The organism is Polynucleobacter difficilis (genome assembly GCF_003065365.1).
GTDB classification, from domain to species: domain Bacteria; phylum Pseudomonadota; class Gammaproteobacteria; order Burkholderiales; family Burkholderiaceae; genus Polynucleobacter; species Polynucleobacter difficilis.
Window position 1 is genome coordinate 453858 of record NZ_CP023276.1, and the last position, 922746, is coordinate 1376603.

At 49.9% G+C, this 922746-nt stretch carries 894 protein-coding genes, 24 tRNA genes, 2 other RNA genes, 3 pseudogenes and 3 riboswitches (2 of these 926 running past the window's edge); of the genes and pseudogenes, 466 read left to right on the top strand and 457 right to left on the bottom strand.

All coding sequences use genetic code 11. The features are described from left to right. From fliM to AOC34_RS02505, 25 genes are all read left to right on the top strand, one after another. Window positions 1-1024, top strand: the 3' portion of a protein-coding gene (gene fliM / locus AOC34_RS02385) for a flagellar motor switch protein FliM (RefSeq protein ID WP_108468606.1). It extends 74 nt beyond the left edge of the window; only the last 1024 of its 1098 coding nucleotides appear in the window; its start codon lies off the left edge, out of view; its stop codon occupies window positions 1022-1024. 32 nt (window positions 1025-1056) lie between these two features. Then, window positions 1057-1434: a flagellar motor switch protein FliN gene (gene fliN, locus AOC34_RS02390; RefSeq protein WP_108468607.1), complete on the top strand. Its 378-nt coding sequence runs from the start codon at window positions 1057-1059 to the stop codon at window positions 1432-1434. Window positions 1435-1439: 5 nt separating this feature from the next. After that, complete coding sequence (locus AOC34_RS02395; RefSeq protein ID WP_108468608.1) at window positions 1440-1778, top strand: FliO/MopB family protein; 339 nt, start codon at window positions 1440-1442, stop codon at window positions 1776-1778. Then, window positions 1775-2521 (top strand): flagellar type III secretion system pore protein FliP, encoded by a 747-nt coding sequence (gene fliP, locus AOC34_RS02400; protein ID WP_108468609.1) that lies wholly within the window; start codon window positions 1775-1777, stop codon window positions 2519-2521. Before AOC34_RS02395 ends, fliP begins: the two co-directional genes overlap by 4 nt. Before the next feature lie 5 nt (window positions 2522-2526). Next, window positions 2527-2796, top strand: coding sequence for a flagellar biosynthetic protein FliQ (locus AOC34_RS02405; RefSeq protein WP_108468610.1), 270 nt, complete (start codon window positions 2527-2529; stop codon window positions 2794-2796). A gap of 3 nt (window positions 2797-2799) precedes the next feature. After that, on the top strand, window positions 2800-3582 hold the full coding sequence (locus tag AOC34_RS02410) for a flagellar biosynthetic protein FliR (protein ID WP_108468611.1): 783 nt from the start codon (window positions 2800-2802) through the stop codon (window positions 3580-3582). Next, the gene (locus tag AOC34_RS02415; RefSeq protein WP_108468612.1) at window positions 3572-4342 is read left to right on the top strand and encodes a hypothetical protein; all 771 of its coding nucleotides are present in this window, start codon (window positions 3572-3574) and stop codon (window positions 4340-4342) included. Before AOC34_RS02410 ends, AOC34_RS02415 begins: the two co-directional genes overlap by 11 nt. A 78-nt stretch (window positions 4343-4420) precedes the next feature. Beyond that, a complete protein-coding gene (locus tag AOC34_RS02420; protein WP_108468613.1) occupies window positions 4421-5476 on the top strand; it encodes a carbonic anhydrase in 1056 nt (351 codons plus the stop codon). A 270-nt stretch (window positions 5477-5746) separates the two neighbouring features. Beyond that, window positions 5747-6163: a flagellar basal body rod protein FlgB gene (gene flgB / locus AOC34_RS02425; protein ID WP_108468614.1), complete on the top strand. Its 417-nt coding sequence runs from the start codon at window positions 5747-5749 to the stop codon at window positions 6161-6163. Then, a complete protein-coding gene (flgC, locus tag AOC34_RS02430; RefSeq protein ID WP_108468615.1) occupies window positions 6160-6564 on the top strand; it encodes a flagellar basal body rod protein FlgC in 405 nt (134 codons plus the stop codon). Before flgB ends, flgC begins: the two co-directional genes overlap by 4 nt. Before the next feature lie 36 nt (window positions 6565-6600). Beyond that, window positions 6601-7302, top strand: coding sequence for a flagellar hook assembly protein FlgD (locus tag AOC34_RS02435; protein WP_108468616.1), 702 nt, complete (start codon window positions 6601-6603; stop codon window positions 7300-7302). Between the two features lie 62 nt (window positions 7303-7364). After that, window positions 7365-9053, top strand: a complete 1689-nt coding sequence (locus tag AOC34_RS02440; protein WP_108468617.1) for a flagellar hook-basal body complex protein — start codon at window positions 7365-7367, stop codon at window positions 9051-9053. Between the two features lie 22 nt (window positions 9054-9075). Further along, the gene (locus tag AOC34_RS02445; RefSeq protein WP_108468618.1) at window positions 9076-9837 is read left to right on the top strand and encodes a flagellar basal body rod protein FlgF; all 762 of its coding nucleotides are present in this window, start codon (window positions 9076-9078) and stop codon (window positions 9835-9837) included. A 29-nt stretch (window positions 9838-9866) separates the two neighbouring features. Beyond that, complete coding sequence (gene flgG / locus AOC34_RS02450; RefSeq protein WP_108468619.1) at window positions 9867-10655, top strand: flagellar basal-body rod protein FlgG; 789 nt, start codon at window positions 9867-9869, stop codon at window positions 10653-10655. Beyond that, the gene (locus AOC34_RS02455) at window positions 10655-11377 is read left to right on the top strand and encodes a flagellar basal body L-ring protein FlgH (protein ID WP_234408135.1); all 723 of its coding nucleotides are present in this window, start codon (window positions 10655-10657) and stop codon (window positions 11375-11377) included. The genes flgG and AOC34_RS02455 overlap by 1 nt, the downstream gene beginning before the upstream one ends. 11 nt (window positions 11378-11388) lie before the next feature. Next, entirely contained in the window at window positions 11389-12510 is a 1122-nt protein-coding gene (locus tag AOC34_RS02460) for a flagellar basal body P-ring protein FlgI (protein ID WP_108470000.1), read from the top strand. After that, the gene (locus AOC34_RS02465) at window positions 12510-12953 is read left to right on the top strand and encodes a hypothetical protein (protein WP_108468620.1); all 444 of its coding nucleotides are present in this window, start codon (window positions 12510-12512) and stop codon (window positions 12951-12953) included. The genes AOC34_RS02460 and AOC34_RS02465 overlap by 1 nt, the downstream gene beginning before the upstream one ends. A 43-nt stretch (window positions 12954-12996) precedes the next feature. Continuing rightward, window positions 12997-14475: a flagellar hook-associated protein FlgK gene (flgK, locus tag AOC34_RS02470; protein ID WP_108468621.1), complete on the top strand. Its 1479-nt coding sequence runs from the start codon at window positions 12997-12999 to the stop codon at window positions 14473-14475. Window positions 14476-14485: 10 nt separating this feature from the next. After that, entirely contained in the window at window positions 14486-15352 is an 867-nt protein-coding gene (locus tag AOC34_RS02475) for a flagellin N-terminal helical domain-containing protein (protein WP_108468622.1), read from the top strand. A gap of 17 nt (window positions 15353-15369) precedes the next feature. Then, window positions 15370-16230 (top strand): flagellar motor stator protein MotA, encoded by an 861-nt coding sequence (motA, locus tag AOC34_RS02480; RefSeq protein ID WP_108468623.1) that lies wholly within the window; start codon window positions 15370-15372, stop codon window positions 16228-16230. 5 nt (window positions 16231-16235) lie between these two features. Continuing rightward, window positions 16236-17267 carry a flagellar motor protein MotB gene (gene motB, locus AOC34_RS02485; RefSeq protein ID WP_108468624.1) on the top strand — a complete coding sequence of 344 codons (1032 nt, stop codon included), beginning with the start codon at window positions 16236-16238 and terminating at the stop codon, window positions 17265-17267. Window positions 17268-17271: 4 nt separating this feature from the next. Continuing rightward, the gene (locus AOC34_RS02490; RefSeq protein WP_108468625.1) at window positions 17272-18081 is read left to right on the top strand and encodes a hypothetical protein; all 810 of its coding nucleotides are present in this window, start codon (window positions 17272-17274) and stop codon (window positions 18079-18081) included. A gap of 68 nt (window positions 18082-18149) precedes the next feature. Then, the gene (locus AOC34_RS02495) at window positions 18150-18509 is read left to right on the top strand and encodes a hypothetical protein (RefSeq protein ID WP_159074794.1); all 360 of its coding nucleotides are present in this window, start codon (window positions 18150-18152) and stop codon (window positions 18507-18509) included. A gap of 26 nt (window positions 18510-18535) precedes the next feature. Further along, window positions 18536-19129, top strand: a complete 594-nt coding sequence (locus AOC34_RS02500; RefSeq protein WP_108468627.1) for a tetratricopeptide repeat protein — start codon at window positions 18536-18538, stop codon at window positions 19127-19129. Window positions 19130-19197: 68 nt separating this feature from the next. Continuing rightward, entirely contained in the window at window positions 19198-20331 is a 1134-nt protein-coding gene (locus tag AOC34_RS02505; protein ID WP_108468628.1) for an EscU/YscU/HrcU family type III secretion system export apparatus switch protein, read from the top strand. Here AOC34_RS02505 and AOC34_RS02510 read toward each other — a convergent pair. After that, window positions 20328-20894, bottom strand: coding sequence for a hypothetical protein (locus AOC34_RS02510; RefSeq protein ID WP_108468629.1), 567 nt, complete (start codon window positions 20892-20894; stop codon window positions 20328-20330). The two genes, AOC34_RS02505 and AOC34_RS02510, sit on opposite strands and share 4 nt — an antisense overlap. A gap of 97 nt (window positions 20895-20991) precedes the next feature. Beyond that, window positions 20992-21927, bottom strand: coding sequence for a M23 family metallopeptidase (locus AOC34_RS02515; RefSeq protein ID WP_108468630.1), 936 nt, complete (start codon window positions 21925-21927; stop codon window positions 20992-20994). 141 nt (window positions 21928-22068) lie between these two features. On the opposite strand from AOC34_RS02515, the gene AOC34_RS02520 reads away from it, so the two are divergent. Then, complete coding sequence (locus AOC34_RS02520; protein WP_159074795.1) at window positions 22069-22401, top strand: hypothetical protein; 333 nt, start codon at window positions 22069-22071, stop codon at window positions 22399-22401. Window positions 22402-22414: 13 nt separating this feature from the next. Here AOC34_RS02520 and AOC34_RS02525 read toward each other — a convergent pair whose 3' ends face one another. Continuing rightward, on the bottom strand, window positions 22415-22855 hold the full coding sequence (locus tag AOC34_RS02525; protein WP_108468632.1) for a surface-adhesin E family protein: 441 nt from the start codon (window positions 22853-22855) through the stop codon (window positions 22415-22417). A gap of 128 nt (window positions 22856-22983) precedes the next feature. Here AOC34_RS02525 and AOC34_RS02530 point away from each other — a divergent pair, with 128 nt between their 5' ends. The 9 genes from AOC34_RS02530 to AOC34_RS10215 all read left to right on the top strand — a co-directional run bounded on the left by AOC34_RS02530 (window position 22984) and on the right by AOC34_RS10215 (window position 28262). Further along, the gene (locus AOC34_RS02530; protein WP_108468633.1) at window positions 22984-23322 is read left to right on the top strand and encodes a bactofilin family protein; all 339 of its coding nucleotides are present in this window, start codon (window positions 22984-22986) and stop codon (window positions 23320-23322) included. 20 nt (window positions 23323-23342) lie between these two features. Then, a complete protein-coding gene (locus tag AOC34_RS02535; protein ID WP_108468634.1) occupies window positions 23343-23810 on the top strand; it encodes a bactofilin family protein in 468 nt (155 codons plus the stop codon). A 15-nt stretch (window positions 23811-23825) separates the two neighbouring features. Continuing rightward, a complete protein-coding gene (locus tag AOC34_RS02540) occupies window positions 23826-24242 on the top strand; it encodes a bactofilin family protein (protein WP_108468635.1) in 417 nt (138 codons plus the stop codon). A 20-nt stretch (window positions 24243-24262) separates the two neighbouring features. Continuing rightward, entirely contained in the window at window positions 24263-25174 is a 912-nt protein-coding gene (locus AOC34_RS02545) for a ParA family protein (protein ID WP_108468636.1), read from the top strand. A 39-nt stretch (window positions 25175-25213) separates the two neighbouring features. Next, the gene (locus tag AOC34_RS02550) at window positions 25214-25570 is read left to right on the top strand and encodes a hypothetical protein (protein WP_108468637.1); all 357 of its coding nucleotides are present in this window, start codon (window positions 25214-25216) and stop codon (window positions 25568-25570) included. 83 nt (window positions 25571-25653) lie between these two features. Next, window positions 25654-26850 (top strand): hypothetical protein, encoded by a 1197-nt coding sequence (locus AOC34_RS02555; protein ID WP_108468638.1) that lies wholly within the window; start codon window positions 25654-25656, stop codon window positions 26848-26850. Further along, the gene (locus tag AOC34_RS02560) at window positions 26847-27395 is read left to right on the top strand and encodes a hypothetical protein (protein WP_108468639.1); all 549 of its coding nucleotides are present in this window, start codon (window positions 26847-26849) and stop codon (window positions 27393-27395) included. The genes AOC34_RS02555 and AOC34_RS02560 overlap by 4 nt, the downstream gene beginning before the upstream one ends. Before the next feature lie 3 nt (window positions 27396-27398). Continuing rightward, window positions 27399-27743: a hypothetical protein gene (locus AOC34_RS02565; RefSeq protein WP_108468640.1), complete on the top strand. Its 345-nt coding sequence runs from the start codon at window positions 27399-27401 to the stop codon at window positions 27741-27743. Window positions 27744-28076: 333 nt separating this feature from the next. Further along, the gene (locus tag AOC34_RS10215) at window positions 28077-28262 is read left to right on the top strand and encodes a hypothetical protein (protein WP_159074796.1); all 186 of its coding nucleotides are present in this window, start codon (window positions 28077-28079) and stop codon (window positions 28260-28262) included. 21 nt (window positions 28263-28283) lie between these two features. Here AOC34_RS10215 and AOC34_RS02570 read toward each other — a convergent pair whose 3' ends face one another. Next, entirely contained in the window at window positions 28284-28631 is a 348-nt protein-coding gene (locus AOC34_RS02570; protein WP_108468641.1) for a hypothetical protein, read from the bottom strand. 213 nt (window positions 28632-28844) lie between these two features. Here AOC34_RS02570 and AOC34_RS02575 point away from each other — a divergent pair, with 213 nt between their 5' ends. Continuing rightward, window positions 28845-29297 (top strand): hypothetical protein, encoded by a 453-nt coding sequence (locus AOC34_RS02575; RefSeq protein ID WP_159074797.1) that lies wholly within the window; start codon window positions 28845-28847, stop codon window positions 29295-29297. 72 nt (window positions 29298-29369) lie between these two features. Here AOC34_RS02575 and AOC34_RS02580 read toward each other — a convergent pair whose 3' ends face one another. Next, window positions 29370-30647: a hemolysin family protein gene (locus tag AOC34_RS02580; RefSeq protein ID WP_108468643.1), complete on the bottom strand. Its 1278-nt coding sequence runs from the start codon at window positions 30645-30647 to the stop codon at window positions 29370-29372. Window positions 30648-30979: 332 nt separating this feature from the next. Here AOC34_RS02580 and ribA point away from each other — a divergent pair, with 332 nt between their 5' ends. From ribA to AOC34_RS02595, 3 genes are all read left to right on the top strand, one after another. Then, entirely contained in the window at window positions 30980-32053 is a 1074-nt protein-coding gene (gene ribA / locus AOC34_RS02585; RefSeq protein WP_234408136.1) for a GTP cyclohydrolase II, read from the top strand. Between the two features lie 69 nt (window positions 32054-32122). After that, window positions 32123-34315 (top strand): OsmC domain/YcaO domain-containing protein, encoded by a 2193-nt coding sequence (locus AOC34_RS02590; protein ID WP_108468645.1) that lies wholly within the window; start codon window positions 32123-32125, stop codon window positions 34313-34315. A gap of 86 nt (window positions 34316-34401) precedes the next feature. Continuing rightward, the gene (locus tag AOC34_RS02595; RefSeq protein WP_108470002.1) at window positions 34402-35520 is read left to right on the top strand and encodes an MFS transporter; all 1119 of its coding nucleotides are present in this window, start codon (window positions 34402-34404) and stop codon (window positions 35518-35520) included. Between the two features lie 140 nt (window positions 35521-35660). Here the strand turns inward: AOC34_RS02595 and AOC34_RS02600 are convergent. The 3 genes from AOC34_RS02600 to tsaE all read right to left on the bottom strand — a co-directional run bounded on the left by AOC34_RS02600 (window position 35661) and on the right by tsaE (window position 37645). Then, window positions 35661-35736, bottom strand: a tRNA-Lys gene (locus AOC34_RS02600). A gap of 62 nt (window positions 35737-35798) precedes the next feature. Next, entirely contained in the window at window positions 35799-37115 is a 1317-nt protein-coding gene (locus tag AOC34_RS02605; protein WP_108468646.1) for an N-acetylmuramoyl-L-alanine amidase, read from the bottom strand. A gap of 11 nt (window positions 37116-37126) precedes the next feature. Beyond that, on the bottom strand, window positions 37127-37645 hold the full coding sequence (tsaE, locus tag AOC34_RS02610) for a tRNA (adenosine(37)-N6)-threonylcarbamoyltransferase complex ATPase subunit type 1 TsaE (RefSeq protein ID WP_234408137.1): 519 nt from the start codon (window positions 37643-37645) through the stop codon (window positions 37127-37129). Between the two features lie 48 nt (window positions 37646-37693). Here tsaE and queG point away from each other — a divergent pair, with 48 nt between their 5' ends. Genes queG through AOC34_RS02625 form a run of 3 tightly spaced genes read left to right on the top strand, consistent with a single transcriptional unit; the run spans window position 37694 to window position 39991 of the window. Beyond that, the gene (gene queG / locus AOC34_RS02615) at window positions 37694-38827 is read left to right on the top strand and encodes a tRNA epoxyqueuosine(34) reductase QueG (RefSeq protein WP_108468648.1); all 1134 of its coding nucleotides are present in this window, start codon (window positions 37694-37696) and stop codon (window positions 38825-38827) included. A gap of 37 nt (window positions 38828-38864) precedes the next feature. Then, window positions 38865-39650, top strand: a complete 786-nt coding sequence (locus AOC34_RS02620; RefSeq protein ID WP_108468649.1) for an AzlC family ABC transporter permease — start codon at window positions 38865-38867, stop codon at window positions 39648-39650. Continuing rightward, window positions 39650-39991 carry an AzlD domain-containing protein gene (locus AOC34_RS02625; protein ID WP_108470003.1) on the top strand — a complete coding sequence of 114 codons (342 nt, stop codon included), beginning with the start codon at window positions 39650-39652 and terminating at the stop codon, window positions 39989-39991. The genes AOC34_RS02620 and AOC34_RS02625 overlap by 1 nt, the downstream gene beginning before the upstream one ends. Before the next feature lie 32 nt (window positions 39992-40023). On the opposite strand, the gene AOC34_RS02630 is transcribed toward AOC34_RS02625, so the two are convergent. After that, window positions 40024-43086, bottom strand: coding sequence for an FAD-binding and (Fe-S)-binding domain-containing protein (locus AOC34_RS02630; RefSeq protein ID WP_108468650.1), 3063 nt, complete (start codon window positions 43084-43086; stop codon window positions 40024-40026). Window positions 43087-43316: 230 nt separating this feature from the next. On the opposite strand from AOC34_RS02630, the gene AOC34_RS02635 reads away from it, so the two are divergent. Both AOC34_RS02635 and AOC34_RS02640 read left to right on the top strand, forming a co-directional pair. Further along, window positions 43317-43721 carry a heme-binding protein gene (locus tag AOC34_RS02635; protein ID WP_199908337.1) on the top strand — a complete coding sequence of 135 codons (405 nt, stop codon included), beginning with the start codon at window positions 43317-43319 and terminating at the stop codon, window positions 43719-43721. A 6-nt stretch (window positions 43722-43727) separates the two neighbouring features. Then, a complete protein-coding gene (locus AOC34_RS02640) occupies window positions 43728-45143 on the top strand; it encodes a DEAD/DEAH box helicase (protein WP_108468652.1) in 1416 nt (471 codons plus the stop codon). Here the strand turns inward: AOC34_RS02640 and gluQRS are convergent. Continuing rightward, window positions 45140-46108 (bottom strand): tRNA glutamyl-Q(34) synthetase GluQRS, encoded by a 969-nt coding sequence (gluQRS, locus tag AOC34_RS02645; protein WP_108470004.1) that lies wholly within the window; start codon window positions 46106-46108, stop codon window positions 45140-45142. The genes AOC34_RS02640 and gluQRS overlap by 4 nt on opposite strands. A 3-nt stretch (window positions 46109-46111) precedes the next feature. On the opposite strand from gluQRS, the gene dnaE reads away from it, so the two are divergent. Continuing rightward, window positions 46112-49729, top strand: a complete 3618-nt coding sequence (dnaE, locus tag AOC34_RS02650) for a DNA polymerase III subunit alpha (protein WP_108468653.1) — start codon at window positions 46112-46114, stop codon at window positions 49727-49729. Between the two features lie 11 nt (window positions 49730-49740). Here dnaE and AOC34_RS02655 read toward each other — a convergent pair whose 3' ends face one another. Beyond that, window positions 49741-50541: a glycosyltransferase family 2 protein gene (locus AOC34_RS02655; protein ID WP_234408138.1), complete on the bottom strand. Its 801-nt coding sequence runs from the start codon at window positions 50539-50541 to the stop codon at window positions 49741-49743. Next, window positions 50538-51311, bottom strand: coding sequence for a glycosyltransferase family 2 protein (locus tag AOC34_RS02660; RefSeq protein ID WP_108468654.1), 774 nt, complete (start codon window positions 51309-51311; stop codon window positions 50538-50540). Before AOC34_RS02660 ends, AOC34_RS02655 begins: the two co-directional genes overlap by 4 nt. A 10-nt stretch (window positions 51312-51321) precedes the next feature. On the opposite strand from AOC34_RS02660, the gene msbA reads away from it, so the two are divergent. Then, entirely contained in the window at window positions 51322-53085 is a 1764-nt protein-coding gene (gene msbA / locus AOC34_RS02665; RefSeq protein ID WP_108468655.1) for a lipid A export permease/ATP-binding protein MsbA, read from the top strand. A 15-nt stretch (window positions 53086-53100) separates the two neighbouring features. Here the strand turns inward: msbA and rng are convergent, their stop codons facing one another. The 8 genes and pseudogenes from rng to AOC34_RS02705 all read right to left on the bottom strand — a co-directional run bounded on the left by rng (window position 53101) and on the right by AOC34_RS02705 (window position 59827). After that, a complete protein-coding gene (gene rng, locus AOC34_RS02670) occupies window positions 53101-54564 on the bottom strand; it encodes a ribonuclease G (RefSeq protein WP_108468656.1) in 1464 nt (487 codons plus the stop codon). 1 nt (window position 54565) lies between these two features. Then, on the bottom strand, window positions 54566-55216 hold the full coding sequence (locus AOC34_RS02675) for a Maf family protein (RefSeq protein WP_108468657.1): 651 nt from the start codon (window positions 55214-55216) through the stop codon (window positions 54566-54568). A 16-nt stretch (window positions 55217-55232) separates the two neighbouring features. After that, on the bottom strand, window positions 55233-55676 hold the full coding sequence (rlmH, locus tag AOC34_RS02680) for a 23S rRNA (pseudouridine(1915)-N(3))-methyltransferase RlmH (RefSeq protein WP_108468658.1): 444 nt from the start codon (window positions 55674-55676) through the stop codon (window positions 55233-55235). Window positions 55677-55718: 42 nt separating this feature from the next. Then, window positions 55719-56111 (bottom strand): annotated as a pseudogene (rsfS, locus tag AOC34_RS02685) (ribosome silencing factor); the annotation flags it as partial. 28 nt (window positions 56112-56139) lie between these two features. Beyond that, entirely contained in the window at window positions 56140-56844 is a 705-nt protein-coding gene (gene nadD / locus AOC34_RS02690) for a nicotinate (nicotinamide) nucleotide adenylyltransferase (protein WP_108468660.1), read from the bottom strand. Beyond that, entirely contained in the window at window positions 56845-57756 is a 912-nt protein-coding gene (gene hemF, locus AOC34_RS02695; RefSeq protein WP_108470006.1) for an oxygen-dependent coproporphyrinogen oxidase, read from the bottom strand. Window positions 57757-57796: 40 nt separating this feature from the next. After that, window positions 57797-59074 (bottom strand): phosphoribosylamine--glycine ligase, encoded by a 1278-nt coding sequence (gene purD, locus AOC34_RS02700; protein ID WP_108468661.1) that lies wholly within the window; start codon window positions 59072-59074, stop codon window positions 57797-57799. A 30-nt stretch (window positions 59075-59104) separates the two neighbouring features. After that, window positions 59105-59827 carry a YebC/PmpR family DNA-binding transcriptional regulator gene (locus AOC34_RS02705; RefSeq protein ID WP_108468662.1) on the bottom strand — a complete coding sequence of 241 codons (723 nt, stop codon included), beginning with the start codon at window positions 59825-59827 and terminating at the stop codon, window positions 59105-59107. A gap of 207 nt (window positions 59828-60034) precedes the next feature. Here AOC34_RS02705 and AOC34_RS02710 point away from each other — a divergent pair, with 207 nt between their 5' ends. Together AOC34_RS02710 and AOC34_RS02715 are read left to right on the top strand one after the other, a co-directional pair. Continuing rightward, window positions 60035-61009: a quinone oxidoreductase family protein gene (locus AOC34_RS02710; RefSeq protein WP_108470007.1), complete on the top strand. Its 975-nt coding sequence runs from the start codon at window positions 60035-60037 to the stop codon at window positions 61007-61009. 66 nt (window positions 61010-61075) lie between these two features. Next, window positions 61076-61160, top strand: a tRNA-Leu gene (locus AOC34_RS02715). 76 nt (window positions 61161-61236) lie between these two features. Here the strand turns inward: AOC34_RS02715 and AOC34_RS02720 are convergent. From AOC34_RS02720 to lptF, 4 genes are all read right to left on the bottom strand, one after another. Next, window positions 61237-62100, bottom strand: coding sequence for a hypothetical protein (locus AOC34_RS02720; protein ID WP_159074798.1), 864 nt, complete (start codon window positions 62098-62100; stop codon window positions 61237-61239). Between the two features lie 70 nt (window positions 62101-62170). Next, window positions 62171-63112: a CysB family HTH-type transcriptional regulator gene (locus tag AOC34_RS02725; RefSeq protein WP_108468664.1), complete on the bottom strand. Its 942-nt coding sequence runs from the start codon at window positions 63110-63112 to the stop codon at window positions 62171-62173. A gap of 63 nt (window positions 63113-63175) precedes the next feature. Beyond that, window positions 63176-64330 (bottom strand): LPS export ABC transporter permease LptG, encoded by a 1155-nt coding sequence (gene lptG / locus AOC34_RS02730; RefSeq protein WP_108470008.1) that lies wholly within the window; start codon window positions 64328-64330, stop codon window positions 63176-63178. Beyond that, entirely contained in the window at window positions 64327-65430 is a 1104-nt protein-coding gene (gene lptF / locus AOC34_RS02735) for an LPS export ABC transporter permease LptF (RefSeq protein ID WP_108468665.1), read from the bottom strand. Before lptF ends, lptG begins: the two co-directional genes overlap by 4 nt. A gap of 124 nt (window positions 65431-65554) precedes the next feature. On the opposite strand from lptF, the gene AOC34_RS02740 reads away from it, so the two are divergent. From AOC34_RS02740 to AOC34_RS02760, 5 genes are all read left to right on the top strand, one after another. Beyond that, a complete protein-coding gene (locus AOC34_RS02740; protein WP_407675572.1) occupies window positions 65555-67132 on the top strand; it encodes a leucyl aminopeptidase in 1578 nt (525 codons plus the stop codon). A 6-nt stretch (window positions 67133-67138) separates the two neighbouring features. Continuing rightward, the gene (locus AOC34_RS02745) at window positions 67139-67603 is read left to right on the top strand and encodes a DNA polymerase III subunit chi (RefSeq protein ID WP_108468666.1); all 465 of its coding nucleotides are present in this window, start codon (window positions 67139-67141) and stop codon (window positions 67601-67603) included. A 6-nt stretch (window positions 67604-67609) separates the two neighbouring features. Further along, window positions 67610-68383, top strand: a complete 774-nt coding sequence (gene lgt, locus AOC34_RS02750) for a prolipoprotein diacylglyceryl transferase (protein ID WP_108468667.1) — start codon at window positions 67610-67612, stop codon at window positions 68381-68383. Window positions 68384-68562: 179 nt separating this feature from the next. Next, complete coding sequence (locus tag AOC34_RS02755; protein WP_108468668.1) at window positions 68563-69867, top strand: malonyl-CoA decarboxylase domain-containing protein; 1305 nt, start codon at window positions 68563-68565, stop codon at window positions 69865-69867. Between the two features lie 98 nt (window positions 69868-69965). Then, window positions 69966-71489, top strand: coding sequence for a malonate--CoA ligase (locus tag AOC34_RS02760; RefSeq protein WP_108468669.1), 1524 nt, complete (start codon window positions 69966-69968; stop codon window positions 71487-71489). Between the two features lie 5 nt (window positions 71490-71494). Here AOC34_RS02760 and AOC34_RS02765 read toward each other — a convergent pair whose 3' ends face one another. The 9 genes and pseudogenes from AOC34_RS02765 to AOC34_RS02805 form a co-directional block, all read right to left on the bottom strand. Further along, entirely contained in the window at window positions 71495-72313 is an 819-nt protein-coding gene (locus AOC34_RS02765; protein WP_108468670.1) for a sulfite exporter TauE/SafE family protein, read from the bottom strand. A 3-nt stretch (window positions 72314-72316) separates the two neighbouring features. Continuing rightward, window positions 72317-72535, bottom strand: a non-coding RNA gene (gene ssrS / locus AOC34_RS02770) — 6S RNA. 102 nt (window positions 72536-72637) lie between these two features. Beyond that, window positions 72638-72871, bottom strand: a pseudogene (locus AOC34_RS10390) (cell division protein ZapA); the annotation flags it as partial. Then, window positions 72846-73124, bottom strand: coding sequence for a hypothetical protein (locus tag AOC34_RS02780; RefSeq protein ID WP_108468671.1), 279 nt, complete (start codon window positions 73122-73124; stop codon window positions 72846-72848). The gene AOC34_RS02780 and the pseudogene AOC34_RS10390, both read right to left, overlap by 26 nt. Before the next feature lie 55 nt (window positions 73125-73179). Next, window positions 73180-73950 carry an ABC transporter ATP-binding protein gene (locus AOC34_RS02785; protein WP_108468672.1) on the bottom strand — a complete coding sequence of 257 codons (771 nt, stop codon included), beginning with the start codon at window positions 73948-73950 and terminating at the stop codon, window positions 73180-73182. Further along, window positions 73947-74915 (bottom strand): FecCD family ABC transporter permease, encoded by a 969-nt coding sequence (locus AOC34_RS02790; protein ID WP_108470010.1) that lies wholly within the window; start codon window positions 74913-74915, stop codon window positions 73947-73949. Before AOC34_RS02790 ends, AOC34_RS02785 begins: the two co-directional genes overlap by 4 nt. 11 nt (window positions 74916-74926) lie before the next feature. Further along, complete coding sequence (locus AOC34_RS02795; protein WP_108468673.1) at window positions 74927-75835, bottom strand: ABC transporter substrate-binding protein; 909 nt, start codon at window positions 75833-75835, stop codon at window positions 74927-74929. Between the two features lie 46 nt (window positions 75836-75881). Beyond that, a complete protein-coding gene (locus tag AOC34_RS02800) occupies window positions 75882-76724 on the bottom strand; it encodes a Dph6-related ATP pyrophosphatase (protein WP_108468674.1) in 843 nt (280 codons plus the stop codon). Between the two features lie 64 nt (window positions 76725-76788). Further along, the gene (locus tag AOC34_RS02805; protein WP_108468675.1) at window positions 76789-78714 is read right to left on the bottom strand and encodes a TonB-dependent receptor domain-containing protein; all 1926 of its coding nucleotides are present in this window, start codon (window positions 78712-78714) and stop codon (window positions 76789-76791) included. 150 nt (window positions 78715-78864) lie between these two features. Then, window positions 78865-79077: riboswitch (cobalamin riboswitch) on the bottom strand. Between the two features lie 74 nt (window positions 79078-79151). Here AOC34_RS02805 and AOC34_RS02810 point away from each other — a divergent pair. The 5 genes from AOC34_RS02810 (at window position 79152) to AOC34_RS02830 (ending at window position 85442) form a co-directional block, all read left to right on the top strand. Beyond that, complete coding sequence (locus tag AOC34_RS02810) at window positions 79152-79769, top strand: Crp/Fnr family transcriptional regulator (RefSeq protein ID WP_108468676.1); 618 nt, start codon at window positions 79152-79154, stop codon at window positions 79767-79769. Window positions 79770-80001: 232 nt separating this feature from the next. Next, window positions 80002-81711 (top strand): oxalyl-CoA decarboxylase, encoded by a 1710-nt coding sequence (gene oxc, locus AOC34_RS02815; protein WP_108468677.1) that lies wholly within the window; start codon window positions 80002-80004, stop codon window positions 81709-81711. A 40-nt stretch (window positions 81712-81751) separates the two neighbouring features. Then, the gene (frc, locus tag AOC34_RS02820; RefSeq protein WP_108468678.1) at window positions 81752-83002 is read left to right on the top strand and encodes a formyl-CoA transferase; all 1251 of its coding nucleotides are present in this window, start codon (window positions 81752-81754) and stop codon (window positions 83000-83002) included. Window positions 83003-83261: 259 nt separating this feature from the next. Further along, window positions 83262-84509 (top strand): formyl-CoA transferase, encoded by a 1248-nt coding sequence (gene frc / locus AOC34_RS02825; RefSeq protein ID WP_108468679.1) that lies wholly within the window; start codon window positions 83262-83264, stop codon window positions 84507-84509. Further along, window positions 84510-85442, top strand: a complete 933-nt coding sequence (locus AOC34_RS02830; protein ID WP_108468680.1) for a methionyl-tRNA formyltransferase — start codon at window positions 84510-84512, stop codon at window positions 85440-85442. A gap of 37 nt (window positions 85443-85479) precedes the next feature. On the opposite strand, the gene panC is transcribed toward AOC34_RS02830, so the two are convergent. The 4 genes from panC to metG form a co-directional block, all read right to left on the bottom strand. Beyond that, window positions 85480-86331: a pantoate--beta-alanine ligase gene (gene panC, locus AOC34_RS02835; protein ID WP_108468681.1), complete on the bottom strand. Its 852-nt coding sequence runs from the start codon at window positions 86329-86331 to the stop codon at window positions 85480-85482. After that, the gene (locus AOC34_RS02840; protein ID WP_108468682.1) at window positions 86328-87191 is read right to left on the bottom strand and encodes a segregation and condensation protein A; all 864 of its coding nucleotides are present in this window, start codon (window positions 87189-87191) and stop codon (window positions 86328-86330) included. The genes panC and AOC34_RS02840 overlap by 4 nt, the downstream gene beginning before the upstream one ends. Then, entirely contained in the window at window positions 87184-87372 is a 189-nt protein-coding gene (locus AOC34_RS02845) for a DUF3460 family protein (RefSeq protein ID WP_108468683.1), read from the bottom strand. The genes AOC34_RS02840 and AOC34_RS02845 overlap by 8 nt, the downstream gene beginning before the upstream one ends. A 115-nt stretch (window positions 87373-87487) precedes the next feature. Beyond that, window positions 87488-89158 (bottom strand): methionine--tRNA ligase, encoded by a 1671-nt coding sequence (gene metG, locus AOC34_RS02850; RefSeq protein ID WP_108468684.1) that lies wholly within the window; start codon window positions 89156-89158, stop codon window positions 87488-87490. 139 nt (window positions 89159-89297) lie between these two features. Between metG and AOC34_RS02855 the strand changes: the two genes are divergently transcribed. From AOC34_RS02855 to AOC34_RS02865, 3 genes are read left to right on the top strand one after another with little or no spacing between them, the layout of a single operon-like run. Further along, window positions 89298-90140 (top strand): formate dehydrogenase accessory sulfurtransferase FdhD, encoded by an 843-nt coding sequence (locus AOC34_RS02855; RefSeq protein WP_108468685.1) that lies wholly within the window; start codon window positions 89298-89300, stop codon window positions 90138-90140. A 41-nt stretch (window positions 90141-90181) separates the two neighbouring features. Then, a complete protein-coding gene (gene dcd, locus AOC34_RS02860) occupies window positions 90182-90748 on the top strand; it encodes a dCTP deaminase (protein WP_108468686.1) in 567 nt (188 codons plus the stop codon). A 29-nt stretch (window positions 90749-90777) separates the two neighbouring features. Continuing rightward, the gene (locus AOC34_RS02865; RefSeq protein WP_108468687.1) at window positions 90778-93033 is read left to right on the top strand and encodes an arginine/lysine/ornithine decarboxylase; all 2256 of its coding nucleotides are present in this window, start codon (window positions 90778-90780) and stop codon (window positions 93031-93033) included. Between the two features lie 2 nt (window positions 93034-93035). Here the strand turns inward: AOC34_RS02865 and AOC34_RS02870 are convergent, their stop codons facing one another. From AOC34_RS02870 to argH, 3 genes are read right to left on the bottom strand one after another with little or no spacing between them, the layout of a single operon-like run. Beyond that, complete coding sequence (locus tag AOC34_RS02870; RefSeq protein ID WP_108468688.1) at window positions 93036-94568, bottom strand: TRAP transporter large permease; 1533 nt, start codon at window positions 94566-94568, stop codon at window positions 93036-93038. Then, on the bottom strand, window positions 94565-95116 hold the full coding sequence (locus AOC34_RS02875) for a TRAP transporter small permease subunit (protein ID WP_108468689.1): 552 nt from the start codon (window positions 95114-95116) through the stop codon (window positions 94565-94567). Before AOC34_RS02875 ends, AOC34_RS02870 begins: the two co-directional genes overlap by 4 nt. A gap of 26 nt (window positions 95117-95142) precedes the next feature. Next, window positions 95143-96567 (bottom strand): argininosuccinate lyase, encoded by a 1425-nt coding sequence (argH, locus tag AOC34_RS02880; protein ID WP_108468690.1) that lies wholly within the window; start codon window positions 96565-96567, stop codon window positions 95143-95145. A gap of 42 nt (window positions 96568-96609) precedes the next feature. Here argH and hemC point away from each other — a divergent pair, with 42 nt between their 5' ends. Both hemC and AOC34_RS02890 read left to right on the top strand, forming a co-directional pair. Then, window positions 96610-97566, top strand: coding sequence for a hydroxymethylbilane synthase (gene hemC / locus AOC34_RS02885; protein ID WP_108468691.1), 957 nt, complete (start codon window positions 96610-96612; stop codon window positions 97564-97566). A 5-nt stretch (window positions 97567-97571) separates the two neighbouring features. Next, window positions 97572-98432: a uroporphyrinogen-III synthase gene (locus AOC34_RS02890; RefSeq protein WP_108468692.1), complete on the top strand. Its 861-nt coding sequence runs from the start codon at window positions 97572-97574 to the stop codon at window positions 98430-98432. On the opposite strand, the gene AOC34_RS02895 is transcribed toward AOC34_RS02890, so the two are convergent. Both AOC34_RS02895 and AOC34_RS02900 read right to left on the bottom strand, forming a co-directional pair. Beyond that, window positions 98395-98961, bottom strand: coding sequence for a chorismate--pyruvate lyase family protein (locus tag AOC34_RS02895; protein WP_108468693.1), 567 nt, complete (start codon window positions 98959-98961; stop codon window positions 98395-98397). The genes AOC34_RS02890 and AOC34_RS02895 overlap by 38 nt on opposite strands. Before the next feature lie 2 nt (window positions 98962-98963). After that, entirely contained in the window at window positions 98964-100601 is a 1638-nt protein-coding gene (locus tag AOC34_RS02900) for a DEAD/DEAH box helicase (RefSeq protein ID WP_108468694.1), read from the bottom strand. 233 nt (window positions 100602-100834) lie between these two features. Between AOC34_RS02900 and leuE the strand changes: the two genes are divergently transcribed. Next, complete coding sequence (gene leuE, locus AOC34_RS02905; RefSeq protein ID WP_108468695.1) at window positions 100835-101515, top strand: leucine efflux protein LeuE; 681 nt, start codon at window positions 100835-100837, stop codon at window positions 101513-101515. Here leuE and AOC34_RS02910 read toward each other — a convergent pair. Next, window positions 101495-102913 (bottom strand): aldehyde dehydrogenase family protein, encoded by a 1419-nt coding sequence (locus AOC34_RS02910; RefSeq protein WP_108468696.1) that lies wholly within the window; start codon window positions 102911-102913, stop codon window positions 101495-101497. The genes leuE and AOC34_RS02910 overlap by 21 nt on opposite strands. A gap of 72 nt (window positions 102914-102985) precedes the next feature. On the opposite strand from AOC34_RS02910, the gene msrA reads away from it, so the two are divergent. Further along, window positions 102986-103546, top strand: a complete 561-nt coding sequence (gene msrA, locus AOC34_RS02915) for a peptide-methionine (S)-S-oxide reductase MsrA (RefSeq protein WP_199908312.1) — start codon at window positions 102986-102988, stop codon at window positions 103544-103546. Here msrA and pdxH read toward each other — a convergent pair. Continuing rightward, window positions 103543-104178, bottom strand: coding sequence for a pyridoxamine 5'-phosphate oxidase (gene pdxH / locus AOC34_RS02920; protein WP_108468697.1), 636 nt, complete (start codon window positions 104176-104178; stop codon window positions 103543-103545). The genes msrA and pdxH overlap by 4 nt on opposite strands. Window positions 104179-104200: 22 nt before the next feature. On the opposite strand from pdxH, the gene AOC34_RS02925 reads away from it, so the two are divergent. The 3 genes from AOC34_RS02925 to ald all read left to right on the top strand — a co-directional run bounded on the left by AOC34_RS02925 (window position 104201) and on the right by ald (window position 107742). Further along, window positions 104201-104986 (top strand): tRNA threonylcarbamoyladenosine dehydratase, encoded by a 786-nt coding sequence (locus tag AOC34_RS02925; RefSeq protein WP_234408140.1) that lies wholly within the window; start codon window positions 104201-104203, stop codon window positions 104984-104986. 313 nt (window positions 104987-105299) lie between these two features. Then, on the top strand, window positions 105300-106613 hold the full coding sequence (locus AOC34_RS02930) for an amino acid permease (protein WP_325051260.1): 1314 nt from the start codon (window positions 105300-105302) through the stop codon (window positions 106611-106613). A 10-nt stretch (window positions 106614-106623) separates the two neighbouring features. Further along, on the top strand, window positions 106624-107742 hold the full coding sequence (ald, locus tag AOC34_RS02935; protein WP_108468699.1) for an alanine dehydrogenase: 1119 nt from the start codon (window positions 106624-106626) through the stop codon (window positions 107740-107742). Window positions 107743-107774: 32 nt separating this feature from the next. On the opposite strand, the gene AOC34_RS02940 is transcribed toward ald, so the two are convergent. Together AOC34_RS02940 and AOC34_RS02945 are read right to left on the bottom strand one after the other, a co-directional pair. After that, window positions 107775-108359, bottom strand: a complete 585-nt coding sequence (locus AOC34_RS02940; RefSeq protein ID WP_108468700.1) for a DUF3501 family protein — start codon at window positions 108357-108359, stop codon at window positions 107775-107777. A 42-nt stretch (window positions 108360-108401) separates the two neighbouring features. Further along, window positions 108402-109739, bottom strand: a complete 1338-nt coding sequence (locus tag AOC34_RS02945; protein ID WP_108468701.1) for a heterodisulfide reductase-related iron-sulfur binding cluster — start codon at window positions 109737-109739, stop codon at window positions 108402-108404. A 153-nt stretch (window positions 109740-109892) separates the two neighbouring features. Between AOC34_RS02945 and AOC34_RS02950 the strand changes: the two genes are divergently transcribed. From AOC34_RS02950 to AOC34_RS02960, 3 genes are all read left to right on the top strand, one after another. Next, window positions 109893-110468: a TMEM165/GDT1 family protein gene (locus AOC34_RS02950; protein ID WP_108468702.1), complete on the top strand. Its 576-nt coding sequence runs from the start codon at window positions 109893-109895 to the stop codon at window positions 110466-110468. A 32-nt stretch (window positions 110469-110500) separates the two neighbouring features. Further along, window positions 110501-113140 (top strand): aminopeptidase N, encoded by a 2640-nt coding sequence (pepN, locus tag AOC34_RS02955; protein ID WP_108468703.1) that lies wholly within the window; start codon window positions 110501-110503, stop codon window positions 113138-113140. A gap of 103 nt (window positions 113141-113243) precedes the next feature. Beyond that, window positions 113244-114245 carry a class 1 fructose-bisphosphatase gene (locus tag AOC34_RS02960; RefSeq protein ID WP_108470013.1) on the top strand — a complete coding sequence of 334 codons (1002 nt, stop codon included), beginning with the start codon at window positions 113244-113246 and terminating at the stop codon, window positions 114243-114245. 6 nt (window positions 114246-114251) lie between these two features. On the opposite strand, the gene cphA is transcribed toward AOC34_RS02960, so the two are convergent. Continuing rightward, window positions 114252-116822 (bottom strand): cyanophycin synthetase, encoded by a 2571-nt coding sequence (gene cphA / locus AOC34_RS02965; RefSeq protein WP_108468704.1) that lies wholly within the window; start codon window positions 116820-116822, stop codon window positions 114252-114254. Beyond that, window positions 116823-119018, bottom strand: coding sequence for a cyanophycin synthetase (locus AOC34_RS02970; protein WP_108468705.1), 2196 nt, complete (start codon window positions 119016-119018; stop codon window positions 116823-116825). Window positions 119019-119193: 175 nt separating this feature from the next. Between AOC34_RS02970 and AOC34_RS02975 the strand changes: the two genes are divergently transcribed. The 12 genes from AOC34_RS02975 (at window position 119194) to AOC34_RS03030 (ending at window position 129803) form a co-directional block, all read left to right on the top strand. After that, window positions 119194-121413, top strand: a complete 2220-nt coding sequence (locus AOC34_RS02975; RefSeq protein ID WP_108468706.1) for a cyanophycin metabolism-associated ABC transporter — start codon at window positions 119194-119196, stop codon at window positions 121411-121413. Continuing rightward, window positions 121400-121864 (top strand): cyanophycin metabolism-associated DUF1854 family protein, encoded by a 465-nt coding sequence (locus AOC34_RS02980; RefSeq protein ID WP_108468707.1) that lies wholly within the window; start codon window positions 121400-121402, stop codon window positions 121862-121864. The genes AOC34_RS02975 and AOC34_RS02980 overlap by 14 nt, the downstream gene beginning before the upstream one ends. A gap of 56 nt (window positions 121865-121920) precedes the next feature. After that, window positions 121921-121996: transfer RNA gene (locus AOC34_RS02985), tRNA-Thr, on the top strand. A gap of 217 nt (window positions 121997-122213) precedes the next feature. Then, window positions 122214-123221 (top strand): Bug family tripartite tricarboxylate transporter substrate binding protein, encoded by a 1008-nt coding sequence (locus AOC34_RS02990; RefSeq protein ID WP_108468708.1) that lies wholly within the window; start codon window positions 122214-122216, stop codon window positions 123219-123221. 75 nt (window positions 123222-123296) lie between these two features. After that, a complete protein-coding gene (locus tag AOC34_RS02995; protein WP_199908314.1) occupies window positions 123297-123824 on the top strand; it encodes a tripartite tricarboxylate transporter TctB family protein in 528 nt (175 codons plus the stop codon). A gap of 39 nt (window positions 123825-123863) precedes the next feature. Then, entirely contained in the window at window positions 123864-125360 is a 1497-nt protein-coding gene (locus AOC34_RS03000) for a tripartite tricarboxylate transporter permease (protein WP_108468709.1), read from the top strand. A gap of 144 nt (window positions 125361-125504) precedes the next feature. Then, window positions 125505-125873: a DUF2946 domain-containing protein gene (locus tag AOC34_RS03005; RefSeq protein ID WP_108468710.1), complete on the top strand. Its 369-nt coding sequence runs from the start codon at window positions 125505-125507 to the stop codon at window positions 125871-125873. 71 nt (window positions 125874-125944) lie between these two features. Next, entirely contained in the window at window positions 125945-126427 is a 483-nt protein-coding gene (locus AOC34_RS03010) for a copper uptake system-associated protein (protein ID WP_108468711.1), read from the top strand. A gap of 12 nt (window positions 126428-126439) precedes the next feature. Continuing rightward, window positions 126440-128389 carry a TonB-dependent receptor gene (locus AOC34_RS03015; protein ID WP_234408141.1) on the top strand — a complete coding sequence of 650 codons (1950 nt, stop codon included), beginning with the start codon at window positions 126440-126442 and terminating at the stop codon, window positions 128387-128389. A gap of 82 nt (window positions 128390-128471) precedes the next feature. Then, a complete protein-coding gene (locus AOC34_RS03020; protein ID WP_267895155.1) occupies window positions 128472-128861 on the top strand; it encodes a DsrE family protein in 390 nt (129 codons plus the stop codon). Window positions 128862-128888: 27 nt separating this feature from the next. Beyond that, window positions 128889-129302, top strand: a complete 414-nt coding sequence (locus tag AOC34_RS03025) for a DUF2244 domain-containing protein (RefSeq protein WP_159074799.1) — start codon at window positions 128889-128891, stop codon at window positions 129300-129302. A gap of 24 nt (window positions 129303-129326) precedes the next feature. Beyond that, on the top strand, window positions 129327-129803 hold the full coding sequence (locus AOC34_RS03030; protein ID WP_108468714.1) for a copper chaperone PCu(A)C: 477 nt from the start codon (window positions 129327-129329) through the stop codon (window positions 129801-129803). An 88-nt stretch (window positions 129804-129891) separates the two neighbouring features. Here the strand turns inward: AOC34_RS03030 and AOC34_RS10330 are convergent, their stop codons facing one another. Both AOC34_RS10330 and ilvD read right to left on the bottom strand, forming a co-directional pair. Then, entirely contained in the window at window positions 129892-130830 is a 939-nt protein-coding gene (locus AOC34_RS10330) for a M23 family metallopeptidase (RefSeq protein WP_234408142.1), read from the bottom strand. Window positions 130831-130913: 83 nt separating this feature from the next. Continuing rightward, window positions 130914-132605 (bottom strand): dihydroxy-acid dehydratase, encoded by a 1692-nt coding sequence (ilvD, locus tag AOC34_RS03040; protein ID WP_108468715.1) that lies wholly within the window; start codon window positions 132603-132605, stop codon window positions 130914-130916. A 219-nt stretch (window positions 132606-132824) separates the two neighbouring features. Between ilvD and AOC34_RS03045 the strand changes: the two genes are divergently transcribed. Further along, window positions 132825-133442: a response regulator transcription factor gene (locus AOC34_RS03045; protein WP_108468716.1), complete on the top strand. Its 618-nt coding sequence runs from the start codon at window positions 132825-132827 to the stop codon at window positions 133440-133442. A 126-nt stretch (window positions 133443-133568) separates the two neighbouring features. Beyond that, window positions 133569-134648 (top strand): helix-turn-helix domain-containing protein, encoded by a 1080-nt coding sequence (locus AOC34_RS03050; protein WP_108468717.1) that lies wholly within the window; start codon window positions 133569-133571, stop codon window positions 134646-134648. A gap of 34 nt (window positions 134649-134682) precedes the next feature. On the opposite strand, the gene glnK is transcribed toward AOC34_RS03050, so the two are convergent. The 4 genes from glnK to trxB all read right to left on the bottom strand — a co-directional run bounded on the left by glnK (window position 134683) and on the right by trxB (window position 138319). After that, window positions 134683-135021 (bottom strand): P-II family nitrogen regulator, encoded by a 339-nt coding sequence (gene glnK / locus AOC34_RS03055; RefSeq protein WP_108468718.1) that lies wholly within the window; start codon window positions 135019-135021, stop codon window positions 134683-134685. 83 nt (window positions 135022-135104) lie between these two features. Beyond that, complete coding sequence (locus AOC34_RS03060) at window positions 135105-136724, bottom strand: NAD+ synthase (RefSeq protein ID WP_108468719.1); 1620 nt, start codon at window positions 136722-136724, stop codon at window positions 135105-135107. A 3-nt stretch (window positions 136725-136727) separates the two neighbouring features. Further along, on the bottom strand, window positions 136728-137264 hold the full coding sequence (gene ppa, locus AOC34_RS03065) for an inorganic diphosphatase (protein WP_108468720.1): 537 nt from the start codon (window positions 137262-137264) through the stop codon (window positions 136728-136730). 101 nt (window positions 137265-137365) lie between these two features. Continuing rightward, window positions 137366-138319 (bottom strand): thioredoxin-disulfide reductase, encoded by a 954-nt coding sequence (gene trxB / locus AOC34_RS03070; RefSeq protein WP_108468721.1) that lies wholly within the window; start codon window positions 138317-138319, stop codon window positions 137366-137368. Window positions 138320-138357: 38 nt separating this feature from the next. Here trxB and AOC34_RS03075 point away from each other — a divergent pair, with 38 nt between their 5' ends. From AOC34_RS03075 to AOC34_RS03100, 6 genes are all read left to right on the top strand, one after another. After that, a complete protein-coding gene (locus tag AOC34_RS03075; protein WP_108468722.1) occupies window positions 138358-140661 on the top strand; it encodes a DNA translocase FtsK in 2304 nt (767 codons plus the stop codon). Between the two features lie 8 nt (window positions 140662-140669). Further along, window positions 140670-141353, top strand: a complete 684-nt coding sequence (locus tag AOC34_RS03080) for an outer membrane lipoprotein carrier protein LolA (protein WP_108468723.1) — start codon at window positions 140670-140672, stop codon at window positions 141351-141353. A 24-nt stretch (window positions 141354-141377) separates the two neighbouring features. Then, window positions 141378-142709, top strand: coding sequence for a serine--tRNA ligase (gene serS / locus AOC34_RS03085; protein WP_108468724.1), 1332 nt, complete (start codon window positions 141378-141380; stop codon window positions 142707-142709). Window positions 142710-142740: 31 nt separating this feature from the next. Further along, window positions 142741-142830: transfer RNA gene (locus tag AOC34_RS03090), tRNA-Ser, on the top strand. A gap of 99 nt (window positions 142831-142929) precedes the next feature. Beyond that, complete coding sequence (locus tag AOC34_RS03095) at window positions 142930-144165, top strand: hypothetical protein (protein ID WP_159074800.1); 1236 nt, start codon at window positions 142930-142932, stop codon at window positions 144163-144165. Between the two features lie 89 nt (window positions 144166-144254). Further along, a complete protein-coding gene (locus AOC34_RS03100) occupies window positions 144255-144800 on the top strand; it encodes a lipid-binding SYLF domain-containing protein (protein WP_199908315.1) in 546 nt (181 codons plus the stop codon). A gap of 21 nt (window positions 144801-144821) precedes the next feature. Here AOC34_RS03100 and AOC34_RS03105 read toward each other — a convergent pair whose 3' ends face one another. Both AOC34_RS03105 and AOC34_RS03110 read right to left on the bottom strand, forming a co-directional pair. Then, complete coding sequence (locus tag AOC34_RS03105) at window positions 144822-145469, bottom strand: histidine phosphatase family protein (protein WP_108468726.1); 648 nt, start codon at window positions 145467-145469, stop codon at window positions 144822-144824. Window positions 145470-145472: 3 nt separating this feature from the next. Continuing rightward, the gene (locus tag AOC34_RS03110; RefSeq protein ID WP_108468727.1) at window positions 145473-146090 is read right to left on the bottom strand and encodes a lipocalin family protein; all 618 of its coding nucleotides are present in this window, start codon (window positions 146088-146090) and stop codon (window positions 145473-145475) included. Window positions 146091-146175: 85 nt separating this feature from the next. On the opposite strand from AOC34_RS03110, the gene AOC34_RS03115 reads away from it, so the two are divergent. Next, window positions 146176-148011, top strand: a complete 1836-nt coding sequence (locus AOC34_RS03115; protein WP_159074801.1) for an AsmA family protein — start codon at window positions 146176-146178, stop codon at window positions 148009-148011. Here AOC34_RS03115 and AOC34_RS03120 read toward each other — a convergent pair. After that, window positions 148008-148382, bottom strand: a complete 375-nt coding sequence (locus AOC34_RS03120; protein WP_108468729.1) for a phage holin family protein — start codon at window positions 148380-148382, stop codon at window positions 148008-148010. The two genes, AOC34_RS03115 and AOC34_RS03120, sit on opposite strands and share 4 nt — an antisense overlap. A 163-nt stretch (window positions 148383-148545) precedes the next feature. On the opposite strand from AOC34_RS03120, the gene AOC34_RS03125 reads away from it, so the two are divergent. From AOC34_RS03125 to AOC34_RS03140, 4 genes are all read left to right on the top strand, one after another. After that, on the top strand, window positions 148546-149067 hold the full coding sequence (locus AOC34_RS03125) for a LexA family protein (protein WP_108468730.1): 522 nt from the start codon (window positions 148546-148548) through the stop codon (window positions 149065-149067). A gap of 14 nt (window positions 149068-149081) precedes the next feature. Next, window positions 149082-150380: a Y-family DNA polymerase gene (locus AOC34_RS03130; RefSeq protein WP_108470018.1), complete on the top strand. Its 1299-nt coding sequence runs from the start codon at window positions 149082-149084 to the stop codon at window positions 150378-150380. 64 nt (window positions 150381-150444) lie between these two features. After that, on the top strand, window positions 150445-150675 hold the full coding sequence (locus AOC34_RS03135) for a hypothetical protein (RefSeq protein ID WP_108468731.1): 231 nt from the start codon (window positions 150445-150447) through the stop codon (window positions 150673-150675). Window positions 150676-150753: 78 nt separating this feature from the next. Continuing rightward, on the top strand, window positions 150754-151902 hold the full coding sequence (locus tag AOC34_RS03140; protein ID WP_108468732.1) for an aminotransferase class V-fold PLP-dependent enzyme: 1149 nt from the start codon (window positions 150754-150756) through the stop codon (window positions 151900-151902). 7 nt (window positions 151903-151909) lie between these two features. On the opposite strand, the gene AOC34_RS03145 is transcribed toward AOC34_RS03140, so the two are convergent. Together AOC34_RS03145 and AOC34_RS03150 are read right to left on the bottom strand one after the other, a co-directional pair. Further along, window positions 151910-152134: a SlyX family protein gene (locus AOC34_RS03145; RefSeq protein WP_108468733.1), complete on the bottom strand. Its 225-nt coding sequence runs from the start codon at window positions 152132-152134 to the stop codon at window positions 151910-151912. Window positions 152135-152145: 11 nt separating this feature from the next. Next, window positions 152146-152379 (bottom strand): hypothetical protein, encoded by a 234-nt coding sequence (locus AOC34_RS03150; RefSeq protein ID WP_108470019.1) that lies wholly within the window; start codon window positions 152377-152379, stop codon window positions 152146-152148. Window positions 152380-152458: 79 nt separating this feature from the next. On the opposite strand from AOC34_RS03150, the gene AOC34_RS03155 reads away from it, so the two are divergent. Further along, window positions 152459-153475: an LLM class flavin-dependent oxidoreductase gene (locus AOC34_RS03155; protein WP_108468734.1), complete on the top strand. Its 1017-nt coding sequence runs from the start codon at window positions 152459-152461 to the stop codon at window positions 153473-153475. Here the strand turns inward: AOC34_RS03155 and AOC34_RS03160 are convergent. The 4 genes from AOC34_RS03160 to AOC34_RS03175 form a co-directional block, all read right to left on the bottom strand. Continuing rightward, on the bottom strand, window positions 153472-153909 hold the full coding sequence (locus tag AOC34_RS03160; RefSeq protein WP_108468735.1) for a putative toxin-antitoxin system toxin component, PIN family: 438 nt from the start codon (window positions 153907-153909) through the stop codon (window positions 153472-153474). The genes AOC34_RS03155 and AOC34_RS03160 overlap by 4 nt on opposite strands. 29 nt (window positions 153910-153938) lie before the next feature. Further along, a complete protein-coding gene (locus AOC34_RS03165; RefSeq protein ID WP_108468736.1) occupies window positions 153939-154487 on the bottom strand; it encodes a YaeQ family protein in 549 nt (182 codons plus the stop codon). A gap of 76 nt (window positions 154488-154563) precedes the next feature. After that, window positions 154564-155013 (bottom strand): GNAT family N-acetyltransferase, encoded by a 450-nt coding sequence (locus AOC34_RS03170; RefSeq protein WP_108468737.1) that lies wholly within the window; start codon window positions 155011-155013, stop codon window positions 154564-154566. 11 nt (window positions 155014-155024) lie between these two features. After that, window positions 155025-155870: an aldo/keto reductase gene (locus AOC34_RS03175; protein WP_108468738.1), complete on the bottom strand. Its 846-nt coding sequence runs from the start codon at window positions 155868-155870 to the stop codon at window positions 155025-155027. 77 nt (window positions 155871-155947) lie between these two features. Here AOC34_RS03175 and AOC34_RS03180 point away from each other — a divergent pair, with 77 nt between their 5' ends. Then, window positions 155948-157558, top strand: a complete 1611-nt coding sequence (locus AOC34_RS03180; RefSeq protein ID WP_108468739.1) for an NAD(P)/FAD-dependent oxidoreductase — start codon at window positions 155948-155950, stop codon at window positions 157556-157558. Between the two features lie 59 nt (window positions 157559-157617). After that, a complete protein-coding gene (locus AOC34_RS03185; RefSeq protein WP_108468740.1) occupies window positions 157618-159549 on the top strand; it encodes an ATP-binding cassette domain-containing protein in 1932 nt (643 codons plus the stop codon). 10 nt (window positions 159550-159559) lie between these two features. Here AOC34_RS03185 and AOC34_RS03190 read toward each other — a convergent pair whose 3' ends face one another. The 4 genes from AOC34_RS03190 to AOC34_RS03205 form a co-directional block, all read right to left on the bottom strand. Beyond that, complete coding sequence (locus AOC34_RS03190; protein ID WP_108468741.1) at window positions 159560-159898, bottom strand: chaperone modulator CbpM; 339 nt, start codon at window positions 159896-159898, stop codon at window positions 159560-159562. Window positions 159899-159903: 5 nt separating this feature from the next. After that, window positions 159904-160839 carry a DnaJ C-terminal domain-containing protein gene (locus AOC34_RS03195; RefSeq protein WP_108468742.1) on the bottom strand — a complete coding sequence of 312 codons (936 nt, stop codon included), beginning with the start codon at window positions 160837-160839 and terminating at the stop codon, window positions 159904-159906. Window positions 160840-160950: 111 nt separating this feature from the next. Then, on the bottom strand, window positions 160951-162498 hold the full coding sequence (locus AOC34_RS03200) for a UxaA family hydrolase (protein WP_108468743.1): 1548 nt from the start codon (window positions 162496-162498) through the stop codon (window positions 160951-160953). 45 nt (window positions 162499-162543) lie between these two features. Then, window positions 162544-163506, bottom strand: coding sequence for a Bug family tripartite tricarboxylate transporter substrate binding protein (locus tag AOC34_RS03205; protein WP_108468744.1), 963 nt, complete (start codon window positions 163504-163506; stop codon window positions 162544-162546). Window positions 163507-163563: 57 nt separating this feature from the next. On the opposite strand from AOC34_RS03205, the gene AOC34_RS03210 reads away from it, so the two are divergent. After that, window positions 163564-164709: a mandelate racemase/muconate lactonizing enzyme family protein gene (locus AOC34_RS03210; protein WP_108468745.1), complete on the top strand. Its 1146-nt coding sequence runs from the start codon at window positions 163564-163566 to the stop codon at window positions 164707-164709. Here AOC34_RS03210 and AOC34_RS03215 read toward each other — a convergent pair. Beyond that, a complete protein-coding gene (locus AOC34_RS03215; protein ID WP_108468746.1) occupies window positions 164696-165631 on the bottom strand; it encodes a 3-hydroxyacyl-CoA dehydrogenase NAD-binding domain-containing protein in 936 nt (311 codons plus the stop codon). The two genes, AOC34_RS03210 and AOC34_RS03215, sit on opposite strands and share 14 nt — an antisense overlap. Before the next feature lie 192 nt (window positions 165632-165823). On the opposite strand from AOC34_RS03215, the gene AOC34_RS03220 reads away from it, so the two are divergent. The 5 genes from AOC34_RS03220 to AOC34_RS03240 all read left to right on the top strand — a co-directional run bounded on the left by AOC34_RS03220 (window position 165824) and on the right by AOC34_RS03240 (window position 171154). After that, entirely contained in the window at window positions 165824-166747 is a 924-nt protein-coding gene (locus tag AOC34_RS03220) for an SMP-30/gluconolactonase/LRE family protein (protein WP_108468747.1), read from the top strand. 1 nt (window position 166748) lies between these two features. Beyond that, window positions 166749-167486: a GntR family transcriptional regulator gene (locus AOC34_RS03225; RefSeq protein WP_159074802.1), complete on the top strand. Its 738-nt coding sequence runs from the start codon at window positions 166749-166751 to the stop codon at window positions 167484-167486. 6 nt (window positions 167487-167492) lie between these two features. Then, window positions 167493-168554 (top strand): Ldh family oxidoreductase, encoded by a 1062-nt coding sequence (locus tag AOC34_RS03230; protein WP_108468749.1) that lies wholly within the window; start codon window positions 167493-167495, stop codon window positions 168552-168554. Between the two features lie 36 nt (window positions 168555-168590). Beyond that, on the top strand, window positions 168591-169571 hold the full coding sequence (locus AOC34_RS03235; protein WP_108468750.1) for a Bug family tripartite tricarboxylate transporter substrate binding protein: 981 nt from the start codon (window positions 168591-168593) through the stop codon (window positions 169569-169571). A gap of 152 nt (window positions 169572-169723) precedes the next feature. Beyond that, window positions 169724-171154: a TAXI family TRAP transporter solute-binding subunit gene (locus AOC34_RS03240; protein ID WP_108468751.1), complete on the top strand. Its 1431-nt coding sequence runs from the start codon at window positions 169724-169726 to the stop codon at window positions 171152-171154. A 4-nt stretch (window positions 171155-171158) separates the two neighbouring features. Here AOC34_RS03240 and AOC34_RS03245 read toward each other — a convergent pair whose 3' ends face one another. Both AOC34_RS03245 and AOC34_RS03250 read right to left on the bottom strand, forming a co-directional pair. Further along, window positions 171159-171347, bottom strand: a complete 189-nt coding sequence (locus AOC34_RS03245; RefSeq protein WP_108468752.1) for a 4-oxalocrotonate tautomerase — start codon at window positions 171345-171347, stop codon at window positions 171159-171161. A gap of 32 nt (window positions 171348-171379) precedes the next feature. Then, a complete protein-coding gene (locus AOC34_RS03250; protein ID WP_234408143.1) occupies window positions 171380-172120 on the bottom strand; it encodes a class II aldolase/adducin family protein in 741 nt (246 codons plus the stop codon). A 140-nt stretch (window positions 172121-172260) separates the two neighbouring features. Between AOC34_RS03250 and AOC34_RS03255 the strand changes: the two genes are divergently transcribed. After that, the gene (locus tag AOC34_RS03255) at window positions 172261-173616 is read left to right on the top strand and encodes a DUF3422 domain-containing protein (RefSeq protein ID WP_108468754.1); all 1356 of its coding nucleotides are present in this window, start codon (window positions 172261-172263) and stop codon (window positions 173614-173616) included. Between the two features lie 80 nt (window positions 173617-173696). Here AOC34_RS03255 and AOC34_RS03260 read toward each other — a convergent pair whose 3' ends face one another. Further along, on the bottom strand, window positions 173697-174974 hold the full coding sequence (locus AOC34_RS03260; RefSeq protein WP_108470020.1) for an NAD(P)/FAD-dependent oxidoreductase: 1278 nt from the start codon (window positions 174972-174974) through the stop codon (window positions 173697-173699). A gap of 10 nt (window positions 174975-174984) precedes the next feature. After that, window positions 174985-175317 (bottom strand): c-type cytochrome, encoded by a 333-nt coding sequence (locus tag AOC34_RS03265; RefSeq protein WP_108470021.1) that lies wholly within the window; start codon window positions 175315-175317, stop codon window positions 174985-174987. Between the two features lie 192 nt (window positions 175318-175509). Between AOC34_RS03265 and AOC34_RS03270 the strand changes: the two genes are divergently transcribed. The 3 genes from AOC34_RS03270 to AOC34_RS03280 are packed head-to-tail and all read left to right on the top strand — an operon-like array spanning window position 175510 to window position 179086. Next, window positions 175510-177222 (top strand): ArnT family glycosyltransferase, encoded by a 1713-nt coding sequence (locus AOC34_RS03270; RefSeq protein WP_108468755.1) that lies wholly within the window; start codon window positions 175510-175512, stop codon window positions 177220-177222. Next, a complete protein-coding gene (locus tag AOC34_RS03275) occupies window positions 177219-178436 on the top strand; it encodes a sialidase family protein (RefSeq protein ID WP_108468756.1) in 1218 nt (405 codons plus the stop codon). The genes AOC34_RS03270 and AOC34_RS03275 overlap by 4 nt, the downstream gene beginning before the upstream one ends. Beyond that, entirely contained in the window at window positions 178436-179086 is a 651-nt protein-coding gene (locus AOC34_RS03280; RefSeq protein WP_108468757.1) for a hypothetical protein, read from the top strand. Before AOC34_RS03275 ends, AOC34_RS03280 begins: the two co-directional genes overlap by 1 nt. Before the next feature lie 106 nt (window positions 179087-179192). On the opposite strand, the gene AOC34_RS03285 is transcribed toward AOC34_RS03280, so the two are convergent. Genes AOC34_RS03285 through fabI form a run of 6 tightly spaced genes read right to left on the bottom strand, consistent with a single transcriptional unit; the run spans window position 179193 to window position 185485 of the window. Next, window positions 179193-180188: a tripartite tricarboxylate transporter substrate-binding protein gene (locus tag AOC34_RS03285; RefSeq protein WP_108470022.1), complete on the bottom strand. Its 996-nt coding sequence runs from the start codon at window positions 180186-180188 to the stop codon at window positions 179193-179195. Between the two features lie 59 nt (window positions 180189-180247). Continuing rightward, on the bottom strand, window positions 180248-181093 hold the full coding sequence (locus tag AOC34_RS03290) for an HpcH/HpaI aldolase/citrate lyase family protein (protein WP_108470023.1): 846 nt from the start codon (window positions 181091-181093) through the stop codon (window positions 180248-180250). 5 nt (window positions 181094-181098) lie between these two features. Further along, on the bottom strand, window positions 181099-182466 hold the full coding sequence (locus tag AOC34_RS03295; protein ID WP_108468758.1) for an MmgE/PrpD family protein: 1368 nt from the start codon (window positions 182464-182466) through the stop codon (window positions 181099-181101). A gap of 1 nt (window position 182467) precedes the next feature. Continuing rightward, window positions 182468-183343, bottom strand: coding sequence for an FAS1-like dehydratase domain-containing protein (locus AOC34_RS03300; protein WP_108468759.1), 876 nt, complete (start codon window positions 183341-183343; stop codon window positions 182468-182470). Between the two features lie 40 nt (window positions 183344-183383). Next, window positions 183384-184703, bottom strand: a complete 1320-nt coding sequence (chrA, locus tag AOC34_RS03305; RefSeq protein WP_108468760.1) for a chromate efflux transporter — start codon at window positions 184701-184703, stop codon at window positions 183384-183386. Continuing rightward, window positions 184700-185485: an enoyl-ACP reductase FabI gene (gene fabI, locus AOC34_RS03310; protein WP_108468761.1), complete on the bottom strand. Its 786-nt coding sequence runs from the start codon at window positions 185483-185485 to the stop codon at window positions 184700-184702. The genes chrA and fabI overlap by 4 nt, the downstream gene beginning before the upstream one ends. A 103-nt stretch (window positions 185486-185588) precedes the next feature. Here fabI and AOC34_RS03315 point away from each other — a divergent pair, with 103 nt between their 5' ends. From AOC34_RS03315 to AOC34_RS03335, 5 genes are all read left to right on the top strand, one after another. After that, window positions 185589-187430, top strand: coding sequence for an extracellular solute-binding protein (locus AOC34_RS03315; RefSeq protein ID WP_108468762.1), 1842 nt, complete (start codon window positions 185589-185591; stop codon window positions 187428-187430). 8 nt (window positions 187431-187438) lie between these two features. Continuing rightward, on the top strand, window positions 187439-188503 hold the full coding sequence (locus AOC34_RS03320) for a microcin C ABC transporter permease YejB (protein WP_199908339.1): 1065 nt from the start codon (window positions 187439-187441) through the stop codon (window positions 188501-188503). Next, complete coding sequence (locus tag AOC34_RS03325; RefSeq protein ID WP_108468764.1) at window positions 188500-189522, top strand: ABC transporter permease; 1023 nt, start codon at window positions 188500-188502, stop codon at window positions 189520-189522. Before AOC34_RS03320 ends, AOC34_RS03325 begins: the two co-directional genes overlap by 4 nt. Continuing rightward, window positions 189522-191231, top strand: a complete 1710-nt coding sequence (locus AOC34_RS03330; protein WP_108468765.1) for an ABC transporter ATP-binding protein — start codon at window positions 189522-189524, stop codon at window positions 191229-191231. The genes AOC34_RS03325 and AOC34_RS03330 overlap by 1 nt, the downstream gene beginning before the upstream one ends. 136 nt (window positions 191232-191367) lie before the next feature. Beyond that, window positions 191368-192015 carry a C40 family peptidase gene (locus tag AOC34_RS03335; RefSeq protein ID WP_234408144.1) on the top strand — a complete coding sequence of 216 codons (648 nt, stop codon included), beginning with the start codon at window positions 191368-191370 and terminating at the stop codon, window positions 192013-192015. Here the strand turns inward: AOC34_RS03335 and AOC34_RS03340 are convergent. Next, complete coding sequence (locus AOC34_RS03340; protein ID WP_108468767.1) at window positions 192012-192911, bottom strand: patatin-like phospholipase family protein; 900 nt, start codon at window positions 192909-192911, stop codon at window positions 192012-192014. The two genes, AOC34_RS03335 and AOC34_RS03340, sit on opposite strands and share 4 nt — an antisense overlap. A 231-nt stretch (window positions 192912-193142) precedes the next feature. On the opposite strand from AOC34_RS03340, the gene scpB reads away from it, so the two are divergent. The 12 genes from scpB to AOC34_RS03400 all read left to right on the top strand — a co-directional run bounded on the left by scpB (window position 193143) and on the right by AOC34_RS03400 (window position 206591). After that, window positions 193143-193814, top strand: a complete 672-nt coding sequence (gene scpB, locus AOC34_RS03345; protein ID WP_108468768.1) for an SMC-Scp complex subunit ScpB — start codon at window positions 193143-193145, stop codon at window positions 193812-193814. Next, window positions 193814-195553 (top strand): 23S rRNA pseudouridine(2605) synthase RluB, encoded by a 1740-nt coding sequence (gene rluB / locus AOC34_RS03350; protein ID WP_108468769.1) that lies wholly within the window; start codon window positions 193814-193816, stop codon window positions 195551-195553. Before scpB ends, rluB begins: the two co-directional genes overlap by 1 nt. Window positions 195554-195727: 174 nt before the next feature. Then, entirely contained in the window at window positions 195728-196219 is a 492-nt protein-coding gene (rimP, locus tag AOC34_RS03355; protein ID WP_108470024.1) for a ribosome maturation factor RimP, read from the top strand. Next, window positions 196216-197694, top strand: coding sequence for a transcription termination factor NusA (gene nusA / locus AOC34_RS03360; RefSeq protein ID WP_108468770.1), 1479 nt, complete (start codon window positions 196216-196218; stop codon window positions 197692-197694). The genes rimP and nusA overlap by 4 nt, the downstream gene beginning before the upstream one ends. 10 nt (window positions 197695-197704) lie before the next feature. Continuing rightward, window positions 197705-200470 (top strand): translation initiation factor IF-2, encoded by a 2766-nt coding sequence (gene infB, locus AOC34_RS03365; RefSeq protein ID WP_108468771.1) that lies wholly within the window; start codon window positions 197705-197707, stop codon window positions 200468-200470. Between the two features lie 17 nt (window positions 200471-200487). Then, window positions 200488-200847, top strand: a complete 360-nt coding sequence (gene rbfA, locus AOC34_RS03370; RefSeq protein WP_108468772.1) for a 30S ribosome-binding factor RbfA — start codon at window positions 200488-200490, stop codon at window positions 200845-200847. An 8-nt stretch (window positions 200848-200855) separates the two neighbouring features. Next, the gene (truB, locus tag AOC34_RS03375; RefSeq protein ID WP_108468773.1) at window positions 200856-201779 is read left to right on the top strand and encodes a tRNA pseudouridine(55) synthase TruB; all 924 of its coding nucleotides are present in this window, start codon (window positions 200856-200858) and stop codon (window positions 201777-201779) included. Between the two features lie 27 nt (window positions 201780-201806). After that, a complete protein-coding gene (gene typA / locus AOC34_RS03380) occupies window positions 201807-203624 on the top strand; it encodes a translational GTPase TypA (protein WP_108468774.1) in 1818 nt (605 codons plus the stop codon). A gap of 99 nt (window positions 203625-203723) precedes the next feature. After that, window positions 203724-204860 (top strand): tRNA dihydrouridine(20/20a) synthase DusA, encoded by a 1137-nt coding sequence (gene dusA, locus AOC34_RS03385; RefSeq protein WP_234408145.1) that lies wholly within the window; start codon window positions 203724-203726, stop codon window positions 204858-204860. Beyond that, entirely contained in the window at window positions 204857-206194 is a 1338-nt protein-coding gene (locus AOC34_RS10380; protein WP_108468775.1) for an ATP-dependent DNA helicase, read from the top strand. The genes dusA and AOC34_RS10380 overlap by 4 nt, the downstream gene beginning before the upstream one ends. 86 nt (window positions 206195-206280) lie before the next feature. Then, window positions 206281-206355, top strand: a tRNA-His gene (locus AOC34_RS03395). Between the two features lie 23 nt (window positions 206356-206378). Further along, window positions 206379-206591 (top strand): DUF3820 family protein, encoded by a 213-nt coding sequence (locus tag AOC34_RS03400; RefSeq protein WP_108468776.1) that lies wholly within the window; start codon window positions 206379-206381, stop codon window positions 206589-206591. A gap of 19 nt (window positions 206592-206610) precedes the next feature. Here the strand turns inward: AOC34_RS03400 and purU are convergent, their stop codons facing one another. The 7 genes from purU to AOC34_RS03435 all read right to left on the bottom strand — a co-directional run bounded on the left by purU (window position 206611) and on the right by AOC34_RS03435 (window position 214775). Further along, complete coding sequence (purU, locus tag AOC34_RS03405; RefSeq protein WP_108468777.1) at window positions 206611-207471, bottom strand: formyltetrahydrofolate deformylase; 861 nt, start codon at window positions 207469-207471, stop codon at window positions 206611-206613. 60 nt (window positions 207472-207531) lie between these two features. Beyond that, window positions 207532-208029 (bottom strand): hypothetical protein, encoded by a 498-nt coding sequence (locus AOC34_RS03410; RefSeq protein ID WP_159074803.1) that lies wholly within the window; start codon window positions 208027-208029, stop codon window positions 207532-207534. Next, a complete protein-coding gene (locus AOC34_RS03415; protein ID WP_234408146.1) occupies window positions 207941-208312 on the bottom strand; it encodes a surface-adhesin E family protein in 372 nt (123 codons plus the stop codon). Before AOC34_RS03415 ends, AOC34_RS03410 begins: the two co-directional genes overlap by 89 nt. 79 nt (window positions 208313-208391) lie before the next feature. Beyond that, window positions 208392-210878: a penicillin acylase family protein gene (locus tag AOC34_RS03420; RefSeq protein WP_108468780.1), complete on the bottom strand. Its 2487-nt coding sequence runs from the start codon at window positions 210876-210878 to the stop codon at window positions 208392-208394. A gap of 86 nt (window positions 210879-210964) precedes the next feature. Next, window positions 210965-212911, bottom strand: a complete 1947-nt coding sequence (locus tag AOC34_RS03425) for a TRAP transporter large permease (protein WP_108468781.1) — start codon at window positions 212909-212911, stop codon at window positions 210965-210967. Then, entirely contained in the window at window positions 212904-213491 is a 588-nt protein-coding gene (locus tag AOC34_RS03430) for a TRAP transporter small permease subunit (RefSeq protein ID WP_108468782.1), read from the bottom strand. Before AOC34_RS03430 ends, AOC34_RS03425 begins: the two co-directional genes overlap by 8 nt. Window positions 213492-213641: 150 nt before the next feature. Further along, the gene (locus tag AOC34_RS03435; RefSeq protein WP_108468783.1) at window positions 213642-214775 is read right to left on the bottom strand and encodes a TRAP transporter substrate-binding protein; all 1134 of its coding nucleotides are present in this window, start codon (window positions 214773-214775) and stop codon (window positions 213642-213644) included. Window positions 214776-214976: 201 nt separating this feature from the next. Here AOC34_RS03435 and AOC34_RS03440 point away from each other — a divergent pair. After that, window positions 214977-215065 (top strand) — tRNA-Leu (locus tag AOC34_RS03440). A gap of 94 nt (window positions 215066-215159) precedes the next feature. Here AOC34_RS03440 and AOC34_RS03445 read toward each other — a convergent pair. The 7 genes from AOC34_RS03445 to AOC34_RS03475 are packed head-to-tail and all read right to left on the bottom strand — an operon-like array spanning window position 215160 to window position 220364. Beyond that, entirely contained in the window at window positions 215160-215408 is a 249-nt protein-coding gene (locus AOC34_RS03445) for a hypothetical protein (protein WP_108468784.1), read from the bottom strand. A gap of 29 nt (window positions 215409-215437) precedes the next feature. Continuing rightward, window positions 215438-216193 (bottom strand): formylglycine-generating enzyme family protein, encoded by a 756-nt coding sequence (locus tag AOC34_RS03450; RefSeq protein ID WP_108468785.1) that lies wholly within the window; start codon window positions 216191-216193, stop codon window positions 215438-215440. After that, window positions 216190-216606, bottom strand: a complete 417-nt coding sequence (locus AOC34_RS03455; protein WP_108468786.1) for an ExbD/TolR family protein — start codon at window positions 216604-216606, stop codon at window positions 216190-216192. The genes AOC34_RS03450 and AOC34_RS03455 overlap by 4 nt, the downstream gene beginning before the upstream one ends. Window positions 216607-216608: 2 nt before the next feature. After that, the gene (locus tag AOC34_RS03460; RefSeq protein ID WP_108468787.1) at window positions 216609-217301 is read right to left on the bottom strand and encodes a MotA/TolQ/ExbB proton channel family protein; all 693 of its coding nucleotides are present in this window, start codon (window positions 217299-217301) and stop codon (window positions 216609-216611) included. A 4-nt stretch (window positions 217302-217305) separates the two neighbouring features. After that, window positions 217306-218010, bottom strand: coding sequence for an energy transducer TonB (locus AOC34_RS03465; protein WP_108468788.1), 705 nt, complete (start codon window positions 218008-218010; stop codon window positions 217306-217308). Further along, entirely contained in the window at window positions 218007-218825 is an 819-nt protein-coding gene (murI, locus tag AOC34_RS03470; protein WP_108468789.1) for a glutamate racemase, read from the bottom strand. Before murI ends, AOC34_RS03465 begins: the two co-directional genes overlap by 4 nt. Before the next feature lie 15 nt (window positions 218826-218840). Then, a complete protein-coding gene (locus AOC34_RS03475) occupies window positions 218841-220364 on the bottom strand; it encodes a fumarate hydratase (protein ID WP_108470026.1) in 1524 nt (507 codons plus the stop codon). 164 nt (window positions 220365-220528) lie between these two features. Between AOC34_RS03475 and acs the strand changes: the two genes are divergently transcribed. Then, entirely contained in the window at window positions 220529-222502 is a 1974-nt protein-coding gene (gene acs, locus AOC34_RS03480; RefSeq protein ID WP_407675565.1) for an acetate--CoA ligase, read from the top strand. A gap of 135 nt (window positions 222503-222637) precedes the next feature. Here the strand turns inward: acs and AOC34_RS03485 are convergent, their stop codons facing one another. Then, window positions 222638-223078 (bottom strand): type II toxin-antitoxin system PemK/MazF family toxin, encoded by a 441-nt coding sequence (locus tag AOC34_RS03485; RefSeq protein ID WP_108468791.1) that lies wholly within the window; start codon window positions 223076-223078, stop codon window positions 222638-222640. Window positions 223079-223271: 193 nt separating this feature from the next. Between AOC34_RS03485 and AOC34_RS03490 the strand changes: the two genes are divergently transcribed. The 6 genes from AOC34_RS03490 to nadB all read left to right on the top strand — a co-directional run bounded on the left by AOC34_RS03490 (window position 223272) and on the right by nadB (window position 232841). Continuing rightward, window positions 223272-223361: transfer RNA gene (locus tag AOC34_RS03490), tRNA-Ser, on the top strand. Window positions 223362-223468: 107 nt separating this feature from the next. Beyond that, on the top strand, window positions 223469-225934 hold the full coding sequence (locus tag AOC34_RS03495) for a DUF748 domain-containing protein (protein WP_159074804.1): 2466 nt from the start codon (window positions 223469-223471) through the stop codon (window positions 225932-225934). A gap of 34 nt (window positions 225935-225968) precedes the next feature. Then, window positions 225969-226190 (top strand): hypothetical protein, encoded by a 222-nt coding sequence (locus AOC34_RS03500; RefSeq protein WP_108468793.1) that lies wholly within the window; start codon window positions 225969-225971, stop codon window positions 226188-226190. A 174-nt stretch (window positions 226191-226364) separates the two neighbouring features. Then, complete coding sequence (locus tag AOC34_RS03505) at window positions 226365-228167, top strand: NAD(P)H-dependent oxidoreductase subunit E (protein ID WP_108468794.1); 1803 nt, start codon at window positions 226365-226367, stop codon at window positions 228165-228167. Next, a complete protein-coding gene (gene fdhF / locus AOC34_RS03510; RefSeq protein WP_108468795.1) occupies window positions 228168-231059 on the top strand; it encodes a formate dehydrogenase subunit alpha in 2892 nt (963 codons plus the stop codon). It abuts the gene before it with no gap. A 120-nt stretch (window positions 231060-231179) separates the two neighbouring features. Beyond that, entirely contained in the window at window positions 231180-232841 is a 1662-nt protein-coding gene (gene nadB / locus AOC34_RS03515) for an L-aspartate oxidase (protein ID WP_108468796.1), read from the top strand. 7 nt (window positions 232842-232848) lie between these two features. Here the strand turns inward: nadB and nadC are convergent, their stop codons facing one another. Further along, window positions 232849-233721, bottom strand: coding sequence for a carboxylating nicotinate-nucleotide diphosphorylase (gene nadC, locus AOC34_RS03520; protein ID WP_108468797.1), 873 nt, complete (start codon window positions 233719-233721; stop codon window positions 232849-232851). A gap of 13 nt (window positions 233722-233734) precedes the next feature. Further along, window positions 233735-234862 (bottom strand): quinolinate synthase NadA, encoded by a 1128-nt coding sequence (nadA, locus tag AOC34_RS03525; RefSeq protein WP_108468798.1) that lies wholly within the window; start codon window positions 234860-234862, stop codon window positions 233735-233737. Window positions 234863-235085: 223 nt separating this feature from the next. On the opposite strand from nadA, the gene panD reads away from it, so the two are divergent. Beyond that, window positions 235086-235454, top strand: coding sequence for an aspartate 1-decarboxylase (gene panD / locus AOC34_RS03530; protein ID WP_108468799.1), 369 nt, complete (start codon window positions 235086-235088; stop codon window positions 235452-235454). Window positions 235455-235499: 45 nt separating this feature from the next. Here panD and AOC34_RS03535 read toward each other — a convergent pair whose 3' ends face one another. Next, window positions 235500-236885: a phosphomannomutase/phosphoglucomutase gene (locus tag AOC34_RS03535; RefSeq protein ID WP_108468800.1), complete on the bottom strand. Its 1386-nt coding sequence runs from the start codon at window positions 236883-236885 to the stop codon at window positions 235500-235502. A gap of 34 nt (window positions 236886-236919) precedes the next feature. Further along, a complete protein-coding gene (pgi, locus tag AOC34_RS03540; protein ID WP_108468801.1) occupies window positions 236920-238410 on the bottom strand; it encodes a glucose-6-phosphate isomerase in 1491 nt (496 codons plus the stop codon). Window positions 238411-238516: 106 nt separating this feature from the next. Between pgi and AOC34_RS03545 the strand changes: the two genes are divergently transcribed. The 4 genes from AOC34_RS03545 to AOC34_RS03560 all read left to right on the top strand — a co-directional run bounded on the left by AOC34_RS03545 (window position 238517) and on the right by AOC34_RS03560 (window position 241979). Continuing rightward, window positions 238517-239641 (top strand): NAD(P)/FAD-dependent oxidoreductase, encoded by a 1125-nt coding sequence (locus AOC34_RS03545; RefSeq protein ID WP_108468802.1) that lies wholly within the window; start codon window positions 238517-238519, stop codon window positions 239639-239641. Window positions 239642-239704: 63 nt separating this feature from the next. Then, window positions 239705-239794, top strand: a tRNA-Ser gene (locus AOC34_RS03550). A gap of 34 nt (window positions 239795-239828) precedes the next feature. Then, window positions 239829-240449, top strand: a complete 621-nt coding sequence (locus AOC34_RS03555; protein ID WP_234408147.1) for a lipid-binding SYLF domain-containing protein — start codon at window positions 239829-239831, stop codon at window positions 240447-240449. Window positions 240450-240506: 57 nt separating this feature from the next. Next, a complete protein-coding gene (locus tag AOC34_RS03560) occupies window positions 240507-241979 on the top strand; it encodes a sensor histidine kinase (protein ID WP_108468804.1) in 1473 nt (490 codons plus the stop codon). A 6-nt stretch (window positions 241980-241985) separates the two neighbouring features. Here AOC34_RS03560 and AOC34_RS03565 read toward each other — a convergent pair whose 3' ends face one another. Genes AOC34_RS03565 through rph form a run of 4 tightly spaced genes read right to left on the bottom strand, consistent with a single transcriptional unit; the run spans window position 241986 to window position 244770 of the window. After that, window positions 241986-242252 carry a hypothetical protein gene (locus AOC34_RS03565; RefSeq protein ID WP_108468805.1) on the bottom strand — a complete coding sequence of 89 codons (267 nt, stop codon included), beginning with the start codon at window positions 242250-242252 and terminating at the stop codon, window positions 241986-241988. Window positions 242253-242265: 13 nt separating this feature from the next. Beyond that, entirely contained in the window at window positions 242266-243432 is a 1167-nt protein-coding gene (hemW, locus tag AOC34_RS03570; RefSeq protein ID WP_108468806.1) for a radical SAM family heme chaperone HemW, read from the bottom strand. Continuing rightward, window positions 243429-244013, bottom strand: coding sequence for an RdgB/HAM1 family non-canonical purine NTP pyrophosphatase (gene rdgB, locus AOC34_RS03575; RefSeq protein WP_108470027.1), 585 nt, complete (start codon window positions 244011-244013; stop codon window positions 243429-243431). The genes hemW and rdgB overlap by 4 nt, the downstream gene beginning before the upstream one ends. Window positions 244014-244032: 19 nt before the next feature. After that, window positions 244033-244770, bottom strand: a complete 738-nt coding sequence (rph, locus tag AOC34_RS03580; RefSeq protein WP_108468807.1) for a ribonuclease PH — start codon at window positions 244768-244770, stop codon at window positions 244033-244035. 47 nt (window positions 244771-244817) lie between these two features. Between rph and AOC34_RS03585 the strand changes: the two genes are divergently transcribed. Genes AOC34_RS03585 through AOC34_RS03600 form a run of 4 tightly spaced genes read left to right on the top strand, consistent with a single transcriptional unit; the run spans window position 244818 to window position 249050 of the window. Next, on the top strand, window positions 244818-245759 hold the full coding sequence (locus AOC34_RS03585; protein WP_108468808.1) for a YicC/YloC family endoribonuclease: 942 nt from the start codon (window positions 244818-244820) through the stop codon (window positions 245757-245759). Between the two features lie 4 nt (window positions 245760-245763). Further along, entirely contained in the window at window positions 245764-246396 is a 633-nt protein-coding gene (gene gmk / locus AOC34_RS03590) for a guanylate kinase (protein ID WP_108468809.1), read from the top strand. Window positions 246397-246441: 45 nt separating this feature from the next. After that, window positions 246442-246645, top strand: coding sequence for a DNA-directed RNA polymerase subunit omega (gene rpoZ, locus AOC34_RS03595; protein ID WP_108468810.1), 204 nt, complete (start codon window positions 246442-246444; stop codon window positions 246643-246645). 14 nt (window positions 246646-246659) lie between these two features. Next, window positions 246660-249050 carry a RelA/SpoT family protein gene (locus tag AOC34_RS03600; RefSeq protein ID WP_407675566.1) on the top strand — a complete coding sequence of 797 codons (2391 nt, stop codon included), beginning with the start codon at window positions 246660-246662 and terminating at the stop codon, window positions 249048-249050. On the opposite strand, the gene greB is transcribed toward AOC34_RS03600, so the two are convergent. After that, a complete protein-coding gene (greB, locus tag AOC34_RS03605) occupies window positions 249047-249547 on the bottom strand; it encodes a transcription elongation factor GreB (protein WP_108468811.1) in 501 nt (166 codons plus the stop codon). The two genes, AOC34_RS03600 and greB, sit on opposite strands and share 4 nt — an antisense overlap. Window positions 249548-249565: 18 nt before the next feature. Between greB and AOC34_RS03610 the strand changes: the two genes are divergently transcribed. After that, window positions 249566-249642 (top strand) — tRNA-Arg (locus AOC34_RS03610). 34 nt (window positions 249643-249676) lie between these two features. Here the strand turns inward: AOC34_RS03610 and AOC34_RS03615 are convergent. Both AOC34_RS03615 and AOC34_RS03620 read right to left on the bottom strand, forming a co-directional pair. After that, window positions 249677-250069, bottom strand: coding sequence for a type II toxin-antitoxin system HicB family antitoxin (locus AOC34_RS03615; protein ID WP_108468812.1), 393 nt, complete (start codon window positions 250067-250069; stop codon window positions 249677-249679). 10 nt (window positions 250070-250079) lie between these two features. Beyond that, window positions 250080-250262 (bottom strand): type II toxin-antitoxin system HicA family toxin, encoded by a 183-nt coding sequence (locus AOC34_RS03620; RefSeq protein ID WP_108468813.1) that lies wholly within the window; start codon window positions 250260-250262, stop codon window positions 250080-250082. Between the two features lie 164 nt (window positions 250263-250426). On the opposite strand from AOC34_RS03620, the gene AOC34_RS03625 reads away from it, so the two are divergent. The 6 genes from AOC34_RS03625 (at window position 250427) to AOC34_RS03650 (ending at window position 257329) form a co-directional block, all read left to right on the top strand. After that, window positions 250427-251581 (top strand): ABC transporter permease, encoded by a 1155-nt coding sequence (locus AOC34_RS03625; RefSeq protein ID WP_108468814.1) that lies wholly within the window; start codon window positions 250427-250429, stop codon window positions 251579-251581. Beyond that, the gene (locus tag AOC34_RS03630) at window positions 251581-252336 is read left to right on the top strand and encodes an ABC transporter ATP-binding protein (protein ID WP_199908316.1); all 756 of its coding nucleotides are present in this window, start codon (window positions 251581-251583) and stop codon (window positions 252334-252336) included. Before AOC34_RS03625 ends, AOC34_RS03630 begins: the two co-directional genes overlap by 1 nt. Further along, on the top strand, window positions 252333-253259 hold the full coding sequence (locus tag AOC34_RS03635) for an MlaD family protein (RefSeq protein ID WP_108468816.1): 927 nt from the start codon (window positions 252333-252335) through the stop codon (window positions 253257-253259). The genes AOC34_RS03630 and AOC34_RS03635 overlap by 4 nt, the downstream gene beginning before the upstream one ends. Beyond that, window positions 253256-253939: an ABC-type transport auxiliary lipoprotein family protein gene (locus AOC34_RS03640; RefSeq protein ID WP_108468817.1), complete on the top strand. Its 684-nt coding sequence runs from the start codon at window positions 253256-253258 to the stop codon at window positions 253937-253939. The genes AOC34_RS03635 and AOC34_RS03640 overlap by 4 nt, the downstream gene beginning before the upstream one ends. An 86-nt stretch (window positions 253940-254025) precedes the next feature. Next, window positions 254026-254811, top strand: coding sequence for an SDR family oxidoreductase (locus tag AOC34_RS03645; protein ID WP_108468818.1), 786 nt, complete (start codon window positions 254026-254028; stop codon window positions 254809-254811). Further along, the gene (locus tag AOC34_RS03650; RefSeq protein WP_108468819.1) at window positions 254786-257329 is read left to right on the top strand and encodes an ABC transporter permease; all 2544 of its coding nucleotides are present in this window, start codon (window positions 254786-254788) and stop codon (window positions 257327-257329) included. The genes AOC34_RS03645 and AOC34_RS03650 overlap by 26 nt, the downstream gene beginning before the upstream one ends. 19 nt (window positions 257330-257348) lie before the next feature. On the opposite strand, the gene AOC34_RS03655 is transcribed toward AOC34_RS03650, so the two are convergent. The 4 genes from AOC34_RS03655 to AOC34_RS03670 are packed head-to-tail and all read right to left on the bottom strand — an operon-like array spanning window position 257349 to window position 259576. Next, on the bottom strand, window positions 257349-257906 hold the full coding sequence (locus tag AOC34_RS03655) for an RDD family protein (protein ID WP_108468820.1): 558 nt from the start codon (window positions 257904-257906) through the stop codon (window positions 257349-257351). Beyond that, the gene (locus AOC34_RS03660; protein WP_108468821.1) at window positions 257903-258502 is read right to left on the bottom strand and encodes a DUF3106 domain-containing protein; all 600 of its coding nucleotides are present in this window, start codon (window positions 258500-258502) and stop codon (window positions 257903-257905) included. Before AOC34_RS03660 ends, AOC34_RS03655 begins: the two co-directional genes overlap by 4 nt. Before the next feature lie 22 nt (window positions 258503-258524). Further along, window positions 258525-259010: a DUF3619 family protein gene (locus AOC34_RS03665; protein WP_108468822.1), complete on the bottom strand. Its 486-nt coding sequence runs from the start codon at window positions 259008-259010 to the stop codon at window positions 258525-258527. Then, complete coding sequence (locus AOC34_RS03670) at window positions 259007-259576, bottom strand: RNA polymerase sigma factor (protein WP_108468823.1); 570 nt, start codon at window positions 259574-259576, stop codon at window positions 259007-259009. The genes AOC34_RS03665 and AOC34_RS03670 overlap by 4 nt, the downstream gene beginning before the upstream one ends. A 196-nt stretch (window positions 259577-259772) precedes the next feature. Here AOC34_RS03670 and AOC34_RS03675 point away from each other — a divergent pair, with 196 nt between their 5' ends. The 28 genes from AOC34_RS03675 to AOC34_RS03810 all read left to right on the top strand — a co-directional run bounded on the left by AOC34_RS03675 (window position 259773) and on the right by AOC34_RS03810 (window position 287665). Beyond that, window positions 259773-261551, top strand: coding sequence for an acetolactate synthase 3 catalytic subunit (locus tag AOC34_RS03675; protein WP_108468824.1), 1779 nt, complete (start codon window positions 259773-259775; stop codon window positions 261549-261551). Further along, on the top strand, window positions 261551-262042 hold the full coding sequence (gene ilvN / locus AOC34_RS03680) for an acetolactate synthase small subunit (protein ID WP_108468825.1): 492 nt from the start codon (window positions 261551-261553) through the stop codon (window positions 262040-262042). The genes AOC34_RS03675 and ilvN overlap by 1 nt, the downstream gene beginning before the upstream one ends. Before the next feature lie 75 nt (window positions 262043-262117). Continuing rightward, window positions 262118-263134, top strand: coding sequence for a ketol-acid reductoisomerase (ilvC, locus tag AOC34_RS03685; protein ID WP_108468826.1), 1017 nt, complete (start codon window positions 262118-262120; stop codon window positions 263132-263134). A 29-nt stretch (window positions 263135-263163) separates the two neighbouring features. Next, a complete protein-coding gene (locus AOC34_RS03690) occupies window positions 263164-263811 on the top strand; it encodes a phosphatidylserine decarboxylase (protein ID WP_108468827.1) in 648 nt (215 codons plus the stop codon). 36 nt (window positions 263812-263847) lie between these two features. Beyond that, the gene (gene pssA / locus AOC34_RS03695; protein WP_199908317.1) at window positions 263848-264702 is read left to right on the top strand and encodes a CDP-diacylglycerol--serine O-phosphatidyltransferase; all 855 of its coding nucleotides are present in this window, start codon (window positions 263848-263850) and stop codon (window positions 264700-264702) included. A 235-nt stretch (window positions 264703-264937) separates the two neighbouring features. Next, window positions 264938-266485 carry a 2-isopropylmalate synthase gene (locus AOC34_RS03700; RefSeq protein WP_108470030.1) on the top strand — a complete coding sequence of 516 codons (1548 nt, stop codon included), beginning with the start codon at window positions 264938-264940 and terminating at the stop codon, window positions 266483-266485. A gap of 221 nt (window positions 266486-266706) precedes the next feature. Continuing rightward, complete coding sequence (gene rpsO / locus AOC34_RS03705; RefSeq protein WP_108468828.1) at window positions 266707-266976, top strand: 30S ribosomal protein S15; 270 nt, start codon at window positions 266707-266709, stop codon at window positions 266974-266976. A gap of 283 nt (window positions 266977-267259) precedes the next feature. Then, window positions 267260-269410, top strand: a complete 2151-nt coding sequence (gene pnp / locus AOC34_RS03710; protein ID WP_108468829.1) for a polyribonucleotide nucleotidyltransferase — start codon at window positions 267260-267262, stop codon at window positions 269408-269410. A 35-nt stretch (window positions 269411-269445) separates the two neighbouring features. Then, window positions 269446-270444, top strand: a complete 999-nt coding sequence (locus AOC34_RS03715) for an NAD(P)H-quinone oxidoreductase (RefSeq protein ID WP_108468830.1) — start codon at window positions 269446-269448, stop codon at window positions 270442-270444. An 18-nt stretch (window positions 270445-270462) separates the two neighbouring features. Beyond that, window positions 270463-271221 carry a triose-phosphate isomerase gene (gene tpiA / locus AOC34_RS03720; RefSeq protein WP_108468831.1) on the top strand — a complete coding sequence of 253 codons (759 nt, stop codon included), beginning with the start codon at window positions 270463-270465 and terminating at the stop codon, window positions 271219-271221. Between the two features lie 21 nt (window positions 271222-271242). Continuing rightward, window positions 271243-271590 (top strand): preprotein translocase subunit SecG, encoded by a 348-nt coding sequence (gene secG / locus AOC34_RS03725; protein ID WP_108468832.1) that lies wholly within the window; start codon window positions 271243-271245, stop codon window positions 271588-271590. A 102-nt stretch (window positions 271591-271692) separates the two neighbouring features. Next, window positions 271693-271777 (top strand) — tRNA-Leu (locus AOC34_RS03730). 124 nt (window positions 271778-271901) lie between these two features. After that, window positions 271902-272261 (top strand): NADH-quinone oxidoreductase subunit A, encoded by a 360-nt coding sequence (locus AOC34_RS03735; RefSeq protein WP_108468833.1) that lies wholly within the window; start codon window positions 271902-271904, stop codon window positions 272259-272261. 5 nt (window positions 272262-272266) lie between these two features. Next, window positions 272267-272749, top strand: coding sequence for a NuoB/complex I 20 kDa subunit family protein (locus AOC34_RS03740; RefSeq protein WP_108468834.1), 483 nt, complete (start codon window positions 272267-272269; stop codon window positions 272747-272749). A gap of 3 nt (window positions 272750-272752) precedes the next feature. After that, the gene (locus tag AOC34_RS03745) at window positions 272753-273352 is read left to right on the top strand and encodes an NADH-quinone oxidoreductase subunit C (RefSeq protein ID WP_108468835.1); all 600 of its coding nucleotides are present in this window, start codon (window positions 272753-272755) and stop codon (window positions 273350-273352) included. 2 nt (window positions 273353-273354) lie between these two features. Then, window positions 273355-274608, top strand: coding sequence for an NADH-quinone oxidoreductase subunit D (locus tag AOC34_RS03750; RefSeq protein ID WP_108468836.1), 1254 nt, complete (start codon window positions 273355-273357; stop codon window positions 274606-274608). Between the two features lie 25 nt (window positions 274609-274633). Beyond that, a complete protein-coding gene (gene nuoE / locus AOC34_RS03755; RefSeq protein WP_108468837.1) occupies window positions 274634-275152 on the top strand; it encodes an NADH-quinone oxidoreductase subunit NuoE in 519 nt (172 codons plus the stop codon). Further along, on the top strand, window positions 275149-276444 hold the full coding sequence (nuoF, locus tag AOC34_RS03760) for an NADH-quinone oxidoreductase subunit NuoF (RefSeq protein WP_108468838.1): 1296 nt from the start codon (window positions 275149-275151) through the stop codon (window positions 276442-276444). Before nuoE ends, nuoF begins: the two co-directional genes overlap by 4 nt. Window positions 276445-276480: 36 nt before the next feature. After that, window positions 276481-278805 carry an NADH-quinone oxidoreductase subunit NuoG gene (gene nuoG / locus AOC34_RS03765; protein WP_108468839.1) on the top strand — a complete coding sequence of 775 codons (2325 nt, stop codon included), beginning with the start codon at window positions 276481-276483 and terminating at the stop codon, window positions 278803-278805. A gap of 8 nt (window positions 278806-278813) precedes the next feature. Further along, window positions 278814-279887 carry an NADH-quinone oxidoreductase subunit NuoH gene (nuoH, locus tag AOC34_RS03770; protein WP_108468840.1) on the top strand — a complete coding sequence of 358 codons (1074 nt, stop codon included), beginning with the start codon at window positions 278814-278816 and terminating at the stop codon, window positions 279885-279887. Window positions 279888-279896: 9 nt separating this feature from the next. Next, the gene (nuoI, locus tag AOC34_RS03775) at window positions 279897-280388 is read left to right on the top strand and encodes an NADH-quinone oxidoreductase subunit NuoI (RefSeq protein ID WP_108468841.1); all 492 of its coding nucleotides are present in this window, start codon (window positions 279897-279899) and stop codon (window positions 280386-280388) included. Window positions 280389-280398: 10 nt separating this feature from the next. Continuing rightward, the gene (locus AOC34_RS03780) at window positions 280399-281061 is read left to right on the top strand and encodes an NADH-quinone oxidoreductase subunit J (RefSeq protein WP_108468842.1); all 663 of its coding nucleotides are present in this window, start codon (window positions 280399-280401) and stop codon (window positions 281059-281061) included. Continuing rightward, on the top strand, window positions 281058-281366 hold the full coding sequence (gene nuoK, locus AOC34_RS03785) for an NADH-quinone oxidoreductase subunit NuoK (protein ID WP_108468843.1): 309 nt from the start codon (window positions 281058-281060) through the stop codon (window positions 281364-281366). Before AOC34_RS03780 ends, nuoK begins: the two co-directional genes overlap by 4 nt. Before the next feature lie 17 nt (window positions 281367-281383). Next, complete coding sequence (gene nuoL, locus AOC34_RS03790) at window positions 281384-283435, top strand: NADH-quinone oxidoreductase subunit L (protein WP_108468844.1); 2052 nt, start codon at window positions 281384-281386, stop codon at window positions 283433-283435. Between the two features lie 15 nt (window positions 283436-283450). Beyond that, window positions 283451-284917, top strand: coding sequence for an NADH-quinone oxidoreductase subunit M (locus AOC34_RS03795; protein ID WP_108468845.1), 1467 nt, complete (start codon window positions 283451-283453; stop codon window positions 284915-284917). A gap of 15 nt (window positions 284918-284932) precedes the next feature. After that, window positions 284933-286432 (top strand): NADH-quinone oxidoreductase subunit NuoN, encoded by a 1500-nt coding sequence (gene nuoN / locus AOC34_RS03800; RefSeq protein ID WP_108468846.1) that lies wholly within the window; start codon window positions 284933-284935, stop codon window positions 286430-286432. A gap of 47 nt (window positions 286433-286479) precedes the next feature. Then, window positions 286480-287085 (top strand): NUDIX domain-containing protein, encoded by a 606-nt coding sequence (locus AOC34_RS03805; RefSeq protein ID WP_108468847.1) that lies wholly within the window; start codon window positions 286480-286482, stop codon window positions 287083-287085. 58 nt (window positions 287086-287143) lie between these two features. Then, on the top strand, window positions 287144-287665 hold the full coding sequence (locus AOC34_RS03810) for a DUF1178 family protein (protein ID WP_108468848.1): 522 nt from the start codon (window positions 287144-287146) through the stop codon (window positions 287663-287665). 132 nt (window positions 287666-287797) lie between these two features. Here the strand turns inward: AOC34_RS03810 and AOC34_RS03815 are convergent, their stop codons facing one another. Then, the gene (locus AOC34_RS03815; protein ID WP_108468849.1) at window positions 287798-289324 is read right to left on the bottom strand and encodes a CoA-acylating methylmalonate-semialdehyde dehydrogenase; all 1527 of its coding nucleotides are present in this window, start codon (window positions 289322-289324) and stop codon (window positions 287798-287800) included. Between the two features lie 188 nt (window positions 289325-289512). Here AOC34_RS03815 and AOC34_RS03820 point away from each other — a divergent pair, with 188 nt between their 5' ends. After that, entirely contained in the window at window positions 289513-290634 is a 1122-nt protein-coding gene (locus AOC34_RS03820) for an NADH:flavin oxidoreductase/NADH oxidase (protein WP_108468850.1), read from the top strand. On the opposite strand, the gene AOC34_RS03825 is transcribed toward AOC34_RS03820, so the two are convergent. Continuing rightward, a complete protein-coding gene (locus AOC34_RS03825) occupies window positions 290631-291941 on the bottom strand; it encodes an amidase (protein ID WP_108468851.1) in 1311 nt (436 codons plus the stop codon). The genes AOC34_RS03820 and AOC34_RS03825 overlap by 4 nt on opposite strands. Window positions 291942-291966: 25 nt before the next feature. On the opposite strand from AOC34_RS03825, the gene AOC34_RS03830 reads away from it, so the two are divergent. Both AOC34_RS03830 and AOC34_RS03835 read left to right on the top strand, forming a co-directional pair. Next, window positions 291967-292686, top strand: a complete 720-nt coding sequence (locus AOC34_RS03830) for a SprT family zinc-dependent metalloprotease (protein WP_234408148.1) — start codon at window positions 291967-291969, stop codon at window positions 292684-292686. A 93-nt stretch (window positions 292687-292779) separates the two neighbouring features. Further along, the gene (locus tag AOC34_RS03835; protein WP_108468852.1) at window positions 292780-293877 is read left to right on the top strand and encodes a tartrate dehydrogenase; all 1098 of its coding nucleotides are present in this window, start codon (window positions 292780-292782) and stop codon (window positions 293875-293877) included. A gap of 131 nt (window positions 293878-294008) precedes the next feature. Here AOC34_RS03835 and dnaQ read toward each other — a convergent pair whose 3' ends face one another. The 5 genes from dnaQ to AOC34_RS03860 all read right to left on the bottom strand — a co-directional run bounded on the left by dnaQ (window position 294009) and on the right by AOC34_RS03860 (window position 300569). Beyond that, window positions 294009-294722, bottom strand: coding sequence for a DNA polymerase III subunit epsilon (gene dnaQ / locus AOC34_RS03840; protein WP_108468853.1), 714 nt, complete (start codon window positions 294720-294722; stop codon window positions 294009-294011). Continuing rightward, window positions 294722-297823 carry an efflux RND transporter permease subunit gene (locus AOC34_RS03845; protein WP_108468854.1) on the bottom strand — a complete coding sequence of 1034 codons (3102 nt, stop codon included), beginning with the start codon at window positions 297821-297823 and terminating at the stop codon, window positions 294722-294724. The genes dnaQ and AOC34_RS03845 overlap by 1 nt, the downstream gene beginning before the upstream one ends. After that, complete coding sequence (locus AOC34_RS03850) at window positions 297820-299133, bottom strand: efflux RND transporter periplasmic adaptor subunit (protein ID WP_108468855.1); 1314 nt, start codon at window positions 299131-299133, stop codon at window positions 297820-297822. The genes AOC34_RS03845 and AOC34_RS03850 overlap by 4 nt, the downstream gene beginning before the upstream one ends. Window positions 299134-299269: 136 nt before the next feature. Next, window positions 299270-299719 carry a ribonuclease HI gene (gene rnhA / locus AOC34_RS03855; protein WP_108470032.1) on the bottom strand — a complete coding sequence of 150 codons (450 nt, stop codon included), beginning with the start codon at window positions 299717-299719 and terminating at the stop codon, window positions 299270-299272. A gap of 7 nt (window positions 299720-299726) precedes the next feature. Next, window positions 299727-300569, bottom strand: coding sequence for a class I SAM-dependent methyltransferase (locus AOC34_RS03860; RefSeq protein WP_108468856.1), 843 nt, complete (start codon window positions 300567-300569; stop codon window positions 299727-299729). Window positions 300570-300575: 6 nt separating this feature from the next. Between AOC34_RS03860 and gloB the strand changes: the two genes are divergently transcribed. The 7 genes from gloB (at window position 300576) to AOC34_RS03895 (ending at window position 310506) form a co-directional block, all read left to right on the top strand. Continuing rightward, a complete protein-coding gene (gene gloB / locus AOC34_RS03865; RefSeq protein WP_108468857.1) occupies window positions 300576-301376 on the top strand; it encodes a hydroxyacylglutathione hydrolase in 801 nt (266 codons plus the stop codon). Then, a complete protein-coding gene (locus AOC34_RS03870; RefSeq protein WP_108468858.1) occupies window positions 301376-302809 on the top strand; it encodes a transglycosylase SLT domain-containing protein in 1434 nt (477 codons plus the stop codon). Before gloB ends, AOC34_RS03870 begins: the two co-directional genes overlap by 1 nt. A gap of 60 nt (window positions 302810-302869) precedes the next feature. Then, window positions 302870-304756, top strand: coding sequence for a propionate--CoA ligase (locus tag AOC34_RS03875; protein ID WP_108468859.1), 1887 nt, complete (start codon window positions 302870-302872; stop codon window positions 304754-304756). A 249-nt stretch (window positions 304757-305005) separates the two neighbouring features. After that, window positions 305006-306199 carry a glutamine-hydrolyzing carbamoyl-phosphate synthase small subunit gene (gene carA / locus AOC34_RS03880; RefSeq protein ID WP_108470033.1) on the top strand — a complete coding sequence of 398 codons (1194 nt, stop codon included), beginning with the start codon at window positions 305006-305008 and terminating at the stop codon, window positions 306197-306199. Continuing rightward, window positions 306199-309462, top strand: coding sequence for a carbamoyl-phosphate synthase large subunit (gene carB / locus AOC34_RS03885; protein ID WP_108468860.1), 3264 nt, complete (start codon window positions 306199-306201; stop codon window positions 309460-309462). Before carA ends, carB begins: the two co-directional genes overlap by 1 nt. A 66-nt stretch (window positions 309463-309528) precedes the next feature. Then, window positions 309529-310005, top strand: coding sequence for a transcription elongation factor GreA (gene greA, locus AOC34_RS03890; RefSeq protein WP_108468861.1), 477 nt, complete (start codon window positions 309529-309531; stop codon window positions 310003-310005). Window positions 310006-310008: 3 nt separating this feature from the next. Beyond that, window positions 310009-310506 carry a DUF4149 domain-containing protein gene (locus AOC34_RS03895; RefSeq protein ID WP_108468862.1) on the top strand — a complete coding sequence of 166 codons (498 nt, stop codon included), beginning with the start codon at window positions 310009-310011 and terminating at the stop codon, window positions 310504-310506. Between the two features lie 15 nt (window positions 310507-310521). Here AOC34_RS03895 and AOC34_RS03900 read toward each other — a convergent pair whose 3' ends face one another. Beyond that, the gene (locus tag AOC34_RS03900) at window positions 310522-311154 is read right to left on the bottom strand and encodes a YhbY family RNA-binding protein (protein WP_108470035.1); all 633 of its coding nucleotides are present in this window, start codon (window positions 311152-311154) and stop codon (window positions 310522-310524) included. 103 nt (window positions 311155-311257) lie between these two features. Here AOC34_RS03900 and AOC34_RS03905 point away from each other — a divergent pair, with 103 nt between their 5' ends. The 11 genes from AOC34_RS03905 (at window position 311258) to phoR (ending at window position 323065) form a co-directional block, all read left to right on the top strand. Beyond that, window positions 311258-311944 (top strand): RlmE family RNA methyltransferase, encoded by a 687-nt coding sequence (locus AOC34_RS03905; RefSeq protein WP_108470034.1) that lies wholly within the window; start codon window positions 311258-311260, stop codon window positions 311942-311944. A 153-nt stretch (window positions 311945-312097) separates the two neighbouring features. Beyond that, on the top strand, window positions 312098-313978 hold the full coding sequence (gene ftsH / locus AOC34_RS03910) for an ATP-dependent zinc metalloprotease FtsH (protein ID WP_108468863.1): 1881 nt from the start codon (window positions 312098-312100) through the stop codon (window positions 313976-313978). Between the two features lie 21 nt (window positions 313979-313999). Beyond that, window positions 314000-314878 (top strand): dihydropteroate synthase, encoded by an 879-nt coding sequence (gene folP / locus AOC34_RS03915; RefSeq protein ID WP_108468864.1) that lies wholly within the window; start codon window positions 314000-314002, stop codon window positions 314876-314878. A 49-nt stretch (window positions 314879-314927) separates the two neighbouring features. Continuing rightward, window positions 314928-316277 (top strand): phosphoglucosamine mutase, encoded by a 1350-nt coding sequence (gene glmM / locus AOC34_RS03920; protein ID WP_108468865.1) that lies wholly within the window; start codon window positions 314928-314930, stop codon window positions 316275-316277. Window positions 316278-316407: 130 nt separating this feature from the next. Then, a complete protein-coding gene (pstS, locus tag AOC34_RS03925) occupies window positions 316408-317445 on the top strand; it encodes a phosphate ABC transporter substrate-binding protein PstS (protein WP_108468866.1) in 1038 nt (345 codons plus the stop codon). A gap of 108 nt (window positions 317446-317553) precedes the next feature. Beyond that, entirely contained in the window at window positions 317554-318540 is a 987-nt protein-coding gene (pstC, locus tag AOC34_RS03930; protein WP_108468867.1) for a phosphate ABC transporter permease subunit PstC, read from the top strand. Between the two features lie 44 nt (window positions 318541-318584). Then, on the top strand, window positions 318585-319433 hold the full coding sequence (pstA, locus tag AOC34_RS03935; protein ID WP_108470036.1) for a phosphate ABC transporter permease PstA: 849 nt from the start codon (window positions 318585-318587) through the stop codon (window positions 319431-319433). Between the two features lie 17 nt (window positions 319434-319450). After that, window positions 319451-320266 (top strand): phosphate ABC transporter ATP-binding protein PstB, encoded by an 816-nt coding sequence (gene pstB / locus AOC34_RS03940; protein ID WP_108470037.1) that lies wholly within the window; start codon window positions 319451-319453, stop codon window positions 320264-320266. A 12-nt stretch (window positions 320267-320278) separates the two neighbouring features. Beyond that, on the top strand, window positions 320279-320983 hold the full coding sequence (phoU, locus tag AOC34_RS03945) for a phosphate signaling complex protein PhoU (RefSeq protein ID WP_108468868.1): 705 nt from the start codon (window positions 320279-320281) through the stop codon (window positions 320981-320983). Window positions 320984-320988: 5 nt separating this feature from the next. Then, window positions 320989-321705, top strand: coding sequence for a phosphate regulon transcriptional regulator PhoB (gene phoB / locus AOC34_RS03950; protein ID WP_108468869.1), 717 nt, complete (start codon window positions 320989-320991; stop codon window positions 321703-321705). A 61-nt stretch (window positions 321706-321766) separates the two neighbouring features. Next, complete coding sequence (gene phoR, locus AOC34_RS03955) at window positions 321767-323065, top strand: phosphate regulon sensor histidine kinase PhoR (protein ID WP_108468870.1); 1299 nt, start codon at window positions 321767-321769, stop codon at window positions 323063-323065. On the opposite strand, the gene ppk1 is transcribed toward phoR, so the two are convergent. Further along, a complete protein-coding gene (gene ppk1, locus AOC34_RS03960) occupies window positions 323031-325154 on the bottom strand; it encodes a polyphosphate kinase 1 (RefSeq protein WP_108468871.1) in 2124 nt (707 codons plus the stop codon). The two genes, phoR and ppk1, sit on opposite strands and share 35 nt — an antisense overlap. A 180-nt stretch (window positions 325155-325334) precedes the next feature. On the opposite strand from ppk1, the gene AOC34_RS03965 reads away from it, so the two are divergent. Further along, the gene (locus AOC34_RS03965) at window positions 325335-326783 is read left to right on the top strand and encodes a Ppx/GppA phosphatase family protein (protein WP_108470038.1); all 1449 of its coding nucleotides are present in this window, start codon (window positions 325335-325337) and stop codon (window positions 326781-326783) included. A gap of 26 nt (window positions 326784-326809) precedes the next feature. Here AOC34_RS03965 and AOC34_RS03970 read toward each other — a convergent pair whose 3' ends face one another. From AOC34_RS03970 to AOC34_RS03985, 4 genes are read right to left on the bottom strand one after another with little or no spacing between them, the layout of a single operon-like run. Further along, window positions 326810-327733, bottom strand: a complete 924-nt coding sequence (locus tag AOC34_RS03970) for a GNAT family N-acetyltransferase (RefSeq protein ID WP_108468872.1) — start codon at window positions 327731-327733, stop codon at window positions 326810-326812. Window positions 327734-327772: 39 nt separating this feature from the next. Continuing rightward, window positions 327773-328180 carry a diacylglycerol kinase gene (locus tag AOC34_RS03975; protein ID WP_108468873.1) on the bottom strand — a complete coding sequence of 136 codons (408 nt, stop codon included), beginning with the start codon at window positions 328178-328180 and terminating at the stop codon, window positions 327773-327775. 19 nt (window positions 328181-328199) lie between these two features. Next, window positions 328200-329228, bottom strand: a complete 1029-nt coding sequence (locus AOC34_RS03980) for a glycosyltransferase family 4 protein (protein WP_108468874.1) — start codon at window positions 329226-329228, stop codon at window positions 328200-328202. Continuing rightward, a complete protein-coding gene (locus AOC34_RS03985) occupies window positions 329225-330046 on the bottom strand; it encodes a UDP-2,3-diacylglucosamine diphosphatase (RefSeq protein WP_108468875.1) in 822 nt (273 codons plus the stop codon). Before AOC34_RS03985 ends, AOC34_RS03980 begins: the two co-directional genes overlap by 4 nt. 57 nt (window positions 330047-330103) lie before the next feature. On the opposite strand from AOC34_RS03985, the gene AOC34_RS03990 reads away from it, so the two are divergent. Further along, window positions 330104-330910 carry a lysophospholipid acyltransferase family protein gene (locus AOC34_RS03990; protein ID WP_199908320.1) on the top strand — a complete coding sequence of 269 codons (807 nt, stop codon included), beginning with the start codon at window positions 330104-330106 and terminating at the stop codon, window positions 330908-330910. Here the strand turns inward: AOC34_RS03990 and AOC34_RS03995 are convergent. Next, entirely contained in the window at window positions 330907-333063 is a 2157-nt protein-coding gene (locus AOC34_RS03995; RefSeq protein WP_234408150.1) for a TonB-dependent receptor, read from the bottom strand. The genes AOC34_RS03990 and AOC34_RS03995 overlap by 4 nt on opposite strands. A 74-nt stretch (window positions 333064-333137) precedes the next feature. Next, on the bottom strand, window positions 333138-333548 hold the full coding sequence (locus tag AOC34_RS04000) for a hypothetical protein (RefSeq protein ID WP_108468876.1): 411 nt from the start codon (window positions 333546-333548) through the stop codon (window positions 333138-333140). Window positions 333549-333609: 61 nt separating this feature from the next. Between AOC34_RS04000 and AOC34_RS04005 the strand changes: the two genes are divergently transcribed. Beyond that, window positions 333610-333686, top strand: a tRNA-Pro gene (locus tag AOC34_RS04005). A gap of 48 nt (window positions 333687-333734) precedes the next feature. Here the strand turns inward: AOC34_RS04005 and AOC34_RS04010 are convergent. Both AOC34_RS04010 and AOC34_RS04015 read right to left on the bottom strand, forming a co-directional pair. Beyond that, window positions 333735-335084, bottom strand: a complete 1350-nt coding sequence (locus tag AOC34_RS04010; RefSeq protein ID WP_108468877.1) for an APC family permease — start codon at window positions 335082-335084, stop codon at window positions 333735-333737. A 36-nt stretch (window positions 335085-335120) separates the two neighbouring features. Beyond that, window positions 335121-335963 (bottom strand): class I SAM-dependent methyltransferase, encoded by an 843-nt coding sequence (locus AOC34_RS04015; RefSeq protein WP_108468878.1) that lies wholly within the window; start codon window positions 335961-335963, stop codon window positions 335121-335123. 129 nt (window positions 335964-336092) lie between these two features. On the opposite strand from AOC34_RS04015, the gene AOC34_RS04020 reads away from it, so the two are divergent. The 4 genes from AOC34_RS04020 to AOC34_RS04035 all read left to right on the top strand — a co-directional run bounded on the left by AOC34_RS04020 (window position 336093) and on the right by AOC34_RS04035 (window position 338816). Further along, a tRNA-Arg gene (locus tag AOC34_RS04020) sits at window positions 336093-336169 on the top strand. A 34-nt stretch (window positions 336170-336203) separates the two neighbouring features. Further along, window positions 336204-336416, top strand: coding sequence for a hypothetical protein (locus AOC34_RS04025; RefSeq protein ID WP_108468879.1), 213 nt, complete (start codon window positions 336204-336206; stop codon window positions 336414-336416). A 201-nt stretch (window positions 336417-336617) separates the two neighbouring features. Continuing rightward, window positions 336618-338141, top strand: a complete 1524-nt coding sequence (locus tag AOC34_RS04030; RefSeq protein WP_159074805.1) for an ion transporter — start codon at window positions 336618-336620, stop codon at window positions 338139-338141. Window positions 338142-338207: 66 nt separating this feature from the next. Then, the gene (locus tag AOC34_RS04035) at window positions 338208-338816 is read left to right on the top strand and encodes a glutathione S-transferase (RefSeq protein ID WP_108468881.1); all 609 of its coding nucleotides are present in this window, start codon (window positions 338208-338210) and stop codon (window positions 338814-338816) included. 52 nt (window positions 338817-338868) lie between these two features. On the opposite strand, the gene AOC34_RS04040 is transcribed toward AOC34_RS04035, so the two are convergent. Together AOC34_RS04040 and AOC34_RS04045 are read right to left on the bottom strand one after the other, a co-directional pair. Next, window positions 338869-339333 carry a CIA30 family protein gene (locus AOC34_RS04040; protein WP_108468882.1) on the bottom strand — a complete coding sequence of 155 codons (465 nt, stop codon included), beginning with the start codon at window positions 339331-339333 and terminating at the stop codon, window positions 338869-338871. Window positions 339334-339454: 121 nt separating this feature from the next. Then, window positions 339455-340570 carry a DSD1 family PLP-dependent enzyme gene (locus AOC34_RS04045; RefSeq protein WP_108468883.1) on the bottom strand — a complete coding sequence of 372 codons (1116 nt, stop codon included), beginning with the start codon at window positions 340568-340570 and terminating at the stop codon, window positions 339455-339457. 207 nt (window positions 340571-340777) lie between these two features. On the opposite strand from AOC34_RS04045, the gene AOC34_RS04050 reads away from it, so the two are divergent. After that, the gene (locus AOC34_RS04050; RefSeq protein ID WP_108468884.1) at window positions 340778-342202 is read left to right on the top strand and encodes a 3'-5' exonuclease family protein; all 1425 of its coding nucleotides are present in this window, start codon (window positions 340778-340780) and stop codon (window positions 342200-342202) included. A 92-nt stretch (window positions 342203-342294) separates the two neighbouring features. Then, window positions 342295-343302 carry a Bug family tripartite tricarboxylate transporter substrate binding protein gene (locus AOC34_RS04055; RefSeq protein ID WP_108468885.1) on the top strand — a complete coding sequence of 336 codons (1008 nt, stop codon included), beginning with the start codon at window positions 342295-342297 and terminating at the stop codon, window positions 343300-343302. Between the two features lie 86 nt (window positions 343303-343388). Here AOC34_RS04055 and AOC34_RS04060 read toward each other — a convergent pair whose 3' ends face one another. Next, window positions 343389-344291, bottom strand: a complete 903-nt coding sequence (locus tag AOC34_RS04060) for a LysR family transcriptional regulator (RefSeq protein WP_108468886.1) — start codon at window positions 344289-344291, stop codon at window positions 343389-343391. Between the two features lie 151 nt (window positions 344292-344442). Between AOC34_RS04060 and AOC34_RS04065 the strand changes: the two genes are divergently transcribed. The 7 genes from AOC34_RS04065 (at window position 344443) to AOC34_RS04095 (ending at window position 349335) form a co-directional block, all read left to right on the top strand. After that, a complete protein-coding gene (locus AOC34_RS04065; RefSeq protein ID WP_159074806.1) occupies window positions 344443-345003 on the top strand; it encodes an RrF2 family transcriptional regulator in 561 nt (186 codons plus the stop codon). A gap of 96 nt (window positions 345004-345099) precedes the next feature. Further along, the gene (locus tag AOC34_RS04070) at window positions 345100-345429 is read left to right on the top strand and encodes an ArsR/SmtB family transcription factor (RefSeq protein ID WP_108468888.1); all 330 of its coding nucleotides are present in this window, start codon (window positions 345100-345102) and stop codon (window positions 345427-345429) included. Then, window positions 345426-345914 (top strand): arsenate reductase ArsC, encoded by a 489-nt coding sequence (locus tag AOC34_RS04075; RefSeq protein ID WP_108468889.1) that lies wholly within the window; start codon window positions 345426-345428, stop codon window positions 345912-345914. The genes AOC34_RS04070 and AOC34_RS04075 overlap by 4 nt, the downstream gene beginning before the upstream one ends. 2 nt (window positions 345915-345916) lie before the next feature. Further along, window positions 345917-346927 (top strand): ACR3 family arsenite efflux transporter, encoded by a 1011-nt coding sequence (arsB, locus tag AOC34_RS04080; protein ID WP_108468890.1) that lies wholly within the window; start codon window positions 345917-345919, stop codon window positions 346925-346927. A 27-nt stretch (window positions 346928-346954) separates the two neighbouring features. Continuing rightward, complete coding sequence (gene arsH / locus AOC34_RS04085; protein ID WP_108470041.1) at window positions 346955-347683, top strand: arsenical resistance protein ArsH; 729 nt, start codon at window positions 346955-346957, stop codon at window positions 347681-347683. Window positions 347684-347751: 68 nt separating this feature from the next. Continuing rightward, the gene (locus AOC34_RS04090) at window positions 347752-348918 is read left to right on the top strand and encodes a DUF3300 domain-containing protein (protein ID WP_159074807.1); all 1167 of its coding nucleotides are present in this window, start codon (window positions 347752-347754) and stop codon (window positions 348916-348918) included. 24 nt (window positions 348919-348942) lie between these two features. After that, on the top strand, window positions 348943-349335 hold the full coding sequence (locus AOC34_RS04095; protein ID WP_108468892.1) for a Rap1a/Tai family immunity protein: 393 nt from the start codon (window positions 348943-348945) through the stop codon (window positions 349333-349335). A 10-nt stretch (window positions 349336-349345) separates the two neighbouring features. Here the strand turns inward: AOC34_RS04095 and AOC34_RS04100 are convergent, their stop codons facing one another. Genes AOC34_RS04100 through wrbA form a run of 3 tightly spaced genes read right to left on the bottom strand, consistent with a single transcriptional unit; the run spans window position 349346 to window position 351824 of the window. Then, a complete protein-coding gene (locus AOC34_RS04100; protein WP_108468893.1) occupies window positions 349346-350767 on the bottom strand; it encodes an FAD-binding oxidoreductase in 1422 nt (473 codons plus the stop codon). An 11-nt stretch (window positions 350768-350778) separates the two neighbouring features. Beyond that, window positions 350779-351219 carry a DUF2069 domain-containing protein gene (locus AOC34_RS04105; protein WP_108468894.1) on the bottom strand — a complete coding sequence of 147 codons (441 nt, stop codon included), beginning with the start codon at window positions 351217-351219 and terminating at the stop codon, window positions 350779-350781. Then, entirely contained in the window at window positions 351219-351824 is a 606-nt protein-coding gene (wrbA, locus tag AOC34_RS04110; RefSeq protein WP_108468895.1) for an NAD(P)H:quinone oxidoreductase, read from the bottom strand. The genes AOC34_RS04105 and wrbA overlap by 1 nt, the downstream gene beginning before the upstream one ends. A gap of 76 nt (window positions 351825-351900) precedes the next feature. Here wrbA and AOC34_RS04115 point away from each other — a divergent pair, with 76 nt between their 5' ends. The 4 genes from AOC34_RS04115 to AOC34_RS04130 all read left to right on the top strand — a co-directional run bounded on the left by AOC34_RS04115 (window position 351901) and on the right by AOC34_RS04130 (window position 355611). Beyond that, window positions 351901-352752 (top strand): YhjD/YihY/BrkB family envelope integrity protein, encoded by an 852-nt coding sequence (locus AOC34_RS04115; protein WP_108468896.1) that lies wholly within the window; start codon window positions 351901-351903, stop codon window positions 352750-352752. A 90-nt stretch (window positions 352753-352842) separates the two neighbouring features. Continuing rightward, window positions 352843-353301: a CBS domain-containing protein gene (locus tag AOC34_RS04120; RefSeq protein ID WP_108470042.1), complete on the top strand. Its 459-nt coding sequence runs from the start codon at window positions 352843-352845 to the stop codon at window positions 353299-353301. 32 nt (window positions 353302-353333) lie between these two features. Beyond that, window positions 353334-354449, top strand: coding sequence for a chorismate synthase (gene aroC / locus AOC34_RS04125; RefSeq protein ID WP_108468897.1), 1116 nt, complete (start codon window positions 353334-353336; stop codon window positions 354447-354449). Between the two features lie 13 nt (window positions 354450-354462). Beyond that, window positions 354463-355611 (top strand): MFS transporter, encoded by a 1149-nt coding sequence (locus AOC34_RS04130; protein WP_108468898.1) that lies wholly within the window; start codon window positions 354463-354465, stop codon window positions 355609-355611. Between the two features lie 32 nt (window positions 355612-355643). On the opposite strand, the gene AOC34_RS04135 is transcribed toward AOC34_RS04130, so the two are convergent. Together AOC34_RS04135 and AOC34_RS10375 are read right to left on the bottom strand one after the other, a co-directional pair. Further along, window positions 355644-357311 carry an electron transfer flavoprotein-ubiquinone oxidoreductase gene (locus tag AOC34_RS04135; protein ID WP_199908321.1) on the bottom strand — a complete coding sequence of 556 codons (1668 nt, stop codon included), beginning with the start codon at window positions 357309-357311 and terminating at the stop codon, window positions 355644-355646. Further along, on the bottom strand, window positions 357308-357442 hold the full coding sequence (locus tag AOC34_RS10375; protein ID WP_267895153.1) for a hypothetical protein: 135 nt from the start codon (window positions 357440-357442) through the stop codon (window positions 357308-357310). The genes AOC34_RS04135 and AOC34_RS10375 overlap by 4 nt, the downstream gene beginning before the upstream one ends. Before the next feature lie 22 nt (window positions 357443-357464). Here AOC34_RS10375 and AOC34_RS04140 point away from each other — a divergent pair, with 22 nt between their 5' ends. The 17 genes from AOC34_RS04140 to AOC34_RS04220 all read left to right on the top strand — a co-directional run bounded on the left by AOC34_RS04140 (window position 357465) and on the right by AOC34_RS04220 (window position 371923). Further along, a complete protein-coding gene (locus AOC34_RS04140; RefSeq protein ID WP_108468899.1) occupies window positions 357465-358166 on the top strand; it encodes a CoA transferase subunit A in 702 nt (233 codons plus the stop codon). An 11-nt stretch (window positions 358167-358177) separates the two neighbouring features. After that, entirely contained in the window at window positions 358178-358828 is a 651-nt protein-coding gene (locus tag AOC34_RS04145; RefSeq protein ID WP_108468900.1) for a CoA transferase subunit B, read from the top strand. A gap of 24 nt (window positions 358829-358852) precedes the next feature. Next, window positions 358853-360721 (top strand): alpha/beta fold hydrolase, encoded by a 1869-nt coding sequence (locus AOC34_RS10385; RefSeq protein WP_108468901.1) that lies wholly within the window; start codon window positions 358853-358855, stop codon window positions 360719-360721. Next, window positions 360718-362751 carry a RelA/SpoT family protein gene (locus tag AOC34_RS04155; protein WP_108468902.1) on the top strand — a complete coding sequence of 678 codons (2034 nt, stop codon included), beginning with the start codon at window positions 360718-360720 and terminating at the stop codon, window positions 362749-362751. Before AOC34_RS10385 ends, AOC34_RS04155 begins: the two co-directional genes overlap by 4 nt. 18 nt (window positions 362752-362769) lie before the next feature. Then, window positions 362770-362846, top strand: a tRNA-Val gene (locus AOC34_RS04160). Window positions 362847-362941: 95 nt separating this feature from the next. Beyond that, a complete protein-coding gene (gene thrS, locus AOC34_RS04165) occupies window positions 362942-364864 on the top strand; it encodes a threonine--tRNA ligase (RefSeq protein WP_108468903.1) in 1923 nt (640 codons plus the stop codon). A 47-nt stretch (window positions 364865-364911) separates the two neighbouring features. Beyond that, the gene (infC, locus tag AOC34_RS04170) at window positions 364912-365439 is read left to right on the top strand and encodes a translation initiation factor IF-3 (RefSeq protein WP_199908344.1); all 528 of its coding nucleotides are present in this window, start codon (window positions 364912-364914) and stop codon (window positions 365437-365439) included. Window positions 365440-365559: 120 nt separating this feature from the next. Continuing rightward, window positions 365560-365757, top strand: coding sequence for a 50S ribosomal protein L35 (gene rpmI / locus AOC34_RS04175; RefSeq protein ID WP_011902674.1), 198 nt, complete (start codon window positions 365560-365562; stop codon window positions 365755-365757). Window positions 365758-365782: 25 nt separating this feature from the next. Next, window positions 365783-366148, top strand: a complete 366-nt coding sequence (gene rplT, locus AOC34_RS04180; RefSeq protein ID WP_108468905.1) for a 50S ribosomal protein L20 — start codon at window positions 365783-365785, stop codon at window positions 366146-366148. 12 nt (window positions 366149-366160) lie between these two features. Then, the gene (gene pheS, locus AOC34_RS04185) at window positions 366161-367207 is read left to right on the top strand and encodes a phenylalanine--tRNA ligase subunit alpha (RefSeq protein ID WP_108468906.1); all 1047 of its coding nucleotides are present in this window, start codon (window positions 366161-366163) and stop codon (window positions 367205-367207) included. Window positions 367208-367235: 28 nt separating this feature from the next. Then, entirely contained in the window at window positions 367236-369719 is a 2484-nt protein-coding gene (gene pheT, locus AOC34_RS04190) for a phenylalanine--tRNA ligase subunit beta (RefSeq protein WP_108468907.1), read from the top strand. Between the two features lie 70 nt (window positions 369720-369789). Beyond that, a complete protein-coding gene (locus tag AOC34_RS04195) occupies window positions 369790-370107 on the top strand; it encodes an integration host factor subunit alpha (protein ID WP_108468908.1) in 318 nt (105 codons plus the stop codon). Continuing rightward, window positions 370085-370438, top strand: coding sequence for a MerR family transcriptional regulator (locus tag AOC34_RS04200; protein WP_108468909.1), 354 nt, complete (start codon window positions 370085-370087; stop codon window positions 370436-370438). The genes AOC34_RS04195 and AOC34_RS04200 overlap by 23 nt, the downstream gene beginning before the upstream one ends. A gap of 19 nt (window positions 370439-370457) precedes the next feature. After that, a complete protein-coding gene (locus tag AOC34_RS04205) occupies window positions 370458-370871 on the top strand; it encodes a VOC family protein (RefSeq protein ID WP_108468910.1) in 414 nt (137 codons plus the stop codon). A gap of 26 nt (window positions 370872-370897) precedes the next feature. After that, window positions 370898-370974 (top strand) — tRNA-Pro (locus AOC34_RS04210). A gap of 36 nt (window positions 370975-371010) precedes the next feature. Further along, on the top strand, window positions 371011-371415 hold the full coding sequence (locus AOC34_RS04215; protein WP_108468911.1) for a PaaI family thioesterase: 405 nt from the start codon (window positions 371011-371013) through the stop codon (window positions 371413-371415). Window positions 371416-371635: 220 nt separating this feature from the next. Then, window positions 371636-371923, top strand: coding sequence for an H-NS histone family protein (locus AOC34_RS04220; RefSeq protein WP_108468912.1), 288 nt, complete (start codon window positions 371636-371638; stop codon window positions 371921-371923). Window positions 371924-371996: 73 nt separating this feature from the next. On the opposite strand, the gene AOC34_RS04225 is transcribed toward AOC34_RS04220, so the two are convergent. After that, the gene (locus AOC34_RS04225) at window positions 371997-372719 is read right to left on the bottom strand and encodes a helix-turn-helix domain-containing protein (RefSeq protein ID WP_108468913.1); all 723 of its coding nucleotides are present in this window, start codon (window positions 372717-372719) and stop codon (window positions 371997-371999) included. A 285-nt stretch (window positions 372720-373004) separates the two neighbouring features. On the opposite strand from AOC34_RS04225, the gene AOC34_RS04230 reads away from it, so the two are divergent. The 9 genes from AOC34_RS04230 to bamC are packed head-to-tail and all read left to right on the top strand — an operon-like array spanning window position 373005 to window position 384480. After that, complete coding sequence (locus AOC34_RS04230) at window positions 373005-375860, top strand: 2-oxoglutarate dehydrogenase E1 component (RefSeq protein WP_108468914.1); 2856 nt, start codon at window positions 373005-373007, stop codon at window positions 375858-375860. Between the two features lie 41 nt (window positions 375861-375901). Further along, window positions 375902-377131 carry a 2-oxoglutarate dehydrogenase complex dihydrolipoyllysine-residue succinyltransferase gene (gene odhB, locus AOC34_RS04235; protein ID WP_108468915.1) on the top strand — a complete coding sequence of 410 codons (1230 nt, stop codon included), beginning with the start codon at window positions 375902-375904 and terminating at the stop codon, window positions 377129-377131. Window positions 377132-377142: 11 nt separating this feature from the next. Then, window positions 377143-378579, top strand: coding sequence for a dihydrolipoyl dehydrogenase (lpdA, locus tag AOC34_RS04240; protein WP_108468916.1), 1437 nt, complete (start codon window positions 377143-377145; stop codon window positions 378577-378579). 1 nt (window position 378580) lies between these two features. Then, window positions 378581-379684 carry a cell division protein ZapE gene (gene zapE, locus AOC34_RS04245; RefSeq protein WP_108468917.1) on the top strand — a complete coding sequence of 368 codons (1104 nt, stop codon included), beginning with the start codon at window positions 378581-378583 and terminating at the stop codon, window positions 379682-379684. 9 nt (window positions 379685-379693) lie between these two features. Next, window positions 379694-380542 carry a 3',5'-nucleoside bisphosphate phosphatase gene (locus AOC34_RS04250; protein WP_108468918.1) on the top strand — a complete coding sequence of 283 codons (849 nt, stop codon included), beginning with the start codon at window positions 379694-379696 and terminating at the stop codon, window positions 380540-380542. A gap of 46 nt (window positions 380543-380588) precedes the next feature. Beyond that, window positions 380589-381791, top strand: coding sequence for a tryptophan--tRNA ligase (locus tag AOC34_RS04255; protein WP_108468919.1), 1203 nt, complete (start codon window positions 380589-380591; stop codon window positions 381789-381791). A 5-nt stretch (window positions 381792-381796) separates the two neighbouring features. After that, on the top strand, window positions 381797-382402 hold the full coding sequence (locus tag AOC34_RS04260) for a class I SAM-dependent methyltransferase (RefSeq protein WP_234408152.1): 606 nt from the start codon (window positions 381797-381799) through the stop codon (window positions 382400-382402). 39 nt (window positions 382403-382441) lie between these two features. Continuing rightward, window positions 382442-383344, top strand: a complete 903-nt coding sequence (gene dapA / locus AOC34_RS04265) for a 4-hydroxy-tetrahydrodipicolinate synthase (protein ID WP_234408153.1) — start codon at window positions 382442-382444, stop codon at window positions 383342-383344. Further along, a complete protein-coding gene (bamC, locus tag AOC34_RS04270) occupies window positions 383341-384480 on the top strand; it encodes an outer membrane protein assembly factor BamC (protein WP_108468920.1) in 1140 nt (379 codons plus the stop codon). Before dapA ends, bamC begins: the two co-directional genes overlap by 4 nt. Before the next feature lie 60 nt (window positions 384481-384540). On the opposite strand, the gene AOC34_RS04275 is transcribed toward bamC, so the two are convergent. Both AOC34_RS04275 and AOC34_RS04280 read right to left on the bottom strand, forming a co-directional pair. After that, window positions 384541-384750 carry a hypothetical protein gene (locus AOC34_RS04275; RefSeq protein ID WP_108468921.1) on the bottom strand — a complete coding sequence of 70 codons (210 nt, stop codon included), beginning with the start codon at window positions 384748-384750 and terminating at the stop codon, window positions 384541-384543. A gap of 93 nt (window positions 384751-384843) precedes the next feature. Next, window positions 384844-386118 carry a cupin domain-containing protein gene (locus tag AOC34_RS04280; RefSeq protein WP_108468922.1) on the bottom strand — a complete coding sequence of 425 codons (1275 nt, stop codon included), beginning with the start codon at window positions 386116-386118 and terminating at the stop codon, window positions 384844-384846. A 46-nt stretch (window positions 386119-386164) separates the two neighbouring features. Here AOC34_RS04280 and AOC34_RS04285 point away from each other — a divergent pair, with 46 nt between their 5' ends. Further along, the gene (locus AOC34_RS04285) at window positions 386165-386791 is read left to right on the top strand and encodes an FKBP-type peptidyl-prolyl cis-trans isomerase (protein WP_108468923.1); all 627 of its coding nucleotides are present in this window, start codon (window positions 386165-386167) and stop codon (window positions 386789-386791) included. 7 nt (window positions 386792-386798) lie between these two features. On the opposite strand, the gene cysE is transcribed toward AOC34_RS04285, so the two are convergent. Together cysE and AOC34_RS04295 are read right to left on the bottom strand one after the other, a co-directional pair. Then, complete coding sequence (gene cysE / locus AOC34_RS04290; RefSeq protein ID WP_108468924.1) at window positions 386799-387590, bottom strand: serine O-acetyltransferase; 792 nt, start codon at window positions 387588-387590, stop codon at window positions 386799-386801. Window positions 387591-387613: 23 nt separating this feature from the next. Beyond that, complete coding sequence (locus AOC34_RS04295; protein ID WP_108468925.1) at window positions 387614-388396, bottom strand: RNA methyltransferase; 783 nt, start codon at window positions 388394-388396, stop codon at window positions 387614-387616. Between the two features lie 105 nt (window positions 388397-388501). Here AOC34_RS04295 and AOC34_RS04300 point away from each other — a divergent pair, with 105 nt between their 5' ends. Then, the gene (locus tag AOC34_RS04300; protein WP_108468926.1) at window positions 388502-389290 is read left to right on the top strand and encodes an inositol monophosphatase family protein; all 789 of its coding nucleotides are present in this window, start codon (window positions 388502-388504) and stop codon (window positions 389288-389290) included. 31 nt (window positions 389291-389321) lie between these two features. Here AOC34_RS04300 and AOC34_RS04305 read toward each other — a convergent pair whose 3' ends face one another. From AOC34_RS04305 to AOC34_RS04315, 3 genes are read right to left on the bottom strand one after another with little or no spacing between them, the layout of a single operon-like run. After that, the gene (locus AOC34_RS04305; protein WP_108468927.1) at window positions 389322-390110 is read right to left on the bottom strand and encodes a UDP-2,3-diacylglucosamine diphosphatase; all 789 of its coding nucleotides are present in this window, start codon (window positions 390108-390110) and stop codon (window positions 389322-389324) included. Between the two features lie 44 nt (window positions 390111-390154). Continuing rightward, a complete protein-coding gene (locus AOC34_RS04310) occupies window positions 390155-390658 on the bottom strand; it encodes a peptidylprolyl isomerase (protein WP_108468928.1) in 504 nt (167 codons plus the stop codon). Next, window positions 390630-391475, bottom strand: coding sequence for a tetratricopeptide repeat protein (locus tag AOC34_RS04315; protein ID WP_108468929.1), 846 nt, complete (start codon window positions 391473-391475; stop codon window positions 390630-390632). Before AOC34_RS04315 ends, AOC34_RS04310 begins: the two co-directional genes overlap by 29 nt. 105 nt (window positions 391476-391580) lie before the next feature. Here AOC34_RS04315 and cysS point away from each other — a divergent pair, with 105 nt between their 5' ends. The 6 genes from cysS (at window position 391581) to AOC34_RS04345 (ending at window position 397568) form a co-directional block, all read left to right on the top strand. Beyond that, entirely contained in the window at window positions 391581-393017 is a 1437-nt protein-coding gene (cysS, locus tag AOC34_RS04320; protein WP_108468930.1) for a cysteine--tRNA ligase, read from the top strand. Beyond that, window positions 393002-393751, top strand: coding sequence for a DNA-3-methyladenine glycosylase family protein (locus AOC34_RS04325; RefSeq protein ID WP_108468931.1), 750 nt, complete (start codon window positions 393002-393004; stop codon window positions 393749-393751). The genes cysS and AOC34_RS04325 overlap by 16 nt, the downstream gene beginning before the upstream one ends. 9 nt (window positions 393752-393760) lie before the next feature. Beyond that, window positions 393761-394732 (top strand): acetyl-CoA carboxylase carboxyltransferase subunit alpha, encoded by a 972-nt coding sequence (locus AOC34_RS04330; RefSeq protein ID WP_108468932.1) that lies wholly within the window; start codon window positions 393761-393763, stop codon window positions 394730-394732. After that, on the top strand, window positions 394698-396095 hold the full coding sequence (gene tilS / locus AOC34_RS04335; protein ID WP_108468933.1) for a tRNA lysidine(34) synthetase TilS: 1398 nt from the start codon (window positions 394698-394700) through the stop codon (window positions 396093-396095). The genes AOC34_RS04330 and tilS overlap by 35 nt, the downstream gene beginning before the upstream one ends. A gap of 74 nt (window positions 396096-396169) precedes the next feature. Then, entirely contained in the window at window positions 396170-397420 is a 1251-nt protein-coding gene (locus AOC34_RS04340) for an aspartate kinase (protein WP_108468934.1), read from the top strand. 53 nt (window positions 397421-397473) lie between these two features. Further along, window positions 397474-397568, top strand: a tRNA-Ser gene (locus tag AOC34_RS04345). Window positions 397569-397677: 109 nt separating this feature from the next. Here AOC34_RS04345 and AOC34_RS04350 read toward each other — a convergent pair. Then, on the bottom strand, window positions 397678-397950 hold the full coding sequence (locus AOC34_RS04350; protein WP_108468935.1) for a hypothetical protein: 273 nt from the start codon (window positions 397948-397950) through the stop codon (window positions 397678-397680). Window positions 397951-398578: 628 nt separating this feature from the next. On the opposite strand from AOC34_RS04350, the gene AOC34_RS04355 reads away from it, so the two are divergent. The 8 genes from AOC34_RS04355 to AOC34_RS04390 all read left to right on the top strand — a co-directional run bounded on the left by AOC34_RS04355 (window position 398579) and on the right by AOC34_RS04390 (window position 406804). Further along, window positions 398579-399406 (top strand): cation transporter, encoded by an 828-nt coding sequence (locus AOC34_RS04355; protein ID WP_108468936.1) that lies wholly within the window; start codon window positions 398579-398581, stop codon window positions 399404-399406. A gap of 17 nt (window positions 399407-399423) precedes the next feature. Then, the gene (locus AOC34_RS04360) at window positions 399424-399759 is read left to right on the top strand and encodes a YnfA family protein (RefSeq protein ID WP_108468937.1); all 336 of its coding nucleotides are present in this window, start codon (window positions 399424-399426) and stop codon (window positions 399757-399759) included. Between the two features lie 215 nt (window positions 399760-399974). After that, window positions 399975-400310 carry a hypothetical protein gene (locus tag AOC34_RS04365; protein WP_159074808.1) on the top strand — a complete coding sequence of 112 codons (336 nt, stop codon included), beginning with the start codon at window positions 399975-399977 and terminating at the stop codon, window positions 400308-400310. A 136-nt stretch (window positions 400311-400446) separates the two neighbouring features. Beyond that, the gene (locus AOC34_RS04370; protein ID WP_159074809.1) at window positions 400447-401664 is read left to right on the top strand and encodes a TolC family protein; all 1218 of its coding nucleotides are present in this window, start codon (window positions 400447-400449) and stop codon (window positions 401662-401664) included. A 13-nt stretch (window positions 401665-401677) separates the two neighbouring features. Next, the gene (locus AOC34_RS04375; protein ID WP_108468940.1) at window positions 401678-402250 is read left to right on the top strand and encodes a hypothetical protein; all 573 of its coding nucleotides are present in this window, start codon (window positions 401678-401680) and stop codon (window positions 402248-402250) included. Beyond that, window positions 402247-403287: an efflux RND transporter periplasmic adaptor subunit gene (locus AOC34_RS04380; RefSeq protein ID WP_108468941.1), complete on the top strand. Its 1041-nt coding sequence runs from the start codon at window positions 402247-402249 to the stop codon at window positions 403285-403287. The genes AOC34_RS04375 and AOC34_RS04380 overlap by 4 nt, the downstream gene beginning before the upstream one ends. A 10-nt stretch (window positions 403288-403297) precedes the next feature. Then, window positions 403298-406420, top strand: coding sequence for an efflux RND transporter permease subunit (locus tag AOC34_RS04385; protein WP_108468942.1), 3123 nt, complete (start codon window positions 403298-403300; stop codon window positions 406418-406420). A gap of 15 nt (window positions 406421-406435) precedes the next feature. Further along, window positions 406436-406804: a hypothetical protein gene (locus AOC34_RS04390; protein WP_108468943.1), complete on the top strand. Its 369-nt coding sequence runs from the start codon at window positions 406436-406438 to the stop codon at window positions 406802-406804. A gap of 719 nt (window positions 406805-407523) precedes the next feature. Here AOC34_RS04390 and AOC34_RS04400 read toward each other — a convergent pair. From AOC34_RS04400 to AOC34_RS04420, 4 genes are all read right to left on the bottom strand, one after another. Then, window positions 407524-409905: a DUF3987 domain-containing protein gene (locus AOC34_RS04400; RefSeq protein WP_108468945.1), complete on the bottom strand. Its 2382-nt coding sequence runs from the start codon at window positions 409903-409905 to the stop codon at window positions 407524-407526. A 573-nt stretch (window positions 409906-410478) separates the two neighbouring features. Beyond that, window positions 410479-410667 (bottom strand): helix-turn-helix transcriptional regulator, encoded by a 189-nt coding sequence (locus tag AOC34_RS10395; RefSeq protein ID WP_108468947.1) that lies wholly within the window; start codon window positions 410665-410667, stop codon window positions 410479-410481. A gap of 95 nt (window positions 410668-410762) precedes the next feature. Further along, entirely contained in the window at window positions 410763-411260 is a 498-nt protein-coding gene (locus tag AOC34_RS04415) for a hypothetical protein (protein WP_108468948.1), read from the bottom strand. A gap of 2 nt (window positions 411261-411262) precedes the next feature. Next, window positions 411263-412507 (bottom strand): tyrosine-type recombinase/integrase, encoded by a 1245-nt coding sequence (locus AOC34_RS04420; protein WP_159074810.1) that lies wholly within the window; start codon window positions 412505-412507, stop codon window positions 411263-411265. A 263-nt stretch (window positions 412508-412770) separates the two neighbouring features. Here AOC34_RS04420 and AOC34_RS04425 point away from each other — a divergent pair, with 263 nt between their 5' ends. Beyond that, window positions 412771-413817, top strand: coding sequence for an AI-2E family transporter (locus AOC34_RS04425; protein WP_108470046.1), 1047 nt, complete (start codon window positions 412771-412773; stop codon window positions 413815-413817). A 14-nt stretch (window positions 413818-413831) separates the two neighbouring features. Here AOC34_RS04425 and AOC34_RS04430 read toward each other — a convergent pair whose 3' ends face one another. After that, on the bottom strand, window positions 413832-414506 hold the full coding sequence (locus tag AOC34_RS04430; protein WP_108468950.1) for an alpha/beta hydrolase: 675 nt from the start codon (window positions 414504-414506) through the stop codon (window positions 413832-413834). 83 nt (window positions 414507-414589) lie between these two features. Between AOC34_RS04430 and AOC34_RS04435 the strand changes: the two genes are divergently transcribed. Together AOC34_RS04435 and AOC34_RS04440 are read left to right on the top strand one after the other, a co-directional pair. Then, on the top strand, window positions 414590-415096 hold the full coding sequence (locus tag AOC34_RS04435; RefSeq protein ID WP_108470047.1) for a DUF1993 domain-containing protein: 507 nt from the start codon (window positions 414590-414592) through the stop codon (window positions 415094-415096). 18 nt (window positions 415097-415114) lie between these two features. Continuing rightward, on the top strand, window positions 415115-415615 hold the full coding sequence (locus AOC34_RS04440; RefSeq protein ID WP_234408154.1) for a hypothetical protein: 501 nt from the start codon (window positions 415115-415117) through the stop codon (window positions 415613-415615). Here the strand turns inward: AOC34_RS04440 and AOC34_RS04445 are convergent. Then, the gene (locus AOC34_RS04445; protein WP_108468951.1) at window positions 415603-416139 is read right to left on the bottom strand and encodes a thermonuclease family protein; all 537 of its coding nucleotides are present in this window, start codon (window positions 416137-416139) and stop codon (window positions 415603-415605) included. The genes AOC34_RS04440 and AOC34_RS04445 overlap by 13 nt on opposite strands. 147 nt (window positions 416140-416286) lie before the next feature. On the opposite strand from AOC34_RS04445, the gene AOC34_RS04450 reads away from it, so the two are divergent. From AOC34_RS04450 to yjgA, 7 genes are all read left to right on the top strand, one after another. Further along, complete coding sequence (locus AOC34_RS04450; RefSeq protein WP_108468952.1) at window positions 416287-417303, top strand: DUF6352 family protein; 1017 nt, start codon at window positions 416287-416289, stop codon at window positions 417301-417303. Between the two features lie 76 nt (window positions 417304-417379). Next, window positions 417380-417547: a hypothetical protein gene (locus tag AOC34_RS10220; RefSeq protein ID WP_159074811.1), complete on the top strand. Its 168-nt coding sequence runs from the start codon at window positions 417380-417382 to the stop codon at window positions 417545-417547. A gap of 115 nt (window positions 417548-417662) precedes the next feature. Further along, window positions 417663-418121, top strand: a complete 459-nt coding sequence (locus AOC34_RS04455; RefSeq protein ID WP_108468953.1) for a Smr/MutS family protein — start codon at window positions 417663-417665, stop codon at window positions 418119-418121. Window positions 418122-418138: 17 nt separating this feature from the next. Further along, on the top strand, window positions 418139-418480 hold the full coding sequence (locus AOC34_RS04460; protein ID WP_108468954.1) for a DUF883 family protein: 342 nt from the start codon (window positions 418139-418141) through the stop codon (window positions 418478-418480). An 11-nt stretch (window positions 418481-418491) separates the two neighbouring features. Continuing rightward, window positions 418492-418857 carry a phage holin family protein gene (locus AOC34_RS04465; RefSeq protein ID WP_108468955.1) on the top strand — a complete coding sequence of 122 codons (366 nt, stop codon included), beginning with the start codon at window positions 418492-418494 and terminating at the stop codon, window positions 418855-418857. Beyond that, window positions 418854-419165 carry a YqjK family protein gene (locus AOC34_RS04470; RefSeq protein ID WP_108468956.1) on the top strand — a complete coding sequence of 104 codons (312 nt, stop codon included), beginning with the start codon at window positions 418854-418856 and terminating at the stop codon, window positions 419163-419165. Before AOC34_RS04465 ends, AOC34_RS04470 begins: the two co-directional genes overlap by 4 nt. A 47-nt stretch (window positions 419166-419212) precedes the next feature. Further along, window positions 419213-419719: a ribosome biogenesis factor YjgA gene (yjgA, locus tag AOC34_RS04475; RefSeq protein ID WP_108468957.1), complete on the top strand. Its 507-nt coding sequence runs from the start codon at window positions 419213-419215 to the stop codon at window positions 419717-419719. On the opposite strand, the gene AOC34_RS04480 is transcribed toward yjgA, so the two are convergent. The 3 genes from AOC34_RS04480 to AOC34_RS04490 all read right to left on the bottom strand — a co-directional run bounded on the left by AOC34_RS04480 (window position 419716) and on the right by AOC34_RS04490 (window position 423424). Next, window positions 419716-421026 carry a DEAD/DEAH box helicase gene (locus AOC34_RS04480; protein WP_108468958.1) on the bottom strand — a complete coding sequence of 437 codons (1311 nt, stop codon included), beginning with the start codon at window positions 421024-421026 and terminating at the stop codon, window positions 419716-419718. The genes yjgA and AOC34_RS04480 overlap by 4 nt on opposite strands. 234 nt (window positions 421027-421260) lie before the next feature. After that, a complete protein-coding gene (locus AOC34_RS04485; protein ID WP_234408172.1) occupies window positions 421261-422196 on the bottom strand; it encodes a Bug family tripartite tricarboxylate transporter substrate binding protein in 936 nt (311 codons plus the stop codon). A 421-nt stretch (window positions 422197-422617) separates the two neighbouring features. Then, window positions 422618-423424, bottom strand: a complete 807-nt coding sequence (locus AOC34_RS04490) for an enoyl-CoA hydratase/isomerase family protein (protein WP_108468960.1) — start codon at window positions 423422-423424, stop codon at window positions 422618-422620. A 66-nt stretch (window positions 423425-423490) separates the two neighbouring features. Between AOC34_RS04490 and AOC34_RS04495 the strand changes: the two genes are divergently transcribed. From AOC34_RS04495 to AOC34_RS04505, 3 genes are read left to right on the top strand one after another with little or no spacing between them, the layout of a single operon-like run. Beyond that, window positions 423491-424735 carry a CaiB/BaiF CoA transferase family protein gene (locus AOC34_RS04495; protein WP_108468961.1) on the top strand — a complete coding sequence of 415 codons (1245 nt, stop codon included), beginning with the start codon at window positions 423491-423493 and terminating at the stop codon, window positions 424733-424735. Between the two features lie 25 nt (window positions 424736-424760). Beyond that, window positions 424761-425159, top strand: a complete 399-nt coding sequence (locus AOC34_RS04500) for a VOC family protein (protein WP_108468962.1) — start codon at window positions 424761-424763, stop codon at window positions 425157-425159. Between the two features lie 2 nt (window positions 425160-425161). Continuing rightward, a complete protein-coding gene (locus tag AOC34_RS04505; protein WP_108468963.1) occupies window positions 425162-425647 on the top strand; it encodes a methyltransferase family protein in 486 nt (161 codons plus the stop codon). 20 nt (window positions 425648-425667) lie between these two features. On the opposite strand, the gene AOC34_RS04510 is transcribed toward AOC34_RS04505, so the two are convergent. After that, window positions 425668-427266: a gamma-glutamyltransferase family protein gene (locus tag AOC34_RS04510; protein ID WP_108468964.1), complete on the bottom strand. Its 1599-nt coding sequence runs from the start codon at window positions 427264-427266 to the stop codon at window positions 425668-425670. A gap of 290 nt (window positions 427267-427556) precedes the next feature. On the opposite strand from AOC34_RS04510, the gene AOC34_RS04515 reads away from it, so the two are divergent. From AOC34_RS04515 to AOC34_RS04525, 3 genes are read left to right on the top strand one after another with little or no spacing between them, the layout of a single operon-like run. After that, window positions 427557-428657, top strand: a complete 1101-nt coding sequence (locus tag AOC34_RS04515; protein WP_108468965.1) for a TRAP transporter substrate-binding protein — start codon at window positions 427557-427559, stop codon at window positions 428655-428657. Between the two features lie 31 nt (window positions 428658-428688). Further along, a complete protein-coding gene (locus AOC34_RS04520) occupies window positions 428689-429213 on the top strand; it encodes a TRAP transporter small permease subunit (protein ID WP_108468966.1) in 525 nt (174 codons plus the stop codon). Next, the gene (locus tag AOC34_RS04525; protein WP_108468967.1) at window positions 429206-430531 is read left to right on the top strand and encodes a TRAP transporter large permease; all 1326 of its coding nucleotides are present in this window, start codon (window positions 429206-429208) and stop codon (window positions 430529-430531) included. Before AOC34_RS04520 ends, AOC34_RS04525 begins: the two co-directional genes overlap by 8 nt. 97 nt (window positions 430532-430628) lie before the next feature. Here the strand turns inward: AOC34_RS04525 and AOC34_RS04530 are convergent, their stop codons facing one another. Next, the gene (locus tag AOC34_RS04530) at window positions 430629-431162 is read right to left on the bottom strand and encodes a hypothetical protein (protein WP_108468968.1); all 534 of its coding nucleotides are present in this window, start codon (window positions 431160-431162) and stop codon (window positions 430629-430631) included. A 55-nt stretch (window positions 431163-431217) separates the two neighbouring features. Here AOC34_RS04530 and AOC34_RS04535 point away from each other — a divergent pair, with 55 nt between their 5' ends. From AOC34_RS04535 to AOC34_RS04580, 9 genes are all read left to right on the top strand, one after another. Continuing rightward, window positions 431218-431874 carry a cupin domain-containing protein gene (locus tag AOC34_RS04535; protein ID WP_108468969.1) on the top strand — a complete coding sequence of 219 codons (657 nt, stop codon included), beginning with the start codon at window positions 431218-431220 and terminating at the stop codon, window positions 431872-431874. 81 nt (window positions 431875-431955) lie between these two features. Further along, complete coding sequence (locus AOC34_RS04540) at window positions 431956-433077, top strand: glycosyltransferase family 4 protein (RefSeq protein WP_108468970.1); 1122 nt, start codon at window positions 431956-431958, stop codon at window positions 433075-433077. 4 nt (window positions 433078-433081) lie between these two features. Then, on the top strand, window positions 433082-435121 hold the full coding sequence (locus tag AOC34_RS04545; protein WP_108468971.1) for a spermidine synthase: 2040 nt from the start codon (window positions 433082-433084) through the stop codon (window positions 435119-435121). A 75-nt stretch (window positions 435122-435196) separates the two neighbouring features. Then, window positions 435197-436897: a GMC family oxidoreductase gene (locus tag AOC34_RS04550; protein ID WP_108468972.1), complete on the top strand. Its 1701-nt coding sequence runs from the start codon at window positions 435197-435199 to the stop codon at window positions 436895-436897. A 613-nt stretch (window positions 436898-437510) separates the two neighbouring features. After that, window positions 437511-437756, top strand: a complete 246-nt coding sequence (locus AOC34_RS04560; protein WP_108468974.1) for a DUF2188 domain-containing protein — start codon at window positions 437511-437513, stop codon at window positions 437754-437756. Between the two features lie 2 nt (window positions 437757-437758). Further along, window positions 437759-439666: an AAA family ATPase gene (locus tag AOC34_RS04565; RefSeq protein ID WP_108468975.1), complete on the top strand. Its 1908-nt coding sequence runs from the start codon at window positions 437759-437761 to the stop codon at window positions 439664-439666. Between the two features lie 15 nt (window positions 439667-439681). Next, the gene (locus AOC34_RS04570; RefSeq protein WP_108468976.1) at window positions 439682-440161 is read left to right on the top strand and encodes a hypothetical protein; all 480 of its coding nucleotides are present in this window, start codon (window positions 439682-439684) and stop codon (window positions 440159-440161) included. Window positions 440162-440302: 141 nt separating this feature from the next. Next, window positions 440303-440641: a helix-turn-helix domain-containing protein gene (locus AOC34_RS04575; protein ID WP_108468977.1), complete on the top strand. Its 339-nt coding sequence runs from the start codon at window positions 440303-440305 to the stop codon at window positions 440639-440641. Further along, window positions 440638-441918 carry a type II toxin-antitoxin system HipA family toxin gene (locus AOC34_RS04580; protein WP_108468978.1) on the top strand — a complete coding sequence of 427 codons (1281 nt, stop codon included), beginning with the start codon at window positions 440638-440640 and terminating at the stop codon, window positions 441916-441918. The genes AOC34_RS04575 and AOC34_RS04580 overlap by 4 nt, the downstream gene beginning before the upstream one ends. Before the next feature lie 520 nt (window positions 441919-442438). Here the strand turns inward: AOC34_RS04580 and AOC34_RS04585 are convergent. The 17 genes from AOC34_RS04585 to AOC34_RS04655 all read right to left on the bottom strand — a co-directional run bounded on the left by AOC34_RS04585 (window position 442439) and on the right by AOC34_RS04655 (window position 458240). Continuing rightward, window positions 442439-443749 carry a capsule biosynthesis protein gene (locus AOC34_RS04585; protein WP_108468979.1) on the bottom strand — a complete coding sequence of 437 codons (1311 nt, stop codon included), beginning with the start codon at window positions 443747-443749 and terminating at the stop codon, window positions 442439-442441. Window positions 443750-443763: 14 nt separating this feature from the next. Next, window positions 443764-444456: an outer membrane beta-barrel protein gene (locus tag AOC34_RS04590; RefSeq protein ID WP_159074812.1), complete on the bottom strand. Its 693-nt coding sequence runs from the start codon at window positions 444454-444456 to the stop codon at window positions 443764-443766. A gap of 136 nt (window positions 444457-444592) precedes the next feature. Next, complete coding sequence (locus AOC34_RS04595) at window positions 444593-446887, bottom strand: capsular polysaccharide biosynthesis protein (RefSeq protein WP_108468981.1); 2295 nt, start codon at window positions 446885-446887, stop codon at window positions 444593-444595. Window positions 446888-447045: 158 nt separating this feature from the next. Next, the gene (locus AOC34_RS04600; protein ID WP_108468982.1) at window positions 447046-448011 is read right to left on the bottom strand and encodes a glycosyltransferase; all 966 of its coding nucleotides are present in this window, start codon (window positions 448009-448011) and stop codon (window positions 447046-447048) included. Window positions 448012-448028: 17 nt separating this feature from the next. Next, a complete protein-coding gene (locus AOC34_RS04605) occupies window positions 448029-448610 on the bottom strand; it encodes a hypothetical protein (protein ID WP_108468983.1) in 582 nt (193 codons plus the stop codon). After that, complete coding sequence (locus AOC34_RS04610; RefSeq protein WP_159074814.1) at window positions 448607-449248, bottom strand: methyltransferase domain-containing protein; 642 nt, start codon at window positions 449246-449248, stop codon at window positions 448607-448609. The genes AOC34_RS04605 and AOC34_RS04610 overlap by 4 nt, the downstream gene beginning before the upstream one ends. After that, a complete protein-coding gene (locus tag AOC34_RS10285) occupies window positions 449241-450122 on the bottom strand; it encodes a glycosyltransferase family A protein (protein ID WP_199908322.1) in 882 nt (293 codons plus the stop codon). Before AOC34_RS10285 ends, AOC34_RS04610 begins: the two co-directional genes overlap by 8 nt. Beyond that, the gene (locus AOC34_RS04620) at window positions 450119-451318 is read right to left on the bottom strand and encodes a rhamnan synthesis F family protein (RefSeq protein WP_108468985.1); all 1200 of its coding nucleotides are present in this window, start codon (window positions 451316-451318) and stop codon (window positions 450119-450121) included. Before AOC34_RS04620 ends, AOC34_RS10285 begins: the two co-directional genes overlap by 4 nt. Further along, a complete protein-coding gene (locus tag AOC34_RS04625; RefSeq protein ID WP_234408155.1) occupies window positions 451315-452559 on the bottom strand; it encodes a polysaccharide biosynthesis/export family protein in 1245 nt (414 codons plus the stop codon). The genes AOC34_RS04620 and AOC34_RS04625 overlap by 4 nt, the downstream gene beginning before the upstream one ends. Then, entirely contained in the window at window positions 452559-453206 is a 648-nt protein-coding gene (locus tag AOC34_RS04630) for an ABC transporter ATP-binding protein (protein ID WP_108468986.1), read from the bottom strand. The genes AOC34_RS04625 and AOC34_RS04630 overlap by 1 nt, the downstream gene beginning before the upstream one ends. A gap of 55 nt (window positions 453207-453261) precedes the next feature. Further along, window positions 453262-454089 carry an ABC transporter permease gene (locus tag AOC34_RS04635; protein WP_108468987.1) on the bottom strand — a complete coding sequence of 276 codons (828 nt, stop codon included), beginning with the start codon at window positions 454087-454089 and terminating at the stop codon, window positions 453262-453264. Continuing rightward, window positions 454082-454900: a hypothetical protein gene (locus AOC34_RS04640; protein WP_159074815.1), complete on the bottom strand. Its 819-nt coding sequence runs from the start codon at window positions 454898-454900 to the stop codon at window positions 454082-454084. The genes AOC34_RS04635 and AOC34_RS04640 overlap by 8 nt, the downstream gene beginning before the upstream one ends. A 103-nt stretch (window positions 454901-455003) precedes the next feature. Beyond that, window positions 455004-455474 (bottom strand): hypothetical protein, encoded by a 471-nt coding sequence (locus AOC34_RS10225; protein ID WP_159074816.1) that lies wholly within the window; start codon window positions 455472-455474, stop codon window positions 455004-455006. A 216-nt stretch (window positions 455475-455690) separates the two neighbouring features. Further along, on the bottom strand, window positions 455691-455858 hold the full coding sequence (locus AOC34_RS10290; protein WP_199908323.1) for a hypothetical protein: 168 nt from the start codon (window positions 455856-455858) through the stop codon (window positions 455691-455693). 29 nt (window positions 455859-455887) lie between these two features. Further along, entirely contained in the window at window positions 455888-456253 is a 366-nt protein-coding gene (locus AOC34_RS04645) for a DUF6876 family protein (protein ID WP_108468989.1), read from the bottom strand. Window positions 456254-456271: 18 nt separating this feature from the next. Further along, the gene (locus AOC34_RS04650; protein ID WP_199908324.1) at window positions 456272-456790 is read right to left on the bottom strand and encodes a DUF6641 family protein; all 519 of its coding nucleotides are present in this window, start codon (window positions 456788-456790) and stop codon (window positions 456272-456274) included. A gap of 772 nt (window positions 456791-457562) precedes the next feature. Beyond that, window positions 457563-458240, bottom strand: a complete 678-nt coding sequence (locus AOC34_RS04655; protein ID WP_108468990.1) for a hypothetical protein — start codon at window positions 458238-458240, stop codon at window positions 457563-457565. 346 nt (window positions 458241-458586) lie between these two features. Between AOC34_RS04655 and AOC34_RS04660 the strand changes: the two genes are divergently transcribed. Next, the gene (locus AOC34_RS04660) at window positions 458587-459153 is read left to right on the top strand and encodes a tyrosine-type recombinase/integrase (protein WP_108470050.1); all 567 of its coding nucleotides are present in this window, start codon (window positions 458587-458589) and stop codon (window positions 459151-459153) included. On the opposite strand, the gene AOC34_RS04665 is transcribed toward AOC34_RS04660, so the two are convergent. After that, the gene (locus AOC34_RS04665) at window positions 459150-459980 is read right to left on the bottom strand and encodes a hypothetical protein (protein ID WP_159074817.1); all 831 of its coding nucleotides are present in this window, start codon (window positions 459978-459980) and stop codon (window positions 459150-459152) included. The two genes, AOC34_RS04660 and AOC34_RS04665, sit on opposite strands and share 4 nt — an antisense overlap. A 176-nt stretch (window positions 459981-460156) precedes the next feature. On the opposite strand from AOC34_RS04665, the gene AOC34_RS04670 reads away from it, so the two are divergent. Together AOC34_RS04670 and AOC34_RS04675 are read left to right on the top strand one after the other, a co-directional pair. Further along, complete coding sequence (locus AOC34_RS04670; protein ID WP_108468992.1) at window positions 460157-461008, top strand: ATP-binding protein; 852 nt, start codon at window positions 460157-460159, stop codon at window positions 461006-461008. Beyond that, window positions 461008-461760, top strand: a complete 753-nt coding sequence (locus AOC34_RS04675; RefSeq protein WP_108468993.1) for an NUMOD3 domain-containing DNA-binding protein — start codon at window positions 461008-461010, stop codon at window positions 461758-461760. Before AOC34_RS04670 ends, AOC34_RS04675 begins: the two co-directional genes overlap by 1 nt. 2 nt (window positions 461761-461762) lie before the next feature. Here AOC34_RS04675 and AOC34_RS04680 read toward each other — a convergent pair whose 3' ends face one another. The 3 genes from AOC34_RS04680 to AOC34_RS04690 form a co-directional block, all read right to left on the bottom strand. Further along, the gene (locus AOC34_RS04680) at window positions 461763-462236 is read right to left on the bottom strand and encodes a hypothetical protein (protein WP_108468994.1); all 474 of its coding nucleotides are present in this window, start codon (window positions 462234-462236) and stop codon (window positions 461763-461765) included. A gap of 49 nt (window positions 462237-462285) precedes the next feature. Then, window positions 462286-463623, bottom strand: coding sequence for a tyrosine-type recombinase/integrase (locus AOC34_RS04685; RefSeq protein ID WP_159074818.1), 1338 nt, complete (start codon window positions 463621-463623; stop codon window positions 462286-462288). A gap of 187 nt (window positions 463624-463810) precedes the next feature. After that, a tRNA-Asn gene (locus AOC34_RS04690) sits at window positions 463811-463886 on the bottom strand. Between the two features lie 47 nt (window positions 463887-463933). On the opposite strand from AOC34_RS04690, the gene AOC34_RS04695 reads away from it, so the two are divergent. Both AOC34_RS04695 and thiD read left to right on the top strand, forming a co-directional pair. Then, window positions 463934-464854 (top strand): DMT family transporter, encoded by a 921-nt coding sequence (locus AOC34_RS04695; protein ID WP_108468996.1) that lies wholly within the window; start codon window positions 463934-463936, stop codon window positions 464852-464854. Between the two features lie 9 nt (window positions 464855-464863). Continuing rightward, complete coding sequence (gene thiD / locus AOC34_RS04700) at window positions 464864-465757, top strand: bifunctional hydroxymethylpyrimidine kinase/phosphomethylpyrimidine kinase (protein ID WP_108468997.1); 894 nt, start codon at window positions 464864-464866, stop codon at window positions 465755-465757. 8 nt (window positions 465758-465765) lie between these two features. Here thiD and AOC34_RS04705 read toward each other — a convergent pair whose 3' ends face one another. The 10 genes from AOC34_RS04705 to AOC34_RS04745 form a co-directional block, all read right to left on the bottom strand. Continuing rightward, window positions 465766-466713 carry a thiamine phosphate synthase gene (locus AOC34_RS04705; RefSeq protein WP_108468998.1) on the bottom strand — a complete coding sequence of 316 codons (948 nt, stop codon included), beginning with the start codon at window positions 466711-466713 and terminating at the stop codon, window positions 465766-465768. After that, complete coding sequence (locus tag AOC34_RS04710; protein ID WP_108468999.1) at window positions 466710-467525, bottom strand: thiazole synthase; 816 nt, start codon at window positions 467523-467525, stop codon at window positions 466710-466712. Before AOC34_RS04710 ends, AOC34_RS04705 begins: the two co-directional genes overlap by 4 nt. A gap of 27 nt (window positions 467526-467552) precedes the next feature. Further along, window positions 467553-467750 (bottom strand): sulfur carrier protein ThiS, encoded by a 198-nt coding sequence (gene thiS / locus AOC34_RS04715; RefSeq protein WP_108469000.1) that lies wholly within the window; start codon window positions 467748-467750, stop codon window positions 467553-467555. Then, entirely contained in the window at window positions 467738-468916 is a 1179-nt protein-coding gene (locus tag AOC34_RS04720) for an FAD-dependent oxidoreductase (RefSeq protein ID WP_108469001.1), read from the bottom strand. Before AOC34_RS04720 ends, thiS begins: the two co-directional genes overlap by 13 nt. 19 nt (window positions 468917-468935) lie before the next feature. Then, on the bottom strand, window positions 468936-470852 hold the full coding sequence (thiC, locus tag AOC34_RS04725) for a phosphomethylpyrimidine synthase ThiC (protein WP_108470051.1): 1917 nt from the start codon (window positions 470850-470852) through the stop codon (window positions 468936-468938). A 40-nt stretch (window positions 470853-470892) separates the two neighbouring features. After that, window positions 470893-470991: riboswitch (TPP riboswitch) on the bottom strand. Window positions 470992-471036: 45 nt separating this feature from the next. Then, on the bottom strand, window positions 471037-471885 hold the full coding sequence (locus AOC34_RS04730; RefSeq protein WP_108469002.1) for an NUDIX hydrolase: 849 nt from the start codon (window positions 471883-471885) through the stop codon (window positions 471037-471039). A gap of 337 nt (window positions 471886-472222) precedes the next feature. Further along, window positions 472223-472297: transfer RNA gene (locus tag AOC34_RS04735), tRNA-Arg, on the bottom strand. 23 nt (window positions 472298-472320) lie between these two features. Further along, window positions 472321-472482, bottom strand: a complete 162-nt coding sequence (locus AOC34_RS10230) for a hypothetical protein (RefSeq protein WP_159074819.1) — start codon at window positions 472480-472482, stop codon at window positions 472321-472323. A 43-nt stretch (window positions 472483-472525) separates the two neighbouring features. Beyond that, complete coding sequence (locus AOC34_RS04740) at window positions 472526-473758, bottom strand: MFS transporter (RefSeq protein WP_108469003.1); 1233 nt, start codon at window positions 473756-473758, stop codon at window positions 472526-472528. 12 nt (window positions 473759-473770) lie between these two features. After that, window positions 473771-474991, bottom strand: coding sequence for a CaiB/BaiF CoA transferase family protein (locus AOC34_RS04745; RefSeq protein WP_108469004.1), 1221 nt, complete (start codon window positions 474989-474991; stop codon window positions 473771-473773). 129 nt (window positions 474992-475120) lie between these two features. Here AOC34_RS04745 and AOC34_RS04750 point away from each other — a divergent pair, with 129 nt between their 5' ends. Further along, entirely contained in the window at window positions 475121-477109 is a 1989-nt protein-coding gene (locus tag AOC34_RS04750) for a DNA topoisomerase IV subunit B (RefSeq protein WP_108469005.1), read from the top strand. 122 nt (window positions 477110-477231) lie between these two features. Continuing rightward, a complete protein-coding gene (gene parC, locus AOC34_RS04755; RefSeq protein WP_108470052.1) occupies window positions 477232-479535 on the top strand; it encodes a DNA topoisomerase IV subunit A in 2304 nt (767 codons plus the stop codon). Between the two features lie 22 nt (window positions 479536-479557). On the opposite strand, the gene AOC34_RS04760 is transcribed toward parC, so the two are convergent. Further along, window positions 479558-480022: a RidA family protein gene (locus AOC34_RS04760; RefSeq protein WP_108469006.1), complete on the bottom strand. Its 465-nt coding sequence runs from the start codon at window positions 480020-480022 to the stop codon at window positions 479558-479560. 125 nt (window positions 480023-480147) lie between these two features. Between AOC34_RS04760 and AOC34_RS04765 the strand changes: the two genes are divergently transcribed. Continuing rightward, on the top strand, window positions 480148-480537 hold the full coding sequence (locus tag AOC34_RS04765) for a c-type cytochrome (protein WP_456107129.1): 390 nt from the start codon (window positions 480148-480150) through the stop codon (window positions 480535-480537). Between the two features lie 21 nt (window positions 480538-480558). Continuing rightward, window positions 480559-480900, top strand: coding sequence for a c-type cytochrome (locus tag AOC34_RS04770; protein WP_108469007.1), 342 nt, complete (start codon window positions 480559-480561; stop codon window positions 480898-480900). Window positions 480901-480912: 12 nt separating this feature from the next. On the opposite strand, the gene AOC34_RS04775 is transcribed toward AOC34_RS04770, so the two are convergent. Next, a complete protein-coding gene (locus AOC34_RS04775; RefSeq protein ID WP_108469008.1) occupies window positions 480913-481545 on the bottom strand; it encodes a GntR family transcriptional regulator in 633 nt (210 codons plus the stop codon). Between the two features lie 121 nt (window positions 481546-481666). On the opposite strand from AOC34_RS04775, the gene scpA reads away from it, so the two are divergent. Genes scpA through AOC34_RS04815 form a run of 8 tightly spaced genes read left to right on the top strand, consistent with a single transcriptional unit; the run spans window position 481667 to window position 490828 of the window. Next, complete coding sequence (gene scpA / locus AOC34_RS04780; protein ID WP_108469009.1) at window positions 481667-483847, top strand: methylmalonyl-CoA mutase; 2181 nt, start codon at window positions 481667-481669, stop codon at window positions 483845-483847. A gap of 6 nt (window positions 483848-483853) precedes the next feature. Further along, window positions 483854-484879 carry a methylmalonyl Co-A mutase-associated GTPase MeaB gene (gene meaB / locus AOC34_RS04785; RefSeq protein WP_108469010.1) on the top strand — a complete coding sequence of 342 codons (1026 nt, stop codon included), beginning with the start codon at window positions 483854-483856 and terminating at the stop codon, window positions 484877-484879. 9 nt (window positions 484880-484888) lie between these two features. Then, on the top strand, window positions 484889-486421 hold the full coding sequence (locus AOC34_RS04790) for an acyl-CoA carboxylase subunit beta (protein WP_108469011.1): 1533 nt from the start codon (window positions 484889-484891) through the stop codon (window positions 486419-486421). Between the two features lie 17 nt (window positions 486422-486438). Further along, a complete protein-coding gene (gene accC / locus AOC34_RS04795; RefSeq protein ID WP_108470054.1) occupies window positions 486439-488475 on the top strand; it encodes an acetyl-CoA carboxylase biotin carboxylase subunit in 2037 nt (678 codons plus the stop codon). A 10-nt stretch (window positions 488476-488485) separates the two neighbouring features. Further along, a complete protein-coding gene (locus tag AOC34_RS04800) occupies window positions 488486-488956 on the top strand; it encodes a VOC family protein (RefSeq protein ID WP_108469012.1) in 471 nt (156 codons plus the stop codon). A 9-nt stretch (window positions 488957-488965) separates the two neighbouring features. Then, entirely contained in the window at window positions 488966-489706 is a 741-nt protein-coding gene (tsaB, locus tag AOC34_RS04805) for a tRNA (adenosine(37)-N6)-threonylcarbamoyltransferase complex dimerization subunit type 1 TsaB (protein ID WP_108469013.1), read from the top strand. A 46-nt stretch (window positions 489707-489752) separates the two neighbouring features. Further along, window positions 489753-490271 (top strand): ribosomal protein S18-alanine N-acetyltransferase, encoded by a 519-nt coding sequence (gene rimI / locus AOC34_RS04810; protein WP_108469014.1) that lies wholly within the window; start codon window positions 489753-489755, stop codon window positions 490269-490271. Then, window positions 490268-490828 (top strand): uracil-DNA glycosylase family protein, encoded by a 561-nt coding sequence (locus AOC34_RS04815; RefSeq protein WP_108469015.1) that lies wholly within the window; start codon window positions 490268-490270, stop codon window positions 490826-490828. Before rimI ends, AOC34_RS04815 begins: the two co-directional genes overlap by 4 nt. 23 nt (window positions 490829-490851) lie before the next feature. Here the strand turns inward: AOC34_RS04815 and lplT are convergent, their stop codons facing one another. After that, window positions 490852-492171, bottom strand: coding sequence for a lysophospholipid transporter LplT (lplT, locus tag AOC34_RS04820; protein ID WP_108469016.1), 1320 nt, complete (start codon window positions 492169-492171; stop codon window positions 490852-490854). A gap of 50 nt (window positions 492172-492221) precedes the next feature. Here lplT and alr point away from each other — a divergent pair, with 50 nt between their 5' ends. Beyond that, window positions 492222-493322, top strand: coding sequence for an alanine racemase (alr, locus tag AOC34_RS04825; RefSeq protein WP_108469017.1), 1101 nt, complete (start codon window positions 492222-492224; stop codon window positions 493320-493322). 15 nt (window positions 493323-493337) lie between these two features. Here alr and AOC34_RS04830 read toward each other — a convergent pair whose 3' ends face one another. Continuing rightward, window positions 493338-494231, bottom strand: a complete 894-nt coding sequence (locus tag AOC34_RS04830; protein WP_108470055.1) for an outer membrane protein assembly factor BamD — start codon at window positions 494229-494231, stop codon at window positions 493338-493340. On the opposite strand from AOC34_RS04830, the gene AOC34_RS04835 reads away from it, so the two are divergent. From AOC34_RS04835 to AOC34_RS04865, 7 genes are all read left to right on the top strand, one after another. Continuing rightward, complete coding sequence (locus AOC34_RS04835) at window positions 494225-495253, top strand: RluA family pseudouridine synthase (protein WP_234408157.1); 1029 nt, start codon at window positions 494225-494227, stop codon at window positions 495251-495253. The genes AOC34_RS04830 and AOC34_RS04835 overlap by 7 nt on opposite strands. Further along, window positions 495250-496053, top strand: coding sequence for a peptidoglycan editing factor PgeF (gene pgeF, locus AOC34_RS04840; protein WP_108469019.1), 804 nt, complete (start codon window positions 495250-495252; stop codon window positions 496051-496053). Before AOC34_RS04835 ends, pgeF begins: the two co-directional genes overlap by 4 nt. 118 nt (window positions 496054-496171) lie before the next feature. Further along, a complete protein-coding gene (phaC, locus tag AOC34_RS04845; protein ID WP_108469020.1) occupies window positions 496172-497803 on the top strand; it encodes a class I poly(R)-hydroxyalkanoic acid synthase in 1632 nt (543 codons plus the stop codon). Window positions 497804-497869: 66 nt separating this feature from the next. After that, a complete protein-coding gene (locus tag AOC34_RS04850; RefSeq protein ID WP_108469021.1) occupies window positions 497870-498610 on the top strand; it encodes a 3-ketoacyl-ACP reductase in 741 nt (246 codons plus the stop codon). A 54-nt stretch (window positions 498611-498664) separates the two neighbouring features. Further along, window positions 498665-499219: a polyhydroxyalkanoate synthesis repressor PhaR gene (phaR, locus tag AOC34_RS04855; protein ID WP_108469022.1), complete on the top strand. Its 555-nt coding sequence runs from the start codon at window positions 498665-498667 to the stop codon at window positions 499217-499219. A gap of 2 nt (window positions 499220-499221) precedes the next feature. Next, the gene (gene rimO / locus AOC34_RS04860) at window positions 499222-500580 is read left to right on the top strand and encodes a 30S ribosomal protein S12 methylthiotransferase RimO (RefSeq protein WP_108469023.1); all 1359 of its coding nucleotides are present in this window, start codon (window positions 499222-499224) and stop codon (window positions 500578-500580) included. A gap of 69 nt (window positions 500581-500649) precedes the next feature. Beyond that, a complete protein-coding gene (locus AOC34_RS04865; RefSeq protein ID WP_108469024.1) occupies window positions 500650-501834 on the top strand; it encodes an acetyl-CoA C-acyltransferase family protein in 1185 nt (394 codons plus the stop codon). Window positions 501835-501862: 28 nt separating this feature from the next. Here AOC34_RS04865 and serB read toward each other — a convergent pair whose 3' ends face one another. Both serB and mfd read right to left on the bottom strand, forming a co-directional pair. Next, the gene (gene serB, locus AOC34_RS04870; RefSeq protein WP_108469025.1) at window positions 501863-502759 is read right to left on the bottom strand and encodes a phosphoserine phosphatase SerB; all 897 of its coding nucleotides are present in this window, start codon (window positions 502757-502759) and stop codon (window positions 501863-501865) included. A gap of 67 nt (window positions 502760-502826) precedes the next feature. Beyond that, entirely contained in the window at window positions 502827-506387 is a 3561-nt protein-coding gene (gene mfd / locus AOC34_RS04875) for a transcription-repair coupling factor (protein WP_108469026.1), read from the bottom strand. A gap of 23 nt (window positions 506388-506410) precedes the next feature. Here mfd and ispD point away from each other — a divergent pair, with 23 nt between their 5' ends. The 9 genes from ispD to AOC34_RS04920 all read left to right on the top strand — a co-directional run bounded on the left by ispD (window position 506411) and on the right by AOC34_RS04920 (window position 515711). Next, the gene (gene ispD / locus AOC34_RS04880; RefSeq protein WP_108469027.1) at window positions 506411-507166 is read left to right on the top strand and encodes a 2-C-methyl-D-erythritol 4-phosphate cytidylyltransferase; all 756 of its coding nucleotides are present in this window, start codon (window positions 506411-506413) and stop codon (window positions 507164-507166) included. 24 nt (window positions 507167-507190) lie between these two features. After that, a complete protein-coding gene (gene ispF, locus AOC34_RS04885; protein WP_108470056.1) occupies window positions 507191-507703 on the top strand; it encodes a 2-C-methyl-D-erythritol 2,4-cyclodiphosphate synthase in 513 nt (170 codons plus the stop codon). Window positions 507704-507813: 110 nt separating this feature from the next. Further along, window positions 507814-507900, top strand: a tRNA-Leu gene (locus tag AOC34_RS04890). A gap of 56 nt (window positions 507901-507956) precedes the next feature. Beyond that, window positions 507957-509291: a trigger factor gene (gene tig, locus AOC34_RS04895; RefSeq protein ID WP_108469028.1), complete on the top strand. Its 1335-nt coding sequence runs from the start codon at window positions 507957-507959 to the stop codon at window positions 509289-509291. Between the two features lie 26 nt (window positions 509292-509317). After that, entirely contained in the window at window positions 509318-509971 is a 654-nt protein-coding gene (gene clpP, locus AOC34_RS04900) for an ATP-dependent Clp endopeptidase proteolytic subunit ClpP (protein WP_108469029.1), read from the top strand. Beyond that, entirely contained in the window at window positions 509972-511351 is a 1380-nt protein-coding gene (clpX, locus tag AOC34_RS04905; protein WP_108469030.1) for an ATP-dependent Clp protease ATP-binding subunit ClpX, read from the top strand. It abuts the gene before it with no gap. Window positions 511352-511532: 181 nt separating this feature from the next. Further along, the gene (gene lon, locus AOC34_RS04910; protein WP_108469031.1) at window positions 511533-513965 is read left to right on the top strand and encodes an endopeptidase La; all 2433 of its coding nucleotides are present in this window, start codon (window positions 511533-511535) and stop codon (window positions 513963-513965) included. A 101-nt stretch (window positions 513966-514066) separates the two neighbouring features. Then, window positions 514067-514142: transfer RNA gene (locus tag AOC34_RS04915), tRNA-Val, on the top strand. A gap of 102 nt (window positions 514143-514244) precedes the next feature. Continuing rightward, on the top strand, window positions 514245-515711 hold the full coding sequence (locus AOC34_RS04920; RefSeq protein WP_108469032.1) for a peptidylprolyl isomerase: 1467 nt from the start codon (window positions 514245-514247) through the stop codon (window positions 515709-515711). Here AOC34_RS04920 and AOC34_RS04925 read toward each other — a convergent pair. Further along, window positions 515708-516349, bottom strand: a complete 642-nt coding sequence (locus AOC34_RS04925; protein WP_407675567.1) for an arylesterase — start codon at window positions 516347-516349, stop codon at window positions 515708-515710. The two genes, AOC34_RS04920 and AOC34_RS04925, sit on opposite strands and share 4 nt — an antisense overlap. A 12-nt stretch (window positions 516350-516361) precedes the next feature. Here AOC34_RS04925 and AOC34_RS04930 point away from each other — a divergent pair, with 12 nt between their 5' ends. Genes AOC34_RS04930 through AOC34_RS04940 form a run of 3 tightly spaced genes read left to right on the top strand, consistent with a single transcriptional unit; the run spans window position 516362 to window position 521894 of the window. Then, window positions 516362-517048 (top strand): ABC transporter ATP-binding protein, encoded by a 687-nt coding sequence (locus tag AOC34_RS04930; protein ID WP_108470057.1) that lies wholly within the window; start codon window positions 516362-516364, stop codon window positions 517046-517048. Window positions 517049-517087: 39 nt separating this feature from the next. Further along, the gene (gene purL, locus AOC34_RS04935; RefSeq protein ID WP_108469034.1) at window positions 517088-521125 is read left to right on the top strand and encodes a phosphoribosylformylglycinamidine synthase; all 4038 of its coding nucleotides are present in this window, start codon (window positions 517088-517090) and stop codon (window positions 521123-521125) included. 13 nt (window positions 521126-521138) lie between these two features. Next, the gene (locus AOC34_RS04940) at window positions 521139-521894 is read left to right on the top strand and encodes a spermine/spermidine synthase domain-containing protein (protein WP_108470058.1); all 756 of its coding nucleotides are present in this window, start codon (window positions 521139-521141) and stop codon (window positions 521892-521894) included. A gap of 101 nt (window positions 521895-521995) precedes the next feature. Here AOC34_RS04940 and acnB read toward each other — a convergent pair whose 3' ends face one another. Beyond that, the gene (gene acnB / locus AOC34_RS04945; protein ID WP_108469035.1) at window positions 521996-524581 is read right to left on the bottom strand and encodes a bifunctional aconitate hydratase 2/2-methylisocitrate dehydratase; all 2586 of its coding nucleotides are present in this window, start codon (window positions 524579-524581) and stop codon (window positions 521996-521998) included. Window positions 524582-524750: 169 nt separating this feature from the next. Then, window positions 524751-524939 (bottom strand): superinfection immunity protein, encoded by a 189-nt coding sequence (locus AOC34_RS04950; RefSeq protein WP_108469036.1) that lies wholly within the window; start codon window positions 524937-524939, stop codon window positions 524751-524753. A 132-nt stretch (window positions 524940-525071) separates the two neighbouring features. Here AOC34_RS04950 and AOC34_RS04955 point away from each other — a divergent pair, with 132 nt between their 5' ends. Genes AOC34_RS04955 through ftsB form a run of 4 tightly spaced genes read left to right on the top strand, consistent with a single transcriptional unit; the run spans window position 525072 to window position 529230 of the window. Then, window positions 525072-526733 (top strand): CTP synthase, encoded by a 1662-nt coding sequence (locus AOC34_RS04955; protein WP_108469037.1) that lies wholly within the window; start codon window positions 525072-525074, stop codon window positions 526731-526733. Next, window positions 526730-527581, top strand: coding sequence for a 3-deoxy-8-phosphooctulonate synthase (gene kdsA, locus AOC34_RS04960; RefSeq protein ID WP_108469038.1), 852 nt, complete (start codon window positions 526730-526732; stop codon window positions 527579-527581). Before AOC34_RS04955 ends, kdsA begins: the two co-directional genes overlap by 4 nt. Window positions 527582-527591: 10 nt before the next feature. Then, on the top strand, window positions 527592-528878 hold the full coding sequence (eno, locus tag AOC34_RS04965) for a phosphopyruvate hydratase (protein ID WP_108469039.1): 1287 nt from the start codon (window positions 527592-527594) through the stop codon (window positions 528876-528878). A 19-nt stretch (window positions 528879-528897) separates the two neighbouring features. Further along, a complete protein-coding gene (gene ftsB, locus AOC34_RS04970) occupies window positions 528898-529230 on the top strand; it encodes a cell division protein FtsB (RefSeq protein ID WP_108469040.1) in 333 nt (110 codons plus the stop codon). Between the two features lie 11 nt (window positions 529231-529241). On the opposite strand, the gene hslO is transcribed toward ftsB, so the two are convergent. Further along, window positions 529242-530207, bottom strand: coding sequence for an Hsp33 family molecular chaperone HslO (gene hslO / locus AOC34_RS04975; RefSeq protein ID WP_108469041.1), 966 nt, complete (start codon window positions 530205-530207; stop codon window positions 529242-529244). Window positions 530208-530257: 50 nt separating this feature from the next. Between hslO and gltX the strand changes: the two genes are divergently transcribed. From gltX to AOC34_RS04995, 4 genes are all read left to right on the top strand, one after another. Beyond that, window positions 530258-531679, top strand: a complete 1422-nt coding sequence (gene gltX, locus AOC34_RS04980; protein WP_199908348.1) for a glutamate--tRNA ligase — start codon at window positions 530258-530260, stop codon at window positions 531677-531679. A gap of 81 nt (window positions 531680-531760) precedes the next feature. Then, a tRNA-Ala gene (locus tag AOC34_RS04985) sits at window positions 531761-531836 on the top strand. A gap of 41 nt (window positions 531837-531877) precedes the next feature. After that, window positions 531878-531953: transfer RNA gene (locus AOC34_RS04990), tRNA-Glu, on the top strand. Between the two features lie 24 nt (window positions 531954-531977). After that, window positions 531978-532054, top strand: a tRNA-Asp gene (locus AOC34_RS04995). A gap of 45 nt (window positions 532055-532099) precedes the next feature. Here the strand turns inward: AOC34_RS04995 and AOC34_RS05000 are convergent. The 3 genes from AOC34_RS05000 to AOC34_RS05010 are packed head-to-tail and all read right to left on the bottom strand — an operon-like array spanning window position 532100 to window position 534579. Continuing rightward, window positions 532100-532969 carry a M48 family metallopeptidase gene (locus AOC34_RS05000; RefSeq protein ID WP_108469043.1) on the bottom strand — a complete coding sequence of 290 codons (870 nt, stop codon included), beginning with the start codon at window positions 532967-532969 and terminating at the stop codon, window positions 532100-532102. 30 nt (window positions 532970-532999) lie between these two features. Continuing rightward, window positions 533000-533596, bottom strand: a complete 597-nt coding sequence (locus AOC34_RS05005; protein WP_108469044.1) for a hypothetical protein — start codon at window positions 533594-533596, stop codon at window positions 533000-533002. A gap of 38 nt (window positions 533597-533634) precedes the next feature. After that, window positions 533635-534579, bottom strand: coding sequence for a LysR family transcriptional regulator (locus AOC34_RS05010; RefSeq protein ID WP_108469045.1), 945 nt, complete (start codon window positions 534577-534579; stop codon window positions 533635-533637). 130 nt (window positions 534580-534709) lie between these two features. Here AOC34_RS05010 and gcl point away from each other — a divergent pair, with 130 nt between their 5' ends. From gcl to AOC34_RS05040, 6 genes are all read left to right on the top strand, one after another. Then, window positions 534710-536500: a glyoxylate carboligase gene (gcl, locus tag AOC34_RS05015; protein WP_108470059.1), complete on the top strand. Its 1791-nt coding sequence runs from the start codon at window positions 534710-534712 to the stop codon at window positions 536498-536500. A gap of 104 nt (window positions 536501-536604) precedes the next feature. Then, on the top strand, window positions 536605-537381 hold the full coding sequence (gene hyi / locus AOC34_RS05020) for a hydroxypyruvate isomerase (RefSeq protein WP_108469046.1): 777 nt from the start codon (window positions 536605-536607) through the stop codon (window positions 537379-537381). 126 nt (window positions 537382-537507) lie between these two features. Then, entirely contained in the window at window positions 537508-538422 is a 915-nt protein-coding gene (gene glxR, locus AOC34_RS05025) for a 2-hydroxy-3-oxopropionate reductase (RefSeq protein WP_267895157.1), read from the top strand. Window positions 538423-538479: 57 nt separating this feature from the next. Further along, window positions 538480-539067 carry a YqiA/YcfP family alpha/beta fold hydrolase gene (locus AOC34_RS05030; protein WP_108469048.1) on the top strand — a complete coding sequence of 196 codons (588 nt, stop codon included), beginning with the start codon at window positions 538480-538482 and terminating at the stop codon, window positions 539065-539067. A 321-nt stretch (window positions 539068-539388) separates the two neighbouring features. Then, complete coding sequence (locus AOC34_RS05035) at window positions 539389-539970, top strand: HNH endonuclease (protein WP_407675568.1); 582 nt, start codon at window positions 539389-539391, stop codon at window positions 539968-539970. A gap of 131 nt (window positions 539971-540101) precedes the next feature. Beyond that, window positions 540102-540935 (top strand): DUF3108 domain-containing protein, encoded by an 834-nt coding sequence (locus AOC34_RS05040; RefSeq protein WP_234408158.1) that lies wholly within the window; start codon window positions 540102-540104, stop codon window positions 540933-540935. On the opposite strand, the gene AOC34_RS05045 is transcribed toward AOC34_RS05040, so the two are convergent. Genes AOC34_RS05045 through mltG form a run of 6 tightly spaced genes read right to left on the bottom strand, consistent with a single transcriptional unit; the run spans window position 540898 to window position 545852 of the window. Next, window positions 540898-541416: a transporter gene (locus AOC34_RS05045; protein WP_199908325.1), complete on the bottom strand. Its 519-nt coding sequence runs from the start codon at window positions 541414-541416 to the stop codon at window positions 540898-540900. The two genes, AOC34_RS05040 and AOC34_RS05045, sit on opposite strands and share 38 nt — an antisense overlap. 55 nt (window positions 541417-541471) lie before the next feature. Next, window positions 541472-542185 (bottom strand): ankyrin repeat domain-containing protein, encoded by a 714-nt coding sequence (locus AOC34_RS05050; RefSeq protein ID WP_108469050.1) that lies wholly within the window; start codon window positions 542183-542185, stop codon window positions 541472-541474. Beyond that, complete coding sequence (locus AOC34_RS05055) at window positions 542182-542970, bottom strand: TatD family hydrolase (protein ID WP_108469051.1); 789 nt, start codon at window positions 542968-542970, stop codon at window positions 542182-542184. Before AOC34_RS05055 ends, AOC34_RS05050 begins: the two co-directional genes overlap by 4 nt. Window positions 542971-543025: 55 nt before the next feature. After that, complete coding sequence (locus tag AOC34_RS05060; protein ID WP_108469052.1) at window positions 543026-544171, bottom strand: DNA polymerase III subunit delta'; 1146 nt, start codon at window positions 544169-544171, stop codon at window positions 543026-543028. After that, window positions 544144-544797: a dTMP kinase gene (gene tmk, locus AOC34_RS05065; RefSeq protein WP_234408044.1), complete on the bottom strand. Its 654-nt coding sequence runs from the start codon at window positions 544795-544797 to the stop codon at window positions 544144-544146. The genes AOC34_RS05060 and tmk overlap by 28 nt, the downstream gene beginning before the upstream one ends. Beyond that, window positions 544797-545852 (bottom strand): endolytic transglycosylase MltG, encoded by a 1056-nt coding sequence (mltG, locus tag AOC34_RS05070; protein ID WP_108469053.1) that lies wholly within the window; start codon window positions 545850-545852, stop codon window positions 544797-544799. The genes tmk and mltG overlap by 1 nt, the downstream gene beginning before the upstream one ends. A gap of 73 nt (window positions 545853-545925) precedes the next feature. Here mltG and ygfZ point away from each other — a divergent pair, with 73 nt between their 5' ends. Beyond that, complete coding sequence (gene ygfZ, locus AOC34_RS05075; RefSeq protein WP_108469054.1) at window positions 545926-546888, top strand: CAF17-like 4Fe-4S cluster assembly/insertion protein YgfZ; 963 nt, start codon at window positions 545926-545928, stop codon at window positions 546886-546888. 17 nt (window positions 546889-546905) lie between these two features. Beyond that, window positions 546906-547763, top strand: coding sequence for an NRDE family protein (locus tag AOC34_RS05080; protein ID WP_108469055.1), 858 nt, complete (start codon window positions 546906-546908; stop codon window positions 547761-547763). 11 nt (window positions 547764-547774) lie between these two features. Here AOC34_RS05080 and AOC34_RS05085 read toward each other — a convergent pair whose 3' ends face one another. After that, a complete protein-coding gene (locus AOC34_RS05085) occupies window positions 547775-548257 on the bottom strand; it encodes a PaaI family thioesterase (RefSeq protein ID WP_108469056.1) in 483 nt (160 codons plus the stop codon). 70 nt (window positions 548258-548327) lie between these two features. Between AOC34_RS05085 and AOC34_RS05090 the strand changes: the two genes are divergently transcribed. The 8 genes from AOC34_RS05090 (at window position 548328) to AOC34_RS05125 (ending at window position 553777) form a co-directional block, all read left to right on the top strand. Further along, entirely contained in the window at window positions 548328-549788 is a 1461-nt protein-coding gene (locus tag AOC34_RS05090) for a protein adenylyltransferase SelO (RefSeq protein WP_108469057.1), read from the top strand. A gap of 36 nt (window positions 549789-549824) precedes the next feature. After that, window positions 549825-550229 carry a peptide-methionine (R)-S-oxide reductase MsrB gene (gene msrB / locus AOC34_RS05095; protein WP_108469058.1) on the top strand — a complete coding sequence of 135 codons (405 nt, stop codon included), beginning with the start codon at window positions 549825-549827 and terminating at the stop codon, window positions 550227-550229. Window positions 550230-550245: 16 nt separating this feature from the next. After that, entirely contained in the window at window positions 550246-550797 is a 552-nt protein-coding gene (locus AOC34_RS05100) for a septation protein A (RefSeq protein ID WP_108469059.1), read from the top strand. Continuing rightward, the gene (locus tag AOC34_RS05105; RefSeq protein WP_108469060.1) at window positions 550794-551084 is read left to right on the top strand and encodes a BolA family protein; all 291 of its coding nucleotides are present in this window, start codon (window positions 550794-550796) and stop codon (window positions 551082-551084) included. The genes AOC34_RS05100 and AOC34_RS05105 overlap by 4 nt, the downstream gene beginning before the upstream one ends. A 71-nt stretch (window positions 551085-551155) precedes the next feature. Then, a complete protein-coding gene (locus tag AOC34_RS05110) occupies window positions 551156-551953 on the top strand; it encodes a peptidylprolyl isomerase (protein ID WP_108469061.1) in 798 nt (265 codons plus the stop codon). 2 nt (window positions 551954-551955) lie between these two features. Then, window positions 551956-552342 carry a lactoylglutathione lyase gene (gene gloA / locus AOC34_RS05115; RefSeq protein ID WP_108469062.1) on the top strand — a complete coding sequence of 129 codons (387 nt, stop codon included), beginning with the start codon at window positions 551956-551958 and terminating at the stop codon, window positions 552340-552342. 5 nt (window positions 552343-552347) lie between these two features. Further along, entirely contained in the window at window positions 552348-553532 is a 1185-nt protein-coding gene (locus tag AOC34_RS05120) for a GNAT family N-acetyltransferase (protein ID WP_108469063.1), read from the top strand. Then, a complete protein-coding gene (locus AOC34_RS05125; protein WP_108469064.1) occupies window positions 553529-553777 on the top strand; it encodes a DUF1289 domain-containing protein in 249 nt (82 codons plus the stop codon). Before AOC34_RS05120 ends, AOC34_RS05125 begins: the two co-directional genes overlap by 4 nt. Here AOC34_RS05125 and AOC34_RS05130 read toward each other — a convergent pair. Together AOC34_RS05130 and AOC34_RS05135 are read right to left on the bottom strand one after the other, a co-directional pair. Continuing rightward, a complete protein-coding gene (locus tag AOC34_RS05130; RefSeq protein ID WP_108469065.1) occupies window positions 553774-554610 on the bottom strand; it encodes a GGDEF domain-containing protein in 837 nt (278 codons plus the stop codon). The genes AOC34_RS05125 and AOC34_RS05130 overlap by 4 nt on opposite strands. A 3-nt stretch (window positions 554611-554613) precedes the next feature. After that, window positions 554614-555825: an HD domain-containing phosphohydrolase gene (locus AOC34_RS05135; protein ID WP_108469066.1), complete on the bottom strand. Its 1212-nt coding sequence runs from the start codon at window positions 555823-555825 to the stop codon at window positions 554614-554616. A gap of 83 nt (window positions 555826-555908) precedes the next feature. Here AOC34_RS05135 and AOC34_RS05140 point away from each other — a divergent pair, with 83 nt between their 5' ends. After that, complete coding sequence (locus AOC34_RS05140; protein WP_108469067.1) at window positions 555909-556436, top strand: hypothetical protein; 528 nt, start codon at window positions 555909-555911, stop codon at window positions 556434-556436. A gap of 2 nt (window positions 556437-556438) precedes the next feature. Here the strand turns inward: AOC34_RS05140 and AOC34_RS05145 are convergent, their stop codons facing one another. The 8 genes from AOC34_RS05145 to AOC34_RS05180 form a co-directional block, all read right to left on the bottom strand. Then, window positions 556439-557380 carry a hypothetical protein gene (locus AOC34_RS05145; RefSeq protein WP_108469068.1) on the bottom strand — a complete coding sequence of 314 codons (942 nt, stop codon included), beginning with the start codon at window positions 557378-557380 and terminating at the stop codon, window positions 556439-556441. Continuing rightward, on the bottom strand, window positions 557377-558621 hold the full coding sequence (locus AOC34_RS05150) for a glycosyltransferase (protein WP_108469069.1): 1245 nt from the start codon (window positions 558619-558621) through the stop codon (window positions 557377-557379). Before AOC34_RS05150 ends, AOC34_RS05145 begins: the two co-directional genes overlap by 4 nt. Before the next feature lie 95 nt (window positions 558622-558716). After that, window positions 558717-558980, bottom strand: coding sequence for a DUF1488 family protein (locus AOC34_RS05155; protein ID WP_108469070.1), 264 nt, complete (start codon window positions 558978-558980; stop codon window positions 558717-558719). Between the two features lie 93 nt (window positions 558981-559073). Continuing rightward, window positions 559074-560681, bottom strand: a complete 1608-nt coding sequence (locus tag AOC34_RS05160; RefSeq protein WP_108469071.1) for an ABC-F family ATPase — start codon at window positions 560679-560681, stop codon at window positions 559074-559076. 110 nt (window positions 560682-560791) lie between these two features. Then, complete coding sequence (locus tag AOC34_RS05165) at window positions 560792-562441, bottom strand: gamma-glutamyltransferase family protein (protein ID WP_108470063.1); 1650 nt, start codon at window positions 562439-562441, stop codon at window positions 560792-560794. A gap of 17 nt (window positions 562442-562458) precedes the next feature. Next, window positions 562459-563049 (bottom strand): protein-methionine-sulfoxide reductase heme-binding subunit MsrQ, encoded by a 591-nt coding sequence (locus AOC34_RS05170; RefSeq protein WP_199908271.1) that lies wholly within the window; start codon window positions 563047-563049, stop codon window positions 562459-562461. Further along, window positions 563050-564021, bottom strand: coding sequence for a protein-methionine-sulfoxide reductase catalytic subunit MsrP (gene msrP, locus AOC34_RS05175; protein ID WP_108469072.1), 972 nt, complete (start codon window positions 564019-564021; stop codon window positions 563050-563052). A 2-nt stretch (window positions 564022-564023) separates the two neighbouring features. After that, a complete protein-coding gene (locus AOC34_RS05180; protein WP_108469073.1) occupies window positions 564024-564725 on the bottom strand; it encodes a queuosine precursor transporter in 702 nt (233 codons plus the stop codon). A gap of 95 nt (window positions 564726-564820) precedes the next feature. Here AOC34_RS05180 and AOC34_RS05185 point away from each other — a divergent pair, with 95 nt between their 5' ends. Next, window positions 564821-565999, top strand: coding sequence for an acyl-CoA dehydrogenase (locus tag AOC34_RS05185; protein WP_108469074.1), 1179 nt, complete (start codon window positions 564821-564823; stop codon window positions 565997-565999). A 63-nt stretch (window positions 566000-566062) separates the two neighbouring features. On the opposite strand, the gene mnmH is transcribed toward AOC34_RS05185, so the two are convergent. From mnmH to AOC34_RS05275, 18 genes are all read right to left on the bottom strand, one after another. Continuing rightward, window positions 566063-567142: a tRNA 2-selenouridine(34) synthase MnmH gene (gene mnmH, locus AOC34_RS05190; protein ID WP_108469075.1), complete on the bottom strand. Its 1080-nt coding sequence runs from the start codon at window positions 567140-567142 to the stop codon at window positions 566063-566065. A gap of 1 nt (window position 567143) precedes the next feature. Beyond that, window positions 567144-567575, bottom strand: coding sequence for an acyl-CoA thioesterase (locus tag AOC34_RS05195; protein WP_108469076.1), 432 nt, complete (start codon window positions 567573-567575; stop codon window positions 567144-567146). A gap of 29 nt (window positions 567576-567604) precedes the next feature. Further along, window positions 567605-567916, bottom strand: coding sequence for a 4a-hydroxytetrahydrobiopterin dehydratase (locus AOC34_RS05200; RefSeq protein WP_108469077.1), 312 nt, complete (start codon window positions 567914-567916; stop codon window positions 567605-567607). A gap of 3 nt (window positions 567917-567919) precedes the next feature. Then, window positions 567920-568264, bottom strand: a complete 345-nt coding sequence (locus tag AOC34_RS05205) for a TIGR01244 family sulfur transferase (RefSeq protein ID WP_108469078.1) — start codon at window positions 568262-568264, stop codon at window positions 567920-567922. A 29-nt stretch (window positions 568265-568293) separates the two neighbouring features. After that, entirely contained in the window at window positions 568294-568740 is a 447-nt protein-coding gene (locus AOC34_RS05210; RefSeq protein WP_108470065.1) for a YeeE/YedE family protein, read from the bottom strand. Next, window positions 568740-569174 (bottom strand): YeeE/YedE family protein, encoded by a 435-nt coding sequence (locus AOC34_RS05215; RefSeq protein ID WP_108470066.1) that lies wholly within the window; start codon window positions 569172-569174, stop codon window positions 568740-568742. Before AOC34_RS05215 ends, AOC34_RS05210 begins: the two co-directional genes overlap by 1 nt. 133 nt (window positions 569175-569307) lie before the next feature. Beyond that, on the bottom strand, window positions 569308-570429 hold the full coding sequence (locus AOC34_RS05220) for a YeeE/YedE family protein (protein ID WP_108469079.1): 1122 nt from the start codon (window positions 570427-570429) through the stop codon (window positions 569308-569310). Window positions 570430-570451: 22 nt separating this feature from the next. Beyond that, the gene (locus AOC34_RS05225; protein ID WP_234408045.1) at window positions 570452-570766 is read right to left on the bottom strand and encodes a hypothetical protein; all 315 of its coding nucleotides are present in this window, start codon (window positions 570764-570766) and stop codon (window positions 570452-570454) included. Between the two features lie 75 nt (window positions 570767-570841). Next, entirely contained in the window at window positions 570842-571828 is a 987-nt protein-coding gene (locus AOC34_RS05230; RefSeq protein WP_108469080.1) for an MBL fold metallo-hydrolase, read from the bottom strand. 33 nt (window positions 571829-571861) lie between these two features. Then, the gene (locus AOC34_RS05235; RefSeq protein WP_108469081.1) at window positions 571862-572302 is read right to left on the bottom strand and encodes a DsrE family protein; all 441 of its coding nucleotides are present in this window, start codon (window positions 572300-572302) and stop codon (window positions 571862-571864) included. A gap of 15 nt (window positions 572303-572317) precedes the next feature. Further along, entirely contained in the window at window positions 572318-574042 is a 1725-nt protein-coding gene (gene soxB / locus AOC34_RS05240; protein WP_199908349.1) for a thiosulfohydrolase SoxB, read from the bottom strand. A 55-nt stretch (window positions 574043-574097) separates the two neighbouring features. After that, window positions 574098-574703 (bottom strand): sulfur oxidation c-type cytochrome SoxX, encoded by a 606-nt coding sequence (gene soxX / locus AOC34_RS05245; RefSeq protein WP_108469083.1) that lies wholly within the window; start codon window positions 574701-574703, stop codon window positions 574098-574100. Window positions 574704-574723: 20 nt separating this feature from the next. Then, the gene (gene soxA, locus AOC34_RS05250; RefSeq protein ID WP_108469084.1) at window positions 574724-575569 is read right to left on the bottom strand and encodes a sulfur oxidation c-type cytochrome SoxA; all 846 of its coding nucleotides are present in this window, start codon (window positions 575567-575569) and stop codon (window positions 574724-574726) included. 46 nt (window positions 575570-575615) lie between these two features. Continuing rightward, window positions 575616-575924 (bottom strand): thiosulfate oxidation carrier complex protein SoxZ, encoded by a 309-nt coding sequence (gene soxZ / locus AOC34_RS05255; RefSeq protein ID WP_108469085.1) that lies wholly within the window; start codon window positions 575922-575924, stop codon window positions 575616-575618. Between the two features lie 58 nt (window positions 575925-575982). Continuing rightward, on the bottom strand, window positions 575983-576435 hold the full coding sequence (gene soxY, locus AOC34_RS05260) for a thiosulfate oxidation carrier protein SoxY (RefSeq protein ID WP_108469086.1): 453 nt from the start codon (window positions 576433-576435) through the stop codon (window positions 575983-575985). 82 nt (window positions 576436-576517) lie between these two features. Further along, window positions 576518-577603: a c-type cytochrome gene (locus AOC34_RS05265; protein ID WP_108469087.1), complete on the bottom strand. Its 1086-nt coding sequence runs from the start codon at window positions 577601-577603 to the stop codon at window positions 576518-576520. Beyond that, window positions 577587-578987: a sulfite dehydrogenase gene (gene soxC / locus AOC34_RS05270; RefSeq protein WP_108469088.1), complete on the bottom strand. Its 1401-nt coding sequence runs from the start codon at window positions 578985-578987 to the stop codon at window positions 577587-577589. Before soxC ends, AOC34_RS05265 begins: the two co-directional genes overlap by 17 nt. A gap of 36 nt (window positions 578988-579023) precedes the next feature. Continuing rightward, window positions 579024-579362 carry an ArsR/SmtB family transcription factor gene (locus AOC34_RS05275; protein ID WP_108469089.1) on the bottom strand — a complete coding sequence of 113 codons (339 nt, stop codon included), beginning with the start codon at window positions 579360-579362 and terminating at the stop codon, window positions 579024-579026. A 146-nt stretch (window positions 579363-579508) separates the two neighbouring features. Here AOC34_RS05275 and modB point away from each other — a divergent pair, with 146 nt between their 5' ends. Both modB and AOC34_RS05285 read left to right on the top strand, forming a co-directional pair. Further along, the gene (gene modB / locus AOC34_RS05280; RefSeq protein ID WP_325051254.1) at window positions 579509-580147 is read left to right on the top strand and encodes a molybdate ABC transporter permease subunit; all 639 of its coding nucleotides are present in this window, start codon (window positions 579509-579511) and stop codon (window positions 580145-580147) included. Next, window positions 580141-581262: an ABC transporter ATP-binding protein gene (locus AOC34_RS05285; protein ID WP_108469090.1), complete on the top strand. Its 1122-nt coding sequence runs from the start codon at window positions 580141-580143 to the stop codon at window positions 581260-581262. The genes modB and AOC34_RS05285 overlap by 7 nt, the downstream gene beginning before the upstream one ends. A 38-nt stretch (window positions 581263-581300) precedes the next feature. Here AOC34_RS05285 and AOC34_RS05290 read toward each other — a convergent pair whose 3' ends face one another. The 3 genes from AOC34_RS05290 to AOC34_RS05300 are packed head-to-tail and all read right to left on the bottom strand — an operon-like array spanning window position 581301 to window position 582721. Further along, the gene (locus AOC34_RS05290; protein ID WP_108469091.1) at window positions 581301-581489 is read right to left on the bottom strand and encodes a YgaP family membrane protein; all 189 of its coding nucleotides are present in this window, start codon (window positions 581487-581489) and stop codon (window positions 581301-581303) included. 29 nt (window positions 581490-581518) lie between these two features. Continuing rightward, on the bottom strand, window positions 581519-581827 hold the full coding sequence (locus AOC34_RS05295; RefSeq protein WP_108469092.1) for an ArsR/SmtB family transcription factor: 309 nt from the start codon (window positions 581825-581827) through the stop codon (window positions 581519-581521). 24 nt (window positions 581828-581851) lie between these two features. Continuing rightward, a complete protein-coding gene (locus AOC34_RS05300; RefSeq protein ID WP_108469093.1) occupies window positions 581852-582721 on the bottom strand; it encodes an MBL fold metallo-hydrolase in 870 nt (289 codons plus the stop codon). A gap of 76 nt (window positions 582722-582797) precedes the next feature. Here AOC34_RS05300 and AOC34_RS05305 point away from each other — a divergent pair, with 76 nt between their 5' ends. Both AOC34_RS05305 and trxC read left to right on the top strand, forming a co-directional pair. Next, window positions 582798-583607 (top strand): sulfite exporter TauE/SafE family protein, encoded by an 810-nt coding sequence (locus tag AOC34_RS05305; protein ID WP_108469094.1) that lies wholly within the window; start codon window positions 582798-582800, stop codon window positions 583605-583607. A 14-nt stretch (window positions 583608-583621) separates the two neighbouring features. After that, window positions 583622-584056 carry a thioredoxin TrxC gene (gene trxC, locus AOC34_RS05310; RefSeq protein ID WP_108469095.1) on the top strand — a complete coding sequence of 145 codons (435 nt, stop codon included), beginning with the start codon at window positions 583622-583624 and terminating at the stop codon, window positions 584054-584056. 5 nt (window positions 584057-584061) lie between these two features. Here the strand turns inward: trxC and AOC34_RS05315 are convergent, their stop codons facing one another. The 24 genes from AOC34_RS05315 to AOC34_RS05430 form a co-directional block, all read right to left on the bottom strand. Further along, window positions 584062-584691, bottom strand: a complete 630-nt coding sequence (locus tag AOC34_RS05315; protein ID WP_108469096.1) for an SAM-dependent methyltransferase — start codon at window positions 584689-584691, stop codon at window positions 584062-584064. An 82-nt stretch (window positions 584692-584773) separates the two neighbouring features. Then, window positions 584774-585988: an O-succinylhomoserine sulfhydrylase gene (locus AOC34_RS05320; protein WP_108469097.1), complete on the bottom strand. Its 1215-nt coding sequence runs from the start codon at window positions 585986-585988 to the stop codon at window positions 584774-584776. 13 nt (window positions 585989-586001) lie between these two features. Further along, window positions 586002-587540: an amidophosphoribosyltransferase gene (purF, locus tag AOC34_RS05325; protein WP_108469098.1), complete on the bottom strand. Its 1539-nt coding sequence runs from the start codon at window positions 587538-587540 to the stop codon at window positions 586002-586004. 5 nt (window positions 587541-587545) lie between these two features. Further along, window positions 587546-588100 (bottom strand): CvpA family protein, encoded by a 555-nt coding sequence (locus AOC34_RS05330; protein WP_108469099.1) that lies wholly within the window; start codon window positions 588098-588100, stop codon window positions 587546-587548. Window positions 588101-588126: 26 nt separating this feature from the next. Next, on the bottom strand, window positions 588127-588927 hold the full coding sequence (locus tag AOC34_RS05335; RefSeq protein WP_108469100.1) for an SPOR domain-containing protein: 801 nt from the start codon (window positions 588925-588927) through the stop codon (window positions 588127-588129). A 3-nt stretch (window positions 588928-588930) separates the two neighbouring features. Then, the gene (folC, locus tag AOC34_RS05340) at window positions 588931-590256 is read right to left on the bottom strand and encodes a bifunctional tetrahydrofolate synthase/dihydrofolate synthase (protein ID WP_234408046.1); all 1326 of its coding nucleotides are present in this window, start codon (window positions 590254-590256) and stop codon (window positions 588931-588933) included. Window positions 590257-590268: 12 nt separating this feature from the next. Further along, complete coding sequence (accD, locus tag AOC34_RS05345; RefSeq protein ID WP_108469101.1) at window positions 590269-591162, bottom strand: acetyl-CoA carboxylase, carboxyltransferase subunit beta; 894 nt, start codon at window positions 591160-591162, stop codon at window positions 590269-590271. A 5-nt stretch (window positions 591163-591167) separates the two neighbouring features. After that, on the bottom strand, window positions 591168-591965 hold the full coding sequence (gene trpA / locus AOC34_RS05350) for a tryptophan synthase subunit alpha (RefSeq protein WP_108469102.1): 798 nt from the start codon (window positions 591963-591965) through the stop codon (window positions 591168-591170). Between the two features lie 16 nt (window positions 591966-591981). Beyond that, window positions 591982-593175, bottom strand: coding sequence for a tryptophan synthase subunit beta (gene trpB / locus AOC34_RS05355; RefSeq protein WP_108469103.1), 1194 nt, complete (start codon window positions 593173-593175; stop codon window positions 591982-591984). 20 nt (window positions 593176-593195) lie between these two features. Then, complete coding sequence (locus AOC34_RS05360; RefSeq protein WP_108469104.1) at window positions 593196-593873, bottom strand: phosphoribosylanthranilate isomerase; 678 nt, start codon at window positions 593871-593873, stop codon at window positions 593196-593198. A 2-nt stretch (window positions 593874-593875) separates the two neighbouring features. Then, complete coding sequence (gene truA, locus AOC34_RS05365; RefSeq protein ID WP_108469105.1) at window positions 593876-594751, bottom strand: tRNA pseudouridine(38-40) synthase TruA; 876 nt, start codon at window positions 594749-594751, stop codon at window positions 593876-593878. Between the two features lie 35 nt (window positions 594752-594786). Then, window positions 594787-596199 (bottom strand): FimV/HubP family polar landmark protein, encoded by a 1413-nt coding sequence (locus AOC34_RS05370; RefSeq protein WP_234408047.1) that lies wholly within the window; start codon window positions 596197-596199, stop codon window positions 594787-594789. An 8-nt stretch (window positions 596200-596207) separates the two neighbouring features. Next, complete coding sequence (gene asd, locus AOC34_RS05375; protein ID WP_108469107.1) at window positions 596208-597383, bottom strand: aspartate-semialdehyde dehydrogenase; 1176 nt, start codon at window positions 597381-597383, stop codon at window positions 596208-596210. Window positions 597384-597419: 36 nt separating this feature from the next. Further along, window positions 597420-598490, bottom strand: coding sequence for a 3-isopropylmalate dehydrogenase (gene leuB, locus AOC34_RS05380; RefSeq protein ID WP_108469108.1), 1071 nt, complete (start codon window positions 598488-598490; stop codon window positions 597420-597422). A 44-nt stretch (window positions 598491-598534) separates the two neighbouring features. Further along, complete coding sequence (leuD, locus tag AOC34_RS05385; protein WP_108469109.1) at window positions 598535-599182, bottom strand: 3-isopropylmalate dehydratase small subunit; 648 nt, start codon at window positions 599180-599182, stop codon at window positions 598535-598537. 32 nt (window positions 599183-599214) lie between these two features. After that, window positions 599215-599430 (bottom strand): hypothetical protein, encoded by a 216-nt coding sequence (locus AOC34_RS05390; RefSeq protein ID WP_108469110.1) that lies wholly within the window; start codon window positions 599428-599430, stop codon window positions 599215-599217. Window positions 599431-599454: 24 nt separating this feature from the next. Beyond that, a complete protein-coding gene (leuC, locus tag AOC34_RS05395; protein ID WP_108469111.1) occupies window positions 599455-600864 on the bottom strand; it encodes a 3-isopropylmalate dehydratase large subunit in 1410 nt (469 codons plus the stop codon). A gap of 17 nt (window positions 600865-600881) precedes the next feature. Next, entirely contained in the window at window positions 600882-602195 is a 1314-nt protein-coding gene (gene gltA, locus AOC34_RS05400) for a citrate synthase (protein WP_108469112.1), read from the bottom strand. A 58-nt stretch (window positions 602196-602253) separates the two neighbouring features. After that, window positions 602254-602523: an FAD assembly factor SdhE gene (locus tag AOC34_RS05405; protein ID WP_108469113.1), complete on the bottom strand. Its 270-nt coding sequence runs from the start codon at window positions 602521-602523 to the stop codon at window positions 602254-602256. Continuing rightward, the gene (locus AOC34_RS05410) at window positions 602520-603224 is read right to left on the bottom strand and encodes a succinate dehydrogenase iron-sulfur subunit (RefSeq protein WP_108469114.1); all 705 of its coding nucleotides are present in this window, start codon (window positions 603222-603224) and stop codon (window positions 602520-602522) included. Before AOC34_RS05410 ends, AOC34_RS05405 begins: the two co-directional genes overlap by 4 nt. A gap of 19 nt (window positions 603225-603243) precedes the next feature. Further along, window positions 603244-605022 (bottom strand): succinate dehydrogenase flavoprotein subunit, encoded by a 1779-nt coding sequence (gene sdhA / locus AOC34_RS05415; RefSeq protein ID WP_108469115.1) that lies wholly within the window; start codon window positions 605020-605022, stop codon window positions 603244-603246. A gap of 4 nt (window positions 605023-605026) precedes the next feature. Next, complete coding sequence (gene sdhD / locus AOC34_RS05420; protein WP_108469116.1) at window positions 605027-605392, bottom strand: succinate dehydrogenase, hydrophobic membrane anchor protein; 366 nt, start codon at window positions 605390-605392, stop codon at window positions 605027-605029. A 24-nt stretch (window positions 605393-605416) separates the two neighbouring features. Next, entirely contained in the window at window positions 605417-605836 is a 420-nt protein-coding gene (gene sdhC / locus AOC34_RS05425; protein WP_108469117.1) for a succinate dehydrogenase, cytochrome b556 subunit, read from the bottom strand. A gap of 103 nt (window positions 605837-605939) precedes the next feature. Further along, window positions 605940-606677: a GntR family transcriptional regulator gene (locus AOC34_RS05430; protein ID WP_108469118.1), complete on the bottom strand. Its 738-nt coding sequence runs from the start codon at window positions 606675-606677 to the stop codon at window positions 605940-605942. Between the two features lie 153 nt (window positions 606678-606830). On the opposite strand from AOC34_RS05430, the gene AOC34_RS05435 reads away from it, so the two are divergent. Continuing rightward, window positions 606831-607820 carry a malate dehydrogenase gene (locus AOC34_RS05435; protein WP_108469119.1) on the top strand — a complete coding sequence of 330 codons (990 nt, stop codon included), beginning with the start codon at window positions 606831-606833 and terminating at the stop codon, window positions 607818-607820. 10 nt (window positions 607821-607830) lie between these two features. Further along, window positions 607831-608196, top strand: coding sequence for a hypothetical protein (locus AOC34_RS05440; RefSeq protein WP_108469120.1), 366 nt, complete (start codon window positions 607831-607833; stop codon window positions 608194-608196). Between the two features lie 88 nt (window positions 608197-608284). Here AOC34_RS05440 and AOC34_RS05445 read toward each other — a convergent pair whose 3' ends face one another. Both AOC34_RS05445 and yaaA read right to left on the bottom strand, forming a co-directional pair. Next, window positions 608285-609496, bottom strand: a complete 1212-nt coding sequence (locus AOC34_RS05445; RefSeq protein ID WP_108469121.1) for a DUF2863 family protein — start codon at window positions 609494-609496, stop codon at window positions 608285-608287. Window position 609497: 1 nt separating this feature from the next. Then, window positions 609498-610277, bottom strand: a complete 780-nt coding sequence (yaaA, locus tag AOC34_RS05450) for a peroxide stress protein YaaA (RefSeq protein WP_108469122.1) — start codon at window positions 610275-610277, stop codon at window positions 609498-609500. A gap of 68 nt (window positions 610278-610345) precedes the next feature. On the opposite strand from yaaA, the gene AOC34_RS05455 reads away from it, so the two are divergent. From AOC34_RS05455 to AOC34_RS05515, 13 genes are all read left to right on the top strand, one after another. Next, a complete protein-coding gene (locus tag AOC34_RS05455) occupies window positions 610346-611557 on the top strand; it encodes a methionine aminotransferase (protein ID WP_108469123.1) in 1212 nt (403 codons plus the stop codon). 77 nt (window positions 611558-611634) lie between these two features. Next, entirely contained in the window at window positions 611635-612339 is a 705-nt protein-coding gene (locus AOC34_RS05460; RefSeq protein WP_108470070.1) for a glutathione binding-like protein, read from the top strand. Window positions 612340-612385: 46 nt separating this feature from the next. Next, complete coding sequence (locus AOC34_RS05465; protein WP_108469124.1) at window positions 612386-613240, top strand: 3-hydroxybutyryl-CoA dehydrogenase; 855 nt, start codon at window positions 612386-612388, stop codon at window positions 613238-613240. A gap of 3 nt (window positions 613241-613243) precedes the next feature. Continuing rightward, window positions 613244-613765 (top strand): DUF3429 domain-containing protein, encoded by a 522-nt coding sequence (locus AOC34_RS05470; RefSeq protein ID WP_108469125.1) that lies wholly within the window; start codon window positions 613244-613246, stop codon window positions 613763-613765. 28 nt (window positions 613766-613793) lie between these two features. Then, on the top strand, window positions 613794-615104 hold the full coding sequence (locus AOC34_RS05475) for a replication-associated recombination protein A (protein WP_108469126.1): 1311 nt from the start codon (window positions 613794-613796) through the stop codon (window positions 615102-615104). Then, window positions 615101-615727: a 2-hydroxychromene-2-carboxylate isomerase gene (locus AOC34_RS05480; RefSeq protein ID WP_108469127.1), complete on the top strand. Its 627-nt coding sequence runs from the start codon at window positions 615101-615103 to the stop codon at window positions 615725-615727. Before AOC34_RS05475 ends, AOC34_RS05480 begins: the two co-directional genes overlap by 4 nt. A gap of 60 nt (window positions 615728-615787) precedes the next feature. Continuing rightward, window positions 615788-616384 carry a peptidylprolyl isomerase gene (locus tag AOC34_RS05485; protein ID WP_108469128.1) on the top strand — a complete coding sequence of 199 codons (597 nt, stop codon included), beginning with the start codon at window positions 615788-615790 and terminating at the stop codon, window positions 616382-616384. A 24-nt stretch (window positions 616385-616408) separates the two neighbouring features. Continuing rightward, window positions 616409-618238 carry a bifunctional chorismate-binding protein/class IV aminotransferase gene (locus tag AOC34_RS05490; protein ID WP_108469129.1) on the top strand — a complete coding sequence of 610 codons (1830 nt, stop codon included), beginning with the start codon at window positions 616409-616411 and terminating at the stop codon, window positions 618236-618238. Window positions 618239-618260: 22 nt separating this feature from the next. Further along, window positions 618261-618821: an NUDIX hydrolase gene (locus AOC34_RS05495; RefSeq protein ID WP_108470071.1), complete on the top strand. Its 561-nt coding sequence runs from the start codon at window positions 618261-618263 to the stop codon at window positions 618819-618821. A 3-nt stretch (window positions 618822-618824) separates the two neighbouring features. Further along, complete coding sequence (gene aat, locus AOC34_RS05500) at window positions 618825-619562, top strand: leucyl/phenylalanyl-tRNA--protein transferase (RefSeq protein WP_108469130.1); 738 nt, start codon at window positions 618825-618827, stop codon at window positions 619560-619562. Next, entirely contained in the window at window positions 619559-620305 is a 747-nt protein-coding gene (locus AOC34_RS05505; protein ID WP_108469131.1) for an arginyltransferase, read from the top strand. Before aat ends, AOC34_RS05505 begins: the two co-directional genes overlap by 4 nt. 8 nt (window positions 620306-620313) lie before the next feature. After that, window positions 620314-621339 carry a quinone-dependent dihydroorotate dehydrogenase gene (locus AOC34_RS05510; protein WP_108469132.1) on the top strand — a complete coding sequence of 342 codons (1026 nt, stop codon included), beginning with the start codon at window positions 620314-620316 and terminating at the stop codon, window positions 621337-621339. A 97-nt stretch (window positions 621340-621436) separates the two neighbouring features. Continuing rightward, the gene (locus AOC34_RS05515; protein ID WP_108470072.1) at window positions 621437-622213 is read left to right on the top strand and encodes an IclR family transcriptional regulator; all 777 of its coding nucleotides are present in this window, start codon (window positions 621437-621439) and stop codon (window positions 622211-622213) included. Between the two features lie 39 nt (window positions 622214-622252). On the opposite strand, the gene AOC34_RS05520 is transcribed toward AOC34_RS05515, so the two are convergent. Both AOC34_RS05520 and AOC34_RS05525 read right to left on the bottom strand, forming a co-directional pair. Continuing rightward, window positions 622253-623359, bottom strand: a complete 1107-nt coding sequence (locus AOC34_RS05520) for a serine hydrolase (RefSeq protein WP_234408048.1) — start codon at window positions 623357-623359, stop codon at window positions 622253-622255. Between the two features lie 65 nt (window positions 623360-623424). Next, on the bottom strand, window positions 623425-624294 hold the full coding sequence (locus tag AOC34_RS05525; RefSeq protein WP_108469134.1) for a DMT family transporter: 870 nt from the start codon (window positions 624292-624294) through the stop codon (window positions 623425-623427). Window positions 624295-624528: 234 nt separating this feature from the next. On the opposite strand from AOC34_RS05525, the gene AOC34_RS05530 reads away from it, so the two are divergent. After that, a complete protein-coding gene (locus AOC34_RS05530) occupies window positions 624529-625080 on the top strand; it encodes a phasin family protein (protein WP_108469135.1) in 552 nt (183 codons plus the stop codon). Between the two features lie 66 nt (window positions 625081-625146). Here the strand turns inward: AOC34_RS05530 and lpdA (AOC34_RS05535) are convergent, their stop codons facing one another. From lpdA (AOC34_RS05535) to aceE, 3 genes are read right to left on the bottom strand one after another with little or no spacing between them, the layout of a single operon-like run. Further along, a complete protein-coding gene (lpdA, locus tag AOC34_RS05535) occupies window positions 625147-626940 on the bottom strand; it encodes a dihydrolipoyl dehydrogenase (protein WP_108469136.1) in 1794 nt (597 codons plus the stop codon). Window positions 626941-626951: 11 nt separating this feature from the next. Further along, window positions 626952-628277 (bottom strand): dihydrolipoyllysine-residue acetyltransferase, encoded by a 1326-nt coding sequence (gene aceF / locus AOC34_RS05540; RefSeq protein ID WP_108469137.1) that lies wholly within the window; start codon window positions 628275-628277, stop codon window positions 626952-626954. 22 nt (window positions 628278-628299) lie between these two features. Beyond that, window positions 628300-631002, bottom strand: coding sequence for a pyruvate dehydrogenase (acetyl-transferring), homodimeric type (gene aceE / locus AOC34_RS05545; RefSeq protein WP_108469138.1), 2703 nt, complete (start codon window positions 631000-631002; stop codon window positions 628300-628302). A 206-nt stretch (window positions 631003-631208) separates the two neighbouring features. On the opposite strand from aceE, the gene AOC34_RS05550 reads away from it, so the two are divergent. The 4 genes from AOC34_RS05550 (at window position 631209) to AOC34_RS05565 (ending at window position 637556) form a co-directional block, all read left to right on the top strand. Next, window positions 631209-633746 (top strand): PAS domain S-box protein, encoded by a 2538-nt coding sequence (locus AOC34_RS05550; RefSeq protein ID WP_108469139.1) that lies wholly within the window; start codon window positions 631209-631211, stop codon window positions 633744-633746. Between the two features lie 42 nt (window positions 633747-633788). Then, entirely contained in the window at window positions 633789-634427 is a 639-nt protein-coding gene (locus AOC34_RS05555) for a response regulator transcription factor (RefSeq protein WP_108469140.1), read from the top strand. 73 nt (window positions 634428-634500) lie between these two features. Next, the gene (folD, locus tag AOC34_RS05560; RefSeq protein ID WP_108469141.1) at window positions 634501-635355 is read left to right on the top strand and encodes a bifunctional methylenetetrahydrofolate dehydrogenase/methenyltetrahydrofolate cyclohydrolase FolD; all 855 of its coding nucleotides are present in this window, start codon (window positions 634501-634503) and stop codon (window positions 635353-635355) included. Between the two features lie 50 nt (window positions 635356-635405). Continuing rightward, window positions 635406-637556, top strand: coding sequence for a M3 family metallopeptidase (locus AOC34_RS05565; protein ID WP_108469142.1), 2151 nt, complete (start codon window positions 635406-635408; stop codon window positions 637554-637556). Window positions 637557-637582: 26 nt separating this feature from the next. Here AOC34_RS05565 and xth read toward each other — a convergent pair whose 3' ends face one another. The 10 genes from xth to hrpA form a co-directional block, all read right to left on the bottom strand. Next, on the bottom strand, window positions 637583-638428 hold the full coding sequence (gene xth, locus AOC34_RS05570) for an exodeoxyribonuclease III (protein WP_108470073.1): 846 nt from the start codon (window positions 638426-638428) through the stop codon (window positions 637583-637585). Then, on the bottom strand, window positions 638421-639875 hold the full coding sequence (gene ntrC / locus AOC34_RS05575; RefSeq protein ID WP_108469143.1) for a nitrogen regulation protein NR(I): 1455 nt from the start codon (window positions 639873-639875) through the stop codon (window positions 638421-638423). The genes xth and ntrC overlap by 8 nt, the downstream gene beginning before the upstream one ends. Continuing rightward, window positions 639872-640990 (bottom strand): nitrogen regulation protein NR(II), encoded by a 1119-nt coding sequence (gene glnL, locus AOC34_RS05580; RefSeq protein ID WP_407675574.1) that lies wholly within the window; start codon window positions 640988-640990, stop codon window positions 639872-639874. The genes ntrC and glnL overlap by 4 nt, the downstream gene beginning before the upstream one ends. Before the next feature lie 30 nt (window positions 640991-641020). Continuing rightward, the gene (gene glnA / locus AOC34_RS05585; protein WP_108469145.1) at window positions 641021-642436 is read right to left on the bottom strand and encodes a type I glutamate--ammonia ligase; all 1416 of its coding nucleotides are present in this window, start codon (window positions 642434-642436) and stop codon (window positions 641021-641023) included. A 169-nt stretch (window positions 642437-642605) separates the two neighbouring features. Beyond that, on the bottom strand, window positions 642606-643442 hold the full coding sequence (locus AOC34_RS05590) for a competence/damage-inducible protein A (protein ID WP_234408049.1): 837 nt from the start codon (window positions 643440-643442) through the stop codon (window positions 642606-642608). Further along, window positions 643443-644303 (bottom strand): EI24 domain-containing protein, encoded by an 861-nt coding sequence (locus tag AOC34_RS05595; RefSeq protein WP_108469146.1) that lies wholly within the window; start codon window positions 644301-644303, stop codon window positions 643443-643445. It lies immediately after the preceding gene. A gap of 4 nt (window positions 644304-644307) precedes the next feature. Further along, the gene (locus AOC34_RS05600) at window positions 644308-645288 is read right to left on the bottom strand and encodes a sterol desaturase family protein (protein ID WP_108469147.1); all 981 of its coding nucleotides are present in this window, start codon (window positions 645286-645288) and stop codon (window positions 644308-644310) included. Next, window positions 645285-646082, bottom strand: a complete 798-nt coding sequence (locus AOC34_RS05605) for a polysaccharide deacetylase family protein (RefSeq protein WP_108470075.1) — start codon at window positions 646080-646082, stop codon at window positions 645285-645287. Before AOC34_RS05605 ends, AOC34_RS05600 begins: the two co-directional genes overlap by 4 nt. 8 nt (window positions 646083-646090) lie before the next feature. Then, window positions 646091-647074, bottom strand: coding sequence for a YVTN family beta-propeller repeat protein (locus tag AOC34_RS05610; protein WP_456107130.1), 984 nt, complete (start codon window positions 647072-647074; stop codon window positions 646091-646093). An 83-nt stretch (window positions 647075-647157) separates the two neighbouring features. After that, window positions 647158-651129, bottom strand: a complete 3972-nt coding sequence (hrpA, locus tag AOC34_RS05615) for an ATP-dependent RNA helicase HrpA (protein ID WP_108469148.1) — start codon at window positions 651127-651129, stop codon at window positions 647158-647160. Window positions 651130-651149: 20 nt separating this feature from the next. On the opposite strand from hrpA, the gene argA reads away from it, so the two are divergent. After that, entirely contained in the window at window positions 651150-652526 is a 1377-nt protein-coding gene (gene argA, locus AOC34_RS05620) for an amino-acid N-acetyltransferase (RefSeq protein ID WP_108469149.1), read from the top strand. Window positions 652527-652578: 52 nt separating this feature from the next. Next, window positions 652579-652851, top strand: a complete 273-nt coding sequence (locus tag AOC34_RS05625; RefSeq protein WP_108469150.1) for an oxidative damage protection protein — start codon at window positions 652579-652581, stop codon at window positions 652849-652851. Between the two features lie 84 nt (window positions 652852-652935). On the opposite strand, the gene rpiA is transcribed toward AOC34_RS05625, so the two are convergent. Further along, on the bottom strand, window positions 652936-653625 hold the full coding sequence (rpiA, locus tag AOC34_RS05630; protein WP_108469151.1) for a ribose-5-phosphate isomerase RpiA: 690 nt from the start codon (window positions 653623-653625) through the stop codon (window positions 652936-652938). An 85-nt stretch (window positions 653626-653710) separates the two neighbouring features. Here rpiA and tal point away from each other — a divergent pair, with 85 nt between their 5' ends. Then, window positions 653711-654667 carry a transaldolase gene (gene tal / locus AOC34_RS05635; RefSeq protein ID WP_108469152.1) on the top strand — a complete coding sequence of 319 codons (957 nt, stop codon included), beginning with the start codon at window positions 653711-653713 and terminating at the stop codon, window positions 654665-654667. Window positions 654668-654687: 20 nt separating this feature from the next. On the opposite strand, the gene rlmB is transcribed toward tal, so the two are convergent. Further along, a complete protein-coding gene (gene rlmB / locus AOC34_RS05640; protein ID WP_108469153.1) occupies window positions 654688-655425 on the bottom strand; it encodes a 23S rRNA (guanosine(2251)-2'-O)-methyltransferase RlmB in 738 nt (245 codons plus the stop codon). Continuing rightward, window positions 655425-657788, bottom strand: a complete 2364-nt coding sequence (gene rnr / locus AOC34_RS05645) for a ribonuclease R (protein WP_108470077.1) — start codon at window positions 657786-657788, stop codon at window positions 655425-655427. The genes rlmB and rnr overlap by 1 nt, the downstream gene beginning before the upstream one ends. A gap of 74 nt (window positions 657789-657862) precedes the next feature. On the opposite strand from rnr, the gene AOC34_RS05650 reads away from it, so the two are divergent. Next, window positions 657863-657949: transfer RNA gene (locus AOC34_RS05650), tRNA-Leu, on the top strand. A gap of 72 nt (window positions 657950-658021) precedes the next feature. On the opposite strand, the gene AOC34_RS05655 is transcribed toward AOC34_RS05650, so the two are convergent. The 13 genes from AOC34_RS05655 to ndk all read right to left on the bottom strand — a co-directional run bounded on the left by AOC34_RS05655 (window position 658022) and on the right by ndk (window position 671933). Then, window positions 658022-659362: an adenylosuccinate synthase gene (locus AOC34_RS05655; protein WP_108469154.1), complete on the bottom strand. Its 1341-nt coding sequence runs from the start codon at window positions 659360-659362 to the stop codon at window positions 658022-658024. A 47-nt stretch (window positions 659363-659409) separates the two neighbouring features. Next, window positions 659410-660591, bottom strand: a complete 1182-nt coding sequence (locus tag AOC34_RS05660; protein WP_108469155.1) for an ATP phosphoribosyltransferase regulatory subunit — start codon at window positions 660589-660591, stop codon at window positions 659410-659412. A gap of 12 nt (window positions 660592-660603) precedes the next feature. Then, window positions 660604-661473, bottom strand: coding sequence for a protease modulator HflC (gene hflC, locus AOC34_RS05665; RefSeq protein ID WP_108469156.1), 870 nt, complete (start codon window positions 661471-661473; stop codon window positions 660604-660606). Window positions 661474-661478: 5 nt separating this feature from the next. Further along, complete coding sequence (gene hflK / locus AOC34_RS05670) at window positions 661479-662945, bottom strand: FtsH protease activity modulator HflK (RefSeq protein WP_108469157.1); 1467 nt, start codon at window positions 662943-662945, stop codon at window positions 661479-661481. Next, complete coding sequence (gene hflX / locus AOC34_RS05675; protein ID WP_108470078.1) at window positions 662935-664191, bottom strand: GTPase HflX; 1257 nt, start codon at window positions 664189-664191, stop codon at window positions 662935-662937. The genes hflK and hflX overlap by 11 nt, the downstream gene beginning before the upstream one ends. Next, entirely contained in the window at window positions 664169-664414 is a 246-nt protein-coding gene (gene hfq, locus AOC34_RS05680; RefSeq protein ID WP_108469158.1) for an RNA chaperone Hfq, read from the bottom strand. Before hfq ends, hflX begins: the two co-directional genes overlap by 23 nt. Window positions 664415-664562: 148 nt before the next feature. Beyond that, window positions 664563-665921, bottom strand: a complete 1359-nt coding sequence (gene der / locus AOC34_RS05685) for a ribosome biogenesis GTPase Der (RefSeq protein ID WP_108469159.1) — start codon at window positions 665919-665921, stop codon at window positions 664563-664565. Further along, window positions 665918-667051 carry an outer membrane protein assembly factor BamB gene (gene bamB, locus AOC34_RS05690; protein ID WP_108469160.1) on the bottom strand — a complete coding sequence of 378 codons (1134 nt, stop codon included), beginning with the start codon at window positions 667049-667051 and terminating at the stop codon, window positions 665918-665920. Before bamB ends, der begins: the two co-directional genes overlap by 4 nt. Further along, a complete protein-coding gene (locus tag AOC34_RS05695; RefSeq protein ID WP_108469161.1) occupies window positions 667048-667704 on the bottom strand; it encodes a YfgM family protein in 657 nt (218 codons plus the stop codon). The genes bamB and AOC34_RS05695 overlap by 4 nt, the downstream gene beginning before the upstream one ends. A gap of 39 nt (window positions 667705-667743) precedes the next feature. Further along, window positions 667744-669051, bottom strand: coding sequence for a histidine--tRNA ligase (gene hisS, locus AOC34_RS05700; protein ID WP_108469162.1), 1308 nt, complete (start codon window positions 669049-669051; stop codon window positions 667744-667746). Continuing rightward, on the bottom strand, window positions 669048-670334 hold the full coding sequence (gene ispG / locus AOC34_RS05705; protein WP_199908272.1) for a flavodoxin-dependent (E)-4-hydroxy-3-methylbut-2-enyl-diphosphate synthase: 1287 nt from the start codon (window positions 670332-670334) through the stop codon (window positions 669048-669050). The genes hisS and ispG overlap by 4 nt, the downstream gene beginning before the upstream one ends. Window positions 670335-670348: 14 nt before the next feature. Next, window positions 670349-671503 (bottom strand): 23S rRNA (adenine(2503)-C(2))-methyltransferase RlmN, encoded by a 1155-nt coding sequence (rlmN, locus tag AOC34_RS05710; RefSeq protein ID WP_108469163.1) that lies wholly within the window; start codon window positions 671501-671503, stop codon window positions 670349-670351. Between the two features lie 4 nt (window positions 671504-671507). Beyond that, window positions 671508-671933 carry a nucleoside-diphosphate kinase gene (ndk, locus tag AOC34_RS05715; RefSeq protein ID WP_108469164.1) on the bottom strand — a complete coding sequence of 142 codons (426 nt, stop codon included), beginning with the start codon at window positions 671931-671933 and terminating at the stop codon, window positions 671508-671510. Window positions 671934-672226: 293 nt separating this feature from the next. Here ndk and AOC34_RS05720 point away from each other — a divergent pair, with 293 nt between their 5' ends. Beyond that, entirely contained in the window at window positions 672227-672928 is a 702-nt protein-coding gene (locus AOC34_RS05720; protein ID WP_108469165.1) for a Bax inhibitor-1/YccA family protein, read from the top strand. A gap of 204 nt (window positions 672929-673132) precedes the next feature. Here the strand turns inward: AOC34_RS05720 and AOC34_RS05725 are convergent, their stop codons facing one another. From AOC34_RS05725 to dnaX, 13 genes and pseudogenes are all read right to left on the bottom strand, one after another. Then, on the bottom strand, window positions 673133-674821 hold the full coding sequence (locus AOC34_RS05725; RefSeq protein WP_159074820.1) for an ABC transporter substrate-binding protein: 1689 nt from the start codon (window positions 674819-674821) through the stop codon (window positions 673133-673135). A gap of 288 nt (window positions 674822-675109) precedes the next feature. Next, the gene (gene rlmD, locus AOC34_RS05730) at window positions 675110-676561 is read right to left on the bottom strand and encodes a 23S rRNA (uracil(1939)-C(5))-methyltransferase RlmD (protein WP_108469167.1); all 1452 of its coding nucleotides are present in this window, start codon (window positions 676559-676561) and stop codon (window positions 675110-675112) included. Beyond that, window positions 676554-677375, bottom strand: a complete 822-nt coding sequence (locus AOC34_RS05735; protein ID WP_108469168.1) for a 3'-5' exonuclease — start codon at window positions 677373-677375, stop codon at window positions 676554-676556. The genes rlmD and AOC34_RS05735 overlap by 8 nt, the downstream gene beginning before the upstream one ends. Before the next feature lie 11 nt (window positions 677376-677386). Further along, a complete protein-coding gene (locus AOC34_RS05740) occupies window positions 677387-678217 on the bottom strand; it encodes a peptidoglycan DD-metalloendopeptidase family protein (RefSeq protein WP_108469169.1) in 831 nt (276 codons plus the stop codon). Next, a pseudogene (locus AOC34_RS05745) lies at window positions 678214-678837 on the bottom strand (protein-L-isoaspartate(D-aspartate) O-methyltransferase); the annotation flags it as partial. The gene AOC34_RS05740 and the pseudogene AOC34_RS05745, both read right to left, overlap by 4 nt. A 32-nt stretch (window positions 678838-678869) precedes the next feature. Continuing rightward, complete coding sequence (gene surE, locus AOC34_RS05750) at window positions 678870-679691, bottom strand: 5'/3'-nucleotidase SurE (RefSeq protein WP_108469170.1); 822 nt, start codon at window positions 679689-679691, stop codon at window positions 678870-678872. A 3-nt stretch (window positions 679692-679694) separates the two neighbouring features. Next, window positions 679695-682781, bottom strand: coding sequence for an efflux RND transporter permease subunit (locus AOC34_RS05755; RefSeq protein WP_108469171.1), 3087 nt, complete (start codon window positions 682779-682781; stop codon window positions 679695-679697). Between the two features lie 26 nt (window positions 682782-682807). Next, the gene (locus tag AOC34_RS05760; protein ID WP_199908273.1) at window positions 682808-684067 is read right to left on the bottom strand and encodes an efflux RND transporter periplasmic adaptor subunit; all 1260 of its coding nucleotides are present in this window, start codon (window positions 684065-684067) and stop codon (window positions 682808-682810) included. A gap of 9 nt (window positions 684068-684076) precedes the next feature. After that, window positions 684077-685522 (bottom strand): TolC family protein, encoded by a 1446-nt coding sequence (locus AOC34_RS05765; RefSeq protein ID WP_234408051.1) that lies wholly within the window; start codon window positions 685520-685522, stop codon window positions 684077-684079. Window positions 685523-685667: 145 nt separating this feature from the next. Next, the gene (locus AOC34_RS05770) at window positions 685668-687059 is read right to left on the bottom strand and encodes a carbohydrate porin (protein WP_159074821.1); all 1392 of its coding nucleotides are present in this window, start codon (window positions 687057-687059) and stop codon (window positions 685668-685670) included. A gap of 137 nt (window positions 687060-687196) precedes the next feature. Next, window positions 687197-687820: a recombination mediator RecR gene (gene recR / locus AOC34_RS05775; protein ID WP_108469173.1), complete on the bottom strand. Its 624-nt coding sequence runs from the start codon at window positions 687818-687820 to the stop codon at window positions 687197-687199. Beyond that, window positions 687820-688143, bottom strand: coding sequence for a YbaB/EbfC family nucleoid-associated protein (locus tag AOC34_RS05780; protein WP_108469174.1), 324 nt, complete (start codon window positions 688141-688143; stop codon window positions 687820-687822). The genes recR and AOC34_RS05780 overlap by 1 nt, the downstream gene beginning before the upstream one ends. A gap of 74 nt (window positions 688144-688217) precedes the next feature. Beyond that, a complete protein-coding gene (gene dnaX, locus AOC34_RS05785; protein WP_108469175.1) occupies window positions 688218-689939 on the bottom strand; it encodes a DNA polymerase III subunit gamma/tau in 1722 nt (573 codons plus the stop codon). A 33-nt stretch (window positions 689940-689972) separates the two neighbouring features. Between dnaX and ffs the strand changes: the two genes are divergently transcribed. Then, an RNA gene (ffs, locus tag AOC34_RS05790) (signal recognition particle sRNA small type) lies at window positions 689973-690070 on the top strand. A gap of 289 nt (window positions 690071-690359) precedes the next feature. Here ffs and AOC34_RS05795 read toward each other — a convergent pair. Continuing rightward, window positions 690360-690764, bottom strand: a complete 405-nt coding sequence (locus AOC34_RS05795) for a hypothetical protein (RefSeq protein ID WP_108469176.1) — start codon at window positions 690762-690764, stop codon at window positions 690360-690362. 484 nt (window positions 690765-691248) lie between these two features. On the opposite strand from AOC34_RS05795, the gene AOC34_RS05800 reads away from it, so the two are divergent. Genes AOC34_RS05800 through AOC34_RS05810 form a run of 3 tightly spaced genes read left to right on the top strand, consistent with a single transcriptional unit; the run spans window position 691249 to window position 694533 of the window. After that, window positions 691249-691629 carry an HIT family protein gene (locus AOC34_RS05800; protein WP_199908274.1) on the top strand — a complete coding sequence of 127 codons (381 nt, stop codon included), beginning with the start codon at window positions 691249-691251 and terminating at the stop codon, window positions 691627-691629. Next, window positions 691626-692651: an HNH endonuclease gene (locus tag AOC34_RS05805; protein WP_108469177.1), complete on the top strand. Its 1026-nt coding sequence runs from the start codon at window positions 691626-691628 to the stop codon at window positions 692649-692651. Before AOC34_RS05800 ends, AOC34_RS05805 begins: the two co-directional genes overlap by 4 nt. 4 nt (window positions 692652-692655) lie before the next feature. Continuing rightward, window positions 692656-694533: a DUF2075 domain-containing protein gene (locus AOC34_RS05810; RefSeq protein WP_108469178.1), complete on the top strand. Its 1878-nt coding sequence runs from the start codon at window positions 692656-692658 to the stop codon at window positions 694531-694533. Here the strand turns inward: AOC34_RS05810 and AOC34_RS05815 are convergent. The 7 genes from AOC34_RS05815 to AOC34_RS05845 form a co-directional block, all read right to left on the bottom strand. After that, window positions 694530-694859, bottom strand: coding sequence for a nucleotide pyrophosphohydrolase (locus AOC34_RS05815; RefSeq protein WP_108469179.1), 330 nt, complete (start codon window positions 694857-694859; stop codon window positions 694530-694532). The genes AOC34_RS05810 and AOC34_RS05815 overlap by 4 nt on opposite strands. A gap of 50 nt (window positions 694860-694909) precedes the next feature. Continuing rightward, window positions 694910-697840 carry a DUF3427 domain-containing protein gene (locus AOC34_RS05820; protein ID WP_108469180.1) on the bottom strand — a complete coding sequence of 977 codons (2931 nt, stop codon included), beginning with the start codon at window positions 697838-697840 and terminating at the stop codon, window positions 694910-694912. Next, the gene (locus AOC34_RS05825; RefSeq protein ID WP_108469181.1) at window positions 697827-698240 is read right to left on the bottom strand and encodes a (deoxy)nucleoside triphosphate pyrophosphohydrolase; all 414 of its coding nucleotides are present in this window, start codon (window positions 698238-698240) and stop codon (window positions 697827-697829) included. The genes AOC34_RS05820 and AOC34_RS05825 overlap by 14 nt, the downstream gene beginning before the upstream one ends. A 108-nt stretch (window positions 698241-698348) precedes the next feature. Beyond that, window positions 698349-698636: a hypothetical protein gene (locus tag AOC34_RS05830; protein WP_108469182.1), complete on the bottom strand. Its 288-nt coding sequence runs from the start codon at window positions 698634-698636 to the stop codon at window positions 698349-698351. 192 nt (window positions 698637-698828) lie between these two features. Then, complete coding sequence (locus AOC34_RS05835) at window positions 698829-699353, bottom strand: helix-turn-helix domain-containing protein (RefSeq protein WP_108469183.1); 525 nt, start codon at window positions 699351-699353, stop codon at window positions 698829-698831. A gap of 208 nt (window positions 699354-699561) precedes the next feature. Further along, entirely contained in the window at window positions 699562-700599 is a 1038-nt protein-coding gene (locus AOC34_RS05840) for a sulfurtransferase (RefSeq protein WP_108469184.1), read from the bottom strand. A gap of 43 nt (window positions 700600-700642) precedes the next feature. Continuing rightward, window positions 700643-701545 carry a LysR substrate-binding domain-containing protein gene (locus tag AOC34_RS05845; RefSeq protein WP_108469185.1) on the bottom strand — a complete coding sequence of 301 codons (903 nt, stop codon included), beginning with the start codon at window positions 701543-701545 and terminating at the stop codon, window positions 700643-700645. A 93-nt stretch (window positions 701546-701638) separates the two neighbouring features. Here AOC34_RS05845 and AOC34_RS05850 point away from each other — a divergent pair, with 93 nt between their 5' ends. The 3 genes from AOC34_RS05850 to AOC34_RS05860 are packed head-to-tail and all read left to right on the top strand — an operon-like array spanning window position 701639 to window position 704283. Next, the gene (locus tag AOC34_RS05850; protein ID WP_108469186.1) at window positions 701639-702622 is read left to right on the top strand and encodes a Bug family tripartite tricarboxylate transporter substrate binding protein; all 984 of its coding nucleotides are present in this window, start codon (window positions 701639-701641) and stop codon (window positions 702620-702622) included. 21 nt (window positions 702623-702643) lie between these two features. Next, window positions 702644-703876: an aconitase X gene (locus AOC34_RS05855; protein WP_108469187.1), complete on the top strand. Its 1233-nt coding sequence runs from the start codon at window positions 702644-702646 to the stop codon at window positions 703874-703876. Continuing rightward, a complete protein-coding gene (locus tag AOC34_RS05860) occupies window positions 703873-704283 on the top strand; it encodes an aconitase X swivel domain-containing protein (protein ID WP_108469188.1) in 411 nt (136 codons plus the stop codon). Before AOC34_RS05855 ends, AOC34_RS05860 begins: the two co-directional genes overlap by 4 nt. 50 nt (window positions 704284-704333) lie before the next feature. On the opposite strand, the gene AOC34_RS05865 is transcribed toward AOC34_RS05860, so the two are convergent. Both AOC34_RS05865 and AOC34_RS05870 read right to left on the bottom strand, forming a co-directional pair. Then, window positions 704334-705095 (bottom strand): alpha/beta hydrolase, encoded by a 762-nt coding sequence (locus AOC34_RS05865; RefSeq protein ID WP_108469189.1) that lies wholly within the window; start codon window positions 705093-705095, stop codon window positions 704334-704336. A 38-nt stretch (window positions 705096-705133) separates the two neighbouring features. Next, window positions 705134-705685, bottom strand: coding sequence for a hypothetical protein (locus AOC34_RS05870; protein ID WP_108469190.1), 552 nt, complete (start codon window positions 705683-705685; stop codon window positions 705134-705136). A gap of 234 nt (window positions 705686-705919) precedes the next feature. Between AOC34_RS05870 and AOC34_RS05875 the strand changes: the two genes are divergently transcribed. Next, a complete protein-coding gene (locus AOC34_RS05875) occupies window positions 705920-706231 on the top strand; it encodes a hypothetical protein (protein ID WP_108469191.1) in 312 nt (103 codons plus the stop codon). Between the two features lie 105 nt (window positions 706232-706336). Next, window positions 706337-707014 carry an HD domain-containing protein gene (locus tag AOC34_RS05880; protein ID WP_108469192.1) on the top strand — a complete coding sequence of 226 codons (678 nt, stop codon included), beginning with the start codon at window positions 706337-706339 and terminating at the stop codon, window positions 707012-707014. Window positions 707015-707042: 28 nt separating this feature from the next. Here AOC34_RS05880 and AOC34_RS05885 read toward each other — a convergent pair whose 3' ends face one another. From AOC34_RS05885 to AOC34_RS05940, 12 genes are all read right to left on the bottom strand, one after another. Then, the gene (locus tag AOC34_RS05885) at window positions 707043-707513 is read right to left on the bottom strand and encodes a hypothetical protein (RefSeq protein ID WP_108469193.1); all 471 of its coding nucleotides are present in this window, start codon (window positions 707511-707513) and stop codon (window positions 707043-707045) included. Continuing rightward, window positions 707513-708217, bottom strand: a complete 705-nt coding sequence (locus AOC34_RS05890; protein WP_108469194.1) for a DUF3293 domain-containing protein — start codon at window positions 708215-708217, stop codon at window positions 707513-707515. The genes AOC34_RS05885 and AOC34_RS05890 overlap by 1 nt, the downstream gene beginning before the upstream one ends. Then, window positions 708214-708573 (bottom strand): hypothetical protein, encoded by a 360-nt coding sequence (locus tag AOC34_RS05895; protein ID WP_159074822.1) that lies wholly within the window; start codon window positions 708571-708573, stop codon window positions 708214-708216. Before AOC34_RS05895 ends, AOC34_RS05890 begins: the two co-directional genes overlap by 4 nt. A 108-nt stretch (window positions 708574-708681) precedes the next feature. Beyond that, the gene (locus tag AOC34_RS05900) at window positions 708682-708957 is read right to left on the bottom strand and encodes a hypothetical protein (RefSeq protein WP_108469196.1); all 276 of its coding nucleotides are present in this window, start codon (window positions 708955-708957) and stop codon (window positions 708682-708684) included. Next, window positions 708950-709285, bottom strand: coding sequence for a hypothetical protein (locus AOC34_RS05905; RefSeq protein ID WP_108469197.1), 336 nt, complete (start codon window positions 709283-709285; stop codon window positions 708950-708952). Before AOC34_RS05905 ends, AOC34_RS05900 begins: the two co-directional genes overlap by 8 nt. 99 nt (window positions 709286-709384) lie before the next feature. Continuing rightward, window positions 709385-709747 carry a hypothetical protein gene (locus tag AOC34_RS05910; protein WP_108469198.1) on the bottom strand — a complete coding sequence of 121 codons (363 nt, stop codon included), beginning with the start codon at window positions 709745-709747 and terminating at the stop codon, window positions 709385-709387. A gap of 52 nt (window positions 709748-709799) precedes the next feature. Further along, entirely contained in the window at window positions 709800-710225 is a 426-nt protein-coding gene (locus tag AOC34_RS05915) for a hypothetical protein (protein ID WP_108469199.1), read from the bottom strand. A 92-nt stretch (window positions 710226-710317) separates the two neighbouring features. Beyond that, complete coding sequence (locus AOC34_RS05920; protein ID WP_108469200.1) at window positions 710318-710551, bottom strand: hypothetical protein; 234 nt, start codon at window positions 710549-710551, stop codon at window positions 710318-710320. 63 nt (window positions 710552-710614) lie between these two features. After that, window positions 710615-710731: riboswitch (SAM-I-IV-variant riboswitch) on the bottom strand. A gap of 69 nt (window positions 710732-710800) precedes the next feature. Further along, on the bottom strand, window positions 710801-711727 hold the full coding sequence (locus AOC34_RS05925; protein ID WP_108469201.1) for a hypothetical protein: 927 nt from the start codon (window positions 711725-711727) through the stop codon (window positions 710801-710803). Between the two features lie 22 nt (window positions 711728-711749). After that, window positions 711750-712592 carry a hypothetical protein gene (locus AOC34_RS05930; protein ID WP_108469202.1) on the bottom strand — a complete coding sequence of 281 codons (843 nt, stop codon included), beginning with the start codon at window positions 712590-712592 and terminating at the stop codon, window positions 711750-711752. Between the two features lie 17 nt (window positions 712593-712609). After that, window positions 712610-714076, bottom strand: a complete 1467-nt coding sequence (locus AOC34_RS05935) for a DUF4407 domain-containing protein (protein ID WP_108469203.1) — start codon at window positions 714074-714076, stop codon at window positions 712610-712612. A gap of 187 nt (window positions 714077-714263) precedes the next feature. Then, entirely contained in the window at window positions 714264-715586 is a 1323-nt protein-coding gene (locus AOC34_RS05940; protein WP_108469204.1) for an FAD/NAD(P)-binding protein, read from the bottom strand. A gap of 76 nt (window positions 715587-715662) precedes the next feature. Between AOC34_RS05940 and AOC34_RS05945 the strand changes: the two genes are divergently transcribed. The 4 genes from AOC34_RS05945 (at window position 715663) to senB (ending at window position 719566) form a co-directional block, all read left to right on the top strand. Then, the gene (locus AOC34_RS05945; RefSeq protein ID WP_108469205.1) at window positions 715663-716637 is read left to right on the top strand and encodes a D-2-hydroxyacid dehydrogenase family protein; all 975 of its coding nucleotides are present in this window, start codon (window positions 715663-715665) and stop codon (window positions 716635-716637) included. 14 nt (window positions 716638-716651) lie between these two features. Beyond that, complete coding sequence (locus tag AOC34_RS05950; RefSeq protein WP_234408052.1) at window positions 716652-717005, top strand: HNH endonuclease; 354 nt, start codon at window positions 716652-716654, stop codon at window positions 717003-717005. A gap of 137 nt (window positions 717006-717142) precedes the next feature. Beyond that, window positions 717143-718582, top strand: coding sequence for a glycine betaine ABC transporter substrate-binding protein (locus tag AOC34_RS05955; protein WP_108469206.1), 1440 nt, complete (start codon window positions 717143-717145; stop codon window positions 718580-718582). Window positions 718583-718615: 33 nt separating this feature from the next. Continuing rightward, window positions 718616-719566, top strand: coding sequence for a selenoneine biosynthesis selenosugar synthase SenB (gene senB / locus AOC34_RS05960; protein WP_159074823.1), 951 nt, complete (start codon window positions 718616-718618; stop codon window positions 719564-719566). Between the two features lie 26 nt (window positions 719567-719592). Here the strand turns inward: senB and egtD are convergent, their stop codons facing one another. The 10 genes from egtD to ltnD all read right to left on the bottom strand — a co-directional run bounded on the left by egtD (window position 719593) and on the right by ltnD (window position 729334). After that, a complete protein-coding gene (gene egtD / locus AOC34_RS05965; RefSeq protein ID WP_234408053.1) occupies window positions 719593-720528 on the bottom strand; it encodes an L-histidine N(alpha)-methyltransferase in 936 nt (311 codons plus the stop codon). A gap of 12 nt (window positions 720529-720540) precedes the next feature. Further along, entirely contained in the window at window positions 720541-721587 is a 1047-nt protein-coding gene (selD, locus tag AOC34_RS05970) for a selenide, water dikinase SelD (RefSeq protein WP_108469208.1), read from the bottom strand. Window positions 721588-721647: 60 nt separating this feature from the next. Next, complete coding sequence (locus AOC34_RS05975; protein WP_108469209.1) at window positions 721648-722799, bottom strand: SUMF1/EgtB/PvdO family nonheme iron enzyme; 1152 nt, start codon at window positions 722797-722799, stop codon at window positions 721648-721650. Between the two features lie 73 nt (window positions 722800-722872). Continuing rightward, a complete protein-coding gene (gene phnE / locus AOC34_RS05980; RefSeq protein ID WP_108469210.1) occupies window positions 722873-723676 on the bottom strand; it encodes a phosphonate ABC transporter, permease protein PhnE in 804 nt (267 codons plus the stop codon). Continuing rightward, window positions 723673-724491 carry a PhnE/PtxC family ABC transporter permease gene (locus tag AOC34_RS05985; protein WP_108469211.1) on the bottom strand — a complete coding sequence of 273 codons (819 nt, stop codon included), beginning with the start codon at window positions 724489-724491 and terminating at the stop codon, window positions 723673-723675. Before AOC34_RS05985 ends, phnE begins: the two co-directional genes overlap by 4 nt. Window positions 724492-724522: 31 nt before the next feature. After that, the gene (locus AOC34_RS05990) at window positions 724523-725386 is read right to left on the bottom strand and encodes a phosphonate ABC transporter ATP-binding protein (RefSeq protein WP_234408054.1); all 864 of its coding nucleotides are present in this window, start codon (window positions 725384-725386) and stop codon (window positions 724523-724525) included. An 8-nt stretch (window positions 725387-725394) separates the two neighbouring features. Then, on the bottom strand, window positions 725395-726249 hold the full coding sequence (locus AOC34_RS05995; RefSeq protein WP_108469212.1) for a putative selenate ABC transporter substrate-binding protein: 855 nt from the start codon (window positions 726247-726249) through the stop codon (window positions 725395-725397). A 127-nt stretch (window positions 726250-726376) separates the two neighbouring features. Beyond that, entirely contained in the window at window positions 726377-727039 is a 663-nt protein-coding gene (locus AOC34_RS06000) for a class II aldolase/adducin family protein (RefSeq protein ID WP_108469213.1), read from the bottom strand. Continuing rightward, window positions 727036-728307, bottom strand: a complete 1272-nt coding sequence (gene otnK, locus AOC34_RS06005) for a 3-oxo-tetronate kinase (protein WP_108469214.1) — start codon at window positions 728305-728307, stop codon at window positions 727036-727038. Before otnK ends, AOC34_RS06000 begins: the two co-directional genes overlap by 4 nt. A gap of 112 nt (window positions 728308-728419) precedes the next feature. After that, window positions 728420-729334, bottom strand: a complete 915-nt coding sequence (gene ltnD, locus AOC34_RS06010; protein ID WP_108469215.1) for an L-threonate dehydrogenase — start codon at window positions 729332-729334, stop codon at window positions 728420-728422. A 91-nt stretch (window positions 729335-729425) separates the two neighbouring features. Between ltnD and AOC34_RS06015 the strand changes: the two genes are divergently transcribed. Beyond that, complete coding sequence (locus AOC34_RS06015) at window positions 729426-730397, top strand: Bug family tripartite tricarboxylate transporter substrate binding protein (RefSeq protein WP_108469216.1); 972 nt, start codon at window positions 729426-729428, stop codon at window positions 730395-730397. Window positions 730398-730457: 60 nt separating this feature from the next. Here AOC34_RS06015 and AOC34_RS06020 read toward each other — a convergent pair whose 3' ends face one another. From AOC34_RS06020 to AOC34_RS06030, 3 genes are all read right to left on the bottom strand, one after another. Continuing rightward, window positions 730458-731054 carry a DUF2076 domain-containing protein gene (locus tag AOC34_RS06020; protein ID WP_108469217.1) on the bottom strand — a complete coding sequence of 199 codons (597 nt, stop codon included), beginning with the start codon at window positions 731052-731054 and terminating at the stop codon, window positions 730458-730460. A gap of 154 nt (window positions 731055-731208) precedes the next feature. Further along, a complete protein-coding gene (locus AOC34_RS06025) occupies window positions 731209-731430 on the bottom strand; it encodes a hypothetical protein (RefSeq protein ID WP_108469218.1) in 222 nt (73 codons plus the stop codon). Window positions 731431-731462: 32 nt separating this feature from the next. Continuing rightward, the gene (locus tag AOC34_RS06030; RefSeq protein ID WP_108469219.1) at window positions 731463-732008 is read right to left on the bottom strand and encodes a TIGR00645 family protein; all 546 of its coding nucleotides are present in this window, start codon (window positions 732006-732008) and stop codon (window positions 731463-731465) included. A gap of 140 nt (window positions 732009-732148) precedes the next feature. Between AOC34_RS06030 and AOC34_RS06035 the strand changes: the two genes are divergently transcribed. Continuing rightward, window positions 732149-733120 (top strand): helix-turn-helix transcriptional regulator, encoded by a 972-nt coding sequence (locus AOC34_RS06035; protein ID WP_108469220.1) that lies wholly within the window; start codon window positions 732149-732151, stop codon window positions 733118-733120. A 4-nt stretch (window positions 733121-733124) separates the two neighbouring features. Here the strand turns inward: AOC34_RS06035 and AOC34_RS06040 are convergent, their stop codons facing one another. From AOC34_RS06040 to AOC34_RS06085, 10 genes are all read right to left on the bottom strand, one after another. Continuing rightward, window positions 733125-733601, bottom strand: coding sequence for a helix-turn-helix domain-containing protein (locus AOC34_RS06040; RefSeq protein ID WP_108469221.1), 477 nt, complete (start codon window positions 733599-733601; stop codon window positions 733125-733127). Then, the gene (locus AOC34_RS06045; protein ID WP_159074824.1) at window positions 733598-733900 is read right to left on the bottom strand and encodes a DUF4258 domain-containing protein; all 303 of its coding nucleotides are present in this window, start codon (window positions 733898-733900) and stop codon (window positions 733598-733600) included. The genes AOC34_RS06040 and AOC34_RS06045 overlap by 4 nt, the downstream gene beginning before the upstream one ends. Before the next feature lie 223 nt (window positions 733901-734123). Next, window positions 734124-734534 carry a phosphate-starvation-inducible PsiE family protein gene (locus AOC34_RS06050; RefSeq protein ID WP_108469223.1) on the bottom strand — a complete coding sequence of 137 codons (411 nt, stop codon included), beginning with the start codon at window positions 734532-734534 and terminating at the stop codon, window positions 734124-734126. Between the two features lie 14 nt (window positions 734535-734548). Next, on the bottom strand, window positions 734549-735166 hold the full coding sequence (locus AOC34_RS06055) for an alternative oxidase (RefSeq protein WP_108469224.1): 618 nt from the start codon (window positions 735164-735166) through the stop codon (window positions 734549-734551). A gap of 111 nt (window positions 735167-735277) precedes the next feature. Then, a complete protein-coding gene (locus tag AOC34_RS06060) occupies window positions 735278-735670 on the bottom strand; it encodes a hypothetical protein (protein ID WP_108469225.1) in 393 nt (130 codons plus the stop codon). Continuing rightward, the gene (locus AOC34_RS06065; RefSeq protein WP_108470087.1) at window positions 735667-735993 is read right to left on the bottom strand and encodes a heavy-metal-associated domain-containing protein; all 327 of its coding nucleotides are present in this window, start codon (window positions 735991-735993) and stop codon (window positions 735667-735669) included. Before AOC34_RS06065 ends, AOC34_RS06060 begins: the two co-directional genes overlap by 4 nt. Before the next feature lie 10 nt (window positions 735994-736003). Further along, window positions 736004-736654, bottom strand: coding sequence for a hypothetical protein (locus AOC34_RS06070; protein WP_234408055.1), 651 nt, complete (start codon window positions 736652-736654; stop codon window positions 736004-736006). Further along, window positions 736651-736932 (bottom strand): copper-binding protein, encoded by a 282-nt coding sequence (locus AOC34_RS06075; RefSeq protein WP_108469227.1) that lies wholly within the window; start codon window positions 736930-736932, stop codon window positions 736651-736653. The genes AOC34_RS06070 and AOC34_RS06075 overlap by 4 nt, the downstream gene beginning before the upstream one ends. 54 nt (window positions 736933-736986) lie before the next feature. After that, complete coding sequence (locus AOC34_RS06080; RefSeq protein WP_108469228.1) at window positions 736987-737352, bottom strand: hypothetical protein; 366 nt, start codon at window positions 737350-737352, stop codon at window positions 736987-736989. A gap of 94 nt (window positions 737353-737446) precedes the next feature. Then, window positions 737447-738067, bottom strand: a complete 621-nt coding sequence (locus AOC34_RS06085) for a DsbA family oxidoreductase (protein WP_159074825.1) — start codon at window positions 738065-738067, stop codon at window positions 737447-737449. A gap of 282 nt (window positions 738068-738349) precedes the next feature. Between AOC34_RS06085 and AOC34_RS06090 the strand changes: the two genes are divergently transcribed. After that, window positions 738350-738877 carry a hypothetical protein gene (locus AOC34_RS06090; RefSeq protein WP_108469230.1) on the top strand — a complete coding sequence of 176 codons (528 nt, stop codon included), beginning with the start codon at window positions 738350-738352 and terminating at the stop codon, window positions 738875-738877. 48 nt (window positions 738878-738925) lie between these two features. Here AOC34_RS06090 and AOC34_RS06095 read toward each other — a convergent pair whose 3' ends face one another. Continuing rightward, window positions 738926-740689: an ABC transporter transmembrane domain-containing protein gene (locus AOC34_RS06095; protein ID WP_108469231.1), complete on the bottom strand. Its 1764-nt coding sequence runs from the start codon at window positions 740687-740689 to the stop codon at window positions 738926-738928. 60 nt (window positions 740690-740749) lie between these two features. Next, window positions 740750-741901: a hypothetical protein gene (locus AOC34_RS06100; protein WP_108469232.1), complete on the bottom strand. Its 1152-nt coding sequence runs from the start codon at window positions 741899-741901 to the stop codon at window positions 740750-740752. A 248-nt stretch (window positions 741902-742149) separates the two neighbouring features. Between AOC34_RS06100 and AOC34_RS06105 the strand changes: the two genes are divergently transcribed. Genes AOC34_RS06105 through AOC34_RS06115 form a run of 3 tightly spaced genes read left to right on the top strand, consistent with a single transcriptional unit; the run spans window position 742150 to window position 744086 of the window. Continuing rightward, window positions 742150-742980 carry a CYTH domain-containing protein gene (locus AOC34_RS06105; protein ID WP_159074826.1) on the top strand — a complete coding sequence of 277 codons (831 nt, stop codon included), beginning with the start codon at window positions 742150-742152 and terminating at the stop codon, window positions 742978-742980. 8 nt (window positions 742981-742988) lie between these two features. Further along, window positions 742989-743567, top strand: a complete 579-nt coding sequence (locus tag AOC34_RS06110) for a chromate transporter (protein ID WP_159074827.1) — start codon at window positions 742989-742991, stop codon at window positions 743565-743567. After that, complete coding sequence (locus AOC34_RS06115; protein WP_108469235.1) at window positions 743568-744086, top strand: chromate transporter; 519 nt, start codon at window positions 743568-743570, stop codon at window positions 744084-744086. Window positions 744087-744111: 25 nt separating this feature from the next. On the opposite strand, the gene AOC34_RS06120 is transcribed toward AOC34_RS06115, so the two are convergent. Further along, window positions 744112-744780: a glycosyltransferase family 2 protein gene (locus AOC34_RS06120; RefSeq protein ID WP_108469236.1), complete on the bottom strand. Its 669-nt coding sequence runs from the start codon at window positions 744778-744780 to the stop codon at window positions 744112-744114. A 181-nt stretch (window positions 744781-744961) separates the two neighbouring features. Between AOC34_RS06120 and AOC34_RS10400 the strand changes: the two genes are divergently transcribed. The 3 genes from AOC34_RS10400 to AOC34_RS06135 are packed head-to-tail and all read left to right on the top strand — an operon-like array spanning window position 744962 to window position 746234. After that, window positions 744962-745237 (top strand): type II toxin-antitoxin system RelE/ParE family toxin, encoded by a 276-nt coding sequence (locus AOC34_RS10400; protein ID WP_108469237.1) that lies wholly within the window; start codon window positions 744962-744964, stop codon window positions 745235-745237. After that, the gene (locus AOC34_RS06130) at window positions 745164-745544 is read left to right on the top strand and encodes a HigA family addiction module antitoxin (RefSeq protein WP_234408056.1); all 381 of its coding nucleotides are present in this window, start codon (window positions 745164-745166) and stop codon (window positions 745542-745544) included. The genes AOC34_RS10400 and AOC34_RS06130 overlap by 74 nt, the downstream gene beginning before the upstream one ends. Window positions 745545-745574: 30 nt before the next feature. After that, entirely contained in the window at window positions 745575-746234 is a 660-nt protein-coding gene (locus AOC34_RS06135) for a putative quorum-sensing-regulated virulence factor (RefSeq protein ID WP_108469239.1), read from the top strand. 10 nt (window positions 746235-746244) lie between these two features. Here AOC34_RS06135 and AOC34_RS06140 read toward each other — a convergent pair whose 3' ends face one another. Both AOC34_RS06140 and AOC34_RS06145 read right to left on the bottom strand, forming a co-directional pair. Beyond that, window positions 746245-749811 carry a UvrD-helicase domain-containing protein gene (locus AOC34_RS06140; RefSeq protein WP_234408057.1) on the bottom strand — a complete coding sequence of 1189 codons (3567 nt, stop codon included), beginning with the start codon at window positions 749809-749811 and terminating at the stop codon, window positions 746245-746247. Further along, a complete protein-coding gene (locus AOC34_RS06145) occupies window positions 749808-752828 on the bottom strand; it encodes a PD-(D/E)XK nuclease family protein (protein ID WP_108469240.1) in 3021 nt (1006 codons plus the stop codon). The genes AOC34_RS06140 and AOC34_RS06145 overlap by 4 nt, the downstream gene beginning before the upstream one ends. Window positions 752829-752925: 97 nt before the next feature. Between AOC34_RS06145 and trxA the strand changes: the two genes are divergently transcribed. From trxA to AOC34_RS06170, 5 genes are all read left to right on the top strand, one after another. Next, a complete protein-coding gene (gene trxA, locus AOC34_RS06150) occupies window positions 752926-753252 on the top strand; it encodes a thioredoxin TrxA (protein WP_108469241.1) in 327 nt (108 codons plus the stop codon). Window positions 753253-753581: 329 nt separating this feature from the next. Then, the gene (rho, locus tag AOC34_RS06155) at window positions 753582-754844 is read left to right on the top strand and encodes a transcription termination factor Rho (protein ID WP_108469242.1); all 1263 of its coding nucleotides are present in this window, start codon (window positions 753582-753584) and stop codon (window positions 754842-754844) included. A 179-nt stretch (window positions 754845-755023) separates the two neighbouring features. Continuing rightward, window positions 755024-755386 (top strand): type B 50S ribosomal protein L31, encoded by a 363-nt coding sequence (locus AOC34_RS06160; protein WP_108469243.1) that lies wholly within the window; start codon window positions 755024-755026, stop codon window positions 755384-755386. Window positions 755387-755502: 116 nt separating this feature from the next. Beyond that, window positions 755503-757221, top strand: a complete 1719-nt coding sequence (locus tag AOC34_RS06165; protein WP_108469244.1) for an ArnT family glycosyltransferase — start codon at window positions 755503-755505, stop codon at window positions 757219-757221. Window positions 757222-757367: 146 nt separating this feature from the next. Beyond that, window positions 757368-758756, top strand: coding sequence for an MATE family efflux transporter (locus tag AOC34_RS06170; RefSeq protein ID WP_108469245.1), 1389 nt, complete (start codon window positions 757368-757370; stop codon window positions 758754-758756). Window positions 758757-758790: 34 nt separating this feature from the next. On the opposite strand, the gene ppk2 is transcribed toward AOC34_RS06170, so the two are convergent. Together ppk2 and AOC34_RS06180 are read right to left on the bottom strand one after the other, a co-directional pair. Beyond that, complete coding sequence (ppk2, locus tag AOC34_RS06175; protein ID WP_108469246.1) at window positions 758791-759564, bottom strand: polyphosphate kinase 2; 774 nt, start codon at window positions 759562-759564, stop codon at window positions 758791-758793. Beyond that, window positions 759564-759932, bottom strand: a complete 369-nt coding sequence (locus tag AOC34_RS06180) for a hypothetical protein (RefSeq protein WP_199908275.1) — start codon at window positions 759930-759932, stop codon at window positions 759564-759566. The genes ppk2 and AOC34_RS06180 overlap by 1 nt, the downstream gene beginning before the upstream one ends. A gap of 134 nt (window positions 759933-760066) precedes the next feature. On the opposite strand from AOC34_RS06180, the gene modA reads away from it, so the two are divergent. Together modA and AOC34_RS06190 are read left to right on the top strand one after the other, a co-directional pair. Continuing rightward, window positions 760067-760822, top strand: coding sequence for a molybdate ABC transporter substrate-binding protein (modA, locus tag AOC34_RS06185; RefSeq protein ID WP_108470089.1), 756 nt, complete (start codon window positions 760067-760069; stop codon window positions 760820-760822). Between the two features lie 54 nt (window positions 760823-760876). Then, on the top strand, window positions 760877-762106 hold the full coding sequence (locus tag AOC34_RS06190) for a GTP-binding protein (protein ID WP_108469247.1): 1230 nt from the start codon (window positions 760877-760879) through the stop codon (window positions 762104-762106). 6 nt (window positions 762107-762112) lie between these two features. Here the strand turns inward: AOC34_RS06190 and AOC34_RS06195 are convergent, their stop codons facing one another. The 5 genes from AOC34_RS06195 to AOC34_RS10240 all read right to left on the bottom strand — a co-directional run bounded on the left by AOC34_RS06195 (window position 762113) and on the right by AOC34_RS10240 (window position 764980). Beyond that, the gene (locus tag AOC34_RS06195) at window positions 762113-762544 is read right to left on the bottom strand and encodes a glycine zipper family protein (RefSeq protein WP_108469248.1); all 432 of its coding nucleotides are present in this window, start codon (window positions 762542-762544) and stop codon (window positions 762113-762115) included. Window positions 762545-762580: 36 nt separating this feature from the next. Beyond that, entirely contained in the window at window positions 762581-763123 is a 543-nt protein-coding gene (locus AOC34_RS10235) for a hypothetical protein (RefSeq protein WP_159074828.1), read from the bottom strand. A 132-nt stretch (window positions 763124-763255) separates the two neighbouring features. Continuing rightward, window positions 763256-764251: a Bug family tripartite tricarboxylate transporter substrate binding protein gene (locus AOC34_RS06205; protein ID WP_108470090.1), complete on the bottom strand. Its 996-nt coding sequence runs from the start codon at window positions 764249-764251 to the stop codon at window positions 763256-763258. Between the two features lie 16 nt (window positions 764252-764267). Beyond that, window positions 764268-764828 carry a disulfide bond formation protein B gene (locus AOC34_RS06210; RefSeq protein ID WP_108469250.1) on the bottom strand — a complete coding sequence of 187 codons (561 nt, stop codon included), beginning with the start codon at window positions 764826-764828 and terminating at the stop codon, window positions 764268-764270. Beyond that, window positions 764828-764980: a DUF5993 family protein gene (locus AOC34_RS10240; RefSeq protein WP_159074829.1), complete on the bottom strand. Its 153-nt coding sequence runs from the start codon at window positions 764978-764980 to the stop codon at window positions 764828-764830. Before AOC34_RS10240 ends, AOC34_RS06210 begins: the two co-directional genes overlap by 1 nt. Window positions 764981-765087: 107 nt before the next feature. On the opposite strand from AOC34_RS10240, the gene AOC34_RS06215 reads away from it, so the two are divergent. Next, a complete protein-coding gene (locus tag AOC34_RS06215; protein WP_108469251.1) occupies window positions 765088-765498 on the top strand; it encodes a DUF2237 family protein in 411 nt (136 codons plus the stop codon). Here AOC34_RS06215 and AOC34_RS06220 read toward each other — a convergent pair. Next, complete coding sequence (locus AOC34_RS06220; protein ID WP_108469252.1) at window positions 765495-766187, bottom strand: fumarylacetoacetate hydrolase family protein; 693 nt, start codon at window positions 766185-766187, stop codon at window positions 765495-765497. The two genes, AOC34_RS06215 and AOC34_RS06220, sit on opposite strands and share 4 nt — an antisense overlap. A gap of 21 nt (window positions 766188-766208) precedes the next feature. Further along, window positions 766209-766487 carry a SemiSWEET transporter gene (locus AOC34_RS06225; protein ID WP_108469253.1) on the bottom strand — a complete coding sequence of 93 codons (279 nt, stop codon included), beginning with the start codon at window positions 766485-766487 and terminating at the stop codon, window positions 766209-766211. Between the two features lie 159 nt (window positions 766488-766646). Between AOC34_RS06225 and AOC34_RS06230 the strand changes: the two genes are divergently transcribed. Then, window positions 766647-767645, top strand: coding sequence for a Bug family tripartite tricarboxylate transporter substrate binding protein (locus AOC34_RS06230; protein ID WP_199908276.1), 999 nt, complete (start codon window positions 766647-766649; stop codon window positions 767643-767645). An 80-nt stretch (window positions 767646-767725) separates the two neighbouring features. Here the strand turns inward: AOC34_RS06230 and AOC34_RS06235 are convergent, their stop codons facing one another. After that, complete coding sequence (locus AOC34_RS06235; protein ID WP_234408058.1) at window positions 767726-768442, bottom strand: haloacid dehalogenase type II; 717 nt, start codon at window positions 768440-768442, stop codon at window positions 767726-767728. A gap of 46 nt (window positions 768443-768488) precedes the next feature. After that, window positions 768489-769499 (bottom strand): substrate-binding domain-containing protein, encoded by a 1011-nt coding sequence (locus AOC34_RS06240; RefSeq protein WP_108469255.1) that lies wholly within the window; start codon window positions 769497-769499, stop codon window positions 768489-768491. Between the two features lie 83 nt (window positions 769500-769582). On the opposite strand from AOC34_RS06240, the gene AOC34_RS06245 reads away from it, so the two are divergent. After that, the gene (locus tag AOC34_RS06245) at window positions 769583-770419 is read left to right on the top strand and encodes a substrate-binding domain-containing protein (RefSeq protein WP_108469256.1); all 837 of its coding nucleotides are present in this window, start codon (window positions 769583-769585) and stop codon (window positions 770417-770419) included. Between the two features lie 83 nt (window positions 770420-770502). Here the strand turns inward: AOC34_RS06245 and AOC34_RS06250 are convergent, their stop codons facing one another. After that, a complete protein-coding gene (locus AOC34_RS06250) occupies window positions 770503-771096 on the bottom strand; it encodes a hypothetical protein (RefSeq protein WP_108469257.1) in 594 nt (197 codons plus the stop codon). Window positions 771097-771339: 243 nt separating this feature from the next. Here AOC34_RS06250 and AOC34_RS06255 point away from each other — a divergent pair, with 243 nt between their 5' ends. Both AOC34_RS06255 and AOC34_RS06260 read left to right on the top strand, forming a co-directional pair. Then, window positions 771340-771525, top strand: coding sequence for a hypothetical protein (locus AOC34_RS06255; RefSeq protein WP_108469258.1), 186 nt, complete (start codon window positions 771340-771342; stop codon window positions 771523-771525). 87 nt (window positions 771526-771612) lie between these two features. Further along, a complete protein-coding gene (locus AOC34_RS06260; RefSeq protein ID WP_108469259.1) occupies window positions 771613-772461 on the top strand; it encodes a sulfurtransferase in 849 nt (282 codons plus the stop codon). Here AOC34_RS06260 and AOC34_RS06265 read toward each other — a convergent pair. The 3 genes from AOC34_RS06265 to AOC34_RS06275 are packed head-to-tail and all read right to left on the bottom strand — an operon-like array spanning window position 772415 to window position 775982. After that, on the bottom strand, window positions 772415-773650 hold the full coding sequence (locus AOC34_RS06265; RefSeq protein WP_108469260.1) for a BaiN/RdsA family NAD(P)/FAD-dependent oxidoreductase: 1236 nt from the start codon (window positions 773648-773650) through the stop codon (window positions 772415-772417). The two genes, AOC34_RS06260 and AOC34_RS06265, sit on opposite strands and share 47 nt — an antisense overlap. Window positions 773651-773652: 2 nt before the next feature. Then, window positions 773653-774519: an LOG family protein gene (locus AOC34_RS06270; RefSeq protein WP_108469261.1), complete on the bottom strand. Its 867-nt coding sequence runs from the start codon at window positions 774517-774519 to the stop codon at window positions 773653-773655. Window positions 774520-774560: 41 nt separating this feature from the next. After that, window positions 774561-775982, bottom strand: a complete 1422-nt coding sequence (locus AOC34_RS06275) for an MBL fold metallo-hydrolase RNA specificity domain-containing protein (RefSeq protein WP_108469262.1) — start codon at window positions 775980-775982, stop codon at window positions 774561-774563. A gap of 112 nt (window positions 775983-776094) precedes the next feature. Here AOC34_RS06275 and AOC34_RS06280 point away from each other — a divergent pair, with 112 nt between their 5' ends. The 3 genes from AOC34_RS06280 to AOC34_RS06290 are packed head-to-tail and all read left to right on the top strand — an operon-like array spanning window position 776095 to window position 779621. Beyond that, window positions 776095-777006, top strand: a complete 912-nt coding sequence (locus tag AOC34_RS06280; RefSeq protein WP_108469263.1) for an NAD(P)H-hydrate dehydratase — start codon at window positions 776095-776097, stop codon at window positions 777004-777006. Window positions 777007-777013: 7 nt separating this feature from the next. Further along, the gene (locus AOC34_RS06285) at window positions 777014-777973 is read left to right on the top strand and encodes a DMT family transporter (RefSeq protein WP_108469264.1); all 960 of its coding nucleotides are present in this window, start codon (window positions 777014-777016) and stop codon (window positions 777971-777973) included. A 49-nt stretch (window positions 777974-778022) separates the two neighbouring features. Further along, window positions 778023-779621 carry a rhodanese homology domain-containing protein gene (locus AOC34_RS06290; RefSeq protein WP_108469265.1) on the top strand — a complete coding sequence of 533 codons (1599 nt, stop codon included), beginning with the start codon at window positions 778023-778025 and terminating at the stop codon, window positions 779619-779621. A gap of 75 nt (window positions 779622-779696) precedes the next feature. Here the strand turns inward: AOC34_RS06290 and AOC34_RS06295 are convergent, their stop codons facing one another. The 3 genes from AOC34_RS06295 to AOC34_RS06305 all read right to left on the bottom strand — a co-directional run bounded on the left by AOC34_RS06295 (window position 779697) and on the right by AOC34_RS06305 (window position 781707). Continuing rightward, on the bottom strand, window positions 779697-780314 hold the full coding sequence (locus AOC34_RS06295) for a phasin family protein (protein WP_108470092.1): 618 nt from the start codon (window positions 780312-780314) through the stop codon (window positions 779697-779699). 85 nt (window positions 780315-780399) lie between these two features. Then, a complete protein-coding gene (locus tag AOC34_RS06300) occupies window positions 780400-780564 on the bottom strand; it encodes a DUF2256 domain-containing protein (RefSeq protein ID WP_108469266.1) in 165 nt (54 codons plus the stop codon). Window positions 780565-780606: 42 nt separating this feature from the next. Then, window positions 780607-781707 (bottom strand): alkene reductase, encoded by a 1101-nt coding sequence (locus tag AOC34_RS06305; RefSeq protein ID WP_108469267.1) that lies wholly within the window; start codon window positions 781705-781707, stop codon window positions 780607-780609. Between the two features lie 158 nt (window positions 781708-781865). Here AOC34_RS06305 and AOC34_RS06310 point away from each other — a divergent pair, with 158 nt between their 5' ends. From AOC34_RS06310 to AOC34_RS06320, 3 genes are read left to right on the top strand one after another with little or no spacing between them, the layout of a single operon-like run. Then, window positions 781866-782036, top strand: coding sequence for a rubredoxin (locus tag AOC34_RS06310; RefSeq protein ID WP_325051255.1), 171 nt, complete (start codon window positions 781866-781868; stop codon window positions 782034-782036). A gap of 53 nt (window positions 782037-782089) precedes the next feature. Beyond that, window positions 782090-783250: an NAD(P)/FAD-dependent oxidoreductase gene (locus tag AOC34_RS06315; protein ID WP_108469268.1), complete on the top strand. Its 1161-nt coding sequence runs from the start codon at window positions 782090-782092 to the stop codon at window positions 783248-783250. Then, the gene (locus AOC34_RS06320; protein WP_108469269.1) at window positions 783247-783654 is read left to right on the top strand and encodes a group II truncated hemoglobin; all 408 of its coding nucleotides are present in this window, start codon (window positions 783247-783249) and stop codon (window positions 783652-783654) included. The genes AOC34_RS06315 and AOC34_RS06320 overlap by 4 nt, the downstream gene beginning before the upstream one ends. Before the next feature lie 76 nt (window positions 783655-783730). On the opposite strand, the gene sodB is transcribed toward AOC34_RS06320, so the two are convergent. After that, a complete protein-coding gene (gene sodB, locus AOC34_RS06325; RefSeq protein ID WP_108469270.1) occupies window positions 783731-784309 on the bottom strand; it encodes a superoxide dismutase [Fe] in 579 nt (192 codons plus the stop codon). A gap of 121 nt (window positions 784310-784430) precedes the next feature. Next, entirely contained in the window at window positions 784431-785015 is a 585-nt protein-coding gene (locus tag AOC34_RS06330) for a urate hydroxylase PuuD (protein ID WP_108469271.1), read from the bottom strand. Window positions 785016-785243: 228 nt separating this feature from the next. Between AOC34_RS06330 and AOC34_RS06340 the strand changes: the two genes are divergently transcribed. Beyond that, entirely contained in the window at window positions 785244-787469 is a 2226-nt protein-coding gene (locus tag AOC34_RS06340) for a malate synthase G (RefSeq protein ID WP_108469273.1), read from the top strand. A 36-nt stretch (window positions 787470-787505) separates the two neighbouring features. On the opposite strand, the gene AOC34_RS06345 is transcribed toward AOC34_RS06340, so the two are convergent. Then, window positions 787506-788282 (bottom strand): 3-hydroxybutyrate dehydrogenase, encoded by a 777-nt coding sequence (locus AOC34_RS06345; protein WP_108469274.1) that lies wholly within the window; start codon window positions 788280-788282, stop codon window positions 787506-787508. A gap of 77 nt (window positions 788283-788359) precedes the next feature. Then, a complete protein-coding gene (locus AOC34_RS06350; RefSeq protein WP_407675559.1) occupies window positions 788360-788893 on the bottom strand; it encodes a YqaA family protein in 534 nt (177 codons plus the stop codon). 151 nt (window positions 788894-789044) lie between these two features. Here AOC34_RS06350 and AOC34_RS06355 point away from each other — a divergent pair, with 151 nt between their 5' ends. Further along, the gene (locus tag AOC34_RS06355) at window positions 789045-790214 is read left to right on the top strand and encodes an acyl-CoA dehydrogenase family protein (RefSeq protein ID WP_108469275.1); all 1170 of its coding nucleotides are present in this window, start codon (window positions 789045-789047) and stop codon (window positions 790212-790214) included. Between the two features lies 1 nt (window position 790215). Beyond that, on the top strand, window positions 790216-791412 hold the full coding sequence (locus tag AOC34_RS06360) for a CaiB/BaiF CoA transferase family protein (protein ID WP_108469276.1): 1197 nt from the start codon (window positions 790216-790218) through the stop codon (window positions 791410-791412). Here the strand turns inward: AOC34_RS06360 and cls are convergent. The 3 genes from cls to AOC34_RS06375 are packed head-to-tail and all read right to left on the bottom strand — an operon-like array spanning window position 791409 to window position 793826. After that, complete coding sequence (gene cls / locus AOC34_RS06365; RefSeq protein WP_108469277.1) at window positions 791409-792884, bottom strand: cardiolipin synthase; 1476 nt, start codon at window positions 792882-792884, stop codon at window positions 791409-791411. The two genes, AOC34_RS06360 and cls, sit on opposite strands and share 4 nt — an antisense overlap. After that, window positions 792881-793630, bottom strand: a complete 750-nt coding sequence (locus AOC34_RS06370; RefSeq protein WP_108469278.1) for an endonuclease/exonuclease/phosphatase family protein — start codon at window positions 793628-793630, stop codon at window positions 792881-792883. Before AOC34_RS06370 ends, cls begins: the two co-directional genes overlap by 4 nt. A 1-nt stretch (window position 793631) precedes the next feature. Further along, window positions 793632-793826, bottom strand: coding sequence for a hypothetical protein (locus tag AOC34_RS06375; protein WP_108469279.1), 195 nt, complete (start codon window positions 793824-793826; stop codon window positions 793632-793634). 97 nt (window positions 793827-793923) lie between these two features. On the opposite strand from AOC34_RS06375, the gene AOC34_RS06380 reads away from it, so the two are divergent. Together AOC34_RS06380 and AOC34_RS06385 are read left to right on the top strand one after the other, a co-directional pair. Further along, complete coding sequence (locus tag AOC34_RS06380; protein WP_108469280.1) at window positions 793924-794619, top strand: ABC transporter permease; 696 nt, start codon at window positions 793924-793926, stop codon at window positions 794617-794619. Beyond that, complete coding sequence (locus tag AOC34_RS06385; RefSeq protein ID WP_108469281.1) at window positions 794612-795316, top strand: ATP-binding cassette domain-containing protein; 705 nt, start codon at window positions 794612-794614, stop codon at window positions 795314-795316. The genes AOC34_RS06380 and AOC34_RS06385 overlap by 8 nt, the downstream gene beginning before the upstream one ends. 6 nt (window positions 795317-795322) lie before the next feature. Here AOC34_RS06385 and AOC34_RS06390 read toward each other — a convergent pair whose 3' ends face one another. From AOC34_RS06390 to AOC34_RS06445, 12 genes are all read right to left on the bottom strand, one after another. Continuing rightward, the gene (locus AOC34_RS06390; protein WP_108469282.1) at window positions 795323-795634 is read right to left on the bottom strand and encodes a hypothetical protein; all 312 of its coding nucleotides are present in this window, start codon (window positions 795632-795634) and stop codon (window positions 795323-795325) included. Between the two features lie 10 nt (window positions 795635-795644). Then, window positions 795645-796715 carry a formate dehydrogenase subunit gamma gene (locus tag AOC34_RS06395; protein ID WP_108469283.1) on the bottom strand — a complete coding sequence of 357 codons (1071 nt, stop codon included), beginning with the start codon at window positions 796713-796715 and terminating at the stop codon, window positions 795645-795647. Window positions 796716-796775: 60 nt separating this feature from the next. After that, window positions 796776-797009: a hypothetical protein gene (locus AOC34_RS06400; protein ID WP_108469284.1), complete on the bottom strand. Its 234-nt coding sequence runs from the start codon at window positions 797007-797009 to the stop codon at window positions 796776-796778. Beyond that, a complete protein-coding gene (gene fdh3B / locus AOC34_RS06405; protein WP_108469285.1) occupies window positions 797006-797653 on the bottom strand; it encodes a formate dehydrogenase FDH3 subunit beta in 648 nt (215 codons plus the stop codon). Before fdh3B ends, AOC34_RS06400 begins: the two co-directional genes overlap by 4 nt. 28 nt (window positions 797654-797681) lie before the next feature. Then, on the bottom strand, window positions 797682-800639 hold the full coding sequence (locus AOC34_RS06410) for a formate dehydrogenase subunit alpha (protein ID WP_234408178.1): 2958 nt from the start codon (window positions 800637-800639) through the stop codon (window positions 797682-797684). 82 nt (window positions 800640-800721) lie between these two features. Next, window positions 800722-800943, bottom strand: coding sequence for a formate dehydrogenase (locus AOC34_RS06415; protein ID WP_108469287.1), 222 nt, complete (start codon window positions 800941-800943; stop codon window positions 800722-800724). Window positions 800944-801071: 128 nt separating this feature from the next. After that, window positions 801072-801725 carry a TorD/DmsD family molecular chaperone gene (locus tag AOC34_RS06420; RefSeq protein ID WP_108469288.1) on the bottom strand — a complete coding sequence of 218 codons (654 nt, stop codon included), beginning with the start codon at window positions 801723-801725 and terminating at the stop codon, window positions 801072-801074. Further along, window positions 801722-803818, bottom strand: coding sequence for a 4Fe-4S binding protein (locus AOC34_RS06425; protein ID WP_108469289.1), 2097 nt, complete (start codon window positions 803816-803818; stop codon window positions 801722-801724). Before AOC34_RS06425 ends, AOC34_RS06420 begins: the two co-directional genes overlap by 4 nt. Next, window positions 803818-804468: a DUF3306 domain-containing protein gene (locus tag AOC34_RS06430; RefSeq protein WP_108469290.1), complete on the bottom strand. Its 651-nt coding sequence runs from the start codon at window positions 804466-804468 to the stop codon at window positions 803818-803820. The genes AOC34_RS06425 and AOC34_RS06430 overlap by 1 nt, the downstream gene beginning before the upstream one ends. Further along, a complete protein-coding gene (locus tag AOC34_RS06435) occupies window positions 804468-805013 on the bottom strand; it encodes a DUF3305 domain-containing protein (protein WP_108469291.1) in 546 nt (181 codons plus the stop codon). Before AOC34_RS06435 ends, AOC34_RS06430 begins: the two co-directional genes overlap by 1 nt. Window positions 805014-805073: 60 nt before the next feature. Further along, window positions 805074-806162, bottom strand: a complete 1089-nt coding sequence (gene apbC / locus AOC34_RS06440) for an iron-sulfur cluster carrier protein ApbC (RefSeq protein ID WP_199908277.1) — start codon at window positions 806160-806162, stop codon at window positions 805074-805076. A gap of 157 nt (window positions 806163-806319) precedes the next feature. Next, a complete protein-coding gene (locus AOC34_RS06445; RefSeq protein ID WP_108469293.1) occupies window positions 806320-806514 on the bottom strand; it encodes a heavy-metal-associated domain-containing protein in 195 nt (64 codons plus the stop codon). Window positions 806515-806561: 47 nt separating this feature from the next. Here AOC34_RS06445 and AOC34_RS06450 point away from each other — a divergent pair, with 47 nt between their 5' ends. Continuing rightward, window positions 806562-808838 (top strand): heavy metal translocating P-type ATPase, encoded by a 2277-nt coding sequence (locus AOC34_RS06450; protein ID WP_108469294.1) that lies wholly within the window; start codon window positions 806562-806564, stop codon window positions 808836-808838. Between the two features lie 26 nt (window positions 808839-808864). Here AOC34_RS06450 and AOC34_RS06455 read toward each other — a convergent pair whose 3' ends face one another. Then, window positions 808865-809698 carry a DUF3047 domain-containing protein gene (locus AOC34_RS06455; protein ID WP_234408059.1) on the bottom strand — a complete coding sequence of 278 codons (834 nt, stop codon included), beginning with the start codon at window positions 809696-809698 and terminating at the stop codon, window positions 808865-808867. 57 nt (window positions 809699-809755) lie between these two features. Here AOC34_RS06455 and AOC34_RS06460 point away from each other — a divergent pair, with 57 nt between their 5' ends. From AOC34_RS06460 to AOC34_RS06490, 7 genes are read left to right on the top strand one after another with little or no spacing between them, the layout of a single operon-like run. Next, window positions 809756-810940 carry an MFS transporter gene (locus AOC34_RS06460; RefSeq protein WP_108469295.1) on the top strand — a complete coding sequence of 395 codons (1185 nt, stop codon included), beginning with the start codon at window positions 809756-809758 and terminating at the stop codon, window positions 810938-810940. A 33-nt stretch (window positions 810941-810973) separates the two neighbouring features. Then, window positions 810974-811846: an NAD(P)-dependent oxidoreductase gene (locus tag AOC34_RS06465; RefSeq protein WP_108469296.1), complete on the top strand. Its 873-nt coding sequence runs from the start codon at window positions 810974-810976 to the stop codon at window positions 811844-811846. Beyond that, window positions 811788-813380, top strand: coding sequence for an ArnT family glycosyltransferase (locus tag AOC34_RS06470; protein ID WP_108469297.1), 1593 nt, complete (start codon window positions 811788-811790; stop codon window positions 813378-813380). The genes AOC34_RS06465 and AOC34_RS06470 overlap by 59 nt, the downstream gene beginning before the upstream one ends. A 27-nt stretch (window positions 813381-813407) precedes the next feature. Beyond that, window positions 813408-814460: a lysylphosphatidylglycerol synthase transmembrane domain-containing protein gene (locus AOC34_RS06475; protein WP_108469298.1), complete on the top strand. Its 1053-nt coding sequence runs from the start codon at window positions 813408-813410 to the stop codon at window positions 814458-814460. Between the two features lie 37 nt (window positions 814461-814497). Further along, window positions 814498-815751 (top strand): glycosyltransferase family 9 protein, encoded by a 1254-nt coding sequence (locus tag AOC34_RS06480; protein ID WP_108469299.1) that lies wholly within the window; start codon window positions 814498-814500, stop codon window positions 815749-815751. A 7-nt stretch (window positions 815752-815758) separates the two neighbouring features. After that, window positions 815759-816535: a phosphatase PAP2 family protein gene (locus AOC34_RS06485; protein WP_108469300.1), complete on the top strand. Its 777-nt coding sequence runs from the start codon at window positions 815759-815761 to the stop codon at window positions 816533-816535. 3 nt (window positions 816536-816538) lie between these two features. Further along, on the top strand, window positions 816539-817411 hold the full coding sequence (locus tag AOC34_RS06490; protein ID WP_108469301.1) for a 23S rRNA (adenine(2030)-N(6))-methyltransferase RlmJ: 873 nt from the start codon (window positions 816539-816541) through the stop codon (window positions 817409-817411). A gap of 42 nt (window positions 817412-817453) precedes the next feature. On the opposite strand, the gene AOC34_RS06495 is transcribed toward AOC34_RS06490, so the two are convergent. From AOC34_RS06495 to AOC34_RS06540, 10 genes are all read right to left on the bottom strand, one after another. After that, window positions 817454-818395 carry an LD-carboxypeptidase gene (locus tag AOC34_RS06495; RefSeq protein WP_108469302.1) on the bottom strand — a complete coding sequence of 314 codons (942 nt, stop codon included), beginning with the start codon at window positions 818393-818395 and terminating at the stop codon, window positions 817454-817456. Then, complete coding sequence (gene tadA / locus AOC34_RS06500) at window positions 818395-818850, bottom strand: tRNA adenosine(34) deaminase TadA (protein WP_108469303.1); 456 nt, start codon at window positions 818848-818850, stop codon at window positions 818395-818397. Before tadA ends, AOC34_RS06495 begins: the two co-directional genes overlap by 1 nt. 3 nt (window positions 818851-818853) lie before the next feature. Beyond that, window positions 818854-819318, bottom strand: coding sequence for a 6-carboxytetrahydropterin synthase QueD (gene queD, locus AOC34_RS06505; RefSeq protein ID WP_108469304.1), 465 nt, complete (start codon window positions 819316-819318; stop codon window positions 818854-818856). Then, on the bottom strand, window positions 819315-819968 hold the full coding sequence (gene queE / locus AOC34_RS06510; protein ID WP_108469305.1) for a 7-carboxy-7-deazaguanine synthase: 654 nt from the start codon (window positions 819966-819968) through the stop codon (window positions 819315-819317). The genes queD and queE overlap by 4 nt, the downstream gene beginning before the upstream one ends. Before the next feature lie 9 nt (window positions 819969-819977). Then, window positions 819978-820679: a hypothetical protein gene (locus AOC34_RS06515; protein ID WP_159074830.1), complete on the bottom strand. Its 702-nt coding sequence runs from the start codon at window positions 820677-820679 to the stop codon at window positions 819978-819980. A gap of 42 nt (window positions 820680-820721) precedes the next feature. Beyond that, window positions 820722-821423: a hypothetical protein gene (locus tag AOC34_RS06520; RefSeq protein WP_108469307.1), complete on the bottom strand. Its 702-nt coding sequence runs from the start codon at window positions 821421-821423 to the stop codon at window positions 820722-820724. Window positions 821424-821492: 69 nt separating this feature from the next. Continuing rightward, window positions 821493-823100, bottom strand: coding sequence for a glutamine-hydrolyzing GMP synthase (guaA, locus tag AOC34_RS06525; protein WP_108469308.1), 1608 nt, complete (start codon window positions 823098-823100; stop codon window positions 821493-821495). Window positions 823101-823114: 14 nt separating this feature from the next. Further along, window positions 823115-824581 carry an IMP dehydrogenase gene (gene guaB, locus AOC34_RS06530; RefSeq protein WP_108469309.1) on the bottom strand — a complete coding sequence of 489 codons (1467 nt, stop codon included), beginning with the start codon at window positions 824579-824581 and terminating at the stop codon, window positions 823115-823117. Between the two features lie 26 nt (window positions 824582-824607). Further along, the gene (locus AOC34_RS06535; RefSeq protein WP_108469310.1) at window positions 824608-824943 is read right to left on the bottom strand and encodes an RnfH family protein; all 336 of its coding nucleotides are present in this window, start codon (window positions 824941-824943) and stop codon (window positions 824608-824610) included. After that, window positions 824943-825371, bottom strand: a complete 429-nt coding sequence (locus tag AOC34_RS06540) for a type II toxin-antitoxin system RatA family toxin (RefSeq protein ID WP_108469311.1) — start codon at window positions 825369-825371, stop codon at window positions 824943-824945. The genes AOC34_RS06535 and AOC34_RS06540 overlap by 1 nt, the downstream gene beginning before the upstream one ends. Window positions 825372-825398: 27 nt before the next feature. Between AOC34_RS06540 and smpB the strand changes: the two genes are divergently transcribed. Continuing rightward, window positions 825399-825848 (top strand): SsrA-binding protein SmpB, encoded by a 450-nt coding sequence (smpB, locus tag AOC34_RS06545; RefSeq protein ID WP_108469312.1) that lies wholly within the window; start codon window positions 825399-825401, stop codon window positions 825846-825848. 39 nt (window positions 825849-825887) lie between these two features. On the opposite strand, the gene ppsA is transcribed toward smpB, so the two are convergent. Then, the gene (ppsA, locus tag AOC34_RS06550) at window positions 825888-828278 is read right to left on the bottom strand and encodes a phosphoenolpyruvate synthase (RefSeq protein ID WP_108469313.1); all 2391 of its coding nucleotides are present in this window, start codon (window positions 828276-828278) and stop codon (window positions 825888-825890) included. 106 nt (window positions 828279-828384) lie between these two features. Between ppsA and ppsR the strand changes: the two genes are divergently transcribed. Further along, window positions 828385-829212, top strand: a complete 828-nt coding sequence (gene ppsR, locus AOC34_RS06555; protein WP_108469314.1) for a posphoenolpyruvate synthetase regulatory kinase/phosphorylase PpsR — start codon at window positions 828385-828387, stop codon at window positions 829210-829212. Window positions 829213-829240: 28 nt separating this feature from the next. On the opposite strand, the gene AOC34_RS06560 is transcribed toward ppsR, so the two are convergent. From AOC34_RS06560 to rpsB, 16 genes are all read right to left on the bottom strand, one after another. After that, window positions 829241-830086, bottom strand: a complete 846-nt coding sequence (locus AOC34_RS06560; RefSeq protein WP_108469315.1) for a TrmH family RNA methyltransferase — start codon at window positions 830084-830086, stop codon at window positions 829241-829243. Beyond that, window positions 830083-830679 (bottom strand): ribonuclease HII, encoded by a 597-nt coding sequence (rnhB, locus tag AOC34_RS06565; protein ID WP_108469316.1) that lies wholly within the window; start codon window positions 830677-830679, stop codon window positions 830083-830085. Before rnhB ends, AOC34_RS06560 begins: the two co-directional genes overlap by 4 nt. Beyond that, entirely contained in the window at window positions 830676-831881 is a 1206-nt protein-coding gene (gene lpxB / locus AOC34_RS06570; protein WP_108469317.1) for a lipid-A-disaccharide synthase, read from the bottom strand. The genes rnhB and lpxB overlap by 4 nt, the downstream gene beginning before the upstream one ends. Before the next feature lie 7 nt (window positions 831882-831888). After that, window positions 831889-832686 (bottom strand): acyl-ACP--UDP-N-acetylglucosamine O-acyltransferase, encoded by a 798-nt coding sequence (gene lpxA / locus AOC34_RS06575; RefSeq protein WP_108469318.1) that lies wholly within the window; start codon window positions 832684-832686, stop codon window positions 831889-831891. Then, the gene (gene fabZ / locus AOC34_RS06580) at window positions 832686-833135 is read right to left on the bottom strand and encodes a 3-hydroxyacyl-ACP dehydratase FabZ (RefSeq protein WP_108469319.1); all 450 of its coding nucleotides are present in this window, start codon (window positions 833133-833135) and stop codon (window positions 832686-832688) included. The genes lpxA and fabZ overlap by 1 nt, the downstream gene beginning before the upstream one ends. A 60-nt stretch (window positions 833136-833195) precedes the next feature. Continuing rightward, on the bottom strand, window positions 833196-834263 hold the full coding sequence (lpxD, locus tag AOC34_RS06585; protein ID WP_108469320.1) for a UDP-3-O-(3-hydroxymyristoyl)glucosamine N-acyltransferase: 1068 nt from the start codon (window positions 834261-834263) through the stop codon (window positions 833196-833198). 3 nt (window positions 834264-834266) lie between these two features. Continuing rightward, a complete protein-coding gene (locus AOC34_RS06590; protein ID WP_108469321.1) occupies window positions 834267-834794 on the bottom strand; it encodes an OmpH family outer membrane protein in 528 nt (175 codons plus the stop codon). A gap of 16 nt (window positions 834795-834810) precedes the next feature. Continuing rightward, window positions 834811-837069 (bottom strand): outer membrane protein assembly factor BamA, encoded by a 2259-nt coding sequence (bamA, locus tag AOC34_RS06595; protein ID WP_108470096.1) that lies wholly within the window; start codon window positions 837067-837069, stop codon window positions 834811-834813. A 77-nt stretch (window positions 837070-837146) separates the two neighbouring features. Next, window positions 837147-838262, bottom strand: coding sequence for a M50 family metallopeptidase (locus AOC34_RS06600; RefSeq protein ID WP_108469322.1), 1116 nt, complete (start codon window positions 838260-838262; stop codon window positions 837147-837149). 9 nt (window positions 838263-838271) lie between these two features. Then, complete coding sequence (ispC, locus tag AOC34_RS06605) at window positions 838272-839498, bottom strand: 1-deoxy-D-xylulose-5-phosphate reductoisomerase (RefSeq protein ID WP_108469323.1); 1227 nt, start codon at window positions 839496-839498, stop codon at window positions 838272-838274. Further along, on the bottom strand, window positions 839495-840325 hold the full coding sequence (locus AOC34_RS06610; protein ID WP_108469324.1) for a phosphatidate cytidylyltransferase: 831 nt from the start codon (window positions 840323-840325) through the stop codon (window positions 839495-839497). The genes ispC and AOC34_RS06610 overlap by 4 nt, the downstream gene beginning before the upstream one ends. An 8-nt stretch (window positions 840326-840333) precedes the next feature. Continuing rightward, on the bottom strand, window positions 840334-841107 hold the full coding sequence (uppS, locus tag AOC34_RS06615; RefSeq protein WP_108469325.1) for a polyprenyl diphosphate synthase: 774 nt from the start codon (window positions 841105-841107) through the stop codon (window positions 840334-840336). Window positions 841108-841138: 31 nt separating this feature from the next. Next, on the bottom strand, window positions 841139-841699 hold the full coding sequence (frr, locus tag AOC34_RS06620) for a ribosome recycling factor (RefSeq protein WP_108469326.1): 561 nt from the start codon (window positions 841697-841699) through the stop codon (window positions 841139-841141). Window positions 841700-841711: 12 nt separating this feature from the next. Continuing rightward, window positions 841712-842422 (bottom strand): UMP kinase, encoded by a 711-nt coding sequence (pyrH, locus tag AOC34_RS06625; protein ID WP_108469327.1) that lies wholly within the window; start codon window positions 842420-842422, stop codon window positions 841712-841714. 167 nt (window positions 842423-842589) lie between these two features. After that, window positions 842590-843471 carry a translation elongation factor Ts gene (tsf, locus tag AOC34_RS06630; protein ID WP_108469328.1) on the bottom strand — a complete coding sequence of 294 codons (882 nt, stop codon included), beginning with the start codon at window positions 843469-843471 and terminating at the stop codon, window positions 842590-842592. Beyond that, window positions 843471-844220 carry a 30S ribosomal protein S2 gene (rpsB, locus tag AOC34_RS06635; RefSeq protein ID WP_108469329.1) on the bottom strand — a complete coding sequence of 250 codons (750 nt, stop codon included), beginning with the start codon at window positions 844218-844220 and terminating at the stop codon, window positions 843471-843473. The genes tsf and rpsB overlap by 1 nt, the downstream gene beginning before the upstream one ends. 251 nt (window positions 844221-844471) lie before the next feature. Here rpsB and map point away from each other — a divergent pair, with 251 nt between their 5' ends. Together map and AOC34_RS06645 are read left to right on the top strand one after the other, a co-directional pair. After that, window positions 844472-845299 (top strand): type I methionyl aminopeptidase, encoded by an 828-nt coding sequence (gene map / locus AOC34_RS06640; RefSeq protein ID WP_108469330.1) that lies wholly within the window; start codon window positions 844472-844474, stop codon window positions 845297-845299. Between the two features lie 29 nt (window positions 845300-845328). After that, complete coding sequence (locus tag AOC34_RS06645) at window positions 845329-847923, top strand: [protein-PII] uridylyltransferase (RefSeq protein ID WP_108469331.1); 2595 nt, start codon at window positions 845329-845331, stop codon at window positions 847921-847923. A gap of 35 nt (window positions 847924-847958) precedes the next feature. On the opposite strand, the gene ligA is transcribed toward AOC34_RS06645, so the two are convergent. The 3 genes from ligA to smc are packed head-to-tail and all read right to left on the bottom strand — an operon-like array spanning window position 847959 to window position 854546. Continuing rightward, entirely contained in the window at window positions 847959-849980 is a 2022-nt protein-coding gene (gene ligA / locus AOC34_RS06650) for an NAD-dependent DNA ligase LigA (protein WP_108469332.1), read from the bottom strand. A gap of 9 nt (window positions 849981-849989) precedes the next feature. Further along, entirely contained in the window at window positions 849990-851024 is a 1035-nt protein-coding gene (locus AOC34_RS06655; RefSeq protein WP_108469333.1) for a cell division protein ZipA C-terminal FtsZ-binding domain-containing protein, read from the bottom strand. Further along, window positions 851025-854546: a chromosome segregation protein SMC gene (gene smc / locus AOC34_RS06660; RefSeq protein WP_108469334.1), complete on the bottom strand. Its 3522-nt coding sequence runs from the start codon at window positions 854544-854546 to the stop codon at window positions 851025-851027. A 175-nt stretch (window positions 854547-854721) separates the two neighbouring features. Between smc and dapD the strand changes: the two genes are divergently transcribed. Genes dapD through prmB form a run of 3 tightly spaced genes read left to right on the top strand, consistent with a single transcriptional unit; the run spans window position 854722 to window position 857616 of the window. Beyond that, window positions 854722-855549 (top strand): 2,3,4,5-tetrahydropyridine-2,6-dicarboxylate N-succinyltransferase, encoded by an 828-nt coding sequence (gene dapD / locus AOC34_RS06665; protein ID WP_108469335.1) that lies wholly within the window; start codon window positions 854722-854724, stop codon window positions 855547-855549. Window positions 855550-855551: 2 nt separating this feature from the next. Further along, complete coding sequence (gene dapE / locus AOC34_RS06670; protein ID WP_108469336.1) at window positions 855552-856703, top strand: succinyl-diaminopimelate desuccinylase; 1152 nt, start codon at window positions 855552-855554, stop codon at window positions 856701-856703. A 4-nt stretch (window positions 856704-856707) separates the two neighbouring features. Further along, window positions 856708-857616: a 50S ribosomal protein L3 N(5)-glutamine methyltransferase gene (gene prmB / locus AOC34_RS06675; protein ID WP_108469337.1), complete on the top strand. Its 909-nt coding sequence runs from the start codon at window positions 856708-856710 to the stop codon at window positions 857614-857616. Between the two features lie 31 nt (window positions 857617-857647). On the opposite strand, the gene radA is transcribed toward prmB, so the two are convergent. Genes radA through AOC34_RS06690 form a run of 3 tightly spaced genes read right to left on the bottom strand, consistent with a single transcriptional unit; the run spans window position 857648 to window position 861374 of the window. Next, window positions 857648-859015 carry a DNA repair protein RadA gene (gene radA / locus AOC34_RS06680; RefSeq protein WP_108469338.1) on the bottom strand — a complete coding sequence of 456 codons (1368 nt, stop codon included), beginning with the start codon at window positions 859013-859015 and terminating at the stop codon, window positions 857648-857650. 11 nt (window positions 859016-859026) lie between these two features. Further along, on the bottom strand, window positions 859027-859536 hold the full coding sequence (locus tag AOC34_RS06685; protein ID WP_108469339.1) for a hypothetical protein: 510 nt from the start codon (window positions 859534-859536) through the stop codon (window positions 859027-859029). Continuing rightward, window positions 859533-861374: a potassium transporter Kup gene (locus AOC34_RS06690; RefSeq protein WP_234408179.1), complete on the bottom strand. Its 1842-nt coding sequence runs from the start codon at window positions 861372-861374 to the stop codon at window positions 859533-859535. Before AOC34_RS06690 ends, AOC34_RS06685 begins: the two co-directional genes overlap by 4 nt. Window positions 861375-861633: 259 nt before the next feature. Here AOC34_RS06690 and AOC34_RS06695 point away from each other — a divergent pair. The 3 genes from AOC34_RS06695 to AOC34_RS06705 all read left to right on the top strand — a co-directional run bounded on the left by AOC34_RS06695 (window position 861634) and on the right by AOC34_RS06705 (window position 862258). Further along, window positions 861634-861710: transfer RNA gene (locus AOC34_RS06695), tRNA-Met, on the top strand. 139 nt (window positions 861711-861849) lie between these two features. Continuing rightward, entirely contained in the window at window positions 861850-862020 is a 171-nt protein-coding gene (locus AOC34_RS06700; RefSeq protein WP_159074831.1) for a hypothetical protein, read from the top strand. Between the two features lie 55 nt (window positions 862021-862075). Beyond that, window positions 862076-862258 (top strand): hypothetical protein, encoded by a 183-nt coding sequence (locus AOC34_RS06705; protein WP_108469342.1) that lies wholly within the window; start codon window positions 862076-862078, stop codon window positions 862256-862258. A gap of 13 nt (window positions 862259-862271) precedes the next feature. On the opposite strand, the gene AOC34_RS06710 is transcribed toward AOC34_RS06705, so the two are convergent. From AOC34_RS06710 to AOC34_RS06725, 4 genes are read right to left on the bottom strand one after another with little or no spacing between them, the layout of a single operon-like run. Next, on the bottom strand, window positions 862272-864752 hold the full coding sequence (locus AOC34_RS06710) for a DNA internalization-related competence protein ComEC/Rec2 (protein WP_267895145.1): 2481 nt from the start codon (window positions 864750-864752) through the stop codon (window positions 862272-862274). 5 nt (window positions 864753-864757) lie between these two features. After that, a complete protein-coding gene (locus tag AOC34_RS06715) occupies window positions 864758-865582 on the bottom strand; it encodes a TatD family hydrolase (protein ID WP_108469343.1) in 825 nt (274 codons plus the stop codon). A gap of 3 nt (window positions 865583-865585) precedes the next feature. Further along, the gene (locus tag AOC34_RS06720; protein WP_108469344.1) at window positions 865586-866287 is read right to left on the bottom strand and encodes an ABC transporter ATP-binding protein; all 702 of its coding nucleotides are present in this window, start codon (window positions 866285-866287) and stop codon (window positions 865586-865588) included. Next, the gene (locus tag AOC34_RS06725; RefSeq protein ID WP_108469345.1) at window positions 866280-867542 is read right to left on the bottom strand and encodes a lipoprotein-releasing ABC transporter permease subunit; all 1263 of its coding nucleotides are present in this window, start codon (window positions 867540-867542) and stop codon (window positions 866280-866282) included. Before AOC34_RS06725 ends, AOC34_RS06720 begins: the two co-directional genes overlap by 8 nt. A 68-nt stretch (window positions 867543-867610) precedes the next feature. Between AOC34_RS06725 and AOC34_RS06730 the strand changes: the two genes are divergently transcribed. From AOC34_RS06730 to AOC34_RS06760, 7 genes are all read left to right on the top strand, one after another. After that, window positions 867611-868552, top strand: coding sequence for a hypothetical protein (locus AOC34_RS06730; RefSeq protein WP_234408060.1), 942 nt, complete (start codon window positions 867611-867613; stop codon window positions 868550-868552). Continuing rightward, window positions 868549-870315, top strand: a complete 1767-nt coding sequence (gene recJ, locus AOC34_RS06735) for a single-stranded-DNA-specific exonuclease RecJ (protein ID WP_108469347.1) — start codon at window positions 868549-868551, stop codon at window positions 870313-870315. Before AOC34_RS06730 ends, recJ begins: the two co-directional genes overlap by 4 nt. Before the next feature lie 27 nt (window positions 870316-870342). Then, a protein-coding gene (prfB, locus tag AOC34_RS06740; RefSeq protein ID WP_108469348.1) for a peptide chain release factor 2 occupies window positions 870343-871447 on the top strand; the annotation gives its coding sequence in 2 pieces (ribosomal slippage) (window positions 870343-870423 and window positions 870425-871447; 1104 coding nt in all). 23 nt (window positions 871448-871470) lie between these two features. Next, window positions 871471-873021 carry a lysine--tRNA ligase gene (lysS, locus tag AOC34_RS06745; RefSeq protein ID WP_108469349.1) on the top strand — a complete coding sequence of 517 codons (1551 nt, stop codon included), beginning with the start codon at window positions 871471-871473 and terminating at the stop codon, window positions 873019-873021. A gap of 15 nt (window positions 873022-873036) precedes the next feature. After that, window positions 873037-873597, top strand: coding sequence for a YggT family protein (locus AOC34_RS06750; RefSeq protein WP_108469350.1), 561 nt, complete (start codon window positions 873037-873039; stop codon window positions 873595-873597). 41 nt (window positions 873598-873638) lie between these two features. Continuing rightward, window positions 873639-874787, top strand: coding sequence for a mandelate racemase/muconate lactonizing enzyme family protein (locus tag AOC34_RS06755; protein ID WP_108469351.1), 1149 nt, complete (start codon window positions 873639-873641; stop codon window positions 874785-874787). Window positions 874788-874828: 41 nt separating this feature from the next. Then, a complete protein-coding gene (locus AOC34_RS06760; protein ID WP_159074832.1) occupies window positions 874829-875797 on the top strand; it encodes a Bug family tripartite tricarboxylate transporter substrate binding protein in 969 nt (322 codons plus the stop codon). 83 nt (window positions 875798-875880) lie between these two features. Here AOC34_RS06760 and AOC34_RS06765 read toward each other — a convergent pair whose 3' ends face one another. Beyond that, complete coding sequence (locus AOC34_RS06765) at window positions 875881-876657, bottom strand: ferredoxin--NADP reductase (RefSeq protein WP_108469353.1); 777 nt, start codon at window positions 876655-876657, stop codon at window positions 875881-875883. A 99-nt stretch (window positions 876658-876756) separates the two neighbouring features. Next, a complete protein-coding gene (locus tag AOC34_RS06770) occupies window positions 876757-877503 on the bottom strand; it encodes a sulfite exporter TauE/SafE family protein (RefSeq protein WP_108469354.1) in 747 nt (248 codons plus the stop codon). 326 nt (window positions 877504-877829) lie between these two features. Here AOC34_RS06770 and AOC34_RS06775 point away from each other — a divergent pair, with 326 nt between their 5' ends. From AOC34_RS06775 to AOC34_RS06795, 5 genes are all read left to right on the top strand, one after another. After that, window positions 877830-878945, top strand: coding sequence for a TRAP transporter substrate-binding protein (locus AOC34_RS06775; protein WP_108469355.1), 1116 nt, complete (start codon window positions 877830-877832; stop codon window positions 878943-878945). A gap of 65 nt (window positions 878946-879010) precedes the next feature. Then, the gene (locus tag AOC34_RS06780) at window positions 879011-879562 is read left to right on the top strand and encodes a TRAP transporter small permease subunit (RefSeq protein WP_159074833.1); all 552 of its coding nucleotides are present in this window, start codon (window positions 879011-879013) and stop codon (window positions 879560-879562) included. A gap of 1 nt (window position 879563) precedes the next feature. Next, window positions 879564-880874, top strand: coding sequence for a TRAP transporter large permease (locus AOC34_RS06785; protein ID WP_108469357.1), 1311 nt, complete (start codon window positions 879564-879566; stop codon window positions 880872-880874). 105 nt (window positions 880875-880979) lie between these two features. Next, entirely contained in the window at window positions 880980-882593 is a 1614-nt protein-coding gene (locus tag AOC34_RS06790; RefSeq protein WP_108469358.1) for a GMC family oxidoreductase, read from the top strand. Window positions 882594-882660: 67 nt separating this feature from the next. Beyond that, window positions 882661-883944, top strand: coding sequence for a SulP family inorganic anion transporter (locus AOC34_RS06795; protein ID WP_108469359.1), 1284 nt, complete (start codon window positions 882661-882663; stop codon window positions 883942-883944). 15 nt (window positions 883945-883959) lie between these two features. On the opposite strand, the gene AOC34_RS06800 is transcribed toward AOC34_RS06795, so the two are convergent. Genes AOC34_RS06800 through AOC34_RS06810 form a run of 3 tightly spaced genes read right to left on the bottom strand, consistent with a single transcriptional unit; the run spans window position 883960 to window position 887958 of the window. Next, the gene (locus AOC34_RS06800; protein WP_108469360.1) at window positions 883960-885495 is read right to left on the bottom strand and encodes an AMP-binding protein; all 1536 of its coding nucleotides are present in this window, start codon (window positions 885493-885495) and stop codon (window positions 883960-883962) included. A gap of 35 nt (window positions 885496-885530) precedes the next feature. Further along, entirely contained in the window at window positions 885531-886934 is a 1404-nt protein-coding gene (gene sauS, locus AOC34_RS06805) for an acylating sulfoacetaldehyde dehydrogenase (RefSeq protein ID WP_108469361.1), read from the bottom strand. A gap of 40 nt (window positions 886935-886974) precedes the next feature. Then, complete coding sequence (locus AOC34_RS06810; RefSeq protein WP_108469362.1) at window positions 886975-887958, bottom strand: tripartite tricarboxylate transporter substrate binding protein; 984 nt, start codon at window positions 887956-887958, stop codon at window positions 886975-886977. Window positions 887959-888127: 169 nt separating this feature from the next. Between AOC34_RS06810 and AOC34_RS06815 the strand changes: the two genes are divergently transcribed. Genes AOC34_RS06815 through AOC34_RS06840 form a run of 6 tightly spaced genes read left to right on the top strand, consistent with a single transcriptional unit; the run spans window position 888128 to window position 894981 of the window. Beyond that, the gene (locus AOC34_RS06815) at window positions 888128-888928 is read left to right on the top strand and encodes an IclR family transcriptional regulator (protein WP_234408062.1); all 801 of its coding nucleotides are present in this window, start codon (window positions 888128-888130) and stop codon (window positions 888926-888928) included. 15 nt (window positions 888929-888943) lie between these two features. Further along, window positions 888944-889846, top strand: a complete 903-nt coding sequence (locus AOC34_RS06820) for a bifunctional enoyl-CoA hydratase/phosphate acetyltransferase (protein WP_108469363.1) — start codon at window positions 888944-888946, stop codon at window positions 889844-889846. A gap of 31 nt (window positions 889847-889877) precedes the next feature. Continuing rightward, a complete protein-coding gene (locus AOC34_RS06825; protein ID WP_108469364.1) occupies window positions 889878-892748 on the top strand; it encodes a molybdopterin oxidoreductase family protein in 2871 nt (956 codons plus the stop codon). Window positions 892749-892767: 19 nt separating this feature from the next. Further along, window positions 892768-893466: a 4Fe-4S dicluster domain-containing protein gene (locus AOC34_RS06830; RefSeq protein WP_108469365.1), complete on the top strand. Its 699-nt coding sequence runs from the start codon at window positions 892768-892770 to the stop codon at window positions 893464-893466. Next, window positions 893456-894388, top strand: a complete 933-nt coding sequence (locus tag AOC34_RS06835; RefSeq protein WP_108469366.1) for a dimethyl sulfoxide reductase anchor subunit family protein — start codon at window positions 893456-893458, stop codon at window positions 894386-894388. Before AOC34_RS06830 ends, AOC34_RS06835 begins: the two co-directional genes overlap by 11 nt. 14 nt (window positions 894389-894402) lie before the next feature. Then, a complete protein-coding gene (locus tag AOC34_RS06840) occupies window positions 894403-894981 on the top strand; it encodes a nitroreductase family protein (protein WP_108469367.1) in 579 nt (192 codons plus the stop codon). Window positions 894982-895019: 38 nt separating this feature from the next. Here AOC34_RS06840 and xsc read toward each other — a convergent pair whose 3' ends face one another. Next, on the bottom strand, window positions 895020-896828 hold the full coding sequence (gene xsc, locus AOC34_RS06845; RefSeq protein ID WP_234408063.1) for a sulfoacetaldehyde acetyltransferase: 1809 nt from the start codon (window positions 896826-896828) through the stop codon (window positions 895020-895022). A 226-nt stretch (window positions 896829-897054) separates the two neighbouring features. On the opposite strand from xsc, the gene AOC34_RS06850 reads away from it, so the two are divergent. Both AOC34_RS06850 and AOC34_RS06855 read left to right on the top strand, forming a co-directional pair. After that, window positions 897055-898056 (top strand): AAA family ATPase, encoded by a 1002-nt coding sequence (locus AOC34_RS06850; RefSeq protein ID WP_108469368.1) that lies wholly within the window; start codon window positions 897055-897057, stop codon window positions 898054-898056. Between the two features lie 12 nt (window positions 898057-898068). Then, on the top strand, window positions 898069-899820 hold the full coding sequence (locus AOC34_RS06855; protein WP_159074834.1) for a cobaltochelatase CobT-related protein: 1752 nt from the start codon (window positions 898069-898071) through the stop codon (window positions 899818-899820). A gap of 12 nt (window positions 899821-899832) precedes the next feature. On the opposite strand, the gene AOC34_RS06860 is transcribed toward AOC34_RS06855, so the two are convergent. The 5 genes from AOC34_RS06860 to AOC34_RS06880 are packed head-to-tail and all read right to left on the bottom strand — an operon-like array spanning window position 899833 to window position 904031. Continuing rightward, window positions 899833-900552, bottom strand: coding sequence for a GntR family transcriptional regulator (locus AOC34_RS06860; RefSeq protein ID WP_108469370.1), 720 nt, complete (start codon window positions 900550-900552; stop codon window positions 899833-899835). An 11-nt stretch (window positions 900553-900563) separates the two neighbouring features. Further along, entirely contained in the window at window positions 900564-901736 is a 1173-nt protein-coding gene (locus AOC34_RS06865; RefSeq protein ID WP_108469371.1) for a UxaA family hydrolase, read from the bottom strand. 40 nt (window positions 901737-901776) lie between these two features. Beyond that, on the bottom strand, window positions 901777-902058 hold the full coding sequence (locus AOC34_RS06870; protein WP_108469372.1) for a flagellar biosynthesis protein FlgA: 282 nt from the start codon (window positions 902056-902058) through the stop codon (window positions 901777-901779). A gap of 30 nt (window positions 902059-902088) precedes the next feature. Next, window positions 902089-903099: an Ldh family oxidoreductase gene (locus tag AOC34_RS06875; RefSeq protein WP_108469373.1), complete on the bottom strand. Its 1011-nt coding sequence runs from the start codon at window positions 903097-903099 to the stop codon at window positions 902089-902091. Then, window positions 903096-904031: a hydroxyacid dehydrogenase gene (locus AOC34_RS06880; RefSeq protein WP_108469374.1), complete on the bottom strand. Its 936-nt coding sequence runs from the start codon at window positions 904029-904031 to the stop codon at window positions 903096-903098. The genes AOC34_RS06875 and AOC34_RS06880 overlap by 4 nt, the downstream gene beginning before the upstream one ends. A 157-nt stretch (window positions 904032-904188) precedes the next feature. Here AOC34_RS06880 and AOC34_RS06885 point away from each other — a divergent pair, with 157 nt between their 5' ends. After that, a complete protein-coding gene (locus tag AOC34_RS06885) occupies window positions 904189-905178 on the top strand; it encodes a Bug family tripartite tricarboxylate transporter substrate binding protein (RefSeq protein ID WP_199908278.1) in 990 nt (329 codons plus the stop codon). 61 nt (window positions 905179-905239) lie between these two features. On the opposite strand, the gene AOC34_RS06890 is transcribed toward AOC34_RS06885, so the two are convergent. The 7 genes from AOC34_RS06890 to AOC34_RS06920 form a co-directional block, all read right to left on the bottom strand. Then, a complete protein-coding gene (locus AOC34_RS06890; protein ID WP_159074835.1) occupies window positions 905240-905965 on the bottom strand; it encodes a sulfite exporter TauE/SafE family protein in 726 nt (241 codons plus the stop codon). Between the two features lie 67 nt (window positions 905966-906032). Beyond that, window positions 906033-907769, bottom strand: a complete 1737-nt coding sequence (locus tag AOC34_RS06895; RefSeq protein WP_108469377.1) for an L-aspartate oxidase — start codon at window positions 907767-907769, stop codon at window positions 906033-906035. Continuing rightward, window positions 907766-908377, bottom strand: coding sequence for a fumarate hydratase C-terminal domain-containing protein (locus AOC34_RS06900; RefSeq protein ID WP_108469378.1), 612 nt, complete (start codon window positions 908375-908377; stop codon window positions 907766-907768). The genes AOC34_RS06895 and AOC34_RS06900 overlap by 4 nt, the downstream gene beginning before the upstream one ends. Before the next feature lie 8 nt (window positions 908378-908385). Further along, window positions 908386-909261 (bottom strand): fumarate hydratase, encoded by an 876-nt coding sequence (locus AOC34_RS06905; protein WP_108469379.1) that lies wholly within the window; start codon window positions 909259-909261, stop codon window positions 908386-908388. 11 nt (window positions 909262-909272) lie between these two features. Continuing rightward, complete coding sequence (sdhC, locus tag AOC34_RS06910; protein WP_108469380.1) at window positions 909273-909632, bottom strand: succinate dehydrogenase, cytochrome b556 subunit; 360 nt, start codon at window positions 909630-909632, stop codon at window positions 909273-909275. After that, the gene (locus AOC34_RS06915; RefSeq protein WP_234408064.1) at window positions 909629-909997 is read right to left on the bottom strand and encodes a succinate dehydrogenase; all 369 of its coding nucleotides are present in this window, start codon (window positions 909995-909997) and stop codon (window positions 909629-909631) included. Before AOC34_RS06915 ends, sdhC (AOC34_RS06910) begins: the two co-directional genes overlap by 4 nt. Then, complete coding sequence (locus tag AOC34_RS06920; RefSeq protein WP_108469381.1) at window positions 909994-910725, bottom strand: succinate dehydrogenase/fumarate reductase iron-sulfur subunit; 732 nt, start codon at window positions 910723-910725, stop codon at window positions 909994-909996. Before AOC34_RS06920 ends, AOC34_RS06915 begins: the two co-directional genes overlap by 4 nt. Before the next feature lie 84 nt (window positions 910726-910809). Between AOC34_RS06920 and AOC34_RS06925 the strand changes: the two genes are divergently transcribed. Beyond that, entirely contained in the window at window positions 910810-911697 is an 888-nt protein-coding gene (locus tag AOC34_RS06925; protein WP_108470101.1) for a LysR family transcriptional regulator, read from the top strand. Between the two features lie 27 nt (window positions 911698-911724). Here AOC34_RS06925 and fdx read toward each other — a convergent pair whose 3' ends face one another. The 8 genes from fdx to uvrB all read right to left on the bottom strand — a co-directional run bounded on the left by fdx (window position 911725) and on the right by uvrB (window position 919366). Beyond that, complete coding sequence (gene fdx, locus AOC34_RS06930) at window positions 911725-912063, bottom strand: ISC system 2Fe-2S type ferredoxin (RefSeq protein ID WP_108469382.1); 339 nt, start codon at window positions 912061-912063, stop codon at window positions 911725-911727. Window positions 912064-912084: 21 nt separating this feature from the next. Further along, the gene (hscA, locus tag AOC34_RS06935) at window positions 912085-913950 is read right to left on the bottom strand and encodes a Fe-S protein assembly chaperone HscA (protein WP_108469383.1); all 1866 of its coding nucleotides are present in this window, start codon (window positions 913948-913950) and stop codon (window positions 912085-912087) included. A gap of 11 nt (window positions 913951-913961) precedes the next feature. Next, complete coding sequence (hscB, locus tag AOC34_RS06940) at window positions 913962-914489, bottom strand: Fe-S protein assembly co-chaperone HscB (protein WP_108470102.1); 528 nt, start codon at window positions 914487-914489, stop codon at window positions 913962-913964. Continuing rightward, entirely contained in the window at window positions 914467-914790 is a 324-nt protein-coding gene (gene iscA / locus AOC34_RS06945; protein WP_108469384.1) for an iron-sulfur cluster assembly protein IscA, read from the bottom strand. The genes hscB and iscA overlap by 23 nt, the downstream gene beginning before the upstream one ends. Before the next feature lie 25 nt (window positions 914791-914815). Further along, entirely contained in the window at window positions 914816-915202 is a 387-nt protein-coding gene (iscU, locus tag AOC34_RS06950) for a Fe-S cluster assembly scaffold IscU (protein ID WP_108469385.1), read from the bottom strand. Between the two features lie 28 nt (window positions 915203-915230). Beyond that, on the bottom strand, window positions 915231-916490 hold the full coding sequence (locus tag AOC34_RS06955) for an IscS subfamily cysteine desulfurase (RefSeq protein WP_108469386.1): 1260 nt from the start codon (window positions 916488-916490) through the stop codon (window positions 915231-915233). 38 nt (window positions 916491-916528) lie between these two features. Beyond that, complete coding sequence (locus AOC34_RS06960; protein ID WP_108469387.1) at window positions 916529-917104, bottom strand: Fe-S cluster assembly transcription factor; 576 nt, start codon at window positions 917102-917104, stop codon at window positions 916529-916531. Window positions 917105-917221: 117 nt separating this feature from the next. Beyond that, a complete protein-coding gene (gene uvrB / locus AOC34_RS06965; protein ID WP_108470103.1) occupies window positions 917222-919366 on the bottom strand; it encodes an excinuclease ABC subunit UvrB in 2145 nt (714 codons plus the stop codon). 146 nt (window positions 919367-919512) lie between these two features. On the opposite strand from uvrB, the gene AOC34_RS06970 reads away from it, so the two are divergent. The 3 genes in view from AOC34_RS06970 to rsxB are tightly spaced (at most 35 nt apart) and all read left to right on the top strand, a layout consistent with a single transcriptional unit that may run on beyond the window. Further along, window positions 919513-920712 (top strand): amino acid aminotransferase, encoded by a 1200-nt coding sequence (locus tag AOC34_RS06970; RefSeq protein WP_108469388.1) that lies wholly within the window; start codon window positions 919513-919515, stop codon window positions 920710-920712. A gap of 31 nt (window positions 920713-920743) precedes the next feature. Further along, window positions 920744-922039 (top strand): polyhydroxyalkanoate depolymerase, encoded by a 1296-nt coding sequence (locus tag AOC34_RS06975; protein WP_108469389.1) that lies wholly within the window; start codon window positions 920744-920746, stop codon window positions 922037-922039. 35 nt (window positions 922040-922074) lie between these two features. Next, window positions 922075-922746 carry the 5' portion of an electron transport complex subunit RsxB gene (gene rsxB, locus AOC34_RS06980; RefSeq protein ID WP_108469390.1) on the top strand. It continues 33 nt past the right edge of the window, so only the first 672 of its 705 coding nucleotides appear in the window; it begins with the start codon at window positions 922075-922077; its stop codon lies off the right edge, out of view.

The following is a 922746-nucleotide window of genomic DNA, read 5'->3' on the forward strand; positions in this document are numbered from 1 at the left end:
GATTATTGCTCGGCGCCGCATGCCGACTCTGGAGTTGATTCACGAGCGCTTTAGTCGTGCGGTTCGACTCACCCTCTTTAATATGATCCGCGCACCCATTGAGGTGCAGATGCACCTTCCGGTAGTGAAGAGCTATCAAAAATTCGTAGACGAGTTTCCTGAGCGTACCAACATTAATATTGTCGGTATTCGTCCCTTGCGGGGGGTGGGTTGCTGGATCGTGGACCCGGGCGTTGTTTACATCGCAATTGACAATATGTTTGGTGGCGAAGGGCGCTTGGCACCAAGACTCAATTTACGCGAATATACCGCCACCGAATTGCGCATTATTCGTCGTTTAGTGGATGCCTTTTTAAGCGAATACGAAAAGGCATGGAAATCGGTTTACGAAATTAAGTTTGATTTCATGCGGCAAGAAACCAACTTCGGTTTTGCCAAGATTACCTCGCCGGGCGAGATGGTCTTGCACTCTAAGTTCACGATTGAGATTAATGGCCGGCCGGGCGACATTGATCTGTGCATTCCGTTTTGGGTGCTGGAACCAGTCAAAAGCATTTTGTACAACAATATGCAGGGTTTTGCGACCGAGCCCGACCAGCACTGGACCGACTTATTAAATGACCAAGTTCACGAGGCGCCTGTAACGGCCGTTGCAGTCTTGGCGCGCAAACAGATGCTGCTCCGTGAAATTACGTCCCTTTCGGTTGGGGACATTATCCCCATCGAGATTAACGACCCGGTCACGGTGTACGTCGATGGTTTGCCTGTGATTAAGGGTCAATATGGCACCAAGGATGGCCGTTATTCGGTCAAGGTGGGTACGATTCAGCACCCGACCGAGTTTCTCAAGAGCCCCCTTGAAAGTGCACGCCTCGGCCCTAGCATGATGCGGAGCGCTGAAAAAGGCGAGCTGTATGAGCAACTTCCAGAAGCCGCCCAAAGTCAGGCTCAGGTACCCGCAACTGCCAGCCCAAGCGATACAATAAGTGCAGCGGCAGATGGCTTAATCCCTGATGGCCAATAAAGCACCGAGAAAGCACAGAATAAGGAATCACCATGGCTGAAAACGACAACGATTTAGCGAAATCAATGACCAGTGCCGATGTATCCGGCTCCTTGCGTAAAGCCACCTTTAACAATTTAGAGGAAGGTACACGAGTTAATCCCGATTTCAATGAAATCGACCTCGTAATGGACGTGCCTGTTCAGGTAACGGTGGAGCTGGGCCGTGCCAAAATGCAAATCCGCAATCTACTTAACCTAACGTATGGCTCGGTGATTGAATTGGATATCTTGGCGGGCGAGCCCCTTGAGGTTGTGGTGAATGGATGTTTAGTTGCGCAGGGCGAAGTTGTGATTGTGAATGACCGTTACGGTATTCGCTTGACTGACATCGTGACTCCAGCAGAGCGTCTGCGAAAAATTAATCGTTAATTGACATGGACTCCACGGTTGGAGGTATGTTGCTCTTCTCATTCATCTGGCTCGCACTTGCAGCAGCCCTGATTTGGGTTGTCGCTTTTCTAGTTAAACGCGACGCCGCCATCCGCACCAGTAATCCCCATGTGATGATCTTGGCACAGCAGGCATTGGGCCCCCGTGAGCGTGTCATTGTTCTCAATGTCTTAAATCGCATTTTAGTGGTGGGCCACACGCCTAGTCAGATTACCCTGATCACTGAACTTGATCCTGAAGACGTAGCCAATTTGAAGCCGCAAGCAACAAGCGTCGATTTTGCAAATAACTTGCGCCAGTTTGTGAAACGAAAATTGGGATGAAGCGAAAAATATTTTGGTACTCCGTTGGTCTAACAGCCCTCGTTGGGCTGTTTCCATTAGCGGTGTGGAGTCAGACTTTACCGCTCGTCACGGCTAAGTCAGGTGCTGCCGGCACGTCGTATGCCGTTCCAGTCGAAACCATCATTGCGCTGACCTCGCTGAGTTTTCTGCCGGCTGCCTTGGTCTTGATGACGAGCTTCACGCGAATTTTGATTGTCTTTTCGTTATTGCGTCAGGCCTTGGGTTTGACGACGATGCCTCCGAATATTGTCTTGATTGGACTGTCATTTTTCCTGACCCTGTTCATCATGAACCCAGTCTTTGACTCCATTTATAAGAATGCATACCAACCATACTCTGCCGGTAAGATGGGTTTCCCAGAAGCAGTAGAGGTTGGCGGCAAGCCTTTAAAAGAATTTATGCTCAAGCAGACGCGTCGGGATGACCTCAATCTGTTTGCCAAAATGTATGGACAAAACATTGATACGCGCGAGGATGTGCCATTCACGGTATTGATACCTGCCTTTGCCATTTCAGAGATTAAAACGGGCTTCTTGATAGGCTTTGTGATCTACCTTCCCTTTTTGGTCATTGACTTTGCGGTCGCCAGTATTTTGACTTCGCTTGGTATGGTGATGGTCTCGCCCATGATGTTCTCCTTACCCCTTAAGCTGATTGTGTTTGCGTTGGCGGATGGCTGGGCGCTGTTAGCCACCTCGCTTGTACAAAGTTATATTAATTAGCTGCCATGGAAAGCGGAGTCATCATCGATTTGATTTACCAAGCTTTGAGGATGGCTGCGGTATTGGCCGGCCCCATTTTGATGGCCTTATTGATTGTTGGTTTGGTGATTGGTATTTTGCAGGCCGCAACCTCTGTAAATGAGTCGACAGTGGCATTTGTACCCAAGTTGATTGTGTTTGGGCTCGTCATCGTTTTGATTGGCCCCGTCACCTTGGTTTTGTTCACTGACTACATTAAAGCGCTCTACAGCAGCATACCGGGTTTGGTAAATTAATCTATGTTGACCATCACCGGTCTTCAAATTGAGCAGTACATGGCGATTTTTATGTTTGCCTCGATGCGGGTGCTTGGCCTTTTCTTAACCATGCCACTTTTTGCCTTTCGAGCTCTTCCAATGCGATTTCGATTGATGGTAGCGCTTGCGTTTGCGGCATACATGATGCCTGTCATTGCGTCTGGGTTGATTCCGAATCCTGGCAGCATTACGTTTTTTGCTTCGGTGATTGAGTTATGCATTGGCGCATTCATGGGCTTTGTAATCCGCGTTGGTTTTATGGTGATTGACGTCGCGGCAGAGATTCTTTCTTTTCAGGCTGGCTTTAGCTTTGCTTCCACCGCCTTCCGAGATCCAGCCCTTGATTCGGGTTTGGTCGGTCAATTTTTAGGCCTCACTGTAATTGCTTTAGCCTTTTCTTTAAATGTTCACCTAGTCGTGCTTGAGATTCTGATGAATAGCTTTAAAACAATTCCGGTTGGGGTTTGGCCTGATGCGTGGTCATCCAAAGGAATTTTGGATTTAGTGACTGCTTCGTTTCGCTTGGGATTAATATTGGCTATGCCGGTACTCTTGGTCTATATGATGTTTAACTTAACGCAAGCTTTTTTGAGCAGAACCAGCCCCCAAATGAATTTGTTTTCTGTGGGTTTTGCGGTGAGTATTCCCTTGGCTTTCTTGGTTATATTTATGATTCTCCCTGATTTGAAAATTGTGTTGGAGCGCTCCCTCGAAAATCCACTGCAATTGTTGCGCCAAGGCGTAGAGGTTCCCAATGCAAAATAAATTGGTATTTAGTCTGTTACTCGGTTTGTGCTTATCGGTGGCAAGTTCTGTCAGTATTGCTCAGCAAACGCTCACTATCTCTATAGAGCCCGAGAGCGTCAGTACTCCAGCCCCGACCGCGGAAGAGGCTGCACGGATTACGCAGAACTCCCTTGGGCAGGCGCCAGTAGGCCCCGCAGATTGCGAGACCAAGTTCCCTTTCCCGCCCACTACAGAGCGCGATCCCTACGCTGAAAATGGACAGGATATTTGCACGAAGTTACAGATTCGCGGCCAACGTATGCAATGCGAAGTAGAGTCCCTGTTGGCAGAAAAACCGGAGGGTAAAAGCACCGTTGGTTCCAAGATCGAGATGGCGGCATGGGCCCGCTGCAATCTAAGGGTAGCTTCTTTATTGGTCGAAGGCTACTACCTACCCGCCAGTGAAATTGAGCGCCGTTTGCAAATCTGCAGCGCTAATTTTTATGCCGATCCTGGAAAGTTACCGAAGCTTGGCCCATACCAGCGGTTTTTACGGTGGGCAACGAGCAATGACTTGACTCCGCCCCCAACGGATGCTGCGCTGGAAGTGGCCTTGAGGCAGTCCACTCCGCTCGAGAGTCATCAGGATTCGGCTGGCTTAATGAAGTGCGATTGGATGTTTTCGCGCAGCAGAAAGCCGATGATTGATGTTCTGCCCAGCCTTGGAAACACCGGCGCGGCAGATTTACCTACTGGATCCCCAGCAAAAAAGGCCGCCCCAAAGCGTCCGGCGCCATAAGTAGCAGGGCAGTGCCCATAAAGCATTGATTTTTATAGCAATATAAACAGCATTTCTAAAATAGCCGTTACTAACAGCATGAATACATATAGCAAATTACCCCTCTCCTTAGTGGCCATGGTGCTGTCCTGCATGATGGTATCGAAAGCCATTGCGAACGATGCGCCTGCGGCGGCCAGTGCGAAGCCCAAAGCGGTTGCCGCGTCAGGTCCGAGCGATGATGACCTGAGCAAAGCATTGCTGAATAAGATCAACAAAGGCTCTGGTGACATTGTGATTCGCACGGGCGATCTTCCTACGGGCAATCCTCCGCCTCAAGCAAAGCCTGAAACTAAGCCTGAAGCTAAACCAAAAGTAGCGAAGGCACCGGCTAAGCCGGTTGAAAAAGATCCTATTGAGGTGGTGCAGTGGACTTATATGGATGGCCCTGGCGGACCAGAAAATTGGGCTAGCCTCGGTAAAGAAAACCTCGCCTGCATGAAAGGCAAAAGCCAATCCCCGATCAATATCAACGTAGATCGGGCTGTAAAGGCCGAGATGGCTCCATTGGAGTTTCTCTATCGCCCCTCACCACTGTCGATTGTGGATAACGGGTATACCGTCTTGGTGAACTACGGTGAGGGCAGTAATGTGATTGCCGAAGGGCGTCAGTACCGGCTGGTGCAATTTCACTTTCATAAGCCAAGCGAAGAGGCTATTAATGGTGATCGTACCGATATGGTCGCGCATTTAGTACACCAGCACCATGACGGCAGTTTTCTGGAGGTGAGCGTATTGATGAGCACAAAACCCCCTGCTTCAACTCGACGATATTTATGGGGTAATGATGAGGTGAAGGGAAATAGCCTGATCCAAACACTTTGGAATAATGTTCCGCTGGTGAAAGGGAAGGTAGAAACCCCACCAGTCGTGATTGATGTGAACCAACTATTGCCAGCCGATAGGGGTTATTTCACCTACATGGGGTCGCTTTCAACGCCCCCATGCACAGAGAATGTGTTGCGCTATGTCATGAAAACCCCGATCTACGTTAGCCCAGAGCAGGTTAAAAACTTCGATCGAATCTATCCCATGAACGCCCGTCCATTGCAGCCTAAGGGAGACCGTTTGGTTAAGGAATCGACCGGCAACTAAGTTAGCTGGGCTTGGAAAAAGATGCCAAGCCTACCCATATAGTCTGAATAAAGCGGCAATATTTGCCGCTTCTGCCAAAAACCCCGCTAAATGGGGGTTTTTGCTAAGAATGCCACTGTCTTTCGATGCTAGGCCAGCATTGGGGAAAGCAATTAATAAAGTTAGTGCTCACTAATTTAAATCCAAATCTAAAACTGGCACAGTCCTTGCATAGTCTTATGTGAGGATTTTCTCCTCAGGATATGTAGTCCCATAACGGGTGGAGAAGAAATGAACGCTGTGCCGCAATACGACTCACTGGCTTTTGCTGAAAGTACGCTCAAACTGCGTACCTATCGTCAGCAAGTGCTTGGGAACAATTTGGCGAATTCCGATACCCCTGGCTTCAAGGCAAGGGATATTCAATTTGCCGATGTACTCAAGGCCCAAATGGATGGCAAGGCCACTTCGAGTTCAGTAAGCATGGCGACAACCCACAAGGCACATATTCCTGGAAAAGTTACCCAAGACGACCCCCGTTTGCTGTACCGCATACCAAACCAGCCGTCGATGGACGGCAATACGGTGGACGCTGATGTCGAGCTCTCTGAATTTACTAAAAACTCGGTATTGACTGAATTTGCAATTAACCGGGTTGGAAGCACCATCAAATCACGCATGTCAGCTATCACAGGGCAACCCTCATGAGCCTGCTAGCCACATTTAATATCGGTTCCACTGGCATGACTGCACAAGCCATGCGCTTGAACGTCACCGCATCAAATATTGCCAACGCAGAGAGTATGTCGGGACCCGATGGCCGACCCTATCGCGCAAGGCAAGTGGAGTTTATGGCCGTAAGGCAACCTGGCTCAGCAGGATCGGGAGTGGAGGTTAGTAAGGTCTTGGAAAGCGACGCCCCATTGCGGATGGAATATCGACCAGGGCACCCTAAGGCAAACAATGCAGGCTATGTCGAGATGCCCAACGTCAATCCAGTGGAAGAAATGGTGAACATGATTTCGGCATCGCGTTCCTATCAAATGAACGTGGAAGCAATGAATGTATCGCGGGTGTTGTTGTTAAAAACCCTGGATATGGGTAAGTAAGTTATTAAGAGTGTGCATAAAGCATAAGAGGAAATCATGGCAATTAACAACCCATTAAACGGCATACGGACCTACGATCCAAATACAGCAAATAAACCAGTTGATGCTTCACCTACATCATCGGCTGGCGGGACTGCGACTGAGCAAACACAAAATTTTCTGAAGTTACTCATCGCACAGATCAAGAATCAAGATCCAATGGCGCCAATGGATGCATCCACCATGACTGCGCAAATGTCGCAGCTCAATATGGTGAGCAGCATGGCTAACATGAACACCTCGATGAATGCCATGCTATCGCAAATGCAAAGCGTGAATTTCATGAATCAGGCTGCCCTGATCGGCCATAGTCCAGCCGTTGCAGGTAATGGCATTGCATTTGATGGGGAAAACCAAGTTATGTTGGGCGCGAGTGCTGCAAACCCACTGAAATCAGTTGTGGCAACCATTAAGGATGCTAGTGGCAATACCGTCAATAGTGTTGATTTGGGTAGTGTAAATACCGGCATGACTAATTTCATTTGGAATGGACAAAATGCCGATGGCAGCACGGCGCCAGCTGGAATGTATTACCTCAGCTTAAGCGGCACAAATTCGGCAGATGCCAGTGAAAATCCAACGGCTTATGTTGCATCCGTAGTCGCGTCTGTAACGAAGGGCACTAATGGCGATGCAATCCTCAATCTATTAGATGGACGAACGATTAATGCGTCCGAAGTTCAGCAGTGGATTAGCTAATTTAAAAGCAGATAACAAACAAAAGTAAATAAGACAAACAAAGTAAGAATAAAGGAAACAAAATGGGATACGGAATCGGACTTTCAGGTTTAATGTCAGCCTCAGAGGCAATTGATGTAACCAGTAATAACATCTCAAACGCACAGACAATTGGTTATAAGTCGGGTGAGTATGTTTTCTCGGATCAATTCTTTAGAGCGCAAGATCCCCAATCTCAAGATCGTGCGGGTATGGGTGCATACCGCATGTCCATTCGTAGAACGGCTGCGTACGGTACGGTAGTAGGTTCGCAAAATCCATTGGATATGGCAATAACTGGTCCCGGGATGTTCCAGTTGGCCAAGACCGTGGACGGAACAGTTCCTACTGAAAACCCAACTAAATTTCAGTACACCCGCAATGGCCAGTTCGCTGTAGATAGTCAAAACCGGATCGTGAATCAAAACGGGATGTTCTTGGTTGGCTATCCAGCAGACTCGGCTGGTAAGGTGCTTTCGACTGCAAAGTCTACTTTGACCTTGGATCCAACTCCGATGGCTCAGCAGGCCACAAAAAATTCCAATATCAATTTGAACATTGATAACCGTGTTGATCCAAACCCAGGAAATATCTTTAACGCACAAGTTCCTGCAACGTATTCACAAGCAACATCGCAGACTGTATATGATGACAAGGGTGCGGCGCATACCTTAACGATGTTTTACAAAAAGGTAAATCCGGCAAATTTAACAATTACGGCGCGTACTCCAGGTACTATCGCAGACTCTATATTTGACTTTAGTCCTACCCAAAGTCTGGGCGCAACTCCAGCGGGGGAGCAGTTTAATAAGATTGCCACAACCTCAGTTGCTCAGGTGGGCGCGCCTAATGCGACAACCCAGACTGTTTCTGAGACTACATTAACGTTGATGAGCGGTACTAGAAATACAGTAGGCTCAACTTATAATTTAAAGTTAAAAGACGGTACAAATCTTTCCATTACGCAATCAACTGCTGGCGCTGGAGGTCCACCTGCGGTTGCTGCACAATATACAGTCAGCGTTGACCGTTATCAGGTTTATGCGACTCTAGATGGCAATGCAGTAGCAAGTGATGCTACTCAGACAGGGCTCACTAATGTGACTATTGGTGGTGTTACATCGCCTGAGCAGACCTCGTTGGGAACCATTGCCTTTATTGCCGGTAAGAATTTAGATTCGTTATCACGCGATTCCTTTGGAAAACCACAGTTTGCAACGCAATTCAAAATTGATGCCAGCGGCGGTAAAGGAAGTACATTTGGTAAAACGAATAATGGCGGTATCGTCCAGTTTACATTGGATAGTACTGACATGACGGGCTATACCTCGGCCGCTCAGACTTACGGGAATAACCAAGATGGTTCAGCAACATCACAACTGGTTTCTTACAATATTGACTCCAGTGGAAACCTAGTTGCTCAGTACGACAATGGTAAATCTAAAATTAAAGGGCAGGTATTGCTTGCATACTTTAATAACATTGAAGGCTTGATTCCGAACGGTAACAACACATTTGAAGCATCATCCGCCTCGGGCGATCCATTGTTGAGCTTTCCAGGCGATGGAACATTGGGGCAAATTCGCGCAAAGGCCCTTGAGCAATCAAACGTTGATTTAACAGGGGAGCTAGTGAAATTAATGGTGTTGCAACGCCAATACTCCGCAGTCTCACAAGCGACCAAAGTAATGGCATCAACCTTGATTGATGAAGCCATCAATATTGGTCGCTAACGATAAGTAAATGACTACGTAAATGATTAATCGTTACGCCTATACCTCGATGACGGGTGCCACCGCTGCGACGCAACAGTTGGCGGTCACCTCGAACAATCTAGCGAATGCATTGACGCCAGGTTTTCGAGAGGTCATCAGCGCCTTTCGCGCGGTGCCGCTGAAGGGCGATGGCGTCCCATTTACGGGGAATGGCGCAGATACGAGGGTGTTCTCAGTAGAGACGACGCCGGGGAGTAATTTCACCCAGGGCCAGTTACAAACTACCGGCAATGCATTGGATGTAGCGATTAAGGGTGACGGTATGTTTACGGTGCGTCGCCCAGACGGACAAGAGGCCTACACCCGGGCGGGTAAGTTCATGGTCAATGAGCAGGGTATGTTGATGATAGGCAAGGACATACCGGTAGTAGGATCTGGCGGCACCATAACAATTCCGATTGGGGCCATTGTTCAAATCGCTGAAGATGGCGCAGTATTCACCCAATTGCCAGGAACCCAATTTTTGAATCAGGCGGGCAAACTAAAGTTAGTTAACCCGAATAGCAACGAATTAGTTAGGGCTGCTGATGGCCTCTTTGATTTGCCGGGGCAACAGGCTGCAGCAGATCCTGCTGTGCGAGTTGTGCAGGGCGCCTTTGAGATGAGTAATAACAATCCAACTTTAGCGATGGTGCAAATGATTGATCAGAGTCGGATGTTTGATTTAAACAGCCGGTCTATTACATTTGCAGACCAAAACGCTAGAACAGCAACCAGCTTGCTATCCCTCACACGGTTCTAATTTACATTCATAACACGAGAAAATAAAAAATGTTACGTTCCTTATGGATAGCAAAAACAGGTATGGACGCCCAGCAGTTCAACCTGGATGTCATTACCAATAACTTAGCGAATTCATCGACCACTGCGTTTAAGCGTGTCCAGCCGATGTTTCAGGATTTGCTCTACACCACATTACGTTCTGCAGGCTCTGCAGCAAACGCGCAAAATCTATTGCCCACGGGCTTACAGATTGGTTCTGGTGCCGCTGTTACTTCGACCGAACGAAACAATATTCAGGGCGGATTGGTTCAGACTGGAAATCAACTCGACGTTGCCATTCAAGGCAATGGCTTCTTTCAGATCCAGTTGGCAGATGGAACATTAGCCTATACCCGTAATGGACAGTTCAGTAAAAGTGCAACGGGTCAGATCGTGACGGCGGCAGGCAACGTTGTTGCTGGCGCTGGTGTTATTCCGGCAACCGCTACATCGATCACCATCAATCAGGCCGGCTTGGTGCAGTACACATTGCAAGGCAATACCAATGCGATTCAGGCAGGTCAAATTACGATGGCAAATTTCATTAATCCAGCTGGTTTGCAAGCCTTGGGCGGCGGAAATTTTATTCCTACCCCCGCTTCCGGCACAGCGCAAAATAACATTGCTGGATCGAATGGTATGGGCACAACAAACCAGTATTACATTGAGCAGTCGAACGTCAACGTAGCGGAAGAACTCGTAAACCTGATTGCGTCGCAACGTGCCTACGAAATCAATACGCGCGCAGTGACTGCAACCGATCAAATCTTACAGCGCGTAAGCAATATGGGACAGTGATGATGACCTTGTTTAGAGCCTATCCAAAGCTATCCATTCTGGCAATGTGCGCCATCGTGCTGGGTGGTTGCGCTAGCGCTGATCGCCCATCCCTGTTGACTACACCGTCAACCGCACGTCCACGACCCATTCAGGAAACGTCAGCCAATATGGGTAGTCTCTACCCGGCAAACTCTGGCGGCCCGTATGTCAATGCGGTAAGCCATCGGCCTTTATTTGAGGATCGCCGCGCACGTAATGTTGGGGATACGCTGACCGTACTTCTCAATGAAACAACCAGTGCCGCAAAAAATTCTGGGATGTCTGCTGCACGGAAGGCAAACGCCAGTTCCCAATTTGGCAATACTGGCTCAACTCCATTTGGGCCATACACCAGTATTGCAAACGTCGCTAACTTCGGTGGATCTGGTGATACTAAAACTGAAGGAACTGGCGCTAGCGCAGCCAGTAATACCTTTGCAGGAACTATTACCGTGACGGTGGTTGAAATTCTATCGAATGGAAACTTAGTGGTTGCTGGTGAAAAGCAAGTTGCCGTGAGCAACGAAGAAGAAATTATTCGCTTTGGCGGTGTTGTTAATCCAAACACACTGGTGTTTAACCAAGTATCGTCCCAGCAGGTTGCCGATGCTCGGATTGAATACCGTGGTCGCGGTGCCACCGATGATACCCAGGGCGCTGGATGGTTGACGCGTTTATTTTTAAAGCTCGCACCGTTCTAATGGCGACCAAGATGAAGCTTCTTTCTAAACTAAAAAAGCAAGCATTAATCATGCTTTGCATTAGTGCAGTCTCGACCCAATGTTTCGCAGATCGGATTAAAGATTTTGCGGATATCGCCGGACAACGTTCCAACCAATTGGTTGGTTACGGATTGGTTGTTGGTTTGGATGGCACAGGAGATCAAACGACGCAAACCCCGTTTACCTTGCAAAGCGTATTGCAGATGATTGGTGTTTTGGGCGTAACGATTCCGCAAGGTGGCGGTCAAACCCAGTTACGGAATACAGCTGCAGTCATGGTTACAGCCGACTTTCCAGCCTTGGCGCGTCCAGGTCAGCAAATCGATGTAACGGTGTCATCTTTGGGTAATGCAACCAGCCTCAAAGGTGGTACCTTAGTCATGACGCCTTTAAAAGCAGCAGATGGACAGGTCTATGCCCAGGGGCAAGGAAACATTGTGATTGGCGGATCACGAGCAGCAACCGGAGGTGCGGCAACATCGATTAATCACCTAAATGCTGGCCGAATTCCAGCAGGGGGATTGATTGAAAAGGCAGTCCCCTCATTATTGGCAGATGAATTTATTCAAATTGATTTGCGCAGGGCTGATTTTGCGTTGATGCAAAAAACCGCAGAAGCCATTGGTAGGCGCTTTGGTTTAGGTACTGCGCTTCCAATTGATGCTAGATCACTCAATGTTCGCGTGCCGGTTGAGCCGCTACAAAGAACGGCATTCATGGCTGCCTTACAAGACTTGGATGTGCAAATGGTCCCGGGACCTGCAAAGGTTATTTTAAATTCGCGCTCCGGCTCGGTCGTGATGAATCAAGCTGTGCAGTTATCGCCTTCCGCCGTGGCGCATGGCAACCTGACGGTAAAGATACAGCAAAGCCCTACGGTGAGTCAGCCCTTACCGTTTAGTCGCGGACAAACGGCAATTGCATCGCAAGATACCGCTACGATCAGTGATAGCGGCAAAGAAAACAGTTTGATATCGGTGCCACCTGGCGCATCATTAGATCAGGTTGTGAAGGCACTCAATATGCTGGGCGCAACACCGCAAGATTTGATTTCGATATTGCAATCACTCAAATCGGCTGGGGCCCTTAGGGCGGAGCTCGAGGTCATTTAATGAGTGCATTGAACGCCATTACGCCATCGATTGATCAGACTAGCGCTCGGATTATTGCGAATAATAGCCCGGCGCCAGCGCAGACATCAAATGAAGATAAGTTAAAGAAGGCTGCTCAAGGATTTGAGCGTACTTTAATACGTCAAATGCTCAGTACCGTTCGGAATACCAATATACGTGGAACCGAAGAGCAGAGTGGCGCTTCTAAGTCATACCTCGAAATCATGGATGACCATATGGCCGATATGCTGTCTAGAGGCAAAGGGATGGGTTTTGGTACAAAAATGGCGGAGCAGCTGATTCAGCAGGCCAATGCAGGAAAACTAATCGGAAATGGTGAAATGGCCGTTAAAGAACTGAATGCACCAAAAGATACTGTGGTTTCGGCTGAAACACTCAAGTCCTTGCAGAGGCCAGATGGCTTCCTTGGCGCACCTAAATAAGTAAAGGCTCAAAGTGGGAATCTATTCCATAACCGAAGCAGCAATGGCTGGCTTGAATATTGCTCAAGCGGGGATATTGACAACCTCGCAAAACGTGGCTGGAACCAGTATTGAGGGTTACTCACGTCGAAGCGCCAATGTCACCATGGATTCATTGGCACCCAATTCCTTGATGCACAATGGATCCAGTTTTGCTGTCGAAGGTTTTACTAGGCAATACTCTTCCTTGTTAAATGGACAGCTTCTAAATCAACAGGCTAAATCCAGCTATTCCGAGACACTGGTTCAATACACAAGGACAATCGATTCTCTTGTTGCAGATAAGTCGACAGGGCTCAATACAGCAATAGGAAATTTTTTCAATGCAGTGGGGGCATATGCGGCAGACCCTACGAATAAGGCAATGGCTGGCGCCATAACTGGAACAGCGAATGCGGTAGCTCAGCGGATGTCAGGAATGAGTACGCTGACAACGCAGCTGCAAAGCGATGCCCGCAAAGGATTGGTTGATACCGTAGCACAGGCGAATACCCTCTTACCCGCTTTGGCAAGCATTAATCAAAAAATTGTGAATGCTACAAGTCCTGGTAATACTGCCCCATCCGCCGATTTATTAGATGAGCGTGATCGATTATTGTCTCAATTACAGAGACTGGTAGGCGGACAAAGCTTAATTAATTCCGATGGAACTGCAACTCAGCTTGTGGCTGGCATGCCTTTAGTGGAACGTGCGATTGCAAATAAAATCACGATTAATTCTGACTTTGAACATGTGGCTCTGACATTTAATTTACAAAATGGCCCCGATAGAGGAGTCTTAACAACAGTTCAGAATCTGGACTCAGGTCAGGCTGGAGCATTATTAAAAATCGCTAATGAATTTGTTCCCAGTATAAATAGGCAGCTAGACACAATCGCCTTGGGATTGGTAAAGGTTGCTAATAGTGCGGCTCGAACACCGGCTGCAATTGCCGCGGGCACGGGCACCAGTTTGGCAATCTTTGGCTTTAAAGTTGGCTCATCTACGTATTCAAGCCTAGCCGCAACGGACCCAACCGGTGGAATCCCAGAAATAACGTCAGATGCAAGCATGACAGCAATCTACGATTCTCTGGCTAGTCCGGCTAATCTATTGACAGCAAGCGGATTAAAAGCCTCGAATTTTATTTCTATAGCACCTAGTAACTTTTTGCAATACTTTACTGGGGCTGCAGATGGGGGCGATCCACTAATTACATCGGATAAAGCCAATACTCTTCAACAGCTCAGTACCGTGTTTGCCTCTTCAGCCTCCAATTTTGTGAATGACGTAGGCGTTCAAGTCGCGACGTGGAAGAGCAATCAAAAAGCCGATTCGGTAGTTTTGACAACACTAAAAAGCCAACGGGATTCGATTTCTGGCGTTAGTCTAGATGAAGAAGCTGCAAATTTATTAAAATACCAGCAGATGTACACAGCATCGACAAAAGTATTGCAGGCCGGTAATCAGATGTTCAACACGCTTTTATCCATCATGAACTAAGGAGTAGAAAATGAGCATACGAATTAGTTCGAATCAAATGCTGGATGCAGGAACCCAGGCGATGGATAACAGCCTAGCTGATGCAACCGCATGGCAGCAAAAAATCAGTTCAGGGAAAAATTACAGCAATGTTTCGGATAATGCGTATGCAGTTTCTCGGGGCGTGAGGCTGGATTTTGATTTGAGCCGATTAACGATGTTTAAGGCAAATCAGAACTTTTTAACATCTGCCCACGCAAATGCACAAACTCAAATAAGTAGCATTATTGATGGACTCAATTCCTTAAAGCAAACATTCACCCAGTCACAAAATGGCTCCCTCAATGCTTCTAATTTTGGCGCCTTAAAGATTCAAGCGGAACAAATTCGAGATACGATTAAAAGCCAGATGGTTGCAAAAGACGCCACTGGAAATCCAATTTTTGGAGCTACGGTCAATAAGGTGCAAATTGAGCCCAATGTCATGGTTGATTCAAGTATTAGATTTTCCGATGCTTTTGGGTCTGGAGGGGGGTTAACCACCCCGAATCAATCCCAGTTGTATATCAATGTTGATCAATTTGTGACCTATTTGACAGAAAAATCGCTGGGAAATGCCACGACATTGACAGCCAGTCAGGTTGAGGCGGGCCTAAATAGCTCATTTGACCAGCTAACTATGGCACAGCAGATAAGCGGAGGGATTTCAGCGCAAGTGGACGCCTCGAAGTCGGCCATGGGGGCTTTTGGGGTTGAAATGGCCGCATCCCAGTCTGCTTTATTGGATACTAATCTGGCAGAGGCGACGGCATCTTATACTAGAGCCCAAACCTTGCTAAACGCTGCCCAGGCAATGTTTGCTAGACTGCAGCAAAGTAACTTATTTTCAAAACTCTAAACTGAGCAGATAGAAGTATGAATATCCCAATTGGGTGGATTATTGCGATGGCCTGTGCCCTGGGGGGTTATGCCCTCCATGGCGGAAATATTATGGTTCTATGGCAACCAACGGAGGTTCTGACCATTGTTGGAGCCGCTGTCGGAACCATGATTGCTGCCAACACCCCAACGAACCTCAAGAAAATGTTTTCAGCCTTGGGGGGCGCTTTTAAGACAGCAAAAAATGTAAAGCAAAAATCATTAGATCTTTTGTGCCTGATGTTTGAGATTTTGCAAAAGATCAAACGGGATGGATTAATGTCCTTGGAAGGCGACATCGAGGAGCCTGAATCAAGCCCGCTCTTTGAGAAATACCCCGATATTTTAAAAGACCATCATCTGGTCGACTTTATTACTGATTATTTGCGCATGATGCTGGGTGGATCATTGGACGTTATCCAGATCGAGAGCTTGATGGAGCAAGAGCTTGATGTGCACCATCACGAAGCCCACATCCCAGTCAACGCCGTGACCAACGTCGGCGATGGCTTGCCGGCATTCGGTATTGTGGCTGCTGTTATGGGCGTGGTACACACCATGGGCTCGATTGGCTTGCCGCCCGCTGAATTAGGAAAGTTGATTGGCGCAGCGCTAGTAGGAACCTTCTTAGGTATTTTGTTGGCCTACGCATTCGTTTCGCCGGTGGCAAAGGTACTGGAGCAAAAAGCAGAAGCCGATAGCCGTGCCTACATGGCAGTCAAAGCCATTCTGATTGCAAGTTTGAATAATTTCCCTCCTGCGGCAGCTGTGGAGTTTGGTCGTAAAGTACTCTTTAGCTACCAGCGTCCTTCATTTGCTGAGCTTGATGAGGGTACTAAAGCAGTTAAAGGAAAGTAAGCGGCATGGCTAAGAGCGACGCGCCGATTATTGTCATTAAGCGCGTTAAGAAGGGCGGACACGGGCATCACGGTGGCGCTTGGAAAATTGCCTACGCCGACTTCGTAACGGCCATGATGGCCTTCTTCCTGTTGATGTGGGTGTTAGGCTCCACAACAGCAGGCGACTTGGCTGGCATTTCCTCTTACTTCCAAAATCCAATGCGCGTCTCATTGTCTGGCGGCCAAGGCTCGGGCGATGCAACCCGCATTATTAAGGGTGGTGGTGACAACATCACTAAAACGATGGGCGAGGAGTCACGAGCCGATGCGGATACAGAGCAGCGCCGAATCAGCGACTCTTCTGTGACCGACGTTGAAAATGCCCGTAAAGACAAAACTAAAAACGAGCTGGTCCAAGAGGATATTCAGAAGAAGATTGATGCGGACCCAGAATTAAAAAACTCCAAAGGCCAAGTGTTTATGGATATTAATTCCGAAGGCTTGCGCATTCAGGTGGTGGACGAAAAGGGCAAGCCCTTATTCAGTAGCGGGGGTTCGGTTCCCAGTGTTTCTGCCCGCAGGCTATTGCGAATTATTGGAAAATCCCTACAAGAGAGTCCCAGCCCAATTCGTATTGAAGGCCATACCGACGGCACAAAATACGCCAATGGCGAAGCTGGGTATACCAACTGGGAGTTATCAACCGAACGAGCGAACGTAGCACGTCGGGAGTTAATAGCAGGTGGTTTAGATCCATCCCGCGTCGTCCAGGTCATTGGTTTTGCAAATACGGTACCCCTTAATCCAGAGGATTTAAATGATCCCCTGAATCGCCGTATTTCCATCACGGTATTAAATAAAAAACCAAAGCAAGAAGGCAAGCCGCTCACAAGGCCACTAGAGAAGTTGCCAGAGGGTGTTCCAAAAGGGGCCCAAGAGATACCGGTTAATCTGCGTGCCCCGGCTCAATTCTTATCGAAAGATAATGCCCCAAACTCACCAGCCATGGAGATACCGCCTAAGGTAACCCCACCTCCAAGCAAGTCAGCGAGGTAGCGCCTTGTTCAGACTGTATGGCTTAGCCCTTCTCATCGGAGCGTCGATTTGCAGTTCGGCATACGCCTCAGAAAGTAAGTCGCAGGCCTCAAGTGCGCCTGCAAAAGCCCAGCAGTCAGCCACATCAAATGCCGGCTCAGAGCCCTTTGTGGGACCCGCCAGCGAATCAAAAAAACTGTATCGACGGTATAAGCGGGCTTATGACAAAACGGTGGTGGCAATTGCCTGCGTACGTGATCCAAAATGCATCGAGCCCGAAGATGAAGTGTTGCGCCATAGCAAAGAAGCCTTAAGAATATTGCAGAAGCTGGACGCGTTAGCGGCAGAGGGTGATGTTCAAGCAAACTACTATCGGGGTTTAATTGCGTATGAGCGTGGGCGTTACTACGATACTCAAGCGTCAGTAATCACCCATCCCGATTTCGTTTTGAGTGCAACCGTGTATCGGCGCTATTCCAGAGAGCAGTTATTGCTGGCAGAAAAGTACTTTAGTGTGCCCGCTAAATTGAATAATCCCTTTGCCTGCCGCTATATGGGCGATATTTACAGTTCGACCATTTTGGGGCAGCCGCGCAAAGATAAGGCAACAAACTATTACTACACTGCAGCCATCGGATTTATTGACCAAGGCAATAAAATTGAAGGTGCGAAGATGTATACCGCTATGAAAGAGAATGCCAATCCTGCGGATCCTCGGATTGTGAAAGTCTATGCTAAATTGCACAATGAAGAGCCCGTTGCGAGCTGGAGAAAATTGCCCAACGATATCGTGCAAAAAATTCCCCCCAAAAAATCACAAGAAACATTAAATTAGTATCTACCGGAGATCATGCGATCATGAATGCAAAAATTGAACTGCTGACAAGGTTCCTAAAAAAACTCTTGTTCTGGTTGATTTTCCCGTTGTTTGTACTTATTGCCTCTTTTGCCTTGGGTGAGCAATTTGAGGTGGGCCGCTTATCTGCCATTGCCAGCTGCGAAGGCAGTGTCAACAATCCAGCATGCATACGTAGCAAGGGATATTTGGCGAATGCACCGTATTACCCTGACTTGACGCGCCGCTATTTTGCTTCTTATGCACGAATGATTGGCGGGGATCTTGGTGCAAGTTATCGGGTAGAGCCACAGCTGCCTGCGCTAAATTTAAAAAAGGCAAATGAAGGTGCCGAAGAAGATCTGGATGATGCTGAAGAGCAAAAATCGAGCCCAACGAAAGACAAGTTACCTCCTGCTAAGAAGTAGAGCCTAGGTAGACCGTGTTAGCAGCTATGAGAATTAGCAGTTGGCATACTGTTTTTCGTTTGCAATTAGTATTTCTGGCATGCCTTGCTTTGCTGGCCTGCTCAGATTATCAGCGTGCCCGTTCCGCCTACGAGGCTGGTCAATACACCAAGGCATTGCAGATTTTTGAGCAGCTCTCGGAGGCAGGCAATAGCCAAGCGCAATACGACCTATCGCAGATGTATTTCCAAGGCATTGGAACCCCCAAGAGTATTGAGCAGGGTTGGATGTGGATGAACCGCGCTGCTGATAAAGGCAACATCCAGGCGATGCTGGAGTTGGGTGTTCGTTATCAAGCGAGCAGTAGCCTAGAAAATGGCGAAGAGATGGCTTTTATATGGTTTCAGAAAGCCGCCATGGCCGGCAGTTCCGTTGGGCAATATAACCTGGCCCGGCTTTATGAATCTGGAAAGCAGATCCCGGTCGACTTGGTACAAGCGTATGTTTGGATGACCCTGTCCAATAAAAGCGGTAATCCAACTGCAGCGCCTGAGGCGAGGGCGCTCAAGGCAAGGCTAAGTCCGGACGAGCTAGCCAGTGCCAGCCAGATGATTCAGGAGTTAAAAAAGACCCTGCCTTAAGCTTCTCGATGTCCGGTAGCCAAATCGTTTATCCTCGAGCTTGAACCACTACCGATACGGGGTGCGCATTGGCGGCATCGGATGACAATTCGCAAGAAAAAGAGCTAGAACCGAGTGAGCAGCGAATCTTACGCGCTCGTGAGCAGGGTCAGCTTCCGCAATCAAGGGATATCGCAACCTTTGCCTTGTTAACGGTTTTTATTATCTTTTTAATCGCTGCTGGACCCCTACTGCTCCAGCAGTTAGTACTAATAACCAAAGCTAGTTTTGTATTTGCTGAGCCAGCAAAGTTAATTGATCATATTCAAGAGTGGTTCGGTGGACCTTTGGTCGTAGTGCTGATTTTGCTGGCTTTAATTTTTGTGCCGGTGTGGTTGGTGGGCTTATTGGCACCCCTGTTCTTGGTCAACTTTCGGGCTTATTACGCGCCGATGTTTAAGTTGGAACGACTGGACTTTATTGCCGGATTTGGGCGAATGGTTTCCCTAAATGCGCTAGCAGAATTAGTTAAAAACATTGTTAAGACAGCGCTCATACTGGGTATCGGTATCGCTTATTTAGCAGGGCTGTTTGCTTATATTCGTACGATCGTAAGTCAGGATTTTGATTCAGCGCTAATCCACACCATCTATTTAATCTTGGGTGGTTTTTTGCTGTTGATGGCACCGCTATTGCTGATCGCCATTGGCGATGGGCTGTTTCAATGGTTTAATTTCCGCAAAGAAATTCGGATGAGTCCCGAAGAAATGAAGCAGGAAATGAAGGAGTCAGAAGGCTCTCCTGAGGTAAAGCAACGTTTGCGCCAGCGACAGCGGCAAATTGCCTCTTCGCGCATGATGTCGGCGATTGAGCGGGCAGATGTAGTTTTGGCTAACCCAGAACATTATTCGGTTGCGCTACGTTATGACATCCAAACCATGTCTGCTCCGATTGTGATTGCAAAAGGAGCGGATCAAATTGCCTTACGAATTCAGGAGGTAGCACGGGAGCATGATGTGCCGATTGCACAGATTCCACCGCTAGCACGTTACCTTTATAGCCAGCTGGAAATAGGCGAAGCGATACCCATGTCTTTATTTGAGGCTATTGCCAAGATATTGGCATGGGCATACGACGTTAAGGAGTCTGGAGGGGTCGCAGTTGAGATGCCCGAGATCAGTTTCATACCCGAGCAACTCAGGCCAGGAAAAGCCTTGCTTTAATTCATTACGCTTTTGGCAAATGTGCTTCCCACATCTTCAGGGAAGTAATAAATCAACATCAGTTCATTGCGGTTATTAAGACTACGACCAATTTGAAAGGCGACTTGACCGCCCGCAAAAATATAGGTTTTGGATTTGCGAATGCCTGCGGCAAAAGCACTTTCTTGTCCCTCAGAGGGGGTGTAATCAAGGCCATATTTGATGGTGAAACGCTCAATGATGGTATCAGCCACATCTTTGTTGAAGTAGCCCAATTCTTTCTTCATTAGCACTAGGCGACCAGCCTCGTTGTAGATTAGCCAGATTGCCTCTTCTTTACCATCCGTTTTGATTTTGCAACTAAAGGAGAGTTCGTACGCAGTACAGCCAAACTTATCTTTAGCATCTTCCCGTGTGGTGTTGAATGGAATCGTTGCGTAATCTTCCATTGGCAGCTTTACAACCTTGGTATCGGGTAACCAAATCTCTGTTTTTGCTTGCTCCTCATTCTTCCCACAGGCGGAAAGAATGGTTACGAGGGCACACAGCGTAAGTATTTTGACGGAAAGGAATCGCACGACCATAAGCTCTCTCGATAAAGCGAAGATTAAAGAACTGCTATGGAATTACTATACTCGATCTTGAATAATTCGCGCGAAGCGTTTTGAGGTAATGCCTGATTTACCAATACGCACTTGGCGGTGCATAGACTAAGATTTTGGCGGGATTCAGGTAGTTTTTATTTTGGTGAATTTCATAATGCAGGTGGGGGCCGGTGGAGCGGCCGGTTGAACCTGATTCTGCAATCACTTGGCCGCGGACAATCGCTTGGCCTGGCTTGACCAAAAGTTTGCTGTTGTGCGCGTATTTTGAAACAAAGCCTTCGCCATGGGCAATCTCAATGAACTTTCCATAGGCAGGATCAACCCCAGCTTTCACTACCTCACCATCCCCTGCGGCAATGATGGGTGTCCCAGTGGGGGTTATAAAGTCGATCCCAGAATGTTGGGCTAATTGCTTTGTGAACGGATCAATTCGTACGCCAAAATTGCTGGTCATACCCAATCGGGCATCAATTGGGGGACCAATTGGCAGCGTTCGAAGCCATTGATACTGCTTCAGCCATTCAGGCTCAAGCTTAGTAAATACCTCAATCATCTCCGAGGCTTTGCCAACCGACTCTTCGAGGTTTTCAGCAAGGGTCTTGGTATGTTCGTACTTAAAGCTGAGTGGCTTAAGCGGACCGCCTAAATTGGTGGACTCCGAGAACTTATTTTTGACAGTGTAGGGCGTTGAGATGGCGAGGTAGCGGTCTTTGATCGACCTTAACTCATTGAAGTGCAGCGATGCTTTAGCCAGTTGATCTTGGGCATTTTTGAGTTGCTTGGTATACCGTTGATCCAGTGCCATGCGCTCTTTAACCGTTACCACCCCACTCACTTCCCTAGCAAAGTCGGGGTTTACTTCTAAGGCAATGTGGATGCCGGTAGAAAAGATCAAAATTCCGAGCAACAAAAACGAGCCGCAAACCAAGATCCCCAAGCGAACAAGCCGTTCTTTGGTGATGTTGATTTGCTTAATGGCCCCGGTAGAGCCAGATACCCAAAATAGTTGCATGTAGCAAGTCTAAGTAATTGATTTTATTTGGACAAAATTAGTAATTCCATGAATTTTAAGGCATATAATTCAATTTTCAAACCCGATTCTAACCCTAAATATTGGTCTGTGATTTCCTTTAAGCGCCCATTCAAAACCCCCTTGGGAATCCAGTTTTTGGTGTGCTCGGCTCTGTTTTTAGCGGCATGCCCTGGGCACGCCGCAATTTTGGGTCAAATGCCCGTTCATGGGGATGTGATGTACATCACTAACGAGCCGTGTACCGCTGAAAATGGCCGAGTAGAGCCGAACTGGTTTTTCTCGTATTCAGTCAATTCCCTGGGATCCGTTACTCGCAGTTGTTATGTGCTCCACAACGACCAAGTCTGGATTAAAGGCCCTTATGGCGCCGAATCCACCTTTCCAATGAGTTTCTTTAAAAAGCCGGCAGCAGGAACCAGTCAGACCGAGCAGGGCTCAGCCGTTCAGCAGTAGACCCTTAGACCGCCTACTTTTGGGGGGTAGGTGGTTTACAAAAAAATTCGTAGAGTACGTAGCTCATGGTGTCGGGAATAACCCGCTCCCATGCCGAGCCGGAGGTATCGAACTGCTCAACGCTAACGCCGGAGCCTCCTGGCCCAGAGTAATAGCCAATGTAGAACTGCTTGTAGCTTTCATAGCCCACCCTGCAAAAATAGGAAATATCCTGAATAACCGACTGGGTAGGCGCCCCGTTGGGAGCCGATAATGCCTCTGCATAACTGATCATTTGCCAAGTGCTCACTTCGCTATTGGCGTTATCCCTTACGGTCTTGCTGTCTTCATAGTAGTAAGCATTTCCAACGTTATCGTTTGAAATGAAAACCCATCCTGCGAGCGCTGGATTAAATGGGCTGATCAAAAAAACCGTTAAACCTATAACAAGGGATTTTTTGAGAGTGGCTGACATGGTTAGGCTCGCATTAAAAATGTAGAAATTGTTATCAAAAAATGCATTTTAAAGCCCAAATCTGCAGATCAACTGGTAGAATTGTGCGCATATAAACGATTGACATTTCGCGCTAAGGAGTGCTAAGTATGGCTGAAGCAAATCAACTGGGTTGTTTATTTGTTGGTGAGGGTGTAGTCCTTAAGGGCAACTTTCAAGTACCGGACATTGCCTCCATTTCAGGGGTTATTGAAGGTGAACTAACGGCCAAACAAATTCTCATCGAGGCAACTGGAGTTGTGCATGGCAAACTTTCCGGCGAATCCATCGATATACGCGGCGAGGCAAACGAGTCCGTATCTTCAACGCGCAGTTTAATTATTCGCTCTACTGGAAAAGTCACCGGCTCAATTCATTACTCTGAAATCGAGATTGAAAAAGGCGGTCACTTGCATGGTGACTTGCACAACATTAACCCACATTCTTAATCTATTTTGGTTGAATAACGATGTCTATCTTTTCAAAAAATTCACCCCCAGATAATGGCGATGACAAAATCGCAAATGAACAGGTTGATGATTATTCTGAACCTGCATCCGTCTCCACCGAAGATCAGGCAGCCGCTTACGAGTCAATGGTTCGCAATGAGCTTGCAAGTCGCCCAGGAATTGCAAAGCCGTCGATTATTAGTGAAGGTTTTACGTTTGAAGGCACGATTACGTCTGATGGCGTCCTCAATATCGCTGGTACGGTGCGTGGGAAAGTGACTGCAAAGTCGGTACTGATCGATGCCAGCGGTCAGGTTGAAGGTGAGCTAAATTCGGAACAGCTGGTAATTAAAGGCCAGCTCAAGGGTGAAGTGAATTGCGATGACCTCAATATCGGCCCTCTTGCCCGTGTTGATGGAGCCATTAGTTACAAATACATCCATATACAGCGTGGCAGCAAGGTATCTGGAAAGTTTATTAAGAACTAGTGATACTAGTCTGACATGGCGTTCAAGCAAAGTCATGCAATCCGGTTGTTGGATCCTTCAAGAGAGACGTTTGGATCCATCATCGGGCCGGATTTAGAGATATACGGAAGAATCGTAGCTACTAAGAGCCTGCGAATTGATGGCACGATTATTGGTGATGTCGAGACGAAGTACGGCGCTGACGTTTGCATTGCGCTGGGTAGGACGGGCTTAGTGCAGGGTAACATTTCAGGTGTGCGTGTATTGGTTGCGGGACGCGTTGAGGGTAATGTGCGTGCATCCGAGCGCGTTGAATTGCATAGTGGTGCCGATGTCCATGGGGATATCGTCTATGCCCAGATTGGCATAGAGCACGGCGCGCGCCTAAGCGGCAAGCTGTCCAAGATCAGTGAAAAAGATTCCTCCACCAGCACCGATTCAGAATTGCCTTAACCACTGCATAGCGCCCAACCATGAATACGCAATTAAATGAGCCTATTAAGATACTGATCACTAATCAAAAGGGTGGGGTAGGTAAGAGCACGATTGCGGCGAACTTGGCTGCCTATTTTGCGCTTCAAGAGGGTGTACAAGTTTCTCTGATTGATTTTGATAAGCAGGGGTCTTCATCCCGCTGGACTAAGAAGGCCCCAGATATTGGCGTTCGAGTGCACTGCGCAGAAATCAATTACGAAAACCCGGGCATTGCCTTATTGAGCGCTCGGGCAGCGGTACGTAAATACTCCTTAGGGACGCAAATTAGCATTTCTGATCTGACGTGGCATCCAACATTGTCTGACGACTTTATGCTCGACTTTGATATCGTATTAGTGCCGAGCTCAGCCTCCAAGTTTGAGATGGCCAGCACAGAAATTTTTATTCTGGAGTACGCGCAACAGCGGATGGCTCGACTAGCAATCAATAAGCAATTTATTTTGGTTGTTCCTAGCAGGGTAGAGCCGGGCTATGCTGCCCATGGCGCATTTACCAATTTGGATTTTTTAATGAATTGCCACATTACACCACCGATTCATCGAGCAGCCGATCTGGATAGTTATGTGTATGAGGATTTTCTTTGTGTTGGCTCCAATCAAGCGCTGGCTGAAAACTTTTGTAATTTCGGAAAATTCCTAACTAAAAAAGTTGAAGAAAGAGTGGCGATTAGAAAGTCACTCTCCTTAACCGGAACATCACTGAATCGCGAGATTATAAAAAAGGTAAGCGTATTGGATGACTACCGAGAGCGTGCCAAGGAATTGGGGATCTATGGCGGATATGCTGCAAAGCCATTAACAGAAAGACGGCAGCCATCCTCTTTTGACGCCGACCCTGCTGCCCCACGAGAGCGCCGTTTTATTCCAGCATTCTTGCGCCGATCGAAGTAATGCAGGCCAATTAACTCACATTGATACGTAAGAAATGCTATGACCGACCCTACACGAAACGATATTTTTGAAGATGCCAATGGGGTGCAAATTGCTGTCAAGCAAGTGTATCCACCCAATGCCCTCGGTGTTGCTTTGGTTGAGTACAAGAATTTAAGTGACTCCAATCTTCGTTTTATGCCCAAAGAGCAATTCTTAGAATATTTTCATTGGGTCGGTAACTTCGGGACTACGGATACCTTTGTAAAGGTGGTGATGCAAAAAGCAGAGCAGTTGCAACAAGAAGGGGAGCCTGAGAGCGAGGGTACCCCCTCTGCGGAGCCAAAAGCCGATGAAGTGGTTAAGCCGGTTCAGGACGATGAGATCAGGAGCGCCGCACCCACCCGCTCCTCTTAAGAAATGTAGGTAAAATTTATCGGCTTCTTCTGGAATAAGCCGGAGGAGTAAAAAAGCATACCGCAGTGATCCAAGGAATTTATATGCACGATGTTTCTCAAAAAACGCAATCGCTGGGGCTCATTGCAAAGGTTGCTGCACTCCTCTGCGGAGTAGCCTTGGTGGTTGCATCCATTTACCCCGAGGACTCGCCCTTTAAAAATACCGATTTAACCGATTTTGCTCACGATCAATTCACCCTTTTGTTGCAATTAAAGTGGTTAATCGGTGTCTTATTAATTGCATTTGGCCTGTTATACCGCCCCCGAACATTGCCGTCAGTCACAACATATTCTGGTGCACGTGATTTGAATCAGGATGCATATAAGTTGTATTTGCTAACTAAATATCGCATTGAAAAAAATACAGTTCTCGATCAAATTGCTTGCCATGAGCGCTTGTTCCCCAATGCAGCAGAGGCGCTTATTTTTGCCCATGGGCTTGAGTGCCCAAGTAAAGGTGTTGAGCCGCTTACCCTCTTAGATGTTAGTCCGTTGTCGGCAGCGGTTAATGACAATCCCACTCCGATCAATCGGCTTGAAACTGCAACCAGTGAGGCCGCGCCAATCAAAGCAGCTGATGTGGGATTAGAGGCCCAGCCAGTTGAAAAAAGCAATCGCCTACCTTTGGTTTTTATCCTACTTCTATTTGCGCTGGTGATTGGTGGGATTTATTATGCAAAAACGCAAAGCAAAAAAGAAGAAACGGTTCCCGTTGCCGGCCCAATTACTCAGATCAATAGCGATCAAGTGGCTCCGAATAGTGCGCCAGTAGCGCCAGTTCCCCCGACTGAGGCACCCGTTGAGGCTGCCGTAAAGCCGGCTAGCGTGCCGATTAATGAGCGGTGGATTGGTACATGGGCGGCCCAGGACAATAAGCTTAAATTGGTCATTACTGCCTCACAATTTAAGTACGGAAACGATGACTTTGCTTGGGCGGGCGTAAGGCCGAAGGGCGTGATTCAATGTTGCCCTGCCTTTTATGAGGGATCGACTTCTAAAACGGATTTATTGCAACGCGTTCAGCAACAAGCTCCGACTGCAGGGACACAGGCCGATCAACAAAAGACATTCGAGATCATTAAGGGATTAAGCGAAGGTAACTTTAAGAGAATTGTTTTAGCAGATCCGCTCCTGCGTACATATTTTTTCATCTACGATCAAAATTTCATTTATCGTATCAATCGAGATCTTGGCGATAACGCGAGTGTTGTAGTTGAACAATTTAAAAGATCAGAATGAGTTCAGCGGCAGACTCTAGCACTGGACAGCCTGCTAAGTTGCAGCCTTATGAGCAGCTGCGCTTGTTGCGTGAGCAAACCCACGTTAAGACAATTACGAAAGAAATTGTAGGTCGCCAGTGCATTTTCTTTTACAGCAAAAACTGGATTTTTGACTACTCCCTGGATAGCACCGATAAGCCATGGGATATCACTAAGCAAGTTTATTTTCGTAATGCCAGAAAGCACAAAGCCTTAGCGTTTGCTTTGCCGTACATCGTTATTGAGCTTGCATTCCTCGACTCGCCACGTTTTTTAAGGGCAATTGTTACGTATGGAGAGGAGATTACTAAGATGATTGGCTCTATGGATCATTTTATTAAGAGAGAAGAGGGTATCCGCGCTTGGGTTGAGCAGCCCGACTTTAATTGGCAGCCATCGAGTATTGTTGATTTATCGAATCAAATCCTAGAAGAAAATAGCCGTTTTGGCGGCATTCAGTTTTATCAATACCATGAGCCTTTTCATGCTAAATTAAATGGCACATGGGAAGTGATTACGGTTTAAACCATGCAGAACGAAAACTTTTATCAAGCAGAGGAATTTTTAAAGCTAGGCCTTTATCCTCAGGCATTTGAGGCCTTTATGTCGCTTGAAGTAGGAGCGTTAGACCCTACCTTTTTAAAGCCCTGCATGATGGCCCTTGCAAATCAGCTTAACCAAGGTCAGTTAGCAACGCTATATGATGAGCTAGAGCGCGAGGTACGGCGCAAGAATGCGCAGGCAACGTACAATTTTGGCGTTGTTAAGAGCCATGTAGGGGACATTCCGAAAGCCACTTCCCTATTGCAAGCAGCCATGGATTTAGGTGTTCCAGAGGCCAGAGGCGCGTTAAGTCGCCTATTAATGCGTTAAGCATCCCCTTTCGATTTTTTCGTAATAAGCACCTAGGAATACAGAGTGCGCGGTCATATTGAGCTCGCCCTCAGGCAATCTTTGCAATTAATTTAATGCCTTCGATTGCGTATTTGAAGTCAGTCTTAACTTATTCTCCCATCCTATTGAAACCATTGACTAAATTTAGTCCATTCGCTCTATAGCCCCGCTATACCCGCATAGTTAATTCAGATTTTGTATATAAATCATGGGGTTGGGGTTAAATTTCATGAGGTAAGAAATGGCTGGATATGGCTTCTCAATCTCGCCAACTCGGCTTAGGATAGTTTCATCTACCTAAACCGCGGGGTGATGATGAATCAATCTAAAACAAGAGGGGAAGCTGCTTTCCGTTCTGAGAGCTTTGTGGAGTTGTGCATCAATGATTTAGTCAGGGAGTCGGTCACTTGGCCCGATCAAGCTAAATCAGGTTTAGGGTTTTCTGAGCCCCTGCCAAATGTCATACATCGCCCGCAAGCAGTTCCTGAACTGCATTAACAGCCAGGCGAAATACACCGACTAGTTGTAGCCACAGGGGTAGAGTTGAGCTAGCTTTTTCAACAAAATTCCATCAATGTCCATTGCCTCTCGATTTGGCCTACCGACTGGAATGTCTTTTATGCCTAGGACAATAATTTCTTTGTAGTCGACAACCGTTAATTTTAGGAACGGCGGCAAGCAAAACAGAGGTGGCGTTTTATTTTGGATAAGCGCGTTATTTGCAGCGCTCAGTCCGCTGGCAAGGCCGACGATGTAGGTATCCGTATTTTGGGACTTATTTTTTTCTTCGAATTCAGCGATCGATAGGCTGGCAAAGGCGTTTTGCGAGAGGAGGAGCAAGCAAGTAAAAAAATTGATGAATTTCATGATGAGATTAATTGATCCGTATAAGCTAATGTAACAGAATCTTCTATTAATGCGGCCTATTTCTTTGGCATACTAGCGTACAGAAAAGACAATTTAATTAGGGCATGTATCGTGGATATTGAGTGGGATTATTGGTCTTCAAAGCCGTATGTATACACATGGCAGGCAGCCGCTTTGGTGCAGGGCTTAAATCCAAAGAAAATTAAGTTTCCAGTGCGCGATGCCGCAGGCGAGTTGCATTTCGATCGAAGCAATTTCGGTGGAGAATATCCTGAGTTTAAGGTGAAGCTAGACCTCGTCATTGAGCATGCATGGATCCAAAATTTTTCAGCTCAAAACATGCGTGTAGACTTTAAGCGATTTTTGTATTGGGCGCATCACACCCAAAAATGGTCGATGCCCCCCGATCTATTAATTATTGCTCAAGGCCTCAATTTAGATGCACTTGCAGACGAAGCGGATGAGGTTGATGGTGGTTTAAAGGATGAGCGAAATTCCCTTCAATTAATTTGGGCGTTAAGGCAGCTGTTAAATGAGCATCAGTATGGAAAAACCGACCGGGAATTGATTTACTATCTTTCAAAAATCTACCCAGATCACCCTGCTTTTAAACGCCCAGTATTGGAAATGAAGTTTGCTGAAGCCAAGGTGGCAAGCGATAGTTAGATTCGGCTGATCACAATGAGGCTCTTTCGGTGCAACACCTCAATTAAGTATCGATTTGAGCCCGTTTCGGCCTTAATACTGCTTAGCTAGGACCTTGTCGATGGTCTTGCCGTCCATATCAACAATCTCGAGTTTCCAGCCAGCCCATTCGACTACATCGCCGGTATTTGGGATCTTTCCACTTAAGAGCATCATCAATCCGCTAAGGGTGTGGTAGCGCCCCAAATCTTCTTCTGGTACTGAGTCGAGCTCGAGCGAGTCTTTGAATTCGGGAATCGGAATGTGACCATCAAATAACCATGAACCATCCTCACGCTTAATCGCCCATGATTCTTCTGGGTCGTTAGTCGAGAACTCACCGGTTATCGATTCAATTAAGTCTTGTAGAGTGATGAGGCCCATAACCTCACCATATTCATCAATCACAAATGCCATTTGATTGTGCGAGGATTTAAAGTTCTCGAGTAGCTCTAGTCCAGTCAGTGTTTCAGGCACAAATAAAGGTGCTTGCAAGCCATTCTCAAGGGTTTTTTCCCCGCCTTTGGCCACCGATGCGAGCATCTTGCGTGCATTGAGTATGCCCAGGATGTTATCCAGACCGCCCTTGACGACCGGAAAGCGAGCATGCTCCGATGAATCAATTAAATCAATTGATTCTGCAAATGTGTTTTCAACATCCAAGTAAACAATATCCGCACGTGGCACCATCAGCGAGACAATTTGACGGTCATCGAGGCGAAAGACGTTGCGCAGCATATTGTGTTCATTCACCTCAATGAGGCCGGCGCTAGTACCTTCTTCGAGCACTGCATGGATTTCTTCTTCGGTCACCTCATTGTTGCTGTGATCTTTAATGCCCAGCACCTTCAGTATAAAATTAGTCGAAACCGTTAACAAAATCACAAATGGTTTAGAAATAAACGCCAGTGCAGAAATAGGTTTGGCAATATAGCGGGCAATCCGCTCAGGATTGTTTTGGGCAATGCGCTTAGGTACTAGCTCTCCGATCACAATCGAGAGGTAGGTGATAACCGCAACTACAACACCCAAAGAAAGCCAGTCGGCATATTTGGGGTCCATGCCTTCTGAAGCCAGCAGATGGGACATAGGTATTGCGATAGCAGATTCACCGACGACGCCGCTCAGCACGCCAATCGATGTAATACCGATCTGAATTGTTGAAAGAAATTTGGTGGGGTTCTCGCCGAGCTCGACAGCTACCTTGGCCTCATCGTCGCCGCGATCAATTAACTTTTGGAGTTTTGCTTTTCTGCTCGTAACCAGAGCAATTTCGGACATGGCAAACAAGCCATTGAGGAGGATTAGTCCAATTAGTATTACGACTTCCATATAGTGGTGCAAAAGCACCTGGGCTGTTGAGAAGCGATCATCATATCAAAAAAGCGTGACGCTGATGGGTATTCCTTGGTGCGGGCTTAAGCCCTGAATTTAAAGGAATAAAGCCACGTAAGCTCCAATGGTTCAGGCGATCGATTCACCGCTAGAGCGCTGAATCCATGTGGGAAGGGCTCATTCAGCTCTTTCAGTACAGTCTTCGGGCTGAAGAGTTGCCATTGGGTGGGATAATAGGCCTTTAGTCTTCTATTTAACGCAGCGGCCTGCTATTAAGTCTGCTGTTTTGAGTTGACCCAATATTAGATTGACAGTAAATAACCATGGCGATGCCTGACCCCCTTATTGAAGTTGATCGCGCGATTTCGGAAATACGCCGCGGTGCCGTAGTGCGTGTTTACGATGAGCGCAGTAGCCTGTTAATGCTGGCTGTAGATGCTTTATCTGCAGATTGTTTAAATCTATTAGTTCAGTCGGGAAGCGCAGCGCCCAAGTTAGTCATGACTGGTACGCGTATGAATGTGTTGGGTATCGATAAATCAGATCGTCCAGTGAGCGTGCTCTCGCACCCTGAAGGCATCTCACTCGACTTAATCGAGTATTTGGCTAACCCCCTTTCAGCATCGATGACGCCCCCCACTATGGCAAGCTTAGTGGTGAAGGATGCGGATGCTTTAGAGCAGTCGTGCGTCACTTTGGCAAAGCTAGCGCGACTCTTGCCTGCTGCGCTGATCGTTGAGGCTGGCGCAACTGTAGCTGCAGATATTCCTGCGGTACAGGCCAGCTCGATCCAATCGTATATGACGGTTGCAGCGCATTCATTAACGCAGGTGAGCGAAGCACGTGTGCCTTTAGAAAATGCTGAAAACGCTCGGGTACTTGCTTTCCGTCCGCGCGATGGCGGCATAGAGCATCTGGCCATCATCGTTGGCGACCTTAATCCGGCTGAGCCGGTATTGGTGCGGCTCCATTCCGAATGCTTTACCGGCGATTTAGTTGGCTCTTTGCGCTGCGATTGTGGCAATCAATTACGCGGTGCGATTGGCGAAATGGCTGTGGCCGGTAGCGGTATTTTGCTGTACATGGCGCAAGAAGGGCGGGGTATTGGCCTCGTCAATAAACTGCGTGCCTATCAATTACAAGATGCCGGCTTTGATACGGTTGATGCTAATTTACAGCTCGGCTTTGACTCGGACGAACGAAACTATCTACCAGCGGCGCAGATCTTGCGCTTGCTTGGCGTTAGCCGCGTGAAGTTGATGACCAACAATCCTGCGAAAGTCACCGCTCTAAGAAATTGTGGCATCGAAGTCGTTGAGCGGGTGCCGCACATTTACCCCTCAAATCAACATAATGACGCCTACTTGAAGGTGAAGGCTAAAAAAAGCGGCCATCTTTTTTGAGTTGCCCTTAGGGTAATCGGACCGTAATTTAATCTAGGTAAACAGCGCACTTTTAGTGGAATTACCCCCATGGAAATCAAAGTCAACTTTCTCGATAAGCTTCGGCTTGAAGCCAAATTTGACGATTTCACTGTCATTGCCGATCAGTCGATTCGGTATAAGGGTGATGGCTCTGCTCCTGGGCCATTCGATTACTTTTTAGCTTCCTCTGCCTTGTGCGCAGCGTATTTTGTGAAGTTGTATTGCGATGCGCGCGGTATCTCCACTGAGAATATCCGCCTTTCACAAAACAATATTGTGGATCCGGAGAATCGGTATCTGCAGATTTTCAAGATTCAGATTGAATTGCCGGCGGACATGTCCGCCAAAGACCGGCAAGGTATTTTGCGATCGATTGATCGGTGTACCGTTAAGAAAGTAGTGCAAGCTGGCCCTGAGTTTGTGATTGAGGAAGTCGAAAACTTGGATGCCGATGCGCAGGCCTTATTGGCCCCCAATACCGGAGTGGATGGAAAGACCTACATTGCAGGCAAGGACTTGCCGCTAGAGCAAACCATTGCCAATATGTCGACGGTACTGTCGAACCTCGGAATCAAGATCGAGATTGCCTCCTGGCGCAACCTCATCCCGAATGTCTGGTCTTTACATATTCGGGATGCGCATTCGCCCATGTGTTTTACCAATGGCAAGGGGGCCTCGAAAGAAAGTGCGCTGGCTTCCGCCTTGGGTGAGTACATTGAGCGACTGAGTAATAACCATTTCTATGCAGGTGCGTATTGGGGCGAGGACATTGCCAATGCGGCATTTGTGCATTACCCCCATGAGCGCTGGTTTAAGTCTGGCAAGAAAGACGCTTTACCCCCAGAGTTACTCGATGAGTACTGCCGGCAGATTTACAACCCCGATGGTGAGTTACGCGCATCCCATCTGATCGATACCAACTCCGGTAATAGGGAGCGGGGTATATGCGCTCTGCCATTTGTGCGCCAGTCCGATCAAGAAGTGGTGTACTTTCCGGTGAATTTGATTGAGAACCTGTTTGTCAGTAATGGCATGAGCGCTGGCAATACATTGGCAGAGGCCCAGGTACAGTGCCTATCTGAAATTTTCGAACGCGCAGTCAAACGCGACATCATTGAACGTGAAATTGCCTTGCCTGATGTGCCCCAAGCAGTCTTGGATCAATATCCGCATATCCTGGCGGGCATAAAAGCATTGGAAGAGCAGGGCTTTCCGGTTTTAGTCAAGGATGCCTCACTGGGCGGGGTCTATCCAGTGATGTGTGTGACCTTAATGAACCCGCGTACCGGCGGTGTATTTGCATCGTTTGGTGCCCATCCTAGCTTTGAAGTCGCGCTCGAGCGCAGCTTGACCGAGTTACTGCAAGGCCGTAGTTTTGAGGGCCTCAATGATTTGCCGCCGCCGACATTCGTGAGCGAAGCGGTGACCGAACCGAATAATTTTGTAGAGCATTTCATTGACTCCAGTGGTATCGTGTCTTGGCGTTTCTTTAGCGCTAAATCAGACTACGCCTTCGTGGAGTGGGACTTTACTAGCAAAGGCACTAAGACCAATGCAGAAGAAGCTGAAACCTTATTTGGCATTCTGAAGAACATCAATAAAGAGTCCTATGTAGCAGTGTATGACCAGCTTGGTGCAACCGCATGCAGAATCCTGGTGCCTGGCTACTCCGAGGTCTACCCCATCGAAGACCTGATTTGGGATAACACCAATAAGGCACTTTTATTTCGCGAGGACATATTAAATTTACTGAGCTTGGACGATGCCAGCCTAGCGGATTTACTCGATCGCTTAGAAAATAATGAGCTCGATGAGTATGGCGATATCGCAACACTGATTGGTATCGAGTTTGATGAAAACACCGTCTGGGGTCAATTGACGGTATTGGAGTTAAAGCTATTAATTCATCTGGCGTTGAAGCAATGGGATGAGGCGCAGGAATTGGTGGGAGCCTTCTTGCAATACAACGACAACACCGTAGAGCGTAAGCTGTTTTATCAAGCCCTCGATGCCGCACTGGCCATCCATCTGGATGACGAATTAACCATGAGCAACTACACCCATAATCTGCGCCGAATGTTTGGCGATGACAAAATGGATGCAGTACTGGGCTCGATCGATGGCAGTGTGCGTTTCTATGGCTTGACGCCCACCAGCCTGAAATTAGAAGGGCTTGATCGTCACCAGCGTTTGCTAGATAGCTTGAAGAAATTACATCGAGCCAGATCCGGAGTTACTTAGCATTTTATCCTCAATTGATTAATACGACACCCCCTCGATCCATTAGCCCTAATCTAGCTTCGCTATTGATTGTGATTGCGGAGCTGATGGGTACCTCGCTGTGGTTTTCCATCAATGGGGTCGCTGACAATTTAATTGATTCATGGAATATCAATCTTGCTGGTATCGGCATACTGACTAATGCGGTGCAACTCGGTTTTGTGGCGGGTACCCTCGTCTTTGCCTTAAGCGGGATTGCCGATCGATTTAAGCCCAGCCATCTTTTTGCAGCCTGTGCCTTGCTTGGGGCCTTGTTTAATGGCGCATTTGCTTTATTGGCGGATAGTCTTTGGATCGGGTCTTGCTTACGCTTCTTGGTTGGAATTTGTTTGGCCGGTATCTATCCCATTGGTATGAAACTCATCATGACCTGGCACCCCCAAAAAGCGAGCTCGCGGATTGCCCAGTTGGTCGGAATGCTCACAATCGGAACGGCGATTCCGCACGCTACCCGCTACTTCGGTGTGGATTGGCCTTGGCAAGAGGTTATTCTGCTGTCCTCTTTCCTTGCTCTTGTTGCCATGGGGCTGATTTTCTGGCTCGGCGATGGCCCCCACCTCAAATTAGGCAGTGCTGCACGGGTCAAACTCAGCGGCTTTCGTGAGCTCTTTGCTATTGCGGAATACCGTCGCTCTGCCTTGGGGTATTTCGGCCATATGTGGGAGCTCTATGCATTCTGGGCGCTGGTGCCATTTCTGATTGCGAGCAGCTACTCAGTTCAAAATCCCATCAACTTATCGGGACTCGCATTCGCTGTCATTGGGATTGGCGCCATTGGCTGCTTTCTGGGAGGTCAGCTTAGTAAATCCATTGGGGGAGTAAAGGTTGCCTCAAGCGCTTTAGCTCTATCTGGCATCTGCTGCTTACTTTATCCATGGATTTCTGGATTGCCACTGTGGGCACAAATTCTGTTTTGGATTATTTGGGGCATGAGCGTCATCGCTGATTCGCCACAATTCTCAGCGCTATCAGCACAAGCCTGCCCACCTGAAATCGTCGGTACTGCACTGACCATCCAAAATGCTATTGGCTTTACGATCACGATGATCTCGATTCAAATCAGTACCGTCCTCTTGCCCCTGATGGGTCACTACATTACCTGGTTATTACTACCAGGCCCTGTGTTGGGGCTCATTTTCCTGAATCGTATTTCAAGACGCACTTAATCAATATGCGTCGTATGAAATCCTTAAGTTGGTGATGCTTAGGACCAAGCTTGAGGGTTAAATCGGGGTGGAGACGTGCATTGGATTTGCTAAGCAAAAGAAAAAAGCCCCTGAACTTTCATTCAGGGGCTTCGTATTACTGGTGGGTCGGGCGAGATTCGAACTCGCGACCAACGGATTAAAAGTCCGCTGCTCTACCGACTGAGCTACCGACCCAGTAAAGACTGAAATTATAGCAATTATTTTGTTTTGGCCTTGAAAACGCCGGCCCCCTATTCTTAAGCCGCAGAGCGCCTTGCTACGGGGGGATTCTTGGCAAAGTAGTCCTTAATTCCCAGCAAAATCGCCTCTGCAATCTGCTCTTGGTAGGCCTCATCATTGAGCTTTGCCTCTTCTTTTGGATTGCTAATAAAGGCGGTTTCCACCAGGATGGATGGAATATCTGGAGCCCTGAGAACTGCAAAGCCAGCTTGCTCTACTTTAGGCTTATGCAGGGCTGCAAATCCGCCAATGCGCTGCAATACCGCGCTACCGACTTGTACCGAATCCTTGATTTGCGCGGTGGTCGACATATCGAGAAGCAGATGGGCCACTTGGTTGTCCGTTGTCTTGATATTGATCCCGCCGATTAGGTCGGATGCATTTTCTTTATTGGCCATCCAGCGCGCAGTGGTGCTGGTTGCGCCTTGTTGCGAGAGGGCAAAAACAGAAGCGCCCCTGGCATGTGGCTGGATGAAGGCATCCGCATGAATCGAGACAAAGAGATCGGCGCCCACTTGGCGAGCCTTACGCACTCGAGTATGGAGCGGCACAAAATAATCGCCATCGCGGGTCATAAATGACCGCATATTGGGCTCATTTTCGATCTTGTTGTTGAGGCGCTTGGCAATCGACAGCACAATGTTTTTCTCATAACTACCCCGAGCGCCAATAGCTCCAGGATCTTCGCCGCCATGTCCTGGATCTAAGGCGATGGTAATCAGTCGCTTAAAGCGTGGGCTGGCAGCAGTGTCTTTGGGTGCTGGAATCGCTTGCGCAGCCGGCGCGTCTTGGCGATGGGCAAACTGCGCAATCAGATCTTCTTCATTCTTTTTCTCGAGCGCCTGCTCTTTTTTTGCGCTACTGCGAACGAGTTGCATGAGTGGATCAGGCGGCGTTGTGGGGTAAAGATCAAATACAGAGCGGAATTTGTATTCGGCAACGGGCTCAAGGGTGAAGAGTTGCGGCTTAATGGGCTCTTTCAGATCAAACACCAAGCGCACCACATTGGGCTGAAATTGCCCCACTCGGATTTGCGACACGTAGGGATCGTTAGGCTTCACTTTAGCAACCAGATCCCGCAGGGTTGGATTGAGTTGCAAGCCAGTTACATCAACAACCAAGCGATCTGGCCCCGTCAGAATTTGGTGACTGACTTTGAGGGCGTTATCGGATTCGAGGGTGATGCGGGTGTAGTCTTCAGATGGCCAAACACGCACACCCAGAATCGTCGCTCCCCACGCGATGTCAGCCTTACCTAATAGCAGTATTAAGCCTAGCGTTGTAGCCGAGCCTTTAAGGTGTTTGCGCCGATTGGGGTTGATGTGATCTGCCATTGGCCCTGATTTTAGGGGAGATCGCCTTGCAGCTGAGCAAGAATTCTTAGGCCTAAATCGCTCAGGGCTTTGAGCTCAAATTGCCGTTCGGTCTCTAGTTCGCCTGCCGTAATCGCAATTTGCAGATCGAGCTCGGGAAGGGTGCCTTCTGCTTTTTCTGGCCACTCAATCAAGCACATACCGGGCGCATCAAAATGCTCTGCCAAGCCGGCTTCTTGCCACTCGAGGGGAGTGCGCATGCGGTACAAATCAAAATGAAAGGCCTCAGCCGTTTGTTTGCCGCACACAATCGGATACGACTCACAAAGCGAATAGGTTGGGCTTTTAACCTTGCCAGCATAGCCCATGCCCTGAATCAGGTAGCGCGTAAATGCCGTCTTGCCTGCGCCTAAATTGCCTTCTAGAGCGATATTGACATGCCGCTCTGGTGAATTAGCATCGGCAAAAAAATGCGCCAGTATGCTGCCAAGCCCCTTAGCGAGGTCAGCTGTTTCACTTTCTTGCCTACAATGTCTTTTAATCGATTTCAAATGGGAATCAGCTTGTGTGTCTAACGTGTAGCGTAGTTTATTCAGTAAATGCCGATCCCGCCTAAAACAATGCCTACTGCCGATCATTCGGCTGCGCCGGACGCCATCACAGGCCCTGACTTTCGGGCTTGGCTCGATCGCGAAGCCTTGGCATTGGGTTTTGATCGCCTGCGGATTGCCGATACCGATTTAGGGCTTGCGCCAGAGCGCTTGCGAGCCTGGTTGGCCGCCGGCTACCATGGTGAGATGGGGTATATGGAGCGCCATGCCGCTTTACGCTCCAGTCCAGAGCTGCTTCAGCCTGGCACCTTGCGCGTTGTCTGTGTCTCCATGAATTACGCCCCCGATCTAGATATTGACGCGGAGTGGAAGCGGATTGCTAGCCCCGGTGAGGCCGTGATATCGGTTTACGCCCGCGGCCGGGATTACCACAAAGTGTTGCGCCAGCGCCTACAGGATTTGGCTACGCGCATTGAAGCGCGCATCGGTCCGTTTGGCTACCGCGTCTTCACGGATTCAGCGCCGTTGATGGAAGTCGAGTTAGCGCAAAAAGCGGGATTGGGGTGGCGCGGCAAACATACGCTCTTGCTCAATCGCGAGTCGGGCTCGGTTTTCTTTTTGGGGGAGATCTTGCTCGATCTACCCTTGCCGGTGGATGCGCCAATAGAGCCCCACTGCGGTACTTGCAGTGCCTGCATTGATGTGTGTCCAACCGCAGCGATTACTGCTCCATATGTGGTTGATGCACGCCGTTGCATCTCCTACCTCACGATCGAAAACCCGGGCCTCATTCCACTGGAATTTCGAGCCGCCATGGGGAATCGTGTTTACGGCTGCGATGATTGCCAATTAGCTTGCCCGTGGAATAAGTTTGCGCAAGCAACGGCCTTGCCGGATTTTGCCGAGCGCAATGGTATGGGTGGAAGTTCTTTATTAGAGTTGTGGTCCTGGACTGCAAGCGATTTTGAGCGCCGCCATGAGGGGAGCGCCATTCGCCGCATTGGCTATATCCGCTGGCGCCGTAATCTCGCTGTAGCGATGGGCAATGCCTTGCGTTCAGAAAAGACTACTCCAGCACTGAAGGCAGTATTACGCGATGCCTTGCAAGAAGCGCAAGGAGCGGCTGATGCCTTGGTGCAGGAACACATCGATTGGGCCTTAGAGGCCCCATTCTTGGCATAAAAATCGGTCCACTCCTTCGGACTCATACAATCCCAATATGCCATCCGATCATGATCCCGCTTTAGAGCCCGCCCAAGGGTCTGAGTTGCATCGTTTTGCTAGTCGCAAGGATGCGTTTTGGAATGGCGTCAAAGATGCGAGCGGCGCTCCAGCTATGGTGCTCTTTGCCGGCATGGTTGGCTTTGGTGCGATGGGTAAAACCAGCGGCTTTGAGCTCAGTTTTACGACCCTCAGCAGTCTCTTAATGTTTGCACTACCCGGTCAAGTTGTATTGATGGAGATGATGGTTGCCGGTTCGTCACTGCTGGCCATTGCCCTGGCTGTCACATTGACATCAACGCGCTTTATCACCATGACCATCACTTTGTTTCCGCAGCTAGATCGGCGCGATCAAAATAAGGGCTTGTATGCTTCCGTCCATTTGCTAGCGATGACAGCATGGGCTGTGTCGATGCGGGAATTTCAGCGGATTGAGCCGCAGCACCGCTTAAGTTACTTTGCCGGCCTCGGTTTATTGTGCTGGATGATTTCAGTACCAGGGACGATCCTGGGTTATTTATTGGCAGGCGCAGTGCCCGTATTTATTACGCTCGGCTTGATTTTTATTAACCCCTTATTTTTCTTGCTGACTTTTGCTGAGGTGAAGCCATGGATTAATCGGATCGCGATTGCCTTGGGTTGTGTGATGGGTCCTTTCTTCTATTTACTGGATCGCGATACGAGTCTTTTGACTACCGGCATTGTGGCGGGGACTTTAGCGTATTGGATTGATCGTCAGTATTTGCGTAAGCGCAGATCAGCGTCGGATGGAGGCATGCTGTGATGGCCGAGCACTTACAGGGATGGGGGGTTTGGATTGCTCTCGCAAGCGCTTGCATTGGCACTTACTTATGCCGTGCGATCGGCGTGATGCTGGCAGGCAAAATCAACCAAGACAGCGAAATCTTTCGCTGGTTATCGGCAGTTACTTATGCCATGGTTGCGGCCTTAACCGTTCGCTTGATTGTGCTGCCAATTGGTTTGCTCGATACCGTACCGCTGTGGATACGGATTCTGATTTGTGTAATTAGCGTCAGCATCATGCTGTCAAAACCCCAGCAGCGTCTTGTCCCGGCCTTACTGATTGGTACGCTGCTGATGGTCTCGTACGGCGTGATTCGCTAAGGCCGTACGAGAGTCTTGGTTGTATTAAGGCTTTATTGCAAGTGGGCTGCCAAGATACGAGCAATGTGTACAGCATCGCGCTGCGTACCATCATGAATCTGATGACGGCAACTTGTGCCATCGGCAACCACCCAGCTATCGGGCGCTTGCCGTATTGCTGGCAATAAACTGAGTTCTGCCATTTGCTTTGATACCGTAATGTGCTCGACTTCATAGCCGAAGCTACCAGCCATACCGCAGCAAGAGGATTCAATCAGAGTGGGTTTTGCATTTGGAATGAGTTGCAGAAGTTCTAGCGCTGGCGTCACGGCAGCAAATGCTTTTTGATGGCAGTGGCCATGAAAGAGCACTGCGCGATCAGCCGGTTTGAGATTGAGTTTGAGTTTGCCGGATTTGGATTCATCGACTAAGAACTCTTCTAGCAGTTGCGCTTTTTGGCTGACACTCACCGCCTTTTGTCCAAAGCCCATTACTAAGGCCTCGTCTTTTAAGGTGAAGAGGCAAGAGGGTTCCAGGCCAACGATGGCAATGCCGCGCTCGGCATAGGGTGCCAGGTGCTCTACCAAGGCACCTAAGTGGGCCTTGGCTTCATCAACCATACCGGCAGCAAGGTAGGTGCGACCACAACAAAATTGCTTTGAGCATTTTTGTTCTGTAGCGGCAGTGCTATTCGCCGTATCCATTTGCGGAATGTGAATTTGATACCCAGCGGAGCGGAGCACCTGAATCGCTGCATGCACGTTCTCGTTCTCAAAGTAGGCATTAAAGGTGTCGACTAATAGTACGACCGCCTTACTCTCAGCTTGCAGTTGCTCTGGCGTGAAACGGTATTGTGCTGCGCTTGCTGCTGAATCGATCGGGGCATTCCAAAAAGTATCGCTACGCCAGACCGGCAGGGTACGCTCGGCCGAAATACCAGTGAACCACTCTTGTATCTTGGCAATGGCGGGGATGCGATTACGAATGTTGAGTAAGGCTGGTAGGCCTGGAATACGGCTGACCATCGGGACATAGTGCGGTAAGTGCGCAACTAGGCGATCACGCAGCGTGTGACCATGGCGTTTTTTGTAGTGGCTTAAATATTCCACTTTCATCTTCGCCATATCGACACCCGTTGGGCACTCACGGCGACAGGCTTTGCAGCTGACGCATAAATCCATGGCATCTTTGACCGCCGCAGTAGTGAGCGGATCTTCACCTGGCGCAGCATCCAGTTGACCGGATACGGCAAGGCGCAGGGTATTGGCACGACCACGGGTGAGGTGTTTTTCATCGCGGGTGACGCGGTAGCTCGGGCACATCGTGCCGGCATCGAATTTACGGCAATGGCCATTGTTATTGCACATCTCGACTGCTTTGGAGAAGCCATGCGCTGGATCGCCGCCACTACCGGGCGCGCTTGTTTCTTCAGTGACGGGATTGTTTTGCACATTCCATGCCGACCAATCTAGATTGGTCTTGAGGGGAATGATTTTGTATTCCGGCGGAAAGCGGAAATAACTCGAATCATCCATCTTTGGCGGATCAATGATTTTTCCGGGATTAAATAAATTATCGGGATCAAATGCGTGTTTGATCTCACGCAGGGCATCGGTAATCTTGGGGCCAAATTGCCATGTAATCCATTCGCCGCGGCACAGGCCATCGCCGTGCTCGCCACTGTACGCGCCTTTGTAACGACGTACCAGCTCAGAAGCCTCTTCGGCCATCGCCCGCATCTTCTGCGCACCATCGCGGCGCATATCCAAGATCGGCCGAACATGCAAGGTGCCTACGGATGCGTGCGCATACCAGGTACCGCGGGAGCCGTATTTTGAAAAGACCTCGGTGAGTGCGCTGGTGTATTCAGCAAGGTGTTCGAGTGGTACGGCGCAGTCCTCAATAAAGCTGACGGGTTTGCCGTCGCCTTTGAGACTCATCATGATGTTCAGACCTGCTTTACGAACCTCCCACAGATTTTTTTGCAGACCGGCATCTGGCATCGACACCACGCTATTGGGTAAGCCCAAGTCGCTCATCAATTCGTTGAGTGCGGCAACGCGTTCTAAAAGTGGGGCGTGCGCTTCACCGGAAAACTCCACGAGCAAGATTGCTTCGGGTGTTGGTCCTGCGGCATCAATCAGTGCGCTTTCAATGGTCTTTTTAAAGCTGGGATTGTGGCGCGCTAAATCAATCATGGTGCGGTCCACCAACTCAACGGCGGTAGGACCTAATTTGACAATGTGCTGCGCGCTATCCATGGCACGGTAGAAGCTTGCGAAATTCACGATGCCGAGCACCTTATGCTGTGGCAACGGGGCCAATTTCAGTTGCAGTGATTTGAAATACGCCAGCGTTCCTTCGCTACCGACCAACAAGTGCGCCAAGTTAACGCTACCGTCTTTGGTGTAGGGTAATTCGCTTTGCGGATGAAACACATCTAAGTTGTAGCCAGCCACACGGCGCATGACTTTCGGAAACATGGCTTCAATTTCCGGTTGCAAGCGATTGGCTAAGCCTTTAACAAAATCACCCAGCTGTTTTGCGCTTCCCGTGCTCTGATCATAGTTGCCAAATTGGGCGAGTTGGCCATCAGGTAGCCAAGCATCGATGCCCAAGACGTTGTGCACCATATTGCCGTATGCAAGCGAGCGACTGCCACAGGAATTATTTCCGGCCATGCCGCCAATCGTTGCTTGCGCTCCGGTAGAAACGTCAACGGGGTACCACAAGCCATGTTTTTTTAGATTGGCGTTGAGGTGATCTAGAACTAAACCGGGCTCCACTTCAGCCGTGGCGTTTTCGGGATCGACATGAAGGATTTTGCGAAAGGACTTGGTGTTATCAATGACCAGAGCAACCCCAGTGGTTTGACCGCATTGGCTCGTGCCGCCGCCGCGTGGCATTACCGGAATCGAGTGCTCCCGCGCTACCGCTAAAGCCGTTTCGATATCGGCCGCATCTTCGGGAATCACAACTCCAACCGGAAATTGCTGGTAAATCGATGCATCCGTGGCGTAGCGACCCCGGCTTGGGGTGTCGGTTAGCACCTGCCCACGGATGTGCTTTTGCAATTGGGAGCTGATTTCAGGGGGCAGGGCGGTTTTTGTTGGCATGGCTCAAGGTATGGGAAAATGGTAAATACATTCAGAATCGAGTGAAATTCTACAAAAGACCGACTATTTCAGCTTGATCCCCTGTTTTTTACAGAAGTTCGATTTTACGTGGCAATTGATTTTTAGAAGATTGACCCGCGTCGGATTAAGCAAGGGATTTTGAGCCTCAACAGCGACCGTTGCGGGATTCCACCGAATTCAGACCAAAACACCATTAGGAGACCACCATGTTGGCAAGCAAACCTTACCTGACCCAAGCAAACGTTCAAGCCATTCTGGACGCCGCCAATGCCCATGCTGCTGAAAACAACTGGGCAGTGACGATTGCAGTTTGCGACGATGGCGGCCATATGCTTGGCATGATTCGCCGCGATGGCTGTGCTCCTGTATCCGCTTACATTGCGCAAGAGAAAGCCCGTACGGCTGCAATGGGTAAGCGCGAGAGTCGTGTGTACGAAGAAATTATTAACAACGGCCGTACCTCCTTTTTATCCGCACCCCATATTCAAGGGATGCTCGAGGGTGGCGTCAATATCGATGTAAATGGATTTACCATCGGCGCAGTCGGCGTTTCCGGCGTGAAGTCTTCCGAAGATGCCAGCACTGCTAAGGCTGGGATCGCGGCCATTATTTAAGTTACCTTGACCAATACCACTGTAGATACAAACACTCCCGCAGAGTCTGCCGACTCTCCAGTTAGCATTACCTTCGCCGATTTTGGCCTTGACCCACGCGTTCAAAAGGCAATCGGCGAACAGGGCTACAACACCCCAACCCCCATTCAAGCGCAAGCGATTCCCCATGTGCTAGCGGGCAAGGATTTAATGGGTGCGGCGCAAACGGGCACTGGCAAGACTGCCGCCTTTGTGTTGCCCATCATTCAAAAGTTACTCCCTGGTTCGAGCAGCAGTGCATCGCCAGCGCGCCATCCCATTCGCGCACTGGTCTTAACACCAACCCGCGAACTGGCAGTACAGGTTGCCGATAATGCGGCCAACTACTCTCGGCATACGGATCTGCGCTCAACCGTCGTGTTTGGTGGTGTGGATATGCAGCCCCAAGTGGCTCAGCTGCGCAGTGGCATTGAGATACTGATTGCCACGCCTGGACGTTTACTCGATCACCTCGGCTCTAAAACCGCGAACCTGTCGCAAGTCGAGATCTTAGTCTTGGACGAAGCCGATCGCATGCTCGATATGGGCTTTTTGCCTGATCTGCAGCGCATCATTAATTTGATACCAGCGCAGCGCCAAACCTTATTGTTCTCAGCCACCTTTTCGCCTGAGATTAAAAAATTAGCACAGAGTTATTTACGCAATCCGGTTACGGTTGAAGTGGCGCGCCAAAATGCTGCTGCTGATACCGTCAGGCAAGTGGTGCACTTGGTCTCTGCGGCAGATAAACAGCGCGCTATCACCACCATCTTAGAGGCGCGTACGCGCCAGGGTTTATCGCGCCAATGCATCATCTTTACCAATAGCCGTTTAGGCTGCGCCAAACTCTCGCGGGCACTCGAGCGCGATGGCATTAAGGCCGGATCAATCCACGGCGACAAAAGTCAGGGTGAACGTACGTTGACTTTGGATGCATTTAAGTCGGGCGCCATTGAAGCTTTGGTTGCAACCGATGTTGCAGCGCGCGGACTGGATATTCCAGCGATGCCTTGCGTGATTAACCATGAGTTGCCTTACAACGCCGAGGACTTTATCCATCGTATTGGTCGTACAGGACGGGCAGGTAGTACTGGCGATGCGATTGCCTTGGTAGATGATGGTGAAAAGCGCTTGTTAGACGACATCGAAAAATTGATGAAGCGCAAATTGCAAGTGATGCCGCTGCCAGAGATCAAGGGCGGCAAAACAGCAGACCCATTTTTCTATAAGCCTTATCAAGCCGGCGCAGCGCCAGCCGGTGGCGCACAAGCAGCGCCCAAAGCGAGTCTTGACGATGGCAACCCCGATCAGCCGATCGCTAACCCCATTAGAAAAGCAGGCATTACGCCCGCTAAATCACCAGTTGGCGCTTTACTCGGTGGCATGAAAAAAAAGACCGGTTAGTTTTGAGTGCGGCTGATCTGCTTGGTCTTATCGGCCCAAGCATGCGTGGCCTGCAGTAACCACTCTGCAATCGTTTGGTCTTGCCCATCACTGAGATTTCTTAAACCCAGATGCAGTGCAGCGGTCTGCAATGCCTGTAAAACAGCAGCATCACTTGCAGTATCGATTTGAGTAGCATGGGTCTGCTTACTCAACTTTTCCCCGTGGGGATCTAAAACCAGTGGCAAGTGGCGGTATTGGGGAGTCGCGTAGCCCAAAACCCCTTGCAAGTAAATTTGCCGCGCGGTGTTGCTGAGTAAATCAGCGCCCCGCACAATGTGCGTGATGCCTTGTCTTGCATCATCAACCACCACGGCCAGTTGATACGCAAAAATCCCATCGGCTCTGCGTAATACAAAATCCCCTACATCTGCATTCAGGTTTTGTTCTTGCGGTCCCAACTCCGCATCGCTAAAGCGAATCCATTGATCGGGTTTGAGGGCAAGGCGCCAAGCAGAAGGTGAATCACTATTGGGAAGCTGCGCTTGCCAAACATGGCCATTGCGGCAGGTGCCCGGGTAGACCTGCTCTTGATTGCGAGCCCTGAGTAGGCCTTGGCTGCTCAGCACACTTGAAATCTGTTGGCGTGAGCAAGCGCAGGGATAAACCTGCCGATCGCTGTAAAGCGTTTCTATGGCGTTTTGGTAGGCCGTGAGCTGCTGGGATTGCCAGATCACTTCCTCGTCCCAGGTAAGCCCACAGGCCTGTAGCTGAGCCAAAATGTGCTGGTCCATGCCTGCAATGCAGCGCGGCGCATCCAAATCCTCGATGCGGACGAGCCAAGTACCTTGATTGGCGCGGGCATCCAACCAGCTTCCCAAGGCGCTGGCCAGTGAGCCGGCATGCAAAGGTCCGGTTGGCGAGGGCGCAAAGCGCCCGCGGTAGCAGGGATGGGGTGGTTTTAAGCTAGACACAGCTAAAATCATCTCATGGCCGTACCCCGTTTTGTTCATCTGCGCGTTCATTCCGAGTTTTCGATTACGGATGGAGTCGTGCGCATTGATGATGCGGTTGCTGCAGCCAGCAGCGATGGTATGGGAGCCTTAGCCATTACCGACCTGAGCAACCTATTTGGGCTGGTGAAGTTTTATATGGCCGCCCGAGAAGGCGGAGTGAAACCGATTGCCGGCGCCGATGTATGGCTCTCGAATGGACAAGACCCCGATCAGCCCTACCGCATGCTGTTGCTGGTGCAAAATCACTCCGGCTATTTGAACTTATGCCAGCTACTCAGCCGGGCATCGCTCGATAACCAATCGCGGGGGCGCGCGGAAGTGGACCCTCGGTGGTTTAGTGAGCCGGCTGCAAAAAAAGAAGATCAAGCCGTTGGCCGTACGCTGTCCTACGGATTGATTGCCTTATCGGGCGCGCATCTGGGTGATGTGGGTACCGCACTATTGGCTGGCCAAGAAGAGCAGGCAAAAGCGGCTGCCGAGCGCTGGAAAACTCTCTTTCCGGGCGCTTACTTTATTGAGGTGCAGCGTGCTGGGCATCCGCAAGATGAACAACACCTGCAGTTGGCCTGCCAACTTGCCAGCAAGCTGGCATTGCCAGTAGTGGCGACCCATGCAGTGCAGTTTATGCACCGGGATGATTTTAATGCCCATGAGGCGCGGGTGTGTATCGCGGAGGGCGAGTTACTCGGCAATCCACGCCGCCAGAAAAAATTTAATCCCGAGCAATATTTTTTAAGCCAAGCCGAGATGGAAAAGCGCTTTGCTGATTTACCAAGCGCACTCGCTAACTCGGTGGAGATTGCCAAACGCTGCAATCTCTCCTTGGTATTGGGTCAGCCTCGGTTGCCGGAGTTTCCGATTCCGGCCGGTATTTCACTCGGGGATTATTTATTTAAGCAGGCTGAAGTTGGATTGCTAAAGCACATGGAGCGCAACTTTCCGGATCCGCAGCAGCGGGCCGCAGAAGAGCCCCGTTACCGTGAGCGTTTAACGTTTGAAGTGAAGACCATTGAGCAAATGGGCTTTCCGGGTTATTTTTTAATCGTTGCCGACTTTATTAACTGGGCAAAGAACAATGGCGTGCCAGTCGGCCCTGGTCGCGGCTCTGGCGCCGGCTCCTTAGTGGCCTATTCCCTTGGTATTACGGATCTCGATCCCCTTAAATACAACCTGCTGTTTGAGCGCTTCTTAAATCCAGAGCGGGTATCGATGCCCGACTTTGATATCGATTTTTGCCAGCACGGGCGCGACCGCGTGATTCAGTACGTCAAAGACAAATACGGTAAAGATGCCGTGAGTCAAATTGCAACCTTTGGCACCATGGCAGCCAAAGCGGCTATTCGGGATGTGGGCCGTGTCTTGGAGCAGGGCTATGGTTTTGTCGATAGTATTGCAAAGCTCGTGCCGTTCAAGCCCGGTCAACTCGTCACCATCGAGATGGCCAAAAAAGAAGAAAAGCAATTGGCCGAGCGCGAGCGTAACGAAGATGAAGTTCGCCAGCTCTTAGCGCTTGCCCAGCAGCTCGAGGGCATGACCCGCAACGTGGGTATGCATGCCGGCGGCGTTCTTATTGCCCCAGGTAAATTAACGGATTTTTGTCCGCTGTATACGCAAGACTCCAAAGACCAAGACAGTAGCTCGGTCATTAGTCAGTACGATAAAGATGACGTTGAAGCCATTGGTCTCGTTAAGTTCGACTTCTTGGGCTTAACCACACTGACCATCTTGGCCGCAGCCGAGCGTTGGATTAAAGCACTGCATGCCGATCGTAAAGATTGGAATATTGGTGACATTACATTAGAAGATCCTGCTGCATTTGAGGTACTGAAATCCGCTAATACCGTTGCGGTTTTTCAGCTGGAAAGTCGCGGCATGCAGGGCATGTTACGTGACGCCAAGCCCGATCGCTTTGAAGACATCATCGCGCTTGTAGCGCTCTATCGTCCCGGCCCAATGGATCTGATCCCGGACTTTATTGCCCGTAAACACGGCCGCCAACAGGTGGAGTATCCCGATCCCCGCATTGAGCCTGTTCTGCGTGAAACCTACGGCATCATGGTCTATCAAGAGCAGGTGATGCAGATGGCCCAGATGATTGGGGGCTATTCGCTGGGTGGTGCTGATTTATTACGCCGAGCGATGGGTAAGAAAAAGCCAGAAGAAATGGCGCAGCACCGCAAGATCTTTAGTGAGGGCGCCAAAAAAGGCGGCATTACCGAAGTCAAGGCTAATGAGATTTACGACTTGATGGAGCGCTTTGCCGGCTACGGATTTAATAAATCCCATGCTGCCGCTTACGCTTTACTGGCTTATCAAACTGCGTGGCTCAAGGCCCATTACCCTGCTGAATTTATGGCGGGTAACTTATCGCTGGCGATGGATGATACCGATAAGGTCAAAATTCTGTACGACGATTGCCTGCAAAATCGCTTACGGGTATTGCCGCCGGATATCAATACCGGCACCTATGAATTTACTCCCCTGCGTACGCAAGGGACGCCAATCGATCAGCCCTTGACCGATATTCGCTATGGATTGGGCGCGGTGCGCGGCACCGGCGAAGCAGCGATTGAGGCAATTGTTAAAGCGCGCGAAACCGGCGGCCCCTTTACTGATCTGTTTGATTTCTGTGCGCGCGTTGATCGGCGCCAAGTCAATCGCCGTGCAATTGAAGCGTTGATGCGCGCTGGCGCCTTTGATAGTTTGTATGCCGCGGGATCTAATCAAAAAGGCAAGCCATACGACATTCGCTCTACCTTAATGGCATCATTGGCGCGGGCGATTGAGGCGGCTGAGCAGGCCGAGGCATCGATTCATCAGGTGAGCTTGTTTGAAACCGCCGGTGAAACCGACCGCCATTTGCCCGAGCTCGTGAGTGAGCCACCCTGGCCTGAAAAGAAACGACTACAGGAAGAAAAAACTGCCCTGGGCTTATGCCTTACAGGCCATTTGTTTGACGCATACCGCAATGAGGTAGCGCATTTTGTACGTCAACCCTTGGTCAAGGTAACCGAAGGAAAAGACCAATTGCTCGCCGGCATTATTACTTCGGCGCGGATGCTAACCGGGCAACGCGGCCGAATGATGGTTGCTACGATTGACGACGGTACTGCGGCAATGGAAGTCATGCTCTATAGCGAAGTGTATGAGCCCAATCGATCCTGGCTAAAAGAGGATGAGCTGGTTATCGCTAAAGTAAACGTTACGCCCGATAAGTTTTCGGGCGGCACGCGGATTGTGGCAGAGGCTGTGATGGACATCGCGGGCGCGCGTTTGCGCTTCGGTCGCAATGTGCATGTGCGGATGGACTCTGCGATTGACCTGAAAGTCTTCCGCAGTCAAATCAATCCGTACTTAATCAGTAATCGCCAGCAACAAGCGAAGCCTGGTATGCCGCCAAATCTGGCGCCTAGCCCATCGGATGGCATGAAGGGGTTACCGCTCACTGCGGTGGTCACTGCTAGCGGCAGTGCTTGCTTAGTGCAGTTTCCGGATGAATTGCGGCTTTATCCAGACGATGCGTGTTTGCATAGCCTGCATCAATTGCTTGCAACAACACAGGCGGATCCAGTGACGGTGCAGTACGCTTAACAATACTGGGTTTATTGCGACGCTTTTAAGGTCGCATACGCACGAATTTTTTCATTAAGCCGCTCTCTGCTGCTTTTATCATTCGATTGATCGCGCACTTTATGAAAGATATGAATGACTTCGGTCGCCCAGGCACCTGATTTACGTACAACGCCAATGGCCTGCAGTCTAAAGACAAAGTCAGCATCTTCGTGCCCCCAGCCAAGCAGCGTTTCATCAAACCCGCCAATCGCGATAGCGTCGCTGCGCCAACATGCCATATTGCAGCCCTTAATGCGCCGCCAAACAAACGTGCTGTACAGTCTGCGTGAGTGATCACCAAACTTAACGAACAGGGGCAGTAATTTATTGAGACTGCCGCGTAAGCGATAGTTAAGTGCATGCTGCTTGAAGCGCTCAAAACTCCAATGGGGCCATGACAGCATTTCTTGGGCGAGCGCCTTGTTTGACAGAATACGACTGCCCGTTACCATGTGGCCAGGTTCTGCTAGTTTTCGATGCTGGGCAATAAAATCGGGCTGCACAATGCAGTCACCGTCTATAAAAATAAGGTAATCGCCTTTTGATGCTGCAATCGCTAAGTTACCAACCACGGTCTTGCGGCAACCATCGTCTTCGATCCAAACGTGCTCCATGGGCGCGGGAAAATCAGCACGCATTCCATCAATCAATTCACGGGTATCGGGACGTGAGCCATCGTCAGAGATGATGACTTCAAAATTGCGATCGGTTTGCGTCTTTAAGGACTCAAGCGAGAGTCGCAAGGCTTGCGGCCAGTTGTAGGTTGCCACAATCACCGAAATCATGCTCATGGTTTCTGCTCCACTTGGGATGCTTTGGCGAGTTCGCAGATTTTCATATAACGGTAATACGATCCTTGGGCATTGGCGAGTGCCAGTGAAAAGCCCTGAGGACCATCCAAAAAACCCAAGCGAATAAAGTAGGTTCGAAAAAATGACCAAGCCCCATGGCCAATCGCCGCCAGAGGGCTGCTTCGTTTACCTTTGGCAAAGGCTTGTTCGGCTGAGGCGCTGGAATAGCGATCAATTTTTTGCAGTACCTGTGAGTAGTTCATAAAGCTGTAGTGCAGCATGTGGTTTTTTAGCTTCACAACGGCACCACTCGGAATCAGCCGCTCATGCACTAAGTCATTGGAAAACCGAGCGCTACCACGCTGAAATAAGCGGTCTACGTAATCGGGATTCCAGCCCGAATGGCGAATGAAGCGGCCGCAATACCAAGACAGCCTAGGGATCGCAAAACAGGTCGAATTGCCCGGCTTTTCTAGAACCCCTGCAATTTCCGCTTGAAGTGCTGGTGTTAGGCGCTCATCGGCGTCAAGGGAGAGGACCCAATCACCCGTGGCAAGGTCCAGTGCCCGGTTCTTTTGGGGGCCAAAACCGGGCCAATCCACTGGTTGGGCAATGGTGGCGCCAAATTCCTGGGCGATCGCAATGGTTCCGTCGGTACTGGCCGTATCGACCACCACCACCTGCTGGGCAAGCCCTCCCAAGGAGGCAAGGCAGTCCCGAAGATTGGTCTCTTCATTGCGAGTGATGAGTATGACGGATAAGGTGGGCATAATTCATTATATGAATGCCGACGACAGAATTGCCCTAAACCGCCTAATCCAGTATTTAAAACCCCATACCAAGACGATTATTGGGTCGATTTTGGCTATGGCGCTGGTAGCTGGGGCTGAAACATCGATACCGGCCTTAATGAAACCGCTATTGGACCGTGGATTTACGGGGGAGCTCGATGGCAAGTTATGGCTAGTCCCCATCTTTTTAGTCGGGCTCGCATTTATCCGGGGCGGCGCTCAATTTCTGTCGAATTATTTGTTATCCAGGGTTATTAACGCAGTACTGCTAAAACTGCGGGAGCAGATGTTCCAAACCTTGCTGCATGCCAAGACCGAGTTTTATCAAAAGAGTTCTGCATCGAGTCTAATCAACGCGGTTGTGTTTGAAGTCAATAATGTTCTGAGCATCATGGGCACAATGCTCATTAGTTTGGTGCGCGACTCGTTAACGGTACTCGGTTTATTGGGTTACTTGATATACCTTAACTGGAAACTAACCTTGGTGGTATTGATCATTTTTCCGATCATTGCCTACATCATGAGTCTGATTAATCGCCGTTTGCGCCGCTTGAATCGGGAGCAACAGGCCATGACCAGCGAGCTTGCCTACATTGTTGAAGAATCCGTCTCAGGGCATAAGATTGTTAAGGTTCATGGCGGTGAAGCCTATGAGATGAGCCGGTTTTTTGACAAGGCAGATCGCTTGCGACGCTTTGCGCTCAAGACGGCGGTAGTGGGCGGCTTAAATCAACCGATTACCCAACTGATTGCCTCCATGGCGCTTTCTGTGGTGCTGGTGATTGCATTGATGCAATCTTCTACCGAAGGCACTACCGTGGGTGGCTTCGCTGCATTTATCACGGCCATGATGTTAATTATTTCGCCGATTAAACATCTGGCTGACATCAATCAGCCATTGCAGCGTGGCCTCACTGCGGCCGAGATGATTTTTGGTTTGATGGATCAACCGATCGAGGAGGACGATTCGCGTAAAGCGGGCGTACAGCGAATAGAAAAAGCAAAAGGCGCCATTGCCTTTAAAGATGTTTCTTTTTCGTATCAGCAAGATGCTGAGCGACAAGATGCCCTGAAGCACGTCAGTCTGTCGATTCAGGCAGGTGAAGTGGTTGCATTTGTAGGGCCATCTGGTGGCGGTAAGTCGACGCTAGTGAGTTTGTTGCCGCGCTTTTTTAGGCCCACTTCGGGCGCAATTGAGCTCGATGGCGTGAACTTAGAACAGTTATCTTTATCTGATTTACGACGTCAGATTGCATTTGTCAGCCAAGACGTTATCTTGTTTAACGACTCGATCGCCGCAAACGTGGCCTATGGTACCGATGCAGTAAACGGAATCGATCGTGGCCGTGTGATTGAGGCTCTAGAGGCAGCTAATCTCACCAATCTGCTAAGTGAGTTACCGCAAGGTATCGACACTCTGATTGGCGATAACGGCAACCGACTCTCTGGCGGGCAGCGACAGCGTTTGGCGATTGCCAGAGCCATTTACAAGGATGCACCAATCTTGATCTTAGACGAGGCTACCTCAGCCCTCGATTCTGAATCCGAGCGTCAAGTGCAAGAAGCGCTAGATCGACTAATGACTGGTCGTACCACCTTGGTGATTGCGCACCGCTTATCTACGATTGAGCATGCGAGCCGCATTGTGGTCTTAGAGCATGGGCAAGTGGTGGAGAAAGGCTCTCACGCCGAGTTAATTGCCAAAGGCGGTTTGTATAGTAATCTGCATCGGCTGCAGTTTGCTAATGCCTAGTGACAAAATAGAGCGTTAACTCAAGACAATATCGTATTGCTCTTGTTTAAATGAACCTTCTGCTTGCAGGCGAATGGGCTTAGCAACAAAATCCCCCAGCATCGCTAAAAACTGATTTTCTTCTTCCAAGAAGAGATCAATGACGTCGGGCGATGCCACAATACGAAACTCCCTTGGATTGAATTGGCGATGCTCGCGGACGATCTCCCGTAGGATTTCATAGCAAATGGTTTGGGCGGTTTTAATTTCGCCTTTGCCGCTGCAGGTTGCGCATGGCTCACACAAAATATGCGCTAAGGACTCGCGCGTCCGTTTTCGGGTCATCTCCACAAGACCAAGGGCCGAGAACTGGCTGACCGTACTACGTGCATGATCCCGCTCTAAGTTACGCTTGAGCTCACTTAATACGGCCTCTTGGTGTTCGCGGGTCAGCATATCGATAAAGTCGATGATGATGATGCCGCCCAAATTACGCAAACGCAGCTGGCGTGCGATGGCCTGTGCGGCCTCCAGATTGGTTTTAAAAACCGTGTCGTCTAAATTGCGAGCGCCGACATAACTGCCGGTGTTGACGTCGATGGTCGTCATGGACTCGGTCTGATCGATCATCAGGTACCCGCCGGACTTGAGATCGACACGTCGACCCAAGGCTTTATTGATTTCTGCGTCGACATCAAATAAATCAAACAAGGCACGCTCGCCGCGATGCAGGGTTAACTTACCAACGAGGTTAGGCGTATAGGTCTCCGCAAAGCGATTTAAGCGCTCAAAGTTCTCCGCTGAATCAACCCGTATTTGCATGGTCTTATCGCTGGCTAGATCACGCAATACGCGCTCTGCCAAGCTCAAATCCTGAAAGAGCAGGGCGGGCGCGGTTTTCTGATTCACTGAGGCCAAAATGGTTTCCCAGGTTGTTTTAAGGTAGTGCAGATCGAGCGTCAGTTCCGCGTCCGTGGCGTCTTGTGCAATGGTGCGCACAATAATTCCGCCGGTTTGATTGCTGGGCAGCAGTCCAGCGATGCGGGCTTTGATTGCGTCACGCTCATCTTGATTTTCAATGCGCTGCGAGACGCCGATATAAGGTTCATTGCTAGATTCTTTTTGCGATTGCGGCAAATACACCAGGTTGCGACCTGCAATGCTGATCTGGGTTGTAAGGCGTGCACCTTTCGTGCCAAGCGGATCTTTTAACACTTGCACAATTAAGGTTTGGCCTTCGTAGAGGACTTTCTCGATTTGGGTCTGCTGGTTTTGTTGAGCAATGTCGGCCACGTGCATGAATGCCGTCCGCTCGAGACCCATCTCAATAAAAGCCGATTGCATTCCGGGCAGAACCCGAACCACTTTAGCCAAGTAAATATTGCCCACAATTCCCCGCTGGCGGGTGCGCTCAATTTGCAGCTCTTGTACCGCTGCTTGTTGAATCAATGCCACCCGTGTTTCTTGGGGGGTAATGTTGATCAGAATTTCTTCGTTCATATTAGGCTTGGTTTGCAATTTCTGGCGTGAGCGTAAAGGATACGCCAGCCTGTTGCAGTAGGGTAGCCATTTCAAATAGGGGTAGCCCCATGATGCCGCTGTAACTCCCCACGATTCTGCGGATAAAAGCACTCCCCAGGCCTTGAATGCCGTAGGCGCCAGCTTTGCCATAGGGTTCTTGGCTGGCAATGTAGGCTTTGATCAGGTTATCGCTGAGAGGCATAAATTCCACTTCCGATACCTGTACCAGGCTAATGGGTTTTGCTGATTGCTGGGGAAGCAGTGCAATCGCCGTTAGTACTTGATGGGTTTGGCCGCTGAGCAAGCGTAAGATGCGCTCCGCATCGGCCGCATCCGAAGCCTTGCCGAGGATTTGGGCGGCATCGCTGTTGGGAAGGCTCACGGTGGTGTCGGCGCATAAAATCGGCGCCCACGGTAAATTCCTCTTTGCCCAGCGCTGTAATGCGGCATCGCATTTCGCCAGCGTCACGCGCTCAACATAGGCTCTGGCATTTTCATTGGCGAGTGGTGCCTCGATTGCTTCCGCATTCTCATCGCTACTAGGTAAGAGCAATTCAAAACGCACACCCAGTTGCGTCAGTAATTCCTGACGGCGGGGGCTTTGGGATGCAAGGTAGAGAAAAGAATGCATTGCTAAAGGAGATTACTTATTCACGGTGGTAGGGGTGGCCTTGCAAAATCGTCCATGCCCGGTAGAGTTGTTCGGTTAACAAGACCCGCGCCATTGCATGTGGCAAGGTGAGGCTGGATAAACGCCAAATGGCATCGGCTTTCTGCTTGAGGCTGGCATCCAAGCCATCGGCACCACCAATCAGAAAAGCCACGTCACCGCCATCTTGGCGCCATTGGGCTAATTGCTCAGCAACGCCCTGCGTGTTCAGGTCCTTACCCCGTTCATCGAGTGCAATCAGGCGCACTCCTTTGGGTATGGCCGCAGTGATCTTGATGGCCTCTTTGGCGGGGGAGAGGTCGGGTTTGATTTCTTTGAGTTCGATGCTGCAATCGGGGGGCATGCGCTTGAGGTAGTCATTGCAAGCGCTTGATACCCAGTCTGGCATCTTATGGCCTACTGCAATGATGATGAGGCGCATACGTGACTAGAGGACGACGATGTAGCCAGGTAGGCTGACTTAGTCCTCATCCTCGTCGGAAAATTCACTGGCTTTCGCTAGGCCTTTAGCGCCCGCTAATTTAACGCGGACCGGCTTAGCGCCCCACATGCCTTCCAGCTGGTAGTACGAGCGCAGCATGGGTTGCAAAATATGCACTACGATGTCACCACAATCAACCAAGACCCATTCGCCTGTCTCTAGACCTTCAATGGAAATCACTTCACCGCCTTTGCTGTTCACTTCTTCTTTCACCGACATCGCCAGCGAGCGGGTTTGGCGATTGCTTGAGCCAGTTGCGATAATCACGCGATCGAATAACTCGCTGAGTTTGGTGGTGTCATAGACGCGAATGTCCTGCGCCTTGACATCTTCCAGGGCATCAATAATGGTGCGTTGTAATTTACGTAGGTCCATAGTGTCTTTTAATGAATAGGGAATGATCTTATCGTGATTGGGAGTAAAGGCCTAACTTCTCAACCAGATCCAATACTTCACTGGGTATTTGCTCAGCCAAAGGCGTGTTTGGATTAATGCCGCCAGTAGCCAGTTGTTTGCGAATGGCAATCGATGAGAGGTACATGTCGAGCATTTGGTCCAAGTAAATCGAGCCGCAGGGCGCCAGCTCAAGTACATGCGGATCGTTGGTTTGGTGCACTTGGATAAAGCGACCTAACTCCGATTGAGGATCAATCGTTAAAGCAAATTCAGGACGCCGCGCCACGGCCAAATGGACCTCTTTGAGCAAATGCTGCCAGTCTTGCCAAGTATCGATTTGCATCAAGCTATCGGCCCCCATTAACCAAATGAGATGGGTTGTGCTGCCATAACGCTGCCGCAGGGCAATCGCCGTATCGATGGTGTAGCTCGGCCCTTGGCGATCCAGTTCAATGCGATCCACTTCAATGGGGATCTGAATGCCTTCATCGCCCAATAATCGGTTGAGGGCAATGGCAGCCGCTTGGGTTAATTGATAGCGCGTTTCCGGTGGGGTAATAAAAGCCGATTTTTGCCAAGGGTTGCCACTCGGGATCAGCAGCAATCGATCTAGCTGAAATAACCTTGCAAAGTGCGCTGCAACCCGCAAATGGGCCCAATGGGGAGGATCAAAGGTGCCGCCTAAGATGCCAATTTTTTCTGGTGTAGTCAATTAGGCCAACCAGTCGCGGGGCTTTAGGTAGTAATCGTAGAGTTTTGCTTCTGGAGTATTCGGTTCCGGCGTCCAGTTGTAGCGCCAAGTAACCACGGGAGGCATTGACATCAGAATCGATTCTGATCGGCCGCCCGACTGTAGGCCAAAAATAGTGCCACGGTCAAAAATGAGGTTGTATTCGACATAACGGCCACGGCGGTATTCCTGAAAATCCCGTTCGGCTTGGGTGTATGGCTCTTGGTAGCGGCGCTCCAAGATTGGTAAATAGGCCTCAATGAATGAATTACCTACCGCTTGTGTCATAGCAAAGCTGCGTTCAAACCCAAGCTCATTAAAGTCATCAAAAAAGACGCCGCCAATACCCCGTGGTTCATTGCGGTGCTTTAAGTAAAAATATTCGTCACACCATTTTTTGAATCGGGGATGCAACTCGCTGCCAAAGGGATCAAGCGCATTCTTCGCCGTTTGGTGAAAGTGTTTGCAGTCCTCGTCAACACCATAGTAGGGGGTGAGATCAAAGCCGCCGCCAAACCACCATACCGGATCCTTATCTGGCGCTTGCGCAATAAAACAGCGCACATTCATATGGGCGGTAGGTGCTTTTGGATTGCGCGGGTGAAATACCAATGAAACACCCATCGCCTCAAAACTACGGCCTGCCATTTCAGGGCGATTTTGGGTAGCAGTGCTTGGCATTTTGTCGCCACGCACATGGGAAAAACCAACACCGCCTTTTTCAAGGATGTTGCCATTTTCTAAAATGCAGGTTCGCCCCGATCCGCGCAATGGACTGTCTTCTGGTTTTTGCCAGCTATCCGCAACAAAGGCCTTGCCATCAAGCAGGCTGGTAGCAGAAACGATGCGGTCCTGTAGGCCTAGGAAGTAGTCTTTCAGTACTTGTATGTCGATTTGCAAATTGAGCTCACTGGTGGGGAAATGGATGCCAACCTTATTTTAGAGCGCGATGGCCAATATCCTGCCGATATTGCATGCCATCAAAATGGATTTGCTCAATGACCTGGTAAGCCTCTTTTTGGGCTCCCCGCACGGTATCGGCCAGGCCAACAACGCAGAGTACTCGGCCGCCGTTGGTACGCAACACGCCGTCTGCCATGGTGGTGCCGGCATGAAAGGTCATGGCGCTAGCGGTATCTTCGGGAATGCCAGTAATGGCATCGCCTTTGCGTGGCGTATCGGGGTATTGGTGCGCTGCCAGCACAACCCCAAGGGCGGTGCGGCGATCCCACTCCAATTCCACTTCATTGAGCTTGCCATCGACTGCCTGATCTAAGGCGTGAACCAAATCACTGCGCAGGCGCGCCATGATTGGCTGGGTCTCTGGATCCCCCATGCGGCAGTTGAATTCTAAAGTTTTGATTTGACCCTCAGGACCAATCATGAGGCCAGCATATAAAAAGCCAGTGTAGGGAATGCCATCGGCTTTCATACCCTGAATGGTTGGCATGATGACTTCACGCATGGCTTTGGCATGGATTTCAGGGGTAACTACGGGTGCTGGGGAATAGGCGCCCATGCCGCCGGTGTTGGGACCTTGGTCGCCATCGAGTAAACGTTTGTGGTCTTGGCTCGTGGCGAGTGCCAAGGCATTTTTGCCATCGACCAACACAATAAAACTTGCTTCTTCGCCGGTTAAAAATTCTTCAATCACAACGCGTGCGCCGGCATTACCCAATTTATTATCGGCTAGCATCATATCGACGGCAGCGTGAGCCTCCGCTAAGTCCATTGCCACTACGACGCCTTTGCCAGCAGCCAGGCCATCGGCTTTGATCACAATCGGCGCGCCATTAAGATCAATATAGGCATGCGCCTCTTGGATATTGGAAAAGGTTTGGTAATCCGCAGTTGGAATGCCGTGGCGTTTCATGAAGGCTTTTGAAAAGTCCTTGGATGATTCGAGTTGCGCTGCTAATTGGGTGGGTCCAAAAATGCGTAAGCCAGCATTGCGAAAGACATCGACGATACCTGCTGCTAGAGGGGCTTCGGGACCCACTACCGTCAAATGAATTTGTTCGCGCTTCGCAAAATCAGCAAGCCCTTGTAAATCAGCAATTGGAAGATTTTCAATGCCAGCATGGGTTTGCTTTGCGCTAGCAGTACCGCCATTGCCGGGCGCGACATACACTTTTTGAACCTGCGGGGATTGGGCTAACTTCCATGCTAGGGCATGTTCGCGGCCACCGGAGCCAATAAGGAGAATCTTCATGGGATTATTTTCTAAAGGGAGTGCGTGTGTTTATTGGATGGAAGCATTTGTAAATACTTCTTGAACGTCGTCCAGATTTTCTAAGACGTCTAAGAGTTTTTGCATGCTTTCGGCCTGATCACCCTCGAGACTAATATCAGTTTCAGGCCGCATCGTGATCGTGGCCAGTTCCGCCTGGAAACCGGCAGTGCGCAAGGCGTCTTGCACCTTAGAAAAATCAGCTACCGACGTTAATACTTCAATCGCGCCATCGTCATGGGTGATCACATCATTCGCTCCCGCATCGAGAGCGCATCCCATCAATTGATCTTCATTGGTGCCGGGGGCAAATAGCAGCTGACCGCAGTGCTGAAACAAAAATGCCACCGATCCTTCGGTGCCCATATTGCCGCCGTATTTAGTAAAAGCGTGGCGCACTTCGGCAACGGTGCGCGTGCGGTTATCGGTCATGCAATCCACAATGACGGCGGCTCCATTGATGCCATAACCTTCGTAGCGGATCTCTTCGTAGTTCACGCCTTCAAGCGAGCCGGTGCCGCGCTGAATCGCGCGTTGCACGTTGTCATTGGGCATATTCGAGTCTTTGGCTTTATCAATCGCTAAGCGCAAGCGGGGATTGGTGGCCAAGTCTCCGCCACCCAATTTAGCGGCGACAGTAATTTCCTTGATGAGCTTGGTCCAAATCTTGCCGCGCTTTTCGTCCTGACGACCCTTGCGATGCTGAATATTGGCCCATTTTGAGTGACCGGCCATGCGGATTGATCCTTTTTGAGTAATTTTGCCTACAGACCCCAATTTTAGGCAAAATACGGGGTCTAAAGCCAAAAAGTGCAATTAATTTTATGGATTTGGCTTTGCAAGCCCAGTAACTCGCTTTAGAACGAAAAAAACGACCCCACACAATGGGGCATTGGACCACCAAGACAACACACAACATTAGGAATCAATATGAGCAAGGAAATCGTCAAAGCAATCCGCGTTACCGAAACAGGCGCCCCCGAGGTCATGAAATGGGTCGATGTGGAGCTCGGCGAACCCGGTCCAGGCGAGGTATTGATCCGTCACCACGCATGTGGCCTGAACTACATTGATGTGTACTTTCGCTCGGGCTACTATGCCCAGCCACTCCCCGGTGGGATTGGCATGGAAGGTGCCGGCGTGATTGAAAAAGTCGGACCTGATGTTACCCACGTCAAGGTGGGCGATCGGGTGGCGTATGCAGGTCGTCCTACCGGTGCTTATGCAGAAGCCCGCATCATGCCTGCCGATATCTTGGTCAAGTTGCCAGATTCGATCTCCTTTGAGCAGGGCGCGGCCATGATGTTGCAGGGTTTGACCGTGCAATACCTGTTGAACGATAGCTACAAAGTACAAAAGGGCGATACCGTGTTGTTTCATGCGATTGCTGGGGGCGTTGGCCTCATTGCATGCCAGTGGCTCAAAGCGATTGGCGCTACCGTGATTGGTACGGTTGGCAGCCCTGAAAAAGCCGAGATTGCCAAAGCCTATGGTTGCGACCACGTCATCCTGTACCGCGAGGAAGACTTTGTAAAGCGCGTTAAGGACATCACCAACGGCAAGGGCGTTCCTGTTGCCTATGACGCAGTGGGTAAAGACACCTTTATGCAGACCCTGGATTGCGTCTCGCCCCGTGGCATGGCAGTTTCCTTTGGCGGCGCTTCAGGCTCACCTCCCTTGCTCGATCTCGGCATTCTTGCCAGCAAAGGCTCGCTCAAGGTCACCAGACCCACTGTTAGCACCTATGTTCTTAATCGCAGCTTGCTCGAGCCGATGGCCGCGGATTTATTCGATAAAGTCAGTTCGGGCAAGGTCAAGATTGAGATTAAGCAGCGCTATGCCTTGAAAGATGCAGTACAGGCGCACCGGGATCTAGAAGGCCGCAAAACGACTGGATCGACGATTCTGTTACCTTAATCGGATAGCAGCGCAGTATTTGTTACACTCTCACCTCTCAGCGGTTCTCTGCCGCTGAGTTCACCTGCCTCGGTGATGGAATTGGTAGACGTGCCGGACTCAAAATCCGGTGCCGCAAGGCGTGTCGGTTCGAGTCCGACCCGAGGCACCATCGTTTGAAATCGATGTGTATGTTTAAGCGCATGCGTTATGAACGTATTGATTCAAGCTGGTCTGCGCGCTGTGATTTAATTGATAACAAGCTGGTCAGCTCTACCAGTCTTGATAATCACTCCAATATTGCGCATCACGTCTTTTTCCTTGCCGCGAAATCCATGCTCGGTAAATGCTTTGCATGCATCCCCCTTAAAGTCACCGCCCCCGGTAACTGTAATCAGCGGAACTTTGTATTTGTCGGTTATCGACTTAGCGCCAGCATAGGTAGTTAAAAAACAGGGATCCGCAGCGTGATGAACAAAGTACTGTGGGACCGTTGTTTTTTTATAGTCAAAGCCACCTAACTCACGGTACGAATTTCTGGCATAGGGCTCGGTGATAGAAGCCGTATGAATAGCGCCGGCATACCCGCTGGGATTATGGATCGGCATATATGAGGATGAAATCGTCCCCATGCTGGTACCTATGAGCCACACTTCAGAAATGGATGGCGTCCGTCTTTTGACTTCGGCAATCAATTTATCTACGTCTTCCTGCCTTTGCTTAGATGCTTGATAAGTGCTCGAACAAAGGTCGCCACTATCCGATTGGCAGTCCACAATAAGACTAGCAATCGTCTCATCCACTAAGAATTGCCGCGATCGGATTAAAAAATTACCTGACAATCTGGAGTTAGTCATCACGCCGTTCTCAACAACGGGCCGCACTACGGAGGGATACCCTGGAAGTAAAACCGCTAACCGCGTTGGGTTTTTGGAACTAGAGCTGGTTGTATAAACCCCGACTTGTTTTCTATCGCCATTTAAATCAACCGATACTATTTCCTCATTCAGGCCCACAGTCTGAGTTGCGCCATCCTGGGCGCTTACTGGATACGTCTGCAACACGATTGCAAGGAAAAGGAGTTTAATAAAGTAAGGAGTGAACTTCATCATCAAATGTTCTCCAAAGTAATGGTGTCAGTAAGTTGCCCAATAAGTGCTTACCGAATCCATAAATCCATACTTATATCTGATAATTCTCTGGCGTATTCGACATCGCCTGCTCAACGATCTTTTTCGTTAAGGTCGGCGAGAATAACTCAATGAAGGTAAAGACAAACGAACGCAAGTAGGCGCCTTGCTTGACCCCCAAGTGGGTGACGTTATTGCCAAACAAATGCCCCACCGGAATGGCGCGCAGATTGCGATCACGCTCTGCATCAAAAGCAACCCCCGCAACAATGCCAATGCCCATGCCAACTTCGACGTAGGTCTTAATCACGTCTGCATCGATGGCTTCCAGAATGATGTCTGCTTGCACATTACGCTGGGCAAATGCGGCATCAATTTTGTTGCGCCCAGCAAATGCTTTGTCATAGGTAATCAATGGGTACTTGCCGAGATCCTCGATCGTAATCGAGCGCGAACTCAGCAGGGGGTGATTGACTGGCACGATCAGGAGGTGTTGCCATTGGTAACCCGGTAGCGCGATAACGCCCTCGCAATTGGCAATGCCTTCCGTTGCAATCGCAATATCCGCTGCATCGTGCAAGAGCATATCGGCGATCTGCGAAGGGCTGCCTTGGGCAATGCTGACGCGGACCTTCGGAAATCGTTTGGTAAATTCCGTCAAGACTTTTGGTAATGCATAGCGGGCTTGGGTATGGGTGGTGGCAATAACAAAACTGCCTTGGTCCTGGGTCGCAAAGTCTTGACCAACCCGCTTTAGGGTTTCGACCTCATCCAAGATCCGCTCTATCGAGAGGAGGATGCGTTTGCCGGGCTCGGTGAGTGCTCGGATCCGTTTGCCGTGGCGACGAAAGATCTCAACTCCCAGCTCATCCTCAAGCTCAATAATCGCCTTGGAAACCCCAGGCTGGGATGTGAAGAGGGCTTTTGCGGCGGAGGTCAGGTTGAATTGCTGGCGAACGGCTTCGCGGACAAACCGAAATTGATGCAAATTCATGAAAAGGCTTCCTTATATATCTTGATCGATATAGGAACTTAATTCTAAATTATCTTTCGATATTTAAGACCGCGAAACCCATTTCAGGCCAATCAAGGCCAGCAGAAAATACGCCAAGGGTGGGGTCAGGGCGGTGAGGTAGGCTGGCCATGCCCCTAGTAGGCCAATATTGGAAAAGAGGGCATTAAATAGCTGGAAGCTCATGCCCAGCATGATGCCGCCAAAAATCTTGATACCAATACCGCCTGCCCGAGCTTTTAAATACGCAAACGGCAAAGCAAGGGCCAGCATGACAAAGACGATGAAGGGGTAGATGAGCTTTTTCCAAAACGCAATCGCGTGGCGCTGCACATCTTGCTTGTTCTCGTTCAGGTGTGAAATGAATTGCCCCAGACTAATGATCGACATGCGCTCGGGGTTGACGAGTAATACGCCGAGGATTTCTGGGGTAACTTTGGATGCCAAGGTCATCGATGACTTGATGGAAGTGTTAGCTGAGTACACGGGGTCTAAGGCATTTTTATTTTGGGCTTCCTTAAAGCGAGTCTCAATCACATTATTGAGCTCCCACGAACCAGTTTCATTAAAGCGACCCGACTCGGCATTACGAATCGAGAGTAGGCGGTAGGCATCATCAAACTCATACATGCGAACTTGCCGGACTTGCTTGTCGGGTTCAATTTTTCCAATATTGATATAGCGCACACCCGGGCGAACCGATCCAACACCCTCCTCATCGCGAAGCTGGTCTTTGACCCATACCCCAGTACGAAACTGCGAGGAAAAACTGGAGCCTAAGGCTTTCATTTTGACGCGATCAGAGAAGGACTCTGCCATCGGACCAAGCCACTCACTCATCAGTAGGGTAACTGCCACAATGGGCAAGGCAATTTTCCCCAGCATGACAAGGCCACGGCGAATATCCAGCCCTGCAATGCGAAGGATGGTGAATTCAGATTGACTGGCGAGCATTGCAAAGACATAAATACTGCTAATCAATCCTGCAATCGGAATAATTTCAACAATGCGAATCGGCGCCTTGAGCAGAACATGACCCAGTGCAAGCAAAAGGGTGTATTGCTGATTGACTGAGCCCAACTCCGCTAACACATCAAAAAATAAAAAGAGGGCAACCAGGGCAAAGAGAATAAAGCCAAATGCAGCATAAATCTGCTTGGCTAAGTAACGCTCATAAATGTATGGAAAGAGAAAATTCATGGGCGCGTCAGAAAGGCTGGCAACTGCCGCTTCCACCATTTAAGGGACGGATTAATTCGGTTGCGAATCAACACTGCGGCTATGAGTAAGGCAAGTAGATGAATTGGCCAGATGGCTACAAAAAAATCGAAGCGATTTTGCGAAACAAAATTTTGCGCCAAATTAAGCAGGTTGCTGTAAATCAAATAAATCAGCACGGCATAAAACATGGCGGTGTAATTGCCTAAGCGCGGATTAACGTAGGCCAATGGAATCGCAATAAAGACTAAACCTAAGGCCATGAGCGGTAAACCTATGCGCCATAGAAGCTCTCCGCGGTTAGAGGGGGAGGGGTCCTTCAGAAGTTCCTGAACGCTACGTTCGCGATCGCGTGGTGGTGGCTCCGTTAACTCTTTATTGCGCAATTTCGTTTCGTACTCATCAAACTCCAGAATACGAAAATCAGGCTGCGTGGGCAGGCCCTCATAGCGACGACCGTCTTTCAAGATGACATTCTTTTCACCATTCGAGGTATTTTCAATAAAGCCGGTTGCCGCTACGGCAATGCTCAGGCGTTGATTTCTGGAATCGGCAACGAAGATATTTTTGACTTCGCGACTATCGACATTCAGTTCCTCAATAAAGAAAACCCGTTCGGCTTTGGCTGACTCTCGAAACTGACCTGCTGTGACCATCGACACATCATCGCGTTGCTGAAAACGCTGACTGATCAGGGCGGATTCGCGATTGGCCCAGGGCCAAGCAAACAGGGCGAGCAGGGCAATGATGATGATGAGTGGAATGGCAAAGCGCAGAATTGGCCGAATTAAACTCATGATGCTCAGGCCACTGGCAAACCACACAATCATTTCCGAGTCTTTGTACCAGCGTACCAATACGATTAGAACGGCAATAAACAGGGAGACTGTGAGTAGGACTGCCAGGTAACCGATTGTCGCCAAGGCAATTAATACCAAGGCATCTTCTGGGTTCACTACGCCGTTGGCGGCAAAGCCCAAAATGCGGATCACTAAGGTGGTGATCATGATCGTTACCAGGACCAAAAACACCCCTCCAGTAGTGAGGCTCAGTTCGCGGCGAAGGGCTTGGTCAAAAATCATGCGTTCTATGCAAGGGCGTTGGCGGAAAAGTCTAGTTTAGTGGGGAAATGCGGCGCTAATCGGAGGGGAAACCACAGCTCGGAGGATAATGGAAAAAACCACTACGAATGACTTCCTTATGCAAATTCAATTTAGCACGAAAACATTGCCCCAAGCCGACTTTGATTCTGTAAAGCAGGTAAAGCCGGCAGTTGCTAGTCTTGTGGCCCTTGCCACGGATTGCCTTATTTTGGGCTACAGCAAAGCCGATTTAAATAAAAAAACGCTTGGCAGCCTTATGCTTGAATTGGATGCTGCCTTGGGTGGCTCGGTTGCTCGGGCAAAGCTGGCCGGCGATCTGAGCGGAAAAGAGGCCAGTCAGTGCCTGTTACGAGCAGAGGCAAACTGGTCAAAGGCCGGCGTAAAGGCCAAGCGGGTGTTGCTCGTTGGTCTGGGTGATCCGAGCCCTAAAGAGGGCTTGTCCTTGCAGTCCTACGCCAAGCTAGCCAAGGCGACCCTCAAGACCCTGAGTGGCGGTGCCATAGAGTCCGCAGCATGGTTTGTGCCGAGCTTTGGGGCAAATGCAGATGCCGTGGTGAAGCAAGTCCGCCTAACAGCGCAATTAGCGGGTGAACAAACGTATCGCTTTGGGGTGCGTCAGCCTGCTATGAAGTTCAAGGCAGTGGAGCACGTCGATCCTTTTCAAGAACTCCTCTTTGTTACTTGCAAAGATACCGCTAAGGCTGTGCAACTAGCGGTGCAACAAGGTGAAGCCTTGGTTGAGGGGATGAACCTTGCCAAAGACTTGGGTAATTTGCCGCCCAATGTCTGTACTCCAACCTATCTTGCAAAAACAGCGCAGGGTTTGATGAAGAAGACCAAGCTCAAGGTTGAGCTGCTGACCAAAAAGCAAATGGAAGCGCTGGGCATGGGTTCCTTTCTGTCGGTTGCGCAGGGCTCTGAAACCCCACCGCAATTCATCATCATGCGTCACAACGGCGGCAAAGCGAGTGAGGCTCCAACGGTATTGGTAGGTAAGGGCATCACCTTTGATACGGGCGGTATCTCCCTTAAGCCGGGCGAGGCAATGGATGAAATGAAGTACGACATGTGCGGTGCTGCATCCGTTGTTGGCACGATGCTCTCGGCGGCATTGCTGGGCCTTAAGCAGAACGTCATCGGAGTCATTCCGACCTGCGAAAACATGCCGTCGGGTAAAGCAACGCGACCGGGTGACATTGTAAAAAGCATGTCAGGCCAGACCATTGAGATCTTAAATACCGATGCTGAAGGCCGTTTGATTCTGTGCGATGCACTCACCTACGTAGAGCGTTTCAAGCCCAAGGCGGTGATTGATATTGCGACCTTAACGGGCGCTTGCGTGATTGCGCTGGGCGCGGTTCACAGTGGCATGTTCTCGGACGATAGCCACTTGCTGGCGGATTTAACCCAAGCTGGCCATGACTCCCTGGATACCGTCTGGCGCATGCCGCTCGATGCTGCCTATCAAGAGCAGCTCAAATCAAACTTTGCTGATATGGCCAATATCGGCGGACGCCCTGCTGGTAGCGTTACAGCTGCTTGCTTTTTAAAGCGCTTTACTGAAAAGTACCCTTGGGCGCATTTGGATATTGCGGGCACGGCATGGAAAGGTGGGGCAGCCAAAGGATCGACTGGAAGACCAGTGCCCCTCTTGGTGAACTACTTGCTTGCACAGTCCTAAATTGATATGGCACGCATCGACTTTCACAGTAATGTTAGTGACAAGCTGGAATATGCCTGCAGGCTGACGCGCAAGATTTGGAGTGCTACGGCCGAAGGCGAGCCTGTTCGCAACATTGTGATGGTGGCAGAAAAAGCGGACCTCAAGCGCCTCGATGAATTGCTGTGGACCTTTACTAAAACTGATTTTTTACCCCACTGCCATGGTGATCATGAGGCTGCGTTTGAAACGCCGATTGTTCTTCTGGACGATACTGCAGCACCAGCGCTAGCGAACTTGCCGCATGCTGATGTGCTGATTCATATGAGTATGCGGATGCCAAGCGATGTCGCGGCCTTGGTCGCTCGATTTCCACGGATTGTTGAGGTGGTTACGGTGAATGAGGCCGAGCGCCTTGCAGGACGGGAGCGTTACAAAGCCTACCGCGAGCTAGGTCATGAGCTTCATAATTTTGATCAAGCAAAAGCCTAAACCACCATGCTGATTCACCCACAAATCGATCCAGTAGCCATTCAGATTGGGTCCTTTGGAATTCACTGGTATGGACTAATGTACTTACTGGCCTTCGTGCAATTTATTGTGCTGGGTCGACTCTGCATCAAGCGGCCTTATTACCAAGCCTTGGGTTGGACCACCAAAGATTTAGAGGACTTACTCTTTGCAGGCGTACTCGGCGTGGTACTCGGTGGGCGGATTGGCTATTCGCTGTTTTATATGCCCGAATTCTATTTGGCGAATCCGCTCAGCATCCTTAAAGTATGGGAAGGTGGAATGTCCTTTCATGGCGGACTGCTGGGAGTCATTCTGGCGATGGTTTGGTTTGCGCGCCGCCAAAAAACTTCCTTTTGGACCGTCAGTGATTTGGTTGCGCCTTTGGTGCCCTTTGGTTTGGCGTTCGGGCGCCTAGGTAACTTTATCAATGGTGAATTGTGGGGTAGGCCAACCGACCTCCCATGGGCTATGGTTTTTCCACTGGTCGATGCGATTCCTCGCCACCCATCGCAAATCTATCAACTGCTCTTTGAGGGTATCTTGCTCGGTTTGATCTTGTGGGTTTATGCCCGAAAACCGCGTCGCCTTGGTCAGGTTTCGGGCCTATTTTTGCTGGGTTATGGCATTTGCCGCTTCTTGGTTGAGTTTGCGCGCGAGCCAGATGCCTTTTTAGGCTTACTCGGACTAGGCCTTTCTATGGGCCAATGGCTATCTATCCCCATGATTTTATTCGGTATTTACTTACTTAATCGTAAATAAGTCGATAATTTTCACTAACTGCATTTAAAAATATCTTTTTTTAGATCATTTGTTGCTAAGATCCTAGAAAGTCGCTTATTTCGCATAAATACCAGCTTCTGCGGTAAAAATCTCTGTTGTTTAGGCGAATTGATGCAAAAAATCCATTTTTTTGACCCTGTGTAACCTAAGGATGCTTCATGCTGGAGTTAATCACCAAAACCCGCCATTTATCCAAAGCACTGAGTGCGGTACAGCGTTTAACCTCCGAGCGCGGGGAATCCAATGCGGTGAGCATGGCCAACGACGTGATCGATAACTACCGCAAGCTCACCAAAGACCAGCACCTTAAATTCTTTACTGCCTGGATTGAAAAGCTCAGCCCCAATCCAGCGGAGGTCATGGCGGCATCACAAGCCTTTGCGGCAGAGGCCAATGCCCGCAATTACATTCGCTTACAAAAAGTTTCCGAGTCACCTCGGCAAGAATTTATGCGCCGCTTGAATCGGGGCCTAAATGGCACGGCCGCCGTTGTCGAAATGCGCCGCGATTTATTGCAACTCTTGGACAAAAAACCGGAACTGGCTGCAGTGGATTTTGATATGCGCCATCTGCTGTCCTCTTGGTTTAATCCTGGTTTTTTAAAAATGCACCGGGTCGACTGGAAGTCGCCTGCGGAAGTTTTAGAAAAGCTAATCCAGCACGAGGCAGTCCATGCGATTGATGGCTGGGATGACTTGCGCCGCCGTTTGCAGCCTGACCGGCGCTGCTTTGCATTCTTTCATCCTCAATTGCCCAATGAGCCATTGATCTTTGTGGAGGTAGCGCTGCTACCAGAGGTGCCTCTGGCGATTGCTCCGCTCGTGGATAAAAAGGCCGAGACAGTGACTCAGGTGCAGCAGTACAAGGTGGCCGTTTTTTATTCCATCAGTAACTGCGAGCCTGGTCTGCGCGGTGTGTCGATGGGTAACTTTTTGATCAAGCGAGTCGCCGAGCAGTTGCACCAGGAGTTCCCTGGTCTAAAAACCTTCATTACGCTCTCACCCGTTCCTGGATTAATCGAATGGATTGCTGCGGGCGCTAATTTAGGCGATGGCGTGCCGCCTGATCGCCTCAAGCCCGCCTTAAAGATGAAGCGAGATCAGGCTTTACAGGCTTTGGGCCTGGATGCGCAATCGTGGGCCGAGCGCTTAAGCAACGGCTGGCATCCGGACAATGCCTCATCAAAGGAGAAGGACGCGCTTCTTTGCCTTACGGCCATTTACTTGGGTCTCGCATCAACTGGGCGCCAAGGTAATCCCGTTGCCAAGTTCCATTTGGGCAATGGCGCCAAGCTGCACCTGATTAATTGGGCCGGGGATTTATCGCGCAAGGGCTTACGTCAATCTGCCGGCATTATGGTTAATTACCTGTATGACCTCTCCAGCGTGGAAGAGAATCATGAGCGCTTTGTGAACGGGGAAATCATGTATTCCAGGGCGGTAGCCAAGCTCATGAGTGTTTAGCGCGTCAACCGTCGCTAGACCGTAAAATGGAGTTTTAGCCGCTCAGAAAATCCTGGGTTAACACGTTGCACCAATCAATTGTTTGTTGTGGGGTAGTTATGAATTTGTATTCGGTATTAGAAAACGGGTTTCCAAAAGATCGCCAGTCTTGCGCCCTAGAAACGCACGATGGTTTGTATTACTCTTGGAGCGATCTGGAGCGCGCTACTGCGATGATGGCGAACTTGCTTCAGGGATTGGGTATACCGAAGGGTTCCCGCGTTGCGGTTCAGGTTGAAAAGTCACCTGAAGCTCTATTTTTGTATTTGGCCACCCTCAAAGCCGGCTATGTTTACCTGCCACTGAACACCGCCTACCAAGCTGCCGAGATCGAATACTTTATTCAAAATGCGGAACCCGCAGTGATGGTTTGCAGCAGCAAGAATTTTTCTTGGGTATCGAAGATTGCATTTAAGTCAGGCACCCGCCACGTCTTTACGCTTGATGACAACCGCACTGGTACCCTTTTAGAGCGTGCTGCCGCGCAGAGCGATCGTTTTAAAACCGTCGCTCGTAGCGATGATGATCTGGCTGCGATTTTGTATACCTCAGGCACTACCGGCCGCAGTAAAGGCGCCATGCTCACGCACAAAAACTTGAGCAGCAATGCCCTCGTCTTGCAGAAATTTTGGGGCTGGAAAAAAGGCGATGTGTTGTTGCATGCCTTGCCGATCTTTCATGTGCATGGACTGTTTGTTGCAGCCCATGGCGCTCTGATCAACGGTAGCAAAATGATTTGGTTACCCCGCCTGGATACCGCAGCATTGATTCAGAATATGCCGCGTTCAACGGTGATGATGGGCGTGCCAACCTTCTATGTTCGCCTCTTAGCCGATAAAAACTTCACCAAAGCCGTATGCCGGAATATGCGCCTCTTTGTATCTGGATCTGCGCCACTCCTCACGGAGACGTTCAATACCTTTAAAGAATTGACTGGCGAAACCATTCTTGAGCGTTACGGCATGAGCGAAACCGTGATGTTGGTATCGAACCCATATCAAGGTGCTCGGGTTGGTGGTTCGGTTGGCTTGCCACTTACCGGCGTGAAAGTGCGCGTAGTCGATGAAAACAATAAGCCATGTGCGGTTAATGAGATTGGCAGCATTCAGGTAAAGGGTCCTAACGTATTTAAGGGCTACTGGCGTATGCCAGAAAAGACGGCTGAAGAATTTACTGCCGATGGCTGGTTTAAAACCGGCGACGTTGGCCGCTTCGGTGGCATGGCCAACGGCGCTAAAGTGCCAGACAATTATTTGTGCATCGTCGGTCGCAGTAAGGACTTAATTATCTCGGGTGGCTATAACGTCTACCCAAAAGAAATTGAAAGCTTTATTGACGACATGGATGGCGTGGACGAAAGTGCGGTGATTGGTGTGCCGCATCCTGATTTTGGTGAGGCAGTCATGGCTATTGTGGTTGCAAAGCCGGGCGCTAAGCTGGATTCAAAAGCCATGATTGATGCGCTGAAGGGACAAATTGCGAACTTCAAAGTACCGAAGCGCATTGAGATCGTTGCTGACTTGCCACGCAATGCGATGGGTAAAGTACAAAAAAATATTCTGCGTCAGCAATACACCGCGTAATTCAATTACATACCAAATGCCTTGCGGCTTTCATTGAACATGAAGGCCGCAAGAAAAAACAGCATGACACCAAATACCCGCTTGAGGTTTACGGTATTCATGCTCCGAGCCATTTTGGCACCAAGCGGAGCGGTAAATATGCTCGCTGCAACAATGCAAGCAACGGCTGGTAAGTAGATATAGCCCAGAGAACCTGAGGGCAGGCCGGGGTGGTTCCAGCTGCCCACCACATAACCAATGGTGGCCGCGACTGCGATTGGAAAGCCCAGACCCGAGGCGGATGCCATCGCCACGTGCGGCGTGACATTACACCAAATCATGAACGGCACTGTAACGAATGCGCCCCCTGCACCAAGCAAGCTGGATAGTGCGCCAACAAAACTGCCAAAGGAAAACAAACCTAACTTGCCTGGCAATTGACGGCCGGGCTTGGGTTTTTTATTGATGAACATTTGTATTGAGCTGTAGACAATAAACAGCGCAAAGAACAGTGACAACCAGCCGGTAGGAAAGGCATCAAACAGCTCACTGCCGCCGATCAGGCCGCCCGCAATAATGCCAGGCGTTAAAGCAATAACCAGTTTCCAATCGATGGTGCCATGTTTGTGGTGTGCCCGAATCGCAGAAAGCGATGTAAAGAGAATGGTTGCCATACCAGTCGCAATCGCCATATGAACAATAATGCTCTGATCAAATTGCTGGTGATTAAAGACAATAATCATGAATGGGACGAGAATCATCCCCCCGCCGATGCCGAGCATGCCAGCCAATACACCAGACACAGCCCCACAGGTAACCAAAATCAAAATATCGATTAATTCCAAACTGAATTCCCCGCCTTAGCCGCTAGGCCCTTATCCTGAACCCTCGGGTTCAAGGTGGAGCGGCCGCCATGCTTCGGGTGCACTAAGCAGCGCAGGGAGTGAGCAGCTCGAGGCTGCCACTGTACGGTTGCGAAACGCTCACGCCCACATTGCAAAGATCGCTCCGTATGCTTGCGCATCGGTTCAAAGATCTATTGGCCTTGGCGAGCCAGGCAGGGAAAGGGTTTGTAGCAAAGTATCCACTTGTAACTCGAGGCCTTTGATTTCGGCTTCGAGCCGTGCTACCTCGTCCGGATGGACTGCTGCAGACTGTGTCGATAACTGCGCTGCGGTATCTGCAGCTAGACGTTTACTTGAAATCAGATCGCCAGCAAGTTTAAGGGCAGCCATCATGGTGGCGCGCTCGATGCTGCGGTTGCCACCTGTAATCGCTAGCTGAATTTGTTCGTCAACCAAAGTGCAAGCCTCGCGCAACAGGGGCTCATGCTCAGTAGTGGTGGCCAGCGTGATTTTTTGGCCTGCGAGCGTGACCTCAATGCGTTGTTGGCTCATGATCATCGCCTGAAATAGTGGGGTTGGGTTCGTCAGTAGCTAGTAAGTTCAGTTGCCGTGTATCGCTTTGCTCAGGCAGTCGACTCAAAATATGCTGGATGCGATTTTGCGCATCCGCTATCTTGGTTTCGAGTCGCAGGCGATCTTGGCGTGCCTCTTCGATGGCTTTAGTTGCCAGCGTGAGTTTGTCTTTGAGCCGAACTATTGCTCGGTTTAAATTACTTAAAGAAGACTCGGAGGAGGGGAATGAATCGCTCATTGATACATTGTAGCCTCTGAGTTAGGCCATGAGCAGCACCAAGATGACTGGTTTATTACCGAGTCAGGGCAACCCAGTGTTTGCCTAGCTTGGTTAGCTCAATGCGCCCATCAAATAGATCAATCAAAGCCTGGTGGGTTAGTGGATCATCACTTTTACCCTGATGATGGACCCCTTTTTTGCCCAAAAGAATTAGGTTCTCGGCCTGCAAGGCAAACTGAATTTCATGTAAAACGGTGATGCTGGTTTTACCCTGATCAGATAGCGTGGTTTGCCATTGCAGCCAATCGGCCTGATGCGGCGGGTCTAGATTAGCAATCGGCTCATCCATCAGTAGGGTGTCAGCTTGAACAGCAAAGAGCCTGGCGAGCAAAACGCGCTGACGCTCGCCTCCCGACAGTTGACTAAAAAAGCGCTCGCGCAAATCCCACACAGCCGTTTGACGCATCGCCTGCTCAACCACGAGGTGATCGTCGGCACTGGCAATGGAAAGCCAGTTTTGATGAGGCAATCGACCCAGCATGGCAATGTCGTATACCCGCAGACCAACATCAAGATTGTCCGACGTCGCCGTTGCCTGCTCGAGCCAAGCAATCTGTTGCGCACGCGCCTTGGTAGTAATCGAATGAAGCTCTACTCCCCCAATCTGAATCGAGCCCTCATATGGCAAGAGTCCAGCAAGGGCTTGAACGAGGGTGGATTTGCCCGCCCCATTGGAGCCGACAATGCTAGTCCACTCACCCCCAGGAATAGCAAGATCGATGTTGTGCAAAACAACGGTGTTATTGCGGGATAAAGAAACGTTACGAAGCTCTATTGGACTCATGCGCTTATCCCTAAGGTCTGACGCCGGAGCAAGAGCAGTAAATACGAGCCGCCGAGCACTGCAGTAACTATTCCGACGGGAAGTTCTAGGGGTGCTAAGACCGTACGCGCTAGTAAATCAGATGCTAGCAATAGGATGCCACCGGCCAAGCTAGACATCAGCAGATGCATGCGTTGCGAGCCATTGGCAAAGCGGCGAACCAGGTGGGGCGCTGCAAGGCCGATGAATGCAATCAGCCCAGTTTGCGCGACAGCAGCACCTGTAGCCAGTGCGAGAACAGCAATTAAACCCAGGCGCATGTGATCAATCGGAAGACCAAGCGTTTTAGCGGTACTTTCGCCAAGGCTCAGGGCATTTAATGCCGCACTCAAGAGTAATGTGATTGCGATACACGCAAGCCAAACCAAGAGCATGAGCCAGACGCCATGCCAATCCAGCAGACTGGTGTTGCCGAGCATGAATGCCTGAAAGCGCTGATAGAGGTCGGGGCGAACAAAAGTAAAGAGCGCGTTACCTGCGCCAAGGATGACGCTAATCACGACACCCGATAGTAAAAGTCGTAAGGAGCTGCGATAACCACCAGCCAGAATCAGCGCCGCAACAACACCTAGCAGCGCGCCAATAAAAGCACCGCTGTTAAGTCCAATTAACGCAAGCCCAGAATCAGCAATCGCGTGGGAAAAGCCTAAAACAAGTGCGACACCCATTAAGGCTCCAGATGCACTACCTAGTAAATACGGATCAGCCAAAGGATTGCGAAATACACCTTGCGCAATCGCACCGGCTAAGCCCAGTAGAGCGCCAGCCAGCCATGCCCCTGCAGAGCGCGGCAAGCGAATGTCAAAAACGATTGCAGAGTCAGTGCTCCAGATAACCCCACCACTACCGAGCAATGCACCCAAGCATAGCAATGCAATGCTGATCAGCAGCAAAGCAAGAACACGGGGAAATAAAGTAGGGCGCATACCGCAGACTATCACTTGGGCAGTAAGCGTATCGCGCAATCGCCGATAAGGGCTGCTGCTTCACCCATGCGCGGGCCGGGGCGAACGAGTACGTCTGCTTGTGCTGCCGAAAAGAAGCAGATCCGATTACCCTGAATCGCTGGAATGGATTTCCAGCCGGGGCGCTGTGCCAATTGTTTCGCCGAAGCTTCAGTCGTCATAATCAAATCAGGTCTAGACTGCACTACGAATTCTGGGTTGATCTTCGGAAAGGCGCCCATCTTTTCCGTAGCAATGTTTTGCATGCCCAGTCGATCGAGTAATTCACCAATGAAAGAGGTTTTGCCAGCTGCAAACGGCGCAGCGTTCACTTCAAAGTAAACCCGGGCTGCTTTTTGTGACGGTGATAGCGCACGATTGGCCCGAGCAATGTCAAGCTGGATACGCTCCCATACGGCGTCTGATTCATTAGAGCCTAAAACCATATCCAGTCTCCGTAAGGTGCGCTGCACATCGGCCATGGACTGCACATCAAATGCCATTACTGAAATGCCTAAGGACTGCAAGCGCGCAATAAGAGCAGATGATTTTTCAACTAAGACCAAGTCTGGCTTTAGACGGACAATGCCCTCAATGTTGGCATCGGCAATGCCGCCCAAGCGAGGCAAAGTATCAAGCGACTTCGGCCAATTGGAAAATCGATCGACTCCCACCAAAACAGAACACTTGCCCAGAGCACATACAGATTCAGTCAAAGAGGGAAGCATGCTGATTACGCGCTGGGCAGGAGTGCCTAAGCGAATCTCGACACCGCGACTGTCTTTAACTGCGATGCTCGCAAATGCAGTGGTGCTGAAAAATAGAAAATACGCGCTACTACAAAATAGCAAAGAAAATCTACGACAGATTCTTTGTTGTTGGAATAGGCTAATTAACTTCATTGCAAATTTTTTCTTGGGAGTTTTGCATCTACTAAAGACATATCACTCAAACAAGACTATCAACATAAGCAATCCAATTTGATGGGTAAACAAAAGTATGCCCCTCCCCATTTTCAAGCATGACATCAATGCCATGTTTTTTTAACTCCACAATTAATTCTGGGGTGTATGGAGTACCAGTCGGCAAAAATCCGTTGGGTGTTTTTACTTCAGTCGATAAAGTAATGGATAGATCCATCTCTTTTTTATATTCCCATAATTTAGCAAGAAGTTCCTCGTAATGGGTCCCAAAAAGAGGAGTGGATACTTCGTACTCAGACCAAGTGTCAACTCGCCATTTACGAATGTCTTCTAAGTGCAAGTCACCAAAAACTAATCGCTCAATAGAGTTGCTTGTTCGATCTTGAATCATATTTAGAGCCTCTTTAATAGCACTTTTATAGTCACTATTGGGATGAAGGGGAGCTAAGCATAAAGGGGTCTTTAAGAACTCGGATTGCTTTGCAATATTTTTAATATGAATATCTTGAATTGAGACATGATTTGTAAGCACACCAAAACTCGTGAGTAATACGACATTTCTATTTTGTTCAAATAGGTGCATTAATGTTAAAAAACTATCCTTCCCACCAGACCAAAAGAGAATATCCAGCCCACCTTTTCTTGGAATCCAATTCATTAGTATTGGATTAGTTATTTGCCGTTGAGAATTTTGAAGATCATCGACATTAATATGACCATAAGGACAGTGACGGCATGAGTTCCCGCAGCATTTGCCCTGCCTTAGGAGGCTATCGCCTGTTAATACTTGATATCCTGTGGCAGGGTCAATATAAGTACTGCGACCCTCCTTGCATGCTTCTAAATGCAATTCATCTACATTAACCATAATTACCACCCTCACTATACAAACAAAAGGCCACCTAATGGTGGCCATAGATCGATAAAGATCTCTATTTCATAGCGTATCTCATTCCTACAAAGACATTAGATCCTGAAGTAGCATATCCATAACTAAGCTGATAATCCTTGTTAAAGATGTTGTTCCAGCGCCCAAAGAGTGACCAGTCTTTAGTAATTTGATAGTTACCATACAGATTGTAAATTGCATAACCACCCATGTAACCGGTGTTATCAAAATTGGTGCGATTAGCTTGGAAAGTACCTTCTGCACCCGCAGTCAATCTAGTGTTTTTGTACTCTGTGCCAATATTTCCAAATTGACGTGCTCGTTTAGCCAAAACATATCCAGTGCTCTGGTCAATTGGATTTTGCTGATCAAAAGAACCTCGAATACTTATGTTACCGAATCGAGTTGCGCCCCCTACTGATAAGCCAGTAATCTTTGCACTTGCAACATTGGTCGCACAGCCGTAATTAGGGGCCGTATTTATTTGCGTAGTAGTACAAGGAGGGGATGTACTTGAGTATTGGATTAAGTTTGCAATTGAGTTGCTATAGGCAGCTAAACGAAGGTCATATTGCCTAGTTTCATAGTTAAGCCCAACCTCGCTGTTTTTACTTTTCTCTGGCTTAAGCGTTGGGTTTCCATAGACTGGATAAAACATATCATACAAGGAGGGCGCCTTAAATCCTGTGCCGTAATTAATATTAGCCCTTAGCTGCTTTGTAAAAAAATATCCGTATGCAAGATTGCCGGTGGTCTGTGGACCATAGCCCGAAATGCTGTCATTACGGATGCTGGCATTGCCCAGATGTGATCCACGCTTTAGTTGATAAGCACTAGCAAAAGAGTTTGTTGTTTGGCTGAGATTTAAAGCCCCAGTAGTTGCAGTTGCAGTAGCAACTTTTCGCTCTGCAACAAGCTGGATCAAATCAGACCCGACGTTAACATCATTTTGCCATGTATAAATATTTTGTCGTGAATTACTAATGGCATTACTGGTTGGGGTAAGGGACTGTGATAAGTCATATGATTGTGCGGCTTGAAAAAGGCTTTTCCAGTTCTGGGTAATTTGATTTTTCGAGAAGAGCGAATACGTACTCACATCGTTAACCTGGTTACCAATCGGCTTCGCAGCTGAAAATACCGGGTATTGATTATTATTTCTTGCAGCAAATACTTGTAAACCAAATTCTTGCCCTCGTGCCCATTCCTGACTTATTTTTCCAGCCCCACCGCTTCGGGTGTAGCCCATATTTGAAGTTGTGTTTAAGTAACTTGGATAGGCATTATTTTGCGCAACGCTATTAAATCCAGTAGAAATTTCTTGCGTCGCACTTAAGGAGTATCTTATTTTCTGATCACCCGATGTGCTGCCATAAAAACTTACATCCGAAATTGACGTGCCATAAGATCCATAGCCAGTAGAGGCGCCAACTTGCATTGGTCCATCACCAGTTTTCGTGAAGATTTGTACAACACCACCAATTGCATCAGATCCATATAAGCTACTCTGCGGACCAAAAATGATTTCAATGTGATCAATGATTGATAAGGGAAGAGCTTGCCATGCTGGGGAGCCCGTTAGGGTTGATTGAGACCGAACTCCGTCAATTAATACTAGGGTTTGATTAGAGTTTGATCCCCTTAAGAAAACACTGGCAATTCCTCCGTTACCACCGCTACTGGATATCTCAACACCACGCTGTCTTTGTAGGAGTTGCACCAAACTCGACTGCGCTGCATCTGCAATTTCTTCTGGCCCAATATAAACGTAGTCTGCTAGAACATCATCGGCCTTGGTTGGCGTTCTTGTTGCAGTAACAATGATTGGATTAAGCGGGTCTACTGAATTGGATACCGATACCGATACCGATGGTGTTTGCGCTACTGCACTTTGAAATGGAAAGACGCTAGATAAAAGCGTTACTAACAGTGCAAATCTGCACTGTGTATTGCTGAACTGCTGTTTCATGATGAACCTTCTGCCGTCGAATCACCAAGCCAACTTCCCCGTTAGCCGAGTCGAACAGAACTTCATGGGCGCGTTTCCAGAACGTCAATATGTGCGGCGCATGGAGTCCATGCGAACGCTTCTATCGGCGCGCGAAGGATCCCCGTCCGCAAAATTCCACCTGTTTTGGCCGGTATCCGGGCTGGCAAATTTAAGAACCTGACCTTCCCATGCGATTGACGCGCACAGTGGCTATATCCAAGTTCTCTGTACCGAGCTACAAGGCACATTTGCTTACCGTTGCGGGGGCAGCACACGTTTGAGTAGTGTTTCCCGTTTAACTTTATTGCAATGCAATAAAGCACCATAACTCTTCAATAGTACCGCATTTAAGACCCCCAAATATTGGGGTTTTTACTGACTGAGCCTACAATAGCACTGTAAGAACAATAATAAATATGACCGTACTAGACAAACACCCCGAAAAAAACCTGATTCGCTTGCAGCTGAGTCAAAACATCGTCTTGCAGCATTTGGATCCGGCAAGCATGGCCGAGCTAGAGCGCCATTTAGTGATTTCTGATCTAAAAAAATCAGAGATTTTGCTGCACCAGGGCGACCATCAAATGGAGCAGTACTTTATTCTGGATGGCATTTTGAAGCGCATCGTATCGAGCTCGGACGCAAAAGAAATGATCTTGCGCTTCACGATCGAAAAGGACATCGAAACCAGCTATGCCGCATGGCGCCTCAAGAAGTCGGCTCCTTACAGCATTGCCTGCGTGACCAAGGCTAGGGTTGCGCGCCTGCCCATGAAAAAGTGGACTGAGTTCTTGGAGAGCCATGCTCCCCTGAAAGAGAGTTTTGAGTTTGAGGTAATGCGCCTGATGAGTGAAATCATGGCCCATACCATTACCTTGCATATGCTCGATGCGCCAGGCCGCGTAGAGCGCTTTCTGCGTAAGTACGAGAGCCTTTTTGGACTTTTGCCCAAAAAAGAGCTTGCAGCCTATTTGAATCTATCGCCCGAGACCCTAAGCCGCTTAAAAACAAAGCACAAAGACCTATTTGTCTAGTTTTTATATGGATTTGCCTTTGCCTCCGACGGGCTCTAACCCTTGTTTTTATTGGAATTAAAGGGAAATTGACGCAAGTCAATGCTGATCTACACCCCCAAGCCTAAGATGCATCCACCTAAATGCAGTTTGTTAATTCCCTGGGTTTAGGTGCATTTTTTAATTGGAGACACAAGACAGAAGCTAAATTGCCTTGCCAACGGAGTGAAGCAATCTAACCAATACAACTTTTATGACAAACGACAATCAAAACCAAGAACTTACCGACGGATTCCATCTCGTTATCGACGCCCTGAAGGCCAATGACATTGACACCATTTATGGATTAGTGGGCATTCCAATTACTGACTTGTGCCGCTTAGCTCAAGCTGAAGGCTTGCGCTTTATTGGTTTCCGCCATGAGCAGCACGCAGGAAATGCCGCAGCCATTGCCGGTTACATGACACAAAAGCCTGGTATCTGCATGACGGTTTCCGCACCTGGTTTCTTGAACGGTTTAACTGCCTTAGCCAACGCAACGGTGAACTGCTTCCCAATGATTCTGATTAGCGGCTCAAGTGAGCGCGAGATCGTTGACTTGCAGCAGGGCGATTACGAAGAGATGGATCAGCTTAATGCAGCCAAGCCATACGCTAAAGCTGCTTATCGTATTAATCATGCGGAAGACATTGGCATTGGTATTGCACGCGCAATTCGTGCTGCGGTATCGGGTCGTCCAGGCGGCGTGTACTTGGACTTGCCAGCACAGCTCTTGTCACAGACTCTGTCGGTTGCTGAAGCCAAGAAATCCATTTTCAAAGTAATCGACCCAGTACCCCGTCAGATCCCAGCACCCGATGCAGTAGCGCGTGCATTGAATGTGCTGAAGGGCGCAAAGCGTCCATTGATTCTGTTAGGCAAAGGCGCTGCGTATGCTCAAGCTGATGCAGACATCAAGGCCTTGATCGAAAAATCCGGTATTCCGTATTTGCCAATGTCGATGGCCAAAGGCTTGCTGCCTGATAACCATCCCCAATCTGCATCTGCAGCCCGCTCATACGTTTTGGCTGAGGCCGATGCGGTGTTGTTAGTTGGCGCGCGTTTGAACTGGTTGCTGGCTCACGGTAAGGGCAAGACCTGGGGTAAAGAGCGTAAGCAATTTATCCAAATTGATATTCAAGCAAACGAAGTTGACAGCAACGTCCAGATCGATGCGCCATTGATTGGTGACATTGGCTCCTGCGTTGGCGAGCTCTTGAAGGGCATCGCTGCTGTACCGAAGCCAAGCGCAGAGTGGATTAGCGCGATCAATGAGAAGAAAGACAAGAACATGGCAAAGATGGCAGAAACACTTGCCAAAGATGCCGTGCCAATGAACTTCCATGGCGCATTGCGCGTGATTCGCGATGTTGTGAAGAAAAACCCCGATGTCAACCTCGTTAACGAAGGTGCAAATACCCTCGACTATTGCCGTTCGATTGTCGATATGTACAAGCCACGTAAGCGTTTTGACTCCGGTACATGGGGCATTATGGGTATTGGTATGGGCTATGCGATTGGTGCAGCTGTTACCAGTGGTTTGCCTGTCATCGCAGTGGAGGGTGATAGCGCCTTTGGTTTCAGCGGCATGGAGCTCGAGACCATTTGCCGTTACAACTTGCCAATCACCACCGTGATTTTCAATAACAATGGTGTTTACCGTGGTACCGATGTAAACCCAACCGGCGGCGCTGATGTTGCTCCAACCGTATTCGTTAAAAACGCACGCTATGACAAGATGATGGAAGCGTTTGGTGGAATCGGTTACAACGTCACCACCCCACAGGAATTAGAGAAGGCATTGACTGAGGCAATAGCCGCAGGCAAGCCAGCACTAATCAATGCTGTCATTGATGAAACAGCAGGCACCGAAAGTGGTCGCCTGACGAATCTCAACCCAGCAAGTACTGCCACAAAGAAGTAATTGACGAGTTAAGTCGTACGCAACCCTAAGGAGATTTAATATGAGCAAGCCATTAGACGGAATCCGCATCATCGATTTCACACACGTACAAGCAGGTCCTGCATGTACTCAGTTGTTGGCATGGTATGGCGCGGACGTAATCAAAGTAGAGCGTCCTGGATCTGGCGACGTAACCCGTAGCCAGTTGCGCGACATTCCAGATGCTGACGCCTTGTATTTCACCATGCTCAACGGTAACAAGCGTTCGTTGACTTTGGATACCAAGACTGCAGAAGGTAAGGAAGTATTGGAGAAGTTGATTAAGGTTTCTGACGTCATGGTCGAGAACTTTGGTCCAGGCGCTTTAGATCGCATGGGCTTCTCTTGGGAACGCATCATGGAACTGAACCCACGCATGATCATGGCGTCGGTAAAAGGCTTCAGCGATGGCCACTCCTATGAAGATTTAAAGGTGTATGAGAACGTAGCGCAGTGTGCTGGCGGCGCAGCCTCCACCACTGGTTTCTGGGATGGTCCTCCTACCGTATCTGCTGCTGCTTTGGGCGATAGCAATACAGGTATGCACTTGGCGATTGGTATTTTGACCGCGCTGATGCACCGTGAGAAGACTGGCCGTGGTCAGAAGGTTGCTTGCTCGATGCAAGACGCCGTATTGAACCTGTGCCGCGTGAAGTTGCGCGACCAGCAGCGTCTGGATCGCGTTGGTTACTTGGAAGAGTACCCACAGTATCCCCATGGCACATTCTCTGACGTTGTACCCCGCGGTGGTAATGCCGGCGGCGGCGGTCAGCCAGGTTGGGTTTTAAAGTGTAAGGGCTGGGAAACTGATCCAAACGCCTACATTTATTTCACCATCCAAGGCCATGCTTGGAAGCCAATTACCGAGGCTTTAGGTCGTCCAGAGTGGGCAACCGATCCTGCTTACATGACTGCAGAAGCACGTCAAGACAAGATTTTTGACATCTTCGCAACCATTGAAGACTGGCTCAAAGACAAGACCAAGTACGAAGCAGTGGATATCTTGCGTAAGTTCGATATTCCATGCGCCCCTGTACTGTCGATGAAAGAACTCGCCGCATCACCAGATTTGCGTGCAAGCGGTTCGATTGTTGAGGTTGATCACAAGGTGCGCGGTAAGTACCTGACGATTGGTAGCCCAATCAAGTTCTCTGATCTCAAGATTGACGTTAAGCCATCCCCAGTTTTAGGTGAGCACACCGATGAGGTTTTGGCTGACCTGGGCTACGGTAAAGACGATATTGCCAAGTTGCACGCGGCAAAAGCAGTTTAATAACAATAAATTAGTTTGATCCTTTAAGGCGCTCCGAGTGGGCGCCTTTTTTATTGCCTTAATTTGCCCAGAATCAGGCTAAATCGCACAATGCGAAATCCAGTTTCAGAGCTTGATAATCCCTAGATGGGTGCGGCAAAAAGGCGCCAATTATGGCCACTAAGCACTGCTTAGCCACTAGGCTAGCTGGAAATCAGGGTAGTCCCGACTGGTAGAATTTGATTAATTCAAAATTTCAATTCTTATTAGGACTACTGTCATGGCAAAAGCACTGGAAGGGGTGAAAATCCTCGATTTCACGCACGTTCAATCGGGACCAACCTGTACCCAATTATTGGCTTGGTTTGGAGCGGATGTAATTAAGGTAGAGCGCTCAGGTGAGGGCGATGCTACCCGCGGTCAATTGCGCGACATACCCGATGCGGATAGCTTGTATTTCACGATGCTGAATCACAATAAACGCTCGATTACAGTCAATACCAAGACCCCTGAGGGCAAGGATATTCTCGAGCGCTTGATTAAAGAGTGCGACGTCTTGGTTGAAAACTTTGCACCAGGCGCTTTGGATCGCATGGGCTTTACTTGGGAGCACATTCAGCATCTCAATCCCCGCATGATCATGGCATCGATCAAGGGCTTTGGTCCAGGGCCATATGAAGATTGCAAGGTATACGAAAACGTAGCGCAGTGCGCTGGCGGCTCCGCATCAACGACTGGTTTTGATGATGGCCCGCCAATGGTAACGGGCGCGCAGATTGGCGACAGTGGAACTGGTTTGCACTTAGCCTTAGGTATCGTCACTGCGTTGTATCAGCGTACCCATTCGGGTCGTGGTCAGCGAGTGCAAGCTGCTATGCAAGACGCCGTATTGAATTTGTGCCGCGTAAAGTTGCGCGACCAACAGCGCCTTGATCGTAACGGCACCATGCAAGAGTATCCGCAGTTCCCCAACGGTCATTTTGGTGAAGCAGTGCCCCGCGCTGGCAATGCCTCTGGCGGTGGACAGCCCGGCTGGATTCTGAAATGCAAAGGCTGGGAAACCGACCCCAACTCCTACATTTATGTCGTGGTTCAGGCAGCAGTATGGGAAGCCATTTGTAAGGTGATTGGTAAAGAAGAGTGGATTACTGACCATGACTTCTCCTCTCCCATGGCGCGCTTGCCAAGGCTCATGCAAATCTTTGGTGAGATCGAAAAATGGACCATGACCAAAACCAAGTTTGAGGTGATGGATACATTGAATAAATACGACGTGCCATGCGGCCCTATTCTGTCGATGAAAGAAATCGCTGAAGAGCCAGCCTTGCGCGCTACCGGCACAATTGTTGAAGTCGATCACCCGATTCGAGGCAAATACTTAACCGTGGGCAACCCCATCAAGTTATCCGATAGCGAAACTGAGGTCACGCGTTCACCATTGCTGGGCGAGCACACCGATGAAATTCTCCAGGAGCTGGGATTTAATATCGACGACCTGATCGATTTACGCCACCGGAAAGTCATCTAAATGAAAGTTGCTCTAATCGGCAGTCAAGATTTTGGTAAGGCTGCTTTAGAGGCCTTTTTAGAGCGTGGCGACGAGGTAGTTGCGGTGTTTTGTCCGCCCGACAATCCCAAAGCTACAAAGCCTGAGATATTGAAAGAGGCAACCCTTGCAAAAGGCCTCGTGCCCTTGCAATTTGCCTCGCTCAAGAGCCCCGAGGCGGCGGATGCGATGCGCAATAGTGGTGCAGACATTTGCGTGATGGCCTATGTTCTGCAATTTGTGCCGCAAGAGCTTGCCAAGATACCGCGCTTGGGCACGATTCAATACCATCCCTCATTGCTACCGAAGTACCGTGGCCCGAGCGCCATTAACTGGGCTATTGCCTTGGGCGAGAGCAAGACAGGCCTCACCATTTTCCGGCCATCCGATGGCCTGGATGAGGGTGAAGTGATTTTGCAAAAAGAAGTGGCGATTGGCGCAAACGATACCCTGGGATCGGTTTACTTTGATCACCTATTTCCGCTTGGGGTTCAGGCGCTATTAGAGGCTGCTGATCTGGTTGCTGCAAGCAAGCATCAAGAGATAGTGCAAGATGAAGCGCTCGCCAATTACGAAGGCTGGTTCGATCAAGCGGCTGCCCGCATCCATTGGTCAAACCACATTACGCAGATCCATAACTTGATTCGGGCCTGCAATCCAGCGCCTGGCGCTTGGACCATGGTCGGCGAACAAAAGGTACAGATTTATGACGTGAAGAAACACGTCACGGCGACCTATGGCGCTGTCAAAGGTAAGCCTGGCCAGATCACGGCGATTGGTTCGGAATCCTTTTTTGTGACCTGCCATGGCGGTCAGATTGAGGTACTCAAGGCCAAAGGGGCTGCTGGTAAAGTCAGCGGCGCAGAGCTGGCTAAAAGCCTTGGTTTAACGGTAGACCAATTTTTTACTGCTTAAGGAAAGAAGACCCAACTGGCGGCGCGGGTCTTAGGTCTTAGATCTCTAAGTTATCAATCAGGCGGGTTTTACCGAGCTTCGCGGCGGTCACAATCACGAGCGGCTGACCGCCATCCAAATCGGCTTGAGTAGGTCTGGCTAAATCCCGTTGCTGGCGAATCGCCATGTAGTCGGGCTTCCACCCCCGAGTTTGCATTTGCATCAAGGCGTTCGCCTCGATATCCAGCAAAGAACTTACCGTCTTTTCTTTTAAGCCAAGCACCTGCTCGCGCATCGCGCTTAACTGGCGTTGCAGTGCCGGCGCTTCCGCGCGCTCGCTTGCAGAAAGATAGATGTTGCGTGAGGACAGGGCTAACCCATCTTCAGCGCGAATGGTTTCGGCTGGAACAATATCAACCGGTAAGGCAAATTGACTCGCCATCTGACGAACGATCATCAGCTGCTGGTAATCTTTTTTTCCAAAGACTGCAACGCGTGGCTGCACACAGGAAAAGAGTTTTAAAACAACCGTGCAGACGCCCTTAAAAAAACCAGGCCTGAACTCCCCTTCAAGAATATCGCCGAGTTGTTGTGGTGGATCAACACGGTATTCTTGTGGCTGTGGGTAGAGGTCTTTTTCAGTTGGGGCAAATAAAATGTAGACCCCTTCTTTTTCAAGTTTATCGATGTCGGCCTGCATGGTCCGAGGGTAGCTATCAAAGTCTTCGTTCGGACCAAATTGCAAGCGGTTTACAAAAATACTGGCTACCACCGGATCGCCGTGTTGGCGCGCCAAGCGCATTAACGATAAATGGCCTTCGTGTAGATTGCCCATGGTGGGCACAAACGAGGCGCGATTTTGACCCCGCAAATGATCACGTAACTCATTGATATCACTAATTATTTTCATGCGCTGGGGGTGTAAGCCAAACGCACGTAAATGGGAGCATAGGGCTCTGCTTGGGTAATCTCTACCAAGGCTTCCCGTGACAGTTCGAGCATGGCAATGAAATTCACAATCACCACGGGCACACCATTGCCCAAGGCAATCGCATCTTCAAATAATTCGCTGAACTCAACAAAGCGCGTGCTTTGCAGGCGACGCAAAATGCGCGTCATAAAATCACGCACCGATAGAGTTTCACGGGTGATGGTGTGGTGCTGATTTAATTTTGCTCGGTGCAATACATCACGCCAAGCCATTTGCAAGTCTTCTAAATTCACTTCGGGCCAAGTGACGGCGACCGTTGTATCAACATAGCCATGCGCAATTTGGAAGTCACGCCCTTGCTGCGGAATCTGGTCTAACTCTTGTGCTGCCAACTTCATGCGCTCATATTCAAGCAGTCGACGCACCAACTCAGCGCGCGGATCTTCAACCTCTTCTTCGCTATCAGCCTTTTTCATTGGCAGAAGCATGCGGGATTTGATTTCAATCAGCATGGCTGCCATGAGCAGATACTCTGCAGCCAACTCTAAATTAGTGTGGCGAATTTGATCAATGTAGGTCAAGTATTGGGACGTGACCTGTGCCATCGGAATATCCAGAACATTGAAGTTCTGTTTGCGAATGAGGTAGAGCAGTAAATCGAGTGGGCCTTCAAACGCCTCGAGGAAAACCTCGAGCGCATCGGGCGGAATGTACAGGTCTGTAGGGAGCTTAAAAAGGGGCTCGCCATACAGTTTGGCAAACGCCTCTGACATGCCATCGGTAACCGAGGGCGTGCTGTCAAATAAGCCATCTACCGGCTGGACCAGGGGGTCATTCATTGGAATAAACGTATGCCCGTTGTTTGACTTTGGCGGCCTTTAGGCGGCGCTGCTCATCAATGCTAATTGGCTCTTTGTCCCAAAGGAGGGCGCGCCCAGCTTGCTGGTCTTGCTCTAAGGTGGGTTTAGCCGCTTTGAGTTTTTCTAGAAATACGGTGACGTCAGATTGGTATTTGCGCATATCGATACTTAATTCTCAATAAATTCAATAACTTATAAAATCCCACGGAACTGGGCAACTCTCATTATTAACGATTTTGTATGGCCTAAGTCAGATTTGTGTCGGCATCCCGTTTTTAGCTATTGGCCGCTAATAGGACGTCAATTTGGGCCGGTTCAACGCGGCTCATGAGATGGGTATAGGGTGAAATGGGTTGCTGACTGGAGAGGGGTGTATTGATGTCGCTCCAAGCCATCGGCGCTACACATAAAAAGCGTTCAACACCGGCAGCAACCTGCGGCAACACTGGTTTGAGATACAGGCTTAAACACCGAAATGCTTCCAGGGTCACGCTGCAAATTGCCTGAAGATCAGCTGTGCGCTCGGGATCTTTGGCGATGTCCCATGGTTTGTTTTCATCGACAAAGGCGTTGACTTGATCTGCCAATTCCATAATGGTGCGAACGGCTTTTGCAAACTCGCGTCCTTCATACAATTCAGCAATTTTGGTATTGGCTGCTCGAATCGAAATCAGCAAGGGATTTTGCATGGCGTCGTCCACAACCACACCACCAAAGCGTTTCACCAAAAAGCCGGCGCTGCGACTCGCAATATTGATGTACTTGCCAATCAAATCGCTGTTGACCCGCGCAACGAAGTCGCTCAGATTGAGGTCAAGGTCCTCCATGCTGTCGTTGAGCTTGGTTGCAAAATAGTAGCGGAACCATTCAGGATTAAAGCCCGACTCGATTACGCTATTGGCTGAGATGAGGGTGCCGCGTGACTTACTCATCTTTTCGCCATCAACCGTCAGAAAGCCGTGTGCGAATACGTTGGTAGGGGTACGGTAGCCAGCAAAATGCAAGGTAGCAGGCCAAAACAAAGTATGGAAATACAAAATGTCTTTGCCAATAAAGTGGTACTGCTCGGTGCTGCTATCGGGCTTCACCCACTCATTAAAATCCAGATCTTTGTCAGTACAGTATTTTAAGAAACTGGCGTAGTAGCCAATTGGGGCATCAAGCCAAACATAGAAATACTTACCGGGTGCATCGGGGATCTCAAAGCCAAAGTAGGGGGCATCGCGCGAAATATCCCAGTCGCCCAATTTGCTGTCACCAGCTTGCCCAACCCACTCTTTCATTTTGTTGCGGGCTTCGGGTTGCAGCGGCGTACGAACCTGGGTCCAGTCGCGCAAGAAGGTTTCACAGCGGGGGTCGGATAGCTTGAAGAAGTAGTGATCAGACACTTTGCGAATCGGTGTCGCGCCACTGACGACCGAGAAGGGATCAATTAAGTCGGTAGGCGCATAGGTGGCGCCGCATTTTTCACAGGAGTCGCCATATTGATCGGGCGCTTTGCATTTCGGGCACTTACCTTTAATAAAGCGATCCGGGAGGAACATTTCTTTAACGGGATCATATGCCTGCTCGATGGCGCGCTTTTCAATCAGACCCGCGTCGCGAAGCTTGAGGTAAATGTCTCCCGCCAGCTTTTCATTTTCAGGACTATCGGTGGTGTAGTAATGATCAAAGGAGATTAAAAATGCATCGAAGTCACGCTTATGCTCTTGCCACACTTTTGCAATCAGCTCTTTGGGGGTCAGCCCCTCTTTCTCTGCGCGCAGCATGATGGGTGTGCCATGGGTGTCATCTGCCCCCATGTAATGCACTTCATGACCCTGCATCCGTTGATAGCGAGCCCAAATATCCGTTTGAATGTATTCCACCAAATGGCCAATGTGAATCTGCCCATTGGCATAAGGCAGGGCAGAGGTAACTAAAAGGCGGCGTGGTGAACGACTCATGCTGTAGGCGGGGTACGGTTTGGGTAAAAGGGCAAAATTGGGCTTTTATGTGAATTATGCTGCTAGAGCATGGATTTTAGACTGCGGTTAAAGTAAGGCTCACATTTAAAATACCAAGAATGAATCAAGGAACGCGTGTATGGCAGTAAATCCCCGAATTGCGATGTCCAATGCTTCTGTCCCTCTCATCCATGAGGTCCAGATCATTGATGAGGCTGGGCGCCATAAAACCGTCCATGTACCGGGTGAGCGCTCGCTGACGATTTATTTGGACAAGCGTGAGCTTGTCACCCTCATGACCCTGGGTAGCGCCCCTGAGGCCCTGGTACTGGGCTATTTGCGCAACCAACGGCTGGTGGAATCGCCGGACGACATTGAAAGCATCCAGGTTGATTGGGAAACCGATTCGGCCGCAGTCAAAACTCGGCGCAGCACCGTCGATATCGATCAAATGACCAGTAAGCGGATTGTGACCACCGGTTGCGGACAGGGCACCATGTTTGGCGGCCTCATCGAAGAAATGGAACAAATCCGCCTGGCGGATGGCCCCACCTTGAATCAGGCGGCGATTGTGGACCTCATCGACCAAATTCGCCAACACGACACCATCTACAAGAAATCCGGCTCGGTGCATGCCTGCGCCGTATTTGAGCGCAAGGGCGAGGATCGGGTTGAATTGCTCCACTTTATTGAGGACGTAGGTCGCCATAATGCCGTGGACTCGATCTCTGGCCTGATGTGGCTTGCCGACAAGGCAGGTCGCGATTTGGTGTTTTTTACAACCGGGCGCTTAACCTCGGAGATGGTCATTAAGGGGGCTCAAATGGGTATCCCCTTTTTGCTAACGCGCTCAGGCGTAACCCAGATGGGCCTTGAGCTTGCCCAAAAGACCCACCTGACGCTTCTATCGCGTTGCTCGGGAACCCATTTTGAGATTTACAACGCCCCTGAGCGGGTTGTTTTTAGTCCGCCCAAGCCGTAAATAGATGGTCTTCGGGACCGTCTTGGTTTTACAATTCCGCCATGACTATTAAATCCGACCACTGGATACGCCGTATGGCCGAAGAGGGCATGATCAGCCCGTTTGAGCCTGGCCAAATCCGCCAAGACGCCGCTGGACAAAAAATCGTGAGCTACGGTACCTCGAGCTATGGTTATGACATTCGTTGTGCGAACGAATTCAAGATCTTCACGAACATCAACAGCACGATTGTGGATCCAAAACATTTCGATGAAAAATCCTTCGTGGATTTTCAGGGGGATGTGTGCATTATTCCGCCCAACTCCTTTGCATTAGCACGTACGGTCGAATACTTCAAAATCCCACGCAGCGTTCTGACGATTTGCGTTGGTAAGAGTACGTATGCGCGCTGCGGCATCATTGTGAACGTCACGCCATTTGAGCCTGAGTGGGAAGGCTATGTGACCCTCGAGTTTTCAAACACCACGCCATTGCCAGCAAAAATCTATGCAGGCGAGGGCTGTGCTCAAGTTCTCTTTTTTGAAAGCGATGAAGTTTGCGGTACCTCTTATAAGGACCGCGGCGGCAAGTACCAAGGGCAGCAGGGCGTTACGCTACCGAAGACCTAATTGCATTAGGCAATTTTCCAAAGGCACACATGAAATTTCGTTTCCCAATCATCATTATTGATGAGGACTTTCGCTCTGAAAATATTTCTGGCTCAGGCATCCGCGACCTCGCTTTAGCGATCGAAGGTGAGGGCATTGAAGTGATTGGCCTAACCAGCTATGGGGACTTAACGTCATTTGCACAGCAAGCCTCGCGCGCCTCCTGTTTTGTTTTATCGATTGATGACGAGGAATTCATCAGCGATACCGAAGACAATGACTTGCCCGCCTTAAATAATCTGCGCGCATTTGTTGCCGAAGTGCGTAAGCGCAATGAAGATATTCCGATTTTCTTGTATGGCGAGACCCGTACTTCGCGCCATATGCCCAATGACATCTTGCGTGAGTTGCATGGCTTCATTCATATGAATGAAGACACGCCGGAGTTTGTAGCACGCCACATCATTCGTGAGGCGAAGGTCTACCTCGACTCATTGGCCCCTCCCTTCTTCCGTGCCCTGACGCATTACGCCTCTGAAGGTTCATATTCCTGGCATTGTCCTGGTCACTCCGGCGGCGTTGCTTTCCTCAAAAGCCCAGTGGGCCGCATGTTCCATCAATTCTTTGGTGAAAACATGCTGCGCGCCGACGTATGCAATGCCGTTGAAGAATTAGGTCAGTTACTTGACCATACTGGCCCAGTTCTAGCTAGCGAACGCAATGCCGCGCGGATTTTCAATGCCGATCACTTGTTTTTCGTAACCAATGGCACGTCCACGTCTAACAAGATTGTTTGGCACTCGACGGTTGCCCCAGGTGACATTGTGTTAGTGGATCGCAATTGCCATAAATCGGTGATTCATTCGATCACCATGATGGGCGCGATTCCGATTTTCCTGATGCCAACGCGTAACCACCTCGGCATTATTGGCCCTATTCCAAAAGAAGAGTTTGAGTGGGCCAACATCAAAAAGAAAATCGATGCCAACCCCTTCATTAAAGATAAGAACGCCATACCCCGCGTGATGACACTCACGCAAAGTACCTACGACGGCATTATCTACAACGTCGAAATGATTAAAGAGATGCTCGATGGCAAGGTGGATTCTTTGCATTTCGATGAAGCATGGTTACCGCATGCAGCCTTCCATCCCTTCTATAAAGACATGCATGCGATTGGCGCTGACCGTAAGCGCACTAAGAAAAGCTTGATGTTCGCAACCCAATCAACCCACAAACTGTTGGCTGGCTTATCGCAAGCATCGCAAGTCTTGGTGCAAGATGCGGATGAGCATAAATTGGATCGCGATTGCTTTAATGAGGCTTACTTGATGCATACCTCTACCAGCCCGCAGTACGCCATCATTGCCTCGTGCGATGTGTCGGCTGCGATGATGGAGGCCCCAGGCGGAACTACCTTGGTGGAGGAGTCGATTGCGGAGGCGATGGATTTCCGCAGAGCCATGCGCGAAGTCGATGAGCAATTTGGTGCCGATTGGTGGTTTAAGGTGTGGGGCCCCGATCATTTGGCTGAAGACGGTATTGGTGAACGCAATGACTGGGTTCTAGAGCCCAACGCTAGCTGGCATGACTTTGGTAAGTTGGCTGACGACTTCAATATGCTGGACCCCATCAAGGCGACCATCGTTACCCCTGGTCTTGATATTGAAGGCAACTTTGGCACAACCGGTATACCCGCGAGCATCGTCACCAAGTATCTAGCTGAGCACGGCATTATTGTTGAAAAATGCGGACTGTATTCCTTCTTTATCATGTTCACCATTGGTATTACCAAGGGCCGCTGGAATACCTTGGTCACCGAGCTCCAGCAATTTAAAGATCACTTTGATAAAAACGCACCGCTCTGGAAAGTATTGCCCGAGTTTGTGGCCAAGCACCCGCGCTATGAACGCGTTGGCCTAAACGATATTTGCCAGCAAATTCATGCTTTTTATAAAGGCCGTGATGTTGCGCGCATGACAACGGAGATGTATACCTCCGACATGGTGCCCGCGATGATGCCATCGGATGCTTGGGCGCAAATGGCGCACAAAAAAGTCGATCGCGTGCCATTGGATCAACTCGAAGGGCGCGTTACTGCCATGTTGGTTACGCCCTATCCACCCGGCATTCCGTTGTTGATTCCGGGCGAGCGTTTCAATAAACGCATCGTTGACTATCTCTACTTCGCACGCGACTTTAATGCACAGTTTCCTGGCTTTGAGACCGACATCCATGGCCTGGTAAAGACTGAGGTGGATGGTCGCAGCGAATACTACGTTGATTGCGTGCGTTTAGAAAAATAAGTTTATCGGCTGGGTTTTTCAAGCTCAAAGCGGACTGGCGCATCCTGATCTGCTTTGGGTGAGGCCTTCTCTCCCTCACCACTTTGCTCGCTCGTAAAGTCAAACTCTGAATTGATTGCGACGGGCGGCGGCTTATCCAAGAACGTGGTGACCAGTGCCGGAAAGGCAATGACCAAACCAACCATGATGAGTTGCAAGCCAACCCAAGGCAGAGCGCCCCAGTAAATATCACTGCTCTTGACCTCTTTGGGCGCAACCCCACGAAGATAAAACAAGGCAAAGCCAAATGGCGGGTGCATAAAGGAGGTTTGCATATTGACGCAGAGCATGACGCCAAACCACACGAGGGCCGCATTGCCAGCAGCCTGCAGATTGCCACCCATGGCCTCAAGCAAAACCGGAGCGAGCATTTTTTCAGCGACCGGTGCTAGCAAGGGGACGATGATGAAGGCAATCTCAAAGAAGTCTAAAAAGAAGGCCAAGAAAAAGACCAAGATATTCACCACAATCAAAAATCCAATCCAGCCGCCGGGGATGTTGGCAAAGAGGTGCTCCACCCACACGCCGCCATCCACTCCCTGAAATACCACCGAGAAGCAGGTGGAGCCGATCAAGATAAAGATCACCATCGAGGTTAGGCGCATGGTGTTTTGATAGGACTCGGTAATTTGTTTTTTGAGCTTAGCAATTTTGGCGCGCCGCAGCCAAGCGAGTAACAGAGCCCCCATTGCCCCCATTGCGCCAGACTCGGTCGGGGTGGCAATGCCGAGCAAAATGGTACCCAAGACTAAAAAGATTAAAACAGCAGATGGAATAATGCCGAGCAGGCATTTTTTCCACAGCACCCAGCCATTAGCTTGCACATCACTAAGTGGCGCTGCTGGTAGCCAGTCTGGTTTGAGGCGAGTGAGTACAAAGGTATAGAGCGCAAAAAGCCCAATCTGAATCAAGGATGGGCCCCAGGCCCCCAAGTACATGCTGCCGACATCGGCGCTGCCGGTTTGCGTTTTGAGTTGATCGGCGAGCACAATTAATACAAGGGAGGGCGGTACCAATTGGGTGATCGTGCCAGAGGCTGCTAATACGCCAGTGGCGTAGCGCATGTTGTAGCCGTAGCGGATCATGATGGGTAAGGAAATCATGGTCATCGCAATCACTTGCGCTGCAACCGTTCCCGTAATGGCACCCAGTACAAAGCCGACGATGATGACCGAATACCCTAGCCCCCCGCGTATTCGTCCAAAGAGTTGACTCATGGATTCCAGCATTTCTTCTGCAAGGCCGCAGCGCTCCAGAATGGCGCCCATAAAGGTAAAGAAGGGAATGGCTAGCAATAAGTCGTTGGCTAGTACGCCACCAAAAATACGCTGCGGTATGGCTTGCAAAAAGACCAGATCAAAAAAGCCTTGGCTAATCGCAATGGCGCCAAAGAAAAGTCCAGCAGCCATCAATGAAAACGCCACTGGAAAGCCGATGAGCATAAACACAATCAGGCCAGCAAACATCAAGGGCGGCATCCACTCCAAGGGAATCATTGTTTGGGCTTCTCGTAGGCAGTAACGGCAGGGGCGCCAAGTGCATTACCTTGCAACAAAGCGACGCGCTTGATGATTTCAGAGAGGCCTTGTAGGCACAACATGAAAAACCCCATCGGCACGACAAACTTAATCGGGTAGCGCAAGAGTCCGCCCGAATTAATCGAATGTTCAAGAGACAAGAATGAGGGGTAGAACAGGGAGGTCCAGGACAGCCACGTAAACAAGATGCAGGCTGGCATTAAAAAGAAGCTCAGACCAAATAGATCCACCCAGATACGACCGCGCTCTGAGAGGCGAGCGTAGATCAGGTCCACCCGGACATGCTCATTGCGCTTTAAGGTGTAGGAGGCGCCGAGCATCACGGCCGCGGCAAATAAATACCATTGCAATTCCAAGGGCCAGTTATCGCTGAGATCAAAGCCGTAGCGCATGATTGCATTGCCTGCTGAGATCACACAGGAAAGCAAAATGAAGATGCTTGCGGCCTTCCCAAGCCAGGCATTGATGCTGTCAATGCTAGAGGAGATGCGCTGCCAGAAAGCCATCACCGTTCCTAAAGGAGAGGGGTCGGTTAGAGCTTGAGTTCGGCGCGGCCACGCTGGACGGCCGCCAAGACTTGTTGTGGCGCAGTGCCACCCGGATGCTGGCGAGACTGCACTGATCCAGTGACGGTCAAGAGGGGGAACACATCCTCGCTAATGAGATCGGCTCTGGTATCCAAGCCGCAAGCAAAGCGGAGCTCGGATAAGTTCAGGTCCGTTAGATTGCACTTGCGACCAACGCAAGCTTTAACGGCATGGGCTACTGCCTCATGCGCGTCCCGAAACGCCAAACCCTTTTTAACTAAGTAGTCGGCTAAGTCAGTCGCAGTAGCAAACCCTTCTTCAGCCGCTGCTTGCATGACTGCCTTCTGAACTTCGATGTGCGGAATCATGTCGGCAAAAATACGTAAGGTATCTTGCACGGTATCGACTGCATCGAACAGGGGTTCTTTATCCTCTTGATTGTCTTTGTTGTAAGCCAAGGGCTGGCTTTTCATGAGGGTCAGCAAGGCAATCAAATCGCCATACACGCGTCCTGTTTTACCGCGGGCCAGTTCGGGTACGTCGGGGTTTTTCTTTTGCGGCATGATTGAGCTGCCCGTACAGAAGCGATCTGGTAAATCAATGAAGCCAAAGCGCGGACTAAGCCACAAGATCAGTTCTTCCGATAGGCGCGAGACGTGCATCATCAGCGTCGCCGAAAAGGCACAAAACTCAATCGCAAAATCCCGATCCGATACGGCATCCAGGGAGTTGGTGCAAATGCCATCAAAGCCCAGCTTCTGAGCAACCCACTCGCGGTCAATTGGGTAGCTGGTTCCGGCCAGGGCGGCTGCGCCCAGCGGCAGGCGATTCATGCGCTTGCGGCAATCGGCTAGGCGGCTGGCATCGCGGCTAAACATTTCAAAATAAGCCATGAGGTGATGACCAAAGGTGATTGGCTGAGCAACCTGTAAATGGGTATGGCCTGGCATGATGGTGGCTGCATGCGTCTCTGCCAGATTCAGTAAAGCAGAGCGTAATGCCGTTAAGGAGCCTTGAATCTCATCGATGTTGCTGCGTAGCCACAAACGCAAATCGGTAGCCACCTGGTCATTGCGTGAGCGGCCGGTATGCAGGCGCTTACCCGCATCACCAATCAACGCAGTCAGGCGGGCCTCGATATTGAGGTGAACATCCTCTAAGGCCAGCTGCCACTCAAACTGCCCGGCTTCGATTTCCCCTTTGATTTGGGCCATTCCCTTTTGAATGTCCGCTAAATCGGCGGCGCTGATGATTTTTTGCTTTGCGAGCATTTCGGCGTGGGCCAAAGAGCCCTCGATATCGACCAGGGCAAAGCGGTGGTCAAACCCAATGGACGCGGTATAGCGCTGGACCAGTTCATCGACCGGTTCGGCAAAGCGCGCCGACCACGCTTGGGCCTTGTTGGCCAGGGAATTTTTAGAGGAGCTCATAAAGGCAGTATATTGGTGTCAGTCATCTCTATTTTAAATGTTATGTCCCAACACCCGAATTCTGCCCCTTTCCCCCTGACGCCAGCCCGTTTAGTCATTGCCTCCCGAGAAAGCCGCCTAGCCATGTGGCAGGCAGAGCACCTGCGAGATTGCTTAAAAGGCCTTTATCCCGACTGCCAGGTCGAGATTTTAGGAATGACCACCCGCGGCGACCAAATCCTTGATCGCACCCTATCGAAAGTGGGCGGCAAGGGATTGTTTGTGAAGGAATTGGAGGCTGCTTTGGCTGATGGGCGGGCCGATTTGGCAGTCCATTCCTTAAAGGACGTGCCGATGATCATGCCGGACGGCTTTGCCTTAACGTGCGTGATGAGCCGTGAAGACGCGCGTGATGCCTTTGTTTCCAACGATTACGCCTCACTGGATGAGTTACCACAGGGCGCCGTTGTCGGCACATCCAGCCTGCGCCGGGAGGCTATCCTGCGCAAGCACTTCCCCCATCTACAGATTCAACCCTTGCGCGGTAATTTAGACACCCGGATGGGCAAATTGGACCGCGGCGAATACCAGGCGATTATTTTGGCTGCTGCTGGCTTAAAGCGCCTGGGCCTAGCGAGTCGCATTAAAGCCTTCTTGCCGCTTGATCCCTACACGCCCGCAGCAGGCCAGGGCGCCCTCGGGATTGAAACCCTCAGCAATCGTGCAGATATGCATGCCTGGCTCGCGCCACTCAATGACCTGCCTACCTTGCTTGCCGTTTCGGCAGAGCGGATGGTATCCCGGCAACTGGGTGGTTCATGTGAGGTACCTCTGGCAGCACATGGTGAGTGGAATGACTCTGAGTTAGGCATTCGCTCCTTTGTGGCAAGCGTGGATGGCACCCAGATTTGTTTGGCTAGTGCTGCTGCCACGATTAAAACGGTTGCCGATGCAGAAGCCCTGGGGCTCTCTGTGGCGCAGGACCTGATGGCCCAAGGTGCGAGCGACTTACTGCCGTAATCATCATGAAATCCACTACGCTGGTTGTCACTCGGCCAAGTGGTCAAGCAAGCGCCTTAACTGAGGCGCTTCAAGCAGCAATCGCGGACAAAGCAGCCACGCGTACCGGGCAGGATTGGCAAGCGCCGCAGATTCTTGCCCTACCGCTCTTAACAATCGTTCCAAAATCCGATCCTAATGTTGCTGCTGCAATCCGTGCAGCAATGCAGACCGCTGACTTCGCCGTGTTTGTGAGCCCGAATGCCATCGAGTGCACCATGCGATTATTAGGCGACGATTGGCAGTCGATCGCACAGCGCCCGATTCCGATTGGAGTGGTGGGTCAAAGCAGTTACCATGCCCTGGAGCGCCACGGCATCGGCAGAGAAGCCAAAACACCAACCCCCATTTGGATGCCAGGCAATCCCGCACAGTGGGATTCCGAAGGACTGTGGGAGGCGATTCAACATCGCTTTTCGAGCTGGGCAGGCCGACGGGTCGTGGTATTTCGCGGTGACGGCGGTCGCGAGTGGCTAGCGGATCAATTGCAGGCGGTTGGAGCACAGGTTGAAGCGATTGCCGTGTACTCGCGGATACCTCTGAGTGAGTCGAGCCCACAGTGGGAGAAGGTCCTTAATGCGAATACGGATGAGGCATTGTTGATCCTCACTTCGTCTGAAGCAGTTCGGCATTTAGGTGCCGTTTTAAAACAACAGGGCCGCCAAGATTATTTGGCGAGTGCAAGCGCACTATGCCCGCATCACAACATCGCTCGTAGCGCACACGAGATTGGTTTTGGGACTGTACTGGAGTGCCACTCGGGTGATGCTGCTTTAGTTAGCGCTGCAATTAATTGGCTGGAGGCAGAGTCAAAAAAACCTCATTAACCAATAAGGGGTGGCCCTTTAAGTGATAGAGGGTTCTTCTGGCCCATGCGCCGGTTGGCATTTCAGGATAACGACGCTGACCGTCTTTCCACAAGGGGTGGCGACGATCCAATTGGGTAATCTCGCGATGGGTTCTGAGTCGATTGCGATTGCGGTTACGACCCTGAAACAAAACAGCACCCAGCGGCTTTTTACCTAACTTTAGGATGGTGTGATTACTACCGCTTGCGGTCAGTATGGGAATGATGCTACGGGCGATGACGACTGGCTCTTGGTTGATGAGTAAGAGCACTTCCCGCACACGACAGCGTTTGGTGCGGCCATGAAAAAAGCGACTTTCGTCGCTATGGATGGTTTGAAGTCGATCTGCTAAAACCTGTACCTCAATGCGACTTTCAAAAGCCACTTCGAGTTTACGCGTTAAAGAACCAGTGTCACTAAGCCACGTTTGCCACTGTCGCGGGGCAAGGTGAATTCCACCGGAACCGACTCGATTCCAAACAGAACGGAGGCGATTGCGGTGGAGCATGCTTAGTTACCGCCGAAGGATCTCCGTTGGCTTCCCGCTGCTTTTGGCTTACCAAAGCGAGGACCCGTTGGGCGTGAATCGCCCGAGCGAGCGCCTGCTGGCTTGGAATCAAAACGACCGGTAGGGCGTGAATCGCCTGAGCGTGCACCCGATGGTTTGGAATCAAAACGATTGGCTGGACGTGAGTCGCCCGAAAAACCGGCTGGCTTGGAATCAAAGCGTGGCGCTGGACGGGAATCGCCACCGCTGCGCGACTCAAAATGACTACCACCTGAACGGGATTCAAAACGACCACCGGAGCGATTACCAGGACGCGAGTCAGAGCGTGCGCCAGGACGGCCACCCGAGCGGCTACCAGGACGTCCACCGCCACCACCAAAGCTAGGCTTGGCTTGTGGCTCAAGACCTGGAATCACGGAAGCAACGATGTCTTGCTGGGTAAAGCGTTCGATGTTCCGAATCTTGGCACGATCGCGATGTTCAACTAAGGTAATAGCTATGCCGTTACGACCAGCACGACCCGTACGACCGATGCGGTGTGTGTAATCTTCCGGCTTCATTGGCAAGCCAAAGTTAATCACGTGGCTGATGCGGGGGACATCAATGCCGCGCGCAGCAACGTCAGTAGCAACCAAAATCTTGGTGTGGCCTTTACGCAGGGATTCGAGGCGACGCATACGAACCGCTTGTGGCATTGCGCCGTGCAGTGCAGTTGCTTCGTAACCATTGGCACGCAAGGTGTCGGCAATCTTCTCGCTTTCCACTTGAGTGCTTGCAAATACTACCGCTTGATCCACGGTGGGATCGGTTAAGAGGTGCTCTAACAAGCGGTGCTTGTGCGCCATGTTGTCAGCCCAATGCATTTTTTGCTCAATGTTGGAGTGCACGTCACCGGCTTGCGCGAGCTCAATGCGCTTTGCATCATTGGTCAATTGGGTAGCCAAGGACATCACTTTAGGTGCAAAGGTCGCTGAGAACATCAGGGTTTGAGTGCGCTGCTTGCAACGCTCATCAATGGCCTCGAGGTCATCCGCAAAACCCATGTCTAACATGCGGTCAGCTTCATCAATCACGAGTTGCTTGACGTCATCCAGGCGAATTGCACGGCTGTCGCTCAGGTCGAGTAAACGACCTGGAGTTGCAACGACGAGCAATGCACCTTTGAGTGCTTGGATCTGCTTGCCGTAAGGCATGCCGCCCATCACAGTTGCGATCCGAATGCCTTTAAAGCCGCGGGCTAAGTTAATGGCATCGGCAGCGACTTGTTGGGCTAGTTCACGGGTTGGGCACAGTACCAATACTTTTGGCTGTGCGCGGCCAGGAACAGGCGAATTGCTTGGGTTGCTCGCCAGCAATTGATTCAATAAAGGAAGTAAAAAGGCAGCGGTTTTGCCGCTACCGGTTTGGCTGCTGACCAAGAGGTCGCCGCCAGCCAAGGCCGCAGGAATAACCTGTGCTTGTACTGGAGTGGCTTGGGTAAAACCCAATTCAGCTACGTTTTGTAAGAGGGGGGCTGCTAAGCCAAACGATGCAAATGCATTGGCGCTAGAAGTAACGACAGATACCGTTACTTTTTCGCCTGCAGGAACATCGGTATGCGAGTCAGTTGACCCAGTGTGGTTTTCATTTAAAAAAGTCATGCAAATCACATCCCCGTCGGGGATGTCTCCGGTTGTGCGCCTCAGTATTTTAAAGGGCGCGATGGTCTAGGGCATCGACCATCAGACAAGCGGCAGCGGTGTGTTTATTGCTACTAAACTGATTCGCTGAATATGTAAATTGCTGGGGACGATGTTTCAAAAAGCCCTCCATTATGGCATGGTTCCACCCTAAGGGCAATCCCTAGGGTATTGAATCTGATTATCATCGTTTTATGGGCTTTTTACTGCATTGGACTGACTTCGGCATCATTCACTTCCCCAGTTACCTGCTGGGGGCGATCCTCATTATCTTGCTGCCAGGACCCAATTCGCTCTACGTTCTAGCTTTATCCGCAGAAAAAGGTTGGCGTAAAGGGATCTGGGCATCGGCTGGAATTGTGGTGGGTGATGCCATCATCATGCTCAGCGTTACCTTGGGCGCAGCAACCGTACTCGCATCCTCACCTCTCATCTATGGAATGCTTCGCCTCCTGGGTGCAGGCTACTTAGCGTGGTTGGGCATTGGAATTATCCGCGTTGGGTTGGCACGCTTGCAGGCTAAGGGGTCGACTGCAAACACGTCTCGTCTGCCACAAGCGGAGGCAATCCTGCGCCTCCATCCTTTTTTAGCGGCACTGCTACTGGCACTCACGAACCCCAAGGCCATTTTCTTTTTCATTTCTTTTTTTACGCAATTCGTTGATCCTGACTTTCATCAGCCGGCGCTCGGTTTTTTCTATCTCGCAGTCGTGACTCAATTGATTAGCATGGCGTATTTGGCCGCTCTGATTGCGGCGGGTCAGCATTGCTTGGGCTTGGTAAAGAGGCATCCCCGGATTGCAGCCAGCCTGTGGCTGGCAACCGGAGTGCTCTTTATTGCCTTTAGTCTGCGTTTACTTCTTGAGTTGCTTTAATAAGCGCGCTACTTTTTTTCCATAGGGTGGATGGACTGCGCTAGTGCCGCGCAACCAATTGAGTCCAAACAAACCGCGAACCTGAAGTACTGGCTTGTAGTGACTGAAGGCATCAAATCCGGCTTTGCCGTGGTATGCGCCCATGCCGCTAGACCCAATGCCACCAAAGGGGATGCCATCGCATGCGGCATGCAACAGCACATCATTGACGGTGATGCCGCCAGAGCGGGTATCGGCAATCACGCGATTGAGATTCACCTTATTCTTTCCAAACCAGTAGAGCGCCAGTGGCGTAGGTGAACTTCCTGCGTTGATGAAATCAATCATGGCTGTTGTACTGGCTACACCATCCGCAACCGAGATGATCGGCAGAATGGGGCCGAAGATTTCTTCTTTCATTACGGCGGATTTCGGAGAAACCTTGCTCAGTGCAACCGGTTCAAAAACTCGCCCTGACTCAGTATTGGGTTCGAGTAAAGGTGTCACTATTGCGCCATGGGCAATCGCATCGTCGACTAAAAAATGCCAGCGCGCCGTTTGCTCTGGATCAATTGGGCCCGTGAGCATTTCAGGTTTAGCAAATTGAGCTTGTGCCGCCTTCATGAGTTCAGTCAGGAGTGCATCGTGTTGTTGCTCGCCAACCAGAACGTAGTCCGGCGCAATGCAGGTCTGCCCGCTATTGAGTAATTTGCCATACACAATGCTGCTGGCTGCATCGCCTAAATTGGCGGAAGCATCCACGAGTGCGGGAGACTTGCCACCCAGCTCTAAAGTGATTGGTACCAGATTATCAGCAGCGGCGCGCATCACTTTTTTACCGATGGCAGTGCTGCCACTAAAGAACAGGTGATCAAAAGGTAGTGCGGCAAAATCGGCTGCGGTGTTGGCATCACCCGTCGTCACGCTGAATTCAGTGAAATGAAAATACTCCTGAATCAAGGTCGCCAAAAACCCCGAGGTACGGCTGCTGCGCTCCGATGGTTTAAGCCAAACGCGATTGCCGGCAGCCAATGCGGCAATGGCCGGCGCGAGCGTCAACAAGATGGGGTAGTTCCAGGGACTCATGATGCCCACAATGCCCTTGGGCTGGGCTTGCATCCAAGCAGTCGAGCTTGATAGGTAGGCTGGGGTGTCTAAATGAATGGGTTTGAGCCATTCTTTAAGGTGTTTTTTGGTATACCGGCAGGCCTGATAAATTTGACTGAGTTCTGCCAGCTGGGTTTCCATCGGATGACGGTGACCAAAGTCAGCAGCAACTGCCTTGCAGAGCTTTTCTTCATTGGAGCGCAGCATCGCCTCCACGCGGCCAATCCGTTCCAGGCGTTTCTCAAGCGTAGAGTGCGGCTCCGCTGCATACGCTGCGCGGATTTCATCAAGCTGGATGGTCAGGCGATTCATAGAGGGCAATATCAGTTTGACGGGTCTAAGTGGGTTTGTGCAAATATAGCAATAAGGCATTAGGATAAAGCCATGGATGAAAAACAAATGACTTTTGAGACAGCAACCCTTGGGGGCGGCTGCTTTTGGTGCCTAGAGGCGGTCTATCAGCAGGTGCGCGGCGTGCATTCGGTTGTGTCTGGCTATGCTGGCGGCCATGACACAAACCCTAACTACGAAGCCGTGTGCTCGGAAACCACCGGTCATGCTGAGGTCGTGCAAATCCAGTTTGATCCAGCGATTGTTTCCTATCGGGAAATCCTCACCATCTTTTTTGTGATTCACGATCCAACTACCCTCAATTACCAAGGTCATGATGTGGGCGCGCGTTACCGCTCGGTTATCTTCACGCACTCCGATGCGCAAATGGCAGCGGCACAAGCGATAGTTGCAGAAATGGGCGATGAAAAAATCTTTCCAAGGCCGATTGTCACCATCATTGCCCCGGCTCCGATCTTTTATCCAGCCGAGGATTACCACCAGAATTATTTTGTCCAGCACCCAGGACAAGGATATTGCATGGCAGTGGTTGCGCCAAAGCTCGCTAAGTTCCGCGCCACCTTAAAAAGCTTGATCAATCCTGCTTTTAATTAAGGCGCTAGTCGTGCAATCGACCAGCCGCTCTCGCTGCGGCTATAGCAAATGCGGTCGTGCAAACGCGAAGGCCTGCCTTGCCAAAATTCAATTTGATTTGGAGTCAGGCGGTAGCCGCCCCAATGGGGTGGGCGAGGTGGGTTATCACCATGCTCCGCCTTGAACTGCCGCTCCTGGTTTTCTAGAAACTCACGACTGGGGATGGCGGCGCTTTGCGGCGAGGCCCACGCACCAATCCGCGAAGCCGGCGGCCTAGAATGAAAGTAGGCATCGCTTTCAGCGGCGCTCACCCGTTCGACGGTACCGTTAATGCGCACCTGCCGCTCTAGCTCGTGCCAATGAAAGAGTAAGGATGCATGGGGCTGTGCAGCCAGCTCCTTGCCTTTTTGGCTTTCGTAATTGGTGAAGAAGGTAAAACTACCGTGGTCTGCTGCTTTTAATAGGACAATACGGACAGATGGAATGCCGGCTTGATTTGCGGTTGCCAATGCCATTGCATTGGGCTCAGGGCATTGCGCCTGGACTGCTTGCTCGAACCAAGTCTGAAAAAGGCTGAACGGTTCCTGCGGTACGTCTTGTTCGGACAGTTCGCCGCGGGTGTAGTTTTTACGTAATTCAGCAATGGATTCCATGTTTTAAGTATAAAGAGATGCGATGACGATGGAAAACTTTCAAATACCGCCGCCGGATGAGGAGTTAGGCTCACCAGATCGCCGTTTCGGTGGGGTGGCCCGTTTGTATGGCGATGCTGCTTTAGCCCAGTTTCAAAGGGCTACCGTAGTGGTTGCCGGTTTGGGAGGCGTCGGCTCTTGGGCTGCTGAAGCCCTTGCACGATCCGCAATTGGCCATTTAGTCTTAATTGATTTTGACCACATTGCTGAGAGCAATACTAATCGCCAACTGCATGCACTGGATGGTCAGTATGGCAAGGCCAAAGTCGATGCCATGGCCCAGCGCATTACCCAAATCAATCCCCATATTCAGCTGACCTGCCACGATGCTTTTTTAGAGCCGGATACGCTCGATGCACTGATTCCAAGTGACGCTATCGTTTTGGATGCAACCGATTCAGTGCAAGTCAAAATTGCCCTTGCGGCTTGGAGTGTGGCGAATCAACGTTTACTCGTCATGTGCGGCGCCTCCGGCGGTAAAGCGGATCCGACTCAGCTGCGTTGCGATGATTTATCCAGAACGGAGCAAGATGCACTTCTCGCTAAGGTGCGTGTTGGACTGCGAACCGATCATAGTTTCTCGCGCGATTTAAAAAAGAAGATGGGCATTCGGGCGGTGTATTCCAAAGAACCCCGCGCCGGTGCTGCTACCGGAGGTTTAGCGTGTTCTGGTTACGGCTCGGCAGTCACTGTCACAGCTGCAGCCGGTTTGGTTGCTGCTGCTGAAGTTCTCTCTTTGATTCGGATGCAACACAGCGTATCCGAGTAAAGTAATTCCATTTCATTCCCAAAGAGCGCAAATAAGCCTAGGGAATGCCCTGTAAGAAATTTCGTATTTTGTTGTAGGAAGCAATATTTATTTTGCTATCCATCGCCTGATTTAAAGGCTTCACCTTTTATTCCTTTGGCATTTTTTTAGCTTTGCTTATTTAATGAATTTTTAAGGGCTAGTACTGCGCCCAACTCCTGCCTAGACTTCGTTGCGTTGGTGCATGACCAACATCAAAACGAAAAGGAGGTTTCTCTTGCAGACAGAACAAACGGGCTTAAAACGCCATCTGAAAGTACGGCACATTCGCCTTATGGCATTGGGTTCGACCATTGGCGTTGGGCTTTTTCTGGGATCCGCTAGTGCGATTCAACTCGCAGGCCCTTCGATTCTCTTGGGGTATTTATTGGCCGGGATTGTGGCCTTCATTGTGCTGCGCACCCTGGGTGAGATGGCAGTGCATGAGCCCGTAGCCGGCTCCTTTGCTGCCTACGCCAACTCCTATGTAGGCCCACTTGCGGGGTATATGGTTGGTTGGGGCTATTGGACCTATTGGATTGTGGTGAGTATTGCGGAAGTCACTGCCGTTGGAATCTACATGGGCATTTGGTTTCCGAATATGCCGCAATGGGTCTGGGCACTTTCATCGATTATTTTGATGGGGCTCATCAACATGATTGCGGTTCGGCTGTTCGGGGAATTTGAGTTCTGGTTTTCCTTAATTAAAGTCGTCGCCATCATTGCCTTGATTGCGATGGGAGCAGCGGTTGTGTTCTTTGGTTTTACCAATGACTGGGTACCGCTGGGTTTTGATAACTTGTGGATCCATGGCGGCTTCTTTCCCAATGGGATTGGCGGTCTGTTGATGTCCTTGCAGATGGTCCTCTTTGCCTACGTTGGCATTGAAATGATTGGCCTCTCCGCTGGCGAAGCAGAGAATCCCAAGAAAACCATTCCGATGGCAATTGACTCCCTCGCATGGCGAATCTTGATCTTTTATATGGGCGCTATCTTGGTGATCTTGGCGATCTTTCCGTGGAACGAGGTGGGGCAGCAAGGTAGTCCATTTGTCGTGATGTTTGAGCGCTTGGGTTTGCGCGAAGCTGCTGGCATTGTGAATTTCGTGGTGATAACAGCAGCGCTGTCTTCATGCAACGCCGGTATTTTCAGTGGTGGACGTTTGCTGTATTCCCTGTCCATCAATGGCTATGCCCCTGAAAAGTTTGCCCACCTCTCCGAGAGCGGTGTGCCACACCGAGCTGTGATGGCGGCCGTGATGGTGCCGATGATTGGCGTTGTCCTGAACTACTTTGTTCCAGATAAGGCATTCCAGTATGTGATGGCAGCAGTCACCTTTATCGGGCTGATGGTTTGGATTGCCATTCTCTATACCCAAATGCGTTTCAGAAAATCACTGACTCCAGCGCAAGCAGAGAGTCTGAGTTATCGCACGCCATGGTGGCCTTACTCCTCCTGGTTTGCTCTTGCCTTCATTGTGCTTGTCATTGTGTTGATGGGTTTGCATGAGGATGCACGCGCCGCGTTGATTTTGGGTCCGTGCTTATTGGTGGTCTATGTCGCTATGTATTACGTCTTAGGCCTGCATCGTAAAAATAAACTGAAATAAGGAGCATCACATGATTATTGGCGTACCAACCGAAGTAAAAGACAACGAATTTCGGGTCGGCTTGACCCCAGGTAATGTCAGTGGATTAGTGGCACAGGGCCATGCCGTATTGATTCAGCGTGGCGCAGGTCAGCAGATTGGTCTCACGGATGAACTCTATCGCTCTGCTGGCGCCTCTTTAGTGGAAAGTGCAACCGAAGTGTATGCAAAGTCCCAATTGGTCGTGAAAGTAAAAGAGCCACAGCCGCAAGAATGCGCGATGTTGCGTGAAGATCAAATTCTGTTTACCTACCTGCACCTTGCTCCGGATCCATTGCAAACCAAGGCACTACTTAGTTCCGGTTCGAGCTGTATCGCTTATGAAACGGTCACCTCGCGCGCTGGCACTTTGCCTTTATTGGCACCCATGAGCGAAGTAGCGGGGCGTATGTCTATTCAAGCAGCTGCTTCCCAAATGGAAAAGACCCATGGTGGGCCTGGCATCTTGTTGGCAGGGATTCCGGGGGTTGCCGCCGCGAAGGTAGTTATTCTGGGTGCGGGGGTGGTGGGTCGAAACGCATTGCAGATGGCGGTGGGCATTGGAGCGGATGTCTGCATCATCGATAAGGATTTGGATCGCCTGCGTCAAATCGATGCCGCTTACGGCAATCGCGTTCGTACCTACTACTCCGATCCCCTGTCGATCGAGCGTGAGGTCTGTGCGGCCGATGTGGTGATTGGCGCTGTGCTCCTACCAGGCGGTGCGGCGCCGAAATTGGTCAGTGCCAGTATGGTGGCCAAGATGAAACCAGGAGCGGTTGTGGTGGATGTTGCAATTGATCAGGGCGGCTGCTTTGAAACATCACGACCAACGACGCATAGCGATCCGAGTTATTTGGTCGATGGCGTGATTCACTATTGCGTCGCTAACATGCCTGGGGCGGTGGCGCGTACGTCGACCTTTGGCTTGACGAATGCAACCTATCCGTTTGTGGAAGCCTTAGCAAACAGGGGGTTAGTAGCTGCACTGAACCACGATGTGCATTTGCGCAATGGCCTGAATGTGCATCGCGGCCAGTTGGCCTCAGAGCCGGTTGCTAGTGCTCAACAGCTGGATTTTATTCCAGCAGTTGAGTTATTAGCAGCGTAATACAGGGTAGTTAGTAATGCGAAGACAGCGGCTTAGCTCAGGTCAGTAATGAGCGAAGCCAATGTCTCGTGTGGCAAGGTTTTAACGTGCATGGGGTACTCTTTGTGATCGCAGCCCACCATCATTTGCGCGCCTGCTTTGAGGGCCTTAATCATGTCGGGTGTGAGCTCAAAGCGCATGAAATGCACTGCCGATGTTTTTTCTGCAGTCGAGCGCTCTAGATCTTCATCGGCTAAGCCGTAGACGCGGGGCTGTCCCTCTACTTCTAGAAAGATTTTGTCCTCAACGCCAACCAGCTTCGCTAAGGCAACCTTACGATCGCCTTCATTGGGGTACTCGAGCATCATGGTCGCTTTGAAGTTAGTGCCATCCGGTACGAGGGGGTTGTAGGCATCGAGCTCATCCTGAATGCCTTCTTCTTCAAAGGTTTTCTCAACACGCAGCATCTCTTGAATCTGATAACGCATTAAGAATTCGTTTTCAAAAATCATCGTGAGGTGCTCGCCCAAATGCACGGTGCGAATGCGGCGCTCTTGAATCGCCTTCTCCCGAATTTCTGGGCGATCCTTGTGGTACGCCTCCAAACTTAAGAGGCTATCGCGGGTAATTTTTGCCATGGTACTTATATTCCTGTATTCAGTTTGTATTAATCAGTCTGTTTAGAGACCGTAGGCTTTTGCCATCAAGGTGAGTGGATGCGCCATTGCCGATTTGGGCAGACCCAGCTCTTCCATACCTTGCGCAATGTGGTGACCGGCGAGCTGGCAATCGGAGCTGATGTAATCAGGCTCATTCTCGGCCATACCCTTAAACACCGGCTTACCGATCTTCATGGCCATCGCATGGAACTCTTTCTTCACGCCCCATGTACCCGAGTGACCGGAACAACGCTCTACAACATTCACTTCGGTGCCCGGAATCATCTTGAGTGCTTCAGCGGTCTTTTGCCCCACGTTTTGAACGCGTGAGTGGCAGGCAACGTGGTAGCTCACATGACCCAATTCGGTTTTGTAATCGGTCTTGAGTAAACCATCGGAGTTACGTGCAACCAAATACTCAAATGGATCCCACATGGCTTGTTTGACCAATTGAACGTCGGCATCGTCTGGGAACATCAATGGCAACTCTTGCTTAAACATCAAGGTACACGATGGAATTGGGGTCAAGATGGCATAGCCTTCTTTTGCCAATTTTGCCAATTTAGGAATGTTCTTATTCTTGTTTTCTTCAACCGACTCCAGGTCACCCAACTCTAACTTAGGCATACCGCAGCAGGCTTCTTTATCGATCAGCTCATACGGAATTTGATTGTGTTGCAGAATTTTGATCAGGTCTTGACCAATGCCTGGCTCGTTGTAGTTCACATAGCAGGTTGCATAAATCGCGACTTTGCCTGGCGTCTTACTGCCATCTTTGACTGGGAATGCAGTCGATTTCTCGGCCAGTTGCGGGAAGGTCTTTGGAGCGTACTCTGGAATCCATGCCTTTTTATCGACACCCAGCGCGCCTTCCATCACCAAACGGGCAACCCCGGTTTGGTTCACGGCATTGACCGCTTGCGTGACGATCGGAATGCCAGCAAAGTGACCCAGCTTGTCCGTGGATGACAACAACTTATCGCGGAAGGTGGTTTTATCTTCTTTGAAGGCGACGGCTTTGGCGCGCAACATCAGGTGTGGAAAATCCAGGTTCCAAGGATGTGGTGGAACGTAGGGGCACTTGGTCATGTAGCAGACGTCGCACAAATAACATTGGTCGACGACCGCCTGGTAATCCGCTTTTTGTACTTGCTCAACTTCGCCATCTTCGGTGGCGTCGATCAGATCAAAGAGGGTGGGGAAGGAGCCGCACAAGCTTAAGCAACGACGGCAGCCGTGGCATAAATCAAATACCCGCTCCATCTCTGCTTCGAGGTTGTCGCGGTCATAGAACTCTGGATTTTTCCAGTCCAAGGGGTGCCGGGTTGGGGCCTCTAAACTACCTTCGCGTGTGCTCATTTACTTCCTCATTTATATTGATTGGTCTTACTGGTAAGTTGCGATGCTTACCGCTGGTATTTGGGATTACCCTAAGTTTAGGGGCTTGTTGCTCAATAGCCAAATTGTATTAATTAAGGTTATCGATAGAAATTAACTAAATAATTGGACTGAATGGACTTTTCTGCGGTATTTCTCTCTACTGGAGTGGTTGCGCTTGCTGAAATGGGGGATAAAACCCAGCTTTTATCCCTGATGCTGGCGGCGCGCTACCCCCGCCAAGCCTTACCGATTATTGCAGGGATTCTGGTGGCCACATTGGCCAATCATGCCTGCGCGGCTTATTTCGGTCATTTAATTGCAGCTTTCTTAAGCCCTGATGCCATGCGCTGGATTTTGGGCCTGGGCTTCTTAGCCATTGGTTTCTGGCTGTTAATTCCGGATCGCCTTGATGAAGCTGGGGGCACACGGGTTAAAAATGCGGCCTGGCCTGTTTTTCTGCTCACCAGCAGTTTATTTTTTATGGCGGAGATGGGCGATAAGACCCAAATTGCCACGATCGCCCTTGGCGCGCGTTACGACGACGTCATTGCCGTCACCATTGGCACCACCCTAGGGATGATGCTCGCCAATGCGCCCGCTGTATGGATTGGGACCAAGTTTACGAACCGCGTACCCATTAAATGGGTGCATACCGTCGCAGCAGTCGTGTTTATTGCGATCGGTATTCTGACCCTGCTGTACGGTTAATGCACTAGGCTCCAAGGGCATAAAATCAGAACATGAAAACCGACCTCGCCCATTCCTTTCAGCGCCTTGCGTATTGCCCGCCCCCATTTTTGTTTGGGCAAGTTGATTTAGACATTGCTCTCGATCCCGCCAAGACGATTGTTAAGAGCCGTATAGAGGTATTACCCAATCCCGCCAATGCATTGGCGCAAGCATCTTCCTTAATCTTGCATGGGATTGATCTCGAGTTTATGAGTTTGCGCATCAACGGCACGCCACACCGCCATTTTGAATTGACGCCCGAGACGCTAACAATTCATTCGCTACCCGAGGATGGGGCCGAGCCATTTACGCTCGAAGTGATTTCAATTTGCGTACCCGAAAAAAATACCTCCCTGATGGGTCTGTATGTATCGAACGGTAATTTTTTTACCCAATGCGAGGCAGAGGGTTTTCGGAAGATCACCTATTTCTTAGATCGCCCGGACGTGATGGCCCGCTATCGCGTCACCTTACGCGCGATTAAGGCGGACTTCCCTGTGCTGCTCGCCAACGGTAACTTGGTTGCCACAGAAGAATTACCCAACGGTTGGCACAGCGCAGTATGGGAAGACCCGTTTCCCAAGCCATCGTATTTATTTGCCTTGGTCGCTGGCAAGTTAGCCTGCATTGAGGAGAGCATTACTACGGGCAGCGGAGCTACTAAGCTCCTGCAGATTTGGGTAGAACCACAGGATTTACCCAAAACCCGCCATGCCATGGATTCCTTGATTCATTCGATCCGCTGGGATGAGGCGCGCTATGGCTTGGAATTGGATTTAGATCGCTTCATGATTGTTGCGGTGGGTGATTTCAATATGGGGGCGATGGAGAACAAGGGCCTCAATATCTTTAATACCAAGTACGTGCTCGCTCAGCCCGAGACGGCAACCGATACCGATTTTGCCAATATCGAAAGCGTCGTCGCGCACGAGTATTTTCATAACTGGACAGGTAATCGGGTTACGTGCCGCGATTGGTTTCAGCTTTCACTCAAAGAGGGTTTGACGGTTTTTCGGGATCAAGAATTTTCAGCCGATCAGATGGGCAGTGAGTCGGGCAGGGCAGTGAAGCGGATTGAGGACGTGCGCCTATTGCGCCAACTCCAATTTCCGGAAGATGCGGGTCCGATGGCCCATCCGATTCGCCCCGATGCCTATCAAGAGATTAATAATTTTTACACCGTCACCGTCTATGAGAAAGGCGCTGAAGTCGTACGCATGTATCAAACCCTCTTGGGGATTGATGGCTTTCGCAAAGGAATGGATTTGTACTTTGCCCGCCACGATGGTCAGGCAGTAACCTGCGATGATTTTCGAATGGCGATGGCCGATGCCAATGGCAGAGACCTAAGTCAATTTCAGCATTGGTATAGTCAAGCAGGCACGCCACGGGTTCGGGTGCAAACCCATTTCGATGGCAAGGCGCAGCGGTATACGCTGAGCTTAAGTCAGTCCTGCCCAGATACCCCAGGCCAGAACAATAAAAAGCCGTTCCACATTCCACTGCGAACCCAGCTTGTCTTTGCGCATGGAGAGTCGGTCGATCAGTCGCTGCGCGCTGAGCGTTTATTGGAACTAACCGACACCACACAGACGTGGGTCTTTGACCACGTACCCAGTGAGCCTGTACTGTCGATCAATCGTGGCTTCTCGGCGCCGATTGTGCTGGAGTTTGACCAAAGCGAAGCTGACCTATTAACCCTCTTTACTAAAGACGACGATGCCTTTAATCGCTGGGAAGCCGGGCAGAAGTTAGCGATGCAATGGATATTGGCTGGGCGAACTCCCGATGCGGCTCTGCTCGAAACCTACCGTTTGATTTTGCAAGATCCTCAGTTAGATCCGGCATTTAAAGAATTGGCTCTGACACTGCCAGCCGAGACCTATTTATATGAGCAGTGCGCTAGCGTCGAACCACAAACGATCCACGCGAACCGCAAGGCATTTCGTGAGGCCATGGCGCAGCATTTACAGCCGGAATGGCAGCGCCTCTATGAGGCAATGCAAACGCCCGGTGCGTTTAAGCCAGATGCAGTGAGCGCAGGTAAGCGTGGCTTAAAGAATCTTGCGCTTGGAATGCTCTTAATTGCTAATCCGGCCGAGTGGGCAGAACGAGCTCAGCAGCAGTACACGCTAGCAAATAACATGACGGATCGCTACGCTGCATTAGCCCATTTGGTTCAAAACAATGCACCGGAAAGCATTGCCTGTTTAGCTGATTTTTATGAGCGCTTTGCAGATGACCCCTTGGTCGTTGATAAATGGTTCGGACTGCAAGCCACTTGCCCGCCCACACCTCACAATCCTGCCGCTAGTCTTGAGTGTGTCACCACTTTACTATCGCATCCGGCGTTTTCATACACAAACCCCAATCGGGTACGTAGCGTGATTCATTCGTATTGCATGGGTAACCCGGCGGGATTTCATATGCGGGATGGACGCGGTTACCAGTTTTGGGCGGAGATGGTGCAGAAGCTGGATGCCATTAATCCGCAAATTGCCGCACGCTTGGCACGGGCGCTGGACCGGTGGACTGTTTTTGCTGAGCCTTACCAGGGACAAATGCAAGCGGCTTTGCAAGCGGTGGCTGCGTCGAAAACGCTGTCAGCCGATGTGAATGAAGTGATTGTGAAAGCCCTAGGTAATCGCTAATGCTGGGCCATGCCTTACAAAAGTCCAGTACCTGAATTGAAACAGGCAAAATAAAGCCATTCGGATTGCAAGACCCTATTTGGAGAATGTATTGATCACCCCCATTCCATTAAAGACACCTTTTCGTCAGTACCTTGGCCAATTGCAATTGGCGGGCGCGTCTGTGCCGCCGGGACTGCAGGATCTTTTGGTGTCACTTACCAATACCTGCGTGACCTTAAGCGACGAAGTTGCGCAAGGTGCGCTCATTGGTATTTTGGGTTCTGCTGGAACAGGCAATGTTCAGGGTGAAGTACAACAAAAATTAGATGTGATCGCTAATGACTTATTGATCGCAGGTGTGCAGTCCTGCCAATCGTTGGCTGGCATTGCCTCAGAAGAGATTGAGGATCCGCTGCCGGTGGGCAAGGGAGTAGGCGACTACCTATTGCTATTTGATCCCTTGGATGGCTCCTCCAATATTGACGTTAATGTATCGATTGGTACTATTTTTTCTATTCTCAAAAAGCCCAATCCCAATGCGCCCCTCACAACCGCTGATTTTTTGCAGGCAGGACGTACGCAAGTGGCTGCCGGCTATGTGGTCTATGGACCGCAGACAACCCTAGCCATCAGCTTAGGCGAGGGCGTGGATTTATTCACGCTGGATGCCGTCTCGGGCGAATTTTTACTGATTAAGCAGGGTGTGCAGATTTCTGAATCAACCCGTGAATTTGCCATCAATATGTCGAATATGCGCCATTGGGCTGCACCAGTAAAACGCTACGTCGATGAATGTTTGGCTGGCAGCGGTGGTGTTCGGCAGAAAGACTTTAATATGCGCTGGATTGCGTCGATGGTCGCCGATGTGCATCGGGTGCTGTCACGCGGTGGGGTATTTATGTACCCCTGGGATCAGCGTGATCCGAAGAAGCCGGGAAAGTTGCGTTTGATGTACGAAGCCAATCCAATGGGCTTTTTAGTGGAGCAGGCTGGCGGCGCAGTGATTAATGGCGTGGATACCATCTTGGATTTACAGCCGCAGGGCTTGCACGAGCGCGTATCGGTGATGCTGGGCTCGAAAGAGGAAGTGAATTTACTGCGCCAGTACCACGCCGCAACGTAAAAAAGTCTAGGCTTTGACCTTGCTGGCGAGGTAGGCTAACGCCTCCTCAACTTGGTCAATCAGAATCAGGCACACATCGCCGGGCTCGAGTTGCTCCAGTGCGGTGTCAATGGCCAAGAACTCCCCCCGAATCTCTTGAACGTGTTTTGCTTTGGTAGTGCCAACCAGGCCTTCTTGCAAGAGCTTTAATACTTCACCATCTTCGCGACCACGCTGGCATTGGTCTTGATACAAAATAACGTGATCAAAGGCATTGCCCAGGATTTTGGTCAGGGCGCGAATGTCGTCGTCGCGGCGATCGCCTGCACCGCTAATCACCACATGGCTACGCTTTGGTTGCATGGCTTGAATGCCATCAACCAAGGCACGCATGGCATCCGGGTTGTGCCCATAATCGGCTACCACGGTTGCGCCGCGGTACTCAAAGAGATTGAATCGACCTGGCGCAGAATTTGCGCTGGCGTCAAACGTAGCCAGTCCAGAACTCACGGCGCTCCACGGCAATCCAAGAGCCCAGACTGCGCCTACTGAGGCCATCGCATTGTCAATCTGGAAGGGGAGTAGACCCTGGTTGGTCATTGGAATACGTTTGACTGGAATGCGGTGGATTTCTTCCGTCCCTTTGGCGGCAACAATGTCGGTCCCGTCAAAAAATACAACCCGTTTATTTTGAGCGCGGTGCGCCACGATTACGGGGTGGGTTGGATCATGGGAGAAGAAGGTAATGTCGCCCGGGCAGCTCTCCCGCATCTTCACTACTAGTGGATCCATTGCATTGAGAACCGCAACCCCAGTAGCGGAAACATTTTGTACGATCACCCGCTTCACGGTGACCAAGTCATCAACACTGTGAATAAAATTCATGCCCAAGTGATCGCCTTCACCAATATTGGTAACTACGGCAACGTCGCAGCGATCAAATCCCAATCCTTCGCGCAAAATGCCGCCACGCGCAGTTTCCAGAACAGCTGCGTCGACGTCGGGGTGCATTAAGACATTGCGGGCGCTCTTGGGGCCGCTGCAGTCGCCCGTATCAATCCGTCGACCTTCGATATAAACACCATCGGTTGTGGTCATGCCAATGCGCAGACCGGTTTCATGGATCAGGTGGGCAATCAAACGAACCGTGGTGGTTTTTCCATTGGTGCCGGTTACTGCCACTGTTGGAATGCGGCCATTGTCACCGTCTGGGAACATCATGTTGATGATGTGCTCGCCAACGGGGCGGCCTTTGCCGTAAGACGGTTGTAAATGCATCCGTAAGCCCGGCGCTGCATTTACCTCAACAATACCGCCACCTTGTGCCTCTAAGGGTTTATAAATTGCCTCGCAGAGAATATCCACGCCGGCAATATCAAGTCCAATCATCTGCGCTGCTGCGACGGCGCTCGCTGCCACATCGGGGTGGACGTCTTCGGTTACATCGGTTGCAGTGCCGCCCGTACTTAAATTCGCGTTATTGCGCAAGAGAATGCGCTCACCCATTTTAGGAATGTAGGCAATATCCAAATTCACTGCAGCCAGGGTCGAAATTGCAATCGCATCTAAACGAATCTTCGTTAATGCGGTGGCGTGACCATCTCCGCGCAAGGGGTTTTTATTCTCGAGCGCAACCAATTGCTCAATCGTATGCACACCATCACCAATCACTTGGGCCGGCTCACGTCTTGCCGCCGCAACCAGCTGATTGCCTACCACCAATAAACGGTAATCTTGACCTGGTAAGTAGCGTTCAACGATGGTTTGCCTGCCGTAGGCTTGGGTTACTTCAAAACCAGCGCGCACCTGTTCTTCGCTACGAATGTTAGCAACGACGCCTTTGCCTTGATTGCCGTCTTTTGGCTTTAATACAATCGGCCCGCCAATCGCTTGGGCTGCGCGCCAGGCCTCATCAGCGCTGGTAACCACTTCACCGTGGGGAACGGATACTCCGGCAGCATGCAGCAGATTTTTGGTGAGCTCCTTGTCTTGCGCAATCGATTCGGCAATCGCACTGGTGTCGCTGGTCTCAGCAGCTTGAATACGTTTTTGCTTACTACCCCAGCCAAACTGCACCATACTGCCTTCAGTCATGCGCCGATACGGAATGTGGTGCGCGATGGCAGCATCGACGATCGAGCCAGTGCTTGGTCCCAAGCGAACCTCTTCGTATAAGGAGGCCAGTTCACTTAATGCAGTTGCCAGATCAAATGGCGCTTCATCGCGAGCTGCTTGGATTAAAGCGAGCGCAAAGTCAAAGGCCATTCTCCCAACTGCTTCTTCAGTGTATTCAACTACTACTTGATACACGCCCACATCGGACGTTTGAATGGTTCGACTGAAAGTAACAGGGCAACCCGCTTGCGCTTGCAGATCAAGTGCGGCATGTTCAATGACGTGTGCCAACGAGACTATTTCGGTTTTGCCACTAAAGCGCATAAAACCGAGTTGGGGAAAGCGCTCTCGCAGCTTGACTTCAAAGGTAGGCAGCTGATCGATTGCGCGTTCCGAAGGGTCGCAATCAACAATTGCTTCCAGAGCAGTGTGCCTGCTCCACAAATTGGGCCCACGCAACATGCGAATCCGAGATACTTTCAATTACGCCTCTGTCTGGGATGCGCTGGCAGAATAAAACGTCTCTGTACCAGCAAGAATAATATTAAAAGGAATATCCAAAGCCCACGCTGTTGCTATTGCTGCAGCTAAATTAATGGATTTCCATTGCGCGCTTTCCGGGGTGCTCTTTGGATTTTTAGGTAAGTGCAGTACTTGCTCGCCACGCCGTGCCGTTTTTAAAACAATTTCTTGATCGCGTACCAGCACAGCACGCCCACCTTGTTTCAAGTGATCTTCAATTAGTGGAGCAGTCTCATTGCGGGAGAAGAAAATCACCTCGCCGTCACATAGCTCAGCCATCTTGGCTACTAGGGGATCGTCGGCGTTGAGAACGGCAGCGCCATTGGGCAACACCACATCCACTTGGGTGCGCACAATGCTGAACAGTTGATCTTCATCGTAGATCGCATATTCTGGGAAGCGGGTACTGGAATCGATATTGAGAACGACACCAACCTGACAGCGATCGTAGGCAAGGCCTTCTATTAGCATCGATAGGTGGTTGTTTTCAATTACCGCAGCTTCGACTGCTCGATTGAGAAGGGTGCGGCGGGCGTTTTCCCAATCTGATGGCTTCTCTTTTTTAATGATGCGGTTGCCAAAATAGAGTTGATTGCCACACGACACACCAACATATTGGTTTGTCAGTCTCAGGAAGTGACCAACCATTTCAGCGACCAGCGTTTTGCCTTTGGATCCGGTGATGCCAACGAGTGGAATTCTGAAATCGACATTGGCCGGGAACAGATGATCTGCAATCGCCTTGCCAACCGGCTGCGGCGTTCCGCTGGCTGGTTTTAGGTGCATCAATAAGCCAGGGCCGGCATTGACTTCCACAATCGCAGCCCCTTGTTCCTCAAACGGCTTGCTAATGTCTTGCGCTACTAAGTCGACACCCGCAATTTCAAGCCCAACTACCCGTGCTGCCAATGCAACTTGCCGCGCCACTTCGGGGTGTACCTGATCGGTTACGTCAAAAGCAACGTTGCCGTTGCTCTGAATAAATACCCGTTGCCCTTCCGCCGGAATAGCCTTTGCGCTGAGTTTTTGCCGCGTCAGCTCAAGTTCGACGGCGGAGTCAACGCGTACCGGATTTAAGGGGCACTCTTCTGCGGTGCCGCGCCGTGGATCTGAATTGATTTGCAGGTTGATTAGCTCAACTACAGTGTGCTTGCCGTCACCCACAATCCAAACGGTTTCCCCTTTGGCTGCAGCAACGACCTGATTACCCACTACGAGAAGCCGATGTTCATCACCCAAAATATGGCGCTCGACTAATACAGCACTGCCTTCCTCTACTGCAACGGCGTAGGCTGCTTCGACTTCCTCTTGGGTGTACAGATTAATGAAAACGCCGCGGCCGTGATTGCCATCAATCGGCTTGACTACCACCGGTAAGCCGATGTCTTCTGCTGCATCCCAGGCGTCTAGTGCGGTCGCGACAATGCGGCCTTCGGGAGTAGGTAATCCGGCGCTATTTAATAAGCTTTTGGTGAGGTCTTTATCGCGCGATACACTTTCGGCGATGGCACTAGTGCGGTCGGTTTCCGCCGTCCAAATGCGGCGCTGTTTTGCGCCATAGCCCAGCTGAACCAGGTTGCCACTGGATAGGCGAATCCATGGAACGCCTTTCTCTTCGGCAGCATAAACAATGCTCGCCGTGCTGGGGCCAAGTAAGAGGTCATCGCCGACGTCACGTAACTGTTCAACCAGTTGCTTTAACAGAATCGAGGCATCCTGCGTATCCTGCGCTAGCGCCAAGTAGAGGTCGCGCGCGTATTCCAAGGCGGTTAAGGTAACTTTCTCATTGATTGCGCTGACGATCACTTTGTAAACGCCCCGGCGATCGCCATCGCGTGCTTTGCCAAAGCCGCCAGGGATACCGGCCATGTTTTGTAACTCAAGGGTAAGGTGCTCGAGGATGTGGGCAGGCCAAGTGCCTTCCTGAATCCGCTTTAAAAACCCGCCGTGCTCGCCGTAGCTGCAGCGGTGCTCGACTAGGGCAGGCATACAGGCCACTAGGCGCTCATAAAACCCGGGGATGAGGTTGGATGGATAGTCTTCCAGATCGCCAATGTCGACCCAAACCTCGATCACCGGGTGATAGGTCCACATATTGGGGCCCCGGAGATGCTTGACGCTTAAGATCTCAATGGTTTTATCGAGTAATTGGGGCATAAAAACGGGATCTCTTAACTTCGGGCTAGGTAGCGCTTTGCAGCATCGAATGGGCGGGGAAAAGGGTCAGAAGTGAAAAGAATGACAGATTCATGCTTAAACGCTGGACCGGCTCCATAAGTTGACAGATTCAATAAATTGAAAAGATCTTCGCTCCACTATACTTTGACTACCCATGGAACCCGATTTTTCCGCACTTTCGCCGCCGCTTCCAGCGCATTGGCAAGATAGCTTGGCGGCCCAATCGCTCCCAGCGTTACAGCCCTTGTCGCCCAGAGCCTGGATCGAGCTCGATCTGGATGCGGGCCTGCATTTTAATAAATCGCTACTGCTTGTTAATGGCGATTTTCTGGTGTGGGTCAATGGCGCGCAGTGTCAAGCATGGCCCATTCAAGCTGGACTGGATTTAAGTCATTCGGACCATGCTGGCGTAGGTTGCTTGCGTTTACAGCAGGGCGATACCTTACTTGCGCTATGGCACTTCACCCTCGCCGTCAATCCCCAAGTGCTGCGCTTGCAGGCTGCCTTTTGGAATGAGCAACACGCATCGCAAGCGCCAGTGGGCTTGCTCAGCGATGACGATCTATTAGACGATAAGCCACCTTCCACCTGGACACTATTTAAGTTGTGGCGTTTTGCGAAGCCATATAAAAAAGAGTTATTTTTCGGATTAATTCTGACCTTAGCATCAACTGGCGCAACCCTCGTGCCGCCATACCTGACGATGCCGCTGATGGATAACATCTTGATTCCATATGAGCGGGGCCAGCCCATCGATTTTGATCTGGCGCGTTTGTACTTGGGTGCGCTGCTGGCAGCTGCTTTATTGGCCTGGGGTTTGGGCTGGTGGCGCACTTACTTGCTGGCCTTGGTGAGCGAGCGCATTGGCGCGGATCTGCGCAACACTACGTTTGAGCATCTATTAAAACTATCGCTGGAATACTTTGGCGGTAAACGTACTGGTGATTTGATTGCGCGCATCGGCACTGAGACCGATCGGCTTTGTGTTTTTCTGTCGCTCTACCTGCTTGATTTTATAACCGATCTGATCATGATCATCATGACCGCCGCTATTTTGGCGTCGATCGATCCGCTGCTTGCATTGGTGACATTGGCACCACTGCCATTCATTGCGTGGATGATTCACGTAGTGCGCGATCGATTGCGTTACGGCTTTGAAAAGATTGATCGCATTTGGGGAGAAGTCACCAATGTGCTGACCGATACCATTCCAGGTATTCGCGTAGTGAAGGCCTTCGCCCAAGAAAAGCGTGAATTGAAACGCTTTGTAGATTCCAATCACCATAATTTACAAATCAATGACCGCGTTAATCGCGTCTGGAGTTTGTTTACCCCCACAGTGACCTTGTTAACCGAGGTTGGTCTATTGGTGGTGTGGGCGTTTGGTATTTGGCAGGTTGCCAATAACAATGTCTCGGTCGGTGTATTGGTTGCCTTTTTGGCCTACATCGGTCGCTTTTACATTCGCCTTGACACCATGAGTCGCATTGTTTCCCATACGCAAAAGGCGGCTGCTGGTACGAAGCGAATTTTTGATATCTTGGATCACGTTTCCAGCGTGCCGGAGCCGGTCAATCCAGCGCCACTCGGCCCGATTCAAGGAAAGATTGATTTACGTGGCGTTGGCTTTCGTTATGGCAATCGCGCGGTCACCAAAGGCATTGACTTGCACATTGCGCCCGGCGAAATGATTGGTCTAGTAGGGCATAGTGGTTCCGGAAAAAGTACCTTGGTTAATTTAATCTGCCGATTCTATGATGTAAGTGAAGGCTCCATTACATTGGATGGGCGTGATGTTCGCAGCATTGGTATTGCTGATTACCGCAGGTGCATTGGTCTTGTATTACAAGAGCCCTTCTTATTTTTTGGAACCATCGCCGATAACATTGCCTATGGCAAGCCCGACGCATCGCGCGAGGAGATTATTGAGGCGGCTAGGGCGGCGCACGCCCATGAGTTTATTTTGCGTTTGCCCTTGGGTTATGACTCGCTCGTGGGTGAGCGCGGCCAATCGCTATCCGGCGGTGAGCGCCAACGCATTTCGATTGCACGCGCCTTATTGATTAATCCCAGCATTCTGATTTTGGATGAGGCGACCTCGTCGGTTGACACCACCACCGAAAAAGAAATCCAGCGGGCTTTGGATAATTTGGTGAAGGGTCGTACGACGATTGCCATCGCCCACCGCCTCTCCACACTACGCAAAGCCGATCGCTTGGTGGTATTAGATAAGGGCGAGATTGTGGAGATTGGTTCGCACGATGAATTGATGGCCGCGCAAGGCGCTTACTACCAGTTGTATCAAGCACAAATTCGCCACGCTACCGAATTGGTGGAAGGTGGCGCGATTGGAGAGACACTTGAAAAAGCCTAGCTTGATTCGTGATTCGCTCGGACGTCTTGTCTTCATCGATGAGGCCGGCATAGAGCATGTCGATGTCCATGCGGTTCGTGCTTTCCCGATTACTGCTCCGAGTGCTGGGATCTCGCTTATGGACTCTGCTAGTAAAGAGCTCTTCTGGTTTGCATCCTTGGCGGCAATACCCGAAGAGGATCGCGCGCTGTTGATGGAGGAGCTGGCTACCCGTGAGTTCATGCCCGTCATTGAGCAAATCAGCAGTGTATCGAGCTACGCTACTCCGAGTATTTGGGTAGTGCAGACTGACCGTGGCGAGACGCGACTGCGCCTCAATGGCGAGGAAAATATCCGCCGCGTTGCTGGGAACACCTTGCTGATATCAGACGCCAATGGCGTGCAGTATTTGGTGCGCGATTCAAGTCAATTGGATAAACAGAGCCGCAAGTTATTGGATCGTTTTTTATAAATGGTTTTGCCTTCAGCCCCTCGTCCAGGAGCGGCATGATTTAAAATAAGATTCTGGCCGGAATAGCTCAGTTGGTAGAGCAGCGCATTCGTAATGCGAAGGTCGGAGGTTCGATTCCTCTTTCCGGCACCACATTGCAGTGCAATATATATATAGCGTTCTAATGCGGGTTTCTACTAGTACTTCTAAAGGCTATCGAGTAGATAGCGTAAGTCCTTAGTGAGATTTTCTTGTTTATTGATGGCAATCAAGACTTACCCGCATGAATTGTTTAAAAATCCTGTCTGTAATGTTGTACATAAAAAAACCAGATTCACAATTGGTAAACCATTCTTCCGGAGGAGCATTCATGAAGCATTCGATTAAACGCACCGCGCTGTCTACTGCCATTGCCCTGGGCATTGCTGGCTTTGCAGCAACCCCCGCTTTGGCGTGGGAACCTACTAAACCCGTTGAGTTTGTGATTCCTGCTGGTCCTGGCGGCGGTGCTGACCAGATGGCCCGTATGATCCAAGGCATTATCAGTAAGAACAACCTGATGAAGCAATCGATGATTCCAGTTAATAAATCGGCTGGCGCAGGCGCGGAAGGCTTCTTATCTGTTAAAGAAGCCAAGGGCGACCCCCATAAGATCGTGATTAGCTTATCAAACCTCTTTACCACCCCCTTAGCCACTGGCGTTCCCTTCTCCTACAAGGACATGACCCCGGTCGCGATGCTGGCTTTAGACCAGTTCGTGCTCTGGACCAACGCCGATAAGCCCTATAAAACCGCTAAAGAGTACATTGACGCCGTTAAAGCGGCTGGCCCCAATAAGTTCAAGATGGCCGGTACTGGCTCTAAGCAAGAAGACCAGATCATTACCGTAGCCCTCGAAAAAGCCACTGGCACCAAGTTCATCTACGTTCCCTTTAAAGGAGGCGGTGATGTGGCAGTTCAGCTCGTGGGTAATCACGTTGACTCCAGCGTAAATAACCCAATCGAAGCGGTAGCCCAGTGGCGCGCCGGTAAACTCCGTGCCCAGTGCGTGTTTGACGATACCCGTATGCCTTACAAAGAGAAAATCACGCCTACCCAGTCCTGGAATGACGTACCTACCTGTAAAGAAGTGGGCGTTCCAACCGACTACGTGATGCTGCGCGGCATTTTCATGCCACCAGGCGTGACCCAAGATCAGGTCAATTACTACGTGGACCTCTTTAAAAAGGTCATTGCCACCCCAGAATGGAAGAAGTTCATGGCCGACGGCGCCTTTAACCAAACCTTCATGAGCGGCAAAGAGTTTGATAAGTGGTTAGACGCTAACGCTGCCTTGCACAGACAGCTCATGCAAGAAGCTGGATTTATTGCGAAGTAAGTTAGGATATACAGGGCCCGCATATAGCGCGCCCTGTTTTGTTACTGTATTAACCCTTTTTTAGTGAGTAGAGCAATGTCGGAACACACAAATAATTCAAAATCAGAGGCATCCATTGGCATGCGTGCCATGGAAATCATTACAGCCCTTTTATTTTTAGTGTTTGGTTTGGTGGTGATGGTTGGCAGTATTAAGTTGGGCGCATCGTGGGGCAGTGATGGTCCCGAGGCTGGTTATTTTCCGTTTTATATCAGCCTAATTATTTTGCTCTCTAGCTCAGTCACCCTCTATCAGGCCGCCATTGTTGACCGCAAGAAGGAAGACGAGCCTTTTGTAGAGAAAGAGCCATTTAGGCAAGTCCTGGCAGTTTTATTGCCTGCATTTGTATTCGTACTCTTTATGCAGCTGATCGGCATTTATGTTTCTGCCGCTGTTTACATCGTTGTTTTCATGGTCTGGTTGGGTAAGTACCCATTATGGAAAGCGGCCGCCGTTGGTGTTTGCGTTAGCATCGCCCTGTTCATGATGTTCGAGTTCTGGTTTCAGGTCCCATTGCCACACGGCTCTTGGTTTAATCCGCTCGAATTCATCGGCGTTAGATAAAAAAATTATTACAAAAGCTTAGAAAAAAAGGAGCTCCAGTTGGACGAAATTAACGCGCTATTTAACGGCTTTGCCGTAGCGATGACCCCCTTTAATTTGATGTTGATGTTGGTTGGCGTTGTTCTCGGCGTCATCATTGGTGTGTTGCCTGGATTGGGCGGCGCCAACGGCATTGCGATTTTGCTGCCATTAACGTTTACGATGGAACCTACCTCGGCCATCATCATGCTCTCCTGTATTTACTGGGGTGCTTTGTTTGGCGGAGCGATCACATCAATCCTATTTAATATTCCGGGTGAGCCTTGGTCCGTTGCAACGACTTTTGATGGTTACCCCATGGCGCGCAGCGGTAAAGCAGGTGAGGCCTTAACTGCCGCATTTACATCATCCTGTATTGGTGCTGTTTTTGCGATTGTAATGATCACCTTCTTGGCACCATTGGTAGCGAAGTTTGCGCTGCAGTTTGGCCCACCTGAGTTCTTTGCCGTCTACCTCTTAACCTTCTGTAGTTTTGTGGGTATGAACAAGGGCTCGCCATTTAAGGTACTGTCCGCAATGATGCTCGGCTTTGCCTTGGCTTGCGTCGGTATGGATACAGTTACTGGCCAATTGCGCTTGACCTTCGGTAGTACTGAATTAATGCGCGGCTTTGACTTCTTGATCGCGGTTATTGGTCTCTTCGGTATCGGTGAAATTCTGCTCTCGATGGAAGAGGGTCTGAAGTTTTCTGGTGCAGCAGCGAAGATCAAGAGCACCATCGTTTGGCAGACTTGGAAGCAATTGCCTAAGTATTGGGCCACTTCCTTGCGCAGCTGCTTGATTGGTTGCTGGATGGGTATTACGCCAGGCGGCGCTACCCCAGCTTCTTTCATGGCATACGGTGTTGCCAAGCGCGTTTCTAAAAATCAGAGCAACTTTGGTAAAGGCGACATGGAGGGTATTGTTGCTCCTGAGACAGCGGCTCACGCTGCTGGAACAGCGGCATTACTGCCAATGCTCTCACTCGGCATTCCAGGATCACCTACCGCGGCAGTATTGCTTGGTGGTTTGCTGATCTGGGGCTTACAGCCAGGTCCATTGCTCTTCGTTGAGAAGCCAGACTTCGTTTGGGGCTTGATCGCCAGTATGTACCTCGGTAACATTGCCGGCCTGTTCGTGGTCTTGACCTGCGTACCGCTGTTTGCATCGATTCTGCGGATTCCGTTCTCGATCATTGCACCAGTCATTATTGTGATTTGCGCGGTTGGTGCTTACACAGTACACAACGCCACCTTTGACGTTTGGCTGATGTTGGGCTTCGGTGTAGTCGGATATGTCTTTAAGAAACTCGATTACCCAATGGCTCCAATGGTCTTGGCTTTGGTTCTCGGTGACCGTGCAGAAGATTCCTTCCGCCAGTCGATGTTGATTTCACAAGGTAGCGTCGATGTATTCTTCTCGAACTACTTGGTGGCCGGCATCACCACCTTGGCTTTAGTCCTGCTGTTCTGGCCATTGATTGGCAAGTTCACCAGCAAGAAGGCAAAAGCAGCATAAGCCTAACTTGTAGGACACATGATCTAAATGGGGGCGCAAGCCCCCATTTTTATTTGGTACTTGGCCTAAGCCGCCAAGCTATTGGGTTAATCAAATCTTCTGTGCTGAAAGCCCTACCAGTAAAACTGCTACACTCTCGTCATTATGTTTAGGCCTTCTCAACTAGTCCACTGGATTGCTGCTGCATCGATTCTGATGAGCGCAATTGCGCCTGCAGTCTCGCAGGCCGTTTCAGTGGCACAAAATGGCCAAGGCTTTGCAATGGAAGTTTGTTCGGCTGATGGCACTAAAACACTAATTAATGTTCAAAGCGAAGAGCAGGCTGATCGAGCAGAAGCACAGTCATGCCCATATTGCCTGGTACAGGCCGTGATTCCTCCCGCATTTGAGACGCAGTTGCGGTTTCAAGATCCGCAGCAGTTTGCCTTCTTTCCGGCGCTGTTCTATCAATCACCCAAACCACTTGCGGTTTGGGTAATGCCACCCTCGGCAGCTCCTCCAGCATCAGCCTAATTTAGCAATTAGGGCATAGCACCTGCTATGCAGTTGGCAATTTCATTGCCGCTTTGATGTGTGGAGTAGTAATGGTTTCAACCCTTAAATCTAGACCTTCTTTTGGGCATTTTGCGCTGGTATTTGTGGCAGCTACATGCCTATTTTCGAATGCAATAGCCCATCCCCAAACGGAGGAAGAGTCTCGAGAGCGAATCCAGAAGCTCATTTCAAAGACCTTTGACCGACCTGATCTAAAAGTACAAACCGATCCAATCGTGATTGAGGGAAAGGTTGCAATTGCCGACTGGATTCAGGGGGAAAAGGGCGGTCGTGCACTTCTCACTAGAAAGCATGTTGATTGGGAAATTATTGCTTGTGGCGGCGCTGGATTTAAAGATCCGAGTGTTATAGCAGCAGCTGGTATTTCGAAAAGAATAGCCAACAACATCATAGACAAGCTAAAGACTGCAGAAGCAAAGCTACCCCCACAAAAAGTTAAACAGTTGGATTCATTCGATGGCGTTGTGACTATGGGTCGCAACTCGCGTCATGAACCCAAAGTTAAACACTAATTTGAGAAAAACATGAAATTAATTAAATCAAAAATAGCCGTTGTTGCATCTTTCTTGGTTGTTGGCCAAGTGCATGCGCAAAGTATGCCTAACCTGGTTGTAACGGCAAAGCCTGATATTGCAGAAGTTGAGATCGACCGCTTCTCAAGTACATCCGCGGTCATCACCGAAGAAACTATCAGAGACCTTCATGCCGCAGATTTATCTTCTGCTTTACGCAACACCCCGGGAACGCAAATTACCCGTTACAACCCAGTAGGATCGTTTGGTGGAGATCAGGGTGGATCGGTTTTTATTCGTGGCATGGGCTTAAGTCGCCCCGGTAGCGAGATTAAAACCTATATAGACAACGTACCCATGTATATGCCCGTTTGGGGACACGCCTTACTGGATCTACTTCCTGTGAATGGCATGAAGGACATCACCATTTACAAAAGCCCTCAGCCCCAAGTTAGCGGAAATAATTTTGCCTCTATAAATCTAAGTACTAAAACTGCGGGACCGAATAATGGTGTATCTGGTAATGCGCGAGTCTCCTACGGCTCTTACAACACAGTAATTGAGCAGGTTGATATGGCAGGCAGACATAACGATGTTGACTTTACTCTGGCGCAAGGATTTTCTAAATCCAATGGCGCAAGGGCAAACGGTAGTGGGCGGTTAGCCAACATTATGGGTTCCGCCGGATTTAAGATTGATCAAAACTGGAAGGTTGGCATTAGCGGAATAGCGCTTAACAATACCGCCAAAGATCCCGGCAACAATACTTTGCCTGCCCCAGCGATAGCCCCGACTTATGATAGTGCGGCGCAGATGGTAACTGCATTTGCAAGGCATAGTTACGATGCGGTTGAGGGTGAGATACGTATTTACTCAAATACAGGAAATGGCAATTTGAATAATGATTTAGTATCTGGCGGCTGGGGAAATAGTTTCAACAACTTTACTATGCAGGGCTTGCGCTGGAAGGAGTCTATAACTCCATGGCAGGGAGGCAATATCTTGCTTGGCCTTGACTATGATTCGTCAACAGGCAGCGTGACAAGTAACCCTGCTGATAGCGGAGCTCTGACTGGGAACATCACTAAGACAACTTTACCAACGTACAAATTAACCTCTCCATACATGGGCATAAGCCACAGCTTCATGCTGAGTAATAAGTGGTCTTTGGTGCCATCGGCTGGAGTGCGAAATTACCAGAATAATCAATACGCCTCTAAGACTGCTCCTTATGGTGGTATTTCTTTGGTTTCTGATGTGGCAACCATCTTCTTTAATGCTTCTCAGGGAGTCAACTATCCAGGCATGGAAGGACCGGCTTTGCAGGCCTCAATCCCTGTAAATTGGGCAAACCAGTCTTGGAAGAATCTGTCTGCTGAGGAAATGAGTCATATTGAGGTCGGTGGAAAATTCTTTCTAGATAAGAAAACAAGACTTGATGCTAGCCTTTTCCAAGATACGATTAAGAATCGGTCTATCTTTACAATTGCAAGCGGACCTCCATTCCCTCCAAGTGCAACATGGAGTACTTTCGGTCAATACACCATGCAGGGTGTGGAGTTATCCGCCCAAAGGGAGATCATTCCTGAGTTGACATTATTTGGGGGATGGACTTATCTAAATAACAATAGCGTCGCGAATTTACCCTACGTCCCTCAAAATGCATTTAATGCTGCATTGACTGGATATGTTGGAAAAATCAGGTTATCTGTTGATGCCCAATATCAAACATCCTTTTATTCTCAAACTTTAAGCCGCAACACCGGATCTACTAACACCACTTTGGTAAATGGTTTCACGGTTGCCAATGCGCGTGTGTCATATCCAATTCCAGCGCTGGGGAAGAAGGGTGAGGTTTTTGTGATAGTTGAGAACATCTTCAATCAACAGTACAGCTATCGTCAGGGGTACCCAATGCCAGGGACTTGGGGATCGATTGGCTTATCCACTAGCTTCAACTGATTGGATGTCCATATTTAATCAACCCATACCCATTACTTATTCACCAAAGGAAGACTATGATCTATCGTTCTATTAAAACAACATTGCTTGCCATTCTGGCAATGCTCTCGTTGTCTGTAACTCTGGGCCCAATGACCCACTTTTTGTTAGCCTAACGAGTGATGAGCCCCACCGCGCCACCATGGCGTTGAATTTAGGGGGCCATATGGCCGATGCTGGGCATCCGCTCAGCGTATTTTTGAGCGATAAGGGGGTATTTTTGGGGGTTAAATCGGGGGCTGAAAAGTACCCAGCTCAGCAGAAAATGCTATCCGACATCATTGCTAAAGGGGGTCTGGTCATTATGTGCCCACCTTGCTTGCGGCATTATGGTTTTGCTGAGGCGGATTTATTGCCGGGCATCAAATTAGGGGGCGCTAAGGTAACTGGCGAGGCCTTGTTTAAGCCAAATACAAAGACCTTGAGCTGGTAGTACAGTATTGCCATGCGCATTTGGCTTATGAAACGAAACTGTTCCTTTTCACCGAAGCAGGTGGGGTATTTCTATGCCTCGATTGTCTTTTTTTCGCTCTTAGTGGCCGGCTCGTTTCTGCTCATGGGCGTTTGGATGGTTTTGATTTTTACCTGCATTGAAATCACCGCTTTGACCATTGCCCTATACGTATATAGTCGCCATGCCCTCGATTATGAAAAGATCACGATCGATGGCAAAAACATGACGATTGAAAAAAGCTGGGGCGGTAAGCTGGAAAGAAAAGAACTTAATACCGTATGGGCTCGAATTAGCCGAACAGAAAAACATTTGTATCGTTTAGTTCTCAAACACGCCGATCAAGAAATGCCGATTGGTATTTTTGTAAACCGAGATAATCTTCCTCAGTTTGAGAAAGAACTCAAGATGTACCTAAATTAAATTTTTAAAAAGGAAATCACAACCATGACAAGTTATAAATTGAGTGGAATTATTGCCGCAGGACTTTTTACTTGCGGAATGCATTCGGCTGCTTATGCCCAGGATGCAAAAGTAGGCAGCATTGCCGTCAATGGCGCCTATACCCGTGCTACCGTCCCAGGCCAAGCAGCAGCGGGTGGCTTTATGAAAATTACGAGCAGTGGCGCTGCTGATCAATTGATCTCTGCAACTTCCACAGTCTCGGACGATGTGCAGTTGCACACCATGACTATGGATAACAATGTCATGCGCATGCGTGAAGTAAAGCAAATTGATGTACCTGCTAATGGCGCTGTCGAACTCAAGCCAGGTGGTTTGCATATCATGTTTATGAACATCAAGGCACCCCTGAAGGCGGGTGAGTCTGTGCCGGTGAAGCTGAAGTTTGCCAAAGCAGGTGAGGTGGAGGTAAAGATGCCAGTCAATGCCCCAGGCGGTCATGGGCACGGTCCTAAGCACTAAATAGTGCTTTATGTGGTTAAAAAGGGCGCTGCGGCGCTCTTTTACATTTGCCCCAAGGGGCGTCAACTGACTAGGCGACCCAATCGTTTTACTGTGCTGCTAATTTAACGCTTTGTATTCTAAGAATTTGCATCGGATTAATCATTTTGCCTTGGTGGCTGATCTCATAATGCAAATGTGGGCCAGTGGATCTTCCAGTATTTCCCACTTCCGCAATCACTTGACCGCGTTGAATGCGCTGACCGGCTTTGACATGCATCTTACTTGCGTGCGCGTATTTGGAAACAAATTGATCAGCATGCGCAATTTCAATAAAGTTGCCGTAGGCGCTATCGTATTCAGCGCGCAACACAAGGCCATCACCCGCCGCAAGAATCGGTGTGCCAGTCGGCGCAGAAAAATCTACCCCGGGGTGCTGGGCTAGTAAATTGGTAAACGGATCAATTCGGGTTCCATAATTACTCGAGAGTCCAACTTGATTAACGATGGGCGAGCCCGTCGGCAGCTGGCGAAGCCATTGGTGCTGGTCGCGCCATGTTTCCTCTAGTTTTTTAATGCCTTGATTGAGGAGTGCGCTGTTATTCAAAGCCAGGTTCAGATCTTCAACTAACGGACCCTCGGCAGCTGGATTAAATAAGATGGGTTGGTATGGGCCGCCCTTACTGCTATTGCCCGCCATTTTGTTCTTCAGTGGGAATGGTGTGACGAGTTCCGTAATGCCCTCTTTGTACTGTTTTATTTCTAAAATACGCTCACTCAATTGCGTCAGTTGAGTCTGAAGCTCATTAAATTGTTGCCGATAGCGTACTTCAGTCGCATGCTTTTCTTGCGCTGTAATGATCCCACCAACATTGCGCGCTAAATCGGGATTGAACTGAATTGCTACCTTAAATCCAAGAAAATGGATCAGGACCCCAAGTGTGATGGCGATGAGGGATGTCGCGACCGCAAGCTTTGCTATGCCGCGCCACGTTATATTGATTTTTTTAACCTGGGAGGTTGATCCTGAGATCCAAATCAGCTGCATTGCTTATTAACTAGAAGTAAGGGAACCTTCTATTTTAACGCATCCCCTCTGCACGGAGCGGAGGGGATGTTAAGTAAGCTCAACTAGATCTTTAAATCCAAGTCGGTTACTGCTCCCTTGCTTGCGCTACTTGCTGTACTGGCGTATTTGGCGAGCAGACCACGGGTGTAACGTGGTTTGGGTTGCTTCCAGGCTGCGCGCCGTTTAGCAATTTCATCATCTGCAACATTCAGTTGAATCAATAACTTATGGGCATCAATGGTGACCGAATCCCCTTCGTTGATCAGTGCGATCGTGCCGCCAACATAGGCTTCCGGTGCCACGTGGCCCACAACCATACCCCAGGTTCCGCCAGAGAAGCGGCCATCGGTAATCAGGCCCACGCTTTCGCCCAAGCCCTGGCCAACGAGTGCCGATGTGGGGGATAGCATTTCACGCATGCCAGGACCGCCCTTAGGACCTTCGTAGCGAATCACCACAATATCGCCCGCCTTAATTTTGTTTGCCATGATGGCTTCCATTGCCAGATCTTCAGAGTCAAATACCCGAGCTGGTCCAGTAATCGATGGGTTCTTCAGGCCAGTGATTTTGGCTACGCAACCTTCGGGCGAAATATTGCCTTTCAGAATGGCCAGATGGCCTTCGGCATACATCGGATTATCTAAAGTACGAATGACTTTTTGGTCTGCGCGGGGTACGGAAGGAACGTCTTTCAGAACTTCGGCAATTGTCTTGCCAGTAATTGTCATGCAATCACCGTGCAGCAAGCCGCCATCGAGCAAGATTTTCATGATCTGCGGAATGCCACCGGCTTGATGTAAGTCGGTTGCCAAATAAGTACCCGATGGTTTCATATCGGCAATCACCGGAACGCGTTTGCGAATCCGTTCAAAATCGTCGATGCTCCAATCAATATCAGCGGCGCTGGTAATGGCCAAGAAATGCAATACCGCATTGGTTGAGCCGCCAACGGCCATGATGACGCTCACCGCGTTTTCAATGGATTTTTTGGTGATGATGTCGCGTGGGCGCAAATTGTTTTTGACTGCCTCAACCACTACACGTGCTGACTCCGCAGCGCTAGCCACTTTCTCTGCGTCCACATTGGACATGGTTGATGAATAGGGGAGACTCATGCCGAGCGCCTCAAAAGCGGAGCTCATGGTGTTGGCGGTATACATGCCACCACAAGAGCCACTGCTTGGACAGGCATTCTGCTCAATGCCCTTGAAGTCTTCTTCACTTAAGCGTCCAGACGTAAACTCACCTACCGCTTCAAAAGCCGACACAATATTGAGCTGTTTGCCTTTGTAGTGTCCTGGCTGAATTGTGCCGCCATACACATAGATGCTTGGTACATTGGTACGGGCCATGGCCATCATGCCACCCGGCATATTTTTATCGCAGCCACCAATGACGACTACGCCGTCTTGCCATAGGCCGTTCACGCAGCACTCAATGCTGTCTGCGATGACTTCGCGCGAGACGAGGGAGTACTTCATGCCTTCGGTACCCATGCCGATGCCATCTGAAATGGTGGGGGTGCCAAATACTTGGGCTTTAGCCCCGGCCGCCTCTAGCGCTTCAATGGCGGCGTCAGCCAGTTTCTGCAAGCCGCTGTTGCAAGGCGTTACGGTTGAGTGGCCGTTGGCCACGCCCACCATGGGTTTAGTGAAATCCCCATCCTTGTATCCCATGGCGTAATACATGGAGCGGTTGGGTGCGCGTGCAACACCTTCGGTAACCATTCTCGAGCGTTCATTGAGGCGTTTCATGCGGCGGACTCCATCTGTAATTGGGGAAAAACCTCTATTGTGCAATGAGCAGGGATGGAGCAATGTACGGACAATTCTGGGGAGATATATTGCTGCACTGCAATATTTAAAAAGCACAATAAAACCAGTACCTTAGGCATAAAAAGTTAGCCATTAAGCTAATATCTAAAGTGCAGCACTTCTATTACATTTGCCGTATTGGCAATTTAGGATGGATAGATGAATAAATCGGGTCACGTGTATTTGGTTGACGATGACGAGTCAATGCGGACCTCCTTGAGCAGGATGCTGCGCGAGTTGGGCTACAACGTGCATGATTTTGCGAGCGCGAAAGCCTTTATCGAGCATTCGGTTCCCATCTCACCAGCAGTTATTTTGCTTGATATGCAGATGCCAGATATGACAGGCCTCGACTTGCAGGAAGAGTTGGCACGAATCGGGCGTAAAACGCCAATCGTCTTCATTAGCGGCCAAAGCCATCCGCAGCAGATTGTAAAGAGCCTTAAAAAAGGGGCCTTGGATTTTCTATTTAAGCCCTTTAATTTAGAGGATTTATTAAATTCCGTAGCCGATGCAATTGAGTTTGATCGCCGTCAGTTTAAGCGGGTCTCGAAAGACGTTGAGGTGAAGCGCTACTTCGCTACCCTGACTCCACGCGAAAAAGAGGTTTGCCGCTTGCTGGTCCAAGGCCTCTTGAATAAAGACATTGCAGTAAAGCTGGGTACCACCGATGCCACGATCAAAGTGCATAAGGCGCGCGTCATGGAAAAAATGCGGGCAGATTCATTGCAGGGTTTAGTGAAGTCGTATTTAGAAGCCTCCCTTGAGGAAGCGTGAACCGGCCTATGAATGCATTGAGTCCGATTAGCTCTTGGGTGAATTTATTAAATACGATATTCAATTGATAATTTTGTTAAATAAAGAGCATTCTTTTTATACGGCCGGTAGCTAAAAGCTAAATAGATGGTGCAAAAGCAATCCTCACCAGAAATACGCTGTGCAGCATTCATTGCAGCACGGGAAAAATGTGCCATGTCGGTCGAGCAGTTAGCGCTTCAGGCTTGCCTTTCAAGGAAGCAAATTCAGCAGATCGAGAACGGACAGAGTAGTAGTTTTTACTCGCCTACAATTAAATTGGTTGCCGCTAGAAAAGTAGCTAAATTAATCCAACTCGACGAAAAAGATGCATTTGATTTTGGGCCGCAAGCAGAGTTACCTTTTGTTGAGTCACAACCCTTAGCTGATGAAGCAAAAGCAGCAGAGCAGTTTGATGCACCTAAGACCACTTCGCCAGCGAATACAGTAGAAGTGGTTCAAGCAACAGAAGATGAGCCAAATGAAGTAAAGAAAACAGCTGGCAAAAAAAGAAAAAGTGACCTAGCGTCTCCGGCATTCAGTGAGCCAAATTCGAAACCTGTTTTGGTGGAGCCAGATCCAGAACCAAATAAGCAGGTACTTTTTGCTACGCGTGAACGCAAGTCGTCCGGTAAAAAATGGGTGTGGTTACTTCCGGCAGTAGCACTTGTATTTGCCCTAGTACAGTTTCAGCCCCTGTTGAGAGACAAACTGGATGCAGCGATGGGCAAAGCAAAACCGGTAGAAGAGGTTGCGCTACCCAGCGCACCAGCGGCGGATCCTGCGCCAAGCAATCCGCCCGCTACAGAGGCCAGCCCAACTCCTGCGCCTGCTGCTCCAGCATTACCACCGGCAGTCTCAAGTCCATCGCCAGTAACGGCGGTTGCTTCGGGGTGTCCGCCAGTGGATGGGGTAATTGAAAGTTATAAACCTTCGACAGCAGGCAAGCCAGGTAATTTTGTTTTTGTTAGGGTCAACTCAGCGCAATTGCTATGCGTGATTGATGCCGACGGCCTAGTACAGAGCAAGACAGTAGAGCCGGGCGCAGGCCACTCTTTTTACGGTAAGCCGCCATTTAAATTGCTGAGCTCTGCGGCGCTTGGTTCTGCGGAAATATTTTTTCAGGGATTACGTATTCGTCCCAATACTGCTGACATGAAAGGTATGTTGCTAGTACAGGCTGACTAGCAGTACCTCACCAGTAGATTAATCGCGTTGTAACTTAAACTGCATCCTCGTTGGCTTCACCGGTTCGGATCCGGATGGCTTGCTCGATTGGACTCACAAAAATCTTGCCATCGCCAATCTTGCCCGTACGTGCGGCTTTGGTAATTGCCTCGATTACGCTTTCAACGCGATCACTCGCAACCACAACCTCTACTTTGACCTTGGGCAAAAAGTCAACGACGTATTCAGCGCCGCGATAGAGTTCAGTGTGACCTTTTTGACGACCAAACCCTTTGACTTCAGTAACGGTGAGGCCAGTAACGCCGACTTCAGCCAGTGCTTCACGGACCTCATCGAGTTTGAACGGCTTAATGATGGATGTAATTAATTTCATAAAATTCCCCTATTGCAGTAATCATACCCAAAACCCGCCGGCGCGTCTTGGTAATCCAATACACCCAAACTTACTGTATTAAGTTAAGCCAAAAACCGAGATGTAATGGGGTAACGCCAATCCCGGCCAAATGCTCGGGTTGTAATGCGGACACCTGGCGGGGCCTGGCGTCGCTTGTATTCATTGAGTTTGATTAGGCGGGTTATCTTGCGCACACTGGCCTCATCAAAACCCCGCCCAATTAAGGATGCAATCGACTGGTTTTGCTCCATATACCCCTCCACAATGGCGTCGAGCAATGCATAGGGAGGCAGGCTATCTTGATCGGTTTGGTCTGGGCGTAACTCGGCAGAAGGGGCGCGCGTTAAGATTCGCTCTGGAATGACTGGGGCTAAGGTATTGCGATAGGCGCACAGCTTGTAGACCAGGGTCTTGGGAATATCTTTGATCACTGCAAAGCCGCCCGCCATATCACCATAGAGCGTGCAATAGCCGACAGCCATTTCACTTTTGTTACCGGTGGTTAAAACCAGACGGCCGGTTTTATTCGATAGGGCCATCAAGAGAGTGCCGCGCACGCGGGCCTGAATGTTTTCTTCGGTGGTATCTAGCGCGAGGCCAGCAAACTGACTTGCAAGTGCACCTTCCAATGCATCTACCGCCGAGCCAATCGGAATTTCATCGTATTGCACGCCGAGATTACCCGCTAATGCGCGCGCATCCACCCACGATATCTCGGCAGTGTAGGGCGATTGCATCATCACTGCGCGCACCTGCTCAGCGCCCAAGGCATCCACTGCGATGGCCAGAACCAAAGCGGAATCAACCCCGCCAGATAAACCAATGATGACGCCCGGAAATCCGTTCTTTTGTACATAATCGCGCACGCCCAGTACCAGGGCGGAATAGGCTTGCGATTCCATGCTGGCCGAGGGCGCAATTACCCCGAGCTCAGGCTGACCATCTTGGCCGATGGCCACTAGACCAATGCCGCTTTCAAACTGGGGCATTGCGGTGGCCACTAAGCCATTGGCATCGAGCGCAAAGGAGCCGCCATCAAAGACCAGCTCATCTTGGCCGCCAACGGCGTTCACATAAATCAACGGTAAACCGGTTGCGCCAATGACCTTACGCAGCACCTCTAAGCGTAAATTTTCTTTATGCAAATGGTAGGGCGATGCATTGAGTGAAATTAACACCTGGGCACCAGCAGCTTTTGCTTGCACAGCAGGGCCCGCATGCCAAGCGTCCTCACAAATGATCACGCCAATCGCGCAGCCATCGATATCAAACACACAGGGCGCATTGCCAGGGATGAAGTAACGTACTTCATCAAAGACTTCGTTATTGGGTAACTCGTGTTTGGCGTAGCTTGCAATGCACTTCCCATCTCGCAATACGGATGCAGCATTGTGCAATCCCTGTGGGGTCTTTAGGGGATGGCCCACCACAACCGCTAAGCCGGGGAATGCCGCCAAAGCAATGCGTAATTGATCTAAGGTATCTGCCGCCGCCTCAATAAAAGCAGGGCGTAGTAATAAGTCTTCAGGGGGGTAGCCCGTCAGGGCTAGCTCTGGGGTGACGAGTAACTTCGCACCAGCGCGGTGGGCGACTGCGGCCGCCTCACCAATTAACTTCGCATTGCCGCTCAAATCCCCCACCACGGGGTTGATTTGAGCAAGGGCAATGTGAAATGGCGTCAAGGCTTATGCCTTTTCCTTATTGTTCCGTTCAATTCCTTCGAGGATTTCTTTATGGGCATCGGCAACGCCGCCCCAACCACGAACCTTCACCCATTTACCTTTTTCGAGGTCTTTGTAGTGCTCAAAAAAGTGCTTAATTTGATTGAGGGTCAAGGCATTCAAGTCTTCTGGTTTTTGCCAGTGGGAATAAATCGGCAGAATGCGGTCTTCAGGCACAGCCAACAACTTAGCATCTTCGCCGCCTTCGTCTTCCATCTGTAATACACCAATCGCGCGGCAGCTAATGACAACACCGGGAACCAGGGGGAAGGGAGTAATGACGAGGACATCAACCGGGTCGCCATCGCCAGCAATGGTTTGCGGAATGTAACCGTAGTTGCAGGGGTAATGCATGGCAGTGCCCATAAAACGATCAACAAACAGGGCGCCTGATTCTTTATCGACTTCGTACTTGATCGGATCCGCGTTCATTGGGATCTCAATAATCACATTGAAATTCTCAGGAATTTTTTTACCGGGATTGACTAGATTAAGGCTCATATACGCTCCAAACAATAATAAAAGGGGTGATTGATTTCATTCATGCTATTGCTTTGCGCTAAACCCGCGCATCGACAAAATAAAGGCACTCTCGATAGAAGTTACTCCAGGGTTTCTAAATAGCGCTGCGCATCCAGAGCGGCCATACAGCCCGTACCCGCACTGGTAATGGCTTGGCGGTAAATGTGATCCTGCACATCGCCAGCCGCAAAGACGCCTTGAATGTTTGTTGCTGTTGCGTTTCCAACTAATCCGGATTGGGTCTTGATATAACCACCTTCCATATCCAGCTGGCCAACAAACAATTCGGTATTGGGCTTGTGGCCAATCGCAATGAATGCACCCATTACAGGAATATCTTCTTTACTGCCGTCCTGCTTGGCAATGCGCACGCCGGTAACGCCTTTTTCATCGCCTAGGACTTCGTCCAGGGTGGCATTGAGCTTGAGTTCAACTTTGCCTTCGGCTACTTTCGCCATTAGGCGATCATTCAAAATAGGCTCGGCACGGAATTTATCGCGGCGATGAATCACGGTGACCTTACGAGCAATGCCAGTGAGGTAGAGCGCTTCTTCAACGGCTGTGTTGCCGCCACCAACCACGCACACATCTTGGTTGCGATAAAAAAAGCCATCGCAGGTAGCGCAGCCAGAAACGCCGCGACCCATAAAGGCTTCTTCGCTCGGTAGGCCAAGGTATTGTGCCGAGGCCCCTGTAGCAATGATTAGGGCATCGCAAGTGTACGTACCAGAGTCACCCACCAGGCGAATGGGCTTTTCGGAGAGGGCTGCAGTATGAATGTGATCAAAAATGATTTCGGTGTTGAAGCGCTCCGCGTGCTTTAAAAAACGGTCCATCAGCTCGGGTCCTTGAACCCCGTCCGGATCAGCCGGCCAGTTTTCCACATCCGTGGTGGTCATCAATTGACCGCCTTGGGCCATTCCGGTGATGAGGGTAGGTTGTAAATTGGCGCGGGCAGCATAAACTGCGGCACTGTAGCCTGCGGGGCCAGAGCCCAGAATCAGGACTTTGCTGTGTTTTGGAGTGGTAGTCATAAGCTAATTATAGGATTGCTTGATTACAATCAGGGAACATGGCTAAATCGACCCAATCCCCCACTAAATCCAAGCTACCGCCTCAGGATAGCGGGCAGGGACGAATGCCCCGCCTTTTTCTCGAAATCCGTTGGTTTTTGACCCTGGGGCTATGCCTTGGCTTGCTCGCGGTTTTAATAACCTATTCCAAGTCCGATCCAGCCTGGTCACATGCTAGTTTTGATGCGCCAAGCAATGTCGGCGGTCGTTTTGGGGCCTGGACTGCCGATTTAATGCTCTACATATTTGGGGTGTCTGCTTTTTGGTGGATCGTACTCTTTGGGCGCCGTGTAATTACGGGTTGGCGTGAGTTATGGAGCGTTCCATTGCCGCTGGACCCTGATGCCAAGCCTGATTCGCTGCTCGTACGTTGGCTTGGTTTTGGATTGACCCTGTGCTCGAGCATGGGTCTTGAGTCGATTCGCTTGCATTCCTTAGCAATTCCCTTGCCGAGGCCTCCGGGCGGTATCTTAGGTGAGTTAATTGGCGATCCCTTGGTGATGGTCCTCGGTTTTACTGGATCCACCGTATTGCTACTGTTTGGTCTCTTTGCTGGCCTCTCTTTATTTTTACGCTTCTCTTGGCTGAACGTTGCCGAGCAGGTGGGGCGATCCTTGGAGCTTGCCTATCGACGTCTGCGGGAACGTCGTGAACGGGTTGAGGACTTTAAGATTGGTGAGCAAGCGGCGGAAGAGCGTGAAGAGTTCGTAGAAGAAGTGCGCGGCCGGGTTGAAATTGCTCCTGCAGTTCAAATTGTGCGCGCACCCTTGCAGATTGCCAAGAGTGTGCGGGTTGAGCGTGAGAAACAACAACCCTTGTTTGTGGATATTCCCGATTCAGAATTGCCACCACTATCTTTATTGGATGAGGTGCCTGAAGCCAAGGAGACCATCTCTGTCGATATTTTGGAATTTACCTCGCGTCTGATTGAGCGCAAGCTCGACGAATTCGGCGTTGAAGTCAAAGTGATTGCAGCTTACCCAGGCCCGGTAGTCACGCGTTACGAAATCGAGCCAGCGATTGGTGTCAAAGGCAGTCAGATTGTTAATTTGTCACGTGATCTATCGCGATCATTGGGGCTGGTGAGCTTGCGTGTGGTGGAGACTATTCCCGGCAAAACCTGCATGGCTTTGGAGTTGCCTAACCCCACCCGCCAATCGGTTTACCTCTCTGAAATTCTCAGCTCACAGGTGTACAACGACAATCATTCGCTGCTCACCTTGGCCTTAGGTAAAGACATTTCGGGCAGCCCAATGGTGGCGGATTTGGCGAAGATGCCGCATTGCTTGGTGGCTGGTACGACGGGCGCTGGTAAATCAGTTGGTATTAATGCCATGATTTTGTCGATCCTGTTTAAGGCCAAGCCTGACGAAGTACGCTTGATCTTGATCGATCCCAAGATGTTAGAAATGGCGATGTACGACAAGATCCCCCATTTGCTTTGCCCCGTTGTAACCGATATGAAGCAGGCCTATAACGCACTCAATTGGGCAGTGAATGAGATGGAGCGCCGCTACAAACTCATGAGTAAGTTTGGGGTACGTAATTTAGCGGGCTTTAATAAAAAGATTCTCGAGGCAGAAGAAAAAGGGGAGAAGCTCACCAACCCATTTAGTTTGACGCCGGATGATCCTGAGCCAATCTACAAAGCCCCCGTGATTGTGATTGTGATCGATGAGCTCGCTGATCTGATGATGGTCTCTGGCAAAAAGATCGAAGAATTGATCGCGCGGATTGCACAAAAAGCCCGCGCAGCCGGCATCCATTTGGTACTCGCTACACAGCGGCCCAGCGTAGACGTGATTACGGGCTTGATCAAAGCCAACGTACCGACGCGGATTTCATTTCAGGTGAGCAGCAAAATCGACAGCCGTACTATCCTCGATCAGCAGGGTGCCGAAGCCCTATTAGGTATGGGCGACATGCTCTACATGGCTCCAGGCACTGGCTTGCCAGTCCGCGTACACGGAGCTTTTGTCTCGGACGATGAAGTGCACCGCGTAGTGGAATGGCTCAAAGAGAAAAGCGAAGCCAACTACATCGAAGGTGTTCTTGAGGGCGCCGATGAGTCCAATATTGACGTACTCAGTGGTGGTGGCAGTGGTGAAGCTGATCCGCTCTACGATCAGGCAGTCGCAGTGGTTTTGGATCACAAGCGTGCATCCATATCACTGGTGCAGCGGCATTTGCGGATTGGCTATAACCGCGCAGCCCGTTTACTCGAGGATATGGAAAAAGCCGGTATGGTCTCCAAAATGAGCGGCAGCGGTAACCGCGAAATCCTTGTCCGCGGCCCCGAATAAGTTTGATTATGACAATCCGTTTTCTAAGTGGCGCCTTCTGCGCTGCACTCCTTGCTTTACCAAACGCCTCGTTTGCACAAGACGCGCAAAGTGGCGTTGAGCAATTGCGCCAGTTTGTGCGCATATCCAAAACCGCCGAAGGGGAGTTTGTGCAACAGCAATTGCGTGCCCCCAAGCCCAATGAGCCTCAAGATAAAGGCCTGAAAGTGATTCGCAAAACCGAAGGACGTTTTATATTTCAGCGCCCGGGCCGCTTTGTGTGGGACACCACAAAGCCCTTTGAGCAACGTTTGATTGCCGATGGCAAGCAGCTCATCATGTGGGATAAGGATTTAAATCAAGCGACCTTTCGGCCTGCTGGGCAAGTTTTAGCATCAACCCCAGCCGCCATCTTGTTTGGTGAGGGGGCGCTAGAGCAACACTTTGATCTGGAAGAGGGCGCTGAACGTTCTGGTCTGCGCTGGGCCAACCTCAGGCCGAAAGCAAAGCCATCGGCTGGTAGCAACGACCTACCCTATACCTCGATTGCCATTGGCATGAGCGGTGGCCTACCGCGGGCTTTAGAGCTGATGGATGGATTGGGGAGCGTGGTGCAGCTGAGCCTAATGCAGATTCAGCTCAATATTCCCTTGCCTGCGAGCACCTTTACCTTCACGCCACCGGCTGGCGCGGAAGTCTTGCGCTTAAAATAACGTTTCGCACAAAACTAAAGCACCATGATCGATCCTCAACTCCTTCGCAAAGACATCACCGCGGTAGCAGCGCGCCTAGCTACTCGTAAATTTATTCTGCCGGTAGAGCAATTTAATGCTCTAGAGGTAGAGCGCAAGCAATTGCAATCGCGCACAGAAGAGTTGCAGGCTAAACGCAACCAACTCTCCAAAGCCGTTGGCATGAAAAAAGCCAAAGGTGAAGATGCCGCTGCAGAAATGGCTGAGGCTGTCCAAGTGAATGCGGATATGGAGGCAGGAGCGACCCGGCTATCCGTTTTGCAAACGGAGATCGCTGATTTTGTGGCCGGTATTCCAAATCTGCCCGATGAGTCAGTGCCCGTTGGCAAAGACGAAAAAGACAATCTCGAAATCAAGCAGTGGGGCAGCATTCCAACTTTTTCATTTCCAGTAAGAGACCACGTTGATCTGGGCGGACCTCTGGGGCTTGATTTTGAATCGGCCGCCAAGATCAGTGGCTCACGCTTCGTGGTGCTAAAGGGACAACTTGCAAAGCTGCACCGCGCCTTGGCCCAATTTATGCTCGACGTGCACACAGGGCAGCATGCCTATGAAGAGTTGTATGTCCCTTTTATGGTGAATGCCGCTTCGATGCGCGGCACTGGCCAGCTGCCCAAGTTTGAAGAAGATCTCTTTAAGGTCCCGCGCAAAATAGGTGAGGGCGAAGAGGGCGAAGAGGGCGAAGAGGGCGCTGAAGAGCGCATAGAAAACTTCTATTTAATTCCGACAGCGGAAGTGCCAGTCACGAACTTAGTACGCGACACCATTACCGCAGCAGAAGCCTTGCCACTGATGTACGTTGCGCATACTCCGTGCTTTCGCTCAGAGGCAGGCAGTTACGGGCGCGATGTGCGCGGCATGATTCGTCAGCACCAATTTGAAAAAGTTGAGCTGGTGCAAATTACCAAACCCGAAGAGTCAATGCGGCGCCTGGAAGAGCTAACACGGCATGCTGAAACCATTTTGGAGATGCTGGAGTTGCCTTACCGCCGTGTATTGCTTTGCACTGGCGATATGGGTTTTGGAAGCACGAAAACCTATGACCTTGAGGTCTGGATTCCATCGCAAAATGCCTATCGTGAAATCAGCTCCTGCTCCAATATGGGTGACTTTCAGGCTAGGCGCATGCAGGCCCGCTACAAGGTGGGCAACAATAAGCCAGAGCTACTCCATACCCTGAACGGTTCGGGTTTGGCAGTCGGTAGAACGGGCGTTGCTCTGCTTGAGAACTTCCAGGAAGCAGATGGCAGCATTCGTATACCAAAAGCCTTGCAGCCTTATATGGGCGGCATCACCAGCCTAAAGCCCAAGGCATAAGCATCCCAACGCTATAATTGAAGTTCGGTTCGGAGAGGTGGCAGAGTGGTCGAATGTACCTGACTCGAAATCAGGCGTACTGTCAAAGGTACCGTGGGTTCGAATCCCACCCTCTCCGCCATTAAATATATATAAATCAAATACTTATATATTGAATTGCTAAATTTTGTAATAGGATGGCCGTACATTTTGGAGCGCGTAAGCAGGTAATGCATGTCGGTTGGCTATTGATACTGCTCTTGCCACAGTTTTAAGACAAAATACACTATCACTAAGCCAATTTAACTTGGCATACAGTTTTTTGGTTACGAATATGGTTAAGTTAAGAACTGCTGGACTAATTGTAATTAGCGCTTTATTTCTTTCTGCTTGCGCAGGGACTCCCGTGAAGCCAAGCTTTACAAATATGGCGTCCACTTTTGCCCAATCTCTTGCTGCTTATCAAACTGATGGCGTCCTTACAAATATCATCCGAGCATCAGAAGAGCGCCCGCTAAGCTTTTTAGATATTCCCAGCATAAATGGGTCAGGTAATGTAAGCCAATCACACTCAGCCGGCCTAACGCTTGGGGCGTTAAGTGTAAATAATTTGTATGGTTCCATTGCGAGTGTTTCTCCCAATTTTAGTGTTTCACTTGGGACATCATTTAACTTTACGCAATCCTCTCTTGATAACGCAACATTCTGGTCGGGAATTTTAAGTAAGGTCCAACCAAAAGGGCTTGCGTATTTTAGAAATCCTAATATCCCAAGAGAGTTGCTTTTTGCCCTTGCTATTGAGTCGATTGACATAACAGACGCACAAGGTAAAACCTCAAGATACGTCAACAGTCCGCTTGAGCCTAATTACCCGCAATTTGAGAAAGTACTTTATGAACTGCTTGAGTCGGGTTTAGATGTTGTGGCGACAGCAGTGCCAGCTCCCGCTTCCGGGCAGCAGCCACAAAGTAATAAGCAAGCGCCGAATCAACAACAAGCAACGGTGAGCTATAACCTATGCCTGATAGGTAATATGGCAAATACTGCAAAAGAAATGAAATATGACTCTGCAAATTATTGCGGAGGAAAACTGCCCGCATTATTTAATCCAAACGATAAAAATGCTGCGTTTACGGTTAATTTACGCTCGCCTAAACAAATCTTTAACTATCTTGGCGAAGTAGTTCAAGCGCAGAATCTGACTGATCCTAAGCTTGTAAGGCTTCCCCCAACTACCAACACTACGATCCGTAAATCCGGTGAGAGCAATCAATACGCCCTAATAGTCGTTGAGAAGAATGCCTCGTCTACCTCTAATTTGTATGCAAGTACCGTTGGTACCTACGGCGACTATTACTCAGTCCCAAAAGAGAACAATGGCTATTCACCATTAGTCATAGATATGTTGCTGCTAATGATTACGCTAAATAAAATCTCCGGGAGCATACCGCAACAGCCTGCTGTTTTAATTAGATGAGCACCATTGATAGCCCCCAAAGTAAATCTGCGCAATATGAATTCGTCTTATTCTGCTATCTAGCTGACACACTTTATCGGATGCCAATCATGCTCTTTGCCCAACGCTATATTGTATTTTTACTCTTATCTTTCTCCCTTTGTTTTGGTCTTGCCCATGCAGAGAGCAGGGCAGAACTAGACCGAAGTGCGCGTACGGCGCTCAATCAACTAATTGCTAGCAACGCCAATGCAAAAAAGCTGAGTGAGAAAGCCATTGCTACCTTGGTATTTCCAGTGGTAACCAAGGCTGGCTTGATTGTGGGCGGCCAATATGGTGATGGTGTTTTATTACGGGGCGGAAGACCGGCGGCCTATTACAACACTGCGGGTGGCTCATATGGCCTACAGGCAGGAGCGCAGCAGTTTGCGTATGTCTTATTCTTCATGAAAGAATCTGCACTAAATGCCTTAGATTCAACCCAGGGATTTGAGATTGGGGTGGGGCCAAGTGTTGTGTTGGTTGACCAAGGTGTAGCTAGTTCGACAACCTCAATCACTGCCCAAGACGATATTTATGCCTTCATTACCGCCCAAAAAGGCGCTATGGCAGGTATTGGTATTCAGGGCAACAAGATTACGAAGCTAGCGAAGTAAGAGCATCTGTTGCGGGCCGCATTAAAGGTCCACGTTATCCAGGGCTAGCGTGCTGAGGTGATCCGTATCGGCCCAGCGCTCAACCGACCAAGCCTTTCCATCGAAGGCAATCCAATTTAAGGACGTATTCGGGACCACCGCCACTCGTGCTTGATCCAATGCTTGTTTGGTAGCAATGCGGTACATCATATCGAGGGTTCCGCCATGGCTCACCACCAAAATGGTTTGGCCTTGGTGTGCGGCCACTAGCATCGCCAAGGCGCGCTGCGCCCGTTCATGAAACGCTTGAATACTTTCACCGCCGCCTAAGTCATGCTGAATATCGCGCGCCAGGTGTGCTTGCCATACTTCTGGCACCGCATGCGGGGCATCGTCTAGGCGCAGGCCTTGTAAAACCCCAACATGGCGTTCCCGAAAGATGGGATTAATCGTGATGCCAAGCCCTAATGCACTTGATACCTGTTTAGCCGTATCGGCAGCACGCTGCAAATCACTGGAGTAGAGATGATTGAATGTATGGCCGGCGCGCTGCAAGGATTGCGCTAAGAGTTGGGCCTGCGCTTGCCCATGGCTATTGAGTGGGATATCAATATGACCTTGCATGCGGCGTTCGGCGTTCCAGTCGGTTTCACCATGGCGGGCAAAACAAATGCGGGTGATCGTACTCATGGCTTATTGCGTGATGGGTTTTGCTGTCGTTTGTTTTGAGATTTCAATTGCATCGAGATTAAACCCTTTTTCCTTTAAACGCTGTAATAAGGCGTCATAGGCTTTGGGTTCAACGGTTTGCGTGCGCGACAAAACCCACAGGTATTTACGGCTCGGCTCACTGACAGCGGCAAGCTGGTATTGCGGGTCTAAATCAATGACCCAGTAATTACCCCAAACAAAGGGCAGAAAGGAGAGCCAGGCTGGCGCAAAGCGAACTTTTAATTTGGGCGAGTTTGCATCCCCGACTTGTTTAGCTTCACCGAGTGCATCGGTCATCGAGCCATCTTCTTTTTGGCAGCGATTGAGTACCTGCAGCATGCCATTGGGCTGGATGGCATACGTTGCACTGGTGTTCGCGATGCAGCGCTTCTGAAACCAGTTGGGATACTTAGCCACTTCGTACCATGTGCCCATGTACCGAGCTACATCCAGTGAAGCAATTGCTTCGAGCGGTGCGGGCGATGCCTCGCCTGATTGCGCTTGAGCCGATGAAAGTGGGACCCATGCGCTAAAACTGAGGCAAAGTGCAGCGATGAGCGATCGACCAAGGAGGCGCGTGATTGGATTGGTTGTGTTCATACCAATACTGTATACCTTTCAATGCCACCCTTGACAGGCCGATTGCGCTATATTGATATGTGGATAAAAAAATATGCAAAGCAGGATGAGTCGACCATTAAAAAGAGTGCTGATTGGGTTTGGCGCGCTTATGGTCGCCTTGCTGATTGGGTTTGCTTATTTGAGTACCCTCATTAGCCCCGCTAAGTTAACGCAGATGCTGGTACTAGAGGTGCGTGAAGCAACGGGGCGTGAGCTATCAATCACAGGGCCTGTGCGTTTGGGATTTTTTCCGAGAATCGCCGTATCGGCAGAGCAAGTGAGTTTAAGTAATGCGGCTTGGGCCAAGAAACCACAAATGGCAAGCCTAGAAAAAGTCGCTTTAGAAATCAGCCTTTTGCCATTGCTGAGCGGACGCATTGAAGTGAGCAGCATTCAATTGGCAGGATTGACCCTGAATTTAGAAACCAATGCAAAGGGCGAGGGTAATTGGCTGATGAGTGGCGTTGCTTCGCCCAATGGCGCAACAGTATCCCCTTCCACTGATACCGATACTGCAGATCGCAATACGGTGTTAATTGAGAATCTTAATTTAACCAATGGCCAGATTTATTACCAGCCCAGTGGCGCTGCCGTCAGTAGCTATGGGATATCGCGTTTATCGCTGCAAAAGAGTGGCAGCGATACTGTGATCAATGCCGACCTAAAGCAGAACGCGTTTACGCTGGCGCTCAAAGGCAAGATGACCTCGATTCGGGAGGTCTTGCGCAGCATAGGGACAGAGGCAATTGATGTCAATTTCGATTTTGAAGTGACGCTAGGCGGCAAAGCTTCGCAACTCAAGGGGAAAGCAGCGCTCAATCCAGCTAAGCCCACTCAGTTTGATGTTTCATTTAAAGCGGGCGAGCTCGATTTATCCGCCATACCGGCATTCAGCTCCCCTGCATCGCCTACAACATCTGTAGCATCCAACGCAAATACGACTGCCACGAAAGTATTTAATACTATCGCGCCACCCAGCCAGACTCGAACTGCTGCACGTGCTGCCGAGCGCTTCTTTAGCGATACTCCATTGCCGCTCGATTACCTGCCCAGTGGCAATGGCACCCTGAATGTTGATATCGCTCAGTTGGTACTCCCCAGCAAGGTAGTGCTCAAAAAAGTAGTTACCTTGGTTCGCCTCAGTCCGCAGCAGATGGACATTCCCAAGATGGCATTTCAGTTGGGTAACGGTCAGTTTGATGGCTCTGCGCGCATTGGCAATACACAGACTTCGCCGAATTGGGCATTCAAAGGCCAGGCTAGCGGCTTTACCTTAGAGCAATTGCTGGCCTCAACCAATTCCAAAGGAAAGGTGAGCGGCGGTGATATGCACGCTGCCTTTAATTTCACGAGTAGCGGCATGAGTCCAAATCAAATCGCTTCCGGTTTAAGTGGTCAAAGCCAAATTACGATTGGTAGTGCGCGCCTTGCGTCGAGCTTCATGAACCAGGGTGGTGATGTATTAATTAGCTTATTTGATGCGATTAATCCGATGCGCAAAAAGACCAATGAAACAACCCTCGAGTGCGCAGTTGCTTATTTGCCAGTCAAAAACGGAGTAGTTACTGTTCGGGATTCCATCGGCGTTGAAACGGATCGTTTAAATATTGTTTTAGCTGGATCCGTTAATCTGAACAGCGAGCAGATTAATTTGGCTTTTTACCCCAAAGAAAAATCAGGCCTCACTGCGGGCCTGGATTTGGCGAGCTTGGTACGCCTACAAGGTAGTTTGGTTAAGCCACAGGTTGGGATCAACAAAGAGGCGGCGGTGAGTCAAGCATTGACACTCGGCCTTGGATTTTTAACGGGCGGCGCATCGATCGTTGCGCAGAATGCGGAAGGGGTTATGAACAAACCCCATCCTTGCCGTACGGCCATGCACAGTTGGGATCGTATTTAATGACGCTCGTAACGCACTTCGGTTTTAAAAACGCTGGCGCCAATAAAAAGACTAAATACAGAAATAAAGATACCTGCAAAGAAGGCAGTCCAAAAGCTCGAGATCGTAAAGCCACTCACCACGGTTGAGACCAGCATCAAGACGAGTGCATTAATGACCAGCAAGAAGAGGCCCATCGTCAAGGCCGTGAGTGGCAGTGTGAGCAAAACGAGGATGGGTTTCACAATCGCGTTGGCAAAACCCAATACCAGGGCAGCAACAATGAGGGCGGCTGCGCCATCAAACTGAATACCATCAAAAATAAAACTCGTCACCCATAGGGAAAGGGCGGTTAGACCCCATTGCGCAAAAAAGGGAATGAGGTTTGGCATGGCAGGGTACTTTCTGGAAAGGGATGCAATTGATCTTACCAGCCGAGGGCGCCTGAATTCAGCCCCGGCAGCATTAAAAAACCAATTCCTTTAGTAAATTTGGCATTTTTAGGATGGGGTGTTTATACTGTGTTTTTATACAGTACTTTAAGCAAAATCCACCATGAATCCCCCCGTTTTAAGACCGATTCAGGCCATTTCTGAGCTGGGGCTTAGCCAAGCCCCCGAACGCCTTGCCTTCGATGCGCCACCCTCCGAGTTGCGTCTACTGGTCCACGGTTTGTCTGCCGGCTTTCCCTCGCCTGCAGGGGACTACGTCGAGGATGCCCTCGATCTAAATCAGTACTTGATTCAGAATAAGCCCGCCACCTTTTTGTTTACGGTGCGCGGCGATTCGATGATGGGCGCCAGCATTGAAGATGGCGATAAGGTGGTGGTGGACCGAGCACTCAAGCCTAAGCACCAGGACATCATCGTCGCCGTTGTGAATGGTGACTACACCATCAAACGTTTGTATAAATACCGCGGCACGATTGAGTTGCGCCCTGAAAACTCCAACTACCCAGCAATCACCTTTACGGATGGCGCTGAGCTACAAGTCTGGGGTGTGGTGGTTGGTGTGGTGCGTAAATACATTAATAAAGCGGCGCCGCATGCCCAGCAGCGCCACACTACCCATTCTTGATCATGGGGGCGGCGATGGGGGTAGCGTCGCGCGTAGCGCATTTTGCCTTGGTGGATGTCAATAATTTTTATGTTTCATGCGAGCGGGTATTTCAGCCGCGCCTAGAGCGCGTACCGCTGGTGGTGTTATCCAATAACGACGGCTGTGCGGTAGCGCGCAGCAGTGAAGTGAAGGCATTGGGCGTGAAGATGGCAACACCCTGGTTTTTGCTCAAGGACTTAGCGGCCCAGCATGGCATACAAGCGCTATCGTCAAACTACACCTTATACGGTGACATGAGTGAGCGTGTGGTCTCCATCCTGCGCGACTTTTCACCGGACATTGAGGTCTATAGCATCGATGAAAGTTTCTTGCGTATCGATGCCGTCACCCATCTTTACCCAAGCTCACTTGCAATGGGAGAGGTCATTCGCAGTCGCATTCGGCAATGGACTGGATTGCCGGTGTGCGTAGGCATGGGTGCTTCTAAAACCTTGGCTAAGTTAGCCAATCATCTGGCCAAAAAACATCCTGTATTCAATGGGGTGTGCGATCTGAATGTGCTATCCAGTCCAGAGCTAGAGCATTGGCTGTCGATCACCGAGGTTGGTGAGGTATGGGGGGTGGGCCGCCAGCTCACCTTACGCCTGCAGGCGATGGGTATTAAGACGGTATGGGATTTGCGCTGCGCCTCCCCAAAAATGCTGCGAGCGCATTTTGGTGTAGTGATGGAACGCACGGGCAGTGAGCTTAATGGCATTTCATGTTTGGAGCTGGAACAGATAGTGCCTGCTAAGCAGCAAATTATTGCGTCGCGTAGTTTTGGTAGGGCAGTGATCAGCCTCGAAGAGCTTGAGGAATCCGTCGCCACCCACATGGCCAGGGCCTGCGAAAAGTTGCGAACGCAATCGTCGGTAGCAGCGATGATCCAGGTATTTGTACGTACCAATCACTTTAAGCCGAGTGAGCCGCAATACAGTCCAAGCATTGCAATTGGATTGGTGGAGGCCTGTGATGACACCTTGGTCTTAACGGATGCCGCACTAAGCGGTTTAGGGCGGATTTTTAAAGCCGGTTACCGCTATAAAAAAGCCGGTGTTGTGCTGAGCGGCATTTCAGAAAAGGCGCAGCAGCAATCGAGCTTATTTGATGACCGTAGCTGGAATCACAAATCGGCCGAATTGATGAAGGTAATGGATGCGCTTAATACCCGTTTTGGAAAAAAGACCGTGCATTCGGCGGCAATGGGAAGCACCATGGGCTGGGCCATGCGCTCTGAAAATCGCTCACCCCACTACACCACCTGCTGGGATGAATTGCCGTTTGTTAGATAAGCCAGCTGGGTTTGCTAAGATTCAGGCTTATTTCGCATCCTAGTCAATCCTTGACCCTCAATTTATGTCCATTCTCGCCATTGCTTTAGCCGTTTTACTGGCTTTGTATTTCTTAATCAAGATCCTAGGTCGCCGCAGCGCCATTCGCCTGATGGTCGAAAATTACGGCCTAATCCCCGAAAAACTTGCCCCTTTGAGCGATCGGGAGATTAAGGAGTTATTGGCCAAACTCCACCATATGGCAGAAAAAGGCCAATCCGTTGCCCTAGAAACGGCTACGCGGCCTTATCGCTAGGCGACATTGCTAGAAACACGCAGTTTTCCGATGACCAGTATCATTGTGGGTTATTGCTTACATTATTAAGGAGATAGCATGCCTGGCTTGCTTCCAAACGTTGATCCCGATGGGTTGTTGGAGTTTTCAGTGGTCTATACCGACCGCTCGCTTAACCACATGTCTGAAGAGTTCAAAAAAGTCATGGTGGATATCTCTAGCGTACTCAAGGACGCCTATCAAGCTAGCTCGGCAATTGTGGTTCCGGGAAGCGGTACGTTTGGCATGGAAGCAGTGGCACGTCAATTTGCAAATCAAGAAAAGATCTTGGTATTGCGTAACGGTTGGTTTAGTTACCGCTGGACGCAAATTTTCGATATGGCCAACATCACTCAAGACGTTCATGTGATTAAGGGCAAGCAAGTCGAAAACGCGACTCAGGCGCCGTATGCGCCAGCTCCGATTGAAGAAGTCGTGGCCTACATTAAAAAAGAGAAGCCAGCCGTTGTCTTTGCACCCCACGTTGAAACTTCGGCCGGCATTATTTTGCCAGCGGATTACCTCCGTGCAGTGGGTGATGCAGTGGAATCGGTTGGCGGCTTATTTGTGCTCGATTGCATTGCGTCTGGCGCAATGTGGGTCGACATGAAGGCATGCAAGGTAGACGTTGTGATCAGCGCACCACAAAAAGGCTGGAGCAGTTCGCCATGCTGCGCCTTAATTGGCCTGAGCGCACGTGCACGCACCAAGATTGACAGCACCCAGAGCACCAGCTTTTCAACCGATCTGAAAAAGTGGTTGCAGATCATGGAAACCTATGAAAACGGTGGTCACGTGTATCACACCACGATGCCAACCGACGCTTTGAAGATTTTACGTAACGTGATGCAAGAGACTCAGGCCTTAGGCTTTGATCACTTACGCAATCAGCAAATCGAGCTGGGTAAAAAAGTACGTGCGATGTTGGTTAAGCGTGGCTACCCCTCAGTAGCTGCTCCTGGATTCGAAGCGGCTGGTGTGGTGGTGAGTTATACCGAAGATCCGGATATTCAGACGGGTAAGAAGTTCATTGCCTTGGGCTTGCAAACTGCTGCAGGTGTGCCGTTGCAGTGTGATGAGCGCCCAGACTTCAGAACCTTCCGCATCGGTTTATTTGGTTTAGAGAAGTTGACGCACGTAGATCGTACTGTGGCTCATCTGGAAAAAGCCATGGACCAGATTCAGTCGGTGGCCGCAGTAGCAGCCTAATTGCAGTTTAGTAGTGGGGCGGTATTTCGTCGCGTAAGTCTCTCGCGTCGTTACCGCCACCCAGTCCTTCCGAGCCACTCGCGCTCATCTGCTCCTTGAGCGATTTCATTTCTCGGTATAAAAATTCAATTTGCTGCTGTTGTTTGTAGATCGTTTGATTGAGGTTCTCAATTAAGTCCTCTGCAAAACTGAGTTTCACTTCCAAATTGGTAATGCGTTCTTCGCTGGACATGGCATTGCTTCCTAATTGGTTTCCGATGTCATCACTACAAAGCGACCATCTTCCATTTCGGCTTGGGGCCGAATCCAAAAATCATGGGTTTGTAGGGACTCATAGACATAGGCGGGCGCTAAGTCGGCCTCGATGTTGGCTAAGCAAACCACTCGATACAGGCCACCAGTCTTCACATGCTGCAGTTGGGTATTAGGCGCAAAGCGTCCATCGGATGCTTGTGCCATGCGGGGTTTTTGTGTCATCACGCACTTTCTTTTATGATCAAGTGACATTACAGCATGCATTGATCTACAGAATACCGTTTCCTTATAAAAACTAGCCATGTCGATTTCTTACTCGATTCTTGATTTATCGCCCATCCCAGAGGGTGGAACTGCGGCCATTGCGCTGCGTAACTCGCGTGATTTAGCGCAGCATGCGGAGGAGTGGGGGTATTCACGCTACTGGGTAGCTGAGCACCACAATATGACAGGCAATGCGAGCTCGGCTACGGCAGTATTGATTGGGTATATTGCTGAGGGCACAAAGACTATTCGCGTTGGCTCTGGCGGCATCATGCTGCCTAATCATGCCCCTTTGGTGATTGCCGAACAATTTGGTACTTTGGCATCCCTTTACCCGGGCCGGATTGAGCTCGGGCTTGGCAGGGCGCCAGGTACCGATCAGATGACGGCCCAAGCGCTACGCCGTGATTTGCAAGGCAGCGATCACGAGTTTGCGCAAGACGTGCGCGAGCTGCAGCAATACTTTGCACCGGATCAGGAAGGTCAGCGTGTGCGCGCTATCCCGGGAGTCGGTTTAGAGCTACCTATCTGGATATTGGGTTCCAGTTTATACGGCGCTCAATTGGCAGCCGATTACGGCTTGCCATATGCGTTTGCATCGCACTTTGCTCCCGATTATTTGCAAGAAGCCATCAAAACCTATCAAACTTACTTTCGTCCATCTGCACAACTCAAGAAGCCCTATGCCGTCTTTGGGGTGAATGTGATTGCGGCCGATACCGACGAAGAGGCGCAATACTTGTTTACTACTTTGCAGCAGCATTACACGCGTGCGCGGCGCAATACCCGTGGGCAGTTGCCGCCGCCGATTGCCGATATCGAGGCTTTTTGGGAGCCCCATGAAAAAGCGGGCGTGATGCGGTCCTTGGCCTGCTCGGTGGTTGGCTCACCCAAAACCATACGCCTTGGATTGCAACGCTTGCTGGAAATCAGTGGGGCCGATGAAATTTTAGTTGCGGGTCAAATTTACGATCATGCGGCGCGCTTGCGCTCGTTTGAGATTGCGGGAGAAGTGATTCGTAATTTAGAGCCCGATTTTCCAGGCGACGACTAAGGTGATGGCGCTTGAAGGTAATCGTACTGGTTAGTAATTTCTACGCCGTGACCTTTGGCGCTGACACGCAACTCCAATACGCGTAGATCTTTGCTGAATAAGACAGCTGGTCGAATACTGTAGGCCATATCAAGAAAGATTTGATCGTCTAGATCACGGCAAATGAATGGGGCAGACTCAATCGCAGTGTTCTCCAGCAGTCGAGTAAGGCTTTCCCATGCCTGCAGAATCATTTCTTGCTCTTGTTGGCTTAGCTTAAAGATCGGACGCTGAATTACATCGACGAGCTCTAGCATGGATGCTTCGCTTCGCACTGCATCCACTATTTTGGCATCGAGCATTAGTCGAAGGGGTTCAGCACTCGGATCTTTAAATACCAGCAAATCCAAAATGACATTGGTATCCAGCACCAAGCGAGGTTTTATGTCAGTCAAAGCAGTATTCGCATTTAAGGATAAATGCCTTAGCTAGCAGGCGCTTTCCAGATCTCCGGAACCACGGTGACCTGCCCTTGGTCTGCAGAGACCAGCATCTCACCATCTTGAATATTGATGTGAATAATCATGCTGCGCTCCACCAGCGCAATTAAGGCTTTCGACTGCTCCTCGGGTATAGCAACAACGCTCAAGTTACGCGCACGCTCCAACTTGTTCTTGATGCCATCCCACCATAATTTGCTGGTGTTGCCGGCATAGCAATAGACGACCACTTGATCGGAGCGACCGCAGGCTTTCAGAATGCGCCGCTCGTCGGGCTGGCCAATATCAATCCATAGATTGATTGCGCCGGTCAGGTCTTTTACCCAAATATCAGGCTCGTCGGTGTCGCTTAACCCTTTAGTAAAGACCAAATGCTCTTGTGCATTGAGTGCAAAGGCAATGAGGCGAATCATCATGCGCTCATCGGTCTCAGAAGGGTGCTTTGCGACTGTTAAGGGATGGCTGGCATAGTAGTAGCGATCCCCATCGGCGATGTGGAGCTCTGCTTTATGAATGGTTGCGCGTAATGCCATGAAAAGATCCCTAGATTAATCTGCCGTTTGCCCTGATTGGCTGCAGAAAACAGACCATCATAATCCCCTTGGGGTCTTAGCGCGCTGGAGCGCCTAGAACTAGCCGCATGCATTGATGGGGAATGCCTACCTCGTCAAAGATTGCACCATCCGGTTTAAATTGCAGTTTGGCGTAGAAAGGTACTGCACTTTGCTGTGCATGGAGCTCAAATATACTTGCGCCTTGCATCATGCCGGCGCGGATTGATTCGCCGAGCAAGGCCGTTCCAATGCCTTGGCCACGAAATTCCCTTAGTACTGCCATGCGCCCAATCTTGGCTTTACTGGGGCCCTGCTCATCCAGATAGATTCGTGCGGTAGCAACGCACTGATTATCGACGTAGGCTAGTGCATGCTCGGCAATGGGGTCGTAATCATCGATTTCCAATTCAGCGGGAATGCCTTGCTCTTCGACAAAAACAGCGTAGCGAATGGCATATGCGGCATCGTGTGCTTCTGACCAGGGCCGGGTTTCAATCGTAATCATGATTTACAGCGTTAAATGATGGCCAATCGGCTAGTGCGGGTCGGTGCTGGAAACAGGGCGTCCAATTGAGATAAGGTAGCAGCACTCAATTGAATTTGACTTGCCTGCCAGTTTTCCTCAACGCGGTCGAGGTGGGTTGATTTCGGGATAGCAACCGCATGGGGGTGGCGCAAAATCCACGCCAGTGCCAGTTGGGCGGCAGTCAGACCCTGTTCAGCGGCCAGCAGAGATAAGCCAGGGTGCCGTGCGAGATTGCCGGTACCCAGTGGCGAGTACGCCATGAGCGCGATAGCTTGCTTTTCCATGGCAGGCAGCAAATCAAACTCAATGCCGCGCTCATTGAGGGCGTAATACACCTGATTACTTTGGCAGCGGGAGGGAGAGCCGACATTCGCTTCGGCTTTGCGCCAGGACTGAAGCGCACCTTGATTAAAGTTACTCACACCAAAATGGCGAATCAGCCCACGCTCTTGGAGCGTTAAAAATCCCTCAATGGTGCTCTCAAAGGAATGGCTGCCTTGCCAGTGCAATAGGTAGTGATCCAAATAGTCGCATTGCATACGCCGCAAACTGGCTTCGCAGGCTTTAATCGTGCCCACTTTATTGGCATGGTGTGGCAGCACCTTGGAAACCAAAGTAACCTCCTCGCGGCGATTGGAGGCAAAGGAGCCAAGCGCCTTGCCGACGAGCGATTCAGCCACTCCGTCGGCGTACATTTCTGCGGTATCGATGAGGCGATACCCGACCTCAAGGGCGTGCACAATGGCGGCGCACTCAGCCTTGGCTTGACTGGGGTCTTCGCCCATTTGCCATGTGCCTAGGCCAATGCGAGACTGAAACAGGGGTGTGGATTGCATGGCGTCTAATATAACCAAAAAACAGTAGCCGTAGCAGATGATTACTTACTATCCAAGACTGTGTATCGTATAGCCCTATGATTCGAATTACCGAGCTGCGCCTGGCGATTGACCATGCCCCAGAAGCCCTGGAGGCGGCCATTGTGCGCTTTCTTAAAATTACCCCAAAAGACGTGATTTCTTTTGCGGTATTTAAGCGCAGCTATGACGCACGTAAAAATGTAGCCTTGGCATTTATCTATACGGTCGATGTTTCAGTTAAAGACGAGGACCGGGTATTAGCTCGCTTTGCTGGTGACGTTCATGTGCGACCATCGCCGGATACGCGTTATCACTTCGTCGCGAAAGCACCTCAAAAAATGGAGCGGCGGCCAGTCGTCATTGGTTTTGGCCCCTGCGGTATTTTTGCGGCCCTGCTGCTTGCGCAAATGGGCTTTAAGCCGATTGTCTTGGAGCGTGGAAAAGCAGTGCGGGAGCGCACCCAAGATACCTGGGGCTTATGGCGCAAGAGCACCCTCAATCCCGAGTCCAATGTGCAATTTGGCGAAGGGGGCGCTGGTACTTTTTCTGATGGCAAATTATGGAGCCAGGTTAAAGATCCGAAGTTTTACGGACGCAAGGTATTGCATGAGTTTGTTAAGGCGGGCGCCCCTGAAGAAATCTTGTACGTAGCTAAGCCACACATCGGCACCTTTCGCTTGGTGGGTGTGGTTGAAAAAATGCGCCAAGAAATTATTGCTTTGGGCGGAGAAATTCGCTTCTCCCAAAAAGTAACGGGCTTTGATATTGAGGACCAGCGGATTCGCGGCGTACGGCTGGAGAACGGTGAGCACATTGTTGCCGACCAGGTGATATTGGCCTTGGGTCATAGCGCACGCGACACCTTTCAGGCATTGCATGACGCTGGCGTATATTTAGAGGCAAAGCCATTTTCGATTGGGTTTCGGATTGAGCATCCGCAGTCGATGATCGATCGGGCGCGCCTGGGACCGCATGCGGGCAACCCCTTGATTGGGGCGGCCGATTACAAATTAGTACACCATGCCAAAAATGGGCGCTCAGTCTATAGCTTTTGCATGTGCCCGGGCGGCACGGTAGTGGCTGCCACTTCGGAGCCAAATCGCGTGGTTACCAATGGCATGAGTCAATACTCGCGTAATGAACGCAATGCGAATGCCGGCATTGTGGTGGGCATTAACCCAGAGGATTATCCGGGCGGCCCGATGGCTGGAATTGAGTTTCAACGTGCCATTGAATCCAAGGCATTTGAGCTCGGCGGTAAAAACTATGAAGCCCCCGGTCAATTGGTTGGCGATTTTTTAGCGCAAAGGCCCTCCACGGATTTTGGTGCTGTATTGCCATCGTATAAACCCGGTGTGCACTTAACAGATCTCGCCAGCAGCTTGCCGGACTATGCGATTGAGGCGATTCGAGAAGCGATTCCGGCATTTGAAAAACAGATACCGGGTTTTTCAATGAACGATGCCGTATTGACCGGGGTTGAGACGCGCACTTCATCGCCATTGCGGATTACGCGCGGTGCAAATTACCAAAGTTTGAATATCAAAGGCCTTTACCCCGCAGGTGAGGGCGCAGGTTACGCCGGTGGCATTATGTCCGCCGGAATCGATGGCATTAAAGTCGCCGAGGCCCTGGCATTGGAGTATTTGGCCGAGCACCCACAATAGGGCATGCCTGAGGCATAGCGTTTATCTACCTGGGTTTTCAGAACAGACGATAATGCGGCATGGCTTTAATCGTACTCACAGATGCAAAACTGGCCTTTGGCCACGTTGACTTACTCGCGAACACCGCTTTTTCACTAGAATTGGGTGAGCGCGTTGGTTTAATTGGCCGCAATGGCACCGGCAAATCATCCCTTCTCAAAATTCTGGCTGGCATGGAAAAGCTGGATGACGGCCTACTGCAATACCAACAGGGCTTGCGTATTGCATATGTGCCGCAAGAGCCGATCTTTGAAGCGACAGAAACCGTATTCGATGCAGTCTCGAAGGGCGTATCCCAAGCGAAGTCCCTGAGGGAGGAATATGAGGCTCTCAGCGTAGGGGATTGGGATGACGCTTCCCATCAGCGCCTCGATGGACTGCAATCTGCCTTAGAGGCAGTCAGCGGTTGGAATTGGGAGCAGCGCGTACATGAAACCTTGGATCGATTGCATCTGCAAGCCGAGATGAAAATCACGGCGCTATCTGGGGGCACTAAAAAGCGCGTTGCCTTAGCGCAAGCTTTGGTTGCGGTTCCAGATGTGCTCTTACTCGATGAGCCAACCAACCACTTAGACTTAGATTCCATTGCGTGGCTAGAAGAATTGTTAAAAGAATATCAAGGCTCCGTGGTACTAATTACCCATGACCGTGCATTCTTGGACGCGGTCTGTACTCAAATCGTGGAGCTGGATCGCGGTATTTTGCGGGGCTATCCCGGTAATTTTTCCACATACGAAGTTTTAAAAGACCAGGAACTCAATGCAGAATCCTTAGCCAATGCAAGAGCAGACAAACTGCTAGCGCAAGAAGAGGTTTGGATTCGCAAGGGAGTTGAAGCAAGGCGTACGCGTAGCGTTGGCCGGATCGCCCGTTTAGAAAAGCTGCGCGCTAGCCGTGCACAGCGCCGCGATGAAATGGGTCAAGTAAAGTTGGCCGTGTCCGCAGGGGATCGAAGCGGCAAGATCGTGGCAGACTTGCAAAACGTATCCAAATCCTATGATCGCCCGATCGTTCAAGACTTTACCGCCACCATCTTGCGTGGCGATAAGGTTGGTCTCCTTGGCCCCAATGGCGCCGGTAAGACAACCTTGTTAAAACTGATTCTCGGTACCATTACCCCAGACTCCGGAACAGCGGTGATGGGTACACGTATTGAAGTGGCGTACTTTGATCAAATGCGCGAGGGACTTGATCTCAATGCGTCGCTGGAAGATTACATTAGCCCTGGAAGTGAGTGGATTGAAATCAATGGCAATCGCAAGCACGTCAAGAGTTACTTAAGTGATTTCTTATTCGCGCCGGAGCGCACCAATTCACCGGTCAGTACCTTATCGGGCGGTGAGCGCAATCGCTTGTTGCTCGCCCGCCTATTTGCAAGGCCAGCGAACGTCTTGGTGCTCGACGAGCCTACCAATGACTTGGATATCGATACCCTGGATCTCTTGGAGCAACTGCTTCAGGACTACAAGGGCACAGTCTTTTTAGTTAGCCACGACCGTTACTTTTTGGACAATGTGGTGACTAGTATTATTGCCAATGAGGGCGATGGATTTTGGCGTGAGTACGAGGGTGGCTATGAGGACTGGAAAATTCAGAAGGCGCGTTCCGATAAAATTCGCTCAGAAAACGGCAGCCTGAAAATAGAGCCTGCTGCAAAAGCTAGCATCAAGCCAGTAGAAAAAGAAAGCAAGGACACAAAGCCAGTAGCCGCTAAAGCTGGCGTTCAAAAACTCAATGGCAAAGAGCGCCAAGAGTTAGAGGCATTGCCTTTGCAGATTGAAGTCCTTGAGGCAGAGCAGGCTGAGATTGGCCTCGCGATGAGCAATCCTGATTTATACAAAAATGAACCTGAACTGGCTGCGAGTATGCAGGCACGCTTAACTGAGCTTACGAACCAGATCGATGCCATGCTGCAGCGTTGGGAATCGCTCCTGAGCCGTTCCGAGTCCTAAGAACGGTCTTCTATTCTTTGCCTAGAGTGGCACTACTAGCATTGGCTAGATGGAGTTGGCTGCGCAACTGATCAAGCTCTTCGAGTAAATTCAGGGCCAATGCCACGCCGGGTAGATTAAGCTCCAAGTCGTGCATGAGGCGTGCAGCCGTTTTAGCTCGCTGCAGGGAGTTTCCACTAAAGCGCCAGTCTTGGGGTGATCCGCCAGCCGGACTCAAAACGCCTTCGGAGACCCAGGCCATGATCATGTCTTCTGGTGTGGATGTTGCTTCGGCTAGCTCCACGATGGTCATATGCACATCATGCTCAACAATGCTGCCTTCAATCCAAGTAATGTGGGTTTGTGTCATGCCATTTATCCCTTTAAGTGACTTCTGGGCTTGAAATCAAATGCACCTTGCAGTGTGCGATAGGCTTCTTTTTGCGCATCGGTTTCTGCTTTGGGTAAAACAATGCTTGGTACAACGTAGAGATCACCAGGTTCTTTGCTGGGGATGCCTTTACCTTTGAGTCGCATCTTGCGTCCAGCAGGAGTGCCGGGCGGAATGGTTAGTTCAAGTAGGGCGCCGGTTGGCATGGGCACATTGACGGTAGTACCTAAGGCTGCCTCCCATGGGCTCAGTGGTAAATCTAAAAATACATCCTTCCCATCGACCCGGTAGATTGGATCTGCCTGAATGCCGATCTCTAAATACAGGTCGCCTGCTGGCCCGCCACCAAAACCAGGGCCGGCCTGGCCCGCGAGGCGTAAATTCTGGCCTGCACGAATGCCTTGCGGAATGCTGACATCCAATTTGCGCTCTTGCATGAACAATTGACCCTGAGCATCGTAAGCTGGCATGCTTAATCCAATAGTGCGCTTAGCGCCCTGGTAGGCATCCATTAAATCAATCATGATCTTGGCATGCTGATCCTGGCCTTTAGCGGATCGCGCTTGCGATTGCCTGCCGGATTGGGCGCGGGCCCCTCGGCCAAACAAGGATTCAAAAAAATCACTTTGGTCGCCGCTGAATTCACCATCTGTAAAGGCGCCACCATTCCAATCGGGTGGAGGGCTAAAGTCTTGACCGCTTTTCCAATTGCTGCCCATTTGATCGTAGGCCGCACGCTTCTCGGGGTCTTTTAACACCGCAAATGCTTCGCCTACTTCTTTAAAGCGCTCCTCAGCACCAGCTTCTTTGCTGACGTCCGGGTGGTATTTACGGGCCAGCTTGCGATAGGCTTGTTTAATTTCATCTGGGTTTGCCGTGCGGGCAACGCCGAGTGTTTCGTAATAGTCTTTGAATTTCATCAGGCGAAAGCAGCTCCTGTGGTGGTATTGAATTTGGCTTCAATCCATTTTACAGATCTTTATAGCGCCTGAATAAAGAAAAAAGGCTGGTCACAATCCCAGCCTTTTAGGTCAACTCATGATGCCAATTTGCCATGGTACAAATTCGTAGTCACCCAATCCAAGCAGCTCACTTTTCGATGGCTTACCGGAGGCGGTATCCAAAAAGAGTTCAAAAATACGTTGCCCCATTTCTTGAACGGAGACGGTGCCATCTAATATTTCACCGCAATTGATATCCATGTCTTCCGTTAAGCGCGAGTACATCGGCGTATTGGTGGCTAACTTGATGCAGGGCGCTGGCTTGCTGCCAAACATCGAGCCGCGGCCCGTAGTAAAGGCAATTAAATTAGCGCCACCCGCAATCTGACCAGTTGCCGATACTGGATCAAAACCCGGTGTATCCATAAAGACGAAGCCCTTGGTGGTCACTGGCTCGGCATAGCGGTAAACCTCCATCAGTGGACCTGTGCCACCTTTCATGGAGGAGCCCAATGACTTCTCAAAAATATTGGCAAGGCCGCCGACTTGATTGCCTGGACTTACTTGACCGTTAATTTGGACATCACGGCCAACCGAATACTCGTCTTTCCACCAGCGAATGCGCTGGATTAGTTTTTCACCAATTTCTTTGGTTGCTGCGCGCCGGGTGAGGGTGTGCTCAACGCCATAAATCTCTGGAGTTTCCGAGAGAATGCCGGTGCCTCCATGCCTCGCGAGGATATCAATTGCCGCACCGAGGGCTGGATTGGCAGTAATCGATGAAAAGCCATCGGAACCACCGCACTGCAAGCCCACGCATAGGTGGCTTGCCGAGACCGTCTCACGCATTACTTTATTGGCATTGGGCAAGAGCGCTTTAACCGCCTCAATACCAGCCTCAATTGTCTTGCGGGTACCGCCACTTTCTTGCATGATGAAGGTATGCAAGGTTGAGCCTTCTTTCAGGTCTTCCTGTTCCATTAAACCCTTGAGCTGATTGCGCTCGCAACCTAGCCCAATCACCAAAGCAGCTGCGAGATTGGGATGCTTGGCATAACCCGCCATAGTGCGACGAAGCAATTGCATTGGCTCGCCAGTCATTTCCATGCCACAGCCAATCGAATGACTAAACGCCACAACGCCATCCACATTGGGATACTCGGCCAGGCGCTCAGGCGTAAACCATTCTGCAATCTTATTGACTACGGTTGCTGAGCAATTGACCGTCGACAAAATGCCAATGAAATTCCGCGTACCCACTTTGCCATTAGCACGCACATAGCCCTGAAATGTAGCGCGTTCCGATTCTGGCAATAGAGCAGTGGGCTTAAATTCACTGGCGTAGGCGTAGTCCCGATCAAATTCTTTAAAGTCAGTATTGTGGCCGTGCACCATGGTGCCAGGCTCAATATCCACATTCGCAAAGCCCACGGTGACGTTGTACTTCAGAATGGGCTCCCCCTTTTTTATTGGCTTAGCCGCAATTTTGTAGCCTGCCGGTACTTGGCTGCGGCTAGTGAAATGCTCACTTGGGACTGCAGTGCCAATGCCAACATCGACCCGGGCTACGACGACGTTGTCATTGGGGTGTAAGCGAATAACAGGGCCAATCAGGCGCTTTTCAGAAATTTCAATCATGGGGTGAATGGGTTCAATAAATGGAAGTTAAAAAAGTGCGGATAATTATTCAGCAGTAGCCCCTGATTTTTTCACAATCGGTGCCCATTTTGTTACTTCAGCCTTAATATAGGCGCCCAACTGCTCTGGCGTGCTCGTTTGCACATCAAACCCCCGGCTTGCGAGTTGGGTTTTTGTTTCTGGATTATTTAGTATTGTGCTCATCTGTGTATTTAGGCGTTTAATAATTGCATTGGGTGTACCTGCGGGAGCAACCAGTGCGTAAACGAGTTCCACCTCAAAATTAGGTAATGTTTCCGCAATTGCAGGAACTTCCGGCGCGTTAGGTGAGCGCTTCAGGCTAGTAACTCCAATCGGAGTGAGTTTGCCCGATTTAACGTAGGGAAGTGCTGCAGGCGTTCCAATCATCGCAGTCTGAATTTGACCACCCAAAACATCGGTTAAAGCTGGTGCTGCTCCTTTATAAGGTACGTGGGTAATGTCTGTACCTGCTTGCACGTTAAATAGCTCGCCACCCAGATGCAGTGGGGTGCCTGTGCCTGAAGAGCCAAAATTAACTTTACCTGGATTGGCCTTGGCGTAGGCAATTAACTCGCTAGTATTTTTAACTGGAACTGATGGATTGGCTACCAGCATAAGGGAAGAGGATGCTACGAGGGTAATCGGAGCAAAGTCCTTAACGGTGTTGTAACTCAATTTTTTATATAAGGTTTCGTTAATTGCCTGCGTTCCTACCATCATTAAAAAAATCGTATAACCATCCGGTTTTGAGCGCACAACAAATTCTGCGGCTAGGTTGGTGCCTGCGCCTGGTTTGTTATCAATAATGACCGGCTGTCCTAAATCTTCTCCTAATTTTTGACTAAAGGCCCTTGCTAGAACATCGGATGGGCCTCCGGCAGCAAATGGCACAATGAGGCGAATGGGTTGATTAGGGTAGGGCTGCGCTTGCACCTGAAACGATGATGCGGCTAAGGCAATTGCAATGGCTTGAATAATTTTTAGCATATGATCTCCTTACTGTTTTTATGAAATTGATAGCACGATAAAACCTGAATAGAAGCAATGAACATTAAATCCGCTACGCTTTTTCCGCTCTCGATACCGCTTCGTGCGCCGATGAAAATGTCGGGGGAAACAGTTACACATGCCAACACCTTACTGTTGCGCCTGATCGATGGTGAGGGCAGGGAGGGCTGGGGAGAAACGTCTGCGGCACCCCTAATGACGGGCGAGACGCTTGGTAGTGTCTTGGCTAACACCGCATACCTTCTGAATGCAGTGAAAGAAGTGTCATGGGAAGACCCTTGCGCGATTGGCGCTATCCAGTCCCGTTTTTTATACGCCAATAGTTCGGCGAAATCCTGTGTTGAATTGGCTCTATTGGATCTGTTTGCGCAAGCCAAAGGAGAGTCAGCATGGTCTTTGTTACGCAAAGCGTATCGCATCGAGTCCTTGGCCAAACCAGATTCGTTGCCAGTTCTGCGGATGCTGGGCGGCTCTTTGGAAACGGAGATTGCCGATGCGCGAGCCCTGCGAGACCAGGGATACCGGCATTGGAAAATCAAAGTAGGCGTATATGACCTGAATTCTGATCTGCAGCGAGTCGCCGCAATTTGCGCTGCTCTAGAGGGCGATACGATATCGGCCGATGCCAATGGTGCTTTCACTTTAGAACAGGCAATCGCATTTTGTCGATCTGATCTCGCCTCGCACCTTTCTTTTGTCGAGCAGCCGATAGCAGCCGACCATTCCATTGCTGACTTTGTAAGCTTAAAGACGGCATCCCCATTGCCGATTTGCTTGGATGAATCGATCCATGGCATCGATACCATCCAAGTATGCGCAGAAAAAGGGGTGATGGATGGGGCCAGCTTAAAGCTCATCAAGCTCGGCGGCATGCTCCCAGGTATGCGGGCCGCAATCGAATTAGAAAAGCGCGGCCTTAACTTAAATCTGGCGTGCAAAGTTGCCGAAACCTCGTTGTCAGCAGCGGCAACAGCCAGCATTGGTTTTGCAATGAATGGCGCGCCATGGGGCCTTAGTATGTCGAATGCGTATCTAGAGTACGACATTTGTGATGCGCCCCTAATTGCTGCTGAGGGAAGATTAAATGTCGAGCAACTCAATTCCGTTGGGATTGGTGTTGTTCCCAATCTTGCCTTGGTAAAGAAGACGGTTTCGAGCGAGTGGGGCATTATTGAATGTTGAGAACTTCAAACGCAGCCTTAAGACGGCGTGAGTAGAGGGCGTTCATCGCCTTGCTTTCTTCTGGACTCCATTTACGAAATCCTTCCCCCGCCTTGATGCCAGTTTTGCCTTCTGCCATCAGCTTCGCTAAGCTGGGAGGAATGGCATCGATATTCGAGAGCGAAGGATAAATTTCCTTAGCAGCATTGGCCATGCCGTCCCATCCAGAAATTTCCTTTTGGGTCATTGGGCCAACCGCTGCATAGCGAAAGCCAAAGCTGTAGCGCACCGCATCGTCGACATCATCTGGCGTTGCGATTCCCGCATCCACCAAAGCAAGCGCTTCCCGCATGAGTGCATGCTGAATGCGGTTCGCTAAAAATCCGGGGATATCGCGCTTCACGAGCACTGGTTTTTTATGAATCGATTTGTAGAGTGTGCATACCTGCTCTGCAAGTGCAGGATCCGTTTTTTCGCCCATCACAATCTCAACCAAAGGAACAATGTCCGCCGGCATAAAATAATGCGCTCCCATCATGCGAGCTGCTGTGGGGAGGCCCTCGGCAATCTTACTAATCGGAAAGCCGGAGCTATTGCTGCCGATGGGAACGGATTTCGGGACTTTTTTATCCAGCGCAGCAAAAATGGTTTTTTTCAGTTCTAAATTTTCTGAAACGGTCTCTATCACCCAAAGGCAGTTGGCCCATTCGTTCCATTCTTCAAAAACACCATATTGCTGTAATTGCTTCAATGCCTCTGGGCTTGATGCGCGGACAGCATCCTTACTGCTGATGGCAAGCGCCAGTCCTAGGGCCTTATCTAAACAAGCACTCGCTTTTTCAGTCGAGCGCCCAAGTACGGTAATGGGCAATCCTTCTGCAATAAACCCCGCAGCTATGCCTGCAGCCATAGTGCCCGTGCCAATAACAACAATCCGATCCATTGGTTTTCCGTTTATTTAAATTGTTCGTACAAGTAATTCATTAATTAAGTAAAATAGTACACCTTGAATTAGTCTGACACCATAAAATTATGATTTAATATGGCAAATATCGTGTTTTTAGTAAAGCAATGCCGGCAGAACCAGTTTCGAATTAACACTAACTTATCCGTATAACTTTAGGAGATATCCAGAATGTATAACCCATTTCAGCCGGTAGAGAAGATTAAGGCAGAGGTCTTTATGTCCATGCCTGCCAAGTTCAGAAAAAAATCGCGCACAGGCTGGTCTGATCCTAATCGTCAAAATGCGGAGGTCGAATGCTTTTTAGAAGGTCCTTCATTTGATCGTGAAGGAAATTTATGGTTTGTGGATATACCGTTCGGGCGCATTTTTAAGATTACGCCAAAAGGGGACTGGGAATTGGTTACCCAATATGACGGCTGGCCTAATGGCTTAAAGTTTCATAAAGATGGCCGCGCGTTCATTTGCGATTACAAGTGTGGCCTTTTAGAGCTCGATACAAAAACCGGCAAGATTCAAACGGTTTTAGGTTCGATGTACAGCGAAAACTTCAAAGGCCTGAACGATTTGCATTTTGCCTCCAATGGCGACTTGTACTTTACTGATCAGGGCCAAACCGGGATTGCCGATCCTACCGGTCGTGTGTTCAGATTGCGCGCCAATGGACAGCTCGACCGTTTGGTATTAAACATTCCGAGCCCCAATGGCATTACCCTCAATACCCAAGAAAAGCATGTGTTTGTTGCAGCAACCCGCTCTCAACAAATATGGCGATTGCCGCTGATGGCCGATGGCTCTGTTTCTAAAACGGGGGTTGCCATTCAATTGACTGGTGGTGTTGCTGGCCCAGACGGAATTGAAATGGATTCGGAGAATGGCCTGTTGGTTTGCCATCTTGGTATCGGCATTTGGCGTTTTGATAACAATATGCTGCCGACCCACTTGATTTATTCGGACAACCCACACCACCATCATTTAGCTAACTTATGCTTTGGCGGTGACGGCAAGGATCTGTACATTACTGAATCCTTGTCTGGCGACATCCTTAAAGCCCGCCTGCCAATAGCAGGTAAAAAAATGTTTGGATTATCTTAATTTGACTACTAGCGCACCTCTGTACCAGACACTTGCGAATACGCTTTCTGAGCGTATTCGTGAGGGTTATTGGGCGGTTGGGTCGAGCCTTCCGTCGGAAAGCCAGCTTTGCGCATTGTTTAAAGCCAGCAGACACACACTGCGACATGCGCTTAGTAATTTGGAGCGCGATGGCTTAATACTAAGGCAGCAGGGCGCTGCTACCCAGATCATTTCAAGGTTATCGCCACGGCGCTTTACGCAGTCGTTCAATTCGCCTGCCGATATTCTGCGGTATCCACGAGACACCTATCGGGTGAACGCCATAGAAGAATTTATCGAGTGCGACGAGGCGCTGGCAAAAGTCTTAGATGCCCCGATTGGATCGTCGTGGTATCACATCGGCGGCGTTCGAAAAAACCAAGATTCAAATCAAGCCATTGCATGGACTGATATTTATATCCTGCCCCAGTTTGCTGATGTCGCTACCGATCCTGAGCATTCGCAGTTAATGGTTTTTGAGCAAATTGAGCGGCGCTTTATGCTCAAGATTGACCGTGCTGAAGTTGATGTCTATGCGGCACGGGCAGATCAAAAGTACGCTGATGCATTGAATATTGATATTGGCTCAGCTTGTTTGGTTATTACAAGGCGCTATTTTGATGCCAGTGGAAAATTGTTTGAGGCCACCGTTACTTATCACCCTGAAGGTAGGTACATTTACAGCATGGAATTACGCAATACCCCTGCGAACCAATAAAGTACTATGACCAATCTCAGCCATTTACCAATTCATCACGCCACGCAATTTATTGCAGACGTTTTTATTTCGCTTGGTGTTCCGCCAGCAGATGCGAAGACAGTGGCCCATCTAATGGTGCAGTCTGACCTCGCTGGGGCCGATGGACATGGCATTTTTAGGCTGCCGGCGTATGTGAAGCGGATTAAGGCGGGCGGGATTAATCTACACCCGCATATTCGGGTGGAGCGCGAGCGTGGTGGTACTGCGCTAATCAATGGCGATAATGGACTTGGGCATCTGGTGATGAATCAGGCCGTTGAGTTAGCAACGAAAAAATCGCGTGAGCACGGGGTATGTTGGATAGGTAGCCACCACGGAAACCATTCTGGGGCTGCCTCGGTCTATGTTCGCATGTTAGCGGAGCGCGGACTGGTTGGCATTTACATGGCAGTTGGTAATGCAAACCACATGGCTCCTTGGGGCGGCACCGATTTATTGCTTTCCACGAATCCGATTGCAATTGCAGTCCCAACCCAAAAAGGCCAGCCGATTGTTTTGTTGGATATGGCTACTACGGTTGCCGCCTATGGCAAGGTCAAGCTCGCGGCACAGCGTGGCGAGTCGATTCCCGAGGGCTGGATGATTGATCGTTCTGGTAAGCCAATATTGGATCCAGCACGAGCGGGGGAGGGGTCCTTGCTTCCGATTGGTGACTACAAAGGCTACGGTTTGGCCTTGATGATTAGTCTCCTTGCCGGAACCTTAAATGGGGCCGCGGTTGGAAAAGAGACGATTGACTTTAATGCTTGCCATGATGGCGTTACAAATACGGGTCAGGCTTTGATTGCGGTGGATCCAGATGCATTTGGAGAGCGTACCCTTTTTGTTGAGCGGGTATCTGCCGTTGTGCGGGACATTCAAGAATCCAATACCTTGCCCGGAGTTGATCGCATTCGTATTCCTGGGGAGGGTGCTGATGCTTCCATCTCATCACGCCAGCGTGAGGGCATCCCCATTTCAAATGAGTTACTTAAAGCATTAAATGCATGTGCAGTTGAATGTGGAGTTCCTGTTTTAACCATCTAAATCAAACGTCTTAACATTGTATATAGGGAGATAAAAATGGCTTTAAGATCACGGTTTATTTCTAAGCTCATTGCCGCGACAATGGCGATGAGTGCCGTTGCATCCACCGCATTAGCATCAGCCTACCCAGATAAGCCAATCAAAATGATGATTGGCTATGCACCAGGTAGTTCAACGGATATTGTGGGTCGCATGATTGCAAACGATCTGAGTATTGCACTCAAGCAACCGATCGTCGTTGAGAATAGGGGCGGGGCAGCCGGTAATATTGCTGCGGATGCGGTTGCCAAGAGTGCTCCAGATGGCTACACCATTTTATTTGCACAAAACGGGCTAGCTATTAGTGTGGCTACAAATCCAAAACTACCCTTTAATGGCAGTAAAGACCTCATACCCGTTGTCGGCGTTGCTGCTACACCCCATATTCTGATTGTTAATCCGAATTCACCAGCAAAATCAGTGGCTGATTTAATAGCGATGCTGAAAGCGAAGCCTGGACAGCTCAGTTTTGCTTCATCGGGAATTGGTAATTCCGACCATATGGCCGGTGAGCTATTTTTATCGCTGACTGGATTGCAAGCAATCCATGTTCCATACAAAGGAGGTTCGCCAGCAGCAACGGATGTGGTTGGCGGGCAAATTGATTTTTACTTTGCGGGCATGCCGGTTGGCTTACCACTTTATAAAGGCGATCGGGTACGGGCTTTAGCGGTTACCAGCAAGCAGCGTTTTCCTGGGGCGCCTGAACTGCCAACCGTCGCCGAATCAGGCGTAGTTGGCTATGAGCATACCCTCTGGCAAGGCATTTTTGCTCCCGCCGGCACCCCTCGGGCGATTATTAATCAATTGAGCGCCTCCACTTTAAAAATAATGGAGTCGCCTGAGCTCAAAGAGCGTTTTGTGAAAGCGGGCGTACAAATTGCCCCACTGAATCAAGCTCAATTTAGCGATCTGTATTTTGCAGACATCGATCGCTGGAAAAAAGTGATTGAAAAGACGAAGATTAAATTGGATTAAATCACCAGATGTAGTGGGGATAAAAAAAGGGGTGCTGATGCACCCCTTTTTTATGGGGCAACCACCGATTCGCTTGGGTTGCTTAAAAAAATAAAGCAGGTTTTTTAAAAAGAATATGATTAGCTTGTTAATGACAATCACATTGGTTTCGAATGGGTAGCGTAAAAGAGGACGTAAAAGATACCTGGCTTGGATTCTGTGAGGCTGTGCAGGATAAGTGGGGTAATTTTGTTCAGTTTCTCCGTGAAACGTGGCCATTGCTATTGTTATTGTTTGTCGGATTAATGCTGGTGTGGTGGCTAGCTGATCCCCCTCCGCCCAAGCGGATTGTGATGGCGACTGGTACCGAGGGTGGCTCTTATCAGATGCTGGCAAAAAAATACGTCGACTATTTTGCAAAAAAAGGCGTCACCCTAGAGTTAGTCCCTTCTCGTGGTGCTCAAGAAAACATCGCGCGGCTAAGTGATCGCAAAGATCCTGTACAGGCTGCCTTCGTCCAGGCAGGGATTCATAACCCCACTGGTATAGCCGGAATTTTATCGCTGGGTAGCGTTGCCTATGAGCCGATTTGGTTCTTTTATCGCGGACCCGCATTGGATGCCTCTAATTTTCATTTTCAGGGTGATCGCTTAAAAAAGATCTTGAGTATGAAAACCTCGATTGGGGATGTGGGCAGCGGAACGCATAGTCAAGCGTTAAATATTCTGAAGGCAGCTGGTTTAGAACAGCATATTCCTCAATTCCTGACATTGTCATCGGCGGACGGAGTGGAGGCCTTGTTACTCGGTGAGATCGATGTGATTTTTTTAGCCGATCAACTCGAGTCGCCCAACATCCAAAAGTTACTTAGGGATCCCAAGCTGAATTTAATGGGATTTAATCGCGCCGAAGCCTACACTCGCATACTGCCCTACCTTGAAATTCTAACGGTGCCCACAGGAAGCTTTAGTTTGGTCCGTGACTTTCCGCCGCAGACCATTCAATTGCTGTCCACCACAACACAGCTATTGGTCGATGACCGAATGCATCCGGCACTACAGTACCTATTTCTAGAGGCTGCCGAGGTCATTAATGGCAAGCAATCCTTCTTTGCGAAACGCGGGGAATTTCCGATGTTTAATCATTCTGCATTTCCTGAGAGCATCGTCGCTACTCGCTATGAAAAGAGTGGTGTCCCACCGATCATGAACTATCTGCCTTTTTGGGTTGCTGAATTTATTCATCGAATGTTTATATTGATCGTTCCATTTTTGGCATTTGCCTATCCAATTGTGTCTGCGATGCCGAATTATCGGTATAAGCGTGTGCAAGCTCGGATTAATAGAATGTATGGCGCCCTATGGACGTTTGAGCAAGAGCTGGCGGCTGGGTTTGATGCTAGCCAATGCGATGCTTACATTAGTAAAATCAATCAAATGGAAGCAGAGGCGCTGAAAATCAAGGTCCCAAAAAAAATGGCCAGCGACTATTACAGCTTACGCAGCAGTATGGACTATGTCCGCAATTGCCTGATTCGCGGTGAACGCCCTTATCTTGCTGCAGCGACAACTCCATCAACTACCAAGACGGATGTGCAGCTGTAGATTGCTACTTTTTGTCGCTCCATAGCGTGCCACCAGTAGCCCAATTCTCTTTGGTGACATCTGTCAAGATGATGTCAACCGATTCGGCTGAACAGTTGAGTGTTTCGCAGGTGACGCGCGTTACCGCTTCAACGAACTGACGTTTTTGCTCGTGAGTACGACCCGCAAAGATCTGAACATTAATCGTGGGCATAGTATTTCCTTTCAGGTAAAAATTACTTTAACTTACTGCTTATAACTGGGATCGATTCGGTCCAGCTTGCGCAGCAAGGCAGGCCACTCAAGGGTGCCTTCTTCTGCGCCCAAGGCATGCAGGTCGGCTGCCGCTTTTTCAATAATTCTCGGTTCGGGCGTGATTAGATTCGGACTGCTTAATGCCGCTACTTGAATTTCGCAGGCTTTAATTAGAGTGGCCATCACGACATATGCTTCAGCAATGGTGCGACCTACCGTGAGCGTGCCATGGTTTCGCAATAGCATGGCAGGGTAACTGCTCAGGTTAGCAACTAAACGCACGCCTTCGGATTCGGTCAAGGCCAGGCCCTCATAGTCGTGGTATCCAAGGTGCCCCATAAAACGCATGGCGTGTTGGGATAAAGGCAGAAGTCCATCGCGCTGAGCGGAGACGGCGATGCCTGCGGTGTTATGTAAATGCATTACGCATTGGGCATCGGTGCGTGCACGGTGGATGGCGCCATGAATAGCAAAGCCGGTCGGGTTCACCATGCCAGATTGACCAGGAAGTAATTCCCCTTGCACATTGACTTTCAGTAGGCTGGAGGCAGTGATTTCGTCAAACTGCATACCAAATGGATTGATCAGGTAGTGATCAGGCTCTCCCGGAACTGCAGCCGAAATATGCGTATAAATCAGATCATCCCACTGATTGAGTGCGCATAAGCGATAGCATGCGGCTAAATGAATCCGGACTATCCGTTCGGAGCTGAGGGAGTGATCAAGCGACATACGGCTTTTCGGGTCCATAAGGGAAAATGAAGTTCTATTCTATAGGCGCACCTTATTTTGCCGTCTGGAACTGCTTTTTGGCCAAAATTTAGCGGTATCATTTGAGAATTCAATACGACCATGAACGGGATGTGAGCAACATGAAACCCTATGATCACCCCTTAAGGCAGGTGCTTCACGAAGAAGTGCATTCTAGGCCCCCCGTAGCGCAGTGGCCAAAAGAACGTATTTTGTCGCAGGCATTCTTATTGGATGCACAATCGCGTCAGTTGCAAACCGATTGGATCGAGCGCCTTTCTAAGGCCTTTCAAAGTAAGGGCAACGCGAGCCAAGATCACTTCTTCCGATCAATCGAGTTATCTGCTGCACCTGAGCGTGTCATCATTAAGTGGGAGCTGCATGGGGAGTTTGCAACCATTGCTGCGATTGTTCAGCAAAGCGCTCCAGTAGATAAACCGCTCATCCAAACGCGCCATGCCATCCTGGATCACCTTAATGCACTATTGCAAAAAATGGCTTGCCCATCGATTGAGGCGGCCGGTGGTCAGCGCATTGCAGCGATTGATATTGCCTTTGAAGACCGCAGCCTATTTAATGATGCAGAAGAGGTCTCTGCCATTTTTAATGGCAATACGCTCCTGGGTAGCTACATCATGTCAAACCGGCGGGCACAGCTTTGGACTGACCTCAATTTAAATGAGGATGGATTTATCTCGTATTACGTGCCGCACAATACCTTGGGCTCGCGTCAAGCCGGCCGGGTGGCGCGCCGTATTACAGAAGTAGAAACCTACCGCATGGCAGCGATGCTGGCCTTCCCAGTAGCCAAGGGTCTTTCCTTGCCGCTACGCAACGCTGAGTCCGATTTGGCACAGATGTCGAAAGAAATTGCCTTGCTGCAAACGGACACCGGCATCCAACTTAAAAAGAATGGTGAATTTTTAGCTGAGCTCTCTCAGCTTGCATCGAAGACAGAGCAATGGATCTCGGAGTTTGGTCTGCGCTTTACGGCTGCAGAAGCCTACAGTCAGCTGGTGAATAAAAATCTGGCCGAGCTACATGAAGAGGCAATTCCCGGCATCCAGACTTTGGTGGAGTTTATGGATCGGCGCTTTCAGCCAGCGATGGGCACTTGCTTGTGGACCCAGCGCCGCCTCAAAGAGCTATCCGATCGCGTATCGAGAACAACCCAAACTTTGCGCACGCGGATTGAGTTCGTCAATGAAGAGCAAACACAGGCTTTGTTAGCCAGTATGGATAAGCGAGCAAAGCTGCAATTGCGTATGCAAGAGACGGTGGATAGCTTATCTGTACTGGTCTTGACCTATTACTTGGTTGGCCTCTTGTTCTACGTGGCCAAAGGCGGTAAAGAGGCAGGCTTGCCGATTTATCCTGAGATTACTGCCGCCATTGCCGCGCCGATTGTGGCTGCAGCGTTTTTTGTTATTAGTAAACGCCGCCGGGCGCGCAATGCGCGTAATGCCATTTCATCTTAGGGTGCGTAAGGCGCAATAAAAAAAGGAGCTTACGAATAAGCTCCTTTTTTACGTCCGGCGTAACGCCGGATAAAACGCTACTACGCCAAGCTATCTGCCCAGATATTGCGAGCCCAGCCCCAGGCATAAACGCCTTCGAGCGAGGTTGGTTCACTGGAAAGTCCGCCAGAGCCTGGAACGGTTCTGAAGGTTTTCTCGGCAGCGTTGTACTGGTGTACGCTGGCGACGTGAACCACTTCCCTGGCATTCACAAAGCTATAGCAGGTATTGGTGAGAACTGGCGCTGGATTGACTTCCCAGCCGCTGAGCTCAGCAACAATTGCGGCAGCCGTTACTTTGGCATGCTGGTTTGCCATGTGGCCGGATTTTGGCATGAGGGGCGCAACCTGAATCGCATCACCAATCACGTGAACATTCTTCGCAGCGGTTGACTCAAAGTTAATGTAGTTCACATTAGCCCAGCGTCCATTGGAGTTGGCGATACCAGATTTAACCGCGACATCACCTGCGCGCATGGCAGGAAGAATGTTTAAGACGTCGGCTTTCACATCATCTTGCACATCAAACTTGATAGTTTTGGTTTTCGCATCGACCGCAACTGCATTGTGCTTAGGGCGGTATTCGATCATGCCGGCGTATTGCTCAGCCCATACTTTCTTGAAGAGGCCGCCTTTGGAGGTTACATCTTGGTTGGCGTCCAAAATCAATACCTTGCCTTTCGGGTTGTTGGCCTTCAAGTAGGAGGCTACCTGGCAAGCGCGCTCGTAGGGGCCAGGAGGGCAGCGATAGGGTGCCTCAGGGATGGTAATGGCATACACACCACCTTCGCGCATCGCAGCGATTTGATTATGTAGCGCCACAGTCTCGGGACCCGCCTTCCAGGCCTGCAAAGTAACGCCAGCTTGATTCGCTTGCGCTAAACCTTGAACGCTATCCATCATCAAGCCAATTCCGGGGGACAGGACCACTTTATCAAAGCGCATCGTCTTGCCGGAAGCCAGCTGTACGGTTTGCTTCGCGGCATCAATATTAATCACGCTGTCTTTGACGATCTTAATGCCATGGCGTTTGCTCAGGCCATCATAGGAAACCGTCAGTTCGGATAACTTGCGCGATCCGCCAATAACCAGGTTGGACATTGGGCAGGAGATAAATTCTGGATTGGGTTCGATGATGGTGACGCGTGCGGTGTTATTGGAGAATAAGCGCAGGTACTTCGCTGCTGTAGCACCGCCGTAACCACCACCAATCACGAGGATCTCGGCTTTTTGTAAATTGGCTGCACGGGCAGGGCCGGATAAGCCGGTCAATAAACCCAGGGCCGCAGCGCTTTGACCCATAAAATGTCGACGATTCATAGCCATCTCCTTATTTCTTACCAAGCTGGTTGGCAATGATTTGCAGTTGTTCATCGGTATAGCCCTTCGCCAACTGATGCATGATGGTGCCCTCGCGTGCACCGGATTTATACGCCTTCATCGTGGTCAGTATCTGCTCGCTGGTGAGGTTGTTAATCAGCGGCATGCCTGCCTCAGGAACGCCTTTGCCGTCAGTGCCGTGGCAGTTGGCGCAGGTGGCTGCAAGGCTGCGGTGGTATAGCTTGGTGGCGTCAGCATTTTGCGCGGCAGCGAAAAGGCTGACCTGCGATAAACCTAAAAAGACCGCCAGTCCTAAGCTTAGTTTGCGTAGGGTAATGTGCATTTGAATGCTCTCCATTATTAAATAATTAATGCAACTACTATTTTTATCAAGAGCACTATCTTAGTGCTAATTCAGTTAAATAAAACACCGGCTATAGACTCTCTTGTCATATTGTTGCAACTAATTAATCTAAGCGCCTGCAGGTTTACCCTAATTTATAGGGGATTTTCCTAAGCCTTATAAAATAGCCTGATGCGCAGCCAGACCCACTTCCGTTTCCTTCTCTTGACTCTGGCCTTGGCAATCCTGACCTATTGTTTTGCCCTCGATAGCCGCTTTGCCCCAAAAAATGGGGATGAATATGTCTACATGCACATTGCCCGCATTACGGCCGACTTGGGGCAGTGGCTGCCATTGCAATCCGAGATGGAAGTCATGCGCAATACCAAGCCGCCGCTGGTCTTTTGGCAGGGGATTGCCAGCACAGACTGGGCTACTAACTGGGGCTTGCTGGAGCTGCGTTGGCCCAGTGTTCTGTACACCGGCTTAACAGCACTGTTTCTGTTTTTGGCGGTGGGGCGCTTTTCTGGGAACGCCCAGACCGGCTTACTGGCTGCTGTCGTTTGGTTATCGTTCTTTGCAACCTACCGCTATGGGCGGCCTTACCTCACTGATCCGCCCGAAGTCTTTTTCTTGAGCCTGCCATTTTTTGCATTGCTATATTGGGGCCGCGCTGCATTTGACTCGCGCATCCTCTTTCCACTGCTGGCTGCAATCAGCATCGGCCTGGGACTCTTGTATAAATCTTTTGCCTACGTTCTGCCCGCCTGCTTTGCAATGCTGCTCTGGTACGGGTGCTGGCGCGAGTGGCGTCTCATCGATGTTCTAAAGCGCGATCTATATAAGCTCATCGTGATTGGTTTACTGTCGCTGGGTATTTTTGGCTTGTGGTTTGCGCTGGATCCCAACCCGGAAGCCATTTGGCGTGAGTTTGTTTTGGGTGAGAACGCAGGAAAGTTTGGCGCGCGTACTAGCAACTACTTTCTGGATTTCATTCGCGGCGGCGACAGTATTTGGCTGTTACTCCTGACAACTATTGCGAATGCTGGCCTCTTTACTTTTGTGTTGCTATCGCTGGGTTGGCAATCGTGGCGTGAACGCACTGTTACCGATATCGAAGAGCGCCTATTGTGGCTTTTGGTCCTTGCCTTTGTGATTGTCTTTAGCCTGCCGAGTCAGCGCTCAGGTCGTTATCTACTGCCAATCATGCCAGCCCTTGCTGCATTATTTGCCCTGCATTGGCAGCGCTTGCCCTTGTGGGGATTTCGGTTTGCTCTAGTACTAGAGCTTATTGTCTTATTGGCGCTTGCTTGGGTCAGCATTCATCTGGAGGGCGGAGATTGGGCAAGCCCAATGCTCTGGCAATACTCGGTTTGGCATTGGCTATTGCTTGGCTCGGGTATAGCGCTAGTGGTATGGGGATTTGTTCAGATCAATACAACAAAGCTCATGGCATTAACCACTTGCTTCATTTGCTACTTGGCCTTAAATACTGGCCTTGCCCCACTCGAAGGGAAAATTGGCCGTTACGATGCAGAGGCGATTGCTCGCGTGCAGGATAAGCTGGTTGCTGTGCCCTGTGATTTCCGGGCCAAGGATGAGGAGTACCGACTCTTACTGCCGGGTGCTCGTTTGCAGGGTTATCCAGCTAGCGAGGCCGCCAATGGGATTGAGTTAGCAAAACGGTACCCGTATTTCACGGCCTATGCAGCACCAGGCGTGGCACCAGTATTCTGCGATGACTGCCAAGTTTTAGGTAAGCGCATGGAGATGCGCGCACGCCATAGTCAGGAGGAGATTTTGGCCATCATTCGCGGCGAGATGGGACAATATCTTTTCGTGAACGAATACCTTATTTACTCCCCATCGGCTGTAGCAAGTGCCTCACCGGATGCTTGCCGATGATGCGCATTGCGAGTTTATGCATCCTGGCCTTGGCTGGTGTTGCTGGTTACATTCAGATAGACAGTCGGCCGCCCTGGACTTCATTTGCAATGCCAGCAGTCCTGGAATCCGAATTGCTAGTGCCCGAAGTTGCTGTACCAGTGGCAGGAAAAAAGCCGCAACTCGTTAAGCAAGTCAGCATTCCTGAGCCGCGCGCCCAATTTATTCCAGAGACTGCAGCGCCGTCGGTGCATGCGGGCTCTGCAATCCTCTTGAATGACGGTAATCTACGTGCATTTTGGTTTGCTGGTTCGAGGGAGGGTGCCACAGATGTTGTGATTCAAACAGCCGTGTTTGGTACCAAGGCCGGCAGCTGGAGCAGTCCTGAAGTTGTAATTGATCGGGTTACCGCGGAAAAGGGCTTATCGCGTTACATTAAAAAACTCGGCAACCCATTGCCGGTACGTTCAAGCCAAGGCAAATTGCAACTGTACTTTGTGACGGTTTCAGTCGGCGGCTGGGCTGGCAGCTCGATTAGCTGGATGGAATCCAGCGATGAGGGTGTGAGTTGGTCGCGTCCGCAGCGCCTCATCACTTCACCTGCACTGAATTTAAGTACCTTGATTAAGGCCCCTGGATTTGATTTTGTGGACGGCACGCTGGGTTTGCCGGTGTATCACGAGTGGATGGGTAAGTTTGGAGAGCTCATTCGGATCGATGGTGGTCGGGTGGTTGATAAGCGCCGCATGAGTTCGGGCCGCGCTTTATTGCAACCCATCGTCTTTATTGATGCGCCTGAAAAAGCCGTTGCTTATTTTAGGCAGGCAAGGTCGGTAGGTCCACCTCGCATTGCCAGTGCGCTAACCGAAAATGCGGGTCAATCTTGGGTGAGTGGCGCTGATTTGGATTTGGCCAATCCCAATGCCGCGATCGCCGGTCTGCAACTCACTAATGGCGATCGCCTCATTGCACTCAATGACTTGGAGTCGGCGCGCTATCGTCTTGTCTTGGCAATCGCACCTGCCGGCACCAGCAATTGGAGTGTGATTGCGGAACTGGAGAGCGACCAAACGCTGATCAACGGCCTCCATCGCGAATTTTCTTACCCCTCTTTATTGCTTGGCGCGAACGGGGAGATACATCTCATCTATACCTATGATCGTAAAAAGATGAAGCATATTCAGTTTGACCCCCGTTGGATTGAGATTAAAAAGCACCAGAAAGGGAGCTCTTAATGGTTCCGAACTCGGTGATGCAAATAGTTGCGCTACTGGAGATTGCAATCAGTTCTGCAATCGTATTGGCATGCCTTGCGCAGGGATTGTTTTTTAAAGAGGATGGCAGTGGGCGGATAGTAGCCCTGCGAGTGCTCGTTTGCTTTGTGCTGGCCAACCTCTTGTTCTGGCCGCTATTCACTCTATTTACACCACTGGAGTTGCCCTTGGCTGCTTATGTCCGCGGCTTTACGGGTGAGCTGAGCATTACCTCGATGCTGCTCTTGTGGACGGCTTATTTTTCGCCAAAAGAAACCCACGTGCCTGCAGCGATGAAGGTTTGGATTGCGCTGGTTGCGATTGCCTTTTATCCGCTTGCCTTGGGAGTAAGCATGCTTGATCCCTATGCTTGGGGATATGACTCCATTGCCTTATTGGCTGCCGTGATTATTACGGCCTTGATTGCATGGCTCGCCGGATCCAATCGCATTGCGATTATTTTGGCCACGGCTATTTTGGCTTGGGCGGCAGGGTGGCATGAATCTGCCAATCTATGGGACTACATCCTCGATCCATTCTTAGGCTTATGGGCGATTGGTTCACTGATTGGGTCTGCATGGCGGGCGCGCGCCGCAAGGGCGCAAACCGGATACCTCTTTCGTAAGGGGTAATTCGACGGACGTAAGAGCATGTATTGAGGGGCACAAAAAAACCAGCGACGCATCGCTGGTTTTTTGTTTTTACTCCGCGGAGAAAATCCGCTGACTAAAAAAATGCTTAGTCTGGAATATTCGCTTTACGAATCACGGGACCCCATTTGTTGATCTCGTTATCGAGGTGGGTCTTGAGTCCACTCGCACTAACTTTGTCCATAGAAACAATATCAATGTTGGAGTCAGCTAAACGCTTCTTCACATCTGGATCGTTCAAGGCTGCTTTGAGGGCAGTATTGAGTTTGGTTTGAATTGCCTGTGGAACATTCTTTGGTGTGTACAGACCATGCCATACCTTCACTTCGAAGTTCTTTAGGCCTTCTTGATCTAGAGTAGGAACGTTAGGCAATGCAGACAAACGCTTTGGTGTGGTGGTGCCATACACCTTAACGCGATTGTCTTTAACAACGCCAATCGTTTGGGTGGTTTGGTCGCACAATAAGTCAACTTGGCCGCCCATGAGGTCGGTCAATGCAGGGCCGGTGCCTTTGTAAGGAACGTTAGTCAAGCGAACACCTAAACGGCTCTGGAACAAGAGGCCGCACAACTGCGATACCGCGCCAGGTCCAGCATTGGCCATTGTTACTTTATTGCCGTTAGCTTTGATGTAAGCCTCAAGTTCTTTAAAGTTATTAGGTGGGAAATTCTTACGTGCGAGCATCAACATTGGTACGTCGACCACTTGACCGATGTATTCAAAATCAACGAGTGGATCGTATGGCAACTTGTCGTATAGGGCTTGTGCCGTAGCCATACCCATGTGGTGCAGATAAATGGTGTAACCGTCTGGTGTGGCGCGTGCTACTTTAGTAGAAGCAACAGTGCCGCCGGCGCCAGGTGCATTCTCAACCACCACGGTGGTGCCCAAGGACTTGCCCATTGGAATAGCGATCAAGCGGGCCACAGTATCAGTTGGGCCGCCCGCTGCAAAAGGAACAATCAGCGAAATTGGCTTATTGTTTGGCCAGTTTGTTTGTGCGGTAGCAGCATTGCTAGCAATTAAGGCACTGGCGCTGACGATGGCAGCAAATCCAGCTAATACGGTTCTCTTCAATTTCATTACGGTCTCCAGTTTTTTAAAGCCCTGTGATTTTGCCATTTTTGGCGTCTAGCGGGGCATTAGTGTTTACCAGCAAGCACCAATAGACGTTTGGCCAAAAGTACAACGGGACGGTCAATCATACGACCATTTAGCTTGGCAACCCCACCTTTTGCGGCTTTATCTGCCTCAATCACTTGATTGGACCAGCGCAACTCCTCCTCGGTGGGTGTAAATGCCTTAGAAACGATAGGGACTTGGGCCGGGTGAATGCAGAGCTTTGCGCCAAAGCCGAGCCGCTTTCCCCGCAAGGTATCTGCAGTGATGCGGTCGGTATCGTCGGTTGCGGTGGTGACGCCGTCGACTGGCGGGGCTATTTCAGCGAGGCGCGAGGCCAAGACCAGCTGAAAGCGTGCCACTTGCAATTCTGTTTCTTGTGCATCGCACACCATGCCCAGGTCGGCTTGCAAATCAATATTGCCGAGTGCCAAGCGAATGACTTGCTGGGCATTGGCGATCACATCAATTTGTTGTAACCCACGTGCGGTTTCAATCATGGGGATGATGGCAGTGCTCGGCAAGACCTCTGCCGCGCCATTAATTTGGTCATGCGATTCACTTTTTGGAATGAGCAGGCAAGCGATCGTCAGCTCTTCAGCCAACATTAAGTCTTCACCGTAAAAGCGCGTGCCGGGCGCATTTGAGCGGATGACGATGCGCTGGCGTTGCTCAGCTGAAAAATCAGGCCATGCCTGCCGAATCGCAGAGCGCGCCGCCGCTTTGTCCTCTTCCGCTACCGCATCTTCCAGATCGATGATGATGGCGTGGGCACCGCTGTTCAGGGCTTTTACAAACCGCTCAGGCCGATTGCCGGGAATAAACAAAAAAGTACTGGCGTAGCCAATGGGATTGTCAATCGGGTTCATGGCATTCATGTTTGTGGACCCAGTAAAAAACCGACCTTCGTTTGATTGCGGATGCTCCACAGTGCATCGATGGCGCTAGTCATCTCCAGTGGCGTAGCGCCACCACTGAAGGCCGCTAAGCGCAGTGCCTTATCGGTAATCTCAGTGCGCGTTAGCGTATTACCAGGGTCACCCTTGGGCTCATCTACACGACCCTGCAATTGGCGACCATCTTTCAAAATGACGGTTACCTTTCCAATCCAGCGCTTAGGGTAGGCCGCATCAATCTCAGGATCCAGTTCCATCGTGACCCGATCGCGCAAAGCGCAGATTTCAGGATCGCTAAAGTGATTGGCAAATTCTTGGAGGCCTGCAAACCGGTGGTATGCAATGACCGCCAGTACCGTACCCATCGAGAACTTCGATTGGTGCACAGTCGTGGGATGGGTAACGGGACCCAAGACATCAATCGCCCCTTGGTGGACATGCGTCACAACGCGAGCAATGTCTTGCGCTTGAATATGATTCGATTGCATTGTGTGCAACAGCGCATCGGCGGCAGGGTGGGTGTGACGGCAAGAGGCATGGTACTTAAAACTCGTTTCTGCACTAGCCCAGCGTGTCCCGAGGCGATCGACTAAATAGCTTGGATCAGCATCGCTCGACATTCCAGCGGCCAAGCCTTGTTTGCCTTCCAGAATGTGCTGCGCTCCAGTAAATCCTACTTGCGCCAAATAGGCCGACATCAATCCCGTACCGGCAGCATGCGCGGTATGCAATTGTTTTGAGTCAGCAGCATCGCGCAAGAATTCCCAAAGGCCCGCAGATTGGGTTCCGGCAGAACCAAATGCATGCAGCATTTGCTCTGGACTGAGTTTTAACAGGTGACCTACTGCAGTAGCAGATGCTAAGGAGCCCGCAGTACCCGTCGTATGAAATGTTTTGTAATGCGAGCGACCTAAAAACTCGCCCACACGAATGCCCACTTCATAACCTACGATCGCCGCCGTCAGAAACTCGGTTCCCGATCGACCCAGTGCTTGCGCACAAGCCAGTGCAGGGGAGAATACGACGGTCGCCGGATGAAATACCGAACTATTGTGCAAATCGTCTTGCTCAACCACATGGGATGCTGCAGCATTGGACATTGCCGCCAAATAAGGACTACTGCTACTGCGGTGAACGAGGATTTCGGAAGGTCCACTGGTTGGACCCATTTGCTCGGCAAACCGGGTCAGGATTTCAACTGGGGTAGCGCCTTTACCAGCGACGGCCGAGCCAAACCAATCGACCAGTAAGTCTTCGCCGCGGCGCATCACGTCCTCGGGAATATCCGCTGGCTTGAGTGTTGCGGCAAAGTCGGCTAAGACCTTCGAGTAATGAATCGTGCTCATCTTAATTAAGCACCGCAGTTGCTTGCATGGTTAACCACCCTTCGTGATCCTGCGCCCAAACGCGAATGGTCTTGCCGCTGGGATCAAGCGTTAGGTCTGGCGTCGCTGAAACCGAGAAGGGGTTGATATCAAAGGTCGGCCGAATAGCACGAAACTCAAAGCGTTTTAAGGTAGCCCCTAGAATCGATTGGCGAACTAAGTCAACTAAGAGCGTGGCAATCAACGGACCATGGACGATGAGGCCTGGATAGCCTTCCACTTCGGTGACGTAACGCCGATCGTAATGAATGCGATGGCCATTAAAGGTGAGGGCGGAGTAACGGAACAATAAGACATCATCGGGATTAATGGTCTTGGTCCAAGTGGCATCCGTTGGCGCCGGAGTTGGCGCAACCGGTTTGTCGTCAGGCGCAGGCGCATCGCGATACACAATGTCATGCTCTTCCGTGAGCGCAATGCCTGAGGCGTTGCTAATTTCATGGCGTACTAAGACGAAGATTAAGTCGCCCGTGCGCCCTGATTTATGGGTAACGGATTGGATGGTAGAAGTGCGCTCAATTGCATCGCCGACTGCCAGCGGCTTAATCCACTCGAGGCGACCACCAGCCCACATGCGGCGGGGGAGCGGTACTGGCGGTAAAAAACCGCCGCGCTTGGGGTGACCGTCGGGGCCGATTTCCGATTGACGAGCATGGGGTAAAAAATAAAGCCAGTGCCATAGTTCAGGCAAGAAAGTCCCCATCGTTGGCATTGGGTCTGGTCGATCCAATGTGGCTGAGAGGGCTCTGACTGGGGCAGCAGTGACTGCATCCGAGATGGATTCGGATTTACCAATCCACTCCTGCAGGTGTTTAATGGTTTGATCTTCGATTCGCATCACCCTATTATGCAATGGGCGATGCAGTGGTGATGCGCTTTTACCCCAGCCAGCCCAAGAAAAGCCCAGTTAATGCGGCGCCAGCTAGAACCGTCATGATGCCGAGCTGAAAGCGAATCAGGGCAATTACTGCTGCTGCGCAAATGAATACCGATGGTATGGATACCGACCCAGCAAATCCTGCAGGAAAGAACACGTGGTACGCAAAAAATAGACCCAAGTTCACAATCACACCGACCACAGCAGCGGTGATCGCGGTCAGGGGTGCTGTAAAGCCTAACTTGCCGTGCGTGGACTCAATTAATGGCCCACCAATCAGGATGAATAAAAAGGACGGTAAAAAAGTAAACCAGGTGGCAATGCACGCCGCTACCGCGCCACTCCAAAAAGCCAAATCGGGCCCAAGGGTTTCTTGTACGTGGCCGGCAATATAAGCAACAAAGGCAAGCACCATGATGAGCGGTCCTGGCGTCGCCTCTCCTAAAGCAAGGCCATCGATCATTTGACTGGCAGTGACCCACTGGTAATGTTCAACTGCACCCTGATAGACATAGGGAAGTACTGCGTATGCACCGCCGAAGGTCAGTAAGGCGGCTTTGGTGAAAAACCAGGCAAGCTGAGGGTAAAGAGTTGTCCAGCCAAAAAAGAGAATGAGTAGCGTGATCGGCAGTGTCCACAAGAGCGCACCCACTACACCTTTCTTCACCGTGCTTTGCACGCTAAAAATGGCATGCTCTGGCGTTGGTGTCGCATCGTCAATGATGGCGCTACTTTTTTCTTGTGCGTTAACGGTATCGACGGCGTGCGCCTTCGGGCTAAAAACGGCGGGGTATTTTTTCCCGCCCCAAACACCAATCAGGGCAGCGCAGATCACAATGATGGGGAAGGGCGCATTAAAAATAAAGATGGCGATAAAGGAGAGTGCAGTAATGAGCCACAGGGCGCGGTGTGTAATGGCGCGCCTACCGATTTTGAGGGCGGCGCACAATACGATCGCAGTCACTGCCGGCTTGATGCCAAAAAAGAGTGCCGCGATCCAAGGAGTTTGTCCAAAAGTCAGATAGACCCAACCCAGTCCAATGAGGATCAACAAGGAAGGCAGTACGAAGAGGACTCCAGCCAAAATGCCGCCAATACTGCGATGCATTAACCAGCCGATATAGGTTACTAATTGCTGTGCCTCTGGTCCAGGCAGCAACATGCAATAGTTCAGCGCATGTAAAAAGCGCCGCTCGGAAATCCAACGGCGCTTTTCAACTAACTCAGAATGTAAAACCGCAATTTGACCCGCGGGCCCACCAAAGCTAATGAAGCCTAGCTTTGCCCAAAACCACAGGGCCTCGGTGAGCGGAACCTTCAAGCCTCGTCCATACCGCCAACGACTTGGCTAAAGCCGTTGTCTACGTAAATGATTTCAGCGGTAATGCCATTGGCAAGATCCGACATCAAGAAGGACGCAGCATTGCCAACGTCATCAATCGAGACATTGCGGCGCAATGGCGCGGTGGCCTCGACGGCGCTCAAAATTTTGCCAAAGCCTTTAATGCCGGAGGCGGCCAAGGTTTTAATCGGCCCCGCTGAAATACCATTGACCCGAATACCTTTAGGACCGAGTGATCCAGCAAGGTAGCGTACCGATGCTTCGAGGGAGGCCTTCGCTAAGCCCATGGTGTTGTAGTTGGGGACATTGCGCATCGAGCCTAAATAGGTCAAGGTCAGCAGTGCACCATTCGCGTTGAGCATCGGCAAGGCCGCTTTGGCCATGGCTGGAAAACTATAGGCTGAGATATCGTGGGCAATCTTGAAACCTTCGCGACTGAGGCCGTCTAAAAAGTCACCCGCAATGGCTTCGCGCGGTGCAAAGCCAATGGCGTGTACAAAGCCATCAAACTGGGGCCAGGTTTTGGCTAAATCACTAAATAGAGCCGCAATCTGCTCGTCGCTGCCCACATCGCAGTCAAAAATCAGCTTGGAATTGAATTCATTGGCAAATTCGACGGTACGTTCCTTGAAGCGATCGCCTACATAAGTAAAGGCCAATTCAGCGCCTTCGCGGTGGCAGGCCTTGGCAATGCCATAGGCAATGGAGCGGTTAGAAAGGAGGCCGGTGATTAAAATCCGTTTGCCCGATAAAAAGCCCATGATGAGATCCTTTGCTTCAAATGTGATTTGCTATCTACAATTGTTGCATATGGTTCACTTACCCCCCTTACTCACGCCTTTTGCCCGGACTTATTCCGGTCGAATGGCGGTCCTACTGTTATTAGGGGTGATTGGCTTCGGGGGAAAGGCTGACGCAGCCCAAGGCATAGCGCAATATGGCAAGCCCAAGTACCCCGATGGCTTTGCCCATTTTGATTACGTTAATCCCAATGCGCCCCGGGGCGGCACTTTAACCCTGCCCAATCCCGATCGCCGCACCAGTTTTGATAAGTTCAACCCCTTTACCTTGCGTGGCGTGACTGCGCCGGGTGTATCCCAGTTGATGTTTGAGTCCTTGGCGGTTGGTAGTGCTGATGAAGTGTCCAGTGCATATGGCTTGATCGCAGAAGATATTGCAGTTGCGGCAGACAAAAGGTCAGTGACGTTTCGGATTCGGCCTGAGGCCCGTTTTTCGGACGATAGTCCGATCTTGGCTGCAGACGTTAAGCACAGCTTTGATACCTTAATGAGTAAATTAGCCAATCCGCAATTTCGGACTGTGTATGCCGATGTGAAGCAAGCGGTCGTGGTATCGGAGCGCGTGATTCGCTTTGACTTTAAAGAGCCCAATAGCGAGTTGCCGGTGATGGTTGGCGGCTTACCGATCTTTTCGCGCAGCTGGGGTAAGAAACCCGATGGCACGATAACCCCATTTGATAAGTTGGCCTTTGAACATCCCATCGGCAGTGGCCCCTACGTGATTGAGTCCTATCGCGCTGGCAAGACCATGGTGTTTAAACGCAATCCCAACTATTGGGCTGATCGCGATGGCAAAACCGTTAATGTACGGGTTGGCTTTTTTAACTTCGACCGCATTCATTACAAACTCTACGCCGACGATGCAGTGCGCTTAGAAGCATTTAAAGCCGGCGAGTTTGATGCCTTGGTGGAGTACCGCGCTAAAAATTGGGCCAAGAGTTATGTAGGGCCTAAATTCAATAATGGCAGCTTATTGAAGAAGGCCTTTATCAATCACAATGGTGCCGGCATGCAAGGTTTTGCTGTCAATATTCGCAGGCCCTTATTTCAGGATGAGCGCGTGCGTCAGGCGCTCGGTTATGCGCTGGATTTTCAGTGGCTCAATCGCCAACTGTTTTACGATCAATACGGCCGTATTAGCAGTTACTTCATGAATAGCGACCTCAGCGCTAATTTTGATGGACCTGCAAAACCCGAGGGCGATGAGTTAAAGCTTCTGCAAAGACTAAAAGCGCAGTTCCCACAAGCGGTTCCCGATGCTGTGTTTATGCCAATGCCACCGCCTCCTACAACTGTAGAGCCAAGCAGTTTGCGCCAAAATTTACTCAAGGCGCGCGACTTGTTGGCGCAAGCCGGGTGGACTTACCGCGATGGCGCTCTGCGCAATGCCAAAGGCGAACCATTTCGCTTTGAGATGGTTGAAGATGGCCCCTTCTTTTTGCGGGTGATCTCATCGTATGTGCGTAATTTAGAAAAATTAGGCATCAAGGTAGATGTGCGTACCAGTGACTTTGCTTTGCATCAAAAGCGCATGAATGAATACGATTTTGATATGACCACGATTCGTTTCCCGGATTCGCAAAGTCCAGGCAACGAGCTCTACGATCGCTTTGGCAGTAAAGCGGCTGAAGAAAAAGGATCAGACAATGTGATCGGCGTTCGCTCACCGGCAGTTGATGCTTTGATCGATGCGATTGTTCGCGCAGAGACGCGCACACAACTGCAAACGGCTACACGCGCGCTCGATCGGGTGTTATGGAATAGTTACTATGTGATTCCGCAGTGGTACAACCCAACGCATCGCGTGGCCTTTAAGAGCGAAATGCGTTACCCTGAGCCGCCGCTGTATTACACCGCTGAATCGTGGATTTTATTGAACTGGTGGAAGGCGGACAAATCCCAATGAACGGTCAACTGCTCTCCTATATTGTTAAACGCATTTTGCTGATGATTCCAACCTTGCTTGGCGTCCTCACATTGACGTTTGCCGTAGTGCAGTTTGTTCCGGGCGGTCCAGTAGAGCAGTTAATGCTCGAGCTCAAAGGCAAGGGCGATGCTGCTGTGAGCGGGGCTGAGTCTTCCGGTGGCGGCAGTAATTACCGTGGCCGCCAAGGGATCGATGCCGAACGCTTGGCTGAAGTAAAAGCCTTATACGGTTTTGATAAACCCCCATTGGAGCGCTACTTTGCAATGCTTAAACGCTTTGCCCAATTTGATTTGGGGCAGAGCTACTACCAGCATCAAAGCGTCTGGCAGCTCATCGTATCCAAGCTACCGGTCTCGATCAGTATTGGTCTGTGGACCTTTTTTATTAGCTACCTCATATCCATTCCCTTGGGTATTGCCAAAGCAGTGCGCGAGGGTAGTCGCTTTGATGCGGTCACCAGCACCATGATCTTGGTGGGCTATGCTATTCCGGGATTTGTGCTGGGTGTGTTGCTCTTGGTTATTTTTGGTGGCGGTAGCTTTTTGCAAATCTTTCCATTACGGGGTCTGACATCCGACAACTGGAACGATCTAACCATGATGGGTAAGGTCCTTGATTACCTTTGGCATTTGGTGCTACCGATTACGGCATCGGTACTCGGCAGTTTTGCTGTCATCACGATGCTGACTAAAAACTCCTTTTTAGAAGAGATACGTAAGCAGTATGTGCTGACGGCACGAGCCAAAGGCTTAAGTGAAAAACAGGTGCTCTGGAAGCACGTTTTCCGTAACGCCTTATTGCCCTTGGTGACGGGCTTTCCGGCTGCATTTGTAGGCGCTTTTTTTACCGGCTCACTGCTGATTGAAACCCTATTCACACTCGATGGTTTGGGCTTACTGGCGTATGAGTCGGTAATGCGCCGTGACTATCCAGTGGTCTTTGGCACCCTGTACCTCTTTACCTTAATTGGCCTTTTTACCAAACTGATTTCGGATATTTGTTATGTCTTGGTTGATCCGCGGATTCAGTTTGGCGCTGGGGGCGGCTCATGAATCGGTGGCAGCGCTTCAAAGCCAATCGCCTGGGCTACACCAGTCTATGGATCTTTCTGATTCTCTTTGGTCTGAGCGTATGCGCAGAGCTCATCGCCAATGACAAACCACTGGTCGTGCGCTATCAAGGTCAGTTTTATTTCCCTATTCTGCAGAGTCAGCCAGAAACCGTTTTTGGTGGTGACTTTGCGACGCCGACGGATTTCTTGGATCCGGATATTCGGCGCAGCATCACAAGTAAAGGGAACTGGGCAGTGTATCCACCGATTCCCTATAGTTTTGAAACCCTTAACTACTTTGCGAAGTCACCCAATCCGGCGGCGCCTTCCATGGATAACTGGCTCGGCACGGACGATCGTGGGCGCGATGTATTGGCGCGTTTAATTTATGGCTTTCGTTTATCCATCTTATTTGGCCTTGCTTTGACTATCGTGGGCGTGACCGTTGGCATTATAACGGGCGCGCTGATGGGGTTTTTTGGCGGTAAGTTCGATTTAGTTACCCAGCGCGCCATTGAGATTTGGTCGGCGATGCCTGAACTCTACTTGCTGATTATTTTTGCGTCGATTTTTACCCCGAGTATTTGGCTCTTGGTGGTTTTATTGGCCGCATTTAGTTGGATGGGTTTATCCGATTACGTCCGCGCTGAATTTTTCCGTAATCGCGCTTTGGAATATGTTCGAGCAGCGCGTGCCTTGGGCTTAACCAATATGCAAATCATGCGGCGCCATATCTTGCCTAATAGCTTAACGCCCGTGATCACCTTTTTGCCATTTCGCATGAGTGCGGCAATTCTATCCCTCACCAGCCTGGACTTTCTTGGCCTGGGCGTCCCTCCAGGTACGCCGAGTTTGGGCGAGTTATTGGCCCAAGGAAAAGGCAATCTGGATGCATGGTGGATCTCGCTTTCTACTTTTGTCGTGTTAGTTTCTACTTTGCTATTGCTCACCTTCATGGGCGAAGCCTTGCGCGATGCATTTGATTCCCGTAAGAGTGGCGCAGTATTGGGGGCGCGCTGATGAGCGAACAGTCAACATTAGTCACTCCTTTGCTGCGTTACGACAATCTCTCGATTTCCTTTGGAGCCGGGCGACGTGAAAAGTTTGCAGTCAAAAACCTGAATCTGGATATTGGCGTCGGCGAACGCGTTGCCTTGGTTGGCGAATCGGGTTCTGGAAAAACGCTCTCCGCTTTGGCTCCGCTGCGCCTCTTACCGGAGGGCGCAAAGATACAAGGGCAATTAATTTGGACTCCGGTGAGTGCAAAGCAAGCCCAATTAGAGCAGCAATCTTCGCCGCAATCGACTGACTTACTTACACTCTCAGAGCCCGCTATCCGAGAAATTCGGGGGCGCGATATTGCCATGATTTTTCAGGAGCCGATGACGGCTTTAAATCCGCTGTTTACGATTGGCAATCAAATTGTTGAAGCAGTCTTGGTGCATGCGCCCCTCACATCGAAAGCGGAGTGCATGGAAAAGGCGATTGCACTTTTGCGTAAGACCGGCATCCCTGAGCCCGAGCGCCGTTTTTATTCCTATCCACACCAACTGTCCGGCGGACAACGTCAGCGCGCCATGATTGCTATGGCCTTGGCCTGTAAGCCCCGTTTGTTGATTGCCGATGAGCCAACGACTGCTTTGGATGTTAGTTTGCGGATGCAAATCTTGGAGCTTCTGATTGAGCTGCAAGCCGAGGCAAAGGGTGATCAGGGTATGAGCATTTTGCTGATTACCCACGACCTGAATTTAGTGCGCCATTTTGCAGAGCGTGTGGCAGTTTTAAATCAAGGCAATTTGATGGAGTGCGGCTCCACTACGCAGGTCTTTGAGCACCCCGAAAATACCTATACCGAAGCCTTGGTGAACAGCAAGCCAGTACGTGCGCTCTTGCCCGTAATGCCACTAGCCCCGGTGTTACTCAGCGCCGACAATCTCCACGTTTCCTATCCCGGATCAAAATCAGGGAATCCGTTGCAGCTTTTATCCTTTTTTAAAAAACCACCGCGCCATACCGTGCTTAAAAAAGTGCAGTTTGAATTACGGCAAGGGCAGACTATTGGGGTCATTGGGGAATCTGGATCCGGCAAAACGACTTTAGGCATGGCGATTTTGGGTTTGCTGGGTGATTCTGCTGCCCAGGTTGGCGGTACGGTTAATGTGCTCGGCAATGATTGGCATTTACTGGACTCTGCAGCCAGACGCAATCTGCGCTCAAGCTTGCAGGTGATTTTTCAGGATCCATTTGGATCGCTATCGCCGCGCATGACTGTCCTGCAAATTGTGTCTGAAGGACTGGATGTCCATTTTCCGAATCTATCCGCGAGTGAACGCGAGGGTCGGGTGCTCGACATGCTCAAAGAGGTTGGTTTGGATCGATCGGCTTTGCAGCGTTACCCCCATGAATTTTCTGGAGGGCAGCGCCAACGGATTGCGATTGCGCGCGCGCTCGTATTGCGCCCCCAAATTTTGGTTTTGGATGAGCCCACCTCGGCTTTGGATGTGTCGATTCAGAAGCAGGTTCTGGCGCTGCTGACCGAGCTACAGAAAAAGTACAACCTGGCTTACATCATGATCAGCCATGATTTGGCTGTGATTCGGGCGATGTCGCACCAGATCATGGTCTTAAAAGAGGGCAAGGTAGTCGAGTTTGGTGAGACCGAGGCCTTAATCGCCCATCCCAAGCAGGCCTATACCAAGCAGCTATTTACTGCCGCAGAAATGGCTTAGCGCACCAGGGCAGTGCAATTCTGCTTAAAAAATAGGCAATTTACCCCCACTTTAAGCTTAAATATTTAATATAAACAATGACTTAAGCTAAGTAAGCCGGTTTGGAGGATTGTAAAAAGTTTGATACACTCCGGCTATGCCAATGTCTTTTAGCCACTCCACTTCAGTACGCCGACTTGCGCGATCATTCGCGCTGGTGTGTTCGCTCGCGGTTTGCACCGCTGCGGGAGCAAATGAGCAGGCCAAAGAAGCGCCGACCGAATCGTTTACACAGGCAGGTAAGGCGTATTTCATTCGTGCTGCAGATAAATTAGTGGATTCGGTATCGGGTCGTTCTGAGAGTCTGATTAATCAGGCAATGGAACTCATTGGTGTGCGCTATCGCTGGAACATGGATATTCCGCAATCGGGTCTCGATGGTAGTGGTTTCGTTGCCTACGTTTTTAAAGACAAGCTGAGCTTTTTGATTCCTCGCAAATCGTCCCAGATGAGCAAAGTAGGGAAGTCCATCACCCGCGATGATTTACAGCCTGGCGATTTAGTGTTCTTCAACACCATGCGCATGACCTTCTCGCATGTGGGAATTTATGTTGGTGAGAACAAGTTCATTCACTCGCCATCCAAAGGCGCCAGCATTCGGGTCGATGACATGACGAGTGTGTATTGGGATAAGCGTTTTGATGGCGCCCGTCGCCTCGATGGTAGCGATGAGTTTTCCGAGCAGGAACGGAAAAACCTCATGAACGAAATGAAGAAGTTTAAAAAACAAACCCAGATGTTTTAAGCGCTAATTAGCGCTTTTATCTGAGCCATTTTTTCTTGAGTGGCAATCTCTCCAGCCAGTATTGCAGCACTTCTCGCCTTAAAGTCAGCGCCGCCCATTTGATGGAGCTTTGGCTGAATTACGATATCGGCGCTTTGCAGTTCAAAGCTATTAATGCTTTGCTGCATGATGCTAATGGTTTGCTGGAGCACTCCTAGCGTACCGCTCGCATTTTGCTGGCCAGGCTCATTCGAAATCGAAACTGCAATAATTACCGTGGCACCCATTTGCTTCGCGTATTGCACCGGTACTGGTGCAACAAGACCCCCGTCGACATACTCGCGACCCTGAATGGTGGTTGGTTGAAATACGCCCGGAATACTGCAGGAGGCGCGCACTGCGATACCAGTATTGCCACTACGAAACAGCACCCCTTTGCCGGATTGCAAATCAGTTGCAACAACACCCAAGGGCATACGCATCTGTTCAATGGTTCGGTTTTTCACTTCCCGATTGATCATGGCCTGCAGTGCGTCTCCCTTAATGAGGCCACCAAACCGGCCGGCAAACGGCAGCCCCCAGTCGGCAATTGTGGCTTCATCCAGTGTGAGGGCTATGCGATTGAGGTCGTTTCCGCTTAGGCCCGAGGCATAGAGCGAGGCGATCACGCTGCCTGCACTGCTCCCCACCACCAGATTGGGTGAAATGCCTTGGGCCTCTAGGGCTTTAATCACGCCAATGTGAGCAAAGCCCCGTGCGGCGCCGGCACCCAGAACCAAGCCAACAACCGGTTTTTTAGGGCTAACGGTCGTGCAGGCGCTTAATCCAAGGGCGCTGGCCCCTGCGAATGCCGATGCAAGGCCTAAAAAATGACGCCGTTTTGGCTCGGGGGTAGGGGGTAGGGCAAATAATTCCATTTGGCTATTGTAGGCAGCCTCCCCTATAATGGCGCAACTAGTGAGCGAATTGTGAGAATTACCTTGTAGGTTGCTCCCATACCGTATCCGCTCAGACAATAGCGTCCAAACCTAACTCCTGACCCACGAAGTCGCCTTGGACGATTGCCTGAAGCAGCTAGAGAACACCCCAACCCATGACGGATAGCCCTTTTTATGCCACTCAGGCTTTGACCTGTTAGGCCGAATTTTATGGATGATCACAAAAAACGCGTTATTGAAACCGCCCTCTTGTGCGCGCAAGAGCCCATTACAGCAATGGATCTCACACGCCTATTTACCGACGATACCAGCCAAGCCGATATTGAAACGGTCTTGACGGCGATTCAAGAAGACTGGCAAGACAAAGGGATGGAGCTGGTGCACATTGCAACCGGTTGGCGTTTTCAGAGTCGTTTATCGATGCGCGAGTACTTGGATCGACTGACTCCAGAAAAGCCGCCGCGGTATTCACGTGCGGTGATGGAAACCCTGGCCATCATTGCTTATCGCCAGCCCGTCACCCGTGGTGAGATTGAAGAGATCCGCGGTGTTGCTGTGAGTAGCAATGTGATGAAGCAACTCGAAGACCGCGGTTGGGTTGAAGTCATTGGCCACAAAGAAACAATTGGTCGCCCTGGTCTCTATGCAACCACGAAACAATTTCTCGATGATTTAAGCCTGCCGAATTTACAAAGCCTGCCCTTACTCGAAGATGCCGCGCCAACGTTTGAGTCCTTGGGCCAAGGCGTGATTGAATTTGATCAATCCGCCACAGTCGAGACGGTCATCACGATGGAAGAGGGCAGTAGTTCTGATGATCAGCAAGAGGCCGAGCCTGCATCCGATGACGAGCCCAAGCTCGATAACACACCAAACCATTAATGACCTCTTCCAACGAATCCAATTCAGCAGCGCCCAATTTGAATACCGCACCTGTTGGCAGTGACAGCAGTTCAGGTACTACTTCTTCAGAAAATAAAAGCGAAGCGACCAGTGGTGCGCCCAGTGGCGAGCAGGGTGAACAGGGCGAACGCCGCCCCCGTCGCTTTGGCAAGCACCCGTTTAAGAATCGCAAACCCCGCGGGGATAGACCGCCGCGTCCAGAGGGTGGTGAGCGTAAGCCCCATACGCCAGGCGAACAAAAAGTAAAGCCTACATTTGATCCTGCTCAAAGCGATGCCTTATTTGCTTCGGTAGTGTCGGGTGAATTTGATGCGGCCCTGGATGCGCCTGAAGCCGAAATCGCCAACCCAGATTTAGCCAATTCCTCGGATGAAATTGCAGTCTCCCATCACGCTGGGGTTGAGCGCAATGCCAATCGCCAGCACGATCACGATGATCTAGATGGTCCCACCGACGATGAAATGAGTAGTTTGCAATTTACGAACGTGGATGAATTGCCACTCAGTTTGCGGGACGAAGTCTGGTCTGATTTAGATGGTCTCGATGATGACGCGGACGATGAGGATACCGTCAAGCTGCACAAGGTGTTAGCCGATGTGGGTATGGGCTCACGCCGCGAGATGGAAGATTTGATTGTGCAAGGCCGGGTATCGGTGAATGGCATGCCAGCGCATATTGGTCAGCGGGTTGGTCCCACCGATCAAGTACGTATAAATGGCAAGGCAGTGCACCGCAAAATTCAGACCAAGCCACCACGCGTTATTTTGTATCACAAGCCCTCGGGTGAAATCGTTAGCCAAGCCGACCCAGAAGGTCGTCCGACCGTCTTTGATCGATTGCCTAAGCCACGCCAAGGGCGCTGGATTGCAGTCGGTCGACTCGACTTTAATACCGAAGGGTTGTTGTTGTTTACAACCTCGGGCGAACTAGCCAATCGATTGATGCATCCCCGTTACGGCGTTGAGCGTGAATACGCTGTACGTATCTTGGGTGAGCTCAGTGATGAGCAGCAGTCTCAATTAAAAACAGGTATTCAGTTAGACGATGGGCAGGCCCGTTTTCTACGCCTTGCCTCTGGCGGCGGCGACGGCGCAAACCGCTGGTACCACGTGGCCTTAACTGAGGGTCGCAACCGCGAGGTGCGCCGGATGTTCGAGGCCAGTGGCCATACCGTTTCCAGACTAATTCGCACGCGCTATGGAATCTTTTTATTGCCCCCACGCTTACGCCGCGGCAAATGGGAAGAAATTCCAAACGAAGGCGTTGCCCAACTCATGAAAGCGGCCGGCCTCAAAGTGCCTCAAGCCAGTGATAAGGGCCGCTCCAATCCATCGGGTCGCGGTGATTCCAATCCAGCTAGAGGGGATGATTTCCAGCCAGATCCCATGCAAACCTCGGTCTCTTATTGGGGCTCGCGTGAAGCATTAACCATGGCCAATCAGCACCATGGACTGACGCACCAAGGTAAAAATGCAAAACCCGGCGGTGGTGGTCAAGGCCAGGCCGGTAGGGGCCGTGGCCAAGGACAAGGCGGTCGGGCCGGCGGGCAAGGCCAAGGACAAGGCGGAAGAGGTAAAAAAGTCCATCATGGGCATGCATTTAACCCCCAATCCCCGCAAGGGCCAGGGGCTGGTGGACCAAAGCGGGGCGCTCCCAAGGGGCGCAAACCCTTCAATAAAGGGCCCAGAAAACCGCGAAATCCAAGCGAAAGCTTCTGATTTCACTCAAGATTTGGCTTAATCAGCTATAATTCTCCCCGTAGTTACGCTGTTGTAGTTTGCAGCGCCGTTTTACCGGCTGATGTTGCGATCAACGTAAGCTGGCCTGTTCTGTAGTTCGGAATATGGGCTTTGAAGCCCATTTTTTTTGCCATTTTTGCAGCAAGGGGCGTTGTGCGAGAGCAGCAGATTATTTCTGCCGAGTTGGGAAATCTAGGTTACGCGTTGGTTGATATTGAGCGCGAAGCCGGAGGCTTGCTACGTGTAACGATTGAGAATCAAGACTACGAGCGTTTAATCACGGTCGAGGATTGCGAAAAAGTAAGTCACCAGTTGAGTTACTCCTTGCCGGTGGAAAACATTCCGTATGAACGACTGGAGATCTCGTCCCCAGGACTGGATCGCCCTGTGAAAAGTGCTGCTGATTTTGTGCGATTTGCGGGTTTTGAAGTTGATCTGAAACTGCGTGTTGCAGTGTCTGGTCGCAAGAATTTTCGTGGCGTATTGGAGGGGCTCATCGCTGGAAGCGTTGACTCACCCGATGCCAAGTTTGGTTTGTTGTTTGAGGCGAGCGATGGTGCAGAGTCTCAGTTGGAGTTTTCCCTTGCCGAGGTCGATAAGACTCGGTTGGTCCCTGTCATTGATTTCAAAGGAAGAAAATCATGAGTCGTGAAGTTCTCATGTTGGCTGACGCCCTGGCGCGTGAAAAAAACGTTGATCGTGAAATTGTTTTCGAGGCACTCGAGCTTGCGCTCGCCTCGGCTACAAAGAAACGCTATGAAGAGGATGTTGACGTTCGCGTCGGCATCGATCGCGAGTCTGGTGAGTACGAAAGCTTTCGCCGCTGGCTAGTTGTCCCCAATGAGGCTGGATTGCAAGAGCCCGACAAAGAAATCCTGTTGTTTGAAGCCCAAGAGCAATTTCCGGACATGGAAGTCGGCGAATTCATTGAAGAACAGATCGAGTCCCTCGCATTTGGCCGTATTGGCGCACAAGCTGCCAAGCAAGTGATTCTGCAGCGCATTCGGGATGCCGAGCGTGAGCAAATTCTGAACGATTACCTTGAGCGTGGCGAGCTAGTCATGACCGGTACGGTCAAGCGCGCTGATAAAAATGGCCTCATCATTGAATCGGGTCGTGTAGAAGCCTTATTGCGCCGCGACCAGATGATTCCAAAAGAGAATTTACGTTCCGGCGATCGCGTACGCGCCTATATTTTGAAAGTGGATCGTGAAGTACGCGGCCCCCAAATCGAACTGTCACGTACTTGCCCAGAATTTCTCATTAAGCTATTTGAGAATGAAGTGCCTGAGATTGAGCAAGGCTTGCTCGAGCTTAAAGGTGCTGCTCGTGACCCTGGCGTACGCGCTAAAATTGCGGTTGTCACCTATGACAAGCGCATCGATCCAATCGGTACCTGCGTTGGTGTTCGTGGAACCCGCGTTACAGCGGTTCGCAACGAGGTTGCTGGTGAAGCAGTCGATATTGTTCTGTGGTCTGAAGATCCTGCGCAATTTGTGATTGGCGCGCTCGCTCCAGCACAAGTGTCATCGATCGTGGTGGATGAAGAGCGCCATGCAATGGACGTAGTGGTGGACGAAGAGAATTTGGCCATCGCCATTGGTCGTAGCGGTCAAAACGTACGTTTGGCCAGTGAATTAACCGGCTGGCAAATCAACATCATGACACCAGAAGAGTCGGCCGATAAAACTGAAAAAGAAGTGGCTGTTGTGCGCCAAATCTTTATGGATAAACTCGACGTTGATCAAGAGGTAGCTGATATTTTGATTGAAGAAGGCTTCAATACGCTCGAGGAAGTAGCTTATGTTCCATTAAGCGAAATGCTCGAGATCGATGCCTTTGATGAAGATACCGTAAACGAACTGCGGACCCGTGCCCGTGATTCTTTGCTGACGATGGAGTTAGCAAAAGAAGAGCGCGTTGGCGAGGTATCCCAAGATTTACGTTCCCTTGAGGGAATGACGACGGAGTTGATTGCAAAGCTTGCTGACAATCAAGTTCATACCCGTGACGACCTTGCTGAACTGGCTGTTGATGAGCTAGTTGAGGCGACACAAATTGACGAAGAAACAGCGAAAACGCTCATCATGAAAGCGCGCGAACATTGGTTTACTTCATGAGAGGAAGTGCATGGCAACGACCACAATAAAAGAACTTGCTCAGGAGCTTAAACGCACCTCGGCTGACCTCTTAGATCAATTGAAAGCAGCCGGAATCAATAAAGATTCTGAGGATGCCAAGATTACCGAGAAGGATAAAACCGCACTGCTCGAGCATTTGCAAAAAGAGCATGGCAGTGCTGACACGGGCGCGCGCAAAAAGATTACTTTAACTAAGCGTGAGACTTCCGAGATCCGCCAGGCTGATTCCACTGGAAAAACCCGCACCGTACAAATTGAGGTCCGTAAAAAACGGGTGCTCGTCAAGCGTGGCGATGAGGCGGCCAAGGCGGAAGAGGCGCCAGTAGAAGAAAAACCAGCAAAAGCGGCTGTAAGCAAGCCCCTCTTGTCTGAGGAAGAGTTAGAAAAGCGGGCTGCAGAAGCAACCCGTCAAGCCGAGCTATTGGCGCGTCAAGAAGCCGAAATGAAAGCGGCTGAAGAAGCCCGTCAAAAAGCGGCAGCAACGCCAGCAGAAGGTAAGTCATCTGCAGAGGATGCGAAAGAAGCGAAGTCGGCTGAAGCGATCGAATCCAAAAAGAAGAAAGACCTTGCAGCAAAAGAATTGACTGATGCTAGCGAAAAGCAGTTGGCGGATATTCGTTCGCGCCGTGCAGCAGCAGAAGCAGAAGCTTTGGCGATTCGGGACATGATGAGTGCGCCTGCGCGCGTTCTCAAGGCTCCAAGCGAAGTGGCTGCCGAAGAAGCGAAAAAAGGTACTTTACATAAGCCTTTAAAAGCAGAAGGTGCCGACGACAAAAAGAAAACCCCTACTAAGGTTGGCGGGAAACTCATTAAGTCGTCCGAAACATCCTCCACCTGGCAAGAGGAAGGCGCTAAGCGCGCTGGCGGATTAAAAACCCGTGGTGATACTTCCGGTGGTGTTGGCGGCGGCTGGCGTGCAGGTGGTGGGCGCAATAAGCGTCAGCGCCAAAGCTCCGACAGCAATGTGGATACGAACTTCCAAGTGCCAACCGAGCCAGTGGTTCGCGATGTGCATGTGCCTGAAACCATTACCGTTGCCGATTTAGCTCACAGCATGTCGGTCAAGAGTGCTGAAGTGATTAAGCTGCTGATGGGCATGGGCCAGATGGTCACCATCAACCAAGTACTTGATCAAGATACCGCCATGATTTTGGTGGAAGAGATGGGCCATAAAGCATTTGCGGCCAAACTCGATGATCCTGATTTAGACCTCGGTATTACAGGACAGGATGCCGAGCTTCTGGGTCGCCCACCGGTAGTAACCGTGATGGGTCACGTTGACCATGGAAAAACATCGCTCCTGGATAAGATTCGCCTTGCAAAAGTGGCGTCTGGTGAAGCCGGCGGAATTACCCAGCACATTGGCGCCTACCACGTTGAAACACCGCGTGGTGTGATTACTTTCTTGGATACACCAGGTCACGAGGCATTTACTGCCATGCGTGCACGTGGTGCTAAGGCAACCGACATCGTTATTTTGGTGGTGGCTGCTGATGATGGCGTGATGCCGCAAACCAAAGAAGCGATTGCCCATGCTAGAGCTGCTGGAGTGCCGATTGTGGTGGCGATTAACAAAATCGACAAACCCGAAGCCAATCCCGAGCGTGTCAAACAAGAGTTGGTCGCTGAGCAGGTTGTGCCAGAAGAGTATGGCGGCGATATTCCATTCATTCCAGTCTCCGCAAAAAGTGGTGAGGGCATTGATTCCTTGTTGGAAAACGTCTTGCTGCAAGCTGAAGTCCTTGAATTAAAAGCACCGAAAGATGCGCCAGCCCATGGTCTAGTAATTGAAGCGCGTCTGGACAAAGGTAAAGGTCCGGTTGCAACCGTATTGGTTCAGTCTGGAACGCTCAAGCGTGGCGACATGATTTTGGCGGGCTCTTCCTTTGGCCGTGTCCGTGCGATGCTGGATGAAAACGGCAAGCCATGTAGCGAAGCAGGCCCTTCCATTCCGGTGGAGATTCAGGGTCTGTCGGAAGTGCCAGCTGCAGGTGAAGCGGTTCAAGTGGTGCCAGATGAGCGTAAAGCGCGTGAGATTGCGCTCTTCCGTCAAGGTAAGTTCCGCGATGTGAAGTTGGCAAAACAACAGGCTGTCAAACTCGAGACCATGATGGAAACCATGGGCGAGGGCGCAATTGAAGCCAAGCTTCTGCCAATTATTATTAAAGCGGATGTGCAGGGCTCACAAGAGGCCTTATCGCAATCGCTGCAAAAGCTATCTACCCCGGAAGTCAAGGTGCAGATTGTTCACGCTGGTGTGGGCGGCATTACCGAGACCGACGTCAACTTAGCGGTTGCCTCCAAAGCCGTCATCATTGGCTTCAATTCGCGCGCCGATGCGTTAGCGCGTAAGTTGGCTGAAAACAATGGCGTCGATATTCGTTACCACAACATTATTTATGATGCGGTTGATGAAGTGAAGTTGGCCCTGAGCGGCATGTTGACACCAGATAAGAAAGAAGAGATCACGGGTCTCGTAGAGATTCGCCAAGTCTTCTTGGTATCTAAAGTTGGCGCGATTGCAGGTTGCTTGGTCGTTGACGGATTAGTTAAGCGCACTTCAAGCGTACGTTTGCTGCGTGACAACGTCGTTATCTGGACGGGCGAGCTCGACTCACTCAAGCGCTTTAAAGATGACGCTAAAGAAGTGCGTGCCGGTGTTGAGTGTGGTCTGTCATTGAAGGGCTACAACGACATTCAAGAGGGCGATCAGCTTGAAGTGTTTGAAGTGACTGAAGTAGCGCGTTCGCTCTAATTCGGATTGCGGTCTTTATGCATAAAACGAGCCCCCATCGCAATCAACGCCTAGCGGATCAAATTCAGCGTGATTTAGCTGAGTTGATTCCGCGCGAATTGCGTAGCACCAGCTTGGGACTCATTACCCTGCAAGGGGTTGAGCTGTCACCGGATTTGGCGCACGCCAAAATCTTCTTCACGGTTCTCGGCGCTGATCCAGATCACGCTCTGACCGCCTTGCAAGAAAAGGCCGGCTATTTGCATTCCTTGCTGTTCAAGCGCTTGCATATTCATACTGTTCCTACCCTGCATTTTGTGCACGACGTATCAGTTGAGCGTGGCATGGAAATGTCCCGATTAATTGATCAAGCGGTCGACAGTGACCGCAAAGACTGAGAAATTTGATGCGCCAACGCCTTGATGGGGTCGTATTGCTGGACAAGCCCCTAGGCATGAGTTCACAGGGCGCTGTGACTGCGGTTAAGCGCGCGCTCAATGCCGATAAAGCAGGGCATACCGGAACTTTAGACCCAATGGCAACTGGCCTTCTGCCCATTTGCTTGGGCGAGGCTACCAAATACTCGCAAGATTTATTGGATGCAGACAAGCGCTACATTGCACGCGTTCGTTTTGGTGCGAATACCGATACAGGCGATGCGGAAGGACAGATTGTGACGTCCTTTCCTTTGCCGCAGTTTGCCGATGATGCCGCGATTCAGATCGCCTTAAACGCCTTATTACCTGCGTTTACCGGTCCGATTCTGCAAGTGCCACCCATGTACTCGGCACTCAAGCGCGACGGTAAGCCCTTATATGAATATGCCCGCGCTGGTGTCGAGCTCGAACGCGATGCGCGTTCGGTTGTCATCCATGCGATTGCTTGGACTGAGGTGCAATGGCCCGAAGCCACTTTGGAAGTGAGTTGCAGCAAGGGAACGTACATTCGGGTGTTGGCAGAAGATTTAGGCACAGCACTCGGCTGTGGCGCCCATTTGGTTGGACTACGTCGCAGCGAAGTTGGGCATCTGAGCTTGGCGCAGTCGATCTCCTTGGATGATCTCTTGCGAACAACCGCAGATCACGCCGATTTTATTTTGCCCGTAGATGCTTTATTGCAAACCTTGCCGCACCTCACCGTAGATGCGCAACAAGCCAAGCGCCTAGAAATGGGTCAACGCGTTCCGCTCACCGTAAATGCGAAATTTCCATTGGCAGAAGCCTTGGTACGGATTTATCGCGCTACCGCAGCGCCCCACAATTTTATTGGTACTGCCGATTGCCGCTCCGGCGTACTACACCCTAAACGCTTGATTTCACAGGCCCCTTAACCTTATTTTTAACTTTAGAAGCTTCACATGACTAAACGCGCACTTCGTAATATTGCAATCATCGCCCACGTTGACCACGGTAAAACTACCTTAGTGGATCAATTGCTGCGCCAATCTGGCACCTTCCGCTCCAATGAAAAAATGACCGAGCGGGTTATGGACTCGAACGATCTTGAAAAAGAGCGTGGCATTACGATTTTGTCCAAAAACTGCGCAGTCGAATACGACGGCACCCACATCAATATCGTTGATACACCAGGGCACGCTGACTTCGGTGGTGAGGTAGAACGCGTTCTCTCGATGGTCGATGGCGTTTTGTTATTGGTTGATGCAGTTGAAGGCCCAATGCCACAGACCCGCTTCGTGACGAAAAAAGCCCTGGCCTTGGGTCTCAAGCCCATCGTCGTTATCAATAAAGTCGATCGTCCAGGTGCGCGTTGCGATTACGTGATTAACGCCACGTTTGAGTTATTCGACAAACTGGGCGCCTCGGAAGAGCAGCTCGACTTCCCAATCATTTACGCTTCTGGCTTAAATGGTTATGCCGGTAATTCAGAAGACGTCCGCTCGGGCGATATGCGTCCCTTGTTTGATGCTGTTCTCAAGAATGTGCCGATGCGAGATGATGATCCAGATGGCCCATTGCAGTTCCAAATCTCCTCGATTGATTACAACAGCTATGTCGGTAAGATTGGCGTCGGCCGTATTAATCGTGGCCGCGTGAAAGCAGGCATGGAAGTCATTTGCATGAATGGCCCAGAAGGCACTCCGTTCAAGGGGCGCGTGAATCAAGTACTGAAATTCAAAGGCCTTGAGCGTGAAGTCGTGGAAGAAGCAGTGGCAGGTGACATTGCCTTGATAAACGGTATTGAAGATCTAGCCATTGGTACAACCATTTGTGCAGTGGATAAACCTGATCCATTGCCGATGCTCAAAATCGATGAACCTACCTTAACCATGAACTTCATGGTTAACACCAGCCCACTCGCTGGTCGTGAGGGCAAGTTTGTCACTAGCCGTCAGATTCGGGAGCGCTTGGATCGCGAGCTCAAATCCAATATGGCTTTGCGTGTGCGCCAAACCGATGACGACACGGTTTTCGAGGTTTCTGGTCGCGGCGAGTTGCATTTAACGATCTTGGTTGAGACCATGCGCCGTGAAGGCTATGAGATGGCAGTATCCCGTCCACGCGTGGTATTCCATGAAGAAAATGGCGTCAAGATGGAGCCATTTGAGAACCTCACGGTTGACATTGAAGACACCACCCAAGGTGCTGTCATGGAAGACTTGGGTAAGCGTAAGGGCGAGTTGCTTGATATGGTGAGCGACGGTAAAGGCCGCACACGACTGGAATACCGTATTCCTGCACGCGGATTGATCGGCTTTCAGGGTGACTTTATGACCATGACCCGCGGTAATGGTTTGATGAGCCACACCTTTGATTGCTATGCACCAGCAAAAGATGGTGTATTAGGCGAGCGCCATAACGGCGTATTGATTAGCCAAGATGATGGTGAAGCTGTTGCCTATGCTATTTGGAAGCTGCAAGACCGTGGTCGTATGTTTGTGAAGCACGGCGACCCTGTGTACGAAGGTATGGTCATTGGTATTCATAGTCGCGATAACGATCTGGTTGTTAACCCCATTAAGGGCAAGCAGCTGACCAACGTACGCTCTTCCGGTACCGATGAAGCCGTTCGTCTTGTAACACCAATAGATCTGACGTTAGAGTACGCAGTGGAATTCATTAGCGACGATGAGTTGGTGGAAGTTACTCCCAAGAGCGTTCGCGTTCGCAAGCGTTACTTAAAAGAACATGAGCGTAAAAAAGCATCACGCGATTAAGTTCCTGCGATTGCTAGAAAAACCACCTTCGGGTGGTTTTTTCTCTCTGCATGGGGCGGTGGTACTGGATAATGGTTTGAAGCCAATCATAGAAATCCAATGGGTTCAGTTGCAATGACGCAATCCGATAACAAACACCAAGCCAATCCTGGGGGCAAACGTTTAGCCGTTGCGCCCATGATGGAGTGGACCGATCGGCACTGCCGCTCCTTTCATCGGCAACTATCGAAGCAGGCTGTGCTCTATACCGAAATGGTGACCACTGGTGCATTGCTGCATGGCGATGTGCCGCGTCATCTCGATTACTCTGAGGAGCAGCACCCCGTAGTACTGCAACTGGGCGGTAGCGAGCCAGCAGATCTGGCCAAAGCTGCAGCTTTAGCGGCCCAATGGGGCTATGACGAAATTGATCTGAATTGCGGCTGCCCTTCGGAGCGGGTACAGCGCGGCGCCTTTGGTGCTTGCCTGATGGCAGAACCGCAATTAGTGGCCGATTGCGTTCGAGCGATGCGGGCAGCATGCGATTTGCCTATCTCGGTGAAGCATCGACTGGGCCTCGACCATATGGATGCGAGTACGCATCAGGCAGACTATCAGTTCGCGCTGAATTTTATGTTGGCGGTGGCCGATGCTGGCGCCCATCAGGTAACCATTCATGCGCGGAACGCCGTATTAAAAGGCCTTTCCCCCAAAGAAAATCGTAGTAAGCCACCCTTGCACTATGCCGTGGCAGCGCAATTGCGCTTGGATCTTAAAAAGCAGTTTCCAGGCGTGGCCGTTTTACTCAATGGCGGCCTGGAGAACAACGATCAGATTGCGGGCCATTGGCATGACTTTGATGGCTTTATGGTGGGGCGTGCTGCCTATCACTTTCCGGCGATGTTGCTTGGCTGGGATGACTTGCTCGAGACTAATGGCGAGGCTGCAGGTTATCTCTTTAGTGAGTCGGAGTGGCATCGCGTGCAAATTGGTTTAGTGCATCAGGTATGGCGCTGGTTTGATGAATGCCAGAGCAAGGGCAAGCCGTTTTATATCGGCGCTTTTACCCGGCACATACTAGGCTTGGCCCATGGCAGGGCGGGCTCACGCTATTGGCGTCAGCGCCTATCTGATCACCATGCTTTGGCTAAGGTGCAGAGCAAAGCGGCGATTGCCGACTTTTTCCTTGAAGCCAGTTTGGAACTAGGGGATTGGGCTGCGTTTGAAATGGATACCGCCTCGGCGGAACATTCATGAGTGCAGTACAAAACCCGGGCGCTGATCTCGAGCTGGAGATCACTCCAGATTACCAATCGGCTTTGGATGCAGTCGAGCGTGGCGATCCCTACATCTTCATTAGCGGTAAGGCAGGTACGGGCAAAACCACCTTAATTAGCCACCTGCGTAAAACCATTGCTGGAAACGTTGTAGTGCTAGCCCCTACGGGAGTGGCAGCACTGCAGGTGCGCGGTGTCACGATTCACTCCTTCTTTCGTTTGCCCCCACGGTTGATTTTTCCAGAAGAGGACATTAAGCCACTGCGGTCCTCCCGAGAGCGCCAACTGTACAAGGATATTCGCTTACTCATCATTGATGAGATCTCGATGGTGCGAGCTGATCTGGTCGATGCGATTGATCTTTTCTTGCGCGAAAACGGACCCCAAAAAGGCGAGCCATTTGGGGGCATACAAGTGATGTTTGTCGGTGATTTATTTCAATTGCCGCCAGTGGTATCGAGTAGCGATATGCACATCCTGCATGAGCGTGGCTATGAGGGCCCGTATTTCTTTTGCGCCATGGCGCTACACCGTAAAGACATTACGATGATCGAGCTGACGAAAATCTTCCGTCAAAAAGATGCCCATTTTGCACAGTTGCTTAATCAAATCCGCATTAATGAAGACATTGAAGTCGCGCTGGAAACCATTAATGCTGCCTGCTTTGATAAGGCAGCAGAGCCTGATCCGATGACAATCACCCTGACTACGACCAATGCCAGGGCAGACATGATCAACCACGGTGAACTCAAAAATCTAACGAGCGATGCCACCAGCTTTACAGGTAAGCTCGAGGGAAAGTTCAATGTGGATGAGCGTAATTTACCGTCGCCCATGAACTTAACCCTAAAAGTAGGTTCGAAAGTCATGTTTACGGCTAATGACAATGGCTTTCCTAAAAAATGGGTCAACGGCAGCATTGGTATTGTTCATGAAATCGGCAAAGACAAAATTAAGGTCAAGATTCCCAATGGAGCCTATACAAATACGGTTGAGGTAACGCCGTTTAAATGGGAATCCTATAAGTACGATCACGATATGGTATCTGGAAAAATTAAGCCCAATGTGATTGGTTCCTATGAGCAAATGCCACTCATGCTGGCATGGGCTGTGACGATCCACAAAAGCCAGGGGAAGACCCTCGATAAAGTGAAGGTCGATCTATCATCTGGGGCGTTTGCATCGGGCCAGGTATATGTTGCACTCAGCCGTTGTCGCTCGATTGAGGGGATCTCTTTAGAGCGGCCAATTGTGCTGAAGGAAGTGCGCTGCGACCCCGAAATTAAGCGCTTTTACATGGCGTGTTTGCCCTAAAAACCAGCTCAAATTGCCTGCGCATTGGCCGACCGGCAAATTTTGGCTAAAAGCCGACAAAAAGCTATAATCTCATTTCTTCTACGGTGGCTGTAGCTCAGCGGTAGAGTCCTGGATTGTGATTCCAGTTGTCGTGGGTTCGAACCCCATCAGCCACCCCAATTCCCCCTCCCTCTGCACCACAGTGACCCCAGAATCCCTTGAAAAGCTCGTTCGCATGAAAATGCCGTATGGCAAGTATGCTGGCCGCATCCTTTCCGAATTGCCGGGAGATTACCTATCTTGGTTTGCCCGCAAAGGCTTTCCGAAGGGTGAATTGGGTGAATTGCTGGAGCTAATGCACACCCTAGACCACAATGATTTGCGTGGACTGTTAAAGCCCCTCTCAGGGCATTAAGCAGTCCTCTTGCGAAGAATTAATCCGCAAATACAACGGATTTATTGCCGTTAATTAAGACCCGGTCATTCAGGTAGTAGCGCAGCGCGCGCGACAATACTTGACGTTCTAAATCACGGCCTTTGCGCACCAAATCTTCTGCGCTATCGCTATGGCTAATGCGGGTTACGTCTTGCTCGATGATGGGACCTTCGTCCAGATCGCTCGTGACAAAATGGGATGTTGCCCCAATCAGCTTAATGCCGCGGGCATGTGCCTGATGGTAGGGTTTTGCGCCCTTAAAGCTGGGCAAAAAGGAGTGGTGCACATTAATGCAGCGACCCGATAGCTTGGCCGATAAATCATCCGACAGAATTTGCATGTAACGCGCCAAAATCACCATGTCTACTTTGGCATCTTCAACGATGCTCAGTAGCTTTGCTTCTTGTACGCTTTTTGTTTCCGGGGTGACCGGTAGGTAATGAAATGGAATATCAGCAAAATCAATGCTGGCATAGACCGAGCGGGGGTGATTCGACACAATGCCAGCAATAATCATCGGCAATTCGCCAATACGCCAGCGGTACAGCAAGTCGACCAAACAATGATCTAGCTTAGAGGCCATGATTAAAACGCGTTTGAGTACGGCGGTAGAGCGCAACTCCCAAGAGAGCTGAAAGCGCTCGACGATGGGCTTAAAGCCAGAGCGTAGCCCCTCTAAATCGACGCTCGCATCGCAACTGAAGCTGACGCGCATAAAAAAGCGCCCTGAGTCTTTATCGTCGAACTGCTGCGCCTCTTGAATGTCGCCGCCTGCCTCAAAAATATAGCTGGCAACGGCAGCAACAATGCCGGGGCGATTTTGACATGTTAATGTGAGGTTGATGTTTTGCTCTGGCATAGTGAAAATATTTAAAAGTAATCAAAAGAAAAAGAAAATGAAAAAAATTAGGTAGGTATTTTATCTACCCGATGCCGGTGTTGGCAGTGAGCTTGGTCGATCTGCAATCCCCACCATTTCTTGGCTGTGATCCATGATGGGTGGCATTACAAACTCTTGGCAAACTGGCTTAGGACCGAGTAGATTTAAAAAATTACATTCTTTTTTAGTAGCTTGTGAAGCGGCATGCTCTAAAGGGGATTTACCGGTAGTCACGGTTGAGGCGACGCTCACTGCGGTGCTGGGATTGGCTACTGCTGCTGTAGCCACAGTGCCCCCGACGGCGCTGGCTGCGCCAGTTCCTGCGCTACCAATGGCCGCTAAGGGTAGGGCGCAGCCCGATAAAAAGAAAATACTGCAGCCAATAATGAGGGTGTAGGTCAGGCTATGCCATGCAATGCAGCGGCAATATTGCGGAAAGGGGCTCTGCTTATTTGGCTCGGCAGGCAATGCTGTAGACTCCCGCAGCCCAGGAGCCGCTGGTGATCGCTTCAAACGGACTGTCAGGGGATTTGACATCGGCTACTACCTTGCCTTCACCCTTGTTTCCAGAAAAGACTTTGTACTCAATAGGGCGGTATTGGGCTTTTTCGCAGAGATACTCATTTAGACCAATGATGGAGCGAATCGGCTCTTTTGTTTTAGGGTCGATGCCGGGCTTAATAAAGTCCAGCATGGACATCATTTGCGCTCTATCGCCATCTCTTTTGAGGGTGCTAATGTCAAGGGAGACTGTCGACTGTTCGTTTGAACCAATTTCTTGCCAAGCAGCGAAGGCGCTTGAAATTGGTAGGACGGTCATGCAGACTGCGATCGCTATCCATCTTTTCATCGTAAAACCCCTCAATAAGTGTACTTTTCCATTTTAAACCCCATTAGACCTACTTTGGTCTGAGCTCGAGTTGGCGCTGAATCGTAGTGGGTTTCATTTGCAGTGGCAGCGCTTGATTGTCTGCCCATAAGGGGTTGAGGTTGCGGTAGAGCTTGCTTTGGACCCAGCCCGATTGCCCGGTTTGATAGATGAAGGTGGATTGCTCTAAGTCGGCTAAATCAAATACAGTTCGCAGGCTTGCTGCTTGCTTGGTCTCAAACGGGTTTTTGTGTTTGCCGAGCTCGGGCCTTCCTACATTGATCGTAAAGCCATCGCCCGGAAACGGCGCCGTGATGTTAAATGCCCGATTTAAAAACGGAACCCGACTAAAGGGACGGTGTTCCGATATGGCGATGTGCGCATTTCCCCATTTCCAATTGCTTGGGTCGCTACCGTAATGTGCGTTAAGGTATTCCAGTGCTTTATCCAGTGCCTGTTGTGACGCTTGCGCGCAGTTCTCGACACCTTCTGTTTTGGGTGAGTCGCACCAGAGACTATTCGGGTTGGATAGCTGCTCGAGTAAGGCGTTTCTAAAATGGCGCTTGCCATACTCAAACGAAAAATAATCCCCTAGGCGTGAAAACAAATGGCGCGTAAGTTGATCTACCCACGCATTAAAGAGGAGGGCGCCACTGCTGTCCTTGCGCATATCGCCATCAAATCCCGCAATGATGGCTTGGGCTGCTGATGCGCTGGAATGGGTAGACTGCGTTGCATTAAAGAGGGGGAGTAGCGGCGTTGCTGCCAGTGAGAGCGTATCGCCCTGCATGGTACGCATTGAGGCAAGGTCATGCTGCGGCTTTGCTTGCAGTAAAGCGGTAATGCGCTCATACCGAAATGGCAGTTCCCAATCGCCTGTCAGTGGGTTGGGATTATTGGCAGCCAAAATTTGTTGATTGGCAGTCGCAATCCAGCCTTGCTCGGGATTATCGAGGGCAGGCAATTGATCAAATGGAATATAGTCTTGCCAGTCGTATTGCTTATCCCAGCCAGGGGCTGGCGCAAGCCCGTAGAGGCCTTGATGGAGGGTGCGTTTCGGGGCAACCCCAGCCGCCTGAAATGCAATATTGCCAGTGGTATCGGCCATCACCACGTTTTGCATGGGGGCATAGTTTTTGCGCAATGCTTTTTTGAACGCCTCTAAATTTGTAGCGCGATTCATCTCGAGTAAGCCGATCACCGATTGATTATCAAGGTCAAGTGCAGTCCAGCGTAAGGCCAAAGCAAAGCGATCGGTATTGATTAAATTTTTAGCCCGATCATAGGATTCAGAAATGATGGGCCCGTGGCGACTCTGTTTGACAATGAAACGATGCGCAGGTTTATTTTTAATCTCAATCACTTCTTCGCGGACTAAAAACGCAGCCATGCCATCGGGGGTGCGGTATTGCCCGGGATTGGCGGGATTGAGTTCCTCGATGAAGAGGTCTTGTACATCAGGTCCGGTGTTCGTAAAGCTCCAAGCAATGCTATCGGTTCTGCCAAGCACGACTGCCGGTATTCCGGGTAGGGTGGCGCCGATGACATTGATTCCTGGGGCTTCCAGGCGCGCAAAGTACCAGAGTGCCGGGGCCGATAAACCCAAGTGCGGATCGTTGGCCAATAGTGGCTTACCACTGACCGTGCGCTTGCCGCTAAGCGCCCAATTATTCGAGCCAATACCCTCGATGCCGCCCGGTAAGAGTGCACGCAATAATTGATCTTGTTTCGTATCTGGCTGCCGCACATCCTGAATGCCTAGAGGTTTGATGGTCTTACTGGCATCGGTGTTGGCAAAAATGCCCATGTTTTTATATAGGGCTGCAAAGTCCATCTTAGTAACCGGATTGCCTTGCGTATACGGTGGCAGTACTTCCCAAATTTGGTCCGTCGTTAAATCACGCGATAGCTCCAAACGCTGCAATTCTTTTTGCCAGTTCCCACCCAAATCCATAGCCATCATCAGCATCCAGGCAACGCTATCGGTTGGCGACCAATGGCCAGGCTTGGAGCCAGTCAAAAAGTATTCCACTGGAAGGGCCCAGCCCAATTTGGCATTGCCTGCATTCACACCATCGGCATAGGCTTGCAGAAGGCGTTTAGCCTCGACTGGGTAGCGCTCATACTGCCGCTCAGCACTATGCTTAACTCCAACGGTACGAATGAAGCGATCAATTTTTAGGGTGTCTTCACCAAGGATTTCAGATAAACGGCCCGCCGCCAATCTGCGGTTGATTTCCATTTGCCACGAGCGCTCGGTTGCATGCAAATACCCAAGTGCAAATAAGGCATCGCTCGCAGTAGCCGCTTTGATGTGGGGAATATCGCTGGGATCAAAACCAATGCTTACTGCATCATTCAGACCCTGCATCTTCTGGCTACCAGAAGGACTATTTTGGGTCGAGATGAGGTAGATTAAAACAAGGCACGCAATCACGATCATCACGCCAGCCAAACCCAATGCAATCCATTTGAGGATACGTAATACGAGAGGGCTGCGCCGTGCTGTTGTCACCATGGTTCTATTCTAAGTGCTCTTGATTGCATTTGACCTGACCAATAAAAAACCCCGCTTGCGCGGGGTTCTCATGAGGATGCTGGTAATTACTTGTAAAGCACTTCCGGAAGCCACAAACCAATGGCAGGAAAGGTATAGAGCAACACAATTGCCAGAATCTGAATGCCCATGAATGGCAGCATACCCGCAAAAATTTGATTCAAGGTCACGTGTGGAGGTGAGACCCCTTTGAGGTAGAAGGCTGACATCGCTACGGGTGGCGATAAGAATGCGGTTTGCAGATTCAGCGCAACTAGTAGGCCGAAGAACAATGGGTTGATACCAAAGTCGTCGAGCAAGGGAACGAAGATTGGCATGAAGATCACGATGATCTCGGTCCACTCGAGTGGCCAGCCCAGGAAGAAAATAATGACCTGAGCCAGAATCAAAAACTCCATTGGGCTCAGGCCCAGAGACAAGACCCACTTTTCAACCAAAGTTTGACCGCCGAGCAGGGCAAATGCAGCCGAGAAGATCGACGAGCCTACGAACAGCCAGCAGACCATCGCCCCGGTTTTGGCCGTTAAGAACACCGACTCCCGAATCACGCGCATATTGAGCTGCTTATAGGCAGCAGCCAATATGACTCCGCCAATTGCTCCAATCGCTGCTGCTTCAGTTGGTGTAGCAAGACCAAACACAATCGAACCAAGTACAAACAAAATCAATACAGCTAATGGGAAGAAGGAGCCCAAGAGCATCTTGAAGATTTCTAATCGAACCCAAGTAAGCAGCATGTAATAAATGGCTAGCATGGCCGCAAAGATCGCAGTCATGACCCAGAACCAGGTCGGTGCATCGCGCGGCTCGAGCGCTTTTGCTGCCGCAGCCGCAGCCGCTGCTTCCGCAGCTTTAGCTTCATCCGCACTCATTACCGGAGCTGCCGCTGCCTTGTCTTCTTCTGCGCCAGGGGGCAATGACAAACCACCGCTATCGGCCTTTTCAGCACCAGGAGGTAAGGATAGGCCGCTGCTTGACTCTTCTTCAGCAGCACCACTACCGCCATCACCCATCTGCATTAATTCCATGCCAGCAACAGCTTCCACAGGGGCGGTGACTACCTTGTAAATCGAACCGGTAAAGATCGCAAAAACCAAGAGTGGCAATAGCGCAATCATCAGAGACTGAAGTAATTCAGCAGGGCGTACATGTAAATTACGTTTGCCTTTTAGGCCAATCAAAATGGCTGGAATCACTTTCTGACTAATTTTTTCGCCCAGCTCGGTGTAGCTCATTGGCAATGGGACTTTGCGCTCTTCGATCGACAGTGGCGGCATGAGTTTTGGCTTGAATTTAGCCAAAATAATGACGTAGCCGATGTACAGGCCAGCCAACATAATTCCGGGGAAAAATGCACCGGCATAAAGTTGCACCACCGAAACACCGGCGGTTGCGCCATAGACAATTAACAATACTGAGGGCGGAATCAAAATACCCAAGCAACCACCAGCTGTAATACAGCCAGCCGATACGCGGGTGTCATAGCCTGCCTTGAGCATGGCTGGGAAGGCTAATAGACCCATCAGTGTTACCACGGCACCAACAATGCCGGTCGCGGTAGCAAAGATCGCGCAGGTGACGATGGTGGCAACAGCCAAGGAGCCAGGAACGCGCACCAAGGCCAAATGCAATGAGCGGAACAGCTTTTCAATTAAGTTGGCACGCTCCACCAGATAGCCCATGAATACAAACAGCGGAATGGAGATCAGTACGTCGTTGGTCATCACCGCATACGCCCGCTGCACCATCAGAGACAATGTGTTGTTGAGGGCCAAAGAGGGATCTGCAAAGCTATACGCGATGAAGGTAAAGATCATGCCCATGCCCATCAGGGTAAAGGCGGTAGGGAAGCCGAGCATGATCGCAACAACAACAAGGGAAAGCATGAGCAGGCCCATGTGACCACTCTCAATATTGCCCCAAGGAAGTAAGACAATCGTGGCCAGTACAACCAAGGCCATGATGCTAAAGCCAAATAAAAGTTCCTTACGCATTGGTTTTCTCCTTATCAAGGCCAACCATTGCCTTCAGTGCATCCACGTCGACCTCTTCTACGTCTTGTTCGCGGGAAGGCCATTCACCTTGTTGAATACAAACCACGCAACGGAAGATTTCAACGATCCCCTGGAAGAGCAAAATCACGCCCGCTAAAGGAATGATGGTTTTAAAAGGGTACAGAGGAGGACCATCTGCCGTAATAGACGAGTGCTCCAAGATACGCCAGGAATCTTCAGCAAATCCGTAGCCGGCATAGGCTAAGGCAATCACCCCCGGAATAAAGAAGATGACGTACAAAATGAGGTCAAAAATCGCCTGAGTGCGGGGCTTTAAAAAGCCGTAGAGAATGTCGCCGCGAACGTGGCCATTTTTGGACAGGGTATACGCGCCAGCCATCATGAACATGGTGCCGTACATCATGATCATGGCGTCAAACGCCCATGCATGAGGACTATTTAAGACATAGCGGCTAAACACTTCATAGCCAATTAAGGCGGTTAAGCCAACAACCAGCCAGGAAAAAAACTGGCCGATGAAGGTAGATAGGCGATCTACCGTTAGGAATAATTTTTGCACTTTGGAGACTCCAGGTGTTTAAACCATAAAAAAAATGGGGTGGTTACCTTCGCAACCACCCCATATTGCTACTGGGCGCTATTTTAAGCTAAGCCTAAAACTTATGCCATATTTCTGAAATAAAGCTAAAGCTTATGAAATATTCCTCAATTAGGCCTTTTTAGCGCCAGATGGGAAATAGTGATCAAAAGCCATACGACGTGGAGTATTGGTATCCAAGTCCCACTTCACAGCACGCTGGGCAAACGCTCTTTGTGAGTCAACAATCTTCTTAAAGAGTGGGTTTTCAGCGGATTTCTTGGCAACAACCTCATCGAATACTTTGAGCTGGTTACGCAAAATGCTGTCTGGGGTTTTGTAGAACTTGACGCCTTGGGTCTTTTGCATTTCATCGTAGGCCTTGGAGTAGCGATCAATCGCTTTCCAGGACATATCAGCAGAAGCTGCTTCGACGCAGTTATCCAAAATAGCGCGGAGTTTTGGTGCCAATGCGTTGTACTTGGTGCCGTTGAACAGAATCTCAAACTGCTCTGCATTCTGGTGATAGCTTTGCAACATACATACTTTCGATACGTCTGGGAAGCCCAATTGACGATCGGAAGAAGCGTTGTTGAATTCAGCTGCATCCAGCAGGCCGCGATCCATCGCAGGGATGATCTCGCCGCCTGGCAGTGCGTTCACAGAAACGCCCATGGCAGTAAACATATCAATCGAAATACCAACGGTACGGTACTTGAGGCCTTTCAAGTCCTCTACCTTAGCGATTGGCTTTTTGAACCAGCCGAGTGGCTGTGATGGCATTGGGCCGTATACATAAGACTTCACGTTGGCATTAACAGCCTTGTAGAGCTCATCTAACAGGGCAGCACCGCCGCCGTATTTGTGCCATGAGAGGAGCATATTGGCATCCATACCGAAGGATGGGCCTGATCCCCACAATGCCAAGGCAGCATTTTTACCGTAGTGATACACAACAACGCCATGGCCGCCGTCCAAAGTACCTTTGGAAACGGCATCGAGCAATCCGAATGCAGGAACAACCGCGCCTGCTGGCAATACTTCAATACTCATTTCGCCACCGGTCATGTCATTGACCTTCTTAGCAAAATCTAAAGCGTATTCGTGGAAGATGTCTTTCGCAGGCCAGGTCGACTGGAAGCGTAAATTCTGTACGCCTTGCGATTTAGAAATCATTGGGAAGCTGAGGGCAGCTGCACCAGCGGTACCGACAGCAGCACCTTTCAGAAACTTACGACGTGGTGCTTGGTTTTTCATTTCAGACATTCATATCTCCTAGTTTTAATCAATCAGGTACTACGGTCAAACGACTTTCTAAAGTATAAGGACCTAATTAAAATTTCCATCTCGGGTAAACCCTTTAAACCCCATTGATAGGGCTTTTTTCATGAAATAGGGTGCCGCGTGTTAGGATTCTTGTCTGTCTTGGTTTTGTTGCACTGCAAATCAATGCCTTCAAAAGCGCGCGCCCGAGTGGTGAAATCGGTAGACACAGCAGACTTAAAATCTGCCGACTCAAAAAAGTCGTGCCGGTTCGATTCCGGCCTCGGGCACCAAAAAACCCCAATTTCTGGGGTTTTCATTCCACCTCAGCACTACCGCACCCTCATTTTGTAAACCAAAAGCCGTACGCGAGGTGTTTATTGCCAATCAGGCGGTGATTTCTTCAAATAGCAATATCAGGATGTAGAGCACCCCAGCAGCCAATACGCTCAGGACGACGAGCGACACAAAGCTTTTGACGAGATCCGAGAATAAATTCCCGATCAATTGGAATAAATTGAAGTGCTGACTGCGATCGGCTTTCATGGCTTGATAGTTCTGCAGCGTTTTGTAAAGTGCGACGCAGATCCATACCGCAAGAAAAACATAAGGACCATACTGGTATAGGTAGGACATAAAACGCCTTTTAAGATCGGATGTGCAGTTTACGGTTTAACGCAACGAAAGCCAATATAGACCACGCTCACATCGAGTGGTTTGCTGGCGCGATTCGATTCCCGTTGCTGTTCGGCGCCGTACCACCAAGAGGCTCCGCGCGTGACGCGCTCACTGCCCGCCGCTGTAGAAGTCCACTCCCACACATTGGCGCCCATATCAAAGAGGCCATTGACACCAGATTCCGTGCTACCCGTAAGCACATGGCCCGTGCCACGCAAGAGACTACCCTTGGGCGCGAGACCTTGGTAGTTGCCGCACTCGCCATCCAGGCAATGGGAGCCCTTGGCACTGTCGCCATTGGGGAAGCGGTAGCGCTTGCCGCTCACGAACGGGGCAGGCGGATTGGCGCGCTGCTCTACAAAAGCAGCTGAGACCCACTCTTCATCCGTGGGCAGGCGCTTGCCAAAAAAACGGCAGATCTGTTCTGCTTCAAGGGCATTGAGATGAACTGCCGGTTCACGGTCTTGGGCCTTGACACCGTAGGGGGTTTTCCAGGTCCAGCCAGGCTTTTGCACAAAGCCCATTTCATACACGGTCCCGCCGCCATTTTTCTCTGCCTGACTCACAAACCCGGTTTGACTAGCGAAGCGTTTCACTTCACCAATGGTCATTTCGTGTTGATCCCACTGGAGGTTACCAACCCGCACCATTGGAATGCTGGACTCGGTTTTGGCCAAGAGCTGCTGTGGGCTAATCAATACTACCGAGGCAAATCCAAATCCGAGGAGGCGAAGAAGAGTCATTGTGGCTCGGTAATAAAGCCCAGCTTGGTTAAGCCGGCGCGTTTGGATGCAGCTAAGACCTGCGCTACAGAGTCATAACGCACTTCTTTGTCGGCGCGTAAATTGACTTCGGGCTGTGGCTCCTTTTGCGCTGCCTTTTCTGCATAGCCAACGAAGGTAGGGAGGTCAATTGGGCTACTGTTCCAAAAGATTTGGCCGCGCGCATCAATCGATACCTGAATCGACTCCGGCTTAGTTTCATTGCGCGCGCTATTGGCTTTAGGTAAATCCACTTTCACGGCTTGATGGATTACGGGCAAGGTAATAATGAAAATGATGAGCAGAACCAACATCACGTCCACGAGGGGCGTCATATTGATTTCAGTCATCAGGGGGTCGTCGCCCTGATCGCCTGTAGGATTGCTAAACGACATACTTACGCTCCTGCCTCAACGCGAGCGCCAGTAACAAAATAGGCGAGCAAATCGTTACCAAAGCGATTGAGGTCGGCAACGATGAGTTTATTGGCGCGGTTAATCGCATTAAAACCCAGCACCGCTGGAATGGCGACAGCTAGGCCAATGGCCGTCATGATGAGGGCCTCGCCAATCGGACCGGCAACCTGATCGATTTGTGCGCTACCCGAGCTACTAATCGCAACCAGGGCGTGATAAATGCCCCAAACCGTACCAAACAAGCCGACGAATGGCGCAGTAGAGCCAGTCGAGCCCAAAAAAGTCTGGCCTTTTTGTAAGAGGGCACTGCAGGTATCAATACTATTTTTAATGCTGCGCGACATCCACTCCGAATAGTTCAGCGCTTGCAGTAATTCGCGGCGACTGGACGTTTGACTTTGATGGTGCTCCGATGCGCTCATGGCTTCTTTAGCAATCTGAAAGTACGGGTTGTTGGCTTGATCAGAGAAGCCAGCGAGGCCCTGCGCAAATGTACTGGCACGCCAAAACTGCTCGGCTTCCGGCTTGAGGGCGCGCAGTGTTTTGATGTTCCATAAGCGGCTAATCAAAATGACCCAGGTAATGATCGATGAGACCAATAAAAGGATAGCCACAAAACGCGTGACCGCATCGCCTGCCATCCATAAATTCATTAAGCCAAATGGGTTATTCATTGCATTAGTTCTTTAAGTTAAATTTAATCAGGAGGTTAGTTGAAATGCGGGCGGGATTGCCATTCACGGTATACGGTTTAAAACGGTAACGCCTGCCAATTTGTTCGGCAGCGCGATCAAGTCGCGTAAAACCGCTTGAGCGCAGCAAGACTGCTTCTTCAACAACGCCGGTTTCATCAATAATCAATCGAACCACCACTTCGCCTTGCTCTCCAGCCCGCTTTGAAAATGAGGGGTAGTAGGGATCGGCATCGGGCTGGTAAACCACAACCAGTTTACCAATATCGGTTTGGATTGGCGTACCCGAAGTACCCTGACTGCTAGCCGGGGCAACGGCTGCATTGGGCATCTGACTCTCCGCTGCCTTGGCTGCTTCAGCCGCTTTAGCTTGGCTCGCATCGGTGGAGGGTGGGGTGCTCGCATCGGGTGTTTTTGCTTTTGGCTCTGGCTTGGCCTGGGTTTTAGGTTTGACTTCTGGTTTTGGCTGCGGTGCGGGAGGGGTCGATACAGGCGGGGCCGGAGGGGTTGCGGGTGCGACTAAATTGGCCATGACCCGCACTTCGTTTTCAGATGGATCGTTTCGAACATCGAGCCCGAGATCAAGGCTGACAAAAAACATGCCATGCAGCACTAGCACTATGGCAATCACAATCCACTCCTGCCGCGTAAATAGCAGGTGTGTTGGAGTGCCGGACTTCACTGGCGTCATAGTTCAGCTCGCTCGGGATCCACTGTTTTGAACTCGATGTGAAATTGGGCTAAATCACTGCGCAGTAATTGCATTGCCATGCTGTGCAAGCGCGCACCATCGGCGGTGCTCAGCAGTAATAGGCTGCGCTTACCCACCACTTCAATCGGAATGCGATGGGTCTCTAATTGCCGCGCTAACTGACGGACGACTGCTTGGCTGGTATCCACAATCAAGACCGATGATCCCATTAGATTCAGAATCAATGGCATTAAAAAAGGGTAGTGGGTGCAGCCTAAAACAAGCGTATCAATTCCGGCAGTGCGCATCGGCTGTAAATGCTGTGCAAGCAGGGCGGTTGTTTCTGGGGCGTGCAATTGGCCGGACTCAATCAACGGCACCAGACCCGCGCCAGCTTGTTTAACGAAGCGGCAATCCCCTGGTAGGGTCCCCAGCAGGGCATTGAACTTATCGCTCTTCAGAGTGGCTTCTGTCGCTAGTACACCCACCAGGCCTTTTTGGCTTTGCAGTGCCGCTGGCTTAATTCCAGGCTCGACCCCAATGATCGGAATGGTCTGAAGCGTTGCCCGAATATGCTGAATGGCTTCCGCAGTAGCGGTATTGCAGGCGACGACGATCGCTTGGCAGCCTGCATCGGCTAAAGACTGGCATATCGATAAGCTCCGCTGCGCAATCCACTCCGGCGACCTCTCGCCGTAAGGGGCATTGGCACTATCAGCGAAGTACAGGTAATCGTGATCGGGTAGCTGTCGCAGGGCCTCATCCAAAATGGATAGACCACCTACGCCAGAATCAAATACCCCGATGAGTGCCAATGCGGACCTAAAAAATTACGCGACGACAACGGGGATTTTTCCAATCCGCGCTTGCCACTCTTTTGGTCCTTCGTTGTGCATCGATGTTCCCTTCGAGTCGACTGCAACCGTCACAGGCATGTCTTGCACATCAAATTCATAAATCGCTTCCATGCCTAAATCGGCAAAGCCAACGACTTTCGATGTCTTAATTGCTTTGGAGACCAAATAGGCTGCGCCGCCAACTGCCATCAAATACGCCGACTGGTGTTTCTTAATGGCTTCAATGGCAACCGGACCGCGTTCGGCTTTGCCAATCATCGCAATCAAACCGGTTTTGGCCAGCATCATCTCCGTAAATTTATCCATGCGGGTGGAAGTGGTGGGGCCAGCAGGACCAACGGCTTCGTCACGTACCGGATCAACAGGGCCTACGTAATAGATCACGCGATTTTTAAAGCTCACCGGAAGTTCCTCGCCTTTGGCCAGCATGTCCTGAATGCGTTTGTGCGCAGCATCGCGCCCTGTGAGGATTTTTCCGTTGAGGAGCAAACGATCGCCCGGCTTCCAGCTAGCCACCTCGGCCGGAGTCAGGGCGTTCAAATCGATCCGTTTGGATTTTTGAACATCCGGTGTCCAGGTGACGTCCGGCCAATCCGCCAGGGATGGTGCCTCTAATTTGGCAGGACCATCACCATGCAAATGAAAGTGAATGTGCCGAGTCGCTGCGCAATTCGGAATCATGGCAACGGGCAGTGAGGCGGCGTGGGTGGGGTAATCCAAAATCTTGACGTCCAAGACAGTAGAGAGGCCGCCAAGGCCTTGCGCACCAATGCCGAGCTGGTTCACTTTTTCATAAATCTCTAGGCGTAATTCTTCTACGCGGTTTTGTGGTCCACGGGCAATCAACTCTTGAATATCAACCGAGCCCATCAAGGCTTCTTTAGCCAGTAAGGTTGCTTTTTCAGGGGTGCCACCAATACCAATCCCAAGAATGCCGGGAGGGCACCAGCCAGCGCCCATGGTGGGAATGGTTTTCATCACCCAGTCGACGATTGAATCGGAGGGGTTGAGCATGATCATCTTGGCTTTGTTCTCGGAACCACCACCCTTGGCTGCGCAAATGACTTCAATGCCATCACCTGGGACGATTTCATAATGAATTACCGCAGGGGTGTTATCACCCGTATTTTTGCGTTTGCCAGCCGGATCCGTTAAGACCGAGGCGCGCAGCATATTGTCGGGATTGAGGTAAGCGCGGCGCACACCCTCATTCACCATGTCCGTGACGCTCATGGTGGCATCGGGCCACTGCACATTCATGCCCACCTTTAAGAAGACCACGGCAATGCCCGTATCTTGGCAAAGCGGACGATGCCCTTCGGCGCACATCCGGCTATTGGTCAGAATCTGCGCAATCGCGTCTTTTGCGGCCTCGCCTTTTTCCAGCTCGTAGGCCTTGCCCATCGCCCGAATGAAATCGGTGGGGTGGTAGTAGGAGATGTACTGGAAGGCGTCGGCAACGCTTTGGATGAGGTCTTCTTGTTTAATATTTGTCATAAATTTCATCAAATTAAATGGATTTCTCTATTTTAAGGGTTTGCCATAGAGCAATTGACCCTAAAATTACCTTATCTTAGGGTGAAAGCGAGTGGATTTACACTATTCTGCATGGATTTTGCAGTGCGGTAATTATTGTCATTTAAATAAAAGGGTTGGACAGCATGGAACAGTTAATGCAAGAGAATCGGATTTTTAATCCCCCCAGTGATTTTGTTAAAAATGCTGCTGTGCCTGGAATGGACGCTTACAACGCACTGTGTGCGGAAGCGGCAAAAGATTACGAAGGTTTTTGGGCCCGTCTTGCGCGTGAAAACCTCTACTGGAAAAAACCCTTTACTAAAGTATTGGATGAGACCAATCCACCGTTTTATAAATGGTTCGAAGATGGCTTAACCAATGCCTCGTATAACTGCCTGGATCGTAATTTAGAAAACGGCAATGCTCAAAAAACCGCGATCATTTTTGAAGCCGACGACGGCAAGGTAACGAACGTTACTTACAGTGATTTGCACGCACGCGTTTGCCAGTTCGCTAACGCCTTACGCAAGATGGGCATCAAGTCAGGCGATCGCGTCATTATTTATATGTCGATGTCGATCGAGGGTGTGGTTGCGATGCAGGCATGTGCTCGCATCGGCGCAACCCATTCGGTGGTGTTTGGCGGCTTCTCCGCAAAATCATTGCAAGAGCGGATCGTTGACGTGGGCGCAATTGCGGTCATTACGGCGGATGAGCAAATGCGCGGCGGCAAAGCCTTGCCACTCAAAGTGATTGTCGATGAAGCGCTTGCCTTGGGCGACTGCGAAAAAGTTAAGAATGTCATTGTGTACAAACGCACGGGCGGCAATATTGCGATGACCGCTGGGCGCGATTCTTGGATGCATGAAGTGGTAGCGGGTGAGGCTAAGACCTGTGAGCCAGAGTGGGTGAGCGCTGAGCACCCCTTATTTGTCTTGTACACATCCGGCTCGACCGGAAAACCAAAGGGTGTGCAGCACTCAACCGGTGGTTACTTGCTCTGGGCCATTTTGACCATGAAATGGACCTTTGATATCAAGCCATCGGATGTCTTCTGGTGTACTGCCGACATTGGTTGGGTTACAGGACACTCCTACATTACCTACGGCCCACTCGCGGTTGGTTGTACTGAGATTGTGTTTGAAGGCGTGCCGACCTATCCGAATGCCGGTCGTTTTTGGGACACCATTCAAAAACACAAGGCAACGATTTTCTACACCGCACCAACTGCAATTCGTTCATTGATTAAAGCAGCGAGCGTTGACGAATCCGTTCATCCGAAGAAATACGATTTGTCCTCCTTGCGTCTCTTGGGATCTGTTGGTGAGCCGATTAATCCAGAAGCCTGGATGTGGTATTACGAGAACATTGGCAGCTCGCGCTGCCCGATCGCAGATACCTTCTGGCAAACCGAAACCGGCGGCCACATGATTTCCCCATTACCAGGCGCTACGCCAATGGTCCCAGGCTCCTGCACCTTGCCACTGCCAGGCATCATGGCAGCGATTGTGGATGAGGCAGGGCATGACGTACCCAACGGCAGTGGCGGCATCCTTGTGGTGAAGCGCCCATGGCCTTCGATGATTCGTACCATTTGGGGTGACAACGATCGCTTCGTTAAGGCCTATTTCCCAGAAGAGTTGGGTGGCACTTTGTACCTTGCGGGCGATGGTGCGATTCGCAATAAAGACACCGGCTACTTCACCATCACCGGCCGTATTGATGACGTGTTGAACGTATCCGGGCACCGCATGGGCACGATGGAAATTGAATCATGCTTGGTTGCCAATCCATTGGTTGCTGAGGCAGCAGTGGTCGGTCGTCCCGATGATATGACCGGCGAAGCCATCTGCGCCTTCGTGGTTCTCAAAGGCGGTCGTCCAACGGGTGATGATGCGAAGAAGCTGGCGATGGAGTTGCGTAATTGGGTTGGTAAAGAAATTGGCCCAATCGCCAAACCTAAAGATGTACGCTTTGGTGACAACTTACCGAAGACACGTTCAGGCAAGATCATGCGTCGTTTGTTGCGTGTGATTGCGAAGGGTGAGGAAGTGACGCAAGATACCTCGACCTTGGAGAATCCAGCGATCTTGGAGCAGCTGAAGCAGGCACTTTAAGTATGTAGTTCTGTTGCATCAACGCTCAAAAAGAAAAGCCCGCGCGAGCGGGCTTTTCAACAACGATTACTTCACAAACTACTTCTAAGACCTCTAGGGCGATACCGATATTGTAACGCGGTAAAGCAAACACAATCAAGGCAATAATGATTGCGCATTCACGGTTTTAATAATAGAACGATGAATTTCGCTAACCAGTTCTCGCTCAAGCCTTTTCTCCACCAAAGCCTGGTTGTTAAACATTCGAAACAGTCGTTTTTTGCTTACGTGAGTAATGCATTCACTGATTGCCCATCTGTTACGAAAGCCATCATCAAATCCTGTGCCATCAAAAATGGCTGGTTTGAGGTGAATGTGAAAACCTCTTTCAACAGCGCTTAAATTAAAATTAGAGGAAATTGGCACAACCAAACAGCAGCTATTCGGCAATTTGCCGTTTATCACAACAACCATTCTGCGTTTTCTAATCTCCGGACTAATTAGGCCGTTGTATATCGGGTGGAGCGGTGGTGAAACAAAGTTTCCAAAATCGCATTCTAAAATTTCTCCTACTTTGGGGTTGTAATTGATCGACATAAGCCATGATTTTAATGGCCTTACAGCGAGGCTAATTTGTTTAGACCCCATGAGAAAGAGGGGCTGATAAATCCCCTTATTGGTTGGAACATTTAAACATTTGATTCTCTTTTTTGTTTTTAAAACTCCAAATTTGAGAAATTTCTAGTTTTAACAGGTCGCTTAATCGTTGGGCCGTATAATCCAATGTTCCGGAGAGGTGGATGAGCGGTTTAAGTCACACGCCTGGAAAGCGTGCGTAGGGTTAAACCTACCGCGGGTTCGAATCCCGCCCTCTCCGCCAGTATTACCAAGCCCTCATCGAGGGCTTTTTTATTCGCCTTAGGGCAATGCATGGCCGTTGTTTTCTTGGAGGGGTTAGCCACTTCAATTTGTTTGATAATGAATTCAATGGGAACACGAATTCAATCTCTATACCGTTCAAATTGGTTGCGGTATCTCATCCTCACTCTATTTGGATTGATCGCAGCATTTTGGCTGTTGATCATGACTTGGGGTGTGCATTACTTAAAGCAATCGATTGAGGACTTCAGTGCTAGGATCGGCTACCGTATCGAATATCGCGATCTGCGCATTGCGCCATTGCAGTTGCGACTCGAATTGGCTGAAGTGAAGTTATCGAGTCGCGACGCAAATGCCATTCCTTTATTTACGCTGCGCCGCGGTGTACTGCAATTGGATTTGCCCGCTATTCTTGCAGGTCGGATTGGTATTCGGGAAATTCAGTTAACGGATCCGCAGTTTCATGTGGAGCGCAGAGTACAGTCGGGCAAGCCCAGCCTCTGGAATTGGCAATCCTTTGTGGCTGCCGTTCGTAAAGCATTGCCCCCAAAAGACCCAGCTGCCGCTCCTAAAAAAATAGAAGTAGCGCACTTGGGCATAGCGGGCTTGACCTTAACGCTAGACGATCGGCCCAATCGCTACCGCCATGATTTTGGTCCGATTGGTTTGGAATTACGTGACCTAGCGAACTTCAATAAGCAGGGCAAGCAGGGTACCCTTGAGGGTGACTATCAAATTGATCTGGGTAAGCTCGACATCCGCTTGCCTAATTCGACGCAGCGCATTCAGGTGGGGCGCGCGCAACTGGCGGGCGGCATTCGTGCGGGCGAAGGGGATCTGTTGGCAATTGATTTGGCGGCCACACTGGATGCCGGAAAAATCACATCGCGCTGGCTCTTTGGCGCAGCAAGCAATGCACTTTCTGGTGACATTCAGTTGGAGCAATTGCCACTCATCCCATTGATGACTTTTTTGCCTAGCAATAAGCCGCTGGAGATGCAAAGCGGAACGCTAAACGGAGTACTGCAATTTGCCTTGGACCCAGCAGCGTGGTCGATTAAGGGTGATTTGCTGGTGCCAGAATTATTTGTGCGCGAGCCAAAGGTGACAACACCGCTACTGGCCTGGAAAGAGGCCAAAGTAGAGCAATTGCAGTTTAAAAAATTCAATGATGGGCGCAGTCATTTGTCCGTTCATGAGCTGGCATTGCTGCAACCCGAGATTCAATACGAAGTTAATGAGAAGGGCTTTTCTAATTTTCGACGCTTGTTTATGAAGGGCGGTGATAGTGAGGCGCCCGCTACCGAAACTCCTACCAAAACGGAAGAGCAAGGCAAAGCGCCTGAAGAAAAAAATCCAAGCCCCAGTCCGGCAGCAAAAGAGCCTCGTCTCTTTACGCTGGATCTGCGCTCGGTGCAATTGCGCGATGCCAATTTGGTATTCACAGACCTGGCAATTAAGCCCAAGGTGCAAGTGGCAATTCGTAAGCTCAAAGGTTCACTCCTGGGTATCAGCAATGAGCCAGGTCACTTCGCATCGGTTGCCCTTGATGGGCTTGTGGCCGGGACGGGGAGTATGCGTGCCACCGGGCAAATGGCCTTTGACGATCCACGCCTCAATCACGACATGCAGTTGCAATTTAGGAACCTGCCTTTAAGCGATTCCAATCCCTACTTCATGGCATTTGCTGGTCGTCACATTTTGGGCGGCCGACTCGATCTCACGCTGAATTACAAATCGGTAGAGGGGCAGCTTCAAGGTCAAAATCGCTTTGTGATTAAAAAGATTGAACTTGGCGAGGAAGTGCCTGAGTTCACGGGCAAGCGCTTGCCTTTAGGTTTGGCCGTTGCCTTATTGGAAGACTCGGATGATGTGATTGATGTGAAGATCGATATTGCAGGTAATGTCAATTCCCCGGAGTTCAGTGCAGCTGGACTGGTTTGGCAGGCTGTCCGTACGGTGCTGACTAATGTGGTGACGGCGCCATTTCGGGCGCTTGCCTCTTTGCTGGGCATGAAGGGTGACCCCGCGATTTATGCGATTGCCGGCGAGGCCGCATTCTTGCCCGCGGACCAAGAGCGCTTTACGCAATTCAGTGATTTGCTTGCCAAGCGACCCCATGCGACGATGGAGTTGATTGGGACGTATGACCCAGACTTAGATCGTCAAGAGCTAGCGCGGGCGAGGGCGGACCGAGCCATTTTGGCGGCATCCGGATTTAAGTTAGAGGCCAATGCGCCGCTACCCATGCCGAGCCTTTCCGACAAACGCATCCAAGCCGGCATTAAATCCGCCTATGCTGCGGAGATCGGACGCATCAAGTTAACCCAGCGGATCTTGACCTTGCCGGATAACGTGGAGCGCTACCAGCAATTGCGCCAAGAGTTGATAAGCCATTTTGCGGTAAATGATGCGCAGTTACAGGCTTTGGGCGATGCGCGGGCGCGCGCAGCGCAAGAAGCGATGCTCAGATCCAATCCAGCACTCGGGGAGCGCATTCGTTTGGGCACACCCAAAGCGGTGACTGCCGATCGCGAGGGCATTCCCCTCGAAATTGCCTTGGGCTCAAAGTAGGCCTTGGGGTCTCTAGGGTGATAGACTTGGTCGTATGAATCCATCCATCTTTGCGCGCCTTTCCCTCCTTGCCTTAATTGCCCTAGGTTTGAGTGGCTGCGGTACGGTGGAATCTGCGGCGCGCGACGATTGCACCTCGATCGGCTGGAGCATCGGTAGCGCCGGCTATGAGGACTGCTTTCGGGCGCGCGTGCGTGAGCGCAATCAGGATTACAGTCGCCCATCGGATTTAACGCCAAAGCCCAGCCTGATCTAAGCGGTTTTCGGTATTCCCTAAATCTAGGGTAAACCCGTAGTATTGCCCCTACAAAAGGCTCTTGAGCGCCGTCAAGGACTTACCCCCGTAAATCCACCAAAATCATGCCAACGTTATGGCCTAGCGCCTGTATTTGCAGGGCTGTTTCCAACCGAGATTAGAGATCAAAAGACTATGAATCACCCCAAGCCATCCGATGCGGTCGAAGCTGTTGCACTAGCAACCGTCAATGATTTACGGGAAACCATTCGGCGCAAAAGCAAGTTAAAAGGCCGTCAAGCCGACGATGCATCGATTGCCGAGGTACGCCAGCTGATTGGTGAGGCGCCACACCGCCGTGATCTCTTGATCGAAAACTTACATAAATTAAATGACGCCTACCGTGCCTTGCACGATCGCCATTTGGTTGCCCTCGCAAAAGAAATGAATTTGCCGATGGCAGAGGTATACGAAGTGGCCACGTTCTATCACCACTTTGAAGTGGTGCGTGGCGACGATCCGGTTGCCGACATCACCGTTCGCGTTTGCGATGGCCTGTCATGCGAACTGGCTGGCGCAAAAACGCTCTTGAGCCGTTTGCCTACGATCCTAGGCAATCCAAAAGTCAAGGTAATTGCAGCGCCGTGCGTCGGTCGCTGTGAGCAAGCGCCTGTAGCCGTAGTGCATCAATACCCCGTTTTATTTGCGACCGCTGAGACGGTTGCGGCAGCAGTTGCCAACAAGCAGTTGTCGCATCCACTCGCCAGTGATAGCGGCAATTTCGAGCCCGCTGATTTGGCAGAAAAAGGCGTTTCGCCCCAAGGCATTGACCAAGCCGTATCGCCCGACTACGTCGGCTACGAAACCTACCGCGCTAAGGGCGGTTACGCCTTAGCGGCAGAGCTGATCAGCGGCAAGCGCGATGGTGAGTTGATTATTAAAGCCATGGAAGACTCCGGTCTGCGCGGTCTCGGTGGCGCCGGCTTTCCGGCGGGGCGCAAGTGGCGCATTGTTAAAGATCAGCCCGCGCCTAAACTCATGGCCGTCAATATTGACGAAGGTGAGCCCGGCACATTTAAGGATCGCACGTATTTAGAGCGCGACCCGCATCGTTTCTTAGAAGGTTTGCTGATTGCTGCAAGCGTAGTTGGTATTGATGCCTGTTACATCTATTTGCGCGATGAGTACCACGGTTGCCGTGAGCTGCTTGAGCGAGAAATCGCCAAGCTGCAAGCCAATCCCCCATTTAAGTTGCCCTTGATTGAACTGCGCCGTGGTGCAGGCGCTTACATTTGCGGCGAAGAGTCGGCGATGATCGAGAGCATTGAAGGTAAGCGCGGCGAGCCTCGCATGCGGCCACCGTACATTGCCCAAGTCGGTTTGTTTGGCCGTCCAACGCTCGAGCATAACTTTGAGACCCTCTATTGGGTGCGCGACATTGTGCAGCGTGGCCCGCAGTGGTTCAGTAGCTATGGTCGCCATGACCGCAAAGGCCTGCGCAGCTTTAGCGTAAGCGGCCGTGTGAAGTTGCCTGGCGTTAAATTGGCTCCAGCTGGCATCACCATTCAGGAATTGATTGATGAGTACTGTGGCGGTATGCAAGACGGCCACCGCTTCTATGGGTATTTGCCTGGCGGCGCCTCGGGCGGTATTTTGCCCGCCACCATGAACACTATTCCACTGGACTTTGATACCTTGCAGCCCTACGGTTGTTTCATCGGCTCTGCCGCAGTCATGGTCTTTAGCGATAAAGACAAAGCGCGTGATGCAGCCCTCAATGTGATGCACTTTTTTGAGCATGAGAGTTGTGGTCAGTGCACGCCATGCCGTGTGGGTACCAGCAAGGCAGCTGAGCTAATGCAAGCCAAGTCGTGGGATCAAGTCACGTTAGAAGATTTAGCCACCGTGATGGTTGATGCTTCCATTTGCGGCCTTGGTCAAGCAGCCCCTAATCCGATTCGCTGTATTGCGAAGTACTTCCCAGAAGAGGTCGCTTAAATGAACGCCCCTGTAAATCCAAACGAACTCCAGTTGCAAACCGTCGAGTTCAAGCTCGATGGCAAGACCATTATTTCGTATGAGGGTGAGACCATCCTTAAGGCTGCTAAACGCCATGGAGTGGATATTCCCCATCTGTGTTTTAAAGACGGCTATCGCCCCGATGGCAATTGCCGTGCATGCGTCGTTGAGATTAACGGCGAGCGCACCTTGGCGCCGAGCTGCTGCCGCAGCGCTACGCCAGGCATGGATGTCAAGGCCAATAGCGAGCGTGCGCTTAAGAGTCAAAAATTAGTACTGGAAATGTTGTTATCGGACATGCCAGATGAAGGGTATAAGTGGGTAGGAGACAGCGACGAAGAACAGCGCCAACAACAACACGGCGAACTGAGCACTTGGGCTACGCGCCTGGATGTTCAAGTTCGACCAGAACTAAAGGCACTGCGTCGCAAACAGCCGGCTGCGGATGTATCGCATCCGGCAATGGCGGTCAATTTAGACGCCTGTATTCAGTGTAATCGGTGCGTCCGCGCTTGCCGTGAAGAGCAAGTCAACGACGTGATTGGTTACGCGATGCGCGGTGCGCACAGTGAGATCGTATTTGATTTGAGCGATCCGATGGGCGAGAGCACCTGCGTGGCTTGCGGTGAGTGCGTGCAGGCTTGTCCGACGGGCGCCTTAATGCCCAAGGGCTTGATTGGTTCGCAAACCGTCGATCGCAAGGTCGATTCCGTTTGCCCATTCTGCGGCGTTGGTTGCCAAATTACCTATAACGTCAAAGACGAAAAGATTGTTAGCGTGGAAGGCCGTGATGGCCCAGCGAATCACAATCGCCTTTGCGTGAAGGGCCGCTTTGGTATGGATTACATCCACAATCCACAGCGCTTAACCAAGCCTCTGATTCGAAAGCCAGGCATTCCTAAAGACGAGAATGCGATTCAGAACCCACAAGATTGGTCGAATATTTTCCGCGAAGCCACTTGGGAGGAGGCGCTGGATTTAGCTGCTGGAAAGTTAAAGCAGTTACGCGATCAGCATGGCAACAAGACACTCGCTGGTTTTGGTTCAGCTAAAGGCAGCAACGAAGAAGCATATTTGTTCCAAAAACTGGTTCGTACTGGCTTTGGTAGCAATAACGTCGACCATTGCACCCGCTTATGCCATGCATCCAGCGTTGCTGCATTACTCGAGGGCGTCGGTTCGGGCGCGGTGAGTAATCAGGTTAATGACGTTGAGCATTCCAGCTTGATCTTCTTGATTGGATCAAACCCAACCGCAAATCATCCGGTGGCTGCAACTTGGTTTAAGAACGCCGCTAAGAATGGCGCCAAGATTGTGCTCTGCGATCCACGCATTACCGACATTGGTAAACACGCTTGGCGCACGATGCAGTTCAAGCCCGATACCGATGTGGCGATGCTTAATGCCATGATCTACACCATCATCGAAGAAGGTTTGTGCGATCAGAACTTCATTCGCGATCGTGCGAACAACTTTGAAGCCTTAAAAGAAAACATCAAAGGCTATAGCCCAGAAGCGATGGCGCCGATCTGCGGTATTCCGGCAGAAACTTTACGTGAAGTTGCGCGTGAGTTTGCGACCACCAAGTCCGCCATGATTTTATGGGGCATGGGCGTGAGCCAGCACATTCACGGCACGGACAATGCACGTTGCTTAATTGCCCTCGTGAGCATTACCGGTCAAATTGGTAAGCCTGGCTCTGGCTTGCATCCACTGCGCGGTCAAAACAACGTGCAGGGCGCCAGTGACGCCGGATTGATTCCAATGATGTTCCCGAACTACCAGCGCGTCGACAATGCCGAAGCGCATGCGTGGTTTGAGAAATTCTGGGATAGCCCACTGGATAAAAAGCCGGGCTATACCGTGGTTGAGATCATGCATAAGATCACAGCGCCGGATAGTGATCCCCATAAGATTCGTGGCATGTACGTCGAGGGTGAGAACCCTGCGATGAGCGACCCGGATTTGAACCATGCACGCCATGCTTTGGCATCTCTGGAGCATTTGGTGGTGCAGGATATTTTCATGACCGAAACCGCACTGTTGGCAGACGTCGTATTGCCTGCCAGTGCTTGGCCAGAAAAGACCGGTACCGTCAGCAATACCGACCGTATGGTGCAGATAGGCAAGCGCGCGGTTAATCCTCCAGGTGATGCGAAGCCCGATTTGTGGATCATTCAAGAAATCGCCAAGCGCATGGGCTTAAATTGGAACTACCAAGGCCCAGAAGCGGGTGTAGCAGCGGTCTACGATGAAATGCGCCAGGCAATGCACGCAGCGATTAACGGTATTACGTGGGAGCGCCTCGAAAAAGAATCCAGCGTGACCTATCCTTGCTTATCTGCCGATGATCCAGGTCGTCCGATTGTGTTTGACGATGCCTTCTCAACACCGGATGGCAAGGTGAAGTTGGTCCCCGCCGATATCATTCCTGCAAACGAGCGCCCCGATACCGAGTACCCATTTGTGCTCATTACCGGTCGTCAGTTAGAGCATTGGCACACCGGTAGCATGACGCGCCGCGCTACTGTTTTAGATGCTATTGAGCCTTTAGCAACCGTGTCGATGAATGGCGCTGATATGACCCAGCTCGGCGTAATGGCAGGTGATGTGATCACCGTTGCCTCACGCCGTGGCGAGGTCGGTATTCATGTACGCCGGGACGATGGCACACCGCGCGGTGTGATCTTTATTCCGTTTGCGTACTACGAAGCGGCTGCCAACCTCATTACCAACGCAGCGCTTGACCCGGTCGGTAAGATCCCGGAGTTCAAGTATTGTGCTGTGAAACTAACGAAGGGCGGTCAGGCAGCCAAGGCAATTGGCTATGGCGCCAATGACCCCAAAGGCAAAGCAGCGGTTCCAGCGTAATAAGCTAACCCGCATTTGTCGGTAAGGCAGCAAGTCAGATCAAAGGCCTCGTTAACAGCGAGGCCTTTTTCTTTTATCGAGAAGGCTGCATGAGCGCCGCTTGCGCCGTAAAATTAAGAAATGACTACTAAAGCCAAATTAGCCGAAAGCATTCTCCACAGCGACGTGGCAGGCTTGCCCGTCCTCATCATTGGCGCTGGGCTGGCCGGGCTGACGGTTGCTTTGGATTTGGCCAAGACCCAAAAAGTAATGTTGATGGCCAAGCGTGGCTTAAGCGAATCCGCTACGGCTTGGGCGCAGGGGGGCATTGTCGGGGTAGTCGATAAAGAGCATGACAGCATTGATGCACATGTGAGCGATACGCTGGATGCTGGGGCAGGCCTCGTCGTAGAATCCACTGCCCGTTACATTGCTGAAGAAAGTGCAGCAGCGATTGAGTGGCTGGTCGAGCAAGGCGTGCCGTTTACTACCGATAAAGATGGCCCAATGGGCTTGCACCTCACGCGGGAGGGCGGGCATAGTCAGCGCCGGATTGCCCATGCTGCCGATGCCACTGGTAAGGCGATTCATGAGGTATTACTGGATCATGCTCGCGCCAACCCCAACATCACGATATTGGAGCATTGGATTGCGCTGGACCTCATTACCAATCGCCACCTCGGTGCTAAAGAAAAACGCAACCGCCCCAACCGCTGCTACGGCGTCTATGCGCTGGACATTAATACCAATCAAGTACAAACCATTGCTGCTAAATCCGTTGTATTAGCTACGGGTGGTGTTGGTAAGGTGTACCGCTACACCAGCAACCCTGATACCGCTACGGGCGATGGCATTGCCATGGCCTGGCGTGCGGGGTGCCGCGTCGGCAATATGGAGTTCATTCAGTTTCATCCAACGTGTTTGTATCACCCCAGTGATCGCACCTTCCTAATTACGGAAGCCCTACGCGGCGAGGGTGGCTTATTGAAGCTGCCAGATGGAACGCGCTTTATGCCGGAGCACGATAAACGCAATGAGTTAGCGCCGCGCGATATCGTTGCCCGTGCCATCGATTTTGAAATGAAAAAACACGGCCTCGATTACGTCAACCTCGATGCGACACATTTAGGTGAGGCGTTTATCAAAGAGCATTTCCCAATGATCTATGCGCGCTGCTTAAGTCTGGGTTTAGATATTACAAAAGAGCCTATTCCAGTGGTGCCGGCAGCCCACTACACCTGTGGCGGCGTCGTAACCGATTTGCATGGCAAGACGGATTTACCTGGACTGTATGCGGTGGGTGAGGCCACCTATACCGGCTTGCATGGCGCTAATCGCTTGGCGAGCAATTCACTGCTGGAGTGTGTGGTGATTGGTAAGGCAGCAGCAAAAGACATTGCAACAGCGCAAACACCCCAACTACCCAACTTGCCCCTCTGGGATGAGAGTCAGGTCGAAGACGCCGATGAGCAAGTGGTGATTGCCCATAACTGGGATGAGCTGCGCTCCCTTATGTGGAACTACGTCGGTATTGTTCGTACCAATCGGCGCCTCGAGCGGGCATTGCATCGCATTGAGCTTTTGCGCAATGAAGTGCAAGAGTACTACAGCAACTTTAGGGTAACGCGCGACTTAATTGAGTTACGTAACTTATTGGAGTGCGCTGAATTGATTGTGCGATCAGCACTGCTTCGTAGAGAGAGTAGGGGATTGCATTACAGCCGCGATTACCCCGAGACCTGGGCTGTTTCCTATCCAACCATTCTGACGCCGCGCTCAGGCGCTAAGCCAGCTCAAAAATAAATAACTGCTAAGACTGCGCTATTCGCATCGAGTAATCCACCGCGCTGACATCTTTCGTAAGTTTGCCAATCGAGATCCGATCCACGCCAGTCGCTGCAATCGTGCGCAGTTGATCTAGGTTCACACCGCCCGATGCCTCGAGTAAAGCGCGGCCTTGGGTAAAAGCAACCGCCTCTTTCATTTGTGCAGTAGTAAAGTTGTCAATTAAGATATTTTTCGCTCCAGCAGCAAGGGCTTCTTCTAGCTCAGCTAGGTTTTCAACTTCAACCTGTATATCCACGCCTGCATTAAGCGCCTGTGCCGCCTTGAGCGCAGCCGTGACACTGCCTGCTGCTGCAATGTGATTTTCTTTAATCAGAATACCGTGCCATAGGGCAAGCCGTTGATTGTGGCCACCACCAATACGTACCGCATATTTTTGCGCTTGACGCAGGCCCGGAATGGTTTTGCGGGTATCTAAAATAACGCAACCTTTGGGATTAGGGCTGGCGCCCGCAATGGCATCAACGTGGGCTCGGGCGCTGGTCGCGGTCCAAGACAAGGTTTGTAAAAAGTTCATTGCGGGGCGCTCTGCCGATAGCAGTGCCCGCGCATCGGCATTAATGGTACAGACAGTGCTGTCTGCGCGCATGGTATCGCCCTCGGCGTACTGCCATGCAATAACGGCTGTTGGGTCTAGCGCTTTGATGACGCCCTCAAACCAATCGGTTCCGCACAGTACTGCGCTTTGGCGCACGATGAGTTTGGCATGGGCTATTTTGTTTGCTGGCACCAGTTGGGCGGTCCAATCACCGGTGCCAATGTCTTCTGCTAGGGCATCAGCAATGTTGCGTGCACGTGCTGCTTCTAGGGTTTCGTTTTGAGTGGTGATACTTTTCATTGTGTGTCGATACTTATGCCACGCCAATGTTCTTCACGAAACCATGCTGGGCTTTGGCTAATAGATCCGGATAGTCTTTGGTAAAGGTCAGCATCCGCTCAATGCAATCTAAGGCCTCTTGGCGTGTAGGCTCTTCGACAAAGACCTCGCCACTTTGGCGCTCAAGGCAATGCAAAATATCCGTCAGGCTGTTCATCGCCATCCAAGGGCAGTGCGCGCAGCTCTTGCAGGTAGCGCTATCGCCGGCGGTCGGCGCTTCGATTAAGACTTTGTTTGGCGCAAGCTGGCGCATGCGGTGCAAGATGCCCTTATCAGTAGCAACAATGTATTCCGGGGCGCTGCCCTCGACTACGGCTTTGATCATGGCTGAGGTTGAGCCAACCACATCGGCTTGATCCACCACGCTCTGGGGTGATTCGGGGTGAACTAAAACCTGGGCATGGGGATGTTTGGCACGCAGTGCTGCTAACTCCTCACCTTTGAATTCGTCATGAACGATGCAGGCACCGTTCCAAAGCAGCATATCGGCCCCAGTTTGCTCTTGAATGTATCTACCCAAATGGCGATCGGGTGCCCACAGAATTTTTTTACCTTGCTCTTTCAATTGATGCACGATCGCTAAGGCGCAGGAGCTCGTCACCATCCAGTCAGCTTGGGCTTTAACCGCGGCGCTGGTATTGGCATAAACCACCACCACGCGGTCGGGATGCAGTGCCCGAAACTGCGCAAAGTCGTTCGCATCACAGCCAAGATCCAGTGAGCAGGTGGCCTCTAAGTCTGGCATGAAGACCCGTTTTTCTGGACTTAAAATCTTGGCGGTCTCGCCCATGAAGCGCACACCCGAAACAATTAAATTGCGCGCCGGATGATTTTTACCAAAGCGCGCCATCTCCAGGGAGTCGGAAACAAAGCCGCCGGTCTCCATAGCAAGGTCTTGAATATCACCATCGACGTAGTAGTGCGCTACTAAAACGGCATCTTTCTCAATCAAGAGCTGCTTAATGCGGGCAATGACCTGCGCCTTTTCGGCGGCAGGAAGGTGGGCTGGTACTTTGGCCCAGGCTTGGGCTACGCAGGTGGCGCCCGCCGCATTTTGTTGCGGGTAATCAAAGGAAATGGGTGATTCTGTAGCTGAATTCATACGAAATATTACCTTGTTTACGGTACTTTTTCAGTTTTAGGCTTTACTTTTAACTACAGAGTCTTGTTTGGGCAAACCAGATGCTTGATTGGGGTCAAGAAAATTGATAATCACTATTTTGTTAACTGGTTTGAGATCAAGCGCATTTAATTTCTTTTGGGATTATTGAAAAGAAGGGGTAATCTTAATTCAGGCTAGAATTTAGCCCTAATCAAGGAGTTTTATGAAGCGCATCATGTTGTTGGCTAAATTGCATCGGGCTGTTGTCACGGAGGCCGATTTGCACTACGAAGGTTCATGCGGGATCGATGAAAACCTCATGGAAGCGGCCGATATGCGCGAGTTCGAGAAGATTGAGCTCTACAACATTAATAATGGCGAGCGTTTTTCGACCTACATCATTAAAGCCGCGCGTGGTTCTGGTGCGATTTCACTCAATGGTGCTGCAGCCCGTAAGGCGCACGTTGGGGACCATTTAATTATCTGCACCTATGGCCCCGTCGACGACCATGAAGTAGCTCAGCACATTCCTAAAGTGGTTCTGTTGGATGACCAGAATCGCATCAAAGAGATCAAAAAAATTAGCCGCTGATCCAGTAGCTAATCGATTGCAAGATTGCTCTCAGCTTATTAATACTTAGAAGGGTAGTTTTGCATCCGGCTTTGCAGCCAACAGAGCAGTCTTAAACTCCGCCTGAATGCGCGCAATTGCCGCATCACTATCGGCCTCAAAGCGCATCACTACCACTGGCGTGGTATTCGATGGCCGGGCTAAACCAAATCCATCGGCGTATTCGACCCGAACACCGTCAATCGTATTGATTGATTCTGAAGTAGGGAATTTGGCATTGGCTTTAATCGTTTCCAGCAACGCGAATGGCTCACCTTCAGCGCAAGGCAGTTGCAGTTCTGGAGTACAGATCGCATTCGGTAAATCATTGAGCGTATTGCTTGGATTGGCTTCTTTGCTGAGAATTTCCAATAAACGCGCACCGGTATATAGGCCATCATCAAAGCCAAACCAGCGGTCTTTAAAGAAAATATGCCCACTCATCTCACCTGCGAGTGGGGCGCCGGTTTCTTTGAGTTTGGCTTTCACTAGCGAATGGCCCGTTTTCCACATGAGGGGTTGGCCACCATGCTGGGTAATCCAAGTCGCTAAATTGCGGGTGCATTTGACGTCATAAATAATCTGACCGCCGGGGTTGCGCGATAAGACGTCTTTGGCAAACAACATCATTTGTCGATCGGGAAAAATAACCTGACCATCTTTGGTAACGACGCCCAGTCGATCGGCATCACCGTCAAACGCCAAACCGAGTTCGTTATCTGTTGTGCGAACGTTTTTAATTAAATCCTGTAAGTTCTCAATGTGGGCTGGATCGGGGTGGTGGTTCGGAAAATGCCCATCGACTTCGCAAAAGAGCTCTTCGACTTCACAGCCCAAGGCGCGAAAGAGGGTAGCCGCAAATGCGCCGCCTACGCCGTTGCCGCAATCGATGGCGATTTTCATGGGGCGGGCTAATTTGATATCACTGACAATGCGCTCCAAATACATCGGGAACACATCAAAGGTGCTGCGCTGACCCTGGCCCGTAACAAATTGCTTCGCTTCAATGCGTTTGTAAAGCCCTTGGATTTGCTCGCCGTAAATCGCGGCAGTGCCCAAAACCATCTTAAAGCCGTTGTAATTAGGCGGATTATGGCTACCGGTAATCATGATGCCGGACTTGGGGCTTCTGCCATTAATCACGTGGTTTGCCGCAAAGTAGACCATCGGCGTTGCCACCATTCCTAAATCAATCACATCCACGCCGGTGGACAGCAAACCCTCGGTTAGGGCATCAATTAATTCAGGGCCAGAGAGACGGCCATCCCGGCCAATCACGATCACGTCCTCACCGATCGCACGCATCTCGCTGCCAAATGCTTGACCAATCAAGCGGGCCACATCGGCATTGAGGGTTTGATCAATGATGCCGCGAATGTCGTAGGCTTTAAAGATGGAAGGGGAGAGTTGCACTGCGAGTCCTAGCGATTGGGTATTGTAAAAATGATTATGAATTCAAATAATTAATGCGCGCAGCGGTCACAGCGTCGATGAGTTCGCTAGCAGCAATGTTGTTTGCATGGCTGGCCAAGGCTTTTTCAATCGGTTTGGCTAAGACCTTGCCGTATTCCACGCCGGGCTGATCAAAGCTGTTGATATTCCAGAGTGCGCCCAGGCTAGCAGCGCGGTTCTCATAAAGAGCGAGCAAGGCGCCCAAATAAAAGGCATTGAGCTTGGGAAGTAACAGTAAATTGCTCGGGCGCTGACCGGGGTAAACGTCATTGGGATTGCTTGCCCCTTTGCCGTTGGCCAATGCCTGTGCTTGCGCTAAACAGTTCGAGAGCAAGATGCGGTGGTGGGCGACGGCTTCGGGCCGATCACTCATCGGCTCGCGTACCGCAATAAAGTCAATTGGAATGATTTCAGTGCCTTGGTGCAGCATCTGAAAGTAGGAGTGCTGCGCATTGCTGCCGGCACTACCAAATACTACGGGCGAAGAATATTGAACTGGCTTACCGTCGCGATCAACGCTCTTGCCATTGCTTTCCATATCGAGCTGTTGAAGCCATTTTGGAAACCAATCGAGGGCATCGGCGTAGGGAATCGCCGCATAAGATGTAATGCCATGGATCTTTTGCTGATGGAGCAATGCTAAGGCCATGATGACTGGCAAATTTTCTTCGAGCGGGGCATTCTTAAAATGCAAGTCCATCGCCTCGGCGCCAGCCAGGAATTCTTGAAAGGCCTTAAAGCCGTATTGCAAGGCAATCGGTAGGCCAACTGCCGACCAAACTGAATAGCGACCGCCAACCCAATCCCAAAAAGGGAAGATGTTCTCCTCAGCAATGCCAAATGCACTGGCAGCCGGCACATTGGCAGTGACTGCATATAACGCGCTAGTAATGTCGCTTTGGCTGCAGCCGCTGTCTTTTAGCCAGTTCACCACCGCTTTAGCATTCATGGTGGTCTCTAGCGTTGTGAATGACTTCGAAACAATAATCACGCGCGTGCTCTTGGCTTCTGCGCGGGCCAAAATACGGGCCAACTCGGCCGTATCAATATTGGCCAAGAAATGCATGCGCATACCGCGACTGCTAATGCCGGGCACATGCGCCAGCGCTTCAATGGCTAAGCGCGGACCAAAGTCAGAGCCACCGATGCCAATATGAATCACATCCGTCACGCCAGTCCACTGCGAGCAGAGGGCCTCAATGCGGGACCATACGGCAGCCACCGTAGGCATCACATCTTTGCCATCAATCAGTACTGGGGTTTGGTGGAGGTTGCGCAAGGCCGAATGCAGGGCAGGGCGATTCTCACTGACATTAATGTGTTTGCCTGCAAACAGGTCGGCAATATACTCCTCGAGCTTGGATTGGCGCGCTTCTACAAACAACTTGGCCCACGTTGGGGCATCAATCCCTTGGTAGGCGGTATCGAGCACGACATTGACCGCGGTATGGCTGTTTTGAGGGGTCGAGCTGGGCTGTAAAGGCATGGATGGATTTTATCAAGAAGGGTAGGGAAATTCGCTAAATCATTGAAAATGGTAGGATTTGGGACATAAAAAGAGTGATACACCTCAAATCGACTTAGGAAAAGCAATGGAGCGGTTGGATTGCGTCGTGATTGGCGCAGGCGTAGTGGGTTTGGCAATTGCCCGAGAAATGGCACTGCAAGGAAAAGAGACCATATTGCTCGAGCGCGAGCCTGCCTTTGGCACGATCAGCAGTGCCCGCAATAGCGAAGTTATTCATGCCGGCATTTATTACCCCAAAAGCTCACTGAAAGCCCGCTTGTGCGTCGCCGGCAATCGCATGCTCTACGAATATTGCCGTAGCCATCAGGTGGGCACCCAGCAATATGGCAAATTGATTGTGGCTGCAGACGATAGCCAGTTGGATGATCTGCGGGCGCTTCAGCACCGCGCACAAGAAAACGACGTGCCGGGTATTTCGATGATCAGCGGCAAAGAAGCAGTTGCCCTCGAGCCGCAGTTGCAATGCACTGCAGCCATACACTCCAAATCAACCGGAATTGTGGATAGCCATGGTTACATGCTCTCGCTCTTGGGCGGCTTTGAGGATGCGGGGGGCATGGTTGCCTATCAGTCGCCCTTATTGCGGGCTAGCGCCCTTACCGGCGGTGGATTTCGGCTAGACATTGGCGGACAAGAGGCCATGCAAATTGAGACCACACTCTTAATTAATTGTGCGGGCATGAGCGCGCCCCAGGTGGCTGCCGCAATTGAGGGTCTTGATCCGGTGCATATTCCACGCGCTTACTTCGCGAAAGGCAATTACTTTTCCTTAAGTGGTAAATCGCCATTTCGGCACTTGATTTACCCGATACCGGAGCCCGGCGGCTTAGGCGTTCACTTGACCCTCGATATGGCGGGGCAGGCTAAATTTGGCCCCGATGTGGAGTGGCTGGATATTGAAGCCGAGGCCGCAGTCGATTACTCGGTCGACCCTCGCCGTGGAGATGCCTTTTACGCTGCCGTACGGCGCTATTGGCCAGGCTTAAAAGACAGCACACTCATGCCAGACTATTCAGGTGTACGCGCCAAGATTGTGCCGCCAGGGGCTCCCGCAGGCGATTTTGTGTTTGATTGCCCCAGCACCCATGGCCTCGCAGGCTTATATAACCTCTACGGTTTTGAGTCGCCAGGCTTGACATCATCATTGGCGATTGCCAAGCACCTCGATGGCCTGATTCGAGCCGAATAAGACCGGCAGGCCTACTTTAGGCTGATGCCATGAACTTCCTTATAATTGGGAGCGAATCAAAAAGGAAGCTTGGCAGAGCGGTTGAATGCACCAGTCTTGAAAACTGGCGAGGATGAAAGTCCTCCGTGAGTTCGAATCTCACAGCTTCCGCCAAGCCTTTATATCGTTCTTCAAGGCAAATTCTATTTTGAAACTACCCCACTATTTTTTTCTGAGCATTGCGATGGCTCTTCTTGGTTGCCAATCGACTGGCCAGGATGGTAAGCCTTTGACTCCCGCAGAAATCATTGAAAAGCGGGCTGCAACGATCAAGATGGGCGAATCTGGCCTAACTGCTTTTTATAAGCAAAACCCAGCAGCAAGAAAAGAGATCGAAGCGGCCGCGGGCTATGCGGTCGTTAGTACGACCAATGTCAATGTGGTTTTATTGGTGGTGGCACGTGGCGAGGGCATCTTGCATGACAAACGACGCAAAGAGCCCATTTTTTTGCGCAGCTTTAAAACAGGAGAGGGGCTGGGCGCGGGCTACCAAGATCAATACCAAATTATTGTGTTCAAAACTACCTCCGCCATCGATCAGTTTTTATTGACCTCCATCGATGGTCAGCGCGGCGGCTTGGACGTGGATGCGAATTTTTCGGCCGGTTCAGGAGGTACGATTCGCTCGTTCAATCCCAATATCACTTTTTACACGGTCGGCCTATCGGGCTATGACTTGCAAGCCAATTACGGCGGCACGCTTTACTTGGTGGATGAGCAGTTAAATGATGCCGTAACTCTTAGTGGCTTACCTAAAAAAGCGAAATAATTACTCCAAAGTACCAAGTTGGTTGAGTGGCTCAAAAAACCCCGCATCTAATCGCTGATGAATAACCTAAACCAAATCTTTTATTTAATGTTTGCGGTATTTGCATTGGGTATTGCCCTCAATGCCTATGCTGATTTTCATAATCAAAAGATCCGATCCGATATCAAGGTGTATTGGATTGTGGCAATGACCTTAATCGTCATTTCGAGTGTTAGCTATGCGATTGGATCATTTGGTTTGCCGTTGTTCCTATTTTTGGGAAGTGCTTTTTTAGCCTACTCTTTGCTGACAGCGGGTTATCTGTTCCGTAGCATCAGCCGAACCCTGACGCGCCAGTACGTTGTGGCAAGCGCATCCTTGGTTTTGCTTGTTATTGCCCTCTTAGGCTATCTACTGGCGGTTCAAGCACCTTACTTGTATCGTTTACTGACGGTATCGTTTATGTTGTTAGCGCTGACTGTCTGGCAAATCTGGGAGACACGCCAAGCTAAAAAAGTGGACCCATCAATCCATTTGCGCTTCATTCAGTATCTGCTTTTTGGCTTGATCGTACTCATCGTATTTCGAATTTTGACCGCGACCGATCCCAAATACGATGGTGTTAATTACCTGTTTGAAGAGACGTCAGCAGCCTTATTTGTACGCCTCACTCTATCAGCATCCTATCTACTGCTGTTTTTCTTCATCAATAACTATTTTTATGAAAAGTTATTGATGGGCGAGCGTAATGCCCTTGCTCAGCTCAGCGAGAAGAAGGCCGAACTGCAAAATACCGTCAAGGAAAATGAACAGATCAAGAACTTACTGACCGAGCGGGAGTCTTTGATTAAGTCCTTGATGCGTTCGAATAAGACAGCGGCCACGGGCGCGCTATCGGCCTCGATTGCGCACGAATTAAATCAGCCCTTAGGCGCATCCAATCTGAATATTCAGTTTCTGAAGCGCAAGCTAGAGCAGGGTGAGTTAAGCGCCGATACGCAAAAGGAATTATTTGCCGCTTTGGAGATTGACAATAATCGCGCAAGCTCGATTGTGCGGTCATTGCGGTCCATTTTTACCGATGAAAAAGCAGCAGTAGAGTGCGCCAATTTAAGCGCGCTGATTGAGTCGATCTTGGTGATTGTTCGCCCCGAGATGCGCGCCAAGCAGATTCAGCTCGAATTGAAACTCCCAGCAGCATTGCATGCGCCTGTCCGCCAGACTGAAATCCAGCAAGTCATTTTGAACTTGGTGAATAACGCGATTCAGTCCTTAGAGGGTTCGGATCAACAAGAGAAGCGCATTACGATTGAAGGCAGCAGTGACGTTAACTGCATGCAGATTGCCATTACGGATAATGGTGCTGGTGTGAGCCCAGAAATTCAGGAAGATCTGTTTACGATCTTGAGCAGTGCCAAGAAAACCGGTATGGGTTTGGGATTATGGCTATGCCAACACATCATTGGTCGGCATGGCGGGCGCATTTGGTATGAAGATGCGCCACAAGGCGGGGCGCGGTTTTGCATTGAGTTGCCTCAATCCAACTTTTAGAATGCCTTAGTCTCTACACATATAAAGGTTGGTAATCGGAAAGCGGTCATTGACGGTTGTACGAGACTCAACAAAGACCGCGCGGCGTTTACCTTTTTTCTTGCACTCGGCTGCAGCAACCGCCTGCGTTTCGCTTTCCTTGGCCTTCTGAATCGTGTGTACGCCAACTAAGCCATCCGACTGGGTATATGCGCGCAGATCATAATCCGAGGTGCCGCAGCCGGCAAGGGTGACTGCGATGAGGGAAATAAAAACAGGGTGTGCAATGCGCATTGATTTCTTCGCCTTATAAAAAAGTTGCTTGCAAATCATTCAGGTAACGCAGGCCCAGTGCGGTGGGTCGCAACACGGCAGGATTTTCATCGAGCAAGCCTTTTTTGCTTGCTGCCTCCAGTGCGGATGCGATTACCTGAAGCGGTAAACCGGTCCGTTCACTAAAGCTGACTGTGCTAACGCCTTGACTTAAGCGCAGGGCATTGAGCATAAATTCAAAAGGAAGATCGCTGGGCGCAACGGTCTTGGATTCAATCACCGCATCGCCGCGCGCTTCCATCTGCTGCATATAGGTTTCGGGGTGGCGCTCGCGTACTTGGCGGGTAATGTGATCCGGTAAGGAGATCTTGCCGTGGGCGCCGGCACCAATGCCAATGTAGTCACCAAAACGCCAGTAGTTGAGGTTGTGTTTGCATTCCCGCTGGGGTTTGCAATACGCAGACACTTCATAGCGCTCATACCCAGCAGCATCCAGCATGGCTAAATTCTGTTCAAACATCGCATCGCTGATGTCTTCGCTTGGCAGGGTGGGTGGGTGCGCAGCAAATAATGTATTGGGTTCAAGCGTGAGGTGGTACATCGACAGGTGGGGCGTAGCAAATGACAGCGCAGTAGTGAGGTCTGCTGCTGCATCAGCCAAACTTTGTTCTGGTAAGGCATACATTAAATCGAGGTTGATGGACTCAATGTAGCGTGATGCAATCTCGATGGCACGTTTTGCTTCGTCACCACTGTGAATGCGCCCCAAGGCCTTGAGGTGCAGATCATTAAAGCTCTGAATGCCGAGTGAGACACGATTAATACCGCAGTCAGCAAAGCCGGCTAATTTGTCGGCCTCAACCGATCCCGGATTGGCTTCCATGGTGATTTCGGCATCGGCTTCGAGTGGCAGTAGGCCTCGCACCGAAGAGAGCAGGTGATTCATTCCTTTAACGGAGAGCAAACTCGGTGTTCCTCCGCCAATAAAAATGGTGTGGACTTTACGGCCCCACACGCGTGGCAACTCGGTTTGCAAGTCTGCCAGTAAGGCATTTATGTAACGCGTCTCATCAAAGCCAGTGGATTTGACTTGATGGGAATTGAAATCACAGTAAGGGCACTTCTTTTCGCACCACGGAAAATGAATGTACAAGGAGAGCGGCGGCAGGGCGCTTAACTGCACCCGATCTGGTGATTTCATGGACTAAGAATAGCCAGCAATTGACGCAGGGCCTGGCCGCGGTGGCTGATGTTATTTTTTTCAGCAGGATCCAATTCAGCAGCCGTTTTATCCAGCGCTGGAATAAAAAAATGCGGGTCATAGCCAAAGCCGGCATTACCTCTGGGCACATCCATGAACTCGCCATGCCATTGAGTTTGCACAATGACAGGCTCTGGATCCAGGGCATGCCGAATAAATACCAAAGCGCAGACGTAATGCGCGCGGCGATCTGTAATACCGCGCAGCTCAGCAATGACTTTTGCATTGTTGTTGGCATCGCTTGCTTCATCTCCCGCATAGCGCGCCGAGCGAACACCAGGCCTGCCACCCAAGGCAGTGATGCAGATGCCAGAGTCGTCGGCCAATGCCGGTAAATTACTTTCCTTACTGGCATGCCGTGCTTTCTTGAGCGCATTTTCAACAAAAGTGAAGTAGGGCTCTTCGGCAGCGGCGATTCCTAAATCGCCCTGCGGAATGACGGTAATGCCCAGGGGTGCAAATAGGGCGGTGAATTCCCGCACCTTGCCAGCACTGTTGGACGCTAAAACCAGTTTTTGCATCGAAGGCATTGCGACGGGATTATGCAAATGCTGCCCGCTGCAATTTACTGAGTTCATGAATGCCGTGTTCGGCTAGATCCAGTAACTCGGCCAATTCCGCGCGAGAAAAAGCGGGACCTTCGGCAGTGCCTTGCAATTCAATCATGCCGCCGCTGCCCGTCATCACGACGTTCATATCGGTATCGCATGTAGAGTCTTCGGCGTAATCCAAATCCAGTACGGGAGTGCCTTGGTAAATGCCGACAGAAATAGCAGCCACACTATCGGTAATCGGATCTTTTGCGATTACGCCTTTTTCAAGCAAGGTATTGACAGCGTCGCGGGCGGCAACATAGGCGCCGGTAATGGCCGCAGTGCGCGTTCCACCGTCGGCTTGCAAGACATCGCAATCCAAATGAATGGTGCGCTCGCCTAAAAGGCTGAGATTAAATACGCTGCGCATGGCTCGGCCAATCAAGCGCTGGATTTCTTGGGTACGCCCACTTTGCTTGCCCCGGGCCGCTTCCCGATCGCTACGGGTATGGGTGGAGCGGGGCAACATACCGTACTCGGCAGTAACCCAGCCTTCACCAGAGCCCTTTTTATGGGGCGGAACCCGCTCTAAGATACTGGCCGTGCAAAGCACCTTGGTATCGCCAAAGGCAATCAGCACCGATCCTTCAGCATGCTTGGTGAAGCTGCGCTCAATCGTGACGGGGCGGAGTTGCTTTGGGCTGCGCTGGCTAGGTCGCTGAATCGGGAAGGAGGATGTGCTCATGGTGAATTTGATCCTAATTAGGGAGAAAGGCAATTTACAATGTTCACATGATATCGAGCATGACGGGTTATGGCAGTGCATCCCGCCCCGTTTCCCTGGGCGCGGGGGTGCTTGCGGATTTGCAGGTCGAATGCCGGGCGGTCAATAGCCGCTTCTTAGATCTGGGTTTTCGCTTGCCGGACGAGTGCCGCGGTGCTGAACCCCTGCTGCGCGAGATGGCCACCCAGGCCTTGGCCCGCGGCAAAGTGGAGTTTCGGGCGGCATGGCGCATTAATACTAGTACCGCCGCTGCAAGCCCATCCCGGGCAACAAGCACCCTCAATCACGAACGCCTGTCAGCCCTAAAGGCGCTCCAAACCGAGGTGCTAAACGCATTTCCACAAGCGGGTGACCTGCGCGCAGCCGACATCTTGCGCTGGCCGGGGGTAGTCAATGAGCCGAGAGGTGAGGAGGAGGGCTGGATTGGTGCAACAGCTGAGGCTGCCAAGGCGGCTCTCGATGCCCTGATGGCGAGTCGCGCTGCAGAAGGTGCCGCTTTAGTGGAGGTATTGCATGCCATTACCCAGCAAATGCAGGCCATTATTGCTAGCCTGGAGCCGCGCATCCCGGAATACGTTCAGCAATACCAAGACAAACTCAGCGCCCGTTTGGCGGAGGCCCTGACTGGTCAAGGCAGCCAAGGCAATCTAAGCAATGGCACTGTTCCGGCCGAGGTACTGGATCGCATTCGGCAGGAAGTGGTGCTGTATGCCGTCAAAATTGATGTGGCCGAGGAATTTGCCCGCCTAAAGACGCATCTGCAGGCGGTTGCTACTGCGCTCAAAGGCAAAGGACCGGTCGGTAAGCGGTTGGACTTCTTGATGCAAGAACTCAACCGGGAGGCTAATACCCTGAGCTCGAAGTCGGTATCCGATGAATGCACTGCAGCCGCAGTAGAGCTTAAGCTCCTGATTGAACAAATGCGCGAGCAAGTTCAGAATTTAGAATAAGCCGATGACCTTATCACCCCAAACCTACCAAGGCAGCATGCTGATGATTGTGGCGCCTTCCGGTGCCGGCAAATCGTCTTTGGTGCAGGCCTTATTGCAAGCCGATGCCAGTCTCAAACTGTCCTTATCGACGACCACGCGCCAACCCCGCAGTGGGGAGGTCGACGGCAAAGACTACCGTTTTGTTAGCAATGATGCTTTCATAGCACAACGCGCCAGTGGTGATTTTTTAGAGTGGGCAGAAGTCCACGGCCATTTTTATGGCACCTCGCGCTCGTGGATTGAGCAGCAAATGCAAGCGGGCAGCGATGTCATTTTAGAAATCGACTGGCAGGGCGCGCAGCAAATTCGGCAGCTCATTCCCTCGGCGCAGTGGATCTTCATTTTTCCGCCATCGATTGATGCCTTAGAACAGCGCCTGCGTAAGCGCGGGCAGGATGATGAAGCCACCATCCAGCGCCGCCTGGCCGCTGCTCACGTCGAACTCCAGCATGCCGCAGAAGCCAATTTCATTGTGATCAATGATGTTTTTGAGCAGGCTTTGCTCGATTTGCAGCAAATCATTGCCACTAGCCGTCTGCGATCCGGGCCGATGATGGCCCGCAACCCCGCTCTTTTAAGGCGCCTTGGGGTTTAATCAGTTATCCTATGGGTATTGATTCCCATTTAAAGTGAGTAGCGCATGGCTCGTATTACCGTAGAAGATTGCCTCAAAACCATTCCAAACCGATTTGAGCTGGTGTTGGCTGCCACTTATCGTGCGCGTCAGCTGGTTCAAGGTCACGCCCCACGGGTTGATGCTAAAGACAAAGCGACAGTAGTGGCTCTGCGCGAAGTCGCTGCCGGCGTCACCGATCGGGATATGCTGACCAAAGTTCCTCTTTAATCGAGAGGCCCGTTGTGGCGCAGCCGCTGACCACATCGGGATCCATTGGGTCACGCTCGCCCAACGAAATTCGTAGTAGCGCAAGCATCCATTCTTCTGAGACCTCAGAGCCAAGCCTCTTTGGTGCATCCCCCAGTAGTTCCTTAAGCGGCTCAGCTGTTCTTGAATCCCTCTTGGCGCAATCCAGTCGGCATTTATTTGGTCCGACATCGCAGCCAATCGTGCCACCCAAGCAGCAAGTCGTATCCATTAGTGCATTGACTGCAAAACTCCATTACCTGAAGTCCGATGAGCTTGCCTTAGTCAAAAAAGCCTTTCACTTTGCAGACTCAGCCCACTTAGGGCAATACCGTCAAAGTGGTGAGCCGTACATTACCCACCCGGTTGCGGTGGCAGAGCTCTGCGCCAGTTGGCGCTTGGATGCGTCATCGATCATGGCGGCAATCCTGCACGATGTGATTGAAGATACCGGCTGTACTCAAGATGATTTAGTAGCGCAGTTTGGACCCAAGGTCGCTGAATTAGTAGAGGGATTAACCAAACTCGATAAGCTCGAGTTTCAGAGTCATGCTGAAGCGCAGGCGGAGAGCTTCCGCAAGATGTTTATGGCGATGGCGCGCGATGTACGGGTCATTCTGGTGAAGCTTGCCGACCGTACTCACAATATGCAAACCCTGGATGCGGTGCCGATTGAAAAGCGCCGCCGGGTTGCTTCGGAGACCCTCGAGATTTATGCGCCGATTGCGCATCGCCTGGGATTAAACGTTATTTACCGCGAGTTACAAGATTTGAGTTTCCGCTATTCGATGCCGATGCGCTTTCGGGTCATTGAAGACGCAGTCAAGCGTGCCCGTGGTAATCGCAAAGAGATGGTTGAGAAGATTTTGCAGGCCACGCGCGTGAGCTTTGCAAAAGTGGGTATTGCAGTGGATCTGCAGGGCCGAGAAAAAACCCTCTTTTCAATTTACATGAAGATGCGGCATAAGCACGTGAGTTTTTCTCAGGTGCTCGATGTCTATGCCTTCCGCGTTACGGTGCAATCGATTGATGAGTGTTACCGCGCATTAGGCGTCTTGCATGCCTTGTATAAACCGATGCCTGGTAAGTTTAAGGACTACATTTCGATTCCTAAACTTAACGGCTACCAGTCTTTGCATACGACTTTAGTGGGCCCATCGGGCGTCCCGGTGGAGTTCCAGATTCGTACGGGCGACATGCATGCGGTGGCGGAGTCGGGCGTAGCGGCGCACTGGGCTTATAAAGAAGGCTCACCCGAAATGAGTGAGGTGCAAAATCGGGCGCACCAGTGGTTGCAATCCCTGATTGATATTCAGGATAGCAGCGGTGATTCGCAAGAATTCTTAGAGCACGTCAAGATCGATTTGTTCCCAGATGCGGTCTATGTGTTTACGCCCAAAGGGCAAATTCGGGCCTTACCGCGGGGCGCGACGGCGCTGGATTTTGCGTACTCGGTCCACAGCGATATTGGTAATTCCTGCGTTGCAGTCAAGATTAACAATATGCAGTTGCCACTGCGCAGCGAATTAAAGAACGGCGACATTGTCGAGGTAGTTACTTCCACCAATAACCAGCCCAACCCTGGTTGGTTGGCGTTTGTGCGCACCGGCAAAGCCAGGGCATCGATTCGCCATTCGCTCAAGACCAAACATTACGGCGAGTCCTTGCAATTGGGCGAGCGCTTATTAGCGAATGCCTTACGTCAGCAAGGTGTTGATGCTGGGCTTTTGTCTGGAATCATTTGGGAAAAGTTATTGCACTGGACTGGCGATAAGACCCGCGAAGAGGCCTGCGTCAACATTGCCTTGGGTCGCCGCTCGCACCAAGAGCTAGCGATTCGCCTAAAAATTCTGCTGGATGAAGAGGGTGGTGATGAGCAGATGCGTTTGGGCTCGGGTGACTGGGCAATCCACCACGAGCCCCATTCACACCAAAAGCAGGCTATTTTGGTTGACGGTCGAGAAGGCATGTCGACTAGCTTTCAGAGTTGTTGCCATCCCATTCCGGGCGATGCCATTATTGGCTATTTAGGCAAAGGCGAGGGCCTGCAGATTCATGTGAATGACTGCCAGACAGCGCTGCGCATGCTCTCCAAAGACAGTGATAAGTGGGTTGAGGTCGAGTGGAGCAAAGACATTCACCGCGAGTTTGAGGTGAGCCTAGCAGTCGATACTCACCAAGGGAAGGGCGTCTTGGCTCGGGTCGCGAGTAGCATTACTTCGGCCGATTGCAACATCATGAATGTCTCAATGGAAGACCGGTACAAAGAAGACGCTGTTGTCATTCGCTTTACTTTGCAAGTGGCCGACCGTTTGCATCTGTCTAAAGTAATGCGGAGTTTGCGGAACAACCCCGACGTGATGCGCGTGGTGCGGACCCGCGCTTAGCGGTATTGCACGTCCAGAATCTCAATCTCCGTTGGGCCGGTTGGCGTTTGAATGCGCACACAATCCCCAATGCGCGCTTTAATTAGCGCCTTAGCAATCGGCGATACCCAGCTGACATGCCCCTGTTCTAAATCAACCTCATCAACCCCAACAATCGTGATGTTTTCTTCTTTTTCATGATTGGGTCCGCTGGTAGGGCAGTAGGTCACCGTTGCTCCAAAAAAGACCTGATCGGCATCCTGTTCGCCGGATATTCGGGCGGCATTATCGACAAGTACCGCAAACTCAAGCCGCTTGTTTAAAAACCGAATCCGCCGATCAATCTCCCGTAAACGCTTCTTGCCATAGATATAGTCCCCATTTTCAGAGCGGTCACCATTGGAAGCAGCCCAGTGGACAATCTCAACGATTTTCGGGCGCTCCACGTCCAAAAGCTCTAAAAGTTCGGCCCTCAAGCGCTCGTGACCAGCCGGCGTGATGTAGTTCTTTTCTTCCATGGCATAATTATGGCTGTTGCGGCTGTAGCTCAGCTGGATAGAGTACTTGGCTACGAACCAAGGGGTCGTGGGTTCAATTCCTGCCAGCCGCACCAACTATAAGGCCTCCCAAGCGGGAGGCCTTACCTTTTAAGCGCTGATTGCCATTTGGGCAATAAACCCAGAGCGATTTTCTCCCGCTGACTTTGCTTTTGCATCCAACCTTGCTAGCACTCGTTTTGGCAAGGAGATATTCACACGCTCGATTTCATTAGATAGAAGGGCAGGATCAATTTCGGCAATGGCCCAAATCATTCCCTTAAATTCTTTTTTCTTCTGCAGGGCATTAATCGAACTTGGTCTTGGCACATCTTGATTGTCATCTAAGGCAGCTTCGATCCACAATTCAATGGCTTGTTTTGCATTGTCGATTGCCTCATCAATACCGCTATCCGCAGCCGAAAAGCAACCTGGTAAGTCAGGCACGATAACGCCCCACGCATTGGTATCGTTCCCTGGCTCTATTGCGATTGGATATTTCATGGACTTTCCCTTATTTAATTCCTGCTTGTTTTAGTAGCTTTTGAACTAAACCAACGCCGAGATCCTTTTTGGGGTGTGGCACCGTAATGTGACCGGTTTTAACGGGATGCTTAAAAATATGATGGGAACCTTTTGAGTTACGCATAATCCAACCATCCCTCTCTAACAACTTGAGGAGTTCTTTGCTATTCATTTGTGTATTATACACATATTATACACACCATACACATATAATAGAAGAAAACTATATGAACTTGCTACTTAGGCCCATCTAGTATTCTTAGGCTACGTATACCGTTGAAAGCGCACATTTGCAGTAGTTAAGCATTCAATATTCGCCCCCTAGATAAGCGCACCATGAACAACTCTCTATCCACCTTGCCCCCATTTGACTGGAAGGTTATGGACGGCACGCATGCGCAATTAGTGCTGCGGGGCAGGATTGATGTTTATGCCTTGGGTGGCACTTGGACTGCCGTTCGCCAGAATCAGGATGCGTGGCTGGGGCAGACAGCTGGCCAAAAGACACTGAGTGTCGATGCATCGCAGGTGGAATACCTGGATGGCGCTGGCGTGGCTTTTTTGATTGATCTGCAGGCGACTCAACAAAATAGCGGCAGTACCTTCGCCTTGACTGGTTTAGACAAGCGCTATTTACCGTTGCTGCAGCAATTTGATCCCATCGGCAAGTTGTTCCCGGTAGCGACACCCAAACCGAAAGAAGGTTTTGTAGTTGCAGTGGGCCGTGCAAGTAGCCTCTTCTTAAAAGATGTGGCTTCGATCATTACCTTTGCTGGCCATGTGACGGCCGATTTAGTTTGGGCCTTATTGCATCCCCGCCAAGTGCGCTGGGGTGACTTTGTGAATGCGGCTTTTCAGGCGGGCGTAGCGGCTTTGCCGATTGTTGGTTTGGTTGCGTTTCTGATTGGCGTGATTCTGTCGTTTCAGTCCGCTATTGGTATGCAGAAGTTTGGTGCGATTACCTTTGTGGGTCCGATTGTTGCCTTGGGAATCTTTCGAGAGCTCGGACCTTTAATTACGGCCATCTTGTTGGCGGGACGCTCATCTGCAGCCTTTGCTGCGGAAATTGGCACCATGACCGTCAATAGCGAAGTCGATGCTTTGGTTACCGGCGGCCTCAGCCCGGTGCGCTTCTTAGTGGTACCGCGGGTGCTTGCTGGGATCTTAGTGGCGCCGATCTTGACCCTGTATGCCGATATCGTCAGCGTCTTTGCTTCTTCGCTGACGATGGTGGCTTATGGCGTACCCCTAGTGAATTTTTATGACGGAGTACTTAACACTGTCGATCTGGAAGATGTGTTCTCGGGTCTAACCAAGTCTGTGTTGTTTGGCATCGTGATTGCGGCGGTAGGCTGCATGCGCGGCATGCAAACCGGAACAGGTGCAGCCGCAGTGGGTATTTCAGCGACGCGGGCTGTGGTCAGCAGCATCGTCATGATTGTCTTGGTAGACGGTGTGTTTGCCTATATCTCGTATAAGACGGATTTCTGATGGCCGCCATTGACGTACGCAATCTCTCGGTTGGCTATGGGCAGAATGTTCTGCTGCAAAACCTCAATTTCTCGGTGAATGAAGGCGAGATCTTTGTGATTCTGGGCGGCTCGGGCTGCGGTAAGTCAAGTCTATTAAAGAACCTCTTTGGTCTATACGAGCCCCTGGCGGGCAGCGTGCTCATTGAAGGCCAGGACATTACTGATGCCCATGGTGAAGATCGCCAAAAAATCATGACGCACTTTGGGGTGATGTATCAGCAGGGCGCCTTGTTTGGTTCGATGAATTTACTCGAAAACGTCACTCTATTTATGGAGGAGTACACCACCTTAGAGCGCGAGCAAATGAATTTACTTGCCCGCTGTAAGCTAGATTTAGTCGGCCTTTTGCCTTACGAGCAGTACATGCCCAGCGAGATCAGTGGCGGCATGCAAAAGCGGGCCGCGATTGCAAGAGCGATGGCGCTGGATCCCAAGATTCTGTTTTTAGATGAGCCATCGGCGGGCCTAGACCCGATTACCTCGGCTGACCTCGATCGCACTATTTTGGATTTATCGCAAAACTTAGGGATTACTTTTGTTATCGTGTCACATGAGCTGGCCAGCATCTATTCCATCGCCAATCGGGTGATTATGTTGGACAAGGCAAGCAAAGGCATCATTGCAGAAGGCGAGCCAAAAGTGTTGCGGGATCAAAGTTCCGATCCGCGCGTCCATCAATTCTTTAATCGCATTATGAGTAAGGAAGCGGTATGAGCAACTCCAATCCCAATTATTTTCGCCTCGGCTTATTTGTGTTGGCCGCTATCGGCGCACTGATTGCCCTGATTCTGGTTTTTGGATCCGGGCAAATCTTTCAGAAAACGTTTGAAGTCGAAACCTACATCAAGCAATCTGTTACCGGATTAGATAATGGCGCGTCGGTTCGATTCCGGGGTGTCAAAGTGGGGCAGGTGATATCCGTCGGCTTGACTGGCGAAATCTACGAAAAAAATGTTCCACTGCCGCAGCGTAAGGCATACGTCATCGTACGTATGCTGATTAATGGCGACCCGAAAGAATATTTTGGCGGCTCAAATAATAATGTTGCTGCCAACCTCAGGGCTAGAGTCAAGACCATGGGCATTACTGGCGTCAATTACATTGAACTTGATTTTGAGGCGCCCAACTCAGAATACCCCACTCTCACTTACACGTGGAAGCCAGAATATCCAGTTATTCCATCGCTACCCAGTCCTGCAGATGAGATCTTTACGGGATTGCAAAAAGTGGTGACTAATTTAAGTGCATTGAATTTGGCAGAAACCCAGCAAAAATTTGATTCCCTGGTCACCAATCTCAATGCCGTATTAGCTGGAAGCGGCAAAGGCAATCAAGGGATGGCCCAGTCTGTGCAGGAACTCAACACCTTGCTTGCCAAGATGAATAGTGTGACCAGCAATGCTGAGTTAGAACTACTCATCCAAGAACTGGTTGCTAGCGCTGTGGTCTTGCGGCAAATGTTGAGTAGTGCGCAGGGCGATACCGCGATCACCATCGAAAATCTCAAGCAAGCCAGTGAGCAGCTCAATGATTTAATGCGGGTTGCCAGTCGCTCTCCGTCTTCTTTAATTTGGGGCGAGCCACCAGCCCGCATTCAACTGCCAGCCAATACTGGTACGACCGGAGTACAAAAATGAGCCCACTCACCATTCATCCATTGCATAGCAGCGCCACTGCGTTTCTTAAGCGCATCGCCAGTTTCACTTTGCTTGCGGTGGCCGCATTTAGCTTGCTGGCCTGTGCGCCTACCCGACCCTCAATTGACACGGCAAATTGGTTAGTGGCACCAGAGCGCACTGGCGCCCCGCGCACGATGCAATCGCCACTGTGGTTAAAGATGGGGTCATTCTCCGTAACCACACCGTTCGATACCAAGTCCTTGGTATACCGTCTAGGCGACCAGCAATATGAAAAAGACTTTTACAACGCTTATATTGCAACGCCAAGCAGCATGTTCTCGAATGCAACACGCCAGTGGCTTGATCAATCCGGCATCTTTCGTATTACGGTAGCGCAGGGTACTAGTTTTTTCCCGTTCTACACACTGCAGGCAACCATCGATGAGCTCTACGGCGATTACCGCGGAAAACCGGAGGCGGTAGTGTCTGTTCAGTTCTTTTTGACGGTGACCAATCCTAATCTGCCAACGCCATTGATTACAGCGAAGCGCTATACGCAGCGCGTTGCATTGGCGAATAACCAGCCACAAACCTTGGTATTGGGCCAGCAACGCGCGCTTGCCGAGATCTTGCAGCGGTTGGAGGCTGATCTCTTTGCGGCGTCGGCCAATTTACCCAAGCCAATCATTCGCAAATAAAGTGCTTTAGTCGTTATCGAGCGAGGCTAAGCGCTTTTAGGCTACAGTGCTATCTACACGTTGTTATTGCGTTTAAGGAAGAGAAAATGGACTTAGGTATTAAAGGAAAAACAGCGCTGGTCTTGGCATCGAGCCGTGGATTAGGTCAGGCCATGGCAGTGGCGCTCGCTCGTGAGGGTGTCAATGTTGCAGTGACAGGGCGTAATCCAGAAGGGCTTGCGCAAACGGTGGCAATGATCGAAGCAGCCGGCGGTAAGGCGATGGCCCTGAATTGGGATCTATCCGACTTATCGGTCATCGATGCGCATGTTTCCAAGGTGGAAGCTGCGTTAGGACCGATTGATATTTTGATTAATAACACCGGCGGTCCAGCGCCAACCCCCGCAGCAGGGCAAGACCCACTCTTATGGGCAAAGAGCTTTAATGACATGGTGCTTTCACTCATTGCCATCACGGATCGCGTATTACCCGGCATGCGCCAGCGCGGTTGGGGCCGGATTATGACGAGCACGACATCGGGTGCAATTGCCCCGATTAAAAACTTAGCAATCTCCAATACCCTGCGCGCATCCTTGCTGGCTTGGTCTAAGACCTTGGCTGCCGAAGTGGCGAGCGAGGGCATTACCGTCAATGTGATCATGCCAGGCCGGGTTGCAACCGACCGCTTGCGCCAATTGGATGAAGCGCGGGCCAAGCGTGAGAATATTCCATACGAGGCGGCGGTGGCTGCGAGCATTAAGTTAATACCAGCAGGACGCTATGGAGATCCAAAAGAGTATGGCGATACCGCTGCATTCTTAGCGAGTGCCAATGCCTCGTACATCACTGGTTCTGTCATTCGCGTGGATGGCGGACAGATTCAGGGGATTTGAGCGAGTCGTGATTCAGCAGGCATGGAGGTGGTTTAGGCGAGACCTGCAGTCGCCCGAATTGCTGTGGCTTGGGATTGCACTCAGCCTTTCGGTTGCCGCTCTTTCCAGTGTCGGCTTTTTAGCCGACCGGATGCAACGGGCGTTTGAGTTTGATGCGCGCCAACTGTTAGCAGCCGATTTATTGATTGCTGCCGATCAGCCCATTCCAGCCCGATTTATAGAGGCAGCTAAAGACCGCAAACTATCGATTGCGCAAACGGTGGTTTTCCCAAGCATGGCAACGGTAGGTGAGCGGGGGAAGTTATCGTCACTCAAATCCGTCAGTAGTGACTACCCCTTGCGTGGGGAGCTGCAAATTAGCCGCAGTACAAATCCCCAGAACAAAGATAAAGTGAATAGCAGCAATGGCCCGGCACCCGGTAATGCCTGGGTTGATCCGGCCTTACTGGAAGTCTTGCAAGCCAAGATTGGCGATACCGTTGCATTAGGGCAGGCACGCCTGCGTATTGATGCTGTCTTGTTGCGTGAACTCGATCGCGGCGCGGCGTTTATGAACTTTGCCCCGCGGGTGATGATCGCTTTAGAGGATTTACCCAAGACGGAGTTGCTTGGCTTGGGGAGTCGAGTGACCTATCGCTTGCTCGTTGCGGGATCCAATGCAGCCGTTGCCGATTATCAAAACTGGGTGGTGAATGCCATCGAGTCAGATCAGTTGCGCGGCATGCGTATTGAAACCCTGGAAACGGGTCAGCCGGTGATGCGCAAAACGCTCGATCGCGCTGAGCGTTTTTTATCCTTGATTGCATTGTTAACGGCCATGGTTTCTGCAGTCGCGATTGCGTTAGCAGCGCGCCGTTACGTGGTGCGCCAGGCCAACGTCTGCGCGGTGATGAAGTGCCTGGGCGCCACGCAGGGCACGATCCTGCGCCAGCAACTGAAAACACTAGCCTTGTTGGGTTTATTGGCCGCTGCATTTGGAATTGCAGTCGGTTGGCTGATTCAGTATGGGCTGATGTGGTTCTTGGGTAATTTATTATTGGCCGATTTACCTCCGCCATCGCTGTGGCCAGTTCTATGGAGCGCGCTGCTCTCCTGGTTTTTATTGCTAGGCTTTGCAGGACCTCCGTTGCTTACCTTGGTACAGATTTCACCGGTGCGTTTGGTTCGCCGTGAGTTGAGCGGAGTGCCGGTGGCGGCGCGCTGGGTTGCTTTATTGGGGCTCTTCAGTTTTGCTGTGTTGCTGCTGTGGGCGGCGCGTGACTGGAAGCTCGCTAGTTGGGTTGGTTTGAGTTTTGGTGGTGCGATTGCCGTATTCGCATTGCTATCCTTGATCGCTCTGAAATTGTTGGCGCGCTCTTCTGTGAGCGGGATACTCAGCCGACTTGGATTTGCAGGCCGTTTTGCATTGCGTGCGCAGGCGCGTAGCCCCGCCTTTGCGGTGATGCAAATTACTGCATTAGCGATTGCCTTGATGGCTCTCTTAATCATTTTGCTCTTGCGACAGGATTTACTAAAAACCTGGCAAGGCAATGTGCCGGTCGATGCGCCGAACCGCTTTGTGATTAATATTCAGAATGATCAACGCGATGCCTTAACGCAAGACCTTGTAGCAGCCGGTCTTAGCAAGCCCGATTTATATCCCATGGTGCGCGGCCGTTTAGTGGAAATCAATAACCGCGCAGTGATGCCGAGCGATTACAGCAAAGACAATGCGCGCCGTTTAGTGGATCGCGAGTTTAATTTGTCGTACACCATGGATTTGCCGGATGGCAATCAGGTGATTGCTGGTAACTGGTTTACACAAGATAAGCCGCAAATCTCCGTCGAGACTGGTATTGCCAAAACCTTGGGATTAAAACTGGGCGATCGATTGGCATTTGAGATTGCTGGCGAGACCGTCAGCGCTGAAATTACATCGTTACGTTCATTGGAGTGGGGCTCCATGCGCGTCAATTTCTTTGTGATCATGCCGCCAGTACTCTTGCAAGACTTGCCACAATCCTGGATTACCGCGTATTACCAGCCACCATCCATCGAAGTACAGGACTTCCGCTTAACTCAGCGCTATCCAAACATTACCGTAGTGGATGTGGCGAACTCCTTGCAACAAATCCAAGATGTCTTGAATCGCTTGGGCGCTGCCTTGGGCCTCTTGTTCACATTCACGATTGCGGCGGCTATCTTGGTATTGTTTGCGGCGATTTCAGCAACGCAAGATGAGCGCTTTCGGGATGCCGCGCTCCTTAAAGCAGTCGGCGCTTCGAGTCCTACGCTGGCTGCGATTGCCAGTATTGAATTGGCAATTGTCGGTGGCTTAGCCGGTCTCTTGGGTGGGTTTGCTGCTGCGATGGCCGCCTGGGCATTGGGGCATTTTGTACTTGAAATTGAATTCAATTCCTTTGCATCGTCAATCGCGATGGGAGTTGCGTTTGGACTAGTCGCTTGTGTGATTGCGGGCTACCAATTCCAGCGGAAGATCCAGCGGGCTACGGCAATTGATTGTTTGCGAGAAGCCTAAGTCACTTAGCGAAGTAGTTTTACTTTCGCTTTTCCATTTTGGGCAGCTGGATTAATTTTGTTTTGCCCAGTCGATCGGGAATGCTTTGGCGGTGACGCGGATCCAAGTAAATGGAGAGCGGCCACAGAAATAGCGATACCGCAAACAGTAAGCTGATGATTCCCCACTTTTGCAGTTCTGCACTGGCCTGAATCAAAATACAAGGTACAAGCCATAGCGAGCCGTAAACGTAGCGCCATAAGGCTTGCCTGCGGGTGAGGCGGGCGCCGGAGACGTTCACCAATTTCACACGCCAGGTTTGCATCGCTAATGTTTGGCCGGTATGTGTCCAGTACCAAACAAAATAAAGGGCCAGCACGGCGTATAAATAGAAAAACGTTAACCAACTGGGAAGCGATACACCAAAAATAATGCCCAGTACGAGGTTGGGTAATAAGAAGAGCAGGGCAATCACGCCCAATAAGATCAGTTGCTCATAGAGAATGCAGAAGACCCGCTTCCAAAATCCGGGTGAGGGTAATGCAGTGAGTGGGGTGTCAACGGAACTGCTAGCACTGTTCAAAGGGGCCTGGCTCATGCGCCTTCATCTTCGTTGGGCGCAGCAGCGGGCGTTATAACGGGCAAGACGTTGGGGCGGTTTTGCAGCGTGGGCGAGCTAGCCGCGGTCGGCTTTTTCTTATTGTCTTCCTTGGCCGCCAATTTTTTCTTATCTTCCGGACTGAGTTGCTGGTAGGCCTGCCATGCGGAGGCCTTTTCTTCCGCAGGGAAGCGCAAGCTGCTGAGGTAATTGTCGCGCGCGATGCGGCGATCTTTTTGCGAGAGTTTGGCCCACTCGTTCATACGCGATTGCAAGCGTTCCTGATCGGCCCGTTTCATCTTGGGGTAAAGATTGGCAACCTGAATCCATTTTTGCCGACGTTCTTTGGACAGGTAGCTCCAATCTTCTTCGAGTGGCGCCAAGATCTTTTGTTGTACTGCGCTTAAGTCATCCCAATTGCCGCTGTGCTTTGGGGCGCTGGCTGCGGCCGGCTGTTTGGTTTGAGCCGCTACTTGATTCACGGGACCAATAGCCAGAAGGCTAAACACCAGTAGAAGCGCCCCCAGACTCCAGCCGTATGCAACTCGCTTTGCAGCAAGCGCAGATGGACTGTTTGGGAAGAGCGTGGATGGCATGGCGCTGTGTTTCTTGCCTCAGTTAGGATGGATCGACTGGAGCATCAGTCTTCTCGGAGTTGCCGGTCTCCAGCTCGCGCTTGGCGTGGCTGCTGAGTTTTAAGAACGCCAGAAAGCCACTGTCCATATAAGCGTCTGGCGGGACGTCATCCGATAGAAGGGCAATGTCCACCGCAGCAATGTCGTTGATGCGCGCGTCTTGCTGCCACTCGGAAATCGCCAATAAGCCGAAGGCCAGGACAATGAAGGGCGCAAACCAGCTTAAACGACTCCATTGGGAGGAGGGCTGGCTGCTATTGCCACCCTGATTTAAGGCCAATTGGGGGCGCAATACCTGCTGCAATTGCGGCAGGTATTCTGGCTTGCGCGCTGCCATAGCGGCAAGGCGTGCGAGATACAGGCGATCGGTCACGCGGCTGGGTAATTGCGCTATTGAACCGTCGAGGCATTCACGCACGGCGCTGCCAATTCGATCTAGCTCAAATTGGGGGTCTTGGTCGCGGTTCATAATGAAATTCCTTTTATTTTCAATGCATTAGCTAAAGTTTGTGTTGCTCTGGAACAATGGGTTTTGACGCTTCCCTCACTGCAACCCATAATTTGGGCAGTTTCCGCAATGCTTAGCTCATCCCAATAACGCATCAAGAAGGCTTCTCGTTGACGCGCTGGTAATTTTGCTATTTCAGCCTCTAGACTACGCAAAAGCTGGCTTTGCTCCAACTTTTGGGCACCATCTTGGTGAATTTGGCTGTCATCGGCCGCTTGGAGCTGCTCTAAGGGGTCGTAATCATCGGATTCATCCGATTTTTTGCCCATATTGGAGAAAAGGGTAACCCAGGCATTCCGCACCTTTTGGCGCCTAAACCAGTCATGGATGCGGTTTTGAAGGATGCGGGTAAAGAGCAGGGGCAGTTCTGTGCTAGGTTTATCCCCGTATTTTTCGGCCAGCTTGATCATGGCGTCCTGAACGATGTCCAATGCCGCGTCCTCATCCCGCACAGCGTAAACAGCCTGTTTGAATGCGCGTTTTTCAACGCTACTGAGAAAATCAGCGAGTTCGGGGGCAGATGCCATGCAAAAACTGGAAGGCCTTGTGTAGGAAGAATGCCTCTATTTTAGGGTATTGCTTTATAATTGAAGGTTCACCGATTAGAGGGCCGTCCAAGAAGCGGTTTTTTATTCAGTTCAAGCGCCGTTCGAACTCGGGCCACAAGCACGGGACAGAGCAGCCTAAACAATTTTTTGCCGAAAATTGCAAAGGACCTTACCAATGAATACCAGCAGCGCCGAATCTTTAGCCTCCAAGGCTGATTCCACCCCAATTCCTACCAAAACCGGACCTGAAATGATTGGTGCCGAGATGCTCGTCCATGCCCTGCATGCCGAAGGCGTCGAGTTTGTCTGGGGATACCCCGGTGGAGCCGTTCTGTTCATCTACGATGAAATCTACAAGCAAGACAAGTTTGAGCACATATTGGTGCGCCACGAGCAAGCGGCCGTTCACGCTGCCGATGGTTATGCCCGTGCTACAGGCAAAGTAGGGGTTGCATTAGTGACCTCCGGTCCTGGTGTTACCAATGCCGTCACTGGAATTGCTACTGCCTATACCGACTCCATTCCGATGGTCATCATTACCGGTAACGTGCCTACCTATGCGATTGGTGAGGACGCGTTCCAAGAAGCCGATACGGTTGGCATTACGCGACCCATCGTCAAACACAATTTTTTGGTGAAAGACATTAATGATTTAGCGCTCACGCTAAAGAAAGCCTTTCACATTGCTCAGACCGGAAGACCTGGCCCCGTGCTGGTCGATATTCCGAAAGACATTTCAGCAACCAAGGGTCAGTTTATTTACCCTGAAGAGCTGACCATGCGTTCCTACAACCCCGTTTTGCGCGGCCACAGCGGCCAGATTCGCAAAGCGGTTTCCTTGTTGCAGGAAGCAGAGCGTCCCTTCATTTATACCGGTGGTGGCGTTATTCTGTCCGATGCAGCGCCTGAGCTCAAAGCATTTGCTGATGCTCTGGGTTACCCAGTAACCAATACCTTAATGGGTTTGGGCGGTTTCCCAGGAACCAGCCCCCAGTTTGTGGGCATGTTGGGTATGCACGGCACCTACGAAGCCAATATGGCCATGCAGCATTCAGACGTATTGATCGCCATTGGCGCGCGTTTTGATGACCGCGTGATTGGTAATACGCAGCACTTTGCGAGCCACCCACGCAAGATCATTCACATTGATATTGATCCATCCGTGATTGCTAAGCGCGTTAAGGTCGATGTGCCCATCGTTGGTAATTTGAAGGAAGTGTTGGTCGAGATGACCAGCCAAATTAAAGCAGCGGGCCCACTCAAGAATGGCGCTCACCTTGCGAAGTGGTGGGATCAGATTAACGAGTGGCGCAAGAAAGACTGCTTGAAATACGACCGTGATTCACAGATCGTGAAGCCCCAGTACGTAGTAGAAAAGTTATGGGAACTCACGGGCGGCGATGCTTTTATTTGCTCTGACGTCGGCCAGCATCAAATGTGGGCAGCGCAGTTTTACAAGTTCAATAAGCCCCGTCGCTGGATTAATTCAGGTGGTCTTGGCACTATGGGTGTTGGTTTGCCTTATGCCATGGGCATTAAAAAAGCCTTCCCAGACGAAGATGTATTCACGATCACGGGCGAAGGCTCGATTCAGATGTGCATTCAAGAACTGTCGACCTGCAAGCAATACAACACGCCTGTCAAAATTGTGTCGCTCAACAACCGTTACTTAGGTATGGTGCGTCAGTGGCAAGAGCTGACCTACAACCGCCGCTATTCCAGCTCGTATATGGATTCTTTGCCTGACTTTGTGAAGTTGGCAGAGGCCTTTGGTCACGTCGGTATGCGGATTGAAACCAAGGCGGACGTTGAGCCAGCCCTCAAGGAGGCGATTCGCTTGAAAGATCGCACGGTCTTCATGGATTTCCAAACCGATCCAGAAGAAAACGTGTGGCCCATGGTGCAAGCCGGTAAGGGTATTACTGAAATGCTCTTGGGTAGTGAGGATCTGTAATGCGCCACATTATTTCGGTATTACTTGAGAATGAGCCGGGCGCGTTGTCGCGTGTGGTTGGTCTATTCTCGGCGCGTGGTTACAACATTGAAACCTTGAGTGTTGCGCCGACAGAGGATCCATCCTTATCGCGCATGACGATCGTGACGATTGGTTCCGAGGATGTGATTGAGCAAATCACTAAGCACCTCAATCGTTTGGTTGAAGTCGTGAAAGTATTTGATTTAACCGAAGGTTCGCACATTGAGCGCGAACTGATGTTGATCAAAGTGCGCGCAGTAGGTAAAGAGCGTGAAGAGCTCAAGCGCACCACCGACATCTTCCGCGGCCGCATCATTGATGTTACGGACAAAAGCTACACCATTGAACTGACTGGTGATGGCTCCAAGCTCGATGCCTTCATTGATTCAATTGACCGCGCTTCCATTTTAGAAACCGTACGTTCTGGTGGCTCAGGCATTGGCCGCGGCGAACGGATTTTGAAAGTCTAATTTGCTTCACTCGGAATGTACGCATAAACCCATTTGTTTAACCTATTTATTACGATTCAAAGATAAGGAAATAGCATGAAAGTTTTTTACGATAAAGACGCGGATTTATCCCTGATTAAAGGCAAGAAAGTCACCATCATTGGCTATGGTTCACAGGGTCACGCGCATGCATTGAACTTAAACGATTCAGGCGTCAAAGTAACGGTTGGTTTGCGCAAAGATGGCGCCTCGTGGAAAAAAGCAGCCAATGCTGGCTTGACTGTGAAGGAAGTAGCCGAGGCGGTAAAAGATGCTGACATCGTCATGATGCTTTTGCCTGATGAGCAAATTGCTGAGGTTTATAAGAATGAAGTGCATGGCAATATCAAGCAGGGCGCGGCCCTGGCATTTGCCCATGGCTTTAACGTGCATTACGGCCAAGTTCAGCCCCGTGCTGATTTGGATGTAATCATGATTGCTCCTAAGGCGCCAGGCCACACTGTGCGTGGTACCTATAGCCAAGGTGGCGGCGTTCCCCACTTGATCGCGGTTTACCAAGACAAATCCGGTTCGGCTCGTGATCTCGCTTTGTCCTATGCAACAGCCAACGGCGGCGGTCGTGCCGGCATCATCGAAACCAATTTCCGCGAAGAAACCGAAACCGATTTATTCGGTGAGCAGGCTGTACTCTGCGGCGGTACTGTCGAACTCATTAAGGCCGGTTACGAGACCTTGGTTGAAGCCGGTTACGCGCCAGAGATGGCTTACTTCGAGTGCTTGCATGAGCTCAAGTTAATTGTGGATTTGATCTACGAGGGCGGTATTGCCAATATGAATTACTCGATTTCAAACAATGCAGAGTACGGTGAGTACGTTACTGGTCCGCGCATTGTGACGGAAGACACCAAGAACGCGATGCGTCAGTGCCTCAAAGACATTCAGACTGGCGAATACGCAAAGAGCTTCATTCTCGAGAACAAGGCTGGCGCGCCAACCTTAATCTCCCGTCGTCGCTTGAATTCAGAGCACCAAATTGAAATCGTCGGCGAGAAACTGCGCGCGATGATGCCTTGGATTGCAAAGAACAAGTTAGTCGATCAGTCGAAGAACTAAATAATCATTCAAAAAGGCGCAAAGCACCCATGATGTATCCCCACCCCATTATTGCGAAAGAAGGCTGGCCCTATTTGGCAGCCGTTGGGGTGGCAACCGTGCTAGTCCAGCAGTACGCTGGTTTTGCATGGGCTTCGCCCCTGTGGATTATTTTCTTTTTTGTATTGCAGTTTTTTCGCGACCCCCAGCGCATTGCGCCGCTGGGCCGCGACTTGGTTTTATCCCCAGCCGATGGTCGCATTGTTGTGGTTGAAAAGACCCAAGATCCCTATGCCAATCGCGAGGCAATCAAGATTAGTGTGTTCATGAATGTATTTAACGTGCACTCCAATCGCTGCTCGGTCAATGGCCTGGTTAAAGAGGTGCAATATTTCCCGGGGCAGTTTGTCAATGCCGCGCTGGATAAGGCTTCGGTTGAAAATGAACGCAACGCCGTGGTGATTGATGCCAATGGCCAAACCGTTACCCTGGTTCAGGTCGCCGGCTTAATTGCACGGCGCATTTTGTGCTACATCCATGTGGGTGAGCATGTTAAGCGGGGATCCCGTTACGGCTTCATTCGCTTTGGCTCGCGAGTCGATGTATATTTGCCTTTAACGGCTGAGCCTTTGGTCAGTGTGGGCGAAAAGGTTTCCGCTACCAGAACGGCGTTGGCTCGTTTGCCTGGCCTTGATTGATTCACCTGATTTACTTGAGTAAATATAGGAAGCGCATTGACTCCATTTCGTCGTCGTAATCGCCTTGATCGCACGCGCATTTCACGCGGGCGTAATCGCTCTGATTCAGAGGACCAGTCTGATGACTCCGTTGATTTTGAAGTCGAGGAAGTTGAATTAGTTAAACCCCGGGTCCGCAGCAAGGGTATTTATTTGCTGCCCAATGCATTCACAACGGCGGCCTTATTCTGCGGCTTCTTTGCGATCGTGCAGGCAATGAACCACCAGTTCGAAACCGCTGCCATCGCGATCTTTGCATCCTTGGTATTGGATGGCATGGATGGCCGTATCGCACGCATGACCAATACCCAAAGCGCTTTTGGCGAGCAATACGATTCCTTGGCTGATATGGTGTCCTTCGGTGTTGCCCCCGCATTGGTTGCGTATGAGTGGGTTCTCAAAGATTTTGGTAAGTGGGGCTGGTTGGCGGCATTTACATATTGCGCTGGCGCCGCCTTGCGCTTAGCGCGTTTCAACATCAATACGGGCGTTGTTGATAAGAAGTTTTTTCAAGGTTTGCCTAGCCCAGCGGCAGGCGCATTGATCGCTGGATTTATCTGGCTCGCTGACGACAATAAGATTCCGGTGCGGGATAGCGCCATCCCATGGGTTACTTTCTTGATCACCATCTACGCTGGCTTAACCATGGTATCGAATGCCCGTTTTTATAGTGGCAAGGCTCTGGATCTTCGATATCGCGTTCCCTTTGGCGTCATGGTCTTGATGATTTTGACCTTTGTTCTGATTTCGTCTAATCCGCCCTTAACCTTGTTCGGCATCTTCGTGATTTATGCCATTTCGGGTTATGTGATTTGGGGCTGGGAACGGTTTAGCGGTCGTAAGCTGACCTAAACAGGTAATTAAGGTATATTAGATTCATGGTAACGAACAAAACGCACGCAATTGAGCTACTTCTTCTAGCACTGAGCCTTCGGCTCGGGGCGGGTAACGCTTAGGTGATGCAAGTGCAGTAAATCATCAAGCAGACTTACCGGCCCCAGCAAATTTGCTGGGGTTTTTGTTTTGGATTTTGCAGTTTGTATTGGCGTATTCTTTTTAAATGATTGCAGTGGATTGGAGAGCAGTGATGACCGATAAATTAATTATTTTTGACACGACCTTGCGCGATGGCGAACAATCGCCTGGGGCATCCATGACCAAAGATGAGAAGGTTCGTATTGCTCGCCAACTCGAGCGCCTCAAGGTGGACGTGATTGAAGCAGGCTTTGCAGCTAGCTCCGAAGGCGACTTTGATGCCATTTCAGCGGTATCGGCTGCAGTCAAGGATTCGATTGTGTGTTCCTTGGCCCGCGCCAATGAAAACGACATTACCCGCGCATCCGATGCCCTCAAGGCAGCCAATGCAAAACGCATCCATGTCTTTTTGGCTACGAGCCCATTGCACATGGAAAAGAAGTTGCGCATGACGCCTGACCAAGTTTTTGAACAGGCCAAAAAATCGATTCGGTTTGCCCGCAATTTAGCAGCTGACATTGAGTTCTCGCCCGAAGACGGCTACCGCTCGGAAGTGGACTTTTTGTGCCGCGTACTCGAAGCAGTGATTGCTGAAGGCGCAACCACGATTAACGTACCGGACACCGTTGGCTATGCGGTTCCTGAGCTCTATGGCGAGTTCATCCACACCTTACGTACCCGCATCCCCAATTCCGATAAGGCCATTTGGTCGGTCCATTGCCACAACGATTTGGGCATGGGCGTTGCTAACTCCTTGGCGGGCGTCAAGATCGGTGGGGCCCGGCAAGTGGAGTGCACCATCAATGGCTTGGGTGAGCGTGCCGGCAATACGGCGCTCGAAGAGATTGTGATGGCGTTGCGTACCCGTAAGGATTATTTTGATTTAAGCGTGGGCATTGATGCGACGCAAATCGTGCCGGCATCGAAGTTGGTTTCGCAAATCACCGGTTTTGTGGTGCAGCCCAATAAGGCGGTGGTGGGTGCTAATGCCTTTGCCCATGCCTCTGGCATTCATCAAGACGGTGTATTAAAAGCCCGCGATACCTATGAAATCATGCGTGCTGAAGATGTGGGCTGGTCCGCAAACAAAATTGTGCTGGGCAAGTTATCGGGTCGCAATGCCTTTAAGCAGCGCTTGCAGGAACTCGGCATTACGGTCGAGACCGAAGAAGAGCTCAACGATGCGTTCTCACGCTTTAAAGCCTTGGCCGACCAAAAGTCCGAAATCTTTGATGAAGACATTATTTCCATTACCAGCGGTTCTGCCTCGGCTGAAGAAAGCGAGTTTTATCGCTTTGTTTCTTTGAGTCAGCACTCAGAGACGGGTAAGCGGCCCAGCTCGCAGGTGGTCTTTCACATGGGCGGCGAGAAGATGACATCCGAAGCCGAAGGCAATGGTCCGGTGGATGCCAGTCTGAATGCCATCGAGGCCATGGCCAAGAGCGGGGCAGAGCAGTTGCTGTATTCCGTTAATGCCATTACCTCGGGCACCCAGTCCCAGGGCGAGGTCACGGTTCGCTTAGCCAAAGGAGGGCGGATTGTGAACGGCGTTGGCACGGACCCCGACATCATCGCTGCTTCGGCTAAGGCCTATTTATCTGCCCTCAATAAGCTGCACGATCCACGGCAAGCGAAGTTAAATGCCCAAATGGCGCCCTGAGCCAGGACATCGGCTCTAAATATTATCTAAATCATTGTTTTTATTGGAATTATTTTCAATGGCTTGGTTTTGGGGTGATGAAAATTACCCCGTTTACCCTCGGATCTCTGCTACAATTCGAGGGCTTTGATTTATAAAGCTTTTTTGTATTTATTTGTTTAATTAATCGCACGACACAATTTGGGGTGAAAGCTCTTGTGTTCGCAAGTTAGGAGTAGAAAATGGCAGTTGCTGATATCAAAACGGCGGAAATCGTCAAAGACAACGCGCGTAGCGCAAACGACACGGGCAGTCCAGAGGTACAGGTTGCATTGCTGACCGCCCGCATCAATGAATTAACCCCCCATTTCAAGGCTAACGCCAAAGACCATCACAGCCGTCGTGGCTTGTTGAAGATGGTTTCACGCCGCCGCCGCCTTTTGGATTACCTCAAAGGCAAGGATTTGGCTCGCTATCGCACATTGATCGAGAAATTAGGTCTCCGTAAGTAAATCGTATCCGTATTGCCATGCCATCTTGCCTTGAGGGTGACTCATTCGTGATTCAGTCTTGGGTAGATGGCATATTTTTTGAGCGTTTTAGATTACCTGCTTAGGGGATCGTGTCATTCCAATGAGTTTCTGAACACCGTGTTCAGTGCCTCCCTGGAATGGCATCCCTTGTAATCTGTAATCGCTCCAGTGGTGTCGTAGCGCTGATTTATCTGCGACGCAAGTAGTAAACGCACCCGGCATTCATGTGAATGCGGTGTGAACTAAATTGGAAAAGATCAAAATGACCATGTTTAAAAAAGTAGTGAAAAGTTTTCAATGGGGCAACCACCAGGTAACGATGGAAACGGGCGAAATCGCTCGTCAGTCCGGCGGCGCTGTGATTGTCAACGTCGACGATACCGTCGTCATGGGTACTGTGGTGGCAGCACGTTCTGCTAAAGCAGGACAAAACTTCTTTCCACTGACAGTGGATTACATTGAGAAGACCTATGCTGCAGGCAAGATCCCAGGTGGATTCTTCCGCCGCGAAGGCCGTCCATCGGAAGGCGAGACTTTAACGTCCCGCTTGATTGACCGCCCACTGCGCCCTTTGTTTCCTGAAGGCTTTCTGAACGAAGTTCAGGTAGTAGTGCATGTACTGTCGATTAATCCCGATGTGCCTGCTGATATTCCAGCGTTGATTGCAGCATCGGCTGCGTTAGCGGTATCGGGCATTCCATTTAACGGCCCGGTTGGCGCTGCTCGCGTGGGCTACCGTGATGGCCAGTATTTGCTGAACCCAACCCGTACTGAGCAGTTAACCAGCCAGATGGATTTGATCGTTGCTGGTACCCAAGCCGCTGTATTAATGGTGGAATCCGAAGCGCAGCAATTGCCAGAAGACATCATGCTTGGCGCCGTTGTATACGGTCACGAGCAAATGCAGACTGCGATCAATGCGATTCAAGATTTGGTGCGCGACGCCGGTAAGCCCGAGTGGGATTGGTCTGCTGAGCCAAAAGATGAGCCTTTGATTGCGAAGGTAACCGCACTGGCTGATGCACCATTACGCGAAGCGTATCAATTGCGTCAAAAACAAGCTCGCTCGGATAAGTTAAAAGCCATTACCAAAGATGTCATGGCAAAAATGGCCGCCGATGGCGCAGTCGATGAAGTAGCGGTTGGTAATATTTTGTTTGATATCGAAGCGAAGATTGTGCGTAGCCAAATTTTGAATGGCGAGCCACGGATTGATGGTCGCGATACGCGCACCGTACGTCCGATTGAAATTCGCAATGGCGTATTGCCACGTACTCACGGCTCTGCCTTGTTTACTCGTGGTGAGACCCAGGCTTTGGTGATTGCGACTTTGGGTACTGCCCGTGATGAGCAAATCATTGATGCACTCGAAGGTGAGTACCGCGATCGCTTCATGTTCCACTACAACATGCCTCCGTTTGCTACTGGTGAAACCGGCCGCGTTGGTACACCCAAGCGCCGTGAAATCGGCCATGGTCGTTTAGCCAAGCGCGCCTTGATTCCAGTACTGCCAAGCCCAGAAGATTTTGCGTACAGCATTCGGGTTGTTTCTGAAATTACCGAGTCCAATGGCTCCTCATCGATGGCCTCCGTTTGTGGCGGCTGTTTGGCGCTGATGGATGCTGGTGTGCCTGTAAAAGCGCACGTTGCTGGCGTAGCAATGGGCCTGATTTTGGATGGCAATCGCTTTGCAGTCTTGACCGACATCTTAGGCGACGAAGATCACCTTGGCGATATGGACTTTAAAGTGGCCGGAACAGCCAATGGTATTACCGCGCTGCAGATGGACATCAAGGTACAAGGCATCACCAAAGAAATCATGCAAGTGGCATTGGCACAAGCCAAAGAAGGTCGCCTGCACATCTTGAGTGAAATGCAATCGGCCATGGGCACGATTCGCACTGAGTTGTCCGAGCATGCACCACGCATGGTGTCGTTCAAGATTCACCCCGACAAGATTCGTGAAGTGATTGGCAAGGGCGGTGCAACCATCCAGGCCTTGACCAAAGAAACCGGTTGCAGCATCGATATCAAAGATGACGGCACCGTCACGATCGCCTCTACAAGCGCAGAAGGCATGGCAGAAGCTAAAGCCCGCATCGAAGGCATTACTGCCGAAGCTGAAGTCGGCAAGATTTACGAAGGCCCCGTAGTTAAGTTGCTTGAGTTTGGCGCCTTGGTGAATATTCTTCCTGGCAAAGACGGTCTATTGCACATTTCTGAGATCTCCAATGAGCGCGTCAAAGAAGTAAAAGACTTCCTCCAAGAAGGCCAAGTGGTTCGCGTGAAGTTATTGGCTGCAGATGAGCGCGGCCGTTTACGCCTCTCACTCAAAGCAGCGATGGCAGAAGAGGGCGGCACGATTGCTCCTTTGGCTGGCGCAGCAGAGTCATCCACTGAAGAACAGGCCTAAGCTTTTATTGGTGCTTTTTAAATAGGAACTGTGCGATGCGTGTTGTTGAAATTCGTGAATTTGGTGCCCCTGAGGTATTGATTCCTACGACTCGACCAGATCCTGCTCTACCCAGCGCAGGATCAGGTGAAATTTTGATCAAAGTTCTGGCAGCCGGAATTAATCGTCCCGATGTGTTGCAACGCAAAGGGCATTACCCGGTTCCTGCTGGTGCATCGGATATTCCTGGGCTTGAAGTGGCCGGTGAAATCATTGGCGGCGATCTAGCTCATGCCGATAATCAGTTCGGACTCAAGGTGGGTGACAAAGTGTGCGCCCTTGTGCAGGGTGGTGGCTATGCTGAACTCTGCCTTGCCCCGGTTGCGCAATGCCTGCCTTATCCCACCGGCTTTACTGATCTGGAAGCAGCTTCCTTGCCCGAAACATTCTTTACCGTTTGGAGCAACGTCTTTATGCGCGGTGAGCTTGCTCCAGGTGAAACATTGTTGGTCCAGGGCGGGTCAAGCGGCATTGGCGTGACTGCCATTTTGATTGCGAAAGCCTTAGGTCACCGTGTTTTTGTAACTGCTGGAACCGATGAAAAATGCGCAGCCTGTATCGAGCTTGGCGCAGACCTGGCCATCAATTACAAAACCCAAGACTTTGTGGAAGAAATCAAGAAAGCCACCGACGGCAAGGGTGTGAACGTTATTCTGGACATGGTTACCGGCACCTATTTGCAGCGTGAGATTGACTGCTTAGCCGATGACGGTCGTATTGTCATCATCGCCATCATGGGTGGCTCTAAATCAGAGGTCAATACCGGACAAATCTTGCGTCGTCGTTTAACGATTACCGGCTCTACGCTGCGCCCAAGACCAGTCTCCTTTAAGCGTGAAATTGCGAAACAGCTATTTGACAGGGTCTGGCCGATCATGAATCAAGGGGCCTTGAAGCCAGTGATTTATAAGACGTATAGCCTTGATCAGGCGTCCGAAGCGCATCGCTTGATGGAATCGAGCGAGCACGTTGGCAAGATTGTTTTAACAGTTTGACATAGGCTTAGCTAAAGCATGCGTCCGATAACGGTGATTGGTAACTGGAAAATGAACGGCAGTAAAGCTGCCTGCCGCCAGTGGATTGACACAGTTTGTGCGGAGATGGAAAAAGGCATGCCAGCGGGTCGTCGTTTTGCGTTGTGCCCGCCTTATCCTTATCTATCGGATTGCAGCCAGCAGATTTCAGCATGCTCTTCTGCGTCGCTTGCGCTGGGTGCGCAAGATGTCTCCGCCGAAATGGGCGGCGCCTTTACGGGTGAGGTAAGTGCGGCCATGCTGCATGAATTTGACTGCAAATATGTCTTAGTGGGGCATTCGGAGCGCCGTGACCGCTTTAATGAATCCGATCGATTGATTGCGGAGAAGGCACTACAAGCATTGGACCAGGGCTTAACGCCGGTGATTTGCGTAGGCGAGACTGCGGATGAGCGGAACTCAGGCAGGGCGGTTGAAGTAGTGCGGGCGCAGGTTGCGCGGCAAATTGCCATTTTGCAAGATCGTTTAGTCGACTCCTTACTGGCCTACGAGCCAGTGTGGGCGATTGGGACCGGCAAGGTAGCAAGCGCTCAAATTGCACAAGACATGCACCGCGAGATTCGCTTGCAATTGGCAGAGTTCAATGCAGACGTTGCTTCGCATATTGGTATTTTGTATGGCGGCAGTGTGAAGTTTGACAATGCGGTAGAGCTATTTGGCATGCCCGACATTGATGGTGGATTAATTGGCGGCGCTTCCTTAGATCCGCAGGAATTCTTGGCTATTTGCCGAGCATAAATTTTTTATTGGAGATAAACCATGGAATGGTTAAAAACAGCGTTGATGGTGGTTCAAGTGTGTTCTGCCTTGGCAATCATCTTATTGGTTCTATTGCAGCAAGGTAAGGGTGCCGATATGGGCGCCGCCTTCGGCTCAGGCGCTTCTGGAAGCGTCTTTGGTGCCAGCGGCTCGGCCAACTTCTTATCCCACGCTACTGCCGTACTCGCTTTTGTTTTCTTCTCGGCGACGATTGCGATTACGTGGATTGGCAATAAAAAGCCTGCTGATGCCGGTGTTTTGTCGGGTACTACTGCGCCTGCGGCAGCCGGAGCGAATCCGCCTGCGGCCCCAGCCCAAGACCCATCGAAACCAGCAGTACCAAAATAAAAAAATACAGCTACAAAAAATAGTGAAATGACATCATTTTTTGTAGGAATTAAGCGAAGTACTGGTAGTCCTCTTGCAGTAGAATTGATGGGTTTTACGAATGCCGACGTGGTGAAATTGGTAGACACGCTATCTTGAGGGGGTAGTGGCTTAGGCTGTGCGAGTTCGAGTCTCGCCGTCGGCACCAATTTGTAAGTGATTTGCTCTAAGTCAATTTTTATATTTGGCTTTTAGTCCATAATCAAACGTGTTTATTGGGATATTTTTAGAGTTAATTTAGGACTTAAAACTGCCTTCAGATCAGGACTGCTTTGGACCTCGCTAATTACTTCCCCATCTTGCTTTTCATTCTCGTCGGCATCGCCGTCGGAATTGTGCCGATGTTTTTGGGTAAGGTCTTAGCGCCATCCCGTCCTGACGCAGAAAAACTCTCTTCCTACGAGTGCGGCTTTGAAGCTTTTGAAGATGCGCGCATGAAATTCGATGTGCGCTATTACCTGGTTGCCATCCTCTTTATTTTGTTTGACCTGGAAACTGCCTTTTTATTCCCTTGGGGTGTTGCGCTGCGCGACATCGGCTGGGAAGGCTATGTATCCATGGTGGTATTCCTCTTTGTATTCATCGTGGGATTCGTCTACATCTGGAAAAAGGGCGCTCTCGACTGGGAGTGATCGTTATGGCACTGGAAGGCGTTCTCAAAGAAGGATTTATTACCACCTCAGCGGATCAGTTGATTAACTGGACCCGTACGGGATCCTTGTGGCCAATGACTTTTGGCTTAGCATGCTGTGCAGTCGAGATGATGCACGCTGGTGCGGCCCGATATGACTTGGATCGCTTCGGTGTGGTCTTCCGTCCTTCGCCACGCCAATCCGATCTCATGATTGTGGCGGGTACCCTCTGCAATAAGATGGCTCCAGCCTTGCGTAAGGTTTACGATCAAATGCCGGAGCCTCGCTGGGTGATTTCCATGGGCTCCTGTGCTAACGGCGGCGGCTATTACCATTACTCCTATTCTGTTGTGCGCGGCTGTGATCGTATCGTGCCGGTGGATATTTATGTGCCAGGTTGCCCGCCGACTGCGGAAGCCCTCATCTACGGCATTATTCAATTGCAAGCCAAAATTGGCCGCACTAGCACCATCGCGCGGAAGGCATAAGGAATGTCTGAGCGCCTGATTCAACTGCAATCTCATGTCGAACGCGCTCTAGGTGGTCGGGTGCAGTCGATCACCTTGGCCTTGAATGAGTTAACGGTGGTGTTGCGTGCGGATACCTATTTAGAGTCTGCGCTGATTTTGCGTGACGACCCGGCACTAGGTTTTGAGCAGCTAATTGATTTATGCGGCATTGACTACCAAGACTACCTTGATGGTACATATAGCGGCCCCCGTTTTGCGGTGGTGACCCATTTGCTGTCAGTGAAGCACAATCTGCGTTTACGCCTACGGGTCTTTGCGCCAGACGATAGCTATCCCTTGGTTTCCTCATTGACTTCCGTCTGGGCCTCGGCAAACTGGTTTGAGCGCGAAGCATTTGACCTCTTTGGTATTTTGTTTGATGGCCACGCTGATCTGCGCCGCATCTTGACCGACTATGGCTTTATTGGCCATCCCTTCCGTAAGGATTTCCCGATTTCTGGGAACGTGGAAATGCGCTACGACCCCGAGCTGCAGCGGGTTGTGTACCAGCCGGTCACGATTGAGACTCGCGAGGTTACGCCGCGCGTAGTGCGGGAAGAGCAATACGGAGGCCCAGTTTAATCATGGCCGAGATTAAAAATTACACCCTGAACTTTGGTCCACAGCATCCAGCTGCGCACGGCGTATTGCGCTTAGTGCTAGAGCTCGACGGCGAAGTCATTCAGCGCGCTGATCCGCACATTGGTTTATTGCATCGTGCCACTGAAAAACTCGCCGAGACCCGTACCTGGATTCAGAGCGTGCCTTACATGGATCGCCTCGATTACGTCTCGATGATGGTGAACGAGCATGCGTATGTGATGGCCATTGAAAAATTACTCAACGTGGATGTGCCGCTGCGCGCGCAATACATCCGCGTGATGTATGACGAGTTAACCCGTTTACTCAATCACTTATTGTGGATTGGTTGCCATGGCTTGGACGTCGGCGCTATGGCGGTCTTCTTGTATGCCTTCCGCGATCGCGAAGATATTTTTGACATGTATGAAGCCGTCTCTGGCGCGCGCATGCATGCAGCCTACTACCGTCCAGGTGGCGTCTATCGTGATCTGCCCGAGCGCATGCCGCAGTTTGCTGAATCCAAGACCCGCAGTAGCAGTGCGCTCAAGCGTCTCAATGAAGATCGTAGCGGTTCCTTGCTGGATTTCATTGACGCATTTACCCAGCGTTTCCCCGGAAACGTCGATGAGTACTGCAATTTGTTAACGGATAACCGCATTTGGAAGCAGCGCCTCGTAGGTATTGGTGTTGTCTCGCCTGAGCGCGCCTTGCAACTGGGCTTTACTGGCCCCATGCTCCGTGGTTCTGGCGTGGAGTGGGATTTGCGTAAGAAGCAACCGTACGAAGTCTATGACCGCTTGCAGTTTGATATTCCAGTGGGTGTCAATGGCGACTCCTATGACCGCTACTTAATCCGTATGGAAGAGATGCGCCAATCCAATCGCATTGTTCAGCAATGCGTTGCTTGGTTGCGCGCCAATCCTGGTCCGGTGATGAGTGATAACCATAAAGTATCGCCACCCGCCCGCGTGGATATGAAAACCAATATGGAAGAGTTGATTCACCACTTCAAACTCTTTACCGAAGGCATTCATGTTCCAGCAGGCGAGGCCTATGCTGCGGTCGAGCACCCCAAAGGTGAGTTCGGTATCTACGCTGTATCGGATGGCGCTAATAAGCCATACCGCTTAAAAATCCGTGCCCCTGGTTTTGTGCATTTGGCATCCCTGGATGAAATGGCCCGCGGCCACATGATTGCGGATGCAGTAACCATTATTGGTACACAAGATATTGTGTTCGGCGAGATCGATCGCTAATCGCTTGGACACTCTGGACTAATTCATGACACACACTCCAACCATGCAACTATCTGCCAAGACCCGCGCCGATATGGAGCGCAATATTGCCAAGTACCCCGCCGATCAAAAGCAATCGGCTGTGATGGCATGTTTAATTGCAGCGCAAACCGAAGTAGGCTGGGTCTCGCCTGAGGTGATTGCTGAGGTTGCATCTGTATTGGGCATGACCACCATTGCAGTGGATGAAGTCGCCACTTTTTACAATATGTATGACACCAAACCCATTGGGCGTCACAAAATTGTGGTGTGCACCAATTTGCCATGCCAGCTCAGCAATGGCGAGCGCGCCGCCAATCATTTAAAGCAGCGGCTGGGGATTGGTTTTAATGAGACCACGCCTTGCGGCACATTTACCTTAAAAGAGGGTGAGTGTATGGGTGCCTGTGGTGATTCCCCAGTGATGCTGGTGAACAATAAAACCATGTGTAGTTTTATGAGCAATGAAAAAATTGATGCGCTCTTGGATGAGTTGCGCGCTTCGGCAAAAGGACAGCCAGCATGACCAGTCTGCACAGCCGTCACATCAAGCCATTAATTTTGGCTGGCCTCACTGGTGATAACTGGGGCCTCAAAGATTATGAGAGCCGCGGCGGTTATCAGCAGTTGCGCCGAATTCTGAAGGACAAAGTCACGCCAGACGCTTTGATTGCAGAATTAAAAGCATCGTCACTGCGCGGTCGTGGCGGCGCAGGATTTCCGACTGGACTGAAGTGGAGTTTTATGCCCCGTCAGTTCCCGGGTCAGAAGTATTTGGTTTGCAATAGCGATGAGGGTGAGCCCGGTACGTTTAAAGACCGTGACATCATGCGCTACAACCCACATGCATTGATCGAGGGCATGATCATCGGTGCCTACACCATGGGCATTAGCGTTGGCTATAACTACATTCACGGCGAAATCTGGGAAGTCTATACCCGCTTCGAAGAGGCATTAGAACAGGCCCGTGCCGCAGGTTATTTGGGTGATTCCATCCTAGGAACGGATTTTAATTTCCAGCTGCATGCATCGCCAGGCTGGGGTGCCTACATTTGCGGTGAAGAAACTGCGTTGCTGGAATCCCTCGAAGGCAAAAAGGGTCAACCCCGTTTCAAACCGCCATTTCCAGCGAGCTTTGGTTTGTATGGCAAGCCCACGACAATTAACAATACGGAAACCTTCGCGGCCGTGCCATTCATATTGGCAATTGGTGGTGAGGCGTATTTGCAACTCGGCAAGCCCAATAATGGCGGCACAAAGATTTTCTCGGTGTCGGGTGACGTAGTGCATCCCGGTAATTACGAGGTTCCTCTCGGAACGCCGTTCTCAGAGCTCTTGCAGCTCGCTGGCGGTATGCGCGAAGGAAAAGCATTAAAGGCAGTAATCCCAGGCGGATCATCGGCGCCGGTTATTCCGGGCGCCATGATGATGGATCTCACGATGGACTACGACAGCATTGCAAAAGCGGGTTCGATGTTGGGTTCAGGCGCGGTCATCGTCATGAATGACACCCGTTGCATGGTGAAGTCGCTCTTGCGCCTATCGTATTTCTATCACGAAGAGTCGTGCGGACAGTGCACCCCATGCCGTGAGGGCACCGGCTGGTTGTGGCGCATCGTTAATCGCATTGAGCATGGACAAGGGCGCCCAGAAGATTTGGATTTGCTGAATGACGTTGCGGCAAATATTCAGGGTAGAACCATTTGCGCTTTAGGCGATGCGGCTGCAATGCCAGTGCGCGGCATGCTCAAGCACTATATGGATGAATTTGCGTACCACGTTGAGCACAAGCGTTGCATCGTGCCTGAATACGTTTAGTACTACTAGAAAAGAGAAGGATTTATTGACGTGAGCATGGTTGAAATCGAATTGGACGGTAAGGCAGTCGAAGTTCCGCAAGGTTCGATGGTGATGCATGCCGCAAATAAATTGGGAACCTATATTCCCCATTTCTGCTATCACAAGAAATTATCGATCGCAGCCAATTGCCGCATGTGCTTAGTTGAGGTTGAAAAAGCACCCAAACCATTGCCTGCCTGCGCAACGCCAGTAACTCAGGGCATGAAGGTCTTTACGCATTCTGCAAAAGCAGTGGAAGCGCAACGCTCGGTTATGGAATTCTTGCTCATTAATCACCCACTGGATTGCCCGATTTGCGATCAAGGTGGTGAGTGTCAATTGCAGGATTTATCCGTTGGTTACGGCAAATCCACATCGCGCTACAGTGAAGAAAAGCGCGTGGTGTTTCATAAGAATGTAGGGCCGCTCATTTCCATGGAAGAGATGACGCGTTGCATTCATTGCACCCGCTGCGTTCGTTTTGGCCAAGAAGTTTCTGGAATCATGGAATTGGGCATGGTCAATCGCGGCGAGCATTCTGAGATCACCACCTTCTCTGGTCAAACGATTGATTCCGAATTATCGGGAAATATGATTGATATTTGCCCAGTCGGCGCCTTAACGAGCAAGCCATTCCGTTACGCTGCGCGTACCTGGGAGCTCGGCCGTAAGCGTTCATTGAGCCCGCACGATAGCTTGGGCACCAACACCACAGTACAAACCAAAGCCAATCGTGTGATGCGAGTTGTGGCTCTGGAAAATGAAGCCATTAATGAATGCTGGATTAGTGACCGCGACCGTTTTGCCTACGAAGGCGTAAATAGTGCAGAGCGCTTGACTGTGCCGATGGTCAAGCAAGAGGGCAAATGGCTTGAAACGGATTGGGAGTCTGCCTTAGAGTACGTTACCCGTTCTTTGAAAACCATTACAGCGGATCATGGCGCTGATGCGCTTGCGGCCATCGCTCACCCAATCTCGAGCGTAGAAGAATTGCATCTCCTGCAAAAAGTCGTTCGTGCAATGGGATCTGATCGCGTTGAGACGCGCCTACGTCAAACTGACATGCGCGGTAGTGCCACTGCACCATGGCTAGGTATGCCAATTGCCAATGTGAGCCAATTGGATCGAGCACTCGTGATTGGTAGTTTTTTACGTAAAGAGCAGCCACTGATTGCGGCGCGTTTACGTACTGCTACGAAGCGTGGCCTCCAGGTTTCTCGCATTGATGCGGGTGGTGATGATTGGTTGATGCCTTCGCTGGGCATTCCTGCGGCGCCGAGTCGCTGGACAGCAGTGCTGACTGAAGTAGCCAGCGCGATTGCAAAAGCAAACGCAAGTCAATTGCCCGCAGGCATTCAGGGTGGGGCGGTTTCGCCAGAAGCCCAAGCCATTGCAGATAGCCTTTTATCTGGAAGCAATAAGGCAGTGCTTTTGGGTTCTGCTGCCATTGCGCACACCCATGCTTCGAATTTGCATATGCTAGCCCAATTTATTGCCGAGCAAACCGGTGCTACCTTTGGATTTTTACCGGTTGGCGGCAATGCCGTTGCGGCACCGCTGCTGCAAGCTGTTCAGCAAAAACCCAATGCGGGTATTGATTCTGTTCTCGACGGTAGCGCTCGCGCAGTCCTTTTGCTCAATGTGGAGCCATTATCTGATTTGCCCAATCCACAGCAAAGCCGTGCAGCCCTCATAAAGGCCGATACCGTTATCGCGCTGAGTGCGTTTGCTAGCAGTGAGCTATTGGAATTGGCTGATGTGTTGTTACCCATTACGCCATTTACAGAATCCGTTGGTAGCTTTATCAATGCAGCAGGAACAGTGCAGACCATCCAGCCATCGGTTCGCCCCTTAGCTGACGCAAGACCAGCATGGAAAGTGTTGCGCGCCTTGGGCAGTTTATTGGGTCTGAATGGCTTCTTACTTAATACGCCGGAAGAGGTTTGTGGTGAGGCTTTAGCAAAACCAATAGCCGAGCGCCTTAATAACCGCTTTACTGCAGCCCTCGGCCTGACTCAAGATCAAGCCATTACCGGCCTGGAGCGGGTAACGGACTTACCGATTTATGGTGTCGATGCGATCGTGCGCCGTGCTCCTGCATTGCAATTGACTCGCGATGCAAAAAATGCACATTGCCTGGGCTTAAATGCCAAGACCTTCGCTGAACTGAATTTGAAAGACGGTGATCTTGTCGCTATTACGCAGGGCGGCAATACAGTGCAAATGCCTGCCATGCTGGAAAGTCAGTTGGCGGCCGGATGCGTGCGTCTATCTGCAACCACACCGACTAGCGCAGCGCTCGGTCCGATGTTTGGTGCCGTTACGGTGAGCCGAGTTTAGGAATCGCAATGACAGAGCTACTCAATACCGTGAATGCCTTTGGGTCTGAATTACTCGGATCTTTTTGGCCGCTGGTGTGGACATTACTGAAGATCGTCGCGATCGTCTTGCCGATGTTTGCTGCAGTTGCCTACATGACCCTGTGGGAGCGCAAACTGATTGGTTGGATGCACATTCGCCTTGGCCCGAATCGCACTGGCCCATTGGGTTTACTGCAGCCCATCGCTGATGCGATTAAGTTGCTGCTCAAAGAAATCGTTTCACCGACCCGCTCGAACAAAGTGCTGTTTATTGTTGCGCCAGTAATGGTCATCATGCCCGCATTTGCATCCTGGGCAGTGATTCCGTTTCAGGCTGATTTAGTCCTGGCCGACGTCAATGCCGGCCTCTTGTACATCATTGCGATTTCATCGATCGGTGTATATGGCGTGATCTTGGCTGGCTGGGCATCGAACTCCAAGTACCCGTTCTTGGCAGCGATGCGCGCTTCGGCGCAAATGATTTCCTATGAAATCGCCATGGGCTTTGCGTTGGTCACCGTTCTTATTATTTCAGGCTCACTCAATCTGAGCAAAATCGTGCTGCTGCAAGATACCGGCATCTTTGCTGACATGGGACTTAATTTCCTGTCGTGGAACTGGTTGCCTTTGTTGCCCATGTTCTTGATTTACTTTATCTCCGGTGTTGCCGAAACCAATCGCCATCCCTTTGACGTGGTGGAAGGGGAGTCCGAGATTGTGGCTGGTCACATGGTTGAGTATTCGGGTATGGCATACGCCATGTTCTTCTTGGCGGAATACGCCAACATGATCATGATTGCTGCGCTTACCTCGATTCTGTTCTTGGGTGGTTGGTTACCCATTGTTGATTTGCCCATCTTGCGCGATATCCCTGGATTCTTTTGGCTGTTTGCCAAAACCTTCTTTATTTTGTCCTGCTTTATTTGGCTGCGGGCGACCTTACCCCGTTATCGCTATGACCAAATCATGCGCCTAGGCTGGAAGATTTTTATTCCCTTGGCTGTTTTCTGGGTGGTGTTGGTGGGTGCTTGGGTTGTTTCCCCATGGAATATTTGGAACTAGGTCACGATTATGTTTAAACGGATTAATCAGTTCTTAAGTAGCTTAATGTTGAAAGACATTTTGACCGGGATGGCGATCACCGGAAAATACCTTTTCAAGCCGAAATTTACGGTGCAATATCCTGAAGAGAAGACGCCGCAGTCACCTCGTTTTCGTGGTCTGCATGCATTGCGCCGTTATCCGAATGGGGAAGAGCGTTGCATCGCTTGTAAATTATGCGAGGCTGTTTGCCCAGCCATGGCGATCTCGATTGAATCGGATCAGCGCGACGATGGAACGCGCCGGACTACGCGCTATGACATCGATTTAACCAAGTGTATTTTTTGCGGTTTCTGTGAAGAAGCCTGTCCGGTTGATGCGATTGTCGAAACCAATATTTTTGAGTACTTTGGAGATAAGCGGGGCGATTTGTATTTCACGAAAGATATGTTGCTCGCGGTCGGCGACCAGTATGAAAAAGACATTGCTGCTAACCGCGCCGCTGATGCTCCCTATCGCTAAGTAATTCACTATGACATTCGAACCCGCAACCCTCTTTGCTATTTTCTTTTATGCCTTCGCCGGCATTTTGGTGCTTGCTGCCTTACAGGTGATTACGTCGCGCAATCCGGTGAACTCTGCCTTGTTTCTGATGCTGTCCTTCTTTTGCGCATCCGGATTGTGGATGCTCCTGCGTGCAGAATTTTTAAGTCTCGTACTGATTTTGGTTTACGTTGGCGCAGTCATGGTCTTATTCTTGTTTGTGGTGATGATGCTGGATTTGGATTTGGCGCACCTGCGTCGGGATTTTAAGAAATACTTGCCCGTTGCCTTTTTAATCGGCGCCGTCATTGTGATGGAGCTATCGATCGTATTGATTCGGGGCTTTATTGGCACCACAGTACCTTTGCAGCCAATGATGGAAGAGATGGGCGGCGTATCCAATACCCAAGCCCTTGGGCGCCTGGTGTTTGTTGATTATGTTTACGCCTTTGAAATCGCCGGATTGATTCTCTTGGTTGCAATCATTGCAGCGGTTGCGCTGACCCTGCGCCGCCGTAAAGACTCTAAATCCCAAATCATTGCCGATCAGGTTGCGGTGAACCCAGCAGATCGTATGCGCATGGTGAAGATGGATTCAGAAATGGATGCGAAGCAGGATCAGCGTGGCAAAACGGGCGGAGATCAAAAATGACTGTAACGCTTGCCCATTTCTTAGTCTTAAGCGCCATCCTGTTTGCGATTAGCGTCGTTGGCATTTTCCTAAATCGCCGCAACATCATCATTTTGTTGATGGCAATCGAGCTCATGCTCCTGTCCGTCAATATGAACTTCATTGCCTTCTCCTATTACTTAGGTGACATGGCCGGTCAAGTGTTTGTGTTTTTCATTTTGACCGTAGCGGCTGCTGAGGCCGCAATTGGTCTGGCGATTTTGGTTGCCTTGTTCCGTAAATTCGATTCGATCAATGCTGAAGAGCTTGATCACCTCAAAGGCTAGTTTAAAAAGACCCTGCAATGGAACTGACCCTTACTATTCCCGTACTCTGCGCCATACCCCTTGCGCCATTAATCGGCAGCATGTTGGTGGGATTTTTTGGTACTGGCTTCTTAGGTAAGCAGCTTAGCCGCGGCGCCTGCCAAACCATTGCTATTTTGGGTGTGACGATTGCATTCGTTTTGTCTTGCAATGTGTTGATGCAAGTAATGGACGGTTTTTACTTCAATGGCTCGGTATATCGCTGGATGCAATTGGGCGAGTTTAGCTTTGATATTGGCTTCTTGATTGACCCCCTCAGTGCGGTGATGATGGTGGTGGTGACCTTTGTTTCGTTAATGGTGCACATTTACACTATTGGCTATATGGCAGAGGAGGAGGGCTACAACCGCTTCTTCTCCTATATCTCCTTGTTTACGTTTGCCATGCTCATGCTGGTTATGAGTAATAACTTGCTGCAGCTCTTCTTTGGCTGGGAGGCGGTAGGTGTTGTTTCTTATTTGCTGATTGGCTTTTACTACGAGCGCCAAACAGCCGTCTTTGCCAATATGAAGGCTTTCTTGGTCAACCGTGTGGGTGACTTTGGATTCATTTTGGGCATTGGCTTGCTCTTGGCCGGTACTGGCTCCATGAACTACGATGCGATTTTTGCCCAAAATACGGTCCTCGCTGCGCAGACTCTGCCAGGTACCGATTGGAATCTGGTCACGGTTGCTTGCATTTGCCTCTTTATTGGCGCCATGGGTAAATCAGCCCAGTTTCCCTTGCACGTCTGGCTGCCGGATTCGATGGAAGGCCCAACCCCAATCTCTGCTTTGATTCATGCCGCAACCATGGTGACTGCCGGTATTTTTATGGTGAGCCGGATGTCGCCTCTGTTTGAGTTGTCGGATGTGGCGCTCAGCTTTATCTTGGTGATTGGCTCTATTACCGCTTTATTCATGGGCTTTCTGGGCATCGTGCAAACCGACATCAAGCGGGTGGTTGCGTATTCCACCTTGTCGCAGTTGGGTTTCATGACAATCGCTTTGGGTGTTTCTGCTTATCCGATTGCGATCTTCCATTTAATGACCCATGCCTTCTTTAAGGCGCTCTTGTTCTTAGGGGCGGGTAGTGTGATTTTGGGCATGCACCACGAACAAGACATGCGCAAAATGGGTGGGCTATGGAAGTACATGCCGGTAACCTGCTTAATGATGCTCTTGGGTAGCTTGGCCTTGATCGGTACGCCGTTCTTCTCAGGCTTTTATTCCAAAGATTCGATTATTGAAGCGGTTGCTGCGAGCACGATTCCAGGATCCGGTTTTGCTTTGTTTGCGGTGATGGCCAGCGTCTTTGTTACGGCCCTGTATTCCTTCCGTCTATATTTCTATGTCTTCCATGGCAAAGAGCGCTTTGGCCATGACGACCATGGTCACCACGCACATGATGATCACGGCCATGACGATCATGCGCATCACGGTTTGGCACCAGGCCAAAAACCACACGAATCGCCTTTAGTTGTGACGATTCCACTCATCCTCTTGGCAATCCCTTCGGTCATCATTGGTTTTTACACCATTGACCCCTTGCTCTTCGGTAGCTTCTTTGGCGATTCGATCTTTATTGATATTGCCAAGCATCCCGTCATGAAAGACTTGGCGCAGGCATTCCATGGGCCGGTTGCCATGGCGATGCATGCATTCAGTACACCGGTATTGTTGCTCGTGGTCTTGGGCGTGCTCACTGCTGCGATTGGCTATTTGTGGGTGCCTAGCTTGCCCGCTAAGGTATCGGAAGCCTTGGCTCCGATCAAGAAATTGCTTGATCACAAGTATTACCTCGATGAATTGAATCAAACTGTCTTTGCAAAAGGCATGCTGTGGTTTGGCGGAATTTTTTGGCACCGCGGCGACGAAAAGATCATTGATGGCTTCTTTGTTAATGGTAGCGCCCACATGGTCGGCCGTTTTTCAGGGATTGTGCGACGCCTGCAGTCGGGCTATCTCTACCACTATGCATTTGCCATGATCCTTGGCGTCATTGCGTTGTTGACCTGGGTCTTGTACACCTATATTTATATTGCCTATTAAGTTGAAGCTTTCGTCATGATTCTTTCTTACGCCATCTGGATCCCGATCGTTTTTGGTCTGATCATCTTGATCTACGGATCGGAGCGCCCATCATCTGGAGTGCGCTACTTGGCTCTGTTTGGAGCAGTGCTGGGTTTCATTGCAACCCTGCCTTTGGTCTTGCGGTTTGATGAAACAACAGCAGGGATGCAGTTTGTCGAGAAGTTCAGCTGGATTGAGCGCTATGACATTAACTACCATCTGGGCGTCGACGGAATTTCAGTTTGGTTTGTTGTTTTGACGGCGTTTATTAATATCTTTGTGGTTGTTGCTGCATGGGAAGTCATCACTGAAAAAGTTTCGCAGTACTTAGCATCCTTCATGATTTTGTCGGGCTTGATGATTGGCGTGTTCTCTGCTCTGGATGGCATGCTGTTCTATGTATTCTTTGAGGCGACCTTAATACCGATGTACATCATCATCGGCGTATGGGGTGGTAAGAACCGCATTTATGCCGCGTTTAAGTTCTTCCTCTATACCTTGCTGGGCTCGCTGCTAACCTTGATCGCGATGCTCTACCTGTATAACGCAACCAATACCTTTGATATCCAGACCTGGCATCACGCGCCTCTGGATATTGTTGAGCAAATTCTCATTTTCTTTGCATTCTTTATGGCTTTTGCAGTCAAAGTGCCAATGTGGCCTTTGCATACCTGGTTGCCCGATGTGCACGTTGAAGCGCCGACCGGCGGATCAGTTGTGTTGGCGGCCATTATGCTCAAGCTCGGCGCGTACGGTTTCTTGCGTTTCTCCTTGCCGATTGCGCCGGACGCCAGCATGTACCTCGGCCCCTTTGTGATTTTCCTGTCACTGGTTGCCGTGATCTATGTTGGTCTGGTTGCCCTGGTTCAAAAGGACATGAAAAAACTGGTGGCGTATTCATCTGTGGCGCACATGGGCTTTGTGACCTTAGGCTTTTTCCTCTTTAGTCCGCTTGGCATTGAGGGCGGGATTATTCAGATGATTTCCCACGGCTTTATTTCGGGCGCGATGTTTTTGGCGATTGGGGTTCTCTACGATCGCATGCATACCCGCCAAATTGCGGATTTCGGTGGGGTGATCCACCGCATGCCGAAATTCTCTGTTTTCATGGTCTTTATGGCAATGGCCAACTGCGGTTTACCAGCAACCTCCGGCTTCGTTGGGGAGTTCATGGTGATTCTTGCGGCGGTCGATTATGACTTCTGGATTGGTTTGCTGGCAGCTACTGCGCTATTACTTGGCGCGGCCTATTCTTTGTGGATGGTAAAGCGCGTGTTGTTTGGAGCGATTGCTAATAAAGAAGTCGATGCCTTAACCGACATCAATGGCCGTGAGTTTTTGATGATGGCAGTGCTCTCCATTTGTGTGCTGTGGATGGGTATTTATCCAAAACCATTTACCGACATCATTCACCCAGCGGTCATGCATTTGCTGGAACACGTTGCGATTAGCAAACTGTAAAGCCGAGATAAGAATATGGAAATCCTTGACCTCATTGTTCTTTTGCCCGAGTTGGTAATCCTGCTTGCAGCCTGCTCATTGCTTGTCTTGAGTGCATTTGTAAAAGAAACGCCCCTAGCGGCCGATGGTATGGTGCGCGAGGTATTCGATACGCCGCGCGGCGCCAACTTTGTTTACAACGGAGCGCTGCTACTTTTGCTGGTGATCGGAACGGTATTCGCTTTGCGTATTCCGGATTTGCCAACCTATGCCATGACAGGCTTGTTCCAGGCAGATCCCTTAGCAAACCTATTGAAGTCCGCTTCGTGTTTTGCACTACTGATTAGTTTGATCTATTCCCGCCAATACCTAGTCGACCGCGGCATGTTTAGGCCCGACTTCATTGTCTTGGCCTTATTTGCATTGTTAGGGCAGTGCGTCCTTATCTCGGGCGCAAACTTGCTCACCCTTTATCTTGGCTTGGAGCTAATGGCTCTCTCAACCTATGGATTGGTGGCGATGCGGCAGGATCATGCCCAGAGCACAGAAGCCGCCATGAAGTACTTTATTCTGGGCGCCTTGGCATCTGGCTTTTTGCTCTACGGTATGTCGATGCTCTATGGCGTTACGGGATCACTGGATCTGATTGAGATTTTTAAGGCCGTAGCAGACCCTCGGATTAATCATTTGATCATGGCCTTTGGCCTGGTTTTCATTATGGCTGGCCTCGCCTTCAAATTGGGCGTCGTGCCGTTTCATATGTGGGTACCGGATGTCTATCAAGGCGCCCCCACTGCGGTTACCTTATTGATTGCAGCTGCGCCGAAGTTAGCTGCGTTTGCTTTGCTCTTTCGCTTACTGGTGAATACCTTATTGCCGCTATTTAGCGACTGGCAGCCGATGCTGATCATGCTGGCAGTATTGTCAATGGTGATTGGTAACGTGACCGCCATTGCGCAAACCAATATCAAGCGCATGCTGGCGTATTCGGCGATCGCTCAAATGGGATTTGTGTTGCTTGGTATGCTGTCGGTTTTCGATGACCATGCTTATAGTGCAGCACTGTTTTATGCAGTAACGTATACCTTGACTACCTTGGCTAGCTTTGGTTTTTTAATGCTTCTGTCGAAAAAGGGTTACGACTGCGAGACCCTTGATAGCTTAAAGGGCTTAAATAAAAAACACCCGTGGTTTGCATTTATGGGCCTGGTGATGATGTTCTCTTTAGCGGGTATTCCGCCGACGGTTGGCTTTGCCGCTAAATTATCGGTGCTTGAGGCTTTGGTGGATGCAGAGTACACCTTACTAGCCATCATTGCTGTGATGGCATCCTTGGTTGGCGCTTTTTATTACTTGCGGGTGGTGAAGGTGATGTATTTTGATGCGCCACTGCGCGAACATGAGATTACCGGATCTAGTATCTCGCGCGGCATATTGGGCATCAATAGTATTGCCATCTTGGTCTTGGGTATCTTTCCAGGGGCCTTAATGGCCTTGTGTTTGGATGTGATGCGAAACACCTTGCTCGGCGGCTAACACCACTAACCCAGCTCATGAGCTGGGTTTTTTTATGGATATCTTCAATGACTGAAAAATCCCTACATGATTTACCGCAAGGCGATACGCATCTTAAAGAAGAATGCCTTGATAGCTGTGATCTGTACGGCGGTATATTTTTAAATATGAAGCGGGATACCGTCCGAATGCCCGATGGCGGTGAAGCGGTTCGGGAGTACCTGACTCATCCCGGTGCGGTAGCGATCGTTGCGTTACTAGACGATGGACGTATTTTGCTCGAGCGCCAGTACCGCTATCCTGTGGCTCGGGTGTGCATGGAAATTCCGGCGGGCAAGCTGGATTTAGGCGAGGACCCCCTCATTTGCGCGCAGCGTGAACTGCAAGAAGAGACCGGGTATACCGCCGCAAAATGGAGTTACATTCGGCGCATTCATCCAGTGATTTCCTATTCGACCGAATTTATTGATATTTACTTAGCCGAGGGCCTAAGCAAAGGCCAGCGTCAGCTTGACGACGAAGAATTTCTGGATGTATTTGCCGCTTCTTTAGATGAATTGCTGACCTGGGTAGAAGAGGGCGCTATTACCGACGTCAAGACCACGATTTCAGCCTATTGGTTAGATCGCTACCGCCAGGGCTTAGTACAGCCACAAGCGATCGTCATCGATTAAAAAACACCATTAAAATAGGTTGTATTGAATTTAGCAGTTTTGCCCCCATCTATTGACCATGAAAGTCTATAACCTATCCTGTTCCTTTGATCACCGCTTTGAGGGGTGGTTTGCTTCGGAAGAAGATTGCCTTACCCAGCAGGCTAGCGGCATGCTTGCGTGCCCCTTATGCAATAGCACCGAGATTACGCGGATGCCATCGGCACCCCACATTGCCAAGTCGCACGCCAAAGAGAATCAAGTGCAAGGTAGTGAGGCTTCCAGCGCACTTGCCAAGGTAAGCCCTGCAGAAAATCAGCCAAACCAGAATGAGGTTGCCGCAGTGACGCGCGCCGACCATAGCCAGTTAGAGGCGCAGGTACAGGCTGCTTTTTTAAAGGGAATGCATGAGCTAATGAGTCGTTCTGAGGACGTGGGCTCTGAATTTGCAGAGGAGGCTCGCAAGATTCATTACAAAGAGTCGCCCGAGCGCAGTATTCGGGGGCACACTACTGCAGATGAGGCAGAGTCACTTCGTGAGGAAGGAATTGAAATCCTGGCTTTACCCGCGCTGCCGCTTCTAAAAAACACCCTGCAGTAAATACTGCACCCTGAGTGCCTCACCAAGTTCCTTACTAAGGCACTCACTAGAGCGTACTAAAGAAAATAGCAACCCGAAGGTTGCTATTTTTATTTCAAGGCTGCCTAAACTTTGGCAGTACTTTGCTTTGGATTACTTGGACGTGGGCATCACAAACTCTGCACCCTTGGCAATGCTTTCGGGCCAGCGCTGCATCACGCTCTTTTGCTTGGTATAGAAACGCACACCTTCTTTGCCATAGGCATTCATGTCGCCGAAGAGCGAGCGCTTCCAGCCGCCAAAGCCATGCCAAGCCATCGGCACCGGAATTGGTACGTTAATGCCCACCATGCCGACTTGAACGCGGCGCGCAAACTCACGGGCAATATTGCCATCGCTGGTAAAGCAGGCAACACCGTTACCAAACTCATGAGCATTGACTAAGTCCAGCGCCTCGGCAAAGTTGGCAACACGCACGCAGGAGAGTACGGGCCCAAAAATCTCTTCCAGGTAAATTTGCATGTCAGGGGTAACACCATCAAACAGCGTGCCACCCAGCCAAAATCCCTTCTCTGATCCGGGAACGGAAAAATTGCGTCCGTCGACTAAGAGCTTGGCGCCGGCTGCTACGCCTTTATCAATGTAGCCAGTAATGCGATCGAGCGCAGCACGGGTCACAATCGGACCCATTTCTGCATCGAGCTGCATACCATTTTTAATCTTCAAGGTACGGGCACGCTCAATCAGTTTAGGCATGATCTTTTCGGCAGCATCGCCTACTAAAACAGCCACTGAGATTGCCATGCAGCGCTCACCCGCAGAGCCATAGGCTGCGCCAACGAGGGCATCAACCGCTTTATCAATGTCGGCATCGGGCATGACTACCATGTGATTCTTAGCGCCGCCGAGGGCTTGAACGCGCTTACCAAAGTGGGCGCCGCGCTCGTAGATGTAGTTAGCAATCGGGGTTGACCCAACAAAACTAATCGCTTTGACGTCTGGATTTTCAATTAAGGCATCTACCGCTTCTTTATCACCCTGAACGACGTTAAAAACGCCTTTGGGTAAGCCTGCCTCAGTCAGTAATTTAGCCATCAAGAGCGAGGCCGATGGATCAGTTGGGCTGGGTTTCAAAATGAAGGTATTGCCGCACGCAATGGCGACTGGGAACATCCACATCGGCACCATCACTGGGAAGTTAAACGGCGTAATGCCAGCAACCACACCCAAGGGCTGTCGCATGATCCAGTTATCAATGTCGGTCGAGACCTGCTCGCTGTAGTCGCCCTTGAGTAGTTCCGGAATGCCAGTCGCAAATTCGACAATCTCAATGCCGCGGGTCACTTCACCTTGGGCGTCCGTAAATACTTTGCCGTGTTCAGCGGTAATGATGGCAGCCAATTCATCGCGGTGGCGGTTCAGCAGCTCTAAATACTTAAAGAGGATGCGCGCACGGCGTAGAGGCGGGGTGTCAGCCCAGGCCGGAAAGGCAGCTTTGGCAGAGGCAACCGCCTCATTGACATCGCTCGTGCTAGCGAGCGCAACACGACGAGCAACTTGGCCGCTGGCGGGGTTGTAAACGTCGCCAAAGCGCGTATTGCCGGGAAGGTGCAGGGCGCCGCCGATAAAGTGGGCAATATCGTCTTTGGAATCAAATGGAGGGGTTTTATTGCTGGTCATAGGGCTTTCTGCTGTTGGACTGGAATAAATGGGGTTGGGTGCTTTATTTCGGGGAAATGCCTTGGTTTACGCGGTAAATCGGGTGTTTAGTCCCGCGCTGCACTGAATTCATCCTGAATCCCATTATTCTATCGCTATAGTCCGTTTTTGGCTGTATTCCTCACTATTTGCTACTTAAAGGTTTTTCCATGAGTCTGCTCTTTTCCCCCTATACCATGCCATCCCCAAAGGGTGATTTGACCCTAGCAAACCGCATTGTGGTCGCGCCAATGTGCCAGTACTCTGCGGTGGACGGCTTGGCCATGGATTGGCACCTGATGCATTGGGGCAATCTATTCAATAGCGGTGCGGGATTATTCATCATTGAGGCGACTGCCGTAACCGCCCAAGGACGAATTACCCCAGCTTGCTTGGGTTTATGGGATGACGCGACGGAGGCGGCCTTAAAAGACAAGTTAAACCGAGCACGTGCTTTGGCGCCAGCCTTGCCCGTTTTTATTCAGCTCTCGCACGCCGGCCGCAAGGCATCGAGCTCAACCCCATGGCAGGGTGGCCAGTTGCTGGCAGAAGATCAGGGTGGCTGGGTCATCTGCGGCCCATCGGAGATTCCACAGTTACCGAATGAGCGGACCCCTCATTCCATGAATGCCGCTGAGCTCCAAGAGATGATCGATGCATTTGTGACCGCAGCCAAACGCGCTGATCGCATTGGGATCGATGGGGTGGAGTTGCACTGTGCACACGGGTATTTGCTGCACCAATTTTTATCGCCAATTGCAAACCAACGTAGCGATGCTTATGGCGGATCTTTTGAGAATCGCATTCGTTTTCCGTTGCAATTATTTGCGGCCGTCCGTAAGGCGTATTCGGGAGTGTTGGGACTGCGTCTTTCGGCTTCAGATTGGATTGATGGCGGCTGGACTATCGAAGAGTCAACGGAATTTACTGCTCGTTTAAAGGCGGCTGGCGCCAACTTTATTCATGTCTCATCGGGCGGGATTTCGCGGCAGCAACAAATTGCCATTGGACCGGACTACCAAGTGCCTTTTGCGAGAGCAATCAAAGCGCATGCAGGTTTGCCAACGATCGCTGTGGGACTCATTACCAGCCCACAGCAAGCAGAAGCCATTTTGGAGCGGGGCGATGCGGATCTGATTGCTTTAGCTAGGGCTTTTTTATATAAACCCCGCTGGGCCTGGGAAGCAGCAGCAGTCCTTAAAGGCGAAGTGCATGCCAGCGAGCAGTATTGGCGGTGTTTACCTGCTGAAGCGCAGGCCGTCTTTGGTGCCGTGCGGATTGGCCAGCGTTAGGCTTGGGCGCGCGAAGCAGGATCAGCCAGCGCTTGCACAAATGCTTTTGCCGTACTGAGTAACAAGCGGTCGCGACCGAGTCCAGCAACCAGTTGCACGCCCACTGGCATGTGATTGGGTCCCGTGCTGACATTGATGTTGATGCAGGGATATCCGAGCACCGACCATGAGCGGCAAAAGATCGGATCGCCGGTGTGGGACTTGGTAGCAGGAGCTTCGCCGATCGCGCTGGGGGTAATGATGACATCTGCGCTATCCGTAAAAAACTGATCCATCGCTTGCCGCGCTTGCGCAACGTAAATTAAATCAGCAGTGTAGGTTTCATACGGTATCGCAGCACCGTCTTTGAGTTGGGCCGCTATCTTGCTGCCGAGTAGCTTGGGGTAATGCACCCGCTCAAACAGCAAACTGCGGGACATCTCGGAAGTCATGATGCGGCTTTGTGCATCTGCTAAGCCATCAAAGAGAGCGGGCAAGTTTGCTTCGGCAATCCCATGGTGGCTGATGGTATTGGCTGCAAAGCGAGCCAAGGCAATTGCGGTCATGGTTTCTTTTTGTGCCAAAGGCCAGTGCACCGTATTCGCAATTGCAATGCGTGGTTTGTGGTGTAGCGCATCGATTGTGGCCAGGCCGCGATCGCCACTCATCGCTGCAACGCCTAAGGCAACATCGCTGACGGTTCTACCAAAACAGCCCAGGGTGTCCATCGAAATCGAGAGGCTTTTAACACCCGCAATGCTGACCTTGCCATAGCTAGGCTTATAGCCAACCACACCACAAAAGCTAGCAGGGCGAATGATCGATGCGGCGGTTTGGGTGCCCGTAGCCAAGGGAACCATAAAGTCAGCCACCGCAGCAGCAGAGCCGCTAGAGGATCCGCCGGGCGTATGTGCTGTGTTGTGGGGATTGGCAGTGGGGCCACTCTTAAAGGTCGCAAATTCCGTTGTCACGGTTTTGCCCAAAATAATGCCACCCGCTTTGCGCATCAGGGCAATCGAAACGGCGTCTGTCACCGGTTGGTGCTTGCGGTAGATGGGCGAGCCATACGCTGTGGGTAGGTCGTAGGTGTCAAACAGGTCTTTGACGCCAATGGGTAATCCATGCAACAGGCCGGTCGATGCACCGCGATCGAGTTGCCGTGCACGCACGATGGCGTTTTCTTTACCAAGACTTACCCACGCTTTAATGGTGCGTTCGCGCTGCCCAATGCGGTCCAAGCACGCCAAGACTAAATGCTCTGCCTTGATCTTTCCTTGGGCAAGGGCGAGGGCGGCATCGGATGCGCTGAGGCTTTCAAGATCATTCATAGGCCTATTCTAGTGGCGCTGGCGTATGATCGCAATTCAGCTCCGTTTACCCCAGTTTTTTTCACCCCCTTTTACTTTTATGGCCATTCCCCACACCATCAACCGCGAAGCGTGGTTACAAGAAGCGGTTCGACGCCTTGAGCCGATTTTTTCAAAGGCAGGCTATGCCATTCCGCCGGTACGCGTGTCCTGCGGCTTTCCGGCCTCGAGCAGTCCGCGCACGACCCTGGGTCAGTGTTGGCCACGCGAGCGCTCGGGCGATGGCGTGAATGAGATTTTTATTTCCCCCAAGTTGGACGAGCCGGTTCAGTTACTCGATACCTTAGTGCATGAGCTCTGCCATGCGGTAGATGACTGTTTCAGTGGTCATGGCGAGGATTTCAAGGGGATAGCGCAGGCATTGGGATTGGAGGGCCCTGCACGGATGGCCCACGCCAGTGAAGCGTTGGTTGTGCGTTTGATGATGATTGGTCAGGAGCTGGGCCCATACCCCCATCAGGCGATTGCCTTTCCACCTCCAAGGCCAAGCAATGCCAGTCGCAGCAAAGCCAAGTGCGGGCAGTGCGGTTACGAAGTGACCCTACTGAAGCGCTGGGCCAGCTATGGTGCGCCAATCTGCCCTAAGGACAATATCCGCATGCAGGAGGCTGTACCCGAAACGATTGAAAACACCCCCAATGCGGACTCAGACTCGATTGCTGGGGACAAGCCAGGCCGGGATACCATTCGGCGCGCCATTAGTTAGTGGTGCGAGTCAATCCTAGAGCAAGGCTTGTAAAATATCGCCATTGATTGTGCTCTTTAGCACGCCATTTAATTTACCCTCACGAAGCCCATCATGAATGCACAAAAAATAGTAAAAAATCCCAAAATTGCCGTTATCCCAGGAGACGGTATCGGCAAAGAAGTGATGCCCGAAGGCGTGCGCGCCTTAGAGGCAGTCAGCAGAAAACTTGGCATTCCGATGCAGTTTGATCACTTTGATTTTGCAAGCTGTGATTACTACCTCAAGCACGGCAAGATGATGCCGGATGATTGGTTCGATACCTTAATGCAATACGATGCCATTTTCTTTGGCGCCGTTGGTATGCCCGATATTCTTCCGGACCATGTGTCGCTGTGGGGAAGTTTGATTCAGTTCCGCCGCGGTTTTGATCAGTACGTTAATTTACGGCCCGTGCGCTTACTGCCGGGCGTGCCTTGCCCACTCGCCAATCGCAAACCTGGCGACATTGATTTCTTCGTAGTTCGCGAAAATACCGAAGGCGAATACTCCAGCGTGGGCGGCAAAATGTTCCCCGATACCGATCGGGAGTTTGTGATGCAAGAATCCGTTTTCACGCGCCACGGCGTCGATCGCATTCTGAAGTTTGCGTACGACTTAGCCCAGAGCCGCGATAAAAAACACCTGACGTCTGCAACCAAGTCCAACGGCATTGCAATCACCATGCCGTATTGGGATGAGCGGGTTGAGGTAATGGCCAAGAAGTATCCAGACATCAAAAGCGACAAGTACCACATTGATATTTTGACAGCGCAGTTTGTGATGAACCCGGACCGTTTCGATGTGGTGGTGGCTAGCAATTTATTTGGCGATATTCTGTCGGATTTGGGTCCTGCATGTACTGGCACCATTGCAGTAGCACCATCGGGCAGCATTAATCCCGAAGGATTATTTCCGTCGCTGTTTGAACCTGTGCATGGGTCTGCGCCCGATATTTTTGGCAAGATGATTGCCAACCCCATCGGCCAAATTTGGAGTGCCTCCATGATGATGGATCACTTGGGCTATCCTGAGGCCGGTAAGCGCATCTTTGCTGCGATTGAGGACGTGCTCTCCGCAGGTCCTGGTCATGCACCACTCACACCGGATGTTGGCGGCACTGCGAAGACGGATGACCTAGGTAAAGCGATTGCGGCGGCAATTGAGCGCTAGACGCATACAACAATAGAAGTAATTCGAATGTAATAAGGGGGGATTAATCCCCCCTTATTCATTTAGGTATTCATAAATGCAGGCACTTTTTGCTCTGCTGTATTTAATACACCATGTTTAGTGCGCTGTGATTATTGCGCTGTATTGAGGGTGCGCTCCCACACCGGATCTTTTTTACTCGCTTTTGCAATCTCGGCCAGGATTTGTTCATGCAGTTTGCAATCATCTTCGCTGGCAGCCATAACCATCAGATTGCTAGGCAGTGGCTTGGTTTGCCCTGATGCATCGAGGTTGGCTGAATAGTCAATTAAATCAATGGTGAGGTCTTCCTGACCTCGCGTCATTGCAACATAGACCTCTGCTAAGAGCTGCGCATCCAATAAAGCGCCGTGCAAAGTGCGGTGAGTATTGCTAATGGAAAATCGCTCACATAGAGCATCCAATGAATTGCGTTTTCCGGGGAACATCTGGCGTGCATTGACGAGTGTATCGATCACATTGCTGGCATGGGCGCGAAACGGGGTTCGTTTTAGAAGGGCAAATTCATTATCTAAAAATCCCAAATCAAACGGTGCGTTGTGAATAATTAATTCCGCATCGGCAACAAACTCAATCAAATCCTCTGCGATCTGCGCAAAGACCGGCTTATCCGACAAAAAGGCGCGCGAGAGGCCGTGAACCGCATAGGCGCCGGCATCGATGTCGCGCTCTGGATTAATGTAATGGTGAAACGTCCGCTCAGTCAGCCTGCGATTAACCAGCTCAACGCAGCCAATCTCAATTACGCGATCACCCGTCGCTGGATTCAGACCAGTTGTTTCGGTATCGAGTATGACTTGGCGCATTAGGCTGTTCCTTCTAGATCGGCGGGGCTAATCTTCAGTGGACCACTACCGGCATATTTATCGAGGTAGAGGTAGATAACTGGGGTAATAAAGAGCGTCACAAATTGCGACACAATCAAGCCGCCCGCAACGGAGATGCCGAGGGGTTGGCGAAGTTCAGCGCCCGCACCTAAACCCAAAGCGATAGGCAGGGCACCCATGAGTGCCGCAAAGGTGGTCATCATGATTGGCCTAAACCGCAAAATACAAGCGGTCCGAATGGCTTCTTCTGGGCTCATGCCTTGATTACGCTGCGCATCGAGGGCAAAGTCAATCATCAAGATGGCATTCTTCTTCACAATACCAATCAGCAGCAAAATGCCGATGATGGCGATGATGGAAAGCTCTAAGTTAAACATCCATAAGAAGAGGAGTGCGCCAATGGCTGCAGACGGCAGTCCAGCCAAAATGGTCAGCGGGTGGATATAGCTCTCATACAAAACGCCGAGCAAGACGTAGATCACGCCCAGCGCCGCCAAAATCAAGATAATCTGCCCCGATTGGTTTTCTTTAAATACCTTCGCGTCACCGCCATAACTCGTAATGATGGAACTTGGCAGCTGCAGCTCTTTCACAAAGCCATCGATTGCTTTGGTTGCATCGCCCAAAGGAACATCGGGCGCTAAGTTAAAGGAGATGGTGACTGCCGGAATCTGGCCTTGGTGATTAACTGAGGTCGGGCCGACCTCGCGTTTAAAGGTCGCCAATCCCGAGAGTGGGATAAGGCGATCGGTAGCGCGACCTCGAACAAAGACCTTGCTTAAATCGGTTTCAAATTGGCGCTGATCATCCGCCGCTTGCAAAATAACCGAGTAAGTATTGACGTTGGTGTAGATCGATGACACTTGGCGTTCGCCAAAGGAGTTGTACAGTGCTTGGCGAATATCCGCTACCGTAACACCCGCAGTGGCTGCTTTTTCTCGATCAATATCAATCTTGACATTGAGGCCACGTAATTGCGAATCGGTATTAACGTCCCGAAAGATCGGATCAGCACGCATCTTCTCTAAGATCTTAGTGGACCATTCATTAATGCCATCAAAGCCAACACTCTGCAGGGTAAATTGATAGCGGCTTTTGCTCGAGCGCCCACCCAGCTGCAGGTTTTGAATCGGGCGCATAAAAACAGAGATACCAGGCAGATCTCTAAAGTCTTTGCGCAGGGACTCTAGGACCATTTTCATATTTTCGCGCTCACTTTTGGGTTTGAGCACAATAAAAATCCGGCCAGTATTCGAACCTGCGCTAAGTCCGCCGCCCAGGATGGAAACCGAATTGGCCACATTGGGATTATTCATGACGATTTGCGCAGCCTTGTCTTGCATTTCCAGCATCGATGGAAAAGCCATATCTTCGGAAGCTTCCAACGTTGCAATGATCTGCCCGATATCTTCCTCTGGAAAAAATCCTTTTGGACTGTAAATAAACATCACGATCGTCAGAATGATCGTAGCAATCGAGCCTACTAAGACGGGCTTGCGGTAAATCAAAGCCTTGTCAAGGTAGTGAACATAGCGCTCGGTAGTCCAAGAAAAGAGCTGATCAAAGCGGCGATTGATCGCAAATTCTTTAGCGACATGGGCAGGCTTTGGCAAAAAACGGCTACACAGCATGGGAACCAGCGTAAGGGAGACTACTGCCGATACCAAGACCGCCAAGGACACTACCACTGCAAACTCTCTAAACAGCAATCCGGTCGGGCCTTGCATAAAAAAGAGGGGTATAAAAACCGCTACCAAGGACAATGAGATCGACACAATCGTAAAACCCACTTCCTTACTGCCTTTCAAGGCCGCTTTTAATGGCGACATTCCTTGTTCGGTATAGCGCACAATATTTTCAAGCACCACAATCGAATCATCGACCACGAGACCAACTGCCAGCGTGATACCTAGCAAGGAGATGTTATCCAGGCTGTAGCCCATGAAATAGAGCAGCGAGAAGGCGCCAATCAGGGATATCGGCAAACTCAGCGAAGGAATGATCGTGGCTGAGGCATGCTTTAAAAACAGGAAGATAACCAGCACCACCAAGGCAATGGTAAGCAGCAGAGTGATATTGACATCGTGAATCGCTTCACGAATGGAGATGGAGCGATCGTTGACCGGAATTAACTTGATGGAGGCGGGTAACTGTTTTTCAAACTCGGGCAGCAAGGCCCGAATGGAATCGACTACCTTCACCGTATTGGCATTAGGTTGCCGTAATACGGCAATCGCAATGGAGCGCTCACCATTGGTGGTGGAGAGCCAGCGGACGTTTTCATAGCTCTCGACCACATCAGCCACGTTGCCGAGGTAAATGGGTAGACCATTGCGCTGCGCAATGATTAAGTCGCTAAAGTCCTTGGCGGTGACCAGTTGCTCATTGGCATAAATTGTCATGGCTTGACGGGGGCCATCCAAAATCCCAACGGGGGTATTGCTGTTTGCCTTGTTTAGGGCTAGTGCAATGTCTTCCATTGTCAAGTTGTTAATGGCGAGGGCGTCTGGTCTTGCTTTAACGCGAATCGCATAGCGCTTTGCGCCATAAATCTGAATCTGTGCCACGCCATCAATCGTCGATAGAGTGGGTGAAATTAAATTCTCCGCGTAATTATTTAAATCGGAAAGATCGAGCGAGGGTGAGGTCATGCCGATAATCAAGACCGGCGCGTCGGCGGGATTGACCTTCCGATACGATGGCTGAATGGTCATCTCAATCGGCAGACGTCGCTGCGCTCGCAGCAATGCGGCCTGCACATCGACTGCAGCCTTATCAATATCCCGATCGTTATTAAATTCCAGAGATATGCTGGTGCTGCCGAGGGAATTTACCGAGCTAATGAGCTTGATGCCATCGATGGTAGAAAATTCTTTTTCAAGTGGTAGTGCAACCGCTGATGCCATGGTTTCTGGCGAAGCACCAGGCAAACTCGCGCTGACTGAAATGACCGGCGTATTAAAACTGGGTAGGGCAGCAACCGGAATTTTGGTGTAGGCGACGATCCCAGCAATTACTGTCGCCAGCGACAGTAAGGTGGTCATAATGGGCCGCCGAATACACAGCTCAGACAGTGTCATTTTTTCTCGGGAGCCGCTGGGGCGGTGGGCGCTGGCTTAGCCAGTGCTTTTGGTGTGTTCGCCGGCTTTGCTTCGCGTACTTTACTGCCAGGTCGGAGATTTTGTTTGCCTTCAACCACCACGCGCGAGCCGGCATCAATGCCATCAATCACCGCATTGCCTTGGTACTCGTACAGCACTTTGACAGGCTTCATTACCACCTTATCGTCATCCTTTTCAACCAGGTAGACGAAGCGACCCTTGGGATTGATGACGACTGCCTGCGAAGGAATGAGCATGACATTGCTTAAGGTGCTGGCTTCTAATTTAATCCGGGCAAATTGCCCAGGAATCAATGCACCATTTTTATTCTCTAAGCGGGCTTTCAGCCGTACCGCGCCAATCACGGGATCAACTTGATTATCAATCACATAGACCAAGCCAGGATACTGTGCGGTCTCGATATTGCCGATGCTCACGCTGACTGGAAGGGGCGCGTCGTTCTTGCGTGACTTTAGCAACAATGGAATATCGCGCTCAGGAACGGTGAACTGGACATTAATGGGATCGAGCTGGGTAATGGTGACCATCGCGCCACTAGTTGAGGTCGCAGTCGAGCTGGTTGAGGACACGACGATGTTACTGGCCTGCACTAAAGAGCCGGGAAAGACATTAATGATGCCGGCGCGTCCGTCAATCGGGGAGCGTAGGTAGTTATACGACAGCTGTACTTCGGCAGCGCGAGCTGCAGCTCGGGTTGATGCGGCATTAGCCTCTGCCGTATCCAGCCCCGCCTTGGATATGAAATTTTTAGCTACCAATTCTTTAGCGCGCGCCAGTTGACGCTGCGCATCATTGGCAAGTGCCTGGGCACGATCAAAATTGGCTTTGTCGGTTCGGTCGTCAAGGGTGAAAAGCAAATCCCCCTTTTTTACGATTTGACCTTCGGTGATGTTGACCTTGGTAACGATGCTGGTAATTTGGGGGCGCACGTCAACAATACTGGCAGCGACAATCGTACCCGTTGCCTCGATTACGAATGGAACATCTTTGCGTTCCACGATCACGCTACTGACGGTTTGTGGACCCCCTTTTTTACTGGCAGGAGGGTTAAAGTGATCATAGGCTTTATCGGCCGCAAATAGGATAACCGCAAGCGCAAGGAGCCACCATTTGCGGCGCAAGATGAAGGCCCAGATGCTGGCAAAGTCGATTTTTGACCACAGCTGCGCGATTTTCGAGAGTAGGCCGGCGCTGACCTTTTGAATAGCCTGCACTAGCGACGTAGCAACTTTGCTTAACCAGGGTGTTTTTGGAGCGTTTTCAGCCAATTGATCTCAGTTTTTCGTAGGTATCTAGTAATAAGGCTATAGGTGCTTTTGGATGCCCCATTCTCTCATAAGCTTTTAGGCTTGGTGCAAAGCAGGCGAGCCTAAAAAACAGGTTACAACTACCGACTAAAGCGCTCTAAGCACTTCGCTTTGCGAGCAATTCTTCTACCCCGCGGTTGGCTAAGGCATCGGCTAGCTCATTACCAGGGTGGCCATTGTGGCCACGCACCCAATGCCAGGATATTTGATGGCTTGGGAGGAGTGCATCGAGCTCTTGCCAGAGGTCGGCGTTTTTAACGGGTTCCCGGCTGGAGGTGCGCCATTGGCGCTTTTTCCAGCCTTCCAGCCATTCCGTAACCCCTTTTTGAACGTATTGGGAGTCGGTGTACAGCGCAACCGTGGAGGGTTGCTTCAAGGCGCGTAGCGCATGAATCACCGCGCTCATCTCCATGCGGTTGTTGGTGGTTAAATCAGCGCCCCCATGCATATGCCGTTCATGCTCACCCGAGCGCAACACGGCACCCCAGCCTCCGGGGCCCGGGTTGCCTTTGCAGGCGCCATCGGTGTAAATCGTGATGTGGGGCAGGGTAGGGTCAGGCTGGCTCATGGCGGTCATGTTGGTTATGGGGAGCGATGGGCTGTATTTTGCTCTCCACTGCGGGGTTGAGTTGGCGTAGTGATTGGGGTCGCTTCTGAGCTACGCGACCCACGAGGCGCATGCCGGGGTGACGCTTAACTGCAGAGACCATAAACACGGCGCCAAAAATAGGCCACCACCGATTGCCCATGGGCTCAAGGTAGTTCATGCGCGCAATGGCTGATTCGCCCTGCAGGGGGAGTTTGTAGCAAGCAAAGTGACCTCGATCCAAGGAGAAATTGAGTAACTTTAACCAGTCACGGATGCGCATTAGATTAATGAACTGACCTTCTCTGGGCAAAAAGGGCCTGCCAATTAAGCGGCCAAAGTATTGGCGTGCACCCCAGAGGCTGGCAGGATTAAATCCAGACAAAATGAGCCGGCCCTCGGGCACCAGAACCCGGTCCGCCTCGCGCAGAATGTGATGGGGGTCATTTGCAAATTCCAATACATGCGGCAATACCAATAGATCGACGCTCTCTGCCGCAAAGGGCAGTTCATCGGGCAAGCCTTCGATGACGTGCCAAGTCGGTGTAACTGGTTCAGTTGACTGCGCGCCTAAGGATTGATCGGCATGCGTTAACAAGGCACGCATCGGCATCCGGTTTTCGCGTAAAGCATGGAGCTGCGGCAGACCAACCTGAACTGCATTAAAGCCAAAGACGTCCACGACTGTTTTATCAAACCACAACTGCTCTGCATGCAAAACATATTGACCTGGGGGGGAAGCAAGCCACGCATCCCAGGAGCCATCCGCTGACAAAATAGGGCTTTCGGGTGAGGCTTGGGTTGGTATCATGTGCCTATGGTAACGAAAACTGCATTACAGGTCTGGCCCATTCCGGCTTTTGACGACAACTACATCTGGTGTATTCACGATGGTGAATCTGCCTTGGTAGTCGATCCGGGCGATGCTGGCCCGGTATTGGATTACTTAGAGAGCCAAGCACTAACCCTCACCGGCATTCTGATTACCCACCACCACGCCGATCACACGGGCGGCATCATGGACTTATTGGCTTATGTTGCCAATGAATCGCTTCCAGTGTATGGTCCGGCTGCAGAGTCAATTCCGGGGCGAACCCAAGCCTTAATGGAGGGCGACCGGGTGGAGTGCGCTGCACCAGCGATTGCATTTACTGTCTTGGAGGTGCCCGGCCATACCTTGGGCCACATTGCCTACTTTGCTGCTGGTAATGCACCCAAACTATTTTGCGGCGATACCTTGTTTGCATCGGGCTGCGGCCGATTGTTTGAGGGAACGCCCACCCAGATGTCCCAGTCTTTGGCTAAATTTGCAGCCTTGCCGCCCGAAACAGCCGTGTATTGCACCCATGAATACACACTGTCGAACATCCGCTTTGCTTTGGCCGTAGAGCCAAATAATTCTGATCTCATCGCTTGGGCGAATACCGCACAGGGCTTGCGCCATGGGAATCAGCCAACCGTGCCAACTTCCATTGGTCATGAGTTGCGGGTAAATCCCTTTATGCGCTCCAATCAACCCGACGTGATTGCTGCCGCATTGCAGGCATCCGGCGCCGCTGCATTACCGAGTCCAGCCCATGTGTTGGCGGCGATTCGAGCCTGGAAGGATCACTTCTGATGCTGCTGCGCCAATCCAATGGTGGGCGCTGGTATTTTCATTGGCGATCCCTTCTGATCATCGCCCTGGTTGCGACCTTATCGGGTTGCGCTGGCATGGTCAACGATTGGTCCTCTGATGCAAATGGTAGCGCTAGTAATCCACGCGCAGCGAAAGCACCTCGAGTTGACCTGGGTAAGCAATCTCTAAGTAGCCTCACTGCCCCATCTAGCAATTTATGGCTGCGTATTCAAGATGGTTTTGCGATGCCTGAACTCAACAGTCCTCTGGTGATTACGCAGACACGCTGGTTGGCTGCGAGACCTGATTACGTGGAGCGTTCGATGGCGCGGTCATCGCGTTATTTGTTCTACATAGTTGAGGAAGTGAACTTACGTGGCATGCCTACTGAAATTGCGCTGTTGCCGTTTGTGGAGAGCGCCTTTAATCCGGTTGCTAAATCCACTGCAAAAGCGATGGGCATATGGCAGTTTATGCCGGCAACTGGAAAAGATTTCAAGTTAACGCAGAATGTATTTCGCGATGAGCGTCGCGATGTATTGCAGTCAACCAATGCCGCGCTGGATTACTTGCAGCGCTTGCATCGGCAGTTCGGCGATTGGCAATTGGCTTTGGCAGCATACAACTGGGGTGAGGGCAATGTGGCCAAAGCAATCAAGCGCAATCAAGCCGCTAGACTGCCAACCGATTACCTTAGCTTGAAAATGCCCAAAGAGACCCGTGATTACGTTCCTAAACTGATGGCGTACAAAGCCATCGTTTTGGATCCGAAGGCTTACGGCATCGTGCTGCCGGAACTGGAAAATCACCCGTATTTTGTGGCAATCGATGTGACTCGTGACATCGATGTGGAGGTGGTAACCAAATTGTCTGACCTTACCCCTGAAGAATTTCGTAATCTCAATCCGTCGTTTAATAAGCCCGTTATCTTAAGCGCAGCTAATCAGCAAATATTGTTGCCATTTGGTCATGCAGAGTTGTTTCAAGAGAATCTCAAAAACTATACGGGGCCACTGTCTTCTTGGACTGCAGTGAGCGTACCGGTGACCGAGTCGGCAGATCAGTTAGCAAAACGACTGGGGGTGACTGTAGCTGTCCTGCGGGAAGTCAATGCCATTCCAGCCGGCATGCGGGTCAAAGCTGGATCAACGGTCTTAATTCCCAAGCCAAGTACGAAGCTGACTGATGTATCCGAGCACTTGGCTGAAAATGCCAGCCTCAATTTAGTCAGGTCGGCACCAGCTAAAAAGGCGGCGGCACCCAATGCCGCGAGCAAGAAAACCAATTCCGCAGCCCCAAAAAACGCACAAGGCGCGCCAAAATCCACCGTTAAAACAGCCTCTAAGCCGGCTACTCAGCAAAAATCCGCATCGACAGACCGCGCTAAATCTGCGAAAACAACTACTGCAAAAGCCGGAGCTGCCCCGCAATAGGGTAAATTCAGTTTTACCGCACCAGTAGCGAACCCATTTAGCACTCTTTTTAGGTAAATCATGTCCTACAAAACCGTTCACGCCCAATCCATTCAAGACCCCCATGCCTTTTGGGGAGAGGAAGCAAAACACATTCACTGGGAGAAACCGTTTGATACGGTACTGGACTATTCCAAGCCACCGTTTGCGCACTGGTTCAAGGGCGGCTTAACCAATCTTTGCTACAACGCAGTCGATCGGCATTTAGCGGAGCGCGGCGATCAAATTGCCTTAGTGGCGGTGTCCACCGAGACTGATATTGAAAAGGCTTACACCTTTAAAGAGCTGCATGCGGAAGTCAATCGCATGGCCGCCATTTTGAAAGCCAATGGCGTTGGTAAAGGGGATCGTGTATTGATTTACATGCCAATGATTGCGGAAGCCAGTTTTGCAATGCTGGCCTGCGCGCGCATTGGTGCAATTCATTCGGTGGTGTTTGGTGGCTTTGCATCGCACAGTTTGGCATCGCGCATTGAAGATGCCACGCCCAAAATGATTATTACAGCGGAGGCGGGCATGCGTGGCGGTAAGGCAGTACCTTACAAGCCGCTGCTCGATGAGGCCATTGCACTCTCGTCATACAAGCCTGCAAAAGTATTGATCGTCAACCGTGGCTTAACCGAGTTTGTAATGGTGGATGGGCGCGACCTTGATTACACCGCTGAGCGCTTGGCTCACCTCAATGCGGAGGTGCCTGTGGAGTGGGTGGATGCAACCCATACTTCCTATATTTTGTATACCAGCGGCACGACCGGTAAGCCCAAGGGTGTGCAGCGCGATACTGGCGGCTATGCTGTAGCGCTAGCATCGGCAATGCGTTTGATCTTTTGCGGCAAGCCCGGCGAAACGATGTTCACCACCTCCGATATCGGCTGGGTGGTTGGTCATAGCTTCATTATTTATGGGCCACTGATTAATGGCACGGCCACCATCATGTACGAAGGAACTCCTTTACGTCCGGATGGCGGAATTTGGTGGAGTCTCGTTGAGAAATACAAGGTATCGGTGATGTTCTCTGCGCCTACTGCAATTCGGGTGCTGAAGAAACAAGATCCTGCGTTCTTAACCAAATACGATTTATCGAGCCTACGCACTTTGTTTTTGGCCGGCGAGCCTCTGGATGAGCCAACTGCCACTTGGATACATGAGGCGATTGGCAAGCCGGTAGTGGATAACTACTGGCAAACCGAAACCGGCTGGCCCATTTTGGCAATTCAGCGCGGCGTCGAGGTCATGCCGCATAAATTCGGCTCTCCTGGTTTGCCGGTATTTGGCTACAACATGAAGTTATTGGATGAGGCTACAGGCGAGGAGCTGGGTCCTGATCAAAAGGGTGTGGTAGCGATTGAAGGTCCGCTGCCTCCGGGCTGTATGCAAACCGTGTGGGGCGATGATGCGCGGTATGTCAAAACCTACTGGAGCACCATACCCGGCAAGATGATGTATTCCACCTTCGATTGGGGTATCAAAGACAAGGACGGCTATTACTTCATTCTGGGCCGTACCGATGACGTCATCAACGTGGCCGGTCACCGTTTAGGTACCCGCGAAATCGAGGAGAGCATCTCTAGCCATGCCAATATTTCCGAGGTAGCAGTGGTTGGCATTGAAGATAAATTGAAGGGGCAAGTCGCGATTGGCTTTGCGATACCAAAAGATGCGTCCAACGTAGCCAATCTCGAAGCGGAGCTCATGAAGACAGTCGATTCGCAATTGGGCGCTGTGGCAAGGCCTGCGCGTGTTTACATTGTGACGGCCTTACCCAAGACCCGTTCTGGGAAGATTGTGCGACGCGCTTTGCAAGCGGTAGCAGAAGGGCGTGACCCAGGTGACATTAGTACGATGGAAGACCAAACGGTACTGGCCCACATTAAAACGGTGATTCAGGAAAGCGCCAAAAAAGCCTAGAAAAAACCGACCCTAAAAAGCAGAAAGCATAGGGAAATCACAGCAGGGACTGGGCGGCTGCACCGCCCAGTAAGGCTGCGGCTGGTTTGGCGGGAAGCGGACCTGCGAACTGGTATTATTGTTGGGTTCGTAACTCAATAAATTACCCTAGCGCTTAAAAACACTCACCTCCCGCAACCACTTCCGGGTAGGCTATTTGGGGGTGTTGAGCGTTGGATGGCAGCAGGGATTGGAGATGGTTTGTCACCCTTGCTTCCTTCTTTTCCCCCAGCCGTTTTGGCATTAGCCGATGGCACTCTCTTTTCAGGTTATAGCATTGGCGCTCCCGGCGAAACTGCCGGCGAAGTTGTTTTCAATACCGCCTTAACGGGTTATCAGGAAATCATTACTGACCCCAGCTATTGCCGTCAGATCGTCACCTTGACTTATCCGCACATCGGTAATGTCGGCGTCAACGATCAAGATGCCGAATCATCCCAAATTCATGCGGCCGGTTTAGTCATTAAAGACCTCTCGCGCCGAGTGTCAAACTTCCGTTCCGAGCAAAGCCTCGAGTCCTATTTGCAAAAGGCGGGTATTCCTGGCATCGCCGGAATTGATACGCGTAAGCTGACCCGTTTGCTGCGGGACAAGGGTGCGCAGTCGGGCGCGATTGTGGCTGGCAAGATGGGCGACGATCCTGCAACGCTCGGTGCTAGAGCCCTTGAGTTAGCCAAGGCATTTCCAGGCATGAGTGGCTTAGACCTAGCGCAGGTTGTTAGCACTAAAACCGCATACCCTTGGCGAGAAGCCGAGTGGGACTTACACGGCCCCAATGGCAAACCCGCTTACCGCAGCCTCGATACCAAAAAACCCATCAAGAAAGTAGTGGCGTACGACTTTGGCGTCAAGCGCAATATTTTGCGCATGCTCACCGAACGCGGTTGCGAGTTAACCGTGGTACCAGCCAAAACGACAGCTGCAGAGGTTCTGGCCATGAAACCCGATGGTGTGTTTTTCTCCAACGGCCCTGGCGATCCTGGTCCTTGTGATTACGCTATCAGCGCCGCAAAAGAAATCATCGAGAAGGGCGTTCCCACCTTCGGTATTTGTTTAGGCCATCAGATTATGGGTTTGGCTGCGGGTGCAAAGACCCTAAAAATGAAATTCGGTCATCACGGCGCGAACCACCCAGTAAAAGATTTGGATAGCGGACGGGTAGCGATTACTTCGCAAAACCATGGATTTGCGGTCGATGCGAAGATATTGCCTAGCAATGTGCGGGTGACACACGTTTCTCTGTTTGACGGTTCGCTGCAGGGCCTCGCGTGGACAGACAAACCTGCTTTTTGTTTTCAGGGGCACCCCGAGGCATCACCAGGGCCCCACGACATCGCTTACTTATTCGATCACTTTATGGACTTAATGCATGCCGCTCCAACCAGTAAACAAGGAGGCAACTAATGCCTAAGCGGAGCGACATTAAAAGCATCCTGATTATTGGTGCAGGCCCGATCGTAATTGGTCAGGCGTGTGAATTTGATTACTCGGGCGCGCAAGCCTGTAAGGCGCTGCGTGACGAGGGCTACAAAGTCATTTTGGTCAACAGCAACCCAGCGACCATCATGACCGATCCCGAGATGGCCGATGTCACCTACATTGAGCCGATCACATGGGAAGTCGTTGAGCGCATTATTGCTACGGAAAAGCCCGATGCCATATTGCCGACGATGGGCGGCCAGACTGCACTCAATTGCGCCTTGGATTTGCACCGCAATGGCATTCTAGAAAAGTACGGTTGCGAATTAATCGGCGCATCACCCGAGGCAATTGATAAAGCAGAAGATCGTCAAAAGTTTAAAGATGCGATGACCAAGATTGGTCTCGGCTCTGCCAAATCCGGTATTGCGCATTCGATGGATGAAGCCGTCGCCGTGCAACAACGCATTCAGGCTGAAACCGGTAGCGCTGGTTTCCCAGTGGTCATTCGCCCCTCATTCACGATGGGCGGCTCGGGTGGCGGCATTGCGTACAACCGCGAAGAGTTTGAAGAAATCTGTAAGCGTGGTCTAGAGCTTTCGCCCACCGGTGAGCTCTTGATTGAAGAATCGCTATTGGGCTGGAAAGAGTTTGAGATGGAAGTGGTGCGTGACCGCGCCGATAATTGCATTATCGTGTGTTCGATTGAGAATCTAGATCCGATGGGCATTCATACGGGTGACTCGATTACGGTGGCGCCTGCTCAAACCTTGACGGATAAAGAGTATCAGTTGATGCGCAACGCATCGATTGCGGTGCTGCGTGAAATTGGTGTGGATACCGGCGGATCGAACGTGCAGTTCTCAATCAATCCAGTCGATGGCCGCATGATCGTGATTGAGATGAACCCGCGTGTTTCCAGGTCATCTGCCTTAGCCTCCAAAGCAACTGGCTTTCCGATTGCGAAAGTCGCAGCAAAGTTGGCAGTGGGCTACACCTTAGATGAGTTGCACAACGATATTACGGGCGGTGCTACACCGGCCTCGTTTGAACCATCGATTGATTACGTTGTCACGAAGATTCCCCGTTTTGCATTTGAGAAGTTTCCGCAAGCAGATTCACGCTTAACGACGCAAATGAAATCGGTGGGTGAGGTGATGGCCATCGGCCGTACTTTCCAAGAGTCTTTTCAGAAAGCCTTGCGCGGCCTTGAGGTCGGCGTCGACGGTCTAGATGAGCGCTCAAGCGATTTAGAAGACATCATTCAGGAAATTGGTGAGCCAGGCCCTGATCGCATTTGGTATTTGGCCGATGCTTTCCGCATGGGTATGGGATTAGATGAGATTTATGAAGAAACCAAAGTAGACCCTTGGTTCTTAGAGCAGATTGAAGAGCTCATCTCGATTGAAAACACACTCAAGCAACATACGATTGATGGTTTGTCTGCAGATGAATGGCGCTTTTTAAAGCAAAAAGGATTTTCGGATCGCCGTTTAGCGAAGCTGCTGAAGGTTGATGCTGCCTCAGTGCGCGCTGCACGCCATCGCCTGAAGGTGTTCCCGGTGTATAAGCGGGTTGATACCTGCGCTGCTGAGTTCGCCACGAATACAGCTTATATGTATTCCACCTACGAAGCAGAACACGGCGAATGTGAATCGCAACCAACGAATCGCGACAAGATCATGGTTCTGGGCGGCGGACCGAATCGTATTGGTCAAGGGATTGAATTCGATTACTGCTGCGTGCACGCTGCTCTTGCCATGCGCGAAGACGGTTACGAAACCATCATGGTCAACTGCAATCCCGAGACCGTGTCGACCGACTACGACACATCGGATCGCTTGTACTTTGAGCCTTTGACCTTGGAAGATGTTCTCGAGATCGTTGCCAAAGAGAAACCCAAGGGTGTGATCGTGCAGTACGGAGGCCAAACACCACTCAAACTGGCTTTAGATTTAGAGGCCAATGGCGTTCCCATCATCGGCACATCCCCCGACATGATTGATGCGGCTGAAGACCGCGAGCGTTTCCAAAAACTATTGCATGCCTTGGATTTGCGTCAGCCACCCAACCGGACTGCACGCACCGAAGACGAAGCCTTGCGTCTGGCCGATGAGATTGGCTACCCCTTAGTGGTTCGCCCATCCTATGTATTGGGCGGTCGTGCCATGGAGATCGTGCACGATGGTCGTGATTTAGAGCGCTATATGCGTGAAGCGGTGAAGGTGTCGCATGACTCACCAGTGCTATTGGATCGCTTCTTAAATGATGCAATTGAATGCGATGTGGATTGCATTAGCGATGGCGAGACTGTTTTTATTGGCGGCGTGATGGAGCACATCGAGCAGGCTGGAGTGCACTCCGGTGACTCGGCATGTTCATTGCCACCGTATTCCTTATCGGAAGCCACCGTTGATGAGATCAAGCGTCAAACTGCAGCCATGGCCAGAGGACTTAATGTCGTTGGCCTGATGAACGTGCAGTTTGCGATTCAGAATGTTGATGGCGATGATGTCATTTATGTGTTGGAGGTTAATCCCCGTGCCTCGCGGACTGTACCGTTTGTATCGAAGGCGACCGGTTTGCAATTGGCAAAGATTGCAGCACGCTGCATGGTGGGTCAGACTTTATCCAAACAAGGCATTACGCGTGAAGTCATTCCGCCGTATTTCTCGGTCAAGGAAGCGGTCTTTCCATTTAATAAATTCCCTGGCATTGATCCCATTTTGGGACCTGAAATGCGCTCCACTGGCGAGGTGATGGGGGTTGGTAAAACCTTCGGTGAGGCTTTGTTTAAGTCGCAACTGGGCGCTAGCATCAAGCTTCCTAAAACCGGTACGGTGGTCTTGACCGTGAAAGACAGCGATAAAGGCAAGGCCGTTGCGGTAGCTCAGCTCCTGCATGAACTTGGCTTTCCGATGGTCGCAACCAAAGGCACTGCTGCAGCAATTGCTGCAGCCGGTTTGCCGGTGCGTGTAGTTAATAAGGTGAAAGACGGCAGGCCGCACATCGTTGACCTGATTAAAAACCGGGAAATTTCACTGGTCTTTACGACCGTGGATGAGACTCGCACGGCGATTGCGGATTCACGTTCGATTCGAACCAGCGCTCAGGCCAATGGCGTGACCTACTACACCACCATCAGCGCAGCACGGGCGGTGATGGATGGCCTGATGGCGTCAAAAAGTGGCGCTAAAGATTCACTCGAAGTCTATTCACTGCAAAATTTACACCGCAGCCTCGAATAGTCTCTGTAAATACCGTCAACCTGGCTTAAACTACTTCTTTATTTCGTAGATAAGCTAGGTTGCAGTATGAACACGATTCCTATTACTAAGTTTGGCGCTGAATTGCTCAAGGCTGAGCTGCATCGCCTCAAGCACGTTGAGCGTCCGGCTGTTATCAATGCCATTTCAGAGGCGCGTGCGCAGGGTGATTTATCTGAGAACGCCGAGTACGATGCCGCAAAAGAAAAGCAAGGTTTTATCGAGGGCCGCATTAAGGAGCTTGAGACCACATTGTCTGCTGCTCAGATTATTGACCCGGCAACCTTAGAGATTGAAGGCCGTGTGGTGTTTGGTGCCACCGTGGATCTCGAAGACCTAGAAGACGGCACAAAATTCACGTACCAAATTGTCGGCGACGATGAGGCAAACATTGAGCTCAATAAAATTTCAATCAGCTCGCCGATTGCGCGCGCGCTGATTGGTAAAGAAGAGGGCGACGTGGTTGCGGTTCAGGCCCCAGCAGGCAATCGTGAAGTGGAGATTTTGGCGGTGCGTTACATCTAAGGCATGAATACCGCTGGAGCCCCTCGCTATGCCGCAGCCCAGCGCCTATTTATTCTGATTGCTGGGGTATGGGTCGGTAGCCTGTTTGCGGTAGGCTACTTGGTGGTCCCCACCATTTTTACTGCTTTGCAAGATCGTCAGGTTGCCGGCATGATTGCGGCCGCCATTTTTCAAGTGGAAGCTTATCTTAGTGTGGCCGTTTGCCTGAGCCTGCTTGTGATCGCCAACTTGCTGGTAAGGCGCAAGGTCGAGCACTACCGCAGTATTCGTTGGATCACCTTGGTATTGCTGCTGGGTTCGCTAATCACGTGTTTCGGCTTGATTCCATACATGGATGCTCTACGCCAAGAGGCACTGCTCTTGGGTGTACCAGTCATGGCATCGCCATCTGCAAGCCTATTTGGACGCTTGCATGGTATTTCCAGTGGACTGTTTTTAATTCAGAGCCTTTTAGGTCTCTGGATGGTGTGGCGTTTAACTCGCCAGCCAATACACCCTTAATCCACTAAACCGGAATTAACCCAGGGATTTTTTCTTGGTACTGGCTTGACGCACTTTGCGGCGTTTGACTGGACCGGTTGGCGCTGCTGCGCGCTTATATCCAGGCGATGACCAACCAATCTTAGACTCTGCTGCATTCGCGCGAGTCGGACGTGCGGTGGCGCTTTTGGATGCCACTTTGCGTGCAGGCGCTTCCGCTTTGCTGACCGCAGTTTTGCCGAAGGGTTTAGCAGCAGCAGTGCGCCGGGCAGAGCGCTCGGATGTGCTGGTAGCGCCTCGAGTAACAAGGCGGTTCGGTGAGCGTGGCGCCTGTATTGATTTTTTGGTCTTATTGCCGCCGCGTGCATAGGGCGCATTGGCTTCTTTAATGAGGGGCTCGGGGCGCCAGATGACCAATAACTTGCCAATGTGCTGTACTGGCGCAGCATTGAGCTTGTCGCACAGCGCTTCGTAAATGGCAATGCGGTTTTCGCGATCATCACCAAACACACGGACTTTAATCAAGTTATGGCTATTAATTGCAATTTCCGCTTCTTTGACCACGCCAGGGGTTAGTCCATCGTTACCAATCATGACAACCGGGCTGAGGTCATGGGCTTTGGCTTTAAGCGCTTTGCGCTGGGCGGGGGAGATCGTAAGTGCAGTCATGCCTCGATCATAGAGCATTGCTGTTTATCAGACCAGAATAAGCAGGTAAAGTAGAGCGTTCAGCGCTGTAAAGGTGGAGCTGAAATTAACCGATTGGGATTACGTGGCAAAGAATAAATTCAATAAAAGCTGGTTGCAAGACCACCTGATGGATCCCTACGTCAAGATGGCGCAAAAAGAGGGCTATCGCGCCCGTGCAGCGTACAAGCTCAGCGAGATCGACGAGCAGGATCATTTGATCAAGGCCGGAATGGTGGTAGTGGATTTGGGCAGCGCGCCAGGCAGCTGGTCACAGTACGTGCGTAATCGCCTAACCGAATTAGGTAAGAACAATCCGAAAATCGAATCAGGAAAGCCCGATGGTGTGATTGTTGCCATTGATATGTTGCCGATGGAAGCCATTGCCGATGTCAGTTTCATTGAGGGAGACTTTCGGGAGGAAGAGGGCTTGCGTGCGCTCGAGTCCTTATTGCCAGCCAGTTGCAATGGCAAAGTGGATTTGGTTTTATCGGATATGGCGCCCAACCTATCGGGCGTTGGTATTGCCGATGCAGCGCGCATGGCAACCCTTGCTGAGTTGGCCCTGGATTTTGCCAAGGATCACCTGCAACCCGACGGCGCTCTATTGATTAAATGCTTCCATGGCAGTGGCTATAGTCAAATTGTGGAGACCTTTAAAAAGGTGTTTAAGACGGTTTCAGCCAGAAAACCCAAAGCCTCGCGCGATCGCTCGTCAGAGACCTTTTTGCTGGGTCGCCACTTGAAACCGCCCAAAACAGCCCCAAAATAGGAAATAACCCCTATATTTAAGAGGTTTTAGCGAATAAAAATAGGCTAAACCCTTGAATTACGGAGGTAGTAGAATCATTTACATGTGGAAACCGTCTTTTTGACTGGTTTAGTAATGGAAGAACTCCCGGATTAATCCGGCAAAGGTGGGTATTTGAACAACAATATGTTCCAAAAAATCGGCGTCTGGTTCATTGTCGGCCTCGTCCTTTTTACTGTGTTTAAACAGTTCGATAAGCCAAACACGCCAGAGCGAGTGACGTACTCCCAATTTATGGATGACGCACGGGATGGCAAAGTGCGCCGTGTGGACGTGCAAGGTCGCACCTTGCAAGTGACCCCGGTCGATGGAAACAAGTACTCCCTGATTTCCCCAGGGGACATCTGGATGGTCGGCGATCTGATGAAGGCCGGAGTCCAAGTCACAGGTAAAGCAGAAGACGAACCCAATTTATTGATGTCGGCGTTGTATTACCTTGGACCGACTTTATTGATTATTGGTTTTTGGTTTTTTATGATGCGGCAGATGCAAGGTGGCGGCAAAGGTGGTGCATTCTCCTTTGGCAAATCCAAGGCCCGCCTCGTTGACGAGAACAGCAATACCGTGACCTTCGGTGATGTTGCTGGCTGCGATGAAGCCAAAGAAGAAGTATTTGAGATTGTTGACTTCCTCAAGGATCCACAAAAATTCCAGAAGCTGGGCGGCCATATTCCCCACGGTGTTTTATTGGTAGGCCCTCCCGGCACCGGTAAGACCTTGCTGGCACGTGCGATTGCGGGCGAAGCCAAAGTGCCGTTCTTCTCGATTTCTGGTTCTGACTTCGTTGAGATGTTTGTCGGTGTTGGCGCATCCCGTGTGCGCGACATGTTTGAGAACGCCAAGAAAAATGCACCTTGCATCATCTTCATCGATGAGATCGATGCAGTCGGTCGCCATCGCGGCGCCGGCATGGGTGGCGGCAATGATGAGCGCGAGCAAACCTTAAACCAAATGCTGGTTGAGATGGACGGCTTTGAAAGCAACAGCGGCGTTATCGTGGTTGCAGCAACCAACCGTTCTGATGTCTTGGATCGAGCTTTACTGCGCCCAGGTCGTTTTGACCGTCAAGTGCACGTTGGCTTGCCTGATATCCGTGGTCGCGAGCAGATTCTGCAAGTGCATATGCGTAAGGTGCCTATTAGTCCCGATGTTAATGCGGCGGTACTAGCGCGTGGTACTCCTGGCTTCTCTGGTGCCGATTTAGCCAACTTAGTGAATGAGTCTGCACTCTTTGCTGCGCGCCGCAATAAGCGCTCAGTTGATATGCAAGACTTTGAAGATGCCAAAGACAAGATCTATATGGGTCCAGAGCGCAAGTCCGCTGTGATGCGTGAAGAAGAGCGTCGCAATACGGCTTATCACGAGGCTGGTCATGCTGTGGTCGCAAAGGTATTGCCCAAAGCTGACCCCGTACATAAAGTAACGATCATGCCGCGCGGCATGGCTCTCGGTGTAACTTGGCAGCTGCCTGAGTTTGACCGCGTGAATTTATATAAAGATCGCATGCTCGAGGAGCTGGCCATTTTGTTTGGTGGCCGCGCAGCCGAAGAAGTGTTTTTGAATTCCATGAGCACGGGCGCATCGAACGATTTTGAACGCGCAACCAAGATGGCTCGCGATATGGTGACCCGTTACGGCATGAGCGATAGCTTAGGCACGATGGTGTATGTGGATACCGAGCAGCAGGGCATGTTTGGCCCGAATAGTTCGAAGTCGGTATCGGAGCTAACGCAGCAAAAAGTCGATGCGGAAATTCGGAGTTTGATTGACAGCCAATATGCGCTAGCTAAATCGATTCTCGAAAACCACAAAGATAAAGTCGAAGCAATGGTTACTGCACTCATGGATTGGGAAACCATTGATGCTGAGCAGATCAATGACATCATGGATGGTCGTCCCCCACGGGAGCCTAAGCCAGTAGCGGCAACTGCCTTTGGTAACTCAGCGAGTGGTCCGGCCGGTCCAACCGCGGGTAGTGCGCCCGCAGCTGCGTAAATAGCGCTGTCGATTAGCGCAATGCAGTCGTTAAAACAGCCCGCAACATGGCGTTGCGGGCGTTTTCTTTTTGACCTAGGGCAAAGGCAAGCCAATCGCGAGCGGCCCTTAGTAATGGGCATATTGAACGCCACGCCAGATTCATTTTCGGATGGCGGGCGCTTTCATGCCAAAGACGATGCCGTGCGTCAGGCCGAATCAATGATTGCTGCAGGTGTTGATCTGATTGATATTGGCGGTGAATCAACCAAGCCCGGCGCAATCCCAGTTTCACTGCAAGAAGAGTTGGATCGGGTGCTGCCGATTATCGAAGCCCTCAAAGATTGCGGCGTTGCTTTATCGATTGATACCTACAAAGCAGAAACCATGCGACAGGCTTTGCTCGCTGGTGTGGATTGCGTGAATGATATTTGGGCATTGCGCCAAGGGGGCGCAGAACAAGTGGTGCTAGATCCTACTCTAGCGCGCAATTGCGGCATTGTCTTAATGCACATGCAGTGCGATCCCATCACCATGCAACTGAATCCAAACTATGTGAATGTAGTCAGTGAGGTAAAAGCCTTTTTGATGGAGCGCACTACAAGCTTAATTGAGCAAGGTGTTGCTGCAGAGCGAATTGCAATTGACCCCGGATTTGGTTTTGGTAAGAGCCTCGAACACAACTTAAGAATGCTGCAAGAATTTTCAAAATTCACGCAAAACGGCCATCCCGTATTGGCAGGCATTTCTCGCAAGTCGATGCTGGGCAAAATTACTGGGCGAGAGGTCGGTGATCGACTGATACCCAGTGTGGCCGCCGCCGTTTTGGCAGCAGAGCGGGGCGCAAGCATCGTACGCGTGCATGACGTTCCTGAGACTATCGATGCCCTAGCACTATGGGCTGCAGCCCAAACCGCATGATAAGCAAAAGTACACAGCCCTTTGCTTGCAAGTTTTATAATCAACGGATATGACAGCCAACACAAAAAAATATTTCGGCACTGACGGCATTCGCGGAGAGGTGGGTAAGGCCCCGATCATTCCGGATTTCATCCTGCGCTTGGGATACGCTGCCGGTACCGTTTTAAAGCAAGCCGCTCCTGCTGGTGAGCGCTGCACGGTTTTGATTGGTAAAGACACGCGCGTATCGGGTTACTTATTAGAGGCTGCGCTGGAGGCTGGTTTTTCTGCGGCGGGAGTCGATGTGATGCTTTGTGGTCCGATGCCCACACCCGGCGTTGCCTACCTCACTAAAGCATTACGACTCTCTGCGGGCGTAGTAATCTCTGCGTCGCATAACCCATACCAAGACAACGGCATTAAGTTTTTCTCATCCGAGGGCGATAAGTTATCCGATGCATCGGAGTTGGCGATTGAGGCTGCACTCGATCAACCGCTGGGTTGCGTTAGCTCTAAGTACTTAGGTAAAGCATTTCGTCTTGATGATGCCACGGGTCGCTACATTGAGTTTTGCAAGTCGACCTTTCCTGCAGCGCTGAATTTGCGCGGCTTAAAATTAGTCATTGATTGCGCTAACGGCGCTGCCTATCAATCGGCCCCCAATGTATTTCATGAGCTCGGTGCAGAAGTGATTTCCATCGGAGTCGAGCCCAATGGTCGCAATATTAATGATGGCTGCGGTGCAACTGCTCCAGCTGCACTCATTGCCAAAGTAAAAGAGCATCAGGCTGATTTGGGTATTGCCCTGGATGGCGATGCCGATCGCTTGCAGATGGTCGATGCTACGGGCCGCTTGTTTAATGGCGATGAGCTCTTATACGTGCTGGCGAAAGACCGCGTAGATCGCGGATTGAAATTGGGCGGGGTAGTGGGCACCTTAATGACCAATACTGCTATTGAGCATGCGATTCGGGCCCTAGGGCTGCAATTTGAGCGCGCAAATGTAGGTGACCGATACGTTTTAGAGCTACTTAAAAAGCACCAATGGACATTGGGCGGCGAGGGCTCCGGCCACTTGCTCTGCCTCGATCAACATTCCACTGGGGACGGCACGGTTGCCGCCTTGCAAGTGTTAGCAGCGATGCGCAAACAAGGCAAATCCTTGGCCGAGCTACTCAATGGCGTACATGTCTTTCCGCAGGTTTTGCTGAACGTCAAAGTGGCCCCAGGTTACGATTGGCAGGCTGATTCCAAGGTAGTGGAGGTGGTTAATACCATTACGGCCAAACTTGGCAATGGGGGCAGGGTATTGATTCGGGCTTCGGGCACCGAGCCCGTTCTGCGAGTTATGGTGGAGGCAAAAGAGCTGGATCAGGCAAATAACTATGCTAAAACCATTGTGGCGGCCATACCCACATAAGAAGTATTTGATTTAAACCATTGTTTTGTATGGTTTTTTTACCATAAATTCAGGTGTCACAAAGCCGTCATATTGCCTCTTTATTGTTCATTCATCGCGTCGTGCGGTGAAACTATTAAAGGACATTTAAATGAAATTGACATTGAAAAAGGCGCTAACTGTAGCTACCCTTTCGATTTCAGCAGCGAGCTTCGCTCCAATCGCCATGGCGGCCGATATTACCGGTGCCGGCGCAACGTTCCCATTCCCTATTTACGCCAAATGGGCTGAAGCCTACAAAGCCCGTACTGGCAATGGCATGAACTATCAGTCAATCGGTTCTTCTGGCGGTATTAAGCAGATTAAAGCCAAGACAGTTGATTTTGGTGCAACCGATAACCCAGTGAAGTTTGAAGACCTCGAAAAAGACGGCATGGTTCAATTTCCAGCGATTATTGGCGGCGTCGTTCCAATCATCAACGTTCAAGGCCTTAAGCCTAATCAACTCAAATTAGACGGCGTCGTCTTGGCTGATATTTTCCAGGGCACGATTACCAACTGGAATGACAAGCGCATTGCACTGCTCAACCCAGGTCTCAACATTCCAGCTGGTGAAATCACTGTTGTTCACCGCGCTGACGGCTCGGGTACAACTGCTATTTTCACCGACTACTTAGCTAAAGTAAGTAACGAGTGGAAGAGTGCGGTCGGTGCTGGTGCAGCAGTTAAATGGCCTGCAGCTTCTTCGGTTGGCGGCAAAGGCAATGAAGGCGTTGCTGCAAACGTTAGCCGTGTAAAGAATTCGATCGGCTATGTTGAGTACGCTTATGCGAAGAAAAACAACATGACTACCGTGCAGTTGAAAAATAAAGATGGTCAATTCGTTTCTGCTGATGACACCACCTTCGCGGCTGCTGCAGCTGGGACTGACTGGGCAAAGGTTCCAGGAATGGGTACATTCATTACTGATGCTCCAGGAGCTAAGTCCTTCCCAATCACAGGCGCATCCTTCATCTTGATGTACAAGCAACCAACGAATAAAGCAACTTCTGCTGAAGTGATCAAGTTCTTTGATTTTGCTTTCAAAGAAGGCGGCAAGATGGCGATTGATTTGGACTATGTACCAATGCCAGCGTCAACCATCGATTTCATTCGTAAGAACGTTTGGTCCCAGATTCAAAACAAGTAACATTATGGTTTTCTAGGCAATTACCCCGCCGAGGCGGGGTAATTGTTTGGTAAATTCAGTTCGTTTTTTGCAGTACATCGGAAGTAGTCCATTGAAGGTGGCCGATTTATGAAAAATTTAGTTTCAGCTGGTCTCGTTAGCACCCAAGCAATTGGTATTGCTAAACGTCAGCGTGTGCTCGACAAACTCTTTTATCTGGTAACGCAATTTTTTGCGCTCTCGGTTTTGTTGGCCTTACTCGGCATCATTGCTTCCCTGGTTGTTAACGCCTATCCCGCATTCCAAAAATTTGGTTTTGGATTTTTTACCACTGTAGAGTGGGACATTATTAATGGGGAGTTCGGTGGCGCGATCGCCATCTATGGAACTCTAATTACCTCAGTTATCGCTCTGCTCATAGCAGTTCCACTCAGTTTTGGTATTGCCGTGTTTTTAACTGAAATTTGCCCGAAGGGCCTACGCCGTGCGCTCGGGACAGCCATCGAAATTCTAGCTGCTGTGCCATCGATCATTTACGGTATGTTTGGCCTGTTTATTTTTGCTCCTTTATTTGCTGATTACATTCAGCCCGCTTTGGCTGCTACCTTGGGTCAGATACCCGGCTTAGGCATTCTCTTTTCGGGCGCATTTAATGGTATCGGTATTCTTTGCGCTGGCCTAATTTTGGCGATGATGATTCTGCCCTTCATTGCTTCAGTGATGCGAGACGTATTTGAAATTGTCCCCCCTGTCTTAAAAGAGTCAGCCTATGGTATTGGCTGTACTACATGGGAGGTGGTTCGCAATGTAGTCTTGCCCTACACCAAAACCGGTGTGATCGGCGGCATCATGCTTGGCTTAGGCCGAGCTCTGGGTGAAACCATGGCGGTCACCTTCGTGATTGGTAATGCTCATAAACTCAAGGCCTCACTTTTTGCCCCCGGTAACTCGATTGCCTCCACCTTGGCTAACGAGTTTGGAGAGGCAGAGATCGGCGCCCATTATTCCTCGCTATTCCTTTTGGGATTAGCCCTTTTTGCGATTACCTTTATTGTGCTGTCGCTGGCCAAAATCATGCTGATGCGCATGGAAGCCAGTCAAGGAGCGAAGACCTAATGAGTAACGCCCAATTTAAAGCGGATTCAGCCATTACGAAGGGCATGGATCAAGCCCTCTTTAATAAACGCAAGCGCGTTAATGCCATTGGTCTGACCTTGTCGCTGATCGCAATGAGTATCGGTATGGTATTTTTGTTCTGGATTTTATCGGTACTGCTCTATAAGGGGTTTGCAGCAATTAGTCCTTCCTTATTCCTGCAGAGTACGCCGGCCCCCGGAACAGAAGGCGGTGGATTGGCTAATCCGATTGTCGGTAGCTTGATGATCGTAGGTGCTTGTACCTTTATTAGTACCCCGATTGGTATTTTGGCTGGTATTTACCTCTCGGAATACGGTAATAAGAGCCGTTTTGCCGAGGTGACCCGCTTTGTGACCGACATCATGCTGTCAGCCCCATCCATCGTAGTGGGTTTGTTTGTCTATGCCATTGTGGTCTACCAAGTAAAGCACTTCTCAGGATGGGCGGGGACGATTGCACTTTCTTTAATTGCCATTCCAGTCGTGGTTCGTACCACTGAAAACATGCTGCGTTTAGTTCCCTTGACACTCCGGGAGGCTGCCTATGCCTTAGGGGCGCCAAAGTGGAAGGTGGCACTGAGCATTACCCTTACAGCCGCCAAGAGCGGTGTTATCACTGGCATCTTATTGGCATTGGCTCGCGTAAGCGGGGAAACTGCGCCGCTCTTGTTTACGGCGCTGAATAATCAATTCTTCTCCACCAATATGAATGCACCGATGGCGAACTTGCCTGTGGTGATTTTCCAGTTTGCAATGAGCCCATATGACAACTGGATTAATTTGGCATGGGGTGGTGCGCTATTGATTACATTTGCTGTATTAGGACTCAATATATTGGCTCGAGTAGTGTTTCGTGAAAAGGTAAAAGTATGACCATGATGAGAACAGTAATGCATGCTGGTTCTGCAGAGGCGAGTGCGGCGGTGGCAGAGCGTGCCGATGCTGCGGCTTCAGTCAACGCCCTTGAAATTCGGGATCTCAATTTCTTTTATGGCAGCTTTCAGGGCCTCAAAGACATTAATCTTGACATTATCGAGAAGAAAGTTACTGCATTTATCGGCCCATCCGGCTGCGGTAAGTCGACGCTATTGCGCACATTAAATCGGATGTATGACCTGTATCCAGGCCAACGTGCCGAAGGTCAAATTAGCTTCTATGGCGAGAACATCCTTGCTCAAGGCAGCGATGTGAATTTACTGCGCTCACGGATTGGCATGGTTTTCCAGAAGCCAACCCCGTTTCCGATGTCGATTTATGAAAACATTGCCTTTGGTGTGCGTCTCTATGAGCGCCTGTCTAAAGCCGAGATGGATGAGCGAGTGGAGTGGGCTCTAAGCAAGGCGGCGCTTTGGAATGAAGCCAAAGACAAGCTAAATCAAAGTGGTTTATCTCTCTCAGGCGGACAGCAGCAGCGCTTATGTATTGCACGTAGTGTGGCCGTTAAGCCATCAGTACTGTTGCTTGATGAGCCAACCTCAGCGCTGGATCCGATTTCAACGGCAAAAATCGAAGAGTTAATTAACGAACTAAAAAAAGATTACACCATTGCGATTGTTACGCACAATATGCAACAGGCAGCTCGGGTGTCCGACTTCACGGCATACATGTATTTGGGTGAATTAATGGAATACGGCAAGACCGATGAAATTTTCATTAAACCTAAACGCAAAGAAACCGAAGACTACATTACAGGCCGTTTCGGCTAATCAGGAGATCATATGCAAGATAAACACTTATCATCGCAGTTTGACGAGGACCTAAACTCCTTATGCGCCAAATTATTGCAAATGGGCGGCGTGGTAGAGCAGCAAATCGATATTGCCATGCGCGCTTTCTCCGAAATGAATTTGGACTTATGCAACCAAGTAATTGAGCGTGAAAAGACCGTTAATTCTCTTGAGGTTGAAATTGATTCGGCTTGCGTTGAGCTGATTGCGCGGCGTCAACCTACGGCGCGTGACTTGCGCTTGGTGATGGCAATATCGAAGGCTATTACGAATTTAGAAAGAGCAGGGGATGAGGCTGAGCGGGTAGCTAAACGAACCCGCCATATTATTAACGACACCGTAAACTTCAACATTAATGCCGCAGAGATTAAGTTATCTGGTCAGATGGCGATTGATTTGCTGCGCCAGAGCTTAGATTGCTTCGCCCGTCTCGATGCCGTCGCTGCTGTCAAAGTAGTGCAGGATGATAAGCAGATTGATGAGGAATTTCGTGGCTTTGTGCGTAAGTTAATCACCTATATGGCTGAAGATCCCAAGATGATTTCAACTGGCTTGGACCTACTCTTTATTGCGAAGGCCATTGAGCGCATTGGCGATCACGCCAAGAACATCGCAGAATTTGTGATCTACATTGTGAAGGGCGCCGATGTGCGGCATGTGCCACAAGACGATTTAATTCGCGAAGCCCATAAATAAGAGCCATGTCCCAGCATATTCTGGTTGTTGAAGATGAGCCGTCAATTGCCGAGCTCATTTCAATTAATTTAACGCATGCTGGATATACTGTATCCCGGGCCTTGCAGGCAGATGAGGCCCTGCAATTGTTGCGTAATTCCAAGCCCGACTTAGTCATTTTGGATTGGATGATGCCCGGCAAATCGGGCGTTCAGTTTGCGCGTGAACTTAGGTCTAGTCCATCAACGCAAGCCATTCCGATTCTGATGTTGACTGCCAAAGGGGAAGAGGCTGACAAAGTATTGGGTCTTGATGCCGGCGCAGACGACTATGTAACCAAGCCATTCTCCCCAAAGGAGCTTGTTGCGCGTGTGAAGGCCTTATTGCGGCGCCATGTATTTGAAGTGGTCGAAGAGAAGGCCTTTGTACTGGGGCCAATGCAGCTGGATCCAGTGGCCCACCGTTTAACTATTCGCGTTTCTGATAATACGAGCAAGGCACTTGCTTTGGGACCTACTGAATTTCGTTTAATGCAGTTCTTGATGGCTAATCCGGAGCGGGTGCATTCGCGTACTCATCTTTTAGATAATGTGTGGGGTAATGAGGTGTATATCGAAGAGCGCACGGTCGACGTACACATTAAGCGTTTACGTGCTGCTTTGGCTCCTTTTGCCTGCGATCATTTCGTAGAAACGGTCCGTGGTAGTGGCTACCGAATTACGAAGAACCCAGTAAATACATAGCGTTAACGGCGCTTAGGCGATGCTTTCCGTTTCGCCATTGGGTATGCTCTAAGATAACGCTATGTTTGCTGCCATTGTCCGCCTTTTTGTTCTCTTAGCTTGCTCCTTTGCGTTGTATTCGCTTACTCAGTCGGCATGGGGTCATTGGGTTGCGCTTGGCATTGCACTCACTGTCTTGGCCATTCCGCTGGGGTATTTTTACATCAAGCTATCGACCCTTAAAAAATACCTACAAGCCGATGAATTAGAGCGTCTACCGGCTGCCAGTGGATTCCTGGAAGATCTCTTTTTTCGTTTGCAGCGTTACGTCAAGGCAATTAAGCAACGCATTTTTGAAGTCGAACGTCAGCACCAACGATTTATTGAAGCCTTTCAGGCTTCGCCCAACGGCATTGTGATGCTCGATAGCCAAGACCAAATTGAATGGTGCAATGCCATTGCCGAACGTTTTTTTGGGCTGAATTTCAAGCGCGATGCGATGCAACGTATCAATTACTTGTTCCGCAATCCTGAATTTATTCAATACCTGAGCGCGCGTGAGTTTGAGGAGCCCTTGGTGATTGAAAAGATGGGCCCAGGCTCGAATCTCAGCCTTCGAATCCAGGCATTTCCCTTTGCGGACAATAGGCGCTTATTGTTGGCCCAAGACGTAACCGACCTATATAAAGCAGAGGCGATGCGCCGCGACTTCGTGGCAAACGTATCCCACGAAATGCGCACACCCCTTACAGTGATGATGGGGTTTTTAGAAACAGTTCAAACCATTGATTTAACGCCAGCCCAAAAAGCAGAGTACCTTGAGCTTATGATGACCCAAGGTCGACGCATGAAAAGCTTAGTTGAAGATTTGCTGACCTTAGCTAATCTAGAAGCAAATGCCTTGCCCGTATTGAAGGATTCAGTCAATGTAGTGGATTCTGCGTTTCCACTGCTGAAAAATGATGCCGAGGCTTTATCGCAGGGCGCCCATCAAATCCGCTTTGAGGCAGAGTCAACCCAATTGCTCATGGGCAATGAGCATGAATTAATGTCGGCCTTTGGTAATTTGATCTCCAATGCCATTCGCTACACACCCGACGGCGGAGAGATTACGGTGCAATGGGGCGTTAATTCCAATGGGCAGGGCGTTTTTTCGGTCCGGGATACCGGCCCCGGCATTAGTGCTGAACACTTACCTCGTTTAACCGAGCGTTTTTACCGGGTCGATCGCAGTCGCTCGCGGGATACGGGTGGCACTGGACTGGGCCTGGCGATCGTGAAGCACATTGCCAGTCGACATCAAGCTCAGCTCTTAATTGAGAGTGTGCCTGGATCCGGCAGTCAATTTACTTTGCTTTTCCCTTCGGAGCGAATAGCTTAATCAGCTCTAACTGCGCAATGACTGGAGTCTGATTTGTCCTGGGCTTCACTTGCTGGTAACTGCCATCGGAATTCATTTTCCATGCCGTTGCATTGTCTTTGAGTAATAACTTAAGACCCTCTAGGACAACCCGTTTTTTTAGTAGCCGATCTTTTACCGGAAAGGCAACCTCAACACGCCGCAGCAGGTTGCGATCCATCCAGTCGGCACTTGAGAGGTGTACGGATTCTGTGCCATTTGCATAAAAATAGTAGATGCGGTGGTGCTCTAAGAAGCGCCCAATAATGGAGCGGACGGTTATGTTGTCCGACAGTCCTTTAACCCCAGGTTGCAGGGCACACACGCCACGCACAATCAGTTGGATTTTGACGCCCGCTTGGGATGCTTTATACAGCTCCGCAATAATCGTTGGCTCAAGCAAGGCATTCATTTTGGCGATGATGAGGGCCTTTTTTCCTGCTTTGGCTGCTTTTGCTTCGGCGCGAATGTGCGCAACCAGCTCATCTAATAGGGTAAAGGGCGATTCCCATAGCTCGCGGGTTTCCAAGTGCAAAGCCGTACCCGTGAGTTGCTGAAACACAAGATGCACATCATTGGTAATGGCTTCATCACAGGTCATGAGACCAAAATCGGTATAGAGCTTCGCTGTTTTTGGATGGTAGTTTCCGGTACCCAGATGCACATATCGAACGAGTTGTGATTTACTTTTCTTGCCGGTTATTTTCTCTCGCCGAACTACTAATAACATTTTGGCATGGCATTTATGACCTACTACACCATAGACTACATGGGCGCCAACACTCTCTAATTTAGCCGCCCAGTTGATGTTGGTTTGTTCATCAAATCGTGCAAAGAGCTCTAAGACGACGGTAACTTCTTTGCCGTTTCGTGCCGCTTGAATGAGGGCATCCATTGCTGGAGAATCATCGCCCGTACGGTAAACCGTTTGTTTAATGGCCAATACGTCTGGATCATTAGAGGCTTCGCGTAATAACTGCAGTACGGGCTCAAAGCTCTCATAGGGGTGGTGCAATAAGATATCGCCTTGGCGAATTTTCTCGATGATGGAATCATCCGGGTCAGTAGAGTCTTGCTGACCTGGTTTAGTTAAGCCAAATGAGGATTTGGGGCGGTATAAGGCAAATTTGAGCTCGGGCTTGTCGACTAGATCAGGCACCTGTGACAGACGGAGTAAATTGACCGGCCCATCAATCCGGTAGCAATCTTGTGGCCCAAGGCCATTTTCCTTACGGAGTCGCTCCACCAGAGCGTGGGGCGTCTCGATCGATGTTTCTAGGCGTACAGCATCACCCAAGTGGCGGGTTGGTAACTCGCCTTGCAGAGCTTTACGCAGATCAGTAACTTCATCATCGGATACAAATAATTCCGAATTGCGCGTGACGCGAAATGGGTGACACTCCACAATGCTTAAGCCGGGAAACAAGCTACCCACAAACTTTTGGACAAAGGAAGAGAGGAGGACGAAGCCATAATCGCACTTGGCCAGGTGTTTTGGCATTTGAACGACACGCGGCAAGGAGCGCGGCGCTTGCACAACAGCTAAGCGAGCCCGCCTGCCAAAGGCATCTTTTCCGTCTAAGGAAACAATAAAATTTAAGCTCTTATTGGCCACCTTCGGAAATGGATGGGCTGGGTCTAGCGCAATCGGCGTCAATAGCGGTAGCAATTCAGTATTAAAGATGCCGTGCGCCCATTTTTCTTGTTCCGGCGTCCAGTCCTTGGCAAAAATAAATTGAATCCCAGCCTCTTCTAGTTGCGGCTGTATGGTGTTATTAAATACCGCATATTGCCGTGCAACCAATGTGTGGGCATATTCCGTTACTTTGTCGTATGCCTCGGAAATACTGAGGCCATCGGCTTCAATTTTCTTGGGGTCAGTTTGCAATTGCTCCTTGAGTCCGGCAACCCGAACCTCAAAAAACTCATCTAGATTGCTCGACACAATCCCCAAGAAGCGCAAACGCTCCAAAAGGGGGTTACTGGGATCCTCGGCCTGAGCCAGTACTCTGGAATTGAATTCCAAAATACCGATTTCTCGATTTAGAAGGGGAATGGCCAGTTTTGTCATGAATAGACTATGTTATGCCACCTTTATATTTCAGTAATGTGTCATTTGGATTGCATACAATAAGCCTTTAGTATCTGTGGCATTGCCCTGTTAAAGCTGATCCATTTGAAAGAAAAGACCGTAACAACCCCGCACGATGGCTACGTTGCTGCCGTTGACCTAGGCTCGAACAGCTTTCGGATGCTGATTGCGCAGGTGGTCAACACACCTTCGGGTACGCAACTTCGGCCGATTGATACCCTCAGGGAGTCTGTTCGTCTTGCAGCCGGCCTCACAGACAAGAAATTATTAGGTCATGAAGCCTACGAGCGGGGCATATCAGCGATTGGACGCTTTGGCGAGCGTTTAAGGGGCTTTGATTTGGCCCAGGTGCGGGCTGTAGCAACCAATACATTGCGGGTTGCGCGTAATTCAGCGGATTTCATCAAAGACGCTGAAAAGGCCTTGGGCTTCCCCATTGAGGTCATTGCAGGAGTCGAGGAGGCCCGTCTGATTTATATCGGGGCCGCCCATGAGGTATCGCCGGTCCAAGGCAATCGACTGGTTGTCGATATTGGCGGAGGATCAACTGAGCTCATCATCGGCGAGGGGTATAAACCCAAATTGATGGAGAGTCTCTATATCGGCTGCGTTTCCCATAGCATGCGCTTTTTTCCCAAAGGGGAGATTGATGCCCATGCCTTTAAAGAGGCCGAGCTCACCGCCCGCCGTGAAATTCAAGTGATTGCAGAGTCATTTGTAAAGCAAGGCTGGAAACAGGCTATTGGATCGTCTGGCACTGCGCGCGCTTTAGCCGACATCATTGCCCAAATGGGCTACGGCGATGCCCCTAAAGGCTTTATTACCAAACCTGCTTTGAAGGCAATGAAACAGGATTTATTGCGCTTTGAGCACACCAGTCAGATTCCCGTCCCTGGACTAAAGGACGATCGACGCGTTGTCTGGCCGGGTGGCTTGGCAATCATGCTGGCAGTGTTTGAGGAGCTTGGCATCGAGTTAATGGAAGTTACCGATGCGGCCCTTCGGGTTGGCGTTCTCTATGACCTGCTAGGCCGTTCACAGCACCACGATATGCGTTTTGTCACGGTGGAGCAGTTCATGGACCGCTATTCCATTGATCGGCAGCAGGCCAAGCGTGTAGGTAACTTAGCGACTAATTTTTTATCGCAGTTGCCGATTCTAGATAAAGAAGCCAGAGTGAATAACTTGGTCTTGATTGAGTGGGCCGCTAGCCTGCATGAAATCGGCCTATCCATTTCTCATAACAGCTATCACAAGCATTCAGCCTACATTGCTGCTAATGCAGACATGCCAGGTTTCTCAAAAAATGATCAACTGCGCCTGGCTACCTTGCTTGTGGGACATACCGGCAAACTCGGTAAGCTGGCTAGCAATACCCAATTCGTAGATTGGCGCATGCTGTTTGCCTTACGTCTTGCACAATTACTTTGCCGCGGCCGAGCCGATACCCATTTGCCCGATGTTAGCGTCAGCGAATCAGGGAGTAGCTTCAAGGTCAGCATTAAAAAAGCCTGGCTTGAAAATCACCCACTAACTGAATTTAGCCTGCGCAAGGAGGCTGCTGAGTGGGAGCGGATTGGCAGGCCCTATCAAATCGAGCTAATCTGATTTAGCTCGCTCCTGCCAAGCTCGGTTTATTTCCCCAAAAAATGCTTAGCGTAGCGCGGGTTGATTTCCGATAAACGCAACATCGTTAAAAGGTCGGCGGTATTAAAGTCGGGATCCCAGGCGGGTGCACTGCAAATTTTTGCCCCTAGCTTTAGGTAACCTTTAATCAACGGCGGCGCCTCAACCTCAAGTCCGCCATTCAGGCGAGCGAGTGGCAACGGTACTTTTGGAAAGCCATGGCATTCAATTGGCGCAATTTGATCGCCGCTGAGACCGTTGTAAAGGCTAGCAGCAAAGTGGCCACCATCCGACATCGGGATGCTTGCGCAGCCCAACATGATTTCATAATTGTTTTTAAGCATGTATTCAGCAAGACCGCTCCACAGGGCCATGATCACGGCACCGGAGCGGTAGTCTTGATGCACACAAGAACGACCTACTTCAACCATCTTGGGGCGCAAATGCTCCAAACGGGAAAGATCAAATTCAGAATCGGAATAGAGCTTACCGATTTCTTGGGCCTTATGAGGTGGTAAAACGCGGTAAGTACCAACCACACGAAGGGTATCTTCATCGCGAATGATCAGGTGGTCGCAATAAGCATCAAACTCATCAACGTCTAGGCCTTCTGCATTTGGCGAAAGCGTAGCACCCATCTCTTCTGCGAAAACCTTAAAGCGCAAGCGCTGCGCCTCTTGAATTTCACCCGCATCTTTAGCCCACGATATCTGCAGTGCAGGGCGCTTTGATTTGATAACTGGCCGAGCAACTTCAGGAGTGGACTGCAATTCAGCTCGGGTACGCTGGGCAAAAGCCTTTCCAAATAAACGCTTTGCTGTTTTTTTGGAAAGTAGTTTCTTAATTGGGCGCAGTTTTTTCACGCGCTCAACTGTTGCCGTGCTTTTAAAGAACACATCAAATGGAGCGAATGGATTTGGCATGTCTGACATAGAAAACCTTATAAAAGTAGACTTAACTGTAAATTGCGTTTATGACAGTTTCGTGAAGAGTGGGAGGCACACGCAGACCCACAAAATAAAGGAAATAAGCAGTGCTAGCATCACCGCTGCAGAGCCAAAATCCTTGGCGCGCTTGGATAAATCATGGTGATCAAAGGAGATTCGATCGATCGCTGCCTCAACGCTGGAATTAAGTAGTTCGAATGCCATAACTAGTACAAGAGAGCAAATTAAAACGGCCTTTTCAAAAAGCGATACCGGCAATACAGCAGCAATCGGGGTTAGCACAATAAACAAGGTTAGCTCTTGTCGAAATGCGCTTTCCTCTCTAAATGCAAATACCAGCCCATGCCATGAGTTTTTCGCAGCATGCCATGCACGAACCAATCCGCGATTGCCCTTGTGCGGATTTTGGTCAATGTGGTAAGTGTCTTTCAATTGAAAACTCGAGGAATAATTAGGCTAGGGCAGTGCGGTGTACTGCAGGGCTGAGGACAGGCTTTAAATGCCGCGCAAACTGTTCAGTCGAGGCGCGCCAGGAAAAGCGCTCGGCATGGGCTCTAGCCACTTCACGTGGAATCTTGAGGGCCGCTAGGCAAGCGGTACGTAAATCCTCGTGCATTGCACCTGCAGGAGAGTCGCCAAGCACATCAATGGGGCCAGTAACGGGATAGGCTGCCACCGGAGTGCCACAGGCCATTGCCTCCAGTAAAACAAGTCCAAAGGTATCGGTTTTGCTCGGAAAGACAAAGACATCGGCTGCTGCGTAGACTTTGGCTAACTCGGGCTGCTTTAAAACACCCAAGTAATTGACGTTTGGATATTGCTGTTTGATTTTGGCCATGGCAGGGCCATCGCCTACGACCCATTTTGAGCCCGGTAGATCAATCTCTAAAAATGCATTGATGTTCTTCTCAATCGCAACCCGACCTACATACAAGAAAATGGGGTGGGCTGAATTGAGGGCTTTTGACTCCTGCATATGAAACACTTCAGTGTCTACGCCGCGGGACCACAGTACGACATTGGTAAAACCAAATTTTTCTAGATCATCTTTGACGACGATGGTGGGCGCCATGACTGCCATCGATGGACCATGAAACCAACGCAAAAAGGCATATGTCCACGCGATTGGAATGCCGGTGCGCGCCTGTACGTATTCTGGAAAGCGTGTGTGATATGCGGTGGAGAAGGGCAGGCGGTTCCGCACAGCATAAGCTCTTGCGGATAAACCAAGGGGGCCTTCGGTTGCAATGTGAATTGCATCGGGCTCAAAATCCTTGATTTTGCGCGCTACGCCTTTCCCAGGAAATAGCGATAAAGAAATATCGGGGTAGGTAGGGCAAGGAATCGTTTTAAATTGATTGGGCGTAATCATCTCAATCTCATGACCCATTAACCCCAGTTCATGGCATGTTTGTTTGAGGGTACGAACAACTCCATTGACCTGGGGTTCCCAGGCATCGGTCACGATCATTATTTTCATACTAGGGCCTCTTCAAGTGATTTTCTGGAAATAACATCCATACTGAGTTGTTCTGTGTTCGCAGCACTCGGCGCAGGGTCGCCCAGAATGGTCTTCCAAAAGACCAGCTTGAGTTCGCCTTCGGTGGTTTCAACGAGGGCACTCAGACTTTCGACCCAATCACCGTCGTTGCAATAAATCAAACCATCAATTTCTCGAATTTCGGCTTTGTGAATATGCCCACAGACGACGCCATCGCAATTGCGCATGCGGGCTTCGCGCGCCATGATGTGTTCAAAATCGGCAATGTAACTGACAGCATTCTTGACTTGGTGCTTTAGGTATTGCGATAGTGACCAGTACTGCAAGCCCATTTTGATTCGAATCAAATTAAAGTAGCGGTTCATGTACAAAATGAGGGAGTACAGGTTATCGCCGACGTAGGCTAACCATTTAGCGTACTGCATCACGCCATCAAATAGGTCGCCATGCGTAACCCAGAGCTTTTTACCATCCACCGTGGTATGAATAATCTCTTCCACCACCTGAATATCGCCAAAGGACATGCCAATGTATTGGCGTGCGCTTTCATCATGGTTGCCTGGAATAAAGTACACATTGGCCCCTTTGCGGGCTTTGCGCAGTAATTTTTGCACCACGTCATTGTGCGATTGTGGCCAATAGATGGATTTTTTGAGACGCCAGCCGTCGATAATGTCGCCAACCAAGTAAAAGGTATCGGCTTCGTTGTGCTTTAAAAAATCGAGGAGGTAGTTCGCCTGGCAACCGGAAGTACCCAGGTGCACGTCTGAAATCCAGATGGCTCGGTAGTGCGTCATTGAAGTGTATTAAGCCAGTGCTATGTGTAGGCTTCATGACAATTTCATGTCATTTTTATGACTTACTGGATTAGTATGCTGATTGCATTCCTAATTTCAGAGCGCATTGTATTTTCTTTTCTTTATATGAATTTAAGCCGCATTTTCACCATACTGCAAATCATTGTGCATGTCCTGAAGGGCTGCTTCATTTTGCTACTGCTATTTCCCTGGCTTAAGGCAGGGCAGCGGCATCGATCGATTCGCCATTGGTGCAAGCAGTTGCTCGGTATCTTTAATATGCGCCTTAGCGTTATTGGGGTAGAGCATCTGATGGACGACCATTACCTTATGGCGGCTAATCACATCTCGTGGATTGATATTCATGTGATCAATGCCTTTAAGCCCCATTATTTTGTCGCCAAATCCGAAGTAGCGAGTTGGCCTATTTTTGGCTGGATGGCTAAGCAACTGGGTACGCTCTTTATTGAGCGAGGCAAGTCCAGTAGCATTCGTAATATGGTGCAGGAGATAGCTATTCAACTGAATCAAAAAGCCATTTGTATCTTTCCGGAAGGCACCTCAACTGACGGCAAGCAAGTGGCCCCCTTTAAATCGAACTTATTTGAGGCAGCGATTGTAGCCAATGCGCCGGTATATGCCTTGGCAATTCAGTACTTTGATGTGCGAACCGGAAACAAAACCACTGCGCCCGCGTTTATTGGTGAGATGGGCTTACTGGACTCTATTTGGAACCTGATTTGCAGCCCACCCATTTGCGCTCAGATCAGCATTAGTGCAAAACTACCCGCACTTAAAGAAAGAAAGGCTCTAGCCGAACTAAGCCAGAGCCTGATTGCAGCGCAACTGTGCGAGAGACGCTAGAAGGCTGCGCGTATTCCTACCATCATGCTACGACCTGGTTGGGGCGCATACAAACGCACTGCCATTGGGGTAGTTGCATAACGAATTTGCTCGTTGAGCAAGTTACGTAAGTTAATGTAGCCGGTCCAGCTGATCTTATTGACCTTTTCGGTGTACGACAAACCAGCATTCAATAAGTTATAGCTTGGGGTAGGACCCACTTCCCAAGAAGCTAATCGATTCTGCTCAAAGCTATAGGTATAGCTGGCATTGACTAGCCACTTGTTTTTCTGCTGAGCCAGCTGCAAACCTACCCGGGGCGCAGGTTGCAAAGGTAAATTACCACCCGCATCAAAGCTACCTTGGGATGCGTCAGCAAACAAACGGGCGCCGCTACCAAATTGATTCCAGTTGTAGGTCAATTCGGCCTCGGCACCCTTGATTGTGGCTGCGGCTTGCTGGGCAACGACCACGCTAAAGTTATCATCTCCAGCACTTTCTCCAGAGATATAGTTTCCGTAAATATAGTTATTAAACTTATTGACATAAATACTTGCCTTGCCACGCACTTTACCCAATACCTTCTGTGCTGTTAGTTCAAGATTGTTTGAGATCTCTTTGGATAAATTGGAGTTACCCACCATAAAGGTTGCGGTCGACTCATGAACACCGTAGGCATACAGTTCTTGTGCGCTGGGGGCTCGCTGCGAAACCGTATAGGCTGCACCCAAACCATAACCATGGACTAGGTTCCACAAGCCGCCAGCGGAGTAGGATATTAGATTGAAATTACGGTTTACAGCTTGCGGGTTCAGGGGCCCATTTGAGCTTGCATTCCCATCTATTTTAAAGTTGATGCCATTGCCACCTACTCCAGCTTCATATGGAAAAATTGTTGCGCTATTGGGGTTTTGACTTACGTTGTCATAACGTAAGCCCAAGTTAGCTTGCAGCGCCCCCCAGCGCCCTTCCTCAATCCAGAAGAGGGCATTGGACTTGGTTTTGGTTGACGGAACGATGGCATAGCTACCACTTGCTAAATCGCTAGCTTCGAGTGATGCGCGTGTGACTTGCGCACCAATATTGCCTTTCCATCCCATGAAATTCTTATGCGATAAATCGAGGCGCGCCTCATTGGCGATATTTTTCCACAGAGCAGCAGCAATGCCATCAGGTCCGAATTCAGTATGGTTGTAATTGCTATTGGCTGCACTGAACTTGATTGCAGAGAAGTTGCCAAACGGATCCCGCGTCTCATGTTGGAAGTCATAGCGATTTTGCGATTGGTTAATCGCGCCACCTTCCGGAGTTGGGATGCCGTAGTTGTTGTTTAGGCGCTCAATCGATACGCCGGTATAGCCTGACTTGCCAATGTAGGAAGCGCCCAAACCCAGATTGTTCTGATTGTTAAACGAGTTAGGTAATTTGCCGGTGTAATTGTTTTCTGCTCCTCCTGGTGGAACAGTCCAGCCACCTGCAGGCTCGCCTTGGGATTGCGTTGATTGCCCAGGAAAGCGGTAGTTTTGCGCATTGTTGATGGCGGTATCCACGTGCAATGCAATGGAGCCAACCGACCCTTCCAACACACCGGATGCTGCTCGGCCGTTGTTAACGGTTTCATAACTGGTGTTTGCTACACCCGATGCTTGCTCTGGTAGGGTTGTGTGAATGCGTTCATTCACCACATTGACTAAGCCGCCACTTGAGCCTGAACCGTACTTTAAGGCTGCGGCGCCACGCAAGATTTCAATTTGCTGTGCATTTTGCAATGGCGTTGCTACGGCATGATCAGCCGAGATGCTGGATACATCGCCTACCGACAGGCCGTTTTGTAAAATCTGCACACGAGCGCCCTCAAGACCCCGAATAACCGGGCGGGAAGAGCCAACCCCATAGCCGGTCGCAGAAACTCCAAGCTCGTTGCCTAAGGTTGCTCCTAAAGTAGTGCCGAGCTTATCGAGCAGCTCATTACCTTGCAGAATTTTGGTTGGCGTCAGAATGCTAAGGTTGCTTTCTTGTGAGCCAGTTGCTTCAATTTGCAAGTTGGGATTGCTGCTACTTTGGGCGTAGGCAATCATAGAAAAAGATACAGTCAGTGTTGTGGTCAGGCTAACTGATTTGAGTAAGCCAAACGCATTTCGCTTCGCTAAAAGCGATTGAGAATTCATCTTCATAAAAAACTCCAATTGCACCACCGCTTTGGGTGGCAAATAATTAATGGCCCGCAAAAGCGGTGCCGCTTAGGGATTTACAACTGGAGGGATTGCGGCGGAGCGCGGGATTGGTAGTGGCTTAAGACCGCGCCGGTATTAAAAACGGCGCTATAAATAATGGGTTCAGTAGCTAGCGCCTGAGTTGCTGATACAGCAATGCCACTACTGCCAATAAAACCAGCCAAGGTGAGCGCATCAAACAGTAAACAATTTGCATTGATGTGATCGCCATGAGACGCCTCGGCATGGTGATGCGCATCGCAGTCGTCGTGACCGGCTAATTCAGATAAGCCAAATTGGAGTGCTTGAGTCTGACCGGTATGGGGGTGTGCAATGCTGTGCTGATAGCCCAGCCAATGGGTGCCTAAAAGGCTGATGGTGAGGAAAGCAATTGCTAGACAAGCCCGAGCAGGACGCTGGATTTGAGTGGCAAAAAAGGCTTTCATGGGGCTAAATGGTACAGGAAATGGCTATCCCACCCAATACTGTGTAAAATAGCGATTCCGTCGGAGTGTAGCGCAGCCTGGTAGCGCACCTGCTTTGGGAGCAGGGGGTCCAAGGTTCGAATCCTTGTACTCCGACCACTTTTCCTTCCCATGCGACCTTGTGTTTTAGGTCAATCCAGTTTCTGCTTACTGAGCTGCTTTTTTAGCCCGCAAGAACAGCAGTGCAATCACACCCACCAGCATTACGTAGAGCGAAATCGTTACTGCTCCCTTGCTGTGCGCATACGCAAAGCTTGAGTAGGCCAAATACGCGCAGGAAGCGCAAAAGATGAGTGGTGTGAGGGGGTAGAGCGGAACGCTAAATTCCCGCTTGGTATGGGGGTGCTTAAAGCGCAGAATAAATACCGAGACGCCAACGAGGAACAGGAAGCTCCAAAACACAGGGGCTGTAAATTCCACCATGGCCTCAAAACCATCGGACTGCAGCGCGCCAAAACACACGAGCGCAACGCAAATGATTCCCTGCACAATATATGCCAAACTCGGGGAGCCGCGCTTCGCTTCCCAGCGCCCCATGAAGCGCAGACCATACCAGTCTTCACCCATGGCAAAGTTGGTGCGTGCACCCACAATCATGGTGGCATTAATGCTGGTGAGCGCCGCAACCGCTACAAAAAGGCCGAGGAGTTTTTCACCAATCGGGCCAAAAGCAAGGCCGAGTAAATCGGCAGGCGCTGCTTTACTGCTAGCCAGCTGCTGCATACCCAGGCCACTAATTAAAGCCCAATTCACAAGTAGGTAAACGATGGTGATGAGCAAGAGACTAAAGACGATGACATACACCACCGTCTTACTGCCGCCTTTCACTTCAGCTGAAATATAGGCGGATTCATTCCAGCCGCCAAAGGTCAGCAGCACAAACACCATAGCAAGGCCAAGTAAGCCCAGCGGTGGCGTACTCGAGAAAAAGGCCGCATGCTCTACTGCAGGCAGGGGGGCACCCAATAGTCCAAATCCAGCGACGATGATCGCCAGCAGACCTGCAACTTCAAGAACCGTGAGTATGGTTTGTACGTTGGCTGATGCATGAATGCCAATCAGATTAACCAAAGTCAAACCAATCACAATCAGCAGCGCCCAAATAACAGCCGAGTATTCGCCTAGGGGCAAGACCTTCGACATGTAGTCGCCAAACACAAAGGCGAGCAAGGCAATCGATCCGGTATTAATGACCGTGGCTTTGGCCCAGCCATACAAAAACGACGCGTTTTTGCCATAGGCTTTAAATAAGAAGTGGTAATCGCCGCCAGCATGGGGGTAGGTAGTTGCTAGCTCGGCATAGCATAGGGCGCCTGCCATAGAAATCACGGAGCCGATGATCCAAACACTCATCATCCAACCGATATCGCCGGTAATGCCGGCGACCATTGATGGCGTTTTAAAAATACCGGCGCCAATCACAATGCCAACAATAATGGCGATTGCTCCGGTGCGCGAGAGCAGGCGCTCCGGCACCGTGTTGGCGGGGTTATTCATGAACTAGATTGGAAGACTGAAAACGCTGGGTAGCGCTTAACGACGCACGCCGGTAAATTCATTCTGAACGTAGCCGCCTTTATCGTCGCCCTTTAAGGTATTGCCATTGACTGTTACTTGCGCTGTCCGGAAATTACCATTGCGGTCTTTGTAGCTAAATTCCATTTTGGTGCCAGTCAGTTTTGCATTGAGCAGGGGTTGGCTTCTACGATCTATTAATAGACTGCCGCCAATGCGCTGGTAGTGCTGTGACAAGCTTAAGGTAGCAGGGCCCTGGGCATCAAAGTTTGTGAGAGTCCAGTCGCCAGCCACGTTGGCAGGTACCACCCAGAAATAGGCTCTAGCAGGACTATCCACTTCAGCATCCGCCTCCCAGTCGCCCATGGTGAAGGCATGCGATACCACGCGTGTACCGGGTTTCATCTTGAGGATAGTAGGGCGCAATTTGAGGTTGAGTTCAGGCAGGAGGTACATGGTGACAACCGTGGCTTTGGAGAAATCTTCTTTAAAGATGTCGCCCTGAATGATCTTCACTTTCTTTGATACGCCGGCGCGTTCTGCATTGCGCTGACCGAGCGCTGCCATTTCAGGATTGAACTCAATACCAACGGCTGTTGCGCCAAATTCTTTTGCGGCAGCAATCGCAATCTTGCCATCACCAGCGCCGAGGTCATAGACCAAATCGGAAGGGCCGACTTTGGCAATCTTGAGCATATTGGTTACTAATTCATCGCCAGTAGGGACCCAGATCACATCTTTACCTTCTTGGCCAATGCTGGGTTTGTATTTATCGTCACCGCCTTCAGTTAGGCCTTGCGCGCTAAGGCTAACGGCAAACAAGAGAGAAAAGGCAAAAAGGAGTCTTTGAACGATCTTCATGGTGGTCTTAAGGGCTTATAAAGGGTTTATTGAAATAACCTCACGATCATAAATTAATTCAATTAAAAGCCCCAAAAAAGGCTAAAAACTGTAAACCATGTCCATTAGAATAGTAGCTGTAGATGCATACTGCCCATAGCTCAGCTGGATAGAGCAACGGCCTTCTAAGCCGTAGGTCACAGGTTCGACTCCTGTTGGGCAGGCCACTTAAGCTTGAATCAAACGTTTAGGCCCTATTTAATGAAGAAATTACTTCTCTGTAGCATTGTGTTTACTGCCATAGTTCTTATTGGCTGCAAGGGCGAGGATGCAGTAGCAAAATGCGTTCAAGCCAATATTAATTCAGATATCGACAGTGGCAAGCTCAAAAAGACCGATACTGCGGCAATGAAACAATTGGAGCAAATGCATAGAGCCAGCTGCATTGAAAATATGACGATTAAGGCGTACTAAAGACGAACGCTTAGGTTTTGGCTTCAGCTATTAATGAACCGCTGTTGTACGCACTAGCATTACTTGGCTACTGCTAGATAACACTCCCTTAGGGGTAAAGTGAGCAAATAAGGTGGTTTATTCTATATTTAAGACCATTGGGGATTGACCGCAGGATTATTTGTGCTTATTGTCAAGCGAACATATATCCACAAAACCAATATGTCTTATATTGCAACTGCCCGAGCGGCCGCATACCGTACTTTTTGCGACACAGCCAATAAGAGCGCCTCTTCCTTACGATTTGAATCGTTCATTACCTGGCTCATTATTGCGAATCTGTTCGCGCTGGTATTGGAGCGTATTCCAGCGTTTTACGTTGGGTATGAAGATTCATATGATCTATTTGATCGTCTATCGATTTATATCTTTACTGCTGAGTACGCACTAAGGCTATTTGCGGCAAGTGGAGATCCACGTTTCGCTGGAAAACGCTTTGCAACCTTGCGGCACGCATTGACCCCGTTTGCTCTGATCGATGCGCTGGTCATTATTCCGTACTGGCTGCAAATGATGGGGTTGATCAATTTAGATTTACGTGTCCTCAGGGCCTTACGCTTACTTCGCTTACTAAAATTATTGAGAGACATTATTCCTGCAGTCAGTGCATTTCGACGAGTCAATGCGGGCAAAACCGCGCGTCAAAAAGTATATGCATTGATGAACGAAACACCAACTTCTGGCCGCTTGCACCAGCAGGTTGATTTTATTTTTATTCTTTTTATTATCACCAGTGTCATTGCTGTATTTCTGGAGACAGTACCTACCATTTATGAGCCGCTCAAGAATGAGTTTCATTATTTTAATTTACTGACTATATTTATTTTTACAGTCGAGTACCTACTGCGTCTTTATTCGGCACCCGAAGGCGCTGTGGAAGATTCAGAAAATAGCAGTAGCCGATGGGCATGGGCAAAGCGCCCAAGTTCACTTATTGATTTAATCGCAATTTTGCCATTCTATGTGCAATTTTTGATTACAGTCGATCTTCGTTTTATACGGGTTTTACGGGTTCTGCGAATCTTAAAGCTGACGCGTTACAACACAGCTATCTCAACTTTTGTATCGGTTATGAAACGTGAGCGAGCGGCATTTATGTCGGCTATGTTTATCGTTGTATTGATTACTATTTTGTCGGCAGCCATTGTGTATACGGTTGAGCATCCAGTGCAGCCTGATAAGTTCGATACCATGGTGCGCGCACTCTATTGGGCTGTGATTACTTTGGCCAGCGTTGGCTATGGCGATATCACGCCAGTAACGCACATTGGTCAAGCATTTACGATGGTGCTCTCGCTCTTGGGTATTGGTATTGTTGCGTTACCAGCAGGTATTTTAGGCTCCGCGTTTTCCGATCAATTGCATCAACAGCGTGAGCAGATGATTCATGATATTGAAGAGGCTCTTGAAGATGGTGTATTGTCAAAGGAAGAGGAAGAAAAGTTAGAGCAAGAGCGAATTCGCTTACACATTCCAGAGAAGCAGTTTGCACTTATGAAAAGCCGTGCCATGCTTCGCCATGCTGCCGATTTTTCGATTGAAAAGGTAGTGCATACTGCCGCAACTGACATCAACCGATTGCGTGAAACATTAAAAGCGCTGCCCGCAGACGAGGTTTTTGCGGAGATAAGAAAATTAAATCTACCAGAATCCGAGCAGGCTGCGTTACGCGTACTGTTAAATTAATGGCGTTTATCTTTTTGTTCCTAGGCAGCGCACTTGCTTCACGCTAGGTAGACAACTTCCCAGTCTATGCTGCCAATTTTGTACTCCTATCGCAGATGCCCCTATGCAATACGGGCTCGCATGACCTTGAACTATGCCGGTATTCAGGTTGAGCACCGGGAGATTGAATTACGCAATAAGCCAAAATCGATGCTGATGGCATCTCCAAAAGGGACGGTACCCATGCTCATTGTGGGTGATCTGGTTCTAGATCAAAGTTTGGAGATCATGCGATGGGCATTGCAGTACTCTGACCCAGATAACTGGGGTGGGATGGATAACGTTGCTGCTCAAATTTGGATTGAGCGCAATGACGGACCATTTAAAGTATTGCTTGATCAATATAAGTACCCCAATCGGCATCCCAATCTCAATCAAGACGATGTCTTGAATGCTGCAATAACGTTAATGCTCAAGCCGCTGGATGAGGTTCTGGATTCGAATCAATATGTCCTAGGCAACAAACAGCATTGGATTGACGTTGCCATTTTTCCATTCATTCGGCAGTTTTCCATGGTTAATCCTCAGCAGTTTGAGCAATTGCCGCTCCCAGCCCTAAAAAATTGGCTTACTAAGCATCTCCAATCGGAGCTATTCAATGCCGTCATGGCTCGTCATCCAGTTTGGATAGGCTGATCAAAGAACAGCCAACTCAATGCATGGCAGTGTAGGCTGGAGCAGTTTCGGCCTAGATGGATTGAAGCGTTTTAAGTTGAATCGCAAAACGCCCAGCCTGATTATTTGAAATCAGAATGCCAAACTCAATGGCATCAGCAAAGGATAGGATTGGCGCGCTAATGGCTTGCCCACGGAAGGTTGATTTAAATTGATTTAAATTAAATTGATGCGTTTGCCAGATGGGTTCAGCAATGAAATCGGCTGTATAGCTTACCTGTGGCGCTATCGCAGTGCGTAAGACGAGCTTGTATTGCTTACCGTCCCCTTTGGCCAATAGCTCTAGTGCTTGCGTTCCTGCGGGAAATTGGGCTGATGAACGCATGGAGGCAAAGCCGCCGTTATTTTCAAGGGAAACCAGGCCTTCAAAATACATACCTTGCGTATCTTGGCGAAGAGTTGATTGTGAAATTCCTCCCATCACGCCATCATTCACAACCCAGCAATCGCGCATCGTTTTAGGGTTAGTGAAATCCATGCGAACTCCTTGTGCGCGTAACAGTTCGCTCCAGCATAAAAGGGAAGCACTCGAGATGCAAAGAAAATTTCTTCTTGAGTTCAATTTTGCTGACACGATGTCGGGGCCGAATACCTTGAGCCTATAGCAAAGCGCCACGCGCAGCGATGGGCCAAACCGCCTCTACGGTATTGCCCCGAACACAAATAATTTCATCGTATAAGTTGACGGTGGGATCGCAATGGCCGGGTATCAGCTTGATGGTGTCGCCCAGCTTTAATGGTGAGTCTGCAGTAAGCTGAAGTACGCCATGCTCATCCGAGGCTTTGAGGTAGGTTGCGTCTGTACGTTGCCAGACCAGTGGCATTCCAGAATCGACACTGGATGCTTTGAGGCCGGCATCGACCACGGCACGACCCTGAGTTGGGTGGCTAAGTATGGCTGTTTTGATAAACAGGGCATGCTCAAACGCTAAGTCAACTGCATCACGCTGGTTTTTGGCATAGTCGCGGTCCATCAAAATATAGGAGCCTGCTTGCACCTCATTAAAAATCGATGAGCTACCTTCCAGCATCACCGAGCCAGTGCCAGCGCCAGTAATGCGTTCTACAGCAATGCCCGCCTGCTCAACCGCCGCCTTCGCTTCAGCCGCCTTAGCACATACGGCCGCAATCGCATCTTGCCGTTCTTTAGGGAGGCGGTAATGCTGGGCGCTACCGTGGTAGCACTGTAAGCCCATGAAATGTAAGTAGGGCGCTTGATCAATAAGACGAGCCAGTGCGACAACTTGCTCAATCGAAGTAGCGCCACAACGGCCCATCCCCACATCGACTTCAATATAGACATCGATCTTGATTTTGCGCGCGCTACTCGCTTGTGCGAAGGCAGTAACTTGTTCTGGATGGTCGACTAAGATACCAATGCGTGCACGCTCAGCTAAATCAAGTGCATGAGCCACTTTCTTAGCGCCAACTACTTCATTGGTAATCAAAATATCCTTTACACCGGCCGCAACAAAGACTGCCGCTTCGCTGACTTTTTGACAGCAGATGCCAACGGCGCCCGCTGCAATTTGGCGCAATGCAATCTCCGGACACTTATGGCTTTTGGCATGGGGACGTAAGCGGACGTCGCTACCCAACAGCGCATTTTGCAGAAGTCCCAGATTGTGCTCAAAGGCATCCATATCCAGAATTAAAGCGGGCGTATCGATCTGATCAAAATGATCGCCGGCGCGGGCTGCTTTCCAAGGTGCCATAGTGGGTTGTACTCTCAATTGAAACGAATCAATGCATGCATTGCAATGGTGTGATTCTAGGATACTTTTTAAAATACGCCCCACCTGCGAGGGTTGACGACTTGCCTATTAATCAGTGCCCTTGCTTTGATATAGCACCCACTACACAAAGAAGGCGATTGTTTGGTATAAATCCTGCTTGCCATACGCCAGTAGGATTAGGTATTCATGCCACGCACCGATTCGGTCTTTGCCTTTGTTGATATTGAGACCACGGGCTCACGGGCGGAGCTTGACCGTATTACCGAGATCGGCATTCTGACCCTCGATTCCGATGGCGTTTCGGAATGGTCGCGCTTAGTCAATCCAGAAACCTACATACCCAAAAATATTCAACAGTTGACGGGCATCACCCCCGAGATGGTGGCCACGCAGCCAACGTTTTCCGAGATTGCCAATGCGCTCTATATGGAGCTCAAAGACAAGATCTTCATCGCCCACAATGCCCGCTTTGATTACAGCTTCATTAAGGCTGAGTTTAAAAAAGTTGGGATTGATTTTGCGCCCAAGGTACTTTGTACGGTAAAGCTCTCGCGGCGGTTATTTCCCAATCAAGCGCGCCATAACTTAGATACCTTGATTGCGGTGCATGGCTTGCAAGTAGCCAATCGCCACCGCGCTTTAGATGATGCCAAATTGCTGTATGACTTCTGGCAAGAGTGCATTCGCTTATTCGGACCAGAGCACTTACAAACCGAGGTGGATTATTTGCTTGGTAATTCGAGCTTGCCAGTTCACATCGATAAAGCGCTAGTAGAGGAGATTCCGAGTCGCCCCGGCGTTTATATGTTCTACGCAGAAAATCGCCAGCCGCTCTACATCGGCAAAAGCATTGATTTGCGCGCGCGGGTGAAAGGACACTTTCATGCGGCGCTCACCAATCGCAAAGAAATGAAGATTGCCATGCAGGTCCGTGACATTGATTGGATCGAAACGGCCGGAGAATTTGGTGCCTTGATTTTGGAATCGCGCCTCATTAAAGAAAAGCTACCCACCTTTAATGTCAAGTTGCGTCGCTCCAAAGACTTGTGCGCATGGCAGCTTCTCGAGTCTGCTGAACACCTTCAGGTGCAGCTCGTGAATCACCAGGATTTAGAACCTGGCAAGCAAGATAACTTATATGGCCTTTTTTACAATAAGCGGGAAGCCTTGGCGAGCTTGCAATCGATTGCTAAAAAGAATCAACTGTGCGAGGCCATTTTGGGCTTAGAGAAGCGACAAGGGCAGGGAGCTTGTTTTGGTTTTCATGTGAAGCAGTGCAACGGCGCCTGCATCGGAGCAGAGTCGCCGGCGATCCACAATCTGCGGCTCAAAACGGCACTCCTTAAATTGAAAGTCGCATCCTGGCCCTATAAAGGTGCAATCGCCATCCACGAGGGCGACGACTTGCATCTGTTTGATCATTGGTGCTACCTGGGTACGGCAGCGAATGAGGTGGAAGTAGAAGAGCTGCTGAGCGAAAAGCAGCCGGAATTTGATCTGGATATTTATAAGATCATCCATAAAACCCTTAAAAAAACAAAGGAATTAGGCTTGCTCGTTACCGCCCTGGAAGCCCCGCAGAATTGCCATGAGGCTGTCGAATTCCCCTAAAAAGCGCCTTGTCCTATCTCCTAGGGTAAGTACCGTTTCCGCTTTATTAAAAAATTGCGACTATGAATGTCCATTCTTCCGGAGGAGCATTCATGAAGCATTCGATTAAACGCACCGCGCTGTCTACTGCCATTGCCCTGGGCATTGCTGGCTTTGCTGCTAGCCCCGCTATGGCGTGGGAACCTACTAAACCCGTTGAGTTTGTGATTCCTGCTGGTCCTGGCGGCGGTGCTGACCAGATGGCCCGTATGATCCAAGGCATCATCAGTAAGAACAACCTGATGAAGCAATCGATGATTCCAGTCAATAAATCGGCTGGCGCCGGCGCTGAAGGCTTCTTATCCGTTAAAGAAGCCAAGGGCGACCCCCATAAGATCGTCATTAGCTTATCGAACCTCTTTACCACTCCCTTAGCCACTGGCGTTCCCTTCTCCTACAAGGACATGACCCCGGTCGCGATGCTGGCCCTCGACCAGTTCGTGCTCTGGACCAATGCCGATAAGCCCTATAAAACCGCTAAAGAGTACATTGATGCCGTTAAAGCCGCTGGCCCCAATAAGTTCAAGATGGCCGGCACTGGCTCTAAGCAAGAAGACCAGATCATTACCGTAGCCCTCGAAAAAGCCACTGGCACCAAGTTCATCTACGTTCCCTTTAAGGGAGGCGGTGACGTGGCAGTTCAGCTCGTGGGTAATCACGTGGACTCCAGCGTAAATAACCCAATCGAAGCGGTAGCCCAGTGGCGCGCCGGTAAACTCCGTGCCCAGTGCGTGTTTGACGATACCCGTATGCCTTACAAAGAGAAAATCACGCCTACCCAGTCCTGGAATGACGTACCTACCTGTAAAGAAGTGGGCGTTCCAACCGACTACGTGATGCTGCGCGGCATTTTCATGCCCCCTGGCGTAACCCAAGATCAGGTCAATTACTACGTGGACCTCTTTAAAAAGGTCATTGCCACCCCAGAATGGAAGAAGTTCATGGCCGACGGCGCCTTTAACCAAACCTTCATGAGCGGCAAAGAGTTTGATAAGTGGTTAGACGCGAACGCTGCCTTGCACAGACAGCTGATGCAAGAAGCTGGATTTATTGCGAAGTAAGCAAGCAAGTTCGGCGGAGATCATTCCGCCAGCAATAGAAAACGCCTGGTAATCCCAGGCGTTTTTTTATCTCCATTGACAGATTTTTATCTTACCAATTTTTGACCTACCGTTTGCTTTAAGATGGTTTGCACCAGCGGGTGATGTATCCGCTTTTCCGACCGTATGGCGTAAAAATATTCATGGATGTCTTCGCAGGCACCTACCGGATGCACTTGGTAATGGTGTTCGAGCTCGGACAGCAAAATGGATGCCGCCGGAAATACACCAAAGCCACTCGATCCAAAAGTGACCATTAATGCGTTGTCCTCAAACTCCCCAACGATGTTCGGTGTAATGCCCAATTTTTCAAACCACAAATCCAATTTAAAGCGTACGGTCGAGTGGTAGGTTGGCATGATGACGGGAATGTCGGCAAGGCTGTAGGGAAAATTCTCTTTTGCTTGCTCGAGCAACTCGGCTGATGCAAGCCAGCTTACCGCTGAATGGCCCAGCTCCTGACTGTAGAGGCTCATGTTTTTATTGACGGGAGCAGGGCGATCAGCAAAAACGAGGTCTAGGCGATGCAGGGCCAAATCAGCCAGCAAGTCCTCGAATTCCCCTTCATGGCATACCAGCTGAATTTGCTGCTCATGAATGATGCTATCGAGTAATTCTTTGCTGACGAGCTTTGGTAAGCCGTCGGCAACACCCAAAGCTAGGCGATTTCGGGGTATGGCAGCAGACCCGCTGACGATGCTCGGTAACTTTTCACCGATCTGAAAGATTTGGTCCGCCAATTTCATGGCAGCAAAGCCAGCATCGGTGAGTGCTAGGCCCCGTCCGGCTGGCTTAAATAGTAAATGACCTAAGTCTTTTTCGAGCTCATGTACTTGCGTACTGACGGTTTGCACTGCAATATTGAGCCGGCTGGCAGCCTTGGTCATGCTGCCTTCCTTAGCCACTACCCAAAAGTAATGTAAGTGCCTGTAATTAAAAGACTGTGTCATGCTTTTGCATCCATAATTTAACTAAGAATCCCTCGGTATTATAGGATAATATTCAGTAAATAACGAAAATATATTACCTAATTATCTTCTTTTTAATGAATGAATTTAAGTCTAAAGTGTATTCATCAAGATCCATAAGGAGTAGATGAATATGAAAATCACCACTAAAAGTCGGTATGCCGTCGAAGCCTTGGTTAGTTTAGCGAGCCAGTCTCAGGGTAAATATGCGATTAACTTGCAAAACATTAGCAAGCAGACCGATATTTCTGTTTCCTACTTAGAGCAGATTTTCAGTAATTTGAAAACCGCCAAACTCATCGATAGCCATAAGGGCCCAGGTGGTGGTTACTGGTTAACGCGTCCACCGCAAGAGGTATCGATTGGCGACATTATGCGTGCGGTTGATCACAGCAAAGGATCTACAGATGGCTTGGATGGCGCAATTTGGCGTGATTTAGCTATCAAAATGGAGTCATACATGGACTCGATTTCGCTGGCTACCTTATTGCCGCCAAAGAGCAGCACACCGGATTTGCCCGATGCCAATTTGATTCATAAAAAAGTGGATCAAAAGAAGGCAAAGAAAATGCTCAGTAATTTGAAGCCCATGATTGCGCAGTCACCTAAGCGCATGGCAAAAGACATCGGCAGCATTGCGAACTCGGTGTTTAGCTGGGGCGGCCAACTCAATAGCAAGGCACTCAAAAGCTAAACTGTTTTTCGGTATGAACAAAAGGGCTATGCGATTGTCATAGCCCTTTTTTTTGGCTGTCACAGATCCGTCATATATTTCCATTATTATCGAAATATGAAAAATAATGACGCCGTCAATGCCTTCCTCGCCCTAGGGCAGGAATCCCGATTGAATGTCTTTCGCTTGATAGTACAAAAAGGCGATGTCGGCTTAACGCCAACCCAAATCCATGAAATGCTGGGCATACCCAATGCCACACTGAGCTTTCATTTAAAAGAACTGATGCAAGCCCAGCTAATTACGCAAGAGCGTCAAAGCCGCAATCTCATTTACCGACCCAATGCCATCCACACTGCGGCCTTGGTCGAATTTTTACTGGATAACTGCTGCGGCGGTCAATCCTGCCTTCCTAAACCCCTTACTCGAAAGGTGAAAGCGCTATGAAGCAATACAACGTTTTATTCCTATGCACGCACAACTCGGCTCGTTCCGTTTTAGGTGAGGCTTTGGCTTCAACCCACCCGAGTGGCCGTTTTATTGGTTACTCTGCCGGATCTACGCCTGGCACCCGAGTCAATCCGTTTGCCGCTGAGATCGCAGGTGAGCTGGGATACGACAACAGCAAACTGCGCTCAAAAAACTGGGATGAATTCGCCTTGCCGGATGCGCCGAAGATGGATTTCATTATTACGGTTTGCGACAATGCGGCTGGCGAAGTCTGCCCAGTTTGGCCAGGCAATCCGGCTACTGCGCATTGGGGCTTTCCAGACCCATCGCAGGTAAGCGGCAGTGATGAGGACAAGCGCCGGGCTTTTCGGGATGTGATGATTGGCCTTAAAAAACGCATTGATATGCTCGTCGATCTTCCCCTTGAAAAGCTGGACGCACTGAGCATTCAGAGTGAACTCAAAAAGCTAGCGAAGGTTTAAACGTGGGACTATTTGAACGGTATTTGACGGTATGGGTTGGTCTGGGCATCGCTGCTGGCGTAGTGCTAGGTTTGCTCATGCCGGGGGTGTTTCAATCCATTGCGCTGATTGAGTTTGCGCACGTCAATCTCGTGGTTGCTGTCCTCATCTGGATCATGATTTACCCGATGATGATCCAGATTGATTGGAGTGCTGTAAAAGACATTCATAAAAAACCCCAGGGCTTGTTCTTAACGCTCGTGATTAACTGGTTGGTCAAGCCGTTCACCATGGCCGCATTGGGCGTGCTCTTCTTCCAATACATTTTTGCGCCCTGGGTGGACCCTCAGTCGGCGCAAGAATACATTGCCGGGATGATCTTACTTGGCGTAGCACCTTGCACTGCGATGGTATTTGTCTGGAGCCAATTGGTGAAGGGTGATGCGAATTACACCTTAGTTCAGGTATCGGTCAACGATCTAATTATGGTGGTTGCCTTTGCACCGATTGCTGCCTTTCTATTGGGCGTCACCGATGTGACGGTGCCTTGGGAAACACTCCTCATTTCAACCATCTTGTATGTGGTCTTACCCCTCGTTGCGGGCATTGCAACCCGCTTTGTATTGGCTAAGCGCTCGGCCGATGCAGTAGGGCACTTTGTAGCGAAACTCAAACCCTGGTCGATTGTGGGTTTGATCGCAACCGTCGTGTTGTTGTTTGGATTTCAGGCCAATACGATTATTGAAAAGCCCCTCATCATTGTCTTGATTGCAATTCCGCTCATTTTGCAAACCTACGGGATCTTCTTCGTTAGTTGGTGGGCTGCCAAACGACTGAAGTTACCGCATGACGTCGCAGGCCCGGCGTGTTTGATTGGAACCTCCAACTTTTTTGAACTCGCGGTAGCGGTAGCGATTTCCTTGTTTGGCCTGAACTCGGGCGCAGCCTTAGCCACGGTGGTGGGGGTTTTAGTCGAAGTGCCCGTCATGCTTTCGTTGGTGGCCATGTTGAATAAATGGCGGCCAGAGCATTAAAGTAGTGCGCTTATTACAATGAATGCCATGACTTCGTTTGATGCCACCCAGACAGATGATTTGCCACAGCTTGATCGAGCGAGCTTTGCAATTCCAAGCACGGTTCAATTGCAACATCCACAGCCTTCCCATGCGCCACGTTTTTTATTGCTCTATGGATCGCTGCGAACACGTTCTTTTAGTCGGCTACTCATGGAAGAGGCGGCTCGTATCCTGACCTTAATGGGTGGAGAGGTTAAGATCTTCAATCCGAGTGGTTTGCCTTTACCCGATGATGCTCCGGAAACCCATCCCAAAGTAGCGGAGCTGCGTCAGCTTTGTGAATGGTCTGAGGGGATGGTGTGGTGTTCACCCGAACGCCATGGTGCGATGACTGGAATTCTGAAAGCGCAAATCGATTGGATACCCCTTAGCATCGGTGCTGTAAGGCCCACCCAAGGCAAGACTTTGGCCTTAATGCAAGTTTGCGGCGGCTCGCAATCGTTTAATGCGGTAAATCAAATGCGTGTTCTAGGCCGCTGGATGCGCATGATTACGATCCCCAATCAATCGTCGGTTGCCAAAGCCTTCCTTGAATTTGATGAGCACGACCGCATGAAACCCTCTGCGTATTTCGATCGCGTCGTCGATGTGCTCGAAGAGCTGTATAAATTTACCCTGCTGACCCGGGGTAATGCAGACTATTTAGTAGATCGTTACAGCGAGCGCAAAGAAAGCGCCGAAGCCTTGATGCGGCGAGTTAATCAAAAGGACTAAAGCATCTCTTTGCGCATCGTCAAATTCATGACAAAATAAGCCTTCACTCGTACTCAGGGGCTTTTATCTTGCGACTTACCCGATTGGCCGTATTGGCTACCACTGCGCTGAGCACATCGGCATTCTTGGTGGGCTGTGCATCGAATACCAACACCATGCCCAACGAAGGGCAGTCGTATATGCAAAGCGCATACGATCCTGGTCAGGCTCAATCTCCGGCATTCTCACAGCAGCAGTTGCAATCGCTGGTTTCCTCGATTGCGCTTTATCCCGATTCGCTGTTGTCTCTCATGTTGCTCGGCTCCACTTATCCTCTGGAAATTGCGGAAGCCTATAACTGGAGGCGAAGCAATGCTAGCCTCAGCGGCACTGCCTTGCAAAACGCATTAAAGACGCAAACGTGGAATGACAGCGTCAAGTCGCTGATTTCGTTTCCGCAAGCCTTCAATATGATGGGCAGCAATTTAGAGTGGACGCAAAATTTAGGCAATGCCTATAAATTGCAGCCCGCCGATACGATGAAAGCAGTTCAAGCCTTGCGTAAGCGGGCACAGCAAGCGGGTACGTTAAAAACCAATGCGCAGATGACGGTAGTAACGGATCCGAATTCCAATATTCTGATCATGCCGGCAAGTACGCAGGTGGTGTATGTCCCCACCTATAACCCCAACGATGTGTATGGCCCATGGCCTTATGCAGATTACCCGCCATACCCAGCCTACAACCCTGCATGGGGCATGATGGCCTTTGGTGTTGGTATGGCCATCGGCGCGGATTTTTGGTCAACCCCCAGCTGGAGTAATGGCACGATCAATGTGAACAACACCAGCGATGTCATCCGCCCTAATCGAGGCATTATTGGTCCAAGCAGTATTCAGAATCAGCAGCGTTTGGCCAATGATTGGAAGAACAATGCAACGGCGCAGCAAAAGCAAGACGCACGGCAGTTAGGTCAGCGCGCTAATAGTGACTTTCAGAAAAATGCGACAGCCCAAGAGCGTCAGCAAGCGAGCCAGCTAAACCAATCGGCGCGTGCCGATGCGGCGCAAGATCGAGCCAACCCCAATGTCGATCGGGAAAGCCTGCAAGAAAACGCCTTGCGTAACCAGGCGCGCTCGGATGCTAATCAAGACCGCTTTGGTGGAGATCGTGGCGGCTTTGGCGGCGACCGCGGTGGCTACGGTGGCGGTCGTGGCGGCTTTGGCGGCGGCCATTTTGGCGGCTTTCGGCGCTAATCAATCAATAAAACAGATCTCAATATGAACGCACTCTATTTTTTACAGTCCCTGCGGCGCGCCGCATTCCTCTTTGTGGCGAGTGGTGCAATAACTACGAGCGCATTGGCGCAAACCCCTTTACCGAATAGCGATGCATCTACCGCTGCGTTTGTAGCACTCTGTCAAAACCGCGCTGATGTTGAAGCGCAGAATTTTTGCTTTGGTTTTGGTGAGGGTGTCTACCAAGCGCATGTGATGCAACGCGGCCCAAATGCCAAATCAACGATTTGCGTTCCCAAGGGGATGTCGCGCGATACGGTACTTTCTGAGTTTTTAGTGTGGACGCAAGCTCGCCCCCAATACAACGGGGACTATGCTGCCAAAACCATTATTCGCTTTTTAAGTAGCCGCTACCCCTGCGCTAAAACAAAGTAAGGCGGACTCGTTAAATCGAGACCACTTTATTGGGGTTGAGGATGTTCTCTGGATCGAGCGCACGCTTGATCGCTTTCATCATGTCGTGGGCTACTGCACCGCGGTGCGCGCGCAAGCCCTCCAGCTTGAGTTGACCGACTCCGTGCTCAGCGGAGATTGAGCCGCCGCACTGTTCAACCTGTGCGTAGACCAGTTCATGAATAGCGGTTTCTTCAGCTTGATTAAATGCGTGAGGGTCAACACCCTTTGGCGGTGCAATGTTGTAATGCAAATTGCCATCGCCGAGATGCCCAAAGTTAATGATGCGGATGCCGGGATATGCAGCGCGCATTAAAGCATCGGTATTTTGCATAAATTGATCTAGGCTCGATAGGGGCAGGGTAATGTCGTGTTTTAAGTTCGCCCCTTCTTGTGCCTGAGCGAGGGTAATGTGTTCCCGCATCTGCCAAAAGGCTTGCGCTTGCGCAAGATTGCTCGCAATGATGGCATCCGATACCAAACCGTCTTCCAGGGCAGTCTCTAAGATTTGCTCCAGCAAGAGCCGTACATGCTCTTCGCTCTCATGATCGGACAACTCAACCAGGATGGTGTAAGGCGGGTTGTTGCTCAGTGGATTTGCCATTTGCGGAAAATGGCTGGCACATAAATCCAAGGACTCCTGCGTCATCATCTCAAATCCAGTGAGCAAGGATGCTGCTCGCTTTTGAAATAAACCCAAGAGGGCAATCGCTGAAGGAATATCCTTGGTAGCAACGAGAGTGGTCCACTGCGATAGAGGAAGGGGGTATAGCTTTAATACGGCTGCAGTAATGATGCCTAAGGTTCCTTCTGAACCAATGAAGAGATCGCGCAAGTCATATCCGGTATTGTCTTTGCGCAGCCCTTTGAGACCATGCCAGATTTCTCCTTGGGCAGTGACGACTTCCAAGCCCAAACACAGGTCCCTTGCATTGCCATAGCGCAGTACATTCGTGCCGCCGGCATTGGTTGCTAAATTACCGCCGATCATGCAACTACCTTCCGCTCCTAGGCTGAGGGGAAAGAGGTGACCTGTCTCAGCAGCCTTCTCTTGGAGCGACTGCAAGATGCAGCCTGCTTCAACCGTCATGGTTTGATTGGCAATGTCGGTGCTACGAATGTGGCTCATGCGTTTTAGGCTAAGGACGATTTCATGGCCGCTGGGGTAAGGGGTAGCACCGCCACAAAAGCCCGTATTGCCACCTTGCGTGACGATCGGCACTTTAGCGGCGATACAGCATTTCACAATAGCAGCCACTTCTTCTGTGCTGGCCGGCATCACGACGGCAATTGCCTTGCCGGTAAAACGCTTGCGCCAATCCGTTAAAAAGGGCGCCTTATCGTCTGCACTGAGTAGGACATGATTTGGCCCAACAATCGATTGCAATTCGGCGATAAACGATTCGGTATGCATGGCTTGATTTATTACGGCGTGGGTTGCTCGTCGGACTGCTGCTTGGATTGCAATTCTTTTTCTTTTTTCTGCCGTTTGTATTCTTGCTTGAGTGGCTTCAAATACATCAGTACGGCAATAAAACCAATCAGACTGAGGAGGGTTTCTAGCACAGCCATCCAAAAATTCGCACCGGTTTCAAATAAGCGCACTAAGCCTTCAGTCATGTAAATCAAGATCAGCATCGAGGCCCATTGCATGGTGTAGTTCTTGGCTTTCCAGATGCCCGGTATGGCAAAGAGCAAAGGCAGGCCTTTGAGTGCCATCCAAGAGCCACCGGGTCTGAGCGGAGCAATAAACCATTCCCATGCTACGCACAGCAGAAATAGCCCGGCGAACGCAGCCGTTGCGATTAAGACGTATTTATCTTTCGCCTCAATCGACTGCAGTAAGGTGTTTTGAGAATCTGCCATTAACTTGCTGACCGCAATTGCAAAGCAATTTGTGCCAAGCGTTTGCCTTGGGCAATGGCTAAGCGTTTTTCTTCTGGGCTAATGGGCGCACGGCCATCCGCATGGGCGAGGTGGGTGACGCCGTAGGGACTGCCGCCAGTCGATGTGGTCATCAGGTCGGGTTCGCTGTACGGTAAGCCGACTAGCAGCATGCCGTGGTGGAGAAGTGGAATCATCATGCTCAGTAAAGTCGTTTCTTGACCACCATGCACGCTACCGGTACTGGTAAAAACGCAGGCGGGCTTGCCACTTAATGCACCGCTGAGCCACTGTGCGCTGCTGCCATCCCAGAAGTATTTCATGGGAGCGGCCATATTGCCAAAGCGAGTGGGCGAGCCCAGCGCCAAGCCAATGCATTCTTCTAGATCACGGTATTCCGCATAAGGCGCTCCATCTGCTGGCACTGCGGGTTCGGTTGCTTCGCAGACGCTGGAGACGGCGGGCACGCAGCGTAGCCTAGCGCTCGCACCCGGAACAGATTCAATGCCCTCGGCAATCAGCCGCGCCAAATCGCGGGTGGCGCCATAGCGGGAGTAAAACAGCACCAATATGTCAGCGGTATTCATAAAACAGACCCCATTCGTCTTCTCTTATTCCGTTTAATCCTGGCCGTACGCCTTTGTAATCTCTTATGATACGGCGATGCAGCTTATTCGTAATCCCCAATTATGGCTTGCTTTGGCCCGTGAGTTAGGCCAGCGCAATCGCCACCTGCTGCTAAATCAAGTGGCGGGCAGCCTGGCCTTTACGACGACCCTGGCCCTGGTGCCGATGTTTACCGTCGGATCGATCCTGATTGGCTACGTGCCACAGGTCATCGAGATGAAATACGCCCTGCAAGAATGGATATTGAATACCTATTTGCCTGGAGGCATAAACCAGCCGATTTTGCGTTACATCGATCAGTTTTCTGAAAAAGCCAAGGGCTTAACCTTGTTTGGTTTGGCGGGCTTATTTGTAACGACTGTGCTCACGATGGCGGTGATTGAGAAGGCCTTTAATCACATCTGGCAGATTAAAGATAAGAGACCATTTTTGAAGCGGACGGCCATCTATTTTTCAGCCACGATCCTAGGTCCTTTGGTATTGGGTATTGGGATCTACCTCAGCGGGTGGTTGCTGAGCGAAACCCAGGGCTTAACCGAAGCGGTCTCGATGGGGTTTGAGGTCTTCGCCCTCGTTATTCCGCTCTTACTTACGATCAGCTTGTTTACTCTGGTGTACAAAGTATTGCCATTTACCTTCGTTGCATGGCGCGATGCCCTCATCGGCGCCTTGTTCGCTGCAATTGTCTTTGAGTTAATGAAATACGGTTTTGGCTTTTTTGTGACGAAGGTCCCGTTTTATAAGACCGTCTACGGCACCTTTGCCATCCTGCCATTGGCACTCATTTGGGTTTATGTGACGTGGTGGGTAACCTTGGCTGGCGCATTGCTCGTAGCCAATATGCCCTTGATCCGATCTGGCTTGCTGCAGACGCAGCAGCCGAAGTAAGGGAGATTCCACCTTGCAAGCCCTTGCGCTTAGGGCTATATTGGACTTAATTTAGTGGCCTTGTTTGGCCGCATCGATCAAGGAGCAATCATGAAAGTCAGCGATATTTTGCAGGTGAAGGGCAGCGTGCTTTACACCGTGGCCCCCGATGCTCCTTTGCAAACCGCCATTTTGGTGATGAGTGAGCATGACATTGGCTCTTTGGTGGTCATGGACTACGACAAGCTGATTGGGATCCTGACCTTCCGCGAGGTGATTAAAACCTTGGCATTGCATCGCGGTACTGTCGATGGCCTCACCGTTCGCTCTGTGATGAGTGCAGAGCCCTTAACCTGTTCGATGGAGACCGAACTTGACGAGGTCCGCCGCATTATGCTCACCCAGCATGCACGTTATTTGCCGGTGGTCGATCGGCAGGTTTTGATGGGGGTGATTTCCTTTTACGACGTGGCAAAGGCCGTAGTTGAGGCCCAGGACTTTGAAAACTCGATGCTCAAGGCCTACATTCGGGATTGGCCGAGCGATGAAACGGAAAAAACCGCAAACTAAGCCCCCAATGCCGGCAATGCCATAATGACGGTATGTCTGGAAATACCTTAGGCCTCCTATTTAGCGTAACTACCTTCGGGGAGTCCCATGGCCCTGCCATTGGCGCAGTAGTGGACGGCTGCCCACCCGGAATGCTTCTGAGTGAGGCGGATTTACAGCACGATTTGGATCGTCGCAAGCCAGGTACCTCACGCCATGTCACCCAGCGCAAAGAAGAGGACAAGGTTGAAATTCTGTCGGGCGTATTCGAGGGAAAAACAACCGGTACGCCGATCGCATTATTGATTCGCAATACCGATCAGCGCAGCCAAGATTACGGCAACATTTTGCAAACCTTTAGGCCTGGTCATGCCGACTATGCCTACCACCATAAGTATGGTTTGCGAGATCCGCGTGGAGGTGGTCGATCTTCAGCGCGATTGACGGCGCCCGTCGTAGCCGCAGCAGCGATTGCAAAAAAATGGCTAAACGAGCAGTATGGCACCCGCATTTACGGTTACATGAGTCAGTTGGGCGAACTTGCTGTGCCCTTTGAAGATGCAGAGCACATCGAGCGCAATCCCTTCTTTGTTGCCAATAACTCCATGTTGCCTCAGCTAGAAGACTATATGGACAGCTTGCGCAAGGCAGGGGATTCCTGCGGTGCCAAGATTGAAGTACGCGCAACCCATGTACCCATGGGTCTGGGTGAGCCTCTATTTGATAAGCTCGATGCCGATATTGCCCATGCGATGATGGGCATCAATGCCGTGAAGGGCGTTGAGATTGGTGCTGGCTTCGCCGCAGTAACGCAGCGTGGCAGTGAACATGGCGATGAGTTGCATCCCGACGGCTTTGCAAGTAACCACTCGGGCGGTACATTGGGCGGTATTAGCACTGGCCAAGACTTGCGCGTTGCGATTGCGATCAAGCCAACTTCCAGCATCATGAGCCCGAAAGAATCGGTTGATCTGGATGGTAAGCCGATGACGGTGCAAACCAAAGGGCGGCATGATCCTTGTGTTGGTATTCGGGCAACCCCGATTGCCGAAGCCATGTTGGCATTGGTATTAATGGACCATGCCTTGCGTCACCGTGCACAGTGCGCTGATGTTCAGGTGGCAATGCCAGCCATACCAGGCGCCCGTCCTGGCGCGCAATCTTCCTAAAGCACAAACACGAATGACGCTATCGGTACGCTGGGCCTTCGGGTCCTTTTTCTTTTTGTACTTTGCCTACGTCGGTCTCATTTCGCCTTTTGCGAGCCTGTATTTTGTAGATAAGGGATTTAGTGCGATTGAGATTGCGGTACTGATGTCGATGCTTCAAGTGACCCGCATCTTGGGGCCGTTTTCATGGGGCTGGTTATCCGACTATCTCTCGAATCGAATTGGCATTATTCGCTTCTGTGCGGCGCTTGCTAGCCTTGTGTTCTTGTGCATCTTCTTCTTAGAGAGTTACATCGCTTTTTTTGTGTGGATGTTTATTCTGCACACTATCTTAAGTAGCCTGACTCCGCTCGGGGAGGCGGCTACAGTGCATGCTTTATTTAAAGATGACTCCTTTGATAAACGCTATGGGCGATTGCGCTTATGGGGTTCAATTGGTTTTATCTGCATGGTGCTGTTAGCCGGTGAATTTTTTGATCGATTTGGTATTGCTTGGTTTCCGTGGATCGGCGCAGCAGTGCTCTTTTTGCTGGCAATCGATACTTGGTGCATGCGTGAACCGAAGCTCGATCGGCGGCCGATGGTACGCGGTGAAATGCGCGGTGTTTTAGTTAATCCCGATGTCCGTTGGTTTTTGGTATCCGGGTTTTTTATGATCTTTGCGCACGCCGCCTTGTATGTTTTTTTCTCCTTGTACTTAGTCAGTCTCGGATACGACAAATGGGAGATTGGTCTCTTTTGGGCGCTCGGTGTTTTTGCCGAAGTGGTTTTCTTTTACTTTCAGAGCAAAGTGCTCAGCCGCCTTGATCCTGAAGTGGTGTTGCAAGCGACGTTTGGCATGGGCGTCGTGCGCTTCATGTTGATCGCCTTGTATCCGACGACGGCCGTGTTGATTCTGGCGCAGGTATTGCATGCGGGCACCTTTGCGGCGCACCACAGCGCCAGCGTCAAATTGATTCAGCGCTGGTTCTCAGGCCCCTTGCAAGCCCGTGGTCAAGCGCTATTCACCACGGTGTCGTATGGCTTAGGCGGTACGCTGGGTGGTCTTGCTGCCGGCTGGGTTTGGGAGGCATTGCAGCCACGGGATGTGTTTGTGATGTCCGCTTTGGCTTGCGGTCTCGCGGGCCTGGCGATTCAGAAAGTACGTCCTCGCACTATTTAGGGTGAAGCAGGTCCCATGCAGGGACCTTGCAACTACATCGATGAATAGTTGGGACCGCCGCCACCTTCGGGCGTAATCCAAATAATGTTTTGCGTGGGATCTTTGATGTCACAACTCTTGCAGTGCACGCAGTTTTGCGCATTGATTTGCAATTGCGATTCACCATTGTGTTCAACGTATTCGTATACGCCAGCGGGGCAATAGCGTTGCTCTGGACCGGCATAGGTTTTTAAGTTGACCTGCACCGGCACCGATGCATCTTTCAGCGTGAGGTGGGCTGGTTGATCTTCCGCATGATTGGTGTTGGAGATAAAAACCGAAGAGAGGCGATCAAACGTAATCTTGCCATCGGGCTTAGGGTAATCAATCGGATGATGCTGCGAGGCTGGCTCAAGGCATTCGTGATCGGCGCGGCGATTATGAATCGTCCATGGGGGATTGCCACCCAAGAGTTTTTGCTCTAAGCCAACCATGGCAGTACCGAGGTAGAGTCCTTTAGCCATCCATGGCTTGAAGTTTCTGGCTTGATTGAGTTCGGTATGCAACCAACTGTTTTCAAATGCGCTGGGATAGGCCGACAGAATGTCATTGGAGCGATTTTCGATAATCGCGTTCACAGCAGCATCGGCTGCCAACATCCCGGTTTTAATGGCAGCATGGCTGCCTTTGATGCGCGATGCATTGAGGTAGCCGGCATCGCAACCAATCAGAGCGCCACCCGGAAACACCGTTTGCGGCAGGCTATTTAAGCCGCCCGCAGCGATGGCTCTAGCGCCATACTCAAGGCGTTTACCGCCTTCAAAGGTGGGCCGAATAGCGGGATGCAATTTGTAGCGTTGAAACTCTTCAAACGGACTCAAGTAAGGATTCTTGTACGACAGCCCAACGACAAGACCAACCGCCACTAAATTTGTTCCAAAGTGGTACAGGAATGAGCCGCCATAGGTTTGTGCATCCAGCGGCCAACCTGCGGTATGTACTACCAGCCCAGGGCGGTGCTCTTCGGGTTTCACTTCCCAGAGTTCCTTAATACCAAGGCCATAGCTTTGCGGATCGCGGCCGCGATTTAAATCAAAGCGCTGCATTAGTTGCTTGCCTAAATGGCCGCGGGCCCCCTCAGCAAAGAGGGTGTACTTCGCATACAGCTCCATGCCAAGCTGAAAGTGATCGCCCGGTTTACCTGATTTGGTAATGCCCATGGAGCCCGTTGCAACACCCCGAACCGCACCGTGTTCGGTATACAGAATCTCCGCTGCAGCAAAGCCGGGAAACACATCCACGCCGAGTGCTTCTGCTTGCTCGCCGAGCCAACGGGTGAGGTGAGCCAGGCTAATGATGTAATTGCCCTCGTTTTTGAAGCAGGCCGGCAAAATCCAATTGGGGAATTGGTAGGATTTTTCCTCGGTCAAAAACAGAAACCGATCGGCGCTGACCGGTGTATTTAACGGCGCACCCCGTTCTTGCCAATCTGGAAATAGCTCAGTGAGGGCTCTGGGGTCCATGACCGCCCCCGACAGAATATGGGCGCCGATTTCAGAGCCTTTTTCGAGAACGCAAACGCTAATCTCGCGATTTCGGCTAGCGGCGAGCTGTTTAGCGTGGATTGCGGCCGATAGCCCAGCTGGACCGCCGCCAACAATCACGAGGTCATATTCCATTGCCTCACGAATGGCGCTGTTATTGGTGGCAAATTCAGTCATGGCGTTAGTTTAGTTCCATTCTGCGCATCCATTTGGGGATCGCGCGCATTTGCCTTGAAGGGCGTCCGGAATGAACGACCCGCTCCCTGAAAGGGCTCTAAGGGTATGATGGTGTTTTTCCACTTTTGCATACATTTTTTAGGACAAAAGCCCATGAATAAGACGTACCCATCGGCAATCGAGGCATTGCGCGGTGTATTAAAAGATGGCCAGACCATTGCAGTCGGTGGCTTCGGTCTTTGCGGCATTCCCGAGGCCTTGATCGCTGCAGTCCGCGAGCTGGGCGTACAAAACCTGTCAGCCATTTCAAACAATGCCGGCGTTGACGGCTTTGGCCTTGGCTTGTTATTGGAATCGCGTCAGGTCAAAAAAATGATCGCATCCTATGTGGGCGAGAACAAAGAATTCGAGCGTCAGTATTTGGCCGGCGAATTGGAACTGGAATTCACGCCCCAAGGTACCCTAGCTGAAAAGCTGCGGGCAGGGGGTTGCGGTATTCCAGGATTTTTCACGAAGACGGGCGTCGGTACCATGGTTGCCGAAGGCAAGGACGTGCGCTCGTTTGACGGCGAAGATTACATTTTGGAGCGCGCATTGGTTCCTGATGTTTCCTTAGTGAAGGCATGGAAGGCGGATCGTGCCGGTAATTTGGTGTACCGCTACACCGCACGTAACTTCAATCCCGTGGTTGCCATGGCTGGCAAAGTAACCATTGCGGAAGTAGAAGAGATTGTGGAAAACGGTGAGCTCGATCCAGACCAAATTCATACCCCCAGTATTTACGTGACTCGCCTCGTGCTCAATGCCAATCCCGAAAAGCGGATTGAGCAGCGCACATTGACACAAGCCGCTTAAAGGAAAAGAAGATGCCGTGGAATAGAGATGAAATGGCGGCGCGTGCTGCCAAAGAATTACAAGATGGTTTTTACGTCAACCTCGGTATTGGTATGCCGACCTTGGTTGCGAATCACGTACCCAAAGACATGGAAGTCTGGTTGCAATCCGAAAACGGCTTGCTCGGCATTGGTCCATTTCCGACCGAAGCAGAGGTGGATGCCGATTTAGTCAATGCAGGCAAGCAAACGATTACCTTAATCCCTGGCTCCGCTATTTTTTCTTCGGCGGATTCCTTTGGGATGATTCGGGGCGGAAAGATCAACATTGCTATTTTGGGTGCGATGCAAGTGAGCGAGCACGGCGATTTGGCCAACTGGATGATTCCAGGCAAGATGGTCAAAGGCATGGGCGGCGCAATGGATTTAGTGGCTGGCGTTAAGCATGTCGTGGTCTTGATGGAGCACGTTGCCAAGAAAAAAGACGGCACCGAAGAGATCAAGATTTTGCCTAAATGCACATTGCCCCTGACTGGATTGGGTGTAATTAATCGTATCATCACCGATTTAGGCGTGCTTGACATCACTCCCAAGGGTTTAAAACTAATGGAGTTAGCCCCTGGCGTGACAAAAGAAGAGATCATTGCCAAAACGGGTGCCCCAGTAGACGTTACAGGGTTTTGATTTAGTGAAATAATGGGATCAACTATGGTTGATCCCCGTTCTTCACCTCCTCAAGCAGCACCAGCAAGCGACGCTGATCAGTACAGCCTGTTGCACATTCATAAGCGCGGCGATGCCGCGCATTCCCACCGCCGCGAAACATCCAATGCATCCTTGCTCGGCTTAGCGCTGGCGATTACCTTTTCATTTGCCATTGTTGAAGCGATTGCCGGCTACCTGGCAGGATCGCTTGCCTTGCTGTCCGATGCGGCGCACATGGTGACCGATGCTGCCGCACTTGGCCTTGCGCTGTTTGCACAAATTATTTCCCGGCGCCCCCCATCGGCGCGCCATTCATTTGGCTTTGGTCGGGCTGAGGCGTTAGCTGCATTTGTGAATGCGATTGCCATGTTGGCGCTCGTCGCTTGGATTGTTGGCGAGGCGATTACGCGTTTTTATACGCCACACATTGTCGATGGATTAACAGTTGCGATAGTTGCTGCGATTGGCCTTGTGATGAATATCATCGTTGCGACGATCTTGTCGCGTGATAAAAAAAGCGTCAATACACGCGCTGCCTTAGTGCACGTCATGGGTGATTTATTGGGATCGATTGCCGCTCTGGTATCTGGCGTCGTGATTTATTTTTCAGGCTGGATGGAAATCGATGCGTGGCTCTCAATTCTAGTGGCCTTGTTGATTCTGAAATCAACCATTTCGATCCTCAAAGAGTCGTATCACTTTTTGATGGAAGGGGTGCCCCTGAGTATTGACTACATTGCGGTTGGCAAAGACCTCCATGCCGTGAAAGGTGTGCGTGCGGTTCATGATTTGCATGTGTGGGAGATGTCGCCCAATCAGCCCGCTTTAATTGGGCACATTGAAGTTGATTCACTGCGCCAATGGCCGGCGCTCATGCGACGGATTAATGCAATGCTCTTGGAGCGCCATGGCATTGATCATGTGACCTTGCAACCCGAGCTGGTATCCGATCTGCAGGATGACGACAATCCTGTAAATAATTCCACGCCAACAGCGCCAAAATTAATTCATCATGGTGAACGCTTTTATGTCGAGTGCGCCAGTAGCAATGCCAGCGGCTTACATCGCATGGCGTATCACACCTGGGGTGATCCTTCTAATCCCCGCGTATTGATTTGTGTGCACGGCCTCACGCGCCGGGGTAGTGACTTTCAAACCTTGGCTGAGGCTATGTGCAAAGACTATTACGTTGTGTGTCCGGATGTCGTGGGACGAGGCGATTCGGATTTTTTAGAAAACCCCATGCTCTACGGCATTCCCCAGTACGTTGCTGATATGACCACCTTAGTAGCGCGCTTGAATGTCACGTCGGTAGATTGGTTTGGCACTTCGATGGGCGGCTTGATTGGGATGGTGTATGCCGGTATGCCGGATTCACCGATACGCCGCATTTTGATTAATGACGTAGGTCCGCGTATTGAGCCTGAATCACTCAAGCGCTTAAGTTCCTACGTAGGACAACCCTTTGCCTATTCCAATCGCGCTGAGGCCTTAACGATTTTAAATCGGATCTGCGCCAGCTTTGGCTCCCACACACCAGAAGAGTGGGAGCGCTTAAATGGCCCGCTTTTGCGCGAAGTAAATGACGTCTGGTCACTGCATTACGACCCGAAGATTGTGATTCCATTTGCAGCGGTTAATCCCGTTTTAGCGAAGGCCGGAGAGATGGCGTTGTGGAATCACTTTGATGCAATTACGGTGCCCATCTTGATTGTGCGCGGCGGTGATTCGGATTTATTGTCCAGCGCCACTGTTGAAGAAATGCTCAGGCGCAATCCCCATGCACGCAGCATCACGATTTACGGGGTTGGTCATGCGCCTGCCTTTTTAAAGCCCGAGCAAATTGCCCTTGCTGCTGAATTCTTTTCATGAGCGTAAAGAAGGACCAGTCTTCCGCTGAGGCTCTGCCAACGCAGTCGGCTTTAGTGGATTCGTGGCAGGGCGAGCCACCTGAAGAGCATCAATCTGGCGTTCTCAGCATCTTGCAATTACTGCATTTGGATGAGCCGAGCTTGCTGGCTGCAGGTCACCTTGATAGCTCTTTGGGTAAAGAGGCGCTCGTCAAAAAGTTGGGCGATGAGTCGGCCCGTTTGCTGGCGGGTTATCGCAGCCTACGCCAAGCCCAAGCCAAAATAGTCAAAGCCGATGGTGGGATTAGCGTGGCCGGTCAAGAGGAAGTACTGCGCAAAATGCTGTTGGCCTTTGGTGATGATTTGCGGGTGGTGCTGATTTACCTTGCCTCGCGCTTGCAAACCCTACGCTGGATTAATCAGGAAAAAATTCCGATGCAGGCGGCTTGGGCGCAGGCCTTTTTGGATATTGATGCCAGCTTAGCCAACCGCTTAGGTATCTGGCAAATGAAATGGGAAATGGAGGACTTGGCTTTTCGCGTTTTGGCGCCGCCGGTGTACCGCGAGATAGCAACCATGTTGGATGCCAAGCGCGCCGAGCGCGAGGGGTTTATCGTCCGCATCATTGAAGAGCTCAAGCAAGTATTGGGAGAGGCAAGCATATCGGCAGACGTGCAGGGTAGGCCTAAACACATTTACAGCATTTGGAAAAAAATGCAGGGCAAGTCCTTGGACTTTGCGAACCTGTATGACGTGCGGGCATTTCGTATTTTGGTAGAAGACGTGAAGGATTGTTATGCTGCGCTTGGTTTAGTGCATAACGTCTGGCAACCGATTCCACGCGAGTTTGATGACTACATTGCAAGACCAAAACCGAACGGATATCAGTCATTGCATACCGTTGTTATGGATGCCGATGGCGTTGCGTTTGAAATTCAGATTCGCACGCACACCATGCACCAACAGGCAGAGTATGGTCTGGCAGCACATTGGCGTTACAAAGAGGGTGCAGTACCCGTACCCAAAAATGCGGGCGGCACCCACAGCTCAGCGGTAGCTTACGAGCGCCAAATTGCTTGGGCCAGGCAATTAATTTCCTGGAAAGAGGATGCCTGGGATCAACTCAAGCACCATGCGATTGATGATCACATTTATGTGTTGACGCCGCTGGGCAAAGTGATTGCGCTGGAAAAAGGATCATCACCAATTGATTTTGCCTATGCGGTTCACACTGATTTAGGCCACCGTTGCCGCGGCGCGCGGGTTGATGGCGCGATGGTGCCGCTGGACACGAGCCTTGCCAACGGCCAAACGGTCGAAATCATTGCGGTTAAGCATGGCGGACCATCACGCGATTGGATTAGTCCGGACCGGGGGTATTTGCGCTCCCAGCGTGCCCGTAGCCGTGTACGGGCTTGGTTCAATGCACTCGACGATGAGGAGGCGGGCGCCAGTAGCGCAACGAAGCCAAGTGCTGAGTCCAAGTTGCCTGCAAAGGACCATAAGCCGGATGCAGAGCCACTTACCCTTGTATTGCATCAACGAACCCGCTCTACAAAGCCATTCAGCGATGTGCTTGTTGTCGGGGTCGATTCTTTACTAACGCAGTTGGCACGCTGCTGTCGCCCAGTGCCGCCCGATGCGATTGCTGGATTTGTAACCCAGGGGCGGGGCGTATCGATTCATCGGCGCTCCTGTAGCACCCTCAGAAGTTTGCTGGAGCGTGCGCCCGAGCGTGTCATTCAGACTGCATGGAACGCATTAGATGAGGCCCAAAGCGGAGGATTGACAGCAAAGCACGGCACCCAAAACCGATCCAAGGTCTTTCCGGCGGATTTGGCGGTCACCGGCCTGGATCGGCCCGAGCTGATGCGTGAGCTGTTTGAGGGCTTATCCCGTCAAGGAGTCCATGTGATTGATTTACGTAAATCCGTGCGTCGCGGGATCGCGCAAATTTTACTGACGGTCGAAATTGCCGACGCCGAGGCCCTGCGGCAGGTCCAAAATAGCCTCGAGGAGCTGAAAGGCGTGACTCAAGTACGCCGGCGGTGATAAACTCTTGATCTTTATAGGCTCGTAGCTCAGCTGGTTAGAGCACCACCTTGACATGGTGGGGGTCGTTGGTTCGAGTCCAATCGAGCCTACCAACGAAATACCTAGATAGGCGCGGTTGCCGCAAAGCATCCGCGCCTTTTTAGTAATGTATGACGCAGTAAGCCAAATTCAATGGAGATGGAATTTCATGGTTGCAGTCACTCTACCGGACGGATCTAAACGCGAGTTCGACGCACCGGTGCGTGTTCTGGATGTTGCACAAAGCATAGGTAGTGGCCTAGCTAAAGCAGCATTGGCCGGAATGGTCGACGGCCGGATGGTCGATACCAGCTTTTTGATTGAGCGCGATAGTCAACTGGCCATCATCACCGATAAAAGCCCCGAAGCTCTTGATATTGTTCGGCACTCGACTGCCCATCTCTTGGCATACGCTGTCAAAGAATTATTTCCCGAGGCCCAAGTTACCATTGGCCCAGTGATTGAGAACGGTTTTTACTATGACTTTTCCTTTCATCGCCCCTTCACACCAGACGATTTAACTGCGCTGGAAAAGCGCATGGCGGAGCTCGCTAAAAAAGACGAGCCAGTAACGCGCAACGTGATGCCACGTGACGCGGCCGTGCAATTTTTTAAAGACCAAGGCGAGCATTACAAAGCCGAGATCATTGCTAGCATTCCGCAGGGCGAGGATGTTTCGCTCTATACCGAAGGTAAATTCACCGACTTATGCCGCGGCCCACATGTGCCCTCAACCGGCAAGCTCAAGGTCTTTAAGCTGATGAAGCTGGCTGGTGCGTATTGGCGCGGCGACAGTAAGAATGAAATGTTGCAGCGTATCTATGGCACGGCCTGGCTGAAAAAAGAAGACCAAGATGCCTATTTGCATATGCTGGAGGAAGCTGAAAAGCGTGATCACCGCCGTTTAGGGCGTCACCTCGATTTGTTCCACTTTCAGGATGAGGCACCAGGACTGGTGTTTTGGCACCCCAAAGGCTGGTCGATTTGGCAAACCGTTGAGCAGTACATGCGCAAGGTTTATCAGGACGAGGGCTATCACGAGGTGAAGGCGCCGCAGATTTTGGATCGTGGCCTGTGGGAAAAATCAGGTCACTGGGAGAACTACAAAGAGAACATGTTTACGACCGAGTCGGAAAATCGCTCGTACGCACTCAAGCCCATGAACTGCCCGGGGCATGTCCAAATTTTTAACTCGGGCCTCCATAGTTATCGCGAACTACCGCTGCGCTACGGTGAGTTTGGCCAGTGCCATCGCAATGAGCCATCCGGAGCGCTGCATGGCTTAATGCGGGTACGCGGTTTCACGCAAGATGACGGCCATATTTTCTGTACCGAAGACCAGATTCAGTCGGAAGTTGCTAGCTTTGATAAGGCAGTTCGAGCGGTCTATGCCGATTTTGGTTTCTCTGAGGTGGACGTAAAACTAGCCTTAAGGCCCGCCAAGCGCGTGGGCGATGACGCCATTTGGGATAAAGCCGAGGAAGCCTTGCGCGGCGCCCTCCGGGCATCCGGCCAAACCTGGGAAGAGTTGCCGGGTGAGGGCGCTTTTTATGGCCCTAAGATTGAATACCACCTAAAAGACTCGATTGGCCGTTCTTGGCAGTGCGGCACGATGCAGGTGGACTTCTCCATGCCAGCTCGCTTGGGCGCGGAGTACGTGGCGGAAGACAACGCCCGCAAGGTCCCAGTGATGTTGCACCGCGCTATTGTGGGCTCCCTAGAGCGTTTTATCGGGATTTTGATTGAAAATCACGCTGGAAACATGCCAGTTTGGCTTGCCCCAACCCAGGCAGTTGTCCTCAATATTTCCGAAAATTCAGCCGCTTATGCCCAGCAAATCCAGCAAATGCTGAAAAAACAAGGGTTTAGAGTTGATGCGGATTTGCGAAATGAGAAAATTACGTATAAAATACGCGAGCACGCATTGCAAAAGCTCCCTTATCTGCTGGTTGTTGGCGATAAAGAGCGTGAAAGTAATACGGTAGCCGTTCGTGCCCGTGGCGGAGTGGATCTAGGCGTAATGCCTTTAGACGCATTCGTTGCCCGACTCCAGCAGGATATATCCCAGAAGGTCGGTCCCGAGCTGAATTAAGCCCGGGGAATGACGGTTTTTATTGTTTTTGATGAAGGAATTAGAAGATCGCTACTGAAAAATTGCAACGCATAAATCGGGAAATAACTGCTCCTGAAGTGCGTTTGGTTGGAATCGATGGGGAAGCCCTCGGTGTAGTTAAGTTGAACGAAGCCTTGGCTTTGGCAGAAGAAAAAGAAACCGATTTGGTTGAGATTGCTCCGACAGCCGTGCCACCCGTAGTCCGATTGATGGACTTTGGTAAGTTCAAGTACCAAGAAGCCAAGCGTCAGCATGAAGCCAAGCTGAAGCAAAAGGTAATTCAGGTGAAAGAAGTGAAATTTCGCCCGGGTACCGATGATGGTGACTATGGTGTCAAACTACGCAATCTGATCCGCTTTTTAGAAGATGGCGATAAGACAAAGATTACGCTGCGGTTTCGGGGTCGAGAAATGGCCCACCAAGAAATCGGAGTACGGATGTTGGAGCGCTTGAAATTGGATTTGCAAGAGCATGGCCAAGTTGAGCAGTTTCCGAAGATGGAAGGTCGGCAGATGGTAATGGTGCTAGCACCAATCCGTAAGGCCAAGGCTTAAGTAGTTTCGTTTTTGGTAGGGAGGCGCTGCAAGGCGCTGGCAGTTTGAAGTGCTGCTAGGTACAGGAAGAATAACCGTCGGTTATCACCTAGGTAGTGCGAATGAAAGAAGGGGAACTTCATGCCCAAAATGAAGAGTAAGAGTAGCGCCAAAAAGCGCTTCACGGTCCGCGCAGGCGGCACCATCAAGCGAGGTCAGGCATTTAAACGCCACATCCTCACGAAGAAAACAACCAAGAACAAGCGTCACTTGCGTGGCTCCACCGAAGTAGCGAAAGCAGACGTCAAGTCGATTCGCTCGATGCTTCCGTACGCTTAACCTCAGACTAATTTAGGAGAATTCAATGCCAAGAGTCAAACGTGGGGTTACAGCAAGAGCCCGTCATAAGAAAGTTACCGATGCCGCAACTGGTTATCGTGGACGTCGTAAAAACGTATTCCGTATCGCTAAAGAAGCGGTTATGCGCGCAGGCCAATATGCCTATCGCGATCGCCGTAACAAGAAGCGTGTATTCCGTGCCTTGTGGATTGCGCGTATCAACGCCGCAGTACGTGAGCATGACCTGAGCTACAGCGTATTCATGAACGGCATGAAGAAAGCGGAGATCGAACTCGATCGCAAAGTGCTTTCCGATATGGCGATCATGGACAAAGAGGCATTTGCCGCTTTGGTCACACGGATCAAGTCCGTCGTTAACGCCGCAGCTTAATTACAAGCTGAAATGGTTTCTCTCGACCACATTGTCGAGGATGCCAAACGCGATTTCTCTGGGGCTGCTGATGCAGCCGCCTTGGAGGACGCGAAAGCCAGGTACCTCGGTAAATCAGGTGTTCTCACTGAGCGTTTAAAAGCGCTTGGTGGAATGTCGCCTGAAGAACGCAAAAGTGCTGGCGCATTAATCAATCAAGTTAAATCCGCGGTAGAGGCGGCTCTGCAAGAGCGCCGTCAGGCATTGGCCGATGCGGTATTGCAAACCCGTCTCGCAGCAGAATCCATCGACGTATCCTTGCCGGGCCGCGCACAATCAGTGGGCAGTCTGCATCCGGTGATGCGAACCTGGGAGCGGGTAGAGGCGATCTTTCATTCGATTGGCTTTGATGTGGCCGATGGTCCCGAGATCGAAACCGATTGGTTTAATTTCACAGCGCTCAATAGCCCTGAAAATCACCCTGCGCGTTCGATGCAAGATACGTTTTACGTTGATGGCGCCGATGCGAACGGTAAACCTTTACTATTGCGTACCCACACTAGTCCGATTCAGGTGCGCTACGCCAGTGAGCACGTTAAAAAGTATGCGGGCGCGAAGGTAATGCCCCCCATTAAAGTGATTGCCCCGGGTAGAACCTACCGAGTGGATAGCGATGCAACCCATTCGCCGATGTTCCATCAGGTAGAGGGTTTATGGATTGCTGAAAAAGTATCCTTTGCTGACCTCAAGGGCGTATATACCGATTTCTTGCGTACCTTCTTTGAGACCGATGCCCTAGAGGTCCGCTTCCGTCCATCCTATTTCCCATTCACCGAGCCTTCCGCTGAAATTGACATGGCGTTTGCGAGCGGTAAATTAGCAGGACGTTGGCTGGAGATTTCAGGGGCAGGGCAGGTGCACCCCAATGTATTGCGCAATATGGGCATTGATCCCGAGCGTTACACCGGATTTGCGTTTGGCTCGGGTCTTGAGCGCATGACGATGCTGCGTTATGGCGTCGATGATTTACGCCTCTTCTTTGAAAACGACCTGCGCTTTTTGGCGCAGTTCCCTGCTTAATTCTTCCATACTGAAATTGATCTAGCCCATGCAATTCTCTGAATCCTGGCTCCGTCAGTACGTTAATCCCGGTCTCGATAGTAAGGCCTTGGGTCATGCTATGACGATGGCTGGCCTTGAGGTCGAAGAGCAGTATTCCGTTGCGCCGCCATTTTCACAGGTGGTCGTTGCCGAAATTATGTCGGCAGAGCAGCATCCGGATGCCGATCGTTTACGGGTATGCAAAGTCAATGCCGGCACTGGCAGTGAGTTGCAAATCGTATGTGGCGCACCCAACGCCCGTGTGGGCGTCAAGATTCCATGCGCACTGGTTGGTGCTTTGCTTCCGCCCGCAGAAGAGGGCGGTAAGCCATTCCAAATTAAGGTTGGCAAGTTACGCGGCGTTGAAAGCCAGGGCATGCTCTGCTCAGGACGTGAGCTCGGCCTTGGGGACGATCATGAAGGCATCCTTGAGTTACCGCTCGATGCACCCGTTGGTGCCAATATCCGTGAATACCTCGAGCTCGATGATCAGATCTACGTGATCAAGCTAACACCCAATAAAGCCGATTGTTTATCGCTTGCTGGCTTAGCGCGTGAAGTCGCGGCGATTACTGGTGCGCCATTGTGCGGACCAAGTTGGACCGCACCGATTCCATCAATTACCGATACCGTAAAAGTCCAGATCGATGCCCCCGATTTATGCGGGCGGTTTGCGGGCCGCGTGATTCGCGGCGTTAATCCAAAAGCCAAAACACCGGATTGGATTATTCAGCGTTTATGCCATGCGGGTCAGCGGAGTATTTCGCCTTTAGTCGATCTATCCAATTACGTCATGCTGGAGATGGGTCAACCGACCCACGTATTCGATCTCGATCAATTGCAGGGTGATTTGCATGTGCGCTGGGCAAAGCCGGGCGAACAGATTGCACTGTTAAACGAGCAAACGCTCAATCCAATTGTGCAGGGTGAAGTATCAAGCCAGTTGGCTCAAGGCGTTGGTGTGGTTGCTGACAATACCGGGCCAGTGAGTCTTGCCGGCATTATGGGTGGCAATGCTAGTGCGGTCAGTGATGACACAGTCAATATTTATGTTGAGGCTGCATTTTGGTGGCCCGCTGCAATTCAAGGCCGTGCACGGCGTTTTAACTTTACGACGGATGCAGGCCATCGCTTCGAGCGTGGTGTTGATCCTGACGCTACCGTTACGCACCTCGAGTATTTATCTTCCCTCATTTTGGAAGTGTGTGGCGGTCAAGCTGGCCCCATTCAGGATCAGGTTACGCAATTACCAGAGCGTAAGCCAGTCAGCTTGCGACTGCAACGCGCCATCGATTTGATTGGCATTCCGTTGACGACTGCGATTGTGAGTGATGTATTCACGCGACTTGGTTTTGCATTTACCGTCAATGACGGCGCTGATGCTGCGAAGACTACTTTTGTAGTGACGCCACCTAGCTACCGTTTCGACATGGAGATCGAAGAGGATCTAATCGAGGAAGTTGCGCGCCTCTATGGTTTTGAAAATATTCCAGACCATCCACCCACAGCTGCATTGAAGATGAGCGCTCCGCCCGAGGCGCGTCGCAGTGTTCATCGTTTGCGCCATGCTTTGGCACAGGCGGGCTATCAAGAGGCGGTCAATTTTGGATTTACTGACCGCGAGAGTGAATCGCGTTTGTCAATGCACCAGGGCGATGAAAGTCAAACCATTCAAGTGCGTAATCCCATCGCTAATCAGTATGCCGTGATGCGCAGCACCCTATGGGGTGGTTTGTTAGGTAATCTTCGGGCAAACCTGAATCGCGGCAGCAACCGCGTTCGTCTCTTTGAGATCGGCCGTGTATTTATGCGCAATCCCTCGCAAGGTGAAGCGCCAGGCATGGTTGCGGGCTACGATCAGCCCCGCCGCGTTGGTGGCTTGGCGTATGGCTCGGCGTTACCCGAGCAGTGGGCCAGCAAAAGTAGGGCGGTTGATTTCTTTGATGTGAAAGGCGATCTGGAGAGTGCATTTGCGCCGCTGCAGTTTATTACCGCTGCTGCTGTACACCCAGCGCTGCATCCAGGCCGATCTGCGCAAATTGCATTTAACGTGGGTAAAAAAACTATCCCAGTTGGGTGGATTGGTGAACTGCATCCAGCCTTGCAACAGGCTTATGAATTGCCTCAGGCACCGATTTTATTTGAATGCGACTGGGATGCGCTAGCTGAGTTGGGTTTGCCAGCGCCAGCAGAGATTAGTAAATTCCCTGCAGTGCAGCGTGATTTAGCCGTCGTTGTAAAGCAATCGGTCGCAGCACAAACCTTGCTGGATGGCATGGCCGCTGCCGGACAGACTTTAGTGCGTCAAATTGAAGTCTTTGATGAGTTTAGGCCTGGGGCCGGTAGTAGTATGGCTGCGGATGAGAAAAGCCTGGCGTTTCGTATTACATTGCAAAATCCAGCAGAAACATTGCAGGACGCACAAATCGATGCTGCAATTGCAGCATTGCTCAGCGCACTGGAAAAGTGCTGTAATGCTCGGCTACGCTAAAAAATATTGCTACACTGAAATCAGACATAGTCATAATAGTTAAGCCATTTGAAATAGATAAGAGCCCCTCATGAATGCAAGTAATCAGACTGTTACGAAAAACGAACTATCGGAAGCCTTATTTGATCAGGTGGGTTTAAATAAGCGGGAAGCCAAGGACATGATCGATGCTTTCTTTGACCGCATCGGGGAATCGCTTGAAGTCGGTACCGAGGTGAAGATCTCTGGTTTTGGCAACTTTCAGTTACGGAATAAGTCGGCGCGACCTGGCCGTAATCCCAAAACAGGCGAGATGATTCCGATTGCGGCGCGCCGCGTGGTTACATTCCACGCCAGTCAAAAACTCAAAGATGCGGTCGAGTCCCATGCTCGAGAAAACAGAACTTGATTCTGGGTTGGCGCTGCTGGTCTCCCAGCTGCCACCAATACCATCCAAGCGCTACTTCACGATTGGCGAAGTAGCCGAGCTCTGCGGTGTGCGTTCCCACGTTCTGCGGTATTGGGAGCAAGAGTTTGCCCAGCTTCGCCCACAAAAACGCCGCGGCAATCGCCGCTATTATCAGCACCACGAGGTGGTTCTTATTCGCAAGATTCGAGCACTTCTTTATGAAGAGGGCTTTACCATCAGTGGTGCCCGCAACCGCCTTGATGAGGCCCGTGGCGAACTCAAACTCCGCGATGAGCTAGAGGCCATCTTACAAATGCTATCCAGCAAATAACACAATCAGAAAGAGCGCAATGCACCCATTTCATTTGGCTTTCCCAGTAGATAATTTGGACTCTGCTCGTCATTTTTATGGCGGTCTTTTAGGCTGCCCCGAAGGACGTAGCTCCGATGAGTGGATTGATTTCAATTTATTCGGTCATCAAATCGTTGCCCATTTGGCGCATGGCGAGGCCGTCAATGACGTCCATTCCGATGTGGATGGAAAAAAAGTCCCCGTTCGGCATTTTGGAATTGTTTTATCCATGCCCGAGTGGGAAGCCATGGCCGACAAGCTCAAAAAAGCGGGTGTTGAGTTTGTAATTGAGCCCTACATTCGGTTTAAGGGCGAGGTCGGTGAGCAGGGAACCATGTTCTTCTTAGACCCATCAGGCAATGCCATCGAATTCAAGGCAATGGCTCAGCCAGATCGCCTGTTTGCTAAATAAGCAACTGCTACAATTTTAGTTTCAGTCGGGGCGTAGCGCAGCCTGGTAGCGTACATGCATGGGGTGCATGTGGTCGGAGGTTCAAATCCTCTCGCCCCGACCATCGAATTTCTTCCTTCGCCTTTTTGCGAGCACATTCATGAGCACCTCCCAAACCCAGCCCACATCCTATTTTGGGCTTACCATTCCATTTCTTGACTTTATTGGCGTCGTTCCAGATTTCGCCGATAACGGTAAGTCCCGCATTTGCTTAGACCTGCGACCAGAGCATCTCAATAGCTTTCAGGTGGGCCATGGCGGACTTAGTATGACCTTGCTTGACTTTGCCATGGCTGCGGCTGCTCGCAGCGTTCATCCCGATGCCAAAGGCATGGTCACCATCGACATGACGGTGAGTTTTATGCGCCCATCCACCGGCAAGCTGATTATTGAGGGCAAACTCCTCAAGGCAGGCAAAAACATAAACTACTGCGAGGGTGAGGTTATTAATGAGGCCGGCGTGGTTACTGCAAAAGCTTTAGGTAGTTTTATGATGCGCCGGTAACTATTCTCCGCAATCTGAAATAAATAATAATATTTATAACGATTATTTATTAAATTCTGTAATTAATAAGTAATAATCTTATATAAATAGTATTTTTAATTCTGCACTCGGCGATAAGGGAATTATTAAATAGCATCTTTTATTTAATAATATGTATATAATTAGATAACCATTATTTATGGCCTATTAAATACTAACCAATGCCGGAGATATTCAGATTATGCCTTCCTATCAGGAATTAATAGCCCAGCGGGAACAGCTGGACAAACAAATTAAAGAAGCAGTTCAGCGAGAAAAAGCCGATGGCATAGCCAAGGCGAAGGTAATTATTGAGCAATACGGCTTAAATGCATCCGATTTGTTTAGCCGTAAAGCCGGCAGTAGCCGCGGTCCCAGCGGTAAGGTAGCCCCAAAGTACCGTGATCCCGCAACCGGTGACACGTGGACAGGCCGCGGTAAAGCCCCAAAATGGATTGAAGGTAAAAATAGAAGCTCATACGCTATCTAATTGATTTAATTTACTTTTATTCAATAAAAAGGCCGTCAATGACGGCCTTTATTTTCACTTCTAATGTTTTACATTAAGTCATCGCATGCTGGCCCCATTCGCATTTGCGGCCCATTCCCTCTAAAAAGACGGATTCCAGCGCAGCAAATCGGTTTGGATTTGCATTACTTAATCCTGAGTCGACGCTGGTTGCTGGATAGCCTAATATTAGCGGGTTTTCGGTAATCACCATTTCTTCGGCCTCTAAAGCCTCTTTTTCACTGGGAGCTGGCTTAAGAACCCCTGCATTTTCACCTGCCAGTTGCAATACGCCTTGATGCAACTGAATAAATCCCTCATCCACCAATATCGGGATGCGCTGTGTACGGCTGTTTTTACTTAGATAATGAATTAAATGGACCTGCTCCACTGGCGGGATTAATGCGTCGAGGTAAATCAGGTCGGGCGCAATGGATACGGCCTGCATTAAACCCTCAAGGCTGTCCATGGATATCTCCATATCCACTTTGAGCTGCCAATCGAGCATTGCGTTAGCTAATTCCAGGCTATTTTCGGTGCGGCGAAAGATGCCCATTAAGACGCAATGCGAACTTGCCTTTTGCCGCATGCTGCGTTGCCGGCGCTGCAATTGCTGTTCGAGGGAGCTGGCCAAGATACGGCGATGCCCACCTCGGGTCTTCCAGGCAATTAATTCACCCAATTCCACCATTTTTTGAACGGTGCCGAGGGATACATTAAGTACTTTGGCGCTTTGTCGGGTGCTGAGGTATTCCAGGTCAGGGGTGATGGCTTTCATTTTTCCTTAATTTGCTAATGTTGTAGGAGATTTAAAGCATAAAAAGCATTTCAACTCGGATCTATCAGGATCGGATGAAATAAATGTAGGAAACATCCTATTTATTGGTCAGGAAATTCCATAATTCATGAAGGAAATAGGGAAGGCTAGTTGGAAGAAGGCAGTATTCGTGTTAAATTGACCTTGTATTTGAATACGCAATGATCAATCTGTAGAGGGTGAAGCCCTTGTGCAGACGGTTTAATCCACAGTTTTTTTCGGGAAACCCGATGAAAGGTGAGCATCATGATTCAGTCCTCAAGGGGAAGTTCGTACCTATTTGGCGGAAACGCCCCCTATGTAGAAGAACTCTACGAATCCTATTTATTAGATCCAACGTCTGTCGCCGATCACTGGCGCGACTACTTCGACAACGTCAATCAAGTTCCTGCAGTTGATGGCTCTAGTGGCCCCGATATTGCCCATGCGCCCATTGTTGCGTCATTCGCCGAGCGAGCGAAGCAAGGCCCGATTCGCACGGTTTCGGACTCAGTGGACTCCGAGATGGGGCGTAAACGCGTTGCCGTTCAACAGCTGATCGCAGCCTATCGCAACGTGGGTAATCGCTGGGCCAATATTGACCCATTGAAGCGCACCGAGCGCCCCGATATTCCCGAACTCAATCCAGCCTTTTATGGCTTTACCGATGCCGACATGGACATTGTGTTTAACACTAGCAACACCTTCTTTGGCAAAAGCAATATGTCATTGCGGGATTTGCTGCAAGCCTTGCGTGAAACCTATTGCGGCACCATCGGCGCCGAGTACATGTTCATTGCCGATCAAACCATCAAAAAATGGTGGCAAGAAAAATTAGAATCGATTCGTTCGACTCCGTTCTTTAATGTTGAAGAAAAACGCCAAATTCTGGATCGTGTGACGGCAGCAGAAGGCCTTGAGCGTTACCTCTCGGCGAAGTACGTTGGACAGAAACGCTTTTCGCTCGAGGGCGGTGAGAGTTTTATTGCATGTATGGATGAGCTGATCCGCGATGCGGGTGCTCGCGGGGTTCAAGAAATTGTGATTGGTATGGCCCACCGAGGCCGCTTGAATGTCCTCGTGAACGTCCTTGGAAAAATGCCGAAGGACTTGTTTGCGGAATTTGAGCACAAAGCCCCTGAAGATCTTCCAGCCGGTGACGTGAAGTACCACCAAGGTTTCTCGAGTGATATTTCAACGCCTGGTGGCCCAGTGCATTTGTCCCTCGCCTTTAATCCTTCCCATTTAGAAATCGTCAACCCAGTGGTTGAGGGTTCTGCGCGTGCGCGGATGGAGCGGCGTGGCGACCTTACGGGCGCCCAAGTGTTGCCTGTTTTAGTGCATGGTGATGCGGCGATTGCAGGGCAGGGCGTAATGCAAGAAACCCTCGCCATGGCTGAAGTGCGTGGTTATTCCACTGGTGGCACGATCCACATTGTGATTAATAACCAGATTGGATTCACAACATCCGATCCGCGCGACTTGCGCTCCAGTTTATATTGCACCGACATCATGAAGGTGATAGATGCTCCGGTATTGCACGTGAATGGCGATGATCCAGAAGCAGTTGTTTTGGCTACTCAGTTGGCCGTCGAGTTTCGGAGTCAGTTTAAGAAAGACGTCGCCATCGACATCGTTTGTTTCCGTAAGTTAGGGCATAACGAACAAGATTCGCCAGCCATGACCCAGCCTTTGATGTACAAAATCATCAGTGCGCATCCCGGCACCCGCAAGCTCTACGCAGAAAAACTAGAAGCGCAGGGGGTAGTACCGGCTGGTACGGGTGACTTGATGGTAAAAGAGTACCGCGCCGCGATGGACGGAGGCGTGCAAACATCGGATCCCGTACTGAGTAATTTCAAAGGGAAGTTCGCGGTGGATTGGTCTCCTTTCTTGAACAAGAAGTGGACCGATAGCGCCGATACCGCAATTCCGCTGACCGAGTGGAAGCGTTTGGCAGAAAAAATTAGCACCATCCCGGCCGATCTGAAAGTACATACTTTGGTTGAAAAGGTATTGCTTGACCGCGCCGCCATGGGTCGCGGTGAAATCAATGTCGACTGGGGTATGGGTGAGCACATGGCATTCGCCTCTTTGGTTGCCAGCGGTTATCCCGTTCGCCTTTCTGGAGAAGACAGTGGACGCGGTACGTTTACGCACCGCCACGCAGTACTGCACAACCAAAACCGCGAAAAATGGGATACCGGCACGTACGTTCCACTGCAGCATGTGGCAAAGGACCAAGCCCCATTTACTGTGATTGATTCGATTCTTTCTGAAGAGGCCGTATTGGGTTTTGAATACGGCTACGCTGCTGCCGAACCCAATACCCTAACGATTTGGGAAGCGCAGTTTGGTGACTTTGCCAACGGCGCGCAAGTGGTGATTGATCAGTTTATTGCCTCGGGTGAAGTGAAGTGGGGCCGTGTAAATGGTCTCGTCATGATGTTGCCGCATGGTTACGAAGGTCAGGGCCCCGAGCATTCCTCTGCACGCCTCGAGCGTTTCATGCAGTTGTGCGCGGATACCAATATGCAAGTGATTCAGCCAACTACCGCAGCGCAGATTTTCCATGTCCTGCGCCGTCAAATGATTCGCCAGTTCCGCAAGCCGCTGATTTTGATGACGCCCAAGTCTTTATTGCGGAACAAGGAAGCCGCTTCGCCACTCATTGAATTTACGAAAGGCGCATTCCAAACCGTCATTGGTGAGCGTGATGAATCGATTGATCCGAAAAAGGTCACGCGCATCATCATGTGTTCCGGCAAAGTCTATTACGACCTCGCCAAAGCGCGCACGGATAAGTCGATTGGTGATGTTGCGATTATTCGCATTGAGCAACTTTATCCATTTCCGCACAAAGCAATTTCTACTGAAATGAAAAAGTACCCAGCACTGGAGGAAGTAGTGTGGTGTCAGGATGAGCCACAGAACCAAGGCGCCTGGTTCTTTATTCAACACAACATTTTGGAAAACATGAGTGAGGGCATGCGCATGGCTTATGCCGGTCGTCCCGCCTCCGCCTCGCCGGCGGTTGGCTATGCCCATCTCCATCAAGAACAACAAAAGTCGCTTATCAATGCGGCCTTTGCCAAACTTAAAGGATATGTCGTTACTAAATAAGTACAGGCAAATTCACATCACATTATTTATTAGGAAGAATCATGGCTATTTTTGAAGTTAAAGTTCCCCAGTTATCTGAGTCGGTTGCCGAGGCAACCTTATTGCAGTGGAAGAAAAAAGTAGGGCAGGCCGTTGGTCAGGATGAAATCCTGATTGAGATTGAGACCGATAAAGTGGTATTAGAAGTGCCATCCCCATCGGCTGGCGTGCTGGTTGAGTTGGTGGTTGGCGACGGCGGTACTGTAGTTGCTGATCAAGTGATTGCGAAGATTGATAGCACAGCCACTGCTTCTGCTACCGCAGCCCCAGCGATAGCAGTCGCGCCGGTTGCTGCTGCAGCGAGCGTAGCGCCTGCCACGAAACCTGCTGCCGCTCCGATTGCGGGCGCTAGCGCTGCTCCTTCAGCCGCCAAAATGATGGCGGAAAATAATATGAGCGCAGCGCAAGTGGCCGGTACAGGACGCGATGGTCGCATTACGAAGGGCGATGTGATTGGTGCTGTTGCTGGTGGATCCAAGCCCGTTAAAGCAGCTTCACCTGCGTTGCCTGGAGTAGCCGTGCCGATGGGCGAGCGTCCTGAAGAGCGCGTGCCGATGAGTCGATTGCGCGCGCGGATTGCTGAGCGCCTACTCGAGTCCCAAGCAAACAACGCTATCTTGACGACCTTCAATGAGGTCAACATGGGTCCCGTGATTGCGATGCGTAATAAGTACAAGGACGTATTTGAAAAGACCCATGGCGTTAAGCTGGGCTTCATGTCCTTCTTTGTTAAAGCAGCAACCCATGCCCTAAAGAAATTCCCCTTGCTGAATGCATCGGTCGATGGCAATGACATTGTGTATCACGGCTACTTTGATATTGGTATTGCAGTTAGCTCGCCACGCGGTTTGGTAGTGCCGATTTTGCGTGATGTGGACCAAATGAACTTAGCGGATATCGAAAAGAAGATTGCGGAGTACGGCGCCAAAGCCCGGGACGGCAAGCTGTCGATTGAGGAGTTAACTGGTGGTACCTTCTCCATCTCCAACGGTGGTGTGTTTGGATCGATGCTGTCGACCCCAATTATTAATCCGCCGCAGTCAGCGATCTTGGGTATTCATGCAACCAAGGAGCGCGCCGTTGTGGAAGATGGGCAAATTGTGATTCGCCCCATTAATTACCTGGCCTTATCGTATGACCACCGCATCATTGATGGTCGCGAGGCGGTACTTGGTTTGGTTGCCATGAAGGAAGCATTAGAAGATCCTTCACGTCTCCTGCTTGATCTGTAAGGGGCAAACACATGAGTCAAGTATTTGATGTACTCGTTATCGGTGCGGGTCCTGGCGGTTATATTGCGGCGATTCGAGCTGCACAGCTGGGCTTTAAAGTAGCTTGTGCAGAATCGAATGCTTACGACGATCCCAAGGGTGAGCCACGCTTAGGTGGTACCTGTTTGAATGTGGGCTGCATTCCCTCAAAGGCCTTACTTGCCTCCTCAGAGGAGTTTGAAAAGGTCAGTCACCATGTTGCTGAGCATGGCATTACGGTGGGTTCGGTTAAGCTCGATTCCAATAAAATGTTGGCGCGTAAAGATGCGATTGTGACGAAGATGACTGCGGGCATTCAGTTTTTGTTTCGCAAGAATAAGATCACAACCCTCAAAGGCCACGCTTCGTTTGTTGGCAAAACAGCGGATGGCTATCAGATTCAGATCGACGGCAAAGATGCCGGTACGGTGACTGCAAAGAACGTGATCATTGCAACCGGATCAAAGGCGCGCCATTTGCCGAACATTCCGGTGGATAACGTGCTGGTTTGTGACAATATTGGCGGCCTCAAGTTTGATTCCATTCCCAAGCGTTTGGGCGTGATTGGTGCTGGCGTGATTGGATTGGAGCTTGGCTCGGTTTGGCGGCGGGTTGGCTCGGAGGTTACCGTTTTAGAGGGCCTGCCTACTTTCTTGGGTGCCTGCGATGAAGGCATTGCGAAAGAGGCCCATAAGATTTTTGTGAAGCAGGGCCTCAAGATCAATATGGGCGTCAAGATTGGTGAAGTCAAGGCTGATAAAAAAGGTGTTGTGGTGCAGTACCAAGATGCTGAAGGCAAAGCACAGAAGCTGGAGTGCGATCGTTTAATTGTTTCAGTAGGTCGCGTACCCAATACCGACAAACTCAATCTCGAGTCGATTGGCCTTAAAGTCGATGAGCGCGGTTTCATTCCGATCGATGACCATACCTGCGCCACGGCGGCCCCTGGGGTCTATGCAGTGGGTGACGTGGTACGAGGTCCGATGCTGGCCCACAAGGCTGAAGATGAAGGTGTTCTGGTTGCTGAAATCATCGCAGGTCAAAAACCCCACATCGATTACAACTGCATTCCGTGGGTGATTTATACCGACCCTGAAATTGCTTGGGTAGGAAAAACTGAGCAGCAATTGAAGGCTGCTGGCATTGCCTATAAGGCAGGTCAGTTCCCATTTGCTGCAAATGGACGTGCCCTTGGCATGGCGCGCGCCGATGGATTTGTGAAGTTCTTAGCGGACGCAAAGACCGATGAAATCCTCGGCGTACATATTATTGGGCCAAATGCGTCAGACCTCATTGCGGAAGCTGCGGTTGCGATGGAGTTTAAGGCGGCTGCAGAAGACATTGCACGGATTTGCCATCCGCACCCCAGCCTGTCGGAGGTAATGCGTGAAGCGGCATTAGCAACGGATCAACGCGCATTAAATATGTAAGTTGAGTACACTCGCGTTTTACCGAAAAGAGCTGGAGGCGCGCGGGTTTCATTCGGATCCCGCGCAGGAGCGCGCAGTTGAGCGTCTGCAGCGCTGCGAGGATGAGTGGGTTGCATACAAGGATGTTCGCAGTAATGCGCTCACCAAAAAATTATTCCACCCAGCACTCCCTAGGGGAGTCTACCTCTGGGGTGGGGTAGGCCGCGGCAAATCCTTTTTGATGGATTGCTTTTATGCTGCATCACCGCTTGAAAAAAAGATTCGCATTCATTTTCATGAGTTCATGCGCGAGGTGCATCGGGAGTTGCACGAGCTATCCGGCATGTCTGATCCTCTGGATGAGCTTTCTAAGCGCATTGCCCAGCGCTACCGTTTAATTTGCTTTGATGAGTTTCACATTAACGATATTGCGGATGCCATGATTCTGTATCGGTTACTCAGCGCGCTTTTTGATGATCGGGTGCAGTTCATCATGACCTCGAATTACAAGCCGGATCAGCTTTATCCAAATGGCTTGCACCGGGATCGCTTATTGCCCGCGATTGCCTTGCTGGAGAGCAAATTGGATGTGCTCAATGTGGATGCAGGCACCGACTATCGCCAAATGCAGATGGCGCAAGTGCAAGCCTACTTCCAGCCATTAACATCGGTGAACGATGTGCTGATGATGCAAACCTTTCGCTCGATCTTAGGTAAAGAGCCTGAAGAAAAGAATCCCGTCTTACGGATTGAGTCCCGTGAAATCAGGCCGATGCACCGCGCTGCTGGTGTGGTGTGGTTTGATTTCAAAACCCTGTGCATGGGGCCGCGCTCTCAGAACGATTATTTAGAGATCGCCAATCTCTTTCATACTGTCTTTTTATCTGGAGTGCCGTATATGCCGCCCCGCATGACCAATGAAGCGCGGCGCTTTATTTGGCTGATTGATGTCTTGTATGACCATAAAATCAAACTGATTATGAGCGCTGAATTGCCGGCCGATCAGCTTTATACCGAAGGGCAAATTGTGGGTGAGTTTGCCCGAACCGTGTCCCGGCTGGTTGAAATGCAGTCCCGCGACTATTTAGATGCCCCACGCCGTGTGGTTCATGCCGGCTTGACCTAAAATAGGGGGATGACGACCCCTTTTATTCTGAATGCTGATTTGCACTGCCATTCCGTGGTTTCGGATGGCACACTGTCGCCAGAGACCTTGGCTCTACGCGCATTTGAAAATGGGGTTCATTTGTGGGCTCTAACCGACCATGATGAGCTCGGCGGTCAGGAACGCGCCCAGCGCGCAGCGCGCGATTTAGGAATGGATTACCTTTCTGGCGTTGAGATTTCGGTCACCTGGATGGGCCACACCATTCACATTGTTGGCCTCGGTATTGATGCTGCACATATGGGTATTTTGGAAGGTCTGCGCCGCACTCGCGATGGTCGGCAGAATCGCGCCAAAATGATGGCCGAACAATTGGCTAAAGTCGGCATTGCGGGCAGCTATGAGGGCGCGCTTCTGTATGCCGGTAACCCCGAACTGATCTCGCGTACCCACTTTGCGCGTTTTTTGGTGGAGCAGGGCGTTTGCCGCGATACCGATCAGGTATTTAAGAATTATTTGGTTGAGCACAAACCGGGATATGTGCCGCATCAATGGGCCAGCTTAGATGACGCAGTAGCGTGGATTAAAGCGGCAGGCGGTGTCGCCGTGATTGCGCATCCGGGGCGTTATAAATTAACTGCTATGCAGCTCGATGAACTCTTCAAACACTTCAAAGAGTTGGGCGGCCTTGCCATTGAGGTGGTGACTGGTAGCCACAGTCCCGCACAGTATCAAATTTATTCTAAGGCTGCCGAGCACTATGGTTTCATGGCTTCGCGAGGCTCTGATTTTCATGATCCACAGGAAAGTTATATTGACCTCGGTAAATTGCCGCATCTGCCAGAGCACTTAACACCAGTGTGGTCGGTGTTCCATTAGACTCTGTATTGCTTTTTACTAAAATGCCGAAGAAGGCCACTTAATTATGTTTGCTCAGCGCGTACTTTCTGGAATGAGGCCAACGGGTCATTTGCACTTAGGTCATTACCATGGAGTTTTAAAAAACTGGGTGCAGTTGCAGTCCCAGTACCCCTGTTTTTTCTTTGTGGCCGATTGGCACGCACTCACCACCCATTACGAAACTCCGGATGTCATCGAGGCATCGGTGTGGGAGATGGTAATTGACTGGCTGGCTGCTGGCGTCGATCCAAAGCAAGCAACCTTGTTTATCCAGAGTCGCGTGCCCGAGCATGCTGAACTCTTTTTGTTGTTATCCATGGGAACACCGCTGGGATGGTTGGAGCGTGTTCCCACTTATAAAGACCAGATTGAAAAGCTGAAGGAAAAGGATTTACAGACCTATGGTTTTTTAGGTTACCCCTTGCTGCAATCGGCGGATATTTTGATTTACCGCGCACAGCACGTTCCCGTTGGCGAGGATCAAGTGCCGCACGTAGAGATGACTCGGGAAGTGGCCCGCCGTTTTAATAACTTGTACGGTCGTGAACCTGGCTTTGAAGTCAAAGCCCAAGAGTCCATCAAGAAACTCGGCAGCAAAGCTGCCAAGCTCTATACCGAGTGCCGCGTGGCGTATCAGGAGCGCGGCGAGGTCGATGCACTAGAGCGAGCTAAGGAACTGCTGGAGCAGGCCCAAAGTATTTCTAATGCTGACCGGGAGCGGCTCTTTGGCTACCTCGAGGGATCTCGCAAGGTGATTCTGCCGGAGCCACAGGCCTTACTTACGGCTGCGTCGCGTATGCCAGGGTTGGATGGGCAAAAGATGTCCAAGTCCTATGGCAATACCATCGGCATTCGGGAAGAGCCTGCTGTAGTTGAGCGCTCGATTAAAACCATGCCAACCGATCCAGCGCGCATCCGCAGAACCGATGTGGGCGATCCAGCACGCTGCCCCCTATGGCAGCTGCATTTGGTGTATTCGGATAAAGCAACGCAAGAATGGGCTGAAAAAGGGTGCAAATCAGCGGGTATTGGCTGCTTAGAGTGCAAGCAGCCCGTCATCGATAGTATCTTGCGTGAGCAGCAGCCGATGTTTGAGCGGGCGCAACAATATTTAGATGACCCGAGCTTGCTGCGGGCGATTATTGCTGATGGCAACGACAAGGCCCGCGCTGTTGCACAGGAAACTATGCGGGATGTTCGCGAGGCCATGGGCCTTGCCTATACCTAAGCTACGTGACCGCCTCTACATCGGTAGGCACTGTGCCAACACACGCGAGCATTGCCAATCCATCGGCGTGGGTAGCGCGCTTTTCCAATTTGATTACCCCTGGCGGAAGGGTGCTGGATTTGGCTGCGGGCTCAGGACGCCATAGCCTGTATCTGGCTAATCTAGGATTTTCGGTATTGGCAGTGGATCGGGATGCAGTAGCGCTAGACGCTCTTGCGCAATTAAATCCAAGCCTCGCTATCGATATTGAGCAGTTAGACCTAGAGGGGCCCACATGGCCCTTGGCCGATAGATCAGGGCTTTTTGATGCCGTGGTCGTGACCAACTACCTCTATCGTCCCTATTTGGAGTTACTGCCCGATCTACTGGCTGAGGGCGGGGTGCTTATTTATGAGACCTTTGCGCATGGCAATGCTGCTTTTGGCAAGCCCAGTAACCCGGATTTCCTACTGCAGACGGGGGAATTGCTGGATTTTGCAGCGCGCCATGGCCTTCATGTTCTTGCGTACAGTGATTTATATCAAGCCCAGCCCAAGCCGGCTATGGTGCAGGCGCTATGCGCCGTAAAGGGGGTGCTAAAAGAGCGCCATCCGTTACAATTTCAGGGATGACTACAGTGCAATCCCAAGCCCATTCTGCGAGGTTCTCCAATGCCTAAATCGAAGCCGATGCATGGCAGCATGGTGGCTATTGTCACTCCCATGTTGGAGGATGGAAGCCTCGATTACCCCGCCTTAAAAAACTTACTCGACTGGCACGTTGCCGAAGGAACAGATGGCATCGTTATTGTCGGTACTAGCGGTGAGTCACCCACGGTTTCGGTTGAAGAGCACTGTGAGTTGATTCGAGTCACAGTCGATCACATTCATGGCCGCATTCCGGTAATTGCTGGAACAGGGGGTAACTCCACCCGTGAGGCAATCGAGCTCACTGAGTTTGCTAAAAAAGTCGGAGCCGATGCCAGTCTTCAAGTCGTTCCGTATTACAACAAGCCAACGCAAGAAGGCATGTACCAGCACTTCAAAACGATTGCTGAAAAAGTCGATTTACCCGTTATCTTGTATAACGTACCTGGCCGCACGGTAGCAGATTTGGCTGGTGAGACTACTGTGCGCTTGGCCGGAGTCCCGGGCATTATCGGCATCAAAGATGCCACCGGTAATTTGGAGCGCGGCAGTGTACTGCTTGCCGAATTAAAAGCGGCAGGCCATGCTGATTTTGCAGTGCTGTCTGGCGATGATTTGAGCGCCATATTACTCATGTTCATGGGCGGCAAAGGAAATATTTCGGTTACTGCCAACGTGGCCCCGCGTTTAATGCATGAGCTCTGTGCTGCGGCAATGGCCGACGATGTTGCAAAGGCGAGAGCAATTCAATATCAGTTACTCGGGGTACATAAAGCCATGTTTACCGAGGCCAACCCGATCCCAGTGAAATGGGCGCTGCATCAAATGGGCAAGATTACATCAGGCATCCGCTTGCCATTAACCCCACTCAGTCCCGCATTGCGCGATCCGCTTAAAAAAGCACTCATACACGCTGGACTATTATGAAAAACACATTTCTGATTACTCGCCGTACTTTAATTGCTGCAAGCATTACCAGTCTGCTTGCTTGCACCTCAGTGACTACAAACGATACCGTTGACTATAAAGCCGCTGGCGCAGTGCGCGGGCCGAACTTAACCCTGCCGCCGGATCTGATTACGGCTCAAGCCGATCGCCGTTATATTGTGCAAGATGGCACCGCAACCATGTCGGAGTTCAATGCGGCATCCAAAAAAATTAGCCAGACGCGTCAAAATGTACTCACCGGAATTCCAGGCATGCGAATTGCGCGGGATGGTGAAAAGCGCTGGCTGGTTGTTGAGCGACCAGCACCTGAGCTGTACCCCCTCATCAAGGATTTTTGGCAAGAGAATGGCTTCCTCCTGGTGGTTGACTCACCTTCCACCGGCATTATGGAAACCGATTGGGCGGAAAATCGCTCCAAAATTCCGCAAGATTTTATTCGCAGAACTTTAGGTAAAGCATTGGATTCACTTTACGATACAGGTGAGCGCGATAAGTACAAAACCCGCCTCGAAGTGCCAAGACCTGGCGAGACCGAGATTTACATCACGCAACGCGGCGCACTCGAGAGGTGTGTAAGAGATTCATCAAGCGACTGTATTTCCACGGTATGGACACCACGTCCCAATGACCCACAGCTCGAGGCTGTCTTTCTGGCTCGCTTAATGGAGCGCTTGGGTGTGTCACAGGAATCGGCTCGAGCTCAAGTTGCAGCTGCTTCCGTTGCTCAAACCAAGACTCCCAAAGCAAAGTTTGTTCAAGAGGGTAATAACACAGGCCGCATTGATATGAGCTCGAGTTTCGATCGTGCCTGGCGTGATGTTGGTCTCGCCTTAGACCGCTCCAACTTCACCGTAGAAGATCGTGATCGCTCTAAGGGGATTTATTTTGTTCGCTACGTCAATCCCAAAGAAGTAGGCGAATCAAAAGGATTCTTTTCAAAACTGTTTAGCAGTAGCGATGACTCTAGCCTAAAAGCAAAGCGTTACCGGGTGGTTCTAAAGTCTAGTGGCGATAACTTGACGCAAGTTTATGTGGAGGACGATGCCGGCAAACCGGAAAATACCCCGGCTGGCTATCGCCTGCTCACTTTGCTGGACGAGCAACTGATTAAGTAATTTGCAATGGGGACATAAAAAAAGCCGCTTTGCAGCGGCTTTTTTGTTTTCAGCGGGTAATTACTTGCCTGCTGGTGCTGGAGCTGCAGCAGGAGCGGCGCCAGTAGCAGGGGCAGCTGGAGCTGCTGCAGGAGCTGCATCAGCAGGAGCGGCTGCGGGTGCTGGAGCAGCAGCAGGTGCTGGTGCTGGTTTAGCTTCTTCTTTTTTGCCACAGGCAGCTAAAGTAACTGCGAAAAGGGCTGCGAGTACGAGGGAGAGCGATTTTTTCATTTGATTGATCCTTAAATAATGAATGACTGGTGGCGTTAGCCTGAATACAACTCGAAAAGAGTGCGGGTTTCCCCGCACAATATTCACCTTTTATTATAGCGATTCTTCGTTTTTTCCTGCTATTAATAGCCATCCCGAGCAGTAGGCATCGTAAAGAGAGTTGTTACCAGCAGCAATATCTCCTAAGTAGGCGCTATTTTCCTCGCCCAGTGGCGGCAAGGAATGCCGTTCCGAAAGCACATTCCAGCAGAGTTTCACGGCCAGAGATTCGCCTTCCGTTTGATTTTCGCCATTGCAGAAGATGGCGTTATTCAGGCGCATGAGTCGTGTTTGCGGGTTCAGGTGCAGCGGGTTTCGCTTGAGGTATTGGGCAAATGCTTTGGCGGATAGTGTTTGATCCGGGCTGCTAAAAAAGGCATGCGGTTTAGGTTCGCTTAAGTACGATGCAATCCCTGGCAGCATGGTATCGATGGAGTCAAGCTTTAGGCCCTTCACGTGCGTACGTAGCTGGTTAACCAACTCTGAGGGTAGGGTGTCTGGCTGATCGGTTGCGGCTTGCCGAGGATCTTGGTAGCGTTGATCCAATGCCGGTAACGCCTCCAATGATTCTGCTAAACGCCACAAACCCTCTTGAAGTAGTTCCCGATAAGAGGCTGCCCGAAAGCCGACCGACCAAGTCTGGCAACCTGCATCAAGAGATACGCCTTCGTGTGCCACATGCGGTGGCAAATAGAGCATGTCACCAGGCTCTAAAACCCAGTCCTCGGTTGGTTCAAACTGCGCCAAAATCTTGAGCGGTAAATTGGGCTTTAGGCTTAAGTCAGTCTGCGTCGATATTTTCCAATGACGACGACCTGACATCTGAATCAAAAACACATCGTAGGAGTCGACATGCGGACCAACGCCACCCCCGGGTCCGGCTAGGCTAATCATGAGGTCATCAAGACGAACATCCGGAATAAATCGAAACCAAGACAAAACAGTTTTAGCAGCGGGGTGGAGGGTATCTGCACCTTGCAGTAAAAGCGTCCAATTGGCTTTGCTGATCGCTGGAATCGATTTACGGGAGAAGGGGCCGCTGGCCATTTTCCAGGGCTTGCTTTGAATCAATCGACATTCGCTATCAGGCTGACTTGCCAGCATGACTAAATCCGCTGCAGAAATCGGGCTATCAAGTGGTTCGCCTGCAGCCTTAGCAAGCTCAAATGCTGGAATGGCGCCGCGCACCAATAAAGGCTTTTTATGCCAGTACTGCTGCATGAATTGCTGAGGACTAATCCCGCCCAATAGGGCCCAAGGAGCCTTTATGGGCAGGGGATAAGGGGGTGTTGGCGGCTGGTAAGGCGTGCTCAAGTAAAATGATTTCATCTGCAGTTCACAATTAATCTGACCATAGGCTTTTCAACCAACGCGCATGAAGATCGAAAAAAATACCGTCGTGTCGCTTCGCTATAAGTTAACCGATGCGCAAAACAACCTCATCGAAGAGCCTGATTCCCCGATGGTATACCTCCACGGTGGTTATGACGGTACTTTTCCAAAAATAGAGGCGCTATTGGATGGCCATGAACTGGGGTTTGAAACCACAGTGCAGCTTGAGCCTGGTGATGCGTTCGGGGAATACGACCCCGAATTATTGAAAATTGAGCCCCGTGCGCGTTTTCCGGAGCCAATTGAAATTGGTATGCAATTTGAAGGTATCCCCGAGGCCTTGGATGAGCAAGGCGAAATCATCGCCAGTGAGGATGACTCGGAGGACGACGATGATTTGCAGCCTTTAATCTATACCGTCACCGACGTTGCTGACAGCCAGGTTGTGCTCGATGGCAATCACCCCCTTGCCGGCATGGCCCTGCGTTTTACCTTGCTCGTAACGGACATTCGCTCTGCTACCGAAGAAGAGATTCAGAATCGCCATCCAGAGGGCGTTGATGCTATTACCTTTGGTATGCCAAGCGACGATGAGGACGATGTGGACTTAGATCAGTTAATTGATGCGGCCGCAGGCACGGGAAAAAACAATCCACGTACCTTGCATTAAGAGGGCGCTACTCTTTTAGCCACTGCTTAATGGTATCGAGGTCGTGTTTGGTTTCTTGACCGGCATTTGACTTCGATGCTTCACCAGTGTCGAGGGTTGGAGCGCCGCTGAGTTTGGCTAATTGAGTCTCGAGTATCTTGATTTTCGCTTCTTGTTCTAGCGTTGCATCAATCAACCCTTTCAGTGCCATCGATACCGGATCATCGACATTGGGAGTAATGCCATAGGCCGAAAAGTAGGCCTTTTTGTCATTGACATCGTTGCCATTTTCGCCAGAAGGTAAGTCGGGATGCAAAATACGCGCAGGCACGCCAACTGCAGTAGCGCCTGCAGGGATTTCTTTTAGTACAACGGCATTGGATCCAACGCGAGCGCCATCGCCCACCGTAAAGCCGCCGAGCACTTTAGCGCCCGCACTAATCACCACACCTTTACCCAGCGTTGGATGACGCTTAACACCTTTGTAGAGCGAAGTTCCGCCTAGGGTGACGCCTTGGTAAATGGTGCAGTCATCACCAATCTCAGTAGTCTCGCCAATCACAATCCCGAGACCGTGGTCTAAAAAAACACGCCGACCAATTTTTGCCCCCGGATGTATTTCAATGCCAGTTAAGAGCCGAGCGAGCATGGACCAAAAACGGGCAACCCACTGTAAGCCACTATTCCATAAAAAGTGGGCAACGCGGTGCAGCCAAACGGCATGCAAACCGGGGTAGCAGGTAATGACCTCCCAGCGGTGTCGTGCCGCAGGATCTCGGGCAATAATGGAATCAACTTCGTCAAAAAGGGCGTTCAGCATGTTTGCAGTTTAAAGCGAACCGCCTATTTTCTCAGGAGCATCTGTTTTGCAATGCCCCGCAGCAAGTCAATTTCCTCGGTTTGCAGCTCAGCTCGGGCAAAAAGGGCTGCAAGTCTAGCCATGAGTTTCTTGGGATTTTCGGGGTTCAGGTACCCAATCGACTCCAGTCCTAAACGCAAATGCTCCAGCATTGCGGCAACGGCAGCGGGATCGGCTCGGTCTTCAGAGCCCACCCTCTGGGCTAAATCAGCGCCAGCAGTGCCGAGCGCCTGAATGAGGCCCTCGCGTAGGCTATAGGCGCAGACCATGACCGCTTGGGCTAAATTCAGGGAGGGGTAAGCAGGATTGGCCTCAAGCCACACACGGTGACTGCACAGGGCCAAATGGGCATTATCAAGGCCGGTGCGCTCGGGTCCAAACATCAATGCAACTCGCTTTCCTTGGCTTAATTGAGTAACAATGCGCTCACGTGCTTCTAGCCAATCCAGTCCAGGCGGCCCAAACTCACGATCGCGGCTGGTTAATCCCAGTACCAAGGTACAGCCGGCTACAGCAGCATTTAGGTCAGCCTCTACTGAGCTTGCATTCAATACATCCATGGCGCCACTGGCCAAGGCTACCGCCTCGGGTTCCTGTGCTAACCCTGGCGTCTTAGGGTTGACCAAACACAGGTCATGAAAGCCCATGGTCTTTAATGCCCGCGCGGTTGAACCCACATTGCCGGGGTGGCTCGTCTCAACCAAGATCGTCCGAAGCTGGGCAAATGCATCCGCTGCGTACTGATTGCGGGGTAGTTCCGGGGACATAGGGTCCTTATTTTTCATGGGATGGCTATCTGATCGTTTAGAATCAAGCTGTTAGCTCGCTATTGGCTTTGGGCTTGTTCTTATTTAATTTGTTCACCACTATATATGCACCCCATGTTAAATGTGGCCATCAAGGCTGCCCGTCGTGCCGGAAACGTGATAAATCGCGCCTCTCTGAATTTAGAGCGGCTGCAGGTTGACCGTAAGCAGCACAATGATTTTGTAACGGAGGTCGATAAAGCGGCTGAGGAAGCCATTATTGAAATCCTCAGCGACGCCTATCCAACCCATGGTTTTTTAGCAGAAGAAACTGGTGAACATAATCCTGGAGCAGAGTCTGTTTGGATCATTGATCCACTGGACGGCACCACCAACTTCATCCATGGTTTTCCGCAATACGCGGTATCGATTGCCCTCTCGGTTGCCGGTGTAACCCAGCAGGCAGTAGTCTATGATCCGAATCGCGACGAGCTGTTTACGGCCACCCGCGGCAGCGGCACTTACTTGGATCGTCGGCGCTTACGCGTAGCAGGCCAAGCCCGCTTAAGTAATTGCTTGCTGGGCACGGGCTTCCCATATCGCGAAGACCAAGACCTCCAAACCTACTTAAAGATGTTTGCTGACATGACGGCGCAGTGCGCTGGATTGCGTCGCCCTGGTGCCGCTTCGCTCGATTTGGCTTATGTAGCAGCGGGGCGTTACGATGGTTTTTTTGAGAGCGGACTAAAGCCATGGGATATGGCGGCAGGTGCCTTACTGATTACCGAAGCCGGCGGTTTGGTTGGCACTTACCGTGGCGAAGAAAACTACCTCGATAGCGGCGAAATTATGGCAGGCAATCCCCGCATCTTTGCTCAGTTGGCACAACAATTGGCAAAGTACAGTAAAGCCTAAATCTCAATTCAGCAATGCAGCGCAGACGGATTTAGTTTTTAACTAAATCCAAGTAACGCACTCCGTGCTGATCAATGCGCAAGGCGCTGGCTTTGGGCAAGTACGTTTCAGGATGGTCTAAATCCCAGTCGGACAGAACCCAGCGTTGCCACTCTATGCCCTCAAGGCTCTCGTGATGGCGGGCGGGCAAGTGGGTATGACCGTGAATCAGTTTATGGCTTGATTGTGATCGCATCAATGCGGCGCATGCCTCTACCGTGACATTGCCTTTTGGGTTGTCGCCATCGAGACTAAGGCGCGTATCACGGCGATATTGAGCTTTGCTATTTTTTCGTAGGCGATCGGCAATCGCATGACGCCAAGACAGTGGCAGGCGGAGAAACCATTTTTGAATCGATGGCTTGCGTGTCCAGTTACGGTACAACTGGTAACCGCTATCAGCAGTGCATAAACTATCGCCATGGCTCAAAGTGTATTCATCGCCGGCTATCTGAACGGTGCATGGGTCAGGCAATAAAGTCATGCCCGTTTTTCTCAAAAATGCATTGCCAACCAAAAAATCCCGATTGCCATGCATGTAATACGTCTTTACACGACTAGGTAGGGCTACTAAGGCATTCTTGACTTCGCTGTGGAAGGGCGATTGCGCATTGGCATCATCGCCCACCCAATACTCAAATAAATCACCCAAGATAAAAACCGCCTCGACTTCGCGCGCTTCTTTTTCGCAGAAGTCAAAAAAGCGTTGCGCCGTCAAGGGCATTGACGGCGTCAGGTGCAAATCCGAAATCAGAAAGGCGCTAGCGTGACTGAACTGCATCAGACGGTTATGCCCAGAGCCGATCGATCGAAGGTGTGCTGGAATTATTCAGCAAGAACGGTTGCTTTCTCAATCACCACATCTTCGGTTGGTACGTCTTGATGAAATCCTGAGCTGCCGGTTTTCACTTTACGAATGGCGTTGACTACATCCATACCATCGCTAACCGCTCCAAATACAGCATAACCCCAGCCCTGTGCCGTTGGCGAAGTGTGGTTTAAAAAGTCATTGTCATTCACGTTAATGAAAAACTGGGAGCTTGCTGAATGCGGTTCGCTGGTGCGAGCCATCGCAATTGAGCCGTTCACATTTTTGAGGCCATTATTGGCTTCATTTTCAATCTCGGCTTGGGTGGGCTTTTGTTTCATGCCCGGCGCCATGCCGCCACCCTGAATCATGAAGTTATCAATGACGCGGTGAAAGATGGTGCCATCGTAGTGACCGCTATTAACGTAGGCTAAAAAGTTAGCGACGGTCTTGGGGGCTTTTTCAGCATCCAGTGTGAGGGTGATGTCGCCTTTATTGGTTTTGAGGAGTACTTGTGCCATTGCTGGGTTTACTTTCTTGAGGGTTGGTAATGGGTTTGGATGTGCTAGGCGGATTGTTACTGGCCTGAGGCGTCTTCAAAATACCAAGCAGAGCCGTAGCGCGACGTTGGTATTCGCGCTGATTGTTGCGTTGTTTAGCGGCATCAATATACGATTTCGCAGCAAGGCGGGTATAGACTTCGCCCAAATTAGCAGACGCAATTGCGTAGCTTGGTTTGAGTTTCAGGGCGAGCTCCAAATAGTCTCGCGCTTCTATCCATTGGCCTTGATTCGCAGCCAGTGCAGCTAAGTTGTTGTAAGGCTCGGCCAACTCCGGGAACTGCTGGGTGATTTCAATCAAGGTTTTCTGTGCTGCTGCATATTGCTTTAACTCGATCTGCAGTCGAGCCAATACAAAACGCAATTGCACATTGCGGGGATTTTTAATGAGGAGTTCATTAATACGCTTGATTGCTTCAGAATATTTTTGGGCTTTGACCAGTTTTTCAATTTCAGTAGGAATGCCATTGCGCACAACTGGATCGGGTTCAATGATCAAAAACGATAAGAAGGGCAGAGCAACGGTTTCAGAGAGTTCGGGGGGTAGGGGGTCGAATCCCGCATTGGTGGAAAGCCTGGGAGGCTCATTGGGTCCAAAACCCCCTAAAAATGGAGCGATCACGGTGCTGGGCTGATCTTGGACTGGTGCTGGATTACCAAAGGCCTGCGCGTTAACCTGGCTAGGCAGCATTAATGCAATCAGCAGCAATCCCAAGCCGATGCCCAACGCAGATGCATTCGCTTGCGGGGGTGTCTGCAATGGCGGGCTTGAGGTCATGGTGGCAGGGCTTAAAGGGGTAAAGAGGGGACGTATTCGATATACTCAGCGCTCAGTCTAACAAATCACGCTTGTTTTATCCGACTTGCCCCTTCTTTAGCGCCTATGCTGCAAATTTATAACACCCTCAATCGCTCCAAACAGGTCTTTACCCCCTTGGTTTCAGGTCAGGTCAAGATGTACGTCTGCGGTATGACGGTATACGATTTTTGCCATATTGGCCATGCCCGCGTGATGATTGTCTTTGACATGGTGGCGCGGTGGTTGCGTGCCAGCGGGTACGAGGTCATTTATGTCCGCAATATCACGGACATCGACGACAAGATTATTCAGCGCGCAATTGAGAATGGCGAGCCGATTGCGGCCCTAACGCAGCGCTTTATTGATGCCATGCATGCCGATTCGGATGCCCTCGGTTTGATGCGGCCCGATCAAGAGCCACGAGCGACTGCCTATATTGAACAAATGCAGGGGATGATTGGTCGTTTGATGGAGCAAGAGATCGCCTACCAAGCAGACGATGGCGATGTGAACTACGCGGTTCGCCGCTTTCTAGGCTACGGCCGTTTATCTGGAAAATCGCTTGATGATCTCAATGCGGGCGAGCGCGTTGCAGTCGGCAGCGGTAAACGCGATCCACTTGATTTTGTTTTATGGAAAAGTGCGAAAGAAGATGAGCCTAGTGACACGCGCTGGCAATCCCCTTGGGGCGAAGGTAGACCAGGCTGGCACATTGAGTGCTCGGCGATGTCATGCGCACTGTTAGGGCAGCACTTTGACATTCATGGTGGCGGCGCCGATTTGCAATTCCCACACCATGAGAATGAGATAGCCCAAACCGAAGGGGCGCTCTACGGCCAAGACCGGAGTGACAGCGACACGCCTTGGGTAAATTACTGGATGCACAACGGGCACATTCGGGTGAATCAAGAAAAGATGTCTAAGTCGCTGGGCAATTTCTTTTTGATTCGTGATGTACTACAGCAATATGACCCTGAAGTGATTCGCTTCTTTATGCTGCGTGCGCATTACCGTAGCCCGATCAATTACAGCGATGTTCAGCTCGATGAATCCCGCTCCGGACTCGCTCGTCTTTACACCGCCTTAGCCCAAGCAAACGGCATGGCTGCGCCAGCAAAGCAGGATGCTTCGTTCGCTGCGCCATGGGTCCAGCGTTTTAACGCGGCGATGGACGATGACTTCAATACGCCCGATGCGATTGCGGTTTTGTTTGATCTTGCCAGTGAACTCAATCGAAAGCATGCAGCGGGTGAGTTTGATGCGGTTCATGCGCTTACCCAAGCATTGCAGAGCCTGGCTAGTGTTTTAGGATTTTTAGAGCGCGATCCATCCGCTTTTCTGCAAGGCGGTAATGCGGGTGAATTGGATGCAACTGCCATCGAGGAATACATTGCCGCGCGCGCTGCAGCAAAGCAAGCGAAAGCATTTGAAAAAGCAGATGCAATCCGAGCTGATTTACTCAAGCAAGGCGTTGTCTTGGAAGATAAGCCAGGAGGGATCACCGAATGGCGACGAGCGTAAAGAAGCCAGCAGCAAAAAAATCCCCTGTGCGCAAAGCCGCAGCATCTAAAGCCGCTGGCAAGGCGGCGGAACGTGTGCTGCCACCCAACCAAGGCGAACCCAGCTTAAGCGTGATGGCGCCGGATTATTGGGACCAAGCTTGCCAAGAGCTCATGAAAAATGACCGCATTCTGAAAAAGCTCATTCCAAAGTATGGGACGGGCTTTTTGGTTACGCGCGGAGATCCATTCACTACCTTGGCAAGGGCGATTGTCGGTCAGCAAATCTCGGTATCGGCTGCGCAAGCAGTGTGGGATCGTATGGTGATTGCCGTTGGCAAAAAAGTGACCCCTGCCCGTATTTTGGCCGCAACGCCAGAAACACTTCGGGCTGCGGGGCTTTCCGGTCGCAAGGTGGAGTACATTCGCGATTTGGCCGATCACTTTGCTTCGGGGCGACTGCATGCCAACCAATGGCGTGATATGGACGACGAAAGCGTGATCCGGGAGCTGAGCACCATTCGGGGCATTGGTCGCTGGACCGCAGAAATGTTCTTAATATTCAATATGATCCGGCCAGATATCCTGCCTTTGGACGATATTGGCCTGATTAAGGCCATTTCCCTCAATTATTTCAGTGGTGAGCCGGTTAGTCGCCATGAGGCTAGGGAGGTTGCTGCCAATTGGGCCCCGTGGAGGACGGTTGCAACCTGGTATATGTGGCGAAGTATCGACCCCATTCCCGTGGAATACTAAAATCAAGCCATGAAGACTACTTTTTTGGATTTTGAGCAATCCATCGCCGAGTTAGAGGCGAAGATCGACGAACTGCGTTTTGTGCAGGATGAGTCCTCGGTCGACATCTCCGATGAGATCAAGACGCTCTCTGAAAAAAGCCAGCAACTGATCAAAGACATTTATGCAGCGCTGACCCCATGGCAAGTATCTCAAGTGGCACGTCATCCGCAGCGCCCCTATACCTTGGATTACGTCAGCGGCCTGTTTACTGATTTTCATGAGTTGCATGGAGACCGCACATTCGCAGACGATCAATCGATTATTGGCGGCTTAGCCCGTTTCAATGGCACAGCATGCATGGTGATTGGTCATCAAAAAGGACGCGACACCAAAGAACGCGCCTTACGAAACTTTGGTATGAGTCGGCCTGAGGGCTATCGCAAAGCAATGCGCCTAATGCGACTTGCCGAGAAGTTTCAGATTCCTGTATTTACATTTGTGGATACACCCGGCGCGTTTCCGGGTATTGATGCCGAAGAGCGCAATCAGTCTGAGGCGATTGGTCACAACCTGTATACCCAAGCAGAATTAACTGTACCGATTATTGCCACGATCATTGGTGAAGGCGGTTCGGGCGGCGCCTTGGCGATTGCAATGGGCGATGTCGTGTTGATGTTGCAAAACTCAACCTATTCCGTTATTTCGCCAGAGGGCTGCGCTTCCATTTTATGGAAGACCGCCGCAAAGGCGCCGGAAGCGGCCGAGCAGTTGGCTCTGACTGCCCAGCGCTTGAAAGGCCTTGGCTTAATCGACAAGATTGTGTCTGAGCCGACTGGCGGTGCGCACCGTGACTACGCGAGCATGATGGATAACATGCGTAAAGCATTAACCGAGTCACTAAAGGTGTTTCAGTCGATGGATGTCGATACGCTGCTCGAGCGTCGCCATGAGCGCCTGATGAGCTATGGCAAGTTCAAGGAAACCAATCCCAAGGCCTAAGCCCACGGTAGGGCTGGCGCAATCCACCCGCGATGCCTTGCGTTTGGGGGCAGACAATCGAACCGGTGCTCCACCTCAATTAGCAATTGCTTTCAGTGGCGGCCTTGATTCCGTGGTGTTGCTCGACTCCATTTGCCGACTGCATCAGGCCCACACAACAAAATCAGATAAACCAAGTATTTTCGCTTTTCATATCCACCATGGATTACAAAAAGCAGCCGATGAGTGGCTCTTGTTTTGTGAAGCGCTCGCCAAAAAATATAAGATCGGTTTTGATTTTCGTTTGTTGCACATCGATACCAAATTAAACCCTGGAAACATCGAGGCGAGAGCGCGTGCTGCACGCTATGAGGCATTGACTGAGCTATGCGCCTATCACGGCGTTCAGGATCTTTTGCTCGCGCACCACCAAAACGATCAAGCTGAAACCGTGTTGTTGCAATTGCTGCGTGGCGCTGGAGTTGCCGGCTTATCGAGCATGCCGGAGAGTAGGGCGCTGGCGACATCCACAGAACAGACCAGCAGCATTACGCTTTGGCGACCATTGCTGCGCTTAAGTCGCGACGAGCTCGAAGCCTATGCTCGCGAACATAAGCTGAAATGGATTGAAGATCCCAGTAATCGCAGTAGCAAGTATCGGCGTAACGCGATCCGCAAGAGCATATTGCCCAAGTTGGAAAGCATTCAACCTGGCGCTACTGCCAATCTTGCGCGCAGTGCCGATATGTTGGCGCAGGCCCAGCAATTGCTGGATCGCCTGGCTCAGCAGGACGGCAAAAAGATTAACAACACTAAAACCAATACCCTCAGCGTGCAGCCCTTGCTTGCCTTGAATGCAAGCGATCCTGCGGCGGCAAATAATCTGTTGCGGTACTGGCTTAAGGTCGCTGGTTTGGCGATGCCATCTTATGAGCGCCTCCAAGCATGGTGGCTAGATTTACAGCAGGCTCGTAGCGATGCCAAACTGGAGTGGCTGCATGATGAATGCAGCATTCGATTGTGGCGGGGGCAGCTGCAGATCGGTGCATCGGCAAAGCCAGAGGAAGGCGAGTGGACTTTTGTTTCTGTTCCAACAGGTAGCGCTCAAGGGGGGCTACCGGCTGCATGGATTACGAAGTCCAAGAAAACAGGTGCGGTGGAGTTTCGTGAGCGCAGCGGCGCTGAGCGTTTACAGGTCTCTGCCAGTGGGCCGCGTAAGACACTGAAAAACCTGTACCAAGAAAATGCAGTTCCACCCTGGCAGCGCCAGGCCCCACTCTTATACATTGATGGCGAGCTGATTGCGGTGGCGGGGATAGGGGTGAGTTACCCCCATTTGGTCTGCACGGGCAGGCGGATGTTGCCGGAGTGGAAGCCCCTTTAGAGTGGCTTGCCAGTCAAAACGCTGTAAAATAGCGCCTTTAGGCAATTCACCTCGTTTTTAACTGCATACCCCCTATGGCATTAATTGTTCACAAATACGGTGGCACCTCGATGGGCTCGGTTGAGCGTATCCAGAATGTCGCCAAACGCGTCGCTAAATGGATGCGTGCTGGCCATCAGGTTGTGGTCGTCCCGTCGGCGATGTCCGGCGAAACCAATCGTTTACTTGGCCTTGCTCGAGACATTAACCCGAGCGCCAATCCAAGGGAATTAGATCAAATTGCTTCCACTGGCGAACAAGTCAGCTCTGGCTTGTTAGCTCTAGCGCTCCATAAAGAGGGCATTGATGCGGTGAGTTATGCAGGCTGGCAAGTCACCATTCATACCGACTCTGCCTTCACCAAAGCGCGCATTATGGGCATCGATGATCAAAAGATCATGGCTGATCTCAATGCGGGCAGAGCAGTCGTCGTAACCGGCTTTCAGGGGGTTGACCCCAATGGCAACATTACGACTTTGGGTCGTGGTGGCTCGGATACTTCCGCAGTGGCCATGGCTGCCGCACTGAAAGCAGACGAGTGCTTGATTTACACCGATGTGGATGGGGTTTACACCACCGATCCACGGGTATGTGAAGATGCCCGCCGCCTCGATAAGATCACCTTTGAAGAGATGCTGGAAATGGCCAGCCTTGGCTCTAAGGTTTTGCAAATTCGTTCGGTTGAGTTTGCTGGTAAATACAAAGTCAAAACCCGGGTTCTGTCGTCGTTGACCGACCCACTGATACCCCTTGATACTGAAATGAAGTCGGGTACCTTGATTACATTTGAAGAGGACAGCACCATGGAAGCCGCCGTTATTTCAGGCATCGCCTTTGCCCGCGATGAAGCCAAAATTACCGTACTCAGCGTACCGGATCGTCCTGGTATTGCTTACCAGATTCTGGGTCCCATAGCCGATGCCAATATCGACGTTGACATGATTATTCAGAATCAATCCGTGGATGGTAAAACCGACTTTACCTTTACCGTACCCAGAGCCGATTACCAAAAGGCTATGGATCTGCTCAAAAATACGGTGCAGGCACATATTGAAGCCAAGGAAATCGCAGGCGATCCTAAAGTGTCGAAGGTATCGGTTGTTGGCGTTGGTATGCGTTCGCATGTGGGCGTAGCTAGCAAGATGTTCCGTACCTTATCGGAAGAGGGCATCAATATTCTGATGATTTCGACGAGCGAGATCAAGATTTCAGTCGTGATCGATGAGAAGTACATGGAGTTAGCCGTACGTGCCTTGCATAAGGCATTTGAACTCGATCAAAAGTAAGAAAATCCCATAGAAACGGCGCATCCGTTAAACTGTGGGCTGTTTTGAAATACGGAGACGTGGCCGAGCTGGTCGAAGGCACTCCCCTGCTAAGGGAGCATCGGGGCTAAAACTCTGATCGGAGGTTCGAATCCTCTCGTCTCCGCCAATAAATTTGGCAACCTACCTGCTTTTTGCCATATACAACAATGACTTAGCCCCTTAACCGGGGCTATTTTTTTATCTAATATTTCTCTGGTACCCGCACCGGTACCCGTTTATTCTTCAAAGCGTTCCCTGACCAATGGAATGTTATCCAGCTTATCTTTAGGTGGTGGGGTAGATGTAGTGCGGTGTCTTTGTTCGTCTTCTGACGCCGCCTCAAACTCTCTGACGCGCTGCAGCTCCAGTTCTTTAGTCTCGGCTAGCTTTGATGCTGGAATGACCTTGCCGTCCTTAATGAGGCGCTCCAGGTGGAATTGCTTAAAGGTTTGAGTCTTAACCTTGCCAGAATATTTAGCGGTGCTGTTATCTGAGCTGTCGAAGTCCATGCAATTACTCTAACAAAATTTTAGCGGGGTACCCCGTCATCAATTTTCTGAAAGCCGACCCCCACCCACCCGGCACCCCCCATTTTTGAAAAAGGGTCCCTCGCTTTACCCATACACATTGATCTGCTCAAACGATTTCAATTTTTCTAGTTTTTGTCAAAACTTATACATGTGATCACAGCGGTAAGGTGCATGGAAGTAATGTATTGTGCTATCAATGACCAGGATTTCTTCCTACGATATTTATCAATGCCCCGACTGTAATCGTGAGCATATCTTGCCGAACTACGCCTCTATAAGTGTGACGCCTGCCGTTGATGCATTTGTGTCAACCGAAGATTTAAGGATTTGTTTTTGTTGTGGGTCTGTAAAGCTGTTTTCGGCATTTGTGTATGTCGGCAGTAAGCAAAAGCCAAGACCTAGTTACACGCCGCCTTATGTGAAATTTATTAAGCTGTTATTTGGCGTGAAGCAGCCTGAGATTGAGCTGCATCCAACTCGTATATACCCCTATTTAAATCAAACAAGCCGCTAACCCGCTCTAATTCAAAAGGGCGCCAATGTCCCAAATCGGCCAATAGCGGTCTATCCTCATGATCCTCAAAAATTACGCTACATTACTGATTTAATGTCAAATCATCTTAATCCCTCAATCTCTAAAACCATATTCATCGTGCCTGCTATGGATTGTCCATCGGAAGAGCAGATGATCCGCATGGCATTGGGCTCATTATCAATACACACGATGGATTTTGATATTCCCAATCGAAAATTAATCATTTGTCATAGCGAAGAGCCTAATGTGGTTCTCGATAAATTAGTTCCCTTAGGTTTTGGGGCAAAGATTGAAAGCAGCCAAGTATTAGAAGACTTTGAAATTAAGCCAATTCAATTGGATGCCGCCAAAGATGCTCAAGAGCGAAAAGTCTTAATTTGGCTCTTGGCATTAAACGGATTGATGTTCTTTGTTGAGATTATTGCGGGCTGGATTGCCCAATCGGCAGGGCTTATTGCTGATGCTTTGGATATGTTTGCCGATGCCGCAGTCTATGTGGTGGCTTTATATGCCGTTGGTAAAGCCGCACAGCACAAGCTCAAAGCCGCTAAATTAGCTGGTGTGGTTGAATTACTTTTAACTGCTCTTGCTTTTTGGCGTACGGGTTATCAAATTTACATTGGGACAATGCCTGAACCCAATGCCATGATTTGGATTTCGCTACTTGCTTTGACGGTTAATGTCACCTGCCTATGTCTAATATCTAAACGCAAGAATGATGGCGTTCATATGCGAGCCAGTTATATCTTCTCCGCCAATGATGTTTTGGCAAATCTAGGAGTTATTGTTGCTGGTGTATTGGTGGTTTGGCTCAATAGCCCCTATCCAGATTGGGTCATTGGACTAGTTATCGGATTCTTAGTATTAAGCGGTGCTATTCGTATACTGCGTTTGAAGTAAAGCTAAAAGAGGGTAATTTGGAATTTATAAAACTCACAGGACTATTTGCTATTACGGCTGTAGCCGAGATTATTGGTTGTTATCTTCCATGGCTTGTATTGAGACAAGATAAGCCTGCTTGGTTGTTTTTGCCAGCGATAGTATCTCTACTATTATTTGCGTGGTTGATAACCCTTCACCCTACCGCCGCAGGTAGAACTTATGCGGCGTATGGCGGTATGTATATTGTCGTTGCTCTGATATGGCTTAGACTGGTTGAAGGAATTGAACTGACAAGGTGGGATGTAGTTGGGGCAATAGTCGCCTTAATTGGTATGGCAATTATCGCTTTTCAACCATTTAGTAGGACCTAGTGGCATGTTGTTTAAAACCACAGTCTGGATACAGAGTCGGGCATCTTAAGCTTTGATCGATTCTGCCTAGGGACATCAAGAAACACTAAAATCGTCCTGCGTAGGTGTTTTACTGGTATGAGCTGTCGGTAACATCTTTATCCAAAGCTAATCCATTAAGCGTTTGTGAGAAAGCTCATAATGCAAAATACTAAGAAATATGCTGTAATTAGCCAATGAGAAAAATCCTGATAATTCTGGCCCTGCTAGCTTTATCGATACAAACCTCCTATGCTACGGTTTCTGCTTACTGCCAAGAAGAGCGGGCAGCAGCTTCCCATGTTTCTCATCACGAGCATGAGGAACCAGCCAATATTGCCTCAGCTAGCGATTCTACAAGCTACGATTCTGATTGTGGAGTCTGTCATTTGGCGCATTCTCCAGCATTGCATTCCACTTTTACCATTTCAATTGCCACTACCATCTTTCATTATGAAGATGCTCGAGTGGAGTTTTTAGTCAATATTTCTCCTCCCCCTCCTGAAAAACCCAATTGGTTCGCTCTCGCCTAAGTTAGCGAGAGCTTTAACCTAATTCTTCTCCTCTCGCTAACTCTGTTTTGAACAAACAAATGGAGTTTTTATGTTGCGAGAGTATTCGGGCGTAGTTCGTCGCTGCGTCATTCAATTTACTGGATTGGTTTTTATATTGGGATCGCCAATTGCGCTGGCTAATGGCGAGCGCAAAGCTGAGTCGGCCTTAAAGTCCTTCTATGAATCTTCATGGGAGCGCCAACCTGACTACAAGTCCTATCAGTATCGAGTAGAGGCCGCGCTTGCTAAGCAAAAAATTGCTAGCAGCCTTTTGGTAAGCCCCGCTTCGGTTGAGGTGTCGCAAAAGACCGATAGAACTAACACCAATCAAGGCGCTAGTGAAACCATACTAGGTCTAGATATCCCCCTATGGTTATGGAATGAGCGGTCAAGCTCAATTAATTTAGCGGATGCTGAATATAAAAAGCTTTTGTCTCAATACTATCTATCCCAATTGAGAATTGCAGCTGAAGTAAGGGATGCCTATTGGAGTTACCAGAAATCAAAAATTGAGTCTGATTTAGCGCTACGCAGAAATGAGAATGCAAAGAGCTTGGCTCTTGATGTTGAAAAGAGATTTAAGGCTGGAGACTTATCTCGCGCAGATCTTCATCAGGCCAATGGCGCCCTCGCATCATCAGAAGCTTTTTTGGTCGAAGCACAAGCCAATGTCATTAATGCTGAGCAAAGGGTGCGTTCTTTATTGGGAAGTGAGTATCTCAAGAAAATCCAATTCGGTGACATTGCTAAAAATATTGAACCGTTACCTAAGGTTCCTGAAAACCTGTCAGGACTAGATTCTAGTTTGCCAATCGTTGCAGCACTTGTAGATCAGTTAGAGGTTGCCAAAAAAGCAGTTGACTTAGCAAAGTCTCAAACTCGGGCATCCCCACAATTGCAAATATGGACTACTAAGGGCCGTGAAGTCTATGGCGTTCCCTATCAGCAATCAGTTGCTGTTGGGTTAAGAATTCCTTTTGGTTCTGATGCTCGCAATACTAATAGATTGGCCAGTGCTACAGCTGAGATGGTCGATTCAGAGGTTCGATTGTCCTATGAGCGAGAGTCTGCATTAAGTAATGTGGAATCAAATGTGGCTTTAGTGAAGTCGGCAAAAATGAAGCTTGGCGCTGCAGATAAGAGGTCTAACTTAGCCAATGAAACACGTCAATTTTTTGACAAATCATTTCGCTTTGGTGAAACCGATTTGCCCACAAGACTACGTATAGAGCTAGAAGCAGTGGATGCAAATAGACAGGCTGCGATTGCAAAAATCAATTACGCAGTTTCAGTTTCAAATTTACGACAGGCCCTTGGCCTGTTACCAGAGTAAGGTCACTTTAACTATGAATTTATTGAACAAATATAGTCAGTTGGCGTCAAAACTATTAATTGCGCTATCTCTGACAATCGCATCGGCAGCTTATGCAGGGCCTGGTCATGGGGAGGAAAAACCCACCACTGCACAAACTCAATCATTACCTCGCTTTTATGCTGAATCTGATCTCTATGAGGCGGTAGGAGTGATCAATGGTAAGGAAATCACGCTCTACCTAGATCGCTACTCCTCCAATGAATTGGTCAAAGGAGCTAAGGTTGAAATTGAGCTTGAGGGCTCTAAAATTAGTTCAGAGCCTCATGGCGATGGAGAGTATCTCTTTCGCCTAAAAAATAAAATTAAAGATCAGCCTACTGCGATCACTATCACGATTAATGATGATGATGTTACCGACATACTAGCAGCCACTATCGATCTAAGTTCCTTTGAGCGCTCCTCATTGATCACTTGGAAATCAGCAATAAAAATCTTGCTTTATTTCAGCCTCTTGATGGCAATTGCCTATTTTTCCTATCGCAAGAAAGAGGTGTTGATGACGCATACAAAAAAATTAATTAAACAAATCAAGGAGCGGGTATGAATCGCAAACAAAGAGATTTTGTATTTCGCCCCTTTATTCTTATTGGTTTATCTGTGGCGCTATTTGCTTTTAAGGTTCATGCTGGGCCGGGTCATGGCGAGTCGGAAGCATCTCAAGTGCAAGGCGACGCCCCGAAAAGACAGTCGGACGGCAGTCTTTTTATTCCCAAGCCTGCGCAACGCCAGTTACACGTGATGACAACTCCCGGCCAGTTCGGGGAATATGCCAAAACCTATGATTTAGCTGGAAAAGTCATCATGGATCCTAACTTTGGCGGTAAGGTGCAGGCGATTGTTGCTGGCCGTATTACGCCGGGACCAGCTGGTTTTCCATTGCCCGGACAGAAAGTGAGTAAAGGCGATATCTTGGCGTATGTAACGCCAGAGGCTGGCCCAGGAAAATCAAGATCACTTGCGGAAAGTCGACTAAAGCGTTTGCGAGATCTGAGCGATACAGTTCCTCGTAAGACTATTGAAGAGGCAGAAGCCGCGGTTGCTAATGAAGAATTAAGAGCCCCAGTCAGCGGAATTATTTCTACTACGGGTGTCGTATCTGGCCAAGTAGTTCAAGCAAGAGATTTAATCTTTGAGGTCGTTAATCCATCTAAGCTATTAATAGAAGCGCTTGCCTACGACTCAAATCTGAGTAAGAACATCGCTGATGGCAAAGTGGATGTCAATGGCAAAGTGATTGAGCTCAAGTATCTTGGTGGTGGACAGGCTCTCAGAGAGCAAGCTTTACCTCTTACTTTTTCTGCTAAATCGGACGATCTCCAATTTTTACCGATAGGCCAACCCATTCGAGTATTCGTAAATACCGATAGCAAGGTCACTGGAGTTAAGGCGCCTTCAAAATCATTAGTCAAAAGTAGCTCGAACCAAACAATTGTCTGGATTAAAAAGTCCCCAGAACTATTTGAGCCCAGAACAGTTGTATATGAGCCTTTAGATGGTCAGAGCATTGTTATTACTAGCGGTATTAAAGATGGTGAACGAGTCATTACTGATGGGGCATCACTCATCAATCAAATTCGTTAAGGACTAAGACATGTTTACTTGGTTATTAGATTTCAGCTTAAAAAATCGCATGATAGTGATTTTGCTCAGTGCTATATCTATGGTCTATGGTGCGTACACCTTAAGCAAGATGCCTGTGGATGTCTTTCCCGATCTGAATAAGCCTACTGTCACCATCATGACTGAGGCTGGCGGAATGGCTTCAGAAGAAGTTGAACAACTCATTACATTCCCACTCGAAACGGCCATGAATGGTTTACCAGGAGTAGAAGCCATTCGCTCAGTATCTAGCGCCGGCCTCTCTTTTATATACGTTACTTTTGACTGGTCTGTAGACATCTATCGCGCTAGGCAAATGGTTTCAGAAAGACTCTCATCTATGGACGGAGCAATTCCGGATGGCATTGTTTCGCGTATGGGGCCCATTAGTTCGATCATGGGTGAGGTTATGCAAATTGCCATTCCGATTGATGAATCTAAGATTTCATCCATGCAGGTTCGCGAGTATGCTGATTGGGTTTTGCGACCCAGATTGATGGCTATCCCCGGGGTAGCGCAAGTCATTCCTATTGGCGGGCAAGTTAGGCAGTTTCAAGTACAACCTAATACTCGTCGTATGGCGGAGCTAGGCCTTAGCATATTGCAGATTGAAGATGCATTGCGGGGCTACTCTGCAAATACGTCTGGTGGATTTCTTGAGTCTAATAATCGTGAGTATCTCATTCGTCATATAGGGCGAACTTCTAGCCTTGAAGATTTAAAGAACATTGCCGTATCGAACCGCAATGGACAAACAATACTTTTAAGACAAGTTGCAGATATTACTTTTGCACCAGCAGTTAAGCGAGGTGATGCCGGTTATGAAGGTGGGCCAGCAGTCATTCTAGGTGTACAAAAACAACCTTCAGCAGATACGGTAGTGCTAACAAAAAAGATTGAATCAGCTATTGCAGAATTAAAGCAGGGCTTGCCAACTGGCATGGAAGCTCCAAAAGTAACATTTAGGCAGGCGAGCTTTATTGATGCATCCATTAGCACTTTAGAGGGTAAGCTCATCGGCGCATCAATCTTTGTTGCTGTAGTGCTGTATTTCTTTTTAGGAACAATTCGCCCGGTCCTCATCTCATTAACAGCAATTCCAGTTTCAATTCTCTTAACTGCCCTGGTTTTTAAGTACTTTGGTTTATCAATTAATACGATGACCTTAGGAGGCCTAGCCATTGCAATCGGCGGCCTAGTTGATGATGCAGTAGTTGATGTGGAAAACGTGATTCGTCGCCTTAGAGCAAATCTAGATAAAGCATCTTTAGATCAATTAAGTCCACTAGCGATTGTGAGAGCCGCCTCGCTTGAGGTAAGGACCGGCATTATCTACGCTACAGCCATCATCGTTTTGGTATTCATCCCATTATTTGCATTACCAGGTATAGAGGGGCGACTATTTGTGCCTTTGGGTATTGCATTTATAGTCTCTACTCTTGCATCACTTTTAGTTTCAGTGACTATCACACCAGTACTCTGCTTTTATCTGCTGCCCTCAATGCAGTCCCTGAGGGATCACGATACAAAGATTGTCACTTGGCTTAAAAGCCATTATGAGTTTCAGTTATCAAGGTTGTTAGCGGCGCCTAAAAAGCCTCTGATGTATGCTTTTGCATCCGTCATCGTAGCTGCTGCCAGTGTTCCCTTTATGGCGAGCTCATTTTTACCGCCCTTTAACGAAGGGACTTTACTGATCGGGCTGCGTTTAAATCCTGGTGTCTCACTCTCTGAATCGGCAGGCCTAGCCAGCCAAGCAGAAAAGTTAGTCAGGCAGGTTCCTGAAGTGACTTATGTTGGACGCAGGAGTGGCCGCGCAGAATTGGATGAGCATGCAGAAGGTGTACATGTGAGTGAGTTAGATGTTGGTTTAAAGCCTGCGGGTGATTTAGATCGCTCCATGGCTGAGATACAGGCAGATATTAGGTCAAGATTAGTTAACTTACCCGCTGCAATTGCGATCGGTCAGCCAATCTCACATCGAATAGATCACATGCTTTCCGGGGTTCGGTCGCAAATTGCGATTAAGATTTTTGGCGATGATTTAGACGTGCTGCGTAGCCAAGCCGATCTTTTGAGATCCAAATTAGCGGGCATTGAAGGCTTAGTTGATCTAGAAATAGAAAAGCAGGTTTTAGCACCACAAATTAAGGTGCGAATTGATTACGATAAAGCAGCGCAATACGGAGTTTCAACTTCTCAGATTATGGCCACCTTGCAGGGCATGGTTGAAGGGGAGAGACTCTCGCAAATTATTGAGGGTAATCGACGGTTTGCCTTAGTGATCAAGTTACCAGACTCAGCAAGAAATTTAGAAGGTCTTGCTGATATCTTGATTGATACGCCAAATGGAAAAATTCCACTCTCAAAAATTGCTAGTATTGAGGATGGGGATGGCCCAAATCAAATTAGCAGAGACGGCGGTAAGCGAAGAATTATCTTATCGGCTAATGCCTCCAAGCGTGCCCTGTCGGATATCGTGGCTGACATTAGAGCTGTTATTTCTAATCAGACCCTTCCAGAGGGATACTTCATTACTTTAGATGGTCAATTTAAAGCGCAAGAAGAGGCATCTAAAGTAATTGGCTTGCTATCAATTGGCTCATTTCTCTTGATGTTTGCGGTTTTAAATAATCGCTATAAGTCCATACGCTTATCTTTAATGATTATGTCTAACATTCCATTGGCTATGGTCGGAGCAGTGATTGGTTTGTGGATTTCAGGACAGCCACTCTCGATTGCTGCACTAATAGGATTTATCACGCTAGCAGGAATATCTGTGCGTAACGGAATCTTAAAAATTAGCCATTACCTAAATTTGATGCAGTCAGAAGGTGAATCGTTTAGTCTGGCAATGATTATTCGCGGATCAATTGAGCGCTTAAGTCCTGTACTAATGACAGCTTTGGTCACAGCTTTTGCCTTGGCACCATTGTTATTTGAAGCAGAGCGTCCTGGTACAGAGATATTGCATCCGGTAGCAGTTGTTATTTTCTCCGGGCTCATCAGCTCTACCTTATTGGATACTTTTTTAACGCCAGCCATGTTTTGGCTTTACGGGAAAAAAGCATCTGAAATAGCCTTGAGCAATATGAAAACTAACGAAGTATTTTAATTTAAAGGGGTTTATATGAAATCAATGATGGTGATTGCAACCTTGCTCATCAGTTTTACTGGCTTAGTTCAAGCTGGAGCTGGCCATGAATTAAAACCAATGCATGGCGGTGTCATAGTAGAGGCTAAGGACATTGATGTTGAATTGGTTGCAAAGCCTGATAGCTTATCGCTGTATTTGACGGACCACGGTAAACCGATACCTATAGATGGTGGGACCGCAAAGCTGACAGTCTTAATTGGATCAGATAAAAAAGATTTCGAGCTACTGCCTAATGAAGGGAAATTGGAAGTGAAAGGTAATTTCGCTATTCCCAAAGGGGCTAAGGCCATAGCAGTTATCAAAATAAAGGCGAAAGTGATTACAGCAAGATTTAATTTATAAGTTAAATCACCTCAATCTAGCCTATAGATTGGGCTGTTGTTAAGTAATCGGATTGCTATCGTTGATTAGTGGAGCCATGTTCCGCCAAGGTCCGCTTTGGGTCGATAGCAGCCATTGCAAAACCAGCGTTTATCCAAATATTCAGCTACTTTTGCATTTTCTTTCGAGTGACCGTATGAATGGCTGAAATCAGTTGTTCTGGCTCATTCATATCAAGTTTTATATAACCATTAGGCTTTCTACCTCGTGTATAGCCCCCATGAAACATGCCTATTGAGTCACCAATGTCCCTCAAGGTTAGGAGGATAGTCGCGGAAAGCCTATGGTCGGCCTCGGCTTCTTTGGTTCTTTCTCCATTTTTATATCGCCAATGATTTATGCCTTTGGGTACTTTGCGTGGATGTTGGGGTTGATGTATGGCGCAAGCGTGTAGGGATTTATATGCGCACGGGTTCTTGCAGCGCCTCCCAAGTCTAGTCAAGACTTGGCATCGTTTGGCACCATTTAATACACTTGGCAGCATGGTAAAGCCTTAGACATATAAAAACATATGGTGTAGGGGGTCTTTGGAGAGCTAATTTTTTTATTTCCCGTATTAAAAGGATCTGTTCGACCATTTCGTGTGTTTCGTAGGTATACCCCCACCATGTTTATAGTTAATTGAAAAAAATCCAAAAAACATAGCAGGGGGGTACCCACAAAACCTACGAAAGTCATACTCATAAATATGTGTCAGCAATGCGCGGATTTATTTTGTAAATAGTTGTCTTTCTTCCGCTGTTTTCAGATAGATGCTCAGTTAACCAGTTATGTTCAACCAGAGCATTTACCGCTAGAAGTACTGCATCTTTATTTGACAAACCCGCCCATCCCTTATGAAGAACGCTGCGCTGAGTAAAGTCATCTACTAATTTACCTTCCAGCAACTTCCTGGCCAGCGCTTTTGCGGGTGCAGAGTCCAATCCATTTACTGACCCATATGTTCTTTTAGCGTGGGACTTAAGGTATCTGGCAAATTGAAGCGCTGTTCCGAGGCTATCTTCTGAAACCGGCCCCTGATGACCGTTTATCAAGTGAAATAGTAAAGCTAATCCTGGCACTAGACTGCGGTATTTTGCAAAATGACTATGTTCTGATGGGGCTAGGGATCCAGTGCGCAACATTGCTTCATTCTTCTGATACCAGTCATTAAATATCTTCTGTGCTGAACTATCAAAATGTAGCAGCGATACTCCTGCTGAATTTTTACTCGAACCGGCAAGTGGGATATTGCCGAGTTGGTTTAGGGAGGTGATTGCCTTAGTCATTTGTGTAAGCGCTTCTTTATTGGCCGGTCTATCAATATGCTGATAGTCCCCAACATGTTCTGGCCAAACGAGTAGCTGGAACCGCTGCAGTAAGCCATCATTTTTAGAGTTTCCACTTTGAGCATGTCGCACGTAGGATTTAATTCGGTCAGGCTGAAATCCGCCAAATACTGCTAACTGATATCTAGTAAGAGTAATAGAGTCTCTTGTGATGCGATCGAAGGTGTAATTTCCCTGGCCACCCCAGCCTGATAAGTAAAAGCCACGCGCAGCTTCTTGTCCAGGTGTATCCAGTGATTGAAGGAGGCCGGAGAGTTCATCTGCCAGGGCAAGGATTCCGCGTGGATTCTCGGCCAGTATTTCGCCTAATGCTTGGTAGGTCACATCATTAACTATGTATCGAGTTTTTACGGGTTTGGTTGGCTCTACTGGGAACGCTGTAGTTTTTTCACTCTTAAAACTTGCCATTGCTTTATCAAAGGCTGCCTTATCGGTCCGATACTGCGCATAGTCTCTTTTGTATTGTGCTGCAGCCATTTCTTCAAGGTGTTGAAGTGGTTTGAGCGATGCATTTAGAGCAGGAGTTTTCATGCTGCCAGGCGAGCCGATGATGCCTCCCCAGAAGCCAGCATGAACCACCCAGGAGTCATCGAACTCTTTGGGGAGAATGCCCACTGTATTTCCTAATGCAGTACCGGCGCCAACTATTGCAGGGATGGCAACGTAATCAAGAGGGCAGCTAAGCCGTTCGGCAATATCTAAACACCCAGCTCGCAATCCTTCAGGAAGCCACTCTGGATCGAGCTCGAGCACTGGGAGCAATTCACCAGGTAGCTTTTGAGGTTCTGGCCAGCCATCTTGATTTGCTGCTCCTGCTGCCATTTCAATATCAAATCGTTTGGCGGGATTTGTCCAGCCTTGCCGTTGAGCCTCGGAGAATATATGCCTGTAATCAATGCTTGTTGGTTTCAGTGAGTCCCATGTGTCAGAAGCATCGAGGGGTTCATACTTTTTGGAGGTCATGGACCACTCTATCCACAAGCCGCGACCAACCTCACCAAGATTTTTAAGTGCCAAACCAGCTTTAATCCAGTCATTACGATCATCGGCTCGAATATGAAGTAGGGCGCTTCTTAAATTCTGAATATCAACAGGAAGTAGGCTGGTACTGGCTATTGAATTTTGCAATAGTGAGTTGAATAGAGGGCCACCTTCCGCAGCTATTTTTTTTGGTGCCGCTCTCTCTTGCCATATCTGCAACAACTGCTTAGGGATCATGGGAATGTGGCGCCAATCTCCCTTGCCGGCCCATTTATATTCTGCGCCAGTTTCCGGGTGAATGGAGGGTGGCAGTAAATCCTGAACGGTTTTCCCGTTGCTTGATGCGCAACGAAACTCCAAGACCATAGCCTTTGTCTCTGGATCGCTAATCTGGTAGGTTTCCATGGGGCCAACCTCTAGGGGCAGTCTATACAACAGCTTACCCCGGTTGCTGCGACCAGAACTTACCTGTAATGCATCATCAGCATCCAAGAGAGCCCGCAAGTCCACGCCCCTGTCAGCCAAGTATTTACTGGCTAAACTGAAATCGTCAATATCCAGTGCTGCAGTAGCTGACGGCGAACAATAAAGATGCGCGATCCCAACATTTCCGTTAATCGCCGCAGCATGTCCTGGCTCTGTAACTACATTTTCACGCTCGTTCCATCCTTTGCCTTTTGGACCTTTCTCGCCCCTGGGGATGGGTACTAGAGCGTAACCATGTTCTACGTATTGTGAGATTAGTGGGTTCATTGGATTTTGACCCCCGGGTTAAGGGCTTCAATGATTGTCTCTAGGCGGCGCACAAGTTTCTCTGCGTGATATTTAGAGATGCAAGGGGAGGAGCCATCCATAAAGAAATTGCCATCGACACTACAAGACCAGCCTTGATATAAGTAATAGTGAGCTTTGATTGTTGCCACATCAGTGGCGGATATATGGAGATGCGGGTATTGACTGTAGTCAACCATCCCTGACCAATGCATACCTATTGGCCTGTAATCCCTATTGACGAGGATGAATATTCCTGGAGTTAGCGTCTCATGTATTAGGTATGGGATATAAGGCCGAAGACTTTGTACGGCCCTCTTATTGAATCGACTATTTGTGTATGGCTCAATACCAGCTGCGTGCTTTAGGCTCTTTATTGATGAAATAATATTTTGCTGCCAGTGCGGCAGCGTCTCAATTCGACGTGAAGACAGCGGTTTGTGGTTTGGGTTTAAAGTTGATAACATGGAGACAATTCCTTATTAATATTCGATTGGTAGGGGTTTAGAGCTAGACAGGGTGACTGCCCAGATCTAGCTCTTTTTGTTTTGGTGCTCATAGACGTTCTCCAGCTATGCGAGATTTGAGCCACGCATCGATTACGTCACTTGGCCAGCCCGTACTTCTTGCTGTGAGCTTGACCCCTTGGGGGAATAGATTGAGTCGGATTTGTTTGTAAATCGAAGATGGCCTTAGGCCTGTGATTTCACAAACTTCTTTGATGCGATAGATTTTTATTGGCATTTATGGAGCCCTCAGTGGTTATGAAGACTCCATTGAAAAATATAGGATTGCTTTAAGTTGGCTATGTATTTCCTATACAACAATGCGTAGATTACCTAGCGTTTTGGGCGCCCCCTAGAGTTCATGCCTTGTCTTTTTTTGGTTGCCGCCTCTTTTTCTTTATATTTAGCGATCTCCACTTTCAGCTTTTCAATTTCTAAAGATTTTTCGATTGTTATGGCAAACATAGCATCGGGATCATTTCGTTCTGCATCGCTAAGGTCTGTGGGGATTGCGCTAATCTCGATAACTTCGTTTACGGACACATTAAAGATTGCCTTGAAAGGGCACGCGGGAGTGCGGAACTCTTTTAATGGCCCTCGACGTTTATATAGCCACTCACCAAGGTCTTGGCATCTGTATTGCTCACGCTCTCGGTTGCCTTCATTCAAAATGACTTCCGACCTTATTGGATCGAGAACCTCCTTTTTAAAATCTGAAATGTAGTTGCGAGATTTTTCCGTCGCCTCCTTGCTTGTTTTGCCGCATTTAACAAGATGATTGGTAATTGCAACCTCTATGACATGTCGAGTTACGTAACCTTTTTTAGCCATATTTAAGCTGCCCTAAGTGAAGTAACATTCGCATTCGTTTGGTTGCCCGTAGCTTTTGCATCACACCAGTCTGCAAACCATTGCATCATTTTGATTCGTTCATCCATAAAATTGGAGCGTAGGTAGGCTCGGCGCACTTGGTTTTTCTCTGCGTGGTCAAGTTGTCTTTCAATTGCGTCTGGATTAAACCCATTTTCATTGAGCACGTCAGTAATTAAAGACCGCATGCCATGGGTGGTTACCTTGAATCCAAAACTGTGCAGTGCATGTCTGATTGTGTTTTCAGACATTATTTTGTGCTTCCCGCCACCTGGGAATACTAAGCTTTCATCATTTCTGTATGTGAGTTTCTTTAAGTTTGTGAGGGCGGCGATAGCTTGTTTTGGAAGGGGTATGGCATGTTCTCTGCCGCTTTTCATTCTGGATGATGGAACTGCCCAAGTGCCATTTTGGAGGTTTATTTCCTTCCATTGGGCTCCTCGAATGGAGTTATCACGTAGCCCTGTATAGATTGCCATTTGAACTGCGCAAACGGTCTTCGGATCAAGTGTTTGCTCCTCCCCTGTTTTTCTTAAACATTTAATGAGGTCACCAACCTGATCCTGGGGTAAAGCTGCGAAATGTTTTACGGGCGGTTTTTTTAGATAGGAGTTATCAGCCATATCCCTGGCTGGATTGATAGTCCCGCGATGGGTGTCGCGAGCAAAAGAAAATACTTGGGCCGCTATCGCTCTTGCGCGTCTGGCCGACTCCTTCTTGCCTTTATCGTAGGCAGCTTTAATAATTGCAAATAGGTATGCTTCTTTGATTGAATCAATTGGGAGGCGCCCCAAATCAGGGAGGAGGTAGCGACGCAACAAACCTTCATTTCGTTCGTAATGGTGTGAGCTCCATTCAGATTGATTGCGCGATAGCCAATCTCTTGCTATAGCACCGAAAGTTTCTTCACCTTTGACTATTCTGCTGGCCTTAGCTATGCGCTTTGCGGTAGAAGGGCTGTCACCCTTAACTACATGCTCTCGAGATTCCAATGCTTTTGCGCGTGCGACCTGAAGTGAGACTGTGGGGTAGCTCCCAAGTCCAGCCGACTTCTCTTTACCGCCAAGGCGATACCGGTAGATCCATGTGCGACTTCCATCAGGTCTGACGCGCAGACGCAATCCTGCACCATCGTTTAAGTAATAAAGCTTTGCTTTTGGTTTTGCAGCTTTGCAGCTTGCTTCGGTAAGTATTTTCTCTGCTGCCATTTCGCTCTCCAGTACCCACATCAGTACCCAATTTTATCGTAGATGCTGATAGAGTGCTATAGAGTTTAGTAACTTAAAGTACCCGTATTTATTGGGTTTCAAGGATTTATATATCCATTAGTGAAGTTTCATAAATCATAATTCGACGGATCTCGTCTCCGCCAGATTGTGCATATGAGCCCCTGTATTGGGGCTCTTTGTTTTTTCTTGGCATCAATCTATTCAAGGTGGCCGTCGTAAATAATGAAAGCAAAATCCTGACTGTGAACCCAATTATTACCAACCGACTTGCAGTCATTCTTGCCTTAGCTGGGCTTGGGGTCGGTTGCCTATTAGTTATCTGGCCTTTCTTAACTTCATTGGCTTGGGCCATCATCTTAGTAACAAGTACCTGGGGTATTTTTAAACGCCTCGATCGCATATTTGGTAATCGCCGCCTGCTGACTGCGACGGTCATGACCTTGCTTGTAACGGTAGTGTTGCTAGGCCCTATATCTGCGGTTGCGCTTGCACTCTCCGATAACATCAGCGACCTCAGCGCCAATATCATTGCCAGCTTTCAGGACGGCTTGCCAGAGGAGGTATTGCAGTGGCCACACTACGTTCCTGTCTTTGGTGACGCGATCGAAAATTACCTGCAGCAATTTGTTCACGATAAAGCGCGACTCAAAGTTGAGATACAAACTCTTGCAGCTCCGATACAAGCATTCGCATTAGCGAGTGGTCGGGTTGCTTTGCAGGGCGTTCTCGATATGGCGCTGTCGGTGTTCTTAACCTTCTTTTTCTTTTTGCATGGCAGCAGCCTATCCAGCAAGCTCTCGGTATTTGCAAAGCGCCTGAGCGGGGAGCGGGGCGAAAGTCTGATTGCCGTCGCTGGCGAAACCGTACATGGTGTTATTTACGGTGTATTGGGTACCGCATTGGCGCAAGGCGTGCTTGCAGCCATTGGCTTTGCGATAGCAGGCATCCCATCCGCAATATTACTTGGCCTCATTACTTTCTTTTTATCGGTAGTGCCAGTCGGCCCGCCTTTAGTTTGGGGCGGCGCTGCATTCTGGCTGTTTCAGCAAAACGAAACGGGCTGGGCCATTTTTGTTTTAGCTTGGGGCTTCTTACTGGTCAGCACGGTTGATAACATCATCAAGCCCTTCATCATTAGCCGGGGCTCGAACTTACCCTTTGTAGTGGTGTTCTTGGGTGTGCTGGGCGGAGTGATTGCATTTGGAGTGATTGGCGCATTCTTAGGGCCGGTTCTTCTGGCGGTCACCTACCATCTCGTTCTGGAGTGGACATCCGATTCAAATAAATAAATCAACCGCATTGTTTAGCCATGCATTGTCAGCACACGCCGTAAAAAATGCCCAATATCAATTACCTCGATCGGGTGTAGGGAGTGCTCCATTGGATAGTTTTTCCACTGCACATCGTAGCCATTGGCCTGCAGAAAATCCCGTGAACGTTCACTGCGCTCTGGAATAATCACTGCATCCCAGTCGCCATGCGCTAAGAAGATGGGCGTATCTTGATTGGCTGGATTGCGCTCAGCTAATACACTCGAAGCTAAAGGTAGATAGCCAGAGAGCGCCATAATGCCGGCGAGGCGCTGTGGAAAGCGCAGGCCCGTATGCAGTACCATCGCACAGCCTTGCGAAAAGCCGGCCAACACAATGTTCTGGTAAACAATGCCGCGGCTCGCTTCCCGCTCGATGAGGGCGCCGATGGCTTTGGCAGAATTCTGAATACCACCGGCATCTTCTGGATCACTATCGCTTCTGCCGATGATGTCGTACCAGGCGGGCATCACATAGCCGCCGTTGACTGTGACCGGCATGCTTGGCGCGCTTGGAAAGACAAAGCGGATTCCGGGAAGGCCATTTAAGTCCAATTGGGGGACAAGCGAGGCAAAGTCATTGCCGTCGGCGCCAAGGCCGTGTAGCCAAATGATGGCGGCGGTTGGGTTATCGGAGGTTTGCATCTCAATGCAGGGCAGGAGTTCCATGGGCGCTTTGGTAAGAAAAGTGAAAACCGTATTTTAAGTCGAGTATGCTGATATCCACTCAACTCACTGGATCGACCCTTTTTATGACTATTTCCATGTACCAGGCCAGCGCGCCACGCCTCATCAATAGCATGCGCAATTTATCCGCTATTTTGGATAAAACCCAAGCCTACATTGATGCCAAGAAAATCGATCCCGCGGCGCTACTGCAATTTAGGCTCTTTCCGGATATGCTCAATTTCACTCGGCAGGTTCAAATTGCCAGTGATACCGCCAAGGGGGTAGTTGCCCGTTTGGCTGGGGTTGATATTCCAGCATATGAGGACAATGAAACGAGCGTAGCCGAACTACAGGCGCGGATTGCCAAAACCATCGCCTTCATTGAGGGCTTCACTCCGGCTCAGATCGATGGAACCGAAGATAAGGCCATCGTGACCAAGCGGGGCGATAAAGAAACCCATTACACCGGCATGCAGTTTTTATTGGGTCACGCCATTCCCAATGTGTACTTTCATGTATCAATTGCGTTTGCCATACTGCGCCATAACGGCGTTGAGATTGGTAAACGGGATTACTTGGGCAAGCCATAAACACACGCTCGTGAAGTAATGTTCAAGCGCATTTACCGTTTTCTCTCTGGCCAGCCTGCTGCAGCCCTTGGTTTTGTGCGTAACGACGGTGGCAGAGTGGCTGCGGGGTTCCAGGGTGGGGCTGGGGATTGCGTGGTGAGGGCCATTGCCATCGCCGCCGAACGACCCTACCTTGAGGTCTACGAGGCCCTGCGCAATGCCAATGCACACTATGCTGAGCATCGCAGTAGTCGCCTAGCTAAACAGATTGCAGTACGGGGTTCAACACCGCGCAACGGCAACCACCGCTCCGTTTTTCATGATTACATTTTGAGCTTAGGATTTGAATGGGTGCCAACGATGGCGGTGGGGCAGGGTTGCCAAGTGCATATGCGCTCTACGGAGATACCCGCTGGAAGACTGATTGTGAAGGTATCCAAACACCTCAGTGCGGTCATTGATGGGGTAATTCACGACACGCATAATCCAGCGCGCGGCGGGACGCGCTGCGTCTACGGTTACTACATTCAGAAACGATAGCTGCTGGCTGCTTTTGCTGCGCGCGCCTCTTCTTTAGCCTCTTTTCGGAATTCCCAGGGTGGCACCGGATTGGGATCAGCCCACAAACCCCGTTGCTTTGAGCGTGCATCGGCTTCTGCCTTTGCGTAGCGTAGAGCTTCTTCCTTGGGCTGCTCTTTTGCGTAGTGTTTGTAAAACCACGCGTAGCCATCCTGAATCATGCTTTGATTAATGTCGACGCCACCAATGTAAATCACGCCGAGGTGACGCCCATACTGGTCTTGTTTTCGCAAATCCACTTCCACATCGTGTTTAAAAATACGACTGGCTAAATGATCACGGGCTTTTGTGCCAAAGGCTTGTTTCTTTTCGGGGGTATCAATTCCAACCAGCCGAATTTTGAGCTGCCGCTTGTCTTCTGTCAGCAAGGTAATGGTATCGCCATCGCTGATGGCAACAACCAGGCCGGGAGTTAGCGGTCCGGCACTGATTGCGGCCGAGGCAAATAAAACAAGGGTAATGAGCAGGGAGCGAATGGCATTCATACGATTATTGTTACATTTTTGATGATTCTTACCGTATTTTTATGTGTAATTTACTAAATTAAACATGCCCACATTCGATAGCGCCCCAAATTAGGTGACAATCGCAGGTGTTGTATTCCTTTTTGATTTTTTGCTGAGCGAGTTTTTATGCCTTCTTATTGGTCCAGTAGCCCGTATCGTCACCTTCGCATTAGTCCTGATAACCAGCTAATCGTGACGGACGATTTTTTGCGTACCTACTTAGATCGTCCTGAGCTCGCTTTAATACCCGAATCCTGCGCGGTGGAGCAAGCTCTGCATCAGCGTTTACTTGAAAACCCCCGGGCCGAAATCACTGAGGCAGAAATTGCCCAGATGCAGGATGCCGATATCCAAGTTAATTACGGCATTTGGCTGCGTTACCGTAGCAAGCTACTGAAGGCATCTTCGCTTGAATCTTTTTACATGAGCTTGTTTGAGGGCGATGGTGTTGATGTTCCCCCTTTGTTTATTAGCCAGTTAACTCAAGTCTTTTTACAGCACATTCTGGGTGAAGATGCTGCGCCACTTGAAGTTCGCATGGCAGAACTCTTTTTTAGAACACAGGCGATTTCGATTCAGGAGGGCGGAGTGGTAATGGCCGCCGATGCCCAGACGATTGAGCGCAGCGCTAAGGCTGATGAGTTTGGCAGCATTGTGGATTTACTCAAGCAAGGCACGATGGCTTCACAATCGGTTGATTTGGATGTGTTGCATGAAGAAAATGCCAGCAACTACTGGGAACGCACTGAAGATTTTGATTTTGCGGTTCAGCTTAACTATAGTCAGCCGACCACACGCAGTTTTTGCAGTGTGCTGCAAAAATGGATTCACCATTTTTTAGGAGTCGACGTCAAAATTAAACCCCTGAAAGAGGTGAGCGATCCGAATTGGGTATGGCATGTGGGTTTGGATGCGGCCTCGACTGAAATTCTGAATGCGCTGTACAACAAAGAGTCTGTTGATGAACCCGATATGGCTCGCTTATTGTGTTTGTTTCGTTTGGAGTTTATTAACTCCACCGATACGCGCCCAGAATTTGCAGGACGGAACGTGTATATGGCGATTGCAATGAACGAGAAAAATGAGCTCAAGTTAAAGCCGCAAAACCTGCTTTTTAACCTACCGCTGGCCAAATCATCCTAGTCTGACGCACTGCAACGAAATCAGGTATGATCTAAGTATTAACCCTTAGATATTAACCCTTAAATCGGAGCATTATATGAATCAGACTATCGCAAACCCTTCTGTAAAAATTGAACTAAATACCTCATTTTTATCCGAAATGATCAATAAATTCAGCAACTTAGTGAGCATCATCCAGGAGTCTTCGGTTGAGGCAAATGAGCATTATAAGAAGCACTCGATTTTAGGCGGCGGCTGGGAATAAGCGGCAAATTGGCCTAGGATAGGCCCAATAGCAAGATCAAGAGAAGGGGTGAGTCCGTTGATTCACCCCTTCTTCTTTTGCTTATGGGGGCCATGTCCTTCGGTATAGTGCCCCAATGCCTAAAATCCAGCGGTCCCTGCCTGCAGAATGCCTCGATTGCGGCAATCCCCGACCATTAATGGGCCATTGCACGCATTGCGGCAGTACCGATTTACCGCAGGCCCTCACCGATACCGTAGTCATTAATTTAGAAGCGGGCGGCCCAACGGCAGAAGAGGCCCTGGATCGCCTCACGCAGCATGTGCGCGCTGCCAGTGAGGCTGGTATTCGGGCTTTGATTGTGATTCATGGCTACGGCTCCAGCGGCTCTGGCGGCAAGATTAAATGGGTTTTGCGCGATGCCCTGGAAAATAATTATTTCTCGGATCGGGTAGACGAGTACCATTTTGGTGAAGATCTAGCGCTTGGCAGCAGTGGCTACCAGGCCGTAATTAAACGCCGCGCTAGTCTCAAACAGCACTTAAGTCAGTTTAAGATAGGCAATGCGGGCATGACTGTATTGCTAATGCATTAAAGAGGAAAAGATAAAGAATGACTACCCACCACGCACCGAATACCAGTAAGGCTGCCAAAGAGCCAGTTGATACGGCGCAATTGCTCGCCGACTTCAAGACTTTGGTAGCGGATGCCGAGGCATTGCTCCATGCGACTGCAGACCAAGGCGGCGAGGGTATCGCGCAGATTCGAGCACAGGCACAGGATTCATTGGCGCAAGCAAAGACCAACTTAATGGATGTGCAGGATGAATTAACTGCAAAAGCCAAAGCCGTGGCAGCCGATGCCGACGCCTACGTCCATGAGAAGCCGTGGCAATCCATCGGCATTGCAGCAGGCCTGGGTTTGCTGATCGGCCTATTAATTAGCCGTCGCTAAAAGGAATTCGCATGTCAGTAGAGGCAATGCTGTCATCGGTTAAAAGCATAGGATCGACTGCGCTCGAGATCATTGAAACTCGTCTAGAGCTATTTTCCAGCGATATTCAGATTGGTTGGCAACGACTGCTTTCCGTTTTAGTGCTCGTCATCGTCGCACTCTTTAGTGTGTTGTTTGGTCTCGTGCTGCTTGCTATCTTGATCGTCGTTTTATATTGGGATACGCATCGGGTATTGGTATTGTCTTTAATGACGGGTGGCTTTTTATCCATTGGGATCATCCTGGCTTTATTTGTGCGCGCTCAAATGAATGCGATGCCGAAATTGTTTGAAGCTAGCTTGGGTGAGCTAGCCAAAGATCGAGATCACTTGGCATGAGCGCACGCTTAAATCGGCTCTTAGAGCGGCAGCAGCGCTTGATTGCTAAATCGGCTGCGCAGCGTGCCACCATTGCAGCGGATATGCGCGTATGGCAAAAGCCATTTGCATGGGTTGATCGCGGTCTTGGAGTAGTACAGCTCATTCAAAACAACCGTGTTCTGCTGTATGCTGCTTTTGCTTTATTGGCGAGCTATAAGCCGGCGGGAGCTCGTAAGCTGGTGGTATTTGCGGTGAGTGCGCTGAAGGTAGCCCACCACGTACGTAATTTAATTTCACCCAGTAAATCGTCCAAACCAAAGCTCTGAGTTGACTGTCCGCGGTACTGGGTAGGATTGCGACTAAACTATGCCTTATGCCATTGAAACCCGAAGAAGACGATCTAGGTCCGAGTAAGTCAGAATTAAAGCGCGAGATGACTGAGCGCCAAAAATTGGCCGAAGTGTTATCGAAGTTAAGTAGCGATGCACTCAAGAGCGTTCCGCTCGAAGAAAACATTCGCGATGCAATTGCGCAAACCCAAAAGATTAAAACCTTTGAAGCCCTGCGGCGCCATAAGCAGTATCTCGGTAAATTGATGCGCGCACTCGATGCCGAGGAAATTGCTGCGATTGAAAAGCGACTGGAAATTATTGAAGGTCCCGGTAAAGTCGAGACAGCAAAATTACATCAGCTGGAGGCGCTACGCGATCGACTGATTGCGGATGATGCTGCCTTGACTCAGCTCATCGAGCGCTTTCCAGACCTGGATGTACAAAACGTCCGTACGCTGATTCGGAATGCGCGAAAAGAAAAGGAGCTGAATAAGCCTCCTAAAGCGTATCGCGAAATTTTCCAGCTACTACGTGGTTTAGACACTTAACTAGACTTACGTGCCGGTCTTGCTTGCGGGCGGCGTGGCGCGTTACCGGGTCTTGGCGCATTTCCAGTCTGCTTTTTGCTTGCCTGCCCCTGACCTCGACCTTGACCTTGACGCTGCCCTTGTCCTTGGCCACTTCGCAACTGAATGGGTTGCGGTTTGGCGTGTGGATCTGGCTCAAATCCGGCAATCACTTCCTGCGGTAAGGTTTGTTTGATCAGTCGCTCAATATCACGCAGCATTTGATGCTCGTCAACGCATACTAGGGAAACCGCAACACCATTGGAGCCAGCGCGGCCCGTGCGCCCGATGCGGTGGACGTAATCTTCTGGCACATTAGGCAGGTCATAGTTAACCACGTGGGGCAGCTGATCAATATCAATGCCGCGGGCAGCAATGTCGGTGGCGATCAACGCTGTTAATTTGCCAGCCTTAAAGTCGGCCAAGGCCTTGGTCCGAGCAGATTGGCTTTTGTTGCCATGGATGGCCATGCAAGTAATGCCATCCTTTTCTAACTGCGTTACTAGCTTATTGGCACCATGCTTGGTGCGTGTGAAGACCAATACTTGCTCCCATTGATTCGACTTAATCAAGTGCGCCAACAACGGGTGTTTGGCAGTACGGTCTACCGGATGAATCTTTTGGGCGATCGCCTCGTTGGTGCTATTGCTGCGGGCCACCTCAATCAGGGCTGGGGAATTGAGAAGGCTATCAGCCAAGGCTTTAATCTCAGTAGAGAAGGTAGCCGAGAACAAGAGGTTTTGGCGTTGCTGCGGTAGGGCTGCCAAAATTTTCTTAATATCGCGCAAAAATCCCATGTCCAGCATGCGGTCTGCTTCATCCAGCACAAGAATCTCAACGCCTTTGAGGGACACTGCATTTTGACTCATGAAATCCAATAAGCGGCCTGGTGTTGCCACCAAGATATCAAGACCACTTTGGATGGCTTTGAGTTGCGGGTTAGGGCCAACGCCGCCAAAAATGACGGCAGACTTGAGTTTGGTGTACTTGCCATAGGTCATGACAGACTCATGGACCTGCGCAGCTAACTCACGGGTGGGGGTCAAGATAAGCGCACGAATAGCGCGGCGACTACCCGCTACTGGCGGCGCTCCCACAATGAGGCGCTGCAAGATGGGTAGGGTAAAGCCGGCCGTTTTGCCGGTGCCCGTTTGGGCTGCTGCCAATAGGTCGCCGCCTTTGAGAACCGCGGGGATCGATTGGCTTTGAATTGGGGTTGGGGTGGTATAGCCATGCTCTTTGATGGCTAAAAGGATAGGGTCGGATAAACCGAGTTCTGTGAATAACATGTAAACCAATACAAAAATAAAACAAAAAATGAAAACAGGAAGAACTAAAAAGGTAATCAGAAAGAAGGATGTGGAGCTGAAACGACTGGCGTTTTCAGAATGGATCCCTTAAGTATTTCTAGGCGATCTGGCTCTTCGAGCGCAAGAGGTCAAACGACCTCAGTACGGAGAATAGCACAGCGGGCATGAAAAAAGCCGCTGATGCAGCGGCTTTTTCAGTGGAGCTAGACCGAATTAATCGAGTTTGGCACCGGATTTTGCGACAACAGCAGCCCAGCGCTTCACGTCTGCGCTCACTTGCTTACCGAATTCTTCGCCGTAGAGGTTTGGAATCTCGGAGCCGTTCGCAGCCCAAATTGCTTTGAGCTTTGGTGTGTTGAGTGCTTTTTGAACTTCCGCAATCATCTTGTCAACGATGGGCTTCGGTGTGCCGCGTGGGGCGAACAACGAATACCAGGTTGACACGATATAGTCTGGCATACCGGCTTCTACAAAGGTAGGCACATTTGGAATGGCAGCATTGCGAGTCTTCGATCCAACCGCAATCGCAACCAATTTACCAGCATTGATTTGTGGTGCAGACGTTGCCAAACCATCAAACTCCAGATCAACCTGACCGGCTAACAAGTCACTCATTGCTGGACCTGCGCCACGGTAAGGAATGTGGGTAATAAAGGTGCCCGTTTGAATTTTATAGAGCTCGCCAGCCAAGTGATGCACTGTACCGCTGCCGGCGCTAGCGAAGTTGAACTTACCTGGATTCTTTTTCATCAGCTCAACGAATTCTTTGGCATTGCGCGCGCTGACTTTTTGTGGGTTCACAACTAAAACCTGAGGCACGTTCGCAAGCATGGCTACCGGAATAAAGCTCTTCTCAATGTCGTAATCCAAGTTCTTATACATTGAAGGAGCAATGGTGTGGTGAGTGGCGCCCACAAACCAGTTATAGCCATCGGGTGCTGCTTTAGCTGCAGCAGAGGCGCCAACGGTACCACCAGCACCGCCGCGGTTATCAATAATTACTTGCTTACCCAGTTGCTCGGTTAGCTGGGCAGCCAAGGGGCGTGCAAACGCATCAGTACCGCCGCCTGCTGGGAATGGGTTCAGAAATGTAATAGGCTTAGCTGGCCATTCCTGTGCAATTGCTGCAGTGCCTGTTACCAAAGACATGCAAAGCGCGGTCTTTAGTAACTTCTCAATCAATGCGTTTTTGATCATTATTCTTCTTCCTTCTTCATTAAAAAATTGGCTCAAACGTAATTCGGTACTTCAAAAATTCAATACAGGAGTTCATCGAACGAAAAGAGTCTAGCTGAGAATCACCAATAAAAAAGTGACAAAGGTCAATTAACCCCTGCACCGCATTGTTGACGTTGTCTCACTCTAGCGGTCTTCCGCCGTATTATTCTTGTAACAAAGGGCTATTTTTCATTGAATTTCTTCTTAGCCATATAGCGGTTTACCCCTAGCGACTGCAGTGCAGTCTAGCTGAGTACTAACCTAAATGAACTCAGTTGAGAGTATGAAGAAAGCCCTCTTATATAGAGTTAGGACGGCGATATGTTTTTTTTACCGGATTGGTAGTCAAAATCTATTTACCTTCCCACCTAGGGGGTATTCCGCTTAAAAAGGCATTTACACCAGCTTTAAAGTCAGCGCTGCCATAGCACTCCTGTACCAAGTCATCGCAATTGGGCAACTGGCTTCGCAAGATACGGTGAATGGTTGCTTTTGAGGCCTTCTGGGTGACCGGCGCAAGTGAGCTGAGTCTGCTTGCTAAAGCGCTTGCGGCGCCATCGATCTCTTCAGCAGAGTAGGTTTTCAGAATAAAGCCGTTTGCAAGCAATTCACTCGCCGGCACAAGCTCAGCCAAAAGCAACATGCGCTTTACGATACCGACCCCGAGGTGATGGATCAGCCAAGCGACATTGCCAGCGGATAGGCAATTTCCGAGGGTACGGGCAATGGGGACGCCAAAACGAGCGTCGTGTGTAGCAATCCGAAAATCACAGCAACTGGCAATCGCAAGGCCACCACCCACGGCCAAGCCCTCCACCACAGCAACGGTTGGGATCGGCAAATCCATTAAAGGCGCAAAGTAGCTATCAATCGACGCCTCATAGGCGATGCCGTCAGCGCCGCTGGTAAAGCTACTGAACTGCGCAATATCACTGCCGGACACAAAGGATTGCCCACCGGCGCCGCGCAGAATCACCGCCCGAATGCTTGGCGTCTGGGCAATTTCCAGGCAAATGCTACGCAGTCGCTCATACATCGCTACGGTCATGGCGTTGCGCGCGGCTACATGATCAATGGTAATGTGGGCAATACCTTGATCGACTGAGAAGAGGACTTGAGCTACTTTGGAGATGGGGGAGGGTGGCGTTGTTGAGCTCATAAATGATTTATATTAGACGATTGGTTCATTCTAAATATAAAAGAACCGGTTTAAGTAAGTGAGACCATGACAAATTCCACGCAACAGGTAAATAAGCCACTGCAGGCTGCCAATCGACCACTGCCGCTTGCCGGAGTGCGCGTCTTGGATGTCAGTCAAGTGATGGCAGGACCATACTGCTGCATGCTCCTAGCTGACCTCGGCGCCGATGTGATCAAGATTGAGCCGCCTGGCACGGGCGATCAGACCCGGGGCGCTATGGGTTTCAAAATGAAGGGCTCCGATAGCATGGGCTTTTTAAACATGAACCGCAATAAGCGCAGTGTCGCCCTCAATCTAAAAAGCAAAGCGGGCAAGCAGGTCTTTTTTGAGCTGGTGAAGACCGCTGATATCTTGGTTGAGAACTACCGTCCCGGTGTTATGAAAAAGCTTGGAATTGACTATGCCGTTTTAAAAGACATTAACCCTGGCTTGGTTTATGCCAGCATTTCTGGATTTGGTCAAACGGGCCCGTGGGCAGAGCGCCCTGGTTTTGATTTGATGGCCCAGGCCATGTCGGGAGTCATGAGCGTTACTGGCTATCCCGATGGCCCACCCGTAAAGGCAGGGGTTCCAGTTGCCGATATTGGCTGCGCACTCTTTGCGGTCTATGCCATTTTGGCAGCGCACATTGGTAAGAAAAATACTGGAGAAGGGCAGTTTATTGACGCCTCTTTATTTGACGCAGCATTGGCATTTTCAATTTGGGATACCTCGCAGTATTGGGGAACCGGAGTGGAGCCCTATAAGCTAGGGACCGCCAATCACATGAGTGCCCCTTACCAAGCTATGAAAGCATCCGATGGCTACTTTGTAATGGGTGCCACAAATCAAAAGTTGTGGGCTTTGCTCTGCGAGAAAATAAACCGACCTGATCTTATGACTGACGCTCGTTTCATCACGAACCCATTGCGACTTGCCAATCGTGAAGTGCTAGTCGCCGAACTTGAAAAGACCTTTGTGACTAAATCCGGAGCAGAGTGGGTCGATCTATTGCTGGCTGAAGGCATTCCGGCGGGTCCAATCAACACCTATCCCGAAGCATTTGAGAGTGAACATGGCAAGCACCGTCAAATGCGCATGGAAATTGATCATCCGATTGAAGGCAAGGTCCCGAATATTGGGTTTGCCGTGAAGTTGTCGGGCACGCCTCAACAGGTTCGTATGCACCCGCCTTTGTTGGGCGAACATACGAATTCAGTCTTGGCCGAAATTGGCATTACGGGCGAGGCGCTCAAAGCCTTTGAGGCTGATGGCGCTTTTTTGCCGTAATTGAATAACAGCACTGGAGCCTCTCATGAATACCTTAATTGACCGCATTGACCACATTGTTCTCACCGTTACGGACATTGAAATCACCACTCAGTTTTATGAAAAAGCCTTTGGCTTTGAGCGTGAGTTTTTTAGGGGTCCGGAAGGCCAGCCACGCCATGCTTTGCTTTTTGGCCAATTGAAAATTAATTTGCAAGATCGCAATACAGAGACGCCTACTAAAGCACGCATTCCGACGATTGGTTCTGGCGATTTTTGCTTGATTGCCTCAGTGCCATTAGATGACTTTATCAAGCACCTTGAGGCACAACAAATCCCAATTGATGTTGGTCCGGTTTCACGTCGCGGCGCTTTAGGTCCGATACGTTCGGTTTACTTGCGTGATCCTGACGGTAATTTGGTAGAAGTGGCTGAGTACGTTTAGCGATGGCGCCTCAAGTACAAGCACCCAGAGGTAGTGGAATTAGTTTTGTTCTAGTACAGGCAGTTTTGCTGGGGATTCTTTTTTTTGGGCCGGCTCATTTAAATCCAGATGCCAACATAGATGCCCCTAAGGGTTTGCTGTTGTGGTGCGGTTACGGTATTTTTATTCTCGGTACCGTCATTGCGCTGATAGCAGCAATTAATCTAGGAAAAAATTTAACGCCTTTACCAAGACCAAAAGAAAATACTGAGCTAATTCAGCGCGGCTTATATCGTTTTGTACGACACCCGATTTATTTTGGAGTGATTGTGTTGTCCTTGGGTTGGGGGCTAATTCAGCAATCGGCCTTGGTTTGGCTGTATGTATTGATCATTGCCATCTTCTTTGATATCAAATCACGTAAAGAGGAGCAGTGGCTAGTAGAGCGGTTTTCTACTTATGCCGACTACCAAGGGCGAGTACGTAAGCTCATCCCTTGGGTTTATTAAAGGCACTCTCGGCGAAGCGCTTAGAACGCAGCAACAGCCCCATCACTTCGTGGATCCCAGCCGCCGCGCAGCACTCCTGAGGGCTCCCGAATGATGCAACCGGCATGGCCGACAGTCTCATCAAAATCACCGAGTATTTCAATATCGTGCCCCATGGCAGCAAGCTGTGACACTACTTTGCTATCAAAGCGGGATTCCAATTTGAGGCTGTCACTGGTTTGGCCCCACGTTCTGCCGAGTAACCAGCGTGGTCTGCTGATGGCATCCTGTGGATTCAGGCCGTAGGTTGCGGTACGCGTAAACACAGCGCACTGCGTCTGTGGCTGACCGTCTCCGCCCATCGTGCCGTAGACCATGGATCGGCCATCTTTAAATAATGCCAGGGCAGGGTTTAGTGTGTGAAACGGTTTGCGATGCGGCTCAAGCGTATTGAGGTTGTGTGGATCCAATGAAAAACTGCAACCCCTGTTTTGCCAATTCACGCCGGATTTTGGCAATACAATTCCAGCGCCAAACTCGTGATAAATACTTTGAATGAAGGAGACGCATCGGCCTTCGCCATCCACTACGCCCATCCAAATGGTATCGGCTGGGCCACGACCAGCACCCCAAGGCAGGGCTTTCTGTCCATCTACCTTCGACGCTAAATTCTTTAAAAAATCAGGGCTTAAAAAGTGCTGCGCATGGTGCGCCATGTATGCAGGGTCTGTCACATGTTGGTCACGCACCTTGAATGCTTGCTTGGTTGCCTCAACGCAGTGGTGGACGTATTCAGCGCTGTCGACATCAAATCGTTTTAAATTGAGCTGATCCAAAATGCCCAAGATCATGAGGGAAACAACGCCTTGGGTTGGCGGCGTCATGTTGTAGACATTGCCTAAGCTGTGTTTGAGTTCAAGTGGGTCAATTAATTTTGCCTGATGGCGATGCAAGTCGGCCAAACGCAGTGGACTGCCAATGGCCGTTAATTCTTTCGCAAGTAACTCAGCGAGTTCGCCTCGGTAATAGTCGTCGGTTCCTCTTTTTGCAATCTGCCGGAGGGTGGCAGCAAGCCTGCCTTGCTTAAAAATGCTACCTACTTCTGGACTTTTGCCATTGACTAAAAAAGTTTCAGCAAAGCCTGGAATGGGCGATAACTCGGAACGTTTTTTTTCAGTCAAACTCGATTGGCTGAAGGTGACAGGCACACCAGCTTCGGCATAATGAATTGCATCCTCTAGCAGGCGAGATAAGGGTAGTTTGCCACCCAGGCCTTTTTTAGATAAGGCATGTGCAGCGCCCCAGCCTGAAATGGTTCCAGCAACCGTATTGGCTGCTACTGGGCCACGAAAGGGAATGGCTTTAGTGATGCCTTGGTCTGCATACCATTTCTTTGTCGCCAATCCTGCAGATGCACCACACGCATCAATACCACCCATCGCTTTGCCTGGAGCATGCACAACCCAAAACGAGTCGCCGCCTATGGAGTTCATGTGTGGATAGACTACGGCAATCGTTGCCGCTGCTGAAATCATGGCCTCTAAGGCATTACCACCTTCGCGCAACACAGCAAGTGCTGATTCAGACGCGAGCGAGTGTGGCGCTACCGCCATTCCTTGGATACCCCATTTTGCTTGCATTGTTTTGTGTTTCCTTAATTGCGGTTAACCACTAAATGAAAACCAGTAGTTTAGATTCTTTTAATCACCAAATTGAAGCATGAGACAGAATCATCCCAAAAAAAGTGCAGGTCATGCACTGAATTAGGGAATGTCCTGAGTACACGCTGAGAGCTATGCACTACATTGATTCTGTGGCAAAAATGAAAACTTGTTGGCTTGTAATGCGCATAAGTCATACACAAAAACTTGATGCGCATCAAGTTTTAACCTTTACTGTGTAGTTAGTATTTTTTCAGGAGGACTCAATTATGAAAACAAACCGTCGTAAGTTTCTCAGTACAGGAATTGGTGCAGGTGTTGTTGGGGCTACCTTAGGCGCTCCAGCCATTGTGCAAGCGCAATCATCACAAACATTTAACTGGAAAATGACCAGTGCCTATCCAAAAGGGTCGCCTTTCTACATGGACGGCCCTGGTAGCGCAACGGACCTTGCTAAGCGCATTGGCGAGATGTCCAATGGCCGCTTGAAGATTCAGGTATTCGGTGCTGGTGAGTTAATTCCAGCATTTGAGGGCTTTGATGCCGTACGTTCAGGTACCGTCGAAATGAATCACGCCAATAGTTATTTTTGGACCGGCAAAACAGCTGCCGCCCAATACTTCACGGCCGTACCTTTTGGTCTGAATTTCCAAGGCATGAATGGCTGGTTATATGACGGCGGCGGTATTGATCTCTGGAACGAGACCTATGCCCCATTTGGCATGGTTGCAATGCCTTGCGGTAATACTGGCGTGCAAATGACCGGTTGGTTCAAAAAGAAAATCAATACCGTAGCGGATCTAAAGGGCTTAAAGATGCGCATCCCTGGTCTCGCTGGTAAGGTCTATGCTAATTTGGGCGTCGATGTGAAGGTACTCCCAGGCGGTGAGATTTTCCCGGCACTGGAGCGTGGCGTTATTGATGCAGCTGAGTTCGTGGGTCCATTCCAGGATCGTCGTCTTGGCTTGCAAAAAGCAGCGAAGTTCTACTACACCACAGGCTGGCATGAGCCTGCAACTACTTCTGAGCTCCTAATCAATAAAGCAGCTTGGGAGAAGTTGCCGAAGGACCTGCAGGCCGTAGTCCAAAATGCGTCTGCCGCATGTAATGTTATCGGCGAAGCATGGTGCCAGCGGAATAACGCAGAGGCGATGGAAGACCTAGTCAAGAAGCAGGGCGTAACTGCATTACCTCTGCCGGATTCGGTTGTGTCTGCGATGCGCGCTGAAACGAAGAAGATTTTGGATGCGGCTGCAGCGGCTGACCCAATGACAAAGAAAGTACACGACTCGTATTTTGCTTTTAAGCGGAACTATGATGTTTGGGCTTCTTACAGTGAGGCCACATACCACAACAAAGTACGCGGCTAATTTTTTTTAATTATTTGAGTTAGGAATTCGTGTGCAAAAGTCCTTAAATACAATCGCAGCGCGTATTGAAGGCTTACTTGATCACATTGGCAGGGCCACGTCGTATGTGGCCCTTGCCATTGTGGGCTTGATAGTCATCAACGTAACATTGAGATACAGCATGAGCCTCGGGACCGTATGGGCGCAGGAGCTCGAATGGCATCTATTGGCGGCATTGATCTTGTTTGGCATGAGTTATGCATTACTCCGCGGCGACAATGTCCGGGTTGATCTGTTTTATGCCAATTACAAACCCAAAACAAAGTTGTATGTTGATCTGTTATCGGCCGCATTAACGGTGGTGGTGGCAATCTTATTCATCTTTCTCTCGATTAAGTATGTCAACCAATCCTTTTCGATTGGGGAGATGTCACCAGACCCCGGGGGAATTCCATACCGCTGGATGGTGAAGGCGCTCATTCCCATTGGCTTCTCTCTTTTAGTGCTTCAAGGTGTGGGCGAGTTTTGTCGCGTGATTGTGAACTACCAAACAAAAGGCGAGGGCAATCATGTTTGAGATGCAAACCATGGCTATTTTTATGCTCATTGGCTTTTTTGTAATGCTAATGATCGGTGTACCAGTCGCCATTACCCTCGCAACCGTTGGTTTTGTGTTCGGATATTTGGGTTTTGGGCCAGTGCTATTCAACCTCTTGCCGGCACGAGTTTTTGGCGTGGTTGCGGGCTATCAGTGGCTTGCCATACCCTTGTTTATCTTTATGGGGATTACGCTTGAAAAATCAGGGCTAGCCGATGATTTATTGGATGTGATTGGGCACGTCGCTGGTGGCGTTAAAGGCGGCATGGCAGTTGGCATCATTCTATTTGGTGCCTTAATGGGTGCCACCACGGGTATCGTTGGCGCAACCGTGATCACCTTGGGCTTATTGACCCTGCCAACCCTGATTCGGCGTGGCTATGACAAAAGTATTGCCTGTGGGGCCATTTGTGCATCTGGTACCTTGGGACAGATCATTCCACCCAGTTTGATCTTGATTTTGCTTTCCGACATCATGCAGCTTTCGGTTGGAACCCTGTTTGCGGCTGCAGTTGGCCCCGGAATGTTATTAGTCCTTGTTTACATCGTTTTCATTCTGATTCTGGGCTGGCTCAAGCCTGATCTAATGCCACCAATACCCAAAGAAGAGCGCAGCCGTGTCTCTGGAAAAGAGCTGTGGATCCGATTCTGGAAAGTGGTTGTACCGCCAATCATGCTGGTCGTTGCCGTGCTTGGTTCGATTGTTGCTGGAATCGCGGCGCCAACCGAAGCTGCTGCGATGGGTGCAATCGGTGGCGTAATCGTAACTATTTTCTCTGGACGCTTTTCATGGGCCAAGCTGAAATTGGTTGCGCTGGACACGACCAAAATCAGTGCCATCATGATGTTTATTTTAATCTGCGCACAAGTATTTGCACTCTCGTTCCGCGGGCTAAATGGTGAAGAATTAATTGCAGGCATGTTTGAGGTGATTCCAGGCGGCGTCAATAGCGATATTTGGTTTATGTTGCTGCTCATCTTTATTCTGGGTTTCTTCATTGAGTGGATTGAAATCAGCTATATCGCTGTCCCACTATTCTTGCCGGTGCTCATAGCGCAGGGTGCAGACCCCGTTTGGATTGCAATGATGATCACTGTGTGTTTACAGTCATCGTTCTTAACCCCACCGTTCGGCTGGGCTCTGTTCTATCTAAAAGGAGTGGCACCGCCGGAAGTGAAGATTAAGCATCTGTACAAAGGAGTAATTCCTTTTGTGTTGATGCAGGGCGTTGCTTTGTTCTTGGTGTTTTACTATCCACAGATTTCTTTGTGGCTTCCAAAGACGATAGGCTGGTGATGTAATACTCTTTAGGCAATGCATCAAGAAAATCAGGATCGCAATGCGATCCTGATTTCTTTTAAAGGCGGGCAACCGAACTTTTCTTAAACTTGTATTACTTTGCTTTAGAGCCAAACAAAATAGTACGAACCGCCTTATTACCAAGAGATTGATTTAATCCAAGCACAATCAGGTAAGGCCAGACGATGAGCCAATACATTAGTGATAGGGCGGCAATATAAACTGGGTCACCATGTCCAAATGAAGATACGGACTCGAGAAATGATTTTCCATGCAAAAGTCCATCGATCCCAGATTCGGCAAAGCTAAGCGCAATCACCACGCCGAGATAGACTATGGAATGCCAAAAGAGTGATTTAATTAGGCCACGATTGGCTTCCACATTTAATGGAAAGATTGCTTTACCGATCATCATGAATTTAGCGCACAAGCCCGCTTTAATGATGGCAAGACCAAAGGGGGTAATCGGAATAGCCTCTTCTCGTAATACCGCAAAGGTAAAGAATGCAATCGCGCAGAACCAGGCAGCAAAATACAGAGCTAGAAGTGAGGCTTGAACAAATTCATCCTTGACCCGGTGGCGAAGACTTTCTTTTACTTCTTTAATAGGGGGATTTGGAGTGTTCATCGCCAAATTGTAACGATCTTCTTACCTGGCGATTGCATTGATTTATTCTTGAGGGATGAATATTCACAGTGATTTTGCCGAGCGCATTGTTTTACAGACGGATGCACTGGTATGGCAAGCTTCGCCTCAGGCCGGTGTTATGCGTAAGTACCTCGATCGCTTAGGCGATGAGGTGGCCCGCGCAAGCTCGATTGTCCGATATGAGCCGAATACATCATTTGCACAGCATGCCCATGACGGTGGCGAAGAGATCTTGGTGCTCGATGGCTGCTTTTCGGATGAGAAGGGTGATTATTCTGCTGGAATGTATTTGCGCAATCCACCTGGTAGCCAGCATGCCCCTTTTTCAAAGAATGGCTGTACCTTGTTTGTAAAGTTACGGCAATTTGAGCGGTCGGATCACCAAGAACTTCGTATCAATACCAAAGCTAGCGATTGGTACCCCGGGCTAGTGCCCGGGCTATCGGTGATGCCGCTACATGAGCATCAGGGCATCAGTACGGCTTTAGTGCGCTGGGCTCCCAATACGGTATTTAATCCCCATGTGCATCCGGGCGGCGAGGAAATTTATGTTCTGGATGGCGTATTTCATGACGAGTTTGGGGTCTACCCCAAGGGGAGTTGGATACGCAGTCCACGATATAGCAAACATGCTCCATTTACTGGGTCGGAAGGTGCGCTTATTTACGTGAAGGTAGGGCATTTGGCGTAACGCTAGCGGCCCCAAAGGGCGTAGTTTTGCACCACAGCATGAATGGCTTGGTTATGTCCCTCAAAGTGTATGATTTGAGCCATGCAAACCGGCCTTAACCCATCCCAGCCAGCACCTACTATTCAGCACATTATTCAGATTGTCCGCAATTGGGGTCCCGTGGGCGGCATGGAATCTTATGTTTGGCATTTAAGCCATGCGCTAGCCGAGCGCAATTACCAGGTCACCATCATTTGCGAAAAATCCCATGCAGGTACCGATGCTGGCAACATTCATGTGATTGAAACGGGTTTATTACCAGCAAAGCCGCGTTGGATTTTGTATTGGCGTTTTGCAAATAAAGTGGAGGCCGTGGTTCAATCGATTCAAGGTCAGTGCATTGTGCATAGCCACGAGCGCTCTATTGGCCACGATCTCACCACCTTTCATTCGATGCCGTTTGCCGGAATAAAAGAGAAATCGATTTGGCGTCGATTATCGATTCGGGTATGGGCTTATTTGCGAATGGAGGCGCGTGAGCTTGGTGCATCACCGAATCCCGCTGTTGCTATTGTTCCCGTGTCCGCAGTCATTGCCAATGCGATTTCGAGGTATTACCCTTCGGTGGTGAATCAAATCGTCTCCCCCATTTCCCCAGGTGTCATGGTGATGCCACAACGACCACAGCGCATTGTCCCTATGGACGGTGGCACGATTGGTTTTATTGGAAAAGAGTGGGGCCGCAAGGGATTTGCTCTTTTTATGCAAATCGCAACGCAGTTACAAAAGCAACGTCCTCATTTGCAGCTCGTCGTGCTCGGCCCAGAGCAGGCCGAGGTAGCCGATCAGTGCCGCAACTATCCCGGCGCCATTGCGTTTTTGGGCTGGCAATCCAGCGGGTCTTTTTTTCAGGATCTGGATTTACTTATTCACCCGGCGTCCAGCGAGGCTTATGGCATGGTCATTGCTGAGGCGATGGCATGCCATGTGCCGGTACTCGTATCCGATGCCTGCGGGGCAGCAGTGGATGTGTCCGAACGCCATGGAACAGTTTTGTCCTTGCATGATCCAGTCAGCGAATGGGCGCAAGCTGGCGAGGCATTGCTCTGTAATGCACAGTCCATGGCGGGATATCTTCGGCCATGGGCGCAGGTTGCTACAGAATACGAAACGCAATACCGCGCCATTTCATCAAAAAAATACCAAACCACCACAAAACCATAACAACATGAAATACAACCTGCAGCTGACTTTTCAATATGGCCTCACCATTTTTCTGAGTGCGTTCTTGCTGTTTCAGGTTCAGCCCCTGATTGGAAAAATGATCTTGCCATGGTTTGGCGGCTCTGCATCGGTTTGGACAACCTGTATGCTGTTTTTCCAAGCTACCTTGCTATTTGGTTATATCTATTCGCATTGGATTGTGAAGGCGCTCAGCCCTTATCGGCAGAGCATATTGCACATCGCATTACTGCTGATTAGCTTGTCGTTGCTGCCATTGGCCGCCAGTGAGTCATGGAAGCCCGCCGGCAGTGAAAATCCGACTCTACAAATCTTAGGCCTTTTGTTTGCCTCGATCGGACTACCTTATTTTGTGCTATCAACTACCGGTCCTCTGATTCAGGCTTGGTTTGCACGTGAGCGTACGGGCGGCGTCCCTTACCGCTTGTTTGCCCTGTCTAATTTTGGATCGATGCTGGCTTTATTGGCTTACCCCATTGCCTTTGAGCCCATGCTGCCAACGCAATGGCAATCATATTGTTGGTCGGCTTTGTATGCCATCTTCGTTCTTACTTGTGGCATCTTGGCATGGCGCAATCGCCATAGCATCGCCCTGATTGAGGCGGAGAAAGAATCAGTAGCCGCACCCACCGCATTGCATTTATTAACTTGGATTCTGTTGGCAGCATGCCCTTCGATCCTGATGGTGGCGGATACCAGCTTCTTAACTGAAAACATTGCGCCCGTCCCAATGATCTGGGTTGCTCCTTTGGTCCTGTACCTACTGTCGTTCATTATCTGCTTTGAGGGGAGTGGTTGGTATCGGCGGAAGTTGTTCTTGCCTCTACTAGTAGCCTCGCTCTTCATTCTGGCTTATTTGCCTACGCTTGGCTTAAATGAGCTACCGGTGATGATTTCGACGGGCGTTAATTTGTTTTCATTCTTTGTGGTCTGCATGGTTTGCCATGGCGAGTTGGCGGCCCAGCAGCCAAATTCGCGCTACTTGACTACGTATTACTTAATGCTAGCCGTTGGCGGGGTGATGGGCGGTTTCTTTGTGGGCATTATTGCGCCATATTGGTTCACAGAAAATTATGAGCTATCCATTGGTATCGTATTAACTGGGATTGTGGTCGCATTGGTTTTTTTATCCAATACACGATTTAAAACGAAGCAACTCAAGTTGACGGCTGCCGCCGGTATTGCTTCCTTTCTGGTGCTCGTTAGCGTGATTCGCATTGACGATCATTCCCACGACATTGCCGGCATTGAGCTCAGCCAGCGTAATTTTTATGGCACCCTAAAGGTGTATGTGGATGAGGCCCGTGGTTATAAAACCATGCAGCACGGTCAGATTAGCCATGGCAGTCAGTTTACGGATCCCGCCAAAGCCCAAGAACCTACTACCTATTATGTTCGCGAGAGTGGGGTGGGCCAGGCGATTCTAGTCAAGTCCCAGTCCAGTGAGCCGATCAAAGTTGGCGTGGTCGGTCTAGGCGTTGGCACCCTGGCTGGGTATGCGCGTAAGGGCGACGTATATCGCTTTTATGAAATTAATCCGGACGTAATTGATGCCGCTCAAAAGCACTTTACATTTCTATCCAATAGCGCCGCCAGCATCCAGCATGTATTGGGTGATGCACGCTTACGCTTGGAGCAGGAGCCCAATCAGCAATTTGATGTGCTGGTGATTGATGCCTTTTCGGGAGATTCCGTACCCATTCATTTATTGACCAAGGAAGCATTTACGCAATACTTTAGGCACTTAAAGAGCGACGGCATCCTGGCGCTGCACATAACCAATCGTTTTTTGGACTTAAAGCCTGTAGTAAAAACAGCTAGTAATGCTTTTGATCAAGATGTGAAAGTAGTGCGCTTTGCCGCATCAGAAACCAAGGTGGGTTACCGGTCAGAGTGGGCGCTGATTAGCAAAGACAAAAAAGCCTTTCGGGATATTCAATTCGTCAATGCGGAAGAAATTGATACCCCAAAAGAGTTTAATTTGTGGCGTGATGATTACAGCAGTCTCTTGTCCATCATCAAATAGGCAGGTGGATCTGATTCAATCTTCGCTCGATACGTGACCGCAACGATTTTTGACTAATCTTCATCTCGTTATTCAATGACTTCATCTGCCACGCCACTGGAATTTGACACCATTATTGTCGGTGCCGGTAGTGCGGGCTGTCTTTTGGCTAACCGGCTCTCTGCCGACCCAAAACACCGGGTGCTATTACTTGAAGCTGGCGGTGAAGATGATTCGTTTTGGATTAAGGTTCCGGTAGGCTATTTATTTACGATTAACAATCGGCGAACGGATTGGTGTTTTAAAACAGAAGCGGATCCTGGATTGAATCAACGTTCGATTCATTACGCCAGAGGCAAGGGCATCGGTGGATCATCGTCCATCAATGCCATGATTTATATGCGCGGGCAGGCCAGCGACTATGCGCGCTGGTCAGAGCTGATAGGCGATCCCACATGGCAATGGGATAGAACACTAGAGACTTATAAATCACTCGAAGATTACTACGCCGGCGCTAATGCATGGCATGGCGACTCTGGCGAGATGCGCGTAGAGCGGCCCCGCGTGCAGTGGGACATTCTGGATGCGTGGCGTGAGGCAGCTAATCAGCAAGGAATACCGAAGATTGAGGAGTTCAATCGGGGCGATAACGAAGGTTGCGCCTACTTTCAGATGACGCAAAAGCGAGGAGAGCGTTGGTCGATGGCCGATGCCTACTTGCACCCCATTAGAGATCGCAAAAATCTAACCATACTGACTAAAGCCCAAGTGTTGCAGTTAAAACTACGCCCCATTAGTGCCGCAAGCTTAAATCAACATCGCTTCACGCAGTCGGCTTGGCACGACGCTCAAACGGAAGTGTATGGATTGGATTTTTTGCACGATGGCGTTCGCAAAACAGCCCTAGCCCAAGATCAGGTCATCCTCTCGGCCGGATCGATTGGATCGCCGCACCTAATGCAGGTTTCAGGGATCGGATCAAGACCCCATCTTGAGAGCATTGGCGTTAAAACCCAGGTAGAGCTACCTGGCGTTGGTGAAAATCTGCAAGATCATTTACAAATACGCACCGTATACCAGGTTGATAACTGCAAAACCGTCAACACGCTCTATAAAAATTGGCTAACCCGAATTGGCATGGGTCTGGAGTATGTGTTTAAGCGGACTGGGCCATTGACGATGCCACCATCTACGTTGGGTGCATTTACGAAAAGCGACCCCAGTCAGACAAGTGCCAATATTGAATGGCATGTGCAGCCTCTATCCTTGCCTAAATTTGGCGAGCCACTGCATCCATTTAATGCGATTACGCCAAGCGTATGCAATTTACGCCCCAGCTCGCGTGGCTGGATTAGGGCGGTATCGCCTGACGCCCTGCAAGATCCGCAGATTCATTGCAACTACTTATCTACGTCCGATGACATGGCGGTAGCTGTTGCCAGCCTAAGGATTACTCGGGAGATCATGGCCAGCCCCGCACTCCAGCCATTTAATCCAAAAGAGGTACTGCCTGGACCTGATATTCAAAATGATGCGGACTTAGAAGAGGCGGCCCGAAATTTAGGGACTACCATTTTTCATCCCGTTAGCACCTGTGCTATGGGTAAGGTAGATCAATACGGCAAAGCAGAAAATTCCAACACAGTACTTGATTCAGAATGCCGTGTCAGAGGCGTTGCTCGGCTGCGGGTCATCGATGCATCTGCCATGCCTTGCATTACCTCTGGCAACACCAATGCTCCTGTTATGTTGATTGCAGAGACAGTGGCGCTAAAGATGCTCGCAGAGCGAGCATAGTATCTGGCTAGTAAAAAAAGACTAGCCTCTACGACGTAAAAGAATCAGTGCACAATTGCTTTTTGAGCTAGTTTCCTGCGTTTATTAAGCAGCCAAGCGGTATGGATTCGGGTGAGGACCATGATTGGCCACAGTGAAGCGCAAAGTAGAACCCAGAAAATACGACTTTCAAAAAATGGGTTTTCTTCTGAGCCTTTTGCCGTGTGAGGTCCCTCGCTAAATAAGTGCCGCTTTGAAAACGTTGCAAACCCAAAACAGGCACCAAAGAGTATAAAAAGGCTGATATAAATCGAGTCGCTCATCATTTTTACCTCACAGCAGTTGTGTAAAGTAAATATTACATTAAAGATGTAAAAGAAAAAGCCCCTTATTTTCTAAAGGGGCTTTTGATGTATTTGGCTCCTCGACCTGGGCTCGAACCAGGGACCTACGGATTAACAGCAACGGAGTCTCGGAAAATCCACAACCAATACAAGCGGTTGCGTCTGTTAAACCTCGGTGCGCTATGAAGTGCGCTAAAAAAGTTTCGATGTATTTCTCAGAAAACACTTATCAAAACTATAGGTAATGCCATATACTGAATACTGTTTATATATACAGTTAAAGGCTACAAATGGCTAATTTAAAGAAATACGAGGTTGGTTACGACCGTAAGGCAGAAAATTGGAAGTTAAAAGAGCAAGGCAGTAGCAAAGTCATAGCAGAGTCTGGCATTAAGGCGGGCTTGGTAACTGGTGGAAAATTAGCTCAGCTCCTTAGAGGTGAAGGCGGTTCAGTTCGAATCAAAAAAATGGACAACAAGATACAAGAGGAGAGAACGTATCCACGCTCAAAAGATCCTCAGAAGTCAAAAGGCTGAATATGAATCTAGTTAAAGCCGAAATTGTTAATTTTCGTTCAATTAAAAACTTGGAGATTAATTTTTCACCTGCGTGTAGGACGCTTGTTGGAATAAATGAATCAGGCAAGACGAACATTCTTAAAGCCTTAGCGTTTCTAGATAAAAATAAAAAAATTGACCTAGCTGATCTACGATACCCTCTGCAGGGTGAATCGCAGATTCAAGAATCCTATATAAAGTTTCATTTCTCGCTAAATGATTCACAGATTAGTGAGCTTATACAGGATTCTTTAGGTGAATTACTCTGCTCCGCCAAATCATCATCTAAGATATTTCAATTTAACGAGAAGTGGGTTGGGTTGAAAAGTGCATTTGAAGACTGCAATACAGTTTTTTATCGCGTAGACATCTTAAATGACAAGCGAACTTATAGTTACACCGTATTGAACGATGCCTTTCAATATGCAAATTCAATGTGGTTTAAGCCAAATTTATCGGTTGTGGGGGATGCAAAGGTATCGCCAGAGGATTTGAGGTTTATAAAAGATTTTGCATTTATTAACGCACAAGATTACCCCGATATACCAACGCATTACTTCAGCGAAATCACTCATGATGATTGGAGCAATTGGCTTGGAAACTCTATAGTCTCTAAGTTAGAGAAGTTATTTCCAAAATGTATTTTTTGGGATTATCAAGACAAGAATTTATTGCCATCATCAATTGATTTGAATGCATTTTTGCAAAATCCCGATAGCTGCCTCCCCCTTAAGAATATGTTTGAGTTAATGGGAATTGATAATATTCAGGAAGTCATTAATAGGGAACGAAGCAGTAACAAATTTGGACTGAGAAATTTGTTTGAAAGAGTTGGGCGGACTGCAACCGACCATGTGAGCAAGGTCTGGAAAGAATGCAGAGATCTTCAAATAACTTTGGAGCCTAATGGTCCCGTTACTATTGAGGCAGGCATCAAGGATTCATTCAATAGGTTTGAGCTCATAAATCGAAGCGACGGATTCAAAAGGTTTATTTCTTTTTTAATTATGATTTCCGCCAAGGTTAACGCGGGGACGCTTGAAAATACTCTTATCTTGATTGACGAGCCTGAAAATGGATTGCATCCATCAGGCGCGAGGTACCTTCAAAAAGAGTTGGTTAATATCTCCAAAAATAACGCAGTGGTGTTTAGTACACATTCTATTTTCATGATTGATAAATCATGCCTAGAAAGGCAGTTAATAGTCAAAAAGAAGGATGAGGTAACTGAAGCAATAGATGTTAATACTTCAAACTTTAGCGATGAAGAGGTGATTTATAACGCTTTAGGGTATTCAATATTTGAAGGCCTGTCGGAGAAAAATATCTTATTTGAGGGCTGGAAGGATAAAAAGCTATTCCAAGTGGCTTTAGGTGGTAAGCCCCCTGAACGGCACTCCAATATTAAAAGCTTATTTAAAACTCTAGGGGTTGCGCATTTACAGGGTGCATCTGATGCAAGAAGAGTTGCACCATTGCTCGAGCTGGCCAATAGAAAATATTTAATTGTTAGTGATGCTGATGATAGGGCTAAGAGTGAGCAAGCCTCATTTAATGGTATCGGTAAATGGAAAAGATGGGATGAGATATCTCCTTTGCATAAAATTATTACGGGTGAAGATTTTATAAAAAATGATTTTGTCCTCAAGTGCTTGAGGTTAGCTCTAAAGGAAAGTGGATTGTCAATTGAAGTAAGCGAAGAAGATCTAGCTGGTAATGGAGGAAAAATCGCAGCTATTGACAAATTTTTAGGGCGACATATGCAAAAAGATAAGCGGAAACCTTTCATTGATAGATTGAAAGATCGGATGGCAAACCAATTAACTAGAAAAGATTTGGAAGATTATTTTTATGACTACCTGGCTGAGTTGCCCAGTCAATTTGATTGAGATTAAAGGGGCTTAATGTATCCAATATCCATTGGTTTGGATGGCGCGATTCTTAGGATAGAGAAGTTAGCTGAGAATGGTCACTACGCAGAAGCATTGTTGACTACTGTTTTTACATATGAGAAAACCCTCAAGAGGAGTGTAAGAATCGCTATTCTTGCAAGAGGGTTCTCGTCAAGACAGGCTGATATGCTAATGAAGAAAGGTGGGCTTCAGTCGTTAATTGATTTGTGGCCAATATTCGATATTGACTTCATTCCTTTTGAGCGGGTTATTGGTCAAAACTCTTATCAAACGCTTAAAAAGGCAAGCAAGATGAGAAATGACCTAGTTCATGGTTCGTCAGTATTTAAATTGGACGCATGTAGAGAGATGTCAAAAATTTTACTGAGCCAAATTAAGGATTTGCATAGTATAGTTATAGGCAGATACGGTCGCGATCCATGGTCAAAAATACATGGCAAAAGAAATGCATCACTCCCGTGGACTTCTTAATAGATAGCGCTCTAAAAAACTTCACTTTTCCACTCTTTTAAATTGTTTTTCTGAAAATTCCGGTTTAGGCATTAATCTATAAATTATATTTGCTATTAAAATAGTAAATAAGGCCAATAGTATGCTATATTTACTACTATTATGTCTAATATAAAAGCTAAGTTTAAGACCAATTCTGAGCTTCAAGTAGAGCTTGGTCAGCGTTTGCGTCGCCTACGTTTACAGCGCAATATGCCAAGAGCAGAGTTAGCGGAAAAGGCAGGTGTTGCCGCAGGTTCGATTGCTAAAGCGGAGGCAGGCGAAGATATTCGTTTATCGACTTTGCTGGGATTACTGCGTGTATTGGGTGGCTTAGATCAGGTGCTTCAACTCATTCCAGTAGCGCAAGTATCACCACTTGAGGCGGTCGATCTTGGGCATGAGCGCAAGAACGCAAGACGCTTTGGAAAGAAGGCAACGATAGTAAAGGATAAGCCATGAGTGTTAGCGCCATCTCAGTCAACCTGTGGGGAAAAAGAGTCTGCGCTATCGCTGTAGATGCGAATGGTCAACTGAACACGCAGTTTGACCCACAGTTTCTGAAGTCGAATTTAGATATTGCACCGATTATTTTACCTATTGATGAGTTGCGTCAGAATCCTTCTCAAATACAACGATTTGATGATCTACCAGAGCGAACCTATCGAGGCTTACCTGCATTTTTAGTTGATTCGTTGCCAGATGATTTTGGTAACGCCTTGGTAAATCAATACATGGCCTCAAAAGGTATTTTGCCAAGAGATGTCACTGTATTAGATCGATTGGCTTACACAGGCAAAAGAGCAATGGGCGCATTTGAGTTTGAGCCAGCCAGTAAAGATATCGTTAAAAATAAAGCCGCCTTAGAAATGTCCAATCTTGTCGAGATGGCAAGAAGGGCCCTAACTGGTAATTTGGAAGATACGCCCGAGCAGTCTTTACAAGATTTACTGTCGGTTGGCACTTCTGCTGGTGGCGCAAGAGCAAAAGCGGTGATTGCTTGGAATCCTAAAACCAATGAGGTATTTGGTGGTCAGTTTGATGCGCCACCAGGATCGGAGCATTGGCTTTTAAAGTTTGATGGTGTTGGAGAGGATACTGAGCTTGGTTTGTCGGAAGGGTACGGCAGGGTGGAGTATGCCTACTACTTGATGGCAAAAGCAGCCGGTATTGACATGACTGAGTCCAAGCTCTTTGAGGAAAATGGCCGTTCACATTTTATGACCAAGCGCTTTGATCGCGAAGGTAATCAGAAGATTTTTTATCAATCGCTGTGCGGATTAATGGAAATGGATTTTAGGCAAAAGGGTGTGCATGACTATCAGCAATATCTGAGAGCAATCAATGCGCTCAGCTTAGGTCATGACGCTTTATCCCAAGCATTTAGACGTATTGCTTTTAATATCATGGCTCGTAATTGTGACGATCACACCAAGAACTTCGGTTTCTTGATGGGTCAAGATGGTGTTTGGAAATTGGCACCTGCTTATGACGTGATGTATGCCTACAACCCAAAAGGCGAATGGACATACCAACATTTATGTGGAATTAATGGTAAGTTTGATGGGCATACTAGGGCAGACTTAATGGCATTGGCAAAACAATTTGATATTAAGAAGCCAGAATTGATATTGGATGAAGTGAAGAGTGCCGTGAGCTCCTGGAAATCGCTGGCTAACGAAGTTGGGGTGAGCGCCAAATTAAGCAATGAAGTTTGGTCGAATTTGAAGTTGCTGTAATAAGTTAACGCCAGCATTAAAATACTTTTTAGAGTTGCAAACCTCAATTTTCTATTCATTCAATTGGCTCTTTGAGCGTTACTTTAAGTAACGCTTGTGAAATTGCTATTCCGCATTCTGTCTAAGGCCGAGCTTTTAAAGCGGCTAGGAATTCGCGTCACCCAAAAAAGCAGGGATACCTTATTAAAGCACTGCATACGAATTGGTCTGAGCCAGACAGCAGCTTTACGAATATGATCTATAGGAAATATGAAGAGCGAGAAGTGGCCCTTACCGATATATTCGATGCTGACGACCTGTATGATCTAATTAAGCATTAGCTACAATCGATTACTGAGCCAGTAGAATATTTTAGGGAGGGCATTTAGAAACAGACTTCCCCAACGTGTTGTGCCAGATTTGCTTGCATAGCCTCTTGCTATTATTCAAAAGCTTCTCAGCTATGACGCAACATTAGCTACCAACGCAAGCGGTAAAGGTGGGTATGACTTCCAGCCCATTAAGAGCAATCGGTTAGGGCTTAATCAATTTGGTAGGCTGGATCATATAAAGATCCATTGACCTGAGTGTGGTGCAGGAGGTAGTTGCGCAAAGCCTTAACATTTCCCCTATCTATTTTGGCTTGATTTAACCAAAATTCATCCAATGTCCCTTGAAATGTAATGCCGGGCTTGTCATAAAACGATCGGCCTAAATTAATGGTTGGTACATTACGATAAAGTGCTTGTAATCCAATTGTGGAGTTGACAGTAATACACCCCGATACTTCGCTAAGTAAGGCCGGCAGTGAAATATCGTGTACATAAATGACGCGGTGCTTGAGTCGATACAGCTGGGCCGTATCACGAATAATTTGCTTAAAGTTAGTGTGCCCCCGATCCATCGGGTGGTGCTTGATGATGAGAATGTCGGATCGTTTAGATTCTTGGATGTGCGCGCTAAATGAACTGATGACCGTTTCAATGACCTCCTCAATTGAGCTAAAGTCAGAGTGCACGGTCATCTGTGAATCATCATGCACTTGCAATGGCAATAAAAAAGACCGGAATTCCTCACCTTGTTTTTTTGAATGCACTAGACGATGTCTAACGGAATACTCACTTAGCTTATAGAACCAGTACCTAAAAAAAGCCTTTGTCCAGCAAAATCCCATGTGAGCATTGAGCTGACGGTGGTGCGTATAGTCAGGATAATGCGATTGATTGGTAAGGCTCTTAAACCAATATGCGATTGCCCATCGAACCATATACCAATACGAGCTAGGGTAGTGCCGCTTGATAGGCGGCTCCTGTAGCGATTCACGCTGACTGTGGATGGTGTCCATGCCCATCTGACTTATCCTGGAGCGGTAATTGACGCCACTGTACTCGAGTGTGAAGAGGTGTGGCCGGATGTAACCTTCTTCAAGCACAAATACATCAATACCCAGGGCCTCACAAATGGAGTGGACCGGCTGGTGAATGTCGCGGCAGTCACCAAACATGAAAACAGCCCGAATCGTACGATCAACCAATACCGATATTAAAAATTGAGGCCAGTGCGATTGGCGCCCCTTGTACTGAATAACCGAATCGTTAATAGGGGGATAGAACAGGTCATCCCCACTATTAAAATTAACTTTAGTAACGTTAGCACCACGATTGCGCCAGTAGTGCCCTAGCTTAGAAAAGAAAGGGCCAACAGGCCCTTGCAATAAAAGAATGTTGCTGTAGTTCGGTAAATCACTTAGTAATAAAGTGCGATTAAAGCCATCTTGCCGAATTGCCAGTCTAGTTGTAGTGGTGGGCGATATTGGTCGCTCGCCCAGCAATTCGGTATCAAGATAACCCACAGCTCAGTACTAAATTAAAACCGGTACCCAATACCAATTAGGCCGTTGTACGCACTAACTCCTGGATTAACAGCGTAGGTAGTATTGCCTGAAGTAACGCCGGCATTTGGTTTGCTGTAACTGTAGTAATTGGCTTCAGCAAATCCATACAATCCACCCTGAATCACTTGGCGATAGCCCAGGCCCAGTGAGTAGCCGGTTTGGTTTTGACTTAGCGGGCTTAAAAATCCACTATTGCCTTGCAGACTCTGTCCTGTAAAGCCAACCTTGGCATAGGCTAGTCCAGTTTTATTGACTGCAATGGCTGGCGAGAAAAAGATGTTGTAGCGGTTCGATACTTTATAGCTGCCATTGAGCGAAGCTTGGCCTGGGCTAGCAACGGTGTAGCTCGATGTCTGTTGGCTTAGTGGTTGATACTCGGCGCCTAAGCCCAGTAAAAAGTCGGCATGAACAGGAATATAGACTCCTATACCAATAGCGCCTGCAAAGTTAGAGCGGTGCGGATTGGATCCAGTCGGATTTAAAGTAACTGAATTACCACCAGAGCTCGATACCACGGAATTATTGCTGGTATCGGTTCGCTCATACCCAATACCGACTTGACCATAAAATCCTGCTAATGCGCTTTGTGCTAGGGCAGCGCTTGATGCGCCATTGAGGCAGGCAAGGGCTAAGGCAAGGCGAAAACTGGACTTTGCGAAAGGCATTGGAAAGCTCCTTAAATTGAAAAATTTATTGTAATTTTTAGTAACAGTCTGAATAACAACTAAAGTTGTATTCATATGTAAATAACAACAAAATAAGGAAATGACTCGACTGAAAAAAATGAACATAGCAATATGCCTACATGCCCTTAACGCGATGGATAAGCCCCATTAGCCTTGCTAAGCAGGCATTGGTACTGGCATTCCATAGTCTCCAAACAAAGCCTTTTGGGGCAGTCTTCATGTCTTGTAGGGCGGTGATTAAAGCCTCGGGCGTGCAGTACAGCTGACTTTTTGGATGCAGATAGCTAGGATACAAAATTAGGCTACCTGCAATCAGTTCTAGAAGGCTAAGTTTGCGTGTTCTGCGGTCGAGGCGATGGCGATCTGTTGTAAGCCCCCAGCCAGCATAAAACGGTAACCCATAGCAAAAAACAGGAACACCTCGAATTAATGCTTCAAATCCAGAGAGCGAACTGATGGTGTGCAGCGCATCCACAAATGGCAAACAATCCACCAGTGCAACATCAGAAACAAGCAGATCATAGGCTCTTTGATGATCAGCAGAGCTGCCACCACTAAATCGAACTGAGGTGGCAATATCCGGATGAGGTTTATAGACAATAAACGCATTGGGGAATTGTTCTCGAACTGCCCGAAGAAGAGCGGTATTGCTTAATATATCTACGCCCCCAAAGCGAACCGATGCATCGACTTCAACTTGGCCAATAACAAACAAGCAAGGGCGGGTGGGGTGCTCTTCTCGAATCCTTTTTAATGCCGCCAAATCCTGTTGCGCAGCACCCAGCCTTTTTAAGCTCTCTAAATTGTATTTACTGATCCCCAGGGTAATCAACTGCCCTTGTAGCAAAGTAGCCCTAGTAAGCAAGGGCAGATCAAATACCATAGTCTGCAGGATATGTTCTAAATCACTAACCGATCTCGCATCGTAATAAATACCAAGGCGATCAAATACCCAAGAGTAAGGCTTGGCTAATGCCGCACCAAGACCAATGGACCGTATAAAGCCATCCTCAACCTGAATACGCTCGCCATGAATAGGGTAATCATCACTCCCTATAGGTGTACTACCCCAGCGAACAGCGATGCTGTCTGGATATGCAGAATGGCCATGCGTTGAATCACTATCAACGAAGGCGCGAGGATGATGATCATCGCTGCCACCCGCAACACAGCCGCCAGTAACGCTAACACCAGCAGAACGACGACCAACACCAACACCAATCCATTGAGCACCTTGAGTAAAGCGCCCTAAATGGCGTAGTTTATTTCTAGAAAACCCGAGCGGAATCAAGCGCTGTTTAAAGCGGCTACGCATCACGCGTTGAAACCCTAAATACGAGATCAAATCTTCAACTTCACATAACTGATTGGTTTCAGGGTGAAGGTATCGAGGGTAACGAACTAAGGCGGCATAAATCAGTTGTTCTAGGCTAATACTGCAGCGCCGCTCTGGCGCATGAAGGTAATCGTAAGTGAGACCCCAGCCCGCATAAAAGGGCATACCAAAGGTATAAACCGTCTTACCCCATAAGAGGGCCTCAAAACCAGCTTGCGAGCTCACGGTATAGACTGCGCTGGCTTCTTTAATGACGCTTGGCAAGCTGTAATCATCCGTCATAATCCGAATCCGTGGATTACGAGAAATAGCAGAACCAGGTGATAGATCGAAGTGCCCTAATTTAGTACCGCGCACCACCTCTGGATGCACTTTGATCACAATATGCTCAATTGCTGTTTGAGCAAGCGCAGCTTCCAGCATGACTATGAACGACGACTCATCAGCAAAAGCCCCGGCCACGGATTGATCGCCGCGGGTTTGGTCAATTAATAAAATATAAGGGGCGCCAAGCCAGTCATTACACCAGACATCACCAGAGGTATCACCCAAGACATCAACCCAGGAATTACGCCAAGCATCACTGCTGCGCAGCCAATCGGGCGCGTGATTGTATTTTGAGACGCCATGCTGAATCCACAAGTCACGTACCAATTGGGCTCGAGCAACTTGATCTGCATTCAGGGGGCTAGCAATCAAGGCCTCTAACCTAGACGGATGCCTTGCATCGTAATAAATACCTAAATCATCAACCACTAAACTCATGCGACGTGAGGCAGGCTCTAAACCGTATAAAAAACCATCCTCAACACGCAGTAGAGGAATGGATAAGCGAGTTGCTAAAGCACTTGCTGAAAATGCGCTGGGTTTAGTGCCCCAAGCAAGAACTCCATCCAGCTCGGAAGTGAGTCGCGAGTGAAGTGGGCTATACACATCGCATTCTGGAAAAAAAGATGCCAAATTTTGACGATAGAGCCCCCAGGAAGTAATGCCGTAACGAGGCCGTGATCCAGGAGAGGAATGCGAAACAAGGGCAGGAGGGCGGAAAAGAGAGACAGGGTGAAAATCAGGCACCCATTGAGTCTATTTAAGCAGAATCACATCAAACCCAACTTTAGTTGGAATTTATAACTAACCCACTCAATAAAAGAGAATATAAAAAATAAAAAAACGAATAAACAACGAATAAACAAATAAAAAAATCACCAGAAAACACGAATATCCAGCAAGCCTTAGGTCAGTTGCTCTAAAGCCTTATTCAGATCACGCAGGTAGTCTTGAATCGCGGGAGAGGCAGGGCTGTTATCCAGGACCTTAAGCCAGGCAGCATCGGCCATGTTTTGTCGCAATTCGGGTAAGTTCACTAATTCGACAATGCGTTCAACCCAAAGCGTAGGATCATTTTCTAAAACAAAACCATCCACACCATTGCTAACAAAGTCAGAAAAAGCTGGACCAGCCGAATAGACTCCAACAGCTCCTGCTCTGGCGTAGTCAAAAAACTTGATAGGACCACGCCCACGATTAAATAAGGTGTCGCGTAAGGGCGCCAATCCAATATCTTGGCGTATGGTTTGGGTATGCTTTAAATAGTCTGGCCAGGCCATTGTTGGTAAGACCAGCACACGGGGTATACCTTTAAAGATTCGTGCAACCCGATCCCCGCCAATTACTTCAAATAAAGTATTAGGACATCGCCGTTGTACTTCAGCAATCACTGGCGCAAGCCATTTCATATCATCACGGTGAGACCAAGTGCCGTGATAACAAATACGTACAGATTGCATATCAGAGTCAAGAGAATAAGTAGCAGCAGAAGCAGAATCAGAGAGAACCAAAGAAGATGATGAAGGCAAGTTGGAAGAAGGTACCCATGAACGCTCTAAAAGAGGGCCACTTGCTACAGGGCGCAATAGACGGGGATTCCAGGCGGCGTACTTATTTGCGAGGTATGGGGTAGAAACCCAAAGCTCAGAGCATGAAGAAAGTATCCACTTACGCCTGGAGGTGGCTTTATACCAGAGGCGAAATGCATAAGGTAGAGGGATATCCAGAAGAGCTTTCCAGTCAAGGAGGTCGTCATCCATAAAATAGACAAAAGGCCTTCTAAAAAATGAATTCCCTTGATGTAGATCGCTAATGAAAAATCTGAAGACTAATTGTGTCGCGATAGGGTTGAGATCAAAAGCAAAATACATCAAATAGCTAATCGACCCTAGCTCGGATCAAAGAAGGAATTGAAGCGACATAGGATATCTTTGGCGGATAGTTTTCCAGGAGATATTTCAAAATACGCGGCTCTATCAATAACGTTGAGTGGCTTGCAATACTTTTCGATAATATTTTTATAAGGTCTATCAACATAGTCGTCAAAAATTATCTTTGTTGGTTTTGTAATATTTGCAAGAGTTGCTAGCATGCAAGCAACTCGGAATCTCCCATCTATTAAAACTAAATCAGGTGTAATTTTTGCATTATTAAGAATTTCCCATGGCCTAAGTGAGTAGGTATGCCAGTTAGATTGCTTTGACGTATCTAGTGGATGGCCCCACTCTTTGGTCGGGCCAATATCTACAAATACAGGTATGGTTGAAAGAGCATATCCTTGGATAGAAATTTTCTGCAAAAGGTTTAAGAAAAAAACATAATCAGATTCAACGGACATACATTTTTTTTTATTTTGAATCAAAAACTCAGTTGATGACCCTGATCCGTACTCCAAAATGAAACTCGATTCTAATGCTTGATTTGAAAAAAATTTCGCTAATTGTTTAGGGAATGAAAGTAAATTTGTCATTTTATAAAATCAACTATTATAGAAATAGGTTTACCGTTTGCACGGCTGTCATGAGGGGGTGCTCGTAAAACTGGCATCCCAAGATCATCAAAAGAGTTTGCAGTAAATGTTCCATCGCTTCTCCAATAATGATGAAACACAATAGATTGGCACATCCTAATTTTTGATGTGAGAATCAGTGCCAGTAATTTTTCATGAGTTGGGTACCAAATGTGGCCGTCGCCATTCATGGGTTGCGTGATCAGAACAATTGAATTGCATGATGATGATACGCTCGCACCCATGCCTAGATCGGCTAGTAAATTTCCATAGCAGTCATAAACTGAGCGCATTTTTAACAATGGACAACAATAGTCAGGGGCACTGAGTCTAAAAATTCCTCCAGGCTTAAGCGCCCTGTATACGTCATCTAAAATTGCTATATTGTTATCATAAGGTATATGTTCAATAACATCTTGACTTTGAATTTTTTCGAGAGAATTGTCTTCAAATGGCAGTCTACTATTTAAATTATGCTGGATATCTTTTTCAAACTTAGGATGTAGAGCTAGGCCATAAAATTCATTCGATTGGTATTGCGGCTCGCTCGGAAACAGATTTCCAAAATATATCTTTTTTATGTTTTCATTCTTATTCATAAAGATCATCGCTTATGTCAGATGGCGGAAATACATATCCATTCCTATTTCCTGTAATTTTGTAATAATTATTATTTTTGAGTAAATCTCCGGAGTTCTTAAAAGAGTCAGAAGGTTGGTAAATAAAATTATCCTTAAGGGCAAGATAGTAATACTGCCCAGCGATAACTCTCCCCCCGAAATTGGATCGAACAAACCTATTCGTCCATTCAACATGTCCATAGCCATATCCTCTGAAGTTAGAGTCAAAGTAGCCAAATATATTTTTTACAAGGTCTTTCTTAACTGCTGTGCACTGACCGGTCACAACTGAAAATAGGGAGGGGTTTTCCGGAGTACCCCCCCCGCCTTTTAAATATTTAATATGATCTTGATCATAAAACCATGGGGGTGCAACATTAATTTGTCCATAAAGTGAGGCCGCCATAATCCATTTTTTTTCCCAGGAAAAATCAGCAATCTCGACATCATCCTCTATTAAGATTATTACGTCTTTGGGACTAATTTCGCTAAAGTAGTAAAGCGCCCGATTTTTGTTTCTAATTACGCCTTGATTTTGATATCCAATAACTTTAATGTTAAGTTCGGATTCTATAAATTTTGAAGTCAAACTCTTTGAATCATTACAGATAATTAGTTCATAAGGTGTGTCGGTAAATTTTTGAATACTTTTCACGAGGTTTGACAAGTGAAAAAATCTATCGCAGGCAATCAGCGCTATTCCCAGCGTCGGAGCTGCTCCTTTGTATATTCTTTTTTCAATTATTCCATATGTTAAGTAGTGAGCTATTGGATCAACGCTAGCTTTTTTTACATCAGGATTAAGTACTAAATATTCGGCTGGATCAAAGTCATCAGGTAGTTCGGCCTTCATATAATTCCATCCATAAACATAATTAGTTTTAGGCCCTTGTAATGATTACCAGATGGGTGCTTAATCATTGACAGTATATTTTTATATTCATCTGGACAATATTTTTTCAGCAGAGATGTAAGGAAGTCGTAGTCATAACCAGCCCTATAAGCAAGGTCTCTTTTTATTACAAATGGTTGATTTCTTCTGAGGAAATAGGAAAGCCCAAGGTGTGACGGGTTGCCAATACTAATTTCTCTGTATAAATCTTGTGCAATATTTTGGTAAAAGGCTTTAGTTGCTTGATCTCTTGTAATTGCGGCGCTAATAACAATGTCCTTTGTTTCATTGCCGCCAATTCGAAATGTTTTGGCTGTATTTGAGGCAATAAGTGTTTCAGTCAGCTTTAATTGAGTCTCAGAAATAGATTTTTGAGATCTATATCTATCGGGCAGCTCACTTAGGATTTCATTAATGCATGCAAAGTCAGTAAATTCTTTTTTTAAATCTTGGTATGTATTGATTACATTGATGCTGCAGCCCGTTTTAAGAATTTTTTTGGTTAAGCCAACTTCACCGTTTTTAATCATGTACCGTCTTCTATCTAGTGGTAGGTATGATTCCCAAAATTTAATAAAAATAGGATCATTAATTAAACTTTCACTGCAAGAAAAGAGGAATGATTGAAAGTGAAAGTGAATTTCCTTTACTTGTGAATGCGCAATAAAGTCATATTCAGGATTTATTAATTCATTTATAAGGTCATCAATAATTTTCTTCGGATAAATAACGCTATCATTTGCATATATTATTTTTTTCCAATCAAGTAGCGCATTCTTTTTTAAAAATAAAGTGGCATCTTTATAGCCACCAAAGTCTTTGCCTGTATTATTTCTAGTAATTACGCAATCTGCACCGACTTCTAGCAATCGCTTATCATGCTTAGGGTTTCCGTTATTCACAATAAGAAGTTGCAATCCCTTTTCTTTAAAAGATTTCAAGGCTTCTAGGGTTAAGTGCGGCAACTTATTCTTTTCAAAAACAATAAAAATAACTAAATTTTTACCGCCATCTATGGTTTTTAATGACCCTGAAATTTTTTTGATCCTTAATGCGTAAATATAATTTCCCAATCTCAATCTTTGAGTGAGTGTGATGATGTCATCAATAAAACGTACAAATTTTATTTTTGACTGAAAGGTAAGTTTTTTAATCATTTGTTTCCAATATTGCCGACGTTCACAATGGGATATACCGCTGATACCAAGATATTGAGGAACTTTTGTAGCTCGACGGATGAGGCATTGGATACGTAGAGCACGTCTTTGTTTTTGATAGCAAAGTTTTGAGCTGTTAAGAATGCCGAGCCATCAGTGAGGTTCATACGGTAAATAACGGGCACTTTATTTTCTGCCGTTTTAATGCCGCTCTTCGCTTCTTCTGGTACTGCCTCGGGCTCTTCAAAGCGGAAGATAAAGACACCTCTGGCATCAGCTCGGTTATCTTGTACGCCGCCTACCCTTGCCAAGGCCTGTACTAAGGAAATACCTTGAGCCTCAAAAGTGATTTCTTGATTTTGACCCGTTGCGCCTAAAGCAGTAAAGCTATAGGGCTGAAAGTAAGCCGTAATTACATCGCCCGAGGTGAGGGGGATATTTTGCTTGGGGTCTTTGATGACCGATTCCAGCGGCATGCTGTGTACTGCGCCGTTACGCGCCAACTGAATGGTGATTTTATTAATGGGTTGCTTAACGCCGCCTGAAGCGGCAATCGCATCAAGTAACTTTTCTTGTTTTGGTGAGAGCGGAATGAGCTGGCTGGTATTGACTTCGCCCACCACGGTCACTGCAGAGGTAGTGTTGCGTGTCATGCGCACCAAGACTTGGGGAAAGTTGGCCTTTCCTTTTAGTGCAGTGGTGATTTCAGTGCCTATAGCTTGCGTACTTTTACCAGCCACCTGAATGCTGCCCACAAAGGGGATGGTGATGGTTCCATCAAGACTAACCATTTGCTCGGGCAGGGTAGTCGCTTTGGAGCTGGAGGCATTGACGATGGAGAGTGAAGCGCTCGAAGTGCTGCCAAAGAGCATGGCGGGTGAGGCTTCCCAGATATTGACTTCTAGTACATCACCGGGGCCCACCAGATTGCGATTGGCAGCCACTTTTTGAAAGAGGCTTGCAAACTCGCTGCGTTTTTGTGCTTGATTGACTTGCCTTAGGGTGCGTTCTGTAATGTCAATGAGCTGCACTGTTGGTGCTGTTGGATCCACTTCTAAACCAGAATTAGAGCTAGCCCCCACATCGCCCCGTATGGGGCCGGAGCCAGGAAGCCAAGTATTAAATAAGGCACATCCGCTTAAGGTTGATAGTAGCAAGACCCCCATAAGGACTTTGCTTACCTTGAGGGCTTGTTGGTCTGCTAGTGGGTGGTGATGGGGTAGCATGTGCATTTTTTGCATTAGTGGCAATTGCCATAAAATTGATAGGCGGCATTCATGGATGTAAACGGGTTAAGTCGCCCTTGATCTAAGACATAGGCCTGATCGCAAAATTCTTTAATGCTGGCCTGCGAATGCGAGACCATCACAATGGCTTTGTCTTTGCGTTGATCGAGCGCATCCCTGCAGCGCTGCGTAAACCGAGAATCGCCTGCCGATAAACCCTCGTCAATCAGTAAGCAATCAAAGTCAAATGCCATTGATAAAGCAAAAGCCAAACGGCCGCGCATACCGGCTGAATAGGTTTTCACGGGTTCCAGTAAAAAAGCGCCTAATTCAGTAAAGTCGCTGACGTATTCTTTTACCTCGCTGGGGTTAACACCGTAGATGCGGGATAAAAAATAAATGTTGTCTAAGCCCGTAAGGCTACCTTGCATGCCGCCAGCATAGCCAAGAGGCCAGGAGATTGACATATTCGATTGAATCTCGCCAGAGTCGGGTTTTTCTAGGCCGCCAATCAGGCGAATGAGTGTGGACTTGCCGGCGCCATTACGACCCAGAATGGCCACTTTTTGACCTGGAGTCACCGTCAAATCAATTCCCTTTAAAACAGGGAACATCCGGCCGTGCAGCGGATAGGATTTGGCGACGTGATGGAGGGTGAGCATGTGTTTTTTTGAGCGTATGGTTGAGCTTGAATTTTTCTTATTCGTGTTCTTATTTTTAGTCGGCCGTAATGATTTTTTTCACGCGCTGCAGAAGCAGTAGGGCGGCGCCGGATAAAAAAATATTGCAGGTGACCAAATACGAGATGGAGTATTTGGCATTAATGCCAACACCAAAATACCCTTCGCGCAGCATCTCAACTGCATTGACCATGGGTGAGTACAGCAAAATGGTTTGCGCGGCTTCGGGCAGCCAACTCACCATCGTAAAAGCTCCGGTAAAGGGGAGAGTAAGGTACATGGCGACGTGCCAGACGCGCTCGAAGATCTCGGAGCGCTCATCCAGGTAGACTGCAAGCAGGCCCGCCGCAATCACAAACCAGCCTAGTAAAACCCAGCCCAGCACTACCTGCAGCGGGTCGACGGGCAAGCTCATAAGCCCAAGCTCTGTAAATAGAATTGAGAGGGTTACAAAGGAAACGGAGACGGCTACCCACTCAAGCAAGGCCCTACTAATGGCAATATCAAAAATAGTCACCATGCGGTGGTAAAGCAGCGCTTTATTGGCCTGAATGCTCGAAGAGGTCCTGCCAACGCTATTGCGCCAAGCCACAATGGCTGAGTAGCCCGTGAGTGCAAAACCCGCTACCGGAATAGTACCTTTAGCGTGACCACCCATATAGGTCCATAAAATCGTGATGCCAATCGAGAACATCATGGGCTCGACAAACATCCATAAAAAGCCAATGTTATGCCGACCAAAGCGGGTAATCATTTCGCGCAAGATCAGTGCTTTAATTACTCGCACTTGTACTGTTGCCGCATGCAAGAAATCCGCTTGGGTAAATGGCTTACGCTGTGGTGTAGGGGTAATTAGCTCAGGCATGGTGTCGGTGCTCTTTTACGCCCGCAATAATCATCGAGGCAATGCCCCACAACACCAAACCCAATACAAAAGTAGTGATAATTCCTCGAATGCGTTTTGGCTCCAACGCTTGATCAGGTTTGCTAGGCTCGGCTACGCGCTCTAGATACAGTTGTTTTTTGATCGCCTCAATTCTGGCTTGTTCTAGGGAGGCAAACGCAGCAGCTAAATTGCGATCAGCAAAGTCTTTTTCACTGCCGAGTTGCTGAAAGACGGCGACTTGTTGCTCGGATGGGCCACTTTGCTTCTGGTTTCTGAATTTATAGATTTTGAGATTGATGTTCTCCACTTTGTTTCTAGCCAGCTCCACTTCTTTTTGCGCAAATTCCAGCATGTCTTGCCGTGCGCGCAGATTAAGGCGATTAATTAGTGCTTCACTTAATTCATTGAGTTGTTGATTCACGACATATGCGAGCTTCGGATCAAATGCACGCACGCTGAGAGTGGTGATGCCGGAGCTGGTATCGTGAGCAATGCCGACCACGTTGCTGAGATAGTATTCGTAAAAGCGCTCTAAGCTGGTATCCCAAAAACGAATTCCGGCAAAGCGATGTAGGCGGTCAATGCTGCTCTCGGAATACGCTGCTTTGAGATTCAGTTTGTCATTAAGAACCCCCAGCGCATCGCGTGACTGAATGTAGTTTTCTGCGGTAAAGGAGTCGTTTTCAGAATTGTTAAGCCCCATTTTGCCAATTACCCCTGAAAAACCACCGCTCATGCTGGCTATCGAGTCTTTGCTGGGCGAACGTACGATAAAACGGGATTCTGACAAATAGATATTAGAAGCTATAAAGGTGAAATAAATGCTTGCAATAAATGTAGGCGCAATAACCAAGCAAAGAAACAATGTATTTTGACGAATCCATTGCAAACTTTTAGTCCCTATTGTTAGCTGAATATTGGCGTGATGAATTTTTGATCTCACAGTGCATTACTTCTTTTTCGGGGGGGGGGGAGTTTTTGTACAGCTCTGCTATTTCTAAGATTGTTTGTTGCGCGTTTGAATTGAGTTGATCAAATAAATGCAAAAGTTTTGTTGAGTCTGAGGACCCGCTACTATTATTCTTTGGAGATACTGATGGAGTATTAGATGTATTGCTGTAATGTGGTCCATCAAGTACATCGACATTTAAATTGAGCCATACAACTAAAGTGCGCATTCTGGCGGCATGGGGCATATTGACGCCCAGCAGCCATTTGCGAATTGTCTCGACAGAGACTGGCTCTAACTCGCGTGAAATGAGGGTAAAGTCCCTCGCGATTTTTGCGCAACTTGGCACTTTTCCGTAATGGGCTATCAAGGAACGCCTGAATTCTTTTGCAAATGCGTTTTTAAGTTCAACCACGTTGATAAGATTTCATAAAACTTTCAGATAATAACTACAAAATTTACAATAAAAATACGAACTAGATTGCAACTTTAATTGCAATGATTGGCATCAATACTTTGAAATAACAGTTTTTCCAACATAAATTGCTTTTAGTGAAAGAGCATAGTTGCGCGCATAGCCAATTACTAATATTGCATAGGGGGAAACCCTTGGAGGATAGCGATTTTTTCTCTAACTAACTTTTGCCAACTCAATTTCCCCAGCTTGAATCTTTTGCCTTGCTCGTTCCGCTTTAACTGCTGCTTGTGCTCGTTTGGCCTGATCTTTCAGAGCTTTGATTCGTGCCTGTGCTGGGCTTAATGGTTTGGATGAGGATGATTGGAATTCATAAAATCGCATACTGGTATTTAGCTTCTGGCTTTTAGTTACTAATACTCAGTAGGTAGCATTAAGATCCAGCGTTCACTATCCCAACAGGCGTAGAGTGCTATTGAATCGAGTGGAAAGGTCGTATAGGCAATGTTCTGCGTGGCTAGTACGTTGCCATTGCCATCATCGAGTAATAGCTCAGCTTTACCGTTATAGACAGTTAACTTGCAACTGACAAATACTTCGTTTTTAGGTAAGTGCAGAATATGACTGGTAATCGCATCCATCAGCCAGTAGCAGGCCGCTTCTTGTGCTAGAAACTGGGCACCATCCGTTAGAAAGACTTTAGGCCATAGAGGGTAGTAGTACTGCGTTCCATAAAATTGCTCCAAATGATTCAAAAGCTGGGTTTTAGATAGATTCATTTTTGCTATGCCTCATAGTCATTTATTTATGAATTGGGTTTGCGCAATGGAATCAGTCAAAACCTTGCTCTTTTGACTCGTTTTCGGGATTTTCAATTCAAAGCGGCTGCGCAGCTGTAGGCTGGCTGCCTCTATTGCTTCATCAAATGTACCCATGTCAGCTTCGCGCTTTAAGAGTTCTAGTACTTCAATTACATTCTCTAAATTAGTAGCCTCTACAGCAGTTTTGCCATTAGCCAGCTCTAAAACCTTGCTGCCGTAAAACACATTGATACACAGTGCTCCCGTGCTGCTGATAAACCACCAGGGTTTGATGCGCTTGGGCTTTTCAACGCTCTTGATATTGCCCTCTAGATCTTTAACGTTTTTGTAGCGCTTTACGACAAAGTCTTTGCCGTTATGTTTTGCTTTGGCTAATTCCAGCTGCTCCCATAATTTGCTAATCAGCTTGTTTCTACGCTGCACTATAGGGGGTTGGTTTTTAGGCCGTTTTGCATCGGTCAATTTAAGGGTATTTAGGTTCTCTAGCGTTGCCATCGTGCTCTCCATCAGTTGCGTTAAAAATGCCTGGACAACACAACAATATGATCAGAAAACCCCTTTGGACAACCGAAAAAAGGCCATTATTGAGCTCTTTTTAGGCCTTAGAACATATATGTACTTTTTTTACCGATCTTTATGTTCAAGCTAAATAAATTCATAGAAACAAGTAAAACAGTAAGGCTTAAAGGTTGGCACGCCGAAGGTAATAGTGCTGCGAAACCCGTTCTGATGTGTGACGGTACGCAATTCAGATTTCTTACTATCTGGCCTCATTGCACTACCCAAGACCCTGGCTGTTTTGGATGCTTTAAACGACGCCCCTGTGTGGCAGTACCGTTTGCGATGTTGTATGAGTTGGTAGCGTAGAAATACGTGAATGTAGGCTAAATTGTCGAATTAATGATTAATTCGTCTAGGCTGAAAGTGAGTGGGAGCGCCAATGAAATAAACCCACAAGCTAGTTTGCAAGGGTTCCTGATATAGACCGCAAATTAGCTGCGTATGACGGCACGTAATAGGTGATAGCAATACCTACCTATCTTGCTTCTTGCAAGTTGTGTGTATATCAGTTGAAAACCTCAGTGAAAGAGGCTTGCATGAGTTGAGCCCTTTATCAGGGCTTGGCTTGTGCTTCCTAGTGAAAGATCTTGAAATTCAATATTTCAAATCATAATTTTAAAAAACATTTAAAAGAAGAAAAATGCGATGAGCGGAAGCGAAGAGCAGGCTAACGCAGTTAGCTTTAAAACACATCAATCAAAAGAGCTTAAGTAGATTGCTGCTCTAAAAAACCACGCCAACAATAGCTACCATATGATTTTTCATTTTCCTTGGTTCTCTTTTGATCAATACAGTCTTTAAGTAGAATTTTTGAATAAAACCATTTTTTCCCATTCCAATATGCATAGCCACTATGCTTAGGTGATTGGTAATCCATATCGGATATTTCATAGATACCAGTTCTTAATGGATTTATATCACTTGGGAACCAAATAGTTTTTTTGCTGTATTCGTATTTCTTTTTTGTTTCCGTATCTTCTTCAAGATAGGTGTGCATTTTGTAGTACTCAATATCCCTGAGTTCAATAATGCCCTCGGCTGCGTCGTCCGTGTTCCATGTCCCTGAGAACATACAGTATGCAATCGTATTTCTAAAGTCTTGAATGAATTGTTCTTTTTCATCTGAATCAACAAATTCAAATAGAGAGCTAACACTGGGTATAGAAAAGTAATCATCCGCATCGCCATCTTCAGAAAATTCCTCACCGTTCTCGTAGGCAGAATATTTTCTCGCCGCTGTTGGATACAGTTCGGCCATGATCGAGTCGAGATTTTGATGAATTTCTTCATGAATTAATCCAAAACCTTCAAGCTGATTAAGAAGGCTATAAAGCAGCTCAATATTTTTATTTGGGCTATTTGTATATCGTGGGTGCTGTGGCATTTTCTCTCCTAATCTAGCTTTTTATTTCGCCATAATATGCAAATACTACATCAGCTGATAATCTGATAATTAACTGATTTTCTAAGACTAAATTCCTAGTGTCTATTTATTATTTCGTGGCAGAAATGCCACAAATTGCCATCAAATTCCATTGTTTTAGCACTCAACACTTTTTTCACATTTGATGTTGAGTGCTTGTAACCACTTGAAAATCATACGGTAAATTTTCAGCCAAATTCACTTGTAAAACCCATCAATCTGAGTGTATTTGTGGCCATTTCCGGTAGGAATATGGCAGTTTTGAATACAAAATATAAGTACATAGATGGCAAAACAAGGAGGGACCATGGCACAAGCAAAAACATTAAGTGATCAAGAGCTGCAAAGGGCTTTAGATTACACAGCAACTACTAAAGCAGCAGTACGTAATCGCGCAATACTGCTGTTAACGCACTGGGCGGGTATGCGTATAGGAGAAGTAGCGAGTGTGCGCTACAGCGACGTTTTAAGCAGCGACAACCAGGTTTTAAGTGAGATCCGCTTGGCAGCCAATCAAACTAAGGGCTCTAAAAGTAGGGTGGTACTCTTATCGGAGCGTATGCAACAGGAGCTTGCCATCTATATCGCAGCTTATCCACCTAAGGATATGAATCGTCCACTCTTTCCCACACAAAGGGCTTTGGGATTTACTCCTAATACTCTTACTCACGTAATTAACGGCTTATACCGTCAAGCAGGGCTTAATGGCGCTACTAGTCATAGTGGCCGTCGTGGCTTTTTGACACGATTAAGTGAGAAAGGGGTTTCAGTTAGGGTAATGATGCAGTTAGCAGGCCATAGTCAAATGTCTACAACACAGCGTTATATTGATACAAGGCCGGATATCCTGCGTAATGCAGTAGAGCTAATTTAGCGGTATTTGGCTTTTTCTCTTTTAGCCCAGGCCGTTTGTTTAGCTAAGACTTGATGAAACTCATCCGCATTAAATTTAACTGCATAAGGATGCTTGGCATTACTGGGAAAAATACCCCGTGCAGCATTTTCAGCAACCATATTGGCGTTAAGTAGTGCACGACTAGTGACGATCGTGAGTGTTTGCCTTGCCTGTGAAGTTAGAGTAGTTTTTTTAGTAGCTTTAGGGTCAACTTCATTGCTATAGGTTTTACTAACTTGTGCTTCTGCACCAATGCGCCATAGCTCACTTTCATTGTGCAGTGCTCTTAGCCATAATGTCTTAATACCGATCTTTAAGGTTTGTAAGTGCGTTTTCTTTTGTATGAGCTGGTATTGAGCTTTTGATTGCGTTGGCTTATTGCTAATACTGTTAGATAGTATTTGGGTAATTTCGGTGATCAAGCGGCTACGTTTAATATTCAGTGGAACAGCTATCAGCAAGGTATCGGGTTCGCCTGTCTCTGCCCAGTCATTGCGAATGTACTTTTCAACATTTTCTAAGACGCTCTTTACTTCTTTATTGCTTGTTAATTTAGAAATGGATTTAGGGCTGGGCCTTTTGGTAGGCGTACCCATTAATGCAAGACCAGTATTAATCCACCAGGGCTTAAAGAGTTTCTGTTGGAGATTGCCAAAATCATCAAATACCCTCAGTACCTGGTCGAAGTCTTTTGGCAGACGCTGCCTATCTAGTGCCGAGAGTTTGCCTGTCCGATGGAGCCTAGCAAGTTCATAACTAGGGCTGAGTCTCAGGTATTCAAACCAATATTGATAGAGCACCTGCATTTCCGCATAGCGATTTTTGCCAACAAAGTCTTTGGCTTTAATACGCAGTTGTGGAGGGGTCTTAAGGCTCATAATTATTAACAGAATAGCATAAAAATTATCTAGTTAATCTATGAAATAGTTAATATATGAGATCCTTCAAATACAGCAATTTCGCTGTGTATAAGGAGCTAATAATGTTAGAAACGATCACAAAAATTAATGAATCAATTAACTATGCTGCTGTGGCAGATATCCTGCAAGATCCCATCTTTAAGCCAAGTCTTCGTAAGCGCATTGATGAGGTGCGTGAATATAACGAAGATGCTCAAGAGTTTTTGCGTGACGTAGTCGCTGGTGCACATCGTGCGGCTATTATCTACGGCCCTCCGGGCATGGGGAAGACCCATGCAATTGTTGAGGCACTTAATAGTGCCGGCCTACAAGAACTTAATGATTTCATTATTGCAAGAAGTCATACAACCCCTGGAATGTTGTATGTATTACTCTATCTGATGCGTAAGCACGGCAAGTATGTCATTTTAGATGATTGCGATGGCATTATTGCTGACGAAACTGGCCTTAATTTATTAAAAGGGGCTACCGATCCAACTTATCGTTGGGTGGGATGGTCATCTACAAAAGAGTTGCGCAATCCAACTAATGGAAAATCGTTGCCCAGTAGTTTTGAATTTAATGGCACAGTGATTGTGTCTACAAACGTGCGTTTAGCCAGCGGACGGGGACGTATTGCTAACCACATGGATGCTCTGCGTAGTCGTTCCGCACCATTTTCTTTAAATTTAGAGAGTCGCGAGGATCAGTATGCTCAGATATTTCATATGATCGTTGAAAAGGACTATCTTGCAGCTGATGTAAATACTGAAATTAAAAATGAGCAGAAAGTTGAGCTTCTCAAGTTTTTATTAGAAAACTTGGATATACCTCGTAGACTTGATCTTCGCCTGCCTCAGCACATCGCTCGAGCCATGAAGGCAAAGCCTAATAATTGGCAGCGTCAAGCTCGTCGCTTCTTGGAGGCTGCATAATGACCAGATCAAAAGAGCGCAGTATTGAGTGGCTGTTATCGCTAAGTCCTGCGCAATTTAATTCAGCTACATTTGCTCCAGGGAATACAAAGTGGCGCGCTTCATTATCAGATGAGCAAAAAGCTGAATTTGCTCGTAAGTTAAGTATCGCTAATAAGGGCAAAGTTCGTAGTCAGGAAACACGCAACAAGATTAGCTTGGCAAAGCTAGGAAAACCTAATCCAAGAAAGCCTGGATGGGTAGCTCCACCGTCGCCATTGAAAGGTAAACCTGGGGTTGTCCATACTGAAGCAACTAAGCTAAAAATCTCAATAGCCAATAAAGGTCGCCTTAATGGCATTAAGCGTGGCCCACAAAGTGATCAAACTAAGGAGAAGTATTTACTCAGTAAAATTGAAGCTGGCTTAACTACGAGGTGTCAAACACCATTGGGTATTTTTAGAACTCGTGCTGAGGCTGCTAGAGCTCATGGCGTTGATCCTGTTTCAATATCAAATTGGATGAGGAAAGAAAAGCCTGGATTTTTTTACTTAGATAAAAAAGATATTGACAAATGTAAGCGAGATCGTGAAGAGTGGCTAAACCATTTAGCATCTAAACCAAGCTTAAGAAGAGGTCGCTCTGTCAAAACGCCATTAGGAGATTTTCCCAGTATTCGTTCAGCCGCAAAAGCTATCGGAATTGATCAATCAACACTGTCCGATAGAATTAAGCGAGACTGGAATGGTTATGCGTTTATTAATAAAAAGTAACATTAAGCAAATCCAGCCAAACTTAACTGTTTTTCAACATCCCTAAAGGCCAACTCCGTGTTGGCCTTTTTTACATCCTTTGTACTTGGGGACACAAAGACGTATTTGCCTTGTGTAGTCACTTTGATCTCCACCAGGCCTAGCTGCGTATTAAATTGGTAGATGGCTGTAAATCGCGGAACTAGTTCACCTTTGTAGGACTTATGCGTGACTGACAACTTGGCTTTGGCTGCCTTTGGCAAGGTCCAATAATCATTCAAATCCGTATCGCAGCGTTTAATTAAAGTCTTCACTGCCGCTAGGGCGTCTTTCTTGGATAACTTTTTGAGCTGCGGCAGTTCCTTGGTTAAATCCTCACCAGCTTCTAGTCTGGTTTTAACCTGCTTAAAGTGCGACAAATCACAAGCTCGCTCTATGCTTTGTTTTAAAGCGCCATCGGCTTTACGTTCAAAGAAGGTCTGAATAAATGGAGTCATCAGATCACCATAGCCGTGGGATATCTTTGAAAGTAGTGCGCTTTTGTCATTAACTTACTTTCGCCAGTGATTTATTGAGCTCGTCTTTGAGCTCTTTAGTGGCTTTGGCATTGGCTTCATTTAGTGGCAAATAGATGCCAGTAGTTGCCCCTACTAAGCTCATCACATCGCTACGTACTGGACTTGGGTTCATGTAGCGCAAAATCTCTTCACTGGCAGCAGTCTTATCATTTGGAATGCTGCCTGCCAATTGCTCAGCAATCATCAGTGGTTTGAGATGACTGTAATGACGCTCAATCATCAAAATACTCGTACCCATCTGATTAGCGAGCTGCCCAAAACTCATGCCTTCTAATACTCGCTGCGTAGCGTAGTAGTGGCGCAGGCTATACAAACTTCTTGATTTGCCATCTTTATCGCTTTTGCTCAAACCAGCAGCCTCTAAGCAATCAGCAAAAGCGCCCACTAAGTCATAGGGGCGATTGCCATCGCGCATTCTAAAAAGCAGCTTATCTTCCTTTTTTGCTACCAACTCTTCTAAAGTCAGTTTGGAGTAAGCGGGTTGAAATTCACGCAGCTTGTCTAGCAAAGGCCAAAGCTCGTTTCTAGCAATCAGTTGTCTACTGCCACGTTTACCTTGTGGCAAGGTGATGTGAATAACTCGCATCGTAGGCTTTTGAATAAATTCAATATTCTTCCACTTAAGCTCTTTAGTCTCGGTGCCTGGGCGAACACCGGTACAGGCAATGAAGGTGATGTACAAGCCCAGTAGCTCGCGAAGCTGCTGACTCTTGACATTCTTAGTGGCTTGTATCCAACCTCTAATAAATGTCTGCAGCTCAATCAATTCATCGGTACTAAAGATCCCACGAGTCGCATTAGCTTCACCGGTATTTTTAAGGCTAGGGCGCTGACTCTCAGTCATGTACTTCTTTTCAACTGCGTAATCAAATACGTAATTGAGGGCAGCATTATGGTTATTTTGGGTTGAAGCCTTAAGCTCATAGCCAACCTTTTCCGTGCGCCAACGGTGAAAGTCCGAGACGACATCAGGCGTTATGCGGTCGATATTGAACTTGCCAAGGAAGGGGGTTAAGTAGCTATCAATGGCACGGTAATAGTCGGCATAACTCTTCTTGCCGGTACCGGCTTTGACCTCGGCCTTTAGGCGGTTGCTCACTATTTCAGCAACGGCTTTGAACTTCTTGCTAACGACAGCCAGTCCTCGTTTATCAAGCACTCTAGCTTCGTGATAAATGTCCTCGGCAATCTGTGTTGCTTCAGTTAAATCAGCAGTTCCAGTCGTTTTACGGTACCAAGTTTTACTAGACCCGATTTTGTAATGCACTTGCCAAAAGCCCGAACGATTTCGACGAAAAAGGCGCAATTCCTTTTTACGCAGTATGATGCTAGAGTCCTGACTGGCTGGCACTTTGCTGTTTTTATAGGGTATTAATTTATAGCAATAGTAGCATCAAACTTGAAATTGAAGTGCGCTAAGAGTGCGCTAAGTTATTTTAAGGGTAAAAAAATAGCCCGCATCGCTGCAGGCTATTGATTTTGCTACTAATTCTTGGCTCCTCGACCTGGGCTCGAACCAGGGACCTACGGATTAACAGTCCGGCGCTCTACCGACTGAGCTATCGAGGAATTGCGTAAGCCAATATCATACAACATCTTCCATTTTTGCCTTAAATATGCGCTTTATCGACCTACGTGTAATGCTGTACCTGATGCTGGCTGCCTTGCTATGGGCGGGTAATGCCGTGGTTGGTCAGTTGCTGGTTGGGGAGATATCCCCCTTGTTGCTGAGTACCGTCCGATGCTTGGTTGCCATTGCAGTGTTATTGCCATTTGGTGTATCGATTTTGAGGGCCAACAGCCCGCTCTGGCAGAATAAAAAACGCTTTCTCTTGCTCGGTTTGTTTGGGGTGGGCGGTTACAACATGCTGCTCTACTTGGCCATTCAGACATCAACCCCCATTAATGTGACCTTGATCGGGGCAAGCATGCCCATTTGGATGCTATTGATAGGCGCTTTGTTTTTTGGCAATCGACCGAATGCTTACCAAGTCATCGGCGCCTTGATTTCTATTTTGGGGGTATGCATTGTTCTCTCGAGAGGGGACTGGCTGGCCATATTGCAAGTCCAGTTTGTATATGGTGACTTGCTGATGGTTTTGGCAACCATTCTCTGGGCGTTTTACAGTTGGATGCTGACAAAGCCGGGGGGCAGCTCGGAACGGAGTTGGCCTTGGAACGCTTTCTTACTCGCCCAAGTTTTATTTGGCTTAATTTGGTCTTCTGCATTTACCGTAGTGGAGTGGCAGGGCGGTTATATGCATTTTGAGCCCAGTATTTTGGTCTGCATACTCATTCTGTATGTAGCTATCGGGCCATCCTTGATTGCATATCGCTGTTGGGGTTTGGGCGTTGCCAAAGCAGGGCCAACGGTAGCGGCTTTCTTTGCTAATTTCATACCCCTTTTTACCGCCATTCTCTCCACGTTGATTCTGGGAGAATCCCCTCAGGGCTTTCATGGACTCGCCTTTTTATTGATTGTGATCGGAATTGGCTTGTCGGCAACATTAAAACCAAAAGAGCGTATTTCGAACTAAGATAGGAATATGAAAACCAGTAAAAAAACCTCAGTTCGTATTCCTAAAATACTCACGATTGCCGGCTCCGATAGCGGTGGTGGAGCAGGTCTGCAGGCGGATCTCAAGGTGATTACCGCCTTAGGTGGATACGGCATGACGGTGGTGACTGCAATCACTGCACAAAACACCCTCGGCGTGACTAAAATTCAGGGGATCGATCTGGATGTGATTGATGCGCAAATTGATGCAGTAGTGAGTGACATAGGCGTAGATGCAGTCAAAATTGGCATGCTTTCCAGTCCCGAGATTGTGCACTGCGTTGCTGCGGCATTGCGTCGCCATGCCATCAAAACCATCGTGCTGGATCCCGTCTTACGTGCAACATCCGGTGCAAGCTTGGGAGGCGATGCAACCGCGCGTGCCATGCGCGAGGCTTTGTTTCCGCTGGCAACGGTGATTACGCCCAATATGGAAGAGGCCTCCATATTGCTTGGCCGTCCAATTTCAGAGCCTACCGACTTTGAGCAGGCTGCCCGTGATTTGATCGAAATGGGCCCGGACGCGGTATTGATTAAGGGCGGACACCTCGATGCAAAGCATACGCAGCTGATGGATTTTTTGATGTGGCGAGCAATTGATGAGGATGGTAAAAAAATCCTAGAACAGAAAAAACTCCTGCATTACCGTGTCAATACACCCAACACCCACGGCACTGGCTGCTCTCTGGCATCGGCGATTGCAACCTATTTGGCGGACGGTCATGACCTTAGCCATGCTGTTGCAAAAGGAATCGCTTATGTTGAGGCGGGACTGGAAGCAGGCGCTTATCTCAGTATTGGTCAAGGCTCGGGTCCGCTATGGCATATGCATGCGTTTTATCCAACCGTATTACCCGACGACATCGATCCTGCAATCGCTTAGCTAATTTTCTACGCAGTTTTTGCTTGCGCCATGAGTTGGGTCAGGCGCTTTATCGCGGCCTCTGGCTTATCAGATCCTGTAATTGCACGCACTACCGCCACCGATCCCACGCCAGTTTGAGCGACGGATTGGATTGTGCTTTCATCAATACCGCCAATGCCAACCAGGGGATAGTGGTGCATGAGTTGCGCATATTTGCGTAGCCGCCCAAGTCCTTGAGGTGCAGTTGGCATTCGCTTTAACTGCGTTGGAAAGACAGCGCCCATGGCAATGTAACTGGGTAAGAATGAATCGGCATAGACCATCTCAGCATAACCATGTGTACTTAAACCCAAACGCAAACCGGCTTTGCGAATGGCGTCCAAATCAGCCAGCGCTAGGTCTTCTTGGCCGAGGTGCACGCCATAGGCCCCCGCATCAATCGCTTCACGCCAATAGTCGTTAATAAACAGAAGGGTCTTGCTGCCTTGGACAGCGGCAACGGCAGCATTGATTTCTGCCATGAGGCGACCGCGATCAAGAGTGCCTTCTGCTTTGTAGCGTAACTGAACGGTGGGCACTTTGGCATCGACCATGCGCTTAACCCATTCTGCATTCGGCAAGACTGCATAAAGCCCAAGTGCGTGCGGGCATTCAGGGAAGGCGCTGGCATTGGATTGGTGCGGTGTTGGCATTAAATCAAAGTACTCTGGCAGGCTTGGCCAACTGGCCGGATTAAAGCCGCCAGCATGATGCGCCATGCGCGACCATGCCTTGCCTAAAACCCGTGCATCAGTTTCAATAAAGCCCATTTGGATAGCAGCCAAAGCGCCAGCCAGTTCGTAATGATCACCAGCGTGTGTATTGTCTAATGCGGGAGGTAGTTGATGAATGCTGGACTCAGCAACGGCAATGGCTAGATCATCTTGCTGATGGCAGGTAACAATTTGTTCAGCGAGATCGCGAATGAGGCTCATGAGGTCTGATGCCAAAACGGGGTGCCAACCAAAGGGGTGCTGGCTTGCGCTGAACTTTGCGCCTGCATTGCACCGGATAAGTAGGCTGCCCGACCAGCATCAACTGCCTTGGCAAACGCAGTGGCCATTGCCACGGGATTGTCAGCTAGGGCTACTGCGGTATTAAGTAAAACGCCATCGAAGCCCCATTCCATGACAGTGCAGGCATGCGATGGTAAACCGAGGCCGGCATCCACTAAGAGCGGTACCTGCAGGCGTTCACGCAATAGTTTCATGGCATAGGGATTGAGTGGCCCCTGGCCCGTACCGATCGGCGCCGCCCATGGCATTACCGCTTGGCAACCGACGTCTACTAAGCGTTGGCAGAGGATTAAGTCCTCGGTGCAATAGGGCAAGACCTTGAAGCCATCTTTAATCAGGGTTTCGGCAGTTTGCACTAAGCGCAAAGTATCGGGTTGAAGGGTGTAATCATCGCCAATTAATTCGAGCTTAATCCAGTCGGTCTCAAATACCTCGCGGGCCATTTGGGCTGTCGTAATGGCTTCTTGGGGGCTGTGGCAGCCGGCCGTATTCGGCAACACGGGGACGGCCATTTTTTTGAGTAAATCCCAAAAGCCACTATGCGTTTCAGTAGTCGATGTGCCTTGGCGCCGAAGGCTAACGGTGATCATCCCTGGGTTTGCTAGCGCAACCGCATTTTCCAGAATTTGCGGCGATGGATAACGCGAGGTACCGAGGAGCAAGCGACTTGCAAAGGTCTCACCATAGAGAACCAATGCATCGCTAGTAGAAAGGGGGAGTGAAGTCGTCATGGGTACAAATTTGTTAGCGAAGGCGGATTAACCGCCGGTGACCGGGGCAATGATTTCAACCTGATCGTTTTCCTGCAAGATGTATTCAGCATGGCGCGTCTTGGGTACAAATTGCAAATTAACAGCAACGGCATAGGGCGGCTTCGCCTCGATCACCGCCAGGAGATCAGTAATGCAACTATTGCTTGGCAGATCGCGCGGAATTTGATTGGCTATGACGCGCATGCGAGTAACTCAGGTTGAGGGTCATGCGTTACCCGTAAATCAAGGCGCTTGGCTAATGCACTGCTGGCATGTGACTGGTCTACTGCCGAAGAGTGCAACAGCTCGATCGCGCAATCCATTACTGCGGGTGCAATTAAGAAGCCATGCCGATATAGTCCATTGATTAACATCAGCCCAGGCTTGTTGATTCGGATTTCAGGCAAATTGTCTTTAAGGGTCGGGCGGCATTGCGTACTCATTTCTAGAATACGGGCCTCAGCAAAGCCACTATGGACGGTATAGACCGCACTGAGTAATTCCATTGCCGAGCGAACGCTGGTGGGCGATAGGTCTTCGGATTCAATTTCAGTAGCGCCAACCACATACATATCATCCTCTTTGGGCGCAATGTAAATGGGGTAACGTGGATGAATGAGCCGCGTAGGGCGCTTGAGTTTGACTTCAGGCGCATGTAACCGGATTACCTCACCTCGGATACCGCGTAAAGGATTGGACTCCCATGCCTCTTTTGCCCCTAGGCCGCGACAATCAATCACCCAGTCATGCTGTGCTTGGCGATGCAAGTCATCGGGATCGATTGCGAGATTCCAGTGCATCTTCACTTCCATGGTGCCGAGTGCTTGCAATAAGGAGACCATCAATTGCCGATTATCCAATTGGCCTTCGTGCGGTAAAAACAAACCCTGATGAAAGCGGTCGGCTAGGCTGGGTTCAAGCTCTTCTAAGGAATGGCGATCAAGCTGCTGTGGCTGCTCTAGCGGAAAGGCGGATGTGCCTGGTTGCTGACTCTCGCGGCAATTACGGACCAGTTGTGTGCTAAGGCGTTTAGCTTCGATGGCATCTTGTTGATGCCAAACAAAAACCGTACCTTCTTGCTGAAAAAAAACCGGAAGGCTGAGTTCAGCAGTCAATGATTGCCAGCGCGGCAAGCTGTAAATGCCCATTTGCACGACATTGGCTTCGGTGATTGCAGACTCTGCCAGTGGAGCCAGCATCGCCGCTGCAATGGTTGCGGCAGCATGTTCGCCATCTACCCCGCCACGATCATAGAGCGATACCGCTGCTCCCCCTTTTGCTAGGGCGTAGGCCATCATCCGGCCCATGAGGCCGGCCCCGACAATGGCTATTCGCTTGCCAGCAAAAGATGGATTTTCGTGAGCGCGCATCGCGTTTACAACCAATGCTTTATTGGTAAATCTCGCTACCGCGTTTACGGAACTCAATCGACTTCTCTTCCATGCCTTTGACTGCCTCCACTACTTTTGGATTGCCATCGGCATCCAAGGTAGCAGCGTAGTCACGCACTTCTTGGGTAATCTTCATCGAGCAGAACTTTGGACCGCACATCGAGCAGAAGTGGGCAATCTTGGCACCCTCTGCAGGCAGGGTAGCGTCGTGGTATTCACGCGCGCGCTCTGGATCAAGGCCTAAATTAAACTGATCTTCCCAGCGGAACTCAAAGCGGGCTTTCGATAGTGCGTTATCGCGTACTTGAGCGCCAGGTAAGCCCTTGGCCAAGTCTGCACCATGCGCTGCAATCTTGTAAGTAATGATGCCTTCGCGCACATCTTCTTTGTCTGGCAAACCTAAATGCTCTTTAGGCGTGACGTAGCAAAGCATCGCTGTACCGTACCAACCAATTTGCGCTGCGCCAATACCACTCGTGATGTGGTCATAGCCTGGTGCAATATCGGTAATCAGTGGTCCCAAGGTATAGAAGGGCGCCTCTAAGCAATGCTTGAGCTCTTCAGTCATGTTCTCTTCAATGCGCTGCATTGGAACGTGGCCTGGGCCTTCGATCATCACTTGAACGTCATGCTTCCATGCTTTGGCAGTGAGCTCGCCTAAGGTATGCAATTCACCAAACTGGGCTGCATCGTTGGAGTCGGCAATGCAACCTGGCCGCAAACCATCGCCTAAGCTAAAGGACACATCATAGGCCTTCATGATTTCGCAAATTTCATCGAACTTGGTGTAAAGGAAATTCTCTTTATGGTGAGCGAGGCACCATTTCGCCATGATCGAACCACCGCGAGACACAATGCCGGTGATGCGATCGGCTGTGAGCGGAACATAGCGGAGCAATACCCCAGCATGAATGGTGAAGTAATCAACGCCTTGCTCGGCTTGCTCTACTAAGGTGTCGCGGAACATTTCCCAGGTGAGGTCTTCAGCGATGCCGCCGGTTTTATCCAGGGCCTGATAAATCGGCACCGTACCGATTGGTACTGGAGAGTTGCGAATAATCCATTCGCGGGTTTCGTGAATGTGTTTACCGGTAGAGAGATCCATGATGGTGTCAGCACCCCAACGAATCGACCACACCATCTTTTCGACTTCTTCATTAATCGAGGAAGTGACGGCAGAATTACCCAAGTTACCGTTAATCTTGACGCGGAAGTTTCGGCCAATAATCATCGGCTCCAATTCGGGGTGATTAATGTTGGCTGGAATGATCGCACGACCGGCAGCGATTTCTTGGCGCACAAATTCAGGGGTGACGATCTCGGGTAAGTTCGCGCCATAGCCTTTACCAGGATGTTGCTTTAGTAATTGGGTGTAGCGGGGATCTTTACGTAACTGCTCGATGCCCATCGACTCACGCAAGGCAACGTATTCCATCTCGGGCGTAATGATGCCTTGGCGGGCGTAATGCATTTGACTCACATTGGCGCCGGACTTGGCGACGCGCGGTGCGCCGATATGGGCAAAGCGCAGGTGTTGGGTAGCAGCATCTTTGGAGCGCGCGACACCATACTCTGAAGTAGGGCCGGCCAGCTGCTCAGTATCGCCCCGCTGCGTAATCCAATTAGCGCGCAGCTTTGGTAAGCCTTTCTCCAAGTTGATCACAATATCTGGATCACTGTAGGGGCCCGAAGTGTCATAGACAGGGACGGGCGGATTGGGAACCATCTCCTTGCCCACTGCAGTCGGCAATTGCTCAATCATGCGAATCGGCGCTTTGATATCAGAGCGCGAGCCCTCTAAATATGTCTTGGTCGAAGCGGGATACGCAAACTTTTGCCCAAAGTCACGCTCTAGACTTTTAAGGGTGGGGATCTCGGGTTTTGCGGGTTTTGTTTTAACGTCTGCTGTGCTCATATCCATCTCCTAACTGATTATTCGATGGACGAAACCGGGTACCGGTTTTGATGACACTCCCCACGCCAGCATTATCTGGATCGGGTAATAGGGTCTTTCTCAGCGCCACCAGTTACGGAGGGCACCCCTGTTTCATCCTTATACGCATTTAACCATGATTCGGTGGCTCGTGTCCTGACCTGAATCAAGCTGAGGCATTGCTGCGCCGCAAAATAAAATCGGCAGTGACGAGGGCAGCATCCGCAGTGAATTCATCGGCCAATATACGGGCAGCCGCTTCGCCAAAGGAAACCGCAATAAAGCCGGCCACCTCGCCATCGCGGTTGGTGGGCAGCAAATTGCTTGGGAGCAATAAATCGTAGATAAATAGGGATTCCGCATGAAAGCCCAAGGGCGGGGTGGGCCTACGCATCTCCATGCGGCCTGCAGGCTGAATCTCGCTGGCAATGGCTTTGGGGATACCGGCTTCTTCCCAAAGCTCACGGGAGGCGCAAACCCAGGGGGTTTCATCGGCTGAAATGCCTCCAGCACTTACGTTATCCAATTTTCCAGGGTCTATTTGCTTGTTTTCACTACGGCGACCCAGCCAGATATGACCGCTTTCAGTAAAACCGTTGATATGGCTAGCCATACTCTTGAGCCCAAAGGTACGAAAAGCAGCCCGTTCCAGCTGAAACAAGGCATGCCCCTGAGCATCGATAAAGGCAAATTCTTCATTACGCCAGCCTGGAATAAACCCCCCTTGGCGCATGCGATCAGCCAAGGTCCGCATGGTTTGGCTGAGCAAGGCAGGGCGAGAGCCGTCGAGCAATATGCGCTGTGGCTCGATGTGCACCCCGGCGATCGGACTGGCGGCCAGGGATTGCTTAAGAAAAGTAAAAAAATCCAAGTGCAGATAGCCTACCGTTTGCCCCGATTGATTACCCGATGGAATGGCAAGAAAAATGGGCACGTATTCCGATGGAACCGACCGCGCCGTATTTTGGAGCAATTCTTCGAGGGCAGCAAGGGTGCTGGGCGTGAGTGCATTCATGCGTTTAAGTGTACGAGAAAGCAATCTGCTAGCAGCTGGGAATGAAAATGTATTTCATTTTTTAAACCTTGGATTGGCATCGCACTCATGAAAAATCAGGAACGCATAGATTTAAAAATAAAAGTCAATGGTTAAATAAAAACAAAAAATCGTCGCAAGGGCATTGCTTATTTTTTAAGCAATCCAGATCGGCCTATAAAAATTCAATACTTAGCAACACTTTCTGTAATTTATCCACATTTGCTGTGGATAACTTTTTGAATAAATAATCCGATTGACTTTTCAATTCATTTGAGAAATAAAAAGTGAGTTACTTATAAGTGAAGCGTGCAGACTGTGGTCCCGCCGACAGGAATCGAACCTGTATCCCACGCTTAGGAGGCATGTGCACTATCCATTGTGCTACGGCGAGCAATGCAATTCAATCGCTTGTATTTAAAAGCCGCACAATGCCCAAACGGTATTGGTTAATGCAACCATGAGGTCGGGTGCAAAGTAAGCCATAAAGGTCAAGCTTAAAACAAGACCGCAAAACAGCAACACAGCAAAACGTTGCCACAGGGGCTTACGGACTGGCGTGCTAAAAAGGGTGCGCATACCGGATTGTACTCAGACGGGCGGTATCGATACGTAAGCGTATTTAGGTCGACTGCAATCGACCAAGGGCGCGTTCCTGTATCGGTAAGTTAATCAGTGCAGCAAAAATGCCCAGCCCAATAGCAATCATCCATACGGGGTCATAGGTGCCGCTGCGATCATATAAAAGCCCGCCCAAATAGGCGCCGCAAAAACTTCCCAGCTGGTGTGAAAAGAATACCAAGCCAGACAGCATTGTTAAGTATTTAACGCCAAAAATTTGCGCCACGATTGCATTCGTTAAGGGAACGGTGGAGAGCCAAAGAAATCCCATCACCGCTGCAAACACATAGGTTGATAGCGGCGTGATTGGCATAAATACAAAAAGGGCGATGGCAACAGCGCGGCTCGCATAGATGCCAGACAGTAAATACCGCTTCGGAAAGCGCTGACCTAAAACGCCGGCATAAAAGGTACCAAATACATTAAAGAGGCCAATCAAGGCTAGTGCTGTGCTGGCAACTGCCGGAGAACCAAGCGATGGGACCGCCTTGGAGAGATCACTGAGGTATGGCGCCAAGTGCACCGATATAAAGACCACCTGAAAGCCGCACACAAAATAACCCAATGTCAGTAGCTGAAAGCTGCGGTTATGCATCGCCTCACCCAGCGCCTCTGCAATGGTTTGATTTCCGAGCTGTAAGTGTGTCGATCCTGCCGGCTCTTTAAGCTTAAAGGCGATGGGCAACATCAAGGTGGCCATTAAGCCCAGCAGCAGAAGTGCATCGGTCGCGCCAAAATGGGTAATCAAGCCTTGCTCGACGGGAATCATCAGGAACTGACCAAAGGATCCTGCCGCTGCTGCTACCCCCATTGCCCAAACCCGTTTCTCGGCGGCTACATTACGACCCAAGATTCCATAGACGACGCTGTAGGTAGTAGCGGTTTGCGCTAAGCCAATCAAAAGACCGCCAGCCACAGTGAACGGAAGAATGTCGGTTGATAGACCCATACCCACCAAACCTAAGGCATAGAGGATGCCGCCGGCTACCATGATGCGAAAAGCACCAAAGCGATCGGCGAGGGCGCCAGTAACGGGCTGCATTGCGCCCCACACTAAATTTTGGAGGGCAATAGTGAGTGCAAAGGTTTCGCGATCCCAGCCATTGGTGGCAGTGATGGGTAGGTTAAATAAACCAAAGCCATGGCGAATACCCATCGATAGAGTGACAAGCAGGCCGCCGTAAATCAGGACTTGTTTGAGTGAGATAGACGCTCTTGATTGGGTATTTATCATGCGATGAGACGCTTAGATTGCGTGTTTTTGGCGAAGGGTTGAAATCGCTTCTGCACTCAGGCCAAGGCGATCGCGCAGCACCTCATCAGTATGCTGACCTAATGTCGGGGGCGGCATGCGCACCTCGACGGGCGTTGCCGATAGCTTCATGGGGCTTGCAACCAATTTCATGGTGCCGGCAGTGGGATGGGGTACTTGCAGTTGAACCTGACGCGAAACGACTTGCTCATTAGCAAAGACTTCTTCCAAATCGTTAATCGGTCCGCACGGCACGTTGACCTTTTCCAAGGTAGCAATCCAATCATTCTTGGTTTTGGTCTTCGTCATCTCCGTTAGCAAGGGAACCAAAATAGAGCGGTGCGCAACCCGCGATGGATTGTCGGCAAAGCGTGCATCGTCAGCCAGCTGCTCTTGCCCGCCAGCCTTTACAAACTGCCGAAACTGACTGTCATTACCAACGGCAATGATCATCCAGCCATCGGAGGTAGGGAAAGTTTGATACGGAACAATATTGGGGTGGGCATTTCCCCAGCGTCGCGGCGCAGTTCCGGTGCATAAGTAATTGCTCGAGATATTGGCCATGACCGCAATTTGGGTATCCAATAAAGCCATGTCGATGTATTGACCCAGGCCGGTACGGTCACGGTGAATCACGGCAGCCAGAATGGCTGAGCTGGCATACATGCCGGTAAACAAATCGACAATCGCAACCCCCGCTTTTTGCGGCCCACCGCCGGGTAAATCGTCAGCCTCACCCGTCACGCTCATGAAGCCACCCAAGCCTTGAATAATGAAGTCATAGCCAGGACGCTGAGCGTAGGGGCCAGTTTGACCAAAGCCGGTGACGGAGCAATAAATCAGATCGGGCTTTAGTAAGGTGAGGCTGTCATAATCCAGCCCATATTTTTTTAACTGACCCACCTTGTAGTTTTCAATCACGACATCGGATTCAGCAGCTAGTTTGCGAATGATGTCTTGACCCTCGGGCGTGCTGATATCGACGGTAATCGAGCGTTTATTGCGATTGATCGAAATGAAGTACGCGGCTTCTGCCGTATCTTCGCCTTGTGGATTTTGGGCAAACGGAGGCCCCCAGTGGCGGGTATCGTCGCCAACGTTAGGGCGCTCGACTTTAATGACGTCGGCACCTAAATCGGCTAAATTTTGGGCGCACCACGGACCGGCAAGAACCCGGCTGAGGTCTAAAACCCGAATATGACTAAGTGCACCCATGGCCTAATTTTGGCATGAATGGGTAAATAATCGCGTGCAAGCTCCTTAGAACGCCTCAAAATACGCAAGCAGAGCCCATGCAACGGTAAAAAAAGAAGCCAATCCCAGACATGGCTACAATTTCTGCGCATGGCAACCCGTAAAACCTCCGAATACAGCGAATCATCGATTCAAGTTCTGAAAGGACTTGAGCCAGTTCGTCAGCGCCCTGGAATGTATACCAGGACCGATAACCCCCTTCACATCATCCAGGAAGTACTGGATAACGCATCTGATGAGGCTCTAGGGGGCTTTGGTAAGCAAATCATGGTGACCTTGCATGCCGATGGCAGCGTCAGTATTGAGGACGATGGTCGCGGCATTCCTGTGGGCATGCACCCCACAGAGAAGTTACCCGTAGTACAAATTGTTTTTACCCAGCTGCATGCGGGCGGCAAGTTTGAAAAAGGCAGCGGCGGGGCGTATGCCTTTTCCGGTGGCTTGCACGGCGTTGGCGTGTCGGTCACCAATGCCCTTTCGAAGCGCCTTGATGTCACGGTATGGCGTGAGGGGCAAATGTCGACCTTGAGTTTTGCCGATGGCAATGTCATCGAGAAACTCAAAACCAGACCAGCCGATAAGGGCGATAAAGCCCACGGTACGCGTGTCCGGGCATGGCCTGATGGCAAATATTTTGACAGTGCTGCTATTCCGATGGCGGATCTCATTCGCCTGCTGCGCTCCAAAGCAGTGTTACTGCCCGGCGTCAAAGTCACCTTAATCCAAGAGAAAAGTGGCGAGACGCAATCCTGGCAATACGCACAGGGTTTGCGTGGCTACCTGAATGAAGCTTTGGCCCAGGCGGGTCACAGCGCTGAAGTGATACCCGCATTTGAAGCAGAGCAATATGCTACTGGCAATGCCGATGACGATACCTTTGCCGAAGGCGAGGGCGCTGCCTGGGTAGTGACCTGGACCGAAGATGGCCCACCGGTTCGTGAGAGTTATGTGAATTTAATTCCGACACCCGCCGGCGGTACTCATGAAAGCGGCCTACGCGAAGGCCTCTTCAACGCGGTCAAAGGCTTTATCGAAATGCATGCCTTGCAACCCAAGGGGGTGAAGTTAATGCCCGAGGATGTCTTTGCACGTGCTTCCTTTATTTTGTCTGCCAAGGTGCTCGATCCCCAGTTCCAGGGACAAATTAAAGAACGCCTGAACTCACGCGATGCCGTGCGTTTGGTGTCCGGTTTTTCCAAATCTGCACTCGAGCTTTGGCTAAACCAGCACGTTGACTATGGTCGCAAATTAGCTGAACTGGTCATCAAGCAAGCGCAAGCCCGTACCCGCGCTGGACAAAAAGTTGAAAAGAAAAAATCGTCTGGCGTGGCTGTGCTGCCAGGCAAGTTAACGGATTGCGAGAATCAAGACGTTACGCTGAACGAACTCTTTTTGGTTGAGGGAGACTCTGCCGGTGGTTCAGCCAAAATGGGCCGCAACAAAGAGTACCAGGCCATATTGCCGCTGCGTGGCAAGGTTCTCAATACCTGGGAAGCAGAGCGTGATCGCCTGTTTGCGAACAACGAGGTGCATGATATTGCGGTGGCGATTGGTGTTGATCCCCATGGCCTCAATGACACACCCGACCTATCCAATTTGCGTTACGGCAAGATCTGCATTCTGTCCGATGCTGACGTAGATGGTTCGCATATTCAGGTCTTGTTGCTGACTTTATTCTATAAACACTTTCCGAAGTTATTGGATGCAGGTCATGTGTATATCGCTCGGCCACCACTCTTTCGAGTGGATGCGCCTGCACGCGGCAAGAAGCCAGCACAAAAAATCTATGCCCTCGATTCGAGCGAACTCAATGCAATCGAAGACAAGTTACGCAAAGACGGTGTTCGCGATAACGCTTGGCAAATTTCCCGCTTTAAGGGCCTTGGCGAAATGAGTGCCGAGCAACTGTGGGATACCACCCTTAATCCCGATACGCGCCGCTTACTCCCAGTTACCTTGGGCGCATTAAGTGAGCAAGATACATTTAAAACCATGGACATGCTGATGGGTAAATCCGAATCTGGCGCGAGACGAGACTGGCTGGAAGAGCGTGGCAATGAAGTAGAGGCAGATATCTAATGGCAACCCGCAAACCCAAATCAGAAGCCAGTATGCAAGAGCAAGCAGATTTATTTGCGATGGACGGCGCTGGCGCAAGCATCAGTTCGCCTCCCATCCCGCCACGCGCATCGTCGGACAGTATGGGTGGTGATGGAGGTGATGGAAGCGAAGGATTAACGCTGGCGGTCTATGCCGAGCGGGCGTATTTAGACTACGCGATCAGCGTAGTGAAGGGCCGCGCTTTGCCTGAAGTGGCCGACGGTCAAAAGCCAGTGCAGCGGCGCATTCTCTTCTCGATGAGTGAGATGGGCTTACGTTCAGACGCAAAGCCAGTGAAAAGCGCCAGGGTGGTTGGCGATGTATTGGGTAAATTTCATCCGCATGGCGATCAATCGGCCTACGACGCCTTAGTTCGATTGGCCCAAAGCTTCTCATTGCGTTATCCCCTGATTGATGGTCAGGGCAACTTTGGTTCACGCGACGGCGATGGAGCTGCAGCGATGCGCTACACCGAAGCCCGTCTGACCAAGATTGCGACCCATTTGTTACTGAGTGAAATCGATGAAGGTACGGTTGCGTTTGCGCCAAACTACGATGGCTCTTTTCAGGAACCTAAATTACTTCCCGCGCGCCTGCCTTTTGTATTGCTTAATGGCGCATCTGGTATTGCCGTTGGTATGGCCACGGAAATTCCATCGCACAATTTGCGCGAGGTGGCTGCAGCTGCCATAGCGCTCATGAAGTCTCCAAACATGAGCAGTACTGATTTGCTAGGGATTGTGCCAGGCCCAGACTTTCCGGGTGGCGGTCAAATTATTTCGTCTGCCAGTGATATTGCGCAGATTTACGAGGGCGGTCGCGGCAGTTTAAAAGTGCGGGCTCGCTGGTCGGTTGAAGAGTTGGCACGCGGTCAATGGCAAATTGTGGTGAATGAGTTACCGCCAGCAACGTCAACGCAGCGGGTGCTGCAAGAGATTGAAGAGCTGACTAACCCCAAAATCAAATTGGGTAAAAAATCATTAACGCCCGATCAAAGTAATACCAAAGCAGCCATTTTGAATGTACTCGATTGTGTTCGTGACGAATCCAGCAAAGACGCTGCGGTACGTTTGGTATTCGAGCCCAAGAGCAAGAATGTCGAAGTTAATGACTTCGTCAATTTGCTGCTGGCACACACCTCGCTGGAGTCCAATGCGCCGATCAATTTGGTGATGATTGGCAACGATGGTCGTCCACGCCAAAAGAATTTAAAAGATATTATTTCCGAGTGGATTGCCTTCCGCGTTGCAACGGTAACGCGCCGCACCGAGCATCGTCTCGGTAAAGTCAATGCCCGCATTCATATTCTGGAAGGTCGCCAGATTATTTTGCTGAACATCGATAAGGTCATCAAAATCATTCGCAATAGCGATGAGCCAAAGGCTGACCTCATTACTGCTTTTAAGCTCAGCGATCGCCAAGCCGAAGACATTCTTGAAATTCGCTTGCGCCAACTGGCACGGCTGGAGGCAATCAAAATTGAGCAAGAACTTAAAGAGCTCCAAAGCGAGAAGGCCGATCTGGATGGCCTCTTGCAAAGCGATAGCACTTTGCGCAAACGCATCATCAAGGAAATTGAATCCGATGCAAAAGAGTTTGGCGACGAGCGCCGTACTTTAATCCAAGAAGATAAGCGCGCAATCGCAGAGGCTAAAGTGATTGATGAGCCGGTCACGGTAATCGTGTCGCAAAAGGGTTGGGTTCGCGTTCGCCAAGGCCACGAACACGACGCACAGCAGTTTTCGTTTAAGTCGGGTGATGCGCTCTACGCTACATATGAGTGCCGTACGGTGGATGTGATGCAAGGCTTCGGCAGCGACGGTCGTGTGTACACCGTTCCTGTTAGTGAGTTGCCGGGAGCGCGTGGCGATGGCGCGCCGCTAACTAGCTTTATTAACTTAGCAGCAGGCTCGCAAATGGTAGCGTATTACGCCGGCCAATTGGATGATTTGGTGCTGATTTCAACGCGGGCTGGCAACGGCTTCTTAGCAAATGTGTCCGATATGCTCACCCGCAACAAAGCAGGCAAGTCCTTTATTGGCGTTGACAGCAAGTTCAGCCCGGGCGATGCCCCGCTGGGAGCCAGCAAGGTGCGCCCTGGCATGAAGCAGGTCGCCTGTTTATCGGAAAGTGCGCGGCTATTGGTGTTCCCACTCGATGAGCTCAAGCGCCTACCAACCGGAGGCAAGGGCGTTATCTTGATGGGCTTGGATGACAAAGAGCGCCTTGCGTCGGCGGTTGCCGTTGGCCCGGATGGCGCTACTTACTCTGGTGCGGGCCGGGCCGGAAAGCCAACCGAGTTAAGCCTCGACAGTAAGACCTTGAAGTCGTTTGCGGGCAACCGCGCGCGTAAGGGCCATTATTTAGAGCCACGCTTAAAAGACGGAAAGCTGAGCCCGAATTAAGTCACTGCTTTTTTACTAGGCTTTACTCAATCTCGGCGATGAGTTCAATTTCAACGCAGGCACCCAGGGGTATTTGAGTTACTCCAAAGGCGCTGCGGGCATGCTTACCAGCTTCGCCAAACACTTCAAATAACAGCTCGGAGCAGCCATTTATCACCAGGTGCTGCTCCGTAAAGAGGTCGGTCGAGTTAACCAGTCCCATCACTTTGACAATTCGCTTCACGCGATCCAGTGAGCCCAAGTGCGCTTCCAGGGTAGCCATTAAATCGATCGCAATCGAGCGTGCCGCGGCTTTGCCGCTAGGAGTATCTATGTCTAAGCCCAATTTACCGACCCAAGGCTTGCCATTTTCTTTGGCGATATGCCCAGAAACAAAGACAGTAGAACCGGTGGTTACGGCCATGACGTAAGCGGCAGCAGGGCTTGCGGTGGCGGGGAGCTCAATACCGAGGTCTTTAAGGCGATCGCTGATGGGTTTGGTGGACATATATTGAGGCGCTTTTTAGGGATAAAGGGGAGGGTAGAATCTTACTGCTAAATGCGGTAAAAATGAGTAATTGAGCACTCTCCGCTATACTCTTGCAAGCAAATTAGTCTGTTTTTTATATATTGATGATTTCCATGAAAAAACTCTCCGTGAATCGTTTATTGTCCACCCTGATATTCACTGTCGGCGCTGGATTTTCTGTCCTCTCTGTGAATGCACAGGCACAGGATGTCAAAGGCTCTGCCGCTGCAGGCCAAGCGAAGGTTTGGCTCTGCACTGGTTGCCACGCCATTCCGGAGTACCGCGCTGATTACCCATTGGTTTATCGCGTACCGAAAATTGGCGGACAAAATGCTGCCTATATTTACGCTGCCTTAGAAGCGTACAAGTCAGGGGAGCGTAAGCATCCCACGATGCGCTCGATTGCTGGCAGCATGACTCCTCAAGATATGGCCGATGTGAGCGCGTATTACGCTGCACAAAATTCGACCTCTCCTGCAAACCCCTTAAAGTAATTTCGATTTAGAGGTCCATTTATGAAAGTCGCACTCCTTATTTCTTTTTTGCTTTCCAGCATTGGCATAGCTCAGGCTTCCGATCTGGCTAAGGGAAAAGAGCTAGTTGAAAAGAACAATTGTGCTGCCTGCCATGGCGCCAATTTGAACGAGCCGCTTGCTCCGGCGTACCCCAAGATTGCCGGACAGTACGCTGATTATTTGTATTACGCCTTGCGTTCCTATCAAGTAGCAAACAACCCTAATTTTGGCCGCAAGAATGCAGTTATGGCATCGCAAGTAGCGCAGTACAGCGATGCCGATTTACGCAATATGGCTGCCTACATTGCCTCATTACCAGGCACGATGGTGATCAAGAAGTAATTTAGTAAAAGCCTAGCGCGTGGCCTCGAGCCCGCGCGCTAGATGGGCCTGCATGGCTTCTTGTGCAGCAGCTCCATCTCTTTTTATTAATGCTTTCAGTATGTTACGGTGCTCATTTAAGGCGCTCTGTAATCGGCCAGACCGGCCCAAGGAATCTCGACGTTGTAGTTTGAGCACCTTGCGTAGGTCGTCAACAACCCCATTCATCCAGCGATTGCCTGCAATCTCCATAATCAACTCGTGAAAGCGCACGTTGATCTCAAAAAACTGCTCTTCATCGCGATCGGCTGCGGCTTTTTCAAGCTTTAAGTGCAAATTATCCAGCTGATTGAGTTGTGCCTCGCTTGCTTTTAAGGCCGCTTCTTTCGCTGCAAACCCCTCTAATTGAGCTAAAACAGCAAAAATCTGCTCTAAATCGCCGCGTTCTACCTCAGTAACGTAAGCGCCACGCCTCGGCTTCATCGTCACCAAGCCTTCGGAGGCGAGTACCTTGATTGCTTCGCGCATGGGTGTTCGGCTGATGCCAAAGGTTACGGCCAAACTTTGCTCATCCAGCCAACTGCCTGGCGGCAGCGTGTGGGCAAATATCTGCGCGCGAAGGCGTTCAGCGACGTCGTGATAAAGGGGTCTATTGCTTAAATTCATGGATTTTCGACTAAATTGTATTAATAATTATGTATACAATATCTAGACAGAAGTCGATTTGTCAAGCAAAATACGAATAATTAAAAATGATGTCGTCACTAAGCCAACAGGAGTAAGTGGAATGAGTTCATCCAATGCCAAGCCGAATCCGTGGCCCGATTCCAAAAAAGTGGAATTGAGCGATTGGGAAAAAGCGGCACAAAAATCAGCCCCCAATGGCAATACCGATGCGCTGGGCTGGAATACACCGGATGGCATTCATTTAAAAGCCTTGTATACCGCAGCGGATTCTGCAAGCTTGCCGTATGCCAATACCCTGCCTGGATTTGAGCCATTTGTGCGCGGGCCGCAGGCCACCATGTATGCAGTAAGGCCTTGGACCATCCGCCAGTACGCAGGCTTCTCGACGGCAGAAGAGTCCAATGCGTTTTACCGTAAAGCATTGGCAGCTGGCGGTCAGGGCGTCTCTGTTGCATTCGATTTGGCAACCCACCGGGGCTACGATTCCGATCATCCGCGGGTAACCGGCGATGTCGGTAAGGCTGGGGTTGCGATTGACTCCGTCGAGGACATGAAAATCCTCTTTAATGGCATTCCGCTCGATACCGTTTCGGTATCCATGACCATGAATGGCGCCGTATTACCGGTACTGGCTGGCTATATCGTGGCAGGCGAAGAGCAGGGCGTGAGTCAGGCGCAGCTCTCCGGGACGATTCAGAATGACATTCTGAAAGAGTTCATGGTTCGCAATACCTACATCTATCCGCCTGAGCCATCGATGCGCATCATTGGCGACATCATTGAGTACACCGCAAAGCACATGCCCAAGTTCAACTCGATCTCGATCTCGGGTTATCACATGCAAGAGGCTGGCGCTAATCAAGTATTGGAGCTTGCCTTCACCCTGGCCGACGGCAAAGAGTACGTTAAAACTGCATTAGCCAAGGGCTTGGATGTCGACGGCTTTGCTGGACGCCTGTCCTTCTTTTTTGCCATTGGCATGAACTTCTACTTGGAGGTTGCGAAATTGCGCGCTGCTCGTTTGCTGTGGTGGCGCATCATGAAAGAGTTCAATCCGCAAAATCCAAAATCGCTGATGCTGCGAACCCATTGCCAGACCTCGGGCTGGTCTTTAACCGAACAAGATCCCTATAACAATGTGGTACGCACCACGGTAGAAGCCATGGCGGCAGTCTTTGGTGGTACTCAGTCCTTGCATACCAATTCGTTTGACGAAGCGATTGCGTTGCCATCGGAAACCTCCAGCCGAATTGCACGCAACACCCAGTTAATTCTCCAGGAAGAAACCCATATCACTAGCGTGATTGATCCCTGGGCTGGCTCCTACATGATGGAAAACCTCACGCAAGAGATGGCCGATAAAGCATGGGAAATTGTGCTCGAAGTCGACGCCATGGGCGGCATGACCAAAGCAGTTGAAAGTGGTTGGGCTAAGCTCAAAATTGAAGCCGCTGCTGCTGAAAAGCAAGCCAAAATTGATTCGGGCGCCGATGTCATCGTGGGCGTGAATAAATACAAACTGGATAAAGAAGAGTTGGTCGATGTCTTGGTGATTGATAACGACAAAGTGCGTATCAATCAAATCGAACGCTTGAATTCGATTAAGGCATCGCGCGATAGTAAAAAGGTAGCGGCTGCACTGGAGGCGCTAACCAAGGCGGCGGCAGATCAAACCGGTAATTTATTGGAGTTAGCGGTAGCAGCAATGCGCTTGCGCGCTACCGTCGGTGAAGTATCTGACGCTTTAGAACAAGTCTACGGGCGCCATCGCGCCGATACGCAAAAGGTGACCGGAGTGTATGCAGCTGCTTATGACTCAGCCGAGGGCTGGGAAAAACTCAAAGGGGAGCTCGCTCAATTCGCGAGTGATTTTGGACGCAGACCGCGCGTGATGATTGCCAAGCTCGGCCAGGATGGCCATGACCGCGGCGCAAAAGTGGTCGCCACCGCATTTGCGGATCTGGGTTTTGATGTGGACATTGGTCCACTGTTTCAGACTCCAGAGGAATGTGCGCGCCAGGCGATTGAGAATGACGTTCATGCGCTGGGTATTTCTACTTTGGCGGCGGGTCACAAAACCTTGGTGCCAGCAATCATCGCTGAATTGCGTAAGCAGGGCGCCGATGACATCATTGTGTTCGTTGGCGGCGTCATTCCGCGACAAGATTATGAATTCTTGTATGAGGCAGGCGTAAAGGGCATCTATGGTCCGGGCACCCCGATTCCCGCTTCTGCCAAAGACGTGCTCGAGCAAATTCGCAAACAAGCAAAGCCGCTCTAATTCACCATGCTGCCTGCCGCTGATCAAGCCTTGTTTGATGCAATTACAGGTCCATCAGGATCGGCGCAGCGTCGCGCTTTGGCTAAGGCCATTACCTTGTTGGAGTCCACTCGCTTGGACCATCGCAAGCGCGCAGATGAATTACTGAATGCGTTGCTGCCAAAGACGGGAAGGTCATTTCGTTTAGGTATCTCCGGAGTTCCTGGAGTAGGAAAGTCAACCCTGATTGAAACCCTGGGTCTCTATTTGATTGAGCGCGGTCACCGCGTAGCTGTTCTGGCAATCGATCCATCCTCAAGCCTATCGGGCGGATCGATTTTGGGTGACAAGACCCGCATGGAGCAGCTCTCGGTGCATGAATGTGCATTCATCCGGCCCAGCCCATCTTCCGGAACATTGGGCGGCGTTGCCGAAAAAACCCGCGAAGCACTTTTAGTCGCCGAAGCGGCTGGGCACGACGTCGTGATTGTGGAAACCGTCGGCGTTGGTCAGAGTGAAATTGCTGTGGCTGGCATGACCGATTTATTTTTGCTACTGCAATTACCCAATGCGGGTGATGATTTGCAGGCGATTAAAAAAGGGGTGATGGAACTGGCTGACTTGATTGTGATCAACAAGGCCGACATTGATCCCAATGCTGCAATGCGCGCACAAGCATTTATTACCAGCTCCCTACGATTATTGGGCTTTCAGGGAAACCCGGATCACGCCTCGCACGATACGGAGTATTGGCATCCCATCGTCATGTCCTTATCGGCATTGCAAGGGACCGGCATCACCGACTTGTGGGATCACATTCTGCGCTTTCAAAAACTGCAAACGGCCAATGGTCGATTGGCTGCCCGGCGTCAAGTGCAGTCAGGCGCCTGGATGTGGGAACGCATCGATGCTGGACTCAAAAGTGCATTTAAAAATAACCCCGCAGTTCAGGCTTTACTTCCCGAACTGAGCAATGCCGTCAATCTTGGAACCATCGCCCCCTCGGTTGCTGCAAGGCGCTTACTTGAAGCGCTGGGCCACACCTCTTTCTAAGGAGTCAGTATGCAAGACATCATCCATCAACTGGAAGCCAAGCGGGAGTTAGCGCGCCTTGGCGGCGGTCAAAAACGAATTCAGGCACAGCATGCCAAAGGCAAGTTAACCGCCCGTGAGCGTATTGAATTGCTCTTGGACGCAGGCAGCTTTGAAGAGTGGGATATGTTTGTTGAGCACCGCTGCACCGATTTTGGTATGGCAGATCAAACCGTGCCAGGCGATGGTGTTGTCACGGGTTACGGCATGATCAATGGGCGACTGGTGTTTGTCTTTTCTCAAGACTTTACGGTTCTGGGCGGCTCTTTATCCGAAGCCCATGCCGAGAAGATTTGCAAGGTCATGGATCAAGCCATGAAAGTTGGCGCTCCCGTCATTGGCTTAAATGATTCGGGCGGCGCTCGTATTCAGGAGGGCGTTGCTTCCTTGGGTGGCTACGCCGATATTTTTCAGCGCAATGTGACCGCCTCCGGCGTGATTCCACAAATCTCATTAATCATGGGGCCATCTGCTGGCGGCGCGGTGTACTCGCCGGCACTGACTGACTTTATCTTTATGGTTAAAGACAGTTCGTATATGTTTGTAACGGGTCCCGAGGTTGTCAAAACCGTGACCCACGAAGATGTAACAGCGGAAGAGCTGGGCGGAGCAGTAACCCATTCGACGGTTTCAGGCGTGTGTGATTTAGCCTTTGAAAATGATGTCGAGGCAATAATGGTGTTGCGTCGTTTTTTTAATTACTTACCTTTATCCAATAAAGAAAAGCCACCAACATTACGCTCGGCTCGGCGCGATGAGGCGCCGGATTACTCACTGGATACCTTGGTGCCGGCCAATCCCAATCAACCGTATGACATGCATGAGTTGATTCGTAAGATTGCAGACGACGGGGAGTTCTTTGAATTACAGCCCGATTACGCCAAAAATATTTTGATTGGTTTTGGTCGGATGGAAGGGCAGACGATTGGCATTGTCGCCAATCAACCCCTGGTTTTGGCGGGCTGTTTGGATATAAAGGCATCAATAAAGGCTGCTCGTTTTGTGCGTTTTTGCGACGCCTTCAATATTCCCGTCGTCACCCTCGTCGATGTTCCTGGCTTTATGCCGGGTACCGCTCAAGAATACGGCGGCATTATTAAACACGGCGCGAAATTACTCTATGCCTATGCTGATTGCACTGTACCCAAAGTCACCCTGATTACGCGCAAAGCCTATGGTGGCGCCTATGATGTGATGGCATCCAAGCACCTGCGCGGTGATGTGAACTTTGCATGGCCTTCAGCTGAGATTGCCGTGATGGGGCCGAAAGGCGCTGTTGAAATCATCTTCCGCGAAGAAAAAAGCGATCCCGAAAAAATCGCTGCACGCGAGGCGGAATACAAGGCCAAGTTTGCAAACCCCTTTGTGGCAGGTCGTCGCGGCTACATCGATGACGTGATCTTGCCGCATGAATCGCGTAAGCGAATTGCACGATCGCTCGCTATGCTGAAAGATAAGGACCTTAAAAATCCGGAGCGCAAACACGGCAATATTCCCCTGTAATGGATAGGCACGATCACATGAAAACCACCCTATTTAAAAAGATACTGATTGCCAATCGTGGCGAGATTGCATGCCGTGTCATTAAAACAGCGAAACGCATGGGCATTGAAACCGTTGCTGTTTTTTCTGAGGCCGATCGCGAAGCAAGGCACGTTCAATTAGCCGATGAGGCAGTCTGCATTGGACCTGCGCCATCGCGCGAATCCTATTTGGTGATGGACCGCATCATTCAGGCTTGTAAAGAGACTGGCGCACAAGCGGTGCATCCGGGCTATGGATTTTTATCCGAGAATGAGCAATTTGCACGGCGCTGCGAAGAAGAGGGCATTGTCTTCATTGGGCCTAAGTTTGCGGCGATAGCTGCCATGGGCGATAAGATTGCCTCCAAAAAATTAGCCATGGAAGCGAAGGTCAACACCATTCCTGGCTTTAACGAAGCGATTGATAGTCCAGACGTCGCGGTCAAAATTGCCAAAGACATCGGCTATCCCGTGATGATCAAAGCATCGGCCGGCGGTGGCGGCAAAGGCTTGCGGGTTGCGCACAATGATCAAGAGGCGTTTGAAGGTTTTGCGGCCTGCCGTACCGAAGCCCTGAATAGCTTTGGTGATGACCGCGTATTTATTGAGAAGTTCGTTGAAGGTCCGCGCCACATTGAGATTCAGATACTGGGTGATGCGCATGGCAATATCGTCTATCTCTGGGAGCGTGACTGCTCGATCCAGCGCCGTCACCAAAAAGTGATTGAAGAGGCGCCATCGCCTTTTATTGATCCAGCCACCCGCAAAGCCATGGGTGAGCAAGCCGTTGCCTTGGCACGCGCTGTCAATTACCAATCGGCTGGCACGGTCGAGTTTGTCGTCGGGAAAGACAAATCTTTTTACTTTCTGGAGATGAATACCCGCCTGCAAGTGGAGCATCCCGTGACGGAATCGATCACGGGACTGGATTTAGTAGAGCAAATGATTCGGGTTGCTGCTGGTGAAAAACTGTCGTTCACTCAAGACCAGATCAAGCTCGACGGATGGTCCATGGAGTGCCGGATTAATGCCGACGATCCCTTCCGGAATTTTTTACCATCCACTGGCCGCCTCGTGAAATACCGTCCTCCAGCAGAAGAAAACGGTGTCCGTGTCGATACAGGCGTATATGAGGGCGGAGAAATCCCGATGTACTACGACTCGATGATTGCCAAACTGATTGTGCATGGCCGCGATCGGATGGATGCGATTCATAAAATGCGCCATGCACTCAATCAATTTGTGATTCGCGGAATTCATTCGAATATTTCGTTTCAGGCAGCGCTCTTACAACATCCGCGCTTTGTTTCGGGTGACTTCACAACCGGCTTTATTCCGGAAGAGTACCCGAATGGATTTCAGCGGGATTCCGTTCAGCCGGCCGATCCAAATCGCCTGGCTGCGCTCGCCACCTTCATGCGCACACGCTACCTAGAATACATTCAAGTAATTGACGGGCAGCTGCCAGGCCATGAGATGCAAATTGCCAAAAAATTTGTATTGGTAACCGGAAAACAGGTGGGTTCGATGAACGATCCCATCAACATACCGACGCGCGTTGAACACAAAGACGGCGTCTACTCGGTTTATGTCGAAACTGCAGAGGGTATTAGTCGCTACGACATTATTAGTGAGTGGCGCCCAGGTCAAATTGTCCTCAATGCCACCATCAACGGTACGCAGTCGATATCGGCACAAGTCGAACGTCGAGGTATTCGTTACCACTTAGTGCTCGATGGCGCCCAATACGAATGCATTGTCTTAAGTCCGCTTGGAGCTGAGTTGCAGGCACGGATGCCGGTCAAGTTGCCGCCGGACACCTCGAAAATGGTCTTATCGCCGATGCCAGGCCTTTTAACCAAGATATTGGTGCATGCAGGTGATCACGTCACAGCAGGCCAGAAACTCGCCACGATTGAGGCCATGAAAATGGAAAATACCCTCTCGGCATTGCAGGACGGCGTCGTTTCTGAAATCTTAGCCAAAGAAGGCGATAGCCTAGCAGTAGATCAAATCATTATTCGCTTCGAATAAAGGACAGAGTATGACTGACGCAAGGCCATTTCGTATTTTAGGTATCCAGCAAATTGCCATTGGCGGCGAAGATAAACAACGCCTGCGATCCTTGTGGGTCGATTTGCTTGGCTTTACCTTTAAAGATACCTATGTATCCGAACGTGAAAACGTCAACGAAGATATCTGTGCCATTGGTCAAGGTGCGCATGAGGTTGAAGTGGATTTGATGCAGCCGGTGGACATCGCAAAAAAACCTGCGGTACATCAAACGCCACTGAATCACATTGGTCTATGGGTCGATGATTTACAGATAGCCCATGACTGGCTTAGCAGTAAAGGCTTACGCTTTGCTCCTGGTGGAATTCGTAAAGGCGCTGCAGGCCACGATATTATTTTTATCCACCCCAAAGGCAATGATGAATTTCCATTCGGGGGTGAGGGCGTTCTGATAGAGCTCGTCCAAGCACCACCGGACATCATTCAAGCTCTGTCGTCTTAAGGTCCGTTCTTGAAACCCATTCTGGCGATCGATACTTCATCGACTTGGTGTTCGGTTGCACTCTCGCGTAATCCATCGACTGAAGGCGTGCTGGAGCGTCATGAGTTACTGGGGCCGGGCGCTAGCCAGCATCTCTTGCCATGGATCACTGAATTACTGCAGCAAGAAGGAATCACTTTGCGGGACTTGGATGCGATTGCTGTAGGCATCGGTCCGGGCGCCTTTACCGGAGTGCGCTTAGCGGTTGCGGCAGTACAAGGCTTAGCCCTTGCAAGCCATTTGCCCGTTGCGCCGGTTGCGAGTCTGGATGCCATCGCAGCTATTGCAATCGATCACCCCTTGATACAGGCGATGGATGCTAGCAAACATCAATTCACAGTGGCAATTGATGCCCGCATGGGTGAAGTGTATTGGGCTAATTACAGCCTGATGAAAGCTGCGCAAGCAGGTGGCGAGAGTACGGCATTGCCAGAGCGCATCGGCGATATTCAGCTGAGCAGGCCAGAAGATGTCCAAATGGGCACAAGCGAATGCGTGTTTGGCAGCGCGGTTACGCAATACTCCGGCCATTTTGAGCAGCATATGCCCTCCAGTCAAATGGTTGGGGCTCTCGGGGTCAGTGCTGGTGGCGTCTTGCGCTGTGCAAAGGCGATGTTAGCTAAAGGGCAGCTCATTGCCGTGGATCAATTGGAACCCCTGTATGTCCGCAATAAAGTAGCGCTGACTAGCGCTGAACGTGGTGCAAAATAGAAGCTTCTATTTTGGATTGCAGCAATCTTTTTAATTAACGCCTCAAATGACGACTACCCAGGATGCCCAGTTAACCTTCATGCCAATGCAGCCATCGGATATGCGCGCAGTCATGGCCTTGGAAGCAATCTCGCATAGCCATCCGTGGACACAAGGTAATTTTTTGGATTCATTGACGGCGGGGCATTGGGCCTATTGCATTCGGCCGGAGATGACGGCAAATGCAGCGTTAGTACCGAATTTGCCTGAATTGTGGGGCTATTGCATTTTGTATCCCGCCGTTGATGAATTGCATTTACTCAATATCACGATTGATCCAACATTGCGACGCAATGGGATTGGCAGTCGTGTGATGCAAGCCATTGAGGGCATTGCGATGCGGCAGAAAATGAGTCGCATTATTCTTGAGGTGCGCCCCTCCAATATCCCGGCAGTCAAATTATATGAACGGATGGGCTACGCCATCATTGGCGTGCGTAGGGCATATTACCCAGCCGATGAAGTTACGGGTAAGCGTGAGGATGCCGGTGTCATGGCAAAATCGATTACCCTTGAGGCACCATGAATCCCGCCCCATCCAATAACGCAAGCATGCGCTCCTCCTTTTTAAAGGAAATGGGCATTACAGAATGGGTCGATCGCTCTGGCCTCAGTGCTTCTCTGAGCGCGCCAGCAGCACCTCAAGACAATACTCAAGCGTCACCTGAGCCTACAGTAAGCCCATCGGAACGCGCAGCTGAGATTAGCGGCCGCTGGATTTTTATTGGGGCCAAACCCCAAGGCGATGCCCTCACTTTGTTCCAAAACATCGTGCGGGTGCTAGGTTTGCCGAATGGCGCATGGGTTTGGCAAGACCAAAAGGCCAGCATCGATGCGCTAATTGAATCCACCGCAGTACCGCTGGTGGCGATTGCATTTGGCGCAGCGAGTGCGCAGCGTTTAACGGGGGAAAATGCGCCCTTAGCTGAGTTGCGTGGTGCCATCCACTCTCTGATGCACGGCGAAGCCGAAGTGCCTTTGATCGCAACACTGGAATTGGCGCAAGTCTTGGCAAGGCCGCAAGAGAAAGCCTTGCTTTGGGAGGATTTACTACTCGCGCGCTCGGTGTTACAAAGCCTTTAAACCCGCAATTAACCAACTGATTACTAGTGTTTGCTTTCACCAATCAGGTGTAGGGAGTCATACTCCGCTTGATTGCGGGCATGCCGCCGCATAATCAAGATCATGATGATGCTGACCGATAAACCAAAGCCAGTAATGACATAAGCGATTGGCACATCAAGCCAGATGAGTAGGGCATAGAGCATCAGCATGCTTAGTACCGACAGATTTTCATTGAAGTTTTGCACCGCAATCGAATGGCCTGCTGAGAGCAAGACGTGGCCACGATGCTGCAAGAGGGCATTCATGGGCACTACGAAGTAGCCTGCGAGCCAGCCGACTAAGATCAGCAGCGCATAGGGCGGAATCAGATTAAGCGTGAGCTTCATTTTGTCAAACTCGACAAGCACAATCGGCGGAATCATGTCGATGTGATAGATGGCCATGACGCAAACCACAAGACCCATTACAACGCCATATGGCAATACCTTCAAGGATTGCTTTAGGGGGATGCGACTGGCTGCCCAGACTGCACCTCCGGCTACGCCCACCGCAGAGATGGCTTGCAAAATAGCGCCTTGCGAAAGACTCATGTTGAGCGCGACTTCCGCCCACTTGAGCACAATGAATTGCAAAGTAGCACCGGCACCCCAAAAGAGGGTAGTTACGGCTAAGGAGATCTGACCCAAACGGTCATTCCATAGCGTTCTGAAGCAATGGGCAAAATCCGCAATCAAATCGATTGGATTTGTTTTTTGAGCCACATAACGAGCGCCGGTATCGGGGATTTTGAGGTTAATGAGCGCGGCGATGATGTAAATCATCATAATGACCAAAATAGCTGCTTCGGCTGGCGTGTCTATGCCCGTTTCAATGACAGGCAGGTCAAAGCCCAGTAGGCGCGATGAGACGCCAACGCTGATCAGCACGCCACCCAAAACCGTACCCAAGATAATGGAGCCAACAGTTAGGCCTTCAATCCAGCCATTGGCAGCGACCAAGCGCTCTGGGGGAAGTAACTCGGTGAGGATGCCGTATTTAGCGGGGGAATACGCAGCGGCGCCAAGGCCCACAATGGCATACGATAGCAAGGGGTGGCTACCGAATAACATGACGGCACAGCCCACAAACTTAATGGTGTTGGTGATGAACATCACATTGCCTTTGGGCCGAGAGTCTGCAAACGCACCCACAAAGGCGGCCAGAAGGACGTAAGATAAGACAAAGAATAGCTTGAGCAAAGGGGTCATCCAATCCGGAGCATCAAGCTGGATTAGGAGTGCAATAGCCGCAATGAGGAGCGCGTTATCGGCCAGCGACGAAAAAAATTGCGCCGCCATAATGGTGTAAAAACTACGGTTCATTCGTACAATCTATTCATTTACAGCATTAAAACATGAAAGGGGTTTCAGATATGAATCGGCCTATATTGGCATCCATTCACATTGAGGCCTTTCGCCATAACTTGGCTAGGGTACGCGCGCTTGCCCCTGAGGCGAAGACTTGGTCAGTTGTCAAAGCCGCTGCGTATGGCCACCGCTTAGAGTCCATCCTGGAGGGCTTAAAGGAGACCGATGGATTTGCTTTGCTCGATCTGCGGGACGCACAGTGGCTTCGAAATCAAGGCTGGCAAGGCCGCATCCTACTGCTGGAGGGTCTATTTGAGCCTGAAGAGCTTGCACAAGCAGTCTCGCTGGACTGTGATTTAGTCGTTCATTGTCAGGAGCAAGTGGTATTACTTGAGCGCCTAGCTCAGCACTCCAGTCATGCGTTTCAGGTTTTTCTCAAGCTCAACTCCGGAATGAACCGGCTAGGCTTTTCCCCTACGACTTATCGGGATATGTACCACCGGCTCCATTCATTAGGGCATCAAGTCCACCACATGACCCACTTTGCCAATGCCGATGCAGTGGATCAGAAACCAACCGTGGGTGAGCAGATGGACTGCTTTTCTACGGCAACCAATGGCCTGGCTGGTGAAACCTGCCTTGCTAATTCGGCTGCAATTCTGTGGCACCGCACCGCCCTAGGTGACTGGGTACGCCCTGGAATCATGTTGTACGGACTTTCGCCGACTGGAATCCATGCGGACATTGAGCATGCACACCTTCAGCCCGTGATGTCCCTTACTAGTGAGATCATTGATATCCAACATTTGGCTGCCGGTGAGCATGTGGGCTATGGTGGTCGCTTTACGGCGCCTGAAGCAATGCGGATTGGCGTGATTGCCTGTGGCTATGCTGATGGGTATCCTCGCCATGCGCCGGATGGAACTCCGGTCTGGGTTGAGAGCAATGGCACTGGAGCAATCTGTCCGATTGCAGGACGCGTGTCGATGGATATGATTACCGTTGATTTACGCAATGCGCCGAATGCGCAAATCGGAAGTAGGGTGGAGCTTTGGGGGCAGAAGGTTCCTGCAGATACCGTTGCTGCCGCTGCCGGCACGATTGGTTATGAGCTCATCTGCGCACTAGCACCCCGAGTGCCAGTCGAATTGATTCGCAAATCTTAAAACAATAACTAAACGTTATCTATTCCAGATTTGCCACCACGAGCGCTCTTTCTTGACGCGCTGTCCAGTAAGGAGCATTTGGCTATCAGGAAAGTTGAGCTTAAACACCCGAATAGCGTCCGTGCTTAAATCAGTCATGCCCAAGCGCTCATATGACTTAATCAGAATGTAAAGCGCTTCTTCTACCGCAGGTGCGCGGTCATAGTCTTTGAGTACGAGCTGCGCACGGTTTGCTGCAGCTAGGTAGGCACCACGCTGAAAGTAATAACGCGCGACGATGACATCCGCCTCTGCCAAGGAGTTGACGATGTAGCGCATCCGGTCAAGCGCATCCGGTGCATATTTACTGTTTGGAAAGCGATCCACTACTACCTTAAATGCCTCGAATGCCTCACGGGCTGCCTTAGGATCACGCTCGCTTAAATCTTGACCAGTGAACTTGCCTAAAAATCCCAGATCATCGTTAAAAGTAATTAAGCCTTTGAGGTAGAAGGCGTAATCCAGATTAGGACTGCCTTGGTGGAGCTTGATGAAGCGATCTACAGCAACCAAGGCTTGCGCCTGTTCGCTGGCTTTCCAGTAGCAATAGGCGGCATTGATTTGCGCTTGCTGCGAATAAGGGCCAAAGGGGAAGCGCGCCTCGAGCTTTTCAAAATACGTTCCGCATTTTGCAAAGTCATTGTCTTTGAGTTTTTCAGTAGCTTCGCTGTACAGCTTGGTCTCAGACCAGCCATCGGTCTCGTCTTTATTGCCATCGCTTGCGCAACCGCTAATAAATAGGGTGGCAACTAAGGCAAATCCCAGCAGCAAGCTGCTAATGCGGGAGGAGGATGGCAAACCATTCGGGCTTACGTTTGTAGGCCTTACACTGTCGGCTGTAACTACATATGGGTAATTCAAGCGTGGCATTGCCGAAAACTCCTGATTCGAATCCAGTTGATTATATCGATGAAGAGGATTTCATTGCCCTAGAAATTCCGTGGGAGGCATCTGGCGAGCGCCTAGATAAGGTTTTGGCCGGGGCTTTGCCCGATTATTCCCGAAATCGCTTAAAAACCTGGGTTGAAGCAGGGGCAGTGACCGTCGACGGCAAGGTCACGCGAGCCCGTTACTTATTGCGGGGCGGCGAGAGCGTCAAAGTCTATCCCCAAGAAATGCCCGAGCAATTTGCGTTTCAGGCCGAGGATATTCCCCTGGATGTGGTGCATGAAGATGCGAGCTTGATTGTGATTAATAAACCCGCAGGCTTAGTGGTCCATCCTGCTGCGGGCAATTGGTCTGGAACATTGCTCAATGGTTTGTTATTTCGCTACCCTGAGCTTGTACAGTTACCTCGGGCCGGTATTGTCCATCGCCTCGACAAAGAGACCTCAGGCCTTATGGTGGTGGCGCGGACTGATCTGGCGCAAACGGCATTGGTCCGCCAACTGCAAGAGCGCACAGTCGGGCGCCGCTACTTGGCTTGGGTATGGGGAACGCCAGCAGCGCAAGGAAAGATTCAGGCCATGGTGGCACGCGATCAACGTGATCGACTCAAAATGGCAGTACATTCGATTCAAGGTAAGCCTGCAATTACGCTCTACCGTCGATTGGCTAATGGTCACTTTGCACAAGCGCCGGTATCGCTCCTAGAGTGCCGCCTGGAAACAGGGCGGACCCATCAAATTCGGGTGCATTTAGAGTCTTTGGGATTTCCCCTCTTGGGTGATCCGGTTTATCGCAAGAAGGCGCCGAACGTAGCCAAAGAGTTACCTTTGTATCGACAAGCATTGCATGCCTATGCCTTGAGCCTCATTCACCCAGAAAGCAAGCAAGTAGTGCAGTGGTACCGCTTGCCGCCAGACGATCTAAATGCTTTATTGCCAGCTGTTGGGATGACTGCTGCGGATTTACCTGACGAGCCAAAACTAGAAACGCCTCTTGCATCATGAGTAAGCACGACAGTCAATTTCAGGTCATCAATGGGCTGCGGGTGCTTGTTCCGAATTGGCCAGTTCCACCTCAGATCGGGGCGTTCTGTACTACTCGAGTTGGGGGCGTCAGCAAAGCGCCCTTTGATAGCCTCAACTTGGGTCGCTACGTCAACGATGAGGCCGCTGCCGTCAGTGAAAATCGTGCTCGTGTGCGGGCTTTGCTCCCAGCCGAGCCGGTATGGCTCAAGCAGGTCCACGGCACCCGGGTTTGGGACGCGGATTTGGCCTCCACTGAAGAGGTCATTGAGGCCGATGCGGCGGTCACCACCAAACCCAATACCGTCCTGACGGTAATGGCAGCCGATTGCTTGCCCGTTTTAATTAGTAGCCCGGATGGCGGGGTAATTGGCGCCGCCCATGCGGGCTGGCGCGGCTTATTGGGCGGCATTCTCGAAAACACGTTGGATACGATGCAGGCAAAAACGGGGCTGGGCGATACTGGCCAATACCTTGCCTGGCTCGGCCCGGCGATTGGTCCAAGGGCATTTGAGGTGGGTGAAGATGTACGTGCGGCGTTTCATGAATATGGTCAAAAACAGGGCCTGCCAATAGCCGCTGATGCATTTATGGCGATCGACGGCAAACCCGGTAAGTATTGGGCCAATCTATATCAATTGGCCCGGCAACGCTTACTCAGCAAGGGCCTGACCCATATCTATGGCGGCGAATTTTGTACGGTTCGCGATCAAACCGACTTTTTTTCCCATCGCCGCGATGGTCTTTCTGGGCGATTTGCCGCCTTTATCTGGCGCTGCTAAGCGAGGGCATAAGCTCTAGGGCTAGGGTTAGTGCTTATAACCCTTGTGCCCCATTCAAACGAGAATGGGTATGTGCGGCAAGCCGGTACGGCCTGCCTGGTTGAGAATAGAGAAAAGCATGTTTACTGGAATACCATCTGGGAAGTCGCCAAGTTTGGCACCGCAACATATGGCGTTAATCCCGCCCGAGCGCTTGTCCGAAATTCAGCAGCATTACATGACTGAATTAGCCGCCTACGTTAGCAATCCAGGCTCCCTCGAAATTAAAGATCGGCGTTTTTCTGGCAAAGCATGGCAATCGCCATGGAGTAAGGCCATTGCAGGAATGTATTTGCTCAATGCCAAGCACTTAATGGAATTGGCTGAAGCAGTCGAGACCGATGCAAAAAGTAAGCAGCGCATTCTGTTCAGCACGTTGCAAATGGTCGACGCACTTTCACCATCGAATTTCATGGCGACCAATCCAGAAGTGCTCGAGCACATCATTAGCTCGCAGGGGCAATCGATTCAAAACGGCATTCTGAATTTACTGGGCGATTTAAAAAAAGGCAAAGTTTCGCAAACCGATGAAACGGCTTTTGAGATTGGCAAAAATTTAGCCACCACCGAAGGTGCCGTGGTCTTTCGCAATCACTTGTTTGAGCTGATTCAATACAAGCCGCTAACCGAGAACGTATTTGAGCGCCCATTTTTGATGGTGCCACCATGCATTAATAAATACTACATCCTCGATTTGCAGCCCGATAACTCGGTGGTGCGTTACATGGTGAGCCAGGGCCACACGGTCTTTCTGGTTTCATGGAAAAACCCCGACAAATCGATGGCTAAGGTGACGTGGGATGATTACATTGGCGATGGCGTCATTAAAGCCATCGAAGTAACGAAAGAGATCGGCGGTCTAGATCAAATTAATTTGCTGGGCTTTTGCGTCGGCGGAACCTTGGTGAGCAACGCCTTAGCAGTATTAGCGGCGCGCAAACAAAAGCCGGTGGCCAGCCTAACTTTGTTAACGACCTTGCTCGACTTTAGTGACACCGGAATCTTAGATATTTTTGTTGATGAGGACACCGTTAAGCTTCGCGAAAATACCATCGGCGGCGAGCAAGGCCAGTTTGGTTTGATGTCTGGGCTAGATCTAGGCAATACCTTCTCCTTTTTGCGCCCCAATGATTTGGTGTGGAACTACGTAGTTGAAAATTACCTCAAAGGCAATTCACCGCCGCCATTTGATTTGCTCTATTGGAATGGAGACTCTACCAATCTACCGGGCGCTATGTATTGCTGGTATCTCCGCCACACCTACTTGCAAAATGAATTAGTAAAGCCAGGCAAGCTCAAGGTGTGCGGCGAAAAAGTTGACCTGTCATTAATTGATTGCCCAGCTTACATTTATGCATCACACGATGACCATATTGTTCCGTGGCATAGCGGTTATCGTTCGACGCAAATTCTCAAAGGCAAAAACCGCTTTGTACTTGGGGCATCCGGCCACATCGCTGGCGTGATTAATCCGCCTGCAAAAAATAAACGCCACTACTGGGTCAATGCCAAATTACCAGCCAAGGCAGAAGATTGGCTTGCGGGCGCTAAGGATATTCGCGGTAGTTGGTGGCCAGACTATGCTGAATGGCTCGCCCAATTTGGCGGCAAGCAAGTGAAGGCTAGCAATAGCTTTGGAAGTGCAAAGTATAAAAAAGGGATAGCGGCCCCAGGTAAGTATGTCAAAGAAAAAGTCGACGAATCAAGCTAAGTAAGCAGTATGAATCAATGCAATACCTTTTAGACGCAACACACATAGAGAGAAGAGGGTAATACGATGACACAACGAATTGCTTATGTAACTGGTGGTATGGGTGGAATTGGTACTGCGATTTGCCAGCGGCTGTCTAAAAAAGGGCACTTGGTTATCGCTGGCTGCGGACCAAACTCTCCACGACGTGATCGTTGGCTAGGCGAACAAAAAGAGCTAGGCTATAACTTTATCGCTTCGGAGGGCAATGTATCGGACTGGGCATCGACTGTAGCGGCATTCGACAAAGTCAAAGCCGAGGTGGGCCGCGTTGATATTTTGGTCAACAATGCCGGCATTACGCGGGATAGTGTCTTTCGTAAAATGACGCCAGAGGATTGGAAGGCGGTCATCGACACCAACCTCAATTCCTTGTTTAACGTCACCAAGCAGGTGATCGAAGGCATGATCGACAATAACTGGGGTCGAGTTATTAATATTTCCTCCGTCAACGGTCAAAAAGGGCAGTTTGGGCAGACCAATTACTCCACCGCTAAAGCTGGCTTACATGGCTTTACGATGGCCCTGGCGCAAGAAGTGGCCGGAAAAGGGGTCACGATCAATACGGTCTCCCCTGGCTATATCGCAACCGATATGGTCAAGGCAATTCGGCCGGATGTGCTGGAAAAAATTGTTGCCGCCATCCCTGTAAAGCGCCTGGGAACCCCCGATGAAATCGCCTCGATGTGTGCTTATATTGCCTCGGATGACGCTGCATTTGCTACCGGCGCCGATTTTTCCCTCAACGGCGGCATCCATACGGGATAATTCCGGAGCTAAACTGTCGTTTATGGCATTTGTGTAGTGCGAAGGAGTGGGGATATGGCAACCAGAACAAAACGAGCGGGTGAAGAGCGGCTGATTAAGAAGTATCCTAATCGCCGCCTTTACGATACGCAAACCAGTACATATGTGACCTTAGTTGACATCAAAGGCTTGGTGATGGCGAATGAGGCATTCAAGGTAGTGGATGCCAAAACCGAAGACGATCTAACGCGCAATATTTTGATGCAGATTATCTTGGAAGAAGAGGCCTGCGGCTCCCCGGTCTTTTCTTCGCAAATGCTATCGCAAATTATTCGTTTTTATGGCAACTCCATGCAAGGCCTGATGGGCAACTACCTGGAAAAAACCATGCAATCCTTCGTAGATATTCATGGGACGCTAAGCGATCAATCCAAAGGCGTTACGGGTGGCACCGATGCATGGGCACAAGCCATGAATATGCAGAACCCAATGATGCAGGGCCTTATGGGCAACTACATGGAGCAGAGTAAAGATCTGTTTATGAAGATGCAAGAGCAGATGCAAAGTTCGCAAAGTATGTTTAAGGGATTTCCTTTTACACCCCCCGTGCCTAAAAAAGAAAACGACTAGTTGTGGCGGGCAAGGTTGGTTTTGTTTCCTTGGGATGCCCTAAGGCGCTGGTTGATTCAGAGCTCATCCTCACGCAATTGAGTGCGGAGGGCTATGAGACCGCTAAAGACTATTCAGGCGCTGACCTGGTGGTAGTCAATACCTGTGGCTTTATTGATTCTGCCGTTGAAGAGTCCCTTGCAGCCATTGGCGAGGCCTTATCTGAAAACGGCAAGGTGATTGTGACGGGCTGCCTTGGCGCACGTAAAAATGATGATGGCTCTGATTTAATTAAAAGCATTCACCCCAAAGTACTTGCAGTGACCGGCCCTCATGCCACAGATGAAGTGATGCAAGCAATTCATTTGCATTTGCCCAAGCCCCACGACCCGTTTACCGATTTATTGCCACCCATCGGCGTCAAGCTCACGCCGAAACATTACGCCTATTTAAAGATATCGGAAGGCTGCAACCACCGCTGTACGTTTTGCATCATTCCAAGCATGCGCGGTGATTTAGTGTCTCGGCCGATTGGCGAAGTCTTGCTCGAAGCAAAGCGCCTATTTGAGTCTGGCGTGAAAGAACTGCTCGTTGTGTCGCAAGATACCAGCGCTTATGGCGTGGATGTGCAATACCGCACGGGTTTTTGGGATGGCAAACCTCTCAAAACAAAGATGCTGGATTTGGTCAGCGCCCTCAATCAAATTGCGCGCGAGCATCAGGCCTGGGTACGATTGCATTACGTCTATCCCTATCCGCACGTCGATGACGTATTGCCGATCATGGCAGAGTTTAAAGAGCATGGCTATGGGCTCTTGCCTTACCTTGACATTCCATTGCAGCATGCCCATCCCGATGTGCTCAAACGCATGAAGCGTCCTGCTAGCGGTGAACGCAATTTAGATCGAATTCAGGCATGGCGTGCAACTTGCCCGGAGCTCGTGATCCGCAGTACTTTCATTGCGGGATTTCCGGGGGAAACCGAAGAAGAATTTAGCTATTTACTGGATTTTTTAGATCAAGCGCAAATTGATCGGGCAGGGTGCTTTGCCTATTCGCCGGTGGCGGGTGCCACAGCCAATGCACTGGAAGGCGCCTTGAATCAATCGATTCGGGATGAGCGCCAGGCCCGCTTTATGGGCAAAGCCGAAGCAATTTCAGTCAATCGCCTCAAAAGTCGGGTGGGTCAGCGCATGCCGATCTTGGTTGACCACGTCAGCGAATCGGGCGGTATTGGCCGCACGGCCGGCGACGCCCCAGAAATCGACGGTATCGTGCGGATTTTGCCGGTAAGTAAGCCGTCCAAACGCTACCGGGTGGGGGATTTTGTGCGCGGTACGATCGTAGATACACAGGGGCACGACCTAATTGCTCAATTGTAGGCAATCAGGTAAAAAAGCCTTTAGCGAAGTATGCTTTTCAGATGGAATGCTTAATTTAAGGGGATTACTATGAGTCGCGAAGTCGTTGTATTAAGTGCGGTACGTTCTGCCATCGGCGCCTTTAATGGCAGCCTGAGCAGCATGGAGCCATCCGAACTCGGCGGTATTGTCATGAAAGAGGCGGTGACACGGTCGGGCGTTAATCCCCAGGATATTAATTACGTTACGGTCGGCAATACCATTCCGACCGATAGTCGCTATGCCTACGTTGCGCGCGTTGCCTCGATTCAGGCAGGCTTGCCGATGGAATCGGTAGCGATGTCCTTAAACCGCCTTTGCAGCTCTGGCCTGCAAGCCATTGTTACTACCTCGCAAGCCATCATGCTCAATGATTGCGATTACGGCGTTGGCGGCGGCGTTGAAGTAATGTCCCGCGGTATGTACGGTTCGCCCGCAATGCGCAGTGGTGCACGCATGGGCGATACCAAAATGATTGACCTCATGGTTGCCGTACTAACCGATCCATTTGGTGTTGGACACATGGGCGTGACCGCAGAAAACCTCGCTGAAAAATGGAAGCTGACCCGTGAAGAGCAAGATGCGTTTGCGGTGGAGTCGCATCGCAGGGCCGCGGTTGCCATTAAAGAGGGTCGCTTCAAGTCCCAAATAGTTCCTATCACCATCAAGTCACGCAAAGGCGATGTGGTGTTTGATACGGACGAACATTGCAAGCCCGATACCACCATGGAAACACTCAGTAAGATGAAGGCGGTTTTCAAGAAAGAGGGCGGTACTGTCACCGCAGGTAATGCATCTGGCATTAATGATGGCGCAGCCTTCTTTGTCTTGGCTGCTGCCGATGCTGCTGCGAAAGCCGGTCAAAAGCCGATTGCCCGCTTGGTGTCCTACGCTGTTGCTGGTGTGCCCAATCACATCATGGGTGAGGGTCCCATCCCTGCATCCAAAATTGCACTGACGCGCGCTGGGTTAAAGCTAGACCAAATCGACGTGATTGAATCGAATGAAGCGTTTGCTGCTCAGGCTTTAGCGGTTACAAAAGGTCTAGGATTAGATCCTGCTAAGACCAATGTGAATGGCGGTGCGATTGCGCTTGGCCATCCGATTGGTTGCTCGGGCGCCGCGATTGCCACCAAAGCGATTCATGAATTACAGCGTGTGAATGGAAAATACGCTTTGGTCACCATGTGTATTGGTGGCGGCCAAGGTATTGCGGTAGTATTCGAGCGTCTGTAAAAGCAGACCGATTGCGTAACGAAGGTGGTTACGTAATCAACGCCAGTGTGGCGTCTAAGCCGACTCGGTCAAACGCCGCGTCGGCTTTTTCTTTTACTAGGGGTTTGGCTCGGTAGGCGATACTCAGACCCGATCCATCCATCATCAGTAAATCGTTGGCGCCATCACCGATGGTTATAGCTGCAGACTTTTTGCAGCCCAAGGCCTTGCATGCATTCTTCACATGCATCGCCTTGCCGCTCGCATCCACGATATCGCCGAGCACTACACCGGTTAATTTGCCATCCTGAATTTCTAAAGTATTGGCATGGGTTTCGGTAAAGCCGAGATCGCGCTGCATGCGCTGTGTAAAAAAGGTAAAGCCGCCTGACACCAAAATTGTATGTAATCCCGCTGCATTGGCCGCGACGAGCAATTCAATCGCACCCGGATTAGGCCGGAGTCGTTCTCGGTAAACTGATTCCAGCACTGATTCAGAAATGCCGTTTAGCAGCGCTACACGGCGCCGCAAACTTTCACTAAAGTTGGCGATCTCACCGCGCATAGTTGCCTCGGTAATTGCTGCTACCTCCGCTTTCTTACCCGCAAAATCGGCAATCTCATCAATGCACTCAATATTGATTAAGGTGGAGTCCATGTCCATTGCCAAAATCCGTAGGCGACTGGGATTAAAGGTGGGGGCTAAAAATGCGAGGTCAAGACTAAGAGTGGAGGCCAATTTCCGAAATGCCTCGCGCTCGGTTAGGGCAAGCTCGCGGGATACTTGCCAGCGCTGCGCGTGGGTATTACCAACCACGGTGGAGCCCTGTTGATCGTAAGGTTTGAGGGATAGACCTAAATTGGTAGCCAAATTGCCCAAGGTATTGGACAGGCCACGATCAATCGGGGCCGTGGATAGGACAACAATAATTTGACCAAGACTCATAGTGGGGTACTCATAACACCATAGTAAGCGAATTTTGCCTCAGCAAGGGATGGCTTTTGTATGCTGCTCACGATTGGGCGCTCATCAGTGTGGCGGATGTACTTAAATGCTTTAAAAGCCGGCGTATTTGATCTAAGCGCTGCTCCAATTTATCAAAGTCCCCCGCTTTTTGGGGCAATACCTTGAGGCGATCTTGGCCGTTGAGTAAAACCTGTTTATTGGATTGCACCAACTGAATGATGCGCAGTGGATCAATCGGGGGATTTGGAATGAAGGTGAGTTGAATCGCAGTGGGCCCTGCATCAATCTTCTTGATACCAAAGCCACTCATCTCAAGGCGGAGGCGATGGGTTTCATAAAAGGATTTGGCGGGATCTGGCAGATCACCAAAGCGATCAACCAACTCTTCGCGTAAGCCCATCAATTCGGAAAAGTCAGAGGTTCCCGCGAAGCGCTTATACAGCGAAAGGCGTTCATGCACATCGGGACAATAATCCTCCGGTAACAGCGCCGGAACACCTAAATTGACATCGGTTGTGACTTGCAGTGGCGCTAATAAATCAGGCTCTTTTCCGCTGCGCAGGGATTTGACTGCGCGATTAAGCATTTCGGTATAGAGCTGAAATCCAATTTCATGAATATCACCCGATTGTTTATCGCCCAGCACTTCGCCCGCACCCCGAATTTCTAAATCGTGCATCGCTAGATAAAAGCCAGAGCCCAATTCTTCCATCGCCTGAATCGCATCAAGTCGCAATTTGGCTTGCTTACTCAGCGCCTCTGGATCCGGCACCAATAAATATGCATAGGCCTGATGGTGTGATCGACCAACCCGGCCACGCAATTGATGCAGCTGTGCCAAGCCAAATTTATCGGCGCGGTGCATGATGATAGTGTTTGCTGTAGGCACGTCGATACCGGTTTCAATGATGGTGGTGCAGAGCAAGATGTTGCTGCGCTGCGTTACAAATTCCCGCATCACCGATTCCAGCTCGCGTTCATGCATTTGCCCATGCGCAACACTAATCCGGGCCTCCGGGATCAGAGCTTGCAAAGCATGGCGGCGATTCTCAATGGTTTCTACTTCATTGTGTAAAAAGTAAACTTGCCCGCCGCGTTTAATTTCACGCAATACTGCCTCGCGCACAACCCCATCGCCTTCACGTCGCACAAAGGTCTTGATTGCTAGACGCTTTTGCGGCGCGGTTGCAATAACCGAAAACTCCCGAAGTCCTTCCATGGCCATTCCCAATGTTCTTGGAATGGGAGTGGCGGTGAGCGTCAAAATATCGACTTCAGCACGCAATGCTTTGAGCGCATCTTTTTGGCGCACCCCAAAGCGGTGCTCCTCATCGACGATAACAAGGCCAAGACGTGCAAACTGCGTTTCTTTTGAAAGCAATTTATGGGTACCAATGACGATATCGGCCTCGCCACTTGCGATGGCTTGCAGGGCGGCATTGATTTCTTTAGTGGTTCTAAAGCGCGACAGTTCTACGATGCGGACTGGCCAGTCCGCAAAGCGGTCTTTCCAGGTAGCCACATGCTGCTCGGCGAGTAGGGTAGTAGGCGCCAGTATCGCCACTTGCTTACCGCCCATGACCGCAATAAAACTGGCCCGCAATGCAACCTCGGTTTTGCCGAATCCCACATCACCGCACACTAAGCGATCCATTGGCGTACCACTCGTCATATCGCCAATCACTGCTGCAATGGCATTGGCTTGATCCGGGGTTTCTTCAAAGCCAAAGCTTTCGGCAAAAGCAGCGTAATCGTGCGCCGAATATTCAAAGGCATGTCCCTGGCGAATTGCTCGGGCAGCATACAAGCTTAATAACTCAGCAGCAGTATCGCGAATTTGCTGCGCAGCTTTGCGCTTGGCTTTATCCCACTGCCCAGAGCCCAATTGATGCAGCGGCGCTGAATCCGGATCTGCGCCAGCATAGCGCGTAACCAGTTGGAGTTGATGCACTGGCACGTATAAGGTGGCGTTGTTCGCGTAAATGAGATGCAAAAATTCTTCGAAAATAGGCGCTTCTTTTGGAGGGGCGAGGTTGAGCAAAACCAAACCTTGGTAGCGGCCAATGCCATGTTCTACATGCACCACCGGATCGCCGATCTTGAGCTCTGCCAAATCCTTAAAGAGCATGTCAGGATCGCTTGCCTCTTTGCTACTGTCTTTACGGCGCTGACGCGTGGTGAGCGTAAATAGCTCCGCCTCCGTAATAAAGAGGAGACCCTGACTGGGCCAATCAAAGCCATTGAGAAGTGGCGAGACAACCAAGGCAAAGGGCGCTGCACCTTTAATAAAGGAAGCTAAATCATCGAGGAGCACTGGCTGAAGCGGGTATAGGTTGCCACCTCCATCTTTTGACACCGAATTGCTTTCATCCAAGAGTGCGCGGATCGACTCACGGCGACCCGCACTATCGCAGCAAATCACAATGCGGCGATGCGCCTGTGCAACCTGCTGACGCAATCGTCCAATCGGATCATGGTCACGGCGATGAATGCCCACGTCTGGCACCGATAAAAACTGGGGTGGCTCATTCGCTTCCACATTCGAAACAATGCCATTGCGATTGAGTACAAGACGCGCGCTGACTTTTGAAAGACTAAAAAATTGATCAACGTCTAAGAAGAGTGCTTTGGGTGGCAGTATGGGCCGATCTAAATCGTGCTTAAGGAATGCATACCGTTGCTCGGTGTCTTTCCAAAAGCCGCGAATTGCCTCTTCTGCATCGCCGACGGTAACAAGCCAAACTGGATCGCCCGAGCGCGGGAAGTAATCAAATAGGGTGGCAGACTCGTCAAAAAAGAGGGGCAAATAGGATTCAATGCCTGCACTCGGGATGCCCAAGTTGGCATCTTTATAAATGGAGCAACGGGTTGGGTCACCCTCAAATACTTCACGCCAGCGATTGCGAAACGCAGTCCGCGCTGCATCATCAAAAGGAAATTCATGGCCTGGCAATAAGCGAATTTCTTTAACGGGGTACAGACTGCGCTGCGTATCGGGATCGAACGCCCGGATTTGCTCAATTTCATCGCCGAACAAATCCAATCGATACGGCAGAGCAGATCCCATCGGGAATAAATCAATCAGTCCGCCACGCACGCTATATTCGCCGGGGCGCATCACGGCGCTGACTGGGTCATAGCCGGCTTGTTGTAGCTGCAGTCGCAGGGCGCTTTCATTGAGGCGATCGCCTTGCCGAAAGAAAAAAGTATGGCCAGATAAGAATTCAGGTGGGCCCAGCCGTTGTAGCGCGGTAGTAACTGGCACTAAAACAATGTCACAGGTGCCCGCCAGCATCTCATAGAGGGTGGCGAGGCGCTCGGAGACCAAGTCCTGATGGGGCGAAAAATGATCGTAGGGAAGGATCTCCCAGTCAGGCAGCAGCCGTGTTTTTAGTTGCGGGGCAAAAGCAGGGATTTCCTCTAAGAGGCGCTGCGCTTCTTGTGCTTGAGCGCAAAACACCACCATGACGGAAAAATCAGCCCGGTGCCGAAGAGCAGATTGGGCGATTAGGGCAGCATCAGCAGAGCCAACCAGGCCGGAGAAGGTAAAGCGCTGCCCAGCCCGCGGAGCAGGTATGGGGGGCGCTTGATTTGTTCCATCCGACATCTGGCCTCATTATAGAATCAGACATGCGCGATATTCTTTCTTCATGCCATGCGATTTTGCCGACCGCCGGTACTGGGTCTCGTTTGGGCGGTGCGGTTCCGAAGCAGCTTCGAATCCTCGCAGGCAAGCCCATGCTGGCGTATGCGCTCGAGGCGCTCATTGCGACTCCGGAGATTGAATCGATATGGGTTGGGGTCAGCCCCAGCATGCACGCATCGGGTGATTTTTCTGGGTTTCAGGAAAGCAGCAGCGCTTTACTCAATACCAAGCCCAACTACTTTCTGCCAACCGGCGGCCCGACGCGTCAAGAAACCGTATTAAATACCCTGCGGGCAATGCTGGAAGCTGACCTTCCGGAGGAGGATTGGATTTTGGTGCATGACGCAGCTAGGCCAGGTATTACAAGTGGCGCCATTCAAGATTTAATTCATGGCGTCTTGGGTGCGGACTCCGGAGACCGATTCCATGGCGGCATCTTGGCCATGCCGGTTGCAGACACCCTAAAACAGAGCGCGCCAAGCGGCGAGTGGATTGAGCGCACGGTTTCGCGGGATGCCATTTGGCAGGCACAAACCCCTCAAATGTTTCGCCTTGCGGATTTATACGCCGCACTGGAAAGTGCCGTTTCGGATCGTGCAGAAGTGACGGATGAGGCTAGCGCGGTCGAACGTTTAGGTGGAAAGCCCTTATTAATCAAGGGCTCAACACGGAACTTTAAGGTTACGCAGCAAGCAGACTGGGACCTGATGGAGCTTGTTCTCCGTCAACAGAATGCCTAATACTCGATGAAAGCGGGAGAAGAAATGGCTTCAGGACGCACCACAGAACAACTCGTGCCACCATTTCGAATTGGTCAGGGCTACGATGTCCACGCCTTAGTGGAGGGTCGCCCGCTGATTTTGGGCGGCGTCAAGGTCCCGTATGGGAAAGGGTTGTTAGGGCATTCGGATGCCGATGCGCTGCTGCATGCATTGACGGACGCCTTATTGGGGGCTGCAGGCCTAAATGACATCGGACAGCTTTTCCCGGATAACGACCCTCAGTTCAAAAATATGGATAGCCGCATTTTGCTCAGGCGGGCCCTGGAATGCGTTACGGAGGCTGGCTACCGGGTTGGTAACGTCGATGCTACGATCATTTGCCAACAACCCAAACTAGCAGGCTTTTTGCCTGAGATGCGGGTCCATATTGCCGCTGACCTCGGTGTCGCAGTCAATCAAGTCAATCTAAAAGCAAAAACCAATGAATTATTAGGGCATCTTGGGCGAGGCGAGGGTATCGCAGTCCATGCCGTTGCATTGGTTTATCTAGCCTAAGTCAGATTCTTCTGATCCTCAAATACGGCTTTAAACCAGCCTAAACCCTTGATCATTGTAGAATCGACCCCTTAGAGTGAAGTTTAAGCAGGGTATTGTCTGCGGTATTCGCGAGGATGGCGAAATTGGTAGACGCACCAGGTTTAGGTCCTGACGCCAGAAATGGTGTGGGGGTTCGAGTCCCCCTCCTCGCACCACAAGGCTTACCTTGGCTTGGGCTTCACATAACCTGATCTTTACAGAAGAGACGAGAATGGCTTTGCAGATAGAAAATTTAGGTCAATTAGACCGCAAGATGACCTTGGAAATTCCCCGCGCTGACTTAGCAAAAGCACGCGCCGCTCGTTTGGCCAAGGTTGGCAAGACCATGAAAATGGCCGGCTTTCGTCCAGGTAAGGTGCCACAAAAAATCGTAGAGCAGCAATACGGCATGCAAGTGGATTTTGAGGTGCAATTTGATAAAGCATCTGAACTCTTCTTTGAACTGAGCAAGAAAGAGGGCATTTTGTTAGCAGGACAGCCTCGCCTTGAGCCCAAGAGTGAAATTGGCGCTGATCCGATTGTGTTTGAGGCTTTCTTCGAGGTTTTGCCAGAAGTCAAAATTGGCGACCTGAGTAAAGCAGCGGTCAGTCGCTACACCACTGCGATTGGTGATGCTGAAATTGATCGCGCGCTGGATGTGCTGCGCAAACAACAGGTCCATTACCATCCGCGCGGCGTTGCAAGCGACCACGGTGATGGCGGCAGTAATTTAGCAGCCCAGTCTGGAGATCAAATTACCATTGACTTTGTTGGCAAGATTGACGGCGTGGAGTTTGCTGGCGGCAAAGCAGATGGCTTTGAGTTTGTGCTCGGTGAAGGCCGTATGTTGCCAGAGTTTGAGGCAGCAGCACTGGGCCTCAAAAATGGCGAGAGCAAAACCTTCCCATTGAAATTCCCCGATGATTACCACGGCAAAGACGTCGCTGGTAAAACAGCGGAGTTCACCATCACGGTGAAGCAGGTTAATTGGCCCCACATGCCCGAAGTGAATGATGCCTTTGCTCTTTCTCTTGGTGTAACCGAAGGTGTTGCCAAGATGCGCAGTGAAGTGCGTGAGAATTTAGAGCGTGAAGTCAAACGTCGTACAACGGCTTTGCTCAAAAATGAAGTCATGGATCAGCTTGAAAAACTCTGCGAACTCGATGTACCGAAGTCACTGATTGCCAGCGAGCAAGAGCGCTTAGTCGAGATGGCGCGCCAAGATTTAATGCAGCGCGGCATTCCCAATGCCAAAGATGCCCCAATCCCAGGGGAGATGTTTGCAGAGCAAGCCCAAAAGCGCGTTCGCCTTGGCTTAATACTCAGCGACCTGGTTAAGCAGCAAAATCTGGTCGCCACCCCGGACCAAATTAAGGCCGAGATTGAAGAGCAAGCCTCAACTTATGAAGATCCAAAAGAAGTGGTACGTTGGTTCTACAGCGACCCCCGTCGCCTAAAGGATGTGGAATCCGTAGTGCTAGAGGCGAATGTGATTCAGTATGTGAGCGGCCTTGGCACAATTACCGATAAAGCAGTAAGCTTTGAAGAACTAAGTAAGCTTAATTAATCGATTGCCCACGAAAGCCCATTCGCATGAACCGTACTGATTCCCACTTTTTCAATGCTAGTAATACCTCTGCCGGCGACCTAGAAACCCGCGGACTTGGTATGGTTCCCATGGTGATTGAAACATCGGGTCGCGGTGAGCGAGCGTATGACATTTACTCCCGCCTTTTAAAAGAGCGCGTTGTTTTTCTCGTGGGTGAAGTGAATGATCAAACAGCCAATTTGGTGATTGCGCAGCTCCTGTTTCTCGAGAGTGAAAATCCCGATAAAGAAATCTCGCTCTATATTAATTCACCTGGCGGCTCTGTCTCTGCTGGTCTGGCCATTTTCGATACGATGCAATTTATTAAGCCGGATGTGAGTACCCTGTGTATGGGTATGGCTGCCAGCATGGGTGCTTTTTTATTGTGCGCCGGAGCAAAGGGCAAGCGCTACGCCTTGCCGAATTCCCGCGTCATGATTCACCAGCCACTGGGCGGTGCGCGTGGTCAGGCATCGGACATTGAAATTCAGGCGCGTGAAATTTTGTACTTGCGTGAACGCCTCAATCAGATTTTGGCTGACCGCACCGGTCAATCGATTGAAACCATTGCCAAAGATACGGATCGCGATAATTTCATGTCTGCAGATCAAGCCCGTGATTACGGTTTAATCGACAAAGTCATTGATAAGCGCCCCTAATTGAGCGATTCCAAAACACCCGCCTCTGCTGATAAGCTCCTGTACTGCTCGTTTTGCGGGAAGAGTCAGCATGAAGTCAAAAAACTGATTGCCGGTCCTTCGGTATTTATTTGCGATGAGTGTATCGACTTATGTACCGACATCATTCAAGAAGAGTTGGCCAATCTACCCTCTGAAAAAGGCGATGGTGGCCTACCTACACCACACGAAATTCGGGCCGACTTAGATCAGTATGTGATTGGTCAAGACCAGGCCAAAAAAACCTTAGCAGTAGCGGTGTACAACCATTACAAACGCTTGCAATACTTGCCAGCGCCAAAGACAGAGAAGTTGGATGGCGCAGCCGATTCCAAAGACACTAAATCGGCAGCTGAAACCAAAAAATCAAAATTGCCTGCAAAGGCGATGGTCGATGGCGTTGAGTTGGCCAAGAGCAATATTTTGCTGATTGGTCCAACGGGTTCCGGTAAAACTTTATTGGCGCAAACACTGGCGCGTCTGCTCGATGTTCCTTTTGTAATGGCCGATGCAACGACCCTAACGGAAGCGGGCTATGTTGGCGAGGACGTTGAAAACATAATCCAAAAATTACTGCAGGCCTGCGATTACAACGTCGAAAAAGCCCAGCGTGGCATTGTTTACATCGATGAGATTGACAAGATTTCACGCAAGTCAGACAACCCATCGATTACCCGTGACGTGTCGGGAGAGGGTGTGCAGCAGGCGCTCTTAAAATTGGTAGAAGGAACCATGGCTTCCGTGCCTCCGCAAGGCGGCCGTAAACACCCCAATCAAGACTTCTTGCAAGTCGATACAACCAATATTTTGTTTATCTGCGGCGGTGCATTTGATGGCTTAGAGAAAGTCATTCAGCAGCGTACCGCTAAAACGGGCATTGGTTTCAGTGCTGAAGTACCAGGTAAAGATGACCGCGGCTCTAGCGAGCTACTCAAAGAGGTGGAGCCAGAGGATCTGATTAAGTTTGGCTTGATTCCAGAGCTAATTGGCCGTTTGCCCGTTCTAACCACCTTAGCTCAGCTCGACGAAACCGCCTTAGTCCAAATCTTGACTGAACCTAAAAATGCGCTGGTGAAGCAATACCAAGCCCTCTTAACCATGGAAGGTGCCGAACTCGAAGTGCGACCCGAGGCTTTATCTGCGATTGCCAAAAAAGCCATTGCACGCAAAACCGGCGCCCGTGGTCTACGCTCCATCCTGGAGGGCGCATTAATGGATGTCATGTATGACTTGCCATCCCTGCGCAATGTCCAAAAAGTAGTGATTGATGAAAGCAGCATTCAGGGCCTAGGTAAGCCGCTGCTGGTCTACAAGCAGAGCGAATCCCCTGTTGAAAAGCAGGAATTGTCGAAAAAAGCCTAATTTGGGTGGTTTTTTGCCTCTTTTTGCCCTGTTTTTATCACTTTTTTGCCATTTTGCCCTTGCAATCCTGCAGCCCAAACCCATATAAGTAGTATCCTGCTCATAGAAATACCCCTTTTAAGTAGCTTTTGGTACTTTTGAGATTTTTTTGAGCGTTTGACTACTTTGGAGGATTCGCCCCATGCCTGGCCATTTATTACTACCCTCTGAACCGATTCAACTGCCTTTGCTCCCCTTGCGGGACGTAGTTGTCTTTCCCCATATGGTGATCCCCTTATTCGTAGGGCGTCCCAAATCAATCAAAGCACTCGAAGCCGCCATGGAAACGGGCAAAAGTGTTTTATTGGTTGCCCAAAAGACAGCTGCAAAAGATGAGCCCTCGGTGGAGGATTTATACGACGTAGGTTGCATCGCCAGTATTTTGCAAATGCTCAAATTGCCCGACGGTACCGTCAAGGTATTGGTTGAGGGTTCGCAACGCGCCGAAGTCAGTCAAATTGAAGACGCACTCGGTTACTTTAGTTGCGAAGCAACGCCCAAAGCAATCGACACGCTCGATGCGCATGAGACAGAGGCATTGCGCCGCGCGATCATGGCGCAGTTTGATCAATACGTGAAGCTAAACAAAAAGATTCCGCAGGAGATTCTGGCTTCCTTGGGTGGCATTGATGATCCCAGCCGACTAGCTGATACCATCTGCGCGCATTTGCCCGTGAAGCTCGAGCAAAAACAGCGCCTACTGGAAATGACCGATGTGGTGAAGCGCCTCGAGAGTTTATTAGCTGACCTTGAGAGCGAAATCGATATTCTGCAAGTCGAGAAGCGTATCCGTGGTCGCGTTAAGCGCCAAATGGAAAAGAGCCAACGCGAGTACTACCTCAATGAGCAAGTCAAAGCTATTCAGAAGGAGCTAGGCGAAGGTGAAGAGGGCGCCGATCTCGAGGAACTGGAGAAGCGCATCAAAGCCGCGAAGATGCCGAAAGAGGCGCTGAAAAAAGCCGAGTCCGAACTGAAAAAACTCAAGCTGATGTCGCCGATGTCGGCTGAAGCAACGGTCATTCGTAACTTCATTGACACTTTAGTTGGCCTGCCTTGGAAAAAGAAAAGCAAGGTCAATAATGATTTAGGTAATGCCGAGAAGGTGCTTGATCAGGATCACTACGGTCTTGATAAAGTGAAAGAGCGCATCTTGGAGTACCTCGCAGTACAACAACGTGTCGATCGCGTTAAGGCTCCCATCTTGTGCTTAGTTGGCCCTCCTGGTGTTGGTAAAACATCCCTGGGTCAATCGATTGCACGCGCTACGAACCGGAAGTTTGTACGCATGGCTTTGGGCGGCGTACGCGACGAGTCAGAAATTCGTGGCCATCGACGCACTTACATTGGCTCGATGCCGGGCAAGATTTTATCGAGCCTAGCTAAAGTGGGCGTGCGCAATCCCCTGTTCTTATTGGATGAAGTCGATAAGATGGGTATGGACTTTCGGGGTGACCCAGCCAGCGCGCTACTCGAGGTACTCGATCCAGAACAAAACCACACCTTTCAAGATCACTATGTCGAGGTTGACTTTGATCTGTCCGATGTGATGTTTGTCGCCACCGCGAATTCTTTAAATATTCCAGGGCCGCTCCTCGATCGCCTTGAGGTGATTCGCCTCGCTGGCTATACCGAGGATGAAAAAACCAGTATTGCTACGAACTATTTAATTCCGAAGCAAATCAAAAACAATGGTTTGAAAAAGGGTGAGCTGCAGATTGAGGACAGTGCGATTCGCAGCATGATTCGCTACTACACCCGCGAAGCCGGCGTGCGATCGCTCGAGCGCGAGATCAGCAAGGTCTGCCGTAAGGTAGTTAAGTTATTGCTGCTCAAAAAAGAAGCTGCGCCGATTACCGTGGATGCGGATAATTTAGAGAAGTTCCTCTCCGTGAAGATTTTTGATTACGGCTTAGCCGCAAAAGAGAATCAACTCGGACAGGTGACGGGTTTGGCGTGGACTGAGGTCGGCGGCGATCTACTGACCATCGAGGCTGCACTCATGCCAGGCAAAGGTGTGATTACGCGTACCGGCTCCCTTGGTGATGTGATGAAGGAGTCGGTCGAGGCGGCCAGAACCGTAGTGCGTTCACGTGCGCGTGCCCTGGGTATTACTGATGAGGCCTTTGAGAAAAAAGACATTCACATTCACTTTCCAGAGGGCGCAACACCCAAAGATGGACCATCGGCCGGTATCGCCATCACTACGGCCTTGGTTTCTGTTTTCACTGGCATTCCAGTGCGCTCCGACGTTGCTATGACTGGGGAAATTACCTTGCGCGGCGAGGTATTACCGATTGGTGGCCTGAAAGAGAAGTTATTGGCTGCGCACCGGGGCGGTATCAAGCTGGCCTTAATTCCAGAAGAGAACGTCAAAGACTTGATTGACATACCGGATAACGTCAAGAATGCAATCGAGATTGTTCCGGTACGCTGGATCGATAAAGTATTGGAGCTTGCTTTGGAGCGCAACCCTGAAGCGCTGCCAGATCCAAGTCCGGACGAGTTAGCCAAAAAGGCGGCGGAAGCCAGCAAGGCTGCCCCTGGAATATCGGGCGGGGAAGTCTTAAAGCATTAATTGGATCGCTGGAATGTACCCCTTGTGCACGACAGGCAAAGGCTTAATCTAAAAAATAAGCGCCTGAACTGGACTAAGGGTACAATTTCGGTTGTTTTATGGGGCGCTTAGCTCAGTTGGTAGAGCGTCTGCCTTACACGCAGAATGTCGGCGGTTCGAGCCCGTCAGCGCCCACCATGCCCTCTATGTGATCTCGATTGGATTTCCTCGTATTTCGATTGCTCACCACTCCCCGACCATTTTATAAACCCTGCGATCATTAATCGGTAAAGCCATTTCATGTTTGATTCCGTTCGTAAGCACCAACGCCTATTGCAGTTCGTTCTGCTGATCTTGATTGTTCCTTCCTTTGTTTTGTTTGGTGTTTCAGGCTATACGGATTTCTTTGAGCAAGAAACAGACTTAATTAAAGTCAATGGCAAGGCCATTACTTCCCAAGAGGTCGATAACTCGGCCAAGCGCCAATCTGAGCGCGTTGGGGCTAATTCACAAATTGCACAAAGCCTGCCGTTTCGCCAGGCGGTGTTAGACGAGTTGCTACAGCAACGCCTTTTGGCCTTCGCCGTCAACAAACTGCAGTTACGCATTAGCGATCAAGCACTGACCAAAAACCTAGCGACCATTCCTGAGATCAAGGCTCTCTATAAGCCTGATGGCAGTTTTGATAACACCCGCTATCGCCAGCTTTTAGCCAATGCTGGAATGACGATTGAGCAATTTGAGGGTGGCCAGCGTTTCGACTTGATGATTCAGCAATTTGTTACGTCTGCAGCGCGTACTGAATTGCCTGCGCCAAAATTAGCCGGTTTAATTTCGGCTCTATATGAGTCGGAGCGCCAAGTGCAGTCGATTCAATTTACGGCGGCTGAATTTGTTTCAAAAGCAAACCCCACTGAAGCCGAACTACAGGATTTTTATAAAGCCAATGGGCGCTTGTTTGAAACCCCTGAGCGCATTGACATTGAGTTTTTAGTATTGCGTGCCGATCCTAAGGAAGATGCCAAAGCCTTTGGTGAAAAAGCCGATCAGTTCGCCAATCTAACCTACGATCAATCCGATAGCCTGAAACCTGCCGCGGATAAATTAAAGTTGAGCATTCAGTCGGTCAAAGGGGTCTCGCGCGGCGGTAAGGCAGGGCTTCCAGCAGATCATCCTCTGAACAATCAAAAAATGATTCAAGCACTTTTTGGGGACGATGCCTTAAAAAATAAACGCAATACCGAGGCGGTACAAATTGCCCCCGGCGTCTTTGTATCGGCGCGCGTTACCCAACTTCTTCCAGCGGAAGTATTACCCTACAGTGCGGTAGCCAGTGAAGTGAAACGTCAGGTTACTGTGCGCAGCGCTGAAAAGCTGGCCAGCGCTGCTGCCGCTGAGCGTTTTATTGCTGCTGAAAAAAATCCATCGAGCGCTGCTGGATTTGCTGCCCCAATTTGGGTTTCGCGTAATAAGCCTACTAACTTAGGTGGCCCCGCGCTCGATGCCGTTATGGCTGTTGATCCCAGTAAGTTGCCTGCAGTTATCTCGATTGCAAACGCCGGATCTGGCACAACGCTGTATCGGATTGATCAAGTGCGTCAACCGCCTTCAGCCGACGCGAAAGTTCGCCAAGCGCAATCCCAACAAATTCAGGTCCTTGCTGCTCAGGCGGAGTTTGTTGGTTTTATGTCCTACTGGCGCAATGAGGCCAACGTCAAAATCATTAACCCGCTAAAACAATCCGGCTCTAGCAGTTCGGGCGGTTAATTCTTTTTGGGCATCAGTTGCCCATAAAACGGGGCGAGGGCAGTCCAGACATTCTGAAACATAATCGTCTGCGCTGCCTCGTTCGGATGAATTCGGTCTGCCTGAAATAATTCATTGCGCTGAGCGACACCCTCTAAGAAAAAAGGCAGTAGAGCCACTTGCTGGCTTTTTGCAATCCGTACAAAAAGCCCAGCAAATTGCTGGGTGTATTCCTGGCCATAGTTTGGCGGAATACGCATACCAATCAAGAGCACTTCAGCGCCTGATTTTTTGCTTAGCTCGACCATGGTTCGGATATTCTTTTCCGTTTCTATTAGCGAAAGACCACGCAAAGCATCGTTTGCCCCTAATTCAATAATTACTAGCTTGGGTTTCTTCTGAGCCAATAACTTAGGCAGGCGCGTTAACCCGCCTGAAGTAGTTTCGCCGCTGATGCTGGCGTTCATAATCTCCCACGGACTTCCTTCCTGCTTTAGGCGGCTTCCCAATAAGGAGACCCAGCCACTACCGCGTGCAATGCCATACTCTGCCGAGAGACTATCGCCGGTGACCAAAAGGGTCGGTTTAATAGGGTCTTGTGCTTGGGCTGGGCCGATTAAGGTCAGCCCGAGTAAGATGGTGGCAATGCAAAATTTCAAGCGATCTTCCTTATGAGCAATCAATCGGTCGTGCTGCACGCTCAGCAGCTGGGCAAGGCAGTCCACACCAGCGATGGGCCACTTACTATTTTGCATGACATTTCATTTAGCGTCTGCGCTGGAGAAAGCGTTGCGATTGTGGGTGCATCGGGCTCAGGAAAAAGCACCTTGCTCAGCATATTGGCTGGCCTAGATACCCCCAGTAGCGGTCTGGTTGAGCTGGTAGGTGAAAATCTTGCCCAGTTGAGCGAAGATGGCCGAGCCCAACTCCGCGGTAAACACGTTGGCTTTGTATTTCAGTCGTTTCAACTGATACCGCACCTGAGCGCACTAGAGAACGTGATGCTGCCCTTGGAGCTGCGCGGTGTATCGCTGCACGAAGCTCGAGAGCAGGCGTCTTATTGGCTGGATAAGGTCGGCCTAAGTGCCCGGCTCAATCATTTCCAAAAAACCTTATCGGGCGGCGAGCAGCAGCGTGTTGCCTTGGCTCGGGCGTTTGTTGGCAAACCGGCCATTTTGTTTGCGGATGAGCCTACTGGTAGCCTGGATCAGGCCAGTGGCGGAAGGGTTATAGACCTCCTATTTGACCTAAACCAAGCCAATGGATCGACCCTAATTTTGGTTACACATGATGCGGTTTTGGCGGGGCGCTGCGCCCGCCAGCTACACCTTCAGGGTGGGGTCTTGCTGGCTGAGTAAAAATAAGGGGTTTTTTGGTCCAAACCTTATAATTACAGCATGTCTTTTTTCCGTTGTTTGCCTGGGGCTGATGCCCTCTCAGCCTTCCGCCAACAGCGGCTTTTGGCCTCGCTTGCAGAGCAGGGCATTTCCCTGACGGCGATTCAAGCCCAATACCTGCATTTCGTATGGTCAGAGACCGCACTGGACGATGCCCAACTTCAGATTTTGGAAGGTCTCCTAACCTACGGCACCCCTTTTACACGCGTAGAACCGAAAGCAGGGTGGTTAGCCAGCCTTGGCAAATCACCACAACCATTGCAGGCGATTGCGATTCCACGCTTTGGCACGGTATCGCCATGGGCCAGTAAAGCCACCGATATTGCGCATCAATGTGGTCTACCATTGCTGCGCATTGAGCGTGGCATTCAATTTACCTGGTTTGCTGATCGAGCCCTGAGTACCAATGAGCAGCAAACCGTATTGGCCGCCTTGCATGACCGCATGACTGAAACCCTAGTTGATTCGGTTGAAGCGGTAGCACCGCTCTACCAAACCCTGGCAGATCGCCCACTACTGCGCATACCGGTGATGGCCGAGGGTGAAGGTGCTTTAGAAAGAGCGAATGTGGAGTTGGGCCTTGCGCTCTCGGAAGATGAGATTACGTATCTTGCCGAGAACTTTAAACGCCTTGGTCGCGACCCAAGCGATGTTGAACTGATTATGTTTGCGCAAGCCAATAGTGAACATTGCCGTCACAAAATTTTTAATGCCTCATGGACGATTGATGGCAAGCCGCAAGATATTTCTTTATTTGGCATGATCCGCAATACCCATCGCCTGCAACCCAAGGGGACGATCGTTGCATACTCCGATAACTCGGCTGTCATGGAAGGTTGCGAAGCGCAAACCTGGGTGCCGCAGGGCGCCGATCAGCGCTATCAAAAAGAGCAGCGACTGACCCATACCTTGATGAAGGTCGAGACGCATAACCATCCTACTGCAATCGCCCCCTTTCCTGGGGCATCCACCGGGGCCGGAGGCGAAATCCGAGATGAGGGTGCAACGGGCATTGGCGGTAGACCCAAAGCCGGTCTCACCGGTTTTTCCGTTTCAAACCTAAACATACCTGCGACCAATTTACCGTGGGAGATGCCGCACTATGGCAAGCCTGACCGGATTGCTGCGCCACTGCAAATCATGATCGAAGGACCGCTGGGCGGGGCTGCCTTTAATAATGAATTCGGTCGGCCGATTCTGGGTGGGTATTTTCGGGTGTTTGAACAAACCATCAATGGCGTGCGCCACGGCTACCACAAGCCCATCATGATTGCCGGTGGTATTGGCAATATTGATGCAATCCATACAGCTAAAAAAGAAATCAAAGCAGGGCACTTGCTGGTTCAGTTGGGCGGCCCTGGTATGCGCATTGGGATGGGCGGCGGCACTGCGAGCTCGATGGCAACCGGTAGTAATGCGGCAGATTTGGATTTCAATTCAGTGCAGCGCGGCAATCCTGAAATCGAACGGCGTGCCCAAGAAGTGATTAATGCGTGCCGTGCTATGGGTGAAGCGAATCCCATTATTTCCATTCACGACGTTGGTGCAGGCGGTTTATCCAATGCCTTCCCGGAGCTAGCCGATGGCGCTGGACTCGGCGCCGACTTTCAGTTGCGTAGCATCCTGCTGGAAGAGAGTGGGATGAGTCCTGCCGAGATTTGGTGCAACGAATCACAAGAGCGCTATGTATTGGCGATCGATGCGGCCCATTTGGATTTGCTGACTGCTCTATGTGAGCGCGAGCGTTGCCCCATCTCCGTAGTGGGGCATGCAACTACCGAGCGTCAGTTACGCTTGGGTGACTCCAAGGTAGATGAGGCCTCTGACGCTGCTTTTCCAATTGATATGCCGATGGAGGTGTTACTGGGCAAGCCGCCCAAAATGCACCGCGATGTGACCCATGTCGAGCAGCAATTTACTGAACTCGATGTCAGCGATACCAAGCTGGAAGAATGCATTGCGTGGGTGTTACAGCAGCCGACCGTAGCGAGTAAATTATTCTTGATCACCATTGGTGATCGTACGGTGGGCGGCCTCAATGCCCGCGACCAACTAGTTGGCCCATGGCAAGTTCCCGTTGCCGATTGCGCCGTGACGCTGATGGACTATGTGGGTTACCGCGGCGAAGCCATGTCGATGGGTGAGCGTACCCCAATCGCCATCATTGATGCGCCTGCAGCAGCCCGCATGGCAGTCGGTGAAGCTATTACCAATCTTTTGGCGGCCGATATTAGTAGCCTTGATACGGTGAAGTTATCTGCCAACTGGATGGCGGCCTGCGGTAAGCCAGGCGAAGATGCCAAACTCTTTGATTCCGTGAAGGCAGTCGGTATGGAGTTGTGCCCCGCATTGGGTATATCGATTCCGGTAGGGAAAGATTCCTTATCAATGGCTACCGAGTGGCGCGATAGTGACGCCATCAAAAAAGTGATTTCGCCGGTTTCTTTGGTTATCTCGGCATTTGCGCAAGTAACGGACACACGCAAAACCAGTTCGCCGCTTTTGCAACGCGAAGAACATGGGCAGCCACTTGACACCGAACTCATTCTGATCGATCTGGGCCGTGGCAAAAATCGCATGGCCGGTAGCATACTGGGTCAGGTTTTAAATCAATCCGGCAAAACAGCGCCCGATCTAGATGATCCAAATGACCTCAAGGCGCTGACGAGCGCAATCATGGCATTGCGCGCTGCAGGTCAGCTCTTGGCCTATCATGACCGTTCGGATGGCGGACTCCTAGCCACCATTGCTGAAATGGCCTTTGCTTCCCGCTGCGGCATTTCGATGAACGTCGACATGATTGCGGTCGATTTAAATCAAGAGCCAGATTATGGGGACGCGAAAAATTGGGCGCAGCAAGTATCGGGGCGCCGCCATGAGCAAACGATGCGAGCTTTGTTTAATGAAGAGCTGGGCGCAGTCATCCAGATTCGGCGCACGGATCGGGATGCCGTGTTTGCAGTATTACGCCAGCTTGGCCTTAGCGCCTGCAGCCATGTAATCGGCAAACCAAACACCACAGGCCGAATTGAGATTTGGCGTGATGCGAAAAGCATTTATGCAGAACCACGTGAAGTGCTGCATAAAGCATGGCAAAGCACCAGTTGGCAAATTGCCCGCTTGCGCGACAACCCATCGTGTGCCGATAGTGAATATGCTTTACTGGATGACATCACCGATCCAGGCCTGACGCCGAAACTGACATTTGATGCGGCAGAAGATGTCTCTGCTCCATTTGTAAATAAAGGTGCCCGCCCCAAAATGGCCATATTGCGCGAGCAGGGCGTGAACTCCCATGTGGAAATGGCCTATGCCATGGATTGGGCTGGGTTTGATACCTACGACGTTCATATGTCAGATTTAATTTCTGGTAAAGCCAAGTTAGCTGACTTCCGTGGTCTGGTTGCCTGTGGTGGGTTTAGTTACGGTGATGTACTCGGTGCCGGAGAGGGCTGGGCTAAAACCATTTTGTTTAATGCGCAATTGCGTGATCAGTTTTCGAGCTTCTTTAATCGCTCAGATAGTTTTGCGCTCGGCGTATGCAATGGTTGCCAGATGATGAGTAATCTGGCGGGGATTATTCCAGGAGCCGATGCCTGGCCCAAGTTCACCCGCAACCAATCGGAGCAATACGAAGCTCGGCTCGTAATGGCAGAGGTGCTTAAGTCGCCATCCATTCTGCTGCAAGGGATGGAAGGTAGCCAGATTCCGATTGCGATTGCGCATGGCGAAGGTTTTGCCAACTTTAGTCAGCAGGGTGATTTAGCAGCATTGCAAAGCAAAGGCTTAAGCGCTTTGCGTTTTGTCGATCACCGCGGCAATCCAACCGAAACCTACCCAATGAATCCCAATGGCTCCCCAGGCGGTCTCACTGGTGTCACCACGGCTGATGGTCGCTTTACGGTGATGATGCCCCATCCTGAGCGCGTGTTCCGTACAGCGCAGATGAGTTGGTCGCCAAGCCATTGGCAACAAACCCCCGATGGGGCAAGTCCATGGATGCGCTTATTCCGTAATGCCCGCCGCTGGGTAGCGTAGTGCAATCATGTTAATGGAGCCAGTCACCTTTTCAGAATCGGGCGGCATTCGCTATTTGCATTTTGGCACTGAGTTAATTCAGGGGGCGATGCGTTTACGCGACCCCAATGAAATCTACCTGGAATATAACCAGCAGATGATGGCTTGGCTTTTGTTTTTAGAGACCAAGCCCGGAATGCAAGTTGCCCAATTGGGCCTTGGGACTGGTGCATTAACCAAATTTACGCACCTGCATTGCCCGGCCATCAAAAATACAGTAGTGGAAGTCAACCCCGCCGTCATCGTTGCAGCACGCAGCATGTTTTTTACGCCCGACGATGATCGGCGTCTCAAGACTTTGCAAATCGACGCGCACGCATTTGTGCGTGATGAGCAGCTTCATAATCGCTTTGATGCCTTGCAAGTCGATCTGTATGACGCCATCTGCGATGGCCCATCGGCTAGCTCGCTTGATTTTTATTCCGGCTGCTATGACTTGCTGAAGTCACCTGGTGTTTTAACGGTTAATTTATTTTCTCGGCACAAAAGCTTTGATATCAACCTGAACAACATGTGCGAAGCCTTTAACAATCGGGTTTTGCTGTTTCCGGAGTCCCATGACTGCAATGTCGTAGCTATGGGATTCAAGGGGCCGCTTTTGCAGGCCGAGTGGGCCGATGTGGTCAAGCGCGCCAAACTAATTCAAGAGAAAACGGGCTTAGCAACCGCAACGTGGGCACCCGGCTTGCGGCATGCCAATGCCAGACAAGAAAACGCCCTGAATATCTAAAGCGCGATACCTCAATCCGATTGAAGTAAAAAATAAGGGGATCATTGATCCCCTTATTTAATGTAAGCAACTATGCGTTGCTCAGTTCTTGGCTACCTTGATTACACCGTAACGGTATCAGCAACATCGCTAAAGGACTTGATCTTGTCAAAGTTCATGTAGCGATACACCTCACTGGCTTTTGCGTTTAGGCTACCCAATTGATCGAGGTACTCCTGCATAGTCGGAATGCGCCCCAAGAGTGCAGCAACAGCAGACAATTCAGCAGAAGCCAAGAAGACATTGGTATCAATGCCTAAGCGATTGGGGAAGTTGCGAGTCGATGTCGAAACCGCCGTGGCGCCTTTGCGCATCGATGCTTGGTTACCCATGCATAAGGAGCAGCCAGGGGCTTCCATGCGGGCACCCGTGCGACCCAAAATGCCGTAGTAGCCTTCTTCGGTCAGAACCATCGCATCCATTTTGGTGGGAGGCGCAATCCACAAACGGGTTGGGATATCCGTTTTTCCTTCCAGCACCTTACCGGCAGCGCGGAAGTGGCCAATATTGGTCATGCAAGAGCCGATAAAGACTTCATCGATCTTCGTTCCCGATACTTCCGAGAGGAATTTCACATCGTCTGGATCGTTAGGGCAGGCCAAAATCGGTTCTTTGATTTCGCTAATGTCGATTTCAATGATCTCGGCATAGTCTGCATTGGCATCGGCTTTAAGTAACTGCGGATTCGCAATCCAGGCTTCCATTGCTTTTATGCGACGACCTAGAGTGCGTGCATCCTCGTAGCCATTGGCAATCATCCACTTCATTAACGTGATGTTCGAGCGCATGTACTCAATAATCGGCTCTTTATTTAAATGCACGGTGCAGCCACCAGCAGAGCGTTCGGCCGAAGCGTCCGACAATTCAAATGCTTGTTCTACCTTGAGATCAGGCAAGCCTTCGATCTCCAAAATACGACCTGAGAAAATATTCTTCTTGCCTTGCTTTTCAACCGTGAGCAAACCGCGTTTGATCGCATAGAGTGGAATCGCATTGACTAAGTCACGCAGCGTGATACCGGGCTGCATGTTTCCTTTGAAGCGAATCAATACCGACTCTGGCATATCGAGCGGCATCACACCGGTAGCGGCAGCAAACGCAACTAAGCCTGATCCAGCTGGGAATGAAATACCAATCGGGAAGCGGGTGTGGCTATCGCCACCCGTGCCGCAGGTATCGGGCAAGAGCAGGCGATTGAGCCAGCTGTGAATCACGCCATCACCGGGACGCAAGGAAACGCCACCGCGATTGGTCATGAAGGAAGGCAATTCGTGGTGGGTACGAATATCCACTGGCTTGGGGTAGGCCGAGGTATGGCAGAAGGACTGCATCATCAGGTCGGCTGAAAAGCCAAGGCAAGCCAAATCCTTGAGTTCGTCACGGGTCATTGGGCCGGTGGTATCTTGCGAGCCCACAGTGGTCATGTGGGGTTCGCAATAGGTGCCGGGACGAACGCCTTGACCTTCAGGCAAGCCGCATGCGCGACCCACCATTTTCTGCGCCAAGCTAAAGCCTTTTTTGTTATCAGGCGGGCTAATTGGTAAGCGGAATTCAGTAGATGCAGGTAGGCCTAAGGCAGCGCGCGCCTTAGCGGTGAGTCCACGACCAACGATCAGCGGAATACGGCCACCAGCGCGTACTTCATCCAAAATCACGGGGGACTTGAGTGAAAACGCAGCAATCTCAGTGCCGTTTTTAAATGCCTTGCCTTCGTATGGGCGCAATTCGATCACATCGCCCATATTCATTTGGTTGACGTCGAGCTCGATTGGCAATGCGCCGGCATCTTCCATGGTGTTAAAGAAGATCGGGGCAATCTTGGTTCCAAGGCAAACACCGCCAAAGCGCTTGTTGGGCACAAAGGGAATATCTTGGCCGGTCCACCAGAGCACCGAGTTGGTCGCTGATTTGCGGGAAGAGCCTGTGCCAACGACATCACCGACATAGGCAATTTGATGGCCTTTTTTCTGTAAAGCCTCGATTTGCTTCATGGGACCACGTACGCCGGTCTCATCTGGCTCAATACCAGCACGGGGGTTTTTCAGCATGACGGTGGCATGCAGGGGAATATCCGGGCGGCTCCACGCATCCGGAGCAGGGGATAAGTCATCGGTATTCGTTTCGCCCGTCACCTTAAACACGGTCAAGGTCATGCTCTCGGGAACGGCAGGGCGGCTTGTAAACCATTCCGCATTAGCCCAGCTTTGCATTACCGACTTCGCATGGGCATTGCCTTTCTCGGCCATCTCTTGAACGTCATTAAAGTAATCAAACATCAAAAGGGTTTTCTTCAGGGCCTCGGCGGCAGCCGCAGCGCACTCGCTATCGGCTAGTAACTCAACTAAGGGGGCAATGTTATAGCCGCCCAGCATGGTGCCGAGCAATTCGGTAGCTTTAACACGGGAAATGAGGGGGGATTTATCAGTTCCTTTGGCCACTGCAGCCAAGAATTCGGCTTTTACTTTGGCGGCCTCATCAACGCCAGCGGGAACACGGTAGCTTATGAGATCAACCAGCTCCGCCTCTTTACCCTTTGGGGGGTTTTTCAACAAACCAATCAGCTCAGCGGTCTGATCTTTGGTTAGGGGCAGGGCGGGGATGCCAAGTGCTGCGCGTTCTGCAACTTGGGCGTTGTAAGCTTCTAACATCGCGTTTCCTATGAATAAGGGGTTATCAATCGAATGGCAATGCGAGATCGGTAAAGGACTTGACCTCGATCAAGTCAATTGTAATGTTTTGGGTCGTTTATGGACAATAAAATTTGTAAAAAACGCTATTAAATAAGGATAAATAGCCAATTTCAAGGCCCTTGGGACCCTAAATGGTGTGTTCGGCCTTGAGGGCCCAAACCAGGGCAATGACCCACCCAATCAAAGACCAGCCTAAAAACAGATTTAGGGCAAAAATAGCCCCGGTATTGATCCGTTTTTTGTAAAACGCAATGGCAAAGGGCAAAAAATAGAATAGGGAGAGAACGCTGATTAAAAGGGCAAATACAAAGCGCATGTCTTCTCACTCTTGAGTCGATTGGGGGCTGGGGCCGAATTGGCCTACATAATGGATTTTACTGCCAGGTCAAATTCTGGACTCGGGTGGAGGTATCGTTATAATTAGAATTTCCAACAGAGCCAAAGCGCGATGACCAAATACGTTTTTGTCACTGGTGGCGTAGTTTCTTCCCTGGGGAAAGGAATTGCAGCTGCCTCGCTTGCCGCGATTCTCGAATCCCGCGGCCTGAAAGTCACCCTCCTAAAACTCGATCCCTACATTAACGTTGATCCGGGCACCATGAGCCCCTTTCAGCACGGCGAAGTCTTTGTCACGGAAGACGGTGCCGAGACCGATTTGGATCTGGGCCATTACGAACGATTCGTGTCTGCCAAGATGCGCAAGAGTAATAACTTTACGACCGGTCAGATTTATGAATCGGTTATACGTAAAGAGCGTCGCGGTGAGTACCTTGGCAAGACCGTGCAGGTCATTCCGCACATTACCAATGAAATCCAGGCCTTTGTTGAGCGAGGCGCTAAAGCCAGCCACGATGGCCAGGTGGATGTCGCCATTTGCGAAATTGGTGGCACCGTAGGTGATATTGAGTCCCTGCCGTTTTTAGAGGCTGCGCGCCAAATGAGCCTGCGCCTGCCGCCCCACAGCTGTGCTTTTGTCCATCTAACATTAGTTCCCTACTTAATTAGCGCCGGCGAACTAAAAACAAAGCCGACTCAGCATTCCGTGCAAAAGCTACGCGAGATCGGCATCATGCCGACCGTATTGCTGTGCCGCGCCGATCGTCCGATTCCAGAAGACGAGCGCTCGAAGATTTCCTTGTTCTCGAACGTTCGTGAAGAGTCCGTTATCTCGGTGTGGGATGTCGATACGATTTATAAGATTCCACAGATGCTGCACGAGCAAGGCATGGATGATTTGATCTGCCGTGAACTGCAAATTGAAGCGAAGCCAGCCGATCTATCGGTATGGACGCATTTGGTTTACGAGATGGAAAATCCCCAACATGAAGTCACCATCGGCATGGTGGGTAAGTACGTCGACTTGACCGAGTCATATAAGTCCTTAATTGAAGCCTTACGCCATGCGGGTATTCATAACCACACCCGAGTCAATATTCGTTACATCGATTCAGAGCAGGTTGAAAAAGATGGGGTCGATTGCCTTGCCAATCTCGATGCAGTACTCGTGCCGGGCGGCTTTGGTAAACGCGGTACCGAAGGCAAGATTGCCGCTATCCGCTATGCACGCGAGAACCGCATTCCGTACCTCGGCATCTGCTTAGGCATGCAATTGGCGGTAATCGAATTTGCTCGCCATGTAGCCCACATTACTGGAGCCAACAGCACCGAGTTTGATCCAGAAACAGCGCACCCCGTTGTAGCTCTAATCACAGAATGGCTTGATCGTGAAGGTCGTGTGGAAAAACGCGGTGACGATTCCGATTTAGGCGGCACGATGCGCCTCGGTTCGCAGTGCTGCCCGGTTAAATCAAATACCTTGGCGCACACCATTTACGGCGACGAAGTAAACGAGCGCCATCGCCATCGGTATGAGGTCAATAATATTTACGTACCCCGCTTGGAAGAGTCTGGGCTGGTGATTTCAGCGCGTACCCCAACCGAATCATTGCCCGAAATGATGGAACTACCCAAAGCCATGCACCCTTGGTTCTTTGGCGTTCAGTTTCACCCTGAATTTACCTCGACGCCGCGCGATGGACATCCACTCTTTTTGGCTTACATTAAAGCGGCCCTGGCGCACCATGACGCAAACCAAGCGGTGGCAGCATGAAGCTCTGTGGATTTGATGTTGGACTAGACCAACGTTTTTTCTTAATTGCCGGTCCTTGCGTGATTGAGTCTGAGCAGTCGGCCCTCGATATCGCTGGTACGCTAAAAGAAATTACTGGATCACTTGGCATTCCATTTATTTATAAGTCGTCTTTCGATAAAGCCAATCGCACCTCGGGCAGTTCCTTTCGGGGGCTCGGCATGGAGAAGGGCTTGGCGATTCTGGCCAAAGTCAGCAAAGAGATCGGCGTGCCGGTCTTGACGGACGTGCATGACATTAGTGAGATTGCCTCTGTGGCGGCGGTCGTCGATGTAATGCAAACACCGGCTTTTTTATGCCGCCAAACGGACTTCATTCGAGCTTGCGCGCAAAGCGGTAAGCCGGTCAACTTCAAGAAGGGCCAGTTTCTGTCTCCGCATGAAATGCTCAATGTCATTCAGAAGGCGCGTGATGCGGCAGCAGAAGCAAATGTGTCCGATCAGTTTATGGTTTGCGAACGCGGCGCCTCATTTGGTTATAACAATTTAGTGTCGGATATGCGTAGCCTCGCCATCTTGCGTGAGACCAATGCACCTGTCGTATTTGATGCAACCCATTCTGTTCAGTTGCCAGGCGGGCAGGGTGGCAGTAGCGGTGGGCAACGTGAATTTGTCCCCGTGTTGGCGCGCGCTGCAATAGCGGTCGGCATCAGCGGCCTCTTCATGGAGACCCATCCCGATCCAGCGAAGGCGCTATCCGATGGACCCAATGCGGTGCCATTAAATCGCATGAAAGAATTATTGGAATCGCTTGTTGCAATCGATACGGTTGTGAAAAAAAGCGGTACTTTTTTAGAAAAGCAGTTTTGAGGAGAAGTTCATGAGTGCCATCGTCGATATTATCGGTAGAGAAATCTTAGATTCACGCGGTAATCCAACGGTAGAGTGTGACGTGCTCCTCGAGTCTGGCGTAATGGCCCGCGCTGCAGTTCCATCCGGTGCGTCAACAGGCTCTCGCGAAGCAATTGAAATGCGCGATGGCGATGCCGAGCGCTACCTAGGTAAAGGCGTTCTCAAGGCCGTTCAAAACATCAACACTGAAATTGCTGAAGCAGTGATGGGGCTAGATGCAAGTGAGCAGGCGTTCTTAGATCGCACTATCAATGAGCTTGATGGTACGCACAATAAAGCGCGCCTTGGCGCCAATGCTACCTTAGCCGTTTCTATGGCTGTAGCCCGTGCTGCTGCAGAAGAAGCGGGTTTGCCTTTGTACCGCTATTTCGGTGGCTCTGGCGCGATGCAGCTTCCCGTTCCGATGATGAACATCGTTAACGGCGGTGCGCATGCGAACAATAGCTTAGACATTCAAGAATTCATGATCATGCCGGTGGGTACAGAAACCTTCCGCGAGGCATTGCGTTGTGGCGCTGAAATCTTCCATGCTCTCAAGAAAATCCTGCACGATAAAAATATGCCAACCTCCGTTGGCGATGAGGGTGGCTTTGCTCCAAACTTCACAAGCAATAAAGAATGCCTCGAAACCATCTTGCTTGCCATTGAAAAAGCGGGTTACAACGCTGGCGAAGATGTACTGCTTGCGCTCGATTGCGCCGCGAGTGAGTTCTATAAAGACGGCAAGTACCACTTAGCTGGCGAAGGCCTGCAGCTGAGCTCGAGCGAGTTCTCGGATTACCTGGGCAATTTAGCCGATCAGTTTCCGATTGTTTCCATCGAAGATGGCATGCACGAGAGCGACTGGGATGGCTGGGCGGACTTAACTCAGAAGTTGGGCAAAAAGATTCAGTTGGTTGGTGATGATTTATTTGTTACCAACACGCGCATCCTCAAAGAAGGCATCGAAAAGGGTGTTGCGAATTCGATTCTGATTAAGATTAATCAAATCGGCACCTTAACCGAGACCTTTGCCGCAATTGAAATGGCGAAGCGCGCCAACTACACTGCAGTTATTTCACACCGCTCTGGTGAGACTGAAGACAGCACCATTGCAGACATTGCAGTCGGTACGAATGCAGGCCAGATTAAAACGGGCTCCTTGTCGCGCTCTGATCGCATTGCCAAATACAACCAGTTATTGCGCATCGAAGAAGATTTAGGTGATGTTGCTAGTTATCCAGGTAAATCGGTTTTCTATAATCTGAAGAAGTAGCATTCAACCTCCCTAGGCCATGCGACTCATTATCTACTCCATGTTTGGTTTACTGATTGCCATTCAGTACCCACTATGGCTTGGGAAGGGTGGCTGGTTCAAGGTCTACGAGATGGAAAAGCAACTCAAGGATCAGAAAGAGTTGAATCAAGCCCTAGCGCTGCGCAATACAAAGTTAGCCGGCGATGTGAATGACCTGAAATCAGGAACGCGCGCGATTGAAGAACGGGCTCGGGCAGAGCATGGCATGCTCAAAGAGGGCGAGTATTTTGTGCAAATTCTGCCTAGCGATAAATCGGTAGCTCAAGCAAAGCAAGATGCGCTCGCCAAAGAGGCGCAAAAACCGCAGTAAGCAGGATCTGCTTAATGTCCGCCCGATGGCGGCCGAGTAGCATCCGTAAGTAAGTCAGTCTTGAAGACCTGAATGCAGTCCACCGCATCAAATCGGTAGGCCTTGCCGCAAAACTCACAGCCCGTTTCCACTGCACCCTGTTCAGCAAGAATGCTGTTTACTTCCTCTTCCCCCAGCATGCGCAAAACATCGGCCACCTTGAGGCGTGAACAGCGACAGGCAAATTGGACTGGCCTTGTCGGAAATGCTCGTACTCCTGCTTCGCTGGATTCATTCAAAAAGAGCCGGCGTAATGTCGTCTCGGGACTGAGTTCAAGCAACTCATCCGTAGTGATGGTTTCGCCCAATGCCTGAATACGACTCCAACCCTCCGCTGCCGTCTGCGGATCAAGGTGAACATGTCCTCCAGAGTTGGGCAGGCGTTGTAACAGTAAGCCACCCACCACCTTTTCATTGGAGGCGAGCCAAATACGGGTTTCCAATTGTTCTGAGTGGCGCATGTACAGCATGATGGCTTCGGCGGCATTGGTTACAGGAACGGCAATGCCATTCTGGTCTTGTTGGAGGGCAACGATGCCTTGATAGGGCGGCTGCCCAGGTTGGCGGTCGCTTGGGTCTAAGGTAATCACCAGACGGCCAGTATTGCTAGCATCCAATAAATCGGCCAGCGTGGCATTCGGATCAATCTCAGTCGGCTCTACCGATAACTTGACTGTAGCGCGCATGGTGAGGTTTGAGCTGCACTCCACCACCAAGAGGGAAATCGGCCCCTTGCTTTGCGCCTGAATCATCAGGGTGCCATCGAATTTGAGGCTGGCACTCAGTAAAGTGGCAGCTGCGACAAAATCACCCAGAATCTGACGAATAACAGGCGGGTCATCGCGTCGCTCCTGTACCGACTGCCATGCAGTGTTAATGGACACAATTTCGCCGCGGACGGGAGCCCCATCACACACAAAGACAAGTAGTTCATTCATGGTCCAAAGTATCCTTGGTTTTGCCTTGATTTGCTTGACCTGAGATAATACTGGCTATGTCTATACGTACCCGATTTGCTCCTAGTCCGACTGGATTTATCCACCTCGGTAATCTGCGCAGCGCGCTGTATCCGTGGGCTTTTGCGCGCCACCATGGCGGTGACTTTATTCTCCGCATTGAAGATACTGACCTTGAGCGCTCCTCCCAAGAGGCGGTGGACGTCATCATCGATGGCATGGCATGGCTTGGTCTTGATATCGATGAAGGCCCCATCTATCAAATGCAGCACATGGATCGTTATCGTGAAGTGATTGCAGAGATGCTGAAATCTGGTCTTGCATACCCTTGCTATATGAGTGAGGCGGAGCTCAATGCCTTGCGCGATCAGCAAATGGCGAATAAAGAGAAGCCGCGCTATAACGGTCTGTGGCGACCAGAGCCAGGTAAGGTTTTGCCCCCTGCACCGGAGGGCGTATTACCGGTCATTCGCTTTAAGAGTCCCATTGGCGGCTCGGTCATTTGGCAAGATGCCGTCAAAGGTCAGATCGAAATCAGTAATGATGAACTCGATGATCTTGTTATTGCCAGGCCTGATGGCACGCCGACATATAACTTTTGCGTCGTAGTAGATGATATTGATATGCGAATCACCCACGTGATTCGGGGCGACGATCACGTCAATAACACCCCTCGTCAAATTAACATCATGCGTGCCTTGGGCGGTACGCCGCCGATTTATGCGCATTTGCCAACCGTCCTGAATGAGGAAGGCGAAAAGATGAGTAAGCGCAATGGCGCCATGAGTGTTCGCGATTACCAGCGCGAAGGTTATTTACCCGAGGCCATTCTGAATTATTTGGCGCGCCTCGGTTGGGCGCATGGTGATGCTGAAGTCTTTACCCGCGATCAGTTTGTAGGCTGGTTTGATTTAGATCATTTGGGGCGCTCCCCGGCACAACACAACCCGGAGAAGTTACTTTGGCTGAACCACCATTACATTCAGCATAGCGATGCGGCAAAACTAGCAGAGCAGGTCAAACCATTTGCCCTTGAGCGCGGAATTACCATTCCGCAAGCGGGGCAGGGCCCGGACTTTGTTCAGGTGGTTGGACTCCTGAAAGACCGCGCCAATACCTTGATAGAAATTGCCGATGGCGCCAAGCTGTTTTACATGCCAGCACCCGCGTTTTCGCAGCAGGAAATTGATACCAATATTCCAGCGAATATCCGTCCGGCATTGGCTGACTTGATCACGGCATTTGAGGCGAGCGATAGCAGCAAAGAGGGGTATTCGGCGGCATTTAAGGCGGTCTTAGCGCAGCATCAACTGAAGATGCCAGCCTTGGCCATGCCTGTTCGCTACGCTCTATTTGCCACTACCCAAACCCCAGCGATTGATGCCGTCTTGGTCATCCTAGGTAAGGCTGAAACGGTGCAGCGCCTGAGGAGGGTGCTTGCCACCAAAAATTAGGGCGGGCAGGCAAAAATAGGCTAAAATCTTGGATTGTTTTAAATGTCTTGTGTTGCAGTAGCAGTTTGAACGCGAGATTATGGGGGTATAGCTCAGCTGGGAGAGCGCTTGCATGGCATGCAAGAGGTCAGCGGTTCGATCCCGCTTATCTCCACCAGCATTTAGAATGGCAGCACATGCAGTAAATGGTAGTCCACGGTCCCCATCGTCTAGAGGCCTAGGACATCACCCTTTCACGGTGAGTACGGGGGTTCGAATCCCCCTGGGGACGCCAGATTTTGTAGTAACGCAGCAGTTTGGAGCGGTAGTTCAGTTGGTTAGAATATCGGCCTGTCACGCCGAGGGTCGCGGGTTCGAGTCCCGTCCGCTCCGCCAAGATTGATAAAAAAGCCCCTTAATCGGGGCTTTTTTATTGCTGCTTTATTTCATTGTTGGGTCGGAGCCCGGGGCCTTTGGTGCATCCCGATACAGAGGCTCAACCGCCGGCATTAATGCGCTGAGCTGTTCAATGCGCGTTTCGCCCGAAGGGTGGGTTGATAAGAACTCGGGAGGATTTTTACCTTGCGTTGCCTTCATCATCTTTTGCCATACGGAGATTGCTGCGCGGGGGTTGTAGCCAGCCCTGGCAGCCAGCTCAATTCCAATCGCATCGGCTTCGCTTTCATGTTGCCTTGAATTTGGCAACACCAATACGTATTGCGCCACTTGATTGGCTGCATTAATTTGCGCGCCATAGCCTCCGGCTGCAGCCAGTGCAATATTGGTGATCGTACTTTGTGCCATGGCTTGCGATAGGCGCTCTCTGCCGTGTTCACGTAGTGCGTGCGCAATCTCATGCCCCATGATGGCAGCAATCTCATCATCATTGAGCTTAAGTTGATCAATGATTCCGGTATAAAAAGTAATCTTGCCGCCGGGTGCGCAGGTGGCATTCAGAATGGGTGCGTTAATCAGGCTCAGTTGCCAATTCCATTTCTGGGTATCGTCCCGAAAGTAGGCAGTTTGTGGAATAAGGCGATTGGCAATATTGATCAAGCGATCGTATTGCGGCCCTGATGCAATCAGAATCTTTTTATCTTGGGCTTTTTTATTTTGCTCTTTAAAACTAATGGCCGATAAACGCTCAACCTCGCTTTGGGAGGCCACCATTAGCTGCTGGCGATTGATGCCCACTACGCCCGGGCGGGTCGTAGTGGTACATGCAGTAACCAGGGCAATACTGGCAATGCAAAAGGCGATGAGGCGGTAATGCGTATTGCGGATGCATTTACTGATCAAGGACCTTTGCATTCTGTTCGCCATTAAATTGATAAGGGCGTATTACTTCTTTCCTGGTGTAATCGAAGCAGCCATTCTGTCGATGAAAAGAGCGCGCACTACATCGCCTACTGCAATGTCTTTCAGGAGCTCTGGGTTCTTCACCTTGACCACAGTGACCTTACCATTAGGACCCTTAATAGAAGCAGTCTTCTTGGTGCGATCTACGGCAACCACATCGGCAATGATTTCAGTTGCGTTGGTAATGGTCTGTGCTGGCTTTTGGCCAGGCTGTGCAGTGGTAACAGCAGAAGCTTCTTGCTTGCTGCGAATACCATCGCTTTTGGTTTTAATCAGCTCAAGAGCAACTGCAACCTCATAGGTTACGCTCAGGTGGTCGCCTACTTTGATCTGCGCAAAGTTCTTAATTTCTGGGCCAGCCACAAAACTCGACTCACCTTCTTTATTTTTAAAGGTAATAGTGCGTGTTTTGGCATCAATCTTTACGACATCGCCCTGGTATAAGTCATAGACGGTATCCATAATGGCAGCAGCTTCTACTTTAGGCTTGGCTGGGCTAGCAGGCTGTGCTTGAACTAGGCCAGTCGATGCAAGTAATGCCGCAGTAACTGCAGCGATGTGGAGGGATGTATGTTTCATATGCTTCCTTTTGGTTTGATAAAAAATGATCTCTGTTTTTACTGCGTACTAATTGATTCAACAAGCTGAGTTTGATTTTCTGGGCGCTCCCACCAATTGCCGACAAAGTATCCCTGTAGCCAGTCGATGTATTGACTAACCTTACCAGGCACAAGGCGCGGGGAAGAAAACACCGCATGGATTTCTTGGGAGGGCAGGGTCCAGTCCGTCAAAATGGGTTGCAAATTTCCTTTTTTAACTGAGCGGTGCGCTACATACCAAGGGAGCGCTGCTAAACCCATTTTAGCGATGGTGGCCGCCAATAATGTCGACAAATTATTGGAATAGAGCGGTCCTTTAACCGGAACTGAAAGTGCTGCACCATCAGCCCCGCTAAAGTGCCAACGGTGGTTATCTTGAACCGAGCTATAAATTAAAGCCTGATGCTCCGCTAACTCGGTTGGATGCTTGGGCGTGCCATGCTCTTCTAAATAGGCCGGGCTGGCAACCAACACCCAGGGATTGAGACCCAAATAGCGGGAACCCAACGAAGAGTCCGGCAATCGGCCCATGCGAATCGCCAAATCAATGCCTTCCTCGACTAAATTGACGTAGTGGTCATCTAGACTCAAGTGCACTTGCAGCTGGGGGTGCTGGCTCATGAATTCCAGTACCAAGGGAGTCAAAATACGGCGACCGAAGGCAACCGAAGAGCTAATCGACAATTTGCCCTGAATTTTGCTTTGCAAGAGGGCGGCTAAATTATCTGCATCCTCGAGCTCGCGCGAAATGACTTTGCATTTCTCATAATAGATTTGGCCAATTTCAGTCGGAGTGACCCCTCTGGTGCTGCGGTGCAACAAAAGGGAACCGAGGCGTTTTTCTAAAAAGGCGATGTGCTTGGTGGCGGTGGGCTGGGTAATACCAAGGCTGGTGGCGGCCTTGCTAAAGGAGCCAGTCTCAACGACGCGAACAAATAGGGCAATGCCCTGTATGCGATCCATTTGCCTATTTTAGCCTGATTCTGATCTGGGGTATTCCAAATTGGAATAGGTGATATGAATGCGCCTGCCATTCTCATTTGGGCCGGAAGTCGCGATCATTCATTCATTCTTAAAACGTGGAGGAGACATCATGGCCAAAATGAAAGCCGCAATGGCTGCAGTACTAGTAATGGAAAAAGAGGGCGTTTCTACCGCCTTTGGCGTTCCAGGTGCAGCAATCAATCCGCTGTATGCGCAATTACGCGAGCGTCAATCCATTACGCACATTTTGGCTCGTCACGTCGAGGGCGCCTCGCATATGGCCGAAGGCTATACCCGCGCGAAGGCTGGCAATATCGGTGTTTGCATCGGCACCTCAGGCCCTGCTGGCACCGACATGATCACCGGTCTCTATTCAGCCAGCGCTGACTCCATTCCAATTCTGTGCATTACTGGCCAAGCACCACGTGCGCGCCTCTACAAAGAAGACTTTCAGGCGGTTGATATTGAAACCATCTCTAAGCCAGTAACCAAAATGTCTGTAACCGTACGCGAGCCTGGCTTGGTGCCCCGCGTATTCCAGCAGGCCTTTCATGTGATGCGCTCCGGACGTCCTGGCCCAGTCTTAATTGATTTGCCGATTGATGTTCAGCTTGCTGAAATCGAATTTGATATTGATACCTACGAGCCATTGCCGGTTTACAAGCCTGCGGCTAGCCGTAAGCAGATTGAAAAAGCCATTGAAATGCTGATGGCATCTGAAAAGCCCTTGATCGTATCTGGCGGCGGCGTTATTAATGCCGATGCAGATAAGTTATTGGTTGAGTTTGCCGAGTTGACCGGTATTCCAGTGATTCCTACCCTGATGGGCTGGGGCACGATTCCTGATGACCATCCGCTGATGGCTGGCATGGTCGGATTGCAAACATCCCATCGCTACGGTAATGCCACGATGCTCGCCAGCGACTTTGTTTTGGGTATTGGTAACCGCTGGGCTAACCGCCACACTGGTTCACTTGAGGTGTATTGCAAAGACCGTAAATTTGTCCACGTCGACATTGAGCCTACGCAAATTGGACGCGTCTTTAATCCAGACTACGGCATTGTTTCCGATGCAAAAGCTGCTTTGGAATTGTTTGTTGAAGTAGCCAAAGAATGGAAAGCCAAAGGTAAATTAAAAGACTACAGCGACTGGGTCAGCCGTTGTCAAGAGCGTAAGCGTTTGATGTTGCGCAAGACCAATTTTGATAATGTGCCTATCAAGCCACAGCGCGTATACCAAGAGATGAACTCGGTATTCGGTCGTGACACAGTCTATGTATCGACCATTGGTTTATCGCAAATTGCAGGCGGTCAGTTCTTGCACGTGTATGGCGCGCGTCAGTGGATCAATTGCGGTCAAGCCGGTCCCTTAGGTTGGACTATTCCTGCAGCACTCGGCGTGTTAGCCTCTGACCCAACCAAGACAGTCGTTGGTCTTGCCGGTGACTATGATTTCCAATTCTTAATTGAAGAGTTGGCTGTTGGCGCACAATTCCATTTGCCGCTGGTTATGGTTTTAGTGAATAACAGCTACCTTGGCTTAATTCGTCAAGCGCAGCGCGGCTTTGAGATGGACTACTGCGTCCAGCTCGCCTTTGACAACATTAACGTGGATGATCAAAACCTCAAAGGGTATGGCGTTGACCACGGCAAGGTGGTTGAAGGACTCGGCTGCAAGGCCTTGCGCGTGACTGACCCTAGCAAGATCAATGCTGCCTTGATCGAAGCGCAAAAGATAGCCAAAGAACATCGCGTTCCAGTAGTGGTTGAGGTTATCTTAGAGAAGGTAACTAATATTGCGATGGGCACCGAGATTAATAATGTCAATGAATTTGAAGACATTGATTGCCGTCACCCTGCTGGTACTGAAGGATTGGTTACAGCCGGTTTGCTCGAGTAATTGGTTTAATCAATAGAATGCTGTTCTAATGCGGTATTACGAAAGTAATACCGCAATTTTTTACCATTTGAGTTTTGATTGTTTGAATTTGATAAGGAATAGGAATGCCGAAGTTTGCTGCCAATCTCACAATGTTGTTTAATGAAGTTCCATTTATGGAGCGCTTTGATAAAGCTGCAGCAGCCAACTTCAAGGCAGTGGAGTTCCTCTTTCCGTACGCATTTCCGGCCGCTGATATTAAGGCAAAGCTCGATCAAAACAAACTGACTTTGGTGCTGCACAATTTGCCCGCAGGAAATTGGGAGGCGGGTGAGCGCGGTATTGCCTGTCTACCGGACCGCATTGAGGAGTTTCGCAAAGGTGTTGCGAATGCAGTGGAATATGCTACTGCACTCGGCGTGTCGCAAGTGAATTGTTTGGCTGGAAAAATGCCTGAAGGTGTTGCACACAATGTCCTGCGGACTACCTTTATTGATAACCTAAAGTACGCTGCCGCTGAGCTGAAAAAGGCCAACATCAAGCTGCTGATTGAGCCCATCAATACCTTTGATATTCCTGGCTTCTTCTTATCTGGAACGCAGCAGGCCATCGATATCATCACTGAAGTTGGCTCTGATAATCTATTTTTGCAGTACGACATTTACCATGCGCAGCGCATGGAGGGCGAGCTGGCCAATTCGATCCAGAAGCACCTTTCTAAAATTGCTCATATTCAGCTCGCTGATAATCCTGGCCGTAACGAACCTGGCACCGGTGAAATCAATTACGCTTACATCTTTGCCATGCTCGATCGTATTGGTTATGCCGGCTGGATTGGCTGCGAATACAAGCCTGCAGCAACAACTGAAGCGGGCTTGGGTTGGTTTAAGCCCTTCGCTTAAATTTGCTACTGCCATATTGATTAGCTAGTTTGGCATTCCAATTAAGAATAGGGTTCTGCTCTTGCGAGATAATTTGCATTTGTAACCCCACAAACCCGAACAATAAAATCCATCACCTCAAATAGGATAACTACCATGTCACAACTCAAAATCGGTTTCGTCGGTCTTGGCATTATGGGCGCGCCCATGGCTGGGCATTTAGTTGCTGCAGGCCATACGGTGTATGTCAATACGCGCAGCAAGGTGCCTGAGACAATTGCAAAATCAGCAGCGATTCAATGCGCAAGTCCAGCGGAAGTTGCTGAAAAGGCCGACATCATTTTTACGATGGTTCCAGATACGCCGGACGTCGAGCGTGTTCTGTTTGGCGATAAAGGCATTGCCAGTGGTTTAGCCAATGGCGGCAAAGGTAAAGTTGTTGTGGACATGAGCTCCATATCGCCGATAGCTACAAAAGAATTTGCAAAGAAGATTAATGCACTAGGCGCTGATTATCTCGATGCCCCAGTCTCTGGCGGCGAAGTCGGCGCAAAAAATGCAACCCTGTCGATCATGCTGGGCGGAGATGAAGCAGTCTTTACACGCGTGAAGCCCGTACTGGAATTGATGGGCAAGAACATTAATTTGGTTGGCGGCAATGGCGACGGTCAAACGGCTAAAGTAGCCAATCAGATTATTGTGGCCCTGAATATTGAAGCCGTTGCTGAGGCGCTTCTGTTTGCCGCCAAAGCTGGTGCTGATCCTGCCAAAGTACGCCAGGCATTAATGGGTGGCTTTGCGAGCTCCAAAATTTTAGAAGTGCATGGCGAGCGCATGGTCAAGCGGACTTTTGATCCTGGATTTCGGATTGAGTTGCATCAAAAGGATTTAAATCTGGCGCTCAATAGTGCTCGCGCATTGGGTGTTTCCTTACCCAATACCGCCACCGCCCAAGAGTTATTTAATTCCTGCTCAGCCCATGGCGGTAAAGCATGGGACCATTCGGCCATGGTGCGCGCTTTAGAAAAACTGGCTAACTTTGAAATAGGCCAAAAAGCCTAATTCTTTATTCCTAGCTTGACCTAAACCAGTAATGGATTCGGTTGCATAATATGCAGCATGAATTCACTACTGGTTGTTTACCTCCACGGTTTTCGTTCCTCCCCGCGCTCAAGTAAAGCGCAGATGACTGGCGATGCCATCGCGCATCGCGCGGAGCAGGGGGCTTCCATCGAATGGTATTGCCCACAATTGCTTGCCTCCCCACGTGAGTCCATGGAAATGGTTCAACGCCACATCGATACTGCTAAGGCGGATCGATTAACCGTGATCGGCTCTTCCTTGGGTGGTTTTTATACCAACTACCTTGCAGAGCGCTATGGCTGCAAAGGCATCGCCTTAAATCCGGCCGTGAGAGCAGGGCGGGAACTAGCGCCCCATGTAGGCATGATGACGGCCTACGATAGCGAGGAGCCTTTTGACTTTCGGGCTGAATACATTGATGAGCTTAATCGCATGCAGGTTGAATCGATTACGCATCCTGAGCGCTATTTACTCTTGGCTGCCACCGGTGATGAATTGCTCGACTGGCGGGAGATGGCCGCCTTTTATCCAGGTGCCCAGCAGATCATTATTCAAGGTAGTGACCACGGCATTGCTAATTACAGCGATTACTTGGACGCGGTAATCGACTTCGCTTGTGATTAATTTGAATAGCTCATTTTATGAGCTTCTAGATTGACATACTGCACTCTTGAGCAATAAGCGCATTAGCGCGAAGAGAGGAGCAGATCATGCAAACCCTAAAACTATTTTTTATCTGGCTGGTCTTTGCCGAAAAGCAGGGCGAATGGCAGCGCTCTGAGTGGATTTGCCGTAATCGAATTGAGTGAGCAAATCCCAATGGGATAGGCAAATGATTGCCCTATAGGGTCAATTGCAGTGCGTTGATCGCCCCCGGAATTTTCTGTAAGATGGTTGTCATGCAGTGATGCGATGATTTATGCCATTACAGAGAGAGGAGTGGTTGTGCTGAGCATCTTGAAGCTAGACGCCGGCGGTATTCCACAATGCTGGATAAATGCGGAAGAAGCGACAAAACAATATGCAGACCAGAGCGTATTGTGGACACTGGGCGATCCGATCGCGGTCATGCGTGGCGGTATCTCGCGAGCTACTGGCAAGCAATCCATCATTGAGCTGCACTCCATCGTTGCCGTCAAAGGCTCGGCACGCATCAATCTATTCGATGTTGTGCCCGGCATCACGAAGCGTAAGTTGTACCGCCGTGATCGTGGCCTGTGCGCCTATTGTGGTGAACGCATTACCGAAAACGATGCTGAAGCGGAACACATTATTCCCAATAGCCGTGGCGGTAAATACACGTGGATGAATTTGGTTGTTTCTTGCAGGCCATGCAATCAACGCAAAGGCAATCGCACCCCTGAAATGGCGAACATGAGTTTGCTATATGCGCCTTATATGCCAAGCTTGTATGAGGACATGATCCTCAAAGGCAGAAATATTCTGGCCGATCAAATGGATTTTTTGGCCGCGAACTTACCCAAGAATAGCCGCCTGCTGGAAGGATTGTTCTGGGAGCAGTCCTAAGTCGTTTTAAGCCATTGTGGATTCTATTGGCAGCCTTAGTGCTGTCCCTAGTCGCGCACCTCATTTTATTTTTCTGGCTATGGCTGCTACCCACTGGCTCTTTGATTGCGCCCCCACAGGAATCGCCCTTTGTGGCCATCTTAAAAGAAGAGCCAGTCAAGCAAATCAAGATGGCTCGCTCCGCAAAAAAAGCAGTGCCGCAAGTAGGTAATTCTTCGAGTGAGATAGCAGTGCCAGCAGGAGTAGCAGCAGAGCAGGGTGGCGCCTTATTTGAGCAAGATGGGATGGCCTTTCGCCTTCCCGAGTCAGCTCTGCTGTATTACGACGCCTATGTCGACGGGCAGCAAGTACAAACGGGTGAAATCAAATGGATTGCGGATGACTCGGGATATTCGCTATCCATTACGATTCCCTATGCGTTTGTGGGTCCGTTTGTATTTGAGTCGAAAGGCAAGATTGATGCCTACGGTTTAGCGCCCTCGATTTACTGGGCGCAACGCGGCAAAAATCCCCCGCGGTTTTCACGCTTTGAGCGCAATGCGCAGGGCGGCCCGGTGATGTTCTTTTCTGAGAAGATGGATTTTTCTCCGCCCATACCACCAGGCACCCAAGATCGATTTAGCCTGATTTTTCAATTTGCCTCGCTCCTGAATGGTGACGGCAAAATTGATGAGGCGGGCACCATTCGGTCTATTCCGGTAGCGAGCTTTGACATGATTGAGCCGTGGCAATTCAAAAGCTATGGCGAACTTATTTCCGATGACGTGCCAAGTATGGGCGTAACCACCTTGCGCCACTATGAATTACTCGACCGACCCAGCAATAAGTTCAAGCGTCGCGTTGATTTATGGTTAGTGCGTGATTTGGACTGGTTGCCTGGCCGTATACGGACCACGGAGGCAAATGGCAGGGTGTTTGAACTGGTTTTTAAGCAGAAGGCGCCGCTGAGCCGGGCTTCCGAGTAAGCAGGGTGCCCATCATCGAATAGAGGGCTGCGCCGGACATGGACACCGAAAATACGCCCGAAAAGGAGATCAAAATGGGCAGTACTTGCCATGCACTGCTTAAGGGGTAATTGCCAAAACCCAAGGTGGTATACATCTCGCCAACAAAGTAAAACGTTTGCGTAATGCCTGGAAAGACAGAAAAAGCGACCAATACATAGGTCCACGCGATGATTTCAGTAATGTGGGTCAAGATGATCAATAAGATCGCTATGAAATACGAAATAAAGCTAGCGCCCGCCAAATGCGGTATGGACTTAAGGAAACGGTCTATGGCGTGGAATGCGCTAGCGATAACTAAAACTGCTACGCCATGGATGGTGAGCATGGCAGCCATGAATGCCACGATCAAATACAACTCAATGTTGTCACCAATATCCAGCTGGATTTGATGCAGCAATTCAGTTAGAGAAGGTAAGGTAGCCGTCGTTTCAGTGGACATTGATACGCCTAAATAACCAATCTATCTTATTTGACATAATAATGATTATACGCAATTATGACTTAGGGCCACCTGGGTATGGCTCGTTGTACAGCTTTTGCCAGCGGGCTCTTAAGCCCTTTTGAATCTCTTCTTGGTTAAACAGTTCTGCTACATCGATCGCTGAATAGCCCTGTTGATTACGTATCCGAATATCGGCGCCACGATCAAGCAACACGCGAACGAGCTGGATATTACCGGCTCGAATGGCCATCATTAAAGGGGTTGTCTCGTTGGGGCTTGGCGCATCAACTACAGCGCCTTTATCCAACAAGAACTGGGCAATTTCCAGATGACCATTAGTGGAGGCGTAATGCAGCGGCGTCCAACCAGACCGATTAACCGGCACTTCCTTTTGATTGACCAAGATTTTTACCTCAGGCAACAGGCCGTACAAGGCAGCAAACATCAATGGCGTCTCATTCGTTAAATTGGCCTGATTGAGATCAATTCCTTTGACATTAATGAGGTAATCCACTGTTTTGACTGAGTTTTCTTGAATCGCGACCATCAAAATAGGCATGCCGCGGGGATCCTTTTGATTGGGGCTCATACCCTTATCAATCAAGGTCTTGACCTCACGAACGTCATCAAATTTCGCTGCTTTGGTTATGGTAGCGATCTGCGAATCGGTTTGCGCCATTGCCCAATGTGGCATGGTGGTCAGCGATACAAATGCGATGCCCAGGATTACAGGCAAGGCCTGGATGCACTTCAGATTCAGAATCATGTTAATTGTCTATTTATTTGAAAACATTGAAAAAAATTACGCGTGGTATGTTCTGCAATCGCATCAACCGAGACGCCTTTTAGATCCGCAATGTAGCTTGCCACATGCGAGACCCAAGCGGGTTCATTGGTCTTGCCCCGATGCGGCATAGGGGCTAAATAAGGCGAATCAGTTTCAATCAGCATACGCTCCAAAGGCACCTGCCGACAGGTCTCCTGCAGGTCTTTTGCGCTTTTAAAGGTCACAATGCCGGAAAAAGAAATATAAAACCCCAAATCAATGGCTTGTTTAGCCACCTCAAGGCTTTCGGTAAAGCAATGCATTACGCCACCAATCCGCTCAGCACCCTCCTCTTTGAGGATCCGTATCGTGTCTTCAGAGGCTGAGCGGGTATGAATGATTAAGGGGCAGCCTGACTCGATTGCCGCCCGGATATGTGTCCGAAACCGGTTACGCTGCCACTCCATATCGGCATACGCGCGGTCAGCCATGCGGTAATAGTCCAGTCCGGTTTCGCCGATCGCTATGACTTTGGGGTGCTTTGCTGCCTCCACTAAAAAATCGACGGTCGGCTCTGGGGTATCTTCGTAATCGGGATGCACGCCAACCGAGGCATATAAATGGGGATGGGTCTCGGCCAATTGCCTTACCAATGGAAAGTCAGGGAGATCGACTGAGATGCAGAGTGCGTGGCTAACCTGAGCAGCTGCCATATTGGCAAGGACTTCGGGTAAGCGCTCGCGATACTCCGGAAAATCAAGGTGGCAATGGGAATCAATGAACATCCGTCCATTTTAATCGCCAGCGCCCTCCTCAGCCAACGGATTCAAAAGTTTGAGTTCAATCCCCAAAAATCTGCTGGTATTGCATGAGCAGGGATTCAAGCTGAATACGGGTGGCCAGTGGGTGGTTTTCATGGCGGCGCGCCTGGGTTACCCCTTTCCAAAGGCGCAAGAGCTTTTCAATACGGACTTGTTTTGCTAAAACCGCAATCGTTCCAGCATGCTTGGGATAAAAACGCACGGCATCAGCCTGCGCACTGCCTTGTAGGTCTGCTAGCCAGCGCTGCATCGAGGCGAGCAATACTGCAAACGATGCTTTATGGGTTTTTTCTGCCACATCCAGCCAATCGATACGAAGCCCTTGGGATAGGCCTTGCAATAAATAGCGCGAGGCCTGAATCGAAACAAAGAGCTCATCCTTCTCGTTTTGATCTTGCTTGGCCGATAGAAAATCCAGGGTCGCATAGGGCGCCCCGCCCTGCTCATAAAAAATGGTTTCCAGCTCATCATCCGAGACGGTGAGTTCGGGACGGGCTGCAATTTTCTGACGAAGCCATGCGAGACCACTTGCGCGATCCGGCGGTGGCAGAGCAATTAAACGGCAACGGGAGCGAATGGTCGGCAAGACACGATCAAGGCGGCTCGTTACCAATATAAAAATGGTGCTGCTCGGTGGCTCTTCTAAGGACTTTAATAAGGTATTGGCAGCATCTGCCCGCAATGCCTCTAAAGGGTAGACCAACACAACGCGATTGCCGCCGCGGTGCGTGCCGATTGCTAAACCTTCGATGGCCGATCGCGCTTCTTCAATGGCAATATTCTTCTTCTCTTTTTTTTCAGCGGAGTCACCCTCTTCGTCGCGCAGTAGTTTTGCTTTTTTACTGGGCGACGGATCACCATCGGCGCCCTCGAGTGCCTCATTTGGCATAAAGCGGCGGTGCGTCTCGGGGACCAGTGCAACGAAGTCGGGATGATTGCCGGTATCAAACCAGCGACAAGCCTCACAACAATTGCAGGGCTTATTATTTCCGCTTGGGGATGCCTCGCATAGCAGGGCTTTGGCAAGGGTCAGCGCAAAGTCTGCCTTACCAATGCCCGCCTGCCCATGGAGCAGTAAGGCATTCGGACATGCCTCTAGATCAATGCCATCCCACTGCGGCTGTAACCAAGGTGCAATCATCGTATCGCTAAAGGGGCTTGGCATAAGAAATCCCAGATTGCCTCTTGCGTCTGGGTAGCGTCAACCAATACAAAACGCTGTGGGTCAGCCTTTGCTCTACGCAGGTATTCCTGCCTGACCCGCTCAAAGAATGCCAGATCAAGCCGCTCAAATTTATCGGGTGTACGCGCTTTCGAGCGGCGCGCTTCCGCCACTGCTCCCGGCAAGTCAAATAAGAAAGTAATGTTGGGTTGCAATAGTTGCCCATTGTCTTGCTTTTGGACCCACTGCTCTAATGCATTGAGTTTTTCAATAGAGAGTCCGCGTCCACCACCTTGGTAGGCAAAACTGGCATCCGTAAAACGGTCGGACACCACAATATGCCCAGCTGCCAGTGCAGGGGCGATCACTTGTGCCACATGCTCACGGCGCGCGGCAAACATCAGCAAGGCCTCTGTTTCCAAATGCATCGGCGCCTCCAACAATAAAGCGCGGAGTTGCTCGCCTAATGCAGTGCCGCCTGGCTCACGCGTCAGCACTAAAGTCCGATTCGGGAAGCGGCTTTTCAGCAACTCACAATAGGCATTGATGTGGGTGCTTTTTCCAGCACCATCGATGCCCTCAAAGCTAATAAAAAATCCAGGCTCATTCACATTCATCGTGGGATCCATTACGGTGACGCTCTCTTTGCTGGCGCTTTAATGGCGCGCTGATATTGGTCAACGGCTTTTTCATGCTCAGCTAGCGACTTAGAGAAGTAGCTACTGCCATCGCCCTTGGCAACAAAATACAGGGCATCGCTTTTTGCAGGGTTGGCTGCTGCAAGGAGGGACTCCATGCTGGGAATCGCAATTGGGGTGGGAGGTAAACCTGTACGCATATAGGTATTGTATGGACTGTCACGGCGAAGATCTACTTTGCGTAGATTGCCGTCAAACTCTGGACCGATGCCATAAATCACCGTAGGGTCGGTTTGTAGGCGCATCCCTATTTTTAGACGATTGTGAAACACCGCTGAAATTTGCGCTCGCTCACTGGATTTGCCGGTTTCTTTTTCAACGATCGAAGCCAAAATCAGCAAGTCATATGGCGTCTTGATTGGACTTATATTAGAGGCGTTATTCCAAGCCTTCGCTAGATTTTTCTGCATCGCATCTGCTGCGCGACGATAAATGACGAGGTCGCTTTCACCGGGATCAAAAATATAGGTGTCCGGGAAAAAAAGCCCTTCCGCGTTGGCATGGCTCAAACCTACTGTTTTCGAGAACGCAGCAGAACCTAGTCCTTTGGTTTGATGATCCAAAGCGGGATGGCTATCTACGATTTGCCGTAGCTGCCATATCGGCGTTCCAGGCACAAAGGCGATCGATTCTTTAATGCTATCGCCTCGCGCCAACTTCAAGAGGATGGTCGCGGTACTGGCATCCAAGGGAAATAAATAGGTTCCGGGCTTCAGCTTGGCATGAACTAGCAATGCACGTGCTCCCAACTGAAACAGAATGCCATTGACCTCAATGCCTTGGCTACGGAGTTGCAGTGCAATACTCGCTACGCCAGACTTGGGATTGACTTTGGCGGTAAAGCCGCTTGGCCGAACGGGGTCATTGGCTGCAGATGGAACTACCCCCCATAAAAACAGGGCGCCAAAAAAGACTATGGCTAATAACGCCGCAATTCCGAAGAGTTTGAGGGGTAATGCCCAAAATGGAATACGTTTTCTTCGCATCAGGCTATGATAAAAGCGTCTAGACTATTTTTACTTAAATCCACGCCCTTTGGCACCTTTATAAGAACATTGCATGAACTCTGCCGCCGATCTCGCTGACTGGGGACTCATTATCGTTGAGGGCGATGATGCGGCTAGTTTTTTACAAAACCAGCTGACAAACTCTGTTTTGGGGCTTACTGCCGTTGCGTCGCCGGCCATTGCAAGCGGACCAGATGCAGTTCGCCTCGTTGGTTATTGCAGTCCTAAGGGTCGCTTAATTGCAAGCGCATGGCTTGGTCTTTTTTCAAAAGCGGATGGGACTAGCTGCTTTGGCTTGTTTATTTCAAAAGACATCGCAGCCAGCACCGCTAAGCGCTTAGGCATGTTCGTCCTACGCTCCAAAGTGACAGTCAAGGATGTCACAGCTAGTTGGAAGATTACTGGCTATTGCACCAGCGGCACGCTGGATACGTTGGAGGTCGATAAAACTGCCATCCTCCTGCGGCTACCGGATGTGATGACCGCCGGCGTTGCGATGCAACGCGTACTGATCGCAGAGCCCATTACTTCAGATCAAGCATCGGCCGAGGCCTCTTCGGAGGATGCCCAAATTCTGTGGCGCTCACTGGAGGTCATGAGCGCCATTCCTCGTATCGTTGCCGCAACCCAAGACCAATTTGTGCCCCAAATGGTGAACTTTGAGTCTGTGTACGGCGTTGATTTTAAAAAGGGGTGCTACCCCGGCCAAGAGATCGTGGCACGCAGCCAATACCGTGGGGCGATTAAGCGGCGCCTGCAGTTGGCCCACTGCCCCATCGATCAACTTGCAAACGCCCCCACCGGTCCAGGAAGCGAGATTTTTCATGCGGATGATGCGGGTCAGCCGGCTGGAATGGTGGTGCTTAGCGCTCCGAGCATTGCTAATGCCCGCCGCATGGACTTCCAAATTGAGATCAAAACCGAGCTGCAAGCCGGTGGCACTTTTCATCTTGGGGGTCCAGATGGCCCCATTTTGATGTTAGATCAGCTGCCCTACCCCCTGATCACAATTTAATCAGGCATAGTATTGCTATGTGCCTCATTCTCTTCGCCTGGAAATCCCATCCCGACTATCCATTGGTAGTCGCAGCAAATCGCGATGAGTTCTATGAGCGCGATACAGAAAAAATGGATTGGTGGTCTGAGCACCCCGAGCTATTAGCCGGTCGGGATCGGGCGGACGTCTTGGGTAGCCCAGGCACTTGGCTTGGGTTTACCAAATCAGGCCGCTTTGCCGCCTTGACCAATGTACGAGCGCCCAGTGAAAAAAACCCGGATGCACGAACCCGTGGCGAGCTATCGCTGATGTATCTGACGGGTGAGCATAAGCCCGATGGCTTCATTCAACACAATGCAAAACGCTTTGAGCAATACAACGGCTTTAATATGCTGATGGCTGATCTAAGCAATCCGAGCGATGCACAGATGCACTGGGTGAGTAATCGCATGATGCTTGGTCAATCGATTCGGCCGCGTAAAACCTTTCCGCAAAATGCGTTAGATGCAGGCGTCTATGGTCTATCCAATGCCATGCTGGATACCCCCTGGCCTAAAGTGACGCATCGGGTGGCTGCTTTTGCCCAAACTCTGGCAATGGACCAAGGCAATCTAAAACACGCCGATCAATACTTGCACTTACTTAGTGACAACCGGGTTGCGGTCGACCAAGAATTACCCAGCACCGGCGTCAGCAAAGAATGGGAAAAAGCCTTGTCCCCCGCATTTGTTCAGACCCCGATGTATGGCACACGCTCAAGTACGGTATTGCGCATTCGGAAAGACGGCGCCTTTGAAATGGTTGAACGCCGTTTTGATGCCAATGGCACCATTGGCCACGATGTAATTACCGGCGCGCTTACGAGTGCTTCCGGCTCAAACCTCTCGGTTTAACACGCTACGATTTACTGCGTGCGCTGATCGGGATTTATAACCCGCTCACCACTGGCATTACGCGTGGGCAAACGCCGCAAGTACTTAAATGTTCCAGTAGCCATGCAGCACACGCGGCCCTGATCGTCATATAACTTCGCTTCACAGAAGGCCATCGTCACACTGCGGTGCACAGTATCGGCTTTTACGCGCAGAACGCCATTGGCGGCTTGTAAAAAATTGGTATTGAGTTCAATGGTCACCACGCTGCGATCATCTGGATCGCCCGAGCGCGCAGCAACGGCCATGGCGACATCCATCAAGGTTAACAACACTCCGCCATGCGCTACTTCCCAGGTATTTTTATGCTCAGGCTTAATGGCCAGCAAAATCTCGCCGCTACCCATTTCCGCGCTAAGGCAACGGATTCCAAGTAGTTTTAAAAAAGGGACATCCAGCTCCTGACCTAGGTTGCTCAGTTTGGCGGCGGCGGTAAGTTCAGTTTGATTTGTCATATGCGGTGTAGGGCAATTGGTATAGTGGACTTCAACGTAAGGGGCTAAATACCCATAGAATAATGAACATATGGCATTTTCTCTTATCGGCGACGACACCTGTCAATTTATAGCCCCTACCCCCCTTCCCGATCCCTATTGGATTGCGGTTTCACCCGAGGCAGCTGAGCTCGTTGGCATTTCCTTAGACTCAAATCAGTTGCCGCAGGATCCCGATTGGCTCGCAATATTGGCGGGCAATCCAGCAGAATTAGGTCAGCGCCTATTTTCAAAACCCATGGCTACCGCCTATAGCGGGCATCAGTTTGGACATTGGGCTGGTCAGTTAGGTGATGGGCGGGCCATTCTATTGGGGGAGCTAAACCACCAAGAGCTGCAACTAAAGGGTGCGGGTATGACACGCTACTCCCGCATGGGCGATGGGCGGGCCGTTCTGCGCTCATCCATTCGCGAGTTTCTATGCAGCGAGGCGATGCATGCTTTGGGCATTCCGACTACGCGCGCACTATCCCTCGTGGGCTCCAAGCAAGCAGTGCGGCGCGAAACAATGGAGACCGCAGCCGTTTGCTCCCGCCTTGCTCCGAGCTTTATTCGGATCGGTCACTTTGAGCACTATGCCGCCAATGGATTGCATGTGCGATTGCAGGAACTGGCTGCGTATTTAATCGAAGCACACTACCCCGAATGCAAGTCAAGCAACACTCCTTACCTAGCATTATTTAAAGCAATATCGGCGCGCAATGCGAAATGCGTTGCGCATTGGCAGGCAGTAGGGTTTTGCCATGGGGTTCTGAATAGCGACAACATCAGCGCCCTCGGCCTCACGATGGATTACGGCCCCTTTGGTTTTTTGGATCACACTGCCTTAGACCACATTTGTAACCACACCGATAGTGGCGGTCGTTATGCCTACCATCGCCAACCTAAAATCATGCACTGGAATATGGCCTGCCTTGCTAATGCCATGGTGCCGCTCGTGGAGATGGAGAGTCCGGGTCAAGATGCTGCAGAGATATTACGCGCAGCCTTGAGTGATTTTCCGCCCGAATATGAAGCGAAATGGTTGACCCTATTTCGGGGGAAGCTGGGTTTGCAGATTGACACCCCAGATGATATGGATTTAATTGAAGCGCTATTGCAGCTGATGCATGCCAATCAGGCTGACTTTACCAATGCATTTCGCAGTCTATCTAAAGTGCAAAAAAAGGATGCCCATTCCAATTGGCGTGATCAATTTTTAGATCGGGATGCGGCCGATGCCTGGTTAAGTCAATACCGCACACGTTTGCAGCAGGAATCAAACTCCGATGCAGAGCGGGCAGCGCAAATGAATTGCGTCAACCCGAAGTTTATTCTGCGCAACCATTTGGCCCAGCGCGCCATCGAGAATGCGCAGCAGGATGACTTCACTGAAGTGAATCGATTGCAACGCATTTTAAGTCGGCCGTTTGAAGATCAGCCTGGGTTTGAACAATACGCATTAGCACCATTACCCGATGAGGTCGTAACGGATCTCAGCTGTTCATCGTAAGAAAATACATCAGTCCACAATAAAGAGTGAGAAGCAATGAAAAAAACTAATGACGAATACCGCGCCGAGTTAAGCGATATCGAATACCGCGTCACGCGCGAAGCTGCTACGGAACGGCCATTTACTGGAAAGTATTGGGACCATTGGGAAAACGGCAAGTACCAATGCGTGTGTTGCGGCACCCCCTTGTTCGAGTCAGGCACCAAATTTGATGCTGGATGCGGATGGCCTAGTTACCATACTCCCTTGAATCCGGATGCCATATCGGAGCATCAAGATGGTGCTTATGGCATGGTCCGCACCGAGGTACGTTGCAGTAATTGCGATGCCCATTTAGGTCATGTCTTTACCGACGGTCCTAAGCCAACAGGCCTACGCTATTGCATTAACTCGGCATCCTTAAGCTTTGAACCCAGTAAAAACGTGGAATCGGGTCAATAAAAGCGATAATCACCACATGAAATTTTTATTCGATCTTTTCCCGGTCATTCTGTTCTTCGTCGCATTCAAGTTTGCCGACATCTATACCGCCACCATCGTGGCAATGGTTGCCACCATCGCGCAAATTTTATGGGTCTATTACCGTCATCGTAAAATCGATGCAATGCAGTGGATGAGTCTGGTATTAATTGTCGTTCTAGGTGCATTGACTATATTCCTGCAAGATAAAACATTTATCCAGCTTAAGCCAACTGCGCTCTACTGGCTATTTGCTGCCGGCCTATTTATTAGCGCCCAATTTTTCAATAAGAATTGGATTCAGGTGCTCATGGGTAAGCAGGTCACCCTTAAAGAAAATACGGCACGTAATACCTGGAGTCAGCTTAATTTAGCCTGGTCCATCTTCTTTTTCTTGATGGGCGGACTTAATCTTTATGTAGCATTTCAGTTTTCGGAAGATACCTGGGTTAATTTCAAATTGTTTGGAACAACTGCCCTGCTCATCGTCTTTGTCATTGCACAAGGATTTTGGCTCAGCAAACACATGGAAGAGGAAACACCCTCATGAGTAGAAACCAAGAGCGCATTGCTTCATTTTTGGTCGACCTCAAAGCCGCACTGCCAATTGATGAGATTGCAATTGAAGATGAAAGCCATTTGCATGCCGGGCATGCTGGCGCTGCTAGCGGTGGTGGCCACTTCAAACTGACCCTAATTTCATCGGCCTTTGATGGCCTAAATCGGGTTGCGCGCCACCGCCTGATCTATGCTGCTTTGAGCCGCCACATTCCTAATGAGATACACGCGCTGACCATTGAGGCCCATAGCCCTGCTGAGGCTCTTTTGCTGAAATAAGCCAAGCAGAGTTAAATCAAGCAAAATAAACCTATTACTATTAGCTACTCCTTTTATTACCTACCTTTACTATGAAACTACTTCCCCAATTTGCCCTATCCACTGTCTGCGCAGCGGTATTGATCAGCCCAATGGCATTCGCGCAAAATGCCGCGATTGTGAATGGCAAATCCATACCAAAATCACAATTAGATCGCCTGGTACAAAAATCAGGGCAGCCAACCAATGATCCTCAGGTTCGCGAAAAGGCACGCGAGGTATTAATTACCCGGGAATTAATTATTCAGGAGGCCAATAACCGCGGCCTAACCCAAAAAGAGGCAGTCAAAGACAAGATTGAGCAATCACGTATTGGCATCTTGGTTGCCGCCGTATTTGAGGATTTTGTTGAGCGTGAGGGCGTAACCGAGGCCGAGCTCAAAGCTGCCTATGCTTCGATTCAGGCGGATTACACCGGCAAGGAATATCAGGTAAAACACATCTTGGTAGAAAAAGAATCGGAAGCAAACGCCTTGATTGCCAAGATCAAGGCTGGCGCCAGCTTTGCTGACATGGCGAAACAGAACTCCAAAGACCCCGGCTCCGCACCTAATGGCGGCGATCTAGGTTGGGTTGGCGATAAGTCATTGGTGCCCGAATTTTCTAAGGCGATGGTTGCTTTAAACAAAGGTCAAATGACCGATAAGCCAGTCAAAAGCCAATTCGGTTGGCACATTATTCGCGTGGATGATGTGCGGGATGCCAAAGCCCCACCCATGGATGAAATCAAAGCGGAGCTCAAGCAAATCTTGACTGCCGATGAAAACTGGCAAAAGGCCAAGTTCTCTGAAATGATGCAAAAGCTGCGTGCCAAGGCAAAGGTTCAGTAAGCATGATGCTCTTGCACACCATGCTGCGGGTTGGTGACCTGTCCCGCTCCATTGATTTCTACACCCGCATTTTGGGCATGAATTTATTGCGCACCACTGAGCGGCCCGAACAAAAGTATTCCTTGGCCTTTGTTGGTTTTGGTAAGGGCAACGCCGATGGCCAAGCGGAGATCGAGCTCACCTACAACCATGGTGTCCATCAGTATGAATTGGGTACGGCTTATGGCCACATTGCCTTGGGCGTAAGCGACGCCTATGCCACCTGCGCCGCCATTAAGGCTGCGGGTGGTCAAGTGACCCGTGAGGCTGGCCCAGTTCTGGGCGGCGACACCATCATCGCCTTTGTTACAGACCCAGATGGATACAAGATCGAGCTCATTCAGCGCTGAGCAATGTGGCACTAAATAGCCCAATCGAACTGCGCGTTTTGGATCGCATTGATGCGGTCTCAGCCGAGCATTGGGATGGCTTATTAGCTGCAAACTCAACCCCCTTTTTACGCCACGCCTTTCTCGCAGCACTGGAAGAGCATGGCTGCGTTGGTGGCAATACCGGCTGGCAGGTAGCCCACTTAGCCATTTATCCGACAGATTCGGATAAACCCATTGGGCTAATGCCGCTCTATTTAAAAAGCCATTCCTACGGCGAGTACGTGTTTGACTGGTCATGGGCGGAAGCCTATAGCCAGCATGGCATGCAGTACTACCCCAAAGCTTTGTCTGCGATTCCCTTTACGCCAGTGCAAGGGGCACGCACGCTTCTGGATCAAGGGCATGATCCAGAGCGAACCCAGCAGTGGCTAATACAGGGCCTAAAACAACTGTTAATTCAGAACGGGCTTTCTTCAGCCCACGTTTTATTTGCCGAGCAGAAAACCCAAGCTGCTCTTCTAGCGCAAGGTTTCATGGCGCGCGATGCCGTGCAGTTTCACTGGAATAACCAATCGTATGCAACGATGGATGCATTCTTAGATCAGCTCACTATGAAACGCCGGAAAAATATTCGGCGCGAACGCAAGGAAGTGGAAGCGGCCGGTGTGCAATTTAGGCACGTTCCAGGAGAAATGGCTGGGCAAGCCGATTGGGCATTCTTTTACCGGTGCTATGCCAACACGTACTTGGAACACCATTCATCGCCCTACTTGAACGAAGAATTTTTTCAGGAATGGGGGAAGCAGATGCCGGAATACCTCCATTTAATCATTGCCGAAAAAGAAGGTTGTCCTATCGCTGCATCGCTTTTGGTGGTCGACAAAAAAGCCCCTGTTCCAACTGCATATGGTCGTTACTGGGGCTCGATTGAATACATTCCCTGCTTGCATTTTGAAACTGCCTACTATCAAGCAATCGAATACTGCATTCGAGAAGGAATACAGGTTTTTGAAGGTGGCGCCCAAGGCCAACACAAAATGGCGCGGGGGTTTTTACCGGTCACCGTACAATCAGCCCATTGGATAAAAGACCCTGAGTTTGCAACTGCCGTTGAGCGCTTCTTAAAACGGGAGCGTGCCGGTGTTGGGGCTTATGTGGATGAGCTAGCCGAGCACTCTCCCCTTAAATCGACTACAGTACTGCCATGAGCACTTCAAATACCAACGACCCCATTAGCGGGGCCAATTCGTTATTAACAGGCGACGCTGAATCCGACTCCCCCTGTATTGGGATTTGCTCTACTTTGTACGATGAGATTTGCAAAGGCTGTGGCCGCACCTTGATTGAAGTCAGTAATTGGGTATTCATGACGCCGGAGGAAAAGGCTACGGTATGGCAGCGCATTCAGGCTGAAGGAACGGCAGTTCGCTTCCAGCGCAACAAAACAATTTAAGCAACCGAGAAATTGGGCTCGCAATACACTTGATTTCTGCCTGCCTGCTTGGCGTGATACATCGCAGAATCACATAGACCGTAATACTCACGAACAATCGCGCTCGCATCAGAATGTTTACCCTGCTGTGGGTCAAAAATAGAAATTCCTATACTAACGGTTATAAAGATTGGGATTTTCGCTACCGTTGCCATTTCACTTTCTTCAATGCGTATCCGCAATCGGTTTGCAACCTCCACTGCAAGCGCTTGATTTGTTTCAGGCAGTACGATTAAAAATTCTTCGCCACCAACGCGACCAAATACATTGATCTCGCGTAACTCCTTTTGGCACAAGGTAGCAAGATTGACCAATACTTGATCGCCCATTAGATGTCCATGGGTGTCATTAACCAATTTAAAGTGATCGATATCTAGCATGAGAAAAGCAATGCATTTCTGACTACGAAAGGATCTTTTAACCTCAAGCTCAGCGCGAATCATAGTCGTCGAATGATTTAGAGCTGGAGTCAGCGAATCTTTTTTGGAAATTTCTTCAAGGGCAGTATTTTTAACTTCTAACTCAAACAGTAGCTTCTTAAAATAAATCATTCCCAATAGCAACGATATAGAAATAGGAATGGATAGCCAAGCATCAACTATATTAATTGACTCTTTATTGAGGCCATATAGCATAGGCGAAATGCGCCTACCCATCATTAAAACAAGCCCTATAGCAAAAAATCCACATACAAATCGATAGGAATGGGATTTTAAAAAAAGACGAATGGCATAAAATGCAGCCATAATTTGTGCGCACAAGGCGATGAAATATAGAAGTAATCCGAGAGTCATGAATTAAATAGACTCAATGATGTCGTGTAGTGTTTTACCATCCTGATAAAGCTCAAACGCCGCGTCTGCAATGCGTTGATCTAATTTACTACCCGCCTCTACCATTACCTCGCTCATTGCCGTATGAAGCCCCCTGCCGGGGCGATATGGGCGGTGTGTTGCCATCGCCTCAATGGTATCCGCTACCGCCAAAATTCTAGACTCGAGGCATATCGCATCACCCACAAGCCCTCTGGGATAGCCGCTGCCATCTAGGCGCTCATGGTGCTGATATACCATTTCAGCAATCGGATATGGGAATGGAATGTCTTTCAATATGTGATATCCAGACTCCGCATGCCCCTGCACCATTTGCATTTCTAGGTCAGTCAGTCTTGATGGCTTCGTTAGGATTTCGGCAGGCACGGCTACTTTGCCAAGATCATGAACCATCGCAGCCATATAAAGCGCCTCAATTTGTTCATTATTGAGACCTAGTTTTTTAGCAATGGCTGCTGAAATCAGAGCAACCCGCTTTTGATGTCCTGCAGTGTAAGGATCGCGCCATTCCATGGTACGCGACATTGCTTCAATCGTCGCCTTTAAGGCGCCCGCCAAGCGTTCCTGGACCAACTCCTTTTCGTGTATTTGTTCGTCTAGTTGCTGTTGACGCTCAATGGATCGAAGGCCGAAGCTAAGCTCATGGGCTAGACTTTCAAATAATTTTGCCTCTTCCGGTCCAAATGCATTTGGTACAGCAGAATAAACAACCAATGCACCGAAAGGATGTCGGGCCCCATCCGCTATAGGGCAAGCAATTGCGGAGCGAATCCCATACTTCTTGGCTAAATCCTGCCAAACAATAAAGCCGGGATCTACTTCAGTGTCAGCTACTATGGTAATTTGGTTAGATCGCACAGCAAGACCAGCCGGACCGAGTCCAGTGACACGCTGATCCGACCAGCTCACTGCAATCTTTTCAATATAGTCTAGTGCTGTCCCTGCTCCGCCCAGCACCTTAATGGTTTTTTCTTTATCGTCTTCTGCCTTGCCAACCCACGCCAATAAATAAGGACTTTGCGATGTAATCGCATCGCACACTTCCGCTATCAACATATCAGTGGAATTGGCTCGCGCCAATGCAGCCGCCGCCGCCGATAAAGCGGACAAAGCCCAGCTCCGCTTTTCTAGCTCTTCATGGGCTGAACTACTTGAAACTGGTGTGGGCAAAATCATTCAACCATTATGTACTTAATTTGATGGACGAACATGCGTTAAAAGATGCAAAATCCTTGCAATTTAGATACAACTAGCAGAATATGAATGCATATTCATTAGCTAAGGTATACATGCAGGGCGATATAGATAAGATTTACGCTAAGTTAATCAGCCTAGAGACAGAAGTCACCAATTTGCGGCAAGGTTACATCGTCGTCAATAAACGCTATACGGAAGCGCTACGCAGCCTAAGTACACTGACTTCAAGCGCGCTAGAAGCAGCAAATCGTGCTGCAATTGCAGCCGAAAAAGCGTTACTTGCCGCCAAAAAAGCAGCGGCGGCAGCCAATTTGGCGGCATTACGGGATGTAATTGAGGCGGCTGAGGCAGCTGCCGATGCTGCTGCCGCATCGGCAGAGGCTGCAATTGAAGCGGCTGCAGCTGCGTCCGCCGCGGCCTCAGCAGCTGCTACGGCTGTAGCACATCAAGCCGAGGAATCTTCTGCACAAGCTTCAGCCGAGGCAGCTGACGCAACAAAACGAGCTGCCGAAGCTGCTGCTGAGGCTGTTCGCATATCAAATCAAGCTGCCGAAGCTGCCCGCAATGCGCGCAAAAAGAACAGCAATTAAACTCAAAACGGAATAATAAGTTCCTGCATCACGTAGCGATAAAAATAGTTTGGCCCTAAAAATCCAGCTGACTTACCGTATGCTGCGCGAGTTTTGAAGTAATAATCATTGGATGCAACTGGGCTGGTAGCTGCAAGCTCATATAGTTGCGTTGTCGTGCTTGGATCCTGATTTACGGTCTGGCGCCCTACCCCTGCTGTACCAGCTATCATCCATCCTGATATGCGTTTACGCATACCAAAAGCGATCATAGTCTCGTTGTACTCACTGGGATTAAAGTAATTATTTGCTACATTGGTATTGGTATCGCGGTATTGGCGATAGCGTAACTGCGCGGTAATACCATGCTCCGGAATCAGATCATAGACAACGCGTGCACGCACAGTAGGCCTTGTATTCGTATCAGAGAAATACATGTTTCCGGCCATCACAATCGCAGTTAAGCGCTCTATGATTTGTTGCTCAATGCTGGCGCCGCCAAACGTGTAGTAAATTCCATTCGTTAGGGCATTCTGGGTCTCTACCCGATCGCGACTCACAAATACTTCACCTTTAGTTGTGTCCGTCAGCCGCAAGCTATAACTGCTATCCGTGGTTGCTAATTTATAGCCATTTTGCTCGTTATACCCGACATTTAGGTTGTATCCCAAACCAGTACGGGGATTAATGGACTTCGTCAGTAGTGTGTATACATTGGCTGAAGAGTTCCAATTATTTTGCGTGAAGTAATTACGCTGATAACTGATGCCGGTGTATTTTTCACCATGCTCATACACTGGAATGTAGCCCGCATTATATTTATAAGTAGAAAACCCCTCGCTATCCGAAGCGATATAGACATTGGGAATAGAAATAGCCTGCTTTGTGGGGGGCGACTGCTCCGCCCATACAGAAATAGATGCAAGAGAAAAGATGAAAAATAGACTGCAATAAAGATTGTTCATTTTGTGCCCCACGATTTACGTAGATTGAACAACTCAGAGAAGTAACCATAAACGCAGGCCGGTTGCAAAATAAGACCGTAAGCAAAAACGTAGAAGACAAAACCCAAGGCATTCGCGCGGACCTTCAAGTTCTCAGAGCGAAACATCGCCCTACCCTTCAGGTACATCTGCCAATTGAGTAAAAAGGCCATCGGCAATAACGATAAAGTCATCGGACCGACAATCCAATAAATACCAAAACAAGCCAAGATCAGCCCGGGAATAAACCCAAATGTAAATGCGATATCCATGAATGGAAATAACGTGTTCCACCAGATATATAAAGTGCTTAAGCGCGGCTTAAAGAGAATTTTCGGGGTAGTTTTAAAAGCCTCCATTAAGCCGCGGGACCAACGTCTGCGCTGATTAACAAACTTGCGCAGTGTGTTGGGGCAATCGGTAAAGGCCAATGCATCTTCGGCATGACCCACGCGATACCCTGCGTCCAATATCTTCCAAGTTAAAACAATATCCTCACCCACCATTTCTGGCCAACCGCCAAGCTCTACAACAGTCTTTCGGTCATATAAAGAAAATGCGCCTTGCGCAACAAGAGTCCCTTGAAACAAAGACTGAATCCGCTTGATAGTGGCAATGCCTAAAAAATAATCCCACTCCTGAGCCTTAGTAATCCAGTTTTCCCTTGAATTGCGAATCAGAATTTCACCAGCAACGGCTTTAGTATTAATTGGGTCAGAGAGATATCGACCAACTAAGTGGCTTATTCCATCTTTCAATATATAGCTATCTGCATCGATCGAAATAATGATGTCGGTCGTACATTTAGCTAAACCATGATTTAGTGCAGATGCTTTACCGCCGTTACGCCCTAAATTAATGAGCTCTAAATTAGGGTGAGCCGACTGCAAAGCCTTAACAGAATCAACTGTCTTATCACTCGAGCCATCATTAATCACAATTACACGAATATCTGCAGGGTAGTCTTGTAGAAAAATCCCAGATAAGGTCGATGCTATTGATCCCTCTTCGTTATAAGCAGCAATTAATATTGTGACTGGTGGATAGCGCTGATCAACAATAACTTTAGGACGACGATCTAACATAAGAGCCATCGCCACAAAAGCATTCATGAAGCCGGGAATAATGGCAATAAAAGCAATGAAGAAATAGGCTGGAAATGGTCCAATAATGTGACTTAAATCACTTAGCCAAGGCATTGATAACCAAATTGAAATACCCATCCACCCAAATGCAAATGAAAGGGCTAAGGTAAATTTAAGTTTTACTGAGAGGTATATGATGGGTCGATTTCTTTATTTGATGAACCCAGGCTCATTTATAGACTTAAATCTGAACTGAAAATTTGAATCTGACCATCATGCGCATGGCCGCTGCGAATTTTTTGCTCCGCAATCGAGAGGAGCTTAAGTTGATGGTTTGTGAAATGCACTAATGCATCGCCGAGAATTCCGTCAGGCTCTACATCATCTAGTGCCTCATAACTAAAACGACATGCCAATTTTTGACCGTTTAGCAATGCTGGATAAATGACGCCACCATCTTCGGCCATGGTTGCTGGGCCAATAAAGTCTATTTTCATAACTGAAGACCTTTTTAGTATCAATCAAAAATTGACCGATGGTCATTTACTTATAATTACTATAAAGCCTTCAGAAACTACAGCAATCATGGTTTACCCCGCCAGAGATTGACTGCGCAGATACTCTTCATAGGTTCCTGAGTAGTCCACGACACTGCCATCCATCTTGACTTCCAAAATGCGATTAGCCAGTGCCGATACGAATTCACGGTCATGGGAAACAAAGATCAGGGTACCTTCGAATTTCTCCAGAGCAATCTGCAGGCTTTCAATAGACTCCATGTCCATGTGATTGGTAGGCTCATCCATGGCTAATACGTTGTGCTTTTGCAGCATCAACTTACCCCAAATCATGCGGCCTTTTTCACCGCCTGATAGAACTTTGACTGACTTGCTGATGTCATCGCCTGAAAACAGAAGACGGCCTAAGGTGCCACGAATCACTTGATCATCGTCGCCAGTATTGCGCCACCAATTCATCCAATCCATCAGTAATTCGTCTTTAGCAAACATCTCTGTATTGTCTTGGGGCATTACACCGACATTAGCATTCTCAGCCCACTTCACATCACCGCTGTCTGCAGCAATGCCATCAAAACGCTTACTCAGAATCGTTTTTAAAAGGGTTGTCTTGCCAGCACCATTTTGACCAATGATGGCAATCTTTTCACCAGCACGCACAGCTAATTTGAAATTCTTGAAAATAGTTCGGTCAAAAGACTTGGTAAGCGCATTGCACTCAACCGCCATATTGTGAAGTTTCTTCTCTGTATCAAATCGAATAAACGGATTCTGACGTGATGAAGGCTTGACTTCAACAACCTCAATCTTCTCTAACTGTCTTTGACGGGAGGTTGCTTGACGCGCCTTAGAAGCATTGGCAGAGAATCGTGCTACGAAAGCCGCTAATTCAGCAATTTTTTCTTTGGCTTTGACGTTATTACTTAATTGTTGCGTTCTTGCCTGCACTGAAGCCAGCATGTAGGAATCGTAGTTTCCTGGGTAGATCTTGAGTGTTCCATAGTCCATATCCGCCATATGAGTGCAGACTTCATTTAAAAAGTGCCGATCATGCGAAATAATAATGATGGTGCTGTTCAGTTGATTCAGAATTTCTTCGAGCCAATGAATCGAGTGAATATCCAAGTTATTGGTTGGCTCATCGAGCAACAACACATCGGGATCTGAAAAGAGCGCTTGCGCTAATAGCACCCGCAGCTTCCAACCGGGAGCTACATTACTCATGAGGCCTTGGTGCTGCTCAATCGGAATACCAATGCCGAGTAACAACTCCCCTGCTTTGGCTTCGGCGGTATAACCGCCATATTCTGCATACTTACCTTCTAATTCAGCAGCGCGCATGTAATCTTCATCTGTAGCATCGGGGTTGGCGTAAATCGCATCCCGCTCCGCTGCTGCCTTCCACATTTCTTCATGGCCCATCATGACGACGTCCAAGACGCGCACATCTTCGAAAGCAAACTGATCTTGGCGTAATTTACCCAAGCGAATATTGGGCTCTAGGCTAACGTTGCCACTGCTGGGCTCTAAATCGCCACCCAGAATCTTCATGAACGTGGATTTGCCACAACCATTGGCGCCAATTAATCCATAGCGATTGCCGCCGCCAAACTTAACTGAAATGTTTTCAAAGAGGGGTTTTGCCCCAAACTGCATGGTGATATTGGATGCGGACAACACGGGTATGTTCTTACTTTCTTAGGATCAAGGGCACTGGGTACGCTGCGATGCAACGAAGACGTCTATTTTAACGGTGTTGCTAGGGCAACGCCCGATTTAAGCTAGGCCTTCTAGAATGCCGCGGCTAGGCCGTCTCGGCGGCTATCGCTGGCTGCCACATACCCTGCCTCTAGATCGTCGCTGAGGCGCCAAATAAACTGCCCCGCTCCAAAATCCATATAGGGGTCGTCTACCCGCTTTAAAACATGCCCAAGCCGCTCCAATCCAGAAATCGTCTCTGCACGCATGCCGGACTCCACATCCAAGCTAAAGTCGCGATTCACCTTCCAGCGGGGTGCATCGCAAGCCGCCTGAGGTTGCTGTCCGTAGGTCAGCATCCGTATCAGAGTTTGCACATGGCCCTGCGGCTGCATATCGCCTCCCATGACGCCAAAACTCATTTGCGCCAGCGTCTTGCCATTGACCTGTTTTGTTAAAAAAGCAGGGATGATCGTATGAAATGGCCGCTTTCCGCCGGCAACCACATTGGCTGATTTGGGGTCCATGGAAAATCCATAGCCCCGATTTTGTAAGCTAACACCAAATTCAGGGACCACAATTCCAGAACCAAAGCCCATGTAATTACTCTGAATAAAGGACACCATTCTGCCCTGCTCATCGCTGGTAGTCAGGTAGATGGTTCCTCCGGTAGGCGGCAGACCAAAATCAAAGTGGGTTGCTTTGTTGGGATTAATTAATCTGGCACGATCTGCCAAGTACGCTGGGTCCAGCATCTGTGCCGGCGATACGCCCATCGCGCGGGGATCTGCAACGTATTGGTAGACGTCGGCAAAAGCCAGTTTCATGGCTTCAATTTGCAAGTGCTGGCTCTGTACACCATCAACGGGATGGCTTGGCAAATCGAGGTGATTCAAAATGCCCATCGCCATGAGCGCACCTATGCCTTGGCCGTTGGGCGGAATTTCATGGAGATCGTACTGCTGGCCATCGCAAGCCGCTACGGATTGCGATATCGGCATGACCCACTCCGGACGGTAGTTAGCTAAGTCAGCCAAAGACATCACTCCGCCATGCTGCTGCGCATGCCTTGCAATCGCCTCGGCAATCTCCCCTTCGTAATAGGCGCGTACCCCATGTTTTGCAATGTGACGCAACCCTTTAGCTGCTGCCTCAAAACGAAACAGCTCGCCAATTGCGGGAGCACGGCCGTGCGGCATAAAAGCCTGAGCAAAGCCAGGCTGCGCATGCAACTCAGCCGCAGCCGCAGCCCATTTTTTTGCTACTACCGGAGGCAGAGCGTATCCTCGCTCTGCAATTTCAATTGCGGGCTGCAATAAATCAGAGAAGGGCAAAGAACCGTAACGGGCATGCAAAGCCTCCCACCCTGCAAGTACTCCGGGTACGGTTACAGAATCCCAGCCGCGCATAGGATGCTTGGCAATCCCATTGCCTTCGGTGCCGTACTTGCTAGCAAAGTAACTGGAGTTCCATGCCTGCGGCGCAGTACCAGATGCATTGAGGCCTTGCAGCTCGTCGCCATCCCAGACGATCGCAAAACAATCACTGCCCAGGCCATTGGATACCGGCTCCACGATCATGAGTGTTGCTGCGGTAGCAATCGCAGCGTCTATGGCATTCCCGCCCAGATGCATCATTTTCAGCCCTGCCTGCGCAGCCAAAGGGTGAGAAGTAGAAACCACATTTCGGCCCATCACCGGCATCCGAATCGATGGGTATGGGTTATCCCAGTTAAATTGCATTGCCATACAAACGCATCCTATTTTTTAATCTGAATATGTTGCTGTATGAATGGTAAGCGAAGTAGCAGCAACACTACGATTACGCCTAAATAGATTGAGACCGTTTCATAATCGCTCTTACCGGCTTTATGCCACCAATAGTGGAGGATAGCCAGTATTGTAATAGCGTAAACCATGCGGTGCAGATGGCTCCAGCGCCGACCGAGCTTACGCTGCGCCCAGCGATTGGAGGTGAATGCCAGCGGAATTAAAAGGACGAAAGCAAGAAAGCCAAACGTTATGTAAGGGCGCTCTAATACATCCTGCCACATGGCCGCTAGCGAAAAGTTATGGTCAAGCCACAACCAAATCAGAAAATGCACGGTAGCATAAAAGAAACAAAACAAACCGAGCATCCGCCTGAGGTGAATAAATCCAGTCCAGCCCGTTAGCCTTCGTGCTGGCGTCATTGCCAAACTCAGGCATAAAAAAACCAAGGTCCAAGTACCCATGGAGCGCGTAATGAGCTCAATTGGGTTGGCGCCCAAGTCCCCTGCACTACCAAGCCAAACTAGCCTGACCAGCGGTAACAGGGCAAGCAAAAAAATGGTTGGCTTGATGTACTGCAATTAGTAATTCTTTTTGAGATCCATACCGGCATACAGGCTAGCCACTTGCGTACCGTAACCATTAAACATCTCGGTTGGAATCTTAGGCGCAAAAATTCCCCGGTTATCACCGAGGCGACGCTCGGTAGCCTGACTCCACCGCGGATGACTAACATTGGGGTTGACGTTGGAGTAAAAACCATACTCACGGGGCGCCGACCTAACCCAGCTGGTCACAGGCATCTTCTCCGTTAAACGAATCGACACAATCGACTTCGCGCTTTTGAATCCATACTTCCAGGGCACCACGATCCGCACTGGGGCACCATTTTGCTTTGGTAGCACCTCGCCATAGAGGCCCAAGGTTAGCAAGGTAAGTGGGTTCATTGCTTCATCTAAGCGTAAAGCCTCACGGTATGGCCAGTCCAAAATGGGGCGGGCTAGACCCGGCATTTGCTGAGGGTCTGCAAGGGTCACAAACTCGATGAACTTGGCCGAACCCAATGGCTCAACTACATTGAGCAATTTAGACAATGAGTAACCATTCCACGGAATAACCATTGACCAGCCCTCAACACAGCGCATCCGGTAGATCCGCTCTTCGATTGGCGCCAATTTCAGTAAGGCATCAATATCAATCGTCATCGGCTTTTTAACCAGGCCTTCGATCGTAACTGTCCAAGGACTGGTTTTCAAAGAGCCAGCACGGCGCGCAGGATCGCTCTTGTCCATGCCAAACTCGTAGAAATTGTTATAGGTGGTCACTTCTTTGTATTCCGAGAGGGTCTCTTTGGTGGAATACGGCGACTCAATGACATTCTTAAACTTCACCGCATCGGGATTGCTCGCAAATGCTTCCCGTGAAAACCACGGCGCCAACGCCATACCCATGCCTCCCGCTGCCGCAAGCTGGATTAAAGAGCGGCGTTGCTCAAAAATAGACTTTGGTGTGATGTCGCTCGTTTGAATCGTCGGATCGTGAAAAGCTTTCATGCTTAAACCTTTATCTTAAATGGCGTGAAATTGGTGTGGGTGTCGTAATAATCTTCGTTCTCTTTTTTCTTTAAAAATCCAACTACGGCATACGTCATGGGTGTTGCTAAAACCTCCCACAGGGTTTTAAGAACATACTGCGCCAGCGCCACTTGAATAATTTCGCTGGTTGACCAGATGCCGTAAAACGCAATCATATAAAAGAGGCTGGAATCGACCAACTCCCCTACTGCGGTGGAGCCGATGGTGCGGGTCCATAAATGTCTACCCTGCGTCAATATTTTCATTTTTGCCATGACGTAGCTATTGGATAAGCTACCGCACCAAAATGCAATCATTGACCCGAGCGCAATCCGCCAGGAATTTCCAAACACCGTCTCCAGTCCACTCTGATATCCAGCCATATAGGATCCTGGCGCTACCGGCAATGCAATCACCACTTGCGCCATGAGGGCCGCAAATGCGAGTGCCGCAAAGCCCATCCACACTGCCCTGCGATCATGGGCATAACCGTAGACTTCGGTCATGATGTCGCCAAAAAAATAGGCAATAGGGAAAAACAAAATGCCGGCGCCAAAAATGACGGTACCAAATATGGGCAGATCCAGCGTAGCTACCTTGCCAGCACCAATGAAATTGCTACACAGCAGCACCACCACAAAGGCGGCAAGCAACAAATCATAATAGCGGTGGTGGCGTTGCATGGGTTTTAGGTGGGCGCTAACAGCAGGTTTAAGCCAAAAGTTGGATAATCAATAGGATAGCTGGATTTAACAGAAAACACAGGAAATGCCGATATATGAGTAAGCCGATTTTTCACTGGGAAGACCCCTTAATGTTGGATGCCCAGCTCACTAGCGAAGAGCGCATGATTCGGGATGCCGCCTTTGAATATGCGCAAGGCAGTCTCGCCCCACGCGTTCATGACGCCTTTCGGAACGAAACAACCGATCCCGCTATTTTCCGTGAAATGGGTGAATTGGGCTTGCTCGGCATTACGATCCCGGAAGAATACGGTGGCGCCAACCTCAATTACGTCTCGTATGGCCTCATTGCCCGCGAAATCGAGCGAGTCGACTCCGGTTATCGCTCGATGATGAGCGTGCAGTCATCCCTCGTCATGGTGCCGATCAATGAATTTGGTAGCAAGGCACAAAAAGAAAAGTTTTTACCTAAATTAGCCAGTGGCGAGTGGATTGGGTGCTTCGGTTTAACGGAACCCAACTACGGCTCGGATGCGGGCGCGATGATTACCCGGGCGCGCACTGTACCGGGCGGTTTTGAACTCACCGGCTCCAAAATGTGGATTTCGAATTCACCGATTGCGGATGTATTTGTGGTCTGGGCCAAGAACGACGAAGGCGTGATTCGGGGCTACATTTTAGAAAAAGGCATGAAGGGTTTATCGGCGCCGAAGATTTCCGGCAAGATGAGCCTTCGCGCCTCCATTACCGGCGAGATCGTGATGGACAGCGTTTTTGTTCCCACTGAAAACGAGTTCCCGGAAATCACTGGACTTAAAGGCCCCTTCACCTGCCTTAATTCAGCGCGCTACGGTATTTCATGGGGGGTACTCGGCGCTGCTGAAGATTGTTGGTTTAAAGCACGGCAGTACACCATGGACCGCCAGCAATTTGGCCGCCCACTGGCAGCCAATCAGCTGATCCAGAAAAAATTAGCCGACATGCAAACCGACATCGCCCTAGCGTTGCAGGGATGTTTACGTCTTGGTCGCATGAAAGATGAGCACATTGCCGCTCCAGAGATCACCTCGATCATGAAACGTAACTCCTGCGGTAAGGCCCTCGATATTGCGCGCATGGCGCGCGACATGCACGGCGGTAATGGCGTGTCAGATGAATACGGCGTGATTCGCCACATGCTCAATCTAGAGGCAGTCAATACCTATGAGGGCACTCATGATATTCATGCTCTGATTTTGGGCCGTGCGCAAACGGGTATTCAGGCATTTAGCTGATGTAAAGCTACCGACTGAAGTGGGTAGATTGGAGAGGCTAGGCGTAATGCACTAGCCTCTTTTTTATTGCTGCCGCACTCGCATGGCGCCAGCCACCTTCGCAAAATCGGCATCACTATCGCTATCCAAGGATACAAATTGTTCAGTATCGTAGCGGGGGAAATTTCGCTTGATTGATGACTGGTAGGATGGGTCGTAATGGGCAACCAATAGATCGTTAACTAAATCGGTAAACCGCCCTTCCCGAGCTTGCTGACACCATGCGGAAATAGTTTCTTTACCGTAACGGGCATTGAGCATATGTAGCTTGCTTTCAAGTGCCGGCGTATCGGTCAAAAAATGTTGATATTCGCGCATCAGCCATGCCACGCGCGTTGTATTGCTAGCCCGCACCTCAATGCACTCTCCGTCACGGATCCGCTCCATTAATGCATCCGGAACGTGAACACCGCCGACTTTTTTACTCTCCGACTCAACATAGATGATTCGTGTTGAGTCCATACTGCGCAGTGCATTCCACAGGCGCGTCTCAAATGCTTTCTGGGCGGGCTGAGGCTCTAGTGGATCACCTCCCAGTACGGAGCCGCGGTGATTGGCCAAGCCTTCTAGATCGAGCACTTGCTCGCCCTGCAACTTAAGCTCATGCAATACGCGCGTCTTGCCACTGCCAGTCATGCCACAAATCACCCGAAAGGAACACTGTTTTGCAGCTACATCGAGCTCGGTAATCACCTGCCGCCGAAATCCCTGATAACCGCCATCGAGTTGCACTGCCTTCCAACCAATCCGCTGCAAGATGTGCGTAAAAGCACCACTGCGTTCGCCGCCACGCCAGCAGTAGATCAATGGACGCCACTCGCGTGGCATATCGATAAAGCGGGCATCAAGGTGGCGAGCAATGTTTTTTGCTACCAATGCGGCGCCACGCTTCTTTGCAGCAAATGGGGATTCTTGCTTATACAGAGTACCAATCAGAATGCGCTCATCATTATCGAGAACGGGGCAATTGATCGCACCCGGGATATGGTCTAGCGCAAATTCGGCTGGCGAGCGGGTATCAATGACGCAATCAAACGTACTCAGCTGGGTACTGAGCAATGCTGGCAAGAGCTTGGCTGAATCGCCAGCACCCTGCGCTGCCATCCTAGCGCAATACTTTCAGGATGGATTCAGGCCAAGGCATCGATTTGTTCTTTTCTAAATCAACCCACAGCATGGTAGCGCCGCCAGCAGCACACAGGACTGGCTCTTGGTCAGCGCTGGGACCAATCAGATCCATGGTATTTAACAGGTCAACAGTTGAGTTGCCAATCTGACCAACAAAGGTGCTGACGCGCAAGAATGCTGGAAAACTGACTTGCTTGTAAAAGTTGCAAAAGCCGTTCACCATAATCATCGCTTCTTTTTCTGCGGTGCAGCTAAAGCCGAGTGAAGTAATCCATTCAATCCGAGCTTGCTCCATATACCGAAAGTAAACGGTGTTATTAATGTGCCGGTACGAGTCCATATCACCCCAACGAATGGAGATGATCGTCTCATGAATCTTTTTCTTGTTTTCAGGAATATCAATGCGCATGATCTAGCCTCTCTATTCCAATTGCCGTATTACTTGGATTGCGCAAATACAGTGGTGTGGAGTTGCGACATGGCTTTTGCTAAATCAAAGTCCAACTGGGTAAGGCCGCCCTTGTCATGCGTCGATAAATGCACCGTAACCTTGTTCCAGCAATTCGACCAATCGGGATGGTGGTTCATTTGTTCCGCATGCAAGGCCGCTGCGGTCATAAATGCAAACGCGCATTTAAAGTCTGCAAACACAAAAGTGCAAACTAAGCGATCGGGGTCACGGGCAATTTGCCACTGCGGCAATTGCTCAAGTTGACTCGCTTGCTCCGACTGCGTTAACAGGCTTGGCATTGCTTAGCCAAGCTGCAGTGCAAGCTGATACAAATTGGTTGAACGTGCACCTGAGCGGCAAAAAGCCAAAATGGGGCCGGGCATTGTTTTTAGGAGCCGACTCATTTCTTGTACCTCGGCCGGCGTCATCGCCCCTGGCACTACCGGCAAATAGGCGTAATGCAAACCCAGGGCCTCTGCTTGCGCAGCAATATCGGCATTCTTAGGCTGCGATGGACCTGCTTCGCCGTCTGGGCGGTTATTAATGACGCTCTTATAGCCTTGGGCAGCAATTTCAGTCAACTGGGCAGGCTCGATTTGGCCTGCAGTGCCAAAGGCAGTGTTGTGGCAAGTAATGGCAACGCTCATCTCATCCTCGTACTAAAGCAGTAAAAGGTCTATTTTAAAGCAGGAGCCCGTTTATTGCCGCTAAAGAACCATTCGCAAGCCGCCATGCCAACCAGCATGGCCAAAACAAAGACCAAGGGCTTAGCATGCCCAGTACCGAGCGCCACTAAAGCGGGGCCGGGACAAAACCCAGCAATGCCCCAGCCAAGGCCAAATAGGAGACTGCCAATCACCAATCGCTTATCGATATCGCGGCGCGTTGGGATTTGCAGGGCATCGCCAAAAAAGCTTTGCGTCCGCTTCTTGGCCAAATAAAACGCCACCAAACCTACTAATACAGCACCGCCCATCACAAAAATCAAGGAAGGGTCCCATGCGCCACCCAGATCAAGAAAAGCTAAGATCTTTTCTGGATTACTCATTCCGGAGACAAGCAGCCCCAGGCCAAACAAAACACCAATCAGGTATTGACTTACGAGTCCAACGGATTTGCGCATCATGAGAGTACGTGCCGAATAACAAATACGGTTAAGAAACCAGCGCCCATAAACGAGGCGGTAGCAACTAAAGAGCGTGGCGATAAACGCGATAAGCCGCAAATGCCGTGGCCACTAGTACAGCCAGAGCCATAATGTGCGCCAAAACCTACCAATAAACCAGCCAGAATCAATGCGCCCCACTCGGCCTGAATTATTTGCGTAGGATGAAAGTCAAATAAAAATCCCGCCCAAAAAGAGGCAGTCAATAGGCCCAGTACGAAACAAATGCGCCAAAACAGATCGTTCTTTTGAAGGCGTAACAGTCCGCTCACAATCCCGCTGATGCCGAGGATGCGGCCATGAAAATGAATGTAGAGTGCCGCAGCAATACCCAGCAGAACGCCGCCGAATAAAGCCGGTCCAGGTGTAAACGCAGTCCAATCAATGTACATTGCCTTGCTCCAAAATAGTAAGGTCATGCTGAGGCTCACTATTTAGCCTCTAACAATACTTAGTATAACATTATATGTAAATATATAATGTTAATTCCTGGGTATAACCAGAAAATATGCAAAAGCCTTGGGCTTATTGGCAGGGATTGGGCGCCATACGCCATTGCAGATAGAGCAGGCAAAGGTATGCGCCTAGGATAAATCCTGGCAATGCGATAAAGGAGCCGATGGCGAGCGTTGAGATTCCAGTTAGGCCTTGTCCAACGGTACAGCCCATTGCGGTAATGCCACCAAAACCCATTAAGGCACCACCAAGCAAGTGATTGCCGGTATCTTCGGCATTCCGGAAGGATTCCCAGCGGAATTTTTTTGTAGCAATGGCACTGATAGCAGATCCCGTAATGATTCCAGCAACGGCAACGATGCCTACCGTTAAGACTCTCGACGTATCGCTATACAGCATTAACCAATCCAGAGTAAAGGCATATGGAGCAACAAACGATAGACTCTCCATGCGGCCCGTATTGGTCAGTAAAAATACCTCTTCTAAAGTATTCGGATCCTCGGCAACGTAACCCAACGAACCTGAAACCCACCAAATCGCACAAATACCAAGGCCAATGCCAATGCCAGCCAACAAATTATCGAAGGTCCAAAAGGATTTATCGAGCACGGCATAGGCGACCATGGCGCCGCCAATTGCAAAACCCAAGATCAGCTGCAGCATGGGCTTAGCCATGCCCGTTTGCGCAGCAATCACGCTCGGTAAATCTTGATTACTACCTAAGGTAAAAAATACTTTATCAATGGTATCCACCCGAATCACACCCAGAAAGCCGCGCATCGTCATATAGGCCGTTAGCCCCAAAACCAAGAACACCACCACCGACTTTAAGTTACCGCCCCCAATGCGTACCAGGGTTTTGCTGCCGCAGCCCGAAGCAAGCACCATACCAATTCCAAAAAGGACGCTGCCAATAAAAAGCGAGAGATAGAGAACGCGGGTTCCGGTGTAAATGGATTTGGATGTATCAATGATGCCGAAGTAGGACATCAGCGCAACGCCAATCATGGCGATACCAATCGCCAACGACCATTGCTTTAGACGCGTCCAGTTCGACATAATGAACGCATCGGATACTGCACCCATGGTACAAAAGCCGGTTTTTTGCATCACGATACCGAGCACCACGGTGATTCCAAAGGTAGACCATAAAACAATCTTGCCGAGCGCGGCAACTGCTACTGAATCCATACTAAATAATTTCTTCTAATAATTAAGGTTTGAATTTATAAAACTGCTTGTTAAGGTAGGCAACGACATCGGCCTCATCTTCTGGAAACATGTCCAAGCGGAGCTCGGTATTGCACATTGCTACCATGGTCTTGAGCCGAGCATAGTCTTTCACCTTGCGATCTGAGCGCGTATAAATCATGTCACCATTGGAAAACCCCGTCTTTTTTGCGTGGCATGCATAGCATTTCGCTTGATCTATGGCTTTGCCATTTTGCAGATTCGGCGCGGCATGGGCTAGGCTCGATATCAGCATGGCAATCGACAACAGAACTGCTTTAGTGTTTATGCACTTCATCGGATGACCTCTGGAGGAAAATAATGAACAAAATCAATTATTCCGCCATTTTAAAGCCCTATGGGCTATTGTGGTCTATTCGGCCTGAATCGAGAGGTACACGTTATAGGCATTCATGCGGTTAGCAGCCCGAAATAAGGGCATTCCTTCATATTCTGACCAGTCTGCCTTAGCATAAGCCTCCTCAAACGGGTCTAAATCCCGGGCGGCGGGCCCCATCACTTCGCGCAAATAGGCCAAATAGTTCCGGGTAAAGGTAATGTCAGCAAGCGGATTGGTTGAATACGAGCCGTGGCCCGGAACCACAATCTTAGGATTTTGCTTCTGGATTTCATCCAAGGCACTCATCCAGCCTCGGCTATCTGCGTTACCCACGAACGGAATGCGCCCCCGAAACACCAAATCCCCTGCGAATAAAACTTTCTCAGAGGGGATGGACACGATCAAGTCTTCCGGTGCATGCGCAGGTCCTACTCGGCCGATCCGAAACTCGACGCCACCCACCGTAATGTTTTTGCTTTGATCAATCCAGACATCAGCAGGCACTAAGCGGGTATTTTCATTAACCCAGGGAGCAAAATCAGTTCGGGAAGCAATAAGACGCTGCTTCGCAGTCTCCGATGCCAGGTAATTCAGGCCCTCCCGTTGTGCGTAGACCGTTGCGCCCAGACGTTTAAATTCTTGCAAGCCATAGACGTGGTCGGCATGGTAATGCGTTAGAACTACCGCCACAATTTTTTGCTTGGTTACTTTCCGAATTTCTTGAATGAGCTTTTGTGCCAACACCGGCGAACCCAAAGCGTCGATCACCACAACCCCCTTGGGCGTCACCACAAAGCCAGCATTGGAAATGAAATTCTGATTTTGCTTGCTGCCCATTTCAGGAACGCCTTGGACAAAATACGTATTGGGCGCTACCTGAATTGCCTTAACCTGAATCGTGCCGTCTGCATTGACTTGAGGCGGTTTAGATGGTTGCGCCTGCGCTATCGGAACCCCAGTAAAGCAGGCGACTATGACTGCAAGGGACAGAATAGAAACGCAGTATCGCTGCTTATCCATGAATGGCCGGCTTAAATGAAAACACGCAGGAATTTACGGACGAATGTATGCAAAGTTATTCTTGAATTGCAAATCAGCGATCCGCACAACCCCAGAAGGTGTGAAGTCCGCATCCAAGGTGAACTGCTCTTTTTTTAGATTCCGGTTCTTTAGCGTAATTTCGCAGACCTCAAAGCGTACGCCCCTCGACTTAAGCGCGCCGACCAAAGGACCGTAGTCCACATTACTCTTTAGGTCTTTACCGCCATCCATCAGGATGTCAACTCCATTGGCATGGGTCACTACGGTTATCTTTGTATCCGGTGCCACATCCAAATGGTTGCGAATATTGCGTAAGCCTTTAAGGCCTTGCACCTGCGCATCATCGATGTGATACACCACCGAGGTTTGGGCGAGTGCCGGAATTGGAGCGGTCATCATTAAACCAAACCCCAAAAGTGTTGCGAATCGAATGGCTATCCATTGCATCTTCATTTTGTTGCTCCTTGATTAAATTGCTGCCATTCCAGGGTTGCCTTTAACGCCTTTAATAATCGGCTCATTGAGCTTGACGGCTTTCACGGTCTTCACATCGCGTAAATGGCGTGCAATCACATCCCAAATCGGCTCACCACCGGCGCTCTTTGCCTCTTCGCTGACCGGTGCCCATCCTGCAACGCGGTAGGTTTTATTGGCATCCAAGAGCTCGCCATTTAAGCGCATCTCTGAGATCCGTGAACCCATGCTTCCGGCTGGATCAATCGTGTATTGCAAGCCACCCACGCGAACCATATCGCCACCCTGCTGGTAGTACGGATCCGGATTGAAGAGGTTGTCTGCTACGTCTTCCAGAATGGTCTTGATGGTTGCTCCTGACATGGGTGCAACGGTGGTGTAGGGATAGGTAATTGCTGTTTGATCGAGCAGGTTTTCCATGGTGATGGCCTGCCCTGGCAATAGGCTCGTACCCCAACGGAATCCAGGTGAGAACGCAATCTCGGCGTTCTTCTGCTTGAGTAAGCCATCTAAGATCACCTGATCAAAACTGCCATTGAAGTTACCGCGGCGATAGAGGGTGCCCTCAGTAATTGCCAGCTTTTCTGCCAACTTCGTTTCGTACGGTGCGCGTACTTTTTTAATCAGCTGCGTCATCGCGGGGTCAGCCGGCAAAAGGTTCGAGAAGATCGGCAATAACTTGTAACGGAAATCAACCGCCTTGCCACCCTTCACATCAAAGTCCAGTACACCTAAAAATTTGCCGTTCGAACCGGCGTTGGTAACGAGGGTAATTCCGCCGGCATTCTTTACCTTGACTGGAATTGGAACACCATCGTGCGTATGGCCGCCCATGATCGCATCAAGGCCGCGTACGCGTGAAGCCATCTTCAGATCGACGTCCATGCCGTTATGCGATAACAAAACTACAACCTTGGCACCCTTGCCTTTGACCTCATCGATCATCTTCTGCAGATTCTCTTCCTGAATGCCAAAGGTCCAGTCAGGCGTAAAGTAGCGTGGATTGGCAATCGGCGTATAGGGGAAGGCCTGACCAATAATGGCAACAGAAACCCCATTCATGTTGCGGATGGTGTAAGGACTAAAAACCTGGTCACCAAAGTCAGCTGTCTTGATGTTCTGGGCAATGAAGGAAACCTTGCCCTGAAAATCCTTTTGCACGATTTCCATCACGCGCTTTTCGCCCAGGGTCATCTCCCAATGCGGAGTCATGATGTCAACACCTAAATTGAGTGCTGCATCCACCATGTCTTGGCCATTGGTCCAAAGTGCAGTTCCGGAGCCTTGCCAGGTATCGCCACCATCTAGCAATAATGCGCCTGGTCTGGATGCCTTTAGTTGCTTCACTAAAGTCGACATGTGGGCAAAGCCACCCATCTTGCCGTAGGTCTGGGCAGCAGCGGCAAAATCTAGATAGGTAAATGCGTGGGCATCGCGAGTACCAGGCTTAATTCCGTTCGCCTTGAGGAATGCTTCACCCACCAAATGGGGCTCTTTCCCATACTGCGAACCAATACCTAAATTGACATTGGGTTCACGAAAGTAAATCGGCAATAACTGCGCATGGCAATCTGTGAAATGCAGTAAGTGGACGTTACCGAATTTCGGTAAATTGTAAAATTTTTGCGCTGCGCTTTGGGCATTCGCAAAACTCGATTGCAAACTCATTCCGCCCGCAGAGGCAAAAGCCAATGCTTGCATAAACTCACGGCGATTCAATGACATTTTCTTTTTCCTATTACTAAAACAGGCCTTGCGGCCTGTCTTGTTTTACTTATTGATTAACGGGTGATTTCGGATCCAGCAGTAAAGCCATGACATCTTGCATCTGCTTCTCATTTAAGAGCTTGAAGTGTGCAAAACGCGGCATATTGCTACAGGCGTTATAGGCCTTGGAATTACTAATACGACCCCAGGTGTACTCAACCACTTCTTTTGAGTAGCCACGCATCTTGCCGTAGTTCCAAAGGCTTGGGCCGATATTTCCGTGTGAGATTTCAGCCTTGTTGATTTGATGACAGTTATAGCATCCACCACCTACTGCTGAATCTGGCTTATCGGTCCAGGTTGCGCCACGACCGCTCTGCGCAATCCGCTCACCACTTTTCCAGTCACCAATGTATTTGCCATCGGACGGCTGCTTGATGGTAGCCATATTGATCTTCTCGATCTCGGCACGTTTGGCTCCGGTCTTCTCATCGGTTAAGTTTTTCGCATCAGAGCAAAACTTTTGAGTTGCATCTTGATTAATGCGATCAAGACCCGCCTGACCTTTGGCCTCAAAGCCGGCCTTCATCATCTTGTCAAAGGCGCTTTGCGCTTGGACGCTAGCGAATGGCATGGCCAAGAGGGCCGCAGAAATAAGTATTGTTTTTTTCATTTTTTATATTCTCCGGCGAATTAACGCTTTAATCCTGGTGTTTCGATCGTGCCGCCATTACCCGTATACGCCATATACATCGACAGCGCAATTGTGTTGTCGGAAATGTAAACGGGCTCTGGGAAGCGCTGCTGACGATAGCAATCGTTTAGGCGACGCTGCATGGTCCAAAAGTTACCGCTGGATACGCGGTATGCTGGCCAGTAACCCCAGCCCAATGCAGCACCCTTTTGCTCGGTGATATTAGGCAAATCTTGCAAGCGAATGCGTTTGCCATTTTCTGCATGGCAGGACGCGCAGGAGAAGTCCATTGGACCACCCTGGTAAAAGAAGGACTTCTTGCCCAGCTCATACATTTCTTTTTCTTTGGGGTGCTTGATAGAGACCTTGATCGGCATTCCTTTGGAATTTGCAACCACGTAGGCAACAACTGCTTCAACGTCTTTACGCTTGCCTTTTTCAAAGCCAGCAGTGATGATTTCGTTTGCATCATAGCCTTGCAAGCGAACCATACAAGTCACCAAACGGGATTCAAGATCCTGTACTTTGTTGGTGTCTTTAAAGTAGCGTGGCAATTCAGCGGAAGCGCCTTTCACTACACCGGGCCCCTTACCTAAGTCACACTTTTGCAAGCTGGCGTTTTTGGGTCCCATGGGTTTTTTCCAAATCTCTTCGCCCGCTGCCTCATACAAATCAGCAGGATTACCATCGGCAATCATGGCACGATAGCGTGCTATTTCATCGGTAGCGGAACCGCTAGGTGCAGCTGCGGCTGCTTTGGGTGCTTCGCTTTTTGTCGGGCTCGTGCAAGCCTGCAAAAAAGCGAATGATGCAATAACAACTCCATAAGCAATGCGCTTATCCATGGTAACCCCTTCGTCTTAGTGCGAATGTATCAGTTAGATTAATAAATTAAGAAACCGTTGCCTCATCGGTACGCTTAGCACCGCGGTTGTCAACCCACGTTACCGTGACTTTCTCACCTTTAGCGCCCTTGTACTTGAAATTCAAGAATGGGTCTTTTGATACGGCAGGACCAAACTCACCCATGAATACATTTTTACCTTGAGCTTGAACGGTCACGGTACTGATAAACCACTGAGGGATGGTTTTGCCCGATGCGTCTTTGCGCTGACCGGCTTCCATATCGTGCTTCATCAAAATCTTTACATCAACCACACCACCTGCTTCAGTTGCTCTAACGCGCATTGGATCAGCCATTTTGCTTCCTCTCTAATTATCTGTATATAAATCGATTACGCTGGATTTTGAACGGGAATTAACCGCCGCAACCGCCCAAGGTAACCTTGACTTCTTTCATCGACATAAACCACTTGCCGTCTGCTTTCACCACAGCGTACACGTTCGAGGTTTGACCCATCTTCACGCGGGTGGTCACAAATGGCTCAGTTCCAGGTGGAATAAAAAATTGGGCTGCCAGTGAGCTGGGATTCTTTTCAACCAAAATGGCCATTTGCTCTGCTTTTAATGTGCTGGAGATGCCAACAGGCACAACCGCGCCATTTTCTGCGATGTCCGGTGCAACTAAAGTCACTGCAGTTGAGCTACTTGGCTTACCTGCATTGAGGGCCTTGAATACGTCATCCAAGCTCTTGCCTTCAAAAGCGGCTTTATTCCACTCTTGTGCCTGTGCTTCTGTAATTAAACCGGCTGAAGCCATCAGGCCAAAGACCGCGGAATACTTTAAAAGATTACGGCGTTGCTGATTCATAAACACTCCTTTATTAATCTGTTTTATTACTAACTTTTTAATTCACTCTTACCAATTCATGTATTGGTGATTCTACTCACTTTTACTTGCCTGTCAGCATCCACTCTACTAATGCTTTGTTATCGGCATCCGACAGCTGATCCTGGGCGGGCATTGGAATAGCGCCCCAAGCACCCGCACCACCCTTTTTCACCTTAGCCATCAACTTCGGGACTGCATCAGCTTGACCTTTGTATTTGGCCGCCACTTGTTCAATCGATGGACCCACCAATTTTGCTGCAGGTGCGTGGCAAGCCGAGCAATTCTCTTTCTTAAAGAGCGCAGCTGGGCCAGTGGGTGCGGCAGCCATAGCCACCGGCATCATTACAGCAGCAGAAGCGCCAGGCAACTTACTTAGCGGTGGCTTGGTTGAATCTGCACCGAGGTAAGGGCCGTACTGGCGATTTTGCAACGCAATATTTTCATGCGCATTGCGAGCATAGTCGGGCAAGGTGGAGCCAATCTGCACAAATGGAACACAGTTGTTCATACAGGGTTTGGCATTCACGTCTGGCTTGCCATTATTGCTCCACAAACCATGTTGCTGGGTCATGCCATTGCGATTGGGCATCATCGCTTGCGCTTCTTTCATATTGGCATTACTGAGAACAAAGGTATCCGGAACAACCTCACCCAAATAAAGGATGTAGGCGACTAAAGCATAGGTGTCGTCGTAGCTCAGCGAACGCGGCGCATTCCAGGGCATGGCCCGATGGATATAGTCCCAAAGCGTCGAGATCGTTGCTACCTTCATCAAGGTAGTGCGCTGTGGCTGCTTGTTGTCTGCTAGTGCAGCAACTCGGCCCGTCTTAATGTCATCTTTCGTCGTGCCGCCAGCAATAGGCGTAAAGACTTCATTGGACTCACCAAAAGTACCGTGGCAACTGGCACACTGCGCCTCCCATACCATCTCGCCCTTTTTTACAGAGCCCGATCCATTCGGCAGACCCTTAAAATCCGGACGTACATCGATGTCCCAAGCGGCTACTTCGGCTGGCGTTGCTGCCCTACCAATACCAGGAAACTTTCCTGAACCCGATGCGCTACCCTGTGCATACGAAATACCTGCGGCCATCATGAGTGTGACCGTGAGGCTCAAGCTAGAGCCCAATTTACCCAACTTGTACATTGCTCACCTCGCCGTTGGAATCCAATTTCCATGATTGAATTGCGTTGTTGTGATAAATCGATCGCGTGCCGCGTACGTCGCGCAGTGCCTTGATGGTAGGCTGAACATAACCCGTGTCATCCATCGCGCGCGACTGCATGATCGTGGGTGAACCATCCCAAACCCAGTCGATATTGAATCGCGTGACTGCTTTCGTCAGTACCGGCGTTTCTAAACGAGCCGTTCTCCAGTTATTGCCGCCATCAAAGGAGACATCAACGCGTTTAATTTTTCCGCGGCCTGACCAAGCCATACCGGTTACGTTATAAAAACCTTTATCGAGTAACTGCTGACCACCCGACGGCGTTGTAATAACGGATTTGCATTCCTGAATCGAGGTGTACTGGCGATGCAAGCCATTGGGCATCAAGTCAATATAGTGAATCGCCTCATCTTTCGCCCCATAGGGCATATCGCCGACTTCCAGACGACGCAACCACTTCACCCAACTCACACCCTGAACACCGGGAACAACTAAACGCAGTGGAAAGCCATTCTCTGGGCGCAGCATCTCGCCGTTCATACCCCAAGCCACAATCGAATCCTTGAGTGCGCTGTCCAAATTAATGGTGCGGGTCATGCCGGAACCATCGCCACCTTCGGCTAACAAGTATTTCCCTTTTTTAAGGTCAACGCCGCACTCATCTAGCAATACAGACAGCGGTACACCAGTAAATTCGCAACACGACAACATGCCATGGGTGTATTGCACAGTGGGCACCGCCACATTACCCCACTCCAAGCCAGTATTAGCGCCGCACTCAATGAAGTGAATGCGCGATACCGACGGCATACGCATTAAATCGCTCATGGTAAAAACGCGTTCGCTTTTAACCAGGCCGTTGACCATGAGGCGGTGTTTATTCGGATCTAAGTTATACCAACCTTGATGGTGGCGCTCAAAGTGCAGACCATTCGGGGTGATGATTCCAAAGAGGCCCTGCAACGGTGTAAATGCAACCGATGCGGCTGAAACGCGTGTTAAACCGGGGGACTCACGGCGAATTAAATTGGACTCATACACCGAAGGCAAGCCATAGGGCATGGTCGCTACGTTTTTACCCAGCGTGGTTTGCCATTCTTGCTTTTCTAAAATGGCTGGATCTCCTGCAGCCGAGGCGAATGCAGCAGGCGCGGCTGCTAAGCCAGCAGCGCCGCCAACGGCAGACAAAAAGCCTTTACGTAAAAAACCGCGGCGGTTTTCATCGAGGCCATTTTTATTCACGTCGGCAATAAAATCTTGCGAAATGAAATGCTCCGGGGCCTTGCGAAGCCGCGATTGCCCTTTCGGCTTTTCAACGTATTGAATATCTTCTGAATTCAGTTCCAGTTGATTTTTATTCATTGTTTTAAAGACTCACTAAATAATTGATTAAAAAAACTACGTCTTCATTTCTTCTACAACACGTGCACATACGCTTTGGCAAATACCCAATGTAGCTTCATCGCCAATGGAGTAATAGACCGTAACGCCCTCTTTGCGTCGCTTTAATATTCCTTCGCGGTGCAATGCAGTTAAGTGCCTTGATACATTCGCCTGACTCGAACCAGCCTCCTCGGTTATTGCATTCACGGTTTGCTCACCGCCACACAAGATGAAGAGGATCTTTAGCCGCGATGGCTCTGCCAGTAAGCTGAAAAATTGAGACACTTGCCTAAAGACCTGTTCCATTTGGGCAGGCGTTAGGTCTTTCGTCTCCGGCGGAATGAGTTGGCTCATTTGTCAATTATTTGTTACAAAACAGGTGTAAATATGCATCTTAACGCATTTATGCATATTTAACGCCTTAGGAGGGTCAGTGACCATAGTGAATTACCCTAGGTCAGACAGCTGGAAATATTGTGCTTAGGCCCTAAAATTGGGGCGTGTTGGATACGGAAGCGATATTTCTCTCATTTAAGTTAGCCCTATATACATTGGCAATCATGTTGCCCTTGGGTATTTGGTTGGCGCATCGCCTCCTTCGAATGGGGCCCGCAAAACCCTGGATTGAGGCCCTTCTGGCTTTGCCGCTGGTCTTGCCACCCACGGTTCTGGGTTATTACCTGCTGGTCGGCTTTGGGGATGTCAGCCTATTTGGCCACCCCTTGGTCTTCTCATTTGAGGGAATTCTTCTGGCTTCCCTGATTGTTAATTTGCCATTTGCGGTACAGCCAATCCAGAGAGCCTTGGAGTCGATTAACCCGGAAATTCGCGAGGCGGCCCAGGTCAGCGGACTATCGGATTGGCAAATTTTTCGCCTGATCGAGCTACCTTTGGCCTGGCGTGGGGTGACTAGCGCTGCCGTTATGACCTTTGCGCACACCTTGGGGGAATTCGGAGTCATTTTGATGGTCGGCGGAGCTATTCCTGGTGAAACCAAAACCGTCTCGATTGCGATTTATGACAAGGTTCAAGGCTTTGATATTGCTGGCGCAGGACTGCTCTCCCTCTTACTATTGGCAACCTCTCTGATTGCTATTGCACTCTCTTACGGTATTTTAGGCAGGCGCAAATCATGCTAAAGCTGCGCATATACCAAACCACACCCATGCCGCTGCAACTCAATATCGAATGCGCTAATGGCGAACTGCATGCCCTGGTAGGGCCATCGGGCAGCGGCAAAACATCGGCACTTCGGACTATTGCTGGCTTACGCAATCCGGTCCATGGCCAAATCGAATGCAATGGGGAAACTTGGTTTAGCGCAGAAGAAGGGGTGAACTTTAAGTCACATGCCCTATCGCCAGCCCAGCGCTCGTGCGGACTCTTGTTTCAGCAATACGCCCTCTTTCCCCATTTATCCGCCATCGATAATGTCAAAATTCCTTTGCAAAATACGCAGCACACGCCGTCGGAAAAGCAGGTCATTGCGCAGGAATGGTTAAGGCGCATGGGCATTGGTGAACTCGCACTGCGCATGCCCAATCAACTCTCTGGCGGTCAGCAGCAACGCGTCGCATTGGCAAGAGCACTAGCACGCCAACCTAAAGTCTTACTCTTGGATGAACCTTTTTCTGCGATTGATACGCCGACCCGGCAAGGCCTTTACAAAACCTTGGCAGAATTGCGACGCGATTTACAGATTCCAATTATTTTAGTTACGCACGATTTGCGCGAGGCAGGCTTGCTTGCTGATCGCATTACGGTGATTGATCGCGGCATTGGTTTACAAACAGCAAGTCCGCAGAACTTATTCCAAAAACCGCGCAATTCAAGAGTGGCGGAACTAGTCGGTATTAGCAATCTATTTCAAGGGCGATTCAATCAAGGCAAGCTGCATTGGCAGGGCACGTCTATTGCATTCGATGTGCTTGATAAAAATAAAATTCCGGCGGATAGCATGGTTGCCTGGGTTATTCCGCAAAGCGGCATCAGCGTCAGCAGAACAAAAACAGCGCTCAGTCAGGCTGCCCTTGTCACTGAAATCAGCACCATTGGTCAAATTGCCGTGATTCAGTTCTCCATTCCTGGAAGCGATCAAACGGTTATTTGGGAAGCTTCTGCCGCTGAGGTACGGCGACTCGAGCTTGGAGTTGGCATCCAGGTTGAGCTTGAGCTTGATGGCAAGCAAATCCACATCATGCCGCTGCGACCCATTAATGATCCACGGCGCTTTACGACGACTGCACCCAGCTAAAGCGCCTACAAAAGCACTTTAATTGGATGCAAGCCGTTTTATGATTTGCTATTGGTATTGATACCCAAGAGCGGATAGGCCGGGCAAAAACGAAATACGCCAGTCAATACGGGGACAATGCCAATCCAGCCCCACATGCCAATCGTGCCAGTGGCAGCAAGACCAATTAATACTAAGCCTGCGATGATTCGGATCGCACGATCCGCGTTGCCTACGTTGCATTTCATGATGAACTCCAAGTTGTAATGAATCGGATTTATTTACGGCAATAGTGCTTGTAAAGTAATGTCATTACATCAACCGCAATAGCGCTAGATAGGGAGTAATAAATTAACTTGCCATCACGGCGGGTCTCAACCAACTCTTCGTTACGCAACACAGTCAATTGCTGCGACAGCGTCGGCTGGTGGATGTCCAATATAGTCTCAAGCTCACCTACGCACTTCTCGCCTTGACTGATTTCACACAGCAATAGCATCCGGTCAGGGTTGGACAATACCTTCATTAAACGGCAAGCCTCGTCAGCCGATGTGCGCATGCGTTCTAAATCAATGGTTGCTGGCATGGTGGTCTATTTTTCTTCTGGGTTTTAAAGCGCGTTTAATGGAATCTTTAAGTATGCAGTGCCGTTACCCTCTGGTTTGGGCATATGGCCTGCACGAATGTTGACCTGAATCGACGGCAGAATGAGTACGGGCATCTCAAGTCCGGCATCGCGTTTATTGCGCATGGCCACAAACTGCTCTTCCGTAACGCCATCGTGCACATGAATGTTGCTCTTTTTTTGTTCTGCGACGGTAGATTGGTATTCAGGCGGCCTACCATTCGGAGGGTAATCGTGGCACATATAAAGCTTCGTATTGGGGGGATACTTCAGGATTGACTGAATCGAGCGATACAAATTGCTGGCACTGCCCCCAGGGAAGTCGCAGCGTGCTGTACCCACATCCGGCATAAATAAGGTATCGCCAACAAAGATACTGTCGCCGATCTCGTATGCCATGCACGCAGGAGTATGGCCAGGAACATATAACGCCTTGAACGATAAATTACCAAAGCGAACCGATTCACCCTCTTTAATCAGGGCATCAAACTGCGAACCATCCGCTGCAACATCGTCTAAGTTGAATACGCCCTTAAATACGCCCTGCACGGTGGTAATGTGATCGCCAATCGCGATCTTTCCACCCAGCTTATCCTGAATATAGGGAGCCGCAGTCAGGTGGTCAGCATGGGCATGGGTTTCTAGAATCCATTCAAGCTGTAAGCGGTTGTCTTTAATAAAGGAAATTACTTCATCGGCCGACTCTGTTTTGGTACGACCCGACTTCGGGTCGTAATTCAGAACGGAATCAATCACGATGCATGCGGACCCTTTTGATTCATACACCACATAGGTGTAGGTCCACGTCTGCGGATCAAAAAATGCTTTAACGGTAGCTTGGGTTGTTGTGTTCATGACCCATAGTATAACATTATATTTAAATATATAATATAAATATGAATTTATTACCTGAGGGTGGATACTAAGCAATATGGATAGTATGAATGCAGTAAGCGTAGGGCTTGGGGTCTTCGTCGGCCTGATGATGGCCTTGACAGGGGCTGGCGGAGGCATTCTGTCCGTTCCACTTCTGGTCTTTGGACTTAAGCTCAGCGTAGCCAGCGCCGGCCCCATTGGTTTGTTAGCGATCGCCGTCGCAGGCTCGCTTGGCGCTATCAATGGACTGCGTACAAAATTATTGCGCTATCGCGCTGCGCTCGTCATGGCTGCACTTGGCGTCGTATTAGCGCCCATAGGCGTATACCTGGCTCAGCGGATCCCCAATCAGCCACTGATGATTGCATTTGCTACCGTACTGATCATTGTGTCCGTTCGGATGCTGATTCAAGCCCAGCAAGAAATCACAGGCAATCTTCCAAAAGAGCGTCCTGCTCCGCCCTGCAAGCTAGATCAATCCATCGGTCGCTTAATTTGGTCTGTGCCGTGTGCACGTTCTCTGATGGGGTCCGGCGCCGTAGCGGGATTCTTATCCGGACTGCTCGGCGTTGGTGGCGGCTTCATCATTGTTCCTGCGCTTAAAAAGGTAACCGATCTTCCCATGCAATCGATTGTTGCCACGTCGCTGGGCGTCTTGGCTTTGATTTCGATTACGGGGGCAACAAGCGCTGCTATAGCAGGCCATCTGAACTGGTCCATTGGCATTCCATTTGCAGCCGGGGCCGTTTCTGGAATGCTACTAGGCGGTGTCATTGCAAAACAAATTAGCGGGCCACGCATACAGCAAGCGTTTGCCATCTTTACCTTTTTAATTTCCCTCAGTTTGCTGTATAAAGCCATGTAGTACAGGAGCAATCCATGCAAATTAGCTGCCCCCATTGCCACAAGCAAAATCGCTTTCCAGCCGATCGCATCGCGCAGGATCCACAGTGTGGTGCCTGTAAAAAAAGCTTGCTGTCCTTGCCGATTGAATTAAATCAAGGTAATTTTTCTGAAGCAACGGGGCAAAATCATTTACCTGTTTTACTGGATTTTTGGGCGCCTTGGTGCGGTCCCTGCACTCAGTTTGCCCCCACCTTTGCCGCAGCCGCCCAGCGCTATGCAAACCAACTGGTTTTTGCGAAAGTGAATACCGAGGCAGAGCAGGCGCTCGGATCCCAATTTCAGATTCGCTCGATTCCAACCTTAGCAGTCTTCAAGGGAGGCAAGGAACTAGACCGACTGTCGGGCGCACTCAGACCACCAGAACTCGAGCAATACGTGAATACCATTCTGCGCAAATGGAACGTTTAGTTTTCTTATACCGGTTTACGCGCGACTAAACCTAACAAAGCTGACATCCCGGTATGCTTTGGCCCTTCGGATAGTTCTTTTTCATACAGGCATAGATCGATCGGCTCTAGATCGCCAATCAAGTTGCGGATCATCTCCTCTGTATACAGGTGTTCCAGTATCGAAGGACCGCCCGTTTTAAATTCCAACTGCTTCGGCGTGTAACCCTGAATGATGAGCAGTCCTCCAGGCCTTAAGGTCGAGGCCATTTGCGCAAATAAACGGGGGCGCATGACTGGGTCAGCAAACTGAATAAAAATACCGACTACGGCATCGTATTGGTTTTGCTGCCAATCCCAGCTATCGGTGGATGCCAGCGTAAATTGAACGTGCCCGGCCTCTTCTCTGGCAAGCGCAATGGCTTTTTTAAGCGCAACTTCCGATAAGTCAAATGCGTCAACCTGCATTCCTTGCTTTGCAAGCCACACTGAGTTTCTACCCTCGCCATCGGCAACGCACAATACCGCATCGCCTTTCTTTAAATGGCGCTCAGCTTGCGTTTGTAGATACTCATTAGGCGCCCTGCCAAAAATATAATCGGGCGTATCAAAACGCTTATTCCAAAAATCAGCGCCATCAGAGAATGCGGTTGCCATGGTGATCTGTTCTGTACTAATTAAAATATAAAAGCTTGCCTAAGCAAGCTTCACTAAAAAGATGATGGGGCTCATCACAGACTTACTTTTTAAAGCCGCCTTGCAAATCACGAATTAAGTCATCGGTATTTTCAAGGCCAACCGCAATCCGCACCAAACCATCGGAAATGCCTGCGGCTTTACGTGCCTCGGGCGACACTCGGCAATGGGTAGTCGTTGCAGGATGCGTGATCGTGGTACGGGTATCGCCTAAATTGGCTGTGATCGAGCACAGCGTCGTTTGATCGATTAACTTAAACGCTGCCTTTTTTCCGCCCTTAAGAACAAAAGACAGAATCGCTCCGCCTGCCTTTTGCTGCTTCTTTGCTAGCGAAAATTGCCGATGGGACCTTAGACCTGGGTAATAAACAGCCTCAACCCCTGCTTGCTTTTCAAGCCACTGCGCTAAAGCCAGTGCGTTCGCACTCTGTTGCTTCATGCGGAGGTCAAGAGTCTCAAGGCCCTTTAAAAATACCCACGCATTAAAAGCAGACAGGGTTGGTCCGGCCGTACGCACGTATGGAAATACTTTATCCATGATGAAGGATTTTTTGCCCACGATCGCACCGCCCAGTACCCTGCCCTGGCCATCCAAATACTTGGTAGCCGAATGAATGATCACGTCAGCCCCAAAATCAAGGGGCCGCTGCAAAGCTGGCGTGCAAAAACAGTTATCCACCACAAACAAGGCATTTGCTTTATTGGCGATCTTGGCGATCGCACGAATGTCAGCAATCTCCGTTAAGGGATTGGATGGTGTCTCGAGATAAAACATCCGAGTATTGGGTTGCACTGCGGCCTGCCACGCCTTGTTATCCGATAAATCAACGTAGCTGGTAGTGATACCAAAGCGACCGAGAATGCTCCCAAACAGTTGAATGGTTGCACCAAATACCGAACGTGAGCAAACCACATGATCACCTGCCTTCAGGTGGGCCATGGCAGTCGTCATAATGGCGGCCATACCCGATGCGGTCGCAATGCAGGCCTCACCGCCTTCGAGTGCAGCCAAGCGATCCTGAAACATACTGACGGTGGGATTGGTGAAACGCGAATAAATAAAACCGGATTCGGCATTCGCAAAACCATGCTCCGCCTCTTCTGCGCTATTAAAGCAAAAGCTCGATGTTAAGTACAAGGCTTCGGAATGCTCTTGATACTCCTGAGAGCGGCGCGTGCCAGCACGAACCGCAACCGACTCAGGGGCGAGTTTGGATAGGTCGAGGGAGCGACGCTTTGAAGTAATTTTGCTGGCCATACTGCTAGTGTACTTAATCTTCGGTAGCTAAGTGCAAGTGCAGCTGGGAGCGCGCAAAGTCACCCGGATCCTTTTGGCGGTCTGCTTGCGCCGTTTCGGAGGTGCGTGAAGCCTCCAATGCATCTAGATAGGAATCGTTAATGTCGCCGGTAATATAATGGCCATCAAAGCACGACGCCTCAAAATCCTGAATCTCTGGATTGATGTCACGCACCGCCTGCTTCATGTCCTCAACACTTTGATAAATGAGCTGATCAGCGCCAATCATCTTATTAATCTCGGCATCGGTACGACCATAGGCGACCAATTCACTGCGGGTTGGCATATCAATGCCGTACACATTTGGAAAACGCACCGGTGGCGCTGCTGATGCAAAGATCACTTTCTTGGCACCCGACTCACGCGCCATTTGCACAATCTCATAGGAAGTCGTACCACGCACAATCGAGTCATCCACAATTAAGACAGTCTTGTCTTTAAACTCAATCCGCATTGCATTCAGTTTTTGACGCACGGATTTACGGCGCACTGCCTGCCCAGGCATGATGAAGGTGCGGCCAATATAGCGGTTCTTAAAGAAACCTTCGCGGTAACTAATGCCTAAGCGCTTAGCCACCTGCATCGCTGCCGGGCGACTCGAATCTGGAATCGGCATCACCACATCGATTTCACTCACGTCGGTTTCGGCCCGAATTTTCTCGGCTAAATAATCACCCATGCGCATACGTACGTTGTAAACCGTTACACCATCAATCGTAGAGTCTGGCCTAGCCATATAAACGTATTCGAAAATACAGGGATTGAGGACTGCATTGGGTACGCACTGATGGGCAACAAAATTGCCATCGAGGTCAATGTAGATTGCCTCCCCTGGCGCAACATCGCGAACAAAGGTAAAGCCCAGGCCTTCGAGTGCTACCGATTCTGAAGCAACCATCCACTCGGGGCCATCTGGACCATCAATCCGACCAATGCACAAAGGACGAATACCAAATGGGTCGCGGAACGCCAGTAAGCCATAGCCAGCGATCAATGACACCACGGCATAGGAGCCCCTTACTCTGCGAGTCAGTCCCGTTACCGCTTTAAACATGGATTGCTCATCGAGTGCAGCGCTATTGGTTTCTTTTTGCAACTCATCCGCCAGTACGTTGAGCAGTACCTCAGTATCAGAGCTCGTGTTAATGTGGCGGCGATCACGGTAAGCCATTTCAGTGCGCAGCGCAGGCGCATTGGTTAAATTGCCGTTGTGCGCCAGAATGATTCCATACGGCGCGCTAACATAAAAGGGTTGGGCCTCTTCCTCGCTACTCGCTGAACCAGCAGTGGGATAACGCACCTGACCAATCCCCACATTGCCAACCAAACTGCGCATATTGCGGGTACGAAACACGTCGCGCACCAAGCCATTTGCTTTGTGCATGGTGAATGAATTGCCATTCATCGTCGCAATACCAGCCGCATCCTGACCACGATGCTGGAGTAGCAGCAAGGCGTCATAGAGCAACTGATTTACCGGGTAACGCGAAACACTTCCGACTACGCCGCACATATAACTTAACTCCCTGAGGGTGGTGGTGCAGGAATAACGCTCTTAGGCGCGCTTAGCTTTGCCGCCCAGTCGGACGGTAACCATACTTGAATCACTCCCATCGCAACATCAATTGCAGGACGCGTCATTGCGGCTTTCCATGCCTGCGTTTGGGGGACTGGCGTTAATACTGCCAAGGTCGATAGAACAATCACGACAAACGCGCCGCGCACCAAGCCAAAGGCTAGACCCAAAAAACGATCCGTAGAGCTGAGGCCAGCAGAGATGATCGCCTTTTGAACCATTGAGCCAATGAAGTTGCCTGCAATGAGTACCAAGATAAACAAGATAAGAAAGCTAAGGCCAAGTCGCACCATCTCATCGAGCTGAAAAGTGGAAAGCCATTCGACCGCCAAATAGTTGCTGTAATGGTAGGCAACCCATGCCGCTACAAACCAAGAGGCCAAAGCAAGCACCTCTTTAAAAAAGCCACGGTAGATTCCAACGAAAGCCGAAACCAATAAGATGGCAAAGGCAAAGTAATCAACCGAGGTTAGCTTGAGGGTGGCCAGAATATCCATGCGCTATCCGGTAAATGGAAGTGGGATCACTGCTTCCCCACTTCAACTATTCGGGGAGTAAGGCCCATTGCCTTGATTTTCTTTTCAGCAGCCTCGGCTGTTTCTTTATCTGAAAATGGGCCAGCACGTAGGGCAAGGAGTTTTGAGCCGTCTGCGCCAGTGCGATTTAAAACGTAATTCGGAATCTTTTGCTCTTTGAGTTTTGCAATCCAACCATTCGCGCGTTCTTCCGATGCAAAGGCGCCAATTTGAATCACAAACTTCCCAGTGCTACTTGCAGCAGCGCTGGCGGTATCCGGCGTAGCTGACTTAGCTGCAACAACAATTTCTTCGCCGGCAGCTAGGCCCATGGTTTTGTCCGCTGAACTGGGCGCAACTGCTTTTGCAGGGGCAGACGGCGTTGCTTTGCTCGATTCTTTCGCATCCATTGCGGGCGCAGGTGCAGCTGCGGCCGGCACGACTGGTTTTATTGTGGCTTTGGCTTCTTCGGATTTTGGCTCAGCAGACGCTGACGGAGTTGGTTGCGGCGAAACCACCGCTGGCAGATTACTAACGATGGTTATCGCAATGTCATTGCTAACCGACTTTGGTTTGCTATCCAAGACCCGAGGCAAAACAATAATTGCAATTAAAACCAATACCGCAGCGCCAATGAGGCGATGACGGGCACGTTGATGCTCAGGATCCTCAGTTAACACAGGATCATCGGCCGATGCACGCGAACTACGACTATTCAGTTTGGCGTCCGCACGCGATCGCGTCGACGAAGCACGCAACCCATCATCGGGTTGGGAATCGCGCTTAAAAAGCTGGGATAGACGAATCATGGATTAGTGCGCCTGGTTGTTTCGATAAGCCATTACGCCTGCGACAGTATAGAAAGAGCCGAATACCACTATTCTATCACCCTCCCCTGCGGATAAAAGCGCCTTTTGGTAGGCGTCTCCAGGGCTTGCAAAGGTCTGAATGCCGCCATCTACGCCCTGATCGGGCTTGACTCCACTGGCCTCTAAAAATCCAGCCAGTTCAGTTGCGCTTGCTGCCCTGCTGGTTGGTAGATCAGTGCAGAACCAGTGGTCGACTAGGCCTAGCATCGGACGTATGACACCATGAATGTCTTTGTCGGACATTGCGCCAAAAATGGCATAGGTATAGGGGTGATAACCCATCTTATCGAGGCCCTGCCCCAGAGTCGCGGCAGCATGGGGATTGTGCGCCACATCGAGCACAATCGTCGGCTGTCCCGGCAGAACCTGAAAACGACCCGGTAGCTCCACCATGGCAAATCCATTGCGTATATCTTGTGCGCTAACGGGTATGCGGTCACGCAAAGCACTTAAGGCTGCAATCACAGCAGAGGCATTGAGTAATTGATTAGCACCCCGCAACGCGGGATAGCCTAGGCCACTAAAGCGCTTGCCTCGTCCAGACCACGCCCATTGCTGTTTATCGCCTTGAAAGTTGTAATCCCTACCCATCAGCCAAAGATCACACCCCAAGGATTCTGCACGGGCGACTAAGCTATCCGGAGGCATTGGATCGCCGCAAACTGCAATCGCATTAGCGCGAAATACACCGGCCTTTTCTCGTGCAATTTTTTCTCGGGTATCACCTAAAAAAGCGGCATGATCAATATCAATACTGGTCACAATCGCGCAATCCGCATCTAAGATATTGATGGCATCCAAACGGCCGCCCATACCCACCTCCAAAATAACGGCATCTAATTTAGCCGCTGCAAATAGACGCATGATGACGAGGGCCGTAAATTCAAAATAGGTCAGCGTGGGGGCATTGGGAAGACTGACCCTTGCCGCCTCCACTTCAGCAAAATGGACCAGTAGCTGGGCATCGGTGGCATTGACGCCATTGATGCGTGCGCGTTCATTGAATTGCAGCAAGTGAGGTGATGTGTGGCATCCCACGCGATAACCGGCTGCCAGCAAAATGCTCTCAAAAAAGGCGCAGGTGGAACCCTTACCGTTTGTTCCTGCCACCGTAATGATGGGGCAATCAAATTGAAGGTCAAGCGCTGCTTTAACCCGACTGATACGCTCAAGACCCATATCGATTCCAACCGGATGGGCCGTTTCGAGGTGACTAAGCCAGGCCTCGAGGCTAGAGAAGGAAATGGGATCTGGGCTTGATTCGCTCAACGCTTTAATGGGCTAAGAGGATGAACCAACCGGGGCAGTAATCGACGGCTCTGGTAGTTTTTGTAAGAGCGCGAGTATGCGGGCAATCTCAGCGCGCATATTACGGCGATCCACAATCATGTCAACGCCGCCCTTTTGCAATAAAAACTCGGAGCGCTGAAATCCCTCTGGCAATTTTTCACGAACGGTTTGCTCAATCACCCGTGGTCCAGCAAAGCCAATTAATGCTTTGGGCTCGGCCATGACCACATCGCCCATGAAAGCAAAGCTAGCTGAAATGCCGCCCATGGTGGGATCAGTCAGAACGCTAATGTAAGGCAAGCCTGCTTTTGACAGCTTCGTTAACATCGAATTTGTTTTAGCCATTTGCAATAGAGAGAGAAGACTCTCTTGCATGCGCGCACCACCGGTTGCAGTAATGCAAATAAAGGCACATTTTTTATCAATCGCCTCTTGGGCGCCGCGGACAAAGCGCTCACCCACAACCGATCCCATCGAGCCACCCATGAATTGAAATTCGAAACAAGCGGTGACAACGGGAATCGACTCAATCTTTCCACCAAGAACCACCAACGCATCAGTTTCACCCGATACGTCTACCGCCTCTTTAATGCGATCGGGGTATTTTTTGGAGTCCTTGAACTTCAGTGGATCAACCGGAAAGACATTGGCGCCAATTTCATATCGACCCTTTGGATCGAGCAGGCTATCTAAGCGTTGGCGCGCACCGATACGCATATGATGACTGCATTTAGGACATACCGAAAGATTGGCTTCAATATCGGTACTGTATAAAACGGCTTCGCATCCAGGGCACTTAACCCACAAGCCTTCAGGAACCGACTTGCGATTAGCGGGGTCAGTGTGCTGAATTTGCGGCGGAAGAAGTTTATCGATCCAGCTCATGTATTTTAGCTATCCAATGCAGTGCGAATCTCGCGTATGAAATATTCAAGCGATTGTACCGCCTCGCCCGGAGGCGCCTCTTCAAGCAAGCGAATGATGCGGCTACCAATCACCACGGCGTCAGCCGTATTGGAAACGGCCTTAGCACTGGCAGCATCATGAATACCAAAACCAACCGCAATCGGTATTGGAGTGGCCGCTCGAATTTGCGGGATGATGCTCGCCACATCTTGGGTATTTAGATTATTGGCGCCAGTCACACCGCGCAATGAAACATAGTAAATATAGCCGGATGCTATTTTCGCGGCCTCTTTAATGCGCGTTGGCGATGAGGTTGGCGCTAATAGAAAAATCGGATCCACTCCAGCCGCGCGCATCTGCTGCGCAAAATAAACACACTCTTCCGGTGGGTAATCCACAATCAGTACCCCATCAACACCGGCTGCTTTGGCCTCGGCTGCAAAACGCGCAGCGCCCATTTGCTCGACTGGATTGGCATAACCCATGAGTACAACCGGCGTATTGGCATCGGTCTCCCGAAATGCTTTCACCATATCCAGGCAGTGCCGCAAGGTAACGCCCTGACTCAGCGCCCGTTCGGATGAACGCTGGATCACCGGACCATCGGCCATCGGATCCGAAAATGGCACGCCCAACTCAATCACGTTGGCGCCACCACGCACCAGTGCATGCATGAGCGCAACCGTTAAGCCCGGCTCCGGATCGCCGGCAGTAATAAAAGGAACTAAACCTTTTTTACCGGCCTGTTTTAAATCGCTAAATACCGCTGAAATTTTCGACATAAATCCGATCTACCCCTTAACCTTCCGACCCGGTTGCTTGGGCAACGGTGTGCATGTCTTTGTCACCTCTACCAGACAAGTTCACCAAAATAGTTTTATCTTTTGGCAAGGTAGCGGCAAGTTTGCAAGCGTATGCAATCGCATGAGCGGACTCTAAGGCGGGAATGATGCCTTCAATTTGGCAGCAATCATGAAATGCTTTGAGCGCTTCTTGATCGGTAATCGCCACATACTCAGCACGGCCAGAATCTTTCAGCCAAGCATGTTCAGGACCGACTCCTGGATAGTCCATGCCAGCAGATACCGAATGAGTCTCTGCAATTTGACCATTTTCATCTTGCAATAAATAGGTACGGTTGCCATGCAATACACCCGGCTTGCCGACGCACAATGCAGCCGAGTGCGCAGCGGTATTCAAACCATGACCAGCAGCTTCAACACCAACTAGCTTCACTTCGGGGTAATCGATGTAGGGATAAAAAATACCCATGGCATTCGATCCGCCGCCAACGCATGCCATGACATAGTCGGGTTGACGACCAATCATCTCCGGCATTTGCACTTTGCACTCTTCTCCAATCACGCTCTGAAAGTCGCGAACCATCATCGGATATGGATGTGGGCCAGCAACGGTACCAATGATGTAGAAGGTATCTTCCACATTGGTGACCCAGTCACGCATCGCCTCATTCAAGGCATCTTTTAAAGTTTTCGTGCCCGACTCCACTGGCACTACTTTGGCGCCCAAGAGCTTCATGCGAAAGACGTTTTGTGCCTGACGTGCTACATCCACTGAGCCTTGATAGACGGTGCAGTCCAAACCAAAGCGCGCGCAAATGGTGGCGGTAGCAACACCATGCTGTCCTGCGCCCGTTTCTGCAATGATGCGCGGCTTACCCATGCGCTTGGCCAGCATGGCTTGCCCAATGACGTTGTTAATCTTGTGTGCGCCGGTATGATTTAAGTCTTCGCGCTTTAAATAAATCTGCGCGCCGCCCAGCATTTCACTCCAGCGTTTGGCGTGATACACGGGGGACGGACGACCAACAAAGTGCTTGAGCTCGTAATGAAACTCTTCAATGAATTCGGGGTCGTGCTGGTAGCGTGCGTATGCTTCTTTTAGCTCTTCCAGAGCAAACATGAGTGTCTCTGAAACGAAAACACCGCCGTAAGGGCCAAAGTGCCCGCGTGAATCCGGCTTATCGTACATAGTTACCTCTTTTGATTGGGTTACCGCATTGGTTTCTTGGAATCGGCCAGTCGAACTGCCTCAATAAACTGGGCCATTAAAACGGCATCTTTAATGCCTTTAGCGCTTTCAACGCCGCTCGAAATGTCCACGGCACAGGGTTGTAGGCGCGCAATTGCTTCGCCCACGTTGTGTGCGTTCAACCCACCACTCAAAACGACCCGAGGCGCGTTTGCGCTTACCCATGCTTCTGGAATCCATTGCCAATCAAAAGGAATGCCGCCCCCACCATAGCCCTCAACCAGGGCGTCGAGCAAGAAACCGGCTGCTTGCCTATATTGTAGGGAAAAATCGGCGAAAGCGAAGCCCTCACCCACTCGGCCTGCCTTGATCCAAGGATCCCCAGCCGCTAAGCGCTGGCACTCTTCCGGACTCTCGTCCCCATGAAATTGCCAAAGCGTAATTGGCGCATAGGCTCGAATTGCCGCAAATTCAGCATCGGAGGCGTTTACAACGAGGCCGACGGCGTCCACCCCTGCTGGCAGGCGGGAAATGAGGCCGGCCGCATGCTGCGGACTGACTGCCCGTGGGCTGGGGGGATAAAACACAAACCCGAGCGCATCCACGCCAGAATTCACAGCAAAATCAACATCTTCCGGGCGTTTAAGGCCGCAAATCTTGATGCTGGTGCGGACCGGTGCGTAATGAAGTAATCCCATGGCTAAATCATAATCCGCTTCGGCTGTTCAGGAACAGGCTCCTGCAGCAAGGCAATGACCTCGGCCGGAAGCCATGAATGCTCCAGCCATGGCGCTGGAATCCGGTGCTCCGGCGGATACCCGACCCGAGCCAAATAGAGGCCATCCGGTGAAAACGTCGGCGCTGCCGATTGACGGCTTTTTGCCTCTAATACTTCAGCCAACCAATCAGAAGGCTGCTTTCCTTGGCCGATGGCCAACAGACTGCCCACGAGATTGCGAACCATGTGGTGCAAAAAGGCATTGGCCCTAATCAAAATGTAGACCCAGGGCTTCTGATCCAAAATATGAATGGCATACACCGTTTTAATAGGCGTCTTGCTTTGGCACTCCGATGACCTAAAAGAGGAAAAGTCATGCTCTCCCAAAAGGCATTGGGCGGCCGTTTGCATCGCGGCGATATCAAGCCACTTATCCGCAGCTAGCATCAAATAGCCAGCACGGGAGGCGACGGTCGGCGCGCGACACGGGCCCACGTGTAGGGCATACACGTAACTCCGTTCAAATGCAGAAAACCGCGCATCGAAGGATGCATCGACGGGATGAGCCCAGTTCACCACAATATCGCTCGGCAGAAAACTATTAAGGCCGCGCACCCAAGACCAAGCATCACGCTCAACGCCGCAATCAAAATGGACTACCTGCCCAAGCGCATGGACTCCAGTATCAGTTCGCCCAGCAGCGGTAACGCGGATGGGATTGGTGCGCAATGGGGTATCGCCAATAAAGGCATTAATGGCCTGCTCTACTTTATCTTGCACGGTGTTTTGACTGGGCTGAGTCTGCCACCCAACGAATCGGGTACCGTCGTACTGCAAACCCAGCGCAATGCGCGTCATCTACTGAATCCGGTAAACACGGGTTCGCATGCCAATTAGCTACTTCGCTGATTGATTTCGGATAGCATGGCTTTGGCTTCCGCAACGAGGGATGCATCTACTCCGTTGGAAGGTTCAAGGCTAAGCTGAACGATGTCATCCAAGCTCTGCTTAGCAGCAGCGAAGTCCTCAATCGTCATATAGGCTTTGGCAAGATTAAGTTTGACGCGCAATGCGTCATTCCGAATAGCCGGGTCGTTTTTATTCGGAGTTAAATTGAGATCAATGCCGGCGAATAAATTTTTCGCTCGCACCGACATATCTTCTCTAGGTGATTCCAGATTTTCTTCGCCCCCTAGCGGTGCGGAGGCAAGTCCATCGGCATGAACCGGCGCACTGCGTTCCGATTGGCGGGCATGGCGCGCCATAAACCACAATAACAATCCCGTAGCTGCAATCAACCCGAACACAACCAAGACGGGAGCCCAGGCAGTATTCGCAGAATTGGACTCGGTCACCGATCCAGGCTTAGAGAGCGCCTTACCTGCGTCCAGTAATTTTTGTAAATCAGCAATGTTTTTTTCTAATTCAACAATGCGGCTGCGCGTTTGCTCCAGTATTTTTTCTTGGGCAACGATTTCTTCGGTATAGCGCCGTTGATCTGAATTGCTATCTGCACCAGGACCAATCGTTAAGCGATCTTTTGCGGCAGCGGGATCATTTACCGTCTTCGTTACATCGCCTGATTTAGTAGCGGCTGCTTTAGCCGGGGCACCATGAGACTCAGCCCAAGCTTGATTGGCCTTCTCAACAAACTGACTTGCTTCTGCAGGCGTAATGGATTGCAGCAAGGATTGGCTTGGCTTAACTAACTCAGCGCCGGCAGGCAAGCGATGAATGCTGCCACCCGCAAAGGCATCGGGATTGGCTTTATACAATGCCATGATGGTTTGATCTAGAGTAGCGCCATCCAGAAGCGGCGCCATCTGCGCCGCAATCTCGCTTAAGGTTTGACCGGGTCGTACCGTGACTTGATTTGGGTCGCCCAAAAGTAAGGTGTAATTTTTAGTGAGCTGACCCGAGGGCCATTGCAAGGTAACCATCAGATCAATAAATGGATCTTGATTGAGCTGCGCCGAACTCATTGCTTTTGCTGTCTCGATCACAATCACATTACGATTACCATCCCGGCGATCAATCCGTAACTGTGGCTCAAGCTCCACGATCGCAGCAGAAATACCAAGGCGCTCGTAGTCAGCCTTACTCCCATTGATCACTTGCAAATTACTCAACTGCTCTTGATCTGCGACCGATACACGCAGCGGAATTTCAGCGCGAATGGGCTGACCAGGCTGAGAGAGTACCCTGGGTGTACCTAATGAAATTGCACTAGCCGTTGCGCTCCAAGCAATGCAAATGCCGGCAATGACCCCCACTAGGCCATGCAATACACGAGCGGGGGCGGGCACATGCATCTTTAGCGTTCCAACAAGATGCGTAGCATGCGCCGCAACGGTTCGGCAGCGCCCCACAGCAGTTGATCGCCAACCGTAAAGGCGCCTAAGTATTCCGGCCCCATAGCCAACTTATGCAGTCGTCCAATGGGTACCGTTAAGGTACCGCTGATTTTGGCCGGTGATAGCTCGCGCTCGGTTACTTCACGCTCGTTGGGTACAACTTTGACCCAGGCATTGTCCTTCGCTAGCATGACTTCAATCTCAGCCAAGGGAATGTCTTTCTTGAGCTTAACAGTCAAGCCCTGAGAGTGGCAGCGCATGGCACCAACACGCACACAAATGCCATCAATCGGAATACTTCCCGGCGTTCTAAAAGGCGGACGACCTAGAATCTTGTTGCATTCTGCGCCGCCCTTCCACTCTTCTTTGGTCTGGCCATTTTCGACCGGGACATCAATCCAAGGAATCAGGCTGCCAGCTAAGGCTGTATTACGGAAGTTCTTGGTTGGAAACTCAGCCGAGCGCATGGTTGCAGAGATCTTGCGATCAATATCCAAAATCCAGGAGGCCGGATCATTTAATTCGGTATTCACGCTATCCCGCAATGCGCCCATCTGCAACAGCAATTCACGCATGTTTTGCGCGCCAGCACCGGAGGCGGCTTGGTAGGTCATGGCACTAATCCATTCAACCAGATCAGCTTTCAGCAATCCACCCATGGCAATCATCATCAAGCTCACGGTGCAATTACCGCCAATCCAATTCTTACCACCCGCAGCCAATGCACGATCAATCACGGGTCGATTGACTGGATCCAAAACGAGGACCGCATCATCATTCATGCGCAGTGCACTCGCAGCATCAATCCAATGACCCTGCCAACCCGCTGCTCGCAGCGCTGGAAAGATAGCCTTGGTATAGTCCCCGCCTTGGCAGGTCAAAATAATGTCACAACGGGCAAGCGCTTTAATGTCGTTGGCGTCTTGCAGCTTCGTTTCACTTTTGGTGATGTTGCGACCATTGATCGCAGGCACATCGCCGCCGGCATTGCTGGTACTAAAAAATACCGGCTCGATTAAATCAAAGTCGCCCTCCGCCAACATGCGATCCATGAGGACGCTGCCCACCATGCCGCGCCAGCCGACTAAGCCAACCAGGGGAGCGTTTATAGAGTGTGATGTTTGATGTGTCGCCATAAAATTACGAATGCCTTACGTTCCTATATCAATGAATTACGCCAGTGCTGCCACGACTGCATCGCCCATTTGTACCGTGGATACCCGCTGAGTACCTTCGGTGTAAATATCGGCGGTGCGCAAGCCCTGCTGCAATACTTTCTGAACTGCTTTTTCAATTTGATCTGCCTCGCCAGTCATACCCAAGGAGTAACGCAGCATCATGGCCGCAGAGAGGATGGTGGCCAAGGGATTGGCAATGCCCTTCCCGGCGATATCGGGAGCAGAGCCGTGGCTTGGCTCATACAAACCTTTATTGTTCTTATCTAAAGATGCAGACGGCAACATGCCAATCGAGCCGGTAAGCATCGCAGCCTCATCCGAGAGGATGTCACCGAATAAATTGCCAGTAACCACCACATCAAATGCCTTGGGTGCTTTGACGAGTTGCATGGCTGCGTTATCGACATACATATGCGATAACTCAACATCGGGATAGTCGGCTGCTAGCTTGGTCATCACATCGCGCCAAAGCTGCGATGTTTCAAGTACGTTGGCCTTATCCACGCTACATACTTTTTTGCTGCGCTTACGTGCTGCCTCAAACGCCACTTTACCAATTCGGATGACTTCGGGTTCGCTGTAATGCATGGTGTCAAATCCCTCGCGCGCGCCTTTAAACAGAGCATGCTCTGAAGTGCGAATGCCGCGAGGCTGACCAAAGTAAATATCGCCATTGAGTTCACGCACAATCAAAATATCCAGACCGCCCACAATTTCCGGCTTGAGACTGGAGGCGGCAGTTAACTCGGGATAGCAAATGGCGGGACGGAAATTAGCAAACAAAGCCAAGTGTTTACGCAAACCGAGGATGGCTTGCTCTGGGCGCAATTCACGCGCTAAAGTGTCGTACTTCCAGTCACCGACCGCGCCAAACAAAATGGCATCAGCGCTTTTCGCGAGCTCAAGGGTGGCTGGCGGCAAAGGGTGACCCGAAAGGTCATACGCTGCACCGCCAACAGGAGCCTCTTCCAGATCAAATGTTGGGCCTAATGCCTTGAGGACTTTGACCGCCTCAGCGACAATTTCCGGGCCAATACCGTCGCCCGGCAATACTGCAATTTTCATGACAAGCCTTTAAAAAGGGTTAACCGGCCAGTGCGAGGCTGTTTTTACGGCAGCTGGGTAGCTAGCCAAGGCATCCGCAACACGCGCTCTGCTTCGTATGCCTTTATTTTATCGGCATTTTTGAGGGTGAGGCCAATATCGTCTAAGCCATTCAGTAGGCAGTATTTACGAAACCCATCGATTTCAAAGGAATAACGGCGATTATCGGGCGCAATGACCTCTTGCGCCTCCAGATCAATGGTGAGCTGATAGCCATTAAAGGCCAAGGTCTCATTAAAGAGGTGATCGACCTGCTGTTCGGTCAGCACAATCGGCAATAGCCCGTTTTTGTAGCAATTATTGAAGAATATGTCGGCAAAACTAGGGGCAATCACTGCGCGAAAGCCATATTGACCCAAAGCCCAAGGAGCATGTTCGCGCGAACTGCCACAACCGAAATTTTTGCGGGCCAGCAAGATGCCGGCATTTTTATAGCGAGGCTGGTTTAAAACAAAGTCTGGATTTAGCGGGCGCCCACTGCAATCTTGTCCAGGCTCACCCTGATCCAAATAACGCCATTCATCGAACAGGTTTTGACCGAAACCAGTTTTTTTAATCGACTTTAAAAACTGCTTTGGAATGATGGCATCGGTATCGACGTTCTCTCGGTCGAGGGGAGCAACTAAACCTTGGTATTGCGTAAATTTTTCCATTACTTCTGTCTCTGCTTTTTTATTGTTACCGCTTATTTTATTGGCGTCACCACAACGTCTTTGCCTTGGGTTTGCGATGCAGGAGGATTACTTGATCCGGAAGACGATGATTTCGAATCCATCGATGTGCCTATTTTTTGCAAATCCTTACCAACCCCCTCCATGGTGTTGGCGCACGCACTAATAAAAATGCCGCTGACTAGAACGACTGATAACTTGGCAATCATGGAATAGCGGGGAGTTTGCATGGGGTCGTCCTTTCGCTTGGCTCGTTACGCAATTTTGCGTACATCAACAAAATGTCCTTCGATGGCAGCAGCAGCAGCCATAGCAGGGCTTACTAAATGGGTTCTACCGCCAGCGCCTTGCCGACCTTCAAAGTTGCGGTTCGATGTCGACGCGCAGCGCTCGCCTGGCTCTAAGCGATCAGAATTCATGGCTAAGCACATCGAGCAACCGGGCTCACGCCATTCAAAGCCAGCGGCCTTGAATACCCGATCGAGCCCTTCGCGCTCAGCTTGCGCTTTTACTAATCCAGATCCCGGCACGACCATGGCCAACTTAATGTTCGGCGAGACTTTTTTACCCAAGCGATCAACTACCTTCGCCGCGGCACGCAAATCCTCAATTCGGCTATTGGTACACGAACCAATAAATACCTTATCAATGGGAATACTACTGAGCAAGGTATTGGGGGTTAAATTCATGTACTGCAATGCACGCTCCATTGCGCTGCGCTTATTGGGATCTCGCTCTTTTTCTGGATCAGGAACGCGCTCACTGATTGGCAATACCATTTCTGGTGAAGTGCCCCACGTGACTTGCGGCTGAATCTCTTCAGCGCGCAATTCCACTACCTGATCAAACTTCGCATCGGCGTCGGAATGCAAGGTGCGCCAATACTGCACGGCATGACGCAAGATCTCTCCGCTGGGAGCGTAAGGGCGACCCTGAATGTATTCAATGGTGGTCTCATCCACTGCAACTAGGCCGGCACGGGCACCCGCTTCAATCGCCATATTGCAGATGGTCATGCGACCTTCCATCGACAGATTACGGATAGCCTCACCCGCAAACTCGATGGTGTAGCCAGTACCGCCGGCGGTTCCTATTTTTCCGATCACCGCCAACACAATGTCTTTTGCAGTCGAGCCAGGCTGTAAACGACCTTCGACTCGAACCAACATATTCTTGCTCTTCTTCATCAGCAAGGTTTGGGTCGCAAGCACGTGCTCTACTTCGGAGGTGCCAATACCAAACGCCAATGCGCCAAAGGCGCCATGGGTGCTGGTATGCGAATCACCGCACACAACCGTCATGCCAGGCAATGTAGCGCCCTGCTCTGGCCCAATGACGTGAACAATGCCCTGACGTAAGTCATTCATCTTGAACTGGGTAATGCCAAAGGATGCGCAGTTTTGATCGAGCGTATCGACTTGAAGTTTGGAGACGGGATCCGTAATTCCTTCGGATCGATCGGTTGTAGGCACATTGTGGTCAGAGACGGCGAGGTTGGCAGAAATTCGCCATACCGGGCGCTTAGCCAAACTTAAACCTTCAAAAGCCTGTGGGCTCGTTACTTCATGCAGTAAGTGCCGATCAATGTAGAGGGTTGCGGTGCCATCCTCTTCCGCACAAACCACGTGCTCGTCCCATAACTTATCGTATAGCGTGCGTGACATACCTATTCCTATAAACCTTATTTACGCCCGGACAATGGGGGAACCTTGCGCTCTGTTTCCCCAACGAACAACTGCCGTGGACGACCGATCTTATACTCCGAGTCAGTAATCATTTCTTCCCACTGCGCTATCCAGCCCACCGTTCTCGCTAAAGCAAAAATGCAGGTGAACATGTCGGTTGGAATGCCAAGGGCGCGCTGCACGATACCGGAATAAAAGTCCACGTTCGGATACAGCTTGCGGCTCACAAAGTATTCGTCCTCTAGCGCAATCTTTTCTAAAGTCATTGCTAACTTGAAGAGCGGATCATTCTCGAGTCCCAACTCATTGAGGACTTCATAGCAGGTTTCGCGCATTAGTTTTGCGCGTGGGTCAAAGTTTTTATACACCCGATGTCCAAAGCCCATTAAACGGACATTGGAGTTCTTGTCTTTCACTTGGGCGATAAACTCACCCACTTTTTCAACACCGCCATTAGCCTGAATCTCGGTCAGCATTTGCAGGCAGGCCTCATTTGCGCCACCATGCGCTGGGCCCCATAAGCAGGCAATACCAGCCGAGATCGCAGCAAATGGATTGGTGCCCGAAGAACCGCATAAACGTACCGTAGACGTCGATGCATTTTGTTCATGGTCGGCATGCAGAATAAAAATGCGATCTAAGGCGCGCACTAATACTGGATTTACTTTGTATGGCTCGCATGGCGTAGCAAACATCATGCGCATGAAATTAGCGGTATACGACAGTGAGTTGTCTGGATAAATAAATGGCTGGCCAACGGAATACTTATAGGACATGGCCACTAAGGTTGGCATTTTTGCAATCAAACGCATTTGCGCGATTTCACGGGCCTTGGGATCGCTGTAGTCAATTTCGTTGTGATAGAACGCTGCCATCGCACCGACCAAACCAGTCAATACCGCCATAGGGTGGGCATCACGCCTAAAGCCGCGTAAGAAAAACTGCATCTGCTCATGCACCATGGTGTGGTGCATGATGATGTTCTGAAATTCTGAATTCTCTTTTTCGTTTGGCAAATGGCCGTTAAGCAAGAGATAGCACACCTCTAAAAAATCACAATTGGCGGCTAAATCTTGAATCGGGTAACCGCGGTAGAGTAACTCACCCTTGTCACCATCAATAAAGGTGATCTTCGAATTACACGATGCCGTCGATAAGAAACCAGGATCGTAGGTAAATTTACCGGTCTGCCCGTAGAGTTTACGAATATCAATTACATCAGGTCCGACTGTGCCTTGGTAAATTGGCAAATCGATATCGGGAGTACCGTCAGAGAACGATAACTTTGCCTTGATGTTTGATTCAATCATGTCTGATCCCACTGTTCGTTAAAAAATAAGTGAATTACAAATTATTGCACCCTTACTGCTACCTCTCCCGCAAACGACCCAATAAAGCTAAAAAGGTGGGGGTACTGCACACTTCACCCAAAGCCACTACCGAATCAACTCGCCCAATCAGAAGGTCCATTAAATCGTTGTCACTTAATGCCAACAACTGGGTCAAGACAGCGCCCTGCTCCTCCGTTAACGTATCCGCATAGCGGCTGAAGAAGCGCTCCAAAATCAAATCGTTTTCCAGCAAACCCCGGCGCGCATCGCTTTTTAAACGATACAAGGCCGCCGCACTAATAGTCATACTGCCCTGCGCACCATCAACTCTTTGATTTTGCCAATGGCTTTGGTTGGATTCAAGTGCTTAGGACAAACATCGACGCAATTCATAATGGTATGGCAGCGGAACAAGCGGTATGGATCCTCTAAATTATCCAGGCGAGCTGCCGTATCTTCATCACGGCTGTCCGCAATAAAGCGGTAGGCTTGCAACAAACCTGCTGGCCCGACAAACTTATCCGGATTCCACCAAAACGAAGGGCAGGAAGTAGAGCAAGAGGCGCACAAGATGCACTCGTACAGTCCATCCAACTCTTCACGCTCTTCAGGGCTCTGTAAACGCTCTTTTTCCGGTGGGCGGGTGGAGTTCACTAAATACGGCTTGATGGACAAGTACTGCTTGAAAAATAGCGTCATGTCGACAATCAAATCGCGCACAACGGGCAAGCCCGGCAGCGGACGCAATGTGATGACTTGAGGCAATGTCTTCATATTGGTTAAGCAGGCTAAGCCGTTTTTGCCATTGATATTCATCGCATCCGAGCCACAAACACCCTCGCGGCAGGAGCGGCGGTAGGTAATGCTCTCGTCCTGCTTTTTCAACGAGATCAGCGCGTCCAGCAGCATGCGCTCATCCGTTAATTCCAACTCGTAGCGCTGCATGCGCGGAGCAGCATCCACCTCAGGATCGTAGCGATAAATTTCAAATATACGGGTATCACTCATGGTTTATCTCGTTCTTTAATTAGAAGGTACGCTCTTTGGGTGGAACCGATTCCGCGGTTAATGGCTTAAGTTGCACTGGCTTGTAATCGAGGCGATTGCCTTCGCTAAACCAAAGCGTGTGCTTCATCCAGGTCTTGTCATCGCGAGTTGGGAAATCATCGTGCGAGTGCGCACCGCGACTCTCTTTGCGGGCTGCAGCCGAAATGATGGTGGCATTGGCAGTCTCCACCAGGTTTGAAATTTCCAAAGCCTCAATACGTGCGGTATTAAAAATCTTCGACTTGTCTTTGACCCAGAGATGCTTTGCACGCTCAGTCAGAATAGCCATCTGACGCACGCCCTCATCCATCAGCTTCTGGTTACGGAATACGCCAGCATAGGTCTGCATGGTTTTACGGATGTCATTGGCCACATCCTGCGCATACTCGCCTGAAGTGGAGTTATCGAGCTCCGCAATTCGTGCGAGCGTTTGCTCGCCGGCATTTGCTGGCAAAGGCTTGTGCTCGCGCTTTTTCAGATCCATATTGACGATGTGATTGCCGGCAGCGCGGCCGAACACCAACAAGTCGAGTAAGGAGTTGGTACCTAAACGATTAGCGCCGTGAACCGACACGCAGGAGCACTCGCCAATGGCGTACAAGCCGTTCACAATGTGATTTGGATTGCCGTCTTTAGGCACTACGACCTGACCATTAATGTTGGTTGGAATGCCGCCCATTTGGTAATGAATCGTTGGCACAACCGGAATAGGTTCTTTGGTGACATCGACGTTGGCAAAGTTAATGCCAATCTCGTAAACCGATGGCAGACGCTTCATGATGGTCTCAGCGCCGATGTGGGTTAAATCGAGCACCACATAATCACCATTGGGACCGCAGCCGCGTCCCTCTTTGATCTCTTGATCCATGCAACGCGAAATGAAATCACGTGGAGCCAAATCTTTGAGCGTAGGAGCGTAACGCTCCATAAAACGCTCGCCGTCTTTGTTGCGCAAGATAGCGCCCTCACCGCGACAACCTTCGGTCAGTAATACACCCGCACCCGCAACGCCGGTGGGATGAAACTGCCAAAACTCCATGTCTTCCAACGGAATATTGGCGCGTGCAGCCATACCCATCCCGTCACCGGTATTGATATAGGCGTTCGTAGAAGCAGACCAAATGCGACCAGCGCCACCCGTTGCCATCAGAACAATCTTGGCTTCCAAGATGTAGAGCTCACCCGTTTCCATTTCCAGCGCAGTAACGCCGACAACATCACCATCGTCATCACGAATTAAATCCAAGGCCAACCACTCAACAAAAAAGTTGGTCTTGGCCTGCACGTTACGCTGATACAGCGTGTGCAACATGGCGTGGCCAGTTCGATCGGCCGCAGCACAGGCGCGCTGAACCGGCTTCTCGCCGTAATTTGCGGTGTGACCACCAAAGGGGCGCTGATAAATCGTGCCGTCCGGGTTGCGATCAAATGGCATGCCGTAGTGCTCAAGCTCATAGACTACTTTTGGTGCTTCGCGACACATAAATTCAATGACGTCTTGATCGCCCAGCCAATCCGAGCCTTTAATGGTGTCGTAAAAATGGTAGTGCCAGTTGTCCTCACTCATATTGCCGAGCGAGGCACCAATACCGCCCTGAGCAGCAACGGTGTGTGAACGGGTTGGAAATACTTTAGTCAGAACCGCTACATTGAGGCCAGCTTCCGACAGCTGCAAGGAGGCACGCATACCAGAACCACCGGCGCCCACAATTACCGCGTCAAAGCGACGGCGGGGTAATGCTTTTTTAATCGCAGTCATCGTCTTACACTTTCCACAAAATTTCAGCAGCATAGGCCGCACAGGCAACCAGCCACAACACAGTCAAGGTTTGCAGGGTAAGGCGAATCCCTACCGGCTTGATGTAATCCATCCAGATGTCACGAATGCCAATCCACGCATGGTAAAAAAGGCTCAAGAAGGTTAAAAAGGTCAGCAGCTTCATGAGCTGGTTGCTAAACAACCCCGCCCATGCTTCGTAGCTTGCACCACCAGCAATCAGATAAGCAACCAACAAAACGACTGTGAAAACCACCATCACTACCGCGGTGATACGCTGAATAATCCATTCTTTCAGGCCGTAATGCGCGCCTACAACGAGACGCTTTGGACCAATATTATTTGTCGACATAAAGTTCTCTTTACCTAATCGGGATTAAAACAAGCCAAACAATTTAGCGCCTACCGCGGCAGTTAAAGCCAGGCTGACAGACAACACAATGATTGCGGATTTTTGGGCTGCAATTTTTTCTACGCCAATTTCGAGGTCGAGTAGCAGGTAACGAATACCGGCACAGAAATGATGGAGGAAGCTCCAAATCAAACCAAGACAAATGAGTTTGACCAAAATGTGATCAGTGAAGGCCTGAAATTGCATGAAGCTCAGCTCAGATGCCAAGCTTTGATCAAATAAATACAAAATAAACGGGAGCAGCAAAAACAAGGCAGCGCCACTAATGCGGTGCAGAATCGACACCTTTCCAGCCCAAGGCAAGCGGTACTTAATTAACTGGGCAAGGCCAATATTGCGGTAAACCGGCTTGGCATTTTTTACATCCTGATGGGCATCAACCATAGAGGGTCTCATTTGTGAGGTAAAGGTTAAATAAGGAGTAATGCTGTTGTGCAACATATTCTATTGGAAAACACTGGAATGCACTTTTTTCTTTACACATGACTTAGTTCAACTTATTTTCATAATGCTGCTGGCGGGTGTCGTAATGCGCCCGTCGAACCTCGACAGGCTTGTTCCCATACGTATATGAAACCCGCTCTACCAACAGCAGCGGGGAGCCTGGCTCCAGCTTCAAATGATTGGCAATCGTTGCCTCCGCTGCAATGGCTTTGATTTTCTCTTCCGCCCGTACCATGTGGGTCGCAAACTCGCTTTCATAGAATGCATACAAGGGGCCAGGCCACGACTCCAGGCGATCGAGGGTCATGCCGCTAAAACGCTCCTTGGGAAGCCAGATTTGCTCAAATACCGCAACCTGACCACCCAAGCTTTGCACGCGGTCAATTTGGAATACCTGCTCGTTTGCCGGCGTTTTCAGTAATTGCGCTATTTTCGATGGGGACTTGATCGGCTTGCAGGCTAAAAAGTGGCTTTTTAGGGGGGCTTTTTTGCCAGAATCCGGCATCAAGCTAAAAAAACGGTATTGCCAGGCCTCACTGTGGTGGCTAGCAACAAAGGTGCCTTTGCCCTGATGGCGAATTAGGAGGTTTTCCGTGGCCAGCTCATCGATTGCCTTACGAACAGTGCCTTGACTGACTTCGTAACGGGCCGCCAACTCCATTTCACTGGGAATCGGGGCACCAGGCCGCCATTCGCCGGATTGAAGGCTGCCCAGCAACAGCGCCTTAATCTGCTGGTACAAGGGGCTAAAGGTAGCCGATGGAGCGGTTGTTTCAGGCAAAGTAGTTCCAAAAAGGATATTTAGGCTGACTAGTCTGCTGTCTTATAGAAGACATTATTGACAGTGTAATTGTAAACTTCATAAACTTGCAGGGATAATCTGCATCACAACACTGAAGCAACACCCATCAACCTTCCTTTGGAGTTACTTGTAATGGCAAAAACCCCTATGCGCGTCGCGGTTACTGGCGCGGCCGGTCAAATCGGATATTCCCTCCTGTTTCGCATCGCCAACGGTGATTTACTGGGCAAAGACCAGCCTGTTATTTTGCAACTCCTTGAAATTCCAGATGAAAAAGCGCAAAAAGCCTTAAAAGGCGTGATGATGGAGCTCGATGACTGCGCATTCCCTCTTTTAGCCGGAATGTCAGCCCACCAAGATCCCATGACCGCATTTAAAGACATCGACATTGCCCTGCTGGTGGGTGCCCGTCCTCGCGGCCCAGGCATGGAGCGAAAAGACTTGCTCTCCGCCAATGCCCAAATTTTCACGGCCCAAGGTAAAGCCTTAGACGCGGTTGCAAAACGCACCGTGAAGGTCTTGGTTGTAGGCAACCCTGCCAATACTAATGCCTACATCGCCATGAAATCGGCCCCAAGCTTGCCTGCCAAGAACTTTACGGCCATGCTGCGCCTGGATCACAACCGCGCTCTTTCGCAAATCGCCGCCAAAGTCAGCAAACCAGTTGCGGACATTGAAAAATTAGTGGTCTGGGGTAACCATAGCCCCACCATGTATCCCGACTACCGTTTTGCCACCATCGGCGGTCAATCCGTTAAGGACATGATTAATGATGCTGCCTGGAACAAGGATGTGTTTATTCCAACCGTAGGCAAGCGCGGCGCTGCCATTATTGAGGCACGCGGCCTCTCTTCTGCAGCATCCGCTGCCAATGCCGCGATCGATCACATGCGTGACTGGGTGCTTGGCACCAACGGCAAATGGGTCACCATGGGCATTCCTTCTCGCGGTGAGTACGAGATTCCTGCTGAAGTCATTTACGGATTCCCCGTTGTCTGTGAGAATGGCGAATACAAAATGATTGAAGGCCTTGAAATTGATGCCTTCTCGCGTGAACGCATGACCCACACTTTGAATGAATTACTCGAAGAGCAAGCTGGCGTGAAGCACTTACTGTCATAAGGAAAGCAATATGCATATCCCCTTTAAATCGCTGTTGATTAGTGCTGCCTTACTCGTGTCGCACTCTGCCGTTCATGCAGCAGACCCAAAAGATACCCATGCCTGGAGCTGCAGCAATAACCATCAGTTAAAAACCATTGGGGATGGCGCTGCAAACATTGGCCTGGTTTGGAACTCGAAGACCTACGAAATGAAAAGAGAAGTCTCTTTACCAGGCAGCTTGCGTTACAAGAATCAGGACACCGGTTTAGATTTAGTCGTTTTAGGCAATAAGGCCATGTTATTTAACATTCGCAGCGGCGTTCGCTTGGCTGATTTTTGCCAAACAGCCGACATGAAGACCGGCAAAGAGCCGCATTTGTTTGCTAAAGAGTAATTCTGGCGAGCGATGTTCTTTGTTGCTTAGAAGTAAAAAAAACCGAGGTCCGCCTCGGTTTTTTTATGCACTCAATGATGGTGCGTTCTCAGTGGAATAAGGGCTGCTGCGTTGGCGTATCCTCTGGCATCTCCGCATGCACCACTTCACCATGGCGATCTGGGAACAACGGCGCGCCGCAATCATCGCAGAGCTCGGGACTGAACAAAACAGCATGACGAAACACGTCCTCTACTCCTGCCTCTTTTAAGGCGTCGCAAATCTTTTTAATTGGACTCTCGTCATCGTTGATGTCGTTGAGCGCATCATTCGATACCGTCTCGCGATCGTACATCGGCCAAATGACGCCGTACATCACATCGGGCGAGCCCTTCAAGCTAAATGAAATACGGTATTCATCCGCCTGCTCTTCACCAAAGGCGCCCACCACGCAAGACAAGCCATTGGGCTCTGCGCCGACCGCAGTCTCCAGAAAATTAACAGCAGCCCGAATGCTCAGGGGGCGCACTTGTTTATCCGCCAAACGGCAGTTCGTGAAGTAGGCTTCGGGTAACAGTAACTCGAATTCACATCCAGGCAATAGGCTGGAAATGGGCTCTCGCATGGCGGTTTGCCATTCGATCAAACTAACGCCGCGCTCTTGCCGAACCGGCGGTTCCGCTTGCCAACGAAACAGAGGTGAGCCGCTTGGTGCAGCGATGGCCGCAATAATAAAACGGGGGTCCGCTAATACCGCAATCGTTTCCGACATATTGCGGAGCTCCAGTTTCATTTCGCTTGCAGTGATTGCAGCGGTACCCAGAGCCTCGGTCAAAATGCGCGTTTGGCAATGCGAATGGGGCATCTGATCGATGCTGTACAGCCATGGCACGATCGCCAAGCGCGTATCGTTTGCAGCAATCGATGAATGCATTGCCATGGCAACCGACTCAATCACCTTCACTGGCAATGGGCCCGACTGAATTTGATAGCGGGTATGCGCCACAATAGGCAAAGCCAAGAGCAATACATCCCAGCTCTCCTTGTCGATGGTCATGGTTTGTGATTCGGCTAGCGTCTCAGCGCAATCAGCCAACACTTCAAAAGCTACTGTATTAATACGAAACGTTTGATCAAGCGCAGCATCAATTACGTTTTGATTTTGACTGGTCATCAATTTGAGTAGGCGCGCACTCAGACGGACCTCCCAAAAGCGGTCTTCGATTTGGCTGCCTGAAGCAGCCAGGGAAATCGCATCCGCGACTAAGCGCTCAGCTTCAGGTGAAGCGCGCTGGGATGATTTAGAACGGTGAACGGTCATCTTATTTTTTCTCCGCGCGGCGGAACACCGGTCGATCGGGTTTGGATTCGGCTGCGCTAAAGCGATAGCCTTCTAGATTGAAATCACGCAAGTCGGCTGGATCGGTGATGCGATTCTCAACCGCAAATCGGGCCATTAGGCCGCGCGCACGCTTAGCGTAAAACGAAATGATTTTGTACTTGCCGTCTTTCGCATCCTGGAATACCGGAGCGATTACTGGATATCCCAACTCCTTGGGCTGCAAGACTTTGAAATACTCCTCGGATGCCAGGTTTAATAAGAACGGGTTCTTTTTTTGCGCGGCCAGTTTCTGTTTGACTGCACTCGTAATTCGGTCGCCCCAAAATGCATAAAGGTCTTTTCCTCTAGCATTTTTAAACGCCGTACCCATCTCCAAACGGTACGGCTGCATCAAGTCTAATGGCCGAAGTAAACCATAGAGCCCCGACAAAATCCGCACATGGTCTTGGGCAAAATCAATGGCCTTGCTATTTAAGCTAGCGGCATCAAAGCCCTCATACACATCGCCATTGAAGGCAAAAATCGCCTGTTTACTGTTTTTCTCTGTGAATTTGGTCGACCAATCCCGAAAACGCCCTGCGTTTAAAGCGGCCAAGGGGTCTGAAAGGCTCATGAGTTTAGCCACGGCCTGAGGCGATAGGGTCTTAAGGTCTGCAATCAGCTTGGCTGAATCAGCAACAAAATCAGGCAAAGTGGATTTTTTAACCCGGACTGGGGTCTCGTAATCCAAGGATTTAGCGGGTGAGAGAACGATCAACATGGCACAATTTAGAAATGGATTCCCCTTATTCTAGCGATAGAAGCTGCGGCACGAGATAAAGCACCCCAATGACTCATTTGCGCCCTACTGCGCCCCTCACCCCCTCATTTCCATCGCGCTTACCCGCGGTTGGCACCACCATCTTTACGGTCATGTCCACTTTGGCCGCCGAACACCAGGCCATCAATCTAGGGCAAGGTTTTCCAGACTTTCAATGCGATACCGCTTTAATCGACGCCGTTAATCAAGCAATGGTGTCGGGTCATAACCAATACCCTCCCATGCCAGGGGCGCTTGAATTGCGCAAAACCATTGCCAGCAAAATCGATCGGCTTTACGGCAAGTCCTACGATCCCGCTACTGAGATCACCATTACCGCTGGAGCAACGCAAGCGATCTTCACGGTGATTATGTCCTGCGTTAGCCCGGGCGATGAAGTCATCGTGATTGAGCCCGCATTTGATTGCTATCTGCCAGCAATTACGTTGGCGGGTGGCAAAGCCATTAGCGTGAGCCTCGATGTGCAACGCAATTCTGAGGGCATTGTGGAGGCTTATGGGATTCCATGGATTGCCTTAGTCAAGGCAATCACCCCCAAAACACGACTCTTACTGATTAACTCGCCCCATAATCCGACCGGCATGGTGTGGCAACGATCTGATCTTGATCGCCTAGCTGATTTACTAAGTAACACACATGTATTGGTGTGCAGCGATGAAGTCTATGAGCACATGGTGTTTGATGGACAACAACACCACAGTGCATCTAGCCACCCAGCCTTAGCAGCGCGTAGTTTTGTTGTCTCCAGCTTTGGAAAAACCTTTCATGTCACGGGCTGGAAAATCGGTTACGTTGCAGCTCCAGCCTCTCTCACTGCAGAGTTTCGAAAAGTACATCAGTTCAATGTTTTCTCAGTGAATGCGCCAATGCAAGTGGGAATCGCGCATTACTTATCTGATCCAGCGCACTATTTAGGGCTATCTGCGTTTTATCAACGCAAACGCGACTTCTTTAGAGCTGGATTAGCCGAAACTCAATTCAAATTACTGCCTGCGCCCGGAAGCTATTTTCAGTGCGTCGATTACTCCGCACTCGGAATCCCGCAAAGCAACCTGAGCGAAGCGGAGTTCTGTCGCTGGTTAACCTGCGAAATCGGGGTCGCGGCGATTCCGGTTTCGGCATTCTATGGCGCAGGAACCGACTCGAAGGTGATTCGGTTTTGCTTTGCTAAGGAAGAGAAAACCTTAGAAACCGCACTGGCACGACTGCGCACAGTGTAGTGTTGATGCAAACCGACTGAAATCAAATAAAAACGATGGCGAACACAATGAAAAAAAATAAGAATTCAAATCAAGGCATGATCGATGTCTACAGTTGGGCAACCCCCAATGGGCACAAAGTTCACATCATGCTCGAAGAGTGCGGCTACCAGCTTGACCGCGATTGGCGCGCCATTCCCATTGATATTGGCAAGGGCGACCAATTTACGCCAGCGTTTTTAAAGATTAGTCCCAATAACAAAATTCCAGCGATTACTGACCCTAATGGCCCTGACGGCAAACCCATTCATCTTTTTGAATCGGGCGCCATTCTTTTATACCTTGCAGCAAAGACGGGACGCTTTTTGCCGAGCAGCACACGCGCAAAATATGAAGTCTTGCAATGGCTCATGTTTCAGATGGGTGGCTTTGGACCGATGCTCGGCCAGAATCACCACTTTCGCTTGTATGCTCCACAGAAAATTGATTACGCGATTGAGCGCTATACCAATGAAGCCAAGCGCTTGTATGGGGTTTTAGATCGGCAGCTAGCCACTAATCGCTACATCGCAGGAAATCAATACACCATTGCCGATATCGCTATTTTTCCGTGGACCAATCGCTGGGAAAAACAAGGAATCGATATCACTGAATTTCCACACTTCAAACGCTGGTTTGAGTCGATCGGTCAGCGCCCTGCAGTCAAACGCGGCATGCAGGTTTTGACTGATTTACGCAAACCCAGCTTTGATGCAACGGCAAATGAATTGTTGTTTGGCGCCTCGCAATATAAAAAGCGCTAAGCAATCCGATTAAATTGAATAAACATGACACCACGAAGGAAGCAGCATGAAAATTAAATCGGTTGGCATTATTGGCGCTGGAACCATGGGCAATGGCATTGCTCAAGTCTGCGCTGTTGCAGGATTAGACGTGGTCATGATTGATATCAATGAGGCCGCCATTGAGCGCGGTATCACCAACATTAAACGTAGCCTCGATCGCCTGATTAAAAAAGAAACGCTAACGGAGGCGCAGAAAGATCTTGCATTGCAGCGCATTAAAGGCAGCACGGCGTATGCTGATTTAAAAGGCTTATCGCTCGTCATTGAAGCGGCGACCGAAAATCAAGCCATTAAAGAAAAGATATTGAAGCAAATTGACGAAACGGTCGGCAAGGAAACCATTATTGCCACCAACACCTCGTCACTATCGATAACCCAATTGGCGGCCCTGAACTCATCGCCAGAGCGCTTCATTGGAATGCACTTTTTTAATCCGCCACCACTCATGGCCTTAGTCGAAGTCATTCGCGGATTGCAGACCAGCGATCAGACCCATGAGGCCATTATTGCGATGGCCAAAGCGATTGGCAAAGAGCCCATCACAGTTAAAAACAGTCCTGGCTTTGTGGTGAATCGCATTTTGCTGCCGATGATTAACGAAGCCTTCTTTGTTTTAGCTGAGGGACTTGCGAGCGCAGAAGATATTGATGCCGGCATGAAGCTCGGCTGCAATCAACCAATTGGTCCCCTCGCACTGGCTGATTTAATTGGTTTAGACACCTGCCTTGCAATCATGGAAGTGTATTTCGGTAACTTCAATGACTCCAAGTACCGCCCTTGCCCTTTGCTACGCGAAATGGTTGCAGCCGGCTACTTGGGTCGCAAAACAGGCCGTGGCGTGTACCACTACGACACCTAAATAATGGCAACTATCAGCGCCCTACCGCCGATTGTTCGTATTTTGGGATACGGCGGTTTAATTCCATTCATTGTTTGCGCTATCTTGGTCCAAGTAGCGCCGACGCCCTTTGATTTTGTCAGCGCCGAATCCCTTGCTGCTTACGGCGCTGTCATCTGCTCTTTTTTGGGAGCCATCCATTGGGGCGCTAACTTTCGGCACCTGGGTAATGTTGCCGATAGCGCTAATTTAGCGAGCACTGGCGATATTGGTGGGTCGCGTTGGTTTGAGCGCAACGCCTGGATCTGGGGGGTTATTCCATCCTTGGTGGCTTGGCTCGCATTGCATGTTTATATTCCAGTAGGTTTGCTGATGTTAGCTGCCACGCTCCTAGTTCAGCGCGGCATTGATCAAAACACTTACCAGTATTACTTCAGCAGCAAAGCTGCGCTCGATGAATTCATGGTGATGCGCACACGTTTGACTGTGATCGCTACAGTCTGCCTGGCATGGGCCGCGCTGGTCATGCTGGTGACGATGACGTGAGAGTCAATCAAGCCTGGATCACCTTGCCATGAGCAATCTGTTTGAAACCAAACCGCCGCCACCGCTGGCCGAGGCATTGCGCCCAAGCTCGATTGCTGAGGTGATCGGTCAGTCGCATTTGTTAGCGCAAGGTAAGCCCCTGCAACTGGCCTTTGCTTCAGGTAAACCGCATTCGATGATTTTGTGGGGGCCTCCAGGCGTTGGTAAAACAACCTTAGCGCGTCTTTCTGCAAAAGCCTTTGATCGAGAATTTATTGCCATCTCCGCTGTCCTTGCGGGCGTGAAAGAAATTCGGGAAGCCATTGAGAAAGCCCAGCAAAACAATGATCAGTACGGCAAGCAAACCATCCTATTTGTCGATGAAATTCATCGCTTTAATAAAAGCCAGCAAGATGCATTATTGCCACACGTCGAGTCCGGCCTGTTTACGTTTATCGGCGCCACCACAGAAAATCCGTCCTTTGAGGTCAATTCCGCCCTGCTTTCTCGGGCGCAAGTCTACGTACTTAAATCCTTAAGCGCAGAAGAGCTTAGTGTATTAATTCAGCGCGCTAGAGCCTATGCCATGCCGAACGTGGAATTTGACTCTGCCGCGATCGATGCCATCATCGCCAATGCCGATGGGGATGCGCGTCGCTTACTCAATGTACTGGAGCAAATCCGCAATGCTATTTCGATTCCGGGGTCTACTACCACGGTCGTGGATCAAGCCTTTGTTGAAAATGCATTAACGAGCAATGGCCGTCGGTTTGATAAAGGCGGAGATCAATTTTATGACCAAATATCGGCGCTGCACAAATCAGTGCGGGGCTCCAATCCAGATGCCGCCCTGTATTGGCTTTGCCGCATGCTCGATGGCGGCGCAGATCCGCGTTACCTTTCGCGCCGCATCATTCGCATGGCGTGGGAGGACATTGGTTTAGCCGACCCAAGGGCAATCCAGCTGGCAAACGATGCAGCAGAAACCTACGAGCGGCTCGGCTCACCCGAAGGCGAGCTCGCGCTGGGTCAAGCAGTCGTCTATTTAGCCGTTGCAGCCAAAAGCAATGCCAGCTATGTCGCCTATAACAAAGCACGTGCTTTTGCAGCTGCCGATCAAAGTCGGGGCGTTCCCAATCACTTACGCAATGCACCAACGAAGTTAATGCAAGATCTAGGGCATGGCACTGCGTATCGGTATGCGCACGATGAACCCTATGGCTATGCCGCAGGCGAAAGCTACTTGCCCGAAGGCATGGCTGAGCCCCATTGGTACCAACCGGTCGAGCGCGGCCTTGAAACGCAGATTGCAGAACGCATGGCTTTTTTACGCTCACTCGATGAAGCAGAGAAAAAATGAAGGCGCGCTTTTACTTCGACATCATTTCTCCGTTTGCGTACTTTTATGTGAAATTACGCCATCGCCTTGAGCCGCGTTTGCAAATCGAGCCGGTACCGGTATTGCTTGGCGGTCTATTGCGCGGGGCGCACAATCAAGGCCCCGGTGAAATCCCCACAAAGCGCCTGTACACGTATCAAGCGTGTGTATGGCAAGCGGCAAAGTTCGGTATACCGTTTCGGTTTCCAGAGCACCATCCTTTTATTACCGTTGCAGCGCAGCGCCTTTTAGTTCAGGAACGGGCAGACTGGACCATGGTAGAGCGTGCATTTGAGTTTGTGTGGGTGCTAGGCAAGGATCCCAACCTGCACTGGTCTGATTTTTGTACGCACCTGCACTTAGATCCCACCACGCCCCGCCCGGATAGCGCCCAAACCAAAGCAGGTTTAATTGCCAACACCCAAGAGGCGCTCGATCGTGGTGCCTTTGGCGTACCCACCCTGGCGCTTGGAGAACGGATTTTTTGGGGTGTTGATGCCATCGATTGGGTCGTTGACTACCTCAATCAACCGGAGATGTTTGATCAAGCAGCCTATCGGGCTGCCGCATCTGTACCCAACGGACTACCACCCACACCGGCATAAGCGTCGCGCAATACAATAGTAGATCTAAATTTGCCATTCATTTACTACCTAGGAATAACCATGCGCAACTCTTCTTTTTGCTCTTACCGTGCAGTGATCACCGCCATTGCTGGCGTCTTTTTGTTTGCCACTGGCATAGCCCAGGCAGAGCCACGCGTCGAGTTCAAAACCAATCAAGGTGGTTTTGTTGTGGATCTGGATTCAGCGAAGGCGCCCAAGACAGTCGATAACTTCCTGAAGTATGTTCAAAGCGGTTTTTACAATGGCACGATCTTTCATCGCGTGATCGATGGCTTCATGATTCAAGGTGGTGGCTTCACCCCCGATTTAAACCAAAAGCTAACCAATCCACCCGTTGTCTCCGAAGCGCAAAATGGACTCAAGAATCAAATCTATACGATTGCCATGGCCAGAACATCGGATCCCGATTCAGCGACAGCGCAATTCTTTATCAATGTGCGTGACAACCAAGGACTGGATTTCCCGAACGCCATGGGTAATGGCTATACCGTCTTTGGCAAAGTCATCTCTGGCACCCAAACCATTGACCGTATTCGTAAGACCCCAACCATGGTCGCGCCAGCGCCTAAATTTGGACGGATGGCGGATGTCCCTTCTACCCCCGTTGTGATTGAGTCTGCGACCGTCTTAAAGTAATCTGAGACGCAGCCGGGTTTTGCAATGATTCTGCTAGACGATGTCGAGAGCGGTGCGACCATGCCTAGCAGCCGCCTTTACCAAGAACCCCTCGCGCACTGGGCCGCATTTACTGCGGCTGAAATGGATGCCTGCTTTGAGGCGATCCAATCGGCATTAAAGGCAGGCCAGCATGTGGTTTGCCTCGTCGCGTATGAGTATGGGCAAGTCATTCATCGACTGCCCGTCCATCCTGCTTCATCCTCTCCTGCCGCTCCAGTCATTCCGCTCATGCAAGCATGGGCATTTCATCAGCCCAAATTACTCGCAAAAGCGGAGGTGGATGCCTGGCTGGAGATCCAGGTCGCTCAGTTAAAAGATGATGCGCGTGTCAGCGGCGTAGCATCTTGCACCGAATCAATTACGCAGGCGCAGTTCGAGGCGGATGTAGAACGGATTCAGGAATGGATACGCTGCGGCGATACCTATCAAATCAATCACACCTATCGCATCAATGGCGAAATCTACGGTGGCCCGCTCGCTTTATACGCACGCCTCAGAGCGCGGCAACCTGGCCGTTTCGGCGCTTTTATTCAAGAAGGCGACACGACCATTTTGTCGCAATCACCTGAACTGTTTGTGGAGCGGGATGGTGACTGCTTGCGTGCCATGCCCATGAAGGGCACGGCCAGTGCACAAACCGAGAGTCCAGAGCAATTGGCCAGCGATCCTAAAAATCGTGCTGAGAACATCATGATCGTTGATCTCTTGCGTAATGATCTCAGCCGGGTTGCCTTACCAGGTAGCGTCACCGTGCCCACCTTGTTTCATGTTGCGCAGCATGGCAATGTACTGCAAATGACATCGACGGTTGAGGCAACAGCAAAGCCAGATTTAAGTCTGCGCACCCTGCTCGACGCTGTCTTTCCCTGTGGCTCTGTCACTGGCGCCCCAAAAAAGCGCAGCATGGAAATTATTCAGGAATTAGAGAGCACACCACGCGGCTATTACTGCGGTGCCCTAGGCTGGCTTGACCCCAATGGCGATTTTGCATTTAGCGTGCCGATACGCACGCTCACCCTAGAAGGAAATGGCGACACCCTTCAAACCAAGTTCACCTTGGGTATTGGTGCTGGCATTACGATTGATTCCAATCCGAAACTGGAGTGGCAAGAGTGTCAAATTAAATCGGCATTTATTACCGAGATGCCCACTGAGCTTGGCTTGTTTGAAACGATTCGCGTCGAAGATAAAAAGCCGCTCCGCTTAGCAGCGCACCTGAAGCGATTGCAGCATTCAGCCTCTGCCTTACGTATTCCATTTGTAGCGGCGCGTGTGATTGAGGCAGCCGAGCAAGCCTGCCTCGCGATACCGAGCTCACTTCCCCATCGTCTTCGTGTCGACTTACTCTCCGATGGCTCGGTTAGAGCAGTAACCCATGCATTAGAGCCAACTGCAAATGAAGTGACTATTTTTTGGGCATCCCAGGTATTGCCCGATGCAAATCAAGCCATCATGCAATCGAGCAATCTGCTGTTAGGCCATAAAGTCAATCAACGAACCCTGTATGACCTAGCATGGAAAAATGCAGTGGCGCTGGGCGGTTTTGATGCGGTCTTTTTGAATGAGGCAGGCTTTGTTACCGAAGGGGGTCGTAGCTCGATTTTTATTCAACCCAAAGGGTCAAATCAATGGCTAACGCCACCACTATCGGCAGGGGTACTTCCTGGTGTCATGCGCCAAAGCCTTCTGGATGATCCGCAGTGGAATGCCCGCCAAGCCATGTTCACCGCAGCTGATTTAGCGGGCGCCGACCGCATCCTGGTTTGCAATGCCCTGCGCGGTGCGGTACCCGCCGTCCTGAAAGTCGGATAATCGACGAATGAAATCCTTTCCGATGCACTACTGCTCAAAATGCGGGTCTACAGTTACCTTACGCATCCCTGCAGACGATACGCGCGAGCGCCATGTATGTAATGGCTGCGCTACGGTGCACTACCTCAACCCGCGCAATGTAGTGGGCACCATTCCAGTTTGGGGTGAACAGGTATTGCTATGCCGCAGAGCGATCCAGCCACGCCATGGCTTTTGGACTTTGCCTGCTGGCTTTATGGAGATTGGTGAAAGCACTACGCATGGGGCTGCCCGAGAAACCTTAGAAGAGGCTGGAGCCCATGTGGAAATCGGCCCCTTGTTTTCTTTAATCAATGTGCCTCATGTTGAGCAGGTGCATTTGTTTTACCTCGCCAGCCTACCTACCCCGGAGTTTTCAGCGGGCGAGGAAAGCCTTGAGGTCGCGCTTTTTTATGAACACGAAATCCCCTGGTCGGAACTAGCCTTTCCGACTACCAAACAAACCCTGCAGTGGTTTTTTGCCGATCGCAGTGCAGGACTCCTTAAGGCAGGCACTGAGATTGCCGTTCGATCCCGCGATATCCTGCCCGCTGAATCCATTTAAGCAATGAGTCAAATTGCATGGCTGGGGCCTGATGATGCATTTCCCGATCCAGCGGTCATGCCTGATCCAGACCCGGAAGTAGTGGGACTCTTTGCCGTCAGCGAACGCATCTACCGAGGACAACTTGAAACTGCGTATCGAATGGGCTTATTTCCCTGGTACTCGGATAATCAACCGGTTTTATGGTGGTCGCCAGACCCGCGGATGGTACTCGAGCCGAAAAATTTTAAGGTGAGCGACTCACTGCAAAAAACCATGCGGCAGTTTTATTACGATCCCACCTGCCATATTGAGGTCGATGGTGATTTTGGTGCGATTATGCGGGCCTGCGCCCTAAGCCCACGCAAAGACCAAGACGGCACCTGGATCACCCATGAAATTGTGGATGCATACAGTCAGCTATTTGAACAAGGCTTGGCCCACAGCATTGCCGTCAAGCAAGGCGATCGCCTGTTGGGCGGCCTGTACTGCGTTAGTTTAGGCCGCATGGTCTTTGGTGAATCGATGTTTAGCCGCCAACGGGATAGCTCCAAGCTTGCCTTGGCCTTACTTTGCGCTTGGTGCTACGATCATGAGGTGCCGATGATTGATTGCCAACAAGAAACTACCCACCTCCGGTCACTGGGGGGAGGTCCAATCCCGCGCACGCAATTTTTATCCCTGGCGCGCGATGCCATTAGTCGGAAGTCGATCGGTAGTCCATGGCGTTTTGATAAAACTGCATTGGAGCGTTGGCTATGAGCCAAATCAATGAGCTGCCGATTACTGCGCTGCAGTTTTATGCAACCGCATCCTATACCTGCAGCTATCTTCCACAGCAAACCGCGCGCTCACAAGTGGCCACGCCATCCCACTTAGTACACAGTGATATGTACGGCGATCTAGTCAATGCAGGATTTCGGCGCAGCGGATTATTTACCTATCGCCCCTATTGCGATCACTGCAAAGCATGCATTGCGACGCGGATACCGGTTGAGCACTTTGTTCCAACTCGTAGCCAACAGCGCGCCCACAAGCAACATGCCAATTTAGAAACCCATGTACTGCACTTGAGCTATACCGACGAGCACTACGCGCTGTATCGCCTCTATCAAGAGCAGCGCCATCACGATGGCGATATGAACCGCGATGACCAAGAGCAATACACGCAGTTTTTACTGCAAAGCCGCGTGAACTCACGTTTAGTTGAATTTCGGGATGGGCCCGAGAACCCAGAGCCAGGACGCCTGCGCATGGTCAGCATCATTGATATTGTCGAAGCCGGTATTTCGTCGGTCTATACCTTTTACGACACCACAGTATCCAAGGCCAGTTATGGGACTTACAGCATTCTGTGGCAAATAGAGCAAGTCAGGCAGCTCAAGCGCCCCTATCTCTACCTGGGCTACTACATCAAAGAAAGTCAGAAGATGGCCTATAAATCCAAGTTCAAAGCCATCGAAGGTCTCATCGATAACCTCTGGCAGCCCTTGCATACGCGATAATTCGATTCATGTCCGCTTATTCCCTTTTACGTCCGGGGCTCTTTTGCCTCGATCCTGAACAAGCCCACAACCTTGCTTTGGGCAGTATGGACCGCGCGCATGCGCTTGGCTTACTTTCCCACTTCGTACCCAAGCCTGTTATCGATCCTCAAATATTCTGTGGTTTGCCATTAGGCAATCGGGTTGGTCTTGCTGCTGGGTTGGATAAAGACGGGAAACACATTGATGCCCTCGCCGCCTTGGGTTTTGGCTTTTTAGAAATCGGCACCGTAACGCCGTTGCCACAACCGGGCAATCCAAAGCCGCGCATGTTCCGTTTAAGCCAAGCCGATGCAATTATTAACCGCATGGGCTTTAATAATGATGGCGTAGACGCCTGCGTTGCTCGCGTTAAGGCCTCGCGCTACTGGCAATCCGGCGGAGTTATTGGCTTAAACATAGGCAAGAATGCCAGCACCCCAATCGAAGCTGCGGCCGATGATTATGTGATTGGATTAAAAAAGGTTTACGCCGTTTCGTCCTACATTACGGTGAACATTTCATCACCCAATACGAAGAATCTCCGCGCACTGCAAGGTGAAGACATGCTACGTTCCCTGCTGAGCAGCATTCAGCTGGCACGTACCGCTCTATGCGATGAGCATGGCGTTCGCAAACCCTTATTTCTTAAGATTGCGCCGGACCTCGACCCCACCGACATCCGTTTGATTGCCGACCTACTCCTTGAGTTTGAAATTGACGCCGTAATTGCAACCAACACCACGATTGAGCGAAGCGCAGTCGCCCATCTGGAGCATGGCGCCGAAGCTGGCGGACTTTCTGGCGCACCGGTTCGCACCCTATCCAATTCCGTTATAGAGTCGCTCAAGCAGCACCTCGGTAGCCGGATACCGATTATTGGCGTCGGCGGCATCCTTTCCGGGAGCGATGCCCAGGAAAAACGTGCCGCTGGAGCTAGCGTGGTGCAGCTGTATAGTGGCCTCATTTTTAAGGGCCCTGAACTGGTTCGGGAATGCGCCCTTGCCCTGAAATAGCCCTCTAGAGGGTCTATCTTTTGTAATAGTTTTCACATTGTGCAATTTACCTAAGATTGGCTACAATGAAGGAATGGATAACCCCAAAGTAGCAAAAATGGCTAAAGCCCCTGGTGAGGTTGGAAAGACCGCCATCCAGGTGGTCGAGCGCATGATGAATTTGCTCGATGCCCTTGCCAAGCATGAGGATGCGTGCAGCCTCAAAATTTTGGCGGAGCAAACTGCGCTCCATCCCTCTACTGCGCACCGCATCTTAAATGATATGGTCGCCTGCAGACTGGTTGAGCGCGGCGATGGCGGCACCTATCGACTCGGCCTGCGACTCTTAGAGCTTGGGAATCTAGTTAAGGCACGGCTCTCGGTTCGGGAGGCGGCCCAAGCCCCCATGCGAGCACTCCATAAAATTACCGGGGAAACGATCAACCTTTCCGTCCGGCAAGGTGATGAGATTGTGTACGTCGATCGCGCCTACAGCGAACGCTCAGGTATGCAAGTGGTTCGTGCAATTGGTGGTCGCGCCCCACTGCATCTCACCTCCGTTGGCAAACTCTTTTTGGCAAGCGATGATTCGACTAAAGTCCGCGCCTACGCAACCCGGACCGGTTTAGCAGGGCACACCCGCAATAGCATTACCGACTTACGCAAGCTCGAAACGGAATTGTCTAAAGTGAATCAGTTGGGACATGCCAGCGACGATGAAGAATTAGAGTTGGGCGTCAGCTGCTTAGCGGCAGGCATTCTAGATGACACGGGCAAATTGGTGGCAGGCTTATCGCTCAGCGCCCCTACGGATCGCATTCAGGCCGACTGGTTAAAGGCACTCCAAGATACGGCCATGCAAATTTCAAAAGGGATGGGATTTACCGCAACATAAGTCTTTGGGAGCAATAAATGCTGCCTACCTCAGAAGGCATTACATCAAGCGACGCAGTGGGCGGATCTCGCTGGGATCCATCTGCTGATACCAGTCTTTGACGCGCACCGCATCCGCAAAACGGGATTGGGTGCCCACCGAATCTAAAAAGACAAGCAGCAAGGGTGAGCCATTGATATTGGCCTGCATCACCAGGCATTTACCAGCAGCACTAATAAAACCGGTTTTCTGCAATCCAATGTCCATATCGCCGGAGCGAACCAGACGATTGGTATTTAAAAAAGTTTGTGGGCGTTTGTTAATCACCATGGTGATGTCTGGCCAAGTGGAATACTCTCGAATCGCCTTGTACTGATAGGAGGCGCTCACCATTTTTACCAAGTCATCTGCGCTGGCTACGTTCTCGCTGGATAAGCCGCTAGGATCAGCAAAGCGGGAGTTTGACATACCAAGATCACGTGCTTTTTGATTCATGGCAGTAACAAACGCAGGCACGCCACCGGGGTAGTTTCTGCCCAAAGTATAGGCTGCACGATTTTCAGAGGACATTAGCGACAAGACCATCGCCTCACGGCGGGTAAGTGAGGTGCCGGTAGCGAGCCGCGATTTTCCGTAGCTGCGCGCATCCTCCGCATTAATCTGTATTGACTCATCCAAAGGCAAGTCAGCATCGAGTACCACCATTGCGGCCATCAACTTGGTAATGGACGCAATCGGTAGGCTAACGCCCGTATTTTTTTCAAATAACACATCATTGGTATCTTGATTAACGACCATCGCCACGCTGGATTTGAGGCTGAGTTCATCATGCTGCCCCCGCAAGCCCATTGCCGTAGCAAACGAAGGTCTTGCGCCAGTACTTGCATTGTTTGCCGGCCGAGTAACGCTTACCCGTACATCTTTGGTTTTTTTGGTGTTACCCGCGTTCCCAGCCTTTGCGGGTTTTGTTGTTTTGCTTGTTTTATTTGTGCTGCCTGGTTTCGCAGCAGATGCTTTATTGGCCGACTGGTTTTGTTTCGGCTTGTCTTTAGAGGGTGCTTGCTTTTGATTGCTCGGGCTGGTTTGGGCAATTGCAGCGTCGGGGATATAAGAGACCGCAAACAGGGTCATCCATAAGGCTATTCCGAGCCGGCTTCGTAATCGCATACAGCACTACCTTTTAACCAAACAATAGCCGTAATGATAATAAACTTTGACGGGTTCAGGGTGATTTATTGACGTGCCTTTTGATTCACCAGCACGACTGCCCCCATCGTTAAAACAATCCCCGCCGCCATCATCAAGGTCAAGGGCTCATCGAATAACAACCACGCCATAATTGCAGTGGTGGGTGGCGTTAGGTACAACAGACTCGTAACCTTGGTTGCCGCTCCCTTGCGAATCATGATGAAGAGCAAACTAACGGAACCAATCGAGATCGGGAATATGGCCCAAAGCATGGCCGTAATGACGGGCGCATTCCAAACCATGGTTCCTTCTTCAAAAAGCATCATGCAAATAAACGATAAGAGTAAGGCAATGCTGAACTGGATTAAAGAGCCCGATCGCAAGTCAAATACAGGGCAATACTTCTTTTGGTAGAGCGTTCCAAACGTAATCGATAGCAATGCCGCAACAGCGAGAAGATAACTGGCGACCGGTATGGGCACAAAGTTCATCTTCTCCGCAACGACAAGGCCAACTCCCGCGATCCCCAGCAGCAAACCAATCCACTGGCGTGGCGATACATGCTCGGACACCCAAGCCGCAAACCAAGCCGTGATGATCGGCTGCAAACCAACAATCAGGGCCACGAGTCCGGCGGTCATGCCCAAACGAACAGCAGACCATACACCCATTAAATAACCAAATTGCAGCAGTACTCCGGCGATTAGTAAATGCCCGAGTTGCGATTGATTGGGCCAAGAGGCCGGACGCCAAACCAAACTAAGGGCGCCCATGGCCAGTAAGATCCCCAGGTAGCGCCAAAATAAAAAAGTAGCCGGCTCTACATAAGGCATTGCCAGTTTGGCGATGATGAAGCCCGTGCTCCATAAAAGTACAAAAACAGGGGCAATCGCACCCTCAAGCTTGAACGCCATAAATCCTTTTATCTGCTTTTTTTATTCTGTCATTTGATTTTAGCCTCAAGAAAGCCGCCCAAAGCGGAATAAGCTTTTACTTAAATATTTATTGATAAGCTATTGTTTTTTATAGTATTTATTTATATTTAGTATGAATATTAAAGGCTTTGTGCATTGCAGCATAAAAAGAACTATAATTTATTAAATAGTTATTAGCCGTACAGCGCCCTATCACTCAATCGGAGACACAAAATGAACCTCACACCAGAACAACTGGCTGCAGCACAAAAAGCCAACCTAGAAACCCTCACCGGCATTACAAACCAGGCCTTAGTCAGCATTGAAAAGCTGGTTGAACTGAATATGCACATTGCCAAAGCCAGCTTGAGCGACAGCATGACTACTGCCAAAAAGGCACTGGAAATCAAAGACGTCCAACAACTTTTAGCCCACCAGGCCCAGGCCGTCCAGCCGATGGCTGAAAAGATGATGGCCTACAGCCGCCATTTGTACGAATTAGCAAACGATACCCAAGCCGGCTTTACTAAGGTAAGCGAAAAAGAAATGCAAGCCAGCCAGAAGAAAATGAACGCCATGGTCGAAGACTGGAGCAAAAATGCTCCGGCAGGGTCAGAAGCAGCCGTAGCCGCAATGAAGCAAGCGATTGCCTCGGCCAATACCATTTACGAGAACAGCCAAAAAGCCATGAAACAGGCGCTGGATGTTGCCCAGGCTAACCTCGAAAATGCAACAGAGTCGGTATTAAAGGCGACTGACAAAGTCACCAAATCCTCTAAGCGTTAATTCGAAATACAAGCCCTAAACAAAATCCCCTGTCAGAGTCTGGCAGGGGATTTTTCTTTCGGGGCATTACTTCTTTCGAACCGGCGGCAAGTCTGTGCAGTGACCGTGCGCCGCTTCGGCGGCTAAGCCAACCGACTCGCCCAGGGTTGGATGCGGATGAATGGTTTTGCCCATATCAATGGCATCGGCTCCCATCTCAATCGCAAGACAGACCTCACCAATTAAATCGCCTGCATGGGTGCCCACAATACCGCCACCAATAATGCGGTGGGTTTTGGCATCAAACAAGAGCTTGGTAAATCCCTCATCGCGGCCATTGGCAATTGCGCGGCCACTAGCAGCCCATGGAAAGAAGCCTTTCTCATAGGCAATGCCTTGCGCTTTGCACTGCTCTTCGGTCAGCCCAGCCCAAGCCACCTCGGGATCGGTATAGGCAACCGATGGAATTTGCTTGGCGTCAAAAAAGGATTTTTGACCAGCTGCCGCCTCAGCTGCAACATGGCCTTCGTGCACTGCCTTATGGGCAAGCATGGGCTGGCCCACAATGTCGCCAATCGCAAAGATGTGGGAAACATTTGTGCGCATCTGCTGATCAACGGCAATAAAGCCGCGATCATCTACCGCAACGCCAGCATTACCCGCATCAATCTTTTTGCCATTCGGTGAACGCCCTACCGCAACCAAGACCAAGTCATACACTTGGGGGTCTGCGGGTGCAGCATCGCCCTCGAACGTGACATAAATTCCGTCGGACTTCGCCTCTGCTTTGGTAGCGCGCGTTTTAAGCATAACCTTATCAAAGCGGCCAGTGTTGTGCTTTTCCCAGACCTTCTCAAGATCACGATCAGCTCCTGCCATCAGCCCATCGAGCATTTCAGCAATATCAATTTTGCTGCCTAAGCTGCTATAGACCGTTGCCATCTCCAAACCAATGATGCCGCCGCCAATGACCAGCATGCGCTTTGGAATGCTCTTTAGAAGGAGTGCGCCCGTGCTATCGACAATGCGGGGATCGTCCGGCAAAAATGGCAACTTAACCGGCTGACTGCCGGCAGCAATAATGGCTTTCTGAAAACGAATCACTTCTTTTTGACCGCTTGCTTCTTGACTAGGTCCCGCAGTGAGATTAACTTCAACATGGTTTGCATCCACAAAACGACCAAGCCCACGCACCACCTTCACCTTACGTGCTTTTGCCATGCCAGCCAGGCCACCGGTCAGCTTGCCAATCACGCCATCTTTATAGGCGCGCAATTGGTCAATGTCGATCTTGGGATCACCAAAGCTAATACCGTGCTTTGACATGGTTTTCGCTTCATCCATCACCGCAGCTGTATGTAGCAGTGCTTTGGATGGAATACAGCCGACGTTTAAGCAAACGCCGCCTAAAGTTGGATAGCGCTCAACCAAAACAACGTTCAGACCTAAATCGGCAGCACGAAATGCAGCGCTATAGCCGCCGGGGCCTGCACCCAGCACCAGTAAATCGCATTCGTGATCCACCTTACCCTGAAAAGCACTCGCTGCATTGCTCACTGCCATTGGTGCAGCAGTAGCTTGTGGAGATGGGGCTGGAGTTGGAGCCGATGCTACCGGCGTAGTTGGCTTTGGCGCAGCACCAGCCTCGAGTTCAATCTCAGCAATGACGGTGCCCTTTTTCACTTTATCGTCCACCTTCACTGCAATACTGGTAATCGTGCCAGCCGCATCGGCCGGTACTTCCATCGTGGCCTTATCCGACTCCAGTACTAATAGTGGCTGCTCTTTTTCAATCCGATCGCCTACCTTTACGAGCACCTCAATCACAGGTACATCGTCATAGTCACCAATGTCCGGAACCAGAATCAATTGCTTAGTCATGGTGATTCCTTTTAAAGTGCCGCACGGCGGAAATCAGCCAGGAGCTGGGCAATGTAGACCGTAAATCGCGTTGCCGAAGCGCCATCGATCACGCGGTGATCTGCTGTCAAAGAAAGCGGGCAGATCAGCCTGGGCACAAATTGCTTGCCATCCCAGACCGGTTTCATTGCCGCTTTGCTGACGCCCAAAATAGCGGCCTCGGGCGCATTGATGATCGGCGCAAAATAGGTTCCACCAATGCCGCCAAGGGAGGAGATGGTGAAGCTGGCGCCCTGCATTTGATCTGGCTTTAATTTGCCTTCCCGAGCCAGCGCAGCAAGTTCGCCTGTCTCGCGCGCAATCTCATTGATGCCCTTTTGATCGGCATTACGAATAACCGGAACAACGAGGCCATTGGGAGTATCTGCAGCAAAGGCAATGTGGAAGTATTTTTTCAGGACTAAATCATCACCGTCCAGCGAGCTATTGAATTCAGGATACTTTTTCAGTGCGGCTACTGCTGCCTTGATCATGAACGCCAGCATCGTGATCTTGTTGCCCTGCTTTTCATTCTCTTTATTAGTTGAAACACGGAATGCTTCAAGATCCGTAATGTCGGCATCTTCGTGATAGGTTACCGCCGGAATCATCACCCAGTTGCGCGCCAAATTGGCTGCCGATAACTTTTTAATGCGGGACAAGGGTTGTCGCTCAATGGCGCCAAACTTCGTAAAGTCAACGGTAGGCCATGGCAATAAATCAAGGCCACCCATATTGCCAGCAGTCTTCGTGCTTGCAGTTGAAGTATCACCACTCATCACGCCTTTTACAAAAGCCTGAACGTCTTCCTGCGTAATGCGCCCTTTTGGACCCGATCCTTTAACAAGAGCAATATTGACACCCAATTCACGAGCGTATTTGCGCACCGTTGGACTAGCATGACTCACATCGGCTCCAGCTGCAGGAATGGCTTGAGCTACCGGTGCCGCAGGCGCTGCTACCGCTGCAGCTACTGGCATCGGCGCGGGTGTTGGTGTAGATACTGAAACGGGCGCAATCGCAGGTGCTGCTTGCGGGGCTGAAACGCTGGCTGCTGGAGCGGGACTCGCAGCAGCATCGCTAGACTCCACTACTAAAACCAGCGCGCCTTCTGAAATCAAATCGCCTACCTTGACTTTAATTTCTTTCACAAGGCCTGCATGCGATGAAGGCACATCCATCGTGGCCTTATCGGACTCCAATGTGACGACCGACTGCTCTTTTTCAATGACATCACCCACCTTGACCAATACTTCAATCACAGGAACATCGCTGTAGTCGCCGATATCGGGGACGTGAATTTCGATTAATTTACTCATGGTCTGAACGGTCGCATTCGGCTTAAGAAATCATTGGGTTTGGTTTTTGGACATTGATCTTGTATTTCTGAATTGCCTCAGCAATTTTTTGGCGATCAATTTGTCCAGCGTCGGCTAGCGCTCTGAGCGATGTCAATACAACCCAGCGGTAATCGACCTCAAAGAAATCGCGGAGATTTTCCCGCGTATCGGAACGTCCGAAGCCATCGGTACCCAGGACTTCATAGCGACGGCCCATGTGTTGAATTGCCGGACGAATTTGATCGGCAAAGGTACGCACGTAATCGGTTGCCGCGATGATGGGACCGGTAGTGTCTTTTAAGCATTGTTCTACATGTGAGAGTTGTGGCGCAGATGCTGGATTAAGCAAATTACTCCGGTGCACGGTATTCCAATCACGGCCTAATTCAGTAAAGCTTGGGCAGCCCCACAAGTCAGAGGCAATTCCCCAGTCGGTATGCAAGACTTCAGCAGCAGCAATCACCTCGCGGAAAATGGTGCCGGAGCCAAGCAGTTGAACGCGCAATTTACTATTAGCATCGCCTACTGAGCGCAACTTGTACATGCCCTTAATGATGTCTTTTTCAGCGCCTACTGGCATTGCAGGGTGGGCATAGTTTTCATTCATGAGAGTAATGTAGTAATACACATCATCCTGTGCATCGAGCATGCGGCGCATCCCGTCTTGAATTACCACCGCCAATTCAAATGCAAAAGTGGGGTCGTAGCTCACGCAGTTTGGTACCGAAGCGCTCCATACATGGCTATGGCCATCTTCGTGTTGCAAGCCTTCACCATTGAGGGTGGTTCTTCCAGCAGTGCCGCCCAGCAAGAAACCGCGGCTGCGCATATCGCCTGCAGCCCAGGCTAAGTCGCCAATGCGCTGGAAACCAAACATGGAATAGAAAATGTAGAAGGGCAACATCGGTACGCCATGGGTGGAATATGCAGTAGCAGCCGCAATCCAATCGCACATACCGCCTGCTTCGTTAATGCCCTCTTGCAGAATTTGACCTTGCTTATCTTCGCGATAGAACATCAGCTGGTCTTGGTCTTCTGGCGTATAAAGCTGACCCAGTTGATTCCAAATGCCGAGCTGGCGGAACATGCCCTCCATACCAAAGGTACGTGACTCGTCTGGAACAATCGGCACTACACGTTTACCCAAGGTCTTGTCACGAATCACAATGTTGAGCATGCGCACAAAAGCCATGGTGGTTGAAATCTCACGGCCCTCACTGGTCGCTTCGAGTAATGCGCTAAATGCATCAAGGCCAGGCACTGGCAAACTCTCGGCTTTCATGCGGCGCTGTGGCAAATACCCACCCAGCTCCTGACGGCGTGCACGCATGTACTCGAGCTCAGGACTGCCATCGGGGAATTTCACAAAGGGAATGTCGTCAAGTTCTTCGTCTTTGACGGGGATCTCAAAACGATCACGGAAACGACGTACATCATCAGGACTCATTTTTTTGGCTTGGTGCGCAATGTTCATCGCCTCACCTGAGCCGCCCATGCCATAGCCTTTAATGGTGTGCGCCAAAATAACGGTGGGCTGGTTTTGATGATTCACTGCCGAGTGAAAGGCGGCATAGACCTTATGGGGATCGTGACCACCGCGATTGAGAGCCCAAATGTCTTCGTCGCTCCAGTCTGAGACCAAGGCCTTCAGTTCAGGCGAATTAAATACAGTCTCGCGCACGTATGCGCCATTTTTTGCTTTCATGGTCTGATACTGACCGTCGACAATTTCGCCGAGACGCTGCATCAGAATGCCTTTTTTGTCGCGCGCGAATAAAGCGTCCCAATGGCCGCCCCACACTACCTTAATAACATTCCAGCCAGCCCCACGAAACTCTGCCTCAAGCTCCTGAATAATTTTTCCGTTGCCGCGCACTGGACCATCCAAACGCTGCAAGTTACAGTTCACAACAAAAATTAAATTGTCCAAACGTTCACGGCCAGCCATGCCAATAGCGCCGAGCGATTCTGGCTCATCGGTTTCACCATCGCCCAAGAAGGCCCACACCTTGCGATTGCCGGCATTGATAAAGCCACGGTCTTCCATATAGCGCATGAAACGGGCTTGGTAAATGGCCATGATTGGGCCCAGACCCATCGATACCGTCGGGAATTGCCAAAAGTCCGGCATGAGCCATGGATGCGGGTAACTGGAAATACCGTTACCGCCCACTTCTTGGCGGAATAAATCCAATTGGCTTTGCTCTAAACGGCCCAGCATGTAGGCGCGGGAATAAATTCCAGGAGCCGAATGGCCTTGAACAAAAATCAGGTCGCCGCCATGCTCCGCACTGGGTGCATGCCAAAAATGGTTAAAGCCAACGTCGTACAAGGTAGCGGCAGATTGGAAGGACGAAATATGACCGCCCACATTGGTATCTTTATTGGCACGCAACACCATCGCCATCGCATTCCAGCGGGTGTAGGAACGAATCCGGTGCTCGATATTTTGATCGCCCGGAATGCGGGCTTGCAATTCCACCGGAATGGTATTGATATAAGGTGTTTCAGCATGAAAGGCCTGATTGACCCCATTGACTCTGGCATGGGATATTTGCTGATCGATTAAATAAGCAGCCCTATCAGGACCCACAGCATGGATCACGCCATCGAGCGCCTGTAGCCACTCTTGGGTTTCTGCTGGATCAATATCCAGATTGTCCGTTTGCGCCTTACCTAAAACCGATTGCGGAACTGCAGCCATTGCGTGTCTCCATTAGCTCGATGTGGGGTGGTATTTACTCTACAGGGAATATTCTAAAAAGCACTAAAGTGCTTGACAAGAAATTTTTCACATAATGATAGTATTTCTCATAATATGGAAATATATTGCAGTGCAAGTCGCACCATATGAAATTAACCTATATGAAATAGGCAGATACACTAGGGGATTGGAATAATGCCCTTGTTATGAAGCTACCCTTTGACTTCGCTGCTGGAATGAACAACAGCTCCTGGTTTCGCCGAATCAGGGGATTTCGCTTGGTCTACACACCCCTCGTAGCGATCGTCATCTTTACGGTGATGATGACCATCATTCTGGGTACCCTGCAAATGCAGGAACGCAACCAACAAGAGAACGCCTTATTTCGGGAGCTCTCTTTAGTAAAGCAACGTATTCAATTGCGTTTTGCAAACAATACGGAAGTACTCATGTCGCTCAGTCGCGATTTGGGCAGAGTAAATAGCGATGACAAGATCAAAACAAATGCATTAAAAGAAGCCGAATCATTTTTACTAAATAACCACGAGATTAGCCAACTCATTTGGCTCAATCAGGACAATCAGCGGCAATGGATGATGCCGCCGCCATCCCGAACCAATTCCTGGTTTGATCAGGCGCCATATTCCAAAGAATTAAACGCACAACTCAATAAAACCATTGAGTTGACGCTCAGCACCAATCGTCCGGCCTTTAGTAACTTCATTCAAATTGATATACCCAATGATGAGCCGATGGCAAAAGAGCGGCGAACCATCTTTTGGCAAACCATCCCCATTGGACCCGACGGTGAAATCAGCGGTGTGATGGCAGTGCTTTACTCGGCGCAAGGCATTATGGAGTACGTGATTCCGCCGGAATTAAAAGGCCTGTACCGCTTTAGTATGACTACCGATGCCGGTAAAGTACTCGCCATCTCATCGGATCGCAATATGCCGCCGCGGTCTTTGACCAATCAAACTAGCTTGGATCTGGGCATCTTAAGTCCCAACGCAATTCTGCGCGTCGATACCTACCCAACGCCCAGCAACCTGACATTTAAGATGCTGCTCGGCGTGGTCATTGGACTGAGCGCATTCGTTATTTTGAGCTTATGGTCCGTCATCAAGCAAATGCAAGTCCGTCAATTGGCTGAAGCCAGCTTACGTACCGAGACCAACTTTCGTAATGCGATGGAGAACTCCACGCCGGTTGGCATTAGGGCGCACGACATGCAAAAGCGCATCACCTACGTGAACCGGGCATTTTGTGAGATGACCGATTGGAGCCCTGAAGAGCTAATGGGCCTGCAGCCGCCCTTCCCGTTCTGGCCGGCAGATCAACAGGAATACCTGCTTAAAAAAATGGATTTAGCGCTCAGCCCAAATAGCAGCCATGAAATGAAAGGCGGCATTGAGGGAGTAATCCAGCGGCGCGATGGCACACGCATAGCAACGCGTACCTATATCGCGCCACTCATCAATGAAAAAGGTGAGCAAACGGGCTGGGTTACTTCGCTGGTGGATATTTCAGAACCAAAACGCATTCGTGAAGAATTGGCTGCCTCGCAAGATCGCTTCATTACAGTACTCGAAGGATTGGATGCTGCGGTTTCGGTGATCTCCATCGAAACCGGCGAGCTACTCTTTGCTAATCGATTTTATCGGGAGCGATTTGGAAATACCTCACAAGGTCATATCGATTTAGCCAATCATGAAATGGATCCTGCACTGCTGCAAGGTCTTGAAGACGACAACATCGATCCGCTAGCGGGCTTACCCGACTCTGAACTCAATCAAATTCGGCAAATCGAGTCGCAAGAGATTCAACTCATCGGTGATGAGGCAAAGTGGTACGAAGTACGCCGCCGATTTATTCCTTGGGTTGACGGTCATTTGGCGCAGCTCTTAATTGCGACCGACATTACCTTACGTAAAAATACTGAGGACTTGGCGCGCCAACAAGAAGAGCGCATGCAATTTACGAGTCGTTTAACCACCATGGGCGAGATGGCCTCCTCGCTGGCGCATGAACTCAATCAGCCCCTGGCTGCGATTTCAAACTATTGCATGGGTGTAGCAAAGCGCTTATCAGGTCAAGCGGATCAAACTCTCTCAAATGATTTGCTCCCTGCGCTTGAGAAAGCATCGCAACAAGCGCACCGCGCTGGAACAATTATTCAGCGGATACGGGGCTTTGTGAAACGCAGTGAGCCACAACGCAAGGATTCTGATATCGGCGAGATTGTGGCGGATGCCGTCGGCTTGGTCGAGATTGAGGCCCACCGCCATCGGCTTGCCATTGCAGTGGAGCTAGCGCCCAATCTGCCTAAAGTCAGCCTGGACCCTGTTTTAATCCAGCAGGTTTTGGTCAATCTGCTGAAAAACTCCCTGGATAGCGTGCGCGAAGATGCGCCACTATCCTCGCGCTGGGCAGTACCGCCCATCAAAATTAGCGCTGATTTAGAGACCAGCACATTTCCAGCCATGCTGCGCATCCAAGTCGTCGATAGCGGCCCGGGAGTGGCGGATGGGGTGATTGAACGCATGTTTGAGCCCTTTTTCAGCACAAAATCCGATGGAATGGGCATGGGACTCAATATTTGCCGCTCCATTATCGAATCCCACCACGGTCGCCTGTGGGCCAAAAACCAGCACGATCCCGATAGCGGCAAGGCAGTAGGCTGCACCTTTACAATACTATTACCTCTCGAAACAGCGGAAACCGAAGCAACTGCTTTGGCCTGATGCGTGTTTCGAAATACCAAGCGGAACTGACTGATGAACCTAATGAATACATCCAACCCCAATCCAACTGAAGTGGTTTACGTTGTTGATGACGATGAGGCGGTACGGGATTCGTTAACCTGGTTACTGGAGAGCAACGGCTATTTAGTTCGCTGCCATGCCAGCGCCGAACGTTTTTTACAATCCTTGCAAAGCACGGATAAATCGACCATCTCGTGTGTGATTTTGGATGTACGCATGCCGGGCATGTCGGGCCTCGAGCTGCAAGAGCGCCTCATTAGTGAAAACCTCCCCATGCCCATCTCATTCATTACCGGTCATGGCGATGTATCGATGGCCGTCACCACCATGAAAAAAGGGGCGGTTGATTTTATTGAAAAGCCCTTTAAAGAAAATGAACTGTGCGCCCTGGTAGAGAAGATGCTGGCCAAAGCACGCACCGATTACAGTCAGGCAAGCCAACGTAAAACCACTCAAGGGTTGCTTGGCAAACTGACGGGTCGCGAACGCCAAGTGCTGGAGCGCATTGTTGCCGGCCGTCTGAATAAACAAATCGCCGATGATTTGGGTATCTCAATTAAAACGGTTGAGGCCCATCGCGCCAATATTATGGAAAAGCTCAACGTCAATACCGTTGCCGACCTCCTGCGTTTGGCCCTATCGGATCCACAGCCAACCTAATTCGCAAGCAAATTGATTTCTAGGAGGCCCATTATTTGGGCTTCATTTTTTTAACGTTCTTTTTTCTTTACTTATGCCAGCCCAATTACTCGACGGCGTTGCCCTCTCTAAAAAAATCCGTACTGAAATTACAGCGCGTGCCGCTATCGTTACTGCCAAGGGTGCGCGTCCTGGCTTAGCGGTGATTGTGGTTGGAGATAACCCAGCCAGTGCGGTTTATGTTCGCAACAAAGTAAAGGCCTGCGAAGAGGTTGGCTTTCATTCGGTGCTCGAGCGCTACGAAGCAGAGATGAATGAAGAAGCACTATTAGCTCGCATTGCTACTCTCAATGCCGACCCAGCGATTCATGGCATTTTGGTACAACTGCCCTTGCCTGCCCACATTGCATCGGAGCGCGTACTCGAAGCCATTGCGCCACAGAAAGATGTGGATGGCTTTCACGTTGCTAATGCCGGCGCTCTGATGGTTGGCGCGCCAGAATTCAAGCCCTGCACTCCCTATGGCTGCATGAAGTTACTCGAAAGCATTGAATACCCTTTGCGTGGTGCACGCGCAGTAGTCGTTGGCGCATCGAATATTGTGGGTAAGCCGATGGCGATGCTCTTATTGCAAGCCGGCGCAACTGTGACTATTTGCAATAGCAAAACACGGGATCTGGCCCACCACACCAAAGACGCCGATGTCTTGGTAGTTGCGACTGGTAAACCCAAAATGATTACCGGTGACATGGTGAAGTCGGGCTCCGTTGTAATTGATGTGGGCATCAATCGCCTGCCCGATGGCAAGCTGTGCGGCGATGTGGATTTTGATACTGCCAAATACATTGCCGGCTGGATCACCCCAGTACCGGGCGGCGTTGGCCCCATGACCATCACCATGCTGCTCATGAATACCTTAGAGGCAGCGGAAAAGGCCTCCAAACACTAGTCCCTTTGCTGAATTACACGCTAGCAAGCGCATTACATTAAGCTAGAGGGATGAATACACATCCCAATCCAAGCCCAAGCTATTCTGATAATCCCCTGCTTCACTTTGGCAGAGGAATCGTAGCCTATTCGCAAATCCAGCCGAGCCATATTGCTCCGGCTATAGACGCCCTTCTTGCTGAGGCGGAATCTGCAGTCGCCATCGCCACTAGCCAAACTACATCACCCACCTGGAATGATTTGGTAGAACCCTTGGAAGATGCGACCGAGCGGCTTAGCCGTGCATGGGGCGCAGTGTCCCACTTAAATAGCGTAGCGGATACTCCCGAATTACGCGCCGCCTATGGCGCCATGCTGCCCAAAGTAACGGCTTTTATGTCGAGCCTGGGTCAGAACCTGGCTTTGTATGAGCGCTTTAAAGTCCTGCGCCAAAGTACGAGCTTTGCCATGCTCTCAGCTGACCAGCAAAAGGTGATTGAAAACTCCCTGCGCGACTTTCGCTTAGGCGGCGCTGAATTACCCGAGGATCAAAAGCCCCGCTTTGCGCAAATACAGGATTTGCAGGCTGAGCTCGGCAAGGCCTTCTCCGATCATGTGCTCGATGCGACCAATGGCTTTACTCATGTCATCACGGATCCCACTGAATTAATCGGGTTGCCTGAAGATGCGATTGCAGCCGCCGCTGACACGGCCAAAGAGCAAGGCAAATCCGGCTGGGCTTTTACCCTGCACTTCCCGTCGTATTACCCGGTACAGCAGTATTCAGAAAATCGGGCATTACGGCAGCGCATGTATGAAGCCTACGTCACCCGGGCATCTGAACTGGGGCCACAATACGGCGCCGGCAAGGCGGAGTGGGATAACACCCAAAACATGCTGGATCAATTGCGTCTGCGCAATGAAGAAGCATTGATGCTGGGCTATAGCAATTACGCCGAACTGAGCATTGCACCCAAAATGGCGCGCACCGTTGATGAAGTCGATCGCTTTTTGGTCGATATTGCGCGGCGCGCAAAACCCTTTGCCAAGTCGGATTGGGAGACCCTGAAGCAGTTTGCTCGCACTGAGTTCAATTTAGGCGCCACGAAAGACGATCCGATTCAGCCATGGGATATTGCGTTTCTATCCGAGAAACTCAAACAGGCACGCTATGCCTTTTCAGAAAATGAACTCAAGCAATACTTTCCGCTGCCCAAAGTACTCGATGGCCTCTTTGGCTTAATTCAGAATCTATTCTCCGTTCACATCAAGCCTGCTGACTTGCCCATTTGGCACGACACGGTTCAGTCATTCTCGGTCAGCAACCCGGATGGTGAAGTGGTCGCCTATTTTTACCTTGATCCCTATGCACGACCAGGTAAACGCGGAGGCGCATGGATGGATGATGCCCGCGGTAGACGCTTATTGCCTAATGGCGAGGTGCAGGTACCGGTTGCCTACTTAGTCTGTAATTTTGCAGCGCCGGTGAAGGTCGATGGCAAGCTAAAACAACCTACCATTACCCACGATGATGTAATTACCCTTTTCCACGAAAGTGGTCATGGCCTGCATCACCTGTTAACCCAAGTGGGCGCTCTTGGCGTTTCTGGGATCAATGGCGTGGAATGGGATGCCGTAGAACTACCAAGCCAGTTTATGGAGAATTTCTGCTGGGAATGGGAAGTACTCGAAAAAATGACAGCCCATGTCGATACGGGTAAGCCACTGCCGCGCGAGCTCTTTGAGAAGATGCTAGCCGCCAAGAATTTCCAAAATGGCCTCGCGACTTTGCGCCAAGTGGTGTTCTCCTTAACCGACTGGCGTTTGCATTCGTCATTTGATTCAGCACATGCCGAGGGTCAGGCTGTTTTAGATATTGCCAAAGCAATTGGCGATCAATTTAATGCCATTCCCCAATCCCCCTTATCGCGCTGGCCCAATACCTTCAGCCATATTTTTGCGGGTGGCTACGCAGCAGGTTATTACAGCTATAAATGGGCTGAAGTGCTCTCTGCCGATGTGTACGCCGCATTTGAAGAAGCGGGTAAATTGAGTGGCAGTGTGATCGATAAGGCTATGGGCTTGCGTTACCGCACTGAAATCCTGGAAGTTGGCGGAAGTCGTTCAGCAGCAGAATCGTTTAAAGCCTTCCGCGGACGGGACCCGTCAATTGAAGCACTGCTGCGCCATGGCGGCTTACTTGAGGAAGTGGCAAGCAACTAGAGTGGGGCTCTAGGTTTGCAGTTTTGCTAGAGACGTAAGTCGGCAATCACGGGAGCGTGATCAGAGGGCTGCTCCCAGGTGCGAGGCTCTTTATCGATCCGGCTAGCAACGCAGCTCTCCTTGAGCGCTTCACTTAAGAGGACGTGGTCGATGCGCATGCCCGCATTGCGCCGAAAACCCATCATGCGGTAGTCCCACCAGCTAAATGCTTTCGGTGCCTGATCAAACAACCGAAATGAATCATGCAGTCCCAAGTCAATTAATTGCGCAAATGCACCGCGCTCTTCTGGTGATACCAGATTTTGCCCAACCCATTTTGCCGGCTCATGCACATCGCGATCTTCGGGGGCAATATTAAAATCGCCCAACAAAGCTAAGCGCGGGTGGCTACTGAGTTCATTCGCTAGCCAGGTTTGCAATGCCTTTAGCCAGGCCAACTTGTATTGAAACTTGTCGCTATCGGGTGATTGGCCATTGGGAAAATAAGCAGAGATCAAACGGATGGGTTGCTTGCCCTTGAAACAGACCGTGGCAGCCAGAGTGCGTTGCTGCTCATCCTCAAAGCCTGGAATATTGCGTACCGTCTTTAAAAAGGCGGTCTCACTATCCGCAGCAATCGATGCTAAGGCGGCGCGGCGTACTAGGATGGCTACGCCGTTATAGGTCTTTTGACCTGCAGCAAGACTAATGTAGCCAGCTGCCTCAAACTCCGCATGTGGATACTTATCGTCCGTTAGTTTGAGCTCTTGTAAGCATAGTGCATCGATTGGCGTTTGGGCTTTTTCTTGGGACTCTAGCCAGCGCAATACCTGCGGTAGCCTTACCTTAATCGAATTCACATTCCAAGCAGCAATCCGCGTTACATCAGTCATCGATACCCAATTCATGTAATTTACGAGTAATGGTATTGCGGCCAATTCCTAAACGCTGGGCCGCTTCTACGCGCCTCCCGCGAGTCACCTCCAATGCCGCTTGCAATACCGCTTTTTCAAAGCGCGAGGTCAGTGCATCAAATACATCTTTATGACCATCCTGAAGCATTTTAACGGCGAGCCGTCCCAGCCCACTTTCCCAGTCGCCAGATGCACTGCGTTGCGTTGTAATGACAGTGCTGCCCTGCTCTTCAGCTTGTACTGATTCAGTCATGCCGCTGTGTGCATCCAAATCTGCCGGTAAATCACTAACCCCAATTTCAGCAGCGGGCGACATAACCGTTAGCCAATGGCACAGATTCTCCAATTGGCGCACATTGCCCGGGAATGGCTTTTCTGAAATGACTTTAATGGCTTCATCGGATAAGCGCTTTGGCTCTACACCTAAGGCCTTGGCGCAGTGCTGCATGAAGTGGCGCGCCAATACCGGAATATCCTCGGTGCGTTCGCGCAATGCCGGCAAACGCAATCGAATCACGTTTAATCGGTGCAATAAATCTTCCCGGAATAGCCCACTCGCTACGCGCGACTCTAAATTCTGATACGTCGCGGCAATGATGCGTACATTAGCCCGAATTGGATCATGCCCGCCGACGCGATAAAAATGGCCATCGGTTAAGGCGCGCAGTAAGCGGGTTTGCAAATCAAACGGCATGTCACCAATCTCGTCCAAAAACAGAGTGCCGCCATCGGCTTGCTCAAAACGCCCCCGACGCATGGTTTGTGCTCCTTGGAATGCGCCACGCTCATGGCCAAATAGCTCGGCCTCCAGCAGGTCTTTTGGAATGGCTGTGATGTTAAAGGCAACAAAGGGGCTTTTTGCCCGAGGGCTATGTTTATGCAGCGCTCTGGCAACAAGCTCCTTTCCGGTGCCAGACTCACCCGTAATCAGAACCGTTGCATGGGACTGCGCCAAACGGCCAATCGATCTAAAGACCTCCTGCATTGCAGGGGCTTGTCCAATAATCTCGGGTGTTTCTTGCTGCCAATAGCGCGGCTCTTTTGCTGCAGGCTGAGACCGCTCACTCTCCCCGATTGCCCTGCGAATTAACTCAATCGCTTTTTCGAGATCAAATGGCTTTGTTAGGTACTCAAACGCCCCACCCTGAAATGACGACACTGCCGAGTCCAAATCAGAATACGCGGTCATCACAATCACAGGTAAATTGGGATGCGTGGCTTTGACGTGTTGCAGTAGATCGAGGCCATTACCTCTTGGCATACGAATGTCGGAAATCAAAATCTGCGGTGATTCATTCTCAAGCGCGTTGAGTACATCGTTTGGATTGGTAAAGCTACGGTGCGATAGACCTTCCCGAGTCAATGCCTTTTCTAGAACCCAACGAATCGATTGATCGTCGTCCACAATCCACACTGATTTGCTCATGCTGATAACTCCTGCTTGCGATACGGTATCTGAATATGAAAATCCGTCTTACCCGGCTGACTTTCACAGGCAATAAATCCCTGATGCTGCTGTACAAATGTTTGTGCCAAGGTAAGGCCCAGACCACTGCCACCTTCACGGCCACTCACTAATGGGAAGAAAATGCGATCGCGGATTTCATCCGGAATGCCCGGTCCGTTATCAATCACATGCAAATCCAAGGCAAGCTTGTAGCGCTGCTTGGCGATCGTTACCGAACGGGCTACGCGGGTACGAAACTCGATGACCGCAGTGCCGCGGCGTATTTCTTCGGATAAGGCTTGGGCAGCGTTGTGGGCGATATTAAGGATCGCCTGAATCAATTGCTCTTTGTCGCCAATAATGTCTGGCAAGCTCGTGTCATAGTTGCGAATAATGCGCAATCCACTCGGAAACTCAGCCAATACCAAGCTGCGGACACGCTCTAAGGATTCATGTACATTAATTAACTCGGTTGTATGAGCACGGCGGTGCGGTGCTAATAAACGATCGACCAGAGTCTGCAGACGGTCTGATTCTTTAATGATGACTTGGGTGTATTCGCGCAGGCCTTTTTCTGGGAGCTCGAATTCCAGCAACTGAGCGGCGCCACGGATGCCACCCAAGGGGTTTTTGATCTCATGCGCTAAGTTGCGCATTAATTGCTTGTTAGCCTCAACCTGCTGGGTCACACGCTCATCGCGCTCACTGCGCAACTGCTGATCAAGCGGGAACCATTCCATCAGTATGAGGTCTGGATCCTCTAATAAAGCAATCACTACATGCGCTGGCACAGCGTCATAGTGGATGGTGTTAGGAAATACATGCAGGATCATTTCTTGACGCTGGGCTGCCGTAGCACTGCTTCCAACCTCTTCAATCATGCTATTCAGGGCTGGATTATCGGCAAACAGTTCGCTAAGCAAATAACCTACGATGGACTTTCGGGAAAGATCGAGCGCAGACTCAGCAGCAGGGTTGGCGTAAAACAAATGCTTCGTCTTGCCATCAAAAATAATGACGGCATTTGGTAGTTGATCAAGCAAGTTCGGAACAAAAGGGGCAGCCGAAGCTGCCCCTTTGAACGAATTGCGCAATACACCTGCGCTCAAGGATTACTCCTGCAATTAAAGTGAGTAGTACATGTCAAATTCGATGGGATGGGTCGTCATACGGAAACGAGTAACCTCTTCCATCTTCAAATCAATGTACGCATCCAACATCGAATTCGTAAACACACCACCACGGGTTAAGAATTCACGATCCTTATCCAAGCACTCCAAGGCCTGATCGAGGCTATGGCATACGGTTGGGATCTTTGCATCTTCTTCTGGTGGCAAGTCATACAAATTCTTATCAGCAGCTTCGCCTGGATGAATCTTGTTTTGCACGCCGTCCAAACCAGCCATCAAGAGCGCTGAGAAGCACAGGTATGGGTTGGCCAATGGATCTGGGAAGCGGGTTTCAATGCGGCGACCTTTTGGATTCGATACGTGTGGAATGCGAATCGAAGCCGAACGGTTACGCGCAGAGTAAGCAAGCTTCACTGGAGCCTCAAAGCCGGGAACCAAACGCTTGTACGAGTTGGTGCCTGGATTGGTAATGGCATTCAGTGCACGAGCATGCTTAATGATGCCGCCGATGTAGTACAGCGCGAATTCAGAAAGACCGGCATAGCCGTTGCCAGCAAATAAGTTCTCACCGTTCTTCCATACGGACTGGTGTACGTGCATACCGGAACCATTGTCACCAACGATTGGCTTAGGCATAAAGGTAGCGGTCTTGCCATAGGCATGGGCTACGTTCTGCACTACATACTTCTGCCAAATGGTCCAATCAGCGCGCTGCGTGAGTGTGCTGAACTTGGTACCTAATTCGTTTTGGCCTTGGCCAGCAACTTCATGGTGATGCACTTCAACTGGAATGCCCATGGACTCCAAGATCAGACACATCTCAGAACGCATATCCTGGAAGGTATCAACCGGAGCCACTGGAAAGTAACCGCCCTTTTTGCCTGGACGATGGCCGGTATTGCCACCTTCAATCTCAGCAGACGATGACCAAGGAGCCTCTTCCGAATCAATCTTTACGAAGCAACCCTTCATGTTGTCGCCCCAGCGGACGCCATCAAAAATGAAGAACTCAGGCTCTGGACCAAAGTAGGCGGTATCGCCGAGTCCAGTGCCCTTTAAATACGCTTCTGCACGCTTAGCAATCGAGCGTGGATCACGATCGTAACCCTTGCCATCCGATGGCTCGATCACGTCGCAAGTAATTACTAAAGTTGGCTCTTCATAGAAGGGATCAATGTAGGCTGCGGTCGGATCTGGCATCAACAACATATCGGAGGCTTCAATGCCCTTCCAACCGGCGATCGAGGAACCGTCAAATGCATGGCCGCTTTCGAACTTATCTTCATCGAAATGCGAGATAGGCACGGTTGTGTGCTGCTCTTTGCCTTTGGTATCTACAAAGCGAAAATCTACAAAGGTGCACTCTTTTTCTTTAACCAACTTCATTACGTCTGCGACGGTTTTTGTCATGCAAATCTCCTCAATAAGTGAAACAAATTCTGTAATCGTTGGCATGCCCTGATGGTGCACACAACATCCATTCGATGTATGCAATGTATCGAAAGCGAACCGCTTGAATGGCTATTATTGCACTAGTAAAGTGCCTAAAAAGGGGTCTCACACCCCATTTTGCACCAATTTAGTGCTTAATTGGGTCGTGAATTTGGTAATTAAGGGATTCCGTCCCCTGGCGAAGGGCCTCCCACGCCAGCTGCACCGTATCAGCCCGGCCTTTTACACCCAATTCAATATGGCGCCGAGCATAAACACCGCCCCGCACAGGATCCCCCACCGATGGCAAGCTAAAGACTTTAATGCCCTCAAAGCGACGCTCAATCTCCTCCATCAGGGGCGTTAACCGGGACTCAATACCCTCGGGCACGATAAAACTTTTTTCCAGCCAGTTTTCCTGATGAAACAGATGCGAATAATGGTGATCAAGGCACCACGCCATCATGGGCGCTGCCATCACCGGAAAACCAGGGAAAAAATGGTGCTCCTGAATCCGAAATCCCGGAATCTGGTTATAGGGGTTGGGAATGATTTCACAGCCGACCGGAAACTCACCCATCTTAAAGCGGTGTTGATTCTCAGGGAGAGACAAGTCGGCCTTCGCGGCATCGCCCTCTGCCATTGCAATGATGCGATTGGTAATCAAGGTCTTGGCTTGCGGATGCAACTCGATTGCTAAGCCCAATGCCTTAGCAGCACTTGCGCGGGTGTGGTCATCAGGGGTGGCGCCAATACCACCAGTACTAAAGACAACATCACCGCTAGCAAAGGTTTCTTTCAGGCATTGCACAATTTGTTCCGGATCGTCGCTCACATACCGGGCCCACGATAAAGTCAAGCCACGCTCATTGAGTAACTCAATCATTTTGCCGAGGTGTTTATCAGCGCGACGGCCAGACAAGATCTCATCACCAATCACAATTAAGCCAAAGCGTCGTGCGGGCTGCTTATCCATGGCAGTCATTTACGAGGCCTCCATATCAATAACAGCGTGCTCCACCTTCGGCGTTTTGGCCTCTTCCGTTGTACGCAATTCTTTAAGGGCGCCCAATAAGAAATGGGAGAACCACAGTGCAGCGAAGACGAAAATGATGGAGTAGACCCAGAGCGCCACAAAGCTCACAAAGGGGAACAAAACTAATGCGAGCGCAGACGTTGCCCAAAAGAAGGTAGGCACGGCGCCTAGCATGCCGGCAGCAACGCCCATGCCCAATAGTTCCCAGCGATAGCGCTCGAGCAAGATATCGCGCTCAGCGGTAGTAGCATGCTTGAGTAATACGTCATACGACATTAAACGCATGGTGAGCCATCCCCATAACAAGGGCGGCAATATGGCCACAAGAGGTGGCACCCACCACACTGGCAGCGTCAGCATGATTAAAGCCAAGCAAATCAAGGCAGACCAAATGGTGTAGAAAAAACTACCGATCATGCTGCCCTTACCTAGCGCCTCGATACCCTGATAGGTGCCCTGCCGCATCACACTAGAGACGATCGCTGGAACGGTTGAAAACGCAATGTAGACCAGCAAGCTAGTGGCGATTAATGGAATTAATAGCATCACCAAAAACAACGGGGCAACCCAGGCACGCGCTTCATCTAGACCAACCCAAGTTAATACCGTTTGAATCCAACTTGTAAAAATGGATGTGGTTAAAAACACCCGTAGCATATCCAGTGCAGGCGACCAAATTAACCAAATCACAATCCCCCAGAGGATCGACACAATCAGAAATGGACGAAAACTGAGCCAGAGCATGCGCGGATGCATTGTGCCCACCATTGCCAAACCAAGCGAACGAAAGACGTTTTGAACTCCTTGCATCGGCTTACTTTCGCTTGAGGTGAAATAAATAAAGATAGGCGTGGCGCAATCCCTGCCACTGCTGCGTCCAAATTGAATTGGGCACGGTCACACCACGTACGCCTGTGGGATAAACCGCGTTTGGGAAAATTGCCGTTTTAAACAGCATGTCCCACCATGGAAATAAAACACCAAAGTTACAGCCGCCTAATACACCCGGCTTACCTTTAGCCTCATGGCCATAGCCAACGGCATGGTGCATGCGATGAAACATCGGTGAAATCAAAAAATAACGCCCTACACCCAAGTGAATTTTAAGATTCGCGTGCTGCCAACTTTCGATCAGCTGACCCACCACCACCAAAAAGACAAACTGACTTGGGGGCACGCCAAAAAGTAAGGCAAAGAACGCGAAGACGAGTGCATGCATGATGTCATCCACGACATGATTACGATCATCCGACCAGGCATTCATGGCGACTTGACTGTGGTGCAAGGTATGCAATTGCCACCACCACTGAAATCGATGGGAGGCACGGTGATAACCATACTCAACCAAGTCCAACATCACGAGGTAAATGCAAAAGCTCACTAGGGGAATGGTGGTGACGCCTGGCCACCAATCTTCCACATTGAGTCGCTCAAAGCGCCAGTCATGCAAAACCGATTGCATTTGGAAAAAGAGCCCAGAGAATGCAAAGAAAATGAACACTTGAAAAAAGCCTAATCGGTGAAAGAGCGTATAGGCCATATCGGGCCACTTGGCTTTAACATGCGCGCTTTGGTCTTCAGCTGGATTGACTCGCTCCCAAGTCCGCAACACCAGCACAATGATGGCAATCTGTAGCACACCCAGCATGAACCACTCTACGCCATCGTACGCAACTTCGGCGTATCCAATCCAATTCAATTGAAACAAGAGGGGCTCGACGATGTGGCGATAGAGACTCTCCTGCACTTCACCATAGAAGCGAGCAATGGTTAAATCAGGATTGACCGAGGTCATGCTGGTTTTGCCTTCGCCGGACTTACAGGGAGCACATCAAAGCAGTAGCCCTTGCGTTTCCAGCCCTCAATTAGGGGTTCCAAAACAGTGGGAGCCCAAGCATCTTTACGCGACCAAATACCCAGATGCGCCATCGTAATGTCGCCCGGCTTCACTGATTGCAAGGCCTTTTCTAAAAGGGCTTGATTGGGGAATTTCTCTGAACTTAACTCATCCCCTAGAAATCCAGCGGGTGCCCAGCCAATGTGGCGATACCCACACTGTTCGGCCATTGCAATTAAACGAGGTGATGTCTTACCGCCGGCAGCACGCCAAATCGGATCCAAGGGTCGATTGCTCAGCTCCTGAAAACGGGTGTTCACCCGATTAATCTCGGCACAGACTTCAGCGCCGTTCATCAACATAACTTGTTTGGCGTTGGCACCGAACTCCGGTTTCATTTGTACTCGGGCATCGCCAGAAGAATTTACTGGCACGTCTCTCACAAAGTAAACGTGATCATAGGTATGGCTACCAAAGCGGTGCCCTTCTTTGACTCGCTCTTGCCAAAAGGATCTCCATCCATCATCCAAAGAGTAGTCGCCGCGATAGGTTTTTTCATTGGCCAAGAAGAAGGTGGCTTTGACTTGTTGCCGATTCAAAATCGCAGCCACGGTTTCCGCTACTGCCATATTGCCAGTATCGAAGGTAAGGTAAATCGGCTTTGGACAGGCCTTAGCTTGAGCTAGGCTTACCCCCAGCAGAGAAATAAGCGCAAGCGACAAACAAAAAAAGGGCCTGATTGAGAAGTGCATGCGATGCATTACTCCCAAGGCGCACGCGGGTGGAAGAAAATGCCGTGCGGTGACTTACCTACTGGAATCACACTAACTAATTTCATGGTTGGCACATCAATCACGCCAGCTTTGCGTGCAAACCGAAAGGTGACCCACAATTGCTTGCCATCGGGCGTCAACTCCATATCGTCTGGTCCCGCTGGTAGGCCAGTGATATCCCCCACCTTTTCCAAGGTCTGCATATTAATCAGCGAAATGCTGGAAGCAATGCGGTTCGTTACAAAAACGTGCTTGCGATCACCTTGGGGCCTAAAGTTATGCGCGCCTTTGCCGGTAAAGATCTTTTTGACTTCACGGCGATTACGCCAGTCGATCACTTGCACGTAGTCGCCGCCGGTAATACCCACCAAAAGGTATTGATCTCCGGGCGTCATCCATAGTCCAGCTGGTGCGGGCCCGGTTGGTATCTTCCATAACAAGGTTTGATTCACCAAATCAATCACAGCAAGGTCGTTTGAGTCCTGCATCGTCACAAATGCGAGCTTGCTATCCGCAGTGAATGCAATATGACTTGGTGTTTTGCCAACAGCGATGGTTTTGGCCAACTTTAAATCAGCCCCGTTGGCCGAATAAATATCAACGCGGTCCAAACGGTTTGCTGCAGTAATGAACCAGCGGTTATCGGGGGAGTAACCAATGTGATACGGATCGATGATTTTGGGAATACGTCCGGTTACCTCGCCCGTCAATGGATTCATCAAGGCAATATCATTCCCAACGGCATTAGCAACGAGCAAAGTTTTCTCGTCTGGCGTCAACATGACGTGATGGGGCTCTTTACCGATGGGCATGGTTTTCGTAACCGTGCGGGTTTTCATGTCGACGAGACTCACACTGGCATCCCCAGAATTCAATACAACCGCCAGAGTGGGCTCGGCTAGCTTGGCAGCTTGCACTGCTCCGAACAACAGGGAGGCGGCTGTAAAAGCAACTGCCGACCTCAAAGCCAGTTGAAAAAATGGGGTTGTATGCACGTCGATGGCCCGTTTACTATGAAAGTTAATCTATAGCCGTATTGTAAGCAGTTTGTGGCTTAACGCAGGCTTGCAAAGACCTTTTCGAGGCGCTTTAAAGACATCGGGGTTGGGGTTTTGAGCTCTTGCGCAAACAGGGCCACACGGAGCTCCTCCAGTTGCCAACGAAAATCCCGCAAACCCGGGTCATCCTGCATTGCATAAGACAACCCCTTGGCGCCGTGCAGGCGCTTTTGCCATGGCCTAGCGAGCGACTCCCAATCGCGCTGGCACTGCGCATCCCGCGCTGGGTTGGTCCGCATCTTTTCAATGCGCAGCGCAATGGCCTTGAGATACCTAGGTAAATGCACCAGCTGCGCATAGGGAATTTCCACCAGCATTTTCGGGAAAATCAGGCCCTGAATTTGTTCAAGCATATCCGCATGGGCAGCTTGCGAAATTGCCTTTGCCTGAGCAATTTTTTTCTGCGTCTCGGCATGGGCTTCGAGTGCGGCCAAAGTATGGCGCGCAATTTCATGGGCAATCAAGGTCAAACGCGGCTTCCCGCTACTAACCCGCTCCGCGAACTCCTCGGCATTACTGGGCAGCGGATCTTGCATGAAGGCGCGCTCCAATGCCAGCTGCAGTATCTGCTCAATGAATTGATCCACCTGACCAATATTGATAAATAGCAAGCCAATCTCCCGAATACCCGGCATCTGTTTTTGTAAGGCCTTCAGTGTGTCTTTTTGACTAATGGCGAACAAGCGACGTAAACCCTGCCAATGCACCTTACGTGCCTCAATCAAATCATCAAATACCTCAAGGTCTACCGCATCACCGCGATCTACTAAGGCGGGATAGCCAAACAAGGTTTTGTTTCCCTTTTGAATCTCCAGCGTCTCAGGCAAGGGGCCAAAATCCCATTGGCGATAACCGCCAATGACTGTGGTTGCAGGAATATTGCTCGAGGGCGCATTGGTCTTTTTGCTGTCCGCCTGCATAACCTCGGTCGCCACGGTTTCTTGCGCCACCGCCTGAAAGGCGCTGCGTGCCTCTTGACCATACTCGGCGCGCAAGCGCGATAAGTTACGCTCCAGCTCAAGTTGACGCCCATGCTCATCCACCAAGCGAAAGTTCATGGCGCAGTGGGCCGGCAATGCCTCAGGACGAAAGTCGGTCCGCTTAAACTCCAGACCCTTCTCCTTACGTAAATCCGTAATTAAGGCATCCATGTAATCGCCCACACCAAATTGCTTAGCATCCGTTACGCGTTGCATAAAGCCTTTGGCGTAATCCGGCAAGGGTACGCAGTGACGCCGTAATTTTTGTGGCAAGGACTTGAGTAAGAGCAGGATTTTTTCCTCACACATGCCGGGAACTAACCACTCGCAGCGGCGGCCATCAATTTGATTCAGTACCGTCAGTGGGATCACTAAGGTCACACCGTCTTTAACACTACCCGGCTCAAAATGGTAGGTAAGGCTAAGGCTACTACCGCCCATGCTTAGGGTTTTTGGATAGCGATCAACGGTAATGCCGGCAGCCTCATGGCGCATTAAATCGGCCTTATCCAAACGCAGGCTTGCTTCCGCATCCGCCGTCTTTTGTAGCCAGGCCTGCATCCCAGATCGACTAAAGACATCGCTGGGTAGGCGGCTTTCATAAAAAGCAAAAAGTAATTGTTCGTCCACCAATACATCGGGGCGACGGGAGCGGTGCTCTAAGGCCTCAATCTCGCGTATTAACTTTCGGTTGTGCCAAAAAAACCCAAAGCAACTGGGGTAGGTTTTTTTACTAAGCGCCTCTAACTCTTTTTCTTGGGCGAGGGTTTCCATGCGGCCAAATAGCTCGGCGCCCACCAAGGCCTGCTGAATAAACAACTGGCGGGCCTCAAGCGCATCATGGGGCGCAAACCGTACTTTGCGGCCATGGTAAATCGGCAATCCATAGAGCGTGCCCCGCTCAAACGCCATGATCTCGCCCTGGCGGTTATCCCAAAACGGATCACTCAAGGATTTAACCAAGCGGTGCGCAGCAACCTTCTCAACCCATTGCGGCTCGATCTTCGCAATCGTTCGTGCATACAAACGACTGGTCTCCTGCAGCTCTCCTGCCAAAATCCAGGCGCCTGCTTTTTTACCTAAAGTAGAGCCTGGCCAAATGTGGGGACGAATACCGCGTGCGCCTAAATAGGAGCCGGCATGCGGACCGCGCTCCTCCTCTTCTTTCTTTGCCACATGGCCCAGCAAACCGGTTAACAAGGCCAAGTGAATTTGCTCGTAGGTGGCAGGCAGGCCGTTTTCTTTCCAGCCTTTTTCGCCGAGCATGGTGTGCAGCTGCCCATGCACATCACGCCACTCACGTAGCCGCCGTGGTGATAAAAACTGACTGCGGCAGCGATTTTCGAGCTGGCGATTGCTTTGCTTATGCGTTAATGCATCATGATACCAATCCCACAGTTTTACAAAACTCAGAAACTCGGATTTCTCATCTTTAAAGAGCAGATGGGCCTGATCGGCTGCACCCGCTTGTTCCATTGGTCGCTCGCGCGGATCTTGCGTAGCCAAAGCGGCGGCAATAATTGTTACTTCGCGCAAGGCATGATACTCACGCGCCGCCAGTAAGATTCGACCAATACGCGGATCCAGTGGCAAATCAGCCAGTGCCTTACCCGTATTGGTTAGGGTAAAGGTATTGTTCTCCCCTTCCGTTTCTATAGCACCCAGCTCATCGAGCAATTGAATGCCATCGGCGATTGCACGGCCCAGCGGTCGATCAATAAATGGAAAGTCTTGAATCTTTGAGAGTCGCAGTGCGCTCATTCGCAAGAGGACGGCAGCAAGTGAGCTGCGCAGAATCTCAGGATCGGTAAAGCGGGGTCGCGCCTCAAAATCCGCTTGGCTATAGAGCCGGATGCAAATGCCATCCGAAACGCGGCCGCAGCGCCCTGCTCTTTGATTGGCAGCTGCTTGCGAGATCGGCTCAATTTGTAACTGCTCGACCTTATTGCGATACGAGTAGCGCTTCACGCGCGCTAAGCCGCTATCAATCACATAGCGAATATTAGGAACAGTCAATGAGGTTTCAGCAACGTTGGTGGTCAAAATAATGCGGCGACCATTGCCCGGCTGAAACACGCGCTCTTGTTCCGCAACCGACTGACGCGCAAAGAGCGTTAGCACATCGGGATGAAAACGGCTTTGCAAAATGGAATCTTTTCTGAGGGTCTCCGCGCAATCCCGAATCTCCCGCTCACCCGGCAAGAAAACCAACACATCACCCGAGCCAGAGGCGCCCACACTCCAGACTTGCGTCACTGCCTGCGCAACTGCATCGGGCAAATCCATCGCTTCTTTTTTTGCCTCTAACTCCAGTGGTGCATAGCGCTGCTCCACCGGAAATAGTCGGCCACTCACTTCAATCACCGGAACCGCTTTAGAGCCAATCGTAAAGTGCTGCGAAAAACGCTGCGCATCAATCGTGGCTGAAGTAATGATGATCTTGAGATCGGGGCGCTTGGGGAGCAGTTGGCGCAAGTAACCGAGTAAAAAATCAATGTTGAGGCTGCGTTCATGGGCCTCATCAATGATGATGGTGTCATAGGCCTTCAGTAAGGGATCACGCTGGGTTTGTGCCAGCAAGATGCCGTCGGTCATGAGTTTGATCGAGGCGCTTGTGGTCGTCTTATCTGCAAAGCGGATTTGGTAACCCACATCCTGCCCTATCGGTGTTCCAAGCTCATGGGCGATGCGCTTGGCGGTTGCCGTAGCGGCAATGCGTCGGGGTTGGGTATGACCAATCAAGCGGCCGCCACTCATGGTCCCGCGGCCAAGCTCCAAACAAATCTTCGGTAACTGCGTAGTTTTGCCCGAACCGGTCTCGCCGCACACGATCACCACTTGGTTCGAGCGTAGCGCCTCCATAATGACTTCGCGCTGACCCGAGACCGGCAATTCCTCCGGAAAGCGGATCGCGATGCGCCTAGAGCCGCCACTAATTGTGTTGGAAGCAGGCACAGCATCGGATTTTGGTTGGTTTATCGGCGGCATCACCCTATAATTTTCTCACTATGGCCGCTAGCACACCGAACTCCCCTACAAAACCGCCCCCCGAGAGCGAAGCCCCAGGCAACTTCCCTTTTGTGGGTTGGCTCAGGGACGTCGCCCCCTACATTCATAGCTTTCGAGAAAAGACCTTTGTTATCGCCTTTGCGGGTGAACTGGTTCAAGAAATCGGCTTAGAGCGGATTATTGAAGACATTGCCATGTTGCATGCGATGGGTATGCGGATCGTCTTGGTCCATGGCATTCGTCCTCAGATTGAAGAACAGCTAACCCTACGCCAGATCAAGAGTCAGTTTGGCCAAGGCCACATGAGTGGCTACCGCATTACCGATGCCGCCGCGCTTGAGTGCGTCAAAGAGGCGGCTGGCGAACTGCGCCTGGATATCGAGGCTGCGTTTAGTCGCGGCCTCCCGAATACCCCAATGGCGGGCTCGCGTATTTCCGTTATCTCAGGCAACTTCATTACGGCCATGCCCTTTGGCGTAGTCGATGGTGTGGACTTTGTTCACACCGGCCTCGTACGCAAGGTTGACTCAGTCTCCATCAAACTATCGCTCGATAGCAATAAAATCGTCTTGCTCTCGCCATTGGGCTTTTCACCAACGGGGCAAGCATTCAATCTGTCTTTTGAGGACGTTGCCGTTTCCACCGCCGCTGCCCTCAAGGCAGACAAGATTGTGTTCTTAACGCCCTACTCGGGCCTCCATGATGAAGCCGGCGACTTAATCACCGAGCTGTCCTTGGCGCAAATGCAGGAATACATTATTAGCCATCCTGAAATCCCTTCAGGCATGAAAGCCTTGCTGACCTTGTCCGGAAAAGCAATTAAGGCTGGCGTTAGCCGTGTGCACTTCTTGCCTTGCAACCGCGATGGCGCTTTACTCGAAGAACTCTTTACCCACGATGGCGTTGGCATGATGCTCGCCTCCTCCGGCATTGAAAATCTACGCGAAGCAAATCAAGATGATGTGGGTGGTATTTTGCAGTTAACCATGCCCCTCGAAGAAGAAGGAATACTCGCTGCCCGCGGTCAAGATGTCATTGAGCGTGACATCGATCGCTTCTCCGTCATCGAGCATGATCGGGTGCTATTCGGTTGCGCTGCTCTATTCCCCTTCCCCAATGGCATTGGTGAGCTTGCCTGTTTGGTAGTAGATCCAGACGTACAAGGCTCGGGCGATGGCGAGCGTTTGCTCAAACGCATTGAAGCCAGGGCAAAAAAAGAGGGCATTAAAAAACTGTTTGTTCTGACGACCCGCACCGAGCATTGGTTTTTGAAGCGCGGCTTCATGCGGTCTAGCGTGGATGATTTGCCGGAAGAGCGCAAACAGATTTACAACTGGGATCGCAAGTCGATGGTCTTGACCAAAAACTTGACATAATGCAAGTTCAACTTTTTAGTATTCACTGATTGCATTTAGAAAGGTTTACGCAATGGCACGGATGGTTCAATGTATCAAGCTCAATAAAGAAGCCGAGGGAATGGACTTTGCACCCCTTCCAGGCGATCTGGGTAAAAAACTCTGGCAGGAAGTTTCTAAAGAGGCATGGGCTGGCTGGTTAAAGCACCAAACCATGTTGATCAATGAAAACCGCCTCAATATGGCCGATCCCCGTGCCCGTCAGTACCTCTTAAAGCAAGTGGAAAAATACTTCTACGAAGGTGGCGCTGATGCTGCTACAGGTTACGTACCGCCCAGCGCATAAGTTGCCCAAGCAAGACCGCTTCGAATGCAAAAAGGACCGCTCAGCGGTCCTTTTTTATTGACTGACTGTTGATTATCTAAATGCTTAGGAAAAATCGACGCGCTTGACTCCGGTCGCGCCGCCAACGAACAGCACATCGGCCTTTTGACGCGCAAATAAGCCGACGGTTATTACGCCTGGAATTTGGTTGATCTTGGATTCTAGGGCAACTGGATCGCTAATGGTGAGGCCGGCAACATCGATAATCCAGCCGCCATTGTCAGTCACAAAAGGATCGGAGGTGCCTGCCATCAGTCGCAAGCGCGGAGTTCCGCCCAATGCCTGCATCGCCCGGGAAACCGATGCTTCTGATAATGGAATCACCTCCAGCGGCAACGGAAAGCGACCTAAAGTTGCTACCTGCTTTGAATCATCGCAAATGCAAATGAACTGTTTCGCTAGGGAGGCCACAATCTTCTCGCGCGTGAGCGCCCCGCCGCCACCTTTGATCATGTGACCGCTGGGGTCAATCTCATCGGCACCGTCGACATACGCAGGCAAGGTTTCCACCTGATTAGCATCAATCACATAAAAACCATGCTTTAGCAGTCGCTGCGTACTGGCAACGGAGCTCGACACCACCCCTGAAAAGTGCGCTTTATGCGGGGCCAGCACATCAATAAACCAGTTGGCCGTAGAGCCCGTACCAATACCGAGAACCTGACCGGGGGCCAGTGCCAATACGGCATCGCGTGCTGCTTCCGCCACCAGGCGCTTTAGTTGATCTTGATCCATAGGAGGCCTATCTCAGATTCATTTATGCTACTCACTGTATGACACTATAACGGTGTCCCATTTTGGATTGGAAACAGGCATACCCATGACAACCGCAAATACGGCTTTAGACCAGTTAAAAGCCCTGACGACCGTAGTAGCCGATACCGGTGATTTTGAGCGGATGAAGCAATTTGCGCCGCAGGATGCCACTACCAACCCATCCTTGATTTTAAAAGCCGTGCAGCAGCCCAGCTACCAGCAACTTGTGCAGTCGGTACGGGGCGCCAACCCTCAGGCCAGTGTGTCGGCATTGATGGATCGCATCTTGATCGCCTTTGGCTTAGAAATCCTCAAGATCGTACCCGGCAGGGTCTCTACCGAGGTCGATGCACGCTTGTCCTTTGACACCGCAGCAACCATCGCCAAAGCCAAGGAATTAATTGCGCTGTACGCAGCCCATGGCGTTGATCGCAATCGCGTCTTGATTAAGTTAGCCAGCACCTGGGAAGGCATCGAGGCTGCAAAAGTGCTGGAAGCCGAAGGTATTCATTGCAATATGACTTTGTTGTTTTCTTTAGTACAGGCAGCGGCATGCGGCAAAGCGAAAGCACAACTCATCTCCCCTTTTGTTGGCCGGATCACCGATTGGAATAAAGCCAAGCTGGGTAGCAATTGGAATGATGCCCAGCATGGTGGGCAGCACGATCCGGGAGTGCAATCGGTCAAAGGAATTTACGGCTACTACAAGCATTTTGGGATCGCCACCGAGATCATGGGTGCTAGCTTTCGCAATACCAATCAGATCATGCAGTTGGCCGGCTGTGATTTACTAACAATTAGTCCGGAGTTGCTCGCTGAACTACAAAACAGCGCTGAATCGGTCGTTCGCAAGCTGGATCCAAAAGCGACGCAAGGTAATGCGATGAGGGAACTGGACGTTACCGAATCCGCCTTTCGCTTGCAGCTCAATGATGACGCCATGGCAACTGAAAAACTAGCCGAAGGCATACGCGCCTTCTGCAGCGACATCGTTAAATTAGAAGTCCTGCTAACTAATTAAAGCCCGAGCAAGCTTTTACTTTATTTGAGGCTGCGCTGACGCAATGCCTCATACAAGCAAACGCCGCTGGCTACCGAGACATTGAGGCTTTCCACCACGCCGTGCATTGGGATACGCACTAGCTGATCGCAATGCTCACGCGTTAAGCGCCGCATCCCCTCACCTTCTGCGCCCATCACTATAGCAATTGGTCCCGTTAGGTCAAGGTCATAAATTGACTTCTCTGCTTGATCATCTGTGCCAATGAGCCAGATGCCGAGCTCTTGCATCTCACGCATGCTACGCGCAAGATTTGTCACGGTGATTAAAGGCATCACTTCGGAAGCGCCGCTGGAGACTTTACTTACAGTCGCATTGATGTGCGCGGAGCGATCCTTTGGCACTACTACGCCGTGTACTCCTGCACCGTCCGCCACGCGCAAACAGGCGCCTAAGTTATGCGGATCAGTCACGCCATCGAGAACCAATAGAAGGGGCTTGCCTTCAATGCCATCAACTAGCTCAGCTAAGGTGCGGGCCACCGTCATTTTTTCAGCCAAGGCAACGACGCCCTGATGGCGATCGTGGCCGGCTAATTTATGCAAGCGCTCGGAATCGGCAGAATGGAGTCGGTCGCCCAAAATCGATTCAGCTTGTTTTAAAAAATCACCCATGCGGCGATCGCGCCGCGCTGGATCAAAATAGACTGCCTTGAGGCTATCGGGATCAAGGCGCAAGCGTGCCTGAATTGCATGAAAGCCGAGCATAATTTGCTTCATTAACGCTTCCCTTTTCGAACGGGGGGTTTGCTGCCAGCAGGCTTTCCTGGGGCACGAATGGCGGCCGACTTACCGCGCGATGCCTTAGCTGACTTCGACTGCTTGGCGCCTTGCTTGCCGGCTGTCTTGGCCGCATTGACATTAATGCCCGCGCTTTTCTTGGGTGCTTTACTCGAGGGCCGCGACTTTTTGGATGCTGCTTTTTTATTGGGCTTGCCGGTATCACTCGCCAGCACTAAGGTGCGACTACGCACACCATCGCGCTCACTAATTACGGACTTAACTAAAGAGAACTCAATCTTGCGCGCATCCAAGTCGACTCGGCTAACGAGGACGTGCAAGCGATCCCCCAAACGGTGACGCATACCGGTGCGCTCGCCGCGCAATTCTTGACGGGCTTCGTCGTATTGGTAATAGTCTCCGCCGAGTTCGGTAACGTGGACCATGCCCTCAACAAAGAGATTTTCCAGTTGGATGAAGAGTCCAAAACTCGCCACCCCAGTAATGGTGCCAGCATATTCTTGGCCGAGGTGATCCCGCATGTAATAACACTTGAGCCAGGCCTCCACATCACGCGACGCCTCGTCAGCGCGCCGTTCATTGGATGAGCAGTGCACACCCAGCTGACCCCATACCGCGAGTGCGCCACTCGCTGCTGCGCCTTTGCCCTTTTGTGGTCCGGCTGCTTTACTCGCGCTCTGTGACTTTTTCGCTTCCGATGCATTGGTGCGTGCCTGGCCCTTGCGTGGCAAGGTAAGGTTCAGCGGCACCCGCTCTGACAGACTGGGGTAATACGGTTTCTTTTGCAGGATGGCTTTAATCGCCCGGTGTACTAATAAGTCAGGGTAACGCCGAATCGGGCTGGTGAAATGCGCATAGGCCGGGTACGACAAACCAAAATGCCCGACATTTTCAGGCTGATACACCGCTTGCTGCATTGATCGCAGCACTACGGTTTGCAACATCGTTGCATCGGGCCGGGGCTTAATCTCTTTAATCAGCTTGGCAAAGTCTTTGGGCTGTGGCTTTTCATTACCACCGAGGCTGAGTGATGCAGTGCGCAACACCTGACGCAGCGTCATGATTTTCTCTTCCGATGGCTCGGCATGAACTCGGTACAAACCTAAATGGTTATTTTTTTGTAAAAAATCAGCAGCGCACACGTTGGCAGTCAACATGCACTCTTCAATCAGGCGATGTGCATCGTTACGCGTGCGTGGCTCAATCCGCAAAATCTTACCGAGCTCATTTGAAATAATTTGGGTCTCGGTAGTTTCAAAATCCAAGGCGCCGCGCTTCTCGCGTGCAGACAATAAGATTTTGAATAAGCCATATAAATTACTCAGCAATGGACGGAACTGCGCAAATCGGGCTGCATCGGGGCCGTTGGAGTTACTGATGACTTCCCATACCGCATCGTAAGTAAAGCGCTGCGCCGAATGCATGACCGCAGGATAAAACTGATAGGCCAGGATTTCACCATGGACATCAATCACCGAGTCGCACACCATGCAGAGGCGATCAACGCCTGGATTTAACGAACACAGTCCATTGGAAATCTTTTCTGGCAGCATCGGAATCACGCGACGCGGAAAGTAAACCGAGGTAGCCCGCAGCAATCCCTCTTCATCCAAGGGATTGCCAGGCTTAACGTAATGCGACACATCCGCAATCGCCACAATCAGGCGCCATGCCTTGACCTTGCCAAACATCGTGGGCTCGCAATAGACTGCATCGTCAAAATCGCGGGCATCAGCGCCATCGATGGTGACGAGGGGCACATCCCGTAAATCCACTCGCCCTTCTAAATCGGCCTGAGTTACCCCATCTGGTAGTGCAGCAGCTTCTTTCATGGTAGCCGCAGAAAATTCATGAGGCACGCCGTATTTACGCACGGCAATCTCAATTTCCATACCAGGATCATCGATCTCACCCAGCACTTCAACGACTCGGCCCACTGCTTGGCGGTAACTATCGGGGTAGTCAATGATTTCAACGCTCACCACTTGACCCAATTTGGCATTGAGCTGCCCTTTGGGCGGTATCAAGATATCGTGACCGATACGCTTGTCTTCAGGCGCCACAATCAGAACGCCGTTCTCATTTAACAAACGACCAATCACAAGGCGATTCACATGGGTGATCACCTCCACAATTTGACCTTCGGGGCGTCCACGCCGATCGGTTCCCATGACCCGAACCTTGACTCGGTCGCCGTGCATCACGCGCGACATTTCCCGCTCGGAGAGAAAGATGTCCTCGCCAGCATCGTCTGGAACCACGAAGCCAAAGCCATCGCGATGGCCCTGAATCGTACCGAGGCGATCGGATTCACGCGGCACTAGGGGCACAGATTTACGCATGGCTTGCATTCATTTGATGAGAATTCCATTGGATATCGGCGGAAATGGCCGCTAGCTCTATAATAGAGCCCAATGCCCAGATGGCGAAATTGGTAGACGCACCAGCTTCAGGTGCTGGCGATCGAAAGGTTGTGGAGGTTCGAGTCCTCTTCTGGGCACCATCATTCCAAATGGGGCTGTGCATTTTTAGCGCATTGCCCCATCGCATTGAGCGGCAGCGAGCCGCCCCTGCCTTAAGCCTCAAATGGGTGTTGCAGGAGTATGGTTTCATCGCGCTCCGGCCCTGTAGAAACCATTGCAATCGGTTTGCCCGCAACGGCTTCGATCCGGCGCAAAAATGTTTGTGCTTCTAGCGGCAACTTATCCCACTCCTGAATACCGTATGTCGTGCCTTTCCAGCCCGGGAAGTCCTCATAAATTGGCTCGCAACGCGCAACTGCTTCGGCGCCGCGGGGCAGTACATCCAAGCGCTGGCCATCCAAGTGATAGCCTACGCACAAGCGAATGGTTTCAAAGCCATCGAGTACGTCGAGCTTGGTAATGCAAAGCCCACTCAGACCATTAATCTGAATCGAGCGTTTTAAAGCGGCGGCGTCGAGCCAGCCGGTACGACGCGGACGGCCTGTTACCGAACCGAATTCTTTACCGACTTCTGCCAACCGAATGCCGACTGGATCCTGCTTGGCCGGATTGTCGTGGTCATAGAGTTCGCTTGGGAACGGTCCTGCACCTACGCGCGTGCAATACGCTTTGGTAATCCCCAAGATGTACTGCAAGGACTCCGGGCCAACGCCGGAGCCTGCTGCAGCATTACCTGCTACGCAATTACTGGAGGTGACATAGGGGTAGGTGCCATGGTCAATATCGAGTAAGGTGCCTTGAGCACCCTCAAACAAGAGTGATTGACCTGCTTGCCCGGCAGCATAGAGTGCGCTCGAGACATCCACCACCATCGGCTTGATGCGCGCCGCATAAGACATCGCTTCATCGAGGGTGGCTTTGTAATCGACTGGGCTCGCGCCGTAATACTGCGTCAACATGAAGTTGTGATATTCCAAGTTCTCGCGCAACTGCTCAGCAAACTTCTCGGGGTAAAACAGATCTTGCACTCGCAATGCACGGCGTGCAACCTTGTCCTCATAGGCAGGGCCAATGCCCCGACCGGTAGTTCCAATCTTGGCTTCGCCGCGTTTTTTCTCGCGGGCATGATCAATCGCAACGTGGTACGGCAATATTAAAGTAGCTGCTTCCGAGATACGTAAACGCGAGCAGACATCTAAACCAGCTGCCTCGAGCTCACCAATTTCTTTAAAGAGCGCTTCAGGCGAGAGCACAACGCCATTGCCGATATAGCAAATCACTTGCTTGTGCATGATGCCGGACGGAATTAAACGCAGAATGGTTTTCTTGTCGCCAATAATGAGGGTGTGTCCCGCATTGTGACCACCCTGAAAGCGCACAACTGCTTGTGCGTGGTCAGTTAACCAGTCGACGACTTTGCCTTTACCTTCATCGCCCCACTGCGTGCCGATAACGACCACATTGCGGCCACGAGTTTGTTGTTGTTGAGGCATATTCAATCCAGTAATAAACAAATCAATCAAAAAGGCATGGCAGGCTACTAGCTACTCTTGCTAGCGCTCTTTGGCTGCACTTTCCAAGCACCGCCCTGTTCCACTAAAACACGATCCAGTCGATATTCTGCACTGAGTCCAGCATCGCCAGGCGCTAGTTGAACCACAATCTCGCCTGCACTACGCAGGGCCTGTATAGCCGCATTCAATCCCGCATCGCTGATCCAAGGTGCCACAATCGCTGAGCGCTCTTCCAAGTCGGTTGATAAGCCGGCTAAGGTGAGTAAATCAATCGAAAAACCCGTGGCCGGACGAGCACGCCCAAAGGCCTGCCCCACATGATCGTAGCGACCACCCCGCGCAATCGGCTGGGGCAATGCATCCACGTATGCGGTAAACATCATGCCGCTATGGTATTGATAGCCACGCAAATCGGCTAAATCAATGCTGACTTCGGGCGCTGATGGCGTCAAGGCAATGGCATTGCTTAATCGCTCCAGTAGCGCTAAGGCATCGGCGACCAGGGCATTACTTGGCAACGCCTTGCGCGCCCGCGCAAGCACCTCAGCCGCTGGGCCACTTAGTTCGGTTAATGCCATCAAGGCCTGACCAACCGGCTGGGGCAAGTTGCGTGACCAGCTCGCTAGGCCACTACGGTCTTTGCTTTGCAAAAGGCTGTAGAGGGTCTCTATCTCTTCTTTAGCTACGGTCTGATCCGCCAAGATGCCAGTCAATATGCCGGCATGCGAGAGATCAAGGTAAACCTGTTTCAACCCAGCGGTTTGCAATGTTTGCAATAGCAGCGTCAGCGCCTCTAAGTCGGCCTCCCAACCGGCGTGACCATAAATTTCTGCGCCCAGTTGCAGCTCTTCGCGGGAAGTGCAGCCAACCGGTGTGCGGGTGTGGGCAATCGATCCTGCATAACAAAGCCGCGTTACACCACTGCGATTGAGTAAGTGGGCATCAATGCGGGCTACTTGAGGCGTCATGTCAGCACGCAGCCCGAGTGTTCTGCCCGAGAGCTGGTCAACCAATTTAAAGGTTTGTAAATTAAGGTCCGAGCCAGTACCCGTGAGAAGGGAATCTAAAAACTCGAGTAAAGGAGGGGCAACCAGCTCGTAGCCATAGGAGCGATAAAGATCAAGCAAGCTGCGGCGCAGCTGCTCCACTTTACGAGCCTTAGCAGGCAAGACATCGGCGATGTCTTCAGGCAGTAACCAACGATTCACGATACGCGCTTCTTATTTCTTATTAAGGTGCTTAAAGAACTCATTATTGGGTTCAATCACCATAATATCGCGCTTATCTTTGAATGAGCTCCGATAGGCCTCTAGACTGCGGTAAAACTGCGCAAATTGCGGATCACGACCAAATGCCTCGGAATACAAGGCGGTTGCGCGGGCATCGCCGGCACCTTTGATGCGCTGGGCATCACGGTAGGCTTCGGCCAAGATAACATCGCGCTGGCGCTCTGCATCGGCGCGGATCTTATCGGATTCAGCAGCACCGGTTGAGCGCAGTTCATTGGCTACGCGCTTGCGTTCGGCTTCCATCCGGCGATAAACCGAGTCACTAATTTCAGCTAAGAGATCGATACGCTTTAAGCGGACGTCAACAATTTCAACGCCGATATCGGCCGCATCAACTTCTACTTTTTTACGAATGCTTTGCATCACTTCGTCGCGCTGCTCGGAGATAATTTCCCGAACCGTACGCTTGGTGAATTCTTCATTAAGAGCCGAACGCACGAGCTGCGTTAAACGATCTGAAGCCATCCGCTCGTCACCCTTAAAGCTGATGAAGAACTTACGCGGATCAACAATGCGCCACTTCACATAGGAATCCACCAGTAAGTTTTTCTTTTCAGCGGTGATGTAGCGCTCTGCTTCCGGATTATCAATCGTCATAATGCGGCGATCAAAAAAGCGGACATTTTGGAATGGCGCTGGTAACTTGAAATTCAGACCAGCATCATCGGCTACGCGCACAAACTGCCCGAAGGCAAAGACCACGGCGAATTTACGTTGATCCACAACGAAGACGCTGGACAAAACAACAATGACCAATAAAACCAGGCCAACCAGGATAGCAATTACGCGATTTGGATTCATATTCATTATCGTGCGTCCCGATCTCGGCTGCGCAGTCCGCCATCACGGCGATCCGCAGGGCGCTCAGGCGCTCTAGTAGTAGGAGCAGCAGGCACGTCTGTTGCAGCGCCAACGGTAACTGTGCCGTTCGCTACCGCTTGACTTGCTGCTTTTGCGCTTTCAGCACTCACCTGCGAGACGATCTTATCGAGCGGTAAATAAAGCATATTGTTGCCTTTTGCAGTGTCAACCAAAATCTTCGAGACATTGGTATAGACCTCACGCATCGTATCGACATACATACGGTCACGCGTGACTTGCGGAGCCTTGGCATACTCCACCAAGATTTGCTTAAAGCGGGTGGCATCACCTTCTGCGGTTGCGATGACACGGGCTTTATAGCCTTCTGCCTCTTCGATCAATCGCGCTGCGGTACCTTTGGCCCGGGGAATAATGTCATTGGCATAGGCTTGTCCTTCGCTCTTTAGGCGCTCTTGATCCTGACCCGCCTTCACCGCATCATCAAACGCAGCTTGGACTTGTTCTGGTGGCTGGACATTTTGTACCGTCACACTGGTGATAAAGATGCCTGCCTTATAGCTATCCAGAATGCGCTGAATCGATGCGGTTAAATCAATCGCGATCTTTTCGCGCCCTTCGTAGAGCACCGTATCCATCGTGCTACGCGCAACGATTTCACGAACGGCAGTTTCAGCGGCTTGCACTACGGCAAAATCTGGATCGCGATTATTAAATAAGTACTCGGTTGGGTCTTTCAAGCGGTACTGCACCGCAAACCGAACATCGATGATGTTTTCATCTTCGGTCAGCATGGACGAATCTTTTTGGTTGGTCGCCTTAATCACAACAGAACGCCCCACCTCAACCGAACGCACTGCTGAAATATTCACCACCTCAGTTGTTTGGAAGGGATACGGCATGCGCCAATTAATACCAGGGCCTGCGGTGTGGCTGTATTTACCAAAAGTCAGAACCACGCCGGCCTGACCCTCTTGGATCATAAAAAAGCCAGTCGCAATCCAGATAAAAAAGACACCGCCAAGCGCAGCCAAGACGCCATTCTTCGATGAGAAAGGCAGTCCACCCGAAAAAATGGGGGGACGCGAACCGCCGCTCGGTGGGCCGCCGCGGCCATTATTGGGGTTTTGGTTTGGATTCGGTTTGCCATCCCAACCGCCACTGGGACGGCCTGGGCCTTTTTTGCCGCCAAAGAGGTTGCTGAGGCGATCATTGAAGTCGCGCCAGAGCTCATCGAGGTCAGGTGGGCCATTGCCCACTGGCTTGCGATCCGGATCCGGTTTGCTCGTAGGCGGATTAGCTGAGGCGCCCTGCTCTTCTGCTGGGGGCGCACCCTCATTACCAGTATTGCCGTCCTTAGACCCAGCGGCATCGCCTTTATTGTCATTTGGACGTGGCGAATTACCCCAGCCAGGGTCATTTACCGAAAAAATCGAAAGCAGTCTACGCATCATGGGGTAAATAGTGTTTTAGTGGAATCGGGTTAAATTCAGCGGAATCGGGTCGTTCTGTCATAGGGGCCAACAGCTCCTCCGTAGTCAATTGCGACTTGGGTCGGTTGTGTTGATCCCTAATTCTATCAGTCATTACAGCGCTTTGAGCGAGAGTTTCCCTCAGTAAATCAAGGCCCAGCCCCGTTTGCGCCGACAGATAAATGCGGCTTGGCTGACCCTCAATATCCCTTACAACCATGGGCCCTTTAGTAAAGGTCTGGGGCATCAGGTCGATCTTATTCATCACCTCAATCCGGGGGATGGAATCAGCCCCAATTTCAGCCAAAACTGCCTCAACCTGGGCTTGCTGCTCCTTGGCTACTGGGCTACAGGCGTCAATCACGTGCAGAATTAAATCGGCATGGATGGTCTCATCCAGGGTCGCCCGAAAGGCTTCAACCAACTGATGCGGCAAATCCCGGATAAATCCAACCGTATCGGAGACCACAATCGAGCCCACTTCGGGCAAAAATACGCGCCTTGAGGTGGTATCTAGGGTAGCAAAGAGCTGGTCAGCTGCATAAGTATCGGCCTTGGTTAAGGTGTTAAACAAGGTCGATTTGCCGGCATTGGTGTAGCCCACCAAGGAAACCGAGAACACGTCCTTACGGCTGCGGGACCGGCGCTGGGTACGCTGCTGGCGTTGCAGTTTCTCGAGTTCAAGCTCAAGGCGTTTGGCCTTGGTCGCCAGCATGCGTCGATCCAGCTCCATCTGGGTTTCGCCAGGACCGCCGCGCAAGCCAATACCGCCCTTTTGGCGCTCTAAGTGGCTCCAGGCCCGCACTAAGCGCGACATCCGGTAGCGTACTTGCGCCAACTCCACCTGGGTTTTACCAATATGGCTTTGAGCGCGTTGCGAAAAAATATCCAATATCAAGCCCGTACGATCCATCACGTGGTGACCGAGGTGGCGCTCTAAGTTGCGCTGCTGGCTTGGGGATAAGGGGTGGTTAAAGATAACGAGCTCGGCATCGTTGTCTTCTAAAGCCCGTTTGATCTCATTGGCCTTGCCGGACCCGACAAACAAGGCAGGATCGGTGCGCCCTTTGCGCGCCACCACGCTCGCGACTGGAATGGAGCCTGCGCTATCCGCCAGAAGGCTGAGTTCAGCCATGCTATCGGGAAAATCTTCTCGCCCCGAATCGACTCCTACTAGGACTGCGCGAACGGGATCAATGCCAGTTTTATGCAGAAGGCTCGTCCTCATCCGCACGGAACGTGACTGCACGCGCCGGCACGATGGTGGAAATGGCGTGTTTGTAGACCATTTGCGTTACGGTGTTGCGCAACAAAACGACGTACTGATCAAAGGATTCAATATTGCCTTGCAACTTAATGCCGTTGACCAGATAAATTGATACCGGAACGTGCTCTTTGCGCAAGGTATTCAGGAAGGGATCCTGAAGTAATTGGGTCTTATTGCTATTCATACTGCTCCTTATTCATTATTGGATGTGTGGGAGTCTTGCTTTTATTCTGGTATTGCAGGGCAATCGAATTCGCCCTACGGTTATTAATATATACCGCCCGCCAAACTTTTGCCAAGCCTTCAACAGCAGCCGAAAACACGGCGCTAAATTAGCGTTTTTTGCCCTTATCTGCATCCACATAAGGGTTTTTATTGGTGCGCATTTCGATCCGCAGCGGGGTTCCCCGCAGCTTAAATGCTTCCCGAAAGCGCCCTTCGAGGTAGCGCTTATAGCTATCCGTTACACCACTGAGCGCACTGCCATGAATCACCACAATCGGCGGGTTCATGCCGCCTTGGTGAGCATAGCGTAATTTAGGACGTCCCATGCCAACACGCTTGGGTTGTTGATGCTCTACCGCCTCCGCCAAAATACGCGTCAGTCTGGGGGTTGGTAATTTCGCCATGGCGGCGGCATACGCTAAGTCGACGTCTTTGAAAAGCTCTTTGAGTCCAGTTCCTTTTGCCGCTGAAATGGGATGTACGTTAGCAAAATCCAAGAAACGTAGCTTTTGTCCAATCTCAACTCGGCAGCGCTCTTTAACGTAGTGATCCACGCCATCCCATTTATTAATGGCAAGAACCAGTGCGCGACCCGCTTCCAAAATAAATCCAGCAATGTGCGCGTCTTGCTCTGAAATATCTTGCTGGGCATCGAGCATCAAGATCACAACATTGGCATCGGCAATCGCCTGTAAGGTTTTTACTACCGAGAACTTTTCGATTGCCTCAAACACTTTGCCACGGCGACGCAAACCGGCGGTATCAATCAAGATATAGGGCTTGCCATTACGCTCAAACGGAACCTCAATCGCATCCCGAGTGGTGCCCGGCATATCAAATGCAATCACACGTTCTTCACCAATAAGTTTATTGATGAGCGTCGACTTGCCCACATTGGGACGACCCACAACGGCGATCTTCATGGCGCGGGGCGTTAAGGGATCAGCATCCGCACTGTCATCGGGCTCGGGTATTCCGAGTGAGTCGAGTGCATCCTCGACCAATGTTTTAACGCCGTCACCATGCGCGGACGAAATTGCAAACGGCTCGCCCAATCCGAGCTCATGGAAATCGGCAGTCACGACGCCCTGTGACATGCCTTCAGTTTTATTAACGGCCAATACAACGGGGCGACCGGTCTTACGTAAAAAGTCGGCAATCACGCGGTCTTGCGGCGCCATACCCAAGCGACCGTCGACCAGGAAAATAATCAAGTCGGATTCGGCAACGGCTTGCTTGGTTTGTTTGGCCATCTCGGCCACGATGCCGGTTTTCGCGACCGGTTCAAAGCCACCGGTATCCACGCAAATGAACTCACGTGAGGTAATGCGGCTGTTGCCATAATGGCGATCCCGGGTTAAGCCAGAAAAGTCTGCGACCAGAGCATCACGTGAACGCGTCAAGCGATTGAACAAAGTGGATTTGCCGACGTTTGGTCGGCCAACAATGGTGATGACTGGTTTCATTTGGGGCTATACGCCGCTAATTTGCCGCCTTGAGACTGAACCAGAATCAAGCCGCCCACTGCGATCGGTGCTGCAGTCACTGGCGTGGTGTCATGGCGAATGCGCGCGAGCATCTCGCCGCCGGACTGCGACATCGCATGAATGTAACCTTGTTTGTCGCCCATCAAAACAACGCGTCCAATCGCTAAGGGTTCGCCAACATCACGCCACGTCAGTTGGGTGTTCTCCCATACCTGTACGCCATCACTGCTCCGAAATGCCGTAACGTGGGATTTTTCATTGGCAGCAAAAACAAAATCGGTACTCTGGGCTGTCCCAGTAAAGCTGGAAAAATCTTTAAACCAAATCAGCGTGCCGGTGCGTGCTTGGGCGCAACCAATGCGGCCCTGATACGACACAGCACAAATCCGCTCACCCTCCATGCTGGGCTTGGCACTCACATCATTGAGGCGCTCGATTTCAGAAAAGCCTTTTGGAAAGGAGATCGGAGTCTCCCAAACGAGTCCGCCATTGGCAATCCCAATCATGCCAAAACGTCCGCCTGCAAAACCCGTCACGATCACTTCGTTACCAATGGATAGCATGCCGTAACCGACGCGCAAGGACAATGCCGATTGCTGACGCTGGTAAATCCAGCGGCGCTTACCGGTAGCCGCATCAAGACCCACAAAGCGATTGTCTAAACCACGAATCACCACGACCCCACCAGCCACAACCGGAGCAGTCAATACTTCACCGCCAATGTGAAACTTCCAAATATTTTTGCCCGTGTCATCGTAGGCAAACACATCGCCTTCCGTAGTGACGACTGCAGTGACTTTGCCATCCGAGCCGGGACCAATGCTGAGTTTTTCGGGAACAGTCACGTCCCAAACTGTCTTACCGCTTTGCAAGTCAATTTTGCGCAGACTGCCGCGACGCGATGCAGCATACACAGCATCACCCGCCACGGCCGGATGAAAGTTAAAGGGCTCCGATGAACCAATGCTGACCGACCATACTGGAGCTAAATCAAACTGGTTGCTGACTTTGACCAACTCAGCAGGCTGGCGCACCCGTGCCTTGCCAGAGCAAGCCACGAGGCTCACTGCCAATACGGCAACAACGGCAGCGCCTAGAAGCCGTTTCATTCAATGCCTCCAACGGCATCCAGCTTTACTTTAAGTAAACTGCGCGCCTCTTGTGGAAACTCTTTGGATTTTTCCAATAACTTCCATGCCTGCAAATAACTAGTCCTTGCATCGGCATTTTTACCTTGCACCAAATACCAGTCGCCGCGGCGCTCAAGCCATAAGGGTTCAAATCCGAGGGTTGGTTTGCCCTTCAAAATGGTATCGGCTTCGGCAAGGGACTTGGCACCACCCTCGTCCATCAAGGCAGTGGCAAGGCGTAATTTGCCTAAAGCTTGATAGCCATCGTTGGCTGCTTTTTCAGCGACCCAGCGCAGATAGGCTTGGGATTTAGCAGCATCGCCTGCATCCGCAGCCAGTTTTGCTGCAATCAAACTCGCCATGGGGGCATAGCTGGTGCCAGCAAATTGTTTTTGCAAGTCGTCTGCCGCTTGCATGCTTTGCGCTTTGTTGCCCTTTTCAATCGAGCTCATCATGGTTTCGTAGAGCTTGCCGGCTTCGGTTGCTTGACTGTTCTTCCACCACTGCCACCCGTTGTAGGCGGCAAATACAAAGAGCACAGCAGTAACTACACCCATGATGAGGGAGCGGTATTTCTCCCAAAAGGCTTTTAAGCTATCGAGTTGTTCTTGTTCTTCAAGGTCTAAAGGCATAACGGTCCAGGCTATTAAATACGATACGAATGCGTCATTCTATTCGGATGTCGCTACTAAGGCATCAATTACCGTGCCGAGCAATCCATCTAATGGAATGGCGCGCTGCTGCTCACCGCCACGCAAATCTTTGAGTTGTGCCTCATTGCGGGCTAGTTCATCGGGGCCAATGATCACCGCATACGCCGCGCCGCTGGCATCGGCCTTCTTCATTTGGGACTTAAAACTGGCTGCTTGGCCGTCAGGTGCGCAAAATAGAACAACATCAATACCGGCACTGCGCATTTCCTCAGCAGCGACCAAAGCGGTACGTAAAGTCTCGCCGCCCTGATGCAATACAAAGACATCGCACAAATTTGTCGCCTCTGGCAATGACTCGGACACCTTCATGAGTTCAAGTACACGTTCCATGCCCATCGCCCAACCACATGCTGGTGCAGATTTACCACCCATGCGTTCGATTAAGGGATCGTAACGACCGCCGCCTGCAATCGTGCCTTGGGCGCCGAGGGCATCGGTTACCCACTCAAATACGGTTAGGTTGTAGTAATCCAAACCCCGCACTAAGCGTGGATTAATCTTGCACGGCACGTTATTGGCTTTGAGTAAATCTTGCACGGCTTCAAAATGCGCCAGCGATTCGGGTCCCAGAAAATCCAGCAGCCGAGGCGCACCTTCAATCAAGGCTTGCATCTCAGGGTTTTTGGAATCCAATATACGCAGTGGATTGGTTTTGAGGCGGCGCTGTGAATCCGCATCCAATGCAGATGCGTTTTTCTCAAAATAGGCAATCAAGGCAGTGCGGTGCTGCGCACGCTCATCGGCCTGACCAAGCGAATTGATCTCCAAGCGTACGCCGCGCAATCCCAGCTCATCCCACAGGCGTTGACCCATCAAAATGATTTCTGCATCGATATCCGGGCCTGCAAAACCCAAGGCCTCAATACCAAATTGATGAAACTGGCGATAGCGCCCACGCTGTGGTCGCTCATGCCGAAACATTGGGCCGGTATACCAAAGGCGCTTGGGGCCATCGTAGAGCAAATTGTGCTCAATCACAGCGCGCACCAGTGCAGCAGTGCCTTCCGGTCTCAGAGTGAGTTGCTCGCCATTTAAACGGTCTTCAAAGGAATACATCTCCTTCTCGACAATGTCGGTTACTTCGCCAATACCGCGCTGAAAGACTGGAGTTGATTCAACGATTGGTGTTTTTAGTAATTCGTATCCATACGCCCGCGTGAGATCACGTACGGCATTTTCCAAATGCGTCCACTGCTGCGCATCAGCAGGTAGCAGGTCATTCATGCCCCGCACGCCATTTATTTTTTGCAGCTTGGGATTACTCATGCTTGCTTACTGCCGTAACGGGTTTTGACGTACTCTTCCACAATCACCTGAAAGTCTTGCGCAATCGATTCACCGCGGAGCGTCTTCACTTTGACGCCATCGACGAACACCGGGGCAGCCGGCGTCTCGCCCGTGCCTGGCAATGAGATACCAATATTGGCGTGCTTACTCTCGCCTGGGCCGTTGACAATGCAACCCATTACGGCAACGTTCATTTCTTCAACTCCCGGATGGGTTTTTTTCCACACAGGCATTTGCTGACGTAAGTAGGATTGAATATTGGCAGCCAATTCCTGAAAGGTCGTGCTCGTCGTGCGACCACAACCTGGGCAGGCAATCACCATCGGCGTGAAATTACGCAGGCCCATGGTTTGTAAAATTTCTTGGCCCACGATCACTTCGTTTTCACGAGGAGCGCCGGGATCGGGTGTGAGTGAAATACGAATGGTATCGCCAATACCCTCTTGCAACAAAATGGCTAAGGCGGCAGTTGAAGCCACTATCCCTTTGCTGCCCATGCCGGCTTCGGTTAAGCCCAAATGCAATGGGTAGTCGCAGCGGCGCGCAAGGTCACGATAGACCGCCACTAAATCTTGTACGTTACTGACTTTGCACGAGAGTGTGATTTGATTAGGATCCATGCCCAGCTCTTCCGCCTTCTCTGCCGATTGCAGAGCCGACTGAATCAGCGCCTCAATCATCACTTCTTGTGCTGACTTGGGCGAAGGCAGCGCAGCATTGGCATCCATGATGCTCGCAAGCAAGTCTTGATCCAGACTGCCCCAATTCACACCAATGCGAATGGGTTTGCGGTATTCGCAAGCGGCTTCAATCATTTGCGCAAATTGCGGATCACGTTTGGCGCCCTTACCTACGTTACCGGGATTAATGCGGTACTTGGATAAAGTCCTAGCGCACTCGGGATGCTCTTTCAGTAAGGTGTGGCCGTTGTAATGAAAGTCACCAATGAGCGGCACATGCACGCCCATCTTATCGAGCTGCTCCCGAATGTAGGGAACAGCAGCCGCAGCAGCCGGCGTGTTGACGGTAATGCGCACCATTTCAGAACCGGCACGTGCTAATTCTTTCACTTGAATGGCAGTTGCCAGGGCATCCTCAGTATCGGTATTGGTCATCGACTGTACGCGGACCGGCGCATTACCACCGACGGTAATTCGGGCGCTTTCCCAAACCACTTCGGATTGGCGTGAGGCGCGCTTAGGCGATGGACCGAGTGGTAATGGAGGTAAGCAATTTGACATGGTTTTGGTCGGTTCTGTCATTGGTATATGCAATATTAACGGTTGACCCATTCGATGGGCTGCTCGTAGAGCGCGCGCTCACGCACGCGCGTCCGATCCACCACATCACCAGCGAGTTGGCCACAAGCAGCGGCAATATCACTGCCCCGCGTTTTACGAATGGTTGCGACCATACCGGCATCGAGTAATAAATGCATAAATGCCTGAACGCGCTGTGGTAATGAACGGGTCAAGCCCGATTCTGGGAAAGGATTAAATGGAATCAAATTGACCTTGCATTTAATGCCACTCAATAAGCGAATTAACTCCTTGGCCTGCGCATCGCTGTCATTCACATTCTCAAGCATGCAGTATTCAAAGGTTAAAAAATCACGGGGAGCAAACTCCAAATAGCGCTCACACGCTGCCAGTAATTCACGCAGCGGGTATTTAATATTCAAAGGAACCAGCTGGTCACGCAGCGCATCATTGGGTGCATGCAAGGATACTGCCAAAGCGACGGGGCAATCTTGCGATAAGCGATCCATCATCGGCACCACGCCGGAAGTAGATACAGTCACGCGGCGACGTGACAAACCGTAGGCGTTGTCATCAAGCATCAAGCGCAAGGCAGTCAGCAAATTGTCGTAATTGAGCAGCGGCTCACCCATGCCCATCAAAACTACGTTGGAAACCACACGGCCGCTGTATACGTAGCCTGGGGTTGGGTACTCTTCTAAGCGCAGTATGGCGTTTGGATCTTTCTTTAACTCGTGCTCGGCATACCAAAGTTGGCCGATGATTTCACCGGCAGTCAGGTTGCGTGAGAAGCCTTGATAACCAGTCGAGCAAAAACGGCAATTTACTGCACAGCCGGCCTGCGATGAAATACACAAAGTACCGCGGTCGTCTTCTGGTATGAATACCATCTCTACCGCATCTTTAGCGCCTACATCAATCAGCCACTTGCGTGTGCCATCCTCTGCTTGCTCATCCCGGATGACGGGCAGCGGCTTAATTTCAGCGCGGTCAGTTAAGGAAGTACGAAAGGTTTTTGCTAAATCACTCATCGCGGCGATATCCGACACGCCGCGCTGGTGAACCCAATTCAGGAGCTGCTTGGCCCGAAATGGTTTTTCATTTAGACCCGCGACATACGCTGCCATTCCGGCAGCGTCAAAATCCAGGAGATTTGTGCGCGGGGTAGTCAATCAATTAACGCGAAAAGATATTCATGCCTGGGAAAAAGAAGGCGATTTCCACAGCAGCAGTTTCTGGCGCATCGGAGCCATGCACTGCATTGGCATCAATGCTGTCTGCAAAGTCAGCACGGATAGTGCCTTTGTCTGCTTTCTTTGGATCGGTTGCGCCCATGAGTTCACGGTTTTTTGCAATGGCGTTATCACCTTGCAATACCTGAATCATGACTGGACCAGAAATCATGAAGCTCACTAAATCTTTAAAGAATGGGCGAGCTGCATGCACAGCATAAAACTGCTCCGCTTCTGACTGCGACAAATGCGCCATTTTGGATGCGATGACTTTGAGGCCGGCCTGCTCAAAACGAGAATAAATCTGTCCGATTACATTTTTAGCTACTGCATCCGGTTTAATAATAGAAAGGGTGCGCTCCATTGCCATGCAAAACTCCAGTGATTAAATCAATAGTAATTAAAAAACAGCCATTTTTGACCAAAATTTATAGGGTATTGGCTGCCGATACGGGTACAGCGCGCTTATTTAAACGCTTGATTATTATACATTGCTTCATCCGTATTTACCCCCATAACTATTACTCTAAGCCTTTGAATTTACTAGGTATAACCCTATTTTATTTATTCTTATTGGACTGCCCCCTTGATTTAATCAATTTTGTCTATACTTGCTATCAAAGTCCCGTGGTGGACTCACGTTATTAGATAAAAGGAGTCAATATGAGTGATTTGAACTCGTTCGGCTTTGGGCAAACAGGCTCAGTTGCAAACGCGCAGGTCCGTAACCGGGTACTGCGCAATACCTACGCCCTGCTGGCACTTTCCATGGTTCCAACCGTCATCGGCGCTTGGCTGGGTGTTGCAATGGGATTCAAGCTGTTTGAAGGCAGCCCCTTCATGGGCTTTATCGTCTTTATGGCAGTGGCCTTCGGTTTTTTCTGGGCGATTGACCGCAATAAAGACAGCGGCCTAGGCGTAGTCCTGTTATTGGCCTTCACCTTCTTTATGGGCGTGATGCTGTCCCGTTTAGTTGGCTACACCCTGGGCACCTATAGCAACGGCGCAACCCTGATCATGGGTGCATTTGGTGGTACAGCCCTGATCTTCACGGTCATGGCCAGCATTGCTACCGTCAGCAAGCGTGATTTTGGCAGCATGGGTAAGTTCCTCATGATTGGCGTAATACTGCTGATCGTGGCATCCCTTGCCAACATTTGGTTGCAAATGCCTGCTTTGATGTTGACCTTGATGGTGTTAGCAATTGCGATTTTCTCTGCCTTCATCTTGGTGGACGTTCAGCGTGTGGTCAATGGTGGCGAAACCAACTACGTGATGGCAACTCTAGCTATTTACTTGAATATCTACAACATCTTTACCAACCTCTTGGCCCTCTTCGGGATCATGGGTGGCGATCGCGACTAAGTCGTAATCAGCATCAATGAGAAGCGCCCTGCGGGGCGCTTTTTCTTTGGGGCTTTATCTAGCGAGGCTGAATAATAGTGATAACGCACGGCTTTCTTTAAGAGCCTCTGGCTTGCCTATGTGCTCATGCGGATCACACATGACATCCGCAATCGAATCGTGATGGACAGTTCAGGCTAAGAGGATCATGATCCACTGGCTGGGTTAATCTTTTTTGGGACCGCCCAACATTGTCGGATAAGTAATGTTGTACTTGTAAATGATCAGGCGTAGCGAAATCAAGAAAAAGAATGTAAAGATCACCGTAAGCAAAACAGGGATCGAGCTTGCCTCAAAGTAATTTGAAATAAATAAGCCTGCAGTGAGTATCAAGCCTCCTATGACCGCGGCTTCTTCATAGATAACTCCCTTGAATGTGTGAGGTTCTTGATTAACTAAAACATCTCGCAACATACCACCACCTGCACACGAAAGTGCCCCACAAATGGGAGCCCAAAACCAAGGCATACCGGCTGCCAATGCAAGCATTGCTCCCATCGTGGCTAAGCCTGCAAAGCCAATAATGTCGGTATATTTTTTAATTCCCTTAAATAAATCAGAATGATGAAAACCTTGATAGCGCATTCCAATAATGCTAGCGCTCAATACGATAAGTAAAATGCCGGTTGGAAAGACGATGTCTTTCACATAGAAGAAGTTCAGGCGTTCACCACCAATCACAATATCGCGCAGAGTACCGCCGCCAAGTCCAGATAGTAAGGCCAAGATTAAACGACCCCATAGATCATAGTTACGATTAATACCTTCTAGTGTTCCTGACAACGCAAAGGTAAATGCGGATAGGTAAATTAGTAGTTTGAACCATTGAGACTTAACAATTTCGGTGACATAAAAACGGGTTGCCTCAGTAAGGGGTTTTGCGAGACCATCTTCTTTTTGTAGTTGCGCCCAAATGGAGTGGGTCCAGAGTAAGCTAGGGTCAATTGCCTGGTTTGGGCTAACGCGTTCTAAGAGATCTAAGCTCTTGCCATAATTAGCGAGATGAAATAATCCGAACTCATTATTATTTTTGGGCACTAGCTCCAGTACAGACTGCGCCATATGAACTTGATGGCGAATATCCAAACTAGCATCGTAGTTCAGTACTTGTTGTGCTGCCAAGGTAGGCGCAATGCGAGCTTCAGCCCAGCCTTTGCGTAAGGCCCTCATAAAACGCGTCATTTGATCCCGAAAGTTAGGATCCTGTAAGCGATCGCGCATGACATACAAGCCATCTTCGATATTGATAGTGCCGTATTTTTCAGGCTCAATCACGATCAAATCAGAGGCAGGTACGCCCGCTTCCAATATTTTCCAGTACTCGTTGTAGTTCATTGCGGTGGCGCAAGCGACATTGCGATCGATTAAATCTTTGCCATCAGGCCGTTGCTTGATCAGCTCAACTTGATTACTCGGAATGGAGAGCTTACGAAGCATTTCCATCACAATATCTTGGTCCCCCACGCCCCATACCCCGATCTTTTTGCCATACATATCTTTGGAGCTAAAGACTCCGGCGCTAATACGACAAACAATATTGAGGGCCGAGCCAGAAAAGATTTGTCCGATATTAACTACCTGTTTATCGGGCCCAGAAAGTTGGTAGGCATTGTTAAACCAGGCAATGGCTACATCAGCGTTACCAATTTGCAGTTCGTTAATGGGGTTTAATGCAGACCCTCCAGGAAACACGATTACATCAAGGCCCTCAGCCTCAAAATGTTTGCGCATTTGTGCAACATAGACCCCTGCAAATTGGGCCTGATGTGACCAAGCCAGTTGGAGTCGAACTGGGGAGGAATTGGCTTCTTGAGCAAAACTGGAGTTAGCAAAGGAAAGAAGTGTCACTAACATTAATGGGAGCCACCCCTTAAGTTGCATAAATGAAGCAAGCATGTTCATTTGAGCGGTCAAGCTATACGCTTTATCGGTAGCGTGGCTCTTGGTACGATGATGCTACCTCGGTCTCTAGAGGTCACAGAGCCCCAGAAGGAGGCAATGTAATCGGGCGGCATGCGATTTCTCCACTTTGATGTGCATTTAATACTACAAGCAAGCTTAGGGCAAACCAATAAGGGTAATGACTTAGTTTTGGTCTTTTTGCATCACCACATAATCACGTTTCATAAGCACGAACTCTTATTAAATGCCGTGCCCATTGCGCTCAAATACCGCAATCGACTCCACGTGCGAGGTATGGGGAAACATATTGATGATGCCGGCAGAGCGTAACTGGTAGCCGGCTTGGTGTACCAAAATAGAAGCATCTCGCGCTAGGGTTTTGGGATTACACGATACGTAGACGATGCGTTTTGGTAAGAAGGCATCCCATTCATGCTGCCCTGCTGCGCTTGCTTGAACAATATTGGCTAATGCTTGGCAGATTGCCATTGCGCCCTCTCTGGGCGGATCAATTAACCAGCGCTCGGCCTTGCCCCACGAAACAATGATATCGATGCTGACTTCAAACAGATCGCTCTGCATGAAACTAGCTTTGTGGCTAAGTTGATTGTGCGCTGCATTTTCAGTAGCGCGTTCTACTAAACTGGCAAGCCCTTCGATGCCCAGTACGCTACTGGCTGTACGAGCCAATGGCAAACTGAAATTACCAATGCCGCAAAAGAGATCGAGCACCCGATCACCCGCTTGCACTTCAAAGAGTCGCAAGGCGCAGCTGACCAGCGAGCGATTCATCAGGTGATTGACCTGGGTGAAGTCGGCTGGTTTAAATGGCATCTCAATACCAAACTCCGGCAGGCGATAGCAGAGCATACCCGTTGGCGGATGAAAGGGAGCCAGGCTTTGTAAGCCACTGGGTTGCAGCCAAATCCACACACCATGCTGATCGGCAAATGCTTTGATGGCAGTTTGATCCGCTTCTATCAGCGGCTCTAAATGCCGAATCGCCAAGGCGGTAACTTGACTACCGATTTCCTTGCCCTCGCCTACAGCGAGTTCAATTTGCGGCACTCGGCTCGGATCGCTGAGTGACATGATGAGCGCGCGCAGGGGCTCGAGTAAATCGGATACATGCTTGGGCAGTATTTGACATGACAGCATGTCGGCCACATACGCGCTTTGGTGCTCATGAAAACCCACCAGTACTGTGCCTTTTTTAATCGAACGATTGACCACACTAAAACGCGCGCGGTGGCGATAGTGCCAAGTAGGCCCAGCCATGGGTCGCAATACTTCCTGCGGGCGAAGCTGGCCAATATGCAATAAATCATCTTCTAGTACACGCTGCTTGATCGCGATTTGCGCGCGGATATCCAAGTGCTGCATGGTGCAACCGCCACACACACCAAAATATTGGCATGCAGGCTTCGCTCGAAAGACCGCCTCTTTCATAATGTCGATTACTTTGGCTTTGGAGAAGCGGGATTTATCGCGGGTAATTTGGTAGCGCACCACCTCGGTTGGTAAGGCGCCCCGAATGAAGATCACCTTACCGCTTTCACCGCGTGCAGCCGCTTCTTCGGTTGGTGCTAGGCGGGCAATGCCCTGGGCATCGAGATCCAAGCCCTCCACCAAAATGGGGTCAGAGATATCGTGGCTTTCTGGCGCTACGCGTGCGCGTGATCGCCTAGGCATCGCCTGCAAAACCAGCGAGGTATTCTTGCCAGGCTTGGCCGTTTGGCTCTTTGGCCTCTTGCTCTAAATAGCGCTTCACAAAGTCCAGCTCTTCATCGTGCTCGGCTTGCGTTACTCCGCCCCGCAGGAGTTGGTAACGGCAATACATGAGATAGGTGTTCACGACATCGGTTTCGCAATAGCGCCGTATGTCCGCGATTTTGCCGTCTTGGTAGGCTGGCCACACTTGACTGCCATCCATGCCGAGCTTGCCTGGAAAGCCGCACAGTTTGGCTAAGGCATCCAAAGGGGCATTGGCCCGGCCATTGAATTTCGCGAGCAAATCCATTAAGTCTAAATGCCGCATGTGGTAGCGGCTAATGTAGTTATTCCATTTGAAATCGCGGCTATCGCTATCTTGGCTCTCGCCCATTTCCCAATAGCGCGGTGCATGTACTTGGTTAATTAAGGCGCGGTAGTGCAAGACCGGTAAATCAAAGCCGCTGCCATTCCACGATACCAATTGCGGCGTGTATTTTTCGATCAAATCAAAAAATGCCTGAATCAATACCTTTTCAGAATCATCTGAGTTGCCGAGGGAGCCGACTTTGATTTGTGGCAGACCTTCTTTGGTGGTGCGCCGAATGACGCAAGAGATCGCCACAATGCGTTGCAAGTAGAGTGGTAAAAAATCGCTGCCGGTTTTATCTAAACGCAGTTGCATCACTTGCTGCGCCACATCCGCATCTGCCATACTCGCCGGAAAATCCCCCAGCCGGCGCAGACCTGCTACATCCGGAATGGTCTCAATATCAAATACCAGAACGGTTGTCATGCCGCCTTACGTTACTGCAGGAAAGGCAGCGGATCTACGGGCTTGCCATTCACGCGAAGTTCAAAATGCAGTCGCACGGAGTTGGCATCGGTATCGCCCATTTCTGCAATCTTCTGACCCTTGCGCACGGCATCGCCCTCTTTCACCAATAAGTTGCGATTGTGGGCATAGGCGGTGAGGTAAGTATTGTCGTGTTTGACGATCACTAAATTACCGTAACCGCGCAGGCTATTTCCAGCATATACAACGCGGCCATCGCCCGCAGCCTGAATGGGATCGCCAAGCTTACCGGCAATGTCGATGCCTTTGTTCTTGCCGTCAATGAAATCTTCTACTACCTTGCCTTTGGCTGGCCATGATAAGCGGATGCCTGGCGCATTTGCATCGGGCTTAGCTGACTCGGCCTTCGCTTCCACTGCCGGTTCAGCCGTACGCTGCTCTGCCATTTTTTGCGGCGCCGGTGTGGTGGCCGCCGACGTCAACGGTTTTACAGTCATTGCATTTGCAGGCGGCCTTACTAGCAATAACTGATCGACCTCAATCAAGTTGGGGTCGCTTAAGTTATTCCAGCGCACGACGTCACGATAGGACTGTCCATGATCCAAGGCAATCCGCAATACGGTATCCCCCCGCTTCACACGGTAATACCCCGGCGGCGTTGGAATGTTTGCTGTTGCTGTTGATGATTCGGGGCGCGTACGATCGATTACGGTCGCAGGCGTAGTACGCGGCGTAGTACATGCCGAGAGGAGTAAGACTGAACTGATGCCAATCAGCATCACAAGGGAGGGCATGTCGCTGCGCTTGATTTGGGTAATAGAACAATGGCTTGGTTTTTTCATACTACCCCTGATTGTAAAGGCACAAAAAAGACCTCGTCTAGGGCCGTGCGCTGATAGCGGTGGGAACTGACCCGTTCAATCAGGAGTAATTGCTGCTCTTTTGCATTGCGCGCCACCGGGGCTACCAAACGCCCACCAATCGCCAGCTGATCCAGTAACGCATCCGGAATACCCAAACCGGCAGCAGCCAAAATAATCGAGTCAAAGGGAGCGGCTTGTGGAAGCCCCAAAATGCCATCCCCATAAATTAGTCGGAGATTTTTAATCCGAAATGGCCTTAAATTATCGCGGGCTAAATCATGCAATGGCCGGATGCGCTCAATGGAATACACCTCATCGGCGAGCAGACTTAATACCGCTGCTTGATATCCGCAACCCGTACCGATTTCAAGGACTTTACTGAGCGGCTGTTTGGATTTATGCAGGACCTCAATCATGCGCGCCACCACCGATGGCTTCGAGATGGTTTGCTGATGCCCAATCGGCAAGGCAGAATCTTCGTAGGCTTGGGGATGCAGGCCCGCATCCATAAAAGCGTGGCGTGGCACCGTGGCAATGGCATCTAACGTTTTAGCGTGCTTCACACCCGCCATCGCTACCTTCGTAGCAAGCGCCTGCCGGTGTCCGGCGAACCGATCTACAGAGGCCGACTTCAATCGCGATTCCAACCGTCTGCGGCCATCGCTTTTTGCCGAGCGTGGTCAGTAAGATCAAGCTGCATTGGCGTAATCGATATACAGCCCTCATTGATCGCATGAAAATCCGTGCCAGAAGAAGCATCCTTCGCGTCGCCCGCTGCGCCAATCCAGTAAATCTTGTCACCGCGTGGGTTGTTTTGTACAACGACGGGTTGCGAGTGGTGGCGATTACCTAAGCGCGTGACGCGCCAGCGCTTGAGTTCGTCGTAAGGTCTGTTCGGAATATTGACGTTGAGTAAGGTGGCTATGCCATCGGCCTGCTGGGGGTGTTTTGGCATCGGGTGGGACAGCATTTGTTTGACAATGTCGTGCGCTGCTTGCGCTGCATCATCAATACGGGCCCAGCCTCGATCGGTTTGCGAGAACGCAATCCCAGGAACGCCAAACATCACACCCTCCACTGCTGCGGCAACCGTACCGGAATAAAGTACGTCTTCGCCCATGTTCTCGCCTTGGTTGATGCCAGAAACGACTAAATCAGGGCGATGGTCTAAGTAGCCCGTCATGGCAATGTGCACGCAATCGGTTGGCGTGCCATTAATAAAGACAAAGCCATCGCGCTCTCCGCCAGCGATCCGATGAATCGACAAGGGACGTGAAAGTGTTAAAGAATTGGAGGCGCCGCTGTGGTTTTGCTCGGGGGCAATTACCGTAATCCGGCCCAAGGGGCGGATCGCATTCACTAAAGCCAATAAGCCAGGCGCTAAATAGCCATCGTCATTGGAGATCAGAATGTGGGGCAACGCGGTGTCGCCGGAAGGAAAAGAAGTAGCCATACCTCATGATACCGAGACTTTGGCAGGGGCTGGCAGACTCCGGCAACGGAACCAGCCGTAAATGACCGGCAATACCAGTAGGGTCAGAATGGTGGTGGTCACCATGCCACCCACAATCACGAGTGCCAAGGGGCGCTGGGCCTCTGAGCCAATTGAGGTCGAGAGCGCGGCAGGCAGTAATCCAAAGCCCGAAAGCATGGCGGTCATTAACACAGGCCTGACACGCAAAGCGGCACCCTCCACCATCGAGTCCTTCATGGCGCCATGCTCGTTGGCTACGGTCTTATTGATAAAGGAGATGAGAATCACCCCGTCCTGAATCGCAATACCAAAGAGCGATAAAAAGCCAAAGAATGCGGAGATGCTGAGGGTCTCACCTGCTAAGTGCAATGCGATTACCCCGCCAATGGCAGCAAAGGGCACGTTGATCATGACTATCACCGCATCCCGGAAATTACCAAAGGCACTTACCAAGAGTAGGAAGATTCCGAGCAGAGCTAAGGGCACGATCACCATCAGTTTACTTTGCGCCTGTTTCATTTGATTAAATTGGCCATCCCAACTGATCGAGTAGTTTGCTGGCAACACGACATTTTGCTCAACTAAGAATTGCGCATCTTCAACTGCACTACCCAAGTCGCGTCCGCGCACACTGAATTTAATCGCAATGTAGCGCTTGCCGGCTTCACGGTAAATAAAGAAAGGTCCATCACTGAGCTCAATCTTCGCGACCATCGAAAGGGGAATGCGTCTACCACCAGGGGCATCTACTAGTAATTGCGATATGTCGGATACATCATTGCGGCTCGCTTCACTGAGGCGCACGGCAATACCAAAGGTCTTTTCGTCTTCTAGTAAGTTTGTTACTGCAGCGCCGCCAATGGCATTGGCCACCACCGTCTGAATATCACTGACATTAATGCCGTACCGCGCTGCGCGCTCGCGATCAATCTGAATGTTCAGTGTAGGCTGGCCCAATTCCTTAAGAATGCCTTCGTCGGCTACGCCGCGAACGTGTTTAATTTGCTCAAGCACTTCCTTGGCTTTGGCATCGAGCACCTCTAAATCCGCGCCGTAGATTTTGACGGAGTTCTCACCCTTCACGCCGGAGAGCGCCTCATTGACGTTGTCCTGAATGTATTGTGAAAAGCTGTAATTGGCGCCTGGGATCTGATTGAGAACGCCCTCGAGTTTCTGAATCAGTTTTTTCTTATTGCTTCCCTCTGGCAACTTATCGGGCGATTTCAGATACAGACCAAACTCGATATTAAATACCCCAGTAGAGTCCGTGCCATCATCCGGCCGGCCAATTTGTACTGCTACTTTTTCAATTTCAGGCTGTTTAATGAAATTCTCGCGCAATTGGTTGGCGACCTTAATCGAGTAATCCAGATCAACCGTGTTGGGCAGAGTGACCCGCAACCAAATGTTGTTTTCTTCGAGGGTCGGTAAAAAAGCCGTGCCCAAACGCGTTACGCTCAGCAGCGTGAGTCCGAGAATAAAGACCGCGACTGCCACAATCGTTCTGGGGCGATCCATCCAGCGGCGCAGCAAAGGCTTATAGCCCTCAATCAAACGGGTGATAAAACTGGGTGGCTTGTGCCCCATGGTCTCACCAAAGATTAAGGAGATCATCGCCGGTAAAAAGGTCAGACTCAAAATCACCGCAGCAATTAAGGCAAAGCCCATCGTAAAGGCCATCGGCTTAAAGATGATGCCCTCCACCCCGCCCATAAAGAATAGTGGGGAGTAGGCCACAATAATGATGCCGGTGGAATAGATCATTGCCCGCTGCACTTCACTGGTGGCTAAGATGATGGCTTGGTTAAGGCGCTTGCCGCCCTTCTCCAAATGCCGCATCACGTTCTCCGTCAGAATGACGGCGGCATCGACAATCACACCAAAATCAATGGCCCCTAGGGAGATGAGATTAGCGGGCACGCTCCAAATGTGCATCTGAATAAAGGCCACGCACAGTGCCAATGGAATCACCGCAGCCACCACCGCAGCAGCGCGCAGATTACCCAAAAAGATATAGAGAATAGCCAGAACCAAGGTGATGCCAAAAAACAAGGTGTGCTTCACCGTACCGACAGTAATGTCGAGCAATACCTGGCGATCATAAAAAGGCCGTACTTCGATGCCGGGTGGCAGAATTTGCTTATTAATATTGTGAACGGTCTCACGTACCCGCGCTAAGACTTCGGTGGCGTTTTCGCCGCGGCGCAAATAAATGATGCCTTCAACGGAATCCGGGTTCTCATTAAACTGAAACAAACCCAAGCGCGGCGCATTGCCAATTTGCACTGTTGCCACATCGCCCACCCGAACTGGAACGCCATTATTTGTCGTAATCACGACTTGCTTAATGTCATCGATGTTCTTGAGTAAACCCACACCGCGCACCACAAACTGCTGCTCGCCACTGGGCAATAAGCCCCCACCCATATTGCTATTGGAACTGGTAATGGCTGCAATCAACTGGGCAATCGAAATGCCTTTCGATTGCAGGCTCTCTGGCGTCACAATCACTTGGTACTGGCGTACCTTACCGCCAAAAGAGGACACATCCGCCACCCCGCGGGTTTGCTTTAACTCTTTGTAGATCTCGTAGTTTTGCAGTGTTTTGAGTTCAGCCGAGGATGCGTAGTCGGAGTGCACCTCATAGCGCATGATTTCGCCGGTGGCATCCGAGTCCGGGCTAATACTGGAGACTACGCCAGCGGGTAAATTGGCGTTGGCTAAATTGGCAATGAAGGTTTGCCGGGCCTTGAAAGGATCGGCTGTGTCATTGAATTTGAGCGTAACAACCGATAAGCCAAAGAGCGAGACTGAACGAAACGCCTGCAGCCCCGGAATACCAGCCAAGGCATTTTCAACCGGAATGGTGACTTGCTGCTCGACCTCAGTCGTACTTCGTCCAGGCCACTGCGAAATGGCTTGAATGGTTAAGGGGGCAACGCCCGGGTATGGCTGTATGGGTAATTTACTCAGACTATTAATGCCGAGACCCAAGAGCACAATCGAACCGACGATCACCAAGACGCGTTTTTCTAAAACGCCCCGGATGAAGGAAGTAAATTGGCTCATTTAGTGTTCTAACCTAGTGTTCTAACTTAGTCTTCTAACTTCGCAAAGCGATCGTTGAGTAAGACTGCGCCGTCCGTCAGCACCATTAAGCCGGCACCAAGGCCGTCCGTAATGGCAAAACGTTTGCCGTCTAAGTCATAGCCTTTGACCGGAAGCCGGCGAAAGGTATCGGGCGCAACCTGGACAATCGCATAGCGCATCTCCCGAATGCGCACAATCGCCGATTGCGGCACCACTACGGCAAGGCCCTTGCCAACTAAGAGCTTGGCTGACATAAACATATCGGGGCGCAGCAAACCGTCGTCATTGTTGACGTCGGCACGAATCAGCAATGCCCTTGTCTCGGGATCAACGCTGGGAGCAACGTAATTGGTTTGCGCAATAAACTCACGATCGGGATAGGCTTCCGTTTTTAGAATCAGTTGCTGGCCACTCGATAACAGACGAATGTCCTTTTCAAATACATTCCCTAAAAACCACAATGCTTTTGGATCGGCCAAACTAGCGAGCACATCGCCGCTATTTACAAAAGCGCCTGGTTCGGTATTGCGCTTGATCACAACCCCCTGAATGGGTGAGCGAATCAACAAGTTCGACTGCGTTCGTTGATTACTACCGAGCTGCGCGATCTCCTGATCCGATACGCCGATATTGCGCAAGCGATTGGAAGCGGCATCTTGGGTCATCTTGGCGTCTTGCAGAAGGTCGCCCATAGCCTGATTTTTGCCCAGGATGCTCGCTGTTTTACTCGCCAGCAAATACTCTTGCTGCGCTGAATTAAATTCCGGGCTATACATTTCTAGAATGGGCGAACCCACATTCACAGCAGCACCATCAAAGGCAAAGATGCGCTCTACCCGCCCTGCTACCCGCGCAGATATCACTTTAGATTTTTCCGCATTAAAAGCAAGTCGACCCGGCACTTTTATTTCAATCGGTACTTCGGATGTTTTAGCTTCTTTAAAGACATAAATTTCGGGATTGAGGGTAACGCCTGGCAACTTGAGTTCTAAAGTGCCACTCTTTTCAACTTTGAGTGTCTTGTCGGATTTATCGATTTGCACTGCCCGATTAATGTCCGTCAGGCGACCAAGCACAATGCCCAACGACAAAATCGCAAAGGCCACCGCAGCCAAACGAATCCGTTGGCGCTGCTCGGGTGAGCGATTCCAATAGAGGGCGGCAAGGTTTTCACGCAGATGTGCAGACTGCTCACCGAGCTTCTGCTGGAGCCGGCTCATCTGCTCTGCCGCCTTTTTTGTTCCGGAGCGAAATTGATCTTTCAAGCGATATCCTTAAAACGGTTCTTTACCGGCGGCTGCCAACACAGTCGCCTGACTCTGGAGTAGCGCGCTTTGCGCTAGCGCCAACTGAATTTCCAATAAACGCAATTGCGTTTGCGCTGTGAGTACATCATTAAATCCTTGGCCATTATTGGCGTACTGGTTTAGCCCCACCTTATACGCAGCATCGGCCTGCGGCACCTGGCGATCGCGTAAAAACTGCACCTGATTTCTGGCTTGCTCGTAATTGGCGTATGCCGTATTGACGGCCAATACCACTTGTTGGCGACTAGCAATATTGCTGGCCTCGAGCGAGGCTTGATTGCGCCTGGCTTGCTCTACCCCATACTTTTCTTTGGTAAAGAAATACAGTGGAATCACAATATCGAGTTCAAGCTGATAAAACAAAGCGCCATTGTTCGCGGCAAACGGACCGCGCGGCGTGTACGAAGATCCAATCACCTGAAAATCCGGTAAGTAGGCTTTCTTAGCAAGACTGACCCCTTTTTTAGCGGCCTCTAGTTGTAAGGCGGAACTCTTCAGTAAGGGATGGCTGCTTTCTGCATAATCCTCGAGCTCCAGCAAACTGGGTACAGTATTCATCGTAAGGCGGGCATCCCCCCGCAGCACCAGTTGCTCACGCGAATGGCGGCCTATTAAGGCATTGATTCCCCGCAGCGCCACTTGCAATTGGCGATCGAGTGCAAACTGATCTGCTTCAGCTGCACTTTGTGCCACCTGGGCATTTAAAAACTCAACGTAAGCTGCTGCATTATTGGCGTAACGGGCTTTGGCTACGTTCTTAATCATTTCCAAACGGGTGACCGACTCTTTTAAAACCGTTAGCTGCTTTTGTGATGCCAAGGCGCTGTAATACAAACTGGATAACTGCGCTCCCAATTGCAAGTAGGTCGATTCACTTTGGGCTAAGAGTGCTTCGGCATTGGTATCGGCAATATCGGCAGCCAAACTTTTCTTACCCGGAAACTGAAATGGCTGGGCAAAGGAGATGGCGTTGTTATTGCTGACCCCATTAGGGTACTGACTGCTTGGTGTATTAGCACCGCCCAATGCGAAGGGTGAGTTCGCTGGCATGCCTGACCACACTAAGCCCACTTGGGGATTAGCGGGCGCCGCAATTTGCGGGACGGTGGCTTTGGCAGAAAAGTAAGACTCACGCAGCGCGGCAAGCTGCGGATTGTTGAGTTTGAGTTCAGACCACAGTTGACGTAAATCGAGTTCAGTGGGCCCAGCTGCTTTGAGATTGGGATTGATACTGGGGCTAGCAATAAAACTAGGGGGTATATTTTTGGCGGGCGCAACGGTCACTGTAGCTTCTGGCGTGAATGATGGCACCTGCGCATACGAATCCGAAATAGCGCCGCAACAAAACAGTGCAAGAGCGAGCGCGCAAGCGCGGTAGCGACTGCTGGGGAACACAGCATGTGGGAATCGCATGCTTCTAAAATTTATTACCACAATAGTCAATTGCTGTCTTGCCCCCTATTACCCGATGAAATATGGGTATTTGATTATAGGGGGTAAACCCCTCTTAGCAGGCTGAGAAGGGCAAAAACAGCGGGTTTGCGGACTGAACTGCAGCCTACATGCTGACGTGCGCCCGCACGCCCACAATATTGACTGGGCCGCGCGCTGCGTTATAGGCGGGATTGGCGATCCGCTGGTAGTTCAGCGAAATAAACAGCTCTTTATAGGCTTTGACGCTGTAATAGGTCTCTAACACTTGTTCTGGCTTGTAGCTAAGCTTGCCATCGCCAATAAAGGTCGTCATGCCACCGTCTTGCAAATAACTAATTTGCGCTGATGAAATGCCATTGACTGCAAAGCCAATCCCCAGGGTGTCATACGGCCTAGACCAGGAGGCGCCCTTCACACTCAACCCACCCGAAAGCGATTTGCTGATGTCAAGCGTTTGGGTTTCTGCAGCGCCGGGGTTCCAACTCCAGCGCCCAAAAATGCCAATGTCTTGACTGAGCGCTTGATCGAAATTGAAACCATAGCCCCATGAATTCGTGGCGGCTTGCCGCACACTGGTGATATTGGGTGGATACGTGTTCGTTTGCTGCGCCAGATTGAGGGCATTTTGATAGGTGCCCATAAAGGCGCGCTGCTGAAAGAACAATCCCCGCACGGCGCCCGCACGTCCGTAGATCTCATGCGTGCGCGTAAGCTCAATCTGATTGCTATAGTCTTTGGATAAAGAGTAATCGAGCTGCGCTGTATTCGGTACGGTTGGCAAGGCTAGACGGGCTGCCTTCAAAATGTAATTGGCCTGATACCACTCGGCTACGGCGCCATAGGTATAGCCCTTGGTATCCGCGGCATAACCGTAGGCACCCATTGAAAAGATCGACGCATTCTGAAAGTCAGTACGTGGGTCATGGCTGTAGGCATTGTCGTCAAAGTAATCCAGTGTGGCGATCTTGCCGTAGCTAATCACCACGCGGTTCTTATCTAAATTGCCTGCCAACTGATTAGCCTCACCTGCGATGTGTTCTTGACCACCGCCAAGGCCAATGGTTTGCCGCAGAAAAGCCCGGGCGGTGTAAAAGACGGGCTGCGCATAAGCCCCTTTTTGTAACTCGCCGTTATACACGCCGCCGACTCCGGTGAGGTGTCCATCAAAGGGAGAGCCTTGAAACATTTCGCCGTTCCAGTACACCTCGGCGCCTTGCCACAATCGCGTACCAATAAATGCCGTCGCGCTCAAGGAGTAGGCCTCGGCAGGACTGGCCGATTTATTTAAGAGACTGTTTTGCCCAGAGTAAGGGGAATTAAAGTTATTGCGTTGCTGCAGCATGTAGGTCGCTTGCCCATGAATGCTCCAGCGCTCCGTCTCTCCCATCAGCGGGACCTTGCTGTCCACTACGGGTTCACTGTCAACCGGCGCAATCGCAAAGGCAGCACCAGCTCCTGCGCTAATGCAGCAGCACAGAATCAGCCTGGCGTAAATGGGGCGGTTTAGAAAATACATGGGTGCAATCATTCAGGAATACCGCAACCCTAGCATAGGCATGTGGCGATTTAAAGAAATGCCGCAAATGCGAATGAATCTACTGAATTAAATCTACAAACGTGAATCCACTGCATTGAATTGACTCAATAGGACGACTAGCCGACGGCGCGCCGATCCATCAGGGCCCGGGCTAAGGTGCCGGCATCGACGTACTCGAGCTCCCCGCCCACCGGTATGCCCCTAGCAATGCGGGTGACCTTAATGCCTTTGGATTTGAGGACCTCGCCAATGTAATGGGCAGTGGCCTCGCCTTCGCTCGTGAAATTCGTGGCCAGCACGACTTCACGTACCACAAGACCAGTATCGGGATTTTCAATGCGCGCCAAGAGCCGATCAAAATGAATTTCCGTGGGACCCATACCGTCAAGCGGTGAAATGCGGCCCATCAAAACAAAATAATTGCCTTTAAAGCTGAGTGTCTGCTCAACCATCACTTGGTCGGCCGGCGTCTCTACGATGCAGAGCATCGAAGGGTCGCGCCTGCCATCCGCACAGGTAGAACAAATCGCCGTTTCGGAAAAGGTATTGCAACGGCTGCAGTGCCCTACTTTATCGACTGCCTCACCTAAGGACTTGGCAAGTAATGCAGCGCCATTGCGATCGTGTTGCAGCAAATAAAAGGCCATGCGCTGCGCGGACTTGGGTCCGACACCGGGCAGAACGCGCAGTGCTTCGACTAAGCGCTGCAGTGCATCCTGCGGAACATCATTTCGAGCCATTAAAAGGGTAACTTAAAGCCAGGGGGCATGGGCATACCTGCGGTCGCGCCCGACATCAGTTTTTCACTGGCAGCTTCCACTTGCTTAAATGCATCGGCGTAGGCTACGACCATTAAGTCTTCCAGCATCTCGCGGTCTTCCATGGCGCCGTCGGCAATTTGCACGCGCTTGAGTTCGTACTTACCAGATACCGTTACCTGAATCAGGCCATTACCAGCTTGGCCAGTGACTTCCATGCTGGCAAGCTCGGCTTGCGCCCGCTTCATGTTTTCTTGCATCTGCTGGGCTTGCTTCATGAGGCCAGCAATATTGCCTTTCATCATTTTGTTTTCCTTCTATTCAATAGGTATTAATTAATTTAGCTTTGGTAGATTGGCATGGTTTAGATAGATTTAGTTTAGGCAGGCCGAACCGAGCCACTCACCACCTTCGCGCCAAACTCGCGCTCGAGTTGCTGCACAAATGGATCAGCTGCAATCCGCTCTTCGGCATTTTGGCGTTTCTCGCTCTGTACTTGCGCATCGATTTTGGCTACGGTCTTTTCAACAGCGCCTTCCACTACTTCAATCTGCACTTTTTTTCCGTAATGCACGCTCAGCGCTTCACCTAAACGGCTAACGCAATCTGCACTCGCTAACTGCGGCAAGCTGGTAATCACCGTGGCTTTGACGCCTTGCGGGGAATCCACCCAATCTTGTAATTCAGTCTGGTGCGCGAGTTGCTGCACTAAACCACGTACCGGCAGAGCACGCATCAAGCTGTGCCAATCGGGCCGGTCACTGCTCGAAGCGCTTGCGGGAACTGCGGGTGTTGCTGCCGAAGTTACTACCTTAGGCGCAGATGCTGGAGTTGCTGCAGACGCGGCAGGTGCTGAACTGACTGCAGGCTTAGCTGAAGCTGGATTAGCTGCTACTGGCTTGGCGGCAGCTGGAGTAGCTGAAGCTGACTTGCTAGTGTTAGTGGTGGGTGCTGCAGCAGTAGTTACGCTACCTGCGCTTTGACTGGGTCCTGAGCCTGCACTGCCCGGCCGAAAGGCCAGCATGCGCAAGAGTGCCATTGAAAAACCAGTCTGCTCATCGGGTGCGAGCGATAAATCGGGGCGGCTGGTAATCGCAATTTGATAAAAGAGCTGGGCTTCTTCTTTAGTAAAGACCGTTGCTAAGCGGCGGATCTCGGCTGCTTCCGGCCAATCATCTAAAACGGATTCAGGGACAACTTGGGCGCTTGCTATCTTTTGTATCAGGCTTGCCAAATCTTGCAATGCCAATGAGAAGGACATACTGCGCTCACCCATCTCTTGCGCGACTGCAACTAAGGCTGCGCCATTCTTGTTGGCTAGGGCATCAAGTACCTGAATTAAATACGCATCGTCCAGCGTTCCCAGCATATTGCGCACCGACTCTTGGGTTACGGTACCAGCGGCATAGGCAATCGCTTGATCGGTTAAGGAGAGTGCATCGCGCATCGAGCCTTGCGCTGCTTTTGCTAATACGCGCAGTGCGCCGATTTCGGATTCGACTTTTTCAGCAGCAAGGACGGTTTGCAGGTGCTCCACGATTAATGGCACTGGCATTTGCTTGAGGTTGAACTGCAAGCAGCGCGACAATATGGTGACGGGTATTTTTTGTGGATCGGTAGTCGCTAGAATGAACTTCACATGCTCAGGCGGCTCTTCCAAGGTCTTGAGCATGGCATTAAAGGCATGGTTGGTCAGCATGTGGACTTCGTCAATCATGTAGACCTTATAACGGCCATTGCTGGGAGCGTAGGATGCCTTCTCCAATAGCTGCGCCATTTCATCGACACCGCGGTTGCTGGCGGCATCCATTTCGATATAGTCAACGTAGCGCCCGGCATCGATTTCCAGGCAAGCGGCACATTTACCGCAGGGCTGGGAGGTCATCTGACCCTGGCCATCGGGTCCGATGCAATTAAGGGCTTTTGCCAGAATGCGGGCAATGGTGGTTTTACCCACACCGCGCGTACCGGTAAAGAGCCAAGCATGGTGCAGGCGCCCCTGATCCAGGGCGTGGGTCAAGGCCTTGACAACGTGGTCTTGGCCCAAGAGTTCAGGGAAGGTTTTGGGGCGCCACGAACGGGCCAGTGCCAATGTTGTCATGCGTCTATTCTAACAAGGGCTAAAATGATTGTGGACGGGCCTCCTCGCATGGTGGCTTGGTAACCTGGTCAGGTCGGGAACGAAGCAGCCAAACCCAAGTACTGCCAGTGCCGGGGGTTTGGCTCGTCCACTTTCCCTTATGTTGATTGGGCGGCTAAATTAGGCTGTTTATTGGGGCAATTTACTTCCAAAAACACGATAAACGCCGGTCAATTCCTGCAGCAAAGTCATGGTAAACCCACCGATTGCACATGAACTGGTCGATTACGATGAAGACCAGCAGGACTACCACTAAAAATACCAGTAGCCATTTAAGAGAAGCATTCATCTAGCGAGATCCAGTGGAGTGATTGAGTTGAGTTGGGTTAAGTTGGGTTGGGTTGGGTTGGGTTGGGTTGAGTTGCGATGAAGGTAATCAAATTAAGACTCAATCTTGATTTTCTTAAACTTACTGAGCAGCGCCAAACTCGCCAAGATTTGATTGGCCATATCGACATCTAGCTCCCCTTTGGCTAAGGCATACAGCACTTGGTCTGCGCGCTCAGACTCAGGAGCTGCTAACAAGGCTTTAAAGATTTGCCCTTGGCTCATACTCAAATCGAGCTGCAATGGCGTCAAATTAACTTGTATCTGGCTACCCTTGATGCCATAGCGCACCTGGGCCATCTCGATGAGCTCACTGCGTTGCTTTTCTTGGAGCTGGGCTAGCGTAGGTAAGGCGGGATTGAAATCGACATCTCCGTTACTGCCTGCAGCGTCAAGCGCAGGAGCGGTTTCTACCGGATATCTTTTACGGGGGCGTTTATATACTAGGTCGTCTTCCATCGTTTATTCAGCCGTTCTGTATCCAGTGCCGCTCATTGCACCCATAGTAATACCTAACTGAAGACAGGAGCAAGGCGGCTAAACCCCTGAAAAACGTGTGCCGGGGAGGTTGAAGCATCTACTGCCTCCGTACCCCACCCCCTTCTTTTTTCTGCATTACCAATTTAGGGTGGTCAGGAAACGATAGCCTATATATAAGACGATGAATAGCCCAATGACAGCAACGGTGCGTATATCCAGCATGAGCTTAAATAGGCGTAATCGTTTGTGGCCACACTCAATCATTACGTACATCGCTGCCTCCCTTGGTTATAAAGCACTCAGCTTAGAGAGATGCAAGGCATAAAAACAGGGGAAAAGGATTATTTAGGTGTAGGAAATGACTGAGTTGGGGAAAGATGCACTGAGGATCACGCAGTGAGCTATTTAATTGGAATAGTATATAAATTCCATAAATGAGATGCAGCCATTCAGTAGCAATTTGATGACTAAGCCCTGCCCGTTTTGTACCCTGCCGCCTGAGCGAATCATTGACTCCAATGATTTGGCTTTGGTTATTCGAGATGGCTATCCAGTTTCGCCTGGTCATAGCCTAGTAATACCCAAACGGCACATTGGCTCTTGGTTTGAGATCACGCCGGAAGAGCAAAGCGCCATGCTTGATCTTTTAGGAAGAGCCAAAGCAGTATTAGAGGAAGAATTTAAGCCGGATGGCTACAACATCGGCATTAACGATGGGCCTACTGCTGGTCAAACAGTGCCTCACCTTCATATGCACCTTATTCCCCGCTACAAAGACGATCTAAAGGATCCCAGAGGTGGCGTGCGGTGGATTATTCCGGGGAAGGCAAAGTATTGGGAATGAACTCTATTCCAAGCGCAGAAGACCAACTGGATTTTCTGACCAAAGTTCAGCGGCTATTTAATGAGAGTGACTTTAGCTCGACGTATAAATACGCCCTACTCATATCACTCGCTGATTTGGCCATAGAACTTGGTAAGGATGATGACTCTGAGCTTGAGCTTAGCAATAGGCAAATTGCAGAGCGATTTATTGAGCTCTATTGGCAGCAATCTTCCCCATATAAAACATCGAAAGCTAATGACAGTGGAGTGCTCTATCAAAATCATGGCACTCAAGCTGCCATCATTAAAGCAATTCAGGCATTCAGGGATGAAAACAGCTTTAACTCCCCCAATGCAGCCAGGCATTCAAAAGAATATAAGAAGCTGATAACAGCAGTTGCCAGCACGGTGGCAAAGCAACCCATTAACTACCTCCAGAATGTCGGTGGCGGAGCCCTTCCATTTCTGTATGAACGTAATACCAGTTCCATCACCCTAAAAAAAGGAGTTGCTTATTGTTTAAGGCGCTTTCAGCCTTTAATACAGCAATTAGCTAGAAGTCGGTGGACTAATTACATCAAGAAGAATGCAAAGAACATACCAATTCTTGGAGAAAAGGATGATCTCAACAGCTTCCTCTTTGAGACATCAAGAAAAACATTGGCGCTGGTATGTAAAAAGCTCAAAGTACTGTATGGGTGCAAGTGCTTCTACTGCAATAAAGCTACAGCGGAGCTTGAAGTAGATCACTTCATCCCCTTCTCCCTTTATCCAAGGGATTTAATGCATAACTTTGTATTGGCCTGCCCTAGCTGCAATCGTAGTAAATCGGATAGCTTGGCAGCGAGGGTTCATTTGGATAGGTGGGTCAAAGCCGTAATGAAAAATAATGACGCCACAACCCAAATCGGAGAAGCGGTTGGTGTTGTGGCAAATCTAGAAACTAGCCTATCCATTGCTCAATGGAGTTACGATGCCGCGAGCGGCGGTCAAGTTACTGGGTGGGTTAAAGCTGGTGAATACCATCATTTAGCGGGCTAAAAAAATGATTATTTATCAGGCCACCAAGGAGAAATTTCTACACCATCTCCTCTCTAATGAGATTCACGAAATTATTGAGGAAACTTATACTCAAAAAACAGGTAGACGTGTAGCTAAAAATGAGGTTCGGTCATGGCAAGAGTCCCTACGTTACATGGGAGCCGTCTTAGATGATGGCGAAATTCCTGAAGATGCCGGAATAAGTATTGAATTTGCAATACCACAAACCTCCAAACGAGTCGACTTCATCATAACTGGTTTAAATACTGCTAAAGAAGATCAAGTAATCATCGTGGAGCTTAAGCAATGGGAGTCTGCCGAAATAACAGTTAAAGATGCAATTGTTAAAACTCGATTTCAGTATGGAGTTGGCGAAACTAGCCACCCCTCATACCAAGCTTGGTCCTATAGTGAACTCCTTAGTCAACTAAATGAAACTGTTTATAGCGAAGGCATTCGGTTAAACCCCTGCGCATACCTACATAATTACACCGAAGATACCGTAATTCGAAATGCTTTTTACCAAGCCTACCTAGATAAAGCGCCAGTGTTTCTAAAAGGTAAGTTAGAAAAAGAAAAATTAAAAGTCTTCATTAAACAATTCGTTAAATACGGTGACCAAACCAATTTAATGTACAGAATAGATAACGGCAAGATTAAGCCATCCAAAAGCCTTGCGGATAGCCTCAAAAGCATGATTGATGGTAATCTGGAGTTCGTAATGCTTGACGAACAAAAGCTTGTTTATGAAACCGTTCTAGATCTCTCAAAACACTCGGGGCCTGATACTAAAAATGTGTTAATTGTCCAAGGTGGCCCCGGAACTGGAAAGTCAGTTATTGCCGTCAACCTATTAGTTAATCTAATCAAAGATCAAGAGCGTATTGCTCAATATGTAACAAAAAACGCAGCCCCAAGGGCGGTCTATGAAGCCAAGCTAACTGGCAGCATGAAGAAATCTGCTATTTCAAATTTATTTACTGGCTCTGGCTCTTTCCATGCCACCGAAAAGAATGCCTTTGATGTTCTATTAGTGGATGAAGCGCATCGATTAAACGAAAAATCTGGGATGTTTAAAAATTTAGGTGAAAATCAAATTAAAGAAGTAATTGATGCGGCACCACTAACGGTTTTTTTCATAGATGAAGATCAAAAAGTAACGTTTAGCGACATTGGAAGCAGTGATGAAATAATAAAATGGGCCATTAAAGCCAATGCATCAATTCACAAACTTAGCCTAGAGTCGCAATTTAGATGTAATGGCTCCGATGGATATCTTGCTTGGCTTGACGATGTTTTAGGGATTAGGGAGACAGCAAACCATACGTTAGATACTCTTGACTATGACTTTAAAGTATTCTCAAACCCGGTCGACCTACAACAAGCAATTTATAAAAAGAATGTTGCCAGAAACAAAGCAAGGCTTGTAGCTGGATATTGCTGGAACTGGGTCAGTAAAAACAGCCTAACCACATTTGATATCGTATTCCCAGATCATCAATTTCAAATGAAGTGGAATTTAGGTACGGATGGCCCGCTTTGGATTCAGGCGCCAAATTCAGTGACTGAAGTAGGCTGTATTCATACTTGCCAAGGCTTGGAGGTTGACTATATAGGGGTAATTATTGGGCCAGACCTAATAGTGCGAGAGGGAAAAGTGCTTACCATTCCATCCGCCAGGGCTAAAACGGATAAATCACTTAGTGGGTACAAGAAGCTACTTAAATCCAACCCAACTCTAGCCAATACAAGAGCAGATAACATCATCAAGAATACCTACAGAACGTTAATGACGCGTGGAATGAAGGGCTGCTATATCTACAGTACGGACCAAGAAACAGCCTCATACTTTACAGAGAGACTATCAATAAAAAATAGTTAAATCTCGTTGTATTTCTTGGCGGAACCCTTAGAAAGCTCCACTGGATACTTAAGACTATTTTTCAATATTTTTTCCTCAACAATCTTATGAACGTCAAGATTACAGCGATCCGCCAAAAGCAAAGCATATGCAAAGACATCTGCTAATTCCTCACTGATCTTTTCTGGGTCGGCATCTTCAGGTGTCTTCCATAAAAAAACCTCAAGTAGTTCAGATGCCTCGATAGAAAGTGCCAAAGAAAGATCCTTGGGATTATGAAATTGATCCCAATCACGCTCATCACGAAAGAGTATTAATTTTTTGGTGAGTTCTTGAATAGTTGTCATTATTTAGAAGATTAAATGGGGTTGGGGATAAATAAATACAAATTTACGAGTTAATTACTGTCAATAAGATACTTAAATAAATTATGCTCAACCGGGCTGTTAAGTAAAAATTCCATTTTCACAACAGACTTTTGATCACCATCTTTATCTTGCATTGTGGTGTTCTCAAATCTTTCTGAAATTGCGGTAAGCTCGCCTAAATAGTAAAAATCAGCTCCTTCATCATCACTCTTTTTTACAAATAAGGGAATACGCATACTAGAAAGAGCCTGATTCTTAAAAGCCATTACATCTGGGCTATCGAGACTTCTACTTTTCTTTGACATATAAACCAGATGGCCTGGATTAATAAAACGATCTTCATATTTAATCGTGGCAGCCATACTTTCATCTTTTTTATATGTTAAAAAAATGGGGCAAATTGTATTGTCTGAGTTAGGCATATATCCGCCAACATTGAGTTCATTTGGTTGTGTTTTCCAACCCAGAATTCGAAAGACATCTTTTCTAGAGTACTTTCCTTCAAGCTTAAATCCACCTTGATAATTCTGTTTAGAGTAATTACTTAGAAATTTTTGAATCGCACATTCAAAAAGATCTAAATAATATTTTTTGGAAATAAAGTTCTGAAATACTTCTTGCAAAGTTACATCCAGACTAATTGTGGTGAAATTAACCTTGATTAACTTAAAACCAGCAACCTCTGAAACCGGCAGGTTTCTACTATTAGATCTCTGTGTTACGTAGTGTAGATTAATGCTGTGAATAGCAAAAAGAATTACTTCGGAGGTCGGCTTATATTGCGCTAGTTGCTCGACTTCCTGTTGAACTTCCAAAAAGCTAGTGCTACCTTTTAAGATTAATAATTTCAGAATAATTGCATCTTCGAGCCTCTTTCCATCACAAACATGCTTGCCCAAATAAGAAAGAAGCTTTATATGCAGCGGTGGAGCTTGCAAAGAGCTTTCGTGTTGGATAGAAAATTCCAATAGTGAGTTCGATTGGTCAATATACTGATATGGGTCCCTTGAATTTTGTTCTACAAAATCCATCATCATAGGTGGCCTACCAATTCGGAATTTCAAGAGCTTATAGTCCTCTAAAAGAGCGCGGCTCTTGTCGAGCTTTGAGGAGTCTATTGATTTAAAAATCTTCTCTTTAGCAATTCGCTCAAAGCTAACACTACTAGCTCCTGGTATCAGGCCGCTACCAGCACTTAGCAAGCGACGTAACTTATCTTTGTTGTATGACGAATCCCCAAACAGTGCCATTGGTATTAGATAGTTATTTGAGTAATTACCAATAAAGTCAATGACAGTCAGATATTCCTTGCCGCTAGTTTTTCTAAGTCCTCGCCCCAATTGCTGGACAAATATAATTGCTGAGGAGGTTGGGCGCAGCATAACAATTTGATTAATTGACGGTATATCAATGCCCTCATTAAAGATGTCCACTGTAAAAAGATATTCAAGCCTAGCGGGTCCGCTGGACTCCAATCGTTCAATGGCTTTTTCACGGAAAGACTCAGGATCTGTCCCAGATAGGGCTAGAGATGGAATACCTCTCTTATTAAAAGCATCGGATAGCACTTTTGCTTCGTCAATTCTTGAGCAAAATACTAGCCCTCTTGGGATCTCTGTATCAACACCATATTCTTCTAACGCCTCAATAATATGCTGAACTCTATTGCTAGAAGTTAGTTTATTAAAATCCACTAAATTGGGATCTGATTGATCTTCAATCTCGATATCTGATATTCCAAAGTAATGGAATGGGCATAATAAATCGGCCTCCATCGCCGATTGCAAACGAATTTCATAGGCAATCGAGTGATCAAAAAGTGAAAAAATGTCAAATCCATCCGTTCTTTCGGGTGTCGCAGTCATTCCGAGTAAAAAACTTGGCTTGAAATAGTTCAATACATTTTGATAAGTATTGGCTCCGGCTCGATGGGTTTCATCAATAATTACATAATCAAAATCAGTTGAACTGAAATTCGTGATGTGCCTTTCGGTATTAATGGTTTGGACTGTAGAAAATATAAAATCTGCACTGGTATTTAATTCGCTTGAGCCTGTATAGAGGCTCATTGTTTTGGTACTTCCAAATACTTTACGAAACTCACTCATAGCTTTTTTTGCTATGTTCAGCCTATGCACTACAAACAGCATACGTTTTGCGCCCATTTGCTTGACATCGAGCGCTGACAGGACTGTCTTACCAGTACCCGTTGCTGAAATAATCAAAGATTTCTTCCTACCCGACTTCCTAACTACATCTAAGCTGACTAAAGCCTCGACCTGCATTGAATTAGGATAAATAGTGACTGAATGCCCCTCAGGGTAGGCATGACTACCAGAAATATTGGGGCGGTCTTGGCTTGATGCCCTCGCAGCGCTCCAATTTTCTTCGTAGTCTATCAATCGCTGATCGGTAATCTCTTCTGCCGTATTCGACCAGTGTTTTAGAGAGCTATCAATGCTTTTATATAAAGACGAGTCGTCCTTAAGAGAAACCGTTAGATTTATTTCAGTATTTTTTCCAAGCGCATCTTGAGTTAAATTTGAGCTACCTATCAAAACTCTCGAAAAATTGTCAAAGTCGAAGAGAAATGTCTTGCCATGAAAGTTTGGGGCAGCCACAAACTTTACATCTATACCGGGGAAATTTTTTAAAGCTTTTATTGCATGAGGGTCGGAAAAATTTAAATAACTTGAAACTAATATTTCACCAGACCCCCCTTTAGAGCAGAATTCTTTCAAAGTCTGGTGCAAGCAGGCAACACCACTGCGGGTAACAAATGCAACTGCAAATCTAAATTTTTCACACATGCTCAGATTCTCAAGAATAAACTCGAGAACCTTCTCGCCTTTGGCCAAATCATTTAAAACTAATTGGGGATGTAAAACAGAAGCTACATCAGGATCAAACTTAATGAGTCCAGATCTTGCGCCAGCAAGTAAGTCCTCAGTTGAAAACATGCCCGAAATTTTCTCTTAAAATTTTAAGCACTGGACGATCAGCTTCTATCCAATCCAAGCTATCTGCCTCAGATAATGCTACGTGAGCATAAGCAACGTGATCATGAAGAGTTTCATCAAACCTATCAATTGCCACAATGTAGCAATGCATTTTGATCGAGAAATCGGGGTAATCGTGCTCTATTGTTGCTACAAAGTCACCGACCTTTGCATCCAGGCCTAATTCTTCATTTAGCTCACGATTCAGAGCTACCTTGAAATCCTCCCCAGCCTCTACCTTGCCGCCAGGAAACTCAAATTTATACGAAACGTAATCGAATTTAGCCACACCTCTTTGAAAAGCCAATATCTTCTTCTTATAGATTATTACGGCTGCAACAACTTCAATATTTTTTTTCATTTTGAGCGTGGCAATTATTCATCCTTAATTGGATAATAACTTGATTTTTTTGGCCCTATTAATCAATTAATGAACCTTTTAATCTTTTATTAAGCTCATTTTTATAAACTAGCGTTTCAGATACCCCTGAATAAATATCCTTCTGGGGTTTACTCGCTCTACTGCCGTACCGGCCTGCTGGTGCACGAGCGCTACTGGCTCAAACAGCATGGCTTTATTGGGTATGTAGCGATTGCCGTTAGCTTCCCTGAGCTTTAGTCTAGGTAAGCCCAGTATCTTGGCGCTATCAACAAAAGCAGCTACCGTTACGGGCCTGGCTAATGACGGGGCAATGGCATCTTTAGGGGTGAGCTCAAAGGGAAGAATGGTAGCTAGTAACAATGCGCTGGTCAGCATGCGGCTCTTTTGGCGTAATGGACAATAGAGTCAGTTTGCATATCCACTAGCTCACCAAGTGAGCCGCTCTATAATTAGGATGAGGGAATTACTAAACCACCCTTTTCGTCACGCTGAAATGGAAGGGCCATGAAATATCTTGGCGCCATCCCACTCAGCACTACGGATTAAACGTACCCTGTTTTGGCTTTGCTAACTGCGTCTCTTAGTAATGGCACGCTTGGATTCAGTATGGGGCTCTCCAAGACCTGCATTCAAAGCCTCAATCAATTCTTTCTCCTGCTTGGTTAGAAGGCTTTCATCCAGATGACGCCAATTGCGCTCATAAATACCAAGTGCTTCCGTTGGGGTGAGTTCGTCGGTGCCGTGTACCTGCCAAGCAAGTTGTTTGAGTTGCGGGTAATCGGCTAGCTTTATGCGCGCAGGGATCCAGCCACGACGATCATCATCACGACGTGGTTCTGCAGCCTCGGGATGTTCTATCGGCACAATTCCAAAATGAATTCCCAAAGCCGTCATGGCGTTGAAGTACGCACCCATCGTGACAGCGGGCTCGCCCGCCTCAATCCGGTGCAAGGTAATGCGTGACATTCCAGCGGCCTCTGCAAGCGTGGTTGCGCTAATGCTGAGCGCCTTACGATAGGCGCGAATCTGCTGACCAAGAGCGGTCAGTTTGTTCTCGGTTGCTGGGGTAATGTGGTTTGGGCGTGCTGGCATAATGTATCTCATTATATACATTAATAGCTAAATGTCAATAATGAGATACAAATTAGGTCGGAATGTAGCAATTTTAGCGTAGGGACAATGCCTTGAGTATTGATTTCCACTAGCTCACCAAGCGAGACTTGGGGAATTTAATACCATTAAATCAATGGGCGCAGCAGCTGGTTTGATACCACCCGTCTTTTTTAGTTAGCGAGGCTCCCTATTGCTTCTTACCCGCCTTAAGCTCTGCCTCGAGTTCATTGATTTTGCTTTGCATTGCAGCGATTCTGGAATTGAGCAGACCCACATTCAGGTAAGTCTCATCTGCAACCGGCGATGCGAGGTGGCTAGCCCAGCCCAGCCACGATGAATCGTAAATTTTGACCTTCTTGTATCCCAGATTTTGCAGAACCACTGCAGTCTCTGCGGCGCGTACACCGCTTTGGCAATACACCACCGTCTCTTTGTTCGGGTCTAATTTGGAATAAAGCGCCTTGAGATCCTCTGTTGACTTTAAGGCCATGCCACTATTGGTTTTTACTTCGCGCTTGGCGAGTTTTGATCCCGTTGCCGGGTCTTTCCAGTTTTGTTCATACGGAATGCTGATTGCGCCCGGTATATGACCACCCCGGATAGCGCGCACATCGTTTCCCTTAAACTCATTAAAGGTTCTTGCATCAATGACCTGAACCGATTGATCGTTAAATAGCTTACGCATTTGTTCATTGCTGACGACTAAGTTTTCTTGTGGAACTAACTTGACATTAACTGCCGCTAAGCTTGATGGGGCTTTCTCGATGGCTAAATTTGCGTCCGCCCAGCCATCAATACCATCATGAAATACCTTGGCCTGCTTACCCCCAAAGTAATTGATGGTGAATAAGCCAAAATAGGCATAGGCGTTGCCTCTTGAGCCATACACAATAATTTCTTTATTAATGTCGAGCCCAGCCTTATTAAAGATGGCATTGATATCGGCAATATCAATGTAGTCCTCGCGATTGGGATCCCGTAGCGCCGCGCCAATCTCGCCAATACTAATTGCCCCTGGAATATGCCCATCCAAGTAATTTTTAGTGGCGCGCACATCCCACAGGATGACCCCGCGTTGCTGCGCGGCTTTTACGTAGTCCAAATCCACAATACTGCTGGATTGGGCCCAGACCAGACCTCCAGAAAAGGAGGCTGCCAGAAAAATGGTTTTTACTATAAAAAGGATGGTTTTGATGAATAGCTCCTTTGGAATAGCGCTTTGCATACTGTACTCTTTGTTTTACTAAAGGCAACACACACTGCTTTACTTATTTTCTTAAGTCCTCACTGATTTCAATCGCAGTTTCTTGAAATGCTTTCATGGCGCCGGTAACGAATCTGCCTTTTCGCCAGCAAAGGGCCGCTGTTCTCTTTAAAAACTCGCCCGATACAGATCGTGATATTAATTCCGCATCTCGGTAGCATGCAATTGGACTGCCAATAACTGCAAGGCTTCCTGTACGAGCAACCTCGAGCAAATCCCCCATCGTGGATACCTCTAGGCGAACATGGAGCTGAATATTTTCCCTACGCGCTTCCATTTCAATTTGCTGGCGCAGGAGGAACTGGCGATTAAGCAAGGCAAGCTCCGTATTTTTAAATGACTTGATTGATAGTTTTTTTGGGAAATTGGCCATGCTTTGCGGCTTACCAATCAGGGCAAATTGCTCGGTCAGTAAGGGTCGTTGGTAAAACTCCACCAGTTGATAGTCTTCTGGCAATACAGCGATGTCGATATCGCCTTGCATTAAGTCGGCGATTAATCGCTCTGCTGATAACTCGCGTAAATCGATTCTTAAATCCGGGTAGGTTTGTAAGAGTCGCAGACTCGCTGGCAATGTAATCGCCTTCGAATAGGTGTGGGTTGCGCCAATGCGCAGAGCGCCAACGACTTGTTTATCGTCATGCATGCTTTGGAGTAGCGCCTCATCCACCTGCCCCATCAGCGGTTCGAGTTTAATTAACAAGTCTCTGCCAAATTCACTCAAGACGGATCTGCGGCCTTTTCGTTCAAATAAAGCCGAATTGAAATGGCTTGCCAGCTCCTTCATTTGTTGGGATAGTGCCGATTGCGTAATATTCAATGCCTCTGCCGCCCGAACAAAGTTTTCAATACGGGCAACGACTAAAAAGCTTCTGAGTAAGCGGTAGTCAATGCGATGAATATTCATAAGATAAGCTTATGCATTAGTTAATTAAATATTAATTTACATTATATGTTTAATGGATTAGCGTGTCCTTTTCGAACTAAAGAGGCCACTTCCATGAACTTCTTACCGTCCCGCTCCATTTCGCTGTTCTTTACCCTTCTGGGCGCACTTCTGTTGCCAGGGCTTAGCTCGGCACAAAGCTATCCATCCAAGCCCATTAGGTTAGTGGTGCCCTTTCCAGCCGGCGGCCCAACGGATATCGTGGCAAGGCCGTTGGCCATTCTCCTGGGTGAGAACCTCAAACAACAAATCGTGATTGATAACCGCGGCGGCGCAGGCGGATCGATTGGCGCAGACTTAGTTGCCAAATCAGCACCGGATGGCTATACCCTGTTGATGGGTACGGTAGGTACCAATGCCATTAATGGCAGCCTCTATAAGCAACTCGCTTACGACACGATTAAGGATTTCACGCCGATAGCGCTCGTTGCAACCGCCCCCGTTGTGATCGTGGTCAACCCAGCCACCAACATCAATACCCTGGCAGACTTGGTTCGAGAAGCAAAAGCAAAACCCGATTCCATCGGCTTTGGTAGCGCAGGCAATGGCACACCTGGCCACCTCACCGGCGCTCTATTTGAAACCACCGCAAAAATTAAGCTCAAGCACATCCCGTATAAGGGCAGTGCTCCCGCCATGACGGACTTAATCGGCGGCCAAATACCCGTGATGTTTGACCCAATTCAGTCTGCTATTACCCACATCAACTCGGGCCGGGTACGCCCCCTGGCTGTCACGAGCAAAAATCGCTCCCCCTTGCTGCCAAACGTACCTACGGTTGCTGAACTCGGTTATCCCCAGTTTGAATCCACCGCCTGGTGGGCGGTGTTTGGGCCCGCTAAGATGCCTGCCGCCATCACCGACAAATTGCGCGCTGAAACTCAAAAAGTTGCCGCCTCAGCCGCCTTTAAAGAGCGCCTTGGTAACTTAGGCGTCTTACCCAATACTGACTTCAAAGAAAGTTTGGCTGATTTTCAGACAAAAGAGATTGCGAAATGGGCCCGTACCGTTCGCGACTCTGGCGCAACCGTTGATTAACTAGTAAAGAAAAATAAAAAAATGGAATTGAATGCAGAAGAAAAAGCCATGCTCGCGGGGGAATTTGGTCCCGTTCGAAAAATGGCGATTGAACATCAAATCAAAGTAGGTGATTTTTTTGGTGCTAAAGACTTTGTTGAGGTATCGCAAGCCCACATCATGGCCGATACCGAGAGCTTGGGTGAGAATGGCGTGGAATGGCTTGAAGCATTAGCCAAAAATGCAGCCAAAGACCGCGTAGTCCGAATCCCAACCATTACCGATCCGCGCGGTACGGATTTCAGTAAGGCCAAGCAATTAGGTCAAACCGATAAGATGGTTTCTTTAGAGCATCGTGCCATTGCCGCCTTTGTCAAAATGGGCGTATCGATGACGGATACCTGCATCAACTACCAAACCATCATGGCGCCGGTATTTGGTGAGCATTTGGCTTTTGGTGATACAGGCGTTGTGATTTACTCCAACAGCATCTGCGGCGCCCGATCGAATTTTGAAGGCGGTCCATCCGCCCTCTCTGCTGGCCTTACCGGCCGTACCCCACGCTATGGCTACCACTTAGACGAGCATCGCAAACCCACCCATCGCTACCGGGTTACGTGGACGCCGCAGTCACTCAATGAATGGGGCGCTTTGGGCGGCCTGATTGGCAGAAAGTCCGGAAACTACTGGTCAGTACCCGTCATTGAGGGTATCGAAGGTCGCCCTGGCTCAGACTCCTTAAAGCATTTTGGCGCCGCAATGGCCAGCTTTGGCTCCTCTGCTTTATTTCATATTCTGGGGGTTACGCCAGAGGCGATTCATGCACGTGACCTTAGTTTTGATCACTTACCAGAGATCAGCATTTCTAAAGAGGAGGTGATGGCACTGCAGAGCTCCTACCGCGTTACCGATGAAATTGATGTTGTTGTGTTCTCGGCGCCGCAATTGAGCTTGATTGAAATGCAAAGCGTTGCTGCCTTGTGTCAAGGCAAGAAATTTAAGAAACCCCTCTTGGCCGTAACGAGCCCACAAGTCAAGCCGGACTCCGATCGCATGGGCTATACCGCCATGATTGAAGAAGCTGGTGGAACGGTTTTTGCTGGAATGTGCTTCTATCAATCCTATGCGCGTGAAATTGCCGAGGCAAATGGATGGAAAAAATTAGCTACCAATAGCGCCAAAATGGTCAATATTTTAGGTGGCTATGGATACACCCCCATCCTCGCCTCAATGGAGGATTGCGTCAATGCTGCAGAAACAGGGAGACTGGCATGAGTCAGAAATTATTTAAAGCGCGTCATGCCCAAGGTGATGTGGTTGAGGGTTACTGCTTAAGCGCGAGTGATGGCTTTTCTGCACGCTACGATTTAGATCGCATTAATGGAACATTCTCACGTCCAAGTCATAAACTTTTTGGCAAATCGTATAACGATATGATCCTGGTTTTAGACACAGCTAAGGGTGGTGTTGCTAGCGCATGGATGCTTTATGAAATGAAGATGCGAAACCTATGCCCGTCTGCCATTGTTTTCAATACAGTCAACCCCATTTTGGCTCAAGGCGCTGCCCATGGTGGCATATCCATGCTGAGTGGATTTGATGTCGACATCACAGCCGCTATTGCAAGTGGCGCCAAATTGCGCATTGATCCAAAAAATAAAACGGTTGAGGTAATTGCCTGAGGTAAGCGCCTAAGTCTATTTATCGGCGATCTAGCGGGTATCTAAAACGCCTACTGCAACCACCTCGCCGCTGCATCCAGTAATCCCTGCCGAACCTGCAATTGCCGCGCTGGATCGGTATCACCGCAGGCTAAGCGGCACTTCCAGTCGCTTGGCGCTTCAAAGTCGCAATGGGATGCGCCGGCAATTAATTCATCACGCCAAAGGGCTTTCATCTCAGAGCCCCATGGCGCTGCAACCGCCTTTGCATTGCAGCTTGATGCGGGGGCTCTTAAAAGAAGGGCTTCGGTAGTAAGGCGTCTTGATGCAGTAATGCCAGCGCGCTCCGTTTCATTGGGCAAGACCCGATCAAATGGATCTAGCCCAACATATCCCACAACCCCAGGCGTATCTGCAGCAAGTAAGCTAGAGAGACCTCCTGCTGAAAAACCCACGAGTATGATGCGCTGGCTACTACCGCCAAAGGTATCTGTATTGCGTAGTAGATTAACTAAACCAGCAATCGCACTGGCATTGCAACGAAAGTCAAAGGTACAGGGCATATCGGGCGTAATCGCTAGAACGCCCCTCGCTGCCAATGCTTGAGCGTGTTCTCCCATGGTAGTACGGCTGCGTGTGAAGCCATGGGTCAGTATGGCTACCCCCTTTAGCGGTCCTATGGGCTTATACACATCCACCTCTATGGAAGTGCCGTTAATTTTGACTACCTGCGTTTGCGGCCGGATATTGGGTGCAGATTCAGTTGCGTGAAGCACGCTTGATGTAGTAATCAGAATCAGGGCTATGCTTTGGTAAATGGAGGGTAATCTCATAGTGATGCTTGATTTGATCACAGTCCCCGATGAACTGATTACTTCATCTCTGGCAAATACTCAAAATTGGTACAGCCTACGTAGCTAAAGCCATAGTTTTCAGAAAATTCATAGCCGACATTGATGATGGTGCGCTGTGAGATGGCTAGTTTGTTACCCGTATTTCGGTCTATGACATAGTTATTTTTTAGAATCAGCATCGGCAATTGGGTTAAATCTGGCTCATCCTTGCCTAGATACTCCGATGTAACCAAGTCCTCTAAGTCCCTATCGACCTCGGTCACAATCAAATAACTCCGATACGTGCCAAAGGTAATTTTGGGCGCAATGACATCGCGCTTCATGTGCTCACTAAATAACTGATCGAAATACGAATATCGGTAGTTAATGAGTGTCAGCTGCTCAACGATCGACTTAAACCGCATTAAAACAGCTTGCTCGCGGCTTACGCCATGGCCTAGTACCCAAATGGCATTTTCTCTTTTACAGGCATTAATAATTCCAAGATTGTCATCGTGGAAGGTTGTCGACCCAGTCCGCGATGTCTTGCTGTATACCGGCACGTATTGAAGGTGAAGTTCGAATGGCATGAAGGGTGTTTTATGCTGCTTTGCGATTAAATCGAATGGACATGTACGTTTTTAGCATACCTTGTGTACGGCGTTTTTCACAAATCACGACAGACGCTCTACGAGGGGTAATTTGGATAGCAAAATCAGAGATTTATCCCAGCTTACTGGCGCTAGATCACGTAGTGAGCCACCCCGTCATTAGGATAAAGGTGTTACGTAGTCACCCTTTCACCTTTCTGATACGGAGTCACCATGAAATACCTCATTGCCATCGTACTCATTACCCAAGCCACCTTATTTGTGCGCTCTGCAGTAGCGCAAACCAATTGGCAAAGTAGTCCACTGAATTACCAAAACAGTGAACTGAACTTTAATAACAGTCCGCTCAATTACAACAATAGCCCACTCAATTATCAAAATAGTCCATTGAATTCCAATGCGACCAATGGGATATTTGATACCAGTGGTAATCGCCTCGGTTATGAAGTACAAGCCCCAACTGGCGTCACCAATATCTTTGATAACAACGGCAATCGGATTGGCTATACGCCAAGTAGACGGTAAAGCATGTCAACATTCCTAGCTAGCATTTAGAGACCTGAACTAAATGAACAGACAGTACTGAATACAGTATGCTAAATAAACGCAATTGACCTAAGGACTACGTCTATGAATACAGAAATGATTCAGCAAGCAGAAGCATTTGCGCGCAAGTGCCATGAAGGTCAATTTCGTAAAGGGCATGCAAAGGAACCCTATGCAGTACACCTTGAGGAAGTTGCCGATTTAGTGCGCTCGTACGGCGGCAATGAAATTGAAATTTGCGCAGCCTGGTTGCATGACACGGTTGAAGATTGTCCGCCTACTAGCTTTGCCGACCTTGAGAGCCTTTTTGGAATGGAAGTAGCCGACGTCGTTCGTGAACTCACGGATGACAAATCACTCGAAAAAGCAGAACGCAAGCGAATGCAAGTTGTTAATGCCCCACATAAGAGCTCTTCCGCGGCTTTGGTCAAGCTATGCGATAAGACCAGTAACCTACGGGCAATTGCAAATTCGCCGCCAAAGGACTGGGATTACGAGCGCCGCTCTGCATACGTTCAATGGGCCATTACCGTAGTTAATGCATTGCCCCATAAGCCAGAACCTGGCCTTCAGAACTTTTGGAGTGCGGTCGATGCAGCTGAACTTAAAAATGCAGAAGATTGCTTGCCACTTCGTCAATCTCAAAATGTGGCGCTTGAAGTGCTGCGGCGAAAAGCCTTGCGTGGCGGCGCTACGCCTGCCCAAGCGGAGGCATTTTTAGTGCGCTTTGCCAGTGGCGCAATACCGGATCACACAAAGTAAATGGATGCTAATTTAGGTTGATGGAAGCTTAACGAATGCTCCACTCGTAAGCCAAATCAACAAAAAGAGTTGCTTCTTCTGACAAGTACTGTGCCGATGGCTTAATACCTACCCTACCCAAGTCCAGCCGGTCTGAATCCCAACAGGTCTGGATAGTGGCATTAGTGGAAACTTCACCCCCCGAGTGGTGTTGCATGGCAAAACACAGGGTATCAAGCTGGCCTGGCTTTAATTGAAAGAAATCACCCTGAATGCCATGCGCAAAGTCGGCTGCGCGCTGACCATGCAGTGGATCTCTGCCATCGTTAAGACGGCAGCTGTCGTGCAGAAAGCCAAAAAGCTCCACCACTAAAAGATCAGCTTGGCGCAACTCTCCAATGGTCTTGCCATGGTGCAGCACCCGAGCCCAATGGTTTGCCCCATGAATACCGCCCCAATCCAGCTTGAATTCGCTCTTGATTAGGGCAATGAGTCCTGCACGGTCGTATGGCTCCGTCATCAATAAACCTTCTGAATGCCGGCAGCGATTAATTTAAACATGCGATCCATTTCCGTGCCAATGCCCATGGCACTACCATCGGGGCAAGAAAGCGGCCACACTTGATTGAGGTCCCAGGCATTGGGATTTAACCAGTGGAGTTGCTCCTGCGAAGCAACGCTCATGAGTAATGCCTGCTCTTTGATGGTGCGTGCTTGGGCGTTTTCTTGCAATGGCTCAGGCAGGGTTTGAATCCATTCATTTACTTCTTCACTGTTAGGGATACCAATCTCAAAGCGCAGACGCAGACTGACAAAGGCATCGGCTGTATTTATCCAGATAAAGGCGTTTTGACCAAACTGATCCGCTAAGCGCTCCGCCTCAACGAGGCTGATGCCAAGCGCTAATGTGCTCGGCTCCGGCTCCCACTTGCCTTCCGGATCACTGCCAATGGCATCAAAACAGGCGGTTGACTTTGGCTGAAGCGCCGCCACAAGGGCTTTTTGCTGTCGCTCGTTTTCCTCTAGGGGCTGGATTTCACTAAAGGGGTTGTATGCTGTAATGATGGCTGCAGTTTGAACCTTATGAACGTGCATCAGCGCAGCGAGCGCATGACTTACCTCGCCGACCTTTAAGGCAATGGCATCATCGCCCTCGTTCACAATGTAGATTGCTTCGCGGTAGGCGCGCACCAAAGTGGGATGTACTGTTTTTCTTGCGATCATGATCTATCCCCTGGTTCGATGGCAGTGAGTGGCGCAGCTGGCTGATCGGGCCAATGCGCTCCTAGACCTAATACTTTAGCCCGCTTGATGCGATGGTGTAATTTTAATGCCGCCGAAAAGTAATAGAGCATTGGATTTGCGATGACGCGCTGATACTCATGCTGCCCTAGCTCGACGGTAGTGCCATCTACGCGGTAATAATGCCTACCCTCGTGCGCGATTGCTTCCGCCTGATAGTGGAACTCATTGCGATAAAGGGCAAGGGGCACGAAGCGATTGCGCAGCGTAAGCCATTGTTTATTAATAGCGGACTGGTTGGATTGGTGTAAACCAATTTGTAATGGGGTGATATTCATGTGCATCTCCTCTTTAGCCAATTTAGCAAGGTGCTGGGCATGGCAATTGGATAAATCCGCCCGTAATTTAAAGCCAAACACCGCATGACTGGGGTGCTGGCTTTTGTACTACTTTTTGCTACCTACTCTGCCTGGCGGGCGTGCAGCGCCATCTAGTCGATAGCATGGCTTATCGTCCCACACACTCTCGCGCCCAGAAAAGAGTTCGCCCAGCGTTAAGACTTCCGGATGGAGCTTAAAGCCAATTCGGCAGCATGCAAGATAAAGGGTTCTGGCGCTATTGCGATCAAGTGTTAAGGTCCACTGGGGCGCTTTGCGGCGAAATTGTTTTTCGTATTTATTCTTACTATTACGCCAATGGTAGTCTGGGGGCGGCCTAAACATAGTCCACCTCCTTACGACTATCGATGGGGCTTGGAAGATCCTGGGATTGCTCTTCAAACCACTCGAGCTCATCCGAGCGAATGGGGCGCAAATAGTAATCCGGTATGCGGCCCGTTGCACACTGCTCTATTCTTCCATCTGGGTATTCATAAGTGAGCGGACGCTCGTCCGATGCAACTTCCACATGCCACAAAAAGATCTTTTTGTAGCTAGAGAACTTATCGTAGCCTACCGCACCGATGATTTTGACGACATTACCGAGATTAATTGGCAACTCCGCCTCTACGGTGACCGCAAGGTCACCAACTTTACAAAATAATTGACTCATCTTGCTCTCCTCTTTAGCCAATTTAGCAATGCGCTGGGCTTGGCAATTCGGTTTAACTCCGCCCTGTTACTTCGGCACTACAACGTCTTTATTTCCTTACTAGTGCAGGACCGCCTCAACTGCTTCTGGCTTTCCTTCGGGATCTTTTTTTTGGTTCAATACCAAGTAATCCTTGGTTTCTAAAGCCACAATTAAATACGCATCGATGGCTGCCCGAAAATCTTCTGCCTTATCTTCTCTGCAGTAAATATAGGACAAGCTATACATCAGGTTATCGGCATCTTCACCATGTACGGTAACGGTATTGGATTCATCCGAATCCACAATGCGTAGGCCACGTACAAATTCTGGCTTTTTATCCTCAACCCAGCTAGGGTCAAGGCGATCGATGTCAAAGCGTAGACTGCGAAACAGATTGACGACGGCAAAACGGGTGCCGTTGATAAAAGAGTAATTGCGCATTAAGCCTCCAATAAAAATATACTAATTAATATTATTTTGCGTATTTACTGGCTCACAGGGTGAGCTCAGGCTGTTTTATTTCAGTTAGGTTGGGTATCCGAATCCACCAACCGGCATAGTAATGGCGGCCCTTGGATCGACACCGAAAGCTAAACCACCGCGATTTTGACTCTGTACTTATCGAGTTGCTATAAAGCCATTCATCGGTAATGCAAATATGACCAGAAGGAAAATAGCCGTGGTCTGCATAATGAAATAGCAGCAAGTTAAGCACGTACTCCCGCTGCAAAAATGAGTAGGCTTGGGTGCCATGAGGGCCATAGCGCTGGGGACTGCAAGCGTCAACAATGCACTTGGCATTCTCTATCACGGTTTCGTCGGTAATATCGGCATCGATGAACGCATGCCACTCTTTATCAGGGCCGTGTTGCCCCCAAATCGTTTGTTTGCGTACTGGATCTTTAGTGTAAAAAGCCATTTCTTTCTCCTATTTAGCCAGTTCGACAAAATGTCAGGCCTGGCAATTGGGAATAACTCCGCCTTTACTATCTTTACTGCTGATATTGCTTACTACAAACTACTTAAAAACTCCTTGGCAATTGCTAGCCATTTTTGCTCTAGCGCTTGTGGATCGAGGTTTTCGATGTCAAACGCCAATTCACTTGCTTCTGGTTCGGTGACATTCAGGCTTTTATCACCGATAAAGAGCCTGTAAATATCATCAACCACCCAAACCTGAATTGCACCACCAACATAGACTACTTTTGCGGGCAATAGTTGATCGCCCACGATGACTCTGGCCATATAAATTCTCCTCAAATTGTTAAAGAACGTAGGGCCTAGAAATGAAAAAGGCCCCAAAAGAGGGGCTTGACGTTTAGTTATCTAGCGCAGTTAAATCACTAGATCACATTCGCTGTAAGCGTAGCACCGTTGTCCTGTGGACCGGTTGCTGTGGGCTTTCGCCCCCTCTTCATGTATGGATAAATTATACAAACTTTAGGTCATAAATGTCAACATTCATTTCTAAAATTCGTGTCTGTTTTTCACCGTCTATTCAATCGCCACCTGCCCAATGACTGCCCCTGGCTTTTGCAGTGCTGCTGATCGGCGTGCTATGTACTCAGGATTTTTAGCTCCGAGTAAACCGAGCTGACGCTCGCTGCCATCGGCTGATTGCACGACTACCGTATCGTTGCCTACGGCCCTTACGGATTCAAGCAAACTGCCATCGCGCTTGGTTGCGGGCGGAATAGCCTGGCCAGTGGATGCCGGTGATAGTGGCGCCTCAATTCGCTCAAGCGGAATCGGCTCGACTATCGCTGCAGGCTGGCTTGGGGTCCTTGCTTGCGGTTGTTCTGCTGCCCTTGCTGGGGCCGGTCTACTTGACTGAACAGGCTCTGCCGGAGGAGCTGCTTTAGGCACTGCCTGCTGTTCTTTCGTTACGCTATCAAGCTCCTTAAATGCTTCAGGGGAGCGGTTTTGTACTTCTTTGGTGGACTTCATGATGTTCTTGGATCCCATGGGTAATGCCACTAAGACGTAACTACGAATGCGATTGCCTTCGGCAACGTGCTTCATCTCCACGGTCTCTACTCCAGTAATGTCCACATCGGGACAAATGCTCCGAACGGTGAGCTCGGACTGCTCTACCGAAGCCGCGTCGCTATCAGCGCGGTACATCTTCATTTGGCTACGAACCTTGCCGCCAGCACCAGTACAAATCTTCACATAGGCCATGGTCTTGGCTTTGAGGTCTGCCATCGAAAAGTCACTGCTAATTGCCGTGCCGTTTTCATAAATGACGCCGGCTTCTTTGGGTAACTTTGTCATCCAGATCGGCGCTTCGCTAATGGCTTGGGTAGCCACCCTTGCCTGCTGACGGTACTCCAAATCGGTTTGGCTATTTTTACTCACGGGACTCGTACCACATGCGCTCAATATCCCAATAATGGGTAGCGCAATTAATGCATTTCTCATTTCATACTCCTTGTTGAATTAATTAAAATTTATCTACGACAACCCACTGATTGCTACCAGAACGCACGGCCACTAAAGTAAAGCGCACTGCTTGATTTCGAATCAGTTCTGTTTTCGAAATCAGTTGATACACATTGCCTCGCCAGCGCCGCAGACTCGAGCGGGTTTGACTCGCTTCCAGGTCTTTTGAGGTAAAGCTAATTTGATCCCCTACCCGAATAAACGGCCGGTCTGCCACGTAGGGAAAGTTCGTGCAGATTTCTTTTCGGGTGGTGGTTTGATCGTTCTGAACTAGATTGACTGGACTAATGGCCGCCTTGGCTACCGTCACCTCTTCAAAGTAGCAACGGGGTGTGGCCTCAGGCGGCTTATTGGGCACAGCGCGCAGGTCAGCCTGAATTAGGCTTGCATCCACCGGACTGCCTTGACAGGCAAAGCGCACGGACCAAATGCGGTACTTTGCTAAGGAGTAATAGCTTTTGCTGATTTTGTCTGGCGAGGCATTGCCCTCAACCCCATCAACCGTATAGAAGCGATTGCGTTTTAATTGCTCTTCTAGAAGCGCAATTTGTTCCGTGCGCTGCTCGCAATTGACTTCAAAGCGCACCAAGTCTTCGTAACTTAAACGCACAAACGTTGGTACTGCGCGATGCTGCGCATTACTCGTTTGCACCGCAGTCCGCTGAAGCGGCCGTGCAGTGTTGTTTTGATTGAATTGATTCGTTTGGATGCTGGGTCGCGGCGGACTATAGCTTGGCGCGCTGTATTGGGTATAGCTCGGCGTGTTGTAAGCCGCGTACTGGCGCGGCTTACTCGCGCAAGCACTCAGACCAAGCAAGACGATGAGTACAAATAGGAGTCGCATGGGTATTGGGCGGCGCCTTAGGATGCAGCCTTGAACTGGCCCTGCGCATTGGGATCAAAATTAAATACCCGCGCTGAATTTGCCTCTGTATTTACTCCATTCGCATTGGAAGGCTTGGTAAAAACTCCATTAAACGCACCACCTGCTGCGGCTACCGTCGGCGTAACCACTTTATTCATAAACTGATCGGCAACGTGCGTATAGGAATAGTTCACTTGATTTTGCAAACGGCCATACATGCTGTTTTGGCGTTTAAGCTCATCGAGTTCCTGGCGCAACTTTTGATTGGCAATGTCGTGCACTATCCTTTCCTTGGTGATCGACAATTCCCGCTCTTGTAATTCGGCCTGCTGGTCTTTCATGACAAGAGCCCGCTCATGCTGCGCCAATTGCAACTCTGCCTCGGAGTCCATGCGGCGGCTGACGCTGCGGTTGATTTCAGCAAGCACGCGGGTTTTATTTTGGTGAGCCGCTAAGGCAGCGCGGTGACCTAAAGCAGATTGACCGGCTTGGAGTTTCAGCAAGATTGGCATGAGCTCTAAGCACAACTGCAAGAGCGTAATCAGGGCGTACTTAAAGAAGACGCCTGGGCTATGGGTAATGAGCGATGAGAGTACGTCAGCTGATGCCACATTAATGTAGGCTTCATCGATTTGACTAGTTTTAGCTAAATTGGCAGCAATGTCTTTTTTAGCACCTTCCACTGCAGCGAGTGCTTGCGGCATTGCCTCCCCCATCGCGGTTAGCTCAGCTTCTCTTGGTCCTGCAAAGCTGCGGTAGTTTTGGCGATAGGTCTCTTCTAATTGCTCGCAGATACGCTTGTCTTTCGCGTACAGATGAATGATTTCGTTTTCATCTAGGTCTGGCGCAAAGGTAGTGCTGGTTTTTCTGCGGTAATCCTGCGCGCATTGGTTTGAGGCATTGCGCTGCCGAATAAGCCCAGGCGTTAAGTCCTGTAATTCTTTTCTGAGCTGACTTGAGCGCTGCTCTATATTGGTGAGCGTAGCGGCCTTGTCCGTTAGCTCATACTTTTCTTGATAGCGCGCTTTAGCTTCGGTATAGCGGCCGTCTTTCATGTCTTGTGCATGAATGGCAAGCTCTGACTTTAAAAAAAGTGGCATGGTGAATTGACTGCTGAGCGAGCCAATCACCGTAATTAAGAAAATACGAATACCGAGATACACGTAAGTGAGCTTCTTATCGGTCTCGTAGCGTGTATCGGCTAAGAAGATGAAATTGCGATCGAGCACTAAAACAATTGCCGCGCCAATCATTGCAAAGGTCAGTGCCATCAGGATTTGCAAAGCAATGGAGAGATCAGCAGCCAAGAACCAGCCGGCGATACCAAACTGCAAGGCCGCTAGAAAACTAGCAAAAGCAATGGCAGCGCCAATCTTGCTTAGACTGCCTACCTCTTCTACTGGGGCGTTGGCCGCGATGCGGTGCCCGGTGAGGAAAACCAGATATTGCCGAATGGTACTCATGCATCCACCCACTTAATTGTTGCGATGGATGCAGTATTCCAATGGGCTAGCTCACAGGATGAGCCTTAACGATTTAGGGCGAAAGAATCCCATTAAATCAATTAATACTGTATATATGTACAGTATTACATAGTGCTACGAAAAATACAAATAAAGAATAAATGGATCAAAAAGCAGAATATGTTCGCTACTCTGTAATCTGCCCTGCCAATTGCTCTGCCTGCTTCGCAATTGCACTAGAGGCAACGACATCACCGAGGCTTCCCATCGTGGCTGGGCCAATCATCCATAAGTTGGCGTATGGCTCCTGCTCTGGGTTCATCACTCGAAAATCTGTATTGACTGCGATGGATTGCAGTAAGGCATCGGAGGCTACAAGGCCGCTTGCGATTAGCTCATTGGTGAGAGGGTCTGATCCAACTCCAGTGCAATTAATAATGCGATCGCCCACCAGCTCTGTACCACTCGACATCTGCACACGAATTTTTTCTTCCAAATGCGTAATGTGCTTAGCGCGTCCCAATGCAAACTGGACTTGATTGCGTGTCTGTAAATATGCGTAGGCAGCGATGGTTTGAGGGGATGCCCTAAAACGATACAAGGACCAAACCCAACCTACCCTCTTTAGTAAAGTGCGCCGATCATGCGCCGAAAACTGCTGCCAAACCTCGTTCAAATGCGGCCGTAACTCCTCCCAGGCACTCTGCCACTCTGGGCTATCGGCAGGCATCTTGGGCAAATAATGACGCATGAAGCAAACTAGGCCTCTTGGACTTAAGTTCTTTGGCATTTGCGGCTGATTACAGCGTTTCCATAGAGCCTGGACAGGCGGAAAAATAGCGCGCGGACTAATCACGCTTACCATGCCGCGATGACCTTGGCCTACCAGCGCACTAATGGCATCCAGCGCAGTCAAACCGCCACCAAGCAAAATAACGTGATCATCCGGACGAATGCGTTCGAGGTAATCGCCAGGCCAGGGATTTTCGACCAAGCGCTCTGAAGATTGAGCTGAGCTACTGACGGCGCAGGGCCATACTGGCGGCGCATTACCCGTTGCAATAATCACCCGATTTGCGCTCAATTGACTGCCATCATCGAGTGCAATAGTCCAGTGACCACTCTCCGGCCTTAACTGTTTTACCTTTGCTAAGACGTGCTCTATTTCTGGAGCGCCCTGGGTATCGTGAAGTAATTGAACAACGTAGCTTCCAAAATCACGGCGTCGATAAAAAGACCCGGCACCGGTCTTTGCATCTGGGTCATTCGTGTGGTCTTTAGCCCATCGCGCAAAGTGCAAAGGATCTTCTGAAAAAATAGTGGGCAAGTCCTCACGGATATTGAGGCGAAAGAAGGGGTTGGCGCAGCCATAGGCATTTCCTTTGCCCGCTACTCTCGGCCCAATTATCGTCATTGCGTCACCCGCAATGCCTTTACGTAGCAAATGCATTGCCATTACAGCCGCAGCGTAACCATCTCCTATGATTACAATTTCTTTTGGGATTTGCATGGCATCTTTTTTGATCTAATGGCGCCGTATCGATTACCTATTAATATTGAACTTTACCTTACATGAAGAATCCAACATGCCCCCGTTAGCCAATATCGTCATTCTGGGCGATTACGAACGCGCCTTACGCCGCTTCTCTAATTGGGAAGCCTTGGATCAACGCGCCAAGATCACCATTCACCATGAGCCCCTTCAGGGTGAGGCCCTCTATGAAGCCGTGAAGGATGCCGATGTGATTGTGATCGTGCGCGATCGCTCGCCATTTAATGAGGCGCTGATTACGCGCCTAAGTAAATTGAAGTTATTGATGTTTACGGGCGAGCGCAACGGCACACTCGATGCAGCTGCACTACTCTCGCGCAATATTCCAATTGCATGCACCCCCGGCGGCCCATCTAAAGAAACCACTGCGGAACTCACATGGGCATTAATACTGGGGACTGCAAAGCGCTTAGTGGAACAGCGCACCTTACTTGCTAGCGGCGGCTGGCGCGATGCCCATTCTGTTTTACCGATGCTCTCCGGGCAACGCCTTGGCATCCTCGGTTTAGGCGCCATTGGTAGCCGAGTTGCTCGGGTTGGTCGTGCTTTCGGTATGGAAGTGGTGACGTGGAGTCCGAATATGACGCCGGAGCGCGCTGCTGCTGAAAATGCAAAGTCGGTCAGTCTGGATGAGCTATTGAGTACTTCAAAAGTGGTGAGCCTGCATTTGGTTGCAGGGCCGGGCACCAAAGGCATCATCGGCGCCGATCAGTTGGCGCTGATGCGCCCTGATTCGATTTTGGTCAATACCTCGCGCTCGGCGTTAATTGCGATGCCCGACTTAGCCAGTGCACTCAAGAAAGGGTCGCCCGCACAAGCGGCAATTGATGTGTTTGATGTGGAGCCACTGCCAGCAGATGATGTACTGCGCAATACTCCCAACCTATTAGTGACACCGCATTTGGGTTTTGTGGCTGAACCGATTTTTGCTGCCTTTGCTAAAGGGATTACGGAAACGCTAGATGCATGGCTTGATGGGAGGCCACTGCCCAAGCCGTATAAGCCTTAAGCGATTGTTTTATCGTGACTGGGCGCATTAAGAAGAAACAAATTCTGGTTGAGCAGAGTAAATTCATAGCGCTTCAGCCAGAAGAAGTGATTTGTCCGCTATGCGATAGAGCAATACCCAAGCTGCAACGCGACGAACACCACCTGATTCCAAAGTCCCATGGCGGTCGCATTACTGCCGTACTGCACCGCATTTGCCACCGACAGATTCATGCGGTTTTTACAGAAACCGAGCTAGCCCGCCAATACAACTCGATTGAACTGCTAAAACAGCAGGAAGAGATAGTGGGCTTTATCGCGTGGGTTCGCCTAAAGCCCGATGATTTTTATGAGCGCACGCGCAAAAGCCGTCGACTGAAAACGGCGTAATGCCATTACTGGATTCGTGATTTATGATGGAATCTGTCAAATAAAGGTATCCAATCGCTTTGTCAATTAATCGATCTATTCTTCGCGCCTGGATCAAAGTCAGCCTCTACCTAGGTCTGGCATTTAGCTTCACGGCTATGGCACAGCCGGCCGAACAAAAAGTGACTGTTGGATCAAAACGATTTACCGAGAGTTACGTACTGGGAGAGATCGTTAATCTATCCTTGCGCGATGCTGGGGTTCAATCGACACATCGCCAAGGTCTTGGCAATACTGCAATCGTCCTAAAAGCCCTCACCACTGGGCAAATTGATATTTACCCCGAATACACCGGCACTATTGTGCGCGAGATACTAAAGCGGCCAGAGACTTCGGTTTCACTTGCTGAGCTCAATGCCATGCTAGCGCCCATGGGGCTTAAAGTGGCGGTGCCGCTGGGCTTTAATAATTCCTACGCGTTGGCCATGAAAGCCGATCGTGCGAATGCCTTGGGTCTTAAAAAAATCAGCGACATTGCAAAGTTAACGCCGGAGCAACAAGCGACACTGCGCATTGCCTTGTCCCCAGAATTCAAGACGCGAATAGATGGATGGCCAGCCCTTGCGAAAGGCTACAACCTTACAGTTAGACCCCAAACCGTTTTGGAGCATGGTCTAGCCTATGGCGCCCTTGCTCGGGGTGATGTCGATATTGTCGATGCGTATACCACCGATGCAGCCATTGAGAAACAAAACTTAGTCTTGCTCGAGGATGATCGGCAGGCATTTCCGCGTTACGACGCAGTGCTTTTAATGCGCTCTGATTTTGATGATAAGCCGCTGCAACACTTAAGCAACCGCCTAAATGAAGCGGCAATGGCCAAACTCAATGGGCAAGCCGAAGCAGGCGCTAATTTTGAAGAAGTGGCTAGAACCTTTTTAAACTCCGCATCCACTCAAGAGGGCAATGCATCGACTTCCTCCCGCTTTTTTAAACTCCTCTTTGGGCCTGATTTTTTTAAAGCGCTGCGAGATCATGTTCTCTTAGTCGTCATTTCTTCAACGCTTGCCCTGTTCGTCGGCATTCCTTTAGGTGTAGTGGCACAGCGCCGCCCACGTTTTGCAGTTTGGATACTAGGTGCAGCCGGGATCTTGCAGACCATTCCATCGCTGGCTTTACTGACGATCCTAATAGCCGCTTTAGATCAAATTGGCGCTGTTCCGGCCGTTATCGCCCTCTTTCTGTATGGCTTGCTACCGATTGTGAATGCAACTCACATTGGCCTCATGGAAGTACCTGCTAATTTAAAAGAAGCGGCGCTCGCCCTAGGTTGCAGTAACAGGCAATTGCTTTTATCCATTGAGCTTCCATCCGCCAGGTCGGTCATCATGGCCGGCCTTGCATCCGCTACCGTCATCGGCGTCGGTACATGTACCCTGGCAGCGCTCGTTGGCGCTGGCGGCTTTGGCGATCGCATCGTGGCTGGGCTTGCGGTCAATGACCATGCCCTCATGCTGGCTGGAGCTATTCCGGCGGCTATTTTGGCTTTGTTAGCGCAAGCCTTACTGACGCCTAAACTCAAACATAAGACCAATTAATAAAGGCCAAACATCAAACCCCTTATTGAAATCGTGACCCCGGCACCAGCTGGGAGTCTTCATGGAAACCGGATCACTGCGCTGCGCTGGCAAGGGTTTTTGGAGGAGCTTGGCTATTCGGCGGAGGTCACCGAGTCGTGGTCTGGAGGTGACGCTGACTTATTAGTCGCCCTGCATGCCTATCGCAGCCACCAATCGATAGTCGAGTTTAAGAAAAAGTATCCCGGCAGACCCATCGTTTTAATTTTGACCGGGACTGACATCTATCGCGATATCGAAAATCACAGTGAGGTGATTCAATCAATGGAGATAGCAGATCAGTTAGTAGTCTTGCAGTCATCTGCAATCAATTCAATACCGACCCATCTTCGACATAAAGTCCAGGTGGTCTATCAATCGGTTGAGATTGATATTGATAGGGAAAATGGGGATTCAGCGACTAAAGAAGATTTTTTAGTCAGCGTGATTGGGCACCTGCGGGAAGAGAAGGATCCATTTTGTATAGTACGTAGCCTACCGCTATTGCCAGCCGATTCCAAAATCACGGTTACGCATTTAGGTCAGGCGATGAACACGCAAATGAAAGACCAGGCCACAAACTTCAATGCAACAATCGATCGCTACCAATGGCTTGGTGAGGTAAGTCATGCGGATGCCTTAAAGACGCTATCTCAAAGTCGCCTCATGGTGATTTCTAGCCGCATGGAAGGTGGCGCTCACGTCGTCTCCGAGGCAATTGCGCTCGGCATACCGGTGATCGCATCTGATATTCCAGGTAATCGCGGCTTGCTGGGCGAGGATTACCCTGCTTACTACCCAGTAGCCGATGAGAATGCTCTGGCTACTCTTTTGTATCGCGCGGAAATGGTTCCCACCTTTTACGCCTCACTACAAAAGCACATTGAATTACGGAGAGAGCTGATTACACCGGCGCGGGAGAAACAATCGATTCACGCGTTGGTGAGTGCATTAATGACGCAGTAACGATGTAGTAATAGCGCTTAATTCCCTTATTTATTTGCATTGGCGAAGCACACTAAAAAGTGCTTCTTGGGATCTGTCCACGTTTGGAGATTGCCAAACCCTGCGCGGCGGAGCTTTTCTGTAAAACCATCTTCAGTATATTTATAGCTATTTTCGGTATGGATCAAATCACCCGCTTTAAACGCAATGGCACGCTCTTTCGTGCCATCACCTGGGAGGCTCACCGTTACATCCGATCGCGCACGCAGGTGCATCTCAATGCGAGACTGTGATTCGTTAAAAAAGGCGTAATGCTCCCAATCGTGCAGATTAAAGTGACTACCAGTGATTCGATTGACGTTTAAAAGAATATTTAAATTAAATGCTGCAGTAACGCCCAAAGGATCGTTGTAGGCAAGGTTTAGGGTTTCATGATCCTTGACTAAGTCAACGCCGATTAAAAGGCCGCCATTGCCATGGCACTCCTGAGCGAGATTAGCAAAAAATTGATCCGCTTTTTCGGGATCGTAGTTTCCAATCGAAGACCCCGGAAAGAAGAAGATCTTGCGACGCTCTGCAATATCCGGAAATGCCAGGGGCAAGCTTAAGTCAATCGCTTCTGCGCGCATGGCGATGTAGGGAAACTGTTTTTGCAGATCAGCAACAGCCGCTTCCAGATACTCTTTTGAAATATCCAGCGCGCGGTATTGCTTGGGTTTAATGCTATTGAAAAGCTGACTTGCCTTGGCGCAATTGCCTGCTCCAAGATCAAGCAACACGTCGCAGTCGCCTACAGCCTTCGCAATAGCAGCCCGATTGGCATCCATGATCCATTGCTCTGTGCGCGTTGGGTAATACTCCTCAAGCAATGTAATCACATCAAAGAGATGCGAGCCGATGTCATCGTAGAAAAACTTAGGGGATATGAATGGCACATCGGCAGTTAGGCTGCGATGCAATTCTTGAGGCAAGGTCTGTTTCACTGAATAGCCTACCTATACAACGGATAGTCCTGTGCCCGCAGCAAAATGGCCTATTTTCCGGGCGCTAGCAAAGCCTCCTGAATTGAGAATCGAGAGAACTTCAGTCTCTTGCTCTGGGGCACAGGAGATGAGTAGGCCGCCACTCGTCTGGGGATCGGTCAATAGGTTTTGTTGCCACAGCGCTAAGTTACTCGCGAGTTTGACTTCACTGCCGTAGCCAGCCCAATTGCGCGTAGAGGCGCCTGTATATATGTCGGCCTTGACGTGCTCTACTGCTTCCTGAATGACTGGAATGGCATCCCAATTCACTTGCGCCATTAACTTGGATCCCCTAGCCATTTCCAGAAGATGTCCCGCCAATCCAAAACCGGTGACATCCGTTAGGGCATGGACACCGTCGAGCTGTGCCAGGGCAACGCCAGGCTTATTCAATTTGGTGGTCAGCGTAATCATCTCTTGATAGCCTGCCTCGGAGAGTAGCTCTTTTTTGAGGGCCGCAGAGAGTATGCCCACCCCTAATGGCTTACTCAAAATAATGCTGTCACCTGCTCTAGCGCCACTATTGAGCTTGAGTTTTTTGGGGTCCACGACACCAATCGCAACCAAGCCATAAATTGGTTCGACCGTATCAATCGAGTGGCCGCCAGCGATCATGATGCGCGCATCATTGCAAACCGATTCCCCGCCAGCAGTAACTTGTTGAATTACCTCTAACGGTAAAACTCCAATCGGCATACCTAATAGGGCGAGCGCAAACAGAGGCTGGGCACCCATGGCATAGATATCCGAAATGGCATTGGTTGCGGCAATCCGGCCAAACTCAAATGGATCATCCACGATGGGCATAAAGAAATCCGTTGTTGCAACGATCGCTTGATGCTCATTAATTTGATAGACCGCGGCATCTTCATTATTGTCAGATCCGGCGAGTAACGCAGCAGGTAAATTGCGGATGGGTGAGGCTTTCAGAATATCGCTCAGGATCCCGGGTGCAATCTTGCAGCCACAGCCTCCACCATGCGATAAAGAGGTCAGGCGGCCGTTATAAGTAGTAGTCATAAAGAATGTATTCAGTATTAAAAAAATGGCAAATGCCAGAACTAGCTAAGCTTACTCAATTTAGAGTAAACACGTGCGAAAGCCACAAAAGTGGTCTTGGCGATGCGGGGCATAAAAATTACGAAATTGACTGCGCCTTAAGCGCTCTGGGGTATACATACTCCACCCCTTTAAGACCTGGTAGTTGCCATCAAACCAGGGCTGGGAGTAATCGGTATAGGGATCACTGCTAAATCCAGGAAAGGGGGTAAAAGGGCTGCTGGTCCATTCCCATAAATGGGACGGCTGCCAATCATCTTGTTTTTGAGCCATTAATAAACCCAGCTCATGCTCAGTAGGAAGGCGCAACTGACGCCAATCACAATACCGTTTGGCATCCTGATAGGAAATATGCCGCACAGGCTCATACTCAGAAAAACTCTGCCACGCATCAAAATAGCGCTGGTACCACGCTCCCCCCTCTTTTTTCCAATGCATTGGCACTGTTACTGGGTTCAAGTCTGCTTGATTGGTAGGTGATTCAATAAACTCCAAATAGTCAGCATTGCTCACGGCCTGCTCTGCAATACTAAAAGCGGGTAGCGTTATCGAATGCGCCCACTTTTCATTATCAAAAATGAAGCCGCTTTTGGGTTTAGAGCCAACCATGCGATTGGTTTCTGGAAAATGAATAAATGAGGATGGTTGATTGCTGGCCAATTTAGCTTGAGAAAATGGCTGGAATGGCGCTGGATAGCCTAAGGTCTGCCACATATACGCAAACGCCTCGTTATGCATATCCTGATGAAAAATCGCCAGCTGAATAAAGTAAGCCTTCTCAGCATCAATCGATTTTGCTAGAAGCTCCCGCGTCTTTTGCATAACGCGGGCATTGTAGTCAAGCAATGTATCCAATGATGGAATCGGGATTGACCATCGATCCCGATGGGCAATTTCCGAGGAATTAAACAGATAATCCGCATCACGCAATAGGGATGGAATATATGTCTGCCCAAGGCGATGCACCCAAAACTCATGGAACCACGTGAGGTGACCGAACTCCCAATGCGGGGGATTTAAATTGGCATTAATTGGAACCGATTCATCACCCGGTCGCATATTCTCCAGAATGCTGCGCGTCAGACTGTTCGTACTTACCAACCAGCCATCTAAATGCGCAGCATTCGGATAGGGTTCATATAGGAGGTGATCGGCTAATGAGGGATGGGGCATGGGGTATGGAATTGCGATTCTGGCGCCTTAAAGATACGCGCCTCTTGATTATATTCGGAGGGCTTTGCTTGGGCTAGCGCGACATCAGACGTCTTGCAGTGTAAGACACGCTATCGACCAGAACAACGAGCAATATCATGGCGATTAAGATACTGCTGGTCTCTTGCATTTGAAATAGCCCCATATGAAACGCCAACATTTGCCCTAGTCCGCCACCACCCACAACGCCCAAAATAGCAGCCGCCCGAATATTGTTCTCCCAGCGATACAGGGAATAGGACATGAGTTGCGGAATGATCGTTGGCAAGGTCGCGTATAAAAATACTTGGCTCTCTGAGGCGCCTTGCACACGCAAAGCATGGGCTGCTGCTTGCGGCGCGTTCTCGATCGACTCCGAAAATAAGCGACCCAGAACACCCGTCGTGTGCAGCGCCAACGCTAAGGTACCAGCAAATGGTCCCAATCCAGCTGATATCAAGACTAAGGCTGCCCATACGAGTTCGGGTATTGAGCGCAGGCCATTGAGTACGAGTCGACATAAAAAACGCCAATGCGCAGGGTCACCGGGATGACTTTTACTAGCCGGAATCGCCAGCAGTAAACCAAAAAGAACCGCCAAGATCGTGCCGACCGCCGACATGGTCAAGGTCTCAATACTCGCGATCCACAGTTTATTTAAAAAAACTGGGCGTACATCAGGCGATAGAAGCTCACCTAAAAACCGCCCCATCCGCTTGGCACTATCAACCGAAAATAAGCGCTCTAACTGAAGATCCAGAGTCCAAAAACTCAGGATCGTTAAAAGGAATAGGCCGAGTGTGACCCAGCACACGGAGCAGTTCCAACGAAACCATGGATTTGGGTGCGGATTGATCATTGCAAGATCTTTCTGAGCCAGGCACTTAATAGATCCGCTAAACCAACGAGTAACATAAAGACAATCAAAATGGTTGCTACTTCGCCGCCATTAAACATCCGCATCGAATTATCAAGCTGCTGCCCTAGGCCCCCTGCCCCAACAAAACCAAGGACTGCCGAAGCCCGAATGGCGCATTCCCAGCGATATACGGTGTAGCTAGTCAGTTCAGTTAAATTCTGTGGCAAGACTCCATAAAAGAATGCTTGTAGGCGGCTAGAGCCATTGCGCATTAAATTACTGGAAACCTGATGATCGCCACTCTCGAGAATCTCGGTATAGACCTTACCCAGCATGCCAGCGTAGGTTAGGCCAATGGCTAAGACCCCTGCGGCTGGCCCGAGACCGACAACCCGCACAAATACTAAAGCCCAAATTAACTCAGGAACACTGCGAATGATGATTAATACCCAACGCACGAGTTGACGTACAGCAAAAGGCAAATGATGCATTCGTCCTGATAAGGATGAGATCGATAACACACGGGTTGAGATTAATGTCAGTGGGATTGCCAGTAGCAGTGCTAAAAAAGTACCGGCAGTAGCAATCGCAATGGTTCGCCATGCCTCCTTGGCAACCAGTAACAAAAAATCAGGCTGCGTATTGGGAGGGAAAAAGTCAGCCAGAAATCGAGAGCTTACTTTGAGATTCTCGGATTCCAGCAAAATCCAAGGCTTAAACTCCGTTGCTACTAAAGCGGGCACTAGAAGAATAATGATCGCGATAGACCAGAACAGGCGTCCCTTCCAAGCTGGGTCTCTTAGCTCAGGGTTCATGGGTGGGGCTAAAGAGCTAGGCACTGCTTTATTACCGACAGTGAATAATCTTGACCGGCGCTGGCTCAGGTAGGCTATCTAGCGTGACAGGTGTGCTTTGATCAAGCTCGTGTTCATGTTGCCGATATAGATCTGCCAACAATTCTTTACTGACCTCACTGCTCGGAAGATCAAAGACCAACTTTCCATCACGCAAGCCAATGACCCGTGGAAATTGGCTCGTTGCTACATCCACTTGGTGCAAGCTTGTAATTAAAGTAACTCCATGCTCTTTTGCATGTGTAATCAAGCTTTCTATGGCCTGTTGTGCTCGGGTCGGATCTAAAGCCGAAAGCGGCTCGTCAATTAACCAGATCTTTGCAGGTGCTAATAAAGCACGGGCTAATCCCACACGCTGGCGCTCACCACCAGAAAGGCGGTCTACCCGTTGCCAAAGCTTATCGGCAAGATCAAATTGCGCAAGTGCCTCACTCGCTTCATTTATATCCCGGGGATAAATCAGGCTCATCAGGCTAGAAAAGAAAGACTGTCCCGGTAATTTGGCGGCAAGGAGTGCAGTAATGACACGCTGCCTAGGGGGCAGTGGTGGCGTTTGCGGCGCGTAAAAAAGGTTGCCGCGTAATTTTTGTAGTTTACGCGTCGGCAGCTTCCAAACCGACTGGTGATTTATAGCGACGTTTCCAGACTGTACTTTTAAAGCAGCGGCAATCACTAGCAAGCAGCTGGTTTTGCCGGATCCGGAGGGGCCGATAATAGCGACATGCTCCCCCGGCTTGATGGCTAAGTTGAGTCCTTGAATTGCCGGAGAAGCATTTACAGATGCTGCAGGATGCTGAGCAGTGACATCGCTCAGCTCAATGCCAAAGTCGTTGCGATTAATAATATGGCTCTGCACGGAGTCAATTAACGAATCAAGCCAGCACTTCGTCCTGCGCTCTCCAGACCTTTGTAGTTTTCTGGTTTAGTGGGGATGTATTTGGTAGCACGATTCAGGGTCAAGATTTCTTTACCCTCTGGGTTATTCATATTGAGATCAAGCAAGGCTGCAGTAATTTTTTCACGCTGCGCTGCTGGCATGTCTGCGTGTACCGACCAGTTGTAATTAAAGTATGGCGGGGTTGTATAAAAAACGTCGACTTTACTTGTGTCAACCTTGTTTTCTGCAACAAATTTACGCCAAACCGTTATATCCAGCGCCGCCGCATCAACACGGCCACTCACAACCGATGCAATGGTTGCATCGTGCGCTCCAGAGTAGGCCACACGTTTAAAGTCTTTGTCAGGATCGATGCCAGCTTCTAGCAAAAAGGAGCGTGGCATTAAATGACCCGACGTGCTCGATTGCGAGCCAAAGCTAACTTGCTTTCCTTTTAAATCAGCCAGACTTTTGATACCCGAATTAGTTTGGGTAATAAATACGGACCGAAACTTGGTGTCTTCTTCACGCTGTGCAATTGGAACGATCTTTCCGCCAGAACGAATTTGAGCTTGAACATAGGTGAACCCACCAAACCATACCAGCTCAACCTGCTTGTTCACCAGCGCTTCTACTGCGGCAGGATAGTCATTGACCGGGACAAAATCGACCTTAGTGCCTACTGTACGCTCTAGATACTTGGTCAACGGACCAAATTTACGCATCTGCTCGGTTGCAGCTTCCTCTGGAATGGTGGTTACGCGCAAGACGGTTTGCGCACTTAATCCTAGTGAAGTAGCAAAGAGACAAAGGCAAAGGACTGATTTGAGATAGCGTGTCATGTTTTGATAGATTTATAACAATAAAAAAAGTATATAGAGAATTTACGAAATGCGTGCTCACGCCTTAACTCCCTAATCTGCGCGCCGATGCATTGCACAGATCCTGTGCATTCATGATGCCAATACATCACCAGCTTGCAGAAAAATTATTACGTAACTGATTAATTTGCTCATCTGTAAGTGCAGGTATTGGTGTATTGCTAAAGCAAACTAATTTCGCTGTTTCTTCCAGCTCTTCTAAGGTTGCCATTGCCGCAGACGGAGAGTCATGCCACACATTAGGCCCAAGGCGTTGCAGCATCACAGCGCGAATAACTTTATTCGCTTGCCCATAGTTTGTTATTGTCTGCGCAACCTGTTTTGCAATCGCTGGGCTACCTGGATAGTCGTAGGCTATTAGGGGCACATGGCCTACTTTCATCACAAAGTATGGTGTGATTGCTTGCAAAAGCTCAGGGGTATCGAGTTGCATGGATAAGCTAACGCAATTCGTACTGTGGGTATGAATAACGCATTGCGTGTTTGGACTAAATTGCTTGGCGGATTGGTAAATTGCTTGATGTAAAACGACTGTCTTACTGGCGCGATCACCGCTTTGCTGTTGCCCATCACGACCAATTTTGGCTAAACGTGCTGGGTCCAAAAAACCCAAGCACGCATCAGAAGGGGTAATTAAAAGAGCATCCTCTAATTGGATACTAATGTTTCCGGCTGTGGCATGAACATAGCCGCGATCAAAAAGGCTCTTACCAATTCGGCAAATTTCTTCACGGGCAAATGACTCATTCATGTGAGCATCCTAAATGATTTAAGAAAAAAGTCGGGAGATCCAAAATTACCTGATTTCAGGGCAAGGTGAATTCCTTGATTTTGAATGACTTCAGCTTTGGCGTAACACCAAGGCACGCCTGGATCTATTTGCGTCCCTATTTGCAACTGCTTAATACCCAGTGCCTGTACACAAGCCCCTGATACTTCACCACCAGCAACAATCAGCTGCCGCACTCCGGCCGCAACCAGCCCTTGGGCAATTGCTGCTAAGGCATTTTCAATCAAATTACCTGCCTCTGCAATGCCAAGCTGGTTCTGTATTGCCTTCACTGCATCTGGATCAGCCGTCGAATAAATTAAAACGGGTCCCTGCTGAACATGCGCAATTGCCCAATCAATGGCGTGCTGGATCGTATCTGGGTTATTAGCCAAGGCTAAAGGATTGATTTGATAAGCAGGTAGGCCGGCTTTAATAAAAGCAGCAACTTGTAAGTTACTCGCTTGCGAGCAACTTCCGGAAAGGATGGCTTGTAAGCCAGTTGCGGCTGGTAGAAGTTCGGCTTGGCTTGCTTCACTTAGGGAAAAATTTTGAGGCAGGCCGATAGCAATGCCCGATGCGCCAGTTACGAGTGGCAGCGCCTTACAGGCGCGGCCGATTTCAAATAAATCCCGATTCGAAATCGCATCCACAATAGCAATACCAACAGAATTTGAATGCAGCTCTTGAAATTTAGCTTCAATCGTCTGACTACCCTCATTGACACACTGATGGTCAATTAGACCAATCGGCAATTGACATTGCGATTGCAAAACTCGGACAAGATTGGAGTCATGCATCGGAGTCAGTGGGTGATTTTGCATTCCACTTTCATTAAGCAATTGATCACCTAAAAATAAGTGGCCCTGAAATACAAAGCGCTTATTTTCAGGAAAGGCGGGGGTAGCAATCGTGAAATCAGTATCTAATGCCCTCATTAGAGCCTCTGCTACTGGCCCAATATTGCCGTTCGCAGTACTGTCAAAAGTCGAGCAGTACTTGAAATAAATTTGCTGCGCACCGGATGCCTTTAGCCACGCAAGCGCTCTCAGGGACTGCTCAATCGCCTCGTCTACAGGAATTGTCCTGGTCTTAAGTGAAATAACAACGGCATCAACCTGGGCATCATTGCTTACTTCTGGAATGCCAATGGTTTGAAGCGTACGCATACCAGAGCGAACTAAGTTATTCGCTAAATCCGTAGCGCCTGTGAAATCATCGGCAATGCAGCCAAGTAAAATGGGTCTCATAAGTTACACGATAAAGTTATGTCGATGACTCGTTGCAGGGTTTTCATTTACAGGCTTAATACGATGCTCTCAAATCTTGCATCAGGGATAAAGACTGAAATTAAAATATTCCTTACCCCGTTTTCTTTTTGGGTAACTCAATGCCGGGGAAAATCTTAATCACGGCACTATCGTCTTCTTTTGCATAACCCGCAGTTGAGGCCTGCATAAACATTTGGTGTGCGGTTGACGATAGTGGTAGCGGAAACTTCGTTGCGCGCGCAACATCCAGAACTAATCCGAGGTCTTTTACAAAAATATCAACTGCCGATAAGGGGGTGTAATCGGCGGCTAAAACATGGGCCATCCGATTTTCAAACATCCAGCTATTGCCTGCGCTATTCGTAATTACCTCATACAGCGCTTCGGGATCAACGCCTTCCCGAATGCCCAGCGCCATTGCTTCGGCAGCGGCTGCAATGTGAACACCAGCCAATAACTGATTAATGATCTTCACTTTACTACCGGCACCCGCTTGATCACCCAGTTTATAAATCTTCGCAGCCATTGCCTCGAAAAGTGGCTCTGCAATAGCAAATGCCTTGGGATTTCCTGAAATCATCATCGTGATTTCACCCTTGGCAGCGCGGGCCGCTCCACCTGAGATGGGTGCATCCAGATATAAGACGCCTAATTCGGCTAATTTTTTTTCAGTATTGATGGACCAATTCGGATCCACCGTCGAGCACATTACAAAAATACTGCCTGGCGATAATGTATGCGCACAGCCCTGAGGTCCAAATAGGATGGAATCGGTTTGTTCTGCGTTCACGACCACCGAGATCACCACGTTGCATGATTTTGCAAGCTCCGAAACCGAAGAACAGGCAATGCCGCCCTGTTCTGCAAAAGCTGTTGCCACTTCCGGTCGGATATCAAATACATGCAGTTTTACGCCTGCCCGCCTTAATGAATTTGCCATACCGAGGCCCATTGCACCTAGCCCAATCAACCCTACCGCAGGAAATACGTTTGCAGATGTATTCATCATTGGATTTTACGTAAATATAAGGTATACCACTATAAACTCAATGGATATAAGGTGTTTAAATTAGTTATTCATATTAATAAGGATCTGTATGCGTATTTATAGACAATTTGTAGCATTGGCTTCTATTCTCCTCAGTACAGTAGTTTTTAATACCGTTGCCGCACAGACCTATCCCAATAAGCCCATCAAACTTGTGGTGCCCTTTCCTCCTGGCGGCCTAATTGATAATGCGGCCCGCTTAATCACCCCCGCACTCTCAAAAGAATTAGGGCAAACGATTGTGATTGACAATAAGGCTGGTGCGGGCGGAAACCTGGGGGCGGCAGAGGTTGCAAAAGCAGCTCCGGATGGATACACCTTATTAATGGCTTCGGCACCACTGAGTATTAGTCCTGTTCTCTATAAAACCCTGCCATACAATCCAGCCAGTATTGAGCCTATTGCGATTTTTGGTCAGCTGCCAAATGTCTTATTGGTGAATCCCGAATCTGGGATAAATTCGGTAGCCGATTTAGTCAAACGTGCAAAAGCCAATCCCGGAAAACTCAATTACGCCTCTAACGGCTATGGCACCTCATTAAATCTGAGTGCTGAAATGCTCAAAAGCCAAGCAGAAATTTTTGTCTTGCACATTCCCTATCGTGGCTCCTCTTTTGCAAATGTGGCTGTAATCGCAAAAGAAGTTGATTTTATGTTTGATAATTTACCCCCAGCAATGGGCTTAATTAATGGCGGTAAGTTAAAACCACTGGCAGTAACCAGTGCGGAGCGTAATCCCGCTTTGCCAAATGTGCCCACAATGGTTGAGTCCGGTTTTCCTAATTTTTTGGTAACAGCATGGTTTGGCCTAGCCGCACCCAAAGGAATTCCAGATACAGTAAGCCAGCGCTTGCAGTCAAGCCTACAGAAAGTGATTGCCCAAAAAGACGTGGCTGAATCGATTGCACGGTTAGGCGCCACTGTGAAATTTATGAATGCCCAACAGGCAAATCAATTTATGACGGCAGATACGCAGCGCTGGCGCACTGTAATTGAGCGCGCCAAGATTCAGATGGATTAAATGAGTAATCAGTAAGCAAAACTTCTGCAAAAGTGTGGTCAATGTTGATGGCAATGCGGATTAAGCAAACCCATCACTATCAAAGTCGCCACCAAAGTCGCTGTCATAGTCAGTAACGTTGTTGTCGTAATTTTGTGCCACCTGCTGGCCTGAATCTGCAGGAGTATTGGAATGGCCCAATCCATTACCAGCATCCGGAGTGCTGTTATGTCCCATCATGCTCTGAATGCCTTGGTAGAGCATAGAGCCTGCCACCACTCCAATCGCAGTCGTTGCGATTGTGCCAAGCATGCCCGATCCCCATGCGCTTGGCTGTGCTGCACCTGCTGCTGGACGTGCAGCCATTGCATTTGCTGACGTGGCTTGAGTTGGCGCTGCCCTACCCCAGGAATTAATGCCACTCAAAAAGCCTGAGCTGGGTTTGTTTGCTGGATTGGCTTGGTCGATTTTTGCCTGCATCTCTGCCATTTGTTTTTGCGCGACTTGCAAGGCCATTTCTAAACCCATGGCGCGCTGGACTAATAGATAAGATGCGTCGGGCTGCCGTTTGATTGATTCCGCAATTAAGGAATCAGCATCGCTGTCTTTAGTTCCTGCCTGGGTGCTATTGAGCTGTTGTAAAAACTGCTCCAATTGGACTTTTTCTTGGGGGTTCATATTGCGCGCTCCGGCTTTTGTTGACTTGCTTCATCATAGTTGAAATACACCGGCGCGTATTTTGCAAAAACAAGATCAAACGAGGTGTTTGATGTGCCTGTTTGCAGATGCGGTTTTTTAAGCGAAATGATGCGATTCGAGCTGCCTTAATCCCCTAAATTATTAGGGGCACTCCCAGCAGGGCATCGGTTTCGGTGGGTTCGGTGCTAACAGCCCGCGATAAAGTATTGCGAATAAATTGCTTTTCGTAATGGCGGTTACGTCGTGACTTTTTAGCCTGTGCACGCTGGCCTAGGCGCTTATCCACCACAATCTCTCCCAGCTGACTGAGATCGGCTAAGTCATGGATTTGATTGGGCGAATTGCGGCGCGTCATAATCAAACTCCACACCTATTCAATTGAGGCGCTCAATGCTTAGGCTTGTGTACTGAATTAATGATCTTGTCGGTGTAGGCGATGGCAATGGCAGAAATAACAAAGGTCACATGAATGACCGTCTGCCACAAGAGTGTTTTTTCATCATAGGAAGCGGCATTAATAAAGGTCTTGAGCAAATGGATCGATGAAATGCCGATGATGGCAGTGGCCAGCTTTACTTTGAGTACCCCCGCGTTGACGTGGGATAGCCACTCAGGCTGATCCGGATGGTCTTGCAGATCAAGGCGAGACACAAAGGTCTCCCAGCCGCCTACGATGACCATCACCAATAAATTGGAGATCATCACCACATCAATCAAACCCAAGACGATCAACATCAATGCCGTTTCGGTCATGTTGTTGTCGGCCATCATGCTTAAAAGATGGATCAGCTCCAGCCAGAACTGCCATACATAAACCCCCTGCGCCACTATCAGGCCAATGTAGAGCGGTGCCTGTAACCAACGGGACATAAAGATCCAGCGTGGCAATGGGCGCAGTTTTTTAGAGTTTGAGGGCTGATTATCTGAATTCATGTGGGGATTTTAACGGCTTTTGTGACGGGGCTATACAGGCTCATTCAGGTAAATGGGGGCCAGCTACAAGCTCACCTAATGAGCCATTAAGCATTTAATCTGCTTTAATTGCTATTAGTTCTATTTATTAAGGAAATGCCATGAGTGACATGGAGCGACTGCACCGCATCAAGTACATGATTCAGGCACGAAAAAGTGTGCCGAAACAGGCCTTTTTAGATGAGCTTGAGATTTCTGAGGCTACCTTTAAGCGGGATCTCGAATACCTCCGTAGCCGCATGAACGCCTCCATCATTTATGACCGCTACGCAGGCGGCTATCAATTTGAGAACCCACAAGATGCCGAGAAAACCGAATTGCCGGGCTTGTGGTTTACCGAAAAAGAAGCTACTGCACTCGTTCTCATGCAGCACTTACTATCATCGCTGGATCAAGGCGGCTTAATTGGTCCGCACATTGAACCCCTCACGGCCATCATCGATGGCATCTTGGGTCAATCTGAAACCACCGCCAAGGAACTGCGCAAACGCATCAAGGTATTGGGCATGGGTAGCCGCAAGAACAGCATCGAGAACTTTGCGGAGATTGGCGCCGCCCTACTCAAACGCAATCGCTTGGATGTAGCCTATTACTCCAAAGGCAAAGATGAATTAACCCAGCGCATTATTTCTCCGCAGCGCCTCATCTTTTACCGTGAGAACTGGTACCTCGATGCTTACTGCCACCTGCGTAAAGAATTACGTAGCTTTGCTGTCGATGGCATTCGCAAAGCGGCACTTACCAATCTCAAAGCCGATGAGGTTTCTGAAAAGCAAGCGCAAGAACATTTTGCAGAAAGCTATGGCATCTTTTCTGGGAAGGCAACACAGCGCGCTAAATTACGCTTTAATCCCGAGCATGCCCGCTGGGTTGCGACTGAAAAGTGGCATGGCCAACAAGTAGGTAGCTTTGATAAGGAAGGCTTTTATAACTTGGAGTTTGATTACAACCAAGATCCGGAGCTCATCATGGATATTTTGAAGCACGGCTCCGGGGTTGAAGTAATGGGGCCGGCTGGCCTAAAGAATAAAGTGAAAGCGGAGTTAGATAAAGCGCTTCTGTTGTATAAATAATAAATCAGGCAAGTGCTTTCCCTGCATCAACTAAATCGGAGCGCCACCCTTTATTACGAACCTCACGTACGACGATTTTCTGGTTGATTAAGCGCTCAACCGCACTAATACGCGCCATTACTAAGCTAATCGCCTGATCTCCATCAGCATGCGCCATAAATAGCAGTCGAATCATCTTATCCGCCCATTTAGGCAATCGGCCATGTTTTTCCCAGCGGGCCACTGTTTGAGCATCTACACCCATTAAGGCAGCCAAACTATTCTGGGACAAGAGCATTCCACCATTGCGGATATAGCGAAACTCTAGGCCAGTTAATGGCCCCGACTTACCAGTTAAGGCGCCGCAAATAGCCTGCGTTAATCCATCAATATCATGAATTGCTACGCCCTTGCCGTGCGGCGTCTTGCGAATTTCAAATCCATTTTGGAGCCAAACGTTTTTTAGGCCGCCATCGGTGTAATGCAACATTTTCGTTTTCATGAGACCCCAAAGACCGTAATCACAACTATTCCAACCGCCGGAAAATCAACATTAACAAGCGCTCCAATATTGCTACCTGCAATATATCGCTCCATCAAACAGGTAAGACCGCTATGCCTTAAGTCAGGCTCTGGTTCGCGATTTAAGAGTCCCCGGCGCAAAACATCAAACAACATTGCGTTGGTAATCGCACGTTCGCGCATGCGGATACTTGCATGCTGGGTGATGGTGACATTTATAGACTCCAGTGCGGCACGACGAATATGTTGCTGAATTTGAGGCCTACTCAGCCTAATCAAACCAGATACCTATCAAATTGATAGGTCTCCACAGTATATCAAAATGATAGCTTGCACGCATAATGTGTATCGAGATGTGGTCAAAAGATAACTCGGTACGCAATTTTAAAGGCGAAAGTAAGCCTAACTGTAGAGTGGGTACAAAATGTAATCCCTACAATTCTCGAGGATTACGCAGTTCCATTGGTATCGCCAAGGCCTTGGAGCGTAGATAAAAAGACTATTACTTTTTTTGAATTTCCTCTAAGGCCTTGTCTTTATCTTTGGCATCGGCATCGGATTCTTTCATCACCCTCTGAATCACAATCGCAGCAATTGCAAGCAGTAGCACTGCAGCGCTCTCGTAAATCAAATCGATCGTACTAATGCCTTTGCCTTGCAGAATAATAAGGCGGCACAGGGCTGTAATCGCAATAAAGATCGGAATGGTAATGGGAATCTTGTTGTATTTGTAGAAAGCTGCCACCATGCCGAGGACTTCGGCATAGATGAACATCAGCAACAGATCCGTTAAAGAAATCTTGCCATTGATGATCACGGTGTACATCTCGATGCCGACGCTAATAATCGTAAAGATAGCGATCAAAATTAAGATGCCTTTTTCGGCAAGGGTAATTAAGTCATACATCTTCATTGCAGATCCTCGCCTTAGCTTAACTTTTGTTCGGGCTTGTCGTATTCGCTTGCAAAGGCATGGTTCGCATCACGATGCCCCGCTTCATCTTCGCGCACTACCAGCACGACATCGCGCAAGGTTGCATTGGCTGGTAGCTTCCAGTAATCAATTGCAATTTGGGGGGCTGGAATATTGGGTGTTCTGCCTTCGTCTATCTCTTTTAAATACTCGGTATAGGAATACACCGCCTCCTCTTCGAAGTAACCCACAATGCGGTGCGCGGTGCGTGGGAAAAAGACATAGATAAAGAAAAAGACATGCCAAAAAATGGCTTGGGCAAAGAGAACCAAATAACGCTCGAACCGATTGGGTTTGGCAATTTCAATGAATGTCATCAAGTGCATCCGCTCGTTTTCAGCTTCTGCTAATAGGGTCCGTATCTTGGGACCATAGCCATGGCGCATGCGGCGCAGGCTCATCAGGTGCGTCCACATACCAGCAACCATGCCGGGAACGCCGGCTACCGTCTCCAATACCACCGCACGATGACCGTAGCGTTTCTGAAAGAAGGTATCCGCAAAAAAGCGCATGCTTTTTGTAAAAGACAACGCAACCCTGTCGGACATCGTAATAACTTGGTAATGTTCCATGCAATCGGCCAAATCTATAGGTATTAAGGTAAGACCTTATCGTATTGGAAACGAGGTATTTCTGTTTGCAGGAGTTGAAATCAGCATTTTTAATCCATTTAAACGGGTTTTCTAACTCAATAGCGGCTGTATGAATGCAAACCACCCGCCCACGAGTAGCAAAACTAAGCTGACGAAGTAGATGTGCAGTGATGTCCGGCGCGTACTGAGGCAAGCCTTGCGTAAATCTGGATCGACGGGGCATGGGGCATAGCGATTACGCCATTGCATGAGTCCGCCCGCCACCATCAAGACGCTACTGAGCAGGAAAATCGCCTCCTTGTGTTCGCTAATCCACACAATTTGGGGAAACACGGCGACCAAAGAAGCCAGTGCAGCACCAGCACCCAGACTGACCAGCAGCGCAGGCAGCGCGCAGCACACTAAGGTGCTAGTACTCGCAAAGAGGCTAAGTAATGAGCTGATGTACGGCGTTTTTACATCAGGCGAGCCATCCGCGCTCATTTCTTGCCTTTCATTTGCTCTCTAAACTGCGCAACGGTCTGCGGAATAGTTTCCACTTTAGTTACGTCATAGCCCGAGTCAATGATTTCTTGACGAATCTCTTTTTCATTGAGGGTCTTCCCTTCTTTCGGCTCCACCACTACTACTTTATTTTTGAGATCCACCAATACAGCTTTGGTCTCATCCATCTTCAGTAAGCTCTTTTCAATGCCTTGGGCGCAAAAGGAGCAGACCATGCCATTGACACTCACTTTCATGCTGGCAAGGCTTGCCTGACTTAAGCCCATCAATACGATTACAAATACAAAGTTCAGTAGTTTCATGATGTTCATCCTAATAGTTGTACATAAAATTAAAACGCGGCTGACCCGATAAATTGGCGCCGAGCTCAACAAAGTAGCGATTGTGAATAACCCGAAGCATGGGTGTAAATTCATACTGATTCGATACGAAGGTCATGCGTCTGGCTTCAATTACAAGCCAAGGCTGTGGCTGGTCGTAATCCACCTCATAAAACGATGCCCCAAGCCGTGCCGTGGTGATGTTGCTAGTTGCCCCTTGCGCCGCATATACGCGGGCAGATGCCATCGAGTAAAGGCGGGTAGTTTCATAATCAACCTGCAGGCCAGGTGAGGCCATTGCTTTTGACCCCCCAAAGGTACTGCCAGTAGTTGAGCCCAGTCCGCCAATAAACCAGATATTGGCCTGCGCATTGGGAAGATTCCAGCGCGCTACTTTCCGGGTATAAACCACCTCGGTATTTTGCTGACGCTTGGAATAATCGTCGGTTTGCATGGCACTGGCCGAAAAACCAATGGCGTCATTGGCGGTCGTTGCGTAGTTAAAGGAAAACTCTTGATAGGTTTTACTAAAGTCCCCCATGAACATCCAGCTATTTTTAAAGCCCATGGGGGCAGCATACGACTGCCCAGCCAGACCAAACAGGGTGAGCATTACTCCACTAATTTTGGGGAGTAAGTTCATTTCAGTTTTTCCATCGTGGTGATGTCCAGAGTCCCATCCACTACCTTGATCTGAAAGCGCACCTTATCGCCCGGCTTATATAAGTCGACATTGAGGCCGCTGCTAATGCCAAACGGCATGGTCATGGCATGCATTTTGATACTAGGAATGTATTCGTGCTTCATCACGATTCGGTTACGCGCAGTATCAATGCGGACAATTTCCCCATTGACCCACTCCACAGCCAGAACAGCATAGGACGATAAAACACACAGTAAAGCAATAACGATTTTTTTCATGTCAGACTCCAAAGAAAGTGATGCCCTAAAAATGGGCGGACTAATCCTAAGGAGTTACAGAATGGGTGGCTTAATGAAGCCGGAGAGGTCGGCGCTGACTAAAGTTTGCGTGACATGGGTCACGCTTTGCGTGAGGTGATCGGCAGTGATCAACAGGATTGCATCGCCTGTAAGACCAAAAGCCATGCACAGTGGACAAGCATTGCAGTTACGTTGAGTATCGACAACAACAGTATCGGACTCCTGTGTTCCGATAGCGCTCACCTCTTGGTGGCAGGCATGATTGACAGATGATTTGACATGGACCGATACAGGTGCAATCGAAGGCACTTGCTGCATTTGCAAATCCATACTGAGGGACGCCATGGCCTGCATGGGCACCAATAGGACTAGCAAGAGACTGATCAATCTTTTTACCATGGCTAAATCCTAGCACTTTTCAGAAATATTGGTCTGTGTGCAATGAAACAGACCTTGCTGAGCTAATTTACAGCGCTTATACCCCAGATTTAACTCAGTTATTACCCAGGAGTGATTTGATGGGTATTAACTTTTCCAGCTCATCGATGTTGGTATAGCCCGTTACCGGCATAAAGCTTTTGGGTGAAAAATTCTTCTCGCCAATCAACATGGCAGGTACGCCCTGAAAGCCGTTTGCCTTGAACTCTTCCTCATCCGCAATCGCTTGCTTAGTCACTACCCCATCATCAAAGGCTTCGCGGAGGGCATTGGGATCGATACCAACTTGCTCAGCCAGCGTAATGATTTCATCTTCATTGCTGATGTTGCCGCCCTGACTAAATACTGCCTTAAAGATAGCTAATGCCAGTTGCAATGATTTGCCGTGCTTATTGGCAAAACAAACACTCTCTTGTGCCAACCAGGTGTAAGTCAAAAAAGCAGGAGTAGCTAGTGCCAGCTTTTCTTCTTGAACAATCGGCTCCAGCGATGCTTGCTGCAATTTATTTAGGTAGGAATCCGATGGCGGCATTGTGCCAATCGTGGGGGTCAATTCAATCGCCCGCCAAATAATCTCAATACCGTCTTGATAACGCTCCTTCAACTTGGCCAGCGCCACAGTCTGAAGATAAGAGTAAGGGCACTCAAAATCACCCCAAATTTGTATCTGAATCATAGTGTTATACGTTAATCCCATCAAGGAGAAGCAGAATCAAATACAAAGCAGTTCAAGACTGATCAAAAAAGGAGTCGCCCGCAGGCGACCATAAAGCAAGGAGATATGAGTTTGCACTCTTATAGTAATTTAGGTATAAGACTACTACCAAAAGGGGTTTTTGTAACAAAATTTACGTCATCAGCTTAGCTTGATCTTTTTTTGGCATTCTTTTTGAATCATCCCTAAGCAAATACTTCGGATGCCAGCGATACCAATACTTTCTAAGAACACTTTTCCTAAATGCAGCCGCTTAACCCATTCAATAAGCCCACTTCAACAGAGCCGCCGGATCAGCATGGAGCCACCAATCGCGTCATGACCTGCCTTTGCCTTTTGCTGAGCGGCGGCCTGCTAGGTCAGTTACTCAGCATTATTGTTGTGCGCATTGCCTCTAGTGATATCCAAGCGGGAGGCATGCTAGCGGACATCATTACGCAATACTTGGCTAACTATTTTTTGGGGATCGCTTTTATTGTCCTCAGCGTCTCGAATTTACTTATTAAGCGAGGCCTTGTGGAATACAAACGATTGCGCCTGCCCGCTATTGTTTTGGCGATCTCGACTGCCATCGTGGCGTTTATGTTGATTCCCCGCATGGATTATCTTCGTGAGACCGCCTTACAAGATGGACTTCCCGTTCTCTTTTCGGATTCAGCGGCGTACTTTACAACTTTAGCTGCACTGGCAACTAGCCTTCTCTTGATTCAGTTAGCGAGTGGCGGCGTGCTGGTATGGCGACAGCTCAATCCCAAAAAATCAGCGAACTAATTTATCGCTAAGGAATTTATCGTTTTATTGCTGGTTTTAAGCTGGCTCTTATGCAAATTGCAAGTCGGCCAAGCGTGCATACAATCCACCTTGCTGAATTAAATCAGCATGACTGCCCTGCTCTACGATCCGCCCTTCCTCTAAAACCAAGATCGAATCTGCGCGCAGTACCGTCGCTAAGCGGTGGGCGATGGTAAGCGACGTTCTTCCTGGGAGTACGCTATCCAATGCCAGCTGCACTTCCCGCTCAGATTCTGCGTCAAGGGCGCTGGTTGCCTCATCCAAGAGCAAGATGGGTGGGTTCTTCAATATCGCCCTGGCAATGGAGATCCGCTGCTTTTGTCCGCCAGACAAGCGCACGCCGCGCTCCCCTAGAAAACTAGCGTAGCCTTGGGGCAAGGCAGAAATAAAACCATCGGCATGCGCCGTTTTTGCAGCTGCAATTACCTCTTCATCGCTTGCATCCAATTTTCCATAGCGAATGTTTTCCATGGCACTGGATGCAAAGATGACGGGCTCTTGCGGAACGATACCGATTAAATTGCGCAACTCGCTAACGGGCCATTGGGTAATGTCCTGTCCCAAAATGGCAATCTGCCCAGCCGTCGGCGCATAAAAGCGTAAGAGCAGCGCAAACAAGGTGCTTTTACCAGCGCCGGATGGACCTACTAGCGCATACCGAGCGCCTTGGGGCACAGCAAAGGAAAGGTGATTAATGGCCATAAAGTCAGGGCGAGATGAATAAGCAAATGACACGTCCTGGAATGCCACCGCATCGGACTGATCTACTGCTCTGGATGGCGATATGATTAATTCTTGGCCTGCAGCAGTGTTACCATAAACCAAGTCGGGCGGCGCTTGCATTAATTCCACCAAGCGCTCCATGGCGCCAGCAGCACGCTGCAAATCACCCCAGGTCTCGGATAACGCGCCAATCGATCCGGCGATCAATACGGCATAGAGTACAAATTGGGTTAGCTCGCCTAAGGTCATTACGCCAGCAGTCACCTGCTGCGCTCCAATCCACAGCACAAACACAATTACGCCAAAGGACATCACAATTGCCATGGCAGTTAATACTGAGCGCATGGTGATGCGTTTCTTCGCTTCCACAAAGGCAGTTTCTACTGCAGCATTGAAACGTTGCTGTTCATGCGGCTCACGCGTAAATGCTTGCACCGTAGTGATGGCATTCAGAACCTCTCCAGCCATAGCACTGGTATCGGCGACCTTATCTTGACTGGTACGCGACATTTTTCGTACGCGGCGGCCTAGCGCCCAGAGCGGCAAGACAATGATGGCAAGCAGCACAATCATCACGCCCGCGAGCCAAGCACTCGTCACCAGCATCATGGTCATACCACCAATCAACATGACTAAGCTGCGGAGTGCCATGGATATGCTCGAGCCTACCAAGGTTTGCACTAAGGTTGTGTCGCTCGTTAAGCGCGATAAGACTTCCCCGGTTTGCAGGGTCTCAAAGTAACGGGGGCTTTGCCGTAAGACGTTTTCAAAAACGCGTTGCCGAATATCAGCAACAACTCGCTCACCTAACCATGACATCATATAAAAGCGACTGGCGGTCATCACCGCCAAGAACGCCGCCAATAACAATAAGTAGATGAACTGCAGATCAATCGCATCACTGGTTAAGCCAGTGTCAACCACCCCTCGGAAGGCCAGCGGTACCGCCAGGGTCGCTGCTGCCGCTAACAACAGAAAAAGGCAGGCCAATATCCACTGGATTCGGTAGCGGGATAGAACACGGTAATCGCGAAGCCAGCGGGTCAAGCTATTGAGTTTGGATGCCATAGAAGGCGAGTGTAAGTGATATCACCAGCCTAGGTTGATTTCAGGGCGAAATCAATACTGTTAAACGGATTGCATGCGCTCCGATATATTACTCAGCGCGCTAAATGAATCGCGACTTAAATCAATGCATCCGCCATCGGCATACACGCCAGTAGGGTCACGATAGACCATCATCTTCTGCAGTATTGGCTTTTTAATCACCGGATCATCGAGGGCCAATTGAACGCGCTCTTTGACTACGGCCTCATTCATCCACGGAACGCCCGCAGGACTTACTTCCACGCATTGACTCCAGTAATAAATCTCTAGGCACTTCTCTTCGAGCGTGTAGGGACTTCGGCAATCCCATAAATTGCAGAAGCGCCCGCCGCCTAAATAAATAACCCAGGAACCCTCAAACCCTTCAATATCGGACGAATGGTCGTCGGGGTTTTTAAACCAAATGCGATCCCCTGGAATGTAATAGTGCATCGGCATCGGATTTTCACGGGTGCCTCGCTCCCCTAAAAAACGAAACAGGAAATCATCCCCCGTTAAGGCGCGCTTGCGCCACTGCTGCTCTACGTCATTTAAGCCTGTTTTATTCACCTTTTGCAACTCGCGTACGACCGCATACAGTATGAGGTATTCCGAGGCACGTTGGCATGAAAAAGCATAGGTATATCCGCTGACATCAGGGCATAGCGCCCGCTCCAATCCATCTGCCAGTGAAACGCCTTGGCGGAGTAAAAATCCATTCTCTTTGGTGTAAATCCAATATGCCTGCGGGCGAGTGATTGAGCTAGTGTCGAAGTTCAACTCAGTGCGTGAGGCTGCGTTCACTACAGTGCAGCGCATCCGTAGATTGCTTTTCAGTTCCTGCACACTGTCAAAGTAAACAACATTAGGGCTAAGCGCCATTGCCAAGATGATCTCGCTCATCAGCGCCGGATCCTTTTGTGGCTGGTGTGTACGCAAGAAAGTGGTGATATTGGCGGTATCAAAATCAGGGCACAAGGCAAGCAAGCGATGGCTCGCCCGAAAATGGAGGTGGCGCTCATTTCCACCTGTACTTAAGCTGCAATCAACGAAGTTATCGATACCAAGGTAGCGCAAGCAGCGCTGCGCTTGCCGCAGACGTCTTTCTGAATCGATGTGACCTGCAAGCAGCATGGCAAAGCCAATGGCTTGGGCATGGGTCAATGCTTGGGTCTCCACAGCGCTCGTGTGCATTCGTTTCGTCTCGCGTACTTAAAATCAGCAAAAGGCTTACTCTTCTGCCGTGGGGGAATTAATACCCACTCAATTTATAAGCCTAAACTATTTCCATGGCATTCACTATCTTGGTGCGTAAGCGTATACCCGCATTCGTTTAAATAATTGATTCGATTAGTATTTTTGGGTGTATTTCTTAAAATAGCGAAGTTCGCCCCAGTAGCTTTAGGATGGGAGAGATCACCACACTCATGGATCTGCTTTGTATGACTAAGCCGCACAAACGCATTACCAATCGTGAATTCAAACTCTTGATTAAGCCGCAAGGCCTAGATCGATTGAGTCGTATCACGAAATTGAGCGAGCAAATTCGCCTCTTTTGCAATAAGAAGAAGGTGGGATTCTTTCATCTCGATAATGCCAATACCGCATTACGCAATATCTATTTTTTCGATACGGCTAGCGAGCACTTTCGGCAAAATAATCTGATTTTGCGGGTACGTGAGTCCCGTCAAAATATCTGGGTCGATGATTGGTGCGAGGTGACCTTAAAGCACCGCTCGCACGAGATCAAAGACGCCATTGCTGTAGACCCTAGCCCTAAAAAAGGCCTGAAGTACCGCCTGCGTTTAAAAGAGGAGATATTGCGCGGCGATAAATTGGGTTCAACGCGCGTCCTGTATTCCCACAATGCCATTCTGGATGCGGTGTTACTAGACAATGTATTTGATCGCAGTTTTGCAGGGGTTAGCCGTTTTTTTCCTAAACTCGAAATCGAATCCTTAGATAAAAAGACACCGATCCGCATCGTCGGAGGCAGTACCAATAAAATTTTAGAGGCCTGTTTGCCATTGGGTAATTTGGTTTTTGGTGACGGTGTGCAAGCCCATTGCGAAATCGCTATTTGGATGCGCGGCGTTGGCGACCCCATTGTGGGCGAGCTTGCCTTTGCTTATAGAGTGACCGATGAGAATCGCGCGCAAGTAAAAGCGCATAAACGGGCCGATGCTTTTTTTAGTGCATTGCAGTTTGAGCTGGAGAGCTGGCTAGAGATAGGCAGTACTAAAACTGCCTTGGTATACGGCAAGCCGGAATAAAACGAATCGTGCTGACTTCATCGCCGACTCCATCCGCAGGCCTTACTAAACCGAACGCTCCATTAGCCGATTTGTTTCTGCAATTTTTAATTGTGGGTGCAGTCAGCTTTGGTGGCGGCATTATTGCCTATGAGCGAATCCTGTTGGTCGAGAAGCGTAAATGGCTTAATGCTGATCAGTTTATGGCATACCTGGCCATCAGCCAAACCATGCCCGGGCTTAATTCTGTCAATTTAGCAATCTTAACTGGCGACTACTTAAGGGGTATCAAGGGATCAATCATTGCCTTACTCGGGCTGGTCTTACCCGGGTCAGCCATCATTCTTTTACTTGGCCTTGTCTATACCGCACTAACCGATCATGCCATTACGGTTTTACTATTAACAGGCATTGCAGCTGGCGCTACCGGCCTACTAGCAGCAGTAACGTATCGGATTGGTGATGCGCATTGGAAAAAACCCATCTCCCTTATCTTGATTGCAGCCACTTTTGTTTTAATGAGCATCGTCAAGCTCCCACTGCTGGAAGTGCTTGCAATTATGGCGCCAATCAGCCTCTTTATTTATCGCCCCAAAGGCAGTAGCTAAATGGTACTGATTCACCTTGCCTTAACGTTTGGGTTGCTATCTTTACTTGCGGTCGGCGGCGGAACAGCAGTTCTGCCCGAGATGCAATCGATCTTATTGCATCAGTTCGACCTGACTCATGATCGATTTGTACATATATATAGTTTGGGTCAATTGGCGCCAGGCCCCAATATGCTCATGGTCTTGGTGATCGGCTTACAAGTCGCGGGAATGCTTGGCGCTGCGGTGGTTTTTTTGTCCTTCTTCATTCCTTCCAGCGTCCTATGTTTATTTGTAGGGCGCCTGTGGATCAAGATGGGTGAGAGCCCTTGGCGCAGAGCAATTCAAAATGCACTGGAGCCAATTTCGATTGGCTTAATGGTTTCTGGAGTTTATGCGGTTGGTAAGGCTGCAGCCGTTACCCCTTTTACCTTTGGGCTTGCTCTCGTCGCCTTTATTGTCTTGGTCCGCACCAAAGTAAATCCAGTCCTCGTTATAGTGGCGGCCGGAATACCGTTTGCGGTACAGGGATTGCTTTAATTACCCTCGTATTACTGCTGAGTAATTATGAGGTCTGCGCCTCAAGCACATGTAAGCGAGGTGCGTAATCTGCCTCCCCGTACTTTAAGAAGTTTTCACGGTGACGGCGGTAATAGAGCAAACCCTCCTGAATGCTGGAAACCGAAGCGCCCTGCTCTTGCATCTTGTCCCAAAGATTCCAGTCTTCTTGTGGATTATAACGGTCAGCAAAGCGCTTTTGGTAGCCAATTTGCTTACCGAGCGCAGTGCGATACATCATCGAGCCATGGTGCAGGCCTTGCCGATCCCAATACAAATCGCCTTGGTGAAGCTGCGTTTGGCCAGGAACGCGCAAGGTGATCTCTGCCTTCAGTTCCCCCGTAACAACGATGTCATAGGTCACAACATCAGCACCCGCATTGGCGGCAAGTAACTCAATGGAATCGGAGCGCAGCCAATTATCGGCACCAATAAAGAGAACGTACTCGGTTTCTACCCGAGAAAGCATGTCCTGAAAATTGGCTACGGTGCCTAAATTGTGTGGGCGTAGAACATACTCAATGTCGGGATAGAGTATTGGCAGGTGGCTACAGTCATGCGCGCCATCATCCACGAATAAAATGCGCTCCGGCATACAGCTTTGCGAGAGCAGCGACTCAATGCAATGTGCTGCGAGGTGCCCGTATCGATACGAGGCGATAACAACTGTAATCATGGGCGCGATTAGAGCACAGTATTACGACTCTTTCTTTACAGTGCTATTAATGACGAAATAAGGGAATGTATTTTTTGAGGATGCCTGTAGTTTTAGGCACTAAAAATACAAATAGCATCCTTGACCCTTTTTTACTGTAAGGTTATACTTTACACATATAGCCCTCATTTAAAATTAGTAAATGATTGAGTCATTTATTCACAAAGGGCTGCGTGAGCTATACAACGATGGGAAAAGCAGTCGAATTCAGTCCGTTTTAGTGGAGCGAATTTTAAGGCGATTGGATGCAATTGATTCAGCAACCCTTCTGTCTGATTTAAATGTGCCAGGATTTAATTTTCATGGGCTAGAGGGGAAACCTAAACGCTACAGTATTCATGTGAATGGACCTTGGTGTATTACGTTTGAGTGGCATGAAAGCAGTGCCCGCTTTATCAACTTGGAGAATTACCATTAATACATTACGCAAGCGCCCTCCAACGCATCCAGGGGCCATCTTACGAGAGGATGTCTACCCAACACTAAAGATCTCTGTATCGGAGTTTGCGAGGCACTTGGGCATCTCCAGACAAACCTTGCATGCTGTTCTGTCCGAACGCAGCGCTATCTCCCCAGAGCTTGCCTTACGATTGGGTACTTTTTTAGGCAATGGTCCGCAGCTTTGGATTGAGATGCAGTCCCGTTATGATTTATGGCAAGCAGAACGTAAATTAAAAAAAATCCTGCCGCGCATTCCTGCTTACAGTGATCTGTTGGCGGCATAATTATTAAACCCATTCATTGAGGCCTTACCCATGCCCAGCGCCATCATTTTTGATACCGAAGCAACCGATAAGAACAATCCGGTCATTATTGAGGCGGCATGGCTTGAGCTAAGCTCCTTGAGTCCATTTACGACTGGCAATCCCTGGGTGCAGCGCTATAACCCAGGCAAGCCGATTAGTCTCGGGGCTTTAGCAACGCACCACATCTTGGATGAAGAGCTAATCGATTGCCCGCCAAGCAGCTCCTTTGCTCTGCCAGCAGATACGCAGTACATGATTGGTCACAATGTCGATTTTGATTGGGCGGCGATTGGCAATCCTGATATCAAGCGCATTTGTACCTTAGCCTTGGCTCGATCGATTTGGCCGGAGCTCGATAGCCACAACCAAAGTGCCCTCCTCTATTTTCTGGATCGCAAAAATGCAAAGGACATGCTAAAAAATGCCCATAGCGCGCTGGCTGATGTCGGTATCTGCGCTGTTATCTTGCAGCATATTTGCCAAGCTCGATCCATAGTTAGCATGGAAGCACTCTGGCTCGCCTCTGAAAACGCCAGGTCACCCAGCGTCATGCCCTTTGGTAAACACAAAGGGATGGCCATCGCCGATGTGCCTGCCGACTACAAACGCTGGTTACTCGGCCAAGGTGATATTGACCCTTACTTACGCAAAGCCTTAGAGGCTCGCTAGTAGAGTAGCCTCAAACCAGCTGCAGCAGCTCTCCCGCTGCCGAAACTAAATACGCCTCAATGGGTTTATCGTGTCGGATGCGCTGTAGGCCGCTCACGTACTGTTGCAACTGCTTTTGATATAGCGCGGATTTGCGATCACCTTCCTTAGGCAAGCTGAGTTTGTAATCCAAAATCACTAAGCGATCAGCAAACTCAACTAAACGATCAAAGCGCGTGTGAATGGTCTTTTTATTTTTTTCATCTGGAGCGGATTCGTTTTCATCGGTCGTCATGAGTACATCGATTTCATTCCAAGCCTGAATCCACTCACCTTCTAGTAAATAGGGTTTCAAGATCTCGGTTTGCAAGACTGCTTTCGCCCGAGATAGGGCTAGCGTAGCCCTTGCCTCATCAATGCCAAACCAATTCATGGTGTAGGCAAGGCTAGGCAAGTCCGAGATAGTGCTGCCGCTTTGGAGTGTGCAGCACTCCAAAAGCGCATGGAAATACACGCCATCTTCCAAAATACGGGGATCAAGCTCGGGCTCTGCTAGATCGTCTACTGCGTCAGTCTTCGCAATTCCACCCTCTATATTTGCCAGCTGCAGAGCATGGCTGGATTGCGCCACATCCCACTCGATGACAAAGTCATCAATCGAGAATGGCATGCTGGTATTGCTTTGGCTTTGCGCCGTAGATTTATCTTCATTCGGTGCCGTTGCCGCCCCCTCGGATATCGCAAAGTCAGGCAGCTCCGCCGATTGAATGCGGTAATACCAAGAATTGACATCAACGCCTTCTTCTTTAGTGGAGGATTTTGCGACGCCACAAATCCACAGTCCTTGCTTGGCACGGGTCATGGCTACGTACAGCGCATTCCAGTTTTCATTTGCGGCAATGCGCTGCTCTTCTTCCTGAATCTGCGTGCGGGGGCTAGTAATAGTGTCTTTGGTAAATGCAGATAAATGAATTGGTGCCGGCTCATTGGGGGGCCAGTCAAGCAAGATGCCGCGGTGCTGACTCATGCCGGTGGTGTGATTGGTGTCCAGCAACACCACAAATGGCGCTTCCAATCCTTTGGCGCCGTGGACGGTCATCATGCGTACGCGTTTGTTGCGGTCCGCCTCAGAAAGCCCACCCCCATCATCCAGCTCAATGGATTCTGCGGCCTCGCTTTCCAGATCCATCTCCCCTTCATCGGGGGTTTCATCATCGTCGCCTTGGCGCATCGCTTTTATCTCAGCAATGAAGCGACCCAAACTCGGATAGCGTCCGCCATCGTGATTGAGGGCAAGTTCTAAAAAGGCATCGATGTTCGCTAAAACCTGCGGCCGAAGTAAATCATCAGATGCAATTGCATAGCGCATGCGTACATCATTTTCTGCGTAGATTTGATCAAGCAAGTCATGTACTGGTAAGTGCTCACCCAAAACACGCCAGTGCTCGAGGTATCGCCCTGCTTTCAGTAAAGCTGGATCTGAGCTGGCTTGCAAAGCATCCCACCACGATCGGTAGCCCTCACTTGCGAGCGCAATCGCTAGCGACTGCATTTGGTCTTCGCTTGCGCCAAAAAGAGGGCTGCGTAATACCTGCGCTAGTGGCAAATCATGGCGCGGCGTCACCAATACTGTTAGGAGCGCGATCAGATCATCAATCTCAAGGGTATTTAATAAACCCCCAAGCCGTGAACTCTCAAATGCCAGTCCAGCTTCACGCATGGCGCGCTCGTATTGCGGTAAGTACTGGCGGCGTTTTACTAATAATAAGAAATCACTTGGCCTTGGATCACGCCACACCGGTTGGCCATTCACCAGCTCCAGCACTCGGCGCGTTTGCATCACCTCGCGAATAATTTGAGCAACGCGCCGGCCCTCGCGATAGCGCTGCATCACGGCGCCGGTCTCACTGGCATCCGGCAGTGGACCTGCAAAGGCATTGCCAAAACGCTCCCTTACCTCGTGCTCCTCCAAAGGAATCAAGGGAAGTAAATAGGCCTCGCCCTGATTGGCTACATTTGCTTCTGCATCAATCGAGTTTGGCGCTGTCCATGCCGTAGTTTGGAGGGTGTACGGGTAGCTTTCAGGTAAGAGTTCACTCGAAAATGTGCGATTAACAGCGCTATTAATGGCGGGTGCATTACGGCGTGTTACATCCAGCTGAATGAAGTCGGCGCTCAGCTCGCTTTGCAAAAAGGTTTTTGCAGTATCAAATAAGCGCGGATCGGCCCGCCGAAAACGGTAAATCGATTGCTTTGGATCGCCCACAATGAAAATACTCGGCTTGCTTGTATCGGCACCATACCCTTCTAGCCACGACCGTAGGATTTGCCATTGCAGGGGATTGGTATCCTGAAACTCGTCAATCAAGATATGCTGGTAGCGTGAATCCAGACGAGCCTGAAGGTAGGCGGCATGACTTGAATCTGCCATGAGCTGACTCACCCCAATCTCCAAGTCATCAAAATCACGTACGCGCATTGCCTCTTTGCACGCCTGCACATGAGCAAGCATGGCAGCGCTCATCGCAAACCAGGCGGTATTGAGTTGTAAGGCGGCCGCTTCGCGATCGCGCTGGACATTGGCCAAAAATGCATCTGCCCAGGCCTCTTTACAATCGAGGTAACTGGACTCACTGATGCCTTGATCCGCTTTGCTTAGCCATTTTTTTAGATCAGCGGATACTTTGGCATTGGCGGTACGTGCTGTTTTGTCTTTCGTCAGGAAAATCGCTTCCAGCGCTGCAACTAATGCATGCTCTTGTGTTATATCCAACCCGGATTTTTTAGCGTTGATTGCGCTTTCAATCACTGCACAGTATTTTTTTTCCGTTTGCGTACTATTGGCAAAGCAGCGTGCCAGGAGCTCTAAGTCGGCAAGGGTATTCGGGGCATTCCACATCTGCACTACTGCATCGGGAGCACGGAGCTGCGTCAGCAGTTGCTCTAGCTTCTGAATGGGGCTCATGCCTTGCTCAGCGCAGCGTGCTTCAAAGAAAGTCCACGCGCCCCGTTGCTTAAATGCGCTATAGCTACCGGTTAAGAACTGCAGAGTTTCATGGGCGCCGAGCTGCTGCAGAAGTGATTCGTAATGGGGCTTAAGCTCCTTGGGCACTTGACTCCACCAATCGGCTAAACATTCTTCTTGGAGGCGCTTACTGTCTTCGCGCAAACTAAATCCTGGCTGAATGCCGATCGATACTGGAGCGGCGCCCAAGAGCTTGCCGAACCAGCCATGGAAAGTATCAATCACAATCGCTTGCGGACTTGCGAGTACGGTTTCATATAAGGCGCGGGCTTGCGGTATGGCAGATCTAGCCTCGGCATCATTGAGGCCGCGCTCGACTAGCGCGGCAATCAATGTCGCCTCATCGCTTCTAGCAAATTGCTCTAAGAGACCATACAAACGCTCGCGCATCTCTTGCGCAGCCTTACGGGTAAAGGTCAGTGCGAGAATTTCATGGGGTTTAGCGCCAGCCAATAGGATGCGAACCAGACGCGCTACTAGCAGCCAGGTCTTGCCGCTACCCGCGCAGGCAGAAACCATCACGGAGCGTGCTGGATCACACGCGCGTTGCTGGCTGGATTGGACTGGGCTCACCACATCCCCTTTCTGCAAATGCCGCGCGACTCACAATAGCGACACACGCTATCGGGTGCAAATGCATTGAGGGTTTTGCGCGCCCACAAGAGCTCGACATCCTCGGTGATTTGCGCCATGGATTGGATTGCCGTATCGGCGAGGTCGGCAACCGCAACCGAACGCTCTGCGCTGCCATGGCCATTTTTTAATTCGGTTTTTAGCGCGACCCACTCTGCATCCGTCACGACTCGACCTTGCATCGGTACATTCGATTCGGCATCCGTTACCGCGCGCGCGTAGATTAATAACTGTGGATCATCTAAGACGCTCTCGGCACGATCGCGTACTTTTTTTACTGTCTGGTGCTTATAGTCGAGCACTGCTGCGCTTGCCGAATCAATATGAGTATCGATGCGATCCACATACCCTTCGATCCGCATCATCCGCAGGTCTCCGTCCTCAGTTGTGAACGGCAAATCAAAACCGACATGGATTTCACCATCGAGGTAATGCCAGCCTTCGGCCTCGCGCTGCAGCTGCCACTCAATAAAGCTCGGAATTTGTTTCTGCCAATCGCGCAGTACGCCGAGCACGCGCTCGTCACCTTCAATAAACCGAGCAAAGATCCGTTCAGACGTCTGGTTTAAATGCTGCGTCATCCACGTACGTCGATTGTCACTGCCGTAGGCAATCGCAGCCAAATCAGTTTGCTCGTGGGTTTTGAGTGCGCGGAAAAATTGATGTAATACCGCATGAATGGTTTGCCCAGCCAAAGAGGCATCGATGCCCTCATCAAAGCCATGCTGCTTACGTAAGCCCAGCAAGCTGCGAACATAGTAGCGATAAGGACAGTCCCGTAAGGTGCGATACGCACTTGGGCTCATCGATAAAGGCAAAGGCAATGCTGCATTGGGCGTCGCGCTGGCGCTGTCCATGCGCACGCTGGCGCCGACGCGTTTTACACCGCCAGAGCAGGTCGTTTGGGTTTCCAACTTCCATTCTGGTAAGGCCATTTGCAAGCGCTGAATCCATGCTGCGGCCCGAATGGGCTCACCATTGCTGCTTTTACTTTGCCAGAGCAAGTCCACTGCAGGGCAACTAACTAATAATTGCGAGAGGTCACGTGCTTGTTGTTTGAATTCGTTTTCAATGGTCGATCCGTGTAGCAATCGATTAAGCGCTTCTGAAAAAAACAAAGGCGGCTCCGAAAAAGCGGGTAACTGATTTTCATCACAGCCGACCATAACCACGGCATCGAATTCCCGTAAGCGAGTCGAGCTTAAGGGCAAGATACTGAGATTGGCCTCTGCCTGCTTACTGCCCTCTTGATATGAAGCCTCCTCAATGGCGGAGCTTAAGAGGTTGATCCACTCACTTAGTCGCAACTGAATTGACTTGATGCTATTGGGCTGCATGGGCATCTCTAAGGTCAGGAGTACATCGAGCAATTGCTTGCCAGCAGAATCGTCGGCTAAGGTGGTTGCCATACCGAATGCGGTGATGTCGGCCTGCAACTGCTGGTATGCCTGACTGACATCCACGTTTTTACTGCGCCACTGTACGGTTCGGCCGCGCACGAACTGCAATAATTCCAATAGCAATGGATTGGCTGGCGCTTGACGAAACACAGTACCGTAGCGCACCCCTTCCATGGCAATGTAAAAGGATTCCCATCCGGAATGAGCTTGACTGGCGATCAGTCGATCTTCCAGTTCAGCAATCAAGCCGTTGCAGTCTTGGGGGTCCTTTCCTAAGATGGCTGGGATATCAACAAACGGGTTTTGTAAAAACTCCAATAGGTCGGCGGCGCTAGGACCTTCTTTAGGGGCTCGAATGAGGGAGAGCCAACTATGCACTGCTGCTGCAGCGCGTGTCGTTGATAACTTCCAGCCGGTTTCATCCTGAATCGCGAGCGCTGGACCAAAGCGTGCCAACAGCGCGCGCGTCCGTCGCGCAGCCAAACGGTCTTGCGCAACCAGCGCGATGTTTTTCTTACCAGCGATGATGTGCTCTTCAACGCTTTTGGCCGCCATCCATGCTAACTCTTCAAATCGATTAGCCGAAAGCAAACGCCACTGACCTCGATACGCAGCTTTAGCATTGTGGATCGCGTCTTGCTTTGCTTGGCTTGCTTGGCTTGCTTGGCTTGCTTCAGCCTCTCCTGCTGATAAAGCTTCGGGCCACAAACCCACATCGCTCCAATTGAGACTGATATCAATTACTGGAGCATGGACTGCGTACGCATCCATAAAGCGCTGCATCACAGCGCGATCACTTGCCAGTCCATCGGCGGTTTGAACCCAAACAAAAGGCCTTGCATGCTGCACTTTTTTAGCAGCCTCTTGGTGTGCCGCGAGCGCAAGGTGCTTGCGCACGATCGGATTACCCGCATCACTGAGGTAACGCCAAAAGAGCAGCAATACTTCCGCCTCTCGATCAACGACTTTGCGGGCTAGTGCTGGATACGCCTCTTCAATAGCCTCTTCCAGCAACTTCGCTAGTAGGCCTTGCCATGCATCACTGGATGCAGCGCCCTGCTGAGGCACCATTAGTAATGCAGACTGAGATAAAACGGCACTCGATAAGGTATCGCACGCAGCAATAATCGCTTGAGCCAAACCCCAGGCGCCAGCCTCACTCTCTGCCTTAAACCAGGCGCGCAATTTGGGGTGGGCTTGCAGTGCGGCATACACCGCCAACCATCGCTCCAAAGGGGTTTGCGTCTTGGGAAAAGTCCAGCTTTGCGGAGCCGATCCCAACCAATCACTCAAGCTCATCACCTCCGGCAAAAAGGCAATCTGGGGTGCGATGCCTGCGGGGCGATGGCGCTCCAAGCTACTACGCAAGGCCATTAATGGTCCAGCTGTACTGAGTACCACCAGTGGCCGCTGACCGGTTTGCTTTGCCACATTCCATATGCCGCCAGAGAGGGTTTCTAAAGCGTTCCGGTCGGGAGGAACAGACCACTCCAGCGACTGCCCATACCCTGGCGCGTCACGCAAAGGGATAGTCGGAAAGGCGGCGGGGGTTTTCATGGGTAATCGGATTTATGCGGTAATCTGTTGTTTTAGGCAGAAAAGCTGGCTTATTGCTAATATAAGCTTCGACATACTAATAAATAAGGAATTTTTCATGGGTGCCGGCATTAAATACGTGAGTGACGCTTCATTCGAGCAAGATGTTCTCAAATCCGATAAGCCTGTTTTGCTTGATTTTTGGGCAGAGTGGTGCGGTCCTTGCAAAATGATTGGTCCTATTTTGGAAGAGCTGTCGACCGAGTACGGCGACAAAATCCAAATCGCCAAAATGAATGTGGATGAGAACCAAGGCGTTCCAGCGCAGTTTAATATTCGCGGCATTCCAACCTTGATCCTATTTAAAGGGGGTGCAGTAGCAGCCCAAAAAGTAGGCGCCCTGTCTAAATCCCAGTTGGCCGCCTTCATCGACGGCAATATTTAAGTATCCCGCAAGACAGGCTCACTATTCGAGCCTGTCTTGGTTTCAGACCCTTTTGGGTAAATCTCGCTTAATTGACCCCCAGTCTTGCCAAATGCCTTTTTTGGTGTAATATCCTTTAAACGCACTATTCAGTGCTTCCCCATTTCTGGTTCTACATCCCCCTCATCTTTGTTTCTTGATTTTTTCCCCTGATTGATTCCAAGCTCATTTTTTGTCGCGCCCATTTGATTTTGACTTCCTACTAACGTAACGTAAACCATCCCTTTTGGCTCGCCGCCTTTCTGGTAGCAACCAGCCCCCCCACTTTTCTACTGATACGACTAAACACAATGCAATTAACTGAATTAAAAGTACTCCACGTTTCCGCCCTCCTCGAGATGGCAGCTAGCCTCGAGATTGAAAATACCCAGCGGATGCGCAAACAAGAGTTGATGTTTGCGATTCTGAAAAAGCGGGCTAAGTCGGGTGAATCCGTATTCGGTGATGGCGTACTCGAAGTATTGCCAGACGGCTTTGGCTTTTTACGTTCCCCAGAAGCCTCGTACATGGCTTCACCTGATGACATTTACATTTCGCCCGCCCAAATTCGTCGCTTTAATCTGCATACGGGCGATAGCGTTGAAGGTGAAGTTCGCACACCAAAGGATGGTGAGCGTTACTTTGCACTGGTCAAGGTCGATAAGATCAATGGCTTAGCGCCAGAGGCCCTGAAGAACCGCATCATGTTCGAGAACTTGACGCCCCTTCACCCCAATCGCACCATTCATTTAGAGCGCGACATTAAAGCCGAAGAGAATTTAACGGGTCGCATCATCGATATGATCTCGCCAATTGGCTTCGGTCAGCGCGGCTTAATCGTATCTTCACCCAAGTCAGGTAAGACGGTGATGATGCAGCACATTGCCCACGCCATCTCAAGCAATTTTCCGGACGCCATTCTGATTGTGCTGCTCGTTGATGAGCGCCCTGAAGAGGTTACTGAAATGCAGCGCTCCGTTCGCGGTGAAGTCGTTGCCTCTACCTTTGATGAGCCTGCAGTGCGCCACGTTCAAGTAGCCGAGATGGTGATTGAAAAAGCCAAGCGCTTGGTGGAAATGAAAAAAGACGTGATTATTTTGCTCGACTCGATTACCCGCCTCGCTCGCGCGTACAACACCGTCGTGCCATCGTCTGGCAAAGTATTGTCGGGCGGTGTTGATGCCAATGCCTTGCAGCGTCCAAAACGCTTCTTCGGCGCAGCCCGTAATATTGAAGAAGGTGGCTCCTTAACGATTTTGGCCACCGCCTTGATTGAAACCGGCAGCCGCATGGATGACCTGATTTATGAAGAATTTAAGGGCACCGGCAATATGGAAGTCCACCTCGAGCGTCGCTTAGCTGAGCGCCGGGTCTATCCTGCAATTAACCTCAATAAATCCGGCACCCGCCGCGAGGAATTGCTGGTCAAGCCAGAAAATCTCCAAAAAATCTGGGTTTTACGTAAGTTATTGGCCGATATGGACGATATTGAGGCAATGAACTTCATCGTCGATAAGCTCAAGTCGACTAAGAACAATGGCGAATTCTTCGATCTAATGCGCCGTGGAGGCTAAGAAGCCTAGGCTAGATAGATGGCAAATCTAGCCTTTCTTATTGATTTCATGGCATAATTTCGTTTTTGCGACACCCTTAGGTGTGGCTTTTTTGATTCACCGTTGCATTTACTTTTACCTGGGCAAGTATTTCACTTCTCTCACTGGAACTGAAACGGCTACCTGCAATAAGGACACTTATGAAACCTGGCATTCACCCTGATTACCGCGAAGTTGTTTTTGTCGATGTTTCCAACAACTTCAGCTTTAAGACCCGCTCGACCATCACCACCAAAGAAACCGTGAAATGGGAAGACGGCAAAGAATATCCGCTCTCCAAAATTGAGACCTCTTCAGAGTCCCATCCGTTCTACACCGGCACCCAGAAGATTATGGATACTGCTGGTCGGGTTGAGAAATTCCGTCAGAAGTTTGGTAGCAAAGCCGTTGCTAAGGCAACTGGCGATGGCGCTGCTAAAACCGCTGAGAAAAAAGCAGCTGCTGCTGAAACCAAAGCCGCTGAAAAACCAGCAGCCAAAAAAGCAGCTGTCAAGAAGGCGTAATGATTACGTGGGAGTAAGCTGCGCTTCTCCCGCAATACTCAAAAGGCAGCCTGTGCTGCCTTTTTTCTTAGCTGAAATTAATATCGCCTTAATGCAACTTCACTCACACCATTCGCATGGTTAAACTCACCGCCGCCGCTACTACATCGATTCCGCGCACGGTTATCTTTGCGCTAACCCTAATCTATGGCTTGGCTGGCTTATTCCAACGCGATCCTTGGAAGACTGAGGATGCCATTGGCTTTGGTGGCATGTTCACGGCATACCAAGGCAGCCTGCAGGATTGGCTCGTCCCCCACTTAGCTGGCCGGGAAGCAGCCCTGGGCGCACCACTGCCCTACTGGCTCGGCGGCTTTCTCATGGAATGCTTTGGGCCTCTAATTGGTTTAGCAAACGCTAGCCGTCTTTATTCAGCCCTGTGTTTTTTTGCAGCTGCTATTGCTATTTGGTACGCGACCTATCTATTAGGACGCCGGCGTGAAGTGCAACCGATGGCGCTAGCGGTAGGTGGTCAACCGCAGTCCAAAGCCTATGGCATGACTTTGGCAGATGGCGCTCTGCTTATATTCTTAGCCTGCGTTGGCTTGGCGCAGCGCGCTCATGAAACCACGCCCATGATGGCCCAATTGATGGGCATCAGCTTGGTTCTTTATGGCACGGTGCGCGGGCTTGATAAGCCATGGCAAGGTGGTGCATGGACGGGTCTAGGCATCATGGTCTTGGCACTCTCCAGTAATTTATACCTCACCATCCTCGTTGCATTGGCAACCGTCAGTGCCGTATTTATCAGCAATGCACGATTACGCTTTCGCTGGTCACTCACTTCGGTCGTATTGGGTTTGATCGGCTTTGCGCTTTGGCCCTTGCTCTGGTCCCTATTTGATTTAAATGAATCCCAGCGGGCTAATGCATTGGATGCCTGGCTCAATGTGCCACCGATGCAGAGTAGTCCTTCCGCTGAATCCATGGGTTTCTTAGGTGTGAACTTCTGGCTCTACGCCTGGCCAGTATGGCCGCTCGCCATCGTGGCAATGGTGCATTGGGCTCGTGAAAAAAGTGCGGGGTCTTGGCGAGCGCCGCATTTATGCATTCCGCTGGGCCTTATATTGAGTGGAATCATCTACGTACTGCTCCGAGTTGATGCTAACGAACATGATTTGATTGTGTTGATTCCGCCCATGGCCATTCTGGCTATTTTTAGCTTGCCGATTCTGAAGCGCAATCTCATTAGCTTTATTGATTGGCTGGCGATGCTCAGCTTCACCCTGATTGGTTTAGCCATTTGGGTGATTTGGCTCGCAAAAGTAACGGGCTTTCCGGCCAGCACTGCAGCCAATGTGGCGCGATTTATTCCGGGCTATCAAGCCCAATTTAGTCTTAGTGCCTTTGTGACTGCGATTGGCATTACCGGGCTATGGATTGCGGTGATTCGCTGGCGCACTTCGCGCGCACCCAAAGTGATCTGGCGCTGCTTAATTATTTCTGCCTCGGGTACCGTATTAATGTGGGTACTTCTAATGACCCTTTGGCTATCTACGATTAATTACGCCAAAACCTACCGCTTTGTTGCGGAGCGCTTGGTGCAAGCAGTCCCCAAAGACGCTCGCTGCATTGATACCAGCAATATTGGCTCCTCGCAGCTAGCCTCTTTCAGTTACTTCACCAAACTTCCCTTGCGGGATGATGCCAGCTGTCCCTATGTATTGACCCACAGTCAATTAGAAGCAAAGGCCTATGCTAGCCTCAATCAAAAAACCATTACCTTGCTTTGGGAAGACCGGCGCGCAGCCGATCGTGCTGAGCGCTTGCGGCTTTACCGCGTTACTCCTGAGTAACTCAATGCATCAAATGTGTCTGTTTAGATCCATCTGAACACGACCTAAACATCACTGCATATGCAGCTATCGGCGACGCAGTAAAATGGCTACTTGAAGAACACAAACATTACAGTCGGCCTCTTGTCGCTGATTAACTCTTTCCCATGCTTCTAAGGCTCTCTCGCTTACGCGAAGATATTCCAGCATTGCTTAAGTTAGCAGGTCCATTGCTAGTGGGTCAGCTGGCTGTGATTGCCTTTGGAGTCCTCGACACCGCCATGACGGCGCGTTACTCTGCAGATGATTTGGCAGCATTAGCCATGGCTTCGGCGATATTTATTAGCGTGTACGTGGGCCTTACCGGTGTTGTTTCGGCATTGGCTCCCATTGCGGGTCAACTGTTTGGCGCAAAACGATATGACGAGATCGGCGAGGAAGTTCGTCAAGCCATCTGGCTTGCAATTCTGCTGAGCCTATTCGGCGCACTGGTTCTTTGGAATGCCGATTTGATCTTAGACATTTCGCAAGTCAGTCCCGAGATCCATGCAAAAGCCAGTTTATACATGCACATCTTAGTGCTGGGATTACCTGCCAGCATGGCCATGCGCGTACTCATTGCCCTGCACAATGCCGTATCTCGGCCAACCATCATTACGATCGTGCAACTGATCGGCTTGGCCGCAAAGTTCCCGCTCAACTATTTATTTATCTATGGCGCTTTTGGCATTGAAGGCATGGGAGGCCCCGGCTGCGCAGTAGCAACCGTCATCATCAATTGGCTTTGGCTACTCATCACCTTGTGGATTGTGATTGCTGGACGTTTTTATAAGCCCTTTGCTCTATTCACTCGGTTTAGCAAACCCGATCTTCACCGCATCGGGGTCATGCTTAGACTGGGCATGCCAATTGGTTTTAGTTACCTCATAGAAGTAACCTCATTTACGTTTATGTCGCTCTTTATTGCCCGCCTTGGCACGGAAGCCTTGGCCGGGCATCAAATTGTGGCCAATATTGGCACCGTAATCTACATGGTTCCTTTATCCCTATCCATTGCAACCATGACCTTGGTATCGCAATCGATTGGCGCCAATCAACAATCGAAGGCCGAGCAGATTGGATGGTCCTCGGTCTTTTTTACGACTACTGCTTGCGCCGTCATTGGTCTTACGGCCTGGTTTTTTAGAACAGAGTTGCTTAATTTATACGACCCCCCAGAGGAAGTAAAACAGTTTGCGGTTCCGCTCTTTTTGTTTATCGCCTTCTATCAAATATTTGATGCCCTGCAAGTCAGCGCTGCTTTTATTCTGCGCGCCTACCGCATTGCTTTTTGGCCAATGCTCATTTATGCCCTCTCACTTTGGGGCGTCGGGCTAGGTGGCGGCTATCTATTAGGATTTAATATCACCGGCAATGTGCCATTAGCATTGCAAGGTGCAAGTGGCTTTTGGGCGGCCAATAGCCTGAGCTTAGGGGTTGCTGCTGTCTTCCTGCTATACCTCTTCAAGCGCACTGCAATCCGCTTTCAGAAAACGCATCCGCCGGTATTGGTTTAATCGGGATTCGCCAGGACTGAATATAAGCCCGTTTCTACTTTTCTAAAGCACTGACTTTGCCATTCCATCGAAACGCGATGCTCTGATCCGGCGCTGCCATTTTTTTATCTTTACCGGCATAGTTAATTCGTAATAAAAGATCCCGAATTAAATTGAGGTGCGCTTGTTTTTTATTGTTGGCGCGCACGATGGTCCAGGGCGCTTCTGCTGTACTGGTCTTCAGTAACATGGCATTGCGGTAGGTACTGTACGCATTCCATTTCTTTTGGGCCTGCTGGTCAATCGGGCTGATCTTCCACTGCTTAAGGGGATCCTGCTCGCGCGACTCAAGCCGCTCCTTCTGCTCTTTCTTGGAAATATCCAAGTAGTACTTCAAAACAGTGACGCCCGACTGAATCAAGATCGATTCCAGCGGATTAACGGTGGACATAAATGTAGCGTATTGTGCTTTGCTGCAAAAGCCCATCACCATCTCAACACCAGCCCGGTTGTACCAGCTCCGATTAAAGAGGACGAATTCACCTCGTTTAGGTAGCTGGGCGATGTAGCGCTGAAAGTACCATTGGTCCGCTTCCACATCGGACGGCTTGCCCAAGGCAACTATCCGGGTCTCGCGCGGACTCAGATGCTCGGTAATCGCCTTGATCGTGCCGTCTTTACCAGCGGCATCTCGGCCTTCCAAAATAACCAATATCTGATTACCATTGGCAATCAGGGATTTCTGTACCTTGACGAGCTCAATCTGTAAGGCGTGCAGTTCTGTTTCGTAATTACTCGAATCAACATCCTGAACCGCATTCTTGGTCATTAAGCGCCAGTATTGCCTGTTGGTAAAGTATTTGTAGGAGGGCTGGCTTTCACGGCCACTTTTTTAGCTGCCGGTCTTTTTGCCGCTGCTTTTTTAGCAGCTGGTCTTTTCACTGCGGCTTTTTTGGCGGGAGCTTTCTTCGCTATGGCTTTTTTGGCGGGCGCTTTCCTTGCTACGACTTTTTTGGCGGCCACTTTCTTGCTGGCTGCCTTTTTGGCCGCTTTTTTCTGTTTTACTGCCTCTTTTTTGGCATCGTTTGCTGCTTTAGACGCCCTCGCTTTATCCAGCTTCTTTAAAACAGCACTTTTTGTGGCATCGAGCTTATCGAGTTGTTTAGTTAATTTTTTAATAGTCTTTGTAGTGCTCATGTAGATTCCCTCCAGATTCGTGCGATTTAATAAACTACTATCGGATCATCGTATGACGATTTAGTAGTGATTTCAAGGGATTGTGACAATTTAGGACCATTTTTTTGATGCGGGCGCCCGATTACAATAAGCGCATGGTATTTATCAAATCCATCCTAAGCCTGCTCTTTTTCATATTTTTTACTGCAGCCCACGCTCAGGTCAGCACGATAGCGGTTGCGGCGAACATGAAGGATGCCTTTCTTGCCATTGAGAAAGAATTCAAAGTGGATCACAAGGGTGATTTTCGGGTGATCTATGGGTCATCCGGCAATATCTCCGCCCAGATTTTGAATGGCGCGCCGTTTTCGCTCTTTATCTCGGCAGATGAGAGCTACCCACTGGAACTCTTTAAGCGCAAAATGACAAGGGATGAAGGCAAGGTCTATGCCATCGGCAAAATTGCCTTGCTTAGTAAAAAATCAAAGGGCATCGCGATTGGGAGTAGTAAAGCAGAGCTCACGAAGGCCATTAAACAAGCTAATAAGATTGCCATTGCAAAACCAGAATTAGCGCCCTATGGTAAAGCAGCAGTCGACTATCTAAAAGCCGAAGGCCTCTGGGATCTGGCTAAAGACAAACTCGTCTATGGCGATAACATCAGTATGGCAACCATGTATGTTGCCAGCGGATCAGCCGATATTGGCTTTACCGCCCTATCCTTGGCATTGGCGCCAGGGGTTGCGAAAGAGACGGAGTATCTGGTTTTAAATCCTGCGCTCTATGAGCCAATCCAGCAACGTATGGTTCTGATGAAAAATGCACCTCAGGAAGCTGTCGCTCTCTATCAATTTATGCAATCGCCCAAAGCGCAGGCCATATTGCGAACCTTTGGCTATCAAATACCGTAAGCTTCTTACGGTATAAAACTATCCAAACGGACCAAGCACAATAAAGGCATCCCGATGCAGCACAATCTAGAAAAGCGTCTTCCGGTCACCGTTTTATCGGGTTTTTTGGGCGCAGGTAAAACCACCCTACTCAATCGAATTCTAGCCAATCGAGAGGGTCTGAAAGTTGCTGTCATCGTGAATGACATGAGTGAGCTCAACATTGACGCTTCCCTCATTAGCAAAGGCAGCGCCAATGCAGGCGGAGCCCTCTCCCGAACCGATGAAAAATTAATCGAAATGAGTAATGGCTGCATTTGCTGCACGCTCCGCGAGGACTTGCTTGTCGAAGTGCGCAAGTTAGCCCAAGAAAATCGATTTGACTACCTCCTGATTGAGTCGACCGGCATTGGAGAGCCGATGCCTGTTGCTGCGACCTTTGATTTTGAAGATGAGGAAGGAAACTCACTAAGTGAAGTTGCCCATTTGGATACGATGGTCACCGTAGTTGATGCTGTCAATTTATTTAAGGACTATCACTCCGAAGACCTGCTGGCTGATCGAGGAACCATTGCGGACGAAACCGATAATCGCAGTTTGGCTAGTCTGCTCACTGAGCAAATTGAGTTTGCGAACGTCATTGTCATTAGCAAGATTGATTTAGTAGATGAGCAGCAACTCGCAAAAGTGACGGCCGTAGTGAAAGCCCTTAACCCAAGTGCTAAGGTAATTTATGCAAACCAGGGAGACGTTCCCCTGAAAGCGATTTTAGGAACGCAGCTGTTTGATTTTGAAGAGGCTAGTGGGATGCCGGGCTGGATCCGGGAACTAGAGGGACAACATACCCCCGAAACCGAGGAGTATGGCATCCAGAGTTTTATTTACACCTCGCGCGAGCCGCTCGATCCAGTTCGCTTTGCGGCCTTCTTAGAGTTGCCACTGACTGGCGTTTTGCGGGCTAAAGGCTATGTTTGGTTAGCCAGTCGTCCTGAATGGGCCATCGCCTATTCGAGGTCCGGCAACATTGCCAATGTAGAGCCGGCTGGTTACTGGTGGGCCGCAACCGAGCGTGCGGATTGGCCAGATAAAAATGACCCCGAATACGTAGACATATTAGAAAGCTGGGAAGAGCCCTATGGCGATCGCGTCAATGAAATTGTGTTTATTGGCCAGCACCTTGATCGATTAGCAATTGAGTCGACTCTGAAGGCATGCGAGCTTACTGCTGCTGAAAAATCCCTACCGCAATCCCACTGGAAATCGGTCGAAGACCCTTTTCCAGTTTGGGACAGTATCGAAAACTAAAACGGCTTACCGCAGAGGCCTAAAGCTGGGAACCTGATTGCCCTTAGCGTACATGCACTGCTGATAAGCAATGTTGTATTGGGTTTGTGCTTGATCTTCTTTATTGGATGCGCCCATGGCGCCCATCGCCGAGCCACCCAGCAGACCAATGCCTGCTCCTGTTCCAATGTTCTGACTACTTCCTCCTTGAATGACTGCTCCAGCAGCAGCGCCAATCGCAGCACCAATCAATGCGCTGGTAGCACCCTGCTTCAGTGCGGCATTCGAGGTATCTTCCACGGCTTTAGCTGCGAAGCTTCTGCACTCCTGATCTTCTTTTTGGAATACATCAAATGGCTTGCCTTCTCTTGGCATTACCGTAACGGTTGGGCCGGTGGGCGCTGATGCGCAGGCCGCTAAGGTCAGTATGAGTGCAAAGGGAACAAGAAAACGAGTCATAGGTAGGTCTTTCAAATAAAACGGTAGGAATAGTCGCTAATTAATACGCGCAGGATTAGAAGGTTTTTGTTGGCTTTGTGTTTGTGGCGGAGGTACCGCAGACTGAATCAGCCAACCTTCAGGGCATGCCCCTACATTCGGGAAATACTGTGCAGCGGATGCACAAAAATACCAAACTGGGGGCTGGGCTTGGGCCGCCAAAACAATGGGTTCAACTAGAACTGGCTGCACATACACTGCAGGTGGTGGGCTAAACGCGTATGGGTATCCGGCCGGGTATCCCCATCCATTGCCCCAGGCTCCGTTCCACCCTGCTCCCCAGCCACCGTAACCGTAAGGGCCACCATTCCAGTACCCTCGTCTAAATCCAGGTCCATAAGGCGCTCCATAACCAGGTCCATATGCAATTGGGCGATAGCCATTGCCACCAGAAACGCCGACAGCGACATTCCATCCACCCGCGCTGGCGGGCGTTGGCAATGCCATCAATGCGATTGCAAGGCATAGGCCCGCCATGCCACAAACCCAGATATCGGTAGCTTTCTTTAGCAATTCAGGCGTATTTGCGGATGGAGTCATCGCATATCCCCAATAGTTAGGCAGTGAAGATTGAAAACCTCAGTGCATGGATCAATTTAGCACTTCTACTTTAATAACGCAGCACTTAGGCAGAAGATGACAAACTTATAAGGTATTGCAGCCTTCAAAACCCTAATCAATCCTGATGCCCACCTTTTGGATTAGCTTGGACCATTTATTGGATTCTTCTAGGATGAGCTTACTGAGCTCACGCGGACTGCCTGGATTGGGTTCTAGGCCGCTCATCAGAAGCTTTTGCTTCACTTCGGGTTTTGATAAAGCCTCGATTGTTAAGCGATTGAGCTGTTGTTGCAGATCTTTGGGCAGGCCTGCGGGTGCCATCAAGGAGAACCAGGAAACCGCCTCAAAATTAGGCAAGCCCTGCTCTGCCAGTGTCGGTATCTCGGGCGCAGCCGGTGAGCGTTTTAGGGTAGTGACTCCCAAGGCCACAATCTCCTGTTGCTGGATTAAGGGCAAGGCTGAAGATAAGTTATCAAACAGCATGGATATGCGACCGCCCAATAAGTCAGGCAAGGATTGTGCTCGGCCCTTGTAAGGTATGTGGCGTATTTGCACTCCCGCTATTTCGTTAAAGAGTTCGCCGGACATGTGCAGCGACGTACCTATTCCCGAAGATCCAAAAGTCAGTTGATTGGGTTTTGATTTGGCGAGAGCGATTAACTCACGTAAGGAAGTGACGCCAAGCTGCTTATTAACTACCAGTACATTGGGTGTGCTGGCTAAAAAACTGATTGGCGTGAAATCCGCAATCGGATCAAACGGCATCTTGTTATAAAGCGCCCCATTAATCGCATGAATGCCCACCGTGCCGATAAGTAAGGTATATCCATCTGGATTACTTTTGGCCACGATATCTGCGCCAATGTTGCCGCCAACCCCAGGGCGATTTTCGATTACCACCGGGACATTTAAGGCAGGCTGCCAACTTTCAGCCAATACACGTGCCAAAATATCCGGCGCACCCCCGGCCGGGAAAGTCACCACAATCCGAATGGCTTGCTTTGGCCAAGCAGTATTTTTTACGGGATTGGATTGTGCCGGTGCATTGATCGTCAGAAATAGTAAGCAGCATAGCAGCGCTAGTTTTTGAAAAGATGCAACAGCCATTCGCACTACCTGCATGCTAAATACCAAAGCGTTGGCGCAGCCACTGCAATCCATCGTAGCTCACTGGATCATCAGCACAGGGGCCTATTCCACACTCGAGCAGCGTGAAGAACACGTTCGCAAGCACCAGCAAGATGAACCAAATCACCAAGGCTTTAGCAAACCAACCGTGATTGCGGACGCCGCCGCTCGGCAACATCATTGAGATTGCTTGGGCCGCAATTAAGCCGATGAAGCCCACGAAAGACCACGTATAAAAATGAAGCTCTAAAAAGGTGTTACCAAAACCAGCATCACCGGGCATGATGTGCAACAAAATTTGACGCAACGATACCGCCATACCGGTCACGCATCCTAAAATGCCCCAACCATAATGCGCACTGTGTGCCCCAAAGCGAATATTCAGGACCAGCGCAATACCAACCAATACATAGGCAACACGCTGCAATAGGCATAGCGGGCAAGGCAATTCCCCAAAATACAATTGATCAAAGAAGGCGTAGCTCAATGAACCATTGACGGCCAATAAGGCTAATAAATTACCAAGGCCTGCAAACGAAAAGGGATTGGCGCGCATTAGAGGCTAATATTTAAATGAGTGGTCGCATGAAACTGAAACCACGCTAGCAATATGAGCAGGGTAATGCCAGTAAAGCTCAAGGCGAGGGTGCGCCGCTCGTACCAAATGCACACAGTAGCAAGTAATGCGGTCACAAACGGAAGGAACATATACATGCGCTCATTCTAGCGTATGCCCATGCGATCAAAATGGCCCACTGCCTAGGGAAATAGCGTATAAATGGTTATTGCAATGTTTTTAAAGCGAATCCAAGCGTATGGCAGCAGATCAATACCGCTATGACCCTGATCACGACATCGCCTTGAATGTTCTGGGCGAGCCGATCGTCCCTTGCTCATTTGACCCCCTCACTGGATTTTTTCGGGATGGCTGTTGCAAAACCGATGAGCAGGATTTAGGGAGTCATTTGGTCTGCGCCATCATGACAAAAGAATTTCTGGTGTTCAGTCTGGAGCGAGGCAACGATTTAATTACCCCAAGACCAGAGTGGCAATTTCCAGGCCTAATACCTGGAGACCAGTGGTGCCTTTGCCTCAATCGCTGGAAAGAGGCGCTTGAAGCCAAGTGCGCGCCCTTGATTCAGCTCGAGAGTACGAACATCAAAGCCCTCGACCAAATTGATTTAGCTACCTTAAAACAATACGCTGCGAAAGACGGCTTACTTTAAACAATTCGTGTCTTCAATAGAGGCAAGCCAACAACCTCGCCCTCCAGCACATCGCCTTTTTTAATCGGACCAACACCTGCCGGTGTTCCAGAAAAGATTAAATCACCGGGTTGCAGCGTAAACAGCGTTGAGAGGTAGGCAATCGTATCGGGCACATTCCAAATTAACTGATTGAGATCGCCCTCTTGGCGCACTTCGCCATTCACCATCAAGCGAACACTACCTTGCGCCGGATGACCACACTGTGAAACTGGGACTAAGGCAGAGCATGGAGCAGATTGATCAAAGGCTTTTCCAGTATCCCAAGGCCGCCCCATTTTCTTTGCTTCCCCCTGCAAATCACGGCGCGTCATATCCAGACCAACGCCGTAACCATATACATGGTCCAAGGCTTTATCAGCAGCAATATTGGCACCGCCCTTGCCAATCGCCACCACCATCTCAATCTCGTGGTGCACATCGTTCGAGAGGCTGGGGTATTGCATATCAGCCCCGTCCGTCACGATTGCGCTCGCTGGCTTCATAAAAAAGAATGGCGGCTCGCGATCCGGATCATGGCCCATTTCACGCGCATGATCAGCGTAGTTTCGACCAACGCAATAAATACGGTTGACTGCAAAGCGGCGGGTATCCCCTACTACTGGCAAGGATGGCAAGGCAACGGGCTCAATCACATACTGGGTGCTCATAAAAACCTTTCTTTACTGTATCTACTGATGCGGGTGATGCGGCAAATCTTTGTGCCGAATTTTTAAAAACAGAATACTGCATGACAAAACGAACGTGATGGCATTGGCCACAATAATGGGCCATTGGATCAATAGGATGCCGTAGACCAACCAAAGAAAAACGCCTAGCGTGAAAAAGCCATACATCGCCAAAGACACGCCCGCTAGATTACGTGTGCGCCATGAACGCCACGCTTGGGGCAAAAAGGCCAAGGTCGTCAGCGTAGCGGCCACCGTTCCAATCAGGTTAACAAGATCCATAACTAGGGATTGTACTAAGCGCAGTCTTCGAATGATCTAGATCAAGCATATGCATCCATACTATTGTTAAAGTGGCGTATGCAGTATGTATAAGGCATATTAGTTGCCAATAAACCATAAAAATACTCAAACGGCTTTGATGCCGCAAAGGAATACAACATGAACCGATTTATTCAGAGGCGTTTTTGGATCGCTGCACTTGCTACAAGCGCAGTTTTATGTGGAGCTGGGGCAAGCCCGGTTCTAGCGCAAGCTTATCCCAACAAGTCGATTAAATTAGTTGTACCCTTCCCGCCAGGTGGCGCTACTGACGTCATTGGGCGCATTATGGCGCAAGAGCTCTCCAAGTCTCTTGGGCAGCAAGTGATTGTCGATAATCGCTCAGGCGGGAGCGGCAATATTGGTGCAGATGCGGTCGCAAAAGCACCGAATGATGGCTACACCTTGTTAATGGGCGCCATGACCTCGCACGCCATTAATGCCACGCTTCAAAAAGCCACGATTACGTACGACCTAGAGAAAGACTTAACGGCAGTTTCTATCGTCGGCGTTGTGCCCCTGGTGTTTGTTGTCAACCCAACAGTACCGGTGAAAAATATGAAGGAATTTATTGCTTATGCAAAGGCCAATCCCGGTAAGCTGACCTATGCCTCCTCTGGAGCCGGCGCGCCGCAACGCTTGGCTATGGAAATGCTGATGAAGGTAACTGGAATTGATATTTTGCACGTGCCTTATAAAGGCAGTGGGCCCGCCATGACCGATCTCGTTGGTGGCCAAGTCCTGAGTATGGCTGAGACTGTTCCTGCGGCGCTGTCCTTCATTCAAAGTGAGCGTCTGCGACCACTTGCTGTCAGCACTGCCAAGCGCGTAGCGCAGTTACCCGATGTGCCAACCGTAACCGAAGCGACTGGCATCCCCAATTTTGATGTGGTGTCCATGTTTGGCATTGCAGCCCCGACCGGTACCTCAAAAGCAATTATCGATAAGTTAAATGCAGACATTCGAGTTATTCTGCAGCGACCTGAGGTGCAAGAGCGCATGCTTGCCGCTGGCGTTTATGTCAACTACCTAAATGCAAATGACGCGACCAAGAAAATCAACAATGAAGTGGCAATGTGGGCCAAGGTAATTAAGGATGCGAACATCAAAGTCGATTGATGCTCATGTGGCTTTTCAGCCAAACGAAATACAGTAGTTCGTATTGATTAAAACCGGTTGCGTAAAGGCAGCCGGTTTTTTTATGCACCCAACTGATCCGCTAGGTGATTAAAGTCAGTTGCATGAAAAGTAGTCCAACTCACATGCTCTAAATCCGGATTGGCTTTCTTAGGCCCGAATTCGGCTGGACGTTCTATAAACGCAGTCTTTAGACCCAGCGCATGGGCTGCTGCCAAATCATCTTTATGCGATGCAACGAGCATGGTTTGCTCTGGAGGCAGATCAAAGGTTTGACCAACGCCTAGATAGGTTTCTGGATCGGGCTTGTAGTGCCGAAATACTTCTGCCGACAAAATCAAATCCCAAGCCAAGCCGGCATTTTTCGCCATATCGGCCAACAAACCTAAATTGCCATTCGATAGCGTCACAATCGTGAATTGACGCTTCAGTCGCGTTAAGCCAGAAACGCTATCAGGCCATGCTGCGAGGCGGTGCCAAACCAAATTGAGATTGCGCTTTTGTTCCTCAGTTAGGGAAGTAATTCCCAAATCCAGCAACACCTGATCCAAGATCATGCGATGCAAGTCGTCAATTTTTGTCCATGGAAGTTCGCCAGAACGAACACGCGCCATAGCAGGTCGATAGCCATTACGCCAAGCGCTCGCAAAATCAACCGGGTCTACGGATAACCCTAAGCTACTAACTTCGCGCACAATCGATCCATGCCAATCAACCACCGTACCAAAGACATCAAATGCCAACACCTTCACTTGGCTGGCGGGAGACGGTTTATTCAAGGTAATGCTCCTTAGCAGTCTGCTCGATTGGGTATTTTGATTTTAGCTACTTTCGGGGCCGGACAGTCGCAGCTCGGTAGCCCACCTGCTTTGACGCCAAAACCTGTAAGGACTGGATGAACTTTTGTATCGGCTTACTAGCATGGGTCTTGGGTGACATGGCTAAATAGAACGTCTCTTCTTCCAGCGGAACAAAACCCAAACGAAATTGCGCTGCTATGTACTTGAGGCCCAGTGCCGCGTCAGCGGCGCCAGCCACGATTGCCGTAGCCACCGCAGTATGCGTAAACTCTTCATGGCGATATCCTCGAATCCGATCGCTCCCGATGCCCTCTTTCTCCATCAAGGTATCGAGCAGTAAGCGTGTTCCCGCGCCCTTTTGCCGATTGATAAATCGCACCTCGGGACGAGCTAAATCCGCCAGTTTTTTTATTCGCAAAGGATTGCCGGTAGCCACCATCAGCCCTTGCGTACGTCGCATCACGGGATAAGCCATCATCCCCGCTTTTTTTAAATGGGCCTGCACTTGCAACAAACTATCCTGATCAGGCAAATGAAATCCAGCAATATCAGCATCACCGCCAAGCAAACGCTCGAGCGCCTGACCTGATCCCATGGTTTGATAATCAATATGAGCGAGTCCATCAATAGCCTGCTCAATTAATGGGTCGCTACTGCTGCAACAAACCCAGCCGACTGGGCGAGGATCAATCCATGACGAAAGCTCACCGGATAGTCGCCTCACTTCATCTTGACTCACCCGATCAAAGCGACGCTCCATTTGGGTAACGGAGTTCAAAAAGGATTCTGCTGCTGGACTGAGCTTAGAGCCATGGCCTTTGGTGCTCAGCAATAAAGGCGTACCTAAGGCATTTTCTGCCACTTTAATTTGATTCCATAAAGTCCGATACGAAACATCGAGCGCCTCTGCGGCTGATTGAATGGTTTTGCCTCGCTGGACTTCCCGCAACAGGATGGCAATGGCTGACAAATCAGCAGATGAACGACTCTTGCCGCCGGACTCTAGCGTTAGGGCGGGCTTAATCACGATATTCATATCAGCTCATATGTAATTAATTGCATATTGATTTATACACCGAAGGCATGAATCATAACAACTTCTTTTAAAAGGATGATTTCATGTCGCTATATAAAAAATACTCCGCACTAAGCGCTGCCACCCTACTGACTGTTGGCTTATTAATTGGAAGTGGTCCAGCTGCATCACAAGCTCAGAAAAGCATTCTGGTTTCATCCACCACATCAACCGAGCAGTCCGGCTTATTCGGTCATATTCTCCCGGTCTTCACCAATAAGACCGGCATTGCCGTCAAAGTGGTTGCAGTAGGCACTGGCCAAGCTCTGGATATCGGTCGCCGCGGCGATGCTGATGTGGTGTTTGTGCATGACAAAGCTGCAGAGGAGCTATTTGTATCGCAGGGATTTTCCGATAAACGGCAAGAAGTGATGTTTAATGACTTTGTCTTACTAGGACCCAAATCGGATCCTGCCAAAATCGCAGGCGGAAAAGACATTCAAGTCGCACTCAAGAAGATTGCTGATAGCAAATCTGCTTTTGTGTCGCGCGGCGATAAAAGTGGCACGCATGCAGCAGAACTGCGTTACTGGAAAGGCGCAGGCGTTGAAGTCAATGCAAACCTGCCTTGGTATAAAGAAACTGGATCCGGCATGGGTCCTGCTCTGAATACCGCATCGGGCATGAACGCTTACATCTTGGCTGACCGAGGCACTTGGCTTTCATTCAAAAATCGCGGTGATCTCACCATTCTGGTTCAGGGCGATCCCAAGCTCTTTAATCAATATGGCGTGATGCTGGTTAGCTCAGAAAAGTTTCCTAATGTGAAAAAAGCCGAGGGTCAGGCATTTATCAACTGGCTGGTTTCGAAAGAAGGTCAAGATACGATTGCCTCTTATAAAGTGGGCGGCGAACAGCTGTTCTTTCCGAACGCAAAATGATAAAGCAGTAAAGCATATAAAAAGGCCCGCAGTGCGGGCCTTTTGTTTTTATGCGGCGCACACTACGATGCGCGCATCAATGTTTACTTCTTTGGTGGCGTTACAAAACCAATCGCCATATCGTCGATGTACTCTACAACCACATCATCGTTTACCTTGAATTTCTCAAGGCCCAATACTTTTTGATCCACCTTCACGGTTTGCTTCTCGCCGCTTGGCAAGGTCAATACAGCAGTACGCTTAGCAGCATCAATGCTCGTGATCTTTGCTGTAGCAATGATCACATCGGTAATTTCTTCAAATGGCTTCTTAGCGCCCTTACCAGCGATGGTAACGGTCCGTGTTCCACTAACGCCTGGCTTCGCATCTTTAGGTGCAATCGCCAATCCAACTGCCAATGCCTGGGCATACTCCACTACAAACAAATCGCCTTTCTTGACTTTTTCAAGGTCATTGATCTGCTTACCTACCGTCATGGTGGCGGTATTGCCTTTGTCATCTTTTAAAGTAACGATGCGCTTCTTAACGTCAACGGAATCAACGGTCGAAGTCATGACAACTACCTCTGCTGCAACCGGCGCCATCGAAACGGATGAGGCAGCTGGCTTAGCGGGGGCTTGGGCAAAACTGGTGGCTGCAAATGTAGTGCAGAGTACGATAAGGGCAATTTTCTTCAAGTGAACTCCTAATGAATGAAGGATCTAAAAAAGATGGGCGTTAGGCTCCCATCGAGGCTCAGTTTACTACCCAGCCTGTGCCTGTTTATCTACGGCTGATCGCCCTACAGGAATTCGCTTTTATCGCACTAAATTGGTGCATTTTTAGCTTTGGGCGTTTTTTTATGAAAAGTTCAAAATAAATCAAAATTCTTGTTAACTTAATCAAAAGTCAGTGCGTTATTTGCCTCATAGGAGACAAATATGCGTAAAAGACTACATAAATGGGCCCAAGTAGCCCTACTGATTCGTGAAACCAAGGCAACCGGCATCCCTGCCAGTAACTTACTTGACCCCGCGTCGCTGGAGATGCTGCAACGCTATGTCCGTGTAATGGGCGTTCAGTTTGCAGCGCAATTCATGGCAAGCCCTAGTTTTTGCCAAGAATAAGCAGAAAGAAGCGGTCGGCACTGCGCCGATAACGAAGCAAAAGGCCCTTTTAGGGCCTTTTTTTCGCTCACCTCAGTACACTTAGGCATGCCCTCCCCCACAGAACTCCATTCGCTCGACGCTTTCTTAGTCGAGCCCGAAACCCTGCTGGCCACATTTGCAAACCTCGATGGCCTAATTATTGATGCCCGCTCACCCGAAGCCTATGCTGCCGGACATATTCCTGGAGCAATTTCGGTCAGTACCTACGATTACTTTGTACCAAATACCAAGCCCGAAGGCATGCGCGCTTTTGCTAATCAAGCGGCGGCCCTCTATGGCGCTGCTGGCATCACCTTGGATACACCCCTAGTGGTCTATGACGACGATACCGGGGTGCGCGTTGCCAGAGAATGTTGGTTACTGGAATACCTCGGGCACCGTCAGGTGCGTTTACTGCATGGCGGTCTGAATGCATGGCAGCAGTCTGGCGGCCCCATCAGCACAACAGCTTCCGTAAGCACACCTCGGCAGTTTGAAATCCAACACAGCAGTTCTGGCTTTATGGCGGCCGATTCATTGGTAACTGAACTCAATCACCCAAAGCGCGTAGTGATCGATGTGCGCGATGAGCTGGAGCACGATGGTCTTGATCACACTGCATGTTGTGAGCGCCGCGGACATGTACCTGGCGCAGTATGGATTCATTGGTCAGCGTTTTTAGAGCGGGGGCGCTTTAAATCAGCAGAAGCAATTAGGGCTTTGCTGCACAGTCGCGGAATTAAAGATGATGATGAAATAGTGCCCTACTGCCATCGCGGAGCCCGCTCTGCTAATGCGTATTGGGCGCTGCGTTTAGCTGGCTATCCGCAGGTCCGCAATTACATCGGCTCGTGGCACGAATGGTCGGCTAGGTCTGAGCTGCCGCTAGAGCTTGGGCACAGGCAAAACCGCTAGACCAGGCCCACTGGAAGTTATGGCCCCCAAGGTGGCCAGTGACATCAACGCATTCCCCGATAAAGTACAAGCCCGGATGCGCTTTGGCCATCATCGTTTGACTATCCAGCGCCTTAGTGTCCACACCACCGAGCATCACCTCGGCTTTTTTCCAGCCTAAAGTGCCGGCAGGCTTCACGGTCCACTGCTGTAAGACTGCTTTCAGGGCTTGTCGATCTTTTTTACCAACCTCTGCCCACTTGCGACCGAGCAGCGACTGCTGTTCTGCAAACGCTTTGGCTAAACGCTGCGGCAATACCATCGCTAAGATCGTTTCCGTTTGCTTGAGTCGATTGTCTGGATCATCAAATAAGGCATCGCAATTAAACAGCTTGCCTTTGACATCATGCGCGCCGAGCCAATTAACCGCAATAGACTCCCCTTCGATCCAATAGCTACTGGCTTGTAAGACTGCAGGGCCAGACAAGCCCTTATGGGTGATGAGCAGATCTTCCTGAAAATCGCCGTGACCATAACGCTGCGCTTTTGTGCCGGAGGTTATTCGCACGGGCACACTTAGACCGGCGAGCGTACTTAAATGCGCAAACTCATCCGATGTAAATGACAACGGGACCAAGGCCGGACGCACTGGTGTTATCGGAAGGGCAAACTGCTTGGCAATGTCTAATGCGTAGTCCGTAGCACCAATCGCCGGCACAGGTAGTCCGCCTGTAGCCATCACAACCGCTTTAGCGCGCTCCACGCACTGATTGGTTTTAATCTCCCAGCCTCCATGAACAGACTGGATTTTCTCCACAGATACGGGATTACGAATAGTGACTCCACCCTGCTGGCATTCCGCAAATAGCATGGCAATAATATCTTTCGCGGAGTTATCGCAAAAGAGTTGACCCTGGTGTTTTTCATGGTGGGGTATGCGGTAGCGTTTTACTAGCCCAATAAAATCAGCGGAAGAATAGCGCGCTAAAGCACCCTTCACGAAATGCGGATTGCAAGACAAAAAATGGGCCGGGGTGCTACTGATGTTGGTGAAATTACAGCGACCGCCACCACTAATGCGAATCTTCTCGCCAAGCACGGCGGCGTGATCCAACACCAATACTTTTTTACCGAGCTGACCAGCAATGCCGGCGCAAAAGAGCCCTGCTGCACCCCCTCCGACAACAATCGCATCCCATGGGGCACTCATACTCAATTGAGTTCGTACCAATTTGCGATGTGGTCCCAAGCCTCTTCAGCGCTATCGACGAAATGAATTAACTCCATATCGGCCGCATCAATCACGCCATAGTCAATTAGCTTTTGAAATCCCAATACATCATCCCAAAAGGACTTGCAGACCAAAATAATCGGAAAGCGCTCGACCTTATTGGTTTGCATGAGCGTAACCACTTCAAACAATTCATCCAAAGAGCCAAAGCCACCTGGATACACCACAATGCTGCGTGCCCGAATCATGAAATGCATTTTGCGCAGGGCAAAGTAATGAAAGCGTATGCTCAGGCCGGGAGTTAGGTAGGGATTTGGGGTTTGTTCACGCGGCAGGCTGATGTTAAAACCAATAGATAGATCGCCCATCTCAAAAGCGCCTCGATTGGCCGCCTCCATAATGCCGGGACCGCCACCAGTACAAATCACCAGCTTATCGGCATTGCTCGCTTGTTTTAGATTGTATTGCGCTACTAAGCTGCCAAAGCGTCGTGCAGAGTTATAAAAATGAGTGCCCTTTTGCGCTTTTTCAGCGGCAGTTTTTTCGCTGGGCGTACTGGCTTTCTGAAGCATTTCTGCGGCGCGCTCTGGACTACAAAAGCGGGTCGAACCAAAAACCACCACGGTGTTCTCGATGCCCATTTCACGCAGTAATAAGTCGGGCTTGAGTAGCTCTAACTCAAAACGGATTCCTAGAGTTTCGCGACGGGATAAAAATGCATCGTCATCGTATGCGAATTTATAAGAGTCATGTGCCTGGCTTGAGCCTGATGCAGCAGCGCTAGGCTCGGAAAGCTTTACTAGGTCAGTAATGCTAACGGGGGTGGTGCGGCGGAGCGTATTGCCCATAAGCAATCCAATGCAGTCGGAATAGACCCATTGTAGTCAGATTAAAGCGAGCAATCCTCAATCTGATTAAGTACCGGCACGGTAACATCAGCCCAATGGAGCTCACGCTGAATTGCTGCCGCTAAGGCACTGGACGACTTCTCCTCGCCATGCGTTACGAACACTTTCTGGGGTGCTTTTTTAAAACCCTTCAGCCACTTTAAAAGGCCGGACTGATCAGCATGGGCAGATAAGCCGCCAATCGTGTGAATGGATGCCCTAACCGGGACTTCTTGATGCATTACCCGAATCGAAGCCGCCCCATCAACCAGGCGGCGCCCTAAACTACCCTGCGCCTGAAAGCCTGTAATCACCACTGCATTTTGAGCGCGGGGTAAGTTCCATAACAGATGATGCAAAACACGCCCGGCATCACACATCCCGCTTGCTGAAATAATAATGGCGCCACCTTTAACCCGATTGAGGGCCTTGGATTCTTCGACATCGGCAATAAAGCGTAAATGCAATGCGGCTGGATTTTCTTTGAGCCAGGCAAATGTGGATTGCGATTCAGGATCAAGCTGCGCAAAAAAATGTTCAGTCAATCGGGTTGCAGCCGTTGCCATCGGCGAATCAACCCAAACATGCAAGTTAGGTAATCGCCCTCGCCGCACCAAATCAATCAAGACAAATAAGACTTCCTGGGTACGTCCTACCGCAAAAGCAGGCATCACGATATTGCCGTGCTCTGCCATCACTTTACAAATCACCCCAACCAACTCATCTTCGGTATCCGCCATGGTTCGATGCAAGCGATCACCGTAGGTGGACTCCACCACCACGATATCGGCTGATTCAATTAACTCAGGATCCGGCATGAGAGGGCGCCGCTGCATACCCAGGTCTCCAGAAAAAACACAGCGCTTTGACTTCGCTCCCGTCTCTTGAACATCCAGCACCGCAATGGCCGAACCGAGGATATGACCCGCGTTATAAAAACTCAAACGCAACCCAGCGAATAATTCAATGGTTTGGTGGTATTCCACAACCCGTATCTGCGATAAGGCTATCTCTACTTCCTTAGCGCTGTACAAGGGCTCAGGAACAGTACCCCGCCACTTTCCTTGTTTGATTTTTTTGGCAGCGCGCTCACTATCCGCCAGTTGCAGATGGGCGCTATCGGGCAACATAATTTTTAGTAACTCAAAGGTAGCCCCAGTGCAGTAAATCGGACCTTTAAAGCCGCTAGCGCAAAGTCTCGGCAATAGGCCGCTGTGGTCTATGTGGGCATGGGTCAATATGACGCAATCCACCTCGGATGCCGAGATGCGTAATGCACCTTGATTTTTTTCCAGCGCCTCACGACCCCCTTGAAACATTCCATAGTCGACAATGACGCGTCGACTGCGCTGCGCTAGATCCATCTCCAATAGGTATTTGGATCCAGTGACTTCGCCGGCGGCACCCAAAAACTGTATTTTCATATGGCTTCAATCCTTAATGCCCAATCACATTGGGCATCCATTTACCAAGTAGTACTTTCAGCATACACTGATCAATCTACATAAGCCAATAACAAGAAAGGGGTGTAATCGGATGCCATTATCGAATCTTGCCCCTGAACCACTCAATGCACTACCCTTAGCCAAGAAATTACAGCGGCTTCCCGATACTAATAAAGCGCACTCCGGCAAGGTGCTTTGCATTGGCGGATCCATTGGCATGGCAGGCGCCCTTCTGCTCACAGCAAAATCAGCGCTGCACAGTGGAGCGGGTTACACCATGCTGTGTATGCTGGATGGCCATTCAGCGCATGCCCTCGCCGAACAGCCTGAGCTCATGATTGAGAGTGCTCAGGTAAATAATCTGCTAGATGACCCCATCGCCCACTTACAAGGCCTTCAACCCAATGTGATTGCGATCGGTCCTGGACTCGGATCCTCATTACTGGCCAAAGCATGGTTAGGCGCAGTGCTGAGGGACTATGCAGTGGTATCTTCGCTGGGCGCAATCGTTATCGATGCGGACGCACTTAACTTAATTGCTGCAGATGATGCTTTAGGTACCGCCCTTCAGAATTGCACCCTGCCCTGCATCTTGACGCCCCACCCTGGCGAGGCGGCGCGCTTACTTCACAGCACCAGCGCAGAAATTCAGGCTGATCGCATAGGTAGCCTTCGCGCGCTGGTAGCCTGGAGTCAGCAGATTGTGATTCTGAAAGGCCAGCACACCTTACTTGGCTCACCCATTCAGAAAACTCACGTTTCCAATCGGGGCAATCCGGGTTTGGCAGTCGGCGGTACTGGCGATGTTTTAACTGGGCTCATTGCCTCCCTAGTGGCTCAAGGCATGGATAAGAAGCTCACCCCTTGGGAGTCAGCCTGCCTTGGCGTTGAGGTACATGCCCTAGCAGCTGATCGATTAAGGGAAAAACTGGGTGGGCCGATTGGTATAACCCCAAGCGAACTGATCCTGGAAATACGACAGGTGCTCAACGACCTGCTATAAAAGCGGCATGTCTTTTTTTTCAAGTACAGAACAGCGTCGCCTTTACCTTGCCGGCATCCTCATGGCCGGACTCGGATCAATCCTTTTTTCAGGCAAAGCGATCTTAATTAAGCTTGCCTATTCCTATGGCACCGAACCGGAAACGCTACTGGCATTACGCATGATCTTTGCACTACCGCTGTTTTGGGCCTTGTACTATTGGCAAGCGCGCAGTAAACCGATGAGCCCCATCTCCATACTAGATACACTCAAAGTATGCGGTCTCGGATTTTTAGGTTACTTCTTATCGAGTTACCTTGACTTTCTGGGTCTGCAATACATTTCCGTGGGGCTTGAGCGCATTATTTTGTACCTTACGCCCACACTCGTTTTATTGATTTCTTTTTTTGTTTTCAAGAAACGGATTTCACGAATTCAGTGGCTAGCACTGATCACCGGCTACCTTGGTGTCACATTGGTTTTTATTCAGGACGTGGCAATCCTCGGTAGCGAGGCTTGGCTAGGAATGGCTCTGGTTTTTGCTAGTGCCTGCGCTTATGCGGCCTACATGATTGGCTCTGGCGAGATGGTGCGCCGGATTGGTAGCGTTCGCCTGGTCGTTTTTGCGAGCTCTGCTTCGGCCGTGTGCAGCATCATCCAAATACTTTTTTACGACCCGAGCGCCATTTTTAACCAAGTGCCCGAGATTTATGGACTGAGCTTAATTAACGCCAGTATCTGTACCGTCATTCCGATGACGATGATCGTTGTTGCCATTAACCGGATTGGCTCTCCATTGGTGGCGCAAGCCGGCATCGTTGGTCCGATCGCTACGATTTTTATGGGCTGGCTAGTCCTGTCCGAAACCGTCAGCCTACTGCAGCTTGGCGGCATGGCGATTGTCATCGCCGCAATGTGGCTACTAGTCAAAAATGATCCTACTGATAAAGCAGTCCTCGCCAAATCGACTGAGGTGGATGGTCGCTGAGCACTGGCATTACGCTGTTGTTAAAATAAGTAAAAAAAGGATAAGAAAAATGACTGCAAGCGATCACGCTATCCCAGAAAAAAATTACGAATACGTTCGCAACGCACTTCTGGAGCGCCGCGAAATTGCATTCTTAGATGTGCGCGAAGAAGGCCCCCATGCCGAAGAACATCCTCTGTTTGCGGCTAACCTCCCCCTCTCTCGCATCGAATATGATGCCTATGCCAAGTTGCCTAGGCGCGATGTACCGATTGTGACCCTCGATGAGGGCGAAGGTTTTGCCGAATTGGCGGCGCGCCGCCTGATTGCATTGGGCTATACCGATGTATCCATTTTCCAAGGCGGCATTCGGGCCTGGGATGCAGCGGGCGGTGAATTGTTTCGGGACGTCAATGTGCCCAGCAAGTCTTTTGGTGAGCTCGTCGAATCTAAGCGCCATACACCCTCCTTCTCGGCAGAAGAGGTAAAGCAACGCATCGATGCCAATGAAGACATGGTGGTGCTAGATGTGCGCCGCTTTGATGAATACAACACCATGAGTATCCCTACCGGGATTAGCGTTCCCGGCGCTGAGCTTGTATTGCGCGTGAAGGAAATTGCGCCCAATCCAAAAACCCAGATTATTGTGAATTGCGCCGGTAGAACACGCAGTATTTTAGGAACCCAATCCTTAATCAATGCGGGCATTCCAAACCCAGTGCATGCCCTGCGCAATGGCACGATTGGCTGGAAGTTGGCTGGACAAAGCTTGGACGTCGGTCAAACCCGGCGATTTACTGATGTAGGCCCTGAAACTGCAGCAGAGGCAGCACAGCGAGCCCGCTCTGTCGCTGATCGGGCCAAAGTAAAACGTGCGCAGTTAAGTGATGTGAAGGAGTGGCAGCAGCAGAATGGGCGCACCACTTACTTTTTTGATACCCGCACCCCAGAAGAATATGAAGCCGGACACCTTCCCGGCTTTCGTTCGGTTCCAGGCGGACAACTAGTACAAGAGACTGAAATGGTTGCTCCAGTGCGGGGCGCTCGCATTGTTTTGGCTGATCCCAGTGGGGTTCGGGCGGACATGGCAGCTTCGTGGCTCGCTCAGATGGCTTGGGATGTATATGTCGTCGACGGCTTAAGCGAAAGCAACTTGAGCGAGCGCGGCGCTTGGAAAAACCCATTACCCTCTTTGCCAAAAGTAAACTACGTTGAAGTAGCCACACTCATCGGACTACAAGAGTCGAATGCAGATGTGCTGGTAGTTGATTTCAGTACCCATGCGTTTTATGTGCGAGGTCACATTCCAGGCGCTTGGTTTGCCCTTCGCTCCGAATTAAGCGAAGCGTTGAAGTCGCTACCAGTGGCAGAGCATTATGTGCTGACCAGTACACCGGCAGAGCTGGCTGTTTTCGCTGCCGCTGAAATGCAAACCTACTCCGGTAAACGAGTGTCTGTACTGCAAGGTGGTAACTCCGAATGGATCAAGGCTGGACATCCTCTAGAGAAAGGCGAAACCCACCTCGCCTCACCTGCGCGCGACCGCTATAAACGCCCCTACGAAGGAACTAATGTTGGTCCCGAGGCTATGCAGGCATACCTGGATTGGGAATTTGGTTTGGTTGCTCAACTAGGCAAGGATGGTACGCACCATTTCTGGGTCTTATAAATAAAAACGCCACCCCAGGTCTAGGGTGGCGATGACCGCATTACTGATTCTAGATCAGCAATAAAGACGAAATGCTTACGCCTTCTTTTTAGCAGTCTTTTTAGCGGCAGGTTTTTTTGCAACCGCACGTTTTGCTGGTGCCTTTTTGGCTGCTGTCTTTTTGGGCGCAGCTGACTTAGAGCTACCGCTATGAGTGCGGCTGGATAAGCTGCTGATATTTTTTTCGGCCGCCTCAGCTGCCTCATTAATAACGCGACGCCCTTCCTTGAATGCCTTCTCGCCTGCGCGCGACAAGTCACGCGCCACTTTGGCTAAATGCTCGCCACCGGCAGGCATTTTTTTCTCCACATCTTCAAGCCATCCAGAGAGGGATTCGCGCGCCTTCTCTAGATATTTTTCTGCCTCGTCCGCAGCGTCATCACCCATCTCGCGCAGCATGCCCTTCACTTTTTTGTGATAGACGTGCAAACGATCAGCGGCGGCTTGCGTTGCCTCTTCCTGCAGGAGCTTCAAACTCTCGAGATCATTCTTCGCTGCCGTTTTAGCAAAACGCAGTGCATGGTCCATATTGTGTTTCAGCTCATTGGCGTGATGCTCGCTGAGTTGCTTGGCGGTATCGAGCAATTTATGGGATAGCGTAAAGAGCTCTTTGGCTTTCTTTTGTTGCCAGTCTTGAATGTCTTTTTGGTTCATTGCTGATCCTTTCGGGGGTCGTGATTTTTATAAAGCTTCATCTACCACTCTAAACCGAAAGATCCATGCTGCCAACTAGGCGCAATTATGGGGAAGTCGGTTTTTTGGCTTCCTGTTTATTTTGCCGGCAGCGATCGGAACAGTATTTCACTTCATTCCAAACTTTTTCCCACTTTTTTCGCCAATTAAAGGGCCTCCCACAGCAAACACAGTCTTTGCTGGGTAGATCGCCCTTCTTCCGCATACCCATGATTTATGCCTAAATGGGGTTTGCTATGCCTCAATACCTTAGTTATAAGCTAGGGTAATCGGTGTAGCCTTTTTCACCGCCACCATAAAAGCTGGCCCGATCGTATGGGTTGAGTGCCGCATTTTGTGCAAAGCGCTCCGCCAAATCGGGATTGGCAATGTATATCCGCCCGTAGGCGATGGCATCAGCAAGACCCGCTTCCAATGCTGCCTCACCGGATTCTTTGGTGTATCCACCAGCGCTGATGAACTTGCCATGAAACGCCTTACGAAACAGTCCTGATACATTAGGCGCATTCGCGTCAACTTTGTCATTACCACCTGCAGTAGTCGCACGCGGCTCGATCATATGCAAATAAGCAAGACCCAATGGATTGAGTTTGTTGATTGCCGCCGTAAAGAGCGTCACTGGATCGCTATCGGCAATGTCATTGAAACTGCCATAGGGTGATAAACGAACACCAATGCGGTCATATGAAAAGATTTCGCTAACGGTTTTCAGTACGTCAACTAATAAGCGCAGGCGATTTTCAATCGAACCACCGTACTGATCAGTGCGTTGATTGGTTTTGTCTTGTAAAAATTGATCCAGCAAATAGCCATTGGCTGCATGGACTTCGATTCCATCAAACCCTGCTTTTTTTGCATTGAGCGCCGCATTACGAAAATCAACTAGTAACTGAGCAATATCGGCTTCGCTCATGGCTTTTGGGGTCTCATACGCGTGCAGTTGCCAATCGGCCCCATAGGTTTTACCGGCAGGTGCTATTGCCGAAGGGGCGACAGGCAAGCCTTCGTTTGCGTGCAATGAGGAATGGGAAATGCGGCCAACATGCCAGAGTTGCGAAACAATCAAACCGCCTTTGGCGTGGACTGCTGCAACAATCTCTTTCCAAGCCTGCGTTTGCGCCTCCGAATAAATACCTGGGGTAGCTGGATAGCCTTTACCTAAGGGGGAGATTTGGGTTGCTTCGGTAATGATCATGCCAGCACTTGCACGCTGACTGTAGTAAGTCTTGGCTAGCGGACTGGGCACATCCCCGTCAATGGCGCGCATGCGTGTCAGTGGCGCCATCACCAAGCGATTCTTGAGTGCCAAGGAGCCGAGTGAAACTGGGCTAAGAAGTTCTAAGTGGGTCGACATGCATGCTTCCTTTGTAAAAATGAATAAACCAAACAACCTTGATCGTAACAAGAATGGGGCTGATCTGCACACCGCAACAAAGGCTAGTATTTAAGGGTTTGCCATTTAAGCCATGTATTCTGTAGGTCTAAGTGGCATTTCTGGCTAAGAATAAAGGGATGATTATGAAAACGTGGCAATGCATTGTGTGTGGATTTATTTACGACGAAGCCAAAGGCCTTCCGGAAGATGGAATCGCTCCAGGCACGGTCTGGGCCGATGTTCCAGCGAACTGGGAATGCCCTGATTGCGGCGTATCCAAATCCGATTTTGAAATGGTGCAAATTTAAATCGCACTTCTTTTTTAATGCGCTGTCATGCTATTAGTTAAAGGAATACCGCTTTGAGCGAACATCAAGACCAACCGATCGTCATTATTGGCAGCGGATTAGCTGGCTATACCGTCATTCGCGAATTACGTAAGATTGACAAGGATGTGCCGATCACGCTCATCACCCGCGAGCCTGGCTACTTTTACTCCAAGCCCATGCTATCCACTGCATTTGCCAATAGCAAAGCAGCCGAGCAGCTCATTAGCTCCAGCAGTGATGCCATGGCAACTCAGCTCAATCTAACGGTATTGGGTGGTACCGATGTGCACTCCATTGATGCGCAGGCTCGGTTACTGCGCACCAGCAATGGCGAGCTAAGCTACAGCAAGCTCGTGCTGGCTTTAGGGGCCGATCAAATTGATCTTCAACTTCAAGGCACCGCTGCAAATCAAGTCATGACCGTCAACGACCTAGAAGACTATGCACGATTTCGTGGGGCCATTGAAGGTCGCAAACGCGTAGCGATTCTGGGTGCCGGCTTGATTGGCTGTGAGTTCGCCAATGACCTCACGCTTGGCGGCTACTCCGTAGACGTTATTGATTTAGCGCCCCATGCGCTGGGTCGCCTCTTGCCCGAGGCTGCAGCAACGGCGCTAGAAGAAAAACTCAGTGCGGCAGGTGTACGCTGGCACTTTGGTAGCACCGCGCAATCGATCGATGCGCACGGCGATGCCATACGTATTACCTTGGTCAATGGCGACACGATTGAAACGGACGTTGTGCTTTCTGCGGTTGGTCTAAAGCCCCGCACTCAATTGGCGCATGACGCAGGCATTGCTACCGGAATGGGCATCCAAGTTAATCGCCAACTGCAAACCAATCTGAATTCCATTTACGCCATTGGTGACTGTGCAGAAACCGAAGGATTGGTCTTGCCCTATGTGATGCCGATCATGCAAGCAGCGCGTGCGTTGGCACCTGTATTGCTCGGACAGGCGGCAACCCTACAGTACCCAGCCATGCCCGTGATGGTTAAAACCCCCGCTTATCCGATTGTGGTCTCGCCCCCAGCTAAAGGGGCAGAAGGTCAGTGGAGCAATACCAAGGTCGAGGGCGGCATGCTGTGTCGCTTTGAATCTAGCGATGGTCAGTTGCTGGGCTTTGCTTTACTCGGCTCAGCGACCGCGGAACGCGCTGCACTGGTTAAGTTACTGCCTCCTGTATTGGCATGAGCAGCGATTCGGTCAATAGTACGCAAACCACTGCGTACGCCCTCATTGGCGGCGCAGAATCGATTCGGCAATTGGTTGATCGGTTTTATGACCTCATGGAGCTGGAACCTGCCTACACTGTCATTCGGCAAATGCACCCTGCCGACTTAAGCACATCACGCGACAAGCTCTATTTGTTTTTGACTGGCTGGATGGGTGGCCCTGATCTTTACCAAGAAAAGTACGGGCACCCGAAGCTACGTGCTCGTCACCTGCCCTTTCCGATTGGATCAATCGAGCGCAACCAATGGTTAGACTGCATGCAGCGCGCCATGGATGAAGTGGCAATCGATGCGCCACTCAAAGAGCGTCTCCATGAATCTTTTTTTGCCACTGCCGATTGGATGCGCAATAAATCGGATTAAGGGACTTCGTTTTGTAAAGCCGCAAACAAACAAGTCACCCGTAGGTGACTTGAGTGGTGCAACGGTGAATTAGGAATTAAGCAAAGTTCTTTGCTGCAAAATCCCAGTTCACTAAATTCCAAAACGCCTCAAGGTACTTAGGACGTGCGTTGCGGTAATCAATGTAATACGCATGCTCCCACACATCGCAAGTCACCAAGGCTTTTGCATCGGTCGTCAATGGTGTAGCAGCATTGCTAGTGGATACGAGATCAAGCGAGCCATCGGGCTTTTTAACCAGCCATGCCCAGCCTGAGCCGAAGGTGCCTACTGCGCACTTTGCAAACTCTTCTTTGAACTTGTCAAACGAACCCCATTTAGCATTAATCGCATCAGCGAGTGCACCAGTAGGAGCGCCGCCGCCATTTGGCTTGAGGCCCATCCAATAAAAGGTATGGTTCCAAACTTGGGCTGCATTATTAAAAACACCGCCGGATGATTTTTTGATGATGTCTTCTAAGCTAGCGTTCTCAAACTCGGTACCCTTGATCAAGTTATTCAAATTAGTAACGTAAGTCTGATGGTGCTTGCCGTAATGAAACTCCATGGTTTCTTTTGAAATGTGTGGGGCCAAGGCGTCAAGCGCGTAAGGCAACTGCGGTAATGTATGTTCCATCGTGTCTCCCTGATTGAAATGGTTTTTGTTAGTGCGAATCTGTTCCGAGAACCCGTTTCGTTCTCACAGCAGCTATTTTATGCGGGTGCAGACCTTTTTGCCTATTTATCCCCCCTTTTGCCTACAAACCCCCGTGGGATTGGGCGCTCATCAGATACAACATCGGAATCGATAAAATTGTATTAAAGCGCGATACCAGCATGGCGCGGCGGGCTGAGGCTGCTTTGACGGCTGGCTCAGCGGCTACGATCCCCAAAGCGCGTTTTTGGTTAGGCCAAATCACAAACCACACATTGAATGCCATAAACAGGGCAATCCACATACCGAGGCCAATCGCTCTAAATGCGGGCTGCAGGGTAAACGCCTGATGCGCATAACCAGCAAAGATCGCAACCAACATACCCGTTACTACCGTCGCGAGTGCAGCGTAACGAAACCACAGCAAGGCTCGGGGCGCTATAACCTTGCTAATTGCTGGCTTTTGCTCATCTGGTATCAGGGGCATCGACGGAATTTGCACGGCATTGAAATACCACAGCAAACCGAGCCACATAACCCCACACAAGACGTGAAGCCAGCGCAATCCAAACAATAACCATTCTGGAGAGCCCAGCGCGCCTGGATTGGCAAACATGAGCAAAATGGCTGCCAGCAAGGCAAATCCAGCCAAGATGGTGCGACTAAGGGAATTCAAAATGCCTGTCATACAAGGTGTCCTATTTTTCTTGCCTTTGCCCGAGCGAATATTGAAGCAGCCGGGAAGCAAAGTAATTGGGGTGCAAAGCGCAGTTTACAATCAAAAACATCGCTTTTTTTGCTTAAAATTGCATTTATTACCCTATTTTTTACAGATATATTACAAAAATATGGGAAAATATATTGCACTGCAATACAATTGTTTTTTCCTTCGAAAACCGCTTTTAAGGCCCTTATTATGACCGCTCGTACCCAATGCCACAGCCTCCAAGTTGCTACTCCCCTTTACCGCTTTATTGAAGACAAAGTGCTGCCAGGGCTGAACGTAAAAAGTGCTGATTTTTGGAAGGGTTTTGATGCGATCGTAAAAGACTTAACACCCAAAAATGCAGCCTTGCTGGCTAAGCGTGATCGCCTCCAGCGTGATTTGGATCAATGGCATAAAGCCAATCCAGGCCCAATCAAAGATATGCCAGCGTATCGCAAATACTTAAAAGACATTGCCTATATTGAAGATGTGCCCGCCAAGGTTGTGGCCACCACTCAAAATGTGGATGATGAACTGGCTCTCCAAGCCGGTCCTCAATTAGTGGTTCCGGTGCTCAATGCACGTTACGCCTTAAATGCTGCTAACGCGCGTTGGGGCTCTTTGTACGATGCCCTCTACGGCACTGATGTGATTTCCGAGGAAGATGGCGCCACCAAAGCCGGAGCGTACAACCCAATTCGAGGCGCAAAGGTCGTTGCCTATGCACGTCAGTTTTTAGATGAAGCCGCTCCTTTGGCCGGGGCTTTATATAGCGATGTAGTGGCCTATAGCGTTGTAGACAAAAAACTGTCCGTGAAATTAAAAGACGGAAGCACAACCGGTTTGATTAATGAGAAGCAGTTTGTTGGTTACCAAGGCGATGCCTCTGCGCCATCCTCTGTTTTATTGCGCAATCACGGCATTCACATTGATATCCAAATTGATAAGACGAAAACCATTGGCGCAGCTGATCCAGCAGGAGTAAATGATGTAGTGCTGGAGGCTGCACTCTCAACCATTCTCGACCTCGAGGACTCAGTAGCCGTTGTGGATGGCGATGACAAAGTACTGGCTTATGAGAATTGGCTCGGCATTCTCAAAGGCACTTTAGTTGAAGAAGTCAGCAAAGGCGGTAAGACATTTACTCGTAAACTGAATCCAGACCGCAAGTACACCGCAGGTATTGGCGCTGTCAATGCAAAAGATGGTGTTGTTACTTTGCATGGCCGATCACTCTTGTTTCTCCGTAACGTGGGTCACTTGATGACAAACCCCGCCATTATTACTGGCGATGGAACAGAGATCTACGAAGGCATCTTAGATGCAGTCGTGACGGTGTTGATTGCCTTGTATGACATCAATCGCCCAGCGACTCAGGCTATTGGTAATACACGTAAAGGCTCTGTCTACATTGTTAAGCCAAAAATGCACAGCGCAGAAGAAGTCGCTTTTGCTAGCGAGCTCTTTGGCCGGGTAGAGAAGTTACTGGGCCTGCCTGAGAACACCGTCAAATTAGGCATCATGGATGAAGAGCGCCGCATGAGCGTCAATCTGAAAGCTGCTATTGCTGCAGCGGGTGCTCGCGTTGCGTTTATTAATACCGGGTTCTTAGACCGTACCGGCGATGAAATGCATACCGGCATGTATGGCGGCGCCATGGTTCGCAAAGGCAGAATGAAGATCGCCAAATGGTTCGGGGCCTATGAGCGGCGAAATGTTTTGGCGGGATTGGATTGTGGCCTACGTGGTCGTGCACAGATTGGTAAGGGCATGTGGCCTGCACCAGACCTCATGAAGGAAATGGTTGAGCAAAAAGGAGCTCACCCTCAAGCTGGAGCGAATACCGCTTGGGTACCATCGCCTACTGCTGCCACCTTGCATGCACTGCACTATCACCAGATCGATGTGGCAAAGATCCAAGCCGACATGGAGATATTAGATATTGCGGCTGAGTACGAGGCCTTAACCGATGATCTCTTAACGGTACCGATTGCTCTTTATCCAGATTGGACTAAAGAGGAGATTCGTGAATCCCTCCATAACAATTGCCAAGGTATTTTGGGTTATGTCGTGCGCTGGATTGATCAAGGTGTTGGTTGCTCTAAAGTGCCTGATATTTATAACGTCGGTTTAATGGAAGATCGCGCCACCTTGCGGATTTCGAGTCAGCATATTGCCAACTGGTTATTGCACAAGTTCGTCACCAAAGCGGAAGTAGAGGATGCGTTGCAACGTATGGCTACGATTGTGGATGGTCAAAATGCCGGCGATCCCTTCTATAAGCCAATGATGCCGAACTATAAAGATTCCCTTGCATTCCAAGCTGCAAGTGATCTGATCTTTAAGGGCCTTGACCAGCCCAACGGCTATACGGAGCCCTTGCTGCATGCCTATCGCTTAAAAGTGAAAGAGAATGCCAAGAACTGCGCAGCCTAAGTAGTAAAGCGATGTGAACTAAGGGGGTTGGGTTGCCTATTGTGCGGTCCAGCCACCATCCATATTCCAGGCTGCACCGCGCACTTCGGATGCGGCATCACCACACAGAAATACAGCCAAGGCCGCAAGCTGCTCGGGGGCGACAAACTCTCCCGAAGGTTGCTTCTCTGAAACCAGTGCTAATTTAGCAGCGTCATTGGAGACGCCATCGCGTTCAGCGCGTGCATCCACTTGCTTTTGGACTAATGGCGTTAGCACCCAGCCTGGGCAGATTGCATTGCACGTCACACCCGTTCTGGCAGTCTCTAGTGCAACCACTTTAGTCAAGCCAATAATTCCATGTTTTGCAGCGACGTAGGCCGCCTTTTGCATCGATGCAACGAGGCCATGAACGGATGCAATGTTAATGATGCGACCCCAATTGCGCCGCTTCATGCCAGGCAAGGCAAAACGGGTCGTATGAAATGCGGAGCTCAGATTAATCGCAATCACCGCATCCCAACGCTCTTCCGGAAAGTCTTCCACATTAGCAACGTGCTGAATGCCCGCATTGTTGACCAAAATATCAATCGCCCCAAAACGCTGCTCGGTTGCGGCAATCATTGCCTCAATTTCAGCAGGCTTACTCATATCGGCGCCGTGGTAATCGACCTCGACACCGCAGGCTTTGACGGTCGCAATGGCGGCATCCTTTTCACCAAAGCCATTCATCATGATGTTAGCCCCCTGCTTGGCTAAAGCAACTGCCATAGCAAGGCCAATACCACTGGTTGATCCGGTTACAAGGGCTGTTTTTCCGCGTAAGGTGGACATAGATGTATTCCTAATTAGATGGGGATGGAGGGTCGTATTTAACTCGCCTCAATTGAGATCAATGATAGCCGATAGCGCTAAGTACCAATCCCAATAAAACGACCAATGGCATGCCAAAATTCACTGGGTATGCTCACTAAAATAAGCGTAAAGGTAACGTAGCGCAAAAACTTGCCAATCGCCATATAGATCAAGCATGCCTTCCAGGGCATACGTAACCACCCCGCTAAAGCGCACAATGGATCACCAATACCCGGTAGCCAAGAAAGCAATAGAAACTTAGGCCCTAGGCTCACAAGCCAGCGCTGCATGCGCCCTGCTGTAGCCCCTTTATAGGCTTCGAAGGCATTGCGGGCACCCAGACCTAAAGACCAGTTCACCATCCCGCCAATAGTGTTACCAATCGTTGCAACCACAATAGCAGGCCACAGCATGCTTGGGTTCACGCTGACATAGGCAAATAGAACCGGCTCGGAGCCCATCGGCAGCAAGGTTGCCGAAATCAGTGCGACCAGAAACACTGCCGGAAGACCAACGGATGGCATCCCAAACCAATCTAAAAATGCAATGAGGTAGTGCTCCAATCCGCTATGCCCTTCTCTTTGTCCCATTCTCAACACAACAGCATAAGTCCATTCTCAGGTCCTGTATTTGGAAGCCATTCGATACTGAAGCTGTATTTTCCAAGATTTTGTATTTTTGCTTAAACTAGGGGTCTATTGTGCCCTGCACACGCACCAATTCCTGTTCTGAAAGATATTAATGAATCACCCCATTCCCGCCCCCGATCAATACCAAGAGATTCGCGAAGCGCTGCGTGACCTTTGCGGTCAATTTGATTCCAGCTATTGGCAAAAAGTTGACCACGCACGCGGCTACCCCGAGGCATTTGTCGATGCGGTCACAAAAGCAGGATGGCTTGCCGCATTAATCCCAGAAGAATACGGCGGCTCTGGCCTTGGACTGGCCGAAGCGTCGGTCATCATGGAGGAGATTAACTTTTCTGGCGGTAACTCAGGTGCCTGCCATGGTCAGATGTACAACATGGGGACCTTGCTGAGACACGGCTCTGACGCCCAAAAGAAACTCTACCTACCCAAAATTGCCAGCGGCGAACTGCGTTTGCAAAGCATGGCCGTTACAGAACCCACCACCGGCACAGACACCACCAAACTCAAAACGACCGCCGTTAAAAAAGGAGATCGCTATGTAATCAACGGCCAGAAAGTCTGGATCTCGCGGATACAGCATTCCGACCTGATGATCTTGCTGGCACGCACTACTCCGCTGAGCGAAGTAAAGCGTAAGTCAGAAGGTATGTCGATTTTTATCGTTAACCTAGCTGATGCGATTGGCAAGGGCATGGAAGTGCGCCCAATTGAAAACATGGTCAATCATGAAACTAATGAGGTCTTTTTTGATAATCTGGAAATCCCAGCTGAAAATTTAATCGGCGAGGAAGGCCGTGGTTTTAAATACATCCTCGATGGTTTAAATGCGGAGCGCGTGCTGATTGCTGCCGAGTGCATTGGCGATGCCTACTGGTTCATTGATCGCGCGCGGCGCTATGCCAATGAGCGGGTGGTATTTGACCAACCGATTGGTAAGAATCAAGGCATTCAGTTTCCGATTGCGGACAGCTATATGGAAACCGAAGCGGCTAACTTAATGCGCTTTAAGGCCTGTGATTTATTCGATCGCCACCAGCCATGTGGCCCAGAGTCCAATATGTCCAAATACCTGGCTGCCAAAGCATCCTGGGAAGCGGCTAACGTCTGCTTACAAACCCACGGCGGTTTTGGCTTTGCCTGTGAGTACGATGTCGAGCGGAAGTTTCGTGAAACCCGTCTCTATCAAGTGGCACCAATCTCAACCAATTTGATTTATTCCTACATCGCCGAACACGTACTCGGCCTTCCCCGGTCTTTTTAATATGAGCAGTAAATCTGCTGCACGGCCACTGGATGGCATCACCGTTGTTTCGCTAGAGCATGCGATTGCCGCCCCTTTTTGTACCCGCCAACTGGCGGACTTGGGTGCGCGCGTTATTAAAGTGGAGCGTCCCGGGGCGGGTGATTTTGCCAGGGCCTATGACGAGCGCGTTTCTGGTCTGGCATCCCACTTTGTATGGGTGAACCGCTCCAAAGAAAGCCTCACCCTCGATTTAAAACAGGCTGAAGCGCTCAGCGCCCTCAAGACTCTCCTTAAAACGGCCGATGTCTTAGTGCAAAACTTAGCCCCTGGCGCAGCAGCACGCATGGGACTTACAGCAGCGGAGTTGCAGCGCGATAACCCAGGTCTCATTTTGTGTGACATTTCTGGCTACGGCAATGATGGCCCCTATCGCGACAAAAAAGCATACGACTTGCTGATTCAAAGTGAGGCAGGTTTCTTGTCGGTGACTGGCACCCCCGATACTCCTAGTAAAGCAGGCAATTCGATTGCGGATATCGCAGCCGGCATGTATGCCTATAGCAATATCTTGGCAGCACTATTGCAGCGGCAAAAGACCGGCGTAGGAAGCAGCATTGATGTGTCCATGCTGGAATCCCTGGGCGAGTGGATGAGTTACCCAATGTACTACGCCTATCAGGACGCTAGCCCACCCCAGCGAAGCGGCGCATCCCATGCCACCATTTATCCCTATGGCCCGTTTAAAGCAGGCGATGGGGCTACGGTCATGCTGGGCTTGCAGAATGAGCGCGAGTGGCTAACGTTTTGTGAGGTAGTTTTAGATAATGCCGCATTAGCTAGTGATGCTCGTTTTGATAAGAATAGTAAACGCCATGAGCACCGCGATGCCTTGGCCAAACTGATCGATGCCTGTTTTAGCAAACTGACCTGTGATCAGGTGATTGCTAAGCTCGATCAAGCGCAGATTGCCAATGCCCGCTTAAACGATATGCATGGGGTCTGGCATCACCCGCAATTGGCGGCACGTGAGCGCTGGGTATCGGTGGACTCGCCTGCAGGACTAATTCCAGCCTTATTACCACCCGGCGCAAATGATCAATTTGATTACCGGATGGATGCGATTCCCTCGGTGGGGCAACATACGGATGCCATTCTGACTGAAATCGGCTTAAATCCAGATCAAATTACCGCCATGAAAGCTGCCAAGGCGATTTAAAGCAAAGGCGAAGTCAGGTGGGCTAGATTTTCCAGCAGGACTCGCCAACGGGGACGTTTAGCCCACTGCGCTGCTGAAACAATATCGGCATTCTTCAGGTAGCTGTGAATTAACTTTTCTAGGTGCGCACAAAAAACCGCGTCGTATACGATCAGGCTGATTTCAAAATTGAGTCGTAAGCTGCGCTGATCAAAGTTCACCGAGCCAAATATGGCAGTCTGGCGATCAATTAGTAGACTCTTGGTATGCAATAGCCCGCCATGAAATTCTGCAATCCGAACGCCTGCCTGCAGTAAGTCCTCATAAAAACTGCGACTACTCCAAGCAACCAAAGTCGAGTCATTGCGTTTAGGCACAATTAAAGTCACCTTGACACCGCGGTGCGACGCTGCCATCAAGGCCTGCAATAAGCCATCGTCTGGTCCAAAGTATGGGGTGGTAATGACCAATTCCTCACGCGCATCCAGGATGGCTGATAAGAGCACTTGATACAGGATGTCGTCGCGATACACCGGGCCAGAAGAAAATTCTTGGGCCAAGGCTTTACCATCCTCCAGAGCGGGCATCAGGTGATGGTCTTTGAAATGAGAAACGGATGGATTATCAACGCTCCAATCAAACAAGAAAGTGAGCTCAAATTGGGCTGTTACCGGCCCTTCAATCCGCACCATCGCATCGACCCACTCACCGACGCCCGAATCTTGCTTAAACGTCCGGGGGTCGACCAAATTCATGCTGCCGGTCCATACAATACGGCCATCAATCACAAAGATCTTGCGGTGCAGGCGCAAGTCAGCGCGGCGGAACTGAAAGCGCCCCAGCTGAATCGGTAAGGCCTCGGTGATAGCAATACCGGCCTCTTTAAAGCGACTAGGCCAGCTGGATTTAAACCAAGCCTTACTGCCCAAGGAGTCCAGCAAAATCCAGCAAGCTACACCTCGATTCGCAGCACGTATCACTGCCTCCCCCACAGCATCTGCATCGCCACCTAAAGCCCAAATATAAAACTCCATATGCAAACTGACTTTGGCTTCATCGATTTCGCGAATAAAGGTTTTTAGAATTGTCAGCGACTCGGTAAATAGCTCAATCCGGTTACCAGCAGTTACAGGCGAGCCATGCTGCGACTCTGCCAGCAGGCTTAATGCCTTTGCCTCGATTGGCAGCAAATCGCGATCGGCTGCATAGTGCTTGCACATCTGCTGTCGTAGTTTTGCGTGCTCCCGCTCCATACGCACAATCTTTTTAGTCAGGCTGCGGCCGACCGGGCGCTCGCCAAACATGACATAGAGCACAATTCCCAGAGCGGGTAACATCACTACGACTAAAAACCAGGCAAACGAAACGCTCACAGGCCGTCTAGTCCAAATCAATCGTAGGGCAAACAAAAACACCAATACCGCGTGCGCAAGTGCAAACCATGGAAAGGATAGATCTGCCTGATGGCCAATCAGGATGTCAATGAAATTCATAAAAGTTCCAATTCAGCAGCAATACCAAGGTGATCTGATAGCCTAAACCATTCCTCTAATAAGTCTACCGAATGAATGCGTAAACCACGAACATAAATACGATCCATCGGTAAAAGCGGCTTAATGCTAGGAAAGGTTTTTGCGGGGGCTCCGGTTAAGGACTCAAAAGCCTCTAAAAATCCGGCATCGCGCATTGGGGCGCTCAGTCGGTTACGCCAATCATTGAAGTCCCCTGCCACAATCGCAGGGCCGTCTTGGGTCAAGCTATTAATGTACGAGATGATTTCCACCAACTGACGTTCACGACCCCGCTCAAACAAAGCCAAGTGAACGCAAAAGCAATGAATTAGGAGATCGCTGCCAGGCAACTGAATCGAGCTATGCAATAAACCCCGGCGCTCAAAACGATAGGCCGAGATATCGTAATTAAAACCTTTGTGCAAAGGATGCTTAGAGAAGATAGCATTGCCGTGGTGTCCCTGACGGTACTCCACGTTTTTGCCGTAGTGCCAGTCATGCCAAAATCCTTCAGCCAAGAAGTGGCTTAATTCATTTGCAGGCCATTGCCCAAAGCGCCGGATACGCCCCCGATGCTCTTGCTGAAATTCTTGAATGAAAATGAGATCTGGATTGTGTGAGCGCATTTCCTGCTTCAAACGGTACACCGTAGAATGCGCATGCAGGGCCGAAACGCCTTTATGCATATTGAGTGTCACTACACGCACCCGATTATGTGCTTGCGGCATCTTACTGGGATGCACTTTGGCGACGCACTTTGGCGTAATAAATCTCGGACTCCACCAGCTCTTGGCACTGCATGCATTTATTACAGATCGATGCCTGCTCTCGTAATTCTTCGATTGAATTAATGGAGTGCGTATCCAGATACTCCCGTAAATCCAGATCCACTATGCCATTACAAACACATACCACCTCTGCCATTCCGCTTACCTAATCGTGCTATCGGTTGAACTTCATCACTAAAAGCCCCATAACTGAATTGTGCCACCGCTGCGGGTGAGGCTTGCTAGAATTAGGCATGTTAATTGCCTTTCAAGACGCCTTTGCGCTGTTGACCCAATTTGATCGGGGTGTCATCAGCATTGTGCTGGTCTCCCTGCAGGTCAGCCTAACCGCCTTGGTATTAGGTACGCTGGTTGGCCTCCCCCTCGGGGCTTGGCTAGCAACCGAGCAATTTCGGGGTAAGCGCGCGCTGATTATTACGATCAATACCTTAATGGGCGTCCCCACCGTCATTATTGGGGTGCTGGTGTATTTAGTCTTATCGCGCAGTGGGCCATTGGGGGATTTAGGCTGGCTGTTTACCGTCAAAGGCATGATAGTTGCTCAATTTCTGCTCACCACACCCCTGGTGGCCGCTCTAAGTAGGCAGGTCTTAGAAGATGCCTGGCAGATTCACCGCGAAACATTTTTATCCCTCCGCTTCACTCGCTTTGGCTATATCAAATGGTTACTTTGGGATTGCCGATTCTCGCTCACGATTGCGATCTTGGCTGGCCTAGCAAGAGCAATCTCGGAAGTGGGCGCCGTCATGATTGTAGGCGGTAATATTCTCAACTCCACTCGTACGATGACGACTGCCATCGCCCTTGAAACCAGCAAAGGCGATTTACCATTCGCACTAGCGCTCGGTATCGTGCTGCTGGCCATCGTGCTATTGGCTAATTTGCTCACCTTCGCAGTGCGATCGATTGCAGAACGGCGTTATGGCTAATCCAATGGCAAATCCAGCGAAGCAGATTGAGTTGCGGGCTATTCAAATAGTGCGTGACGAGCGTGCTATTTTGGATATACCAAATGCCAACATTCAGCTGGGTGGCATCACGGCATGCATTGGCCCCAATGGGGCTGGCAAGACAACGTTTTTAAAACTATTGCATGGACTGATTAAACCCAATTCGGGCGGCAGCATCGGCTACGCTGACGGCATTCGCAGCGCTTTGGTGTTGCACCATACGCCCATGATCAAGGCCAGCGTTCGATGCAATATAGGTCTGAATGGCGTGCGCAAGCCGACTGAAGCCGAAATTGATCGTGTGTTGCAAGAAGCAGGATTGAGTCACTTGCAACATCAGCCAGCGCACCAACTCTCTGCCGGGGAAAAGCAGAAGTTATCCTTAGGCAGAGCTCGCCTGCAGAAGCCGAATGTACTGCTTCTCGATGAGCCAACAGCGAATTTAGACCCAACCACTACTGCACAAGTAGAGGCAATGATTCGCGAGTTTGCCGCATCGGGCTGCGATGTCCTGATAAGCTCCCATCAACTAGCGCAAGTAAGGCGCTTGGCTGATTCGATTGTGTTTATCGATGGCGGACAGATCATAGAAAAGGGGGCTTGCGCCCCCTTCTTTGCGCAGCCTCAAACTGAGGCAGCACAGCGGTACATGCAGCGCGAACGCGCTGCAGATTAGATCACCTTATTTTTTTGCAGCAGCAGGAGCTGCAGCAGGCGCTGCTGCTGGAGCAGGAGCAGCTGCTTGCACTGTTGGCGCAACAAAAGGTGGTGGCTGTACACAGGCTGCTGGTGCAGGTGTTCCCGCTTTCTTGTAGCGATTGGCAACGGCATTTTCAGACATGCACAACTGATATGCGCTCACCTGGCCGGCATAGGCCGTTTTCGCTTTTGCCAAGTCTGCTGCTGCAGCCTGCTCTGGAGTTGGCGCAGGTAACTTTGCGAGTACTCCGGTTGCAGTCAATGCGCAAGCGAGAAATGCGATGGTCTTTTTCATAGCCAATTCCTTATTTAACTTTGTGGTACCAAGCTTCATGGTGTTCTTTTGCCCAGGTCTCATCGACATAGCCGGTTTTCATGCCGTCGATTGAACCTTGCATTCCAATACTACCGATGTACATGTGGCCAAAAGCCATGGCAGTAATGAGCAATGCGCCAACGGAATGAATAATGTGGGATATCTGCATAGTGCCGCGCCAGTACTCAAGACCAGGAACCGGAACGATCATGTCTAAAACCCAACCGGACGCCGATACCAATCCGCCGAGGACGACCATGCCAAACCAAAACCAAAACTTTTCACCTGGATTGAAGAAGTTCGCTGGCACATGCTTGCCACCGAACATGCCCCCAAATGTTTTGATCCATTCCCAATCGCCCTTTTCAGGCATATTGCGTTTTACAAATTGGAGGAAAAACGCAATCAAACTGATCGTGAACAGTGGGCCAACAAAGTTGTGGATATTCTTGCTGACGAGCAACAAGATACTGAAGGCACTAGCGCCTAATAGATCAATTGCAAAGTACTTACCGTACAGAATCAATAAGCCGGTAATCGCAAGTGCAATAAAGCTAAATGCCATCGTCCAATGATTAACGCGCTCAAGGGTAGTAAAGCGCTTGATTTTTTTGCCTGTCATTGGCTCATGCAGCTTAATTTTTCCTTTGAGCACAAAGACTGCCAAAATTCCACCGGAAGCAAGTGCCAGTAACCAAGCTCCGTAAACAGTGATCACACCGTTACGAATCAAGCGCCACTGCTGTCCTGATTTTTGAATCAGCACGCCGGCCTGCTTATCGGGGATGCTAACAAAATTAACATCATCGCTGTTTACCGTACGCCAGATCGGCGCACTATTTCCAGGTTGGTTTTGTGCCGCTTTGCGTTGCGCCTCAATGGTTGCATTGGGTGCACGGCCTACATCCATGATGTTGGCGGATTGGACCTGTGGCAAGGCAGCGGGAGCTGGCTGGCTGGCTGGAGCTTGCTGCGCTAAGCTGGTGCCTGCAAAAACTGAGCAAAACAGTCCCGTGGCCAATGCCCAAGGACGGAGTGTTGCGCAAATAGATTGATTCATGAGAAGTTCCTCAACAGCAATTCTGTTATTTAATGTTCCGAATAAACGCAGCAAAGTCCATTACTTGATTTTGCTGTACTCAGATTGTTGTTGATTACGCTTATTGATCTCTTCTTGCCAGCTTTTAGCATCGCCTGGTTTCCAGCCTTTAACTACAAAGCCGTTATCCGCACCCATGAATGGAGCGATATCTGGGCGCTTGGAATTCTGAGCCAATGTCCCTGGTTCGTTATTGCAGGCACTTAAAAAACCAAGGGCTAAGAATGCGGCAGTTACGGTCCGAAAGGTTCTCATAGTTTGCCTCCACTTGGAGCAGCCTTGGCACCAGCTTTATCGGGCTGACCGTATGCAGTAGTCCAGCCAAACACATCGGCACCCGCATTTTTACCAGCGGTTTGACGCTTCACTACCCGTGCGCGGAAGATGTCAGCAATCACATCGCCGTCACCACCAATCAAGGCCTTGGTAGAACACATCTCAGCGCATAAAGGTAACTTACCTTCAGCCAAGCGGTTACGTCCATATTTTTCAAATTCAGCGACGCTACCGTTGGCTTCTGGGCCGCCAGAACAGAATGTGCACTTATCCATCTTGCCCCGTAAACCAAAGGTACCGGTGCTTGGGAATTGTGGCGCGCCAAATGGGCAAGCATAGGAGCAATACGCGCAGCCGATGCAAGTGTCCTTATCGTGCAACACAACGCCTTCGTCGGTGCGATAGAAACAATCAACCGGGCACACTGCCATGCAAGGCGCATCTGCGCAGTGCATACAGGCGACCGAGATGGATTTCTCCGCCCCAATGACGCCGTCATTGATGGTAACTACTCGGCGGCGATTAACACCCCAAGGTACTTCGTTGTCGTTTTTACAAGCAGTAACGCAGCCGTTGCATTCAATACACCGTTCCGCGTCGCAGATAAATTTCATTCGTGCCATTGTGATCTCCTGACTTTAGCGGTTGGGCTTATGCCACTTTTTCGATCTGACAGATCGTTGTTTTGGTTTCTTGCATCATCGTTACGTTGTCATAACCGTAGGTTGTTGCGGTGTTAACAGCTTCACCACGAACAATTGGATGTGCGCCCTTAGGGTAATACTCGAGCAAGTCCTTACCTTCCCACCATCCTGAGAAGTGGAATGGCACAAAGGCGGTATCTGGACCAACGCGCTCAGTAACCATTGCACGTACCTTGATCTTGGCGCCGGTAGGCGATTTGACCCAGACGTAGTCCCAGTTCTTGATGCCGCGCTTGGCTGCTGCTGTTGGATTAATTTCAACAAAGTTTTCTTGTTGTAACTCAGCCAGCCATGGATTGGAACGGGTCTCTTCACCACCACCCTCGTATTCCACCAAACGACCTGATGTGAGGATAATTGGGAATTTCTCAGCCAATTTATCTTCAATATTCTTGTCTTGAAGTGACTTGTAGAGGGTTGGCAAACGCCAGAAGGTTTTACGGTCAGCCGATGCGGGGTACTTCGCTACTAAATCAGGGCGAGTACTGTAAAGCGCTTCACGGTGCTGCGGTACTGCATCTGGGAAGTTCCACACCACTGCCCTTGCCTTCGCATTACCAAAAGGATGGCAGCCGTGGTTTTTCATGGCAACACGAATGATGCCGCCGGACAAGTCCGTCTTCCAGTTTTTGCCTTCAGCCAATTTTTGCTCGGCTTCAGTCAACTCGCTCCACCAGCCTAATTTCTTCATGAGCACGTGATCAAACTCAGGGTAGCCCGTCTTAATGTCAGCGCCCTTCGAGAATGAACCGTCGGCTGCCAAGAGGCTCTTGCCGTCTTTTTCCACGCCAAAGTTGGCGCGGAAGTTACCGCCGCCGTCCATGACGTGCTTGCTGGTGTCGTAGAGGTTAGGTGAGCCAGGGTGCTTCAGGGCAGCATTACCAAAGCATGGCCATGGCAGTCCAAAATAATCGCCAGTGGTGTCGTAACCCGTAACCGGATCTTTACCACCCCGCGACTTCAGGGTCTTCGGATCAAAGACGCTCATCATCCGCATGTGGGCTTTGAGGCGCTCTGGCGATTGTCCTGTGTAACCAATGGTCCAAACAGCGCGATTGATTTCGCGCAAGATGGATTCGATTTCAGGCTCTTGCCAGTTTTTACCAGCGTATTTTGCATCGATCATTTTGTAGTTAAGCGCCAACTCTTTGCCGAAGCCAAGGCGATTGGCGAACTCCTGCATGATGACGTGGTCTGGAACAGACTCAAACAAGGGATCGATGACTTTCTCACGCCACTGCAGTGAACGATTGGAAGCCGTGACCGATCCGGTGGTTTCGAACTGGGTACATGCTGGTAGCAAATAGACTGCGCGGTTTTTATTACCTTCTTCACCTTTAGCAGCTGGCATGGCAGCCATCGCCGCTGTGGCGCTTGGATAAGGATCAACCACGACCAATAAATCCAATTTATTCATAGCGCGCTTCATATCCAAGCCGCGTGTCTGTGAATTCGGCGCATGACCCCAGAAGAACAAGCCTTTGACTGCAGTTTCTTGGTCAATCATTTCTGGATTTTCAAGCACTGCATCAACCCAACGCGAGACTGTTGTGCCAGACTTCTCCATCATGTTCGGAGCGTAACGGCCTTTAATCCACTCGTAATCCACACCCCAGACGGTAGCGTAGTGTTTCCACGATCCCGCAGCGAGGCCATAGTAGCCAGGCAAGGAGTCGGGGTTAGGACCAACGTCCGTCGCGCCTTGCACGTTATCGTGACCACGGAAAATGTTGGCGCCACCACCGGACTTACCGATGTTGCCTAAAGCCAATTGCAAGATGCACGATGCACGAACCATCGCATTACCGATGGTGTGCTGTGTCTGACCCATACACCAAACAATGGTGCTTGGGCGATTCATGGCCATGGTTTGCGCCACTTTGAATACCTGTGCCTCAGGAACGCCGCATGCCTCTTCAACTGCAGCGGGACCCCATTTTTCCATTACTTCTTTGCGGATATCATCCATGCCGAATACGCGGTCATTGATGTACTTTTTATCTTCCCAGTTGTTAGCAAAGACGTGATAAAGCACACCAAATAGGAATGGAATATCTGAACCCGAACGAATGCGTACATATTGATCTGACTTGGCGGCGGTACGGGTATAACGTGGGTCGACCACGATCAACTTACAGCCGTTTTCTTTAGCGTGCAGCATGTGCACCATGGAGACAGGATGCGCTTCAGCGGCATTCGAGCCGATGTACAGCGCTGCCTTCGAGTTCATCATGTCGTTGTAGCTATTGGTCATCGCACCATAGCCCCAGGTGTTGGCAACACCAGCAACCGTGGTGGAGTGGCAGATACGCGCCTGGTGATCGGTATTGTTGGTGCCGAAGAAGGACACCCACTTACGCAGCAAATAGGCTTGCTCGTTATTAAACTTGGACGAGCCAATGAAGTACAAGGAGTCAGGGGTGTACTTGGCGCGAAGATCTTTCATCTTGGCGGTAATTTCATCGAGGGCCTGATCCCAAGTAATGCGCTGGTATTTGCCATCCACTAATTTCATGGGATAACGCAAACGGTAGTCGCCATGGCCATGCTCACGCAATGCAGCGCCCTTGGCGCACTGGCCGCCCATATTGATGGGGGAATCAAATACCGGATCCTGACGAACCCATACGCCGTTCTCAACCGTAGCATCGCTGGCACAGCCAACGGAACAATGGGTACAAACAGTGCGTTTTACTTCAATCTTGCCCTTGCCATCCAACATTGCCTTGCTTGGGTCGGCTGCGGTTGCTTTTTGTACCAGGTTTAGCTGGCTTACTGCAATTCCTGCGCCAACTCCAATTCCGGAGCGCTTCAGGAATGTCCGTCGATCCATGGTGGGAACGGCTGCCTTGAGGCCTCGCGACAAACTCCCAATTAAGTTCGATACCGGTACCGAGCGGGTCATGGTGTTTACTGGATTTTTACGAATCAGACTCATCTGATGCTCCTGAGGGGTTTTATATTTTTAGAGTAAGGGTCGGTTAAAACTAAATTAAGGTTGTTTGGTAATACTTACGGACATGCTCCGTGAGTTGGTAGCCGTCTTTCTTGCCTTCTACCGTGCTACCCACCTCTTGAATAATGGCTTTGCCCATGGGCGTTTGCGAAACAACCGCAACCGCGCCAACCGTAGCGCCAGCACTAACGAAAAACTTTCTGCGCGAAGCAGTCGTGACTGGGGGTGTAAGTGGCTTTGATTTTGTGCTCATGTGAACTCCATTGGGTGGACGTATATATGCAACTTTTTTCTAATAATGAGTGTAGTACTTTTAAAACTTTTGTGTAGTGCCTCTAGGGCGTTTAGAGTCAGTAAATACCCTTATTAATTGGGCAGAATTCACATCATGTCAAAGGCTTGGCCCTCAACTGCCAGAAATTCACGGGTCAATGCGGCAACCGGGCGATACAAATGCGTCTCCGGATTAGCCTCTATTGCATCGCAAAAGTCGTCATACCAAGGCCGAATGTGGTCGTTAAAAAACACCCGTTGGTTGGTCAAGTTGGAAATTTCGACGTCATCGCCTGCAATCAGGTAGCGCATCACTTCGAACAAGGCCGATACGTGATCTTCGGTTTCAGTTACATCCTCAGAAGACTCTAGGCCAAATTCAGCCAAGGCTCGCCTTACTTCCACCAAAGGCTTCTCGTTTAAATGGCCTGCCAAATAAAACGAGCTATTCAAAAAAAGATTGGGTCTACCCACGCCCATAAACTCGGATGCATATTCCGCATTCCAATCGCTCGCAGTGCTGTCCCGGACAGCCGAGATTAAATTGAGCCAAACACCCAATAAGGGCGAAACCTCATTGAGGGACTGCTCTTGGGGGGCTGAGGCAGTAATTAAATCTAAAAATTCTTGTGCAGGCGCTTTTAAGTAAAACGCAGCCAAGAGGCCGTACAAGTCGGCTCTAGCCAAATCCTCGGCCGTACCAATATTGCCCACTTCGGTTGGCGCCTGCTCCGTTGGGCTTGGGTTCATTGAATCGCTCATAGTTCTTTCTTCATCATATCGACTACCCGGCAATCGCTGCACATTTTGAGGCGGTCTAATGCTTCACCAGAAAAGGCATCGTGCAAAGCCAATTTACCCAGCATTAACTCGACTAACTTGAGGGTACCAAAGGCTTTGCCACAGCTGATGCAATGGAAAGGCTTAGTCTCGTTCAGCAATACTTTTTCTTTGCGCTGCTCGACAGTTGCAATCCGGGGCTGCAAGGTAATGGCCGATTCTGGGCACGTTTGTACGCACAAGCCGCACTGCACACACTGCTTCTCAATAAAGGAAAGTTGTGGCGCATCCGGATTATCCAAAATGGCGCCTTCTGGGCAAGCGCCAACGCAGGATATGCACAAGGTGCAGGCCGTTGTATCGATTTGAATGGCACCGAGTAGCGATGAGCTAGGTAGAGGCTTACCTTCTACCGGCAACGGTACTGGGGCTAGCTTTTGAAAGTGCTCTAAGGTTGCTTCTAGGGTTTCACGTTTTTGATTAGAAAATGCAAACACGGCTGGCTTACCAAGGGACTGCAGAGCGCCGCGTTGCCGCAGGCGTCCCATGGCACTCGACACGCCGGGTAAATCACCTTTATTCGCCATCGCAATCAGCTGTACTCGCGCACCCGGAAACTGATACGCCGCTAGCATCGCGTTCGCTAAGTTGGCCTGCTCTTCTAAAGCGGCGCGGTATGAAGGATCCTCATCGCCACTCAGCAATAACACCACCTCGCCAAATCCGTATGCTAAGGAGCCGAGCCAGAGATCAAGCCCCGTCGATGCAATGTGCTCAATGCCCATTGGAATAACAAAAGCAGGTAATCCCTCAACCCGTTTTGGATTTAGGTGGGCTGCACGTCCAAGCCGATCCAAGACCTCGGCACCGGCCTCTAGGCTATGCAATAAGAGTGTTGGTGCCAGCTGAGGTGATTTGGACTTACTGTTTGCATCACTGTATGCCGTGATCAGGGCTTTTAATTGCTTTCCTTGATGCGATACGCTGGGGTAGTTGTAGCGCATGGCGCCCGATGGACAAACCGTAGCGCAGGCGCCGCAGCCCATGCATAAGTTGGGATTAACCTCAACTTGACCTTGACCATTTTTAAATAGAGACCCAATCGCACCGGTAGAGCAAACATCAATGCAGGCACTGCATCCCACTTTGCCATTGCGACCATGCGCGCATATCTTGTCGTTGTACGCAAAATACTTTGGCTTTTCAAACTCACCGACCATGGTGATGAGTTGACTAGCAACCAAGGATTGCGCAAAGGGATCGGTGCCGGGGGCAAAGTAGCCTTGCGGTGTTTGACTCATGCGCATCTGCGCATCGGGGCGCAAATCTAAAATCAAATCGCATTCTGCGCTTCGGCTAACCTCAGACCGATCAAAATTAATCGCGCCGATACCCGAACATGCGGTAATGCAAGCGCGATGGGATTTACATCGATCCATATCAATCTGAAACGAATCGTCAATCGCATTTTCTGGGCAGGCGGTAACGCAAGCACCGCACCGGGTACACATCTCTGGATCGATTGGGTTTTTTAATTCCCAATCGACGGTGAAGTTACCGAGGTAGCCTTCCACCTTGCTAACCTGACCACTGTAAATCGGATACTCCCGCGTACTCGGCAGCGCACCCGACTCCGTGCACAGTACCGACACATTTAATTGCGTATGTAGTTTTTCAGCCCACAGCAAGGCCTCGGCGCCAGGTCCAATAATGATTAAACGACCTTGGCTTTGATAGTCCACCACCGGAACTGGATCCGCTTCTGGCACATCCGCAAGCGCCAACAATGCGGCGATCTTAGGCGTGGATATTTCGGCCTCTTGAGTCCAGCCGGCAAGCTCTCGAATATTGACAAAGCGCAATGGCGCAACCAGCGGCTTTTCAGATTGCGTCGCCAACTCTGAAAACAAACCACGCTCTTGTGTGCATGCCACCAGAATCGGCTCCGACCCATCCAGCGCCTTTAAAAATGAACCAACCTCCTGGCGACACAAAGCGGTATGCATCGGAACGCCTAAGGCTTTTGCATCCAGTGGCATGGTGCGATTGCAATCGCAAATGAGCTTTTGGGTCATTATTTTATTTTCTGTTCAGACACTGTTTTTAGGGATGCTACCGTTTGATCCAGGTCTGGATTGGGAACGTCAACTTTGACCTCGTCTTGCGGCATTGTGACATCTCCCGCAGAAGCATCGGCGATTTCAGCTGGGTCAGGCTCTGCTGCTGTAGTTGACTCTGCTGAAGTTGACTCTGGCTCAAGGGCTTTTTCCTCTTTCGACTCCGCGAGAACCTTAGCCCCTGGCCCATCTTCAAACGCTCTAAATAAACCAAGGGATTCGGACTGCACCATGCGCTTGAGCATCTCCATCGGGATCGGGTCTGGAATGGAGTAATCGTCGATGTAAATGTCCAAGCGATCCATGATGTTGAAATGGGGATCAGAAAACAATTTTTTCATTGCCGCTTGTTGCACTGCTGGATCGACATTGGGTTTCATGAAGGCCGAGAAGTCCGGCGCAAAACGGTCGATGGATTCAGCATCTTCGAGGGTGGGCGGCAGGACCTCTTCTGCTGCTGGAGCGGGAGTACTCTCAATAGCCTGTTTATCGTGCGGGACAGTACTTGGCGTTGCCTTGGGCTTTAACTCCGGCGCGGAGCCATCGAGCCCTTCGGGCTCTAGACCTGCTTTGCGACGCGACCAGCGGCCAAGGAATCCGTCAGCCATTAATCTTCTGCCGAGCGCTGTGCGCCCTTAAAGGATTCGGGTCGTTGCCGTTTTTTTGGCTCAGGCCGGTAATGCGCGCCCACAAAATCGTGTAACCATTGCCAGTGGGCTTTGTCGAGCACAACCGTGGCTACCGATTCACCACCATCTATTAATCGCGCAGCTTCGTTGTAACTCAAGCAAATGCGATGCGGGATAGCTAGAGTAGATTCAGCCTCACTATGGGACAAACTATCGGGCTCCAAAAAGCGCTGATAGTCTTCTTCCAGTCGCCACATCACAAACCAGCAGGGTTCGGCTGCTGTGGCATTTAAAAAGTATCCCTCAGCTTCATCCGGAAATAGATCTAAGCTAAAGCCGCGAAACAGCCAGGTCTCCCCTTCCGCATCCCGCTCAATAAAACGACCCAGTGGATTGCTGGTTGTAATCGCTACACCGCTCTCCTCAAACTGCCCGGAATCCGCAAATACCTCAACCGGCGCCCACCGATGGGAAACCCATGGATTATCGATGGCTTGCTTTCGCATGACTACGGCAAAGCGCATGGTCTTAGCTTAGCCTTTAGCAAGAAGGGTTGAAATGGGCTTGCATGTAGCGATCGGGGTTTATGTATTTTGAACCACGATGTTCGGAAACTTACTGCTCATGTCTTTACTCAGATTGGCAACCCGAATCGCAACTTGACGGGCAATGTTTTTATACACTGCGCTAATAGCACCGTCCGGGTCAGCAATCACAGTAGGTCTACCAGAGTCAGCCTGCTCACGAATCGATAAATTGAGGGGCAATGAGCCTAAGAAGTCAACGCCGTAATCGGTGCACATTTTTTGACCGCCGCCCTGACCAAAGACATGCTCTTCATGGCCGCAGCTAGGACAGATGTAGGTTGACATGTTCTCGATGATGCCAATGATGGGTACACCGACTTTTTCAAACATCTTTAAGCCTTTGCGCGCATCCAGCAAAGCGATGTCTTGGGGCGTTGTCACAATCACTGCGCCAGTAACGGGCACTTTTTGCGACAGAGTCAACTGAATGTCTCCGGTGCCGGGTGGCATATCAACAATCAGATAATCCAAATCGCGCCAGCGGGTTTGCTTTAGCAATTGCTCTAAGGCCGATGTCACCATGGGGCCGCGCCATACCATCGGATTATCGGCATCAATTAAAAATCCAATCGAACTGGCTTGCAAGCCATGGCCTTCCATCGGCTCGATGGTGTTTTCTTGCAAGGATTCAGGTCTACCAGTAATGCCAAGCATCATCGGCTGACTAGGGCCATAAATGTCCGCATCCAAAATGCCAACCTCAGCACCTTCTGCAGCGAGTGCGAGGGCGAGGTTCACTGCGGTAGTGGATTTACCAACGCCGCCCTTACCGCTTGCTACGGCAATAATATTTTTTACATTCGGCATCAGCTTAACGCCACGCTGAACGGCATGCGCGACGATGCTACTGGTGACATTCACGCTGACGTTTTTTACATCCGGCAATTTCCGAATGGCATTGACAACCAAAGTTCGGATTAAATCAATTTGGCTTTTTGCGGGATAGCCCAAGACCACATCCAATGAAACTGCGCCATCATCAACCTTGAGGTTTTTGACTGCTTTTGCAGTCATCAGGTCAATTTGGGTATTTGGGTCTAAAACGGTTTTTAAGGTCTGCTGTACAGACTCAATACTGACTGCCAATGTCATCTCCCTTACTTTTCTAATTTACGCTACTTTTAGTATTGTATTGAGCCATGAGAATACTAGGTAACGCGCCTCAAACAGTGGCTAGATTAATCCCAGGGGGGATTTTTTGCTGAAATGCGCCCTGATTGCGCTATGGCTAGCTAAGGAGGGGCTAATTCACCACCGGAAAGCCTGCATCCGTAACAATGGTAATTAGCGCTTCCCGGCTCAGCTTGGAGTCAATTTCCACCTTTTGGGAATTCAGGTCGACTTGAACCGTCGCTCTAGCATCCTGCATTTGAATTGCCCTCGTAACTGCTTTGATGCAGCCACCGCAGGTCATGCCAGTAACAAATAGGATATGCATTTTATTTCCCTCCGCTGAATCGATTCTTGCAGTAGATTATCCCTAGTATGAACTTAAGTTCGAAAGACGCCACGCGCTTTGTCTCGATTGATATTGAGGGCATGACTTGCGCCTCCTGCGTCAGCCGCGTTGAAAAGGCCTTAGCCAATATGCCTGGCATAGAGGCTGCGACTGTCAATTTAGCAACCGAACAGGCTCGCATCCGTCTTACAGAAGCAATGCCTGGAGTAGTCGACCAGATCATCGAGGTGATTCACAAAGCGGGTTATGGCGCTAAACCAAGCCCAGCCCCGGGGCAACTCAAGCAAGCAAAACAATCGGCATTTTGGTCGGCGGATGGTTTGGGTCCCGTTTTACTCAGCTTTGCTTTATCTGCTCCCCTCGTACTTCCGATGGTGCTCATGCCATTGGGGATTCACTGGATGCCAACTGGCCTATGGCAGCTGTTGCTCGCCAGCCCAGTGCAGTTTGTATTGGGATGGCGCTTTAATCGGTCTGGATTCAAAGCGCTGATGTCCGGCGCTGGCAATATGGATTTACTCGTTGCACTCGGGACAACTGCAGCCTATGGCTTGAGCGTCTATCAACTGGTGTTTGGAGACCCCCATGCCCTGTATTTTGAAGGGGCAGCAGTCATCATCAGCATGGTGCTCTTGGGTAAGTGGCTCGAGGCGCGAGCCAAGCAGCAAACCGGTGAGGCCATTCGTGCACTACACGCCTTATGGCCACAACAAGCAAGGGTACTCAAGACAAATGACCTTAGCGTGATTGGCAGTAATGCAGTCGCCATCAACCAGCACGCCGAAGTTCCGCTTGAACACGTATTGATCAATGATCTGGTCATGGTTTTGCCCGGTGAACGCGTACCTGCCGACGGCCTCATCGTGCTTGGTAATAGCCATTTGGATGAATCGCTACTCACAGGGGAGAGTCAATCTGTAAAGCGGGGGGTTGGCGATGCCGTCATTGGCGGCTCTCTTAATGGCGATGGTCAGTTGGTCTTCCGAGTGGCTGCGACTAGCACCGACAGCATGCTGGCAAACATTATCGATTTAGTGGAGACCGCACAAACACAGAAGGCGCCAATTCAGCGCTTAGTCGATCAGGTCAGCGCAATCTTTGTGCCCGCAGTCATTGGCATTGCAATCACTACCGGCCTAATTACTGGACTCCTGATCGGCGACATCAGCGAGGCCATCCTAAGGGCGGTATCGGTAATGGTGATTGCATGTCCATGCGCATTGGGCTTAGCAACTCCGGCAGCCATCATGGCCGGCACTGGGGTTGCGGCACGCGCTGGCATCTTGATTAAAGATCCGCAGGTATTGGAGCTGGCGCATCGCATTCAACTCGTCGCATTTGATAAGACCGGAACCCTGACGGAAGGCAAGCCCACCCTACTTTCCATCGATGCAAGCCTGGGCTTAGCGCAAGAGGCAGCGCTTGCTTTGGCAGCTGGGCTGCAAATGGGCAGCGAACATCCGCTCGCCAAGGCAGTGCTCGAAAATGCAAAGCTGCGTGGCGTAACTCCGGTCACCTGTACCCAAATGCAGGCCATTCCTGGGGTGGGGATTGAAGGCAGGCCACTGACTGGTGAATGGCAAGGACAACTACTGCGACTGCAAAGCATGGCCTCGCTGGAATCCCACCCGCAGTACGGTGACTTAATCCACAAAGCGGCTCCCTTATTTTTGGCTGGGCATAGTGTCTCGGCTTTAACTGCAACACCGCTAGGCGCTCACGCATCCATACCGCTGGCCATCTTCGCCTTTGGTGATGCTATTAAAGACAATGCAGCTGCAGCAGTGCGGCAGTTGCATGCCATGGGGATACAGACGGTGATGCTATCTGGCGACAATCGCGCCGCTGCCGAGCAAGTAGGTCAGCGCATTGGTATTGGCACGGTGCATGCGCAAGTCATTCCTGCAGATAAGGCAGGCTGGATCGAACGCCTAAAGCGCAATGTGGCGGGTGAGCGCCAATGGGTTGCCATGGTGGGCGATGGCATTAATGACGCACCCGCACTTGCGATGGCGGATGTCGGTATGGCCATGGCCAGTGGCACCGATGTGGCCATGCAAGCTGCTGGCATCACATTAATGCACGGCAATCCCACCTTGGTGGCTAGCGCAATGGATGTATCGAAGCGCACTTGGAACAAGATTCGTCAAAACTTGTTTTGGGCATTTGCTTTTAATGTGATTGGCATTCCCTTAGCAGCACTGGGTTACTTAACGCCTGCGATTGCTGGAAGCGCGATGGCCTTATCGAGTCTATTTGTACTAAGCAATGCTCTACTACTGGGACTGTGGAAGCCTAAGTAACGTATTACTGATGCACTACTTTTGCACTACTTTTGTTTGAGCGCTTTGCGCACTAACTCAATATCACCATACAGCGCCCTGACCTGCGACTTGGTATTGTCGGTGTCGGTGAGAAGCGCCACCCCAATCACATCCCCCGGCTCTTCCCCAAAGGCGGTGCGGTAATCTGCGCTTAAGTCGCGCGCATGCTTACGCCACTGCCCGGTATGTTGCCACCCCGAGTCCACTGCAATCATTTTGACGCGGCTAGTAAAGGTGTTCTCTACCACGCTATCGAGTGGGCTATTACCGGCCCAGATGTACATCAGGGTGGCGTATGGCATCTCTCGACCGCTGAGCATTCCAGCAACCTCAAATGTGAGTTGCTCTTTTAAAGGCAGCTTGGATTTATTGCCATCAAACGCAACCAATATGCGCAGGGGAGCATCGTCGGTATAGCGAATCGCATTGTCTGCTTTCGGAATTTTGCCAACTGCTTTCCACTCCCACTCTAGCCATAAATCAGTGGCAGGTTGTGGCCGTAATTTCACGGCCAAACCCGATGCTGATCTTTTGGAATTGGCGCTCAGCACGGTTTTACCTTGGTAGTTTTCAAGGCGATAGGCCGTATTCTTTTTGTAGGGCGCGAGGCGATAAAAACTCCAACCGCTGGGTAAGGCTGATTTAGCAGGTTGCTCGGAAAATTTAGGCACACTCTCCTGTGCCAGAATTTCTGCAGTTGGCGGCGACGAGCTGACCTCCCCAGCATCATCAGAAAAGCCAGCGCATGCTGATAAAGCGAGTGCCAGGCAAACCGAAATACCAATGCGGCGAAATGCATAAGGCTTAAATTGGTCAAAGGTATGGATCATTTGGCGCATGAAATGAGTCATGGTGAATACAGATGCTTTATCGTAATGCTTTCACTGGCGTATTTCATGAATAAAAATCTCTGGTTGCTGACGTTTGCGCAAGGCATGTATTTGACGAATAACGTCACGTTTATTGCAATCAATGGCTTAGTGGGTTTTATGCTGGCGCCTTTACCCTGGCTAGCAACCCTTCCCGTCATGGGGTATGTCATCGGTAGCGCTCTGTCGACGACCCTCGTGGCTCGAACCCAAAAACAGTGGGGGCGCAAGCGCTCCTTCCAAATCGGACTGGTGGTTGCCGGGCTCTCAGCACTTCTTTGCGCCTTCGCCGTGCTTGAACGTAATTTTTGGCTACTGAATGCCGCTACTGTGATTGCCGGTTTTTATAACGCCAACGCCCTCTTGTATCGCTTTACTGCTGCCGAGATTGCCGGACCCACATCTAAAGAAAAAGCTGTCTCGTGGGTTTTGGCTGGCGGCGTGATTGGCGCTGTGCTTGGCCCCAATTTGGCCAACCAAACCCGTGACTGGTTGAGCGTGCCCTTTGCAGGCGCATACATTGCCTTAGCTTTTGTTGCTGTCCTTGCCTTTGTTGCTATTAGCCTAATCCGCTTTCAGGAACGTGCCGCCAGCGAAACCAAAGAAACCGGTAGGCCCCTCTCCGAGATCATGCGTCAACCCCTGTTTATTGTGTGTGCTGTCTCTGCATCCCTCTCGTACGGCGTCATGAACCTCCTCATGGCAGCAACTCCGTTAGCGATGGAAATGTGCAAACTGCCGTTTGATAAAACCGTATTGGTGCTCGAGTGGCACGTGATTGGCATGTTCGCGCCTGGCTTTTTTACTGGGAACTTAATTCGCCGCTGGGGTGTCTTATGGGTCATGCGCATTGGCGTTTTGCTGTACATCGCCTGCATCGCCATTGCGTTATCCGGAATCACCTTTACCCATTTTTTAATCGCACTCTTTTTGCTGGGCGTAGGTTGGAATTTCTTATTTACCAGCAGCACTACCTTAGCCCTAGAATCCTACCGACCAGAAGAGCGGGATAAGGCCCAGGGCGCGATTAATTTCTTTGTATTTTTGACGACCGCCCTTTCGGCGCTCAGCTCCGGCATTTTGATCACAACCCAGGGATGGGCATTACTCAACTGGGGTTCCATTGCCCCCTTGGCCTGCATCGTATTGGCACTCATTTGGCTCGGTGCAAAAGGCAATGTTGGGCTCCACAAGCAGTCTAAAATTAGCTGATTCATTTCAGCAACTTAATTAGGCACCTTTACGATGAAGATTGGCTTTATTGGCACCGGCATTATGGGTAAAAGTATGGCAGGCCATTTAATGGCTGCTGGGCATACCTTATACATTTACAACCGCACCCGTAGCAAAGCTGAGGATCTTTTAGCCCGCGGGGCGCAATGGTTTGATAATCCTATCGCGCTAGCTAAAGCATCGGAAGTCATCATTACGATCATTGGCTACCCCAAGGACGTCGAGGCGATGTACTTGGGTGAGTCAGGTATTTTGCAGCACGCACCCAAAGGCTGCATCACGATTGACATGACTACTTCGAGTCCAGAATTGGCGAAACAGATTGCGAATGTAGGTTTAGAGCATGGCATTACTTGCCTGGATGCGCCCGTATCGGGTGGCGACATCGGCGCCCGTGATGCCAAGCTATCGATCATGGTGGGCGGCGATCAAAAAGCGTTTGATGCGGTGCTCCCCCTCTTTCAGTTGATGGGTAAAAACATTGCGCTACTGGGATCTGCTGGCGCTGGTCAACATGCAAAGCTGTGCAATCAAATTGTGATTGCCTCGAGCATCATGGGCGTATGCGAAGGTCTGATGTACGCCAAAACTGCAGGGCTCGATCCCTTGGCCGTATTAGAGGTCATTGGCGGTGGCGCTGCTGGTAGCGTGCAGCTCAATGTGCAAGGCCCACGCATGATCAAAGGGGATTTTGCGCCCGGCTTTATGTTGGAGCATTTTGTGAAAGACATTGGCTTAGCTATTGCTGAAGCAGATCGCATGGGATTGAAGTTGCCCGGATTAACCCAAGCCAAAAAACTCTACGACATCCTAATGCAACAAGGGCATGGTCGCACTGGCTATCACGCGCTGTTTGAACTTTACTTGCGCAGAGAAGTACCTTAATTTGTTTTCTGCAGTGACCTCCTACTGGAAGTCCTGTTCATTTACAGGTAAAGCAGGCATTTGCCTTGCAATTGCTGCGCTAGTCCATTTGGGGTTGGGGTTTTCGTTTGAACTCTCGGTGGATGAGGCCCATTACCTGCTCTATGCCAAGCATATGGCCTGGAGTTATTTTGATCATCCGCCCCTAGTAGGCTGGATTCAGTGGCCGCTAGTATCCCTTGATGCCAGCACGGGCGTTTTAAGGCTCGTTCCAGAACTGCTTTGGCTCATCTCGTGCGTTTTGGTTTATATCGTCACCTCTGAATTGCAGCGTTTCTTGCAATCTAAAACAGGACATACCGCTGCAGCATTCCCGCCCATCGGCTCGTCTAGCTTTGCTGCTGTGCTGCTGGTGATTGCGGCGCCACTACCGCATGTCTTATCAGTAGGCTTATTGCCCGATTCCATTCTGGCGCCACTGAGCCTGGGGCTCTTCTGGATGGCTTTGCGCTGGATGCAAGCGGAGCGTAACTTCACCTTGCGTGATTGGCTTATCACCGGCGCTTTGCTCGGCCTTGCAGGCCTGAGCAAATACACTGCCGCCTTCACTGCGTTTGCATTGGCTCTAGTTGTGCTCTGCCCACCCCGCAAGCCCTGGATCAATCAAGTTGGTTTTTATCTCGCCGTGTTGCTTGCGCTGCTACTCATCTCGCCGGTGCTCTACTGGAACTGGGCAAATGATTGGATTTCATTCAAGTATCAACTGGCTCATGGCGGCGGAGGCGAATGGTTGTTTCGTCGCTTTGCAGGCTTCATTGGCTTGCAATTAGTCGCGTTCGGATTCCTCTTTGCTGTGGGCATGATTTTCTTTTTGAAGCGCTATTGGTCCAAATCGCCAACAGCCATCGTTTGTCTGCTCGGTTTTTTTTGGATTCCGTTTGGAATTTTTGCTTGGCTCTCCGGCGGCGGTGGCTTACCGCACTGGACTACACCCGCCTGGTTTTGCTTGGCGCCGTTTGCGGGGATTGGCATTGCTAGTGCATGGGCAACACAACAACGCAGGCTCATTCGATTTATTTTTGTCCTTCAGATTGCGCTGTGCTTGATTGGCTTCGGATTTGTTTTATCGGGCGGTATTGTCAGCAGCAATCCAAGAAACAATCCGATTGCTGATTTATATGGCTGGGATCAGGCAGGCAAAACGGCATTGGCCTTAAGTAAAACCCAGTCGGTTGCTGGTATTGCCGTTCAAAACTGGACCCTGGGTAGTCGCATCGCTTGGTATGCAAGGCCATCCCCTGTCTTTATCTTAGACCAACGCCAAGACCAGTTTGATGTGTGGTTTGGCAGTCTAAAACCGGGCTCTGACGTCATTGTGGTCAATTGGTCTGCAATGCCATACGCCCTTCCAGTAAAAGGCGCTCAACCCGATTTGCAAGCGGCTTTTGCCCAATGCCAAGCCCTAGAGCAGGTTGAAGTAAGGCATCTTGGGCGCGTTCTGTCCCATTTTGACTTTAGTCTGTGCAAAAACTGGATGGCAAAAGATCCGAACTAAGCACTCGCCTGCTTTATCCTTACGGCTATGAGTGCAAAATCTGGTCCAGCAAGCACCTCCCCGCGCTGGAAATACCTTCTAAAACGCAGTTGGCCGACCATACGGGTTGTGCTGTCGATTGCCCTGTTATGGAAGGCAACCAGCGGGATTGATTGGGCAGCCTTATTCGCATCCGAATTGCAAATCGAACCCCTATGGTTTGTGGCAGCTTTTTTCTGCCTCAGCGGTGCATTTTTTTGCGGTGGCTTGCGTTGGGGTCTGCTTATGCGCAGCGTCGGTTTTGAGGGCAGCATTGCGGGCTACATCTCCTTGTATTTTGCAGGCGGCCTGATTAATCAAGGCCTTCCCAGTACCTTAGGTGGCGACAGTTACCGCGCCATTGCCGGCAGCCATTTAAAGCCTAGTGGCGAATTGGCTAGCAGTGCCGCTGAAGAAAAAAAACTCGATACCGAATTGCATCAGGAAGTCAGCCTTGAAGAAGCCGATCCGACCTTACGTCTTGGCTTTGCAATGACCTTCGTTGATCGCTTACTCGGACTCGCAGGAAATAATTTACTGGGTGGTATCGGCCTCATTTTAGGCGGGGCTACCTTGGCCATTTGGGGAAATCAGCTCGGCTATGCCGTCATCGCCGTCATGGTCGCTTCATTTTTGATTGCGGCAATTGGATTGGCGTGGGGACCAACGCGCGCGTTACTGCAAAAATTACTGGATCGCTTTCGGATGAATAGCGCATTGCCCGGAGTGCGCATGGCTTTTGCCTGGCCCATGAATATCGCCCAAGCCCTATTTGGTATGGGTATTCATTTTTTAACCATCCTCGCTTTGGGTTTTTGTTTAAAAGCCTATGGCGCCGAAGTGCCGATTGAGGCCCTCATGATCGGCTTGCCTGCCCTAAGCTTATTACTCATGCTACCGATTAGCATTTCTGGTTGGGGATTACGCGAAGCGACCTTGACTTCGGTCTTGGCCTTATGGGGCATTAGCCCTTCATTGACGGTATTAGGCTCCATTAGCTATGGCGCGATGACCGTTTTATGTGTTTTGCCTGGTGCTTACGTCCTTCTCAGGCGAAAATAGCGATGCACTCCCTTTTTAACCTGAAACCAAGCCATTTATGAGCATTAGCGTCAATACCATGCGTGCCATCGACCATTGGGTCGGCGTGCCACTGTGCGCGATCATGAGTCCAGTAGTGGCACTCATTGATGTCGTGAAGGGAATTTTTACTACCGGCCCCAAGGCACCAAAAAAACTCCTCTTTATTGAACTCTCCGAAATGGGTAGCGCAATCTTGGTGGACCCCGCCATGCGCAATGCCCAAGCGCGCGGTGCTGAGCTTTTCTTCCTGATCTTCAAAAGCAATCAGGCCAGTCTGACTTTGCTAAATACAGTCAAGCCTGAAAATATTTTCACGATCGATGCCTCTAGCCTGAGAACATTGCTTGTCGATACGATCACCTTTTTGATTAAGGCGCGCATGCGTGGTATCGATACCGTAGTCGACTTGGAATTGTTCTCCCGCTTTACCGCCTTACTAACGGGTCTATGTGGCGCTCGTAGACGTGTGGGTTATCACATCTTCCATGGCGAGGGATTATGGCGTGGCACGATGCTTACCCGTAAAGTGCACTACAACCCACACATTCACATTACCAAGAATTTCTTTTCCTTAATTCATGCGGCCTTTGCCACTGAAATCGAAGTACCATTTAGCAAGATTCAGATTCGCGATGACGAAATTCAGTTAGCACAGGCAATCATTGATCCGGCCGTACGTAATGCGGTATTGGAGCGCATTGAGTCTTTGGCCCGCACTGCCGATGTACCTTATCGTCATGGCCAGCAGCGCCTCATCCTGATCAATCCTAACGCTAGCGATCTATTGCCACAGCGGCGTTGGTCACAGCAGCGCTTTTCGGAGCTCATCCGCGCAGTGCATGCCCGTTGGCCGGCTGACTTAATCTTAATTACGGGATCTCCTGCTGAATTTGATTACGTTGAACAGGTACGCCGCGTTGCCGAAGTGAAAGTAGCGATTAATTTTGCTGGGCAGGTTAAGTTTGGCGAATTGCCTGCGCTGTATACCCTATCCGATGTCATGGTCACGAATGATTCTGGGCCAGGTCACTTTTCTGCTGTCACTGCACTGCGCACTGTTGTTTTATTTGGACCTGAGACGCCGGCGCTGTATGGCTCAATTGGTAATTCGATTGCCATTACTGCTAACTTGGCGTGTTCACCCTGCGTCAGCGCTGCCAATCACCGTAAAACACCGTGCCAAAATAATGTCTGCATGCAAGCCATTACGGTGGCCGATGTTCTTGCGAAGGTAGAAGTCCAGTTGGACGCTGCCGATCGAGCGCGCTAAGCCGATCATGGGCACCCACTTCTCTTGGGTTGCTTGGTGCGTTCCTGTCGTTCCCTTCGGAATCGGTGCCGCGCTGTACTTTACGGAATCACAACAAAGTACATTCCTGGCGATTAATTCAGTCACCCGCTTAGCCCCGGATTGGATTTGGACTTGGATTACATTTTTAGGCAATGGTTGGGGTGTCTTTGCCCTTTCATTTCCCCTCTTAATCCTTGCGCCACGCGCGCTTAGCGCAGGAATCTTTGCAGGCTGCGTTGCCGCCATCATCAGCGCACTACTCAAGAATGCATTTAACCTCCCACGCCCTGCTGGGATCCTGCAGGAGCACGAGTTTTACCGGATTGGCGAAGCGGTGTTTCATAAAGCAATGCCATCGGGTCATACCCTCACAGCCTTTGCAATTGCTAGCGCTTACTTTTTCATAGCTCCTGCAGAAAAACGCAAGCCGTTTATCTTGTTATTCATTGCGGCAAGTGCTGTTGCAATTTCACGTAATGCCATAGGCGCACACTGGCTCACGGATGTGCTTGTTGGTGCGGGGCTCGGCATCTGGTGTGGCTTGATTGGCGCCAAGCTGGCTAGTTTATTGCCAAATAAACAGCTATTACCTCGTAGCCCATGGCCAAGAATCATTGCCATCGGTGGTCTTGCCTCACTCTACGTCCTGCTCAACGAGACCCTGGATCACCCACTGAATATGCCATTGCAATATGCCTGCATCGCCCTCGTATTACTTACGCTGATACTCTTTTTACAACAGCAGTCCCGTAGGCGCATCTAAGGGATGTTTAGCTATCGGCACGCCTTTCATGCAGGCAGTCACGCTGACATTCTGAAGCATTTAATTGCAATTCAATTGCTACGTTACTTACAAGAAAAGCCAGGGGCGCTGTCGATTGTGGATACCCACGCTGGCGCAGGCTTGTACAACTTGCAAGATGGCTTCGCAGCAATTAGTCAAGAATCAGCTGGCGGCATCGTTCGCCTCAAAGACTACCTAGCAAGCACTGGCGCAGATGTGCCGCCCAGCATCGCTGACTACTTGGCCTGCGTTGCGATTGAAAATGCACCGGAAAGTACTGCACTCTATCCAGGCTCGCCCTTTATCTTGGCCCGTTTATTGCGGCCACAGGATCGCCTGCGCCTATTCGAACTGCACCCCAATGAAATTGATATTTTGCGCGGCAATATCAATCAACTCCATTGTGTAAAACAAGTGGATGTGTATTCTGCGGATGGCTTTAGTCGACTCAAAGGGCTGTTACCGCCGCCCAGTCGCCGCGGGCTTACCTTAATTGATCCATCCTATGAGGACAAGAATGATTATCGCAATCTCGAATCGTGCTTAGAGGAAGCGCTTAGCCGTTTTGCGACGGGCTGTTATGCCATCTGGTATCCCGTGATTGCGCGGCGCGAATCAATTGCGTTACCCGAACGACTAAAGGCCATTGCGAAAGCCCACCAACGCGCCTGGCTTTGTGCTGAGTTACGTGTTGAAAACGCCCCCGGCGAACGGCGCTTACAGGCTAGCGGTATGTTTGTATTTAATCCGCCTTGGACTCTGCGCGATCATCTCAAAGATGCATTGCCTATTCTGAAAAAAGCCTTGGGTTTGGATTCTGGTGCTGCGTACACCTTGCAATCAAGCGAAGCGTAAGCAAAGCATCAGCCCAATACGCAAACACTAATCTGGATTGAATTACCAGTCGGCCTGTATCGAATAGCCGGCATCGCTTGCTTCGATTTCAACGATGGCCCCTACGGGTAATGTCAATTTATTTGGCTGATGCCCAAATGGCAAATCCGTCAAAATTGGAATTGAATTCGGCAAACGGTTTCGGATTGCCTCAAACGCCGCTTGCAAACTGTAGCCAAGATCGTTGTTATACAAACGGTAGGCAGAAAATCCACCCATCATGATTACGCTTTGCTTTGCCAATATTCCAGCATCAAGTAGCTGCATGAGCATGCGCTCAATGCGGTAAGGATGTTCATTTACATCCTCCAGAAAAAGAATGCCATTTTGATATTGCTGTTCAGCAGGAAAGTAAGGCGTACCAATCAAGCTCGCGAGAACCGTTAGGTTACCGCCCCAAAGCATGCCAGTACTGGTTCTTGTTTGATTTCCTAAGCCGCTGAGCTCTTGGCCTGTATTGACTTGCGCACTCAGGCTACGCTCCTGAACGGCGCGCTGAAAGTGGGTCCACATAAATGGATCGGGCGCTACCACCTGATTATCTTCAATCCGGCCAAAATCGTAATTGAGCATGGGTCCAGCCAGGCTGATGCCACCTGTTTTTGCAAGCAAGCCCAAATGAAATGCAGTGAAATCACTGTGCCCGCATATCTGCAGGCCAGCCTGTACTACCTTGTGAATTGCCTGCCACTCAATGCTTCCGAGCAAGCGATGCAATCCATAGCCGCCGCGCATCGCCATCACTGTTGTGCTTGGAGGTAATGCAGAAAGACTATTCAGTTCGGTTGCTCGCTCTGCATCTGTGCCTGAAAAACGCTGGTGGACGCGTTGCGTGCACTCCGGATTGAGTACAGATACACCCTGCCCGGTTAACCAGGAAATGCCAGCCAAAGGACTCCGTGCATCCAAACTAGCGCCCGATGGGGCAATCAACTGCACTTGCATTAACGGCGCTCCTTAAAAAAGCGTTTTAAAACGTGGCCACATTCTTCCGCTAGGACACCGCCCTCAGCCTGGGTTTGGTGATTGATTTGCGGGTTAGCAAACAAATTCAGCGCGCTTCCGGCAGCGCCCGTTTTAGGGTCGGGGGCCCCATAAACAACACGCTCCACTCGTGCATGCAGCATCGCTCCTGCACACATCGCACACGGCTCTAGAGTGACATACAGCGTCGTTCCAGGCAAGCGGTAATTGCCTTCACTCTGTCCTGCAGCGCGCAACGCCAACATCTCAGCATGGGCGCTGGGGTCATGCAATCCAATGGGTTGATTAAAGGCTTTTGCCAAGACCTGCCCATTGCGGACTATTACGGCGCCGACCGGAACTTCACCAGCTAAAGCGGCACAGTTGGCCTGCTCTATGGCTAGCGCCATGAATTGCTGATCGAGTTCGGCCTGCATTGCTTAAGCCTGCGAGACATCCGCCCAGCAATTGGGGGTTTCATACAAACGAATGGAGGCTAAACGCAACCGCCCTTGAAATGCCTCTGCAAAAATAGGTTCCAAGATCGCAAAGGCAGCGTGCGCGAGGTTTTCGACTGTGGGCACCCGATCCAATATCACTGTCTTATGGTTCGGCATGCTGGCTAAAAATGCGACTACTGCCTGATCTTCTTTGGCGACTAAAAAAGCGTGATCCCATAAGTTGACCAGATGTTCGTTTGCAAGGCGCTTGATGTCGCCAAAGTCGAGCACCATGCCATCGTCCGCCTTGCCAGGGGTCTCAAGCACATCGCCCGATACGGTCAACTCAATCGCATAGCGATGCCCATGCAGGTGACGACACTGGCCGTCGTGATGTGGAATGCGATGCCCTGCGTCAAACTCAAGCCGGCGGGTGATGGTGATGGCTGGGGTGGAGATACTCATCGAATTCCGATCCATTTATGGGTTTGTAAGCTCAGCCGCCAGAGCGGTCTGTTTTGGCAAATACGCACTGCGAATGCCGTGTTTTCTGAACGCAGCGGCCCATCCATGGGCTGAATGTAGCGATGACGATAGTCCATTCGCTCAAACCGCGTCAGCAGTTGGTCCAATCCATCATGGCCTGCTTGTGGAACTACTAACTTCATTTCGTCGGCCTGCAGGACCACTAGTTCGGAACCTGCTTTTGGACTCACGCAGACCCAGTCCACTCCCTTGGGTACAGGCAGCGTGCCATTGGTCTCAATCGCAATTTCAAAGTGCAATGCATGCAGTGCATTAATTAATTCGCTATCCAACTGCAATAAAGGCTCGCCGCCAGTAAAGACGACATAGCGATGGTAGCTAGCGCCACCCGCTGCCTGCCAAGCAAGCTCAATTTGCGCGGCCAAGTCTAGAGCAGTCTCAAATTTGCCGCCGCCATCGCCATCCGTGCCAACAAAGTCGGTATCGCAAAATTGGCACACAGCATTGGCACGATCCTCTTCGCGACCGCTCCACAAATTGCATCCTGCAAAACGGCAAAAAACGGCTGCACGACCAGCATGCGCACCCTCGCCTTGTAACGTAGCAAAAAGTTCTTTTACGCTATACATTGATTTTGATCACTTCCATGAGACTAGCTCCCAGCGTAAGTAATCCTCTTTGATCGAATCAGCCCACCCGCGCATACCAAGCCAAAGGTACTCACCAAAACGTTCACGCACGACCCAGCGACCAACCTCCGGTGCAAACCACGCATTTTCGCGGCGATTACTTGCCATCCGAAACCAATCGTCGCTCTCAAAAAAATCTGCCGTGTTGACATAATGCAAGGCATTAAAGTCACCCGCCTGAGTCTTTATACGGCTCCACGCTTTGGCTTCAATGTTGAGGCCCCAATAAAAATCATTGTCTGGAAAACCCACTACTTGATAACGGACTCGGTAAAAGCCAGACCACCCTGGCACCAGCCTTTCAGGCCAAAGCGGCACCGGCTTTATAAAGCGCTGGGGCGGTGTCCAATTGGGATCCTGCAAGTTCATGCCCCAAGGCTCCTGAATTTCATCCGGCAATGGGCCTCGTTTGTGACCGTTGCGCGCAATACGAACACGTGGACCAACCTCAACTACGGTCTCGGTCACCACATCAACCAACTCACCATTAAAGTAATTACGAACCTCATACACCCATTGCTGCCCTACTGCAGGAGCACGTACCGCAGGAATGCTCACAGGCGCAGCAATAGGAGCCTTGGGAATGTGCGTGACCGACCCCAGGCAAGCGGTAATCAAGAGCACGGTAAGTGCAGCCGACAATTTCAACATACGCCGCAAGGAATGTAATGAAATAAAGTTCATCGACTTAAATCAGGCCCACGAGAGCAATTCCCACTTCGTACTATTTTCTAGCAAGACAGCGCCGATTTGACCCTGAATTTGGAATGAGCCCGATGATTCGCGCGCAACCCAGCGCCCAATTTGCGGCGCAAACCAAACCGTCTCTCGGCGAATGCAGTTCACCTTGTTATCGTCGGTGCTTTCATAATTGATCAGATTCTGAAAGCGTAGTGCAATAAAGTCACCCGCTGGTACGGTAATTTTTTCCCAGCCGTGAGCACTCATGTAGAGCTGCCAATCATTTTTATTTTGCGGGTATCCGCTTACGGCGTACTTAGAAAAAACTTCTTTGTTCCAGCTGCTGCTCATTTTTTCGGGCCACAATGGAATCGCCGGATTGAAATTAAGGACCTTGCCCCAATGGGGATCGGTAATTACCATACCGTGGGGCCCTTGAATTTCACTGGGCAATGGTGAGCCATACTCATCCGAGCGACTTACCGTAATGGTTTTTCCCACGCTGCTAATTTTTTCTACTACGACCCCACGCGTTTGGCCGCTGAAGAAGTCCCGCTCAAGGTAGCGCCATTCTTGCCCAATTTGCGGCAAACGCACAAGGGGCATCGGCATGGGTGCCGCCACCGGAACCCCCTGGTCACGGGAAATAGGAATGCCACATCCAATTGGCGCTATCGCAGAGACGGCGATGAATAGTCTGCGGGTTGCTTGCATCGTTTTAACCTTTTCAATTAGTGTATTCGGATAATGCAGTACAACAGGTAAGACTCAAATCGAATTAGCTCACTCCCACTCGATCGTCGAGGGGGGTTTGCCGCTGATATCAAAGACCACTCGGTTGATGCCGCGGACTTCATTGATGATGCGATTCGATACTTTGCCGAGTAACTCATGAGGCAGGTGTGCCCAGTGGGCCGTCATAAAGTCTTGGGTTTGCACGGCGCGCAAGGCAACGACGTATTCGTAGGTGCGCCCATCGCCCATAACTCCAACCGACTTCACAGGCAAGAAAACAGCGAATGCTTGGCTAGTAAGGTCATACCATGACTGGCCGCTCGCTTCATCGATCGTATTGCGAAGCTCTTCAATAAAAATGGCATCGGCGCGGCGCAGTAAATTGGCAAACTCTTGCTTCACTTCACCCAGAATCCGAACGCCCAGACCAGGACCTGGGAACGGATGGCGATAGACCATTTCGCGGGGCAGTCCTAAAGCAACGCCTAGCTCACGCACTTCATCTTTAAACAGTTCACGCAAGGGCTCAAGCAATTGCAAATGCATATCGTCCGGCAATCCGCCAACATTATGATGACTCTTAATCGTATGCGCGCCCTTTTTGCCTTTGCCAGCGGACTCAATTACATCGGGGTAAATGGTTCCTTGGGCAAGCCATTTGGCATTCTTAATTTTGGCCGACTCAGTCTGAAAGACCTCGACAAACTCTTTGCCAATAATTTTGCGCTTGGCTTCGGGGTCACTCACACCAGCCAGCTTCGACATAAAGTCGTGCTCAGCATCGACCCGAATGACTTTGACTCCGAGATTGCGGGCAAACATCTCCATGACCATAGCGCCCTCATTGAGACGCAAGAGACCATGGTCAACAAAGACGCAAGTCAGTTGCTTACCAATGGCGCGGTGAATTAATGCTGCCGCTACGCTGGAGTCAACGCCGCCCGATAAGCCTAAGATCACTTCATCGCTGCCGACCTGCTCCTGAATGCGGGCCACGGCTTCACTAATGTAATCGCCCATGACCCAGTCGCCACGGCAAGCGCAAATCGTGCGCACAAAGCGATCTAAGATGGCCGGCCCTTGCAGGGTATGGGTTACCTCCGGATGAAACTGAAATGCATAGAAACGCCGAGCTTCATCCGCCATGCCTGCAATCGGACAAGAGTCTGTCGATGCCATGAGCTTGAAACCATCCGGCAAGGTCGTTACTGAATCGCCATGGCTCATCCATACTTTGAGGATGCCGTGGCCTTGGGTCGTCGCAAAATCCTGAATACCTTTGAGTAACTCGGTATGGCCATGGGCACGCACTTCAGCGTAGCCAAACTCACGGGCCTTGCCAAGCGCTTCAGCAGAAGCAACGGCGCCACCCAATTGAGTTGCCATGGTCTGCATGCCGTAGCAAATACCGAGAACAGGAACGCCCAATTCAAATACGATTTGCGGCGCTCGTGGGCTCTCACCCTGCGTTACTGAATTGGGGCCGCCAGAAAGAATAATGCCCTTGCCACCCTCTTCTTGAATGAAGCGGCGAATAAAGTCGGGGTCGCAATCGTAGGGATGGATCTCGGAATACACCTTTGCTTCGCGAACGCGCCGCGCAATCAGCTGCGTGACTTGCGAGCCAAAATCCAGAATCAGAATCTTATCGTGCATCAGGCAATCCACACTCAATCGATGTGGTAGTTGGGGGCTTCCTTGGTGATCTTCACGTCATGGACGTGCGATTCACGCACGCCTGCTGAGGTGATTTCCACAAAATTCGCCTTCTCGTGCAATTCAGCAATCGATTTGCAACCGCAGTAACCCATCGATGAGCGAATGCCGCCCGTCAACTGATGCAAGATGGTCAGCACGCTACCTTTATAAGGAACCTGCCCCTCAATGCCTTCCGGCACCAACTTCTCCGCATTGGCCGCACTAATGTCTTCCTGAAAGTAGCGGTCTGCAGCGCCGTCGGTCATCGCGCCGAGTGAACCCATGCCGCGGTAACTCTTGTACGAGCGGCCTTGGTATAAAAATACATCGCCAGGCGCCTCTTCGGTACCCGCGAACATACCACCCATCATCACGGAATGGGCACCTGCAGCCAAAGCTTTTGCCACATCCCCAGAGTAGCGAACGCCGCCATCGGCAATCAAGGGAACGCCGGTACCTTTTAACGCAGTGGCCACATTCACAATCGCAGTAATTTGAGGAACGCCAACACCGGCAACAATGCGGGTTGTGCAAATCGAGCCAGGGCCAATGCCTACCTTAACGCCATCAGCACCATGCTCTACTAAGGCCAGTGCAGCATCACCCGTAGCAATGTTGCCACCAATGACTTGTACTTGGGGATAGTTTTTCTTCGTCCAGCGCACGCGATCGAGTACGCCTTGACTGTGTCCGTGGGCAGTATCGACCACGATCACATCGACCCCAGCCTTGACCAGCAACTCGATGCGCTCATCGTTATCAGCACCAACGCCCACCGCAGCACCGACGCGCAATTTACCTTCGCCGTCTTTGCATGCATTGGGGTGCTCGGTTGCTTTCAGAATGTCTTTTACTGTAATGAGGCCGCGTAATTCAAAGGCGTCATTCACAACCAAGACGCGTTCAAGGCGGTGCTTACTCATTAAGCGCTTTGCCTCTTCGAGGGTGCAGCCCTCTTTCACAGTGACCAAACGCTCGCGCGGTGTCATCTTGACTTTTACCAGGGCATCCAAATCTTCTTCGAAGCGTAAATCGCGATTGGTAATAATGCCAATCACTGTTTTACCTTGCAGTACTGGAAAACCAGAGAAGCCATGCTCTCTGGATAAATTCATTACCTGCCTGACCGTCACTTCGGGACCGATCGTAATCGGATCGCGCAACACGCCGGATTCGTAGCGTTTTACTTTGGCTACCTCACGGGCTTGCTCGGCTGGCTTTAAGTTTTTGTGGATGATTCCGATACCGCCTTCGCTGGCCATGGCAATTGCTAAACGCCCTTCGGTAACGGTATCCATTGCAGCCGAAACCAAGGGGGTGTTAATGGAGATGTCTCGAGACAATTTGGATACCAAGCTGGCATCACGCGGAAGAACAGACGAATACGCCGGTACGAGAAGCACGTCATCAAAAGTGAGTGCTTTTTGGATGAGTCGCATACAAAACCCCTAGTCGCAAAAACCGATTATAGCCTCCTGGCCTTGCGTTTAGCCGCAACCGCCTTTAAGTGGGCGTCCCGATTTTGGTTGGCTCGCTTGCGCCTAACCGTCTTGGGGTCAATTTGTAGGGGGGCATAGAGCTCTAGGCGGTCGCCATCGTAAATTGGGCTGTCCCACTCCTTGCGCTTGCCAAAGACGCCGTAGGCCCCTTTACGGCTAAATCTAGCGTCGTCAGGCCCACTCGCCAATCCGGCCTGAACCAGCGCCTCGCCAACGGTTGCAACTAGGCCTGCCGGCACCCTTAAGGTAAAGGGTCTGAGCTGGGGCTGATCCCCGCGGGCATCGCAGATCAGTAAATCCATTAGGAGGTTTCCTCAGCCCGCTTTACAAAGCAGTCGACAAAAGTGCCGGCAATGTAGCTAAATACGGGGCCAATGACCTTATCTAAAATCGTGCTTTTGAACTCCCATTGCAGCTTAAAGTCGATTTTGCAGGCATCGTCCCGCAAGGGAATAAAGAGCCATTGCCCAGAAAAATGCTTAAAGGGGCCATCAACAAAGGTCATATCAATTTGAGTAGGCCGGGTGTTGGTATTGCGCGTATGAAAGAACTGCTCAATGCCCTTGAACTTGATCTTAATCTTGGCGTCTAAGGTGGTTTCGGTTTGCTCATAAATCTCCACCCCACCACACCAAGGCAAAAACTCGGGGTAGCGGGCAACGTCGGTGACGAGCGCATACATGCGGTCAGCCGATTGGCCAATTAAAACGGTCTTGTGGACGTCTGCCATAATCAGGTTAGTGGAGCAAATTAATCAATGAGTATCGTCGATAACAAAAAAGCCTTCTTCGATTATTTTATCGAGGAACGGTTTGAGGCGGGCATCGTACTGCAGGGCTGGGAAGTGAAAGCCATTCGCGCCGGCCGCGCCCAAATTAAAGAAGCGTATGTCGTCATCCGCAGTGCAGAGCTATACCTCATCGGCGCCCACATTACCCCCTTGATTTCGGCGTCGACCCATGTGGTGACAGACCCCACCCGCACCCGCAAACTGCTGCTCAATGCTGTAGAGATCCGTAAATTGATTGGCAAAGTGGAACAAAAGGGCTTCACTTTAGTCCCGTTAAACCTGCATTTCTCCAAAGGCAATGTCAAATGTGAAATTGGCTTGGCACGCGGCAAGAAGCAGCACGACAAACGTGCCACCACCAAAGAGCGGGAGTGGGAAATTCAAAAAGCCCGAATCGCTCGGGGCGATCTCCAGTAAGCACTAAATTAGTGCATACGGTACCGCCCCTGGATTGGGTTAACTTAAATCCGACTTAGCGAGCATTTCCCAAGTTCCGACAACGCTGTCGGGATTGAGGGAAATCGAGGTAATGCCCTTCTTCACGAGCCAACGCGCAAAGTCGGGGTGATCCGATGGGCCTTGACCACAAATGCCGACGTACTTGTTTTGCTTTAAGCAGGCATCAATCGAGCGCTCAATCATGAACTGCACGGCCGGATCACGCTCATCAAAGTCAATTGCAAGCAGCTCCATTCCGGAATCCCGATCCAGACCCAAGGTGAGTTGGGTCATGTCGTTTGAGCCAATCGAGAAGCCATCAAAGTACTCCAAGAATTGATCGGCCAGAATGGCATTCGACGGAATCTCGCACATCATGATCAGGCGCAAGCCATTCTCGCCCCGCTTGAGTCCAAACTTGGCCATCATGTCGATCACGCGCTCTGCTTGCTTAATGGTACGCACAAAGGGAACCATGATTTCGACGTTGGTTAAACCCATGTCTTCACGCACCCGCTTCATGGCGGAACACTCCAGCGCAAAGGCTTCACCAAAATCAGCCGAGACATAGCGCGACGCACCGCGGAAGCCCAGCATGGGATTCTCCTCATCCGGCTCGTAGCGCGAACCACCAATCAGTTTTTTGTACTCGTTTGACTTAAAGTCAGACAAACGCACAATCACCGGCTTGGGATAAAACGCTGCGCCAATGGTTGCAACGCCTTCAACCAATTTATCTTCATAAAATGCGCGAGGACTTGCATAACCCCGAGCCACGCTCTCAACCGCGCGCTTTAAGTCCGGATCAATATTCGGATATTCCAATACTGCACGGGGATGGAGTCCAATGTAGTTGTTAATGATGAACTCCAGGCGCGCCAATCCCACGCCTTTGTTCGGAAGTTGGCAGAAATCAAATGCCAACTGGGGATTGCCAATGTTCATTGTGATCTTGACGGGGATCTCGGGCAAGTCACCACGCGATACTTCAGTGACTTCAGTCTCAATCAGGCCATCGTAAATATTGCCTTCATCGCCCTCGGAACACGACACGGTAACCATCATGCCGTCTTGCAATTTGTCGGTTGCATCACCGCAACCAACTACCGCAGGAACACCAAGCTCGCGCGCAATAATGGCGGCGTGGCAAGTACGACCACCGCGATTGGTCACGATGGCTGAGGCCCGCTTCATCACCGGCTCCCAATTGGGATCAGTCATATCTGCTACCAATACATCTCCTGGCTGCACCCGATCCATCTCACTGGGGTCACGAATGATGCGCACAGGACCGGCGCCAATCTTTTGACCAATGGCGCGGCCCTTCACCAACACAGTGGAGTTGCCTTTGAGCTTGTAACGCATCTCCACCTGCCCTGCCGCTTGACTCTTTACGGTTTCAGGGCGGGCCTGCAGAATATAGATGCGACCATCCTTGCCGTCTTTGCCCCACTCGATGTCCATTGGACGACCATAGTGTTTTTCGATAATCACGGCAAACTTGGCTAACTCGGTAATGTCTGCATCTTCCAAGGAAAAGCGATTGCGCATTTCTGGAGCAACATCCACCGTGACCACGCGCTCTGCAGAACCTGCGGGCGCAAATTGCATCTGGATTAACTTGGAACCCAATGAGCGGCGAATGATGGCTTTTTTACCTTGGGCCAAAGTAGTTTTAAATACATAAAACTCGTCCGGATTGACGGCGCCCTGCACCACTGTCTCGCCCAGTCCATAACTAGACGTGATAAAAACCACATCCTCAAAACCCGATTCGGTGTCCAGGGTAAACATGACGCCAGCTGCGCCCAAATCGGAACGTACCATGCGCTGAATGCCTGCAGACAGTGCAACTTCTGCATGAGCAAAACCTTTGTGCACCCGATAGGAAATCGCCCGATCGTTGTAGAGCGAAGCAAAGACTTCACGAATGGTCTTAAGCACATCGTCAATGCCCTCCACATTCAGGAAGGTCTCTTGTTGACCGGCAAACGAGGCATCGGGCAAATCTTCTGCGGTTGCGGAAGAGCGAACTGCAAATGAACCTTTGCCTGAATCGTCCAACTTGGCAAATGCAGTGCGGATTTCTTGCTCTAAGCGGGGTTGCAGCGGGGCGGTCTCAATCCAGCCGCGGATCTCTGCCCCAGCCTCAGCTAAAGCGCGGACATCGTCAATGTTTAAATTGACTAAACGCTGCTGGATACGCTCGGTAAGGGTGTTATGGGCTAAAAAGTCCCGAAATGCCAGTGAAGTTGTTGCAAAACCGGTGGGCACACGAACCCCAGCAGAGGCAAGCTGGGAGATCATTTCGCCGAGGGAGGCATTTTTTCCACCAACCGATTCGACGTCGGTCATGCGGAGTTCTTCAAAAGGTAAAACGTAAGCGTCTTGGTGTTTTGGGTTGGACATAAATACTCTCTAAAGATAAGGAAACCGGTGCTGCAGCCGAATAAATGCGGCATACTTATATAAGACTATTGTAGTGCTAGCCCCTCCATTTCCCCTCAAAAAAACCATGTCCAACACCCCCCGCATTGTGTTTATTGTGTCCGACGGCACTGGAATCACAGCCGAGAACTTCAGCCAGTCGATTTTGGCCCAATTTGAGCTTACTTTTAAGCTAATCCGCATTCCATTTACCGACAGCATAGAGAAAGCACATAACGCGGTACAAGCAATTAATAAGGCATTTCAGCGCGATCAAGTCCAGCCAATTGTCTTCACCACTCTAGTCAATACCGAGCTCAATGGCATTGTCTCCAAAGCCCAGGGCTTGGTTCTGGACATGTTCCAGACTTTCGTTGCCCCGTTGGAGCAAGCGCTGGGTCTCAAGTCGACCCATGCCATGAATCGCTTGCACCACAATGCCGATACGGCGGCCTATAAAAACCGCATTGAAGCCATCAACTATTCATTGGCGCATGATGATGGCCAGTCTAATCAGAACCTGGCAGATGCTGATGTCATATTGGTTGGAGTCTCACGGGTTGGCAAAACACCGACCAGCCTCTACCTTGCGATGCAGTATGGACTCAAGGCTGCCAACTACCCCTTGATTCCAGAAGATTTCGAGCGCGGCCAGTTGCCCAAGGATTTGATTGCCCACCGATCCAAGATTTTTGGACTCATGATTGATCCCGAACGGCTCTCTGAGATTCGCAATGAACGTCGCCCCGGCAGCAACTACGCCAAATTAGAAAATTGCCGTTATGAAATCAACGAAGCAACGTCGATGATGCGCCGCCAATCGATACCATGGGTTTTAACTACCAACAAATCCATCGAAGAAATCGCCACTACCGTACTGCAAACCATCCGCTCCGATAAAACCATCTTGGGTTAGTTTCGGCTGTTCTTTTCAACTGCTCTTTTCAGCTGTTCTTAATTACTTTGCTACCGCCACGCACGCGCACAGTTTCAAATAAACACACTGCTGCTGCAGTAGCTACATTGAGCGATTCCACTTTGGAATGCATCGGAATCGATATAGCCTTTCCATGCATTAAAAACCCATGGCTTATGCCCTGCCCTTCACTGCCAAAAACCCAAGCAACCGGCTGACGTAATTGCTGATCCAGTGCGTATAAAGAAGTTTCACTATGGGCACTGGCTAAAAAAAGAGGTGCAGTAATCCGCTCAATCGCCTGCTCCGTCGACCAGCCCTCATGCAGGCGTAAGGTGCGATGTGCGCCCATGCCAGCACGCAATACTTTGCTTGACCAGAGGTGGGCACAGCCACTAATCGCAACGACATCAACAACACCAGCGGCAGCGGCAGTTCTCAGCATAGCCCCCACATTGCCTGCATCCTGAATACGATCTAGCACCAATACATCGCCAGTGAGCGCATCCTGATTTGAGGGCTTGGTCTGTGTGACCGACTCTGGCAAGGAAAGTAGGCCCGCAATCTGAGGAGCATTGGCAAGCTCGCTGAGCTCACCCCATAAACCCGCATCCAGATGAATGACGCGCGTATCCGGACAAGCAGCGCAATGCTGACGAACTAGGACATCAATTTCATGATTGGCAATCCCAACATCCGATGTAATCAACACAGCAAGGGCGGGATCAGACGCCCAAGCCTGCACGATGTGAATACCCTCTAATAAAACGCGTCCTGAACTGAGGCGTGCCTTTTGTCCCTTAGAGCCCGTTGCCTGGAGCGCCCTTAATTCTTTAAACAAGGGATTATCGCGGGAGGAAATAAAGTCGGTCATACAGTAGCCTGATCCAATACCGCACGCACCGGAGAAAAACTACGGCGATGCTCGGGGCATGCGCCCCATTGACGTAATGCAGCCAGATGAACCGGTGTGGGATAGCCCATGTGCTGCAAAAACCCATAATCTGGATAACGCGCGTGCAACGCTTCCATTTGACGATCACGCGTAACCTTAGCCACGATCGATGCCGCAGAAATCGCCGGCTCTTTGCTATCGCCTTTGACAATCGCCTCTGCTGGGATAGGTAAACGCGGGCAACGATTGCCATCGATTAAGGCCTTATCGGGCAGATGCCCGAGGCGCGCGCACAAATCATCCACTGCCCTTTGCATGGCCAGCATGGTGGCCTGCAAAATATTGATCTGATCAATTTCAACTGGGCTAGCTTCGCCCACACCCCACGCCTTTGCCTTGAGGACGATTTCTGCATACAAAGCTTCGCGGCGCGCAGGCGTTAAACGCTTCGAGTCTTTGAGTCCTGAAATCGGTTTGAGAGGATCTAATACCACTGCGCCTGCAACCACTGCGCCAACCAAGGGGCCTCGTCCGGCCTCATCTACACCGCAGATCCAAATTGCCTCGCTCATCTGCGCGACTCGGCCATCGTTTGAGCAATCGCTTGCGCTACTAGCAAGCCCGTTGGCTTGCGTAAGGTTTCGTGCAGGGCAGAAAAGTGCTCCTTTAGGCGGGCTACCTCAAGCGGTTTACCCAGCCAGTGCAAAACAGCATTGGCCAGCTTTTCTGGTGTCGCATCGTCTTGCAATAGCTCAGGCACGACGAACTCGCCAGCCAAGATATTGGGTAAGCCGACATAAGGCAAGTAACCTTGTCGCTTCATAATTTGCGCAGTGAGCCAGGGCACCTTGTATGAGATCACCATCGGTTTTTTCCAAAGCGCTGCCTGCAAGGTTGCCGTACCGCTGGCAATGAGCACCACATCCGCAGCTTCTAAGATCGTATCGGCATTCCCGTCGATTAGATGAATCTGAATATCCGGATATTGCACACGCGTTTGTGCGACAAGGCTTTCCAAGGCGGGGCGCAAACGGGGCGTTGCAACGGGAATGACAAATTGAGGGAACTGCCCTTGAAGACGGCTAGCAATTAAACCCATCGCCTCAAAAAAAACAGGGGCAATGAATTCAATTTCAGAACCGCGGCTACCGGGTAAAACAGCAATCACGAGCCCATCTAAATCGGCTCGCCCTATTCCAGCACTTTTTAGCTCAGGAAACAAACATAGTCGATCGCGCGCACTCTTGGGATCAATCTCCATCGGAATGGTGCTTGCCAGTGGATGACCAACGTAGCTTGCGGCAATACCGGCACGCGCATAGATCTCGGTTTCAAACGGAAAAATACACAGCACGCGATCAACCGCCTGCTTGATTTTTTTAATCCGGCCGCCGCGCCAAGCCCAAATCGATGGCGACACAAAGTGGATCGTTGGAATGCCCGCAGACCGTAGCTTTAGCTCTACGCCCAAATTAAAATCCGGCGCATCAATACCTAGAAATACATCGGGGCGATCTACCTCAATTAAGGTATTCAGTAGGTCTTTGCGTAGACGCAAAATCGCGGGGAGCTGAGTTAATGCCTCAACGTAGCCGCGCACACTTAAGGTCTCCATCGGCCAGCGCGAATCAAATCCTTCCGCCTGCATTAAGGGTCCGCCGACACCATAAGCTGAAAGACTAGCCATCTCAGGCATCTGATGGAGTGCATGCAAGACTGGCGCAGCCAATAGATCGCCCGAAGGCTCACCGGCAACGCAGGCTAACTTAGGCAATGCAATCCTAGCGAATAATACCGCGCGTCGAGGCGGCTATAAAGTCATGAAACTCAGTCAATTTTTGAGCCGTGGCTGCATCGCTACTATTCTCATGAACCATTTTTTGAAGCGCCACTTTGGCCTCTTCAAAACTCAGGCCATCCTTGTAAAGTACTTTGTAGGCTTGTCGCAGGGCTGCAATCGTTTCCGGTGAAAAACCACGGCGCTTGAGACCTTCGACGTTAATACCGTGGGGCGATGCTTTATCACCCGCAGCAATCACAAATGGCGGGATGTCTTGCACCAAGGCAGAAGCACCGCCGAGCATTGCGTGTTGGCCAATACGAACAAATTGATGTACGCCCGACATGCCGCCCATAATGGCCCAGTCATGCACATGCACATGGCCCGCTATCTGCGCATTACTTGAAAATATGGTGTTGTTACCAATCTTGCAATCGTGTGCAATGTGCACATACGCCATGATCCAATTGTCATTACCTAACTGGGTAATGCCATCGTCTTGAGCCGTACCCGTATGAATGGTGGTGAACTCCCGAATGGTATTGCGATCGCCGATCTGCAGGCGGGTTGGTTCGCCGCGGTATTTCATGTCCTGAGGCGCGCCACCAATGGCAGCAAAATGGGCAATGGTATTTTCAATGCCCAAAGTCGTGTGACCCTCGATCACGGTATGCGAACCAATTTTGCTGCCTGCGCCAATTTGCACGTGCGGACCAATGACGGAATAAGGCCCTACTTCCACATCACTGGCTAACTGGGCTTTGCTATCAACAATCGCAGTGGCGTGAATTCGGCTCATTACACACCCTTAGTCCGAACGGCACAGGTAATGTTCGCCTCTGCTGCCAGCTCATCGTTCACCGTTGCCTTGACCTGAAATTTATAGATGCCTGCTTTTTCACGCTCGAGGATCGCCGTCATAATGAGTTGATCGCCAGGTAATACCGGCTTTTTGAAACGCGCCCCATCGATGCCTGCAAAGTAATAGATCGCATTCTCTGCCTTCGCTTCTGAGAAAGTGAGCAATGCCGCAGTTTGAGCTAAAGCCTCAATAATCAATACGCCCGGCATCACCGGAAAATCAGGAAAGTGTCCCTGAAAGAAAGGCTCATTCATCGTGACATTTTTTAATGCGGTAATGCTAACGCGCGGGGTTATTTCCAATACGCGATCAACCAGTAAAAAGGGATAGCGGTGCGGCAGTAGTTTCAATATCTGATTAATGTCGATGGAAACGGCGTTGCTCATGGTTGCAATCCAATAAAAAGGCTAAGTTAAGTAATAGACCAATCGGCAGACTAAGTTGCCTTAGTCCGAGCCGGACTTCGTTTTCTCTAAATGGCGTAAGCGTTGCCGTATTTTATCTAGGCCACGCGCTATTGCGGAGTTTTTCTCCCACGCGGCATGCGGCATGGATGGGTAAACGCCCGTAAAGTGCTGTCCTGGCTCGGTAATGGATCGGATAATGGAAGTGCCACCTGAAACAGTAGTGCGATCAGCAATGGTTAAATGGCCGGCAAAATTGGCATAGCCGCCAATGACGCAATAGTTGCCAATGGTGGTGCTCCCGGAGATGCCGGCACACCCTGCAATCACAGTACACACGCCAATCACTGCGTTATGGCCAATTTGGACCTGATTATCGATTTTGCAGCCGGATCCAATCACGGTATTACTCATTGCACCACGGTCAATGGTGGTGGATGCCCCAATTTCCACATCATCCCCAATGAGCACTGCGCCGGTCTGAGGAATCTTCACCCATTCACCGCCAGCGGAATTGAAGTCAGGCGCAAAACCAAAGCCATCTGCTCCAATCACAGCGCCGCTGTGAATGATGCAACGTTGTCCGATTTCACAATCGGCATAAATCGACACCGATGGGTAAATAAGGCTGTCATCACCAATGCGCACGCCCGCAGCCACCGTTGTATTGGCCATGATCGTGACGCGCTCACCCAGCACCGCCCCTTGAGCGATATGCACGAATGGGCCAATATGGCAGGATGCTGGTACTGTCGCACTCGGATCAATTGCAGCCTGAGGATGAACTCCAGGCTGACGCTGATTTGGCTTTTGCGCCGCAAAGTACTGAGCCATGCGCGCAAAGGTTGCGTAGGGATTGCGGGCCAAAAAATAAACTCGGCCCGATTTAGATGCGGCAGAAGCCGTTTGCAGGTAGTCGAAATCAGTCTGCCCAACAATCAATGCGCCAGCAGCACTATCAACTGCCTGCTGACGGTATAGGGGATTGGATAAAAAGGAGATTTGCTGCGCTGTGGCTCGCTCTAGTGGAGCTAAGGAGTCCAGCAATATGGAGCCATCACCCACCAAGCTGGCTTGAAATTGATTGGCCAGCTCGATGGCAGTGGGCATAACTTACTTCAGGTTATTGAGGGCCTTGATAACATCGTCGGTAATATCGGCACGAGGGCTAACATACGCCGCCTCTTGTACGATGACATCAATTTTGCGTTGCTCAGCAATTTGCTTAAGGACAAGGTTAGCCCTCTCTGCAATCTTGGCACGCTCTTCAAACGTACGTTGATTCAAATCTTCAGTAAATTCGCGTTGCTTGCGCTGCAATTCACGGTCTTGATCAGCAAGCTCGCGCTGACGGCGAATACGCTCTGCTTCAGACATCACCGCTGCATCACGGTCTAACTTTTCAGCAGCTGATTTAATTTTTTGCGCACTGTCACGCAACTCATTTTGGCGTTTGGTAAATTCATTCTGCAAGCGCGTTTGCATAGCCTTAGCCAAGTTAGACTCGTTGAAGACTTTTTCTGAATTCACTACCGCAACGCGATTTCCAACATCCTGGGCCATGGCTGGTGCAAGCATGCCAGCAGAAATAAGGGCAACCAAACTGCGCTTGGCCCACTGAATGGAGTTTTGATGCTTCATAAATCGTTCCTTACAATTAAAACGCAGTACCTACCTGGAACTGCAAACGCTGGATATTATCGGTTGGCTGGGCATTCACCGGCAAACCATAACTAAACTTCAAGGGGCCCAGCGGTGATATCCATGATAAACCCAAGCCATAAGAATATCGCAGAACTAGATTAATGTTCTCGCCGAAGGCATTACCACCGTCCACAAAGGTAAATAAACGCAGGGTTTTATCGACACCAGAGCCTGGCACCGGGAAGGTGTACTCCACATTGGTGACGATTTTGGACTGCCCGCCGGTAGGCTGGAACGTGCCTGTGATGGTGTTGAAATAATTAGGCCCTAATGAGCCTGGGGCATAGCCCCGTACCGACCCAATGCCACCCACAAAGTAGTTTTTCATGATTGGAAAGGGTTTACTGCCGTAGGCCTCTCCATAACCAACCTCGCCGTTAAAGGACAAAATATTGCCCTTGGAGAAGGAGTGATACTTTTGATATTGGCCAAATAGGCGATAGAAGGTCAAATCACCCACCGGAGTACCTACTTCGGCAGACAGCTGCTGCAAAGACCCTTTTGAGGGTATCAGCGCACTATCGCGACCATCGCGTGCCCACGCTGCGGTAATAGGAACGTTGTAGGTTTGTAGGCGGCCTGGGACCGAGGTGCCGAAATCCTGTACGTACTGCTGGTATGGAATTGGCGTATTGGTTGTCGCATAAATCGAGAAAATCTCAATGCCAGTCCCAAAGAAGACACGATCAACTTCGGTGTATGGGACGCCAAATTTGATATTGGAACCAACCGTCTTAATTTGGTAATCGGGATCGCCAACATAGTAAAGCGGCTTGGATGAGCGGTAATACAAGTCCGTATAGCGGCTAATACCGTCGTCCGTAAAGTACGGATCAAATTGCGACAAGGTTAAGTTTTGATTGATCTTGCCTAAAGAGAAATTAAGGCCAATCGCAGTTCCGGTTCCGAAGGCATTCTCTTGATTAATACCCGCAGACAAAATTAATTTTTCAGTGGATGAGAAGCCGGCACCGATATTAATGGCGCCAGTGGGCTTTTCTTTCACGGCAACATTGACATCCACTTGGTCGGGTGAGCCTGGGACGTCAGCAGTGGAAATATCGGTCTCCGTGAAATAACCTAAGCGACCGATACGCTCCTTAGAAAGCCTAATCTTGTCGCTATCGAACCAAGAGCTTTCAAACTGGCGCATCTCGCGCCGCACCACCACATCACGGGTTTTTGCGTTACCAGTGATATTGACTTGGCGGACATACACTCGCCTACCTGGGTCAACCACCAATGTAATATCCACCTCAGCCAAATCGCGGCGAATGTCGGGCTGCGGATTAATCGATGCAAAGGCGTACCCATAGGATCCCAAGATTTCGGCAATCGCTTTGGTTGTCTCAGCAAGCTTTGCGGAAGAAAAAGTATCGCCCGCTTTTAAGGCTAAGACTTGCTTCAGCTCTGCTTCTTTTCCAAGTAACTCGCCAGCCAAACGCATGTTCTTGACCGTGAATTTCTTGCCTTCACTAATGCTGATCGTGAGGAAAATGCCTTTCTTGTCTGGCGTAATCGAGACCTGCGTGGAGTCAATTACAAATTCAAGGTAGCCTCGGTTCAAGTAGTAAGAACGAATGGTCTCCAGATCGGCTGTGAGTTTTTGCTTGGAGTACAGATTGTCTTTGCTATACCAAGAAAGCCAGCCACCAGTTTTGAGCTGCATCTCACCCAGAAGCGTGCTCTCACTAAACACTTTATTGCCGATGAAATTGATCTCTTGAATCTTGGCGACAGGGCCTTCATCAATATTAAAGAAAATAGCTACTTGATTGCGCTCAACTGGAGTAACGGTGGCCACCACCTCGGCCGCATAGAGGCCTTTGCTAACGTACTGGCGCTTCAGCTCCTGCTCCGCCTTATCAATCAGCGCCTTATCGTAAAACCGAGCTTCGGCGACGCCAACGGCCCTGAGGGATTTACGCACGACCTCCTGGTCAAACTCTTTCATCCCCGTAAATTCGATACGGGAAATGGTTGGACGCTCCTCGACAATGACGATTAGGACATTGCCTTGTGCTTGAATTTGCACATCGCGAAAAAAGCCAGTGCTATACAGGGCTTTAATGGATTCGGCGCCTTTTGCCTGGGTAAAGGTTTCGCCCACCTGAATCGGCAAATAACTAAAAACGGTGCCTGGCTCAACCCGCTGCAGACCCTCCACCCGAATGTCTTTGACCACAAAGCTCTCGGCAGCCTGTAATGGCATGGCAAAACTGGTCAGCAAAACAAAGCTTGCTTGGATCAGCAGTCGGAGACTAAATCGAGGGGCTAGCAGGGACAAATTCAAGATAAGAAATACCGTTGTAAGTCATTAAATAAAGCAAAAAGTGTTAACGAAATCAACAAGATAAAGCTTAATTTATGAAGCCATTCTTGCACTGAAATCGGTAAGCGTTTTCCGGATACCAACTCCCATGCATCATACAGGAGCTGACCCCCATCGAGCATGGGGATGGGGATCAAATTCAGAAGGCCAATGCTGATGCTCATGAGGGCCAAAAAGCCAAAAAAGGCATGCCACCCCACTTGCGCCGACTTGCCTGCCATATCGGCAATACTTAAGGGCCCGCCCAGCTGGTTTAAGGAGGTTTCCCCCGTAACCAGACCCAGCATTAATTTGCCTGAAACCACCGTAATCAGCCAAACCCGCTCGCTTGCATACATCAGCGCATCTATCGGGCCTAAGCGCAGCATCACCATCTCTTCTGGCTTGGCGCTTGCCGGTCTAATACCCAATGCTTGAAGTGGGTCTTGCTTGGGCTGAACCTGCGGCAAAGCATCGGCAGGAAACGGCACTGCAATGCGACCTCCGCTAGGGCTCGTCAGCTCCAAAACAAAGCCCTTCTCACCCGTAATGGCATCTAGCAGTTGCCAGCGCAATTGGTTCCAGCTGATGACTGGCTCAAAATCGGCCGAAGTGGCATTGATATCGCGCCAGCCCGTTACCAGGTCTCCTGCAACCAATCCCACCTTAGCGGCGACCGATGCCTCCGGTGGAGCTTGCAAACGTGCCGGTAATTGGACTGCGCCGGCAAGGTATATAACCATCAAAAAAGCAATCGCCAAAATGAAATTAGCTAGCGGCCCCGCGGCAACAATAAAGGAACGCTGCCAGAGCGGTTTGCGATCAAAGGCATTCGCTTCGTTTGCTGCATCGATGTGTTGCTCTGGATCGCGACCATCCAGTAATTTGACATAGCCACCCAGCGGAATTGAACCAATCACCCATTCGGTTTTATTTCGGCTAGTAAAGCGAAATAAGGGCTTACCAAAACCAATTGCAAACCGTAATACGCGTACCCCGCACATGCGCGCTGCCGCATAGTGGCCATATTCATGAAAGCCCACCAAAATCCCGATCGTGAGGGCGAAGGTAAAAAGAGTAATGAGTCCTTGCACCCGATGCCTCTATTTCCTAGCTAGCGTGGAAACCAGCTGCGCTGCAACCTGGCGTGCCTGCGTATCCGCGCCCAGCACAATCTCAATTGAACTGGCAGGAACGGATTGAATCGCGGAGAGTGTTTCACGAACCACGCTAGCGATTTGCAAATACGGCAAGCGCTGATCCAAAAACGCAGCCACTGCCACTTCATTAGCAGCATTCAGAATCGCCGGGGCAGTGCCACCCACCTTAGCCGCCTCAAATGCGAGCGCCAAGCACGGGAAACGTTCAAAATCAGGCTCTGAAAAATGCAGGTTTGCCATCTGCGCTAAATTCAATGGCGGCACGCCGGCATCGATGCGATCAGGCCAAGCCAAGCCATAGGCAATCGGAGTGCGCATGTCGGGCTGACCCAATTGCGCAATCACCGAACCATCGCGATAACGCACCATCGAGTGCACTACGCTCTGCGGATGAATCAATACTCGTATTTGAGATAAAGGTAATCCAAATAACCAGTGGGCCTCAATGACCTCTAAGCCTTTATTCATCATGGTTGCTGAATCGACCGAGATCTTACGTCCCATTACCCAATTGGGATGTGCGCACGCCTCATCAGGCGTAATGGTTTTGAGGGCATCCAGACTCTTCTCCCGAAATGGACCGCCCGATGCCGTCAGCCAAAGCTCCTCGACGCCAAAATGGTCGCGCGTATTTCCGTTGGATGTGGAACCAAACCGATCCGGCAAGCATTGAAAAATGGCGTTGTGCTCACTATCAATCGGCAAGAGCTCTGCACCGCCCGCTTTGACTGCGCTCATGAATAGATCACCCGACATCACGAGGGCCTCTTTATTGGCCAGCAGAATGCGTTTACCTGCTTGTGCCGCAGCCAAGGTAGGTGCTAAGCCAGCCGCGCCGACAATTGCTGCCATCACGGTATCGCAGTCCGACTCCAGAACAGCAGTAAGCAATGCCTCTGGTCCGTGGAGGATCGTCAGTTGACCACTCTTTTCTGCAAGCAATTGCTTTAACTGTGCCGCGCCAGCAGCATCAGCCACCACGGCAATGCGAGGCTTAAATTCCAGGCACTGCTGTGCCAGACGCTCAACCTGGCGTCCTGCCGTTAGCGCAACCACCTCAAAGCGATCGGGATGCGCCCGAATCACATCCAGGGTATTCACACCAATTGATCCGGTGGACCCTAAAACCGTAACGCGGCGGCGTAAAAAAGAATTGCTAGAGCTATTCATTTCAAGAGTCCAACCAGCAATACAACGATGGGCATGGTTGGCAACAGCGCATCGATGCGATCGAGAACGCCGCCATGCCCCGGCAGCAAATGACTACTATCTTTTACTCCGGACAATCGTTTGAGCTGCGATTCAAACAAATCGCCGACAATGCTGAGGGCCGTTAAGCTGATCACCAATAAAAACATCGGCAGCCACCCCCAACTGACTGCAAAGGCGCCAAAGATCGTTGCCGTTGGAGGTAAGTACAGAGCGCAAAGGGTCGCAAACAAACAGCAGAGAACGATCCCACCTAAAGCACCTTCAACCGTTTTGCCCGGACTTAATTGCGGTGCCAGGCGACGACGTCCAAAGGCTTTACCAATAAAATAAGCGCCAATATCCGCAACCCAAACCAAGGCCATTGCTGTGAGTAGCCACAGCAAACCCATTTCTCTCAAGAACACCAAAGCAAACCAGGTCGCCGGTAGAACGATTAAACCCAATACAGCCAAAAAGAATTGCCATTTCGATAGGGTCAGTTGGGTGCCGCGCGACATGATGAGTGGCGCCCCAACGATCCAAAAGACCATTGCCAATAAAAGCAGCGCGATATCGATATCCACATTGGAAAAGAAAAGCAAGGCTGCAATTGCAATGAAACACAGGCCGGCATAAATCAACGCTGCTCTAGTGGCGCCAGGCGCAATCAAGCGACTCCATTCCCACGCGGCCAAGATAATCATGACAAGGAAAAGGGCATTGATGTAGATCGGCGGTAATAGAAACAGAATTGGTAAAAAAACTGCCAGTAAAACAGTTGCAGTAATTACCCGGGTTTTAAGCATAGGGTCGCTTAAGCGGAAGCAGAGAGAGTTTCTGAAGCAAGCTGAGCGCTGGTGCGACCAAAACGGCGCTCGCGCTGACTAAACCAATCAAACGCAACTTGTAAATCAGACGCAGTAAAGTCTGGCCACAGCGTATCGGTAAAGTACAACTCGGTATAGGCCAATTGCCAAAGCAAGAAGTTACTCACACGCTGCTCACCCCCAGTACGAATAAATAAATCCGGTTCGGGCGCGTAGGCCATAGATAAATATGGCTGCAGAAGGTCTTCCGATACTGCATCGGCTTCGATATTCGGATTGGCACGCAACATTTCGCGCGTTGCTTGCAAAATGTCCCAGCGGCCGCCGTAATTCGCTGCAATCGTCAAGGTGAGGTCTTTGCAGTGCGCGGTCTTTTCTTCAGAATAAGCAATCATCTCCTGAATCGATTGATCGAATTGACTTAAATCGCCAATCAGGCGCAATTGAATGCCATTTTCTGCCAAGCGGCCGACTTCGCCGCGCAAGGATTTCAGAAAGAGCTTCATTAAAAAGCCGACTTCCTCTGGAGGGCGACGCCAATTCTCGGAACTAAAGGCAAACACCGTCAGAAATTCCACACCCTGGCGACGGCATTCTTCAACTACCTTGCGAACTGCGCCCAAACCTTCGGAGTGGCCAGCAACGCGCGGCATATGGCGCTTACTTGCCCAGCGACCATTGCCGTCCATGATGATCGCCACATGGCGCGGCACTGCCCTCACCTCAGGGATTTCAATTGTTGAGCTAGTGTGTCTAACCATGGACTTGAATGAGTAGGAATCGTGACAGCGACTACACCGTCATGATTTCCTTTTCCTTATCAACCACAATTTTGTCGATGTCGATGACGGCTTTGTCGGTCATCTTTTGAATCTCATCAGTAGCGCGACGCTCTTCGTCCTCGGAGATTTCTTTATCTTTCGTTAAGCGCTTTAAATGCTCATTGGCGTCACGACGTAAATTTCGCACCGCAATCTTCGCGTCTTCACCTTCGCTTTTGACAAGCTTGGTTAGTTCACGACGACGCTCTTCAGTCAGGGCTGGCATCGGTACTCGAATAATCGTGCCTTGCGATGCTGGGTTTAGGCCCAAATCAGAATCCCGAATGGCTTTTTCAATCACCGCCACCATGGTTTTTTCGAAAGGCTGAACATTGATCGTACGCGCGTCTGCTAAACCCAAATTAGCCACCTGCGTTAAGGGCGTGGGGTTGCCGTAGTAATCAACCTGAATGTGCTCCAAGATGCCAGGATTGGCACGGCCCGAACGAATTTTTGCCAGTCCACTCTTTAAGGACTCGAGCGACTTCTGCATCTTTTGTTCAGTCGTGTTTTTGATTTCAACTGCGGACATGCTGTTCTCCTATTAGACGTGCACCAAGGTGCCTTCGGACTCGCCCTGTACTACGCGCAACAAGGCTCCCGGTTTTAAGATTGAAAATACTTTAATCGGCAACTTGCGATCGCGGCATAAGGCAAATGCAGTGGCATCCATCACTTGCAGGTTTTGAATAATCGCCTCATCAAAGGTAATCGAGTCATACCGTGTCGCGCTTGCGTCCTTATTGGGATCGCTGCTGTAAATGCCATCCACCTTGGTGGCTTTGAGCATGATATCAACGCCCATCTCGGCACCACGTAACGCCGCAGCAGTATCGGTTGTAAAAAATGGATTGCCGGTACCGGCAGCGAAAATCACGACCTTACCTTCGCTCATCGCCCGAATGGCCCGCGGGCGAATGTAGGGCTCCACCACTTGATCCATCCGCAAAGCCGATTGAACACGAGCCTCAACACCCTTTTGACGCAGAGCATCTTGCAACGCCAATGAATTCATCATGGTGGCTAACATACCCATGTAGTCTGCTGTAGCGCGGTCCATGCCGGCAGCGCCGCCAGCAACGCCGCGGAAAATATTACCGCCGCCAATCACAATCGCCAGCTCAATGCCTAGGCGGACCACCTCAGTGATTTCAGCAACCATGGAATCGATGGTGGTTGGGTTGATGCCAAAAGCATCCTCACCCATTAACGCTTCACCAGAAAGTTTTAGGAGTACGCGCTTGTATGCTGGCATGGTCGTTTAATCTACTTAGGTTATTGATTTATATGTATTTTTTAATGGTTGATTCCCATTATAAAGGGCAAAGAAAAGGGCGTAGAAACTTTCGCTTCCACGCCCTGTTCGGGTACCAAACCAAATCAATACAAGGGCTTAATGACCCCCTGCGTTTAAATGGTCATTTATACGCTTGCTTTTGCTGCGGCAACCTGGGCTGCCACTTCCGCTGCAAAGTCATCTTGCCGCTTCTCAATGCCCTCGCCCACGATGAACATCGTGAAAGACTTAATCGTCGTATTTGCGGCCTTGAGCATTTGCTCCACGGTTTGCTTATCGTTTTTCACGAAGGGTTGATTCAAAAGAGATACCTCTTTCAAGTACTTTTGCACTGAGCCCTCAACCATCTTGGCAACGATATCCGCAGGCTTGCCGGATTCCGCTGCTTTTTGCTCTGCAATGTTGCGCTCAGTGGCAATGTTTTCTGCCGGAACATCGGCAGTAGACAAAGCAACCGGCTTCATTGCAGCAATGTGCATCGCAACGTCTTTCGCGGCTGTTTCATCGCCAGTGAACTCCACCATCACACCAATGCGGGTTCCATGCAAATAGGAAACCAATTTGCTGTCGCCAGCAAAACGCTGAAAGCGGCGTGGGGTAATGTTTTCACCAATACGACCAATCAACTTGGTGCGAACCGCTTCAACGGTTTCGCCTTCAAGTGGCAATCCAGCTAAGGCAGCCACGTCAGCTGGGTTGCTATTCGCAACCAGCTTGGCGCAGTTGTCTGAAAACGCCAAGAAGTCATCGTTCTTCGACACAAAGTCAGTTTCGCAATTAACTTCAATTAAGGCGCCAGTGGTGCCGTTGATAAAAGCAGCTACGACACCTTCAGCGGTAACTCGGGAGGCGGCCTTGCTGGCTTTGCTACCCAACTTCACCCGCAGAATTTCTTCTGCTTTAGTCATATCGCCATCAGCCTCGGTCAATGCTTTTTTACACTCCATCATCGGAGCATCGGTTTTGGCGCGCAGGTCGCCAACCATTGCAGCGGTAATTGCAGCCATTACTCAGCCTTCCCTTCTTCAACGAACTCTTCTTCGCCTTCTTTAACGGCAGTCAAAATCTCTTGAACTGCGTTGGCTTTGCCTTCCAAAATGGCATCGGCAATACCGCGGGCATACAGGGTTACTGCTTTGCTGGAGTCATCGTTGCCTGGAATGATGTAATCCACGCCTTCAGGGGAGTGGTTGGTATCCACAACCGCAATCACTGGAATGCCTAATTTCTTGGCTTCGGTAATCGCAATTTTGTGATAGCCGACGTCCACGACGAAAATCGCATCAGGTACGCCATTCAAATCCTGAATACCGCCCAAGGCTTTTTGTAATTTATCGAGGTCACGGTCATTGGTGAGGGCTTCCTTCTTGGAAAGCTTTTCCCAATCGCCTGCTTCTTTCGCAACGGCCATGTCTTTCAGACGCTTCAGTGAGCCTTTAACGGTTTTGAAGTTGGTCAGGGTGCCACCGAGCCAGCGGCTATCGATGTACGGCATACCTGCACGCGCTGCCTCTTCGGCGATGATCTCGCGGGACTGGCGCTTGGTACCAACAAACAAAATGGTGCCGCGATTGGCTGCAATTTGTTTTGCCACTTTCAGGGCTTCCTGAAACATGGGCAATGTTTTTTCCAAATTGATGATGTGAATTTTATTGCGATGGCCAAAAATATAAGGGGCCATCTTGGGGGACCAGAAACGTGTTTGGTGGCCAAAATGGCAACCGGCTTCCAGCATCTGACGCATAGTCACTGACATAACATTCTCCTAAGGGTTTGATCTAAGGTTAGGTCCTAGCTGCACTAAAAAGTGCCACCCTGGAAGGCCTAACCCGCAATTTCGGTTCACCAGATGCCGTCACATGGACGTCATCGAATCAACCGATTCCAAAATTATAGCTTACATATCAATTAGCTAGGGCATCCCGGCTTAGCCAGACCCCCTGCCTGAAAGTGCCTGAAATGCCCTTAGATTGCCCATAAAACCGCCAAGTCGTTGATAATAAAAGCATGAATAGTGTATTTACCGACGAAAACGACATCCAAGGGATGCGTGAAGCGGGCCGGCTGGCCAGCGAAGTACTAGACCACGTAGCGCCTTTTGTGCAGCCTGGCATCAGCACTGGCGAGTTAGACCGTATTTGCCATACCTATATGCGCGATGTGCAAAAAACCATACCAGCGCCACTCAATTACCAGCCGCCGGGATATCCACCCTTTCCGGCATCGATCTGCACCTCGGTGAATGACGTCATTTGCCATGGCATCCCCGGTGACAAAATCTTGAAATCCGGTGATGTAGTTAATCTCGACATTACCGTGATCACCCCAGCTGGCTACTTTGGCGATACGAGTCGTATGTTTATGGTGGGTGAGCCATCGGTGCTGGCAAAACGCTTAACCCAAATTACCTTTGAATGCATGTGGCTTGGCATCGCTCAAGTGAAGCCAGGTGCGCGCCTCGGCGATATCGGGCACGTCATCCAAACCCATGCTGAAAAAGCCGGTTACTCGATTGTGCGTGAGTACTGTGGTCATGGCATTGGCAAAGTCTTTCACCAAGATCCGCAAATTCTGCATTACGGCAGGCCCGGCACTGGCGAAACATTAGAAGCCGGTATGACCTTCACTATTGAGCCCATGATCAACGCCGGTAAACGCGACATTCGGACGATGCCGGATCAATGGACGGTGAAGACCAAAGACCGCAGCCTATCAGCGCAGTGGGAACACACCCTGCTCGTGACCCACAAGGGTGTTGAAGTCCTAACGTGGTCAGAAGGCAGCAACCCACCGCCCGAATGCGTTGCCGGATTGCATTTCCGCCCCAGCGCATAGTTCACCCGACAAACGGCATACCCTCATTCATGCGTACGGCCACACAAAATCCAGTTGTGATCAGTAATGGGGCTCAGTTACGCACTGCTCGTGAAGAGGCGTATGCAGAGTTTCAAGCGCACCAAGGCGTCGATAAACTAAGTAAGCAGCTGAGCAACATGAGTGACGTGCTGCTCATGAATTTGTGGTCACAATGCCAATTGCATGACGATGCCGCCCTGCTTGCGGTCGGCGGCTATGGGCGCAGCGAACTTTTTCCGTACTCTGACGTCGACATCTTAATTTTGCTCCCTGACCACGAGTCAGAAACGCTCTCTGCTCGCGTTGAGCAATTCATTGCGCAATGCTGGGATGCAGGAGTCGAGATTGGCTCGTCTGTGCGTAATAGTGCCGAGTGCCTATCGGAAGCGGCCCAGGACATTACGGTGCGTACCTCTTTACTAGAGGCGCGCTTTTTAGGTGGTAATCGCAATCTATTTACGCAATTCTCCAAAGCCTATTGGAATGCCATGGATCCCAAGGCCTTCTTCCAGGCTAAATTGCTTGAGCTCAAGCAACGCCATCAAAAATACCAAGATACGCCCTACTCCTTAGAGCCTAATTGCAAAGAGAGTCCAGGCGGTTTACGCGATATCCAGATCATTACCTGGGTCAGTAAAGCAGCGCAGTTTGGTAATGGCTTTCAGGATCTGTACAAAAAGGGGATCATTACTCGGCGCGAGCTTACCGAGATCAAGCGCAATAAGCGCCTACTCGAAACCATTCGTGCCCACCTGCATTTGCTGGCAAAACGCCGACAGGATGTGCTGGCATTTGATTTGCAGGCGCCACTCGCAAGCGCCATGGGAATTGAGGCTGAAAGCAATCGCGCTGCGAGCGAAGCCATCATGCGGCGCTACTATTGGGCCGCAAAAGCAGTAACCCAGCTCAATGATGTACTGCTGCAAAACATTGAAGCATTACTCTTCCCGCAAGAATCAAAAACAACGCATGCCATTCCTGGGGAAGAGAACCAATTCTTTATTGAGCGCCAAGGTTTGCTTGATATCACCGACCCCATGCTTTATGAGAAACACCCCGAGCAGATTCTCAGAACCTTTTTAGTCTTTACCCAATCACCCACCTTAACCGGCCTCTCGGCAACCATCTTTCGGGCGCTCTACAACGTGCGCAACCGCATGGACAGCCAGTGGCGCAAAGACCCTGCCAACCGCGCGCTCTTTATGGAAATCCTCAAACAGCCAGACGGTGTGACGCGCGCCTTCCAGCTGATGAACCGAACCAGCGTATTGGGTCGTTACTTACCTGCCTTCCGAAAAATTGTCGGGCAGATGCAGCATGATTTGTTTCACGTCTATACGGTTGATCAACACATCTTGATGGTGTTGCGTAATGTACGGCGCTTCATGATCATGGAGCATACGCAGGAGTTCCCTTACTGCAGTCGCTTGATTGCGAACTTCGATAAACCATGGCTGATTGTTTTAGCCGCCCTTTTTCATGACATCGCTAAAGGCCGTGGCGGTGATCATTCCGAGTTGGGCATGCGCGATATGCGGCAGTTCGCCAAAGACCACAGTCTCAGCAAAACCGATACCGAGCTCTTGGTGTGGTTAGTGGCAAAGCACCTGAAAATGAGCCAGGTAGCTCAAAAACAAGACATCTCCGATCCCGATGTCGTCGCGCAATTTGCGAAAGAGATGGGCGATGAGCGGCATCTTACTGCGCTCTATTTACTCACCGTTGCCGATGTCAGGGGCACCAGCCCCAAGGTTTGGAATGCGTGGAAAGCTAAGCTGTTAGAGGATCTCTACAGAGCCACCTTGCGCGTGCTGGGCGGCGCCAAAACCGATGCTACATCGGAATTAGCCCAGCACCAAGAAGAATCCCGGCGTAATTTACGCCTCAATGGCATTGAAGATGAGGCCTATGCGGACTTATGGCAAAAATTGGATGTCGCTTTTTTCTTACGCCAAGATGCGGGTGATATTGCCTGGTTAACTCGGCACCTCTTTAATCGCGTCGATAGTACAGAGCCCGTAGTGCGCGCCAGACTATCGACCGTAGGCGAAGGACTGCAAGTTGCTGTCTATATGCCGGATCAAGCCGATCTATTTGCGCGCATCTGTGCCTACTTTGAGCGCCACGGCTTTTCTATCTGGGATGCACGCATTCATACAACGCGGCACGGTTATGCGCTAGACACCTTCCAGGTCACTGGCATGAATCGTTTAACCGAAACCGGCAGTTACCGCGACCTCATTCAACTAGTGGAATATGAACTCAAGACGGCGCTTGAAAAAAGCGACTCACTCCCGGCGCCCAGCATGGGCCGCCTATCCAGGCAATCCCGCAGCTTTCCGGTGCAAGCTAGGGTCAATATGCAACCCGATGATCGCGGTCAGTATGTCGTTCTTTCGCTCTCAGCAAGCGATCGTACCGGGCTGATCTATGCAGTGGCACAGATCCTTGCAAAGCACCGCGTTTCCATCCACACCGCCCGCATTAATACCTTGGGCGAACGCGTGGAAGACGTACTGCTACTCAATGCTGCAGAACTCAGCAAGAATCCGAAACTGCAAATCCAGATTGAAACCGAAATCCTAGATGTATTGGCCAGCTAAGGCCTATAACCAATCGATAGCCAGTCGACATTGCATTACTCTTGCGCAAGTAAACCCAACATCGCTGCTTCGTCAATCACCGGCACACCAAGTTCTTCCGCTTTAGTGAGTTTGCTGCCTGCGTCATCGCCTGCCACAACGTAATCGGTCTTTTTAGAAACGGAGCCCGCTACTTTGGCGCCAGCGCGTTCTAGTCGCTCTTTTGCTTCATCCCGCGATAAGGTAGGCAGCGTGCCCGTGAGTACAAATGTTTTACCTGCTACCGCTGCGCTGACCTTTTTCTCTTCGACACTGAGCACCATGCCCGATGCGAGTAATTGCTCGATTACCTCACGGTTGTGGGGTTCTTGCATGAAGCCGGTGATTGAGTCTGCCACAACGGGGCCAACATCCCGAACCGTTAACAGGTCTTCGCCTGTGGCATCCATGAGGGCGTGCATATTTTGATAGTGATTGGCTAAATCTTTTGCGGTCGTTTCGCCTACATGGCGAATACCTAAGGCAAAGATGAAGCGGGCCAAGGTCGTGGTTCGCGATTGATTAATCGCCTGAATTAAATTATCAGCCGACTTCTCACCCATGCGCTCTAAATTGGCAACTGCCGTAAATCCCAGGCGGTATATATCGGCTGGGGTGCGCACCAAATTATTGTCTACGAGCTGATCGACAATCTTTTCTCCAAGCCCCTCAATGTCCATGGCGCGGCGATGCGCAAAATGAACTAAGGCCTGCTTACGCTGCGCACCGCAAAATAGGCCACCACTACAGCGGGCAATGGCCTCATCTGCTACGCGCTCAATGTGTGAGTCACACACGGGGCAGCGGCTTGGCATCTCAAAAGCCTTGGTATCATTCGGCCGACGCTCAAGCACCACCGACACCACTTCGGGTATCACATCACCCGCACGTCGTACTACTACGGTATCGCCAGTGCGCACATCCTTTCGCTTCACCTCATCTTCATTGTGTAGCGTGGCATTGGTCACGGTGACGCCACCCACTTCCACTGGGGCTAAGCGAGCAACAGGCGTAATAGCGCCAGTGCGCCCCACCTGAACATCAATTCCTAATACGGTTGTGAGCGCCTCTTGGGCTGGATACTTATGAGCTAAGGCAAAGCGCGGCGCCCTCGAAACAAAGCCAAGCTCAGCTTGCTCTGCAAAGGAATTGACTTTATAGACAACGCCATCGATGTCATAAGGCAAACGATCACGCTTGCTACCAATCTCCCGATAGAAGCTCAGGATATCGTCCACCGATGACAGAACTTTGCGTTCCGCACAAACAGGCAGGCCCAGGCTAAGGTATTGATCAAGCAATGCGCTGTGGGATTTTGGCAACCAACTTTGTGGCTCACACGCACCCACGCCATAGGCAAAAAAGGATAAAGGCCGTTTTGCGGTAATTTTCGAGTCCAACTGGCGCAGGCTGCCCGCAGCGGCATTGCGCGGATTCGCGAATTCTTTTTCACCTAAGCGAGCAGCCTCTTGATTCATCTTCGCAAAATCAGCAAGATGCATAAAGACTTCACCACGGACCTCAAGTACTGCTGGAATAGTATTGCCTTGAAGACGGAGTGGGATTGCTCGAATGGTTTTAATGTTGGCCGTAACGTCTTCACCGCTACTACCATCGCCGCGGGTGGCCGCTTGAACCAATAGACCATTTTCATAACGCAGGGAAATGGCTAGGCCATCAAACTTCAACTCGCCCGCATAGGTCACCTGGTTTTGTTGTAAGCCCTCACGGCAGCGGCGATCAAAATTCATTACCTCTGCATCATCAAAGGCGTTATTGAGGGAGAGCATGGGGACAGCGTGCTTGACGCTCGTGAATTCTTTTAAAGCAGCGCCGCCAACACGCTGCGAGAGTGAGTCCGGCCTTACCCAATCGGGATGGACTTGCTCGAGTGCAATTAATTCGCGATACAGGCGGTCATACTCACTATCGGGCAATAAGGGGGTATCGAGCACATAGTAGGCGTGATCTAAACGTGCAAGCTCTGACTGAAGCCAAGCATATCGCTCCGCTGAATCCATCGGATCGGAATGCGGCATTTCCCGTCCTTAATTGAATAAGCGCGCAGCTGTTGCGGAGCCAGCTGCAATACCGTCTTGCTCGAGGCGGCTGTAGAGGCCATCTAAGTGATGGCGAATCGCAATCACGGCGTTCTCGGTCAGATTAACCCCGTTATCGTCGACAATGCGGCCCTGCATTGCCTCAGCCAAAGCGACACCTTCTGCCAACATCCGCTCAAAACCCATTTGCTCTTGCGCCACTAAAGGAAGCTCTAGCAATAGGGAGATCCCTGTAACGGGCTGGTCTGGATCAAGTGCGTTGCTGGCAAACAAGATTTGATTGTTTGAGAAAAACTCATAGGACCGATTGTTTTTTGAAAGCACAAAGTTTCGCTCTAGCATCAGTACATCTAATTCGGCGCGTGTTTTTGCTTTACCATCAAAGGCCACATTGATGCTGAGCTGAATATCACTTTCTGCCGCAATCGCATCAAGCTCCTTGGCGCTTTCTATCATAGTGCTAACACTGGGCATGTCAATTTGTGCGCCCAATACTTCGGCTAAGGCTTGGCTACGCGAGCAGAAGTCCGAGAGTTCCAATACGCCGATCGGACCTTTGCGGCTGGCGAGCTGAATAGCGAGTTGCAGTTCGGCGTAATGGGCATCCATGGAAATTGGCTCCCAGTTGCCTTTAGGATCATCAGCTTGCAAGCCCTCGTATATCCAATGCGCACCAAAGCGAGGCCAATCTGCAACCTCACTGATAATTTCGCCACCCTTAATGGGGTTCTCAAATCGCAAATTAATCACGCAGTCAATGCGTGGGTCGATCGCAAAACGAGGTGCATCTGGAACTACGGTATTGATGGCCTCGGAAAACCCAGGCTCTACGCGATCGCCGGTGAAGTTCTGGGCCGTTGCATCAGCGAATCCAGGCTCAATTGGTTTGCGCGCTTGGCGTTTTGCGCGCGCACTCCGCAAATTAACAATTGCCACCAAGACCACGAGGAAAATACCAATCAGGCCTAAGGCAAATTGCAGTTCTGACAAACCCAGCGTCGCTGTGATTTGCTCGAGTCCCATTTAGGCGGCCTCAACCATGGATACTGCAGATGCAATATCAACGGCCACGATACGCGATACACCCTGCTCCTGCATGGTGACGCCAATCAATTGGTGGGCAATTTCCATGGTGATCTTATTGTGCGAGATAAAGACAAACTGGGTCTTAGCGGACATCCTAGCAACCATCTCTGCATAGCGCAATGTGTTGGCATCATCGAGCGGCGCATCGACCTCATCGAGCAAGCAGAATGGTGCTGGGTTCAATAAAAATAAGGAGAAAACCAAGGCAATTGCGGTTAAGGCCTTTTCCCCGCCAGACAGTAGGTAAATAGAGCTATTCTTTTTGCCGGGTGGCTGAGCCATCACTTGAACGCCTGAATCCAAGATTTCTTCGCCGGTCATCACGAGCTCAGCGTGGCCGCCACCAAACAGCTCAGGGAAGAGTCGTCCAAAATGGCCATTCACCTGATCGAAGGTGCCCTGCAATAAATCACGGGTCTCTGCATCAATCTTTGCAATGGCGTCGGTTAAGGTTTGCATCGCCTCATTTAAGTCGGCCGATTGTGCATCCAGGAATGATTTACGCTCGCGCGAACTCGCTAGCTCATCGAGTGCGGCCATGTTGACTGGGCCCAGTGACTGAATTTCACTATTTAAGCGATTGACTTCGCTCTGCAGGTGCCCTACTTTCAGATCACTACTGAAACGGGTTTCGAGGCTAGTGAGATCGGCCTCTGCATCCGCAAGCAAGGTAGCAAACTGTTCAAAGTTAAGGCGAGCGGCTTGCTCACGCAGCTGCAGGTCCATCACTTTGTCGCGCATCGGCTGTAAGCTACGCTCAATCAAGAGTCGCCCTTCATCTGCCTCGCGCAACTGGTGCAGCAATGCGTCTTGTTCGGTACGGGCATTCGCTAAGGCTGCTTCGCGCTCGGCACGAACTAGCAGCAGCCCTTGCAGTTTTTCTTGAGCCGCTTCATCGCTCAGACCCGCAAGCTCTTGCTCGCTGGCAGCATATTTATCCTGAATCTCGATGATTTGGTCGCGCGCCGTGCTTTGATCGCGCTGCAAATCGGCTATGCGCTGCTGCAATGAACGGGTAGCAAAAGCTGCTTCCTGAGCCGCCATCTCTGCGGTGCGTAGGTTTGTACGCAAAGTCTCACGCTCTTCACTGCTGCGCGTTAGATTCGATTGCGCACTCTCTAACTCGAGATGCAAGCGTTCTTTGTCGGCCTGCGCTTGATCTAAATCTGCCTGCGACTGAACGCCATTGCTATTGAACTGCTGCTGCTGCCCGCTAATCTCAGCCATCTCCGACTGAATTTGTGCGGCGCGCTGGCTGTATTGCTCTTCGGCTTGCGTGAGCTGCATCTGCTCCACTTCAAACCCATGGGCCTCCTGAACTGCATGCTCAGCATTGATGCGCGACTGCTCCGCTGCTTGATGGGCCGCTTGGTAATTGGCGGCGCACTGATCAAGCTCGCCTTGCAGCTCACTCTGAATTAAACGCTGGGCCTTTAGCTGCTTCTCCAGGCTCTCCATTTCTTGAGCGCGGGCTAACATACCCGATTGCTCTGAGTCGGCAGCATAGAGCTGTACACCCACTCGGCTAACTAAATGGCCTTCTTGGGTTACTAAGGTTGCGCCTACTGGTAACTTTTCGCGGCGACGCAATGCGTCTTCGAGGTTATTGGCAATAAAGACAGCACCGAGCCACTCTTGCAATACCTGCATCACGCGCGGTGCGCCCGCACTCTGAATGCGCGACAGCAATAAGGTGAACTCCGCAGGTGTATTGATCTGGGATGCAGGCAATTCATCGGCTAATAGAATCGCAAGGCGACTCGGTGGCGCGTCCTTTGCTAAAGCAACCGCTTCTTCTGCATTCTTGCCGGTGACCGCCGCAAGGCGCTCCCGCAAAACCGACTCAAGAGCCGTTTCCCAACCGCTCTCCACCTTGAGGTCTTGCCATAAACGCTTACTTTCTTTCAGGCCTTTGCTTTCAAGCCAAGGTCCGATTTTTCCTTGTGCTTGCACGCTCGCTTGCAGCGCAGTTAAAGCAGTAAGCTTGGCTTCGGTTTGAGCTAAATCCTGATTGGCTGACTGTATTTGCTGCTGCGCTTGGTTACGCGCCTCATCCGCCGCCGGAACACGCTGTTGCATTTCAAGCGCACGGGCTTTGGTTTCTTCTACCTTGCGCTGCGCCATCACTTGGCGATCGAGCGCCATTTGCAAAGCAATTGCATCCGGCTTGCGCATGCCGGCCAATTCAGTCTCTAAACGTGCTTGACGCGCCCCAGATTCTTCCAGCTGCAAGGCAATCGCTTTTGCACGCTCAGTCAGGCTTGCCAGGCGTTGATCAATTGCAGCAACACTGTCACGCGCTGCATTTAACTGAGTAACAGCTAGTTGGTATGCTTCTTCGCGCCCAGGCAACTGCTCTTGCAAGCTTGCGAGCTGGGTTTGTAAATTGCGTTCTTGTTCTGCTGCGAGGCTTAACTCGTGCTCGGCAGAGCGCTGTGCCTGGGCTGCGTCGGTTTCTTGAACGGTCCAACGCTGCAGTTGTGACTGCAGATCCTGCGTTTGCTGTTGTAGACGCTGGCGCGCCTCCTGCACATACCGAATCTCTGCCTCAACCTGAGTGACATCGGCATTGGTCTGATAGAGCTCTCCTTGTGCTTCGGATACTTTATCTTGCAGCGCATACTGCTGCGTACGCATTGCCTCGAGCTCGGCTTCAGCATGGCGCAATTTAGCGGTTTGCTCTTCGAGCTGAACTTGTGTGTCGCGGATGCCGTTGGCATGGCGCTCTTGCTCTTTACCTGCTTCGGTTTGACGCACGAACCACAGCAATTGCTGCTGTGATTTCATTTCCACTTGCAATAGATTGTGGCGCTCTGCAACCGTAGCCTGACTCTCTAGGCGCTCGAGTTGCTTTTCCAGCTCGCGCAATATGTCTTGTACGCGTACTAAATTCTCTTGTGTGTCTTCAAGGCGCGAGGCGGTTTCTTTGCGGCGTTCTTTGTATTTTGAAACGCCTGCAGCCTCTTCTAAAAATACCCGCAACTCTTCTGGCTTGGATTCCAAAATGCGATTAATCGTGCCTTGACCAATAATCGCGTAACCGCGTGGCCCCATGCCGGTGCCCAGGAAAATATCCTGAATGTCTTTACGACGCACCACTTGATTGTTGACGTAATAGCTCGAGCTGCCATCGCGGGTGAGCACCCGCTTTACCGCAAGTTCAGCAAACGTACTCCATTGTCCGTGTGCGCGGCCATCCGCGTTATCAAACAGTAACTCGACACTAGCGCGACCCGATGGCTTACGCAATCCAGACCCATTAAAAATCACATCCTGCATCGACTCGCCGCGCAATTCGCTGGCCCTGGATTCGCCTAAAACCCAGCGAACGGCATCAATAATGTTGGATTTTCCGCATCCATTCGGTCCCACCACACCAATCAGTTGGCCTGGCATCTCAAAATGGGTGGGATCGACGAATGACTTAAAGCCAGAAAGTTTGATTGATTTGAGTTGCACAGGGCGCTTTGCGGGGTAAAAAAGTCTGACTGGTTCAAGAAAAAAGGGGTAAATTCCGTGATTAGGATGATAGCAAGTTCACAAAGCTTTACACCGGAATTTTCCCCGCCGATATAATGATGTTTCGCCATTTAGGGCTAAAACCCCTTAACAATCTGATAGTTATCTAAAAAGCATGAGCCAATCACCACAAAGCGTTATCGAACAAGCCTGGGACAACCGAGCAAACCTCTCTGCAGGGGACATTTCCACTGAAATCCGCAATGCCGTCAGCGCTGTCATAGACGGCCTCAATCGGGGACGTATTCGCGTTGCTGAGCGCCGTTCCGTTGGGCAATGGGAAGTCAACCAGTGGGTTAAAAAGGCGGTTTTACTGTCCTTCCGCCTCGAAGACAATAAAGTCATGCCAGCCGGCGGCTTTACCCAGTTTTACGACAAAGTACCCAGCAAGTTTGAGAACTGGACTGAGGCGGACTTCATCGAGGGTGGCTTTCGGGTCGTACCCCCGGCTGTTGCACGCCGTGGCTCCTATATTGGTAAGAATGCCGTTTTGATGCCCTCTTACGTCAACATCGGCGCGTATGTCGGTGAAGGCACCATGGTCGACACCTGGGCAACCGTTGGTTCTTGCGCTCAAATTGGTAAGAATGTGCATTTATCTGGCGGTGTTGGTATTGGCGGTGTTTTAGAGCCAATTCAGGCTGGCCCCGTCATTATTGAAGACAACTGCTTCATTGGTGCACGCTCCGAGGTGGTTGAGGGCGTTGTGGTGGAAGAAAACAGCGTCTTGTCGATGGGCGTCTTTATTGGCCAAAGCACCAAGATTTACGATCGCGAAACCGGTCAAATTCATTACGGTCGTGTGCCTGCTGGTTCAGTAGTGGTGCCTGGGTCACTGCCCTCCGCAGATGGAAAATACAGCCTCTACGCTGCCATCATCGTTAAGAAAGTCGATGCTCAAACCCGAGCAAAAACTGCCATCAATGAGCTCTTGCGCGATTAATCATGAGCGCAGCGATTGAATTAACCAAAGCCCTGATTGCCTGCCGTTCGGTAACACCAGCTGATGGCGGCTGCCAGGATTTAATCGCTGCTCGCTTAAAGGAGTTGGGCTTTCATACAGAAAGCGTGGTGGGCGGTCCCAGTGACTTTCAGGTGACCAACCTGTGGGCAATCAAAAAAGGCACGCAAGGTGATGCCGGCAAAGTATTGATGTTTGCCGGTCATACCGATGTGGTTCCTACCGGCCCTTTGGAAAAGTGGGAGAGCGATCCATTTACTCCCACCATCCGCGGCGATTATTTGTACGGCCGCGGCGCAGCTGATATGAAAACCTCCCTCGCCGGTTTTGTAGTGGCAACAGAGGAGTTCATTACCTCCAATCCGGAGCACGCCGGAACGATTGCTTTTTTAATTACCAGCGATGAAGAAGGTCCAGCCAACGATGGCACGGTGGTCATGTGCGAACGGCTTAAAGAGCGGGGTCAACGACTGGACTACTGTGTGATTGGTGAACCTACTTCAGTCAATCAATTGGGTGACATGATTAAGAACGGCAGGCGCGGCTCCCTGTCTGGCAAATTGCACATCAAGGGCATCCAAGCGCACATTGCCTACCCTCACCTCGGTGAGAACCCCATTCATTTATCTGCACCCGCCATTCAGGCGCTGGTGAGTACCGAATGGGATCAAGGCAATCGCTACTTTCAGCCGACTAGTTTTCAGATCTCTAATATTCACGCAGGTACTGGCGCCAATAACGTCATTCCAGGCGAACTCACCATCGACTTTAACTTCCGCTTTTCAACCGAGAGCACGCCTGAGCAATTGCGTCAGCGGGTCGAGAGCATTCTGACCGAAGCCGGCCTGACCTTTTCGATTGATTGGGTTTTAGGAGGCAGCCCCTTCATTACTGGGGACGAAGCATTGGCGAGCGCGCTGCGCAAAGCGATTCAAGATGAAACCGGTGTTGTCACTGAACTCTCCACTACCGGCGGCACGAGCGATGGCCGCTTTATTGCCAAGATTTGTTCTCAAGTAGTGGAGTTTGGGCCGATCAATGCGACGAGCCATAAAGTGAATGAGTCCGTTTGCGCCGAAGACATTGTGCCGCTCAAGAACATTTACAAGCGCGTGCTTGAGCAGTTAATCGCCTAAACCCATGGATCCAGAGCCTCAGTCGCAGAGCAATACCATCGCCACCGTAGAACAATCGATCGATCGGCTTGCGCAACACCTCGATCAAGCTAAACTGAGCTACGGGCACGGCGCAATCGACGCCCAAAGTGAGGCGTTGTGGATTATTAGCAAACAACTTCAAATCAGTCCAAGCGATGCTTTAGAGCAACTGCAGGCACCACTCGATCACCGTCTTTATGACGCTGCCCTGGGAGTTGCCAATGAGCGCATTCAAACGCGTAAGCCATTAGCTTACATTTTGGAAGAAGCCTGGCTGATGGGTGTGCCCTTCTATTGCAATGAACAGAGCATCGTTCCCCGCTCGTGGATTGCGGAGCTGATTACTGAAGGAGCGCTTGAGCCATGGCTACCTGCCGATGGTCGCGCGCTTGATTTATGCACCGGTAATGGCTCCCTTGCCGTCCTGCTGGCGCTGTCTTGCCCGGATATCCATGTGAGTGCGTGCGATATCAGCGCGCCTGCATTAGCAGTAGCGGCACGTAACTTGGATCGTCACGGCCTCAGTTCTCACATTGAATTGTTCCATGGCGATCTTTGGAGCCCTTTGCCTGACCCCATTAACGAAAACCGCTTTGACTTGATCATCTGCAATCCGCCCTACGTCAATGCAGCCAGCATGCGTAAGCTACCCGCTGAATACCATGCTGAACCCGTCCTTGCTTTAGCTGGTGGCGAAGATGGTATGGACCTAATTCGAAAGATTATTGGGAATGCACCGGACTACCTGAGCGAGCGCGGCGCGCTGGTACTTGAAATTGGCAATGAAGTGGAGCACTTTCACAAAGCCTTCCCACAGATCCCAGTGATTTGGATGGACGTCTCTGCAGGGAACGAGCAAGTTCTACTAATCCAAGCAGAAGACTTGCGCTAACGAGCGTTACTCAATAGTGCTAACAATATTGCTAACTGAGTTCGTTAGCTGCAGAGATAGCCTCATCAATACGCTCCACGGGAATGACGCGCAAGCCGGGGATTTTGCTCTTGGGTAGATTGGCTTTCGGAATGATGGCAATCGTAAAGCCGAGTTTGGCGGCTTCTTTGAGGCGCTCTTGACCGCGTGGACAAGGGCGGATTTCTCCCGCCAAACCCACCTCACCAAATACGATTAACTCTTTCGGCAAGGCGCGATTCCGAATCGACGATTGAATTGCCAGGAGCACAGCTAAATCAGCCGCCGGCTCAGAGATCTTCACACCACCCACCGCATTCAGAAAGACGTCTTGATCAAAGCAGGCAATCCCCGCGTGGCGATGCAATACCGCCAGCAACATAGCCAGTCGATGCTGCTCGAGGCCGACTGCCAAGCGCCTTGGATTGGGAATGTGGGCGGTATCTACTAAGGCCTGAATTTCAACCAATAAGGGACGGCTACCTTCTTGGGTAACAAGCACGCAAGCACCCGGCACCATCTCCGCATGCTGCGATAAAAAGATGGCCGATGGATTAGAGACGCCCTTCAGGCCTTTTTCGGTCATGGCAAATACACCAAGCTCATTCACTGCGCCAAAGCGATTTTTAATCGAGCGCACTAAACGGAATGATGAGTGGGTATCACCCTCAAAGTAAAGCACGGTATCGACAATGTGCTCCAGCACCCGCGGGCCAGCAAGATGACCGTCTTTGGTCACGTGCCCCACCATCAGCATGCAAATGCCAGTGGATTTAGCATAGCGGGTAAGCTGCGCAGCGCACTCACGCACCTGTGCAACTGAACCCGGCGCCGAAGTTAAAGCATCGGAGTAAACCGTCTGAATGGAATCCACCACGACCACTTGGGGGCGGGCGGCATCAATGGTAGTCAATAATTTTTCGAGTTGGATCTCTGCAAGAACCTCCAACTGCGGAGCAGCCAAGACAATGCGTTTTGCTCGCAGCGCAATCTGCGCAGCCGATTCTTCGCCACTGCTGTATAAAACGGAAACGCCAGCAGCGCTCATTTCTGCCAAGGCTTGCAACAATAGTGTCGATTTTCCGATACCCGGATCACCGCCGATCAGGACAACACCGCCAGGCACTAGACCGCCACCGAGGACGCGGTCAAATTCATCTACGCCAGTTGGCAATCGCGGCATATCCTCGGCCTTGATGGCCGATAACTTTTGACGGGGTACAGCTTGCGCTAAACCCTGAAAGCGGGCATTCGTGGAGGTTGATTCAGAAAGGCTTTCCTCTAACGTGTTCCAAGCTTGGCATGCAGGGCACTGCCCCTGCCAACGCGGGGTACTGCCGCCGCAGGCATTACAAACATAAATGGTTTTTGCTTTTGCCAAAATAGTGCTCTTTACTGTAACTGGGTACCTGCTTTGTTTTCTTGTGCGCGACGCGGGGCATCTTTACGTCGCTCCTCTAAGTCTGCAGCCCTCTTTGCAGCATCCTGTTGCTTTTCCTCAAAAGCACGGACATTTTCAGCGCGCTCTGCTGCTTTTGCTGGATCTGCTTTTTCTGCTTTGCGCTTGGCATCGCGCTCGTCTTTGAGAAGCTTGCGCAGCTCCCGCTGCGCCGTATTGAGCTCGACCTCTTGCGCCCGAATCGGATCGATCTCTTTACGATATTGAGTACGCGTTTGGCTTAGACAACGATTCACTAAGTATTTTTCATAACACTCGGAAGAGGCTTTTTTCCAGCGGTAATCTGCCCACTCGCGCTGCAGGGTCAGCTCGGCCTCGATCTTGTCTAACTTTTCAAGTTCTGCTTCTTGTGCTGGGGTTGCTTGTGCGGCACCCACCCCCAGCACTAAGCCAAAGGCAAACGCAGTTGAAAGGCAAACGCGGAAAGAAGAGAGGCGAATCAAATTTCAACCTTTGCGCCCAGCTCAACTAAGCGATTGGTTGGGATCTTGAAAAAGTCCGACGGTTTTGCAGCGTTTTGCATCATCCACGAAAAGAGGCTTTCCTGCCACAGCGCCATTCCAGGGGATGCCGATGGAATGATGGTGTCTTTCGAGATGAAGAAAGAGGTGTCCATCAAATCAAAGCTCAGGTTCTCTTGTTTCTCCAGCAGGGTTAAGATCGAATTAATGTCTGGCGTTTCTTTAAAGCCATAGACCGCACGCACCAAGAACACTTGTCCGCCCAAATCGCGCATGGTGATGCGCTCGCTGTCATTTACATAAGGCACATCCCAGGTACTCAACTTCAAGAAAAAGATTCGCTCATGCATCACGCGGTTGTGTTTGAGGTTGTGTAGCATGGCCACCGGTACATAATCAATATGCGCGGTTAAGAAGATCGCAGTTCCCTCAACGCGATGCGGTGGATGCGCCAGCAGACTACCAACAAACGCCTCCATCGGAATGGAATTGCTAATCAATTTATCGCGAAGTAACTTACGACCCTTGTACCAAGTAATCAAGCAAGTAAAGCAGACTAGTGCTATCAGCAGCGGATACCAGCCGCCATCCTTAATCTTGATCAAGGTAGCGGTCCAGAAAGCCAAGTCGACTGCAAAGAAAAACACAATTAACAAGGCAATCAAAACCGGATTAATGCGCCATTCACGGCGCATCACAATCGAAAGTAAGATGGTCGTAATCAGCATGGTTGAGGTAACGGACAGGCCATAGGCTGCAGCCAAGTTCACCGACTCACCAAACTCGATAATGGTCACAATCACCATCACGAGCAAGGCCCAGTTCACGATCGGGATGTAAATCTGCCCACGCTCGGAATCAGAGGTGTGCAGAATATTCATGCGTGGCAAAAATCCCAAGGAGATGGCCTGACTCACTAACGAAAAGGTGCCAGAGATCACAGCTTGGGATGCAATCACAGTTGCTGCGGTGGCAAGCCCTACCATCGGCCAAAGGGCCCACTCTGGCACCATCATATAAAAGGGATTGCGAATGGCTTCGGGGTTGGAGAGCACCAAGGCACCCTGCCCTAAATAATTGAGCAGCAGACTAGGCAGAACAATCAAGAGCCATGCAAAGCGCACGGGGTTACGACCGAAGTGGCCCATATCTAAATACAACGCCTCCACTCCAGTCACTACCAGCACCACTGCACCCATCACGATGTATGCCGTTAAGGGGTGGTCGGTAATAAACCGAATGGCGTACATCGGATTAAACGCTAGGGCAATTTCAGGGGCATTAGTAATATTCCAAATGCCCAGTGCAGCAATCGCTAAAAACCAAATCAATGTAACGGGTCCGAATAAATTACCCACCATTGCCGTGCCGTATTTTTGAATCACAAAGAGGCAAAACAGAATAACTACAGCAATCGGAATGATGAATTGCTTTAATGCCGGTGTTGCAATCTCAATACCCTCTACTGCAGACAATACCGAGATCGCCGGCGTGATGACAGACTCACCAATCAGCATACAGGCACCTAACATGCCCAGAATCATCAAAACAAAATATTCTTTTGTACCGCTTTTAACGGAACGCAGTGCCAAGGCCATGAGGGATAAAACGCCGCCCTCACCCTTGTTATCGGCGCGCATCACGAACAAGACGTATTTGAAGGTCACCACCAAAATCAAGGCCCAGATCATCATGGAGATCACCCCATAAAGGGCCTCAGGGCTAAAGGCAATGCCATGCTCGGCATCAAAGCATTCTTTGAGGGCATACAAGGGACTAGTACCAATATCACCGAAAACCACGCCAATTGCAGCCAGCATGAGAACGCCTAAACCCTTCTTGTGCTCACCACCATCGCCGCTGCTATGCAGGTCAACGGGCTTGAGCAGGGTTGAGCTTGAGTATTCGGGATTACTAATGGACATGAAACTGCCTTAATTGGTGTTGCACGGCAATATGTTACTCCTTAGGGGGGTCTAAATGACCGAGAAATAGAAGATAAATTCAGCGTGAAACAGCTCAATTCAGCAATAAAGCTCGACAGAGAAGGCTTAAAAATGCTAGAATCAGTGTCTCAGACGCGGGGTGGAGCAGTCTGGCAGCTCGTCGGGCTCATAACCCGAAGGTCACAGGTTCAAATCCTGTCCCCGCAACCAAATTTAGTGATATAGAACAATGGGATACGAAAGTATCCTTTTTCTATTGATTTACGGCAATCCGAGGGCATTAAGCAAGCTGCTATTGACACCTCTAGATTGAGAATGATAATTTTTGTCGCAAAAGGGGAATGAACACATGTTTGCAAAAACCTTAATCAGCGTATTAAGCGCAGTCACGATCGTGGTTGGTCTGGTTGTTTTTATTAGCAGCGGTGACTACGCCATCTTTGCGATCGGCATGATTGCTTATTTTTTGGTTGCCATCTCTGGAAACCTCTGCACCTACTACAACCGTCGCGGAAGTTAAAACGCCTAAGGCGCTTTAGAAGCACTTTTTAGAACCCATTCTATTTTTAACCAACATGAAATCACCAACAGAAACTCCCGTTGACGCCAAGGTCACTGAAGTGCCTGCAGAGCAGCCCAAGAAGCCGAGCAAGTCGAGTTCCAGACAGAAATTTATTCCCGTCGAGGAACTCGATCCCGATGCACCCCGCTCCGTATTTCAAGACCGCAATTGGAATAAAGAACTCAAGCAGCATTAAGGTAGTTTGTGGTTTATGGCTGACCGCTGCGGTCATGCCAAATACGACGCCTATCCTCACGTAACAGGATAGGCGTATTTTTTTGTCCAGGCGCTTTTCCGAAGTGCCACAACTGGGCACCCGTATTCGGGGTTTGTAGAAATGGAATACCCAATTCCTGGTAACGGGCACGCACAGTTGGGTGGGGATGGTTATAGCGATTGCGGTAGCCATTTTGTGTAAAAGCCCAATCCGGATTAATCGCCTTTAGTAAATCCAAAGAGGAGGATGTTTTGCTGCCGTGGTGGGGCGCCATGAAGATGACGCTACGCCCTTGCCTTGGGATTGGATGATTGCGTAAGCGCTCTACCAGCGCCGCCTCAGCCTCTCGCTCGGCATCGCCGGTCAACCAAAAAGAAGTACTGCGATTACGCACCTCGAGGACGCAACTCATTTCATTGGGCTTACCGCCATAGTGGCTCGCATCAAAATTCATCTCCTCATGCGGATGCCAGACTAAAAAGTCAACCCCGTCCCAGCGCCACGACTGACCATATCGACATGGAAGGACTGGGACTGTTTTCTGACGTAATGCCCGCAGCAATGGATTATGGTCAGGCAAAGAGCCCAGCATCGAATCAAAAGCAATCTCGCGTAATAGGGTTTGGGCGCCGCCCACGTGATCGCTATCACTGTGACTAATCACCATACGATCAATTTGATGAATGCCCTCTCCCCTGAAAAAAGGCAAGATGATGCGCTCTCCCGCGTCATCTTTTTTTCCTTGGATTGGTCCCGTGTCGTAAAGTAGTCGTTTTGATTGGGTCTCGATCAGCACTGCAGTGCCCTGACCAATATCGAGAACCGTAGCCTGCAATTCACCATAGGCCAAATCCGTCTTAGGCGGAATAAATAAGCAGGCACATAAAGCGCAACCCGCCAGTCTCGATGCAATGGTCTCGCGAATTGATCCTGGACGAATGGCCATGGCGATACCAATGAGGGATAAAGCCAGCAGTAGCAAGTTAGGCTGATGTGAATAGGCTACCGCCCAATCCCAACTTGCCATTAACTTTAAGAGTAGCGCAAGCCACTCCATTGCGGTATGTGCCAATAGTAGGAGCGGTCTCGCTAATGCATCCGGCATCACGACACCAATCATGGCAAGCGGCGTAACGATGTAACTCACGAGCGGGATGGCAATCGCGTTCGCTAGAGGCGACACTACTGAGAATTGATAGAACCAATACAGCGTGCACGGAATTAATGCTAAGGTCACCACTGCCTGCAAGCGGCAGGCTTCTTTGAGTGCCTGCGTTATTCGCGCGACAGCACTTGTCTCGAGCTCTTTTCCAGTGGGTATGCCGATTAATCCGCTGGAGTCCCCCATCGCATACAGAATGGCAGCAACCGCGCCAAATGAGAGCCAAAAGCCTGGGGTGTAGGCGGCCATCGGATCTAATATCAATACCACTGCTAAGGCCCACCACCAGATGTCAAAGGCGCGCGGTATTCTACCGGACCAAACCGCGATCGCCACCACCCCAACCATATACATGGTGCGCTGCGCTGGTATCTGAAAGCCAGCGATCCAGGCATAAAAGAAAGCAGTCATAAAACCGGCTGCTGCTGTTACGCGCGGCACCGGCATCGCCAGAGGCAAACTGCCGCGGCGCCAAACTCGCGATGCCACTAAGGCGCCCAATCCAGCCAGCATGGTGACGTGAAGACCCGATATCGAGATTAGGTGTCCGATTCCGGTTGCATTAAACACCCGCCAATCCGCCTGATCAATCGCATTTTGATCGCCCATCACAAGGGCAACCAAAACGCCAGCATACGGTCTGTTGTCATGCAGTAGGCGTTTAATCTTGTCACGTAAATTCCAGCGGTGGCCCTCAATCCATTGCGCAAAAGACCATGGGGCCGCCTGCTCCAACTTCTCGCCTGAACGAATCGATCCGTACGCACCATAACCCTGATGAAAAAGCCACTGCTCAAAATCAAAGCCATGTGGATTGATTACGCCATGGGGTCGCTTGAACTTCACGCGCAACTGCCATTGCTGACCGGGCTGAATTATCGGTATCTGTTCTGACTCTCGCCAAGCAGATGACCAGGTCAGGTATACCCGTCGCGGTAGTTTCTCAACATCAATATCTACCCCACGCCGCAAGCGCGTGTAGTTTGTAATCACAAATGCAAATGTAGCGCCTTGATGATCGCCCCGCGGCAAGCCATCCACTCGTCCCTCAATCTGCAGATCAGCCCCCTCAAGCGCTACTGGAAAATCGTACTGTAATCGCTCTTGAGCAAAATATAGACTCCAGGCCAAGCCCATGAGAGCACACATCAAAAGGATGGCTGCTTTGCGTAGCAGTGCGACCGGAATGAGCAGTAATGATGTAATCGCCATCAATGCCAAAGCGGTCATCAGCAGAGCATTAGCTGGCAGTGTTGATAATAAAAAGGGAAGCGCTCCCCCGGCGATCCACGCCGTAATTGCATAGCGCAAGGGAATTATTTACTGCGAAGTGGACTGAGGGTTGCCGACCAACGCGGCAGCGCGGTCAGCGCGTTACTCCATGTTGCCGCCGCAAAAGCAGTGATGTCCATCTGCCGCAAGGCGGCAAGTTCTGCCCCAATGCGTGGAATGAATTGTGGCGCATTGTGCGCTATTTCTTCGTCACGCAACCATGCCGGCGGTATATCGGGCGCATCGGTTTCTGTCACTAGACAGCTGAGTGGCAATTGCGCGGCTAAGCGGCGAATCTGTAATGCACGGGTATAGGTTGCGGCGCCACCAAACCCCAACCTAAATCCCAGCTGAATAAATTGCTCTGCTTGTTGCATGCTGCCATTAAATGCATGGGCGATTCCACTGCGAATACGGCGCTGACGCAAGGCTTTTAAAATCGCATCTTGTGAGCGCCGAACGTGCATGACGACTGGCAAGTCATGCGTCTGCGCTAAATCCAATTGCTGCTCAAAAAAGTAGGCTTGGCGTGTGCGATCAAGCCCTTCTACAAAGTAATCCAGGCCAATTTCACCGATGCCAACAAAGCGTGGGTCATGAAGTGAGATCTCGACTTCGCTGGCAAGTAAATCAAGGTCGGCTTGCGTCGACTGCTCGACATACAGTGGATGAATGCCAAGGGTATAAACGAGGCCCGGCATGATTTGGGCATACTGGGCCACGAGCGTTCGGATGTTGGCGGCATCGCTGGCCTTGACTGCCGGCAGCAATATGCCTTGTACCTGATTTTTTGCGGCCGATTCAATGACTTCGCCTAAATGGGATGCGAATTCAGGGGCGTCAAGATGGCAGTGGGTATCAAGCCACATGCCTTAGTTGGCCTCGATGGGAATGGGGTTTAAGCTGCCATGGTCCAGTCGCAAGATACGATCGCAGCGCCGCGCCCGAATGGGATCGTGGGTGACGATCACAAATGCAGTCCCCTGCTCTTTGGCCACATCCAGCATCAAATCGAATACGCTATCGGCTGTCTCGGTATCCAAGTTGCCCGTTGGCTCATCCGCTAGAACGCAGGCAGGATTACCCACCAAGGCGCGGGCAACCGCAACGCGTTGACGCTCGCCACCAGAAAGCTCTCCTGGGGTATGCATTACCCGCTTTTGTAGGCCTACTGCAGTCAGCATGGCACGCGCTCGCTCAAGCGATTCGTCTTTGCTTAAGCCCCGTATCCGCAGCGGCAAAGCAACGTTCTCAGCCGCCGTGAATTCATCCAAGAGGTGATGAAATTGGTAAATAAAACCCAGGTATTGATTGCGCAGGCGATCCAATGCTGAAACGCTGAGGCGACTTAAGTCCGAACCCGCTAAGGTCACTTGACCTGCGCTCGGCACATCAAGACCACCCAATAAATGCAGCAAGGTACTTTTACCTGAACCGGATGAACCCACAATCGCCACCTTCTCCGACTGCGCTACATCCAATTCAATCGCCTTCAATACCTCGACCGCGGTAGTGCCCTTGCCATAAGTCTTGGCAAGACCACGTGCACTCAAAACCAATGCGTGATCACTCATAACGCAAGGCCTCCGCAGGCTGTACCTTGGCTGCACGACGGCTGGGGTAGAGGGTAGCCAAAATGGAGAGACCGAAGGCCATCAAACCCACGGTCAGCACATCATTGAGGCGGACATCGGATGGGAGCTGACTAATAAAGTAAATGTCACGCGGCAAAAATTGCACGCGGAAAATGGCCTCAATGGCGGGCACAATCACATCGATATTGAGCGCCACCAATAAACCCAACCCAACTCCTCCGAGCGAACCCAGCAAACCAATCGCGAGGCCCTGAATTAAAAAGATCCGCTGGATTAAACCCGGACTTGCGCCCATGGTTCTCAAAATAGCAATATCCGCCTGCTTCTCATTGACGGTCATGACCAAGGTCGAAACTAAATTAAATGCGGCGACCGCAATAATCAGAGTCAAAATAATGAACATCATTTTCTTTTCGGTCTGCACCGCTGCAAACCAATTTCGATTCGAACGTGACCAGTCAGTTACCCATAGTGCTTGTGGCACAAGACTAGCCAATTGATTGGCAATCTGTGGGGCGCGCTGCATGTCATCGACCTTAACGCGTAAGCCCGATGGGTCGCGTAAACGCAGCAAGGCTGCGGCGTCTTGCCAATGCAAGATGGCTAAAGAGCTATCGTATTCATAATGGCCGCTATCGACTACGCCCACCACATTGAGTGCGCGCATTCGGGGCATCACTCCAGCCGGCGTCAGATCACCTTCGGGAACAATCAGGTTGACGCGATCGCCTAAACGCACACCCAACATATTGGCTAACTGCGCTCCGAGCACCACACCAAAACTTCCGGGGCGCAGATCGGCAATGTCACCTGCCACAAATTGCTTAGGCAAATCCGACACACTACCTTCTTCCGATGGGGATACGCCCCGCACCGCTACGCCGCGCATGATTTCACCGCGACTGAGTAAACCCTGGGAGCTCACCATGGGAGCCACGCCAAGCACATGGGGCTGACTGGCCACCTTCGCTGAAAGCGTTTGCCAATCCGGCAAACCATCTGGGGCGGTAATCTCAATATGGGAGAGCACCGAGAGCATGCGATCGCGCACTTCTTTCTGGAAGCCATTCATCACCGACAGCACGACGATAAGGGCTGCAACGCCAAGGGCTATGCCCGCAGTCGATATCCCAGAGATGAAGGAGAGGAAGCCATCGCGCTTACCTACCGCTTTACTCCGCCGTGAGCGGGTATACCGCAGGCCAATTTCCAGTTCGATGGGGAGCTTTAACATACCCTTAGTTTAGTGAATAGTGACGCCCCGGCTGGAGAAATGGGTAAATGCCACCTAAAATCAGAAGAATGACAACAAAAAGACAATTTACCCTCCTTCTATCGGGTGACGATGCTGTGGCTGATTCCCTACAGACCGTGCCTACAAGGGGCTTGCCACACGAGCGTTTTTTACTCGGTGATGGTGTGCCAGCGGCTCCATTTGTATTGCTCGGCCTGGAAGGAGGTGCTGTTGATTCGAATACTGTATTGGCCTGCATTCAGCCGGTTCACTTGCATGCCACCCGCGACCATCTGGTCTTGATGCACACCGACCATATTCCACTCACCGCCGCTGAGTCAACCGCCTTACTCGAAGAAGCAAAACCCCTATTTCAGGATGAATTCAAGGCTGAGATCTTGGCTGCCGACCCATACCACTGGTTTATTAACCCAGCCCACTTTGCCAGCCTAGCAACCCACTCCGTTGATCAAGCGCACGGCCGCAATATCGATTGGTGGTTGCCGCGTGACAGCACGGAAGTAGGTAAAGCTCGCGCTTGGCGTAAATTGCAAAATGAGATTCAGATGCTGTGGCACATTAGCCCGATTAATGAAGCACGCCAAGCGAGTGGCCTGCCTGCCATTAATTCAATTTGGATCAGCGGCATCGGTTCTATTTCGGATTTACAGGCTCCGAATGAAATTAGAGAAGCAAGCCGCATCATTACTGACCATCCCGTTTTAAAGGGTATTGCCCATCACCTTACTATTTCGTGTAGTAGTGCTGTCAACGCCGATACCTTGGTCGGTGGATTTGCTTGGCTTAAGGATCCAGCAGCAGTTTGGCCAATGCTTCAATCCGCCTTGCTGAATGAATCGCTCGACGAACTCAAACTGATTGACTTTCCGAACGGCGCGCTGCGTAAACGCACTATTCAAAAGAGCGATGTCAAAAAAGGATCCTGGGCATTTTGGCGCGCACCCACATTACTGAGCTGGCAAGAATTAACGGGGTCCAAAGCAGCATGATTGATTCCGTCTTTCGGCAGCGCGACTTTTCGCTTGAGGCAGCAGATGCCCTCAGTAGGGGAGGACTACACCCCTTACTGGCTAGACTCTATGCTGCACGCGGCGTATCGACCGCCGATGAGCTAGCTCTGGAGCTCAAGCATTTAATCTCCCCAACACAGTTAAGTCAGTGTCTTTCCACTGCTGCCATTCTGGCCGATGCGCTTGCGGCAAAGAAACCGATGCTGGTTGTCGCCGACTATGACTGTGATGGCGCAACCGCGTGCGCCGTTGCTGTGCGTGGCCTGCGTTTACTGGGTGGACCGAATACGAATATTCATTTTTTAGTCCCCAATCGCTTTACGATGGGCTACGGCCTCACACCCGAAGTAGTGGATCTTGCCGCCACCCAAACGCCCAAGCCTGCCATTTTGATTACGGTAGATAACGGCATTGCCAGCGATGCGGGTGTCGAGCGTGCCCGCGAATTGGGTATGGATGTCATCATCACAGACCATCACCTTCCAGGTGATCGCATACCCAATGCACTGGCAATCGTTAACCCCAACCAAACGGGTTGTGGTTTTCCCAGCAAAGCGCTGGCCGGCGTTGGTGTGGTGTTTTATCTGCTGATTGCCTTGCGTGCCGAACTTCGTCAGCGCGGAATGTTTACGACAGATACGCAACCCAAGATTGAAAATCTGCTCGACTTGGTTGCCTTAGGAACGGTAGCTGATGTTGCGCAGCTCGATTACAACAACCGCATTTTGGTTGCAAACGGTCTACGACGCATGCGCCAAGGCATTGGGCAGCAGGGTATCGCCGCCTTATTTAATGTCGCGGGTCGCGATATTCGGAAAGCCACGGCGGGCGATTTGGGGTTTGCCATTGGTCCCAGGCTGAATGCCGCCGGACGCCTAGCGGATATGACCCTAGGGATTCAGTTGCTGTTGGCAGACGATGCGGATGTCGCGCTGCGCATCGCCCAAGAACTCGATCGCATTAATCGCGAACGCCGGGTAATCGAAGGTGGTATGCAAGAAGCTGCATTAGGGCATTTAGCCCAAGAGCAATTGGATGGCCTTGCAGCAGCCCGCTCTGCCCTCTGTCTATGGAATGCTAACTGGCATCAAGGCGTGGTCGGTATCGTTGCCTCTAGGCTCAAAGAACGCTTTAATCGCCCTGCCATCGTATTTGCCCCGGCCGATACCGAAGATGCGCAGTCGCAATTGCGTGGATCAGGCCGATCGATCAGCGGCTTTCATCTGCGCGATGCATTGGATTTGGTTTCCAAGCGCGAGCCTGGCCTCATTCTCAAATTTGGCGGCCATGCCATGGCAGCCGGACTGACGATTGATCAAGCGAGCTTTGCCCGCTTTGATGCCTGCTTTCAGGCAGTTGCCGATGAATTGCTTGATGATGCGCTGTTAGCTAGGCAATACATTCATGACGGCAGCCTACGTCCCGATGAGTTGACTGCAGAGATAGGCGACCTCTTGGCAGAGGAGCTTTGGGGCCAAGGCTTCCCGCAGCCGGTCTTTTATGGCGAATTTGAAGTGGTGAGCCAGGCCTTAATGAAAGAAAAACACCTGCGACTGCAACTGAAGCCGCTGAGTAGCGCGCCGGGGGACAAGCCGGTCAGCGGCGTCTGGTTTAACCATACCCAAACCCTGCCAGCACGAGTGCATTTGGCTTACCGCTTGGTGGCAGATCGCTTCGGCGGCCAAACACGGGTACAACTCATGATTGAGGCCCTAGACGAACCGAGCAAGGCGGACGCCTAAAGGCCGCTTGACTTTATAATCGGCAGCATGGAAGCCGAACAACTCAACCTCATCTCCAATACCCTTCAAGATCTGCTCATACGCGAGCAAGCACTTCGGGGGTATCTTTGACTACGACGTCAAGTCACGTCGCCTAACGGAAGTTAATTCCATCCTCGAAGATCCCACTATTTGGGATGATCAAAAACGGGCTCAAGCACTCGGTAAAGAAAAAAAATTATTGGATGGGGTAGTTTCTACTCTAACCAATCTCAATACCAACATCACGGGCGCCCTCGAATTATTTGAGATGGCCAAAGAAGAAAGTGATTTTGAGACCTTAGGCGCAATTGAGGTGGATACCGAGGGCTACAGCAAAATCATTGCAGACCTCGAGTTTCGGCGCATGTTTCACAATGAGATGGACCCCTGCAATTGCTTTATTGACATTCAGGCGGGCGCCGGCGGAACTGAGGCTTGCGACTGGGCGAGCATGCTATTTCGCCAATACCTCAAGTACTGCGAACGCAAAGGCTATAAAACTGAGATCCTCGAAGAATCCGATGGCGATGTGGCGGGCATTAAGAGCGCCACCATCAAGATTGATGGGGAGTATGCCTACGGTCACTTGCGTTCGGAAACTGGGGTGCATCGATTGGTCCGCAAATCGCCATTTGACTCGTCCGGCGGTCGCCACACCTCCTTCGCCAGTATCTACGTTTACCCTGAAATCGATGACTCGATTGAGATTGACGTCAATCCAGCCGACATTCGAACCGATACCTACCGCGCTTCGGGCGCCGGTGGTCAGCACATCAATAAAACCGACTCTGCAGTACGGCTCACCCACATTCCAACGGGCATTGTGGTCCAGTGCCAAAATGACCGCAGCCAACACCGCAACCGCGCTGAGGCCATGACCATGCTGAAGTCACGTCTCTATGAACACGAGATGCAAAAACGCCGCGTCGAGCAAGATAAATTAGAGGCCAATAAAACCGATGTGGGTTGGGGCCATCAAATTCGATCCTACGTATTAGATCAAAGCCGGATTAAAGATTTGCGCACCAATGTTGAGATTTCCAATACCCAAAAAGTATTGGATGGTGATCTCGACGCCTTTATTGAAGCCAGCCTGAAGCAAGGCGTTTAATTACTCTGATTAGCCCAAACCCCATGAACGATAAAGCCCAAACCCCAGACAATGCGCCAGAAGCCGTAGATGAAAACCATATCATCTCCGAGCGCCGTGAAAAGTTAGCCCAGCTGCGCGCCAAAGGCGTTGCATTTCCGAATGACTTTGTCCCAACCCATCATGCAGCCGATCTGCATGCGCATTACGATGGCTTCAATAAAGAAGAATTGGCTGCCAAGAAGGTGCTAGTCAAAGTCGCTGGGCGCATGGTTCTGAAACGGGTGATGGGCAAAGCCAGTTTTGCAACGATTCAAGACCGTACAGGGCAAATTCAGTTTTACATTAGTGATGAAATCAGCGGCGCTGATATTCACAATGCATTTAAGCACTGGGACATGGGTGACTTTATTGCGGCTGAGGGGCACTTGTTTAAAACCAATAAGGGTGAACTCTCTATCGAGTGCAGCACTTTACGCCTCCTCAGCAAATCGCTGCGCCCTCTGCCTGATAAGTTTCATGGACTCTCCGACTTAGAGACCAAGTACCGCCAACGCTACGTTGATCTGATCGTTAGTCCGGATACCCGCGCGACCTTTGTCTCCCGCAGTAAAGCGATTGCCTCTTTGCGCCGCCATATGCTTGATGCCAACTTCATGGAGGTTGAGACCCCCATGCTCCACCCCATTCCGGGCGGAGCGACGGCTAAGCCATTTATGACCCACCACAATGCGCTCGACATGCAGATGTTTTTACGCATTGCACCCGAGCTCTACCTCAAGCGTTTGGTTGTAGGCGGATTTGAACGCGTTTTTGAAATCAATCGCAATTTCCGTAATGAAGGTGTCAGTCCGCGCCACAACCCTGAATTTACGATGATGGAGTTTTATGCGGCCTACACCGATTACAAATGGCTGATGGACTTTACGGAAGGGTTGATTCGTGCCGCGGCGATTGATGCCCAGGGCACTGCTACCCTCACCCACCAAGGCCGCCTACTCGATTTAAGTAAGCCATTTCAGCGCCTGACGATTACCGAAGCAATCCTCAAATACGGCCCCGAATCCAAAAAGAGCTATACCCCAGATCAACTGGAGGACGCTGAGTTCATTCGCGCCGAGCTCAAAAAGGGCGGTGAAGACATTAATGCGCCAGCACTAAAGAATGCAGGCATTGGCGCCTTGCAGTTAGCTCTATTTGAATTGGTAGCCGAGCACCATTTATGGGAACCAACTTACATCATTGACTACCCGATTGAAGTCAGCCCCCTCGCCCGCGAATCCGATACTCGTCCTGGTGTGACCGAGCGCTTTGAACTCTTCATCACTGGCCGTGAAATTGCTAACGGCTTTTCTGAGCTCAATGATGCTGAAGACCAAGCGCAGCGCTTTCATAAGCAAGTGGAGCAAAAAGAAGCGGGCAATGAAGAGGCGATGTACTTTGACCACGACTTTATCCGCGCACTCGAGTACGGCATGCCCCCAACCGGCGGTTGCGGCATTGGAATAGACCGGCTAGTGATGCTACTTACCGATGCGCCGAATATTCGTGACGTCATTTTGTTCCCCCATTTGCGCCGCGAAGAAGAGCAATAAGACGGGGTTAAATCGATGATGTTGCTAGAGATTGCCAACTTACTTTCTGAAATCGCCATCACGGTTATTGGCGGTGCTTGCCTATTGCGTTGCTACCTGCAATACCTCAAGTTTAATTTGTCGCCCCATTCTGGCAACCCGATTGGGCTCTACTTGATGCCGCTGACAAACTGGCTGATCATGCCCCTGCGCAAATTGATTCCAAGTGTCGGGCGTATCGATAGCGCCTGCCTGATCGGGGCCTATCTGGTTGTGCTGGCTAAGGTGCTGCTGATTGGCTTACTACTCGGCAACATTCCATCGATTGGCGGTCTCATCATTGTCTCTGGTCTGGAGCTGATTGGCCTTGTTTTATCGATCCTGGTTGTTCTAATCATCGCCAACGTAGTCTTGTCGTGGGTTGGTCGTGGATCCCCTACGCAATACATGCTATCCGAGATACTCAACCCACTGCTTGCCCCCATTAAACGGATTTTGCCGAGCATGGGTCCACTCGATTTATCGCCACTCATCCTGCTTGTGGCGATTCAGATAGCGCAGATTGTATTAAGTAATATTGCGCGCGCCCTGCTTTGACCTGAGTTAATCAGTCCTATCTCTTTTCTAATTTATAAGCTATGCCGACAAGTATTTCTCATCCGCCGCTTCAAATTAAAAAAGTGGAGTCATTTGTTTACCGAGCACCAATACATAAGCCAGTACAAACTTCATTTGGGATAATGCATGATCGACCAGCAGTCGCTATAAGCCTGGAAGACAATGAAGGTTGCGTTGGCTGGGGAGAAATTTGGTGTAATTTCCCCAGTGTTGGCCCCGAGCACCGCGCTCGCCTCTTTGACTCGATAGTAGCGCCCATATTGCTAGAAAAAATATGGGCTTCTCCAGTTGAAGCATTTCAAGAGCTTACTAAACGTTTACATATTTTGGGCATTCAATGCGGCGAACCTGGCACGATTGCGCAAGCAATTGCCGGAACTGATATTGCCCTGTGGGATTTGCTTGGAAAAAAGATTGGGAAACCGTTGTGGGAGCTGTTTGGTGGCACACCGCTAATTGAAACCTACGCCTCCGGTATTAGCCCAACCGACCCTGAAGAGATTGCGGAAAAAAAATGGGCGGAAGGATTTCGAGCATTTAAGTTAAAAGTCGGTTTTGGTCAAGATCGTGACTTCTCTAACCTTCAGACCCTTCGAAATCTGCTTGGACCAGATACCAAAATTATGGTTGATGCAAATCAAGCTTGGGATCCCGATTCTGCAGCTCGTCAAATCGAACATTTAGCTCCGCTAAATCCCTTCTGGGTGGAGGAGCCGATTGCCGCAGACCGCCCCATCCAGGATTGGAATATGCTTGCCACCCAATCCTCGATCCCACTCGCTGCGGGAGAAAATATGCGCGGCGAAACCCAGTTTTATGAGGCAATAAACAGCAATGCATTTCAGGTAATTCAGCCCGATATCGGCAAATGGGGTGGCTTTAGCGGCTGTATTCCTATAGCACAAGCAGTCTGTGCCAGTAATCGGCTTTTTTGTCCGCACTGGCTTGGTGGCGGTATTGGACTAGTAGCATCCATGCATTTAAAAGCGGCGGTGGGCCAGGCTGGCTTTGTAGAAGTAGATTCCAATCCGAATATCCTTCGCGAAGCAATGGCAATGCCGTATCCTGTCATAAGCGATGGAAAGGTATTACTAAGCAATGAACCCGGCCTTGGGATCGCACCAGAAATCAATCGTCTGATTGATTTGCAAGTAAAGCATTACTTTTAATGATGATGTGGTTTAAATATAAAAAATTATGGGGGAGCTTTATGAAATATCTTTCGCCTTTTCTTGCTGCATTCCTATTGCTTAGTAGCATTAGTTCTGCATCTGCCCAATCGTGGCCCGACAAACAAGTCAAAATTATTGTTGCCTATCCGGCCGGAGGTGGTGTTGACCCCGTCGCACGACTCGTTGGTCAAAAATTATCTGAGCGCTGGAAGCAGCCGGTTGTTGTTGAGAATAAAGCGGGTGGTAGTGGCACGATTGGCGCCAATTTTGTGGCGCAATCGCCAGCAGATGGGTTGACAATTCTCATGTCGGCAACTCCTGAGGTTGTTATTAATCAGCACTTTATGCAGAAAATGTCATACAACCCAGACGCTGATTTAAAACCCGTAACCCTTGTTGTTCGCTTACCTTTTGTATTGGTATCGAATGTCTCTAAACCGTACGCAAATGCAGCTGAGTTGATCGCGTATGCAAAAAAGAATCCTAATAAAGTAAGCTATGCATCCTCTGGCCCAGGATCTGCTCAGCACTTAGCGGCCGTGATGCTCGAGCAGCAGGCGGACATCAAGTTAGTGCACGTCCCTTATAAGGGCGTTGCACCAGCTGTGTCCGACCTACTCGCTGGACACGTTGACATTGGTTTTGCTGGACTACCCACTGCACTGCCCCATATTCAATCTGGTAAGCTGAGGGCATTGGGCTTATCGTCAAAAACACCCTCTGCAGCTGCGCCAGAAATTCCGCCACTTGCCAAAACTCCCGCATTATCAAATTTTGATCTAACGCAGTGGTTTGGAATATTTGTACCTAGCGGCACTCCAAATATCATTGTTCAGCGCATTCAGACCGATACTCAAGCGGTCTTAAACATGCCTGACGTTAAGGCCACACTTGAAAAGCAAGGTGCCCAACCCAGTGGGATGAGTACTACCGATTTTCAAGCCTTTGTGAACAGTGAACGTAAGAAGTTTGGCGACATCGTCAAGGTGGCAAAGATAGAGCAGTAATTCATTTGCAATTCAGAAAAAAGCCTTATAGAAGCTAATCTGTAAGGCTTTTTTATTGTATTTTTACAGGACTTTTAGGGCCTCTACTTCTCAACAAAGGCGCGCTCAAACACATAATCCCCGAGCTGTCCAAGGCTGGGTGACACTACAAAGCCCCTGGCGTCTAACATCGCGCAAGTTTCTTTGAGCATGGCAGGACTACCGCAAATCATGCCGCGGTCGGTTTTGGGATCTAAAGGCGGCAAACCAATGTCTTTAAAGAGTTGGCCCGACTCAATTGCCGTGGTCAGACGTCCCGTTTGCTTAAATGCCTCGCGGGTCACCGTGGGGTAATAAATCAGCTGCTTTTGCACGAGCTCGCCAATGTATTCATCTTGGGTCAACTCATTCTTAATGTATTCGCCGTATGCCAATTCGTTCACAAGGCGAACGCCATGAATCAGCACCACCTTCTCGAAGCGCTCATAGGTATCGGGGTCGCGAATGATACTCATAAAGGGAGCTAAGCCGGTACCGGTACTAAAGAGGTAGAGGTGCTTACCGGGATTAAGGTCATCAATCACCAAAGTGCCAACCGATTTTTCGCTCACCAGAATAGGGTCACCTACTTTGATGTGCTGCAGACGCGAGGTTAAAGGGCCATCGGGTACCTTGATGCTTAGAAACTCGAGGTGCTCAGCATAGTTCGGGCTGGCAACGCTATAAGCCCGTGCTAAAGGCCTACCATCGACTTCCAGGCCAATCATTAAGAAGTGGCCATTGCGAAAGCGCAGGCCTTGATTGCGGGTAGTCGTAAAACTAAAGAGGGTATCGTTCCAATGGTGAATCGAGAGAACGGTTTCGGTGTTGTAGGTGGCCATGATTATCTATGGAATTTACAGTAGGCAACGTGTTTGATAAATATGCCTAATGATAAACGCGAGAATTGGAAAAGGGTGGCATTCTGCCTCGCAGCCAGACTAGATTGCCATGATGAATAAGTTAAATAGTGCATTCACTATTAGTATATAGAGGCAAATCGTTTTAATTGCTCTTGCAGATAAGTCGTGCCAGCGAAGTAAACGCGTAGCCAAATACATTCCTAGGAAATATGCAGGAATTGCTAATAAAAGCCATTGGATCCAGCCCAAACCGCCACCCATCATGCTGGCTGTAATAATCGCAAAAAAACAAATCCCTGAAACAAATTGCGATAGTAGCCCTCTTGCGCGCTCAAATTGCATACTGCTAGAGTTAAAGTAGAGTGCAACAGGCGGGCCGCCAATACCGCAAGAACCCAAGAGGAAGCCGGCTAGCGATGAGGCAGTGATATCGCCCGTTTTGCTCAACTCAAATGTAAAGTGGGGGCGAGCAAGCAAGTAAACAGAAAACAAAATAATAATGGTGCTGCTAATGACTTTGAGTGTAGAGATGGTCACAAACTGACTCAAAAAAATACCCAATGGCAAGGCCAAAGCAGCAATCAGCCACATCCGATAGATCCTAGGCTTATCCTGCACCGAAACTTTCCATTGCCGAGATAACCAAACTCCGCCCAAAAGCTCAGTGCTCATCACAATCGGTATAAAAAATGGAACCGCGAATACCCACATCAATAACGGCGACATAATGAGGGCGCCGCCAAAACCACTCAGGCGTCGAATTAACCCGCCCAAGATCGCCGAAAAAAATAAAATGCCTACCGGGAGCCAATCGATCGAATTCAATTAGCGCAACTTAGATTGTTTGATCATTACCAGATAAACCTTAGTTAGAAATCTAAAAATAATCAGTCATTTTGCGCCGCTCTTGAGGCCGAAAGGCCACTGAAGGTGATCAAAAAACCAGGACTATTGCGGTAATCGCAAGGGCATTCCAAAATTTACTAATAAATTCGATTTATTGTTCTTTTGAGTGGAACAAAATTAATTATACGGCCTCCCGCCCTATCGTTTTTACTAATATAAAACATCTTGTTCCGCTAAGTTGAATGATGTATTGTTTGTAAAGACACACAAAGTAGTTTGTAACTAACTCAAATAAGGAGTTTGAAATGATGATTCAATTTGTAAAACGGGTGGCTGCAGTTACCGCTCTATCGGCCGCTCTATGCGGAATGACGTTTGCACAGTCAGCGCCAATCAAAATGAAGCTGCAGACCGGCGTGCCTTCTGCCAGTATTTATTTTGAACTCATGAAAAACTTTGGAGAGCGCGTTGACAAGATGTCAAATGGCCGCCTTAAAGTCGAAGTATTGCCCGATGGCGCTGTTGTTGGTGCTTTTGGAATTTTAGATGCGGTTGATAAAGGTGTAGTTGACGGCGGTTTTGCTTGGACTCATTACTGGTCAGGTAAAAACTCTGCAGCAGCTCTTTTCTCCAACCCAGCATCTGGTTCAGGCGTTGGTTTGGACCAGGTCTCGCACATGGCCTGGCTTAAAAACGGTGGCGGCGACCAACTCTATGAGCGTCTTTTTACTGAGGTCCTCAAAACCAATATCAAGCCATTCATGATTCAGCCTATGGGTCCTGATCCATTTGGTTGGTTCAAAAAGCCTATTAATTCGATTGCGGATATGAAGCCAATGAAGTACCGCTCCCCCCCAGGATTAACGGCGGAGATTTTTAAGGAAATGGGTTTAACTACTGTCGCGATGCCAGGCTCTGAAATTGTTCCTGCAGCACAGCGTGGCGTAATTGATGCCGCAGAGTGGATTGGGCCAGCTGACGATATGATTTTGGGTTTCCAAAATGTGTTTAAGCATTACTACCTCCAAGGCTTACATCAGTCAACTGACGTCGCAGAACTTTTAATTAACAAAACCTTCTGGGATAAATTGCCTGCCGATCTTAAGGTGATTGTTGAAACTGCAGTTTCTGCAACCATTGCAGAAACATATACATTTAACGTATACCGCAACGCAGTTGCCTTAGAAAAACTCAAGAAGGATCATGGCGTAACTGTTCATGACACTCCAAAAGAGTTCTTCACTGCATTCCAAAAAGCAACAGCCGTAGTTTATACGCGCGAATCCGAGAAAAACCCCTTCTTCAAAGAAGTTCTTGAATCCCAGCGTAAATTTGCAGGCATTGTTGTCCCTTACTGGACCCAAATTAATGGTCTTTACTACAACATCGGTGCAACTGTAGTAAACAGTAAGAAGAAGTAATTTAAAGTTTTAGCTATACATAAAGGGGTGGGTATTCCCACCCCTTTTTTTAAATGGAATTAACGGTGTTAAATACAAATCAAGATTTAATCGCATTTTCTAGAAAACTGGATCGCATTACTTCAATCGCAGGCAACATTGTGGGTTGGATGCTGATTCCCATGATTCTTAGTCTGGCTTATGAAGTGGTGGCGCGTTATGCATTTGGCGCCCCAACTATCTGGGCGTATGACATGACATTTATGCTTTACGGCGCCTTTTTTATGCTGGGCTCGAGCTATACCCTGAAACATAAGGGCCATATTCGTACCGATATGTTTTATGACAATTGGTCACCAAAAAAGCAAGCCCTAGTTGATCTTGCTTGTTACCTAATCCTCTTCTACCCTTTTGTGTTGATTTTTACAATCGTGGGATGGGAATATTTTTATAAAGCCCTCACCAGCAACGAGCGCTTTGTCTCAAGTCCTTGGATGGCAATTACCTGGCCTTTTAAGCTGACATTACCGCTAACCGGTTTTCTGCTTTTTATTCAAGGACTTTCCGAAGTAAGCAAATGCCTAGTTGCGATTCGATCAAACGAATGGCCCTTAGATACTACAAGCGAAGGGGCATAAGATGGATCATCAAATTTTAGGTATTGTTGGTTTAGGCGTTTTACTCTGCGCCATCTTTATTGGCTTTCCAATTGCGTTCACGCTCGGAGCGCTCAGCATCATCATGGGTTTTATTGCCTTAGGTCCCGTTGTATTTGATCTTGCGATCTTGCAAACGCTGTCCGTTATGCAAGATAGCGTCTTAGCATCAATCCCCTTCTTTCTTTTTATGGGATTTTTACTAGAGCAGTCCGGGATTATGGAGCGCTTGTTTGGTGCGATTCAGCAATTGTTTGCCGGTATTCGGGGCTCACTCTATCTCGCAGTCATTGTTACCGCCACGATTTTTGCTGCCGCAACAGGCATCGTAGGCTCATCGGTTGTCTTACTAGGCGTAATGGCTGCGCCATCCATGATTAAAAGTGGTTATGACGTGCGCATGTCCGCAGGAGCAATTACCGCTGGCGGCACATTGGGCATCCTGATACCGCCCTCCGTGATGTTGATCGTCATGGGGCCGGTCGTTGGGATACCTGCAACGGATTTATTTGCCGCTGCAGTCTTACCGGGCCTGCTTTTAGCTTTTCTCTTTGCCTCTTGGTGCATGATTCGCTGCTGGATCAATCCGGCTTTGGGGCCAGCACTGCCAGTTGAAATGCGCGCAAAGTCACTTAAGCCAGTCTTAATTGATTTAGTGATTGGTATTGCGCCAGTGATCGTAGTTCTATTTGCCACCTTAGGCGTAATTCTGGCAGGCATAGCAACTCCAACCGACGCAGGGGCAGTTGGTTGCGTGGCTACCTTCTTGTTGACTACTATGTCTGGGCGCATGACTTTAGTCAAAATCAAAAACTGTGTCATGCAAACCTTGCGTGTCTCAAGCATGATTCTGCTATTAGTGACCACTTCAAACCTATTTGGGTCGGTATTTTCAAGGCTCGGTAGTGCGGACTTAATTGCTAGCTTTCTGACCTCCCTACCCCTGCCACCCATGGTGATGTTGATCTTAATCTTGTTCTTGATTTTCTTATTGGGATGGCCGCTGGAGTGGGTTCCGATTGTCTTAATCGTTGTACCCATCTTCTTACCCATTATTAAAGCAGCAGGTATTGATTTAATTTGGTTTAGCACCTTAGTGGCAGTAACACTCCAGACGGCTTGGCTCTCGCCGCCAGTTGCTCTATCTGCTTATTTCCTTAAAGGAGTTGCTCCCTCTTGGAAGATAACGGATATTTATGCTGGCATGTCTCAATTTATGGTGCTACAAATCATTGCGGTCATCCTACTGCTAGTCTTCCCTCAGTTGGCGACGTGGCTGCCATCGGTCAATTGATTAATATCGGTGCTAGGTTGATTATGAGATGCATTGCATAATCAACTTTTTAAAAAATGGCTATTTTCTCAATGCTGAAAATTGTATTTTTAAGCTTTAACGCATATGTCAATTAATTCGGTTGACTACATCATTGTAGGCGCGGGATCCTCCGGGTGCGTACTTGCCAATCGACTCTCTGAGGATCCACAAAACTCAGTGTGTTTAATCGAAGCAGGCCCTAAGGATAGATCGCCGTGGATTCATTTGCCGATTGGTTATGGCAAAACCATGTGGGACCCAAAGTTAAATTGGAAGTTCGAAACTGAGCCTGATCCAGGTATGAATCAGCGCAAGATCTATTGGCCGCGCGGAAAATGTCTGGGGGGGTCTAGCTCGATTAATGGATTAATTTTCATACGTGGGCAAAAAGAAGACTACGACGGCTGGAAAGCTCTAGGTAATAAAGGCTGGGGCTGGGATGATGTTCTACCCTACTTTAAAAAATCAGAGGGAAATGATCGATTAGGTGGCCCGCTACACTCTCAAACAGGCCCTCTTAAAGCCTCATCTATTCCCAAAAAACATCCGCTGGTTGAAGCATTTATTAAAAGTGCAACTCACCTAGGTGTTCCAGAAACCGATGACTTCAATAATCTAACCCAAGAGGGGGTTGGATACTACCAACTGACTACCGATAAGGGATTACGTTGCAGCACTGCCGTAGCTTACTTAAAGCCTGCCAAATCGCGTCCTAATCTGACTATTCTCACTGACAGTCAGGTGATGCGCGTTATATTTGAGGATCGTCGTGCCGTGGCTATTGAATTAACTCGTGATGGTGAAACGCAGATTGTTCGAGCAAATAAAGAAATCATTCTTAGCGCAGGCGCCCTTCAATCGCCGCAAATTCTGCAATTGTCAGGGATTGGGCCTGCAAAACTCCTCAATGAATTCAATATACCCCTCATCCACGATTTGCCTGGGGTTGGTGAGAATTTACAGGACCATTTACAGTACCGTTTGATTTATGAACTAAATAAACCCATCTCCACCAACGTCCAACTCTCTTCACTCCTAGGAAGGATGATGATGGGTTTGGATTGGCTTTTATTCCGCGGCGGCCCGCTTTCGATTGGAATTAATCAAGGCGGCCTATTTACTAAAGTAATGAATTCATCCACTACGCCAGATATTCAATTTCATTTGGCTACTTTATCGGCTGATATGGCGGGCGGCAATGTACATCCCTTCCCTGGCTTTACAATGTCAGTGTGCCAACTTAGACCAGAATCTCGGGGCCATGTTCGTATTCAATCCAACGATCCACTCGTGCCGCCCAAAATGTTTGCCAACTACCTTGCTACCGAACATGATCGCGCAACCAGTATTGCAGCCGTTCAATTTGCACGAAAAATTGCACAAACAGAACCCCTCAAATCCTTAATTGAGAGAGAAATTAAACCGCACAACCCTCAGAATGATGCAGACATACTGGAATTCTGTCGCAATAGTGGTGCTACCATCTTTCATCCGACCGGTACATGCCAAATGGGGGCTGATAACAATCCACTCGCCGTCTTGGATTCAAATCTAAAGGTCAGGGGTGTCACTGGACTCCGGGTTGTAGACTGCTCGGCAATGCCTACTTTACCTTCAGGCAATACCAACTGGCCAGCAGTCATGCTCGCTGAAAGAGCCTCAGACCTCATATTAGGGAGGATTGCTAAACACTCATAAATGCGGGAAGATATTGAGTAAACTGACTTCCTTGGTAGTACAACTATAAAAATACCTGCCACCCACCATGAGACAGTTACCCTTTTTAAAATGGCTACCTGAGTATCGTAATACTGGAACGATACGCGCTGATTTACTAGCCGGCTTGACCGGCGCCATTGTTGTACTTCCCCAAGGAATTGCATTTGCATTGCTCGCTGGAATGCCGCCGCATTACGGCCTTTATGCCGCCATGGTGCCTTGCTTGATTGCCGCTCTTTTTGGATCAAGTCGCCTGATGGTCACTGGACCAGCGAATGCCATCTCCCTAACTACTATGGCCCTGATTGCTCCACTGGCCATACCTGAATCTCCTCAATATGTAATGCTTGTATTAACACTGAGTTTTCTAGTGGGAATAATTCAATTGATTTTAGGTTTTAGCGGTATTGGAAAGTGGGTAGAAAAAGTGCCGCATTCAGTGATTGTAGGTTTTACTGCTGGAGCTGCTGTACTAATCATTAACAGCCAGGCCGGCACTCTCCTTGGAATGGATATTCCTCGAGGCACAGATGTCATCCACACCATCCAAGCAGTAAGCAGCCACCTGCTGAGCGGCAATGTTCAATGGCAATCTATTGCGCTTGTGCTGATCACATTAGGAGTGGTTCGCTTGTGGGGCTCGCTGAACAAATACGTACCAGCAATGCTCATTGCGGTGATTGTCGGTGCTGTCGCCGCAATCCTCATTGAGCTAGTCTTCCCAACCCTAAGCCAGTTTAAGCGCGTCAGCAACATACCAGGAGCCTTTCCCCCGCTCTCTTTTCCAGACCTGAATCCGGCCACCGTACAGCAATTATTTGGCGCTATGCTAATCATGACCTTGCTTGCCTCAACAGAGGCCATGGCAATTGCGCGTGCGATCGCTTTAAAAACAAAAGATTCATTTAATGCAAACCAAGAATTTATTGGGCAAGGCTTAGCTAATGTTGCCGGCTCTTTTTTTTCAGCCTATCCTTCAAGCGGATCATTTAATCGTACGGGCGTCAATTTAGCTGCCGGAGCAAAAACACCGCTATCGGCCATCAGCGCAGCATTTTTCTTAATCGTCATCTTGGCATTTGTATCACCCCTAGCAAAACATATTCCCTATGTTGTAATCGCATCCTTACTGCTACTAGTAGCATGGAAATTGATTGATCTAAAACAAATTCGCCACGAGTTCGAATTGGGCAAAGGCGCCTGGATTCCGATGCTTGTTACAGCAGCTGGCACGGTAACTATTGCCCTTGAATGGGCGATCCTACTTGGCATCTTCTCATCGATATTGATGCACAAAATACTCGGATATGGCAAAACGAAGAGCAAGTAATTCTGATTTTTGAGCCTACGCCAGATCTAACAACTTAAGGCGCTGGACTTTACCAGAGGGCCCCCTAGGCAAGTCTTTCATGAAGAGAATAGTTTTAGGCGTTCTAAATTTACCTAGATTATCAATACAAAATTGGCGCATTTCCGCCTCGGAGCAAGATTGCCCCTCCTTTAAAATGATGCAGACCATAATCTCTTGGCCGTAGTTGGCATCTGGTATTCCGACAGAAGCGGCATCTAATACGGCTGGATGCTTCAAAACAACTTCATCGATTTCACGAGGGGCAATATTTTCACCGCCCTTAATAATCAATTCTTTCAATCTACCGGTAATGAAGTAAAACCCATCAGCATCCCGCATTCCTAGATCGCCCGTCCTCATCCAACCTTCTGCATCAAAGGCTTTCTTAGTTTCGGCCTCACCCTTGTAATAGGCATGCAATACATTCTCACCCTTGAGGCAAATTTCCCCTGAAACGAGATCAGACACCACGCCTCCAGAATCGTCCACAATCTTTGCTGTAACTCCACAGGGCAGTCCAGGACTGCCAAAACGCCTGCGCTCGTCGTGTGGATTGCAAAACACAATCGAGCAGGTTTCCGTCATCCCCATTGCCTCGATCACAGGCATTCCAAATAAGGCCTCAAACTCACGATGGTGCTCTGGTGGCAAAGGAGCAGATGCTGAGCGCCCGAAACGAATGTGTTTAAGCTGAGCGATATCGGGTTTACTGGCGCCACTTTTTGCGGCATTAATTAAATAAGCAATGATGGTGGGAACCATATTGATCCACGTGCAACGATATTGAACTACCATCTTCCACCACGTCGATACTGAAAAATGATGGGGGGCAACAATCGATCCACCAGAAAAGAATGGTGTTATGGTTGAAATAACTTGACCGTTGATATGGTAAATGGGCAGCGAGCTCAAGACAATATCTGCCGGAGTTAGCTGATGCCATTCACTAATCGACTTGGCTGCGTGCAATAAATTCCGATGCGTTAATAAAACCCCCTTTGGCGTGCCAGTAGTGCCCGAGGTATACATTAATAAAGCGGCATTATTGGGATCAATTTGTGGCAAGGGCGATCGCACTGATTTAAGAAAAGGTCCATATTCGGCGTCTGGGTCCAATTCTACTAACGCAAAGGTGCGTTGGGTTTTTTTCAAGGCTGCAAATAAGCTCGGCTTGTTCTCTGGCGCATAAAACAGTATCTCGATATCGCTATGGTCTAAAACCCAAGCCAGTTGATCTACCGGCGCCAAGAGGTTCAACGGGGTAACCACCCTCCCACAAACCATCGTGGCAATAAATACCGTTGTGGTCTGTCGTCCATTATGCATAAAGATGCCCACATGACCAGCGGCACTAATTTGGCGGTCATTCAACCAGCCCATAAAATGCTCGGCCTCTATAGCCATCTGCCCATACGATAATTTCTGATCGGTCTCCGGAGCAAACAGCAAGACGTGGTCCGGCTGCCGCTTGGCCCACTTCGTTAAGACTTGGGCAATGCTAGCGCTAGCTGAGTTCAGAATTTCTGCCATATTAAGGAGAGTAAATTGCCGCTAAGTTGATCTGACTATTTAGGGTATCGACTGAAATAATTCGCTAGCAAAGTCTCAACATCCGGCACTTTTTCAGCAATCGGCCGTACTACACGAGTGGTGTTGAGGTAGTGGCGATAGTTCATGTTATCGGAGAAATTATTTTTTCCCCAGGTACCACAGCCCATCGACAAAGAGAAAGGAAGACCATTTTCAAAGCTGCCTCCAGTAGCAATGGCATGTGCCTGGTTCACAATTACACGCGCAACCGGTAAATCACGGGCCAAATCAGCCGCCCTCTCCTCCATGATCGAGCCGCTGCTTGCCGTATGCAAGCCAACCGAATGTCCTGCGCCTTGATAAGAATAAACATTAGTAACCAATTCTTTGGCAGCCTGAAAGTTTGCAGCGCGCCAGACTGTCAAAATAGGACTTAATTTTTCGCCTGAAAATGGAGCAGTTGAACCATAGCCGGCTTCTTCAACCATAAAAAAACGCGCGCCGCTGGCTTTGGGGTGCTGTAACTTTGCCCGCTCTGCAATCACTGCTGGTGATTGGGCTGTTAAGGCTGAAGTTAGTTTCCTGTTACTAAACATCACATCATGAAGGCGTTGCTTATCAGCGGCATCTAACAGTACGCCGCCAGCGCGCTCTAAGGCTTCAATCGCAGAGTCATAGATCGCATCAAGCAAAACGGCTCCATTCTCACTGGAGCAACTGGTCGCATTATCAAATGTCTTTGATTGATTAATTTTATGAGCTGCGGCATCCAAATTGGCATGCTCATCTATGATCACCAACACATTACCGGCGCCCACTCCAAATGCTGGCGTTCCACACGTGTAAGCGGAACGTATATTGGCTTGCGAGCCTGTAGCCACAACTAAATCAGCCAACCGCATCAGCTCGTGTGTAGCATCTTTTGTAATCGGGTCTGGCAGCATCTGTACCAAATCCCTTGGCGCCTTCACTAAATCCAACTGCGCATGAACAAATTCTAATAAACGAAAACACGTTGATTGCCCTTTCGGGGATGGGGCAATAACCACTGCATTACGGCATTTCAGAGCATTCAAAATTTTATTGATTGGCGTAGCGCCGGGATTGGTTGAGGGCGTAATAGCAGCCACAACCCCTACCGGCCTTGCATACTCTGTAATTCCAGTTGCGGAATCGTGAGAAACAACTCCAACCGTTTTGGCCTTTTGTAAATCTCGTACTAAGCCTAATGTTTTACGAAAATTCTTTTTAAACTTATCAGCAGCATCACCCAGGCCCGTATCGCGGACGGCTAATTTAGCCAACTCCTCATTTCTGCTGGGCTCCAAAATAGCCCACGCAACTGAGGAGACAACTAAATCAACCTGCTCTTGCGTGTATAACTCAAACTCTTTTTGCGCAATATGGGCGCGCTGGATGATACTTTCTACTTCTGACATATGCTCTTTACTGTAAGTTTAAAAATGATCACTAACACGCTCAATCGACCTTAATATTGGCCGCTTTTACAACCTGCTTCCACTTGGCAATCTCTTTTTTCACTACAGCACCCAACTGGGATGGCGAATCACCCACTGCTTCCGCACCTTGACTGAGTAACTTTTCTTTTACTTCAGGCTGCGCAAGCACTTTTAAGGCTGCTTTATTTAAGCGCTCAACGATTGGCTTTGGAGTGCTTGCTGGAACGAACATGGCATACCAAGAGTCAACTTCAAAATCCTTAAAGCCTGATTCAGCCATGGTGGGCACATCAGGAAAAACTGCAGACCGCTTAACGGTTGAAACTGCCAAGGCTTTTACTTTTCCAGATTTTACAAACTGAGCTGCAGCCGGTATCGAAACCCAAAGCAATGGAACTTGTCCTGCTATGACATCCGTAATAGCTGGGCCACCGCCACGGTAAGGGATATGCACCATGTCAACACCGGCATCTGTTGCCATCATGGCCCCAGCAAGGTGGCCTGGTGAACCATTGCCAACCGACGCATAAGAAATCGAGCCAGGTTTTGCCTTGGCCATCTCAATTACTTCTTTTACATTCTTGGCAGGAAAATTCGGGTTTGCTACCAAAATTTGTGGCAAAGATGCAATGGTTACTACTGGAGAAAAATCCCTCTCCGTATCAAAAGGTAATCGTGGGTAAAAAGATGGATTAATAGTATGCGATGAAAGCGTGAACAAAACCGTGTATCCATCGGATGGGGATTGCGCAGCTAAAGCAGATCCAATTGAGCCACCAGCACCGCCACGATTATCAATAATGACTTGTTGACCTAGCTCTTTAGCCAGCGGCTCCTGAACTATTCGGGCAATAACGTCAGTACCACCTCCAGGAGGATAAGGCACGATAAATTTGATTGGCTTAGTGGGCCACGATTGAGCTTGAACTGCGCCAATCATTAAGGCGCTAGAGAGGCAAATAGCAACCCCAGACACCAAGGACATAATCATTTTTTTATTCATATAAACTCCCATAGAAGTTATTCTTGTAAGTCTCCATCAGTAACCATACTCTATTCAGCTTACCTGAACAAGTTGTTTCGTATAAGTAAAAACACTAACTTATTTATGCTATAAATAGATTATGTTCTATTAAAATGAACGAAATATGTAATTTTATGAGATTAATCCTATGTTCGAGCTAGAAACGATTGAAATTCTGGATACCTCAAAAAAGGATCCTTCGAACGAAAACTCCTCAATGCTCAAGGGAGTTGTCATTCTAGAGGCCTTGGCAGCACTTCGTCAGCCAGCCTCTCTGGCCCAGCTCATGCAAATTACAGGAATGCCGAAGGCTTCGTTGCATCGCACTTTGGCTATTTTTGAAGAAGCCGGTCTTGTTATGCGCGAGCCTGGAGGAAAGGCTTACAGCCCTGGAGAGCGCCTTGCGAGCCTTGCACTTGAGACCTTATGCCATGACAGTGTTTCCAGCGTACGCCATTCAATATTACGAAAACTGGTGTCAGACCTAAAAGAAACCTGTAATCTGGCTGTACTTCGCCGCGGCGAACTTTTTTATTTGGATCGGGTAGAAGCAAACTGGGCCTTACGCCTACACCTCCCACCGGGAACAGTGCTACCGCCGCATTGCAGCGCAAGCGGAAAGCTCCTGCTTGCCTTTAAACCCCTAGATGAACGCGCAAAACTACTCGATAACTTACCGCTAGAGCAATTTACACATCGAACCATTGTCGATCGCGATTTGCTGGAATCCGAACTAGACCGAATTATTAGTACCGACTATGCCGTCGACAATGAAGAATATGTTCTGGGAGTTTCCTGCGTTGCAGTACCAGTGCGAGATAAGCATGGCGATGCCGTTGCGGCAATTGCCATCCATGCTGCCACAGCCCGGCTGCCGCTCAATCAAGCAATGGAGTACATCCCTCAGCTTCGTGCTGCCGCAGAGCGGATATCAAACACCCTTAGCTGAGCCAATGATCAAAACATGAGTTCAAAATACCCTCTCTTAGAGGCCCTCATCCAAGAGTCAAAAGGCAGGAAGCCGCTTGGCGTAGTCTTTCCACTCAGCGAGCCCGCCCTCGAAACGGTAACGCAATTGCGGGAGCAGTCTCTTTGCGCTCCCATCTTAATTGGACCCCAGGAGCAAATCGCCCTATTAGCAAAGAAGATGGGGGCTGATATCAACGGAATACAAATCATTGATACGCCGAACAACCCCGTTGAGGCAGCGCAGATTGCAGTGGCAATGGCTAAAGCTGGTGCGCTTGCTGCGCTAATGAAAGGCTCCCTACACACCGAGGACTTAATGGGTCCGGTTGTCAGCAAGGAAGGCCTGAGAACGGAGCGAAGAACGAGTCACCTCTTTTTGTTTGAACTCAGCAGTTACCATAAGCTGATTGGGATTAGCGACTGCGTTGTTAATATTGCACCCACGGTTGAGCATAAAAAACATATCTTGCTCAATAGCTTAGATGCACTCGCCAAAATTGGAATCATTAAGGCCAAAGTAGCCATCATCGCAGCAACTGAGGTTGTTAATCCAAGCATGCAGGCAACTGTGGATGCAAAGACATTAGTCGATTTACAGCGTGATGACGCTTTTTTTCCGGGCGCATTGATTGAAGGACCCTTCGGTTTTGATAACGCCATTTCAGCGACCTCTGCAAAAACAAAGGGGATCGACTCCATGGTCTCGGGCGATCCTGATCTATTGCTCGCCCCCGATCTTCAGGCTGGCAATATTCTGTACAAGTCGCTTATCTATATGGCAGGTGCTGAGTGCGCCGGAGCTATCTTAGGTACTAGCGTGCCAATCATCCTAACCTCGCGCTCCGACTCGGTTTTTTCCAGAGTAGCATCCACCGCATTGGCACTACGCCTAGCCTAAACCAAATCTCCTTTTAAGAGACCACAAAGCCATGTTTAAGATTTTTTCAAAAGATCCGATCCACGATCCGATTCACAAGCAAGCAGCTGCAACTGAAATCAAAAAAACAACGTGCTATATGTGTGCCTGCCGCTGTGGTATTCGAGCGCATCTGCGCGATGGCGAACTGGTCTACATTGATGGCAACCCTGAGCACCCGCTGAACCAAGGCGTTATCTGCGCAAAAGGATCTGCTGGCATCATGAAGCAGAAGTCTCCGGCGCGCATCACAAAACCCCTTCTACGCAAGAAAGGAAGCGACCGAGGCTCTGGTGAGTTTGATGAAATTAGTTGGGAGCAAGCATTTGAATTGCTTACCGATCGATTAAAAAAGATCCGCGAAACCGATCCAAAGAAATTTGCTCTATTTACCGGACGTGATCAGATGCAAGCCTTAACCGGTCTATTTGCCCGCCAATTTGGCACGCCGAATTATGCAGCGCACGGCGGATTTTGTTCCGTCAATATGGCTGCCGGAATGATTTACACCATTGGCGGCAGTTTTTGGGAATTTGGTGGACCCGATCTGGATCACGCAAAGCTGTTCATCATGATTGGCACTGCTGAGGATCACCACAGTAATCCAATGAAGATTGCGCTCTCGAAATTTAAAAGAGCAGGCGGTCGTTTTATATCCATCAACCCGGTACGCACCGGTTACTCTGCCATTGCCGATGAATGGATTCCGATTAAACCGGGCACAGACGGCGCCCTGTTCATGGCCCTCATGCACGAACTCATTCGCACTGAACAATACGATGCGGACTTCTTAAAGCGCTATAGCAATTCTGGTCAGCTGGTCTGTCTGGATGCAGGACCCGAGGAGGGTCTATTCTTATTTGACCCCGACTCTGATCCGATTAATGCCGATTTACCGCACAATAAATACGTATGGGATGCCAATACCCAGAGCGCAAAACCCTGCTTTGAAAAAGGCGTATCGCCAACGCTCTGTGGCGAGTTCATCATGGGCCCAGGCCCACACCAAGGTAAAAAAGTAGCGCCCGCATTTGAATTGCTGCGTAAGCAAGTGCACGACACAACGCCAGAATGGGCGTCCTCCATTACCAGCATTCCGGCTGATCGAATTAAAAAATTAGCAACTGAAATTGGTCAAGCTGCATTTGAGCAAGCATTTGAAATGCCGGTGCAATGGACTGACGCCTGGGGCGAGTCCCATCAGACGGTTACCGCAAGGCCAGTCGCCTTTCATGCCATGCGCGGATTGGCAGCCCACTCCAATGGCTTTCAAACAACGCGTGGCTTGGCTGTGTTGATGTCATTGATTGGCACGATTGATAGGCCAGGTGGCTTTAGGCACAAAGCACCTTATCCACGGCAGGTGCCGCCAAATGTAAAGCCGCCCTCTTCTGAAAACGACATCAAACCCAATACGCCGCTTGGAAAAGCCCCGCTGGGATGGCCCACTCAGCCAGAAGACTTAGCTCTCGATGCCAAGGGCAATGCCCTGCGCATCGATAAAGCCTATACCTGGGAGCACCCATTAGCAGCCCACGGCTTAATGCATAACGTGATTACCAATGCGGTCAAGGGCGACCCCTACCCCATTGATACGCTGATGATCTTTATGGCTAATATGTCATGGAACTCGACCATGAACACCATGGAAGTGCGCGAGCTCTTAAATTCTAAAAATGCCAACGGTGAATTTAAGATCCCATTCCTGGTGGTGTGCGATGCCTTTCAATCGGAAATGGTTGATTTTGCCGACCTCGTTCTGCCTGATACAACTTATTTAGAGCGCCACGATGCAATGAGCTTATTGGATCGACCGATTTCGGAATACGACGGTCCAGTTGATTCCGTGCGCATTCCAGTCTTGCCGACTACAGGTGAATGCAAGCCCTTTCAGGAAGTGTTAATTGAATTGGCCTCACGCTTAAAGTTCCCCGCATTTACTACCGAAGATGGCGGCCGCAAATTTAAAGACTACCCAGATTTTATTACGCGCTTTGAAACCGCCCCCAACTCAGGCATTGGATTTTTGGCAGGATGGCGCGGCAAGGATGGCGAAAAGAGTTTACGCGGTGAGCCAAACCCAGATCAATGGAAGCGTTACGCTGAAAACAATTGCGTCTTTCATTACAAAATGCCTGTAGAGCATCAATACATGCGCAATTGGAATCGTGGCTATCTCGACTTTAGTAAGGCAAATGCGCTGCGTCAAAAAAATGATCCAATCATGATTGCAATTTATTCCGATATTTTGCAAAAATTTCGCTTGGCAGCAAAAGGACAAAGACCAGGATCTGCCCCTCCCGAGCATCTCAAATCCCGCATCCTCAAGTACTTTGATCCATTGCCGTTTTGGTATCCACCCCTCGAAGATGAGGTTACGGATCTAGAAAAATACAGCTTGAACGCAATCACTCAGCGTCCGATGGCGATGTATCACTCTTGGGATTCACAAAACGCTTGGCTGAGACAAATTCATAGCCATAACTATCTGTACGTCAACACCAAAACGGCGCTAGAGCATGGCATTAATGATGGCGCTTGGATGTGGATTGAATCGCAATGGGGCAAGGTCAAGTGTATGGCCCGCCACTCCGAAGCCGTAGATCCAGGCACTGTTTGGACATGGAATGCCATTGGTAAGGCAGAGTCTGCTTGGAGCCTCGATCCGAGTTCGGATGAGTCTAAAAAAGGATTTTTGCTAAATCACCTGATTTCTGAAGAACTATCGCTTGGTGGCTTTTCAGTCAGCAACTCCGATCCAATCACCGGCCAAGCCGGCTGGTACGACGTACGTGTCAAATTAGCCGCTGCAGATGAAAATGAACCCGAAGAAACATGGCCGCAAGTAAAGGCTCATCGGGTGCCCGGAATGATTACTAAATAACTTTTTCTATAGAACTTCTATGTCACAAAATAACAGCACTTCTGTAAAGTCAGTCCCAAAGACCAAGCAACTGGCTTTGGTCATCGACCTGAATGTATGCGTGGGTTGCCATGCCTGCGTCACATCTTGCAAAGAATGGAATACCTCGGGATCGGCTGGTCCGCTGACCGACCTCAATGCTTACAGCGCAAATCCAAATGGTGCTTTTTTCAACCGGGTTCAAACCTATGAATCTGGCACCTTCCCCAAAATGGAAACCGTACATTTTCCAAAATCATGCCTGCACTGCGAGGACCCTCCTTGCGTACCGGTATGCCCCACCGGTGCCAGCTATAAACGTGCTGAAGATGGCATCGTGCTCGTTGATTACGATAAATGCATCGGTTGCAAGTATTGCGCTTGGGCCTGTCCTTATGGCGCGCGTGAACTCGATGAAGAACGCCAAGTGATGACCAAATGTACCTTATGCGTAGATCGGATCTATAGCGAAACCTTGCCAGAAAGCGAAAGAAAACCTGCATGCGTTCTCGCCTGCCCCACGAGTGCTCGTATTTTTGGTGATGTCCATGATCCTGAATCAGAAGCAAGCCAAGCAATTGAAAAGCGCTCGGGCTACAAGCTTATGCCGGAGTGGGAAACACAGCCAGCAAATCACTATTTACCACGCTCGATCACCGAAATCATTAATGCAGTAAAGGCAGAAAATAATGCATCCTAGTTTTTCTCTCATTTTCTTCACTACCTTGGCAGGCATGGCCCAAGGCTTGCTGGTTTTTATAGGCCTAATGAGCATTGGTAATGGCGGCCTGCCGGATGACTTCTTGGCCATGTTCGCATTGCCGATTTCATTGGTTCTGCTCATCATTGGATTAATTTCATCCATGTTTCACTTAGGCCATCCTGAAAGAGCCTGGCGCGCTGTATTGATGTGGCGCACCTCTTGGCTATCGCGCGAAGTCATTATTCTGCCAATTTTCATCGGCATTACTTGCCTTGCCCTCCTCTATGCATTCCTTGGGCAGAGTAGTTCTTGGATTTGGGGCGCCCTCATTGCTGCATCGTTCGCCTTATGGGTCTGTACCGCCAAAATCTACCAATGCATTCGTTTTATTCAGGAGTGGGCCCACTTCTCTACCATCATTAATTTCATTATTCTTGGCCTGGCATCGGGCTGGATGCTGCTATCCACCCTGCTCCTGATTTGGTTTGGATCCGAAACAATATCCGTCCTCGCCTTAAGCCAAGTTGGCTTTATTTTGTTAACAGCGGCGATGGTCATCAAGCTCTGGATTTGGAAACGCAATCGAAATCTTCGCCCCATTTCAACCATTAATTCCGCTACTGGACTCAAAGCAAGCAATGTTCGCCAAACATCCATGGGAATGACTGGCGGGAGCTTTAATACCAAAGAGTTTTTTCATCATCAAAGCGATTTGGTGATCCGCAATTTGCGACGCATTACACTCATCGCCGCCTACATTCTGCCGCTGATTACCCTTGTATTCGCAATCAGCCAGGGTCAGGCTGGCTGGATTTTTATGGCATTTGCAATTCATGTTTGCGGCTTAATGGCAGAGCGATTTCTCTTCTTTGCAGATGCAAATCATCCGCAAAATTTGTACTACCAACGGATTTCCTAGGCAGTATTTAGTCGATGCTGCTAGAGGACTATGCGGATGTCTTAATTCATGGACGGGTTCATGTTTCGCCAAAACGCTTAATTGAGCCCGGCCCTACTGCAGATCAAAAAAAACGCATACTCGAATCTGCAAAGGCTGCCCCAGACCACGGCCGTAATACACCGTGGCATTTTATTGAAGTCAGTGAATCAAGCCGGTCTCGATTGGGATCGGTCTTTAAAGCATGCCTACTAGAACGAGATCTGCAGGCCAGCCATATTGAACTGCAGGAAGCGCACGATAAGGCCCTTCGTGGCCCTCTACTGCTTCTTGCTGTTGCCAAACTTGGCATTACTTCGGATGGTGTGAGTGAGCAGGAGAAGATGGTCTCCTTAGGCTGTGCAATTCAGAACATTCTTTTATCGGCCCATGCGCTTGGCTTTGGATCGGGCCTATCCAGCGGCAAAGCAATTACAAGCCAACGCCTCAGGCAGCTTTTTAAACTGCCGCCAGATGACTTTCCAATTTGCTTTATTACGATTGGCACCGTCTCAAAAAATAAGTCCGGCAGCGCATTGCGACCGGACTTATCGGCATACCACTCGATTTTTTAAACTCCCTAGCGGATCGGGTCCGCTGGGGAGCAAAACACTTAGACGTAGTCTTTGTATTTCTCGAGGAAGCGAACTGGCTTTGATAATGCGTCACGACGGAATGGGTCGCCCAATTCCCGAGTACACATAATCTCGAGCACGCAGGTTTTTCCTTCGTTCATTTGCATATCAATTGCTTTTTTAAGCGCTGGGCCCACTTGATCGAGCTGGTCAACCACAATGCCCTCGGCTCCCATGGATTGCGCAATGCCTGCAAAACTAGTGCTCTCTAATTCTCCAGCAACAAACCGGCGATTGTAAAAATCAACCTGATTTTTCTTTTCAGCGCCCCACTGGCGATTATGGAATACCACCGCTGTGACTGGGATGTTATGACGAACCGCAGTCATGATCTCAACCATACTCATTGCCCATGCGCCATCGCCTGCATAGGCAATTGCTGGACGGTCCGGAGCAGCAACCTTCGCACCAATGATTGTGGGCAGAGCGTAACCGCAATTACCAAAACTCATTGGGGCAAAAAAGCTACGGGGCTTTTCAAAACGCAAGTAACTGTTGGCAACCGAATTAATGTTTCCAATATCGGTCGATACCATTACATCGGCTGGCATAGCCTTTTCGAGCTCCCGCAATACCTGTCTTGGGCTGAGATAATTTCCTCCATTAGGAGTACGCTCCTTTTTCTGCTCCTCAATCATGTCAAGGCTAAATGCATCGCGCTCATGCGTCCATTCATCCAGCTCCTTTTCCCAGGCCGCTTTCTCTGCAGCGATGGTTTTGGCGCGCTCTGCTTTTGTCGCATCGCAAACCAAGGTTTTGTTTGCTAGGCGCTGTGATAACGCAATTGCAGCTGCCTTGGCGTCACCGCAGATGCCAACAGAAATCTTCTTCACCAATCCCAGCATTTTGTTATCGGCATCAATCTGGATGATCTTGGCATTTTTTGGCCAATAGTCCATGCCATGTTGTGGCAATGTGCCAAAGGGTCCCAAGCGGGAGCCCAGGGCAATCACCACATCGGCCTGCGCCATTAACTTCATAGCGGCTTTTGAGCCTTGGTATCCCAGTGGCCCGCACCATAGAGGATGACTTGCTGGGAACGAGTCATTATGGAGGTAGCTATTCACTACCGGCGCACCGAGCCGCTCAGCCAATGCCTTACACTCTTCGACCGCATCGCCCATCACAACGCCGCCACCAGAAATAATCACTGGAAATTTTGCTTTCGCTAATAGCTCGGCTGCTTCATTGAGACTGTTCTCGCCGCCTGGGCCGCGATCCAGTCGATTCGGCTGAGGAATCTCAACCTCAATTTCCCCGTAAAAATAATCCCGTGGAATATTTAATTGGGTTGGTCCCATTTCCGACATAGCGCGATCAAAGCAACGACCGGTGTACTCTGCCATCCGCTTGGGATTGTTCACGTGCCCTTGATATTTCGTAAATTCCTCAAACATCGGCAGTTGATTTGCTTCCTGAAAACCACCAAGGCCCATGCCCATGGTTCCGGTCTCTGGCGTAATCATGACTACTGGGCTGTGCGCCCAGTACGCCGCAGCAATGGCGGTGACGCAATTGCTAATACCAGGGCCATTTTGAGCAATAACAACGCCATGACGACCGCTAACACGAGAGTAGCCGTCGGCCATGTGCGCAGCACCCTGCTCATGCACGACGGGAATTAAGCGAATGCCAGCAGGAGCAAAAATATCCATCGCATCCATAAAGGCTGACCCCATAATGCCGAAGGTATCTGTAACGCCGTTCGCGGCCATCGTCTCCACAAATGCTTCCGATGGGGTCATTTTTTGTGGGCCAGTTGTTACAGCGTGATCTGGTTTAGACATTCAAACTCTCCATTAACTGTTTAAGAATAGAACTTTTTTTGCATCTATAAGACATTTGAATGAATTTTAGCATCATTTCAAATAAATGGAACAAATTGTTCTACAATAAACTTGTATTTGAATATATATAGGGAAATCCCGCAGTAAAAATTAAAAAGTGGAATGATAATGTCTACTAAATTGAACGTGCTTCATCTTCCGCCGACCGCAATACCTTGGAAATCACATGCAAAACAGCCCTGAAATAGCCAACCTAATCGACGCAAAACCAACGTTAGGTACCTCCGTTAAAGTCGCTTTTCCAGAGTGCAATTTCAAATGCGATTTCGAAGTGCCACGCTTTTCAGATCCTAGCCCGCTTGTCCCTGCGCTGGACCCAACTTACCAACTCGATAGCGACACAACTATCGCCCTTTTAGCAGGGTTTCGCTTTAACCGAAGAGTTTTGTTACAGGGCATGCACGGCACTGGCAAGTCGACCCACATTGAGCAAGTAGCTGCTCGCTTAAATTGGCCATGCCTGCGCATTAATCTGGATGGGCAAATTACCCGGATGGATCTTTTGGGCAAAGACATCATCACAATCAAAGACGGTCAGCAAGTGACTGACTTTCAACTAGGCCTAGTTCCTTGGGCCCTCCAAAGGCCAGTTGCCCTTGTCTTGGATGAGTACGACGCAGGAAGACCGGATGTTATGTTTGTTATACAACGGATGCTCGAACGCGAAGGCCGCCTAACCTTGCTGGATCAAAATCGAGTAATAGAGCCACATCCCTACTTCAGGATCTTTGGCACGAGTAATACGATTGGCTTAGGCAACTGGAGCAACATCTATCATGGAACACAAGTATTAAATCAGGGGCAGATGGATCGCTGGGACGTAGTTGCTGCACTGAACTATTTAGAACCTCATGCAGAAGAGCGTATTGTCAAAGCGAAAGTTCCCCATTTAAATGCACCTGAGCATGCCGCCATTGCGGCGCAGATGATAGCCTTAGCCAATCTCACGCGCAAGGGATTTGCCGCAGGGGATCTATCTACCCTGATGTCAACCAGAACAGTAATTACATGGGCGGAAAACTGGACTATTTTTGGCGACCTAGATTCTGCCTTCCGTTTAACCTTTTTAAATAAATGCGAATTAGAAGAGAGGCTTCTTATCGCCGAGTACTATCAGCGATGCTTTAATCATGAATTGAATCTGGCGACACCCTCCCTAGGTCAGTAGGAGCAGTTCACCTTGCAGCTGCTTTCATCTGAGGATTTACTACTTCAAGAGCGTTATGGAGCAATCGTACGCTCTATCTCTGGCGATACCCGCATCCAGATGCGGGATTGGAATTTTTACTGCGCCGATGAGTTCATTGGCCAATTGGCGCCCCACCTAAATCCCATTCATTTTTTTGAATCCTGGTCTCATCACCGCGGCATGCTGGATGGCTTGGGATTGCGTATCGCATATTCAGATCCAGTACTTCATCGGAGTATTCAACCTGCCGACTTAATGGGCTCGCTAGTCTTTGAGGTCTTAGAACAAATCCGAGTTGAAAGCATATGCCCCGCTAGCATGATCGGAACAAAGCAGAATATTCAACAGCATTTTGTCGCCTGGCTAAATGAGTTCATGGCCAAAGGGGGGACAGAAGGAAGCATCAACCTACTGTTACTGGCGATATTTGGTGGAACATGGTCGCGACTCAATAATGCAGCCCTCCCACAACTCATGCAGGATACGATTGAAATACCCCGAGCGGAGCTGTATCAAGCCACGGGAATACTGCTAGATAAGCTGAAGCGAAATCGCTTCGATCAGACTAAATTTGTAAAACCAGCCTTGGAAATGGCCCAATTTGTCTCTAATTTGGTCGCTAAAGAATATCAAGATGTACCGAGCATTCGGATTAAACGGCGCAATGCCAGTAAAAATCAATTTCAGATTCCTTGGGAATTCTCAGATAAGCAAAGACATCCTATTGCAGGGAATAGCCCATTTCTAACTGGAATAGCCCAACAGAGCGAAATTTACGAACGTGCTTTAAGTAAATACCGCATTTTTGATACCGCATTTGATGCCGAAATCAAACCGCTTGAAACCATCCGAATAGCTCAACTAACCGCATTTCGAGAAGAAATTGATGAAAAAATTGATAGCTGGTCTATTCCCTGGTCGCGATTCATAAAAACATACACCACACTCTTTTCGGCCCCCATTAAAAACGGATTGGAATCATCAGAGGAGGGATTGCTGAATCGCAAATTATTAAGTCGCGTTGTTGCGTCTTCTAGCTCATTGGCAATTTATCAAAAAGAATATGTACAGCCCAAGCCAAACTCCACCGTAACCTTTCTAATAGATTGCTCCGGATCAATGAAGGAGAATCGCCTCACTATGGCAGCATGGATTGATGTCATGGTGAAGATATTGGACAAAGCCAATATCCCCTGCGAAGTCTTGGGATACACCACGGCAAGCTGGCAAGGTGGTAAGTGCATAAAAGGCTGGCATGCTGCGGGAAAGCCGAAAAATCCAGGGCGATTAAATGAGCAGGCACATTGGATTTTCAAAGACTATAAAACTAGCTGGAGAAATTCCAAGCTAAGCATCGCAGGAATGCTTAAGCCGGACATTTATAAAGAAAGTCTTGATGGCGAGGCATTGCTCTGGGCAGCTAAGCGAAGCTTGTCATACAAGCCCCAATCAAATGCGTCCAATATAGCTTCGGATGAAGTGAGCCACAATATTATCTTGTTATCTGATGGTTGCCCGATGGATCGTGCAACCCAACAAGCAAATGAAGATGAGGACTACTTAATGGATCACCTCAAACTGGCACTAAAATGGACCGAAAAGCAGCCTACACTTCGGGTATGGGGATGTGGAATTGGTCAAGAAATGCGTGGCTTCTTTATGAGACAGCTTAGCTGGAGCGAAAGTGAAACCCCCGTTAAGCTCATTGCCTCTTGGGCTAAAGAACTACAAAAACAGTTGTAAGGAATCAAACTACTAGGCCACCAACTCACTAAAGTATTCGTGATTAGTCGTATTTAAGGTTGACACGCGCCACTCTAGAGGCTCATCTTGTATACCCAAGGCAATTCGTCGAATCACAAGCACAGGAGATCCGGGGGGCAGGCTAAGCCACTCCGCAAATTGCTTGTTAGCAAGGCCGGCGCGTAAACGCTCATTCGTACGCACAACCGTTTGTCCATACTGCATTTGATATAACTGGTAAATACTGCCTTCTCTGGAAATAAAATCGTCACGCGTTAACTTTTTAAATCGCTTTTTGTCTAGGGTAATTTGATCGATCATGACGCAATCGCCGTCAAGATAAAGACGATTGGTAATTCGCCAGATGGGAGACCCTTCTTTTATAGCCAATTTAAATGCTTCTTCCTTATTGGCGACCGCAGAAACAAAACTGGCTAGCTCGACCTTGGGATATACCTTTTTTTCAGCATCGTGCCGAACAATATGGAAAAAATAATAAAGTAGTCGCTTCAGGTCGTGCTCAGCAACATAAGTACCCTTCCCCTGACGTCGAATAACAATTCCTTCGGCGACCAGTTCATCGACCGCTTTGCGAAGCGTGCCAATCGATACATCCAACTCTTTTGCAAAATCTTTTTCGGCAGGCAATGCCTGCCCCATCGGAAAACGGCCCCTGACCAGATCTTCGGTGATCTTTTGCTTCACCTCTTGATAGGCGGTCAGGGACTTCATACTGATAGTGCTTAAGCAGATTCGTATAAACGGGTTAATACGAATTCACGATGGCCGAGAAGCTCAGCAGCAGTCAACTCACCATTGGCGGTGCGCATTAAGGCATCCAACAATTTGTCGCCAGCCGTATCCATATTCTCTTCGCGACGCAAGATTCCTGAAACATCCACGTCGATGTGTTCAGACATCGTGCGAACGGTTTTTGGATTTGCGCAAAGCTTGATAACCGGCAGAATCGGATTACCAATCACGTTACCTTGGCCAGTTGGGAAAAAGTGGGCTGCAAAACCAGCCGCAGCACACAGCGTAACCATTTCAGCAGCGGCAGAGGAGGAGTCCATAAAATGCAAACCGCTCATGGTTGGCTCTTCACCCTTGTCTAAAATGCTGTCAACGATGCATTTTTTACCGATTTTCTGAATGTTGCCCAAGGCTTTTTCTTCGATGGTGGTTAAGCCACCCGCAATGTTTCCTTTGGTAGGCTGAGAATCCGATAAGTCGCTCGTCTTGTGACGCTCGATCACGTCTTGATAGCGATCAAACATCTTACGGAATTTCGCTTTCACTTCAGGCGTACGGCAACGCGCCTCAACCAAATGCTCGCCACCGGTCAATTCTGTGGTTTCGCCAAAAACGAGGGTTGAACCAATGTCATACAACTTATCAAAAGCATTACCTACCGTTGGATTGGCGCCGCAACCCGATGTTGTATCGGATTCACCGCATTTTGTAGAAACCCAAAGCTCGGACAATTTTGCAGGAGTACGTTGCAGGGTTGAAGCGCGCTTCACCATCTTGTAGGCCGCCTTACTTGCCGCTGCAATCGTTGCGGTATCGCCATTGCCTTCAATCCAAAATCCCTCTACGGGCTTGCCAGAAGCTTTAATGCCATCTACTACCCTACCGGTCCATTGTGGCTCAATACCAATTACCACAACCCCAGCTACGTTTGGATTGCAGCCAGTACCAATCAGGGTCCGGAAATGGAGATCCAAGTCCGCTCCAAACTGCAAGCGGCCATAGGGGTGAGGAATTGCCATCGCCCCTTTAATATTATGAGCAACAGCCTCACAAGCGGCATTCGATAAGTCGTCCAAAGGCAAAATAATCACGTGGTTACGAATACCCACGCGGCCGTTCTCACGGCGATAGCCCATAAATGTTGCATCTTTCAAATTAGTCATCTTGTATCTTTCTTAATGAATAGGTCTATATCGTTTTGGATTACCAGCGCTTGGTCTTCACGTTTTGAACGTGGAGGTGTTCGCCTTTTTTAATAGGCGCAACAACCTTGCCAATATCAACGCCGTACTTCATCACGGTGTCACCTGGTTTGAAATCATTTAAAGAGATTTTGTGACCAATTGGAATATCACTCTCTGATTTCATATTCAATGTGATGTCGCCATCCATTACCCATCCAGTTAAGTCGGCTCCAGCTTTAACGCCTTCAACGACCACTACTCCAACGCCATCACCTGGCTCATGCACGACAAAGTGGATCATTTCTCTCTCCTTTAAAATCTTGTTATTAAACTACTTAGCCCAATTCCGGCTAATGCCAGATTGAATTTCTGCCAGCACCGCATCGCCAACATCGATGCCTTGTGCCAGTGCAATTTCACGCTGCTTAAAACGCCGCTGTCCTGGTAATCGAACACCCGCATCGCTCGCCAATACTTTTAAAAAATCACGCATGCGATTGGCGAAGACTTGACCGCCTGCAAGACCTGGATCAATAGTCAATAGAAGCTGACCAATGCGGGGGCGATTGCCCTGCGCATCAAAAAAAGAATCCGCTTCATACGAAAACCGGCTACCAGATAAGCCCACAACCAATAATTCGACGATAAGCGCTAAAAGAGCTCCTTTATCGCCACCCATTGGCACCATCAGCCCCTTAAGCCCCTCATTTGGATTCGTGGTTGGCTTACCATCGATGGTTAAAGCCCACCCCTCGGGGATGGACTCCCCTTTTTTAGCGGCTACCAGCAGCTTACCGCGCGCAACAGCAGATAAGGACATATCAATCACAAGGGGATTAGCCTTGGCCACCGGAAAAGCCGCAGCGAGAGGATTGGTACCAAAGATGGCTTTGCTGCCCCCTGCCATCGGCATGGCAGCAGGAGTATTTCCAAAAAGTAAGGAAATATACCCGGCACGGGCAGCTGCTTCGGTGTAATGACCGGCAACACCAAAATGATGGCTATTCGTCACCGCTACAAGTCCTATGCCATTTTTTGAGGCCAAATTAACCGATAGATCGGTTGCCAGCTTAAGCGCAGGAAAGGCAAGTCCATCGCATGCATCCACCAACGCTGCCGCTGTTTTGTATTTAGTCGCTCTTGGCTTTGCACTTAACTCGATTCGCCCATTTTTAGCATGGCTTGCATACTGACCTACCCGAGCTAGGCCATGGGATGCAAGGCCATCCGCCTCGGCTAAGGCCAAAAATTGAGCTGTTTCCATTGCCGCCTTGCGGTCAATCCCGCTGGCACGCAATCCAGACGACGCCAAATCGACAACCTGCTCGAATGTCATCTTCATTTACTTCCCCCTAAAAACCGAATGATTTCATCTGCAATCATCTGACTTACCCGATCATTGCTTTCGCTTGTTACGCCCGCAATATGTGGAGTAGCAATTAGATTAGTAAGTCCCGCGAAATGGGATAGATCAGTTGCAGGCTCTTTTTCAAAAACGTCCAAGGCTGCACCACCCAGACGACCAGAACGTAAGCGCTCAGCCAGCGCTTTTTCATTCACAATGCCACCACGAGCAGTATTGATTAAACAAGCGCCATGCTTCATTTTGTCTAAGATTTCCGCAGAAAATAAGCCGCGCGTTTCTGGCAAAAGGGGTAAGTGCAGGGTGACTGCGTCGCTGCATGCAAGCAATGAGTCCAATGGCAACATCGCAACGGAAGCATTGCCTAAGTCAACAGAGGTATTCTTAATCATCGGATCATAAGCAACGCATTTCAAACCAAATGCCAGGGCCTTTTGTGCCGTAATGCGGCCAATGCTGCCAAACCCAACAATACCCAATGTCTTGCCCGTGAATTCATGGCAACTAGAAAAATGTGGGCGTGGCCAACTGCCTTCCAAGGTTTGGGTTGTAGCAGGCAAAAAGCCGCGGGTTAAGGCTAGCGCCGTACCAATCACGTATTCCGCAACCGACTCTGCATTCGCGCCAGTAGCCGGTATCACTTTAATGTTTCGCGCTGCACAGGCAGGTAACTCAATATTCTCCAGCCCCACTCCAAGGCGACCAACTACCTTTAAATTAGGGGCACCCTGTAGCAGCTCCTGATTGACTTGCGTCAAATTACGCACAATCAAGGCATCACTATTGTGCAGTGCAGAAATTAACTCAGAACGCTGCTTATAGCTATCCGGAGCATAAGTCACCTCATGCTTAGAACGCAGGGTTTCTAGGGCTTGACTTGTAATGAACTCAGAGATGAAAATAGATGACATATCTACATCATATAGATGATTCAGATGTCTTGCAATACCCTAGTATATTTTTTGTTTTACTTGTATTGTTTAACGATGAAGTAAAGAAAGTATTCAAAACGCAGTGCCCATCAAAAACACGAAGATGTTTAATGGCTTTTAACAACAGGAGAGGTTCATGGTTATGAAGAAAATGAATTCCATTAGAAGAAAAGCAATACAGTTATTTGGCTTGATGTTCATTATTGGATTTGGCTCAGTAGCACATGCCCAAAGCTGGCCAACAAAACCCATTAAGCTCATCATTCCCTTTGCGGCTGGAGGTACGACCGATATTCTGGGGCGCCTACTTGCACAACAGTTAACTAAAGACCTCGGCCAAAATGTGATTGTCGAGAATAAAGGTGGCGCTGGCGGAAACATTGCCGCTGAATTTGTTGCCCAATCGCCAGCGGATGGCTATACCATCATGCTTGCTTCGGGCAGCATGCTAACAGTCAATCCTTATCTATATAAAAATTTGCCTTTTAGTTATTCGAATGACTTTGCCGTCATTACCAATGTAGCTAGCGGCCCTATGCTTCTTTCTGTTAGCAAAAAAATTCCCGCAAATAATCTGGCTGAATTTATTGCCTTCGCTAAAACTAAAGATCTTAATTTTGGCTCCGCAGGAATTGGCAGCCAGGTACATATGGCGGGCGAAAATCTAACCTATGCCGCCGGCATACCAGCTACCCATATTCCATACAAGGGCGAGTCTGCTGCTCTGAATGATTTGGTTGCAGGTCAAATTGACTTTATGGTCGGCAACCTTACTGCCGCCACTGGCTTTGCTAAAGCCGGCCAAATCAAGCCGATTGGCGTTACCAGTGCGAAGCGTGTGCCACAACTGCCAAACGTACCAACGATTGCAGAGGGCGGAATCACAGGGTTTGAAAGCACAGGTTGGTTTGGTTTGGTTGCCCCTGCAAAAACACCCAAAATCATCTTAGATAAAATTTATGATGCCACTGTTAAGGCAGTTAAATCGGAAGCAATGCAAAAAAGTTTGGAAATCAATGGCCTCACTGCCGTTGTTAATACTCCAAAACAATTTACCGAGCAAATTCAAGCAGAGTCCGTTAACTGGGATAAGGTCATTAAAGGTCGCAAAATTCAAGCACGCTAATGCTATAAATTATTGACCCCACTTAAAGCCACGAATACGTTCGTGGCTTTTTTTTTGCGTATTACTGGAACCAATCGGTAACTTGACGGAGTAACAACATCGTCCCTGAGAATATGAGGATAAGGCCCACCGAACGCTTCATTGCGGTTTGACTTAACTTCGTGTGGAATTTAGTGCCTGCTGCGATTCCGATAAAAAGTGGCGTAGCTAAAACAGCAGCCAAGATAAAGACATCTAAACTCAATATCAAGCCCACTGCCACCATAAAAATAAGGCGCAGTATTGTCAGCATAAAGATAGCAAATGCCATGGTTGCCCGCACCACCTTCGGATCGGAAATGCGCATACCCAAGTAAGAGACATATATTGGTCCGCCGGTCGCAAATAAGGCAGTGAAAATCCCCCCGGCCGTTCCAAATGGAAGAGCCCACCATTTATGTATCGCTATGTGCTCTGTTGAACTTTTCTGAAATAGAATGCGCAAACCATTGGCCGCCGCAAAAAGACCTAAGGTTAAGAGCAATGGCTCACTGGGAGAATTCATTAATAAGGCGATTCCAATAGCCATGCCAATTAAGGTGAATGGGAATAACCAAACCAGCTCTTTTTTATTTGCGTCACCGGATACTTTTCGCCCTAAATAAAGTGAGGCGCAAATATCCATCAACACCATCATCGGAACAACGGTAGTCAAGGGATACAACTGAACCAATAGAGGGACGGCAACAATTGAGGACCCAAAACCAGACACGCCAAAAATAAAATAGGCGCAAAAGGTAATAAGCACCGCAAGCGTTACTGGAATGGGCTGTAGGATCTCAAAAATAAATGGCCACCGGTTTCTTGCAAGAGAATTAAGCTGGCTCTGCAACCAAAATGGTCTCGCCTGGCTTTACGCGATTAAAGATAACAGGCCTATTTTCAATCATTAACTCCTCATTGAGTAGCTTCACCGCAGTAAAGTAAGAGGTATCGAGATCACCAGGCTCAGGGAAGTCTTCACGGTAATGCGCACCGCGTGAATTTTCCCGGACAATCGCAGCCTCAGTAACGGATTTACTTACCAAGATCAGATTGCGTAAATTCATCCAGTCTTGCCATGTCAGGTTGTATGCGCGCTGCAAGTCACCCACACCCATCTGGTTTAGGGAGCGATCCAATTCGTCTAGTTTTGTACGGGCCTGATACAGGCTTTCTTTGCTACGCGAAATTCCAACGTCATTCCACATCACTTCCGCTAGCGCATCGCGTATTTGCTCAATATCACCGGGCGCACGCTCCAGCGGCGCTTCATGTGCTTTGATGCTTGCGGCTACTTCCGCCATATTGCACTTGGCCAATGGCTGATTGACCACCCACTTAGCCATAACATCGCCGGCAATTCCGCCAAATACAGTGGAATTGGCGACGCCATTACCGCCTAGGCGGTTAGCACCATGCACTCCCCCAGTATCCTCGCCAGCCGCAAATAGGCCAGGCAAATCGGTGCTGCAATCTGGCTTAAACACCAGGCCTCCCATCATGTAATGGGCGGTTGGAACAACCTCAACCATGTCTTCGGCTAAATTAAATCCGCTATCTGCACAGCGCTCAACCATCCCCTTAAACAATTTCCGGACAGTTTCTGGGCCAAGGTGGCTCATCTGAATATAGACACCACCATTGGGCGTTGCTCGCCCAGCCCGTATCTCGGAATTAATTGAACGTGAAACGATATCGCGGGTTGCGCGCTCATTGCGCGAATCATAGTTACCCATGAAGCGCTCTTTGTTACCGTTCAGCAAATATCCGCCCGCCCCACGCAAACCTTCCTCAAGAACGGTGCCGGTCATGCGGGTGTCAGGTCCTGCCAACAGTCCAGTGGGATGAAACTGCACCATCTCCATATCCCGTAGTACCAAGCCTGCTCGGAGCGCCATCGCCAAGCCATCGCAACTCTTATCACCCGATGGGGTATGGTATTTGTACATGGTGGGCCCACCACCGGTAGCCAGTAAAACCGCCTTGGCGCGAACCAAGGTAAATTGACCCGTTTGCATATCCAGCATGAGAACGCCTGCTAGTGATTTACCATCCTCGCTGCGAATTAACTCCACGGCACGGAATTCCTCAAGACGATGAATACCACGTGCCCATACCTGCTCGGCCAATCGGTTGATAATTTCAATGCCAGTTAAGTCACCCTTATGCACAGTGCGATCAAAGGTCTGGCCTGCGAAGGCTTTTTGATGAATCGTGCCATCGGGGTTGCGATCAAAAAAGCATCCTAGCTCATTCTCGAGTTCTCGAATGCGCTCTACCGAAATACTCGCTAGAGTCCAGGCCAAGTCTTGATCACATAACCACTTACCGCCTTCGATGGTATCCATAAAATGACGCTCCACCGAATCACCTTCAGCCAAGGCTACGTTATATCCACCTTGCACCATACGAGTACAACCGCATTTACCTAAAAGACCTTTAACCGCAATCGTAATGTGTAAATTGGGGTTGGTTTGATGCGCATGGAGGGCCGCAAAAAGACCTGCCCCGCCGGAACCCAAAATTAAGATATCCGTTTCTAAGGTCTTGATATTGAGGGGCGCATTCATGATTCGATTCCTAAGCTTTTGAGTACATCAATCTTATTACGCGCTACGTCACCTTTGACTTCTTGATAGATGCTGCCGCCGTGGCTATCCATCGCCACCAAGAGCGGGCCAAAGTCACGAATCTTAAATCGCCAGAGTGACTCTGGATTGAGATCATCCATATCGACGTCTTCGATTTTTTCAATCCAAGTCGTTTCTAAGGCAGCGGTACCCCCAATAATCGCTAAGTAAACACCGCCGAGTTCGGCAAATGCCTTGGAGGAGCCTTCGCGCATACCTCCTTTACCTACAATCATGCGAACACCATTCTGCGCCATTAGGGGCTGGGTGAAGCGCTCCATGCGATCGGACGTAGTTGTACCAATGCAAATAGGCTCATACCCCGCTGGAAATTCAGGGCTGATTGGCACCTTGCGAACATTGGGCGCAGTATGAATGACGGCATGGCCAGTTAGGTCAAACTTGGTCTTGCGATCATGATCAAACATGTGAATCTGAGTGGCGTCCCGAATGCCAAAGAGGGTATTCTGCAGTGTTACCGTATCGTTGATTTTTAAGCGACGGATGTCAGATTCGCTGACAGGGGTGGGTAAATAGTAATGTGCCATTGCTCTTCCTAGAATCCGTACTCAACACCGCTGGGCGTGAAGGTGGCACGCGCACGTCTTGCCGAATGGCATTGCATATTGACCGCTACTGGGTTCATCGTAATGTGGGTTGCAGCCAATTCGACGTGGACTGCAAACGCAGTGCCGTCACCACCCAAGCCCTGCGGGCCAATACCAAGGCGATTGACGGCTGCACTGAGTTCTTGCTCCAGTTTTGCGCCCTCCGCATCGACGCAGGCACTGCCGATTGGGCGGGTAGCAGCGCGTTTAGCCATGGCCACACACTGATCCGACGTTCCACCAACACCAACTCCAACGATGGTGGGCGGGCAGGTCTTCCCTCCTGATGCAACAACACTCTCAATCACAAATGCCTTCACTCCCAAAATGCCCTCTGCAGGGATGGCCATCTTAAGATAGGAGTTGTTCTCTGAGCCACTGCCCTTTGGAATCATTTCAATCTCAACCACCTCATTGTCAGAGCTGAAATCAAGATGTATTGCTGGCATATCAATGCCGCAGGATGTATGGTTATTTTTACGGGTGATCGGATGTACTACTGAAGAGCGGAGTGGATATTCCGTAGTGGCGCGCTCGCACCCTTTACGAATGGCAGCTTTTAATGCCATGCCATCAAACTCGACATTACGGCCAATCTTGACGTTGTAGATCGGTAAACCCGTATCCTGGCAGAGTAAATTATCTTCCCGCTCCGCTACGGCGATATTGGTGACCATGGTTTGCAAGACAACCTGAGCGCGCTGATCTGTTTCGGATTGATTCAAACGATCGATGCCCTGCTTCACATCGTCTGGTAATTTTTTTAATGCGCGGATGTAGAGCTCTTTACAAGCATCCTCAACCATATTCATCTGTAACTGCATACTGCCCCCAATTAATCTGCTAATGCTAAAAATAATAGGCCGGAGATAATCGAGATCACGATGGCCGCCTGAATCCAACCCTTACGTAATCCACGCCACGCGCCAAACTCAATCATCAGAAGGCGGACGCCGCCCACTAAGTGAACCGTTAATAGGGTCACCAAGCCCCACTCACCGAATTTCACTACCCAAAAATCAGTCAGCTTCAAGTAGCGATCGAGCTCATCGGCCCCAAACAGGGATTGGGACAACAAAAAGAAGTGAATAGGCAAAAAACAGGCGAGCAAAAGACCTGAAATCCGGTGCGCCATATAGATAAAGTAGGACAGGTGTGATTTGGCGCGGTGATCCAGCCTTGGTCTGCTACTCATCGTCCCACTCCACCCGTAAAGACACCAATCACGGCAGCGGTTCCCAATACCAATATCAGGACAGCCAAAACCCAGGGCAATACGATCAAACCACTAGAGCGCGGGAAGTTCTCACGCAAAATATTGGCCAAACCAATCGGCGCATGTACAAAGCAAGCCAACACAAATACTTCATAAAAAATAGCAAATAGCCAATTACCTTGAGTGCGGCCTAAGATCTCGCCCGCAGTAAGGCCGCCGCGGATGGCGTAAAACATAATAAATAAATGAATCGCTACACACAAACCGAGTACCATGGCGCTGATGCGCTGGGCATACCAGAGTCTCGCTTGTAGGAGTGCGGTATTGCTAATCGCCAAACTCACAACTTACCCCATTTCGTACCGCGCACAGCAGCCCTAGCCACTAGCTTTTTCAAGCCCGAAATGCCAGCAGTCGGCTCTAGCTGCTTAGGGCAGCGCTCTGTACAGCTGCCATGGGTGTGGCAGGTATGGCAACCCGCATCACCCGCTACTGCACGCAGTCGATCCAATTGCTGTGTATCCCGCACATCGTTGGTCAGGGTCCAAGCGCGATTGAGCGCAGCTGGCCCTAAATAATCAGAGCGACTGGCTACCACATCGCATGATGCATAACAGACAGCGCAGCCAATGCACTCAATACCGGCATTGGCTAGTTGGCGCTCCTCTGAATCGGGCTTTACGATGGCAAAATCATCGTGGCGCGTTTGCTCGCCCTTGAAAAACCCAACTGCCCCTTTCCATTTATTAAAAAACTCACGCATATCCGTTGCGAGGTCTTTAATGACAGGTAAGTTATTCAGTGGTGCAATCTCGAGGGAATCGCCCTCCACAATCTTTGCAACGTGGGTACGGCAGGTCCAGCGCGCCACTCCATTGACCGTCATTGCGCATGAACCACACATCCCGACTCGACAAGCAAACCGATAGCTCAGGGTTGGATCTAGCTTACGCTGAATGTAGGTCACCACATCCAAAACAGTTTGATTGGAATTACGCGGCACAAGGTACTCAACAAACTCGCCTTGCTCGGCTCCGCGCCATACTTTGACTTTGAGGTTTACGGTAGACATGGCAAAATTATATCGGGGTATAGTAAATAATAAATCGAATTGTTTTTTTATCGAGATAAAGAAATTCTTTACTATAATGAAGCCATGTCCAGCATTCGTGTACTTAAAAACTTCATTGCGATTAGTCGCCACGGTAGCGTTGCTGCCGCTGCCCGAGAAATCGGGCTTACCGCGGCAGCGGCTGGCCAACAATTACAACACTTGGAGGCAGAAATAGGCATTGCCTTATTCGATCGGAATAAACGCTCTTTGGTATTAAATAACCACGGCAGAGGCTTAATTGAGCCGATTCAGGACATCATTGCGCGATATGAGTCTTTGGGAAGCGGCCTCAAAAATGAATTGAGCGGGACAATTGTTCTGGGTGCCTTAGTCTCAACCCTGATGGGGCATTTTGGAAAGGCCTTGGATGAATTAAAGCGCAACTATCCGGAGCTTGAGATTAAATTGATTGCTGGATTATCGAGTGACTTCCTCGATCAAGTCCTGGATGGCAAGCTGGACGCAGCCATTGTCACGGAGTCGCCGTTTGCGCTACCCCAAAGCGCCATGTGGACTGAGCTATACAAAGAACCCATGGTTCTCATCCTGCCGCAAACAGGACAAAAACGCAGTCGATCAACGGCAAGCGATGAAACCATACCAAAGAACTTACCCTTTATTCGGTTTGAGCGAAAAACATGGACCGGTCATTTGGTGGATCAAACCATCAAAGTGAATAAACTCGCCATTAACGAAGGCATGGAAATCAACTCCGTTGAAGCAATTATTGAGCTGGTTAGACAAGGCCTTGGCCATTCAATCATTCCGCAACTGGCCAACGTGGATTGGAAGCATGATCAGCGCCTGCGTATTCATACTTTGCCAGGAAAAACTATTTATAGAAAAGTGGGCTTGCTCGAGCGTAAGCGGCATGGAAGGCAAAGCATTACTGCGGCTATTAAAGCCCAATTCTTAAGCGTGCTTTCATAAAGCACTGGGGGCTTATTTCAAGCGCAATTAATGATTTTCTTTGGCGTGGTTGATCGAGTATTTTGGTATCTCAACTACGAGGTCATCTTTCGCAATAATGGCCTGGCACGACAGGCGCGATAAAGGATTGAGTCCCCATGCCCGATCCAGTAAATCTTCCTCGTTTTCATCCGGTTCATTCAAGCTGTTAAAGCCTTCACGTACGATCACGTGGCAGGTAGTGCAGGCACATACCATGTCGCACGCATGCTCAATGGGTATATCGTTTTCCAGCAAGGCCTCGCAAATGCTAGTACCAGGAGAAACCTCGAGCACTGCACCCTCAGGGCAATATTCAGTGTGCGGCAAAATCACAATTTGGGTCATTGCTTGATCTCAATCGTTTAATTAAATTTCGGAAACGCTTTTGCCCGTTAAGGCCTTTTGAATACTCGCATTCATGCGCTTTTGCGCAAAATCATCGGTTGCTTTGGCGGCATGATCAACAGCGCGTCGCAACACATCGCTATCTTCTTCTGAGGACAAAATGCCTTGCAATGTTGCCATGGCATGATCCACCGCAGTACGCTCAGCATCGCTTAATAAATATCCATCGCTAGTTACCGCAGCCTGCACTGCATCCAGTAAGCGCTGAGCCGATACCTGTTCTTCACGCAGGGCTCTCGCTTTTAAATCAACTTGGGCAGATGCAAAGCCATCTTGGAGCATCCGTGTAATGTCTGCATCGCTTAAACCATAGGATGGCTTGATATCGATCGAAGCCTCAACGCCCGAGCCCTGCTCGGTTGCCCGCACCGATAACAAGCCATCGGCGTCCACCTGAAAGGTCACACGAATGCGCGCTGCTCCAGCCACCATGGGCGGTATACCGCGAAGCTCAAACTGGCCGAGTGAGCGGCAATCCGCCGAGGTTTCACGCTCACCTTGAACTACATGCAAGGCCAAGGCGGTTTGGCCATCTTTGAAGGTCGTAAATTCTTGTGCCCGAGCAACGGGTATCGGCGTATTACGCGGAATAATCTTTTCTACTAAGCCGCCCATGGTCTCAATACCAAGGGAGAGCGGAATCACATCGAGCAACAACCATTCTTCATTCTTGCCTTGGTTGCCGGCCAGCAAGTCAGCTTGCATTGCAGCGCCCATGGCAACGACTTGATCGGGATTCAGATTATTTAATGGGGCTGTACCAAAAAGCTCACCCACCGCGCGCTGTACATGTGGCATGCGCGTTGCGCCGCCCACCATAACGACGCCCTTTATTTCTTCTGCCTTGAGTCCGGAATCACGCAATGCCTTACGTACCGCCGCCAATGTTTTGGCGACCAAGTTTTGGGTCATTTCAAAAAATTGCGCCTGGCTGACACCCACATTAACAACCGTACCGTCACTCAGCGTCTGGTGTACCCGAGCCAACGGATTATGGCTTAGTTGTTCTTTGGCTGTTTTGCAGGCCATCAGCAAAGCGCGGTGGTCTTGAATCGAAATAGGGGCTAGCTTGGCTTGTTCGATCACCCAGCAGTACAGGCGATGGTCAAAGTCATCGCCGCCCAATGCCGAATCACCGCCAGTAGATAAAACTTCGAATACACCCTTACTCATCCGCAAAATGGAGATATCAAAGGTACCGCCGCCTAAGTCATAAACTGCATAAAGGCCTTCAGATGCGTTATCGAGTCCATAGGCAATGGCTGCTGCAGTTGGTTCATTGAGCAGGCGCAGGACCTCGACCCCCGCTAATTTGGCGGCATCTTTTGTGGCCTGTCGCTGGGCATCGTCAAAGTAGGCTGGAACCGTAATCACAGCACCCACGATGTCATCATTCACCGAATCTTCAGCTAACTGCCGTAGGCGCGCTAAGATTTCCGCGGACACTTCGATGGGACTCTTATCACCGGCTACCGTACGCAGCTTCAGCATACCGGGTTGGTCCACAAAGTCGTATGGGGCATTTTCCAAATGATCTACATCACCGAGGCCGCGACCCATAAAGCGCTTGACTGACACAATCGTATTCTTGGGATCACTGACTACGCTCTCAAGCGCCTCAAATCCAGCTTCGGTTCGACCATTTGGTAAATAGCGCACAACCGATGGAAGTAATTCGCGCCCTTGCTCATCCGCCAAGACCTTTGGCAAAGCATCGCGCACCACCGCAACCAAGGAGTTGGTAGTACCGAGATCGATACCAATAGCAATGCGCCGCTGGTGCGGCGCAAGCGACATACCGGGTTCAGAAATTTGTAATAAAGCCATTGATCTTTAACTCAAGCAAGTGCCGCAATGGCGTCATCTAATTCAGTAGCAAATTTATCGATAAACAAAAGGCCGCGAAGCAATTCGGCTGCCCGCTGGTAATTATGCGTTCGATCCATTGCTTCGGCTAATTCAACCAACGCAGCCTGATATGCCGAGTCGACTTCAGTCGCCAATGCATCGAGTGCAGCAAAATCATCTGCGCTCTCCTCCAGACTATCGCGCCAGGCCATTTGCTGTAATAGAAATGCCGTTGGCATGGCCGTATTCGTTTCTAAGTTAGCCTCAACGCCATGCAGTTTGCATAGGTACAAGCCGCGCTGAATCGGGTGCTTTAAGGTTTGGTGTGCAGTATTGGCCAAGGTAGCCATTTGCATTGCAATCCGCTGCTCACTGTCGCTACCTTGGGTATGGCGATCAGGATGAACTTCCTTTTGGATTGCGAGGTAGGCCTGATCCAGCTGCGCTAGATCCAAACTGAATTGCGGACTTAAACCAAAAAATTGAAAGTAATCCTCAGACGCGGAATGATTCGCCACAACCACACTCGTCCTTCATGTTTGGATTTTGAAACTTAAAACCCTCATTGAGGCCCTCTCGCACAAAGTCGAGTTCGGTGCCATCAAGGTATGCCAAGCTTTTCGGATCCACAAAAATCTTTACCCCATTGGATTCAAACATCTGATCTTCTGGAGCGACGTTGTCCACATACTCCAACTCATAGGCTAAGCCAGAGCAGCCCGTTGTTCGAACGCCCAGACGCAAGCCGCACCCTTTGCCACGCTTCTGAAGATTGCGGTTGACGTGTGCAGCTGCTTTTTGAGTGAGTGTAATTGCCATAAGGGATTCCTAAGTGCAGATCAACTTAATTGCCGGGGTGCTTTTCTTTGTAATCCTGAACAGCCGCCTTGATGGCGTCTTCGGCCAAGATGGAGCAATGAATTTTCACCGGTGGCAAGGCCAATTCTTCTGCGATTAAAGAGTTTTTAATCTCCAAAGCCTGATCCAAGGTTTTACCTTTAACCCACTCGGTCACGAGCGACGAAGATGCAATCGCCGATCCACATCCGTAGGTTTTGAACTTCGCATCTTCAATGATGCCCTGCTCATTCACCCGAATTTGCAATTTCATGACATCGCCGCAGGCTGGCGCACCCACCATACCGGTGCCGACGTTGTCATCGGTTTTTGCAAACGAGCCCACATTACGGGGGTTCTCATAATGATCAATTACTTTATCGCTATATGCCATGGTTCTTTCTCCTACTGTCTTAATCTGTTTAGTGGGCAGCCCACTGAATCGTACTCAAATCAATGCCGTCTTTGAACATCTCCCATAAAGGCGACAGTTCGCGGAGCTTGGCGATCTTTTCTTTAACCAGTTGCACCGTAAAGTCAACCTCTTCTTCGGTGGTAAAGCGGCCAATGGTAAAGCGAATGGAGCTGTGTGCCAGTTCATCATTGCGGCCTAGGGCACGCAATACATAGGATGGCTCCAAGGATGCAGAAGTACATGCTGATCCCGATGAAATCGCGATGTCTTTCAAGGCCATCAACATCGATTCACCTTCAACGTAATTAAAACTAATGTTGAGGTTGTGTGCCACGCGCTGATCCATATCGCCATTGACATAGACCTCTTCGATACCCTGCAGGCCACTTAAGAGGCGATCGCGTAACGCACGAATGCGTTTGTTTTCTTCAATCATGTCTAGGCGGGCAAATTTAAACGCTTCACCCATGCCGACAATTTGATGCACTGGCAATGTTCCAGAGCGCATGCCGCGCTCATGACCGCCACCATGAATTTGCGCTTCAATCCGAATGCGGGGCTTACGACGCACAAACAACGCGCCAATGCCTTTAGGGCCATAGGATTTGTGGGCAGAGAAGCTCATTAAATCCACTTTGATTTTTTCGAGGTCAATTTCAATCTTGCCGGTCGCTTGCGCTGCATCCACGTGTAGGATGATGCCCTTCGAGCGTGTGAGCTCGCCAATCCGAGGAATATCCTGGATCACACCAATCTCATTATTGACGTACATCACCGAAACCAAAATCGTATCAGGACGAATGGCTGCCTGCAGCACATCAAAATCAATCAAGCCGTTGGGCAATACGTCCAGGTAGGTTACTTCAAACCCTTCCCGCTCGAGTTCGCGGCAGGTATCCAGGGTTGCCTTGTGCTCGGTTTTAATGGTGATGAGGTGCTTGCCCTTCTCTTGATAGAAGTGCGCTGCGCCCTTTACTGCCAAATTAATACTCTCGGTTGCGCCACTGGTCCACACAATCTCGCGGGGATCGGCATGCACCAACTTCGCCACCTCATTGCGCGCCTCCTCAACAGCCTCTTCTGCAGCCCAGCCAAAGGCATGGCTGCGTGATGCCGCATTGCCGAACTGCTCGCGCAGATACGGAATCATCTTGTCGACCACGCGTGGATCAATCGGCGTGGTGGCAGAGTAGTCCATATAGACTGGAAAATGCTTGGGGCTAAACAGCGATACGGGCTGGATGGCTTTGGTTTCAGGTGCGTTCATAAATAAATCTTCAGTAGTAAACGATGCAGTATTAAAACTTAACTTTGCCGAGCAAGGTTAAAGACGGAATTGACGAGTAAGGGCTTAGCAGCAATGCTGGATTCTTTTTTTGCGAGCGGCGCAGGCGCTACTTTCATAACCTTGATTGGCTCTACCTTGACTTTGCGCTCACGCAGATCGTGCACAACCTGACCGCGGTCTGCTTGTTGCGCGACTAAATCACGGAGCGACACGGACGCAAGGTATTCCACCATGCGGGTATTGAGGTTGGCCCACAAATCATGCGTCATGCAGCGACCATGTTCCTCATCATCGCCATGGCAATTGCCTTTTCCACCACATTGGGTTGCGTCCAAAGGCTCGTCCACAGCAACAATAATGTCGGCCACACTAACCTCTTCGGGCTTGCGCGCCAAGGTATAGCCGCCGCCAGGGCCGCGTGTACTCTCAACGATGTTAAAGCGGCGTAACTTACCGAACAGTTGCTCAAGGTAAGAGAGTGAAATGTGTTGCCTTTGGCTAATGCCAGCTAGGGTTACGGGGCCATGGGCCTCCCGTAGCGCCAAATCAATCATGGCGGTTACTGCAAAACGACCTTTTGTTGTAAGTCTCATATGGCACCTTGGTAATGGATTGTTATGGACAGCGCACAGTCGGGCGGGTAATACCCAACCGTTATCGTCAAGAATAACAGATACCCGACTAATTTGCTCGGGTACTACCCATTTTGGCTATAGGGTGTCTTGGGACAGGGCTCCAAAGGCCATTTCTTTGACCTTGCTGAGGCGATCACGGGTTGCGGCCGCCTTTTCAAACTCGAGATTCTTGGCTTCGGCGTTCATTTGCTTCTCTAGGCGCTTGATTTCTGCCGAGAGCGCCCGCTCACTTAGCCCGGCATAGTGGGCCTGCTCTTCTGCAGCCACAAACTCGGAACGCTTCTCTTTAACGTCGTAAACACCATCAATGATGTCTTTGATGCGCTTACTGACACCACGCGGCTCAATGCCATGCTCCTTGTTAAAGGCAATTTGCTTAGTGCGACGTCGCTCAGTCTCATCCATCGCGCGGCGCATCGAATCCGTAATGCGATCGGCATACAAGATTGCCTTGCCGTTCATGTTGCGCGCCGCCCTACCGATGGTTTGAATCAGACTGCGTTCCGAGCGCAAAAAGCCCTCTTTGTCCGCATCCAAAATCGCCACCAGCGATACCTCCGGAATATCCAAACCCTCTCGCAGTAAATTAATTCCAACGAGAACATCAAATGCGCCCAGCCGCAAGTCCCGAATAATTTCGACGCGCTCCACCGTATCAATATCGGAGTGCACGTAGCGCACCTTGACGCCGTTGTCAGATAAAAAGTCCGTGAGTTGCTCGGCCATCCGTTTGGTTAGTACCGTGACTAAGACGCGCTCCCCCACTTTCACACGCTCATGAATTTGATTGAGCAAGTCATCCACTTGCGAGCTTGCTGGCAACACCTCAATCTGCGGATCCACGAGACCCGTTGGCCTAGCTACTTGCTCAACCACCTGCCCCGTTTTGCTGGCCTCATAGTCAGCTGGCGTAGCCGACACAAAAACCGCTTGGCGCATTTTGGTTTCAAACTCTGGAAACTTTAGCGGCCGGTTATCAAGCGCCGATGGCAAACGAAAACCAAAGTCTACTAGCGTTTGTTTGCGTGACCGATCGCCGTTGTACATGGCGTTTAACTGACCAATCATGACGTGACTCTCGTCCAAGAACATCAAGGCATCTTGGGGTAGATAGTCAACTAAGGTGGGCGGCGACTCGCCTGGTTTGGCGCCCGACAAATGGCGCGAGTAATTTTCAATGCCTTTGCAAAAGCCCAACTCATTGAGCATCTCCAGATCAAAGCGCGTACGCTGCTCTAAACGCTGTGCCTCTACCAGCTTGCCATCTTTCACAAACTCCGCCAAGCGATCGCGCAATTCGGTTTTGATGGTCTCAATGGCGTTCAGCACAGTTTCCCGAGGCGTGACGTAATGCGAGCTGGGGTAAACCGTAAAGCGCGGTATTTTTTGTTTGATGCGGCCCGTGAGGGGGTCAAAAAATTGCAGGCTTTCAATCACATCGTCGAATAACTCAATCCGAACTGCGAGCTCATTGTGTTCGGCAGGAAAAATATCGATGGTGTCACCGCGCACACGAAACACACCCCGCTGAAAATCCATTTCATTGCGGTCATATTGCATCGCAATTAAGCGCGTCACAATCTCGCGCTGGCTCATTTTGTCGCCAGGCCGCAGAGTCATGACCATGCTGTGGTAATCGCCTGGATTGCCGATACCGTAAATCGCCGAGACCGACGCCACAATCACGACATCACGTCGCTCCAACAAACTCTTGGTGGCAGACAAGCGCATCTGTTCAATGTGCTCATTGATGGCCGAATCCTTTTCAATAAAAAGATCACGATGCGGCACGTAGGCTTCGGGCTGGTAATAGTCGTAATAGCTCACGAAGTATTCAACCGCATTACGTGGAAAAAACTCCCTGAATTCGCTATAGAGTTGTGCGGCCAAGGTCTTGTTCGGGGCAAAGACGATGGCAGGCCGACCCATGCGGGCAATCACATTGGCCATGGTGAAGGTTTTACCCGACCCCGTCACGCCCAATAGGGTTTGAAAGGACAGGCCATTCTCAATTCCGGCGACCAACAGATCAATGGCCTGGGGCTGATCCCCCGCTGGAGGAAAGGGCTGATACAACTCAAATGGCGAGTCCGGAAAACGCACAAACTTAGCCGGATCCAGCCCTTCTGGCGCGCTGCTGAGCGGCAGCTCTGCCTCTAGGCTCGCAGCGATGGGTTTAGGGCTTGGTTTCGGGGACTTTGGAGGCATCTCGGCTATCATTTCATCTGCAAACAATTTCACAGAGAATTTCACATAAACGTTGATTTTGCCGTTTTTATCTAAAGATAGTCAGCCATTCCTCTAAAAATCACCTTTTCTTTACGATCTAGCCTTCTTTTCAACCACTTACAAACGCCCACTAACCCATGAACCTGTTTTCCTCAGTACAACTTGCCCCCAAAGACCCCATTTTTGGCCTGACCGAGGCTTATGTGGCCGACCAAAATCCAGAGAAGGTGAATTTAGGTGTTGGCGTTTACTACACCGATGACGGCAAGGTGCCTTTGCTGAAGGCAGTGATTGAGGCGGAAAAAGAAATTGTTGCCAAACAATCACCCCGGAGCTACATCCCGATTGAAGGCCCAAGCCCCTACAACATGGGCGTCCAAAAACTCCTCTTCGGCGAAGACTCGCCATTAATTAAAGACGGTCGCGTTGTTACTGCAGAGTGCCTCGGTGGTACGGGTGCTTTACGCGTTGGCGGCGACTTTGTAAGACGAATTGAGCCAAACGTACCAGCCGCTATTAGCAACCCTAGCTGGGAAAACCACCGCGGCGTTTTTGAGGCCGCCGGTTACGAAGTACTCGAGTACACCTACTTTGATAGCAAAACACGCGGAGTCGATTTTGCAGGAATGGTTAAGTCTCTCGAGTCATTCCCAAAGCGCACCTTAGTTGTATTGCATGTCTGCTGCCACAACCCCACCGGCGCCGACCTCAACAAAGAACAATGGCTCAAGGTGATTGAGATCTGCCGTGAACGCGACCTCATTCCATTTTTAGATATGGCCTACCAAGGTTTTGCTCAAGGCATTGAAGAGGACGGACTTGCTGCGCGGCTATTTGCAGAATCAGGCATGTCCTTTTTTGTGTCCAGCTCCTTTTCAAAATCATTCTCCCTCTATGGTGAGCGTGTAGGCGCTCTGTCCATCGTGACCCAAAACCGAGATGAGTCCGCACGCGTACTCTCGCAGCTCAAGCGTGTGATTCGCACGAACTACTCCAACCCACCAACCCATGGTGGCGCAATTGTGGCTGCGGTACTCAATAACCCTAGCCTACGTCAGCAGTGGGAAGACGAGCTCGCACACATGCGTGATCGCATTAAAACGATGCGCCATGAACTGGTTGTCCGCTTGGCCGCCAACGGTGCAAAACAAGATTTTGGTTTTATCGAGTCGCAACGTGGCATGTTCTCCTATTCAGGACTTACTGCAGAACAAGTGGCCCGCCTGCAAAAGGAGGACAGCATTTTCGCCCTGTCCACGGGTCGTATTTGCGTTGCAGCCCTGAATACCAAGAATATTGATCGCGTGGCCAAGGCAATTGCCCGCGTCTTAGCGTAAAGGCGGTTACACTGGTTTTCTAGGAGGCGTCATGCTATATCAACTGTACGAGTTCCAAAAAGCCTTGCTGCAGCCATTAAGCTCATGGGCGCAAACAGCATCTGAGACGTTCATCAACGCATCCAATCCATTATCAAAAATGCCTGGGGCGGAGCGCCTCGCTGCAAGTTACGAATTACTCCACCGACTCGGCAAAGAGTACAAAAAACCCGAATTTGGAATTCGTGCTGTCAAGGCACATGGACGCGACGTTGCGATTCACGAAATCACCACGCTCGAAAAACCATTCTGCAATTTAATTCGGTTTAAGCGCTACTCCGATGACCTCGAAGTCATTAAGAAACTGAAAGAAGATCCAGTGGTATTGGTGGTTGCTCCTTTATCAGGTCACCACTCCACTTTATTACGCGATACCGTACGCACCCTATTACAAGACCACAAGGTCTACATCACCGATTGGCTTGATGCACGCACCGTGCCTGCAGACAAAGGTGAATTCGGGCTTGATGACTACGTTCACTACATTCAAGAATTTATCCGCACCATCGGACCAAAAAATCTGCACGTGATCTCTGTTTGCCAGCCTACAGTCCCCACCTTGGGTGCCGTCTCCCTGATGGCGTCGAATGGCGAAGAAACTCCTGCCTCCATGATCATGATGGGCGGTCCAATTGATGCCCGCAAATCACCAACTGCTGTTAACTCCTTGGCTGATAAAAAGTCATACGAGTGGTTCGAAAGCCACGTGATTTATGAAGTGCCTCAGCCTCATGCTGGAGCTGGGCGCCGTGTTTATCCTGGCTTTTTACAGCACACCGGCTTTATTGCCATGAACCCCCAAAACCACATGCAGTCGCATTGGGATTTTTTCCAAAACCTGGTGCGCGGCGATGAGCTGGATGCAAAAGCGCACATTCGTTTTTACGACGAGTACAACGCGGTTTTGGATATGGATGCGAAATACTACTTAGACACCATCAAAACCGTGTTTCAAGAACATGCCCTTCCTAGCGGTACTTGGAAAGTTTCTGGCAAATTAGTCAAGCCCCATGACATTACCGATGTGGCGCTGCTGACTATCGAGGGTGAGCTTGATGACATTTCTGGTAGCGGCCAAACCCGCGCGGCACATAAATTGTGTAAAGGCATTCCTAGCGTACGCAAGGACCATTACGAAGTCGTTGGAGCCGGTCACTACGGTATTTTTTCCGGTCGTCGCTGGCGTGAAAAGGTTTACCCTCGCATTAAAGACTTTATCCGTGAGCACGAGCAAACTTCCAAGGCATCCAAAAAGAAGGTAGCCAAAGCAGCGCTCGCGAGTGACTAAGTTCGCAATTCTGACTGATTGCTAACAAACACCGCATGAATCCAGTTGAACTCTGCAATCAACTCGATGGCGTACTGCCTCAAACCCAATGTACGAAGTGCGGTTACCCCGACTGCCGATCCTACGCAGCGGCAATGGCCGATGAGGATGTCCTTCCCAACCGCTGCCCTCCCGGAGGCGCAGAAGGAATAAAGCGGCTAAGCTCTATTTTGTTGGAATCTGGACGGCAACTTCCACCCCAGCTTCAGCTGGAACCCGAGTGTGGAATTGAGCGGCCACGGCCAGTTGCTCTGATTGATCCCAAAACCTGTATTGGTTGCACTCTCTGCATCCAGGCCTGCCCGGTAGATGCCATTGTGGGCGCATCAAAGCAGATGCACGTGGTGCTGACGGAGTGGTGTACGGGCTGTGATCTCTGCGTGCCGCCCTGCCCGGTTGATTGCATCAGTATGGTTTCAGTGACCGAAAGTCGTACTGGCTGGGATGCATGGACAGCTGAGCAGGCTGCTCTATCCCGGACACGCTACCACGGGCGTGAAGATCGCCTAGAGCGTGAGGAACGCGATAACAATCTACGCTTATCTAAAAAAGCCGAGGCCAAGTTAAAGGCCCTTAACGAGACCGTTGGCGATGCAAGCCAATCCCTAGAGCAGGCGCAAGAGAACGAGCGTAAACGGGCAATCATTGCAGCAGCGATTGAACGCGCC

Bases quoted from the DNA above. Each gene is read 5' to 3' on its own strand.
- fliN (WP_108468607.1), top strand. From the start codon at position 1,057: ATGGCTGAAAACGACAACGATTTAGCGAAATCAATGACCAGTGCCGAT.
- AOC34_RS02395 (WP_108468608.1), top strand. From the start codon at position 1,440: ATGGACTCCACGGTTGGAGGTATGTTGCTCTTCTCATTCATCTGGCTC.
- fliP (WP_108468609.1), top strand. From the start codon at position 1,775: ATGAAGCGAAAAATATTTTGGTACTCCGTTGGTCTAACAGCCCTCGTT.
- AOC34_RS02405 (WP_108468610.1), top strand. From the start codon at position 2,527: ATGGAAAGCGGAGTCATCATCGATTTGATTTACCAAGCTTTGAGGATG.
- AOC34_RS02410 (WP_108468611.1), top strand. From the start codon at position 2,800: ATGTTGACCATCACCGGTCTTCAAATTGAGCAGTACATGGCGATTTTT.
- AOC34_RS02415 (WP_108468612.1), top strand. From the start codon at position 3,572: ATGCAAAATAAATTGGTATTTAGTCTGTTACTCGGTTTGTGCTTATCG.
- AOC34_RS02420 (WP_108468613.1), top strand. From the start codon at position 4,421: ATGAATACATATAGCAAATTACCCCTCTCCTTAGTGGCCATGGTGCTG.
- flgB (WP_108468614.1), top strand. From the start codon at position 5,747: ATGAACGCTGTGCCGCAATACGACTCACTGGCTTTTGCTGAAAGTACG.
- flgC (WP_108468615.1), top strand. From the start codon at position 6,160: ATGAGCCTGCTAGCCACATTTAATATCGGTTCCACTGGCATGACTGCA.
- AOC34_RS02435 (WP_108468616.1), top strand. From the start codon at position 6,601: ATGGCAATTAACAACCCATTAAACGGCATACGGACCTACGATCCAAAT.
- AOC34_RS02440 (WP_108468617.1), top strand. From the start codon at position 7,365: ATGGGATACGGAATCGGACTTTCAGGTTTAATGTCAGCCTCAGAGGCA.
- AOC34_RS02445 (WP_108468618.1), top strand. From the start codon at position 9,076: ATGATTAATCGTTACGCCTATACCTCGATGACGGGTGCCACCGCTGCG.
- flgG (WP_108468619.1), top strand. From the start codon at position 9,867: ATGTTACGTTCCTTATGGATAGCAAAAACAGGTATGGACGCCCAGCAG.
- AOC34_RS02455 (WP_234408135.1), top strand. From the start codon at position 10,655: ATGATGACCTTGTTTAGAGCCTATCCAAAGCTATCCATTCTGGCAATG.
- AOC34_RS02460 (WP_108470000.1), top strand. From the start codon at position 11,389: ATGAAGCTTCTTTCTAAACTAAAAAAGCAAGCATTAATCATGCTTTGC.
- AOC34_RS02465 (WP_108468620.1), top strand. From the start codon at position 12,510: ATGAGTGCATTGAACGCCATTACGCCATCGATTGATCAGACTAGCGCT.
- flgK (WP_108468621.1), top strand. From the start codon at position 12,997: ATGGCTGGCTTGAATATTGCTCAAGCGGGGATATTGACAACCTCGCAA.
- AOC34_RS02475 (WP_108468622.1), top strand. From the start codon at position 14,486: ATGAGCATACGAATTAGTTCGAATCAAATGCTGGATGCAGGAACCCAG.
- motA (WP_108468623.1), top strand. From the start codon at position 15,370: ATGAATATCCCAATTGGGTGGATTATTGCGATGGCCTGTGCCCTGGGG.
- motB (WP_108468624.1), top strand. From the start codon at position 16,236: ATGGCTAAGAGCGACGCGCCGATTATTGTCATTAAGCGCGTTAAGAAG.
- AOC34_RS02500 (WP_108468627.1), top strand. From the start codon at position 18,536: ATGAGAATTAGCAGTTGGCATACTGTTTTTCGTTTGCAATTAGTATTT.
- AOC34_RS02510 (WP_108468629.1), bottom strand. From the start codon at position 20,894: ATGGTCGTGCGATTCCTTTCCGTCAAAATACTTACGCTGTGTGCCCTC.
- AOC34_RS02515 (WP_108468630.1), bottom strand. From the start codon at position 21,927: ATGCAACTATTTTGGGTATCTGGCTCTACCGGGGCCATTAAGCAAATC.
- AOC34_RS02525 (WP_108468632.1), bottom strand. From the start codon at position 22,855: ATGTCAGCCACTCTCAAAAAATCCCTTGTTATAGGTTTAACGGTTTTT.
- AOC34_RS02530 (WP_108468633.1), top strand. From the start codon at position 22,984: ATGGCTGAAGCAAATCAACTGGGTTGTTTATTTGTTGGTGAGGGTGTA.
- AOC34_RS02535 (WP_108468634.1), top strand. From the start codon at position 23,343: ATGTCTATCTTTTCAAAAAATTCACCCCCAGATAATGGCGATGACAAA.
- AOC34_RS02540 (WP_108468635.1), top strand. From the start codon at position 23,826: ATGGCGTTCAAGCAAAGTCATGCAATCCGGTTGTTGGATCCTTCAAGA.
- AOC34_RS02545 (WP_108468636.1), top strand. From the start codon at position 24,263: ATGAATACGCAATTAAATGAGCCTATTAAGATACTGATCACTAATCAA.
- AOC34_RS02550 (WP_108468637.1), top strand. From the start codon at position 25,214: ATGACCGACCCTACACGAAACGATATTTTTGAAGATGCCAATGGGGTG.
- AOC34_RS02555 (WP_108468638.1), top strand. From the start codon at position 25,654: ATGCACGATGTTTCTCAAAAAACGCAATCGCTGGGGCTCATTGCAAAG.
- AOC34_RS02560 (WP_108468639.1), top strand. From the start codon at position 26,847: ATGAGTTCAGCGGCAGACTCTAGCACTGGACAGCCTGCTAAGTTGCAG.
- AOC34_RS02565 (WP_108468640.1), top strand. From the start codon at position 27,399: ATGCAGAACGAAAACTTTTATCAAGCAGAGGAATTTTTAAAGCTAGGC.
- AOC34_RS10215 (WP_159074796.1), top strand. From the start codon at position 28,077: ATGATGAATCAATCTAAAACAAGAGGGGAAGCTGCTTTCCGTTCTGAG.
- AOC34_RS02570 (WP_108468641.1), bottom strand. From the start codon at position 28,631: ATGAAATTCATCAATTTTTTTACTTGCTTGCTCCTCCTCTCGCAAAAC.
- AOC34_RS02580 (WP_108468643.1), bottom strand. From the start codon at position 30,647: ATGGAAGTCGTAATACTAATTGGACTAATCCTCCTCAATGGCTTGTTT.
- ribA (WP_234408136.1), top strand. From the start codon at position 30,980: ATGCCTGACCCCCTTATTGAAGTTGATCGCGCGATTTCGGAAATACGC.
- AOC34_RS02590 (WP_108468645.1), top strand. From the start codon at position 32,123: ATGGAAATCAAAGTCAACTTTCTCGATAAGCTTCGGCTTGAAGCCAAA.
- AOC34_RS02595 (WP_108470002.1), top strand. From the start codon at position 34,402: ATGGGTACCTCGCTGTGGTTTTCCATCAATGGGGTCGCTGACAATTTA.
- AOC34_RS02605 (WP_108468646.1), bottom strand. From the start codon at position 37,115: ATGGCAGATCACATCAACCCCAATCGGCGCAAACACCTTAAAGGCTCG.
- queG (WP_108468648.1), top strand. From the start codon at position 37,694: ATGCCGATCCCGCCTAAAACAATGCCTACTGCCGATCATTCGGCTGCG.
- AOC34_RS02620 (WP_108468649.1), top strand. From the start codon at position 38,865: ATGCCATCCGATCATGATCCCGCTTTAGAGCCCGCCCAAGGGTCTGAG.
- AOC34_RS02625 (WP_108470003.1), top strand. From the start codon at position 39,650: ATGGCCGAGCACTTACAGGGATGGGGGGTTTGGATTGCTCTCGCAAGC.
- AOC34_RS02630 (WP_108468650.1), bottom strand. From the start codon at position 43,086: ATGCCAACAAAAACCGCCCTGCCCCCTGAAATCAGCTCCCAATTGCAA.
- gluQRS (WP_108470004.1), bottom strand. From the start codon at position 46,108: ATGATTTTAGCTGTGTCTAGCTTAAAACCACCCCATCCCTGCTACCGC.
- dnaE (WP_108468653.1), top strand. From the start codon at position 46,112: ATGGCCGTACCCCGTTTTGTTCATCTGCGCGTTCATTCCGAGTTTTCG.
- AOC34_RS02655 (WP_234408138.1), bottom strand. From the start codon at position 50,541: ATGAGCATGATTTCGGTGATTGTGGCAACCTACAACTGGCCGCAAGCC.
- AOC34_RS02660 (WP_108468654.1), bottom strand. From the start codon at position 51,311: ATGCCCACCTTATCCGTCATACTCATCACTCGCAATGAAGAGACCAAT.
- msbA (WP_108468655.1), top strand. From the start codon at position 51,322: ATGAATGCCGACGACAGAATTGCCCTAAACCGCCTAATCCAGTATTTA.
- rng (WP_108468656.1), bottom strand. From the start codon at position 54,564: ATGAACGAAGAAATTCTGATCAACATTACCCCCCAAGAAACACGGGTG.
- AOC34_RS02675 (WP_108468657.1), bottom strand. From the start codon at position 55,216: ATGCATTCTTTTCTCTACCTTGCATCCCAAAGCCCCCGCCGTCAGGAA.
- rlmH (WP_108468658.1), bottom strand. From the start codon at position 55,676: ATGCGCCTCATCATCATTGCAGTAGGCCATAAGATGCCAGACTGGGTA.
- purD (WP_108468661.1), bottom strand. From the start codon at position 59,074: ATGAAGATTCTCCTTATTGGCTCCGGTGGCCGCGAACATGCCCTAGCA.
- AOC34_RS02705 (WP_108468662.1), bottom strand. From the start codon at position 59,827: ATGGCCGGTCACTCAAAATGGGCCAATATTCAGCATCGCAAGGGTCGT.
- AOC34_RS02720 (WP_159074798.1), bottom strand. From the start codon at position 62,100: ATGATGAAGTTCACTCCTTACTTTATTAAACTCCTTTTCCTTGCAATC.
- AOC34_RS02725 (WP_108468664.1), bottom strand. From the start codon at position 63,112: ATGAATTTGCATCAATTTCGGTTTGTCCGCGAAGCCGTTCGCCAGCAA.
- lptG (WP_108470008.1), bottom strand. From the start codon at position 64,330: ATGAATTTTCTCTTTCCATACATTTATGAGCGTTACTTAGCCAAGCAG.
- lptF (WP_108468665.1), bottom strand. From the start codon at position 65,430: ATGATTTTTGACCAAGCCCTTCGCCGCGAACTGAGCCTCACTACTGGA.
- AOC34_RS02745 (WP_108468666.1), top strand. From the start codon at position 67,139: ATGGCACGCATCGACTTTCACAGTAATGTTAGTGACAAGCTGGAATAT.
- lgt (WP_108468667.1), top strand. From the start codon at position 67,610: ATGCTGATTCACCCACAAATCGATCCAGTAGCCATTCAGATTGGGTCC.
- AOC34_RS02755 (WP_108468668.1), top strand. From the start codon at position 68,563: ATGCTGGAGTTAATCACCAAAACCCGCCATTTATCCAAAGCACTGAGT.
- AOC34_RS02760 (WP_108468669.1), top strand. From the start codon at position 69,966: ATGAATTTGTATTCGGTATTAGAAAACGGGTTTCCAAAAGATCGCCAG.
- AOC34_RS02780 (WP_108468671.1), bottom strand. From the start codon at position 73,124: ATGAGCGATTCATTCCCCTCCTCCGAGTCTTCTTTAAGTAATTTAAAC.
- AOC34_RS02785 (WP_108468672.1), bottom strand. From the start codon at position 73,950: ATGAGTCCAATAGAGCTTCGTAACGTTTCTTTATCCCGCAATAACACC.
- AOC34_RS02790 (WP_108470010.1), bottom strand. From the start codon at position 74,915: ATGCGCCCTACTTTATTTCCCCGTGTTCTTGCTTTGCTGCTGATCAGC.
- AOC34_RS02795 (WP_108468673.1), bottom strand. From the start codon at position 75,835: ATGAAGTTAATTAGCCTATTCCAACAACAAAGAATCTGTCGTAGATTT.
- AOC34_RS02800 (WP_108468674.1), bottom strand. From the start codon at position 76,724: ATGGTTAATGTAGATGAATTGCATTTAGAAGCATGCAAGGAGGGTCGC.
- AOC34_RS02805 (WP_108468675.1), bottom strand. From the start codon at position 78,714: ATGAAACAGCAGTTCAGCAATACACAGTGCAGATTTGCACTGTTAGTA.
- AOC34_RS02810 (WP_108468676.1), top strand. From the start codon at position 79,152: ATGACCGTACTAGACAAACACCCCGAAAAAAACCTGATTCGCTTGCAG.
- oxc (WP_108468677.1), top strand. From the start codon at position 80,002: ATGACAAACGACAATCAAAACCAAGAACTTACCGACGGATTCCATCTC.
- frc (WP_108468678.1), top strand. From the start codon at position 81,752: ATGAGCAAGCCATTAGACGGAATCCGCATCATCGATTTCACACACGTA.
- frc (WP_108468679.1), top strand. From the start codon at position 83,262: ATGGCAAAAGCACTGGAAGGGGTGAAAATCCTCGATTTCACGCACGTT.
- AOC34_RS02830 (WP_108468680.1), top strand. From the start codon at position 84,510: ATGAAAGTTGCTCTAATCGGCAGTCAAGATTTTGGTAAGGCTGCTTTA.
- panC (WP_108468681.1), bottom strand. From the start codon at position 86,331: ATGAAAATAATTAGTGATATCAATGAGTTACGTGATCATTTGCGGGGT.
- AOC34_RS02840 (WP_108468682.1), bottom strand. From the start codon at position 87,191: ATGAATGACCCCCTGGTCCAGCCGGTAGATGGCTTATTTGACAGCACG.
- AOC34_RS02845 (WP_108468683.1), bottom strand. From the start codon at position 87,372: ATGCGCAAATACCAATCTGACGTCACCGTATTTCTAGAAAAACTCAAA.
- metG (WP_108468684.1), bottom strand. From the start codon at position 89,158: ATGAGTCGTTCACCACGCCGCCTTTTAGTTACCTCTGCCCTGCCTTAT.
- AOC34_RS02855 (WP_108468685.1), top strand. From the start codon at position 89,298: ATGGCAGTAAATCCCCGAATTGCGATGTCCAATGCTTCTGTCCCTCTC.
- dcd (WP_108468686.1), top strand. From the start codon at position 90,182: ATGACTATTAAATCCGACCACTGGATACGCCGTATGGCCGAAGAGGGC.
- AOC34_RS02865 (WP_108468687.1), top strand. From the start codon at position 90,778: ATGAAATTTCGTTTCCCAATCATCATTATTGATGAGGACTTTCGCTCT.
- AOC34_RS02870 (WP_108468688.1), bottom strand. From the start codon at position 94,568: ATGATTCCCTTGGAGTGGATGCCGCCCTTGATGTTTGCTGGCCTGATT.
- AOC34_RS02875 (WP_108468689.1), bottom strand. From the start codon at position 95,116: ATGGCTTTCTGGCAGCGCATCTCCTCTAGCATTGACAGCATCAATGCC.
- argH (WP_108468690.1), bottom strand. From the start codon at position 96,567: ATGAGCTCCTCTAAAAATTCCCTGGCCAACAAGGCCCAAGCGTGGTCG.
- hemC (WP_108468691.1), top strand. From the start codon at position 96,610: ATGTCCCAACACCCGAATTCTGCCCCTTTCCCCCTGACGCCAGCCCGT.
- AOC34_RS02890 (WP_108468692.1), top strand. From the start codon at position 97,572: ATGAAATCCACTACGCTGGTTGTCACTCGGCCAAGTGGTCAAGCAAGC.
- AOC34_RS02895 (WP_108468693.1), bottom strand. From the start codon at position 98,961: ATGCTCCACCGCAATCGCCTCCGTTCTGTTTGGAATCGAGTCGGTTCC.
- AOC34_RS02900 (WP_108468694.1), bottom strand. From the start codon at position 100,601: ATGACTTTTTTAAATGAAAACCACACTGGGTCAACTGACTCGCATACC.
- leuE (WP_108468695.1), top strand. From the start codon at position 100,835: ATGGGCTTTTTACTGCATTGGACTGACTTCGGCATCATTCACTTCCCC.
- AOC34_RS02910 (WP_108468696.1), bottom strand. From the start codon at position 102,913: ATGAATCGCCTGACCATCCAGCTTGATGAAATCCGCGCAGCGTATGCA.
- msrA (WP_199908312.1), top strand. From the start codon at position 102,986: ATGGATGAAAAACAAATGACTTTTGAGACAGCAACCCTTGGGGGCGGC.
- pdxH (WP_108468697.1), bottom strand. From the start codon at position 104,178: ATGGAATCCATTGCTGAATTACGTAAAAACTACACCCGCGGCGAACTG.
- AOC34_RS02925 (WP_234408140.1), top strand. From the start codon at position 104,201: ATGACGATGGAAAACTTTCAAATACCGCCGCCGGATGAGGAGTTAGGC.
- AOC34_RS02930 (WP_325051260.1), top strand. From the start codon at position 105,300: ATGGCATTGGGTTCGACCATTGGCGTTGGGCTTTTTCTGGGATCCGCT.
- ald (WP_108468699.1), top strand. From the start codon at position 106,624: ATGATTATTGGCGTACCAACCGAAGTAAAAGACAACGAATTTCGGGTC.
- AOC34_RS02940 (WP_108468700.1), bottom strand. From the start codon at position 108,359: ATGGCAAAAATTACCCGCGATAGCCTCTTAAGTTTGGAGGCGTACCAC.
- AOC34_RS02945 (WP_108468701.1), bottom strand. From the start codon at position 109,739: ATGAGCACACGCGAAGGTAGTTTAGAGGCCCCAACCCGGCACCCCTTG.
- AOC34_RS02950 (WP_108468702.1), top strand. From the start codon at position 109,893: ATGGACTTTTCTGCGGTATTTCTCTCTACTGGAGTGGTTGCGCTTGCT.
- pepN (WP_108468703.1), top strand. From the start codon at position 110,501: ATGAAAACCGACCTCGCCCATTCCTTTCAGCGCCTTGCGTATTGCCCG.
- AOC34_RS02970 (WP_108468705.1), bottom strand. From the start codon at position 119,018: ATGCCCCAATTACTCGATAAAACCATTGAGATCTTAAGCGTCAAGCAT.
- AOC34_RS02975 (WP_108468706.1), top strand. From the start codon at position 119,194: ATGGAACCCGATTTTTCCGCACTTTCGCCGCCGCTTCCAGCGCATTGG.
- AOC34_RS02990 (WP_108468708.1), top strand. From the start codon at position 122,214: ATGAAGCATTCGATTAAACGCACCGCGCTGTCTACTGCCATTGCCCTG.
- AOC34_RS02995 (WP_199908314.1), top strand. From the start codon at position 123,297: ATGTCGGAACACACAAATAATTCAAAATCAGAGGCATCCATTGGCATG.
- AOC34_RS03005 (WP_108468710.1), top strand. From the start codon at position 125,505: ATGTTTAGGCCTTCTCAACTAGTCCACTGGATTGCTGCTGCATCGATT.
- AOC34_RS03010 (WP_108468711.1), top strand. From the start codon at position 125,945: ATGGTTTCAACCCTTAAATCTAGACCTTCTTTTGGGCATTTTGCGCTG.
- AOC34_RS03015 (WP_234408141.1), top strand. From the start codon at position 126,440: ATGAAATTAATTAAATCAAAAATAGCCGTTGTTGCATCTTTCTTGGTT.
- AOC34_RS03025 (WP_159074799.1), top strand. From the start codon at position 128,889: ATGAAACGAAACTGTTCCTTTTCACCGAAGCAGGTGGGGTATTTCTAT.
- AOC34_RS03030 (WP_108468714.1), top strand. From the start codon at position 129,327: ATGACAAGTTATAAATTGAGTGGAATTATTGCCGCAGGACTTTTTACT.
- AOC34_RS10330 (WP_234408142.1), bottom strand. From the start codon at position 130,830: ATGCAGCTGATTTGGATCTCAGGATCAACCTCCCAGGTTAAAAAAATC.
- ilvD (WP_108468715.1), bottom strand. From the start codon at position 132,605: ATGAAACGCCTCAATGAACGCTCGAGAATGGTTACCGAAGGTGTTGCA.
- AOC34_RS03045 (WP_108468716.1), top strand. From the start codon at position 132,825: ATGAATAAATCGGGTCACGTGTATTTGGTTGACGATGACGAGTCAATG.
- AOC34_RS03050 (WP_108468717.1), top strand. From the start codon at position 133,569: ATGGTGCAAAAGCAATCCTCACCAGAAATACGCTGTGCAGCATTCATT.
- glnK (WP_108468718.1), bottom strand. From the start codon at position 135,021: ATGAAATTAATTACATCCATCATTAAGCCGTTCAAACTCGATGAGGTC.
- ppa (WP_108468720.1), bottom strand. From the start codon at position 137,264: ATGAGCCTTAATCTAGTCAATCCCGGTAAAAAAATTCCTGAGAATTTC.
- trxB (WP_108468721.1), bottom strand. From the start codon at position 138,319: ATGACTACCACTCCAAAACACAGCAAAGTCCTGATTCTGGGCTCTGGC.
- AOC34_RS03075 (WP_108468722.1), top strand. From the start codon at position 138,358: ATGGCTAAATCGACCCAATCCCCCACTAAATCCAAGCTACCGCCTCAG.
- AOC34_RS03080 (WP_108468723.1), top strand. From the start codon at position 140,670: ATGACAATCCGTTTTCTAAGTGGCGCCTTCTGCGCTGCACTCCTTGCT.
- serS (WP_108468724.1), top strand. From the start codon at position 141,378: ATGATCGATCCTCAACTCCTTCGCAAAGACATCACCGCGGTAGCAGCG.
- AOC34_RS03100 (WP_199908315.1), top strand. From the start codon at position 144,255: ATGCTCTTTGCCCAACGCTATATTGTATTTTTACTCTTATCTTTCTCC.
- AOC34_RS03105 (WP_108468726.1), bottom strand. From the start codon at position 145,469: ATGAGTACGATCACCCGCATTTGTTTTGCCCGCCATGGTGAAACCGAC.
- AOC34_RS03110 (WP_108468727.1), bottom strand. From the start codon at position 146,090: ATGAACACAACCAATCCAATCACGCGCCTCCTTGGTCGATCGCTCATC.
- AOC34_RS03115 (WP_159074801.1), top strand. From the start codon at position 146,176: ATGAGTCGACCATTAAAAAGAGTGCTGATTGGGTTTGGCGCGCTTATG.
- AOC34_RS03120 (WP_108468729.1), bottom strand. From the start codon at position 148,382: ATGCCAAACCTCATTCCCTTTTTTGCGCAATGGGGTCTAACCGCCCTT.
- AOC34_RS03125 (WP_108468730.1), top strand. From the start codon at position 148,546: ATGAATCCCCCCGTTTTAAGACCGATTCAGGCCATTTCTGAGCTGGGG.
- AOC34_RS03130 (WP_108470018.1), top strand. From the start codon at position 149,082: ATGGGGGTAGCGTCGCGCGTAGCGCATTTTGCCTTGGTGGATGTCAAT.
- AOC34_RS03135 (WP_108468731.1), top strand. From the start codon at position 150,445: ATGTCCATTCTCGCCATTGCTTTAGCCGTTTTACTGGCTTTGTATTTC.
- AOC34_RS03140 (WP_108468732.1), top strand. From the start codon at position 150,754: ATGCCTGGCTTGCTTCCAAACGTTGATCCCGATGGGTTGTTGGAGTTT.
- AOC34_RS03145 (WP_108468733.1), bottom strand. From the start codon at position 152,134: ATGTCCAGCGAAGAACGCATTACCAATTTGGAAGTGAAACTCAGTTTT.
- AOC34_RS03150 (WP_108470019.1), bottom strand. From the start codon at position 152,379: ATGACACAAAAACCCCGCATGGCACAAGCATCCGATGGACGCTTTGCG.
- AOC34_RS03155 (WP_108468734.1), top strand. From the start codon at position 152,459: ATGTCGATTTCTTACTCGATTCTTGATTTATCGCCCATCCCAGAGGGT.
- AOC34_RS03165 (WP_108468736.1), bottom strand. From the start codon at position 154,487: ATGGCATTACGCGCAACCATTCATAAAGCAGAGCTCCACATCGCCGAT.
- AOC34_RS03170 (WP_108468737.1), bottom strand. From the start codon at position 155,013: ATGATTACGATTGAAACCCGGCCCTGGTCAGAAGCACACGATGCCGCA.
- AOC34_RS03175 (WP_108468738.1), bottom strand. From the start codon at position 155,870: ATGCAATCCACACCCCTGTTTCAGTCTCGCATTGGCCTAGGCACATGG.
- AOC34_RS03180 (WP_108468739.1), top strand. From the start codon at position 155,948: ATGATTCGAATTACCGAGCTGCGCCTGGCGATTGACCATGCCCCAGAA.
- AOC34_RS03185 (WP_108468740.1), top strand. From the start codon at position 157,618: ATGGCTTTAATCGTACTCACAGATGCAAAACTGGCCTTTGGCCACGTT.
- AOC34_RS03190 (WP_108468741.1), bottom strand. From the start codon at position 159,898: ATGACACAAACCCACATTACTTGGATTGAAGGCAGCATTGTTGAGCAT.
- AOC34_RS03195 (WP_108468742.1), bottom strand. From the start codon at position 160,839: ATGAAATTCAAAGACTATTACGAAACACTCGGCGTTGCCCGCACGGCA.
- AOC34_RS03200 (WP_108468743.1), bottom strand. From the start codon at position 162,498: ATGATTGAAATTTCTGAAAAGCGCCTGATTGGCCCTGTTATTCGCTTA.
- AOC34_RS03205 (WP_108468744.1), bottom strand. From the start codon at position 163,506: ATGCTAAAAATTATTCAAGCCATTGCAATTGCCTTAGCCGCATCATCG.
- AOC34_RS03210 (WP_108468745.1), top strand. From the start codon at position 163,564: ATGAACATTAAATCCGCTACGCTTTTTCCGCTCTCGATACCGCTTCGT.
- AOC34_RS03215 (WP_108468746.1), bottom strand. From the start codon at position 165,631: ATGGATCGGATTGTTGTTATTGGCACGGGCACTATGGCTGCAGGCATA.
- AOC34_RS03220 (WP_108468747.1), top strand. From the start codon at position 165,824: ATGTATAACCCATTTCAGCCGGTAGAGAAGATTAAGGCAGAGGTCTTT.
- AOC34_RS03230 (WP_108468749.1), top strand. From the start codon at position 167,493: ATGACCAATCTCAGCCATTTACCAATTCATCACGCCACGCAATTTATT.
- AOC34_RS03235 (WP_108468750.1), top strand. From the start codon at position 168,591: ATGGCTTTAAGATCACGGTTTATTTCTAAGCTCATTGCCGCGACAATG.
- AOC34_RS03240 (WP_108468751.1), top strand. From the start codon at position 169,724: ATGGGTAGCGTAAAAGAGGACGTAAAAGATACCTGGCTTGGATTCTGT.
- AOC34_RS03245 (WP_108468752.1), bottom strand. From the start codon at position 171,347: ATGCCCACGATTAATGTTCAGATCTTTGCGGGTCGTACTCACGAGCAA.
- AOC34_RS03250 (WP_234408143.1), bottom strand. From the start codon at position 172,120: ATGTCGCTTGATCACTCCCTCAGCTCCGAACGGATAGTCCGGATTCAT.
- AOC34_RS03255 (WP_108468754.1), top strand. From the start codon at position 172,261: ATGAAACCCTATGATCACCCCTTAAGGCAGGTGCTTCACGAAGAAGTG.
- AOC34_RS03260 (WP_108470020.1), bottom strand. From the start codon at position 174,974: ATGAATCGTCGACATTTTATGGGTCAAAGCGCTGCGGCCCTGGGTTTA.
- AOC34_RS03265 (WP_108470021.1), bottom strand. From the start codon at position 175,317: ATGCACATTACCCTACGCAAACTAAGCTTAGGACTGGCGGTCTTTTTA.
- AOC34_RS03270 (WP_108468755.1), top strand. From the start codon at position 175,510: ATGCGCAGCCAGACCCACTTCCGTTTCCTTCTCTTGACTCTGGCCTTG.
- AOC34_RS03275 (WP_108468756.1), top strand. From the start codon at position 177,219: ATGATGCGCATTGCGAGTTTATGCATCCTGGCCTTGGCTGGTGTTGCT.
- AOC34_RS03280 (WP_108468757.1), top strand. From the start codon at position 178,436: ATGGTTCCGAACTCGGTGATGCAAATAGTTGCGCTACTGGAGATTGCA.
- AOC34_RS03285 (WP_108470022.1), bottom strand. From the start codon at position 180,188: ATGAAATTGAAGAGAACCGTATTAGCTGGATTTGCTGCCATCGTCAGC.
- AOC34_RS03290 (WP_108470023.1), bottom strand. From the start codon at position 181,093: ATGAACCCGATTGACAATCCCATTGGCTACGCCAGTACTTTTTTGTTT.
- AOC34_RS03295 (WP_108468758.1), bottom strand. From the start codon at position 182,466: ATGAGCACGATTCATTACTCGAAGGTCTTAGCCGACTTTGCCGCAACA.
- AOC34_RS03300 (WP_108468759.1), bottom strand. From the start codon at position 183,343: ATGCGAATCGAAGATCAAACCATTAAACACCTGCAGGAGTGGATTGGT.
- fabI (WP_108468761.1), bottom strand. From the start codon at position 185,485: ATGGGCTTTTTATCGGGCAAACGGATTTTAATCACCGGCCTCCTTTCT.
- AOC34_RS03315 (WP_108468762.1), top strand. From the start codon at position 185,589: ATGGCGGTCCTACTGTTATTAGGGGTGATTGGCTTCGGGGGAAAGGCT.
- AOC34_RS03325 (WP_108468764.1), top strand. From the start codon at position 188,500: ATGAATCGGTGGCAGCGCTTCAAAGCCAATCGCCTGGGCTACACCAGT.
- AOC34_RS03330 (WP_108468765.1), top strand. From the start codon at position 189,522: ATGAGCGAACAGTCAACATTAGTCACTCCTTTGCTGCGTTACGACAAT.
- AOC34_RS03335 (WP_234408144.1), top strand. From the start codon at position 191,368: ATGCCAATGTCTTTTAGCCACTCCACTTCAGTACGCCGACTTGCGCGA.
- AOC34_RS03340 (WP_108468767.1), bottom strand. From the start codon at position 192,911: ATGGAATTATTTGCCCTACCCCCTACCCCCGAGCCAAAACGGCGTCAT.
- scpB (WP_108468768.1), top strand. From the start codon at position 193,143: ATGGATGATCACAAAAAACGCGTTATTGAAACCGCCCTCTTGTGCGCG.
- rluB (WP_108468769.1), top strand. From the start codon at position 193,814: ATGACCTCTTCCAACGAATCCAATTCAGCAGCGCCCAATTTGAATACC.
- nusA (WP_108468770.1), top strand. From the start codon at position 196,216: ATGAGTCGTGAAGTTCTCATGTTGGCTGACGCCCTGGCGCGTGAAAAA.
- infB (WP_108468771.1), top strand. From the start codon at position 197,705: ATGGCAACGACCACAATAAAAGAACTTGCTCAGGAGCTTAAACGCACC.
- rbfA (WP_108468772.1), top strand. From the start codon at position 200,488: ATGCATAAAACGAGCCCCCATCGCAATCAACGCCTAGCGGATCAAATT.
- truB (WP_108468773.1), top strand. From the start codon at position 200,856: ATGCGCCAACGCCTTGATGGGGTCGTATTGCTGGACAAGCCCCTAGGC.
- typA (WP_108468774.1), top strand. From the start codon at position 201,807: ATGACTAAACGCGCACTTCGTAATATTGCAATCATCGCCCACGTTGAC.
- dusA (WP_234408145.1), top strand. From the start codon at position 203,724: ATGGGTTCAGTTGCAATGACGCAATCCGATAACAAACACCAAGCCAAT.
- AOC34_RS10380 (WP_108468775.1), top strand. From the start codon at position 204,857: ATGAGTGCAGTACAAAACCCGGGCGCTGATCTCGAGCTGGAGATCACT.
- purU (WP_108468777.1), bottom strand. From the start codon at position 207,471: ATGCCAGAGCAAAACATCAACCTCACATTAACATGTCAAAATCGCCCC.
- AOC34_RS03410 (WP_159074803.1), bottom strand. From the start codon at position 208,029: ATGTCAAATCCCCTGACAGTCCGTTTGAAGCGATCACCAGCGGCTCCT.
- AOC34_RS03415 (WP_234408146.1), bottom strand. From the start codon at position 208,312: ATGACCGTCCTACCAATTTCAAGCGCCTTCGCTGCTTGGCAAGAAATT.
- AOC34_RS03420 (WP_108468780.1), bottom strand. From the start codon at position 210,878: ATGGTGACAACAGCACGGCGCAGCCCTCTCGTATTACGTATCCTCAAA.
- AOC34_RS03425 (WP_108468781.1), bottom strand. From the start codon at position 212,911: ATGCGTAAGGAACTTTTATTTGGCTTTAGCATCATGGCCTTGGTTGTA.
- AOC34_RS03435 (WP_108468783.1), bottom strand. From the start codon at position 214,775: ATGTCTGAAATGAAAAACCAAGCACCACGTCGTAAGTTTCTGAAAGGT.
- AOC34_RS03445 (WP_108468784.1), bottom strand. From the start codon at position 215,408: ATGTCCTACCTATACCAGTATGGTCCTTATGTTTTTCTTGCGGTATGG.
- AOC34_RS03450 (WP_108468785.1), bottom strand. From the start codon at position 216,193: ATGACTCTTCTTCGCCTCCTCGGATTTGGATTTGCCTCGGTAGTATTG.
- AOC34_RS03455 (WP_108468786.1), bottom strand. From the start codon at position 216,606: ATGTCGTTTAGCAATCCTACAGGCGATCAGGGCGACGACCCCCTGATG.
- AOC34_RS03460 (WP_108468787.1), bottom strand. From the start codon at position 217,301: ATGAATAACCCATTTGGCTTAATGAATTTATGGATGGCAGGCGATGCG.
- AOC34_RS03465 (WP_108468788.1), bottom strand. From the start codon at position 218,010: ATGACGCCAGTGAAGTCCGGCACTCCAACACACCTGCTATTTACGCGG.
- AOC34_RS03475 (WP_108470026.1), bottom strand. From the start codon at position 220,364: ATGACAAATATTAAACAAGAAGACCTCATCCAAAGCGTTGCCGACGCC.
- acs (WP_407675565.1), top strand. From the start codon at position 220,529: ATGGAACAGTTAATGCAAGAGAATCGGATTTTTAATCCCCCCAGTGAT.
- AOC34_RS03485 (WP_108468791.1), bottom strand. From the start codon at position 223,078: ATGTCGATCAATTACAACCCCAAAGTAGGAGAAATTTTAGAATGCGAT.
- AOC34_RS03495 (WP_159074804.1), top strand. From the start codon at position 223,469: ATGGGAACACGAATTCAATCTCTATACCGTTCAAATTGGTTGCGGTAT.
- AOC34_RS03500 (WP_108468793.1), top strand. From the start codon at position 225,969: ATGAATCCATCCATCTTTGCGCGCCTTTCCCTCCTTGCCTTAATTGCC.
- AOC34_RS03505 (WP_108468794.1), top strand. From the start codon at position 226,365: ATGAATCACCCCAAGCCATCCGATGCGGTCGAAGCTGTTGCACTAGCA.
- fdhF (WP_108468795.1), top strand. From the start codon at position 228,168: ATGAACGCCCCTGTAAATCCAAACGAACTCCAGTTGCAAACCGTCGAG.
- nadB (WP_108468796.1), top strand. From the start codon at position 231,180: ATGACTACTAAAGCCAAATTAGCCGAAAGCATTCTCCACAGCGACGTG.
- nadC (WP_108468797.1), bottom strand. From the start codon at position 233,721: ATGAAAAGTATCACCACTCAAAACGAAACCCTAGAAGCAGCACGTGCA.
- nadA (WP_108468798.1), bottom strand. From the start codon at position 234,862: ATGAATTCAGCTACAGAATCACCCATTTCCTTTGATTACCCGCAACAA.
- panD (WP_108468799.1), top strand. From the start codon at position 235,086: ATGAAGCGCATCATGTTGTTGGCTAAATTGCATCGGGCTGTTGTCACG.
- pgi (WP_108468801.1), bottom strand. From the start codon at position 238,410: ATGCCTTTACAGCCCAGCTCGACCCCTCAAAACAGCCATACCGCGGTC.
- AOC34_RS03545 (WP_108468802.1), top strand. From the start codon at position 238,517: ATGGAGCGGTTGGATTGCGTCGTGATTGGCGCAGGCGTAGTGGGTTTG.
- AOC34_RS03560 (WP_108468804.1), top strand. From the start codon at position 240,507: ATGAATAACCTAAACCAAATCTTTTATTTAATGTTTGCGGTATTTGCA.
- AOC34_RS03565 (WP_108468805.1), bottom strand. From the start codon at position 242,252: ATGCGCATTGCACACCCTGTTTTTATTTCCCTCATCGCAGTCACCCTT.
- hemW (WP_108468806.1), bottom strand. From the start codon at position 243,432: ATGAAATCACCAGATCGGGTGCAGTTAAGCGCCCTGCCGCCGCTCTCC.
- rdgB (WP_108470027.1), bottom strand. From the start codon at position 244,013: ATGCAAAAACTGGTTTTAGCGTCCAACAGTGCTGGCAAGGTGCGGGAA.
- rph (WP_108468807.1), bottom strand. From the start codon at position 244,770: ATGAGCACATCCTCCTTCCCGATTCAGCGACCTAGCCAGCGCAGCCCA.
- AOC34_RS03585 (WP_108468808.1), top strand. From the start codon at position 244,818: ATGATATCGAGCATGACGGGTTATGGCAGTGCATCCCGCCCCGTTTCC.
- gmk (WP_108468809.1), top strand. From the start codon at position 245,764: ATGACCTTATCACCCCAAACCTACCAAGGCAGCATGCTGATGATTGTG.
- rpoZ (WP_108468810.1), top strand. From the start codon at position 246,442: ATGGCTCGTATTACCGTAGAAGATTGCCTCAAAACCATTCCAAACCGA.
- greB (WP_108468811.1), bottom strand. From the start codon at position 249,547: ATGGAAGAAAAGAACTACATCACGCCGGCTGGTCACGAGCGCTTGAGG.
- AOC34_RS03615 (WP_108468812.1), bottom strand. From the start codon at position 250,069: ATGAAATATCCAATCGCAATAGAGCCAGGGAACGATACCAATGCGTGG.
- AOC34_RS03620 (WP_108468813.1), bottom strand. From the start codon at position 250,262: ATGAATAGCAAAGAACTCCTCAAGTTGTTAGAGAGGGATGGTTGGATT.
- AOC34_RS03625 (WP_108468814.1), top strand. From the start codon at position 250,427: ATGAACAACTCTCTATCCACCTTGCCCCCATTTGACTGGAAGGTTATG.
- AOC34_RS03630 (WP_199908316.1), top strand. From the start codon at position 251,581: ATGGCCGCCATTGACGTACGCAATCTCTCGGTTGGCTATGGGCAGAAT.
- AOC34_RS03635 (WP_108468816.1), top strand. From the start codon at position 252,333: ATGAGCAACTCCAATCCCAATTATTTTCGCCTCGGCTTATTTGTGTTG.
- AOC34_RS03640 (WP_108468817.1), top strand. From the start codon at position 253,256: ATGAGCCCACTCACCATTCATCCATTGCATAGCAGCGCCACTGCGTTT.
- AOC34_RS03645 (WP_108468818.1), top strand. From the start codon at position 254,026: ATGGACTTAGGTATTAAAGGAAAAACAGCGCTGGTCTTGGCATCGAGC.
- AOC34_RS03650 (WP_108468819.1), top strand. From the start codon at position 254,786: ATGGCGGACAGATTCAGGGGATTTGAGCGAGTCGTGATTCAGCAGGCA.
- AOC34_RS03655 (WP_108468820.1), bottom strand. From the start codon at position 257,906: ATGAGCCAGGCCCCTTTGAACAGTGCTAGCAGTTCCGTTGACACCCCA.
- AOC34_RS03660 (WP_108468821.1), bottom strand. From the start codon at position 258,502: ATGCCATCCACGCTCTTCCCAAACAGTCCATCTGCGCTTGCTGCAAAG.
- AOC34_RS03665 (WP_108468822.1), bottom strand. From the start codon at position 259,010: ATGAACCGCGACCAAGACCCCCAATTTGAGCTAGATCGAATTGGCAGC.
- AOC34_RS03670 (WP_108468823.1), bottom strand. From the start codon at position 259,576: ATGGCATCTGCCCCCGAACTCGCTGATTTTCTCAGTAGCGTTGAAAAA.
- AOC34_RS03675 (WP_108468824.1), top strand. From the start codon at position 259,773: ATGAATACCAGCAGCGCCGAATCTTTAGCCTCCAAGGCTGATTCCACC.
- ilvN (WP_108468825.1), top strand. From the start codon at position 261,551: ATGCGCCACATTATTTCGGTATTACTTGAGAATGAGCCGGGCGCGTTG.
- ilvC (WP_108468826.1), top strand. From the start codon at position 262,118: ATGAAAGTTTTTTACGATAAAGACGCGGATTTATCCCTGATTAAAGGC.
- AOC34_RS03690 (WP_108468827.1), top strand. From the start codon at position 263,164: ATGATGTATCCCCACCCCATTATTGCGAAAGAAGGCTGGCCCTATTTG.
- AOC34_RS03700 (WP_108470030.1), top strand. From the start codon at position 264,938: ATGACCGATAAATTAATTATTTTTGACACGACCTTGCGCGATGGCGAA.
- rpsO (WP_108468828.1), top strand. From the start codon at position 266,707: ATGGCAGTTGCTGATATCAAAACGGCGGAAATCGTCAAAGACAACGCG.
- pnp (WP_108468829.1), top strand. From the start codon at position 267,260: ATGACCATGTTTAAAAAAGTAGTGAAAAGTTTTCAATGGGGCAACCAC.
- AOC34_RS03715 (WP_108468830.1), top strand. From the start codon at position 269,446: ATGCGTGTTGTTGAAATTCGTGAATTTGGTGCCCCTGAGGTATTGATT.
- tpiA (WP_108468831.1), top strand. From the start codon at position 270,463: ATGCGTCCGATAACGGTGATTGGTAACTGGAAAATGAACGGCAGTAAA.
- secG (WP_108468832.1), top strand. From the start codon at position 271,243: ATGGAATGGTTAAAAACAGCGTTGATGGTGGTTCAAGTGTGTTCTGCC.
- AOC34_RS03740 (WP_108468834.1), top strand. From the start codon at position 272,267: ATGGCACTGGAAGGCGTTCTCAAAGAAGGATTTATTACCACCTCAGCG.
- AOC34_RS03745 (WP_108468835.1), top strand. From the start codon at position 272,753: ATGTCTGAGCGCCTGATTCAACTGCAATCTCATGTCGAACGCGCTCTA.
- AOC34_RS03750 (WP_108468836.1), top strand. From the start codon at position 273,355: ATGGCCGAGATTAAAAATTACACCCTGAACTTTGGTCCACAGCATCCA.
- nuoE (WP_108468837.1), top strand. From the start codon at position 274,634: ATGACACACACTCCAACCATGCAACTATCTGCCAAGACCCGCGCCGAT.
- nuoF (WP_108468838.1), top strand. From the start codon at position 275,149: ATGACCAGTCTGCACAGCCGTCACATCAAGCCATTAATTTTGGCTGGC.
- nuoG (WP_108468839.1), top strand. From the start codon at position 276,481: ATGGTTGAAATCGAATTGGACGGTAAGGCAGTCGAAGTTCCGCAAGGT.
- nuoH (WP_108468840.1), top strand. From the start codon at position 278,814: ATGACAGAGCTACTCAATACCGTGAATGCCTTTGGGTCTGAATTACTC.
- nuoI (WP_108468841.1), top strand. From the start codon at position 279,897: ATGTTTAAACGGATTAATCAGTTCTTAAGTAGCTTAATGTTGAAAGAC.
- AOC34_RS03780 (WP_108468842.1), top strand. From the start codon at position 280,399: ATGACATTCGAACCCGCAACCCTCTTTGCTATTTTCTTTTATGCCTTC.
- nuoK (WP_108468843.1), top strand. From the start codon at position 281,058: ATGACTGTAACGCTTGCCCATTTCTTAGTCTTAAGCGCCATCCTGTTT.
- nuoL (WP_108468844.1), top strand. From the start codon at position 281,384: ATGGAACTGACCCTTACTATTCCCGTACTCTGCGCCATACCCCTTGCG.
- AOC34_RS03795 (WP_108468845.1), top strand. From the start codon at position 283,451: ATGATTCTTTCTTACGCCATCTGGATCCCGATCGTTTTTGGTCTGATC.
- nuoN (WP_108468846.1), top strand. From the start codon at position 284,933: ATGGAAATCCTTGACCTCATTGTTCTTTTGCCCGAGTTGGTAATCCTG.
- AOC34_RS03805 (WP_108468847.1), top strand. From the start codon at position 286,480: ATGACTGAAAAATCCCTACATGATTTACCGCAAGGCGATACGCATCTT.
- AOC34_RS03810 (WP_108468848.1), top strand. From the start codon at position 287,144: ATGAAAGTCTATAACCTATCCTGTTCCTTTGATCACCGCTTTGAGGGG.
- AOC34_RS03815 (WP_108468849.1), bottom strand. From the start codon at position 289,324: ATGACCAGCAATAAAACCCCTCCATTTGATTCCAAAGACGATATTGCC.
- AOC34_RS03820 (WP_108468850.1), top strand. From the start codon at position 289,513: ATGAGTCTGCTCTTTTCCCCCTATACCATGCCATCCCCAAAGGGTGAT.
- AOC34_RS03825 (WP_108468851.1), bottom strand. From the start codon at position 291,941: ATGAATGATCTTGAAAGCCTCAGCGCATCCGATGCCGCCCTCGCCCTT.
- AOC34_RS03830 (WP_234408148.1), top strand. From the start codon at position 291,967: ATGATCGCAATTCAGCTCCGTTTACCCCAGTTTTTTTCACCCCCTTTT.
- AOC34_RS03835 (WP_108468852.1), top strand. From the start codon at position 292,780: ATGAATGCACAAAAAATAGTAAAAAATCCCAAAATTGCCGTTATCCCA.
- dnaQ (WP_108468853.1), bottom strand. From the start codon at position 294,722: ATGCGCCAAGTCATACTCGATACCGAAACAACTGGTCTGAATCCAGCG.
- AOC34_RS03845 (WP_108468854.1), bottom strand. From the start codon at position 297,823: ATGACACTGTCTGAGCTGTGTATTCGGCGGCCCATTATGACCACCTTA.
- AOC34_RS03860 (WP_108468856.1), bottom strand. From the start codon at position 300,569: ATGATACCAACCCAAGCCTCACCCGAAAGCCCTATTTTGTCAGCGGAT.
- gloB (WP_108468857.1), top strand. From the start codon at position 300,576: ATGGTAACGAAAACTGCATTACAGGTCTGGCCCATTCCGGCTTTTGAC.
- AOC34_RS03870 (WP_108468858.1), top strand. From the start codon at position 301,376: ATGCTGCTGCGCCAATCCAATGGTGGGCGCTGGTATTTTCATTGGCGA.
- AOC34_RS03875 (WP_108468859.1), top strand. From the start codon at position 302,870: ATGTCCTACAAAACCGTTCACGCCCAATCCATTCAAGACCCCCATGCC.
- carB (WP_108468860.1), top strand. From the start codon at position 306,199: ATGCCTAAGCGGAGCGACATTAAAAGCATCCTGATTATTGGTGCAGGC.
- greA (WP_108468861.1), top strand. From the start codon at position 309,529: ATGAACACGATTCCTATTACTAAGTTTGGCGCTGAATTGCTCAAGGCT.
- AOC34_RS03895 (WP_108468862.1), top strand. From the start codon at position 310,009: ATGAATACCGCTGGAGCCCCTCGCTATGCCGCAGCCCAGCGCCTATTT.
- AOC34_RS03900 (WP_108470035.1), bottom strand. From the start codon at position 311,154: ATGACTGCACTTACGATCTCCCCCGCCCAGCGCAAAGCGCTTAAAGCC.
- folP (WP_108468864.1), top strand. From the start codon at position 314,000: ATGCAGTCGTTAAAACAGCCCGCAACATGGCGTTGCGGGCGTTTTCTT.
- glmM (WP_108468865.1), top strand. From the start codon at position 314,928: ATGACAGCCAACACAAAAAAATATTTCGGCACTGACGGCATTCGCGGA.
- pstS (WP_108468866.1), top strand. From the start codon at position 316,408: ATGAAATTGACATTGAAAAAGGCGCTAACTGTAGCTACCCTTTCGATT.
- pstC (WP_108468867.1), top strand. From the start codon at position 317,554: ATGAAAAATTTAGTTTCAGCTGGTCTCGTTAGCACCCAAGCAATTGGT.
- pstA (WP_108470036.1), top strand. From the start codon at position 318,585: ATGGATCAAGCCCTCTTTAATAAACGCAAGCGCGTTAATGCCATTGGT.
- pstB (WP_108470037.1), top strand. From the start codon at position 319,451: ATGCATGCTGGTTCTGCAGAGGCGAGTGCGGCGGTGGCAGAGCGTGCC.
- phoU (WP_108468868.1), top strand. From the start codon at position 320,279: ATGCAAGATAAACACTTATCATCGCAGTTTGACGAGGACCTAAACTCC.
- phoB (WP_108468869.1), top strand. From the start codon at position 320,989: ATGTCCCAGCATATTCTGGTTGTTGAAGATGAGCCGTCAATTGCCGAG.
- phoR (WP_108468870.1), top strand. From the start codon at position 321,767: ATGTTTGCTGCCATTGTCCGCCTTTTTGTTCTCTTAGCTTGCTCCTTT.
- ppk1 (WP_108468871.1), bottom strand. From the start codon at position 325,154: ATGACAAAACTGGCCATTCCCCTTCTAAATCGAGAAATCGGTATTTTG.
- AOC34_RS03965 (WP_108470038.1), top strand. From the start codon at position 325,335: ATGCTGATTGCGCAGGTGGTCAACACACCTTCGGGTACGCAACTTCGG.
- AOC34_RS03970 (WP_108468872.1), bottom strand. From the start codon at position 327,733: ATGTCAGACATGCCAAATCCATTCGCTCCATTTGATGTGTTCTTTAAA.
- AOC34_RS03980 (WP_108468874.1), bottom strand. From the start codon at position 329,228: ATGAAAATAATGATCGTGACCGATGCCTGGGAACCCCAGGTCAATGGA.
- AOC34_RS03985 (WP_108468875.1), bottom strand. From the start codon at position 330,046: ATGACGCACTACCGAGCCATCTGGATTTCAGACGTGCACCTGGGTACT.
- AOC34_RS03990 (WP_199908320.1), top strand. From the start codon at position 330,104: ATGACTTACTGGATTAGTATGCTGATTGCATTCCTAATTTCAGAGCGC.
- AOC34_RS03995 (WP_234408150.1), bottom strand. From the start codon at position 333,063: ATGAAGATGAATTCTCAATCGCTTTTAGCGAAGCGAAATGCGTTTGGC.
- AOC34_RS04000 (WP_108468876.1), bottom strand. From the start codon at position 333,548: ATGAAAGCCTTTTTTGCCACTCAAATCCAGCGTCCTGCTCGGGCTTGT.
- AOC34_RS04010 (WP_108468877.1), bottom strand. From the start codon at position 335,084: ATGAATAACCCCGCCAACACGGTGCCGGAGCGCCTGCTCTCGCGCACC.
- AOC34_RS04015 (WP_108468878.1), bottom strand. From the start codon at position 335,963: ATGAAGATCGTTCAAAGACTCCTTTTTGCCTTTTCTCTCTTGTTTGCC.
- AOC34_RS04025 (WP_108468879.1), top strand. From the start codon at position 336,204: ATGAAGAAATTACTTCTCTGTAGCATTGTGTTTACTGCCATAGTTCTT.
- AOC34_RS04030 (WP_159074805.1), top strand. From the start codon at position 336,618: ATGTCTTATATTGCAACTGCCCGAGCGGCCGCATACCGTACTTTTTGC.
- AOC34_RS04035 (WP_108468881.1), top strand. From the start codon at position 338,208: ATGCTGCCAATTTTGTACTCCTATCGCAGATGCCCCTATGCAATACGG.
- AOC34_RS04040 (WP_108468882.1), bottom strand. From the start codon at position 339,333: ATGGATTTCACTAACCCTAAAACGATGCGCGATTGCTGGGTTGTGAAT.
- AOC34_RS04045 (WP_108468883.1), bottom strand. From the start codon at position 340,570: ATGGCACCTTGGAAAGCAGCCCGCGCCGGCGATCATTTTGATCAGATC.
- AOC34_RS04050 (WP_108468884.1), top strand. From the start codon at position 340,778: ATGCCACGCACCGATTCGGTCTTTGCCTTTGTTGATATTGAGACCACG.
- AOC34_RS04055 (WP_108468885.1), top strand. From the start codon at position 342,295: ATGAAGCATTCGATTAAACGCACCGCGCTGTCTACTGCCATTGCCCTG.
- AOC34_RS04060 (WP_108468886.1), bottom strand. From the start codon at position 344,291: ATGACACAGTCTTTTAATTACAGGCACTTACATTACTTTTGGGTAGTG.
- AOC34_RS04065 (WP_159074806.1), top strand. From the start codon at position 344,443: ATGAAAATCACCACTAAAAGTCGGTATGCCGTCGAAGCCTTGGTTAGT.
- AOC34_RS04070 (WP_108468888.1), top strand. From the start codon at position 345,100: ATGAAAAATAATGACGCCGTCAATGCCTTCCTCGCCCTAGGGCAGGAA.
- AOC34_RS04075 (WP_108468889.1), top strand. From the start codon at position 345,426: ATGAAGCAATACAACGTTTTATTCCTATGCACGCACAACTCGGCTCGT.
- arsH (WP_108470041.1), top strand. From the start codon at position 346,955: ATGACTTCGTTTGATGCCACCCAGACAGATGATTTGCCACAGCTTGAT.
- AOC34_RS04095 (WP_108468892.1), top strand. From the start codon at position 348,943: ATGAACGCACTCTATTTTTTACAGTCCCTGCGGCGCGCCGCATTCCTC.
- AOC34_RS04100 (WP_108468893.1), bottom strand. From the start codon at position 350,767: ATGCATACCGAATCGTTTATCGCCGAATTGCAATCGATTGTTGGGCCA.
- AOC34_RS04105 (WP_108468894.1), bottom strand. From the start codon at position 351,219: ATGGCAGATTCTCAAAACACCTTACTGCAGTCGATTGAGGCGAAAGAT.
- wrbA (WP_108468895.1), bottom strand. From the start codon at position 351,824: ATGAATACCGCTGACATATTGGTGCTGTTTTACTCCCGCTATGGCGCC.
- AOC34_RS04115 (WP_108468896.1), top strand. From the start codon at position 351,901: ATGCAGCTTATTCGTAATCCCCAATTATGGCTTGCTTTGGCCCGTGAG.
- AOC34_RS04120 (WP_108470042.1), top strand. From the start codon at position 352,843: ATGAAAGTCAGCGATATTTTGCAGGTGAAGGGCAGCGTGCTTTACACC.
- aroC (WP_108468897.1), top strand. From the start codon at position 353,334: ATGTCTGGAAATACCTTAGGCCTCCTATTTAGCGTAACTACCTTCGGG.
- AOC34_RS04130 (WP_108468898.1), top strand. From the start codon at position 354,463: ATGACGCTATCGGTACGCTGGGCCTTCGGGTCCTTTTTCTTTTTGTAC.
- AOC34_RS04135 (WP_199908321.1), bottom strand. From the start codon at position 357,311: ATGACTGAATTTGCCACCAATAACAGCGCCATTCGTGAGGCAATGGAA.
- AOC34_RS10375 (WP_267895153.1), bottom strand. From the start codon at position 357,442: ATGCAAAAGTGGAAAAACACCATCATACCCTTAGAGCCCTTTCAGGGA.
- AOC34_RS04140 (WP_108468899.1), top strand. From the start codon at position 357,465: ATGAATAAGACGTACCCATCGGCAATCGAGGCATTGCGCGGTGTATTA.
- AOC34_RS04145 (WP_108468900.1), top strand. From the start codon at position 358,178: ATGCCGTGGAATAGAGATGAAATGGCGGCGCGTGCTGCCAAAGAATTA.
- AOC34_RS10385 (WP_108468901.1), top strand. From the start codon at position 358,853: ATGGTTGATCCCCGTTCTTCACCTCCTCAAGCAGCACCAGCAAGCGAC.
- AOC34_RS04155 (WP_108468902.1), top strand. From the start codon at position 360,718: ATGAGCGTAAAGAAGGACCAGTCTTCCGCTGAGGCTCTGCCAACGCAG.
- thrS (WP_108468903.1), top strand. From the start codon at position 362,942: ATGGTTGCAGTCACTCTACCGGACGGATCTAAACGCGAGTTCGACGCA.
- rpmI (WP_011902674.1), top strand. From the start codon at position 365,560: ATGCCCAAAATGAAGAGTAAGAGTAGCGCCAAAAAGCGCTTCACGGTC.
- rplT (WP_108468905.1), top strand. From the start codon at position 365,783: ATGCCAAGAGTCAAACGTGGGGTTACAGCAAGAGCCCGTCATAAGAAA.
- pheS (WP_108468906.1), top strand. From the start codon at position 366,161: ATGGTTTCTCTCGACCACATTGTCGAGGATGCCAAACGCGATTTCTCT.
- pheT (WP_108468907.1), top strand. From the start codon at position 367,236: ATGCAATTCTCTGAATCCTGGCTCCGTCAGTACGTTAATCCCGGTCTC.
- AOC34_RS04195 (WP_108468908.1), top strand. From the start codon at position 369,790: ATGAATGCAAGTAATCAGACTGTTACGAAAAACGAACTATCGGAAGCC.
- AOC34_RS04200 (WP_108468909.1), top strand. From the start codon at position 370,085: ATGCTCGAGAAAACAGAACTTGATTCTGGGTTGGCGCTGCTGGTCTCC.
- AOC34_RS04205 (WP_108468910.1), top strand. From the start codon at position 370,458: ATGCACCCATTTCATTTGGCTTTCCCAGTAGATAATTTGGACTCTGCT.
- AOC34_RS04215 (WP_108468911.1), top strand. From the start codon at position 371,011: ATGAGCACCTCCCAAACCCAGCCCACATCCTATTTTGGGCTTACCATT.
- AOC34_RS04220 (WP_108468912.1), top strand. From the start codon at position 371,636: ATGCCTTCCTATCAGGAATTAATAGCCCAGCGGGAACAGCTGGACAAA.
- AOC34_RS04225 (WP_108468913.1), bottom strand. From the start codon at position 372,719: ATGAAAGCCATCACCCCTGACCTGGAATACCTCAGCACCCGACAAAGC.
- AOC34_RS04230 (WP_108468914.1), top strand. From the start codon at position 373,005: ATGATTCAGTCCTCAAGGGGAAGTTCGTACCTATTTGGCGGAAACGCC.
- odhB (WP_108468915.1), top strand. From the start codon at position 375,902: ATGGCTATTTTTGAAGTTAAAGTTCCCCAGTTATCTGAGTCGGTTGCC.
- lpdA (WP_108468916.1), top strand. From the start codon at position 377,143: ATGAGTCAAGTATTTGATGTACTCGTTATCGGTGCGGGTCCTGGCGGT.
- AOC34_RS04250 (WP_108468918.1), top strand. From the start codon at position 379,694: ATGACGACCCCTTTTATTCTGAATGCTGATTTGCACTGCCATTCCGTG.
- AOC34_RS04255 (WP_108468919.1), top strand. From the start codon at position 380,589: ATGTTTGCTCAGCGCGTACTTTCTGGAATGAGGCCAACGGGTCATTTG.
- dapA (WP_234408153.1), top strand. From the start codon at position 382,442: ATGCCTAAATCGAAGCCGATGCATGGCAGCATGGTGGCTATTGTCACT.
- bamC (WP_108468920.1), top strand. From the start codon at position 383,341: ATGAAAAACACATTTCTGATTACTCGCCGTACTTTAATTGCTGCAAGC.
- AOC34_RS04275 (WP_108468921.1), bottom strand. From the start codon at position 384,750: ATGAAAAAATCGCTCTCCCTCGTACTCGCAGCCCTTTTCGCAGTTACT.
- AOC34_RS04280 (WP_108468922.1), bottom strand. From the start codon at position 386,118: ATGAAATCATTTTACTTGAGCACGCCTTACCAGCCGCCAACACCCCCT.
- AOC34_RS04285 (WP_108468923.1), top strand. From the start codon at position 386,165: ATGAAGATCGAAAAAAATACCGTCGTGTCGCTTCGCTATAAGTTAACC.
- cysE (WP_108468924.1), bottom strand. From the start codon at position 387,590: ATGCTGAACGCCCTTTTTGACGAAGTTGATTCCATTATTGCCCGAGAT.
- AOC34_RS04295 (WP_108468925.1), bottom strand. From the start codon at position 388,396: ATGTCCCCGGAACTACCCCGCAATCAGTACGCAGCGGATGCATTTGCC.
- AOC34_RS04300 (WP_108468926.1), top strand. From the start codon at position 388,502: ATGCACCCCATGTTAAATGTGGCCATCAAGGCTGCCCGTCGTGCCGGA.
- AOC34_RS04305 (WP_108468927.1), bottom strand. From the start codon at position 390,110: ATGCAGTTCAGTCACGCTAGCGCCTTTCTGATTTCGGATTTGCACCTG.
- AOC34_RS04310 (WP_108468928.1), bottom strand. From the start codon at position 390,658: ATGGCACAAGTACTCCTCAAAACCAATAAAGGCGACATCACCCTCACA.
- AOC34_RS04315 (WP_108468929.1), bottom strand. From the start codon at position 391,475: ATGACCTCAAGCCCGCCATTGCAGACACCCCCGCAAGCGAATGCATCT.
- cysS (WP_108468930.1), top strand. From the start codon at position 391,581: ATGCTGCAAATTTATAACACCCTCAATCGCTCCAAACAGGTCTTTACC.
- AOC34_RS04325 (WP_108468931.1), top strand. From the start codon at position 393,002: ATGGCGACGAGCGTAAAGAAGCCAGCAGCAAAAAAATCCCCTGTGCGC.
- AOC34_RS04330 (WP_108468932.1), top strand. From the start codon at position 393,761: ATGAAGACTACTTTTTTGGATTTTGAGCAATCCATCGCCGAGTTAGAG.
- tilS (WP_108468933.1), top strand. From the start codon at position 394,698: ATGGCAAGTTCAAGGAAACCAATCCCAAGGCCTAAGCCCACGGTAGGG.
- AOC34_RS04340 (WP_108468934.1), top strand. From the start codon at position 396,170: ATGGCATTAATTGTTCACAAATACGGTGGCACCTCGATGGGCTCGGTT.
- AOC34_RS04350 (WP_108468935.1), bottom strand. From the start codon at position 397,950: ATGGACTTCGACAGCTCAGATAACAGCACCGCTAAATATTCTGGCAAG.
- AOC34_RS04355 (WP_108468936.1), top strand. From the start codon at position 398,579: ATGTCAAATCATCTTAATCCCTCAATCTCTAAAACCATATTCATCGTG.
- AOC34_RS04365 (WP_159074808.1), top strand. From the start codon at position 399,975: ATGAGAAAAATCCTGATAATTCTGGCCCTGCTAGCTTTATCGATACAA.
- AOC34_RS04375 (WP_108468940.1), top strand. From the start codon at position 401,678: ATGAATTTATTGAACAAATATAGTCAGTTGGCGTCAAAACTATTAATT.
- AOC34_RS04380 (WP_108468941.1), top strand. From the start codon at position 402,247: ATGAATCGCAAACAAAGAGATTTTGTATTTCGCCCCTTTATTCTTATT.
- AOC34_RS04385 (WP_108468942.1), top strand. From the start codon at position 403,298: ATGTTTACTTGGTTATTAGATTTCAGCTTAAAAAATCGCATGATAGTG.
- AOC34_RS04390 (WP_108468943.1), top strand. From the start codon at position 406,436: ATGAAATCAATGATGGTGATTGCAACCTTGCTCATCAGTTTTACTGGC.
- AOC34_RS04400 (WP_108468945.1), bottom strand. From the start codon at position 409,905: ATGAACCCACTAATCTCACAATACGTAGAACATGGTTACGCTCTAGTA.
- AOC34_RS10395 (WP_108468947.1), bottom strand. From the start codon at position 410,667: ATGCCAATAAAAATCTATCGCATCAAAGAAGTTTGTGAAATCACAGGC.
- AOC34_RS04415 (WP_108468948.1), bottom strand. From the start codon at position 411,260: ATGGCTAAAAAAGGTTACGTAACTCGACATGTCATAGAGGTTGCAATT.
- AOC34_RS04420 (WP_159074810.1), bottom strand. From the start codon at position 412,507: ATGGCAGCAGAGAAAATACTTACCGAAGCAAGCTGCAAAGCTGCAAAA.
- AOC34_RS04430 (WP_108468950.1), bottom strand. From the start codon at position 414,506: ATGGAACTCCTGCCCTGCATTGAGATGCAAACCTCCGATAACCCAACC.
- AOC34_RS04435 (WP_108470047.1), top strand. From the start codon at position 414,590: ATGACTATTTCCATGTACCAGGCCAGCGCGCCACGCCTCATCAATAGC.
- AOC34_RS04440 (WP_234408154.1), top strand. From the start codon at position 415,115: ATGTTCAAGCGCATTTACCGTTTTCTCTCTGGCCAGCCTGCTGCAGCC.
- AOC34_RS04445 (WP_108468951.1), bottom strand. From the start codon at position 416,139: ATGAATGCCATTCGCTCCCTGCTCATTACCCTTGTTTTATTTGCCTCG.
- AOC34_RS04450 (WP_108468952.1), top strand. From the start codon at position 416,287: ATGCCTTCTTATTGGTCCAGTAGCCCGTATCGTCACCTTCGCATTAGT.
- AOC34_RS10220 (WP_159074811.1), top strand. From the start codon at position 417,380: ATGAATCAGACTATCGCAAACCCTTCTGTAAAAATTGAACTAAATACC.
- AOC34_RS04455 (WP_108468953.1), top strand. From the start codon at position 417,663: ATGCCTAAAATCCAGCGGTCCCTGCCTGCAGAATGCCTCGATTGCGGC.
- AOC34_RS04460 (WP_108468954.1), top strand. From the start codon at position 418,139: ATGACTACCCACCACGCACCGAATACCAGTAAGGCTGCCAAAGAGCCA.
- AOC34_RS04465 (WP_108468955.1), top strand. From the start codon at position 418,492: ATGTCAGTAGAGGCAATGCTGTCATCGGTTAAAAGCATAGGATCGACT.
- AOC34_RS04470 (WP_108468956.1), top strand. From the start codon at position 418,854: ATGAGCGCACGCTTAAATCGGCTCTTAGAGCGGCAGCAGCGCTTGATT.
- yjgA (WP_108468957.1), top strand. From the start codon at position 419,213: ATGCCATTGAAACCCGAAGAAGACGATCTAGGTCCGAGTAAGTCAGAA.
- AOC34_RS04480 (WP_108468958.1), bottom strand. From the start codon at position 421,026: ATGTTATTCACAGAACTCGGTTTATCCGACCCTATCCTTTTAGCCATC.
- AOC34_RS04485 (WP_234408172.1), bottom strand. From the start codon at position 422,196: ATGTCTTTGGTAACAGGCACTGCAGCAATTGCACAGGAATGGCCAGCT.
- AOC34_RS04490 (WP_108468960.1), bottom strand. From the start codon at position 423,424: ATGAGCTCAACAACGCCACCCTCCCCCATCTCCAAAGTAGCTCAAGTC.
- AOC34_RS04495 (WP_108468961.1), top strand. From the start codon at position 423,491: ATGACAAATTCCACGCAACAGGTAAATAAGCCACTGCAGGCTGCCAAT.
- AOC34_RS04500 (WP_108468962.1), top strand. From the start codon at position 424,761: ATGAATACCTTAATTGACCGCATTGACCACATTGTTCTCACCGTTACG.
- AOC34_RS04505 (WP_108468963.1), top strand. From the start codon at position 425,162: ATGGCGCCTCAAGTACAAGCACCCAGAGGTAGTGGAATTAGTTTTGTT.
- AOC34_RS04510 (WP_108468964.1), bottom strand. From the start codon at position 427,266: ATGCAAGCAAAATGGGGTATCCAAGGAATGGCGGTAGCGCCACACTCG.
- AOC34_RS04515 (WP_108468965.1), top strand. From the start codon at position 427,557: ATGAAAACAAACCGTCGTAAGTTTCTCAGTACAGGAATTGGTGCAGGT.
- AOC34_RS04525 (WP_108468967.1), top strand. From the start codon at position 429,206: ATGTTTGAGATGCAAACCATGGCTATTTTTATGCTCATTGGCTTTTTT.
- AOC34_RS04530 (WP_108468968.1), bottom strand. From the start codon at position 431,162: ATGAACACTCCAAATCCCCCTATTAAAGAAGTAAAAGAAAGTCTTCGC.
- AOC34_RS04535 (WP_108468969.1), top strand. From the start codon at position 431,218: ATGAATATTCACAGTGATTTTGCCGAGCGCATTGTTTTACAGACGGAT.
- AOC34_RS04540 (WP_108468970.1), top strand. From the start codon at position 431,956: ATGCAAACCGGCCTTAACCCATCCCAGCCAGCACCTACTATTCAGCAC.
- AOC34_RS04545 (WP_108468971.1), top strand. From the start codon at position 433,082: ATGAAATACAACCTGCAGCTGACTTTTCAATATGGCCTCACCATTTTT.
- AOC34_RS04550 (WP_108468972.1), top strand. From the start codon at position 435,197: ATGACTTCATCTGCCACGCCACTGGAATTTGACACCATTATTGTCGGT.
- AOC34_RS04560 (WP_108468974.1), top strand. From the start codon at position 437,511: ATGGCTAATTTAAAGAAATACGAGGTTGGTTACGACCGTAAGGCAGAA.
- AOC34_RS04565 (WP_108468975.1), top strand. From the start codon at position 437,759: ATGAATCTAGTTAAAGCCGAAATTGTTAATTTTCGTTCAATTAAAAAC.
- AOC34_RS04570 (WP_108468976.1), top strand. From the start codon at position 439,682: ATGTATCCAATATCCATTGGTTTGGATGGCGCGATTCTTAGGATAGAG.
- AOC34_RS04575 (WP_108468977.1), top strand. From the start codon at position 440,303: ATGTCTAATATAAAAGCTAAGTTTAAGACCAATTCTGAGCTTCAAGTA.
- AOC34_RS04580 (WP_108468978.1), top strand. From the start codon at position 440,638: ATGAGTGTTAGCGCCATCTCAGTCAACCTGTGGGGAAAAAGAGTCTGC.
- AOC34_RS04590 (WP_159074812.1), bottom strand. From the start codon at position 444,456: ATGCCTTTCGCAAAGTCCAGTTTTCGCCTTGCCTTAGCCCTTGCCTGC.
- AOC34_RS04600 (WP_108468982.1), bottom strand. From the start codon at position 448,011: ATGTATTTTGCTTTTGATCTCAACCCTATCGCGACACAATTAGTCTTC.
- AOC34_RS04605 (WP_108468983.1), bottom strand. From the start codon at position 448,610: ATGACAAATTTACTTTCATTCCCTAAACAATTAGCGAAATTTTTTTCA.
- AOC34_RS04610 (WP_159074814.1), bottom strand. From the start codon at position 449,248: ATGAATAAGAATGAAAACATAAAAAAGATATATTTTGGAAATCTGTTT.
- AOC34_RS10285 (WP_199908322.1), bottom strand. From the start codon at position 450,122: ATGAAGGCCGAACTACCTGATGACTTTGATCCAGCCGAATATTTAGTA.
- AOC34_RS04620 (WP_108468985.1), bottom strand. From the start codon at position 451,318: ATGATTAAAAAACTTACCTTTCAGTCAAAAATAAAATTTGTACGTTTT.
- AOC34_RS04625 (WP_234408155.1), bottom strand. From the start codon at position 452,559: ATGCAAAAAATGCACATGCTACCCCATCACCACCCACTAGCAGACCAA.
- AOC34_RS04630 (WP_108468986.1), bottom strand. From the start codon at position 453,206: ATGCTCACCCTCCATCACGTCGCCAAATCCTATCCGCTGCACGGCCGG.
- AOC34_RS04635 (WP_108468987.1), bottom strand. From the start codon at position 454,089: ATGCCTGAGCTAATTACCCCTACACCACAGCGTAAGCCATTTACCCAA.
- AOC34_RS10290 (WP_199908323.1), bottom strand. From the start codon at position 455,858: ATGCGATTTTATGAATTCCAATCATCCTCATCCAAACCATTAAGCCCA.
- AOC34_RS04645 (WP_108468989.1), bottom strand. From the start codon at position 456,253: ATGAATCTATCTAAAACCCAGCTTTTGAATCATTTGGAGCAATTTTAT.
- AOC34_RS04650 (WP_199908324.1), bottom strand. From the start codon at position 456,790: ATGGCAACGCTAGAGAACCTAAATACCCTTAAATTGACCGATGCAAAA.
- AOC34_RS04655 (WP_108468990.1), bottom strand. From the start codon at position 458,240: ATGCCACAGCACCCACGATATACAAATAGCCCAAATAAAAATATTGAG.
- AOC34_RS04660 (WP_108470050.1), top strand. From the start codon at position 458,587: ATGGCACAAGCAAAAACATTAAGTGATCAAGAGCTGCAAAGGGCTTTA.
- AOC34_RS04665 (WP_159074817.1), bottom strand. From the start codon at position 459,980: ATGCAGGTGCTCTATCAATATTGGTTTGAATACCTGAGACTCAGCCCT.
- AOC34_RS04670 (WP_108468992.1), top strand. From the start codon at position 460,157: ATGTTAGAAACGATCACAAAAATTAATGAATCAATTAACTATGCTGCT.
- AOC34_RS04675 (WP_108468993.1), top strand. From the start codon at position 461,008: ATGACCAGATCAAAAGAGCGCAGTATTGAGTGGCTGTTATCGCTAAGT.
- AOC34_RS04680 (WP_108468994.1), bottom strand. From the start codon at position 462,236: ATGACTCCATTTATTCAGACCTTCTTTGAACGTAAAGCCGATGGCGCT.
- AOC34_RS04695 (WP_108468996.1), top strand. From the start codon at position 463,934: ATGCGCTTTATCGACCTACGTGTAATGCTGTACCTGATGCTGGCTGCC.
- thiD (WP_108468997.1), top strand. From the start codon at position 464,864: ATGAAAACCAGTAAAAAAACCTCAGTTCGTATTCCTAAAATACTCACG.
- AOC34_RS04705 (WP_108468998.1), bottom strand. From the start codon at position 466,713: ATGAGCCTCATTCGCGATCTCGCTGAACAAATTGTTACCTGCCATCAG.
- AOC34_RS04710 (WP_108468999.1), bottom strand. From the start codon at position 467,525: ATGACGACTTCACTCCCCCTTTCTACTAGCGATGCATTGGTTCTCTAT.
- thiS (WP_108469000.1), bottom strand. From the start codon at position 467,750: ATGCGCGTCATAGCCAATCAAATTCCGCGCGATCTGCCAAGCAATAGT.
- AOC34_RS04720 (WP_108469001.1), bottom strand. From the start codon at position 468,916: ATGCGCGCTCACGAAAATCCATCTTTTGCTGGCAAGCGAATAGCCATT.
- thiC (WP_108470051.1), bottom strand. From the start codon at position 470,852: ATGAGCACAGCAGACGTTAAAACAAAACCCGCAAAACCCGAGATCCCC.
- AOC34_RS04730 (WP_108469002.1), bottom strand. From the start codon at position 471,885: ATGAATGCACTCACGCCCAGCACCCTTGCTGCCCTCGAAGAATTGCTC.
- AOC34_RS10230 (WP_159074819.1), bottom strand. From the start codon at position 472,482: ATGCGCACCCTTTTTAGCACGCCAGTCCGTAAGCCCCTGTGGCAACGT.
- AOC34_RS04740 (WP_108469003.1), bottom strand. From the start codon at position 473,758: ATGATAAATACCCAATCAAGAGCGTCTATCTCACTCAAACAAGTCCTG.
- AOC34_RS04745 (WP_108469004.1), bottom strand. From the start codon at position 474,991: ATGGGTGCACTTAGTCATATTCGGGTTTTAGACCTCAGCCGGGTTCTT.
- AOC34_RS04750 (WP_108469005.1), top strand. From the start codon at position 475,121: ATGGCAACCCGTAAAACCTCCGAATACAGCGAATCATCGATTCAAGTT.
- parC (WP_108470052.1), top strand. From the start codon at position 477,232: ATGGGTGGTGATGGAGGTGATGGAAGCGAAGGATTAACGCTGGCGGTC.
- AOC34_RS04760 (WP_108469006.1), bottom strand. From the start codon at position 480,022: ATGTCCACCAAACCCATCAGCGATCGCCTTAAAGACCTCGGTATTGAG.
- AOC34_RS04765 (WP_456107129.1), top strand. From the start codon at position 480,148: ATGATTTCCATGAAAAAACTCTCCGTGAATCGTTTATTGTCCACCCTG.
- AOC34_RS04770 (WP_108469007.1), top strand. From the start codon at position 480,559: ATGAAAGTCGCACTCCTTATTTCTTTTTTGCTTTCCAGCATTGGCATA.
- AOC34_RS04775 (WP_108469008.1), bottom strand. From the start codon at position 481,545: ATGAATTTAAGCAATAGACCCCTTTATCACGACGTCGCTGAACGCCTT.
- scpA (WP_108469009.1), top strand. From the start codon at position 481,667: ATGAGTTCATCCAATGCCAAGCCGAATCCGTGGCCCGATTCCAAAAAA.
- meaB (WP_108469010.1), top strand. From the start codon at position 483,854: ATGCTGCCTGCCGCTGATCAAGCCTTGTTTGATGCAATTACAGGTCCA.
- AOC34_RS04790 (WP_108469011.1), top strand. From the start codon at position 484,889: ATGCAAGACATCATCCATCAACTGGAAGCCAAGCGGGAGTTAGCGCGC.
- accC (WP_108470054.1), top strand. From the start codon at position 486,439: ATGAAAACCACCCTATTTAAAAAGATACTGATTGCCAATCGTGGCGAG.
- AOC34_RS04800 (WP_108469012.1), top strand. From the start codon at position 488,486: ATGACTGACGCAAGGCCATTTCGTATTTTAGGTATCCAGCAAATTGCC.
- rimI (WP_108469014.1), top strand. From the start codon at position 489,753: ATGACGACTACCCAGGATGCCCAGTTAACCTTCATGCCAATGCAGCCA.
- AOC34_RS04815 (WP_108469015.1), top strand. From the start codon at position 490,268: ATGAATCCCGCCCCATCCAATAACGCAAGCATGCGCTCCTCCTTTTTA.
- lplT (WP_108469016.1), bottom strand. From the start codon at position 492,171: ATGAACCGTAGTTTTTACACCATTATGGCGGCGCAATTTTTTTCGTCG.
- alr (WP_108469017.1), top strand. From the start codon at position 492,222: ATGAATCGGCCTATATTGGCATCCATTCACATTGAGGCCTTTCGCCAT.
- AOC34_RS04830 (WP_108470055.1), bottom strand. From the start codon at position 494,231: ATGCCACGCTTGAATTACCCATATGTAGTTACAGCCGACAGTGTAAGG.
- pgeF (WP_108469019.1), top strand. From the start codon at position 495,250: ATGAGTAAGCACGACAGTCAATTTCAGGTCATCAATGGGCTGCGGGTG.
- phaC (WP_108469020.1), top strand. From the start codon at position 496,172: ATGTTTACTGGAATACCATCTGGGAAGTCGCCAAGTTTGGCACCGCAA.
- AOC34_RS04850 (WP_108469021.1), top strand. From the start codon at position 497,870: ATGACACAACGAATTGCTTATGTAACTGGTGGTATGGGTGGAATTGGT.
- phaR (WP_108469022.1), top strand. From the start codon at position 498,665: ATGGCAACCAGAACAAAACGAGCGGGTGAAGAGCGGCTGATTAAGAAG.
- AOC34_RS04865 (WP_108469024.1), top strand. From the start codon at position 500,650: ATGAGTCGCGAAGTCGTTGTATTAAGTGCGGTACGTTCTGCCATCGGC.
- serB (WP_108469025.1), bottom strand. From the start codon at position 502,759: ATGAGTCTTGGTCAAATTATTGTTGTCCTATCCACGGCCCCGATTGAT.
- mfd (WP_108469026.1), bottom strand. From the start codon at position 506,387: ATGTCGGATGGAACAAATCAAGCGCCCCCCATACCTGCTCCGCGGGCT.
- ispD (WP_108469027.1), top strand. From the start codon at position 506,411: ATGCGCGATATTCTTTCTTCATGCCATGCGATTTTGCCGACCGCCGGT.
- ispF (WP_108470056.1), top strand. From the start codon at position 507,191: ATGGCTTCAGGACGCACCACAGAACAACTCGTGCCACCATTTCGAATT.
- tig (WP_108469028.1), top strand. From the start codon at position 507,957: ATGGCTTTGCAGATAGAAAATTTAGGTCAATTAGACCGCAAGATGACC.
- clpP (WP_108469029.1), top strand. From the start codon at position 509,318: ATGAACCGTACTGATTCCCACTTTTTCAATGCTAGTAATACCTCTGCC.
- lon (WP_108469031.1), top strand. From the start codon at position 511,533: ATGCCTGGCCATTTATTACTACCCTCTGAACCGATTCAACTGCCTTTG.
- AOC34_RS04920 (WP_108469032.1), top strand. From the start codon at position 514,245: ATGTTTGATTCCGTTCGTAAGCACCAACGCCTATTGCAGTTCGTTCTG.
- AOC34_RS04930 (WP_108470057.1), top strand. From the start codon at position 516,362: ATGAGCAATCAATCGGTCGTGCTGCACGCTCAGCAGCTGGGCAAGGCA.
- purL (WP_108469034.1), top strand. From the start codon at position 517,088: ATGTCTTTTTTCCGTTGTTTGCCTGGGGCTGATGCCCTCTCAGCCTTC.
- AOC34_RS04940 (WP_108470058.1), top strand. From the start codon at position 521,139: ATGGAGCCAGTCACCTTTTCAGAATCGGGCGGCATTCGCTATTTGCAT.
- acnB (WP_108469035.1), bottom strand. From the start codon at position 524,581: ATGTTAGAAGCTTACAACGCCCAAGTTGCAGAACGCGCAGCACTTGGC.
- AOC34_RS04950 (WP_108469036.1), bottom strand. From the start codon at position 524,939: ATGCGCTTTGTATTTGCCCTTTTAATCAGCGTTCTCTCCCTATTCTAT.
- AOC34_RS04955 (WP_108469037.1), top strand. From the start codon at position 525,072: ATGACCAAATACGTTTTTGTCACTGGTGGCGTAGTTTCTTCCCTGGGG.
- kdsA (WP_108469038.1), top strand. From the start codon at position 526,730: ATGAAGCTCTGTGGATTTGATGTTGGACTAGACCAACGTTTTTTCTTA.
- eno (WP_108469039.1), top strand. From the start codon at position 527,592: ATGAGTGCCATCGTCGATATTATCGGTAGAGAAATCTTAGATTCACGC.
- ftsB (WP_108469040.1), top strand. From the start codon at position 528,898: ATGCGACTCATTATCTACTCCATGTTTGGTTTACTGATTGCCATTCAG.
- hslO (WP_108469041.1), bottom strand. From the start codon at position 530,207: ATGAATGAACTACTTGTCTTTGTGTGTGATGGGGCTCCCGTCCGCGGC.
- AOC34_RS05000 (WP_108469043.1), bottom strand. From the start codon at position 532,969: ATGCAAAGGTCCTTGATCAGTAAATGCATCCGCAATACGCATTACCGC.
- AOC34_RS05005 (WP_108469044.1), bottom strand. From the start codon at position 533,596: ATGAAACATACATCCCTCCACATCGCTGCAGTTACTGCGGCATTACTT.
- AOC34_RS05010 (WP_108469045.1), bottom strand. From the start codon at position 534,579: ATGGATCGCATACAGGGCATTGCCCTATTTGTTCGCGTCGTTGAGACT.
- gcl (WP_108470059.1), top strand. From the start codon at position 534,710: ATGGCCAAAATGAAAGCCGCAATGGCTGCAGTACTAGTAATGGAAAAA.
- hyi (WP_108469046.1), top strand. From the start codon at position 536,605: ATGCCGAAGTTTGCTGCCAATCTCACAATGTTGTTTAATGAAGTTCCA.
- AOC34_RS05030 (WP_108469048.1), top strand. From the start codon at position 538,480: ATGAATTCACTACTGGTTGTTTACCTCCACGGTTTTCGTTCCTCCCCG.
- AOC34_RS05045 (WP_199908325.1), bottom strand. From the start codon at position 541,416: ATGTCCACTGAAACGACGGCTACCTTACCTTCTCTAACTGAATTGCTG.
- AOC34_RS05050 (WP_108469050.1), bottom strand. From the start codon at position 542,185: ATGATTCTGAATCTGAAGTGCATCCAGGCCTTGCCTGTAATCCTGGGC.
- AOC34_RS05055 (WP_108469051.1), bottom strand. From the start codon at position 542,970: ATGTTCATTGATTCCCATTGCCACCTTGATTTTCCGGAGTATCGCGAG.
- AOC34_RS05060 (WP_108469052.1), bottom strand. From the start codon at position 544,171: ATGCCAAGCCCCTTTAGCGATACGATGATTGCACCTTGGTTACAGCCG.
- tmk (WP_234408044.1), bottom strand. From the start codon at position 544,797: ATGGATCCCACGATGAATGTGAATGAGCCTGGATTTTTTATTAGCTTT.
- mltG (WP_108469053.1), bottom strand. From the start codon at position 545,852: ATGCGAAGAAAACGTATTCCATTTTGGGCATTACCCCTCAAACTCTTC.
- ygfZ (WP_108469054.1), top strand. From the start codon at position 545,926: ATGAACTCTGCCGCCGATCTCGCTGACTGGGGACTCATTATCGTTGAG.
- AOC34_RS05080 (WP_108469055.1), top strand. From the start codon at position 546,906: ATGTGCCTCATTCTCTTCGCCTGGAAATCCCATCCCGACTATCCATTG.
- AOC34_RS05085 (WP_108469056.1), bottom strand. From the start codon at position 548,257: ATGACAAATCAAACTGAACTTACCGCCGCCGCCAAACTGAGCAACCTA.
- AOC34_RS05090 (WP_108469057.1), top strand. From the start codon at position 548,328: ATGGCATTTTCTCTTATCGGCGACGACACCTGTCAATTTATAGCCCCT.
- msrB (WP_108469058.1), top strand. From the start codon at position 549,825: ATGAAAAAAACTAATGACGAATACCGCGCCGAGTTAAGCGATATCGAA.
- AOC34_RS05100 (WP_108469059.1), top strand. From the start codon at position 550,246: ATGAAATTTTTATTCGATCTTTTCCCGGTCATTCTGTTCTTCGTCGCA.
- AOC34_RS05105 (WP_108469060.1), top strand. From the start codon at position 550,794: ATGAGTAGAAACCAAGAGCGCATTGCTTCATTTTTGGTCGACCTCAAA.
- AOC34_RS05110 (WP_108469061.1), top strand. From the start codon at position 551,156: ATGAAACTACTTCCCCAATTTGCCCTATCCACTGTCTGCGCAGCGGTA.
- gloA (WP_108469062.1), top strand. From the start codon at position 551,956: ATGATGCTCTTGCACACCATGCTGCGGGTTGGTGACCTGTCCCGCTCC.
- AOC34_RS05125 (WP_108469064.1), top strand. From the start codon at position 553,529: ATGAGCACTTCAAATACCAACGACCCCATTAGCGGGGCCAATTCGTTA.
- AOC34_RS05130 (WP_108469065.1), bottom strand. From the start codon at position 554,610: ATGACTCTCGGATTACTTCTATATTTCATCGCCTTGTGCGCACAAATT.
- AOC34_RS05135 (WP_108469066.1), bottom strand. From the start codon at position 555,825: ATGATTTTGCCCACACCAGTTTCAAGTAGTTCAGCCCATGAAGAGCTA.
- AOC34_RS05140 (WP_108469067.1), top strand. From the start codon at position 555,909: ATGAATGCATATTCATTAGCTAAGGTATACATGCAGGGCGATATAGAT.
- AOC34_RS05145 (WP_108469068.1), bottom strand. From the start codon at position 557,380: ATGAACAATCTTTATTGCAGTCTATTTTTCATCTTTTCTCTTGCATCT.
- AOC34_RS05150 (WP_108469069.1), bottom strand. From the start codon at position 558,621: ATGGGTATTTCAATTTGGTTATCAATGCCTTGGCTAAGTGATTTAAGT.
- AOC34_RS05155 (WP_108469070.1), bottom strand. From the start codon at position 558,980: ATGAAAATAGACTTTATTGGCCCAGCAACCATGGCCGAAGATGGTGGC.
- AOC34_RS05165 (WP_108470063.1), bottom strand. From the start codon at position 562,441: ATGCAATTTAACTGGGATAACCCATACCCATCGATTCGGATGCCGGTG.
- msrP (WP_108469072.1), bottom strand. From the start codon at position 564,021: ATGAAAGCTTTTCACGATCCGACGATTCAAACGAGCGACATCACACCA.
- AOC34_RS05180 (WP_108469073.1), bottom strand. From the start codon at position 564,725: ATGCAACGCCACCACCGCTATTATGATTTGTTGCTTGCCGCCTTTGTG.
- AOC34_RS05185 (WP_108469074.1), top strand. From the start codon at position 564,821: ATGAGTAAGCCGATTTTTCACTGGGAAGACCCCTTAATGTTGGATGCC.
- mnmH (WP_108469075.1), bottom strand. From the start codon at position 567,142: ATGGCAGCGCAGGGTGCTGGCGATTCAGCCAAGCTCTTGCCAGCATTG.
- AOC34_RS05195 (WP_108469076.1), bottom strand. From the start codon at position 567,575: ATGCGCATTGATATTCCTGAAAACAAGAAAAAGATTCATGAGACGATC.
- AOC34_RS05200 (WP_108469077.1), bottom strand. From the start codon at position 567,916: ATGCCAAGCCTGTTAACGCAGTCGGAGCAAGCGAGTCAACTTGAGCAA.
- AOC34_RS05205 (WP_108469078.1), bottom strand. From the start codon at position 568,264: ATGAGCGTTGCCATTACTTGCCACAACACTGCCTTTGGCACTGCAGGC.
- AOC34_RS05210 (WP_108470065.1), bottom strand. From the start codon at position 568,740: ATGCGCAAATCCGTTGGACTCGTAAGTCAATACCTGATTGGTGTTTTG.
- AOC34_RS05215 (WP_108470066.1), bottom strand. From the start codon at position 569,174: ATGTACATTGATTGGACTGCGTTTACACCTGGACCGGCTTTATTCGGC.
- AOC34_RS05220 (WP_108469079.1), bottom strand. From the start codon at position 570,429: ATGGATTCAGTAGCAGTTGCCGCGCTCGGCAAGATTGTTTTATGGTCT.
- AOC34_RS05225 (WP_234408045.1), bottom strand. From the start codon at position 570,766: ATGAAGTGCATAAACACTAAAGCAGTTCTGTTGTCGATTGCCATGCTG.
- AOC34_RS05230 (WP_108469080.1), bottom strand. From the start codon at position 571,828: ATGGATAAGCAGCGATACTGCGTTTCTATTCTGTCCCTTGCAGTCATA.
- AOC34_RS05235 (WP_108469081.1), bottom strand. From the start codon at position 572,302: ATGAAGATGCAATGGATAGCCATTCGATTCGCAACACTTTTGGGGTTT.
- soxX (WP_108469083.1), bottom strand. From the start codon at position 574,703: ATGAAAAAAACAATACTTATTTCTGCGGCCCTCTTGGCCATGCCATTC.
- soxA (WP_108469084.1), bottom strand. From the start codon at position 575,569: ATGGATAAGCGCATTGCTTATGGAGTTGTTATTGCATCATTCGCTTTT.
- soxZ (WP_108469085.1), bottom strand. From the start codon at position 575,924: ATGGCTGATCCAATGCGCGTTAGAGCAACTGAAGCAGGTGGTGTGGTT.
- soxY (WP_108469086.1), bottom strand. From the start codon at position 576,435: ATGAATCAGCAACGCCGTAATCTTTTAAAGTATTCCGCGGTCTTTGGC.
- AOC34_RS05265 (WP_108469087.1), bottom strand. From the start codon at position 577,603: ATGTACAAGTTGGGTAAATTGGGCTCTAGCTTGAGCCTCACGGTCACA.
- soxC (WP_108469088.1), bottom strand. From the start codon at position 578,987: ATGAATAAAAATCAACTGGAACTGAATTCAGAAGATATTCAATACGTT.
- AOC34_RS05275 (WP_108469089.1), bottom strand. From the start codon at position 579,362: ATGAGCCAACTCATTCCGCCGGAGACGAAAGACCTAACGCCTGCCCAA.
- AOC34_RS05285 (WP_108469090.1), top strand. From the start codon at position 580,141: ATGCTAAAGCTGCGCATATACCAAACCACACCCATGCCGCTGCAACTC.
- AOC34_RS05290 (WP_108469091.1), bottom strand. From the start codon at position 581,489: ATGAAATGCAACGTAGGCAACGCGGATCGTGCGATCCGAATCATCGCA.
- AOC34_RS05295 (WP_108469092.1), bottom strand. From the start codon at position 581,827: ATGCCAGCAACCATTGATTTAGAACGCATGCGCACATCGGCTGACGAG.
- AOC34_RS05300 (WP_108469093.1), bottom strand. From the start codon at position 582,721: ATGAACACAACAACCCAAGCTACCGTTAAAGCATTTTTTGATCCGCAG.
- AOC34_RS05305 (WP_108469094.1), top strand. From the start codon at position 582,798: ATGGATAGTATGAATGCAGTAAGCGTAGGGCTTGGGGTCTTCGTCGGC.
- trxC (WP_108469095.1), top strand. From the start codon at position 583,622: ATGCAAATTAGCTGCCCCCATTGCCACAAGCAAAATCGCTTTCCAGCC.
- AOC34_RS05315 (WP_108469096.1), bottom strand. From the start codon at position 584,691: ATGGCAACCGCATTCTCTGATGGCGCTGATTTTTGGAATAAGCGTTTT.
- AOC34_RS05320 (WP_108469097.1), bottom strand. From the start codon at position 585,988: ATGGCCAGCAAAATTACTTCAAAGCGTCGCTCCCTCGACCTATCCAAA.
- purF (WP_108469098.1), bottom strand. From the start codon at position 587,540: ATGTGCGGCGTAGTCGGAAGTGTTTCGCGTTACCCGGTAAATCAGTTG.
- AOC34_RS05330 (WP_108469099.1), bottom strand. From the start codon at position 588,100: ATGGATATTCTGGCCACCCTCAAGCTAACCTCGGTTGATTACTTTGCC.
- AOC34_RS05335 (WP_108469100.1), bottom strand. From the start codon at position 588,927: ATGATTCGTCTATCCCAGCTTTTTAAGCGCGATTCCCAACCCGATGAT.
- accD (WP_108469101.1), bottom strand. From the start codon at position 591,162: ATGAGCTGGATCGATAAACTTCTTCCGCCGCAAATTCAGCACACTGAC.
- trpA (WP_108469102.1), bottom strand. From the start codon at position 591,965: ATGTCGAAAATTTCAGCGGTATTTAGCGATTTAAAACAGGCCGGTAAA.
- trpB (WP_108469103.1), bottom strand. From the start codon at position 593,175: ATGTACGATAAGCCGGATTCACGCGGGCACTTTGGCCCTTACGGCGGT.
- AOC34_RS05360 (WP_108469104.1), bottom strand. From the start codon at position 593,873: ATGGGATTACTTCATTACGCACCGGTCCGCACCAGCATCAAGATTTGC.
- truA (WP_108469105.1), bottom strand. From the start codon at position 594,751: ATGACGCGCATTGCGCTGGGTTTGCAGTACGACGGTACCCGATTCGTT.
- asd (WP_108469107.1), bottom strand. From the start codon at position 597,383: ATGGCGACACATCAAACATCACACTCTATAAACGCTCCCCTGGTTGGC.
- leuB (WP_108469108.1), bottom strand. From the start codon at position 598,490: ATGAAAATTGCAGTATTGCCGGGCGACGGTATTGGCCCGGAAATTGTC.
- leuD (WP_108469109.1), bottom strand. From the start codon at position 599,182: ATGGAAAAATTTACGCAATACCAAGGTTTAGTTGCTCCCCTCGACCGA.
- AOC34_RS05390 (WP_108469110.1), bottom strand. From the start codon at position 599,430: ATGCAAACTCCCCGCTATTCCATGATTGCCAAGTTATCAGTCGTTCTA.
- leuC (WP_108469111.1), bottom strand. From the start codon at position 600,864: ATGTCACGCACGCTATACGATAAGTTATGGGACGAGCACGTGGTTTGT.
- gltA (WP_108469112.1), bottom strand. From the start codon at position 602,195: ATGATTGAATCAAACATCAAGGCAAAGTTATCGTTCTCTGACGGTACT.
- AOC34_RS05405 (WP_108469113.1), bottom strand. From the start codon at position 602,523: ATGACTATTAGTGCGGCGGCCTTGTATCGTTTAAAAAGCGATGCGCGC.
- AOC34_RS05410 (WP_108469114.1), bottom strand. From the start codon at position 603,224: ATGAGTGATACCCGTATATTTGAAATTTATCGCTACGATCCTGAGGTG.
- sdhA (WP_108469115.1), bottom strand. From the start codon at position 605,022: ATGACTGCGATTAAAAAAGCATTACCCCGCCGTCGCTTTGACGCGGTA.
- sdhD (WP_108469116.1), bottom strand. From the start codon at position 605,392: ATGTCGACAAATAATATTGGTCCAAAGCGTCTCGTTGTAGGCGCGCAT.
- sdhC (WP_108469117.1), bottom strand. From the start codon at position 605,836: ATGGTTGATGCCCATCAGGATGTAAAAAATGCCAAGCCGGTTTACCGC.
- AOC34_RS05435 (WP_108469119.1), top strand. From the start codon at position 606,831: ATGGCAAAAACCCCTATGCGCGTCGCGGTTACTGGCGCGGCCGGTCAA.
- AOC34_RS05440 (WP_108469120.1), top strand. From the start codon at position 607,831: ATGCATATCCCCTTTAAATCGCTGTTGATTAGTGCTGCCTTACTCGTG.
- AOC34_RS05445 (WP_108469121.1), bottom strand. From the start codon at position 609,496: ATGACCGTTCACCGTTCTAAATCATCCCAGCGCGCTTCACCTGAAGCT.
- yaaA (WP_108469122.1), bottom strand. From the start codon at position 610,277: ATGTTGATCGTTCTCTCACCCGCTAAATCCTTGGATTACGAGACCCCA.
- AOC34_RS05455 (WP_108469123.1), top strand. From the start codon at position 610,346: ATGACTCATTTGCGCCCTACTGCGCCCCTCACCCCCTCATTTCCATCG.
- AOC34_RS05460 (WP_108470070.1), top strand. From the start codon at position 611,635: ATGATCGATGTCTACAGTTGGGCAACCCCCAATGGGCACAAAGTTCAC.
- AOC34_RS05465 (WP_108469124.1), top strand. From the start codon at position 612,386: ATGAAAATTAAATCGGTTGGCATTATTGGCGCTGGAACCATGGGCAAT.
- AOC34_RS05470 (WP_108469125.1), top strand. From the start codon at position 613,244: ATGGCAACTATCAGCGCCCTACCGCCGATTGTTCGTATTTTGGGATAC.
- AOC34_RS05475 (WP_108469126.1), top strand. From the start codon at position 613,794: ATGAGCAATCTGTTTGAAACCAAACCGCCGCCACCGCTGGCCGAGGCA.
- AOC34_RS05480 (WP_108469127.1), top strand. From the start codon at position 615,101: ATGAAGGCGCGCTTTTACTTCGACATCATTTCTCCGTTTGCGTACTTT.
- AOC34_RS05485 (WP_108469128.1), top strand. From the start codon at position 615,788: ATGCGCAACTCTTCTTTTTGCTCTTACCGTGCAGTGATCACCGCCATT.
- AOC34_RS05490 (WP_108469129.1), top strand. From the start codon at position 616,409: ATGATTCTGCTAGACGATGTCGAGAGCGGTGCGACCATGCCTAGCAGC.
- AOC34_RS05495 (WP_108470071.1), top strand. From the start codon at position 618,261: ATGCACTACTGCTCAAAATGCGGGTCTACAGTTACCTTACGCATCCCT.
- aat (WP_108469130.1), top strand. From the start codon at position 618,825: ATGAGTCAAATTGCATGGCTGGGGCCTGATGATGCATTTCCCGATCCA.
- AOC34_RS05505 (WP_108469131.1), top strand. From the start codon at position 619,559: ATGAGCCAAATCAATGAGCTGCCGATTACTGCGCTGCAGTTTTATGCA.
- AOC34_RS05510 (WP_108469132.1), top strand. From the start codon at position 620,314: ATGTCCGCTTATTCCCTTTTACGTCCGGGGCTCTTTTGCCTCGATCCT.
- AOC34_RS05515 (WP_108470072.1), top strand. From the start codon at position 621,437: ATGGCTAAAGCCCCTGGTGAGGTTGGAAAGACCGCCATCCAGGTGGTC.
- AOC34_RS05520 (WP_234408048.1), bottom strand. From the start codon at position 623,359: ATGCGATTACGAAGCCGGCTCGGAATAGCCTTATGGATGACCCTGTTT.
- AOC34_RS05525 (WP_108469134.1), bottom strand. From the start codon at position 624,294: ATGGCGTTCAAGCTTGAGGGTGCGATTGCCCCTGTTTTTGTACTTTTA.
- AOC34_RS05530 (WP_108469135.1), top strand. From the start codon at position 624,529: ATGAACCTCACACCAGAACAACTGGCTGCAGCACAAAAAGCCAACCTA.
- lpdA (WP_108469136.1), bottom strand. From the start codon at position 626,940: ATGACTAAGCAATTGATTCTGGTTCCGGACATTGGTGACTATGACGAT.
- aceF (WP_108469137.1), bottom strand. From the start codon at position 628,277: ATGAGTAAATTAATCGAAATTCACGTCCCCGATATCGGCGACTACAGC.
- aceE (WP_108469138.1), bottom strand. From the start codon at position 631,002: ATGGCTGCAGTTCCGCAATCGGTTTTAGGTAAGGCGCAAACGGACAAT.
- AOC34_RS05550 (WP_108469139.1), top strand. From the start codon at position 631,209: ATGAAGCTACCCTTTGACTTCGCTGCTGGAATGAACAACAGCTCCTGG.
- AOC34_RS05555 (WP_108469140.1), top strand. From the start codon at position 633,789: ATGAATACATCCAACCCCAATCCAACTGAAGTGGTTTACGTTGTTGAT.
- folD (WP_108469141.1), top strand. From the start codon at position 634,501: ATGCCAGCCCAATTACTCGACGGCGTTGCCCTCTCTAAAAAAATCCGT.
- AOC34_RS05565 (WP_108469142.1), top strand. From the start codon at position 635,406: ATGAATACACATCCCAATCCAAGCCCAAGCTATTCTGATAATCCCCTG.
- xth (WP_108470073.1), bottom strand. From the start codon at position 638,428: ATGACTGATGTAACGCGGATTGCTGCTTGGAATGTGAATTCGATTAAG.
- ntrC (WP_108469143.1), bottom strand. From the start codon at position 639,875: ATGAGCAAATCAGTGTGGATTGTGGACGACGATCAATCGATTCGTTGG.
- glnA (WP_108469145.1), bottom strand. From the start codon at position 642,436: ATGACAAAAACCGTCGCAGACGTAATGAAGTTGGTTAAAGAAAAAGAG.
- AOC34_RS05590 (WP_234408049.1), bottom strand. From the start codon at position 643,442: ATGACTGCCATGGATAAGCAGCCCGCACGACGCTTTGGCTTAATTGTG.
- AOC34_RS05595 (WP_108469146.1), bottom strand. From the start codon at position 644,303: ATGCAAGGAGTTCAAAACGTCTTTCGTTCGCTTGGTTTGGCAATGGTG.
- AOC34_RS05600 (WP_108469147.1), bottom strand. From the start codon at position 645,288: ATGACCTCGGTCAATCCTGATTTAACCATTGCTCGCTTCTATGGTGAA.
- AOC34_RS05605 (WP_108470075.1), bottom strand. From the start codon at position 646,082: ATGCACTTCTCAATCAGGCCCTTTTTTTGTTTGTCGCTTGCGCTTATT.
- hrpA (WP_108469148.1), bottom strand. From the start codon at position 651,129: ATGCCGCCGATAAACCAACCAAAATCCGATGCTGTGCCTGCTTCCAAC.
- argA (WP_108469149.1), top strand. From the start codon at position 651,150: ATGGCCGCTAGCACACCGAACTCCCCTACAAAACCGCCCCCCGAGAGC.
- AOC34_RS05625 (WP_108469150.1), top strand. From the start codon at position 652,579: ATGGCACGGATGGTTCAATGTATCAAGCTCAATAAAGAAGCCGAGGGA.
- rpiA (WP_108469151.1), bottom strand. From the start codon at position 653,625: ATGGATCAAGATCAACTAAAGCGCCTGGTGGCGGAAGCAGCACGCGAT.
- tal (WP_108469152.1), top strand. From the start codon at position 653,711: ATGACAACCGCAAATACGGCTTTAGACCAGTTAAAAGCCCTGACGACC.
- rlmB (WP_108469153.1), bottom strand. From the start codon at position 655,425: ATGAAGCAAATTATGCTCGGCTTTCATGCAATTCAGGCACGCTTGCGC.
- rnr (WP_108470077.1), bottom strand. From the start codon at position 657,788: ATGCGTAAATCTGTGCCCCTAGTGCCGCGTGAATCCGATCGCCTCGGT.
- AOC34_RS05655 (WP_108469154.1), bottom strand. From the start codon at position 659,362: ATGCCTCAACAACAACAAACTCGTGGCCGCAATGTGGTCGTTATCGGC.
- hflC (WP_108469156.1), bottom strand. From the start codon at position 661,473: ATGAATCCAAATCGCGTAATTGCTATCCTGGTTGGCCTGGTTTTATTG.
- hflK (WP_108469157.1), bottom strand. From the start codon at position 662,945: ATGATGCGTAGACTGCTTTCGATTTTTTCGGTAAATGACCCTGGCTGG.
- hflX (WP_108470078.1), bottom strand. From the start codon at position 664,191: ATGAGGACGAGCCTTCTGCATAAAACTGGCATTGATCCCGTTCGCGCA.
- hfq (WP_108469158.1), bottom strand. From the start codon at position 664,414: ATGAATAGCAATAAGACCCAATTACTTCAGGATCCCTTCCTGAATACC.
- der (WP_108469159.1), bottom strand. From the start codon at position 665,921: ATGAAACCAGTCATCACCATTGTTGGCCGACCAAACGTCGGCAAATCC.
- bamB (WP_108469160.1), bottom strand. From the start codon at position 667,051: ATGAAACGGCTTCTAGGCGCTGCCGTTGTTGCCGTATTGGCAGTGAGC.
- AOC34_RS05695 (WP_108469161.1), bottom strand. From the start codon at position 667,704: ATGCCTTTAGACCTTGAAGAACAAGAACAACTCGATAGCTTAAAAGCC.
- hisS (WP_108469162.1), bottom strand. From the start codon at position 669,051: ATGAGTAATCCCAAGCTGCAAAAAATAAATGGCGTGCGGGGCATGAAT.
- ispG (WP_199908272.1), bottom strand. From the start codon at position 670,334: ATGACAGAACCGACCAAAACCATGTCAAATTGCTTACCTCCATTACCA.
- ndk (WP_108469164.1), bottom strand. From the start codon at position 671,933: ATGGCAATGGAGCGCACCCTTTCTATTATTAAACCGGATGCAGTAGCT.
- AOC34_RS05720 (WP_108469165.1), top strand. From the start codon at position 672,227: ATGAGTGATTTGAACTCGTTCGGCTTTGGGCAAACAGGCTCAGTTGCA.
- AOC34_RS05725 (WP_159074820.1), bottom strand. From the start codon at position 674,821: ATGTTAGTGACACTTCTTTCCTTTGCTAACTCCAGTTTTGCTCAAGAA.
- rlmD (WP_108469167.1), bottom strand. From the start codon at position 676,561: ATGCCTAGGCGATCACGCGCACGCGTAGCGCCAGAAAGCCACGATATC.
- AOC34_RS05735 (WP_108469168.1), bottom strand. From the start codon at position 677,375: ATGACAACCGTTCTGGTATTTGATATTGAGACCATTCCGGATGTAGCA.
- AOC34_RS05740 (WP_108469169.1), bottom strand. From the start codon at position 678,217: ATGAAAAAACCAAGCCATTGTTCTATTACCCAAATCAAGCGCAGCGAC.
- surE (WP_108469170.1), bottom strand. From the start codon at position 679,691: ATGGCTACTTCTTTTCCTTCCGGCGACACCGCGTTGCCCCACATTCTG.
- AOC34_RS05755 (WP_108469171.1), bottom strand. From the start codon at position 682,781: ATGAGCCAATTTACTTCCTTCATCCGGGGCGTTTTAGAAAAACGCGTC.
- AOC34_RS05765 (WP_234408051.1), bottom strand. From the start codon at position 685,522: ATGCGATTCCCACATGCTGTGTTCCCCAGCAGTCGCTACCGCGCTTGC.
- AOC34_RS05770 (WP_159074821.1), bottom strand. From the start codon at position 687,059: ATGTATTTTCTAAACCGCCCCATTTACGCCAGGCTGATTCTGTGCTGC.
- recR (WP_108469173.1), bottom strand. From the start codon at position 687,820: ATGGCTCGAAATGATGTTCCGCAGGATGCACTGCAGCGCTTAGTCGAA.
- AOC34_RS05780 (WP_108469174.1), bottom strand. From the start codon at position 688,143: ATGATGAAAGGCAATATTGCTGGCCTCATGAAGCAAGCCCAGCAGATG.
- dnaX (WP_108469175.1), bottom strand. From the start codon at position 689,939: ATGACAACATTGGCACTGGCCCGTTCGTGGCGCCCCAAAACCTTCCCT.
- AOC34_RS05795 (WP_108469176.1), bottom strand. From the start codon at position 690,764: ATGGAAGACGACCTAGTATATAAACGCCCCCGTAAAAGATATCCGGTA.
- AOC34_RS05800 (WP_199908274.1), top strand. From the start codon at position 691,249: ATGACTAAGCCCTGCCCGTTTTGTACCCTGCCGCCTGAGCGAATCATT.
- AOC34_RS05805 (WP_108469177.1), top strand. From the start codon at position 691,626: ATGAACTCTATTCCAAGCGCAGAAGACCAACTGGATTTTCTGACCAAA.
- AOC34_RS05810 (WP_108469178.1), top strand. From the start codon at position 692,656: ATGATTATTTATCAGGCCACCAAGGAGAAATTTCTACACCATCTCCTC.
- AOC34_RS05815 (WP_108469179.1), bottom strand. From the start codon at position 694,859: ATGACAACTATTCAAGAACTCACCAAAAAATTAATACTCTTTCGTGAT.
- AOC34_RS05820 (WP_108469180.1), bottom strand. From the start codon at position 697,840: ATGTTTTCAACTGAGGACTTACTTGCTGGCGCAAGATCTGGACTCATT.
- AOC34_RS05825 (WP_108469181.1), bottom strand. From the start codon at position 698,240: ATGAAAAAAAATATTGAAGTTGTTGCAGCCGTAATAATCTATAAGAAG.
- AOC34_RS05830 (WP_108469182.1), bottom strand. From the start codon at position 698,636: ATGCTGACCAGCGCATTGTTACTAGCTACCATTCTTCCCTTTGAGCTC.
- AOC34_RS05835 (WP_108469183.1), bottom strand. From the start codon at position 699,353: ATGCCAGCACGCCCAAACCACATTACCCCAGCAACCGAGAACAAACTG.
- AOC34_RS05840 (WP_108469184.1), bottom strand. From the start codon at position 700,599: ATGCAAAGCGCTATTCCAAAGGAGCTATTCATCAAAACCATCCTTTTT.
- AOC34_RS05845 (WP_108469185.1), bottom strand. From the start codon at position 701,545: ATGAATATTCATCGCATTGACTACCGCTTACTCAGAAGCTTTTTAGTC.
- AOC34_RS05850 (WP_108469186.1), top strand. From the start codon at position 701,639: ATGAACTTCTTACCGTCCCGCTCCATTTCGCTGTTCTTTACCCTTCTG.
- AOC34_RS05855 (WP_108469187.1), top strand. From the start codon at position 702,644: ATGGAATTGAATGCAGAAGAAAAAGCCATGCTCGCGGGGGAATTTGGT.
- AOC34_RS05860 (WP_108469188.1), top strand. From the start codon at position 703,873: ATGAGTCAGAAATTATTTAAAGCGCGTCATGCCCAAGGTGATGTGGTT.
- AOC34_RS05865 (WP_108469189.1), bottom strand. From the start codon at position 705,095: ATGAGATTACCCTCCATTTACCAAAGCATAGCCCTGATTCTGATTACT.
- AOC34_RS05870 (WP_108469190.1), bottom strand. From the start codon at position 705,685: ATGCCATTCGAACTTCACCTTCAATACGTGCCGGTATACAGCAAGACA.
- AOC34_RS05875 (WP_108469191.1), top strand. From the start codon at position 705,920: ATGAAATACCTCATTGCCATCGTACTCATTACCCAAGCCACCTTATTT.
- AOC34_RS05880 (WP_108469192.1), top strand. From the start codon at position 706,337: ATGAATACAGAAATGATTCAGCAAGCAGAAGCATTTGCGCGCAAGTGC.
- AOC34_RS05885 (WP_108469193.1), bottom strand. From the start codon at position 707,513: ATGACGGAGCCATACGACCGTGCAGGACTCATTGCCCTAATCAAGAGC.
- AOC34_RS05890 (WP_108469194.1), bottom strand. From the start codon at position 708,217: ATGATCGCAAGAAAAACAGTACATCCCACTTTGGTGCGCGCCTACCGC.
- AOC34_RS05895 (WP_159074822.1), bottom strand. From the start codon at position 708,573: ATGAATATCACCCCATTACAAATTGGTTTACACCAATCCAACCAGTCC.
- AOC34_RS05900 (WP_108469196.1), bottom strand. From the start codon at position 708,957: ATGTTTAGGCCGCCCCCAGACTACCATTGGCGTAATAGTAAGAATAAA.
- AOC34_RS05905 (WP_108469197.1), bottom strand. From the start codon at position 709,285: ATGAGTCAATTATTTTGTAAAGTTGGTGACCTTGCGGTCACCGTAGAG.
- AOC34_RS05910 (WP_108469198.1), bottom strand. From the start codon at position 709,747: ATGCGCAATTACTCTTTTATCAACGGCACCCGTTTTGCCGTCGTCAAT.
- AOC34_RS05915 (WP_108469199.1), bottom strand. From the start codon at position 710,225: ATGGCTTTTTACACTAAAGATCCAGTACGCAAACAAACGATTTGGGGG.
- AOC34_RS05920 (WP_108469200.1), bottom strand. From the start codon at position 710,551: ATGGCCAGAGTCATCGTGGGCGATCAACTATTGCCCGCAAAAGTAGTC.
- AOC34_RS05925 (WP_108469201.1), bottom strand. From the start codon at position 711,727: ATGAGAAATGCATTAATTGCGCTACCCATTATTGGGATATTGAGCGCA.
- AOC34_RS05930 (WP_108469202.1), bottom strand. From the start codon at position 712,592: ATGCGACTCCTATTTGTACTCATCGTCTTGCTTGGTCTGAGTGCTTGC.
- AOC34_RS05935 (WP_108469203.1), bottom strand. From the start codon at position 714,076: ATGAGTACCATTCGGCAATATCTGGTTTTCCTCACCGGGCACCGCATC.
- AOC34_RS05940 (WP_108469204.1), bottom strand. From the start codon at position 715,586: ATGCAAATCCCAAAAGAAATTGTAATCATAGGAGATGGTTACGCTGCG.
- AOC34_RS05945 (WP_108469205.1), top strand. From the start codon at position 715,663: ATGCCCCCGTTAGCCAATATCGTCATTCTGGGCGATTACGAACGCGCC.
- AOC34_RS05955 (WP_108469206.1), top strand. From the start codon at position 717,143: ATGGCACAGCCGGCCGAACAAAAAGTGACTGTTGGATCAAAACGATTT.
- selD (WP_108469208.1), bottom strand. From the start codon at position 721,587: ATGACTACTACTTATAACGGCCGCCTGACCTCTTTATCGCATGGTGGA.
- AOC34_RS05975 (WP_108469209.1), bottom strand. From the start codon at position 722,799: ATGCCCCATCCCTCATTAGCCGATCACCTCCTATATGAACCCTATCCG.
- phnE (WP_108469210.1), bottom strand. From the start codon at position 723,676: ATGATCAATCCGCACCCAAATCCATGGTTTCGTTGGAACTGCTCCGTG.
- AOC34_RS05985 (WP_108469211.1), bottom strand. From the start codon at position 724,491: ATGAACCCTGAGCTAAGAGACCCAGCTTGGAAGGGACGCCTGTTCTGG.
- AOC34_RS05995 (WP_108469212.1), bottom strand. From the start codon at position 726,249: ATGACACGCTATCTCAAATCAGTCCTTTGCCTTTGTCTCTTTGCTACT.
- AOC34_RS06000 (WP_108469213.1), bottom strand. From the start codon at position 727,039: ATGAATGAGTCATTTGCCCGTGAAGAAATTTGCCGAATTGGTAAGAGC.
- otnK (WP_108469214.1), bottom strand. From the start codon at position 728,307: ATGAGACCCATTTTACTTGGCTGCATTGCCGATGATTTCACAGGCGCT.
- ltnD (WP_108469215.1), bottom strand. From the start codon at position 729,334: ATGAATACATCTGCAAACGTATTTCCTGCGGTAGGGTTGATTGGGCTA.
- AOC34_RS06015 (WP_108469216.1), top strand. From the start codon at position 729,426: ATGCGTATTTATAGACAATTTGTAGCATTGGCTTCTATTCTCCTCAGT.
- AOC34_RS06020 (WP_108469217.1), bottom strand. From the start codon at position 731,054: ATGAACCCCCAAGAAAAAGTCCAATTGGAGCAGTTTTTACAACAGCTC.
- AOC34_RS06025 (WP_108469218.1), bottom strand. From the start codon at position 731,430: ATGACGCGCCGCAATTCGCCCAATCAAATCCATGACTTAGCCGATCTC.
- AOC34_RS06030 (WP_108469219.1), bottom strand. From the start codon at position 732,008: ATGAATTCAGATAATCAGCCCTCAAACTCTAAAAAACTGCGCCCATTG.
- AOC34_RS06035 (WP_108469220.1), top strand. From the start codon at position 732,149: ATGAGTGACATGGAGCGACTGCACCGCATCAAGTACATGATTCAGGCA.
- AOC34_RS06040 (WP_108469221.1), bottom strand. From the start codon at position 733,601: ATGAAAACGAAAATGTTGCATTACACCGATGGCGGCCTAAAAAACGTT.
- AOC34_RS06050 (WP_108469223.1), bottom strand. From the start codon at position 734,534: ATGAAGATGTATGACTTAATTACCCTTGCCGAAAAAGGCATCTTAATT.
- AOC34_RS06055 (WP_108469224.1), bottom strand. From the start codon at position 735,166: ATGGAACATTACCAAGTTATTACGATGTCCGACAGGGTTGCGTTGTCT.
- AOC34_RS06060 (WP_108469225.1), bottom strand. From the start codon at position 735,670: ATGAGCGCGGATGGCTCGCCTGATGTAAAAACGCCGTACATCAGCTCA.
- AOC34_RS06065 (WP_108470087.1), bottom strand. From the start codon at position 735,993: ATGAAACTACTGAACTTTGTATTTGTAATCGTATTGATGGGCTTAAGT.
- AOC34_RS06070 (WP_234408055.1), bottom strand. From the start codon at position 736,654: ATGAACTTACTCCCCAAAATTAGTGGAGTAATGCTCACCCTGTTTGGT.
- AOC34_RS06075 (WP_108469227.1), bottom strand. From the start codon at position 736,932: ATGAAAAAAATCGTTATTGCTTTACTGTGTGTTTTATCGTCCTATGCT.
- AOC34_RS06080 (WP_108469228.1), bottom strand. From the start codon at position 737,352: ATGGTAAAAAGATTGATCAGTCTCTTGCTAGTCCTATTGGTGCCCATG.
- AOC34_RS06085 (WP_159074825.1), bottom strand. From the start codon at position 738,067: ATGATTCAGATACAAATTTGGGGTGATTTTGAGTGCCCTTACTCTTAT.
- AOC34_RS06090 (WP_108469230.1), top strand. From the start codon at position 738,350: ATGCAGCCGCTTAACCCATTCAATAAGCCCACTTCAACAGAGCCGCCG.
- AOC34_RS06095 (WP_108469231.1), bottom strand. From the start codon at position 740,689: ATGGCATCCAAACTCAATAGCTTGACCCGCTGGCTTCGCGATTACCGT.
- AOC34_RS06100 (WP_108469232.1), bottom strand. From the start codon at position 741,901: ATGCACACGAGCGCTGTGGAGACCCAAGCATTGACCCATGCCCAAGCC.
- AOC34_RS06105 (WP_159074826.1), top strand. From the start codon at position 742,150: ATGACTAAGCCGCACAAACGCATTACCAATCGTGAATTCAAACTCTTG.
- AOC34_RS06115 (WP_108469235.1), top strand. From the start codon at position 743,568: ATGGTACTGATTCACCTTGCCTTAACGTTTGGGTTGCTATCTTTACTT.
- AOC34_RS06120 (WP_108469236.1), bottom strand. From the start codon at position 744,780: ATGATTACAGTTGTTATCGCCTCGTATCGATACGGGCACCTCGCAGCA.
- AOC34_RS10400 (WP_108469237.1), top strand. From the start codon at position 744,962: ATGATTGAGTCATTTATTCACAAAGGGCTGCGTGAGCTATACAACGAT.
- AOC34_RS06130 (WP_234408056.1), top strand. From the start codon at position 745,164: ATGGACCTTGGTGTATTACGTTTGAGTGGCATGAAAGCAGTGCCCGCT.
- AOC34_RS06135 (WP_108469239.1), top strand. From the start codon at position 745,575: ATGCCCAGCGCCATCATTTTTGATACCGAAGCAACCGATAAGAACAAT.
- AOC34_RS06145 (WP_108469240.1), bottom strand. From the start codon at position 752,828: ATGAAAACCCCCGCCGCCTTTCCGACTATCCCTTTGCGTGACGCGCCA.
- trxA (WP_108469241.1), top strand. From the start codon at position 752,926: ATGGGTGCCGGCATTAAATACGTGAGTGACGCTTCATTCGAGCAAGAT.
- rho (WP_108469242.1), top strand. From the start codon at position 753,582: ATGCAATTAACTGAATTAAAAGTACTCCACGTTTCCGCCCTCCTCGAG.
- AOC34_RS06160 (WP_108469243.1), top strand. From the start codon at position 755,024: ATGAAACCTGGCATTCACCCTGATTACCGCGAAGTTGTTTTTGTCGAT.
- AOC34_RS06165 (WP_108469244.1), top strand. From the start codon at position 755,503: ATGGTTAAACTCACCGCCGCCGCTACTACATCGATTCCGCGCACGGTT.
- AOC34_RS06170 (WP_108469245.1), top strand. From the start codon at position 757,368: ATGCTTCTAAGGCTCTCTCGCTTACGCGAAGATATTCCAGCATTGCTT.
- ppk2 (WP_108469246.1), bottom strand. From the start codon at position 759,564: ATGACCAAGAATGCGGTTCAGGATGTTGATTCGAGTAATTACGAAACA.
- AOC34_RS06180 (WP_199908275.1), bottom strand. From the start codon at position 759,932: ATGAGCACTACAAAGACTATTAAAAAATTAACTAAACAACTCGATAAG.
- modA (WP_108470089.1), top strand. From the start codon at position 760,067: ATGGTATTTATCAAATCCATCCTAAGCCTGCTCTTTTTCATATTTTTT.
- AOC34_RS06190 (WP_108469247.1), top strand. From the start codon at position 760,877: ATGCAGCACAATCTAGAAAAGCGTCTTCCGGTCACCGTTTTATCGGGT.
- AOC34_RS06195 (WP_108469248.1), bottom strand. From the start codon at position 762,544: ATGACTCGTTTTCTTGTTCCCTTTGCACTCATACTGACCTTAGCGGCC.
- AOC34_RS10235 (WP_159074828.1), bottom strand. From the start codon at position 763,123: ATGACTCCATCCGCAAATACGCCTGAATTGCTAAAGAAAGCTACCGAT.
- AOC34_RS06205 (WP_108470090.1), bottom strand. From the start codon at position 764,251: ATGGCTGTTGCATCTTTTCAAAAACTAGCGCTGCTATGCTGCTTACTA.
- AOC34_RS06210 (WP_108469250.1), bottom strand. From the start codon at position 764,828: ATGCGCGCCAATCCCTTTTCGTTTGCAGGCCTTGGTAATTTATTAGCC.
- AOC34_RS10240 (WP_159074829.1), bottom strand. From the start codon at position 764,980: ATGTTCCTTCCGTTTGTGACCGCATTACTTGCTACTGTGTGCATTTGG.
- AOC34_RS06215 (WP_108469251.1), top strand. From the start codon at position 765,088: ATGGCAGCAGATCAATACCGCTATGACCCTGATCACGACATCGCCTTG.
- AOC34_RS06220 (WP_108469252.1), bottom strand. From the start codon at position 766,187: ATGAGCACCCAGTATGTGATTGAGCCCGTTGCCTTGCCATCCTTGCCA.
- AOC34_RS06225 (WP_108469253.1), bottom strand. From the start codon at position 766,487: ATGGATCTTGTTAACCTGATTGGAACGGTGGCCGCTACGCTGACGACC.
- AOC34_RS06230 (WP_199908276.1), top strand. From the start codon at position 766,647: ATGAACCGATTTATTCAGAGGCGTTTTTGGATCGCTGCACTTGCTACA.
- AOC34_RS06240 (WP_108469255.1), bottom strand. From the start codon at position 769,499: ATGAATATCGTGATTAAGCCCGCCCTAACGCTAGAGTCCGGCGGCAAG.
- AOC34_RS06245 (WP_108469256.1), top strand. From the start codon at position 769,583: ATGTCGCTATATAAAAAATACTCCGCACTAAGCGCTGCCACCCTACTG.
- AOC34_RS06255 (WP_108469258.1), top strand. From the start codon at position 771,340: ATGCGTAAAAGACTACATAAATGGGCCCAAGTAGCCCTACTGATTCGT.
- AOC34_RS06260 (WP_108469259.1), top strand. From the start codon at position 771,613: ATGCCCTCCCCCACAGAACTCCATTCGCTCGACGCTTTCTTAGTCGAG.
- AOC34_RS06265 (WP_108469260.1), bottom strand. From the start codon at position 773,650: ATGAGTGCCCCATGGGATGCGATTGTTGTCGGAGGGGGTGCAGCAGGG.
- AOC34_RS06270 (WP_108469261.1), bottom strand. From the start codon at position 774,519: ATGGGCAATACGCTCCGCCGCACCACCCCCGTTAGCATTACTGACCTA.
- AOC34_RS06275 (WP_108469262.1), bottom strand. From the start codon at position 775,982: ATGAAAATACAGTTTTTGGGTGCCGCCGGCGAAGTCACTGGATCCAAA.
- AOC34_RS06280 (WP_108469263.1), top strand. From the start codon at position 776,095: ATGCCATTATCGAATCTTGCCCCTGAACCACTCAATGCACTACCCTTA.
- AOC34_RS06285 (WP_108469264.1), top strand. From the start codon at position 777,014: ATGTCTTTTTTTTCAAGTACAGAACAGCGTCGCCTTTACCTTGCCGGC.
- AOC34_RS06290 (WP_108469265.1), top strand. From the start codon at position 778,023: ATGACTGCAAGCGATCACGCTATCCCAGAAAAAAATTACGAATACGTT.
- AOC34_RS06295 (WP_108470092.1), bottom strand. From the start codon at position 780,314: ATGAACCAAAAAGACATTCAAGACTGGCAACAAAAGAAAGCCAAAGAG.
- AOC34_RS06300 (WP_108469266.1), bottom strand. From the start codon at position 780,564: ATGGGTATGCGGAAGAAGGGCGATCTACCCAGCAAAGACTGTGTTTGC.
- AOC34_RS06305 (WP_108469267.1), bottom strand. From the start codon at position 781,707: ATGTCGACCCACTTAGAACTTCTTAGCCCAGTTTCACTCGGCTCCTTG.
- AOC34_RS06310 (WP_325051255.1), top strand. From the start codon at position 781,866: ATGATTATGAAAACGTGGCAATGCATTGTGTGTGGATTTATTTACGAC.
- AOC34_RS06320 (WP_108469269.1), top strand. From the start codon at position 783,247: ATGAGCAGCGATTCGGTCAATAGTACGCAAACCACTGCGTACGCCCTC.
- sodB (WP_108469270.1), bottom strand. From the start codon at position 784,309: ATGGAACATACATTACCGCAGTTGCCTTACGCGCTTGACGCCTTGGCC.
- AOC34_RS06330 (WP_108469271.1), bottom strand. From the start codon at position 785,015: ATGACAGGCATTTTGAATTCCCTTAGTCGCACCATCTTGGCTGGATTT.
- AOC34_RS06340 (WP_108469273.1), top strand. From the start codon at position 785,244: ATGACCGCTCGTACCCAATGCCACAGCCTCCAAGTTGCTACTCCCCTT.
- AOC34_RS06345 (WP_108469274.1), bottom strand. From the start codon at position 788,282: ATGTCCACCTTACGCGGAAAAACAGCCCTTGTAACCGGATCAACCAGT.
- AOC34_RS06350 (WP_407675559.1), bottom strand. From the start codon at position 788,893: ATGGGACAAAGAGAAGGGCATAGCGGATTGGAGCACTACCTCATTGCA.
- AOC34_RS06355 (WP_108469275.1), top strand. From the start codon at position 789,045: ATGAATCACCCCATTCCCGCCCCCGATCAATACCAAGAGATTCGCGAA.
- AOC34_RS06360 (WP_108469276.1), top strand. From the start codon at position 790,216: ATGAGCAGTAAATCTGCTGCACGGCCACTGGATGGCATCACCGTTGTT.
- cls (WP_108469277.1), bottom strand. From the start codon at position 792,884: ATGAATTTCATTGACATCCTGATTGGCCATCAGGCAGATCTATCCTTT.
- AOC34_RS06370 (WP_108469278.1), bottom strand. From the start codon at position 793,630: ATGCCGCAAGCACATAATCGGGTGCGTGTAGTGACACTCAATATGCAT.
- AOC34_RS06375 (WP_108469279.1), bottom strand. From the start codon at position 793,826: ATGGCAGAGGTGGTATGTGTTTGTAATGGCATAGTGGATCTGGATTTA.
- AOC34_RS06380 (WP_108469280.1), top strand. From the start codon at position 793,924: ATGTTAATTGCCTTTCAAGACGCCTTTGCGCTGTTGACCCAATTTGAT.
- AOC34_RS06385 (WP_108469281.1), top strand. From the start codon at position 794,612: ATGGCTAATCCAATGGCAAATCCAGCGAAGCAGATTGAGTTGCGGGCT.
- AOC34_RS06390 (WP_108469282.1), bottom strand. From the start codon at position 795,634: ATGAAAAAGACCATCGCATTTCTCGCTTGCGCATTGACTGCAACCGGA.
- AOC34_RS06395 (WP_108469283.1), bottom strand. From the start codon at position 796,715: ATGAATCAATCTATTTGCGCAACACTCCGTCCTTGGGCATTGGCCACG.
- AOC34_RS06400 (WP_108469284.1), bottom strand. From the start codon at position 797,009: ATGAGAACCTTTCGGACCGTAACTGCCGCATTCTTAGCCCTTGGTTTT.
- fdh3B (WP_108469285.1), bottom strand. From the start codon at position 797,653: ATGGCACGAATGAAATTTATCTGCGACGCGGAACGGTGTATTGAATGC.
- AOC34_RS06410 (WP_234408178.1), bottom strand. From the start codon at position 800,639: ATGACCCGCTCGGTACCGGTATCGAACTTAATTGGGAGTTTGTCGCGA.
- AOC34_RS06415 (WP_108469287.1), bottom strand. From the start codon at position 800,943: ATGAGCACAAAATCAAAGCCACTTACACCCCCAGTCACGACTGCTTCG.
- AOC34_RS06420 (WP_108469288.1), bottom strand. From the start codon at position 801,725: ATGAGCGATTCAATGAACCCAAGCCCAACGGAGCAGGCGCCAACCGAA.
- AOC34_RS06425 (WP_108469289.1), bottom strand. From the start codon at position 803,818: ATGACCCAAAAGCTCATTTGCGATTGCAATCGCACCATGCCACTGGAT.
- AOC34_RS06430 (WP_108469290.1), bottom strand. From the start codon at position 804,468: ATGGCTGACGGATTCCTTGGCCGCTGGTCGCGTCGCAAAGCAGGTCTA.
- AOC34_RS06435 (WP_108469291.1), bottom strand. From the start codon at position 805,013: ATGCGCTTTGCCGTAGTCATGCGAAAGCAAGCCATCGATAATCCATGG.
- AOC34_RS06445 (WP_108469293.1), bottom strand. From the start codon at position 806,514: ATGCATATCCTATTTGTTACTGGCATGACCTGCGGTGGCTGCATCAAA.
- AOC34_RS06450 (WP_108469294.1), top strand. From the start codon at position 806,562: ATGAACTTAAGTTCGAAAGACGCCACGCGCTTTGTCTCGATTGATATT.
- AOC34_RS06455 (WP_234408059.1), bottom strand. From the start codon at position 809,698: ATGCGCCAAATGATCCATACCTTTGACCAATTTAAGCCTTATGCATTT.
- AOC34_RS06460 (WP_108469295.1), top strand. From the start codon at position 809,756: ATGAATAAAAATCTCTGGTTGCTGACGTTTGCGCAAGGCATGTATTTG.
- AOC34_RS06465 (WP_108469296.1), top strand. From the start codon at position 810,974: ATGAAGATTGGCTTTATTGGCACCGGCATTATGGGTAAAAGTATGGCA.
- AOC34_RS06470 (WP_108469297.1), top strand. From the start codon at position 811,788: ATGGTCGCACTGGCTATCACGCGCTGTTTGAACTTTACTTGCGCAGAG.
- AOC34_RS06475 (WP_108469298.1), top strand. From the start codon at position 813,408: ATGAGTGCAAAATCTGGTCCAGCAAGCACCTCCCCGCGCTGGAAATAC.
- AOC34_RS06480 (WP_108469299.1), top strand. From the start codon at position 814,498: ATGAGCATTAGCGTCAATACCATGCGTGCCATCGACCATTGGGTCGGC.
- AOC34_RS06485 (WP_108469300.1), top strand. From the start codon at position 815,759: ATGGGCACCCACTTCTCTTGGGTTGCTTGGTGCGTTCCTGTCGTTCCC.
- AOC34_RS06490 (WP_108469301.1), top strand. From the start codon at position 816,539: ATGTTTAGCTATCGGCACGCCTTTCATGCAGGCAGTCACGCTGACATT.
- AOC34_RS06495 (WP_108469302.1), bottom strand. From the start codon at position 818,395: ATGCAAGTGCAGTTGATTGCCCCATCGGGCGCTAGTTTGGATGCACGG.
- tadA (WP_108469303.1), bottom strand. From the start codon at position 818,850: ATGCAGGCCGAACTCGATCAGCAATTCATGGCGCTAGCCATAGAGCAG.
- queD (WP_108469304.1), bottom strand. From the start codon at position 819,318: ATGAGTATCTCCACCCCAGCCATCACCATCACCCGCCGGCTTGAGTTT.
- queE (WP_108469305.1), bottom strand. From the start codon at position 819,968: ATGTATAGCGTAAAAGAACTTTTTGCTACGTTACAAGGCGAGGGTGCG.
- AOC34_RS06515 (WP_159074830.1), bottom strand. From the start codon at position 820,679: ATGTTGAAATTGTCGGCTGCACTTACCGTGCTCTTGATTACCGCTTGC.
- AOC34_RS06520 (WP_108469307.1), bottom strand. From the start codon at position 821,423: ATGCAAGCAACCCGCAGACTATTCATCGCCGTCTCTGCGATAGCGCCA.
- guaA (WP_108469308.1), bottom strand. From the start codon at position 823,100: ATGCACGATAAGATTCTGATTCTGGATTTTGGCTCGCAAGTCACGCAG.
- guaB (WP_108469309.1), bottom strand. From the start codon at position 824,581: ATGCGACTCATCCAAAAAGCACTCACTTTTGATGACGTGCTTCTCGTA.
- AOC34_RS06535 (WP_108469310.1), bottom strand. From the start codon at position 824,943: ATGGATTTACTGATCTGCGATGCCCGCGGGGATCAGCCCCAGCTCAGA.
- AOC34_RS06540 (WP_108469311.1), bottom strand. From the start codon at position 825,371: ATGGCAGACGTCCACAAGACCGTTTTAATTGGCCAATCGGCTGACCGC.
- smpB (WP_108469312.1), top strand. From the start codon at position 825,399: ATGAGTATCGTCGATAACAAAAAAGCCTTCTTCGATTATTTTATCGAG.
- ppsA (WP_108469313.1), bottom strand. From the start codon at position 828,278: ATGTCCAACCCAAAACACCAAGACGCTTACGTTTTACCTTTTGAAGAA.
- ppsR (WP_108469314.1), top strand. From the start codon at position 828,385: ATGTCCAACACCCCCCGCATTGTGTTTATTGTGTCCGACGGCACTGGA.
- AOC34_RS06560 (WP_108469315.1), bottom strand. From the start codon at position 830,086: ATGACCGACTTTATTTCCTCCCGCGATAATCCCTTGTTTAAAGAATTA.
- rnhB (WP_108469316.1), bottom strand. From the start codon at position 830,679: ATGAGCGAGGCAATTTGGATCTGCGGTGTAGATGAGGCCGGACGAGGC.
- lpxA (WP_108469318.1), bottom strand. From the start codon at position 832,686: ATGAGCCGAATTCACGCCACTGCGATTGTTGATAGCAAAGCCCAGTTA.
- fabZ (WP_108469319.1), bottom strand. From the start codon at position 833,135: ATGAGCAACGCCGTTTCCATCGACATTAATCAGATATTGAAACTACTG.
- lpxD (WP_108469320.1), bottom strand. From the start codon at position 834,263: ATGCCCACTGCCATCGAGCTGGCCAATCAATTTCAAGCCAGCTTGGTG.
- AOC34_RS06590 (WP_108469321.1), bottom strand. From the start codon at position 834,794: ATGAAGCATCAAAACTCCATTCAGTGGGCCAAGCGCAGTTTGGTTGCC.
- bamA (WP_108470096.1), bottom strand. From the start codon at position 837,069: ATGCCATTACAGGCTGCCGAGAGCTTTGTGGTCAAAGACATTCGGGTG.
- ispC (WP_108469323.1), bottom strand. From the start codon at position 839,498: ATGAATAGCTCTAGCAATTCTTTTTTACGCCGCCGCGTTACGGTTTTA.
- AOC34_RS06610 (WP_108469324.1), bottom strand. From the start codon at position 840,325: ATGCTTAAAACCCGGGTAATTACTGCAACTGTTTTACTGGCAGTTTTT.
- uppS (WP_108469325.1), bottom strand. From the start codon at position 841,107: ATGGTTAGACACACTAGCTCAACAATTGAAATCCCTGAGGTGAGGGCA.
- frr (WP_108469326.1), bottom strand. From the start codon at position 841,699: ATGTCCGCAGTTGAAATCAAAAACACGACTGAACAAAAGATGCAGAAG.
- pyrH (WP_108469327.1), bottom strand. From the start codon at position 842,422: ATGCCAGCATACAAGCGCGTACTCCTAAAACTTTCTGGTGAAGCGTTA.
- tsf (WP_108469328.1), bottom strand. From the start codon at position 843,471: ATGGCTGCAATTACCGCTGCAATGGTTGGCGACCTGCGCGCCAAAACC.
- rpsB (WP_108469329.1), bottom strand. From the start codon at position 844,220: ATGTCAGTGACTATGCGTCAGATGCTGGAAGCCGGTTGCCATTTTGGC.
- map (WP_108469330.1), top strand. From the start codon at position 844,472: ATGAATAGTGTATTTACCGACGAAAACGACATCCAAGGGATGCGTGAA.
- AOC34_RS06645 (WP_108469331.1), top strand. From the start codon at position 845,329: ATGCGTACGGCCACACAAAATCCAGTTGTGATCAGTAATGGGGCTCAG.
- ligA (WP_108469332.1), bottom strand. From the start codon at position 849,980: ATGCCGCATTCCGATCCGATGGATTCAGCGGAGCGATATGCTTGGCTT.
- AOC34_RS06655 (WP_108469333.1), bottom strand. From the start codon at position 851,024: ATGGGACTCGAGCAAATCACAGCGACGCTGGGTTTGTCAGAACTGCAA.
- dapD (WP_108469335.1), top strand. From the start codon at position 854,722: ATGAGCCAATCACCACAAAGCGTTATCGAACAAGCCTGGGACAACCGA.
- dapE (WP_108469336.1), top strand. From the start codon at position 855,552: ATGAGCGCAGCGATTGAATTAACCAAAGCCCTGATTGCCTGCCGTTCG.
- prmB (WP_108469337.1), top strand. From the start codon at position 856,708: ATGGATCCAGAGCCTCAGTCGCAGAGCAATACCATCGCCACCGTAGAA.
- AOC34_RS06690 (WP_234408179.1), bottom strand. From the start codon at position 861,374: ATGCTGGCTGCAATTGGCGTGGTTTTCGGTGATATTGGTACTAGTCCC.
- AOC34_RS06700 (WP_159074831.1), top strand. From the start codon at position 861,850: ATGTTTGCAAAAACCTTAATCAGCGTATTAAGCGCAGTCACGATCGTG.
- AOC34_RS06705 (WP_108469342.1), top strand. From the start codon at position 862,076: ATGAAATCACCAACAGAAACTCCCGTTGACGCCAAGGTCACTGAAGTG.
- AOC34_RS06715 (WP_108469343.1), bottom strand. From the start codon at position 865,582: ATGTGGCTTGATACCCACTGCCATCTTGACGCCCCTGAATTCGCATCC.
- AOC34_RS06720 (WP_108469344.1), bottom strand. From the start codon at position 866,287: ATGAGTGATCACGCATTGGTTTTGAGTGCACGTGGTCTTGCCAAGACT.
- AOC34_RS06725 (WP_108469345.1), bottom strand. From the start codon at position 867,542: ATGTTAAAGCTCCCCATCGAACTGGAAATTGGCCTGCGGTATACCCGC.
- AOC34_RS06730 (WP_234408060.1), top strand. From the start codon at position 867,611: ATGACAACAAAAAGACAATTTACCCTCCTTCTATCGGGTGACGATGCT.
- recJ (WP_108469347.1), top strand. From the start codon at position 868,549: ATGATTGATTCCGTCTTTCGGCAGCGCGACTTTTCGCTTGAGGCAGCA.
- lysS (WP_108469349.1), top strand. From the start codon at position 871,471: ATGAACGATAAAGCCCAAACCCCAGACAATGCGCCAGAAGCCGTAGAT.
- AOC34_RS06750 (WP_108469350.1), top strand. From the start codon at position 873,037: ATGATGTTGCTAGAGATTGCCAACTTACTTTCTGAAATCGCCATCACG.
- AOC34_RS06755 (WP_108469351.1), top strand. From the start codon at position 873,639: ATGCCGACAAGTATTTCTCATCCGCCGCTTCAAATTAAAAAAGTGGAG.
- AOC34_RS06760 (WP_159074832.1), top strand. From the start codon at position 874,829: ATGAAATATCTTTCGCCTTTTCTTGCTGCATTCCTATTGCTTAGTAGC.
- AOC34_RS06765 (WP_108469353.1), bottom strand. From the start codon at position 876,657: ATGGCCACCTACAACACCGAAACCGTTCTCTCGATTCACCATTGGAAC.
- AOC34_RS06775 (WP_108469355.1), top strand. From the start codon at position 877,830: ATGATGATTCAATTTGTAAAACGGGTGGCTGCAGTTACCGCTCTATCG.
- AOC34_RS06785 (WP_108469357.1), top strand. From the start codon at position 879,564: ATGGATCATCAAATTTTAGGTATTGTTGGTTTAGGCGTTTTACTCTGC.
- AOC34_RS06790 (WP_108469358.1), top strand. From the start codon at position 880,980: ATGTCAATTAATTCGGTTGACTACATCATTGTAGGCGCGGGATCCTCC.
- AOC34_RS06795 (WP_108469359.1), top strand. From the start codon at position 882,661: ATGAGACAGTTACCCTTTTTAAAATGGCTACCTGAGTATCGTAATACT.
- AOC34_RS06800 (WP_108469360.1), bottom strand. From the start codon at position 885,495: ATGGCAGAAATTCTGAACTCAGCTAGCGCTAGCATTGCCCAAGTCTTA.
- sauS (WP_108469361.1), bottom strand. From the start codon at position 886,934: ATGTCAGAAGTAGAAAGTATCATCCAGCGCGCCCATATTGCGCAAAAA.
- AOC34_RS06810 (WP_108469362.1), bottom strand. From the start codon at position 887,958: ATGAATAAAAAAATGATTATGTCCTTGGTGTCTGGGGTTGCTATTTGC.
- AOC34_RS06815 (WP_234408062.1), top strand. From the start codon at position 888,128: ATGTTCGAGCTAGAAACGATTGAAATTCTGGATACCTCAAAAAAGGAT.
- AOC34_RS06820 (WP_108469363.1), top strand. From the start codon at position 888,944: ATGAGTTCAAAATACCCTCTCTTAGAGGCCCTCATCCAAGAGTCAAAA.
- AOC34_RS06825 (WP_108469364.1), top strand. From the start codon at position 889,878: ATGTTTAAGATTTTTTCAAAAGATCCGATCCACGATCCGATTCACAAG.
- AOC34_RS06830 (WP_108469365.1), top strand. From the start codon at position 892,768: ATGTCACAAAATAACAGCACTTCTGTAAAGTCAGTCCCAAAGACCAAG.
- AOC34_RS06835 (WP_108469366.1), top strand. From the start codon at position 893,456: ATGCATCCTAGTTTTTCTCTCATTTTCTTCACTACCTTGGCAGGCATG.
- AOC34_RS06840 (WP_108469367.1), top strand. From the start codon at position 894,403: ATGCTGCTAGAGGACTATGCGGATGTCTTAATTCATGGACGGGTTCAT.
- xsc (WP_234408063.1), bottom strand. From the start codon at position 896,828: ATGTCTAAACCAGATCACGCTGTAACAACTGGCCCACAAAAAATGACC.
- AOC34_RS06850 (WP_108469368.1), top strand. From the start codon at position 897,055: ATGCAAAACAGCCCTGAAATAGCCAACCTAATCGACGCAAAACCAACG.
- AOC34_RS06860 (WP_108469370.1), bottom strand. From the start codon at position 900,552: ATGAAGTCCCTGACCGCCTATCAAGAGGTGAAGCAAAAGATCACCGAA.
- AOC34_RS06865 (WP_108469371.1), bottom strand. From the start codon at position 901,736: ATGACTAATTTGAAAGATGCAACATTTATGGGCTATCGCCGTGAGAAC.
- AOC34_RS06870 (WP_108469372.1), bottom strand. From the start codon at position 902,058: ATGATCCACTTTGTCGTGCATGAGCCAGGTGATGGCGTTGGAGTAGTG.
- AOC34_RS06875 (WP_108469373.1), bottom strand. From the start codon at position 903,099: ATGAAGATGACATTCGAGCAGGTTGTCGATTTGGCGTCGTCTGGATTG.
- AOC34_RS06880 (WP_108469374.1), bottom strand. From the start codon at position 904,031: ATGTCATCTATTTTCATCTCTGAGTTCATTACAAGTCAAGCCCTAGAA.
- AOC34_RS06885 (WP_199908278.1), top strand. From the start codon at position 904,189: ATGGTTATGAAGAAAATGAATTCCATTAGAAGAAAAGCAATACAGTTA.
- AOC34_RS06895 (WP_108469377.1), bottom strand. From the start codon at position 907,769: ATGAATGCGCCCCTCAATATCAAGACCTTAGAAACGGATATCTTAATT.
- AOC34_RS06900 (WP_108469378.1), bottom strand. From the start codon at position 908,377: ATGGCACATTACTATTTACCCACCCCTGTCAGCGAATCTGACATCCGT.
- AOC34_RS06905 (WP_108469379.1), bottom strand. From the start codon at position 909,261: ATGCAGTTACAGATGAATATGGTTGAGGATGCTTGTAAAGAGCTCTAC.
- sdhC (WP_108469380.1), bottom strand. From the start codon at position 909,632: ATGAGTAGCAGACCAAGGCTGGATCACCGCGCCAAATCACACCTGTCC.
- AOC34_RS06920 (WP_108469381.1), bottom strand. From the start codon at position 910,725: ATGTCTACCGTAAACCTCAAAGTCAAAGTATGGCGCGGAGCCGAGCAA.
- AOC34_RS06925 (WP_108470101.1), top strand. From the start codon at position 910,810: ATGTCCAGCATTCGTGTACTTAAAAACTTCATTGCGATTAGTCGCCAC.
- fdx (WP_108469382.1), bottom strand. From the start codon at position 912,063: ATGACCCAAATTGTGATTTTGCCGCACACTGAATATTGCCCTGAGGGT.
- hscA (WP_108469383.1), bottom strand. From the start codon at position 913,950: ATGGCTTTATTACAAATTTCTGAACCCGGTATGTCGCTTGCGCCGCAC.
- iscA (WP_108469384.1), bottom strand. From the start codon at position 914,790: ATGGCAATTACACTCACTCAAAAAGCAGCTGCACACGTCAACCGCAAT.
- iscU (WP_108469385.1), bottom strand. From the start codon at position 915,202: ATGGCATATAGCGATAAAGTAATTGATCATTATGAGAACCCCCGTAAT.
- AOC34_RS06955 (WP_108469386.1), bottom strand. From the start codon at position 916,490: ATGAACGCACCTGAAACCAAAGCCATCCAGCCCGTATCGCTGTTTAGC.
- AOC34_RS06960 (WP_108469387.1), bottom strand. From the start codon at position 917,104: ATGAGACTTACAACAAAAGGTCGTTTTGCAGTAACCGCCATGATTGAT.
- uvrB (WP_108470103.1), bottom strand. From the start codon at position 919,366: ATGATAGCCGAGATGCCTCCAAAGTCCCCGAAACCAAGCCCTAAACCC.
- AOC34_RS06970 (WP_108469388.1), top strand. From the start codon at position 919,513: ATGAACCTGTTTTCCTCAGTACAACTTGCCCCCAAAGACCCCATTTTT.
- AOC34_RS06975 (WP_108469389.1), top strand. From the start codon at position 920,744: ATGCTATATCAACTGTACGAGTTCCAAAAAGCCTTGCTGCAGCCATTA.